Consider the following 922746-nt stretch of genomic DNA (forward strand, 5'->3'; position numbering starts at 1 on the left):
TTTCCTCAGCAGCAGGCCTGTTCCAATCAGTAGTTGGTTTCATCTTGGTTTTTGTATCTAATTGGGTCGTTCGCCGCTTTAATCGCGAGAACGCGCTGTTCTAAGAGAGGAGCCCTTATGACCAATACAAAGAGTAAATCCTTATCTGGGTCCAATCCAAAGAATCAGCTGTCGGGATGGGCGTCAACCCTCATCAACATCTTCTTCGTCATCTATTCGGCGCTCTGTATCCTACCGCTTTTGCTGATTCTTTCGGTATCGTTCTCCGATGAGCAGTCCGTTATGACACACGGATATCGATTTATGCCCGAAAATTTCAATCTGGCAGCCTATCGATTCCTAATGAAAGATATCAGTCAAATCGTTCATTCCTATGGAATCTCACTAACTGTCACGGTGATCGGCACGATACTAAGCGTCATCATAATAGCACTGTATGCGTACCCCATTTCCCGGAATAATTTCCCACAGGCTAAGTATTTTACATTTTTTGTTTTTCTAACGATGCTGATTTCCGGCGGCTTAGTCCCTTGGTACTTGGTATACGTACAGATGCTGGAATTAAAAGATACACTTTGGGCACTGATCATGCCGCTGATCATGTCCGCATTCTGGGTACTGATCATGCGCACTTTCTTTAAGGAGACCGTACCTGAAGCTGTGCTGGAGTCAGCCAAAATAGATGGGGCAGGGGAGCTACGGATATTTATCCGAATTGTATTGCCCTTATCTCTGCCGGTTCTGGCAACCGTAGCACTGTTCCAAACACTGACATACTGGAACGACTGGTTCCTAAGCCTAATGTTTATTACAGACAACCACAATATATCCGTGCAGTACTTTCTTTACAAGATGATGGTCAACATCCAGTACTTATCCAGTAACCCGAACGCGATGGCTGAAATTACCCGAGCTGGCGGAATGATTAACTTCCCAAGTGAAACCGTGCGTATGGCGATGGTGGTTGTAGGTGTTGGACCTATTGTATTTGCTTACCCGTTCTTCCAGAAATACTTTATTAGAGGACTGACAGTAGGCTCCGTTAAAGGCTAAGATTGCCGATCACTTACGTGGGCACGGAAACGGCTAAAACCAGTATATGGTTTAGCATATCATTCTATTTTACGGGGGGATTACTTGAAAATGAAGGATACGAAAAGCAAGGCTTCACTGCTTCTCACACTAATGCTTATTTCAGCAGTAGCCACTACGGCTTGCGGAAATTCAACCAACTCGAACAATGCTACACCGGATAATGCCGGAAAAGAAAGCGCCACACCGAGCTCATCAGCGAATTCAACAACCGATAACAAATCCAATGAGCCCTCGAAGCTGGAGCCCTATAAACTAAAGCTGGTCTACGAAGGAGCTCCGCAGGCGGACGAGGCTATCGTCGAGGAAGCGCTGAACAAGATCTTGACTGAAAAAATCAACGCGACGGTAGATATCGCACCAATCGATTGGGGAGCATGGGATGATAAGACTAACCTCATTATCGCTTCTCGAGAGCCCGTAGACATTCTATTTACAGCCTCATGGAACGGGTATGCAAAGAACGTTGCCAAAGGTGCATACTTAGATCTCGGTCCCTTGCTCGATCAGTATGGCCAGGGCATTAAGGATAGCTTGGATCCAGCTTTTCTCGATGGCTCCAAAATCGGCGGCAAAAATTATGCAGTCCCTACTAATAAAGAATTGGCATCGTCAGGGGGCATTGTGTACCGGAAGGACATTGCCGATGAACTCGGCATCGACATGAGTAAAGTGCAAAAAATCGAAGATTTAGATGCCGTTTATAAGATCGTTAAAGAGAAGAAGCCAACCATGTATCCGCTGTATACAACGGGTGGCACGTTCGCCTCTCACTCCTTTGTGGAATTGGATTTTTTAGGTGATACGACGATACCTGGCGCTATCGATAAGAATGGCACGGAAGCGACAGTCAAACCGGCCGAAGAGTATCCCCAATACTTAAATGCATTAAAAGTAACCCGTGATTTCTTCCAGAAGGGGTATCTTAACAAAGATGCGGCCACTTCCCAAACGTCATCCCTTGATGCTTATAAGACGGGCAACGTATTCTCCACCGTAGAGCCTCTCAAGCCAGGCAAAGCAGAGGAAATCGCATCCGCGACAGGACTTGATGGCAAGCTTGCACAAATTACTTTGACAGGTAAAACGGTCGCCACATCGGAGACTACCGGCGCCATGTTAGCCATCTCATCAACGTCTAAGAACCCGGAACGCGCCATGATGCTGATTAACCTGCTTCATACAGATCAAGAGATTATTAATCTGCTTAACTTCGGTATTGAAGGTACACATTTCACACTTAATGGTAATGTTATGACGCAGACGGAGAAGTCAGGACAGTACGCACCGGGCGTCGCTTGGGAGCTGGGAAATCAATTCCTGAACTATGTCTGGAGCTCGGAAGCTCCTGACAAGTGGGAGCAGTTCAAAAAGTTCAACGAAGGGGCCAAATCGTCACCGGCGCTGGGCTTCACCTTTGACAGTGAGCCAGTCAAATCAGAAGTTGGAGCACTAGCAAACGTCCTAAGAGAATATCAGAAGATGCTTGAGACAGGCTCGGTTGATCTGGACAAAGAATTGCCAAAATTTATCGCCGCCCAAAAATCGGCCGGACTAGATAAAGTCATTGCTGAAAAGCAAAAACAGCTTGATGAATTCCTTGCCAGTAGGTAATATGCGTTCATAGCGAATAAAGGACCTACTTATTGTTCTGGATAAGAACAATGAGTAGGTCCTTTTGACTTTTGCTATATAATTCATAGTTCAACTAGGATTTAAGAGGCTTGATCAAATTGGCTATTATAAAGCTCAGCATAGAAACCATTTTTGGCAAGTAGTTCTTCGTGGCTGCCGCTTTCCAGGATATCGCCTTCCTTCAAAACCAGAATCACATCGGCGTTCTTAATGGTTGAGAGTCTATGCGCAATCACAAAGGAGGTTCTTCCTTCCATAAGCTTATCCATTGCCTGCTGAATCAAGAGCTCTGTTCTTGTATCGACTGAGCTTGTAGCTTCATCGAGGATGAGCATTGGAGCATTCTTGAGCATCGCGCGGGCGATGGTAAGCTGTTGCTTTTGGCCGGTGGATAAATTAACCTTGTCATTTAGTATGGTATTGTAACCGGCACTTAAGGTCTGAATGAAATGATGCAAGCCTACCGACTTACAAGCATCTTCAACTTCTTTATCGGTTACACCTGTTTTGTTGTACACCAGATTTTCCCTGATAGTGCCCTCAAAAAGCCAGGTGTCCTGCAAGACCATACAGAATAGATCATGGATGTTTTCTCTTGTTAAGCTGCTGATGGGGGTATCATCAATATAAATCTCTCCGCCCTTTAATTCATTAAACCGTATTAGAAGATTTATCAGTGTAGTTTTACCTGCGCCGGTAGGGCCGACTATAGCAATTTTTTGCCCAGGCTTAATCTCTGCAGAAAAATCTTTAATCACAAGTTTATCTGAATTTTCATAAGCAAATTGCACATGTTCAAAATCCACTTTGCCCGCTGCAGTTTTAAGATGTCTTTCTTTATGACTTTCATTGTCCATTTCATCAGCATCGAGGAACTCAAAGACACGTTTGCTTGCTGCGGAAGCTGATTGCAGACTTTGTGCGGCTTGAGCAATCTGAGAGAGCGGTTGTGTAAAGTAACGGACATACAGTATAAAGGCAACAATGACCCCAAAGGATATCGTTCCGTTCATAGCAAGTACAGCACCAACGACACAAACGGCCACAAAACCTAGATTGCCTATAAACATCATAATCGGCATCATAAGACCGGAGAGGAACTGCGCTTTAAATGCACTATCTTTAAGATTCATATTCAGGGATTCAAATGTATTGCGCATTTGTGATTCACCATTGTAAGCTTTCACTACAGTATGTCCTGTATATACTTCCTCCACATGACCATTGATTTTCCCTAAGTATTCTTGCTGACTTTGAAAATACTTTTGGGATTTTTTCATAATTGCCGCTATGAGGCCAAAGCCAATGATAGTTGCAACAACCGCCGTAATAGTCATGATCACATTTGTTTTGAACATCATGATGATGGATCCCGTAAAGAGGGCAAGGGCAGTTACCAGTGTGCCGACACTTTGGTTTAAAGCTTGCCCGATCGTATCCACATCGTTGGTAACCCGGGACAGAATGTCACCGGTTGTAGAATTATTATAATAAGAAATCGGAAGTTTGTTCATTTTGCGTGAGAGATCGGCTCTTAAGTTTTTGGAGACCTTTTGCGTAACTGCGGACATAATTAATCCTTGTACCAAAGATAACACAGCGCTAAGGATATAGATAAATACAAGGAAAAGGCCGATAGAAGTTACTGCTTCCATATCAATTCCGGTGACGAGGCCCGCCGTGATCAAGTCTGTCATCTCCGAAAGCTTATCCGGTCCAAGCAAAGTCAGAACCGTACCGATTGCTGCACTAATAATAGCTATAAGGACTACAGGGATATATTTTCTGCAATAGTGGAGAAGTTTGCTCCACGTGTTGAGTTGCTCTTTGCTTTTGTTCATTAAGCTAGCTCCTCCTTTGAAAGTTGTGAGTAAGCAATCTCTTGGTAGACATCACAGGTCTGCATCAATTCATCATGTGTTCCCATGCCTGCCATTCGTCCGGCTTCCAGTACAATGATTTTATCTGCGTCTTTGATTGTACCGATCCGCTGCGCAACGATTAGTATCGTCGTACCGCTAGATTTCTTCTTCAATTCACTACGCAATTTGCGATCCGTCTTATAATCAAGCGCTGAGAAGGAATCGTCGAAGATCAATATTTCAGGACGACGGGCAATGGCTCGGGCAATGGAAAGACGTTGCTTTTGACCGCCAGACAAGTTCGTACCGCCTTGAGAGACATGAGCCTCGTAGCTTCCTTCCATCTTTTCAACAAAATCTGAAGCTTGAGAGGTGTAAATGGCATCTACAACATCAGAGGACAGATCACTGCCATTGTCGCCAAAAGCAACATTAGAGCTCACCGTGCCGCCAAACAAAATCGCTTTCTGAGATACATATCCCATTTTATTGCGCAGTGCAGTTTGCTCATATTGGTTAACATTAATACCGTCCACCAACACTTCACCTGCTGTAGCATCATAAAAGCGAGGGATCAGGTTCACTACAGTACTTTTTCCGCATCCGGTTGAACCGATGAAGGCCACAGTTTCTCCTTTTTTCACCGTAAAGCTGATATCCTCAATAACGTATTCTTCTGCATCCGGATATTTAAAGCTGACTTTTTTGAATTCGACTTCACCCAACCGATTTGTCTTGGAGGTAGTAAGTGATCCGTTCTCTAAGCTTGGCTTAGTATCCAACACTTCATTGATTCTTTTAGCGGATACATGGGCACGAGGCATCAGGATAAAAATCATGATCAGCATCATGAATGCCATAACCACCTGCATCGCATAGGATGAGAAGACAATCATATCTGAAAATAAGCCCATCTTCGCCGTACCATTGGCATTTTGAATTAAAATAGCACCAATCCAATATATTGCGAGACTTAAACCGCTCATAATGAGAGAAATACTTGGCATCATCATGGACAGTACATTGTTGGCAAATAAATTCGTTCGGGTAAGCTCGCTGTTGGCTACGCTAAATTTATCTTCCTGGTAACTTTCCGCATTATAAGCACGAATGACACGAAGGCCTGTAAGATTCTCTCTTGCAACACGATTAAGATTATCAGTCAGTTGCTGCAATTTTTGGAATTTCGGAAGCACAAGCACGATCACTATGCCGACAATAAGAATCAATACCCCAATGGCGACACCGGTAGCAAGCGACCACTGCCAACTCTTGCCTGTAATTTTGAGCATTGCCCAAACGGCAAGGATGGGAGCCTTCACCAGCAGTTGCAGACCAATGACAATCAGCATTTGCACTTGCGTAATGTCATTCGTCGAACGGGTAATTAAACTAGCTGTAGAGAAGTTGTTGATTTCTTCCATAGAAAAAGATTGTACCTTATCAAACAATTTGGAGCGTAATCTTGAAGAGAAGTTAGCGGCAATTTTAGCGGCGATCCCTGCCACTATGATTGATGTAGCTAAGCTGCCGAGAGCACAGAGCAACATCCAGCCTCCGGCTGCAATGATTTCGCTCATTTCACTTCCTGGTATCTGTACAAGACGAGTAATCTCGCTCATATAACCGGGCAATTCCAGATCCAGCCATACCTGTGTGACAATGAACAGGATGCTGATACCGATTAGGGTCCATTCCTTCGGTTTTAAGTACTTAAGTATAGTTACCATACATCTGACTCCTTTATGTGGCGTTGCTTAAATGATAACGAAAGAAGATAAACTGAAAGTTAACTTTTCTGAAAAATGAAAAAACCCTGAAAGAACGATGAGGTTCTCCAGGGCTCGTACTACATTCCAATCGGAATCGTAACTGTAAATGTGGCTCCTTGTAATGGAATGCTTTCGCAAGAAATGGTTCCATTGTGTAGATGAATGATTTTTTTAACAATTGCTAATCCAAGTCCATTGCCCGCAGTCGAATGGGAAGTATCCTGCTGATAAAATTTATCGAATATCTTGGGAAGAGCCTCAGGATGAATACCGCTTCCGCAGTCACGAACTAGAATCACCACGTTATCTTCGTTTCTCTTCATGTTAACTTCAATTTCGCCATGTTCAGGAGTGAATTTGATCGCGTTATCCAATAAATTTAACCAAACTTGATTTAAAAGCTCTTTATTGCCGGAGAGTTCATAATCCTGAATATTAACGTTCAGCTTCAGGTGCTTCTTCTCAAATTTAGCAGCTAGCAAAAGCACAGATTGGCGAATTTGTTCCCCAACATTAAACCTCATTTTGTTTGTCAGAATCTTTTGCGTCTCAACTTGTGTCAGCTCCAGTACATTCGAAGCAAGGGAGGCAAGTCTGGTCGATTCCTCAATGACAATATCTAGATATTCATTCCGTTCTTCTTTGGTAAGATCATCGTTCTTTAAGACTTCGGCAAATCCCTTGATAGATACAATCGGTGTTTTGAATTCATGGGAAAAATTATTCACAAAATCGGTTCGCAGAATTTCAATACCCCCAAGCTCTTCAGCCATCCGGTTAAAGTTCTCTGATAGAATTTCAAACTCCGGCGGGCTTTTGAGCTGAAGCCGCATGGAGAAGTCACCGCTGGCAAGACGCTCTGTGGCCTCAATAAATAACCGGATGGATTTTACCATTTTCCGGCTTGTGATGGCTGATATCGTGGTACCGATAATTGTACAAGCGATTAATACCATTATGGGTAGTACGAATCCATCCTGGGCAAGCTCTTCGTTCAACAAACCAAAAACCTGTGCGAGAAAGAAGAGTAGTCCTGTAATCACAACGGTAATAAGAAAGATGAAAAATATGATAAGAGAAAAATAGATGGGAAGGCTGATTCTGTTGCTGAGCTTGTTACTTATTTTGCTCACTGGCTTCGCACCGCCTTGTATCCAAGACCTCTGACGGAAACCAGTTCAAACTCTGGATAAGCGTCAAACCGTTTCCGCAGGCGATTGATATGTACATTAACGGTTGTATCCGTACTTTCACTTTCCATGCCCCATATTTCGTCCATAAGCTGGATACGGGTGAATATCCGTTCCGGATAAGATAATAGCTTATACAACAAATAGAACTCTTTTTGCGGAAGCGTTTGTTTCTCGTCCTCCCGGGTTACTGTCAATGCGTCATAATCAAGGATCACTTTACCCACTACTAATTTACGGGCACTTGCGATTTGCGAACGGCGAAGCAGCGCTTGGATTCTGAGCAGCATTTCTTCGGTATCAATCGGTTTGGTCATATAATCATCGGTTCCAATCCGGAACCCCTTTTTCTTATCTTCAGGCAGCTGTTTTGCTGTAGCCATGAGAATAGGGATTAAGCTATCAGCAGCTCTTACTTCCTTGGCGAATTCATAACCATCCATATTAGGCATCATGATATCCAGAATGATTAGATCAATATGCTGTGAATCAAGGACCTCCAAAGCTTTAACTCCATCTTCGGCAGTTACAACATCATATCCTTCGCGTTTCAGAACAGCTTCAAGAAGTCTTCTTACATGCTTATCATCTTCAACTACGAGTATGTTAATCATTACTGTTCACTCCAATAGTAGGTTTGTATCCATTATTACCTGTGGGGAATTTGTTTTAAAGGGAGCAGAATCAATATTTATCTAATCTTAAGATTCGGTTTGAAATCCTTGTAGTCGCTATAAAGTGACTCATATATCTGTCTATTCGTTAAAATGAGAGGAATAGGCAATGATTTAATACTATTATGATATCTGTTTTGTGAAAAATTGTTGCATACTAAAATAGTACCCAAACTAATTTAGCTGGATTAACGTGCTGAAAATAATGCAGACTACGTCGAACGTTGAACTTTGACTGAACTTCATGCGAAAGGAAGATCACAGATGCAAATGCGTAAATTAGGAAATAGTGGCTTGGAAGTTTCGGCAATAGGGCTTGGCTGTATGGGAATGGATCATGCCTATGGAAAGCCAGCAGATCGTAATGAAATGGTTAAATTAATTCGCAGAGCAGTTGAACTAGGATGTAATTTCTTTGATACTGCTGCTTTTTATGGACAATCCAATGAGGAATTAGTAGGCGAAGCTCTTGCACCACAAAGAGATCAAGTTGTGATTGCAACTAAATTTGGAATTTTAGGACAAGAAGCTGTAGACGGTCAACCTCAACTTATTTTAAATAGCACACCAGGTTCTATTCGTGAGCAAATAGAAGGTTCATTAAACAGGCTGAGGGTCAATTGCATTGATTTATATTATCAGCACCGAGTGGATCCGAATGTCGAACCTGAAGCTGTCGCAGAAACAATGAAAGATTTAATAGCTGAAGGGAAGATTAAAACATGGGGAGTCTCAAATGCACCGATTGACTATATGAAACGAGCACATGCTGTATGTTCGATTACTGCAACCCAAAATCAGTACTCCATGATGTGGCGTGAACCGGAAAAAGAGTTGTTTGAACTATGTGAAGAGTTAGGAATTGCTTTTGTTGCTTACAGCCCATTAGGAAATGGTTTCTTAAGTGGTAAATATACTAAGGAAACCAAATATGATGAAGATGACTATCGAAGTTTCTTGGGAAGATTCAAACCTGATGTGATTGATCATAACCAAGTGTTATTAGATTTAATTACTCAAGTTGCAGAAAGTAAAAATGCAACACCGGCTCAAGTCGTATTAGCGTGGGAATTAGCTCAAAAACCATATATCATTCCAATTCCAGGCACTACAAAATTAAACAGATTAGAAGAAAACCTATATGGAGCTGATCTGAAATTAACAAAGGAAGATGTAGATAGACTAAATGAAGCTTTGTCTAAAATGGAAATTGATAGTACACACTTCTAACTAGAGGTGTATCATCAACTAATAGGAGGATTTTTTATGCAAAAAGTTATTTTGAACAATGGTGTTGAAATGCCGATACTTGGTTTTGGAGTTTTTCAAATTCAAGATGAAGCTGAATGTGAACAAGCTGTTTACGATGCGATCATGTCAGGTTATCGACTGATAGATACCGCAGCCTCTTACCTAAACGAAGAAGCGGTGGGAAGAGCCATCAAACGGAGTGGAGTACCAAGAGAGGATCTATTTATTACTACGAAATTATGGGTTCAAGATACCGGATACGAACGTACAAAGGAAGCATTTGAAAAATCCCTTTCAAGATTGCAACTTGATTATTTGGATTTGTATTTAATTCATCAGCCCTTTGGCGACGTGCATGGTTCTTGGCGGGCGCTGGAGGAATTGTACCGTGAAGGAAAAATCAGAGCGATTGGCGTAAGTAACTTCCAGAACGATCGTCTGATTGATTTGATTATTCATAATGAAGTAACACCTGCCGTTAATCAAGTTGAGACACATCCATTCTGTCAACAAATTGAAAGTGCTGCATTCATGAAAGAAAACAATGTTCAGATCGAATCATGGGGTCCATTTGCTGAAGGTAAAAACAACATGTTCCAGAACGAAGTATTAGTAACAATAGCTCAAAAATATAATAAATCTGTTGCCCAAGTAGTTTTACGCTGGTTGACGCAAAGAGGAGTTGTTGTGATTCCAAAGTCTGTCCGGAAAGAAAGAATAATTGAAAACTTTAATATCTTTGACTTTGAATTAAATTCAGAGGATATAGAACAAATTGCGCTGTTAGACACAAAAGAGAGTTTGTTCTTTTCACATAGAGATCCTGTAATGGTAAAAGCGTTAAGTACTAGGAAGCTGGATATCTAATTTTTCTTAGGATCTTATTGGTTTTGATAAAAGATGGGTTAACAATAATTAAGGGGTTAACCCGTCTTTTATTTATAAGAACACCCTTAGACTTGTACAGTTCATTCTAATTTGGAGGTTTAAGAATAAAGGCAGCTAAAATTTGTGAATATCGCATTATAATCTTGGTCTTCTCCAGTGGCGTACAAACCAATAAGCACACCTGTGAATCCTCCGGCTATTTCAGAGGATAGATATTTGGTTTGCGCAGCTCCGAGTAAGATCTCAGTACCGTCTACCTGGATATAAAAGTGATAATGCGTTGGACTGCTTTTGACAACTAATGAAGCATGGTTACATTGACCTATATTTTTTGTTTTTTCAATGGATTTGATATCTCCGATATTCAGCCGTTCGATAATCTCATAACTCTCTGGATGTTTACGCAAGGCCAAGTCATAATGGTGATTTTCGTCCATGTAAAGTGTAATTCCGGCTTCACCATTCGTAAGGCTGACTTGGCACGAAATAATTGCGTTAAAATCTTTTTGACGAATACCAATAAATGTCGGAGTAGCCGGGATATCTAACGTTACTGCAGTTCCTTTAAGCTTTATTTTATCAGCTTCTAACCGATAATTTTCTGTAACCGGGTGACGCAGGTAACACCAGTCCAAATTCCAATCTGTGTTCTCGAACGTATAGACTTCTTTCTCCTGCTGAATGACTGTGTCCGCAATACGATCAGTCTCGAAACTTATTAGAGTGGTACCTTCATGACCTGCTGTAAACCATCCATCCTCGCCAAAGGTAATCGGAGTTAGAAAAACCTCACGCCCCAAATGGTGATAGGTAAGATACTGGCCAGTCTGCCGGAATCCAAGATGTAACAGCCACCAATCCCCCTCATGATCTTGTACCAAATCTCCGTGACCAACACCCTGAAGCTCGTAACCGCCTAAATTTCGATTAGTCAATACGGGGTTATGCGGATAGGCTTCGAATGGGCCAGCAGGAGAATTGCCCCTTGCATAAGTGACCATATGCCCATATTCGGTTCCGCCCTCAGCTGCTAGCAGATAGTATTGTTCATTAATTTTGTATAAATGAGGACTCTCCAAATAACGCCCACCGGATCCTTGCCAGATTGAACGGCTTGGCGACAGCTTCTGCCCAGTTTCAATTTCAATTTCACATTGGATTATACCATTAACTCCGTAATCGTCTGTCCCATTACTCATGAAATACGTTTTGCCGTCTTCAAAATACAAGTCCGGATCAATACCGCCTTGATCTACATTAATCGGATCAGACCATTCGCCGTAAATATTGTCAGTCCAGACATAGAAGTTCTGGCGCAAAGTGTCATTAGTGGTCGTCATGTAGAATCGTCCATTATTGTACCGCAGGGTGGGGGCGAATACACCACCGGAGCTGTCCACAGTATCCAGTTGAATCTGGTTCTTTCGGGTTAAGCAATGACCGATTTGGGTCCAATTAATTAAATCTTTGCTTTCAAAAATCGGAACACCGGGAAAATACTGAAAGGAACTGCAGACCAAATAATAAGTGTCTTCAACTTTACATGCGCTGGGATCAGGATAAAACCCTTTGATGACCGGATTATTGTATTTCATTTCTCCACCTCATTAATAAATTTATATAAATATGAATTCAATATATTTAACTACTAAGAAAATTAAACACTATTGCTTATGGGTTTTCAATGAATCGGGGTTGAAGATATACGTTATATTTATTAAATTAATATATATGTAATTTCAATAAGCACAGGTCAGGTGATTATGATGATGATCAAAGCAAACGGTGAAGCAAAATTCATGGCGTTGTATGAAGCGCTGGCAAGCGAAGTCAGATGGAGGATTATGAGCCTCATTGCAGATAATGAAATGAATGTGAAGGAGATCGCGGCTAAGTTAGAGCTTAGCCCTTCCATAGTTACTATGCATATCCGAAAGCTCGAACAAGCTGGACTTACAGGAAGCCACAGGGTACGCCTAAACGGAGGAACGCACAAAATGTGCTTCCTTAAACAAAAAAGAGTTGAGATCGAACTCCCCACTGCCACTCAAACCCCGAGGATCAGAGAGCAGACCATTTCAGTCGGTCATTATACTTCGTTTGATGTTCATCCTACATGTGGTCTTGGAACACAAGAGAAAGAAATTGGGGTTTGGGACGATCCCCGCTATTTTCTGGATCCCGAGCGGGTCAACGCCGGCATTTTGTGGTTTGGGAGAGGTTACGTAGAGTACAAAACGCCTAACTACTTACTTCCCGGTCAAATGCCCGACGCCATCGAGATTTCAATGGAAATTGCTTCTGAAGCCCCGGGCTTGAGAGATCATTGGCCTTCTGATATTGAGTTCTTTTTTAACGGTGTGAAGCTTGGAACTTGGACCAGTCCGGCAGACTTTGGAAGAGCGGCACGAGGCATATATACTCCGGATTGGTGGCATCGGAATGTAAATCAATACGGGTTATTGAAGACGATCCGCATTGATACTTCGGGCACATTTATTGATGAAGAAAGGATGTCGGACATTACTGTCGCAGATATTTTGCTGCGGGAACAATTCTGGACGCTTCGTTTCGCAGTTGACGAGAAGGCTGTTAATGTTGGTGGTTTGACACTTTATGGGGCTGGATTCGGTAATCATGACCAAGATATTTTAATTCGTGTGTACCTAGGAACGATGACCTAATGAAGCAGGATATTTCAGTTATAGTTGTTTTCTCCATGCAGTTTATCAGCTGGAGCTGGTAAACTAACCATATATTGAAGGAGTTGAGAGGAGAGATATTCTGAATTATAACGAGGTTATTAAAATTGCTGATACACACATACTTCCATTAGTGATGGAATTGTACGGATTGGAAGGTTATGAAATCAGGCTTATCAATGCACATGAAGGAGGACGGAATGTTGCATATAACTGTGATAAAGCTGATTCTGAAGCAAAAATAATCAGAATTGCCTTCTTAAGCGACAGAAGCCGAGAAGATATTCTGGGTGAAGTGGAATATATCAGGTACTTGTACGAGCATGGCGGCAGTGTTTCGAATGTGGTTAACTCCCAGAAGGGGAATCTGCTGGAAACGATAACTCTTAATAATCATACCTTTTTTGTCTGCTTGTTTGTAAAGGCCAAGGGGGGTATGCTCGTGGAAAATAATTATCAGTATCGGGAAGGCGTTCCTATTACGGAATACTATTATAACTGCGGTAAAGTCCTTGGAAAAATGCATCAATTATCGAAGGGATATACGCCTGTCCATTCTCGGTATGATTTTTTTGATAAATACAATGCCGATTATATAGATAAGCTAATACCTGACTCGTTATCTCTGCTGAAGGAGAAGCTGGTAGATCTCCTTACAACGTTAGAAGGGATGGACAGGGATCACGAGTCTTTTGGGATGGTCCATTTTGATTACTGCGATGGGAATTATATGATCGATTTTAATACAGGGCAAATAACTGTGTTTGATTTCGATAACTCCTGCTTTTGTTGGTATATGTATGACCTGGCAAATCTCTGGACACTTGGAGTGGGCTGGATACAATTTGAACAAGATACTGATAAACGCAAAAAGTTTATGGATGATTATTTTAAAACAGTCCTTGATGGCTACAGATCCGAGACCAGGATCGAAGATTCGATGTTAGGTACATTGCCATTATTTATCCAAGTAACCCTCATGGAAAACATCGTTGATGCATTCGAGGTAATGCGGAACAATGGTGAAGAGCCGGAATGCGATGAAGAGCTGTCATATCGTATAAAATGTCTAGAAGACGATATCCCATATGTAGGATTTTTCCATGAAATTTACTCATGTGATGAACCCTTTGAGTATGAGGAACGAGATATTTAGGATGATGGTGTTTATGATATGCTGCGGATAAATTCATAGTAGACTCAAATAAGCAGGAGTTGGAGTAAAAATGGTTTACGAAAAACCGGAATTGACCATGAGTGAAATTGAAAAAGTACTGTGGAATCATCTTGGACAGGGAGCGGCTGAGATTACACCGATGTCTGGCGGCAATATTAGCAACGTGTTTTCTTTTATTCTCGAAGGAAAAGACTATGTTGTGAAATTCAGCGATTTGGAACGAGCATATGAGACCGAACAATTTGTATCCAATTTGCTACTCGACCAAGGTATCCCTTTCCCGAAATGTTTGGGGTTAGGGAGGACTAATCAGTTAACCTATTTGATCATGGAGCGAATGGAAGGTCGCAATCTTTCCGATTGTACAGCAGAGGAACAAACCCGGCTGATGCCTGAAATTATCGGCATTTTAACAAGAATGGCCGAAACGGATATTGGGGGAACTAACGGGTATGGTTGGATCGGGCCTGACGGCAATGGCTCCTATTCATCTTGGAAAGACTTCGTCATTGCCGTAAATGCGGAAGATCAGACGGGGACATTCTGGGAGAATTGGCATGAACTCTTCCGCACGTCTTGCTTGGAAAGAGACGTATACGAAGAAATCTATAGTCGTTTGATGACCTACGTACCCTATAATGAATCTAATAGAAGCTTTATACACGGAGATTTTCAACAGTGGAATATTTTGTCCAACGGAACAAGGATAACCAGCATTATTGATGGAAATTGCATGTATGGCGATTCTCTCATAGACCTTGCGATTCTCGACAAGCATATGCCTTGGTGTAATGTCATTAACGCGTATCAAAACTATCAAGAGAAAGCTAGAATAGTGACCCCGAATTTTGAGGAGCGGCTAATCGGTGCCTATTATTTTAAGGGACTCGATGGACTTCGATTCTATGCTAAGATGGGCTGGACAGATGCTTATCAGGACACACGGCATTTTCTTTTAAACCTGAAACTCTAATAACTATACACTTTACCTTATCCTATACATTTACATTTACTAGCCGCATAATTGCGGCTTTTTGTATATAAATATCAAATTTATAGGAGCAAATTCCCCCACTGAGATTATTGACCTTAGACTTACGACCTGTAATAATTGCACCTGAACTTGCCATTAATCCACTATCTATAGCTTTGTTCAACTTGATAAAATGTAAGCGCAATCATTTAATCTATCGATTGGAGGAGTATGGCATGAAAAAGATTGGGGCAGGTTTTATATTCTTACTTGTGATGTGCGCAGCCTTATCCACAACTGCGTTCGCGAAACAGCCTTATTCATCCTATTGGTTTCCGGAGCAATTGCTTCAGTGGAGTCCGGCATCCGACCCGGATGCGGCATTTAACCGGAGCACAGTCCCGCTGCAGGACCGTTTTGTAGCAGATGGAGTCAACGCTCATGCAACCAAAGCGCCAAAAGTCATGGCTTTATCAGCACTGAACCCGGGAACAAGCGGAGTTCCATCGCAGGGTTCAAGCAAATTCGAAGCTAACACATTTACCTATTGGCAATATGTTGACAAGCTGGTCTATTGGGGTGGTTCCGCGGGCGAAGGGATCATCGTACCTCCAAGCGCTGATACGATCGACGCGGCTCATAAAAATGGCGTGCCGATTATCGGAACGGTGTTCTTCCCACCAACCGTATATGGCGGGAAGTATGAATGGGTCAAGCAGATGCTTCAGCAGAATAGTGACGGCTCCTTTCCCGCTGCTGACAAGTTGATCCAGGTTGCGAGCCATTACGGATTTGACGGCTGGTTTATTAACCAGGAGACTGAGGGCGGAACACCGGCCGACGCACAGCAAATGAAAGCTTTCCTAAGTTATCTGGAATCACACAAGTCAAATTCTATGCACATCGTATGGTATGATTCCATGACCAATGAGGGCAGTATCAGTTGGCAAAATGCACTTAACGACAAGAATGCGATGTTCCTGCAAGACAATAAAAAGCAAATAACGGACAGTATGTTTCTGAACTTCTGGTGGAAGGATCTTAAAAGCTCGGCAGAGAAGGCTAGAAGCTTGGGCAGAAGTCCATATGACTTGTATGCAGGCATCGATGTCGAAGCCAAGGGTTACGATACAAAGGTGAACTGGAATCTGTTGTTTCCGGATAAAGATCCTGCCGTTACTTCCCTTGGTATTTACCGCCCGGATTGGGCTTTTAACAGCGCAGAGAGTATGGAAGATTTCTTTGTACGCGAGAACAAATTCTGGGTGGGTCCAAACGGGAATCCGAGTAACACCTCGAGCGATCAAGCCTGGAAAGGTATCGCAAACGATGTGATCGAATCATCATCAGTAAATGAGCTGCCTTTCACCACTAACTTCAACACGGGAAGCGGACAGAAATATTTTGTACGAGGGAAGCAGGTGCGGGATAAGGGCTGGAACAACCGGAGTCTGCAGGATATTCTTCCCTCCTGGCGCTGGATCGCAGACAGCAAAGGTACCCCACTTACACCAGTGCTCGATTGGTCCAATGCATATTACGGCGGCAGTTCGCTGAAGGTATCAGGCGTGCTGAACCCTAACAATGCGACACATCTGAAACTCTACAAGACCGACCTTAAGATCGAAGCAAGCACAAAGCTGTCTATTACGTACAAAACACAAAATAAGCCAAGCCTGAAGGTTGGTCTCGCTTTCGCAGACCATCCCAACCAATATGTCTTCCTTAACGTGAAGGATAAGACATCGCCAGACTGGACTACTGAAACATTGAATTTGACCCCATACAAAGGGAAACGGATCGTAGCGTTGTCACTGTATTTTGACTCTAAGGATGCGATTAATAATTACAACATTCAAATTGGCCAGCTCTCTATTCAAAATGCTAATGACTCGATCAAACCATTGCCCGCGGTTCGCGATCTTAAGGTCACTCAATCCGATTTCCGCAATGGTATTTATGGAGACGCCCGATTACAGTGGAAACAGCTTGACCAGCAGGTCAAACAATACGAAATCTATCGTGTACTGCCAGATGGTAGTGAAATGTTCATAGGTGCAACACCAAATCATGTGTTTTACGTTCCTGAGATACGAAGAATAGACAAAGAAACGGTCACAGTATTGAAGGTTGTTGCCATCAATGGAAGATACGAGCAAGGTCAACCCTCTAGCGTGAAGATCAGCTGGCCGGATTATCCAAAGCCGATTGCGGAGTTCAAGGCTGATCGAACCCTAGTGGCTCCAGGCGAGAGCGTAAACTTCACCGACCTGTCGACTGAAGTGACAGAAGGATGGTCATGGACCTTCGAAAGCGGAAGCCCGGCGGTCAGCACATCGAAGAACCCAGTTGTGACATTCGCTCAGGAGGGCGTTTATAGCGTGACGCTAACTGCAACCAACAGCTCGGGCCAAGACACAATTACGAAAAAAGGGCTCATCACAGTGAGCAAGGAAGCTGGCGCAGTGAAAAATCTGGCACTTGGTAAAACTGCAACAGCCGATCATGCCTGCGGGGAAAAGGAAGGGGCACCTAACGCCGTAGATGGTAAAGTGACGGATAACAGTAAATGGTGCGCAATTGGCAATCTGCCCCATTGGCTTCAGGTTGACCTCGGCGCCGAACATCAACTCAGCACTTTTGTCATCAAGCATGCTGAGAGCGGAGGAGAGTGGTCCGGTTTTAATACCAGTGATTATACGATTCAGGTCAGCAGCGACGGAACGAACTGGACGGATGTTGTCAACGTCCAAGGAAACTCGGCTGCCGAGTCGACTGATTCAATTGCGTTAGTAAAAGCCCGCTATGTAAAATTATTGATTCTCAAACCTACGCAGGGAGCCGATACGGCAGCGCGGATCTATGAGTTTGAAGTGAAGGGATTATAATATACCCTATTACGACATTCTAATATTAAAGCAAATAAACCGTAGGCCACTTGAGGGGCTGCGGTTTATTTGCTTTAACACTAATGATAGCTGAAATCAAAAAAAGAACCTGATTTATCTCATCAGATTCTTATATATTGCATATGAAAAGACACGATGATATAATCAACTCACGACTGATATTCAAAGGTTAGGCATAATAATTGCATCTTATATATTTATATTATCATGCCGTTAAATTCTTGTCAATTTTTTTCTCAATTTAATAGTTAGGAGCGATAATAAATGCGTTCTTTAGTTCTCGGTTTTCAGGAAGTGGACAATACACAGCTTTTGCTCGTTGGCGGAAAAGGGTTAAATTTAGGGAGATTATCAAAAATAGAAGGAATACAAGTACCAGAAGGATTCTGTATTACAACAGTAGGATATCACCAAGCCCTCGAACAGAACCAAACGTATCATGCTTTGTTGGATCAACTAACTATGCTAAAAGTAGAAGATCGGGATCAAATCGGTGAAATCAGTAGGAAGATTCGGCAAATCATTATGGAAGCAGAAATTCCTTCCGATGTTGTGAAGGCAGTTTCTCGCTATCTCACCCAGCTTGGTGATGAACATGCTTATGCAGTGCGTTCTAGTGCCACCGCTGAAGATTTACCACATGCCTCTTTTGCAGGTCAACAAGATACCTATTTAAATATCATCGGCATAGAAGCAATCCTTCAGCATATCAGCAAATGTTGGGCTTCTCTATTTACGGATCGTGCCGTAATCTACCGTATGCAAAATGGATTTGACCACAGTCAAGTTTATTTATCCGTTATCGTTCAAAGGATGGTTTTTCCACAGGCTTCAGGGATTTTATTTACCGCTGATCCGATTACTTCTAACCGGAAACTGCTATCCATCGATGCTAGTTTTGGACTTGGCGAAGCACTGGTCTCTGGCTTGGTATCTGCCGATTGTTATAAAGTACAGCAAGAGAAAATTGTCGATAAGAGAATAGCAACCAAAAAATTGGCTATCTACGGACTAAAAGAAGGCGGAACAGAGACCCGGCAGATCGACCTCGAACAGCAAAAGACTCAAACACTTACTGAACAACAAATTTTACAAATAGCAAGGATAGGCAGACAGATTGAAGCCTATTTTGGTTGCCCACAAGATATCGAATGGTGTTTGGACGAGGATACATTTTATATCGTCCAGAGTCGGCCAATCACGACTTTATTCCCCATCCCTGAAGCGAATGATCAAGAAAACCACGTTTATGTATCTGTTGGTCATCAACAAATGATGACAGATCCCATGAAACCGATGGGATTGGCTTTTTACCTGTTAACGACTCCTGCACCTATGCGTACAGCTGGCGGAAGATTGTTTGTTGATGTCACATCAAGTCTTGCTTCACCTGGCAGCAGAGAAATGATCATAGAAGCATTAGGTAAATCTGATCCCCTCATAAAAGACGCACTCATAACCCTCGTAGAGCGAGAAGATTTTATAAAATTTTCGGCAGATAATGAAAAAGCTTCTACTCCGAGTAAAAGCAATACAAGCCTGCCACCTAGTGATTCTCAAGTACAACTCGAAAATGATCTGACAATCGTTTCTGACCTCATTAAGAGCAACCAAGCATCGATAGAAGAGCTGCAACAAAACATTCAAACCAAATCAGGGGCGGAGTTGTTTGATTTTATTCTGGAAGATATGCAGCAATTAAAGAAGATTCTATTCAACCCACAAAGTATGCGTGTGATTATGGCTGCTATGGATGCTTCAGCATGGATCAATGAAAAAATAAATGAGTGGTTAGGTGAAAAAAACGTAGCAGATACGCTTTCTCAATCTGTACAGGGCAATATTACTTCGGAAATGGGTCTGGCGTTACTCAATCTCGCTGATGTGATTCGGCCTTATCCGGAAGTCATTGATTATTTACAGCAGGTTAAAGACGATAATTTCTTAGATGAACTGGTTAGTTTTGAGGGTGGGCAGGAAACCCAAGAGGCTTTCTATGACTATCTCAGCAAATACGGAATGCGATGTACCGGAGAAATCGATCTTACAAGAACTCGTTGGAGCGAAAAACCAACTACACTTGTCCCCATGATTCTTAGTAATATCAAAAACTTTGAACCTAATGCTGGCCATCGGAAATTTGAGCAAGGTCGACAGGAAGCTTTGAAAAAAGAACAAGAGCTATTAGATCGATTGAAGCAATTACCCGATGGTGAACAAAAAGCTAAAGAAACAAAACGAATGATTGATCTCATCCGGAATTTCAGCGGGTTTAGGGAATACCCCAAATACGGTATGGTTAATCGCTACTTCGTTTATAAGCAAGCTTTATTAAAAGAAGCCGAACAACTCGTACAAGCAGGAGTTATTCCTGAAAAAGAAGATATATACTATATAACGTTTGAAGAACTTCGCGAAGTCGTAAGTAGATGCAAACTGGATTACCAGATCATCAGCAAACGAAAAGAAGAGTACAAATTATATGAAAAACTAACTCCACCACGTGTTCTCACGTCTGATGGTGAAATTATTGCGGGTAAGTACAACCGAGAAAACCTCCCAACAGAAGCTATTGTAGGTCTAGCGGTTTCTTCTGGTGTTATAGAGGGACGAGCGCGTGTCATCTTAAACATGGAGGATGCTGATCTAGAAGATGGAGATATATTAGTTACCTTATTCACTGACCCTAGCTGGACTCCATTGTTTGTATCTGTAAAAGGCCTAGTTACTGAAGTTGGTGGTCTAATGACCCATGGGGCAGTTATTGCGCGTGAATATGGCTTACCAGCAGTTGTCGGAGTGGAGAATGCTACCAAATTGATAAAAGATGGGCAACGAATTCGTGTGCATGGTACAGAAGGCTATATCGAAATATTGTAATGGTTGAATCACGAATGTAGTTTGACAAATCGAATCTTTTGAATTATTTTTAATAGTGAATTTTTAATTCATTATTAAAGGTGAGGGGCAATATGCAGTCTAAAAAAGACGAAGTAAAACAGGAAATTGAATCCGCTGCTTTAAAGGTATTTTTCCGAAAAGGCTTCTCTGATGCCAAAATGAATGATATTGCCGATGAAATTCAAATTTCTGTTGGCAATATTTATACTTATTTTAAAAATAAAAAAGAGTTGTTCTATTCGGTTGTTCCCCCGTCTTTAGTGGACTATTTGAAGAATGTGCTAGTGGAAAATATTCGTATCGATAACCAGACTTTTTTTGATGATGTTAATAATGAGAAAAAATCAGCCATCGTTCAAGAGCAAATAAATATATTAACCCAGTACAGCAGGCAGATTGTCATTATTTTTGAAAAGAATAAAGGGACCGTATATAGCAATGCCAAAAACGAGCTGATCGATCTGATGATCGAAACTAAAAGACCCTTTATAAAAGATCATTATAAAAGATATGAAATCGGAACCGAAGAAAATATGATTCTGCTGAAGATCATCGCGAACAATGTCATCAATATGATTCTGGATTTATTAAAGCACGAGATGAGCGCCGATAGCCGGAGAAGGATTTTTGAGGCATTAAGCTTATACTGGCTGCATGGACTAAAAAGCTTAAACGAATAACATCAATGTGCCGAAATTAGGTGTGGGGTGGAACTGGGGCGCAACGCTGCAATGAGGGACAACCAAGTGGATATGCATATTTAGCATCTACGAGGGTCCCTATTTTTTTAATCCAATAATGAATTATTTATTCATTATTGGGCGGTGTAATCAAGAAACGGGGGAAGTTACGATGAAGACAGGTTATGCGTTTATGGACTGTAATGTTATTTATGGAGATGCGAAAAAAGGGACTGATTCCCATATGACGATTTTGATTGATGAAAACGGCTTGATTCAGGAGATCGGGAAAGCAAGCGCTGTAACTGTCCCCACCCATTTCCAAACGATCGATTGTTCGGGGAAATATGTGATGCCCGGTCTCATCAACGCGCATGTCCATCTTTTTGCCGATGGTAAGCCGTTTACGCTGTCTGCCAGTGAAGGTCTGCTGAATTTTGCGTTTCATCATATTTTGGATACGAGACTGGGCAGAAACATGTTGAAGAGACGGATGAAAAAAAATGCCCTAACCGCACTGCATTCCGGAGTAACAACGATGCGTAGCGTAGGTGAATTTTTTTATACTGATGTTCAGTTGAGGGATGAGATTAAGGCAAATCAATCTATTGGACCTAATCTTTTGGTATCTGGGTATTTCCTGAGCGTAACGGATGGCCACGGTGCACCTTATTTGGCTTTGGTCGGTGATTCACCATGGGAAGGGAGAAGAAATGTAAGAATCAATGTAAAAAACGGAGTGGACCTAATCAAAATATGTGTAACTGGCGGGGTCACCGATGCCAAAAGGATCGGAGAAGCAGGCCGCTTGCAAATGACGGAAGAAGAGGTGGCTGCCATTTGCGAGGAAGCTCACAAAATTGGGATGCGTGTGGCGGCACATGCAGAAAGTACCGAAGGTGTAAGAGTTGCGTTAAAGGGTGGAGTGGATACTATTGAACACGGCGCGGAGATGGATGAGGATATGATCAGGCTGTACAAAAATAATCCCAGAGCCTTAAAGGGCTACACCGCTGTGATTCCTACTTTACAAGCAGCTTATCCCAGTGCGAAATTAGATCCGATCCTGACAAAGTTGAATACAACCATTAAGGAAAATGCCCGGCTTGTGTATGACTCTATGTTAACAGGGCTACAGCAGGCTATAGAACATGATATCAAAATCGGTGTGGGAACGGACGCTGCTATGTCCTATGTAACCCACTATGATCTTTGGCGTGAGCTTGATCATTTCATGCGACAAACAAAGCTGAATGCAAGTGAGGTTATTGAACTAGTAACCAAATCAAATGCAGATATTTTGGGAATCGATCACCTGACAGGTTCTATAGATGTGGGCAAATATGCGGATTTAATCATGATGGAGCAAAACCCATTGGAGAACATAAAAGCTTTGTCTGATGTAGCTATGGTTATGGTCAGAGGGAATTTAATACAAACACCATCTGTGACCAGAATTCAAGCAGTGGACGAGCTGCTGGATACGGTTTGGATTTAGGAGTTACTCAGATATTCCAAAACAAAAGAAAAACCCCCTCTTTACTATGGAGTAACTCCATACCTTATGATACCCTTTGTCAGGACAGATGACCTATGTAAGCCTGCAAATCATCAATCACTCAAAGGAGACAAGGATATGGATCAACAATTGAAGCAAAAGAATCAGTTAAAACAAATTAGCGAGATAATAATGAATTGGGTCGAACGTGATGAGGAGAAGATTGTTCAGTTCTTCTCAAGTCTAGTTAAATGTGATACCCCTAGCCCTCCAGGTGATACGCGTGAGGCAATGGCGATGGTTCAGAGTTACCTCGACATCGAAGGACTTCCGTACAGGCAAGTCAACGCCAAAGATACCATGCCAAATATCATTTCTTCGGTGCAAATGCCAAGCGAGGGTAGGCATCTGATGTTCAACGGACATCTCGATGTACTGCCTGCTGGAGATGAACCCGGGTGGACTGACGATCCATGGAGCGGAAAGATTGTGAACGGTCGGGTATGGGGACGCGGGACGTCAGATATGAAGGCAGGCGTAACGGCGATGCTTTTCGCCTACACGTATCTATCACAATTACGAGATCAACTGAAGGGCAAACTATCGCTTACCATCGTCTCCGATGAAGAGACTGGATATGGACGGGGCACCGGCTTTATGTTCGAGCAGATCGAAAGCGAAATGGAAGCCGACTGCGTCCTCAGCGCCGAACCCTCTGGAACGGATGCGATTTCGTTCGCCTCGAAGGGTTACATGCAGTTTTCTGTACGAGTGGCGACACGGGGAGCTATATCCGGGTATCCTAACGAAAGCAAAAGCTCGATCCGTATCGCCACCGATATCATCCTCGACCTTGACGAGTTGGAAGGTATCGAGGTAGACGTTCCCTCCTCGATTACGGATATACTCTCTAATCCGCAGCGGCGTGAACAGTACAACGAGTCCAGAGGAGAAGGTGCGGCTGAGATTCTGCCATTAATCACGGTTAATGTTGGTACGATCGAGGGTGGCAATTCACCTAGTGTCATTTCACCTGATTGTATATTCTCGGTATCCGTTGTTCTTCCAGTCGGAGCTGATCCGTATACGATTTTCTCGAAAGCCAGAGATATTGTTGCTCGCTATCCCGAAGCAGAAATCAAATTGGAAGGCGTCGATTCGGCGGATGTATCGGATCCAGACAGTGAGATGGCTAGGATCTTGCAGGAGACGGTAGAAGATTTGGGGTGGAACAAACCGGTGCTGGTTCCTGATGTTGCAATTTCCGATTGTCGGTACTGGCGTTATCGTGGTACGCCTGCTTTCTGGTATGGTCCGGACGGAAGCAATTGCAGCGCGGCCAATGAGTCGGTATCGATCAAGGAATTGCTGCATCTGGTTCGCACCCATGCCTTAGCGGCAACGCAGTACCTCATGAATAATTATATAGAAGAAGACACAGAAGAAAAAAGTGTTGAAGGATCAGCAGTGTCTGAAGAAAAACCTAAGATCGCTGCACACAAACCAGAGATCAAATCGCTGCCGGCTCTGCGCGTCGCCCGCATCATGGCAAAAGCGAAGAGCTTTAATCACATCAACCCTATCATTGGTCCAATGTTTAATCAGCTCTACCTCAGCCTTACCCAGGCAGGTGTGATTGTTGGTGCGGTATCGCTAGCCACCTTTGAGGAAGACGTGGACGGTAACGGGTTAATTGTGACTGCCGCATTCCCTGTCGGACCAGAGGTTGTCTCCGGAGACGGATTCGAGGTCGTAGTACTCTCTGGTGTTGAAGCGGCTGTAACGACGGTCCACCGTGGCTCAGAAAGCACTGCTGCCACCTGGAATAATCTCCGACGTTGGATTAGTAGAGAGGGGTATCGGCCTCAGGAAGTATACCGCGAGTTCTACATCGTGGCTCAACCGAATCCGCAAGAGCTCTGGGCTACCGAGTTGCAGCAACTCGTCACACGACGCTAAGCTATAAATTAAATTTTCTACTTTATAGCAAGACTGATTTTCGTGACAAAGTCTTCTTCTCTATTGGTTGACAATGCATTGACCAAATATTCTTCATAAGCATTACCGGATACATGAAACCCTCTATCCCTAATTTCATTTAACAGGAACGGATAAACTTCCGTTATGCTCTCATAGCTGCCTTTATGATAAAGAATGGCATAAAGACCTGCGGATTTTAATTCGGCATTCGGAGTTTCAGTGTGAACAAACAAACGTTCAACTCGGTTAAACCGACCATGCAAGATATCCTCTTTGCTAGTCACAGAACCAATGAAAGCTGGACCTTTCATTCCTGTTTGCTCTAAAAAAACTTCATAATCGTAATTCCATTCTTCGTTAGAGGTATCACCGGTACGTGGATTCGGGGCACTATATATCACGTGTTCCTCCGGTAATTCAACGAATGTAACTTCACCTAGTGTGGTATTTATTAATTCTTCTGATATGGATGTCAACTTCGAAAGGAACCAATAAATTTCTTGTAGCTTTTTAATTTCTTCTTCCACCTTTATGAGTTGTTCTTCAGCAAGCTTGGTCAATTTCTCCGAGGAAGGTGAACTGAAATAGCTCTTCAGATCTTTAATAGGAAAGTTCAACGATCGGAGTGATTGTATAGCCCAAAAGGTATCGAGCTGCTGTATAGTGTAATATCGATATCCGTTATCGCTTATTCCTGCTGGTTGAAATAGCTTTATTTTGTCATAGTAGAATAATGTATCTTTTTTGATTCCGAATAGCTTAGCAAATTCACCAGTATAAAAATTCGTTAGATTTTTTCTAATCATGAGTAAATTATCCTTTACTATAGAGTAAGTCCATACCCAATAGTACCATTTGTACGGAAAGATATCATTTATACTGCGGTTTAGATGTAGTTACGATTGCCATTCCACAGATCACAGAACAAGAAACTTCCGTAAACATGCGAATCGATACAGCGATTCCTACCACAAAAAAGCCATACTGATTAACCAGTCTTTTCTTCTTTATTGCATACTACCCGGTATGAATAACTATAAGCCTGTCAGCCTTTCTGGTCGGGAAGCTTATTTATTATGATTCCTGTAAATAACGTACCCGCCTGAAGGGAATTCTAGAGATGAGAGACATCTCAAATTCTAATCAGGATGAGGACGGAATTCATGAAGCAACCTTCCAGTAAAACTGAAGAAGACGATAAACTGAAATGGTGGCAACTAAGCTTGTTAGGCATAGCAGGCACTATAGGAACCGGGTACTTTCTTGGCTCAGGTCTAGCAATTTCCATGGGAGGGCCAGCAGTACTGCTAGCCTACATTTTAGCTGCTATTGGAACATATGTCGTATTTGATGCACTGGCTCAGATGACAGCGGAAGATCCGGAGCAGGGTTCATTTCGATCCTATGCAAAAAAAGCATTTGGAAATTGGGCAGGGTTCGGGAGCGGCTGGGTATATTGGTTTTCGGAACTGTTGATTATGGGAAGTCAGCTCACAGCATTGTCCATATTCTCGCGTTTTTGGTTCCCGGCCGTACCGATGTGGGTATTTGCTGCCAGCTTTGCGGCCGTGAGCCTATTGATTGTGTTTTTTGGTAATAAGGGCTTTGACAGGGTTGAAAATATACTGGCCATCATTAAAGTGGCGGCTATACTAATGTTCCTTGTTATTGCTGCCGTACTTCTGACGGGTTGGATCGGCGGTTCTAAGTTCTCACCGAAAGTTCCACTTGGGTTTAAAGCGTTGTTTCCATCTGGAGGTATCGGGTTGTGGTCTGCCTTTATTTTTGCTTTTTATGCCTATGGTGGCATTGAGGTGCTGGGAATTATGTCCTACAGGCTAAAGAAACCTGAGGAAGCTCCAAAAGCAGGAAAGGTGATGTTGCTGGGACTGGCTACAGTATACGTTCTCTCAATCGGGCTTGCAGTAATCATGGTGCCGCTTAGTGCTTTTAATCCAAAAGAAAGTCCTTTTGTGCTCGCGCTCAGCAGCGACCATCTGACCTTTATACCGCATTTGTTTAACGGGGTGTTGATCATAGCTGGGTTCTCCACGATGACAGCTTCGCTTTATGCCATTACCTCGATGATGATCACTCTTTCACAGGAAGGGGATGCACCCAAGGTTTTTTCGAAGAAATGGAAGGATAAATATCCGTTTTTTGCCCTTTGTTTAATAGCTGGAGGTTTAGGGGGTGCCATTATGATGTCATTGTGGTTGCCAGGAAAAGTATACGAATACATTACAACAGCTGCCGGACTGATGATCCTCTATAACTGGTCCTTTATATTGCTCTCCTCCCGCAAGCTGCTTAAGCCCAGTCTTCTAAACGGGGTGAAACGCTGGCTAGGCTTAGTGCTGATCGCTACTGCTGTAGCAGGTACGCTATTTCATGCGCTCAGTCGTCCAGGCTTCTACATCAGCCTGCTAATTGTTTCGCTGATTGCCTTGAGTGATTGGATCGTTCAACACATCCGTAATAAGAAGGACAGTTCTGTTATGGGGCATGGGGCGGACGAACAGACCCATGAATATCATTCTTTACCGGGCGGTCCTGAATTTCGGATTAAGGGCATCAGGATGCGAAAAAACAAGGTTTAATGAAAAAAGAGAAGTCGGGCAGCCTGTACACCAAAATAAAAACCAAATCCAATCAGCGACAGACCTGACAGAACGGAGATCGCCTTCAATACCCGAACGGTTAGAAATTTACGAAAGAGGCTGGAGGCGGCAGCCATGGTTATATCCCAGAAAAGAATCCCTAGTACGATTGCTCCGCTATAGATCAATAACTGCTGCATCGGATACTCGCTGACCGCCTTGGCTAATATTGAGCCGTAAATACCCAACCAAAAAAGGATCGAGAGGGGATTGAACAAGGACATGAGAAATCCCGACAGATAAGATTTGGATAGTGAGGTATCGTTGCCCCTCAGCCCGTCAGCTGAAATGTCACCTGTATTTTTAATGCTGTCTACACCTGAATAGACGAGGACAAAGAATCCGAACAACCATAAAAACACTTTAACAAACGGAGCATCCAGCAGATGAATGAGGCCAAAATAAACAAGCAGCATGTAGATGATATCGGCACTAACCGCCCCTAAACCGACTATCCAGGCAGGCATAAATCCTCCGCGGAGTCCCTTGTCCAGCTGTGCTGCATTAATGGGTCCGAGAGGTGCCGAGAGGGATAATCCTAGAATCATATAACCTATAAATACGTTAATGTTGTCCTCCTCCTTTATATAGATAGCTTATTCTGATAAAGGCAGTGGTAGGACAACCAAAAAAAGGCCCGCGGAAGATCGCGGGCCTTCTTTTATAAGAAACTAAAGAGTGAGTAGAATTACGCCTTAACGGATTCAGGTCTTTTAACAAGAAGAGGTGGAGGAATCAACCAGCCCTTTTTCTTAGTCAAATGTAGAATTTTAAGGCCGATGGCTGCTTTGGTAAGGTGATATTTAGCAAACAAAGCCCCTATATCTTCTCTGATCGATTGTCCCATTGCCTGACTACATGCCACAAGTCCAACAGCATTATCAGCTGCAAGTTTGGCAGCAATTTCAGGATCTGTGAAACGTGCCCCTACAGGAATATCTTCAAGCTTGGCATCGGGCCGATTTGGCATTAATGGTGCTGATGCAATACCTTGCTCTGAGAGCAGTGTATCACACTCACTAATTTCAAGCTCCGCTTGATCAATTAGAGCTCCTAATATTTTTTTTAGGTCATTGTCGCCCGCGTGGTACATATAAGCTCTGTAACAAGAGAGTGCTCCCTTTGCGACCATTGAGGCTTGCCAAACCGTAAAAATCTCTCCATAATGCATCGGTTCTTCTTTGGGGTTACCGCCTAGAATCCCTGTCATAAATAGTCTCCTTTATTGTTGGATTTGAACAAACATTAGCATGCCCACAACAACAAGAAAATTGCAGCTTTTCACATAAAATAGGTATGTCAATTTGAGGCTTCGACATCCGTGCAAGTTTAAGGATAAATAACACTAATTTTCTCATAATAGGATAAATGTGAAAATAAGGAACGATAAAATTGAACACGAGTTGTGGAGGAATCAAATGTTTTTCATCGTGATGATTGGATAGATACTTCCATGGACGATGACAGATACTATTTTAGAGAGGACTTATCAGTAATCGTTCTAACGGACCGCTTGCAAGTATAATTGCCTTTGCATTCAATGAAGTTGGTTATCACTGGAGAGAGTCGAGTGTATCTCCAATCGAGGCATGGATTAGGAGTCATTGCTTCCAACACTTTTGGTAAAGTGTTAAGCCCTGTCCTCGGCGCTTATTTAGGTACATTGTTATGGTTTGCACCCTTGAAGGAATTGAAAAAGAAAATCGAGGCACGATCACTTCTTTATATAGCAGCCGTAGGGGCGGAACGTGACTGCTATCCTTATTCGCTGTTACTCCAAGCGAGGGAAAGACAGGAGGGAAGAACAATCAGAAGCAAAGCTAGTCCTCAAAATTCTAGGATAGGAAAGATGAAATAGGGGAAAATAGAAATGGGTGCTGCCTGCCCAATATTGTTCTGGAGGGAAAAAAATGAAGAAGATTGCTACTTTTGCATCAGTTGCATGTCTTAGTTTACTTTTAAGTATTCCAGCATTTGCGAACCAAGATGAAGCAAACCTAGGGATACAAACACATTACTCGGCTAATCAAACAAATGATAACCTGAATGCAAGGAATGTTAATGCAACGGGTAATCATAATTCAACAGCGGTCGAGAATGGAAATTACCGAGCGCAGGCAGTCGGGGATGAGAATCGAGGCACTAATTGGAGCTGGTTGGGTCTCTTAGGGTTGCTTGGACTTACAGGCTTGCGGAATAGAAGCCGAGAAAAAAGCTAAACTTTTTAGAGTTAAAGGGAACTATAGGGGCCATTTTTATGATTAGAACTTAGAACTGAGGACTGCATTTACAGACTCGGCAAAAAATTTATACCTTTAATTTGTTCTAAATAAAAAGCCGGTTTCAGGATGATCCTGAATAACCGGCTTTACATTTTTTTAGCAAACCATTTTTAGGAGAGATTTAAAGATAATCGCACTTGAATTTGCCATTCACCAGCCACAGGTTCCAGAAGTCGTCCGTAACCCGCACATATTGGCATGCTCAGTGAGGAATTCAGGAATTCCGCGTATTCCACCAAAACAGGACTTCGTAATGATAATTTTATTCCATGTTTTACGAAAATTGGGGAACCGGACAAAAGTGGGAGAGCAACGGCAGTACTTCAGAAGACAGAAGCTTCTGGACCATGTTTATGATTGAAGAATAATTTTTTTAAAAACTAGAGGATTTGAATTCATAGGCCCTGTTTGATTAAACTCCAGATGCGTTCAAACCTGTCTTGGTAGTCAGGTAAATTCCAGGATTCTTTGAAGGATGGGAGGCTAAATACTGCAAACGCAGAGAGAATCGCCTCAGCCCGTTCCAAGTGGGGATCGTGATAGTCCATGAAGCCGTCAATAATTTGGTAGGAATCCCAGAGAACATCGCGTAATACCAGTGGATTGCTATCCACGTATTGAGTATTCAAGGCAAACATCTTGGGATTCTCGTTATAAGCCCGTTTTTTTGCGTTAACAAATGCCCATAACCAATCGTGAAGCAATTCTTGCGGTTTAGTTAAACTAGTCATATCTAATTTAATTTGTTCTGAAATCATCCGGTTGAACCAGCTCTTAGATACGGCTGCCCAGAGCTCTTGCTTATTTTTAAAGTGCTTATAGAGCGCTGCATGGGTGATACTTAATTCATCCGCAATTTGTGAGAGTGTCACTTCGGATTTTTCCGTGCGTTTAATTAATGCCTCAGCTGTTTCAATAATGAGCTCTTGTGTGATTTTAGCCACAGTACTGCCAACCCTTCTTTCTTCAATAAATTCCTTTTTATCATTAATACACTTGCGAATATTTTAACATATAAAATAATCAGTAACAATTATTGATTTTTGTAACTTATTGCTTTATGCTTATTGTATAAGTTACAAAAATAAATAAATGTTACTTTTTTAACGCATAGGAGGTCATTAATTATGAAAGCAGCACAGATCACCAAATATTCAAAAAAGTTCATAGTAAAAGTGAACGATATTCCAATCCCAGAAATAAGTGATAACGAAGTCTTGGTCCAGGTGAAAGCAGCAGCAGTTAATCATTTGGAATTGCTCATTGGTACCGGAAGCGTAAAGCTGATTCAGGATTATGAATTCCCATTGGTACTTGGTAACGAGCTGACGGGTGTTATTGAAAAAGTGGGTAAGAAGGTGCAAGGCTTCAAAGTTGGCGATGCAATTTATTCACGTCTGCCACTACAAAAAATCGGTGCCTTTGCGGAATACGCGGCAATTAATGCAAATGCCATCGGGCACCTACCCGCTAATTTGAATTTTGTGACTGGTGCAGCTGCGCCATTAACAGGATTGACAGCCTATCAAGGATTAAATGAAGAATTAGATGCTAAAGCTGGCGAAATCGTGTTTATCCCTGGAGGTTCTGGTTCATTTGGCCAAATGGCCATTCCTATCGCCAAAAGTATGGGGCTCAAGGTCATCATCAGTGGAAATCCAGAAGCACGTGAACGGACAATGGCCGCTGGTGCAGACCAATATATTGATTATACGACTGAGAACTATTGGGAACAGCTTGGTGATGTAGATTATGTGATTGATACCTTGGGACCAAGCGAATTTGATCATGAGCTTTCAATTATTAAAGCAGGAGGCCGCCTTCTTTCTCTGCGGACCGGTCCTAACAAACGTTTTGCAGAAGATCTGGGCTTCTCTGGCTGGAAAAAAAAGCTCTTCACCATCGCTGGGGCTAAGTATGATCATAAAGCGAAGAAAAAGAAGATTCAATATCATTTCATTTTTGTTCGCAGTGATGGCGAACAATTAAAGAAAATCACGAAGATTATTGAAGATAATGGGATTGTACCAGCAGTGGACCCAACAGAATTCCACATAGAAGAGATTAACGAAGCACTGAATTTTGTTGCTGAAGGTCATCCTAAAGGGAAAGTTATTATCAGATTTTAAGGAGTATATCTAAATTGGTTGTCGAAAAATTCTTTACTGATCATTCTAGAATTGATATACTGATTTAAATTAGAGTTAATAGTGTAGTTTTTTTGCCGTAACTAGAATGATCGTTCTTGAATATTTCGAAGAAATTTATTAAGGGAGGGATGAACGAGATACAAGTTTAATCGTGAACAAAACTCTATCGAAATGTTGTTAAATGATCAAAAAACTTAAAAGGGAGAGAATAATATGAAATATACAGTGATTACAGGAGCAAGCTCAGGAATTGGGTATGAAACAGCATTGGCGTTTGCTGCACGCGGTAAAAATTTAATTTTGGTAGCTAGAAGATTAGATAAATTAGAAGAACTTAAATCAACAATTCAGAATATTGATCCTAATGTAAATGTTCTTGTTCGTTCAAGTGATCTGTCTGTTACAGAGCAGGCTTACACACTGTATAACACTTTGAAGGAATACCAAATAGAAACCTGGATTAATAATGCAGGACTTGGTGAAGCTTCTTTTGTGGTAGAACAGAATTTAGATAAAGTTGAAACTATGTTACGTGTTAACATCGAATCCTTGACGATCCTTTCTACACTATTTGTGCGAGATTATGCTGATGTAGAAGGAACTCAGTTAATTAACGTATCATCCGCACTCGGATATGCCATTGCTGTTGGGAGCGTTGCTTATTCTGCATCTAAATATTATGTTAGTGCCTTCACCGAAGGGCTTGCAAAAGAACTAGAGCTTAAAGGCGCGAAATTAAAAGCAAAAGTTTTAGCTCCAGCAATAACTGAAACGGAATTTGTGAAGAAATCAATAGATGCTGAAGAATTTGATTACAAAGCAAACATGCCTAAGTACCACACTGCCAAACAAATGGCGAGTTTCATGGTAGAACTTTATAATAGCAATGATATGATAGGGATTGTTGACCAGAACTATAACTTCAATCTGAGAGATCAAATCTATCCAATTATATCTGAGTTTTAAATCGAATTAGATATTAGTCACGAAAACGATCGTCGAAGAAACTGGAGCAAAAAGAACTGGCTTCCCTATTCTTAAACGTAGGGTACAACTTTTGCACACGTTGGAAAAAGATTGGACTCTGGATTGTTTAAAAACAGCCAAAGTAAGAATCCAATGGTAAGCATCAGTTCAGTTATCATGTTATGAATAAAATCAAGCATCTTGCTTGATTTTATTTACGTTTTATATATTAGTTTGCGGATCGTTTACTTAAATGTATAATGATTGCTTGAGGTGATTACAATGGCAAGAAGCAAAGAATTTGAAATTAATGAAGTACTAGATAAAGCGATACAACTATTTTGGATGCAAGGTTACGAGAAAACTTCAATGCAAGATTTGGTAGACTGTATGGGAATTCACAGAAGAAGTATCTATGATACATTTGGTGATAAGCACGCCTTATATTTGACGGCACTCCAACGGTACGAATCTACTCAAAACAAAAAAATGAGATTCTTGGTTGAGAAGCAAGAACCGGTAAAGGAGATCATTCGACAATTTCTAGAATCCTCGATGAGGAGCGAAGGAGAACCTCAAGGATGTTTCATAGTTAATTCGGGTGTGGAGCTGGGAGTACTGGATCCGGAGGTTGCATCCTTTGTTGAGAATAGCTATTCAAAAACGGAGAAGTTGTTATATGACCTCGTTCATACTGGTCAGCAAAGAGGTGAACTTAGAATTTCACTGGAGCCCGAGGCCATTTCTCATTATTTAATGAATGCCTGGTTAGGACTGCGTACAATGGTAAAAACGGCAACGGATCATAAAAAATTAACAAGTATTATTCATACCATACTGATCACTCTAGATTAAAACTCCTTTATCTATCTGCAATGTAAGAGGAGAAGCACTTGTATCGAATGCCGAAAATAGACAATCAACTTACTGCTACCCGAGTACGCAAAGAATAGAACCGGCTTAATACGCCCAGCTTAACTATATATATACAGCATCCGACACCAGCTGTAAGGATCTAAGAATGAAGACACTAAAAAAACCCATGCTGACGATGGGCTTCTTAGTCAATGTGGATATTAATCTGTCCAAGATCGGTAGATACAGCGCACTTCACGAAAGGATTGTTTGGGTTTACGGTATTCATTAACCAGACCCTTATTGTTGAAGCCGCGGGCCCGGTCGCGGAAGTTCTTACTGCTGCTTTTCAGATCGCCGCGGATGTCTGCAAACTGCCAGATGTAGGTCCCGCCAATTTTCGAATCATTCTTGAAGATTGTCAGCGCTTCAGTCACAATATCTGCCTGATAATCCTCGCTGAACAATCTCGGCTCCCAGCCCACATCCCCGAATAGTCCAGCACCACCGAATTCGGTCATGAGCACAACCTTGTTACCGGCTCCCATCTGCTCCGCACGCACATGGAACTGTTCCAGCATGTCTTTGAAGCTGGCTGTATCGCCTTCGTACCAGCCGAAATATTTATTTATACCGATAACATCGAATAATGGAAGTAGAATATCTTCGAGTGGATGCATCGTAGCGTAGGTGACAAGCCTAGTGCTGTCGAGTTTCTTTACCAATCCGACTAGAGCTTGTGTGAAAGCATATGCTTCTTGAGTCCGGGTATCAATCTCATTATGAACGGACCAGAAGATCACACTTGGGTGATGAAAATGCAGGCCAATCATTTCTTCAATCATAGACAGTGCACGCTCCTGGAAGAGCGGCTCACTTACCGTTTCGTTCGGCAGAAAGGCTCCCCATATCGGAATTTCGCTCCAGTATACAATCCCTTGCTCATCGAGTAGATCAAGCCAATATGGGCTCTGGGGATAATGCGAGCCCCGGACGGAGTTGCAACCTAACTCCAAAATGATACTGAGCTCCTTGTGCATCAGCTTCGGAGGGAAGGCAAAACCCCACTCAGGATGCTCTTCATGTCGGTTCACCCCCTTAAGATATACGGGTGAACCGTTAATTAGAATCTGATGATCCTTTGTTTCAATACAGCGAAAACCGATCCGTTCAATCTTGTCGTCTTCCTCTGTCCGCAGTTGAAAGGTATACAGTTCTGGAAGACCTACGTTCCACAAACGTATTTCAGGCATAAGCAACTTGAACGTAGGACTGAGGGTTTGGCCAGTCTCAATCTGTACTTCTTCCGAGTGCAATTCATGTCCGCTTTCGGAGAATATGATCTTGGTAGTATGCTGCTCCTTATGGAAGGAATGGAGCTGCACCTGAACAGTAACATCTGCATCTGATCCATGCAGTGCATAATCAATCTTCAGCTGTTCGATGTAAATATCAGGCAAATATTGCAGCTCCACCGACCGTATGATACCCCCGTAATGATACCAATCCACCTGCTCTGTCGGAATCGTAAGTAGGTCCAAGGTGCTGTCCGTCCGGACGATAATCTCATGTTCTCCTGCCCCTAAGGAAGGAACAATAAATTCAAAAGGTGTAAATCCGCCATAGTGATACCCAAGGTGCCGCCCGTCCAAATAGACATCGGCATGGCCCAGCACGGCATGAAAGATGAGTCTGACATGCTGTGAATTCACAATCTGTATTTTTTTACGATACCAACCGACACCTTCATAATCGTACATTCCCAGTTCATTATTCCAGCACGAGGGCACATAAAGAGACTGCCTAGAATGTGGAAATCGCTCAAACCATTTTTCTTGAACACCCGTATTTAACGGATCCTTCATGAAATCCCAAGGCCCATCCAACAGCTCAGTTCTCCGAATTTGATACTCGCTAAAAGTCCTTAACAAGTGTGTTCCTCCTTTTTTTTCCTGTAATGTATTGAGAATTTCAGACATCTTGATAATATGGATAGTAACATTTGGAGTTTAAGCATTGAATAGAAAAAAACGTTACCGTCTTGTTTAAATCGCTCTTTTAGCAGCAGGAGGGGATATTAATTGGAAGAAAATGATTACAAGCTCAATGACCTCACCGTGCATATCCATTTTGTACTCGACAAAGCTACTTATCCCGGCTGGGAGGACATCCGTAACATGGTAAATGTGCACAGCTTGTACTGGATTCATGAAGGTAAAGGGGTTTTCCTGACCAATGTTGAGCACAAAGTAGAGGCTGGAATGCTAATCTATTTAAAACCAGGCCTTAAACTGTCCATGCGCTCGCAGATGGATGCTCCACTTCGTATAACGATGCTGCTCTTCGATTGTGCCGAGCTTGGTTATGATGCGGTATGGAAGGAAGTCAAGCCAATCGGAAAACTAAGACTTCCCTTCTTAAGCCAATATAATCAACAGGAAGCTGAGGAAATTAGCCGGTTGGTCTGGGGGATTCACCAGGAATGGCTGCCCGGACTAACCGATGGCATAGCTGTTTCCCGGGCTAAAATGCAGATCCTGCTGCATATGCTGCACCAGACCGTACAACCGGACTGGAAACTGATGGAGTCTGGAGCTTTCGCCGCCTTCGAGCAAATCAAGAAAACACTCGAGAACGACTATAAGGATCATCACCGGATCGAAAAATTGGCGGAGAAATACGGCATTTCGCCATCTTACTTGCGTAAGATGTTCCTAAAATTTACGGGGATGGGGCCTAAGGAATACCATATGCACATACAGAACCAGCAAGCTTGCCGTTATCTAGTCTTTACCGATTATCCAGTTAAGGAAATAGCCAAATTATGCGGGTACTACGAAGAATATCATTTCAGCAAGATTTTTAAACAGCTTAACGGGATCCCTCCGACAGTATACCGAAACAAACAGAGAATCAAAGATTAATTGTCCGTAGAACCACTGGTAAAAAAATCTTGAGGTTATGGTTTTTTTACGGGAAGGGCTGTACCATGATAGTATTGAACTCATTGAAGCATGTTTAAGGAGGGGGAATTTGGCGTGATTATATCACTCAAAAATGTATCATGGCAACGTGATACGACAATGATCTTACGCGATATGAATTGGGAAGTGAAGCAAGGACAACACTGGTGTATCGTCGGTCTGAACGGTTCAGGAAAAACGACGATGCTAAATGTAGTGAACGGCTATATCTGGCCGACAACAGGACAAGTTGAGGTGCTGGACCATCGCTTCGGCGATGTGGACTTGAGAGAGCTACGCAAACGAATCGGTTGGGTAAGCACCTCCTTGCAGCAGAAGCTGTACGGCCATCAGACTGCCCTGAACATCGTCCTAAGCGGGAAATTTGCGACCATTGGTCTGTATGATAAGACAAATGAAGAGGATCAAAAACAAGCCGAAGAGTTAATGGAATTTCTAGACTGCTCTTCCTTAGTTAGTCGTACATATGATACCTTGTCGCAAGGACAGCGGCAGAAAGTCCTCATAGCACGCGCACTAATGGCCAATCCAGATCTACTAATTCTTGATGAGCCATGCACGGGACTTGATATTTTTGCCCGAGAACAGCTGCTGCAGATGATCGAGAAGATAACAAAGCAACCCGGTGGACCAACCTTGCTGTATGTAACCCATCATATCGAAGAGATAACACCATGCTTTACGCACACGCTGCTGGTAAAGAGCGGCGAAATCTACAAAGGGGATGAGACAGTAAACTGCTTGCAGTCGGATGTCTTGAGCGATTTCTTCGATACCCCTGTTGAAGTACAGGAACATCATAACCGCAAGTGGCTTACACTTGCCGGTGATAAGTAGAATATCAAGGCACATCGAATAGGCGAGCAAACCGTTCTGAAGTGGTTTGAAGGATTGCTTGCAGATATAAAAAATGAAAACTGATCACAATATAATTTTAAAATAACCCGCGCGGGGCGCGGGTTTTGTATTTGTTTGCAAGCTTATAAGCCACCTCCCAGAAACATCGTAACAACATACTAACGGTACCTGCAAAAAAACATTTTGACATATCTAACAGGTACCGTTATAATACAAATTAACAGGTACCGTCACAAAGAGCAACAGGTACCGTAAAAATTCAACGGAGGATTCATTATGGACATGAATGATGAGTTATACGAAAAACTCGCGAAACTGCAATGGCTGTTGCAAAGGCAACACTTGAAAACTCACGCCGCGGTTGGTCCGATGGCCGACGCATCACGTGGGCAAGGCAGGATATTAGCATTTCTTCGGATGAAAGACGGTATCAGCACCAAAGACTTATCCTATATGCTGGACATCCGTGTATCATCCCTCAATGAATTGCTTGGTAAACTGGAGAAAGCAGAATACATCACCCGTAAGCCCTCAGAAACAGACAAACGTATCATGTTGATTTACCTAACGCAAAAAGGGCAAGAGGAAGAGAAACAAGAGATAGACAACGGCAACATATTTTCTCGCTTATCGCCAGAAGAGCAGATAGCTTTCGGGGATTACCTATCTCGCGTCATTACAGCTTTGGAGGAAGAACTTGGAACGGACGGAGAACGTAATGTGATGGCTATGTGGATGGAAGCCGCAAAGGAGCGTATGGGAACAGAGGAATTTGAAAAACTGATGGCTATGCGCGGGCAAATGCACAAAATGTGGGGAAATTCTAGGGACGAACGCTTTAGCGGCAGATTCCCTGGGTTTGGCGGAGAAGGGCATGGTGACATGCGCGGATTCAGCTGGCCTTCCAGAGATGACAGTAATTCGTCACCTGACAAGTCACATGGCCCGGACGATAAGTAATTAGAGTCTTTTTGCAAACAGTAGCTGAGGCGCTGCCTTTCCACCAGAGAAAGATGAACGGCAAAGGCAGCGTAATGTGAAACTGAAGAATAATCAAATTTCGTATGCCAAATCTGAAAACTCGACGTTAGGGTACAGGTTTGCTTGTTGCTGCGTCACGGTTCATATTGGACCGATAGTTAGAATTCTAAGTATTTCAAAAAACAAAATAAAGAAAGATAGTGGTGAACCCTATGGATGCAGAAAACCTCCATTACTTTGAAAAAGCACCTGTCGCAAAAGCCGTAGCTCACTTCGCAGTACCGATGATGCTAGGCATGTCGATGAGTGTCATATACTCCATTTTGAACGCCTATTTCCTTGGTACACTGGGCAATACTGCGATGTTAACCGCACTCGCACTAACTTTACCGTTATTTGCCGCCATAATGGCGCTTGGTAACTTGATTGGCATCGGTAGCAGTGCATTTATCTCCCGTTTGCTGGGAGAGAAAAAATATGATGATGTAAAGCATGTGTCTTCATTCGCCTTTTACAGCAGTTTAGTTCTCGGTCTTATTTTGATGGCTGCCGGCATCCCATTGATCGATTCAATCGTTCATGGCTTGGGAGCGACGCCTGACTCCTTCGGATTCACGAAGGACTATGTCACGATTATGCTTATTGGTTCACCTTTCGTCGTTCTATTCTTCACGCTGGAGAATATCGTGCGCTCGGAGGGGGCAGCAATCACTTCGATGATCGGTATGCTTCTCAGTGTTGTTGTGAATATTATTCTCGATGCGCTAGTCATTTTCGTCTTCCATTGGGACGTGATCGGGGTTGCATCTGCTACAGTCATTTCTAACTTGGTTGCTAGTGCATTCTATGCCTTCCACATGGGATATAAGAGCCAATTCTTAACCATCTCCGTAAAATGGTTCAAAGCTTCCAAAGACATTCTCAGCAATGTATTTAAAATTGGAGTTCCAGTCTTTGTTATGAGTCTCTTCATGGGTGCAATGTCACTCATCTTTATCCGTTTTCTGGTCGAATATGGGGAGCAGGCCATTGCGGCCTTCGGGATTTCATCACGTTTATTACAATTTCCAGAGGTTATCCTGATGGGCTTATGTGAGGGAGTCGTGCCGCTGATTGCCTTCTCTTTTACAGCTAACAAATTACGCATGAAGCACACCATTACTTTTACAATCAAAGTGACTGTGGCATTAGCAGCCGTGTTCGGCATTATTGTATATCTGATTTCAGACCACTTAATCGGTTTATTTACGAATGACCCTCAATTAATTGAACTAGGCAGCTACATTCTTCATGTAACGTTCTTATCCCTGTTCATTTCAGGAACGACCGCGTTGTTTACAGGTATCTTCCAAGCGACAGCACAAGGAACCGCCGCCTTTATTATGTCAATTATTCAAGGTATTACTCTGATTCCAGTATTGTATATCGCTAATCGAATGAACGGTTTCCACGGAGTAGTCTGGTCGCTCGTCATTTCGGATGCTGTTGCGTTCCTTGTGGGTGCCATCATGCTGTATGTTCTGCGGAACAAATTGCAGCCTGATTTAGATACTTTAGTACAGTAAAATCCTAAGCTTTAAGTTGATACTTTAAGTACATCTAAAAAAACCTTGGATCAGCAAGGTTTTTTTGGCTCGTATGATGACGCAGCCTGCCATGAGGCAGCACATAGCTGCTTTGGAGGCGAAGCTCCAGTTAAATTTTAATGCTGACTTCTCCACTTGAAAGATACTCCTCGTCACCATTCTCATATCTGACTTTCAGATGGCAATCGTCATCGATATCAATGGCTGTTGCTTTACGTTGTTCATTATCCTTTATCACGGTCACAGGTTCTCCAAGTGAAATTAACCTTTTTTTGTATTCGGAAAGAAACAATCTGTCCGTTAAATGCTCATAATATCTCATGAAATTGTTTAGTACTTCTGCAACGAGACGGTTGCGGAGATCACCATAAGGATTGTTTTCGGAGATTACAGTTGTTGCAATCTCGGTAAGATCAGTGGGAAAGCCTTCGGAAGGGAGGACTACATTGATACCGATGCCGAGAACAGCATAATCAAGCCAGCCGTTTTCCAGTGACACGGATGCTTCGGTAAGAATCCCGCACACTTTTTTCCCTTCCATGAAAACGTCATTTACCCATTTAATCTGCGTTTCTTTACTGGATACGCTCTCGATAGAAAGGGCTACAGCTACTGCGGCGCAAGTGGTCAATAAAGCTGAGTCTGTTGCGGACAGCTTGGGACGCAGCAGGATGCTCATATAGATACCCGTTCCAGGTGGAGAAAAGAACTTCCGGCCCATTCGCCCGCGACCAGCTGTTTGTTCTTCCGAAAGAATCACCTTACCTTCAGCTTCTCCATTTGAGGCAAGGTTTTTTACGGCTTCATTCGTGGAAGATATGGTCTTAAAGACTTCAACTCGTAACTTTTGCCCCCGAGTATCCAGGTACTTTGAAATTGCACTGGCTGATAAGATATCCGTTTGTGGTGACATGGAATATCCTTTATTGGTTACAGCTTGTATGGAATAACCGTCTGTCTGTAAAGATTTTATGGCTTTCCAGACCGCGCTGCGCGTCACGGATAACTGAACGGCTATTTCCTCGCCGGAAAAATATTCACCCTTATTACTGTCGAGTAAGGCAAGAATATGTTCTTTTACTGTCATGAACTTAAACCTCCAAAAGTATAACTCTCCGACCAAAACCCATTGAATAGATTAACATCCAACGATTGCGACTGAATACTCTAATTCTATATAACAATAGGAAAAACTCAAGCATGGTATTTTGTTTTATTGTAAACCATATAATAATTTATGGTTTACAATAAAGAATATCTCCATTATAATTCAGCTTACTGGACGTATTTACTAACCAGAATACAATCATTGATATCCAATGGAGGTCATTTTTTTGAAGACAAAAGAACTTATTTATGCTGCATTATTCGCAGCACTTATCGCGGTGTTGGGGATGATACCGCCCATCCCACTCGGCTTCATCCCCGTTCCGATCACTGCCCAGACACTTGGCGTCATGTTGGCTGGATGTTTTCTGGGGAAACGGATGGGCGCTCTCAGTCTAATTATTTTCATCATACTAGTAGCCATTGGGCTGCCTGTACTGACCGGCGGTCGCGGCGGAATCTCGGTGCTAGTTGGACCTTCTGCAGGATACATATTTAGCTTTCCAATTGCGGCCGGCCTTATTGGCTGGTATTCCGAAAAAATCTGGCCGAAGGTTCGAACTTGGAAGCTGGTAGCTATCAACATAATCTTCGGTGTATTACTAGTGAGTCTGATTGGTGCCCCTGTCATGGCATTGATAACCAATACTTCGATCTGGGCTGGTCTTGTCGGAGCGTTGGCCTTTCTTCCGGGAGACATCATCAAAGCCGTTATTGCAGCCGTCATAACGATGCAGCTGAAAGCAATTAGCCCTATTGAAGAAAAAACACAAATATAATGTGATGTGAAACTCGGGTAAATAAAACCCGGGTTTTTTTATTGAAAAATAATAGGGTTATGGTTGCGAATTTGTTTATACTATAAAAATTAAAACGAAATTGAAGTGGGTGTAGAAAAATGGATAAGGGATTTAATTTAGCTAGTCAACTATTAACGCTGCTTGATACGGAACATAGATGGTTTACCTTAGCGGAAATTGAAAAAAGTTTAGGGATCTCTGATAAGACCATCCGGAAGATGGTGGAGGAAATCAGCAAGCAATTACCATCTACTGTAACCATTGAGGTTTCTAGAGGAAAGGGAATAGTTCTTCAACGTGATGGGCGAAGTACGATTAGTGAAGTGATTTCTTCTATGTTCAGACAAACCATCTTTTATCGGCTGATGGATTTTTTATTTACGAATGTGGGTCGACTGTCTGTGGAGGAGCTCTCCGAAGCCATGTTTATGAGTACCTCGTCTTTGAAGAAATTGATTGTGCAATTAAATAATGATGATCTAAAAGCTTATAAGCTACGCATTAGTTTTTCTACCCCCATGATCAAAGGGAATGAAATGAATATTCGATATTTTTATTGGAAGTTATATTGTGATGCGTATGAGTTTACAGGCTGGCCCTTTGCGAATGTTGATTTTGCTTATATTAATCAGTTAATCACAAATATAGAAAATGAGAATAAAATTGTATATTTTATCAATTCCAAAAGGAGATTATCGTTTTTGTTGGCCATTGTTATAGAAAGAGTGGCTAAAGGAAAGTGTGTGAAAATCGACGAAAATGCTTACCCTTGGGAAAAGGGGATGTTTTATTTTCCAGTGAAAACTATTGCAAAACGTCTTGAGGACAAGCTGTCCCTTAAATTTCCAAACAGTGAAATATTCTTTATGCAATCCATGGTTAGTCTCAGCCAATATCATTATTATGAAGGGTCAGAGATCACTCCGATGAAAGAAGTAGAATTACATAAGGATAAAGAAGAATATCAAATGGGGAATCTACTTCTAATGTTATTAGCAAAGGTATACCCGAACTTGCATATGCAAGAACGGTTTATTTTGGAGATTTACGGGTTCTTTGACAAGCTATTAATCGAAAATGCCATTCCTGAGTGGATGATGATTTCAACAAGTCATTTAACAACATATGTTCAAAAGGAGTGCCAGCAGATTTATCAAGAATTGCAAACCTGTATGCAAACGTGGAATAAAACTTACCCTTCTGTTTTGTTTAATCACTTTCATTTAACAAAGCTAACCTTAATTGTCCGCTCGAGTTTACGTTACAAAAGTAAGAGGGCTTTTTTAGTGATCGGGGAAGAATTTTCAATTCGTCATTACATAGCAGATTTGATAAAAAAAGAAATTGGGGATCAGTTGATCCTTAATACTTCCATAATGAAAGGCCTGACCGACGAGATCATGCAGCAAAATAATATCGATCTTGTCATTAGTAATATCCCGGTTGCATTAAAGACAGTGCCTGTTGTTATTATTTCTACGATCCCCTCTAAAAGAGACTTAGACAACATTCGTAAAGAACTGCTTTTATAATTTGACCAATTATTTTCCGTAAGCTCCGTAAGTTTTTGGTCTAGTTTGTAATGTTAAAAAACCTTATGCTCAATCTAGTTTCGAAACTGATTTTACTTGAAGGCAAGTGGAAAGCGATTTCGGTAAACCTCAGTTTACTATTAAAAGTTGGAGGAAGAACTATGAGTAGGCATTTAGGTGCAAATAAGGGAGAAATAGCAGAGCTCGTTTTGCTCCCAGGAGATCCCTTGCGTGCAAAGTTTGTGGCAGAACACTTTTTAGAGGAGGCTTATTGTTATAACGAAGTAAGAGGGATGTATGGATACACTGGATTATACAAGGGTGTGCCTGTGTCGGTTCAGGGGACAGGGATGGGAAATCCATCGATGAGTATCTACGCGACAGAATTGATCGTCGATTATGAAGTTAAGAAATTGATTCGCATTGGTACATGTGGCGCGATGCAGGAAGAAATCAATATCCGCGATATTATATTAGCCCAAGCAGTATCTTCAGACAGTAATATGACGGAAAAGATCTTTCATGGCTGTAATTTTGCACCAACGGCAGATTTCTCATTGCTAATGAAAGCATATCAACAAGCACAAGCTAAAAATGCCAATGTGTTTGTTGGTAACATCTATAATTCTGATGAATTTTATCGTGAAAATTTAGATCGGCTTCACAAGTTTATGGATTTCGGTGTATTAGCTGTAGAAATGGAAAGTACCGCCCTATACACTTTAGCCGCTAAATATGGTGTAAAAGCTTTATCGATTTTGACCGTCGGCAGTCAATTGTTAAGACAGGAACACCTAACTCATAAAGAAAGTGAACAATCCTTTTATGAAATGGTCGAAGTAGCTCTTAACACAGTCATTGAAGGCTGATTTATTGATAAGAGTGTAGTGTTGTTAGAAAAGAGAGTGAGAAAGAAATGAAGGTAATACTGTCAGGATTGCAGTGGATGATTTTTATGATCGCTGGTGCAATTGCTGCACCCATTGCTATCGCAGATTTATATAACTTAACACCCATAGAGACTTCCGGACTCATTCAGAGCACCATGATTACTTTAGCAATAGCTGGATTTTTACAAGGCCTGATGGGTCATAAATTCCCTATTCATGAAGGTCCGGCAGGGTTATGGTGGAGCATTTTTACCATTTACGCGAGTTTAGTGGGGGGACTCTATTCCTCTAACAACGGAGCTTTACAGGCTTTAAGTGGAGCGATGATCATTAGCGGAGTGTTGTTTATCCTAATTTCAGCATTTAAGCTAATGGATAAAATCGCTCGTCTATTTACTCCAACCATCACCTTTATTTATTTACTTTTATTGATCTTTCAATTAAGCGGATCTTTTATGAAAGGGATGATGGGGATTACCATATCCCACACCATGTTAGATGTTAAAGTATTCATCCTTAGTGTGATTGTGGTCTGCATTACCTTTTGGTTAGGCAACAGCCGCTTTGTATTACTCAGCCAGTTTTCAATAATTTTCAGTATAGTGATAGGCTGCCTATTATTTATAATCTGCGGTAGTATGCCGGCGGTTTCTCGTGCGGATACTCTATTTAAGCTGCCGGAAATATTCCCATTTGGAAAACCCCGATTCGATGCCGGGACAATTACTACTGCATTTTTACTAACCCTATTATTAATAACCAATGCAGTGGCATCCATCCGTTTGATGGAGACCGTTATGAAACCCAAGCAAGGGGATCATCGTCGTTATTTGCGCGCCGGGTTTACTTCTGGAATTACGCATCTTATTAGTGGTGGTTTAGGAGCGATCGGCTCAGTCCCTATTTCGGGAGCGGCGGGATATGTTGAGCAAACAGGGATGAGGGAGCGCAAATCATTTTTAATAGGCTGCAGCTTAGTGATCTCAATATCCTTGTTTCCGCCTATGATGAATTTCATATCTGCGATTCCAGCTCCCATAGGCTATTCTGTTACCTTCGTCATTTTTGTGAAGATGGTCGGACTAGCGCTAAAGGAATTGAAAAAGGTTATTCATGAAGAGCGAACATTTATTGTCAGTGGGCTTTCCCTTTTAGTGGGTGTAGGTTTAATGTTTATTCCTGCATCAGCTACGGCCCATTTATCTCCGATCGTGATAGCCATTTTAAATAATGGATTAATATGCGGAAGCCTGTTAGCGATTATTTTGGAACAAGGGTTAATGTGGAAAGATGCATTCCGATATGAGGATTCCAAGAAAATTAACCGATAATTTGGAGGGCTAAAAATGCATTATCTAATTTCTATTGCTGGTCTGGTTATTGTTCTATTACTGGCATGGCTAGGAAGTAACAATAAGAAAAAGATTAAATATCGTCCAATCATTGTAATGATTGCTATTCAGATAGGTTTGGGATTAATTATCCTAAAAACGAGCATTGGAGAATTTTTGATTAAAGGGTTTGCTGATAGTTTTGCAAAATTACTTGGATACGCCAATGAAGGTACTGACTTTGTGTTTGGCGGGATTGCAAATGAAGGGGCGCATACATTTTTCCTTTATGTTTTGATGCCCATTGTTTTTATGTCAGCATTGATAGGGATTTTGCAACATTACAAAATACTGCCATTCATTATAAAGTATATTGGACTGGTACTGAGTAAAATAAATGGCATGGGTAAATTGGAATCTTATAATGCAGTTGCAGCCGCAATTGTCGGACAAAATGAAGTGTTTATTTCAGTGAAAAACCAACTTGGACTATTGCCGAAACATCGCTTGTATACATTATGTGCGTCTGCAATGTCTACGGTATCCATGTCAATCGTTGGTTCCTATATGACGATGCTAGAACCTCGGTATGTAGTAGCTGCATTGATATTAAACCTATTTGGCGGATTTATCATTTCATCCATCATTAATCCGTATGAAGTTACACCTGAAGAAGATATTGTTGAAGTTCAGGTAGAAGAAAAACAAACGTTTTTTGAAATGCTGGGCGAATATATTATGGATGGCTTTAAAGTAGCCATAGTAGTTGGGGTAATGTTAGTTGGTTTTGTGGGAATCATTGCTTTGATTAACGGGGTCTTCAGTGGCATATTCGGAATCTCGTTCCAAGGAGTGTTAGGCTACGTCTTTGCACCCATCGCCTTTCTTATCGGTGTGCCATGGCATGAAGCTGTTGAGGCCGGTAGTATTATGGCGACAAAGCTTGTTGCGAATGAATTCGTTGCTATGCTTGACTTTGTTAAGATTCAAGAAGGTTTAAGTGGCCGTACTACAGCCATTGTCTCCGTTTTTCTAATCTCATTTGCTAACTTTGGGTCGATTGGTACCATTGTGGGTGCAGTGAAGGGATTGAATGAAAAGCAAGGGAATATCGTCGCACGATTTGGATTAAAGCTGTTATTTGGCGCCACACTTGTAAGCGTTTTATCAGCTTTGATTATCGGTATCATATTCTAGTTGAAGCAAGGAGTATTAACATGAAACAAACACCCCGGTTTAAGCGGATTTTCGTCATCGTTATGGATTCTGTAGGCATTGGTGAAGCTCCAGATGCTGAAAAGTTTGGGGATGCAGGATCACATACATTACGGCATATTGCAGAAAAAATGAATGGGCTACATGTTCCTGCGTTATCCAAGCTAGGGTTAAGTCATATTGACCCAATACCCGGAGTTCCCAAAGTAGAGCGCCCTTTAGCTTATTGGACCAAAATGCAGGAAGCTTCTAATGGAAAGGATACGATGACAGGTCACTGGGAAATCATGGGCCTACGAATTGACGTTCCTTTCAAAGTGTTTCCTGAAGGATTTCCTTATGAATTAATTAATGAATTAGAAGAAAGAACAGGACGAAAGGTGATTGGGAATAAACCCGCTAGTGGCACAGCTATTCTCGATGAGCTTGGACAAGAGCATATGAACACAGGTGCACTCATTGTCTATACTTCAGCAGATTCCGTGATTCAGATTGCGGCTCATGAAGAGGTTATTCCTTTAGAAGAACTGTATCAAATCTGCGGGATTACCAGAGAGATTACTTTACGTGAGAAGTACATGCTAGGCAGAGTGATTGCTAGACCATTCCTCGGGCAGCCCGGAAATTTCAAAAGAACATCGAACCGTCATGATTATGCCTTGAAGCCTTATGGAAGAACCGTGATGAATGAGCTCAAGGATGCCGGGTTCGATGTACTAGCGATTGGCAAGATCTCAGATATATACGATGGGGAGGGTGTCACCAAGTCTTTGCGTACAGTGTCTAACATGGATGGCATGGATAAACTCATGGAGACCCTTCATACTGATTTTACAGGACTTAGTTTCTTGAATCTTGTTGATTTTGATGCACTTTATGGCCATCGTAGAGATCCGATCGGGTATGGGAAAGCGCTAGAAGAATTTGACGATCGATTACATGAAGTTCTAAAGGAGCTATGTGAAGACGATCTTCTAATAATTACGGCAGACCATGGGAATGATCCCATTCATGCGGGTACGGATCACACCCGTGAATATGTTCCTTTACTCCTCTACAGTAAGAGTTTCAATCGACAAGGGGAGCTGCCTATATCGAAGACTTTTTCGGATATTGGAGCAACAGTTGCTGATAACTTTGTTGTGACCATGCCCCAATTTGGTCAGAGTCTCCTACAGGAGCTTAAATAAACTTAATTTGAATAGACACTTTGAATAGAAACAGGGTACCTAACTTGTATTAGTAAAAGGTATCCTGTTTGTTTTTTTATCTACATATCTTCGTATCTAAAAAGCTGCCGAGTAAGCGGCTTTTTTTGTTATTACGGATCAATTATTAGGGTAATAATCAATTATTAAAGGGGTTAATTTTATATCCACCTGTCGTTAATCCTTTTTTCGATGAATCGCATTCTAAAACAACGTTATAAATAATCTAGTTTCTACTCATGCCACTCCTTCGATAGTAATAGTGTTGACAACCTGTATATACAGGTTTAAACTGTGTGAAGTGTTTGAACTTGTATATACAGGTTTAATGGTTGAAATAAAGAATTCTTTTTGGAGGTGTTCAACTTGAGTCAGTCCCAGTATTCGGAATGGTGGCGCCGCTCCACGGTGTATCAGGTGTACCCGAAGAGCTTTAAGGACACTACAGGCAACGGAACAGGAGATATTAAAGGACTTATTGAGAAATTAGATTATTTGCAGAAGCTTGGAATCGATATTGTCTGGTTACAGCCGGTTTATGTTTCGCCGCAACATGATAACGGTTACGATGTAGCAGATTATGAAAATATCAACCCGGATTTCGGTACGATGGAGGATTTTGACGAGCTAGTACAGGAATTGCATAGACGCGAAATGAAGCTAATGATCGATATCGTGGTTAACCATACTTCGACTGAACATGAGTGGTTCAAACAGTCCATTTCAAGCAGGAACAACCCTTACCGTGATTACTATATCTGGAAGGATCCGGCTCCGGACGGGGGCTTACCCAACAACTGGCAGTCGAAGTTCGGGGGTCCTGCCTGGCAGTTCGACGAAACTTCGGGACAATATTATCTTACTCTCTTCGATAAAACCCAGGCGGATCTGAATTGGGAGAATGAGAAGGTACGTAGAGCAGTGAATGATATGATGTTATTCTGGGCTAAAAAGGGTGTCGACGGCTTCCGCATGGATGTAATTAATTTAATCTCCAAAGATCAGCGCTTCCCTAACGATGACGGGAGTGTTCCACCGGGGGATGGACGTAAATTCTATACTGACGGTCCACAGGTCCATGAATACATCAAAGCAATGTATAAAGAGGTGTTTGGTCCGTTTGAGATGGTGACTGTAGGAGAGATGTCCTCAACTACACTGGAGCATTGTATCCGGTACTCAAGTCCCGAAGAGCGGGAATTTTCCATGACCTTCAATTTTCATCATTTAAAAGTCGACTATCCGAATGGACAGAAGTGGGAACTGATGCCTTATGATTTCGAGGCAATGAAACGGTTGTTCTCGCAGTGGCAGACTGGAATGCAGAAAGGCGGAGGCTGGAACGCACTATTTTTTAACAATCATGATCAACCACGTGCCCTTTCCAGATTCACTGATGATAGGGTTTACCGTGTGGAAAGCGCCAAGCTGCTCGCGACAACTCTGCATGGCCTTCAGGGAACACCTTATGTATATCAAGGGGAAGAAATCGGTATGCCGAATCCGGTATGGAAAAGCATCGATGAGTTCCGCGACATTGAGTCACTAAATATGTACCGCATTCTGTGTGAACAGGGGAAAAGCCCGGAGGTTGCTCTCAGCATTCTCCAAGAACGTTCGCGGGACAATTCACGTACGCCGATGCAGTGGGATGACAGCCGGAATGCCGGATTTACCACTGGTACTCCATGGTTGAAGGTAGATGAGCGGTATCGAAACATCAATGTGCAGAAGGAGCTGGAAAATCCTGGTTCCATCTTCCACCATTACCGTAAACTGATTGCACTACGCAAGGAATATGAAATATTTATAGAAGGTATTTTCAAGAGACTCGATGAAGGTCATCCCGAAGTATTCGCATACGCCAGAACAGGCGATGAAGAGACACTTGTTGTGGTCTCGAACTTCAGCAGTAAAGAGATCTCTTTCCGCTTTGAAGATAATCACTGGTCTGAATTGTCGCCAAGTGGTAAGGACGAGCTTCTGATTGGGAATACAGCAGATGCACCTAAATTAACACAAAAGCTTCAGCTTAGTCCTTATGCTTCCTACATGTGGTTAGTCCGCTAACGAGGTGTACTTAAGAAGGAGCACACATCAATTTTGTAAGGAGTGAAGATATGGCTATAGACCGCAAAAATGTTGAAGATATTGTACGGGCGGTTGGGGGCAAGGAGAATATTGAAGTTGCGACGCATTGTGTAACCCGGCTGAGATTCTCGCTGTATGACGAGAACAAGGTGGATTCGGAAGCCCTGGACCGTAACGAACTCGTAAAAGGACAATTCTCTACGCAGGGGCAGTTCCAGATCGTTATCGGACCAGGAACTGTAGATAAAGTATACGATGAAATGATTCAGATCACTGGTGGTGCCCGCTCTTCCAAGGATGACGTGAAATCAGCGGCAGCACGGAAACAGAATCCACTGCAGCGGGCGATCAAAACACTGGCTGATATTTTTATTCCGATTCTTCCGGCCATCGTAACCGCAGGTTTGCTGCTTGGGATTAATAATATTTTGACCGGACCTGGTATCTTTTTTGATAGTAAGTCATTGGTAGATGTCTATCCTGCATGGAAAGACATTGCTGCGATTATTAACACGATTGCCAGCACAGCCTTCACCTTTTTACCAGCACTTATCGGTTGGGCAGCTGTTACACGTTTCGGGGGCAGTCCTCTGCTCGGGATCGTGCTAGGTCTCATTCTCGTACACCCGGATCTATTAAGTGCCTACAGTTATGCAAGTGCTTCAACTGAGGGAACCGTTCCGACCTGGAATTTGTTCGGCTGGCATTTGGAGAAGATCGGTTATCAGGGGCAAGTATTGCCTGTACTGGTTTCGGCCTATATTCTGGCTAGACTGGAGAAGTTCCTCAACCGTCGGGTGCTTGATTCCATTAAACTACTGGTCGTTGCTCCAGTGACCCTGCTGGTTACAGGTTTTCTGGCCTTCACCATTATCGGACCGGTTACGTTCGCCATTGCCAATGCTATCACCTCGGGTTTGATCTATGTATTTGATCATTTTGCGCTCCTTGGTGGTTTGATCTATGGTGGATTCTATGCACTTCTGGTCATCACTGGGATGCATCATACTTTCCTGGCAGTCGATGTACAGCTCATCGGCAGTGAGGGGGGCACCTTCCTCTGGCCGATGCTGGCGCTCTCCAATATTGCACAAGGCGCTGCGGCACTGGCGATGATGTTCGTTGTTAGAGAACAAAAGGCAAAAGGTTTGGCGGCTACGTCTTCCGTCTCTGCATTCCTCGGCGTGACTGAACCGGCAATCTTTGGGGTGAATATCCGCTATCGCTACCCTTTCATCTTCGGGATGATCGGCTCAGCAATTGCCGGTATGCTCCTTACCGTTAACCAGGTTCGCGCTTCATCCATTGGCGTAGGGGGAATTCCCGGTTTCCTTTCGATTTTCCCGAACCAGTGGGGCGTATTCTTCATAGGTATGGTTATTGTTCTCGTTGTGCCATTTGCCGCCACAGTATTGTACGGACGTTCTGTAGTGGGTCGTTCCGAAAAGAACACAGCTACAGAGGCTTCTAGTACTACGAGCGAACCAGAGGAATTGAGCAGCCGTCATTCAGTTCAAGGGTCACAGGAATCAGTTAATATTCTGGAGCTTGTCTCCCCGCTTAGTGGAACTGCAGTATCGCTAGAACAGGTACCCGATCCTGCCTTTGCTGAAAAGCAAATGGGTGAGGGAATTGCAATCGAACCTTCTGAGGGGAAAGTATATGCTCCCTTTGATGCTACAGTAGCTCATGTGATTAAGAGCAAACATGCGCTTATACTGGAGCATGCCAGCGGTGTTCAGGTATTAATCCACGTTGGAATTAACACGGTGGCGCTTAAAGGTAGCGGTTTTACCAGCCTGAAGAATATTGGTGATAAGGTGCAGGCAGGCGAGCTTCTACTAGAATTTGATATGGAAGCTATCCGCGCAGCAGGTTACCCGGTGATTACTCCAATCATCATTCCTGCAGGTCAGGAGATGGTCGAGAAGATTGAAGAGAAGACCGGACCAGCTACGGCCAAACAAACAAGCATCTTGACTATTCATCTCAAGGGTTGATAAAGGCTATATTGGCAAAGACTTTATACTATAGAAAGACAGCCCCTTGGGGGCTGTTTTTCTATAAATATAAGAATTTATATGTTCAACGCTATGAATTCCCCTCCAATTGAATCGATGCTTCCAAAGGCATGACGTGATACAATAAAGGGCGGTGATCAAAATTGAGAGAAAATAAATATTTGCAAATTTATAATGAATACAGCAACCAAATCCATTCTGGACAACTGCTGCCGGGAACCAAGCTGCCTTCCGAAAGTGAACTCGCCGAAGCTTACGCCACTTCACGAGAGACCGTGCGCAAAGCGCTGAATCTACTTTTCCGAGAAGGATATATTCACAAAATTAAGGGAAGAGGCTCCTTTGTGCTTGACATGACCCGAATGGATTTCCCCGTTACCGGTTTGATTTCATTTAAAGAGATGGCCGATACACTGGGTACTGACTCGCGGACACTGGTAGAGCGGACGATACAAGAGCCGGCAGGCTCCGCTCTCGCCAGACATCTGCAGATTCCACCTGAAACTCTGGTTTGGAAGGTTGTTCGTGCCAGAGAGATTGAAGGTGAACGGATCATTTTGGATAAGGATTATTTTCGTGCGGATATCGTTTCCTTCCTGAGTGCGGAAATCGCCGAGGGCTCAATCTATGAATATTTGGAGCTGGAATTGGGCCTTAAGATCAGTTATGCGAAGAAGCTGATATCTGTTGAACCTTCCACAGAGGAGGATCATAGACTGCTCGATTTGAAGAATTTTACGCATATTGTAGTAGTACGAAACTATGTTTATTTGGAGAACACGGTGCTTTACCAATATACCGAGTCTAGACACCGGCTGGATAAATTTCAGTTTGTGGATTTTGCTCGGAGGGTGAGACGATAAGCTAATCAGAGGGTGTCCCAGTTGATATGCTCCCCATATAGTAGACAGGTGAAATAATAAAAACCTGTCGCTGTATGGGGAGCATTTTTATGGAACAAAAAAAGTATACAGCACTGGAAAAGTTAACGATTCTCCAAGAAATTGAACGGGGCGACATTGGTTTGAAAGCTGCGGCCCGGAAGTATGGAATATCCAAAAACTCTATAGTGAAGTGGCGGCAACGTTATCAATTGTATGGATACGAAGGGCTGGAAGTCCGAAGCTACAATCGTACGTATTCTGCAGAACTTAAACTCTATGCCGTTAAGGATTATCTCGAGGGAGGATTGTCGCAAAACCAAATCATCTGCAAGTATAAGATTGCAAGTGCAACCCAACTCGCCAACTGGATTAGGAAGTATAATGGTCATAGCAACAGCTTAACAGCTCATTCAGGAGGAACTAAAGCTATGACCAAAGGACGCGTAACCACTTGGCAGGAACGGATAAATATCGTGCTGTACTGCCTTTCGAACGGAGAAGACTATGCGAAGGCGGCAAGCCATTTTCACGTGTCTTACCAACAAGTATATAGCTGGGTAAAGAAGTACGAAGCAGGTGGTGAAGAGGCATTACGAGACGGTAGAGGACGCACCAAAGCGCCTGAAGAACTTACGGAAGCAGATCGCCACAAACTCGCGATGCAAAAGCTGGAATACGAGAATGCACGCCTGCGTGCGGAGAATGCTTTTCTAAAAAAGTTAGAGGAACTCGAAAAGAGGAGGCGTTAAGAACCATTCGCCAGGTGAATATCTACCTGGCCATTCAGGCTGTTCAGCAGGAACAGTCTTGCTCCATTCGGCTTTTGTGTGACATCGCAGGGATTTCACGGTCAAGTTATTACAAATGGTTGAATCGCAAACCCAGTTTTCGAGAGGCTGACAACGAGAAACTGACAGAGGCCATGCTCCTCTTGTATGAGAAGGTGGAACGAACCTTTGGGTATCGCCAATTGACCCTGCATTTGCGCAGACAAATGGATAAATCTATTAACGCAAAGCGAGTGTACCGGCTGATGAGATGCCAAGGTATCCAGTCAGTCATCCGCAGAAAGAGAAAGAAGTATGTAGGCTCCACGCCTCAGCAGGTTGCAGAGAATGTGCTGAACCGTAATTTTGAGGCTGAAGCTCCAAACCAAAAATGGGTAACGGATGTAACGGAATTCAAATACGGCAACGGCAAGAAGGCGTATTTAAGTGCAATAAAAGATCTGTATGACAAGTCCATTGTTGCTTACGTTCTGGGTCATTCCAATAATAATTCGCTAGTTTTTAACACACTGGAATTAGCTTTGCAGGCAGCACCGGAGAGCCGAACCTTACTCCATAGCGACCGTGGTTTCCAGTATACCTCTCTGCATTTTAAGAAGATGCTGGACGATGCAGAACTGAAGCAAAGCATGTCCCGAGTAGGCTGCTGCATTGACAATTCGCCGATGGAATCCTTCTGGGGAACATTGAAATGTGAGAAGTACTACTTACATACCTACCAGACCTTTGAAGAACTCCAAACAGATATTGATACCTACATTCACTTTTATAATAACGAACGGTTACAGGCAAAACTAAACGGCCTCAGTCCCATTGAATTTAGGACTAAGGCCGCTTAAACTACTTTTATTTTTTGTGCTGTCTACTTGACGGGGTGCAGTTCACAGTTTGGGATACCCTTTTTTTTATGAGAGTTTCCTGAGAAAAAATACAATCCGAATATGAAATATGAAATCTCTATCCATTTCAATCATTATCAGGTGTGTTGGAGTTATATAGCCAATACTGTGCAAATTTTCGATATAAGAGCGCTTTAAAGGTTCATTCGCTCCATTCGTAAAAACGATATATTAAGAAAAAAAGCTGCCCTCAGAGGCAGTTTTTTTATGTAAGACGATCGAATGTTGAATCTCAATAGGAACAGATAAATGATTAACGACCCTATCTTTTCATGTAAAACCCATTAAATACCATATTGTCATATGACAAAAGTGATGACAACCCACACTATTTAAATGTTCTTTATACATATATATTGTTGGAATATGGAAACAGCGATACCTTCGTTGCCAGTCGTAACAAATACGGTATACGTTGCATGCCAGAATTAGTAGGTGGAAATTTCCTGCATTCTGTAAAAATTATTTATTGCATTAATAGAGCAGAGTTGCATACCCGGCTGTCTTTTTAAGCTTATCATTATTTGTGAAACTGGCTAATAGCAACTTTGGTTGTCTTGAATGCAACGCTAATAGAATGGTAGATTTAGGGAAAATGTCGAATATAGGAGGAAAAGCGATTGAATATTAGCATTATATTGTTGGCTCAGCACTTTAACCTGACCGTACAATGTCTGGATCGGATTAAGAAATATACGTCTATGTCCTATGAGCTGATTGTCGTCTCGGATAACGAATCTGCCGAAGTGTCGAATTACCTTGCGTATGAATACGGCGTTCATGTCATTCATAGCCGGAGCAAAGGGGTTGCAGCAGCATTCAATCTGGGCGCGGTGTCATCTTCGGGAGATCATCTTGTATTCATCCGCGATCAGATTATGGTTAACGAGGGATGGTTAGAACAGTTGTCGGGCTGTCTGGACCATCATTCCAATGCTGCAATCGTGGGTCCGAGGATGAATGATGTTAGCGGCGCTCAACGGATTCCGATTGTATATCAGAACATGGAGCAACTCTATCAGTCGTCATCGATGCTTTCCATCGGGAAATCAATGTCTTGGACCCGGGTTCCTAGACTTGTCAGTTTACTAATGATGATACCCCGTCGCTACTTTGAGCAGATCGGGTCCTTTGATGAGCGATTTGAGGTCGAATCTTACGAGGATGACGATCTGTGTTATCGCACGTTATCTATGAACCTGGATATTTACATAGCCGAAGGATGCGTAGTCTTCCGGAATGAACCTCCTTCAGTAGATCCCAATGATCCTGATTGGTACAATAACCGATTAATCTTAAATCGTGCTATGGCCATAAGCAAGTGGGGATTCGATTTAACTTCTTCCTTGTATAGTGGCACAAGGAAAGTCACTGTCAGCCTATGCATGATCGTAAAAAACGAAGAGTACACCTTAGGGCGTTGTTTATCCAGCGTGAGGGAGCTTGTCGATGAGATCATTATTGTGGATACAGGTTCGAGTGATGGAACCAAAGAGCTCGCGGCATCTTATGGAGCACGGGTTTATGATTTCGAATGGGTGAACGATTTCTCCAAAGCAAGAAATTATGCCTTCAGTCTCGCTACTCAAGAGTACCTGATGTGGTTGGATGCGGACGATTATCTGCAGTTAGAGGATGCAAAGGCTCTCCAGTCCATCGTATCCGATCTACCATGGGATATCGATGCTGTATCGATGCATTATTATCTCAACCGTGACAAAGACGGAAGTGTAACTTCGAGCTTGAGACGTAATCGCCTTCTAAGACGAAATTGTGAATTCCGTTGGATTGGAGTCGTTCATGAGTACCTTGAGGTCGCAGGCAATGTGTTCTATGCCGAGTTAGGCATAACACATGATCGAAAGCATACGCAGTCCTCGCGTAATCTTCTCATCTATGAGGGGATGTTGAAAGCGCAAACGAGGTTCACTCCGCGGGATTTATTTTATTATGCCAACGAGCTATACGATCACGGCCAATGGCAGCGAGCGATAGAGCAATACGATGCCTTCATAGTCATGCCGAATGGCTGGTTGGAGGACAAGCTACTTGCGAGTCGGCGTGCCGGAGATGCATTGTCACAATTAGGTCTCTTTCAAGAAGCCAAGCTTAAAGTACTTCAAGCTTTTGCCTTGTCGCCTCCCCGAGCCGAAGCCTGTTGTCAATTAGGGTCTTATGAGCTAATCGAACAACGGTTCGAGAATGCTGCTTTTTGGTACAAGCTAGCCACGGAAGTACCAAAGCCGACTGAGCTTAACGCTAGAGTAGACCTTCCGGCATGGACGTGGCTACCGCATTTGCAATTATGCGTCTGTTACGATCGCTTAGGACAATACGAACAAGCGCATTATCACAATGAGATAGCTGGGGGCTATGTACCGGATTATCCGAGCGTCATGGTTAATCGCGATTATTTGAAGCAATACATAACTTTATAAATTTGAGGGGGATTTAGTAATGGCAAGATTAAAGAGGACGAAGACAAGTGGCAAGAAAAGTGGCAAGCAGTTAGCTTACAAGAGCTCAATGGCATTTATTCTGATGAGTCAGTTGATTGCACCCTTGAGCCCTGCTTATAGCAGTATTCTACCCCGGGCAAGTGCAGCAGCTTACAGTGATGTCGATTCTACCTCATGGGCATATCAGTATATCACTAAAGCTTCCGCGCTTGGGGTAATCGAAGGAGACGGTTCCGGAAACTTTAGCCCTAACCGACCAGTCACGAATCAGGAAGCGGTTGTTATGGTACTCAGGTTCATGGGATATGAGCAACCTAAGGCTACTAGCGGCAGCTTGCCCTTCACCGTAGATTCTTGGGCTACTGTTTGGATTCAGCAAGCGATTGACATCGGCCTCGTGATTCCAAGCGAGGAAGCGAGACCCAACACCGTCATCTGGGGAAAAGAGCAAGCAAGTCGAGAGTGGATAACACGTCTAATTATTCGTGCCGCAGGCAAAGAATCCGAAGCTATCGAGTTTAGGGATAGCGACATAGGTTTCTCGGATGCATCAGACGCATCGGACTGGGCAGCAGGCTACATTAATGCCGCAGTTAACCGCAAGGTCATATCTGGCTTCCCTAATAATACTTTCAAGCCTAAGCAGACGGCTACTCGCGCCGAGTTTGCAGCTATCTTGTCTAAGACTGAAATATTTGCGAGCAAGGTATCCGATCGGATTATCCATGGCTCTGTCGTCTCGATGTCCAAAAATTCGATCGAACTCTTAAGCAGCAGCGGTCAGACAGAGAAGCTCGAAATCAATAGCAAATCTGTTCTGTTCGGGGACAATGGCAAGGGCGTGTTTCCTGCGGGGTCTTTGGTGACGCTTATTCATAATGGAGGAATGGCATCCTTCGTTGAAGTGTTGGGATTAGGGGCTGTAGGCCAGACTAGTTCGAAAGGGGAAAAAGGAGACACAGGTGCTACCGGTCCAGCGGGTCAAAATGGGGCATCTGGTTCAAGTGGACCGCAAGGTGTCACTGGTGCGACCGGAGCGACTGGTGCAACCGGAGCTATCGGGGCAATTGGGGCTGTTGGAGCTACTGGCACAACCGGGGCGAATGGTGCTAATGGAGCGACTGGTGCAACCGGAGCTGTCGGGGCTACTGGCGCAACTGGAGCTACTGGAGCTACTGGAGCTACTGGTGCTGTCGGAGCTACTGGAGCTACTGGTGCAACCGGAGCAACTGGAGCAACTGGTGCTGTCGGGGCGAATGGTGCTAATGGAGCGACTGGTGCTGTCGGGGCGAATGGTGCTAATGGAGCGACTGGTGCTGTCGGAGCAACTGGTGCTGTCGGGGCTACTGGAGTAGCCGGAGCAAATGGGGCAACAGGTGCCACGGGTGCTAACGGTGCAACTGGCGCTAATGGAGCGATGGGGTCAACTGGCGTAACGGGTGCACAGGGTATTCAAGGGATAACCGGTGCTCCCGGATCGACTGGCGCAACTGGCATTGGTCTTGATAGCATTGCTCCGTTCAATTCAGCGACTTCCTATCATGCAGGACAAGTCGTTACTTATTTAGGAAGTATCTACATCGTTACTATAAACAACCCATCTGGAGTACCTTCTGATATAAATAACGACTTTACCCTGCTTGTCTCTAAAGGTGAAACCGGAGCTACCGGGGCACAAGGAGTTCAAGGGGTGACTGGAACTACCGGAGCTACAGGTGCAATAGGAGTTCAAGGAGTAACTGGCGCAACCGGAGCTACGGGAGTACAAGGAATTCAAGGGGTAACCGGAGCTACCGGGGCATCTGGCGCATCAACTATAATTCCATTCTCTTCCGGATCACCAATTACTGTAACAACAATCGTCGGGGGATTAAAAGGTACAGTTGCGATGCTTGGATTTGGCAGTTCGTACTCAGGAGCTAGTATAGTAGGTGGAAAAATAGATTTAACCAGAAGTAATGGTTCTGATCCTACAAAAGATCCGTACAACCAAGCGTTTATCGTTCCACGTAATGGTACGATCACTTCAATATATGCTTTTTTCAGCCCAACTTTAGCGTTTTCTTTAATAGGCACGACCATAAACGTTCAAGCAGAAATATATAAAGCGGATAGTAATAGCAACAGTTTTACACCTATTATTGGTTCAGCAGTATCCTTGGCGCCTAGTTTGACAGGAATAATTTCTATTGGATCTACTAGTGACGGATCAGTCAAAGGCATAAATACGGCTGTTCAGGCTGGCGATCGCTTAATGTTAGTGTTCTCTTCGACGGCTTCCGGTCTAAGCTTGATAAATACTGTAACAGGTTATGCCAGCGCCGGAATTGAGATTAAGTAATTCAAGATTTGAGGTAGGAACCATCCATTTTATTTGATAGGAAGTGATTAAAAATGGCAAGGAAGCTATTTCCGATAAAAAAATTGAGCTTAATGTTGGTGTTAGTTCTTATATTTCCATCCGTCATTCAATTCCCGTCTGTAGGAGATGCAAAAGGACGCTCTTTTGAACAAGTAAAGCTATTGGCTGCACCAGCGAATCTGGCAGTCAGCGATTCAACCTCCACAAGCATTCGCCTTACCTGGGATACCGTAGAGGGAACCTCTAACACGGATGTGAGTTATAAGGTAAATCTAATGGAGTCTACCAATCCTAGCGTAACCGATGTGGTCTATACCTTCGATTCAGGCGAATTAACGGAGTATACGGTGAAGGGATTGGTTTCCGACCGGAGCTATACATTTACGGTCCAAGCCGTAAACATATCCGGACCCGTGTCAAAAACAAGTCCACCTTTAACCGCAAGTACGCTTCCAGCGGAAGCGTACCCACCAACAACGAAGGAAGAGGAACTCCCTCTAGCCGATCAAGAATCACCGAGTACGCCCGAGCTAACTCTTTTCAGTCGCACATCAGATAGCATTAGCTTGGCATGGACTTCATCCGAGGATAATGTCGGAGTTGCGGAATATGTTCTATATAAGGACTCTGATCTGTTGGCAGAAGTAACAGTTAGCACAACGGTCTACACGGCCGTCGACTTGAAGGCTGGACAGGAGTATACCTTTGTAGTACAAGCTATAGACGAAGCAGGGAACAAATCAGCAATTAGTAACGAGTTGAAGGTTAGTACACTTGATGTTGTAAGTAATGTTGGTCCCATTATGAGCATGGGCAACGGGAATTCCTTTCATACATTGACTGTACAGCCGGATGGTACCGTATGGGCTTGGGGCAATAATAGGATGGGCCAGCTCGGTGATAGCACAACCATTGCTCGTAATAAGCCTGTGCGAATTGTTGGCTTGCCGGAGATAAGCGCCACATCCGTTGGACAAGACCATTCCATCGCGCTCGCGACGGACGGAACGATTTGGACATGGGGAAGCAATAGCGTGGGCCAGCTGGGTAATGGTACGTCGGCGCCCCAGCTTGTGCCGCAGCAAGTGACTGGATTAGTGAATGTCATAGCGGTTCAAGCAGGTGAGCAGCATTCGCTAGCGTTGTTGTCCGATGGAACGGTGTGGGCATGGGGACTTAACACATATGGGCAGCTTGGAGATGGAACCACCGAGGATAGTGCATTACCGGTGCAGGTTGCAGGTTTGGACTCAATCGCATCGATCTCAGCCGGAGCCTTTCATAATCTAGCGGTTAGCCACGATGGTCAGGTTTATGCATGGGGGTTCAATGCCTACGGTCAGCTCGGAGATAACACAAAAATCGACCACGTGACCCCAGTGCAGGTTGCTGAGTTAAGCAGCGTTACTTCCGTATCTGCCGGCTTTTATCACAGCATGGCAGTGAAAAAGGACGGAACCGTATGGAGCTGGGGAACGAACGTTAAGGGAATCTTGGGGGATGGGACAACCGAAGATCATTATACTCCCGTTCAAGCCTTGGATCTTGGTTCAGTTATCAGTGTATCCGCTGGCGCCTTGCATAGCATGGCTCTGAAAAGCGATGGAAACGTATGGTTATGGGGAGCGAACAATGAGGGCCAGCTCGGTGGTAGTGCTGAGTCGGAGCGTTCCCTCGCTTCTAAGCTCAACATTGGCAGTCGTATCGTCGCTATTAGTGCAGGTTATATGAGCGGCGGTGCGGTTAGTGAGGAGGGGACCTTGCTGACCTGGGGGTATAATGGATTAGCCCAGCTTGGTGATGGCACTTATACTAATGTCATAGAACCTGTTGCAATTTCGCTTGTAGAAGAATCTTATTAGATTTGAAGAGTAGGGAATTTCAGGCCTAAATGGCAATGAATTCCCTATTTTTATAGGTGAGTCAAAAAGAGAAAACTCTTTTTATATTCATACTTTATCATTACAGCTATCCGTCTAGACTGTTAAAATGATGGAAGTATGGTAGACAAAGGAGATAAGCAATGAATAACGGTTTTCAGATCAATACTGAGGAGAATCGACTCCGAACTCTGAGACAAGTAAAGCAAGCGGCGTTTCATGCTTTGCAGGAATACGAAATAGACTGGAACTCCATTCACTTCATTCAAGTATCCGAACATGTCACCTTCCGCATTGTAAGCGAAGTGGGGGAACAGTTCTTGCTCCGTATTCACCCGAATAACAAACAACGCGAAGGAACCATTTCAGAAATAGAGTGGTTGTTCGCATTGAAGAGTAAGGGCCTCATCTTGCCCGAAGCTGTAATCAATCGTGAAGGGGCCTTTATTACGGAAACGTCGGTGTGTGACGGACAACGGTTTTATTCGAGCTTAATGAGATGGGTCGCGGGAAAGCATGTAGACAAAAGCGAACTAACGGAGGAGGGCATCCGTAAAACAGGATCATTGATGGCAAAGCTTCATGAGGCCAGCTCTGATTTTAGTACTTCCAGCGGCTTTACTCGTCCTTCTTGGGGTGCACTGAGCTTTAAACGGGACTGGGATCACCTAAGTCTACATCGCAAACATTTCATATCGGATGAGGGTTTTAAGTTGTATTCCGTAGCTGCCACTAAAGTGGCAACATGTCTCGAAACGTTCACAAGACATGAACAAAATTATGGGATGATCCACGCGGACTTACATAATGGAAATGTCATTTTTCAGGATAATGAACCGTACCCTATTGATTTTGGCAGGTGTGGCTTCGGCTACCATCTTTACGATATAGCTCAGGCTATTATGGGATTATACCCAACACAAAGAGCTTATTTCGTCGAAGGATATCAGAGAATCAGAAAGCTGGAAGATGAACATATAATGAAGCTAGAGTGCTTCTTAGTCATGGCAATAATCGAAGCCTATAGCTTTCATGCAGAGAATCCGCTAGAGACCGAGGGTTTGATCGAAGAGCAGCCATATGCTCAAGCGATTTTGAGAGCTTATGTGAACGGGACAACCTTTTTATTTAATTCTCTGGATACTTCAATATAAAAGATTAGAAAATGATGTGCGTTATATTCTTCAAATGGTATTATTAGGATGAACTGCTGAAAACTATTTAAATTGTATTTGGAATCTTAGCAATGAAAATGGTTGACAAAACTTTATAAAAAGTGAGGAGTAGAGCAATGAACTTTAATAAAGAACAGCTTTTTTGGATAAATCCAATCAATGATTATTCTATTACAGAAAACAGGATTGAATTTGTAACGATGCCGAATACAGATTTTTGGCAACGAACCTATTATGGTTTTAGAAATGATAATTCACCTGCACTGTTAATGAAAACTGCTGAGAAGTATTTTTCATTTATAGTAAGAACAGATTATGATAGTGCAAATAGATACGAGCAGTGTGGGATAGTCATCTATCAGGACAGTGACAATTGGTTCAAGGCATCGGTAGAATATGAAAATGAGGAATTCCAAAGACTTGGAAGTGTGGTTACAAATCACGGATATTCAGATTGGGCAACAACAGATATCGATGCAAACATTAAAACAATGTATTATAGACTAAGTCGACGTGAAAGTGATTTCTGTATTGAAAGCTCTTTGGATGGAACTACATTTGAACAGATGCGTATTTTTCATTTGTTTGAAGGGAATGAGGAAATAAATTTTGGCTTATATGCTTGTAGCCCAGAGAATTCTTCATTTAAAGGTGTTTTCACGGAAATGGAAATTACTGAGTGTAAGTGGTTGGAGCATAAATAGTCGTTTACGCAGCTGAAAGTGAATATTACTCAATAATGGCCTTCCTATAAAGGAAAGGTCTTTTTTAGTGGAGCGGTTATAAAGTTGTCATCAGTTTCCGATTTCTACATTTACTCATGTGGTAAAATTAAGATAAGTGGATCTTGGGAGGAGAGGACATTGAGTCTTGTGATGATCATTTTGTTACTGTTCTTAAATATTCCAGTATATAGATTTTTGTTTCGCGTGTTCTTCGTGGATAATGATGATTATAACGAATCGATTAGGCATACTTTTACGCCTAACATCATTTCTTTATTCCGGGGAGAGTATTGGAAGGATAGAATGAATACGGCAAGACTTCAGTTTTTTATACTCATTTGCGGTGGGATTGTTGTTTTGGAATACCTTGTTTTGCATAAAATAATTGATATTTTTCGTTAAATAGAACTTCATTTAGAAACTTCTGCTTATGGTGAGCAGGAGTTTTTTTATCTTGCATAAGCACCGCTCTATTATGGAAAACTTATGTAGTGCGAATAAACAGCATGAATCCATTTTGCGAGGTGATAATGATGACAAATCAAGATCCGCAGGAGCTTCTTAAAAGTAAACATAAGCTAGATGAGCAGAAGAGGCAGTTCACAAATTTTGCCCGAAGTGCTTCCGGTCATGGTGAAGTAGAAGCAGGCCAGGAATTCAGTAATGACCGAGTGCCAGATGATCAAAACCGTATGAAATCTGTTGAGAACAGACAAGATTGATCTTAAAAAAGCTATCAAATAAGCCGATCCTTTTCTGGATCGGCTTAGAATAATAATTATTACGTTGTAAGGTTGTTCAATAGGTATCGGATGCTAGAGTTTTCTTGCTTTAATTACAAAAGTTACAGGAAGCATCTTTGCTTTTTTTGCAAAATCGCTTTTATCGTCCCGCGACTGCATAAGTTCATCATCAGATTGCTCAATCATTTGCTCAATAACAAATCCAGCTTTAGAGAGCGCATTCACATAGGTTGATAATTTACGATCCGATAAGGTTAGCGTACTTTCTTCAAGAGATACTGAATACCAAGATTCATCGAAATAACATTTTTTGAAAACAAGCATATCATTTTCTGCAACAACACATTTGTGTATAGGGTGAGACCAGCTGAAAATAAATGATCCATCTTTTTTAAGGTAAGAAGCAATCCGGCTAAAAGTACCCTCAAGGTCTGTTGTCCAGCCTATGGCATAAACCGAATAAACAAAGTCAAAATAATCCTCTGGCAGGCCACATTCTTCTTCCATGGGAGAACAGATCAAATTTGCTGAAAGTCCGTGCGCCGTCAAAAGTTGCCTAGTCTTTTCGATTTGATTCTCTGATATATCCGTACCCCATAGTTCAGATGCATTGCGTTCCCCCAAATATTGCAAAGATTGACCGCTTCCACAGCCTATCTCCAGCAACTTTTTCCCTGAGACATCACCAAAAAGTTGACATTGTTCTTCTGAGACAAATGCTCCATATAAAGGTAGTGCGGTAGCTCCTAAAACATCATTTCCTTTTGTATCCCAAAATAAGCTGTTTGTTTCATGAATAGCATTCGTATTCATATCGACCGAGATGGCGACGCCAACCTCACCCGCGCCTATAACATTTGTTCTATAACCAGAATTTTTGTCCATGCAGATACCCGCCCCAAATATAGATTATATAAGCCTAAACATATCTCCCGACTTGCGCGTAATCCTAATAACATATATCGAACACGAACAAGCTGAGGTATCAACCATAGAATAATCTACCATTTTTCTATGAACATATCTACCCAAAATTTTCCATTAAAACTTCCATTTATAATAAAGCATGAATTTCTGTTTCACTCGCAGGGGGAGAAGAATACGTATGAATGGAACGATATATGAATTACGGTCAGGATCAATTTTTCTTGCTGCTCCATTCGCTAGAATGGCGATTCTATCATCAGGACTTATACGAGGTGATCTCAATAAATTATTTTGCCAATCTGGATGCCTATGGGTTTGTTCACTAAATAGCGTAAGTATCCTGGTTGTCCGTTTGGCTGCAGATCAAGCGACGTTAAAGTTATTGGATGTACGCCATATTGAAAACTATAACAAACTCCGAATAATAGGAACCTATTCAAGTTACTCCAATTGCATCGTTTATATCTGAATATGATTTTTCAGGAAAAACCATCGTACCTTTTATTACTCATGTGGATATGGACCTGGACAGAGCTTTGAAATGATCAGAGAGCTTGTCCCGGAGGCAAAACGTCTTATTGGCTTTGATATAGAGTGTAATGAAGTGACAACTGCACAAGAAGCTGTATCTGAATGGCTACGTGAAATTGGGATAATTCATCCTTGTTTAAGATACTGACTATACAATCCTCTCTATCAATATTCCCACTTGTTTGGCCATTTCACGAGGTGGATAAGGCATTTCATTCTTAAACCACCATTCCACTACCTCTACATAAGCCGCTGCAATAAATCGAAGAATTACCTCTTCATTGAACCCCTCATTTTTCCCTTCTTCTATAGTCACTTCATCCTTTAAACCTTCCATGACAAATTCAAGGAATCTATTACGAAAAGAGAGGGCGCCTTGACTGGCTAACATCGTCGAGAAGAATAAATAATTGCTTTCTAGGTATTCAAACCAAATCAAACCTCCATCTATAAAATCCATTTCAACTGATGCATTACGCAGTTCTTCTAGTTCATTAATATGTTCTTCAATAAGCTTATCCAGCAGATCAAATTTATCTAGATAATGAAGGTAAATCGTTCTACGACTTACGTTTGCTTTGTCGGAAATATCCTGTATCGTAATCTGATTAAAGTTTTTTTCGGAAATAAGTTCAATAACCGCTTGTTTTATCGCTTCTTTAGATTTAAGTATTCTTCTATCTACTTTAGGCATATGAGGATCACTGCTTTCTATAAATATTAGCTATTTTGAATCAATCTGTGAACTAATGCACAAATATCGGTCAATTAGTAATTGTAGACCTTTAATATCTATATATAATAATACACAGATGTAACCTAACAGAGCAACTTTCAAGTTAATTTATACGGTACATCTAAAAAATATAACGAAATGAAAGTGAGGAACTATAGAATGGAATATGTAAAACTTGGAAATACAGGTTTGGATGTATCACGAATTTGTCTTGGAGGGATGAGTTTTGGTATAGGAGAACGAGGCGATTTTCCGTGGGCACTTAATGAAGAACGCAGTCGTCCTATGATTAGAAAAGCACTTGATGTAGGAATCAATTTTTTTGATACTGCGAACGTCTACTCGGGCGGAACGAGTGAAGAAATCATTGGACGGCTCCTAAAGGAGTATGGCAACCGGGATGAAATCGTCCTAGCATCTAAAGTTTTTTACCCAACGAGTGAAGGTCCAAATGGTAGTGGGCTTTCCCGCAAAGCTATTATGAGTGAAATTGATAAAACACTTAAGCGTCTAGGAACCGATTATGTCGATCTCTATTATACCCACCGTTGGGATTACAATACGCCTATAGAAGAGACTATGGAAGCTTTGCATGATGTCGTGAAGGCAGGTAAGGCTAGATATATTGGCGCTTCCACGATGTATGCTTGGCAGTTCTTAAAAGCACAACATGCTGCTGACCGTAATGGTTGGACCAAGTTTGTAGCTATGCAGGATCATTACAATCTCTTATACCGAGAAGAGGAGAGAGAGATGATGCCACTATGTAAGGAAGATAAAATCGCAGTAATGCCTTGGAGTCCGCTGGCTGCTGGAAGATTGGCAAGACCTTGGGGGGAAACGGACGAGCGTGCCAAAGTTGATGCAATCGCAACAGCGATATATTCCTCAACAGCTGATTCAGATCGACTAGTCGTTGAACATGTAGCCGAAGTTGCTGCAACAAGGGGGGTACCGATGTCACAAATCGCACTTGCTTGGTTGCTTCACAAGGAGCCCGTTACATCTACAATTGTTGGAACAACTGAAATCTCTCATATTGAAGACGCAGTAGCTGCACTTTCGATTAAGTTGACACCTGAAGAAATGGACTTATTGGAAGAATCTTATGTGCCACATCCAGTTCTGGGTATGACGTTCTAATCTAAGTTCGGGTATAAACGAGTCCTCAAAAGTAATGTTCGATACAGATTTGTTATTGATATGTCGAAGCTTTAACTTTTAAAGATGAAAGGGAGTATTAATTATGACCAAAGTATTGATTCTTGGAGCAAACGGAGGAATTGCTGGTTATGCTATCGATTTATTCCTCAAAGAAACGGATGCTGAGTTAACGCTTTTCCTACGGAATGCTGGCAACCTAAGAAAACTTGATCCGTATCGCACTCGTGTCATTGAAGGCGATGTTATGGATATGGAAACATTAGAAAAAGCAATGGCTGGCCAAGACGTTGTCTATGCCAATCTAGCGGGCAACCTGGAAAAGATGGCTAAGAACATTGTAGAAGCTATGAATGCGAGCGGCGTGAAACGCCTTATTTTCATCAATTCTATGGGCATTTATGATGAAGTTCCAGGGGAGAAATATGGTAGCATTTTAAACCCATATCGAAAGTCAGCTCAAGTCATTGAGGCTTCAAATCTTGACTATACGATATTGCGACCCGCATGGTTTACCAATAAGAATGAAATCAACTATGAAACAACTCAGAAAGGCGAATTGTTTAAGGGGTCGGAAGTATCACGTAAGAGTGTTGCTGATTTAATTGTTAAATTAGCTGTAACGCCGGGATTGGAAGTCCGTAGTAGCTTGGGTGTGAATAAGCCTGAGTAAGTTTAGAATACGATGGGCTTCTGAATTCATCAGGAGAGTGGAGAGAGCAATGGGGAAGTCAATAAAATTAACTTTAGATGGAAAAGAATATACAGCAACATTAAACAGTAACCGTACAGTAGAAGATATACTAAATATGTTACCAATGGAATTAACCCTACAACGATATGCAGGTCACGAATACTACAGTTCACTTCCTAACAAGCCATCAATTCAGGGAGTTCCTATGACTTCAGATGCACATGCAGGTGGCATATACTACTATGATGGCTGGAGTGCTTTTACAGTGCTTTTTGATGACGCACATATTGCTCCTTATGAGGTCGTGCATATCGGAGATGTAAATGAGGATGTCATCCTACCGTTATCCGTAGCGGGTGCTACTGTAAAGGCTAAAGTTGAGATAAACCAGTGAAAAATAAAATATTAAATATACTGTACGAAATCCGCGCCCAGCGCGGATTTTCTGTTTTATGGGTACAATCTTTGATTAAGCCAAGAACTTGCACCTATTACTCACAAATTCTATCCAACAAGGCCCCTAACTGTTCTGCTAATACTTGATGAGTTACAGGCCTTTTGTTCGTAAACCACCATTCAACTACGCCCACATACGAGGAAGCCACAAATCGTACGACAAGATCTTTATTTAGCCCTTCGTTTTTCCCCTTTGTGTTATCTACTTCATCTTTGAACTCTTCAATCAAAAATTCAAGGAACCGGTTGCGAAAGAAAGGCGCTCCTTTACTCGCTAACATCATGGAGAAAAAATCGTAATTACTTTCGAAGTATTCCGTCCAAATCAGAGACCCAGTTACAAAATCCAAATCAGCTGCCGCTTCGCATCTCTCCTGAAGCTCATTAATATGGTTTTCAATAAGTTTATCCAACAAATCGTATTTATCCATGTAGTGGAGGTAAATCGTCCCACGGCTGACATTTGCTTGATCCGAAAGATCTTGAATGGTTATATCATCAAAATTTTTCTCAGCCATTAGTTTAATTACTGCTGTTTTTAATGCTTCCTGGGTTTTAAGAATTCTTCTATCGACCTTAGTCATTTTGCCCACCGAACTTTCTTTATCATCATAAATATAGAGAAAATACATTTTTGTACTTGTTTTTAATTATTAACAAATGTTTATTATTTTTTCAATATAAATCAGTAAATAATAAACAAATTCAATCATTCTATTTATTAATGCACAAATCACTTGAAATTGACAATAGACCTCAAATGCAAATCAATTATAATAATAGACATAAGTTCATTAAGATAATTATGAACATTAATTATGGAATTCATCTTTTATTAGAAAGGATTGTTGTAATATGTGTAACAATCATAACAACATTACTACTCGAGTACTATGTGTTCCAGCGGCAAAGACACCATTTGAACTAACAACCATAGAACGTAGAGATTTAAGGCCAGATGATGTTTTAATAGATATTAAATATTGTGGTATCTGCCATTCTGATATTCACAATGCTCATGATGATTTTGGCAGCGGAGTTTTCCCGATGGTTCCGGGTCATGAGATTGCAGGTGTTGTTACTGCTGTAGGTAGTAGTGTGACAAAATTCACTGCTGGCGATCGTGTTGGCGTAGGCTGCTTTGTTGACTCGTGCGGGGAATGTGACTTCTGTCTCAGAGGAGAAGAGCAGTTTTGTAAGAAAGGTGTCGTCGTCGTATTTAATTCTATAGATTACGACGGAAATCTAACATATGGTGGATATAGTCAGAAAATCGTTGTGAAAGATAAGTTTGTTGTACGTATTCCGGATGCCTTAGAACTGGATGTGGCAAGCCCACTGTTGTGTGCAGGCATTACCACTTACTCGCCTCTTAGACATTGGAACGCTGGACCAGGTAAGAAGGTTGCGATTGTGGGAATGGGAGGACTTGGTCATCTGGCAGTTCAGTTTGCCCATATGATGGGCACTGAAGTAACTGTCCTAAGTCATAATTTGAACAAAAAAGAAGAAGCCTTTGCATTTGGTGCAAATCACTATTATCGAACAAATGATCCCGCCACATTTACTGAGTTGGCAGGTCAATTTGATCTAATTTTAAACACAGTTTCTGCGAATATAGATGTCGATGCCTTTCTATCCATACTTAATGTGGACGGAGCATTAGTTAATTTGGGTCTGCCAAACAAACCAGATCAATACAATGTTTTTTCCTTATTTGCTGGGCGTCGGAGCATAACTGCATCAAACGTTGGTGGTATCAAAGAAACTCAAGAGATGCTCGACTTTTCGGCTGAGCACGGAATCGCTCCAATGATCGAAGTCATTCGTGCGGACCAAGTTGACGAGGCATATGAACATGTCCTTCGTGGTGATGTACGATATCGGTTTGTAATCGATATGTCTACATTGTAATTGTTTATTCTGATGAAGTATGGGTCAATCAAAGGATTGACTCATCTTTAGTTTATCTGTAACTTCCATACCGTTATTGGGGTAGATAAGTCGACTATGAAATAACCGAAAAGGATAAACTTTTAATAGGAATCGAGATCTCACGGAAAAGTATCTACAGAAAGCGATAAACCAGCTTTTATTAAATTAAGAGGAGGTTTGAATCATGAGAATAACGGAGGCAGCAAATAAGTACCATGAAAGAATGTTCCCAGGCTATGAATCTAAATTATTAACAACGGATCCAGATTTTATTGAACGGTTCGATAACTTTGCCTTTGATGAAGTGGTAAATCAGGACGATTTGGATGATCGTACTCGTATGATGGCCATTCTCTCTGTTTTAATTGGCTGTCAAGGGATTGACGAGTTTAAAGCCATGCTTCCAGCAGCACTAAACTTTGGTGTTACTCCTGTGGAAGCGAAGGAAATTGTCTATCAGTCAGTGCCTTACCTTGGCATTGGAAGGGTATTTCCCTTTCTGCATGCGGTAAATGATATTTTGACTGCCGGAGGTGTGGAACTACCTTTACCTAGTCAGGCAACTACAACCACAGAGAATCGTTTAGAAGCAGGAATTCAAGCACAAGTAGAAATTTTTGGAGAAAGCATGGAACAATTCTGGAAATCCGGTCCGGAAGAGAGTCGACACATTAATCATTGGCTTGCTGCTAACTGCTTTGGCGATTACTATACCCGAAAAGGACTCGACTACAAACAAAGAGAGATGATTACATTCTGCTTTCTCTTTGCCCAGGGTGGGTGTGAACCTCAGTTAACCAGCCATGCGGCCGCCAATATCAGGCTTGGAAATGATAAGTCATTCCTGATCAAAATTATATCTCAATGCCTACCTTTCATAGGTTACCCGCGCAGTCTGAATGCTCTACGATGTGTGAATGAAGCAGCAGCGAAATCTAATTAAAAAAGAACGAAATAAAATTTTGGAGGAATTAATTATGAGTACATGGCTTATTACTGGTGTTAGTAGTGGCTTTGGTTATGAGATGACAAAACAGCTTCTTGAGAAGGGTGACAAGGTTATCGGAACTGCCCGTAACAAAAACAAGGTCGCCGAATTCATCGAGAATTATCCCGATACCTTCACTTGCGAGACACTGGATGTAACCGATGTTCCTGCTATTCATAAACTTGTTGACGGCTCTTTTGAGAAGTTTGGACATATCGACGTTATCGTAAGCAATGCAGGTTATGGCCTTTTCGGTGCAGCCGAGGAACTCTCAGACGCCGAGATTGATCATATCATCGCGACTAACCTAACTGGATCCATCCAGCTAATTCGGTCATCTCTGCCGCATCTGCGTGTTCAGGGTGGCGGGCGAATTATTCAGATCTCCTCCTATGGTGGGCAGGTTGCCTTTCCAGGTAATTCAATGTACCATGCCACCAAATTTGGTATTGAGGGATTTTGCGAATCGGTCGCTCAAGAGGTTGCACCGTTTAACATTGGTATTACATTGGTTGAGCCAGGAGGCGCCCGTACCGAGTTTCGATATGGCAGTGCACAGGTAGCGAACCTGATGCCAGAATACGATGAAAATCCGGCGCACAGCTTCTTGAATATGCTCGACCCTTCCAATGGACTAGCTCCCGGTGATCCAGTGCGTATGGTTTCCCGAATCATTGAGAGCGTTGATCAAGAACCTGCGCCAATGAGAATGGTACTCGGTTCTCAAGCACTGGCAAACACCGTTTCGACCTTGAAAGCCCGTATTGCTGACTACGAGACGCAGACTGAACTGGCCGCTTCAACTGACTTTTCTGCGGGAGAATAAGAGGATAACAGTACCATTTTTCCGTTAGGGGAAAAAGTTAAAGCAAACTTTACGGGTGATGCTTATTTGCAAATGGTGTTTACAGATCCTACTCCACTTAATACTGCAATTGGAAATGTAACCTTTGCTCCAGGTGCTCGCAATAATTGGCACGCTCATCACGTTGGACAAGTTCTGTTAATTACTGGCGGCAACGGGTGGTATCAAGAAGAAGGAAAATCTGCCCAATTACTTAAAACAGGTGACTCCAGGGGAAACAGAATGGTTTGAAGCTGTCGATGATGAATGGTTTGAACAACTGTAGAAATTAATCTATATAAATAGAAGGAGGTTTACATTGTGGAATATATTAAATTTGGAAATACAGGTATGGATGTCTCTCGGATTTGCCTAGGCTGTATGAGCTTTGGAGATGTGCAGCCAGAAGGGCATCAATGGGTGCTTAATGAGGAGAACAGCCGTCCTATTATAAAAAGAGCGCTGGACCTCGGCATCAACTTTTTTGATACAGCGAATATCTATGCAAGTGGAACCAGTGAAGAGATTATAGGACGAGCTCTAAAGGATTATGCAAATCGGGATGAAATTGTCCTCGCAACAAAGGTTTGGGGGCGCATGCATCAAGGTCCAAACGGTGCTGGGCTTTCCCGAAAAGCTATAATGAGCGAGATAGATAAAAGTCTAAAGAGACTAGGGACCGATTATGTAGATCTCTATATCACCCATCGTTGGGATTACAACACGCCAATTGAAGAAACCATGGAAGCTATGCATGATGTGGTGAAGTCTGGAAAGGCCAGATATATCGGTGCTTCTGCTATGTATGCATGGCAATTTCAAAAAGCAATACATGTGGCTGAGAAAAATGGATGGACTCGTTTTGTATCCATGCAAAATCACCTGAATCTCATCTACCGCGAAGAGGAAAGGGAGATGATGCCACTTTGTAAGGACCAAAAAATTGCGGTGACTCCCTATAGTCCATTAGCATCTGGAAGACTGATTCGCGACTGGTCGGAAACCACGCAACGATCCGAAACAGATCTAATTCAAAAAGCAAAATATGATTCTACTATTGATGCAGATCGATTGATCATTGAGCGAGTGGCGTCAATTGCAGAGAAGCGCGGTGTACCCCGTATTCATATTGCGCTTGCATGGCTGCTGCAAAAAGAATCTGTAGCTGCTCCTATTGTAGGTGCTACGAAAATTTCTCAACTCGAAGATTCAGTAGAAGCTCTATCTGTGAAATTAACCTCTGAAGAAATTTCATCACTAGAAGAACTATATGTTCCGCATTCTATAGTGGGAGCTCAGTGAACCCATTTTTTCTGAATAAGGGATATCGTAGTTAAATTGAGGAAGAAATGAAATGGAATATGTAACATTAAATAACGGGGTAAAGTTAAACTAAAACAACCCACAGCCAAGATCATTTTTATTATAAATCTTGGCTGTGGGTTGTTATCTATTTGTAATGAATATTATGATAATGGTTCATATCGCTAGTCATTGGATGCTCATGTGTGACATGGCAGGCGTTTGGAAAGTGCCACAGCAATTGTCAGATTCTAACCGTATATACACAGTTTCTTCCTCCCGCTAATATGTACTCCCCCCGTTCAATATGAACATTATTACCTAGAACAGTTTTAAATAGATGTAACTCATTTTTGCATAACCCGGTACATACAGCAGCAGCTTCACAGATCGGGCAATGTTTCTCAATGAATAAAAGACTGCCATCATCCTGCTCCTTAACCTCGGCCATATAGCCTTCATTTGTTCGAATCTCGGCCAGTTTCTCCAGCTTCCCTCTAACGTCTGCTGTATCACCAAGTTGCTGAAGATATTGTTCTTGCATATTCTTATTCCGAACAGCCAGCAGCTTGTCCAGCCCCTCGTTTCCGAAAGCTTCTTTCATGGAATGGATCAGACTGACGGATAAATCCGAATATCCGCTTGGAAAAAACCGATCGGCCGCGGGGGTTAAGATCCATAGCTTGGTGGGCCGCCCCATGGGACGGGCCTCTTCTTTATTAGTAACCAGCCCTTCTTCTTTCAGCGCATTCAAATGTTGACGAATAGCCATTCCAGATAGCGAAAACTGCGAGGAGAGTGCCATAACATCCATTCCCCCTTGCTGCTTTAACAGATCAATGATCGCTCTTCGGGTCTTGGTTGAGACATCCTTTTTGGTTTGATTTCGGCTCAAGGTGCACCTCCTTTTGAAGCAACTAAATCTACATCACAGACTACATTTTAAACAAAAATGTTGACAAAGTCAAAGCTGAACTGTAGCTTAGACATTATAAACAAAATTGTTTACTAAGTGTCCGGATACGATGTATACATACCAATTTTCTTGGAGGTCACATTTCATGTCGTCTAATCATCAAAGTATTTTCAGCCCATGTTATTTTGCACTATCCATAGGTATTATTCTGTCAGTGATGGCCGTTGGATTCGAAGGTCTGTCCGTAACCACCATTGCCCCTTCAATTGCTGGAGATTTGAACGGCCTTAGCCTGTTTGGCTGGATATTCAGTACTTATCTGCTTGCGCAGATTATCGGAACTCTGGTCGTCGGTCGAATCATAGATAGAAGAGGACCTGCAGTACCGTTCACTATCGCACTACTTTTGTTTATCGTTGGGTTGATCGCTGCCGCAACATCAGGCGATATGTATACCATGATAGGATCACGGGCCATGCAGGGTTTGGGTGCCGGAGCTATGATGACTTGTGTGTACACAGCAATATCCTTAAGCTACCCGGATGAATTACGCGCCAAAATACTAGGAGCATTTGGTACGGCCTATGTTCTTCCGTCCATGCTCGGTCCATACGTTGCAGGTCTTATCGCAGATCAGTGGTCCTGGCGGTTTGTTTTCTGGGGAATATTACCGATCCTGATAATTTCAGCGCTGCTTAGTTTACCTGCGTTCACGAAATTAAAAACACCGAAGACACAAGGGGATATCGGAGCTTCATCGACTTGGATGGCTTTACTGTTAACGATGGGTACAGGGATTTTCTTGGTTGGTCTAAGCATGCTTCCGAGTATTATGGGATTTGTTTTAGTCCTTATCGGCTTAGTACTGATGATATTTCCGCTCCGCAAACTGCTGCCGAAGGGAACTCTTACGCTTCGAAGAGGCATGCCAGCTATTCTGGCAACACGTGGGCTGTTCTTCGCTGCCTATACCAGCACACAGAATTTCTTGGTATTGGCTCTAATCGATGTGAAGGGAATAACGCCTTCTCAGGCCGGATTGATTGTAGCGAGTGCTGCGTTGAGTTGGTGCGTCATAGCGTATCTGCAAGGACGGTGGGATTCGGCAGATCAGGGGCGTGGACGGCATACGCGAATTATTCTGGGTGTATTGCTGCTTGCCATAGGGATTACTATCGTATTTTGGATACCCGTGGTGACCGTTACCGTTGCAGTTTTTGGACAGATCATCGCTGGAATCGGCATTGGATTGGCGCATCCGATTAGCGGTGTTGTGGCGTTTTCTCAGACAAGAGAAGGAGGTGTCGGCAACACCTCGGCAAATCTGCAATTTGCGGATTCTTTTACACCCGGTGTAGTTATCGGGATCGGCGGTTCCATTCTTGTGGTTTGTCAGGCTGGCGGAATGTCACTCCAATCCGGATTAATTGTAGCAATGGGTTTCCATCTCTTGTTGATTGTAATGAGTTTATTTGCGAGCACTCGGATCTCACCAGTAGCTGAACAGATAGGAACGGGTATCCAATCTTTAGGTTTGAAAAACAAATAAACGAAGGAGGAGTTCACAATGATCATGGAGGTCAGTGATAAGGCATCAGAAAAAATCGCCGAAATCTTATTAAGTGCGAATATCCGAAATCCATTCCTTAGAGTGGGTGTTGATGAAGGGGGATGCAGTGGATTATCCTATACCCTAGTCGTAGATGAACAGCAGGCAGAAGAGGATATTGTATTAAATAAAAAGGATTTTAGTATATTGGTTCACCCGAATAGTATTCCTTATATTGACGGTCTTGAAATTGACTATGAAGAGAGTGGAATGGTAGGCGGATTCACTATGAATAACCCTAATGCAAAAGCTTCATGTGGATGCGGAGCCAGTTTCAGAATGGCCAATTATCGTGGCGAAATAAAAAAATGTGATTGAACAGCAGAAAGGAGAGAAGAGGAATGATATCATTTGCAGTATCCGAAAAAGCATTGGATTCATTTAAGAATGAATGGGGTTTGGAAGAGGACCAATATGTAAGAATTTATGCAAAATATGCCGGTGGAGGCTCAAATGCCTTCACTGTTGGAATTAATGCAAGTGCTACACCGATCGATCCCGCATGGGTTCAATCCATTGGCGGATTTCATTTTTTTGTTGAAAAAACTGATGTTTGGATTTTACAGGATGAACTTCTTCAAATTGATTGTAATGAAAACGGCATATTTTCAACCAAAATCTCCTGAGCATCTTCTTGGGTACAATGTACATTAGAATATCTACTACACTTCTAGCAATTTCGCACACTATTGTCTATACTGTTTTAAATAAATATCAGAATTGGATCTGATTTTAAAAGAAGCATGGTGCTAGGAAGCAGGTGCAGAACATTGATAAATTTGGACAAATTAGCAAAGGCATTTACTAAAGGTGTCTATGAAATAGAAGATAGAAGCCGCTTAGTCATCCAGCCCAAAAGCTTATTAAGTGAATTCACCACCGTTAAGCATGGATTTTTATTTATCATTCGCGGGGGAGCCAGAATACGTGTGAACGGAACGGTATATGAATTACGGCCAGGATCAGTTTTTCATGCTGCTCCGGGCATGCAGATGGATTCGCAGGTTATAGGACAATCTGAGCTCGAGTATTACTCACTTTTTTATAAATTGGATATGCCGGAAGAAATGAATAGTACTCACGAATTTGACTCTCATTTCAAGCTGGAGCCGGGAGCGAATCTAAAGATTATTGAATTACTAATTATGCTCCATCAGAATGCCCATCCATCCGGAGAAATTGGGAAGCTGCGTATCAAGGAGTTGTTCTTAAGCCTGATGCATCAGGTTCTGATTGCGTGCAGTTACAGAGAGAACGATAGTTCTCCGAATCAAAAAATGGTAGACGAAGCTCTTGCGTATATTAAACTTCATTATATGAATTCACTTACACTCGGTGAGTTAGCGGAACAGCATGCAATGAGTGCCAACCGCTTCTCTTACCTCTTTCATAAATATACGGGACTACGACCAATCGACTATGTCGTTAATTATCGTTTGGAACGGGCCTGTGAATTACTCAAAGCAGGTAATTTTCCTATCCGCGAGATTGCTGACCGTGTTGGTTATGACAATCCACTATATTTCAGCCGATTATTCAAAAAGAAATTCGGTGTTTCTCCCTCTGCTTATAAATAATGTACATAATGAGCTTCTTTTACTTGAACTACGTCTGCAGCTACTGGTGATAAGCCAGAAGTGCAGACTTTTTTTATTTAGATTAAATAATGATGCATGCTGGATTTGAGATTTGTACATTTGAATTTATTTAAATTTTTGATAAACTCACCTTTGTAACTGAGAATCATTATCAGTAAATTGATTTATAAATGAAAGGCTGGTAGATATGACAGAAAAAAGACCAAGACAATTATGTATTGGCCTGTCCTTAAATGCAACCTGGATGAAAGGAGACGGCTGGCGGCACCCGGATAGCGGAGTAGAGAAGATGGAGTCTATTGATTACTATATTGATTTGGCAAAAATGGCTGAGAATTCAAAGCTCGATTTTCTTTTCAGGGCTGATTATCTGTATGTTAGCCCGCAGATGATAGGAGACTCCTCAAATTTCGGCAGCCCCGACCCTGCATTGTTTTTTGCAGCGATAGCTCGTGAAACCGAGCGGATCGGACTGGTAACGACGATTTCCACTACTTTTAATCCGCCGTATGTTGTTGCAAGGCAATTGCAGTCCTTACACTGGCTGAGCAATGGACGCGCCGGCTGGAATATTGTCACTTCGATTGAAGGTGCCGATAATTTCAGCGATTCACCTATGCCGTCACCGGAAGAAAGATATGCCAAGGCTATGGAATTCACGGATGTTGTACGCAAGCTTTGGAAGAGTTTTCCGAATGAAGCGATTGTTATCGACCGTCAGTCAGGTATGTTTTCGGATAAGGATAAAGTGACTGCTATTAATCATTCCGGGGAATTTTTCAGTGTAAAAGGGCCGCTTACTTTGCCTGCTCACAAATCAGGAACACCGCCGCTATTTCAAGCTGGTGCTTCAGACATTGGACGGAATTTCGCCTCATCTGTAGCTGATGCTATTTTTGCGGCAATGCCGGATATCGAATCGGGAGTGGAACTAAGGAATGATCTGAGAAGAAGAGCGGCTGAGCAGGGCCGTGATCCGGATGCTATCAAAGTTTTGCCGGGCTTATATTTTTTCCTGGCCGATACGCGCGAAGAAGCACTTGAATTACATAAGGCTGCACATGCGAATTTAAGCCTTGAACGCAGACATGCTTCGCTCAAATCGGTGATGGGTCTTGATTTAAGCGGTTATCCCTTAGATAAGCGAGTAACTGACGATATATTACCCGATTCCAGTCAGGCCGTCCGCAGCCGGACTCATGCCGAATTGTTACGGCGGTATATTATCAAAAACCAGCCTACAGTGAAAGAAATCTTGGACAGGCCGGAGGTTGTCGGATCTGCACATTGGGTATCTGTCGGGACAGTAGAGGATGTGCTGAACGATATTATTGAACGGTTTGATGCGGAGGCTATGGATGGCTTCATCGCCTTGCCAGGCGGCTCGGAACAATCTATGGAGTTGTTTTTTGAGAAGTTGGTACCGGAGCTGGTTGAAAGAGGTTTATTCCGGAGTGAATATACTGGAAGCACTTTCCGTGAGCATTTAGGGATTTAAAAAAGAGAAATGAGGCGATTGAACGATGCATGAAGAGGAATTGTTTGATGTTACGATTATTGGCGGCGGTCCGGCTGGATTATTTGCTGCATTTTATAGCGGACTCCGTGAAATGAAAACCAAAATTATAGAATTCCAACCTGTGCTTGGCGGTAAGGTGCATGTCTATCCGGAAAAGATGATCTGGGACGTAGGAGGCTTACAGCCTATTCTTGGCTCACAACTTATTGAACAAATGGTTGCTCAAGGGATGACTTTCCAACCGGAGGTTGCCTTTAATGAAAAGGTCACATCCATCTCGCAAGATGAAGCAGGTTACTTTATTTTACACACCGCCGCAAACCGGAAGCATTTCACTAAAACTGTGATATTGGCCATTGGAGGAGGCATTCTGAAGCCGGTCAAGCTCGAAATCGAGGGTGCCGAAAGATTCGAAATCACAAATTTGCATTATACGGTGAAGTCACTTGCCCGATTTAAAGAGAAGACTATCCTAATATCGGGAGGCGGCCATTCTGCTGTTGACTGGGCGAATGAACTGGCTCCGATTGCCAAAAAGGTGTTTCTGACGTACCGGAAAGAGAACTTAAAGGGGCATGAAGCCGATATTTCACGCTTGGCAAACAATGGCGTAGAGTGCTTGTTAAATACTTCAATCGAAAAGTTGATTGCCACACCGGATCACGAAAGAATAGGGACTGTACTGCTGAAAAGTAATGACAACGGAGAGGCATTTGAGCTGTCTGTCGATGAGGTCATCATTAATCACGGTTATGAGCGCGACAAAGAACTGCTGGTGAACAGTGAAATTAAAATGGATCTGTGGGAACACCAGATTTCAGGATCAGTAACGAGCGGGACATCCGTGCCGGGTATTTATGCGGCAGGTGATGTTCTACATCATGATGGGAAACTGCACCTGATCGCGGGGGCATTCCAGGATGCTGCCAATGCGGTAAACCAAGCCAAACAATACATCACACCGGAGGCAAATTCGTCCGGGATGGTGTCTTCACATAATGACCTGTTCACGCAGAAAAACCGTGATTTAATGAAGCATTTATACAGACAGTAATGATAACAACTCAAGGGGGAGCCAAATGAAAAGACTATATGGATGGATTGCATCCTTAATTATACTTGCAGGATTACTGGCTGGATGTTCCGAAACTTCAGTCACGCCTACACCGGAAGCCGGCAAGATCGATGAAGCGGGATGGCCTAGAACAATTGCGGATGCCAGCGACAATGGAGTGGTGCTTAAGACACGTCCTGAGCGTATAGCGGTTTTGCATCCCTTGTATTTAGATTACTTTTTTGCTCTAGATACTCCTCCAATCGCATCAACCAATGCAGCGGAAGCGATGAAGGATTTTGCTACTTTACAGCCTTATGCTGGAACTGCTGAAATTATTGATTTGGGCAGCAGCAATGCGAACCTGGAAATGATCATGGATGCAAAGCCAGATGTGATTGTAACCTTCAAGGGTTCTGTTGATAGCAATTATGAAGAGTTGAATAAGATTGCACCAGTCATCTTAATTGACTACACCGATACCTGGGAAAAAACGGCGATGCTGTGTGCTCAGATTGTTGGTAAAGAGACATTAGCGGAACAAGCCATTAAGGAAACCCAAGAAATGATTGCAAAAACAAAAGAACAGTTAAGTAGTCTTGAGAATAAAACATTTGCTTTACTACGGGTCGACGGAAAAGCCAATTTTAATGCTCAAGGCTCTAAAAACACGATGTACTACAATCAAACTGCAGGCTTTGGGTTGTTGCCACCAAAGGGATATCCTGAAGAGGGAGGGGCACTTTCTCTGGAGGGAATATACAGCATGAATCCAGATTTTATTATTATCCAGCATGATATGGATATCGCAAAGGCAGCCATCAAGGACAAGGAAACTTCGAACGTGTGGAACTCACTGGAAGCAGTGAAAAACAATCATGTACTTATCTTTGATAACTCACTCAATAGCGCAAGTATCCTGGCTGTCCGTTTGGCTGCAGATCATTTTCTGCAATTGGCGTCTGAACAATAAAATTATATTACAAAATCCGATTGCACCTTTTAGGGCAATCGGATTTTTGTTATTAAGTTAAATATCTTGACTGTTATTGATAATGGTTATCATTTATGATGAGTATTAGACAGATAACGGAGGGGTAGTCATTATGCACAAAAGCAATCAAATATTGCTTTGGGACCAAGCGACGGTCAAGTTATTGGATGTGCGCCGTATTGAAAGGGTTCGGGGCGAAATTCTTCATAAATATAAGATTCCTGCCAGTATATTTTTACTTTCGGTACAAGGGAGCGCTCAAGTTCAATTAGATCAGTCTGAATTTTCTTTTACAGGATTTCAAGTCCTGCATAGCGGGAAAGGAGCGACCCTTAATATTGTTCCGACAAGCAAGAATTTTGTTTACTATATCATTTATTACCGTGCATGGATGCAAGAGGAGGATCTGTTCCAAACACAATATTGTTTTTCCCCAGATGCACCCATTTTACTTTATAACAAAATGCAATTGATGTATCAAAAATGGAACGAGCAAGAAGAGAGACTCAATGTAAAATCACTTTTTTATCAATTCATCCATCAGGTTTTAAAAGAATTACATAGAAAAGAGACTGAAGTGAAACAAACAAGTGTTGCAGTCCAGGTAATCACCTATATCCAGGAGTACTATGCGGAGCCAATTACATTAGATTCGCTTGCGGAAGTATTTAATTTCAGTGCTTATCATTTGTCATCCTTGTTTAAAGAGCACACAGGTATGAGTCCGATTGATTACTTAATTCGGTTTCGGCTTGAACTTGCAACGGAGCTTTTAATGACAACAGATGCTTCGGTCGGGGAAATATCAGCAAGTGTTGGTTATAAAGACGTATATTATTTCAGCCGAATTTTCAAGAAAAGAAAAGGTGTATCCCCTGCACATTTTAGAACAAGAGAGTTTCAGCGGCCTAAAGTTGCTGAAAGTCCATTAAACTTCCCCACATCCTCTATTTTTGAACCCATCGTTCAACAGTATATTAATAATGATAATCATTATCATAATACGGAAAAAGGGGAATTACCTATGTTTAAAATGACAAAATCTCAGACGACGGCAGCTTTACTGCTTTGCAGTTCTCTATTATTAGGTGCTTGCTCAAGCGGGACGGGTACTGCTACGAAGGAACAAAGTAATGGGAATGGAACCGTAAATCAAGCAACATCAGAAGAAAGTACGAACACTCGAATATTATCAACGCCTAAGGGAGATGTGGAAGTACCAGCAGAGCCGAAAAGAGTGGCGGCTGACCAATATATGGGGCATTTATTGAAATTAGGAATTATACCTATCGGAGCAAGAACGTTTATGCTGGATGAAGGCTGGATGGAAAAAGCGGACATACCCAAAGAAACGATCGAGAAAATTGAGGATTTAGGGGATTTTCCTTTAAATTTGGAAAAATTAACGATGCTAGATCCGGACTTAATTATCGGTTCGATCGATGAGAACATAGAACAATATGAGAAAATTGGGACCACTGTTTTTCTGCCTTATTGGGAGGGGTTAAAAACAGCAGGGCCGCTTGATAAATTTAGGAGTGTAAGCAAAATATTCGGAAAAGAAAAAGAAGCAGAAGAATGGATTACGGAATATGAACTGAAAGTAGCTGAAGCAAAGTCGAAACTTGCCGGGGTTATCAAGGAAGGGGAAACCGTTTCGATTGTTCAGTTTTCACAAAAGGCCGTGTACGTCTTAGCGGCAAAGGGAGGAAATTATGGTTCTTCCACTATATACAATATGCTGAAGCTACCTCCAACAGAAAGTGCCAAAAATATGGCGGAGGGGTTTGAATCCATTTCACTTGAAGTGCTTCCAGAATACTTAGGTGATTATGTTTTTGTATATAATGGCGATGCGGATGCAACCAATAAAGCAATGGAAAGTAACATATGGAAAGGCATCCCTGCAGTGAAAAATGGCAAAGTTTATTTGTATGGCGATAATTATCATGATGAATTCGTAATGGAGGACCCTTTTTCATTAGAGCTTCAGCTTGATACGATTGTGAATTTGTTACTTGGTTATCAGTAACTTAGGAGAGAGCGAAACGGAGCATTTATCCGTTTCGCTTTTTTTTGTACTAATATCCCGATAGCCCAATCCTTCATCATGAGCCTCAGCAACTGTGACTTTTTTCATAATACCCTTTCTATATTCGACCCGTTTTATAGGCCAAAAGTATAATTTTTACAGCAGTTTACATAAATCTATCTTTTTTTTAATTGTTTTGAGATAGGATAGTAGATGTCAAGCAGGTGGGTATTTATGGTAATTACTCACCGGACTATTTCTTGAGGAGGAAGGGTATGAAGGAGAAGAATTCAGTTTGGAAAAAGAGGCTGATGAACAGCACTCTAGCTGTGGCGGTGGCCGTACCACTTCAGCTGTTCACGTTCGGAGCCGGTTCGGCGGTATTCGCAGAAGGACCAAACGATCCTGCACCGTACATTGAGGCCAAAGTGGTCAATGAGCATGCAGGCCAGAAGATCCTGTTTGACAACACCCATGAGCAGACTGCGGGAGCAGCCGATTGGGTGATTGACGGCGCTTTTTCAGACTTTGGGAATGCCCTTGCCCAGGAAGGCTATTATGTCAAAGAACTCCGCAAGACGACTCCAATTACTTTGAGTGATCTTTCCGATTATGATGTCTACATCGTCGCCGAATCCAACGTGCCCTACAAAGCAAGCGAGCAGCTTGCGATGGCAGAATATGTGGAGGATGGCGGCAGTATTTTCTTCATCGGCGACCATTATAACGCCGACCGCAACAAAAACCGCTGGGATGGTTCTGAAGCTTTCAACGGCTACCGCCGTGGAGCGTGGGACAATCCAGCCAAAGGCATGAATGCCGATGAGGTCGCTTCTGCAGCCATGCAGGGTGTGGTTAGCTCTGACTGGCTGGCGGACGAGTTCGGTGTCCGTTTCCGCTACAATGCGCTTGGCGACATTAACGCAACCAACATCGTGGCTCCCGATCAAGCCTTCGGCATTACAACGGGCGTATCGGCGGTAGCTATGCATGCCGGTTCCACGCTGGCCATTCTAGACCCAGCCCGTGCGAAAGGTATCGTCTACCTGCCGCAAACCAATGCTGCCTGGGCCAATGCCGTAGACCAGGGGGTCTATAACGGCGGCGGTGTGGCAGAAGGTCCTTATGTGGCAGTTGCGAAAAAAGGCGCCGGCAAGGCAGCCTTCATCGGTGACTCATCTCCTGTAGAGGATGCAACACCGAAATACCTGCGCGAAGATACCGGCACCAAGAAAACAACTTACGATGGCTTCAAGGAAGTGGACGATGCCACACTGCTGGTTAACACCGTCAACTGGCTCGCTGAGCAGGAGAGTTATACGGATTTCACCCAGGTGAATGGCCTGATGCTAGATCAGCCTACAGCACTGCTGCCTTTCGAGGAGCCAGCGCTGTCCACTGAGCCGCAGCCGGAGCCTTGGGCTCAACCTAATGCTGGCTACAAATGGTATGATCGCAGCACCTTCAAAGCAGGCTCCTACGGCGGACCGGCAGCCACTGCAAGTGCGGTTTATAACTTCACGCACCAGGCTGTGCTGCCAAATGCACAGAATTTTCAGATTCGGGTGAGTGCAGATAATCTTCCAGCAGGCACAAGCGTTTCCGGCTTCCAGGTAGGTGTCTACCAGGTAAGCAGCGGCGCCCAAATCGCCAAGATTCAGAACAGCGACGGCACCTGGCCAAGCAGCTACGGCTATAGCTCCTCATTCAATCTGACGGCTGATCAGAACGGTCATGCCTACAAGGACCTGACGATTCAGATCAAGCCGGGCACCACAGCTGCATCCAATCTGCGCCTCCGCCAGAACAGTACAAACCTCAAGACTGAATCGGTGACGCTGGGCAATGTTCCTGCTGAACCGCTTCCGGCTGAGGAAGATCCCATTCCGGCTGCAATCTCTATCGGCGATTCCCGGTCTAAGGCAGCCGGATCACTGGTAACGGTGGAGGGGACCGTGACGACCGAGCCGGGTATCTTTGGCGGACAGTCCTTCTATCTCCAAGATGGAACCGGTGGGGTTTATGTCTTCCAGAGTCAGAGCGGCTTCCACGTGGGCGATAAGGTCAAGGTAACAGCGTCCACCGCACTGTACAACACAGAGCTGGAGCTGACCGAAGCAGTACAAATTGCGAAGACGGGCACGGCGGCACTGCCGCAGCCGATTGCGGCGAACATGGTGAATGATGCCAACCAAGGCCAATTGGTTCAACTGAACGGTGTGACAGTGGCGAACATTATCAACGCTACGCCAAGCGGCTCCTTTGAATTCGACGCAGTCAACGCCGACGGGACAAGCAATCATGTGCGCGTGGATGCCCGGACAGGCATTAATAAGGATATCTTCCCTTATACTGAGGGACAAAAACTTAATATCACAGGTGTTGCCGCAATTTTTAAAGGCATCTACCAGCTCAAGCCGAGAAGCCTCGATGACTTCGCCGCAGCAGAAGAAGAGGGGGCTCCGGTGACAACGGCGACGCTGTCTGCCGAGCCTAATGCTTCCGGCTGGTTTAACCAGCCGGTCACCGTTACCCTGAAGGCGAATACAGATACAGCTAATGTTTATTACTCGCTTAACGGCAACAAGGAAGCTGAGTACAGTACACCTGTGGACCTGAAGGAAGACGGGCGGCATACATTGACATACCATGCTGTGCCGGGAAAAGGCAAATCGGAAGATCCCAAGACGTTGAACCTCAATATTGATACGGCTCCACCGGTTGCCGAACTGAAGGAATCCGGCCATGAGTTGAGAGATGTAGAAGAAGGAGCGCAGCTTTACTTTGAATTGACTGCTGACGATGTATTGTCAGGTGTCACCTCGAAACAGCTTCTATTAGATGGGAAAACGATTGCCGAGGGCCAGACCATGAGCGCCGCCGATTTAGGGGCCGGCTCCCACACCGTGAAATACACCGTGCAGGATGCGGCCAGCAATACGACTGAAAAGAGCTATACTTTCCAGGTTATTGGCGGCCAGGTGATTGCGACTGGTAAGCCAGGACAGGCTGATCTTTCCTCCAACAGCAGCTATGCTAATGGACTTAGTGATGGTAACTATACGGTCACCATGAACCTATGGTGGGGTAATAACGGCACGAGCTACAAACTCTATGAGAACGGCACACTGATTGATTCTAAGACACTGAAGGATGTATCGCCGGCTGCCCAGACGGCAAGCACAGAGCTTCATGGCAAGGTGAACGGCACTTATGTATACACTGCGGAGTTAACCAACAAATATGGCACGACCAAGATCGATTCGCTTACGGTCACCATAAGTGACTCTGCGCCGGGCAAGCCGATTCTGTCCGAAGATAACTGGGACGGAGATGGCACCTATAAGGTGTCGATGAATCTTTGGTGGGGAACTAACGCTACAGAGTACCGCCTGTATGAAAACGGGGAGCTCATCGACTCACAGCCGCTGAATGCCCATACACCTTCGGCGCAAAGTGCAGCAACCACCATCAGCAGACGCACTGCCGGTGTGTACGAATATCGGGCGGAGCTGGTCAACGCGGCGGGAGTAACTGCCAGTGATACGATCAAGGTAACGGTCATCCGTTAAACTGAATGGCAGTAACAATAACAGTAAAAAACGAAGAGCGCCGGATTCCAGGCCGCTCTTCGTTTTTTACATTACCATTAGTTCATTGTGCCTCGCAAAAAGCCCTGGTTCGCACCAGGGCTGCAAATCATATGGATTATATGCCGCTATCATCGGTAGTTTCGTAACCATAGTCGAAGGTCTCGATAGTACCATCATCATATTGAAGTGTGAGCTGGTCAATAATAATCGTATGTATTGTATTCTGATATGTAAAATCACTGAAAATAAATAAAGTATCATTGGGCTCAACCGGCCCCACATATTTAAGCGAAAAGCTGCTCTTACCGTTCAGCTGATCATTGGAAGGATCGCCTACTGGATTAAACGTGCTGATGTGGGCTGTGTAATAATTGATCCTTTTACCGGTTAAGTTGTCAGCTTCCCAGGTCAGCTTAACAGCATCGGCAGAGTTCGTACTATACTTGAATTCTAATGGCGCACCAATCCCTTGCCCGGATGGGGTATCTGCTGCTGGCAGATCTTCAGCTTCATCACCGGCGGGTCCGGTATCATCGTCCGAAGGCATATCTTCCAAGACAACGGCTTCCGGGGAAGGTGAAGATTCAGTAGGATCTGATTCAATAGAATTGGACCCAGTAGTGTTGGATTCAGCAGCAATAGCAGCTTTATCTGCGGTACTAGGTGGTATTTCTTCGATAACGGGATTACTTGCCACATTCTGCCCATTCAAGCGTGTTTCAACGCTAGGAGCCACGTAAATTCCTAAAAGAAAAGCTATCATGATGGATAAAACATAGATGAGGACTAAATTGAACCGATTCAAATACACACTTCCTTTATTGTTATTTTTAATATGAACCTACTTATAATGACATGATTATTAAGGATTTGACAATATTATTGCAAAAAAAAAAGTTGCGACTGTGCAGAGGCCAAATGTTTAAAGATCAACTCATTTAATATGGGTTGATTTTTTTATGTCCTACATGAAATAAATCAAATTAAGACTATTAATTTAAAAAGATTATGCTATAATCGTAATTATTACGATTAAGATCTTGGAGTTGAATGCCATCAATCGATACTTGTTGCAACGCTTATTGCAGCTCATCCCCGTGCTGCTCGGCATCTCTTGCATTACCTTTGCGCTGATGCACTTAACGCCAGGTGATCCAGCGGAGATCATGCTGCGTGCTGACGGCATTAAACCCACGCAGGAAGCTATTGAGGTGACCAGACATGCACTTGGTCTGGATGGTCCTGTACATAAGCAATATTTTCATTGGTTGAACCGGGTGTCCCATCTCGATTTAGGCCTATCTTACAGCAGCGGTCGTCCAGTATTCACAGAGCTAATGAGTCGCTTTCCGGCAACTATACTGCTCAGTGCCTGTTCCGTATTGTCCGCTATTCTTATTGCCTTGCCTATAGGAGTGGGATCTGCACTATATCCGGGTAAATTGCTTGATCGACTGGGAAGAGTATGTGCACTGCTCAGTGTTTCAATGCCGGGATACTGGCTAAGTCTGCTCCTAATTTATTATGGTGCGGTGAAGTTTAAGCTATTTCCTGTGATGGGAATGGATGGGGTATCCAGTGTCATTCTACCTGCCCTCACACTAGGATTTGGAATGGCAGGAGTCTACATCCGCTTGATTCGTTCCAGTCTTCTAGACGTTTTGGGCAAGCGGTACATCACAGCAGCTAGAGCTAAGGGGCTGCAGGAATGGAGAATAATCATTCGGCATGCACTTCGTAATGCGCTTCTTCCGAGTCTTACCCTCCTTGGAGTTAACATAGCGGGGCTATTGGGCGGTTCCGTTATTGTTGAAACTATATTTTCTTGGCCGGGAATCGGTAAGTATGCCATTGAGGCGATTTTTGCGAAAGACTATATTGTCATTCAGGGTTACGTATTATGGATGGCTGTTGTCGTTGTCCTGATTAACTTGACAGTGGATTTATTACATCTGCTGCTGGATCCGCGAATCAGGCTGCGGTGACGATTTAGAAGGAGCGGATTGTCATATTTCGTATTAGCTTATTTAAGAATGAGGGAGCAAGGTTAGGAGCGGGCATAGTACTTTTGTTCATATGCGTTGGACTCTTTGCCCCATGGCTTTCACCTTCCGATCCGCTGCAGATTCACATGGAACACAAACTGGCTATGCCTTCCTGGCAATACCCGCTCGGTACGGATCATCTGGGACGCTGTGTCTTATCCCGATTAATCTATGGGACCCGAACCTCCCTGAATTATTCGTTTATGGTGTTGATCGTTGTTTTTGCGATTAGCATCCCCGTTGGTTTACTGGCGGGTTACGCTGGCGGCAAGATCGATCATTTGATTATGCGGATCATAGATATATTGCTTGCCTTTCCCAGCTTAATCCTATCCCTTGCGATTACAGCCATGCTAGGTCCCAGTATGAAGAATCTGCTAATCGCATTTGCTGCTGTCTGGTGGACGGGGTATGCCAGAGTGATACGCAGCATGGTCCTTCAAATCAAGGAAAGTGAATATATTACAGCGGCCAAAGCGTCAGGCACTTCTCATTTACAAATTATTTTCAGGCATATTCTGCTGAACGCAGCCCGGCCTATTCTGGTTCTTGCTTCTATGGAAGTGGGTACGATTATGCTCTCCATTGCGGGTTTGTCCTTTCTGGGTTTGGGAGCTCAGCCGCCTACACCGGAATGGGGAGTAATGCTGAACGACAGCCGTGCCTATATTCAAACGGAGCCGCGGTTGATGCTATTTCCGGGAATGATGATCATGCTGGCGGTTCTGGGCTTTAATCTGTTGGGAGAAGGCTTGCGACAACCAGAGCGTGTTTTCGATTCTGCAGTGAAGTGGGGGGCCAGAACATGATGGTAGAGTCTCCACTGCTGAAGGTCAATCATTTACGCACCTGCTTTCACACAGGCAGTTATAAAGTTACGGCAGTTGATGATGTCAGTATCGAGGTGAAATCCCGGCAGATTGTCGCACTTGTAGGCGAGAGCGGCAGCGGTAAAAGTGTTACGGCAATGTCCATATTAGGATTATTAGATTCTCCAGGCTTAGTTGAGAGTGGAGAAATCTGGCTTAAGGGTAACAATCTTCGTGAGTGCTCCAGCCGTCAGTTACGGAAACTTCGGGGAACAGAAATGGCCGTAATCTTTCAAGATCCTATGAACGCGCTGAATCCGGTACTTACTATTGGCAGGCAGATCACGGAGACGATTAAACTGCATAAGCGGGTGTCGGGAAAAGAAGCAAGATTACTTGCCATGAAGCAGATGGAGCAAGCAGGGCTCAGCGATCCTGAATTACTTTTCAATAAATATCCTTTTCAAATTAGCGGTGGTATGTGTCAAAGAGTAATGATTGCCATCGCACTGGTATCCGGTGCAAAATTATTAATTGCAGATGAGCCTACAACGGCATTGGATGTAACCATTCAAGCCCAGATTCTTAAAGAGCTGGACCGAATCAGATGGACGAACAATGTCGGCATCCTATTAATTACCCATGATCTAGGCGTTGTTGCGGAGCTTGCAGATTATGTATATGTGATGAAGTCCGGGAAGATCGTGGAATCAGGCAATGTGTTTGAACTCTTTTCTAATCCCGTGCATCCCTATACTCAATACTTAATGGAGTGCAGATAACAACGGTAATATTACATTTTTCAGGGACGTGGTGATCTTGAAGTTATTGGAAGCGGTAAGCCTGAACAAGAAATATGGGATGGAAAGGGGGTGGTTCACACGTAATGCCAGAAGTGTTCATGCCGTCAACAACCTGTCTCTCAGTCTGGAGAGCGGCGAAACCCTTGGATTAGTGGGGGAAAGTGGCTGTGGTAAGAGCACTTTGGCCAGACTTCTTCTGGGACTGGAGAAACCATCCTCCGGAAGAGTTATGTACCGGAACGAGGATTATACGGACTGGAGCTTCAGCGAAATGCGCATGATCCGCAGGAAGATGCAGATGGTGTTTCAGAACAGTCTGGCTTCATTTAATCCGTTGTTTACGGTAGAGCAGATTATCGGGGAGCCTCTTCGAAACTATGGAGAGAGGAAGGCTGGAGCCCGCAGGGTTACGGTAGCAGACACACTTGAGCTTGTGGGACTTGAACGGCAGCATATTCACCGCTATCCGCATGAACTCAGCGGTGGACAGCAGCAAAGGGTCGGAATTGCACGAGCGATCACCTTGCGGCCGGAGCTGATTATCTGTGATGAACCTTTCTCGAGTCTCGATGTCACCCTGCGAAAGCAAATGATGGATCTGCTGCAGGAGTTGAAGCATGAGCTGGGATTATCCTATGTATTCATTACACATGACTTGTCAGTTGTAAATCGTTTTTGCGACAGTGTGGCAGTGATGTGTCAAGGGGAAATAGTAGAGAAGCAATCAGGTGCAACTATGTTGCAGCAAGCAGACCACCCTTATACAAGAACATTACTCTCTTCGGTACCCGTGCAGGACCCCCGCTTAAGGAAGAAGAGACTGGGCACAGAGTGGCAACCCAGCCATTCCTATGATGTTAAGTAGAGAAAGGATGTACCAAGAATGAGAACGAACCTTAAGACAAAAAGCCTATTATCAAAATCGTTATTCTTTATGCTTCTTGTGGTAGTTATGGTGATATCAGGTTGCGGTAACAGTAATAACAGCAATTCTACGGCTAGAGCCAATAATACCGCCAATAATGAAGCTGCACAAGGATCTGAAGCTCAGGACAAGACAGTCACTGTTGCTATATCGTCCGATGCCGGTATAGACCGATTGGATGCCGGTGCCTATGATGGTTCGATGAATGTGCACGCGATGATATATGAGGGGTTAGTGGAGTATGGTGAAAAAGGCGAAATACTGCCGTCGCTTGCGGAGTCTTGGGATATTTCAGAAGATGGGAAAGTATATACGTTCCATCTTCGCCATGACGTCAAATTCTCTGACGGTACGGAGTTTAATGCCGACGCGGTTAAATTCTCCTTCGAACGATGGATTAAGGATCCAGCCAATTCGTTAAATGTGGCAACTGCGATGCAATCCCTTGTTGTTGTGGACGAACATACGATTACAATGACATTCAACAAAGCGTATTATCCCTTCTTAACCGAGTTATCCTTTGCAAGACCGGTCCGAATTATCAGCCCTTCCGCTGTGGAACCCGCAGGAGATATTACGGGTAAATTCATCAAAGCGATTGGAACTGGCGCATGGATGGCTGAGAGCTACAAAACAGATCAGGAAGCCGTACTCGTCAGAAATCCGAATTATTGGGGAGAAATGCCGAAGCTGTCGAAAATTATTTTAAAGGTAATCCCTGATCCACAGTCCAGAGTACTAGCGCTGCAAGCTGGAGATGTTGACATTGCCGGGGGACAAATGGGAAAGATTCCAGTCGAAAGCGTGCCAGTGATTGAAGCGGATTCTTCACTGACCTTGCAAAAAGCACAAGGAACAAACTCTCATTTCATGATCTTTAACTACAAAACGCCTGCACTTCAAGATCTGAATGTGCGCAAAGCTATCAATTTGGCAATTAACAAAAAAAGCATTGTCGAAGATATTATGGACGGTATCGGCAGTGAAGCTCAAGGTCTGTTCCCGCTGACAGTTCCTTATGTGACGGAGTCCAATAATACTTGGTACGGCTTCGATCCGCTGGAAGCGAAGCAGCTGCTAGCAGCTGCCGGTTACACGGATTCGGACGGAGATGGAATGGTAAAGAAGGACGGAGCGCAGCTTGAGCTTAATTTCGTGCTGCAGCAGGCTGAGTATCCCGAATGGAAGTCCATCAGTGAACTGGTTCAGTCTGAGTTAAAGGAGATTGGCATTAGAGTGAATCTTCAGGTTCTTGAGCCGAATGCCTATTACGATGCCTTATGGACAAGCAAAGCCTATGATCTAATTATGTACCGGACTTATGACGATGCCTATAATCCGCATGCATTCTTGCTCTCCTTATTTCATAAAACAGCTGATGCATCTGCTGTGGTATGGTCTGATCCTGCACTAGAATCTCAAATTGACACAGCAGTAGGAACAACCGATATTCAGGAACGTCAGACCGCATATGACTCCATTTTTTCCAAATTGTATCAGGAGGCTATGTTTGCAGCTATTTATTTCCCTGACGATATCTTGGCAGTAAATAATAGAGTGACTGGATTTAAACCGGGGTACTCCACCTTTATGCCGGTCTTCTGGAATCTACTCGACATAGGAGAAAAATGATGTTAAAAGAGATTTCGAAATACTGGACATCAAGCTCGGAGAGTTATGACAAAGTCATACAGACTCAATTCCGCAGTAAAAAAACTATAAACCTCTGGAAACAACTGCTTATTAAAGGGTTGGGAACAACTCCCCAGCAAAAGGTGCTGGATGTGGGAACAGGACCTGGCTTTTTCTCCATACTCTTATCACAGATGGGTCATCTGCCTACAGCGGTGGATGCCTCTCAGGGAATGATAGATAGAGCTTCACGAAATTTTGAGAGTTATGGATACAAAGTTCCAGCTTATGTCGCTGATGCTGCCGACTTGCATATGGAGCTAGAGAATAGCTTTGATGCAGTGGTCTGCAGGGATGTAGTATGGACGCTGCCTGATCCACAGAGGGCTTATGCTGAATGGCATCGGATTCTAAAACCGGGCGGGACTCTGATTATTTTTGACGGCAACTATTTATATAAAGAGAGCAAGACTGTATTCCATAGACTTTGGTATGCCTTGTCCTGGACACTGATTCTGCTCACAGAACAAAGAATCCGCCAGCGAAGCAGTCAAGATAAAAACCTGCTAAGCGAGTTGCCATTTGTTAATGTACAACGGCCTGAAGCTGACGGGAAAGCGCTGAAACAGGCCGGGTTCCGCAGCATAGATGTTCACCGGAACTTTATCTCTGCCCGTGCGATGCCGCTCGATTTTTTGAAATACGGTTACCAGAATGTAAACCGGTTCATGATACTTGCCAAGAAGGGTGAATGATAAATGGGTATACAACAAGAGGTGGAAATGTATTGGGAAGGCGAAGCCGAGCTGTACAGCGAAGGCATTCAGAAGGAACTGAACGGATTCCAGCGGGAGGCCTGGCTGAAGCTTATCCTCGCTAACGCACCACAGAAGGAAAGATTGCAGGTTCTAGATATTGGCTGCGGGCCTGGCTTCTTCTCTGTGATTCTCTCAAGTGCCGGGCATCTGGTTACTGCGATCGATTGTACCGACAATATGCTGGAAGAAGCACGTTCCCACTCCAGTCGGGAGGGTGTCACCGTTACTTTCCGCAAGATGGATTCGCACAAGCTTGACTTTGCTGCGGAGAATTTCGATCTGATCGTGTGCCGCAATGTTACCTGGAGCCTTACCGATCCGCAGTCAGCTTACAAAGAGTGGAAAAGAGTACTTAAGCCTAGGGGACGGCTACTGGTTTTTGATGCCAACTGGAATCGCCATCTCTGGGACGAAGAGATGCAGCAAAAGCGAGTAGAGGATCAGAAAGTCTATGTAGATAAGGGCTTTGGTGAGCTCCCGCATCATAAGGACATAGAGGAGACAGACCGTCTGAGTCTTGTATTGCCACTGACCAGAGAGTGGCGTCCCGAATGGGATATACGGACTCTCAAGGAAGAAGGATTCACCACTATTTTTACTGAAGAGAATTTGAACGCCAAAGTACTGGATGAGAAACAGCAAGTCTTAAACCGGTCAACACCGATGTTCATGATTTGTGCTGAAAAATAATATAATAGTGAGAACCTACACATAATTAAATGAAGTAAACAATAAAAAGCAGCGATCCTCTAAATGAGAGGCGCTGCTTTTTGAGTAAAGGACAAGAACATTATTTCATTTCCGATTTGATGTTGATCTAAAAACTCTTTTTTTGACTTGTTCATATTCCGTTCATATTGTCGTCACGAAGGGTACATCTTGATTGATTACACTTTGAACATGTCGTCAATGCGGCACTTCAGATACAGGAACAAGGAAGGGAAGAGATGAACGTGGCAAATAAGGTGGAAATAAAAACAACTGGGACTAAGAGCCACAAGAAACGGAACCTATGGTTAAAAATAATCGGAGGTATTGTAGGGGCGCTAGTGTTGTTCATGGGCATCGTTTTTATCGTTGATTCTATTAGCGATGGGGTAGAGAAAAAGAAAATCGAATCGTATGGCCAGTATGTCAATGTGGATGGGAAAAAGATGAATGTGCTTATTCAAGGCAGCGGAGAACAAACAGTTGTACTCCTACCAGGACAAGGAACCCCGACACCTGCACTTGATTTCAAATTGCTGATCGATGAGATTACCCCTAATTACAAAGTCGTGGTGGTCGAGCCTTTCGGTTATGGTTTGAGCGATGAAACCGAGAAGGAAAGAACGACTGAGAATATAGTAAGTGAGGTTCACCAAGCTTTGCAGCAACTGGGTGTAGACCGTTACATTCTAATGGGACATTCCATCGCGGGACTATACGGAGCGACCTATGTGAATACTTATCCCGATGAAGTTCTTGCTTTTGTCGGCATCGATAGCAGCGTTCCCAATCAACCCGGAATGGATGTCAAATTACCTTTGAAAGCCATGCAATTTCTTCAAAAATCAGGTCTAATGAGATTGGTCCAAAAAGTGAGCGGAGATCCGTATGAATCGCTTGCATTCGATGAGCATACCAAAGAACAAATGCGTTTGATTTCGAATCAAGTCGCGACCAATCCAACGTTGATGAATGAACTGAGCCACCTCGGTTCCAATTTCAAAAATGGAGAAAAAATCACAATGCCAAATGACTTGCCGTTGCTTCTCTTCGTTCAATCGAATAACGAGCACAATAAACAGTGGATTCCGCTGCATGAGGAGCAAGTCAAACAATCCGCACAGGGCAAAATGATCCCAATGGAAGGTTCACATTATCTGCATCATACAAAATATAAAGAAATCGCTGAGGCATTCAAAGAGTACATGAAACAAATTCAAATTCAATAGTAGGGTTGATAATTAAACTGCGGAGCCGAACTTGGTTCCGTGGTTTCTTTGTTTTTTCATTTATAAACACGATTTTTAAACCTTATTCCTGGGACATTGGAGTATGGTATACCTCAAGACAAATTTTGGTCATTTCGTCAATGGATTTTGCAAAGTCTGATTGTATCCATTTAAGGAGAACATTATAGAGGGCCCCTGCTTTAAAGTATATTCGGTACACATTCTCGTCGCTTTTGTCATGAGCAGTAGAAAGCATCATTTCATTCAAGCAATCCAGAATTACATGATCAAATTTTGCACTTTGAAGTGCTTTGTAGATGTTCCGCTGCTGAAAAATAACTTCAAAAAGCACTTTGATAAATTTTTGAGGTTCTTTAGCTTTGCCTGTTAATTCATTGGTGTAAGGTAAGAGTTTTTGATTAATTTCGAAAATAAGCGAATCGACCAAATCCACCAGGATCTCTTGCTTGGAGGAATAGTTGTTGTAATAGGCCGTTCGAGAAACCCCTGCGCGTTTCACAATATCGGTGATGGTGATTTTACTAAAAGACTGTTCCTGGATCAAGAAGACTAATGCCGTGCAGATGGCTTCTCTTGTCAAACGGTTAGTTTCTTTATTGGAACGATGCTGAGAGGTATTTGGACTGTATAATTCATGATTTGAGATGACATTTTCCCTCCGTTTGTACATTCTGATGTTCGTTTCATTGTTTTTCATGAGTCTTTTCAATATGCTAAAACCATAAGGCATTACAAATGTAATGTCAAAATAATCGTTAGTTAAAATGGGAGGGCGTCATGTTAGAAATCTTATATAGACGATTGTCAGCGGTGCTGCTTTTGATCCTAGCACTCTGTGCTACGGTATTCATTGGCAAAGAAACGGTAATCTCGATCGTGACCATTATCTTTTTGTTAGCAGATTTAGGCATCTCTTTTTTACTCTTAAAGAAACGTGAGAAGGTACATGTGGTTTTTATTAGTGTGATGGTGGCAGAAGGGCTATTCTTACTAACAAGAGAATTTTGGCTGCTTGCGCTTTCTATCCTGCTGCTGATCGTAGCGGGCATATGTAGAGGACTCTTTGGGCAATCGGGGAGCAGAAGAGTCACTCCGTTTCTAGCCGTTCGTAAAGTGTTATTCAGCATTACTGCACTTATCGTTACTGCACTTTGGGGGATTGGAATCTATGCAAAACCTATTACAACACCTGTGGCATTATCAGCTGATGCGGCTATGACGATCGATGAACGTAAATTGGATTCTGCAGCAATGATGCTGAAAGATATTGAAGTAATGAATTCTTTTGGAAGCCGTACAACCGGCTCTGAGGGTCTCAATCAGTTTATTGCTTGGCTGGAGCAGCAGGTAACGGATATGGGGCTGCAAGTATATCGTGATCGCTATACTTTTGACCGATGGGAAGAAAAGAACAGTGCTTTAATGATTGATCAGCAGGCAATTCATGTCTCTTCAGCTTTTCCCTATTCCGGGGAAACTGACGAAAAAGGTGTGACAGGGGAGCTGGTGTATACGAAGCGTGGTGAATATGGCCAGGCCAGTGGAAAAATTGCTGTCATTGAAATTGAGAATTTTAGAAATTTTCCAAGTGGGATCGTTATGAATATGCGGGCTTCATCTCCAATGGACAACCAAATTGCCCCAAATGAAGGCGATCTGGTCCTCACTACAGCTTTAAAAGAAGCTAAATTGGAGCAAGCGACGGAAATGGGCGTAAAAGCTGTTGTTTTAGTCTGGAAAGGGGTATCTGACGATAAGGTTGAAGAGCAATATGTGCCTTTTACCACCGATTATGCAGGAATCCCTGCAATCTGGGTTAATGAAACGGAAGGGAAAAAGGTGATCAGCGCAGCTCAAGAGCATAAAGAAGGTACGGTTATTTTAGAAGCGGAAATACAAAAAGATGCCCCAACAGAATCCTTTTATGTGAAGATTGACGGTAAGAATAAAGACGAAGCGATTATCGTAAATACCCATACGGATGGGATAAATGTAGTGGAGGAGAATGGCGCTGTGGGTATGCTGTCTATGATTCGTTACTTACAGCAGGAGCAGCCGGAACGTACGATGATTTTCGCTTTTGTGACAGGGCATTTTAGATTACCGGAGTTCAAAGGGTCCTCTCAGGCAACTTCCACCTGGATGGAGGGGCATCGAGAGCTCTGGGATGGCAAGAATGGCCATTTAAAAGCTGTAGCTGGAATTACGGTTGAGCATTTAGGCAGCATGGAGTGGAAGGACGATGATACGGGTCACTATGGTCCAACTGGACAAATAAGTACAGAATATACGTATGCAGGCAATGAAATGATGGCAGCCATTTGGCTGAAGGCTATTGAAAAGACAGATAGCACACGTACTGTATTATTGCGTGGACATAACAAGTTTGAGTTTGGAGAGAGTCAGCCCTTATTTGAAGCAGGGATACCGGTGATTGGATTCATTCCAATGCCCGACTATCTGCTCGTGGATAGTGACAACAGAGAGATGGACAAATTTGATGCAAAGCTAATGCATACGCAAATTGTATCGTTGCTGAAAGCGGTCAAGCTAGTGGACGGAACGGAGACGACTAAACTCGGGAAGTCAGATGGGTATTCTTTTTTCTACGGTCGTACTAAATGATAGTGGCAGTTCAAGATTTGTCATGACGAAGATGACATTAGCTTGAATTCAAAAAACACTGATGATTTAAGTCAGTGTTTTTTTGTTGCAAAAAGGGAGTATATTACGGCTTAAAATGAGAAAATTTCGTTTTTTTGTTAGCATCGAAGTAGGAGGAAACTTGTGACATCACATATACGCTAATCAATCAATAGCTCATTCGGGTGCTTTTTGTGTTATTCACTGAGTTGTTAGAAAGATTTGTCCCTTTCTTGAACGTTTAGGGATTAAGAGATGTCGATGATTGAAATACTTAAAATTTAAGATAAGATAACTTTAATTATTAGGCCACGTTATTAATTTGACTGCTCAGTAACAGGTAAATCAGGTTCGCCAACTCTTGCTTTGTGAAATTTTTCTCTTTTTACATAGCAAAGAACGAGGAATGTCATACTAAAACGAACAGGAAACGATGTCGCTGAGCCTTGCTAAACCTGATATTGAATGCAGCCTAATGTTAGCGGGCCTAATCATAAGTATCAACTTAAGACGAAAAATGAACAGAGTTTTGAAGGGAGCAGTAAAGAATGGCAATTGATACGGTGCTATGGAGCAGGCTAGTGACAGGCTTGACTCTCGGGTTCCACGTTATTTTTGCGACGATTGGCGTCGGTATACCGCTAATGATCGCTATAGCAGAGTTCATCGGGATCCGGAAGAAAGACCCCCATTATACACTTATGGCAAAGAGGTGGTCTCGAGGATTTGTCATTTCTGTGGCGGTTGGTGTTGTGACCGGTACAGCGATTTCACTACAGCTGGCCCTGGTATGGCCGAATTTTATGAAACTGGCTGGGAATGTCATTGCACTTCCGTTATTCATGGAGGTGTTCGCGTTCTTTTTCGAGGCTATCTTCCTGGGCATTTATTTGTATACGTGGGATCGGTTCAAAAATCCATATACCCATTGGCTGCTGACGATACCGATTGTCGCCGGGGCAGGCATGTCTGCCGTTTTTATTACGACGGTGAACGGATTCATGAACCAGCCTGAAGGCTTTGTCATGGAAGCAGGCCAATTCACAGCGATTAACCCGGTGCAAGCGATGCTGAATACGGCGACGTTCTCCAAAGTGTTCCATGTATTAAGCTCGGCCTATTTAACAGGAGCTGCCTTGTTAGCCGGGATTGCAGCCTTCGCGATGCTGAGAAAAGGTGTGTCCGCATACCACAAAAAATCTTTAAATCTCATGATGGCGGTCGTTTTACTATTTGGTTTACTGAACACGTTAGCCGGTGATGTGTCCGCCAAGTTTTTGGCCGAGCATCAACCAGAGAAGCTTGCAGCGGCAGAGTGGCATTTTGAGACGAGTAGCAGGGTGGATTTGGTTCTATTGGGATGGCTGAATGCAGAGCATGAAGTTCTAGGGGCTCTTCATCTTCCGAAGCTGCTCAGCTTCCTGGCCTTTGGAGACTTTAATGCAGAGGTGACGGGGCTCGAGGAATTCCCCAAGGAAGAATGGCCACCACTTCTCGTTCATTATCTGTTTGATTTAATGGTCGGAATCGGATTTACTCTGCTCGCGATTTCGTTCCTATATTTTCTGTTTGTGTTCTGGAAAAAGCGTAATGAGCTTAACAAGTGGATGCTTCGCATCATCGCACTGAGCGCCCCCCTCGCTTTTCTGGCTGTTGAGCTGGGCTGGTTTTATGCAGAAGTCGGGAGACAGCCGTGGATTATCCGTGGATATATGCGTGTTGAGGAGGCTGCCACGTCTTCACCGAATGTAAGAATTATATTCTTCGCCTTATTGCTCTTGTACATCGTACTCGGCAGTATGTGTGTAATCGTGCTAAGACGCTTGTTCAACAATAATCCGGCAGAAGCTGAGATGGAGAAATGGATGAAGGATCATCCTAATCATTCTACCGAAAAGGGGGGCACTGAATGATGAGTTACGAATTGATTGGCATCTCGGTGCTCTGGCTGTTTTTGTACGGCTATTTAATTATAGCTTCCATTGATTTCGGAGCGGGCTTCTTCGCCTTTTATGCCCGTTTAACGAAGCAGGATCATCTCATTAATCGTCTGATTTCGCGTTATTTATCACCCGTTTGGGAAATTACAAATGTATTTTTTATCTTTTTCTACATTGGCATCGTCGGTTTTTTTCCGGACACAGCCTATTATTATGGCTCCGCGCTACTTGTTCCGGGAAGCATTGCATTGATTCTTCTTGCGATTCGCGGTTCATTCTATGCTTTTGAAAATTACGGTTCCAAGAAAAACATAGTATATCTTTTTTTGTACGGAGCTACAGGTTTGCTTATTCCAGCATCGTTGTCAGTGGCGCTAACTTTGTCTGAAGGCAGCTTTATCGTGAAGCAGGGGGAGACGGTTTCTCTGGATTACTGGGCGCTGTTCACCAATCCGTTATCGTGGAGTATCGTTGGACTGGCAATTGTGTCCGTTTTGTTCATTAGCGGCTCATTTCTGACATTTTACGCTTCTCGGGCAGAGGATCATTCCGCGTTGAAGCTGATGCGCAACTACGCCCTGTTTTGGAGCACACCGACGATAATCCTCGCACTTACAGCATTTATCTATTTGGGTCAACACAATGAGCGGCATTTTCAAAATATGATGGATTTATGGTGGTTGCTGGCACTTTCCGTTGCTTTCTTCATGATCGCGATGTGGCTATTATATAACGGACGCCGTTACGGATTAGCTTTTATATGCGTCATGTTGCAATTTTTCTGTGCCTTTTTCGCTTATGGAATTGGGCAATACCCTTATATTCTTGATCCGTATATCACGATTCAGAGCAGTGCAACTTCACCGGCAATGGGCTTAGCATTAGTTATTGTGTTTATCGGCGGTCTATGCCTGTTGATCCCATCCCTTATTCTGGTCTTCAGACTCTTCCTGTTTGATGCGGATTATGTAAAAGGGAAAAAATAAAGCTGATTAATCCATTACGGCATGTTTGAGGTTTCCCTACAAGCCTATATATAAAGGAGGTGTGATCTGTGAAGAGGAAATCCAGTCTGATTTCTCAACAAATGTCTTCACAAAGGAAAAACATGGCTCTCCTCGCAATCATTTCGCTCGGGCTTGGTATAGCTATTGTGAGTCAGGCTGGACTGCTTGCTGAAGCAGTCCAACGGATTTTTGTGGAGAGAGCTTCATTTTCATCGGTTATCCTGTTGCTCGGTATACTTCTGGCTATTATGGCTGTACGCACACTATTGTCTTATGGAAACGGTATTGTTGGCTTGCATATGGCAGCTGCTGCCAAGACAAATATGCGCGCAGCCGTGCTGCAAAACTTGACCCATGCTTCCATGCCTTCAACCCTTAGTGGACAGACGGGAGGGAAGGTCAGTATTGCTCTGGATGCTGTGGATGAGGCTGATAGTTATTTCAGTCAATACATGCCGCGTATGATGGAAGCTGCTATCATCCCGGTTCTGATTTTGGTCGTTACATTTATCCAACATGCCAACACGGGGTTCATTCTATTGTTTACTGCTCCGTTCATCCCGCTGTTCATGATTCTGGTAGGGCTGAAAACGAAGAACAAATCCGAAGAAAAATATGCGCAACTCGCTGAGTTTTCAGGGACGTTTCTGGACTCTCTTCAAGGACTGGTGACATTGAAAATATTTGGACGGGCTCACCGTCAGCAACAGGAGATTGAACGCAGTAGCTTGGGTTATCGTGATGCCACGATGGGTATTTTGAAGATTGCGTTTACGAATACATTCATGCTGGAATCAATCGTGATGCTAAGCATTGGTATTGTGGCTCTCGAACTGGCCATCCAGTTGCTTGTTTTCAAAGCTATGACGTTCCACACTGCCTTTTTCGTTTTGCTGCTCGTTCCCGAGTTTTACAACCTGTTAAAGAATACGGGAACAGCCTTTCACAGCGGCCGGACAAGTATGGGTGCGGTTCGTAAGGTGGAACAGATGCTTGAGGAAACGGCAGGGGAGAGCAGGGACGCTAATGGCATTGAAGGAGCATTAACAACCGATGGAATCGACGAGATCGACAGCATAGATAAGGTCGGGGATAGGACCGACAGAATAAGCAAACTGGAACTTGCCCATTCTGGAGACCTTTTAATACCACCGTCTATCGTAATTGACCAACTTCGGTTTCAGTATGCTCCAGATTCTTTCGAGCTTAAGACGGGGCGGATCAAGCTTAGCCCAGGAGAACACATTGCGATTGTTGGCAAAAGCGGTTCCGGCAAAACGACTTTGCTACATCTCATTGCCGGTCTGCTGAAACCAGAATCGGGTACGCTTCTGGTGAATGGAAGTCCACTCTCGCAATACGATGAAACCGAATGGTTCGAACATGTTAGCTACATTACACAGCATCCGTATATTTTTGCAGGCACATTTTCTGAAAATATTGCGATTGGTGCTGGTGGAAACATCTCCAGAGCTGAAATTGAGCGGGCGGGGGAGGAAGCCGGACTCGCTGCGCTTACAGCCCAATTAGAGCATGGATTTGATACCTTTGTTGGTGAAGGAGGCCGGGGACTGTCTGGTGGGGAAAAGCAGCGGCTTGCCTTAGCACGCGCTTTTTTGAAGCGTCCTGCTATCATTTTGTTTGATGAACCCACAGTTGGACTGGATTTGCACACCGAGCGGGTACTGCAACGCTCCATAGCCAAACTGGCAAAAACGGCTACGATGATTACGGTGGCTCACCGATTATATACGATTCAACAAGCCGACAAGATTTTGTTTATGGACAATGGAGTGTTGGTGGACTCGGGACGACATGACGAGCTTCTGGAGCGCCTGCCTCAGTATGCCGAGATGATTGATGTAGAGCGGAAAGGGGGGATATCCTCATGAATGAACTGGCTGTTCTGTCAAAGGCGATGATTCAGGAGCGCAAGGATATCATTCTTTCGATTTTGGGTGGATTTATCGCCGGCATAGCCGGTGTGGCACTCTTTTCTGCGAGCGGGTATCTGATTTCGCAAACGGTATTTGCGCCACCGCTTTATACTTTAATTGTACTCACCTCCATGGTCAAACTGCTGGGTCTGCTTCGGGCGGCGAGTCGTTATGGAGAACGCTTGTATTCTCACCGGGCGACATTCTCCATGCTTAGCCGTTTACGTACATCCTTTTTTGCCAAGCTTATTCCTTTAACGCCTGGTATATTGAACAAAAATCGAAGCGGGGATCTGCTTGCGCGGATCGTTGGGGATGTGGAAAGTTTGCAAAATTATTTTTTGCGAGTCGCTTATCCTCCGATCATGGTCGTCATGGTATTTTTGGCTACGGTGCTGTTTACTTCTACCTTTTCGATCTGGATTGCAGTTTTGTTTGTAATAGGTATGCTGGTAACGGCATTCGTTGTACCGGGAATTGTGTTACTCGGGCAGCGGAGAACACATGGACGCGTTCGTGAGCAGAGGGCGCAGCTGTCCACGGAAGTTACCGAAGTGTTGTACGGTTTCCGGGATTTGAAAGTATATGGTCAATTGGCACAAAGGGAGGAGCAGCTTCAGCATGCTTCCGCTGTATTGGCAACTGAACAGCAACGAGCAGCCGGGCACTTGCTGCGCGGGCAATCGATGCACACTTTTGTTACATTTCTCGTTTCCTGGGGAGTGCTGACGCTCGGCGCCTATTTAATTATGGAAGGAGCGCTTGCAGGCGTATTTCTTGCCATGTTGGTTATGGCATCACAAACCGTATTTGAAGAAGCGACGGCTATGGCCACATTACCCGCGTATAAAGAGGATAGCGAACACGCAGCCAAACGACTGACGGAAACAGTTCAGACTTTTGATGAGCAGTCTTCGCAACCAAGTGGCACATTGCCTGTTAATCATGCTGTTACGATGGAACTATCCAATGTTACATTTCAATATGAAGGGGAGTGGAGACCGGCACTCAGGGATATGTCCCTGCACATTTCACCTGGCTCCAAAACGGCAATAGTCGGGCCGAGTGGGTCAGGAAAATCAACAATTATCGAATTGCTGCTCAAACTGCGAACACCAACGGCTGGCGAGATACGATTAAACGGTATTTCGGTGAAGGAACTGGACGAGACGAGCATTTGGCAAACGGCTAATGTGGTATTTCAGCAAAGTCATTTCTTCCGGGGAACGATTCGGGACAACCTGCTGCTGAATGGAGAAGAACACGCTGACGAACAATTGTTGGATGTGCTAGCTAAAATGCAGCTGCCCGATACATCGTTGACCGATATGGTGTATGAAAAAGGGGAGAATCTGTCAGACGGCGAGAAGCAGAGGTTGGCTATGGCGCGAGCGATGCTCCGCAAAGGACGGGTATGGCTTCTGGACGAACCAACTTCATCGCTGGATTATGTGACAGAGCATCACGTATTGAAGCATCTCTACGCACAGGCGGCTAATGATACGCTTCTCCTGATTTGTCATCGGCTAACCGGATTGGAAGAGATGGACCAGATTGTGGTCATGGACCAAGGCAGGGTAGTCGAAACGGGGTCCTATTCGGAGTTGATGGGGCAAAAAGCCTATTTTTATGAGATGAAACAAATCGAACAGCAAATGATCGGAGAAGTTGAAGTGTAAATATAGACCAAACACATCAACTTGTTGCAAATGTCACTTCTCAGATTCCGATGGTTTATGCACGATTGATTCAAAAAATGGTTAAGATAATAACTAAAGGTTGATCTTGTTTGGTATTATCCCCTTCAAGTAGACACTCGAAAAAACCTGCATGTTATCATGGAGGTTCGAGTGACACTTGGAGGGGATATTTTTATGGCGAAAAAAGGACAAACATTCCAACGGAAAAGGGCCACACAAGCACCTTGCGAAGCTCGATTTAGATTGTAATGATCTTTATTGCTGTCACATTTTGGGTCGAGCTCTTCGTTGTATAGAGTGAAAGGGGGGAGACAGCTTGAATGATACGGAGTTAAATCAGATCATTGCAGATGTGTTGGATGGGAACACAGAACAATTCGAGAAAATCATGGAGATTTATCAAAAACCGATTTTTCTCTACTGTTATCACATGCTGGGCAATTATGCCGAAGCCGAGGAGAACGCACAGGAGGTATTTTTGAAGACCTTCCGCACCTTGAAAAAATATACCCAATATCAGATCGATTTTGGCGCCTGGATATACAAGATTGCCTACCATCAATGTATAGACATCATCCGTAAGCGAAAGTTGGTTAAATATTTGCCTTTCTTTTACCAGGATGATAAAGAAAATAATGAAGTCGATTTGCATATTGAAGCCAACTATTTTGATGAATCCGTACATCAGGCCATGGCAAAATTATCGGCGGAAGAGCGTAATTTGTTAATCTTACGTTGTGTCGAGGATAAAAGCTATCAGGAGATCGGATTGATTCTCGGTAAAAACAGCGCCAGCCTTCGTAAAAGGTACGAACGTACATCTGCAAAATTTCGAAAGTATTATGCTCAAGTGAAGGGAGTGGGAGTGTATGAATATGGACAGGGATCGGGATTTGAAAAAACTGTTTGATGACGCGAGCATTCCTGACGCCGACTTGACAGGAAAAGTAATGAGAATAATACATGCTAAGCCAAAAGAAAAGGAGAGGTTTTTTATGAAATATAAAGTTGTTCTGACTGCGTGTGTAGGGATGATGTTAATGGCCTCCACGGGTTATGCGGCAGTTCAATATCATTCTTTGACCAATAAGGATGGCAAAGTCGTATATGAAACGAAATCTACGAAAGATTACGAAAAAACAGAATCGAAAGATGAGGCAGCGCGGTTCAAGGCATTTTTTGAACTGAAGGAAAAGGTGCTAAAGAACGGGGAAGCTGGGCTGTTCTATTTGGTTGCCAATAACCCGAATCATCAAACAGATCTTGGAACAAAGTTGACTATCTTCCACGATTCATCTCAATTGCGTGATAAGATTACGGATCAATCCATTAAGATCGCAGACAACATCAATGGAATTTATACATTCCAGAAGGCGGACGTAATCTTTAAAAATGCTCAGGAAGTGAATCCTCCTTCTTCGGAAGAAAAAAAGAAAATGGCAGAAAAACTGAGAAAGCAGGCGGAAGAATCCAATCAGGGATATGCCATGATGCCGGTTGAAATGACAGATCAGTTTTTCCTTCTCTTTGCTACGTATAAAAATGGCGAAGATGAAATCGGGGTTGATATCACTAATCTGAGTGGAAAGAGCGACCCTACAATGTATATTGACGAAAAGGTTGAATTTAAGCAGGAGAAGATTCAAGTGAAGGGAGTAGAAATGCTGCATACAGAATTTGCTCCTTCGCAGACGCACGAGCTGAAATGGGTATACGAGAGCCCAGACAAAAAGGTGAAATACGCCTATACTTTACGTGGTGACATAAATAAAGTAAGCAAAGAAACCCTAATGAAACTTGCCCAAGGCTATTTGGAATAATAAATACAACAACAACGGGAATCTCTCCAATCCAATTGGGGAGATTCTCCTCTAGTAAGTCATAGTCCTTCTCCATTTTTTATCATAATCGTTTCTAAGCACCGATTTTAATTCCTTGGAACAATGCAAAAGAACCGCCGCTGTTCGCATCATTAGCGACAGGGCCGTTCTTTTGTTTTCATAGGTTAGCTGTAAATTGCTATTCTTGCCAAACACTCATAGGGTCCCATGGCTTGATCTGATTGTCATATTTTCCAGCCAAGAAAGCTTTCATGTCTTCCAGCTTAGCAGGCACCTCGTTCCAAACTGGAAGGGGTGGCAACCCTCGTTTGCTTTTCAATAGGATATCCACTGTAACATACAAGCGTTCTGGCTGAATCCAATGAAGGAAGCGGGAAATATCCATTTGCTTGGTCAGGGACAAGGAATCGATTTCATCATTGTAATACTTGTTGAACTCGCTGATCAGGTTCAAGAGGTAGTCTCTCTGTTCCTTCACGAAATCCAAGCCGCAAATGGCGCCATGCCCTGGAACAACGATTTCGGGTTTAATTTCATCAATAATGCGATCAAGCACTTTAACCCAATTGAGGGTTCCCTCTTCGCTGTATGCCGTACAACCATTAAACACGACATCGCCAGCGAACAGCACTTTTTCTTTTGGCATCCACAACAGTAAGTCACTATCAGAATGGGCTGGAGCTACGTTGTGAATCATAACTTCTGTATCGCCAAGACGGATGTTGATATCGTCCTTTATCTCAATACTCGGGAGCACCCATTCTACGCCTTCCAGGTCGAATCCTTCAAATTCCGCTGCAAAAAACCGCTCACCCGGAGTCGATTCCGAAGAATTCTTTCCTCTTCTGATGACGCTATCCATCCAAGCGATATTTTCGGTGAGACGCTCTCTGGAGGCTTCCTTGTGCATAATAATACAAGCATCTTCAAACACTTTGTTTCCCCAGGCGTGGTCGCTGTTATAGTGCGAGTTCACCACATATGCGGGAGAGCCGCCGTTGCTTACTTCCATAAAAACCTCCCGCATTTCCCGCGCATGGAACAAATCGAAGAACGTGTCATACACCAACCCATCACCCTTGTTGATGAATCCGGCATTGGCCCAACTGATCCCACGATACGGCGAAATACCAGCAAAGACGCCATCTGCGACTTCAAAAAATTTAACGCGAGGTTTTTGGATAATACGTCCATACTTCATAAAAATTCTCCTTTACGTATATGTTTTTAGGATAAGGCATACTGACTAAGTCATTATTATAGAGAATGAAAAGAATAAATGCAAGCGAGTACTTGCTTGCATTTATTCTATGCGATATGATAGTAAAAGAGCATGCTCACGCAAGTGGTACCTGACTGCAAAACTTGTAGTAGAATAGGATTAACATATGCAAAAGGAGAAATAAAATGCAAACTTCAGACAGAATCATTGAAGCCGCGACACAGCTCATCAAAAAGAATGGCTATCGGGGAGTAAGCACCAAAGCCATTGCAACGGAAGCTAAAGTCAATGAATCTACGATTTTTCGGCAATTTGGAAGCAAGCAAGGCATATTGGAAGCCATCATTGAAAGACATTCGGATATTCCGCAATTTGAGAAGCTGTTAAAAGAGGAAGCGACCGATAATCCGGAAGTCGATCTGCTGAATGTAAGTCAGCAGTACCGTTTATTTTTCCATAAAAATGCGGACATCATTTTGATTGGCATCCGCGACAAAGGAATGCTTCCCGAATTAGACAGAGTGCTGGCCGATCCGCCGGCGAAACTTCACTCCTTGCTGGTTGAATATTTTGAACGCTTGCAGAAGAAAAAAGTTATCGCCAGGCAGGATGAGCGTCTTGTCGCAATGTCTTTTCTCTCGATGTGTTACGGATTTCAGATGAGCGAGCTGATTCACCGGCAATATCAATCCCAATTCGTCACCGAGGAAGAGTTCTACAAGCATAGTGTCTCATTGTTTGTTAAAGGAATTTTGGCCTAGTCATAAGCATTATTGATTTATATATTGAGAAGTCTAAACTTACGTGAACAGGGATGGAGGATGCCTTTTTTGCTCATGAATGTAGTTTTTAGTAATGGAAAATAAAATACGTGGATGCATTATATAAAAAAACATGACTCATTAAATTAAGCCCAATTTTTTCTAGGGCTTTTTTTGTTTGGGACCTCAGGATTGTATTTGGTCTATACTGAAACTTTCGAGCCAGAGTTATTGTACAGCTTTAAATCAAGACAATCATGCCTATTGCATTGGAATTATCCAGGGCTGTACTTACTTAATATCTTATAAGAAATTCTTGAAATTACAGAAATTTATCCAATAGGGGGATGCTATTATACAAATACAAATAAAGACGAGGTGATGATATGCAAGCAAAATTGGCAGCGGACGCCATTCCCCTCCCCAAAAAGCGGAACTCATGGATAAGGACGATAAAAAAGTATAAAGTGATGTACGCTCTCTTGTTCCCGGCATTAGTTTACTTTGCCGTATTCAAATACATTCCTATGGCGGGAATCATTATTGCCTTTAAAAACTATAACCTAGCTTTGGGACTATGGGATAGCCCATGGGTGGGATTTAGAAATTTCACAGATTTTATGAACGGCGTTTATTTCTGGGACATCATGAGAAATACGATTATCATATCCCTGTATAAGCTGTTGTTCGGTTTCTCAGCTCCTATCATACTTGCTTTGCTGCTCAATGAAGTTTATACCCAATGGTTTAAGAAAATCGTACAAACGATCACTTATTTACCCCACTTTCTATCATGGGTCATTGTTTATGGAATGATGGTGGCATTACTAGCCCCAGGGGATGGTCTTTTTAACATGATTTTGAAGGAAACTGGAGTTGAACCCATCTCATTCCTAACGGAACCTGCCTGGGGCAGACTGCTGATCATCTTATCTGAAATATGGAAGGATATTGGATGGGGAGCGATATTGTACCTTGCAGCATTAGCAGGAATCGATCCAAGCTTATATGAAGCGGCTAGAATTGATGGCGCTTCCAAGTGGAGACAGCTATGGCATGTAACACTTCCCGGCATTCGAGGCGTTATGATTCTGATGCTGATCCTTAAATTAAGCCATATTCTGGATGCTGGTTTTGACCAAATATTCATGTTTGCCAACAGCTTTAATCAGGAGAAGATCGACATTATCGACACATGGGTATACCGTGAAGGGCTCGAGCGACTTAAGATTGGCTTGGCTACTGCTGTGGGATTATTTAAAGCGGTCATCGGATTTGTTTTAGTGTTGGCAGCGAATAAGCTCGCCAAAAAATTCGATGGGCAAATTTGGTGAGGTGGTTATCAAAATGATCAATTTGACAATCGGAGAAAAGGTCTGGCAAGCATTCGTTTATTTTATTCTTATTTTGCTAGCTCTACTTTGCTTACTACCCTTTCTATATGTGGTTGCTGTTTCAGTAACGCCAGAATCGGAAGTGCTAAGAAGAGGAATTGTTATTATACCAGAAACCTTTACCTTTCTAGCCTATAAAGAAGTATTTATTTCTCATGGTATTGGGCAGGCGTATAAAATTACATTGTTTCGAACGATTGTGGGCACTGCTCTCAATGTGTTCTTTACGGTAATCGCGGCATATCCGTTATCCAAAAAATATTTGCCGGGTCGCAGCCCATTTTTACTATTCATTGTCTTTACTATGATGTTTGGGGGAGGATTAATTCCGACTTATTTACTAGTCCGCTCTCTGGGATTGCTAAACAGCCCGTGGGTATTGATTATTCCAAATCTCATTAGTGCATTTAATCTGGTGATCATTAAAGGCTTTTTCGAGCAATTGCCTGCTGAAATCGAGGAATCAGCGAGGGTAGACGGTGCAAGTGAACTTCAGTCGCTATGGCGGATCATCTTACCTCTGTCCTTGCCCGTCCTATCCACAATTTCTTTATTTTACGCAGTCGGGCATTGGAACAGTTACTTCGATGCTATTGTTTATATCAATGATTCCAACTTAATGCCGCTTCAAGTGATCTTGCGCAACATCCTGCTTAACGTCGCAACACAAAGTGCTGATTCGCTTGCCAATACCGGAGCTGTTAGTACGTTCGCTATACAAATGGCAGCAGTTGTCGTGACTACAGTTCCGATTTTGATCGTTTACCCATTTATGCAAAAGCATTTTACCAAAGGTGTGCTCTTGGGATCGGTTAAAGGTTAAAAAGATATTCCAACCTGAGTTGTTACGGGGAAACCGTGATAATATAGAAGCAAAGGAGAGGTCATTATGCAACGTAAAGCGATTACATTTGCTATTCTGACAGCAATGGTCGGTGTGGGAACAGTATTGTCAGGCTGTGGGGAACAAAAAGAGGTTACATCGACAGCTTCGGGTAATTCACAAGGCCAGTCTAGTCCCTTTGAAACCAAATTGAAAATTTCGATGTTTAACCAAGGAACTTTCAATGCTGCTGCTCCGATTCCTCCCCGTGAAGAAGATATCCACCGCCAAATGTTGGAGAAAGCAGTAAATATCGACTTGGAAATGATGATTCCTCAATCAGGGCAAGCAACGACTAAATTAAATACGCTCATTGCTGGCGGAGATATTCCAGATTTGATCTTCTTAAAGAGCCGGGCTGATCTTGCACAATATTATGACCAGGGCGTTCTTGCGGATTTGACACCGTATCTGGATCAATTTCCTGAATTGCAGAAACGTTTTAGCAACGACTCCTGGGAGGCGATGTCCTATCAGGGAAAAACCATTGGGGTTCCAGGTTATGATAACGTAAACGGTATTAGTCGAAGCTTCTTTATCCGTAATGATTGGCTGAAAAAGCTGAATATGGAAGTGCCAACAACACCCGACGAGCTATTTGAAGTTATGAAAGCCTTTACAGAAAAAGACCCGGACGGCAATGGCAAAAATGATACGTACGGATTCATAGGCGGTATGAATAAAGAAGGTAATCTGCAAACCTACGGCTTCGATAGTTTGATGTGGATGTTTGGTGTCAATCCTCCCTCAGCCATTGATGTGAAAGACAATGAACCGGTGTTCCTGTTTACCGACCCAAAAATGAAAGAAGCACTCGCTTATATCAATAAAATGATGGAAGCTAAAGTTGTAGATCCAGACTGGGTGACGATGAATACTCCCGATTTATTGGACCAAAAGTTATTTAAGGGTAAAGTTGGCTTCATGATAAGAGATGCCCGCAGGTTGGAACCAGATTATCAGCAAAAAATGAAAGAAATCAGTGGAGAGGTGCCGGAATGGATCGTCATTCCTCCAATGACAGGTCCTTATGGTGATCAAATTGTAGAGAGAAAATCGTTCCAAGGCAATTCATGGGCCATATCCAAGAAAGCGGATAAGGACAAAATCATTCGGATCTTGTCCATGCTAAATTATCTCTTTACGGACAAAGAAGCATATCCGAATTTTGCATACGGAATTAAAGGGATTCATTGGGATTTGGTAGACGGCAAGATCAAAAATAAAACCTCCGAATTATCAAAGGAGATGAAAGAAAAGTACTTATGGGTCGATCATTATAGAATGCCGCGTCGTGGTGATGATGCTGAGTACTTCAGCTTCCAGAATCCTAAGACGGCAGAAGCTTTTGAGAACAACCAGAAATACGTGGCGGCTACGTTGCCCGGGAATTTATTGACTGAAGACCCGAACGATTCATTGGCAGCTGACCGCCAACGTTACATTAATGAAAGCTTGGTCAAATTTATGACTGGCAAAGAACCTCTTTCGAACTGGGACAATTTCCTCAATACATTGGAAACTAAGTTTGACATGCAGAAGTATAAAGACTCAGTAATCAAGCAATTTAAAGAAGCAGGCTTAATCAAGTAAATCAAGTAGAAACGGCGCCGTCCTTTTAAAGGACGGTACCGTTTCAGCGAGAAAGATAAGGAACATTTATGCGCGAAGCATATAAATTCTTATCTTTTAAACGAAGAGAGCGGCCATAATTAGCCCCTCTCTTTATTGAAATATAAGAAGGTTAAGTTTTACTTTTTACTTTATACTTTATCCTTCTATTTTTCGAAGAAACGCTTATCGTCCTTAAAAAGGACGCCGAAGGCGTTTCTTCTTATCATATGCTATTATTTGTTTATTACAGATTTAAAAGGAAGATGATCGATGCGAAGAAGAATCAGCTTGCCTTTAAAACTATTTTTTATCGTGTTTGCATTTGTATTAAGCTGCATAATCTTGATAAGCCAATTGTCTTATCGCTATGTCCAAAAGGAAATAAGAACCTCTGACATTTATTACACCAACCAAATACTTGATAAGATTGATCAGTATTTCACAGTTAATTTTTCCTCCTTCCAGACGATGCTGTTCTCGGTCGAGTCATCGGTGAAAGCCAACATTGACAATCCGGACGTGATTAAAAAGCAATTAAGAGAGCTGTATGAACTCAACAGTAATTACGTCAGTAATATTTATTTGATCAAAAGCGATTTATCTATTCTAGGCGGAAGTACACCTACCCGAATATTTGATGAACCTTTAGCTGAAAGAGAACCATTGTTTGATGCAGCTGACAAGAACAGAAGGATTACATTTGTCAGTGATCCTTACAAATCTAAATATTCCGGCTGGACAGTTACGATGGTCCGATATCTGAACAGCGCTCCGTTTCCTATGGCCATTGCGGTAGATTTAGATCTAAATGCCATTGAAGAAACCTTGTTCAAGATTAATAAAAAAGAACAAATGAATTTGGCTCTAATCACCGCATCGGGAAAAATCATTGCCGGATTTTCGGAAAATAAAGGCCCCCTGAATGTTCAAGATCATACTTTTTCAATCGGTGAAACGTCAGCGGAACAAATTCTGGATACTACAGAAACAAACCTTCAACTGCACACCAAGGAGGGGATTCAGGTCTCCCTTCTGAAAAAACCGACTGAAAAATTCAACTGGACCATCATCTCAATCAACGATGAATCACGCCTAAAAGCTGCTTTATCCAGATTGGAAACCTATTATATAGAGCTTCTAGCTGCAGGTTTTCTCTTAAGTCTGTTCGTTTCCTTCTTTATTGCCAAATATATAAGGACTCCGCTCTATGCACTCAAAACAAAAATGAAGCGGGTGGAGCAAGGCTCCCTCACAACTACAATATCGATCAACCGAAACGATGAGTTTGGAGATCTTTCCCGAGCATTCGATCGTATGCTGCAGCAAATTGTGGAACTGATTCGGGGAGCAGAGCTTCATAATGAACTTGAACGCAAGCTGGAAATTCAAGTACTGCAGTCTCAAATAAACCCTCATTTTCTGTATAACACGCTTGGTTCTATCAGCAATGTCATACGACTCGGACAAATAGAGAAAGTAGATGTGGTGATTGAGTCTCTTATTTCAATATTGGAATATGGGATAGCCGACGCTTCGGAGAAGGTATCACTGCGTCAGGAATTGCAAAATGTATCGGACTATATCGCGATCCAGAACATCCGCTATAACAGAAACTTCCACTTAATCGAAAATATCGAAGCAGGGCTAATAGATTTTCCGGTTTTTAGAATGCTGCTGCAGCCCCTTGTGGAGAATAGTATCTTCCATGGTTATAACGGTGGGGGGATCGAAGGCCCTATTACTATTCATGCGTACAGGGAGGGCGGCAATGTCATCATAGAAGTAGTTGATCAGGGCGAGGGAATTCCAACTGATAAAATAAAGCATATTTTAATTTCAGAACCGGGGGATGTGGAATTGAAAAGAAAAAGAATCGGGTTAAACAATATTCATGACCGAATCAGACTTCACTACGGAGAACAATTCGGGCTCCAAATCATAAGCATACCTAAGGAAATAACCCGGGTTCGCGCCTTATTCCCAGCAGGCTTGTTTAAAGGAGATGCATGATGATGAGAGACTACACCTGCTTCATTGTTGACGATGAAGATCTAATCATTCAGAGATTGGAATTGTTTTTTCACGAGCTCTCCCTTAGGGATAGGCGATTTCATTTAGTGGGAAAAGCGAATAATGGGCTGAAGGGGTTAGAGGAGATCGTAAAGCTTAAGCCGGATATCGTGATATCTGATATCGTTATGCCGCGAATGGATGGGATTTCCATGATTGAGCAGCTAAAGCCAAAGCTTCCCCATACCCAATTCATTCTTTTGACCGCTTATTCATCCTTTGAATACGCCCAGAGAGCTATTCAAGCCAACGTATTGGAGTACATTGTTAAGGTTCCGCTCAGGGACGCGGATTTGGATCGAGCTTTAGATAAGGCAGCCGGGATTTTAAATGAGGTAAAGAAAAAAGAAGCGGAATTTCAATCGTTAAACGTATCCGTGCTTGAAAATAAATATAGAGTCCGCAAGCAATTTTTTAACGAGCTTATCAGAGGCGAAATTCCTTCTCATCGGGCATCGGATTTTGCCAATCGCATGCAGTTCCATTTTTTTCAAGCCAACTATCGCTGCTTCATTGTCGAAATGAATATGTATGAAAGTTTCCGAAACGATTATTCAGCGTCTGATCAAAACATCTTGCGGTATGCGATTACAAATATAATCGAAGAAACGGTGATGAATGGCGGCAGTGGTGTAGCTGCGGATCTATCCGATAATCGTTTTATTGGCTTTCTTTCCTGGGAAAATAATCGTAGTGATCTGGAAACGGAATATGATTGCCAGACACTGGGGGGGCAGATCGTCTCCCATTTGCATCAATATTTGAATCAAAGGGTATCTGTCGCTTTTGGAGGTCAGCACCGAGGCTGGGAATCCATCAAACAAGCTTACACGGAAGCACAAAATGTGAGTGATGATTTCTATTATCATACAGAGAAAGTAGTAAAAACACCCATGCATCGGTTCCATTACCATAATGACAGAAAAGAAGAATTTCAGCAGAAACTGGCTGATTTTCTTGCTGGGGTGAAAAGAAAGGTTTCCAAGGAAGAGCTGGAGAAAGCATTTGCTGATCTGAACCAATTTGTTACGGACCATAAAATCCATAAGTCCATCATGGCGCCTATGCTACGAGACTTGTACAGAGACATTATTGTGAAGTTTAAATCGGGGAACAAGTTGGCCACGGAAGTAGCAGAGTTTCCCATAGAATTTTTAGCTTTTCGGGAGCAGCTTGCCTATATTGGCGACTTTACCTTCGAATATGTACACGCTGGCCAACTTTTACATCGTATAGAAATCATGAGTGCTATGCGGTTTATAGAGAAAAACCTGAAACAGCGATTAACGCTCGAGGCGATTGCCGAGGAAGTGAATTTAGCTCCATCGTATTTTAGCAGCTTATTCAAAAAAACAATGAACGAGGGCGTTATCAGCTACATCAATCGTAAAAAAATCCAATTAGCTCTCGAGCTGTTAAATGTTCAGGATTATTCTATATTGGAATTGTGCGAGGAAGTAGGAATTGTGAATGAAGGTTATTTTTGCAAATTATTTAAAGAATATACGGGTGATACTCCTAAGCAATATCGGATAAAAATGACACGGTATGAATCCAATTAAGGTTGCAAAAAATGTGTGATTTTTTCGCGAAATCATGTAAAAAAAAAGGGAGCAAAAGGATTACCATGATAGAAGGATCTAATCATGGAGGTTATCAAAATGGAGCTTATTAAAGCAGATGTAACCGTCGTCGGCGGAGGTATTGCTGGGATATGCGCTGCCATTGCTGCCGCACGCCAAGGGCTGCAAGTGTCACTTATTAATGATCGACCGGTTCTTGGGGGAAATGCGAGCAGCGAGGTCAGGGTTCATATCAACGGGTCGGCATATCTCGGAAACAGTCCATCCTATTATGCACGCGAAGGAGGGTTGGTGGAAGAACTCAAGTTGAAGATTTTCCACTATAATCCGTTATACAACAAGAAGCTGATGCTTTCGCTTTCGGATACGGTCTTGTTGGATATGGTCTATGCTGAGCCTAACATTTCTCTATTTCTGAATACATGCGTGCATGAAACGGGCATGGAGAACGGCAGAATTAAATGGGTGGAGGGCCTTCAATTGGCTTCCGAAAGGAAATTTCGTTTTGAAAGCCGAACCTATATCGATTGCTCCGGAGATGGAGTTGTCGGATATCAGGCAGGTGCTCTCTTCCGACGGGGGAGAGAAGCGAAACATGAATACAAGGAAGAATTGGCTCCTGAAGTGGCGGACCATTACACCATGGGCGATACGATCCTGTTTCAAGCCCGTGACGTAGGATATTCCGTTCCATACAAAAGACCTGGCTTTGCGTATGATATTACGAAGTTGGCCTTTTTCGATAGTATCAGAAAAGGCTTGAACCATCGGGCTTTTCCAAGAAAAATCAACGGGCTTGGCGGATTGTGGTGGCTGGAATACGGCGGACATATGGATATTATCAAAAATAATGAAGACATCGCGTTGGAACTGCGGAAATTGGTGTACGGGATTTGGGATTATCTCAAAAATAGCGGTGAATTTGATGATGTAGACAATCTCATCTTGGATTATGTATGCCCGATCCCGGGAAAGCGGGAGTCGAGGAGGTTTATTGGGGATCACATGTTGTCTCAGAACGATCTCACAGCAAAGCCGCATTTCGAAGATGCTGTATCCGTCGGTGGATGGTATATGGATTTACATGCTAATAAGGGCATCTACGATGAGGGGCCGGCTACAGCTTGGAATTTCGTGCCCGGATTGTACAATATCCCTTTCCGCAGTTTATATTCACGAAATATTCCTAATCTCTTGTTCGCTGGTCGCAATATAAGTGCTACCCATGTGGCTTTCGGATCTACAAGGGTTATGGCAACCTGCGGTTGTATGGGGCAGGCGGTTGGAACAGCTGCTTCTTTGTGCTCGAAATATGAGGTAGACCCCGCGGCCATAGTCGAAGCTCATATGGGGGAGCTGCAGGCGCTACTGCTTCGAGACGGGCAAACCATTGTAGGCCTTCAAGAAGAATTGGATCCTTACTTCGCTGACGGATTAACTATTCGTGCCTCGTCTCAGCGCAGTTATGACAATCTTCATCCAACCGAAGAGATTTCCTTGGAGAAAGGGTTATGTTTGGTCTTGCCGATTCAGACATCCGTGGCTGAAAGCGTACGGATCAAAATTAAAAATAGGTCCAAGCATTCGGAAACTCTACATGTGAAGCTGTTTGGCGGGGAACGGAAGGAAAACTACATTCCAACCAGCGAGTTGAGAGACTACCACTTGGTTATTACAGCCGGTCATGACGACTGGATTACGCTAGACTTGGACTGCAAGAAACCGGCTGACGACAAAATCTACATCATATTGGAGGGCACGGCGAGCCTTGCCATATACGGTAATGAAGAGAAATTGACAGGTGCGGTCAGCTTCCATTATAGGCCGGAAGAGCCGTCCAGGCTGAAGAAATTCAATAAGAGCATTTGCTTTAAGGACCTGATGCCAGCTCAGAATATGTATAGTCCTGAGAATGTTGTCAATGGCTACTCCAGACCTTATGGCCAACCGAACGGCTGGATTTCTGAACATTCGAAAGGACAGGAATGGTTGGAATTCTGTTTTACAAGCCCCAAAAATCTGGACGAAATCCATCTTGTTTTTAATTCGCAGCTGGATTTGGAGCATTTCAACGATCCGATCGAGTCCCTTATTCAAGATTATGATATGACCTTGACCTTAGAAGACGGAACCGATAGGACAATCATAACTCGTGGGAATTATCTCACCTTGAATAAACATAAGGTGGATGAGAAACGTGTATCCCGAATCCGGATTAATTTCTGCGCAACTTATGGTTCGCCTTATTTCGAAGTGTTTGCTGTAAAATTGTTTACTCCTAAAATCGATAAATGAGGTCAGGTGAAGTCACGATGAAGGAATTATTCCCTCGTAAAGGGCTCCCCAATATAATTCAAAAATTGGAAAATGGGGATACCGTAACAATCGTCTATTTCGGCGGCAGTAATACACGTTCTGAAGGCTACAGGGTCATGACGGCGGATTGGCTTCGTAAGCAATATCCTAAGGCGGATATCCGCTCTGTGAATGCAGGCATTGATGGGACAGGATCGGATTTGGGCTGTGCCCGTTTGGAGACAGATGTACTGCGTCATCGGCCTGATCTAGTATTTGTTGAATTTGTCGGTAACGATGGCGGAGATCCCGAATCCAAGGCGCGTATCGAAGGGATTGTCCGGCAGATCCGCAAGCGGAACCGGTTTACCGATATCCTGTTCGTTTATACGCTGAAGGAGCGGGATGTGGCCTTATTTCAGTCTGGGGAATACCAGAAGGGGGCTATAATGCAAGAGGAAGTGGCCGACTATTACGGCATTCCTTCGATTCATCTAGGCGTAGAGGTCAGTCACTTGGTGTCGGAGGGAAAACTCGTTTTTACCTCAAGGGAAGACTTGTCCATTTCCGGAGCCGTTGTTTTTACGCATGATTCGATCCATCCGACTATTCCCGAGGGACACCAGATTTACACGGATACGATCACCCGGTCATTTGAGAAAATTAGAGAACTTCAGGAGCATCCAGGAAGGTCAGTACATCACTTACCTCAGAATCCGTTAGTCCCGGCTAATCCTTGGGAGTATGCGTCCATGCTGTCACTGGATAGTTTTACCGATTTTTCCGCAGGATGGTCTTATATGACTCCCGATGATTGTGCTTTAGTGCGTGAGTACAATTGGTTGTTTCCCGGCCTGTGGCGAGCAGTCGATCCTGGAGAGGCTATTACGGTGCAGTTCGAGGGAACCCATATCGGGTTATTCGATATCGGGGGGCCAGATTCTGGCAGATTGAAGGTGTCGGTGGATGGTGGGGAACCCTTTATTGTCGATCGATTCACACTATACAACGATCATAATCGAAATCAGTATGTATTCTTGCCGGAGCTCCCGAATGGGAAACATACGGTTCGCTTTGAAGTCGATACCGAAAAGACAGACAAAGCGGCTGTGTTTGAGGCATGCGGCAATGAACGAAGTATTGAGCATGTTCGGAAGCATCCAGATTGGTATGATCAAACGGTGATCCAACTTGGGAAGTTGTTATTGGTGCAGCCGCCATTATAATTAATCATAAGGTTTTATTCAATTGAAAGACCTATATCATACTGACTGCAGTTGAGCGGCCAGTTATGATGTAGGTCTCTTTTTTAAAGGAAGACAAAGTCGTTTCTTCTTGCTTAAAATCTTATAAGAAATTCTTAAAATCAAAGAAATTTCACAGTTCTGTGACATGCTATGATAAAAACGACGGAGCGGGATTAGCCAGAAGGATACGGCTGGTTGCTTCTTTATGATCTTCGAACAAAGGAGGGTTTTATTATTTTGAAAGCGTTATCAACTTAAGGGAGGCTATGAATTGTATGATAAAAAGGAAGCTGTTTTTCTTAATCGTTTTCATCGTGACGATATTAGTTCCTTTCAGCCTAGACGGAATAAGGACCGCTTATGCAGAGACCTTACCGTATAAGACGATTATCATCGATGACGGGAGCATCACGATCAATGATGTTGTGACACCTGATGTGGGTAACGAGAACAACGGATATTCGGCTCCGAATTGGACCACAAGTACAGGGGTGAAGGGGTATGATAACTCCAGCTCCAAATATACGAGTACAGCAGGCAGAACGATATCATGGAATCCACGATTGGAAGCGGGAACGGCGAAAATTTCGTTATACAAGCTTAACTGGGAAGATAAAGCGGATAGCAATGTAAAAATTGAAATCGTCCACAATGGAACGACGGATGTTCTTTTTATGGATTTGAGACCTTCATTTGGCGCTTCTGTGGGATGGGTTGATTTGGGAGAGTACTATTTTTCTGGAGCTGGTAACGAATTCGTTAGATTAACTCGGTCTACCAGCACAACCAGCACGATACTTACTCGTGCAGATGCGGTTAAGTTCGAAGGGAATATTCAGCAAAAAGAGCCTCATAAGACGATCATCATAGATGATGGAAGCCTCACGATTGATGATGTCGTCACCACTGATGTAGATAACGCAAATAACGGGTTCTCCGCTCCTGATTGGACTACAAGTACGGGAGTGAAGGGATATAATAATTCCAGTTCGAAATTTACCGATGCAGTAGGAAGAAGCATCACATGGAATCCGCGATTAGAAGCAGGGACAGCGAAAATTTCGTTCAACAAGCTTGATTGGGCGGATAAAGCAGACAGTAACGTTAAAATCGAAATTGTTCACAATGGGATAACGGATGTCATGTTTATGGATCTGAGACCCTCGTCGGGGCCATCGGCCGGATGGGTTGATTTGGGGTCCTATTATTTCAGCGGTGATGATAGCGAATTTGTCAGACTAACTCGAACACAACCTACGACCGGAAAGATCATTACGCGAGCCGATGCGGTCAAATTTGAAGGGAATATACGGCAGCAAGCTCCACCGTTGCCTCCGCTGCGCAGCCGTACATTGGCGAATCTCAGTTACACGGAAAAAGGCAGCATCGAGAATGCCAGCTATAAAGCGACCTTTTATGAAGCAGCTTGGGATGAAGGGAAAACTATCGTTCGTGATATGTTCTACAAAGACACGGATACGGGGAACTGGGTGCCTGTCAATAATGTAGCGGAAAGACTTGAAGAACAATGGGTCTTATTGGATGGAAATGCGGGGAGTCGAACCAATTATTACGATACGATGAACAAACGTTGGATTACATTCGACGAGATCGTTTTCCCAGACAGCCACACGGCGGTATTAACCGATTCTTCACATGAAAGCGATTACGATTTACAAGTGAACTGGTCCATGTCAGGGGACAAACCTGATGTTTCCTTCGCCTTTACACCTCGCAGGGATGGCAATTATGTAATCGGTTATCAGTCCTTCACAACAGAGCAAATCTCAGGCGTCAATGAAGTGTTAAATGGTTTCAGGTCACACGACAAAATGGTAGGTTCAGTGGAATCAACAAGCTTAAGGGAACTAAGCGCTCCGATGAGTCTAATTGAGAAGAATGACGGTTCGGGGAATCCATTGACATATGGGGTATTTGTACCGTCGGATGAGCTTCCGGTTGAATTTGAACCGACGGGAGGCGTTACGAAGCAAAGGCTTGGCATGAGCCTTGTCAACAACGAAGGCAGCGTGCAGCCAATCTTGTATGCTCCTCAATTAGGGACCTATTCGCAAATGAACGCAGAAAGCACTTATCAATTTCATATGGGACTAATCGCTCAAAAAAGCAAATTGTATGAGTCCTACGCGGATATTCTTCGCAAAGAGTACGGTTATTCTGCATACAGGGAAAATGTATCAGATCAGTCGCTTACTGACGCGATGTTCAATATGATCGATTTACTTAAGATAGAGCCGCAAGGAGATGACTCTGTTGATTATGTCCCGTCACCCAGCGGGTGGTGGAGCCGTGCCAAGGGCTTTATTGACATCGAAAACGAGGATAGCGTTCGAACAAGCTCGAATGCGGTTCTTTTGGGGGCTTACTATTTGACTGGGGATGACCAGCTCTACGATACGAGAGCATTGCCGTCCGTCCAGTATGGCTTATCGCGAAATGGTATAGGCTGGTCGCCGACGCAAAAGCCAGTATACGGTGTGCCGTCGTTATGGAAAATGGCAACCTTGCCGTTTGATTTTTCAAGCGTAACCGCTGTCAATCAGATGATGGGTACTTCGGCAGGAATTGGGGCGCTGGCACAAGAAGAGTACCTCGTACGTGATCCTGACCAGAAAGACCGGGGTCCTGTTATTCAGCCCCTGATGATGTATCGTATGACGGGAGATGCCCAGTATTTACAGGCTGCCAAGGATGCAGCCGACAGCTATATCATGCAGCATATTGATACGCCTGCATCTGTTAATGTTAGTAAAAATGAGTTCATTTATTATTATAGCAAGCTGTGGATGGAGATCTTGGAGCTTTACGAGGAAACTCAGGATCCCAAATACTTGAATGCTGCTTATAAGGAAGCCAAACGGTATGCAACGATGTTCGTTGCTCGTCCGGTTCCTGAAGGTGCCGTTACGATTCCGCAGCCTGAGACGTATAATTACGCGGAGTCGTTCCATTGGCCGGAAAGTGGTAAATATCAATATCCTCGGATCAAGCTCCCAGAAGATGTAGCCGGAGGCGTACAAGCGGATAGTTGGCTTGTTTCTCCCAATGGATTGACGTTTGAAGCGGGAAGTACAACTGGCTATTATCGGATGAATGCTCAGGAAGCTCCATTCATGCTGAGATTGTCGCTCTATACTGGAGATAAACTGCTGCAGGATATTGCTCATAATGCAGTTATTGGACGATATTCTAGTTATCCAGGTTATTACTATAAGGGCTTCGCCGTTAGCCAACTTGAGCCAGAATTTCCTCTGGAAGGCCCAAGCGGGGCTACATCCATTTATTATCACCATATCCCGGGACAGCTCGGGCAAACGATGGATTATTTGATCAGCGAACAAATGTTGAAATCGAAAGGTAGTATTACATTTCCTTCTGTTTTTGAAACTAATTTTTTATGGTTCAAATATCACCTCTATGGAAATAAACCAGGGAATTTTTACGGTAATTCCGACGTTTGGCTCTGGATGCCCAAGGGGATTATTAAGACCAACCATCCTCAATTGAACTGGATAACGGGAGAGAGCGGGAATAAATTCTACATCGGGTTAAGCAACGAATCGTCAGCTGAAGTCCAGACTCCGATCGAATTGAATGCACAAATCATTGGGTTCAACCCGGCACAAGATTATACTGTAACCATCATCCGCGACAATGGCACACCAGAGCAAGCGGTTATGAGTGGCGGAATCATTCAAGCCACGGTTTCAAGCAAAGGAATAACCGCTATCATTGTAGAAGGACTCAACATTGATGTGCCGCTGCACCAGGTCAGAACTGCTGATACATCGGATGCAAGCTATTTCTTCGATATCCACAGTCCAATAGATGCGGTTAAAGGTATGCTGATCGTCAAGCCCGACGAAACGGCCTATGATGCTTATGTGCAGGCAAAAACGACAAAACCAGCGACGATCCATTATTCCTTGGATGGCGGGGCGACGTATACGACGATTCCAGATACGATTTATCCGATGGAATGGTCGATACGGGTAAACGATTTATCCCAAACCTTCACTTATTATGTGGAATCGGACGGGAAACAGACTCGCAAGCGGACACTCTATTTGCCTGATCAGGTACAAGAAACTCCGGTTCAACCGGATTGGCAGAAGGGTTCATCGATCATTGTGGATAATACGGAGGCGGAGACAGAAGGCGTCTGGATACGGGATACAACCGCTAACGACTATTACTATGATAACTATGTGTACGCCAAATCGGCTGCCGGCACAGCGACAAGCAGAATTAAATGGCAGCCTGAGCTGCCGGAAAGTGTTACTTACAGTGTGTATTACAAGCTTCCGCAAATAACCGCTACAAGTGAAAATTGGGCAACGAATGCCTCATTTACCGTTTATTATAGTGGAGGCTCCGAGACGGTTACCGTTGATGAGACAACGGCCAATGGGACTTGGGTGCACCTGGGAGATTATCCTTTTGCAGCAGGCGATAGCGGATATGTCGAGTTAACCAATAAGGCCAACAAGTCACGGGTAGTTGCCGATGCGATGATGTGGGTCGATCCAAACAGTATGCCGCAATTGGAGTCTGTGGTGATCCTGTCGGATCGGAGTGAACTGCAAATGACTCAAACCGCACAACTAAGCGTGACCGGCTATTTGGATAACGGTCTGATTGGTGATCTATCACAGGCAAATGTGCAATATTTCGTTGATCGAACCGATCTGGCTGAAGTGGACAGTAGCGGTATGTTGACCCTTCTAAGTCTCGACGGAGAAACGGATCATATTGAGGTATGGGCCACTGTAACGATTGACGGGGTGACCTTAACAACGCCGTCTTTGACAATTGCGATCAGGGACTTAACGGTTATTGTCGACAGCACGAATACGAATGGGTTATACACGACAGAAGGATCTTGGAGCCAAAGCAATTTAGCCGGATACAAAATTGGGGTTAAGTCCCGTTACTCTACCGTGCAAGGATCATCAGCGACGTGGAAAGGCCAGTTCCCAGAGGGGAAATATACGGTCTCCATCTACAAGCTCGTCCATACGACGGCAAACGATAATTATGTCAAAGTAGAAGTGAAGCATCAGTCGGTTACCGAGGTCACGTATATTGATGCAACCGTCGGCTCCTCAGGTTGGGTTAATCTAGGAACGTTCGACTTTACTGGAGACGGCAGCGAGTATGTTCGTCTAACCAGGGTTACTCCGACAACGGTAGATCCGCCAACTCTACCTGCCGATATGATTTATACGAGGGCTGATGCAGTCAAGTTCGAACGGCATTCCGTTAGCCCGGAATTGCTTGCAAATGGGGTGCCAGGTAAACCGGCACTTTCGAATAATAGCGGTGTTGCCACAGGCATAAATGATGGCAATTACGAAGTTACGATGAATATGTGGTGGGGAAACAATGGCTCACTGTATAAGTTGTACGAGAATGGCCAATTGATCCAAACGAAGTCACTGGCCGATGTTTCGCCTGCTGCCCAGACTTCCATTATTCCTATTCAAGGAAAGCCGAATGGAACCTATGTGTATACATGTGAGTTATCGAATTTGTATGGAACGACTTCATGTGATCCACACACCGTCACCGTGACTGAGGCGAATCCCGGCAAACCTGTGTTGTCTAGTGACAACTGGGATCAAGATGGGGACTATAACATTACTGCTAATATGTGGTGGGGCACGAACGCAGCACAATATCGATTATATGAAAATGGCGAACTCATTGAAACGCAATCTTTATCTTCACAAACACCAAGTGCTCAATCGGCCATTACACAAATCTCAGGGAAAACTCCTGGCATTTATCAATATCACTGTGAGTTTATGAATGGAAGTGGAACTACGGAAAGTGATACTATACAGATTATTGTAAAATAAACCTATGAGCTGAGTGGATGAGAACGATCCATTCGGCTTTTTATTTCTAGGAATTTAGTATTGAATTATGCAAATCACTTGTAAAACGATGATGTAAGAAGACAGTACATTTTTGGAACATATGCCGGAGCATCCGATCGTATTTAATCTAATCTTTCAAAGCTCACAACTGGGTGATATTTACACGATACTGCTCATGCTAGATCAGCAGGGCGATTTCAGCCAACCGTATTATTTTGAACGTGAGATGTGCCAGATTAAAAAATATAACTATGTGCATCCTTGAAAAATCAATTACGGCTTTGATCGGCCCCTCCGGTTGCTAGAAATCAACCTTGTTGCGAACGATAAATCGAATAAATGATCAAGATCAGGATATGAGAGTGGAGGGAGGCATCCAGATTTCGGGATATTTAATCTTTAATAAAGAGATACGAGCAAATGTCGCAATGGAAATGGTTCTTATTCTCCTATAATCGAAATGAAGTCCATATAGCTGCACATCCAGTGATACTACGGTTTATAGAACCGTCGCTGCCCTAAGCAAAAGTAACAAAGCCTGACGGATTCATATCCGCCAGGCTTTGTTCAATTAAGAGCCGTAAACCTCGAAATCGAATATTGAATAACCGTATACGGTCCCTCTAGCAGTACACAGCACTCTGACGTAACGTCCGCTATTTGCGGTAAATGTAATATCGTCAATAGAACCATTACCGGTCGTTGTTACGTAAGTATCCGTCCATGTTGTTGCGTCGTTAGACACCTGAACTTTGTAGCCTTTAGCGTAAGCATCTTCCCAATTTAACTTGACGCGGTTCACACTTTGGGTTGCACCCAGATCGACGTAAATCCATTCATTGTTGCTTCCTTCCATGCTCGCCCAACGGGTAGTGGAGTTGCCGTCTGTTGCCTTGGAAGCTTCAAATCCTGCACCTTCGATAGAGCTGGCTACCGCTGTCTTACCTAGCGCAAGGTTGGTGTTGTCAGGAGAAGTTGCACTTGTAGTTGCTGTTGCGGTATTGCTGTTAGCAGACAGGTTGCCTGCGGCATCGACAGCTTTCACCGTAAAGCTGTAAGCTGTCGATGCGGTAAGTCCGGTATCGCTGAAGGATGTGTCTGTAGGTGCGCCTACTTCCACGCCGCCACGGAAAACCCGATAGCCTGTTACACCGACATTATCTGTGGAAGCAGTCCAACTCAGATTAATTTGGCTGCTTGAAGCTGCTGTTGCGGTCAGATTCGTTGGATCCGAGGGAGCTTGTGCATCCGCTGCACTGTAGGTAGGCTTCCACCAGTTCCCCGAGATGAACAGTAGGTTCAGCATGTTAAAGGAGTCGCTAAAGTAACTTTCCTTTTTGTTCTTCATCCAGTCCCAACCGGCATTGACCCAAGCTTGATGCGTGCTGGTAGTCGTCGCTGCGGAGATGAAAGGCGCTACGAATACCGCTGTTGCATAAGTACCGCGATTCGAACCGTTCAGTTGGTAACCGTCCTTCACATTGTTCGGATTGTTGCCTGTTTTTCCTTTGATCCATACCACCATTTTATTAGCGATATCCTTACCGCGGGTATCTCCGTACAAGGCGTAATCCATTACGATCCGAAGTGGTACACGGCTTGCATTGTAGTTGTATTCATTTGTTTCAGGGAACTCTTCCAAATAGTTTGGGGGAGCCGGCTTAGGCGGGTTGCCTACCACGAAGTCCGATATCAGACCTGTGCTAGACGAATAAGCTGCTGTAAATTGGCTGTATACGTTATACAGATTGTTGATGACATTTAGCCAAGTTGAATCTCCAGTTACTTCATTGAAAGCCCGTAGATGGCTGAGCATCCAGTCGGAGGGACGGGTATTCAAGGCGCTCTTCGTATCCCAGTCACCAAGGTTCAGCCTGTTGTTAGTTGTCACATTGCTAAGCTTAATAGCGCCAATCATCTTTTTGGCTTCAGCCAAATAATTGATCGTTCCGGTCGAGCCCCATTGGCGATCAGCTAGAATAAGGGAGTAAGCGATATCGAGGTCCCCGTCTGTTGCCGAACCGAAGTGCCCTTGAGCCCCAGTACTATCTGCTACTACCCATCCCATCAGGTTCGGGTTGTTAGAGCTCTTGAACGCTCTAGCCGTTTTGAACAAACCGTCATAGATTGTTCTGGAATTCGTATCGTAACCGGCCATAAGCACGGTAATGACCATACCGTATCCTTGGCCTTCCGATGTGCCTAGCGGATCGAAGCCGTCCGCTTCGCCAGTAATGTCACCTTTTACATAGTATCCTCCAGGCAGCGAGGACAGGTTGTTTTTAAGATAAGTAGCCTTCCAGTAGTCATAGTAGGAAGCTACAGAACTATTCAACGAGGATTGACTGACGTGGTTTGGTTTAATGATACCCGGATAGCTGACTTGTTGAGGAAACGGTTTCAATTCACCCGCTCCATGAGCTTTTGGTTGAAGCGGTGCAGGTGCGGCTAATGTCGATAGAAGCATAACCGCCGAAAGCATAACAAGTAACATCACTTTCATTGTGCCTGAGGTCGATTTCAATGAGTACATAAAAATTCCTCCTTAAGTGATGGTTAGTTTAATTAACGTCAATGAATCCTCCTTCCCTTTAGACTGATCTCCAAAGTAACACGCTTAGCAATAAGTGATATTTATGTCTATAAAGTTTAAGCGCTTTAACTTTAGGGTGGAAGTGACATTTACTTATATGCTGAAAAAGATTTGGAGATACGTGCTTCCTTAGGGAATCATCGCATCCTCAACGTTACTATTAACACTTTCATTGTGCCCGAGGTCGATTTCAATGAGTGCACAAAAATTTCTCCTTAAGTGACGGTTTTTAATTAACGTCAATGAATCCTCCTTCCCTATAGTCTGATCTCCAAAGTAACACGCTTAACAATAGATGTTATGTAAGCCTATAAAGTTTAAGCGCTTTAACTTTAGGGCGGAAGTGACATTTGACTTATATGCTGAAGAGATTTGAAGATATGCGCTTCAATAGGAAATCATCGCATCCTCAACGTCACTTTTCACCTATAGGTAGAAATTGCTAACCCAGCAGCATTACTTATGCTCAAATGTATCACAACTATTTTCGCCGTGTCTAGGTGTTTGTGAATAAAATTTAAAAATTAATATCCATAAATAAAAGCGTTTACACCAAACGACAGTTCCTTTATATGATATTGATCCCCTAGCACACGCTTAAAAGCGATCCAGGACTGCTTTTTATAAGTCAAATTTGTTCTAATTCAGTCTAAATAAGCGCTTACATTAGGGGTTAGCTAAACTTACAATTATGTCTAACCATTTAAATTTGGGAACTTCTCCTACAATGGCGACGAATTTAACTGTTATAGACTTTCTATCAAAGTCAGGTTGAATATTGGAAAGGGGGGGCGTCATGGGGATTACAAGATCAAAACCAATAGTGATTATCTTGTTTACCGCTCTGATTGTTCTTGCTTTACTCATGTTGGGCTTAACTAACAAAAAGGCGGAGCTGCCTGAAAACTGGATATTTACAGTAGATGGATATGCCGTAACAGAGGAAGAATTTCATTTCTATGTAACAGAGCAAAGAGCTGTAACAGCAGACTATTTCTTCAGAACTTATGGGGCTCAAGTAGATGAGGGCTTCTGGACACGTAAATACGGCAAAAATCATGAAACCCCCTCTGAATACGCCAAAAATTCTGCGATGACTGCATTGCTAAAAACCAAGCAGGAGCAATTTATTGCAGATGAGCGGGGGATCGCCCCTTATAAAAGCTTTGATGAGCTAGAATCCGACATGGATGATGAAAATGTTAAGCGAGCTAAGATGGATGATTCAGGAGAGACATACTATGGGCTGCCTCAGTTTGAGTTATATCAATACATGCAATATTTAAGTGGCGCCCGTTGGCCGGATTTGGTAGAAACCCAGGTTAAGAAAACGAAAATGAGCAACGCGGAGTTACAAGTTGAGTATGCATCAAAAAGTGCGGAATATACTCGTGTTGCTGATAAATTAACGGCTGCGTTAGCGACAACGGGGCAGGCCAAGGAAGAGAAAGTGCTAAATCGTTTGGATATATCCAAAGAAGATACCGAGTCTCTTAAGTTCTGGGAGTCATTAGCTGCTGCTTCTGTAGGTGAGACAGTAATCGGTAAATATATGGACGAGGATGTCATTGCCACATTAATCACAAAACCGGAAATCACCAAGCTTAAACTGGAAGAAGTGAAAGATTCCATTATATACGAATGGGCGGAATCTGACTTGCGAGCGTTAATTACAAATACGAATAAATTGAAGATCGTGTATAACGGTAATCGATTCAGTGAATTAGTAGTGAACTAGAATAGTTAGTTTTTAAGTTTATAAAAATCTATGTCTATTGAGATTTCCATAGATACAGATTTTTTATAAAGTATAAATTTATTAATTTCAAAGGGAGGAAATTTTGGAATGATACGATCGAAATGGATGCAAAAAGCTTTGTCGATAGTTACGGCAACAACGTTGGCATTCCCTGGTCTGTTCGGCTTGGCGCCTTCATCTGAAGTATCAGCTGCGGGAGGGGGCGAATCTTTTGACTCCGTTGTACTAGAATTGACACAAGCCGCAGGTCAGGCAGGCAGGGTAAATCTTTCCTATAAAGGTTCGCCTTTAAGCAGTCTGGTTAAAGGACCGGTTATTGACGAGGTAAGTTATGATTCCAGCAATTCGCATCTTTTAACTGTTAATAATCAGGGTAACATTACTTTATCTAACGGTTATACATTTGCGTCGCCAGGTGCCCCGGGCGTCCCGGTGACAATCACGGCCACGGCAGGTTATTACCCTGACTCAGAAGTGTTATTCATGGAGGACTTCGAGAACAACAATGGTCCGATGACATCTATGAGCAAATTAGGCTCGTCCTTCACGCTGTCCGATGCACAGTCCCGCTCTGGATTGAAAGCGATTACACCATCGGATGATACGAATAATGAAAAGGTAGCCCAAGACGTGGCATTGCCGGCTGGCAGCAATTATAAGATGACGGCATGGTATTTTGACCCGTATCCTAATGAGGAGAAGACTGCGACGGATAGAACGCAATTTGCTATTGTAGATGGCAAAAATGCCACCTTTGCCGGGACATTCTATCAAAGTTCAGAGGCTGATGTTATTCATAACCCGACGAAATATACTTGGGCTTATGAACCATCATCAGCGGGTACAGCAGGCAACCGTTGGAAAGATAGCGGGGCTTTACGTTCCACAGGCTGGCATAAATTCGAGTGGCTTATTACACCGAATGGTGCGACGTTACAAATAGACGGAACATTAATATCCGATTCAGCGCAAAGTGATATTTACAAAGCTATGAAGAGCGGTACAACCATTCAGCCTAAAATAGCTGGAGGATGGAATAGCCAGTCAGGGAACAAAGCTTATATTAAAAATAAACATCTAATTGACGATTTTTATGTTGTAAAAGATGTGGCTACAACAACAGGTACCAGAACATTAACAGTGAATTTGGTACCTCCCGGCGGATTGCCAAATTTAGAAATAATCACTCAGCCAACAAGGGCAGAAGTGAAACAAAGTGAGACAGCAACATTTAGCATTACGGCATCAGCCGCTGCTACTGCTTATCAATGGTATGTATCTGATGACGAGACTGGCTTGAGCGGGACAAAAGTCAGCGGAGCTGATAAGGCAGTATTAACACTTTCCAATGTGGACGCAGCTTCACAACAAGGCAATTTTTATTATTGCGAAGTCTCCTCGGCAGAGGGAGTTGTGGTGAAATCCCATGCTGTACCGTTGTTGATAACCACCAATACGCAGGTGAATGCACCAATTAATCCAACGCTTGACTCGGATACGGGTATTTATAATGGCGCTTCCAATTACGGCGATACCCTTGTAACACTGTTCAAAGACGGTGGACCTGTTGGTTATTATTTATCGAAAAATGGGGGGCCCGACCAGCCTAACAATCATGAAAGGCATCATGTTCTGCCCTATGCAAGGGCACTGGGAGTGGGCAACTACACTGTTACAGCTATTGTCATAAATAATGCGGGAGATATCAGTGAAGAAGTTGCAGCATCCGGAATATTGAAAATCGAGAAATTGCCTACACCGGCAAATGCCAGATGGAACGGCACATACGCTACATGGGATCGCGTCGCTAACGCATCTGCCTATTCGGTTCAACTCTTCAGTAATGGAGTGGTTAATGGAAGCCCGATTGCAGCGACAAGCAATGATACGGCTTTGTCTCCGACTTTAAACGATACCTTTAAAGTAAAGGCAAACGGCAACGCAACGTCACGATTCTTGGACTCTGATGAATCAGGGGAGAGTGCACAATATTCAGCGAACATTGCGCTAATTCGCCAGAACGATACATTACGGGCAGGAGATAGAACGCGGTTAATTGTTGACACAGCTGATGTGTTCGTTGCTGATAACATCAGCTTCAGTCCGGCGGATCAAGACAAGAATAAGATTGAAGTTGATGATGCCGGATTCGTGACGGTTAAGAAAGGTTATATTCCGACAGGGAACGAAGAAGTTACTGTACATGTGAGCGTTGATTACTTCAATACGGCTAACACTAAATTTTATGATGGATTTGAAGGGGAGAAGAAATTTTCAAATGGTGCGAACGGATATATTCACAGCGATGTGATGTCCCGTACCGGAGGAAAGGCCGCGACATCAAGCGGCGCCGGTCAGGTGGCGACTGTTCCAGGTCCCTATAATTACGCCCCTGCAACCGGTAAGACAACAATCGTAACTGCTTGGTACTATGATGATGGCAGAGCGGCTTCCAATGACCACGCTGTCTTTGGCTTAACCCCATCGTCCAATGAACATATCGCAATAAATTATGGCAATGGAGATGGTGACTGGACGGCAAATCTGACCAATTACGCAGTCAGACCTGGTTCATCCGGGAGATTCTATCCTGTAGATGTCCAGCGAAGTGAAGGCTGGCATAAATTTCAATGGTTCGTTACATCAACAGGAACAACCTATAAAATCGATGGACAAGACATTCAAAGGCAAACAACAGATGGCGGAAATTTTGATACTCCAGTTAAGAACAATATTTCCAAGATCGATGCATTGCAGCTTGCTACGAACTGGGGCAACAAGCCAGGAACGGTTAAGGATATACAGAACAGGCATTTTATCGATGACGTATATGTTATCGATAGTGGAATAACAGCCCAAACCGGAACAGCTTCTATTACGCTAAAGCTCTTGCCTAAAGAGTATAGTCACTTGGAAGACAGCACATATGTTATGGGTCTGGACGACTATAATATCACCGTAAATCCTGATTTAGCAGATCTAGCTGGAGTGGAGATCGGCGCTGTAACACTGCAGCGGGATGTGGATTATACGGTTAGCGGTAATGTATTGAAAATTAACAAAGAATCATTCGCAAGAAATAATATCGTACCGGGGAAATATACCGTTAGACTTGATCTGTATCCTGCCGAAATCACATTCGAGTTGAACATTGTACCCCTTGAAGTCCGTGATTATTATTTCTCCAATAACGGTGACGATCATGCAGATGGACGCACACCGGCTACAGCATGGAAATCAATCTCCAAAATTAATGAATATGTATTTATGCCAGGTTCAACCATTTATCTGGATGCAAATAGCGTATGGAATGAACAAATCAGACTGCGTGGCAATGGTGAGGAAGGAAATCCGATTACGCTTACAAAATATAATACGACCGACCCTAACCAACGCCCGGTAATTAATGGTGGAGGAACAGCGTCGAGCCCATCTGGCATTTCCTTAAACGGTACCATTGAGTTATATGACGTTAACTATTGGATTGTCAGTGGAATTGAAGTAACGAACATCGGCAATGCGGCAGGTGACGGCCGTTCCGGTATCGCTGTAATGTCACGGATTTCCAAGCTGGGACAAGGACAGTTTAATATTCAAGATTATGCTGATGCTCGTATGCAAGGAATCGTCATTCGAGATAACTATGTTCATGATGTTAATGGGCTGCACCAAGCAAATGGAGCAAGTAAGGTATCCGGCGGCATCATTATTAATGGTTATGTAGATATATTGGTTGAAGGCAACAAAACCCTTCGTTGTGATAACGAAGGTATTCGCAATAATGCCTACGGGCCAAGCAATCCAGGGACTAATAACACAGGCATTACTTGGAGTAACTCAAGCTATCCTTGGGCATCCAACGCTGTGTTTAGAAACAACTGGGTTTCTAGTTCGGTTGGAGATGGCATTGTTATGTCCGGCGGGAACAACTCCCTTGTGGAACGAAATGTGGTCACAGACAACGGTTATAGCTATTTAAGCGATAAGAGCGGCAATCTGGTTACGAACTGGGGTCCAAATAATACAACACCAACATATCTAGGTTCGCAAAACTATGCAGCAGCGTGGATTATGGCAAGTAAAGGCACCATCTTCCGCTATAATGAAGCTGTGGATAACCCTTATCATGCAAGTAATGACGGTATGGCTTGGGACATTGACAACTATTGTCAGGACAATGTGTATGAATACAATTACAGCCGAAATAACTATGGTGGTTGGTACTTACAGATGAACGCTGCCAAGGGCAATATCGTTCGTTATAATATTAGCGTGAACGACGGCCGCAGCCCGGATTTTAACAAGAGTTTTAACAGTCTAATATTGCTTGCAGGAGGTTCTTCAACGAGCGAGGAATTAAGTGGCTTATACTATAACAATGTTATCGTCACACCATTGAAGAATAGCAGTTCGTTAGTATTTGACCCGACAGCCTCCAACTTGCACATTTATTTCCAAAATAATATATTTGCCTACACTGGGGCAAACAACCAGGTTGGTCTGAAAGGCGGGGGAACATCAGCTCCATTTGCAGCCGGACGTTTTACGAACAACATTGTATATCCGGCTAATCTTTTTGGCAGCATGAACGCAGGTGGAGGCGGATATCTAGGTGCAGGCGTAACAGCAACAGACAACCGCTATGTAACGGAAGAGGAACTAAATTCTATATTAAATGATTATAAATCTGCGCCGGAACATTGGATTACCAACAGCGGAACAGTGGATGCCAAGCTTGATTACAGTGCGATGAACGGGTTCCGTCTTGCTGATGGTAATAACCTGGCCTATGGTGCAGGTGCCGAGATTGTAAGCCCATATGTGGATCGGGCGAACGCTCTGCCTCATATGACGGAGAGAACAGACTTCTTCGGCAATCCACTTAGCGGAAGAACGCCTTCCATCGGCGCGCACAACCCTTATGCGGTAACTTTTGATTCCAATGGTGGCAGCGAAGTTGCGATGAAGTTCGCTGATATGGGCGGGACAATTACCGAGCCAACAGCGCCAACAAAAGAAAAAACTGTTTTCGGCGGTTGGTATCAAGATACAGGATTAAACGATGCCTGGAATTTCGTTGCTGATCCTGTTACAAGGGATATTGGATTATATGCGAAATGGGTTGAAGATGCAGGTACGTCACCAACGATTACGACGAATTCGCTTGCGGATGGCAAGGTCGGACAACCTTATTCGGCAGTTCTTACGACTGAAGGCGATAAGCCTATCAAATGGGCCGTTGTAGAGGGTCAATTACCATCAGGATTGAGCTTGGATGAAGATGCAGGTGTTGTCTCTGGTACACCGGATCAGTGGGGTCAATTTACGTTCAAAGTTCAAGCAAATAATGACGCAGGCAGTGACACAAAACCGTTCAATATAGTGATCACTGAAGATGTCTCAGTTGACACAGCTCCGAGGATTATCACTAAGAATTTGCCAAACGGCAAAGTTGGACAACCGTATACGGTAACACTAGCGGTATATGGCAGCGAACCGATTACTTGGAAGGTCCAGGGAGGTGATTTGCCAGTAGATTTGAACCTAGATGAAGCAACAGGCGTTATCTCGGGTACGTCTCAAGAGACAGGATATTACGAATTCACGGTTGCAGCAACGAATGACTTTGGTATAGATGAGCGAGTATTGAGCATCGAGATTGAAGAGGAAAAGCCAGTTATTACAGCTCCAGAGATTATCACTAAGAATCTGCCAAACGGCAAAGCTGGACAACCGTATACGGCAACATTAGCGGTATATGGCGACGAGCTGGTTACTTGGACAGTGAGTGATAATTATTTACCTGTTGGATTGAATTTAGAAGGAGCTAAGGGTGTTATTTCAGGTGTGCCTACTGAAGCGGGAACGTACAAATTCACTGTTACGGCTTCCAATCATGCTGGCATGGATACGACAGAGTTAACTATCGTAATTACTGCAAATGACAACGGCGGCAATAATGGCAATAACAATGGCGGAAGTTCAGGTGACCAAAGCAGTACGCCGACTCCTTCGCCAGAGTTATCAGTAGCGGAGCGTATTGATGCTACAATCAAAGAGCAGCTGAAGAAGGGCAATTCCATTGCATTGACGATGTCAGCCGGAAAAGATGAGCTTGAGATTCAAAGCGATACGATCGGTGCGATTATTAAAGCTGACAAACCGCTAATCGTTACGAATGACACCTTATCTGTGGAATTGTCCGCTGAATTGTTGAAGCAATTGAATACAGGAAAGCGGATGAAGGTTGTTATTAAACCTGTAGATGAAAGAGACGGAGCTATAGGGCGGGGATATGAATTGAAGATCTTCGCGGATGGCCGGGAAGTAACGGATTATACAGGGCTTATACCCGTAATCTTCGATCTGTCAAAAGAGAAGTTGTCGACGAACGATCTTAGCATGTTATGCGGTGTCATGCTTCGATTGAACGGTAACATGGAGCGTTTAGGCGGCAACTATGAGCATGAGACAGGTAAATTTACCTTCACTGCAAAAGGACTAGGTTATATCTTCGTTACAGCCAAGCCTGAACCTGTGAAATTGGAATTCACTATAGGAAAGACAGGATATAAATTAAACGGAATCGAAATGAGTATGGACGTTGCTTCAATGGTAGTTAAAGGCAGAACGTTAGTCCCACTGCGCTTCGTTGCCGAGAGCTTAGGAGCAAATGTAAGCTGGGATAACGTTATGAAAACCGTAATGATTACCTTGAAAGGTCAGACTTTGTCGATTAAGATCAGTGAACTTGCACCAGGAATGGATGTAGCAGCTGAACTTGTAAACGGTCGTACTATGCTCCCATTACGTTTCATTGCTGAGTATTTTGGTGCAAATATATTCTTCGATAATACTTCGAAATCTATTAGTATCATGAAGTAGTATTTCCTAAAATTAGCAGCTACGCTCGAAACCCTCTAACATGCACTGCCATGTTAGAGGGTTTTCTAGTGTGCGCCAGGCATGGACGATAACTTGGCAGTGAAAGTCCGCACGAACTATATAATTGTCTTAACTGGAAACAATTCTTTAGATTGTGTTAATCTGTCTAATAGTGAACTCGATTTAGAGAGAGGGAAGTTACTTGAAAAGAAACGTGTTATATATTGAAGATAATGAGAAAATAGGCAGTTGGGTAAAGGAAGAATTGGAACAACGAGGATTTTCAGTACAATGGCTACTTTCTGGTGAAGGAGCTGAAAAAGAAGTGAATCAGCATGAAATCGTTATTTTGGATATCATGTTACCCGGTTTAGATGGATTTACTGTGGGAAAACGATTAAAAAAGGCAGCTCCTGTTGTTCCAATTTTGTTGTTAACTGCTCGAACATCGATAGATGATAAGGTAGAAGGGTTACAATTTGCTGATGACTATTTAACGAAACCATTCCATACGGATGAATTAGTTGCTAGATTAGAAGTATTAATCCGTCGAAAGGGCGGAACACATCCCGAACGTATTTCATTAGGGAAATATATTGAAGTAGATCCAGAAGTTCAAATGGTATTTGACAAACACACAGGAGAAGAAATTATATTGACAGGGAAACAACATCATATTTTAATGTACTTCTTACGCCATCCTAATCAAGTTTTACCAAAAGAACAAATCTATGAAGCCATCTGGGAAGAAGCTTATATAACAGGTGATAAAACATTAATGGTACATATCCATCGACTGCGTCAAAAGCTGGAACGTCATCCAGACTCCCCAGAGATTATTGAAACGTTGAAGGGAATAGGCTATCGGGTGAAACTATGAAACAGACTAAATCATTATTTCGTCGTTTTCTAAAAGGACATTTTCTATTTATCTTTTTACCTCCGATCATACTTATTTTCTTATCTGCGTTCATTGAGTCTCCTTTTAATGAAGAAGAGCTGAATAAGTTAAATTATTTTTACGTTGTACTTCTTTTGTTTGGTTTTATTATTGTCGCATTTGTGGTAATCTCTTGGATTTTCTTCTTGAGACTTCGTAAACGTCTTAACCGCTTACAGGATGTCATGTCATTTTCAGCTAATCATAACTCATTTCCTAAACCAATATCTGTTCAAAGTGATCGTATGGATGAAATAGACCAGTTAGGCAGTTCTTTTAATTGGATGATTCAACAGCTTAAAGACAGTCGCAAGCGAGAACATGAAGAGGAATTGTTACGACATCGACTCATCGCGAATTTATCTCACGACTTACGAACACCGCTTACCATTTTGAGAGGACATGTCACCCGATTAAATAAAGAATCAATGAGTCTAGAAGGACAAAACTCATTATCAGAGATGAACCATACGATTACTAGAGTCGGAGAACTAATGGATGATTTACTTTCCTATACATTGCTTACATCAGGAAAACATCCTTTTGAGCCCACTTCAACAGATATTGGACGTTTAGTAAGAGCATCTGTTGCTGCGTGGTATCCTGTATTTGAAGAAAAAGAAATCCAGATCGAGGTTGATTTACCGACAGAGGCGACTTTTTATTGGGAAGCAGATCCTAAATGGATGACACGGGTTCTTGATAATTTATTTCAGAATATTCTTCGACATGCAGCAGAGGGGAAATTTGTAAGCATTGGGGTTGATGTAGAAAAAGAACAGATCATTGTTGCAGACAGAGGTCCAGGTATGGATAACTCATCCTATGAGCGTGGGGCGGGGATTGGTTTATCGACTTCAAATTATATGTTAAAAAAAATGAAACTGAAAGCTGACTTTACATCAAATGAAGATGGCACAAGAGTAGCTATTGGTAGAGAGAGCTTAACCTAAAGTTAACCCAGAAGTAAATAGCAGGATAACCGAGATGTAACTTTGCTTCTTTATAATTAGAACCATAACAGAAGGGAAGTGTTATGGTTGCTTACAATTAATAACTTAGTCAAACATCGCGGAACTGTGGAAATCTTATCAGGTATCAGTTTTAAAGCTAGACCTGGTAGAGTAACTGGTTTTTTAGGTCCAAATGGGGCAGGTAAAAGCTCTACGCTTCGTATCCTGCTTGGGTTAGATCGTGCCACCTCAGGGAGTGCGCTAATCAATGGAAAGCCATTCGCAGAACTACATAATCCTATAGCAACAGTAGGTGCCGCACTTGATGGATTTGGAGCTCATCGTATGCGAACAGGACGGGCACACTTGCGTTGGATTGCTCGTGCCGCAGGATTGTCTAACTCACGTGTCGAGGAAGTTTTGGAAATAGTAGGTCTTACTAATGCCGCTGGAAAAAGAGTTGGGAAGTATTCTCTTGGTATGGGGAGAAGACTTGGAATTGCAGCTGCGCTGCTTGGTGATCCAAAAATATTGATTTTAGATGAGCCCGTAAACGGGCTCGACCCAGAAGGAATTCGTTGGATTCGGACATTTTTACGTGAACGTGCTAAGTCTGGAAATACGGTGTTATTATCCAGTCATCTAATGGGAGAGCTTGCAGAGACCGTTGATGATGTGGTGATTATTAAGCATGGAACCATCGTTGCAGATGGAACTTTGGAAGAAGTAATAGGTAACTATTCCACGCTGGAGGAAGCCTTTTTTGCCCTGACATCTGAAAATGCAGGTGATGTTGTATGAGGGCATTCAACGCGGAACTATCTAAATTGATCTCCCTGCCAGGCATTTGGCTAGCCTTACTTATTGGAGCATTTGCTCCGGCAGCCATTGCTGCTTTGGACAGCATAGCACAAAAAGAGGAGATTATAGCTGGAGTTAGCACACGGCTATCGGAAGTTGGCTATATCGGGTTAGCTCTTGGTGTGCAAGGTGTTATTATTCTTGGTGTGCTTGCTGTCAGCAGTGAGTATTTGACAGAGAGCAGTGAATCAGGTGGAGGACAACAGATTACAACGAGTTTAACAGTTGTTTCATCCCGTCTTCATTTTTTGCTGGCAAAAGCAGGCGCTGTGACTGTGATCAGCATACTGCTTTGTATTGTTGCTATTATGACAACTGTGTCTGTAACGCATCTTATTCTTGGTGAATATGCCCCTGCATTTGAATGGTCCAGACTTATCGGTGCCATTTGTTACTGGACATTCACTGCTCTTTTAGCACTTGGAATTACTTTGCTAACTAAGAATGGCATCATCCCGCTTGCAGTGCTCATAATAAATTCATCCGTTGTATCATTTAGTGTCCTGTTATATAGGGTTACAAAGTTGGCGTTTTACTTACCAGATAGGGCTGGCGCTGAAATGTTTATGTTTACGGACAACACGTCAACAGGCAGTTTATTCGACAGGTTTCACACCCCCTTCACAGGCGGTTTAGTCATGTTTGCCTGGGTAGTCGTTGTTTTCATTGTTGCAGCTATTGTATTCCATAGGAGGGACGTTGCAGCATGAGTGTCTCATCTAGTAGAAAGATAACACAAATCCTTGGTGCTGAACTGGATAAATTAGTTACATTACCATTGATAGGGCTCACTCTTATGGTTACATTCATACTTAATTTAGGTTTAGCCGCAGCTTTTACTTCTGTTGATCTACAAGAGGCAGCAGGAACGCAAAATATACTGAATACAGGACTTTCTTCTATGGGATATCTTCAAGCAGGGTTTATTATTCTTGGTATATTAACTACTTGTTCGGAGTATACAGGGGGACAGATTCGAACTACTTTAACTACGATACCTTGGCGAGGGTTTCAATTATCCACGAAGTATTTGGCCTTGGCCATTATAACCATTCCTGCGGCGTCTATTACTACTGCATCAGGTGTGCTATATACCTTTATCATGATGAAAGACACAGCAGTAGTGATTGAAATAGACGAAATGATAAAATCATTAGCAGGTGCAACAGGCTATCTAACTTTAACCACACTTCTCAGTGCAGCTATAGGTGCTTTATTAAGACGAACTACTCCTGCTTTAGTGGTACTGCTTGGCTATTACTTCATTGTCAGTCCATTGTCGAAAGATTTTCTACACAATACTAAATATTTTTTTCCAGATACAGCAGGTTATTATATGTTTATGCCGCCTTCCTCCGATGAAATAAATGTCCTTACACCAATGGAAGGGACAGGTATTTCCATGTTATGGACACTGGTCTTTATTACAGCAGCCATTGTACTTTACCGTAAACGAGATGCCTAACTCTGAACTAGCTGATATGATCATTTAACTAGATCAATATACAACAAACATTAATGTTTGAATAAAAGATGTTTTTGAGCAATTCAATGAATAAGTATTTCATCTAAGAACGGACACCAATATGAGTGTCCGTTTATTTTATAAATCAAAAGAATAGTCTGGATTAATGACATAGTCTAGGATTTTAATAATAGAAAATAAATGTACAAATATCGCAAAGAATCATGAGCGAAAGTTCTGCTCACTTTTTTCTGGACTGATCAGTTCAGATATGTTATATTTCAATGACGGGAGGTGTTACTTATCGCTAGGACAAAAGAATTTAACAAAGATCAAGCGCTGCATCAAGCCATGCTATTGTTTTGGAAAAAAGGATACGAAGCGGCTAGCATACCAGATTTACTAGAAGTGATGGGCATTAGCAGATCCAGCCTTTACGATACGTTTTCCGACAAGCAAACCTTGTATACAGATGCCCTTGAGCATTATAAAAAGGGGAATTTCAATAAGCAGGCTATTCTTGAACAGGCATCAAGCGTTAGAGATGGAATTCTTCAATTTTTTGAGTATCACATTGCTTCAGCATACGATACCAGCCTGCCGGGCGGATGTTTTGTTACGAATGTAGCTACAACATTAGAGTCGCCAGATGAAAAAATTAATGAGTTGATAAAGACTAGTTTTTTGGAATTAGAGCAAGCTTTTTGTGACCTTTTAGAAAAGGGCCAGCAACGGGGAGAAATTGATAAAACGACTGATATCAAAGTGTTATCTTATTTATTGCTGAATTTACATCAAAGCATAAATATTATGGCCAAAGCAGATCAGCACCCGGAACGTGCAAAAGAGATGATTAGCTTTGTAATTGCAGGAATCTAATTTTTTTTAATTATTTTGGAACGATCGTTCCGTTATCATGTTTCCCATATTATGAAGGTGATAATTGAAGAGTATATGTTAGACTATATTTTTTTTGATTATTTTGGAACGATCATTCCGTTATTGAGAAGTCCATCAAAATAAGGAGAGGTGTCTAATGAAAGTATCGTTTATTGGGCTTGGAAATATGGGGCTACCAATGGCCCAAAATCTATTGAAAGCGGGTTATGAATTAGTCATCTTTAATCGGACCCCTGAAAAAGTTGAACCCTTAATGAAACAGGGAGCACGATATGCCAAAACACCGCTAGAGGCAGTGAAAGAAGGCAATCTTGTAATTACCATGCTTTCTGATGATGCTGCTTTGAAGGAGGTCGTCGAGGGACCGAATGGTGTTCTGAATGGATTATCGGAAAATGGAATTCACATCTCTGCCAGTACAATCAGCGTAGATCTGGCTCGAAAATTATCCGTCTCGCATGCGGAGCGAAAGCAACACTTTGTGTCTGCCACGGTGATGGGGCGCCCAGATGCCGCTAAAGAAGCTAAATTGCGTATTATTTTAGCTGGTCCGGAACAAGCAAGACAACGGGTACTTCCCGTTTTAACAGCAATGAGTCAAGAGATAGTAGAGATTGGGGATCACGGCGAAGAAGGGAACGTTGTAAAAATTGGCGTTAACTTTCTAATTGCTTCAATGCTGGAAGCTTTGTCGGAAGTGCAGCTAATGGTAGAAAAGCACGGTATTGATTCGTCCCAATTTATGAATGTTGTAAATGCTCTTTTTCAGTCTCCAATATATCAGAACTATGGAGCGATCATGAGCGAACAGCGCTTTGAACCGGCCGGTTTTAAAATGAAGCTTGGGTTAAAAGATGTTGCATTGGCTATTGAGGCAGCGAAGTCCGTTCAAACTCCTCTACCTTTAGGTCAGCTTATCCACCATCACTTGTCTGAGGGAATTGCCAATGGTTATGGTGAGTTGGATTGGACGGCTTTAATCCGTTGTCTTGAGCATTCTTCTTAAGAAATTGGGTTGTCACCGATGATGTCGGACAAATCGCAAGAGAAAATATAAGGAGAGATTAACTATGGAAATAGGTGTTACTTCGTTCATAGAAACAAAGCCAGATACTGAGACCGGAGTTGTGATGAGTCACGCACAACGATTACGTGAAGTCGTCGAAGAAATCGTCCTTGCGGATCAGGTAGGACTAGATGTGTTTGGCATAGGTGAACATCATCGTGAAGATTATGCAGCTTCATCACCAGCAGTGGTGTTATCTGCTGCGGCCCCCCTAACAAAGCGGATTCGATTGACGAGTGCTGTGACGGTCCTTTCATCAGCTGATCCTGTCCGTGTGTTTCAGGATTTTGCCACGCTGGACGGCTTATCCAATGGACGTGCCGAGATTATAGCAGGCCGGGGTTCCTTTGTTGAATCCTTTCCGCTTTTTGGTTATGACCTGCATGACTATGAGGATTTATTTAATGAAAACATTGAGCTGCTTCTGAAAATACGGGAATCTGAGAAAGTAACATGGAGTGGAGGACATCGATCAGCGATAAATAATCTGGGTGTATACCCGCGCCCTGTTCAGCACTCTTTACCCGTATGGATTGGTAGCGGCGGTACTCAGGAGTCTGCCGTACGTGCAGGACTTCTGGGTCTGCCATTAGTCCTGGCGATTATCGGTGGAAACCCAACCAATTTTGCGCCGCTTGTACAACTGTATAAAAAGGCGGCAGCTCATGCCGGACATGATGTTTCGCAGCTTCAGGTAGGTTCACATTCCATTGGATTTGTTGCAGAAGATACGGAACAGGCGGCAGAACTCTTTTTTCCGTCTACCCAGTACGGTATGAATAAGCTCGGTAAAGAACGGGGGTGGGCGTACTATGATCGTTCCAGCTATGATGCTGCCCGACGCTTTGATGGTGCGTTGTATGTAGGGGATCCGGAAACAGTCGCCCAAAAAATTATCCATCTGCGTAAGCATGTAGGGATTACACGATTCATGATGTATGTTCCCTTAAGTACGATGCCGCATGAGTTGGTTATGCGGGCTATAGAACTGCTCGGTACAGAGGTTGCGCCGCGAGTACGAGAGGAAATTGCCAAGTGGGAAGCTCAAATGGGATAAGGATTATCTATGAATAAAACGTAAACGAACGAATTCATTATTTTATTTGGAGGGATTATTATGAGTATTGAACCACGTATACTACCAGAATTAAGAGAGGTTTATTCACAATTTCCAGGGTTTGAATTGGAGAAGAATTTAGAGTGGAGCAGGAGCTTAGTGTCAGCTGCATCCGTGGAAGGATCAGAGCATGTAAACACAACCAGTCGCAAAATCCCGAGGGATGGAGGCGAGATGCTGGTGAAAATTTATGAACCTGCCGGGCGAACGAATGACTTGTTACCTGCCATGCTATGGATTCACGGGGGCGGATACGTGTTAGGACATCCGGATATGGACGACGAATTATGCGAACGTTTTGTTCAGACAGCTGAATGTATTGTCGTATCGGTTGATTATAGGCTTGCTCCCGAGCATCCTTATCCGGCGGCGATCGAAGATTGTTATGCTGGATTGGTATGGATGACGGAGGAGGCAGCCTTGCTTGGCATTGATGTGAATCGGGTTGCAATTGCCGGTGCTAGCGGTGGCGGCGGACTGACAGCAGTGCTCGCGCTGATGGCGCGTGATAAAGGAGGACCCTCTCTTATTTTCCAAATGCCATTATATCCGATGCTTGACAACCGTAACATCACACCGTCCAGTCATGAGATCACAGAAGCAGGCGCAATCTGGAACCGAACAGACAACATAGCAGCTTGGAACATGTACCTGGGCGAGGAGAGCGTTGGCAGAGGAGAATCTACTTATGCAGTACCCTCGAGAGCGGAGAACTTGGCAGGTTTGCCGCCAGCCTATACTTGTATAGGTCAGCTCGATCTATTCCGAGACGAGACAATGGAGTATGTGGCACGACTTGCACAAGCAGGTGTAGATGTTGAATTCCACCTGTATCCCGGTTGTTTTCACCTTTTCGAAATTTTCGCTCCAGAAACAGAAGTGAGTCAGCGCGCTGTTCAGGGCTATATGGATGCGATGGCCCGGGCACTTCACCCTAACTAATTACTGGGACTAAAGTAAATTGCGAATACGCAGAAAAACTTGATTGGTTATTTAAGTAGAGACACGTAATTATTCGGGAAAGATTCATAAAAAAGATGAGGTTGTTGATTTTTAAAAACAGCCTCATCTTTTGTTATATATTATTGATTTTAAAAAAGGCTTAGATTACTATCGTATTGTTCATTGGAAGCTTATTTTTTCAATTTTTATTTAGATGATGCAAAACAGTTTAAATATTGATAGGGTAGGCTTATATATTTGTAGGCTACTTGATCCAAATTATATCTAGTGATAAGGAGAATACAACATGTGGGATAAAATTAAGGGTGGGCTTTACGGCTTATTGATTGGAGATGCTCTTGGTGTCCCCTATGAATTCAGATCAGCGGAGCAGCTCCCACCTCTGAAGCATATTGAGTTTACTCCTCCTGTGGGCTTTCAGCCCACCTACCGAGATGTCCCTGCAGGCACCTGGTCGGATGATGGTGCGCAGGCACTATGTCTGCTGGAGAGTCTGATCGATAAAGGTACACTGGAGCTAACTGATTTTGCAGACAAATTGGTCGATTGGTATCACGAAGGTAGATGGGCAGTAGCCCAACAAGTTTTTGATATTGGGATACAAACCAGTCGTACGCTGACTACTTATTACCATGGAATGTCCCCTTACGAGAGTGGCAATACGGTTCCTGATGGGAAAGGGAATGGAGCGCTGATGCGCGTGCTACCACTTGCCTTGTGGCATAAAGGAACAGACGAGCAGCTCGTTCAAAACGCACATACTCAATGCCTTGTAACTCATGGACATATCTGTAATCAGGTATGTTGTGCCTTGTATGTGTTAATTGCACGTGAACTGTTGCAAAAGCAAGACTTCAATCTGTGCTACCGAACTGCTCTTAGCAAGCTTCGAAAGATCTACCAGCAGATGCCTGAGCATGAACGGGAGCTTGAAGAGAACATTCAGCCTGATAAAGTATTCTATGGCGAAGGATCTGGTTATGTCGTGGATTCCTTGTTCAGTGCATGTATGATCCTCCAAACCTGCACTTCCTACGAAAATGCCGTCAAACGAGCAGTTGCCTTAGGCAACGACACGGATACAACGGCCTGTATCACAGGCGGTCTTGCGGGAATCCGATATGGCTATGAGCATATCCCTCAGCGCTGGATCAACCAGCTGCGAGAGACAGATCTGGTTGATCAACTGCTGCTCCGTCTTCAATCTGCATGAGGAGTACTAAGTTCTATTAGCATTAACTATGAGGAGGAGTGGGAATGAACGCAGCAGTACAGAGGTTTTTAAACGATGTGTGGAGCGAGATGATGACCATATATAACAAAGAGACTATAAGAATAAATGAATTCATAGGCAATCGTCCGCTTCAGGCTGGGATAAAGGATTATCTCCAAGTAGCTTGGCGTGAAGGAAAAATACATATTGATGTTGAAGAACCGCTTGATTGGACGGACAGCTCTTATGAAATCGAAGCAGGTCCTTATATCGCCGAGCTCACGGATGAATTAATTAGATCTGAACTTTACCCGGCATTATGCAAGAGAGTGGAGGAGCTTTTTTTATCAGATAAACTAGGTCCTCGTTTTTTTGATTACCGATTCCAGATCGTACTTTCCTTTGAAATGGAGGACGAAGACTTAACGCTTTGCGTGCATCTGGTAAACGAAGAGAAGCTGAACGAACTCCGCCAATCATTACAGAAGTTTATAACATCCAAAATCATGTCTGATCTTCCGGTATTGCCGAGTGTTGATGACCAGTTTTTCTTTTCTCATCACTTGATGAATCCTGATCTTTTGAAGCAGGAAGAGAATGCGGTTGGCCCATTAATAGAGCGTTTGTCCGACAAGCTCAGAAGTAATAGGGGACGCTTAGACGAATGGACTGGCCAGTATACTTCGGCTATGGATGATTGGATTCAGAATGTTTTTCTTCCTCGCCATTTTGTGCGTACAGGCAGCTTTAGAATGGATTGGATACCTAAAGAGAATATGGCGCTTATGGATCCGAATGCAGATCAACTTTCCTTTTTTGTATATACCGCTCTGCAAATTGGAAAAACGAAACCGGACATCCGGGAACAATATTTGAAACTTGCTGTCCAGCTTGGTTCAAAACGCGCAGCGGAGTATATTCAGGGGGGAAGCGGGAAATTCACTCCAGTATATAAAGGAACCCGTGTTGAAGTTGATAATAATGATGTAACCCAGAGCATTGAAGTCCGGATTTTGACCGAGGAGGAAACAGCTTATGGAGAAGCATTAGATCACATTACCGAATTGCTGCAGCAAGGATTCCCGAAGGAATATAACCTGAAGCTGAAAAGCAAACAAAAGAACTATCTTCCTCTAAAAAAAATGGCTAAATCAGGTCTTCATCAGTTTTTTGCTGGTGCACTCGCATATCCGGCTCTATATCCTAAGCTAGCTGCGTATGCGAATATCGCTATGGAGCCCTATGCGTGGTACAAGGACACAAATCCGGGTGAAAAGTCGGTCATGCCTGGTACCTATGCTGTACTCGGATTAGGATTATATAGCAAGGAATATTTTTCACTCATCTCTCGTTATATGGAGATGGTAGATACGGAGCACCAAATGATACAGGATGGTTATGCGGAGGCCTTTATTGATGCGCACGGTGTAGAGGCTGAGCTTATACCAGTCCTAGTAGACATTCTGCTAGCAGGAAATGAGGAAGCAAGATCTGTCAAAAACTTCGTGATCGATCGGGCCGAGCTAGCAGAAGTGCTGCTTCGAGAGGTGTCTCCTAAAGAAATATATGAACGGGAGCAGGTTCTATACCGGATATTCGGAAGTCGAGCAAAGCTGGAAAAAGCCGTGAAGTCAGAGCAGACGGAGCATGAGCTTAGAGTTATTCTATCAGAGCTGCTGACTCTTATAAGTTGCTGATGCTATATAGAGATAAGTGAAGCTAGGATCTGAAATAGATCTTGGCTAAAGGAGGGACACAAATGAGTAACCTAACCTCTCAAAATTGCAATCTAAATATATGGTATTACCTATCAGATGAAGTCTGGGATAAAGTAACTAATATATATGAGAGTATGCCAGGTTGGATAGGATATAAAAATGGAATTCCCTATTGGTTCGGGCAGGAAGATGATGATATTTTTATTGTGGCCTCAGTAGAGCCAAGTGGATTATCATTTTATGCACAGATGAGTAATGGTGATTGGAATTCTTGGATAGAGAGATTTAAATTGGAAGCGACAAAAGTATTAGGATTTGATGTTGGTGAACCCGAAGACGGGTTTATCTGATGTAGTGCACAATTTAATTGTGGAGATGATTTCGTGTTTCAATATAATGTGTGTTTTTTAAAGAGTGACGACCGTATCTTAATGTTGAATCGTGAAAAACCACCAATTATGGGCGTGTGGAACGGTGTTGGCGGTAAAAATGAAGTAGGCGAAAATGCTGATGATGGTGCAAAACGTGAAGTATTAGAAGAAACGGGTATTAAAGTAAGCAAATACTATTCAAAAGGTATCATTACCTGGGATAAAAATGGCGAGGAAAAAGATGGATTGTATCTGTACTTATTCGAAGTAGATAAGAATTTAGGAAATCAGCCCATGCAAATAACGAGAGAAGGTATTCTCGATTGGAAACAAATTGATTGGATATTGAACCCAAGTAATTTAGGAATTGCTGAAATGGTAGCTCAATATTTACCTGTTCTCTTAGAAAAAGAGGGTGATTATTTATTTAAGTATAAAGACGGAATAGTAAACCTTATAGAGTGAGAATTATAAAATACATACCTAAAAAAACAGTTCACCTATTGGTACGTTAGTTGAACAAGATTGGAGGAAACCCCTTTTATTAGGGGTCTTCTTTTATTTTCACACAATTAAAGTTAGTTCTGTTGAGAAGCCTTCTGGACTTCCAAACGCATACCTTACTGGCGAGGAGTTCAATTATCCCTAGAGCAAAGGGCTGATGCTTGATCCTATAACGAACCATTACAAATGAATAAGTACCTGTCTGTAGAAATAGGAAGAATTTACTTGCCCTTCGCAGGATTTTCTGTTATTTTTGATAGTAACAATATGTTATTAACAAAATGATACTAAGTAAAACTTATGTTTTTCACTCTATGAATGAGTCGAAAAAGCGGAGGGATGCAAGATGAAAAAGGTGGCGGGTAGCTGGAATCTGTTCGAAATTACGTGGTTGGTACTGTTTACCTCAATCGCTGTCGGGTTTACGGTGATAACAAAGGACTCTTTATTCGGATTTACGGTTTTTATTACTGGGGTGTTATGCGTGGTGCTTGCGGCGAAGGGCAACCTGATGAGCTATGTTTTCGGCATGTACAATACAGTCGGTTACGCTTATTTGGCCTATATTAACGGTTTGTTTGGAGAGGTTATGCTCAATCTGCTATTCTTCGTTCCAATGAATGTCATTGGCTTCTACATGTGGAAAAGTAATCGGCAAGAAGATGGTAGGCTGACCATGAGGCAGATGGATCTTAGAAGACTGCTCCTCGTTGGGATGGTCTGTGTAATCGGCTGCTTGCTCCTCGGATTTGGTCTTTCGTTCATTCCGGGACAGAACTCGCCTTACATCGATGCTACTACGACGGTGCTGTCTGTTGAGGCGACCTTCTTAATGGTTAGAAGATTCAAGGAACAATGGCTGGTCTATATCGTGCTAAATCTCTTTACGGTGCTATTGTGGGTGATTCGTATGCTGGAGGGTAGCGGAGAAGGCCTGCTGATGATCGTGATGTGGAGCGCGTATCTGGTCAACGCAGTATACGGGTACTATATTTGGAATAAAGGGGCTAAGGAGGTGGCGGCATGAAAACGCTTGGACTAACACTGGGGAAGTTTGCCCCGCTGCATAAAGGCCATCAGTTCATGATCGAGACGGCACTACAAGAAGTCGATGAATTGATCTTGGTCATTTACGAAACGACGGTCACCCCGATCCCGCTTCATGTCCGGGCAAATTGGATTCGCAGGCTCTATCCGGAAGTCCGGGTAATCGAGGCTTGGGACGGTCCGGACGGGTATTCGGATGACAGGGAGCATGAGATTCGGGAAGAACAGTATATACTCGGTTTGCTGAACGGAGAGCAAGTAACGCATTTTTACTCGAGCGAGTTCTACGGCAAACATATGAGTCTCTCTTTGGGTGCAATAGACCGGCGGGTGGATGAAGCCCGAGAGCGGGTTCCGATCTCAGCGACGATGGTCCGCTCCAATCCATATAAGTACAGGGAGTTCGTAAGTGATATCGTGTACCGGGATTTGATCACGAAAGTGGTGTTCGTTGGAGCGATGTCGACGGGGAAGTCGACGATCACCGAAGCGCTGGCACGGCGATATTGCACGACGTTCGCGAACGAATACGGACGCGATTATTGGACCGAACATCAGGTGGACCGCCGAATCGGTTTGGAAGCGTTCGATGAAATCGCGGTGGGTCATATCGAGCGCGAAGAACAGGCAATACTTGAGGCGAACCGGGTTCTGTTCGTCGATACCAATGCGATCACGACGTATATGTTCGCCCTGGATTACCACGGCTGGGCCCCAGAGCTGTTAACCCGGATCGCTCTTGAGAACGCGCAACGTTATGATCTGTTCTTCCTATGCGCTGACGATATTCCTTACGACGATACTTGGGACCGCAGTGGGGATCAGAAGCGGCATGTGTTTCATAAACAGATTATCGCGGATTTGAAGGAGCGGCGGATCCCCTATATTACGCTGCGGGGGAGCCTGGAGGAACGTATTCGCAAGGTTGATGAAGTGTTGGCAAAGTTCGAGCCCTACGGAAACTATTTCGGAGAGCTGAACGGTTAAATCAAATATAAAGGAGGCGTACCCACTTGGATTTGTTGGATAAGGATGGTCTTATGGAACGCGAATTTTTGGAGCAATACAGAGCAGGGGATTACGAGCGGCCTTCAGTGACAACGGATATGGTTATTTTCACTGTGACGGAAGAGGATGCTGACAGTTATCGCAAACTGCCGGAAAAAGAGCTACGCGTCCTCCTTATTCGCCGGGGGGCTCACCCCTTCTTGGGCAAATGGGCTCTGCCTGGCGGTTTTGTCCGGCCGAATGAGACGACTGAGCAGGCAGCAGTAAGGGAACTATGCGAGGAAACCGGTGTGGAAGACATTTATCTGGAACAGCTGTATACGTTCAGTGATATCGGGCGCGACCCACGAACCTGGGTGATAAGCTGCAGCTATATGGCTCTGATCAACAGCGACAAGTTGGAGCTTAAGGCAGGAGATGATGCAGCAGACGCCGCCTGGTTCAAGGTATCCTATCGGCCGCTGCGGGAGCAAAAAGAGCTGATTGAGGACGGATACATCAAGACGCTGGAGTACGAACTCAAACTAAGCAGTGAAGAAGAAGAACTTTCGGCGGTCGTGGCAAGGACTATGACAGCGAAGACTACATCGACTGGCACGGATTATGAGATCGTATCGAATGACGGATTAGCCTTCGACCATGCGAAGATCATAGCATGCGCGATTGATCGGTTGCGGGGAAAAGTGAATTATACCGATATTGCACTGCACTTGATGCCGATGCTTTTTACCTTGACGGAACTGCAGCAGGTGTATGAGGTAATTATGGATAAAGAACTGTTGAAGGCGGCCTTCCGGCGTAAAGTTGCAGATCTTGTAGTGGAGACCGATCATTATACCGAAAATGCGGGGCATAGGCCATCCCGCTTATATCGGAGAAATTTGGAGGGTTAACGATGATTTACAATATCGATGAGTTAAGAAAAGTATATAACGAAGGAAAAAAGTTCAAATTCGTATTTTTTTGGGGACATACACCGCCTAAGGACGGGAGCGTCGATAAAAGCTGCTTCAGCCAATGGTGGATGTGCCCGTTCACGGTAGAGGGAACGCAGTACTCCTGCGCCGAGCAGTTTATGATGGCCGAAAAGGCAAGGTTGTTCGGCGATGACGAAATGCTGGAGTCCATCCTTAAAGCTAAGCACCCAAAAGAGATGAAGGCTTTTGGACGTGCGGTCCAAAACTTTGACAAAGATATTTGGGATAAGGAATGTTACGGTATCGTCAAAAGAGCCAGCTTGGCCAAATTTTCGCAGAATCCGAAGCTTAACGATTATCTTAACTCGACGAAGAACCGCATCCTTGTGGAGGCTAGCCCGCGGGACCGTATTTGGGGGATCGGCATGGGCCAGTCCAATCCAGATGCGGAGAATCCCGTGAAATGGCGGGGTAGAAATCTGCTGGGGTTCGCACTGACGGAAGCGCGGGACGAGTTGCTGCGGAGTTAGATTTATACAAGATTAAGAAAATAGACATGATGAAATCAATGAAAGGATGAGGGAAGACCGTGAGATATACCGATTATATCCGCCTGAAAACAGGTAGATACCAATCTGTAGGAAAGTTTGGTGACAATATTTATGCATATGAGGTCCTAACGGGGGTAACCGACTCCCCGGAGTACCATCAAATATCAATGGCGGAATTCGATTCGTTTGAAACTTGGAGCCAAGAGTACATTTCCGATCTTAAAAAAATGTATGAAATCATTAACCGCCCCGTTATCTGCAGCGGCTACTTGGGGAGAGCGGAGCTTAATACTTCACTGCTTCGTGATATTTAGCTGTAAACTATATCTTCTGCTGAGATTGAGAAACGATTCTCCGATCAGAGGACAAGAACATAGTCTCACTGGAATCCGCGCTGGGCGCGGTTTTTTTATTGGAACAAGTTCTTGTCTTTTGTTCAGGGCAAGAACTTGTGATTGCCGATTCGATGTTCTTCTAAATTTCTCGAAGCGGAAGCCCGCTGAAACGTTCATTTTTACGATATCTGTGTTTAAAGGTGGGGTTGATGCAACGATGACCGTTCATGAAAGCATCCTAGATAAGGATTCTATACATTTATTCGGCCCCTGTCCCCAATGTCACTTAATGATGATATACTTACCTCATGAATTATGATATTGATAATCAATATCAATTGATAGGTGATATATAAAATGGAAAAAGTGAGATGAGGGAGCGCAGATAGATGCAAGACGAAGCAGCAGCAAGCCAGGTATTTACACCGGAGATGATCGATACGATGGCCCACATTTGGACACGTTCGATCATTACATTAATAGACGTGCGTTTTCAGAATGTAGCGTCCCAATACCCGTTGGAGCAGTATAAAATGCCTAGTAGTATGTTTATCTATGCATGTGGAGGAGAAGCACAAATTCAACTGAATGAAACCACATTTGGAATGGAACGCTTTGGTTTAGTTCACGGAGGGAAGGGGAGCCTGCTCAGTATTTCACCTATAGGGGAGAATGTAAAGACCTTTATGGTGTTTTATAAAGCAGAATTACCTCTTTTTTTCAAGAGGCACCTGCAGCAATTACTGGAGGAAGTGAACCCATTTGTTCAACAGTTTGGTTATACACCAAGTAATCCTATCTTGCTACTCGATTGGTTTCAACAGATGATGAATGGCTGGAACCGCGGCAAAGCGATGGATCAGCTGCAGGCCAAAAGTTTTCTATATCAATTGATTCATGGGGTCTACAGAGATTTTGAGAGTGGTGAGATTCGGTATCTCCAGCCAGATCCGGCTTGTTCTGCCAAGATATACCTCGATAAACATTACATGCAGCCGATTATGTTTCAAGAAATTGCCGATATGTTTGGGATCAGTGGCGGGCAATTGACGCGGCTGTTCAAAAAGAAGGAAGGCATGAGCTTACAGGAGTACCTCATTCAGAGAAGGATTGAAGCTGCCTGCCATGACTTGAAGCATACAGAAGCAACCATTAAAGAGATCGCAACAGGATCTGGTTTTGCAGATGAGAAAAATCTGTTTCGGATGTTTAAGAAGTATTACAAGATGACACCAAGTGATTATCGGAAAATAAACGCACTATCCATGCAGGTTGATGGTATTGATAATGATTCTCATTTTCTTTACTATGAGAGGGAACTAGCAGGTCTAGTCCAGTCTTATAGAGAAGGGGAATCAACCATGTTTGGAAAAGTAAGAAGTAAAGAAATGATCTTGGCGGCGGCGATGAGCTTGATGCTGTTATTGTCGGCATGTGCGTCGGGAACGCCATCGAATAACGGGGGAACGGTAAATCCAAACCCTGCACAGACACAACAGACGACACAACCGGAAGTATCGGAGACGAAAGCTTCAGAAGCAGTCTCGCAGACGAGAACGATATCCACAGTAAAGGGTGACGTTAAGGTGCCTAACAACCCTCAGCGTGTTGTAGTCGATTACTTAGTGGGTGATGTGGTAGCCCTCGGTGTAACTCCTCTAGGTGTGGCGAGAGCAGCAAGGGACGGGAAAGAGGCTGTTTTTGCTAACCAGATTACAGACTCCATTAAAATAGCTATGGAGCCGGAAGATGTCATGACTCTTGAGCCTGATCTGATCATTTTAGCATGGGGTGATGAAAATTATGAAGATTTATCCAAAATTGCCCCGACAATTTATGTCCCTTATGGTGATATGACTACAGAAGAGCGTATACATTTTATTGGCGATGTTTTGAACAAGCAGGAAGAGGCTAAAGCTGTTCTGAGTGCTTATGCCGGAAAAATCGAAGAAGCGAAGTTAGCCCTTCAGAATGCAGGTCTTTCAGACGTGACGATTACTATGGGGGAATTCAGTGATAAAAGTAACTATATCGCTGGAGCCAAACATGCGGTTGGCGAGCTTGTTTATAATGAACTTAAAATGAAAGCACCATCAAAAGTTCAAACTGATATTATTGACGCAGATAAATATTGGGGAGATATCTCTATGGAGGTATTGGCTGCTTACATAGGGGATTATCTAATCGCTATAGGAGATACGGAAGTTCCAACTGATAATGCGGTCTGGAAATCACTACCTGCTGTGCAACATAATCGGATCATAACGGTGGGTACATCGCTATCTTGGTCCACGGATATAATGACTTCCAGTGCATTGATTGATCATATTATCAATCAATTGCTGGCAATGCCTCAATAAGGGTTTTGACAAGGTATTAAGAAGTACTCCAATTTACAAATATGACTGTCAGTAGGTAAGGAAAGGAAAACGTAATGAAAAACAAGCCTGAACAAAAACGCCGTGGGGCGGTGAACTTCGCCATGTACATGGTGGTAGGGCTTGGATTAACGGTTCTCATGTCGGCGGCGTCGATTAGCTTCGGTGCCGCCGACATGAGGTTAGCGACTGCATGGGAGGCTATTTTCCGATTTGATCCAACGCTCACTGAGCATCAAATTATTCAAACCCTACGTCTTCCGCGTACCGTAGCCGATCTGATCGTCGGGTGCAGCCTTGCGGTATGTGGGGCTATTATGCAGGGAACGACGCGCAATCCGCTGGCCGACTCCGGGCTGATGGGGATCAGCTCTGGGGCAGCATTCGCGATTGCTCTTTGCCTGGCCTTTCTGCCGGGTTATTCGTATGGGCAGATGATGCTGTTTGCTTGTCTGGGAGCAGCGCTCGCGACCGGGATCACTTATTTCATCGCGTCACTCGGCAAGCGCGGGATGACGCCTCAGCGGCTGGTACTGGCAGGACTGTCCATCTCCATGCTATTTGGCGCACTCAGTCAGTATTTAGCGATCAATTATAACCTGGGTCGAGCATTGGCATTTTGGACGGCAGGCAGTACAGCGGGGGTCAAGTGGGGGGAATTGCTAATTATCTCACCGCTATTTGTTGGAGGTGTGCTGCTGGCGCTGATGCTATCTCCTTCTGTTACACTGCTCAGTTTGGGGGATGATGTGGCAAGTGGACTCGGTATTCGTAGCGGACTTGTCAAGGGGTTATCGACGATTATCGTGCTCGTGCTGACTGGATTGGCTGTTGTCTTAGTTGGCCCCATCGGTTTTGTTGGTCTGATTACCCCACATATTGTGCGATACATGATCGGTGTCGACTATCGTTACATTATTCCGGCAGCTGCGCTATATGGTGCGTTGCTGACCGTGTCGGCCGATCTGGCTGGACGCTTGATCAATAAGCCGTTCGAAACACCGATTGGCATTATATTTTCTATCATTGGTGTGCCGTACTTTCTCTTCCTGGCTCGCAAGCAAAGGAGGGAAGCTGAATGATCAAGCAGCGTTATACGGTGCAAAGGGGCATAATCGTCAATATAGTGCTTATGGTGCTCATCCTTATGTTTGCTGTCATTAGCATGAATTCTGGCAAAATGAATCTTTCACCGCTAGAAGTGCTGAATGTTCTCCTGGGAAACGGTACAGACAAGCAAAATCTGATCGTGTTCGATTTTCGCCTGCCACGAATCACACTGTCGATCTTGGTAGGTCTGGGAATGGGAGCGTCTGGGGTCGTGATGCAGAGTTTGCTGCGCAATGACATGGCTAGTCCGGGGACGCTGGGGATTAGTTCGGGATCAGGTTTGTTTGTCCTGTTCTTTGTCGTATTCATCGCATCAACAGGAAAGGGCTCCTTTATTGCTCTGCCACTACTGGCCTTTGTTGGCGGATTGTTGGCGGCGGGATTAATCTTCTTATTATCGTATCGCCGTGGGCGAGATATCTCACCAATCGGTTTGATCTTAACCGGGGTCGCACTCGGAAGCGGGTATGAAGCGCTGACCACCTTCCTGACACTCAAGCTGAATGATTCGCAGATGGATTTCATGCTGCACTGGCTGGCAGGAAGCTTATGGGGCGCTGATTGGCGCTATATCTCCGTACTGGGACCATGGGTCTTGATTTTACTCGGCTATATTTTCTACAAGTCTCGCATACTCAACACCCTCCATCTGGGCAATCAGACGGCAGTAGGGCTGGGTCTTGCCGTGAAGCGGCAGTTTTTGGGGTTGTCGGTCGCTGCGGTTGCTTTATCCTCTGGCAGTGTGGCCGTAGGTGGAAGCTTCTTTTTCGTTGGCTTGATCGCTCCGCATATGGCAAGAAAACTGGTCGGGCCCGATCACAAATTGCTCGTTCCCGCTGCCAGCCTGACCGGGGGATTAGTCGTGGTACTTGCTGACACGATTACGCGCACGGTTAGCCTGGGGGGAGATGTGCCGACGGGAATTGTCATTACGGTCATCAGTGTTCCGTACTTTCTTTATTTACTATCGAAGGCCAATTAGGAGGACGTCATGGAAAGTATTACAGCGCAACAAATCGATATTGCCTATAATGACACGCTTATCGTACAAGAACTGGACTTGCAGATTCCGCGTGGACAGATTACCTCGATTATTGGTCCCAATGGATGCGGCAAATCAACCGTACTAAAGGTAGTTGGTCGGCTGCTTAAGACGAATAATGGTACGGTTTATCTGAATGGTGCAGATATCCGCACGCTGTCCACCAAGGAAGTGGCCAAGCAGATGGCGATTCTGCCGCAGACGCCGACCGCACCAAGCGGTTTGACGGTCGGTCAATTAGTCGCCTATGGGCGTTTTCCACATCAACGGGGCTTCGGCAAGCTCTCCAAAGAGGATAAGCAAGTAGTAGCCTGGGCCCTATCGGTTACACAGCTTACAGCGTTTGAGCATCGTGAGGTCGATACGCTATCTGGCGGTCAGCGTCAGCGCGTATGGATTGCGATGGCTCTCGCCCAGCAAACCGATCTGATCCTGCTGGATGAACCCACCACCTATCTGGACCTGGCGCATCAGCTTGAAGTGCTGGAACTGCTCTATGAACTGAATCGCAGTCAACAGGTGACGATTGTGATGGTGCTGCATGACCTGAATCTGGCAGCACGCTTCTCCGACTATATGGTGGCGATTCGTGAGGGCCAGGTGGTGGAGCATGGTTCGCCAGAGCGTGTAATGACGGTACGGACGCTGCGTGAGGTGTTTGCCATTGATGCCGAGATTATGCTGGAACCACGAACAGGGCGACCGGTGTATGTGACGTACGAGCTCTTGCGTGATAGTCGTAGAGAACAAGGAGTAGATCAAGGATTCCCAAAAGCTAAGGAACAGAAAGAGGCGATTGCCACTTGAAAATCGCATAGCGTGTCCTCCTAGGAGCACGGAAATACTGGTGCAGTTAGGCATTGGATTTGCCGGGGTCGTGATAGCCACGATTCAACGCGTATAGCCTTTGCTGTAGCTTCCACAAGCAACTCCATAAAAGGGGGCTATGGCTTTGTTGGGGAGGGGAGAGATAATAATAAATTACAACATATCCTAAATAAAATTCAAAGCCGCAGGTACCTAGCTTGCGGGCTTTTTTTATTATTCGGAGCACTAGATTACGTGATTAATTTGAGAAAACCAGTATATATAACTCTAAATGAAGCAAGGAGGACTATTGAAGGTATCAGAGGAATGCGCAACAAGCAGATTGCCCGGAAACTGCAGATGGGGACCGCAACACAGCAGTTGAGAAGATCAGCTGGTTCAGACTCAGGGCGCACAATCACAATAGAATCTAAACGTGGCTGAAAGCTTGGAACAGATGTATCCCGCGGTGAGGACAAATCGGGCTGAACCGTATCATAAATGACGGCTACTAAATAAATTAACTACTCCTTAGCCTACATATAGTGTTGTTGTGTGATTTAAACCACATCTCGAAGCCAAAGCAAGCACCAATAAATCGATTTGTGAGCCTCATGGAGCCGATTTTTTAAGAGTTACGAAAATCTCGAGAATAACAAGCTCAGGATAAAGTTCCTTACTGTCAATTTTCTTATCCCTACTCGATGAGTATTCTACACGAAAACATGCTTAATAATCTATTTGAAATCTTGTCACCCAGTTTGTCAAAGATAATTTGAAGTCCATCATGAAGGCGGAAATCCAGCAGTTCATGACCAGTGAGGAAGCTGGAAGAGGCTGTTATCCAGATGTACAAAAGTGGAATGGGAACGCGTGACGTAGCTCGATTTATTGAAAGTATGTTTGGCAGCCATTACTCTCCAACCACTACGATATCCCGTTTCGCCATGCTAGAAGAGTAATGCTGCTCTAGTTTCGTTGGGGTGGGGGCCCCTCCACTCCAACGAACACCCATACCACTCAGGCAATCCAAAGAATTACTTTCCCTAGCTTACACAAACTTCTTGGTGCTACCTCACATCAACCGCTCCATTAATTAAAGGATGTACTTTGATGTCGTAGTCAACATTAATTTTCATATTTTCCCAATATTTCAACCATTGCTCATCCGTTATTTCTTTAGAAAACGGCTTAAGCGAATGGGTTCCGACCTCTAAGGGATCCACTTTCCACCGTTGCATTCTTTTTAATAAATCCGACGTTTGTTCCTGAAGGTAGAGCTCAAGCTCATTAATTAAATGTTCCGATTGTTCTTCACTTTGAATATTCATTTCTCCCTGGTATTCCTCTATTCTTCCGTTCAATCCCACATGTAAAGACAAGGATGAATAGTCCCTCGATAATTTCATGCGAACATCGGATCGAATACGTCCTAAACTGATAGATAACTTTGGAATGGCCAAGACTTTTAGGAAATGATCGTTATCCAGAAGTTGAAAAATATCATCGTCCACGTCTTGAATGACCATTACTTCTTTATCCTTTTGGAATAAGGCTGTCCCTACGTAATTGAAATTGTTCTTATCCGAATGAAAAACCGGCAGGATCGGATCCTTAAGAGGGGAATATAACATCTTCATAAATTGATGAATATTGACGATGCTCATTTCACCTTGGTTATGCTCCTCGTAATGCTTTAACATCCGATAAAGAAAATAATCTTGGTTTTCTTGCTTCGTCAATTGATTTTTTATGTATTCATCAAAATCGCCTCTGACAATCAACAAATAGACACGCATTGAAATATCGGGATCAACCAATATCGTATTGATCAGCCTTTCAATTCCTCCTTTTTTTGCCAGCTCCTCATTGATTAATAACATTCGCAGCTGCCCCTGCTTTAATTCCCGATAATAAATTAAATTAAACTCCCTGCCTCCCTGCTTTAACAGATCGACTTCCTTGGAGAGAAGACGTTTTTTTTCTTGGATGAGCGGTGGTACTAAAGTGCTGATTTTCAACTTTCCTTCCGTCCCCTCGTCAACCGACCAGAAAACTACCGGAGCGATCTCTTCGACCAAATTGTTCTCGACATATGGAGAAGAACAGCCGGCCATCCACATAAGGCATACACTCGCTAATAAACCATAGTGCTTGTATGATACCATGCCTACATACTCTCCTTTCGTTTAACTGCAGTGAAAAGGATCGTAGGAACAAGTAAATAAATGAATGCGCTGAGCCAGATTTGAATGTTCAGTAACATCTTTTGACCCGGAACCGTTTGCCATAACCATTGATCCATTAAGATGATGCTTATCAAAATGACGAACCAACTCGACAATAATCTGATCCGAGTCGTGCGTTCGTTCATTTTTCTCATAAAGACTCTTCCGGCTCCATAAAAACACAACAGAAGAATTGAAATGTCAAACACATAATTAAACATATGGAAAGAGATAAGGATGTAATCGATTCGTTCTAAACCGCTCGTTTGAATGTAGCTTCCCATATATCCTATCGGGAAATTGATCTTGCTTAAGAAGTTCGAACCGTAAAATAATACCGAAGCAATGAACAATAATGAATATTCCAGGATCGTCAGCATGTTTCCAATGACCAGATATTTCGATATTTTTTTATTGGAGCTTAACCATGGAACCATAAAGACCAAATATACTGGACCGGAAAATGCCGACCAAATAAACAACAAACCTTGCCATGATTGTCCTGACCATCCGGTGGGTATGAGAGGATACAAATCGCGGTAATTTGCAATCGGCGGAAAGAAAAAAGGAATAAACACGATTACGATCCAAGCCCCGCAAAGAAAGGCGATGACGACAAAACGCAATGTGTTCTCCATTCCATGTGAAGCCACAAATAAGCTGATCAAAAGAATCATTAGGATCAGCCATTTTTTATTCATTGATGGATAAATAAAACTATGGAGCATTTCAACGTATCCCAGTGTGATGACTGAAATTTTTAACAATATTATCAAAAAACCAAGTATTGCGAAAACTTGAACCGCCCGTTTCCCGAAAAGCTGTAAAAATCCTTGATAGCCTTTCGCTGCATAACTTGAAGTAAACCATTTGGACATCATCATCAAATTAAGTTGGGACAGTAGCCCCATCACGACAATTCCCCAAACCATATACGAATGAACCAAATAAGCCGGCATGATTAAAATGAAATAATGCATTTGCATGCGATTCACTAAGAGAAGGAAATAGATACCGCCAAGGGTGGAAGTTCGATTATATAAGGATAAACTCTTCACTTCTTCATCTCCTGTCGCCATTTCCGTAGTGGTTTTAGATATTTTGGACGCGTTTTCATCCAAATTAAAGGGCCGCGGATAAAGAGGTCATTCCAATCCTTCCCATAAAAAGGAGCGATCGGTGCTAAATAAGGTTGACCTAATGACGTTAATGCATGGAGATGTGCAAGAATCCCGATTAGCCCGATCACGATTCCCGGCAACCCAAGAAACGATGCAAGGACAAGAAAAAGAATTTGTATCAGCACCATGGATTTTGTCACTTGATAATTGGGAACTAAAAAGAAAGCAATAGCGGATATACCCATCAGCACTATCAGTACTTTACTTGCAAAGCCTGCTTCTACTGCAGCTTGTCCAATGACGATACCACCGATAACCCCTAAAGTTTGACTGGTTTTGGTCGGCATTCGCAAACTTGCTTCTTTGATGATTTCCAGCGTTATGATCATGAAAAATCCTTCCGCAAACGGAGTAAAGGGCAATTTGCTTCTCGATTCCAACAATACGTAAAGAAGCGGCAGCGGAACCATTTGGTAATGAAATGTCGTTAACGCAACATAAAAAGGAATCATCGTCAAAGAAACAATAAAACTTACATACCGGATTATACGTAAAAAACTGGCTACCGGCCAACGAAGGAAGTAGTCTTCCGGCGATTGCATTAGATGGAAAAAAGTAATGGGAGCAATTAAGGCAAACGGTGAATTGGAAACCAATATCGTCAGCTTTCCCTCACCTAAGGCGTAGGCGCAGGCATCCGGCCGATCCGTTTGTAGAAACTGCGGAAAGACCGTATGGTTATGATCTTCAATAAAAGCTGCAAGCTGAGAGGAGTCTAAAAATTGATCGAAATCCACACTGTTAATTTTCTTTCTTGCAAGGGATACAAATTCTGGATTAATTAATCCGTCTATGTACAGTAACACAACTTTCGTTTTACTTAGTGAACCGATAGTAAAGCTTTCCGTTTTTAATGTAGTTATAGGCAAACGTCTGCGCAACATTGTAATATTTTTATCGATTTGTTCACTGAAGCTGTCTTTCGCTCCATATATAACCGTTTCCGTTTGGGAAGGTTCAACTGCCCGACCCAAAGAACTTTCCAACTGGACGCCTAACCATTGATTGTTGACTGAATCGTTTAGAAGAATAAATCCTTGCATTATTTTTTGCTCAGCATCTTCGATCGATAGAACTTCCGAAACTTTGGCATTGGTTATGCATGAAGAAAGTGAATTGCCGACAGATCGATAAAGTGGCTGAATAATCGCCTCGTTTAAACGCTCTTGATCGATTAACGTTTTTATGTATAAAAGATGGACTGAAGCACTGGTACCCATTCTGTGCTCAACGACTTCGGCATCATCCATATGGTTCAATTTCTGTTTTAATTCATCAAGCCATGTAGACATTTGATGATTCTTCATTTGAGGGTCTTTTTTAACCATAGTCTTCTCCTCCATGATTAAAGTGATTATCTGGTATTATCTTGCTCTGTAATCGAAAAATTATACAACCGGCAATTTGTATTTCAAACCGTCCTGGGTGCATAATTCGTTTGCCGGTCGTCTTATCCTCGCAAGGCCGCCTGCAGGTAACGGACGCGATCATTGAACGGACGAGGGTTTATTTCACGCCCCGATTTTTGCAGAACTTCTGGACGGCATCCCACAATTCTATACTGATGATCGGTTCGTGCTCACCGTCAACGACGATGGGGTCCTTTTTTGATAGATTCGTTACCCGGAGCAGCTAGAAAGAGTATTCAAAGGAAGATCTAGTCTCTCACTGGGTGAAATCATTTACGTAAACTCAAGAGGTGGATGGTACCTTGAAAGAAGTATTGAATGTGATGGTGAAATGGGTTCTACAGCATTTTGGCAACTGTTACAGACCAGCATGATTTACCACCAACGGAACAGTATTGGAACTTGAACAAAAGCTCAAACTATATTCCACCTTTGGAGGCACTTGCGTATATACTTTTCGGTGAATGATGCCATCATCTTCAAGTTCCCTTAATTGTTGAGTCAACACCTTTTGTGTGATGCCTGGCATATCGCGGCGAAGCTCTCCGAATCTTTTGGCTCCCTCGGTAAGGTGGCAAAGAATAACCGGCTTCCACTTGCCGCCGATTACTTTCAGTGTCATTTACATGGAGGATTTAAATTGTTGGTCCCCCAAGTCTTAGCCCTGGAACAGGGAAGGGAATCGGGAAAGCCGCTGCTATTGCGCTTGCGAAAGAAGGCGTACATCTTGGTATCATGGCTAGAAGCGCTGCCGATTTGGAGAGCCTTCAGAATTTTTAGGGAAGTCGTATGCAGTCAAGGTGTTTCAGGTTACCGCCGATATTTTCAATAAAGAATAAGCTGAACTAGCAATAAATACGCTGGCAGAAAAGCTTGGAACCATTGATATTCTCATCAATAATGCGAGTGTAGCGAAGTTTGGGACCGTACTTGAGATGGAAACGGAGGCTTGGGAGCGCATCATTCAAACGAACCTCATGGGGACGTACTATGTTACCCGGGCGGCATTGCCAACGGTTCTGCCTATTGTGCTTCCAAATTCGCAGTGTTGGGATTCACAGAATCTCTCATGCATGAAGTGAGGAAATCCAATATTCTCGTAACTGCTTTGACCCCAAGCACGGTTAATACGGAATTGGCGGCGAATGTTGGTCTGAAAATAGGTGACGAAGACAGGATGATGCAGCCTGAAGATGTGGCTGAACTTATTGTAGCGACTCTGCAATTACCACAACGAGTCTTTATAAAGACTGCTGGAATTTTGACAACAAATCCGCAATAAAAGAGGGCAAGCTATACTTAGATTTACAATAAAAATGTGTTGAGGTGTTGAGCACATTTGGATGTTGTCGGCCGCTGCACCAAAGTCAACTTAGTAAAGAGTCTATTCTGGGATATCGATTTTCTCGATATCCCTTTTTAAATTGTGAAAGAAATTTAGCCGTTATAGCGTATAAGGAGAACCGTATCATAAATAGGGTGAAAAATTAGTTGTGATTGAAGTTTATATAGAGATAAAATCAACCCCTAAGATGACTCTTAGGTTTTTGTATATGACTTAATACAACAATATTTACAAATTCATGATACGATATTGCTAAATTGGGAAATAGATGCTCCATATGTAAGATAGAATTAATTATTGATAGAACTGTTGAAGATGAATCATAACAAAATGATTGATGATCAACCAAGGATGTTTACTGAAACTATTATGACTCTGTAGAATGGGGGCCACTATATGTCGTTAGCTAATAAAAAAGAAGAGTGTTTACTTATTGAGACATTAAAATCGCATATACCAAATGTAGAGGAATTACTGAATCCAGCACTTGAGGAATCAGAAATAGATCTTTTCGAGAGCATGATGAACTGCAAATTTCCAGAAGATTTCAGAAAGTTATACATGAATTCTAATGGAGAAGGAGAGCAGATTTTTGGTGTTATGGCTGGTCTTGGTTGGATGAACATTGAATCGATAGTAAGCAACTGGAAGTCCCTTTTGGAATCAGCATACGATATTATATCCAGCAAATCAGATGTAATAAAAGATGGGAACTACAGAGAAGGCTGGATTCCTTTTGCTGAAGATGGTGGTGGCTCATTTTTGGCAATAGATTTAGACCCCGGAGAAAAGGGCATTTATGGGCAAATTATTACTATAGATCACAATTCTAATTTTTCCTATGTTATTGCGGAAAGTTTGGGGCATTTCTTTGAATTTATCAATTCGAGCCTCAGAAATAGTAGTATTGGTATTCGTGAAGAAGATGATGTAATCATATTATCTCGTGAAAATGGAAGTTTGTTAGATGATATTTTGGCTTTGACTAATTGGAATATCGAAGAGAAAAGCCTTATCCCTGTAAGCGGATTTTGGGAAGAGTATTTTAAAGACGATGTTGAGAGTGGTTTTGTATCTTCAAAAACATTGAAAAAAAAGAGAATGGTATTTATTAGAGCTGATCAAGCTCAAAAATACGGAGCAATATCTTTGGATATTTTAACCCATATGGTTAATCTTAAAGAACTTATTATACATGCGGATGAAATTACTAATTTTGATGTACTTCAACGGTTGACTTCTTTAGCAGAACTTGTGATAGGATCAGAAGCTTTTAAAGAGTCTGATTTGAAGTACTTGGTTTCTTTAGATGGGTTAAGGAAGCTAACATTAATAGGACTTCCATTAAAAAATATACATAAACTGAAAGATATAAAGAAATTAAAGAGTTTGAGATTATGTAGAATGAACTCAATTGAAATGGAATTAATAGGAACTATAAAAAATTTGAAGGAACTAAGTTTAGAAGAAATGGAGGTTGGCGACCTGCTTTATATTTCAAACCTTAGTAAGTTAATAAAACTAGAGCTCAAACAAGTGACAATACCACATTTATCATTCTTAAAAGCTTTAAAGAATCTAACGGTTTTTGAGACAGATAGCTGTGCAATAGATGAATCACACATAGAGGTTATAGGAGAATTGAAGAAATTAAAGCAGTTCACTTATCCGGTTGGAGATTTAACAATACTCAAAAATTGTATGAGTCTAAAGCAGATTGGAGTAGATGCATCAAGACTTAAAGGTTTGGAGGAAATTTCAGACTGTAATATAGTCGATATAACTATATTTCATGCAACATCGAAAGAGAATGCGAAGTCCGTAGTCGCGGAGTTTAGTAAATACTTTAAACTTCAGTCATATGGATGGCAGGTAACATGGAAAGATTAATGAAACTTGCCTACGCTGAGCTTTATCATAATAGGGTGGAATTTTTATAAAAGAAAGGAGACCTTTCCGGTAAGCAATCAGAGGGGTCTTTTTTGCGAAACAAGAAATAATATACATGGGTCTGTGAAGTTTACAATTGTAATCTAATTATTGAACGTCTAGCATTAAGTAAAATGGAACGATACATTAGGTGGATAAGGCGTACTACGGGTTGTTTATATTATCCTCGCATAATTTTTTCGATATGGAGAGTTTATGAAAAAGACTATTGTTTGTGTGATAACGATACTTATATTAATCTCAGGATTCGCAACACAAAGTTATGCGTCGTTGTCAGATACGCAATCTGCGGCAATACACGCGTTGCTGGATGATGCCCGTCGTATATCAGGTGTGCCGGGAATGTCAATCTCGATACTTGCTGATGATGAAATGTTCTACTTTTCTTCCGGGTATGCAGACCGTAAAAGTGGGTTGTCTGCAAGTGAAAATACACTATATGAGTTGGCCTCGGTCAGTAAAGCCTTTACCGGCATGGGCATTCTGCTGTTGGAGGAGCAAGGGCTGCTGTCAATGACTGACACTGTCCAAAAATATTTACCTTGGTTTACGTTAAAGTATCAAGGGAAACCTGTTGATATGACAAGCCTTACACTCAATAACTTTCTTCACCATACTAGCGGCCTAACAAATAGTAGGCATTCTCAAAATATTCCACAAGGCAATACACCAGATTTGCTGCAAAAGACTGTGGAAAAGCTGGTAGATGCTGGGTTGGCGTTCCCTCCCGGTGAACAGTATAGCTATGGAACCGTTAATTATGACGTATTGGGTTTGGTTATTGAGATTGTGTCGGGACAAAGCTATGAAGACTTTATGAGGGAACAGGTATTTCAGCCGTTAGGTCTTCACCAGACGTATGTTTATAAAGAAGATGCTCAAGCCACCGGACAGTTGGCACAGGGCTACCGTTCTTCCTTTTTTATGACAACTCCATATAACGCACCGGATTATTCCGGGAATAAACCCGCAGGCTACATCATTTCTTGTACAAAAGATATGGCGCGTTGGATGAGCATACAGATGGGTATTGTGAAGGACATACCCGAAATATTCCATACGGTTATCGAAAAATCACATCAGGGTGATATGTCTGTTCCGGCTGTCAACGAAATGTATTATGCGGCGGGCTGGACGGTAAACGCCAACCAAACGATTATAGAGCACCCCGGGGGAAATCCCAATTTTGGAACCGAAGTGATCATACTGCCAAATGAACGAACAGCCGTCTGCTTGCTGACCAACGGCGCAAATATCAACAGAAGCATTGTACTAAAAGTTAAAGATATATTAGACGGCAATCTAACGCAGTCATATGAAATAAGCGGCACACAGCTTTTGGACATCATTTTATCGTCTACCACAATTATTTTTTGCTTATTGGCCGTTCTGTTCTTTCTCTTAGGATTACGCAGAAGGAAGACGAATGAGCGGCAGCCAATGACAAAAAAGCGAATAATCGTAACAGCTATTTTGCTGATTGCTACGATTGCCCTGTGTATAATGTGCTGTGCATTAGATTGGTCAACGATACTTATTTGGCAAACATATAGTGTTCTTACAGCCTTGATTTCGTCAGCATTATTAACAGCAAGCATTACATGGTTTGTATACACTCACCGATATAATAGTCTGATAAGAGGAGGGGCAGAGCGCGGTTTTTTTTGATTTATGAATACATGTTCTTGTCGCGATCAAAGGACAAGAACATGTAAACATTGCCGCTAGAAGCAGAGGGGGGAAGGAACATAAAAGGATATTTTTGATTTTAGCAATTTATTTTACAACCCGATTGCACCTATTGAACTTCCATATCACTTAGTTAGTATATTTATCAACATTGTCTAATCCCCATCCTTAGCTGGCCCTCGCTCTGCGACCCTTCCTTACGACAAATCCTTTTTATACTGGATGGCCATGTAAATTCCACCAGCTAAAAATGCTAGCGCATATTTGAACAAGAAAAAGATGTTCCACATATACTCTTTAGGAAAAATCATGTCACATAGAATAATTGTCAACAGCATAAAGTAACTGCTTTTCAAAAAGATTTTATTTGTCCGTTCATCGTCTTGCCCAATCTTCTTATAAAATACATAGGTAAAAATCGCACTACCCATGAGCAGTAAAAAACCGACTCCAATGAGAATATTCCAATTTCCCGTAGATTGCTCAGCCCAGGACTTTAAAGGGTGAAAAATTGCGTTATGGATATCAGAAATAGACTTAATTTTCATTTTGATCATTTCCTTTCAAATAAGTAAAAACATCGTTTACATCAACATTAAAAAAATCGGCAATTCGAAAAGCCAATAGAAGAGTTGGAACATAATTCCCTTTTTCCATTACGAAAATGGTTTGTTTGGAAACCCCGACTTTCTCTGCTAATTCTTGCTGAGACATTCTGGCAAGTACACGATATTCATAAACCTTATTGGATATCGAATCACCAAAATCTTTCTTCATGACCATCACCTCTTGAAGCAAATTATAAACTTATTTTTAACAAAAGTAAAGTATACTTATACTAAGTAATATAAAACCTTTATGTTTACTTAGATTGCTTTGATTTACAAGACTAGACTACAAAAAGAACCTGACGAAATTCATGATTCCGTCAGGTTCACATATCGATCTGATATAATTTATGGTTTTTGGTGCTGCATTTTATGATTTTCAGTGGCGCAAATCGATGAATGATTGCCACAATCGTGCAAAAACAATTCACAGTCAATAGCAGACGGATGGCAATCGGATTACTTAACGGCTCTGGGATGGGCGAAATCCATATCTTTTAGCACGCCAGGCAACAAACAGAGCAAGAAGCAAGAGAAGCAGGAGTGCCCAAGGAAAGGAGGTTGTACCCCATTGATTCAGAAGGACTCCTCCCAATATCCCACCGCCGGCGATAGCCAGATTCCAAACCGTTGTATTGATAGGCATCACGATATCCACACCTTGCTTCCCGGCAGCCTGGGCAAGTGCCGTCTGCAACAATGTTGCCGCACCACCGAATGTCAGCCCCCACAGCGCAACAGAAATGAAGATAATAGTACCATGCTCACTCCAAAGTCCTAGTACAAGAGATATCAGAGCAAATCCGGTAAGACTGATGAGAACCAACGGACGCAACCAACGATCAATGAAAATCCCAATCACCCAGATTCCCACCAGTGCCATAATCCCAAAAATAAGTAGAATCTGTCCGAGATAGGGTTCTAGCCCCATATCATCCAGGAAAGGAGAGATATAGGTGTACAAAATATTATGTGCCAGCATCCAGGTAAGAACCACAGCCAAGATAGGAATCACCCCAGGTGTGAGTAAAACTTTGAATACTGAAATGCGTTTATCAGCCGACTGTCCCGGATAATCGGGAACTTTCCAGAGCACCCAGAAAATTAGCAAGAACGCCAACAACGACATCAACCAGAACACCGAGCGCCAGCCCATTAAGGTTCCTATCAGCGTACCGGCAGGAACTCCAAGGGATAAAGCAATGGGTGTTCCAATCATGGCTACAGCCATGCCCCTTCCCTTTAGATGATCAGGCACCATACGTAGAGCATAACTGGCAATCAAGCCCCATAAAACACCGGCAGCTACTCCGGCAAAGAAGCGAGCGACAAGTGTTAGTACATAGTTCAATGAGAGAGCTGTAATAGTGTTGAAAATAAGAAATCCGATAATCGATAGAAGCAAAAGCGGACGCCGCCGCCACCCCCCAGTCAGTACTGCCACGGGTATGGCGGCAACCATCGAACCAATGGCGTACAATGTGACAAGTTGTCCAGCCAATGCTTCCGACACCTGTAGCCCTTCTTTGATTTGCGGCAACAACCCCGCGGGAAGGGTTTCAGTCATAATTGCAATAAAACCAGCCACAGCTAAGGCTAACAACCCCAACCATGGGAAACGATTAGAAGATAAATCAGACATCTATGAGCCTCCTTTTAGGCAGATATGAAAAGTTAATCGACTTGTGGATCGATCATTCCTTATGTTATTCAACCTTTCACACCTTGTCAATAACTTTTGGATCGATTAGTATATAATTAAGAAAAACAAGGGGGGATCTCTTATGGCAAGAACTGGACGTCCACGCATTTTTGATCGGGATGAAGCGCTTTTAAAGGCGATGATGCTCTTTTGGGAACAAGGATACGAAGCAACCTCGTTGCTACAACTTCGAGCGGACATGGGGAATATTTCAGCAGCCAGTTTCTATGCGGCCTTTGAGTCAAAAGAAGCCCTGTTTAAAGAAGCTGTTGAACAATATATGGGGACTTTTGGACGAGTCACGGAAAGTCTTGCGGATCACACGCTTACTCCTCGGGAAGCAATTGAAACAACTTTAAGACGTACTGCAAAAATGCAAACGGATAGCGATCATCCGAATGGCTGTTTGATTGTGCTGTCAGCTAGCACATGCTCCTCCAAAAACAATCATATTCGTGAAATTGTTGCTGAAAAAAGAAAGCAGATTCGTAGCCACCTGCAAGATTGCATCCAGCGTGCCATAGATGTTGGTGAAATTCCTTCGTCCATAGATGTCTCGATGATGACTACCGTCTTTGATACCTTCATGCATGGCATATCTACACAAGCAAGGGACGGAGTCCCTTTTGCAACGATTGATCGCGCCATCACGGAGGTAATGGGTATCTGGGAGCTATTTAAACATTCAGCCTGACTTTAAAGCGATAGAAAAACCAAAATAGAGCACTCGGCCATAACGTGAGTCAAATCAAAACACCTTTAAGAAAGTTCTTCCCAGTCGTAAGATAGGGGGATCATTTGAGAGGTGTTTTTGTGTTGGTAACCAAAGTGGGCTACTCCGTAGAAGTAAAGATGAAAGATAGGGGGATCTTTTGAGAGGTGTTTTTGTGTTGGTAACCAAAGTGGGCTACTCCGTAGAAGTGAAGATGAAAGCCATAGAAATGAGATTGGCGGGCGTTTCGGGGAGAGATTATCATGGGGCGTTTTGGACTTAATGGATTGCAAGTTAGGAAAAGTGGGAGGGGAACGTTTATGAGTTTTGATTATTTCTGGGGATTCTTTAGTGCGATATGTGGATATGTATGGTGTTCTGTGAAAAAAAGTCTTAGACTGGGTCCAGTAAATAAAGCAGCGACAGAAAAAGACTTGATAAATAAAGTCTTAGACTGCCGCTGTTGTTGTTCAATTATCGTTTCCCGTTAGTTTAGTCAAGGATGTTACGAAAAAACTATATATTTCGATTTTCATATTTAGATTAACCCCAATTGAAGGATTTAATGAAAATAAATTAAAAATCACCATACTATTTTAACAAAAAATTACTGAACATGTATTTCCGATTTGATATCATTTTGACTTAAAAATTTCATTAAATCATTACTCAGCTGTACAATCTCATTGTTAGCATTATTCGCATAATCCGGCAACATCATATCCCTAACCATTTTAGTTCTTAGCCATGTCATAAAGAAAAGATCCAAAAATAAGTTTGGAAATTTCAGCACCATTTTAAGCATTGATGGATCAATTGAAACGCCAGCTTTTTGTATTGCCCTTAGATAGGTTTTTAAAGTGACTGTTATTTTGCGTGCCGTCTTTCTGGTTCTGGCTGTTTTTTTGTCAATTATCTTATTCTCAGAATGCAAAAAACTCAACATGGCAATATCTGATACGGAATGTGTGATTAAATACGCTTGCATATCCTTTTTAATAACGTAGGGAAGCTTTGCAGTTTTAAATAATTTTGCAAGGTTTTCTATGCGTTCTGTCGCTACACCACTAATTTCTCCAAATGCAGTTGCCGCTATAAACTTTGGTAGAAATCGAGTATGCAATACTCCATCTTTAATCTGTCCGCCGAAGCCAGGAAAAGCTGGTAAAAGTCTATCCCCTACGATATCCAGCCACGAAGAAAATCCAATTGAATTACTAATCATCGTAACTATATTTTTGCTTTGATTATCTTTTAGCGCTAACAATGCTGATTCGGACCGATCATAACGAACGGTAACGAAAATAAAATCGTATACATCGTCATTTTCGAGCGTATCAATGACATTCACTTGTATCGATCTAATTGTACCTTTTTCTATATACTGCAGGCCATTTTCTCTTAATGATTTATATCTATTCGAATGTGCAAACAGGCTAACGTCAAACCCTGCTTCAATAAGCTTTATTGCGTACATGCTCCCGATGACACCTGCACCAAAAATTAAAATTCTATCTTGTTTTGCCGACATATAAACCACCCCTACTTATTAATATTCCTTTTGATTATCCGACAACATGTTGTATGATGTGATTATAAATCTTCATTATTCCTTGATCAACCATCAGTTTTTTATGATTTGTCGGATGATATTCTTATTCACTAGTAGGAGGGTAACATGAAAAAGCAACCCCAAATAACGGAGAAAACAAGACAAAAGTTTGTAGAAGTTTTTTGTGAGTTATATAGCCAAAAGCCGATTGAAAAAATTTCGATTCAGGAAATTTCGAATAAGTCAGGATATAACCGCAGCACCTTTTATCAATATTTTACCGACATTTACGATTTGTTAGACTCTGTTGAAAATGACTTATTGAATGACATAAAAAAAGAATTGGCGAATAAAGAGCTATCGAAGGATACGGTTCAAGATACGCTCAATTGTCTGGATAAAAAAGAACATCTCCTGGTTCTTAATGCCCTTTTGGGTGATTATGGAAGTGCCCGTTTTTTAAAACGCTTAAAGAAAGAAATCACTTTGGATCAATTAGAATTAAACGTTCCGCAAAACCAATCCTTAACGCCATACTTCATTGAGTTTTACCTGACAACTGCTCTTTCTTTGTTTCGTCTTTGGCTCCAGCGTCAAAAGGATTTGTCGTCAGAAGAATTTTTCAAGTTAGTGGAGAACCTATATTCAAAAGGGATTACGCCCTATTTTAACGAATGAGTCTGTCATTCAAACCAAATCCATATGTTCTATAACAATAAATAAGCGCGCATAAGCTTGTTTACACAATATACTCCATAAAAACTGACCTAACTTACTCTTAAGGTGGACGATGTTATAGAGCACGAGATAGGGCGTTATTGCTTATATATTTACTGAGCGACGTTCCATACGATCAGTTTCTATTATATTGAAATATCAACGAAATTGTTTGTAACCTTTTTCAAAAAAATTCGTATCTAACAATTTATTCAACAGTGTAATCATAATTATTAAGGCAAAGGAGAACCATCTGGGAAGAAACTTATATAACTGGCGATAAAAGTACCTAATTTTCAGTATTTGATCCAAATCCCTTGACTATGACGTTAGGTCATAGTGCATAATTCTCACTATAGACGACTAGGAGTGAGAGATATGAACATAAAAACATTGCGTTCAGACCACATTTATCAAAAAGTTGCCCAAGCTTCGCCCGAGGAAAAACTTGAATTATTCAGAAATGAAATGATGGCTCCCTTTATGAAACAATGGCAAATTCAACAGATCCCTTTTAGAGCTGAAGAGGGGAATGGTTTTGACGTTGTTACGTTTAATAGTATAATGCATCGATCCCCTGATCAGATTACCCAGCAGATTTCATCTGAGGTAGAGTTGATTTCATCAGATTTTTTTTGGTTAGAGTGTGAGCACGCGGTAAGGAAAAGCCTCCGTCTATTTATAGAGCATGAAATAAGTCTCCCCGTATCCGAATATTTGTTTACCATTCAACTAGGGAATCCTGAAAGCAGTGCCTTAACAATAAACGAAGGATATAGTGGCTTTGGGGGCATTCCCGGGTTTATCTGGGGTACACTCTTGCCAAATGAGTACACGATTTCTCGAATGAAGGCTGCGCTGGCGCACGAGTGCAACCATAATGTGCGATATCAATTTATTCAGTGGGATCACACCGTTAATTTGGGCGAGCTCATTGTAAGTGAAGGATTAGCTGAAAACTATGCTATGTTCATGTTTGGCGAAGAATTGCTCGGCCCTTGGGTAACGAAAACAAACGCAGACACACTTAACAGGCGCATAAAACCTGTCCTTAGAGAGCAATTGCAATTAACAGGGTTTGATAAATTTGCTCCGTATCTTTACGGTGACGAGATCGCCAAACTTCAAAACTTTGAACCGGTCAATATGCCTTATAGTGCTGGCTACGCTTGCGGATATTATTTAATCCAATATTATTTAAGAAAAACAGGAAGAACAATCTTTGAGGCCACAATAACACCTGCTGCTCAAATACTAGACGAAGTAAAAGGATTTTGGGATGAAGAAACCATTATTAGCTGTTAAAGATATTGTTCAGATTACAGGCATTACAAGCCGGACCTTGCATTATTACGATAGGATTGATTTATTTAAACCGACACATCTGACGGAAAAAGGGTATCGCTTATATGATCGAAGCAGTTTGGAAAAACTTCAAACTATTTTGTTCTTAAAGGAATTGGATTTTTCCTTGAAAGAAATTGCGGACATTTTAAAGCTGACCAGGCAAGAACAGAATCAAATATTAAAGAAGCAGAGACAAACCTTATTTTCGAGAAAACAAAGACTAGAAACCATCATGGTTGCTCTCGAAGAATACGTTTCGGGGAATGATATTAGTAATTTGCAAATTTTCAACAATTCTTCCGTTTTGCCATTAAAAGAACAATATGCAAATGAGGCGAGATTCATCTATGGTGAAACAGAAGCGTATAATGTGTTTAATGAAACGTTGGATAAACTATCACAAGATGAAATAGATGAACGTTTTCAATCGATGGAGGAAGTATTCAAGCAAATTGCGTCTTGTGTCGATCAGCATCCTTCCTCCGATGAAGTTCAGCGATTAATCAAGGAGTGGAAAAAAAATCTAATGCAATTCATGCCATGTGATAAAGAGCTACTGGCTTGCATTGCCGATACTTATAAATTCGATGTACGATTCAATAACTACTTTAATCAATATAGCAATGAGGATTTTGCAGATTTTCTACACAGTGCTATTATGCATCATATATCTCAATCGTGAACAGGAAAATTCGTTTGAAACTTCGGTTGATAAGCGGAGTGTGCAGATAGAAGAGAGGAACAATATAGAAAAGACAGCCAAGATAAATAATTTGAAAGCCACAGATAATGCAGTTTTTATAATAAAAAATGAGGAACAGATAGAGAACGCCATACCATATAAATCGAAAACATTTTGGTATGAGTCTTGGCTGAAGATAAAAGAGTTTTTCGGAGTCTAACACGGTTGAACTAACGGGAAACGAAGGCCCGCGATGGAACTCGCCCAACAATTGGGCAGAGGCATGGGGAACTTCATCGTTATAGGACTCTTTATGAAGTATATTCATGCTGGCAATGGACAACGCTTAAGGTTAAGTATTATCTTATACGGGAGGTCATCGCTTCTTGAAATTTGAACTAGGACGTTGCTTACTGAATGAACGATTGATGGAATCCGGAAAGTCAGCGGAATGGCTGGCAAAAGACTTGCTTTTTAAACCGGAACGAGTTTACGACTTTATTGAAAACAAAAGAGTGATGCCACTCAAAATTGCCATATCGATCGCCGATTCCATCGGTTGTGATGTTCGTGCCTTGTATGAATTAATTCCGAACGATAATGAAGTAAAGGGAGATTAAGGGAATAAGTGGTAGGTTGCATTAAAACTACAAATGTGATCCATTAAGCTAGTTAATGATAAACGATAGCTCAATCAAAATGAAAAGGCAGCCGGTCAAATGATCGGCTGCCTTTTCATTAGCTAATAAGCAGTTTACAGTAACGAAACTGATACATTTTGGATTGAGAAACCGTCTTTATACTGAAGCAGCAAAAGGAGGGGAGGTTAGGCTAGCTAGGCAGGAATGATTTGAACAAATGAAAATGAAATTTTTTTTAAAGGAGACTTTTGATGAGATTGTTTGAATTATTGCTATATTTGTCAAACATCAGTTTGTTTGTATTAACAGTTGTATTAAAAAAAGGTCAGCGTATAATTCCAGTATTCGTTGCAAGCGGGATCGCCGCAGTTTTACTGGTCATTCATTGGACGGTGGAAGGATACAGAGTGCAGCTGTTTTTATCATATTGCATAACGGTCTTTTTTTTAGCCATTTCAAGTTATAGTTATTTTAAAAAAAGCAGTTTCCAAAAAATCCCTCGATTCCTGTTGGGTTCAGCTTATACCGCTATAGCGATCATGCTGGTCGGAACAGCGGTCCTCATGTATACTTTTCCTGTGTTTAAACTCCCTGAACTGACAGGCATATTTAAGGTAGGAACGCAAACGTTTCATTTTGTGGATACCAATAGGGAAGAGATTTTTGATAAAGCAAGAGAGGGTAAAAGAGAATTGATGGTTCAGGTATGGTATCCGACTCAAGCTGGTAGTGGCAAGCGAACTGCTTTTATTCCCGATACGCGGATTTTAAGTTATATGGCCGCGAACTATGGTCTTCCCGGGTTTACTTTTCAACACCTGAAGTACGTATCCAGTCATGCATATTCGGAAGCGGAAATCTCTACGGCAAAGACTTCATACCCACTGATCCTTGGGAATCCCGGCAACGGCTCTTCTAGGTTCCTCCACACGTCGCAAGCCGAATATCTCGCGAGTCACGGATATATCGTGGCAATGATCGACCACACCTACAACACATCTGCAACCGAGTTTCCGGACGGTCGAATCACGACCAGCACAACCAACGACTTATTCTCGCCTGACCATGATTATCGGACGGAAAGCGGAAATCGCGACAAGTTAGGGAAAGTTTTAACCGACGATGTGGTGTTTGTGCTGGACCAATTCGAACTTATCCAATCGGGGCAGATTCCAAGTCATCTAAAAGGCTGGATTGATCTCGACCATGTCGGGGTGTTCGGTCATTCTATCGGTGGAGCAACGGCTTATGACGCTTCTTACGATCCGCGAATCGCGGTTGGCATAGACCTAGATGGAGGGCTTTATCGTTTGCGTGAAAGAGAGGGACTGCAAAAACCGTTTTTATTCCTCAACTCGGAAAGCTATTTTGAAAAATTAAAAATGGTGATGGATAACCGGGTCTACACGGATGCAGAAATTAACCGTATAGGCTCAACCAGAGAGTGGGAGGATCAAGTAACGGAAGATAAAAAGTTAGAGCTAGAACGGATGCGCAAAGCGGTCGACGAAGGGGGACAAGTCCTCTATATCGAAAATACGGAGCATTTGAATTTTACCGACGTACAGTTCATTTCTCCGATTTTCAAAATGCTGGGCATTACAGGAAAGATTGAGCCCGATAGAGCGGACTCCGTTACCAATACCTATATGCTGAATTTCTTCGATATGTATCTGAAAAATCAAGACGGAATCTTAATGAAAGGACCGGATAGCCGTTTTCCGGAGGTGAAGTTCGTAACCTCGCTATAAATTACGGAGCAGGTTAATATGATTGCAGTTATTTTAGACTGAAGCAACATCATTACGCTTACGGGGAATGATCGATCAATCCATACACGATAGCAGCCGTCTAGATGATCGGCTGTCTTTTTATTAAGCTAACGGCCACCCGTTAACTTTACCCTTTTAAGTACCGTAGCCGAAGTAGAATATTGTTACGCCATCCCGATCATACGATCGAGGAAGAAAGTGCTCCAATTTCAGTCATTCTGAAAGAAACCAAAAGAATGAGCAACATGGTAGACGGCCTACTTCTTCTGGCAAGAGGCGATTCACATGAGGAAGTTATCTCATGCACACCTGTTCGTATTGACGGGATCATTAAAGAGATCGCCAAAAAAATGGAGCCAATAATGGATTACAAGCAGTTGCGGGTACAGCTTCATGTCGAAGGCTCGGAATTGCTCATGAATGGAGATGAGAATCGTCTCATACAGTTGTTCATGATTTTGTTGGACAATGCCATTAAATTTACGCAGGCGGATGGGCAAATCGATCTTGAGTGTCTTAGGCAGGGGAAATCAGTTCTTGTAACCGTCAAGGATAACGGAGTGGGTATTTCGGAACATGAATTACCACTCGTATTTAATCGCTTTTATAAGGGAGATTCCTCTAGAAGTAGAGGGGATCATGGAGCAGGTCTAGGGCTATCGATCGCACGTTGGATCGTCGATCAACATCAAGGTACTGTCCACATTAGCAGCGGGGTAGGGTGTGGTACGACAGTTATGATTCGTTTTCCGGTGATTAGTTAAATAATAATAGTACTCTTCAAAAGAGACTTACAATTGTTGTCGGGACTTTTGGGGATATCTACAGAACGCAGCAAAGTTCTTTATTATCTAATCTTTTCAAAAAAGAAGAAATTAGTACATACTGTGCAATAAGCGAAGAAGATTATATGGCTTCGCTACCGGTTATTAGCGCATATAAACAAAGGGTGATTATCGCTCAATGTTTAACTTGGATGTGATGCCTTGTAGGAATTTCAAAAAAACCGTTGAATCAGCTCAACAGTTTTTTTAAATGCATTTGTGTGTCGTCCTATAAGTGGTTGATGAAACTCTGAGCAATTGATATGGCCAGTCGAAATCGCAAGGCTCTAATTAATGATGTGGTTATTGCTCGGAACTCGAAAGAGGAAGTGATAAATAGATCAAATAATATAAACCCCTAGATTGTCATATTATAGATCTATGTATAGTCTAAGTAGAATGCATCTTAGTGACATATGTACAAAATACGGGTTTTGTGAGGAAGTAGTATATAAATTAAAGGAACCAACCAATTTGATCCAAATTATTGCCAATTTACTGTCTATTAATGATTATCTAATCAATGTTCAAACCTGTTCAAAATAGCTGCCCTTTCATAAGCAATTGATTCTTATTTAGTAATCGCTTTATCTTAAACGAGTATTAAGCTTTAAAGCTCATCAAGTCTCGCATAAAACTTTAAGTGCTGATAATGTTTTTATTGTTGCATTAGATTACATAACTCTTGATTATATAAATTGACTATTACCATTATTTAACTTTTATAATCATCCTCATACATGTTCATCTTTAAAGCTTTAATTTCAAAGCAACTCTTCAGCTATCCTTAATTGTCTTTCCCGTTCTTTAGTAGCTGCCTCTGCAACTGAAGAATGTTCTGATATGTAATTCACTAGTTTAACTGCATAGTCACTGCAAACCATAGCATGTCCTCTCATATGTCCAGTTGCAATGGCTTGTGCAAAAGAACGGGCAGCATACTTACTAACCTCGGTTGTGGACTCTTTGGCCAATTCATTGACTATGAATCCAACTTTTCTTAAATCAAAGGCTCTAATCTCACCAGTTATACGCTTTTCTAGCGTTTCTATACCTAAATCAATCCGCGGGTCATTTACAAGCTGCTGGTCCAGATGATCCAGGTGCTCAACTGCTACTTTCAAAGCCCATTTGGCCAGAAACTTCTGCGGCAGCTCTTCAAGCGTTTCTTCAAGCCAATTTCTTAATTCATGGTTATCTACAATCTTTATCTTTGGACTACTATAAGTAAACATGTTAGTTTCTCTTAATTGCTGTTCATGTTTATTCCATGCATATTCCTCAATATTCAACGAATCACTCCCCCATTACAATACGGCACTATTTAATTGCTTCAGATCTTCTTTTATAAAAAGAGTGTACCATACTGAAAAAATGTAAATTAGCCATATTCTACGCGAATAGTCGCCTTTATTACTCCGATGCTGGGTAAACATCTCTTCGATGATATTCATATTGAATATTTCTTCAATGCCACTATAGCGGATTTGTTCAAACATTATATCTGAAATTGGAGTTTTGAGCCAATCACGAATGGGCACAGGAAATCCTAGTTTCGGGCGATTCACAATAGCTTCCGGAACGATTCCTTCCATAGCTTTACGCAAAGCAAGTTTTGTTGTTTTTTGCCCAATCCGATTGGATACAGGTATTTTACTAGCCGTTTCGAAAACCTCTTTATCTAAAAATGGGACTCTTAATTCCAATGAATGTGCCATAGACAGCTTATCTGCTTTTGATAAAATGTCTCCAGGTAACCAAAAATTCATATCAATAGACTGCATTCTTGTCGTAGGGTCTAGGTGAGCTGTCTTATCATAAAAAGGCTTAACGATATCCGCGGGATGTAAAAAGCTATTCTGAGCGTGTACCGACCCGTGGAGCAAATTCATCTTGCCGGTTTTGTTAAAGATGTTCGCATTACCGAAAAATCGCTCTTCTAAAGGTGTCAGACCTCGAAGTAAATAATTTTTCCCATAAAAATGATAGGGATATACGGATAATGATTTTCGTAACGAATCCTTTATAAAGTTAGGCATCCAGGTTATCGGTCTTAAAGCATTTGGCTCTCTATAAATTCTGTATCCTCCGAATAACTCGTCAGCGCCTTCCCCTGATAGGACAACCGTAACATGTTCTTTGGCAAGCTGGTTTAGATGATAGAGTGCAATGGCAGAAGGATCCGCTACAGGTTCATCTAGATGCCAGACCGTTTTCGGGATACTTTCAAAAAAGTCTTTTTGCGATAAGATGTGAAAATAATGATCTGTCCCCAGTTTGGCTGCTGTTTGATTTGCAATGATTGTTTCATTGTTCAACCCTTCAAATCCAATTGAAAAGGTTTTGGTGGATTCTTCTGTTCTCATCATTGCAGCTATAGCTGTAGAGTCAATTCCACTGGACAAAAAACATCCTCTATTCACATCACTTTGTAAATGAAGGTTTACAGACTCTTTCAATTTCCACTGAATTTCTTCTGCGTAGTCTGCTAAAGATCGTACTACCGGTTGAAAATGGGGTTCCCAATATTTCTCGATCTTCATTTCACCTTCCGAGTTAACAAATACTCGCTCTGCAGGTCCTAATTTATGAATGTGTTCAAACATCGTATCAGGATGCGGGACATACTGAAAAGTTAAGTAGCTGAATAAACTTTGATACTGAAGCTTTCTGGGTACCCCTTTCACTGCAAGTATGCTTTTAATTTCCGAAGCAAATAAAAGATTATTTTCGTCTTTGTAATAATAAAAAGGCTTGATCCCGAAATGATCTCTAGCAGCAAAAAGAGATTGTTCCTTAAGATCCCAAATCGCAAAACTAAATATTCCACGTAAATGATGGACACAGTCCTTGCCATATTCCTCAAATAAATGCACAATGACCTCTGTATCTGATTGCGTCTGAAAGTGATGTCCCTTTAGCTTAAGTTGATCTCGTAGTGTTTTATAATTATAGATTTCACCATTAAAAATAATCCAAAGAGTACGATCTTCATTCGTCATCGGTTGATTGCCATCACGTAAATCAATTACAGACAATCTGCGAAAACCAAGTCCAATGCGAGAATCGAGCCATACTCCCTCATGATTGGGACCTCGGTGATTCATAACCCCTGTCATTTGTTTTAAGGTTTCTTCATGTGGTGGCTGTCCATTATATTTTAATATTCCTGCTATTCCACACATACTCTGGCAGTCCTTCCTATTATAAAGATTAGGATATAGAGTGCCCATAATTGCTTTGATAAATTTATCATTTTTTTCTAAAGGATTCACTTATTTGAAAATATAAAAAAGAAAAGCCTGTATTAGCAGGCTTTTCTCATTCATTTTTACTTTATCTCTCCCAGAAAGCTTCTAAAGTTCTCGACAATGTCTTTAGATCGGGTATGGTGCAAATAATGCTCCCCATCAAGCAACATCAATTTCCCGTGTAAGGAGTCTTTTATCTGTTCTTTATGCAGGGATTCCCAGCCTGGAACATCCGTATTTTCTTTCACAAGGAAGAAAATAACAGGAAGATCTTTAGGGAAATTTAATGTTTCCGTGGCTTTGAAATTGCTTTTAAAATGCTCTGCTTCGCTGATGATATTAGGATTCATCATGTTTTTAAGTGAAATCATTCTATTTTGTTCTTTAGTTTCCTCATCATCACTTGGTGTAACGATTTGGGCCGGGTTGAGTTTTACCATCAATCGCATAAATCCTGATTTTTTAAGCAGCTTATAGGTTCCAGATGGAAATTCTTCATCGTTGCCCCCTTGTGTGGGTACGCTGCTGTCGATGCCTACGAATGCACTAACTTCGTTTTCGTATTTGTTCACATAGTCCAGTCCGTAAATTCCCGCTATAGAATGTCCCATCAGAATATAACGATCTATCTTTAATTCTTGTAAAGCTTCATGAAGCTCACTCACTATATTGTCGACCGTTCGTTCTTTTGTGGTGACATCACTTAGTCCATAACCAAACGGCTCAACTACTACAACTTTATAGAAAGGAGTCAGTTCATCTACAAGTGGTTTGAAATCAATTACGGGTGATGCGGTTCCAAACCCTGGGAGTAACACGACCGTTTCCTTGCCTTGCCCTTGTATGGTTACATTCATCTTTTTCCCGTCGACAGGTACAAGCTGACCATAGGGTTCTATTTTTCCTTTCTCCACTTTATTGCTGATCACATTGACTGTAAAAACGATGACCAGAAAAAGTGCTATGAGTATGACTATAGCGACTATTACTTTAAGTAAAATTAATAATGTTTTCTTCATACTTTCATTTCCTTCCTTGATGTTTCTTTTAGTTTCTCGAACTTCTGCACCCCTTCTTGTTATCCCTTATCTTTTGTCTATTCCATTCTATCAATCCAGTCTTAGATCCTGTGTAACGCAAGTTTAATTGATTCTTAACTTTCAACAGCCCCTAATGATAACGATTTAAGCTTCTGTTAAGATTGGAATAACAAAAAAACACCTTTAGTTATCCGTCGATTAACCATAGGCCAATTCAACGTTTTCTAAAGGTGTAGTTTCCACTTATTAGTTCATTGATTATTTACGCGCTGCACGAAGCTTCTCAGGAGTTACATCATTTCCATCCGGATCTAATATTGTCACTCCAGAAAGACTGTTACGAACTTGTCCACGAATTTCACGCAGGTAGTCTTCACGCAATGCGATCTGTTCAACCCATTCGCCTTGTGTCAGACCTACTTCACGTTCTTTCTTAGCTAATTCATTGATGCGAGTCAAACTTGTAATCATCTATGTTCCTCTTTTCTTAGTTTTAATTAGCTTACTAACGGTTATGGCGATTAGTTCCAGATTCAAGCTAAATTATCAGCCATTTGTTTCATAAGTCTTCTTAATAATAAACGTTCTTCAGGTATAATTCCGGCTAGTAATTTATCCAGCTGTTTGTTCCAGATCTGTTCCACAGGTTCGCAGAGATTACGTCCGGCTGGGGTTAGATACACTCGGCTAACTCTGCCATCTTCAGGATCTCTTTTTCGAACAACAAACCCATGATTTTCAAGAGATTTCACCATATTTGTTATGGTTGGAGGCTCACAATTCAAGCGTTCACTTAGCTGTATCTGTGTCATTCCATCTGTTCTCCATAACCGGCATAATAACTGTTCTTGACCCACATGAAGATTAAGTTCTCTAAGCAGCTCTGCATAATCTCTACGCATTTCCGCTGATATTCTATCCAGTAGTTCCCTTATCTCATCTTCTATCACAGATATTTCCTCCGTACTGCCTTACAAATTACTTAGCAAGCTAATAATATCACGATTTATTAAAAATTTCAAATAAATGTCCGTAACGTTCATCCTGTTTGCTGACCAAACCATTAAAAAAGGAGTAAAACCACAAGATCACGTAGATCTTGTTTTTTTACTCCTGCCCAGTCAACACTTGACTTCGTTCTCAATTATTTTGTGGAAGCCGCACTTCAAACATCGTCCGCACTACACTGCTTTGTGCAGAAACTGTTCCAGCATGTTGTTCCACAATGTTTTTAGTGATAAATAAGCCCAGTCCCGTACTCCCTGTGGGATGCGTTCGCGCTCGATCCCCGGTGTAGAACATATCAAAAATACGCGGCAGCTCTTCCGGATCAATACAATCTCCATAGTTAATAATCTCAATAACGACTTCGTTTTCTTCTAAATACCCATGAATATCAATAAATTGACCGTCGCTTCCGTATCGCGCTGCGTTAGTGAGAAGATTCTCAAATACACGTGCCAGCAGCTCACCGTCACCCTCTATCTTCAGAGGTTGGGTTACATCCAAGCGGGAAGTAAGACCATTTTTCTCAAAAACGGGATATAACTCTTCATTTAATTGTAAAAGAAGCTCACTAAGGTCGATCGAGGTTTTCTCAAGCGTAAGCTTACCGTAGTTCATTCTTGTAATTTCAAATAGCTCATCAATTAATTTTTCCAAACGTTGAGATTTAGTATAAGCAATCGTTGTATAATGTCTGGTCTGTTCTGGCGTTAATTCATTGTCCTTAAGGATAAAATCCAAATAACCTATAACTGAGGTAAGTGGAGTACGCAGATCATGTGCCAGATTTAACACAAGTTGATCTTTACTGCTCTCCGCAAAGTCTCCCCGCTCAATAGCTTCCTGAAGATGATCAATAGCCAGATTGATATCATGGCCAATAAGGCCGAATTCATCTTTAGAAGGGATATCCACCCGCTCCGAGAAATCACCCGACGCCAGCTGATGGATCCCTTTCGAGATTTCCTTGAAATAATTTGCATATGGTTTAGTAAATATAAAAAAGAATAAGATGGCCAAAGGAATGAAGATAATCAAAAACGCATTAACATCACCGATATCCCGCATCAAGTAGCGAACTTTAGTCAATGGATTTTCTAATAAGACCTCTGATCGGTAATATCTCTGCAGAATTTTATAGATTGAAAAGGTAATTCCACCGGATACAAGCATACTGGCCATCAGCAGCATAATCATTTTTGTACGAAAGCTATAAATCATTTTAGGCATTGGTTGTATACCCTTCCCCTACTATTTATCTTTGTAGTGACAATGGTATATGAATTCATTCAAAATCTCAAATCCTTCGAATCAAAGATCTTTCCGCACAAAAATCCGCAGAGAAATGATATATGAACAGCTAAGCAAGAATATATAAGCCAGCCCTAGGATTATAAAGGGAATGACCGTACCTTTCACTCCAAAACTTAGCCATCTGTTCACATCAGGTATCCACTGGATCAAAAAGCTAAATACGTTCGGGCCAAACATAACAATCATCATAAATACAAGATTAACCACTTGTGCCCCCTTTGCCCCTAACCAGTAATGAATCGGTAAATAAAGCATCGCAAGGAGAGGGAAAATGGATATCGTAATACCAACCTCTTGCCAAAAATGAGGGGTTACGGCTTTACCTGTCACAACAATCAGGAGATAGGTAAAGGCCGTTGCTGCCAGCCCGACAAGAGCAAACGGAAGGATCGAAAAATATTTGGCACGGACAAGCTCTTGTCTCCGTACAGGGAGATTAACGAGAAACCGTTGCGTCATCTGCTGAGTATCCATTGAACAGGAGCTTATCAATAACAGCATAGGTGGCATTACCGTAAATAAACTGAAGCTATGATAGTTCGAGTACGCTATAAAAATAAAGAAAGGGATTAGCAGCATCAGAAATTTACGCAAAAGAATGAAGTCTTTTTGAATTAAAAAAAATGATTTATACACTTTACGTCCTCCTTAGCTTATAACTCTTCCTTGCTAAACAATCGTAGTGAAATCCTATAAGAGCAGTACAATATGAATAGATAAACAATCCCTGTCAAACCAATCGGCACCAGATGATCCTGCAGCTTTAAATGGGTAATTGTTAAGAAAAAGGATGAATTTGAGAGTGAAGATCCAGTGTTTAGGGTGGTAATCGTTATTACTACATTAAAAAGGATATTGAAGTAATAGTTTTTGGAACCAAGCCAATAATGAATCGGCAGATAAATAGACGCAGTCAAAGGAATCATCAGTAATGTTAAAGATACCCCTATCCAATAAAACGGGCTAATGGAATATCCAAATGAAAAGGAAATTAGTAACAAAGCTAAAGAGCAAACCAAACCGATGAAACAATAAGGAACAAGTGATAAGTATTTAGCCAAGATAATCTCTTGCCGTCTTACTGGCAACCCTATAACAAACTTTGTGTTGTTATTCTGTGCATCCATAGAACAGGAGTATACGAGCAACAGTAAAGATTGAAATGTAGCAAACATGCTGGAGTTATCCAGTTGAACATATGCGATAAACAAGATACTCAAGAGAAATATAGGGATAAAATTCCGCAGGAGAATAAAGTCTTTTCGAATCAGCAAAAAGAGATTAAACATACAAAGTGTTTCCCTTTACCGTAAAATACATGATTTCTTCCAGAGTAGGTGTTTCGCATATGGCATGACCCCTAAAGAAGTGTTCCCCCTCAGAGCGATTGTTCAGTAGACCCTCGAAACCAACTTCCGTCTCTCTAAGCCCGATGAACCATTTTCGTACATCCCGATCAAGCAACTCTTTGTTGCCTTTAACCAGCATGTATTTGTTGGCTAGAGATTCTTTCATTTCATTAAATACTAGGCGCCCTTCATTCACAAAAACAATATAGTCTGCGATCCGGTCCAAATCAGTCGTATTATGCGTTGAAAAAAGAATAGACTTCTTCTCATCCTGGATATGCTCACTAAGCAAATCAAGCAACTCTCTTCGGAATATAGGATCAAGTCCTGCAGTAGGTTCATCCATAATGAGCAGATCTGCACCATGTGATAAGGCAATAGCGAGCGAATACTTCATTTTCATTCCTTTGGAGAGCTCCTTAATCTTTTTCCGCGGGGAAAGCTTGAACATCTCTATGTATTTCCTATACGTTTCTTGATCCCAACGACTATAAAAAGGAGCAATAATCTTACTCATCTGATCGATGGTTAATTGATCGTAAAAGTAATTCTCATCGGAGACATAGCCAATCCGATCCTTATTCTCTGCTTCATGAATAGACATCTCTTGGTCAAAAATCTTGACGCTGCCGCGATCAGGAAACACCATCCCCATCATCATTTTAATTATTGTTGTTTTCCCTGCCCCATTCGGCCCAATTAGCCCCGTGATATACCCTTCTTTGATACCGAACGTAAGTTCGCATAGGCTAAAATGGCCATATTTTTTAGAAATTTGGTCCAATTGAATGACTTCTTTCATTCTGTCTCCTCCTCATAAAGCAATTTCAACATCTCACTAAACTCAGCAAAATTAATCCCCAGCATTTTACTCTCGTCGATAATCTCCTTCATTTTTTGCTCCATAATCCGTAGCCGTTGTTCCCGAATAAACTCCTGATCTGCACCAGAAACAAAGGAACCTTTCCCCACAATTGAATTGATAAGCCCTTCTCTCTCCAGTTCTTCATAGGCTCGTTTCGTTGTAATTACGCTAATCTGCAGCTCTTTGGCTAATAGCCGGATAGAAGGTAATGGGGTACCAGACACTAATTCTCCTTGCAGAATCATCTGGCGGATCTGGCTGACAATCTGTGCATAGATGGGTTCACCGGAAGTGTTGGATATCAATATGTTCATGGAATCGTGCCCTCACTCCTAGTTTATGTGTTATCAATGTATATATGTAATATATACACTATACTCAATGTTGTCAATTACCTTTCTTGTATCGGCAAAAAAGCTGATTCCTAGGATCTAAGAACCAGCTTACACAGTTATCAGATATTTTCTCCATCACAATAATCCAGCACTTTTTAAAAAACGGCTAACAATATCTATCTGATAGCGAATCCGTAGCTCACGATCAAGGCTCCAGCAGGTTTCCACAGTAAATGCTTTAGCCCCTAATATACGGGTAACGGCTGCCCTTGAGGAGCCGGGGCGCTCCCGTAAACGGATATTAAAATGATAAGCGGTTTTGGGAATCGTTCGATTAATGCCTTTGATGACACGTTTTGCTGTACCTATTCCTCGGCTTCCCGGAGTGACGATGATCGACTGGCCAAGTCGCTTCGGATTTTTTTGTGACAACCCATTTGCTTCATGAAGATCCAGAAACCAGGTGGGACGATATCTTAGTACTAGCTGTAGCAAAGCTGAAGCTAATGGATGTTTTGCCACTACTTTGTTAGAACGTGGAAAGGTGCGATTTAAATCGGGTACACCTCTGATCCGTTTGCGGTAAGCTTTTTGATTCATTAGAGGTACTACAATGATCGTGCCCCGGTGTATATACAACCTTCTCTGGTTAAAACGTTCTACAATGATCTGTGCGGCACGAATACTTCCTGTCTCATTCCCATGTATCCCCGACACCACCATAAAGACAGGACCAGGAAGCTCACCTCTAATCACATAATAAGGGGTAGCATAAGCTGTGGACGATGCTAAGGTATAGCTTTCAACGATCATAAAGGATCACCTCCACATTTAGATAATCCATATATGTGTATTCCGATGTCCCCCAGTTGTCCTAGACAGATAAGCAAGAAGAAACGACGTTGTCTTTTTTAAAGATAACATTCGTTTTTCGTAGAAATACAATCAAAAAAAGCCTGATTTCTCAGGCTTCCTTAGTCCTAACTAGTTAATTTATTTATACGCTGGGAGCCAGTCTCCATGGGCTGTGATCAGCTCGTCGCACATATTTGTAATGTCATCCATCGACAATTCAGCAGCTGTATGTGGATCGAGCATTGCGGCGTGATAGATATGCTCTTTCTTATGGGTAATCGCTGCTTCGATCGTTAACAATTGTGTATTAATGTTTGTACGATTCAGTGCGGCGCACTGTGGAGGCAGATCTCCCACGTAGGTCGGAGTTACTCCGCTTCTATCTACTAAACAAGGGACCTCTACACATGCTTCATTTGGCAAATTGGTGATAAGACCTGTGTTCATAACATTGCCACCTATTTTGAAAGGCACATTAGTTTCGATGGCTTCCATGATATAAGACGCATATTCATGCGAACGTTCATGTTTAAGTTCTTTGTTATTAACCAATTCTTCCCGCATTTGTTGCCAACGTTCAATTTGATCTACACAGCGGCGTGGATACTCGTCGAGTGGAATTTGAAACCGTTCGATAAGCTCAGGGTAATTACGTTTGATAAAATAAGGATGATACTCTGCGTTATGTTCCGAAGATTCCGTAATGTAGTAACCGAATTTAAGCATCATTTCATAACGGACCATGTCTCCGTGATGTTCTTTTTGCTTCTCAGCTGCACGGCGTTTAATTTCCGGATACAAATCCTCGCCGTCTTTAGTAACCTCCAATAACCAAGCCATATGGTTAATCCCAGCGATCTTAGCCTGAACACCTGTCTGATCCATACCCAGATGCTCGAACAAACCCGGAATACAATGCTGCACACTATGACATAATCCCACCGTCTTTACACCGCCATAGGTATTCATCACATTGGTCAGAACTGCCATAGGATTCGTATAGTTCATAAAGAGTGCGTCCGGACAAACCTCCCGTACATCCGCAGCAAAGTCCAGCATCACTGGAATAGTACGCAGGTTACGGAATATCCCACCTATGCCAACTGTGTCCGCAATCGTTTGCCGCAAGCCATATTTCTTCGGAATTTCAAAATCTGTGATGGTGCAAGGATCGTAACCTCCCACTTGGATTGCATTAATGACATATTTAGCTCCACGCAAAGCTTCTTTACGATCCGTATAGGATTTCACAACACAAGTGCTGCCGCTGCTCTCTTTTATATTATTAAGCATATTCTCGGAATCTTTAAGGCGTTGCAGATCAATATCATACAGGGCAAGTTCAAACCCTTGCAGGGCTGGCGTTCTCATACAATCTCCCAACACGTTTTTGGCGAATACGGTGCTACCCGCTCCGATAAATGTAATTTTAGACATGTGAAATATTCCTCCTTATAGGTGAGGTGAACGGTGTTAACATCGCAGTTTTATGGAGTAGAGTAAACTATAATTCCCTTATAAACACTAGGATGTTAGATCATAACCGTCTGCTCTCTTCACTAATCACTATAAATGAGAGCGGTCCCAATGAGTATGGAGAAATACAAGAGAAATATGGACGTTTGTTGCATTTGTATATTCAATCCTATACTCTAAATGTATTATAAAAGCAATCTTGGGGAGGTCCTAAGTGAATGGCTTCAGAGCATTATCATTTTACAGCAGGGTTTAATCTGGCTCCCGATGATCATGACCTATCTGTATTATTCAGCGGAGAAGGCAAGCCTGTTCCTGGCCATAAAATGGGCCCCTCTGTTCATGATTACTATCTCATTCATACAGTAATTGATGGTAAAGGTGTTTTTCAAAGTGGCAGTAATTCACAGGGATGTAGTAAGGGGGATACCTTTGTAATTTTTCCGGGTGCGTTATTTAGCTATCAGGCAGACATGGATCGTCCGTGGACATATGTATGGGTGGCCTTACAAGGGGAAGCGGTTGAACAGCTACTACACGAAGTGGGAATTACAAGGGACAAGCCAATAATCCACTTAGATAACCTAATAGAGATACATAAAATATATGAACATATTCGTTTATCCTTTCAGCAATCTGCTTATCCTCGACTGGAGAGCTTAGAAGCTTCGGGTTGGCTGCGGCTGCTAGTGCACAAATTCGGTGTTGCGAACATAAGTTCGCTTTCCTCTCAATCGATAGAATTACCGGATGTTATCGACCGCCAGATCGATCAAGCGATCCGTTGGATTTCTCTGCAGTTTCATCAACAGATCAGTATCGACCATATGGCATCGTCTCTAGGCTATCATAGAGCGCATCTCTCTAAAGTCTTTAAACAAAAGATCGGCATGTCTCCCAAACAATATTTATTAAAGGTTCGTATGGATAACGCAAAAAAACTGCTAGGAGGAACGCTGACCATCGACCAGATCTCTTCCTCGGTCGGTTTCAATGACGCGTTATACTTCTCCAAGCAGTTTCGTAAGTGGAGCGGCATGTCTCCAAGTGAATTTCGAAATCATCTTCGAACGGGCAAATGATTGATCTTTCTTACGTTTCTTTCATGGCTTTAGATAAAATAGAGGTAACAAACGTTGTCTTTCCTTCACAATAAGCATCAATGTCATAACGATGTTGTTCTGCCAGGCGCTGCTTGACCTCTGCATACGCTTGACGCGCTGCTGTATTCGATCGCAGATAGTCTCTGAAAGCGATATGCTCCAAGTAGCCTTTTCCATCCTTAGGGCAAACATACAGATGATATTTCATAAACCCGTCATCCTGAAGTCTTTGAAAAGCTTCTCTGCCCTCTATTCCCAAGTTCCCTTGGTGTTCATAACCACGCTGTTGTAAACGTTCGATGATTTGTGGGAGTACATCGTAGCTTTCCATCACAAGATCTAGGTCGATGATAGGTTTAGCAGCCAGCCCTTCAATGGAAGTACTGCCCACATGCTCGATAGAAATAATAAGATCTCCGACATAAGATAAGAGCTGTTCTTTTAATCTATTGAATTCCGCCTTCCACTCTGGGTTATACGGGACAACCTCTATAACTTTCGTCTTCTCAGCGATGATCAAACACCTCCCGGGTATAATAAAAGGTAATATAATACGTTTCTAGCTAATCTCCGGTATATCCTCTTTCTCGATCACTCTATAGACTATCCATATACATAGAGCGGCTACAACAAGCGTTCCCCCCATTAAGCAGACGCCACTCCAGCCCCAATGCTGCCATGCAAAACTTCCCAGCGTGGATCCAATCGCTCCACCTGTAAAAGTGCTGACCATAAAAACAGTATTTATACGACTGCGAGCCGCTGGTTCAAGTGCATATATCCGTGTTTGGTTACTGACCTGTGATCCCTGTACCCCAAGATCCAGAATAATAACTCCTGCAATCAAACTCCAGATTGTAAATCCGGCTAAACCAAAAAATCCGTAAGCAATCAATGTAATTAACAGTAGGATTCCTACAATCTTTTTGGGAGCAATTCTGTCTGCTAACCTCCCGATAAATGGAGCACCAGCAGCACCTGCTACACCAATAAGACCAAACAATCCTGTGATTGAGCTACTGTAGTGATAAGGTTCTCCTTCCAGAAAGAAAGCTAGAGAAGTCCAGAACACACTGAAGCCGCCAAACATGCAAGCCCCAATTAAAGATGACTCACGAAGCGTCGAATATCTGCGAATCAGTTGCCCCATTGATTTCAGCAGATCGGAGTACGAAGAATTATTGTCTGGTTTCGTTGCCGGGATTAGCCGATAAAGAATAAGGGATAGCAATAACATAACTACTGCGGCAATCCAGTACATCGCCCTCCAGCCGAACATATCCCCTATAATTCCGGATATTGTTCTTGCTAGCAGAATACCAAAAAACAATCCGCTCATTACTGTACCTATAACCTTCCCCCGCTCCTCCGGTAAAGCTAACTCAGCCGAGAGAGGAATGATGACCTGCGGCACCACCGTAGTTATGCCGATAGCAAAGCTCGCGATATACATCCAAGTGAGGTTTTGTGCGGTAGCGAAACCAATTAGGGACAGTGATACAGCAATAAGAAGTCCGGATATCAGTGTTCTGCGTTCACGAATGTCACCTAGTGGAACAAAAAATAACATTCCCAGCGCGTAGCCGATTTGAGTAAGCATCGATACATATCCCACTGCGTTAGAGGAAGCATTAAATGTGCGTCCTATCTCAGCTAGGAGCGGCTGATTATAATACATATTTGCCACGCTTAGTCCTGATGCAATGGCTAGAATTAGGATGAATTGCTTAGATAGACCTTCTCCTACACGAACAGCAGCGCCTGTGATAGATTGTGTCATGAAATTATGTGCCTCCGTTCACGTATGCTGCTTCAAACAGCGAGCTTTATTTTCCCTAATATATTATATCAGTCACTGTCAACCTTCTTTTTTCAATAGATTAATGATTAGTAAAAGCAAAAATATAAATATCTGCATAAGTACAATTTATAGTAAAATATATAAATCTGAGCTAGGAGTGGATGGGTGTGCACCAGAACGAACAAATCATAAACAAATTACAAAAGAACCCCTTAAAGAATGTAAGCTTGTTAAAAATGTTAACCTCCTTCCACGAAGTCATGGAAACACATCTAGTTGAGCATGGTGATCAGTGGGGTATTGTATTACTTCTTCCAGCCACAGCATACGCATATGATCATAGGGTATATCCTCAAGCGGATTACATCGTATTTTTGGATTACAGCTGCCCCGATATATTTCCAGCATTACTAACGCTGCTCCCCACAGAGGCGAAGCTTGTTTTTAAACTGCAGGATGTGAAGTACCAAGAGGCACTGTCTGCGCATTTTTCTTTAGAAAAAGTTCGGGGGTTTTTCTCTTACAGCACAACTGAGGGGTTAAGGTATGTTAAGGACAAAGAGGTAACAATCAATCATTCATTTGACGACAGACTACTTCCACTTTGGGCTGCTAACCATTACAATAAGGAAGAAATTGAGGAATATTTCCAAAAAGGAGCGTTTTCCGTTTCAATCTTTCAGGGCGACAATCCGGTTAGTACCTGCCTAGCGTTCCGCAATGAAGAGCAGATCTGGGAAATCGGCGCTGTACATACTTTAGAAGCATTTCAAAGATACGGATACGCGAAAATGGTAGTTCGCACAGCCATACAAGAAACGTTAGAACGAGGCTTTATTCCACGCTATCACGTCCTTGAAAGAAATCAAGCGTCCATTCGTCTAGCTGAATCTATTGGACTTGTCCCTTGTGTGCAGCTAGAGCACTGGATTAACTACATTCAATAACAATTTCTATTGGAGGTGATTTTAATGAGCTATCCACCAAACGACAATTTGAACTATTATCAGCCTCCACCCCCTCCGGCACCAACCAATGGCAAATCAATCGCTGGTTTTGTCTTGGGAATCCTCTCCATTGTTGTGCCTTATATTGGTTTTCTGTTAGGAATTATTGCGATTATTCTATCCGCCTTATCGCTGAAGGAAATCCGTAATCGTTATGAACAAGGCAAAGGCTTAGCGATTGCAGGTCTGGTATGTGGAATTGTGGGCACGCTGATGTACGCAATTATTATATTATTCGTCGTTGTGTTTGTTTTTGCAGCTTCTACTTACTAACCACGAAACGGATCTCAATAGCCATCATCGGCTGCTGAGATCCGTTTTGAGTTAACACGTTTATCAAGTGAACCCTTCATTCAGTCGTGGAACCAAAATCGGTGATTTTAAGCTTTACATCAAAGGTTAATGGCATCCGAATAAATTCCTCGTCCCAATGATCCTTGACCTTTTTCCAAACCTGCGGTTTTTCTATGCTGAACCAATTTCCGAACCCTGCCACATCTACTTTATAGGTGGAATGCATTTTGTGAATAAGAGCATTAATTTTTTCGGTCAATCTCTCCTCGAATATCTTCTCCAATTCTTTGAAATAGGCAACTTCCGCGGAATGCTCATTATCATCCCAATGCTCAATAAGACGTCCATCAGACTCAATCGCAACATGAAAGGAAAACTTCTCATCAGCAGTCTCCTTCAGTGTAATCTTGCTCTTGACTGATTTAATCTCATAAGTAATTGCTTCGTTTGACTGATCATATGTTTTGATGCTCCCGCCTTTAACATCGCCTTTGATCCAGGCAATACTCTCCACATCCTGTTGGTTCAGATTGCCGATCCAATGTCCTGTGTCTCCCTTGATAATACCGGCGCCGGAAAACTCCACCTCACCATTTGCCTCAATAACGTTCTGCAAAACAAAGCTTTGCTTCGAATACATCAATGCATCTAGATTCGACAATGTTATGCCCTTCATAACTTTACTAGTCCTGAAGTGGTTATGGACCATGTCCTCCAGACGAAAAGAAGGAACCTCCTCTGCTGTCGTGTTTAGCGTATCAGACGCACGTCCTTGGCTAAGAAAGATGAGGCAGCTAGGGCGAATATCGTTATCACGCAACAGAAAGTCCATTAGCCGTCGGATTTTCTCCTGTTGTATCAATTTCTCGGATATGACAACAACCTTGAGGTGATGGCCTATAATCGGACGGTTCTTGCGGATCGAAATCTGGCGGAATACTTCAAGCAGGGAATCTCCAGACTCTGAAATATTATGGAAATGAGTTTTGGGTGTTTCACCTTCTTTGCCGGAGTTTCCAATTACATTTTCAGGCACAATTTGTACCGTAGCCGTCAATTTATTATGCTTAAGGTAACTTCCTCCGAGTTCCTCAAATTTCTTTTCGACTGTTTGGGGTTCCCCCTTGTCAAGCGCCAATCCCGTATAAACACTCAAGTCTTCAATTTCCTTACTGCTCCAGCAGCCAGACTGCGTAAGCAGAATCATAAATACCAATAGTAAGCGAATAACCCGCTGTCTAAACATTCTGCTTGAGTCCTTTCTTCCTAATGATTAATACAATCGACAATAACAGTGGCAGCAATATAAAGATCAGCACACCCATATAGCCAATCGCATCACCAAGACTGAAGACATCATTGATGCGTTGAGGGATCATCGTACAGATGAAGATGATGGGCATTAAAGCGAACATAACCGGATGGATCTTTAGGTGAAACACCTGGGAGATTCCGAGTGACGCATTAAAGAAAAAGCTGCAAAAATTGCAGAACATCTGCATCAGCCAGATAACCAGCAACGGAAATTCAAATCGTTCAAAAAAGAACCCTGAAATTTCAAAGCTCCGCACCAAATCTATCGTCGGCCAGGTACTGGAGATTACAGAATTAATAGATAAGCCGCCGATAACCATTACAACAGTAACCAAATATAATACAAATGGTATGCTTAAACCAACCAACATTCCCTTGACTGCTTGCTGTGGATGCTCCATAAAGGCCGTCATTGTCATCACAACCTCACAACCGGTAAAGATCAGGATGCTCGATTTCATGCCTCGGATCACCGGGATCATACCTTCACTCAGAAAAGGACGCAAATGCTGGATATCAAATATTCTGGTACTTAAGATATAACAAATTATCAGGATAAAAATACTGATCGGAAATACAATCTGAAACACGCGGGCCATGGAATTAATCCCACCATACACCAAATAAGTGCCAACCCAGATGAACGGCATCACAATCGCCCAGATCGGTGTCCCTTCCAGAAGAAAAAACAACGTTACTTCCGCCAAAACGCGGATTTCGAAACCCGCTATCACAATAAAGTACAGAATCAATATTGTACTCATTACACTGCCTGGAAGATTCCCAACAATTCTTTTAGAATACTGAAAGACAGTCTTCCCTGGAAATTGCTGGCTAAGCTTCACCATAACCAATATCACCAAAGATACGGTGATACCTCCCAGCACTACTGAAATCCAGGCATCGGGAGTCTGTACAGCCTTAACAACATTTCTGGGCAAAGTCAAAATTCCCGCACCTAGCATTGAATTGGTCAAGATTATGGAAGCCTGCGAGGTTGTGATCTTGTCATCAGTTCGTTTGAACACTGTGGTCTCCCCTCTGCTCCTGCTAAGAATACATTCTCTAGGACCTGCGCTTTTTCTTCTGGGTCTTCAGCATCTCCGGTCTTCGCTTCATGATCGATAACGGTGCACGAACGAACAAATCCTTCCAGTCACTTAACCGGAAAGGGGAAATAGGGGTGACGTAAGGAACTCCAAAGCTTGAAAGCCGAGTCAGATGACTGCAAATAAGCAGGAAGAAAAGGATGGTTCCGAACATGCCCAGGACCGCCGCAAATAACATGCCTGCGAATCGTAAGATCCGGAGAGTAATCCCCGCACTGTACATCGGTATGGAAAACGAAGAGATCGCTGTCACGGCTACAACAATTACCAGAAACGGACTCACAATACCAGCCTGTACCGCGGCATCTCCAATGATCAGACCTCCGACAATCCCCATTGCCGGACCTATGGGCTTCGGCAGCCGGATTCCAGCTTCACGCAAGATTTCAATGGAAATTTCCAGAATCAACACTTCAATTAATGCAGGAAAGGGTACACCTTGGCGTGTTTCGATAATGGAGATCGCCAGTTGTGTAGGAATCAGTCCCGGATGAAAGGAGATAAAGGAAATATACAGCGCCGGAGCCAACAGAGCCAGAAATGATGCGCAAAACCGGAGTATCCGCAAAAGTGTACCCGGAATCCAGCGCTCATAATAATCCTCAGGAGACTGCAAAAGCATACTGAACGTCACTGGAACAACGAGTGCAAACGGTGTGCCATCCAGCAAAATAGCGACTCTTCCCTCTAACAAGGAAGCAATTACCCGATCGGGTCTTTCCGTATTCTGTGTCTGCTGAAACGGGCTTAAATAATCATCCTCGATCAACTGTTCCACATAGCCGGATTCCAGAATAAAGTCCATATCAATTTTGGAGATACGTTCCTTCACTTCCTGGAGCAGATCAGGATTTACAATGTTTTTCATATAAGCGATAACCAGGTTCTTCTTGATTTCGCTGCCTACTTCAACCATTTTCATTTCCAGATTCTTATTAAGCCCTTGGCGCCGCAGCATAGAGGTATTCTCACTGAGCACCTCGGTAAAGCCAATCCGAGGCCCCCGCAGCAAAGCCTCTGAGGTCGGCTCAGTAATCGAGCGCACTGCTCCATGCGGAGAACCCACCAGCAACATCTCACACATGCCTTCGACAATCAGCGCAGTGTATCCGAATAGGACAAACTCCTGCAACTGGTCTAAATCCTTGGCTTCACTGAGCTGAGCTAGCGGGAGCATATTCTGTTTCAAGTAGTTGTATATTCCTTCTGAAGCCTGCGTTTCGCCGGCAAACATCAAATTCTGCAGCACCTGCTGATTGATCAGTTCTTCGTGCTGCATCCCCTCTACATAGACTAATGCGGCACGTGCCTGAATACCTTTAACTGAGAATTCACGAAAATGTACATCACTGTTCTCCCCCAATGCCGTTTTTATCGCTGTCAGATCGGCATCATAGTCCTGAGTAAAAGCAGTAGACACAGGAGGCTGCGGATTTACTTCCCGATTGTCATTCTTCTTCAGTTCCGCATCCTGTGATTTGGCCTCTGTTTCCTTAGAGCGTCCGCTTCCAACATAAAAATACAAATGCCTGTAAAGATAAAAAATCCCTACGGGAAAGAGCAGCGTAATCGCCGCCTGCATAAAAATTGTCCAGTCCGGAATATAAGAGACTATTTTAGGCCACATCGCAATCATCCTCTATAGGAATCTGTTAGTACTATTCTCCTTCCACCCTATTCTTATGCAACATTTGAAACTTAAGGAAAGTTCATATATCACCATGGATCCGGACATAACAAAACGCCCGCTTATGCGGGCGTCTGCAATTTAGAGTATTTTCGGTGTTTACTGCTCAAGGTTAATTAGGTTGCTGCCACTGCTTTAAAACTTCAATCAGACCCGGGACATCTAATCCATCCAAGGAAAAAGCTTTGCGCAGCAGCTCATGCGGGATGAACTCATCGTATTTTCCGAGGTAGGGTGCTTCATCTGGTGATAACAATGATAATGGATCTGTGGCAGCCATACTTTCGGCAATGATCTCTGCTTCCAGCGTTTCTGCATCAGTTTTACCCGCAACAACCATATAATAAGGTTCCATCGGAACGATAGAACGCAGTCCCAGAGGGCTCTTCAGATTGTTCTTCAGAAGGCGCTCCAGCGTGCGGAATTGCCGACTGCCCGCCCAGGGCAGAATGAACATAGAATCTCCACCCGCCGGCATAACGGATCGCACAAGCATTCCGCTTTCCTTCGCTAAACGACGAGCTCGTTCGAGCCGCGCAGCGGCACTCGGAGCTAAATACGGATACAATGAAGTGGCTCTTAAGATTTCACGGATCTTGTTCATGATGCGTGTATGTACATCCCCACCCGCACCAAGCCACAACGTATCTACTTTGCCGCGTGAGGTTTTCACATAAACGGCTTTATGGCGATTATCCACCTCTTCTACCTTCCAAAGCTTACCTGCCAGAGTAAAACAGTAGCCTGGTGGTGGAACCGTTGTGATCGATCCGATTTCCTCAGTTCCGTTATAGACCACATGCTCTTCATCATCTTTGAAGACCGCGTAGAAGCGGAAGTTATTCACGATCTTCTCTCCCGCCATCCCGATGATCAAGCTGCCTTCGTCCATCTTCTCAATTTGTCCCATGCCTAACATATAGGTCATGAAAATATCATAATCAGTAGGATCTATGGTTTTAAACGAAGGCAAACTCAGAACCGCTTCTTTTAAATCATCCGGTTCGGCCTCACCCATACTTTTCAAAATGCTCATCGTCTGATGGTATAGCAGTCCAACTGGCAGCTGACGCACGACCAGGGGTTCAACCCATTTCTCGCGCACATATAGCTCAATAACCGCTATCGCTCGAAGCAGTGTCCACGGCATCCGCGCCGGAAGTTGAGCTTCCTCGTCCTCTTCCTCGGGCGTGACAAAGATCATCTCGGATGCAGCGTCTCCACGCCTGCCCGAGCGGCCTAACCGCTGCACAAAGCTAGTACAGCTATAGGGAGCGCCGACCTGTAGCACTCGCTCCAGCTCGCCCAGATCAATGCCCAGCTCCAGCGTCAACGTCGCTGCGGCAACAGCCGGTCCGGTGCCTTGCCGCAGCGCGGCTTCCGTCTCTTCACGCAGCATCGCGGAGATGCTGCCATGGTGAACGTGAAACACATCCCGTTCACCACGCTTCGCGGCCGTTCTCCGCATCTCTAGGGTCGCCGTCTCCGCATCTGAGCGGCTGTTGGTGAAGATCAACGCCTTCTTCAGATGCGTATGATCATAAATAAAATCGTAATAAGACTGCTTCGCACGTTCTAAATGCTCCGCCTGCACCTCATCCCGTGCATCCGGGAAAGAGAAATGCTCCACACTTAACCTGAGCTTACGCCCGCCTTGTGGAGCGGACACTTCAACGCTCTCCCGTGTGCCTGCCGCTAGCCACTCCGTGACAGAAGCGTAGTCGCTCAGCGTAGCAGATAGACCGATTCTGCGAGGATGGCATCCCGCCATTCGTGAAATTCTCGCCAGCTGGCTTAACACCTGGATCCCCCGGTCAGCTCCCATAAAGGCATGCACCTCGTCAATGACAATAAAACGTAAATCATGGAACAACGCTGGAATAGCATTCGGGCGGTTCATCAACAATCCTTCAAGCGATTCAGGGGTGATTTGCAGCACGCCTGAAGGATTCTGCACAAGTTTTGTTTTATCAGCTTGTGGTACATCTCCATGCCAGTGCCACACCGGAATGTTGCCTTCACGAAGCAAATCATTCAAACGTGTAAATTGATCGTTGATCAAAGCTTTCAAAGGGGCGATATACAAAATGCCAACCGAACCGGAAGGACGTTCATACAGCTCAGTAAGCGCAGGGAAAAAAGCTGCCTCTGTCTTACCTGAAGCGGTACCTGAGGCAATCAGCAGATGATGCGGGGTATCAAAAAGCACACGGCAAGCATCCACCTGTGCCTCACGCAAAGTCTCCCAGCGGTTCTTATAAATAAACTCTTTAATGAAGGGTGCCAGCCTATAGAACGGATTATCACTCATAATTCAAACTCCGCTAAGAACCCATCCAGTTCATTTTGCTCGGTCTCAGCTGGCTTAGCTGTTTTTTCGCCCACTAGCTGTTCAAAAGTAATCTCCGGATGCTGGTGGAGCGTATGCAGCAGATCCATGAAATCACGAACTACCTCCCGTGGAGTCAAGAGTTCCTCAGCCCCTAATCTTCCAACCGCTTCCTCCATAAAATGAACCAATTGTTCCTGTGATAAACGCGCTTCATAACCATAATGTAGGGCGTGAATCCCTTTAAGCTTTTGCAGCAGTACCAGAATTTCCTCGTGTGATAACATGTCCAGTGCAATGATAGGTCCAGTATAATTGTTCAGACCCGCCGCCCCGTATCGGCCAGCAACCAATCTCGATCGCAGTGCCTCATAACTAAATAATCCGCGCCGTCCATCTTCCACAAATTGCGGTGTTCCCCCTATAAAAATCCCAAGGTTCTCTGCCTTCCCCTGCATCGTATCATTGAACATGGTAAGCAGCTTTTCATAGTTGCTCTGGCGGGAAATACTGTTCGTAATTTTATAGAGATTGACACCTTCATCAATAAACAGCAGCAGACCTTTATAGCCAATTGCCGCGGTAAATTCCGCCCAAAGCTTCATATAGTCATACCAATTATCATCATCAATAATCACGCCAACTCCAAGCGCTTTGCGGGCTTCTGTGCGAGTTGCAAATTCTCCACGCAACCAGCGAAGCGAATCCTGTTTCTGGTCATCATCAGCCAGCTTGTGTGCATTCCAATAAGAGGCGAGTACTTTGGCAAAATCAAAACCATGCACCAAACCACGCATTTCAGAGGCTACAGCGTAAATTCGCTTCTCTACTTCTTCACCAAGCTGAGGGTGATCAGGTCCATATTCCTTTTCCTGCATCACGGACTGCTGTAGCGTAATAATCCATTTCTGCAGGATGATCTCCAACGCTCCACCATCTGGACGTGTGCGGGTTGATAAATGGCTCATTAACTCCCGGTAAGTCGCTAGACCTTGTCCTTTGGTTCCCACTAACCTACGCTCAGGGGAGAGGTCTGCATCTGCTACTACAAAATCACGATCCATCGCGTAATTACGGATCATCTGAAGCAGAAAGCTTTTGCCGCTGCCGAATTTGCCTGTAATCAGCTTAAAAGCTGCCCCACCCTCTGCAATGTTCTCCATATCTCTTAATATGGCTTCAATCTCCGGCCGACGGCCAACGGCTATATGCTCTAGTCCGATACGCGGAACAACACCAGCCGTCAACGAATTGACTAGCGCAGTTGTCATTCGTTTAGGTATTTTTAATTCACTCATCCAAAGTTCACCTCATTAAATATTGCGCAGCATAGAGATATATTCCTCAACAATGTCTTCACCCTCAATGATCAGATCACCGAGAATATCCATTGCGATTTCATTAATCTCATCAATTAAAAGCTCTGACATCGTGCCATTGGCAGCAGCCAGCTTCAGCATAGATTGACTTCCATCCTCATCCAAAAGAGCAAGCAGTGCTTCCCGTTGTAGTGGATTTAAAGCATTGGCAAACTGTTCTGCCTCCGACCCTATGTTAACCACTTGAGCTTCTTCAATCACATCTACAGGCAACAATTCTTCCTTGCTGTCTTTTATTGGACCGATTTCATCGATAGTTACATCGATCTCGCTATCCTCGTAATCTTCCTGCTCGTCCATATTCTCAACCGTAAGCATCGTCCGTACAATTTCAGAATCACTTTGCAGGCGTTCTAGCTTCTCCGGATCTATGACGACTGCCGGTCCCTTGTCTTCCTGCGTCTCTTTAAGGTACTCACGCTTTAGAAAACGAGTGATCAAATCGTCCATATCGGCATCCACATTAACACCTTTAAGTCGTCCGCGGTAGCCCATCAGTTCCCGTAGTTTATTCTCAGTCAGACGAAATAGCCTGGTAATCAGACTGCGAAGTGGTGGAGATTTACTAATACGTACAACCGGTATAAGAACAGAATAGCCATATAATGAAATGTCATATACGGCACTTCGGAATAAATAACGCTCCCGCATCACCGCTGGTCCAGGTGGAAACATTTCAACTAGATTGGAGCCATGTTTTCGGGTGACAAAAGCATTGATTAACGCCACGACCTGCGGAATGTATTGTTCAAGAGCTTCTTTGCCTTCTCCGATGTAGAACTTGGATTTACTAATATCATAGTCCGACATTGCCGTTAATACTGCAAAGGTTAGTTGCTCAGGCGCTGCGGTCAAGCCTCTCATTAATTCAAGTTCCGCCAGATCTCCTGCAAGACCACGTGAACGAGCCACAATGATAGAAAGCGGGACATCCAAGTGATGTACAAAAGAGAAGTCCGCGATCCAGCCGCCAAGATATTGATCCAAGCGTTTATAACTTTCCCGGTAAGCTTCCCAGATCTGATTTAGCTGCCTATAGCCATCATAAGGATCAGTCCACCCCACACCATTAATAAGCTCATATACATGCAGAAAAATATAAGAAAGATCTGTTTTCAGATATCTGCCTTGTCTAACTTCATTCCGCCAATAGAAATACCATCTGCTCTGCGTGCCTGTCATATGGCCATATGTAGGCCAGTAACTCTTAAAAGGAACAAATAGCGCTGAATCCTCAGTTTTATCAACCAATTCCTTCGCTCTTGTTACGAACTGCCCTTCGGTGGTAGTCACAGGCTCCGGCGTTTCCATCTCTGTATCCCAAAGCTGCAGCTGTAATGAAGGTTCAGGGGTGGAATTTGTTTTGCCATTATTCTTAGAAGATGACTTAGGCAGCGCAGGTTCAGGGGAATTTCGCGGCGGAATCGGTACATTTTGTTCCGTACTTTCCCAGACTAATTCTGTGAAATGCGGCTGCTTCCTATCATTACTCATGTGCGATCGCTCCGTCCTTATAAATAAGGATTAATGTAAAAAAACGGTCCTGTTCACAACTGTGAAGGAACCGTTTTGTTCTTACGTAATAGTAGTGGTCGTCCATACAGGACGACAACATCGTTTCTTCTTGATATTTTAGCACTGTTGATAGATTAACATCAAGTATGTAATGCAGAATCACACTTTAGAGAAGCTCGGTACCCTTTGTTTCTTTGCCAAGGAACAATACCGCTAATGCACCGATAATAATTGTTACAAAAAATAACATAAAGATCGAGCCAATCGCCATAGATTTACCTACTAGAACCCCTACCAGCAAAGGTGCGATAATGCCCCCAATCCGGCCAAAGGACGTTGCTAAACCAGCACCTGTGGAACGAATAGCCGTTGGGTACAGCTCTGGCGTATAAGCGTACATGCCACCCCAAGCGCCAAGATTGAAGAAGGATAAACAAATTCCGGCAGCCATCAGCATTCCTTCAGTAGTCGCATTTCCGAACCATGCAGCGCTAACCGCAGTGAACAGCATATAGATGACTAGGACAAATTTACGTCCGAACTTTTCAATAAAGTAAGCGGCAGTAAAATACCCAGGCAGCTGAGCGAGCGTCATAATAAGCACATACTCGAAGCTTTTGACCAAGCTGAAGCCTTTAAGTACCATAACTGTAGGCAGCCATAGAAACATGCCATAATACGAGAACACCACCGTAAACCATAAAATCCACAACATAATTGTAGAACGGCGATATTCTGGCGACCATACGGTAGCGATTCGTTTCTTTAAGGAAACGGGTGCCTTTTTAATCTCAGCAAATTTCGGTGAATCATCAATCGCCCGTCTTAGATATAAAGCGTAGAGTGCAGGTACAGCCCCAATTCCGAAAGCTATACGCCAGCCATAATCAGGGATAATGAAGAACGCGATTAATGCAGATGCAATCCAACCGACTGCCCAAAAGCTCTCCAAAAGCACAACCGCACGGCCTCTCTCCTGAGCAGGCATGCTCTCTGAGACCAAGGTAGAAGCGACAGGCAGCTCTCCGCCAAGGCCAAACCCAGCAATAAAACGAAGCACACAGAGGATCGCAAAGCCTGTTGCAAATGCAGATAATCCGCTTGCCCCCGAGAAAATAAGGAGTGTCCACAGCAATACCGGTTTACGACCAAAGCGGTCTGCTAATATTCCTGCCGCTGCAGCACCTACTGCCATACCGACGGAATTAATACTAGTCAATATACCGATCTGCTCCGGTCCCAGATTCCAATCCTTAGCTAAAGCTGCTACAACAAAAGAAATCATTCCGACGTCCATCGCATCGAACATCCAGCTCAAGCCAGCGCTGAAGAGTAATTTCCTTTGTTTCGGATTCCGCAGCAGTGTCATTTGATTCACTTCGAAGCCCCCTTATTTCAACCTGCTAACTAATAAAACTTACTTTTGATTGTTTCACTTATACATTTTAAAATTGAAGTGCTCAAAAATCAAGAAATAAAGCAGCATTAAAGTATTGCCTAGCCAGCGATTGAAAATAACAGGTCTGCACAGAAATTGTGGCGATAAGCAGCATATTTCGAACGGATTCTCTCTGCGCTCTCGACAAATGTGTCAGCCGGTTAATTACACGATCTATAGAGCTTTTTAACGAGGTATCTTCTTTCCAAGAGAACTCCTTGTGCAACACTTGATCTACTTTACATTGCGTCTGAATCGATGGATTGCTTTTGATCTCCTCAAAAAGCCCTGCATATGCGTAATACAGCTTGGCCGGTTCAATTAGATCATCATCATCGCGATCCGGCTTTAGGAACATTAGCTGGAACAATTGGCGAATACTTTCAAAGTTAAGGGCTGATTTGAGATCATCAATAATAAACAAAAGCGCCGCCTGATTAACCGAATATTTCTTTCCTTCTTTAGGCGAACCGAGATATTCCTTGAAGTCGCGCTTGACCCAATTTTGCATAGCTGTGACGGTCAATGTGGAATACTCTATAAGATGGCCCAATGAAGCAATTTCACCAAGTGAAAAGCCTTTTACATGGCCGCCTTTAATGATCTTTTGTAATATGGGTGGAACATTGGTTGATAAAAAAGCGGGTAACGAAGTCCCCTTTTGTAATTCTTCACGGTGAAACTTTGCCCATGCCTCTTGGAGGATATTCAGCGGTTTCCGGTCTGACAATCCGGTCAATGAGAGCAGTAGACTGGACATCTCCACACGAGTCAATGCAAATGATTCCATATCTGTTTCCCTCCACCATTTGATATTTTACTGAAAAGTTCGTAGAATAGTTCATAAGAACTCATAATAATGAGTATAACCTATTTTAGGAACGAAAGGGATGGTAAAGATTATATGGGTATAGGACTTAGTTTGACGTTGGTGGTTATTTTGATTATTTTAACCGCTTTTTTTGTAGCAACAGAATTTGCATTGGTGAGACTTAGAGGTAGCCAGATCAGTCAAATGGTGCTTGACGGAAAGAAGAATGCCTTAGCAGTACAGAAGGTATCCGCTAATCTCGATGGCTATTTATCCGCTTGTCAGCTCGGGATTACTATCACTGCGCTGGGTATTGGTGCACTGGCAGAGCCTGCATTCGAACAGTTATTGCTTCCTATTTTCGACTGGGCCAATATCAGTTCTAGTGTGAGTCACCCTCTTGCGTTTTTACTCGCATTCATCATTGCAACATTCTTACACGTCGTTGTCGGAGAACTTGCTCCGAAGACGGCAGCTATAAACATTCCGGAAAAAATCGGTCAAATTACTTCACCGCTGATTATTTGGTTCTACAGAATTTTGTACCCTCTCATTTGGTTCATGAACGGTTCCGCTAATATGCTTGTTCGTCTTTTTGGGATGAAACCAGCTAGTGAGCATGGAGACGCGCATAGTGAAGATGAGATTCGTTTGATCCTGTCCGAGAGTTACGAAAGCGGGAAAATCAATAAAGCCGAATATGGCTATGTTAACCGAATCTTTACTTTTGATGAGATGCTCGCCAAAGAAATCATGGTTCCGCGAACCGATATGGTATGTCTTTTTACCAATCATTCGTTGAAAGAAAATTTCGAAATTATCCGCAAGGAGCAATATACTCGTTTCCCTGTGGCACAAGGCAGCAAGGATAATATTATCGGGATGATCAATACAAAACAGCTCTATTTGCAGTATGATAACAATCCTGATTTTGATTTCCACAGCTTAATTCAACCCGTACTGACAGTATCTGAGGTGACACCGGTCAAGAATCTTCTAACTCGTATGCAGTTGGAGCGTGTGCATATTGCCTTGCTGCTTGATGAATATGGTGGAACATCCGGTCTCATCACGATTGAAGATATTTTGGAAGAAATCGTTGGTGAAATCCGTGACGAGTTTGACGGTGATGAACGCAGAGAAGTCGAAAAAATAAGCGATACTAACTATCTATTCGATGGTAAGGTATCTCTGTTAGAGGTCAAGGATCTTACAGGGCTTGATTTCGAAGATGAAGAAGTGACCACAGTTGGAGGTTGGGTATACAGTCATATTACCGATCCAGCCATTGGCAAAAGTATTGTTCGTGACCATGTAACATTGACCATCCGCGAGATGAACAGATACCGTGTCCGCAAGGTTGAAGTTGTTATCGAACAATCAAGCAACACTGAATCATCATAAATTACGAAATCATAACCTTTATTCATAAAAAAAAGGATAGGGTCATCAGATTAAATCTGATCCTCTATCCTTTTTTCTTTTGGGAGAATTTTACTCATATAATATTCGTCCACCCACTCACCATCGATAATAAGAGATTTCCGCTTCGTCCCTTCGATTTCAAACCCGTTCTTGATATATAGCGCCAAAGCAGCTTGATTATGGGTCATGACGGATAACTCAAGACGAACAATCCCATTGTTCATAGCCCAGATGTCCATCTCACGGAACAGGCCAGCTCCAATCCCTTTCCCCTGATATTGTTTCTGAATCCCGATCACTATGTACGCGCTATGTCTATTGCGTCTAACACTTCCACCTCTAACAGACAAGTAACCTGCCAAATGATTGTCAACCTCTGCCCCTATAAGAATTGAAGTTTTCCCTGCCAGAAAGCTTTCGAGCATTTCTTTGACCTGACAAAGACTAGCTTGTCTTTCATCCGGTTCCAATAACATAAATTTGGACTCCTGGTCTAACTGATGCTGAAGTCGAAGCAATTCACCTGCATCCTCCGGCACCAGCTCTCTAAGTGTGACCATCATATCATCACTTCCAATCGTAAATAACTATAAATACTTCTTGAACAACTTGCTGGAGCTGCCATCATAACCTAGATGCTCGTAAAAACGATGCGCTTCTTCTCTCTTTGCAGCACTTGATAACATAATCTTAAGGGCTCCCTTGAAGATTGCTACATTCTCGGCATGTCTCATTAGCATTGCGCCATACCCTTTTCCTCGTACTTTTTCAGCCACAATAACTCTTTCTATAACAGCAAAGGGCCTATCGTCACACAAAGCATCCATACAAAAATGAAGATGTAACGACCCGACAATTATTCCTTGTTCTTCGTACACATAAAGAAAACTATCCGGATGATCTGCTATCTGCTTCAGTCGCTCAGGGGATACATGAATAGCTGGATGCTCAGGTAGCAAAATCCGGTATAGTTCTTCAATATTGATAGCGTCTTTGGGCACAGCTTCTCTTATCATTCGTCTACTCCCTTCTATATAACGCTTAACAACGACAGACCATAATCACATTTCCATCGGGATCTTTAAAATTAAACCAATGATCATGTTCGATATCCGTCAGAATCTCTCCTCCGTTGGCCTTTACATAATCATAAGCAGCATCAATGTCCTCGGTGTTTAGATGAAACGAAGGGATGTTTAGAACAGATTCAGCGGTGTAAATCTTACTGTCCAAAACGATGCCCGGTCCCTGCATAGGGACTACATATAAATGGCCGAATAATACCTCTCCATCTAGTGGCAGTCCAAGCAATTGGCAATACCATTGTTTAGATTTCTCAATATCCTTTACCGGAATAAAAACAGCACCAATCTGATTCAGAATCGGACTTATCATCATTAAGAAAGCCTCCTCTTTAAAGTTGACGGATAGGGTGTTATTCTAGAATAATTCGATAAAATATGTCAATTACCTCCCTCCATTTAGGGAAGGGCTGGTAAGTTGTGTTATAATTCTGTGAGCATTACTCCAATATCACGTACGTCAGGAGAATTACATTGGCTAACCTGAACTTCGGTGGTTTTAAAATGACCCCGCCCAAAGTTTTATCACTAGGATTCTTAATCCTTATCACTGCCGGGACTTTTCTGCTTAGTCTCCCGGTCTCCTCAACATCCGGACAAATATCCTTTATCGATGCCTTGTTTATGGCGACTTCAGCCACATGTGTTACAGGTCTTGCAGTCATTGATACGGGAACTCAGCTAACTACCTTCGGACAAGTTGTTCTACTCATTTTATTTCAAATCGGAGGATTAGGCTTTGTAACGATGGCTACTTTGATTACCTTGGTCCTTAATAAACGGATATCCTTGAAAGAGCGAATCCTTTTGCAAGAATCTATGAACCAAAATTCGATGCAGGGAATTGTACTCTTAATCCGTAGAGTCCTGATCTATTCTCTTGTTATTCAGCTGTCGGGTGCCGTGTTGTTTGCTGGAAGGTTTATGATGGATATGCCCTTTGGGAAAGCAGCATATTATGGGATTTTTCATAGTATATCTATCTTTAATAATGCAGGCTTTGATCTCTTCGGTGATATTCATGGACCCTTTAGCGGACTTACTCGTTTTGTAAATGATCCCATTGTTAACTTCACCTCAATGAGCCTCATATTTCTTGGAGGGATTGGTTTTATCGTTCTGTCTGATCTTATGGACTTTCCTAAACGCAGAAGACTCACTCTTCATTCAAAGGTTGTTCTTTGGACTTCTCTTATATTGATTATTATTGGTGCGGGGCTGTTTTTCTTACTGGAGTATAATTCTACGCTGAAGCCCTTGAGTGCAAGCGGAAAGTTTTGGGCGACCTTTTTACAAGCGGTAACTCCGCGATCTGGTGGTGTCACCACCATTGAAGTTCCACTTTTACGGCAATCCACACAATTTCTGATGATTCTATTGATGTTTATCGGAGCTGCACCTGGGTCGACGGGTGGAGGAATTAAGATCACTACATTCGCCGTACTGGTTACTGCGGTAGCTGCACGATTACGGGGGAAAGAAGATATTGTAATGTTTCGCCACCGGATCGCTAAAGAAAATGTATATAGAGCCCTTACCATCACATTAATGTCTCTCATGCTGCTTGTCATCGCTACGATGTTATTATCCTTGACCGAGAGCGCTGAATTTCTAACTGTACTTTTTGAAGCTGTATCTGCTTTTGGAACCTCAGGCTTATCTATGGGCCTTACTCCGGAACTGACTACGGCAGGAAAGGTTCTAGTGATTATCCTGATGTTTATGGGCCGGACCGGACCACTTACACTTGCTTATGCTTTGAAACCAAAAGGTAGTAAAGAACTGTATCGTTACCCAGAAGGTAAGATAACGATTGGATAGTCATGATATGGCCAGCGGCTACCAGATAATGCCGCTGGCGTCATATCAATAATAGTATTATTCTTCCACGATTTCTTGTTGATCAAGTGCCGCATCCAGCAACTGATTGTACACATCATCGTCATTCTCCAGCAATGCATCCGTTTCTAAGAACTGTTCCTCGCTCCCAGGCTCACCCGCAAAGCTTAGACTGTAATCCCATTCCGTTCCTCTTGTACTGAAGAAAGTAATTTCATATGGAGCCTTATGATTTTCGAGAGTGAATACAGTCCTCCCTACATAACTTTTATCTTCTTTACGGCTCATTTCAGCACTTACGATCTCTAAATTCATCCACTTATCTTCCTTCCTATCATCAAATCAGCTACCCTTTCAGTATATCATTGAAATGATTGTAATTCCTTCTCTTTGCTCTGTAAATTCCACGTAATTGACTTTTTTCATCCGGCGGTTAATAATTTAGTACAATGCTTGTAAAGTACTAAACTATTAGTAAATGGAGGAAATTACAATGACTGATTTTCAGGCTAAGCTTAGTAAATATGCAGATTTAGCTGTACAAATAGGTGTTAATGTTCAACCCGGGCAAATTCTAGTGGTGAATGCACCGATTCTTGCCGCTGATTTCGTACGTCTAATTACCGCTAAGGCATATGCCATCGGAGCAAGTTTAGTTAAGGTGAACTGGAGTGATGCGAGCATTACACGCCAACAGTTTGAACACGCTGCGCCAGAGGTATTCACTCAGCCTCCTACTTGGTACGCAGGTGAAATGACTGAATTCGCCGAAAAAGGTGCGGCTATCCTTAACGTGATCGCTGAAGATCCTGATGCACTTAAAGGTATTGATCCAGTACGTATCTCCAATTTTCAAAAAGTACGTGGAGCTGCCCTCACCAAATATCGTGAAATGCAAATGTCCGACAAAGTTAGCTGGAGTATTGTAGCTGTTCCTTGTCAAGCTTGGGCGGATAAAGTGTTCCCTGAGGTTCCAGCCGAAGAACGTGTAGATAAACTCTGGGAAGCCATTTTCCACACCGTGCGTCTTGACCGTGAAGATCCAGTAGCTGCATGGCAGGAGCATCTCGACACCTTAGAACAAAAAGCAAATGTACTCAATGCAAAAAAATATAAAAAGCTGCATTACATAGCACCTGGCACTGACCTTAGCATCGAGCTTCCTGAAGGCCATATCTGGGCACAAGGAGACAGCATTAATGCAAAAGGTCATTCTTTTGTAGCCAATATGCCTACCGAAGAAGTCTTCACTGCACCACTAAAAACTGGTGTTAATGGCACTGTAAGAAGCACAAAGCCACTTAGTCATGGCGGCAACATCATCGATGGCTTCTCTATTAGCTTTGAGAACGGCCGTATTGTAAGTGTTACTGCTGAGCAAGGTCAAGAAGCGCTAGAGCACCTCATTAGTATGGATGAAGGAGCGAAATACTTAGGGGAAGTTGCCTTGGTTCCTCATAAATCCCCTATTTCTGAATCCAACATTCTTTATTACAACACATTGTTTGACGAAAATGCTTCTAATCACCTTGCTATAGGTATGGCTTATGCCTTCTGTTTAGAAGGCGGTAAAGACATGAATCCAGAGCAGTTAATTGAGCATGGCCTCAACAATAGTGTAACCCATGTGGATTTCATGATCGGGTCAGCTGAGATGAACATTTACGGGATAACTGCTGATGGAACTGAAGAACCTGTCTTCCTGAATGGAAACTGGGCGTTCTAATTTAAGCACACAAGAGATACAGGATATTGGGAGGAATAGAAACTATGTTGGATTTCAAGCAAAAGCTGGAGAATTACGCATTGCTGGCCGTGAAGATTGGCGTTAATATTCAACCGGGTCAGACACTCGTTGTGAATGCAGATATTGTATCCGCAGAGCTTGTGCGACTTGTGGTTCGTAAAGCCTATGAAGCCGGCGCGAGACTTGTAAAGGTAAATTATAGTGATGAAGTTGTATTACGTACACGTTATGATCTTGCTCCATCCGATTCCTTCCTGGAGCCGCCGCAGTGGCAAGCCGATGAATTAGAGGATCTTGCTAAAAAGGGAGCCGCATTTCTAACCATTATCTCCGCTGACCCAGATCTTTTAAAAGGCGTTGAACCTGGAAGAATTGCCGATAATCAGCGTATCTCTGGGCAGACCCTAGCGCCATATCGTGAGTACTTAATGGGAAATCATGCGAGCTGGAGCGGTCTTGCCTTCCCATCAGCCTCTTGGGCGGCAAAAGTGTTCCCTGATGCTCCATCCGAGCAGCAGGTTGAACTGTTATGGGATGCCATCTTTAAAGCCACACGTGCGGATCAGGACGATCCTATTGAAGCATGGAGCCGCCATTTAGATGGACTCAAAACTCGTTGCGCTTCCTTGAATGAAAGTAAGTTTCGCAAGCTGCACTATACAGCACCTGGTACAGATTTAACTATTGAGTTGCCAGAAGGACACATCTGGTGTCAGGCAGGAGCTGTGAACGGTAAGGGCGTCCCTTTCTTAGCCAATATTCCTACGGAAGAAGTGTTTACTGCCCCTTTGAAGTCTGGTATTAATGGTAAAGTGAGCAGCACTAAGCCACTTAGCTACGGCGGCAATCTAATCAATAACTTCACGCTGACCTTTGAGAACGGTAAAGTGATTGATTTTACTGCTGAAGAAGGCGCTGAAACTTTGGCATCACTAATCGCGCTGGATGAAGGCTCTTCCTATCTTGGCGAAGTTGCTTTGGTACCTTTCCACTCTCCGATTTCTGAGAGCGGTATTCTTTATTACACTACGTTGTATGATGAGAATGCCTCCTGTCATTTGGCTTTAGGTGCAGCTTATGCCTTCACAATTCAAGAAGGAATTACGATGACTAAGGAACAGCTGTTGGAAAAAGGAATGAATCAAAGCCATACCCATGTTGACTTTATGATGGGCTCTCCTGAAATGAATATTGACGGAATTAACGATGATGGAACAACAGTACCTATCTTCCGTAATGGGGATTGGGCTTAAGGCTTAAACAACACCCGTTAGATCCTAGATAGAACCAACTTCAAACAACCCGCTTAGCTCTCTAATTAGAGAGTAAGCGGGTTGTTTTTGTTTTAACAATAACATTTCAGGTGGTGAAATGCCCAAATTTGAATAAATGTTCAATATTTGTTCACACTATTGTTGATTTCCGTTCACAAATATGTCACAATACAATTAAGGATTGAATTTCCAAGGAGGGGATTATCATGTTGAGAGACCCAGTATCCAAAGAAGTTGACAGCATCGAAGAAGAACAGCTAGAAATTCAACCACCGGTAGATTCAAGAATTGTTGCATCTAATGCTATTAAATACACTGCCTATGTTATGCTGCTTTTTGGATTCTTGTATTTCCTGATTGCTTACTTGGCGCCTATGTTGGAACCTTAATGTGATGGATATAACTTTATTGGAAAACGCTTACGGTTAATCACTCTCTATGGAGTAGTGATTAACCGTTTTTATTAATTCCATGAGAATGCTTTGTTTGTCCAAGCTATTGCTGTAGGCGACCATACCCCGTTCATCTTCGATTGTATCCAAGCTATGGCCTCTTCTCTATCCCCTTCAAAAGCGGATAAACCGTTATCTGACATCCAGTGACTGACCGTCTCGAACGAGGTACTACTCCAACCATTTACTTCACCTTCATCATTCAGGCGTTGCTTGATGCCTGAGATCACCATATCTAAAGATCCTTGCAGCTCAGTAACCGCGTTATCGAAGGCTGTTTTCTTTTCTTTTGCCTTCATATCAGCCTCTGCCCGAAGTTTACGTGTATCAATACCTTCATGTTCACGAACAATCTGCAGCAAGGTCACAGCTTCTTTACTAGCCAACCCATCCTTATACCGCTCTTCAATAGATTTGGTACTGCCTGCTGCTGCTACAAATGCCGGGAACCACTCCCTTGAGACCAAAATAGCCTTTTTCTTAATAAACTTTCCGTATCCTGCAAGGCCCTCACCTGGAAACTGCGCACGCCATGACCACGGATCTAAATCTGTTCCAGTATGCCAATTCTCGGGCTTAGTTAAGCCGTTTAAAGACGGGTGCCCGGGGATGAGCGCAGCAAGCGGTAAAATCCCCAATTTCGCAATAACCTCTGCTGTTTCACCATAAGTGGTGACACTACCTTGTTCATATTCCTGACCCATTTGTTCATCATCTCCTAGATCTAATTTAATCAGATTTCATATTTCCAATTCCGGTTATAAAAGTGCTAATCAAGCGGGTTAGACTCTCGTTAGTATCGAGCGCCATACCGAATCCACCCTTTTGCTCCAATGAGGCGAATCCATGCAGGATACTCCGTAATCCCCTTACGGCATGAAGTTCTCCTTCTTCGCCTAATTGATAACTCTTCATCACCTGAATTATAAACTGCAAAATATGCTCACCAGCCGCTTCAAGCTCCGTGTTCTCCTGCTCAGGCGCTCGTAGTGTAGTCTCATACAGACCTGGTCTACTCCTAGCAAAATCCACATATGCCCGGCCCATCGCGTGTACAGCAGCATCTCCATTTAATCCTTCAGCTGCGTTCGACATGCTTGTAAATAATAACTCTAATCCGTAAATGGCGAGCCCAGTCCGCAAATCCTGCAGTCCATTTATATGGTTGTATAATGACGGGGAACGAACACCTAGTTTACCTGCTAATGCAGCCAAGGTAACCGCCTCTATACCTTCATCATCGGCAATATCTGCTGCTCTAATCACTAGTGTGTGACGATCTAATCCTGCTCTAGGTGACATTTAATTACTCCTATCCTGAATCATTTGTGCCTTACGTATGGCTTTCTCCATCTCCTGCTTTGGCGCTTTCAGTAAGTTGCCGTGACCAACAGCAAGTAAAGCTGGAGATAACTCTAGAAGCTTAATCGCACTATTCAGAGCTTGAGCTTTATTCCATGTAGCCATTGCTGGAAAAGGAAACAGGGGGATGATGGTTCCAGCCACCGCAGTTCCCCGGAAGGTCTGAAGAGCATCCCCAACGATTACAGCACCGCTGCGTGAATCAAGGAAAGACATAGAGCCGGGGGTATGTCCTGGAGTGTGAATCGCTGTTAATGATCCAATGGTATCCCCTTCGTGGAGAAGGACATCTGGTTTTGTAGCTATCTTCTTCGGAACGCCTCCCTTAATAGGGGTCTGAGGTTCTCCTTCCCGAAGTGAACGATCTCCACGAAGTAATGCCGAATCTCGCTCAGCGATGTACACCTGAGCCTCTGGACGTTGCTTTTTTAGTCCATCCAGTGCCCCAATATGATCATCATGCGCATGCGTTAAGATTATACGTGTAAGCTTCTTATTTAGCTTCGCTTCAGTCTCCATAATTCCTTTTAGACTAAATGGCATAGCGGCATCTATTAAAGTTAATCCATCCTTTTCCTCAATAATGTAACAATTCACTGGAAAAAAATTTGGCATCCAAGTCAACTGCAATAAATGACCTTCACGTGTTACTCTCATCCTTACCCCTCCGATAAACTAATGATATTAGCTTAAATATAAACTAATGATATTAGTTTTGCAAGAGATTGTTATCTTTAATATTTAATATTTAATATTTAACTCTCAATGTTCTTGTCAGCATTTTTGTTGGATTTATTAATTATGTACCACATCGCCCAAGTGATCCCTATGAAAAAAACAACCGCCCCCACGAGAGTACTCGATATATTTTTTCTAATATCCACTTCTCCCGCTTCTCTAAAATCAAGCAAAAATGTTAACGTGGCCCAAATAATCGTGCTGATAACACCCGATATTAAATGAATCTTCTTAAACCGTCTGAGTTCTCCTTCCTTACTCGGCAGCAGGTATATCCCATCTTTGACACAACGAACGGTAACATACAAGCAACCTAACAGCATAATCCCAAAAGTATCTACCCAATATTTGATGTCCCATTCCAGGATAAATACTTTTACCAAAAGGCTGATCATAAATCCCACTAACACAATCAATAATCCGTGCGTACTAAACTTCTGAATTTCTGTGATAATTCGTTCGTCTTTAATCTTTGGCCCTTTCACAACTAATCCTCCCAAAAAATATCGTTTAATGACGTATCTAACGCCTTGCAGATGGCTATGCACAGCTTAATCGTCGGGTTATAGTTACCAGCTTCAATCAGGCCGATCGTCTGCCGTGTAACCCCTACAACTTCCGCTAACTGTTCTTGGGAAAGATTCTTTTGGATCCTTGCCAGCTTTAACTTGATGTTTTTGTTCTCTCCCACTCCATAACCTCCCTTTAATGTTTGTGATGCATTCCATTTTCCACCATTGTAATCTATATCGGTCATTATGTACATTATATATTACATTTGTTTATTGGGATCAACATTTCACTTTAGGATCGACGTGTCATTTTAGGATCCAGACTTCATTTTCCATTCCCTCTCCGTCAGGAAATACTTTCTCCCCACCGTTGGATCAAATGGTGAAGAGTGATTGTAACTGAGTCCATAGCCAGTCAGCTGCGATGCCTAACTCGCCGCCTTTGCTAGTATGTAAGTACACTTTTGCCAATAGTTCGGACTCAGATGACCTTATTATGCAAATTCGAGTGTTTTCTGCGGGTTATCGGACTCAATTGCAGCTATTTACTCAAAACCACACCAATTCTGCGCCTTTACAAGGTAATAAGAGCTATGGGGTCCGATACTTCTACAAAATGACTCAAAAAGCTCAAATAGCTGCAATACAGTCCGCAACATGAGGTTCTTTAGTTAGTTTAGGTTAGTTTGGGGTTAGTTTGGGGTTAGTTTGGGGTTAGTTCGCTTATTCGCCGTTGCATCGGACTGAGGAGTCCTTATTTCGTATATTTGCAGCTAATTGACGTGCTATCGGACCCAGTTGCAGCTATTTACTCATAACCACACCAGTTCTGCACAGTTACATGGTTATAAGAGCTATGTGGTCCGATACTTCTGCAAAATGACTCCAAAAGCTCAAATAGTTGCAATACGGTCCGATGCGGAGGTCAGTAGGATATCACTAGGGAGCCCGTAGGAGGTCTGTATGAAGCCCGCTGGAGGTCAGTAAAGATCATTAAGAAGTAAGTAGAAGGTTGAGCCACATCAGCAGAGGAACCAGCAGCGAAACGTGATCAGCACCTAGCACCCAGTAGCCCTCCCCCTACTATCGCTAGTCAAAGTAACAAAAAAAAGCATCCCTAAGGATACTTTTGATCTTTCGATGCTTTTGATCTTTCGATCTTTTTGATATTTCGACGCTTTTTCGATGTTTATGATCTTTCCGCTTTTAATATACGAATGCCTTCGACTTTCCTTATTCCACTACGCCATTCTCTGGATAGAAGTCTACGATCTTCAGCAGCTCCGAAGCGTCTGTGCGTGGACGGCTGTCAGGTACAGTTTCCGGATATCCGGCATGGATCATGGCTACAATTTTTTCGCCGGGCTTCACACCAATTTTAGTGCGGAATTCAGGGTTGTTGATGTATGGATCAGTCTTCCAAATCGTTCCTACACCTTGTTCCCAAGCTGCGAGCTGGAAGTTCTGTACTAGTGCGGACGCTGCTGCAAAATCCTCGTCCCACTCTCTTTGCCGAGGATCTTCAGGCATCACTACGATTACTGTTAATGGAATATTCGAGATATATTCTTTACGTTTAGCAGCCACTTCTGGATCAGCTATAGCACGTTTTACAAAAGCAAATGCAGATTCAGCTAGGAATTTCGAACCTTCCCCTTGAAAAGCAATAAATCTCCACGGCTCACGCACACCATGATTCGGTGCCCATACCGCTACATTTAATAATTCCTCTAAAAGGCCTTGTGGAAGTGGATCTTTTTTAAAAAGCTTAATCGAGCGTCGTTCTTTTATTATTTTGGCCACACTATTCTGTTGAGTCTTCTGAGATTGCGTCATAAGATCCACTCCCTAATATAGCAATAATGATAATCATTATCACAAATGATACAGCATCTTTCTGCCTTTTGCAAATAATAGGCAACCATTCGAATCACAACTCTTGAATTCACAAAAAAACACCGTTCCCGAAAGAACGATGTTCACAGCTTCAGCCGAATCGGCCCATGATATATTCTTGCGTCATTTGATTCTCTGGATTGGTAAAGACTTTATCCGTCTTATCATATTCGACAAGGGAGCCTAGATAAAAGTATGCGGTATAATCAGAGATCCGAGCTGCCTGCTGCATATTATGTGTCACAATAACGATGCGAAGCTCTTCTTTCAACTCCTTGATTAGCTCCTCTACTTTACCTGTGGAGACCGGGTCTAGAGCTGATGCTGGTTCGTCCAAGAGCAGAATTTGCGGGTTAACCGACAACGCTCTAGCAATACAAAGGCGCTGCTGTTGTCCACCGGAAAGTGCAAGTGCTGAATCTTTTAAACGATCCTTTACCTCATCCCACAATGCTGCTTTGCGAAGACTGCTCTCAACAATCTCATCAAGAGCCTTTTTGCCTTTAATGCCGTGATACTTAGGTCCAAAAGCGATGTTATCGTAAATCGATTTATAGAACGGATTTGGCTTTTGCCATACCATCCCGATCTTCTGACGCAGCTTAATCACATCCGTACCCGGAGCATTAATATCCACTCCATCAATCCAGATGCTTCCTTTTGTTTTTGAGCCAGAAATTTCGTCATTCATCCGGTTCAAAGAACGAAGAAAGGTTGATTTACCGCAGCCGGATGGGCCGATCAGTGCAGTAACCGTATTTTCAGCAAATGGAAGGCTTATCCCCTTTACTGCCTCATATGTTCCGTAAAAAATACTCAGGTCTTCGGTTTGAAAAGATTCACGCACTGCTGTTGCCGACGTTCCCATCGATTACTCCTCCTACATCTCTACTTTAATTTGTATGATTAGTTCATTCTTTTTGAAGCTGTAAGCTTACGATAAATAAATCTTCCGAAATAACGTGCTGCCAGATTGAAGATTAACACCATAATTACAAGCACCGCCGAAGCTCCCGCAGCAATCTGTGCAGCATCTGGAGCTAGACCTTCACTGTTGACCTTCCAAATGTGGACAGCCAGCGTTTCCGCTGGACGGAAGGGATTCAGTGGCGAATTCGCACTAAGTGGATTCCAGTTGGTGAAATCCAATCTAGGGCTACTCATTCCTGCTGTGAACATCAACGCAGCTGCTTCCCCAAAGACACGGCCAGCGGACAAGATAGTACCTGTAATAATTGTAGGTAATGCTACCGGAAACAACACCGAGGTAACAATTTTCCACTTGGATAATCCTAGTGCAAAACCGGCCTCTTTTTGTTGTTTTGGAACACTACGAAAAGCTTGCTCCGTAATCCGCACCATCAGTGGTAGATTAAAGACCGTCAATGCCAATGCACCGGAGATTAAGGAGAAGCCTAGATTGAAATAGTTAACAATCAGCAATAGACCAAACAAGCCGACTACGATGGAAGGGAAAGATGACAATACTTCAACAATCAAGCGAATAAAGCCGGTAATCTTACCGGGACGAGCATATTCCGCCATATAAATACCGGCACCCAGTCCAAGCGGAACTGTAATAATAAGTGTCAGTACTAACAGGAATAAGGAGTTAAATAGCTGTGGTCCGATCCCTCCACCTGCACGAATCTTTTGCGGTGCGGAGAAAAGAAAATCCCAACTGATATGGCTTAAGCCTCTAAAGAGGATATATCCCAAAAGTCCAAGTAGAATGGCAACGATGAGCATCGCGAAAAATACAATAAGACTGGTGGCAATTTTATTTACGGTTCTCGGCTTCAAATTTTATTTCTCCTTTCAAGCATTCTCACAAAGAAGACAAATACGAAAGTCATCAGCATGAGAACCAGTGCCATACTCCACAGTGCATTATTGTGAGGTGAGCCCATGGTCGTGTTCCCCATACCGAGTGTGATCACACTGGTCAAGGTAGAAGCTGACTCAAAGAGTGATTTTGGTACGAATGGCGCGTTCCCGATAACCATTTGTACAGCGAGTGCTTCACCGAAAGCACGAGCCATTCCCAATACAATCCCTGTCATTATGGCAGGAAAGGTTGTTGGAATAATCACCCGCGAAATCGTCTGCCACCGGGTGGCACCAAGCGCATAGGAAGATTCTTTTAAGTTTTGCGGCAATGAAGCCAGCGCGTCTGCAGCCACGCTTGTAATCGTCGGAAGAATCATTACCGAGAGCACAAGCGCGCCTGCAGCTACCCCGATGCCTTGGCCCGGCAGGTTGTTGCGTAGAAACGGTACAATTACACTTAATCCGATGAAACCATATACTACCGAAGGAATCCCTGCCAAAAGCTCAATAACAGGTTGAAGTAATTTTTTGCCCCACCCTGGAACAATCTCAGTCATAAATAACGCAGCGCATAAGCTAAGTGGACTAGCAATCAATGCGGCAAGCAAAGTAACCAGAAAGGAACCCGAGATAAATGGAAAAGCTCCGAAGGAAGGCGTATCCGCTTCTGGCGACCACTTTGTACCGAATAAAAATTCAGAAACTGTAGCATTACCACTTGTGAAGGTTGAAATTCCTTTAGACGCTACAAAATATACCATCGATACAATGATTGTTATCAACAGTAATACACAGAAGGACATATAAGTACGTCCAACAAAATCTTCAATATGATGTTTTTCGAATCGTGAGTTCTTTAGTTTCACCCTCAATTGCTCCCTCTTTCTAAAGTGAAAAGAGAGGCAGATGTATCCGCCTCTAATCACTTGAGATTCTAATCAATAACATTGCCTAGAATTTAATTACTTAGCGGTAACAGTTCCTGCAACGTCGCGAACAACTTGCATTTTAACAGCTGGGATGTATCCAAGTTCAACAACTTCACCAGTTTGCACTTCGTCAGTTAAGAAAAAGTCGAGGAATGCTTTTACTGTCGCGTTAGGTTCACCATTTGTGTACATATGCTCGTAAGCCCACACTGGGTATTTACCAGAAACAACATTATCAACAGATGCTTCCACACCGTCAAGACTAAGTGTTTTAATGGAATCATCCAGGTAAGAAAGAGCAAGGTATCCGATTGCCCCTGGAGTTTCACCGATCATTTTCTTAACCGTACCGGAGGAATCTTCTTGAATCGAACCTGGGATATCTTCTGTTTTGGTTCCAAGTGCAAAGCTTTCAAAGGTTGCACGAGTACCGGAGCTGCCTGGACGGTTGATGATTTGGATTTTTTGATCCGCTCCGCCTACTTCAGACCAGTTAGTGATTTTACCAGTGAAAATGTCCACCAGTTGTTGTTTAGTTAAGCTATCCACACCAGCATCAGGATGAGCTACTGCTGCTATCGCTACTACTGCTACTTGATGATCTACGAGTGCTGCTGCTTTTTCTGCATCTGCATCTTTTAATTTTTCTTCTGCGAATACGTCAGAGTTTCCGATATCTACTTGTTTCTCAGCTACTTGAGTAAGACCAGTACCACTGCCACCGCCTTGAACTTGAATGTCCACGCCAGTGTTTTTATCCATGAAATTCTCTGCTACCAGCTCAACCAAGGGTTGTAATGCTGTTGAACCAGAAGCCAGAATCGAACCACTTATTTCAGCGCCGCCGCTTCCTTCGTTAGTTGCTGCAGCGTTTCCTCCTGTGTTGTTTGCCCCGCCGTTACCGCAAGCCGATAGTGCCAGTACGCTTGTTAAAGCCAAAGTCATGATCCAAGATTTTTTGAATTGCATTGTTTTGTCTCCTCCTAAATGGTTTGTTAGCATGGCTCCCTGATCAGTTCATACCAAACTGGCTTCGAAAGCTTTAACATGGTGTTGTGGAGCTTGGCCCCCATATGCATGGTTACTGTAAAAGTTCATCAAACGCATATGTTATATGTTGTCCGGGACTTCTTGGCCCCTCTGACTCTTCTTATTCTAGAGCTCGTTCGTTAGAGAAACTTCTTATCTTTGTAAAGTGAACGAAAAAAATACCAATATAAAGTGTATATCTGTATAGATATAATCTATAATGGAGATATAATTTGTAATCCAACTTAGCATTATGTGGAGGAAAGTCATGAATATTATGAAATTGAACATCGTAGTTCTAATTGAAAAATATAAAAAGGTAACCGATGTAGCCGCAGAATTAGGCCTTAAACAGCCTACTGTTTCTTTTCATATGAAGAATCTGGAGGCTGAGCTCGGAACCCCTCTATTTCTTTACCGCAGCGGAAGAGTGCTGCTTACGGATGCTGGGCGAGCCCTTTATCAATACGCCCTCAAAATCGTTTCCCTCACAGCAGAAGCTGAGCGTACAGTCAAACAATTTTCTTCCCCCTCAAAAGGAACATTAGAGCTGGAAGCCAGTTTTATTCCTGCAACTTATATTTTACCTAATGTGTTAATCCAATTCATGAAACTCTATCCGGGGATTAACAACTCCTTGACGGTTCAAAGCGATGCTTTGTTACGCGAACGTCTCCGTAGTCGGGATATTCAGATGGCCATTTTACATACTTCGGATTGGCAGGACGAATCTTTTGATTTTCAGCTTATTGTCCGTGATGAACCTGTCCTAATTTTTGCACCGGGTCATCCATTTGAAGGCCTAGAGAAATTAACACCTGAACTAATTGCCAATGAGCCGTGGATTCAGCATGAGCAAGGATCTTGTTTACGAGGGTATGCCGATCAATGGGCACAATTCAATCAAATCCGTTTATGGAACCGATCCGAGTTGAATTCTCCAGAAGTGATTAAGCAGCTAGTTAGCGGGAGTGACTGTGTTGGCATATGTTCTAAAGCGGCGGTTAAAGCTGAGATTGTGCTAGGCAAGCTTAGCTATGCTAACCTGCCAGGGATTCTGCCTGAAAGCGGTGGGTTTGTGCTCGGCTGGCGTAAAGATCATATTTTAAAACCGTTGCAGCAATCCTTTGTTGACCTTGTTGAGTCTCTTACCCCTTAAACAAAGGGTAGCTCCTAAAGCCACGAATGGTTTAAGGAGCTACCCTTTGTTTATTCTATAAAAGGAAACATTAATTTCTCATTTTCACTTAAATACATATTCTCCTTCGTGATGACCACGGAGCCTGTGTCTATTATCTGTTCCACTTCCTCACCCTCAACAGCTTCAATCGCCGTCTTCACAGCTAAGTACCCCATATTAAAGGGCTTCTGCATGACCGTGCCAAGCAAAATCCCTTTTTCGAGGAGCTTCACCTCATTGCTAGAATTGTCGAACCCAAACAATTTCACTTTGTCCTGAAATCCCATATCCATAATCGCCTCCCCAGCACCTAGTGTAGAAGGTTCATTAAGACCGATTATTCCCTTTAAATTTGGCTCGTCCTTTAGCAAATCAATAGTTAACTGATACGCTTTTCGCACGGAACCATCACTGTATAATGTAGGCTGCACATCATGAACTCCATTTTCTAAAAGGGCGTCACGAGCTCCTCTTTCCCTCTCTATTGCTGTCGCAGAGCCTTGTACAAAGTTAACGATGGCGACTTTATCCTCTGGATCGATATATTTTCTTAACTCCTGCCCTGCCTTACGTCCTGCTTCATAATTATCCGTAGCAATAAAACTCTCTGATACACCACCGCTCAAGCCCGAATCTACAGTAATAAGCGTAATGCCAGCTGATTTGATCTTTTCCGCGATTGGAATGAGACGATAATAATCCGTAGCAGATAAAATAATGGCGTCAGGCTTCTCCTTAATTGCTTGCTCCAGCAGTTCTATTTGTTGATCTACATCAAGCTCTGTATCCGTTCCAACCGTGCGAACCTCTGCACCGAACTCCTTAGCCGCTGTTGCCACACCTTGTTTCATCACTTCCCAGAATTCAATACTGCTGTCGATAGTCTTGGGCACATAAATAATGGTCCTAACCTTTGCGTCAAGCTCATTTGCAAACATACGATAGGCTAATGAACCCAAAGTAACAATGAAGAGCAGCAACAGAGTATACAGGCCAATTTTTGACCGTAATGCGCTCATTGACTCTCCTCCTCATAAATTACAGGTATTCGTAAAGTGGCCGTCGTTCCTTCCTCCATCTCGCTTGTAAAAGACAAACCGTATTTCACACCGAAATACAGCTGGACACGATGGTTCACATTTGCGACACCTACACCGCTGCCAGTCTTGAAATCTGATTTTTGCAGCAGTACCTTACCCATCTGCTCTTCATCCATCCCAATACCGTCATCAATGATCTGTACGATAATATCGTTCTGTTCTTGTCTTGCCCGGATCAGAATGTGCCCTTGCTCAGGATTATGTTTTATGCCGTGATAGATCGCATTTTCAACCAAAGGCTGAAGTACCATTTTTAAAATGCTGCAGGTTAGGATATCTTCTTGTACCTCTATGGAATAAGTGAATTTATTACGATAACGCATGTTCTGAATCGTTAAATAGTGCCGAATATGCTCTAATTCTTTGGCCAGCGGAATCAATTCCTCACCCTCACCAATTGTTGAACGGAGCAGCTTGGATAGAGATGAAGTCATCTCCACCACTTCCTCCATCTTTCCTGTCTCTGCCATCCAAATAATCGAATCAAGTGTATTGTACAAAAAGTGAGGTTTAATCTGCGCTTGCAGCGCCTTCAGTTCACTGACACGCTTCATCTCTTGCTCCAAGACGATCTGCCCCATTAACTCTTTAATCTTCATGATCATAAGATTAAACGTACGAGCAAGCTTGCCGATTTCATTCGTGCTCTCAATCTCTACGCGTATGTCGAACTCTCCACGTTCCGCTTTTTTCATATTCAGCTCCAAATTCTTCAGCGGTTTGGTCAGTGCGTACGAGAGAAATATCGATATAGCCATAGCAAAAATCAAACTAATTGCTCCCCATAAGGCGGCGGTTCCTTGCATACGTTGCTTGTTCGCGACCAAATCATCCGGATAAGTGACTCCAACTATTTTCCAGCCAAAGCTGGTAGTGTCCACAGTGTACAGTTTCTGGTCATTCCCCGTGTTAACCGTAACAGATCCATTTTTGATCCCAAGGACCGTCTCCAATTGTTCGAACTTGAGCTGGGAGTAGATCAACTGCTGTTGTGGATGATAGACAAGGCTACCTGCGGGATCGACGATAAAAACATAACCGCGTTTTCCCAGTTCGATTTGTTTACATAGATTATTAATTACACTGTAATTGAGATCTACGAGCAGTACACCTTGTTGATCCGCTTCCGTCACAGCATTCGCATTCGAGAGCTTTCGGCTTATCGACACTACCCACCGGTATTCATCTTGAAAGATGTGCTGCACATGAGAGGAAGAAACTGCAACGTCTAGTTGATTCATAGCTTTTTGATACCAATCTTGAGCTATTAGTTCAGGAAGCGGTTTCAAAACAGCATGCTGTCGATCCGAAACGGTCATGCCATCTGAGCCTGCATATAATATAGAGGAAATATCCGAGCGGGACTGAACGACTGACCGGAGATAATGACTGGCAAGCAGTTTATCCTTAAGCGCCTCTTCTTCATCTAATTTCGAGCCTTTTATATATTTCTCTAGATCACTGCTAGTTAACACCAGAGCAGCTATGCTCTCCATATTGCCAATGTAATTCTCGATATTCAGTTTTACTTGTTCTATTAATTGTGAAGTGTAGGCTACAGAATTGCCCTTGACTGCAGCTGAGGACAGGCGATAGGAAGTATAAGTCAGGACAATAGTTGTGCAGAGGATAAGAAGTGAAAAGGAGACAGCAATATTAGTATGAATACTTCGGCTGCGGAAAAAGCGCTGTGATCTCATAGAGAGAGATTCTCCTTCTGCCGGTGTCGATATTCCTTCGGTGTGCTTCCTACATTACGTTTGAAAATAACACTAAAATACTGTGGATCAGCATAACCAACTCTGGCAGCGATATCATATGTCTTCAACTGTGTGACCGTAAGGAGTTCTTTTGCTTTTTCCAAACGGAGTCGAGTCAGATATTCTATAAATGTTTCTCCAGTATGCTGTTTAAAAGTTGCACTGAAATAACTGATGCTCATAAAAATATGGCTACACAGCTCATTGAGTGAAAAGCTGTCATTACAATAATTCTCGCGAATATAAGCTTCTGCGGCTTGCATCTGAGAAGTCCGAACCGTTGTTCTCTGTGCCGATAGTTTAAGTATCAGCTCATGGCAAGTCCTCTCCAAATAATTTCTAGCTTCATCTAAAGTCTTAAGCGCAGCAACCTCTGCAAACATATTATGCGAAACAACTACTGTATTTGGGAAGCCGATGTCGACTACATAGTTCATCAAAGAAACCAGCAGCTGATAGATGCTGCTACGGCAACCTTCTATAGAGGAGGTATTACTTTTAAGCTCCTGAAACCACTTCAACAGAATTTCCGATACAGCTGAAGCTTTACCTGTCTTTAAAGCGGATATGAATTGCTTTTCCCATGAGGTGAAATGCGCCTGATCCAATCCCTTGCCAAACTCAAGATCCTGTATGGAGATAACTTTATTTATGCCTAAAAGGTAACGATATTCTATGGAGGAGACCGCTTCTTGGAAGGATAGTGGAATTTGTTGTACAGTATTATATTTTCTACCGATGCCTATGGTTGATGACAGCTTCAAATATTTATTTAAGCTACTCTGGACTTGCTCTGCGAGAAGCTGCGTTGCTACTTCTAACGCCTCTGAATTGCCGGATAATATCGCAGCGATTTTTCCATCTCTCGTCTGGAATACCACTCCGTCTTGCTCTTTCTCCAGCTGCTCTTGAACAATGTTAAAGGCGCCGAAACGCAGTAGCTCTGCATCGAAAGTTATGTTCTGGCTTCGTTTCTCCAGTTCTATATCTATAACGAGCGCAAGGTACACTTGACCCTGCAACTGAATATGAAAATAACTCAATTTATTCTCGATTTCTTCGCTTTTCATTCGAGTAGTTACCAGCTGCTCCAAGAATCGTTCCCGCAGCAATGGAAGACTCTGATTAAGTTGCATACGAAGCTTAACTAAATTCGCTTTTTGTAAATGCTCTTCATCTAAATCCTGCTTCATCTTACTTAGAAATTCAGCAAACTCACGTGCATTAATCGGTTTTAATAAGTACTCAGTCACCTTTAGCGTTATCGCCTGCTTCGCATATTCGAAGTCTTCATATCCAGTGACGATAATGACCTTCATATCCCGGTACCTATCCATCACAGCTCTGGCCAATCCCAGTCCATCCATAAAAGGCATACAAATATCAGTAATAATTACGTCAGGCCGATGCTGCTCGATCGCTTCCAGCGCATCTCGGCCATTATCGAAATCACCAACTAGCTCAAACCCATATTTACTCCATGTGATCTTCTGTTTGATCCCTTCGCGAACCTCATCTTCATCATCAACCAGAATTATCTTATACATCCAACACCTCCACAACTTTAAACTTATCAGCATAAGCATAATAGAGGCCGCCTGCGTGAGGCAACCTCTATTATTAAACTCTATTCGTATAGTAGAGGTTTGATCTCATCGGAATCCATATTGTTTTTATCATACCAGTGGAACCCCGTGTCGATGTTCTTTTCAACCGCTTCCCCTTTAATCGCTTGCACAGCTGCCTTCACAGCTTGATAGCCAATACCAATGGGGTCTTGTGTAACAGCGCCAGCCACAACACCACTGCGGATAGCATCCATCAACTGCTTGCCAGAGTCAAAGCCGACGACTACGATCTTACCATTCATTTGCAATTCATTTACTGCATTAGCCACACCTACAGCAGAACCTTCGTTAGAGCCATAGATTCCTTTCAGATCCGGATTTGCCTGCATCATCGCTTTCGCAAGGTCTGTGGACTTTAACTGATCTCCACCCCCATATTGCGGCTCTAACACTTGAATATCCGGATATTTTGCTTTCATTTGTTCCAAGAAGCCATCGCGACGCTGTTGCCCTGTGCTGCTCGTTTGGTCATGTATGACAAGGCCCACTTTACCTTTCTTGCCAATCAGTTCAGCCATTTTATCTGCGGCCAAAGCAGCTGCTGCTTTATTGTTAGTCGCTGCTGTTGCTACAGGGATATCACTGTCTACACCAGAGTCGAAGCCGATGACCGGAATCTTATTTTCCTTTGCCTTTTCTAGATAAGGAATCGCAGACTTGCTGTCTAGTGCGGCTAGCGCAATTGCTGCTGGCTTCTTGTCGAGAGCTGTTTGCAGCATCTCAATTTGTTTATCCACCTGACTCTCATTTTCTGGACCTTCGAAGGTAATCTCAACATCAAACTCCTTAGCAGCTTTCTCCGCTCCTTGCTTTACCGCTTGCCAGAATTGATGCTGGAACCCTTTTGATATGACTGGAATGTATGGTTTGTCTGAACCGGATGCACTCTTGTTACTATCATTGTTGTTACATGCACTCAGCAATGTAGTAACTAATAACAGACAGGCAAGCATGATAAACCCTCTACGACGCAGTTTCATTTGAATCTTCCCCCTCGTCATTTGCTTTGTATATCACTCCGGATGGAGATCATACCAAGTTCATTGCTTACGGCGGCGTAGAATATCAGCGTAAACCGCAATGATGATTACAACACCGACAATGACCGTCCGCCATTCCTGAGCAACAGACATAATCTGCAAGCCATTCGTCAACACACTCATAATCAGTGCGCCAATAATCGTGCCTAGAATAGAACCTACACCTCCACTTAAGGAAGTCCCGCCAATGACCACTGCCGCAATAGCCTCTAGTTCATAACCGGTGCCCAGTGATGGCTGTGCTGAATTCAAACGTGATGCCATCAGGATACCTGCGATTCCGCTAAAGATCCCTGTAATGGAATAGATAATAATCTTCCATTTGACTGTGTTCACACCTGATAAGCGAGTAGCTTCTTCATTACTGCCAAGTGCGAAGTTGTAACGCCCAATAATCGTCTTAGACAAGATTATGCTTGCGATCATACCGAGTAATAAGAAGATAACGATGGTGTTGGGTATACCGGGGATCATTTTACCCATGGCGATCTTGGCAAAGATCGGATCATCGTTGAAATAAATGGGTTTGGCTCCTGTGATGACAAGCGACAAGCCTTTGGTGACCATCATAATCGCCAGAGTGGCGATGAAGGGTGGGATGTTCATCTTCGCCACCATCAAACCGCTGATGAAGCCGCACAGTGCTCCAGCCAGAATCCCACCTACAATGCCTAACGGGACGGGCAGACCCCAGAAGGTAATAATGACTCCAACCATAACAGATGAGAATGTCATTACAGTACCCAGAGCGAGGTCGATGCCACCCGTTATAATAACAAAGGTAGCTCCAAGCGCTAATACTCCGATTACAGCTGTAGAAACTAGAATTCCGACAAGATTTGAGAATTGAAAAAAGTTACTGGAGGATAAAGAGAATACGATGACCAATATGATCAGACTTGCAAATGCCAATAATTTTTGTTTGAATCCGGATTGCCCTCCCGTTTGCTTCATACCCGCTGGCTGACTAATCTCTTTATCCGCGATCTTCATAGTCCTGACACCTCCGGTTAACTCTTGAACAGTTATGAACGTTTCGTCGCATATTTCATAATCGCCTCCTGCGATGCTTCTTCTGCGGGGAGTTCTCCTGTTATACGCCCTTCACACATAATGATAATCCGATGGCTCATTCTTAGAATCTCAGGAAGATCTGAAGAAATGATAATGATCGCCTTCCCTTGACTCGCAAGCTGATCCAGCAGCTTATAAATTTCACTTTTCGCGCCTACATCAATACCTCTTGTGGGCTCATCGAAGATGAGTACATCACAGTCTCTCGTCAACCACTTGCCGATGACCACTTTCTGCTGATTACCCCCGGACAGAAACTTAACCTTTTGACCTACACTTGGAGTTTTGGTGGCTAGCGCTTCAACATGCTGCTCCGCTGAGCTTCGCATCTCCCGCTCCTTCATCCAGCCAAATGAATTACGGAATTTATAAAAGGAGGCAATCGCATTATTCATGCTGATATCCATATCCACAAGCAGTCCGAAACGTTTACGGTCTTCGGACAAATACCCAATACCATGCTGTACCGCTTGATGTGGCTGACGTATACGAACCGATTTTCCATGGAGCATAATTTCACCCTCATCGATGGGATCGGCACCAAATACGGCACGAACAACCTCGGTACGTCCAGCTCCCATTAAACCAGCGAAGCCCAAAATCTCACCTTTATACAGATGAAAGCTAATATCCTTGAACGCATGCCCTCTAGAAAGATTCCGAACTTCTAAGACAACTTGCTGAGTCTGTTTCGCAATCGTTGGTTTCGACGTTTGATATAATTCACGTCCAACCATCATGCTGATGATCTGATCAATCGTTATTGAATCGATACGAACGGTATCAACATAACAACCATCGCGCATAACTGTAATGCGGTCTGTAATTCGCTTCAATTCATCCATGCGGTGAGAGATATAAATAATTCCCACACCTTTATCTCGTAGCTGCTCAATCATTCGAAATAACTCGTTAATTTCTGTATCTGTTAACGCGGCGGTTGGTTCATCCATGATCAATACCTCGGCTTGGAAAGACAAGGCTTTAGCGATTTCAACCATTTGCTGATTAGCAACGGTCAGGTCTGATACCAAAACTCTGGGATCCAGCTTCAGATTCATTTGATCAAACAGTACCTGAACTTTTCGGTTCATCTCCACATCATCAACGAACCATTTCAGACCTTTTCGCGGCTCTCGTCCAATGTAAATGTTCTGGGCGACCGTAAGATGAGGCATTAAATTCAATTCCTGATGGATGATACTAATTCCAAGCTCCTGTGCTTCACGGGTATTAACAATCTCCACTTCATTTCCCTTGTACCACATTTGACCAGTATCCTTGGAATAGACACCTGTCGCAATCTTCATAAGGGTAGACTTGCCAGCGCCATTTTCTCCTACTAACGCATGAACTTCCCCACGCTTCAGCTCAAATTGACATTCATTCAAAGCATGAACACCTGGGAAAAACTTGTTGATTCCCTCCATACGAAGCAACACTTCGTTCATTTTGATATCCACCTCAAATTCTTTGAGAATGCATTAACCCTTAAAGTAATCGCTTTCAATCCGGAATGTAAAATCATTGTATTCCCTATAAGTTGCCATTGTAATGGAATAATCTCCGTAAAAAAGTTTAAAATTTTATGTTTTACACAAAAAAAACTGAACCGAGAGCACCTCAGTTCAGCACAAATGTTATACCCTAAAAATCACATGTCTGCGAACCCTCCTACAGGCTTGCGCCATTTCCAGCCACCAATGTGAAGGTCTTAGGAATTCCCTTATCATACACGTCGGAAGATAGATTAGGTTCTTCTACTAATTGGCGGATCACTAGTCCGCTATTAGCTGCTGCGGTTACAATTTCTCCGAGTGTCCAGCGGCGCCAATACACAACACTATGCTCTTGTTCACCTGCTGGTTTACCTGTGGAAGGCAAATACTTGGAATAGGATACCTTTTTCTCTTCCAATGATGAGTCAAAATAATCTCCGTTTACTTTGTGTTTGCGTACCTTCGCAGTAGATCCCTTCGAGGAAATAAGCTTGGTCGTTACCGGATGAAAATCGCGGAGTACAAATACGCCTCCAGGAGAAAGCAATCGGCGAGCTGTTTCCATGAATAGTGTAAGGTTGGTAAAGTAATGAACAATTCCTAACTCCGCGAAGACGATGTCATATGAACCATCAAGGACGTCTTCTGGCAGCTTAAGAATATCTGAGACGATATAGGTTAGTGGTACCCCTGCTTCTTGGGCAAGATCAGCCGCATATCGCGCATTGGCTTCCGAGAAGTCAGCAACCGTTACTTCCGCACCTAGTAATGAGAGTGCCACGGCCTTCATTCCGTTTGAGCCCATTAAATTCATCATTTTCTTCCCCTTCACCTCTCCAAAAAAAGAAAGGAGCGGGTAAAGCTTTGCACTTGGTTCCTTTATTAATTTTGCAGCTGCTTCTGACGGTGTACCAAACCGAGTTACCCAAGCGGTATAAGTATCTTCGTTCCAAAGCTCTTCGCTTGTTGGCACAGCGTTTTTTTCTGCCTGATTATTTGAATATTGATTCTGCTCTTCCATCCATTGCTACCCCTTTATGTGTAAAATATCTGTTATGAAGCATTCTGAATGGCATCAGCCATCCGGATAGTTTTCCTTCTTCCCGCGTACAAATATACTGCGAGTCCAATCATAACGAGCAGCCCACCTGCCCATTGTAAGGTTGTTAGCTGTTCACCCAAGAGTAAATACGCTAAGATACTGGCACCCACTGGTTCTCCTAAAATGTTCATTGAAACCGTAGTCGCAGATACATATTGTAGTAACCAATTAAACAAAATATGGCCAAACACCGTTGGCACCACTGCTAACAATACAAAGATTCCCCATTCCTTGGCCGGATAATTAAAAAAGGAAATCCCCATGAACAGATTGTATACGGCGAACACGCCAGCGGCTGACAAGAAGACAATCAAGCTATATAAATAAGAGGGCATGCGCACCACTAGCTTTTGACCGATCAGCATATGTATAGCTACCGCCACAGTGCCTCCGACCGATAATAGATCACCTTTAAGATTATCTGCAGAGATTCCAATATCACCCCAGCCGATAAACACGACACCGCCAATTGCAATGCCAAGCCCTAGAATAGCAGACAGAGCTGTCTTTTCCTTATACAAAAAATAAACACCCAGCATAATAAATACAGGCTCCAGCGCCATGATCATTGTTGAACTAGCTACCGAAGTATACTTTAATGATCCCATCCATAGCAAAAAATGCAGCGCAAGCATTGCGCCTGAAAGGATGAGCATTAGCCAGTCTTTTTTACGAAGAGCAAAAGCAGCTCCACTATAGGGTCTTGCAAAAGGCAGCATCAGCAGTGAGGTAAATAATAATCTGTACATGCCTTGTATAGATGCAGGTGCATCAGACCATTTAATAAAAATGGCGGAAAAAGAGATGGCCACAATCCCTATCAACATTAATAGTGGAATCGGAAGTGGCGGTTTTTTAAGTTTCACATGTTACGCGTCCTTTCAATATCTTAAGTCACTTATGTTAATTTAACGCAGACCGTGAAAAAATGCATCTTTTTTCATAAGATTTCACTAAAAAAAGCACAAGCAATGTCATTTCTGACGAAAGCTCATGCTTCTTAAAAGGCTACGGCTTCAGAACAACCTTGATGCAATCTTCTTTTTTCTCACTAAAAACGTCATAGCCATGCTCCGCTTTACTAATTGGCAGGCGATGCGAAATGATATCTGTAGGATCAAATTTATTTTCTTTAATCATCTTATACAGCAACGGCATATAGTGAATCACCGGCGCTTGTCCCATCTTTAATGTGATGTTTCGTTCAAATAGCTGACCCAGCGGGAACATATTGTAATTAAGTCCATAGACCCCTACAAGCTGGATGGTTCCGAATTTACGTACGATATCCGCGGCCATTCTGAATGCACTGAGCGAGCCCCCTTGCAGCTTCAGAACCGTTTCCACTTTCTCCAAGGCAGATATTTTGGCATCTAGACCCACACAGTCAATAACCACATCTGCGCCACCATGAGTGATCTCCTTCAAATGAGCCCCAATGTCCTTGATCTCTTCGAAGTTATAAACTTCAACATTATTGGTCAACTTCGCATGTTGCAATCGGTAGCCGATATGGTCAACAGCAATGACTCTAGAGGCTCCTTTGATCCAGGCAAACTTTTGAGTTAGCAGTCCCACGGGCCCGCAGCCGAGAACAATGACCGTATCTCCCGGCTTCACTCCCCCGCTTTCTACTCCCCACCAAGCAGTAGGCACAATATCAGATAAGAAAAGAATTTTCTCATCTTCCATTTCTGCATCCTCCGGAACTACAAAAGGCCCAAAATTACCATAAGGTACCCGCAGCAATTCAGCTTGTCCGCCAGCAAAACCGCCATAAGTATCGGAATAACCAAGATAACCGCCTGTGTCCTTGGCGTCATTAGCATTGTCGCATTGGCTCTCCATCTCATGCTGGCAGAAAAAACACTGCCCACAGGCGACATTAAAGGGGACGATGACTCGGTCACCTTTTTTGACTCTAGTTACGTCAGGTCCCACTTCCTCAACAATCCCCATCGGCTCATGACCAATAATATAATCATCATGCATACCTGGAATTTCTCCGTTATAAATGTGCAGATCCGAGCCACAAATCGCCGTAGTGGTAATCCGAACAAGAATGTCATCTTTTTTCTCAAGCTTCGGATCAGCTACTTCTTTAACTTCCACTTTTTTCTTCCCTTGGTAGGTTAGTGCTTTCATGCTGTTAATCCGCTCCTTTGGAGATGGTCTAGAGATATAACGTTCATACCTTTCTATGTTATATCCCTAAGCCCTAACCTCTTATCCATGAAGAAGCGGAGAATACATCATCAGTGCGTAATTATCAGTTACAGCTTCATCTCCAATTAGATCTCCAGATCGGGTATATACTTTTCGACTGATCTTATTACTGCGTATATATCCGCCCCAAGGCTCTAGACTAATCCTATGATCACTTTCGTATACTTCATAATCATAAAGCGCCTGCTCATTGCATCTCCATTCCCCGTGTAAATGGCTATCGTCCAGCCAGAGCTTTAGTTGATACGTTTGAGCGGTGTTATTTTTCAATTGAAGATCCAAATAGTTATAAGAACAGGTCGCCCCGCTTCCAAAAGGTTGTGTACGTTGTTCATCTGGAAATACATCATAGCTGTGACGATGCCGTTCAATAACGGTAAGTGGTGTGTGCAGTGCCATCCAATAGATCAGATTAGACAACTGGCATAAGCCTCCTCCAACCCCGGAATGAAAACCACCATAATGCAGCACCATACCCTCCAGATACCCTTTTCGTTTAGTGGGCTTACCAATACTTCTCCAGTAGGAAAAAGTCTCCCCCGGCTGCACAACAAGTCCATCCAGCTTCGCAATTGCCAGCCGTAAGTTAGTAATTTTATTGTATTGAAGCACCATATCTACATTCCGAAGACTTCTTAATAACGGGGTAGCATGAGTCATAGCTGCATAAGATAATGTTTCATCCGTACGCTGCTTCGCTATTTTGCTTCGTCCAGTGTACCATTTCAAATATCTTTTCCAAATAAAATATCGTTTGCCAGCAAACAATCTAAGGCGAGAACGCTGAATAGGCTTCATGGCAGCCTGGGGTGTATTCATCTAGAACTGAACCTCGCTTTCAGCTCGTAACTGGGCGAATCTACCTCCAATTATCGCATTATGATGCTTAACGATCTCCCTACTACTCAGAACCCCATTATCAAAGGTGCTATGAGCATCTGAAACCAGTACACTTTTATATCCCATGCTGTATGCGCGTCTTATTGTCGTATCCAGACAGAATTCACTTTGCATCCCACAGATCACCAGATTCGTGATCCCGAGCTTTTGGAGTTCATCTTGCAATTCCGTTCGGTGAAAAGCATCCCAAGTAGGCTTCTCAACGATAACTTCGCCTTCCTGCGGTGTGATGCGGTGACTGATCTGCCAAGTGGGTGTACCTTTTGTGTACTCCTCATCTTCGGTATGTTGAATATACACAATAGGAGTACCTGCTAATCGAGCTTTTTGCTGAAGGGAGACAATCCTGTCCATCACACCTTCTTCATCGTACAGCTTTAGTTCATAGGAGAACATGGCTTCTTGAACATCGATAATTAATAATGCTGTTGATTGTTCCAAATGAATAACCTCCAAGAGCTTTTTTCAAAATCATACCAGAAACTGGGACAGACTATCTACCTACTAGAAGTTACAAATGTTAAAAATAAAAACCGAGCATCTGTAAGCAGATACCCGGACGATTTCATCAATCTTTTATTTGCCACGCTTATTATGCCAGATCAATGCATGCAGCTGTGGAAGTACACGAACCTTGTTCATATCCGAATCCACGATTACTTTATTAAACAACCACTCCAGCCTTCCCAGAAGTCGAGCAGAAATGTTGCCCTCTTCCGTGACATCATCATTACCAGGCTGCAGAAAGAGCTGCACATTCGGATATCGCTGGTGAACGTTTTTCGCATAATCAAAATCCTTATCATCAAACACTACGACCTTCAAGCTATGCGTAGAACGACCCAGTTTCTCCATCTTACTCATGATGTTATCTAGCATTTCCCAATTCGTTGTCATTCCTGAGCTTGGAGGTTTAGGACTGATTGTCAGCACATCCACGTCATTGAACCAATCCTGCCATTTACTCCCCTGAGTTTCTATCGCTGCTTTTATTCCACGCTCATGAAGCAGGTTGATGAAGGTACCCATTCCTTCACCAATCAAGGCAGGATTACCGCCTGAAATCGTAACACAGTCGAAATTATCTCCAGCTAACGCCAATAATTCATTTATGATTTCTTCTGCTTCCATCATGCGAACCTTATTCTTAGCCGTACCATCCCAAGTAAAAGCGGAGTCACACCAGCCGCAGCGATAATCGCAGCCATAGGTGCGGACAAACATCGTCTTCACTCCAATTACCGCACCTTCGCCTTGAATAGTTGGACCGAACATTTCAATTACAGGAATCTTACTCACAGTCACAGCCTCCATACAAACGGTAGGATGGCCCTTCATCCGGAACATCTTCAGCCAGCACCTCTGCCCAAGAGGTTGGAGTCTCCCATAGCTTTACCGAGTATAAAGGCAACCCTGCTTGCTTAAGCTTGTAGGCAATATATGAAGACATATTCTCCACTGTGGTGCGGAAAGACAATAAGGCTACTTTGGAGCCCGTATTCGTTAACGTCTCTAACACAGGTTCATTTCCCATAGCAAGAAAAGCGTGATCTAAACGATCTACAAGGCTTTGTTGTACTGTCATTTTGATATCGCTGAAATCAATGACGAAGCCTTCATCCGAGTGGCCTTCCGCGGCCATAGGTTTGCCCTTAAGCACTACTTCGAGCTTATAAGTATGTCCGTGCAGATTGCTGCATTTCCCTTTGTGTCCCACTAACTGGTGTGCCGCATCGAACGTAAATATTTTGCAGACTGAAACCTCGTTAAGCATTAAGAACCGGCCTCCATTCTCTCCGCCTCATATTGCTCAAGACCACGCTGACGCAATAGACAGGCTGGACAAGTACCGCAGCCACTGCCAATAATACCGTTGTAACAGGTCAGTGTGTGTTCGCGAACATAATCAAAATACCCCAGTTGATCGGCCATTTTCCACGTTTCTTTTTTATCCAGCCACATTAGGGGAGTGTGGATCGCAAACTCATAGTCCATAGATAAGTTCAGCGAAACATTCAATGATTTCACAAAAACATCACGGCAGTCCGGATAACCGCTAAAGTCCGTTTGGCAAACCCCAGTGACGATATGGGAGTACCCCAGTTGTTTAGCTAATATTGCGGCAAAAGATAAAAACAACAAATTCCGTCCATCGACGAAAGTACTTGGAAGCTCATCCCCTTCCCCAGCCACGATATCTATATCCTGACGGGTAAGTGCATTGGGTGCCAGCTGATTAAGCAGCCCCAGATCAAGAATATGCTGTTTCACATTAAACTTAGCTGCTATCTCAGTTGCAACTTCGATTTCAGCCGCATGACGTTGATTATAGTTGAAGGTAACTACCTGCACTTCCTCATACTGCTGCAATGCCCAAACCAGGCAAGTGGTGCTATCTTGTCCGCCGCTGAATACGACGAGTGCTTTTTTGTTCATATGAATCTCTCCTTATCACAAGTTGGAATTTAGCGGTTGTCCACTTTTTCTGGATAGAGGTCGTGATTGATTAAGCGGTGTTCCGCCATCGCCTCATACTTCGTACCCGGTCTTCCATAGTTGCAATAAGGATCAATTGAAATGCCTCCGCGCGGAGTGAACTTGCCCCATACCTCAATGTAACGCGGATCCATCAATGAGATCAGATCATTCATAATAATGTTGACACAGTCCTCATGAAAGTCACCATGGTTGCGGAAGCTAAACAGATACAGCTTTAATGATTTGGATTCCACCATTTTTTGTTCAGGAATATACGAAATATACAGCGTGGCAAAATCCGGCTGACCCGTTACAGGACACAAGCTAGTGAACTCAGGGCAGTTGAATTTAACAAAATAATCACGTCCGGGATGTTTGTTATCAAACACCTCCAAAATGTCTGGATCATAACCAAACTTGTACTGTGTTCCCTGATTACCAAGCAAAGTAACTTCTTGCATTTCCTCTTTCAATCTTCCTTCTGACACGACAAAAAACCCCTCTCTTTTCCTTCGGCCTTGGCCGGTAATGGAAAGAAGAACGAGATTTCGAAAACTTGGCTCCACTAAGAAGAAACGGAAGCAACGTCCGGATAAAGGACAGCAACCGCTTGTACTGTTTAATATATTCTTAGTTTTTTATAGAGGGAGTTCGCGAACCTCTCCTGCACAACTTTAGTGCAGACTTCTTCTTAAAGCATAAAGCATATTGCGTCTTGAACTATACCATGGGTAGCCCGCTCCTGACAAGTTCTACTCTTTACGTACGTAGAGTTTATGAAGTTCAAAAACAATGCCATTTGATCGTGAATTTCTTTTTAATCACATGAATTATTCATATGGTTAATTAAGATGCGGCAAAAAAAAGGATTCAAATCCTAAGAAAAGGGTAACTTATTCATAATAATCTTCGAGCTAAGGGTGGGAGCATTTTATGGAACAAAGTATACAGCAGCTTATGGATTGGCTTAACAATCATTTGAATGAAACAATCGCTATTGAAAAGAAAGAACTTCGTGATTTGGATAAAGTTCATTTCAATTTAGAGTCCGTAGATTTCCGGAGTGCAGACGATGTTATTGATGAATATCTTGGAAGTGCACTGATATTAAGAGGTTTCGGCAGCACACTTAACGCCGATGGTGAACTGGTATCCCTGCCACAATCCACTTATGATTTAGCTGTTGAAGGTCTTCAAATCGTAGACTTAGCCGACCGCAAGGCAGAAATAACTACGGACAGAGCTAATTACACCCTTTCAGTAGATTAAACGAACATGATTATGATAAGCAAAAAGAGCCCACAGCGATTGTGGGCTCTTTTTGCTTATCATTTATTCTTCTCCAATGATCTCCACTTCAGTTTCCAGCTCTACACCGAATTTATCCTTCACAGTCGCTCTTACATGGTGGATTAGCCCGATGTAATCACTGGCTGTTGCATTATCTGCATTCACAATAAATCCCGCATGCTTCTTGGATACCTCAGCACCGCCGATTCTTGTACCCTGTAAGCCGCTCTCTTGAATTAACTGACCTGCAAAACGGCCTGGAGGCCGCTTAAATACACTCCCACAGGATGGATACTCAAGCGGTTGCTTCGATTCACGTAAATAAGTTAGTTCATCCATTTTTGCCTTGATCGTTAAAACATCACCGGAAGTCATAGCAAATTTGGCCTCAAGTACAATGTACTCACCGCTTGCGAACACGCTTTTTCTGTAACCCCATTGCAGCTCATCACCTTGCAGAGTTACCAATTGCCCGTTCTTATTTATAGCTAGTGCACTATGCAGGACATCTTTGATCTCACCGCCATAAGCACCTGCGTTCATATAGAGCGCTCCACCAACTGTTCCTGGAATGCCACAGGCGAACTCAAGACCCGTAAGCTCCTTATCAAGTGCATATCTGGAAACATCAATTATTTTGGCACCACATTGCGCATATAAGAGATTGTCGCGAATCCCCATTTCGGTCAGTCCTGCCGTTTGCAGAACGATCCCACGTACACCTCCATCACGGATAATCACATTGGAGCCATTCCCAAGTACCGTAAGGGTTATCCCATTTTGTTCTGCATATGTAACGATCTTTTGAATTTCATCATAAGTAGCTGGTGCAGCCAAAATATCAGCTTTGCCGCCCATTTTAGTGTACACGTGATCTTTTAAATTCTCATGACTTTTCACTATTCCTGCAGTCATTAACTGCTCTAGGTCATCTTGAATTTTGTCAATATTCATGTTTTCATGCTCCTTTAACCATGTATAAATGATGGTCCTTGATCTATTTTAAAGAGTTATTATGAAATTGTAGGCAACCACAACTGTAACAACGAACAGGCTCCCTTGTCAATGACGGGAGCCTGTTCGTTGTATGATTTTAGATGATAAAATTACACAGCTTTATAGGCAGCAAGCTCGTAAGGAAGACACAGTGGCACACCCGTACGTGGATCCGGAACGATATCCGCTTCAATTCCAAACACTTCCCGCAATACATCTGGTGTCATAACCTCAGTAGGTGAGCCTTCGCTAACCACAGTACCGGACTTAATCGCTACCATATGCTGCGCATAACGAGTAGCATGATTCAAATCATGCACGACCATGATGATGGTACGGCCTTCTTCCTCATTCAGCTTTTGCAATAGCTGAAGAACTTCGAGCTGATGCGCCATATCTAGGAAGGTTGTAGGCTCGTCAAGGAATAAAATATCTGTTTCTTGAGCTAACGCCATAGCGATCCATGCGCGTTGACGTTGTCCACCTGAGAGACGGTCAATAGGGCGATCATGAAAAGATTCCATGCCCGTAACAGAGATGGCGTTGGAGATGATGTTGCGATCCTCAGCGGTCATCGTGCCAAATCCCTTTTGATGAGGGAAACGACCGTAGCTGACCAGCTCAGATACCGTCAGACCGTCAGGAGCCGTTGGGTTCTGCGGTAGAATCGCTAGCTGCCTAGCAACCTCTTTAGTTGAAAAGTTATGGATCGATTTGCCGTCCAGCATTACGGTGCCACTCTTCGGCTTCATAATCCGGGCCATCGTTTTGAGGATTGTAGATTTACCGGAGCCGTTAGCGCCCACTAGTGCGGTGATTTTTCCCGTAGGGATAGACAAGTTCAATCCTTTAACTATAGTAGCCTCTGCATACCCAATACTTAATTCTTCTGTATTCAAACGTTCTGACATGATCTACAACTCCCTTAAAAGTTTTATGGAGCTATGCTCCTAAGTATGAACTAATTTACGCTTTAGACTTGGCGAGTAAATATAAAAAGTAAGGTGCGCCAATAATCGCAACCACAATGCCAGTCGGAACTTCCGCAGGTTGCAACACCCATCTGCCGATGGTATCAGCGGTAATCATAAGAAGCGCCCCTGTCAAAGCACTAGCAGGCAATAACACTTGATGACGGGGTCCCACGAGCCTGCGAGCCAGGTGTGGTGCTATCAGGCCGACGAAGCCAATACCTCCGCTTACTGCGACGCAGGAGCCGGCAAGCGCTACGGCTGTTACCAGAAGGAGAATACGTTCCTTCTCCACACGCATTCCTAGACCTAATGAAGTATGGTCTCCTAGATTCAATACATTTAGAACCCGGGCTTTATAGAAAGCGAACGGTAACAGAATCGCGATCCAAGGCAGCAAAGCAAGGACGAATCTCCAATCCCCACCCCATATTTTCCCGGCGATCCAAGTAGCTACAAATTGATAATTATTAGGATCAAGCCTAAGTGCCAATACAAGCTGGCAAGCATTGATTCCTGCAGCGACCGCAATCCCGATAAGGATCAGCCTTGTAGGAGACAGACCATCTGCCTTTCGGTAGGCAAGAATATAGATTAAAGCTGCGGTCAGGCCAGCCCCACCAAGCGCTAGGAGAGGCAAGACAAATACCGGAGCTGCTGTTGTAGCCGGAAAGAACGAGATAAAAATGATTACCGCAAAACCTGCACCAGCACTTATGCCCAGCGTAGCCGGTTCAGCGAGTGCATTACGTGCGAGACTTTGTAGAATACAGCCTGATACTGCAAAGCCCGCTCCAACTAACAATGAAATTACGATGCGGGGTAATCTGAAATCAAATAAAATAAGCTTTTGCTGATGTGTTCCATCACCCAGCAGTGTATGTAATACCTCCAGTGGGGATAGACGCATAAACCCTGTATTCATACTGACTATAAACACCACGACGATCAGTATAGCAAGGAGCGATAACACCGTTAGGGCGCGTGTACGGCGTTCTTTTTCATCTGGAGTAAGGGTTATTTTGGGCATTACAGCTCCCCCTTCCGCTTACTCGCTAAATAAATAAAGAAAGGTACGCCGATGATGGCAATTAAGGCTCCTAGCGGTGTCTCATACGGTGCATTTATCATTCTTGCGGCAATATCTGCAAAGATAATCAATAAGCTCCCCAGAACAGCCGAGCAAGGTATAATCCAGCGGTAGTCCACTCCAACGAAATAACGTGTAACATGTGGAATAATTAGTCCTATAAAAGCAATCGGGCCAACCGTTGAAACCGCACTTCCAGCTAAGATAACCACAACAATCATACATGCCAACTGAACTAACCTTGTCCGCTGCCCCAGACCAACCGCAACTTCTCTTCCTAAGCTGAGCAATGTAACGGATCGTGATAACATCATCGCTGCAATTAAGGCCACGGCCACCCAAGGGAATATAATCTTGATCTGAGTCCAGCTAGCTCCCCCCATCCCACCGGCTAACCAGAAGGCTATATCCTGAGATAAGTTGAAAAGAATAGCTACTCCCTGACTAATAGCAACCAATAAAGCACTAACTGCCGAACCTGCTAGTGTCAATCGCAAGGGGGTCAGGCCATTAAAAGAAAGCGAACCGATTCCGAATACGATAAAAGAGGCCACAGCGGCACCGATAAAGCAATACAACATTAGTGAAGTGAATGAGAGTGAGGGTGCAAAAGCAAATACTATTGCCAGCGCTACTCCTGCTCCTGCATTCAAGCCTAACAGCCCTGAATCCGCAAGCGGGTTTCTTGTCATCCCCTGCATGATAGCCCCTGCTACTGCGAAGCAAGCACCGACTAAGGCGCCAGCAATAGCACGTGGAAATCGCAGTTCTCTAATCACCTGATGTTTTTGTAAATCTGGATTGAAATGAAATATAGCTTCCCATACTGTAGCTAACTTGATATCTGCCGCACCCACTGAGACCGAAAGTGCCAATCCGAAGGCAATGGCAGCAAGTCCAAAAATAAGAATACCAATGGCAGCTGCCGGTCGGGTATGTAGAGCTTTTTTGGGTTCATTGTTAATACGATTTGCGAAATCTGAGGGTAAAACCATGGGTTGTCTCCTTATTCAATAGTTACAATGGTTTATATGATAACAACAATCATTCTCATTATCGCAAAAATATTTATGTTGTACAATTGCAGGAACGATTTTTCCGTAATATGGGATTGGTTTATAAAAAAATGGTGCAGATCTTTGTATCACGAGATACTTGATCTGCACGCCCTTCCCCACCGAAATGATCAGTCTCATTCATGGTGAATTACGACTTTTATTTCACAAGACTTTTTAGCACATCGTCAATGATTTTGCTGCCAGCGTTCGCACCACTGTAAAGCCAGCTGCTTGTTGAGCTCATTTCATGCACATTTCCAGCTTTTACAGCTGGGATGCCCTTCCAAATTGCACTATCTAAGATCTCCGAACCCTCAGTCTTATCACTATTTACAAGGAAAATATGATCTGCGGTCAGCTCAGAAAGCTTCTCTAGCGAGATCGGATTCCAAGTTGCTCTTGTTCCTACTGGGATCTCTGTTACTAAGTTAGGAAGCTTTACGCCAAGGTCTGTATATAATACAGCACCACTGCTGCGGGTTTCGTCTACAATATAGAAGTTTTTTTGCACCAACCATAGAATAGCCGCGGACTCTTGTCCAATAGCTCCTGCAAGCTGTTCTTTCGCAGCCGCTGCTTTAACATCATAATCTTTAATGGCTTTTTCTGCTTCAGGGGTTTTGTTCAAAATCTCACCAATCTTGAGCAAAGATTTGCGCCAATCTTGATTTAGTTCATCCCCAATTACATAAGTGGGTGCAATCTTATTCAACTGATCGTAAATCCCGTTCTGAACAGAAGACTCCGATGGGATGATAATAAGATCCGGAGCAAAGCTGGTTACAGCCTCTAACGGAAGATCGTAACTAATTGTAGGAACATCCTTCAATTCAGTGGCCAGATAATCCTGAACGCCATTTGTAACTGACCATTGAGCTACTGGAGTCACACCCAGAGTTACCAATGAGTCTTCCAAATATGAACCCAGGACGCGCTGTGGATTAGCCGGAATCGTTACTTCATGGCCCATTGCATCTGTTAATGTCTTAGGAGCAGCAGGTGCCTCTGTAGATTCTGCTGTAGGAGCTGTTGTAGGCGCTGTTCCTGCATTTGATGAACTTTCAGCATTATTATTACCACAAGCGGAAAGTAATAGCGTCATCACTATTAGTCCGCTCATTGTCACTTTCATGCTTCCTGATCTTTTTCTGTTAAGCCAAAACATTAAAAACCCTCCTATATGTAACTGCTTTGATATTCAAAGGTGACCTTTACCTCTGCTTCACTTTTAAATGATATTGATTCTCATTCTCTGTGTCAACATATAAATTTCAAATTCTGTGGATTTGCAACAATTTCCTTCATATAAAATACAAAAGAGGTTATATTCCGAACGTTCCGGATATAACCTCATCTTTAATCTTCTACTTATTTATTTAAATGATAAGGGACAGTCGCTACTACAACGTCCTTTTGATTCATTAGATACGAGCGGATTAAAAAGCTGGTCTGATTATGAAGCACGGCTTGCCACCAATGTTTGGTAATAAACTGTGGAATCAGAATCGTGATGTGATCCGTCGCAGCTGTCTTCCACTCAACCGTATCGATAAACTTCACTAACGGACGAATGATACTACGATATCTGGAGCGAAGTACAATCAGGCGTACGCCTGGATTCCATTCCTCCCACCGTTGCTCCATCTTATGAATGTCTTCTTCATCAAAGCCTACATACACAGCAACAACATTATCTGTTAGAGACTTCGCATAGCTGATGGAATGTAATACGGCACGTGTAACCCCTGCAACAGGAACAACTACAGTACTTCCTTTAATTATAGGTTTATCAGTAGCCGGACATATACGCAGTTGATCCGCAGTGTTCAAATAGTGCTTATGAATACGGTGGAACACGAACATTACAGCAGGTAAGAAAATGAATGCCATCCATACGCTCGAGAATTTAGTAATGATAAATATAAGCGTAATCGTCAATGTAGTCAACATACCGATGGTATTTACAACAAATCTTTTCACCCATCCAGCAGGTCTTGTTTTGATCCAATGCACCATCATCCCCAGTTGGGATAAGGTAAAAGGAATGAACACGCCTACCGCATAAAGTGGAATCAAACCTTCCGTATTCCCATGGAATGCAGCCACAAGTATGATAGACATAACTCCTAGAAAAATAATGCCATTTGAGAAGCCCAGGCGGTCACCACGGACCATAAATGCATGTGGCAGATATTTATCTTTTGCAAACATAAAGGCAAGCAGCGGAAACGCTGAATATGCTGTATTAGCTGCCAAGAACAAAATCACTGCTGTAATCCCTTGAATGAAAAAGTACAATCCGCCACGGCCAAAGGTCGATTCAGCGATCTGAGAGACAACCGTAGCCTTTTCATCTGGCACAATACCATACCAATACGCCAGCACAGTGATTCCGGTAAACATAAAGCCAAGGATAAGTCCCATGATCATTAGCGTCTTGGCTGCATTCTTCTCAGCCGGTGCTTTAAAGTTTGGGATCGCATTAGATACGGCCTCAACCCCCGTTAGGGCTGAACAACCAGAGCTAAACGCTTTTAATAGTAGAAACAAACTTACATTAGATACGGCGCTGCCTATTTCAGGAACATTCGCATGCGCGCCACCCATTGCATATTTAACGATACCGGAGATAATCAGAACAACAATCGAAACCACAAACAAATACACTGGAATTGCGATGAACGAAGCCGATTCAGTCACTCCGCGAAGATTAATGATTGTTAATAGAACGATAACAGATACAGCGATGAGAACAGTATGATTATGAAGACTTGGAAAAGCCGATGTGATCGCATCCGTCCCTGCCGAGGCACTAACCGCTACGGTAAGAATGTAATCCACCAATAATGAACCCCCAGCGAGCAGCCCTGTCGGAATACCAAGATTGCTCTTGGCTACGATATAAGCTCCGCCTCCTTGCGGATAAGCAAAAATCGTCTGCCGATAGGATAAAATCAGGATGGCCAGCAGGCCCAATACGGCTAATGCAATTGGCAGGGAATACCAGATGGCAGTAAACCCGGCAGCCACCAGTACAATCAGTATTTGTTCCGTTCCGTAGGCTACAGACGAGAGCGCATCAGAAGACAGGACAGCCAGTGCTTTAACCTTGGATAACTTTTCATGATCGAGTTCATTCGACTTCATCGGACGTCCGATCAATAGTCGTTTTACCTTGCTTACCATGGTGGATACAGTTCCTTTCTTTGGGAGCTGAAACGGAATTTCCGTGCGCTGTTTTCATCGGTGGATTTCATAAATGCAGACACAAAAATAAGCATACGGAAATGATCCGCATGCTTATGCATGGTCATTTTCCCACCTTGCTTACGAGGTTAGCTGGCGGATTCGGGCTGTGGTTATAGCCCTACGGTACAGGTCTGTTCGACCCGGTTCCGATTCACCCCATTGGCATGAATGCCAAGTTTGGTTCCCCCGTTTTTCCTAAGAAAATTCAGCGCATATTCAACTTCTCACAAGGTCTAATATTAGTCTACAAAGTGCCTACAGTAAAGCGTTGAAAAAAATGAAAAAAGAATGAAAAAACATCCAATAAGCTCAAATATAGCGTCTTATTGGATGCTCTCTTTCATTATCTTCAATTATCCCTCTAGCCCGTGATTTTAATACCTTTTCAGCTTTTTTGTAACTTCCAAAGCGAAAACTAAAATCCTAAGCTCTCCTCTGCATCTACTTCAATCATTTCTTCTTCCTTACGTCCATACCAAAGAAGGAGACTAATTAGAGCAAAAGCGATTAAAGCTAACAAAGGAATCGTAATAAATCCGAAGTAGTTCAAGTAATCTTTATTACAAGGAACACCAATTGTACAAGGTAGAACTTTACTTAACGCTGGAATCTTCTGTTCCGCATAATGATAGATTGAGATACTGCCACCAATCAAACTTAATGGAAGCACATAAGGAATGATGCGCTTATCTCCACGGAAAGTGGCAATTCCCAACAAAAATAACTGCGGATACATAAAAATCCGCTGAAACCAGCAAAGCTTACAAGGTTCATATTTCAAGACTTCACTTAAATACAAGCTACCAGCTACAGCAACCAAAGAGACAAACCAGGCCAGATAGAGGCAGTTACGCTTGCAAAAAGATAGGAATTTTGTCACTTTGCCTCCACTGCTTTTGCGGCGGTATTAATTTCAGATGTAATCGCTTCAATATCGAAAGGTTCAGCCGTTTTCACCCCATTAATGTAGAGCGAAGGCGTAGTTGTCACGCCTGCGTCAGTTGCCAACTGAATGTCTTTCTTCAGCTCATCTGCATAAGTTTTCTCTTGGATGTCTTTACGCAACAGATCGTAATCGATCGCTAATTTCTCTTTTTCAGCAAGGCTTATCAAGAAATCCTCAGTGGCCCATTCGTCGCTCTCATCCCCTTGCTGCGCATATACAGCATCATAGAACTTCCAGAATTCATCCTTATTCTGATGGTATACAGACAATGCAGCTAGTGAAGCTGTCTCAGAGTCAGGACCAACGAAAGCCATATTTACAAAGTAAAGAGCTGCTTTTCCCTCGTTGACAAAATCTTGAACAATTTTCGGTTTCATGGAGCCAGCAAACTGGGAACAAGCTGGACATTTGAAATCGCCAAATTCAACAAGCTTAACAGGTGCATCCTCATTACCAATCCTAGGTAGCTCACTGTAATTGAATTCTACCGGTTCTCCTGTAGAGACATTCTTTGCTGCATCTTTCGAAGCTAACATAAACAATCCAACAAAAATGATAACTACTACAGCTATTGAACTAATAACTAAAATTCTCGTTTTCTGCTTCTGTTGCTCCTGTTCTACCCGTCGTTTCTCTTGTTTGCTCAACTGGGGAACATTTGGACTTTTTTTAGGTTTACTCAAGGAGAATTCCTTTCTGTCCTCTAGGGACTAATGTAGTTTTTATCATATACATTTAAAATTATATAATTATTAATCTCTTTTTGGCAAACAGTATAGTCAAAAAAAACAGCGTGACTCCAAAAGGAGAAACGCTGCTCTTATTTTAAAAATATATAATTCCATCAAGCTCCAGCTTCTTCATTCAATAACTGTAACCGCAATAGCTTAATTCGAGAAATTCGCTTATTCTCAGTCTCTTCTACAATAAATAGATGATCATCAAATTCTACGGATTGCCCTTTTTGAGGTGGATTAACCTCCAATTTAGAATACAGCCAGCCGCCTATCGTATCGTAATCCTCAGTCTCCATATGAAGACCCAAAAGATCATTAATCTCTTCAATAAGCATCAAACCGTCAATGGAGTGTTCATCCTCGCCAAGCTTCTCAACACCGGGACGTTCCTCATCAAATTCATCCTGAATTTCTCCAACAATTTCCTCCATGATATCTTCCAATGTCACCATTCCTGAAGTTCCACCATATTCATCGATCAATATGGCGATTTGTGTCTTCGCACGCTGCATAACTTTCAGCAAAGCGCTAATCTGAATGGATTCCGGCACGGTTAATATTGGACGAATTAATTTCTGATAACTTTGCGGGCGATCCTTAATTAAGTCCTTTATATGGATGAAGCCTAAAATATGATCCTTATCACCATCACAGACGGGATAACGTGTCCTCATGCCATCATAGGCAATCTCAAGGTTCTCCTCAGCAGAAACATGATTATTCAGACAGATCATCTCTGTCCGCGGAATCATGATCTCCCGAGCCATGGTATCCACAAATTCAAAAATATTGTCAACCAAAGCCATTTCAGTATTATCGATAAAGCCGCTTTTGTTACTTTCCTGCATGATAATACGAATTTCTTCTTCCGTATGCGCCGTTCCCAGCTCTGAAGCCGGGGCTAATCGGAAAATTTGCAGTAAACCACGCGCCAGCCCATTAACGATCCATATCACTGGATACATGATTTTGTAAAATACATTCATCGGTCCTGCTGTTAGTAAAAGGACAGATTCAGCCTTGTTAACAGCAATGGTCTTAGGTGCAAGCTCACCTAATACGATATGCAAGATAGTAATGAACATAAGAGCAATAACCAAAGATACAACATTAACAGCAGTTTCTCCTAAACCTATGCTTCCTAATAAAGGCCCTATAAGATTAGCTATAGCTGGTTGACCCAGCCACCCTAATGCAAGTGAAGCCAATGTAATGCCGAGCTGACAGGCTGAGAGATAGCCATCCAGGTTGCTGACAATGCTTTTTGCATTAAAAGCTTTTTTACTACCTTCTTCAATCAGGGTATCAATTCTACCACTTCGTACTTTCACCATTGCATATTCGACTGAAACAAAAAATCCATTTAACAATACCAACAAAATAATAAGACCAACATGTAATATACCGGGTAAAGGGTCGCTCAATTTATACTCCTATCCACCATTTTCCGTACATGGATGGATAGGCCCACCTCCTTCGTTTTTTCAGAGTATTGGCAAAATGCTCGCCGTTTGTTCCTTTCAGTATCAATTTCCCAATGGTTTCATCTCCAGTCTAGAATCACGTTTTTGAATATATACTTTATTATATTAATATATTGGGGCAAACCGCAAGCATGCGTGTCCTTTCGAAAAAAAATGGGCAGTGATTATCAAGATTATTCCATAAATTAATCACAAATAAAAAGAACTCCTAACCGTTTGGCGTTGGAGTTCTTCTCATCGAAGATGGATTACATTTAGCGACAATTTCTCATCGTAGGAGGATTGCCAATTACACCTGGGTATTGATAAGTAAGGGGCTCATCGAAGGTAGCATAATCAAAATAAATCATAAGTAAGACGGTGCGTTGGCCAGTCGCAGGGTCACTGATAATAATGTGGTCACGGCCTGCCGCTTCCAGCACACCCTTGTAAACTTTGGCATTCCAGTCTTTGTTGTTCTCATAAGTAAAATAAAACGTACCTACTTTTCCTAAATTCAGGCGGAAAATATTTTCGATGTAGGATTGTTCGAACGTTTGTGGTGGATTCTGAACTACTACTCCCCCTGGCGTCATTGGACTGCCACTGCTTACTTGAGGTGGCATGCTGCCCATGCCTTGCATTCCTGATGACATCGGCATTCCGGAAGACATTGGCATACCTGAAGAAGAGACACTACCGATGGTATAAGTTACGGGGCGGTAAGGTTGAACGATCATTTAATGAAACCTCCTAAATGTTTATGGGAGCATAAACTCCTTTGGACACAATTGAAATCACTCTTACTTTCTGTGAGAATTACTCATTTTATTGAGTAATTCTCTTTGCACAGTTACCATACTAATTGCCGATAAATACAGTCGGGCAATCTTCTCCGGTCGGAGTAAAGAAGCAATGGGCTTTGAAGCGGCCTGTGTTTTGTTGGTTATACCAGGTTGCAGGACAATCACCTGCGGGTCTGAAGAACCACAAAGCATTGGTAGCTGGCCAGGTTCTTTCACCAGCAATTACACGTTTGGCTAGACGGATATCTGCTTCTCTGGCTCGCTGATAGAAGTATCCCTTCTGCGGCGCTTCGAAACCTCCTGGACTTTGATAGACCATGTCATTCACATTCCGAATGTTATTAAAGTCCAAGCAATTGCCAAGAATCCGGTTGACGCCAACATTGCCGACCATGAGCATACCGAGTTCTCCATCTTCCTCAGCTTCCGCTCTCATCAACCGCGCCAGCACCTTCACATCTTCCGAGTTCGTTTTGATGACGGCCACGCTGTCTCCTCCTTGGGGTCACTTCTTGTAGCAACCTCGTTCTTAACTGCATGCTGTATAGTATGTGCATTCGCCTAAGAGGTGACAGTTCCCGCCTATTTTTTAGAGTAGGGATTTTTCCTTTTAACCACTCAGCAAATCCCCTTTATCTACACTCTAAGCTGCGTTTGCCCAATTACATTCGTGTTACAGCGTAAGAGTCGGGGGCAGCTGCGGTGTTAGCGACAAAGTCAGCGTCAGCATCGATGTCCTCGTTAACGACAGCGTTAGCGTCTGAGTCGGGGGGCGGTGTCGGTGTTAGCGACAATGTCAGCGTTAGCATCGATGTCCTTGTTAACGACAGCGTTAGCGTCTGAGTCGATGTTGGTGGCAGCATCAGGGTCGGCGTCGGTTTTAGCGCGTCAGTACAGCATCAGAGTCGGCGTCGGTTTTAGCGTCGAATCGGTGCTGGAATCGTTGTCGGTGTTAGCCACAATGTCCACGTCAGCGTCGATGTCCTTGTTAGCAACAGCAATAGCTTCAACGTCAGCAACAGCATCCACGTAAACGTCCGCTCAGAAGGCGCTATCGGACACAGCTGACCTTATTCGCGATATTAATCCACTTTTGGGATTCTATCGGACCCCAAAGCCCCTATTGGCCCGCAAAGCACCGATTATAAGCATCTTTCTAATGAATAGCTGCATTGGAGTCCGAAACTAGGCTCAAAAGGCTGTGAAATTACAAATAACGTCATCTGGGTCCGTAAGGTAAGGGGATGATGATAATCAGCTACTTAGTAGATGATCGCACCTACAGTGAGCTTTGAGAGCTATAGTATCAGTGAGCTTTGAGCGCTACGGGATCAGTGGGCTTTGAGAGCTACAGGATCAGTGGGCTTGAATGGTACATAACCAAAACGCAAAGCAGCGCTCCTCCATTAGCATGGGGATCGCTGCTTTGATTTTATATAACAAATGACTACTCCGCAGTTGAGTATTGTGGCTGTCGTTGGAATCCATGATATCTAGTTCCTTGATAAGTAAGCATTCCTCTATCGCCTTCTGCGCTCAAGCCATATTCATGGCCATCTACTTTAAATTCCATGCGACTGCCGCCTTCCAGCTCGTACGTTAAATAGTAAGTTGTACTCGTACGAGTTGAGCCATTCTCTTCCTGAAGCTGCTGCTGACGTACTTCAGTCCGTTTGCTAACGATATGTGCAGGGATTGTTAGTATGGGTGAGCCATTGTTCCTGCCCCATTGAAGCAAGCCCCTGCCTGCTGATATAGCAAGAATACCAATCATAACAACGATAAAGATCGGCATCACCGTTCCGGCAAAATCAAACATCCACGAAAGATCCGGGCCCATTCCCATGACAGTTTCCCCCTTCTTCCCCTTGTAATTCAGCCTAATTGCTGCGTTCTGGGTACTTCTGTACATGTATATGCCTCATCTAGTCCAGAAAGCATTAAATAAGTGAGACTAGATGCAAAAAGACCACTTCGTTTTCTTAAAAATCAAGAATTCGAGTGGTCTCTATACAGAGTTTTCAGTAATTAAATTAAGCATGAACTAGGTCTAGCAATTTCTTAGTTTCGTCTGTCTGATCATCTAACATTCCATTTTCAGCCCAGCAAGCTCTGCATTGTTCTTCAGTTTCACAAAGATGAGCGTCATCACAGTTGTAGCAAAGTTGCAAAAGGTTTCTTGTCATATAATCTGTTTCGAATGTTTTCATTGTAATCTCTCCTATTCGATGTCTGAGTTTGTGAAAATTTGAACTTGTTTTCTATGTGTTAAATATATCACAGGATTCTTTAAATGTCATGTGATTTTTTTCACATTTATAAAGAAAATTTTAAATAAGTTTTTTCCTTATATTCAATCATTCACAAACAACAATAAACCCCCACTCTGCTAACAACAAAAGAACCTACCAACAGGCAGGTTCTTTTTCCTTATTACATTACGCGCCAGCTGATACCACCATTCGTAGTCTGTAACAGTATCGAGCGCTTGTCCTCTTTTTTCTCAATCAAAAGCCACCCCACCTCAGTGGAAAAAAACTGCAGCTTTACAATCTCCGGATATTCCAGAAGTTTAGATCGCAGTACACTGCTCTCTTTAAGGGGCAACCACGTAGCTCCTTGATCCACCGTATGGTAAAGGGTGTCGCCAAGTATGGTCCAACCGATCTGTGAGTTCAAAAACGTCGGAGCAATTTGACGATTGACACCAGCTTGTGCGTTCAATCCAAAGGATGCAAATTTCCAGTTTGCTCCACCGTTAGCCGTAAAATATCCATGGTAGGCGATTGTTTTTTCTTTATCCTTTTGGCAGCCAACAGACATCCAACCAGTAGACTTACTGGTATCGAAGAACTCCGGTTTGCCCGTAATTACTCGGTCACAATCCTCTAAACGTTCGTTAACCAGAAAAGCTGGCCCGAGGCTCCAGCTCTTACCGCCATCTTTTGTCATAAAGATTTTGGGAAGAGCACCTGTCTGCATTGTCACAAATCCATGTGTACTATTGCGAAAAATCATTCCAGTGGTGACGCCGGCAAACGGTATCGAATCATTAGGGAAATTCGGATTGTATTGCTCATTCTGCATCACTTCTTCCCAAGTGGCCCCACCGTCTGTTGTTGAAAAAAGTGCCTTGTTCTCTTTATTGGAAGATGCGTTCCATGAGGTCATCAGCCAACCCCGTTTTGGTGAGTTGAAATATACAGAGGATACTGTATTAACATCTCCTAAAGATGAGATTTTCCAGCTTTGGCCACCATCTGTGGTTCGCAGCACAATCGTTTCTGTCGAGCCAAAAGCACTTCTTATAATCCAACCATGTGATGGATCCGTGAAGAAAATCCCCTTCCCATACACAGGGTTGGAGAGGAACTGCACATTTGGTGCTGGTGAAATATTAGCCCAAGTTGCTCCGTTATCCCGGGTCAAGTACAACCGGAGTTCGTTTTTGGTAACCCCCCAGGCCAGACCTTCACTTTCACTAAGCAGCTGAAAATCTGTAAGACGAGTCTGAATTTGATATTTCGGAGCACTATCATTGTCAACATGATTGGCGTCTGGAGTAATCAGGGTTATCGTCTGTCCTTCTTCAGGTGCCTCTGTCGGCTGGGGCTGCTGAGTAGGTTCCGGGGGAGGAGATGAACAAGCCGTGACCACCCACGCTAACAAAATCAGCATCAATATTAATCTTATTCCCTTCAATCCAGCAATCTTAGATGCCAATAACCTCTCTCCTCTCGGATGGATTGAATCTTATTTATGATTCAAATTACTATTACGATAGCCGTATAGTGCATAGATTAGAAGTCCAACAACTGTCCAAATTAGAAAACCAATCCATGTCTCACTTCCTAGATTATACATCAAAATACCACAAGTTGCCGCACTTAACAGCGGAATGAAAGGTACCCATGGAACTCTGAACCCTCTTTTTAAATCCGGATGAATATATCTAAGCGCGATTACCCCTAAAGACACTACAAAAAAGGCAAACAATGTTCCTATGCTTGTCAGATTTGCCAACCGATCCAGTGGGATGAAACCCGTTAACACGGCTATTAAGATGCCTACCATCCATGTGCTTCGTACAGGTACCTGTGTTTTAGCATTAATCTTAGATAAACTTATTGGCAGTAGGCCATCACGTGAGATGGCAAATAACAGCCGGGTTTGACCGAATAACATCACGAGCAATACCGTAGTCATACCCGCAATGGCTCCGACAGAGATCAGACCGGCAATCATATCCTGATTTACAAAGCGAAGCGCATAAGATACAGGATCACTAACATTGAGATCAGTATATGGAACAATACCTGTTAATACGAGTGAGACAAGAACGTACAAGACAGTGCAGATAGCAAGGGATGAAATAATTCCAATCGGCAAATCGCGTTGGGGTCTTTTCACCTCTTCTGCAGCGGTTGCTAGCGCATCAAAACCTATGTAGGCAAAAAACACTGTGGCCGCGCCATTGATCACGCCATGGTACCCAAAGGGGAGAAATGGAGTCCAATTCTCTGGCTTCACATAGAAAAATCCAGTTACGATAAATAGAAGCACCACTGCTATTTTGATAAAGACCATGATGGCGTTAAAACGTGCCGTTTCTTTCGTTCCCCGAGTCAGTAAATAGGAAATTAACAAAATGATGATTACTGCAGGCAGATTTATTATTGTACCCGCTTCCGGATTATAAGCCCCCGATAGTGCGGTTGGGAGATGTATCCCAAAGCCCTCTAATAACCCCTGAAAATACCCTGACCAGCCACTGCTTACAGCCGCTGCGGCAACTCCGTATTCCAAGACGAGATCCCAGCCTAAGATCCAAGCTAATAGTTCTCCAAAGGCTACATAACTATAAGCATAAGCACTCCCGGAAACAGGAATGGTCGAAGCAAATTCCGAATAACATAATGCCGAGAGCACACAGGCAAACGCCGCCAGTAAAAAAGAAATTATAAGACCAGGACCTGCATGTTCTGCTGCGGCAACTCCTGTCATTACAAAAATACCTGTGCCGATAATGGCTCCTACCCCAAGCATTGTTAGATCCAGGGCACCCAACGTCTTGTTTAACTGCGTCCCCTCAGAACTTGTGGGTATGTTTAGAGCCTTTTTACGAAATAAATCCATCCTTACATTCTCTCCTGTCTAGTCTTGCTAAGATAATGAAATAAAAATCACATTTTAGTATGGCCTTAATTAGGGTAATGCATTAAATAAGATCAGCTTGAAAACACTACCGTTAACGATTATGATGGACAAGATTGAAACCGAAAATTTGAAATATTAAGGAGATGGAGACATGGCCCCCCCAAAACCCAATCGGGTCGTAGTTATCGGTACTGGAGCAGTTGGTACAACTACAGCCTATACATTATTGTTACGTAGACGTATGCCCGAACTCGTACTTATTGACGTTAATCATCAGAAAGCACTTGGCGAAGCACTGGATATGAATCACGGCATGCCTTTTGTCGGTGGTGTGAAGTTATGGGCTGGTACTTATGAAGACTGCCGTGAAGCAGATATCATTATAGTAACTGCCGGTGCATCACAAAAACCGGGAGAAACCCGGATAGATCTGCTTCGTAAAAATATTTCAATTTTTAAAGATATCATTGAAAAAATTACAAAGTATAACCAACATGCCATTCTACTTATTGCGACTAACCCTGTAGATATTCTGTCTTACGCGACTTTGAAAATAAGCGGGTTTGACCGCAGACGTGTAATTGGTTCTGGTACGGTACTTGATAGTGCTCGTTTTCGCTATTTGATCGGTCTTCACAAAGAAATCGATCCTCGCAGTATTCACGGACAGATCATCGGTGAACATGGAGATTCAGAGCTTCCGGTTTGGAGTCTTGCGAATGTAGCTGGGATTGATCTTGGTTTTGACGAAGCAGAACGCGAAGAAATCTTCCAAGATACCAAGAATGCAGCCTATGAAATAATTGATGCCAAAGGCTCAACCTCTTATGCAATAGCGCTTGCACTGGACCGAATTGTAGTCTCCATTCTTCATAATGAAGGCGCCGTGTTGAATGTTTCTACTTTATTAAATAACTATAACGGGGTTTCGGATGTCTATCTCGGTGCACCTTGCGTAGTAGATCGCTCGGGTGTTCGACAGGTACTGGACCTCCCACTCAATGAAACCGAACAGGCTTTATTCCAGAAATCCGCTGAGAAGCTAAAAGCAGAAATAGCTAAGCTAGAATTGTAAGCGAATCTGGCTGGAAACAGCCCTTTTTGACTACAAAAGACACAAGAAACCGTCCTTTTTATATGTGGAGCGTTGCCTCCACTATGAAAAGGACGGTTTTTAATATAACACGAATTAACTTAGCCTGCCAATGACAAAAAGATCCTTTAGCAGGCCAGGCTCACCTGAAATTCCGGATCTTTTTTATCAATTTATTTAGTGATAGTTTGCTTATAGTATTCTTTGAGAACTTGTTCGGCTTTTTTGCCATAAATATCAAAACCACGGTCAATGGAAGCCTCTTCTAAGTCATACAATTTCGTGCTCCAATCCCACCAGAAGTAACCGGCAAACCAAGGTTCATTCCAGAATGCTTCCAGCGCTGAGCGATAGAAGTTGGCCTGTTCATCTTCTGAATATGGTAAGTCTGTGTATGTAAAGTCCCATGGCATGGTGGCACACCCATGAGCACTTCGGCAGCCAATCTCGATGAATACGAGAGGCTTGCCAAATCGCTCAGAGAGTGACTTAAGCCGCGGTTTCTGCCGCTCCCAACCAGCCAGCATATTCTCATAAGAATCTCCCGGCACTGAAGCTACCGGATAATAAGCGCTGGTTCCGATAAAATCCACCTCATCCAGCCACTCGATTCCTTCTTCTTTGCCATGATTGGCATTATAAATGATCGGCCCTGTATAAAGATTGGTGACCTCTTGAATCAATTGTCTCCATTCCGCAGTTCTAGACTCTGTGCCGACCATTTCGCAGCCGATACAGAACATCTCACATTCAAGTTCTTCCGCCAACTCTGCGTAGTGTTTAATGAAATTAGTATAAGAACGGAACCATGCTGCCCAATAAACATCTCCCTCTTCCGGAAATCCAATCCTAGCTCTCCAAATGCCATCCCTCGAATTCACTACAGGTTTAAGACAAACTTTAAGACCAAGCTGTTTTGCCAGTTGTACCGCATGTGTGAGATCACGATCAGTCACCGTGTAACCGTAATCATAATGAATTTCTGTTGAATGCACAGTGTCTTGCCATGTCCAAAAAGATAAGGCAATCCATTCACTACCTGTCTCTGCCAGCTTTCTCATCGAATCTTCTGCATATTCTGTACGGTATTCACCTCGTTTTGATCCCCAGCCATAAGTCATCCCTTTTAGAAAAACATTCTTCACGATTAGGACCTCCTATAAAACTCTTAATAACTGTTAGAATAAATCAATACCGTTATAATAACAAGTTATTTTTTGTTATCGATTTTCTAAGGAGGTTGCTTTCTTTTCAATCACAGCTGGATTTGTAATTTAGACATGGCCTCTTCCTTCTCACGACTCGTGATATGTGTGTATACGGTTGTAGTCTGGATCGAGGAGTGACCTAGCAGTTCCTGTACGGTACGCAGATCTGCCCCTTTTCTCAGCAGCATGGTTGCAAAAGAATGTCGGAGCTTATGGCTTGAATACGGGCGTCGCTGTGCTGCTGGCACATCCCTTTGGAAACGATCGAAGGTATCTGCTGCGATTTGCTGAATGCCTCGGATAGACAACCTGCGTCCTTTTTGTGAAATGAACATCGCTTCCTCTTTACTGCGCCAAGGGTCTAACCTTTCTGCTAACGCGGAGTCGAGAAAAGGCACTACATCCTCGGGAACCGGCACATTACGCCATTTACGCCCCTTCCCAAACACACGGAGGGAATGTCTTTCTACATTATAATCACTCAAATTCAGCGTGTGGACTTCCCCCACCCGAAGCCCCATATAGGACATCAACAAAAAAACTGCTAAATTACGCTTTTTGTATTTACCATCTATAGAAGATAAAAACCGCCCCAGATCACTTTCATCTAAGTAAACCGGCTCACGATTGATCTCAGTTTTGGATTTCTTAATTCCGGCTGCCGGGTTGTTCTGTAGTAGTTCCAGCTCAATCAATGCCTTGAAAAAACAGTTAATCGCAGCATGCTTCCGGTTACGAGTGGCATCACTCACTCCACGTTCGCGGACAGAGGTCAAAAAGGAAATGACATGCAGCTTCTTCACTGTCTCAAGCTTTTTACCATTCAGACTGTCTAAAAACTGTTTCACATCTACTAAATAGGATTTTTGCGTATAGGGAGTGTACCCGGCATCCTTCATCCAGATGAGAAAGGCCTCCAGCCCTTCTTCGTAGTCTTCACACCACTCATTCATGCCTTAGAGCCTCCTTGTTAATGTTGATCTATATTAGACTTCTCCATTGCTCAGCATGTTCTTTTATTGCAAGTAAGAACTCCGTAAGCACGGGCGATTTCCATTTTTTATGATGATAGGCGATCTGCGTCGCCACACGCTGTGATTCATCATTCCAATTTAATCTGGCAAGTTTGCCTTCAGCCAGTTCATTTTTTACAGTAATTAATGGAAGAAAGGCAATGCCAAGATCAGCCATTACACATTGCTTTATCGCCTCGATACTCCAAAACTCTAACGTGGGGTCAGGAAATACACCGTAACTGTTCAAATGCCGTTCAAATAAAGTCCGGTAGGAACAGCCAGTTTCGGTATGAAGTATGGTCACTCCTTTTAAATGAAGGGGTTCTACCTCAGCAAGGTTTAATAAGGGATGATCTGGTGCTGCGATCAGCGTCATCGGCTCATGTACTAATGTTTCTATATTTAAATCTTTATCTTCCGTCTCAGGTTGCAATAAGAACGCTAAATCCAGTTCACCCGAACGGACAAAATCTGATAGTTCCCAGCAAGCTCCAGGCTTCAGAATAATTTGCACCTGCGGATATTTAGCACGAAACTCCTTAATAATGCCTGGTAAGCGAAAAGCAGCCAGAGATTCAGGAGCCCCAATCCGCAAAGAACCCGTTAGTTCACTATCCGAGCGTAACGCGTCCTGTGCTAAATTGTGCATTCTGGATATTTCCTGTGCGAACGGAAGCAAACGTCGGCCTGCGTCGGTTAGAATAATCTTTTTACTGATCCGATCAAATAATGGCTGGCCAATTTCAGACTCTAGTGCTTGGATTTGTGCAGTAATACTGGACTGTGCATAATCGAGCTTCTGTGCTGCTCTAGTAAAACTGCCCGTCTCCACTACCACTAAGAAGGTAAAAAGATGACGTGACTCCATGAATTTCCCCCTAAATGAAAATGAACCATCGGAATATCGAATGGATACTATTCAAAAATTCTGTTTTTCCAATGGATCTATTATCTGCTACTCTAGAACAAAAGACAAGGAAAGCAGGATAAAAAAACATGAAGGAATCCGGTTCAAACACTTTACAAAAAAACATTGGCATGCCTCAGGCTATTGCCCTTTACATCGGGGCTGTGTTGGGTTCTGGGGTCTTAATTGTTCCTGGTTTGGCTGCAGAAATGGCGGGTCCCGCTTCATTACTGGCGTGGGGATTTATGTCGTTGCTGATTTTGCCGATGGCCTTATCAATGGGTCTGCTCTCTGCTAAACTCCCTAACGCTGGAGGCGTGTCCCATTTTGTAACGCTTGCTTTTGGTCCAAAAGCTGGCTCACTGGTGGGATGGTTTTTTCTGATGTCCGTTCCGATAGGTGCACCTGTTGCTGCACTGACTGGAGCGGGTTATATGACAGCCGCTATGGGCTGGGACGAATCTGCGAGAATTACTATCGCCGCTATTATGCTGGTCATTGGTCTGATTACGAACTGGATTGGCATGCAGGTCGCTGGAAAGGTACAGATAGCGGTAGTAATAGCGATTGTTGCTGTGCTGGTCTTCTCCTTTGCTACTGCACTGCCCCGCATGGAAGTCGAACACTTCACTCCCTTTGTTCCACATGGATGGATGAGCATTGGCCAGGCTGCTGCAATCTTATTCTGGTGTTTTATTGGCTGGGAAGCTGTCTCACACCTATCTGAGGAGTTCAAGGACCCACAGCGCGCCGCCGTTAAAGGAGTAACCATCGCCGCTATTATAGTAGGGATTCTATATTTTCTCTCCGCACTAGCAACTGTTGGTACACAAAGCTACCTCAAAGGTGGATCAAGTACTTCACTCGTGTGGATTATTAGTCAGCCTCTTGGGCGCTGGGGAGGGTTTATTGCCGGACTTACCGGTCTGTTCATCTGTACAGCCACGATTATTGCCTATGCAGGAGCTGCCTCACGTGTGGCTTATGCTTTATCCCGCCAAGGCTCTGCGCCGAAATGGATGGGTAAAATGTCCAAACAGTATCATACCCCTATCGGTGGCATAGCTTTTCTTCTGCTCTGTTTTGTATCGGTGATGACACTGTATGGCAGCGGATCCATCTCCATCACCACTCTGATTCAGTTTCCGAATGCTACTTTTATCCTGACTTATATCGGAGGGTGTGCCGCAGGGATACGCCTGCTCAAAGGAAGTCGCTTAGGTGTGACGATAAGCTGGATTTCTTTTTTAGCAACAGCTGCTGTGTTTCCTTTTACGGGTTGGGCGATAGGCTATCCGCTGCTCATCACTTTGGTGTTCGTTTGGATTATCCGTAATAAAAGTAAACAGAGGATAAGTGTCACTGAGGAAATTAGTCGTGGAATGCATGAGAAACAACAAAAGGTGTTGTAAGGCTCTAACTGCGTTTGAACCTCTCCCAAAGGAATAGTTACACTGGTGTCCGAAACCGTGCTCAATAGGCGATAAATGTGCAAATAGTGTCAAATCTCTAACTAGTCGTAAACTGGCATTCGTTTCAGCAGCTGCTTAGATGGTTATGGAATGAAGAGGGTATACTAGACTATGACCAGTCAAAGGAGACGATAAATCATGCCAAACAAAACTAAGATCATTCTTGAGCCAGCAGCTCAAAAATTTGCCGATGATAATGCGAAACCTCCCTTTCTACCTGACCTTGGGCCAGAAAAAGGTCGTGAAACGGTAGATAGCGTACAATCCAGTGATATATATAAACCGGAAGTTGATATTGAAGATCTAATGGTGCCAGGTGGACCTAACGGTGATGTTTCCATACGAATCGTTCGCCCCCCTAGCTCCTCATCAGCATCGTTGCCTGTTATCCTGTACATTCATGGCGCAGGATGGGTGTTTGGGAATGCCCATACCCATGATCGCTTGATCCGTGAACTAGCTGTCGGAGCGGAGGCCGCTATTGTTTTCCCAAATTACAGCCTCTCCCCAGAAGCTAAATATCCTACAGCTATTGAAGAAATCTACGCAGTTCTCAAGTGGACAGCTGAAAAAGGAAGCGAGCACGGATTAGATACTAGCAAGCTTTCTATAGCCGGAGACAGCGTCGGTGGGAATATGGCAGCTGCTATTACTCTCATGGCGAAAGAACGGAGTGGACCGAAGATAGCGAAACAACTACTATTCTATCCGGTAACGGATGCCTCGTTTGATACTGAATCCTATCATGAGTTCGCCGAAGGCTATTTCTTGCAACGGGACGGCATGAAATGGTTCTGGGATCAGTATACCACTGACCCTGAGGAACGAAATCAAATCACTGCCTCTCCTCTTCGGGCTAACCTAGAGCAGCTACGGGATTTACCAGATGCACTGGTTATTACTGGTGAAGCAGATGTGCTACGGGATGAAGGTGAAGCTTATGCCGCCAAATTGCGGGAAGCTGGCGTGAATGTTACGGCTGTCCGCTTCCAAGGCATCATTCATGATTTTGTCATGCTGAATCCTTTAGCCGAGACTCATGCTAAAAAAGGAGCTATCAAGTTAGCGACTACATGGCTTCGTGAAGGTTTCTAAACAAATCAACTGTTGACATATTCTTTTACTAGGCGAATTGGTTCTCACAAGAATTTTGTGCGAAACTGATTCGTCTTTTCTTGTTAACATAATATTTATTATGTTAACAAGTGTATTTTTACAATTGAGAAACAAATATCCATTCCCTGCGTCAATATATTATAAATGATCTATAAGGAGCTAAAATCGTGAAATATGTACCGTTTATCCTAAAGACCGTTATAGCATCCTCCTTGCTCGTATCTGGAGCTGGTGTATATTTGCCTGGTGCTCAAGCAGCAGTAACAACCCCTGCCTCCTCTTCAACAACCGTCGACTCTATCACCACAATTAAACCCTTATGGCACGCCAAGGCAGATGGTCAAGGAATTTATAGCCAACAGGCCCCTATTGCAAATGGATTATTCTATTATTCATCAGGCGGGACACTAAAGGCCGCCGATCTCAGTACAGGCAAAGTTAAATGGTCCTACAAAAACGGAACAAATCCTGAGATTATAACGAATAACTCGGTTTTCTTTATCACTTATGAGGGTTATCTTGTAAAAGTTAATGCCCAAACGGGGAAATTGCTTTGGAAGGTTAAGGCTGCCAAAGATCCGATTGAAATCGGTGCTTTCGCGGAGTTAGTTAACGGAGTGTTGTACTTCCGGAACGAGCATGGTGGAATTGCAGCTTATCACCCGGTTACTGGTAAAAAAATCTGGGAGAATAAAGACATCCCTATGTATGTAGGAAGTATCGACGGCCTATATAACGGGGTATTGGTAGTATCCAGTACTGTTGATAATAGGCGTACACAGTTTTTCGGGCTCGATCCGGCTACAGGCAAGAGGTTATGGAGAATTCAGGGATTTTATAGCTTTGTTGCTTACCGGGATGGTGAATTATTACTCCGCGAACAAGCAAATGCTGCAAATGATGCCTCTAACGAGCCTCTTAAAGGCTATCAGTTGACCTTGGTACATGTTGATGTTAAAACTGGAAAAGCGAAGACCAAAAAGAACTATAAACCGCTCGAAGATGTCAGTAGACTCGGTAATTATTTCACATCACTTCAAGGCTCGTATCTATATACAGTCGATGGAGGTTTAGACCAATGGGGGGGTCATCCCCTATACCGCTTTACCTTAGGTCAAGAAACAGCGAGTGAACCCAAAAGTTATGAGGAGTACGGAAATTGGGTGGCTGGTCCAGTAAATAACATGGCTTTTTTCCAAAAGGATGCACAGATCACTGCCGTTCAAATGAACGATAATCGCATTATAAGCTTCAACGGGCCGGACAGTCCTGCGTTAAGCATTCAATCTATGGGTAAGGGGCTATACGCCGGCTATGAGAACGGATATTTCCTTATCATAAATGCAGAAACAGGAAAAGCGCTTGGCAAAGTAAAAACTGGAGCACAACAATACGGCAAACTATTCAGTGCGAATGGTATTCTCTACATCCAGACGGAGCACAATATATTCGCGATTTCTCTGCCAAAAGAATTAAAATAGTTGTTGTTACTCCTTATCTTTCGCAGCCACTTCTCGTTTAAACTCAATGGTTCGACTCTCCAGATGAACTGACCCGCTGTTTCCAATCTGGAAGGTCGTGCCAGACCCAATCGACAGAATTTTGATATATTGTATATTAATTGTTGATTCCGCGGAATCCTTTAATATCACAAATTCATCCACTTCATTCCCTTGGTTTGTCCATACAGGGATAGGAATGTCTATGAGTGTAGTATCTTTCGTGCGATTATTAATCTCCTTTATGTTAAAAAGGTAATTCTCCTTGCTTCCCAGGAATTTAGATTGAACCCGGCCTACAGATCCACATATAAATATAGAACTGTCAGACAGATTGTTGATATAGACATCTTGTATGCGTGAGGTGTGCATAGGTTAACTGCCTTTTTTTGACTTGATCTGGAGCGCTCTGAGTATATTCTATTACGCTGTCAAACGCCGAGGAGCAATGAATGGATTGAGTATCCCCTACTAAAAATACTGATGAACCCGAGATCGAAACGACTTTCACTGCATTGACACTAATATCTCTATTGATCACCGTTATCTTCATTCGTCTCCCGCCTTCCGGTTATATTTATTTCCAAATGCCGCTCTACTGCCATAACGATATCTCGTTTGATTTGCTCTACAATAGAAGCGCATTCCTCATCAGTGTATCCACGCCCTTCTTCTGTGGCTGGGAGTTGGCTTACATACTCGTTAATCCGTCCATCCATCTGATTCAGCAGATCCTGAGTCACCATTTGGATATATTGCTCATCAATGCTTAAATTCTTCTCTTTTTCTAAACGTGAAAATTGCGAGGGAACCTCTTCTTGCACATACTTCAGAATCTGTGGGCGAATCTGATCCGATAAGGCAGTTGTACCTACCTCCTGCTCTCCAATAGGTTTACCGTTGATCATCGCTTCATCCAGATTGTTCCCCTCATTCGGTGTAATGCCTATATTTAAAGTGCCTTCCAGCTTTTCGATTTTTAATTGTTCAAAATGATAATTGATAGGTCCTATACTTGCAGATTTATTGTTCTTTATGCTGTCTACATCGCCTTGCAAATCTCGAAGTTGCTTCTCTAGCTGTTGAATCTTCTCCGCTTGCAATCTTAGTGTATTAAAAACCTGCTGAGCGTAATACGGATGCATACAACCCCCTCCTATGGTTTATTGTATGCGGGGACAAAGAGCCTAATTCAGTTGTGCATATAGTTCTGCCGCTGGCGGCAAGGACACAAGGGGTGAATCCATTTTTTCCGCTGGAGGTGTTGAAGGCGATGATGGTGCTCCAGAGGTCTCATAATTATGAGACAAAGAATTGATACGTCCCGATGTACCAATCTGAAGTACCGAGGAATTAGAGATAGTGCCGATTTTTAGATTATAGATCGATATGCATTGATATACCGTAATGTTCATTTAAACCCCACCCTTAAGGAGGTGATACTTGATCCACCACATCTGAATCCATCGTATTTGTACTGCTGGCCGCATTATTCGTTATATTCGTACCTATGGAGTCACCTATGGAGAAGGAGTTGGCACCGGCATAAATTTTAGAGTTGCTGCTCAGGATAACGGATGCCGTATTTCCTACTAAGACTGTGGAGCTGGGGCCTACGCTATTGATTTTAATATTGCCGATGATTGAAACCACCAAACCACTTCTCCTTTCGGAATGATAAGCTATTCTATGTAGATATTCGCCCAGATGTCACTGAATAAGTCAAACGCCCATACAATGGATAAAAACCGTAGGAGGCGCAGAGCTATGAGTCCCAATAAGACGAACCCTTTAGATTGGATGAATGAAGATCCTTTTTTTAAGAAAAAGTTATCCTTGAAAGCTCTTGAAGAGCAGTGGAAGTTGGATCCTAACCAAATTGACGGGTATGTCGAAAAAGTCATCCGAGAAGCAACTGCAGCGACCTCCTCTTCATTTATGAACGAAACCTCAAGTTTAAGCTTTGAGCATATCGACACTCATAATCACCTGATTACCAAAATTCGTATTCCGAGCGGAATCCACCCCGAAAGTATATGGGCACAAATCAATCGCACACAAATTAAATTAACAGGTTTAGGAAAAGATCATAGCGAGATTATTCAGCTGCCAGTTCCCGTCATTCCAGATCAGAGCAGAGGCACTTATAAGCAAGGTTCCCTGCAATTCAGAATGGCTAAAATGTCAGCGGGAAGATTCAAAGATATCGACATCCGTTATTTATAAAATATCCCTTTAAAATCCACCTGTTTTACTCGTCCAAGTGCCCCATTCCCCCTAAAAAAACGCCTTAAAATCAAAACAGCGTATAATTTAAGTTATACGCTGTTTTTTAAAGGTGTTTTTTGGCCCTTTTTCTTCCGATTTTCTATTCTTTTCGCTCTTCGAACTTTAAGTTCCTCTTGGTCATAAGATGGAGTATTAAGAGTAAAGGTGGGGTCAAATCATGTCTAAAAACAAACGCGGCAAAGCACTTTGGCGCATTCCATCCCGGGCTAGAGGAACATGTCCGATCTGTGGCAGCACACGTATTAAGCTGTTGTACTTCGGGAAAGGCATTTCAGGTGAAAAACTTAACGTATGTAAGAAATGTGATGGAAAGCAAAAGGTATGAAAGCATTTAGCAGTTGATTCACAGAACGGGTTACCAAATAAAGTGCGACCTTAACCTCGAACCTAGGCTCGACAAAAAAACTATCGCACTTTGCTTGGTAATCCTTCACTTACAAAAACTTTTATAGTTCAATCCGATATCGTCTTTCCTCATTCGTTAGAATGAAACCGACAGACTCATATAGCCGTAATGCAGAATCATTTTCCGTAAGCACCATCAGACATGCCTCTTCCAGTCCGTGGGTTCTAAAATAGCTCAATGCTTGAAAAAGCATGTACTTAGCAATTCCGGATCTTCTCCATGGTTCAAGAACAAATACATTTTCGATGTAGCCGCCCTTCTCTTCCTGCCAGACCATTAAGCTACCCGCAACCTTCTCCCCTTCTCGAACAACAAGTGATGTCCAGAGCGGATTTTGTTTGAATTCAGCTAACCGTTCTTTCCCTAGCGGAGTTTCCGGCCAAATCTCAGCTTCTAATTCCAAATAATGCTCGTCTTCTTCAGGCGTCTCCATATTCCAGGTTGCGAATTCAAGTTCCTTAGCCAGAGTGAGTTCGGACAAACCATCACTTAGATTGTGTTTCATCTTAAATAAGCTATTATAATGAGAGAAGCTCTTCACTTTTTCGAAAAATTGAGTATTCAAGACCTCTGCCGAATCGTTCCCTATACAAAGAGTGGTTTTGTAATCCTTTGATAAAGTTTCTTTTAATTCAAGGGCTCTTAATAAGAGTGACTGATACACTTTTTCTAATAAATCAAAATCACTTTCACGTTCTGGGATTGTTTTTAAGTTCAGGTAGATCGAATGTCTGCTATCCTTGGAACGGCCGGGCGGCACAATATTGATGATGCTCACTTGGCCTTTGGCCACCATTTTACCGTCCTCGAAAGCGCAATATACATTTTCCCAATTTTCCTCATTACCAACCCACCAAAAAACAACATTCCCCTTTGTAGATACCGAGTTATAAAGTTCCCCAAGTAATGGCATGTCACCTTGTTCAAAATGACGAATAGTAGTCAATGCAAAACCCCTTTTCAAATCATTAATATGGAATATATTTATAATAACATGCATGTCCACGCTACATTTGGTAATGAATTGTTATAAATAACTTCTCCTTGATGTAACATTTTTTAAGTAAACCCTGTCTTACTTATATAGGGGGACTAAAAGATGAGAAAACGATTTTTTATAGGGATTACGATATTTCTGATTGCTTGTGGAGTTGTTCTTAGCGTAGGGACGATATCAAATCTTCTGAGTCCGTTTAAAAGCTTCTCAGTCATCGTAGATAATCAATCTGATGTTGATATTAGCTCTATCGAAGTAGGATTAATTCGTGCGGATTCAAAGAAATTGTATACAAGTCCAATAAAAGCAGGACAAAAGAAAAAATTCAAACCAAAATTGAGTTTAAATGGTGAAGGTGCTATATATCTTCGATACACCAACTCTAACGGACAGTCTAGAGAACAAACCGTGTGCGGTTATACCGAATATTTATCAGGTCATTCCAAAGTCACGATTACTAATGAACGCACAACCGTTGTTCAGCAATGTAATTAAATCCTTTCATCTGACCCTTCAATCCTGCTTCACTCTGATGAGAGATAAGTCTTCTAATAGATAAAAAGCCGCCATTAAGGCGACTTGCTTATCCAATAAGATTTAGTTTTTTAATTTGGAAGATGGGTCGGGTCGAATCTAGGAGGGAATACTTCCTCAAAGTTATCTTGCTTTTTATATAAGCTATACCAAGTCTCTGCAATAACATCAGGATCACCAGCTGTTCCAGCTTGTATCATTGTCCCTATGGAAAGATGGCCGACAAATACTCCTTTATCTATTAACTCATTGTGTAAAGCATTAGCATAATTTCGTATACCGGACATAACAATGCCGCCATTTCCTACAAAAGGCAACGGGAACATAGCAGAAATACCAGTGGTAAAAAGAATGGCTCCTGATCCTCTATGGATCATATCGGGTAATACTTCATTAACCGAAAGAACGGCGGGCAGCAAGTAACTGTTTATTTGTTCCAACACACTTTGAGGTGTAGTTTCCAGCACATGAGTGAATTTATCCCACCCTGCATACGGGCTGAACTCTAGTACATCGATTGAACCAAACTCTTTTATTATCGCTTGAAAGACTTGTTTTAGAGCTGCTAAATCTGTCACATCTGCTACAAAAGATTGTGCTTCAATATTAAGTTTCTTAAGTTCACTAATGATCATTGATAATTTCTCGGGATTGCGTGAAATGACAGCCACCCTAAATCCATTAACTCCGAATTTTTTAGCTAGAGACAATCCTAATCCGGGCCCTGCACCAACGATAACAATATTTCTCATTTTTGATGAACTCCTTTTCTATGATATATTAAAGTAACAGCTGTTGCTTTAATTGCTAATATACAGCTACTAATTTAATGTATCAATCAACAATCAACCTGCAAATGTTGCTATAGCAACAAGATTGCTAAATTGTTGGGTAGGAGTGAAGTAATGGCTACTAAAGTAAACAATATTCGGCTGACACAGACTAAACAGTCTTTAATTGACTCCTTTTTACGGTTAGTTTCCCTGAAGGATTTTGAGAAAATAACAATCGTCGATATAACAAAGGGAGCTAAAGTTAATCGAGCCACGTTCTATGCACACTTTAATGATAAATATGAATTATTGGATTATATTATGGGTGATTCGGCATCCGCTGCTATTGTAAAACATACTGAAGGAGAAATTAAATTCGATCAAGAAGGCATCATTCAACTCGTATTATCGGTATTCGATTTCTATCAGCAACCGAACATACAATGCCGCAGCAGTTATATAGGGATGGTTGTCCCTCAATTGAAAGAGAAGATTATAAATGAACTGAAGGTTCACTTATCTAACGCTTTAGGAGATATCTACCCAGATAACGAGAAAAGCTTTTATGTACCGATCATCGCACAAATGATCCATGAAGGTGTCTATCAATGGGTAACAGGGAATAATACTATAAATCAACAAGAAGTCGCCGAGAGAATTTCATCATTAGTCATAAGCGGGCTGCAATCGTGAGTTAAAATCAGAAGAGTCCTCAGACCTTTCCGCTGCCTGACACTAAGGGGCCGAGTTCGTCATTTATAGACGACCTCGGCCCCTTGTGATACAGCGTATTATCTGTCTGTGCAACACATCAATCGTTTACACATTCCCCAGAAGATTTAATTGCCAAGACACGCCAAATTGATCCGCCACCCAGCCAAATTTCGAACTGAATGGATATTCACCTAGTGGCATGAGCACCTGTCCACCCTGGGATAATGCTTCATAAACGCGGTCAATTTCAGCTTCACTTTCACAATTCACATATAAGGATACCGCTGGAGTAAAGGTGAATCCATGCTTCACGTAGCTATCTATACACATAAAAACTTGTCCATGTAATGAAAAAGTAGCCTGCATGACACTCCCTTCAGGGCCTGCTTCATTTGCTCCATAACGTTTAATACTGATGATTTCGGAGTGATCAAATAAAGAAGTATAGAAATTCATAGCTTCTTCAGCCTTCCCTTCGAACATTAGAAAAGTCATTATCTTTTGATTCAGTTCCTTCATAATCGTCCAGCTCCTTACAGTCATTTTATACAGATCATCTCATATCATTAACGCTTTCGTAAACTTTCAAACGGGCATATGCGGTTTCGAGAATGGGATACGCAACTTGACCAGGTACAGCCATCGCCAAAAGTGCACCATGCAGATGCTCAGCTTCCACTGGCAGATGTTTAAGCATATCCCTATGCATAGAGGAGGTGAATTCGGGCAGGACCGAATCCATCTTTTGCATCGTGACCGACACCATATCTGGTCCAACAGGCATACCTGCACTTTGCGCTATGCTCACGATCTCATTCAGAAGCTGCTCATAAATAGCACGAGCTGTAGGTGAGGCTAAAATAGGTCCAACCGAGCTATCCATTAAAGTTGTAATCCCGCTTAAACTAGCTACGAATATATATTTCTGCCACACTTCGCGTTGAATATCAGAACTTAATATCACAGTGAATCCTGCTTTATCCAAATGGCTGAGAAGTTTCTGCATCCTTTCTGACTCCCCACCCGCCCATTCACCAAACACAATACTATGGAAAGAACTACTTTGTATGATAGCTCCATTCGAATCTAACGTTGTTTCGATATAACAAAGACCACCCAATACCTTTTCTGCTCCAAAATGCTGCTGCAAAATACCAAAATGTTTATACCCATTAAGGAGCGGGAGAATCATAGTATGTTCACCGACAAAAGGGGTTAGATCCATCATCACCTGAGGCAAATGATAGGCCTTCACTGCAATAATAATACAGTCAAAAGGCTCTGCCTTCTCCCCGTATGTAATCGTCCGAACGGGAGTCTGAAAGTCACCATGCACACTTTTTATTGCCAGACCCTCATCTTCTAACTGCTTTTGTTTAGTAGAACGGACTAGAAAAGTTACATCTTCCCCTTTTTGAACTAGACGCCCTCCAAAATAACCACCAATAGCTCCTGCACCCACGAATAGAAAACGCATGTAAGTCTCCCCTTTTTCACCTTATTTTAAACAAATAAAAAGACCGCTTAGCTTATCCGCTAAACAGGTCCGAATGGCAAAAAAAGAGTCAAGTATCGACCGTTCTTTTGTCTCGGTCCATACGGATCTGAGCAAAATCCAACGAGTTCACCTCCATGGCTACAATTAAATTACTATTCATAAATCTGATCCAACTAGAGCACCATTCGATTCTATCGATACAGCCTCCCTGGAAAGTATAACAAAAGAAAACCTTAAAGCCTAGTTTTAATCCATAACTTGGAGATGTCCAAAAACCCGAAGGAACCGGTGTGCAGACCAAACAGGCTTTGATTTAGCTGAGCTTTTTTATTCATATGACAGCCATGCAGCACCCAATAATTGTCTCGTAAAATCCCCTCCGCTTGATTCAGCAGCTTCACCCGTTCATCCTTTGGAGATTCTGTGAAAGGACCTAATACCTTCGAAAACAATGAAATCTGATCCTCTCTAAGCAAAGAAAATAAATAATTAGATTTATTATTAAAGTAGTTAATCATTCCCCATTGCCAATCATCTTCCAGCACCTCTTCAGCAAGTTGGATCTCGGCTGTTGTCTGTATATGATCTGCCTTAAACTCATTGAAAAAGTATAATTTAATTTGCAAACCAACGGAGGCAGCGCGTGTTTGGAGCCATAACGCTTCTTCTCGTTCTTCTTTTTTATCCTTAGTTGCTAAAGTAATGACTTCTCCCTGATACCCATTTTCCGCTAAAAGCGCTCGGGCATGTTCCAAAGTTGGATCTACAAGCTCTCTCTTACTGCTCTCCCATGGCAAAAAGCTATCTGCTGGAGTGATACGATTGCCACCCAACTCTTTTATTAAAGCCGTTCGACTGTAAAGGATACGGATCACTTGACGAAACCATAGCTGCTGATGAATTCCCTCTCTATGAAAATTAAACAGAATATATCTACAGCCTAAGGCCGGGTAATCTATACTGTGATTGCTGATGATATCAGGTAAAAGTTCTCCATGTTCAGGATCTGGCAGCTGGTATTGGCGTTCATTAGAAGCCTCTTTTGGCAAATACCAAATCTCAACACGATCCAGGAGCGGCCGAATTCCGAAATAAAAATCAAAAGCTGCGAGCACCAATACATCCTCATTCAGATCCATTAAACGGTAAGGACCTGTACCGATCACTTCACTAGTGATGTCTATATCGTATGGGAGTATGGACATGTGAATGCAACTAAACAGATGCAGAAAAAAGAGATTTGGACGAGACAGATCAAACCGGATTCGATGATCTCCTTCAACCTCTACTCGTTCGATATCCTTATAAAGGTTCACCGCAGGGCTATTCAAGTCAATAAGCCGTTGTAGCGTCTCTTTTACATCTCTCGAGGTCATAATTCTTCCGTGATGAAAGCGTACCCCCTTGCGGAGGTAAAAAATATAACTTGTATGCTCCTCATTAGCTTCCCACATATGGGCCAAACCAGGAAGAAAGGCATCGGTCGTTGCGTCATAAGTAACTAGTGTGCTATAGATCTGACCCAGCAAATAGGATTCAAAAGCGGTGTATACATAAGCAGGGTCCAGTACTTCCTTATGCCGGTTACGGGTAATCCGCAGGACGTCCAGCCCTGAGGTTGACTCTGCTTCACTACGAAAACCCATCTGTTTATTTAACATCGTTAACAATCGTTCCTTTAAGGGTCCGGTCACCTGATCGCTGCTCATCAATTCGATAGCTTCTTTTATCTTGCCTTTACTGACTAACTCCTGAAAGCTATCCTCGAACACCTCATCAATACTTTTTAAAAAAGTAAGTTGAGAGATATGCCCCCTGCCTCTCCCCGGCTGCCATAGAATATATTCCTGCTCTTCCAGTTTCCGCAGAACGAATTTAACATTGCGTGGAGTGCAAATTAGGATCGAAGCCAATAAATCTATCGTCACAGGAACAGGTTCATTCACTTTGAACGAACTAGTAACGCTTGCTGCTAAACATAAAAAATGATTACTTATCTGGTCCAAATGGTTCACTCCTTTAAAGGTGAAACGGTCAATGTATTTCTTACACTTTTCCTTCCCCCTTTTATCATTATAATTATACATAAATCAACAATGAATATGCAGCAACAATATTAGAGCAATAAGACTAGGAGATCGTAATCATTATGAAACAGCATCTAAGGCACATTCACCCTCTAGCCTGGACAATTATCATCGGCACTATGTTCGGACGTCTGGTGACCTCGATGAGCATCCCATTCTTATCCATCTATCTGACCCAAGTTCTCGGAGCTTCCCCGACACAAACAGGGATTACGGTCGCGGTTAGCTCGCTGGCAGGCGTATTGGCTAGTTTCTATGGCGGTTATATTTCTGATATTGTTGGCCGCAAAATTGTGATGTTAATCTCGGTATTTGGCTGGGCAGCCGTCTTCTTCGGATTCTCAGTGGCTCAGCATCTATGGGTATTTTTCTTGGTAAACACCCTAAATGGCTTATGTCGATCAGTATTCGAGCCTACTTCACGGGCACTTTTGTCCGATATTACACCACCCGAGAGCAAGCTGCTTGTCTTTAATCTTAGATATGCAGCAATTAATCTTGGTGTAGTATTTGGTCCGATCATTGGGCTACAGCTCGGCTCTGCGGAATCAACTTTTCCTTTTCTAATCGCCGGAATCGTATATGTTGCATACGGAATTGTATTATTCATGCAATTTAAGGCACATCGTTCAAGCATGCCCGCCCGTACACAAGCTCAAGCACCACGTTTACTCGAAGCTTTGACAATCACAGGAAAAGACCGTGTGTTCCTGCCAGTATTGCTGGGTACAATCTTTTGTGTGTTAGGATACGGTCACTTCGGCTCAACAATGGCTCAATATTTAGCGATGAACACGCATTTCACCAATGGGGGGCAATTGTTCTCCTATATGCTTTCACTGAATGCTATAACCGTGTTAGTAGTGCAGTATCCCATTGTACGTACGGCAAGTAAATTTCCACCGATTGTCCCTTTAATACTTGGGAATATCTGCGTTGCACTTAGTCTTCTCTTAGTGGGGCTTGCTGGTGGTGTGGCTCTACTAATGATCAGTGTAGTTCTGTTCACTATAGGGGAAGTCTTACTCTTTACGATGATGGATATGTTAATCGATCGGATTGCCAAACCTGAAATGAAAGGGACGTACTTTGGTACGATTGGCTTTAATAATTTAGGGAGTGTTATGGCACCTATCTTCGGTGGGGTGTTGTTAGACCATTATGGCGCTCAGAATGGCCTTGCGATCTTTGTGCCGTTGGCTTTAACAACAGCTTTTGGTCTTCCTTTTCTTCTCGTAGCGCACAAAAGACTTGTTGCCAGAGAGAAATTAACACTTGGTATTAAAAATAGAGCAATAAAAGGATGATTTTCCAATTCAATACGTTGTTTATTGGATCATCCTTATCTCGGTTAACATAATCATTATTATGTAAACCAATTATGTGAATTAATTCTTTTAATCAGAAAAGAGGGACCGTATCTTTGCAGAATATGCAATAGCTACGGTCTCTTTTACATAGAAAAAACGGTTAATCATATATTCCCTGAAGAAAACTCAGCTGGCCTTTTACATATTGCCTTAGCTCTAAGGGCTCCATGATTTCGGAATGACCTATTATGCACCAGACATTAGCACATGCACTTTCATAACCAAACATATTCACCTTTAAAATGAATGCATCCCCTTCTTCTCTCATTTCCATGATCTCTAGCTGAGATAAAGAAGACATTGTTCTCTTATCAGCTCTGATCACAACAGGATAGACCTCTTCTTCTTTACACGCTTGCTTAAAAACCTGTCCCTGCTGCTTCCAGTGCTCTTCTAATGAAAAATCCATAGGTATAGAGTACTCTTCTTCCACAAGCTGCGTAGAGACAATTCGCTCACATTTAAACGTTCGGATTTGATTAGCTTCTTCACAGTAGGCTATAAGATACCATTCCTCTTTTTTCACCACAAGACCATAGGGCTGTAATTTCCTGCACGATACTTCTCCGTTAACCTTTTGGTACTTAACCTGTAGTTTCTGAGATCGCCAAACGGCTGTCCGGATAGATTCCAGACAGGGGATTTCTATTCGTTCTGCCCACCAAGGTGTGTCATCGAAATAAAAGCGCTTTTGCGCTTTCTGAATGTCAGGTTGATAGGATGCGGGCAATGTTTTTTCTAATTTCAACAGCGTCGTCTTCAGCTTAAGACCAGATTCAGAATGTCCCCCAGAATAGATGCCCATACCTGTTAAATATAGATTGATTACATCTTCACCATGTAACTGCTTCAGGTTAACTGTATATCCCTCCATTAAAGAGATACCACCATTCGGCCCCGACATAGACAACAAAGGAATTCCAGCTTCAGCTAGTACATCAATATCTCTATAGATTGAACGTACAGAAGTCTCCAAGGCTTGAGCTAGTTCATTGGCCTTCATTTTCCCTCTCGACTCCACTAATAATAAAATAGCAATCAAACGATGCAAGCGCATGGGAACCTCCGAGCTTTTCTTTTTTATCAAGTATACTTCAAAATTCTTGCCATGATGTTGTCAACAATAAGAGGTTATGATTAGTTCATTACATAAAGGGAGCTGAAACATATGAAAATTGCCGTTTTAGGAACAGGGTTCGGAGCTTATCATGCAGAATTATTGACGAAAAATGAGCGTGTAGACAAAGTTATTGTTTATGGTAGAAATGAAGCTAAGCTGCAAAATTTAAAACAAGCGTTAGGCGTTGAGATTACCACAAATATAGAGGATATCATGCTTGAACCCACAATTGATGTGATCGATATCTGTCTGCCCGTAACTTTACATAGACAGTTTGCCGTTGAGGTGCTTAAGCATGGGAAACATGTATTCTGTGAAACACCTGTATGCTTTAACAATGAAGATGCCCTTGCGATGAAGGAAGCAGAACAACAGTATGGCAGACGAATCCTCGTGAACCAATTTATTAAATTTGATCCTGCGTACAAATATTTATACGAAACCACTCATCAAGAGAAATATGGAAAGCTCTTAGCCTTCACCTTAAAAAGAGAAACGGCACCTCTGTGGGGGGATCTCGGACTTCATTCTATCTCCACAAATCTGATGATTCACGAACTTGATTTTGTTACCTGGCTGCTTGGATCTTTAGAAGAATACTCTGTGTGGGGAACCGATGGTGGACGAAATGAACAAGCGTTAGTACGTACCCATTTTCAGAAAACGAATGTCTCCGCAGAAATCGTTGTATCCTCACAAATGCCAGCTGGTTATCCTTTTTCCGTAGGGTATGAAGCTTATTTTGAACAAGGAAAGCTTGTCTATCAAGAAAGTGACGACATGAACGGAAAGGTTGAAGGATCATTAATTGAATATACCTCTGCAGGTAAACAGCAACTATTGATAGAACAAGCTAATCCTTTTGAAAAGAGTATTACGCATGCTCTCCAATGCTTAGAGGAGGGTACTTCATCCATAATCGAGTTAGACCATGCCCTACAAGCTATGGAACTAGCAATAAAAATAGAAAAAAAGCTTGTGTAAACATAGAGGTTGGTGTTAGGTATCCTTTTTCATGGTTTTGTTTGTGGGGGTGTAGAACTTATGGAATTAGTGGATTGTAGCTAGGGTGAGGAATAGGTTTTGATTTTTCTATTGTGAATTTTTCATATGTTGAAATTGTAGAAAGAAAGAGTGAATTTAGTCCTTTTTGGTAAGCTATGCTTAGTTTTTGTTCATAAAAAGCTGTTATTTCACAGCATTTTGGAGGGATTTCATCCTGGGATTAAGATAGTTCAATTAGAGGTTAAACTAGTCATACGATGGAAATTCTCAAAGATCGTGGTCCCTGCTGATATTGTGGAGGTAATGTCCGAGGAAAATAGGGTTTTTAGAATGGCGCCTTATAAAACCAGCGGCAGTCTTGGACTGGAAAATAAAGTCCTATCTTTAATCCACCTCTATTACTCTTCTCATTTAAAGTACACACCTACATCACGTTATTCTGCCCGTTAGCTGAACAGGCTGCCTATGATCTCGGCAGCCTGTTGTCATTGTGCTATCGTGCCCCATTAGCGTAAATAGCGAGATTTATTAAATCTAACGATTAGTTTCAGAAAACTGAATCGATTGGATTGTATCAGTTGATGGGTCAAATTGGATTGATACAAAAACCCCAAACTCGTTACCTGCTTTGCTTCTAATCCATAGTTTGAATTTCTCTTCAGACTTTTTAGGTGTTAGTTCAGTACGACCAATGTGCTTATAATCAATTATGACTGCATTGTATCGTTTTTGTGTTTCCTCTACTGCAATTTTGCCCCATTTTGCGTATTCAGGCGCAGCCTCTACTGTAACAGTGGAAAAAATAAGTATCACCAAAAATGATATCAGTATTTTTTTCATAATAACCGCCCATCTGGAGAAGTTTTCAGTAATATCTCCCACTTTATCCAAATGTATTCTTAAACAACTTAATGCCAGCGTGCAGTCTACAACTTTATTTTTTCAATTAATCAAGATCTAGATTTAGGAAAGTCAGATATAATAAAGGGTTCCACATATTATACATGACTAATATGTGGAACCCTTTATGCTTAACTATCGTACTCCATTAGGATTCCTATGGAAGGAATATTTTAAGTCGCATTGTTACTCATGTGGCATCTTGTCCATATCCATATATACAACACACTTTCACTTTTCCTTAAATGCTGATACCTTCATTGTATTGAATTCATCAACTCATAGTAATATTTAGAATCATTAGTCTTATTAAGGCTATACCAGGCGTCTAATGTTTTTAGAGAAAACACATCCAAAGCTTTCAAGATGTGTGCAGAAAATTCCAACGGAGCTATTCCAGATGCTGTGATCAGTTTTCCATCCGTTACAGCAGACTCCATTTTGTAATACTTTTCTCCTGTATAAGTGGGACAGATCATTTTAAGGTATTCCAGATCATTGCTTGTATGCCCACGTGAATTCAGCAATCCTGTCTGGGCAAGTCCCATTGTAGCACCACAAATCGCTGCAACCCATATACCTTCCCTTAAACACCTTTCAGCGATTTTTAAGAGGGGGTGGTGAATGGTTTCTGTCCATGTATCTCCACCGGGTAAAATCAATAGATCTGATCTTTCAATGCTGCACTCATCCAATTTGATGTCAGGCAGTATTTTCAATCCGCCCATTGTAGTTACTGGAGTCTTATCAATTCCCACGGTAACTATTTTTGACGGGACCAGCCCCTTTTTATAATATCTTCCCGATTTCAGTTCGGCAGTTACGTAGCCTATTTCCCAGTCTGCCATTGTGTCAAACACATAAAGATATACCGTATTATTCATTTGCAAGTTCTCCTTATTTTACAATTCATCTAGTGATACCAACCATCGGTAATCAATGATTATCGTCATTATAAAATGACTTCACTGACATCCGCTGTCAGTGAAGTTATTAAAGTTGATAATATTCCAATAACTCCGACACCACACCAACAAGTTTTTCCTTCAAACTCTGTGGTTCGATTACTTGAATGGATTTCCCGTAGGATAAGAGAAAATTAGGAACATAGGTATGAATTGATTTTTCCTCAAGTAAAAAGATTGCTTGATTTGATGTACGCTCTTTCAGATGATGCCCCAAAAACCAATGCAGGCATAAGTCATCCAACGCCTCTGACCTACCTTCGATAACTAAAGCAATTAACCCGTCCTTGCCGACTAAATCAGGTAATAGATTTCGCAAAAAAAATTCCCGAGCCAAAAAAGCTTCGGAACGTTTAAATATGTTTTGAGTCCGCTTGATTTGTAAAATCCGTTCTACCCGAAAGCTGCGAATCTCATTTCTCAGGTGGCAAAATGCAACAATATACCATTTATTGTTCCAGTACACCATACCATAGGGATCTATCACCCTAGTCTTGGGTTGATCATCACGGCGTGTGTGATAATCAATTTCTACAGAGAACTCGTTTGCTACAGCTTGCTCCAATTCCGCTAATACTGGCTGAATAGAAGGATCTCCCCTACGGTTTATAACTTCAAATCCGGCTAAATGACGGCTGAGAACACTTTCCTGTTCCTCATTCGAATACATTTTCAATTTGGATGTCGCATTACCTAATGCCTCACTCAAAGGGTATCCGGCTTCTTTTGCAAAAACAGCAGCATGAAGAAGTGCTTTTTTTTCTTCAATATCAAATAGCAGTGGTGCTCTGATAAAATTATTCAGTAGGCTATACCCGCCATTATGACCAGTGTCGGATATTATAGGCACTCCACTGGCACTTAGCGCATCAATATACCGATAGACTGTCCTTATATTTATTTCTAACTTTTCGGATATTTGTTTTGCGGTCATTTTAACACCCGAATTCAGCATCCATAGGATTGCCAGCATATTATCGTTTTTTGGCATCACATATACCTCATCTTTTATTAAGATCGCTCAAAATTATTAGCTTTGCGAATCGCCTGCATCCCTTTATTCATCGATCTTCCAGCCTTTCAATCCTCACTTAGCAATCTATAAACAACAATCTGCAATTTTTAACATTGCTGCTCTTAGCTCAACCCAACAATCTACTTTACCACAACTTGTGATACAGTTCACCGCGCTGTTTTTAACGGTGAGTTTTTGGGTCATCCTTTGCAGGATGCTCTTTCTTTGATCCGCTAGGTTCCAATTGCCCTAACCGCCGTTCAGGGGACTAAAGAATATACTCAGCATATACATCACCTCGAAGAATGGATATTTCCAGTTCAATAAACTTGAGTGATGCGTATAGACTTTACCAAGTAGACAGTTAATAACGCCTTTACACAAAAACAAACTTACCATGCGTCTGCTCATGAGCAGTAACGCACGGTAAGTTCCATCAATAATAACTCTTTATTTGGTAATATGTTGTATTTTTACGAAAATATCTTCCTTCTTCATTTATTTATGCCGTCATCAGTATTTAAGCTCAATATTCTTCCACATGGTATTCCCTTCCTTGTCGAAGCCTGTCATCTCGGTAGCGCTCATCAATTCGCCTGTTTTGACATCAAAGAAAGCGCTCATTCTCAAACTGTCATTCTCACGATTAGGAGAATTTGGCGAGATACCCATAACTCTTAGCAGCAGACGTGTTTTGGAGGAGTTAGGATCAGTATTATACCTGCTGATAGTAAAATGATACCCCTTGATCCAGTCATCTGCTATAGCAGGATTTCCTGGTTTCATCCCCAGTCTCTCAACAGCTTGTTTAACTGCATCGGAAGAATCGATTTGAATATCAGATATCGCATACTGTCCTTTTACAAGTAAATTCTTATCGTGCTTTTTCACATCAGTCTTAATGGCCATTCCATTATCGATCTTGATATAAATAAAAACATTCCCTTTCTTGCTGCCAAATTCGAGATTCCAAGCATCTCTTGTTCCATCCGAACCATCGGTTCGTTCCTGGGAAACAGAAGTGTCATCCGTGCTTGTTATGTTAATAAGTAATGGCTCTTCTTCCGTAAGCTTATTCGCCTCTGAGTACCCAAGGCGCAGTGCCTCCATCGCGGTTACGCTCTTCTTTTCATTGGTTCCCTTATTCGTTATTGTGGCAGCTGGTTTCTCTGTCTCGTTAATCATCTCACTGGTTGTTGTGACGGCCTGTTCCTCTGATTTGTTAGAAGAGCCGTCGAAAAGAACATTTTTCATACTGAAGAATAGAACGACCATAATCACAATCAATGTAATTGAGGCTATGCTAACATATTTCTTCTTACGCAAGGCTGCTTCTCCTTAGTTAATAAGTATAAGAAACTTTGGTTACGCCATAATTAACTGCTGAAGTAGTATCCGTACTGTCCACACAATGACGATTAATTTTTCCAATTTTTAACACAACAAAATCATACAATAATATTTCTTCAAATGCAATTTTTGTCGCATATTTAAAAATAATGGCTATTATTCACATTAACTCGAAACGAAATTGATCCTAGCTCACTGGTTTCAAGGGTTAAACTTGCCCCTATTTATGATACAGTTCACCGAGTATGATCTTAAATTAAGCTGCCCGTAAGCTAAATAAGCTAAATAAGCTAACAGTCATTCCCTCAAATCCTTTGATAGACCTCCGCATAGGAAAACTTAAGTTGTTCTCGCAACTTTTTATTTTCTTCTTCGAGTTCTTCATCTTTCGTTTTAACAACGCAATGATGGCGTCCTTGTTGTTTTCATCCATCTCCCGCTTAATTTGTTTCGGTGTCGGCACTTGAACTTGCTGCTGACGAAGCGATTCAACGCGAACACGTATCTCAGGATTGTCTACCCGGTAAGCACTTTATTATTCAGTCTAATACTTGTTTTCATCGAACGCCAACAGATAATTGCATTTCTCCCCCTCATGCGTTACACTCTTTATATTGACAAATTTGCAGGTCTATATTAAAAAAGGAGGTTAACGCGCCCATGTGCCCCCGTACCAAAGAACAAAATGAGCTCATACGCATGCAGCGCAGAGAACAGATCCTGGACTTCGCCGCGCATACCTACTTCCGTACGGGCGGAAGCTTTGATATTCGCGACGTCGCCCGCGAGGCTGGTCTCGGTTATGGCACGGTATACCATTATTACCCCAACCGGCATTTACTAATAGAAGATGTGCTGAGCAGCGGCTTCGAGCGATGTGAGCAAACCCTGACTCAATGGGCGAACATCATCCGGGACAACCCTGACGACAGGCAGTTGTTAACGTATTGCAAGACGCTACTCCAGTTGTGGCAGTCAGATGCCCGCGCATATCTCGTCTACAAAATGGCAGCGGAACATTTTACAGGCTTGCCAGAGAAAGATCGGCACCCTGCCAAGAGACGATTCATGGAAAGGCTGTATGTTCCACTCCAATCGACTATGCAGCGTGAAGACGACAGCATCAACCTTATGCTTGCCGTGTTGGTCGGCTGCTGCGGGCTGCACTACTATGCGAGCAATTCCGAGCTGGACATCGATCGAATCGCCCAGCTCGCGATACAAGCCATTACAAAGGAGTCCTGAAACAAACATGGTTATCTTAAAAAGCAAGTATGAAATCGAAGCCATCCGCAAGGCATGCCAGGTTGTGGCCGAATGCCATCGCACAATTGCCCCGCTCATCAAACCGGGCATCACAACGAACGAGATTGAGCGCATATTCGAGGATATTATTTTGAAGCACGGCGCCAAACCATATACGAAGGGCTACAATGGTTATCAATATGCGACCTGTGCCTCCGTCAATGACGTAATTGCACATGGCTTCCCTACAAATAAGCCACTTGAGGAAGGCGATATCGTGACGATCGACACGGTAGCGGAGCTCGACGGCTGGCTCGGCGATTCAGCCTGGAGCTATGCGGTCGGGAAGATCTCACCGGCGGCTGAGAAGCTGATGCGCGTCACGAAGGAGTGCCTTGACCTCGGCATCGCGCAGGCACAGCCCGGCAATCGGCTAGGAGACGTGACGAGCGCAATCCAGCAGCATGCCGAATCGAACAACTTTGGCGTCGTGCGCGACCTTCTCGCTCATGGCATCGGTCGTGACCTGCATGAGGAGCCTACCTATATGCATGTCGGCAAGCCCGGCAAAGGCCCCCGCATCAAGGAAGGCATGGTATTCACGATCGAGCCCATGATCACTGAAGGCACCTACAACATGACAATTGATCAGGACGGCTGGACCGCCCGGACACTGGACCGCAAGCTCGCCGCCCAATACGAGCATACGATCGCCATCACCGCTGAAGGTCCACAAATCCTGACCGCGCAATAGAACAATTAGAAGCCGACCAACGAGAGGGTCGACTTCTTTTTTATTTATTGAGCAGAACTTCTTTCTTCATCCGATACATGTGTGATCTTCTCACATAGGTGGAGAAAAAGAATGTCCCGCGGACCGATTGAATTCTTAATGCGAAAAGTATGCTAAACTTAGGAACAACAAAATCCCCCTCAATCTGAGGGGGGGGGTTCTATTGCAATGCATTACGTTTCTCCTAACATTTCCTACAAACGCTAATGATAGATGAAGATGACGGAGAAAACGGCGTTTTATTCCAGTCAGCATATTGATGTTCGACGCGAAAGCCGTGACGGGTTAATAAAGAATGCAGCGTATTCGGATCCGTGAACCGACAAGCAATCCGGGAAGTCGTTCGCTTATACCCCCAATCACGCATCGTGACCCAATGCATGATATGCTGGCCAGCATCGTAACATTGTGTGCCTGATACCTTGACGTTATTTCCATCCTTATCAATAAATGATCCCCATTCTGTCTCCTCTTGATCGGATAAATCCGTTCCCTCCGGATTACGGGTCTCAAATGCAAAGATTCCATGAGGTTGTAAATGTTTGTGAACGGTCGTGAGCAAATCGCTTTGATCTTGATCACTTAAAAATGCCTGAAATGCATTACCAGTCAAATAAATCATCGAAAATCGCTTGTCCGATTCGAAGGTACGGGCATCACCTTCCATAAAAGTAACAGTCAGCCCTTTCGCCTTCAACCGCGCATATGCAATCATTGCTGAAGAGATATCTACACCGGTCATTGTTATACCGGCTTTCGAGAGGGGGATCGTTGTTAAGCCTGTACCACAAGCAAGTTCTAACACTTCCCCAGGACTCGATCTAGCAAGCTCAAGATAGAACTGATATTTGTCCATTTCACCGTCAAATTCAAGATCGTAATTTACCGGATCTTGAAATTCTTCAAGATTGCTATGTTCAATCAACACCATTCCCCCTTTCATTTCTTGTTATAATATAATCGAAATAAATGCTCATCGACAGCCATCTCGCTTAACAGTATTATTTTACTATTTTTTTTGATAACACGTTTGGTGACAAACGGTTATAATCAATTTTTATCAAACCTACCACTCCTCGTTAGTTCAACCATGAACATTCCATTTCATATTTTATAAAATATACTTTCACCTTTGAGGAAGGGGCGACAATACTCAGCGCATAATTTGGGCATTCTTTCACGCATCCAGGCATGAACATGTACATTCTCCATCTGGAAGACGTAATATCCAATAATAGCGACCAACATTAAACCTTCCAACTGCAGTAGATCATTCGCTGTATTTTCGCACTCTCTGTAATAACCCTCTAGGAAAGTATCTCTTCGATCGGATGGCAGCATCATAGCTCCCATGGCTACATCAAGTAAGGCATAACCGTTACCGAAAAAGCCAAAATCGATGAAGCGCACCTCTCCTTCGGTTGTGATGATGATATTACCCATACACAAATCCCCATGAATAAGGTCAGGGCCAGCCTCCCCGCCACGGTCATCTAACCGGGAGTTGATCAATTGCAGCGTTTGTTCAATGACATTAGCATCAGAAGGCGTAAATAAATTCTTTTTCACACCCGAATGAATCACACGGATCATCCGTTCATTATAAGCTTTACCTTGACTCGGTCGAATCTCCATACCTGTATGTTCGTACTGCCGAAAAAAAGTATGCAGTTCAGCTATTTGCGATCCCAGTTCTTTTACCAGTTCAAGATTGTTAACATCATTCATATTCATGTCTCTTCCATCCAGCCAGGTGAGGACGGAGCAGTTTAGCAGTTCACCTTCGTATTCAATGATCGTAATAAGTTCACCCTCATTGTTTCTTACGGGAGTCTGTATTTCGTTGCCGCTCCAGCTTCCCAGCTTCTCAAGCATTTGCAATTCCCCAAGAATGCCGCCGTATGTATGTTGCAGACCTTTCATGTCATCTATAAAAGGGTCATGAATGCGGAGTAAATATGATTTTCCCGTTCTGTCATTAACACGATAGGTTCTGTTCTCGTTATGCCTTAAGAAAATAATCTCAGGCTGTTGGATATCGTACCTGCCTAGTAAGTCCAAAAGCTTCTCGTTCGTCATAAGGACTCCTTTAAAATAGAAGGATTCATTGATTCAATCTTCGTCTGAATCATAAAAATTGAAATCTACTACATTCCAAAAATCATTCGACTCACCAATTGTACTTCTACAACATTTTCGAAATATCCTGCCTATAGCTTGACGAAGCTGCCGGAATGTTTTTCGCGGCAGCTTCGTAGTGAAAGGATATTCAGCTCTCAGTCTCATTAATCCAACCAAACTCTTTTATTTCTTAGTGATAGGCATCCATATTTCGCTTTTAAAATTTGGCGATGTGATATCTTTGTGCTCATTCCAAAGAATTTCAGGCCCTTTAATTAGCTCATATCCCGATGACGGAGCCCATTCCGAATATATTCGCCCCCAGATCTCTTGTAGCGCACTCGGAAAAGAGCCGACGACTGTGAATACAGCCCACATGGAGGCCGCCACTTCCAGCTGATCCAAGCCATTCCATGCGTCTTTCGTAGTGGCAACGCCAATATAATGATCGAACTCTCCTTTTTCCTCCATACGCCCCTCAGAGAAATTTGTAGAGGCGCTTATAAACCCTGAGGGCTCAACATCGGAAAATCTCTTCATCTCATCAATCATTTCCGGCGTCAACCCTTCATACATCGACGCAATCTCCGGATTGACCCCTTGGAAAATGATTGGTACCCGTTTTTTTATGCCCACGATGTGAAAAGATTCTTTGTTTTCAATACGGTAATTCATTTCATTTCCTCCTTTGATAGTCAGCTGAAACGACATCCGAGGGAACGCCTTAAGGGATTGTCCATGGACCCGAGCTTCCGAAGGATTTACCCCATGCATGCTATGGAAAGCCCTAGAAAAGGAATCAGGCGAATTATAACCATATTTCAGAGCGGCATCGATAATTTTGATATTACTTTGTGAAAGCTCGAGTGCTGCCAAGGTTAGACGTCGACGCCGGATGTATTCCGACAGAGTAATGCCTGCTAGGAATGAGAACATGCGAGTAAAATGATATTCCGAACAGCAGGCTATTTTCACAACCTCCTGATAATCAATTTGATTTGTTAGGTTCTCCTCAATATAGTTTATTGCTTTGTTCAGTTGTACCAGCGTATCCATGACGTTGCCTCCCCTCGTTAATTATAGGTTATCAGAGAAGGTTTTTACCTTCCCGACTTTTTCTGCACGATTCTGTAGGGTTTTCATGTTTCGATGAACAGAGACTCGATATGAGGAAGTAAAATTCTTCTCACAAGAAGGACTACTTTTTTTGAATGTCAAGGTCATAGTTAACATAATCATAATTATGTTAACTATGACCTGAAGTACGTTCAGCAGTTCGTTTGTCCACTCACTTTCACTGCCTTTTCATAGCAAGCGCAAAACGCTCTATCGTCTCTTTTGACAACCCATTTACGTTCTTATTTTTTCCTTTTACCATCCGCAATACAAACCGATCTAGCAAAGTTAGCTTCTCTTCATAGATCTCATCTCCAAAAACTTCTTTCGTCACCGATTGGTTATATAACACTTCTGGAAACGCAGATTTCAATTCTTGTGAGGCCTCCTCACCTTTTGCTCCTGCACAAATAAACAATCCTACTCGTTTTTTCCCTAGTTCATTTTGACATTTTGTTGTAAAATCAGTCATTTGTTTTTGGATTTTTCCATAATAAATAGATCCTCCCAAGATGACCGTATCATATCGTTCCAGTGTCGGCTCTTTAGCATGCATCAGGTTAACTACTTCGGTTTCTTCGCCCAGTTGAGATTTTAATAAATAAGCCGCTTTCTCCGCACACCCATATTTCGAGGTAAACATAATTATTGCCTTCATTCTAATCGCTCCCTTCCGCTCGCTAGTTACTTATTATCTTTAGGGTTCACGTACATGCTTTAACAAAATAACCATACAAGCAGCAATAGCTACAGTCATCGTCGGAAAAATTACACACTCGGCTATAGACACAGCCACACCGCTATAGATCATTGCCGCCAGCATTGCCGTAATTGCTAGCAGTAATGTAACTCCTTTGAAAACAACGACAGTTGCCAGTAGGTACCCAAAAGGTTGTCTACGAATGACCATAATCCCCGTAACAATTGCTAATGGGACCAAGATCGCAAGATCCAAAACTTGAATTACCAACGTACTATAGTGCTCTAGCCCTTGTGGCGGTATTCCCCCCAGTAGTGAATTCAGTATTTTCCCTAGCCAGAGAAATAAAATCATAAAAGCAATAACCATTAGTGAAAAGCCGATTCCTTTAGAAGGTAAACTGTTTTTAAAGTAAGTATGTATGGATTCTTTATCGAAGGAAAATAAAGCTAGGATGAATGCGAAAAAACTTAAAGAAAACAACAGCACATAAACTAAAAACAATGAATTGTACATCGTCAGAAAGCTGTAGGATGCGTAAGTATATAAAAAGTACCCCAGAGTGCCCGTAAGGAGCATCCTCCCCTTTATCGAGCCTTTAATTGTCATGATGAGCGAACTGAGCAGTAAAGGTATGGCAAGAAATAATGTAACTCCATCCTGTGCTTTAGCTTGTGCCGCCGCAGAGACAGAATCATGGCTGTACACTCCTGACCCCTGAAGCTTTACATCCTCGCCCCATATTGACGTAAAAGTATATTTTGTTCCATCACTTATCCCATCTGAAAACAACCCAACCGCTGTTGCAAACACTGCAATAACCGAAATCAACACCGACAGCACTACGACTTTCCTTATATGTTTTATAACAACCTCCCCCTCCCTTCATGAAAATATTTAGATTTTACCTGGAGGCAATAGCAACCATTGAATCCAAATGACATGAAATCAGAGCTTCGACCTGATCATCAGGCAGATCTTTTTCGACAAGCAAACGCATAATTAAACCGAACGCTGCACTCCATATCACCTGAGCAGTGAGTTCTACGAAAGCTTCCTCACGGTTTTTCTGTGCTTCAAATCTGAACAGGCCCTGGCAGAGCATCCCAATCGCTTTACGCTCCTGGGCTGCTCCTCTAAATAGAACAGCTGTGTAACTAAGAACAGCCGGCGTATCGTTTAGCATGACATTCCGGTATTCTACACCCGTGGAAAGAGACATCCTGATGAACTTCTCCAATGATCGTTTTAAAAGTGTATCTGGAGGTAATTCCTGCTGTACCTCTTGTTGCATAGACTGAAGCTCAGTAAGCATATCCGTATATTTTTGTTGCAAATAGTTCTCGATAATCTCTTCTTTGCCTTTAAAATAATGATAAATAATTCCCGGTGAATATTCGATTTTCTCAGCGATTTTTCGGATAGAGAGCTTCTCTATTCCCTCTTCGGCAATCAATAAAGCTGCATTTTGCAGGATTAGATTCCTCATTTCTTCACGCTCACGTACTTTTCGTTGTTCTTTAGTCATAAATTTGTCTCCTCATGTGTTGAACATTGTTTAATCTTTGAACACTGTTTAATATATGTTTTGGATTAGTATTATGTCAATATCCTTAGTCACATGTATCCCCCTCCTCCAATCTACATATCTGGACATAAAAAATCCGCCAGTCATTTAGACTGACGGAACCTTTAATTTGTGAGTTAAAGGATTACAGACAGAGGGTTTTAGTAATGATAACCAACAGGATAAACAGAACCAGAATAGCTCCTGTGGAAGTGAAACCACCGTATCCTCCTGCAAATTCGCCCATTGTTGACTCCTCCTTTGTAATTGAGTACATCATAAGATATGCAATATTGCCCTCACTGACTGGGTATTTTGAACACAAAAAATAAACCAACGACCCTTTTTATGGTGAATGGTATAATTAGTTAACATAATTAATATTATGTTAACCTAAGTAGCGAGCATTAGATGCTCCCTACTTTACAATTCGTATATGTGCTTAATCGCTAGCCAGTTATATATAAAATCACAATTTTCTGGCCTTCCGTCTTGACGCTCTCTTGGTCATTCTCCACTGTCGAGAGCTCACTTACTTAGCTCCAGTTTTTCAATCCATTTGCTGTTAGTAGCAAACTCCTTATCTAAAAAAAACAGCAATATAAGGGTTTTTATTTCTTAATCCGATTAATAGTTAATGTGTTGAAGTATTGGCTGGGATTGCCTTGTTGTGGATTAAAGCGCTCTTGAAACTCTCCATGGGTATAGTCCCCGATCACTTTATGCCAAAAATCACGAGCAGGTGTATTCGCACGGACTTGTGAAACCTTCCATTCCCCAGAGTACATATCAAAGAGCTTATGCGCAGCCCATGTACCTACACCACTTCGGCGGTATTTTTGCATCACAAAAAACTCAGTCATATAAAACTGGCCTTCAGGATTACGCAATAACCTGTCCACCAAAGCAAAACCAGCAATATGCCCGTCCACCTTAAACAAATATGCGAATTTATTATTCCCGCTACTCCAATAAGATTCTAGTCCCGGATAGGCCGGAAATACCCCGTCTTGATTGACATCAAATTCCAAATAACGGGTGAAATCATATAGGTAGAACTGCATTAATCTGCTTATAGTATGCTTACGTTCTTTAGGAACCAGCTCAATTTCAAGTTTCATTATGTGCACCTCTGATATTTATGTTTACTTCACATCATAAAGCTTAGCGGCATCAGGAGCAAGGCTCGTACCTAGTTTTCCCTTCATTCAAAGTCCAATATGGGACAAAACATGTTAAGATAGAAAGGAGAAATTTTATGCAATCTATGGAAAAAGGTGAATCACATGAGCGTTCAAAAGAACGATGACCGTAAAAAACTTGATCAAAAGCTACCCCTCATGCCCTGGTTCGTTCAGCAGTTTATTGACTATAAACGGCCTGATCTCTCCCCCTCCACACTGCTGGAGTATATCCGGGATTATGAATCTTTTTTCGGCTGGTTGCGGGCAGAGGGCTTATCCCAAGCCGGCTCAAATACCGAGATCACGCTTCTAGAATTGGAAACCCTACATATGGACAGTATTGTCGGATATCGGTTGCATCTAACTACCCGAGCCGAAGGTACGAACACTCGTGTTACTGTATCCCGTAAACTATCTGCATTACGCTCCTTATTTCATTATTTAAGTCAAATCGCTGAGGACGAGAACTTTTATCCATTGCTTAAGCGAAACATTATGGCTAAGGTTGAGGTCAAACGAACACATAAGCCAAAGGATACTGCTGCTAAATTAAAAGGTAAGATTTTGGAAGATGAGGAATTACTGGAGTTTGTGGGGTACATTTATGAAGGGTATGGACGGGATGTGGAAGGCAACAAACAGGCTTATTATTCGTTTCAATTGAATCACGAGCGTGATGCCTGTATTGCCAGCTTGATTCTGAACTCTGGCCTGCGTGTATCTGAGGTAGTCAATCTAAACGTAGACGATTTGGATATTAACAACAAGCTGCTCTATGTCACCCGCAAAGGGAATAATGACGAAACGTTTAAGACACCCGTCTATTTTAGAGAGCAAGCTAAAGATGATCTAGCTCTTTATCTTAGTCTGCGCCAATCTCGCTACAAAACACCCAAGAGAGAAAAGGCCTTATTTATCTCTCTCCCTAACGGGCGTCAAGAAGGCAAACGTATGACCAAACGTGCGATTCAAGAAATGATTATTAAGTACGCTAAACGCTTTGGTAAACCGTTTCTTACGGTTCATAAGCTGCGTCATTCTTTTGCAACAGATTATTATCTGCAAAATGATATTTATAAAACGAAGGAACAGCTCGGGCACGCATCCACCGAAACAACTGAGATCTACGCTCATTTAACGGATAAAACGATGTCTGAGGCGATCGAGCGGCGTGTCGATAATTAATCATCACAAAAAGGGTGCTCCTACTTCGGTTGAGTAGTTGCTCTTCGCTAGTGCAGAGTTGTTATCGGACTCAGCTGACCTTAAACGCAGGATTATCTCACATTTGAATTGCCAACGGACCCCAAGGTCGCTATTGGCCTTAAATACGCAAATATGAGCTCCATGCTATGAAATAGCGACGCTGAGGTCCGAAACCCCGCTTAAAAGGTGATAAATATGCAAATAAGATCATCTGAGTCCTTAAGCATCTGTGGGTGATTAATCTCGGCACTGGCGCAGGCTAATAACTCCAACCAGCAGAGCAGCGACTCTTCCGAAAGGAGAATTGCTATGATTGTGTCGTCTACCCGGACATTTCATTCTCGCTTTTCTTCAAATTTGAATTACATTCGGCGGGCACCCCTAACCCGATTATTGTTGCACTAAAAACCCACTTACGGTACGCAAGTGGGTTTTCTTATTCTAATTTCTGGGGTAACCCTCCCTTTAAAACCGGTTGTTAGCGACTATTGGGTTAGCAGGAATGCTGTTTTTTGCTTATCTATTGTGAATTTTTCATATGTTGAAATGTTGGAAATAATACCGTTGACCTAGCAATTCTATGGCGATTTCTGTGCGTGCGTGGATATCAAATACCTTTAATTACTCCAATACCTGCGGTGAAATTTTGTTCATCATCGATGGGCAGAGTACCATCCACATCTAGCCCCGAATCTCTCCTGGCAGCTTGATCACCGTTACCTTATCTCCGGCAGATAGCCCCTTTTCTTCTGGGGGTACAACTATCAAACAGTCGCTATCCTTGATCGTGACCGTTACGGAAGATTCATCAATGAGTGCCGGATAAGCAAACAAGCTGCCGTCTTTTATTTCTAAGCGAGCTCGCACAAATCTAGTAAAATTATTCACTCTTTTATAATCTGTACCGAGTGTAACGTTCCATTCCGGTAAAAAAGGCTGAGAAGCACTTTGCATCAGTGAAATCACAGGCCGTGCAAACAGTTGAAACCCAACGAAACAAGCCCCCGGATTCCCGGATAAAGCTAACAGCAGCTTACCCTCTCTAACCGCAGCAGTAGTTACGCTTCCCGGACGCATCGTCACTTTGTTGAACAACATATTACCACTTTGTTCGCGAACCAAGTCGCCCATGATATCATAGTCCCCCACAGAAACGCCACCCGTTGTGATCACAAAATCATAAGTTTCCAGCGCCATCTGTACTTTACTTCTAGCCAGCTCCAGATCATCCACAATAGCGCCTAACATTACTGGAACACCCCCTGTCTCTTTGACTAGAGCTTCGAGCATAGGGGAGTTACTATTGCGGATTTTGCCAGGCTCCAGCGGCTCATGCACTTCCAGCAGCTCTGTTCCTGTGGCAAAGATGGCTACCTTAGGACGACGATAGACTTTCACGGTATGTAATCCAAACGCTGCAAGAACAGCTATATCCCCCGCAGAGATTAACCTTCCTATAGGCAATACAAGATCTCCTTGGCTTAATTCGAAACCTTGAGGTGTGATATTAATGTTTGCCTCTAGTTTTTTTCGAATACCAACGTAAGTCTTTCCTTCCTCTTCACGTCTCTCCGTGACCTCCAGCATCACCACAGCATCTGCCCCAACCGGTACTTGTGCACCAGTCATAATTCTTGCGGCTGTTCCCGGAGTTATATCTACCGCAGGCACTGCGCCACACGGAATATTATCCACAATTTCTAACCATACAACTTGTCCATTAACACAGTTATGGGTGTCCGACGCTATAATCGCATACCCATCCATACTCGAACGATTAAACGCAGGAAATGGGTGTGGAGCAATCACTTTTTCAGCCAAATAACGTCCACAACACTCATCCAGTGGTACGTCTTCTGATTCTAGCAGATTGGCATATTTGATTATTTTGGCCTGAGCTTCTTTTACTTTCAGTGCTTCACGCTGAAATTTATTATCCTTCATAAAGACCTCCGCTCTGAAACGTCGATGTTTGCAGTAATAGGTATTATTTTAACATGAGACCTCTTGAAGTAAAATTATAAACACAAAAGGCCACCATCCATGTTTATGGGCAGCAGCCTTTTCTACAATATTTTTTCCGGTATAGTGATCTATTACTTCTCTACTAGGCTAGGATGCTCTAATTACCTTTACATCCCCAGGGATTATTTTCTCCCCTTCATAAAGCATAAACCGACCATGTTGCCACTCTACACGCAGTAGACGTGAATCATCTGATTGATATTGCCACACATGCTGCTCTCCACCATTCATAAATGGCGTCTGACCTGCAACAGCAACAAAACCTTCATATTCTTCCTCCAGGAAAAATGTATAGCCATCGAGCTCAAGAGTTGCTGGAACCTCAGCAGGATTATCTAACCGCCCGTCGATAGGTCTGTACAATCCATATTGCAGCTGTTCCCGCTCTTCTATATGAAGATAAGATATCTGGCTTCCATCTCTAAGGGTCAGAACTACAGCATTACGGCCCCGATTATGTGTCCGGCCAGTAACTTCATAGGTGACAAGCGATACTTCACAAATGTCTCCGGGAGACAAATTAAGCATACTTTTTTGAACTTCCTGAGGCGCTGGCTTAGAGAAAAGGTTACCTATACGTTTCCACATACTCAACTTGATCGTTCCTCCTACATAAAGGCAGTAATAATTAAAGCACCCGTAATTTGCAGTGAACCTGATAGCAGGCCATATCCGATTTTACCAAGCTGTGTACCATGATCCAGATCCAGCTTCCCCCAATTTGCTAGTAGAAGCCGAACCGTTCTTTCTAAAATTAACAAAAGCAAAAATGATACCAACGAAATCAGCAACGCATCTAACAAACTATTGGAAGCCGCTATCGATGAAGATAAAATGAAGGCCTGAGCTAAAAGCTTCATTACAAACCGTGTAGTCACCGCCATATTTCCAGCCTTTAACTCTTCAATATCGTTATAACGAGTAAAAAGTGAATCTATATACATCAGTACAAACAGCAACACAGCGCCGCTCACCGTCCACACGACCATGGACACCAGAATATGGAGATCCATTCTATAGCCCCCGCTTAATCATTTTGCATGCCTTTCATAAGCATAGATAAAGCGAAGAAGAAACGAATTTCTGTCTCTCCTTCGCCTGTGAACACCAGCCGTGAACCGGCTAAAGATCAAATGTTATTGCTTCTCGTATTGTTTCATCAGAGCCGCCAGTTCATCTTCAACCGCTTGATCTTTGTTCAGCTTCTCGAATTCATCATCCAGAGATTTATTGCCTGAACTCATCTCATTGCTGGCTTCAGCCTGAGCTTCTGCTTGCAGCATTTTATCTTCCATACGTTTGAGACCTGCAGACGCTGAATCGGAGCTAAATCCGCTCATTGCTTTGTTGATCTCGGTTTGAGCTTTGGCAGCGTTATAACGTGCAACCAATGTCTCACGTTTGTTCTTCATTTGGGTAAGCTGTTTGCGCATCTCTTCAAGCTTGCCACGAAGGTTATCCGCAGAAGCTTTGTTCTGATCAAAGCTTGCTTTGTATTCTACCAGTTTAGCTTCAGCAGCATTTTTCTCTTCCAGAGCACGGCGAGCAAGGTCAACATTACCCGCTTGAGCTGCTGCATGAGCCTGTTGGGTACGTTTGTTAACAAGCGCTTCTTGTTCTTCATACAGCTGTTTGAATTTCTTCTCAATGGCGATTTGCGCCGCTACAGCTTTTTCTGCATCTTCTAAATCTTCGGTCATATCACGAATGTATTGATCTGTCATTTTAATCGGGTCTTCTGCTTTGTCAATAATCGCGTTCACATTAGACATGGTTAAATCGCGCAATCTTTTAAATATAGACATGGTTTCATTCCTCCAAAAGATAATTTAATTCCTCACATGCTATCTTTTACGTAGAATTGTCACTACCGTTTCATATTTGTTGCGCTAAATATTGATTTACTTTTAAATTCACAATTTCCACGACTTCCATAATACCTTCTTTCGTGAGATTGTCATAATGAATCCCCATCACTACTGTGACCGTCTTGTTCAGCGCTTCAGCTACTCTGATCGCAATGGGCTCGCTTATCGTGTGCTCTTTATGATGAGGAACCGCTGAAGTCAGTACTTTAACCTGCTCCCCCTCCAGATAAGCAGTACTCGTAGCACCAATATGCCGAACACCTCCACTAATTAAGAGCAAGAGATCACGTCCGACAGTCGTCGCCTTCAGCTCAATATCCTCAGGATCAATCTGGTTAGTAGTCAATAGTATTCCCCTCACTACTTCACTTTATATAATGCCCCGTATTTCCTCTAGTGATTGAATATTTTCTTCAACCATAAATTGCTCAAGCTCTGCAACTAGCTGACTACCTGCACGCAAGTTCATGAAATTATAAGTTCCCACTTGGATAACTGCAGCACCTGCCATAATAAACTCGATGATATCCGTTGCTGAAGTGATGCCACCCATTCCGATCACGGGAATCGTTACGTTTTGTGCAACTTGATGCACCATACGAAGAGCGACAGGCTTAATCGCAGGTCCAGACAATCCAGCATATAAGTTATTGAATACACTGCTTCTGCGGCGGACATCAATCTTCATTCCTGAGATCGTGTTGATGAGTGAGACAGCGTCTGCTCCCTCCTCCTGACACATTTGTGCCATTTCAACGATATTTTCGGCTCCCGGCGACAGCTTTACAGCAAGGGGCAGTTTAGTTGCGCGTCTAACAGCCTGTACTACTTTTTGAGCTTCTGAAGTTTGGATCCCAAACGCAATGCCGCCCTCTTTAACATTTGGACAAGAAATATTCAATTCAATCATGTCCACTGCTGTCTTACCTGCACTCGCACGAGCATCTGCATCCCGCTGAATCATCTCAGCACCAAGAACATAATCTTCAAGTGTGCCTCCGCCCAGGTTGACCAAACGAGCAGTTTCGAGTGTTTCCCAATAAGGGCATTCTTTATCCAAAAATGCAGCTACACCCGGATTCTCGAGTCCCACACTATTCAGCATACCAGAAGCTGTCTCATATACACGAGTGCCGGGATTCCCCGCTTTCGGATTGAGGGTTAACCCCTTGCCAGAGATTCCACCCAGCAGAGACACATCATACAGCTTGCCATATTCACGGCCAAAACCAAACGTTCCAGAGGCCATTATAATTGGATTTTTAAAATGAACGCCAGCAATTGTTGTGTTCAACTTAGTCATGGAAAATCACCTCCTCAGAAAGAAACACAGGTCCGTCTGCACAGGCCTTCTTTTGACCATCACGGCAGGATACACTGCAGACCAGACAGGCTCCAATCCCACAAGCCATTCGGTTCTCTAGAGAAAGGTATAATTTCGTTCTAATGCCTGCTTCTTCAGCAGCAATGCCTTTACGTTGAGCAGCTTTAAGCATAGGGTGTGGGCCGCAGACAAAGACATGATCATATTGGCTGAAATCCACACTATCCAAAATTAAACCGCCAACATCGACTACAAGCTCACTTGCAAGTGGGCGAAACGCTTCTGTCCGGTAAGCTTCACGGCTAAAGCCCAAAAAGATATCACTCCCCGGAAGCTGCTTCGCACAATAATAAAGCGGTGCAATTCCGATCCCACCGCCGATGAGCGCAACCTTCCCTTCGACCTGTGGAAATCCATTTCCAAAAGGGCCCTCAAGCTCTACCGAATCACCTGAACCCAGCCGTGAGAATATCTCCGTACCTTCCCCAACTACGTGATACAGAAATTCAACACTATCCTCGTGTACTTCATGTATACTTAAGGGTCTGGATAGGATGGGGTAAGCTCCCCATGCCCGTAACATGTAGAATTGACCCATTGCTCCGCCACTATTCGTCTCTACCTTAAGGTGATACACACCATCTGTCAGCCGTTCGTTACTTAGAACCGTCCCCACGTTATCAAGCTCCTTCAAATTTTATCTTTATTAAGATTGCCTTAGAAGGAGCATAAAATCTGTGACAAACTTCACATTGAAAACGGTCTAGCCTCTTTTCCAAATCCCACGTTCATAAGGTTTAGGTACATCATGTACGCCACCAAGCGCTTCTTCAGCATGTAAAGCCCAATAAGGATCACTTAACATCCCACGGCCAATAGCTACAAGCTCCGCCCTTTTTTCTGCAATGATGGACTGTGCCTCAGAATAGGCTTCAAGCCGTCCTACCGCAATTACTGGCACTTGTAATCCACTGCGAATATATTCTGCCAGATCTGCTTGGTAGGCTGGGCCCGCATTAGGTCCACCATTAGAGCCAATGGGCCCTTCACCACCTGAAGACACATGGAACATATCCACTCCAGCATCCTTATATCGGCGGCAAAACTCCAGGGCATAGGCAGCATCATATCCACCATCAACATATTCTTTCGCGGATACCCTCATGATCAAGGGCATATCTACTGGCACTACTTCTCGGATTGCTGCAACTACTTGTTCTCCAAAAAGTGCAGGATCTTGTCCATATTCATCCACTCTGAGGTTGGACAGAGGTGAATGAAACTGGTGAATTAAGTAACCATGCGCACCATGAATCTCCACAGTATCAAATCCTGCCTCCACAGCTCTACGAGCGGCATCACGAAAGGCTTCTATCATCTCAAGGATGCCTTCCTTAGAAAGCACCTGTGGCTGCTTAGAACGAGCATCAAAAGGAATTGCAGAAGGTGCAACCGGCGGCTCAGCATCGACCGCTTTACGTCCGGCATGCCCTAGTTGAATGGCTATTTTTGCTCCATAGGCATGTACACTATCTGTGAGCTTACGATACGCCTCTATATGCGTATCACTCCAAATCCCTGTATCCCGGTTCGTTATTCTACCGTCCGGATGTACTCCAGTCATCTCGACAATGATTAGACCAGTACCTCCAATAGCACGGCTTACATAATGAACAAAATGCCAATCATTGGGGATGCCATCCTCTTTATCCACCGAATACTGGCACATAGGTGGCATAACAATACGATTTTTCAGCGTTAAACCCTTCAATTCATAAGGTGCAAACAATTCTGACATCCTTGTCCCCATCCTTCCACCTGTCTATAATTGGCCCGGGAATAATCCCGTTCTATTTAGTATACACGCATTAGTGTGTGCAAGAAATCTTTACCAGAGACCTTGAAGAAACGGCATAAATTCATCCTTCAATGGAGATAACAATGAAGAATATGGTGATGATCAGGTAGTAAAGGAGGCATTTGGGGATGTATGATCAACGGAGAGTCCAGAAACTGCTAGTAGTATTAGGATCAATCATTGTCCTGCTATTTCCAACCTCTTCAGCAGAGGTTGCTTCAGCTCCAGCTCAGAATCAGAAGTCCTCACAGGATCAAATTAAAAGTACGCAGACCACTGACGAAGACAAGGCGATATCTGCGGGAACTTCTACTACAAATAATTCAACGAGCAGCAACAATAAGAACACTAAGGGCTTGTCTCTGAGTCAGCTATTACACAAATATCCCGAGACCTTTAAGACCAGCGGTCCTCGGAATAAAGTCATCGCCTTAACTTTTGACGATGTGCCTGACCCAAGGTTTACACCCCAATTGCTAGATGTTCTTAAAAAATATCATGTCAAAGCAACCTTCTTCGTGGTAGGAAGCCGAGCTGAGAAACATCCTGCTCTAGTGAAGCGGATGATTAGAGAAGGACATGCTATTGGAAATCACTCTTATGACCATCCTCAGTTTGTGAAGCTGAAGATGCATGATTTCAGATCACAGATCATTGAGACCGAGAACATTATTCAAACCTTGGCCGGATATAAACCACGCCTGATTCGTCCACCCTATGGAGATATCTCTGAGCAACAATTGAGATGGGCAAAAAATCATGGTTATAAGCTCGTAAATTGGAATGTGGATTCGTTGGACTGGAAGGGACTTTCCAAAACTCAAGTTAGAAATAACATCTTAGCTAATGCAGGAAAAGGAGCAATTATCCTTCAGCATGGTGGAGGTGGGCCGGGTAGTGATCTTAGTGGAACGATTCAGGCTTTACCTGAGGTAATCACGATTATGCGTAAACGCGGCTATTCTTTCGTTACCGTGCCTCAATTGCTGCAGGTCTCTAAAAATAAATAAATAAATAAGAAACGGAGGCAGCCGCTAAGGACTCCCTCCGTTTCTTATTTAACCTATTTAAAACCATTCCATATCTCTGTATAAATCTCTATATTTTTAGCTAGCTATTTAACAATGTATAATTGTACATATTGATAACCAAAATCCGCTACAAAGCTTTGGCTGCCTGGAATAAAGATATCGATGCGGTTACCTTTAATGGCACTTCCCATATCGGTTGCAGTAGCCAGAAAAGCTTCTTTAGGCAATCCTGAGTGTGAATGGCCGGTAACCAACACTTTTGTTCCAAGAGGAATTACACTTGGATCAACCGCAATGGTTCCTAGCTTAAGTGGGTTTCCAAAATAATCAACCGCACCCCAGCCTCCATTCTCACTAGCCGCTGAGGAATAAGCAGAAGCCTTAACTTGTATCGTTTTCTCATAGTTAAATGACTTGCCCCATGCTTCAACTGTTTTTGATTCTGGAGTAACATTCAGGCTTGGGGTAAGCACTGGAGTTTCTGTCGTAGCTACAGCTTCTGCTTGCATTTTACTAGGGATCGTTATTTTAAGTCCATCGTAAATATTAAGAGCTGCAACGTTTGGATTAGCTTTCATTAGATCATTAACACCGACATTGTATTGTTGAGAAAGAGTATAGAAAGTATTGCCTTCCTTTGCAATATGAACGCTGTCTGCAAAAGCAGGAGCGGTGTGCAGCAATGCACTAATTCCCATAACTGCAGCAAGGGTTTTAATGGTTCTGAACTTGTTCTTCATAAATGCCTCCTCTTTAGATGGGCGTAAGCGGTATGACTTCCGTATACGCTCGTGTACATTTCCTGTACTTATGTACATCTTGTGTGATGTCCTGATGTATTGTTGTCTTTTGTAAAACTGACAGGACTTAATATATCACAATTTTGTAACCTATGCGTATGTAATTGTTACCATTCTGAAATAACATGTTTAATTATTGTCTTTGATTCATTAAGAAGTTAACATAATTTTTATTATGTTAACTAATTAGCGACAATCATATCCTATTATATAAAATAATTAAATAATATTCTTTGAGATTTTACATAGATTTAACATTTCGTGCCTCATCCAATAGTAAAATGATAGAATATGATAAATAGATTTGAGATACAGACATCGAAGCATATTTGGAGGTCCCATGAATACAGAAGAGATTAAAAACAACCAAAGCAGTCCAGCCACTGCTTACCTCAATAGGGATTTGAGCTGGATCGAATTTAACCGCCGTGTACTCAAGGAGGCGCAGGACCCTGATAACCCTTTAATGGAACGTGCCAGATTTCTGGCAATCGTCTCGAGCAATCTGGATGAATTCATAAGCGTTCGCGTAGCGGGAATTCAAGATCAGATCCGGGCGGGTTATACTAAAAAAGATTTCACAGGCTACACCCCTTCCGGGCTGTATAAACGCCTCATCAAACGCGTAACCAAAATCATTGCCGATCAATACCGGACATTCCGTGATATTTCGCGGAGTTTGCATAAAGAAGGCATCGTATTTGTGGATTATAAGGATCTTACCCATGCCCAAGAGCAGTCCATAGAACAGTATTACCGGGATATCATCTATCCTGTACTTACGCCAATGGCTGTTGATCAGAGCCGGCCGTTTCCACTCGTGCACAGCCAGTTTATCTACCTAGCTGTTGTTCTTACTCGTAAGAATGGCCTTGAAGAGGAGCCTTATTTTGCTATCCTGCAAATTCCTTCGAATCTGCCAAGATGTATCCCTCTTCCACACCGCTCTAATAGTAAGAAAAGACAATTTGTATTTATTGAAGATGTGATCCGCCATCACATTCAAACCTTATTCAGCGGTTACGAACCTGTTGCGGTTAGTGAGTTTCGTTTGACTCGTAACTCAGATCTTACAATCGATGAGGAAGGTGCCGAGGATCTGCTGGAAGAGATCGAAAAAGAGCTGCGCAAGCGTCGTCGCGGGGTGCCTGCTCGTCTGGAGGTACAAAAAGGTATCCATCCCTATGCTCTTGAGCAGCTACAAGCTGAATTTGAGCTGGAGGACTTCGTATTTGAAATAGAAGGTCCGCTCGATCTGGGCTTTCTTCGTAATTTTGCCGGAAGCTTAAAAGGTTTTAGTTACTTGAACTATCCACCTATTGAGCCGGTCTACCCTGCTGAATTTCAAGAAAACGAGGATTTCTTCGAGGTGCTGCGTGAACGGGATGTATTAGTCTACCACCCTTACGAGTCTTTTGATGCGATGACAGACTTTATCATTCAAGCTTCAGAAGATGAGCAAGTGATGGCTATTAAAATGACCTTATACCGCGTCAGCGGAAATTCTCCACTTATCACTGCACTAGCCAATGCTGCGGAGTCTGGCAAGCAAGTTACAGTGGTTGTAGAGTTAAAAGCCCGATTTGATGAGGAACGGAACATCGCTTGGGCACGCCAGCTTGAAAAATCAGGCTGTCATGTCGTTTATGGTCTGATCGGACTCAAAACGCATGCCAAAGTGACCTTGATTGTCCGCCAGGAAGGCCCTGAACTGCGTCGTTACGTGCATGTAGGCACAGGAAACTATAATGACAGTACAGCCAAGGCTTACACGGATCTCAGTCTATTCACCGCCCAAAGCGATATCGGACTGGATGCTTCCGAGCTGTTTAATCAAATGACTGGATATTCGGCTAATTTTGACTGGCATTCCTTCATTGTAGCGCCAACGAATATGAGCTTATCCCTGCAAAAGCTAATGATGCGTGAAGCTGAACATGCGCGGGCAGGCAGACCCGCACGCATAATCGCCAAGATGAACTCACTCTCTAATCAGCAAGTGATCGACGATTTATATGGCGCAGCCCAAGCCGGTGTCTCCATTGACTTAATCGTGCGAGGGGTTTGCTGCCTACGTCCGGGAATAGAGGGCTTAAGTGAAAACATTACAGTACGCAGTATCGTAGACCGTTTTCTGGAGCACTCCCGGATCTATTATTTCGAAAATGGCGGCAAACCTGAGGTGTATTTATCCAGTGCCGACTGGATGACTAGAAACCTAACCCGCCGGATTGAGCTGATGTGTCCTGTCAGAGACAGCGGCATCCGTAAACAGATCGTCAAGATTCTAGAGTTGTCTCTACAAGATAATGTTAAAGCCAGCTTCTTGCAGGCTAATGGATATTACGAACAACCAGACGACAAAAAGGCCCCTTTCCGGAGCCAGTTTGCTGCAATGGATGTTACACGTTGGAAGGGAAGCCGAGTTTTACCTTCACCGCCCAAGCATTCTTAAATGCTTTTATCGCGTTCTCAATGTCCTCTAGGCCAATTAGCAGTGACGATGCGCCCTCTAAGTCCAGATGAAGCGTATTGCCGTGCAGATTGGCCTTCAGGCCGCTTACAATTCCAATCTCCGTGCTGTCCAGCGCAATGCTAAGCTGGACAAGCGATCCGAGCTTATGAATCCACTCTTCGTCGGATGGCAGCAAAATGTCCTTATGTTGTTGGGACAATTTCTGCTTCCGGCTTTTTGTGCTGTATGAGGCAATCATAGCGCAAAGAATAAGCTGACGGTGGGTAAGTCCACGAATCGGTGAATTCATCAACCAATACAAAGTATGTCGTTTGGATTGGTAATAGTTAATATTCGTTCCCGTACGATGCAGCATGATGGACACATAGATTAACATCTCGTGCTCTGCTCTATTCGATTCATCTTTAAATGCGTCAAACAGGCTGAGCGCTAGCTTGTTGATATGATCTAAATACCGTTTAGAGGTATGAATATCAAAGCGAATAATCGTGTTTAAGCTATATTCTAAAGCACTATCACGCACTGGCTGCTCCGGCTCCAACAGATCATGCAGCAAACCTTCTCTGAGTCCCTCCCCGCTGATCACCGCCTCACTCGCCCCAATATACTGATACACCGTATGGAAAATAATCAACCCGGATACAATGATATCCGCCCGACTCTTAGATAGTCCTTCTAAATCCTTACGTTTTTCGTAAGGCATTGAAGGTAGGGTGTTCATAAAGTGCTCGATCGTCTCACTGGTCATCGTATAGCCATGGGAGTTAGGCAATGAGTATGCTCGTGTCTTCTGATCCAGCTTCCCTAAAGAACGAACCGTCCCTCCTAAACCGAATAAAGGAAGACCAGCTTTAGCATTTAGCCAATCATGCTCAACCAGCCTGCCCAGAACAAAGGTCTGCAGCTTGTGAATCTGCTCATCGCTCCAATTCCCACCTTGACCAAACATTAGATTGGTATTTACTGCCCCGAACGGGAAAGAAATGCTATGTTGATAACGCCGCTGACAAAAAAGAGTGATTTCAGTACTCCCGCCACCAATATCAATGACATAACCATCCTCTACATTAAAGGCATTAATAACACCCAAGAAGCCATAATATGCCTCCTGGTGGCCACTGATCACCTCAATCGGAATGGAAGAGGATTGTGACAAAAAGCTTATTATTTCGCTTGAGTTAGCTGCATTACGAATAGCTGCCGTTGCACCCGCCCGAATGGTTTCCACTGCAAAAGCATTGCAGATTTCCTTAAACTGCCGCAAGACCGGAACAATCGTTTCCATGTCCTTTTGTTCCAGTCTATTCTCCTTCGTAATCTTCTCACTAAGGCGAGCGGAGTACTTACACTCCTTGATGATCTTATAGCCTCCTTCGCGCGTTGTATCATAAATTACAAGACGAATGGAGTTCGAACCAATATCAATAATGCCTATCCGGCGTAGATCATCTCTCATTATGTATGTACTCCTTTTCCTGTTGATTGACTGACCATCTATTATACATGGTTTACATAAATAAATGAACTCAGTCCCAGCGATATATCCCCACATTACCCTCAGGACCCTATAACAAAACGGCCACCGGATACTTGTCCAGGGCCGTTTTGACGAATTCTTTATAATACTTTACTTAAAAAATCCTTAGTCCGAGCATGTGTAGGATTACCAAATACTTGTTCAGGAGTACCCTGTTCAACGATTACCCCGCCATCCATAAACAGAATGCGGTCACCCACTTCACGGGCAAAGCCCATCTCATGTGTAACAATAACCATTGTCATTCCGTCTTCGGCAAGCTTTTTCATAACCTCAAGTACCTCTCCTACCATTTCCGGATCAAGCGCTGAGGTAGGCTCATCAAAAAGCATCACATGCGGCTGCATGGCTAATGCACGAGCAATCGCAATCCGCTGCTTCTGTCCACCGGACAATTGAGCTGGATAAACATCCTTTTTATCTTCAAGCCCTACAGTCTTGAGGAGCTCCATTGCGAATTTATCGGCCACAGCCTGTTGCTGTTTTCTTACTTTAATCGGTGCGAGTGTAATGTTTTGCAGAACGGTTTTGTGCGGAAAAAGGTTGAACTGTTGAAAAACCATCCCCATCTTCTCACGCGTTGCATTGATATCATGCTTCTTTGAGGTGATCGATTCCCCTTCAAAAGTGATCTCTCCACCTGTAGGCTGCTCCAATAGATTCAAGCAACGCAGAAAGGTACTTTTTCCCGAACCACTGGGCCCGATTACAACGACAACCTCACCCTTTTTAATCTCCAAATCGATTCCCTTGAGAATCTCCAGCTTTCCATAATGCTTCTGCAGGTTCTTAACGGCGATCATCGGTATTCAGCCTCCTTTCGAGTCTACCTAGGATCTTGGAAAGCGTAAATGTTAGAACAAAATACATAAAGGCAGCAATCACGAGTGGTGTCATACCATCATACGAAATCGTTGTAACCGTACGAGCTTGAAACATCAAATCCGTTACTCCGATAAATGAAATAATTGATGATTCCTTGATAATGGTAATGAATTCATTACCGATTGCCGGAAGTACACTTTTAAGTGCCTGAGGAAGTACAATATGACGCATTGTCATCCCTTGTTTCATTCCAAGTGAACGTGCGGCCTCCGTTTGTCCACGATCGACACCCTGAATTCCGGCGCGAAATATTTCTGCCAGATAAGCAGAACTGTTAATGGAGAGTGTAATCGCCCCGGACTGAATCGGAGTAAACTCAATCCCAAACGTCGCCAGCCCGTAATGGATGAGAAACAGTTGCACAAGCATTGGAGTGCCCCGCAAAAATTCAACCCAAGCAGTGGCTAAGAAACGTAACACTCTCCATTTTGACATCCGTAGTAGAGAGACGATAATCCCAAGAATGAAGCCAAAAAAGACACCAAGAACAGCAAGAAGCAAGGTATATTGTAATCCAGTCAAGAAAAGATCACGATAATCATAAGCCATTCTAAATAAAGTAATATCCAATATCTTATCCCCCTATCTCCAAAAAAATAGAAAATAGCAAAGTTCCGCTATTTTCTGTAATACACATACAATTTACTTCAGCAGACCTAAAACAATATCCATTCCTTACTTCGTGCTTTCAGCAAGCTCACTGGCTGCCGCTACATATTCATCAATCTTACCATCTGATTCTAGACGTTTAAGTGTTGCATTTACTTTATCTAGAAGCTCTGTATTGCCTTTTTTAATACCAATTGCGTATCCATCATCTTCTACTTCAGGCTTAGCATCGGTAATTACAAGACCCGCTAAATTCTTAACAAAAGATTTGGCTACAGGTCCTTCAATAATTGCTGTATCGATACGGTTAGATTGCAATTGCAGAACGATCTCGGAGATTTTACCAAGAGAAGTGATCTTTGCGCCTTCAATCTCTTTGGCGATTTCTTCTTGAATAGAGCCTGTCTGTACACCAATTTTGGTGCCCTTCACCGCGTCCATAGTAGCGTATTTATCTTTATCTGCTTCGCGCACTACAATAGCTTGCTCTGCTTTGTAATAAATATCTGAGAGTTCAACCGCTTTTTTGCGTTCTTCAGTCGGGCTAAGACCGGAAATCACCATATCTACACGTCCACTGGACAATTCGTTAAGCAGTGAATCAAAAGGCAGATCCTTAACTTCAAGCTCAGCGCCCATGTCGGCAGCAATTTCCTTAGCGATGTCGATATCAAAACCTACGATGGTATCTTTTCCGTCCACTACTTTATGGAATTCGTACGGAGGAAAATCTGCACTTGTTCCCATAATCAGCTTTTTAGTAACTGCACCGGAATTTGCATTACCACTAGCAGCGGTATCATTATCATTTTTATTTTGACCGCAGCCTGAGAGCAGACCTACCGCTAATACCATTCCTAAACTAAGTTTACCCCATTTGTTCATTTCTATATCTCCCCTATTCATATGAAAAAATCTAAGTTGACCCAATGACTGACTTATTATAAATCAGAACGCATGAATATGCAAAGGCATAATTGTGACAATAACTTCCTTTTAATGGATTTCTATGAGGGAAATTCTATAATACGCAGCTAAAAAATCACTTTTATTCACGTTGAAGCTAAATTTATACATTTTTACTATCCCCTATACTGGCTAAATCATTCGATTGTTCATTCCCTTATGTCATAAAAAAGGACTGCTCCCAGAGTATTTACCATACTCCCGGGTGCAATCCCTTATTAACCCATTACAGAATTTGTTAAACTTTATCTGGTTATATCATCGTAAATATCCATGTACTGCTGAGCGGATACATTCCAGCTATAATCTCCCGCGAAAGCATTTTTTGTGATCTTTTTCCAATGTTCAGGCTGCTTGTAAAAAGAAAGTGCCCGGCGCAGCGTAAACATCATATCGTGTGCATTATAATTGCCAAACGTAAAGCCATTGCCTTCACCGGTTTCTTCATTATAAGCGTGCACAGTATCATTCAGGCCACCTGTCTCACGGACAACGGGTATGCTACCATACCGTAAAGCGAGCAGCTGACTGATGCCACAGGGCTCAAACTTAGACGGCATAAGAAAGATATCGCTGGCAGCATATATTTTTCGTGAGAGTGCATCATTAAATAAGATCTGTGAAGACAGCTTGGTCGGATACCGCCATGCCGCTTCCTTGAACCAACGCTCGTAGGATTCATCACCTGTTCCTAGAAGCACAAATTGAATATCATCGTGATATAGCAGCTCATCCAGCACTCGGGTAAGCAGATCTAAGCCTTTGGAGTCCACAAGACGCGTGACCATAGCTACCATCGGGATATTAGCATCTACGGGTAATCCCAGCTCTTCCTGCAAGGCTACTTTGTTCTCCGTCTTCTTGGTTAAATTGGAACGATAACGGGTGACAAGGCTGGAATCTGTCGCTGGATTATAACTTTTAGTATCAATGCCATTCACAATCCCACTTAAAACATCTGACCGTGCGTTCAACAAACCATCCAGGCCGTAACCATAATAAGGTGTGCGAATTTCTTCTGAATAGGTCGGACTAACGGTCGTGACCCGATCACTGAATACAATCCCGCCTTTTAAGAAATTCACATTACCATAGTACTCCACACTACCAAAATAACTGCTATCCAGACCTAACAGCTCTCCAAGTACCTCATAAGGAAACACTCCCTGATACAACAGGTTATGTATTGTAAATACACTCCGCATTTCACTGTAAAATGGATTGTGGCGATAATGCCCCTGTAGCAGCATTGGAATTACGGCCGCGTGCCAATCATGGCAATGCAGAACATCAGGCTGGAAATCAATGGCTGGCAGACACTCCAGCACTGCACGATTATAGAACGCAAACCGTTCACCATCGTCCATATAACCATAAATTCCATCACGCCCAAAATAATACTCATTGTCGATAAAATAAACGGGGATACCCTCATAGATAATGCGTTCAATTCCACAGTATTGTTTTCGCCAGCCAATTGGGACATACACTTCCGTTAAATGCTCCATTTGAGCGGTGAACTTGTCAGGAATCCCACGATATTTAGGCAAAATCACTCGTACATCTACCCCGGCAGCCTTCAGCGCTTTAGGTAGTGCTCCAATGACATCGGCCAAACCACCCGTTTTGACAAAAGGATGGGCTTCAGCTGCGGCAAATAAAACTTTCATGATTATTTCCCCCTTAAACTGTACGGATTCTCTATTCGTACTTAGATCTATAACTCTTTTGCCTCTTTATTCTTACCCATTCGTGACGTTTTTTTAAACACCAGGAAGCTAAGGGGCGGAAGAGTCAGCTCTATGCTGTTCACCTGATTGTGCCATTCCAGCTTAACGCTCTTTTGAGGGACATTGTGCAATCCGGAACCGCCGTACTCTACATTTTCGGAGCTAAAGAACTCTTCATATGTCCCAGCCCGTGGCACGCCTATACGATAATTGTGCCGTTCTACCGGTTGGAAATTGATGACAATAAGCAGCGTATCTCCTGGTTTCTTCCCTCGGCGTATATACGAAATCACACTTTGATCATTGTCATCTGCATCAATCCACTGATAACCTTCTTGAGCATGATCCAGCTCCCACAGCGCTTTTTCGGAGCGGTACAGTTTATTAAGTGCAGCCGTGTAGGCAAGCATCCGACGATGGCTCTCATAATCCAACAGCAGCCAGTCCAGCTGCTCCTGATCCTTCCATTCGATAAACTGACCGAACTCTCCACCCATAAACAGAAGCTTTTTACCGGGATGTGAGATCTGATATCCCAGCAGCTGTCTGAGCCCTGCAAACTTCTGTTCATAAGCACCCGGCATTTTGTCTAACAAAGACTTCTTGCCGTGGACAACCTCGTCATGCGATAGCGGCAATGCGTAATTTTCGGCATAAGCATAACATATTGGGAACGTAAGTAAATTATGATGATAAGGGCGCCCACCAAAATCATGTTCTATGTAGCCTAGCGTGTCATTCATCCAACCCATATTCCATTTGTAATTGAAGCCAAGGCCCCCTTCATGCACTGGTGCAGTAACCCCCGGCCAAGCACTGGACTCCTCAGCCATCATCAATGCCTTTGGGAAATAATGAAAGATAGCCTTGTTCAGATTCTGGATAAATTTGATAGCCTCCAGATTCTCCAATCCACCATTAACATTCCGCCGATATTGATGATCCCGCTTTTCGAAATCTAATCGAAGCATACTCGTAACCGCATCTACACGCATTCCGTCGATATGATAATACTCAAACCAAAACAGCGCATTAGAAATAAGAAAAGAAGAAATCTCCGGCTTACTGAAATCAAACGAAAGTGTCCCCCAGCCTGGTTTTTCAGCTAACATTGGATCGGCATATTCATAAAGTGGCGCTCCATCAAACATACGTAATCCGTGTGCGTCTTTGGCAAAGTGAGCTGGAACCCAATCTAAAATCACACCGATACCTGCCTGATGCAACTGATCGATCAAATACATCAACTCATGGGGTTCGCCATAACGGCTGGTTGCCGCAAAATACCCCGTCCCTTGATAACCCCAGGATAGATCGTATGGATGTTCTGCCAGCGGCATAAATTCCACGTGTGTATAGTTCATCTCCACCAAATAAGGAATTAAAAGCTCGCTCATTTCCCGATAGGTGTAGAACTCTCCATCTTCTTTTTGACGCCAGGTACCGAAGTGCATTTCATAAATGTTCATTGGTTGTTGATAAGGCGCTTTGCTTTTCCGACGCCATGCTGCATCTCCCCATCGGTAGCCATCCAGTTCTGCTACTACCGAAGCCGTTGCCGGTCGAACCTCGGCTTTGAAAGCAAAAGGATCCGCTTTTAGGAAACTTGATCCATCTGAGGCAAGAATCCTGTATTTGTAAAAAGTTCCCGGCTGTATTCCCGGAAAAAAACGACTCCAAAATCCTGAATCGGGTATCTTATATAACGAGTCCACGCCCTGTGTTCCGTCCCAATCATTATGATCACCAGCTAGTCCTACATATGTCGCATGAGGAGCCCACACGGTAAAGCGCACACCGGTAACGCCTTCTTCAGCGGCAGTGTGTGCACCCAGCATAGAATAGCTGCGATAATTGGTGCCCTCATGGAACAGATAGATATCAGCAGCTGACGGAAGGGTCTCGATTTTTGCTTTTTCAGCCAATTCTACACCACCTTTTTCAATGTGCTTGTACCTATTACCTTACCCGAATATTACCATTTTGAAAATGTTTTGATGTTAAAAGAAAAGATTTTCTGATAAAGAAATATTAATTGTAATTTTTCTGTTTACAAAGCAATATATTTCACCTATGTCGTTTCAAGCGCTTGTCGTAAGTTTATATTACAAGCATTGACAAAATAATGGGAGGGATAACAAATGAACAACAAAAAAGATTGTATCGCCATGTTATTGGCAGGAGGGGAAGGCCGCAGATTGGCTCCCTTGACTTCCAGTATGGCTAAGCCTGCAGTCCCTTTCGGTGGACAGTATAAAATTATTGATTTCCCGCTAAGTAACTGTGTAAATTCGAACATTGATACAGTAGGTGTTCTGACACAATACGAAGCTGACTCTTTGCATAATCATATCGGTGAAGGTGAGCCTTGGGGCTTAGTTAGTCAAAAGGATAAAGGAGTCACACTCCTTCCTTCAGGTGTTGAAGGCAGAGACAGTTATACAGGAACTGCTGATGCGATTTATAAAAACATTGACTTTATTGATAGCCGCAACCCAGAACATGTGCTCATTCTATCCGGTGATCATATTTACCATATGAATTACCGTAAGATGCTGAATTATCATATCGAAAAAGGAGCAAAAGCAACCATCTCCGTAATGGAGGTTCCTTGGGATGAAGCTAGTCGTTTTGGAGTAATGAACGTAAACGATGATCTGAAAATTTCCGAATTTGCGGAAAAACCTAAAGTACCAAAAAGTAATCTTGCTTCAATGGGTATCTACCTGTTCGAGTGGGCTTATCTGAAGGAGCACTTGTTGCGGGATGCAGCTAATCCTAATTCCAGTCATGACTTTGGTAAAGACGTAATTCCTACCATGCTGGATCAGAACGATGATTTATTCGCTTACCGTTTCAAGGGTTACTGGAGAGATGTAGGTACAGTCGGCAGTCTCTGGGAAGCACATATGGACCTTCTGCAAAAAGACAATGGCATGAAGTTAGACAAGACTCATTGGCCTATGTATAGTCGGGTTCGCCGGACTAAGCTTGCAGTTCATAAACCACGTGTACAGAACCCCTCAACGGACTCTCTCGTGAATGAATCCTGCTCCCAAGAAGGTAGTCTACAACGTTCTGTAGTCTTTAATGGGGTAGAAATCGGTAAGATGAGCCAGATCAAACAAAGTGTTATTATGCCTGGAGTTCGCATTGGCCGTGGAGTGCTGATTGAGAATGCCATTATTGGTGAAGGGGCAATCATTAAGGATGGCGCAGTCATCAAGGGAAGCATAAATAATATCGTTGTCGTTGGACCACATGAGACTGTGGCTGCCAAGCCGGCGGTCCGAAACCAACCTTCCCGTCTGTTTCAGGATGTGTATGAGAAGACAGGACGTTTGCGTGAAGTTCTTCCTTCATAACAACCATTATATAGAAAAATACTTTATATAAAAAGGGGCTGTTGTCCTGGTCGATCATGACCAGAGCAACAGCCCCTTCGGTTGTAAAGAAATAGTAATTTTATGAATTACGGCTAGCCGTCCATTCTCTGTCTAATATGCTCATTTCCACACAATCTACATATTGCTCTCCGAATAACGCAGACTCACGTTGAACACCCTCCCGCTTAAAGCCAACAGCTTCATAAGCTTTCAGGGCAGCCGTATTGAAATCGAAAGCACCCAGAGACAAACGATGCAGGTTCAGACCTTCAAATCCGATTCGAAGCATTTCTTGCATCATCCGTTTGCCAATGCCTTTACCTTGAAACTCAGGATCTACTACTACCCTGCCGATACGTGCAGAACGATTAAACCGGTCAATGACTGAAAAGCTAATATGGCCCACTACCTGCTGCGTAGCTTCTTGAATTGCACAGAAGATAAGGCGATCGGATAAGCCTGGATGATTAGCATCCTTTAAGTATTTAACAAGCTGCTCATCATCTAAAGGATAAGTTAACGAAGGTCCTGCCCACTGCTTCAGATACTCTGGAGAAACACTCCAGCGCTTTATGTGTTCAAAATCAGATTCTGATATAAATCTGAGGATCAGACGGTCTGACTCAGCTCTCTCCTCAAAATGTTCATATAAGTTCACTAAACGACCATTTCCCATATCGTTAGTGCCCATGTAATGAAAACCCATGCTCTGATAATAACGATTGAGCTTAATGTTATGTGCCACAGTGTCAAACCTAAGACTCTTACAGCCTAGATCTTTGGCTAGAACTACTGCATATTTAAGCATTTGCTGTCCAAGTCCTCGGCCGCGGTGGGAGTCTTTCACAGCCAATCGGTGCAAATAAGCGTAGGACTCATCATTTTTACTGCCCCAGTACTGTGGATCACTGAATTGCAACGTGAACATGCCAACTACAGCCCCATCGTCAAGGGCTAAATAAACATGTCTGTCAGCGAAATATCCTGCAATATCGGTCTCATTAAATTGTCCGGGTGTCCATTGGTTAATCCCGTTACGCTCCATCCATCCTGCCGCTTCTTGCAACAGCCTCAAGATGTCGTGAACCCGATCAGGCTCTCCACGAACTATACGGATCGAATTCTTCGTTATCCCCATCTCAGGTCACGTCTCCCAATCATCTAATTCAGGAAAGGTAGCTGTAATTTGAGTTACCTCATCTGAGTTAACTTCCGGCTGTGGTTCAGTAAGAGGCAAGATGACGGTTACTTCCGTTCCCTTTCCAAGCTCACTTGCCATATCAAGTGTCCCATTATGAAGTTCTACAATCTGCTGTGAGATCGCTAACCCCAAGCCTGTTCCTCCATTAAGTGCATCCACTTGAAAGAAACGGTCCTTAACTCTGGATATATGCGCTTCACTAATCCCTATCCCGCTGTCTCGTACCATAATCGCTGTTTCTGTAGCAGACAGCCTCTTTGCTGACAATTCAATACTGGAATCTTCATGTGAGAATTTCACTGCATTGTCTACCAAGTTCAAGAATACCTGTTTTAATCGATTGGCATCCCCTTTAACAAAGATCGCGTCTTCACATTCCAGCAGCAGATGAATTCGTTTCTTTTCCGCTTTAGCCCAAACATTCAGTATCGTCTCTTGTAGCAGTACCTTTACATCTACAACCCCAATCGACAGCTTCATTTGGTTCTGCTGCAGCTTAGAAAAGTCGAGAATTTCCTCCACCAGCCCAATCAGACGTTCACTTTCTTTGGAGATGATGCTGACTCCAAGTTTTGTCTCCTCCGGATCATACCCGCCGGAAACTAAAGTTTCACTCCAGCCCTTGATACTTGTAAGAGGTGTCCGCAGCTCGTGAGAAATGGACGAGATAAAATCATCCTTAATCTGATTGCTGCGCACAATTTCCTGAGCCATATAATTCAGCGTTGAAGCCAAATCACCAATCTCAAATTTATAGTCTCCCTTAATCCGTACGTTGAATCTCCCCTTGGCCATCTGGGCTGAAACTGCCGTAATATTATTCAGCGGCTTCACAATCGAATTGGCCAGTCCGAAGCTAAACCCAACAACTACAGCCATAACAGCTGCAGCAATAGCAGTAGACAATAAGGTAAGATTAAGCAAATCATTATTGATTTCTTCTAGTGAAGTAATATACCTTAGGACATACTTATCCTGTCCATGAATCTGCAGCATTTTGGAAACCGCCATTACGCTCTCATTCGTGCCTGCCTGACGCCCTACCCAGCGTCCAACGCTGCCGCCAACGGCTTCTGGTACATCACTGGTCGTAATGGTCCGATCCGGCTGAAAGCCAGTGGAACTAGTGATGATATCCCCATTTAGCGATAAGATTTCCAGCTCCGTCTTGCTCAATGAGAACCTCTCCAGTACTTCTTGTAGCAGATAGATGCTATTATCGCTTGGTATCATGTTCTTTTGAAAAAACGACTCTGAAACAGAAATGTGATTCTTAATCTTGCTGTATACACTGTCATAATAATATGTTCTGATGGCCAGCAGGAAGATAACTTCTACGAGGAGAAGCGCCAAAAAAACTACAAGAATGTAGTGCAGAACAATCTGTCTGCGCATCCCCTTCTTAATCATTGTCCTTGGCCTTTCCATCTATATCCGTGCCCCCATACAGTCTGCAAAAATTCCGGTTCCGAAGGATTGTTCTCAATCTTCTGGCGTAAGCGCCGGATATTTACATCTACAATTTTGGGATCACCCATATACTCCTTGCCCCACACATGATCCAACAGAAGATCGCGGCTAAGTGGAGTGTTTTCTTTTTCAAGAAAGAATTGAATCAGAGAGAACTCCGTAGGCGTCAGTTCAATGGCTACATTATCACGTTTGAATTGTTTGGTAATAAGATCCAAGCTGAAAGGCCCCGAATGAAAAGAAACCTTGGCCGACTGTTCACGATGCACATTTACTCGGCGCAGCAAAGATTGAATACGCGCAATTAGCTCTGTTGGGCTAAATGGCTTACTAACATGATCATCTGCACCTACGGACAAAGCGTAAACTTTATCCTGCTCCTGAACCTTGGCGGTAAGAAAAATAATTCCCAAGCGTTCATTAGTCTCCCTAATCCGTCTACAAACTTCAAATCCATCAATGCCGGGAACCATAACATCCAATAACGCAATATCAATATCAGGTATAGTGGTTAATTTATGCAATGCTTCATTCCCGTCAGCAGCCTCCAGCACTTCGAAACCATTACGCTTCAAATTAATGACTATGAAACTGCGAATGGACTCTTCATCTTCCAATATCAGAACTTTACTCATCTATTCCCTTCCTTTCAATAGGGGAGGCAATCTTATTGCTTCCTTCTTTAGTTGTACTTTGTTCTAGCTCACCACGGTAGCCGATGACTTTATCTAAATCCCGTCCAAGCAGCTCCCAGCCTTCATTCTTAGCCTTATCCCATTCCGAAGGAGAAAAGAAGGAAACCTCCGCAAAAGTCTCTCCGGTATCAGTCATGATGAACTTAAGATTTTTATCCAGAACAGATTTCGTGTCAATACTTACCTTTCCATGCAGCTCTGGATCAAAATTAATAGTAAAGCGATCCGATGGATCACGATATAGCTGGACTGCAAAGGTTAGGCCATCTTTTCCATCCCATTTATAATAGGAGGTGAAATAAGGAATATCTGCGGGGTCGAAATACTCCCATCCTTTTGGCGCTTCAAGCAATCCAACTTCAATAATGCCATCATGATCAATATCTTCGCTTGCAATCAGACGATCTTTGTAAGTCCTCGTATCACCTGGCAAAACCACGCGCAGCTTGTTATGCTCCATAAGAACAATTAAACTGTAGGCGGATTGGAAATCCACCGAAGCGTCCAATACGATTCCTTCTTTATCTTTGGCAATCTTTCCTGCGACAATATTGTAATAATTAAAAAAATACGGATCGATATCCTCGATCTTATCGAGCACCTTAAAGCCATCATTGTACTGATAGATCGAAATGGTTGCAAATTCATTTCTTTTAAAATAAACAACGGTGATGTCTTCAATTCCATCCTTGTTAAGATCATCAATCATATATTTGGTGTAAGGAAGTGAAAGCACTTCTTCTAATGATCCACTGGAATAGCTATACACGACGAGGCCTTTTTCTTCCCCGCGTGAATAACCTGTAATGATATTCAGCTTCCCGTCACCTGTCATATCTTTCAGATCGACGGACTCCAGCATAGTTCCATCCCCATCAAAAACAAGCTTTTTGACCCAGGCATCTCCTTGCTTCTCTAAGATCATCCCGTGAATCTCTACAGCTTCGCTTGGCGTTCTATAGAACACCAACGACTCCATAATTCCATCGTTATTGAGATCCTCTGTGAAAATTGAGCTCTCATCATTAACCGGACGGATCAACTCCGTACCCGCTGGAATATGTGAATTAATAGCAGCCATAAGTGTTGCTTTGTCAGCAGACAGCTGCGGAGCTTTCATCTTCGAAACGGGATCACTGATGAAAGTACAACCCGAAAGTACGGATAACGACAGTGTTGCAGCTGCCAGGCACCTAAGACTTTTTATACTCAACCTCATCACTCTTTTCCTTATCCGTGTCCGAACTTTACAAATTCGCGCGTTCCTGAGACGTTAATCTACGTCCCTTTATATCATGCTTAATTCGCCCATCTTCTAGTACCCATATACGTGAAGCGAAACGTTCAGCCAGTTCAATAGGCAGCACCGTCACTACGGTAAGCCCCGTCTCTTTACATAGTCTGCGCAAAGTTTCCAATACACTCTCTGCCGATTTGGGATCAAGACCCGTAACCGGTTCATCCGCTAGAATTACTTTGGCACCATGAGTTAATGCTCTAGCAATCGCTACACGCTGACGTTCACCACCGCTTAGCTGGCTAGTCTTCATCTTCGCTTTATCTAGAAGTCCAAGGGCATCTAATTCATCCATCGCACCCATATAATCATCTGAACGAACCATCCCTGTAACCATACGCCACATTGGCGTCTGTGCGGACTGGCCGATCAGCACGTTTTTCAGCGCTGTGCGGTTAGGATTGAGCTCAGCATTCTGCTCCAGGTAAGCCCACTCCCGGCGAATTTTTCTTTTTCCGGAAAAGGCACTCGCCATAATATCCGTACCGTCCACTCTAAAATTCCCTCTGTCCCACTTCTCTCGCAGCGCTAAACAGCGTAATAAAGTGGTCTTACCGCTCCCACTCGCTCCAAGTATGGCTACGAGCTCACCCGGCTCTAATTGAAATCCTATATCCTGCAGGACCGGATTTTTGTCTTCCCCAACTGCCTTGGCTAAGTGTTCAACTGTGATCATAGTTCAGCCTCTCCCTGTCTTCATCTATAATCTATAGTGTACTCTGAATGTGAGTTCAATTTCCATGCGAGCACTCGTTCTTATCTTACCTCAATTTCTAGGTTGTGGCGAGAATAATAACCCAAGCAAGCCGAACACGATATATAAACCACCCATCAGGGCAAAAATACCGCCGCTTAAGCCCACTTGCAGCAACAAACCACCAATGCCGGGGCCGATAATACTGCCAATACTAAAATGGAAAGAAGCAACCACATTGGCAGCTGGCAGTAGATGTCGTGGCAAAATATCCGCGGCCAGACTTAGCCCTAACGAGAAAAAGGAGCCCACTAGTCCTCCTGCGATCATCAGAAGCACCATTGTCAACGTAAAATGATCACCTGCCAGCGGCAACATCGTGAAGGCGATCCCGCCTCCGATCCCGGCAATAATCAGTACCCGCTTGCGGCCAAACCGGTCGCTCCACAGACCTAATGGAAACTGCAGAAGCAGTCCTCCGATCCCCGCAAAAGGCAATAACGCTGCAATTTGATCTGTGCTGTAACCGATACGCAGACCATATACCGGAAAGCTGCTATTTAAGCTGGCTTCCATAAAGCCATATAGAAGGGCTGGAATTAAAGCGAACCAGGCTAAGCTGTAACAACGACCGAAACGGCGAACCTGACTTTCACCACTCTCCGCTTTATCTGGCCGGGAATCCGGCAGAATTGTAGTCACAAGAATTAAGACTAACAAAAATAGAAATGCGAGAACAATAAAAGGCACTGCCTGTCCATAACGCAGCAGACTTATCCCAAGTGGACCCAAGCTGAAACCCAGACCATAGGACATGCCATATAGTGAAAGATTACGTCCGCGATGCTCGGCAGGTGTCATGAGCAGAACCCAAAGCTGGGCCCCGTAATTAATCGCAGCATCGCCCACACCCACAAGCAGACGCAATACAAACCATACCTTGATACCAGTAAAAAAAGGAAACATTAGCAAGCTTACTAAGACTAAACTAATCCCACCTGCTATCAATTTTTTAAATCCAACCGCTCCAAGAACACGTTCAGCAATCAAGGTCATCCCAAATGATCCTATGTATAGGGCAGCAGCATTCAGTCCGTTCAGTGACGAGGAGACTCCTTTTTGCTCCAAAAGAATGGATAGAATGGGCAGCAACAGCCCTTGGCTAAGCCCCGCGGCTATAGTAGCTGTAATAAGAATCATGAAAGTCATTTTGCTATTACTTCGTATAGATACTTTAAGCCGGTCTGACACGGATGATATCCCCCTATAATAAAAACAATGATGTAATGTAACGCCAATTGGCAAACACCGAACATTATAGTGGACAACCCTCTTCAAAACAAGAGATAATATGTAGAAGTTACGGATTTCTGGGGGTGCATGTTACATGGATTACGAATTAAAAATCGACGTATCGCCGGTTTATGAACTGCTGGACAGTTTTATGATATATGTAACCAGAAAATGGATCTCCAATTTAGACCTCGGTCCCCACTGGGTAAGTGATGTGGAAGATCGCATTACTCCTCATAAAGTAACAGCTCTCATGCAAGCTGCGGAGTGGCCATTTACGGATTATGATGTGTTATATGCTTGGGTTTACAGCCGAGGGCCCGCAACGTCAGTGCTGCATTTTCTGGATGATCTGGATTCAGCTTCTATAGAAGAGTGTTATCAGCAGATCGCACCGTTAATTCATGATTTCACCATAGATGAAGCTTCCCGGATCAAGAGCAGCTATAGTCCGCTTCTAAGACTCTGGTATGAGCAATATTTTCGTCATGTAGAACACAAGATTTTACCGTTATTAATTGAAGATGCCTCCGAGAAAAAAATGCTGGAAAGCAAAATGGACCCTATTTCTTTAATTGAATATGCATCCGGTGGTGTAGTTTTCGAGGATATACGGGATCTTAAGACTATAGTATTATTGCCTACCGTTCATAATCGACCAATTAACACCTACTGCTTCTACAAAACTATGGTGATTGTACAGTATCCTGTAGATGTGCCATTGGAAGATGAAAATGAGCCACCGATGGTGCTATTGCGCATGACCAAGGCGCTGTCGGATCCAACCAGACTCCGATTGCTTCGGTATGTCGCCCATGAACCCAAATCTTTATGGGAGATGCAGTCCGATCTAAATCAATCCAGAGAAATGCTTATGCATCACCTAATGATCCTACGCGTAGCCGGTTTACTCCGTATCCATCTTCGCGGGGAACAAGACGAGCGCTTCAGTATCCGTCCAGACGGCGCTTCTGAGCTTCAAATGTTTCTAGAATCTTATATTCACCTATAGAACACTATACAGATACAGATCCAAGGAGTGAGAGATATGAAATACACAACTCAACAGGTAATTTTCGATCTAGATGATACGCTGGTTCACTGCAACAAATATTTCGATTTAATTTTAGGGCAATATTTCGAGCTCATGACTGATTGGTTTAATGAATTTGGCCCAAGCACCAGTGAATTACGCAGCAAGCAAATAGAAATTGATGTTGATACCGTCAACACGAGTGGCCTGGCCAGCGACAACTTCCCTAAATCCTTAATCGCCACCTACCGTTATTTCTGCGCCAAATATAACCGTCCGACAGATCGCTTTCAAGAGCAGCAATTACACAAGCTCGGTCTAAGCGTCTATGACCAAGAAATTGAAGCTTACCCTGGCATGGTTGAAACACTCGATACGCTGAAGCAAGAGGGTCACCATTTATTCTTGTATACTGGCGGGGACGATACCATTCAGCAACGTAAAATTGAACAAATGAAGCTGGATGCTTATTTTGACGATCGTATCTATATTCGGAAGCATAAAAATGTTGAGGCGCTTGAAAATATTTTGGCTACCCAAAGCTTTGACCGCAAACGCACCTGGATGATTGGCAACTCGTTACGTACAGATGTACTTCCCGCAGTTACCGCAGGCATTAACAGTATTTACCTGAAGCAACAAAATGAATGGAGCTATAACCTTATCGAGCTGGAGCAAGAGATGCAGCAAGCCGTAATGACTATTTCGTCCATCCACGAGGTGCCTCCTGTCATTCGCTCAGCCGCTAAATTCAAAAACTAATAATCTAGCTACAACGTTACGTAACATTGTTACAAATGACATATCTACACAACCTACTGGATGATTATACTATTTTTATAGTATTCCTATATTATCTAGGAGGTGAGATATGAATAAGAAAGTGTCAGCTAAACAATCTCAGACCAAAAGACCTTTGCTTCCCATGATATTAGGTGTCGTTGTTGTAATCCTTCTCGCTGTAATTGTTTTCATCTTAAGCAATAAGACTGATGATACAGCAGATCTACCCAACTACACCGACGTAAAGGGAAGCATTGTTGTTGATGGGCTGAAATATGAGAAGCAACCTCATCTTGGAAGTCCTGATGCCAAAGTTAAAGTTATCGAATTCGCAGATTTCAAATGTCCCGCCTGCAAAATGTGGACTGAAAAGTATCTGGATACTTTTATTAAAGACTACGTGGATACCGGAAAAGTGGAACTTTTCTTCATGAACTTTGCATTTTTGGACCGGGACTCTTATCTTGCAGCTAGCGCCGGCGAAGCCATCTACAAGCAAAGCAACGAGAAGTTCTGGGAATACCTTCATAAGCTGTACGCTAATCAAGGCGATGAGAGCGAAATTTGGGCCACTCAGAAATTCATTCTAAAATTCGTTAAGAATAACATCGAGGGCATTGATTACGCTCAATTTGAAACAGATCTCAAGAATCATACCTACATGTTCGATGTAAAAGAAGACTTTAAGATCGCTGGTTCCTACGGAGTGAACGGTACTCCTAAATTTATGGTGAACGGAGTGCTGCTTCAGGATTCTTCCTATGAAGGGTTAGCAGCAGCGATTGACAAGCAGTAAGCAGCCTTTAACTTGTGCCCTATAAGCTGTTCACTTTGAAAAAAGCGACCTTCTTACAGGGCTTTTTTGTGTCTATGAATTAAAAAAGATGACTTCTGTGATATACAGAAGTCATCTGCTGATTACTTAATTAAGCCACTGCTTATTCTACCAAATGACACACGGCACTATGGCCTTCTGACACGATTTTCCGTTCAGGCTTGACAGCCATACATACATCCGAGGCAAAAGAACACCGCGGATGAAAAGTGCAGCCACTTGGTGGATTGAGCGGTGATGGCACCTCGCCTTGAATCGATACCATCTGCTGCTTCTGCTCCACACTATCCGGAATCTTCAAAATCGAATTTAGCAAAACCTGCGTGTAAGGATGCGTAGGTTTCTTGAACAATTCATCCGCCGGAGCCTGCTCAACCACCTCTCCTAAATAAAGAACCGCGATATCATCACTCAAATACTCCACTACTGCCAAATTATGCGAAATAAAGATATAAGTCAGGTTAAATTCCTTCTGCAAATCCTTTAGTAGTTGAATGACTTGAACCTGAATAGATACATCCAATGCGGACACCGGTTCATCACAAATAAGCAATTTGGGATTCAGTGACAACGCTCTGGCAATTCCAACCCGCTGCAACTGTCCACCTGACAGTTCATGCGGATAAGCGTATTGGACTTCAGAAGGCAAACCGACCCGCTCAAGAAGTTCGAGCACACGCTCATGCCGGCTTACTTTAGTTCCAATTTTGTGGATAGCCATTGCATCTTCAATAGCGTCTCCTACCGTCATTCTCGGGCTAAGGCTCGCCTTGGGATCCTGGAAAATAATTTGCATATCACGGCGCATCGCCCGCAGCTTCTCTTTATTTGCCTTTGATAGTTCAACGTCCTCAAAAAATATTTTTCCTTTGTCAGATTCGAGTAGACGCAAAACCATTCTCCCCAAGGTTGATTTTCCTGAGCCACTTTCCCCAACAAGCCCCAATGTTTTCCCTGCTTCCAGAGTAAAAGAAACATTCTCGATGGCATGCAGCTTTTTTCCTTGTACCCGAAAAGTTTTTGAGACATTCTCTACGCGCAAGAGCGGATTATTGGGCATAGGAAGCGACCTCCTCAGCATGATGGCAGGCGATCTGATGATCGGTGCTAAAATCTCGAAGCTTGGGAACCTCATTCTGACACCGCTCAGTTGTATAGAAGCAACGATCGGCAAATGGGCAGCCGGTCAATGTCTGTGTAAGTGTCTTTGCCGTCTTTGGAATAGGCATTATTTCTTTCCCCTTGTGGCCCACTTCGATAATGGAGCGTTTCAATCCAAGTGAATAGGGATGCGCCGCCTCACTTATGAACTTGTCCGTAGTGGCTTTCTCCATGATTTGGCCCCCGTACATCACGATGATTTTGTCACAAAAGTTGGTCGCAAGGCCAAAATCATGCGTTACCATCACTACGCTCATCCCATGTTTTCTGCGCAATTCCTGCAATAGTGCAAGAATCTGCATCTGCACAGTGACATCAAGCGCGGTTGTTGGCTCATCGGCAATCAATAATTGCGGTTCACATGCCAAAGCAATAGCAATCATGATACGTTGGCGCATACCCCCGGAAAATTCGTGAGGATAACTTTTAAACCGTGATTTGGGATCCGGAATCCCCATTTCATGCAAGAGCTGAATGGTTCGGTCAAAAGCTTCCTTCCGGTTTGCATATTGATGCGTCAGCATGGCTTCCATTATTTGATCCCCGATACGCATGATCGGGTTCAAACTGGTCATCGGATCTTGAAAAACAACGCCGATGTCACGTCCACGAATATCTTCTAATTGTTTGGGACGCATTTTAAGTAAGTCCTTACCATTAAACTGAGCTGTCCCCGATGTTATTTTTCCATTTTCGCGAATGAGCCCAATTGATGACATCAATGTAACGGACTTGCCGGAGCCACTTTCACCAACAATCCCCAAGGATTCATTTTCATTGATTGAAAAACTAACGCCGTTTACGGCATAAACTTCATCTTCACTGCGGGAGAACTTCACATGAAGGTCATCAATAGAAAGTAGCGGTTCACCCATATTAATTGCCTCCTTTCGGACTGAATGCTTCCTGGAGACCGTCTGCTACAAACAGAAACGAAAGCAAGGTTATTGCAAAGATACCTGCCGGAAAATACAGCAGCCACGGAAAGCCGAGAATATTCTCACTGGCTTGAGCAATCATACTCCCAAATGAAGGGATTGGCGGCCGAAGCCCCATGCCAAAAATACTTAAGCCTGCAATCTGGATGAGATCACCGGGAATCCCGAAGGCAAGAGAGACACCCATACTGCCGATAACATTCGGCAACATATACCTTCTAGCAATATGCGCCTGAGATGCGCCTAACGCTCTTGCCGCTTCCACCATCTCCCCGTCCCGCATACTCAGGACCAGACTTCGGATCAAGCGCGCATACCCCGCCCAGCCCGGAATCCCAATCGCTAGAATCAAAGATAAATACCCACGTCCCAGCATAATGACTAATATCAAGGCGAACAAAAATCCCGGCAAGGTCATCATGAAATCCACAGCACGCATAATAATCATATCGGCAATTCCGCCGCGCAATCCGGCCCATAAGCCCAATATGATCCCGATGATGAAGCTGACCAAAGTCGCGCCAAAGGCAATAATCAAAGCGCTTCGAACACTGAACAAGATCTGGCTGAACATGTCATGCCCCACATTATCCGTGCCAAAAATATGCTGCCATGTCGGCCCTTGATTGATGGCCAAAAAATCTCCCGTGCGATAATCATACGGAGCCACCCAAGGTCCGATAATCCCCGCGATCAAAAAAAGGACAACCCAGACCAAACCAATAACGGCAAGACGATGTCTTTTAAATCGCTTCCAACCTTGATAAAACTGGGATCTCTGAAGATTCTTTTTTCTCTTCAAAGCTACATCCGATTGAGTTGCTGCAACTGTGCCAGCCAATTGCTCCCCCTCCTAGGTTCGTATAGTCTGTGCCGCTTATAATCTGACACGCGGATCAATAAAGGCATAAATAATGTCAACAAGTAAATTCATAATCATAATCATGGATCCCAGCAGAAATACAGATGTGATGGCGAGCGGATAGTCGAAACTGGTAAATGCCGTCTGCATCACCTGACCAAGCGCTGGAATGGCGAAAATTTGCTCCACCCAGATCGTGCCCATCACTGTAAAAGCAAATTGAGGTCCGATGACGGTTATCATCGCTGTCAGCGAATTTTTGACACCATGCTTAAAAATCATCGGCCAATATTTGACGCCCTTAGCTTTTGCGGTCCGCATAAAATCCGACCTCATGGTTTCGATCAGACTGCCCCGCATATATCTGGCCACAACACCGACATTTGCCGCAGATAAACAAATAATCGGCAAAATTGCTTGCCTCCAGTGACCCCATCCCGTTACAGGCAGAATCCCTTGAAACACAACACCAAATAACAAAACCATAATCACCGCGAGAACAAATGCCGGAATGGCCTGACCCGTCAATGAGATGGTGCTTACAACATAATCGATCCAAGTGTTACGTTTGAGTGCTGCAATAATGCCAAGCGGAACCCCGATAATTACCGAAAGAACAACAGAACCAAATGCCAAAAGTGTACTGATCGGCAAAGCCTGCTTCAGTTGAGTCGCAATTTGCAAAGACGGATTCTGCATCGAATTACCGAAATCGAAGGTTAATTGATGCCATATATACTTCATGATTTGCTGCCACAGCGGTAAATTTAAACCATACCGGCTTTGAAATTGGTCCATGACTTGCTGATAGAGAACAGGGTTTTGCCCTTGCAGCGGAGCCAGTGCCGTAGCCATGGTATTCGTATTCATGAAACCGCCAGGTGAATAATACATCATGGTATAGCTGACTGAAATGACCAAAATTAAAGTGATAATGATTTGTAAAATGCGCTTTGAAATAAATTTCAATATGGTCAAATTCGACCCTCCTTTACCGATTCACGGGCACCATAATTGGCGCCCGCGATTGGTAATTATTCAACCCATTTAGGATTATTCTACAGATAAAAGATGCAGCCCATAGAAGTTGCCCCATGCCCAAGGATTTGATTGCACTCCTGTAATGCCGGGTTTTACCAAGAAGTATTGCTGTTGATAATACAACGGAATAGCATAAGCTTCTTCTAGCAGGTTATTAACTACCTTAGCCGCGATAGGAGCAGCGTCTTCGACGGTCAGCGCATTTACGAATTGCGCTTGCCACATTCTCAAATCTCTTAAGGTATCGGATTGATAACCGTTGTAGTATACCTGTACATCAAGTGCATTTTGATTCAACTTGCCACCTGGCGCGTTTGGTGCTACGAAGGTCCAAGCGGTTACAAAGGCGGCATGTTTTTCATCGTTATTTTTAGCATTTTTCCAAAGATCTACAATCTGTTGCCATTGTTCAGCGGCCGTTGGAAGCCCCGGTTGTTTCAGATAAGGCTGCCAATCCGCCGGTTGCTCTGCTGTCCATTTATCCAAAAAGGCGATATCCTCTTTGGCAGCTTTTTCTAATGCTGCCCAGTCGCTCCATTCCACACCGGCGTTCTTATTGTCCGGATCTCCATATTTTTTAATGGCCGGTTTATAATAAGTTTCCTTGGTCCAATCCACGAATTGTTTCGTAGCTTCTAATGGAGCATCCAGCGTTCCTATGGAATATAGTTGCTGCGTTGCACCCATGTCCAAACTTCCTGGTTCACTCCAGTTTGTTGCGCCCGACGCCAGAATAAAGCCTGGTTTTGCATCGCCCTGAGGTCCGCTGTACTGATAAGCGTTAAACTGCGCCTCATTGAGCTGAACTAGCTCTGTTTTGATACCAAGATTTTGTTGCAGTAATTGACCTAACGCCAAAGCGATTTGCTCACCCTGAGCATCTACTTGCTTGACCCCAACATACAGCGATAAGGTTGGCAGACCTTTACCGCCTTCATAACCGGCATCCTTCAATAATTGTTTGGCTGCCTCGAGATCTTCCGGAAGTCCTTGCTCCAGTTTTTCCGTTGGCCAACCTGGTGAAGCAAAGATATTGGTCGCCCCGCCCATGCCGTTCAGCACCGATTCTACGATCGGTTTACGTTGGATCGCTTTGGCGATAGCCTGGCGCACCTCTTTTTTGTCATATGGAGATTCCGTTGTCGGGTTGCTCCAGAGCAAATATTTGATCGCATAAGTCGCTGCAGTATACAACTGGGACTTTAGCTCATCCGTTTTCTTCACGTATTGTAAATCAGACGCGCTTTGGATTAGAACAACATCCGCATGGCCGGACATATAATCCTCCACCGGCACGGTTGTTGCCGGAAGAACATGGATGGTCTCTACATTGCCGTGATTAAGCTGGCCAGCTGCACCTACATAATTCGGATTGCTCACCATGACGAGTTCACCGTTTGGTGTAAAAGATTTAACCATGTAAGGGCCATTGCTCACAAAATTCCCCGGTTCAAACCACTTACCAGGGTTCGCTTCGACCGCTTTAGGATTCATAGGCATCGACCCGGAAAGAACCATATCACCCAGAATCGCGTGAGGCAGCGTGGTCGTAATTTCCAGAGTGTAATCATCAACTACTTTTAGACCAACTTCTTCTTTACTTACAGATCCGGCATGGTATGCATATCCGTTCTTCACAAAATTAAGCACGCTTAGCCAAAGTTGTGCGGTTGTGTTAGCTGGATCCAATTGATACATATAAGAAAAATAAAAATCATGGGCGGTCACAGGATCGCCGTTAGACCATTTGGCATCTTTACGGAGGGTAAATGTCCAAGTTTTTTTGTCGTCGGAGACGGTATAACCTGTCGCAATTTTCGGAACGATTTCATTATCCTGATTGTAGCCATAAAGCCCTTCGAGCAAAGTTCCTTGCCCTACCAGAATTTGTCCTTGCCATTGTGTAGGATCAAGCGTCGGGATCTTTGGATTGAAAACGGTTACCGAACTTCCCGCCTTAATTTCAAGATCAGCAGCACCTTCATTCTTAACTGCCGTTTGACCCACATCACTGGTTGCTTTTACCGAAGTATTGCTATTGCCTGCAGCATTTTTACCGTTCTCATTGGCACTATTAGAGGAATTACTGCAAGCAGTCACAGATAACAAAGAAAATGACAGAAGTAGAGCTAAGAACGCGTTCTTTTTTTTCATCCTCAAGTGAACCCCCTCGTACATAGTCATGAATCTAAAAAATAACATTTTATTTTTTGTTATCTATGATGTTATCCTTCACCTTCTCATGTTTTGCCCCCCTAAATTTAAACTCAGATGTTTGTTTGTGAACTTTCGAATGTCTTCTTTTGAATTTCACTTAGAAAACTAAGAGTAATCGCTTACATTCTAAAATTTTCCACAAAGATTGTCAAGAAAAAATGTTACGTTAGTTAGCATAACTCGTTATAATTAATATAACTTATTTGTTGAATATGAATTTTTCGTTAATATTTTATTAGCTTTTTTAGTGTTATTTCGTAAATAACACTAACTTATTGACGAATTTTAGCTTATTTCTTGTAATGCTGTTATAAACGCTATAGAAGAACAAGTTCTATGAGTTCCATAGAACATAATAAAAAGAGTGTATCCCAGCAGTCATTTTATGACCTTTGGGATACACTCTGAACCATTGAGATATGGGAATCGGAATAAAATACTGCTATCGATACAAAATCAGAATAGGTGGACTCCGCCTCTACCGGAAATTATCTACACACTCATGTAGAAAGGCGTCTAGTGTGCGTGGATCTCTGCCGAGCAAACGCTTCACAGTGTCATTTGGACTTTCTGGCACCATCCTAGACATGGTTTGAATTTCCACAACGTGGTTCGCGAGCCAAGGAGGCAGATTCCCATGCTCAATAAGATTACGGAGTAGTACTTGAGGTTCCATGTTGATGTAACTTATCGGCCGATTAAGCAGGGCAGATAGTCGACTCGCGATCTGGGGATAACTGAAAATCTCCGAACCAGTAAGCGTATATATATGGCCTGATACCTTGTCGTTGGTCAGAGCTTCTGCGGCAACGTCTGCAATATCGCGACAGTCAATAAAGTTACACGGTGAAACGCCCATAGAGCCGAAGAAAACATTTTGGGTTGTGATCGTTGGTGCAAAGCGCATTAAATTTTGCATGAACGCATAAGGGCGCAATACGGTATGGGTGATACCCGATTCCCTCAACGTGTTCTCAATTACTTGATGCCAGCCCGCCACTGCCACTGGAGAGCTCTGCTCAAAGGCTGGACTGGATATTTTTACGATGTGTTTGATTCCAGATTCGGTGGCAATCTGAATGATTGAGGTTTCCAATTCGATTTGTCTTGGACTGTTGGACATGGCAAGGAAGAGCTGGCTAGCACCTGTAAACACGCGTCGCAGCGATTCAGGATCGGAAGCATCTACCCTTGCGACCTCAGTAGTCGATCGGCCTTTCTCTCCGATTTGATCACGCAACTTCTCTGGCTCTCTGCTCAGCGCCCTGACAGGTACACCAAGATCAACCAAACGTTCCAAAAGCGCACTTCCAATCGTACCTGTTGCTCCCATAATAACTATCATTTTTATCTTCTCCTTTTGGATGAAAAATTAGTTGTGACAGCAAGTCGCCACCGCCATGTCACTATCGTGCTCGCTATGAATCCAGACAACGGGAAATCGATCCAGACACGATTTACCCAGGCCAAGTGATTACTCGGATACATAATTTCTACTACAACAGATGTCATCCATGCAGCGTATAGCCCAAATGAGGACCCGGCCATTGCGAATAATCCTACCACAATCAAGTGAGGTGCACCGATGACCCATCGCAAACGGCCCACTCGGCTGTGCAACAAAAGTCCAATCATCAAGGCCATCAAGGCCGATGCACCGCCAATAGTAGTCAACGCCGCTATTTGAAGCCCCCTATCTACAGTAACCAATCCCCCGATACCTGCCATAATGGCAGGAGCAGCATAGGCCATTACAACTTCACGCCATAGTACAAAAGTCTTTTTCTTGGAACCAACAGCCTTGATGCTGTAAACATCTTCTGTCTGATTCGGGTATTTCATCTGGTTCATTTAGTTGCTCCCTTCTTCTTTGAAATAGTTCAACGATTGATTTCAGTAAATTATAATTAGGCACCTAACTATATAAGAGTAAAAAAAGGCTAGCTTCACTAGCCCAATTCTACTCATTACTGATGTTTCCCTTTGGTTTCGAGCCTAATTCGCCCGTAAGTGCTGAAATGCCCTGTGTAACTCGACCCAGCAAGTCGAGAAATACGCTGCGTTCTTCGATGTTGAGCAACCCCACCATCGCTTCCAACCGAGCGAAATGCTCAGGAGCCATTTCACGGAGCTTCTTCGCTCCTTCTTCCGTTAAAACGACTGATTTCTGACGGCCATCGTCTGAGCTTAATCGCCGAGATACTAGCCCATCTCGTTCAAGAATGTCGATAAGACCAGTCACTGTAGCACGTGTAACGCCTAGATGCTCCGCTAATTGCGAAGGCAACTCTTCTCCTTCGTTATCTTCAAGATCTGCCAATAAACGATAACGCCCTGTTGATAAACCGAATCTAGAGAAATGAATCTCAGAGGCGTGTCCAAGCATGGCTCCCGCTGCCATTAGCCTAGACGCGACGAGTATAGCCTGTGCGTCTATGTCTAGGTTATAACGATCAATCTGACGCTTGGATTGTACAAGCGAGGGAATAGCCTCAATGTCGTTTATTTTTTTATTATTGTTGTTCATATATGTAGTATGGTCCCTAACTACTTTTGTGTCAACTCATTTTTTTATAACTCGTCAACCCTGGAGTTATACAGTTGGATCTGGTTGTAACTCTATATTTCTCCCAAAGCTCGATCAATCGACCTTCAAGCTCTTCAATTCAAGAGGTCCTTTGCAACAAAATCTGTTGATGCTAGCTCATACCATGTGTGACGATAATTTTCCAGAGACTGCTTACTCCATCCTGTCTCTACGAGAATTCTTTTGGCACCTACAGCTGCAGCTGCAAGCATATCTGTTGAACCTACATCACCAAAACGCGCCGTCGTATAGTGAATATTGTGCTCTTATTTTCTAAAGTAGTAGAAGTTCTGTCCGCATCATTCTACTATTCAAATTTTAACTGAAGCGAATCACAAATTGGCATATAGCCTATCTTTTGATAGATGCTATTAGATGTGGGATTTGCTAAGTCCGTATATAAGACGCACTTAATAAACCCTTTATCCAATGCAAGTTGGCTTATTTGCGCCACAATTGAAGTAGCGTAACCCTTTCCGCGCTCATATGGAGGGGTATAAACAAATGCCACGCCAATTGCCGTCTGCATTTCCCTTGTATATCCTGCCATAGATACGGGTATCCCGTTGTCCTCTAAAATATAGAGTTTCTTCGATGCTATTCGGTAGAGGTAAGGGTCTGCATCTTGCGGGATGGACATTTCTGTTTTACCATAATTCCCCGCTGCATAAAATGCTTCAGCCCAGTATGGGAAAAAGTGAATATCCTTTTCATCTACCAATCGAACGATACCAACCTTTTGAATGTCTGGATTTACTGCAGTAAGTTCATATATACGTTGGCTCATCATTGTTTTAAAGGATATTCCCTTGCGCAAGGTATATTCTTTGGCAAAATACTCTGCCAAGGTTTTTTCGGTCATCACACCTGGAATTTCACGGTCTTTCAGCCCATCTATCAGACAGTTTATAGCTTCTGGGTTTATTATGTTGTCTGTTGCATAAAGCGTAATATTGTGTGGCGGTGTCATTATGGCGGTAAGTTGTATGCCCCTAGAATCTGAAATAGTTACCATAAGCCAATTTACAGGGTCACGCCAGTCTGTTTTGTCTTTTCCTTCATGCCCAATTATGATATTGCCAAGAGGAATCAAATTTTGTGCTTCATGACGCATCAGCATACCATAGGTATCATTGTAAAACTCATGCACATCCGTATACAACTTGAATTGCATTGCAATATCACCCTTTCATCTGCTCAACGTTTTTCCAGATTTTTCGAACTAATCGTTCTTCTTACAGTTTGTTGATTTTTCGCCTGCCAATTTAATAATTAATTAATGAAGACGCAAAAAACCCCATCCCATTAGGGACGGAGTTGCTCCGCGTTACCACCCTGATTGACGTTTATAATAAACGCCCTCTTAGCCATCGTCCAACAACGATGCTTCTTTGTAACGGTAGAATCCCGGTCCCATCTACTATAATTCGGGGGACAGCTCTGAGGTGATTTTTTGATTCGGATATCCGCTGCCTCGCACCAACCGGCAGTTCTCTGAACGGCGTTTCCAGATCTAATTGTCCTCTTCATCGCATTTGGTAATTATTAATTAAGTTTAATATAAGATAATAGGAATATTCTGTCAATAACTCAAACAACAATAGGGATCTCTAAACTTATATTGCTTCTAAAGCAGATAATCCAACTAATCATGCGACTATATGATTGCGGAGACTACACTACAGTCTGCTTATTTTCTTCATCAACACATAGCACCTGCTTAATCTGTTTCGATTAGCTTGGAGGTCAACTTCACTACTGGCCTGATATACTTCAAAAACCGCTCCGGATCGTGATAAACGTAATGGATTCTCCCAGGGGAAGTATCAAAGCAGTAACCAGTGTCTGCAAAATTAAAAGCTGCCATTGCCCTTTCCATCTTTTCCTCTACACTACGATTTTCCTGTTCATAATTGAATGGCCCATGTTCAAAAACAATATACTCGGCTTCGAGAACATCAATCATAAGCATTTGTGGAGGTACTTCACCTTTATAATCAAGAGGAAGACGTACACCAAAACACTCTGTACGTGGAATACCCCAATCGCAGAGTCTGCCATCCGGGTCATTAATGTAAGCCATAATCTGACCGCTGCCACCGTTAGATTCACTCCCACCATCGTCATCCAATTTGCCCTTGATACTATCGAGTAAGCCGCAAATAGTTTCGCAGTCCTGTCCTGTAATAAGGCTTTGCTTTTGCCAAAAATCCCAATACCCATTACTCTCATAGTTTTTAATGTGCAAAAATTTGTGAGTGGGAATGGTTACAAAATAAATGTCAAGATCATCTGTAGATTTCATCATACCAATCTCTCCAAATCCGAAAAAGTAGCGGTCGAAAGAGTTTATTTTTGTACGAAGGGCGACAGGCATAGGCCTTTTCCGGTATTCACTTGGAGTTACACCATATGTTCCCTTGAAAGCCCTGGTAAAAGCTTCATGTGATGAAAAACCATAATCAAAAGCAATATCCAAAATGCTCTTTTCACTATCCCGAACCTCTTTTAGTGCGAAGGCTAATTTTCTATGCCGTAGATAATCCCTAAATTGCATTCCCGATATTTCCTTAAATTTTCTCGTAGTATGAAATTCGGAATAACCTAACTTGTGAGAAAGAAATCGTAGCGTTATTGCTTCACTGTTACGATTCTTAATACACTCGTCAATTTCATTAACGATTATTTGGATTTGCTTGTGCCACTCGTACAAATGGTCTGTTCACCTCGTTTCAACCACTCTATAGTCATTGTAGAGTAATGGAATTTGCATTACTTGATTCTACTTGCGGAAAAGAGAGGAGAGGATATATTTGTTCCTTAAATCGCCCTGGAAAATATCAACGTTATCATTCAATGACAATTCAAACGTTTTGGTCCTACTATTTCGGAATCTCATCAGATTTCCTCTTTGCACTTAGTGGTCGGTGTATAACCCTATCGTTATGTCAAAGTATTTCCGTAAGCAGCTTAAGCGTGTCATGCATTCGCAGGATGGACAAGAAGCACGGAGTATCGGGAGGCATTAAACAAAAGGGCTCGGACCCGTTGAGACATGGGAGTGAAAATCACATGCCCTTACAGTTGTTCCAAGCCACCGCCTCCTCAATTTCCTTCTTATCTCACATTTAGCTAAAGGTAAAATCCTACGAATTCATGAGCCTGCGTGAGTATACTAAATCATTTCGGAGAAGTTCAATGCCCATCTCATTCCGGGTAATGGTGATGATTAGGCCCTGTTAGAGTCTCGCGAACGTGATGTAATCGACTTGGACAGGCTCTGCCAATTCGATCCGCAGTGCCCGGTTGATCTGTCCCCGGTGATATTGCCCATGTAAAATGACCTGCGACAGGATGTCACGGACGGACGTTCGGAACGGGACTCCGCTCTGGCTCGCATAGTCGATCATCACGTCCAAATCAAATTCCTCCAGCCCTTCGATATACACACGATATTGCTCGGCGTTTTCTTCGAACATCGTTCGGATCGCCGTCAGGTCTTCCGCTTCCTCCCACAACGAATATTGCGCACTGCCCTTGCCCTGCAATCGGGACAGCCAGACTCGTTCCGCAACCGCGACATGCCGAACCAGCTTCAGAAGGTCATTGTTCTTCATCTCACTCTCCTCGAGCGCTTCCAAGATTCGTGCGTCCGCCCAGTACAGGTGGTCCATCATGCGCTTGATCGTCTTCATTTCCATTTCCCCCTCTTCGTCTCATCTATTACTTGAACCTACTATTTCCCGCATTGATCATTTATTTCTCTAATCGTCATAATCTTCAGCAGTCCAAGGTTCTTTTTTTATCGCGCTCATTGGAATCAGGAGACGTGTATCGCCTTTTGGTTAGAATCAGAAAATATAAAAGATGAGACCTTTGCCCTCGGCTACAGTTTGGCTGTAGAAGCGCCGGATATCGTTAAAATGCTGTAGCAGGTAGGCAAAGAACGCATCCTTATCCTCGTCTGAAACAATATCAGGTTCAAGAGGATATACTTCTTCCTTGACCATGGCTGGGAAATCATACCGCAAGCGGAGCTGCGCTTCATCCAGCTCAGAAATAGCCTGAAGCGCTTCTGCAACTTGCTCAGCGCGTAAGGAAAACGCCCCGAATGAGCCAAAATCGATGCCTTTGTCTGACGTCAGCGGAACAACATAGCCAAGAGGGGCATCTCCATCGGAAATAGCTCCACAAAGCAAGTAGTGAATCGCCTCCCAGGATCTATCAATGTCCAGTCCGGGATAATCATCTATTTTCAAGCTCTTCAATGCAATGTCGCCTGCAATAATTTGCTGCACTAGGTTGTCATCCATTGCGAAGTAATATCCACGCATTCCCATGATGTCATCCTTCCTTCCATTCTAGTAGTGACTATACTGCCCTATCAAAATGTAACCTTTGAATTTATCCCGTAGGATAAAAAAAGAGTGAAGATCAGCCCCCTACGTAATCATAATATCTTGTGCACACAAGTTACTACATCCCGTTTAAAATAGGTGCGTCCTACACTCTTTAACTAATTAATTTTATGTGTAAAAGATATGGTCACCCACAGCCGACACTGAAACCATATCCTCTATACGGCGAGTCCGACTAATAGTCATGACTATGGACCCAGCTGACGCTATTGGCGAATTTATAGCCGTTGGAGCAAGTTTGCGGACTCCAGTGCTGTATTCTCCCGCAAGCGGTGCATCTATAGCCCTTTACGCCCATAACGACTATGGGGTCCGATAGCAGTCCAAAAAGGATGTATTCCCGCGCTTAAGATCAACTGTGTCCGATAGCGGCTTTGTACGTGCAAATTCGCTGTAATCATCCATGATCCATTCAAGCTTCCAGTTAGACTATGACTCCACTGTTAATTGACCCGTATCCATATTATTGAGCACAAGTTTGCCTTCCAGCGGGGTTCCGTCTTCGCTCGTAAGCTTCAGCTTTCCCGTACGGCCTTTTTCTATCAATGCCTTTACTTGAGTATCTGTAAGGGTACGTCCGTGGTTTTCTTTCCAGATCACGAACTTGCAGCCTTCTTTGTAATGAGAGCAGCCGTAGCCTTTTTTACCCATAAAAATCATCCCGCCACAGCCAGGACGCGGGCAGTTTCCGATAATTTTCGGACCGGAATTTGCTGATTCCTCTTCATTAGCTGGTTTACGTTTTCTTGGCGCGGCAGGTTTATCGCTGGTTTTACGAGATGTACCTCCACCACTCCGACCTTTAGCCCCTGTATTCACAGAAGGAGTTTCCCCTTCAAAAGAAGTTTTGGACGCCCGAGACTGCACACGAACCTTGTCCACGATCATGCAGGCAAATCTTTTTACATTCTCCATAAATTGTCCGTCCGACGCCGTTCCTCTGGATATCTCGTTCAAGCGACGTTCCCACTGGCCGGTCATTTCAGGTGAAGTCAACAGCTCGATGCCCGCTCCACGTATCAGTTCAATAGCCGTTCGTCCTTTTTGCGTGATGGCGATTTTTTTACCTTGCATTTCAATGTATCCGACATTCTTAAGCCGTTCAATGGTTGCAGCACGTGTGGCTGGAGTGCCTAACCCTGAATCCTTCATAGCATCCCGAAGCTCTTCGTCCTCAATCTGTTTTCCGGCACTTTCCATCGCTCTAAGCAGCGTGCCTTCTGTATAGTGTTTTGGCGGCTGTGTATCCTTCTCTTTAACAATCGCATCACTACAGATCACTTCATCTGCCGGAGCAATTGTGAACGGTTCATTCACTTCAATCTCTTCGTCTTCCTCATCATCCTTGTTTTTTCCCTTGGACGACTTCGCTTTATCTTTCTTCTGGTCCGCGTAAATGACCTTCCAGCCGAGACTTAATAATTCCTTAACAGTAGTTTTGAACTTTTCGTCCTCTACATCAGTCATAACCGTATGCACTTTATATTCCGCAGCCGGATAGAACTGTGATAAAAAGCGCCGCACAATCAAATCATACAGCTTTCCCTCATCCGCACTAAGCCCTGTTGCTTTTCTATATGTAGGCAAAATCGCATGGTGATCCTCGACCTTCGAGGGATTGCAGATAAATTTATTTCCTTTATGAACGAGATTACGATTCGCGCCTTTCACCCATTCATCATAAGCCGTCCCTTGGAGCGCAGATAAAGTCTTATGCATCTCCGGAATATTCTGTTCTGTAACATAGTTAGAATTTGTCCGCGGATAGGATATCACCTTATGCTTTTCATATAACGCTTGTGCGATATCGAGTGTTTTTTTAGCGGAAAAAGCGTACTTCCCATTCGCCTCCCGCTGCAACAGCGTCAAATCATACAGTTTATTCGGATACTCTTTCGTTTCCTTAACCTCATAAGAGTCAATTCGTCCCGGTTTTCCTTTGACCTTGGCAGCCAGCGCCTCCGCCTTCTCACCATCAGTGAGCCGGTCACCCTGCCACATACCTTTATAAGTCATTTCATTTTGTGTAAAATGGCCCTCTACCTCAAAAAACTTAAGAGATGAGAACGCCTCAATCGTCTTCTGGCGATCATAAATAAGTGCAAGTACTGGGGTCTGAACTCTCCCCACCGACAGCAGCACATTATGTTTCGTAGTAAATGCACGTGATCCGTTCATACCGATTAGCCAATCGGCTTCACTGCGCGCTTTTGCCGCTTTTGTTAGATTCTCGTACTCCGCCCCATCCTTTAGCTCTTGAAATCCTTTGCGGATTGTCTCTGGTGTCAAATCGGAAATCCACAGCCGTTTCACAGGATGTTCAAGCTTCAAATGCCGCTGAATGAGCGAAAATATATGCTGGCCTTCCCGCCCGGCGTCACAAGAATTTACTAGCAGATCGCTTCGTTTAGCCAGCTCTCCGATTACCTTCAGCTGATCAATGGTCCGCGCATTAGGAACCAGCTTGAATTGGTCCGGAATAATGGGAAGATCATTAATATTCCATTTTTTGTATTTTACATCATATGCATCCGGCTCAGCCAATCCTATTAGATGCCCTATTGCCCATGTAATAATGTACTGCTCCCCTTCAAGATAGGAACGGTAATTTTTAGCCTTTGGTTCTATTGCGGCGGCGATATTCCGCCCCATGTCCGGTTTCTCCGCAATAATAAGTGTCTTCAAAAACATTCGCTCCTTACCTTCTCGTTCTTAAGTCCAAAATAGGTCCAGTACTCTATTATAACATTAACCTCGGTTTTTTTTAATCGACCGGACTTTTCATAGTCTTTCGTTTGTTTTAAAATAAGTTGGTATAAGCGTATTCATGTATCGGAGGGAAACAAACCTTGTATGAGAATCACAGATTTACAGAACCTTTTTCTGATCGAAGCCTCTCTGCCCTGAAGGCGGATTGTGAGCAGTGCTTCGGCTTATGTTGTGCCGCATTACCTTTTGCTGCTTCCGTAGATTTCGCTAGAGACAAAGACGCTGGACAGCCGTGTCACAATCTACAGTCGGACTTTCGCTGTGGTGTACATACAGAGCTAAGAGAATTAGGCTACCGTGGTTGTACGGTCTATGACTGTTTTGGAGCTGGGCAAAAGATTTCTCAAGTCACTTATGCTGGAGAAGACTGGAGGAAAAAGCCGAAAACTGCGAAGCAGATGTTCGAGGTATTTCCGATTATGTGGCATTTGCACGAGCTGCTTTGGTATTTACATGAATCTTTGAACCTAGAAATAACCCGTACAATCCATACTGAGCTGCAAACAGCTCTCGATGAAACAGAACAGCTCACCTTACTCAATCCTGAAGCTCTTATAAAGGTGGATGTTTCCGCTCATCGAGCAAAAATCAATATGTTACTGTTGCAGGTCAGTGAAATTGTAAGAACTGACGCTCGTCGTAAACTAAAAAAATCCACGAAGAATTTCAGTCGAGGTGCCGACCTTATGGGAGCAAAGCTCAAAGGAGCTGATCTTAGAGGTGCCAACTTGAGAGGAGCCTATTTAATAGCCGCAGACCTTAGGGATGCTGATCTCAGAGGTGCAGACCTTATTGGAGCAGACTTTCGCGATACTGACCTCAGAGGTGCTAATTTAGCAGAAGCTCTCTTTCTCACCCAGGCACAGATCAATGCGGCAAAAGGCAATACTCTCACGAAATTACCAGCAGCACTCTTGTGCCCTGATCATTGGCACTCTCATTAGATTAAAAAGATCATTTATATCAGCGGTGAATAGAATTTTTTGATCTGAGACACAGCTTCCATAATTTCTAAGACTTCTTTCTCCGCTGTGTTTCGTTCCAGATACTCTACTCTTCCCTGAGATGCTTCCTTGCCAACAACTATTGATAAAGGTATCCCGATCAAGCTTGAATCTTTAAATTTCACGCCAGCGCGTTCATCCCTATCATCGATCAGCGTCTCAATGCCAAAATTGGTTAGTTGATCATAGAGACCTTCTGCAACCGTCCGCTGCTCACTATCCTTGACGGCCATTATCAAGATATGAACCTGATAAGGTGCCAATGCTGCTGGCCACATTAATCCATCCTCATCATGATGCTGTTCAGCAATAGCGGATAAAAGCCGTGAGATACCAATTCCGTAACAGCCCATAATCATAGGTTGACTTTTGCCTGAAGAATCTAAGTAAGAAGCGCCTAGCTTTTCACTGTATTTAGTACCTAATTTGAAAACATGACCCACTTCAATCCCTTGATGAAAATGCAAAACACCCTCCAAACAATGCGGACAAACTTCACCTTCTGCTACATTCCGTAGATCCCCCACATGCTCAAGCGCAAAATCTCTACCTGGTACTACGTTACGGAAGTGATAATCTTTTTCTCCCGCCCCTGTAATCCCTTGGGTCATATCTGCTACTGCTGCATCCACTAGGACAGTCAGCGTTAAACCCACAGGTCCTACAAATCCACTCTCTACACCGGCTAAGGATTTCACTGCCTCGTAGTCAGCAAGCTTAATCTCATTCATTCCTAAATATTTACTTACCTTAATTTCATTGACTTCATGATCTCCCCGGACCAGAACAGCAAAAATCTGTCCGTCACCTTCATAGATTAATGTTTTAATTATCTGCTCTGGCCGGATATCTAGCTCCTGCTCTAGTTGCTCAATTGTGCGCAAATCAGGAGTGAAGAACTTCTCTATCTCCGGTACTTGCATGACAACTTCATTTTTTGCAGGCCGCACGGACTCTGCCTGTTCCAGATTGGCCGCATAATCACAAACGGAGCATGCAGCAATCGTATCCTCCCCAATCTCAGCCAGCGCCATAAATTCATGACTGCCACCCTCGCCTCCAATCGCACCGGAATCCGCATGGACAGCACGGAATTTCAATCCACATCGCTCAAATATCCGGTGATAAGCCTCGAACATTTGGATATAAGATTTATCGAGACCTTCCATGTTTGTATCAAAAGAGTAAGCATCCTTCATCAAAAACTCTCTGCCTCTCAGCAGTCCAAAACGTGGTCGGCGTTCATCACGGAACTTGGTCTGAATCTGATATACGGTAATAGGAAGCTTACGATAAGAGCTGATCTCATTCCGTACGAGTGTGGTTACTACTTCCTCATGTGTAGGACCTAGTATGAATTCCCGCTCATGACGATCCCGCAGCGTCATCAACTCCTTACCGTATACCTCATATCGGCCTGATTCTTTCCAGAGCTCCGCAGGCTGCATAGATGGCATCAATACCTCCTGAGCCCCAGAGAAATCCATCTCATTCCGCACAATCGCTTCTATTTTCCGTAAAACACGTCTTCCAAGCGGTAAATAAGTGTACACACCCGCTGCTAATTGGCGAATATATCCCGCACGCAGCAGTAGCTGATGACTGCTTGTCTCCGCCTCTGAAGGTGCCTCACGCAGAGTTGTTAATAAAAGATTACTTTGACGCATATTTGTACCCTCCCTAAAAAATGAACACTCTAAACGCAAAAAGACACATTCGTCAGGGACGAATGTGTCGTGATACCACCCTTATTTAACCGCCAGCCCATACATAGTCTACATGGCGATCCTCGATCGAATAACGGCCGATTCCGGCAGCGGTTGTACGCTGCAGCTACCCAGGCAGGATACCATCCACACGTATTTGAGGAACCTTTCAGCCGGTGAGTTCCCTCTCTGTTCTAACGCTTCTTGGACCGTAAGTCCTTGGTCAATGCTTTTGTCATTTAAATATTGTATTAAATCTATATGAAAATAATATTTCCGTCAAGCGTCGGCTCCAAAAAAAAGCCGCTTCTCCAGCAGGTAAACTGCTTTTGAAACGGCTTCTTAAATTAAAGCCTAGACAAGAACGCTTGAGCCCATCAGATATTTATCCACTTCACGTGCAGCTTCGCGACCTTCGTTGATGGCCCAGACCACCAAACTTTGACCACGACGCATATCCCCAGCAGCAAACACCTTATCCACGTTCGTGTTGAACTTGCCGTAACGTGCTTTCACATTGGTACGACGATCGGTCTCCAGTTTAAGCTCCTCAACAATATCTTGCTCTGGTCCATCGAAACCAATAGCGATAAGAGCGAGTTGAGCAGGATATACAGCTTCTGTTCCAGGAACGGGCTGATAGATTTTACGACCTGTCTCATCCACGATCCGGCGGATCTGCACGGTATGAAGCTCCTTCAAGTTCCCCTCTTCATCCCCAACAAATTTAGTGGTCATGATTGAGAATTCACGCGGATCATCACCAAAAATAGCTTTCGCTTCTTCTTGCGCATAATCCAAGCTGTACACATTCGGAAATTGCGGCCAAGGATTAGCAATCGGATCCCGTTGCAGAGGCGCTTTTTCATGTGTACCAAATTGAGTGATACTGCCGCAGCCATGACGAAGTGCTGTGGCAACACAGTCAGAACCTGTATCCCCTCCACCCAAGACGATTACATCTTTACCTTCAGCGGATACATAGTTACCATCCTCCAGATTGGAATTCAAGTAACTCTTGATCGTTCCATTTAAATAATCCATGGCATACATAACGCCCTTAAGCCCACTGCCTTCAATGTTGAAACGGCGTGCTTTAGTAGCTCCACCACACAGAACAACCGCATCATATTCATCAACAAGCTGCTGAGCCGGAATGTCTTTACCGATCTCAGTGTTCACCACGAAGTTAATTCCTTCAGCAGCCAGCAAATCTACACGACGTTGTACAACTTTTTTATCAAGCTTCATAGTAGGTATTCCATATGTCAGCAGTCCGCCAATGCGGTCACTGCGCTCAAATACAGTTACAGTGTGTCCAGCCTTGTTAAGCTGTGCTGCCGCGGCAAGTCCAGCAGGTCCAGAGCCTACAATTGCAATTTTTTTGCCAGTCCGTTTCTCAGGAGGATTAGGTACAACCCAGCCCTCTTCAAAACCCTTATCAACGATCGCAAGTTCAATTGTTTTGATGGTTACCGGCTGTCCGATCAGACCCACTGTGCAAGAGCCTTCACATGGGGCGGGACAAATACTGCCTGTGAATTCAGGAAAGTTGTTTGTCTTATGCAGACGTTCCAGTGCTTCTTTCCAGAGTCCACGATACACCAAGTTATTCCACTCCGGAATTAAATTGTGTACTGGACAACCTGAGGTCCCGCCAGCCATATCAATACCTGTATGGCAATAGGGGGTTCCGCAATCCATACAGCGTGCGCCCTGTGTCCGAAGCTCGTCCTCGGATAAATGATGGTGGAATTCTTCCCAGTCCTTTACCCGCTGCTCAGGATCCCGATCACCTGGGAGCTGCCGTTTATACTCCATAAAACCTGTAGGTGTAGACATGTTTACGTTTCCCCCATCCGTTCTCTTCGTGTTGAAGTATAGTACATTGTAGCATATTGCGGCTTCGTATGGTTGTCAGCAACGCAATGAAGTACCTGCACATTCTATTCTATACCTATACATAATCATTTCTAATTTTAATTATAGTAACATTCATCACTTTTGCACAGTAATGGATAAATCTACTGATTATTTGTACTATTTCACATGTTATGTCAGAGAAAACGTTTTATTGCTATTCCGTACGTTCATAAACAAGGAAACGGTAATCATACGGATTCTTCTCATCACGAATTCCCTTGATATTGGAGACCTCTTTCCACATCCTCCAGTCAATCTCAGGAAACCGGGTATCTCCTTCAAAATCCTGATCGATCTGCGTCAACATTAGCTTGTCAGCATACGGCAGCATCAAGCGATAAATTTCTGCACCACCGATCACCATCAGCTCATCTTCTTTTCTACCCTCGCTGAGAGCCTCTTCAAGCGTGTGTAGAACCACTGCACCTTCAGCTGAATAATCAGTATCCCTAGTTAGAATTAGGCTCGTTCTGCCCTTCAAGGGCTTGCCTCCGAGCGAATCCCATGTTTTGCGGCCCATTAGCATTCTTTTGCCCAATGTTTCTGCTTTGAAATAAGCAAAATCCAGCGGTAAATGCCAAGGCATGTCGTTATCTTTTCCTATGACATGATTGGCACCCATTGCCCATATTAAGCTAATACTCATGAAGTTCCCTCCTTCCTTCATACTAAATTAAAAAACTACGCTGCCAGAAATTATATTTGCGAATCTTAATTTATAACAATTACGTTATACTGCGATCGGCGCTTTTATCGAAGGATGCGGATTGTACCCCTCAATGACCAGATCTTCCAGTTCAATATCAAAAATTGATTTCTTCTGTGAATTAATAACCAGTGTAGGCAATGCTCTTAATTCTCTTGATAATAGCTCTTTCACTTGCTCAACATGGTTTGAATAGATATGCGCATCACTAATGCTGTATACAAACTCACCTACTTCTAGACCACATTCATATGCAATTAAATGCGTAAGTAATGAGTAAGATGGAATATTGAAGTTTGCCCCGAGAAAGGAGTCAGCACTGCGTTGCAGCAAGTGGCAGCTTAGTTTACCATTTGCAACATAGAACTGGAACATAACGTGGCAGGGCGGTAACGCAGCTTTACTTCCTTTTGTTCCGGCATTTATAACATCTTCCGGGTTCCATGCGCTCACGATTAAACGCCGAGAATCAGGATTTGTTTTGATCTGATGAATAACGTCTTGTAATTGGTCAATTGATTCACCAGTAGAAGATGTCCAATTCCGCCATTGCTTACCGTAAACATTCCCTAGCTCACCATATTTCGCGGCAAACTCATCATCTTCTAAGACATGATCACAGAATGATTTCATCTCTGCTTGATACACTTGATTAAAATCTTCATCAACTAAACAACGATTCCCGAAGTCTGTCATATCTGGGCCAACATATTCGTCTGATTCAACCCATCTTTTAAAAGCCCATTCATCCCAAATATGATTATTATTTTTCAATAAATAACGAATGTTGGTATCGCCTTTAATAAACCACAATAACTCACTTGCAATTAAGCGAAACGGTGTACGTTTTGTTGTAAACAGCGGGAACCCTTTTGATAAATCAAATCGCATTTGATAACCAAAAACACTAATTGTACCAGTTCCTGTACGATCTTCTTTTTTTACACCATGATCTAAAATATATCGTAAAAAATTCAAATAGGTTTGTTCTAACTCATTCGTCAATGTACTGCACCTCCGTAATATTACACCTCATATATTATATCTGAAAAATCCGAATTTTGTAGAAGGTAAGATAATTTTTAAATATATTTAATAATCGGGTTACATATTCAATTATAAAGGATTGGTTCAGCAAGTGTATCTTTACTCCGCTATCCTAAGCTCCACTCTGGCCCCATAAGCACGAACGTTTGCTTGTCCACCCACAGGAAAGGTAATCATCGGCGATGTATGTCCAAAGTCCACGTCTGCGATCACAGGAATATCAGATAATTCTTCTTTTGAGCGGATAATTGTAGTTAGCAGCTTCTTTGACATACGCGATTCTTTTTGGAATCTGCCGATCACCAACCCTTTGACCTCTTCAAACTCAGGCTGATGAATTAGGGATTGCAGATCTCGATCAAAGGTTGCAGGTGCTGACTCATAATCATCCTCGATGAACAAAATAGAATTCTTTAAACTAGGCATATACTCTGTTCCCTGCAAAAGATTTAAAGTGCATAAATTGCCACCAATAATCGTTCCTTTCGCTTCCCCATCATTGATAATGAACGGACCTTCATTTTTAATAAATATCCGGTTTTCCTGATTCAGATACCACTCATCATCACTCCAATGCTTGGAAGGCTGCACGAGAATTTCTTTATTGTCCATCATCAGCCTGCGGAAATATTCGATGGTATATTCATTATCGTGGAGCATCGCAAATGTGGAAAAATGCGGCCCGGAGTATGTAACTAATCCTGTTTGAGCATAAATCGCATTACTTAGTGCAGTAATATCCGAATAACCACATAAACGCTTTGGATTCTCCGCAATGATTGAATAATCTATATAACGCAGCAGCTGGTTACTATTGAAGCCTCCAATGGTCGTTAATATTCCTTTCACTTTGGGGTCTAAAAAGGCTTCGTGCAAATCCTCAATTCTCGAATCAATAGAAGAGGAAACAAAATCATCCGTCTCAAAAGAATTTGTTGAAATGGATATCCGAAAACCTAACCGTTCAAGCTGCTCTTTGGCAATTTTTCTTTGCTGAGCATCGATTAATGACAAACTTCTGGAAGGAGAGATAATACGCAGCTCATCTCCAGGCTTTAATTTATCAGCTCTCATCATTGAACCTCCCTATATTCATGAATTACAGATTAGGTAATTACTCTTCCTTCCAGTATATCTCTTTTCAAAAAAGTGGAAAACAAAAAAAAAAGGCGGAACGCATTTGCGTCCGCCTTTCTGTTGCCTGCTAGAGCAATTTTGGAGAAAAATTATTTCATTACATGAATTGGGTGACCTTCAACCAATTCAGCAGCTTCCATGACGATTTCGCCAAGGGTTGGATGCGCGTGAATAGTCAAGGCGATATCTTCAAGCGTTGCGCCCATTTCGATTGCCAAACCAAGTTCAGCGATCAAGTTGGATGCTTCGATACCAACGATTTGAGCTCCCAGTACCAAATTGTTCTCGGAGTTAGCAACAATTTTGATAAAGCCCTCTGGGCTGTTCAAAGATACTGCGCGACCATTTCCTGCGAATGGGAATTTGCCGCTTTTCACTTTGTAGCCTTTGTCTTTTGCTTCTTTCTCAGTCAAACCAACGCTTGAGCACTCAGGATCTGTAAATACAACAGCTGGGATGACTTTGTAGTCAACAACAGATGTAAGTCCTGCGATTGCTTCTGCAGCGATTTTACCTTCGTAAGAAGCTTTGTGAGCCAAAGCAAGACCTGGAACAACATCGCCGATAGCGAAGATGGTAGGAATGCTTGTGCGTCCTTGGTGATCAACTTTGATCAATCCGCGCTCGTCGAGCTCAAGACCGATCAGGTCCAGACCAAGTTCACCGTCAGTGTTAGGACGACGACCTACAGTAACAAGCAAGTAATCTGCTGTAACTTCTTTGGACTCGCCACCAACAGAGTATTTCACGGTTACTTCTTTGTCGTTCTGAACAGCACTTTCAGCTTTAGCGTTAGTTACGATTTCGATGCCAGTTTTAGCCATGTTTTTCGCAACAAGACGAGTCATATCTTTATCGAAGCCTGGAAGTACAGTATCCAAACCTTCGATGATTGTTACTTTAGTGCCAAATTTAGAGTACATTTGACCAAGCTCGGCACCGATGTATCCACCACCGATTACGATCATGCTCTTCGGAATTTCTGGAAGTTCCAGAGCTTCAGTCGAAGACAGAATACGTCCGCCGAATGGGAAAGGTTTAAGTTCAATTGGACGGGAACCTGTAGCAATGATGCAGTGTTTGAAGCGGTAACGTGGAGATTCATGATCATTGAACACACGTGCTTCTGTGTCGCTGATAAACATGCACTCGCCGTTAAATACTTCAATTTTGTTGCCCTTCATCAAGCTAGTCACACCGCTAGTCATTTTTTTAACTACGCTGTTCTTGAACTCTTGAGTTTTGGCAAAATCCACTTTAACATTCTCAGCTGTAACGCCGAAAACTTCACCATGCTGTGCAGATTCAAATTGATGTGCAGCAGCGATCAAGGCTTTAGAAGGAATACATCCACGGTTCAAACATACACCGCCGAGTTCCGATTTATCCACGATGAGGACTTTTTGGCCGAGCTGGGCGGCACGAATTGCCGCCACATACCCACCAGGACCTGCACCAATGACCAATGTATCAATATCTAGTGAAGCGTCTCCTACTACCATAATTATACCTCCATAACCAGCAGCTCAGGATTATTGAGCAGCGATTTAATGTAGTTCATAAAGTTTTGAGCAGTCGCACCATCGATAATACGGTGGTCAAAGCTGAGTGACAACGCCATTACTGGAGCAACTACGATTTCACCATTTTTCACAACTGCTTTTTCACTGATACGGCCAGTTCCGAGGATAGCCACTTCAGGGAAGTTGATGATTGGAGTAAAGAACATACCGCCAGCAGAACCGATGTTACTGATGGAGATCGTGCTGCCCTTCATTTCGTTAGCAGACAATTTACCGTCACGGCCACGAACAGCCAAGTCAGTGATGCTGCTAGCGATCATCCAAATGCTCTTACGGTCAGCGTCTTTGATAACTGGAACGATCAAACCGTTTGGTGTATCAGTAGCGATACCGATATTGTAGTATTTCTTGTAGACAATTTCGCCTGCTTCTTCATCAATCATAGCATTAAGTGCTGGGAATTGACGGGAAGCTGCAACAAGAGCCTTAACGATGAATGGAAGGTAAGTAACCTTAACGCCTTTTTTCTCAGCAATAGGTTTCATACGCGTACGGAATGCTACCAGTTCAGTAACATCTACTTCATCCATGATGGTTACGTGCGGAGCAGTGTAAGCCGATTTAACCATTGCGTTGGAGATCGCCTTACGAATACCCTTGAATGGTACACGTTCTTCTTCAAGACTAACGTTACCGCTAGCTGCTGCAGGTGCTGCTTTAGCTTCGGTCTTAGCAGCCTTAGGAGCTTCAGACGCCGCTGCTGCTGCAGGAGCCGCAGGTGTAGAACCACCTTTCAAGAAGGCTTCTACGTCTTCACGAGTGATTTTGCCACCTTTTCCAGTTCCGTTCACTTTGGAAATATCCACTTTTTGCTCACGAGCAAATTTGCGAACGCTTGGTGTAGCCAATACATCGCGGTCAGGAGCTGGTGTTACACCTGCAGATCCGCCTTCTTTAGCATCAGCAGGGCTTGTTGCTGCAGGGGAAGAAGTAGTGTTTGCACTTCCTTTTGCTGCATCAGCTTCAGCAGATGCATGACCTTCTTGTTCAGGAACGTCGCCTTCAGCAGCGATAATAGCAACAACTTCGCCTACGCGGCAAACTTGGCCATCTTTAGTCAGAACTTCCAATACAGTACCATTCACTGGACATGGAACCTCAACTACCGCCTTGTCATTTTGAACTTCCATGATGATGTCATCATCAGTTACCTTGTCACCGGCTTTGATATGCATTTTGATGATTTCACCTTCATGCAGACCTTCACCCAGCTCAGGGAAGCGATATTCAAAATTCGATGCTTTGTTAGATGCTGGAGCAGCTGGTGCAGCTGGCGCTTGAACAGCAGGAGCTTCAGTAGCAGCACCCTCTTGATCAGGCACGTCACCTTCTGCTTCGATAATAGCCACTACTTCACCGACACGGCATACTTGACCGTCTTTAGTCAGAACTTCCAATACAGTACCGTTTACTGGGCAAGGCACCTCAACTACCGCCTTGTCATTTTGAACTTCCATTACGATATCATCATCCGTTACCTTGTCACCGGCTTTGATATGCATTTTGATGATTTCACCTTCATGCAGACCTTCACCTAGTTCAGGAAATCGGTATTCAAACTTTGCCACTTTGAAAACCTCCTCGTGAAATTGGGACTAACCTTATGATTTAAACTTTATAAGATGAAACAACGTTGTCATCCATATGGATGACAACTGTTTCTCGTAAAAATATTTAGAATTCCAAAACTTTCTTCACGCCTGCAATAATACGCGCAGGGTTTGGAAGCCATGTATCTTCAATTTGTGCAAATGGATATACAGTGTCAGGACCTGCGATACGAAGCACAGGAGCTTCTAAGTGCAGTAGAGCTTTTTCATTGATTTGTGCGATAACTTCAGCAGCTACACCCGCACTCTTTTGTGCTTCTTGCACCACGATAGCACGGTTAGTCTTCTTCACAGACGCTACAATAGTGTCGATGTCGATCGGACTTACAGTACGAAGGTCGATAATTTCAACATTAACGCCTTCTTTTTCGAGTTGCTCGGCTGCTTTGGTAGCTGTATGTACCATCAGCCCGTAAGTAATGATCGAAACGTCAGAACCTTCACGTACTACGTTCGCTTTACCAAGTTCAACTGTATATTCACCTTCTGGCACTTCAGCACGGAATGCATGATAAAGGTTCAAGTGCTCCATGAAGAATACAGGGTCATTGTCGCGGATAGACGCGATTAAAAGTCCCTTAGCATCATATGGGTTTGAAGGAATTACAACTTTAATCCCTGGGCTTTGTGCAATCAAACCTTCGAGTGAGTCAGTATGAAGCTCAGCAGCCTTAACTCCGCCACCAAAAGGAGTACGGAATACTACTGGAGCATTATATTTACCGCCAGAACGCCAGCGCAGACGTGCCGCTTGAACAACGATCTGATCCAGAGCTTCAAAGATAAAACCTACGAATTGAATTTCTGCAATTGGGCGGAAGCCTTGTACACCAAGACCAAATGCCAGACCGCCGATAGCGGACTCAGCTAGTGGTGTATCAAAAATACGATCTTCGCCAAATTCCTTTTGCAGACCTTCTGTTACACGGAAAACGCCACCTACATTACCAACATCCTCTCCGAAGATAAGAACGTTAGGGTCACGATTCAGTTCAACGCGCATCGCGTCGCGGATCGCTTCTTTCATATTCATTTGTGCCATTGCCTGATATCCCCCTTATTCAAAATCGGCTTTTTGCTCTTCCAGATGTTTAGGTGTTACTTCGAACATGCTGTCGATCAAGCCAGGTATTGTCATTTTTTCGGTTTGTTCAGCTTTTTTGATCTGCTCGTTAACAGTAGCTTTCGCTTCATCTTTCACGCGCAGTGTATCTTCTTCAGTCCAAAGACCTTTCTTCTCCAAATACTTGGCAAGACGGGCGATTGGATCCTTTTCACTCCACTGTCCTTCTTCTTCTTTCGAACGATATTTACTTGCATCGTCAGAAAGGGAGTGTGGACGGAAACGGTAAGTTACAGCTTCGATCAATGTAGCACCTTCGCCGTTGCGTGCACGTTCAGCAGCATCGCGTACAGCACTGATTACTGCAAAGATGTCCATACCGTCAACCTTAATCCCTGGAATACCAGCTGCAACCGCTTTGTGAGCGATCGATTTGGAAGCCGTTTGTTTAGCGAACGGAGTCGTAATCGCGTAACCATTGTTTTGAACAAAGAAGATTACAGGCAGTTTAAAACGACCAGCAAAGTTCAAGCCTTCGTAGAAGTCACCTTCTGAAGAACCGCCATCACCAGTGTAAGTAATTGCAACACTCTTTTGTTTTTTCAATTTGAAGCCCATAGCAATACCAGTAGCGTGCAGGATTTGCGCACCAATGATAATTTGTGGCATCAATACATTAACACCATCAGGAATAGCTCCACCATGTTGGTGACCACGGGAATATAAGAAAGCTTGGTACAATGGAAGTCCGTGCCATACTAGCTGCGGAATATCACGGTAGCCTGGGCATAAGAAGTCTTCTTTCTCCAAAGCGAACTCACTACCAATCATGGTAGCTTCTTGACCGGATACCGGTGCGTAGAAACCAAGACGACCTTGACGGCCAAGGTTTACTGCACGATCATCCCAAGTACGGGTAAATACCATACGATACATAATTTCTTTCAGTTGATCGTCAGTTAAATCCGGCATCTTATCCTTATTGATAATTTCTCCATCCGGGGAAAGTACCGATAGAGCCTCGACGTCCTCTGTATACACTTCATAAGGAACTTTACTCATTATCTTCACCTCAATAAAAAAATTTGAATATCAGCTGCCTCTGTTATAATATTATTATACACCTGTTTAGTTACTTTCGTCAAAGAAATACTTATAAAATTTATATTTCTTTAAATTTTGTATGTATAACAGGTGAGATAATTTAATATAACAGTTTAACACTTTTCCAACAAGTAAATGATTAATAACACAGTTACACATTTAATAATTTTAGCGTAACCCTGTGTGTATTGCAAAATTCGACAAGAAAGGTGACGTGACAACGATGAGCGATTCTGTTTTTCTGAAACGCACAATTGTAAAAGAAACGCTTTGGAGTGAACATCTGCAGGAGGAACGTAAATTACGTATCTATCTGCCCCCAGGCTACAATGAAGTTCTCAGTTACCCCGTGGTGTACTGCCAAGACGGAGAAGAATTTTTCAACTTTGGACGCATTGCTACACTTGCTGGACAACTTATTATAGAAGAAGATGTCCAACCCTTCATTATCGTCGGTGTAGAAGTTAACGTCGCTGTTCGGACTCAAGAATACGCTCCGTTCGGCAGCCGATTCAAGCAGTACCTATCTTGCTTTTCCGAAGAGATTATTCCCTTCATTGAAAAAAATTATCCCGTACGCCGTACACCCGAAGAACGAATCTTAGCCGGCGATTCCCTTGGAGGCAGCGTCTCCCTCCATCTCGCACTTGCTTATCCAGCTATCTTCACACGTATCATCAGCCTATCCGGTGCATTCTATCCCGAATCACAAGCCATGCTGGCAAAAGAAGAAGATCTCGCCTGGCTTAACATTAATATGGTCGTTGGACTGCAGGAAACAGATTACCAGACTGATACAGGGACCTATGATTTTGTTCAGATGAACAGAGAAACAAAAGCGTTGCTTGAAGCACGTGGAGCTACCGTATCCTACCGTGAGAAAGACGGTCGTCATCTCTGGGGCTTTTGGCAAAAGGAACTCCCTGAATCTCTACTCTATTTTTTAAACACATAATGCCTTATTGATAGAAGCAAAAAATGAACATCTAAAGAACGTATGTAGATTTCAGCCGTGTTTGCGCTTACAGTTTAATCCAGCGAATTTCCTTAATTTACTTTAATACTAATCAGAGAGGGCTGGAACCCAACCGGGTTACAGCTTTTCTCTTATCACCATTTCAAGCAAAACGTCACAGCCTGCATTGATTAAATCATATACCTGCTCAAAATTCCCTGTAAAATAAGGGTCTGGCACTTCTCTCAATTCTTCCTCAGGCAATAAATCCATGAAGAACAAAAGCTTAACCTCTTCCCCACCAGGAACCTTTCGAACATTCTCTCCATTAGACTTGTCCATACAAACGATATAATCAAACTTCTGAAAATCCTCGCTACTGACCAAACGCGCTGCCATATTTGCATAACTAATCATGTTTTGATCAAGTATACGTCTAGTCCCTTCATGCGGTTCCTTACCAATATGCCAATCTCCAGTTCCCGCACTGTCAACCAGAATCTTATGTGAAAGCTCTAGTTCATCAATCTTATGGCGCAGAACTGCCTCCGCCATTGGTGAGCGACAAATATTACCCAGACATACAAATAGCACGTTTACGATTTCATTCACCTCCCAATTGTTAAAACATAAGTAAATATGAATTTATGCACATAAAAAATCGCACACTATCATTTTAGCGTTGTCTTGGTCAATTGTGCAACTTTTCAATCTGCATTATACTGGGACAGGATAACCAACTAGAGTTTTAGAGGAGGAATGGATGTTATGCCATCCAAACGTGTCGTTATTTTTGCCGGTGGAGAACTATCTCCGGATTATTTCGCTCTATTAGATGAAGAAGATTTTATTATCGGTGCGGACCGGGGTGCATTATTCCTAATCTCACATGGATATATACCAGATATTGCAGTAGGTGATTTTGATTCTGTATCGCCTGAAGCTTTTCAGGATATTCAATCCAAAAGTAAAAAAACCATCACTTGTGATGCCGTAAACAAGGATTTAACCGACAGTGAGATGGCGCTCGATATTGCGATGAATCAGCAACCTGATTCTATTTTACTATTAGGAGTTACAGGCACTCGAATTGACCACTCCTTAGCCAGCATTCAAATGATGACAAGGGCTCTGCAACGTCAAATCAATTGCTACGTCATGGATTCTAATAACTATGTGACACTTACCGGATCCCAAACAGTCATTGAAGATTTGGGCTACACCTATGTATCTTTGCTTCCATTAACTCCTGAAGTAACAGGGATTACATTAGAAGGATTTCAATATCCTTTGAATGACGCCACTTTAAAGCTAGGCCAATCTCTAGGTGTAAGCAACAAACTGATTTCCTCCACTGGAACAGTTAGAATACGTAGTGGATTATTGCTGATTATCCAGAGCAAAGACTAAATACATAGTGATATAGAAACATCCTTGTAACTTTTGTTTTAAAATCAAAAAGCCGATAAATCCTTTATATATCAAGGGGTTTACGGCTTATTTTATTGTCCAAAATATCAAGTTATTAATTTTTTGTAACTTTTAATGAATTTTTAATAAAACGTTTACAACCCAGGCCCAGCCTCACTTTATTGCTGCTCTACCAAATTTTATGACATAGATAACCTGCTATACTACGAATCAGGCAAGCAAGACAAGACACAGCAAGACAGATTGATATACTAACTTTGGAGGTACTTACAACATGAATAAACAACAATGGATAAAAAAAGCGATTGTCATAGGAATGGTTACTACGATGGGCTTAGGAACAATGATGGCAACAGGCGTAGGCGCAACTAAAGTCGAAGCCGCTACAGTGTCCAAAGGACAAAGCGTTGTCAATTTCGGGAAAAACTATATGGGAACTCCATACAAATTCGGAGCATCTACTTCTACTACTAAGGTTTTTGATTGCTCTTCATTTATGAAACATATCTTTAAAAAGTATAATGTATCATTACCCCGTACAGCTGCAGCTCAATCAAAAGTAGGAACTTCTGTTTCCAAAGCAAACCTTCGTGTGGGCGATCTTGTATTCTTCTCTAGCGGCAGCAGAGCAACTGGTAAAAATGTAACTCACGTAGCTGTTTACGCCGGAAACGGTAAAATTCTGCACACTTACGGTAAACCAGGTGTTACGGTTTCTGATCTTAATTCTGGTACATGGAAAAAGACTTATCTAAAGGCTCGCCGCGTACTGTAAACAACAGCTCTATAGTAGAGTCTTTTCTATAAAAGAGAATAAGTCTCAGGATGTGGTGCTGCCTTCGGGCACCCTCATTACATATCCTGTTCCGCGAACAGTGTGAATTAACTTGTTCCGGTACCCTTTATCAATCTTTAAGCGGATATGCCTGATGTATACATCTACAACATTGGTATCTGCATGGAATTGATATCCCCATACTTGTTTGAGTATTTCCTCGCGGGAACATATAATCCCTCGATTCGCAGCGAGATAATATAGAAGATCGAATTCTTTATGCGTCATCTTAAGCTCGATCCCTTCACGGGTGACCAGCCTGCGGCTGGGATCGAGCATTAAACCATCCACCTTTAACAGATGTTTTAAATTTCGACGCCGACCCGTGAGGGTTAATAAATTTAGAATTCTACATTTGAATTCACCGGTATGTAGTGGTTTTGACATAAAATCATTCCCCCCGGCTAAAAAGGCCGCAACCGCTCCGTTACCCGATAACTCTTCGGAAATCACCATGACCGGAAGAATCATTCCCTCATCTCTTACTGCGGAAATGATTTTCCATCCTTCCCATGTTCCCACCTCGCCTAAATCAGCAAGCAGCAATACCGGTTCTACTTCAGAAATGGATAAGCGAAGATCTTCGGGATCTTCGCTTTTTGTTATTTGCAGACCGATATCATTAAACACTTTTTCTATAGCGATTCGCTCTTCTACTCCTCTTTCGTTTCCCTCAGACATATACCATATCAGTTGCTCACTCACAAAGATCCCCCGTATCCATCAGACATGCATCAGCATCCCATTAATAGATATAGAATCCCCGGAAAGCAAAGAGACCATTCCTAGGAAATGGTCTGAAGATCAGTTTATCTTGCTTTTTAACCGAAATATCGATGATAAAAGCTACGGGCGGCGGCAATATCCTTCGTCCCATGAATCAATGCCCGGCCATCTGCGAAGATCACCATCCGGTAAGGACCTTCTTTAAAGGAAATTAGATAAGGATTGCTCTCTACCTCACCGTCTCCTAAACGAGACAAGCGGCTGGCTGTTTCCTGCAGGTTAAGGCTCTGCGGCCGGGCAGGGCGGATTTGTACGGTATCCCTACCACAAAGCACATCACTTCGTTCCGTATTCAAGGCTGTTAGATAAGGGTAGATCGGATGAGTCCCACAAGAAGGGCAATTCTCCTTTTTGGCACTTTTCACTCCAATTTCTTGATGTTCATTACGCCATACATCGAAAGTGAGCAGTTTATTTCTTAATTGGTCCTTACGGTTACCGAGAAGCTTTAACGCCTCAGCTGTAGCATTTGCAGTAACCAATTGCACGGCCTGTGGAAGAATACCCGCTGTATCACAGGTATCTCCCCCTAGTGGGACTGTACCTAAAAGACAATGAAGACATGGCGTTTCTCCAGGCAAAATCGTATATGTAATTCCATAGCTTCCTACACAAGCTCCATAAATCCAAGGGATATTATTCTTTTGGGCAATATCATTAATGATGAGACGTGTATCGAAATTATCGGTCCCATCCATAATCAGATCCACCCCTGAGATGAGTCCTTCCAGTTCTTCCTTCCGCACATCCATAACATGCGCTTCTATGACAACCTCAGAATTAATCTGCTGCAGTCTGTTCTGGGCTGCTATGGCTTTCGGAGCTCGCTCCTGTGCATCCATCTCGGTATACAGCTGTTGCCGCTGCAGGTTACTCCACTCTACATAATCGCGATCAACGATAAGGACATGCCCAACACCACAGCGGACCAATGTCTCTGCAATCCCTGTACCTAACGCACCCGCACCAACCACAAGCACTTTTGATTTTGCGAGCCCCTGCTGTCCTTCAGTACCAAATGGCGCGAAACGTATCTGTCGTGAGTATCGATCTTCTCGCCCGGCGTTATGAAACATACATTATCTCCTCCCCATATCCAAAAAGCGGAGAACAGCAGGATGTCTGCTATTCTCCGGATTTATGATTATTCTATACTTGTACAGCTGACCACTGCTCAACATCCCAAATTTTCGTAACCCAATCTTCATAGAAATCAGGTTCATGGGATACAAGCAGGACTGTGCCTTTATATTCTTGCAAAGCGCGCTTCAGCTCTGCTTTAGCAATAACGTCAAGGTGATTGGTAGGTTCATCGAACAGTACCCAGTTGCTTTCACGCATCAAAAGCTTACAAAGACGCACCTTCGCTTGCTCCCCACCGCTCAGCATACTAAGCGGACGTGTAATATGTTCATTTTTTAGACCACAGCGAGCCAGATGCCCACGAACTTCGTTCTGAGTTAAACTGGAGAATTCATTCCAGACATCCTCAATAGGCGTAAGACTAGCTGCTTTCACTTCTTGTTGGAAATATGCAGGGTTCAGATAATCCCCAAGATAGGTTTTGCCGCTGTATGTTGGGATCACTCCCAGAATAGTCTTCAGCAGTGTAGATTTACCTACACCATTGCAGCCAACAATAGCAATCTTCTCCCCACGTTCAATGACCATATTTAGCTGTGGCAGCAGCGGACGATCATAACCAATCTCGAAATCAATTCCTTCGAATACGGTTTTGCCGCTTGCCCGGCTCTCTTTAAACTTAAAGGTCGGCTTAGCAGCTTCTTCAGGACGATCAATTCGGTCCATACGATCAAGCTGCTTCTCACGGCTTTTTGCCCGGCCTGAGGTTGAAGCACGCGCTTTATTCCGTTGGATGAAGTCCTCTTGTTTTTTGATAAAATCTTGTTGTTTCTCATAGGCATCGATATGCTGGTTTTTGTTCATCTCCGCCATATCAAGGAATTTCTCATAGTTCGCCGTGTAACGGGTCAATTTACCAAACTCCAAGTGATAAACGACATTAACGACTTTATTCATGAACTCAGTGTCATGGGAAATCAATATAAATGCATATGGGTACTGTTTCAAATAGTTGGTCAGCCAATCGATATGCTCAACATCCAAATAGTTGGTAGGCTCATCAAGCAATAGTACATTGGGTTTCTCAAGCAAAAGCTTTGCCAGCAGTACTTTGGTTCTTTGACCACCGCTAAGAGAAGCTACATCACGATCAAGCCCAATCACGGACAGGCCTAAACCATTTGCCATTTCCTCCACTTTTACATCAATCAGATAGAAATCTCCGATGTCCAGTTGTTCCTGAATGTCCCCCATCTGCTCCAGTAGTACTTCTAGTTCCTCAGGCGAAGCATCACCCATCTGCTCTGTGATCTTCAGCATTTCCTGCTCTAACTCAAGCAGTGGCAGAAAAGCGTCCTTTAGAACATCGCGAATCGTTTTTCCTGGTGTAAGAATCGTATGTTGGTCCAAATAACCGTAACGCACCCGAGGGGTCCATTCTACTTTACCATTATCCTTCAAAAGCTTTCCTGTCAAAATATTCATTAGCGTCGATTTACCAACGCCATTTGCTCCAACAATTCCAACATGTTCTCCTGGTAACAACCGGAAAGACACGTTCTTGAACAACGTCCGATCCCCAAAATTGTGGGAAACGTCTTCTACAGTAAGTAAACTCATAAATTCTCCGCAAGCTCCTGTCTATACTTAAATAATGCGTAAATCAAATCACGTATAAATATATATTTTATCACACTTTAGCGGAACACTGAATTAAATGTTAGTCCCAATAGCCTATCATAAGAAAAAACCACGGCGTTTTCCATCGTTTCGTTCGCCCTTAATGTCCCCTAATAGCTCAGCAATTACATCTGCCAACTTCCCTTTTTGTAAAAATGGATCTTGCTGACACGGTAAATTATAAACCCTATCTATACCTAAAGAATTTCGCAACAGTTCAACAGATTGCTGTTCAGCAAGTGGTAAACCCACTCTCCAATCCCGTTCAGGCTGCAGCCCCTTCCTCCTAATCCATAATAAAGTTTCCTCCAGTCGCCAATCTGCGCCAGAAGCAATTAGAATGGGAATATCGCTATGTTTGATTTCTTCCAGCGCTCCATCAAATCCACCCGTGCCCAGATCTAATACCACAAATTGATAAGCCCCTCTCATAAGCTCTGCTACATCCCCATGGTGAGGTCGCTTCCAGTAATGAACCTTCCTCCAGGAAAATACAGACTCAGAGCTCTCAGCAGGAACTGAAGCGCTCTGCACATCAAGCAAATTGTGCATGCGATCATAAACCGATGAATCCGGTGATAGATCAACCCAAGCTGTTGAACCAATCTGTGCCAGATAACTGCTAATCGCAAATGAAGTATGTGTTGTTCCAAGCCCCGGCCCTACTCCAAGTAAGGCAATCACTTTAGCTTTCCGTTTATCAACTGCTAGGGGTACAGACACTGCTGAATGATTACCTTCATCCATATCAGCCTCCACGTGAACCAGTGCTTGAATAACAGCTGTTGCCTCCTGATATCTTTCCTCCGGATGTGGCCGTAATAAACGTCTTATTATCGGAATAAAAGCTGCGGGAACTTGGTCACGCAACTTATTTTCCATTCCTGACTCCCAGTGGCTGCATAATCCTCCGGTAGCCATATATAAAAGCAACGCACCAAGACCATATAAGTCAGAAACCGGTTGACTCTGCCCATTCCCATACTGCTCAGGAGCCGCGAATCCTACTGTACCAAGCTTCACCGTATCTTCAGCGATGCCTTTTCTAAAATTTCGAGCGATTCCGAAGTCGATTAACATTAATTCTTTTTGCTTAGTTAACATAAGATTGGAGGGCTTTAAATCACGATAAACAATGGGCGGATGATGACCATGCAAATATTGCAGGACTTCTAAAAGCTGTTTAGCAATTTGTAGGATGAATTCACAAGGCAAAGGTCCGGGATTATCCCTCATCAGCTGACTTAAAGTTATCCCTTCAATATAATCCATGACTAAATAAGAATACCCTTCTTTATCCGAAAGATAGTAATCAACAATACGTGGAAGCCGCGGGTGATCCAGCCCCATTAGCATCTCCGCTTCCGCTTCAATGTCCGAATGCAGCGTTGCTGAGCTAACACTTTCTTTTACAGCCCAACGTTTCCCCTTTAAACGCAGATCCTCCGCAAGATAAACAATACTCATTCCACCTGTTCCAATCTGGTCAATAATTCTGTATCTGGCGTCCATTATCTGCCCTACCCCAAGCTTCGATGCAAAATTCACTGAACTTCCCCCTTTTTCACATAAAAAAAAGAGAAAGCTTCCGCCATTAACGTTGTTACCGCAGATTACGATAACGTTAATAACGGGATGCTTTCCCTTAAGATTTTTAAATTAGGATCTTACCTAGTATTTAATCATATAAAGCGTGATCTCGTCACGATTATGAAACAGCTGCTTAGCCCGCTGAATCTGCATACGTTCGCCCTCAAACATTGCAATGATCTCTTTGATCATCGCTAGAGGTTTCTTATGCATCAGCTTTACGGTCACAATCGCTGTTCCGCCTGGTGACAGGCTGTGCAGCAGCCCGGTTACAAGCTTTGCCATCAGCTTAGGACTCCAGCTCATATCACATACAAGCAGATCAAATTCATTATCGCGGAATTTCACTTCTCCGGCATTTTTGCGCAGGATCTTCAGACCCGGGTAATTACGCAGCGATTCATGCATCAAAGCAGGGTCAACCGCTGTTACCTTCATTCCACGCTCCAGCAAGAAAGAAGTCCAGCCCCCTGGAGAGGCACCAATATCAAGCGCATTACGGAAGCTGTAAAAAGGAATAGCGAACTCCTTCTCCGCTTCCATCAGCTTGAACTTAGCACGTGAGATTTGTCCGTCTTCCTTGCGGAAGCGGATTGCACCGCCATTCCAGCCGGATAGATTCTCTTCTGGTCTGGACACTCCTGCATATAAGGCATTCCCGTCTGCGTAGACAGAAATGACCCATGCCGGATCTTGTACTGTAAATTCTGCACCCAAGCTTTGCAATTGCTCCTGCAGCCATTCACGAAGTTCGCCCGGACTTTCCTGCCAGAAGGAAGGATCCCCTTTACGAACATTTAGGGATACTTTCTCCCCCTCTAGCTCACTGCGGCGGCTTAAATACACAGCCAAACGCTGTAGTGCTTCCATGGTTCCTTCATCCTGAAACTGCACAGGCTGTATATGACGAAGGAAAATGGGCAGATTCTGTGTGAGCAATCGTGATACTTCCTCGGGTTCAGACTGCAAGGTGGCGAGAAAGATTTCTCCCGGCAACAGCAGCGTACTCTTCACTGCGCCGAACAAGCGCCGAAGCTCTTCCTGAGCATATGGCGCAAAGCCGTGATTAGCTGTACAAATATATCGGGAGTACACTATTTCTTCCGGAGCAGTGGTCTGCTCTTCGTTATCATGTCTTAATTCGTTCAAATCGTTTTGCCTCCAGGTCTAATTTTAATCCAGGGACGACCGCTATCCCATTCTACATCAACAGGAATATCATATGTGGCCAAGATCATTTCTTTGGTTAATACTTCTTCTTTCGGTCCGGAACCAGCTAGCTTACCGTCGCGAATTAAAGCAACATGTGTAAAAAGCGGGACAATTTCTTCCACATGATGAGTTACATAAACAACGGAGACATTACGTTGTCTCAGCTTATCTACTTCAGCCAGCATTTTTTCTCTTTCGTACAGATCAAGACCTGCACAAGGCTCGTCCATAATCAGTAGTTTGGGGTCAGCCATAAGACATCTTGCCAGCATTGCTTTTTTTCGCTCTCCCTGTGACAAGGTTCCAAAAGGATGAAGTGCCATATTGCCCAGATTCATATCCTCTAGCAGGCGGATTGCCTTCTCCTTCACTTCGTGTGGAATGCTCTCGTAGAAACGCAAATAAGCGTAAGCTCCTGTAGCGACAACCTCCCACACCGGATCATTTAAAGACATCTTCTCCATTAAGGAAGGACCAATATAACCAATTTCTTTACGAACCTCGCGTAAATCACATTGACCATATTTATTCCCCAATACCTCAACAGTTCCTTTGCTAGGGAATAAATAACCTGTCATAATCTCCAAAATTGTTGTTTTGCCAGAACCATTCCGTCCCAAAATGACCCAGTTTTCGCCTTCCTTAACTTCTAAGGACACATCGTCCAAGATTAGGCTTTCTTCTCTGCGCAGAGATAAATGTTGTAATGAAATGATCATGATATAACACTCCTTATGTATTCCAGAATCCGCTCAACTGAAACCATTGAATAATAAATATGCGGATCCTCTATCCGGTCAGCAGAAGCCACTAGTAGAGCAGGAACACTGGTAATACGGTATTGTTGTACCAGATTAGGCAACATGTTCACATTTCCAGCAACCATTTGGAGTTCAGCAGGCAACAGATGTGCCGCCACTTCCAACATGCGTTCTGTAGCCTTACAGGTACCACACAGCGGAGTATGCAAAAACACTACCAGCGGTTCTCCCGGTCTCGTGAGTATCTCCAGTAAATCCGCTTCATTCATTTCCTTCATTTTAGTCCCGTCTCCCCAGCGATATCATGAAGCTTATCAGAACTCAGGGGACCATTAAACAAGCGCATCCCCTCAGGTTTAGCCGCGTATAAGATTTCATACATTTCTTTTCTCCCTAAAACGCTGGAGGTGTGTAGATAGATTTCACAGGGGTACAGTCCTTCCAGAACAATCCGTCTAGCCACTTCCCCACCTGAATAATCATCCGGTCCCATATCATAATCTAACGATAAAATACCGACCTCACACTCACGCAGCATCAGAAGACATTCTTCTGTTGTCCGGGCTAAAGCAAATCCAAGCGGACCTTTACGGAGATCGTCCATATAGATATGAATCACTTTCTAGCCCCCCGCTTCAAACCAACTGCGAACAGTAGCTATTTCATTCCGATGACTGCCATCTGGACCCTTTTCAGTTTCCAAAACAACAGATGTTTTACGTAATGGATCAGAAGTTATTAAGCTTTCAAGACCCTTTTCACCGATAAAACCTTTTCCTATTCCAGCATGCCGGTCCCGTCTTGAACCAAAGGGAAACTTAGAATCATTAAGATGAACAGCTACAAGATGTGGCCAAAATCCAAGCTGGTTTCCTCGTTCAAGCAAGTCTTCCGTATGCTCAGGATTCCAAATTCCTGCTGCAAAAGCATGACAGGTATCCAGACAAAATCCAATCTTCTTGGGAAACTGGCTAAGCTCACGAACCTTCACCAATTCTTCAAGTGTAATCCCTTCGGTACCATGGTTGCCCGCTTGATTCTCAATTAGCAGCTTGGCGTTACCTTCCCAGGACTGCAGCGTCTCATTCATACATTGTATAATATTTTGATAGCCTTGTAACGGCTCCATTCCAGCAAAATGTCCAAAATGAACAACAATACCTAAGGAACCGCAGGCTTCAGCAATTTCCAGATCATTAAGAAGGGAGTCTACATACACCTTTCGAGGGGTTGCGTCATCCCTATTCGCAGCCATATTGATTGCATAAGGGGTGTGGGCGATAGAGGTGATTCCTTTTTCTTGGCAAAAGAGTGCACAATCCCTTGTATCTCGAATATCAACCGTCTTTAGCTTCAGACTGCGCGGATTTTTCGGAAAATATTGAAAACTTGTTGCACCGCTCTCCCAAGCAAATCGGGCAGCTCTCCCATATCCACCACGAATGCTGACATGAGCCCCTATTTTGGGTTTAGGCTTCATGCTGACAGTCTGGGCAATAAAATACTTTGCGTCCAGACAGCTCTGTTTTGATAATCGTTCCCCCATCGCGTAGGCAAGGCTCGCCCTCACGGTCATAGACTTTACATTGATCATTATAGGAACCCGTAACCATGTCACCTGTCATAAACGGCATTTCCATGTATCCGCCGATCTCTGTCGCATCAGTTAATACTTTTTGAATGCTTTGATACAGACGGGAGATGGCTTCAGGTGTTAAATTTTGTACTAAAACTGAAGGCAGAAGCCCAGCGTCAAAAGCAATCTCATCCGCATAACAATTTCCAATACCCGCCATTACATGCTGATTCACTAACAGACTTTTTAACGCACCACGCCGCCCTTTTAATATTCCTGCAAAACGTTCCGGCGTCATCCGTCGATCCAGCAGCTCAGGTCCAAGCTTACCCATCGTTGCTTCGCTTTCCTTCACGGATACTAAATGTAAGAACCCTAACCGCAGGCCCATAAAATAAAGGATCTGATCACCAAATGCGATTTCTACTTGCGTATTACGATCCGGCCGCTCTTCTTCTGAACCATAAAAAAGCAATCCACCCAGCATTAAATGCAATAGTAATCTTCGTCCATCATGGAGATGAAACAAAATGTACTTGGCGCGCCGCTCTACAAAAACAACACGCGCACCGATCAAGGCATCAATGAAAGCTTCTGTTTCCATGTTAATTGTTTTTTCTCTGTTCACAATTACATTAGTTATCGGAACATTTATAATACGCTGGCTAAGCAGCTGTCTATAATTCTCCATTTCCGGCAATTCTGGCATACTCATCGTCCCCTCTAAGTTGGTGAAGTAATAAGACCCTAGCTATTATACACCGAGAAACATTTTAAGTTCAGCTAAATCGGCACATATTTCATCGGGAGTGATCCCTGTGATACTTTTATAGTGCTCCAGATTCTCTGTAGTGGTTAAACCGGTAAGAACAAGGATTGTACGACAGCCCGCATTAACACCGGCAGCGATATCCGTACGCATATTATCCCCAACAACAGCAGCATGTTCAGGTTGAATTTTCAGAAGATCTGTCGCATATTTGATCAGATGCGATTCAGGCTTACCGATCACTACTGGCTTCACACCACTGGCAGCCTCAATTGCTGCACCGATCGTACCCGCACCCGGCATAACCCCATCATCTGATGGTAACATTAAATCTGGATTGGTGAGCACAAACTTTGCCCCGCTCAAAATCCAACGCGAAGCTTGAGCTAACGAAGCATAATTAAAAGAACGATCGATACCTTGCACCACATAATCAGGGGATTCTGTGACGATTTGGAGCCCTGCCTCAATGCAAGCCATACGCAGTCCCTCTTCTCCAAGTATCGCCACTGTAGCCCCAGGTGATTCCTCAGCTATGTAACGTGCGGCTGCCATAGAAGAGGTACATACCTCCTCAGCTTTCGCCTCAATTCCCATTCCACTTAAGTGGGCAGCAACGTTAGCTGCCGTACGCGATGAGTTATTGGTAACAAATAAAAAAGGGATATCCGCTTCACGAAGAGCCTTTATCAGCAGATCAGCACCGGGAATCATTTTATGCCCATGGTACAATGTACCGTCTAGATCAATCAATAATCCTTCAATTTGTTCCATCACTAACCCCTCAGTTTCCATAATAAATTTAATTAATATAATAAATAAATAATAGTATTAACAAACTCGCAGCCTTTGCCCTGCTTGGATTTACAGGCATACTCAAGCCCTTTAGGTGGAAGATATCACCTACTGATTTTCGGCAATATGTCCAGCCATTCGTTCGTCTTTTACTCCGTGATTACTTTAAATCTAACACACTTCGTCGAATGAAATCGAACAAGCGTCCCATCCAGCATTTTTTAGCATAGCACTGTCATTTCCTGCGCTTTCCCGGAAAATAATCATTCCCCCTATTGCCCATTTAGTCTGCGAGGTACCGGATATGCATTAAATTCCTCAGCTAATAATGTCTCAGGGAATATGAGTTCAGCTTCCTCAAGCAAAGGAATTAACTCTTCATGCGAGCTGTAACGAGAACTGAAATGAGTCAGCAACAGCTGTCCTGCTTTGGCTTCTTTTGCTAACTCTGCAGCCTGACGCGCTGTACTGTGATGATATTGATACGCCATGTCAGCCAGATCATGGGCGAAGGTTGCTTCATGAACAACAAGGTCTGCATTAAGAGAGAGTTCTAAGGCTCCCGAACAAGGTCTTGTATCCCCAAGGATAGTAACAATACGTCCTCGTTTAGGTTCCCTGACAACATCAGCAGCACAGATTCGTACACCTTCATCCGTAACAACATCTTCACCTTTTTTTAATTTCCCATAAATCGGTCCCGGTTTTAAACCATAACTCTTAAGCAATTCCGTATTGAGGCTTCCGGGGCTATCCTTTTCCGTTACCCGGTAGCCATAGCTGTCAATGCGGTGCTCAAGTAGTGCCGCCTCAACTTTAAAGCCATCATCCTCGAATATAATTCCTCCTGTATGCTCTACAATCTCAATCTTGTAAGGAATTCGGGATTGGCTCACAGCTAAGGAGATCTCTAGGTATGCTTTTAATCCAGGGGGTCCGTACACCGTTAACGGCGCTGTACCTCCCTGATAACCACGACTTGATAATAGACCTGGAAGACCAAATAGGTGATCGCCATGCAAGTGAGTAATAAATAGTTTTTCCAGCTTTCCTAACCGAATCGGCGAACTAAGAACCTGATGTTGTGTACCTTCCCCACAATCGAACATCCAAATACTGCGACGTTCTTCCAGCAGTCTTAATGTAACGGACGTTACATTACGTTGTAGCGTTGGTACACCTGCATTAGTACCTAAAAAATATAAATCCATTCTTTTTCCTCCCTTCTACTTATTGGCTCAACCATCTCTTTTCAATTCTAAACGACCTTCTTCCAGCAAAAAACCCCCCAGTTACGGGAGGTTCCGCTGAAAGGGATACAATCCCCTACAGACCAGGTATATAAATGAAAGAATTACAGCTTCTCTACATTAAAATACTGCGCTTCTGGATGGGCAAATACCATAGCCGAAACGGAAGCTTCGGGCTCCATCATAAAGCCTTCTGTAAGGTGAACACCGATATCCTCCGGAGATAACAACTTAAACAGTGGACCTTGATCTTCTAAATCCGGGCATGCAGGATAACCAAATGAAACACGGATCCCTTGGTATCTTGCCCCATGTCTTTGCTTCATCGTCATATCCGCCGGATCTGGGAAACCCCAAGTATCGCGCATCATATGATGGACACGTTCTGCCAGTCCTTCTGCCACTTCAAGTGCAACCGACTGCAAGGCGTGTGAACGCAGATAATCTCCGCTTTCTTTCAGCTGAGTAGACAATTCACGTACACCGTGACCTGCTGTTACAACTAGGAATCCAACATAGTCCATAATACCACTGTCAACAGGTTTCAAGAAGTCCGCCAAGCATAGATGAGGCTCTACCCCTTGTCTTGGGAAAGTAAAGGTATGCAGGATCTCGGACGTATTCTGTGGATTATACACTATAATATCATTCCCTTGCGATTGTGCAGGGAAGAATTGATACATAGCATGTGGAGTAATGGTACCCTCTAGCATCGCTTGATGGAGAATATCGTCTACGGTACCCTTCAGTTCAACAGTCCGCTGATCTCCAGCAGCTAATTGGGCTTCTACAGAACCCCGTAACCCCAAATGATGACCCAGCAGCATTTGCATATTCACATAGGGGATAATATGCCCCAATGGATAGTTACGCAGTACGTGACGTTCTAAATCCGGTGGAACAAAAACAGGTGCATCTGGAGATATTTTGGAACGCACTGCTCTGGTTAGTTTCGGCAGTTCTTGCTTAGGCGCAACCGCAACCGCTGCTTCTGCCTCCACACGAATTTCCTCGGCAATCTTCTCCCGTTCTTCAGGGTTCATAAGCCGATTGGCAATATCCAGCCCGTCCATAGCGTCCTTAGCATACAATACTAGGCCGTCATATTCTGGACGAATACGGGTCTTCGTAAATTTACGGGTCAAAGCTGCGCCGCCAACCATAATCGGAACATCGATCCCAGCTGTACGTAAATCCTGAGCGGTGAGCACCATCTGCTGAGCAGATTTTACAAGCAGCCCGGACAATCCTATCGCATCAGCTTTTTCTCGACGGAAGGCTTCGATAATGGTCTCTGGTGGTACTTTTATACCCAAATTAATGATCTGATAACCATTGTTGGAGAGGATGATCTCCACTAGATTCTTACCAATATCATGCACGTCCCCTTTTACGGTCGCCAGCATAATTTTTCCTTTAACCGCTGTCTCATCCTTCTGCATAAACTGCTCTAGGTGATTCACAGAAGCCTTCATCACTTCAGCGCTTTGCAGCACTTCAGCAACAATCAATTCATTATTATTAAATAACCGGCCGACTTCCGACATCCCTGCCATCAGCGGTCCATTGATGATCTCCAGCGGACCAGATTTAGTCAATGCTTCATTTAGATCAGGAATGAGTCCTTCCTTCGTACCTTCAACCACATAGGAGGCTAAACGTTCTTCAAGTGACAGGTTGGAAATCTTCTCTTTTTTCTCTACTTTTTTACCACGGAAAGCAGCTACAAAAGCAGAAAGCGTCTCATCATTCGTATTATAAATCAGTTCCTCAGCAAGATGACGTTCTTCGGCAGGAATGGAAGCATACCGCTCCACTTTCTCTGTATTTACGATCGCATAATCTAATCCAGCTTTTGTACATTCATAAAGGAATACTGAGTTCAACACTTCACGTCCCGCTTCCGGCAATCCAAAGGAGACGTTGCTGATGCCCAAGATCGTATGAACACCTGGAAGTGCTTCCTTGATCAAACGAATGCCGTCAATCGTTTCTTTTGCTGAACCGATATATTGTTCATCTCCGGTTCCTACAGGGAACACCAGCGTGTCAAAAATAAGATCTTCTCCTGCTAAACCATACTTGTTCACTAGCAAGTCATAGGAGCGTTTAGCCACTTCCAGTTTATCTGTCGCCTTAATTGCTTGTCCCGTCTCATCGATGGTACCCACAACAATAGCTGCGCCATATTTATGAATGATCGGCGTCACCAGCTCGAATTTCTCTTCACCATCTTCAAGGTTAATAGAGTTAATTATCGCCTTACCTTGGCAGTACTGCAAAGCTAAATCAATAACCTTAGGATCGGTAGTATCGATCATCAGAGGTACTTTAACCTTTTTTACAACCAGTTCTAAGAAAAGCTTAATATCTTCAATCTCATCGCGGTCAGGGTCTTGTACACACACGTCAATAACCTGTGCCCCACTCTTTACCTGAGCTCGGGCAATTTCTGAGGCTTCCTCATATTTACCTTCGACGATAAGACGTTTGAATTTACGAGAGCCAAGTACATTCGTACGTTCACCAACCATGTAAGGACGGTTGTCGTTCTCAATATAGATAGGCTCAATACCTGAAAGTGCAGGTGGATGATTACCTGCCAGCGGGCGTGGAGGATATTCGGAAAGTGCTTCCTTCATCGCACGGATATGCTCTGGTGTCGTTCCACAGCAGCCCCCCGCAATATTCAGCCAGCCTTTTTCAGCAAAGGCTGCAATCTTGCGAGCTAAAGAATCTGGAGATTCATGATAATGTCCATTCTCATCCGGCAATCCTGCGTTTGGATAACAGCTCACGGCTGCCGAGGAGATCTCCGAAAGCGAACGAATATGATCCCGCATGAACTCTGGACCAGTCGCACAGTTGAGGCCCATAGAGATAGGCTTCAGATGTTCTAATGAGATATAAAATGCTTCAATATTCTGACCCGCCAGTGTAGTACCCATTGGTTCAATTGTTCCTGAAATCATAACCGGTAATGTGATGCCAGTCTTTTCAAAAGCATTACGAATACCAATACTTCCAGCTTTAACGTTAAGTGTATCTTGAGAGGTCTCCAGCAGCAAAACATCTACTTTACCGTCGATCAATGCCACTGCTTGTTCCTCATAGCTATCAACTAGCTCTTGGAAAGTAACGCCTCCAGTTACTGAGAGCGTTTTTGTTGTTGGACCCATAGCCCCCACGACGTATCGCGGACGGTCAGGTGTGTCATATTTGTCTACTGCTCTGCGAGCCAACTCTGCTGCCGCTAGATTGATCTCACGTGCGCGCTGAGGAATATCATATTCAGCTAGTACAACAGAGGTTGCACCAAATGTGTTAGTCTCAATGAGATCAGCCCCTGCTTCGAGATACTGCTCATGAATCGTCTGAATGACTTCTGGACGTGTTAATACCAGCATTTCATTACAGCCATCCAGCTCATCGCCACCAAAATCTTCTCCAGTAAGAGGCACCTGTTGGATCATTGTGCCCATTGCGCCATCAAGGATCAAAATCCTTTGTTGTAAGCTTTCCTCAAGTGTATATTTAGCCAACTAATAGTCCCCCCAGTAAAACATTAGAGTAAGTTTAGCAGAATAAAGGAATTTCGAAAAGCCTTCCTTTCCACTCTGCTTTATCTGTTATTGCTCAGCAACCGTTGTGAACCTTTGAATCATGGTTTCACAGACAGCTCTTTGCTAGGCATAGAGTGCTGTGTCCGGGCTGTCACATGTGAAGTGACATTATATTGTCCTTCCTTTTCAAGGGTCCCTTCTGCTTGATAGACTCCTTTACCTATTAGCTTTCCCTTAAGCTCTATTTTCTGTCCCTCATCATTTTTATTCACAATTTCGAACAGAACCTCTTTTGCATCATCTACTGCCTCGTTATCTTGGGTCACCACAGCTTCAAAGGTTACCTTTTGATTTACAACAACTTCTTCAGGACTCCATTGTAGTTCGACTTTGATAGGTTCCATAGACATGTTCATATTCATGTTATGTATTTCTGAATGCTTGGTTCCATTTGAAGAACATCCACCTAGTACTAGAAGTGTTGCACCTAATAATACAGCGACTAATTTCTTCGATCTCATCATTTGGAGCCCTCCCAATCATTATCGAATAATAAAAATCTACCAATTCATGTTATACATCTCCATCTATTATACACATTATTATTGGTTTTTCAGTATTTTGCATCAATTCCGCATTAGACTTGTGACTTAAATCATTTACTTAAAAATCTAATGAAATCCTTATGTTAGTATGTATGTACAGAAAAGCAGCGAGTTTCTTAGGATCTCAGAAACTCGCTGCTTTTATAAAGTCTTTATGTTGGAGCTAATAGCTCTGTATATCTTACAAGGATTGAACTAGTGGAAGAAGCTCCTCAAGGTGATTGATTTCATGATCCGGATGAATATCAAGACTAGCTGCTCTACCTTTTCTATTAATCCAGACCGTGGTCAACCCTGCTGCCAGCCCCCCACGGATATCCGTTGTAAGCTTATCGCCGACCATAACCGCTTGCTCAGGAGTTACATCAAGAAGCTCTAAAGCATGCAGGAAAATTTCCTTATCCGGTTTGCCTTTACCAAAGCTTCCGGAAATCACAATGTGATCAAAGAAAGGAATTAGCTCTGGCACACCATCTAGTTTTTCTTGTTGCAGTGCAGGACAGCCGTTCGTAAGTAGCAAAAGCTTCACTTGACCCCGTAACTGCTCCAGTACATGCATTGTTTCTTCATAGATGTATGGACGTTTTCTGCGCTCTGCAGCGAATTTAGTTGCCAAGGTCTCAGCTAGTGCTTCGTCTTCCACCCCTAAGGCTGCAAGTCCGCGACGCCAAGACTCTTTACGATATACCGGTGCAAGCTGCTCCAATTGACGGAATTCTGGCTGTTCACCTGCCGTAAAGTTCGCCCAGAGTGCTTCATATGGATTAATTCCGATCATCTTTGTAAATGGGAACGTCTCATAAGATTCATACAAGCTACTTGCTTCCTTACGAACTGCAACTTCTAGTTCTTGTGGATCAATCGTATCCCCGGCGGCTTCACAAGCAGAACGAAATGCTTCTTCGACGCTCCGATCATCCCACAGCAATGTATCATCAAGGTCAAATAGTACAGCAGAAATTGGCATTACAGGTCTCCCTCTCCCTTTAACTGGTCTAGTTCTATTCGTGAACTACTTCAATGTTGTGAGCTTTAGCAAATGCTTCTAATCGTGTACTCATCGCATTAGTATCATAGCGATTCATAAGTCTTGTGAAAATCCATTTCGTACGTTTCCCTTTGTGCTTAATGACTACAGCTCCACGCGAAAGTGTGATTTTCTCAATATCTGCAGCTGGAAGCCCGCGTTCGCGATTGAATTTAATAGTAGACAGTCTTGCTTTTTCCACCTTCAAGTACGGACGACGGAAGAACAATAGCGCTGCCAGCAAATAGTACAGTACTACTCCCAACCAATTAGCCAGCATGCCATTTCCTTTGGCCTGATCAATAGAACCAACTACCCAAAACATAGTGCCAAGTATCACTAACACTACCGGAAATGCAATGTTGCGACCTTTAAAGACTTCGGCATTCTGGGTAGGAGATTTAGAGGCATAAATCGTATCCTTGCCTTGTTTCTTTCTTTGCTTGTTGATTTGCTGTGTGTTGCGTTGAACCATTCTTTCCCAAGAACGGGCCATGTGCGTTCCCCCTAGTCATCCTGAAATATCTATGAAAAGGAACAGCGAGCTAATGTTTAAGCCCCTTGTTACCTTGTTCATGCTCATCGTTATCTACTACTTCAATAGTATTTAATTGTGCTCGGAAGTTATTGCGGATATTCCCCAGGTAAATTTCACGAAGCTTGGCGCGTTCCGCCACTTCCTCTTGATTAAGGCCTACGCTCTTCTGTTTGCGTGCCAATTCGTTAATTCGCGCGACCAACTCATCAATATTCAATACTTTCCCTCCCCCTATAAATTAATTCTAACTCTGCCATGAGAAAAAGAGCTTGTCAAGGTCTACTCCCTGCAAGCTCTACTGGTCATTCTATTATGTTCTCAGAAAATTAATAAATAGGTAAAGTAAGTATGTCTCCAGCGTTAATTTGACTACTCTTAATCCCACTTGAACGTTTAATTCCTTCTATATAAACAACTGTCTTCATATCAGCCGGTTTATTCTTAAGGGCAATACTCCATAGTGTATCTCCACGTTCAACCACAATCCGCTTCTCTTCCTTCATTATAGTCGTCGATCCTGCAAATACATTTCCCACTACTGTTAGGCCAGAAAATACTAGCACGATAATCAATATTAACTTAATAAAGAAGTCCTGACGGAACAACGAAATCATCCCTCCTAGCAAACGTTCCGTTATCTCTTTCACCTTAGCGGAATTACGGGCAACGTCATTATGTCCTAAAGATTCAACCACTGGGGCCTTATCGTAGATGCTGCGATATGTACTGTATTTTAGCATAATTATCATCCTCCAAACACTTGTTCTTACTTTCGAATTCATAATAACACGAACATGTGTTTTGTTCAATACTATTTCAGAACAATTCTTCTCTTTTTTTCGAGAGACTCAAGTGGTACATTTTATTATCATTTGTCTACCATTTTTTAACTCTAGCAGATTAATATTTATAATAGTTAGAACTTATGTTTGTGCGAACGGTAGTTCTATGTTATAATTTTCCCAAACATTACTATATGGGGTTGATTCCAATGTCAAAGATTTCAAGTCGCCAGCTGGCGATCCTGGAATTTATACGAAGCGAAGTCCGCAGCAAGGGTTATCCACCTTCCGTCCGGGAAATTGGAGAAGCTGTTGGCCTTGCTTCCAGCTCCACAGTTCACGGTCATTTGGACCGGCTTGAGAAGAAGGGACTTATTCGTCGAGATCCAACGAAGCCACGTGCAATAGAATTACTAGGCCAAGAGGATTCAGAGAATGTTCACCAATTCGCCCAGACCATCTCACGGATTCCTGTCGTAGGTAAAGTTACCGCCGGGGTACCTATCACTGCTACAGAGAATATCGAGGACTACTTCCCACTTCCTACTCACTATGTAGGTGACAACAAAGTATTTATGCTGTCAGTTATGGGTGATAGTATGGTGGATGCTGGCATTATGAATGGTGATTATGTAATTGTTCGCCAACAACAAACAGCGGACAATGGAGATATCGTTGTAGCCATGACTGAAGAAGATGAAGCAACCGTTAAGACCTTTTACAAGGAACGTGATCATATACGGCTTCAGCCGGAGAATCCAGCTTATGAGCCTCTTCGCCTTAATCGCGTAACTATTCTCGGAAGAGTCATCGGATTGTTTCGAGATATCCACTAAGTATGCACTCCTACCATAAAAGGCTGTTCCGCAAATGCGGAACAGCCTTTTTTCTGTGTATTTTGCTTTCTCAACCGCTAACGAACATTTGTTCTCGTTCGCTAAAATGGGCATTTTCTATGAATAACCGTTTAGGCGTTCTGCTCATATCCTAATTAGAAAGGAGTGTTGTGCATAATGCCAAATTACCGAATTATTGTAGATCTGACCCAAAGAATGTTATATCTTCTGGACAATGATATTGTGATTAGAGGTTTCCCTGTCGGCATTGGTAAGATGTTAACCCAATCCCCAGTGGGAGAATTCACGATTATTAACAAACAACCCAATCCAGGCGGTCCCTTTGGTGCCTTTTGGATGGGACTGTCTAAACCACACTACGGGATTCATGGAACGAATGATCCTTCCTCCATTGGGAAAAAGGTATCCCACGGCTGTATCCGGATGTACAACGAGGATGTGTTAACACTCGCAGCTATCGTCCCTATAGGAACACGAGTAACGATAAGGAATTGAATTCGCTGAGGACGTCACAGCCCCCAAATCACCATATACAGAATGGGGGTCATTACATAAGTAAGTATTTTTTCATTAGCATACTAGGAGTTTGGTGATTATATGTCGAATATTGTTAACAGGATTGCAAATTGAAAAGGATGTGTTTAGTTTTGAATAACTCAAAAATTAGAACCCTCGTCGATTTTAAAGTCGATGCACTGGGTAAGCTGTCCGGTTTACTTTTAAATGATGAACAAGCTAGTGGAAAAAAAGTGAATTTGCTCACCTCTTTTGGCAGCATTCAGGGAATCGTCTCTCCAGCCGTCTCCAACAAAGAGGATGTATTTGATTTAAAATCTTTGATGGATGATGTAATAGTAGACGAATACATATCTTATTTGGGAGCAGAACACCCTGATAAAAATTTCAGCTATAACTTTGTTGTCCTCAATGACGTTACTGTAAGACCTTATGCTAGTTATGGGACTCCGATCGAATACAAACAGCTGATTGTTTATACCGATCATATCACTGCCTTCAATTTTCTATAGGTTACATACTTACCTTAAAAAGCACCCTTGCAGCAACCCCCAATTTTGCGCCATTTGCAGAATCGGCAGGTTTCTCCGGGTGCTTTTTTTGGGCTAATTCCGAAGCCGATCCTATAATTCCACGAATTTCCCTTTTAAAAGATACTAGTGGGGATCATTCAGGCATATCTTTCAATAAGCAACAATTTGAGTCTAATGAGATAACTGGGAGGTGATTATATGCTGATTATCTTAGTGTACTTATTTGCTATTTTAGGAGTTGTTTTAATTCTAAGTGCCCCATTATAAAATTGAAAACGCTATCCACTTCATCTGATATTTCTATGCTAGTTAATGCGGCTGCATCCTTTAACATCATTTTCACCAAAACATTCATTCCCCCCAATCAATCTCACTTGATCGCACTTAACGAACCTAATAAAAAATTAGCAATAGGCACCAGAAATCCGAAGAGCAACAAAAAAGCAGTAGCAAAGCTATACTCTTTCGATAATGTAATGGGATCCGAGATTGTGGTTAACGCACTTACCCTTTCAAAAGTCTCCAAAAGACAACAAAACAGCAAAACAACTGCAACTAGTGCAGATATTAACGTCCTTAAGGAACCTGATGAAGAAGCTAATGTGATAGAAGAACTCACGCTTAAAATATATATGAACAGCAAAGAAACGCCTGTGTATTGTATTTCCTTCTTGCCGGGTTTATTGCCTATTCGACAATCCGACAACCAGTACAAGGAAGCTTACTCCCAAGTACAACAATTACATGCACTCTTCAGATCAATCGTATCTGAATAATTAAGTTGTTATCGCCACACCTCTCATTTGTTTTCAACATTGAAAGAACTAAAATTGCACACTGAACCCATCAAACTGGTGAATACCCGTACCATGTGCCACTACCTTTTGCTCACGTAACTCGCGAACTGCCTTTTTGACCTCTTGCAAAATAGATGGATCTAAACCCAGCGTATTATGAGAGCCGTATACTTGGGTAACCCCTGGAATTTCTGTAATCTTCTCTAAGGATGCCACTAAATCAGCCGGACTAGTCGAAGGGTAAAAAGCATAGATTGGCGTAACGTCATACAATAAATCACCTGTAAACAGATATCCGTTGGCATGATCAAATAGGCTGATATGACCTGGCGAATGACCTGGTGTGTGGTAAATTTCTATTTCGCGCCCACCTATGTCGAGCACATCCCCCTCTTGTAAAAGAGCCGTTGGTTTCCCTTGAAAAGGTATGTAGGTGTTAGGATCAAAGGTTTCAGGAACAGGAAGGGTGATGTCTCGACTCATATCCTTTCGAATCTGGGCAAGGGACAAGCCTTTTATTCCGTTAATCAGCCAATCCTCATCCTCTTTATGAACATAGATTGTCTCGAATTGTCCGTGACTGCCAATATGATCTGCATGCACATGTGTAGTTATGACAGCGATAGGTAAATCCGTTAACTGATCCGTTATTCTTTTTATATTATCAATACCTAATCCCGTATCAATTAACGCGGCTTGTTTTTGCCCCAAGAGTAAAAAAGAATGCACCTTTTCCCAATGTCCATATTCACTGATTGCATAGGTGGTCGGATCAATTTCCGTTACTGTAAACCAACGATCTTTAATCAATTACGCTCCCCCATTCCATTTTTCCCTTACATGCTCTTCTCCCTTATAATAATCCGCCTGTTCATCCGCTTGATAGATTTCTTGATAGGGTAAAATGTTGATTTTGCCTGAGTCTGGATATTCGCAAACATCTATTCCCTGATTCGTTCGGAGATCCAGATACCTGCATGGTGCATCCGTATGATTATAAAGCTGATGCGCCCCTTCCGGTCCCATTTCAAAAAATATTACATCCCCTTCCGTAACCTCCGTAAAACCCTCGGGTGTTCTTAACATCGCTTTTCCCGCTAAAATCACAAATATTTCTTCAGCATTTCTATGAAAATGATAAGGATAAGAATATTTATCAGGATCTAAAGATCTGATATCAAAAACTAAATGCTTGGAGCCCACCATTTCAGCTAATCTTTCACTCGTATGCCAAGCAAACTCTGGGATCGGGGACTGTTTTTGAGTAAATGAGACCGTATTTTCATTAAAAATCTTCACCATCTGCAACACTCCTCCTTCTTATATTTTGCGTTCATTACAACAAATAAAGAATCCCAGCTATAGCTAATGAAATAAGACCACCTAAAGCGGACCCATTCGCTACTTTGTTTTTAATTTTACGGTCTTGCTTAGATTCCGAATAAAAGTTACCTCTTTGTTGTGTACCTGTCGTGAAGGCTCCAACACATATACCTGAAATTATAAAAAAGCCCAATCCTATATAAATAAAAATTTGCATGAACTTACTCCTTCCCAGGAAAGAATTAGTTATCTATATATAAGATATTTTAACATTAAATCCCTCTCCTACGTGCCAAGACTTTCGGACCCAGATGACGCTATTTGCTATTTTTCAGCCTTTGGAGCATGGTTTCGGACTCCAGTGACGTTATTCCTAAGAATGAGGCTCATATTGAGTGTTTTTAATGCCAATAGCGACTATGGGGTCCTTTAGTATCCAAAATGTGGGATAAAGCTTCATATAAGGTCTGCTGGGTCCTATACCGGGCTCATACGCGAAATTTGCAACCTCAGCAAATGGAAATTGGCGTTCAAATGAAGTAAGGTACCAAAAAGAAGAAGAAGTGTGCCAACAACCATTTTTTGATTATGGTTATGGCACACTTCTTCTACTCCATACAACCCCTTCGGTTCTGTTTACACTTAATTCCTTTCAAGTTCAAGTGTTGCCAGTGAAACCATCACCCAAGGTGCAAAGTTATTCGACGAATCACCCTTAGGATTGTGTATCCGAAAAAGAAAAGCTTCCCCCGCCTGATTTTTCCAGACCATATAATCTTCTATCCCCTTATCACTGGTAGCCTGCAGATATAATTCTGCAAAACCTAGAGGATGTTCAATTAGTTCCCCGCTATGGTCGTTTGCTTTACCAATTGCAGAAAGCTCGGTTTGTCCCTGTTTCTTCAAAGCTGTGAGATCGTAACCGGCAGGCAAGTGTTCAATTTCGGCATAATAGGTTGGATCCTCAGTTAATGATAAACGACCAGACTGTGAGTCTAGTGTGAAACCCTGAAAAACATACAGGGAATATCCATCACCTTGCCCAAGTGTACCTTCTTGCCCTGAGACCCCTCCTTCCTGTTCACCAAATGCTTTGGTCTTTGGTCGATCGGATGCTAGAGGATCAGTGGCCTCCGGACTGGCGGACTCCTGCGCCTCCATAGAAGGAGTAGCAGAAGGTTCGGGAGTGGTTGTAGCTTCGACAACTGGCGTAGGCGCTGCACTTGACGCTGTAGGCTCTGTCTCGTTTGTTGTTTTATTGTTACTACATGCACCGAGAATTGAGGCAGACAGAAGAATACTAGTAGCTGTAGTTAATAATATTTTTTTCATTACGCACCTCCTTATTACTATAATAGTTATTACCCACATGACTAACGTATCCTCTTATTCTTCAAATCTTTTCTTCATTTTTATTGCTACGGATTGAAAAATTTCATTCAATCGACTCACTCTTATTGACAGCTATGGAGTTGTGCTCGAAATTCAAATTGTTCCCGGACGATTCGGGCACCTACTATCTTAATTAATGCCACCAGATTCCATAAAGTGACCCATGAGATCTTAGTTCTTCTCGGTTTTATAAGGTTAATTGGACTGAGCAAGAGCAAGGTAGACGATAAATCAATTAAAGTGAAAAAAATTTACAATCACTTTTACTTTAACACTTTTAGAATATACAAAAATAATAATATAGCGACTCACAGCCAACCGCGGGGTGGTTCTGTAAATCGCCATCCTTAATGATCTGTAACTCAGATTTGTGTCAACACTCTTTGATAAATCCTTTTAAAGTCAGAGCGATGCGGGAATATAACCAATATCTGTCATGACTATGCAGACTCGTCTGAAGAGTTATTTTTTTGATTTATAACTTCTTACTAATAAACTTATACCTTTAAAAATCAAAACCACTAATATCCCGAAAATTATCAAAGTTAATATTAAGTTTGACCAAACTATATCCAAATTCACTCCTCCGTCTCTACATTTAATTCTTCTATATCAAATCATATCCCATTATTTATGATAAATGAACAGCTTCTTACACGTTAAAATTGTTAGTCAACAATATGCCAATTTTGATATTCACCTGTAAAACATCCTCGAATAACCTTAACCTCAGCTATTTGTGGGCATTTCGCGGGCATTTTTCGTAGACATATCATTGATGGTTACAAAACCACTATTTTGCCCAAACAAAAAAACCCTCAACGCCAAAGGCGTCAAGGGTTTAAAGGTTCTAGTACAAAGTCATGTATTGGTTTCTTTCCCACTCGTGAACCTGAGTACGATAGATATCCCATTCGATTTCTTTCAGCTCGTAGAAGTGAGCCAGCGCATGTTCGCCGAGAGCTTCGGTAATTACATGGCTGCGGATCATTTCGCTTAGCGCTTCTTTCAAATCGGATGGCAAGCTCGGGATGCCTTCTTCAATACGCTCTTCCTCAGACATCACATAGATGTTACGGTCAATTGGGGCTGGAAGATCAAGCTTACGCTTAATTCCGTCTAGCCCTGCTTTCAACATAACAGCAAGTGCGAGGTATGGGTTAGCTGCCGGGTCCGGATTACGAACTTCAACACGTGTGCTAAGCCCTCTCGAAGCCGGGATACGAATCATCGGGCTACGGTTACTTGCAGACCAAGCTACGTAACAAGGTGCTTCATAACCAGGAACAAGGCGTTTGTAAGAGTTCACTGTTGGGTTAGTAATCGCTGCAAAAGCACGAGCGTGCTTCAAAATACCAGCCATATAGTAACGTGCAGTTTTGCTCAGACCTAGCTTGTCACTTTCATCGTAGAACATGTTTTCTTTGCCATTAAACAAGGATTGGTGAGCGTGCATACCCGATCCGTTAATACCAAACAAAGGTTTAGGCATAAAAGTTGCATGCAAGCCGTGTTGACGGGCAACCGTCTTCACAACGAGCTTAAAGGTTTGAATTTGGTCAGCAGAAGTGATCGCGTCAGCATATTTGAAATCAATTTCATGCTGGCCGGAAGCCACTTCATGGTGGGATGCTTCGATTTCAAAGCCCATTTCTTCAAGGGTCAATACGATTTCACGACGGCAGTTTTCTCCTAAGTCCGTAGGAGCTAAGTCGAAATAACCACCTTGGTCGTTCAATTCTGTAGTTGGGTTACCTCTTTCGTCTGTTTTGAACAAGAAGAATTCAGGTTCAGGTCCAACATTCATCGCTGTAAAGCCCATTTCTTCGGCTTCCTTCAGACAACGCTTCAGGATACCACGTGGGTCTCCAGCAAATGGAGTACCATCAGGCATATACACGTCACAAATCAGACGTGCAACACGGCTATCAGTCACCCAAGGGAAGATTACCCAAGTATCAAGATCTGGGAAGAGATACATATCGGATTCTTCAATCCGTACATAACCCTCAATGGAGGAACCATCAAACATCATTTTGTTGTCGAGTGCTTTTTCCAATTGGCTAACCGGAATCTCTACATTCTTGATAGTACCTAACAGATCTGTAAATTGCAGACGAATGAAACGAACATTCTCTTCCTTGGCAATGCGTAAAATATCCTCTTTAGAAAAGCTCACGTGATCCTCTCCCTTTCAAAACTCTGTATATTATTATTTATTAAAAAACCGGGATAACTCACCTTGAATAAGCGATACCTGTCCCGGTCTTTTACCGGAAACTAGTTCTTGCTTCAGCAAACGGTGAAGCTGCGAATCTGATAGCTCTCTACGTCTAACCTCTGTGTCAGGGGTAATCACAGTAGCTTCTTCGGATTCCTTAGAGACTGGGTTCATTACTTGCTTGATGCCAGCAATGTTAACACCCTTTTCAATCAAGGCCTTAATTTCTAATAGGCGCTCAACATCATTAAAAGAGAACAAACGTTGATTCCCAGATGTACGTGCAGGTACGATTAGACTGTGCTGTTCATAATAACGAATTTGTCTTGCAGATAAATCAGTTAACTTCATTACAATTCCAATAGGAAATAATGCCATATTTCTGCGGATTTCATCACCCATGACTCATCCAACCTTCCAATGATCTTTTTCTGATCTCATTGTACATTTCCTAATACAGCGTGTCAATGGTGTGTAAGATTTTCTGACAGTAATTTTCGATCACGCATACTTTGGAGTGCCATCAAAACGCCATATTTGACATGGGAGTAGGTTAATCCCCCTTGCATATAGCCGATATAAGGCGCACGGATAGGCGCATCTGCCGATAACTCTAAGCTACCACCTTGTATAAACGTACCTGCCGCCATGATGACAGGATGTTCATATCCCGGCATATCCCATGGTTCTGGAACTACATGGCTGTCTACCGCCGCAGCACGTTGAATTCCCTGCACGAAGGCAATTAAGTGATCCGGTCCATCAAAGGAAACCGCCTGAATCAAATCTGTACGAGGTTCATTCCACGCTGGTTTCGTCTCAAACCCGCAGCGCTGAAATACAGCTGCCGCAAAAATACTGCCTTTAAGGGCTTGTCCAACTGTATGCGGAGCCATGAACAGTCCTTGGTATAACCCGCGGGTAGTTCCTAACATTGCACCTACTTCGCCGCCGATACCAGGAGCTGTAAGACGGTACGCTGTAAGCTCTACTAGATCTCTGCGCCCACAGATGTATCCACCCGTCTCAGCAATTCCACCACCAGGATTTTTAATTAATGAACCCGCTACTAGATCCACTCCAACCTGTGGAGGCTCAAGCTCTTCAGTAAACTCACCATAGCAATTATCAACGAACACAATAACATCCGGTTTCAATGACTTCACTCTCGCTGTCATGTCACCTATTTCGGCTACTGTGAAGGAAGCACGCCAATCATAACCACGCGATCTTTGAATTCCAATTACTTTAGTCTTCTCATTGATAGAGAGAGCTACCTCTTCCCAATCAATCTTACCCTCTGCGGTAAGGGCAACCTCCCGATATGTAATTCCGAAGTCTGCGAGTGAGCCTGTCCCATCTCCTGCTTGGCCAATCACCTTGTGTAAGGTATCGTACGGACGACCTGTGATGTATAAAAGCTCGTCTCCTGGTCGCAGCACACCAAAGAGGGCTGTTGAAATGGTATGTGTTCCTGAAGCAAAATGCGGGCGCACCAAAGCTGATTCCGCACCAAAAACATCAGCATAGACAAGATCCAGCACTTCGCGTCCACGGTCGTTGTAAGCATACCCCGTTGAACCCGCAAAATGATAATCACTGACCTGATGACGTTGAAACGCTTCAATAACCTTCCATTGATTCTTATCGACAATTCGATCGAGGGCTTTGACTGCACCTTCGATTTCAACTTCTGCGGACTCTGCCGCTCCTAAAATATCTTCTGCAAAAACTGCCATTAGTTCTTATTCGCTCCTTACATTTACTTGCCATCATAATGACAGAAAGCGACAGTTGCCTGACGCTTTTTGTCATTAGCTATTATTTTATACCTATACAACAAGCATTTCCACTTTAGGGAACAGAGAAGATTACGGCTGGTCCACAAAATCAGCAAGCATGTAACCCCATTTATCATAATCCTCTTTATTAAGACGGACGTTATAGATAACATCGTTCTCGTCATAGGTGGTTTCCAGAACCTCACCTACTCTGTAAAGCAGGGAAGAAATATCGCCACGGTCTCCAGGAATTCGAAAATTCAGCGTATCTCCGGCCAATTCATCAGAGATAATTTCGATAATCCGGGTTAAATCCTCAGGGTTAAACGCACTGATCTTCAAAAACCCTGTGCCGGTTGGCAGCATTTCCAGTTGCTCAGGCTCACATAGATCGATTTTATTAAAAAGCACTATTTGCGGTTTGCTGGCTGCCCCTAAGTCCTGCAAAATAGTTTGCACAATCTCCATCTGCTCCTCACGCATTGGAGATGAGGCATCCACTACATGCAACACCAGATTGGCCTCATTGACTTCCTCCAGCGTTGCGCGGAAAGATGCCACAAGATCATGCGGAAGATTCTGAATGAAGCCTACAGTATCCGTAAGCACTACCTCTTTGCCACCCGTTAGCTGAAGCACACGTGAAGTAGGGTCAAGCGTAGCAAACAATTGATTTTCAATATAAACATCCGCATCCGTAAGCTGCTTAAGCAGCGTCGATTTACCAGCATTTGTGTAGCCGACTAGAGCAACCTGCACTGCCCCTGCCTTACGACGGCGTTCACGGTGCAGCTCACGGGTCTTAACTACCTCATCCAACTGGCGTTTCAACTCCGTAATCCGATTGCGAATATGCCGGCGATCGGTCTCAAGCTTACTTTCACCTGGCCCTCTGGTTCCTATACCCCCGCCTAATCTGGATAAGTTTTTGCCTTGACCGGATAACCGCGGCAAAAGATAGGACAGCTGTGCCAGCTCTACTTGAATAATACCCTCTCTCGTTTTGGCCCGCCCAGCAAAAATATCCAAAATGAGCTGCGTCCGATCAATAATCTTCAGATCCAAAGACTCTTCAAGGTTCCGTACCTGCGCTCCAGATAATTCCTGATCAAAAATAGCCGTATTAGCTCCAAGACCATCAGCGGCCATGCGGAGCTCTTCTACCTTACCTTTCCCGATAAACCATTTTGAATCCGGTGTTTCCTTATTCTGACGCAACACATCCAGGACTTCAACACCTGCTGTTTCTGCTAACTGTACTAATTCCTGCAGAGAAAGCTCTGGGTCAATACCGGTACGTTTAATTTTATCTGTGACGAGAGTGACCAATATCGCCCGATCTTGAATATCCGTTTCTGTATCATGCGTAGTTATTGCCATTTATTCATGCTCCTTATGACGGTAATAGAATCTTTGTGTACCATTTAATCAGTTTTTCACTTCTTGCTGATGTTATACAGATGAAACTGTTCATTCACAGCACTTCAAAACATTTTATCATAAGTTTCATTGGTAATATAGGCTGATAATGGAACGGCTCCCCATGCTGTCAGCATTTTCATTATGATAATCTTCAATCTTTTATAAAAGATAAACCGACTAAGCACGTATAAACTTAGCCGGTGTCAATTTATTTAAGAGATTATACTCTCCCCTTTTGGATAATCATCGACCGGAAGAACAAGGTCTCTCGGTAAGATCTCCATCAAAGATTGCTTGGATATTTTGACATGTCTGCTTATTAATCTAACCGCTTGATGGCGAATTGCCTGCTCGAGGATATTGCGTACATACCGCGCATTACTAAAATTTTCTTCAATAATTTTCTCATTAAGGATTAACTCTTTTAGTTTCCCGTTTGTTTCCGGAGTAATTATATAGTCTCTTTCAGCTGCCATTTTATGTGCAATCAATATCAGTTCATCTGTTGTATAGTCCTGAAAATCAAGTTGAATTGGAAAACGTGAGGGAAGCCCGGTATTAGCCTCCATGAACATCTCCATTTCATTTGGATAACCCGCTAAGATAATGATGAGATCATCATTCCTGTCCTCCATAACCTTTACAAGACAGTCGATTGCCTCTTTCCCAAAATCCTTATCTCCGCCTCTAGCCAAGCTATAAGCCTCGTCAATGAATAATACGCCACCCATAGCTTTCTTAACAAGGTCTCTGGTCTTTTGAGCTGTATGCCCTATGTATTCCCCCACTAAATCCGCTCTCTCTACTTCGATTAATTGACCTTTACTTAATATGCCCATATTCTTTAACAGCTTGGCAACGATTCTTGCTACAGTTGTTTTTCCAGTCCCGGGGTTGCCTTTAAACAACATATGATAAACCTGATTAACTACATTTAACCCCAGTTCTTGTCTCATTTTTTCCACTTGGATAAGCGCATGAATTTCATATATAAGATCCTTCACCTTTTCAAGACCGATAAGCTCATGAAGCTCTTGCAGGATTTCTTTTGTAGATTCTAAATGATTATTTTGAGCCAGCGCGCTCTCCAATGTTTCATTCGTAATATTTGTTGGGTCTTGATTTTTGAAAGTTATATTCATTCTGGAATCATTAATGGTTATCTTTCTTAAATTTTCTTCACCCATTGTAATCACCTCGTTAGAGCATTATATGCAATAACTGAATGACATCATGCACTTGTTTTAAAGAATGGGGTTTCGACATTGGATTCCCTGCTATCTCTCGCATCTTCTACGATGGTACACGAGGATAGAATGACCGAAATACATAAAAGCCATAAGCAAACGCTTATTTTTTTATCATTTTACACTCCCATTATTTTTGATATACAAATAACAAATAGCCCCCAGTTAGAGTTTAATCCATTTGGGGGCTGGCTTTTCTAATCAAGTCTCTTCCGGAATAGGAGGCGTTATTAGAAGATTCTGATATTCGGGAACAATTACAGGAACAACTGCTGGATTTTCCATTTCGTATAGGCTAGAATTTCACGCGACTTATGCCTTGTCATCGACAGAACAGTGGATTCTGTAAGTCCCAGTTCAGGATTCACATAACCGAGCTCGTCCGCGATTTCGTGTGAACGCCATCCATGATATGTATGCGTAATAATAATTGCTGAAGACAATCCCTCACTTGTCATAATGGCTTTGCTATACAGAAGATTCTCGTAAGTGCTGGTAGCTTTATTTTCAACAGAAATGGCGCTATCCGGAACTCCATGAGCTACTAAATAATTGCGCATGCCTTGACCTTCGGTATATTTAAGATCAGGTTTATCCAAACCTCCAGAAACTATGAAATGCGAGAACATCCCCTCTTGATAAAGCTTAAGCCCGTAATCCAATCGTTCCTTCAATCCCGGGCTAGGTTCATCTCCCCACATCGACATGCCAAGAATGATCCCTGTATCGGCTTTGAGCATAGGATCTGTCGTTGCGGCTTTATTGATATTCCTCAATGCGTACGCACACCACAACAATCCAACTACAACAATAAGCATTAAAGCAATAAGCAACGTTCGTTTAGACCAAATCCGGCGTTTTTTGGGAACAATCCGAATCGGGGAAGAGTCTCTTCCATAAACGTACCATTCCATCTTTATTTCCTCCTGAATTCTCCATGATGAAATAATTCGGCACGATGTTTCAAAGAGAGAGAGAAATAAGGGAAAGCATGAGCATCGATGCCACGTAAAATAGTATGGGCAGTCTCCCAGGCTAGCTTATAATCGCTTTCTGAGATATCTTGCCTCTCCAGTGCTTCCTCCAGTTCATCCTCATCGAGCAAAAACACCTCGCCGTTCCAAAGTACTACCACGTCCAGATACAAATCGTCAAACCAAGGCACACCTTGGTCAGTGACGCCTTGCACCTTACAGGTGTCTATGTACCATTGAACAATATTTTGTTTTTCGTCGAACATAGCCGTCACAATATAGTGACTGTCTTTCGGAAAATATTGCAGCCAGGAATAACCTTTATCTGCAATACGATATGTATGTCGTCCATAGCTCTTCCACAGTGGTTCTTTCAGCCCGTAGATGGTATAAAGCGTAATATATCCGCTGAATTCCCGGCTCTCCACATAGCGGCAGGCAAAATGGCGACGCGTAATCCGGCGCCAGTTGGCCCGGTCTCCGAATTTACGTTTCATAGAAATTACCCTCTCCAGTATGGTCTATTCAGCTTAACACATTTAGAGGATACACTCAAAACATCCCGCAAAATACAAGAAATTTTTCTTCTAAACCTAACAAAAACGGCAGCCTAGCTTCGCTTTTTAAATAAAGCGAAGCTGGGCTGCCATGGATAAAGCTTATTATTTGAAATTCAAACTCGTTTATTGAGCGGAAGAATCTCCGTTCACAAACCCCGCCTCTGGATCAGGGTTTGTGGACACATTCCCGCTCTCATCGCCGGAACCTTCTCCACCGATAGTGGGTTCTGGAGTTGGAGTCGGCACTGGTGTTGGCGGTGGCGGGGTGATTTCAGGGATCGTCCCTGTACCTCCGTCATTTCCGCCACCCTCGTTGCCGCCTCCGTTATTGCCACCATTTCCATTCTCTCCGTTGTTGCCACCTTCCTCTGGGGTCGGGGTCGGAAGATTAGGATCTATGGTTGGTTCAGGGGTTGGCATTTCATCCTGCACGGATACACTAACCACATTGGATGGTTCGCTCTCCACTTTCAGCGCAGGGTCATAAGAAGTTACATAATACTCGTAAACCAAACCAGGCAGTGCACTAAAATCCCCTGCGCTGGTAGTCACTGTATTTAACAGTGAGCCAAACTCAGCTTCCGATGTCTCTCTACGATAAATACGATACTCAACTCCGGAAATAGGAACTGCCTCCCAATTGAGATTTACAGTCATCGTAGAAGGATCATATGCTGCTGATAGTCCAGTAACGGTCTGAGCTGTTTCTGGTGTTTCTGTAGGCTCAGGGGCAATCTCGTTATCGATCTGCGGGAAGGATTTCTTAGGAACATCCTTCAGCGCTTCCTCCATGACCTTACCCCAGAAAGCAGCGGCAAGCGGACTGCTGTTCTTAAGCAGATGCTTTTTACTTGGCTTGTCATAACCCATCCAGACTGCTGCTGTCCATTCCGGCGTGTAGCCTACAAACCACACATCACGGTTCGAGCTGATTCCAGAATATCCACTTTGCGTCGTACCGGTCTTACCGGCCACAGGACGGTCAATCCTAGCTTTTCTACCCGTACCGCTCTCCACGACCTTCTGCATCATCTCAGTCATTTGATAAGCCGTTTCCTTACTCATCACACGCTCAGGCGTTGTATTCGCTTTGTAGACCGTCTCACCACTGCTGTCAGAGATGGATTTAATGGAATAAGCCTCTCTTAGTTCGCCGCCATTTGCAAAAGCGCTGTAGGCTTGCGCCATTTCCAGCGTATTGGTTCCTTTGCTCATGCCTCCAAGAGCCAGCGAGAGGTTCTTATCCTCGTCTTCCAATCCAATGCCTAGTTTCTTGGCAAATTTAAATCCTGTATTCACACCAATTTCATTGAGCAGCCAAACAGCAGGAATATTCTCTGATTTCTGAATGGCATCACTCATGTTGATGCTCTTAGAATATCCATGCAGGTTGGTTGGACAATAGTTCGCGAAACATTGCTTCTCATTGCTTAGCGTTGAATTCATGGTGAATTTCCCAGATTCCAGCGCTGGAGCATAAGAGACAATTGGTTTGAAAGCAGAACCTGGAGAACGACGGCTGCCAGTTACACGACTGTAGCCTTTTTTCTCATAATTCCGTCCGCCAAGGAGTGCGACAATGCTGCCATTCTCCTGATTCACAATCGTCATTGAGCCTTGTACCAGCTCTTCATCTACACTCTTTTCAAAATTATCACTATCTGCAAAAGCATCTTCAACCGTTTCTTGAGCATGCTTATCCATGGTAGTGTAAATTTTGTATCCGCCGATATTCAGATCATCTTCTGACAATCCAAATTTTTCTTCCGCCTCATCTACTGCAAAATCAATAAATGCTTGATAACGCTGTTTCTTTTCTGGCGGCTTATAGTTATAATCTACGGCTTTTGCTTCGTCTCTTTCCTGCTCCGTTATGTACCCTTGCTCATACATAAGCTGAAGCACTACTGCGCGCCGTTCCTTCGAAAGATCTGGGTTACGCAGCGGGTTGTAACGAGACGGGCCTTTTGGCATCGCCGCCAATGTCGCGATTTCCCAGACCTTAAGCTGACTCAAATCACTTTTACCAAAATATCTTACTGATGCTGCTTTAATTCCGTAAATTGTACCCCCGAAGTTAATCCGGTTCAGATACATCGTAATGATCTCTTCTTTAGATTTCTGATTCTCAAGGGCTACGGCAATAGACACTTCAGTTGCTTTACGGAAAAACGTCTTGTCCCGTGTCAGGAAGATGTTTTTGGCGAGCTGTTGAGTAATGGTACTACCGCCCTCTACCATACTTCGTGCGGCGATATCCTTTACTGCTGCCCGGCCAATCGACCATAAATCCACACCAGAATGTTCGAAGAAACGTTTATCCTCTGTGGCTACAAAAGCATTAACCAATAACGGTGGAATTTCTTCATACTCTACTGGATCACTTTTCTCCAGTGATAATTCGCCGATTAAATTAGCATTGCGGTCATATACCTTAGTAGTTTCATTCACTGTTAGCTTATCTTGGTTCTCAAGCAGAAGCTTTTGACCATTTAGCATAATGAACAGATATCCACCTAATGCACAAAAAATGGCTAATGCCGTAGCGAAGAACAAGCTCCACAGCACACGCTTCTTCGTCAAAAATTTCTTTTTCTTTTTTGGTTTTGATTTTGGTTTTGATTTGGAACTGGACGATCCTCTATCTCTATTGTGATTCGTCCTGGATGTATCGTCTCTAGACATAATGCCTCCTGACTCCCTTTCGGAAATAAACATAAATGGTCTGCCATGAATGAAAAGAACAACCTTCACAGGTTGCTCTCTCACACTCTATTCAAACGATTTATAAACAAGAAAGGTTTCAATTCATTTTTGATAAATATTATTCTTCACTACTGCTGTCTTGCATCAGTGATACACTACGCTGTGGTGTGAACGTGGAAATTGCGTGTTTATACACCATTTGCTGGCGTCCATCACTGTCAATGACGATTGTAAAATTGTCGAATGCTTTAATTATTCCCCGGATTTGAAAACCGTTGGTCAGATATACCGTAGCAGGGATATTTTCTTTGCGTAGTTGGTTCAAGAATGTATCTTGGATGTTAATGGACTTGTTCATATGACGTACCCCCAATGGTTCAATTAGATTGTTCAGAAGTATATTCAAGACCTGAGAGAAACTTTCCTGCTATTATACCACGTATTTTTGAGAAATTCTCAGAAAAGTTTTGTTCACCTTCGACATCGATCCACTCGATTTCCTTCATGTGGCGAAACCATGACAACTGTCTTTTGGCGAATCGGCGAGTATCGCGTTTAAGCAGTATCACAGCTTCTTCCAGCGTCAGTTCTCCCGCCAGGTAAGCGGCAATTTCCTTGTAACCCAATCCCTGCATGGACACAAGGCTTCTGCTGTAACCGTTATCCAGCAGTCCCTTCACCTCAGCAACGAGACCATCCGCCAGCATGCTATCAATTCGGTCCTCAATACGTTTATATAGTATTTTCCGGTCCATTGTCAAACCTATGAGACATAAGTCATAGGGTGATTCCTTCTTTTGAGCAGCATGAGAAGCGGAAAGTGTAGTGTTTGTCTGGTGTTGAATTTCCAGTGCACGGATAATTCTGCGACGGTCGTTAGGATGAAGTTTGGCTGCGCTGACTGGATCAACCGCCTCGAGTCTGGCATGCAGTGCAAGCGCTCCATATTCTTCCGCAAATTGATCCTGCTCTTTACGGAAAGCTTCATCAGCCACTGCTTCCGAGAACTGAAAGCCGTAACATAAAGACTCAATATACAGTCCAGTCCCCCCTACGATAAAGGGAAGCTTCCCTCTAGCGCTTATCTCCTCGATAAGTCTAGTGCCCTGCTCTTGAAATTCAGCGGCAGAATACGCATCCTGCGGATCATGAATATCGATCAGGTGATGGGGAATTCCCTTCATTTCAGCGGGTGTAATCTTAGCTGTACCAATATCCATACCACAATAAACCTGCATCGAATCGCCGGAAATAATCTCAGCGTTATAAGCTGCTGCCAGCTCCAGACTTAACCGGGTTTTGCCTACGGCAGTTGGTCCTAACAGCACTAGAACCTTATGCCTTTCTTTAGTTGTCAATGTGTATCACCCCGTACGATGTTTTGGAGTTGCTTCGGAGCAGCTCAGTAAACCCTAGGCGTTCAAATTCGCCACTCAAAGCCTTTTCTTTTAAAAGAACAGTCTTACGGGCGACCCTAACCGCCTCTGCTACACTCTCTGTCGATAAGGCTGCACGGTTAGCGAATTGCCGCAGCGGGGAAATCGAGGCAGAACCCGTCAGAGGCACGCGAAACATAGGATCGAAGTAGACAATATCCACACTTCGATCTGGTTGAGACCGTAAATAATCCAAATGTTCACTATGCACGACATTAACTCTGCGTAAAGCCTCATTGACCTTTACTTGCCCAGAGGTGTAATGAGACATCCCTTCACTGAGCAGTGCGTACAGCGGTAATGAGCTCTCCAAAGCGGTAACCTCCGAGGACTCACCACCATGCACAGCAAACAGTAAGGAGTCGGCTCCTAATCCGGCTGTACAATCCAATACGCTATCTCCGGGAAGCATTCGAGCAGCAACAAGCATCGGCTCGATCTCACCCTTTAGGATTCGTTTAGCGCGAACGAAGCCCATGCTTGGATGAAACTCCATAGGCTCCATTCCTAAGCGGTGTAGTCGAACAGCGTCCTGAGATAGAATCAGAATATCCTCATCTCCGTAATGTTCAACCATCCTTGTAATTGAGAGTTTCTCACGTGAAGCATAACTACAACCCGTTCTCTCCGCAAGGCTTTGCGCGCGTTCTACTATTTCCATTATCGGGCTATACCCCGTAGTTATAATCATGGTGCCTCCAGTCTTGCTCTCAACAAATTTCAAAAAATGTATAATTACATAACCCGCTTGAACAATTTCTCTAAATCATAGGATGAAAAAGAGATCACAATCGGCCGTCCATGTGGGCAAGTATACGGTTGCTTGCACTCTGCAAGTCGGGATAACAGAGCTTCCACTTCCTGTTCTGTTAGTTTATGGTTGGCCTTAATCGAGGCTTTACATGAACACAGAATCGATGACTTTTCTCGTAGCTTCGCAAGATCAATCATACGCTCACTTAAGACCCACTCCGCCATTTCTTCAACGACAGCCTTCTCATCCCCTTCAGGAAACCAATAGGGCAAGGAACGAACGAGAAAGGTTTGTCCGCCAAAGTGCTCAAGGTATACCCCGGCCTGCTGAAACCAATGTAGACGTTCACTAAGCTGGCGACTTTCAGAAGGCGTGAACTCCAGCGTAATCGGCAGTAGCAGCTCCTGTGAGGCATCCTCCGGCCGACCAAATTTCTCATAGAAGTATTCGTAATTAATTCGTTCATGTGCCGCATGCTGATCGATTAAATAAAGCCCTCCATCATTCTGAGCAATAATATACGTCCCATGATGCTGACCTATATAATTAAGCTCAGGAAAGGCCGGAAGTCCAGGCTCTTCTTGTTGTGGTGGAGCCCATAGCTTCTCAACCGAAGGGAGCTGCTTCTGCGACATTGAGGTTTCTTGCGGGCGATAGCTATTGGAATAACTAGTATTCGCACTAGTTTGGCGCCCCTGCGAAGATGAAGACGGATAGCCTGACCCGTAAGCTGGAGCCACCTCGCGAGCCACCTGATGATCCGCCTGACCTTCCTTGCTAAAATCACGGGAATTACGGTCAAGGCTCGATGACTGTAGTCCACTTAAGAAGTTGGCAGATCCCGTGGGAGCTGTATCCTTCACATCGCCAGTCGAAGATGACAGTGGAACGGCCCCTTTGGAAAAAGCAAATTGCTCCTGGATAAAGGAGCTGCTGCCCTTGGGTCCGATTGTTTCCTTGCTTGGACGTGGAATCAGACTTTGCCCCAGCAGTATTTTGCGGATCTCCTGCTCAACAAAGGTGTAAAGCTCATTCTCTTTACTAAATCGAACCTCCAGTTTTGCTGGATGTACATTGACATCTACCAAAGAGGGGTGCATATCCAGTTCAAGAACTAATAGCGGATAACGGTTAATCGGAAGCAAGGTATGATAAGCGCGCATGATTGCTGCGTTCAGACCATTACTGCGAATATAACGGCCACCGACAATAGTAGTGATTGCATTTCGATTGGAACGAGTCCATTCTGGACGACTTATATATCCGGAAATCCGGTAATCCAAGTCTTCTGCCGTAATCGGCAGCATTGCTTTGGCGGCATTGGTTCCGTAAACAGCTGCGATGACCTGCAGCAGATCACCATTTCCGAGCGTATGCAGCAGCTGATTGCCATTATGATGCAAGGTAAAAGAGATCCCCGGATGAGCGAGCGCCATGCGGTACATGGCATCTGAAATATGGCCCAGCTCCGTCTGAATACTCTTCATATATTTCAGCCTTGCCGGCGTATTAAAAAATAATTCACGAACGGCAAGATCACTTCCCCGGCCGGAAGGAGCGTCCTCATTTCGTATGAGATTGCCACCCTCAATGTCTACTAGGCGCCCTTTGCCGTCATCGGCAGTTGCAGTTAGAAGCGATACCTTGGATACCGCGGCAATACTGGGAAGTGCCTCTCCGCGGAAGCCTAAGCTTGTGATTTGAAATAGATCACGGCCATTCAGAATTTTACTTGTAGCATGCCGGTAAAAGGCGGTCTCACAATCTTCAGGATCAATCCCAGAGCCATTATCTTTAACGCGGATGCTCTGCAAGCCCCCCTCTTCTACCGATACCTCAATTCTTGTACTGCCAGCGTCAATCGCATTCTCGACAAGCTCCTTTACAACAGAAGCTGGCCGCTCTACTACTTCACCCGCAGCAATCTGGTTGGCAATATGCTCGTCCAATATATGAATTTTGGCCATTTCATTCACCTCTTATTTAGGCAATCAATTATTATAAAATCTTTATTGCAGATCCTTAACCTTCATCTTCAGCTCGTTCAACAGACTCATCGCCTGCAGCGGCGTCATATTCATAAGATCAGCGTCACGCACAGAAGAAATGAACTCTTTTAGCGCGGGATTCTCATGGATTTCAGTTACCGCTACTTGATGTGCACTACCTTTGCGGTTCTTGCGTGGTTCTTCCTCACCAAAGATAGACAACTGAACAACCTCATTTTCTACAGGTGCCTCAGTGATGACACTTACGGCTTGCGCCACGGAAGATGTGCTAGCAACTTCTCTTACAGCCGCCTGTCTTTCGAGGCTTCCCCCGTAATGAAGTTCAGTACCACCAGGATGGGCTGCCTGCTCAATGCTCTGTAAGAGACCATAAGCTCGGTCAATAATCCCTTCAGGAAGACCCGCAAGACGTGCACAATAGATCCCATAGCTGCTGTCAGCCGCTCCAGGAACTAGCTTGCGCAGGAAGTTTACTTTATCGCCGCTCTCTTGAACAGCCATAGAGTAATTCCGCAGTCCTTTAAGACTCCCTTCCAAATGAGCCAATTCATGAAAATGCGTCGAAACTAGAGCTTTGCAAGAAATAACATCATGTACATATTCAATAACCGCCTGAGCGATGGCCATACCTTCACTGGTCGAGGTACCTCTTCCCAGCTCATCAATAATAATCAAGCTGCGAGCTGTTGCTTTCTCTGTCATAACCTGGATGTCAGCCATTTCCACCATAAATGTACTTTGACCACCGATCAAATCATCAGCTGCTCCAATACGAGTAAAGATCCGGTCTATAAGCGGAACTTCAGCACTGTTTGCTGGAACAAAACATCCAATCTGAGCCATGATGCAGATCAGCGCCACCTGACGCATGTAGGTGCTTTTGCCCGCCATATTAGGACCTGTAATTAGAAGAATGTTACCTTCTTCCTTACTCAGCGTGCTTCCATTTGCAATAAACGCGGAATCTTTAAGCACCGCCTCCACAACAGGATGACGGCCCCCTTCAAGCCGAAGATCATAACCATCCGAAAGGACTGGCTTCACAAAACGATGTTCGGCACTAACTGCCGCCAAGCATTGATACACATCAATCTCGGCAACCTTTTCTGCAAGATTTTGCAGGCGGGGGATTTGCCCGCTGATGCGATCACGCAGCTCGGTAAAGAGGCTGTATTCCAAATCCGTCATTTTATCCTGAGCTTCAAGAATAAGTGCTTCCTTCTCTTTAAGCTCAGGTGTGACAAAACGCTCTGCGTTAGCAAGCGTCTGTTTGCGTTCATAACGTCCTTCCGGCAATGCAGCCAGATTGGATTTGGTGATCTCTATGAAATAACCGAAGATTTTGTTATAGCCGATCTTCAGTGACTTAATGCCAGTGGCCTGTCTTTCCTTAGCCTCCAGTTCAGCGATCCAACGTTTACCGTTACTGCTAGCTTCCCTAAGCTCGTCCAAACGTTCATGATAACCGGAACGGATAATTCCACCGTCGCGCACAGACACCGGGGCATCCTCGACGATTGCACGGTCAATGTCCTCTCGCAGCTCGGCGCATTCATCCATGCTTGCACCGATCTCTCGTAAAGTAGCTGAACCGGAGGTCATACATAATTCCTTCAATGCAGGAATTTGCGCCAGCGATAATTTCAGGGCATTCATATCACGGCCATTGGCGCTGCCAAAAGCAATACGACCCACCAACCGCTCCAAATCATAAATTTCTTTAAGCGCTAAACGCAGGTCCTCGCGAACGATAAACTGATTGTACAAATAATCGACAGCCTCTAGGCGCCGTTCGATCGGAGCTCGCTGCAATAGCGGCTTATCAATTCTACGGCGCAACAGACGGGCGCCCATCGACGTTTCCGTTCGATCCAGCAGCCAGAGCAAGGATCCTTTTTTGGAGCGTTCGCGAACCGTCTCGGTTAGTTCAAGGTTCCGGCGTGTAAATGGATCTAGAATCATATAATTGCCTGGTTCATAAGGAGAAATCTGACTAAGCTGCCCTAACGAACGCCGCTGGGTCTCATTCAGATAAGAGATCAGAAGCGCCAGACATTGTCCACGTTCCTTCTCTAGACGTACCCATGCCGCTTCACCGAACTGACGACGTGCCAGCTCCTCCTCGCGTTTCTCCCAAGGGGTGTAAACTACAGGTTTGGCTAACAGCGGCGTTTCGCTTCGCAGGATCTCCAACAGTGCAGCGTCTCCGATGATCTCAGCCGGTTCATAGATGCCAATCTCATCACGCAGCCATTCGGCTCCAGATAATACCGAAGTAACATATAGCTCACCAGTTGTTAAATCGCAGGCAGCTAATGCCATCATTCCGTCACTTTCGGTAACGCAAACGAGGTAGTTGTTGCTCTTGTCAGCAATGATTTTTCCATCCATCACGGTTCCTGGTGTCACGACGCGTACAATATCCCGCTTCACCATGCCTTTCGTGACTGAAGCATCCTCTAACTGCTCACAAATGGCGACTTTATATCCTTTTTCTATCAGGCGTTGAATATATCCCTCGGCGGCGTGGTAAGGCACTCCACACATAGGGATTTTCTCCTCGCCCCCGCCTTCGCGGCCTGTCAACGTAATCTCAAGCTCCTTGGAAGCCAAAATGGCATCTTCAAAGAACATTTCATAGAAATCGCCCAGTCTAAAAAATAGGAAGGCATCCTTAGCCCCTTCCTTTACCTTTAAATATTGCTCTATCATCGGCGTATATTGTGCCATGGTCAACCTCCATGCCTATTTAATGCTGTCCCCCATTATAACAGAAAATTGGTGGACAAAGTTACCCTGAAACCTCACATTAGTACAACGAAAGACTAGAATACTTATCAGACAAACACTTACAGGAGGTATATTCTTCTGCTTTTAAATATTGTAAAATATTAGCACAGAGCGTCAGCCCATATGAAAATCAAAGGAGAATACAATATGATACGAAAGCTAACGAAGGATGATCAAGAGCTGCTGATGGCGTTGCTGCGGAAAGAGCCGGCGCTTAATTTATTTATCATTGGCGATGTGGAGAATTTTGGGTTTGAACAGGATTACATGGATTTGTGGGGAGAGATTGATCCAGCTGACGGGCGGATAAAAGCCGTTCTGCTACGCTTCTATAGAAGCTACCTTCCTTATGCAGATGGCCCTTTTGATGTCGAGGGGTTCGCTGAGATTATCCGAAAGGATAATGACATGCATATGATCTCCGGAGCCTCAGAGGTGGTGAAGGCTTTTGACGGGGAAATTAATTTCAAACAAGTAAAACAGCTGTATTTTGCTGAATTAAAAGATATGAACAATAAAATAAGTGAGTCCTTCTCTTCAGCTGAGCCTATCAAAAAAGCTACAGTTCAGGATGTAGAAGCGATTTGCGCACTCACCGATACCATTGAAGAATTTGAAAGCAGCCGGAATGGTTCAAGAACCAGCCTGCGTAAAACGCTGGAAAGCAACACCGGCCGCACGTATTATATGGAACGGGAAGATAAGGTCATTGTCACAGCTTCAACTTCAGCGGAAAATTCCATGTCAGCGATGATTGTCGGGGTTGCCACACATCAAGCATTCAGAGAGCAAGGCCTTGCTTCGCGCGTAATGGCACAGCTATGTGCAGACCTGCTTCATGAAGGAAAGTCATTATGCCTCTTTTATGACAACCCACATGCCGGAGTTATTTATAAACGACTTGGCTTTCAAGATATCGGTTCATGGACCATCGTTAACATGTAGACCAAATAGTAAAATATCACATTTTTACTTTGCTGCACCATAACTCACGTATATCACGCGACTCATCCCACGTCCGCTCAGCGGCAATATATTCGAATAAAGGCTCGATATAGGGGGCGGCAATCTCGTAGCCGCCTAGGGAACGCAGCTGCGCCAGCAATGGGGGGATTGCGGCGCGCAGCGGAGGTTTATCGCCGCTGTAGTAGGCGATATGCAGGTCTTCCCGGTCTAGCGGGCGTTGCGTCAGGTCCTCATAATGGCTCACGATCAGATGAGCCAAATAGACCGCGCCTTTAGCGATGACCGGGGATACCAGGAAGCTCGGCAAGGTCCGGTACTCGAAACCGCCATGCGGCTGAGTCCGGAAATCGCCGAGCACGCCGTATCGGGGACGACGCGCCCCTGCGCGGACGTCTTCGAGCAGAAGCATGGGCAGCGCGAGATAGTTATCGAGCGCGCGCAACAGCGGCGCCGTCAGCGTCACGCCGCTGAAGTGCAGATGGCCGCCGAGGGCCCAGCCCGTCAGCGGCATGCCTCCCGCCCGCCAGCGCAGCGAGCGGTCGGCGATGAGCCGGTCCGCCAGCGCCGCGGCGGACATCAGCTGCGCCAGCAGTGCGCGCGGTTCCCCGCGCGGCTGAGGGCGCAGCTCGGCGACCGGGAACGCGCCGCGCGTTCCCGGAGGTCCGGCGTCGCAGCCAGCGACGCCGTCCGTGGGCAGGTACCGCGACGCAGGCACGACGCGGCCGGTGGATTCCCGGAGGATGATGAACTCCGGGTCCATACCCATCAGCAAGCCGCTGCGGCCCGGCTGCTCCAGAGCCAGCTCTCGTTCCAGCGCTAACGCTGCGGAACGATAAGGCTCGGGCAATCGTTGCCCGGAGGTCTTTACTAGTGGAGTGACTCCCTCCACCACATACCTCCGGTTCCCCATTGCCCTCAGCAGGACCTCACCGCTATCCAGCCCCAAGCTGTACAGCGTGCGGACAGCAATCCGCTGGAGCAATTTCATCACCCCGCGAAGCTCTCCCCGCACTCGGCCTCCCGTGGTATTGCTCTCGGCATTAGCAAAGCTCACAGCTTCGCTATAATTATCGGTGGCCACACGCATTCCAAGACCCGCTCCAAGCAAAGAGATGTGGAGCACAGTCAAATGATAAACCAATATCTTATAACACTGCCTGTGCCCCTTCTCAGTAGCGTGTGAAGCATATGTATCGACAAAACGTTTTACAGATGGCGTCAGCGTTGCTTCAACTCCGCTTCTAAGCAATCTAGACTCTCTCTCTGCCACAGACAATTCTGAATACACCTTAAGACCTTCATTCATACTCTTTAGCGCCTCCATCCGAGCGTGAACCTTTTTTCATCCTAAAAATAAATAAAAAAAAGGAGGGCATTCGCCCTCTACGCCGCCGCACTCCCTACATATAATGGACCATAACCCATTGATACTCAGTTAACGGCGGCGTATCCTTCCTTACAGCTCATCATCCAGATTGTCAGGGTCCAGATCATCGTAATCGAAGCTATCACCTTCAAAATCATAATCCTTGTCTTCTGGATCATCACTTTGCTCAGTGACATACACACGGACTTTGGTCTCAGCCACCAACTCCACTTCGAATTCGCGCTCTACGCGAAGTGTCACACTGCCTCCGCCTGGCGATACGCCCGCTTCTACACAGTTGGGTTCCTGCGTTGCCTCCGCAGAGACCTCAACTGTTGAAGTGCGGTGTCTCGTGTCCAGGTAGGAAAGCGGGATGAGCTCCACATAAGAGACTGTTTCCTTTGCTACCTCGGTCTGCTTGTTCTTGTCGTACGAGTACCAGATGTTTACATCATAAGTACCAATTACTTCGATTCCGTTCCCGGCGGCAACCGCTTCGTATTGGTGGTTGATAATCCAAGCCCCCAAAATACTAGTCGGATGATGTGGCGGAGTCACGGTATGGGTTGCTGTAGAGAACTTACGACCTTTGCCGCAAATTGCCTTCGTAATGATCTCCCTTGTTTGACGTTTATGGCTTAATGACATCTTTGAACCTCCTCCATACAATCATTCACTATCAAGTGTATGCAGGTTCTAGGCATTTGTTGATTGTTAGACTATAAATAAATTTGAGTAAGCCCTCAAGAAGGCTTTTTCAGGAGACTCATAGTTCATTTTATTTCAAAATTTGTACATATATGAGTAGATTCCAAAAATGGTCCAACCTGTTCCAGAGCCATTCCTGACCCCTCAAAAAACCTTAAAACACCAGCTATTGCGGGATTACCCGCACAATTCCAAGCGATCTATGTTTGCTTAAGTCAATAAAATCCTCATCAATATTCACCAGTGGCCGCAAAGGGTCTGTAGCAAGAATCATAACAATTTTTCCTTTTCGCCCATCTGTCAATTCCACTTCGTTCCCTAGCATTGACTGCATTAACTTATTAATAAACACTCTGCAAATATAAGGGTCGAGCTTACCGAACACACTCTCCTCCATTTGCAGTAATACTTCGTATAAAGGAGCCGCTTTGCGATAAAAACGGTCGGAGGTCATCGCGTGAAACACATCAGCCACAGCAACGATTTTACTGAAATCAGTAATCCGGTTCCCAAGCACACCAAATGGATAACCACTGCCGTCCATTCTTTCATGATGCTGTAAGGCTACTAGCGCTTGGGTATGGTTTGTGCCTACCGTATCCCTGATCATCTCATACCCAAAGGTCGTATGCTTTTTCATCAGCTGAAACTCTTCGTCGGATAATGGACCGGGCTTGGTTAATATGTCATCCGGGATTCTCATTTTGCCGATATCATGAAGAGTCGCTGCAATGGTCAACATGCTCAAATCCTCAGACTTTAGCTTCAGCCATTTGCCTAGCAAGGTAGATATTATGCCCACGGCTACATTATGTCTGTATGTATAATCATCTTTGGTCTGCAAAGCAGCCAATACTCCGTAGAAGTCATTCTTTTCGCTTACCTGCTGGATAAACGGAATCACTTCATTTCTAACTTCCAGCATAGGAATTCTTTTATTTTTGTTATGACGAATCTGTTCAAAAATATTCTCAATCGCAGCTGTACAATCATCAATTGCAAGCTGGAAAAATTCCGCGCTATCCAGCTGGACGACGTCATGAGATTCCAGAGTGATCTTATGTTGTCGAATTAATCTAATATGTTCAGCACTCAATAAAGTCAATGCGGGTAAAACAAATACTCCTTTGTCATTAAAGAGGTTAGCTACAAGTTGTTTTCCGATAAATGATTCCATATCTTTGTCCATACGCCTCACCTGCCAATGCGGAAAATTCGTATATGAATTTCCTGCTTGAATTTGAACTCACCCTATAATTGTTAATCCCTTTCGGAGATCAACTTTTAGTTCATACATATTTTATCGTGATTTCAGGGGCGAATGTTAATACTTCACTTTATTAAAGCCTAATTTTAAGCTTTTTTCCGGGTGAGCAAACGTTTCTCAGGCTTATAGCTGACCGGTATTTTATGGCGTTTCGCAATTTTCAAATAAAGTGCCAATTCTCTGCAAAGCTGCAGAATCGCTGATCGCACTTCGAATTCCTCACGTGTCTCCGGCAAATCCATGCTTTCAAATTCTTGTTCAAGCTCTTCCAGCAAATGTTCCGTGCGGCCTGTATATTCTTCAGCCAAAACATCTCCGCTAAGCTGGTCGAACAATTCAGCTACCATCTCTCCATGCGGTAAATGGCGATATACTTGAGAAATCAGCTGCATCATGCTTTGAATCGATTCCAGCTGCTCCTTACGCATATAGAAATAGACATTCCAAGCTTCATCAGGATGAATCACATGATTCTCCATCTCACGAGTAGCGGCAGTCAGTCCCCGCTGCACTGCATTATCCGCATCAATTAATTCTTTGCCATCCCACATATACGCAGGTTCACGCAAAGTACGGGCCATCTGAGTAAAAATAACTGAAAAGTATCTATCCACTTCCTTGCGGATTCCATAAATAACTCCCCCGGTCTGTGGCATGTAAATCAAGTTAACCACCCCCGCTGAACCGAGACCTATGGCCAGAAGCTCTACTTGCTGCAACAACACATGAAGCGATAACTCAGCTTGTCCAAAAACACGAAACACAATAACAGAGCTAGTGACAATCCCTTCCTTGTAGCCGGACTTCACAATCATCGGAAAGCCAACCAGAACGTATAGTCCAAGCACCCAGTAATGAAATCCTAATATCCAAAATAAAATACACCCAAAAAAGAGTCCCACGAGCGAGGCCAAAAAACGCGCCGTTATCGTCCGGAAACTCCTTTTCAAGGTAACCTCCACACCCAAAATGGCTAAAAGCCCTGCACTTTGTGCATTGGGTATGCCTACTGCAGACGCGAGAAGAACGGACATTAACGTCGCAGCAGCTGTTTTAATCACACGAAATCCCATAACCCTATCTCTCCTTAAAAGCACTAACCGTTAATAGGTAAAGATATAGACATGTTACAAGATTTTGTGTACGGACACAACGTTACATTAGACTTACCGCCGGTATAACAAGCGCTTCTCCAGATACACTACCAGTTGATACATTGCCGTTGCTACGGCTGCGATAATCAGCAGACTGGACATCACAAGCGTGAAATTAAACACCTGGAATCCATATATGATCAGGTACCCAAGACCGGATTTTGCTACTAGAAACTCTCCCACGATAACCCCGACCCATGACATACCCACATTCACCTTTAGGGTAGAGACAACCGTTGGAAAAGATGCCGGAAGAATCACTTTAAAAAACACCTGAACTTTAGAAGCTCCAAAAGAACGAACCACCTTCACAAGATTAGGATCCACACTACAAAAGCTATTGTAAACAACAAGTGTAGTAATGATCACCGTAATCGATAAGGTTGTTACAACGATAGCGGTGAAACCCGCCCCGAACATTACGATAAAAATCGGCCCCAAGGCCACCTTCGGCATACTGTTAAAGACAACCATAAACGGATCAAGCACCGCTGATAAAAACGGAGACCACCAAATAATCACTGCCAGCAGCGTTCCTAACAAGGTTCCCAGAACAAACCCTACCGCAGTCTCTCCTGCCGTCATCCCCAAATGAGGCCACAAGCTTCCACTGATCATATCCTGCCAAATCTGCTTGAAGATTTTTGTCGGGTAGCTGAACAATAACTCATCAATCCAGCCCATTCTTGCTCCCGCTTCCCACAACACAAAGAACAGCAGCAACAGACTGCTTCTTACAGCGATTACCTGATTACGCCGGCGCTGCTTTCTTTTTTTGAAATCCACATGCATTTGCTGCAGCCACAGTTCACGGGAAGCTAAAACTCCCGCTTGCTCTGTTCGTTTCATTAGCTTTCCCTCCCTGCGATCTCCATCTCTGTCCATACTTCATGAAAAAGCTCCGCAAACCCTGGCTGATCACGCGCATACAGCGGTGGGGCTGAGCGGATTAGCTCCGGAACAGGAAACACTTTACGAATCTTCCCTGGATTTCGCTGCAATAAAATAACCCTACTGCTGACCGCAATCGCTTCTGACAGATCATGCGTGACCAAAATAGCCGTGGTTCCCCGGCTGCGTAAGGTCTCTGAGACTAAATCCTCCAGCTGAAGTTTGATCTGATAATCAAGTGCCGAGAACGGCTCGTCTAGCAGCAGCAGTCCTGGATTGGTAGCTAATGTTCGTACAAGAGCCACCCGTTGCCGCATCCCTCCGGATAGCTGAGAAGGATAGGCCTGTTCTTTCCCTTCTAATCCCATCTCGCACAGCAGCTCCAAAGTCCGTTTATGACTTTCCTCGTTTAAGCTTCCGGTCAGCTCCAGTCCAAGCACGGCATTGTCAAGAATACTCCGCCAAGGAAAAAGATAATCCTGCTGCAGCATATATCCAACCTCAGGTGAAGGGCCTAGAATGGGTTGGCCATTTACGAATACTTCACCCTCAGAGGGCTGCAGCAGTCCGGCAATAATCGATAGGAGAGTCGTCTTGCCACAGCCACTTGGGCCTACTAAGCTGACGAACTCTCCCTGCTCGACATTAAGATTTAGATCCTCAACGGCCAGTGAAGCTTCCCGATCGCCGAGATAGGCATGCGTTACTCCCTTTAATTGCACTACTGGAAGCAAGGTCATCCCCTCCTTATAGTTAACAAAATCCTTTTAGGATCTTATCTCTCTTATTTAGAGCCACTGCTCTTTATGGTCTTTTCAGCTTTTTCAGCAAAAGTATTGTTCACGATTTTTTCTGCTGGAACACGTTCTTTAAGTTCACCTGCGTTATCCATAACATCTAGTAGATTATTCCATTCCTCATTATCAACAACCGGATTAATGGCGTAGGTGTCTTGCTCCTTGTAACGTTTTACAGCAGAAATCACAATGTCACGATCCGTTTTATCAAAATAAGTTATTATGGCATCCGTAATTTCTTCAGGACTATGTTCCTTCACCCAAAGCTGAGCACGCTGGATGGCATTAGTGAACTTTTGCACGGTGTCCCCATTTTTGCTTATATAGCTGTTCTTTGACATAAATACTGTGTAAGGTAAATAACCGCTCTCTACCCCAAACGATGCCACTACAGCTCCCCGGTCTTCTCGTTCGAAGATAGAGGCCTGCGGCTCAAACAGCTGCACATAATCACCAGTACCTGAAGCAAATGCACCGGCAATATTAGCAAAATCGATATTTTGGATCAAGGTAATATCCTTCGCAGGATCAATTCCTTTTTTAGATAAAGTAAACGCGCCTGCCATTTGTGGCATTCCGCCTTTTCTTTGACCAAGGAAAGTAGAGCCCTTCACTTTATCCCAATTAAAATCTCCATCAGCCTTCCGGGCGAACAGGAAAGTTCCATCCCTTTGAGTCAGCTGTGCAAAATTAATGACCGGATCATCCGAGCCCTGCTGATACACGTAAATGGAGGTTTCTGAACCAACCAACGCCACATCAATAGCACCTGAAAGCAATGCGGTCATCGTTTTATCGCCACCGGGAATCGTCTGCAGTTCTACATCCAGCCCTTCATCTTTGAAGAAACCTTGAGTCAAGGCAACATACTCGGGTGCATAAAAGACAGAGCGGGTAACCTCCCCAATCTTCACCTTTACCGTCTCTGACTTTCCGCCGCAACCGGCAAGTACTGAAAAGCATAAAGTAATGATCATGAGCGACAATGACAGCTTTTTCCGAATCTTCATTCTTCATTCTCCTTTCTTACCGGGTCCTTCGCCCTTGCTTAAAGCATATGCACATGCCTACTGAAAGGTTAAAATCCCGAATATCGTGGGGAATTAAAAGAATATCCATGATATCAGCAGTTTTTATTGAATTTATGGATAAATATCACTGGATTTGCTGTTTTTATATCTGTGCAAACGTTTTACCTGAGGATTTGATTACAGTACTATAAGAATTAAAGCGCTTACCATTTCCTTTATAGGAAAATTGCAGCAGAAGGGGTTATTTTATATGGATAAACGAGCAACACCTATCACCAAAAAACACACAATAAACGGACTTTTGGGTCTTAGCTTAACTGCCTTTCTGCTCTCCGGGTGTTCAGGAAATAATAACAATATTTCTTCCTCTGCCTCCCCTTTTCCATCGCCAAAAGCAAATACTGTTCTGGATACTACAACACCTCCCGCTGCAAAAACGATAACTACTGACGAACAACCCTCAACGGTTTATTATGAGATTTTTGTTCGTTCATTCTATGACTCTGACGGGGATGGCATCGGTGACCTCAAAGGGATTACCAAAAAATTAGATTACTTAAATGACGGAAATCCTGACACCACAGACGATCTGGGGATCGGTGGGATTTGGCTTATGCCTATCAACCCTTCACCAAGCTATCATGGTTACGATGTGACTGATTATCGTGCAATCAATCCAGATTATGGGACGATTGAGGATTTACAGGAGCTCGTTACGGAGGCGCATAAACGTGGGATTAAAGTAATTATGGATTTGGTCGTGAATCACACCTCCAAAGAACATCCTTGGTTCGTAGATTCCGCTAAAAATAAGGACAGCAAATATCGCGACTGGTACATATGGGCTGAAGATCAAGGACGTCCTGCGAATGGAGCCAGTGCCGCTGGTAGTGGCAATGCATGGCACTCTTTACTGGGTAGTCATTATCTAGGTGGCTTTTGGGAAGGCATGCCTGATCTAAATTTTGATCATACGGAAGTTCGTAATGAAATGAAGGATATCGGCAAGTTTTGGCTGGAACAAGGGGTTGATGGATTCCGTTTAGACGCTGCTAAACATATTTACGAAGACCTTCTAACCGACAAAAGCCAAGCCACAACCCATAAAAATGTATTTTGGTGGCAGGATTTCCGCAAAGCGATGAATGAAGTGAATCCTCAAGCTTATATTGTTGGTGAAGTATGGGAGAATTCTGCAGTCACCGTAGGGGCTTATTTGGATCAAGCCTTTGACTCCAGCTTTAACTTTGGTTTAGCAGAGACTCTTATTAATTCCGTGAAAACTGAAAAAGACAGCGGGACTGCCTTTACGCTGGAACGTACGTATAATCTGTACTCCAAAATATCTGAGAGCCATTTTACCGATGCGATTTTTTTGACAAATCATGATCAAAACAGAGTCATGAGTCAATTAGACGGCAATCTGGATCATGCAAAAATGGCAGCAGCCCTGCTGTTAACCTTGCCTGGAAATCCTTTTATTTATTATGGTGAAGAAATAGGAATGCTTGGTGTAAAACCAGATGAAGGAATTCGTGAGCCCATGAGATGGATGACAGCGGATCAGGGTGAGGGGCAGACTACTTGGGAGGTCGGCAGCAATAACGCTGATGATGTTAGCATTAATGTCGAAAGCCAGACTAACGACAGCAGCTCACTGCTTAAAAGATACCGCGAACTCATTGCGTTAAGAAACGAAGTCCCTGCGCTCCGTGATGGCGGAATTCGAGACTACACTTCTGGCAATGTAGGGGTAATGGCCTACGAACGTATAACAACAAAGGATCAAGTCCTCGTTGTTCATAACCTAACTGGAGATGAACAAATCATTACGCTTCATCCAAATGTCGAAGGTATCTCTTACACCAAGATCCAAAAGACAACTGCTGACAAAGTGACCTTAAATTCAGATCAGCTTACTCTTCCTCCCTATTCAACGGTTATTGTGAAGTAGGAAAAGAGGAGGAATCTAATACCCACTCTGCCACTGAACTACATAATTGTGCTTTCGATATAGGAAGAGCTACAATCCAGTCTTGGGAAGGATCGCTGCTCATTCGCAGCAACCAGCCACTTGAATGATCGCTTATGAAGCTAGCATACTGAAACTTCCAGCCATTATCACTAGAAATGCAAAGTCGTAATTCTCCCTCTGCGTCGAAGCATTTCATCACTCGTGCAAGATGGTTGGAATGGACGTCATCCCCTGTCTCTGCAGCTAAACACTCTGAGAGTCTGTGAACCGTAGAGGAATCCGAGCCTTTTTTCAGCTCCTCAAACCTTTTTTTTGACATTAGCAACGCCGGAATCCCGTGAGCAAAGGGCTCCATCGCTCTCTCACATTCGAACAACTCGAGACAAAAGCTCTCTGTTTCATCTCTGCTCTTCAGCACACACGGAGGAGAGTCCGGTGTATTATTGCAGTAGGCTAGTATTTTATCCTTATGTATTTGCAAACACAGATCTTTAGTTTTCTCCTTCTCTCTATATTTGAATCTACCTATCCTTTCTGCTGTAGGCGCAGTATTTAACAATTCATTTAATACTACTTGGTCGGTTACCCGATCTGGAAATAAAAATTCCGTTAAATCCGTTAAATCCGTTCGTTCTTTCTCATTCACATTATTGTATCCTTCCTGTATTACATATAAATGTATATTAAACTAGCAATCTTTATGTTATCATAAGCTAATTTTAAGGTAAAATTAAGAAACAAGGGGTATGATCATTAACATGAAATACTTGTAGCGAGGTGATTTCAAAATGAGAATGCTCATCACATTTCAGAACAAACTTGTACCTGTGTATTTCACAACAGAAAATAAACAGCCCACTCAAAAAGTACTTAGATTACTTAACAGTACGCTGGAGCTCAAAATTCAAAAGGGCAAAAGTGCCCTCCAGAAATGCCTCAATTCTCTGATTAGTATCGAAATTAAAGGCTCTGAAGCTATATTGCACAGTTACAGTGAAAATGATTCATTGGCGCTATCCCTCTATTAATGGAGGGGTAGTTTTTTTGTCACAACATTGCAGTCCTAAGCTTCTAATAAAGAGCGTCCTAAGCAACTAAGAATTGCAGCTTAGACTCGTTTTCTTTTTGAAGCTAAACTTGATCCAAAATGACACTCCGTTTGATTTAGATACCATTTGCGCATACATAGCTTCTACTATCAAAATCATCCTTGGTTCTGCTTGGTGCTATTTTGTACTGCTTTGTGCTATTTCATAGCACATTTTAGATTGCTGCTTGCCGGCCATCCCATAGCCGACTGCTATCGGACCCAGAAGACCTTAATCGCAGCTTTTTGACTCATTTGGAATCCTATTGGACCCCAGAGTCGCTATTGGTACGAAAACACTAATTATCGACCTCAAAAAGCTGAATAGCTGCGCTGGAGTCCGAAACTCTGCTCTAATGCCAGTAATTTCGCATATAACGTCATCTGAGTCCGTTGCCTGCGATGGATGTTTATTACTCGGTGGTGCAGATGTATGTATAGCGGGTTACATGACATTCCAGGGAGTTGTCACTTAACACTATAATAGCCGCTGGGACTCTTGACCATTTTGGAGCTCCCTCTAGCATCTTGATCTAAATCCGAGCCATCATTTGTATTAGATACCATTTACACATACATAGCTTCTACTATTAAAGTATGCGACCTTAGTTCTGTCTGGTTCTGCTTGAGTTCTGCATGGTTTGCTTTGGTTCGACTTGGGACTGCTATATAGCAAAATTGAATTGCTGTTTACTGACTAGTCACATAGCTGACTGCTATTGGACTCATTGTTGGATGCTTTCGGACTCAGTTGACCTTAATCGCAGCTTTTTGGCTCATTTGGAATCCTATCGGACCCCAGAGTCACTATTGGCACGAAAAACACTAATTAACGACCTCAAAAAGCTAAATAGCTGCGCTGGAGTCCGAAACTCTGCTCTAATGACTAAAAATTCGCATATAACGTCATCTGAGTCCGTTGGCCGCTGAGGATAACTTGGAAGGTCACTTAGTGTGTAACTCGACAAATGACTTTGCATTTGTCAGCAGATTAGAGGTAGCGGGTTACCTGACGCTACAATGTCACTTGCCAAAGTAACGTTTGTGGTCGGTCAGCTTCCTTTGCTGATTCTAAGCTGAAACAATCTGCCCAAGACTAAAAACGCAGAGCAGTGATCCCCCTTAACGGGAGGATCACTGCTCTGCTATATTTACGGACTTTTTTAACCCAAGGACTCTGTCTCATTCAGCGAAAAATCTACTATTAGGAAGAGCTAAGCAATTATCAGCTGATCTTGTAATTCTTCTGCTCTGCTTTTTCAGCTTTTTGGATTCGAAGTCTAAATAGCTTCACTAAATTCTGACGCGTATGCTCTTCGTGACAGCTGTCCAATTTTTTAATGATAAACCGATCGATGGACATGTCAATCGCTCCTTTTAGATCATTCTGGAACTTATAGAGACAGGAAATTATTTCCTGTTCTCTTGTATCACCTATTAACCTTGTTTTCATTTTTTCAAACTCCTTGAGCGTAAACTAATTTCAATGACAAAAAAATAATTTACAAACAAAAGATTACATGCTATATTAAATATAGTTAATATTAAATACACACATGCAAGGGAGAAATCATAATGTCTAAAGTTCTATTTATTAAAGCAAACAACCGTCCAGCAGAACAATCCGTAAGTGTTAAGCTTTACAATGAATTCTTGGAGAGCTACAAGCTCAACAACCCAGAAGATGAAATCACTGAGCTTGATCTGTTCGCAGAGCAACTTCCATACTACGACAATACCCTGATCACTGGTATGTATAAAGCCGCTCAAGGATACGAAGCAACACCTGAAGAAGCAGCTGGTGCCGCTATCGTTAATAAATATCTTAACCAGTTCATCGCTGCAGATAAGGTAGTATTCGGTTTCCCACTGTGGAACATGACTGTACCTGCTGTATTGCACACTTATGTAGATTACCTTTGCCAAGCTGGTAAAACATTCTCTTACACTGCTGAAGGTCCAGTTGGTCTTTTGACAGGTAAAAAAGCAATCGTTCTGAATGCAAGAGGCGGTATCTACTCTGAAGGTCCTGCAGCAAGTGCTGAAATGGCAGTAAACTTCATCGTTGGTAACCTTAACCTGTGGGGAATTAAAGATATTACACAAGTAATCATCGAAGGCCACAACCAACTTCCAGCACAATCTGCTGAAATCATTGAAAACGGATTGCAACTGGCTAAGGAAACTGCTGCATCCTTCTAAACCATAACCGTTTAGATTCAATTCAATAATTAAGGGCGCCCCTTAGCTGTCAAAAGCTAAGGGGCGCCTTTTTCCAATGTCTATGCCGTTATATCAATTCTTTTTAATATTCATCCAGCTCTTTACGCCATCCGTATCCTCTGGTTCTGGATGAACTCACTTTAGTGGAAGCTGCGCTTTTTCTCTTAAGCTTGGCTTCTTTATTATTTTGGTACAATACTTCTCGTTGTGTTTTTCGGTAGTTGAATAGTCTCTTCTCTTCCAGTTCACCTGTTTGGACTGCTTCAAGTACAGCACAGCCCTCTTCGCGTTCATGACTACAGTTACTAAACCGGCACTTAGTAGCTAGGCCGCTGATATCACTAAAGGCTAGATCAAGACCACCTTCATCTTCCCAGAGCTGCAGCTCCCGCATCCCCGGTGTATCTACGATAATCCCCCCATCCGGCAAAACAAACAGTTCACGGTGGGTAGTAGTATGACGTCCGCGGCTATCCCCTTCTCTAACATCCTGAGTAATCTGAAGGTTCTTCCCGCATAGCCAGTTGACCATTGTCGACTTCCCACAACCGGAGGAGCCCGTTAGAGCTACTGTTTGACCCTCACCAATGTATGGCAGCAGCTTCTCGCGCCCTTCATCTTGTATTGCACTAACAGCATGTACTGATACTCCGGGAGCCGCGCTCTCCATTTCAGCGATTTTACTGTCTGCATCCGGGCAAAGATCCGCTTTAGTGAGTAGAATAACTGGATTTGCCCCACTATTCCAAGCCATGATCAGATATCTCTCCATCCGGCGAACATTAAAGTCATCATTCAACGCGCTGACCAGAAATAACGTGTCTACATTGGAGGCAACAATTTGCTCATCTTGTGTATTTCCTGCGACCTTGCGTGAGATCACACTCTGCCGGGGCAATACGCCATGTATAATTCCATGCTCGCCGCCATCTTGCATTGCTAATGCTACCCAGTCTCCAATGGCAGGAAAATCACCCGAGGATACAAATGTGTGTCTCAGCTTCCCGGCAAGCTCTCCCCACGTCTCTCCTACATCAGTTAACACTTTGTACTTACTGCCGAAATCACCAACGATTCTCCCGGGTATAAATTGTTTATCCTCTGCATGACTCCACTTTTCATTCCATTTTGTACTCCAGTTTTCATTCCAACCATATTGCTTTATGCTATTCATTCATTTCCTCCTAAAAGATATGTTTATGTTTTTTCTTGCCCCTTGGCGTTTTCCGAGAACACAAAAAGCCGCCGGAAATAAAGACTCCGGCGGCGGTATATAGACATGTGGATTTATTACACCAAATCCAATCTTTCTACACACGCAAAAAAGCCACCGGACCCTATACGGTTCCCGGCGGCTCTAATAAGCGTAATTGAGCTTACCTGCTAAACTGCACGAATCAATTATTCGGCAGCAGCTGTTCCCGGAAGACACGTATCCACAACAGTTGAGTTCATTACATTTAAAACTGTCATAAAACATCGTCTCCTTCCGAAATTTAAGATGCTGTTATCATAATTGGTGCAGCAGTAAAATGTCAACCCCAAATTTTCCAGATTACAAAATAGCCTTTAATTCTTTCAGCTCACGGATCATTTTCCAAGGTTGGATGTCCAGCTGATCGTCCCAAGGATGTTTCCTTTGCAGCCAAATTCCTTCAAGGCCAGCCTTACCTGCACCCCAGATATCATTTACCGGATGATCCCCTATAAACAAGGTTTGATCCGCAGAGGCACCCAGCTTGTCTAGTGCCAATTGATAAATCGCAGGATCAGGCTTCGCAATGCCAACTTCTCCAGATATAACTATAGCCTTGAAGTACTCTCGCAGGCCGAGAATATCGATTTTGGTGTTCTGGATTTCTTTTTTACCGTTGGTGACCAGCCCCAAAGTATATCCACGCTCCACGCAATACTCCAGAACCTCCAAAGCATGCTCCATGACTGCGCCATGATTGATGTAGCTCGCATCATAATACGCCCGGATATGTTCAGCCGTCACAGGCTTTTCCCAAGGCAGGATCTCACTAAGTTCTAAGAAAAATCCGTCTTTATCACGATAGCCATCAGCGTCTCTGTGGATCATATCCTCAATCACGGCCTGCACTTCCGCAGGTTTCAGATGCCCAAGAAAATCCTGCACGAACTGAGTGCTAAAGCTGCGAAATGTATAGTCGCGATCCATTAAAGTATTGTCCAGATCAAATAAAATAGCTTGTACTTCCTTCATCAAGCGATTCCCCTTACATGCTGTTAATTTTCAAACCTAACCTACAGAATGTAATTGTACTATGCCTTAAGAGACAAAGAAAAGACTATTCAACAAAAAGGATTTATGGCTTCCCTTTTACTGAACAGTCTTTATGAAGATTCGTATCAGCGTCATTCCTTTACTCGAAATGCTCTGCCCGATGGGTCAGCATCATTTCTTCATCCGTAATATACAACGGAAAAGGAGGTGTTTCTTTTAGATAACTTTCTGTAGATAACAATCGATAATGAACCTCTGGCAACCAGGTGTCTTCAAGCAACGGTAGCTTGCCTGTATCACTAATATAACTGTCTACAGCAGCCTGAACTAAATCCAGATAATACGGCACTAACTTGTCTTCTTCCTCGAAAATTTCATAGGTCTCTCGTGACATATAGAAATTCCGTTCGGGTATTCCACCCAAATAACGTTTCAGGCGACTCATATCGATTCTTTTGTCCTCTAAGATTAATGCTGTTCTATTAATAGGTCCAGGCATATCTTCTTCGAACTTTCGAATCGCCTGTTTCACTTGGGGTAATGTGACGGTTACATGATCTGATTTGGGTTGCTTTTTTGTGCGTTTAAATAACATAACGAAAGTCTCCTTTCTAAATATGTCTCAGATAACGCTTACAATTCCATTTTATTCGAAATTCGAATAATTAATCAGTACATTTCAAATCGACACAGAATGTTAATATTTAAAAGATCATTATTTGACATATTCCCACCGAGTCCATACTTCTCGAGGATTTAGTTCATACTTGTCCTTCTCACGATACATAAACTGATGCATGATGAATTCACGACGAATAGTGGCGAAATCTTCATGAAACTGCTTAATAAACTCATTGATTTCCTTTTCCGTATAAACAACTCCTGGCTCCAGCTTCTCAACCATGTATTGAAGCGCTATCAATTTCTTCTTGTATTGTGCTGGAATTTGCCGCAGCCGGCCATCTTTAGAGAAAAAATTACGAATTACAGTATCCTGAAGACTATTCTCAGGCAATTGCTCTTCCATATTCTCAGCTCCTTTCGAAAAAATAAACTGCAGTGAAGCCTCAGCACCATTATTGATAAACTCCGGATTCAACTTAAAATAAACTGTATTTTTGTCGCGTCTTTCTTTTATTAGAGCCGCTTCACGTAATTTAGCCGCATGATGAGTGACTGTAGGCTGCGATAAATTCAACTTCTCAGCCAGCGCTTGCCCGTGCATTTCTCCTTGGGACAGAAGCAACAATAAGCGAAGACGCGTTGGATCAGCTAAAGCTTTATGATAACTCACGATTTTCTCCAACTGCACTGGGTTCACGCTCCTAGAATTTCACAATAAATTGAAACATTAGATATATATCTAATTATATAATAATCAACGTTATTCTTGCAATGGTTATTATACTCAATCTGCTCTTATGGAAAAATTCATGAATTTAGGGTAGGATTTAAAGAAAAGATAGTAACAATCAGGAGGTAACCCGCTTTATGAAAGATGTCATTATTATCGGTGCAGGTCCTTGCGGCCTCTCGGCAGCTATCGAATGCCAACGCCAAGGCCTGTCCAGCCTTATCATTGAAAAAAGCTTTATTGTACACTCCATTTATTTGTATCCAACAAATATGCAATTTTTCAGTACGGCTCAGTTATTAGAAATCGGGGATGTTCCGTTCACTTCGACCAACGACAAACCTTACCGTCACGAAGCGCTTGTCTATTATCGCCGAGCCGCTGAGCAATATGGTCTAGAGATCGCCGCTTATGAAGAAGCTTTATCCATTGAGCCGCTTGAAGATGGAACCTTTGCCGTACATACGTCAAATATGCGTGGTGAGCATCAGAAACGTATCACTGCTAATGTAGTTATAGCAACAGGTTATTTTGATCAGCCGAATATGATTGGCATTCCAGGTGAAGAACTACCTAAAGTTACTCATTATTTCGGTGAAGCTCATCCTTACACGGGAATGAAGGTAACTGTAATTGGCGGCAGTAATTCCGCAGTAGATGCAGCGCTGGAGCTTATGCGTGTAGGAGCTACGGTAGATATGGTATATCGTGGTGAAAGCATCTCAGAGAATATTAAACCTTGGGTTCGGCCAATCTTTGAAGGCATGGTGCAAAAAGGGAAAATCACTCTGCACTTAGGCTCGCGTGTCACTGAAATTACTGCAAGCTCAGTAATTGTTACGGATCATAAGGGGGACAAGAAAGCATTGGATAATGATTTCGTTCTTGCCTTGACTGGCTTCCGTCCTAGCCGTACCCTCCTCACTTCAGCGGGTGTGATCATGGATGACGACATGGATAAGCCTGCTTTTAACACCTCTACCATGGAAAGTAATGTTCCAGGGTTGTATGTTGCTGGAGTAATCGCCTCCGGCCGCAATGCTAACGAAGTGTTTATTGAGACCGGAAGAGGGCATGGTAAGCTTATCGCAGATCACATTGTGTCAAAAGAAAGTTCTAATCCTAAGGAGTTGAAACATTAAGATGGACATGACCTCTTTGCTTTTGCTTGGACTTGCAGCGCTGGGAATTATCAGCAGCAATTCCCCTGTAACAATAGCAATGGTCGTCCTATTACTGCTAAGAGTACTTGGCCTGCAGCAAACCTTTCCTTGGCTAGAAAAATACGGTTTAACCATCGGGATTATCATCCTGACCATCGGGGTCATGACCCCATTAGCCAGCGGCAAAATATCGTTGCAGACAGTCGGTCAATCCTTCTTGCACTGGAAGTCCTTGCTTGCTATCGCTATCGGCATTCTCGTCGCTTTTCTTGGAGGCCGCGGTGCTACGCTCATGACCAACCAACCCACAGTTGTTGCGGGTCTGCTGATTGGCACAGTGATCGGGGTTGCATTATTTAAAGGCGTTCCGGTCGGTCCGCTGATCGCAGCCGGCATTTTATCACTTATGATCGGCAAAATGTAATAGAACAGCACAAAAAGACCGCTTTTGGCGGTCTTTTTTTATTGTGCCTTTTTTGAACCTTCTTCTTCATTATTCCTCCACCTGAGAAATGGACTGCGGAATTTGCTGTGCTGCTCTTTTTTCAACGACTAATAAATCTTCAACGCCATACTCTGTCTTAATTTTCTGCAACTGCTTCAAAGCCTCTTCTTCTGTATTAAAATATCCTGCTTCCACGAGATATAAGCCTTTCTGATCCTTTAACATCCGCATATCCTCTAACCCATATAACATTTCTTCAGCCATACCCAGCGCCTCACCAGAAGGCTGTGAGACCGTTCTTAAGGAATATACAGAGCCCCCTTTTGCTTCGTCTCCTTTCTCTTTTAACGTAATCACTACCTGTGCTGGCTCTTTATATTCTTTCACCTCATAAGCAACCGAGTCCGTAAGCGTGACATTGAACCGAATGGCCGAATCATCTAGTGTAATTAGTGGATAAGCATCCTGAACATATCGGCTTTGTTTTAATGTCTCCAGATCTTTGACTGCTGAGAATTTTCTGGCCCCACTTACTGTAATCGTCATTGTTGCCGGATTTTCCGTAAACTTTACGTTATATGAGCTTGCCATCTGTTGAGTTTCATCCGGATTTGCAAAATTCAAAATCAATTGATCACTATTCTTCAGTTGTTTGACCGAAATAAAATTCACATCTACTCCATCCTGAATAGTTCCACCTCCTGCGCTTCCCTCCGTAAATTGCAGAACACTGACCAGCTTACCTAGAACCGGTATTTGATCCATACTACTCGCAAAAGCAGGAACCGTATTTACACCCACCGTAAAAGAAATCAATACAGCAGCAGCTACTGATCCTGTCCATTTCAAAGTACGTTTTGAAGAACTGTTTTTCTGTTTATAGATTTTCCCTCTTTCAATTCCTTTACGAGAAGCGAATGATAGTTCTTTAGGAATTTCAATCTCATTATAGGTTTGTTGTAGACGTTCTAGTTGCTTATCCAAAGTTCTCACTCTCCTCCATACTTATTTTTAATTTTTCCAAACCTCTATAAATAACGGTTTTGACGCTGCTCAGGGGCATATCGAGAACCTCTGCAATTTCCTTTATGGGCAAGTCCTCCAAATATCTCATCACAATCACCATTCTTGATTTTTCATCAAGGCCGCTGAGCGCTTCATGCAAGTCCATAACTTCTTCCCTAGATTTCGGAGCATAGCTGCCTCCTAGCTCTTGATCTATATACACGATTTTTTTAGATTTACGGATAAAGTCCAGCGCACAGTTGACAGCGATCTTGGTGAGCCAAGTTTTAAAATATTGCGGTTGCTTCAATTTATGAATGGAGATATAGGCTTTGAAGACGGTCTCCTGCACAATCTCCAGCGCATCCTCTTGATTCCGCACATAGGAGTAGGCCATTCGGTATAAACGCTCCTGCATGCCGTCAATAAGAACAGTAAAGCTGTCTTCATCACCAGCTATCGCCTTTTCCTCAAGCGTGGTTTTATTCACGTTCCTCACTTCCTTTCATGATGTTTATAAGCTTTAGACGCACATGATCTCCGAAAAGACTCAAGTCCCCAGAAGGATTTTTGCCATAGTATAAGTTACTGTGTGCCACAAGCCTGATTGGAATTCAAAAAAAGTGGCCTTCTCTTTCGAGAGGACCACTAAGGTGTTTAATTATTTTCCAAAACATATTAAGCGTCTAAATGCTGTACGTTAAATAATCGCGCATAACTACCCTCTATCGACATCAGCTGTTCATGCGTACCCCGTTCAGTAATTTCACCATTCTCAAGTACGACAATCTGATCTGCATGTGTAATCGTTGACAGTCTATGCGCTACAATTAGTGTAGTACGTTCCGAAGAAAGGGACTGCAGCGCTTGTTGAATTAAATGCTCCGATTCCAGATCCAGCGCCGAAGTAGCTTCGTCTAATATAAGAACCTTCGGATCCTTGAGAAATACCCTTGCGATAGCAACCCGCTGCTTCTGTCCTCCGGATAGCTTTACACCACGTTCTCCCACTTCTGTCTCATAACCCAGTGGCAGCTGCTCAATAAAATCATGCGCATTGGCAGCTTTCGCTGCTGAAATGACCTCTTCTTCCGTGGCGTTAGGATTACCGAATAAAATATTCTCACGCACAGATCCGCTGAATAAGAAATTATCTTGTAAGACCATACCGACAGACCTGCGCAAGCTTTCCTGTGTTAATTCCTGTATATCATAACCATCCATTTGGAGGCTGCCTTTACTGATGTCATAGAATCTCGGGATCAAGCTTATAAGGGAGGACTTTCCTCCACCGCTCATTCCGACGAACGCAATGGTCTGTCCGGGCTGAATACTCAGATTAATATCTTTTAAGACCCAATCATTCTCTTCGTTATATTTAAACCATACATTCTGAAAAGCAATCTCACCACGTGCATCCTTCAGCACTTTTGCTCCCGGCTTGTCTACAATATCATAAGGCTCATTCAGCAGCTCAAGCACCCGTTCAAGAGAAGCAGAGGCTTGTGTAAGCACCGTCGAGGAATTAATCAATCTCCGCAGCGGGGAATACATCCGGTCCAGATAGCCAAAGAAAGCTACAAAGGTACCTACTGTCAAATTGCCATGAATGACCTGATATCCACCATATCCGATGACCAAAAGAGGTGCTATATCCGTTAATGTATTAATAATTGCGAAGGTCATAGCGTTCCAGCGAGTTTGCGCCATCGCTTTTTTTAGAAAGTTACCGTTGATGTCTTCAAACTGCTTCTGATCCACTTTTTCCATCGTAAAGCTGCGGATAATTGATATCCCTTGAATCCGTTCATGGAGATAACCTTGAATGCCAGCCAGAGCTTGGGAACGATCTTTCGTTAAAAGCTTAAGCCGCTTATACAATTTGTTAACAGCAATTGCGTAAAAAGGCAATACCGAGATAGACACGAGCGCCAGCACCGGATTTAAATAAAACATAAATCCCAAAGCAAAAACTAGCGTAAACGTGTCGAGCCATACATTCATCATGCCGACTTCGACCAAATTTTTGGTCTGCTCAACATCGTTAATAAATCTGGAGATGGCTTCTCCCACCTTGGTATTCTGATAATACCGCAGTGACAGCCGCTGTAAATGACTGTAAAGCTTATTTCGCATATCGAACAACACTTTACTTGTGATAAGCTGAGCAAAGTATTGGCGATAATACTCCACGGGTCCTCTTACGATAACAAATAAAATTAAGGCACCACCCAGAATAAGCATCAAATGCGATACCCGTTCCTCAATCCCCATGCTCGGGTTCATTAGGAGGTCATCAACCACGTATTTCAGAATCATTGGCAGTGTTAGCGGAATGCTGAATTTGATCATGCCGATAAACAGCGTAAACACAATCAATTTCATATAAGGTCGTACAAAAGTAAAATATGATTTCCATTGCTTCACAGGAATATTCTGTCCCTTCTCTTTAGTGAGTTGCTAAGTACAGTTGACTTTTGCTCTCTACAGTGTTTTTATAATTTTAGATCATAAGTACAATTGCAGTACCGAACTTCAGGAGGATAACGATGTCTAGACAATTTGTGACGGAAGCCGTCATGATGGCGATTTACGGCCAGCTTCTCGTATCGAGCAGCCCTGTAGAATATATAGTGCCTTATACTACTGTGATGGAACTATACGAACTGCGAGACAGCGATGATCCGTTGATGAACCGTCCGGACGACGACAAGCATGTTAAGTTGAAGATTAGTGAGCTCATTGCTTATTTTGAAGAACCGCTCAACGCGAAGAAGATCAACCGCTGTTTAGCAGTGCCATGGGCGAAAAGCTCAGGTATTCTCCTTGGCGGGCAATCCAAAATCACCATCATTAACAGTATGGATACCGCTGTCTACGGTGAGATGTTCGATCCCATCGAAACAGAGCTTCTGCTGTCCTCACAACGTGAGAAAGTACCTATCCTAACGGATCAATTTGAATTGATTCAACGGATCATCGAGGGTGGAGTTCCAGTTCAGGTGTACGATATTGACGACTTCGACTTCGCTCTGGAGGAAGAAACCTCTCGCAATTTGCACTGATAACACCTATGTATTTCCAACTGGAATACCCTCATTTTTAAAGACAGCATTTGAAAAGCCCCTGCCTTTTGGCAAGGGCTTTTCCTGATTAAAATAAACAATCATTAAGACAACTATACCTGCACTTCGCCGGATACCGGCTTTGGTTCGTACTTATATTCAATGTCATCCTCTGACTCAGAGTATACGATAGATAGGTCATAACCTTCCATATACCACAAGTCCTGCTCCTCCATGTAGAACACAATATCATCCTGTTTGACCTGAATAGCTGGACGCCCAGGCGCTTCTGTAGCAATGCCAAGCGAAAAACCGGGGTGAAGTCCACCTCCCGAGCTATACCGGGGAAATAAACGAATATAGTCTCCATTCTTAAGGTCCAATTCTCTCTTAAACCAAGCTGCCGCTGCTTGACTAATTTCCATGTTCATTTCTCTCAGCTCCTTTGTATATTCTAATCATAACGAAAATAAGTCGATATTCAAACAACTTTATGCAATTAATGATTTCCCAATCCATTTAAAATTAAGTTTGACAAATTCGCGAACCGGATGATAAACTCTGAACATAACTAAACGTCTTCTAGTTATTACCAAATTAATGAAAGGGGTGAGCGCGGTGTTTACGAAGTTACAGCCATATTATTTTACTATTGTTGGAATTTTTACTCAACCGAATACCGAAGCAGCCCAAGTGATTAAGCCATCCTGAAGTTTTTTACGAGTCTTATGGACCGTATAACTTTAGTTCTTGAAGGTCTCTCACATGCTTGGTGCTGTAACGCACCGTGCGCATGATAGCTGTAAATTACAGGCATATCGTCCGTTTTCGGATGATATGCCTTTTTTGTTTGCTGAAGAGATAATCACTTGCGCTTTTATCAGCATCACAAGCAATCATTACAACCTGAAAGGAAGGGATTTACTTGTTCTCTGTTCTTCGCGATCTCGGCTGGTTTTTTCGCCGAGAAAAAAGGCGTTACCTGATTGGACTCATATTACTCATAGGTGTAGGCGTTCTTGAATTACTCCCTCCACGTCTGCTAGGCAATGCCATTGACGACATAGTACGCGGTTCGATTACTACAGCTTCGCTTGCCAAATATATCGGCATGATCTTTATTTTGCTGCTAGTTATTTATTGGATTACCTACATATGGATGCACAAACTTTTCGGAGGTTCCAACCTTGTTGAGCGCCTGCTGCGCTCCCGATTTATGAATCATCTTATGACTATGACACCCTCGTTCTTCGAAAAAAATAGAACTGGTGACCTCATGGCCCGGGCAACCAATGATATCAGAGCCGTCTCAGCTACCGTAGGATTCGGGATGCTTACACTGGTGGATTCTACAATCTACCTCACGGTTGTGCTGTTTGCGATGGGCTTTCTCGTGAGTTGGAAATTGACCCTTGCAGCAGTATTACCATTACCCCTAATTGCAATAGCTATGATTTTTTATGGTAAAGCTATTCATGATCGATACAGCTTAGCGCAGGATGCATTCGGAGATATGAATGACCAAGTGCTCGAATCTGTCTCTGGTGTACGCGTAATCCGTGCTTATGTCCAAGAGCGTCTTGATGAAAAACGTTTCTCGGATATTACTGAAGATGTTTACAACAAAAATATGGCCGTAGCTCGTGTCGATGCTTTCTTCGAACCAACTATCCGCTTCTGCGTTGGACTCAGCTACATTATTGGTCTTACTTATGGGATTTACCTTGTATTCCGCAATCAGATCACACTGGGTGATCTTGTCTCCTTTAATATGTACCTCGGTATGATTGTATGGCCGATGTTCGCTATTGGAGAATTGATCAACATTATGCAGCGTGGTGGAGCTTCCCTCGAACGTATCGACGAGACGTTAAACTCCAAACCCGATGTTCAAAATGCTGCCCATCCTGTTCAAGTTCCCCACCCTACTCGAATCGAGCTTAACGATGTGACTTTCCGTTATCCTTCTTCGACGATAGACAATCTAAGCCATGTCAACTTAACCCTGAATCAAGGGCAGACATTAGGTGTAGTCGGGCGTACAGGAAGCGGGAAATCTACACTGCTCAAACAATTGCTCCGCGAATATCCGACAGGTAATGGAGAGATCCTTATCTCTGGCGTGCCTATTCAACAGATTTCCCTGGATCAGCTGCATAGCTGGATGGGTTATGTTCCGCAAGAGCAAATTCTTTTCTCCAAATCCGTTCGGCAAAACATTCAGTTTGGTCTAGACAACGCCGATGACGATACGATTATGCAAGCCATTACAGCTGCCGCTTTCCAGAACGACCTGGGCACATTGTCCGATGGTCTGGATACTCTGGTGGGTGAACGTGGTGTATCTCTCTCCGGTGGACAAAAGCAACGTGTCTCTCTGTCCAGAGCTTTTATCGCTAATCCTGATATTCTTATTCTGGACGATGCCTTATCAGCCGTTGACGCTCGTACGGAAGCTCAGATTATCGACAATATCCGGAATGAACGTGCCGGAAAAACCACATTAATCTCTACTCACCGTCTCTCCGCCGTCCAACATGCCGATATGATTGTTGTACTGGATAACGGACAAATCGTTGAGCGAGGTACACATCAGGAGCTGTTGGATTTGAATGGCTGGTACCGTGAACAATATGATCGGCAGCAAGTCGAAAATAACTTATCGAATGATTAAACTACAACCATAAATAAACGAGCTACGACTACGCAAAACATTTTAGGAGGTGTCACGGTTGACACAAAGTACAGGCAAACGCCTGCTGGAATATGCATTGACCGCAAAGAAAACCTTTATCGCAGCCCTTCTGCTGCTTTCAATCGGGGTAGCGGCAGAGCTGGCAGGTCCATTTATAGCCAAAAGCATGATCGACAATCACATGCTGGCCATCGAGAAGCCCTATTTCAGCACCACGTCTCCCGATAAGGCGGCTGAATATAACAATAGTTTATACAAACGGGGCGATCGCTTTGAGCCTGGTGAAACTAAAGGCCAAGAAATTCGTGTTCTTCAAGCAGGGAGAAGTTTTTATTTTATTAACGAAGCTGTAACACAGCCTGACGGTGAACGAAAGTTCATCGATGGAGAGATGCATATCACCCGTGGTGATAACGAAGTTATCTATCCGGCGGTTAAGCTATCGGCCGATGAGCTGTTCGCTTTTTACAAACCTGAGCTTCCTGGAATCTATCAGTTGGTCGGAATGTATGCTATTTTTCTTGTAATCTCCATCTTTGCTGAATTCGGAAAAACCTACTGGCTGCAATCTTCGGCGAATCAGGTAATCCGGAAGCTGCGAACAGATGTATACGCACATATCCAGCGACTACCCGTTCATTTTTTTGACAATTTGCCTGCTGGTAAGGTAGTGTCGCGGGTTACAAATGATACCGAGGCGATTAAGGATCTATTCATTGCCGTCCTTTCCAATTTCAGCACCGGTATTATCAATATAACTGGCGTATATATCGCTCTGTTCTTACTTGATGTCCGTCTGGGTCTGATCAGCTTGTTCATTGTACCTATTCTTGTGCTGTGGATCGTGCTCTATCGCAAAATTGCGACCAAATACAATACGATCATTCGCTCACGTCTAAGTGAAATTAACGCCATTATTAATGAATCGATTCAGGGGATGTCAATCGTCCGGATATTCCGCCGTCAGAAGCAGCTTAGTGCAGAATTTGAGAACCTGAACGATGATTACTTGAAATATCAGAATAAAATGTTAAATCTGAATGCTTTCACGTCCCACAATCTGGTGAACTCACTTCGTAGTCTCTCTTTTGTGATGGTGCTTTGGTATTTCGGACATGGCAGTATTACTGGTTCAACCTTTGTATCCTTAGGCGTTCTGTATGCCTTTGTCGATGTGCTCGGACGTTTGTTCCAACCTATCACAGGTATGGTGAACCAGTTGGCGAACCTGGATACTTCTATGGTATCTGCGGGACGTGTGTTTACGCTTATGGATGAACCTGGAGAGAATGTTACTGACGGCTCCATGCCACGCTACAAAGGAAAAGTGGAATTTAAGAATGTATCTTTTGCTTATAAAAAAGACTACGTCCTTCGCGATATCTCCTTTGAAGCACGCCCGGGTGAAACTGTCGCTCTTGTAGGTCATACGGGTTCCGGCAAAAGCTCAATCATCAATCTGCTGTTCCGGTTCTATGATCCACAAAAAGGCGATATTACGATTGACGGTCAAAAGGTTACGGATATTCCGAAGCAGTGGCTGCGGAATCACATGGGCATCGTGCTGCAGGATCCGTACCTCTTCACGGGCACCATTGCTTCGAACGTCAGCCTAGGGGATGAACGAATTTCACGTGAACGTGTAGAACGTGCATTGCGTGAGGTTGGTGCGGATAAGTTGCTCGCTCATCTTCCACAAGGATTTGATGAACCGGTAATTGAGAAAGGAAGTACTTTATCTGCGGGTCAGCGGCAATTGATTTCTTTTGCGAGAGCTCTCTCCTTTGACCCAGCTATTCTTATTCTAGATGAAGCTACCTCCAACATCGATACAGAAACGGAAAGCGTCATTCAGGATGCGCTGGAAGTTCTCAAAAAAGGACGCACCACTTTCATCATCGCTCACCGCTTATCCACGATTCGCAGTGCAGATCAGATTCTAGTCCTACATCACGGAGAGATCGTAGAACGCGGTAGCCACGATGAACTGATGGCGCTTGGCGGAAGATACTTCCGTATGTACCAGCTGCAAGTAGGTGCCGCTGCTAACAGCTCTGACGATAACGCTGGCGCAAGCAACCGTCCAGCACTCGGAAACTTGCAACCCTCTCTTGAGAAAATGTAATTTACAACCCTGAGTCACTTCATTGTGATTCAGGGTTTTTTCCTGCTTGATCTTAGAACAGATGTTCTGTATTATGGAAATTAATACATATCCTTGGAGGAGTAAACGATGCTTACTTATAATCTGACTAAGAAACAAGCCAGGCTTTTTCTGCTATCTCATCAAAAGTTAACTGCCGGAGCTATCCCTTCCGGAAAACTTAGTATTTATGACTATGTTCGTCACGTAGGCTGCATCCAATATGACCCCCTTAATATTGCCGGCCATAATCATGAGCTGGTCCTCCAAGCACGGATTCCGGGATTTACGCCAGAACTGGTCCAAGAGCTTCTGTATAAAGACAGGTTGCTCGTTGATGGCTGGGACAAGAACATGTCTATTTATTGTACAGAGGATTGGCCTTATTTTAAGCGGAGAAGAACAGCTGCTGCCTCCCACCATCAGGCTAATGAGCCTGTAATGGTCGCTGTAGCACAGGTTCGTGAAGAGCTTCAGAAGCGCGGTCCCCTCTCCTCTTTGGATTTAGACGGAAAGGAGAAAGTAGATTGGGCTTGGGCTCCGACAAGATTATCACGAGCTGCAATGGAAAGCATGTACTTTTGGGGAGAGATTGTTGTCCACCATCGTGTACATACTCGGCGATATTATGATTTCGCTGAACGTTTGTTACCCTCAGAGCTGCTGAGTTCAGCCGATCCAAATGTCACGGAAGAACAATTTCACGATTGGTATGTGATACGTAGAATAGGAAGTATCGGCTTGTTATGGAATAAATCTGGAGACGGATGGCTGGGCATATCCGGACTGAAGAGCAAAGAGCGTGCGGCGGCGATTCAGAGATTGCTGGAGAAGGATAGTCTCAGAGAAGTTTGGGTCGAGGGGATTAAGGTTCCGCTTTATATCCGCAGTATAGATGCTCCAACCTTGGAGTCTGTGATGCTGCAAGAATCTGAAGAGATTGGGCTTCAACCACGTGATTCATTTGCGGCTGTTTTGGCTCCGCTGGATAATTTGTTGTGGGAACGCGAGCTGGTTCGGCAATTATTCGGATTTCATTACCGCTGGGAGGTCTATAAGCCGGCAATAGAACGAGAATATGGTTACTATGTACTGCCAATATTATATAATGATCGTTTTGTTGGCAGATTTGAACCGGTGATGGATAAGAAGAACCAAACATTGAATATTAACAATTGGTGGTGGGAACCTGGAGAAAGCCTAACACCGGAGATGATTCCGGCATTAGGCGAAGCTTTAACTGCACTCTCTCGCTGTGTTAGAGCTTCTTCGGTTCATTTTAGACCAGAGGTTGTAACAGCTTGCGGCTTAGAAGGATTATTACAATAAGTTTTCCTCCTCTAATCCAAGCTTCGTGAACATTTCTGTGCAGTAGCCTTGCAGTTTAACTTCAAGTCTACTTGCTTTATTTTTAAAACGTTTCAGCTCCCGAATCATTTTAGCTCTTCCGGCAGGCGTAAAGGTTTCCTGTATACGCTCTTTAAAGTAATCATGAACGATGTAATTACGTTGTTTCCACACTTCCTCCAACTGAGCGGTTTCTTGCTCCGAGAAAGGAAAATGATGTTGGATTTCTTTGATGAGTTGGCCGAGTGAATTGCTGAGTTTTCGCTGATAAAGGTCTGTCAGATCTGCTTCTGTTGGCGTTTTTCCTTGTGATAGCTTAGTAAGCAATAGCAAGTTGGTAAGCTGCTGCTCGAGGGCCTGTCCATAATAAACTGCCAGTCCAAAATAGGCGAATAACTCTTTCGATTGTTCACTCTCAGGTACATATGTATCCTTCATCTTTTCCCCCACTTCTGTATCCTTGTTCCTTTTATCTATACAAGTTATGTTTTGTTGTAATCCCTCTGTCTTGATCTGTACAAATAAAAACCGATAAGCAGTGTTATATATACTAATGCTTGTGCAAATGAACCTAACAACTCCGCTAATGACAATGTATCAGCTTTCATCATGGCCTCCATTACAGGAGTTACTGGCGGCAACAACCAGATCAAAAAATGAAATATACCAGGCAAACTTTCGCTGATTTGTGCTCCACCCAGTGATAGTACAACGATAGCTAATAACATACCTGTTGCGTGACTGCCTTTTTGAATCCAAGAAGATTGAAAGAATAGGGCAATAGCCACACCAAGCATACCCAACAATCCATGTCCTATAAGCGCTAGAATTAACCGATATGCCCCAGGTGATTCTGCGAAATGACCTGTTACCCAAGGATAAAGGACAATCAATAGATCTATCAGCAACGTTAGAAATGCAAGCGTTAAGATACCACCTGCACTATGTTTTGCCGCACTTCGCATGTGAACAACTGCAATCTGCCGATGAACAGCGTGCTCATGATTCAAAAAACTAAGACTCATCCAAGCGCAGCTTATAAAGAGCATTACTGCTGTAGCGGCATAGCTATTCATAACTGGATTGGGCTTATAAGAATACAATATCAAGACTGCAATCACAATCCCTGCTAACGGGCCGAAATAACGCTGAGATCGAGTATAACTTCGCAGCATGTAAACGATAAACGGATACACGTAAGACCCCCTGTTCAACTTCTAGGATTCATCCATTTTTCTAAGTCATGCGATCCTCCGCGAGGTTCTACCGATTGTATTGAACCACCCGACTCCAAGATAACCCGCAAAAAAGCATCTGATTCTGAACTTGTTACTGTCAATGCCGTACATTCTATGTTACAACTATCCTTAAACGTATTTATTGCAATGAAACCTGCCATTTCCTTCAATTGCTGCAGTTTCTGAATCGACAGATTAGACAATAGTATGTATGTAGAGGGTTTAAAGTTCAGCTTCTCTGACCCCTGAATTGACTTTACAATTTTCCCTTCATGTATCACATGAACCTGATCCGCAAGCAATTCAATCCATTGGGGTTCATGTACAGAGAAGACTATAGCAGTACCCTTATTTCTCAAACCGATGAGAAGCTCAGCTAACTTATTCATTGAGGGGAGATCAAGGCCCGACATAGGTTCATCAAGAAGCAGCAATGAGGGACTTCCCAGCAAGCTTTGAATCAAATTAATTTTTTGCAGCATTCCTTTGGAGAAGTTTAGCATAGACTGCTTGCGAAAGTGCTCCAGCTTAAAAAGTTGAAATAACGTTGTTAGCTCCTGCTCGATCAGGACTGGCGCAAGGCCGCTAATCTGTCCCATACTTCGCAAGTACTGTTCTGGGGTCAGCTTCAACCCTGGAAACATCTCAGGTGCATAACCAATTCTCAGATTTGAATCCTTACAACTCAGCTTTCCAGAGGAAATATGGACCAGTCCAGCTAAGATTGACAACAGCGTACTTTTGCCGGATCCGTTCCGTCCGATCAGAGCAGTTGCAGTCCCCTTTTCAATAGTAAACGATACTTCTTCCAATACGGGTCGGCGTCCATACTGTTTACTGATCTGTTCTAATTCTATCAGGGGAATAGCAACATCTATACTACCGCTGGCAAAGTTACGATCTACTAAGTTCGCCACTTAACATTCTCCCTTCATATCTACTGTTAATTCTCCGGTTCCCTACGAATTTCCTCTTCTAGGAATCAAAAAAATGAAAGAACTGCTATAGCAGCCCTTTCTAAAACTTCCTTTCTATCCAGTATTCCTCCCCTTTTTTTCTACCAGTAGCATTAATCAAACAGACCTGAATATAAAAAACCAGACTATTGCTATATTTCTACAGCAACAGTCTGGCTATTAGTTCATATATGAGAGTTAAGCTATACGTTCTTACGCATATACCTCAACAGCATCGCTAATCAAACGGCATGCCTCTGCAGCTTTACGGCAGGCATTAATACATTCTTGGCAGTGATTATGTATATGCTTGCTGCTCTCATCTGCGCATGCTTCACAAATCTCCGCACATAGTTTTAGAATTCCAGATACAAACGGACTTTGACGGGTCATTGCTTGAATGGCATAAGAACAAATATCCGCACATTCACGATCGAGTCGCATGCTCTCACGAAGTGATGCAAGATCATATTCTTTTAGGCTTGAGACATAGCTGTAGTTACAGGCATTCATACTTTCGAGACAAGCGTCAATGCACTCCTGATATTGAATTCGGGTCATAGCCTTCAACCTCCTGCATTTTTAATGGGTATGCCTTACTATTAACCTACAAGATTAGGAATGAACCACAGCTTCTTCTGAAGCAGAACGGATTACAGGCTTCTTTTGATCGTGCCAGGCCGAACTAAAATACGTCCTTCCATCTCCAGCAGCTTCGTGCGTAACTCACTGGATGAGAAGTGTTCCCCGATAAATACAGCTACGTCTGGGACTTCGCCTTGAGGTGTGATTTTCATAAAATCAGCTTCACGGTAAGCATATTGAAAAAGAAAACGACTGGAGGTGTCATTAAAGGTCACAATGCCTTTAGCCCTATAAACATCCCGCGGAAGCTCCTTGACGAACTGTTCAAAGGTCTCGCTGTTGACAGGTCGTTTGAAGTAATGTGTGTATGCCATCACGTGATCATGAGAAGCATGGGTGCCTCCTAAAGGTAGTTGAGCTTCCTCATGCACTTGGCTTTCGCTGTCGCTCTCTTCAAGCTGTGTATCCGTAAGAACTCCACCTGCACTACGCAGGAGCTCCTCTGTGTCGATCTCACAACGCTCCGCTGGCATAATCGGTGCATAAGAATTCCATTTTCGCAGAACAGTTGTGATCTCTTCCGCTTCATCTGCTGAGACACGGTCAGTTTTATTCAGAATCAAAACAGATGCGCAGCGAATTTGCTCCTGCATCAGTCGATAGGTTGCCCCCTGCTGCGCACGGTACAATTCGAGCAGATGCGCGGCGTCAACGACGGTGATCAAGCTTTTTAGCTCGACTTTTTGATACAGTGAAGTTTCGGTTACACCATCTACAATTTCCAACGGGTTCGCCGCACCTGTGGCCTCAATAACAACCACATCAGGTGATTCCTTCTTGATAAGAGTAGTTAGCTCTGTGCTAAGATCCCCTCGGATAGAACAACAGATACAGCCACCGAGCAGCTCTGCCATAGGAACGGTTTGCTCAACCAGCAGCCCATCCAGGTTCACTTCACCCAGCTCATTCATCACTACGGCCGGGCGCAAGCCCTGATCTTTCCAATGTTCCAGCAGGCGCTGCAGCAGGGTAGTTTTGCCGCTTCCCAGAAATCCTGACAATATATACACAGGTACAACCTGTTCCATGATTCATCGCTCCTTGCAAATTACGGGTATGGTAGCGAGTTTACTACATGATGCCAAAGCACGCAAGCGGCACACCTATAACCTCAAAAGAATAGCGATTGATAACAAAACTTGTCTTTGCCTTCCCCATACCCTATCATGAGAACATCTCTAATTTAGGAGCTGATCTCATTGTCATCCGTTGAAGAACATCGGAAGGAAGCACCACAATCCGTTTCCTGCTACATCATTACCGTCTCAGACACCAGAACTACTGAAACAGATACCGGTGGAGCATTAATCAAATCCATGCTCGAGGCTGCCGGGTATGAAGTTATTGGTCATACCATTATCAAAGACAACTATCAGGACATTCGTGAACTACTCTATAAAAACGCTGATCACACTGAAGTTGAGGCCGTGTTGCTGACAGGTGGAACAGGAATCTCTCCCCGTGATACCACCTACGAAGCAGTTTCATCCTTGCTTGATAAAACGCTACCGGGCTTCGGTGAGATTTTTCGAATGTTAAGCTACACAGAGGACATTGGTTCGGCGGCAATCCTTAGCCGGGCAATTGCAGGTACGATTGGCAACACAGCTGTTTTTTCTATGCCCGGCTCCACTGGAGCCGTTAAATTGGCTATGGAACGGCTCATTATCCCGGAGCTTCGTCATGTAATGCGAGAGATATACAAACAATAATCCCACCCATTTTTTTATAAACTAGACAAATAACCAAGCATGCCTTTGTTCTGTGCGTATAATACGGTAAGTTCACACACAAAGGAGCTGAAGGAAATGTCAGAAGGATGTCCAAAATGCCCGGCCCAAACTGTCACTGACCCACCTAAGGTGGTTTATCAAGATTACTACCACCCTCAAGTTGTGAATGTTATTCACCCGGTAGAAATCGTTAGACGCCATCACTGTGTCCCAGTTCCTCGTCATTGCTACACCTATTCTGTTAAAGATATCATGTGCGATAACTCCATGATGCCTAGAGGCAGAAGATAACTCTACTTCATAACTCTATCAAAAGAATCCTATAAGTGAGAGAAACATCATCCATGTCCATCGCATGGGGATGTGCTCTCGCTTTTTTCTGCATAAAAGATTTGACAATCCTGACCAATCCCCCTATAATTTTGAACACTTTACGCGAAAGTGGTTTTTGATTAACCAAACAGTTAATCGGAGAGGAAAGAGATGAGCTCACTCCAAACTTTAAATCGAAAGATCAAAACGGTCGTCAGTCCTTTTCATGAGTTATTATGCAGTCTGCATGTCTTCCATCAACCAGAACACCATCCAACAAGATTACAATGGGCTCTGGAGCTCAAGAAAAGGATGCCTCTTGCTCTACAGGAGAACATCCACACACTTGGGCAGTTGTCAGACCGTTGGATCGCTCTGCTAGATTTACCGGACCGTATGGGTGTCCCTATTTCTTGCAATCAAGGAATCACCCTACTCAAAAAACTTCCGGATGCAGAGCTAGTGTATCTATTTATGAATCAAGAAATTGCACTAAGTACCCTAGTCGAATGGCTGAATGAATCTGAAAGCAAGCGTTCGCTGATGAAGTTGAGTGGAAACGTGAAGTACCTGATAAACAATCTGGCTAGTGTTCGCAAGCTGTTAATCTCAACATTAATTACATACGAACATGATTATTTCGGGCAGGAATGGGACTATATTGAACCATTTATGAACATCTCAGCCGCTCAGTTTCAAGACTTAGCCAGTCGTTCCCCGGAAAAGGCACTAAATACGCTCCACCCACGCCTCCTCGCAGAGAACGGGACTCTAACAGTTCAAAAGGCAGTAACGTATTACTTTTCTTATGAACAGCTTGGACAAGTGTACGTTTTTCCCTCTACATTCATATTTCCGCATCTGCTTGTTGGCTGGTACGAAGATACTTTATTTTTACCACTCACGGTGGATGTTCCCGGTCTTGCCTTTAGTGAAGGACCGCCGAGTGACCTGTTGCGCCAACTCAAAGCTTTAAGTGATGATACGCGGATGCGAATTCTGAAACTACTGTGGAAAAGTCCACATTGTACCAAGCAGCTTGCGCCAATATTGGGTATTTCTGAAGCTGCGGTCTCTAAACAGCTAAAACAACTAAGTGAAGCAGGATTTACCCAATCACAGCGAAAAGGGAATTATTTATTTTATTCAGTGAACAAAGAAGTCTTTGATAATCTTCTCGTTCTGCAAAGGCAGTACCTTGAACAATAAGGTTAATGAAAGGTGTGAGTACAGTTGTGGCATATCGCTATCGCAACTCTAAAAAGAAACCAAAAATCTAATCTTAGAGCCTTTCCCTGGACCTTTACATTCGGGCACATTATTGATGGAGTTTATCTAGTCATCATCTCTTATTTTTCTTATGTGTATCTAATCAATGGGGATATAGATTCAAAATTCGCTATCTATAGTGGCAGTGATGACTATCTGACCTATGTAATTATTGGAGGTATGCTCAGTATATTTTCCGTCAGTATGATGATGAATGTATCCAGGGCACTTATTACCGAATGGAGAGAAGGTACACTTGAGGCACTGTTGCTCTCCCCTTCAAGCCGGAGCGGTTATTTTCTAGGAAACGCAGTCCAGCAGTTGTATCGAAGCGGGGCGGAATTGCTGGTGGTTCTCTTCTTTGGCCTTTTGGCAGGACTTCGGCTCCCCTCTGTTCACTTTATATCTCTCCTCGTGGGAATTTTGCTGTTTTTACTATCATGTTATGCGATGGCGCTGGTGCTAGGAAGCATTATGCTTTATACAAGGGACACCTTCATTGTTCAAAATACTCTATTTACGATAACTGCTCTACTATGTGGATTTCAGTTTCCAAGGCAATACTTGCCTGACTACTTGCAGGCTATAGGTGAGATTTTCCCATTGACCTATGCGCTACAACTGCTACGAGGCACGCTGCTAACTGGAGAATCAATACGATTAATTGATGCATTGCCTATCATACTACTTAGTGTTGTATACATAACGGTTGGTCAATGGACAAATCGGCGCATAGAGCGCGGGTTGTTCGAACGTTTCTAAAACCTTGGAGGGTGAAAACCATTGATAAACATGCATGAAGTTACTAAAATTTACGAAAGCAAACATAGACTGGGCTGGTTCCGTTCGGAAAAAAGATCAGTGACTGCAGTGAAATCACTATCTTTAGATATCGCTGCGGGGGAAATCGTAGGTCTTCTCGGTCTAAATGGCGCTGGAAAAACCACTACAATACGTATGCTCTCTACTCTCCTAGAGCCAACCTCAGGCAGTATTGAAGTCGATGGAATGTCACTGCACAAGAATCGACAGGCCATTCAGCAAAAAGTAAATATGATCGCCGGAGGAGAACGAATGTTGTACTGGCGACTCACTGGTAGAGAGAATCTTCAATACTTCGGTAAACTCTATGGAATGAACAGCCCTCAAATCGCTAGAGAAGCAGAACGTCTTCTGGAGGAAGTAGGTTTGACCCAAGCTGCTGACCAACCCGTTGAGCAATATTCTAAAGGGATGAAGCAACGACTGCAAATCGCCCGCGGACTTATCAACGATCCACAATACTTATTTCTAGATGAGCCCACACTTGGCCTTGATGCCCCCATTGCCAGGCAGCTTCGCGGTACGATAAGAAAGCTTGCACTGGACAGTGGAAAGGGTATCCTTCTGACCAGCCATTATTTGCAGGAGGTCGAAGAACTCTGTGACCGGGTTTATGTACTGAATCGAGGCGAGCTTCTGCTCTGTGACAAACCTGAGCGGATTGTCCATCAGGTTGCAGGCTCGCAAACTGCTCATTTAGAGGTTACAGGCTGGCATGAATCACTTCGTCCCAAGCTACTAGAGCATCTACGAACATATACTCAGCCTGCGGAATTAATGGGTGTCTGCGCAACAGAAAAACTTGAACTTCGAAATGATGGACTGCAGCGCATTTCTGTAAAGACACCTTCGGCTGATAGGATCATTACAGAGCTGCTGCCATGGACTACGGAGCATGGGCTTAGCATTAAAAGCTTCGCATCCGAAAAACCTAATTTGGAGGATGCGATTATCCTCCTTTCGGAAGGAAGGGTATCATGAACTTACATAGCTTATGGTTTACCCTTAGCGCGGAGATCACTAAGCAGCATCGAAATAGAGTTAAGGGACGCGCAGTGTTTTTTTCACTTCTACTCTGGCCGGCGCTCACCTTTTTAACCACCTACTTTACTATGCAGCCCTTTAGAACAGGAGCAGGATCAGCACTCTCAAAAGTTATACCAGATGGACGGATTCCCCTTTTTCTGCTGAGCGGATATCTCGTCTTTCAGTTATACTGGACGGTTGTGCAAGCCGCATGGTTATTCGAACAAGAACGCAAAGGGGGCACACTTGAGGTAGTGTTCCTAACCCCAGCGTCAAAAATGGCCTTCCTGTATGGACGTTCCATATATTCACTATTTCACGGAATATGGATGTTCGCTTGTTTCTCCATCCTGACTTTCATTTTTCTTGCGGATGCAACGACTGTTAACTGGGGCGCCTTATTGCCTGTATTAGTACTTATCATGATATCAGCGGTTATATGGGGAGCTTTGCTGTGTGCGATATCTCTATTCTCAAGGGATTCAGGGCTACTCTATTACATCTTTCAAGCACCAATGGAGCTGTTTGGTGGGGTTCGTATTCCACCAGCGGTATTCCCAGCATGGGCAACGGGCCTATCCCTTCTGTTTCCACTCACATATAGTCTGGTTCTCGTGCGCGGGGCGTTATACGATAATATCGGGATTAGCTGGTGGTGGGCTCTCGGCGCTTTAATCGTAGGTAGTTCTTGTCTTGTCATTTGTACCCGCTATCTTCTGGTTAGGGCAGAACAACATGCAAGAGTAAAAGGGAATTGGACTTTATTCTAATTGTAAATGACCAAGTCTTTAACACATAGGACCTAAATGACGTTATTTGCCGGTTCTTAGCTTTTTCAGAAGTTTCGCGGACTCCAGTGACACTATTCCTTCAAAAAGGGTTCATATTGGGAGTTTTTAGGGCCGATAACTGCTATGCAGTCCGTTAGAATTCCAAATGGGAAAGAAGACTGTGTTTAAGGTCAGTGGTGTCCGAAAACTGTTTCTTACGCGCAAATGCTCCCTAACCACAAAAAACCCGGCAGACAAATCTGCCGGGTTTTTTCATATTTTATATGCTGGAGATAAACACATCTTATAAGTCAGGATGTTCGTGTTTTGCCTTGAGACGATTCCAACGGCGCTCAACTTCTTCTTCGAAGCTGTGCAAAGCTGGCTCATTCTCAGGTTTCAACAAGTGACGAGTTTTACCCATTGTCTTCAGCCATGCTGAGAGCTCGACACGTTTGCCCTTGTCTTCAGGATTATATGTGATATTCGTAGAACCATGCTCTACTTCATATAACGGGAAGAAGCAAGACTCAACAGCTAATGAAACGATGTTAGTGCCTTCCTTATCATCAGACATCCAGTTTAGCGGACATGCGATCAGGATTTTACCATACACCAAACCTTCGTTTTGTGCGTACCACTGTGCTTTTGCCGCTTTTTTCACCAGATCCTGCGGATAAGCCTCCGAACCCGTGAAGACATAAGGAATGTTAGTAGCCGCCATAATTTGTGCTGTATCTTTATGCTGAGTCACTTTACCTTGCTGCTGCTTGCCGATACTGGAGGTTGAAGTACGATGACCCAGTGGTGTCGAATAGGACTGCTGTGCTCCAGTATTCATGTAACCCTCGTTATCGTACTCTACAATAATCATTTTGTGACCACGCAGCGCAGCTCCAATTGCCGGTCCCATCCCGATGTCCATGCCGCCATCTCCGGTTACCATAACAAACGTAAAGTCCTCTTTAAGCCCTAGTCCATCCAGCTCACCGCGACGTTTGCGTTCCCAGAACATCTCTACGACACCGGACAAGGTAGCCGCTCCATTTTGGAAAAGATTATGGATAAACGTTGATTTATGGGAGGAATACGGGTACCCCGTAGTCGTTACCATGGCACAGCCTGTATGATAAAGTGCGACGATATCCCCTTCAATCCCTTTGAAGAAAGTCTCTAGTCCTGAGAAAATCCCACAACCCGGACACGCACCATGCCCTGGGGAGAGCCGTTTAGGTTTCTTCGTCAAGCTGCGTAGCGGCGGAATCCGTACGCTTAATTTGCCCGTTGCTTCATCCTGTTTCACAGTGATCAAGCCTGTCTTCAGTGAGTCAAAGTCCATTGGCTTCAGAAGACGTTGTGGAGCTTTATCTGGTGTACCCGGATTGTGGCCGTAATAATCAAATGGTATGTCTACTCGATCTGCAGCAACAGCATCAATTGCTAATTGGAAAAATGCATGACCATCTTCTGCGTAGAAGTCCTTACCACCCAAACCGTAAATACGGCTTATTACTTTAGTCGTAGTGTTGCCATATGTGAACAGGGCTGCCTTAATTTCATTGACCATGTTACCACCGTGTCCGCCAACAGAATCTGCGCGGTCACCAACGGTGATTGCTTTAACGTTTTTCAGCGCTTCAGCAATTTGCTTCTGCGGGAAAGGACGGATCATATTCGGCGAGATTGCACCGGCTTTGATTCCTTGCAAACGAAGCTGATCTACAACATCCTTAATAATCTCAGAGGCAGAATTCATCAAGAATACTGCTACTTCAGCATCTTCCATCCGATATTCCTCGATCATTGGATAATAACGTCCGGTTAACTCAGCAAATTCCTTCGCGATTTCTTCAAAAACTTCACCCGCATTGTACATAGCTACGGACTGTTGATAACGGTTGTTAATATAGTCAGGTTCGTTCATATAAGGACCAACGGTTACCGGATTATTGCGGTCTAAAGTATCGGTGAAACCTGTTGGAGGTTGTGCTCCAACAAATTTATGAACATCCTCCCGATGAGTAAAGGCCTGTACGCGGCGCTTCTGGTGGGAAGTGAAATATCCATCTGAAGCCACCATTACCGGAAGACGAACTTTAGCATGTTCAGCAAGCTTCAATGCCATTAGGTTCATATCATAAACAGATTGTGGATCCCGGCACATTAAAATAGGCCAACCTGTATTCAGGGCAAAATACAAATCAGAATGATCCCCGTGAATATTCAGCGGTCCAGAGATCGAACGGCAGATTAGATTCATAACCATAGGCATACGCGTACCAGCTTGTACAGGCAATTGCTCAAGCATGAACATATAACCTTGGGCACTGGTAGCATTAAATACACGTCCGCCAGCCGTTGAAGCGCCATAACAGATTCCAGCAGAGCTATGCTCGCCATCTGACGGAATCAGCATAATATCATGCTGTCCGTTCGCTTTCATCGTATCAAGAAATTGCGCTACTTCTGTCGATGGAGAAATCGGAAAATACCCCATTACATGATAATTAATCTGATGAGCAGCATAAGCTGCCATTTCATTGCCGGATTCATATAGGAATTTCTGCTCTACTTTAGCAGAGCCTACTTCTTTTTCATAATCTATTGCCACGTGTATTCCACCTTTCCTCCGTTAATTAGGCCTCAGTAACGAGATCAAAAATATGCCGGACCGTATGACTCTCTGCGTAGCCTTCTTCCTCACGTTCGCCAGACAAGGCAGTTGTAGGACAAGCTTCTACACATTTTAAACAGCCTTTACAGTATTGGTAATCAATACCTTGCAGGAACATTTGTGGACGCCCCTTCTTATCAGGCTGCTCATCCCAAACAAAACACAGATCAGGACACACCGTATCGCACTGCGCACAATGAATACAATCCTCCTGCTTAAAATGAGGCAGCAAACCGGAGCGAGAAATGCTCAAGTTCTTTAAAAAGCTGCTCCCAGGATTCGTAATGGTACCGCCGATAGGCTGTGTTTCATAACCCAATGCGGAAATATCAGACCGCACGAATTCAGGCATTGTCACGCCCGCAGGCAGTGGAAAATGCATAAACTTAACTTCATTAAATCCACGGTCGAAAGTAGTCAGCGCTGACTGTACTGCCTGTGGATACTTTTTGCCTAGTGATTTCTCTATAACGCCTTTCATAATTTCAGGGTCCAAGAAATCACACATCCGGAACAACGCGCCCAGCATCGCCATATTAACGCGGTTTTTCTCATCTAAGGCGATAGTTGTAGCATCAACGACTGCAATAGTTCCTGCCATCATATTCAGGGAGGATTTCAATTCCTCCGGCGATTTTGCTGAGTTTACCAATACTGTGCTATGTTCATAAATTCCGCTAATTACGTTAACTGTCTTTGCTAGTGCTTCGTGAAATACCCCAACAACATGCGGGCGCTCAACCGGAGACGTGTCACGAATAGGTGTGTTCAAATCACAAAACCGGATATGCGCTTTTACCGCTGATCCCTTCTTCTCCGAACCATATGACGAAAAGCTGACCCCATTCATTCCAGCACCGACAACACCTGCTTCCGCAAGCATTTTACCAGCCAGGTTCGCACCCAACCCTCCAATTGACTCCAGACGAATCTCAAAAAATCCGAGCTCGTTCACTTTTGGTAACTGTACCACCGACATAGCCCCTTTCAGAATGTCATCTAGTATAATATCCTTTTGACTTTTTCAACGATTGTAACTTGATTTCGCAAGACGCGAAGTGACAAATCTTGCATTTTCCAAGTGTTGCCTAAGCTTATTTATCTACTTTCATTTAGCAATAAAATTAAAAATTAAGATGTTAAATTCATCACATTGTTCATGATAAATATCACACACCGATGAAAAATCACCTCTATTTCTACAAATGTGTATCATTTATACTTTTCAACTAGTCCATTTCAGGATAAACTGATTCTTGGTGTAATTTTTTGAACCTACTTAGGAGGCATTAAATGTGAAGTCAAACGAAGCATCATTACAGAAAAAATTGCTTCCACGGCATATCAGCTTTATGGCGATGGGCGGCGTAATCGGTACGGGGATTTTTAAAGGAAGCTCTGAGACGATAAGCATTGCTGGACCAGGGGTTGTTCTCTCCTATGTATTGGCAGGCTTGCTGCTACTAGTCGTTATGGGTGCAATTGCCGAAATGGCCACGGTATACCCGAACAAAAATATGAAGGAATTCATTCGCGAGGCTTTTGGAGAACGGCTTTCCTTTATCGTGGGTTGGCTCTATTGCTTCATGTGGTTGACTGTCTGCGTGATCGAAGTGCTGGCGGCAGGAAGCTTCTTGCAATACTGGTTACCGGATGTTCCGTTATGGCTACTGAGTCTAGCAAGTGGTGCTTTAATTATTGGCATCAATATGATGAGTGTAAGCGGTTATGGAGAGACGGAGTTTTGGTTAGCAGGAATCAAAATAGCTATGATTATCATCTTTATTATCTTGGGAGCTGCATTATTGTTTGGGCTATTGCCTATGTCTGAAGGGACTCCCTATTTAAGTAATTTTACGGATTATGGCGGATTATTCCCACAAGGCTGGACACCTATCTTCTCTGCCCTTCTGGTCGTCATGTTCTCCTACGGCGGATCTGAGCTGATTGGACTAACCTTAACAGAAACTCAAGATGCAGAAAAAGTGTTGCCTAGAGTTGTCAAAAGCTTCATTTTGCGTGTTATTCTGTTCTACACCATTCCAATTCTGATCATCTGTGGGTTAATTCCTTGGAATCAGCTTAACGAGCATACCAGCCCCTTTGTGCAGGTGTTAGCGGCTACAGGACTTAAGGGTGCTGACCATGTTATGAACTTCATACTGATTACGGCTGTGCTCTCTGCTGCTAACTCCGGTATCTACGGCGCCACACGGATGTTACACTCTTTGGCTTCACAGGGTGAAGCTCCACGTAGCTTAGCAAAGACCTCAGCAAAAGGTGTGCCGATCAACAGTCTTAAACTTTGTGCTATAGTTCTTTTTGTTGGTTCTATGTTAGCGTACTTCGCACAGGATGGACTTTTCCGGCTGCTGATGGCTGTTCCCGGCTTCGTAGTAAGCTTAGTATGGATCAGCATCTGTCTATCACAGCTGAAGCTGCGAAAAACCTATCCTAAAGAGCCAAGCTTTAAAGTGTGGGGCTTTCCTTATATAACGATTTTGACGCTTATCTGTTTGTCGGTTATCACGATTTCCTTCCTTTTCGACACTCAGAACCGGATCAGCATAGGCACATGTCTGGGCTTCCTGCTGATGCTTACCATCTGGTCATTTGCGAAATTCCGGAAGAAGAACTAAACTAAATTGCTCGCATTGACATGTAAAAAGGTGTATCCATTGTTCTACGCGATCGCGTAGAATGGGGATACACCTTTTCTTATGGGATCGTTGATTCGCCTACTCGCACCGGATTCGCCCCATTCTGCGGGATTTATACCGTTGATTTGCCCACTCGCACCGGATTCGCCTCATTCTGCGGGATTTATACCGTTGATTCGCCTACTCGCACCGGATTCGTCCCGTTCTGCGGTATATATACCGTTGATATGCCCACTCACACCGGATTCGCCTCATTCTACGGGATTTATACCGTTGATTTACCTCCTCCCACCGGATTCGCCACATTCTACGGGATTTATACCGTTGATTTGCCTACTCGCACCGGATTCGTCCCGTTCTACGGTATATATACCGTTGATATGCCCACTCACACCGGATTCGGCTCATTCTACGGGATTTATACCGTTGATTCGCCTACTCGCACCGGATTCGCCACATTCTACGGGATTTATACCGTAGATTTGCCTACTCGCACCGGATGCGCCTCATTCTACGGGATTTATACCGTAGATTTGCCTACTCGCACCGGATTCGCCACATTCTACGGGATTTATACCGTAGATTTGCCTACTCGCACCGGATGCGCCTCATTCTACGGTATATATACCGTTGATTTGCCTACTCGCAACGGATTCGCCACATTCTACGGGATTTATACCGTTGATTCGCTCACTCGCACCGGGTTCGCCTCATTCTGCGGGATTTACTTATTCTTTTGGGTTTATGGTAATTTGTCGATATACTTTAACTAGTGTTCTGCTGCACAAAATGCAACGAAAGCCAAATCAGATATACGCAGACAAGCTGGCTTAATATACTCTCAGAAAATAAACTCGCGGCGTTCGAAGTTAACAAACGCAAGCTTCACCCAAACGTCGGCTTCACCCAAACGCAAAAAAGCACGGGAATCTAATCCTCCCATGCTTCTTTCCATCGAAACTACAAAATCTACTCGATTTCCGGCTGAATATGCTCCGCGATCAATTGTTGCTTGTTAGTCCAGACCTTCTCACTCAGATTCACCCGGTACACCTCAGGATTGAGCTTACGCAGATATTCCGGCCAGAACAGATCCTTCTGCTCCCGATGGTAACGGCGAACTTCATTCAGATCCGGCAAAGTATAGACCTGGAAGCCGTTCACATAGATCGGCTCAAGCATAGGCAGCGCTTCATAGCGCTCCACATACTTGTGCATGTATGGATGCAGCGGATTAAACAGCTTCACCCGACCGCCGTTGCGCGGAGCTTCCTCTTCCGGGAAGCAGATATAATCTGCTAGCGCTTTGCCATTTTTCCCGATAATCCGGAATACGTCCTTGCTGCCTGGCGTGGATACTTTTTCAGGGTTAGAAGAAATCTTGATCGTCGGTACCATTTCTCCCGTTGCGGACTCAATTTCTACCAGCTTATAGACCCCACCCAAAGAGGGTTGATCCGAAGCCGTAATCAATTGGGTGCCTACGCCCCACGTGTCGATGGCTGCACCTTGCAGCTTCAGATCCATGATTGTATTCTCATCCAAATCATTGGATGCCACAATCTTCACATAATCGAGCCCAGCTTCATCCAGCATGTTCCGCGCCTGCCGGGATAGATAGGCTAAGTCACCGCTGTCTAAGCGGATACCGATCATCTTTTTACCTTGAGCTTCAAGCTTTTTGGCGGTTCTAATCGCATTCGGCACACCACTGCGCAACGTATCGAAGGTATCAACTAATAGTGTAACTTCATCCGGCATCACCTTGGCATAAGCATCAAAAGCTTCCTGCTCGCTGCTGAAGCTCTGAACCCAAGAATGCGCATGTGTACCTTTGGTAGGGATGCCAAACATTTTACCTGCCAGCATGTTAGAGGTTGCATCAAAGCCGCCGATATAAGCCGCTCTAGCGCCCCAGACCGCCGCATCCGCTTCTTGTGCCCGTCGGGTACCAAACTCCAGCAGAATATCATTCGGAGCCACCTGCTTAATTCGGGAAGCCTTCGTAGCGATCAGCGTCTGGTAGTTCATGAAGTTCAGAATGGCGGTCTCCACCAGCTGCGCTTCCATGATCGTCCCTTCCACACGGATTAGTGGCTCATCCGGAAAAATCAACGCCCCTTCTTTCATCGAATAAACATTGCCCTGAAAATGAAATTGCAGCAGTTCTTCCAAAAAAGCGGGAGCGTAATTTTCTTCTTGCTCCGACAAGTAACGGATATCATCTTCGGTGAAACGCAAACCGCCGATGTACCCAACGATACGCTCTAATCCTGCGAACACGGCATAGCCGTTTCCGAAAGGTAACTTGCGGAAATAAGCTTCAAATACAGCTTTTCGCTTATGGCTTCCATTCACCCAGTGAGCATACATCATATTGATCTGATATTTATCTGTATGTAGCGCAAGTTCTCTCTTCAAGTCCTCATCTCCTAATATCCACGTTGCTGTATGTGTATGTTTTTTATAGTATTATGCCTTAACAACGTCTGCTCCTAAACTTCCCCGGAAATGATTTAGTGCCCATTTATGTCCATCCGCGTTGAAGCTGGCGACCGCATCTTCGTGCAAAGTAATAATAAAACCTTTGTTATATGCATCCACCGCAGTGTGCAAAACACATATATCTGTACATACACCAATCAAATGAAGGTCAGTAATGCCACGTTCCCGCAGCTTGATCTCTAGATCGGTTCCACTAAAAGCGCTATATCGAGTTTTGTCCATCCAATAGATGGAATCCTGGTCAGCTTCATAAACAGTTTTCAGACTTCCATAAAGCTCCCGCCCCTCAGTCCCTCGTACATTGTGAGGTGGAAACAGTTTACTCTCAGGATGATAAGGATCATTGTCTTCATGTAAATCTACAGCCATTACAACATAATCGCCATTTTGGACAAACTCAGATGTTAATTGGCTGATTCTTGGCTCGATGTCGATTGCAGGCTGCCCAACCGGTAAATTCCCATTGACAAAATCATTGGTAAAGTCAATTACTATTAGTGCTCTCATGAGAATCGTCCCTCCCCTGATTTAAGACACTACGTATAAATGGACAACAATGGCTCGTGATCTGTAAACATATACAGCTGAGCCGGGCGTTGTGAGTATTGATTGGAGCTGAGTGCATTGCCCTCTTCATCTCTCACTTCTTTTAATATACCCTGACGGCTGCGTGTTGACGTGATTTTACGAATAAAATTTGGCTCTTTAAATTCCGGCACTACTGTCTGAATCACCTGATAAAGCTCACTTAGCGTAAAATGCCTAGGCAAAAACTGTCTTGCTATCGTTGTCTGCAGCATTTGCTGTTGGATACGTACGTATGCATCCTTGATGATTTCATGGTGGTCAAAAGCGAGCTCCAGTTCTTCTAACGCTTCCTGCAACGTAAATAAACCCACTTCACCCGCATCGTCGGAAGCTTGTCTTTGTTCCAGCATCCACTCTTCTACTAAGGCGAAAAAGGCATGGCTGATTATCCATCCCCGAGGGTCGCGGCCAGGTGTACTATAAACTCCAAGATATTCTAAGTGACCTCCATCGACACCGGTCTCTTCTTTCAGCTCACGAGTTGCAGCATCATAAATAGACTCATCTTCCTGACAGAATCCGCCTGGTAGAGCCCACATGCCTGCACATGGCCATTTTTTCCGTCTAATTAACATTACCTTCAATTCACGTAAAGGCAGCGTCTTAGTGACCGTCTTCCGTTCGCGTTTGGTCAGTGTAAACATTACAATGTCGGCCGGAACACCATCCGGTGTACGATATTTTTTGGCGTTATAGGTTAATTCCCCATTGTCGCTCATAATTGCCCCATCCTTTTCCGAAGCTGTAGTTTTACTTATTCGTATCTTTAAATGTACCAAACATGTTCTTCATAAATCAACAGCTAAATTCCATTATTTTACATTATCCTACAAAAAAGACTATATGAGAAACGACCTTGTCGTTGAATTATAAGGATTATGTATATTCTTGAATCTTACTTCTACCTCTTATATTGAAATAAAGGGACGGATCTGCATCCGCCCCCTGAACTGAGTGTGGGTTATCCGCATGTGGTCGGAGGCGCTTCGGTGCCGGCTTCCACATTTATTTTTTCCGAAACGGTATCTCTAATCACGGAAATTACTAGCTGGAGCAAATAATTAATATCGCTCTGGCTTTGCTGAAATTCATTGACGACAGGAATACCGTCGATCTCATCTTGCAGCACTTCAATTTCACGTTCAATTTTGGCGACCATATCTTTATTATTGAAGCTTTCGAAGGCCACGATTTCTTTTTGTTTTTTCTTAATGGTTGCAATCAGTCCTTGCACACGCTCGTGATTAAGAATTTTTTGCTCCGCCTGCTGAAAATGGCGAACCTCTTCGCTGGTTGAGATTAATGATGCTAATTCTTTAGCTTTGCCCATAATATCCTCGCGAACGATCAGATCACGAGTATTATAAGTCTTCATTCCATATTTATTCAACCGTTGTTCTTCCGTACTCATTAGTCATCTCCCCATTCGTATGTGATTAATGAACAGCTGCGGCCTCAACCACAATATCCCCTTTAATGTACCATGTTTTGGTATCTGTAATTCTCACGTTTACAAATGTGCCGATAAGCTCCTTCGGACCTTCAAAATGGACCAGCTTGTTAGCTCGGGAACGGCCAGAAAGGACTTCGGAGTTATTCTTACTCTCCCCTTCAACCAGCACCTCTACAACTTCACCCAGCATCCGGTCATTAATGATCCGGCTGTTCTCTTTGATGAGATCATTTAATCTTTGCAGACGTTCACTCTTCACCGACATCGGTACGTTATCTTCCATCGCCGCTGCTGGTGTGCCTTCCCGTGGAGAATAAATGAACGTATATGCCATATCATACCCAACCTCACGCACAAGCGATAGGGTATCTTCAAATTGCTCATCAGTCTCCCCAGGGAAACCAACGATAATATCAGTACTTAATACAGCATTCGGCACACTTATCTTAATCTTGCGTACTAATTCCAGATAAGCTTCCCGGGTATATTTACGGCTCATTTTCTTAAGAACGGCAGTACTTCCCGATTGAACCGGCAGATGGATATGCTCCACCAAGTTGCCGCCTTTGCCTAAAACCTCAATCAATTTATCGTCAAAATCCCGCGGATGCGATGTCATAAAGCGAATGCGCGGAATATCAATCAGACGCATATCATCCATCAGGTTACCGAAAGTGTAATCAATGTCTGTAAAATCTTTACCGTAAGCATTTACGTTCTGCCCCAGCAACGTTACTTCCTTGAAGCCTTGGCGGGCAAGCTCTCTCACCTCAGCGATAACGTCCTCTGGACGACGACTGCGTTCTTTACCGCGTGTAAACGGTACGATGCAATACGTGCAGAACTTATCACAGCCATACATAATGTTCACCCAAGCGCGCATGCCTTCCCGCTTCTTCGGCAAGTTCTCAATAATGTCGCCTTCTTTAGACCATACCTCAACCACAAGCTCTTTACTAAATACCGCTTCTTTAATGAGGTGTGGCAATCTGTGAATATTATGCGTACCGAAGATCATATCCACGAAGCCATGCTTTGACATAATCCGGTTGACTACGCCTTCCTCTTGGGACATGCAACCGCATACCCCTAACAACAGACCCGGCTTCTCGATCTTCAGGTTCTTAAGATGTCCTAGCTCTCCAAATACCTTATCCTCGGCGTTCTCCCGAATCGCACAAGTATTCAGCAAAATGAGATCCGCGTCATTACGGTCAGCGACACTGCGGTAGCCCATCTGTTCCAATAGGCCCTTCATCGTTTCCGTGTCATGCTCATTCATTTGGCAGCCATAAGTCGTTATATGATAATATTTGCCCACTCCGAAATTCTGCATCTCTTCAGGAATCTCGAAATCATAATGCACTTCTATTTCTTCCTTGCCGCGCCGTTTTCCTTCTTTATAGTCAGGCTGGCTATTAATTTGCACATTTCTTCCTTTAATCCGGTAAGTAACCTTACCTTCTTCTTCACTAATTACCTTTGCATCACTAAAATCAAAATATTTCGAATAATCCTTAGAACCCTTGCCGGATTTTAAGTCCGGTGAGTTGTGGTTCCCCTTTGTCATGCTGTTTTCACGTCCTCTATTGTTCAACAATTATTTTTATACTTTGCTAATTTAAAATTATAACATAATGCTGGCCTAACATAGAAGTGCCCGATCTATTAATGATGTAAAGGAACGTTGCATATCGACAAAAAAATACCCCGCCAACGTTTGGCAGGGTCAAGTTCTATCATATTAAGGGGGGTATGCTACTATTATAAGCAGATACACTACTCTTGAAACAGTTATACAACCTCTTACCTAAAAAAATAGTCATTGTATATTCTGCTAGTTTTAGTAAAGAGTATTCGTCGCTTCAGGAGTAAATGGGATGATTTCGTCTATCGCTCCGCTTTGTACTTTGGCAGGCCAAGCTGGATCGCTAATAAGCGCTCTGCCCACTGCTACCAAATCAAACTCCTCCCGAGCGAACCTTTCAGTTAACTCATCGATATTATCCGTAGGCTTCTGAGCTTTATCTTCTGCGAAGAAATCGCTTTGCAGGCCAATAGAGCCCACTGTAATACACGGCTTCCCGGTAAACTTCTTAGTCCACCCAGCTAAATTAAGATCAGAGCCAGCAAATTCAGGTTGACTGAAGCGTCGGGTCGAGCAATGAAAAATATCTACACCCGCTTCGCTAAGCGGTGCCAGGAAACTCGCAAGTTCTTCTGAAGTCTTCGCCAGCTTCTCATCATACGCCCCCAACTTCCACTGGGAAAAGCGCAGCACGATTGGGAAGTCTGGTCCAACCGCTTGACGGCATGCTTTAATGATCTCGACAGCGAATGTTGTTCTTCCTACCAAATCGCCACCGTAACGATCGGTACGTTTATTCGTTCTATCCCAGAAGAACTGGTCTATCAGATACCCATGAGCGCCATGCAGCTCGATGCCATCAAAGCCAACGCTTTTGGCATTTGCCGCCGCTTGAGCGAAGGCTGTTACTAAGCTTTCAACCTCTTCTGTGGTCAGCGGCTCTGTCACCGGCTCACCTGCTAAATTCAGTCCCGAAGGGCCTACAGGAAGGGCTTCTACGTTAGGATACTCGCCGATTGTACGCGCCATCCCCACATGCCAAAGCTGCGGGATGATCTTGCCCCCAGCTGCGTGAACCTCTTCCACAACCTTCTTCCAGCCTTCTAAAGATGCTTCTTCATGTATATTAGGAATATCTTGGTGACTGACAGCCGCTGGATGATTTACCGCAGTACCCTCAGTAACAATTAATCCCACTCCACCCTCTGCACGTCTACGATAATAAGCGGCAACATTGCTTCCCGGCACACCATTCGGAGACTGCGCGCGTGTCATCGGCGCCATTACAAATCGGTTCGACAGCGAAAGATTCCCCACTTGAAAAGGTGAAAATAGTTGCTCTGTATTCATATGTTACCTCCAATTTATTAATTGATTACTTTAAGTAAGCTTATTATCTACCCAAAAGATGGGAAATGCAAATTTTAAGAAAAAGACAAAAAAAAACGGACCTCGCAGAATCTACGAATGCCCGGTTTTCACCAAATTATAATGACTCTCTAGACTTCAAGAATCCCCGCTTTAGGTGTAACTCCAAATGCTTTAGCTAAATCCCATAGCTGTTGGTCTGTGATCTTTTGTTTGATTTCTCTACCGCCAATCAAGTTGTAGATCGTTGCAGCCTTTTCAACCGTTTCTACTAGACCAAAGGTAGCATCCATGGTGGAGCCCGTGCCAAAAATCCCATGCTGCGGCCAGATGACTAAACGGTGATCCTTCATTTTTTTGGCAGTCTCACGGCCGATCTCACTGCTGCCCGGAACAATCCACGGAATAACGCTGACCCCATCAGGGAAAACAACAAGGCACTCTGTGCACATTTCCCATAGTGTTTTGGTAAACTTCAGTTCGTCCAGATCATGCGTGAAGGTCATCGCGATAACATTTGTAGCATGTGTATGCAGCACGATACGGTGTGTGGGATCTACTTTCAAGCGTTCAATATGACTCATAAAATGCGAAGCGAGCTCACTCGTAGGAACTGCACCATTCCGCAATCCCCACAATACTTCCACACTTTCGCCATTGCCGCTAACCCTTAACACACCCAGATTCGCTTCAGGGTCTTTAATCACATTTCTGAAATATTTGCCCGAACCTGTTACGATAAAATACTTGCCTGCTAATTCTTTTACCGGAAAGGTGAGTTTGATCGTGCGCAACGGCTCCAGTACATTAATATACTTAGCCACCTCATTCTCATCCAGCAAATAGCTGACATTCCCACCATTCAGTTCATCCCAGCCAAGCTCCCACATATGACGGGTGATCTCTGACATTTCCTGAATAAATGGAGCTTCACTGCTGGCAATATAACCTTTTGACTCTAACAAGGATGTACTCATAGTCTATTCTCTCCTTTGTATTTGCTGCTCTCCGTATCCACTTTTATCTTAAAGACAAAACGTCCTGTTCATAATTTTTGACTTCAGTAAGCCATTGCTCACGCACCGGTGTACCTTGTGATGCACAGTAGTAATCCCAGACCGCTCCAAACGGATACGATTTGAACTCTTCTACCAGAGCAAGACGTGAAGTATAATCCCCGGACTGCTCGATTTGCTTAAGTTCTTCCACGGGTTCCAGCATCGCACGCAGCAACGCCTTAATAGTGTTGCGGGTGCCAATGACCCATGCCGCGAGATGATTGATACTGCCATCAAAGAAATCCAATCCAATATTCGTACGAGGAAGTAAGTCCCCACGAACTAATTCACGGGCGATTTCCAGCAGCTCATCATCCATCGTTACCACATGGTCACTGTCCCAGCGGACAGGTCTGCTAACATGCAGCAGCAGCTGCTCACTGAACATCAGAATCGAAGATAATTTATTCGAAATCACTTCTGTAGGATGAAAATGTCCCGCATCCAGACAGATTGCTTTTCCATTTGTTAAACCATAACCCATATAGAATTCATGAGAGCCAACCACATAACTTTCAGAGCCAATTCCAAACAATTTACTTTCCAAGGCATCCATATTATAAAGCGGATCTATTTCCTGACTAAAAATCTCATCCAGCGACTCTTTTAAACGTACTCTTGGAGCTAGCCGATCTACTGGCGTATCTTTATAACCGTCTGGAATCCAAAAATTCGTCACACAAGGCTGACCCAGCTCCCGCCCAAAATGCTCAGCGATCGTACGTGAAGCTTTACAGTGTCTGATCCAGAAATCCCGAATCTCCGCGTCCGAATGACTGAGAGTGAATCCATCGGCTGCTTTCGGATGTGAGAAACAAGTAGGGTTAAAATCAAGCCCTAAGCCCTGCTCCTTCGCCCAATCCACCCAGGATTGAAAATGTCGTGGCTCTAGTTCATCCAAATCTACAGGTTCATCTGTATCTGCGTAAATAGCATGCAGGTTAACCTTATGTTTACCAGGAATAAGAGATAACGACTTTTCTAAATCTTGACGTAGTTCATCTGGTGTACCCGCCCGGCCCGGATAACTTCCCGTTACCGCAATGCCCCCGCTTAGTTCTTTTTCCTTAAAAAGAAAACCTTTTACATCATCACCCTGCCAGCAATGTATGGAAATTTTAATTTGCGCGAGTCGCTCCAGCACTTTATCCACATCAATACCGTGGGCGGCGTATAGTTTTTTGGCTTCGTTATAGCTAGTGATAATGCTCTGATCCATGCTGTTTATCCTCCTAAAATAGTGCAATGTCTGTTTCGCTTAGATAAGCTCATTCACTCTGGACAGATGAAGGCTTCTCCAGCGATTTAGAATGTTATCAAAATGCTTGATCGGCTGCGGAATGTATGATGTTATTTCAAAAGATTGTTCGATAATAGCTCTTGCCTCAGTTATGTCTGCAATGGAATCTGTGCTAATCATCTGCACTACTATATTTCCTAGAGCAGTCGCTTCCGTTGGTCCAGCCTTTACTTCCCTGCCAATAACGTCAGCTGTTAGTTGGCATAAAAGCCGGTTGTTCGCCCCGCCGCCGACAATTTGCAATCCCTCGATCCGACCTTCTGTCAGCTCCTCCAACTCTTCCAAATAAGTTAGATAGGATAACGCCAAGCTGTCAAAAACACAACGTGCTAACTGTCCAGGTGTCTCCGGAACGGGCTGCCCACTCTCCATACAGGCACTGCGGATTTCTTCTATCATGTTGGATGGATTTAGAAACCTTGGTGCATTACAAGGGATGAGGCTACGAAACCCCTCTTCTCCCTGCGCAAGCTCTGCAAGCTCCGCAAAACTATAACAATTGTTCAGTAATCTGCGAACCTCTTGAATAAGCCATAAGCCCATTACATTTTTGAGGAATCTATAAGTTCCGTAGGCTCCCCACTCATTGGTGTAGTTGGCCTGCATGGCTTGTAGAGAATTTAGAGGCTCCGTTCTTTCTACACCGAGTAAAGACCAAGTTCCACTGCTGATATAAGCTGAGCCTTCTTGAAGTGGAGCACCTAGCACTGCTGAGGCCGTATCATGGGAAGCCACACAGATCAGTTGGCATTCTGGCAGGTCATATTGTTGGATTAAAGCTTCGTCAAGAGGACCAACCACTACACCAGGCTCAGTTAATTTTGAAAATTGATCTTTCCTGATATTCAAGAATTCTAATAGGTCATCGTCAAAATCCCGGCTTTCCAGATTCAACAGCTGTGTTGTAGATGCAATAGTAACCTCATTGATCTTGCGGCCAGTCAGTCGGTAATATAGATAATCTGGTACAAGTAAAATTTGATCCGCTTGCGCTAACTCTTCTTCATTATGAACATATAACTGATTCAAGGTATTGATGGATAACTGCTGGATTCCTGTCTTTTCATAGACGGTTTGTGGTGAAAGCTGCTTTGCCACCAGATCCACAGCCAGATCCGTTCTGCGGTCCCGGTAGGCATATACTTCCTGAACACGATTCCCGTCCGCATCTACCAGCACATAATCTACACCCCATGTATCAATACCGAGCGTACAGGTAGTAATTCCATCGGTTTTAGCCTTCTGAAGCCCGATCATAATCTGCTCTACTAAATAATCAATGTCCCAGAAACAGGAACCCTCTTGTTCCGTAAAGCTATTGCTAAAGCGATGAAGCTCTTCTAAGGAAAGAATACCTTCTTGCAATATTCCGCGCACCAATCGCCCACTTGAGGCACCGATGTCAACGGCGATGTGATTATTCATAAACAATCTCCTATGATAAGGGGTGATTTATAATATTTTTTTGAACAGTGTAATAACTTCTTCTTTAGTAGGAATAAAAGGGTTCCCTGGTGCACAAGCATCCTTCATCGAATTTTCAGCCAGAAGATCAAGATCTACTTCTTCTACACCAAGCTCGGATAATTTGGCTGGAATCCCTACTTCTTTAGACAACGCCTTGATCGACTCAATTACGAAATCCGCGCATTGTTTATCCGTTTGGTTCTCTACATTAAGTCCAATCGCTTTAGCAATGGATCTGAATTTCTCAGGCACATATTTGGCATTTTCTTCTTCCACAAAAGGCAGCAGCATCGCGTTACATACGCCGTGCGGCAGATCGTATACGCCGCCCAGCTGATGCGCCATCGCATGCACATAACCAAGCCCCGCATTATTGAAAGCCAATCCGCCAAGGAATATCGCGTATACCATCTGTTCACGCGCTTCGATATCATGGCCATTCTTCACAGTACGAGCCAGGTTAGCAAAAATTAGCTCCACTGCGGCTAGTGCCGTAGCATCAGTTACCGGATAAGCTCCTGGCGTCACCAACGCTTCAATCGCATGAGTCAGTGCATCCATACCCGTGGCCGCGGTAAGTGCAGCTGGTTTATCAACCATAAGCTCAGGATCGTTGACTGAAATCGTCGCAAGGCTGTTTTTATCTACCATAACCATCTTCACTTTGCGATCTTCGTCTGTGATTACATAGTTAATGGTCACTTCAGCCGAAGTACCAGCAGTGGTATTTACGGCGACAATCGGCAGTGATTTATGCTTAGACTTGTGTACACCTTCATATTCTTTGATATGACCGCCATTTGTGGCAATGATACCAATGGCTTTGGCAGTATCCTGTGGTGATCCACCGCCGATGGAAATCAGATAATCACAATTCTGCGACTTGAGATAATCTACGCCATCGTGGACATTTTTACAGGTCGGATTGGGTTTCACTTCATCATAGATGGCATATTCAATCCCCGCTTCGTCCAATACCGCCAGCAATTTACCAGCAATGCCACTTTTCATAAGGAATTTGTCCGTAACTACAAGCGCCTTTTTTAATTTAAGCTCTTGGATGTATGGACCAATCTCCTGCAAGCATCCTTTTCCCATAATATTGATCGATGGAACATAATACACATGCGTGCTCATTGCTTAACCAGCCTCCTAAAGTTAATTTATCAACACCAAAGTTTTACACACTGCTCTGCAAGCTAGACCGTAGTATTCCGGCTGCAGCGCCTCAGGCTGGCCTCTGAATCGCAACCGGGCCGGCTCTGGTATCTTTCAAATCTAATTACCACTACAGGACTTCTTTTCTCCTTCATCGTATGCCCGTGAATCTTTGTTGTCAACATTTTAAATATTATTTATGTTGTTTTTATTTGTTTTATATCCGTTTTGTGAATATTATTGGAAAACAAACATGATTCTACGTTGATTTTATTGCAAAACACAGATATTTGGAGCTATGATTAAGGAATATACAGATTTCGGAAAGGTGATCCCTATGCTTGCAGCTGAAAGACGCAAAAAAATAATAGATCTTGTTCATCAGGATAAACGAGTATTAGTCTCTGATCTAAGCCGGATGTTTGAAGTTACAGAAGAGACGATACGCAGAGACTTGGAGAAGCTGGAGAAGGATGGCATTCTAAGCCGAACCTATGGCGGGGCCATGCTGAATCGTCACACGAACGAGGATTTGCCTTTTGTTACACGCAATGCGCTGAATACAGATATCAAACGGGGAATCGCCCTTAAGGCGCTCGATTTAATCAATGATGGAGATACGTTAATGGTGGATCCTAGCTCCACAGCCTTTGAGTTTCTAAAACTGCTTGGCAATAAAAACAATCTGACCATTATCACGAACTCGATTAATATTTTGCATGAGTTCTCGAATTCAGGGATGGATATCATCTCTACCGGAGGTTCTTTACGTTACCGATCCATGTCACTCGTGGGTCCTGTAGCACATGACACCATTCAAAGATACAATGTGGATACTGCGGTTATCAGTTGTAAAGGAATAGATATGGAGCGGGGCATCACAGATTCTAATGAACCGGAGTGCGAGCTCAAGAAATATATGCTACGTCAAGCTAACAAGGTCATACTCCTGGCCGATCACACCAAATTCGATAAGACCGCCTTTACGAAGCTGATCGAGCTTGGCCAAATCGACTTTTTGATCACAGACCGCCAGCCTTCTGAGGTTTGGTTGAAGCGCCTGAACAAAGAGAATATTGAAATTCTCTATTAATAAAGCAGAAATGTCTTCGACGCCCTATTAAAAATGCCGCTCCCCAATGAGTAATGGGTGACGGCATTTGTTGTTATGGAGATGATTATCTTTTTGTATAAACCTGAGAGATTGAGACTACGTTGACTGTTGATTTGGGATTTTCGCGTTGCACTTGCGTTGTGGTTTTTTTCCTGCAAATATATACAAGCGCTGGTGGAAAATTCAGCAGCACCCACTTCGTGTGTAGGATCTCAAAATGCTGGCTCAACTCTGTTTTCATCCGCGGAAAATATTCATAGGTTATAAACCACCCTCCTTCTTTTAAAGAAGCAATGATCTGTTCCATAAACCTATTGCGGTCTGGCTTCGAGAAATTCATCAAAGACAAACTACTCACGATACAATCCAGCTTCTCCAGACTGCTGTTATGAAGCGCAAGACGCAGCCGGAGACAATCGTTGTTGCAGAAACATCCGGGGAATTCCTCTCTTAATTGACTGCGAAAATCAGGATCTATTTCAAATAGAAGAACATTCATACCGGTCTTTTCTCCACGCGGAATAAACCTTGTGATTGCACCAGTCCCCGCACCTAACTCAGCCATAGAATGCACTTGGTTCCAAGGCACAGGATCAAGCAACGTCTGGGCCAGCCAATGTGAACTGGGAGTCACACTACCATATTGTCGGGGCGCATGCAGAAATTTATTTAGAAAATGAAGTCGCTCACGAATTCCACTTTGCATGAAATCTCCCCCTTGCTTCCTAACTTACCCTTCTACCCCTAAAATATGTAAAATGAATTAAATTCGTACTCCATCTATACTTCCCATTATCTATTCCCCTTAAAATAAAAAGCCCAAATTTCTCCGCAACATAAATTGCGGGAAATTCGAGCTTGTAAACACTCAATTCAGAGTCAGCCAATCTTATTTAGTTTCCACAGCATGTCCGCCGAATTCGTTACGCAGTGCAGCAACTACTTTGCCAGTGAATGTGTCGGTCTCAAGGGAACGGTAACGCATCAATAACGCCATTGCGATAACCGGAGTCGCCGCTTGTAAATCAAAGGCGGTTTCAAGCGTCCATCTGCCTTCACCAGACGAATGCATAATGCCCTTGATCTCATCTAGTTTAGCGTCTTTCGAGAAGGCACGTTCCACCAGTTCCATCAGCCACGAACGGATTACAGAGCCGTGATTCCACACCCGAGCTACTTCCTCAAAGTTGTAGTCAAATTCACTCTTTTCCAGAACCTCAAAACCTTCACCGATCGCAGCCATCATGCCGTATTCGATACCGTTATGCACCATTTTTAGAAAATGGCCGCTACCTGCTTTACCAGCATATAAAAAGCCGCTTTCTACAGCTGTATCACGGAAAATAGGCTCCACAACCTCCCAAGCTTCGGGATCTCCGCCAACCATGTAACAAGCGCCATTACGCGCCCCTTCCATACCACCAGAGGTACCTGCATCCATAAAGTGAATTCCGTGCTCCTTCAATTCCTCATACCGACGAATCGATTCCTTATAATGCGAGTTTCCTGCTTCAATAACGATATCACCTTTAGACAACTGTGGAGTGAGTTCAGCGATTACAGAATCAACGACCTGATGCGGAACCATGATCCAAATGATTCTTGGCGTTTCCAATTGCTGCACCAATTCAGGAAGCGTAACTGCTCCACTAGCGCCTTTAGCTTTCATTTCTTCTACAGCAGGTGCATTCAGATCAAAAGCAACAACCTCATGTCCATGATCCAGCAAATTTTGACCCAAATTAAAACCCATTTTTCCTAACCCAACTAATCCTACTTTCATGTAAATTCCCTCCGATTTATAGATTCTTATGATGTATTTTAGCTAAATTGGCAAAAAAAACAGGCAGGGGCTTAAGCCCCTGGCCGTATAGATTCCTGCGCTGCTGCAACTTCTGCTTGAGCGTCGAGAACATCTGACTCCTGATCTGCATCATCAAACCACCAGCGGTCTTCACCCAAAAGCTCCACAGCCGCATCTGGACCATAAGAACCTGAAGCATAGGTATGAAGTGGCATTAGCCCCTCTTCCATAGCTTCCTGGATTGGTGTAACCCATTGCCATGACAACTCGACTTCTTTCCAGTGAGCGAAGAAAGTGGCGTCACCACGAAGCGCATCAAAGATCAGATTTTCGTAAGCTTCTGGTACGTCTGAAGTTCCGGCTTCATAAGTAGCGAGGACAGGTTCAAGTTTCCCTTTTTGCAGCTGATCCTTCGTATTCAACTGAAGCGTAATGGCTTCATTTGGACCGATCTCGATGATGAGTAGATTTGGAACGTCATTCCCTTTATTTTTGTTATTGTTATCATTAAACGGTTCTTTAAATTCTATAACAATTCTTGTTGATTTCTCTTTCATTCTCTTGCCGGTACGGATATAGAACGGAACTTCATTCCACAATGGATCATCTATAAACAATCGCGCTGCAATAAACGTCTCATTTTGTGAGGATTGGCTAATTCCTGGTTCATCTAAGTATCCTGCAACAGATTTACCTTTAATTTCACCTTCAGCATATTGTCCGCGGACAACGTATTGATTAACCTCGTCTTTACTTAACGGAATGAGGCGCTCCATGACATATCTTTTCTTCCCGCGGATCTCTTCAGGTGTACTGCCTTTTGGAAGCTGCATCGCCATCATCATGAGCAATTGCAGCATATGGTTCTGGAACATATCACGAAGTGCCCCAGCTTTATCATAATAGCCTGCCCGTTCTTCAACGCCAACAATCTCACTCGCCGTAATTTGCACATTTGCGATATAACGATTTTTCCACAGTGCTCTAAGTACAGGATTTGAATATTTTAGAACTTCCAGATTCTGAACCATTGGTTTACCCAAGAAATGGTCAATTCGGAAAATCTCTTCTTCTGCAAATACGGCATTCAAGCTGTCATTTAACTCTCTTGCTGTTTGCAAGTCTGTACCAAAAGGCTTCTCAATAATCAGACGCTTCCAGCCCTTCGTCGATCCCAGACCACTGGAGTGAATATTGGCGGCAATTTCCTTGAAAAACTCAGGACCCACCGATAAATAGAACATCCGATTCTCCGGAATGTTAAAAAATTGCTCACGACGTTTAACGTGCTCCAGTAGCTTAAAATAATCTTCTGTATTACCTACATCTAGAACGCTATATTCAAAAGCTTCCAAGAAAACCTGCAACTGTGGAGATTCTACTGCCGGTTGTCTAGAAAATGTCTGCAAAGATTGCAGGACTTGCTTACGGAAAGCTTCGGTTGAAACTTCTCTTCTTCCTAATCCAATCACTGAGAGAGGACCTGAAATTTGACCATCTAAAAAGAGGTTATATAGTGCAGGATAGATTTTACGTTTTGCTAAATCTCCTGTAGCGCCAAAAAGCACAAATGTTGATGATTCCACTTTCATTCCTCCTGCTATTATATATTATTTATTAACTTACTTTTAATTACTAGCATACTCAGTAGAATCAATCATACGACTGATATTTTTATTCGTCAACCTCATTTCGACATTTACGAAAAGTTATTATTTTCACAAAGCTTCAAATTGGTAATTATGATTAATGTCACACCAATTATCTTATTGGATTATTCATATTAAATTACTAGGAAATAATCCGCGAGCAAGTTAACAACCCGCTCCCAGCATGGGTTTAGGTGCTCTAACTTTACACACTCTGATTTAAAATTCTTCATACAAAGCTGTTTATAACATAATCAAAATTCCCAGTCGCCTAAATGTGATCATCCTTCCACTGTGTTTCAAACTAACTTTAAGTAATTGACTGGATTGGTCTGGCGCGACTCGAAGAAGACTATGCGATTTGATTCCAAGTTTGGGAATTAAGCATAAAAAGTGACTACTTCGAGGAATATTATCAGAGAATACTTCGAAGGAATTTTCACTCAGCATTTCGGAATGACTTGGAGTCTCCCAAGAGGACAATATATTGTAAAGAGTACCTTTGGGAACGAGTTGAGGTTTGCTAGGTGAACCCTGTGAATGTCTTGAAGTTTGCTAGGTGTGCGCTTTGGGGGATCACTTTAAAGTTCGCATAGAGCGTCTTTAGTTTCTTCTTGGAGTAACATTTATGTTTGCCCGCATCTCCGACTGCTGCGAGATCGGACCTAACAGACCTTATTCGTCGATTCTCACTCGTCTGCGTTGGCTGCATGTCCACACCATGGAGGGGACGGACTCAGGTGGCCTCAAACTTCGATTCGTTCTCATCAACCGAGGCTGTATGCCCACACTAACTATGGGTTCGGACTCAGGGACATTATAAGTCGATGCTTAATCGTCTGCGGAGGCTACATGTCCTCGCCATTGATGGTTTGGACTCAGGAGACGCTATTTCGCAGATTTAGGTCATTTCGCCATACTATCGGACTCAGATGCAGCTATTCGACCAAATGTACGCCTCTTTGGAGCAAGAACTTGGCAATAAGAGCTATGCGGTCCGAAACTTCTGAAAAATGTTCCAATAACACTAAATAGCTGCAATACAGTCCGTTACGGCGTGTATTATCGTCAATAGTGGCTAGTCGGACTTAGTTGACCTCAAACGTCGATTCGCACGCGTCTGCCGAGGCTTTATCTCCACACCATGTATGGTCCGGACTCAGGAGACGCTATTTCACAGATTTTGGTCATTTCGCCATACTATCGGACTCAGATGCAGCTATTCGACCAAATGTACGCCTCTTTGGAGCAAGAACTTGCCAATAAGAGCTATGCGGTCCGAAACTTCTGAAAAATGTTCCAATAACACTAAATAGCTGCAATACAGTCCGTTACGGTGTGTATTATCGTCTATCTTGGCTAGTCCGGACTCAGATGACCTCAAACGTCGATTCGCACGCGTCTGCCGAGGCTTTATCTCCACACCTTGTATGGTCCGGACTCAGATGACGCTATACGTCGATCTTAATCGTCTGCTGAGGCTACCGTCCTCGCCATCGAAAGTCCGGACTCAGGAGACGCTATTTCGCAGATTTAGCCCATTTCGCCATGCTATCGGACCCAGATGCAGCTATTCGACCAAATGTACGCCTCTTTGGAGCAAAAACTTGGCAATAAGAGCTTTGCGGTCCGATACTCCTGAAAAATGCTCCAAAAACACCAAATAGCTGCAATACAGTCCGAACGATGATGTAGTATCGTCTATCTTGGCTAATCCGGACTCAGATGACGCTATATGTCGATTCTTAATCGTCTGCTGAGGCTACTCGTCCTCGCCATCGACGGTCCGGACTCAGGAGACGCTATTTCGCAGATTTAGGCCATGTTGCCCTGCTATCGGACTCGGATGCAGCTATTCGACCAAATCCACTCTTCTTTGGAGCAAAAACTTGGCAATAAGAGCTTTGCGGTCCGATACTTCTGAATAATGCTCCAAAAACACCAAATAGCTGCAATACAGTCCGAACGATGATGTAGTATCGTCTATCTTGGCTAATCCGGACTCAGGTGACATTACGCGTAGATACCTCGTCATCCCCATGGATCAATCAGATCCGGAAGTCCTTATATCGCAGATTCAAAAAATACTCATGACGAACTAGTTACCTGCCAAGTTTACAATGCCATTTGTTTAGAGCCGGTATATTAAGTGTTATAGTTAATGAACATAAGAATTTTCATTCAGTTCACGAAAGGAAGGAGAATTTTCATGAATATGGAGCAATGGGAACGAATTCGGACGGGACAGGGATTTATAGCTGCCTTGGATCAAAGTGGTGGCAGTACACCAAAAGCGCTGCTGCAATATGGTGTTGCAGAGGACAGTTACTCTAATGAAGATCAAATGTATGGGTTGGTTCACGAGATGAGAACGCGCATTATCAAGAGCCCTGCATTTGATTCTAAGCATATACTGGGTGCAATCTTATTTGAGAACACAATGGATCGTTCTATAGACGGTCAATATACTGCCGATTTTCTATGGGAGAAAAAAGGTATTGTGCCTTTCCTGAAAATCGATAAAGGGCTTGCCGACCCTGAGGACGGAGTACAACTAATGAAGCCTATTCCCGGCTTGAATGATCTTCTGAAGCGGGCCAACGAACGTAACATCTTCGGTACAAAAATGCGCTCGGTGATTAAAGAGGCTAACCCTGCCGGTATAAAAAAGGTGGTAGAACAGCAGTTTGAAATCGGCAAGCAGATTTTAGCAGCGGGACTCGTTCCTATTATCGAACCGGAAGTTGATATCCACACTGCTGATAAAACAGCTTCAGAGAAGCTGCTAAAAGAAGAACTATCGGCCCAATTGTCTACGCTGGGCAAAGACGTGAAGGTCATGCTTAAGCTCTCCATTCCAACGGAGAATAATTTCTACCGCGAATTAATGGATGATCCTCACGTTTTGCGAATTGTCGCTTTATCAGGCGGTTACACACAAGCAGAAGCAAACGATAAGCTCGCCCATAATCAAGGGCTGATTGCCAGCTTCTCACGTGCGTTATCGCAGGGACTAAGCGCTGGACAATCAGAAGAAGAGTTTAACGCGCTCCTCTCCAAATCTGTAGAAGCGATTTATACAGCATCTATTAAATAAGATCCTCATTTAACCAGCACATAAAAAGAGCTGTTTCCCGACAGGTGATCCCTGCTGGGAAGCAGCTCTTTTTTATGATAAGGTTTTACTTTTAAAGTCTAGAACTTTCAGATTAAACGCCATTTCGTCTACTCTTTCAGCCCACACAAGCATGCAATAGGTTTGCTAAAGTCCCCCTTTCATCTTATCTAAAGGCCGCACCTTTACCTAAAACATATTAATCTACCACTTCTTTGCTGTTTCTTTAGTACACCTATTCATAATTTCTGCATTTAAACCAGCGCATATCCTTTCCCAATAATTTCTTGATCTTACGCAAAAAAGGGCTCCACCACGCATGTATGCGAGTAGAAACCCTACTAAAGTCCATTACTTCTAAGTTATCTTAAATCGAAACCACGAGGATTAATGCAACTAAGGCTGGAAGACCTTGCATAAACAAAATAGACTTTTTCACCGTCAGTCCGCCATATAATGCCGCCACAATAACTGTTGCCAAGAAGAAGATTTCAATTTGATGGCCGAAATTTACATTCGGATGAACCAATCCCCAAATTAAACCTGCCGCCAAAAATCCATTGTATAACCCTTGATTCGCGGCCAGAGTTTTAGAAGCATCCGCAACTTCCTGTGTCATTCCAAAGACTCGAAGCCCTTTTGGCTTTGACCAAGCGAACATTTCTAAATAAACAATATAGATATGTATTAACGCAACAACACCGACCATAATATTAGCTACCCATACCATCAAAATAACCACCTTTATTTAATTTGTGTACAATTTAATTGTATCATACCAAAGTTAAAAAGTGTATACATAATCCCATAAACAATTCGAAACTAAAAAAGAATAGCCATAATCTTCAAAAAAAGACTATCGCTATTCCATACGTAATGTTTATGAAATTCTAAAATATTTTTGCAGCAATATAAACGGTCACGCTATTGTAAAAACCATAATGAGAGCCATTGCTCCAGACGAAATTGCTAGGATCTGAAATTGCTGTGTTTTGAGAAGGTTGATGTCCATGTTTCTCTGACCATAAACCTGAGCTATTTTGAAGCATGAAGTGGTAATCAACGTTATCCTCAGGAATATCGACTTTACCATTCCCATTTGAGTCGATCCACCCCACTCTAAGTGCAATACGATGTTCATCGGAATTAATCGCTGCAGTTCGGCCCGGAAGAATCCGCCAACCCGGCTTAAAATATAAAGGATTCGTATTGCCATCTTGAACCACAAGACCAGCAGTATAATACACATTAGTAAAATAGGCAGGATCTCTGACATTTGAGACCCCGTCTCCATCACCAGGGTTGATTGCCCCTGGAAATCTTAAGGCATAACCATAACAGTTAATTCCATAGCTATTTTCGGCTGTATACGGCCATGCATGACCATAAGCGGAAGATAGGGTTGCTTGCGGAGAATCAGGTTCAAAAGTAGGTGTTATTAGCTCCGGTGCCAACAATTCATTATTTATAAGGTTGTCATCTGCTGGGGGCACAAAGCTTGAAGACTCTTTGAGTTCTCCAACAGTAGTAACATTTCCTTGTGTGTCCACAATAATCGTATCGTCGCCTTTCCATTCTCCAACCCATGCCTTTTCCGGTCCAGAAGTTTGGACTTCTTTCAAATTACTCACGTCGACGTCGATGGGTGCGGCCATTGCAGCAGAGGACAGGGCCAGATTCAGCAAGAGTGTGCAGGTTAATACGACTTTATAAGTCTTTTTCAAAATCACAAACATCCCTTTCTATGTAAGATAAGTAAAAATTAACATTTTATCCTAAAATAGAATATGAAGAATGTTATGGTTTTTTTGAACACCTATAAAGCTTTATATTCAAAATAGCCAAAATAAGCCGGCTTCGCTTGCTGATCCAAATCCTGAGCACATACCCCGACATAGGAACCGGTAAAGCCGAGCTTACCGCCATATTCATCCGAAAGCGTGCCAAAATCTAAGGGAGTACAGACAGCTGTCCAATTCACCCCATCTGGAGAGGCATAAAACAACAGATCACGTCCATGAATTTCCGCCTTTAGATAATAACGATCCCAATTCTTCACAGATAGCTGCATAGAGGAAATCTCATCGTATTTGCCACCTCTACACAGCACAACGCCCAAACTAGTTCCACGGATCTCATCTGCGGTAACACGCAAATAATAGTAATCACTGTCATCATAATAGAGGACTAGTCCAGCCATTTGCAGGAAGCTATCCGGCTCGAATTCCAGACAGGTTGTAGCTGAGCATTCAAAATGTTGAATCGGCCGGGCAATTAAGCTCTGATCATGCAGTGAAGCTAACGACTCTCTACCGCGCAGACGAAGAAACCCTGGGCGTTCCTTCAAGCTAACCCAAGATTCATCAAAGGGCACACGCAAGCTTTGGTATGGAAATCCAAGAACCTCTCCATCAAAATCATCTCTGTTTGGCAGCTCCTCAAAAGTGAATATAGGCAGTTCAGGAGCCATTGTCTCCAATGCAGGCAGCTTCCCTCCGTGAGCCAATCGCAACCAGCCATCCTCTGTCCATTCACAGCGTTGAATAGCAGTTTCCCGGCCTAACGGATTCATCGTTGACGTTCCCGGAATCGGACGTGTGCATAAATGTGCCATGTACCAGTCCCCATTCTGAGTCTCTACGAGCGATCCATGACCTGCTTGCTGAAACGGGTAGGTCAGATCATGCGCCGTGGTCATAATCGGGAAATCCGGATCAGTCTCATAAGGACCTGTGAGGCTTCGGCTTCTAGCTAAGGTAACCATATGGTTGATGCCGGTGCCCCCTTCAGCTGTCAGTAAGTAATAGTACCCATCCTTCTGGTACAATTGCGGACCTTCGGTCACTCCGATAGGTGTCCCTTTATAAATTTCATGGATAGGTCCCGTTAATTTGCCAGTCTCCGGGTCATATTCCTGCATAATGATGCCAGAGAAGTTATTGTGATTTTTACGGAAATCCCAACGCATATTAAGCAGCCATTTGGTCCCGTCCAGATCATGGAACAAAAATGGATCAAACCCGCTGCCATTAAGTCTAACCGGCTCACTCCACGGACCCATGATATCAGTCGCTGTAATTAAATAGTTATGCAGATCTTTATATACACTTTTGCGAGATTTCACATCTGTAAATAGCAGATAGAACACGCCTTGATCATAAGAAAGCGCTGGTGCCCAAATGGAACCAGAACTTACGTTACCACGCAGATCTACTTGTGAGGCTTCTGTCAGAACACGTGAAATGGAATGCCAATGGACTAGATCCTTGGAATGATGGATTTCTACACCTGGAAACCATTCAAAAGTAGATGTTGCGATATAATAATCATCCCCTACTCTAATAAAAGACGGATCTGGATGAAAACCTGCCAACACCGGATTAACAATTTTTCGCGTCATAATGTTACCCTCCACTACCGGATTTTTCATAGTTTAACGTATTTATTGTATCGCTTTCATAATAATTAAAGTTATAATGGGATATAAGAAAATGTTTATATTTTGTCATCTTGGAGGGCCTATGAAGCAGCTGTTCGAACCTGTTGTTTTTGAAGAACACAAGACCTTGATTTGGGATTATAAAATATATACCGACGACTATTACAAAGGTTATTATCACTGGCATCAATGCTGCGAAGTCATGTTCGTGTATGGCGGACAGGGAAACGTTGTTGTGAATCAGCAGATGTACGATATTCGCAGGGGAATGTTATTCTTTTTCCAGCCCTATCAGCTGCACCGGATCTATTCTGAGGTTTCTCCCGAGTGTCCTTTTGAACGAACCATCTTCTACATTGATCCACATGTTGCTGAGCACCTGCTGGAGGGTTTTGCGAAAAGAAAGGCTTTATTCACAGCGCTTTGGCAAGGAAAAAATACACATTGTGCCTTTGATCTTAAGGACCACGTTGAGTCTGTGGAGTGGATTCTGGAGCATTATAATCACAATAAAAAAGTCAGTCTGACTGAGGATACCGAAGACATTTCACTGTTAATTCTTCAATTATTGAGCAGTATAGGAACTGAAGATCAGCATGTATTCCAATCAGGAGAACGGCGAACTTTGCGCTATTCTGAGAAAATCATGAGTTTTATCGAAGAGCATTATCATGAGGAGGTTAATCTGGATCAGTTGGCTGAGGAGATTCACTTGTCCAAATCCTATATCTCCAGAATCTTTCATCAGGAAACCGGAGGAAGGCTTGTTGATTATCTGACTGCCCGCCGGATCAAACAGGCCTGCCGCTTGTTAGGAACGACAGACCTGCCTGTGGAGCAAATCGGAATCACTGTTGGTTTTCCAAATGCCTCTTATTTCAATCAACTGTTCAAAAGAGTCCTAGGGACGACTCCATTAAAATATAGAAAAAGTAATTAGATCTAATCTACACAACCGTATTTTTTTCAGTAACGAAGAGTATATTTTTAGCAAAATGATTAATATCCATCAGCTCTGGGCGGGGGGCGTCCATCAGTTCACCATTGATCCTTAAATTGACAAAGGTCACATTTTCAACAGCTCTCTCTTCGTCATATCCATAAATTCGTGATGGGTTCGCCCTCCCGCTATAGCTGATGTCTCGAAATGTAATGTCCCGGATGCTTGTCCCCGGCTCTGGATTGTAGTCCTTATTATAGACCACTCGCACATCAATTAGCTGCCCCTGCTCAATACGTTCCACACGTATATTTTCATATAGAACATTACACACCTTATTTCGATCCCCGGCATTAATCGCCAGTGCCCCCCAATAATTCTCTTGCGGTTCGTGATGATTCAAGATATCAATATTCGCAAAAACAATAGACTCAATTACGTCACCATTCCGTTCATGGTCACCATGAGTGCCAATCATCAATGGATGAGCAACATCCGCCCACAGAATAGAATCATGAACGCTAATATTGCGGGTATCCCCATAAAAATCCCATCTTGAGCCATAGATAGCAATACAATCATCAGAATTACGCATAAAAACATCCCGGATTCTAATCTCAGAACTAGACATGATATCAATGCCATCAGACCAACCGCGAGTGCTAAACGATTTGAAATTATCAATCACAATCTGCTCAGACTGCCCGATGAAAATGCTATAATGTGGCGGATCAATCACGGTAATACCTTCCACATTTATAGATCGTGAAAAAACAATTCGTATCCCTCGAAAGGCCGAGAATCGATGAAAATCCGCAAGATAAATTACACCGCGACCACGAATGGATACATCATGAACTCCCTCGCATACCAAGGAACCTACAAGCACAGAACCTCCGGCAAGATACACCGTGGTTTCCGAAGGGACCGGCAATACTGTTTCTTCTATATAATGTGTGCCCGGAGCGAAATAAAGCACCTTCCTCTTTTCACGAGGATCAGCAGCGGCATTTTCCAGCAGACGTAAAAGATCAGGTTTCCGGTGTATACCCGGTTGGACTACTAGGACATTAGCATCCTCTGGTTGAGGGGCATCCTTCTCCTTAGGGTTAGCAAATAAATGCAGATTCCGAAAAATATCACCGTTGATCTCAATCGATAACTTTTGCGGACCCGTTAGCTTAAACAAAATGGTATTTCCATGATGTTCGTAAGTGACCTCTCGCGAAGCCGGAGCAATGTTCACACAATCAATCTCCGTATAAAGACAGGTGACTTCAACTTCTACTGTACCTTCCAGATCAAAATAAGCCATGGATGCAGGACGTACCTCATGCATATCTACCTTAACCTCGTAAATAAACAAGCTATGCCATTCTCCTTCAGGCTGCCGTACTCTGACCTTATAATCCTCACGTCCCGGGAAATCTTTATGTGCTTTATATACTTGTAAATCATCCACTTTACCATCCTCCTGTTCATTTAGATTGTATCGCTTCTAACACCGATAAAGTTTTATTGTGTTATGCAGAAATGTTTGTATTTTGTCAGTTATAGATTAAAAGCCTGTTACAACATGACAATAATCAAACATTTCCTTATATCAAAACACAACTTTCCTGAACTTTAGAAAGCTATACTCATAACATCCTAAATACACTGGAGGCAGTAACAATGACAAACCCTTATTGGCAAGAGATCATGGGTAGACTCGATACAAAAGTAGAACGTATGATAGAGCAGATCGGTGATAAGTGCCCGCATTTCGCCGGAAAAGATGGCAAATTTGATGATATCGGTTCAGACTGGTGGACTACAGGGTTCTGGCCTGGACTCCTCTGGATCATGCATGATATGACCGGAAAAGACCTTTACAAGGAGGCCGCTTGGCATTGGGACGGTACCTTGGAGGAATGGTTTATTAAACCAACGGTTGAGATGCATCACGATGTGGGATTCCAATTCCTACCGACAGCTGTAATCAAACATACAATTACAGGTGACGAAGATGCCCTGCGCAGAGGAATTGAAGCGGCGAATTTCCTCGCTGCCCGCTATAATCCTGTAGGCAAATTCATCCGCGCATGGAATGAAGATAAATACGGCTGGGTAATTATCGACTGTATGTTAAATATCTCCCTGCTGTTCTGGGCCAGCAAAGTGACAGGTGATCCCCGCTATAAGCATATTGCAATTAACCACGCCGAGACGACGATGCAATATGGCATACGTGAGGATGGATCCACCAAACATATTATTTCTTTTGATGCAGAGACAGGTGCTTATATTGAGAATTTTGGCGGTCAAGGCTACTCGGCTGAATCCTCTTGGAGCCGTGGAACGGCTTGGGGACTGTACGGCTTCATCAATACTTATCGCCACACTGGAGATGAACGTTTCCTGAACACTGCTAAACGGATCGCACATTATTTCATCTCTGCTTTACCCGAGGATCAAGTCCCTTTTTGGGATTTCCGCCTAGAGGATGACACACGGATGTTCCGAGATAGCTCCGCAGCCTCTATAGCCGCTTCAGGATTATTAGAGCTTGCAGATATCGTACCATTAGGCGAAAAAAGTCTATATGCAAATGCAGCGGAGCGAATTCTGCGCTCACTGACTGAAAATTACGCAACCTGGGAGCAGCCGGAGCATGAAGCGATTTTATTGCACGGAACTGGCAGTGGCGATTCCTTCATTGATGTATCCCTGATCTATGGAGACTACTATTATATTGAGGCTATCGCTAAATTAAATGGCTGGAAGCATCGAATCTTCTAATTGTAGATAGTTATTCAAACAACAAAAAGACACCTCTCTTGAGGTGTCTTTATATTTTATATGCTACTCGTTCGCCAGTGCCGCCGCACCCTCCAGCAGCATCAAGCCGCTGAGTTGAATGCTCAGCTGAACCGGAAGCTCCGGTTTCACTTCCCACGATGAACTGCACAGACCCAGTTGTTTATCCAGACCTTTTTCCCATAACTGCATTGCATTGGCCAATACGACCTCGCGAATACGGATATTTTCAGGAGATTCTTTACAGAGCTGAACCAAATAACGAATCAGAATACCCTTGAACAAACCCGTATCATCAATGCCTTCATCAGGCAGTATCAGATTAACCGGATCACATAACCGATCAATACAAGTATTAGCCGTTCGATTCGCATCTTCTAAGTAATGAACATTACCCGTATTCTTGTAAAGCTCTAGGCCAGCGCCTAGAAACACTCCCTGACAGTACGTAAACTCCCAATCGTAATCGATCTGGCCATCCCCGCGTCTATTCATCCCATCCCACACAAAACCAGTCGCAGAATCCACTAAATATGTCTTGTTCCATTCATAGATACGGAATGCCCACTCCAGATCCTCTTGCTTATGAAAAAGTTCATATAACCGGGCTGCAAGGATAACGGCAGGTGCATTGGCAGGAGTGTTTTTATAATCGAGCTGATCCTTCTTCCACGCCAGACCTCCACCCAACTGTTCATTCCAAGCCGTCTTAATATCCTCCCATAGATCAATCACAGCACTTAAATAGGCTTCATGTCCTGTAACCCGATAAGCACGCAGCAACGCCAATGCTGTCCATTCCATATCATCATAGTAATTATGCCTGAAAGTCCCCCCGTTATAAGCTTGCAGACTTTGACTTAGCTCCTTAATTCTCAAGGAATACACAGGATCTCCACTACGCTCATAACCATCTACTAAAATATCAATGACATGAGCCTGCCACCAATAATAAAAGTTTTCCCCCGCAACGTTGTACTCTCTGGGATACCATTGGTTCATGATCCCAGTCTCAGCATTATAATAATTACGTAGTAGACATTGTTGGAACCACTCGGACTTTTCCTGCCAACTGACCCCTTCTATGGCTTCCTTTGCTTGTGTCATTAAGAACTCACCTCAAACCTGTTCCTTAGTTAATTCAGCCATCTTCTCCAGCAGCTTGATCGCACTAAGCTGGGAGCTGAGCTGAATTACACCAGCAGTGGACGAAGTCCAATCTGTGCCAAACAACACTGTGTCCTCTGACTTTCCTTGTTCCCAGAGACATTCTGCATTCGCACGCAGGAAATCAACAGCATCAACTGCTGCAGAATCAGCTTTAACCCATTCAGCTGTATAGCGAATCAGGATCCCTTTAAACAGTCCCGCATCACCATTCCCTTCATCTGGCAGCACACCTCCCTGAGAGTCAGCAAGTTCATGGGCTGCGGCGGCAAAGGTTAGGTGAGCATCCTCTAAATATTCTTGCTCTTTAGTAATACGGTACAGTTCAACTGCTGCGCCAATGAAGACGCCTTGATTGTAGGAGTATTTCCAATCCTTATCGATCTGGCCATTGCCAGTGCGATTCATGCCATCCCATACAAAACCCGTTGCCGGATCTACCAGATGCTCTTTTTGCCATCTGTATATTTTTAACGCCCATTCAAGATTGCTAGCTTCACCAAAAGCTTGATACAAGCGTGCCCCAAGTATAGCTGCCGGTGCGTTGGCTGGTGTATTTTTATAATCCAACTGTGACTTCTGCCAAGCAATCCCACCGCCCATATGCTCGTTCCAGCCTGTCTGAATGTCATTCCATAAAAGAAGGGCTGTATCTTTATAACCTTCCACTCCTGTTGCTTGATATGCACGAAGCCACGCGAGAGCCATCCATTCCATATCATCATACAACTCGTTTGGCCATACTCCACCATTTCGCTGAAGCAGACCTTCATGAAGTGCGGAAAGCCTTTCGGCATACCAGTTCTCTCTAGTCCGCTGTAGTCCATCTACCAATACATCCACAGCATGAGCCATCCACCAATAATGAAAAATCGTGTTGCATTCTCCATTTGGACAAGGTGTTTCTATATTGTACATTTTGATCGCTTCATTCCAGAAGAATGAATCCAGCGCAGCTTGTGCTTGATTCGCCCGTGCCTCCCAAATCCCTATCTCCAATTGGTTCATATAGACTCTCTCCCTGGTTCGATTTTTGTTGCATTAACCCTTAATACCACTAAAGGCTATTCCCTGTACAAAATAACGCTGAAGCGCTAAAAACAACACCAATATCGGCAAGATTGCTACTAGCGCACCAGCCATCATTGGACCGTAGTCTGTTTGAAAATTATAAGAAAAAGCTTGAAGTCCCATTTGAATCGTTGCTTTGTTGGGATCATTCAGCACAATCATCGGCCATAAGAAACTGTTCCAGCCCGCTTGGAAGGTAAAGATACTTAAAGTAGCCAACGCTGGTTTAGTCAACGGCAAATAAATCCGCCAAAATATTTTAAACTCTCCACAGCCTTCGATCCGGGCCATTTCCATCATGTCACTAGGCAAGGTGAGAAAGAATTGCCGCATAAAGAACACAGCAAAGGTTCCTGAAGCGCCCGGAAGAATAATCCCCCAGAATGAGTTCATCAGCCCGTTACCCCCGCTACCAAAAATATCATTGCCTCCAAAAAGAGGAATATGGCGCATAACATAAACCGTGGGGATCATCGTCACAATGCCTGGTATCATCATCGCCGCAAGCAGCACGCGGAATATTGGCTTATTGAGCTTAAAATTCAACTTTGCAAACGCGTATCCACTGATGGAACCAAAGAACAGATTCGCCAGTACACCCGCTACTGCAAGTACAAGCGAATTCCAGAAATAGAGCGCAAACGGAACCGTAGTAAATGCCTTACGATAGTGTTCTAAGGTCAAATGTGAAGGAAACCACCGGATGGGCATGGCGAATATCTCTTCGTCAGGCTTCAAGGATGTAAGAACACTCCAATAAAAAGGTAGAAACATTACGATGGCAATAACAATGCACACTATATAATAGATAGTTTTACTTAAGCTTCTTTTTAATAACGAACTTCCGCTAGTATCCATACCTCTATCCCCCTTCTGCATGGCAAGCCCGGCTTATACAATGGACTCCTCCGCCTTTGTGATCCGCATGTTTATAAGTGAGAATATGAGAATCGCCACAGCAAGCACAAATGCTTGTGCAGACGCATACCCCATTTGCAATTGATTAAAGCCCTGCTGATAGATCAGATAAACCGGGGTCTTTGTCATATTCGCCGGACCACCCTGCGTCAGCACAAAAGCTTGGTCGAACAACTGCAACGCACCAATGATTGACATCGTACTGACAAGAAAGGTCGTTGGTCGCAGCTGCGGCCAAGTAATAAACCGGAAACAAGCCAGCTTATTAGCACCGTCCAGCCGTGCAGATTCGTACAAATAGTCAGGCACGCCTTGCAGACCTGCCAAGTAGATAATCATATTAGAACCTACTGACTGCCAGAGGGTAAGCATAATAATGGACAACATCGCCGTTCGTGTCTCGGATAACCAAGCCGGACCTGTAATCCCAACATAAGACAACAATCCGTTAACCAAACCAAATTCAGGATGCAAAAGCCAGATCCATACCGTAGCTGCAGCAACAGCGGATGTAAGGGTAGGCAGATAATTCAGTGTGCGGAACAACTTTACCCCACGCCAGGATCGACTAAGTAGAATCCCGAGGAGAAGCGAAATCAGAATATTAAATGGAACGAAAATGATGGAATACAGAAATACATTTCGGAATGTTTTCCATAACAAACTGTCCTCTATCAAACGGCGATAGTTATCAAAACCGATCCAATCGTTTCTACTAAGTACATCGTAGTTGGTAAAGCTTAAATATAGCGCCATTACCACGGGGATGACCGTGAAAACTGTAAACAGCAATACCGTGGGTGTAATAAACAGATAAGCCGTCCGCGCCTGATGTTTCTCTAGCTTTCTGATGGAAGCCATTTCAGCTACCCCCTCCTAAGCAAAAGGGAGGCGAAACCTCCCTTCACTTCAAATGTCTTACTTATTACTTCACTACTTCATTATCCTTCAGCATTTTGTCGCCCTCTTCTTGTGATTTCTTTAAGGTCTCATCAATGCTCATCTTGTTTTGCTGGTTAAGCTGCAAATTAGGGGCCAAAGCATCAGTCTCCATCACGGAATAACCAGGGTGGTTCGGACGAACCTTAGCGAACTCCAGCGTTTCCAGAAACGGCTGCCACTTTGGATCATCCTTGAAAAATGGATCTTCCATCGATGGCTTATAACCCGGCAGATTTAGACTCGTCTTAGCCCAGAGCAACGCGTTATCCTTGTTCGCTGTCCACCATTTGATGAACTCCCATGCCTCTTCTTTATGTTTGGAGCCTTCTGGAATCACTAGACCAAATCCACCCATGACACTGCCTTTATCACCATTTGGTCCGGCCGGAGGAGGAACGATTCCATAATCCAGATCTTTACCATATTTGTTATAGGTGCTGAGCATCCACGGACCGGAATACAGCATAGCCACTTTACCTGTGACAAAAGCATCTTGCCCTTCACCAAGTCCAAGTTCGAACCCTACTTTATATACCTTATCCTTGTTCATCAGACGATCCCAGAACTCAAGCACTTGCTTGCCCTGCTCATTATTAAAATTGGTCTTTCCATCTTCTGTAAGCATGGTGCCGCCAGCCTGTTGGAGATACATATTAAAAAGTCCCAAATCTCCCATAGAAAAACCTGCAGTCTCCAGTTTATTGCCATTCCATTTCGTTAGCTTCGTAGCCGCTGCCTCTAGCTCATCCCAAGTTGTTGGAGGCTGAAGTCCTGCCTCTGCGAGCAGCTTCTTATTATAGAAAAGAGCACGTGCATCTACTGTAAGCGGCAGCCCATATAATTTGTCATCGTATGAAAGCTCCCGTAGGGATTCACTGTAGAAATCATCTTCGGAAATGCCGTCACGCGTTAAGTATTCATCCACCGGATGCAGTACATTTTTCGGGGCATACAGCGAAGTTCTCCAACGGTCCCAAAACAGTACATCAGGAGTGCCGCCATTGGTCGCAGAAGTTAGGAATTTCGTAATCATATCCTGTTGCAGCACATATTTTACGTGAATTTTTTCCTGCGATTTATTAAAAGCATCCACCATGGTCTCGAATTGCTTCTGCCCCTCACCGCCCCAATCTCCCCAGAAGGTAAGCTCTGTCTTTTTCCCGGTACTGCTCCCAGCTTTGCTTGTGTTTCCGGTCTCTTTGTCCGCAGATCCGTTATTACCACCGCAGCCCGCAGCAAGAGCAGTAGTCATTACCAAAACAATTGAGGTAACCAGCCATTTTTTCATGTTCTCTATCCCCTTTAGAGTCGATTATAAAAACCTTGTTGGTCTCAACCGCGCTTAATTTGCCTACCACAGCGCATGAGTACAAGCTCACAGAACATCATGTTTGCCCAAGAGAACCATGGACGTGTAAATTCATCAGGATTATCCACATGAAACCCTTCATGCATAAATCCAGTTCCAGCATCCGTCTTCTCCAGCAGCTGAAGTAAGGCTTCCTGTTCCTCAAAGCGGGTAGATGTCATTCCCTGCATCGCTAAAGCTATGGGCCAGATGTACCGATTTGACGTATGCGGACTTCCAATGCCAGCAGCCGCTTTTCCAGCGAAAAAATAGGGATTAGTGCTACTTAAAATAAGTTCACGGGTATTTTTATAGATAGGATCATCAGCAGTCACATAACCCAAATAAGGGATGGAGAGAAGACTCGGTACATTTGCATCATCCATAATATTCACCTGTCCCAGACCATCTACTTCATAGGCATAGACCGTCCCAAACTCTGGATGTTCTACAATTCCATACTCACTTATTCCCTTATTGAGCTGGTCAGATAGTTTTCTAGCTTTCTTTTCCAGCTCCTGATCACCTAAAATCTCACGGGCAATTTCACACACATATCGTAAAACAACCACCGCGAACATATTGGCTGGAACCAAATACCCATATTCACAGGCATCGTCACTAGGACGAAATCCAGACCAAGTCATTCCGGTATAAGCCGTCAACGTCCCTTTGCCTTCTCGAGCTAACGTATCCGTGGGCGGACAGTTCATCCGTTGAAAAAGATATTTTGAATCGCGCTCATGGTTCTGTTCGGTAGTCCATAATGTTATGATTCTTTCTATGCCCGTTACAAATGACTCATTAAACTGACTTGTGCGACCCGAATTCTTCCAGAGCAGATAACTCAGTTGGATTGGATAACATAACGAATCAATTTCATATTTTCTTTCCCAGACTCCCGGGCTCATCTCTGTCAGATCCTCTTGGTGACCATGCCCACTTTCTTCTTCATTGAATGCGTTAGCATAAGGATCAAGCTGGATGTAAGTAAATTGTCTACGTACAAGTCCCTCAATCATGTCTGCAATTTCTTCATCTTCGGAGGCAAGGATTAGGAAAGGTCTGACCTGTGCGGCGGAATCCCGTAGCCACATCGCTGGAATATCCCCGGTAATAACAAAAGTGCTTCCGTTTGGCATTCGTTTTAAGGTTGTGTTCCAGGTGTTAGCCATACATTTCTCGAACATGTCGGCTAATTTCGGACGATCACTCAGCTGTGCTTTTACGCTAGATGCCAGTTTTTGCATCGACTCGGGTATTTCTCTAGTTGCTTTCAGTTATAATACCCCCTTTTTCTTTTGAGCTTTGAAGCGCTTTCATTGATTAGTATATTGTCATGTAATTGGTATGTCAATATGTTTATTTATTATAATAATATATCAATACATCTATAAAGATAAATATATTTCTAAAATAAATAAAAAAACCCATCCATAAAGATAGGTTTTCATAACAACTAATATATGTTTAATTTGGATAATAACCCAAATTTCTATTTAGAGATGGATTGTTTAGCAGAGCTTGTTGATTCACCAGAAATCAACTCAGCTTCCAGCATTATCTTATTGGACACACTTTGCCCGTTCATAATTCGCAATACATTTTCTACTGCGAGTCGCCCCATCTCTTCTTCATTTTGCCGTAAATGGGTAAATGCATAACCCGAACCGAGTGGAGTTGGCGGACTATCAAAGCAAATGATCGAAATATCTTCTGGAATCCGTAGCCCAAGTCGTTGGACCGCAGTTCTAGCCAGCAGCGCAATATTATATTCCACAGCAAAAAGCGCTGTTATTGTTGGATTCTTTTGCAAATGAGAAATAAGCCGTGAAATGTCATGTTCAATATTCTCATCGTTGAAGGAATCCGGTAGTGTTGAGGTCAAATCGCTGACCCACAATCCCTTGTCTACAGCTATCCCCCGCTCCGCATGCGCTTGAATAAATCCTTCTACCCGCTCTTCAAGAGCTGTGGTATCCGCTGGAGGTGGAGAGAGAAAGGAGATGTGAGTATGCCCGAGATCAAATAAATACTCCGTACCTTTGAGTGCAGCCTGCATATTATCAGTACTGATCGATGCTGCTGCCACTCCTTTTAAATGGCGATCTACCAGAACTAGCGGGAAGCGCCCTATCACCAATTTTAGAATCTCAGCATTAAAAAATTCGCCTTGAGCCGGAAAAATGATCAGACCATCTACACCTAAGCTGAGCAACTTCTGAATAGACTTCTCTTCGTTCTCCGGGACCCCAAAGGTTCTTCTTAAAACCAGAAAACAATCATTATCACGTGAAGCCTGCTCCATGCCATAAATCAAGCCTGTGCCATAGCTGTTGCCAAAGTCGGTAATAACCAGACCGATCGTCTTTTCCTCATGGTTAAAGGAATTGAAAACAGTTCCGTCGGAGACCGTCCCCGGAGATATTGCTGATTCCATGTAATCGACTGCTGGATCAGCCACAAATGAACCTCTCCCCGGTTTTCTCACAATTAATTGTTCCGCGGCGAGCATTTCCAGAGCTTTTTTACTCGTAATCCGACTAACATTATAGGCTTCAGCCAGTTCTTTCTCAGAGGGAACCCGTTCCCCTTGTCCATAGGATTTATTAAGGATAAGCTGCTTCACTTCATCAAATATTTTTTCATACATCGGTTTGGATGATGTTGTCTCACTCATGACTTTCGTTATCTCCTGACTCTAATTTTTTCATCTTATACATAATAATATATCATGATATATTAAGTTTGTCGACATTTGTGCTGGTGCTGTAAAAAAAGAGGGAGGAAGGATGTATGGTGTAAAGTGGAAAAATACAAATATTCATATATAAACAGAGATAACCCGTATTCAGTGAATGCGGGTTAAATAAAGACTTAGTAATAGATAAGCTGTTGAAAGGCAACTGCTCCATGTTCAAATTCGTTCCCAATGATCCCTTTGGTCGGGAATCCTAATCCATTCCTGTAAAAAAATCAAAGCCCTCTCCAGATCGTCCACACCTAGTGTTATTACTGTAATCCGGGGTTTCATCTATATCGAGCCTCCTATTTTCGCTTCATTACATTGTACGGATGCGCTCATAAATTGCATTTCTACTATATTCTTAGATAATATCAAACCGTATTTCATCTAACAAGTTATTACACTTTTGTCCATTTGTTCTTTTTTTATTCAAAAACAGCTAACACAGGTCTATCGTAAATTGCTGTTCAGAATATATAATAGAGACTATCTGGTATAGAAAGGAAGTTGAATAGTTAATGAAATTTAATGATTATCGCTATGAGCGCCCGGATGTAGAGAAGTTCAAACAGGATTTTAACAACCTGCTTAAAGATCTCAATGACACCGAGCCATTAGAAGTGCAAAAGGCTTCCGTTACCGCTATTAACAAGCTTCGCAATGAGTTTGACACGCTGCAGACATTGGTTAGCGTTCGCCATTCGATCAATACAACAGATGAATTCTACAAGGCTGAACAGGAATTCATGGACGAAATTGGGCCTATCGTTCAAGAATACATAACGGACTATTACAAAGCACTCGTCAATTCCAAATACAGAGCCGAATTCGAACAAGAATGGGGCACACAGCTGCTTCAGCTTGCAGAAGTAGCTCTGCGTACTTTTAGTCCAGAAATCATCGAAGATTTACAATTGGAGAACAAACTCTCTACAGAATACGCTCAGCTTATCGCGTCCGCTAAGATTCCATTCGAAGGCGAAGAACGCACACTGACTCAGCTTACTCCTTTTGAATTGTCCACGGACCGTGATATGCGTAAACGTGCTTCACAAGCCAGATATGATTTTATGTCTGAACATGAAAGTGAATTTGATCGAATCTATGACGAGCTAGTTAAAGTCCGTGACCGCATTGCTAAAAAGCTTGGTTACAGCAACTTTGTTGAGCTAGGTTATGACCGGATGATGCGGACCGATTATAACGCCGACATGGTAGCCAACTTCCGCAAACAAGTTCTGGAGCATATCGTACCCGTCTCCCAACAGCTTAAGAAACGGCAGACTGAACGTCTAGGCCTGGATGCCTTGAAATTTTATGACGAGAACTTCAGCTTCAAGACTGGCAACGCCACTCCTAAAGGAGATCCTGACTGGATTGTAGCTAACGGATCAAAGATGTACAAAGAGCTCTCTCCGGAAACTGATGAATTTTTTACTTTTATGTTGGATAACAATCTAGTGGATTTAGTAAGTAAAAAAGGAAAGCAAGGCGGCGGCTATTGTACTTACTTCAGCCAATACCAGGCACCTTTTATTTTCTCGAATTTCAATGGAACCTCAGGGGATATTGATGTCTTGACCCATGAAGTGGGGCATGCCTTCCAGGTGTATGAAAGCCGAAATATTAATGTACCTGAATATGCTTTTCCCACTTATGAAGCCTGTGAGATCCATTCCATGAGCATGGAGTTTTTTGCTTGGCCATGGATGGAATTGTTCTTTGAAGAGGATGCAGACAAATACCGTTTCAATCATTTGGCAGATAGCCTTCAGTTTATTCCTTACGGAGTTACTGTAGATGAATTCCAGCATTTTGTTTACAGCAATCCTGAAGCAACCCCTGCTGAACGTAAGCAAGCATGGCGAGAAATCGAGAAAAAATATTTGCCGCACCGCAATTATGAAGGTAATGCTTATCTGGAACAGGGTGGATTTTGGCATAAGCAAGGCCATATCTTCGCTTCCCCGTTCTATTACATTGACTATACACTAGCACAGCTATGTGCCTTCCAGTTCTGGAAACGCTCAAATGAAGATTTCAAATCCGCTTGGAGTGATTATTTGGAGTTATGTCAAGCCGGAGGAAGCAAATCCTTTATCAAGCTGGTTGAACTTGCGGGCCTGACTTCACCTTTTGAAGATGGCTGCATTAGCTCGGTCATTGGGGAGATTGAAAGCTGGTTAAACAGCATTAATGATAAAGAACTTTAATAATACCTTGCAGTACCGATAAAAAAGCAATCCCTGCTTCTTAGCTGGGATTGCTTTTTTTTGCACATCGAGGTTATTTAGCGATAACGAATCAACAAGTCCAGTGGATAACGACCTGCATTACGGCCATACAAAGCTAACCCGCCGTCCTCTGCTTGCAGCTCCAAACGAAAAACACGATTGCGATCCAGCTTCGCTGCTAACTGCCCCGGTACACTTGCCTTGCATAGGTAGCCGTAAGATCCAGCCTCATCCAGCTTATTCGCTATTGGCTGATAATGCCAAGACAAAATCCCTCTGCTATCAGCCGGATCATCCGGTAAATAGAAAGAACCAATCCGCTGCCCATCCACCAGAACGTTCACTCGGGAAGGATGACGCTCTTCATCCGTCATATAATACGTATTCGGATTATATTCCACCCTCGCATCTGCCCCATGCATAAGATCAAGGCCCATATCATTAAGCTTCGTACCTTCAACATGCCGCGCCAGCAATCGTTTAGCACTTGCTTCGAACATGATCTCAATCTCACCAATCATCGATTTATCTGCTGCATCTGGCAGTGTAACCTCATATACATAATGACCTTGCCCAGCACCATTAATCTTAGATCCTTGGATAGCATCCCATTGATGCTTAAAGTTATGTTCGGTATAAGCTCCCACTGGAATTTTTATAAATTCTCCTTCACCTTTAAACAATGCAGTGTTATTACCGCCTCTTACATCGAAAGTAATGAAATTCCGCGTGATCGCTTCACCCTTCTCATTAATCAGAGAAACAGCAAGTATTGCAGCCGCCTCCTGACCAGGCATTGTAATGTTCAAAGAAGGAAGTATAGTGTTTCCAAAGTTATCCCATTTCACAGACATATGTCCACTTTGCGCAGTGACCCGAGTCCCCAAATTGTCGTACCACAGTTCCCATTTCAGCTTCAAATTATGACCGTGATAGCTGTCCGCGAAGCTGGAACCTAGCAAAGGTACTTTAACACTCTGCCCTGCTTCTACTGTCTGGCATGGAGGAGCATCTATCACGATAAAATCTGGGGAATGCAGATCCGCAATCGTCATCCCGGGAACAAAATCCCCATATCCAAAATCCTTATCGCTCCCGTCTAGCCGGTAATAACCATTGAACTCATTCGTAACATCACGGAATTCTGTAAATACGAATCCACATAGCTTATCATGCCGCCGGAATTCATTCATCATATAGCGGTAATGCCATGCCAAATCACTGTCCCCTGCACCACCTTCGATCCCCCACACGTTGCCGCATTCGCTGTTCATTAGAGGTGCATCAGACTGTACGTTGCCGCCAATACAGTTAAACTCCGACCCTGGGAATGTTTTATCTACAACCTCATTCATGTGGGCTTGCAGCTGCTCGTAACCATTAATGTAAAAGTGCCATGTATTAATATCCGATTCCACATGATCATAATTACAAGGCGAGTTATCCTCAACAATTCTAGTCGGATCAAGCTGCTTCGCCCAGCGATATTTCTCCCGCACCCATTCCTGTGTCTCTTTAAGATAACTACTCTGCTGCTGTACATCACTTGTGAGGCCAGCCTCCTGAGCATCTGTCTTCAAACCCCAGGTCTCATTGAACATAACCCACGAAAAAATAGATGGATGATTATAATCTCGTTCAATCACCTCAAGGGCTTCACTCTCATAGGAGGCTCTGGCTTTGTCATCTGGATTACCCCAGAAACAAGGCATATCTTCCATAACAAGAATGCCAAGCTTATCCGCCCAATACAGCTTACGGGGTTCTTCGGGCTTGATATGAATTCGCACCATGTTTAGTCCCAAACGTTTCATTAGATAAATTTCATCCCGCATGTCTTCATCCGTTGGATAGGTGAAATAACCTGTCTTGTGATAGGACTGATCAAGAGTGCCGTTCAAATATATCGGCTTGCCATTTAAGGTGATCCACCGATAATCACGATCGTCAAAGCGGGCAGTCTGAATTTCGCGAATTCCGAAATAAGTGCTGACTGTATCTGTACCAAACGATCCACTAAGCTGCAGTTCACCTTCGTATAAATAAGGAGTTTCTGGACTCCACAAATGCGGATTGGGAATATCGATAGACAGCTTACATTCGTTCTCCCCTGCTATAAGCTGCAGCTTCTCTGTATGAACAACGGAATGATCAGCGAATTGCAGCGTAAAATCTGCCGAACCCGTTTCATGCGAATTTATTCTTGTAGTTATAATCACCTGTCCATCTATACTGGTCACAAACTTTGCATCTTTCATATAAGTTTCGGGGCGTGCTTCAAGCCATACAGGCTGCCAAATTCCACGGATTTCTCCATATCCTTGTTTGCCCCGCGCTTGATAAGCATGATCGAAATCCTCAGCTCTTACGACAATATTATTCTCACTGTTAGCTGCCCAGTAAGGTGTAACATCAAATTCAAATGAACCATATCCACCTTGATGTGAACCTACATGTTCTCCATTTATCCACACATCACATGAATAATCTACTGCCCCAAAACGTAAAAACAATCGTGTTTGTTGGTCGATAGCCTGCCCATTCACGGTGCGTCGATACCAGCCGATTCCTTGTTGATCGTAGCCAATTCCGGATAAGGGACTTACCCAAGAAAAAGGTACAGTGATCATTGAATCGTAAGCGATTTCAGGATTGGAGTACCATAACGCCTTCATACCTTCGTTGTTCGGATCAAAGTTAAATGACCATTGCCCATTCAAATTCATCCATTCCTGACGTTGCCAATGTGGATGAGGGTGTTCAGATCGAGGAATCTCAAGTGTCTCAGAAGCTAATATAGAAGTTGTCATTTGGCGAGCACAGCCTTTCAAAATAAGAAGTTGAGCCCATTTTAGCACCAGTATATTATTTTCGCAATGTTTATTATGATTTTACAATATTCACTCTTCATTGTACAATAACCTCAACCCATCCTAAACGAAAAGGAACAAATATGATGAATGATATTTCACAAGAAACGATACGTTATCCCGCGTCACGCATTTTAGATGTAGCTAAAGCACTGTCTGGTGACGTCCGCGTCCGCATTCTTGAAGCCCTTGGCGAAAAGCCTATGAGTGTCAGTCAATTAGCTGAGACGTTAGGTGTAGCTCAGCCAACCATATCTATCAATGTGCAGACGTTAGAACAGGTTAATCTTATCTCGTCTACGCAAGGAGCAAATCGCGAAAAAATCTGTGCGGTTACCTGTCGCTCTATTCATCTCGATCTCCCTTCGAAACTAGGGGATGGCCTGCATCAAACCGAGGAAATACATATGCCCATCGGCATGTTCTCCCGCTGCTCCATACAACCGTCCTGTGGGATGGCCGGAAAAGATGGTGGCGTCATCGGCTCCCAGGATGATCCAAGAGCATTCTACATGCCTGAACGAGTCGATGCCTCACTCTTATGGTTCGCGGAAGCGGGTTATGTCGAATACTATTTTGCCAACCCCCTGCCTCCAGGCGTCGAGTTGGATGAAATCCGCATTTCGGCAGAAGTATGCTCAGAAGCCCCTTCGTTCCGAGAGGATTGGGCCAGTGATATCAGCTTATCCATCAATGACCAGTTAGTCGGGACTTGGACTTGCCCCTCCGATTTCGGTAACCGCAAAGGGAAGCTGACCCCTGAACGTTGGAGAAGTGGAACTGAATATGGAGCTCTTACTACATGGAGTGTCTCTAAATCGGGCAGCAGCTGTAATGGTTCTCTCTCATCTTCCACTACAATCAGCTCTTTAAAGCTGGCGTTTAATGAACCTATTCGTGTACGTTTTGAAATTCGGGAGGATGCACTCAATAAAAGAGGATTAAATCTGTTCGGAAGTGGGTTCGGGGACTATGCCCAGGATATTATACTGGCATTCGTACGACGTCCGCAATGAGGATAGAAAGGCAAGAAGTGCCTCGTAAGAGGATCCAAATGTTCACTAGCTTCAAGAAGAAGATCAACAATGGATACACACTTCCAGCCCTAGCCAGACGTACAACTCTATTTCATACCAGTAGACGCCTTATTTTGCTTCAACTTTTTTTAGATTCTCAGTGACCCTGAAGGTTACAATCTTGCTAATTAATTCATAAGGCATAGGCTTATCAATGGGAAATTGAACGGAACCTTTAGCACCTTTATAGCCTGATAATTCATCTTTAAAAGCATTAATTCCACTTGGTGTGGGGTAGAATCCAATATGCTTGGGATAAGCAGCGAAATGCACCAAATTTCCGTGTAATGCAAAAGTAGGCATCTGATAGCTTATTTTTTCCTCTGCTTCCGGTGCCGCCTCTTTTATCACCTTTCTTAACGTATTAAGGATTTCCTGAACCTCAAGCGAAAACCCGGAAATATAGGCATCGATCGATTCATATGTGATTTTACTTTCATCCATGATATAACTCCTCTCTGGATCATCTCCACGATTTGCATAAATGAAGGGCTGCTAAAGCCTCAGCTTCAGTACTTTTGAACAACATCTTATCGCCTTGATTGCATTCGTAAATAAAATCATTCAGACTTTTGCTGTTATAGCTTGTAAATTCTCCTACGATAGCAACTCTCATCTGATAGTTTGTATATTTTTGAGCAATCTCACCAGCAATTCCAGACTTTAGCTCGAAAAAATCATCCGTAATCTGTTCCTTCCTCAGAAGCATTTTATCGCATCCTTGGTATTTCACATTCATCATTAAGTCTAAGGCATCCCTTACATTATTGATAATGATCTCTTCTCCAGAGATTATAGCTACCGTTGAATCATTCTTATCATCCACTGTGATTTTCATTCAAGACTACTCCTTTTCCGCGGAGAAATTCTGCAACATTATGATTACTCTGCTTAATCGCAACCGACCATGCAGATTCACCACTTTTAATTTTAGCAGAAATGTCGGCGCCATGTTCGATTAACAACTCTATTAGTTCTACATTATCCGTATGAAAAGCAGCAGAATGTAAGGAAGTATAACCATCACTATCAAATATATTGGTCTTGGCCTGATGTTGCAAAAGAACCCGGATCACCTCCATATTTCGCTCACCAGCAATTGCCGCATGTAATGCTGTGTTGGATGGAATATAGCTGATTCGGGAATGTGACATTGCATCAATGTCAGCACCATAGTCTAACAAAACCTGAACAGCCTTCACTTTACCAAAATGCGCGGCATAACCAAGCGGTGTAAGACCTTCGTTATTCTCCATATTCGCAAGGTACGGATGAGCTTCCAGGATTTCTTTCAGCCGTTCTACATGGCCTGATTCTGCTGCCTGAAATACATCATTAATGAGTGGATTTATTTCCATAGATTTCGCCTCTTTTCTAATTATCGTATAAACGATCTAAGTTATTTTTTCTGGATAACTAGCCATTCTCCTGCTTGGCTAACCATAAAAAGAAAAGAGGACTCGTTCAATGTTCTTTGAACGAATCCTCTGTCTTCATCACAATTCTGGAGCTTAGTAGATTAAATTAAATCCGACTTTTCAAGTAGCCGCTTCACGATCTCTGCAACCTCAGCTCTTGTCATATCATCTTTTGGAGCAAGCCCTTTACTGCTTCTTCCCATGATAATGCCTGCCTGCAAAGTGTCAGTAACTCCACTGATCGCCCAGTTAGAAACCTCACTACTATCTGTAAATGGAGCTAACAAAACGTCAGCCGATTGAACAGAAATCTTAGTCTGTAGCGCTGTAATTTTCATCGCTTTGGCGATAATTAACATCGCTTGTTCGCGGGTAATATGTTCATCAGGGCGGAACATACCATCTTCAAAACCATTGATTAATTGATAAGCAAATGCTGTGTTGATCGCACTGTTATACCAATCCGTGGTCTTTACATCTGAGAATGGTGTTGCAGCTTGTTCCATCTCAAGTCCCAGACCGCGTACAACAATCGCCGCAAACTCTGCACGGGTAATGGCTTGATCCGGAGTAAATTGACCATTACCAGTTCCCTCAATGACTAATCGAGAGCCCATATCGTTCACTGCCTCTTTTGCCCAGTGATTAGCCACATCACTAAATTCAAGCGGATGCCAGATTACGGAGTAAGTACCTCCGCTTAAGCTGTTGATAGTAGCAAAATATTTGCCATCAATTACAACCACTTTAGTAGGTACATGGTGTACCGAACCTTCGGAATCAACATACACTCCAGTTGTAATCTTGTTCGGGTCCATCCCCTCAGGAATGGCTATGGTACGTTTAACATACGTATTGAATTGGGAAAGTTCAATACTCTTATCTCCGTAGATACCTCTGGCCGTAAAATTAACTGGCGCGGAAACTAATGAAAAGGATCCTTTTTGCGCAGCTGCTTCTAAAGCTTTAACTTTATCGGCTGTAGGGGCGCTAATTTCAATCTGTATCTTAATATCTTGCAAAGCTACCGACTTGCCGATTTGCTCGTTCAAAGCGTCAATATTAATTTGCTGAGCAGGCAGTGTAAATGTCGCATTTCCTGTTTTGATCTCAAGAATTGCCTGATTACCCTGCATATTTTTAACCATTTGTCCGTTTAGTTCGCCAACTATAACATCAGATTTACTATTTGCAGCGATAGAAACTACCGTACCTTTACCTTCAGTGGCGAGCTTGTCCTCTAGCTTCTTCTGATCTAACACAATGGTGGTTAACGTTTGCTCATTCCGTTTACCATTCGTTGCGGTTCCCACTGTTTCCGCTTTACCATTGATTAGGATGGAAGCATCATTTACCACAGGTGCCGGAGTTGCTGATGGGGTTGGTTGCCACGGAACAACAACATCACCACCAGATGAAGTGCTAGGAACAACTGCATTGGACTCAGCAGAGGATTCGCTGATGCCAGCTTTATTGATTGCCTGTATCGTGAAGGTATAGCTTGTTCCATTCGTCAAACCACTGATTGTCAGCGGACTTCCAGTTCCCGTAACCGTCAAACCTCCCGGATTAGCAGTTACAATATATCCTATGATTTCGCTGCCTCCATCGTTCACCGGCGGTATAAAGGTGATGATTGCTTGACCATTCTCTGCAGTTGCAGTTACAGATGTTGGAATTCCTGGTGCTGTAACTGGCTTAACAGGAGCCTTCACAGTGACGGTTGTAGAAGCCGTATAACTTCCATCTTTCGTCGTTACCGTAATGATGGCTGTTCCCTCACCAATCGGAGTTACTACTCCATAAACAACCTTAGCTACTGTCTCATCGCTGGAGCTCCAGATTACACCTTTATTTGTCGCATTAGCAGGTGCTACTGTAACTTGTAGATTCCCGTCGCCTTCACCCACCGTTAAGTTAAGTTCTGTCTGGTCTAAAGTCACCCCAGTTACGATAACGCTAGGTGGCTTAGGAGCGGCTACATTAACTGTCGTTGAAGCCTTAAAACTTCCATCTTTGGTCGTTACCGTAATAACTGCTGTACCCTCTCCAACCGGAGTTACTACTCCGTTCACAACAGTCGCGACTGTCTCATCGCTGGAGCTCCAGATCACGTCTTTATTTGTCGCATTAGCAGGTGCTACTGTAACTTGTAGATTACCGTCGCCTTCACCCACCGTTAAGTTAAGTTCTGTCTGGTCTAAAGTCACCCCAGTTACGATAACGCTAGGTGGCTTAGGAGCGGCTACATTTACTGTAGTTGAAGCCTTAAAACTTCCATCTTTCGTCGTTACCGTAATAACAGCTGTACCCTCACCAACCGGAGTTACCACTCCGTTTATAACGGTCGCAACTGTCTCATCGCTGGAGCTCCAGATCACGTCTTTATCCGTTGCATTGGCAGGTTCTATTGTTGCTTTTAGGAGTCCATCAGCTTCTCCAGCTGTTAATTCCAGTGTCTCCTGATCTAGCTTCACTCCAGTTACGTCCACAACGGGTGGGATTGGGGCACTCACATTTACTGTGGTTGAAGCCGTAAAACTTCCATCTTTCGTCGTTACCGTAATAACTGCTGTACCCTCACCAACCGGAGTTACTACTCCGTTTACTACGGTCGCAACTGTCTCATCGCTGGAGCTCCAGATCACGTCTTTATCCGTTGCATTGGCAGGCTCTATTGTTGCTTTTAGAATTCCATTAGCTTCACCAGCTGTTAAATTCAGTGTCTCCTGATCTAGCTTCACTCCAGTTACGTCCACAACGGGTGGGATTGGGGCACTCACATTTACTGTGGTTGAAGCCTTAAAACTTCCATCTTTGGTCGTTACCGTAATAACTGCGGTACCCTCTCCAACCGGAGTTACTACTCCGTTCACAACGGTCGCGACTGTCTCATCGCTAGAGCTCCAGATCACGTCTTTATCCGTTGCATTGGCAGGCTCTATTGTTGCTTTTAGGAGTCCATCAGCTTCTCCAGCTGTTAATTCCAGTGTCTCCTGATCTAGCTTCACTCCAGTTACGTCCACAACCGGCGGGATTGGAGCACTTACATTTACTACAGACGAAGCAGTAAAACTTCCATCAGTAGTCGTTACCGTGATGATCGCTGTTCCAACGCCAACTGGAGTTACCACTCCGTTTACAACGGTTGCAACAGTTTCATCACTAGAGCTCCAATTTACTGTTTTGTTCGTGGCATCAGCAGGTGTTACTACGGCACTAAGTGTGTCCCCTGCTTCTCCTTGCGTTAAACTCAGTGATGGTTTATCCAAAGACACTCCGGTTACGATTACATCCCCCGTATTGTTTACCGTCACATTAAAAGTGTAGGTGTTGTTTAATGTTCCATCACTTACTTTGACTGAAATCACACTGGTGCCAAAAGCATTCGCTGCGGGTGTTATTTCTAAAGTTCGTTGCTCACCACTTCCACTTATTTTCAGTCCATTATTCGGAATTAAGAGCGTATTCGAGGAAGTAGCTGATACTTGTAGGTCATCTCCATCCACATCGAGGACTTTAAAGGATCGTGAGACCGACTTGTTTTTATCGGTTGTAGTATTCCCCATAAAACCTGTGTCCTGCTTCCAGGTTGCCCCAGTAATTGTACCGTTCTTAAGGGGAAGACCAGAAGTATTAATAGCGACATTCCCATCATTGCTATTCGCTAATTTATAGTTTAAAGCCAGATTAGGCTCCGAGCCTGTCAAGTCGACATTCATTTCTCGAACAATATCACTTTGGGTCTTGGCTTTACTCCAGAACCTCACGTCTCTCATTCCACCGTTATAATCTCCGTCCTGTCTCCACGTGCTTTTTCCAAGCCAGTTATTCGGACGTGCAACGTTGCCTACAGTACTTAAATCCATAGCCCCTTCTGCCTTAAGTACACCATCCCAATAAATCCGTCCCTTTTTCTGACTGTGATCATAAACAATCGCGACATGAACCCATTTAGAAATCGGGAAATCCTCAGTGACATTAATATCTCCCTTATTAGTGTAGGCAGTGAAATTCATCCGTTTGCCGTTAAAACCCACAAAAATATTGTGGTTCTGCTCTGCGATCGATGATTCAAAAAATCTCATCCAGGTCTGAAAAGCATCTACCTTCAAAAATCCTTCAACTGTAAAAGAATTCCCATAAATCCGTTGATCCGGGAAGGTCACATAATCCCCGTTGCCGTCAAAACTAAGATAGTCCCCACCATTTAGTTCTGTCAGATAAGGTGCATCGTTCACTGGATTTACAGTAATTACGGCTATACCCGGATCTGAGCTGAACGCGGCAGATACTGTGGTATTCGCATTTTTTTGATAATTTTGATAACTGGATGCTGTTGTATCCCATAGCTTAAAGCTAATAGATGCCGTTCCGTTCCAGTCTTTCGCCGGGACAAAACGGATTTTCTCCGATTTCAGCAGCAGAAAAGCATTACTGTTCGACACCGGCTCGATATTATACCAAATTCTTCCCACCGTGTTGTAATACTGCCAGGCCCCTTTGGTATTATCTAAAGCTACTACAGCAATCCCTGTTGACGCTGGATCCGATACTTTTCCTGTCAAAAAGCTGGCTACCTCAACCCCTGCGTTGGAATAGTCATCTTCATTGATGGACGTTATTATAGCTGGGCTATTCTCGATCCAACCGAAACTAGCTTTTGCACTTATGATTGGAGTTTGCATAGGACCCCCCCCCTGCACCACAAGTCCAGTACATAACGAAATACTAATGCCTATTTTCATAAATGATGGCTTCAAACTCTATTTCCCCCTCTAGCATAAATCATGTCATTAATTCGACAATAATCGAGAGTATTATACAAAATTAAGATAAACAAAAAATAAACAAAATAAGAACCCTCGATAACCATCCATTCGAAGGTTCCTTCCATTACAATAACTTCTGTTTCATTAACGCTTTGAGTTTAGGATCGGGTGTTGTTCCGAGCTCTTGCTGCAACATCTCTTCCAATTGGCCAAATTTCCGCTGTGCTTCATTCATTCGCCCTAATTCAATTAATAAGTTGATGATTTCATGATAGATGTCCTCTCGCAAGGAATCTAATTTTAATATTTCTCCAAAATAATGTAGTGCTTGATGCTGCTGATTCTGCTCTAAATGAAATCTTGCAGCCAGCTCCAGCAATCCTATATATTCATGCTCGAGTCTCCGGGTCCTGCTACTAGCCCATTCATAAGCTTTTCCTTTGAGTAATGCTCCTGAGTATAAAACTTCTGCTTGAATCATCCATTCAACATGTCTTTCAGAGGTTTGCCTGATTTGCTTTAACAATCGCTCAAATTCATACAGATCACAATAAATGCTGCTCTCTACTACATGAATTTCGTTCCTGCTTGCTTTTATATAATTGGCGCCGATTGCTTTTCGAATATAATACAGCGTCGAGTTCAGATTCTTCCATGCTTTTTCAGGCTCCAATCCGCTCCACAACGTGTCGATAATTTCCTCCCGGCTAACCGTTCCTTTACTAACCAGAAAAGCAAATAATTCTTCTGTTTTTGGACTTCTCAGCTTGATTAGCTCTCTGTTCTGCGTTCTGCGATACACTTTTAAACCATTAAATAAAAAAACTTCTAACGTAGGCTCAGCCGTTGTATTTCGATTCATTTTTTTGAGTTTCTCTAACGTCTTAGACAACCGCTCCGCAGTTACAGGCTTCAAAAGATAATCCACTGCACTTAGGTCAAAAGCCTGCAGCGCATACTCATCAAATCCGGTTACAAAAACCACATCTATCGATTCATCCAATTCATGCAAAAGGCTAGAAAGCTTCATCCCATTCGTCTCAGGCATAGAAATATCCAAAAAAGCTACATCTATCGGTTGGGCCTTCGCAAAAGCATAGGCTTCCGCTGGATCCAAAAACGTCTCATAGACTTCAATCTCTCCGCTCTGCGATAAGATCCGCTTCAGGCGTTTTACCGATAACTCCTCATCATCTACAATAATCGCTCGCAGCATGCCTTAACCTCCCATCCGCTTAAGCTGCTGTATTGGAATTTCAAAAGATACCGTTGTGCCTAATCCTTCAGCACTTTGAATATGAATATTTGTTCCATATAACAGCTTTATGCGCTGACTGATATTCCACAGCCCCACCCCTCTTTTATCTACATCTGACTTCATTACTTCTTTCAATTTATGCTCACTCATTCCAGATCCATTATCCTCCACAATAAAGCTAATCAGCGAATTCTCTAATTCCTTTACAGATATATTTACCGTGCCACCCCGCAAATTGGACATTAGGCCATGCCTTATTGCATTTTCGACCAAAGGCTGTAGAATCAGCGGAGGAATCCGGTAATCCGTATTTACTCTCACATCATATTCCACATTTAATCTGGCACCGAAGCGTGCTTTTTCAATATTGATATAAGCCTCTACCAGCTCAAGCTCATTCTCCAAACTCGTTAGTGAATCCAGTTGTTTGAAATCAAAGCTGCTTCGCAAATACTGTGACAGCTGCAGTGTCAACTCTTCGGCCTTCTCTGGTTCTTCCACACATAGTTCAGCAATTGAATTCAGAGCATTGTATAAGAAATGAGGTTTGATCTGGGATCGTAAAAAAGCTATTTCGGCGTCTTTGGCAGTCTTCACGGAAGCTCTCAATCGGGTCAGACTTTTAACACGTGCCATTAGCTCTTCAGCTTCAAAAGGTTTTCCCACATAGTCATTTGCACCGTTATCCATGGACATCTTCATATCGCTCACCCTGTTCTTGGCCGTCAACATTAACACAGGCAGCTCAAAAGGAGTAAATCTCTCTCTAATCTTTTGCAGAACCTCGTAACCCGAAATGTCCGGCATGGTAATATCCAGTACCACCAGAAAAAAATCTGTGTTTTTCGCTAGCTCCTCAAGTGCCATCTGCCCGCGATTAACAACCACAATAGAATATTTCTCTAGCTTAAACAGATTGATCATAGATTGCAGATTGGCAAAATCATCGTCCACTACTAAAATGGGCTCATCGATCTCGCCTTTGATATAAAGGGGATAACCACCATGGGAGAAACTTAATTCTTTATAAGAATGTACCGCCTTAAGGGTAGGTCTCGTGATTGGCTTAACCGCTTTATCCCACCGTGGAAGTGTAAAAATAAACACCGAACCTTTTCCCACTGTAGATTCCACAGCTATGTTCCCGCCATGCAGTTCTACTAGCTTCTTAGTAATACTTAATCCGAGTCCTGTTCCACCATGACTATGAATCTCCGCCTCATCCACCTGCTCAAAAGCTTTGAAAATACGCTCCTGCATTTCCGGTGAGATTCCCAAACCTGTGTCTGCCACACGTACTTCCACCCACTCCTGAATAACTCTGGCACTAATCTCTATTTCACCCTGTTCCGTAAATTTAATCGCATTATCAACCAAGTTGTGGAAAATTTGAATCAGGCGATTGCCATCTGCATTCACCATAGGGAAATTCGAAGCGACTCTGTTAACGAGCAGGATCGACTTTTCTCCGAGCAGAAAAGAATGAATGCCAATGACGGAATCAACAACGGCTTTCAAATCCAGTTTGCTTTTGTATAATGTGATGTCTCCGTACTTCATTTTGGAATAATCGAGTAGTTCATTTACCATATGTGTTAATCTTCTGCCGCTCCCGATTACGATCGCTAGATTCTGCGCTTGTTTTTCATTAACTGGACCCTCAACCCCATCCAGCAGCGTAGCTGTAATGTTCACTATGGCATTTAGAGGTGTTTTTAGTTCATGTGAGGTGTTGGAAAGGAATTCATCTTTAATTTTATCCAGCCCAATCAACTGGTTTTTCATCTCGTCTATGGTATGGTAGGCTTCAAAAAAACGTAGAACAATCAGCACGATCATGATGATATTAAAAGCCACAATGTAAAACTGTCCGAGCCAAAGGTTCTCTTTTATAGATAGAGCAAACAGAATAATATCTATGGAATATAGATTAATAGCTAGAATCGCCATAAACATCAGCAGCAATTTGATTCTATTTACTTCTGCGCTTCTGATATACAGGGTGGCCACTCTACATAACATCCAAATTAACATCAGCTCATATAAAATAATCACATACGGATAAATGACCGTGTAAGAACGAATCGGCAGGATGGCGACCAGAATTATAAAGCTGCCTAAAACAATCGTTATGGCTTGAGTAAATTTTAAAGATATTATGCTTTTGTGCATTTGGTAAAAAAATATTGCGAGCACAATAAAGCAGGAGATGGAGCTTATATCCTTTACTTTGTAGAGCATTATGAACGAAAGTTTAGGGAAAAAGAGTAAGAGTGAACGCTCACCGATCAACCCATGATATATCGCAAACAGCAAACAAATAGTCGCAAACACAAGTAAAGAGTAATCCTGCTTACGGTATAAGGACGCTGCCCCAAAGCAGATAAAAAAGATAAGGGCAAGTGTGCCTAAAATAGCAACGGTGCTAAATTCACGGGCCGTACTCTTCTGCTGAACCTCCATCATTGCTGCTTCCTCACCAAAGGATAAAGAAACCGGAATGCCCCCATTTACATAATCGAAGTTGGAGACTTGAATTATGATTTCTACATCTCCCTTATCAGACGAAAAAAGCCCAATCTGCGGGATATTTCCTGACCGATAATCAGCTTCATTAGCAGCAGGATTACCATCCTCAATAACTGACTGTCCATTAACAAAAATCCTGCTTGAAAAGCGGATATTTGTTTTTTTCAAGGCGAATACCCCACTTACGGGCAGGTTTTTTAGAACCATCCGATAGGTGGCAGAACCGAAGGCGGGTAAAGGGCTTCCATTAACGATGTTGCCGTTCCACCGGGAGGGCACCTCCATCCAAGCTGAAGAAGCAGGTATATCTGCGCTACCCGCCCTAAAATGCTCAGGAGTTAATAAGTGATTCCAATAAAACTCCCATTCACCGTCTAACTTGATAATCTTATCCTGTTCGTAATCCCAAGCTGCGAGATCCATGACTCCATGCTGCACTTGCAGGTGACTCCCTTGTTTATCGTGACCCATAAGAATGGATAGAGGAATCGCAGATAATAAAATTAAACCAATCAGATAGATAAGTAATGTCCTTTTGAGCATCGTATCGGCCCCTTTTATGGAAGAGTAAAGCTGCAGCAATCACCAGGGCCATCCTGCAACACGTGTTGAAGAGTAAAAAGTTTAGATGAACATAGATAATTCTATAAAATTTTCTAATTTCCTTCACAATTCGACAAAGTAATGGGCCTTTATTAGGATTTTTTTCTGAAAAAGCGGGACTTATATGAAAAGATGGTCTGATATGACCATGATGAGTAGGATGACGGTGTGAGCACGATGAGTAGGACGACGGTATGAACATGATGAGTTTAATGACGAAATGAAAGGACCAGTTGGGCGACTTGTGCTACTTTGGCAACTCGAATGTATCTGCCGCGCGCATGCGGACTCAGGAGACCTTATTTGCTGAAAAATGAGGGTTTTGCCACGCTATCGGACTCAGTTGCAACTATTCGCACATAACTACCCCATTTTGAGTCGATTTGCAGCTAATAAGAGCTATGCAGTCCGTAACTTTTGGAATACGAGCGAAAATGTACGAATAGCTGCAATACGGTCCGTTCATGCTGGAGTTACACGACTTTGGGACATGGAAGACATGGACACAATGATAATCTGACGACTTGGACTAGATAGACAATTCTGACGTCGTTGGGAACTCTGAATACTTACACCGCGCGCATACGGACTCAGGAGACCTTATTTGCTGAAAAATGAGGGTTTTGCCACGCTATCGGACTCAGTTGCAACAATTCGCTCATAACTACCCCATTTTGAGTCGATTTGCAGCTAATAAGAGCTATGCAGTCCGTAACTTTTGGAATACGAGCCAAAATGTACGAATAGCTGCAATACGGTCCGCAACGTTCGAAAATGAATAATGATATTGCGCAGAGCACGTAATCCATTTTTGCGGATCAGTAACCACATGATGATCGTCCTAGAAAAGCCATGCGGCCGCGCGGGGGAAGAATCCGCTTTTAGAGTAACTAGTAACTTCAGCAAATTCAGCTCGTTCACCATGCTAGCTTCCTTCAACTAAAACCTAATCGGATTCGTCATCCTTATACACAGTAACTCATTGAAGAAATCCTCAGCACTCGTTATAATAGCAACTATAGGTCGTGAAGAACACGCCGCTTTTATACAATCTCTATCCTGGGTAAGCTCAGGAGGAATTGTATGGGAGCGGCTTTTTCTTTTTTCAAAAAAAATTACTTAAGGAGGATACACAAAATGTTCAGATTCGAACAGCAACTAGAGGAATGGTTACAGATCAACTTGGATAAGGAGAACAATCCCCGCAGACAGGAGCTTCTTGCAAAAGGGTTGGGCTATGGAACAGTCGAATTTCTACGTGCGGTATGGTTTCCTGCTGTAGGAAACTTCAACTACTTGTTCCCGGAATGGGAAGTGCGCGATTTCAACAATGGTTATCGTTATCTTGATCTGGCCTATATGCCAGGTGGAGCAAAGGGCGGAATTGAGATTCAAGGCTACGGTCCGCATGCTAGAGATCTTGATGTACGACGATTCAAAGATTTATGTAGACGCCATTCCTTATTATCGCTAGACGGTTGGACCTTCCTATCCATCGCCTATCCCTCAATCACGGACGAGCCTCAGCTATGTCAACAACTAGTACTCGCATTCATCGGCAAATTCATGGCTTCAGACGTGCCCTCTTCATTAACATGGTTAGAAGCTGAAACACTTCGTTTCGCAAGACGTCTTCTGCGTCCTTTCACACCTGTTGAACTCACCCATCATCTTAGAGTCACTAATCGTCATGCCCGACGTGTTTTACATGAGTTAGTTGAACAGCAGCTACTAGAGATCGTTGGTGGAAAAGAACGCAATCGAACCTATCAGCTTAGAATGTGATGATTTGATTTGATTAGTTTGGTTTGATTAACAAAGTTACGTTCGGACCGTATAGCTCTTATTTCCCAATTATCTTCGTTTTCGCCACGCTATCGGACTCAGTTGCAACTATATGCTCATAACCACCCCATTTTGAGTCGATTTGCAGCTAATAAGAGCTATGCAGTCCCTAACTTTTGGAATACGAGCGGAAATGTACGAATAGCTGCATTACGGTCCGTAATGGCAACTCTAAGGTCATACCAGCAAGGCTCATACAAAAAAATGATCATGAATCTAATCCGTTGCACCCCCGCATTGTCCTTCCAAAATCTAAGTCTTTTTCAATACCACCCATTACTATTACTAATCATTATTTAGAAAAAAAGTGCTCTGCTTATCCCGTATTTTAATCGACGCTTGACCTTAGGTCTGACCTAAGGTTTATAGTTATTTTTATCAAATAACTTACAGTTAGGAGCACCGCCCTTGAATCCGTACCTTACAATTGGAGAACTATCAAAACTTATGAATGTATCTATCCACCAGATTCGATATTTTGAAGAAAAAGAAATCCTGTTTCCATCCTATATAGACAATAATCAGTACCGGATGTACGGCATCGATGAGATCTATCAATTGGCACATATCCTGTTGCTCCGCAAATTAAACATCCCTGTCAGTACCATTAACCAAAGTATGAATAAATCCGCAACGAATGACTACCAACAGCTGTTAGAGAAATCGCTAAACAAAATCAACTCAGAAATAAACCAATTAATAATGCTGCAACAATTTATACAAAAGGTACTAAAAGAACATGCAGATTATGGCAACATGGAGGGGGATTATCAAATTAAACATGTGGACAATCGTTATCTGAAAAAGTGGTTGGTGCTAGAGTATAACGAAACACTAACTGCGCGAAGTTTATATGAAAAAAGACCGCAGAACCATCATTTATTTGAAACGGATTTGCATTATGTATACGATTCTGAACAAGTAACCTTATGCTTTGAAACCATTGAAACCACTCCCGCCCCTGACATTTTTTTAGAAAAAGGGTGCTATCTCTATAAAGCATTTTTTGTAACTGACGATCAGGATGTAGATCATGAAATTGCCAAGCTGGAACACTTTTTAAATGGGCATCACTACATGGTATTGGGACCAATCATCATTCTGGAGAAATCGTACCTATCCATGTTTAACAACGACAAGCTTCATTATGAGCTTCAAATTCAAATCGAGCATGCCCTAGCTGATACTACTAAATGAGTACAAACGAGGTTATCATCGCCCATTACCAGGAACAAGATCGTGAGGCTGTAAGCAGGCTATTGGTAGATGCATTTCACGGGAAATTTCACTCTCTCCTCTCTCTCGAGGACAATGAAATTGCTGATCTACTTATAAGACTTTGGGAACAAGATTCTTCTTCCTTATCATCTAAACAAATAATCGCTTATGAAAACGGAGAAGTGGTTGGCACTATCTACTTAAAATGGCAGGATACGCTCTCCCTTAAAAAAGGATCAATTAAACCACTGAATCGGGCTCCCTTTTTGCAGCTATTCAAGAAATTTGGATACTTAAATGTTTGTAAGTTAATCCTTGGGTTATATTTTTTGGATTATCAACCTAGAGCAAAAGAGTGTTATGTGGCTCATTTGGCTGTTCGGTCCAGTCACCGTAATAAGGGAATTGGCAAAGAGTTGCTGGGTTGGGCGGCGGATTTTGTAAACAGTCATTCTGAGGTTGAAAAATTAACGCTACATGTTGCTAACAAGAATAAACGAGCCATTAATATGTACCAGCAGTTGAACTTTGAGATCCATAAATCTAACTATAGCGCGGTAAGACATTTACTTTTTAAAGAGCCTATTTGGCATTACATGACAAGAAAAACATCGCTACAATCTGGGGGATCAATGAATGAAAAAGAAAATTAAGCTAACTGTCTGGATGATTACCATTTCGTTGTTAATTGCAGCGGTCTTGTTCGTACTACAGCAACATTCTTTCTCAATGACTGAGCAAAAAATTGAAATTGATACGCCTCAAGGTCAACTAACAGGAACCTTAGTTCTGCCCGAAAGCTACTCTGGAACCGTCGGACTGGTAGTTTTTGTTCATGGGGATGGCCCAGTTAATGATACTTACGATGATGGATATAAACCTTTGTGGGAAAAGCTCGCCTCTGCCGGATATGCTTCCTTATCTCTTAACAAACCAGGTATTGGGGGTTCCTCAGGGAACTGGCTAGAGCAAAGCATGGAGGATAGAGCACAAGAAACTATATATGCGATTAACTGGGCTAAAGCCTTACCTATGATTGATGCTCAAGCTATTGGTTTGTGGGGAGCAAGTCAGGCGGGCTGGGTGATTCCCAAGATTGTTAAAAAAGTGCCTGATCTCGCCTTCAGTATTCTTGTATCCCCCGCCATTCAATGGATTTCTCAAGGACAATACAATACCAGACAAGAGATGATTTTAGAAGGTTTTTCGGAAAAGGAGATAAAAAAGAGAGAAGATTATAACGCGCAAATCCTACTGCTACTTAAGGAACAGGCGTCATATGAAAGTTACTTGCGAATTGCACAATCGGACGATTTAATTTCCAAAGAAAAATGGGGTTTTTTCTCTAAAAATTATCAGTCAGATGCGAGCGAGGATTTAAAAAACTTCACTACTCCTGTCCACTTAGTTCTTGGCGGGCAAGATATAAATGTAGATGTTGAGGAAACCGAACGTATTTACCGTGAAAAAATTCCTAAAAACCTACTCTCCGTCTTCTATCTTCCTGATGCTGATCACTCTATGCTCTCAAAAAAGAATGCCTCATCACCATTAAGAACATATTTGACCGCAGTCTTTTTCCCACGACATATTGTTGTTGAGCAATATTTAGATGATTTGGTTCACTTTGTAAGCCAGTTTTAATCTGTTTGCCATCCATTAATACACTCTCGCCAGTTGAACTCCCTACGTTCGGACCGTATAGCCCCTATCTGTCAATTTTCTTCGTTTTCACCACACTATCGGACTCAGTTGCAGCTATTTACTCAAAAGCACCCCTCAGATCCACTTTTTCAGCTCATTAAGAGCTATGCAGTCCGAAACTCAGGGAAAATGAGCGAATTAGCTGAAATAGCTGCATTACGGTCCGTAACGGCAACCGCGGAAGGAATTACCCACAGCCAAGCCCGTATTTTGGCTTTGATTTCCCCAGAATCTACGTATCTTATAGAATACCTACGACTATCACCAATGCACTCCCTACGTTCGGACCGTATAGCCCTTATTTGCTGAATTTCCTCGTGTTCGCCACGCTATCGGACTCAGTTGCAGCTATTTACTCAAAAGCACCCCTCAGATACACTTTTTCAACTCAATAAGAGCTATACAGTCCGAAACTCAGGGAAAATGAGCGAATTAGCTGAAATAGCTGCATTACGGTCCGTAACTCCAATGGCGGGCGTAATTTTCGCTCAAACGATCGCGGACTTCCACTGCGAACGTACTTATCGGCAGTTTCGGCGCCCGTAACCACCACGCCAGCGTGCTAACCACCAACACCAAGCTCCGAAAACTCCACATAAGTAGCAGAAGCAAAGGCATAAACCGGGTGTCATTAACTCAGATTCTCCCTCTCCTACTGCATAAACAGCGTTATATGGCGTATTGATTATAGCTGTACGCTTTAGTGATAACGTATAATTTCGGATGATCAAGCTTAGCTTTGGTCAAAATCGATCATATAAGGAGAGGTTTTAATCATTGAGAAAACAACAACGTTTGTTAGCCATGCTCGTAACCTTCCTGCTTTTGTGCTCCTCTTTTCCGTTATCGATGTTTGCAGAGGAAGCACCTGATCCTTATGAAGGAATGATTAACATTCAAAGTGAATGGCAAGGCAGCGTATTTGGTGATGTTGGGGGGCAAGACAAGATTACTGCGGCCAACTTTGGCATTACGGAGAATACGGATGGATCAGCTACACTGCGAAGCTCGAACGACAGAGGCAAAGTATCGGGCAGCACGGAAGGTATCGCGTATTACTTTAAAGAGGTTGATCCAAGTGTTAATTTTGAGTTGAAGGCAACGGCTCACGTGGATGCTTGGACAGCCAATAACCAAGTTTCCTTCGGAATAATGCTGCGCGGCAATGTGTGGGATAACCAATTCGGAGCCTACTCTGGAGATTATGTCGCCGTGGGTGCTTTGGATCAAGAAATGAAAGCGTTTCACAAATTGCAAAATACAAGCCTACAGAAACTTGGGTACGTGTTTGATAACGCTAATCGCCCTGCCCAAGGAGAGAATTACGAATTAAGCATCAAAAAGACCGGAAATCTGTATATTGTCCGCATCGGCAATGAAATCAAAACGATCGAAAGCTTTGACGGCTCCATTCAATATGCGGGCCTTTACACCGCTAGAAATACTACGGTTACGTTCCGTAATATTCAATTCAGTCAAGAAGGTCAAATCGAGTTAGGACCTTGGGGCTTCAGCGCCTTCGGAGGCAACACTAGTCCAACTAAGAACCCCGAGCCTATAATTGAAAGTCCAACCTCTGTAACGATGACGACTTACGGCGGCAAAATCTCCAGCAGCGATGAGGGAATATCTTTTTATTCGAAAGAGATTCCTGTGGATGCGAACTTTGAACTGAAAGCGACCGCTTCAGTGATTGCTTTTAATAGCAATAGCACTGTCAGCACACCTAACCAGAAATCCTTCGGTCTTATGCTCCGCGACAGTATTAGGACGAACGGAGATACAAGCACAACCACTTCTAACTATGCGGCGGTGGGTGCTTTGGATCAGGTAATGAAAGGTTTTTATAAAAAAGACACCCAAGTGAAGTTAAATCCTTTTAGCGATATCCAAGCCCCGTCCGCAGGAGCTGTATATTCGCTAAGTATTAAAAAATCAGGAGATACTTATCGATTAAGTGTGGGTGATCAGACCGAAATCATAACACTGGACGATACGTTCACAGATACTCTTTTTGCCGGAATCTATGTAGCTAGAGATGCAACTGTTACTTTCAGTGACATAGACATCCAGCTTGAATCCAAAATCGTAACCAGCTTAACCGCTGATACCAGCGCAATGACGAAAACCACTTATCTGGTTGGTGAATCCCTTGATTTGACTGGATTAGTCGTTAAGGCTATTTTTTCTGATGAGAGTGAGGCCGTTTTGTCTTCTACGGATTATATTGTTACAGGCTTTGATAGCAGCAAGTTTGGAGAAAATATCATAATCATTAACTACAACGGTGCTTTCGTGAGCATTCCTTTGCAAATCGTTCCATTATCTATGACCTCATTATCAGTGAAGTATTATCCAGCTAAAACCGTATATTATCCAGGGGATACCTTCGATCCAGAAGGTCTTGTTCTTGTTGCCAATTATAACGACGGCTTCCTGACCAAAGAACTGACCAGTGATCTTTATTCCCTCTCCATTAACGGACAACCGGTCAGCGATTTATTACCGTATCTATTTACGCAATCAGGCTCCACAGCGGTATCCGTTACTTCAACAGAGGCGCCGGCAATCACAACGACCTTTAATGTGGAAGTAAAAGCAGCGACGTTATCCGCTTTAGAAATTCGAAATGAACCTAAACAAACACTCTACTATATCGGTGACTCCCTCAAACTAGAAGGACTTGTGGTTTATGCTCATTACAGTGATGGTACACAGATTCGGCTGTTGAACAATGAATACAAAGTCTCTCCTCTCGACACCACGACATCTGGCGATAAAAAAATCACAATTGCGCATAAAGGCTTAATAACCTTTTTTCAAGTTAAGGTCAACGTTAAAAAACTAGTAGGCATCGAAGTCACCAGCTATCCTAAAACTACCTTTTTTATTAACGACAACTTTGACAGCAAAAATCTGCTCGTATCCAAAGTGTATGATAATTCAGATAGAGAGAAGCTAAACAGCTATACGCTCGACACTTCCAAGTTCGACAATCAGGCAGCTGGATTGTATGAAATTGGTATACTCCCTACCGATTCTTCTATTAAGCCCATTACGTATTCCGTTACAGTAAAAGAAAAGATGGATCCCATTTGGAAAAGCATTCAATTCGGTCAGTCCACTTCAGCTGCTAACAATCAGACGATTGTCAACGAGGATGGATCCGCCCAGCTGATCGCTTTGGAAGGCGGCGGTAAAGTCACCGAAGATCATGACGGCATTACCTTCTATTACACCGAGCTAGATGCTTCGGAAGATAATTTCGTGCTGTCTGCGGATGTCCAAGTGTTGGCTTTTGCAAAAAATCCATATGACGGGCAAGAATCTTTTGGCATTATGGCACGTGACGTCATCGGCACACAAGGAAATTCTAGCGTCTTTGCATCCAATATAGCTGCCCTCGGTGGTTATAGCGGCGGGACGAAAAGCGATCTGGGCACACAGCTTTTTGTCCGCACTGGAGTTGAAAAAACGGATGGGACTGGCAGTAAAGGGATTCAAACCATCATGCTTCAAAAAGAACGTCCGGCACCTGCCAATACTGTTCCTGCAGCACCTTACCATTTAACGTTAGCAAAGACGAATAGTGGTTTTACAGGACAGCTCAATAATGGTCAGCAAGCTATTCATTTCACACCAGACATTCTTAGCGTACAGGATTCAAAAATGTACGTCGGATTCTATGCCGCTCGTTTAGCCACAATTAATGTAAGCAATATTCAATTAACAGTCACTTCAGCAGCTACAGATTCTCCTAAAATAGAACCACCTGCGACTCCCGTCACACCTAGCTTAAATATACTTTCACTAAGTAAAACCTCAGATCCAGCTTACCAAATGATTGTGCGCTCTAATGTCAACGGAACGGTGACGTTGAAGCAAGGTTCTACGATCATCGCTCAGGATATCGAGGCAATAGCTGGTAAACATCTTTCTATTCCCACGAGACTTCTTGATCAAGGAGATACGAACTTTAGCATTACTTTTTTACCAGATGATACTCAGTATTTGACCTCTTATGAGAAGATTATCAGCAACTTTACCGTCACCCTAAAAAGTTATAACGAAGATGATGAGATCTACGTATCGCCCACCGGATCAAGCTCCGGAGATGGAACGATCAATCTCCCACTTGATATCGATACTGCGATTGATTTCGTTAAACCAGGTCAGCATATTATTGTGCTTGAGGGTCGTTATGTGCGGAAATCACCACTTGAGATTAAAAAGTACAATGATGGTAAAGCCTCCGCCAAAAAGTATATAGAAGCAGCACCAGGAGCAAGACCTATCTTTGATTTTGACAAAAAAACAGAAGGCGTTCTCTTGAGCGGAAACTATTGGCATGTGAAGGGGCTTGATTTCACTCGCTCAGCTGGGAATACCAAAGGCTTTACGGTGGGAGGCAATTATAACATCGTTGAAAATAGCCGTTTCTATGCGAATGGTGACACTGGTCTACAAATCAGCCGAACTGATGGTACCGCGATAGAAATCAGTGAATGGCCTTCCTACAACTTAATTCTCAACAGTACCTCCTTCGACAACCGTGATCCATCCGACAATAATGCCGATGGCTTTGCGGCAAAATTGACTGCGGGTGTTGGTAATATTTTTAGAGGTTGTCTGGCGCATAACAATATCGACGATGGCTGGGACTTATATACGAAAGCAGGCTCAGGAGCGATAGGTTCAGTGCTGATTGAGCACAGCGCCGCCTTCAACAATGGGTTCTTAACAGACGGAACCGTAGGTGCCGGTGATAAAAATGGCTTCAAGCTTGGTGGCGAAGGCATTCATGTCACACATACCATTCGCGATTCAATCGCCTTTGGTAATGGCGCTTATGGTTTTACAAGCAATAGTAATCCAGGTGTGATCGCCATCAACAACATCGGATTTAACAATATGCGTGGTAATATAAGCTTCACCACTTATGATCACATTACTGCTGACTTTACGATTGACGGTTTCTTATCTTACCGAACTGCCAACATTGCAAAAGACCAATATCCAGCTTCTTTAGCTGCGGACAATAATTTCATGTTTGACGGTACGCGATCGGCGAATAAATCAGGTTTAGAACTGACCGATTCTAACTTTGTCAGCTTAAATCCTGTAGTCAATTACTCTCGGGATGCCGACGGGAATATAATCTGGGGCGATTTCTTGAAGTTCATTCCTTTTGATGGACCGGAACCAAGTCCGACGGCTTCTCCAAGTCCGACGGCTTCTCCGAGTCCGACCGCTTCTCCGAGCCCGACGGCTTCTCCGAGTCCGACGGCTTCTCCGAGCCCGGCGGCTTCTCCGAGTCCGACTGTTTCTCCGAGCCCGACGGCTTCTCCGAGTCCGACGGCTGCCCCGAGCTCAGGCAGTTCCGGATCATCGGTTGGAGATTCGGCCACTACTATACTCCATTTGGACGGTAGCGTAAGGATTGAGATACCTACTACTATGAATGGAGGAAAAACTAGTGCGATATTGACTGAATCTTCCTTACAAAAGATTATCGCTTTAGCCAAACCTAATTCTGCAGGCCATAAAATCCTAAGAATTCAGCTTGCAGAGGAACAATCGTCAGATGATAGCTCATTTGAAGTCACTCTCCCTGCCGCTGCATTTCTTGTTGGAACTTCCACATTGCAGCTTGAGATCAATACAACACTAGCTACCTTTGTACTTCCGGATAATCTATTCCCGGCGAAGACACTGGACAATGTGAAGACAGTTACTTTGCTCCTCAAATCTGTCGATACAACAGGAAGTTTAAAGAAGCGATTGGGTGAACGTTTGCTTATTGATTACGAGCTACTTTTGGATGGTACAACAGTTCAATTAGAGAGCTTAAATTCAGCCATACAAATTGGGCTTCCTTATCTAGAAGCTGTACCTCCATTGAACAACACCTTTATTGTAGTGTGGAACGTCAATGAGTACGGAGTCATCCAACCGGTATTAGGCGGGAATTATGATTCAGATAAGAAGCAAGCTATTTTCTCAACAACAAATTCATCTGGACAATACGCCGCCGTTTACAATCACAAAACGTTCAGGGATATAACAGATTCTCATTGGGCGAAGTTTATTGTAGAAGTACTAACATCAAAAGGTGTCATTAATGGTGTAACGGAAACAGAGTTTAGACCCGAACAGACTATTACACGTGCAGATTTCGCACTTTTATTAGTTAGAGCTTTAGGTCTATCCGCAGCAGAAGGAAATAGCTTTGCTGATGTGTCACCTAACGATTATTTTTATGAGGGACTTATGACTGCTCAGAAATTAGGGGTCGTTACGGGCCAAACCGACGGTCTTTACCACCCTCATGATTCCATCTCCAGACAAGAGATGTTTGTTATGGCAGCTAGGGCATTGAAGGCTGCAGAGGTATGGAAATCGAATACGACCTCTTCCTCTGCATTAGACGGCTACACTGACCATAATCAAATTTCTAATTATGCGGCAAATGATATTGCGGCGCTGGTATCAGCAGGTCTCATTAAAGGAGACTCTCAGCAGCAGCTTACACCAACTGCCCATTCCACACGTGCCGAAGCAGCCATGCTGATTTACAGAATTATGATGCAACAATAAAAAAAAGAAGAACTCCAAGACCACTATACTCGTGGTTTTGGAGTTCTTTTTATCCTCTTCCCTACCCTCTTAAAGTCTTCTAGTTCATTTTCTTATCAGGAGGATTGGAAACCCGATACCCTTTCGGCGATTGATGGGTGATTTTCTGAAAATTCCGATGAAATGACCGTAAGTTGCTATAGCCGCAAAGGTTGGCGACTTCACCAATAGTCACATTCGAGTTTTTTAATATATAACATGCGTGTGAGATCCGATAGTGATTCAAGTAATCTGTGAAGGGCATTTTCATCAGCTGGACAAACAGCTTTGATAAATACGGGTAATCATATTGCAGATGTTTTGCTACAGCTTTCAATGTGCAATCGGCAGAATAATTTTGTTCTACAAAAAGCAGGATTTTATAGAGCACCTTTGTTTGCGGGGACTGTTTGACCGGAGCAAATGATGTCTGACAGATCAACTCCGCGCATACACCATACAGGAAACTTTTCTGGCTATAAATCGAATCCAGCTTTGAACAATCAGGTTCATTCACAGCATGGAGGACATTGTCAGTTGGAATAAAGCTTTTATAATTCATGTGAAAATCACCTATCAATTCTGTGGAAAAAAGGATCACCATAATCTCCGAAAAATCAATCGTCTCAAATTCATGCATCTGATTAGGAAAAATAAAAACCAGATCATTTTTCTGCACCTGATAGCTTTTCCCATCAATGGTGATAGATAACTGCCCGTCGTTGACATAAATAATCTCAAATGCCCGATGAAAATGAAGTGGAAAATGATAGTTTTTCAAGGGAATGAGTTTAAAGTAATCTTTTTCGCCGACACCATGTTTTTCAAAAAAGGGCCACAAGTAGATTCTCCTTCACGAAAACACTAATTTTGTCTTAAAGTGTACTATATAAAGTATAGAACTAACAACGTTATTTCCTATAATATTGGATAAAGTCAACCAAGCGGAGGTTATAGGACAATGGAATATCACGTATCAAAAACTGGTTCAGATCAAGGTCAAGGTACTCAACATGATCCTTTTTTAACCATCAATAAAGCGGCTTCAGCAGCTGTGGCTGGGGACAAGATTATCGTTCATGAAGGGATATATCGCGAATGGGTAAAACCGAGATACAAAGGATTAAGCGAACAAAGAAGAATTATTTATCAAGCCGCTGAAGACGAGCAGGTTGTCATAAAAGGCTCTGAACATATACAAGATTGGCAGCAGGTTGAGAATCATATTTGGAAAGTGATCTTGCCGAACACGTTTTTTGGCAGCTTTAATCCGTATGTTGAGGAAGTGTCTGGCGATTGGCTCGTCACTATAGAGGAGACAAGACACTTAGGCGATGTATATCTAAATGGCATGTCTTTTTATGAGGTCAGTCAGTATGATCAACTGGCAGCTCCCGTCGAAAAGCTGGAGTTCAAGGATCTCTGGACACATGAGATGGTTCCGGTCCAAAATCCAAAACAGACGACCTATGTTTGGTTTGCCAAAGTAAGCCCTGACCACACCACGATTTACGCTAATTTCCAAGGTGCCAACCCGAACAAAGAACTGGTAGAAATCAATGTACGCAGATCTTGTTTCTACCCTGAAGAAACCGGGATTGATTATATTACTGTAAAAGGTTTTGAAATGGCGCATGCGGCAACACCTTGGGCACCTCCAACGGCAGACCAGCCCGGACTGCTGGGCACTAACTGGAGCAAAGGCTGGATTATTGAAAATAATATCATTCACGATGCCAAATGCAGCGCTATCAGTATCGGCAAAGAAGCTTCCACAGGCCATAATTACCGTACCATTCGAAAAGACAAACCCGGATATCAATATCAGCTTGAATCCGTCTTTACTGCTGAGCGTCAGGGCTGGAGCAAAGAATCGATCGGTTCACATCTTATCCGCCATAATACCATTTATGATTGCGGCCAAAATGCCATCGTCGGCCACTTAGGTTGTATTTTCAGCGAAATTCATCATAACCATATTTACAACATTGCGATAAAACGGGAATTCTGGGGCCACGAAATTGCCGGGATCAAGCTTCACGCACCGATCGATACTCACATCCACCATAACCGGATTCACGATTGTACTTTAGGTTTATGGCTGGATTGGCAGACCCAAGGGACAAGAATCAGTAAAAATCTGTTCTATCAAAATCACCGGGATTTGTTTATAGAAGTAAGCCATGGCCCCTACATTGTTGACCATAATATCTTGACAGCTAAACATGCTTTGGAGAATGTAGCCCAAGGTGGAGCCTATATCAACAATCTGATCGGCGGCAGGATGGTTCATCGTAAGGTACTAAACCGGTCCACGCAATATCATCTTCCGCATAGTACAAAAATTGCCGGTTTCTCACTTATTTATGGTGGGGACGATCGGTTCTACAACAATATCATTGTTGGAAAAGACGGATGGACAGGCGTGGGAACATCACATTTCAATAACTACACCACCTCTTTGGCGGAGTATATCGAGAATGTCCATAAGTTACACGGTGATCTTGAGGAGTTTGAACTCGCTGAACAGCCTATGTTCATTAATAACAACGCTTATTTAAACGGTGCTGAGCCTTTCGAAAGAGAGAATGTAAAGCTGGTTGAGGAAAGCTTTGGTCCAGACTTCTTTATTGTAGATCAAGGAGATGAAGGATTCCTTTCTATTGATCTGCCTGAAAGCTTCGTTAACTTCTTAGGTGAGGTACATTCAACTGAGACTTTGCCGCGGGTGCGCATCGTGGATGCCGAGTTTGAGAATCCGGATGGTAGCAATATAATCCTAGATACAGATTTTCTGGATAAAAAGAAAGAACATAAAAGCACTTTAGGACCTCTTACACTTTTGAATAAGGGCAAAAATTATATTAAAGTGTGGTGATCGGTAAAGCAGGTGGCAAGTCCACCTGCTTTTTCATTGCTATAATTGAGTCTGCTATTTAATATCCTTAATCTTTTGAATAGATACTTCGTTTTGTTCTATTAGGATCTGATATTCAACAATCTCTCCTGCTTTAAATTCTTCCTTAAATTCTTTACTGACCGAGTAATTATCTTTCGGATTGAGTGTAACCTTAAATAAATGCTTTCCATTATCTATGGGGAACTTTGCTACCCCACCATGCTTAATATTACTGTCGATCAAAGAGTTAATTTGAACGTCATTTCCTTCATCAACGGTAACAACTACACTTTTTAAAAATAACGGACTGTTATTCGTAATCAGCAAGTTATATTCTTGATCATCAGTTACATCTACATCTGTATTATTGGATATATCGGCATTGTTTTTTTCGCAACCCGATAACAGGACGATAAACAAAACGAATAAAGATACGTATTTTTTTCTAGACAAAATGTTCTCCTCTCCATTCCTATAATCTTTTCTTGTGAAAATCTTAACATGTTCTAGAAGTTTTATGGGAAATATTTGAAGGCTTTAGCTAAAATGATACACTCTAATAAATAAGGGTAGCCCCGTTGGCTACTCCTTTCTGAATGGCCATTCACCTATATATTGTCGTAACCTTGGAATCGGTTCACTATTTTGCTGTTGACTTTGACCTTAGGGTAAGGTGTTAAGTAGATTTAGAACCAAACAACGATGTTTTAGCTTGGAAGCTTAATTCAAACGAAAAAAGGAGATGACTTTTTGCTGTCGATTGGAGAATTCTCGAAGATATGCGAAGTTTCTACGAAGACGCTTCGATATTATGATGAGATCGGATTAATTCATCCCGATGAGATTAACCCTGAGAACGGTTACAGGTATTACTCCATCAAACAACTTAAAAAAATGCTTTTTATCAATCGTCTAAAAGCTTATTATTTCTCGCTGGAAGAAATCAGAGACATTTTGCAATGGGAACAGGATCGTTCAGAAGAGAAGCTCTACTCAGCCCTTAATCTGAAGAAAAAAGAAATACAGGAGAAAATAAGTTCTTATGAATACACCTTAAAACAAATCAATATTGATGTATTAAATTTGGAGAAAGGTATCCCCATGATGTCCTACCTGAATGAGATAAAAGTAGAGCTTGTTGAAACTCAGCCTATGAATATTCTTTTTACGCGTCAGATGTTGAGCAGTGATAACTATGCGCTAGGTTATGGACATTATTTTAGCGGGCTTTATGAAAAAATCGCCACTGAAAAACTCACTTTGCTCGGTACGCCAATAACAATTTATCACAGCCGTGAATATAATCCAGCCGGAAATGATACAGAGTTTGCTCTCCCCATAAAAGAGGTTGTAAAAGGTACAAGAGATTTGCCTGATGCTCTTTGTGCGAGATCTGTTCTTAAAGGCGCCTATTCAGAATTGACCTCGGTCTATGCAAAGCTGAGAGAATGGATAGAAAATGAAGGTTATGAAATGGTGAATTCGCCCTATGAAATATATGTAACGGACCCGATACAAGCCGCTGTGCCTGAGGATCTGGTTACCGAGGTCTATTTTCCAGTAAAGAAAAAAAATTCATAAAGGAGTTACTTTCATGCTCAAAAACAATTATCCAACTTCAGATTGGCAAATCTCAGCCCCCGCAAACTTGGGAATGGATGCTGATATGCTTTCAGAACTAGAATCAAGGATCAAATCCGAGTATAGCAATATCAACGGGATTGTTGTGATAAGAAGTGGAACTATCGCTTATGAAAAATATTATAATGGCGCTGGCCCGAATGACACACATCATGTGGCCTCTGTAACAAAAAGTATCATATCCGCGCTCATAGGCATTGCCATAGATGCTGGCTTTATTAACAATGCAGATCAAAAGGTACTGGAGTTTTTCCCGGACTATGTTCCAAACGCTGCTCAAGATCCGCAAAAACAAGAAATCACCTTGCACCATCTCCTTACGATGACCGCACCTTATGCTTTTGCAGATTGGCACGAACCGCTGGAGCAAATGTGTATGCAGCCTGACTGGGTAAAATATACGCTGGATATGCTAGGCCAACAAGGAACAATTGGGGATTTCAAATATTCTACCGCTGGAGCACATCTGCTTTCTGCCATCATCACGCGCAGCACTGGACAAAGTGCCCGTGAGTTCGCCAACGAACGTTTATTTAAACCTATCGGAATGAATGAAATCCCGGATTATGAGATGAGCTCATTTGGGTTCGATGATTTGTTTGGGGTAAATGTGAAGGGGTGGGTGGAAGACCCAAATCGTATCACCACAGGAGGATGGGGACTTACGTTGTCTCCACGCGATATGGCGCGTTTTGGTTTATTATATTTGAACCGTGGACAATGGGAGCAAAATCAGATCATTTCGGAGACATGGATTGATGAATCAACAGCGATGAACCCTAATCATTACGGTTACTTGTGGTGGCTACGCGAAGAAGACGGGGTTTACACCTACTCAGCGTTAGGTGATGGTGGTAATGTCATTTGCTGCATTCCAGAAAAGGATCTTGTCGTAACCATCGCCTCAGAATTCACACTTCAGCCTCGTGACCGCTGGCCTCTGATTAAGGATTGTATTATTCGGTCTGTAGTAGAGTAAAGAAGATAAAAAACATGCTGGTTGCCCCTTCATTCACAACTAGGAGGGCAACCAGCTGTCTACACTCTAAATCATATTGCTTCAAGGAAAAATAATATCACCTTCGTTGCTGCTTACATCAAAAAATCCAACTTTATGTTTTATAGCCAACTCCCGCATCGCCGTATAAGCTTCGTCAGCTACGGAATACGCAAAAGCCGCATAGATGACGGATGAGCCAAGCGAGTAGTCAGTTAACCGGTTATCCGTTCCGGCTTCCTCCATCGCCTCAAAAATCTCGTCCTCTACATTCATATTAGGAAATTGCTCAGACAACTCAGTATAAAAGCGTTGCAGCGCCTCCGATAAAACCGATGGATCGTTATAGGCATGGTCTTCCGACCACTGCACTTGCTGCTCATACCACTCCATAAACGCTGCTCTCTCTTGCGGCGCTTTAGACGTCTCGAATGCCATCAAATCATAGCTCATTTAAAATCCTCCTCTAACCCACCCTAATCGTGCATTTTCAGTTCCTATAAATTGTTGGGCTGTCTTGATTATATATTAAAAATCATCAGACCCGTACTATAGAATCATGATACTTACTCAACCGTTAAATATCATGTGAGCTCCGGTGTATCTACAAAAGTAACCACTGGCTCCATTACGCCATGTAGTTCGAATAAGATAAGCTCGTTATCACCTTGACGCAGAAGCGGCGCTGGTAAGTATAGTGTTTTAGTTGGACCCTGCTCCCAGTAGCGCCCTAAATTAAAGCCGTTTATGAAAACCTGACCTTTACTCCATCCGTCCAGCCGCAAAAAAGTATCCTCAGACTTACTGACTTGAAAGCTCCCCCGGTAAAAAGTAGGCTGCTGACGTTGCTCGCAATCTATCGGTGTGAATGATAATCCCTTAAGATTGGTTAAAGGCAAAGAATGAATGGTCCAATCATGCAGGAATTGATAGCCGAGTCTAACGCCACAGGTTATGCCTTTTGGATCACAAAGCAGCGGGCCATAATTTACACGCCCCATATTCTCCACAAGGATGTCGATCTGCAGTCCCTCCGTTGGAACCTCTAATGGAATTCCTCGCGGATCCCAGCGTTCAACTGTACCGACAAAGGCCCCATTCGCGAATACAAGCGCACGATCACGTACTTCTTGAAGGACGAGCTCCATACTGCTGCGGGGTCCACTGATCCTCGTCGAATATAAGATGAACCCATGATTCTGACCCAGTTTCTCCATTGGCTCGGGACATGCTCTATGTTCTGGGGTAGACAAAACGTCTAACTGAGTGAACAGTGGTGCTGCTTCTGTCATCAACACTTTACCATAAGCTTGTGACTTTAATAACGGCGGTAATTCCAGTGGCGGTAACGTTACGTATTTCTCAATTATTTTTCGTGCTGCATAGAATTTTGCAGTTGGCTTACCGGATTCGTCCAGCAGCGTATCATAATCGTAGCTGGTTACGATGGGCTCATATTTGTCAAAAAGATTTGCCCCATTCATAAATCCAAAATTCGTCCCCCCATGGAACATATAGAAGTTAACAGAGGCTCCTAAAGCCAGCATTTCATCCAAAGTCTCCGCTACTTCAGATTCGGGGCGTGTATTATGCGGTTTCATCCAGTGGTCAAACCATCCATTCCAGAATTCCATACACATCAACGGTCCCGTAGGCTGATATTCACGTAGTTTAGCAAAGGCTTCCTTTGCCCGTGAACCAAAATTCACAGTGGCGAACACTCCGTCAATCATACCGCCTTGGAGCATATGATCTTCAGCTCCATCTGAAGTAAACAGCAGAACGTCCATGCCGCGGGCGATCATTCCTGCTTTTAGATCATTCAGGTAAGTCTTATCACTACCAAAGCTTCCATATTCGTTCTCTACTTGAAGGGCAAGCACAGGCCCACCGTTAGTGCTTAACAAGGGCCGCAGACGTGGAAGCAACTCATCGAAATAGGCATCCAACTTAGATAAATAGACGTTATCATTACAACGCAGTTGTATGTTATTGTCCGCAAGTAACCAAGCTGGCAATCCACCGAATTCCCATTCCGCACAAATATAAGGACTTGGCCGCAAAATCACGTGCAAACCAAGCTCTCCGGCAAGTCTAACGAAAGCCTCGATGTCAGCAAATCCAGCAAAATTGAAGTTCCCCTCCTCTGGTTCGTGTAAATTCCAAGGAATATAGGTTTCAACAGTATTCAATCCACAAGCCTTCAGCTTCAGCAAACGATCCTGCCAATATTCCGGAACGATCCGGAAATAATGAAGCGCACCAGAAAGCAATCGGATGGGTTGTTCGTCCAATATAAAATGATCCCCTGATATGGATAACTTCCGCATATAATTTCTCCTCCAACATTGAGATAGACTATTTAATTATAGGTAATAAAAATATCAACCCATATGGACGATTCTAATGAAATATATGGAGAATTCATTGGTTGCTAGGGGCTTTTGTGATGCTATACACTATATTCATAGGGGGTTATTACGGATGTCAAAAAGAACTCATATTTGGTTAATTACCACAGATCAAATGCGCGCGGACGCACTAGGTATCGAAAACGCTTCCGTACTGACACCTGAACTTGACCAGCTTGCTTCGGAAGGCACACTCTTCACTGGCGCTTACTGCGCTAGTCCCGTTTGCACGCCTTCACGTTCTTCCATTTTTACAGGCAGGTATCCGCATGTTCATGGTGCCTGGAACATCGGTACCACACTCAGAGAAGACGAACTTACCTTATGCGATCATTTAAAGAAAGCGGATTATAAAACCATCGGTATAGGAAAGATGCATTTCCGCCCTCAGATGAAGGGGAACTTTTCACAAGAATATGAAGAGCCTGCTTATCGTGACCGCGGAAGAGCTTCCGATGGAACGTACTACGGATTTGATGAACATCATATTACGGAAGACAATTGTATCGGGGAATATATGGAGTGGCTTAGACAGCGTAACCCTGAAGTGGCAGAGCGTTTCAGCAAGGACCATTACAGAGCTTCTAATGCTCAAAACGATGTGTGGGAGAGCGAACTCCCTCCGGAGCTGCATCAGACTTATTGGATTGCTGAACGGAGTATCGATGCTATCCTCGCCCACAAAACCGAGCAACCGCTATTTTTATGGACCAGTTTCGTCGATCCACATCACCCCTTTGACCCTCCAAAAGCTTACGCGGATATGTACGCTGACACTGACATTCCATCTCCAGCCAGAGAAGCAGATGACGTGCATCTTCGTCCTCCACATCTGCTGCGTCAGAGTCAGGGAGGATATTGGCCTGGTGGCGGTGAGGAGCATTCTCTTGATGAAGCGCATATGAAACGGCTCACCCGAAATTATTATGCGATGATTACCTTCATTGATGCGCAGATCGGACGTATTATAAAAGCTTGGCGTCAAAAAGAAATGTACGATGATGTAGTCATCCTCTTTACCAGCGATCATGGAGAACTGCTCGGTGACCATGGACTAATTTACAAGGGGCCATGGTTTTATGAAGGGTTAACACGAATCCCGATGATCGTACGCGGTCCTGGGATTGCTTCCGGGCAACGGGTCCCTGCTTTGATGGAACATGTTGATATTGTCCCCACACTGCTTGCAGCCGCAGGTCTCAAAACTCCCTACGGAATTCAAGGTGTGTCACAGATGGAGGTGCTGGCTGGAAGAGAGTCCCATGTGCGCAATTCTGCCCTGACCGCTTATATTGCTCATGACCGCGGCATTAACGCTAAGTGTTTGCGTACAACACGTTATAAGCTGGTGATTTTCGCAGGTGAGACCTACGGCGAATTGTATGATTTGAAAGAGGATCCTCATGAAAACTCCAATCGTTTTGAAGATCCCGATTATAGTGATATTCGCCATTCGATGGTTGAATTGCTCGTCCATCGAATGATTCAAGATCAGGACCCTTTGCCTGAACGCCGGAGTAGCTGGTAAATTCACTAACCTTTCTTTATATCCGTAACAGACGTAGGGCAACCTGTGAGTTCTGGTTGCCCTATGTTATGATTATTTCCCCAATTGGGATGCCTTTAGAATATGAGATATTGGGCGTCCGGCAATCCATTCGCCGTTGTTTACAAACCCTTCCTCTCGTCCCTCCAGCTCGTGAATAAGACGCTCTCTCCACTCTTTTATACGCTCAAATTTATCAGTACAGCCTATCGCATTAATCTTCTCTGAGGGGTCTGCCGCTAGATCAAAATACTGCTCTTCCCCTGTCTGAGAATACCAAATAAATTTCTCTCTTCCATCCGTTAAGAAGTGGTGGGACTTTTCTCCATAGGCTTGTTCCCCATGAATATAAGATCGCCATAATGTCTGATCTCCCCTGCACAGCGGCAACACACTTTGCCCTTCTACTGGAACTGGTATTTGGACGCCAGCAGCTTCAAGAAATGTGGGCATAATATCGCGAAGCTCTACAATGGAATCAGGCCGGGAGCCTGCAAGAAGTCCAAGCGTTTCTCCCGGATCAAACACTATGAAAGGAATCTTAGCACTTCCTTCATAAGGAAGAGATTTGCGGAAGTAATGGTGATCCCCCATCATTTCACCATGATCAGAAGTAAATAGAATCAAAGTTTCATTTAAAACTCCATACTCCTGCAGCCCATTGATCAACCTCCCAATTTGGTCGTCAAGATGCGTAATTAGCGCGTAATACGCCGCACGGGCACGATCCAATCTGCGCTTTGGCAAATTAGTGAACGAAGAAGTTGGATCCTTAGCTCCGTTTAAGGCCGCACTCTCGTCCACCCAGTCTCCGATTGGAGGATCGGGAAATTCCAAGTCCTTGTACATATCTAGATAACATTGTGGCGGATCCAATGGGGAATGCGGGCGAACGAAGGAAGACCATAAGAAAAATGGTTTCCCAGGGTCCCTTCTTCGCAAAAAGTCTAGCGACTCGGTCACGCACCAATTCGTGGGATGCATCGCTTCCGGCAAGTGCCAGGGGCGGGCAACCGTTGAGGCGTTGCAATCAAGGCCTAAATCAGTGATATCCGAGTTAGCATTAGTTTGTCTTCGCAGCCACTGCAAATAATCATCCACTTGATCATAGTGTTCATCCTGTAACGTTTTGCTCTTATCCCGATTGTAGTGAAGATATCCATCATGAAGCACCACATTATGGAATCCACATAGATTACGTGCAGGATACACATGCATCTTGCCAACACACTGCGTATGATAACCAGCTTGAGCAAGCTCTCCGGCAATCGTATGGGCGTAATTCCATTCAACCTTATCCTGATAACCAACCCGCCCATGTGATCTTTGCCCCATTCCTGTCATGATAGCAGCCCTGGCGGGAATACAACTGGGGGTAGCCGAGTAAGCGTGCTCAAATAAGATCCCCCTTGATGCCAGAGCGTCCAGGTTGGGTGTCTCAACGACGGGATGTCCCATAATGCTCAGGCAATCAAAACGCATCTGATCTACGGTGATAAGCAAAAGGTTGGGCTGCTTTGTGCCCTTTTGATGGTCCAGATTAGTATCAATCATAACCTCACCCCCTCCTTAAACCCCAGCGATCACGGATGGTGTTGCAATCGTGTGCCATAAATTCGCACTTATCGTCCTGGGGTCGCCCTCGTCAACAAGACCGTCGAACGTCAGAAGCTCCTCTTCTAATTCAGCAATCTGCTCCACGTTCCCTTCGACATAACGATTGATTCGATGAATCGCCGTTCTGATTCTCTCAAGCATTCCTCCCATACGAAGATCAAAAACATCAAGACCAAATACCTTATTTTCCAGCTCCCATTGCACTCGATAGTCGTCCATGAATTGTCTGGCCAAATCAGATAATTGTGGCAAAGTCACCTTGGCAAAGTGAGCCAATTCCTCTAAATTCCCCCGATGATAAGCGTCGCGTATAGAAATCCCGATTTCGCTCTTTATTTCGAGCAAGCGACACAAGCTGGCTTGTACAGAGAATAAGGATTGCCAAGGCGAATTGCGAGTGATCGCCTGTTCGAGCTTTTCTGCACTTTGCTGATAATGCTTCGAATACGCGTTAGGAATAACATGTCGATCAAACAAACCACACAAAATATCTTGATAAAGCAAGTATTTAGCCGGATTGATAGAACACCCCCCCGGTGCCGAATTACCCGGAACCAGGTTGGCCGCATCAAGTGCCATAAAATCATCATAATTGCCTTGCACACAGCTCCAGAATCTTTCTTTGACATGGTTCTCCACGAAACATCCCGTGTAGCAGAGCTCCGCCCAAAGTTGAAGGGTAGGAAGAACCGAGAAAACGGAAGCTTCAGCGCCATTATCTCCCCATGCGGTAATCAACACTTCTTGAATTCCATGCTTAACACAGCTATCATGAGCCAGCAGACTGACATGGCGACTGAATTCATTGTTTGGAGCGAAGCCCATCCATTTCCAAGCACCACCTGCAAATCCAATATGATCATTCAGCTGCTTATGTTTGCTTAACATCCCGTCGTATTTCTCCTGCGTTTCCGAATAATAATCCCAGTAGATCAAGGTAACATCTTCAGGAATCAGCTTTACAATATCAGGGCTAATTGGACTTTCAGCATCGTAGTATTCTCCGGAACTGGCCAGACGGAAAAACATGTCGCTCCACATCATCATCTGGAAACCATATTTTCTGGCGATCTCCATAACAGTGCTAAAGTGTTTTAACATTAATGAGGATCGATCCTGATACCCATGCTTATCCAGGTATTTACCAAGTCCCATCATATGAGCTTCGTCCATCCCGATATTTATGCGGCGACTGCTTACATGAGCCGACATAAAAGCAAACATTCGATCAATTAACTCATAAGTTCTGGGATCATCAATAAGGAGAATATCCTGGAAATCCACAAGCGGTGCATGTGCCTGCCATTTCAATGCTTGGCCGAGATGGGCCAGGGTCTGAATACAAGGAACCAGTTCTATGCCAAATAACGCGGCATACTGATCCAGCTCCCGAATTTGATCTCCAGTATATCGGCCTCGCAAATAGCCGAAATAAGGGTATCCCTCCAGTTCGTAGGTGTCTTCCGAATACAACTGAACCGTTGAATATCCCATAAGCGCTAAACGCCGGATCAATTCCTTATATCCTTGATAGTTAAGAACCGCATTTCGCGAACAGTCTACCATGAAGCCTAACTGTTCATAAACCGGCCGTTCATTAATTTCAACTCGTTCTCCACGGCGTACGTTCTCAAGAAATCGGCTGAGTGCCCGGATCAACTGATGTTCCTGTCCATACGCAATGGTGACCTGAGCCTCATCGTAAGATATTCGAATGCCCTTCCCTTGCTTCTTACAATTCACTGGTATCCCTGAGCGTTCCATTCGAATACTCAATATTCCCGCTACTTCTGAAACAGCTGCTAGCTGTTTCTCAGTTAACCCTGTCAAGTGAATGCTAAGGTTCATAAACTTTACCCTCCCAATCTTATAAGTATGCGGTCAGTAGCGCCGCACCGTCTAAGCCATACTTCAAATAATTAAACGGAAGATCCGGGCTACTTCCGCCCGGATCTTCTCTATTTATCCATTATTCAATACCTTGTTCCTTGGCCTTCTCATTTACTTCCTCAATCATTTTATCAAGGCCTTTTGCCTTATAATCGTTCACAATGCTATTCCAGTAACTCTCAACAGGTTCTTTGGAAAGCATGATCTTAAGCAAATCATCATGGTCAAGCACAGTAAATTTATCCTTTGTTGGGGTGGACATATAAGTTAACCGAATATCATATTCTGGAACCTTCGTATTATTCTGAATCCAGTCGATGTAATCGACAGCTTCTTTGCGGATTCCTTCGTTAGCAATCGTCGGGTTATCCATGTTATAGCTATCTGAAGTTTCATATGCCACCAAATTCTTCAGAAATCTGCTAGCTGGATACTTCTCATTTAACGAACCCTTTTCAATGACAACCTTCTGCCCATTTTCGAGCTTGTAATCTACACCTTCGATGCCATAAGTCAACAGATCCTTGCCTTCAGGAGACAACACATAATCATAGAGTGCCATGATGCGATCCATCTTTTTATCGTCAATCTTATTGCTGAAATAGCTTTCTGACCAGTATGTTTTAAAGATGGCATGTGAACGTTCACCATCAGGACCGATAAGCGGTTTGAGCGCCTTCACGCTCTCCGTCATATCCTTATCCGGATAAGCTGTTTTCCAGCGTTTTTCATACATATCGCTATTTAAATTTATGAAACCTCCACCGCTAAGGAGAGCAGCTGCTTTGCCTGCTACGAAATTGTCATAGGACTCTGCTGGTTTAACAAGCGCGATGTCTGGATCGATCAATCCTTTTTCGTACATATTCTTCATGTTTTGCAGCGCTGGCAGCGCATTTTTCGAAAATACAGCAGGGATAAACTTCCCATCCTCTTTGATCCATTTAAAATCACTGCCGCTTCCATCACTAGTAGCAACCGGGTTGCCATACAACCAGAAGAATCCGCCCAGCATCTTGGTAGTTGTCGTTGTAAGACCAGTAACATGCTTGCCTTCCGGATCCGACTTTACGATTGCATCAAGCATAGCTTCAAACTCTTCCCATGTCTCTGGTTCTTTGGTGATCCCAGCCTTTTGAGCAAGATCCCAACGATAGAAGACCATACGATCCAGTGCGCTCCAATCGACACTCGGGAACATCCGGCGAGGCACAGTATAATACTTTCCATCCACTCCTAATCCTTTAATATCTGGCGATTCGAAGTATTTTGCAAGATTTGGATACTTTGAAAGATCCGGGAGCGCTTTGACAACGCCTTGATTCACCCATTTGCGCTGATATTGTGTACCTACGGCGTCGATCGCGAAAATGTCTGGCAATTGGCCGGAAGCGGCCCACATTTGAATCTTCTGGGTATAGTCATCCCAAGACAAATTGACAGGTTTTAGTGTGATGTTAAATTTCTCCAATACTTGTTTAGCAATCGGGTCCTTTTCGAGGTTAGCAATCTCGGCATCTGCATCCCAAAACCCAAGAGAAATAGTCATTGGATCCTTGTAAGGATTATCCGTAGAGTTAGAAGAATTCGGAGATGTTTCACCGTTTGAACCAGCCTGCCCTTTGCCGTTATTGCCTCCACCGCAAGCCGTGAGTACTGAAGCGAACAAAGTTATACATAATGCCAATGTCATTATTTTCTTTCTATGCATGCTTGAAACCTCCCTTTATACTATTTTAGGATAGAATCAATCTATTTAAAATCTTTCTTATCCTTTTATTGAACCCACCATAATGCCTTTATTAAAATGCTTCTGCAGGAACGGATAAACAACAATAATCGGAATACTCGAAACTACAATCGCTGCCATTTGAAGTGCAGGTGTGTAGACCTTTCCCGTCTGCTCCTGCTCGGCCATCGTTTGTGCCATTTGGCTTAGCAAGGAATTCGAAGTAATAAGTGTCTCCCGTAGATAAATCTGAAGGGGTGCTTTTGCCGCGTCACTGATAAAAATTAATGCATACCACCATTCATTCCATCTTTCCACAGCATAGAACAAAGCAAAAGTCGCCATGAATGGAGCAGAAATTGGAATAATGATTTTGAAAAGAATGTACAGATCATTCGCCCCATCCAGCTTAGCCGATTCTTCCAAGCTTTCTGGAATGGTATTGAAATAGTTTTTCATAATGATTAGATAAAACGTATTGAGACCCGCAGGGATGATCATGACGAGTATATTGTTTACGAATCCTAGATCTTTAACGACTAAGTAAAAAGGAATTAAACCGCCATTGAAAAACATAGTGAACAAGATCAAGCTAAGCATTATGTTTCTGCCGGGCATACCCCGCTTGGATAATGCGTAAGCTCCCGCCACAGAGATTGTCATGCTGAACAACACGCCAACCACTGTTACGATGACAGAATTAAAGATGGAAGTCCAAAACTTCATATCCTGAAGCAAAAGCTTGTAAGCGGACAGGTCAAACGAAAGCGGAAAAATATAAAAGTCGCTTTTACTAATCGCTTCGAACTTTGCCACAGAGATAATAAGAACATTATAGAAGGGAAAAAATGTTACTATTGCTAGGAGCCCCAGCACCACGAATGCGACGATATCGAAAACACTCCACTTTTTTCTCTTTTTAACCGTTATGTCGGTCACTTGCTTCTCCCCTTTTCCTGCAGATTAATACAGTCCTTCCTCGCCCATCTTCTTAGCGAACGTATTGGCCGCCCATAAAAGGATTAGGCTGATAATGGACTTGACGACACCCACGGCGGTCATATATCCAAAGTCTCCTCCAATCGTGAATGAAGTCCGATAAATGTAAGTATCGATCGTGTCGGCAACCGAATATACCGGCGAACTATACAGGTTGAAAATTTGCTCGAAGCTCGAACCTTGGGTTAGTAGTTGTCCAACTTGAAGGATTAGCAGGACTGCGACTGTACTCTTCAAACCCGGCCATGCGATGTTTAGCAAACGGCGAAACCGGTTCGCTCCGTCCACTTCAGCCGCTTCAAACAGCTCAGGATTGATCCCTGCCAGAGCCGCCAGGTAAATGATTGAATCCCAACCGATCTCTCGCCACACATGCGTGATATACAGAACGGGTCTGAATGCACTTTCATCGACAAGAGGAGAATTCGGATCTCCACCAAACAGCATGATGATCTGGTTATAAATCCCGTCCTTGCTTAAAATATTGATAATAATCCCCGACAGTACAACCCACGATATAAAATGCGGGAACGTCAGGATCGTCTGAAAAAAACGCTTCATTTTTGTCCTGGAAAACTCATATAAAACAATCGCCAGGATAATGGGCATCGGGAAATGAGTGACCAGCTTCATCAAGCTGATAATGACCGTATTCCAAAACGCCTTGCGAAAATCGGGGTCGGTCAGCAGCGTTTGAAAATTCTCCAAGCCAACCCAAGGACTGCCCAGAATCCCCTCACTGTAATTAAATGTTTTGAACGCTAGCGTCACACCGTACATGGGAGCATAGCTGAAGAGGGCGTACCAGATTAACACCGGTAGAACCATAAGGTAAAAATACTTGTACTGTAAAATCGTTTTCCCTAAACTTTGCTTTGGAGCAAGAGTTTTTAAGCTTCGCTTAGGCGTTCGAGTGGTTACAGAATCAGCCAATCTTCTCCCCACCTTTCTGTATGAGATTGTTATGCTTGTAAGCGATTTATATGGTAAATTATATCGGGAGTGTAAATTCTCTTGTATAGAGAATACAACTCCGGTCATGTGGATTTTTCACACCTTGGCGGGTGACCTTCCCGTGACTCGTAATATCGGACATAGTGAGCGTAAGATAGTCCATACCCCCCTTGGTCCACAATCGCTAGGATAAATCTAAGAGCTCTATAAAGAAAGGGGGATTCACTTATGCGTTCAGTGATTATTGCAGATGATGAGAAGTGGATTGTAGAAGGAATTAAAGCAGGAGTGAATTGGAAGAAATACGGATTTGAAGTAATCGGCGATGCCGAAAACGGGCAAGAAGCCCTTCAATTAATTCAATCGCTTCGCCCCACCCTTGTTCTAACAGATATCAAGATGCCTGTTATGAATGGACTAGAGCTCATTCAACGTGCCAAGGCCATCGCGCCTGATACGATCTTTATCGTACTCAGCGGACATGCCGAGTTCGCTTATGCACAAAAAGCGATGAATTATGGTACTTTCGGATATTGTCTCAAACCCTTTGAAATCGAAGAAATTGAAGGAATGCTCAACCGAATAGCCCAGCAACACGATTCCAAGACAGTTAAAGAACAACCTATCCACGACTTCGAACTTTATGAAGCGGTTTGTTCCGGAGATCTTGAACGAATTAACTTATGGTTGGATGAGAAGAAAATACCCTTGTCGAAAGATACCCCTCATATCCCCATTGTTATCCAAGGGTTAAGTTCACCTGTAGATGTTGGGCAGTTCTCTTCCCTGGTCTTCCCAATGAGCCGCCGTAGGTATGGATACTTATTAGAAGAGTGCCAATACGAAGTCTTCCTCCAGGGTCTTGAACAAACAGAAGTTGTACAAGAGTGCGGAGTCGGGATCGGTCCTCCTATTTCGGATATACAACAATTGGATGCATCTTTAGAGTCCGCCTCTCATGCTGCTTTCAGTATGTTCACAACGGGGATGCCCGGATGTTACCGGGTGAATCCACAGCAGGAAATACCGATCGACGAGAAACTCAAAGAGATTTCCCGGATTCTTCATAATAAAGACCGGCTCGGTTTCATAGCAGCCATGGAATCGATAAAGAAATTATTCAAAGAGGGAACGTTCACCATTAAAGAAGCCTATTTGCTCTATACATCGATCCTCTACTTATTTCCTCGGGAAGGGACTCGGGTTAGCGGCCGTTTTTTTGAAGGATATGAACAGCTCTATTATCGGTACGGCACGGCTGAAGCTATGATCGATGATCTGATTCTTATGACACTTGATATTTTTATGAACAGAAACGAATCTGATATTTCACGAATCTCAAACCACAAAGTCAAAGAAATCATGTTATACATCCGCAACCATTTCAATCAAGAAATTTCGATCCAGCATTTAGCCAATCAGTTTTTTTTAAGTCCAAATTATTTATGCCAATTATTCAAAAAAGAGGTCGGCGAGACCATCATCGAACATATCAGTCGTTTACGAATTGAATACGCTTGTAAAACGCTGATCGAAACCAACCTTTCCATTTACCAAATCGGTGAGAAATGCGGTTTTCAGGATTATTTCTATTTCACACGAATTTTTAAACGGCATCTCAAAATGACACCTACACAATATAGGGAACAAAACAATGAAGACATTTAAGAGACTATCCATCCGAACTCAGGTTTTGCTATTCGGGTTATTTATTGTTGCCATTATCCCAATCATCGTATCACGAGTCTACCAACTATCAAGCGAAACTATCATTAATCAAAATACGCAATACAATACAGAGCTGGTCTCCCTCCTCAAGCAACGGATTTCTGACAACTATGCCAACGTTTCTTCCATGATGATGAATGTGGGTTACGATTCGACCGTCCAAAAGTTCCTAGTCGAGAATGATAAGCTTCGAGTCTACGATCTATCCCAAAAAGTTGAAGGATTGTTGAGCATCGCCCGAAATATGAACACGGATATCTTAGATATTATTGTTATCGGCAGCTCAAACACACGTATTTCCTTAGCAGGAAGAACAAAATATGCTATCGATCTTATGAAAACAGCTGAGGAGGATGGAATCGTTCATTATCGCGGATACAGTCCTCCAGACAAAGTCATCGACAAGAGAAAACTGCTTTTCGGGATGAACATCTTCGCTTCAGGTGACACGTCCCTATATGGTGAAAAAATTGGCTATCTCGCAGTTATTGTAGATATGAAGGCCATTCAAACTGAAATTTCTGAGTATCCCCGATTGGTCGGAACCAGCTTTTTTATGATGGATGATAAAGGCATGATCTACTCTAATAGCAATGAGCCGGAGGATATGCTCCAGCAGTTTCAAACTCGGGCAACTGGAAGGGATGGAGAGTCCATCGTCGAGACCGTTCATGGAAAGAAATATGCAATTCAGTCCTTTAGCTTACCGGAGATCTCTGGAAAAATCATAACCGCTGTTCCTGTCCATAATTTAATGAAAGAACTGGAGAAATTAAAGAAGGTCAGCTATGCTCTTCTAGCCTTAATCTTGCTGGTCGTCTCTATCCCCTATTCTGTGCTTATGATGAATCTCTTAAGACCGTTGTCTAGGCTTATGCGCTATATGAATCAATTAAAGGGCGGAAGTCTGGGGATATTGAACAACAAGGTCGATTTAAAGGGCTATGCTGAGATTGAAATCATCTCTCGACAGTTCAACGATATGACCACACGAATCCACGATTTGACGGACCAATTAATCGATGCTTCAACTCAACTTTATCTGACCGATCTGGAAAAGCAGCGGGCGGAATATTCGTATTTACAAAGTCAAATTAATCCGCATTTCTTAAGCAATACTTTAGATACAATCAAGGGCGTTGCGATCGTAAAAGGAAATCGGGATATCTTCGAGATGACTACCGCCTTAAGCACAATGCTCAAGTACAGCATCAAAGGCAAAGAGGAGGTAACTCTTGGGGAAGAGCTGAAAATCGCGGAATCTTGTGTGAGGATTTACCAAGGCCGTTTCCCGGACAAATTTACTTACAAGCTGTTGTGTCCCCAGGAATGGTTACACATTCCCGTGCCTAAAATGATCCTTCAACCTATTGTTGAAAATGCGCTTGGTCATGGGCTTGAGGCACAAGGACAAGGAATTTTGCTGATCTCCGTAGAGAAAAACGAAGCGGGGCTGCTTGAAATCGTGGTAGAAGATAATGGTGTAGGAATCGATACAACAAGACTGGAACAACTTACGGAGTTGCTGGCTGGTAAGAATATAGAATCAGGAGATCATATCGGTCTCCTAAATGTCAATAATCGTCTAAATCTTAAGTATGGCGATCCTTGCGGCGTTCTGCTGTATAGTAAGGAGGGTAGCGGGACGAAGACCGTTTTGAGGCTTCCCGGATCTTTAATAGATCCACAAAAAGCGAGAACATAAATAGGGAGGTTGCCCATTCAGGGCAACCTCCATTTCATATGTCTTTCATTCGCCGCATTTACTAGGATATTATTAAGCAGCCTATAAGGATGAGCTCAGATACTCTTTGGCATGGTAGGGTCCACCTTCCATAAGTACCGTCCATAATGGATCGATATCACAATCCATGGAACCCATCATATTATCATGCCATTCATTCAACAGATAGACAGCCTCCATACAAACGTCTTTACGCACTTCGGCAAGATTATGTTGTTCATAAGGATCATGCTTCAAATCAAAAAGCATTTCTTGCGGGAATCCATGGTGTCCGTCATGATAGGTACGTATATATAACCAATCCGCAAACCGAACGCTGCGTTGACACACATGCGCACATTGTGAGATTACGAGATACTCACGCCCTCCCAAATCCCCCTCCAGAATGGTACCTGCATAACTTTCACCATCCCAAGAAGCAGCCGCTTTCAAATTCAAAAGGCTTGCTAATGTAGGTCCTAGATCAAGGTGATAATGTAGCCCCTCCTCCACGATTCCCTTCTTGCCCCCTGGCCAGCGAACAATCATCGGAATACGGCAAGTCGCCTCGTCTGCTGTGCCATGTTCGGAGTAAATTCCTAGTTCACCCAGACTCTCTCCATGATCCGCAGAGATCAAGATAGCCGTATCTTCCATCACGCCAAGTTCTCTCAGCTTAGAAAAAACTTTTCCGAGATGCTCGTCCAGATACTTAACTCCAGCATCATAGTTGTCAAAGATAACACGCAGGTCATCACGGTTCTCTATCTCCTGCTGATGCCTGAAATGCTGCTGATAATGCGATTTCGCGAGCGCATTCATATCTTCAATACTATGCTGCCCCTTCTTATTTCGGTGAAGCTCAAACACGTCTTCCGTGATCCAATCGGGTAAAGGCTCCTTCTCGAACGGATTACCATAGCTCTCAGGTGTACGATAAGGTGTATGCGGATCCCAGAAATTCAGGTGCAGAAACCAATTTTCGGACTCCCCATTATCCTCAAGCCATTGAAGTGCCACTGGAAGCACCTGCTCTGCCGTCTCATGCCCTCTGCCACCAACATTAAACACTTCTTGGAACCCGGCGTTAAAGGTCCAAGCCGAGTGTCGTTCGGAGAAGGTGCTGATCGATGCAGTTTTCATCGCAGCTTGCCTTAATATAGCCGGAAGGCTCTCCATCCCCAACCGGTCATTGAATTCACGGTTTGCTCCTTCTCTACGCATATCAGCAGCGGTTCCGCCATGCCCTACAATCCCATTATGAATGCCAAATCGCCCCGACATTAAAGCAGAACGAGACGGCAGGCAAGGAGCATCTGAACAATAGTAGTTGGTAAAGGTGACACCTTCTTTTGCGATTGAATCGATATTCGGGGAGGTATTCCGATGATAGCCATAACATCCCAGATGGTCCGGGCGAAGCGAATCCAAATCCAAATACAAGATTCTCATGAGTTATTCCCTGCCTTTCCTTTTCATCGAAATGGTTACGCTCGATTCGGGCAGCTTAGAATGATCTGCTCATGCTCATAAGAGTAAATGAATATGGAAAGCTCCGCTATGGAGTAGCGATGTTTGTTTTTGTAAATTCGATACTTTTCCGGTACTCTGCCGGCCCCTTGCCGTATTCGCCACGAAATACCTTGCTGAAGTGTGAAGCATCATAATAACCACATCTCTGGGAGATATGCTCGATTGTATAATCCGTATATTCCAGCATTTGTTTAGCTTGCTGCAGCCGCAATTTTCGCAGCATTTGCATGGGTGTCAGTTTATATATTTTCTGAAATGCCCGGCTAAAATAAACAGGATTCATATGATAGAGCTTGGAAAGCTCCTCTCTACTAATCTCCTGATCAAGCCTCTCCTCCATATATTGCAACGCTTCATTAAAGCGGTCCGTGATAAAGGGATCTCGTGAAGAACGTCGCCCGCCAACCTTGGTACTCTCCATAATTTCATAAAGAAGAAAAAATGCCAATGAACCGACCTGAACATTCCTGAAATCATCTTCCTCCTGCAACCACAGGCTCCGCAACTCGTCAAACCTTCGCTCATATTCGCTTCGATCCCGGACCCGAATCACCTTGCCTAAAGGGAATAACTTAAAGAAGTCATCTCCGTCTTTAACTTTAGCGTTAATATTAAACAGATAATGTACGCCATCCGTTTTGGAGATCACATTAAAAGGCTCGTTAGGACGGTGGATCATCACATCTCCGGCAGAAGCAACATATTCTCCTTCGGAGGATGTCGTCAATACCTCACCTTTTTGGATATAAGAGACGGTATAACAAGACTGGACATAATCGAACAGGATCCGCTTCTGATATTGAATTTTTAGGACGTCCAGCACGTTGATGTCAAACTGACTATGGATGATAGAGGACAAGGAAGTTCCTCCTTCTTATGTAGTAGTCGTAAAAGTGCTTTAACTTGTATAATCAGCCGTACATCGAAAGCCAATATTTCCGGCAGAGCTGTCTGGAGTATTTTTGCTTCTAGCCGCCACCCGATAACGGTTGCAGTAAGATTTATGGCACAAATATGATCCTCCGCGCATCGATCTTGCGACACCACTTACTGGACCTTTCGGATTCACGGATTCGGAAGATAAATGATAGTCCTTAGTAAACCAATCCGCGCACCATTCCCACACGTTTCCTGACATATTATAAAGACCATAGCCGTTAGGCAGATAGGAACTTACAGGTGCGGTACCTGCAAAACCATCGCTGGCATGATTTTTATCGGGAAACTTTCCCTGCCATATATTACTGCGATGCTCTCCGCCTGGTTTTAATTCATCCCCCCAAGGATACCGTTTCTGAACCAGTCCTCCTCGTGCGGCATACTCCCACTCCGCTTCCGTAGGCAGACGTTTACCAGCCCAGCGACAATATGCATCCGCATCATGCCATGATAGGTGAATAGCCGGATGATCAAGTCGTTCATCTACATGGGAATCCGGACCTTCAGGATGACACCAATCCGCTCCCTCCACCACCCACCACCAGGGGGTTTGAGTGGCTACTTGGGTCACCTTTTTCCCAGTTTCCATGGATACAAAAGAATGAAACACGTAAGACCATCCAAAACGTTCCGCATCTGTAACATAGTTTGTTTCCTTGATAAAAACAGCAAACTGCTTGTTCGTAACCGCCGTTGCATCCATCAAAAAGGAAGATAAGGTAACCTTCCTAGTCGGCCCTTCTCCATCTGCGGGGAACCCTTCCTTATCATCCGTCCCCATAAGAAAAGTGCCTCCAGGGATAAGGATCATGTCCGAGAAATCTTTTTCCCCTGTTACTCCTTGAACCGTTGTGTTCTCCTTACAAACATCAATAGATTCTTGTTTCGCGACTTGATTTCGACTAGCTGAACAACATGCCCTTATATTCTCTGACATGATTTACCTCCAATCTGGAATCGTCCCGGCTCTGTCTAAAAAAAAGCTACCCCAAGAATGCCAGAAGCAACGATAATGGTGAGCGGATGCAGCTTATATTTCATTAAACCATAAAGTGCAGCGAATACAATGATCAACATGCCAAGGGTCTGCCAAGTAATAAAAGCATGTTCCACGCTATTTAAGCCAAAACGAATCGCAGCATAGGCAATCAAGCCTGTAATCACTGGCCGCAAACCATAAAATAACGTTTTAATCCATTGACTATCCCTCACCCGATAAAAGAAGACAGAAATAACAATGATGATTAAAAATGAGGGCAGAACCATGCCTAATGTTGACACAATCGCTCCTTCCATTCCGGCTATACGATATCCGATTAAGGTTGCACTGTTCGTCGCAACAGGACCAGGTGACATCCCTGCGATGGAAACTACCTCTTGAAATTCCCCTTCGGATAACCAACCCCCAGCCATGGCTTCATGCTGAATCATCGGAATGATGGCGTACCCTCCTCCAAAAGACAGAAGACCTATTTTTATAAAAGTGAAAAATAAATTCCAAATCACATCGCTTCCCCCTAGATGTAATACTCCGGATAATTCGATTCTTCATCAGAAGCTTTCAAGGACTCCTTCTCCGTTCGAACTTGGAGCCCTAAGAGCTGTTTAATTTGCAGATATACAAACCCAATACATAAACCAACTGCAATCACGTAAATGGGATTAATTACGAAAACCAGTAAAACAACCGGTATAACTAACGCCGTAACTGCGGTAGTCTTGTCAATTATAGCGTTCTTGGCCATTCGATATGCAGCTACTAGGATCAAAGCAAAAACAGCACCATTAATCCCTTTCATAGCGGCAATGACTTTTGGCTGGTCGGCCAGTTGGGAGTATACGGCGCTAAGCAAACAAACAATGATAAAGGTTGGAATCGTTATCCCTGCGATTGCAGCAATCGCCCCCTTCACACCAGCAAGACGATAACCAATGAATGCCGCTGCATTTACACCTACACCCCCAGGTGCAGCACCAGCTAAAGATAGAATTTCATCCATCTCTTCTTCACCCAGCCATTTTCGTTTAGCGGAAATTTCCCGTTCGATCATAGGGATCATCGCATAACCTCCCCCGAAGGTTACTGGACCAATTCGAACAAATACCCAAAACAACTGAAACAGTAGACTTATCCTCAGGTCTGTATTCGGTATCATATTTGTTTTCATAGTTGTTCTCATGGAATCCACCCTTTTATAATCTGTCGTAATTTCATTATATCACTTTTTCCCAAAATGGAATTAAGTTTTTTGAACGGTAAAATACAACCAAGGGTTTATGAGTTATACTATATTCATGTTAATAAATACAAACTATATAAAAAACGATCTTACAAGTTCATCCTATATATAGCTTGGAGGTATATCGTGGAAAAGCGCTCGACACAAATTCCATCACCAAAAAAACTTCTATACGACCGAATCGCCGAACAAGGCACTGTTTCCAAGTTAGATCTTCTACAGACATTTTCACTTACCAAAAGCACAATGACGCGGATATTGGATGAGATGACCGAAGAAAGCTTGCTGATAGAAAGCGGATTTGGAGAATCTAGCGGCGGCAGAAGACCTATTTTATACCAGATCAATCCTTCCTACGGTTATATAATCGGTTTAGAGATTTCCAGGGTGTATTCTTCTCTTGGTTTATTTGATATGCAAATGAACCCAAAATCAATTGTTCACTGGCGAATGGATCAGGCATTCACACCTGAAAGATTTATAGATCATATCAGTAATCAAATACGCGCTTTCCTTCGGGACCATCAGTTAGTGGACAGTCAAATCATCGGGATAGGAATAGGGGCTGTGGGGCCACTTGATCGGGAACATGGCTTGATCCTAAAGCCGCTGCACTTCCCTTCTTCGGGCTGGAACAATCTTCCGATTTGCAAATTGGTGGAGGAACGGACGGGGTTCAAAGCTTGGTTGGACAACGGTGCCAATTCCGCATTGCTTGGGGAACGATGGTCTATCCGTCACGCAAACATTCAGCATATGCTTTATGTACATGCTGGAGCAGGACTCCGCTATGCGATGATGTCGCATGGAAGTATTGTTCATGGCACAATGGATATGGAAGATGCCATTGGTCAAATGATCATCCAGACAGATGGACCCCGATTAAATCATGACGGGAACTACGGGGCTCTGGAAGCATTTGTATCTGTGCAGGCCATAGAACAAAGTGCACGCTCGGAGGCGAAAATGGACAACGATCTGATCCTCCAAAGATATAAAGTGGCGCCTGAGAAGCTGACTTATGATGTATTGGTACAAGCCTTTAGAGACGGTAATCCACATGCGCGTGAATTATTTACCCAAGCTGCCAGCCATTTCGGGATCGGGCTCGCTAACGTTATCAACCTGTTTCATCCAGAGACCATCATTCTAGGCGGTGCGCTCATTCACTCTCACGAGTTGTTTTTCCAAACAGCGGTGGAGGTGGCACAGAGAAACACTTACCGTTATCCTGAATACCAACCTCACTTCTCCCTAGGTATATTAAAAGAAGAAGCTGTGGTGACGGGTGCGGCAATAATGGCGAGAAATCATATGGTTCTATAGCATAACAAAAAGGTTGTTCCCAATCCTTTGCATGACTGTTGGGACAACCTTATCTAGTCAAAGCTATAATGCCTGACAGCAATTTTTGAATTTCTTCCCGCTTCCGCAGAGACATGGATCATTTCGACCTGGAAGTGGTTTTGCACTTTTCCTGTACTCCAGCATCCGCTCCGATCTAAGTCGGTTCGCCAGTAATAACATGCGTTCATAGGCGTGTGAGTAGAACATTTTGTAACTATGGCAGAAATAATCAACCTCAGTCCGATCATTAACATCAAGCCAATTCCGGTTGCGCGGACATCCCCCATTGCAAAAGCTAAGGTACTCACACTTATAGCATGATTCATTCATATTGGGCTTCATTAACAAAAAATCATCATATACTGGGCTGGTTAGCAGCGCTTTCAGGTCAGTTTGGCCGATATTTCCTAACCTATGCTCTTCATCAATAAAGAAATCGCAAGGGTAGGCATCCCCGTTCGTTTCAAGCACCATCATCTTCGGGCAACATGAGTTGTGAACGCATAACTCTGCCTCACGATGCATGAATACAAGAAGCATATTCTCAAAAATACGAATAGGAAGCTCTGGATACCCACCGTTGTACCAAAGGTCAAATGTACGGCATAAAAAGACTCCGTATTGTTCAGGTGTAATTCGGAAACGTCCCGCTACATCACTTTTCTGAGAAACAAAATCCATGCAGGGGATAAACTGAATATTCGGAAAGGTATGTTCTAGATAAAATGCCATCAGCTCCTCTGGTTTCGTCACGTTATCTTCATGAATCACCGTCAGAATACTATACTCCACACCCTCATTCTGTAAATGACGAATCCCACGCATAACTAGACTATAACTGCCTTTCCCCGAACCCGTTACACGATGAGCATCATGAATAGGCTCTGGGCCATCCAGACTAATCCCAACCAAAAAGTTATACCGTTTAAAAAATTTCGCCCATTTCTCATGGATAAGCGTTCCATTGGTCTGCAGTGCATTACTGATCATCGTATGAGGCGGAGCGTACTTAGCTTGAAATGAAATCACTTGTTCAAAATACGAAAGTCCGGCCAATAATGGCTCCCCACCCTGCCAAGAGAAAGTCGCTATCCCTGATGATCTTTTCATGTACTGAGCGATAAACCGCTCCAGAAGCTCCGTATCCATCACCCGGATCGGTTGCTGAGGATGTCCCCCGGCTGTACTGTAATAGCAATAATCACAGGCTAGATTACAATCCTCTGAGACGGTTTTCCACATGACATGAAGGGTCTCCTGCTTAGAGGTTTGTATACATGCAGTCATACGATTCTGCCCCTCCTATGTAATACTATCTTTGTAGAACCTAATTCCTATTTGTTCAATTAAATCATAGATCTGCAAGTCAACGATGAGTAAAACATCATAGCTGGTCGAATAACTGGGCATAAAAAAGCTGCACTCCCCATTGTCCGTTGGAACAAAGCAATAAGGGTGTGCAGTTTCTTTGTGGATGAGTCTAACTAACGGTAGTTAGAGACTAAGTCTTATTAATTACGGACGTATTCTCTATTTGCTGTTTCCAACATGGATTTCCAATCCGCAAACTTCGTCTCCCTAACAACATGACGATCAAAGAGTTCATCAGGTATGTCAGCAACATCTTCTTCTGTCTTTACTTGAAAGTTCCCTTTGGTTACAAACTCATCGAAACTTTTGTAATTGGAATACTTACTCATAAACGCTTCATTAAACAATTTCTCGAAAGAGATGTGATTGGGATCTTCTTGATACGTTTTCTGTCCTTGTAACTCATTCATCAATTCTTCCATGGTCATTGGTTTTTGTCTTCTCAAATTACCACTCCTAATTTTCTGTTATAGTTGTAGAATATCATGTTAATCCATAAATCACACGAATCCTAAGCTTACCATAATTTTGACGATTTCACCTTTCAAATTTCACTTAAAATGCAAATAGTCTGCCTCTATACTTAAAATACAACAAAAAACCTTCCTTATTCATAAGGAAGGCTTCTTATTATTAGGACAATTTCACCAGGCTGTAGTTTTTCTTACCCTTACGGATAATGATAAAACGTCCGCCGATGGCTTCGCTGGCTGTAACTTCAAATGCTACATCGCTAACTTTTTCACCGTTCATGGAAATTGCGCCTTTGGTGATGTCTTCACGCGCTTGACGTTTGGATGGCTCAATTCCTAGATCTACCAGCCACTCCACGATATTTTTGGACTCCAATGTCGTTTCGTAGGTCGGCATTTCCTTGAAGCCTTGCTCGATCTCGTCAGCGGTCAGAGATTTAATATCTCCACTGAACAGAGCGGCAGTAATGCGTTTAGCCTGCTCCAGCAATTCCTCACCATGCACGAATCTGGTCATTTCTTCAGCCAGTGTTATTTGCGCTTCACGTTTATGCGGTTCGGTTTGCACCTTTTCTGCTAGTGCATCAATTTGCTCTTTAGAGAGGAATGTAAAGTACTTCAGGTATTTCACAACATCACGGTCATCTGTATTTGCCCAGAACTGGTAGAATTCAAAAGCTGTCGTTTTGTTCGGATCCAACCAAATGGCTCCACCAGCTGTTTTACCGAATTTTGTACCATCGGCTTTCAGCATAAGCGGGATGGTAAGTCCGAATGCCACCGCTTCAGAACCTTCTTTTTTACGAATCAGATCTAAGCCACTTGTGATGTTCCCCCATTGGTCAGAACCACCGATTTGCAGCTGCACATCTTCATGCTGGAACAGGTGCAGGTAGTCCAGGGATTGCAGGATTTGGTAGGAGAATTCCGTAAAGGAAATTCCGCTGTCCAATCTGCTCGCTACAACATCCTTGGCAAGCATCGAATTGATACTGAAGTTTTTACCATAGTCACGCAAAAATTCGATAACATTGATTTTATGCGTCCAATCGTAGTTGTTCACCATGCGGATTTGATTGTCGCCATCAGTCACGAACAATTTTTTCATTTGTGCTGTAAGTGCATCAACGTTGGCTTGGACTTGCTCCAGCGTTTGCAAAGAGCGCTCGGATTGACGTCCACTTGGATCACCGATCGTTCCCGTAGCCCCACCAATTAGAATAACCGGACGATGTCCTGCCAGCTGGAATCTTTTGAGCACCATGAATGGAATCAAGTGGCCAATATGCATACTGTCACCAGTTGGATCTACACCGCAGTACAGGGATACCGATTTTTGATTGGTCAGTTCTCTAAGCCCTTCGGCATCTGTTTGTTGATTGATGGCATCGCGCCATTCTAGTTCGTCGATAATATTCATTGCCTTACACCCCTCAAAATTAGTAGTTATCCTATAATGAAACATCAGTCCGCCAAGCGGAAACGGCTTTGCCCTCCTGATTAGGACGGTACCGTTTCAGCGAGAAATATAAGGATCATTGATGAAGTGAACCCTATAAATCCTTATATTTAAAAAGAAAAAAATCGTCCCCTTGTCTATTGTAGACATAGGGACGATTGAATAACCGTGTTACCACCCAGATTGCACCCATGAAACGCTTATGCTCAAGCATACCATTGATACCACTCTTGACGAGATATCGTTCGCCATTCCGCTCGGTGTTACCCGAGATACTCCAAAGTGTAATTCGCAAGCTTAGTGTGTACCGGGTTTCATCAACCCCCGGCTTTCTGGAACAGGGACTAAGTTACTACTGGGCTCCTTCAACGTATATCGTATATAAGATTACAGCCAGTATAGTGAAATAATTCTTTTATGTCAACTATCTTCAGCAGAGAATGCCGTCACACACTTCTACTGTAAAGCGCTACTAGGCATTCCCACTTTTTTTCTGATACAATTACGAAAAAAGAGGTGAACGAATCCGCATGCTAGATCCTATCGATAACCATATTTTGATGCGGCTGGCCCAAAACAGCAGAATTTCCTATACTGATCTAGCTAAAGAAGTCAGTTTATCAAGTGTCGCGGTGAAAGACCGTATTGATCGGCTAGTCAATCAAGGGATTATTGAACAGTTCTCGATTGTCATCAGTGCCGAAAAGTTAGGAAAGAAAATCTCCGCCTACCTGGAACTTGAAGTAGAACCTGCTCATTTGAATCATATCGTCGACGTATTAAAAGAAAACGAACGTGTAGCTGTATTATACGAAATGACAGGACCTTGTATTCTGCATATTCACATCTTAGTTGAGAATCTTGAAGAGATGGAACGGTTTATGCATGAATCAATCTATTGTCTGGATGGACTGGTACGTGTAGAAAACCAAATTTTATTGAAACGCCACAAAAATCAAGACGGCTTAAATATATAAGAAAAAGAACCGCCTATAAAGACGGTTCTTTTCTCATCTGGATTTTTATTAGAATTATCAAATAATTGCTATTTCGTCCTACTCTGTCTTAGCCAGCTTAGCTTTATAAAAGTTCACGAAATATTCGCTGACCACAACCTTCTCATTCACAACACTTAATGGGGCTACAAGCTTCACTGTCTCTCCGTTGTAAATTCCCGTTGTCGCTCCAACCTTCATCTCCAGTACATTGCCATTATAGCTCAGCGTAACTGTCTTAGTGGCTGGCTGCCAGCCAACCTTTGCTCCAAAGTTCTCAAAGCTGCTCCGTAAAACCACGGGCTTGCGCTCGGAATCGCCGAATTGACCTTTATCAATTAAGGCGTGAACGCCCCAGTTTCCATCCACCACTTGTGTAATTCCAAAATCAGCTGACACCGACATCAGAGAGTACGCTTCATCTTCGCTCAATTCCATTCCATCCATTAAAAAATCTTTTGTTTTATGAGCGGCATCCTTCATTGCTTTGTCGATGGACGAGTTGTTGAAGATATCCGTCTGAGCACTAGCCCCCAGCTCCTCCAAATAATTGGCGTAGCTGAATCCATGCACGACCCACTCGTTCTCATTTTCAAGTAATGGGAAGTTTAAACCTTTCAGCTTGTTGTTAAGCGATGCTTTTTTATGAAGAATAACTTGTATATCCCCAGTGACCGATGTCTCAATCGCAGTACCGTTAATCTCCGAATCGCCTTGACCGGCATGCGGGTCACCGATCGACAGTAGTGCACCAGCTACGGATACAGGATAATACATCGTTGCACCTTCGGTAATCCGCCAATCATCTACGTTACCGCCGTTGTAAGAAGGTGGAACGGAGTCAACAACATCCGCTTCTTTCGGCGCCACACCCATTGTACCAAAGTGGAGACGCACCGGAATTTTCACACCTTTTAGCACATCGAAATTCTTATCAATCGTTTTATGGTCAACGATAACACCCGGGTAGTCAATTGTCGGGTGCACTTGACCATCCGGATCGGTTTGCACAGACCATTTGTAGTTATATACAGCTGTTGCATAATCTGTTCCACCCTCCGTATCCATCTCATAGATGGTTACTACCTCACGCTTTTTCGGCTCCTCCACCATATCTCCGTATAGATAACCCCAGTTCGCCGCGGCATTCACGCCATATGTTTTTCCAGCGTATTGTTCATTTCCATTAGGTCTCAGCTTCATGTCCAGAATCTTCACTTCCAGCACATCCCCTGGTTCAGCACCTTCTACTGCGATGGGACCCGTCATAATATGTACGCCTGGCCCGCGGAGCGCTTCGTTCTTCTCCCCTTCAATCCAGTGGAAAATATCCTCCACTCCCGCATCTCCTTTAATCATCCGCTCGTAATCATCACCAGAGTGATGTGTAATAGCCTCAACCGTTACGATGTCTCCCGAATGTACAGTCAGAGCTGGATCTCCCTTACCAATATTCCCCCATCGAACAGTCTCCGAATTCGCCTTCAGAACATGGGTTTTTGGCTTATACGCATCATTCATTGTGTTAGCATACATGACACTGGATAACGAATTCACCACTAAAAACATGGATAACGTGACGCCTACATTACGAATTATTTGTTTTTTCATACGAAAATCCTCCATTCCTTTAATTAGTGTTAGTTTTTGTAACATTTGGTGTTTCTGAGTATAACAGATGACCTGAGGATTAACAATATAAATATTTTCACGAAGTTTGGTTTAAATAATAAATAGGAAGTAGTCTTTCTCTTGAATTATCCAAGTTAACTCCATAATAAAAAACGCCAACACATATTAGTCCATAGTGTTTGGCGTTTGAATATCCAGTCTAAAGTGATGCACTAATTTCATTTTTGATCAGTAATGCTTCTTGTAGCCCGGGTTACAATCCGCTTTGTTTCCTTGGTATCTGATAGGTTCAACCATTCATCACAAATTTGCTGTACCCATGCCGGATTGCTTTTGCTAGCATCATTTAACCAATTGCTTACAGAATCCTGAACGTATTTTGCCGGATCAGAGTTAAGCGGTTCTAATAGCGGTAGGGCAATCGCTGGATTTTCTTTGAGCGCTGTAATATGCTTTGCCCATACCCCATGTGGGCGCGTCAATTCGACCGCAAATCTCCTAATATTCGCGTCCTGGTCATGAACCCAAACCTTTAACAATTCAATGGACGCTTCCAGCTCGGCAATGACTGATTCCCTCAAAGCCATCCAAGAAATCTCACGCACCCCAAAATGACCATCCGCTGCAAAAGGAAGGATTGCTGTTAGTTTTTGAACTAGACTCCATTGATGATTCTGCCCCACGATATAAGCAGCCCAGCAGCGAACACTATCGGAGTTATGATAAGCTAACACAGCAAATAGTCGGGAACGTTCCAGCTCTGATTTACAGTCAAATAGAAGCTGCCACTCACGTGAAATCACCGGGATGAGCTTCATGATTTTCTTTTCCGATAACGCATTCAGCCTTTGTAAAATTGGTTTAGCTTCCTGTTCAAAACCTAGCTCATTCAGTACATTTTCCAGCAATATAAGATGATCCACAGCAAGCCATTCCGTTAAATTCACGCTCTGTAAATATCCTTTATTCAGCAGTTCTACAATCTCAACGGGAATTTCAGTAACCTTCCGAGCGCCCTTCCTGTGTTCCATGGAAATCGTCCCTTCACTATGATTTGAAAGCTTAAATCACCTTCATGTCATAGCTAGGATACCGTTGTTTCTAAAAATGAAGCTGTAATCTCGTTTACAACTCGATAGCTATGTTATATTTCTTTCCAAAATCTTGTCTCGCTGAACATAGATAGTTCTGAACCCTGTCTGAATAACTTCCGCTTTCACCAATTCTTGTAATGCCACTGTTACAGCCTCTCTGCTGGCCCCAATTAAATTAGCGATTTCTTGATGCGATAGAGGAACATTAATTTTGTAACAATTATCCTTATGCTCAACCCCATGCTGATCCGCTAACTTTAAAAGAACGCACAATATTTTATCATGCAAATTTCCGATGGCTAGATTTTGCGTTAACTGACTCATACTTTTTATGCGGTCGCTCAATACTTGCAATAATGACATCATAAACCTAGGCCGGTGAGAGATGAATTCTTCAAACCTTGCAGGATCAATTGTGCAGATATGGCTTTCCTCAATCGTTTCAATATAATGTTCCTTCGTTCCAAAAGAAATCACACCCATTTCACCAAAAACATTGCCTTCATTAAGGATATCCGATGTAAATTGCTTACCGTTTGCATTTAATTGGTATAAACGAAGCTTCCCTTTTTTCACAAAAAACAGTCCTTCAGAAAAGGTTGACGGTGTTTGGATATATGTATTTTTGGGGACTACTGTTATTCGCGTTAATTCTTCCATTTCAATTAGATCTTCCAGTCCTAACGATTGAAGCAAATTGAATTGAGATAAATAATGAATTTTATCCATTGCCCCTCCTGTATAAAATGTTATTCATTTCTTCAGTATACCTTACTAAAAAAGCCACGTCCTAAGGACGCAGCTTACTAAATTACCGATTACTTGCTTCCCAGCGCGCTACTTCTTCCCGAACACGTGGGGCCACTTCGGTGCCCAGCAGTCTAATCGCCTGCATAACATCCTCATGAGGCATCGTGCCGTGCGGCACATGTAAAAAGAATCTCGTAATTCCCACATGCTTGCGCAGATGAATGATTTTATTAGCAACAGTTTCTGGATCACCTACGTAAAGGGCGCCATCTAAGCTGCACGCTGCATCATAATCTGCACGATGGTACGGAGGTGTTCCTTTTTCCTTCGCCCGCACATTGGTCCGGGCATGCGTTGAAGGGAAAAATTTCTCCAGCGCTAACTGATTAGTCTCCGCTATAAACCCGTGTGAATGCGAAGCGATTGGATATTTTGAAATATCATGCCCGGCTTCAGCTGCTGCTTTTTTGTAAAGCTGCACATGTGACGCATAATCCAGCGGTAGAACATTCCCTATAATCGCTAAAACAAAAGGCAAACCTAGTGATCCTGTGCGGATCGCAGACTCTGGACTTCCTGCACTCCCGATCCAAATCGGTAAAGGATCTTGAACCGGACGCGGGTAAATCCCCAAATTTTCTATAGCTGCTCGGTGTTTGCCTTTCCAGGTCACTTTTTCTGACTTTTGGATGGCTAATAACAATTCCAGCTTCTCATTGAACAGTTCTTCATAATCCTTCAGATCATATCCGAATAGAGGAAAAGACTCTGTAAACGAACCCCGGCCGATCATAATCTCCGCACGTCCGTTCGAAATTCCGTCCAGCGTTGCAAAGTCCTGAAACACACGCACCGGATCGGCTGAAGACAGGATCATTACAGCACTGCTCAACCGGATCTTAGTAGTCAACGAAGCAGCTGCAGCCAGTACAACCGCAGGTGAAGATGCCGCATAATCATGCCGATGATGCTCACCTACTCCGTATACATCTAATCCCACCTCTTCGGCAAGTACAATTTCCTCCACTACTTCACGTAGTCGTTCTGCATGACTTATTGTCTCACCCGTTTGGACATCAGGTGTGGTCTCGACAAATGTGCTTACTCCAAGTTCCACTATTCATTTCCTCCTAATATTCTGCACGATGCATTATTCTCTGGATGTAAAAAACCATAAAGGGACTACCTAATTATTCTAACTAATTTAGTTCCCTTCGACTATAATCGAAGTTCATCTAATTAGATCCCCCTCACTATAGATCGGACTGAGGAGCCGTTATTTTAATAATTTCATTCATTTTGCTAAATTATCGGACTTAGATGCAGCTATTCGTATAAAGTAGCTTCCATAATGTGTGTTTTTATGGAAATAAGCGCAATACAGTCCGAAACTATCGTAAAATCAACTAAAAAGTGAAAATAGCTGCAATACGGTCCGAACAAACAAAACCTCGTGTGAACTGACTACAATACAACAATTATACTGGGACTTTGCCGCCAATGTGCCAGAGTGTAGCTAATGTTAGGTAACGACGAAGTTTGTTTAATTGTATTTTGTGCAACTATATACGCTTTGAAGGTAGCCTTTGTGAATTTAGTTGCACTCTGTACACTTAAATACGAGCAATTTCCTCAATATGGCGGGATTCCAAAATAATAGTTGTAAAATATACAATTAAACTGCCCCAAAGCTGCGAGCATAAGACTTAATTGTACTTTTTACAACTATTTTGCTTTTTTAATGAGAATTGAGAGGATGCTGCTAGTGCGATGTAATCGCGATGTAATTAGCGAAGGAATCGCAATTAACACAAAAACAAAAAAAGACCACTAATCACCTAAACACAGACGATTAGCGGCCGGTCAAATCCAAGCTAGTTTGCATTCCCAATACTCGGAGTTATCGGCTTATCCAGCGATTTCGGTGGTTTGCTTGGGTTTATCCCAACGCCGATCCGACCGAATACATACGCTCCGCCAGGAATTCGATTCGCTAAATTCATTATAAGTGCCGAGCCTACCACACAACCGACAAATTGCAGCAGAACACTAAATAGTCCAAGGTTTTGCAACCCAAATGAAGCTGGAAGCTTGACGAATATAGCCAATAGCAAAGGATGAAGCAAGTATATGCCAAAAGAGTATCTGCTGCTCCATTCCAGTACACGTGGCACTTTCTTCATTTTCGATGCCACGGAGAAGAGCAGCAAAATCATGCTTAAGGCGAATAGAAGCATATCAATTCTTTTGGAGCTATGCGCCGTTATCCAGCCTTGACTATTCACGAACAGCACAAGCGCACCTGTCAGAACCGGGAGCGTGTATACGGCTATGCGGAACTTTTTTAATTTTTCCCGGAACCACAGCTCATTTCGTCCCAAGTAATAGGCTACTGTAAAGTAAAAAATCCAACCAGGTGCGAAAATCCAGTACATTTTATCCCAGAAATAATGGGCGGCAGCCGTATCTGCGGGCGTAGTAAAGTTGAAGCAACCCAAATAGATAACGTTAATAAGGAACGATACGATTAGAATATTGCGGGGGTTAAGCCGCTTCGCATACGTCTGAAACCAGAGGAATAAAGCATAAAACTGAAAGATAATCAGTATAAAATAGCCATGGAAATCTCCAATCAGCAAATGACGCCAGAGGTAATACCAAAAAGCCTGCAGCAAAGGAATGCCGTCACTACCCGACATCTCCAATCCTTTTAGTCCTGCATACAAGGTCCCGAAAAAAAAGTAAGGCAATAAAATATACTTGATTCTTTTCTCCCAAAATCTCGCTGGAATTTCATTGGGATAGGCAAATGACAACACGAATTGGGAGATAAATACGAATACAGGTGTGCCAAACGTTAGCAGTAAACCCACCGATTCTACCCAAGGTGTATTTCCATCGTCATAAACCCGATAAAGAGCATGCAGCAGGGCTATACTTAAGCAGGCTACACTACGGAGAACGAACATTTCCGAGTTCATTTTGCGTTCCATGCGGAGTGCCCCTTTCAATGGGTGCTTTTAATGATCTACTGCGCTTCCTACACTTAAGCGGTCAGTTATTGTTTTTTCCAGCCCGGTATGAAAGGTATGGTTAGGGAACCAAGACAATAATTCCTGGGCTTTTTGATTGTTTAAATAGCTATGGAGAATATCCCCCGGACGAGGCTCCGCATAGGTTGTCAGGAAATCCCGACCCGTGATGTCCCCTAATATCCGAACCATCGTATTTATCGAGGTTGGTATTCCGCAGCTAATATTCATCGTCTCATTATTCACTCTGCCGTCGGTCTGAACCGCATCAACGAACGCTTGCGCCACATCCTCCACATAGACGAAATCTCTAGTCTGCTCACCGTCCCCATAGATAACAAGATCCTTCCCTTGCTTTATCCGATCCAGAAAAACGGAAACAACGCCAGCTTCTCCGTGCGAACTTTGCCTTGGCCCATATACATTAGCGAGACGCAGAATCGTATATTTCAGCCCATGTAAGCTGGCAAACATCCGAATATATGACTCTGGTACACTTTTGGATACACCATAGCAGGACTCGGGATTTAAGGGATGCTGCTCATCAATGCTCAAATATTCCGGGTTCCCATAAACCGCTGCCGATGAGGCATAAACTAGCTTTTGAACCTGATGGATCTCGCACATGCGCAGTACATTCAGCGTGCCAACAATATTCACATTCGCATCAAATAACGGGTTCCGCTGTGATTCTCTGACGTCGATCTGTGCAGCCAGATGAATGACTGCATTTGGCTTTTCAAGGTTAAACACCTCATGCAAAGTCTCATCCCGAATATCGTACTTATACAAAACCGCAGCAGAATTCATATAAGTCAGACCGGAGGCTCCGGATACATTATCTACAATCACAGTTTCTATGCCCTTTTTTATTAGCCGATCAACCACATGGGACCCAATAAAGCCTAACCCCCCAGTTACCAATACCTTCAAAATAAAAAACTCCTTTCGCCCGCTAAGAGTGATCTTTGTACCGTGCATTCCCCGAAAAATTCACATAAAATACAAAATCAAAGTATAAAGGAGTGAAGTATATGGCTACTGCCCCTATTCCAGACAGCTCGGTGACTACGTCCATCCTTTCTGATGGTGCGGTCACATCTATTAAATTAGACCCTGAGACTAACGGTTATGTGAACGTCCGATCGTACGGCGCTGTAGGAAACGGTATCAAGGACGATACAGTAGCGATTCAAAATGCTATCAATGCGGGAAACGCCAAAAACAAAGTAGTAATCTTTCCTCCTGGTGTATATAAGGTATCTTCGGGACGCATGCGTAACCCCTCCGTCCTCGACTGGTGGTGTCTTCGAATTCCGGCCAAAACGAATTTAAGCTTTGAAGCCGGCTCCAAACTTGTGCTTGCCCCGAATCCACCCTCAGACACTAGGGTTCTAGTAATCTTAAATGCCTCAAATATTACAATCGCGGGCACCCTTGAAATTGATGGAAATGCATCGACTGTTAAAACAGCCGTCAACGATCAACTTCACGGCTTGTTCATATCTTCTTCGCAAAATATAACGATAGAGTCAGTGTACTCTCACGATTGCTATGGAGATAATATCTTCATTGGGGGGACAGAAGAAATCCCCTCCGTTAATGTGCACATCGGATATGCACGCTGTGAGACTGCTGGACGAAAGAACTTTGTGGTCCATTTTGTAGACCAGCTTCATGTCAACAGAGCAGTCCTGAATAATAGCCGCGGTGGCGCACCGGGTTTTACTGGCGCTAACTCTCTCGATCTTGAACCCGACGTCTTTAAAGGAACGCGCAGCTTTTATCAGCGATTCGACTCCTTGACTACCATTGGTTTCGGTAACGATCTATCAGCAGGGCTTACAGATGCTATCGCTAAACTCTGGACACTCGACATCGGTTCACTAGATATGCGTGTAAGCGGATCGGTAAGTCCTGCCTTACTGTCTTATGGACTGACGCTGAAAATCAATCATTTGGCTATCCGCTCCACCGATCATAAAGCTAACTTCGGTCTACAGACGATCTATTCACAATTTATTGATATCGCTAGCGCCAAGTTCGATGGCATCGGAGGCCCTGCGATCTATGCAGCGTTTAATGCTGCCGGAGGTAAACCAAGGTTGCATATCGGTTCGTTAGGAATGTACGGCTCGGGTTCCACCTTAGCAAGTGGTGTCCGAATCGACGGGGGAGATCTTTATGTGGGGACGATGGATGCACAGGACTTAACGGGCAGTACTTTGCATTTATTCACAACGGAGTCTGACGTCATGGCTACTGTCGACAATATGATCGTCCGCAATAGCGGAACCAATCAGGTAGTGCTAGTCTCTTCTTACGGTGCAGCTAAACCATCTCTGCGCCTCAATAATGTAGCTGTGTTCGATACCCGGGCAGTGAAAGTAAAGCGAATTCTAGAATTCGAAACACTAATCGGTATGCAAGGCACATCACTAGGTACCTTGTATAATCCTTATTCGCTTCCTGAATGGTTCTCGACCTACGGTAACTTCAAACGGGCCATTCGCCTCACTGGCGGGGCAGTGTTGCCCGCGGTGTTCATAGTGGAGGGTTCGCCCGAGGGAGTCGTAACCGCCCCAGTTGGCAGTCTGGCCATGCGAACGGATGGCACGGTACAAGCCACTTTGTATGTGAAGGAAAGCGGATCAGCTGCCAGCGGATGGAAGGCTAAATAAGATGAATCAACGGTATTGGTTACATGTCTCTATCGCATAAATGACACGTTCCAAATCCTCATCCGATAAAGAGCTTCCAGAAGGCAGGCAGACACCTGTTGAAAATAAGTTATCTGATACACTGTATTCCTCACTGTAAGGATAGTAGTAATTGCTCTCGAACAAGGGTTGTAAATGTAGCGGTTTCCATACAGGCCTAGCTTCGATATTGTGCTGTTCCAGACATGACAGAAGTTGTCGTGAAGAGAACCCCGCCACTTCTTCATCGATGGTCAGCGCACTCAACCAGTGCGTGCTGCGACAATTGCGTGCTTCCGGCATAAAACGAAGACCCGGTATGGAACCTAAACGTTCCCTATATCGCCGCCCAATAGATCTGCGCCGTTTAACTCGCTCTTCAAGCAGTTCTAATTGACCGCGTCCTATAGCTGCCAACAGGTTGCTTAACCGATAGTTGTATCCCATTTCGGAATGTTGATAATGAGGGGCAGTGTCTCGGGCTTGCGTAGACCAGAAGCGCGCCTGATCTAAGGCTTCGGTATCGTCGGATACGAGCATGCCCCCACCTGAGGTTGTAATAATCTTATTTCCGTTGAAAGAATAGATTCCGAATTGGCCCCAGGTTCCGCTGGCCTTGCCTTGATAGAAAGCACCTAATGATTCGGCAGCATCTTCAATCAAGGTAATTCCATATCGGTCAGCTATTTCTACAATGGGCTCCATATCTGCGCTTTGTCCGTATAAATTGACGACAACAGCCGCTTTTGGCAGCAGTCCTTTGTCATTCAAATCTTGGCAGGCCCGCTGAAAAGCTAGCGGACACATGTTCCAGGTCTCAGGCTCTGAATCGACAAATACGGGGGTGGCCCCCAAATATAAAATAGGATTGGCGCTAGCAACGAACGTGAGCGTTGAACAGATCACGTAATCTCCTTGTGTGACACCGGCTAGACGAAGTGCGAGATGAATCGCCGCCGTGCCAGAGCTTAACGCTAGTGCACCCTTTGATCCTGTGTAGGCGGCCATCTCCCGCTCGAACGCATCGACTTGCGGACCAATAGGAGCAATCCAACCAGAGTGTATCGCCTCCTCCATGTAGACCTGCTCACGTCCACTAATATGCGGCGGGGATAACAAGATTCGTGGCAGAATGCTCGTTTGACGAATGCTCATGCGAAGCTCCTTTCTCCATTTGGACCGATTTCTCCAGATGGAATACATATCATATCGAGATCTGGATGCCGATAGAGCGGAAAGTAACTTCCTGATACTCTAGTGTCACAAAAGGATATGATCCGCTCATACAACTCTGGAAAAAAAATTCGTTTACCTAAGTAATAGTCAAGGGGTTCCAGTTGTGTCGCGAATCTATGCTTGAATTGAAATAAGTCGTCATTCCCCTTATATCCCCCGCCAAGATGAAAACGTTCAAAGCCATTTTCCATCCCCCACTTGGCTGCTGCGTGAATTAGCAATTTGGTAGGTGACCACTGCAGATAGGCGCGATCCCAACCACATAGGTGATAATGCATCCACGGTCGTTCATGTAACACGATGCTGGTTGCCACCGTTTTCTCCCCAACCATAGCTTCGAATAGCTCTACTCTCCCCTCAAGTAGATAACTAGTATCTTCTATAAATTTTTTGGGGAAATAATAAAAAGAATCCGCCTGTAAATCATTTAGTGTTCCGTAATACAATTCACTGAAGGACTCAATACGATCTTTCAGATTGGAATTCCGAATTGTAAAGGGCGCAGACTTTATTTTGTGAATATTCCGTTTATGATTGCTGCCATAATGCCGGATGAGCTCTGCCTCCGAACCCACAGTCAAATCAATATAAATTGTATTTCTATTCCACTCGGTAGTAAGCCCGCTTTGATATTCCGTAGCGTTGCCTATTAAGGGATGAAATCTCACAAACTCAGTCATGATCTTTTTCTCTCTACAGTAATCCGTGAACGTTTCACTGAATTGCCGGTACAGCTCACTTCGTTCGGCTCCTGGAGGGAGATTCGATATCGGTCCCCCGTATCCATAAGGTGTACTAATGTCGTACCAATCACCTTCAAGCCCCAGTTGGATTACAGCAGGAAGATGGCTTATGGAACGAAGCAAGTAAGGATAAATGATGAGCTGGTCTCCCTGCTTGAATACAAACAGCTCTGCCTGCTGGTGCTCTCCGTCCTCAAACAGCCGAAAAAACGCTGAGGAGAAATAGATATCCTTCGTCTCTAACTGGTTCAAATAGGCATCCCATTCCTCTGAACTAGAGCTGCCTAGCACGATGAAGTTACTCATACAACACCTCTTGATTCTCCAATATTTTGATCATACGTATACTTTCAGTGCTTAAGATTAGCTCGGGGTCTCGCTCACGCAAATAAGCATCTGAAGAAAGCAACAGCAGCCTTTTCTCCCGGTCTAAATCCATTAATACGTCTGTCAAAAGATTGCAGCCACTCCACCCTCCACTTTGCAGCTGGATACGATAATACTGTTCACCTAACCGGCCCACTACTGAAGTCTCTTCCTTCGTTCTAATCTTAAGAGAAGAGAATCCATACTTTTGATGATGTGCTTCTGCCATCGGGTAATCATCTATGATGTACGCCAATGCTTCTCTATCCCTATCAATCGATGGAGCCAAATCTCTTACATACCAGTAAGTCCGGCCTTCCTCTGCAAAACCAAGCCGCAAATACCAAACATGAGCTTGCTCATTCCACGAAAATACATCAAGTGCCAGCTTCGAAATGCCATCCTTTTGGGCTAACGTCTCCCCGTAGGCCATAAGCTTGCCGCCGATGCCGTCTTTTCGATAAGCTGCGTCCACATTCAAGTTATTCAGAACCAGCATCTGCTCCATTCTTCTCCATTCAGCGAATCCAATAAGAAGATCTTCAGAATAGGCACCAATCAGCAGTGTTGCTGAATGGCTTCCGCATTTACATGCTGCTTTCAAATATTCGGGATAACCGCCACAGGCGAATATGGTTTGATTGTAGACCGACTCTGGCAAGTTGCTCTGTAAGAGCCGGCATGCAAGGTGAATATCATCTTCCTGAAGCGGACTAAACCGCAAATTCATGCCGACCCCTCCTTTTGGTTCATTCTGTACTCATCGAGCGGCAGACTATGCTTACCCGGATTGGCCACAACGTCATCTTGGCGGATAACCTTCAGCACAGTTTTACATAAGATCAACGCATCTAATCTAAAGCTCAGCTTCTCAACATAGGTAACGTCATAGGAGAGCCGCTGTTTCCATTCCGAAGTATTACGTCCAGATACCTGCGCCAATCCCGTGATTCCGGGTCTTACAGTGAATCGCAGCCGCTCCCGTTCAGAGTAATGCGGGCTGTAACGGATGAGCAAAGGTCTTGGTCCGATCAGACTCATTTCTCCCTTCACAACATTCACTAATTGCGGCAGCTCATCCAGACTCAGCTTTCGAATCAATCCGCCGAATTTGATATAACGCCGAGCATCCGATAACGGCTGGCCTTGCGCATCATACATTTCAGCCATGGTTCGAAACTTGTAGATGTAGAAGGGTCTTTCTCCCATGCCCGGCCGCTGCTGCTTGAACAAAATAGGACTTCCCAACTTTATCCGAATCAGCAACGCCACTACAGCCATGACCGGACTAAACACACCTAACATAAAGATCGCTCCCACCAAATCGAAGCCCCGCTTCATATGGCGATACATGGTAGTCATCCCCCCGCCTTTCTCTTATTCCGTAAAAAGACGTTCTGTGAGTGACTTTACCTCTTCCGAATTAGCACTCCAGTAATACACTTTAGTTCGGACGAGCGGATCTAGAGCAGAGCTGTTATGGCCAGGAATCTGTTCGTAAGCAAAATCCGCGGAATCCATTCCCTTGAATAGCCAAGCTAAGCTCATCAAATCACTGTCACTAAAACTCGTATCAATAATGTCTTTCTTTTCACGCAGTAGCAGTCCAGCTAGATCAGGAATATGCTCCGGACTTAATAGCTTTTTGGCTACAGCCCGAACGATATTGAATTGCTCCCGTTGGCGGCTAAAGTCACCCTCCGGAGTCGAGTAGCGCTCCCTTGCTAAATAAAGCGTGTGGGCACCATCCAGATGCTGCTCACCTTTCTTGATGGTGATCTCCGGAGTGATGGTCACATCCTGATCAATTAGCATATCGATCCCGCCAATCGAATCGATGAAATCACGAACACCGGAGAAGTTCGTCTTGATGTAGTAATGAATAGGAATATTCATAAAATCACTAACGGCTTGAATCAGTGTCAGCGTACCCTGCTGATTCCCACCCTTTGTCTCACCAACGATATGTGCATGATTGATCTTGGTATAGCCGACATTCTGCACATAAACCCGCGTGTCCCGCGGCACAGATACGATATTCACCTTCCGTTGATCCGGCATCACATGGGCAACCATGATCGTATCTGCCCGCGAGCTTTCTCCGCCCCAAGTGTCTGTTCCAATTAGCACTACATTAAAGGATGAGCTTTTCTTGTCTGCTGGGGATATCGCCGCAGCTGGAGTTTGTGTAGGCGTTGTTAGGATAAGCTCATCCGTTTGCGCTTGTGGGGCTGGTGTGCTGAGCGACTGTACCCTCTCTTCATTGTCCGTAACCAAATTAGAGCTAGGGATCGTCAAGGGGTTAAGAATCGCCTTGTTAAAACGATGCTCTGGATTCAATATCCCTCCAATCCAGATCCCCCCAACTACAACCACAACAAGAATAACAATCAGGCTGTATCGTCCCACCCGCCGCATGCGTGAACGTTTACCTGTAATTGGCTTGTCGCGCTTGCCCCATAATCTTGTCATCCATGAATACTTAGTCGACTTCATAGGTCAGATTCCCGCATGAACTTCGGATTTAATGCGTTCAAGATCATGTGTGCCCACCTGCGTTTCTTCCTGAAAACCCGAATAGCTTGGAATTAGCTGCTTTAGCAGTTTTTTGATCTGATGACTGCTTGGCATCAGTTCATACCGTTTGCACAAGTTCTCCAGAACCCCCAACACCAAATTCAGTTCAGATCTGGAGACACTTTGCGGGCGGCTAATCATAATACGGTAGTTGTTAGTGACCAATAACCCTTCTTCTTCAGTCAAAAGCTCCTCAAACAATTTTTCTCCAGGACGAATGCCAGTGACCACAATGGGAATATCTTTGTCAGGCTCGAGACCCGACAAGCGGATTAAATCCCTCGCTAGATCGTATATACGAACTGGCTTACCCATATCCAGCACAAACACTTCTCCCCCTTGTGCCAGCACACTTGCTTGAATAACCAACTGTACCGCTTCGGGTATCGTCATGAAGTAACGCACCATATCCATATGTGTAACCGTCACCGGGCCGCCGTTTTCGATTTGTCTTTTGAATAACGGAATGACACTTCCCCTACTGCCCAGCACATTACCAAAACGTACAGCAGCAAAAACCGTCTTGCTTAAGGAATTCTGATCATTAATGATCATTTCCGCGGCTCGTTTCGTGGCACCCATAACACTGGTAGGATTAACCGCCTTATCCGATGAGATGAGGATGAACCGTTTAGCGCCATATTTAGCACTCGCTTCCGCTACATTCCTTGTGCCGATCACATTATTTTTAACTGCCTCTACTGGATTCACCTCCATAAGAGGAACATGCTTGTGAGCAGCGGCATGATACACAATGGAGGGGCGGAATTTTTGAAAAACGTTATCAATCCGCGATACATCCTGAATGTCCGCTATAATGGGATGAATGATCTGATCGGGATATAACTGCCGCAATTCTTGTTCAATAAGATAAATGCTATTTTCTCCATGCCCCAAAAGCAGCATTTCCTTCGGACGGTACGCAGCCAATTGCCGGCATAACTCCGAACCAATTGAACCGCCTGCACCGGTGATGAGAATACACTCGCTTCCCAAATTCTCACGAATCTCTTCCGTATTAATTTCTATTGGGCTTCTCCCCAGCAAATCATTTACGGATACTTCACGGATCATGTTAATGGCCATTTTCCCGTCCAAAATATCGGTCATACTGGGCATTAACTTGATCTGAGCTTTGGTAGATTTGCAGATTTCGATGATCTCCAGTAATTCCTTTTGTGGAGCCGTAGGCAAAGCGATGATAATGAACGAAATATCCAGCTGCTCGACTGCCTGGGGAATGAAGTTACGGTTACCGACAATCGGTAACCCCATAAGCTCCAGCTTGCGCTTTGAGATATCATCATCTATGAAGGCGACTGGGTTCATGAATTTAAATCTTGAATGCTTGATATCTTTGGTAACGAGGATGCCTGCTTTCCCTGCCCCTACGATTAGCAGATTGCCTTCGGATGAACCCTTTGCCCCCGCTGTTTCAAATCTATCGTTGATGAGACGGTTTACTAAACGTAAGCCGGCAATGCCGAGAAATACGTATCCCGCTGCAAAATAAATCGAAATCGGCAATCGATAAGAAGGGACGAATACATGCGTAGATACATTGACAGCGACCACTCCACAGAGTGTTAAAGCACTCACTTTTAGCAGCTGCAATAACTCACCTATACCGGTGTATCGCCAGATATTGTTATACACCTTGAATCCAAATGAGAACGTTGCGTACACCATAATGTGAATGAGTATCGCCCACGGAAGCATCCACATGTACTGCTCAGGGATTTGAAAATCAAACCGAAGTAAAAACACAAGCCACACTGAAGCCGCTATAATTCCCGCATCCAACATGACTAAACGTACGATCCGCATTTTCATCACTTCTTTCTCCCTAATTAACTAATTATTCGTTTATTCGTATGTTGTCTTATATGCGAGAATGAATTATCTATCTGCTGTCAGACCCGGTTGTAATTCAGACGGAAATGGCTTTATCCCTGGTTCATTCAGCGCTTCTATATAAATCGAGTCCATTTCACAAAGCACCGCAGGCAATCCATAGCGAATAATCCTGTCCTTATTCGCTTTCCCCATTGCTGCGGTCAAAGCTGCGTCCGCTCGCAGTTGAACCAGTGCTTTTGCCGTAGCAGCAATATCATCTACTGGAACCAACATGCCCGTTGACTCATGCTCAATCAAATCGCGAATGCCCCGAATATGTGTGCCGATCACGGGTTTACCTGCTGCCATCGCCTCCATAATCGCCCGGGGTAACCCCTCGCGATAGGACACGAGTGCCGCAACATCACACGCTTGTAGCAAATCCGGTATATCTCTTCGAAACCCCAGAAAATGCACCTGATCCCTAACCCCTAACCGAGTAGCAAGTTCTACAAGAGTTTGCTCGAAAGGACCTTTACCTGCGAATGCTAGATGAATATCGCTTGCTTGATCACCCAAATGATGTAGTGCTTGGATCAACTGTTTTTGGTTCTTGTTAGCATTTAACTCAGCGACGCAGAGAACAACGAATGAAGGATTATCATTGTATCTCTTAGGTAAATCAAATAGCTGGCGACGACTTTCCCCCTTCATTTTTGCAACTTCATTATCCCTCTCACCGCTACCGTATACCTGAAGATCAAGCCCGACTCCACTCACATAAGTTACTTTTTTTCGGACAGGGAATTTTTGAGCGCGCTCATAATCTTCACTATTGATAGTGATCAGCACATCCGTCCAACGGGCCATCAAATACTCCAACGGATAATAAAGCATCCAGTTCAGAAGAGGAGCACCTTTAAAAAAATGAAAACCATGAGCTGTATACAATAGGCTGGGGACACCTGTTCTATGGGCTGCAATCCGTCCGAGAATCGAAGCCACTGGTGTATGTACATGGACGAACTGAAATTTTTCCGCTTGGAAGCTTTTAGTTAAGATCCGCAGAGCCGTCCAATTCTTCAACTGTAAAGGACTTCGTTGTATAGGTACGTCGTGACATACAATTCCCCGCTGTTCCATGCGCTGTCTGGCTTCGCCCGGCTGAGCGTAAGCATGGACTTCACACCCTTTTTGCTGCAATAACGCCATGTAAGGTAAATGAAAACTCTCGAAATGCCCATATATGGAGGCTACAAAAGCAACCTTTGCTTGTAAGCCGCCCTCAGCTGGGATACTCCCGATGTCCTTACTTGAGCTTTTATTGAGGTTGCTCTGCTCGTTGTCGAAGCTTGCGCCCAGCTGACCTTTCAACGTGTTGGGTTCGATAGGGCATCTCTCCTTTCAGGTTTTTGTCTGTTAACCGGATGCAAGCTCCGTTCATCGCCATCATGAACCACCAATACCGCTGGAATAACGCCTCAATGCCCATCGATAACCCAATCATCGCCGCATGGGACAGCAGCAATGCCATAATAATCGGTCTATGAATCGGATCTGCTGCACGATAAGAACGGATACCCACAATGAAGAACCAAATCATAAATCCGCCATATACAATCAAGCCCAATAAGCCGAATTCAGTCAAAAACCATATAGGGGTGTTGTGGATAATAATGCGCAGTTCGTAATTATAGGAACCAAGCCCAATGCCTAATAACGGACTTTGTGCGATCCAATCCACCGCTTTGTCAATGATGTCAAGACGCGACTGGATCTGGGAAGGTCTGCTGGACATAGACTCCAGCACATTTAGATAAGCGGTGCCTTTATACAGCAGCAGAGCTATAAAAGCCACCCCAAACCCCATACCGATCTTGATCAGTCTGGACGGTTTGGTAATCAGAAGTGTAAGTAATACTAGGAACAGACCAATCCAAGACGAGCGCGAGAAGGTCATTATAATGCCCCCGGCTAAGCTTATCGTCGCTAGTACGCTGACCCATCCCCGCAGCAGCTTTATCTTCTCCCCACTCGTCATGATATGAATGGCAAAAGCCGTCACCAGCAATCCCCCGTATGCATTGGGATCAATTAACATGCCGGACAACCGCCCGTCTTGCACCATGAACGGAACCTTTACTCCGCTGAAAAAAGCGAATAGGGCAACACCATTTAAGAGCAGCACACTGATCAGGAAAAATCGGAGCATTTTATATAACCGTTCCCAGCTATCAGCTGCTTGCACAAGCATGATGTAGGTCAACAAAAGGAGAATAAATCCAATATCTTTTTGCAGCAGGGCGTATTGAGTAATGAAGCCGTTGCGCCAAATGGATACAAAGGAAGCTAAAACAAAAATGAACAGCATGCCCCAATGCCATGAACTGAATATCCTCCGGTCCAATTTGAGATGGAATCCAGCGGCAAATAAACCTAACATTAAGAAGAGATCCGACGGGGCGATACGGAAGGCTCCCCCAAAATCAATCTGCGCCGGAAGGCATATGATGTACCCCATGACCGCAAACAGAAATAAATTGTGCATGGTGTAGGGCTTCCCTACAACAGATACAGATGTCATACAAGTCCCTACTTTCCTACTTTCCTATAAAACAAGAACTTATGCTGCCGCTTCCGACTGTTCCCGATTTCTTGCCTTTCCGATGACACGATACAGCACAACTACACTGCCAATCATCTGTACAAATAACGACGAACTAGCTCCCATCGCAGCACCTACTACCCCGTAATGAGGTACGAAGATCAGACAACACAAGCCATTAGTGAATGCTGTGCACAAAAACAATGGAATCTGGGCTTTGTACCTTCCGGTAGCCGTTATGGCGTACCACAGGTAGGATGAAATAAATACCAGCATGGTGGACGCCAGCAGCCAATGAAACAACCCTAACTCTCCTGCCACGTCTGAACTGAATAATACGGTTAACAGCTTGTGGCCAAACAACCACCCTATCAAACAAGCGACCGCACTAAACCCCAAACCCATCGCTATCATTCGGCTGAGTAAAGTGACAAACTCCTTGTGTCTCCCGCCTGCGTGCCACCTGGCAAGACGTGGTGTTATGGCTTCACCAAGTGCGGTGACGACAACATTGCAGGCAACAATCATATATGAGAGTGAAGCATAAATACCTAAGTCATGCTCCCCTTTAAAATAGGAAATCGCATATAATGGGATATTCGTATTTAACGACATCAACGCCAATACCACGCCTAGCGGTGAACTGACGATCAGTAAACTCCATAGGCTTCTTTTGTTGAAGAGTGGCCTGAGAGAAGTGTATATTCTCGCTTTACGAGCATCATATCCAATCGTTATCGCTAACCATCCGATTATCATGACTAACAAGGCAAGAACAAGGCTCTGTGTAGGGATAAATACGAGGATGAAGATTAGAATGGAGAATAACCCTTTTGCCATTCTGGAGATTGAGATTTGATCTAATCTCTCCTCCTTTTGAACGATGCCTAATAAAATATCACTGATTGATTCAACGATTCTATACAGACCGATGAAGAAAATAACCAATACTGTATTCCAATCCAAACCACTTATTATGCAAAAACCTGCGGTAATCGTAAACGCAAGGGCAGTTGTTATCAGCCGTAAGCCCAGAAAGTCTCCAAAACTGTATTTCCCCGATGAATCAACGATTAATACGGAACGAAGATGTAGATGCGACAGCATAAAGATCGGAGCAGTAACTGCAAGCCCTAGCGAATATTGCCCCACGATTGCCGATGACCCGAATTTATTCAGCAGGATCACAATCACAAACTGAGCACCAGCGTAAGTGATATTCCCGAGCAAATAACGAAGAGAAGCAAATGACATAGACGTCAGACCATTCCAGAAGAAGAGGCCCACTCGGCAAAATCTTCACCACGAATCTTGGAACGCCTGCTCTTTTTCCGATAATTCAATACGGCTCCCAGCAAATGTGCTCCCTGCTGCTCTAGCAAGTGCTTGGCAGAACTCGTGTGCTTTAAGAGCACTTTTCCGGATTTCACAACTAGCAATACCCCCTCAGTCATCGTTGCCAAAATAAGGGCATCCGAAAATGGCATTAATACAGAGGATGAGTCGATAACAATCGTATCAAAACGCACGCTCAGCTCTGCAAACAATCGCTTCATTCCTTCAGAGCCTAGTAATTCAGCGGGATTTGGTGAAATCGGACCAGAGGTCAATACAGACAAACCTTCTGCTTCCTCAATAGAAATAATGCAATCCTCTAAGCGGGTATGATCCACTAAGATACTGCTAAGCCCGATCCAATTAGGCAGATCAAATGCCTTATCCACCGTTGGCGTACGTAGATCCCCATCAATGAGTAGAACTGTCTTACCAGCTTCTGCCATGGCAATCGCCAGGTTTATGGCTACCGTTGATTTCCCTTCATCCGGAAGCGAGCTTGTGACTAATAAAGAGCGGATCTCTCCACCAACGCGGGTATAACGAATATTGGAGCGTATGCTTCGGAATTGATCTCCGCTAGATGACTTCGGTTGTTCCAGGCAATATAATTTTGGCGTTTTCTTCTTCATAACTGGTGGCTCCTTCTGCTGATTTGGTTTTCGCTTTATTCCGCCGTTTGCGTGGCTTTAATTTGCCCACGGTTCCCAGAAGCGGAAGCTGCAAATCAAGCTGAATATCTTTGGCACTTCTCACGGGTTTCTCCATCAATTCCCGGAGGATAGAGATTGCGATCCCGGTAATCAGCGACAATCCGAAGGCAACAGCCATATTGAAGACGGGCTTAGGTGAGACAGGATCAGAAGGAACCTTGGCACGGTCGAGAAATACAACATTCTCCACTCCCATAATCGATTGAATATTCGCATTAAAGGCCTCTCCGAAGCCATTCGCGATATCTGTTGCCCGTTGAGCTTTTGAATCAGTCACAATTACCGTTGTTACGAGTGACTCGCTATTGGTTCTTGTCTTCACATTTTTGAGTAACTCTTCTGCTGTCATTTTTAGCTGCAGCTTTCTGACGACCTCTTCCGCTATCCTGCTGCTTCGAATGATCTCCCCGTAAGTAGTGACCAGCTTTTGTCCGGCCATAATGTCATTAATTGCTTTCTGCTGCCTGTCCCCTTGAATAAGTATAGAAGCTGTCGCTTCGTATTTCGGCTGTAAAACGTAATAGCTAACACTACCAGCGAGCCCGACTGCAGCGATACATAATACAATAATGAACAGCAGCCTACGTTTTACTAGTTTCAAAATGCTGCCCAGTTCGAATTCCATCGATCATTTCTCCTAACTAGTTAATGTATTGTCGCCTCTTTAACAAGATTATTGTTGTATATTCATATTCTCTTTCTCTCAACATATGTCCAAGTCCGTACTTAAAATTTAAATGTCAAAATATTAAAGAGCTCATTTAGCTCACCTGTTAAAATCCAACAAAAAAAGGTATTCTCCAGCCAAATCTACTGGTAGAATACCTTACATATAATCTATCTAGTTCAGGAATGTACAAGTGTAGTCAACACCATCAGGAGATATCTTTACGGTTCAGAACATGATTAACATTGCTTAACATGCCGGACAGGATACCCGCAATTGGGAATACTGCCCAATTGATGTCCCAGCGCCCATAGACAAAACCCGTGAACAGAAAAATCGCCGTCGCCAAAGGCCATAACACAGCCCCAACAACTCCAACAAATCGGTTCTCTTCCTGCTTCTCTGCAATGATATTCGGCTCCTCCAGCAACTTCGTATAAGTACCCTGGATATTCCCGTAATAGATGAACAGAAACACCGCTACAGCCGCAATAAACAGAAAAGCAGCGACTCCATAGGGAGCATAGTCATCGTTGACATAGCTAGTGGTGAAGATAAAAGCCGGCGACAGCACACATAGGCAGACTCCTGTAATCAAAGAAAGACGGTAAGTCGAAGCATAAAGACTTTGGCTCCGTTGTAGCGCCATCTTTAGAGCGTAAGGCAGCTGAAAACCTTGCTCCAGACTCTTAAAGCGATCCAGCTTCATTCCGCTGTGTATAAACATCCCGACCGCGATAGCGACCAGCACGAACATTCCGACCAGCCCCAGCATAGAACCTTTATCACTCATAACAGCCTTATTTTCAAATATTGTATCCAGGGTGATCAAAAACGCCACTCCGCATGCGCAGAGAAAAACGCCGATACCCGTCCATAATCCAGCGCTTCGTCTGGCCGCCGCATAAGCGTAAACCTCTTCTTCCGTCAGCACCGGAATAGCCTGTTCCGGCGCAACTGGATCGATGCCAAGCTCCGCTGTCAGCTCTTCAATATTGCCGAATTCCGATATGACGATACCAATCGCCTCATTCTCCGACTTGCCAGCAAGCTTCAGCTCTAGGTACTTCTCCTCCATCCCGGATAGCAGCTCTTGCTTCAGATGTTCCAGTTCCTGAGTCTTTGGCAGACCCGCAAACATATTATCCAGATATACTATGATCGTCTCCATGCTCTATCACCACTCCTTGATAAATTGGTTTACAACTTGCTGCGTAACCTTCCATTCCTCACATTTTTCTCGGTAATAGGCGAGACCCAACGAGGTAATCCGGTAATACGTACGCCGCTTGCCAAGACTCTCATCCAGATAAAAGGATTCTATATATCCGTTTTTCTCCAGTCGGGTGAAGGCAGAATATAACGTTGTCTCCTTCATGACATATTTCTCCTGCGTTAACTGCCTGATATTTTTGGAAATCTCGTACCCGTAAGATTCCCCGTCCAGCAGCATGTAGAGGATCATCGTATCATTGTAGCCGCGTATAACATCACTGCTGATCAAGAATATCCCCCCATGATTACTTCATCTGTCGTAGTAGTTGCAGTATAGCATAATTACTACGACAGATGAAGTAGTTAATGGAAAAATAGGCCAAAATAATTTGAGGACCGAACCTTCTTTGATTAAAATCAATTGCTTTCTGCGCATGACGTAGCTTCCAATACGGAGTTACGTGTACGAAGGTTCATGCCAGTAGTATTTGCGGGGACGGGGGTGTTTACTAGTAGGTTGTTTGCGAGGACGGGGGTGTTTACTAGTAGGCTATTTGCGTAGACTTAGATAATTACTAATAGGCTATTTGCGAGGGCGAGGGTGTTTACCTCCCCTTACTTTGGCGGACGAGGTACTATCGGACTCAGTTGACCTTATTCGTAGAACTTCCCCACTTTGCTGATCCTATCGGACCCCAATGCACCTATTGGCGCACAAATCACCATATTCGAGCCTACTTCTAGGGAATAGCTGCACTGGAGTCCGAAACTACGCTGGAACTGCGAAAAATATGCTAATAACGTTATTGGGGTCCGTTAGCCTTACTTGCCCAAATATCTATTGTAGCAACAAACCAACGCTGGTTTGTTTTCCTTTTTATTGAATCTTAATACATTAGTTAGTTAATTACCCTGGACGAGGTACTATCGGACTCAGTTGACCTTATTCGCAGAAATCCCCCACTTTTCTGATCCTATCGGACCTCAATGCACCTATTGGCGCACAAAACATCATATTTAGAACCCCTTCTAGGGAATAGCTGCACTGGAGTCCGAAACTACGCTGGAACTGCGAAAAACATACTAATAGCGTCATTGGGGTCCGTACCACAGTGGACGATTATGAGTCGGCGATGTGATTTAGATGTCGATTGGTAATTTTGTTGATGTTGTTGTTGTAGATGTTGATGATGTTGATGATGTTGATGATGTTGGTGATGTTGATGTTGATGGTGATGGTGATGGTGACGTTGATGTTGACGTTGATGGTGATGGTGATGGTGACGTTGATGTTGACGTTGACGTTGATGTTGATGTTGTTGATGTTAATGTTGGTGATGTTGATGATGTTAGTGATGTAGCTGTAAATTCAAGCGAGACTGAGTGAGTCAAAGTCAGCAAGTCAAAACACAAAACAGCGGTTCTCCCATATTGGGGAGAACCGCTGTTTTGTTGTTTTTTTATAATTAAAATAGTTAATCATTGCTAAGGAATACACCAGCTTGAATACGTTGATCTATTAATGTCGCGTACGGAGCATGCGTCCAACAAAATAAAGCATTTGTTTACGTGTGAAAAAACGTGACATTTGAGCTGAAATATAGTTTGTAAATCCTGGGACAGCAAACACTTTTTTTGCCTGAAGCGACCGAAGAGCCACTTGAACGACATTTTCTGGCGTGTCTCGTTTCCCTACCGAAGCTTCATCGGCTCCTACAACATTAAAAAATTCTGTTTCCGTAGACCCCGGACATAACGCAAGAAATTGTACGCCCCGTTTCCGATTTTCCTCCCATAGCGCTTGTGTAAATGATAATACAAAAGCTTTTGTCGCTCCATATACAGCCATATTAGGAAGAGGTTGAAATGCTGCTGTTGATGCAACGTTTATAATCACTCCGCTTTTTCTTTTTAACATCTCTGGCAAAAACAAATGGGTCAGATCTACAACCGCCAATACATTTAGCATCACTTCTTCATGTTGTCTCGAACCAGATAGTTGTTCAAAAAGCCCATGCGTAGCAAAACCTGCATTATTAATAAGAATATCAACGTTCAAGCCACGTTCTACACATTGTTGATAGAGCCTGTCAGGGGAACCTTCTTGAGATAAATCAGCAACTAGAACCTCCGCTTGAATTTGAAATTCTCGTTGTAATTTTTCCGCTAAAGCAATCAATTTATCTTCAGAACGGGCGACTAAAATTAAGTGACTTCCTTTGGCTGCAAGTTCTCGAGCAAACGCTTCACCTATACCCGAAGAAGCTCCGGTAATCAACGTCCATTTATTTTGAATTGTAATCATTGCTATCATCTCTCCCTTTAATGACCATCTAGAAACACTGTTTCAATAAGAATCATTGTATCCAAGTGAGGTTGCGTTGTCAAATAAAGTTCTACACATTTAATTATTGGCTATTTCTCTTCTACATCAGTAAAATAAGGTTTAGAAATAACGGCTATCTAAAAAAAGCTAAAGTAAAGTTCTAAGGAAGTGAAACTACATGCAAAAATCGTCCGAAATATCTTCTATAGATGCTCAATCTGTTACAACCTACCCAAAAGCAAAACAACAGCATGCGGAAACATTAAGACTGAACATTATCGAAGCCGCTGCGGCCATCATGCATGAATCCGGACCCGAAGGTGTAACTATTCGCAAGGTTGCTGAAAAAATGGAATGTCCCACAAAGATCATTTATAACTTGTTTGGAAACAAGGAAGGTTTAGCGAAGGAGCTTTTTTTGCAAGGGTGTAAATTATTAGCTGCTGCCTTTCAAGCGGTTCCAAAACAAGATAATCTAAATTTATATCTTCGCGAGCTTGGACAAGCTTATTGGGATTTCTCACGGAATCATACCAGCTATTATATGGTTATGTTCGGAGGGGCCTTTAGTGAATTCAAACCGGAGGAGGAAAGCTTACATGCTATCTTTACGGCACTACAACAAGTGATAGCCCTTATTACAGAAGCGATCGAACAAGGGTTTATTAATGAGAAAGACCCTCTCCTTGTTGTTAACCTGGTATGGGCGTCATTGCATGGCGTCATTCATCTGCATTTGGGTGGACATATTCAAAATGAGGAAACGGCTAAAATATTGTATGATAGATCGGTCTCCAATTTAATTCATACCTTCTTTAAAAAAGATAAGTAATTCTAAAAAGCCTCTTTGCAAGTCCCTCCTCAACAAATTTAAGCCGTAATCTTGGGATATCCTTTGATCACGGCTTTTTCAACATAATAAAAAACACAAAAAAACGGCATTTCTGCCGTTTCTTCATCTCTAATTATGTCCGGCGCATATATGCACGCACAGTAATAGGTGCAAAAACCGCAACAATCACAGCGGCTCCGATAAGTGAAATAGCGAAATCCCAGCCTACGGTTCCAGAGTTAGCAAGCTGCCGGACAGCTGACACAAGATGCGAGATTGGATTGACTTTGACAAACCATTGCAGCCAGTTAGGCATCGTATCTACAGGCACGAAGGCGTTGGATAGAAACGTAAGTGGGAACAGCACAATCATTGATATCCCTTGTACGCTGGAAGCGGTTCGGGCAATCACACCAAAGAAAGCGAAAATCCAGCTAATCGACCAGGAGCAGACAATAACCAAAAGCGCAGCAATTGCGACATGCTCCAGACCGCCATCAGGTCGGTAACCCATAATATAGCCCATGACAAAAGTAAGCACAGTTGCGATCGTATATCGAATTGTATCTGCCAACAAAGCTCCGGCTAATGGGGCTATTCGGGCAATCGGCAATGACTTAAAGCGGTCAAACACCCCTTTATCCATGTCTTCCCGCAGTTGGACACCAGTGACGATGGAGGTCGTGATTACAGTCTGCACTAGAATACCAGGAATAATAACGGGCAAATAGCTCACTACATCTCCTGATATGGCTCCACCAAAAATATAAGTAAACATTAGTGTGAAAATAATTGGCTGCAGCGTTACGTCGAACAATTGCTCGGGTGTGCGACGGATTTTCAATATCCCGCGATAAGCCATCGTTAACGAGTTACGAACAGATTGTTTGAAGCTCGTATGGTTTTTCAATTGTCGGGTCGCACCTGGACTAATAGTAGATGTTCTCATACTCATGCTCTTGCTGCCTCCTTATTAATTGATTCTTGTGACGCTTGGGACGGCTCATCCGTAACTCCATGGCCAGTGATCGTCAAAAACACTTCATCAAGCGTCGGTTTCTGCACACTCATCTCCGCAAGTGGAATCCCCGCTTCGCGGAGTGCAATAAGCAAATCAGTGACTAAATCAGCGTTCGCCATCGGTGCAGTAATTTTCCCAGCCTCATTCGGCACAATAGACTGGATATGCAGCACATGTTCCACAATCCGGCGCGCTTGAGCGATATCTTTAAGATTTTGGACTTTTAAGTGCAGCGAGGTGGTGCCCACTGAAGCTTTTAGCTCATCCACGGTGCCTTCTGCAACGACATGGCCATGATCAATAACTGCAATGCGATCTGCCAGCTGATCGGCTTCTTCAAGATACTGTGTAGTTAACAGCACTGTTGATCCTGTGTTCACCAACCGACGAATGGTATCCCACATTTGCGAACGTGTCCGTGGGTCCAGGCCTGTTGTTGGTTCATCCAAAAAGATAAGCGGAGGCTGGGCAATCAGACTCGCTGCAAGATCCAGACGTCGGCGCATACCGCCAGAGAAATTTCGAAGTGGCCGTTTCGCCGCCTCCGTCAGACCAAACTCTTCTAACAACTCCGTTGCCTTTTGCCGCGCCTCTGCCCGCCCTAACCCTAAAAGACGTGAAAAGATAATCAGATTCTCTGTAGCACTAAGTGACTCATCCACAGAAGCATATTGTCCCGTAACCCCTATCAATTGCCGAACAATCTGCGACTCCTTTACCACATCATGCCCGAAGATTCGCGCCGACCCCGCATCCGGCCGAAGTAACGTAGCCAGCATCCGAATTACCGTCGTCTTTCCAGCCCCATTGGGACCAAGAACACCGTAAATTGTGCCTGCCTTAACGTTTAGATTTACTTCATCAACTGCGCGATTGTCACCAAACGTTTTGACGAGCCCACGCGCTTCGACGGCCCAATCTCCAGGGTTGGGCTCAATTATTTTTTTGCGTTCATTTACCATTACAATTCCTCCAACGTTTTAGTTTGTATTGTGATGGTAACTCCCTTTTATAAACTGAATTTAAACAACACAAAAAACCGGAGAGCGCGATCTCACGCCTCCCGGTTTATTACTTCTCCTCTGAGTCAGCCTCAACATATTCTTTAAGCGCAAACAATTTATTAGCCCAATAACCTTCAAAAAAGACAAGCCAATCTTGCAGCTCCAGCAAAGGTTCTGGCTGAAGCTTATACCGGGTCTCCCGTCCGACTTTCTGACTGCTAACAAGCTGCGCATCGGACAATACCTGTAAATGCTTATTAACAGCGGTTCGGCTGATCGGGTAGCAATCCGTAATAGATGCTATAGACATTTCCTTATTAGCGAGCAGCTTTAGCAGACTGCGGCGGGTAGGATCTGCTATCGCCTGAAATACATCATGTCCTGCTTCAGCAACCAGCATATTAAGCCTCGATATAGTCAGGAAGTTTTTCTTGGACGATTTTTTCCCAGCCGCTGTTCATAAAGCCGCGTACGATTGGATGTGGTTGTCCAAATTCAGTAACTTTTTCAGGGTCCCATCCAGAATGAATCAAGGTAAATTCAGTTTTCCCTTCGATTTCTTTCAGTTCAAAAGCAAGATGCCAATCCTTCCCCCAATTAAAACCAACACGATTCGGAGGATCAACTTCGGTTACTTTACAAGGAGAATCTCCGAATTGTCCAGCATGCAGGATGAATTCATGCCCAACAACAGGCTCGAATGTACTAGGCATCCACCAGGCTGCCATTCCTTCTGCCGTGGCAACAGCTTTCCAAACCTTTTCTATTGGCGCATCTAGTAAAATCGTTTGACGAATTTCTTGTAAGGGTTCTTGAGTTTGCATAATAAATAGCCTCCAGCATTCAATTAATATAACACCTTTTGGGTTCACTTTTGATTATAACACCTATAGGTGTTATGTCAATTTACAGAATTCCCTAATTCTCCGTTCGTTATTCAACGTCTCAATCCCTCAATAGTATCCTTTACAGCTATAAAAAAGCCCCTCCCTCGGTCATCCCGAAGAAAGGGCCTTCCTATTTCATCAGCTCTATGATCAGTTTCTTGGCTTGACAGTTACTGTGATTTTCTCACTAGATGTCTCGCCTGATGCATTGACTAATACTGCGTAATATTCATATACACCTGGTGCTTTATCTTTAAGTTTCGTAACTGTCATCTGAGCCGCAGGGGTAGCCGTGTTTAGTGTCTGGGTGTCGATCACTTCTCCATTCTCATACAAACGGTACTCAGTACCATTGGTTCCCCACCACATATTCATCATAACGTCATAAGTTCCATCCCCGCTCCAGTTGTCGTGGGATACTATAGGCTTACCCGGTGTTGCATCGGTAACAGTAAGGATAAGCGGATCGCAGGTTGTCGAGCCGAAGCTGTTGACCAGCTCGCACGTGTACGTGTAGGTTCCATTTGATTTGCCCACAATATCCGTACTCATGGCTTGCGCATTCGGTGAGCTGTCCGTCAGCATCTGGTTACTGATCAGCACATCGTTTTCATAGAGCTTAAATTCGGTACCGTTGTTCCCCCACCAAAGATTCATGGTGACGGTATAGCTGCCATCTCGAAGCCCGGTGTCGTGCCCATTATTGTCAGACAACACTGGCTTTCCAGGGGCTCCACCAGCAAGCGGAGTTGTATTCTGGAGCCATTGTGACCAACGGACTAGAACCTCTGCCTGCTCAGAAGTGAACACCTGATTGCTCTGGAGGTTCACTTCACTATTAAAAGCTTCCAGCAAGCTGTGAACTTCTGCGCCAGCATGCTGCTCAGCTTTTTCTTTTGCGTTAGCCAGCTGCTGCAAAAGTGAGTTAGTTACGTTTTCTAAATCTGGAGCACCCGTCTCAGCTGCAAAAGTTTCGGTTAATGCCGACAAGCTGTCAAATGTCGCATATACACTAAACGAATGCTCTGCCAACCCGACATTGCCCGCCGCATCCTCGGCTTTCGCAGTTACACTATGAGTTCCCGGTTCCAGCGTATACGCCTTTACATCTGCGAGCGTTGAATCACATGGCGAATAAGTGATGCCTGATACAGTATCAGCTGTACTACAGGTGATGTTTAATGTCTGCTCTATGGTATAGGAAACCTCTCCGTTAATTACCACCAGTGGTGCGGTCCGATCAATCTTAACCACAGCAGCCTTATGCGGCTGTTCCACATTACCCTCTCTATCAACGCTCCAATAAACTAACTTATGTGTTCCTTCATTGAATAAAATAACTGAATTCCCGGTTTGCTGCTCGCCACCGTTTACAGTGAAATAGGTTGCCGCAACACCAGAGCCCGCATCTTTGGCTGTGAAGGTTACTAACGTATCCTTGTTGGTCCAACTTTGCGGTGCATCATCCGTTGTCACCGGAGCTGTTTGGTCCGCCCCTTTCACTACGCCATAAAAGCGTAATTCCGCCATGTTTCCAAACCAATTACTACTATTATAGATCCGGATATAACGATAGGCTTCTGCGTTACTAATACTTAAGGTCTGCCAATCCATCGTTTTTCCTGCAGGAGAGGAGATTGTCGTCCAGCTTGTATTATCATTCGAACCCTGAACCACAGTCCCATTGATTCGTGTAAAATAATTATCTTGCCCGGAAAGCACCTCTGCCTTGGACAGCTGGACCCTATTCCCTTCTTTAAAATCAAACGTTATAAATCCTCCATATCCACTGCCATTTACCCGAAAATCCGTAATTGAGCATGCATTTCCATCGAATAATGATCCCGCAACATTCCTGAGATCAGTGGATGTTCTCCCACTGGAATCACTTAAATTAGTAATCGCAAGCACATTACTAATCAACTCGGTCTCATCGGGAATGTACAGAGATGAACCATCTGTAGTTGATGTTTTTTCCGGCCCCTCGATTCCCTCATTTGTCTTGTATTTAATACTAAAGTTCACAGGTCCAGGTTGTACGTTATTGCCCATCACCGCTTCAGCCGTCCAATTGATCTTATCGACAGTAGCAATGGTTGCGACTTGACCCTGAATATTGACATTCACTTGGTTTATTGCATCGCTTGCTTTAAAAGACAATTTCACCGTGTTCCCAGACACAATTCGTTTCTGGATACTTTGGTCGGAGCGAATGGACACCGCATCAAGCTTTGAATTGATTTTAACATCACCATACAAACGTAGTTCAGCCATGTTTCCATACCAGTTGTTTCCATTGGTGATGCGGATATAACGATAGGGTTCTGTGCTGTTAATCGTCAACGTCTGCCATTCCGGCGTATTCCAGGCTGCATTAGAGATCGTAGTCCACGTCACATTGTCGTTGGAGCCTTGCACCACTGTTCCATTAATTCTGCCCGCATAATTATCTTGCCTTCCGATTACTTCTACCCTAGACAGCAATGCCTGGCCGCCTTCTTTAAAGTCAAAGGTTAGATAGGCACCATAACCACTGCCATTTAAACGAAAATCCGTGATAGAACCTAAATTATTATCAAATAAAACTTTTGCTGTTGCCAAAAGATCAGCCGGATTCCTTCCACTGGAATCGATTAGATTTGCTATCTCAAGCACATTAGCGACAAGCCCTGTCTGATCTGCAATGAATAAAGTAGAACCATCTGTTGTAAAAATAGTCTCTACAGCATCCTCTCCAGCTGCCGTTTTATAATTGATCTTAAATTTCACAGTACCTGATGGAACATTTTCATTCACCACAAGCTTAGCTGTCCAGTTGATATTGTCCACAGAACTGACTGCAACAGGTTGACCCTGTATATTGGCCGTTACATTATGGATCATTTCTGTAGACTTAAAGGATAATTGAATCGTATCCCCTGGAATAATCCGATTTTTTAAGCTTTGCTCTGAGTGAATGGACACGGACTCTAATTGATTTACTGTCTCATACCGCTGGCCAAAGATTCTAAATTCAGCAATTTCCAGCATAGTACTCGAAGGCTTTATCATTTCCATTTTCAAAAATCGGAATTTTTCATGCTCCAGGCCTGCTTGAACCTCTAGTCTCTGCATCTCTTCAGTAACTGTTGTCAAACCGGGAGTTAAGCGGGTCCAATTTTCTTTGTCATTCGATCCGAACATTGCAACGCCGCCAATTCTCTCCGGAAAACTAGCTCTTACCTGAAGCTCAAAGCTTTCTGCTGATATTTGAAAATCCGGTCCTAAATCCATGTAATGCGCCCGATCCTGCGCTGTATAATACCCCACAAAACTATCATTTGTGTTGTCCAGCAGGTTCGGGACTGCATTACCAAAGGTTGAGCTAACAAACATATTCGTAAAATTAACACTTCCATCTTTCATTAATGGCGTCAATTCTTTAAGACTTTGCACTGCAAGATTCAGGTCAAATAACTTCTGATAGAAGACCTCGTCAGTGACATTAGTAATTACATCCATTACCTCAGCATGCACTTGCTTATAGTGAGCTAACGTTGCCGAAATGTAAGGCACATCAGCATGATAAGGAGAAATGACAGCGTTGACGGCAGAATGCCGATCATTCGCTACTACAACAGTAACATCCTTGGTTGTAACCGAAGTGCCGTCTGAGGCACTCACTACAAAGGAATACGTTCCCGCATGTGCTCCAGACCAAGAGAACACACCTGAAGTTTCATTGAACAGTGCGCCCTCAGGTAATTGATCCGCTTGATAGGCAACAACATCCGTTGCACCTGCGTCTGTCGCAGAGAAATCAAATTGAATTGCCGCTGTAGAACCCTCATAGGTAAATAAAGATACCGGTGCCTTCCCTGATGTAAATACTGGAGGGGTAAGCTGTGCCCCAGCTTTTAAATTAATATGGTCAATATCGACTGTTGTCCCATTTCCTTTCACATTAAAATAGACAAGATCGCTGAAGCCTTGGAACTCATTGAACGCATACTGAATATACCTCCATTGCCCCTTTGTATCAGGCAGCGTAACGGTATCGCCAAACACCTCCATGGTTGCTATGCCAGTAGTCCGAATCTTAAAAGCAATGGTTCGTTCGCCGCTGCTTGCACCCACATAAGCAATTTTACTGCCCTCATCTGTTGCGGTAATCTCAACGTAAGTAGTGTCTCCTTCTTGTTTTGTGGTGGAGTGACTATCAAGCTTCGTATACCGGTCTTCTAGTTCTCTCAAATCTGGATTCGTTATCCCCTTCGGCAGATTGAGCGTACCCTCGCCCTCTGCTTCTTTAGGGATGTACAGCCAATAATCCCCGCCTCCATCCGGAGACTCCCAATAGAAAGGCAATCGCTTAGTAAACATCTCGCTAAAGTAAGGAGCTTCAACCTCCATATTTATTCCAGCTGAATATTTATAATAATAATAAAGGTCATAGACATTACCGCCAATTCTCCCCCTGTAACCGCCAGCCAAGTGTTTATAGATAATCGTTGGATTTCCATTTACATCTGTATGTGCCGCCACTGGAATCCATGGTGTATCATAGCCAATCATATACTGCGCAAAATAGTCGGCAGCTTTTAAAATCCGTTGATCTAGAAACTCATACGGACCCACCGCATTTGGCGTATTAGAAACAGTCCCCTCTACCGGATCTACCTTTGTTTCCTGAGCCAATAATAAACGTGATAAAATCTCTACATTCGTTATATCCCCAGCGCCATGCGCCTGATCTCTGCCCATTTCAACATGCTGAACTACGGGAGGATTAACTTTTTCCCCTGTTACAATATTTGTATCAACCCATCTGAATAATGCTTTTATCGCGCCATTTTGCCCCTGATCGACAGCGGTTTTATTGACGGTAAACCATTCAACTCCCTCATTGTACCTATCTTTATTTCCTGTAAAAATATAACCTGACATAGCTCCAAGCAGCGGATAAAGATGCTGGTTCATAAAACGATCATTGGTGTGTTGGAACGTTTCAATAACCGGATTAATAAGATTATTCGTAAAATCAGCGACATCTTGTTCCGTCCATTTCAGCTCTTCAGTTGGAGTACTTGTGTACCTTAAGATTTCCGCCGCAGTAACCATTCGATTAAGCGGAATCCCTGTATGAATATGTGCATCATTAAAATACACGTATTTCTCAGGGTCCATCTGTGACCAAATCCGGATAATATGCATGGCATTAGCTCTGTAAACCTCATCACCCGATATTACATACAATAGAGCTTGTGTGTAAGCCTTCAACCCATCCGCTATAAATCTTGAATTAAAGCCTTGGCTATTAAAAGCATCGCTCGCTGGTTTCAACGGATCCGCACCACTCTGATTGTTGGAAGTGACCGTTCTTGAAGCTGCCGGAGAGAGAAGCATCTGATTATAATAAGTGATCCAGGGTTCTTTTTGCGCCCGTACCTGTGTCCTAATATTCTCAAGAATATCCTTGGTCAGGCCAACACCCGGATGTTTGAATCCGCTTTCATCTATAACCTCATTAATGGCAGGTTGGTAATCCGTAATTATCGACAGCTCTGTCGATTCTACTGCGGCTCCTTCTGCTGATAAAGGCACTAGCGTTACCAACAAACTTAAGGAAACTGTGATCCTAAAAATACGTTTAGGCGATTTTCCAAAGAGTAGCACTTTGAGTGAATTCATTGTTCTCCTCCATTCATTTACATCCTCTGATTTAATGCAAATAAATACCGCTGGCAAATTCATTCACTACAAAATGTTTGTTATTCAGGTCGACAATAACCTCTCCATTAATCTGGAGATTATAAAAATAAATGTCCTTCACACCTCTTTCCTCGTCATAGCCGAATATACGGGAAGGATGGGTATTCTTCCCATTGTAGTGGATATCGCTAAATTCAATATTTTCGATACAGCGTCCTGGCACCGGATTATAGGTTTTATTCCACACCACGCGGACATCAAACAGCTGACCTAGTTCGAAATCCTCCACCCGGATATTTTTGAAAGTAACCTTACGAATGGTATTGTTGTCCCCTGCACAAATTGCCATAACGCCCCAATAATTTTCCTGCGGCTCGTGATGTTCAAGCACATCGATATTTTCGAACCAAATATTTTCTATAAAATCGCCATTATGTTGGTGATCACCATGAATACCGACATGTATGGCATGAGCGACGTCCGCCCAGAGTATGGAATCTTTAACCGTGATATGGCGTGAGTCTCCGTAATACTCTCCACGACTGCCGTAAATGGCAATGCAATCATCAGAAGTTCTCAAGAACACATCTTTAATATCCACATTTGAGCTAGCCATCATATCAATTCCATCACACCAGCCGCGTGTACTAAAAGCTTTGAAGTTATGAATGCGAATATGCTTAGACGCTCCGATATATATACTGTAATGCGGAGGATCAAGCGTGATGATCCCTTCGATCTCAATCTGTTCAGAATGCTGGATTTGAACGCCTCTTAAATAAGTCGTTTTCTCCATATCCGCCAAATACAGAACACCTCTGCCGCGAACAACAACATTCTCAGCATGGTCAATCATTATGGATCCACAAAGGATCGCGCCTCCGGCAATATAAACGGTGGTCCCAGAAGGGATATGCAGCATTGGATTCTCGAATTGATGAAGCCCGGGCATAAAATATATCGTCTGACGCTCCCCGTTAGCCCTTTCTGACAAATGCTGAACTTGTTCTGCGATAGCCGCAAATTGATGTATTCCTGGTTGGACAAGCACTACATTATCATCGTCATGTCTAGGAGGGGCTGTCTCCAAGGGGTTGGCAAAAAGATGCAAGTTACTAAAACGTTCTCCATTGATTTCAATGGAAAGCTTACACGGGTGCTCCAATGTGAACAAAAGGGTATTCTCTTCGATTTGAAAGGAGATTTGGGATGCCAAAGGGCGAATAACCGCTTGTTCAATCTGTTGTTTTTTACAATGAACAGAGACCTCCACCGTGCCATCCATATCAAAATAAACCATCGATGTCGACCGAACCTGATGCATATCCACCTTTGCTTCAAAAACAAACAGAGATTGCCATACCCCACCAGGCTCTCTTACGCTTACTGTAAAATCGTCTTTCCCCAGGGCTTCATTCGGCTGCTCATAAATAATTAATTCGCTCATTTCTACCTCCGTTATCTTAGAATCAACTCTCTTAAGGGTTTAATAAATAGGCTGGAGCAAGCTTTTGCTCCAGCCTATCATCCAGTACTAATCAGCGGGCAACCGCTCTATTTACGATCCGCCAACACTTTATTTACTTCATCCGTTACTTCCTGACCTCCGGCTTTTAGCCAGCTATCCTTGAAATTATCAAAATCTTTACCCGTGTTCGCTTCTCCTGTAATCGCCTTGATAACAAACGTATCTTGTAACGTCTTCAGATTGCCCCAATACTTGGGTTTGCTTGTCAATACCGCTGGGCCTAGTACATCAAGCAATGGTGTAACACCTGGAGTGATCTTGTCTCTCAAATCTAGCAATTCTTGTTTTACCGTATGTTTTTCCATTGAAGTGTCTGTGGAGCTAAGTGGATTATAGAAATTGCCCGCTCCCATCTTCGGAGCACTAACCTCTTCATCCGCTTTTGGAATGGCAAGGTCCCCTTCCATATCATAGCTCACCCCCAATTGACCGAAACCTGTCAGCAGAAAACCTTCGGAATCCGTAGACACATATTCAAGAATTTCCATAATTTTATGGCGTTTTTTCTCATCCTTTTCGAGTTGAACACCGAACAATACTGGCGCCTGTCTTGCACCATACGCGAATGAATAAGCAACGCCATCTGGAGCTGTAAACGGCTTGCCAGGCACGAATATTTGACCTTTCTCTAGACCAGGTTTTGCGACAAACCCAGATTCTTTATAAAAATTGCCCCACTTCCCGTTATCCACCATACCCACTTTTTGATCAGCAAATTTAATATTGATTTCGTTATTATCACTAGTTATGAATTCAGGATCAATCAGACCCGCTTTGTACCATTTGCTCAATAACGCCAATGCTGATCGTGTCTCTTCTGTAACGCCTCCATAAACTACGTTCCCGGAAGCATCCTTCTTGAATTGATAAGGGGAAACAGCATAGGCTGAGAACACACTTGTGAACAATTGTTCTGGAAGCTTGCCGCGGCCGATTAAGCCGTAAGTATCTTTCTTCCCATTTTTGTCCGGATCTTCATTAACAAATTTGGTGAGTACATCTTCAAGCTCTTCCAATGTCTTGGGTGGTTCTGAGTAGCCAATATTTTTCAGCCACGCTTCATTATAGCCCGGAATAAATCCATCAAGACCACCTGGCCAAATTTTCGGGATCCCCCAGTTTTTTTCGTTGTATAAGCCTACGCCCCATGCCCCGGAATCAACGGAATCCAATGCTGCTGCATATTTCGGCATCAGGGATTCAATTTCAGCCTTATCAATTGTCGCAATGATCCCTTGATCTGCCCATTGCACCATATCCGTTTCGTTTGCATCGACCGGGAAGATATCAGGAATATCTCCAGAAGCTAGAAGCACCGAAAATTGTTCTTTCCAAGTTCCACGTTCCAATTTAATATTTTTGATTTTTACATTAAATTTCTTCTCTAGCTCGGTTTGCACATAGTTACCGTCTTCTTCTGGCGTATTAAAGTTGTTCGCCCAAATAATTTCAATCGGAGCTTCAGCTGCTGATGTCCCCCCTTGACCTTGATTCGTCGGCTTAGCTTCGTTAGTGCTATTATTCGCCGCATTCCCGCCACAACCACTCATGACAAGTGAAGCCGATAGGGCTATCGCAGCAATTTCCAACCATTTCTTGGATGTATGCCTCATATTCTTTTATTTCCTCCCTTTTCTTGTTCATCTATATATTTAGACAGCTCGCGGATATAGCGGACTGTTTAAACCATTCTGAGTCTTCTAACCCTTAAGTGATCCAACCATAATTCCTTTGACGAAGAAACGTTGCAGGAATGGATAGATCATTAATATAGGCAGCGCTGTAAACATAATAATAGCTGCTTTGACCATTTCAGGAGCCTGCTCATTAGTAGGAAGTGGTAACATCGGATCTCCTTCGGCTGAAATAACAAGCCGTCTTAAGAAGAGCTGCAGTACAATCTTTGATTGATCCTGCATATATAACATTGCATCAAACCAAGCGTTCCAGTGCCCTACTGCAGTCCATAGGGCTAATGTTGCTAGAACAGGCTTCGACAGCGGAATAACAATCGTAAATAAGATCCGCATATCATTAGCCCCATCTATTTTAGCTGAATCCTCCAGTTCCTCCGGTATACCCATAAAGAAATTTCGCAGGAGCAGAAGATTAAACGTGCTGAGCAGGCCGGGGACAATATAAACCCATAACGAATTTATAAGTCCCAGACTTTTGATTAGCAGATAGGTAGGGATAAGCCCGCCGCCAAAAAACATCGTTACAACAATGAACATTGTATAAAATCCCCGGTGCGGCAAATATTTGCGAGACAGCGGATATGCTCCCAGTGACAGAAACACCAGTGTCAGAGCCGTTCCTACAACTGTGCGAAAAACCGTATTCCCCATCGTTTGCCAGACCGTATCAGTTGTCAGTACACGCTTCCAAGCAAAGAAGGAAACTTCTTTAGGATAGAAATGAATTCCCGGCCGAAGGGCTTCCGCAGGTGTGCTAAATGATATAGAGAGCACATGCAAGAAGGGATAAATCATCGTAATACAAAGAATGATTACAAATAGGATTAGAAAGACTTGGAATACTTTTTCACCAGTGGATAGCTTCAATTGTAGTTACTCCTTCCTTACATTCATTCATTAATAAAGACCTTCCTGCCCCATTTTTTTCGTTATGAAGTTTGCAAATAACACCAGGATAAGACCCACCACATTTTTAAATAATCCAACAGCCGTCGTTAGACTGAACTGAAAGTTTTGCAGACCTATCCGGTACACATAAGTATCTAACGTATCCGCCACTCCATATACTGCTGGTGAATAAAGTGTTAAGACTTGATCGAAGCCAGCATCCAGCACACTCCCTACCCGAAGAATAAGCAGAATAGCAATCACCGGCAGGATCGAAGGAATGGTGATAAATAACGTTTGTTTCCAGCGATTGGCTCCGTCCAGAACTGCAGCTTCGTACATTTGGGAATCAATGCTTGCTAATGCAGCTAAGTATATAATCGTTCCCCAGCCGATTTCCTTCCATATTCCTGACATAACGAGCGTAAAGCGGAAATATTTCTCGCTGCCTAAAAAGTAAATGGGATCAAAGCCGAGCCACTGAATAATATAATTGACCACACCCGAATTCGGAGATAACAAAGTGATCAATATCCCTCCAATAACGATCCAGGATAAGAAATGGGGTAAATAGGATATCGTCTGTGCAACCTTCTTGAAGAAAGAAAACCTAAGTTCGTTAAATAACAGCGCCAATATAATCGGTGCAGGAAAACCAAAGATGATATGGTAAAAACTGATAATAAGCGTGTTCTTAATAATTTTCCAAAAGTCGGGTGAAGCTGTGAACAAATATTCGAAATGCTTAAAGCCGACCCAAGGACTTCCCCAAATTCCATCACGAATAAAATAATCTTTAAAAGCCAGTTGAATGCCATACATCGGGCCATAAGCAAATACGGTATACCAGATGATCACGGGAGCTAGTAATAAGAATAAATATTTGTTTTTTTTGTATTGGCGCCAAGTATGTGTCCACCTCGAGACTTTCGGCTTAAGATTCTCTCCCTGTTTTTGAATGCCAGCAGTGCTTGCCGGGTTCATAGTTGTTTTCTCCTTCCGAATACGATTTTGCGTTAAGACTGTGTCTGAACACCCCTTACGTTAGGGTATTGTAAGCGCTTTTTCTATTGTAAATTCATTAAAATCAGTAAATTATCTTCGTATTGGGGCTATAATTTTTCAAACAAAAGAAAAGACAATCGCGAGACGATTGCCTTTTCCACATGGATTGGAGAATTATGCACTTGAATGGCTCGAATTGTTTGCATTGCCTGCATTCCTATACTGGACCGGTGTAACTCCGTAACGTGTTTTGAATTTGTTGTGAAAATATTGCGGGTTACGATAACCCACCTGAGCAGAAATCTCAGCCACGGACAGCTGCTTTTTTTCTCTTAATAAATCAGCCGCCTTCTCCAACCGTACTCGGGTTACATATTCAGTGAATGATTCATTCATAACGGTTCCGAACAAGGTAGAAATATACGAGGGCGCCAACGAAGCAACCTCAGATAATTTATTTAGCGATAAATCCTCTTGAATATTATCATCGATAAAGATTTTTAATTTATGAATGATCTCCGTATGTGCATGATTACCTGACTCTTGAATATAAGCTGTAATTTGTGCTGATAAATCACGAATGGAATCAAGTGTTTCGGCCAACGTTTCCTTTTTGAACTCATCGAACAGACTGGAAGGCGAAACGATTTGTTGCAGATCAAGCTCAATAATGGTCTGATACAGAACCGTAACCAACTGAAGCAAGCCTAACTCAACCGTCTCCAATTGGACATCACCTTTCTCCAGGACCCTCTGGAAATCGTCCATAAACCTGTTCATCGTAACGTCATTGCCTGCCTTTAATGCATTTTTATAAAGATCAAAAGAGAATAAGTGTGGCGTAACATCGTTGAGCGGGATATGTGAATACCGCACAATAGCTTCCGAACCATAGATAAACCGATAACGATAGGCATGTAAGGCATTTTGATACGAAAAGGGGATTTCTTCAGGTGCCTGAACCTTCGATCCAAGCGCTGCTCCAAAGTGTAGTTGCTCGGGTAACCCATTTTTTATAAGCTCCAGCTCCTTCAATAATAAAAGCTCCAGCTCTTCGGGATCCTTGTTCAACTCACTGAAATAGATAATCGCCGCTTCCTGCGTATTCAAGCTGACGAATTTATAAAAGCTATAGGCAGCATGCTGTTCATAAAAAGCCCTGAATTCCTCGCAATCTCCCTTGGTTATACGAATATAGCTAGTCATGTAATAACATTGCAAAGGTAAATAGTCGTAGTAATCCGAGCCAACACCTGCACCTAATACCAGATTTTTTAGTTCATTCACTTTAGCTTTAGATTCTAAGGTTTCGATTTTTTGACCTAGCTTTGAGATTGTACTACCAATAATAGCAAACTCATTTTGCGAATAGTTTACGGTGCCTGGATGATAAAAGCTGCGAACATTGTTTACAAGCTTCTTCATAGGAACATATACACGTTTGGAGATCAAATAAGCGAATAGAAGCCCAATTAACAATACCAGGATACAGCTGATAAATATTTGACTCTTCAGCTGCTTTGATGAGGATACAAATGAATTCATAGGCCGTATTAATACGTATTTCCATTGATTATTCGAGGTTTGGTCATTTTTAAAAGACAGCACATATTTGTCGCGTTTATTATAATGAATTTCCTTATTATTCCCCGCTGACTCCATCCATTGCTTAGCAGTCTTAAGCCCCTCTTCGACGTTCGAGCCCGTATGGATAATAGGGCTGCCCTTTTCATCAAAAGCATATAGCTTTTCCATCGGCGAGCTCATCGTGCTGGAAATCATTTTATTGATGTATTCTAAGCTAACGTCAATATACATGGTTCCGGTTGATGTTTTTGATAAAGCACCGTAGGGAAGGGCGATTGCGTAAGTCAACACCTCTTCTTCATCCGATAACGTTCTATAAGTCCAGCGGTTTAAGGCTGGTGTAACTGATGTTTTCAAGAAGGAAGCATCTGGAGAATTGTCCAGCTTCGAATAAAACTGGCTGTTATCGATGATATAATTACCTTTCTCGAAGTATGTGGATATTTTGTAAACGCCTTCATTAGTAAGCTTGAAAATTTCGAGATCCTTGCGAAAAGCTAATATTCTGCTCGTATTACCTTCCCATTCACTGTCCAGTAAATAATTCAGCATAGATTGATTCTCTAACGACAAGGTAGACACTGCTCGGTTGCGGATACTGTTTTCGTATTTTTGCAGCAGCGTATTTTCCACAAAATCACTTGAAGTCATCAGTCGTTGCTTGCTGTCTCTGGCAATCTCATCCACCATTAAGCGATTAGCCTGAACATACAGATAACTGCCCACAAGTCCGATTAAAACAACGGCTAATAATGTGAATGAAAAAATCAGATGGGTAAACAATGTGCCTCCATTTCTTAGTCTGCCGCCGATCTTCATCACAAGCCCCCCTTTAGTTCATAACCCTATCTCTGTAACTTTCTAAATTGAAAGCATTTATAATTAAAGATACTAAAATGCACCAACTTTAGCCATTATAAAATCTTCTGTTTAAAGATAACGCATCTTATAAAACCGAAAAAAAACAGGCTTCCCCCGAAATTAATCGCTGGAAACCTGTTTATTGACATATATAAAGCAACTATCGTGACATAGTTTATTAACCGATGTGCGGTTATCATAAGAAGCAAATAACTCTAGTGCTTCCGCTCCCTTATACTTCTTTTACTCACCCATGCAATCCATTCTAACCTGTGCGTATACACAAGGATTACAAAGCTCCCAAGCCATACCCATAGGATAGGAGCAGACCACTTACTGATGCACAAATAGACAAAAAGGAGCAGCATTCCGCTAACCACTTGCACACCATCCGAGACAGGTGAATTTCCTCTGCTTTTGTACCCGCTGCCGAGCACTTTCAACACTGCAAGGATGACCGCTAACGCTAAAGAGGCTTTGAATCCTGTCAATGCACTCCATACCCCAAAGGTTACGGCAATCGCCTTCCCTCCTTTTCCTTTAAGAAATGGAGAGAAGGCATGACCCGCAATAGGAGCTAAGGCAAGCGGAATAATGAAATAACCCTGACTATAATGGCTTCCCATTACCCATAAAAGAGGCAGATATCCTTTTAAAAAATCCAACAACACCCCAAAAATTCCGAATTTATACCCAGATGACTTCCAGAGATTCAAAGCCCCCGGATTACCGTCGCCTATGACCTTTAAATTATTTTTACGCGCTAACCCAAGCCAATAGGAAAACATAAGAGATCCCGACAAAAATAAACCCGCGATCCACAATATGATCATTAGTCCCTATGGCCTCCCACCTGGATATGCCTTCCTTTCCAGCTTACATGCCTCAGAAAAACGACCTGATATATTGAATAAAGCATAATAAAGATAAAGAAAAGAGTAGCAACCACGTGAAATACTGGAATGACGATGCCAAAAACCCCTACATATTTAATAAAATAAAAGAGCTGGAACATATAAAGGAGATAACCAATAAGTAATGGCAATCCCAAAGAAGTATTCGCAAAAATAAACACGGTTTCTGAGACGATGAGTCCCACCACCCAAAGTGCAATTGGAATAATCGTCCGCGGGCTTAAGGTTGAGGTGCTTAAGACAGCCCCTTTACTGAAGCCTTCAATTTCACTTTTTATCCCCTTCGGATACATACGAAAAGATACTAAGCCATAACCGATAAAATTCCTAATGGGAACACCTGCCGCGATAAACTTCTCTCCTAAAGACAAATCATCCAGCACTTCAGATTTAATGCTTTGATGGCCATTAACTTTTTCATAATCCTGCCTTAAAGCTAGAATACACGAACCGTATAATCCTTTTTTGGCGTTATTCTTTTCAAAAACGGAGGTGAATGTGAAGATCCCCAGCATATTCATGATTAAGGCGAGTTTCTCAAACAGCTTTTCTGTATGATGAAAAGGAACTACCGAAATAACACCTTTCGATAGCTCCCTTGCTTTTAATAATGAGGCCAGAGCGTTAGGCTTTAACCGGATATCTGCATCCAGAAAAGCAAAAATATCGCCCGAGGCTTGCAAATATCCATTCCATACTGCCCAGCTCTTGCCCGTCCATCCCTCAGGGAGACTGCTATTTGCAATAACCTTAACTCCATAGCTTTCGGCAATTTCCTTGGTCCGATCCTCCGAGAAGTCATCCACAACAATAATTTCATAGGGGGTAATGGTTTGGAGCTGGAGTGAGTCGAGCAGAAAACGCAAATTATATTCTTCATTCCTTGCGGGGATGATGATGGACAATTTCTCCGGTCCTTGAAAATATTCTTGATCAGCGGCCAATATATTCTTTCTAAACAATATAAAACCGGAGAGACATCCAACACCTATAATAATTAACAACCACATGTACAACTCCCCCCTCCTATAGCTATATATATGAAGGGTTAGTCCGTAATATATTCAATTCAAATTTAACCGACATTTACTTTTGCTGAGTAATGATTAAGCTTTTCTGTACACAAGAGCATAACGATGGCAAAAAAAACGATCATCGCAGGAAAAATACCCAGCGTGAATTTCGAAGCTAATAAGCCGATAAAAGGCGGCATCAGCGTGGTGCCGGTATAAGCTGTTGCCATCTGAAAGCCCATAATTGACTGAGCATGTTTCTTCCCGAATCGTACAGGGGTTTCATGTAGCATACATGGAAAAATGGGGGCTAACCCTAAACCTATAATCATAAATCCTACAAGTGAAACTATAGTTGGAAGCGGCAATACTAACAGCACCGTACCGATTAAAGCAATGAGTTGACCATATCGAATTAGCTGTTTATTACTCATTTTAAAAGTAATGAAACCCGTCACCATTCTACCAAAGGTAATCCCTAGATAAAAAAACGATACCCATGTCGCTGCAGTTGATGCAGGAATATCTTTAATGTTTACAAGAAAGCTGCTCCCCCATAACCCCATACTCGTTTCTATGGCAGAATAAAATAAAAAGGTTAACATCGCTAGCTTTACCCCTCTTAATTTCCAAGGTTTTGTGTTCTCTCCGGCATGCTCTAGCTCCGGATGATTGAACTCGGGATCACTTTCAGCATTCGGGTGGTTATTACTCCCAGCCACTCTATCCCATAAAGGCAGTGTAACGAATAGAATAATGACTAAGCTCAATTGTATGTAAGCAACCGTAAGATAACCTTGCCGCCATAGACCTTCACCAGAGATAAAAGAGCCCATAATAATAGGACCCAGCGTGGCGCCCACTCCCCAGAAACAATGTAACCAACTCATATGATGGGCTTTATAGTGCGTAGCAACATAACTATTTAATCCGGCATCTACAGATCCCGCACCTAAACCGAGTGGAATCGCAGCAACAATTAACCACACTAACGAAGGTGACCATGCAAAACCAAGCAACGCTACAGCAGTCATGATGCAGCTAACAAGAGTCACTTTCCCCGTACCAAAACGTTTAAGGATAATGCCACTCATCAAACTGGACACTATTGTGCCTACTGCAATGACCATCGAAAGAATTCCAGCCGTACCTAATGAAGCATTTAAGTCCATTCTCATCACTGGCCAAGCGGATCCAAGCAATGAATCTGGCAAGCCTAAACTAATAAAGGCTAAATAAATAATAATAAGAAAAAAAGTTGCCATAGTTATCTCCTTAATTGTTCTCATCTATTTGTTGTGAAACTAATAATCCTAATCCAAGACTTTGTAATCCATTCAGATAATCACGCTTCAAGTTACTCACCGCTAACGCTGGAAGATGCTCCTTCGGAACGTATGTGGCACTTCGCTCAGCGATTTGATTAAGCATAGCTGGAGCTAATTCATCCTCACAAAAAATAATATAATGCGGATTCAAAATAGAAGTCATAGTAGCCACTAATCGACTAATCGCATCCACGCTTTGATTCGATTGCATATTTGATCCACCAGGATCTCCAGTTAATGCCTCTATGAAATTTCTATTGTCATACTGGGGCAAGAATTGAACTTCCCCTGAAAAAAACGTCTTTCCTCGCACAATTTCACCATTGACCGCGATCCCAGCTCCCGGACCATTTTTCCCTAAATACAGATACATTAGAGAAGTATTCTCTTTCAAATTTCGTTGCGTCATATAGCCGATTACAGCCGCATTCATATCATTTTCCACGATTGTCGGAATGGATAGTTGATCTTCTATGTGTTTTCTCAAATCTAAATTCTGATATTTCTCATAACCCGGAATCAGAAAAATCTGCCCATGATTCACCGCACCTGGAACTCCAATAGCCACAGAATGGATTTTAGGATTGGCCTTTTTTTCATCTTCAATAAGCGTGACCAGTTTACTAACGTCTTCCTCAAGAATACTGGGCAAACTTCCTTCTTTGATTACCTCACCAATGCAATTATAGATGGTATAATTCGTTTCATTTTTTTCCAAAAAAATAGCCATACCTAACCGATAATTCGGATTGTAGGCATATCTTATTGCCCTTCTTCCACCACTTGACTCATCCAGACCGCTGATCGTTATTTCCCCTGCCTCTTCCATCTGCATTAGAAATTTACTTATCGTCGGGAAACTATATTGTAATTTATGGCTTAACTCTGCCTTCGTTGCTCTTCCTAGTTCTAATAATGCTATTCGAATATTTCGGATAATTTCAGATTTCATTTGCAGTGAAGGAAGTCGTTTCTCACTCGCCATGGCTCTCCCACCCTCCCACCTATAGTCATACTGACTTATTAAACACGTTTAATAAGTCAGTATGACTATAGCAGCAATTAGATCTAACGACAAGTTAATTCTTGAATGAAGACCCTTCAGTAGGGGGTAGATTGAATCAAGGAGGGGGCGTCGACACAGCAAAAATACTAAGAGGGGTAGCAGCCCCCTCTCAGTATTTTTGCATATCCCGTTTCTACTTATTGAAACTATCTACTCTTATTTCTCATCTAACCACAAAATCGCTGTAACGCCACGCGGATAATATTTACTGCCCGTGATCTCACCGGAAATAATCTGATCGCTCCAGCTCCAAATCGACAACTCCGGATGGGTAAGCCAAGCTACGTGAGCACGATCCGCTGCCGCTCCCCGTTCCTCCCATTCCAATCCCAGAATGCTGCGGGCGATGAACTGGGAGAGATAGATTTTGCTGAGCCAGCTATTGTTGCTAGTTGAGGAGATTTTCCAGCCTCCGTCTTCGAATAAGCATACTCCCGGCTGTAACACCGCATGCAGATGCTTGTCGAGTGCGCCAATATAGGCGGCGAACCGTCCATTGCGATCAAGAGCTTCTTTGCAGCCTGTAAAGTAAGGGAACACAAGGCCTTCGATAGCCGGAATGATCTTAGAGTCATTGCCTTCTCCAATGACAGCCGGAATATACCCGTCTGCTGTAACACTTGCCACCATTGTTGCGGCGCATTTTTCAGCCTGATCACCTGCTGTTTTGGACTGTTCCGCACGCCCATGCTCTGCAAATATTTTCTCCATAGCCAAGTAAGCAGCCCAGCATTTTCCTGCCAGATAAATATTGTTACGAGCCTGACCTAAAGACACATCCAGACTGTCATACGTAGTAATTTCTGCTCCGCCCATCGTACGTGAGCTATCAAGCCCCATGACACCATTTCTTTGTTCAGGATCTGGATGATCGCGATTTACCATGCTATTCAGGCATTTCTCCATAATACTGAGATTACGTTCCATCCAGCCCCGGTCGCCTGTATGCTCTACATAAGTTGCTGCACTCAGCACCCAGTTAACCAATTGTTCATGTGTCATATGTGAGAAACAACCATCAATGCCATAGACCTCATAAGCAGAATATCCCGGACGTGAAACTACGTTGGCTACACCCATATCATGTGTGAAGCTAATTCCACCTGGATACTCTGTATCCTCACCCGGGAAACGCACCGTATCTTCGTAGCTGAATCTTTCCACGAACATATCCAGTTCATTACGTACAGTCCAAGGATTCAAACGCAGCTCATAAAATAACTGATCGACGGTAAGATCAAAGGTATTCATCATCCGGTATTCGCCTTCGTTGACGATCCAAAATGGCTCATTCTTGTAGTCCAGCAATTGTGTGGAGCCATAATAACTACGAATCGCATGCGCTAACATAAAGGTTTGATCTGCGGATAGGTCATCATGAGTAAATCTATCGTTAGCTTGCTCCGCTTCTTGCTTAAGGATATCAAATCTAGCTAATGCATATGCAGCCACTGCCTCTATATTGTTGAAAAAATGATTATAATAATAGGAAGCATCAATTCCTGAGGTGACATAACCTGAACGGTGAAAACAGATAGCAAAGCGGTAAGTTTCTTTTACTCTGGCTGGAACATCCATGATCAAAGCACCGACTCGTCCCAGCCCAAAGGTCCAATTCTCCTGCAGCTCCTCCGTTAGAATATCCTCCATTGTGAAGTGCAGTGCGGACTTTGCAGTTCCTTTTTCCGCAGCAATTGCAATAAATCTTCCTTGGCCAACGCCTGTAATCTCCGATGATACATCATCCAGTCTTCTCATTCCGCTATACACATCTGTTCCCTGAAAACCAAAGAATGCACGGCGCGAGGTTGCGGATGAGGTGTTGTCCACTTCGAGTTCAACCAGCACTGCAGGCAGCAGTACATCCTTCATTTCTTCTATAGAGGCAGTTTCTGGATCGGGTACAGAACGAACGGGGGACAGAATCCGGAAGGTCAAATCACCCGCACTCCAGCTGTCTGTGGCTACATGAAAATCTCTAGAAATCTCACGCTCTTGAAAAGGGAACAGAATATTCTCCTTGTCAGGATTAGGATCCGGATTCTCGATATCATAGCGTTTGCTCTCGTCCTCTCCTCCGATCTCATGAAATGGCAGTGTGTCATATCCCTTCCCATCAGCACGTTCTAATCCTATGAATATATTTTGTCTAGGTGGTTTTCCAATCTCCAGATCGAAACCTCCACTAGCTCCTTTGAATCCTAAAGTGAAACTCGCAAATGCACCAATCGGTGAATGATGGGCATTAAAAAATTGATTATGCGACATAAATGATAACACTCCTTCCAGCATGGTCCCGGATACCTCCGGGCTATATCTCCATGTTATCGATCTTTCCGGAAGTACAACAGGGTTAAAGCCTTCTATTATTTGGGCAAATCAAACATCAACAAAAACCTATGTTATAATGAAGCCAAACTTTACAGTAAAAGAGGATTGAAATGATCTCGAATGATCCCGCTTTTCATAATTCTATTGATGGCCAGATGGCTCCAGACATTCAAGCGGCTTTCCATATCTTCGCCGCGCATTGGAGAAAAGTAAATCCGGATTGGCAATATCCCGTACACACTCATCCCATGTTTGAGATTAACGTTGTACTGCAGGGTGTGCAACATATGACGGTCGGCAATAAATCTTTTATCCAGCAAAGCGGTGATATTTTATTCATTCGTCCCGGTGTAGAACATAGCAGCCTCGGTTCGAATGCTAGTCGTGACATGACTTATTACTGCCTGCATTTTGATATTGATGATCTGATTTTACGGCGAGCATTATTAACAGCAGACGCTGTTAGTCTAAGTGGGAATACCCCGGAGCTGCGAGCCATTCGTTCCGCTCTAGATGTGATCATTAATTCTTCCATTCTGTCAGAGTCAAAGGACACACACAGAAATCGTCTGATTACATTGCATGCTTCGCTGCAACTTCTAACCGCGCTCAGCGGCTGGGTACTTTCGGAAATGCCCCTTCTGGCAGATACAGAGGCTACGGAAAATACCGTCGCTCTAGCTAACGCGATCGAAGGACTGCTGCAAGAATCTGTCTCCACCGCTGCAAGCACAGGCGAAAGAGGCGGCGGTATTGAGCACATTGCGGCAAAGCTTGGATACAGTACAACTCACTGCAATCGTGTTTTCCACCAAATTTATGGCATGTCGCCAAGACAATATTTATCCCGCTTGATCATTCGTCACGCCAAACTGCTGCTAATGGATAATAACCTATCTGTCGAATCGGTCGCCCACCGGCTGGGGTACCGGGATGTGTCCCATTTCAGCAAGCAATTCAAACGCTGGACAGGTCTCCCGCCAATGGGCTACCGCCGTTTAACCGCGAATCCAAATACGCTTTAGTGATTGTTTCGCTTACAAAAAAAGGGATTTACCCCGCAGCCCACTAAGTGGTTACAGGATATATCCCTTTTATGAATTAACCCTTCGTTGCACCAGACGCAATCCCCTTAACAAAATACTTCTGCAAGGCGATAAACACAATCAGCACAGGTACAACCGACATTGCTGTTCCTGCAAAAATCATATCCCAACGTGAGGAGAATTCTCCGATATAACGGTAAATTTCCACGACCATAGTTTTAGCCTGTCCTGAAGGCAATACCAGCATCGGCATCAGGAAATCATTCCAGATTCCAAGTCCGTTTAAGACCACCATACTGGCTGTGACGGGTCCTAGCAGCGGGAAAACAATTTTCCAGAATATCGCATAACGAGAACATCCGTCGATCTCCGCCGCTTCTTCAATTTCTCTAGGAATGCCTTTGACAAAGCTTGTATACAGCAGGCATCCAAAGCCCACCGCACCGGCTACATAAATTAGAATTGGACCGGCAAGGCTGCCGTATAACCCCAGCATTCTAAGCTCTTTAAACAGAGGAATCATATACGCCTGAAAAGGGATCATCATTCCTGCTAAAAAGTAAACGAACATGAACCGAGTCCATCTGGCATTTCTGCGTTCAATTGCGTAGCCCGCCATCGGAATAATCAAGACCTGTGCCGCAATAGAAACTGCTGTCAAAATCAGACTATTCAGAATAGCCCGTGGAAACTCTGTTTCGGTTAACAGATATTTAAAGCTGTCCAGATAAAGGGTTTTCGGAAAAGCGATTGCATCCTTCATAATCTCTGCATTACTCTTGAAGGCTGACATTAAATTAAAGAAAATAGGAAAGAAAAAGATAATAGCCACTAATAATGTAACAATGAAAAGTGCGATTTGCCCAACTCTTTTGCGTGTCTGCATCGTCATCTTAGAGCTGCACCTCCCGCTTCTGGAGAACCTTCACTTGGAAGACTGTAATGATGAGTATGATTAAGAACAAGACCATCGCCAGTGCAGTACCAAAACCTTGTCTTAATTCACCAAACCCGACTTTATAAATAATATAAGTTAATGTCTCCGTCTCAAAGCCCGGACCACCATCGGTCATGACGGCAATCTGATCAAAAATCTTCAAGGCGCTGATCATCGATAATACCATACATACAGTCATTGACCCCGCAAGCAGCGGAAAGGTAATATGCCGGAACTGTTGCCAGCCCCCTGCCCCATCAATACTGGCCGCCTCATTTAATTCCTGCGGAATGCCTTGCAATCCAGCGAGGTAAATGATCATATAATAACCCGCGCCTTTCCAAACGGTAGACAAAATAATCGACAGCATCGCATATTTAGGATTGCCCAACCAATCCACAATCCAGCTTCCGAGTCCAACAGACTCCAGGATCTGATTAAATACACCAAAGTTGTAATTCAGGATCATCGCCCAGACGAAACCCATTACGATCCCACTAAGCAACGTAGGGAAATAAAATACACTTCTGAATAAATTCCGGAACCAGCGTACCTTATCGACCATCATAGCCATTGCAATTGCTGCAATATTCTCTAGAACAACAAGTGAAATGGTCATGATCATCGTATTTTTCAGTGCGTTATGCACCCTTGGACTATTCCAAATTTCCACAAAGTTAGCGAAGCCGATATACCTTACGTTGTCGCTAATGCCATCCCATGAGGTGAAGCTTAAATAGACACTCCCTACCGTAGGGACGATAACGAACAAGGTGTACAAAATAAATGATGGCAATATGAACAGCAGAGCGTAGGACTGCCATTTTTTCTTTTTCTTTTTCTGCTGCTCAGTGCCTATCAATGACTTGTCAGCATTTACTGCGGATGTAGCCATGGCTACTCTCCCTCCCTTAAAGACCGCGCTTGTTAAAAAGAGAACCTCTGCAGCAGCAGAGGTTGCTCGATCAGGCGCTGCTCTTACATCTGATTAGCTTTCACTTGGTTGTCATACTCTGTATCCGCATCTTTCATGTACTTCGCTACATCTCCATCTTTTACCACGAGATCCTGCAACAGCTTGTAGTACCAGTTACGGAACTGTGGAGGGATTAGATTGTCTCCCCACCAGTTATTGATCGCCAAGGATTTCACTACATTCGGGTCAGCAATAAGATCTAAAGCCACTTGCATTTGTTCACTTGTGTCATAGGTTACTTTCTCTTTTGTTGAAGGAATCGCATTTATGGTTGCTAAATAGTTCGAATACTGTTCTGGGGCGAAGAAGAAACGGATAAAGTCTTTAATGGCTTCTGTTTTGTCTGCATCCTTAGCGGCTTCAGCCGATAAAGACCAGCCTGCTGGTGACGGAAGACCAATGACATTGATTTTCCCTTCACGGTCAGGAAGAGCATAGAAGCCAAATTCAAAGTTCGGGTCCGCTTCAGCGATTTGTGTAAACATCCACGTACCGGAGTACAATTGTGCTGCTTTGCCAGAAACAAGAATCGAAGCGGTCTGATTGTCGCCCGTGCTGAGCCAACCTTTATCTACATAATTCTTGAACAATTCTTTGAAGTCCGTTATGCCTTGAACTACATTAGCATCTGTGAAGCTGACCGTTTTAGCGGTACGTTTGGAATTCCAATCTGCATCTTTCGAGTAGACCTCATCAATCAGGAATTTGTTAACCCAGAAACCCATATGGAAAATATCTTTTCCACCTACTACAATCGGAGTAATGCCCGATGTTTTCAATTTCTCTTGGATGGCGATGAATTCGTCATAGGTTTTTGGAAGCTCGGTGATCCCTGCATCCGCATATGCTTTTTTGCTGTAGATAATCCCTTGGGGAGCGTTCACTTGCAGCGGTGCGTTCCACACCTTACCATCCACTTGTGGTGGGGCTTCGAACAAATCTAGCAGATCGGAAGGCAGCTCTACAATCTTACCCGCATCGGCAAAAACTTCTGTATCACGCATTTCCACCAGGTCCGGGAATTCACCCACAGCATCCTTTGTTTTAAGCCAATCAAGATAGGCAGCGGATGAAGTTTCGCTCAAATCTTTAATAGTGACATTCGGATTAGCTGCTGTAAACTTTTTGACCGTATCTGAGATTGCTTTTTTGGTGGCCGGATCTCCGGAGGCGTAACCTATCGTAAAGCTAACCTCTTTTTTGGTCTCTTGTGGTGTATTTGAAGGCGTTTCGGATGCTGGCGTATCGGTTGCCTTACTCCCTGCATTATTATTATTTCCACCGCAAGCAGTCAAAACTGTTGTAGTGGCGAGTAACAATACGGATAGTTTCATCATTGTTTTTTTGTACATATCATAATAGCCTCCCCTTTTTGTAAACCGTGGAAACTGAAGCAAGATGTGCGCATCATCTCTCGAAAGCGTTTCCGTTGCTAATAGAATAGCATTCCTTATAAATAGTTAGAATGAACTTTTTTAAGCGGGATATGCGGTGAATTTAAGAATAAGTAAAAAAAGAACGAAAGACCGCAGTCTTCCGTTCATCGTCCATCCTTTACGCATTCTCCGAATCTGAGATTTTATAAGGGTCCTCTACAATCGGAAGCAACAATAGAATCGATGTCCCAATATGCTCCCGACTGCTGATGGATAATCCGTATTCTGCACCGTACACTGTACGAATTCGTTCATGTACATTTTTTAGTCCAACATTTTTGCTAGGCGAACTAGGCTCTTCCAAGGTTTCAGTCAACTGCTGTACCTTTTCCTTGCTCATACCGATTCCATCATCATAGATCGTAACCAACAACATTTCATCTTTCTTTTCGATCGTCAATCCAACTGTCCCTCTGCCTTGACTGCGCAAGCCATGCTGGATAGCATTTTCAACTATCGGCTGAAGTGACAATTTCAGAATGTACCAGTTCAGATCCACTTCGGGTGAGAGATCGACTACAAGCTCAAATTTATTCTCATACCGCACAGAGATAATATAGAAATAATCCCGTAGATGCTCCAGCTCCTGTCGTATGCTTACCCTATCCTCTCCATAGTCGATTACATATTTCAACTGGTTAGAAAGCGATAAAATCATATCTGCGACCTCATCATTATCTTTATCCACCGCATTCATTCGAATGACTTCCAGGGTGTTGTATAAATAATGCGGACGAATCTGACTCTTCAGAGCATTTAACTCCGTTTGCTTCTGCTTGATCTGGGCAACGTAAGCTTCATCGATATAGGCTTGTAAACGCTCGACCATTCGGTTAAAACCATGACTAAGTCTACCCATTTCATCATTGCTGCTCACGACCATCTGGGTATCCAAATTACCGGATTCTACGATAGCCATTTGCTTAATTAAGTTCCGAATCGGAGCAGCCAGCCGCCTAGAGAACCAGACGCCCATGATGATCATTGCAATCGCACAAATAAACATCGCTATAAACACCGTCGTACGGGCTGAAAAAAGCTGATCGAATAAATTCGCCCGATGAATTCTGGCAGTCACCGTGCCTTTAAGAAAAGGAATCTCTTCACTGAGAACGATCATCTCCTCGTCCTTTTTAGCCCGAAAAGATTCTCCATTCGCTGACCTTGTCTCATTCGTGAAATATACATTTCCGTCGCCATCCAGCAGAAATAATTCATCCTGTCCCCCCAGATTTAATTCTCTGAAGAACTGATTAAATAACGAAACATCCACGTCCATAAACAAGGTCCCTACTATCTTGGGATCTTTGGTGACACGCCCAGAAATATCAATTAAAGTACGGCCGATAGTGAACACACTGCGCTTTGAACCTGTGTAATATTCTTCGGAATGGGTAGGGAAAATTGCCACTTGTGAAGGATTTGGAGCCATTTTAGTTAACCACTCTTGATAAGGCAGCAGATCAAAGTTGACCCCTCTGTTTTCTTTTTCCTGATAGTAGAGCTTATCGTCTGACTCCCTATGAAAATAAACACTGGTGATGTAGGAATCACTGTAGAGAACTGTTTTTAGAAAGGTTTCAATAGGAATCGTATTGATCTGCTCCAGCTCATTTACATTATAGGTTTGATTCTGTGAATAACTCTCGATAAAACCTTCATATCGTCCCGTATACATCAGCTTAGAGACCTCATTGTACTGATTGAAGGCAGAATTCAGATTATAGCTCATATATAGTACCATTTGCTGCAAATTACTTGTTGTGTAACGCTCGACATATCCGGAAAAAGTCTGCACAGAAATGTAACTAAGTGCAAAAAGCGGAATTAAGCCGACTAATAAAAAGGAAGCGGAGAATTTAACAAATATACTTTTGGATCTTCGGCCCCAGATAAACATGAATGAAGGCATCCCCTTTGCTATCCATCTGACTATTGGCTTTTGAAGGATTGCTTATATTCTTGTGGCAGCTTGCCATATTTCTTCTTAAACATATCGCTAAAATGCCGGGCATTGTTGTAGCCTACACTATCGGCAATCTCATAAACCATCATATCGCTTTGCAGCAATAAACGAAGGGCATGATTCATCCTCACCTCAGTGACATAATTCTTAAAGTTCTGTCCGGTATGTTTTTTGAAAAAGCTGCTGAAATAATAGGAATTCATAAACATCATCCCTGCCATAGATTCCAGTGTAATATTTTCTGGATAATGCTCCTCAATATAAGCCTTCACCTGGGAAAGCTGCTTCAGTTCCTTATTGCCCATGCGACTGGCAATTTGTCCAGACATTTTGCTCAAAAGCACACGGAAATCTTCCTCCACCTCTTGAAAGGTAGAATAATTAGCCAATCGTTCAAGAATCGGATTTGTATCCTGAAGTGATGGACCTGCCTCCACACCAAATTGAATAAGCTCCTGTTCAAGCTGCAAAAATGTATTGTATACGGTAGAAACGGCTTGGTTTCTATTTCCGTCTGCCATCTGCCGGATCGTCTGAAATAATCGCAGGCACTCCTGCTCAATTTGTTCTTTATGTTGTGATTTCATGGCAATCCCAAGGGCGGACTGGATTTCATGCAGCGGAGTTTGAATCAATGATTCACTCTCATACCTGCTCTCTTTAACAGAAATCACACGATTAGGCCCTGTAAAATATTTATAATTTAGCGCTTTCAAAGCTTGACGATAAGATTCATCAGCATCATCCATACCGTCAACAGGATTGCCTACTCCAAGGGTCACCTTTAATTTCAGAAAACTTGTGATTTTGTCATGGAGATCTATGGCAATTCCCGCTGGTTCCTCAGCATGCTCATGCTGGAGCAGGATACAAAAACGTTCCCCTTTACGGAACATATAACTATTATCGCTTTGCTCCACGGTTTCTTTAATAATGTTAGACAGTGCAAAATCAATCAGCTTACGTTCGCGTTCTTCCCATCTGGAAGGCTGCCCCGACGATTCGTCCGTCTCTACCAAACAGATACTGACGTAGCGACTTAGCGCAATAATCCCCATATCAAGCAAGGTGTCTGCTGTCCCCTTATTGCCGTCCGTCAGCTTGTCGAGCAATTCTTCGATCGTTAATCTGCGGTTTCTCTGTTCATAATGGTTCAGCTTCTCTTTGTTGCGCTCGCCTTCTGTTTCTTGACGAATAAGGGAAACGGCTTTGCTCACAACCTGTTCCAGCTGGTTTTTGTTCACGGGCTTCACCAAATAATCCAGCGCACCATATTGCAGTGCTTGACGGGCATACGTAAACTCTTGATAAGCGCTTATAAAAATAACCTTCACCGCTCTGCCAGCTTCATGAATTTCACGGATGATATCAATCCCTGTATATCCTGGCATGCTTATATCACTAATAATCAGATCAGGACCACAATCCTCGATCTGTTGTTTTAGCTCGATTCCATCACTGGCCTCTCCAACAATGGTGAGTCCAAGCTTCTCCCATGAAATCAGTTTTTTTAGGCCTCGCAAAATCACCGGTTCATCATCTGCGAGCAGTACCCGGATACTCTTCATTATGCAGTCCTCCTACCTTCGAGAAATCATCCCACAGCTGTCCAATCATCTTAATCTTATGATAACAGACAAACAATCTTTGGTGCAGCTTCAAGCGGATGAACTTTCTTAAGAAGAAACCGCAGTTTCTTAAGATTAATTTATCTAAGCTTAAAAAGGTGGCGGGCGTAACTGCGGGGAATGTTTGGACTTCCGCCGTTACTGCTCACCTGTTATTTTTATCTAAAGTTCAATAAAACAAACTATCCTCTACTTTAATATTGTTGAAATAGAAACAAAAAATCAATATAATTTGTTAATGTAAGAGCGCTGGGAGGACAGGCCATGAACAAAGAAGAACAGGTCATGATGGGTTTCAGGGACGTATATAACAAGATGGTTTGGCTTAATAAGGATAAGATGGAAGACAGTCTTAAGGGTTATAAACCTTCTGAAGTACATTGCATCGAATACATTGAAAAAAATGCAGATTCCAACGTCACAAAACTTGCAGAGTCCTTTTATATGACTCGCGGTGCCATAAGTAAATTAACTAAGAAGCTCATCCAAAAGGGCCTCATCGAAAGCTACCAAAAATCGGATAACAAAAAAGAAATCTATTTTAGGCTTACTGAGCAAGGGAAAGTAATTTATAACGTCCATGAGGACTTGCACAAAGAGTTCCAAGAGCGGGATAAAGCCGTATTTGAGCAGGTAACTGAGGAGCAATTTGACAGTATGCTTAGCTTCGTAGAAAAGTATAGTAGACATTTGGATGCAGAAATAAAGAAACAGGGTATAGATTTTAATCCGAATAAATTCGAATAATGAAAATGAAACTCCATGCAGCCGGGCTCTTATGAGTAAGGCTGCATTTTTATGTTCAATATTTTGTTGACACGGAAACAAAGCCGTGATAAAAATGGTGATGTACCAAATTTGTTTCCAAGGAATCAAAACATCAACTTTTGAGGAGAGAATTTAATGTTCAAATTCAGATCACATAATGAACAGAACACAGAACAATCCGTAGATAAACACGCTCTAATCTTCGGTTTGATCTCTGTGTTTCTGTGCGGAATAGGCTTCAGTATCATCATGCCCGTTGTCCCCTTTTTAGTGCAGCCTTATATAAGTAATCCGGGAGAACAGGCTATAGTTGTCACGCTGCTAACCTCTGTTTATGCAGTCTGCGTATTTTTTGCAGCCCCTGCACTTGGAGCTTTGAGCGACAAATATGGGCGTCGTCCATTACTTTTGGTATGCCTTTTGGGTTCTGCAATTGGATACTTAGTTTTTGGGATAGGAGGAGCGTTATGGGTTCTCTTTGTTGGACGCATAATAGAAGGTATAACCGGCGGAAGCATAGGTACTATCTTCGCCTTTTTTGCTGACATCATTCCTCCAGAACAGAGAACCAAATACTTTGGCTGGGTGAGTGCGGTTGTAGGTGTAGGCACCGTCATCGGTCCAACGCTAGGCGGATTACTTGCCAAGTTTGGTTATTCTGTACCTATGTATTTTGGAGCAATAATAACTTTATTAAATGTTGTTTACGGATTCTTTTTTATGCCTGAGAGCCTTGACAAGAACAATAGACTGAAAGAAATTACCTTGGTAAGACTGAATCCATTTACACAGCTTGCAAGCATATTGTCCATAAAAAACTTAAAAAGACTACTGGTCTCAGCATTCTTACTCTGGATACCCAACGGATCTTTACAGGCTGTTTTTTCACAATTCACAATGGATACTTTCAGCTGGAAGCCTGCACTAATCGGACTGATGTTTTCAATTATGGGCTTCCAAGACATCCTTTCACAGGGTTTCATCATGCCTAAGCTTTTGCTAAAACTTAGTGATAAACAGATCGCAATTCTTGGAATGGTTTCGGAGATAATAGGCTACAGTCTTATTGCACTATCTGCTTTGTTCTCATACTATCCGCTTTTTATCGCTGGAATGTTTATATTTGGTTTTGGGGATTCGATCTTTGGGCCTTCATTCAATGGGATGCTTTCCAAGTCTGTCGATTCTAGTGAACAAGGGAGGATTCAAGGAGGTAGCCAATCTATTCAGGCTTTAGCCAGAATGATTGGGCCTGTCATTGGAGGTCAAATATATGTATCACTTGGCCATGCTGCACCCGCTTTTATGGGGATGATCCTGATAGCTGCGGCAATATCCGTTTTGTATAAGGATACGCGTGTAAATATGTAATCTTGCAATCTCATGTTACAATACAACCTGAACTTATATTTTTAGAAGGCGGTTGATACTGTTGATTTACATCATCAAATTTGTATACAGCTTTGTGCTTCCTCCCGGCCTGTTTATCGTGCTTCTGCTAGGTTTAGTCATTTGGTTGTGGAAAAAAAACCGCCGGCCAGCACTAGTTCTACTCGGGGTTACACTATTAATGTATTTCTCCATGACACCCTTAGTCAGCGATGCGCTGATCGGCAGTCTAGAACGGAAATATCCGCAGCCGGATACTTTGCAAGGAGATGTCATCGTCGTACTCGGCGGGGGCGCCAGCTCTGGCACACCGGATATAGATGGCGAGGGCAATTTATACGGATCAGCAGCAAATCGCCTGCTTACTGCTGTTCGCCTCCATCGGCAGACAGGTCTGCCAATCTTATTTTCTGGCGGACAAGTATTCTCCGACAGTGGTAATGAAGCGGATATCGCGCAAAGACAACTACTGGGTCTCGGCATACCCGAAGAGGATATCCTGATCGAGAATCAATCCCTCAACACGGAGCAAAACGCTGTAAATACCGCAGCCATCCTGCAACAAACCGGACTTAAAAAACCTATACTAGTTACTTCAGGTTTTCATATGTCCCGAGCGATGTTGCACTTTAAGAATGCGGGGCTAACAGCGCAAGCCTATCCTACGGATTATATCGCCAGCGCTGATATTGCACTGCAGCCCGCCAAGTTCAGTCCCTCCCCAGGAGCGATCTCCACAACAGGGTTAGCATTGAAGGAATATTTAGGCCAGCTTGCTGCTCGGCTATTTGATTAGTTCTGTAAACTTCGCATGCACAACCTCAGCGAGTAACTGTGGGGCTACGTCCATTTGCTGGCCAATCTTCCCAGCGCTGACAGCCATCGTGTCCAGCCCTTCTGCACTGCTGTCAATGAACGTGGGGTACAGCTTTTTCATTCCAACAGGTGAACAACCACCGCGGATATAGCCTGTCCATTTCTGCAGATCCTTCACTGGCAGCATCTCAATTTTTTTCTCTCCGGCGGCTTTGGCCGCCTTTTTGAGATCCAGCTCTTCGGCAACCGGGATAACAAATACATAAAGATTCGCACCGCTATGAGCGACCAACGTTTTAAAAACCGTCTCTGCCGCCTTTCCAATCTTCTCAGCCACAGCCGTGCCATGGATGAGTCCATCTTCATTGTCATAAGCGAACACTTTATAGCCGATTTTTTTGGCATCCAGCATTCGCATTGCGTTGGTTTTGGTTACTTGCATTGTTGACCTACCTTTCAATATCCTCTATTCCTTAACTTTATGATCAAAGAGGCCCCAAAGCTAATATAGCTTTCAGGACCTCCTGTTGCTGCCGTGCCCATTAATCTCTGGGATAATTAACCTGCATGATATCCATAAAAGGAACTTTTATGATTTCTTCATGGTTACTGAGGTGTACTTTCCCGGTTCGCGAATCCATTTCCACGATCATGCCGCGTACCTCTTCTTCTTTTCCCCATACGGTCAATAAAATCTCAGAACCTTCTTGCTTAGCTTCAACTAACTGATTACCTAACTCCTCAAGCACAAATTCATCTCTTGTGGGCCGCTTGGCCACCTTTGCTTTTGCCACACTAATCCTCCAATAAGCTATTACGGATATTAAGTATATTAAATACTAAGTATGAATGCTCTCATTTATTATACCATGTTTCAGATTAAGGCTCGAACCCCTTCTGGCTCAAGAATAGCTCCTCTTCGGAAAAAACTTGCTGAAGTCCTTCATACACTCTGCGATATGCTGCAGGATCATACCAATCTTCCAGTTGCAGCTCTTCATATAGGGAATAAATCCCTAATCTCCGTGTGCGTTTGCCGCCGCTGCCGTCGCCCATAAAATAGTCATCCACACAGACTCTATCCACCAAAGTCCTTAAGGTCGCTGGAAAAGCTGGACTGCTTGGCAGTACTGGCGCTATAGTAGCTTGAACAGGGATGCCAGCTTCACGTAGAAGCTGTAACGTCTTCAGTCTTGCCGCAATGGGTGGAGCGCTTGGTGTGAATTTTTGCCGAATATCTTCACGGTCTGTTTCTATAGTTATACTTACTCGAACCTTATCCTCTAAACGTATTAATAAATCTATATCTCTGCGAACCAGCGGACTACGGGTCTGCACGAATAGGAAATCGGGCGGGTCTTGTACCATAACCTCCAGTAAAGATCTCGTCACCTGTTCCTTGTGCTCTACCGGTTGATAGGGATCTGTGCTTGACGACATAAAAATAGAGACGGGACCTTTCGCCTTCGCTTTGTGCAGTTCTTTTTGTAAAATCACAGCCGCTTCTTGTTTAACATCTACCCACGTCCCCCACTCCTCTTTGCGGAACAGCGAGACAGGCATCTGGCGCACATAACAATAGGAACAGCCGTAAGTGCAACCCGTATATGGATTTAAGGAATGACTGTAGCCTGACAGATAACCTGTTCCTTTATTCAGCAAGGTTTTTGGGGAGGTGTAATTGGACTCTATTTTCATATATCTGCTGTATACTCTCCTCTCTCCAACTGAAGTAGTTTGGTCTTCATATCCAAACCACCCCGGTATCCTGTTAATGTCCCATTCTTACCAATAACCCGGTGGCAGGGCACCGTAATCAGAATCGGATTCGCACCAATGGCAGTCCCTACCGCGCGCACCGCAGCTGGTTTTTGAATATGTGTAGCAATATCCGAATAGGACCAGGTTTGCCCATATGGAATTTCACATAACGCCTTCCATACCGCAAGCTGAAAAGGAGTACCCTGATAATCAAAAGGAATGCCGAAGCTCTGCCGGTTCCCTTGCAAATATTCACTAAGCTCCCTCACATAAGGCGCCATCTTCTCATCGTCCTGCACCAGTTCACTCCCCGGAAAACGACGTCTAACCCATTCACTTAATTCCTCAAAGGGTTGCTGCTGCGAACCCACATAACTTAACCCCTTCTCTGTGGCAGCAATATAAAAACTCCAGTCCTTATCGGTTAATAATGTCCAGTATAGAATAGCATTTGTTTTATTCTCCATGATTCGGTCCCTCCAAAATAAAATCAGAAGCCAACGTTACTTTCTGTTTGTTAAGCTGACGAAACTGTGTGGGCGTATACCCCGTTTTTTTCTTATATAAAGTAATAAAATATGACGTATTGGGCAGACCCACGCGTAATGCAATCTCAGCAACTGCCTGCTCTGTAGTAAGCAAATACTCAGATGCCTTAGCGATTCTCTTTTGCTGTATATAATCCACAGGAGTGATTCCCTTTACTTTCTTAAAGGTTCGATGTAAATGATAAGGACTCCCATGACATACCTCAGCTAACGTTTCAAGGGTGAGGGGGGCCATATAATTATGATCAATGTATTCCGTCATCAAAGCTACCCATTCCTTATCAGGAAGACGCTCACCTGTCGGTTTACATCTTTTGCAAGGACGAAATCCGGCTGCCAGCGCTTGTTCAGCATTCTGAAAAATACACGCATTCTCCCGATTGGGTGCTTTGGATTTGCAGGAGGGTCGACAAAAAATTCCTGTAGTCTTCACCGCATAAAAAAATATGTCGTTATAAGCAACATCGTTTTGCAAAATAGCCTGCCATTGTTCCTCAGTCATTTGTTCCTCATCTTCAATCCTGTTCATCGCCTTCACCTCTAATGCAATTATACCCCTGAGCAGGCTCATCTGTACTCAATTTGGAATGGAAAAGCAAGATAGTGAAATTCAAAAGAGTGAGATTGCTCGTAATTACACTTTGTTTAGCGAATACGCACTACCTTTGTCAACCGTGCAGGGAGCCGCTGCTGGACAACGAATATTACTCATAACATGACTACGTGAACTGGAGGAATCGAAATGGATATTCTAAAAACAAAAGATGCCGCAGAGCTGATGTCAGTTAGTATAACAACAATTAAACGTTGGGCTGCCATGTTCCCTGATTTTTTTCCAAAAGACCGATTTGGCCATTATGTGTTCTCAGAGCAGCAAATCGACCTGCTCAATCATATTAAAGACCGTATTAATCACGGAGAAGCCTTGGAATGTATACAACTCACGCTCACGAATGAGCAGCAAATCTCCACATCACACCAGGAAAACCCGCTACAGCACACAGATGCTGAGCCTATGAAGGATATCTTGTCTCGCATCAACAATGTTGAACGTGCACTCGATCAAAAAGCCGACGAAGTAGTATTGATACAACTGCTACAGCAGCGTGAGGAGCTTGAGGATCTACGAATAATGATCAAGCAAATAGCGGCATCCATAGAACCGTTGCAAGTGTCTAACGGCAAACCGCTCACCTCTTATGAAAATTCCCAGTCCACTGCCACTACCAGGCTAACGGCTCCGCCAAGAAAACGCGGCCTATTACGTTCTTTATTTTTCTTTTAAGCCTGAAATGTAAAAAAAAGAACCTACTTCAGACAATCGCGAAGTAGATTCATATAAGCATAAACATATTTAGGATCTCCCCCTGTCACCCTAAACGGTGGCGGGGGTTTGCTTTTTCCTAGCAAAAAGCTCGATCCTCCGGAACATTCTACTCTTTATGCAATAAAGCTGCTCCTGCAATTCCCGGATGTGTCATTTCGTAAGGGTCCAGAATCAGATTAAGCTCTTCTTCGGTTAGTACATTATATTTAATGCACAATTCCCGTACAGATTCCCCAGTCAAAATCGCCTCTCTAGCGATCCGCGATACCACTTCATACCCCAGATGCGGGTTCACAGCCGTAATGATTCCGACACTCCGCTCCACATCCCGCTCAAGCTTTTCCTTATTGGCTTCAATCCCAGCCAGACAGAAGTCTGTGAAGACTTGGAAGGAATTGTTCATGATGCTGATGGACTGAATGAGATTGAACACAAGCACAGGCTCCATAACATTCAGCTCCAGTTGACCCGCTTGGGAAGCCAGACAGATCGTATGATCGTTCCCTATGACTTGAAAAGCCACCTGATTGATGACCTCTGCCATAACCGGGTTAACTTTACCCGGCATAATTGAAGATCCAGGCTGGCGTGCAGGCAATGAAATCTCATTAAACCCAGTACGCGGACCGGAGGCCATCAATCGCAGATCATTAGCGATCTTGGACATGTTCATCATGCATACTTTTAGGGCAGCAGACACTTCTGTATAGGCGTCTGTATTTTGGGTGGCATCGACGAGATGATCTGCCGTTACGAGTGGCAATTCACTGATCTCAGCTAAGTGCTCTACCACCAATTCAATATAACGAGGATCAGCATTTAATCCTGTACCTACTGCTGTTGCCCCCATATTGACTTCATACAGATGATGGCGTGTATGTTCAATACGTTTGATATCTCTTTCCAGCACTCTGCGATAAGCCTCGAATTCTTGACCCAGACGAATCGGCACTGCATCTTGAAGATGTGTCCGACCCATTTTTATCACAGGATCGAATTCATCCGCTTTTACCGCAAACACATCATGCATTCTGTGCATCGTTACAAGCAGCTGCTCCAGCAGTGAAAGTGTGGCAATATGAATTGCCGTCGGGAACGCATCATTTGTAGACTGCGCCATATTTACATGTGAATTGGGGCTTAAGTGACGATAGTCTCCTTTTTCATGGCCAAGCAGTTCTAAAGCACGGTTAGCAATAACCTCATTCGCATTCATATTTAACGAGGTACCCGCACCACCCTGAATAGGATCTACAATAAATTGCTCATGCCATTGACCCTCGATGATTTCTTCTGCTGCTTTCACTACAACCTCTCCAAGCCCTCGATAGAGACGGCCAACTTCCATATTTGCAAGCGCAGCGGCTTTTTTTACAATCCCCATCGCTTTGATTAACTCTTTGTGAACCCGATAGCCCGTAATAGGAAAGTTCTCGACTGCGCGTAGTGTCTGAATCCCATAATAAGCGTTCTTATCTACCTGTTTACTGCCTAGAAAGTCATTTTCTACACGAAATTCAGTTTCAATCACTGTTATATCCCTCGCATTCATTATGATTAGGTTTATTAGAAAATAAGTAAGCGCAATCATTTCTATCTCACTTAGATATTAACCTTTATTGTGACAAATGTCTCTCAGAAAAATAGGGTTTAATGTAATTAATTACTATTTAGTAACCTAACACCGCTATTCTAAAGGGAAATGTGCTTAGGGAGGATTGAATTACCAAATCGTTAGGTCTAGTTTATCCAGATAAATTGTCGCTCACCCCAATTATAAGTATTTTGGACAAAATCACGTTTACGGATACTTAGGTATCTATTGCGGGCTGTGCAATGGGGCATCACATCCTTTCATGTACCTCCTTATTAAAGAAGCCGGCCAAAAAGGCCGACTCGGATTACTATTTATCACAGCAATTGTGTATTTTTTATACTGAATAATGATCTAATGAGATCTGGATTCCATTAAGCTGAGCTTGCGGTAATTCTGACTCCCTACTAATACTCAGAACTAAGCTTTCACCATCCATGTTGGTATAATTCGCTGCTAATACCTCTCCCACTTCGAAATTCCTTTCTTTATGAGCCATAGCTGCGGCAAAAGCCTCTAAACCAATAATACCACATTCAGCCGCTTTCTTAATGCCCAATGCTTCAACGATCACACCACCCGGCATCCCTGCGACTGATACCTCTATGAATCTAGACCGTTCCTGCAGCTGATAAGAGTGAGATAAATAAATAACAACATACGTCTCACCAACCTGCCCGTACAATGTGTTAGGCTCTTGTTTCCATTCCCCTTGGGGAAGTACACCGATGATCGTATTCTTTTCACCCTGGGGGATTGGGAATAGAGAAATGATGACATTCTTGTGATAGAGAACCTCCATATAACGGCTTTGATGGCGGGGATCTCCCTCATTGTAGCCTTGTCCCGGGTGGAAGAAATACAGCTGATTTGCGCCTCCCTCTCCACTCACAGGTAACGAAAAAGCCCAGCGAAGCTGCTCATTATCGAATTCCTCAACCCGCTCCCACATCCCGCCTGCTGCAAACTCTTCTGTAATATAAGCATAGGAATGAAGCAAAGGCTGCGGCTGTGGATCCGTTGGGACAACCTTCTGAGTAATCTTCCTTACTTCCACTGGTGACTGGTGATTCATGGCTGCGGCTAATATTTCATCGGATGCTTGATAGAATAATAAACCGGCATACTCCGTGCGCGGCATCATCTCAGGCAGCTGGAAATCTCCAAACTGAACATAATCATGAAGCACATTAGCATCGCCGGGAACATCATGCGGCCAGCCTCTAGAATGCGCACCAACCCAAGCGCCACGCAGATAGAATTCAGCTCGTACATTCCATAAATGGTCAAGCATTTCTTTAAGGCTTGTAGTAAGCTCCGTATCCTCAGGCGGGACAAGTTCCAACGCACAGGTGAATGCCTGCACCCAATGCCAAAACCACGGAAGACTGCCGTATTCCGGCATCCCTTTAGTACGAATATAAGCCAGTGTATCCTTCAGACTCTGCCGGCCATCCTCAAGCAATATTTCATCCGCAAACATGGTGCCAAAAATCAGCTTAGCAGCTGTATATTTAGCTTCATGATGCCCAAAAGTAACCACCGGCTTACGGTAGAAATCACTGCGATAAATATGTCCAAACGCTGTATTCAGAACTATGCGAAGTTGAGCGTTTAATGCTCCTCCGTATCTTTTGCAAAAATACGCCAGCAGGTTGCCCATAAGCTCCACTGGTAACTCATGCGGTGACGCATCTCGCGGCACTGGATTTAATCCGAGTGGCCAATGGCCGTATAACTCCGTGCCAGGCTGCCGGTTCTGAAGCATTAAGATCTCCAGCAGCACATCCTGTGCTTTCTGTTTCGCTTGCTCACGATCAAAAGGCAGCTCAAAAGAATCATCAACAGCCGCTGCAAAAAGATACGAAGCATAATAAAAGTTATTTCGCACATCATCATGGAACCAGAGTCCACTTTCCAATAAAGAGCGTTGCTCCGCTTCCAGTGCTATATTAAAAATAATTTCTTTCTGACGTTCCTTATAAGTACTCTGGATATTTTTCAACCCCGGCATTACTTTTCAACCTCCATCATTTCAGTTTTATATCATCTTCCGACATTCATGAAAATCGAGCATAATAGCTCTATTGTGCACACTTTCCGTTCATTATGCAATTGGAAAAACCAATAAATAAACATAAATAAACGAAATAAAAAAGATTATTACTTGTAAAATGAACATAAATGGACTAAAGTGTACCTATACGAACGATAATATGTACACAAAGGAGATTGAACATTCAATGGAAAGACGTTTCGCATCCCATCCTAATGAAGTAAAACAATTTGACACTGAGCGCCTCCGTAAGGAATTCCACATTCCCGTTATTTTTGCACCTGATGAGCTAAAGCTTGTCCTAACCCATGAAGATCGTATGATCGTTGGTGGAGCTAATCCTGTAAAAGAAGAGGTTGCGCTAACTACTGACCTTAAAGAACTTGGGGTTACTTATTTCTTGGAACGCCGTGAACTGGGCATCATCAATGTCGGTGGTAAAGGCTCCGTGGTTGTAGATGGCACAGAATATGAAGTAGATTTCAAAGAATGTCTTTATGTAGGTCAAGGCTCTAAAGATGTAGTCTTCAAAAGTGCAGACGCTTCCAAGCCTGCTAAATTCTATTTGAATTCTGCTCCTGCCCATCAGTCCTACCCTACTACCAAAACCACACTGGCCGATTCTGAATCCGGTGCAATGGGTGGTCTGGAGAACTCTAACGAGCGGACAATCCACCGCTTCATTCACACAAATGGTGTACAAAGTGCCCAACTGGTTATGGGTATGACCCAACTGAAACCAGGCAGCATGTGGAACACCATGCCAGCGCATACCCATCCACGCCGGATGGAAGCCTATTTCTATTTTGATCTTCCGGACGATTCCGTTGTGTTCCACCTGATGGGAGAACCTGACGAAACCCGCCATATCGTAATGCATAACGAACAAGCAGTTATTTCTCCAAGCTGGTCCATCCACAGTGGTGTCGGCACTCATAACTATACTTTTATCTGGAGTATGGCTGGCGATAATAAAAGATATGATGATATGGACCCCGTATCCATGAAAGAATTACAATAGAGATAAATCAATTACGGAAAGATGAGGCAGGCGGATGAACCCGATACGACGACACGAGATGATTATGGAAGTTATGCTGAACCAAAAAGATGTAACGGTGAATGAACTGAGCGATAAGCTTCAGGTTACTGGAAAAACAATACGCGAGGATTTAAGTAGGCTGGAGGAACAAGGACTGATCGTACGTGTACATGGCGGAGCTGTGCTGGCACAAAGCGACCAGTTTGGTATTTTGCCCTCCAAGGACCCGCTGGATAAATACTCTGACGAGAAGACGGAGATTGCCTTGCGTGCGCTTGCTCATATTGAACCGGACGATATTATCGCTCTTGACGGCGGTAGCACCACGCTTGAAATTGCTCGGCGTCTGGACAATATGCCACTAACGGTAGTCACCAATGATGTATACATCATCAGCGAACTGGTTCCCAAAGATAACATCCGTCTGGTCGTTCCCGGTGGTTATCGTGTCCGTAATATGTTGGCTGGTCCTGAAGCCGTCTCCTATGTACAAAAGCTTAATATTCAAAAAGCATTCCTTTCTTCGACTGCTATTCATATAGAGCATGGACTCTCCATTTATACAGGAGATTTAATTGAGTTCAAGCAAGCCCTTGTATCTACAGCCCGTAAGGTATTCGCGGTTGTAGATCATCATAAATTCGGCCATACTGCACTGCGTACCTTCGCTTCCCTACAAGAAGTTGACGTGATCCTGACGGACAAAGGGCTCTCCCCCGAAACGGCAGAACAGTTCCGCAGTGCAGGCGTTACAATTGAATGCGGGTAAACCCGGAATAACAATCCATCTACAATAAAGGGGCGTAATTTATATGTCATCATTATTCAGCTTGGCAGGTAAAACAGCTATTGTAACAGGCGCAGCTCAAGGTCTTGGACAAGGAATCGCGCTTGCATTTGCAGAAGCCGGTGCAGATGTTGCATCAGTCTCCCTTAATTCGAGTGAAGAAACTGTAAATGCAGCAAAAGCTTTTGGAGTAAAAGCAGTTAGTATCGAATCTGACTTAAGTGATCATAGCAAGCTGCAAAGCACTTTTGACCAAGCGCTAGAGCTGACCGGACATGTTGACATTCTCGTAAACTGCGCCGGAATGATCCGCCGTGCACCGGCAAAAGATCATAGTGAAAAAGACTGGTTTGATGTAATCAATTTGAACCTGAACACAGTGTTCCTTCTGTCGCAAATTGCAGGCCGCCACTTCCTGGAAAGAGGATCCGGCAAAATCATTAACATCGCCTCCATGCTCTCCTATCAAGGCGGAATCAATGTCCCTGGTTACACTGCGAGTAAACACGGGGTTGCTGGTCTTACTAAAGCTTTTGCCAATGAATGGGCAGGCTCCGGTCTGAACATCAATGCAATTGCACCAGGTTATATGGCTACTGAAAATACCGCTCCAATCCGTGCCGACCAAAGTCGTTCGGACTCTATCTTAGACCGTATCCCTGCAGCACGTTGGGGAACGCCTGATGATGTTAAAGGTCCTGCCGTATTCTTGGCTTCCGCAGCATCTGACTACCTGAACGGTCACGTTCTTAATGTGGATGGCGGATGGATGGCTAGATAAAGCATACAAAAATGGGTGTCCCATAGGGGCACCCATTTTTTTTGACTCAGCTGACCCATCTACATACGCAGTAGCTTAAAGGATTCAACTAACCGATCTGCACACGCAGCAGCTAAAGGACTCAGCTGACCGATCTGCACATGCAGCACCTAAAGGACTCAGCTGACCGATCTCCATACGCAGCAGCTAAAGGACTCAGCTGACCGATCTGCACATGCAGCAGCTAAAGACTCAACTGAGCGATCTGCACATGCAGCAGCTAAAGGACACAGCTGACCTTATACACCGTTTTATCCGCTATTTGGATAGCTACCGGACCTCATAGCCGCTATTGGTGCAAAAAAAGCTAATTAGAAGCTCCTTCCTGAGCAATAGCGACGCTGGAGTCCGAAAACCTGCTTAATAGGCGTTAAATTCGCAAATAGGGGCATCTGGGGCCGAAAATCTCAGTACCAGTGGTGGTTGATCCTTCTGCGTCATTTAAATAAGCTTGCAATGGAATTCACATCAAAATCACTAGTCATTCTAAAGTTTCCCGAACTGTATTTGTCCTTCTTATCAAGATCCGTCACATACAGGAAGTTAGTATCCGTAAGATTCATGCCAAACCTCAAGCTGTTATTCACAATAATACTTATCCAGTAGGTCTCCGTAGATTTGTCCAAAGCACTACTTCTTCTCAATTTTACATCTGAAAAAGCATAAATGATCTTTTCAATTTCCTTCGGATCTTCAATCACTACCTTTTCATCCACTAAAGATTTCTCAATCTCGATAGAGGTGATTTCTGTTTCGTCGATTTGATCCAACACTAAGTTCTCAAATGAATTATAACTATGGTAGAGATTAATGATTACTGGGATTTCGATCAATAAAAAAATAAGTACGAGAAATACATAACGTTTCTTCATATTCATAATTATGAACTCCCTAGTTCTACAAACTCCTCTGGATGAGTGCGAATATATTCGCCAATTATTCTATGCGTATTTGGTGTCAGGTTCTTATATCGTTCGAATAACCCAGTAATTACTTCTAACAGCTGAGGGTCTCGATCCAAATCCGTGATGGCAGCATCCGCCCACTCTTTACCCAGTCGATGATTTCTTTCCTCGAGAAATGTCTTTGTTTCCTGAAGCAAAAGAATCATGGGTGATTCGTCAAAAAATCGTATGCCTCCTATCACCCCTGTCCAATACCCTGGCAGGTCTTGCATGTAGGAAATCCAAGCATAATACTCCCCTTCGGAATTACAGCTGTGACCATATAGCACTCTGAACATACATAATGCTTGTTGCCCCTCTGTGAGCTTCGAGATCACTTCTGATTTGGTCGATGGCGATTTTCCGCGAATCAGCTGAAAGGTAGGCTCCATACAGGCCCATCCTAACCTTTCATCACTTAAAGTGTCCAAGTCTTCCTGCTTCATGGCTACTAAATTCATTTAACTCCTCCTTTGATTAACATCCAAAAATATACATATCTTTCTTAACGATGTCAATAAAAATCGCTTGGGCACATGAAGCAATTCGATCGTTTTTATGATAGGCTTTAGGCAGTAGATTTTTTCACAAAGGAGCTTTTCTATGCATAATGAGATACTTACTATATTTGATGAAGGCGGTCACCGAATCGGTACAGCTCCACGGGAAGAAGTACACCGGTTAGGACATTGGCACGAGACCTTCCACTGCTGGTTTATAAACAAAACCCAAGAAATCCCCTATATTTATTTACAGCTTCGTAGTGAGCAGAAACAAGATTATGCAGGATTGCTGGACATCACGGCCGCTGGACATTTGCTGACACACGAAACGGTAGAGGACGGGATTCGCGAGGTTCAAGAAGAACTCGGTTTGGAGCTAGCTTTTGATGAGCTGATTCCCTTAGGTACAATTCCTTACTGTATGATCAAAGAAAATCTAATCGATAAAGAACGAGCGCATGTTTTTGTTTATAACAATCCTTATCCACTGGACGATTTTAAGCTGCAAGAAGAAGAGGTCGCAGGAATTGTTATCACAAAGTTTGCGGACTTCCGAAGCTTTTGGCAGGGAGAAATACATAGTCTACAAATCAATGGTTTCAAAGTCGATTCAAACGGGCAGAAAATCAACATTCAACAGAGTGTGGATCGGACTCATTTTGTGCCTCATGAAGCAGCTTATTTCACTCGGATCATTGAGGGCATCGAAGCAATAATTCTAACATCAACCATCGTCACGGAGGACATATGATCATTAATCCTCAAACATCTACAGTGAATGGAATCCAATACAGCATTAGATCTGCTGCCTCAAAAGACGCTAAGGTGTTGTCTGAATTAAGAGTACGTATCGATGGAGAGACTGAGAATTTAGATCGGGAACCAGGCGAAGCCTTTATTGACGAAGAAGGATTTGAACAGCTTATTCAAGCCGATTCAGAGAAAAATAATAACCTCTTTCTAGTCGCAGTAGTGGATGATCAAATCGTTGCGTTCTCCAGATGCGAAGGTTATCCCTTAAAAAGATTCGCTCATAAAGTAGAATTCGGAGTATGTGTGCTGCAGGAGTATTGGGGATATGGTATTGGAAAAAATCTTCTCGGCGAATCGATTGCCTGGGCTGACACTAACGGTATTCAAAAGATCACCCTAAATGTGCTGGAAACGAACACCAATGCTATTAAGCTATATCAAAAGCTTGGCTTTGAAATCGAAGGGATTTTAAAGAAAGATAAACTTCTATCGGACGGCAAATTGTATAACACCATTATGATGGGAAGAGTTAAGAACTGATTCTATTCAAAAAAAAGGCAGAACCTGAAACTCAGGTCCTGCCTCTTTATTATACTAATGCTTTACGCTTCAACATCGCAAGTCCATTCACCGCTAGATTCAATAGGGCCGGAGCTGAAAGACCTGTTTCCAAGTCTGTGTATTCCGCTCCATCCAGCTCTACCGTTTGCGGACTGCCGCTGAAATTTTGCACAAAAACATAATCACTTTCGCCATCTGTGCGAAGTTGTGCAGTCACACCTGCTGGAAGCTCACTATCCATCGCACGGGTAATTCCTGCCTTAGATGTGATCGCTGCGTATAGCTCAACATAGAATGAAGTCTCTTTCACCCGGGTAGCAAGATGGTACGCATTTCCTTCACCGAAACGATTGACTGTAAGCGCTGGACGGCCTGTGTAGAAATCGTTGCGATAATGCCCCAAAGCCTCTGCACCTTCCAAATGAATCAGCTCGGCAATCTCATGCGCATCGTAGTCACCGCTTAGCTTAAGTTTATTACCTGCCTCCATTACTATCCCGTTCAGATCACGGCTGTGCAGCCCTTCTGTCTCCTCTGCCCAAATCCCCAGTGTTCTGCGCAGTGGACCAGGGAATCCTCCCAGATGACATAAATCCGTTTCGTTAACTACTCCTGACCAATAGGTTGCGAGGAATGTGCCGCCTTGCTCCACATATTTCTCAATTCGCTTTCCATTCTCTTCACTAATCAGATATAACATAGGTGCAACAACCAGCTTGTAGGCAGACAAATCATCTCCAGAGCCTATAATATCAACTGAAATGCCCAGCTCCCAAAGTGCACGATAATGCTGCAGCACCGTCTCCTCATAACGTAATCCGGAATTACGGATGCCTTGCGCATCCTTTATCGCCCAGCGGTTGTCCCAATCGAAAATAATCGCCGTCTGCGCCGGAGTGGACGTACCCACTACTTCCGTCATTCCCGCCAGCGTCTTTCCTACTTCCGCTACATCTTGGAATACTCGAGTCTCGGAGTGGCCACTGTGGTCTACAACTGCACCGTGGAACTTCTCACTTGATCCGCGGCTTTTGCGCCATTGGAAATACTGCACAGAATCCGAACCATGCGCTACCGCTTGCAAGGAAGACAGCTTGTGCATTCCGGGACGTTTTAGCTTACTGACCGATTGCCAGTTCGTAAGGGATGGCGTGCTTTCCATCAGCAAGAACGGTTTCTTTTTAAAAGAGCGCATTAAGTCGTAGTGCATCGCCGTCCATGCTGCCAATCTAGTATCGTCACCGTCTTCGGTATAATGCCAGTCTGGATAAGCGTCCCATGAGACCACATCCAAGATTTTGGCCAGCTCGCGGTAATCAATACCATCGATCATATGCATATTCGTCGTAATAGGCAGCTCTAGATTGTACGGACGAACCGTATTGATCTCGTGCTGGCAGAAGTCAATCGTCCGTTCACTAACAAAACGCCGCCAGTCAAGATTCAAGCCGTGTACTTGTGTCTCACCATGTGGAGCTGGGGATTCAATCTGTGACCATGAAGTATAGGTATGGCTCCAAAAAGTAGCCCACCAAGCATGATTCACCTCATCCAAACTGTTATTATATTTCACCTTCAGCCATTCTCTAAAAGCATCCTGGCAGAGCTCACAGTGACACTCCCCACCGAACTCATTCGAAATATGCCACCCGATAATGGCTGGATGCTGGCTGTACCGTTCCGCTAGCTTTGCATTCAGAATTGCAGTTTTCTCACGGTACACTGGTGAGGTAAAGCAATGGTTATGACGGAAGCCATGCAAATTGTGAACACGGTTACGCTCCACTCTTAAGACTTCTGGATATTTTTGCGACATCCATGCTGGGCGGGCACCACTTGGCGTTGCCAAGATAGCGTAAATCCCATTCTCTGCAAAAGAATCAAGTACACCATCCAACCATTCGAAAGTGAACACACCCTCTTCTGGTTCAAGAGATACCCACGAGAAAATGCCTACGGACATGACATTGCAGCCCGCCAGCTTCATTAATCGGATATCCTCACGCAATACTTCCGGATATTTAAGCCATTGTTCAGGATTATAATCAGCACCGTGCAGCATAACTCCAGCTTTACTGCTTATCGGGGAATGTTTTTTATTCATTGTGTACGATCATCCTCTCAATTCTGCCCATTTATGGAATGGGACTATTCTCTGATGACAGGCTAGAAGCGTAAGCTATCTAATTCAGGAATCATCATTTATACTATTCATAATATAAGAAAAGTCATTTCAATCAGTAGGAATATAGTCTCGAAGTGATAGCACAAAATGAAGATGAGGTGATAAACCTGCTGCCTTTTTCTCTGATTGAATTACCACGCGACTCTGGAACGTTACCCCTATCCCCCTACTCTGTAGGTCGTCATATCCAATTCCATCATGTGCGCCCAGCAGGATTTCCTGTGTATCAAATCTTTTTGATCCGGACCGGAACCGGTTTATTTCGTGATCTGGAAAATGGCACAGAAATCATACTGGAACCGGGGATGGCTTTTGCCTTCCCACCAGATCGAGGTCATGAATATTATCCTACCTCTCATGAACCGTGGCATGTTGGCTTTATCGGTTTTCAAGGCAGTCAAGCTCAAGGATTGCTGGAAGCGCTTGAACTGCTCCCTTCTGCTCCTTATCGACCGGAGCGTTTTGAACAATGCTGGGAAGAAATCGGCCAAATTTGGCATACGGTGAATTCTCCTGCCTCCAATCGGCAAGACGAGATGTGGATGCAGGAGTTGTCTATCACGCTCTATAGACTGCTCTTAATGCTGCGCCCTGCCAAGAGTTCACAAAGCTCCGCTAATCGTCTAGCCTTCGAGTCTGTCCGAAATGAAGCCCTAACTACAGCCGTCGGGCTGATCAACGAGCATTACACAGAACCGCTTCTGATCTCCAATCTTGCAGCAGCAGTCGGCTACTCCGTGCAGCATTTCCAGCGTTTATTCGTGCAGGAATACGGGGTCACTCCGCATAAGTATTTGCAGAATCTGCGGCTGGAGCGGGCGCTGCAATTAATGACGGAGGATGTGGAGATCCCCGTTCAAGATATTGCGCTTCAGCTGGGCATGGAGACTAATTATTTTATACGTGTTTTCCGAAAAAACTACGGCTGTACACCAGGCGTAATGAAAATACGTTTGCTACAAGGCGAGCAAATGAAGTAACGCTTCCAAGCCTAATGAAGATATTGTAAAATTAAGCAGATGATAGCTTGTAAATTGGGGACACCACAGATGGCCTAACAGCTTGGAGTGGCACACCTCACGGCTTCGATGTATATATCAGCTCAGATCTTCAGGAATGGTCCGGACCCATTGCTGCCTTTCGTCCAGATCCTAATTTTTGGGCTGATCATCATTTCTGGGCACCAGAGGTTCACCGCTACAACGGAAAATATTATATGTTCGCTTCTTTTAAAAGACATGGGGTTCCACGGGGGACACAAATATTAAGCGCGGAAACACCTGAGGGTCCTTATCTCCCTATCAGCAATCATCCGATTACCCCTGCTTCTTGGGAGTGCCTTGACGGAACGTTATATGTAGATAAAGAAGACAAACCTTGGATGATCTTTTGCCGTGAATGGATTGAAGTGACGGATGGAGAAATGTATGCCGTTCGGCTGAAGGAGGATTTAAGCGCTAGTATTGGTGAACCCGTGCTGCTTTTCCAGGCTTCACAAGCTCCTTGGACGGTAGGTGGCAAAGAAGGGCAGTACGTAACTGACGGTCCTTTTATGCATCAGACTAGCAGTGGTGAGCTGCTTATGTTGTGGTCTAGCAGTGGAGCCGGTGGTTATGCCATGGGTTTAGCCCGATCCATCAGCGGTGACATTAGTGGACCTTGGCAACATGATCCTGAGCCTCTTTATGCCAAAGATGGCGGACATGGGATGTTGTTTCGTGATTTGACGGGCAGACTTATGCTGGCTATTCATGCCCCAAATCTCAACCCACAAGAACGGCCGCTGCTTATTGAGATCCAGGAAAGCTCCAGAACGATTCGATAAAATCATTGTAATGTAGAACGGAGTAGAACCCTTGGAACAAAAGATTAAGTCCTTATTTAATGACCAGATTGTAAGTGCCGCCTGTACAAAATATGGTATCCCCATAGATGAGCTAACGTTCATTGGCGGATTTCAAAATTTTGTTTATGAATACCAACTTAGTAACCATCAATATATTCTAAGATTTACTCATAGCTCGCTACGTAGTAAGGATTTGTTGGCGGCTGAACTTGAATGGATTCTATACATAGCAGATCATGGCGTTTCAGTATCAAGACCCGTATGTTCTCTTCAGGGTAATTTAGTTGAGCAAATAGAGATCGGTGATTCGTGCTTTAGGGTATCTTCCTTTGAAAAAGCACAAGGGAAACGAATAGGTTACCCAGACTGCCTGAAAGATGTAGAGCTCTATGAGCAGTGTGGCATGATCACTGGACAAATGCACAGATTAGCAAAATCTTATAAACCACACACCAAAAGACATGCGTGGCATCAGAACTACTACCTGCAGAATGTAACCAGGTTTATTCCTTCATCCCAAAGTGGCGTTTTAGAAAGCTGTAAGGCGCTTATGGATCGGCTAAAGCATCTCGACGCTGATATAAATACCTATGGTCTCATCCATGGGGATATCAATGTAGGCAACTTTTTGGTCCACAATGGTAAGCTGACCTTGTTTGATTTTGATGAAGCTCAGTACAGCTGGTTTGTAGAAGATATCGCCATTCAACTGTATTATCTAGTCTACGTTTACGGGGATGATAGTATGGAGGACAGGCAGCTTCAATGTCAGCGTTTTATGGAGCATTTTCTTAAAGGCTACGTTAAAGAGAACAGTATTTCAGAAAATGAGCTGAAGCTAATTCCTCTTTTTCTTCGATTAAGAGAGATTATTGTTTATACAGGGATGTACCGGAGTTTTGATATGTCTAACCTAGATGATTGGACCAAAGATTATTTAACGCAGAGTAAGGCGAGAATTGAGAATAGTATTTCCATCATTGAGTCTTATTTCTGAACAAACATCCAAAGCGTTTCATATGATGTGTCTCTCTTACAAAACCCACAGCTATCACTGTGGGTTTTGTGTTCTCTAAACAAGTCCATTTTGCTTTTAAGAGGTTGATATGCCGTGACTCTATCCTAACTTGGACATATCGTATAAATGAGACTTTTCCCAAAAATGCATATGAGGGGTTGGTTAAATGAGTGCTGTACCTCACTACAAGGCGAACCAACAAGGTATTTCTATTATTACCTGTACCAATCGCCATAATTATTTAAACAACCTATTTCAAAATTACAGCAGACAAAGATATGCAAATAAAGAACTTATCATTATTATCAATAATAATAAAATTCCACTATCCCCCTACCTAACCTTAGCTAAAAAACACAAAAATATTAAGATATTTCGTAAACCTGAACATCAATCTCTCGGTTCATGCTTAAACTATGCCGTAACAAAATGCAAATATCATACCATCGCCAAATTTGATGACGACGATTATTATGCCCCTCATTATTTGACGGAAGGTAATCTGACCTTACAAAGAACTAAAGCTGATATCCTTGGAAAACGGGCTCACTATATGTATTTACTAGGTTCAAAGACTTTGATTCTTCGTTTTGCAAATGATGAACACCGGACGGTTACCCATCTCCCTGGCGCTACGCTCGTCTTCAAACGAAAAGTATTCGATCATGTGAAATTTCCTAATAAAAACGTAGGTGAGGATGATCTCTTTTGCAGCAGAAGCAGAAAGAAAGGTTATAAGGTTTATTCTGCGAGTAAAAATAACTTCGTTGCCATACGTAGAAAAAACTCTTCAAAACATACATGGATTATCAGTGATAGTACGTTAATAGCTAACCATAAGATCATCCGGAATATTAAAAACTACAGGAATTTTGTTGGACGCAGTCCAAAGATTCCGTTATGAAGTTAACTGCTGAATCTACTTCATCTGCTGTGTCTATTCTAACTTGTACGAAACGAATTGATTGTATTAAAACCATGTTTGATAACTATCAACGACAGAATTTCAAATCTAAAGAACTTATCGTGATCATAAATAATGATAGCTTGAGAATAGAAGATTATATACAAGCTGCAAAAAAACATAAAAACGTACGGATCTATAAACTACCAGAATATCGTTCACTCGGGTTTTGTCTGAATTTTGGTGTGCACTTAGCGAATTATAGTTGTATCGCTAAATTTGATGACGACGATTATTACTCTGCCAACTATTTAACGGATAGTATGAAAATCCTCCATAAAACTAAAGCTGATATCGTTGGAAAACGAGCTCACTATATGTATTTAAATGATAAGAAGCTACTCTTGCTTCGTTATCTTCATATGGAAAATAAATATGTAACCAATGTTCAGGGTGCCACCCTACTCGTAAAACGAAATGTCTTCCAGCAGATTTCTTTTCCAGATTGGAATAAAGGTGAATGTGTTAAGTTTTGTGCGGATTGCGCTGCACAGGGCTTTAAGATTTATGCAGGAAATAAGTATAACTTCGCTGCGGTTCGTAGAAAAAACTCCAAAGATCACACATGGATCGTTAGTGACAAGAAACTTCTAGCTCAAAATGTTAAAGTTCTAAAGGTAAAAAACTTCAAAAAATACGTAACTCGAGGCTGATTTAATCAAACTCATTCTAGCAGTTGCGACTTAGTAACCCAATAAAAAGACTGGACAGCAATTAGCTAAGCGGCTATTCGCATCCAGTCTTTCATATTTTTAAAAAGTGTAATCGAAAAATTTCTCTGCATTCCTTAAACTAGCCCATATATCAGAGCTTTCTCCGCCTATATACCAATAAGCTACTCCAGCTAGTTTTTTAGTAACCGCTAAGTTGTATTTAGTTATTAATGAACGCCCATCCTCAATCCAAATCGTATGTTTTATAGCTTGTTTCGAGTAGCTCGCGACATATTGTCCCAGAGTAGAATTCCACACAGGTTTCGATGCATAGCTGCTGATGATCTGATTTTGCTCCGGAAGCGTAATATATTCAGAGGATAAAACCGTTCCCTTCTGGTTCAGTGTCCAATCCCGATTATATAAGGGCAATGCCAATATAACTTTTTGACTAGGTACAACTTTTAGGATTGTATTCACAGCCTTTTGATCATAAGAAAGCGAAGCATTGGACCCCGGAACTTGACTCCCGTCATAATGCTCATCATACCCCATCATCACCATGTAATTCACTTGCTTGCCTAGGGCAGCATAGTCAAAAGCTTCTGTCCAATCCGTTCCAAGATCAGGGGATACATCCATCGACAGAATAACATTGAGCGAATGCATTTTCTCGGCCAATAAAGTAATAAACGAAGTCAAATACACACGATCTTCGGCCGCTACATTTTCAAAATCTATATTTAGTCCATCTAATCCATATTTACTCACTAAAGCAGCTAATTGTTTGACTGCCGTATTCCTTGCGGTTGTACTCAACAGCATTTGATGCGTCGCTTCTTGATCCGATCGATTACCAACCATCGCCCAGACTTGCCTTTTATTCTTTTTTGCCCAAGTTACCAGCGAGACATCTGTCGAATCCGTTACTGTCCCTGTTTTTCCAACATAATACCAACGTGGTGAGAGTGTGTTGACGTTCGATTGCAAAACATGATTCTCAAATTGTGACGTCGTGAGACCATACTGCCAGCCTATAACAATACGTTTGTCCGGATCACTTTCCAGCTCTGCCGCCCAGCTTGTATGTTGCAGCACCCGATCCATCAGCACTGCCGTCTCTTGCCTGGTTATCGGGTCCGTGGGTCGAAAATTTCCGCTATTATCGCCCTTCATTAATCCGCGATCATTAACCTTGGCTACAGCAGCACTTGCCCAGCTAGCAATTTGTTGCCGATCTTTAAAATTGGTTTGTGCGGTAGTTGCAGTGTTTGTTTGCTTTAGCGCTTTGGCTATCCACACAGCCGCTTCCTGCCGAGTAACTGCTTTTGCGGGTGCAAAAGTAGTTGCCGAAGTGCCGTTCGCCAGTTCAAGCTGAATTGCTGCCTGTATCCAGCCGTAATACCAAGCGCTTTTGGCTACGTCGGTATAAGGAGATACCGGACTCAACGCTGGATCAAGCTTCAACAGACGATCAAGAACTGTAATAAATTCAGCTCTAGTAATCGATTGAGTAGGTGAAAATTTAGTATTCGAGGTGCCAGTTAATATATTCCGGTTATATAAATCTATGATTTCTTTTTTTGCATAACTAGTGTTTATATCCTCAAAAGGAACCCCGTTATCGGCCGATATATGCTGAATAAATACTCCGGCGTATAGCACGACAGCGAGGGTCATTATAGTAAATCTAGCAAATATATTCTTCACGGGTTAAGAGATTCCCCCTTGGTTATCAATCTTTGAATTATACCAAGGATACAATCCATAAACATCGCTAAAATATTGGTAGAGTACGATAGGATCAGCTCTTCGGATTATGCAAAAAGAGACTAAGAACCACACCACACAGCGCCAAGCCCAATGAAACTAGGAACGTGTCGTGGAATCCTGCAACCATAGCCTCTAAAGGTAGCTTCTGATTTCCTTGACTCATTTGAGTAGCTATATTCGAAGTCAATAAGCCCGACATTACAGCGACAGCAAAGGAACCCACAATTTGTTGTGCAGAGGCAGTAAGTGGGGTCACACGGCTGATCAAATCCTTCGGAGCGGCCTTAAGCACATGTGTACCGAGCTGCATAGTAGTTAATCCTTGGCCAAGTCCCATAATGGCAAAATAACTGATCATAACGTATACACTTGTATCATTTTGTAAACGTGACAAAAGAAAGAGTCCGGTGGACAGCAGCACAAGTCCAGAGAACACAACGGGCCGAGCTCCATACTTATCAAATAATTTTCCTCCAATAATCATGCCAGCAAAGGATATTAAAGCTTGAGGAATAACTAAAAGTCCCGATTCAAAGGAAGAAAAACCTCTGACCTGCTGCAAAAAAATTGGAATTAACAGAATCGAACCAAATAAGGCGAACTGATTAATCCAGGTCAAAATCATACCTTTACTAAATTCTAGAGATCGAAAAGAGCGAAGTTCCAATAACGGTTCTTTTTGGCGCAATTCCACGAAAATAAACAAGGCTAAAGCAATGAAGCTGAACGCAAGAGATATAATCGTTATACGATCCCCCCAGCCGTCCACTCCCCCTCTATGCACCCCAAATACCAAGCTGGAGAAAGCGAGTGGTGATAAAATCACACCCCAAATATCCAATTTAGCTTTATTCCCCTTCTCTATTACCGGAAGAAATTTCACTCCAACAATCATTGCAATAATACCAATGGGGACATTAATCAGAAAAATCCAGTGCCAGCTTGCATATTCCAACAGCCATCCTGACAGTACAGGACCAAGAACAGGCGCAATTAACATCGGTAGGCCAAGCAATCCCATGATTGAACCTCTTTTATCGGGAGGTGCGATTTTGAATGACATAGCCATACCAATTGGAGCAATCATCCCTCCGCCTAATCCCTGCAAAATACGAAAGATTATCAGCTCTGTTGTGGATTGTGCCATTGAGCATAATAAAGAACCTATGGTAAACAATACGATCGAAGCTAAAAAAACACGTTTGGCAGTAAACTTATCCGAGAACCAACCGGCCAATGGGATAATTACGGATAAAGCCAGCGTATAACCCGTGATGGCCCACTGTATTGTTTTTAGGCTAGCATCAAAGGTTTTTTCAAGCTGCGGGATCGCTACATTCATAATTGTACTGTCGAGCATAACCAGCAACATTCCTGTTATAAGTGCCAGTATTACGGGAAGTATTGCTTTTATAGAAAATTCTTTGGTGACTGGTTGGGATTGTTCCACTTGTAGATTACTCATGGGTCTATACACATCCTTTTTAATTTTTACTAATAAAATAGCTAACCGCTGCCTCCTTTTTAAAAAATCGCACCGTTAAACTAACAGTGTAAGATTAATATAGCACCCGTTTATTTGCTTGTAAATAAAAATATCTAACAGTGTAAGATAAACCGGTAATCTAACGATGGTAGACCAGCCATCCATCTTCGCTTATGATAAAAGAAGACAGTAACAGGAGGTCGTTTCGATGAGAATCAAAAATCTGCAAATCACTGAACAAGATATAATAAAAGCTTCTTGGGAGCTGTTGGATGATATCGGCATAGAGGCATTTAGTATGCGTAAATTAGCAGAACTATTAAATATACAAGCCGCCTCTCTCTATTGGCATTTTAAGAGTAAACAGAGTATTTTCCAGACACTGGCTAATGAGATCGCCAAAGAAGCCCTCGAAACTGCGAATCTCGAAGGTGATTGGCAAGAACAGCTTTTTCATTTTGCAGATCGAATCCGCGGGGTTTTACATAAGTATCCTTGCTCGGCTCAGCTGATGATGAGAACCTTGCCTTCTGAACCTAATTATCTATCTTTACTGAATACTTTGCTTCAAATCGTGGATCATCTTCCTTTAAGCGATAGTGACAAATTCTCCCTAATTGCTTGCGTGTTAAACTATGTAATCTCTTTCGAATTGGACAAATATGAGCAGGATCGAATTGACTTAGCCATGAAAAATGAACCTAATGGAGATGCTAGAGAGGTATTTAAACAATCGCTTGAGCACTTATCAGGGGATGGACCTAATGTTATAAAACGAATGTACGAAAACAATATCTTTAATGAAATTGGCTCCGATAAGATGTTCTATACAGGTCTAAAAATAATGGTGAGCGGAATTGAACAGTTAGCTAATAAGCGACAAGAGCGAGAAGAGCAAGAAGAATAACAAGAGCGACAGTAGAGCTTAGGGGATTTTTCACGAAAATAAATCTTGGCACAAATAAAGGGCATCCCAGCAGCCGATTTCGGCTTTTGGAATGCCCTTTTTTAAAGAGCCCGAAATAAAAGTTCTCCTTTGGACTGAATGTATCTATACATCACTCCACATGCCACAAATATCACCACACCAATACCTAACATAACGAGATTACCATTTAGATCGGATAAAAGAAAACTCAAACCAAATGGAATCAGCAAGCTGATAAATCCTATAATCATCGCTACAAGGACCGAAGCACTTTGTTTAATTACTGAGACTTCGTTAGTCCACTCCAGTTTAGGAAGCTTCAAGTTAACGATCACACCTACCATTGCAGTAAGACAAGCGTATAGGACGGGGATTATTAGCAATAACAAGCTCTCCATCCAGCCTGTGCCCAGAGAAATCATTAGAAGCACACTACTAACAATCACAATCGGTACTGTAACGGTGAGATTCACTACGATTTTACTAAATAATATAGTTCTTGTCGGGACAGGTGCGCTTTTTAAAATCCAAATATGGTTACCTTCAAGCGAAATCGAACTCGATGTCGTGCAGCTTAATGCTACAAAGAGGGAAACAAATAGTGGCGCCAATCTGCTTAGATAGTTAGAGAGTTCAGGTATCTCAATAATTTGTCCTAATTGCTCTGAGCTAACAAACAGTAAGGTAATCGCCATGACAAGTAACATAACCATACCGATACTCGTATTTAGCACATATATAGAAGAACTGAAATAGCGGCGCAGCTCTTTTTTATACAATGTGTAAAGCGGTGAAGAGACTTCAAGTGACCTCATTTGATACTTATTCTTTGAATAAGAAGTCGTAAGGCCTGTGTGTATTGCTTTATATTTGCTGCCAAGAATAAGGGTAAACAACATAAAAGAAAGTAACGAAATCCCTATAAATAATAGTAAAGGAGCTACCTGATACGAGCAGACAGCATCTACATACATAACCGTCAAAGGATATAAGTTGAAGATTTGATCGGCAATTTGTGTGCTCATATCCGCAAGTAACTGCGGGTCATTCCCATTCATTTGGCCTGAACCCAAAATAATAACAATGATTACGGCAAAAGTCAGAATGAGACTTATTAAACGACTTCCTTTAAAACGTGAGGAAATCCAACTAATCAATGCCCCTATAATTGTTGCAGCAATGATCGGCACTAATGGGATAAATACCAGCGTTATCATGAAAAATAAATAATATACTACTGCCGGATTTACCTTTATAGCATAAACTACACCTGCTGGCACCATCACCATCAATGAGAACAGTATATTCAGCACATAGAGCTGAACTACACGGCTTGCTACGATATGGCTCGTTTTGATAGGCAACGACATTACGAGATCGTAATCTTTGGAGCCAAATAATACCCCACTCGCCTTATAGATCGTTGTAAAAAATCCAATCAAGCAAGTAACAGCCATCATAATCGCAAGCAGCAGCTCTGGCCGGCCTATCTGTTCAAGGGTCTCTGCTATCATGAAGCTATATCCAAACGAAACTACTGCCATCATGACAATCCCTATTAAGATACCGATGCTCAGCAAAAGCATTTTTCGTCTTTCTTTCATATCCCGTGTATGCAAAGCTTTATTTAACCCAAAGGATGAGATCAGCTGAATTTTCGTCAATCTCCAGATATTAATCATGTTTTATCAACTCCAAAAACACATCTTCAAGGCTACTGTCACCTTTCACCTCTTCTGTTTTCCCATGAGTGATCAATTCACCCGCTTTGATAATGGCAATCTTATTGCAGAGCTTCTCGGCCACATCCAGTACATGCGTCGAAAAAAAGATCGCACTGCCCTGGCTGCAAATCTCCGCCATGATTCTCTTGAGCGTGTGTGCCGCTTTTGGATCAAGTCCCACAAAGGGTTCATCCAGAACGAGCAGCTTCGGTTTATGAATAAGCGCGGAGATAATCGCGAGTTTCTGTTTCATACCATGAGAATATGCGGAGATTAAATCCCCCAGATTAGAGGTAATCTCAAATTCATCGCTATACTTCTTTATCAATAACTCCCGATCCGCTTTCGATACACTAAAAAGATCACCAATAAAATTCAAGTACTGAATGCCCGTCAGATGATCGTATAGATCCGGATTATCTGGAATATACGCAGTAATCGCTTTGCAGGCTAAGGGATCTTTTTTAATGGAGTACCCACCAATCTCGATATCTCCCTCCTCAAAATCTAAAACTCCGACCACTGCTCGGATAGTTGTTGTTTTCCCCGCACCGTTATGACCGATAAAGCCATAGATGTCACCTTTTTCGACCACCAAATTCAGATCATTTACCGCCTTCTTGCCACCCTTGTAGCTCTTGGTAAAATGTTTGATTGTCAACATCTTGCCACTCCCCTTCCAATCTCATAACACTCTCGACAAGCCATATTTACTATAGTTTCGTCGTCTTCAATATACGTTTCTTATAATACGTTTAGCCCGTCCAGATAGTTCATTCGTTCACAAATATTTTTATCGGAAATTCCCACCCTATAGCGCGCGAGGTGAATAGTAACCGGGTCCGTAAGGGTAAGCAATTTACTTTTGAACGCTAAACAATCGACTTCGTTGGTGCCACGGTGTATAGGACCGAGGCGCCCTTATTTCACAAAATCATGCCTTTTTCCACTCCGTTCGGACTCAGATGCAGCTATTGTGCCATATCCACTGCATTTTGCTGCAAAATCAGCCGAATAAGTGCTTTACAGTCCGTTACTTTGAAATAAGGCGCCAAAAACACTATTTAGCTGCAATACGGTCCGCAAGGGTAAACAAACTACTTTGCTGACGATGTGATAGCTACTTTGGAACGCTAAGCAAACGAATTTCTAAGCATTCTACACTGGAACAGAAGCAATCTACCTTTGGCGATGGCTGCCATTGCAACGTATTGGACCGAGGCGCCCTTATTTCACAAAATCATGCCTTTTTCCACTTCCTTCGGACTCAGATACAGCTATTGTGCCATTTCTGCTCCTTTTTGCTGCAAAATCAGCCGAATAAGTGCTATGCAGTCCGTTACTTTGAAATAAGGCGCCAAAAACACTATTTAGCTGCAATACGGTCCGCAAGGGTAAACAAACTACTTTGCTGACGATGTGATAGCTACTTTGGAACGCTAAGCAAATTACTTTGGGGACGGTGAGATAACTAACTTTGGAACGCTATCCAAACTACTTTGGGGACGCTGAGTTAGCTCCTTTGGAACGTTAAGCAAAATACTTTGGGGACGCTAAGCTAACTACTTTGGAACGCTAAGCAATCGAATTTCTAAGCATTCTACTCCGGAACAGAAGCAATCTACCTTTGGCGATGGCTGCCCTTGCAACGTATTGGACCGAGGCGCCCTTATTTCGCAAAATCCCACCCTTTTCCACTCCGTTCGGACTCAGATGCAGCTATTGTGCCATATCCGCTCCTTTTTGCTGCAAAATCAGCCGAATAAGTGCTATGCAGTCCGTTACTTTGGGGAAAGGCGCCAAAAACACAATTTAGCTGCAATACGGTCCGCAACAGTAAGGTAAGGTAAGGTAAGGTAAGGTAAGGTAAGGTAAGCCAAGCTAACTATCCACCCAACAAAAAGAGCATTCCCCCCAAATTCGGGATTGAATGCTCTTTTTTTAAATGCAAAGTCTACGCTGATGCGAACTGACTGTTATATAATCTGGCGTAATATCCACCGCTGGCTAGGAGTTGATCATGCGTACCACTCTCCACAATGTCTCCGTCCTTCATGAAAAGAATGAGATCCGATTCTCGAATCGTTGACAAACGGTGGGCAATTACAAAGCTGGTCCGGCCTGCGATCATTTTTAGAAAAGCCTTCTGAATCCGTACCTCAGTCAGCGTATCAATACTGCTGGTGGCTTCATCCAAAATGAGCATAGGTGGATCTACGAGCATCACTCGTGCTATGGTTAGCAGCTGCTTTTGTCCTTGCGACAAATTATCTCCTGAGCCACTGATCTTCGTATCATATCCCTCAGGCAGGCGTTTAATGAAGCTATGAGCATTAGCAGCCTTTGCAGCAGCGATGACCTCTTCTTCGGTAGCCTCAGGTTTGCCGTAGGCAATATTTTCTCTAATTGTGCCGCCAAACAGCCAAGTGTCCTGCAACACCATCCCGAAATTACGCCGCAGACTGTCACGGGTAATCGTCTTGATATCCACGCCGTCAATCTTGATGGAACCCCTATCCACATCATAAAAACGCATAAGCAGATTAACCAGTGTCGTCTTCCCCGCTCCCGTCTGCCCTACAATTGCAACCCGGGTACCTGGTTTCACTTCCAGACTGAAATCATTAATCAGAGGACGTTCAGGATTATAAGCAAAGGATACTTTTTCAAAGGTAATCGTTCCTTGACTTGTATTCATAATTTTGGCGTCTGTTGCATCAGCTGGTTCTGGCGATAGGTCTAGAATGGCGAAAATTCGCTGCGCTGATGCTGTTGCCGATTGAAGCTGCGTAATCACACCTGTAATTTCATTAAACGGCTTAGCAAACAAGTTGGAGAAGATCAGAAAGCTGGACAAATCCCCTACCGTCACAAACCCGCGAATCACCATAACACTTCCGATCATCGCGATAACAGAGAAGGTAATATTATTTACTAACCGTGTTGTCGGATTGGACAAGGAACCGTAAAATTGTGATTTCACGCCAGTCTGGTACAAAGTCTCGTTTCGTTCTTCAAACTGGGTCAGTGCACGGTCTTCATAATGATAAGCAGTGACCACTTTTTGTCCGCCGATCATTTCCTCCACGTATCCGTTGAGACCGCCCAGAATTTTAGCCTGCTCCTTAAACATCTTCTGGGAGCGCATCGTAATGAATCTTGCCACAAAAAATGTAACGGGTGCTGACAGAAGAACAACTAAGGTCATTAAAGGACTAATGTACAACATGAGTGCAATTGCCCCCACGATGGTGATGATCCCCGTGAGCAGTGTTGAGAAGCCTTGCAGCAGTCCATCAGAGACCGCATCCATGTCATTAACAAACCGGCTGATGCTGTCCCCTTGCGGGTGGTTATCATGAAATTTTAACGGCAAAACATTTAATTTATCAAAAAGCTCCCGCCGTAAGTCATATACAGTCCGGTAGGCAATTCGATTAGTCAGGTAGGTAAGAAGCCATCCGAAAAAGCTGCCGACAATATACACCCCTGCCAGAATCAAAAGCAGTCTAAGTACGGCGTCAAAATCAACCTCTCCCGGCCCGATCATAAAATCGATGGCGCTGCCGATAAGCAACGGGCCAATTAGACTGGCAATCACACTGAGTATTGCGCAGATTACTGCACCTATAGCTATTTTTTTATAATGCCCTGTGTATACAATAAGTCTTTTCCAAATGTTGTTTTTGTTCATTGGCCCGACTCCTCACTTGATAGCTGGGACAGGCAGATTTCTTTATACTCTTCACAACCCCGCATCAGCTCCTCATGGGTTCCGACACCGGCGATCCGCCCTTCCTCAAATACCATTATTTTATCCGCTTGTCTTACAGTGCTTACCCTCTGCGAGACAAGGAGCACGGTCATTTCCTGGCTGCTCTCTTTGAGAGCCTTACGAAGTGCCGCATCTGTGGAGAAATCCAGCGCACTGGAGGAGTCATCCAAAATAAGAATCGATGGCTTACCTACTACTGCACGAGCTATGGTTAAGCGCTGCTTTTGTCCACCGGATAAATTTAATCCACCACGAGATACTTGCGTATTCAAGCCTTCGGGTAATTTACGTATAAACTCCTCCGCTTGAGCGATAGAGGCTGCCTGCATGATTTCTTCCTCAGTTGCATCTTCCTTACCCCAACGTATATTCTCAGCGATTGTTCCTGTAAACAACACAGCTTTTTGCGGTACAATCCCTATTTTCTCACGAAGCTGGTGCAGCTTGTAATCTCTGACATCCACACCATCCACTTTCACTTCACCTTGCACCACATCATAAAAACGAGGGATCAAATTCACAAAAGTAGACTTACCTGAACCCGTACTGCCAATCAGGCCCACAGTCTCTCCGCGATTAATTACTAAAGATATATCCTCTAATGCCGATTCACCTGTCGTATTATACCCAAAGGATACGTGATCGAATTGTATAGCAGGGGCAGCAGGGGCAGGTTCTGCAATCAATGCATTTCCTTCCTCGGACACGGATACCTTAACACCAAGCACTTCATTCACACGATTCGCTGAGGATGAGGCTTTTGTAAAAATAATAACCAAGTTGGAGACCACTATCAGCGCCAGCAAGATCTGAGTGATGTAATTGATGAAGGCAATGATCTCCCCTTGAGACAATCGGCCCCCATCGATATGAATTCCGCCTACCCACAAAATAGCTATGATCGCCGCATTTACTACAAGTGTAGTCATCGGCCCAAGCAAAGCAGAAATCCGCGAAACCCGGATCGCCGTAGTAGTCAAATCATCAGATGAGGCATCAAAACGTTCTTTTTCTGTACGTCTTTTGGCAAAAGCACGAATCACTCGAATCCCCGATAAATTCTCACTCAGTACGAGCGCAAGGGCATCCAGCTTCTGCTGGTATTTTCGGTACAAAGGAGCACTGCGGGTGATAATAAAATATAAAATAATGCCAAAAACCGGTGTTGCCGCTATTAGAATCAGCGATAATCTAAAATCCAAAATCATGGACATTAGGATAGCCCCGATGCAGATAAACGGTGCACGAATAACTAGACGAATCAGCATGGCCACAGCAATTTGCAGCTGGTTTACGTCATTGGTAATCCGATTAATCAGTGTAGGCGTACCTAAGGTATCCAGTTCAGCATACGACAAGGATGTAATATGTCTAAACATCTTATTGCGTAGTGTCGTACCGAATCCCTGTGAAGCCCGGGCTGCATAATATTGGCATACCATGGAGCAGCCGAAGCCAAGCAGTGACATCAGCACCATTAGGCCACCCATGCGGTAAACATAGGCGCTGTCATGATTGCCAACCCCGTTGTTGATGATCAATGCGACAATGGTAGGCAAAATCAGCTCCAGAATCGCTTCCATCAGTTTGAAGATCGGTCCAATGATCGCTTCTTTTTTGTACGGCTTTAAATATACTGCAATTTTGAACAAATTTATCCACACCCAACATAAGAAGTATTTAACCACTTGAAATATGTATAAGAACAGTTATGATTATGGCATATCTACTCACATATTAATAATATTGGATTCGTATCGCTCCCATACGATTAGCATATCTCAAGTTCGGAGGATTTTTATATGGATATTAGACAGCTTAAATATTTTATGGCGATAGCTGAGGAAGGACAGATCACATCTGCAGCCAAAAAACTGCAAATGGCCCAGCCTCCGCTGAGCCAGCAGCTAAAGCTCCTGGAGGAAGAACTCGGTGTAAAGCTAGTGGAACGAGGTCCACGCAGCGTGCAGCTCACTGAAGCTGGAGCCATTTTGCGGGACCGTGCCCAACAAATTCTGGAGCTGGCAGATTCCACTGCCCGTGAGCTCACTGATTTTGTCAAAGGTTTAAAAGGAACCCTAGCCATTGGTACAGTTTCTTCCTCTGGAGCTACGTTGCTTCAAGATCGGCTATGTGAATTTCACAAAACCTATAAAGGTGTGAAGTTTGAGATTCATGAAGGAAATACCTTTAGAATCATTGACCTCTTGAATAAAGGCATTGTCGAAGTCGGAATTGTAAGGACACCCTTTAATGGTACAAATTTAGAGTGTCTTTACACACAAGCTGAACCTATGATTGCCGTAATGACACCTGAGTATGACTGGAAAACGGATGAAAACTTTATTGAGATCGGTGAGCTAAAGGATAAGCCGCTTATTATCTACCGCCGTTTTGAGCAGCTTATCCGGGAAACATGTCTTGAGAACGGCTTTGATCCGCTGATTTTCTGCATGAATGATGATGCTAGAACAACACTGCTCTGGGCAAACGCTGGTCTTGGCATCGGAATCATTCCCAAATCCGCTTTCGAATTAACGAGTAACAGTAATTTGATCTATAAAGAAATCAGTAGTGAATCACTACGCACGCGGGTCGCCGCCGTCTGGATTAAGGATAAATACTTGTCATCATTGGCTTCAAAGTTTATTGAGAGTTTCAAGAATGGATAATACCAGCTCTATTTATTCACTTGTTGTTGAACGAGCCTATCCTCTTCTTCTTTAATACGGTTAATATTAATTCGTTCAAACAATAATTGTAAATCAGTAACCTGTTGGTAAGGGGGTACCGAGCAAGGCTGCCAATTCGGTAGTTCTAACGACAGGAACCCCCTGATCTTGTCACAAGAGAACGGCAGAAACGGATGTAACAAATTCGCTAGGTTCGCAATAATCTGCACACATGTGTATATTGCAGAATCACAAGAAACCTGATCCTCTTTTATCTGTATCCATGGTTTTTGCAGGTCGAAATACTGGTTTGCCTTGCGCACATAAGAAAAAATATACTCCAGCGCATCTTTTAGATTCCCAGCCTCAATAAGCCGCCCTGATTCGAGATACAAGAGGTCAATGTTGTCATTCCACCCCTTATCCAATTGCCCATTCGGCACTTTCCCTTCATAAAACTTATCTACAAAAGCCAATGAACGATTCACAAAGTTACCAAATGCTCCAAGCAGCTCTCCATTATGGCTATAAATAAACTCTCTCCAGGAAAAATCCGTGTCCCGCTTCTCGGGTCCATTAGCAATTAAGAAATAACGAATAGAATCTGGCTGATACCGCTCTAAAATATCAGGTACCCAGACCGCCCAGTTTCGGCTAGTGGAGAACTTCTGCCCTTCAAGGGTTAAATATTCGCTAGATATAATCCTGTCCGGTAAATGCAGACCTCCAGCTCCTAATAACACAGCCGGCCATATTAAAGTGTGAAAAGGAATATTGTCTTTACCATGCACATAATAAGCAGTAATCTCCCCTTTTTCCTCTAACCAAAAATCCTCCCAGCTTCCTCCGGACTGTGCAACCCACTGCTTACTGGCTGATAAATAACCACTTACCGCCTCAATCCAAACATAAATCTTTTTATCTTCAAATCCAGCCACAGGAACATCTACACCCCAAGACAAGTCTCTTGTTACCGCGCGGTCCTGCAGCTCTTCTTGTAAATAACGTTTGGTCAGTTTTATAGCGTTATCTCTCCAAAATTGTGCTTCCTTTACATATTCCGTTAATTCAGACTGAAAATTAGATAAGCTAAGATAATAATGTTCTGTCGGCCTTTCTGATGGTGTATTACCACATAATTTGCATACTCTGTCTAACAAATCGGCAGGATCTAGAATCGTAGAACAATAATCACATTGATCCCCTCGCGCCCGCTGGCCACATACCGGACAAGTCCCTTCCACATATCTGTCTGGCAAAAAGCGCTGATCCACCTCGCAGTAACATTGCGCAATGGTTTTTTTATATAAATGACCATTCTCTAGTAGCTTTGTAAACAACTCTTGCACGACCTTATGATGCTGCTGTTGATCCGTTCGAGTATATAGATCATAACTAAATCCCAGCTGTTCAAAACACTTCAGAAACTCTTCATGATATCTGCTTGCAAAAGCTCCGGGCGTAATCCCTTCATTCGCAGCCTGAACCGCTACGGGTGTTCCATGGCAATCACTGCCTGATACATATAATACGTTATCCCCTTTGGAGCGAAAATATCGTGCCAGCACATCCCCAGGCAACACACTTGATAATCTCCCAAGATGTAAAGATCCATTCGCATACGGCCAAGCGCCACCTATAAACACATTACTCATTAACCTTTTCCTCCTTTTTTAGACAACAAAAAAACTCCCATCCACAAAGGACGAGAGTTCTACTCACGTGTTACCACCTAATTTTATAAATGCCTCATGACATTTACCTCTTCAGGTACGACGTTAATTAACGTTTATACCCTAGCACTGTAACGGATGCAGGTTCCGGCGCAGCCTACAACCCATAAGGTTTCGATGCGCAGCTCTGAGACCATATTCCCAAGGGTTTTCTTTACTCCTTTTCAGCGACCGGAGCTCTCTGTTGAAAGAATTGCCGTGGTACTCTTTCTCTTCTTTGCTTTTACATATTCAAGTTAGAGAAAATAATACTCAATTTGTTGTTTATTGTCAATGTGAAAAATCAAGCTCACTGTAACTTTTCCAGTTAATCTCCGTCTTTTATATAAATACGTTACAAGGAGGTTCCTCAGTGAAAAAGGTAAATTTGCTTACACTCTCTTTTCTTTTACTAGGAGGAGTATGGGGTTGTTCCGATAATAAAGTTAATTCTCTTCCCAAAAGTGAACCCTATACTTCCAAAGAAGCCATCAGTAGAGGGGATATTGTTTCTTGGGAAAAAGTGTACAACCTAGATAAATTCGAGAAATTTATAACTAATCTCTCCAGCAAAAAAGCAGACAATATACGCGTTACAAGTTACACAGATGAAGGCGATCCTATATTTAAGGATTTGAAATTTGACGGTAACGTGATTAATTATAGCTATGATACCTCTAATGATGCATTCGGTGGAAGCAACACAGGAGTCAGAACCGATACCTGCTCCGAAGTGACGAGTAAAAAAAGCACACAAGGTGAAATTATCTATTCGATCAGCGGTTGCACAAATAATGACTCTGAAATTGATTACTACTTTTTCGCACAACAAAATGAAATGCTGAAATAAAAAAGACCACCCAATCATAATACAATTGGATGGTCTCTGTACTTCATATTATTTCATGATTTTGCAAATATCATTGGTGAATTGAACAGGATCACTAACCTGTAGACCTTCGATCAACAGCGCTTGGTTGTACAGCAGGTTCGTGTATAAACCGAGCTTTTCTTTGTCGTTCTCTGCTGCCGCCTTCAAGGACTGGAATACTTCGTGATGGATGTTGATTTCAAGTACCTTATCCGCTTGCACCTCTTGGCCATTCGGCATCGATTTCAGAATTTTCTCCATCTCGATCGTCAGCTCACCTTCTGCAGAGAGACATACCGGATGAGTCTTTAAACGTTTGGAAGCTTTAACATTTTTCACTTTGCCGGACAGGATGTCCTTCATCGCTTCAAAAAGCTCCTTGTTTTCGTTCTCTTCCGCTTCTGTTGGCTTGTCCGCTTCGTCGGCTTCGATCCCCAGATCTCCGCTGGATACGGATTTAAATTCTTTTTCCTTATAAGACTGAATCATCTTGATCGCAAATTCATCAATATCATCAGTGAAGTAGAGAATTTCATACCCTTTATCCGATACAAGCTCGGTTTGCGGGAGCTTCTCGATTCTGTCGATCGACTCTCCGGAAGCATAGTAGATATACTTCTGATCTTCTGGCATTCTTGAGACGTATTCGTCCAGCGTAACCAGCTTCTTCTCCTTGGAGGAGTAGAACATTAGTAAATCTTGAAGGGTGTCTTTGTGCATCCCATAATCGTTATAAACACCAAACTTAAGCTGTCTGCCAAAAGCATTATAGAACTGCTCATATTTCTCTCTTTCATCCTTCAGCAGGCTTTGCAGTTGGCTTTTCACTTTATTCTTAATGTTCTTAGCGATCAGAGTCAGCTGACGGTCATGCTGGAGCATCTCTCTGGAAATGTTCAAGGAAAGATCCTCTGAGTCCACCATACCTTTTACAAAACTGAAGTAATCAGGCAGCAGATCCGCACATTTGTTCATGATCAACACACCGTTGGAATAGAGCTCAAGACCTTTTTCATATTCCTTTGTGTAATAGTCAAACGGTGTATTTTCTGGGATGAACAAAATCGCATTGTACACTACAGCACCATCAGCACTGATATGAATATGTTTAAGCGGCTTATCGAAGCCGTAACGTTTCTCTGCATAGAAGTTATCGTAATCTTCTGTAGTCAGCTCGCTTTTATTCTTGCGCCAGATTGGCACCATGCTGTTTACGGTTTGTTCTTGAACAACTTCTTCGAACTCGTTCTCCGTGCCTTCTTTTGGCTTTTGTTCCTTCACGTCCATTTTGATTGGGAAACGGATGAAGTCGGAGTATTTTTTAATGATGGATTTCAGGCGATATTCTTCCAAATATTCATCATATTGATCTTCTTCAGTATTCTCTTTAATCTTCAAAATCACATCAGTGCCGACAGAATCCTTCTCAACAGTCTCGATGGTATAGCCGTCAGCGCCCTTAGACTCCCATTTAAAGGCCTCGTCGCTGCCTAATGCCTTACTGATCACTATAACGTCATCAGCCACCATAAACGCAGCGTAGAAGCCCACCCCGAACTGTCCGATGATGTTGTGGCCATCTTTAGCTTCGTTCTCTTTCTTAAAAGCAAGAGATCCACTCTTCGCGATTGTACCTAAGTTATTCTCCAGCTCCTCTTGTGTCATCCCGATACCTGTATCGGAAATCGTCAAGGTTCTGTTCGCCTTATCGGCGGTCACTTTAATATAATAATCCTCTTTATTGAAGACCAGGCCTTCATCAGCTAAGGCTTTGTAATAGATCTTATCAATCGCATCACTTGCATTGGAAATCAGTTCACGCAGGAAAATTTCCCGTTGAGTATAAATGGAGTTAATCATCATTTCCAGCAATCTTTTCGATTCGGCTTTAAACTCTTTTTTGGCCATGAATAAATAAATCTCCTTTCAAAATAACCTTATTATTCATCATTCCGTGATTAGCACTCTTCTTAGATGAGTGCTAATTCTTCTTTTTATATAACATAAACTCATTTTCAATGTCAAATTTTTTGGCTACTTTCATATGAAAATATAACCATTTACAATTCCCTTGCAATCCTATTGATTGTATGATTTAAATAGATTAGATACATAATTTCCAAATAAAGGTTTATCCATTTCGGATTTGGGAGGTCTTTAAATGAATGAACAAGCAATGTCCGCTTTAAATTCCACAATAATAAGCCCCGTAAAGAACTTAATTGGCAGTGTATTCATTCCCGTACATGATATTGAAAAATCCCGTCGCTGGTATTGCCAAGTCCTGGGGCTTCCAGAGACAGATTGTAAGATCATGAACGGTCATTTATGCCCGCTGCCTATGCAGGGAAACACTGGAATCATACTGGATACCATGCCGTTGTGGGGCGGCTTAGAACCTGAAGGAACACCGCCCATTACAACACCAGCTTTTTTGTTACTGACCGATGATTTGCAAGCCTCTTTCAATTATGTGAAGGCTCTCGGTGTAGAGCTAGTAACTGAAATTCAAGATGAGCATTGGTTTGTTGTGAAAGATCCTGATGGGAATAAATTAATGATTTGCAAGCAACATTTGGATTAAAAATTGCAGCGGTTGTGATTTCCACTTCTTAGGGTGCATCAAAAGCTGCAGATCAAAGTGAATTTCGGGATGAATAAAGGACAGCTCCGCCAAGCTTCCTCGTTCAATTTCTTCCTCTGCCACGATTTTTGGTAACAAAGCAATTCCAAGGCCATTCATTACACAACGTTTGATGGCCTCCAGATTCGAAAGCTCAAAACCAATGCGGAATATGATCCCGTGCTCTTTTAACAAATTCTCGAACAGACTGCGGTAAATACAGCTTTCCTCCGAGACTATTAGCTCACAGTTATTCAGATCGTTTAGGGTTACCGTATCCATCTGGGCAAGCGGATGATGAATGGGGGCTATCAATACAAGCGGCTCATCTCTGACGATCGTACGCTCAAGGATGGAATCCGCAGTGGTGCGATCCAACATTAAGCCTAGATCTACTTCGCCATCTTTTATTTTGGCAAGAAGATTAGCTTCCTGCATCGTTTGCAGATGAATATCCAGCTTCGGAAATTTAGTCCTTAGCTGCTGCAGGTAAGGAGGTAAATAAAAGGCCGCTAAAGAATCTATCGTCCCAATAGTTATCGTTCCTCCGATTTGCTGGGCGATGGTTTCTTTTGAACGATCATACAAATCCAAAATCTCCACGAACAGCTTCAATAACTCTTCTCCTGGCGGGGTAAGCCGCAGCTGACGGCCATGCCTCTCTATTAAAGGTACTCCATATTCCTTCTCTATCTTCTGTATCTGCATCGTCACACTTGATTGTGCATATCCCAATTCTTCAGCAGCTCGCGTAAAGCTCTGACGTTTAGCCACCTCGCGGAAGGTTCGTAAATAGGTTAAATCCATTACCTCACCCTAACATCAATATTTTTGATGATCCATATCATTTATTATAGCTAACGACGATGCTACTTTCCATGGTAAAGTGTATGTAGAGGAATTAAAATATTTTGGAGGCCGATAATTTATGCTTACAGAACAACAGATTTATGGAGTTTATGTCCCCGTGGTCACCCCGTTCAATGCTGCTGGTGAAGTTGATTTGGATTCGTATCAGCGTTATGTAAAGAACATTATTAACAACAGCATACAAGGTCTGGTCGTTAATGGAACCACCGGAGAATCGCCCACTGTAACCGTAAATGAAATGCAGCTTCTAGTAAACACTTCCCGTGAGCTTCTACAATCCACATCAATCCCCTTAGTAGTTGGTACAGGTACCAATGATACAGCCTCTACGGTTGCACGCACGGAAATTGCTGCAAACCTTGGTGCTGATTGTGCACTAGTAGTCGTACCTTATTATAGTCGTCCTTCACAAGAGGGTATCATTGCCCATTTCCGCAAAGCAGCAGAAGTAGGCATACCTATCATGGCTTATGATATTCCAAGTCGTACAGGTACCGCCATGACGGTAGATACTGCACGTACAATCCTAGAAATGAATAATGTTGTCGGTTTAAAAGACTGCTCAGGCAGTACAAAAATGGTTACGGAGTTAGTCCGTACAGGTGCCAAACCTGTGCTTGGCGGCGATGATTCCCTCTTTTATGAAATGCTTAGCTGCGGAGCAGCTGGGGGTATGCTCGCTACTGCCAACGTTTATCCGGCAGAATGCCTTCGTATCTTTGAAGCCTTTACATCTGGTCAAGTGGAATTCGCTAAAGAAAGCTTTGAACAACTACTGCCGATCATCCGCCTATTGTTCAAGGAATCGAATCCCGCTCCAATTAAATGGATGCTTAACCAAAACGGCCTACTATCCTCGGATACGCTTCGCCTCCCTATGACTTCCATCAGCACAGGACTTCAGCAAGAACTGAGCCCCTATGTTCAGGACAATACAATTGAAGCAACCGCATAAATGAAATAACAACAGCCGTTGTACAGTGAGGAACTGTTTAGCGGCTGTTTTTTGTTGTAAATCATCAGGACATAAAACATAAAAAACTGCACCTCCAAATGTTAGTTGTGTCTAACAATTGGGGTGCAGTTCAATTTACTCTGACGGTTTTTTATAATGCTATAGAAAACGATACGCATTCAAACTTACTTATCTGCTGCTCGTTTTTTGTCTTCCTTTTGTGAACCACTCGGACTTTGGCTTCAATGGAGGGTTAGACTTAGGTTTTGCTTTAGCTGGTTTGGATGCCGCTGATTTTGTTGCTGCCGGTTTTGTTGCCGCAGGTTTAGCAGTTGCTGGTTTAGAGTTCGACGGTCTGGAAGACGATGGTCTCGAAGCTGCTGCTTTCGAACCTGACGGTTTCGCAGAACGATCTGTCTTCATTTGCGTTTTACGAGACATCGGATAAGGATGATCCTTAACTTCCGGAATCGATTTTCCAATCAATTTTTCAATATCTTTAAGGAAAGGAAGCTCTTCAGCTTCGCAAAAAGAAATTGCCGTTCCGCTCAATCCCGCTCTGCCTGTACGACCGATCCGGTGCACATAGGTTTCCGGAATGTTCGGTAGATTGAAGTTGATTACGTGAGACAGCTCATCAATATCAATTCCCCGGGCAGCTATATCCGTAGCTACGAGAACACGAGTCGCACCGCTTTTAAAATTCCGCAAGGCGTTCTGGCGATCATTTTGTGATTTATTGCCGTGTATGGCTTGAGCAGAAATGTTCACTTTAGCCAGATCGCGGGTAACACGGTCCGCACCACGTTTGGTACGAGTAAACACCAAAGCTGAGACGATGGATTTATCCTGTAACAGCAGGTTCAATTGGTTTTGCTTATTTCCGTTCTCTAATAAATAGATCGATTGATTGATTCTATCCGCAGTAGATGACACGGGTGTGATCTCTACCTTCACTGGATTCACAAGCAATGTTTTGATCAATTTAGAAATTTCAGTTGGCATCGTTGCCGAGAAAAACAGAGTTTGCTTCTTCGTAGGCATTTTGGCGATGATTCGTTTCACATCATGGATAAAGCCCATATCCAGCATCCGGTCAGCTTCATCCAGAACTAAAATTTGTACATATTGCAGATCTACACGTTTCTGATTGATTAGGTCGATAAGTCTACCAGGGGTAGCAATAAGAATATCGGCACCTTGATTCAGTGCGCGTTCTTGCACTTTCTGTGACACACCGCCAACAATGGCAGCAGAGCGGATATCTGTATATTGGCTATACGCTTTTATGTTATCAGCAATTTGAATCGCTAGTTCTCTTGTCGGTGTTAAAATCAACGAGCGAATGCGTCGCACATTATTGGATTTGTTTGGGTTGGATTGTTCGCTTAACAATTGAATAATAGGCACGGAAAATGCAGCTGTTTTTCCTGTTCCCGTTTGTGCGCATCCAAGTAAATCTCTACCCGCTAATACAGCTGGAATCGACTGCTCCTGTATTGGTGTAGGTGATGTATAGTTTTCTTTGCTTAAAGCCTTCAAAATTGCAGGCACAATATTCAGTTCATTAAATGTCATTGGGTCTCCTTAATTTCTAATACATATATTCTTAACAATAAATCCTTTTGTCACGTCATAAACCATAATCATAACACAATAAGTTACATAATAATAGATTTTCTTTATCATCACACCAATTTTCATTAAAAATCCATTTCAGGATACTATTCGTACTGCTCTTACAGAAATATTTTGCTAACCGTAAAATACTCCTCCTCAATTTATCCTGGGCGTATCTTTTGTTGATCCTGTTGATCCTGTTGATCCTGTTGAGCAATCGGACTCAGACGCCCTTATTTTGAGGATTCATGGTTTTTGGCGATGCTATCGGACTCAGATGCAGTTATTCACACCTTCGAAGCCCAGTTCAATACAAATATAAGGCAATAAGAGCTATGCGGTCCGATACCTTGGCAAAATAGATCAAAATGCTGAAATAGCTGCGATACAGTCCGATATGTACAAGCGGTCGGGTAAACCACGCAAACTTTACAGCACGCGGATCAGACACACAATCCTTACAGCACGCAGATCAGACACACAATCCTTACAGCACGCAGATCAGACACGCAATCCTTACAGCACGCGGATCAGACACGCAATCCTTACAGCACGCGGATCAGCCACACAATCCTTACAGCACTCAGATCAGACACACAATCTTTACAGCACGCGGATCAGACACACAAACTTTACAGCACGCGGATCAGACACGCAATCTTTACAGCACGCGGATCAGACACGCAATCCTTACAGCACGCGGATCAGACACGCAATCCTTACAGCACGCGGATCAGACACGCAATCCTTACAGCACGCGGATCAGACACGCACAAAAAAGCGGAGGATTTCTCCCCCGCTTCTTATCTTTGCTATAACTATGATGACTATTCTACGATTTCAGCAGTATCGCCGTTGTTGGCACCTGCAGCGTTAGCTTCGTCAGTGTCAATATGCATATCCAGTTTAAAGCTGTCTGATACGCGTGCAATTACGTTCTCCAATACGAGACCACGATCGCCTCCGAGACGAACTTTAAGCAATTGCTTATCAGCAATGCCCCAAGCTTCAGCTTCAGAAGTATGGAAGTGAATGTGACGAGCGGCGATGATAACGCCTTGTTCCAATTCTACTTCGCCAGCAGGTCCTTTAAGCGTAATGCCAGGTGTTCCATCAATATTTCCAGATTCGCGAACTGGAGCTTTCACGCCAAGTGCGAAGGAGTCAGTACGGGAAATTTCTAATTGGGAAGCCGGACGAGCAGGTCCCAAAATTCTTACTTTGTCAAATTTACCTTTGCTGCCGATAACTGCTACTTGCTCATTTGCTGCAAACTGTCCTGGTTGAGAGAGGGGTTTGAACTCCGTTAGTTGATATCCTGGGCCAAACAAAGCCTCCACATGCTCTTGCGTAAGGTGAATATGTCTAGCCGACACACCTACGGGTACAGTCTTACTCATAGTAAAGTCACTCCTTGTATTTTCTCTAGTATCTGTACAAGCCATTAACCATTATACATCTTCTTAACCAAAAATAAAAAGCCCCACATCATAACGAGGGCCTTTTTTTCGACAATTCATACTTTTAGAACAGGATTGTCATGATTTAGACACCTGTGAAGGTAAGTTTGTACGCAAGTAGGAGACCGCATTCTCATATAACCAACCTTTAACGGAAGCTTCTGGATAGTAACGAAGCAGGTGCTCCGCAAGCTCAGGGTATTTTCCCGGATGCTCCATGTTCTCTACCCAAGTGTCAATGCCGTCAAAATCCGAACCAAACATCATATGTTTCTCGCCACCCAGACTACATACATGATCAATATGCTTTAATAAATCATCCATACGAGCTTTTCCATCATCACATACAAACCACGGATAAAAGGTCAGGCCCATTCTTCCGTCCATTGCAATTAATGCTTTAATCTGTTCATCATTTAAATTTCTAACATGCCCGCAGATCTTTGCGGCGTTCGAATGGGAAGCTATAAACGGACGTGTGCTTAAGTCGGCTAGCTCCCAAAAACCTGCTTGAGACAAATGTGACACATCAAGCAACATTCCACTGTCGTTGCACCATTCGATCAGCTTTCGCCCTTTTTCCGTAAATCCGCCGTTGCGCTGCTCCAATACTCCGTCCGCTGCCCAATTGGCATAATTCCAAGTGATCCCCAAAAACCGCACGCCAAGCTCAAAGCAGAGCTGTGCATAAAATAGGTTCCCTTCTAGACCGTCTACACCCTCCAGAGAGAGCATTCCCCATGGAGGTGCTCCAACTGCTCGTTTACCTACCTCCTCCTTCCAACGCAGCCACTGAAGGCTCTCTGCGCCTAATATTTTTTTCCGGAACAAATCAATTTGTCCTAAAACATTCTCAAAGCTAGGTCTACCTCTACTTGCCGAAAGGTATATCGCAAAAATCTGCAATTCTACACCGCCCGCTACCAACCGCTCTCCGGTAACATCCAACCGGGGATCATTTTTAAAATCCATATCCGGTGATGCTTGCATTTTACTCAGCACATCACAATGAAAATCCGCAACCTGTAGCTTATCGGTTCTCATCCCAAGCCCTCGCTTTCATGCAGCCCTATTCCAGATTCTATGCTTAAAAACGCCAGACTATATACCAAAAGCAAAAAACCTGTTTACATAAGTAAACAGGTTCATCCGTTCTATGCTTCTATTATCTGGGTTCTACAATCAATTTAATCGCGGTTCGATCCTCTCCATCAATCACAATGTCTGTAAATGCCGGAATGCAGATCAAATCTACTCCGCTTGGTGCAACAAATCCCCGGGCAATGGCAACTGCTTTGACTGCTTGATTCAGTGCTCCAGCTCCAATAGCTTGTAATTCGGCCGATCCACGTTCACGAAGAACACCTGCTAAAGCGCCGGCGACGGAATTTGGATTGGATTTAGCTGATACTTTTAATACATCCATAGTAAGTACCTCCCCTGGGAAAATAATGGTGTTCTTCCACTACTTTAGATGTTATTCGCGAGAGAAGAAATAATTCCTTCTTTTTGCGGACTACTCTGGAGAAAATGGTACAATAGATACTCTTTTTCGATATAATAAATATCACACTTTACCCTTATTCGGCGAAATTACCCAGAAAATCACTTATCTTATCCTACTACTAGCTCATTACCCATTCATCTTCACGTAGCCGTATTTTCTCCAGACGGGTAGCCGCGCCAGTATTCTCGTCTAATTCTGCAAATAAACCGTGAAGCTGCCATTTGCCTTCATCAACAACAAATCGTGCTGGAAGCTGTGTAGTGAACTTATAAAGTACTGCATCTCTTTCCATACCCAGAATCCCTTCACTTGAACCAACCATACCCGCATCGGTCAAGTAAGCCGTTCCACCTGGCAAAATCACATCATCATTCGTCTGCACGTGAGTGTGGGTCCCAACTACAATTGATGCGCGACCATCCATGAAATAGCCCATTGCGATTTTTTCAGAGGTAACCTCTGCATGGAAATCAACGAGAATGCATTTATGATCTCTACGTAGCTCTTCCACAATTTCTTCACCCACACGGAAAGGGCAATCAATCGCAGGCAAAAATGTACGGCCTTGCAGGTTAACTATAGCCAGCTCTTTCCCGTTACCTTTAACAACCGTATATCCTCTTCCTGGTGTTCCTGGAGGAAAATTAGCAGGACGGATAATCCGGGCCTCATCGTCGATAAACTCGAAGATATCCTTGTTGTCCCATGTGTGATTACCCATGGTGATTCCGTGAACGCCCCAGTTAAAAAATTCATTTGCGATCGCTTTAGTAATCCCTCTACCGGCAGCAGAATTTTCACCGTTAACTATGATTATATGTGGTTGATATTTGCTTTTTAATGAGGGCAACATCTCCCGAAGTGCCTTCCTACCTACACTACCTACGATATCTCCAATGAATAGTACTTTAATGTTTCTCTCCTCCTAATCTTAACCTCTTCATCTAACGGATAAGTCTTCATATTTAAAAGAAAAAAGGCCCCGCTTAGGGGCCAATTTTCATCAAATATAAGAAAGTATAAGTTATATCTTATCCTTTAACCTTATATTCCTAGCAGAAACATGTACCAGGAAACGATCATAAATATCGTTATTTCCGAAGCGTATGTTATCTACTTATTGCCTATTTAGCGTATTCAACAGCCCGTGTCTCACGAATAACGGTAACCTTGATATGTCCTGGATAATCCAGTTCACTTTCAATCATCTTCGTAATATCGCGAGCAAGACGGAATGCCTCTGCATCGTCAATCTTCTCTGGCTGTACCATCACGCGCACTTCACGGCCCGCTTGAATAGCAAATGATTTCTCAACGCCTTCGAATGACTCTGAGATTTCTTCCAGTTTCTCTAGACGTTTAATATACGTTTCCAGTGTTTCACGGCGAGCACCAGGTCTAGCAGCCGACAATGCGTCAGCGGCGCCAACCAACATAGCAATAACCGAGGTAGCTTCGCAGTCTCCATGATGAGATGCGATACTGTTGATAACAACCGGATGTTCCTTATATTTCTTCGCTAGTTCAACGCCGATCTCAACGTGCGAACCTTCCACTTCATGATCCAGCGCTTTGCCGATATCATGAAGTAATCCTGCACGTTTTGCAAGCACGATGTCTTCCCCAAGCTCACCGGCCATCAGTCCTGTTAAATAAGCAACCTCCATGGAGTGCTTCAATACATTTTGACCATAGCTTGTACGGAATTTCAGACGCCCCAGAATCTTGATCAAATCTGGATGCAAACCGTGAACGCCCACTTCGAAAGTAGCTTGCTCACCATATTCCCGAATCCGTTCGTCCACTTCTTTGCGGGATTTCTCCACCATCTCTTCAATACGAGCGGGGTGAATACGTCCATCAGCCACCAATTTCTCAAGTGCCGTACGGGCCACTTCACGGCGGATTGGATCAAATCCCGACAAAATAACTGCTTCCGGCGTATCATCAATAATGAGGTCGATACCTGTAAGAGTTTCCAACGCACGAATATTACGGCCTTCACGACCGATAATCCGACCCTTCATCTCTTCATTCGGCAACGTAACAACTGAAACCGTTGTTTCCGCCACGTGATCAGCTGCACAGCGTTGGATAGCGAGTGTAATGATTTCACGGGATTTCTTATCCGCTTCTTCTTTCGCCTGCTGTTCAATTTCTTTGATCATTTGTGCCGTTTCATGGCGAACTTCTTGCTCAACATTGCTAAGAATGATACTTCTTGCATCTTCGATGCTTAAATTGGAGATACGTTCCAATTCAGTGACTTGGTTTTTGTAAATAACATCAATTTGCTGTTGGGTTTCATCAATTCGTTTCTCTTTGTTAGCTACTTGTTCTTCTTTTCTTTCAAGCGATTCCATTTTTTTATCCAGAGATTCTTCCTTTTGCAGCAAACGTCTCTCTTGCCGTTGGATTTCATTCCGACGTTCACGAGTTTCTTTCTCAGCTTCAGTACGGATTCTATGGACTTCGTCCTTAGCTTCCAATACTGTTTCTTTCTTCAGCGCCTCAGCGTCCTTCTTCGCATTCTCAACGATGACAACGGCTTCTCTTTCTGCGCTTTGGATTTTAGCTTCTGCAAGGGATTTACGAATAAAATAACCGAACCCAAAGAATATTGCAGCTACAACGAGAACGATAATGACCCAGATCCATGATTCCAGCATCTGTTCACCTCCTCGTTGGTTCCTCTCCAAGGTATATCCCTGGGAATTGTGCAGTTGTTTAACTATCCGTTCATCACCATACAAAAAACCGGTAAACAACCGATTGCCATACTGCACATGCTGCACATGCACACTGCCCGCCTTATCCGGCGATTACATTTCATATGAGTTGTACGTGAACCGTTTAAAACAGTCTCCTTTTTGGGAAGGAAAAAGGATTCTAATTTTATGCCGATTCATGTTATATTTTATTATTTATAAAAAGACATTGTCAAGAGAGTCGATATACGCATTAATGTCAAGAGAATCAGTGATTCTAGTAAAACTCCTCATCTTCACCTTCATAATTGTCTTCCGCAAGTAAAGTATTGATCACTTGGCGAACCATATCGCCCGAGAATCCACGGCGCATAAGGAAGGCTCCAGTCTTTCTTCGCTTATCTGAAGCGTCTCCACGGATGAGATTCCATTTCTTGCGCCCTGTTTCGAGTGCACTCTCCAGCTCTTGTTCAGGAGTAATATTCTCCAAAGCTTCCGATATAAGGGTTTTGTCAATCCCCTTCTCACGTAGCTCTTGTCGAATCCACATCTTCCCTTTCCGCTGGTTCGCTATTCGTTGCTCCGCCCATTGCTTAGCATATAAAGGGTCATCAAGAAATCTTTCCTGCTGCAGCCGCTGCACCACTTCCGCAATAATAGTCTCTCCTATTTCCTTCTGGCGTAAACGGCGAGTCATTTCCATAGCGGTGCGTGGTTTACGTTCAAGATAACGGAGGCCTTCCACATAAGCTCGTTGACGCTCATCAGCTACAACAATTTCTTCCAAATCAGCCTTCATAAAAGAATTACCAGTAATCATTCGATATTTAATCATGACGTCCTCGTGCACAGTCATGTTATATGCTCCGAAATGTATGATATAACGGTGGTCAGATTTCTTTTGACGTTCTACTTTAGTGATCTCTAAGAGTTCTCCTTCAGGAAAATCAGATAACACCTGCTCATCTTGTTCTTCTGCTTCAAAATCCAGTTGTATTACCATAGTTGTTTGTCACCTCATAGCAATAGATCAGTTATCGTCTTACTTTCAATACTTGTTAAGAAAAGACACCCTGCAACAATCAATCACAGGGCGTCCTATTGTTTAATATACTATTCGATTTCGAGGAGCAATTTTTCTTCTTCCTCTTGCTCTGCAACAATCTCATCATTATTCGGCGCAGCAACAATAGTGGATAAATTACTTGCTTCACGGATCTTATTCTCAATAATAAGGGCAATATCCTGATGTTCCTTCAAAAACTGCTTAGCATTCTCACGACCTTGGCCGAGACGCTCGCCTTCGTAGGAATACCATGCACCACTCTTATTCACGATATCCATTTCAGTACCGATATCTACAAGACTTCCCTCTTTGGAAATCCCTTCACCATACATGATATCAACATCAGCCTGTTTAAATGGAGGGGCTACTTTATTCTTCACAATCTTGATCTTAGTACGGTTACCAACCACATCGTTCCCCATCTTGATGCTCTCTACGCGACGTACATCTAAACGTACAGAGGAGTAGAATTTCAATGCACGACCACCCGGAGTTGTCTCAGGGTTACCGAACATAACACCGATCTTCTCACGAAGCTGGTTGATAAAGATAGCAATCGTATTCGATTTGCTAATGGCACCAGAAAGCTTACGAAGTGCTTGAGACATCAAGCGAGCTTGCAGTCCGACGTGGGAATCACCCATATCGCCTTCAATTTCAGCCTTAGGTACCAAAGCAGCAACGGAGTCAACGACAATAATGTCAACGGCTCCACTACGAACAAGTGCTTCGGCGATTTCCAGCGCTTGTTCACCCGTATCTGGCTGAGAAAGCAGCAATTCATCGATATTTACGCCCAAGTTACGTGCATATTTCGGATCAAGCGCATGCTCGGCATCGATAAAAGCAGCTTGTCCGCCTTGTCTTTGCACTTCTGCAATAGCATGAAGAGCAACTGTTGTTTTACCTGAAGATTCCGGTCCGTATACTTCAATAATACGTCCCTTTGGAAGTCCGCCTATACCTAATGCAATATCAAGTGCCAAAGATCCGCTAGGTACAACTTCCACTTGCATATGCGTGGATTCTCCCAGTTTCATTACCGAACCTTTACCAAATTGTTTTTCTATTTGACGAAGCGCCATATCAAGCGCTGCACGACGATCTGACAATCAGACCACTTCCTTCACTGTTTATAGTAATATAATAACGTGTTTTTAAGGTCTTGCCAAGCTTTTTTTCGAACATACATTCGTTTTTTTTGTCTTGGGCGTTATTTATCCCTTTTATTGTAAGCCTCCCTCCGGAGATAGAAGTTAATTAAATTCTCCACTTCACCGGACATCAACGACTTATGATCATGAGAAAGCATCGTGATCAAAATCTCTGCAAATATACAAAAAACCGCAGCAAAGAAATCTCAGTGCCACGGTTCTTCCGTATGTGTTTATTATAACTGGGCTAATCTCCCATTACAAGTCTGAACCCTCAAGAGGTGTCTCCACCTTGCGTTCCTCAAGTCTCCGCCAGAGACGATACAGCAAAGCCTTAACTGTTCGTAAGCGGATATTTTCCCGCGTACCTTTAAGATTAAGCTCATAAACCTCTGTCTTACGTCCCCGTTCAGCCAAGCCGATAAATACAAGTCCAACAGGCTTTCGTTCAGAATAACCCGGTCCAGCTACACCTGTAACAGATAAGCCGAAATCGCTGTCTGCAATCATTCTCACTTGGTCAGCCAACACCTCGGCAACTTCTCGGCTTACGGCTCCAGGGGCATTGGGTCCCTCCAAATAAGCACTTGGCACATTCAGCAGCTTTTTCTTTAAGTCATTTGAATAGCAGACGATTCCGCCGGCAAACATCGAAGCACTGCCTGGAATATTTGTTATACTCTCCATCAGCAAACCTCCGGTGCAGCTCTCTGCCGCACTTAAGGTCAGGCCGGCATCCGCCATCCAATCCACTATCAATTGCTCTAGCGGCACATCAATGTTCGCATACAAATGTTCCGGCAAAATCTCCTTGATTTGTTGTTCCAGTATCTCCAGCTTTTTTGTAGCTTCATGCTCAGAAGGGGCCTTTGTCGAAATACGAACAGTTACCTCTCCCTCTTTGGCATACGGAGCAATCGTTGGATCAGTCTGACTGCGAATCAGCTCAATGAGCTTGTCCTCCAGCAGTGATTCTCCGATGCCGGCAAATTTGAGCATTTTTGAATAAAGCGGTGTTTCGTTCGTCAAGGCGTGCTGCTGTAGCCACGGTACTGCTTTATCTACGAACATCGGTTTCATCTCACGAGGTGGACCTGGAAGCACAATATAATATTTCTTCTCATGCTCAAAAGCAATCCCAACCGCAAGACCGATTTCATTCGGCAACGGTGTAGTTCCTTCAATTATAAGTGCCTGTTTGCGGTTATTTTCGGTCATAACGATCTTACGATCATCAAAGAAACGTTGTACATGATCCATCGCCAAACGATCAATATGGAGCGTTCTACCTAGCGATGCAGCCAGTGCGTCTTTAGTCAGATCATCCTCAGTGGGGCCAATTCCGCCTGTAAAGATAATAACGTCGGCCCGACTCTGAGCGATCTCGATGGCTTGCTGCAGGCGGCTGCTGTTATCACCGACAACAGTTTGAAAGTATACATCGATCCCTATGGCAGCTAGCTCTATAGACAAAAACTGGGCATTACTATTCACGATTTGACCGAGCAAAAGCTCTGTCCCTACTGCAATAATCTCCGCTTTCATACCTGGCTTTCGCCTCCTAGTTATAATGTAGGTACACTGCTTTTAGATTTCAAAAAAGGTAATAGGTGCTTCACCTATTACCCTTCCTTGTATGTCCAGCTTACATTCTTACGCATTATGCAGCTGTAGCAGATCCTTATTCTTCACAAAATAATCAATTCCAGAATAAATAGTGATCAGCGCTGCGGCCCAAATAGCAATATCGTCTACAGGAATACTGACAAATTGAAATGGGAAATTATTCAACAACAGCAGTGAGATCGCAACAATTTGTACAACCGTCTTTATCTTGCCCCATTTGCTGGCGGCAACCACTTTTCCCTCTAGCAATGCAATCTGGCGAAGTCCGGTGACTGCAAACTCACGACTGATGATTACAATAGCAATCCATGAATCGCATCTGCCCAGCTCCACAAGTGAAATCAGAACTGCAGATACCAGCAGTTTGTCCGCAAGTGGATCAAGGAGTTTACCGAGATTGGTGACCATATTATATTTCCTAGCAATGTAGCCGTCTATTCCATCTGTGCTGGCCGCAAGCAAAAAGATTACAGCTGATACCAAATGATTAACAGATAGCTGAAACGAGCCCCAATGTATCGGTTCTGGATAAAAACTGAAATCCACCAGTAAAAAAAACATCATAATCGGGATCAGGCAAATACGAGCTAGCGTGATGCGGTTGGGCAAATTCACTGAAGTTTTCCTCCCCTAAATCGTTCATACAAATTGCCTAAATCAGGCTAATCCATTTCTACTTAAGCAAGTATATTATAGCAATAAATAGGTGTCAAAAAAACAGAAAGCACCCCGCGTTGTTAGTGCTAATAAGCACTGCGGGGCACAAAATTCTATTTCATGTTCATGAATTGTAAATCCAGTGGTAAATCAGCTTTACGCAAGATCTGAATAATCTGCTGCAAATCGTCGCGGCTCTTACCAGTCACACGAATTTGATCCCCTTGGATCTGGCTCTTCACCTTTAATTTTGAATCACGGATCAGAATATTAATCTTTTTCGCATTCTCCTGATCAATGCCTTGCTTAAGCCCTAAACGTTGACGCACAGATCCCAGGGAAGCCGGTTCTACTTTACCGAAGTCCAGATTCTTTAGGGTAATGCCTCTTTTCACCATCTTTGATTGTAAAATATCAATAACAGCGTTTAGCTTATATTCGTCTTCAGAGGCGATTATAAGTGCGTCTTTCTCCATCTTCAGACTGCTTTTGCTGTTCTTAAAATCAAAGCGGTTGTCGATCTCTTTCTCTGTTTGGTGAATAGCATTCGTTAACTCCTGCATATCCATTTTGGATACAATATCAAATGAACATTCTGAACTCATTAAACTCCACGTCCTTTATACAATTAGTCTGCTACTATTATAAGAGAATGGTACTATTAAGTCTAATTTTGGATAAATCATTATGTAGCTCACCCGACATAGAAAACAGCCCCACTAAGTGGAGCTTTTCCTTCGAGTGAGTTTGGTTCAAAGGGTAGAAACACGTCTCCACCGGAAGTACGCCGTTGGAGACGTTCATTTCTACAGCTTCTATCTGCTTCGGACCGGATTACGAAACATATCCAGAATTCCTAGCACAATATGTGCAATACCGAATCCGAGAATTCCGTATCCCCAAGCACCTGGTGTCAAATAGTATCCGATGAGACTGACAACAACCCCAAGGCCAGCTACAATCCAGCTAACTGTCATAAGATGTACACCTCACTTTGGCTAAAACTGAAAACAGTCTTATGTTCTCCCTAAAGCCAAAGTCTATACATCCTATTTGTTATTCGCCTGTCCCTTCACTTTGGGTACCTTCACTTCCAGAACCGTCGTCAAGATTAAGCAGGAGACGTGAAGAAGTCTTCTCATCCGTGATTACTTGACCATTTACGGTAATCTCAGTTGCTGGGGAATACCCAGACTTAATATACATGCCCTCACTACCAAGAACGAAGCTCATAGTTTCTCCTGCAGCTGTATTTCCGAAGGAGAGTTTTTCACCTTTAGAGTTCTCGCCTTTGTAAACTTCAAGCCAGCTTACTCCGGATGCAACAATCTCAACCTTAACTTCGCTTCCGGCAGGAGCTGTGACCTTAAATTTCGTTGTTTTGCCTGACTTCCCATCTGGTGTAACCGTGATAGATTGAGGAGTCGGCGTTGGCGTCGGTGTTGGCGTAGGCTCCGTAGTTGGCTCTGTAGTTGCTTCAGCACCTGCCGAGGAAGTAGGCGCTACAACACCGCCTCCTGATGCGGGTGGAGAAGTTTGTGCTGTATTAGGATCCTGCACATTATTGGTGATATTTGTTTGATCAACTTGATCAGGGTCTGCTTTGTTTAAACTAGAAGCATAAATGTAAATCACTACAATAATCAATATAGGGAATGTCCACATTAGCACCGTTGGCAGCCATTTTGCATTCCGTTCGGTTTCGGGTCTACGGCTGCGCTTTTGAATCACCGTCTCCATGGTCGTGTCTGCGGGTGGTGCAGGTACGTTCCCATGCTCCTCGAGCAGTTCGTCAGGACTCATGCCTACTGCTTCTGCATACGTTTTGATAAACGCCCTCACATAAAAACTTCCTGGAAGCACCTTGTAGTCTCCAGACTCGATGGCTTCCAAATACTTTTTGCGAATTTTTGTTACTTCCTGGACATCGTCAAGACTCATCCCTTTTTGCAGACGTGCCTCTTTCAATTGCCGGCCCAGTTCCGACATACCATCACCTCCTGTAAGTTCTATGAATGTAAACTTCCTTAACCAGCTTTATAAAAAAAACATGCTCGGAAGTGTATTCTTCATTGTTTGTGTTCTATAAATCATCACTGTAGCTCGTCGTAAAGGACTCGTACAAGATTTCTTCAGTTGGATTATTCCGCAGCTCAATAATAATATCAAAGTCATCATAACTGTACTCAGATTCGCGTACGAAAATATCTGGATGCTCTATAACCTTTGTGCTTGGCATGCTCATAACATTTTGTAATAAATTATAATGTTTCTCATTAGAGCGGATCGTACTAACTATACCATCAATAATAAATACATTATGTGGGTTCATCTCATCTTCAGCCAATTGACTCCGCACCGTCTGCCGCAACAGTGTGGACGAGACAAATGTCCATCGTTTCATAGCACAGACACTGCCAGCTATAATGGATTCCGTCTTTCCTACACGGGGCATACCACGCAGTCCTATAACCTGATTCCCATCTTTTTTAAACAGCTCACCGAGAAAATCAACCAATAGACCTAACTCATCGCGGGTGAATCGAAACGTCTTCCGATCATCTGAATCCCGTTCAATATATCGCCCATGGCGCACAGCCAGCTTGTCCACGAGCCTAGGAGACCGCAGAGCTGAAACTGTAATATTATCAACTTTTTTGAGCATTTCGCCCATCAGCATAATTTTCTCATCATCATTGGTCTCCAGCAACATTCCGCGAGTTTTTCCTTCAACTCCATTAATCGTCAGAATGTTAACTTCCAGCATCCCTAACATTGAAGCGATATCACCAAGCAGACCGGGTCTGTTCTTGTGAATCTTGTATTCCATATACCACTGTTTATATTCCACTTGTACACCTCATAGATTCCTTTTCCCTACCCTTTGCCAATACAGCAAAAAAAGCTGCCCCGGCAAAGCGGTCTTTTACACGGGTCATGTTAATGATATATAAAATAAAAATGAAAGGCAAGGTCAGTCCTGTAATAATTGCAGAAAAGCTCCCACAGGGGGAGCTTTTCCGCAAGCTTAGGCGTTGTCTTTCGCCAACTTGACCATGAGTTTAGCAATCGTTTGCTTTTCTTCATCGTTGCCGACATCCCATAGCTCTTTGATCGCACGGTTTTGAGTGTTTGCTGGATCCACTTTTTCATCAAGGAATTCCCCGATTTCAAAAGCCAGCTTTGAGATTGTGTCTTGACTCATCCCAAGTTTCTCTGCCTGTACAACCCGTTTACCTAGGAATTTCTTCCAGGTGTCAAAATTTTTGATTACGCTATCGTCTTGTGTCATCTTAAATCCTCCTTCATGTTTACGGTCGAACACCTGCATACAGGCTGTAAGCCGCCTTACGAGAGATTAAAAAACAACACTTATAATATGTCTCAGACGATAGCTTCTTATGCTGGAGCTTTTCTCCAAGTTAAGCATTACGTAATCCAGCCACCGTTAGGGCTAATGATCTGCCCAGTAATATACCCGGATTCTGGCAGTGCCAAAAAGTAAATCAATGAGGAGATTTCGTTCGGAGTAGCCAAACGTCCCGCCGGAATCTCATCCTCCAGCATCCGGACCTCATCCTCCTGTAGGTTAGACAACATATTCGTATTAACCGCTCCTGGAGCTACCGCGTTCACAGTTACGCCAGAAGGTGCTAATTCTTTGGCTAACGCCTTAGTAAAAGCATTTACTCCGCCTTTACTGGCTGAATAAGCGACCTCACAAGAGGCTCCCGATATTCCCCACACGGAAGAAACGTTGATGATTCGGCCATAACGCTGGGATACCATGTACGGCATAAAAATCTGGCTGCACATAAAGGTACCTTTCAAGTTAATGGCCATAATATCGTCCCATTCCTCTTCGCTCACATCAGCGAGCATCCCGTAATGAGATTTACCGGCATTGTTAACAAGGATATCCGGCTGCATTCCATTGCTTTCAAGCTTCTCCGCCATTCGTACAATCTGACTGCGATCCTTCATATCCGCATTTACAGTCATTACCTTTGCTCCAAGGGCCATACAACGCCGAGCGACATCATTAGCAGCTTCATGTGAGTGCTTGTAGTGTATAACAATATTCATGCCCACAGAGGCAAACCGTTCTGCAATGGCGCCACCGATTCCCCCGCTGCCCCCTGTCACCAGAACTGTCATTTCTCCTAATGGTTTGTTGCTCTCTCCCAAAAGCGCCATTTAAGGACTCACCACTAGTGAAACAGCGAGCTGCTCCCAATTTACATGGGCATGTAAACGCTCATTCACTTCAGCTAAAGTAATCGATTCGTAAATAGGCAGAACTTCAAACAGGTCACCACCGCGGAATTGGTAACGTGTAAATTCATGTGCGATACTTTCAGGGGAGTTCAGCATGCGCAAATATCCGCCTATTTTCTTTTTCCGTGCCCGCTCGAAATCCTTCTCAGCAAAGCCAGACTTTAAGATCTGATCCACTTCTTCTTTTATTCGTTTTAGAAGCAAATCAGGGTCCTTGGTATCTCCACCCATAGCTGAAAAAGCATATTGTTCTGAACTATTAAATTCATGGCCAAAGCTGTCTGAGATCAGTTCTTCATCATAGAGCTTTTGGTACAACGCTGTGCTGCTGCCAACCAGCAAATCAAGCATAAGCTTAGTGGCCAGATCACGCTTAAGCGCAGCTTCACCTGTAAGACCATCAACTTTTTCCTTAAATCCAAACATAATCTTAGGCATCGAAACGGCGAGTTTACTTTCCAAGCGCTTCGTAGCGACTTGTTCCGGCTCCTCTTCAAAAATACGCTTAATCTCACCTTGTTTACCATAAGATTTCCCCTGCTGATTGCTGCGAATCAAGGAGAATACCTTCTCCGGATCCACACCACCCACTACGAACAACAGCATATTGCTGGGATGATAAAAAGAATTGTAACAAGTGTACAGTGTTTCTTTCGTAATCGTACTAATCGACTCTATAGTTCCGGCAATATCAATCCGAACCGGATGTTTCGAATACATCGCCTCAATAAGGCCAAAGTACACACGCCAGTCTGGATTATCTGCATACATATTGATTTCTTGACCAATGATCCCTTTTTCCTTTTCTACATTCTCATCCGTAAAATAAGGTCGTTGCACAAAATCAACGAGTGTACTAAGGTTGGTCTCTATGTTTTCTGTTGCCGAGAAAAGATAAACCGTCTGATCGAAACTTGTAAAAGCGTTAGCTGAAGCTCCATTTGAGGCAAAAGTGGCAAAAATATCGCCTTCTGGCTCTTCAAACATTTTGTGCTCCAAAAAGTGAGCTATACCATCAGGAACAGTGGTCTCTTCTCCACCTGCGACATGAAAATGGTTATCTACAGAACCGTATTTAGTTGCAAATGTTGCGTAAGTTTTTTTGAATGTTGGTTTTGGCAATACATAAACCTGAAGCCCATTATCCATCACCTCATGATAAAGGGTCTCTTGAAGTCTGTCGTATTGAATCTGTTCCATCTCTATTCCTCCTTCCCTGTCAAGAAATAAATCGTATCCAGCTGAAAGGTCTCCGCTGCGGCTTTTACTTCCCCTGCACCGATTTGTTCCACCTCTTCTAGCAGCTGATCCGCTGTCCGTTCTTTTCCTGACAACTGGCGGTTGAAGTCGTAAGAGATCATCTCAAAAGCAGAATCCGGAATCTCGGAAAGCTGATTGCGGATCATGGCTTTGGTCTGGCTTAACTCCAGATCACTGATGTTGCCAGCTTTCATCTCTTCCAGTTGTTTCTCTATAATTTCAACAGCTTTGTTGTAATTTTGCGTTTCGATGCCTGATTGTATCGTTCCAATCCCCTTGTGACCGTCATAGCGTGAAGAAGCATAATATGCAAGACTGGCCTTCTCCCGTACATTGACGAAGAGTTTGGAGTGTGGATACCCTCCTAATATTCCGTTGTACATAAGTGCGGACGCATATGTATCGTCCTTATACGTAATTGATGTGCGCAGACCCATGTTCAACTTGCCCTGACTGACATCCAGCTTCTCCTCTACCGTCCTTACCTCGCTGACGGATACTGGGACAAACTTGGAACTATATAAGCCCACCTCCGACTGAATGCGTCCGAAGTGATGCTTTACAAGCTTTTCAACTTCCTCAGTAGTCGTATCTCCCACTACATAGAGATCCAAAATAGCTCCATCCAGCCATGAATTATAGGATTCGTACAAACTTTTTGGGGTAATCCGGTCCAAATCCGCTCTTTGACCCAGTGGATGAAGACGATAGGGCTCGTTACGGCACATTTCTTCGATACAGCGCTCCGCTGCATAACGAATCTTATCATTTACGATAGATTCCAGCTTCTTGCGCACTGTTTCACGCTCTGTTGCAACATAGGAAGGACGGAAGCTTCCATCCTCCACCAATGGACGGGTCAGGACTTCTCCTAGAAAAGCAAAGGATTGTTCAAGCAAGCTCTCCTGACTCTGCACGAAGGAGTCATTAATGGTGTCCATGCGAAACTGAACAATCTGATAATCGCCTCTTTTATAAATATCAAAACCAAATCCAGCGCCATACAGCTCCTCCAAACGCTCGCGGAATTGAGTAGTCTCTGGATAAGAAGCGGTACCTCTGCGGAGCACAAATGGAGCAAGTGCTGTAGGGGTGACCATATCCTCATTAAGTGGGACGCCGGCATAAAGTGAGATGGCGTAGGTCTTGAACGCCTTGGTAGGCATCACGTGAATACGCATACCTGCAACGTTGCCATGCTGAAATACATTATTAGTCAAGTCCAAAACTCCTTTACCGCGTGGATAGTTGCTCATTAACATGTTTATGAATTAATAACCATTCTAAACCATTCCAAAGTAAGGAAGCAACCGGATGCCTCTTCCCGGTTGCTCTCTGGATTTACTTCTTTACTTATCTACATACAGAAAATATGCTGGCCGATAGTCTTGACCTGTGGACGAGTCCAAATCCATTTGGAGGTCGCCGTTTTAGGGTTGAAATAATACAAACATCCACCCGAAGGGTCCCAGCCATTCAGCGCTTGCTGCACTGCTTTTCGTGCCTGCTCATTTGGCTCCAAATAAATCTGCCCGTCAGCTACAGCTGTAAAAGCTCCCGGCTGAAAAATAACGCCAGACGGTGTATTAGGAAAGCTCGGAGATTTTACCCGGTTCAAGATTACTGCAGCAACAGCAACTTGACCTTCGAAAGGTTCACCTCTTGATTCACCATAGACGGCATTAGCCATAATTTTGAGATCATTTTCTGATAATCCCATCGTATTCCCTGAAGACAGAGACGCTGAATCCGAATTATTGGTTGTATTTGTTTTGTTACCGGTGTTGTTGTTTGCTGTATTATTTCCGGTTGCTGAAGCCGACTCTGTCGGCTTCCAGTTCTTAGTTGCGTTATACAATTTCAACTTAGTCTTAGCGCCTACGATGCCATCAGACTTCATTCCAAACTTCCATTGAAACCACGTTACTGAATTTTTCGTTTTCGGACCAAACTGACTGTCTATTTTCCCTTCATAAAAGCCCAGATGTTTTAAACGTCCTTGCAACTCATAAACATCCTGACCAGAAGAACCTAGTTTAATCGGAGTCGTGCTGAAGGCAGGCAAGGCCTCTTCTTCAGGATGATTTAGTTCATGGACAAATGACGCAGCAGCACTTTGCTTGGTCTGTACTATGCCATTACCCTGGAGCAACATTCCTGCAAACGGTGCGGCAGCAAGTGCAAGGGTTAAAGAAGCAAAGATCCACAACTTATGTTTCTTCATAGGGGTTCGCTCTACCTTTCTTTTGTGAGTTCTGCATGAATGGCTAAAGTTATTATGACGACTGTCAGGACATCCTATGCATTACTAAAAAAGAAGTAATAGCATTTCATTGTAATTGAGAATGATTATCAACTATAATCGAAATAAGAAAACGTTGGAGTTGATATTAATCATGAATTTAAAGGACCACATGTTATTGTGGAACCACGCATTAATAGAAATTATTGATATACGCCATACTTTTCAACGATCAGGTGATCTGAATTCACATTATCAGCTGCCCTCAAGTGCATTCTTGTTGATCATAAACGGCAAGGCCGAAATACTAATTGACGAGGTCCCGCACGAGATCAGCAACTTTCATATCCTTCATGGTGGAAAAGGAATGAACATTCAATTTTTACGCATGGATGAACTACTGGAGTATTACTTAATTTTATATAAAGCAAACCTTTCACTCGCCTCACGCAACAATCTAAAAGCAATCATGGAACACAATAATCCCTTTAATCTCCAATATGGATTTACGCCTACTAGTCCACTGCCCTTATTTGATAAGATGGAGAACATGTTTATTGATTGGAGCAAAACAGGGATTTTGGATCGGCTGTATGTCAAAACACTTTTTTATCAATGGATTTATGAGATGCTTAGGCAGCTGCATACGCTGGAAACACAGTTAATTCAACCTGATCCGCTAGATCAAGCAATTCGCTATATGCAGACTTATTATAAGGAAACCTTCTCTCTTGAAAAATTAGCTAAAGCGGTAAACAGCAGCCCTAGAACATTATCCAGATTATTCAGAACACAGCTGCAGACTAGCCCTGCTCAGTACTTAATCAACATCCGCATGGAAAAATCGAAAATATTGCTCCTGAACACAGAGGCTAGCTTGCATGACATCGCAATTGCAGTAGGTTATCCTGATGGCTATTATCTAGGAAAAATGTTTAAAAAATATTACGGAATCTCCCCTGTCCGATACAAAAATAAAGTTATCACCCACTCCAGTTGGCGTGATATGCCATCTCAAGGTGCACAAATTGACATTGCCCGAACACAACCTCTCCGTTATATTGATTATGATAATCATTATCAATATAACGGAGAAGGGGAATTACCAATGTTTAGAAATGCCAAACCATCATTACTGCTCACCCTGTTATTATGCTTTACCATAGTGTTAAGCGCTTGTTCCACGGGAACCACAAATTCAAATGCATCAAGCAATGGGAAACCCACCCCCTCAGCAGAAACAAGTACAGGGGCAAATACAGACAAAGCTGCTGTCGAAGCACAAACCCGGATAATTTCCACAGTTAAAGGAGACATTGCCGTTCCCACTAGTCCACAAAGAGTTGTAGTTCTTTATTTGCTCGGTGATGTACTGGCTCTCGGCATTAAACCTATAGGTGTATCCGATGTATCCGAGGGTGCAGCATTTGAAGATGAGCTAAAAGATGTGCAAAAGCTTGGCACCTGGTTTGAGGCTAGCCCTGAAGCAATCCTTGCTCTTAATCCCGATCTTATCATTGTGCCGTCAGAGGAAACTTATGAAGCCCTTCACCAAATTGCGCCAACAGTCTTAGTTCCGTATGAAAAAATGTCAACAGAAGAACGGGTGTCCTTTATTGGACAAGTCGTAGGCAAAGAAGATCAAGCAAAAGAATTATTTACTGATTTCCATAAAAAAGTTGAGGTCAGCAAACAAAAGCTGCAAGAAGCTGGTATTCTTGATCACACAATATCCATCATGGAAGGTGGAAAAGACAACAGCATGGCTGTTGTGGCGAGCAAACAATTCGGACGTGGTTCACAAATCATTTATGAATATTTAGGCATGAAGGCGCCGGACATCATTCAACAGAAAATAGATACGGCGACTGGTGCGGATGGGGAATCCGTATCCTTTGAAGTCCTTGGCAAATACAGTGGTGACTATATCTTCCGCTCCTCTTATGATGGTATGGCTGATCTGACCCAAAACCCAATTTGGAACAATATCCCTGCCGTGAAAGAAGGCCGTTTGATGGAGATCGATTTTGGCTTAGGTTATTACAGTGATATCTATTCTCTAAATGTGCAACTGGATTATATTGTTGAAGCTTTGCTTGCTGCGCCAAGAGTCAAATAAGTACTCAAGATACAAAAAAAGAGATGGTCCACTTCATAAAGTGGCCATCTCTTTTACTGTCTATTGAAGGTTTCGACGGGCTTCTCCAGCTTAGGAGCTGATCTTGTTATGCTGATATTGCTCAAGTGACATCAGCACCTCACGCGGCTTACTGCCCTCATAAGGACCGATGACCCCACGAGCCTCCATAGAGTCAATCAACCGGGCTGCACGGGTATAACCGACCCGCATACGACGCTGCAGCAGCGACACTGAAGCCTGCTTAGCCTCTAGTACAATTTGTACGGCTTGCTCGTATAATTCATCCTGTGGCTCCTGATCCTCAGTGATTGTATCATCCACTTCAGGAACGATGGACTCATCGTATTCGGCTTCACCTTGACTGCTGACATATTGAACAATAGTCTCTACTTCTTGGTCACTCATAAAAGCTCCCTGTACACGAATAGGCTTAGATGCGCCCATTGGTAAGAACAACATATCACCTCGGCCTAACAACTTCTCTGCACCGGGCATATCCAGAATGGTACGTGAATCCACATTGGACGATACGCCAAAAGCGATCCGGGATGGAATATTAGCTTTAATTAAACCTGTGATGACATCTACTGAAGGACGTTGTGTAGCGATAATTAGATGAATCCCTGCCGCCCGCGCCATTTGTGCAAGTCGGCAAATCGCATCCTCAACATCATTGGCTGCAACCATCATCAAATCCGCAAGCTCGTCCACAATAACAACGATATACGGTAGAATAGCCGCTGGATTCTCAGCCATTAGCTTATTATAACCTTCCATATTCCGTGTTCCCGATTTGGAGAATAGCTCATAACGCTTCTCCATTTCGACTACGATCTTCTTCAAGGCTAGGCTTGCCCGCTTTGGATCTGTGACAACCGGAGCCAAAAGATGGGGAATTCCGTTATACACATTCAGCTCGACCATCTTAGGATCGACCATGAGGAATTTGACCTCATCAGGTTTAGCTTTGTATAAGATGCTTGTTATAATCCCGTTGATACAGACTGATTTACCGGAGCCAGTTGCACCGGCCACCAATAAATGGGGCATCTTAGCCAGATTGCCGATAATGGTCTGGCCGGAAATATCACGGCCAAAAGCAATCGATAATCTGGATTCAGCCTCCTGAAAAATCTGTGTTTCCATAACTTCGCGCATGGTAACAATAGACACTTCAGAGTTCGGAACTTCTATCCCGATCGCAGATTTACCCGGAATCGGTGCTTCCATCCGAATGTCTTTGGCTGCAAGTGCAAGGGCAATGTCATCCGTCAGATTTACAATACGGCTAACCTTAACCCCAATATCCGGTTGTATCTCATATCTTGTAACAGCTGGGCCTCTTACTACCTCCAGCACTTTAGCTCGTACCCCAAAGCTTTCAAGTGTTGCTTCTAATTTACGGGCTGTCTGCATATAATCATTCTGATCTCCAGCTTTGCCACCATTGTTAGGTTTGGCTAAAAGACGGAACGATGGCAGCTTATATGGCTTCGGTGGCGGTGGTGCTGGAGGAGCGGGAATAATCTCTCCATCTGGAGAAGCACCTAGCAGGCCTTCCAAGTCAATACTTACATTCTCCTCAGACTCATCCGTAGGCTGCTGCTTAACGGCATTAGCTCCGGCTACAGCAGGTTTAGCTGCTTCACCACGAGCTGCGGGTGAGAATTCACTCCACTCTTCCCGATCTTCTTCGTTTAAACCTTCTGAACGGATATGTTCAAAGAAATCTCGAATAATAGGCGTCACAGGTTCAATATCCAGATCCGCATCGTCAAAATCATGATCGATATCCTCTAATGGAATTACACGGCTATCTGGTGTTAATCCCGAAATAATCGGACCGCTCGAAGCACTTGTCACAATTGGACCCTGATCGTCATCCTCAGGATCTGCTTCCACCTGTGAACGCGTGGAACCTGAGAACCAGCCAGATATTTTTTTCAAAAGGACAGGTTGTTTGCGATTAGGCAGATACCGATCGTCTTCGTCTTCTTCATCCTCGTCATCATAGACAGGCTGCTTCACCTGCCGAGCTTTAGCTGGAGCAGCGGCTCTAGATGGTCTCGCCGCTACTGGGACCGCCTTCGGGCGATTTGCAGCATGGAGACGAATCCCCTCCACAAACTTAACCGAGCGCACTCGCAAAAGCGTAAAAATCTCCACATATGACAAGTTGGTAATTAGCATAAAGCTGATCGCCAGCATGACGATCATAAGCAGCTTAGCGCCCAGACTGCCAAAAAGCCATAACAGCGCTGCATACTCCAACCCGCCGATGTAACCTCCGCTTATATCCTTACCCAGCATATAGACATTGCTGTCGTTCGAGCCAGGTGAAAGTGATCCCGAAAGATCATTATGTATTTGTGTCATTACATTGCCAGGATGTAACAAAGACAACGGGCCAAGCTTCTGCTCCATTGCAGATATTGTGCTCATAAGGCACATAGACAACAGAAGCAGAAGCACGCCAGTATGCCTGCTGTTCCACGAGGAAGGCCATCTTCGATGGATCATAACCATAAGTCCATAAAAAATGCCGACAAGCGGCAACACAAAATAAAATCTCCCTAATAAGTAACCCGCCATACTTGAAAGTGAGCGCCCTACGGCTGCTTCACCAGACAGTGCAATGACGGAAATAGTTATTAATAAAATTCCATATATTTCATATTTTAAAACGCTGCCGAGCAGCGCTTTTTTCTTCTTCTTTTTTCGTTTAGCCACGCCAGCCACCCCCGGAACAACATTATACCATATAATGGCGTGGCGTACCTATGTTCTCTTTTGTCAGAAATTGAATCTTTATGTTATTGTAATTATCGAACCTGGAGAGAACGCCGGATCTAGATAACGGTTCAGTGGACAATCCAATAATCTCACGATCCGCGCACGCCCTTCCTCCATCGGTTCAACCTGCATCAGCATGCCCTGCACACTCACTTCTCGGGTTGTTGCATAATTGTTAAATGCCCCCTCCCACACCTGTTCCATTGCAACTACTGTGTACAGTGTCATTGCGTAATCCCTCCTGGAGTCGATGCAGAGAAATCCCCGCCAATCATTCGGTTGAGATGCGCTAGAGCCGCTCCGATCCCGCCGACCTCATCCATAAGGCCATATTTAACGGCATCCAAGCCCCCCACAGCCGTCCCGATATCACGATTGAGCTCACCTGTCTTAAACATGAGATCACGGAACTGTTCTTCAGAAATACGCGAATGGGAAGTCACAAATTTAACGACACGTTCCTGCATTTTCTCCATATACTCGAACGTTTGCGGCACTCCGATCACTAAACCATTCATACGAATCGGATGAATCGTCATCGTTGCACTTTCGGCAATGATCGAATAAGTGGAGGAAACTGCAATCGGCACCCCGATACTATGCCCGCCTCCAATGACCACGGTTACCGTTGGCTTGGAGAGGGATGCAATCATTTCCGCAATTGCTAATCCCGCTTCTACATCTCCACCTACCGTATTTAAAATGATAAGCAGACCTTTGATGTTTTTATTCTGCTCAGCAGCCACCAGCTGTGGAATGATATGCTCATACTTTGTTGTTTTGTTCTGTGGAGGCATTACAATATGTCCTTCAATCTGACCAATAATCGTTAAGCAAAAAATATCAGGCTCTCCACTTGGGATTACCGTTTGTCCAAGCTCCTTAATCGCTCCCATTGCAGTGGGCGGCATATTTTCATTAGGATTCGGATTAGTTTCTCCTGGGATAACTTCCTCATTTTTTGCTCCATTTGATCCTTCGATGTAGTTCATCTTCGCAGCTCTCCCTTGTCATATGCAGCTCTAGTCTGCTGTTGCCTTACTAACAATCCTTAGTATGACATTTCAGGGTGCTGCCTTATGCAATTTTCAGCTTATGAAGTAATTATGACATGCAAAAACCCCTTCTCCCAAGGAAACCGTCCAATATTTCCGGGGAAAAGGGGCTCAGCCCTAGCTATATATTCATTGAAGGAGAAACTCTCCTTACACTTCCATGATAATTGGCAAAATCATCGGTCTGCGGCGCGTTTGTTCATATAAGAAACGGCCCAGCGAATCTTTTACGCTTGTTTTAAGGGAAGCCCACTCATTTACTTTTTCACTCATCAGGCGTTGCAATGTACTGGATACAATTCGGTTAGCTTCGTCGAGCAGTCCTTCGGACTCCCGAACATAAACGAAACCACGTGAAATGATGTCAGGTCCAGAAACAATGGCACCATTCTGTTTGCTAAGTGTAACCACGACAACCAAGATACCGTCTTGAGACAGCAGCTTACGGTCACGCAATACAATGTTACCCACATCGCCTACACCTAGTCCGTCAATCAATACGTTACCAGCCGTTACTTTACCAGCTTTACGAGCGGCACCGCCTTGGATCTCAACAATTTCACCGATTTCAGTGATGAAAATGTTCTGTGGATCTACGCCAACGGATTCTGCCAGCAAAGCATGTTTGCGTTGCATGCGGAATTCACCGTGGATCGGAATGAAGAATTTCGGCTTCATGAGGTTGAGCATAAGCTTAAGTTCTTCTTGGCTACCGTGACCGGATACGTGAACGCCGGAGTTGGAACCGCTGTAAATCACATCAGCGCCAAGACGGAACAATTCATCGATGGTACGGCCTACATATTTCTCATTACCTGGTACAGGTGTTGCCGCAATAATAACGGTATCACCTGGCAGGATATCTACTTTACGATGACTGGAACGCGCCATACGTGTCAATGCAGACATTGGCTCGCCTTGGCTGCCTGTGCAAAGAACAACGACACGATTAGCTGCCATTCTATTCATTTCTTCTGGTTCGATCAGCATACCGTCAGGTACGTTCAGATACCCAAGCTCAGAAGCGATGGATACAACGTTAACCATACTACGGCCAATTACTGTAATCTTACGACCCGTGGATTCTGCTGCATTAACCACTTGCTGAATACGGTGCACATTGGAAGCAAAAGTTGCTACAACGACACGTTGCTCAGCTTTGCGGAAAATATCTTCCAGCACAATACCGACATTCTTCTCAGAAGGGGTAAAGCCTGGTTTCTCAGCATTCGTACTATCCGACAAAAGAGCAAGCACGCCCTTTTGGCCAATCTCTGCCATCCGATGCAGATTTGCAAATTGACCGTTGACTGGGGTGTGGTCAAATTTGAAATCGCCCGTATGAACAACATTTCCTTCCGGAGTCTCAATGCATACACCCACGGAATCAGGAATGCTGTGATTGGTTCTAAAGAAAGTTACCTTAAGTGAGTTCCCCAATTGAATTTCTGAATCTTCGTTGATCAGAATCCGTTTGGTGTCACCCAGCAGGTTCGCTTCCTTCAATTTGTTCTCTACAAGGCCTAAAGTTAATCTTGTTCCATAGACTGGAACATTCAAATTCTTCAGGACATAAGGCAGACCACCGATGTGATCCTCGTGTCCGTGAGTAAGCACAATACCTCTTACCTTGTCACGGTTCTCTGTCAAATACGAGATATCAGGAATTACGATGTCAATACCGAGCATATCCTCTTCAGGAAACTTGAGTCCCGAATCCACGACTACAATGTCAGCTCCGTATTGAATAACATACATGTTTTTCCCGATTTCTCCGACTCCGCCCAATGCGAAAATCGTCAATTTATCGTTGTTGTTTTTTTTGGACAAATGAATCTAACCCTCCTATGATGTTGGACGTCATACTTTTATTGGTAAATATCGAACTTCGATTATTTCAGCGGCGCTGAACACATTCTTCAAACAGCTAATAACTTCCAATCAACAAGGAAATTCCTGAAATCTGTAAAATGCGCAATGCGAAAGCTCCCGATTCCGGGCAGTAAAGTTCATATTGAAGCGGACAAACGCCGTCAAAATTCACCGTCGCGCCCCTCGCGCGAAGACATGTCATTTATTTAAACAGACTCATCTTGGGACCTATCCTGTCTCACAATGTATTACATTGACGGAAGATTACCGCATATTTAATTTTAACCGCACCCAGTCACTTAAGATCATTATACATGATTTTTTTGGCAAAAGACAAGTCATCCGCCTCGTATCCAAATTCTTTCCTTAAATTCGTCTCAATATTTCAGAAAAAAAATATAAATGCAAAAACCGGCTCCCCCAATAGAGTAGCCGGTTTAGAACGTTCATCATCAATGATTAATTCTTAGTGAAATAGTCCTTCAATAAAAGCCGCTTCCGCTTCCGTTGGCGAAATAAGTGGCAATCTGACTCCGCCCACAGGGATCCCCTTGAGTCCTAAAGCATATTTTACTGCTGATGGATTGGGCAGCGGTTGTGGGCATTCAAACATTCCTTTAAAAATCGGGAACAGCTGGCGATGAATCTCTCCAGCAAGCTGAACATTGCCGGAGGTATAAGCGTAAATCATTTCTGACATCTGCGCACCAACCACATGGCTAGATACACTTATAATTCCGTATCCACCAACAGCCAGACTGGCAAGACCCGAGGCATCATCACCTGTATATACACGGAAATCATCTGAACAAGCAGAGGCAATAAGTGTTACCTGATCCACAGACGCGCATTCTTTCGTAGCAATGATGTTCGGAATCTCAGCAAGTCGCAGGGTAGTGGCCACGCTCATACTTACACCTGTTCGACCTGGAACATTATATAGAATCACTGGTAATGAAGTCTCTGAAGCAATCGTGGAAAAATGCTGATAAAGACCTTCCTGATTCGGTTTATTATAATAAGGAACGACCAAAAGCACTCCATCTACACCTATTTTCTCTGCTTCCTTCGTCAGATGAATGGAATGTTTCGTGTTATTGCTGCCAGTTCCAGCAATAACTTTACAACGTCCATTCGCCTTTTCCAGCACAAAAGAAAACAGCTGCAGCTTTTCCTCATCGCTTAACGTAGGCGATTCCCCTGTCGTTCCGCAGACAACCAAAGCCTCTGATTTCTGTACCTCAATTAAATAATCGACAAGCTGTGAAGTTACATCCCAGTTGATTTCTCCATCCCCATCAAAAGGGGTTACCATGGCTGTTATTAATCTTCCGAAATCCACTTTGAATTCCTCCCTGTCAGCGGTGCAATTCAAACATAGCATGCAGCGAACGCAAGGACTGCACCATATCTTCTTTTTTCACAAGCACCCATATCGTTGTATTCGAATCCGCGGATTGTAGAATTTGAATGTTTTGCGAGCTAAGCGCCTCAACGATGCGCGCCATAATACCAGGCACACCGTTAATTCCGCCCCCGATAACAGAAACTTTGGCACAACCCGATAAACTCTTAGGTCGCAAACCCAGCTGTTGCAGAGCAGAAATAGCCTTCTCTGATTTGTCATCAAAAACCGTATAAAGAGCTTCCGTAGGTGTTACATTAATAAAATCAACGCTTATCCCGTTATCTGCCATACTCTTAAAGATTTGCAATTGCACTCCGGTTCCGTTACCGTCCGGGCATTCTACAGAAATCTGTGTAACATTGCTGACATAAGCAATCCCTGTAACGAATCGATCCACAATACCCCCTGCTTGGATATCGTTAAATCCTTCTGGATTCGTAACCAGCGTACCTTCAGCTTCTGAAAAGGTTGAACGAACACGAACTGGAATCTGTGCCTGCATAGCAATCTCAACCGCACGTGGATGAATGACTTTTGCTCCCTGATGAGCCATATTGCAAATTTCAGTATAACTAACGTAAGTTAATGGCTTAGCATCTTCAACGATCCGTGGATCAGCTGTAAGTATCCCGTTAACATCCGTATAAATATCCACCATATCAGCATGAAGAGCAGCACCCAGTGCTGTAGCAGAGGTATCACTACCGCCACGGCCTAAAGTTGTTAAATCACCCGCTTCAGTCTGGCCCTGGAACCCGGTAACAATAACCACTTTATCCTCACGCAGCTCACGGAGAATGCGTTCCGGACGTACATCCAGAATTCTGGCATTGCCATAGTTGCTGTCTGTCAGAAATCCTGCCTGAGCTCCCGTTAATACTGTAGAAGCGATACCTTCATTCTCCAACAGCCCACATAGAGTAGTAGCTGAAATAATTTCACCGCAGCACATCAGGAGATCTTTTTCCCGGTCAGGAAGTGCATCTCCGTTCTGCACGGCCCATTCCAGCAAAGTGTCTGTTGCGTAAGGCTCTCCGCGACGGCCCATGGCCGATACAACAATAACAAGACTGTAGCCACTTGCCAGCTCTCTTTTGACATTGCGGATTACGTGTTCTCTAGCTTGCGGTGTGGATAGCGATGTTCCTCCGAATTTTTGTACCAGAATACCCATGTATAATTCCCCCATTATTATCAAAGCAAACACACTAATCATTCGTGAAAAGATTACGGTACGTGAGCTTATTCGTTAAGTAAGTTGTTAAATGGCTGTACCGCCCTCGAACCTGAGGACGGTAGCAATATTGCTTATATTTTTTTGATAGCAATGAACTTAGCTGTTTCCACTACGTTATCTTGGCACTTCTCATTGCTCATTTGGTGCATCTCCCCTTTTATTGTCCACAACAAAATCAGCCGAGTTCTGTTAATTTTCTATGCTGAATGAAACCGTTCGATGATCATCGGCTGTAGTTGTTTACCTTGCAAAGCGGCATAGCAAGCTTCCGGGATAAGATCCATGCGTGCCACGAGCGAGTTAGGTTTACCCTCAGGGTTATCTTGACCGAATGGTACAAAATAAATATGTTTAGCCACCAGAAGCTTAGCAATATTTGCGGCATTTAGGCCCAATCCATCATTTGTAGATATCGCTAGAACTAGTGGACGTCCGTTGCGCATCTGCGATTTAGCTGCCATTAGCACGGGACTATCCGTCATGGCATTAGCCAGTTTACTCGTTGTATTTCCTGTGCAAGGTGCTATTGTCAGCACATCCAGCAGCTTGGAAGGACCCAGCGGCTCCGCTTCAACAATTGTAGAAATGATATCATTCCCTGTTATATCTTTCAACTGTTTTAACCAATTTTGCGATGTCCCAAAGCGGGTGTCTGTTCCTAGTACAGATGCTGAAACTATAGGTACTACGTTTGCTCCCCCGTCTACGAAGCGCTGAATTTGTGGCATTACCTCAGCAAAAGTGCAATGAGATCCAGTGATCGCATACCCTACTGTTTTTCCGTGCCAATCCATTTTATTCGTCCCCCTTGATTAAAGCCTCGTCCGAAATCGACTGTACCAGCGCATTTGCCATAATAATCCCAGCGCTTTTTGGAGCTACAATGCCAGGGAGTCCTGGAGCCAGCATCGCCTTAATCCCACGTTTTTCAGCATAACGAAAGTCACAACCGCCTGGTGCAGATGCCAGATCAATAATTACGCAATGCGGCGCAAGCCGCGAGAGCACCTGAGCGGTGATGATCATACTTGGTATCGTATTAAATATAAGATCCACATCCGGTACGTGAAGCAGCAGCTCACTGGTCATAAAAGGCTTCCAGCCCATTTCCTCAGCACGTGCATAATGTTCTTGTTTTCTGACACCAACCTTTACACTAGCCCCCAGTCCCTGTAGACTTCGAGCCATTGTAAATCCAGTTCTACCTAAACCAAGCACCATTGATTTCGAGCTGTGAATCGTAAAATCCGTGTTCTGAATGGCCATTACCAGCGCTCCCTCCGCTGTCGGGATAGAGTTGTAAATAGCCACATCATCACGATTAAGCAGTTCGATTAACTTTAGTGAGTGCTTGGTACACATCCCGCGCAAGTAACTTTTAGCCATACCGGTATACACTAAACAATCGGATGGCAGCGCAGTGAAATGCTCCTCCAGAATCGTTAAACGCTCAGAAGAAAATAGAGCACTAATATTTCCTTCATCATCACAGCCTACCGTGGGCAACACTAATACATCTGCATTACTTAGCAGCTCTACCGTCAATTGTTCCAGGCTCACCCCTGGGCTAGGGGTCTCCCACTTATCGAACCCGGCAGCGCTTACCGTCGCATCCAATTCCACACATTTCCGAATCACTTCAAGCTGTCTCGCGTCCCCGCCCAGGAACACGATCCTGACGCCAGTAAGCATAGGGATGACGCTCCTTTCAACATACACTATCGACTATAAAGCATCTTATGCTGGGCATAGTTAATGGGTGAAGAGCGGAAATGAAATCCCCGGCACGCATGGCTGATGGCTGATGAGCAGATGGCTTACGGCTGATGAGTTACGGACCGAGATGCAACTATTTGTGTATTTTTTGTCTTTTAGGAGGAGTTTCGGACTGGAGAGCTCTTATTCGACATAAACAGGTTCGATATCAGGTGTTTTTATCCAATAGTGACACTGGGGTCCGAAAACAGCCAAATTAAGAAGATTTGTTGTTAATAAGAGCGCTGAGGTCCGATAGGGGCTTCGTTTTTAATTTGACGGTAGGGTTAGAGTTGTGGCAGAGCGCCAATGAAAATGCTGAGTTTATTCGATGGGGAAATCGGATGTAGTTGGAGTAGCAGATAGCACTTTATAAAATGCTATCTGCATAACAATCGAAGAAAATAATGTTTAATGATAATTAACTCTGCATAACAAAAAAAGCTCACGAATCATGCCTTGGGCATGAATTCGTAAGCTTTTTAAATGAATTATATCAACAGTCTTATTTGCCAGTATGACCAAAGCCTCCGGCTCCACGTTGTGTTTCGGACAACTCTTCCACTTCCACCAAATTAACCACTGGAACAGCTTGAAATACCATTTGGGCAATCCGCTCATTGCGAGCGATAGCAAACGGCTCCTGCCCCAGATTGATCAAGAGTACTTTGATCTCTCCGCGGTAATCAGCGTCTATAGTTCCAGGTGTATTCAAGCAGGTAATCCCGTGCTTCAAGGCCAGTCCACTACGCGGACGGATCTGCGCTTCAAGCCCCTCTGGCATAGCCAGTGAAATCCCCGTTGGAATTAAAGCACGCTCTCCTGGTGCAAGTACAATTTCACCCGCAACTGCAGCATAAAGATCATAACCGGAAGCTTGCTCCGACATTTTACAAGGAAGATTTACATCCTCGTTTCCAGTAAGTTTATTGATTTGTACGTAATAAGACAAGATCATCTCTCCTAACATTTGCAATAGCTTTATCTGATGAGCCTACCATCGCTAAAGAAAGCGGCTCCGCGAACATATGGTCCAGCACACTGTTGATATTGTCCATCGTCACTAGCTGAATTTTGGCGATCATATCGTCCAATGTATTATGTCTTCCGAGCATAAGTTCATTTTTTCCGATACGGTTCATTCGGCTGCTAGTGCTTTCGAGACTAAGAATGAGACTGCCTTTAAGCTGCTCCTTGCCTTTTCTCAGCTCATCTTCACTGAGGCCGTTGGTAGCAAGTTCGTACATCATTTCCTTGATTAACTCCATGACATCTTTTGTTTGCTTGGGCGCTGTACCAGCATAGACCGTAAACAGACCAGAATCTGCCTGGGAGCTGTGATAGGAATACACCGAATAAGCTAATCCGCGTTTTTCACGAATTTCCTGGAACATACGAGAGCTCATCCCTCCGCCTACGGCATTATTGATCAGCACCATAGCATATTGCAAGGGATCGCCAGAACGTACGCCAGGCAAGGAAAGACAGATGTGATTCTGCTCTGTTTTCTTGCGGTGAAATAAGAGTTCTCCATAGTAATCTGGTGGAGTCAGCGGCGCACTTGTACCATGATTATCAAAAGAACCAAAATGCTGTTCCAGCAGTTCGATCAATCCATCACTAATGTTGCCGGCTACACTTATAACCGTATTCTCAATCGTGTATTGTTCCTTCATATACGCCCGAAGATCATCCGGCTTCATCTCCATCAGCCGTTCCTTCAAGCCAAGGATGGAATACGCTAGCGGATGGTCCTTGTAGGCAGCAGCACACATCAAATCATGTACAAGATCATCCGGCGTGTCTTCGCACATGGAGATTTCCTCAAGGATGACATTCTTTTCTTTCTCCAGCTCTTCAGCGTCCATCCGTGAACGGAAGAACATATCCGCTAATACATCTACAGCGATGGGCAGATGCTCATCCAGTACTTTAGCATAATAACATGTATATTCCTTTGAGGTAAACGCATTTACATTGCCCCCGATGGCGTCAAACTGCTCAGCAATATCCTTGGCGCTGTACCGATCCGTACCTTTAAAAAGCATATGTTCTACAAAATGGGATATCCCGTTGTTTCCAGGGTGTTCATTCCGAGAGCCTGTCTTTACCCAGATTCCGAAAGAAACGGACCGGCCAGTCGGGATTTTCTCCATTACCACTCGTAAACCATTGGATAACACTATTTTTTCCACTTCAAGTCCTCCTGGCAAATAGCCATGTTCTATCTAATTTAATTACACGTGCCTATAATCCTACCAGAAATACAGCTCTCACTCAACATTAGAGGGGATCAGCCGCTCTGCTGAGAGCGTTTGACTAACTGTGCCTAACTGCAACCCTTTTGCTTTGATTCCACGTATCATGGCCCTCAGAGCTTTGGAGGATGAGGCTGTGGGATGCATTAAGACTAGAGTGCCTGGTTCCGCTTTGCTTGTGATTTTGGCAACTACAGATTCAGGAGAAGGATTACGCCAATCCACGGTATCCACGGTCCATAGTACGGTCTTGAGCCCTAAACTGCTGGCAATTTCTACTGTCTCCTGATCGAAATCACCAGAAGGGGGTGCGAACCATTTATTAGTGACTCCAAGCGATTCCTTTAACAGCTTTTGTGTCTTCTCAATTTCTACAGTAGCTCGCGCACGACTTAAAGTACTCATATTAGGGTGGGTATAAGCATGATTCTCCATCTCATGACCACGTTTTAGCATTTCTTTAGCCAGCTCCGGATTTTTACTCAGCCAGCTCCCATCCAGAAAAAACGTAACTTTAACGTTCTCTTCATCCAAAACATCCAACATTGGCACAATGTACTCATTTCCCCACGCCACATTAATCATCAACGATACCATCGGTTTGGCCGGATTCCCACGATATATGGGTTCAGCTCCCAGTTGATTCAGTGATATCTGTGGTTCAATCTGCCGATACATAAATTTTATAGGTTCTTTTGGCGCCAAAAGAGCATTCCGATATGTACTCTCTACATCAATCTCAAGTCCGTTATAACCCGGAATCGCCTTCCATACCCGATCAACCACGGCATTCACTGGAGGGGCATTAAGTTTGGCTGCGGCGGTCTCAATCCGTGTCCGAAGATCATTGTTCTCCGGCTTAGAAATATCCTTCCACACAGCTAGGTCATCCTGCGGCTTCAATTGCGCAAGCATGTCCTTTACCGGTCCCTGAGTGCTGCCAATTCCTATCACGATCGCAATACAAGCAACCACTAAAGCCACTTTTTCCGTCTTCATGACGACTTCCTCCCCGGCAGAAACGACTTGTAGTCCGTTCCACACGAATACAAAGACACTTTGTCCCAATCTATGAGACAAGAGAGGAATTTATGTCATAAGAACAGAGGCAAGAGGCGTGATAGTGATGCACTTTACTTTATTTCATATAAAAAAAGAGCCAGAACGCAATCGCTTCTGTCTCCTTTTATTATGCTATTAGGTACTTTAGAAAAGGTACCTCTACAATTGAAACTTAAGCTTTAGCTCCAGTTTCCGAAGTCAATACCGCTTTACGCGACAGGTTAACCCGGCCTTGTTGGTCGATTTCGGTAACTTTAACGGTAATTGTATCCCCGACAGCTACAACATCTTCAACCTTAGCTACGCGCTCAGTGGACAATTGGGAAATGTGTACCAATCCGTCTTTACCCGGAATTAGTTCAACAAATGCTCCGAATTTCTCAATACGTCTAACTGTACCCACATAGATTTCTCCGACTTGTACTTCACGCACTAGTCCTTCGATAATCGAACGTGCCTTTTGGATCATCTCTTCATCTGAAGAACCGATAAAGACACGGCCATCTTGTTCGATGTCGATTTTTACGCCGGTTTCTTCAATAATTTTATTGATAATCTTACCACCAGCACCGATAACATCACGGATTTTGTCCGGATTGATGTTGATAATAATAATTTTTGGAGCATATTTGGACAGATTAGGTCTTGGCGCAGAGATCGCTTCATTCATTTTGTCCAAGATGAAAAGACGGCCTTCTTTAGCCTGCTGAAGTGCATCCTGAAGAATGTTGCGGTCGATACCGGCAATCTTAATGTCCATTTGAATAGCTGTAACACCTTCTGCTGTACCAGCTACCTTGAAGTCCATATCTCCGAGGTGATCTTCCATACCTTGAATATCCGTCAGGATGGAGACATGCTCTCCGTCTTTGATCAGACCCATTGCTACTCCGGCTACCGGTGCTTTGATTGGCACACCAGCGTCCATCATAGCCAGAATGCTGGCACAGATACTTGCCTGGGAAGTAGAACCGTTAGATTCAATCGCTTCTGATACTAGACGAATCGTGTACGGGAATTCAGTTTCACTAGGTATAACCTTGGATAATGCACGTTCTCCAAGTGCTCCATGACCGATTTCACGGCGTCCTGGTGCTCTAAGCGGACGAGCTTCCCCTACGCTGAACGGCGGGAAGTTGTAATGGTGCATGAAACGTTTCGTTTCAGTAGGATCGATTCCGTCGAGAATTTGCACATCACCTAGTGCTCCAAGGGTACAAACGCTAAGGATTTGTGTTTGTCCACGTGTAAACAGACCGGAACCGTGTGTACGCGGTAACAGACTTGTATCACATTCAATCGGACGGATTTCATCAAGTTTACGTCCATCTGGACGAACCTTATCATGTGTGATTAGACGTCTTACTTCATCCTTCACGATATCATGTAGGACTTCTTTAACATCTTTCAGAAGCTCCGGTGCTTCTATGTACTTCTCTACGAAATACGCAACCGCTTCATCATTAACGACATCAATCGCTTCCTGACGCGCATGTTTTTCAGCTATTTTAACGGCTTCCACCAGACGAGCCTCAGCAAATGCACGGACCTCAGTATTCACGTCAGCATTCACTGTATGCAGCTTCACAGCCATTTTTTCTTTACCAGCCACTTTAACCAGTTCTTCAATGGTTGCAACGATCTTGCGGATTTCATCATGACCGAACATAATCGCTTCGAGCATCACATCTTCCGTCACTTCGTTCGCTTCTGCTTCAACCATCATGATTGCATCCTTCGTTCCAGCAACCACTACATAAACATCACTGATTGCTTGCTGAGACATATCCGGATTGATCACAAACTCTCCATTAATCCGACCTACAGCAACGCCGCCGATTGGTCCATCAAAAGGCACATCGGAAATACTAAGTGCAGCTGAAGTACCGATCATAGCAGCAATATCTGGTGCGCAGTCCTGATCCACACTCATTACCATGTTCAATACCTGAACATCGTTACGAAATCCTTCAGGGAACAGTGGTCTGATTGGACGGTCTGTCAAACGGCTTGACAGAATCGCTTTCTCACTCGGTCTACCTTCCCGTTTAATAAATCCGCCAGGAATTTTACCTACCGCATATAATCTTTCCTCATAGTTGACTGTAAGCGGGAAAAAATCCAGATCCTTAGGCTCTTTCGAAGCCGTAACGGTACATAATACCGAAGTATCCCCGTAACGCACCATAACAGCTGCATTTGCTTGTTTAGCCAGGCGGCCCGTTTCCAGCACAAGGCGTCTTCCACCCAGCTGCATTTCTACACGTTTTTCCATAAATACCTCCTTGAATAGTAGTAGACCCGCAGTCTAAAATAGCAGGTTCACATATCGATCTAAATGAATTGGAAAGGCTTGTCCCAAAGGGAGGCTACCTATTCTGTATGCATATAAGAAGAAACGGCTGGGCCTTACTGAAAAGTAAAGCCGCCGTTTTTGCGAATAATCTCATCGATCCTAATATTAAGTTTTCCCTAAATTTTCAAAAAGCAACCCAGCTGTCCCGCTGTCGCTCCGAGAAGGACATACGGTATACAACCAGGCTGCTTTAAGAGTAATCTTATGGAAAATTAACGACGCAATCCCAGTCTTTCGATCAGGGCGCTGTAACGTCTGATGTCTTTGTTTTTCAAATACGCCAGAAGTTTACGACGTTGTCCAACCATTTTCAACAATCCGCGACGGGAGTGATGATCTTTCTTGTGCGTACGCAAGTGGTCAGTCAAATTAACGATGTTCTCCGTTAGGATAGCAACTTGCACCTCAGGGGATCCAGTATCGGATTCGTGAGTTTTGTGCTCGTCGATCAATTGATGTTTACGTTCTTGAGTTAATGCCATCCTGTTCACCTCCTTCAATATAATCGCCACTAGCCTCGTCACCGTCGGTGAGAACGTGCAACCAAGCTAAGGTTATGATGCTGTAAGCCAGCAACGTTACTTAGTATAGCATCTCCATTAACAAAAGTAAACGGCTTGTCCGGGATGACTATAAATTATACTCCAGAATCTTCTTCGCGGTTTCTGCATCCTCGCCAATCTGAGTAATCAATGCCCCAATGGAGTCAAACTTCCGTTCTGGACGAATGTAAGATACCAATTCTACCTTAAGCTCTTGATCATACAGGTCACCCTCGAAGTCAAACAGATGTACCTCAAAGCTCGGAGTCAACACACCCTCATGAAAGGTTGGTTTAACGCCCACATTCATAACCCCGTACAGAACTTTATCCTTATAAAAGACTCGAACCGCATATACACCTTTGGTCGGAATGACAAAATGATCACTGAGCTTCAAATTGGCAGTTGGAAAACCAATTGTGCGGCCTCTCTTCTCACCATGCCCCACTTCACCACGCAGATGATAGCAACGTCCGAACCAGGAGTTTGCCAGTCCCAGATCTCCATTTTGGAGACTTTTGCGAATGCCGGAGCTGCTAACCTTTTCGCCTTCAAGCAGAAAAGGAGGAGCAACTTCCACATTCATAACACCTTCACCCAGCTTACGAAGCATCTCAACATCGCCTTCACCTTGGTAGCCAAAGCGAAAGTCAAAGCCAACAACTGCAGTTACAATATGTAGCGGCAAAAGCATAACAGAGACAAAATTCTGTGGACTAACCCGGGAAAGCTGCTCATTAAATTCAATAACATACAGGATATCTACACCCATGCTGGCAAGAATCTCTTGCTTTTCAAAGGGTGGCGTCAAGTACCCTTCATAATCCCCCTTACCCATAACATCTTTGGGATGAGGATGAAATGTAAGGACTGCAGCCGGCACACCTTGTTTACGGGCTAAGGCCACAGCGGATGTAATGACACTGGCATGTCCACGATGCAGGCCGTCAAACTGCCCTAGAGCAGCCACTTGAGGTTGTGCCCATTCGGCAGCAGTCTCCGGCGACATCGGATAGGTTAACGTTACGGTTCTCACGCTGTTTCTCACCTACAATTCACTTGGTAAAATTGATTTAAGCTTGTGCAAACACTTTTACTGGGGCAATAGCACCTGTCTCTTCCAGCTCATAAATGCCAAGAAACAATCCCTGAAGATCGTATAGCCGAATTTGACCTGCTGTCTTCACTTCTGGAGCAATGAACCGCGAAGACAAACGTTGACCCTGCAGTGCTGCCTTCTTCTTCTCATCCATAACGGTATGCTTAGGCAAATGCGAAATTGCCTCATCAGCAGCGATTAAATGATCTTCTAATGTTCCGGCTTCCTTGTGCGCGGCAATATCCTCAAGGGATAAACAATGGCTGGCAGAAATTCCTGCCGACATTGTTCTCTCCAGCTTCACCATTACACCCGGCAGTCCAAGCGCACGACCGATATCAACACAAAGTGTTCGAATATACGTGCCTTTGGAGCATAATACCCGGAAAGTGATGTCGGGATGATTACCTTCCCAAGTCATATCCGTCATTTCGATTTCATAAATCTCTACTTCACGACTTTTTCGTTCAACGGTCTTGCCTTCTCTAGCCAATTCATAAAGACGTTTGCCATCCACTTTCACCGCAGAGTACATGGGAGGAACCTGAGAAATTACACCTTTGAAAGAGGCAAGCACTGCAAGAATCTCTTCCTCAGTTACATGAACCTCATCTACAGTTTCCGTAATGGTTCCAGTTAAGTCTTCAGTATCACTGGACATCCCCAGTCTCAGTGTTGCCACATATTCTTTGGGCAGCTCCTGAATATACTCCACAACGCGAGTCGCACGTCCCAGACAAAGCGGCAATACACCAGTCACTTGGGGATCTAGTGTCCCCGTATGACCAATCCGTTTCATGCCGAGAATACGACGTGCCTTGGCTACAACATCATGTGAAGTGAAGCCTGCCGGTTTATAAACCGCCAGAACACCTTCTAGTTCACTCATAAATGACGTCTTACCTCCTCAAGCACCTGAGCTATTGCCTCTTCAAGCGTAGCTTCTATACGCGCACCTGCAGCACGGGTATGACCGCCGCCTCCAAACGTTTGCGCCAATGCAGCCACGTCTACTTTACCTGCAGAACGTAGACTAACCTTGACCGCATGTTCGTGAATAACTTTAAAAAGAATGCCTACTTCCACGCCCCGAATATTACGAGGGTAGTTTACGATTCCTTCCAAATCTTCATTAGCAGCAGCACATTCGATCATATGCTCGGGTGTAACATATAGCCAGGCAATATCTCCTTCAGGAGATAATTCCAGCGTATTTAAGGCTTTATTTAATATTTTAACCTGTGGCAGCGTCATTTCTTCAAGCAATGTCTCAGCGAGTTCAGGACCGTTAACTCCAAGGGATAATAGCTCAGATACAGCTGCCATTACTTTTGGTGATGTGTTGGTATAACGAAAACCACCGGTATCTGTTAACAGACCCGTATATATAGCTGTGGCGATATCAATATCCCATTCGATCTCGAATGTCTTCAGCAGGTCGAACAATATTTCCGCTGTCGCAGCTGCATCCGGTTTGATTAAATTAACGAATCCATAACCGTTATTTGTTGGATGGTGATCAATGTTCAGGATAAGAGCCTCATTCGCAAAATAGCGGTTTGTCAGCCCTACTCGCTGAAAATCCGCACAATCCACACAGATGACGTTGCTGTATTGACGGGGCGGTTCACTAGAGGCCATATTGATGATTTCATCCGAATGCCATAGGTATTCCATTCGCTTCGGGATCGGTCCTTCATTCAGCATAGTGTATTTTTTGCCCAGACATGAGAGAAGCCAGCCCACCGCAAGGGTGGAGCTGACTGCATCTCCGTCCGGCTGAACATGCGACACTACAAGGTAATCGTCGTGTTCCAGCAGAAACTCACGGGTCTGCTGGAGACTTTGTTCATAGCTCTGCATTCGCCGTCTCCTTTTTAAAGGTTGTTCAAAATAGCATAACGCTATTTTGAACCCCACTTTAATCACTTATTTCTAATCGTTCTTATGAAGCTCTCCGAGAAGCTTCTCAATATGACTGCCATAAGCGACAGATTCGTCGATCTTGAAGATCAGCTCCGGTGTATGCCGAAGGCGAATGGCCTTGCCAAGCTCTGAGCGAAGAAAACCATTGGCTTTCTCAATCGCTTTAAGCGAGTCTGCCTTCTGCTCTTCATCCCCGAACACGCTTAAGTATACCTTGGCTTGCGATAGATCGTTAGTCACATCTACGCCAGTTACAGTTACAAAACCGATTCGAGGGTCTTTCAGACCGCTTTGGATAAGTTGACTAAGCTCTTTCTTGATCTGCTCGCCCACTCGTCCTGCTCTAATTTTAGACATCTATATTCACCTCTTCGCTTAGCGCTCTACAGTTTCCATAAGAAACGCTTCGATAATGTCGCCCTCTTGGACGTCATTATAGCGTTCCAAAGTTATGCCACATTCATAACCTTGCGCCACTTCTTTGGCATCATCTTTGAAACGTTTCAAAGTATCAACCTTACCAGTGAACACTACGATTCCGCTACGGATCAAGCGCATTTCAGCATTACGGGTAATTTTACCAGAAGTAACCATACATCCTGCAATGGTACCCACTTTGCTGATTTTGAACACGCTGCGAACTTCGGCGTGACCGATAACATTCTCTTTATAAATAGGATCGAGCATACCTTTCATGGCACTTTCGATTTCTTCAATTACGTTGTAGATAATGTTGTGCAGACGAACATCTACTTTTTCTTGCTCAGCAGCTGCTTTGGTCTGTGCGTCTGGACGAACGTTAAAGCCGATAACGATAGCATTAGATGCTGCTGCAAGCGTAATATCGGATTCAGTAATCGCACCAGCACCGCTGTGAATGATCTTCACGCGTACGCCTTCCACTTCGATCTTAGCCAAGGATCCTTTAAGCGCCTCAACTGAACCTTGTACGTCAGCTTTGATAATCACGTTAAGGTCTTTGATCTCGCCATCTTTAATGTGCTGGAACAGATCATCCAAAGTTACACGGGTGTTCGTATTCAGCTCAGATTGACGTTGGGAAGTGGAACGTCTATCAGCAATCGCACGGGCTTTACGCTCGTCTTCGAATGCCATAAACGGATCGCCAGCTTGTGGCACCTCAGTCAAACCAGTAATTTCTACTGGAGTAGATGGTCCAGCTTCTTTAATCTTACGACCTTTATCATTGACCATCGCACGTACACGTCCGAAGCAGTTACCTGCTACAAAGGCATCGCCGACTTTCAACGTACCGTTCTGAACGAGTATACGAGCAACTGGTCCACGGGATTTATCAAGCTCAGCTTCTATAACAGTACCGCGTGCCCGTTTGTCAGGGTTCGCTTTGTACTCATTAACTTCAGCTACGAGCAGGATCATTTCCAGCAGTTCTTCCAAGTTAATACGTTGTTTCGCAGAGAGGTTAACGAAGATGGTATCTCCACCCCACTCTTCAGGAACAAGTTCATAACTTGTAAGCTCTTGCTTCACCTTATCAGGATCTGCGCCCGGCTTGTCGATTTTATTAACAGCGACAATAATCGGAAGTCCAGCAGCCTTAGCGTGTGCAATAGCTTCAACGGTCTGAGGCATAACACCGTCATCAGCAGCAACTACGATAATTGTCATATCCGTAACCTGTGCACCACGAGCACGCATAGCAGTAAATGCTTCGTGACCAGGCGTATCAAGGAACGTGATTTTCTTTTGATTGATTTCTACTTGATAAGCACCGATGTGCTGAGTGATTCCGCCGGCTTCGCCTAGAGTCACATTTGTCGAACGAATAGCATCAAGCAGTGTAGTTTTACCATGGTCAACGTGACCCATAATAGTAACTACTGGAGGACGAGTCTGAAGATCCTCTTCATTGTCATTCTCTTCCACTGTTTCGAAGCTGTCCTCATCAACAGGAATCTTCACTTCTACTTCTACGCCAAATTCAGCAGCGAGTAGCAAAATGGTGTCGATATCAAGTTCTTGGTTGATGGTAGCCATAACACCCATTGAAATCAGCTTTTTGATTACTTCAGAAGCATCCTTGTGAAGCAATTTCGCTGTTTCACCAACGGTCATGCTGCCACGAACGATGATTTTCTTAGGTGTGTTATCGATCTTCTCGCGGTGTACCATTGGTTGGTTCTTGCCACGACCATTCTTACCACCACGACCGCGGTAGTTACCACCTTTACCATCATCAAAACGTCTTTGATTATTATTTGGTCTGCCACCAGTTGTGTTCTTTTTAGGACCTCTGTCATCACCGCGTGTGAAACCTCCGCCTGTGCCAGATTGACCTTGTGGACGGCTGTCAGTGCGTGGTGCACTGTTTTGTCCTTGCGGACGGCTGCCACTTGTGTTGCTTCCTTGTGGACGGCTTCCACCAGTGTTGCTGCCTTGTGGGCGGCTACCACCAGTATTGCTGCCTTGCGGACGGCTGCCACTTGTGTTGCTTCCTTGTGGACGGTTGCCGCCAGTATTACTGCCTTGCGGACGGCTGCCACCGGTATTGCTACCTTGTGGGCGATTGCCGCCGGTAGTGCTGCTTTGCGGGCGGCTGCTACTAGTACTGCTAGTACTGTTAGTACGTGGAGCACCGCTTTGTTGCGGACGTGCATTCTGCGTTGAACCTGTTTGTGTTCTGCGGGAATCTTGTCCGCTTTGGGGCCTTGGGGACGTCGTCGATTGGTTGTTGTTTTGGTTACTGTTCATACCTACCTGCTTTTCCTGTTGATTTTTGTTGGCATTCTGAGCACTTTGAGGTTCGGCTGTTACCGCACCGGTTGTTACCGGCCGGCTGCTGGTGCCGGTATCCCGCTTGGCTGCAGCGTTTGATTTGATATCCTTAAAGAACTGTTCAACTTTGTTCACGGATCCATTCTCCATGACACTCATATGATTATTCACGGGGACATTCAAACGCTTCAGAATAGTAATAATTTCTTTACTGCTCATGTTTAGTGACTTTGCGTATTCGTACACGCGCAATTTATCTTTGTTCTCTTCTTTAGTCAATAAATCCACCTCCGACAGTATCTCCGAGTTGCTTGGAGATCATTTCCGCGAATCCTTTATCCGTAATGGCCAGTACTACACGCTGGTCTTTACCAATACTTGCACCGAGTTCATCCCGGTGAAATGCGATTACTAGTGGAATATCGTAAGTTCCGCATTTATCACGGAACTTTTTTTGGGTATTATCTGAAGCGTCACCTGCCAGAACGACCAGCTTCGCCTCTGAAGACCGTACAGCTTTGAGTACAGCCTCGTCACCGGTGACTATCTTGCCTGCTCTCATGGCAAGCCCTAAATAAGAAAGCGCCTTACTCATTATCCTCACTATCCTTTGCTGCTAGGAACTGCTCTTCCACGGATGTAAACTCCCGGGCTAGCTGGGCGTAGATTTCAGGACTCACTTGACATTTCAATGCACGGTCAAGTGCTTTGTTCTTTTGTGCCAGCTGAAAGCATTCAAGCTTGCCGCATATGTAAGCACCACGGCCTGACTTCTTACCCGTCAGATCAATCAGCACTTCACCTTCAGGCGTTCTTACCACACGAATCAGCTCTTTTTTAGGCATCATCTCTTGGGTAGCAACGCATTTACGCAGCGGCACCTTTTTTTGTTTCATACCAAACGCCTCCCGTCAAGCAGGTTAATTAATCTATGGAGACGGAATCCTGATGCATTTCATCAATAGAAGATTTCGGTCTGCCGTATTCCTGCTCCGCTTGAGTTTCACTCTTGATATCAATTTTCCAGCCGGTAAGTTTAGCGGCAAGACGTGCATTTTGCCCTTTAATACCGATAGCCAGTGATAATTGATAGTCAGGAACGATAACTCTCGCCATCTTCTCCGCTTCAAAGACTTGAACTTCAAGAACCTTGGAAGGGCTTAGTGCATTCGCAACATATTCCTGCACCAGATCAGAATAACGGACGATATCGATCTTCTCACCGCGAAGCTCAGTAACGATGGTCTGAACGCGTGTGCCTCTTGGACCTACGCAAGAACCAACGGGATCTACTTCTGGATTGCGGGAATACACAGCAATCTTCGAGCGGAAGCCAGCTTCACGAGCTACAGAACGAATCTCAACTACACCGTCAAATATTTCAGGAACTTCAAGCTCGAACAGACGCTTCAGTAATCCAGGATGACTGCGGGAGAGCATAATCTGCGGACCTTTTGTTGTATTCTCAACTTTTGTGATATAAGCCTTGATGCGTTCGCTTTGTTTGAACTTTTCACCTGGCATCAATTCGCTAAGCGGAAGAACCGCTTCGATTTTACCAAGATCAATGTAAATGTTCCGCATATCTTGACGTTGAACTAGTCCAGTAACGATATCATCTTCTTTGTCGATAAAAGCATTATAGATAAGTCCACGCTCTGCTTCGCGAATCCGTTGAGTTACAACCTGCTTAGCAGTCTGTGCGGCAATACGTCCAAAATCACGCGGTGTCACTTCAAGCTCAGCGATATCTTCCAGCTGGAAATGCGGGTTAATTTCTCTGGCTGCCGGCAATGAGATTTCAGTCCTTGTATCCAGGACCTCCTCAACAATTAACTTGCGGGCAAACACTTTAATGACACCTGTATTGCGATTCATGTCAACACGCACGTTCTGTGCTGCATTGAAATTACGTTTATAACTAGAGATCAGCGCCGCTTCAATCGCTTCAAACAGCACATCTTTACTGATGCCTCTCTCCCTCTCCAGCTCATTCATTGCTTCAATAAACTCCATACTCATGAATTTCCGGCCCCCCTTTCAAGACGTTAAAAAATAATGGCCAATCTCGCACTTGCGACCTTGGCGTACGGTACTGCATGTTCTTTTTTGCCCGCGGAGATGAGCAGTTCCTCGTTCTCGAACGAGAGCAAACGACCTTCAAATTCTTTGAGTCCTTGAATCGGCTCATAAACAGTCACATACACGTCCTTACCTACCGCTTTAGCTACATCCGCAGCTTTTTTGAGAGGACGCTCTGCTCCCGGCGAGGAAACCTCAAGGAAATATGCCTCAGGAATAGGATCATTCTCATCTAACTTCTGACTGAAATATTCGCTAATGATCCCGCAGTCATCAATATCAATGCCGCCTTCTTTATCTACGAATATACGCAGAAACCAATTGGAGCCTTCCTTCACGTATTCAACGTCCACCAGTTCGAAACCATTGTCGTCGAGATAGGGCCCGAGCATCTGCTCTACCGTTTGTTTAATTTTAGATTTGGGTGTGCTCAAAAGAAAATTACCTCCACGAACTTGTCTTTTGCTATATACCAAAGATAAAGAGTGGGTTTCCCCACTCTTTACACAACGGACTTATCTCATTATTACCAAAGAAATTATACCATAGGGAAACTGGACTGACAAGTGCTAGCCCTTGACTCCCCCTTTGGAGCACTCTTTTCTAGCCATGAAATAAGTGTTGTTAAAGCCTTTAAAATAGGGAAAGTTGATTGCTTTCCGGTAAGCCGCGGAAGCAGCCCATGCCAGTCAGCAGCTCAATAACCGTCTTACTTGCCTTTGATTTCTGCTGGAAATCTTCAATAGACAGGAACTCTCCAGCATCTTTCGCAGCAGCTATGTTGATAGCAGCATTCTCACCAATTCCCGCTAATGCGGAAAACGGAGGAATCAAACTCTTGTCATCAACAATAAACTTATTCGCTTCTGAGCGGTAAAGATCAATGTTTTTGAATGTAAACCCACGTGCCGTCATCTCCAAAGCCATCTCAAGGACAGGCAACATAGCCTTTTCCTTAGGCAAAGCTTGAAATCCTTTTTGCTCAATTTCTACGATCTGACGGCTGATGGCTTCATACCCCTTACAGCACAATTCAATATCAAAATCTGCCGCACGTACAGAGAAATAAGTCGCATAATATTCAATAGGATGATACAGCTTGAAGTAGGCGGTACGTACTGCAGAAATTACGTATGCAGCAGCATGCGCCTTCGGGAACATGTATTGAATCTTTAGACAAGAATCAATATACCATTGTGGGACCTTGCACTTTTTCATTTCCTCGATCCATTCGTCAGACAAACCTTTACCTTTACGAACACTCTCGGTAATTTTAAAGGCCAAGCTCGCATCCATTCCCGCTTTATAAATTAAAAAGAGCATGATGTCATCACGACAACCGATAACGGTCTTAATGTTACAAGTGTTATTCTTTATAAGCTCTTGAGCGTTACCAAGCCAAACTCCAGTACCATGAGACAAACCTGATATTTGCAGTAAGTCAGCAAAGCTGGACGGCTTCGACTCAATAAGCATTTGACGTACGAACTTGGTACCCATTTCGGGCACACCATAGGTCGCAACCGGTGATCTGATTTCGTCAGGTCTTACTCCAAGTGCATCTGTAGAGTTAAACATGCTCATTACTTTCGGATCATTCATCGGGATAGAAGTTGGATCAACACCTGTCAAATCCTGAAGCATCCGCATCATCGTCGGATCATCATGACCCAGAATATCAAGCTTCAGCAAATTCGCGTCAAAAGCGTGATAATCAAAGTGTGTGGTCTTCCATTCAGCATTGACATCATCTGCCGGGAATTGTACTGGCGTAATATCTTCTACCTCCATATAGTCTGGAACAACGACTATACCACCCGGATGCTGTCCCGTACTACGTTTAACGCCTGTACAGCCAGCCGCCAGACGGCCAACTTCAGCTCCACGCCAACGTTTCTGGTGCAGTTCTTCGTATTTTTTTGCAAATCCGAAGGCTGTCTTCTCAGCTACGGTACCAATCGTTCCGGCACGGAATACATTTTTCTCACCAAACATTTCTTTGGTAAAGTTATGTGCATTCGGCTGATATTCCCCTGAGAAGTTCAAGTCGATATCGGGGACTTTATCCCCTTTAAATCCAAGGAAGGTCTCGAACGGAATATCCTGGCCTTCACCTTTGAGCTTCTGACCGCAATCCGGGCAGACTTTATCTGGTAAATCGAATCCGCTCCGCACACTACCGTCCAGGAACCATTCACTATGGCGACACTCGGGATCTAGGCAAATATAATGCGCAGGCAAAGGATTAACTTCTGAAATCCCAAGAAATGTAGCGACTACAGAAGAACCTACGGAACCCCGCGAGCCTACGAGATACCCATCCTGATTTGATTTTTTTACGAGACGTTCAGAAATCAAATAGTTGGCAGAGAACCCGTATTTAATAATCGGTGCAAGCTCTTTCTCCAAACGGGCAATAACTACTTCAGGCAGCTCTTCACCGTAAATGGATTTGGCTGTATTGTAGCAGGTCTCGCGAATTTCTTCGTCCGCCCCGTCAATAATTGGTGTAAATAGCTTATCTGGAAATAGCTCCAGTTCTTCAAAACGCTCCGCCAGCTCAACTGTATTTGTGACAACGACTTCCATCGCTTTTTCAGCACCGAGAAATTCGAATTCAGACAGCATTTCATCCGTTGTGCGGAAGTGTGCATCCGGTTTGCGTTGGTCTTTAAGCGGACTAAAGCCTGTGATCCCATTAATCGTAATATCACGATACAGCTTGTCCCGGGGTTCAAGATAATGCACATTCCCCGTTGCGATAACAGGTTTATTCAACTGTTCCCCTATTTCGCAAACCTTGCGGACTACATCGCGAAGCTCATCAGGGCCTGCTACAAAACCCTTGTCCACCAAGTGCATGTACATGGTCAATGGCTGAATCTCCAGCACATCATAAAAATGAGCAACCTCCATGGCTTCCTCAGTCGTTTTGTTGAGTACTGCTTCAAAAAACTCTCCACGTTCACAACCGGAAATGACTAGCAGTCCATCTCTATGCTCTTCCAGCTTGGATTTTGGAATACAAGGTACACGTTTGAAATATTCCGTATGTGACATGGAAATGAGCTTATAGAGATTTTTTTTGCCTATTTGATTAAGTGCATAAATATTACAGTGGAACGGTCTTGTGTTCGAAAGATCATTACCCACATAATCGTTTAGCCGATCAAGGCGGGTCATGCCCTTCATCTTTTCAGCATCTGCGAGCAATCCTGTTAATATACCGCCGAGTGCTATGGTATCATCAATCGCACGGTGATGGCTCTCCAGAAGAACTTTATATTTATCGGCTAATGTGTTCAGCCTGTGATTCTTCATGCTTGGATATAGTAAGCGAGCGAGCTCAAGCGTATCAAGAGATGGATTCGGAAGATCAGGTTCACCTATTTTACGTAACGAGGCCTGAATAAAACCCATATCAAATCTGGCGTTATGAGCTACAAGGATACTGTCACCCACAAATTCAACAAACTTACGCAGTACTGGTTCAAGATCAGGAGCATCCTTAACCATTTCATCCGTAATATTGGTCAATTGCTGAATATGATAAGGGATTTTCTCATGCGGATTAACAAAAGTAGAATAACGGTCTACTTCTTTGCCTTCGCACATTTTAATGGCCGCCAGCTCCGTAATATTATTGCGGGTAATCGATAAACCCGTGGTTTCTATATCAAACACTACATAGGTAGCTGTCTTCAAGTCCAAAGGCTGAGCATTCTCGACAATATTCACAGAGTCATTCACAACATTAGCTTCCACACCATAAATCATTTTTATCTTATGCTTATGAGCTGCATGGTTTGCATCAGGAAAAGCCTGAACGCCACCATGATCAGAAATAGCAATCGCAGGATGACCCCACTGGGCAGCTGTTTTGACATAGGTAGTGATCGGAGTGACCGCATCCATCGTACTCATCGTAGTGTGAAGGTGGAATTCCACCCGTTTCTTAGGAGCAGTATCTTTACGTGCAGGCGGTGCCTTAACTTCCGTTAAATCCGAAGGGATCATCACGAGCTCAGGAATCTGCATAAAACGGTCATATTCTACTTTCCCGCGTGCTCTTACCCATTTGCCATTAGCTAGCTGACTCATAACCTTCAGATCATCTTTAGTCTTCGCGAACATCTTCATTTGTAGAGAATCCGTAAAATCGGTCAGACTGAAAGTGAACAAGGTACTGCCATTGCGAAGCTCCTTACGATCCAGACCAAAAATGGTACCCTGAATTGTAATTTTCTTCTCTTCATCTTGAATTTCAAGAATCGGCACAGCCTGTTCCTTAATTTCATACCCCACTTGAAGCTTAATTACTTCATTAGGATCGCTATCATCAGCAGGAGCTTCTGTTTCCACAGCAGTCATCATCTGCTCAACAATCTCGCGTTGTTCTTGCTGAAGCTTTTGCTGAAATTCTTCGAATGCTTCAACATTATTATTTTCGTTCTCCGCCATTAGTAATTTAACTTTTAAGGAGAGACCGAAATACTTATCATAAAATTTAATAATTGCTCCATCGATGCCTTTTTTGCGAGCCAACTCCATAGAAGTGGAATCACTCATCGTCAGCATTAAAGTGTCATCTTTAAGCTCTTGGGTAGAACGTGTCAGCCAGCCATTAACCGATGGAATCTCCCGATGCACCCACTCCAAAAACAGTCCCCAATATTCTTGGACAAGCTCCGCTCTACTAACCTTCTCATCATATAGGAACAAAAAGCTTACTTTAGCTATATGCTGTAGCTTCTCCCGCATTCTAAGGCTAAATGTCCGATATACCTGTGCTGGAACCAGACTTTCTTTCGTAATAACGATTTGCCAGTCCCGGTTGCCGCGACTGATCTCAACACGTTCTATATACCCGTCTAAAAAGTAGGGATCCATGATTGCAGGCGGAATTTCACCCTGCTTCATCAAGAGCTCGAACCTTTTTCTTCTCTCCTGGTTTTGTTCCATGCTTTCCTCCCACCTTTAATAACCCAGTTAAAACTATCCATGATATACAGTGAAAGTACAATATGATAAGAAGAAACGATGTTGTCGCCTTTTAAAGACGATAACTGTTTCTCGTAAAAATATAAGGATAATTTATAGCGAATTCCTATAAATTCTTATATTTTAAAAAGCTTCTGGTTTCAAAAAGCATTGGGTTCTTACGGCCCGCCGACTCCTCTCTCCAGAAGCTAAATTAAAATACTACAAGACTGTTGATCGGTGCCTAAAGATTAATATGCCTTTGCAAAAACCACAGTATGCTTGGCTGGTTGGCCACAGCAAATGCAGACTTGCTTAGTCTCCGCTGGATCAAAAGGAATATTGCGGCTACCCGCACCTGTCTCTTCCTTAACTTTGGACTCGCATTCTTCGGAACCACACCATCCAGCTAGAGCAAATCCACGTTTTTCATCCATCGAAGCCTTCATTTCCTCCAAGGAATCCACAGAATAGAAGTGGTCCTCGCGGAATTTCAGGGCACGTTCGAACATTTCGTTGTGAACCTGTTCAAGCATTGTTTGAACCTCTTCTACGAGGTTTTCCTGTTGAATAACCTTCTTCTCACCGGTGACACGTGAGACGAGAACGCAGACGCCATTCTCCATGTCGCGTGGTCCAAGCTCCAAACGTACTGGCACTCCACGCATTTCATATTCATTAAACTTCCAGCCTGGAGTAACATCTGAACGATCATCCACACGTACACGAACGCCAGCATTCTTCAATTCCTTGAACAGCTCGTCCGTCCGCCCAATCACAGCTTCGCGGGTCTTAGGAGGTCCGATAGGAATCATAATAACTTGCGTTGGAGCTACCTTAGGCGGCAGAACAAGACCGCGGTCATCTCCATGTACCATAATCAAGGAGCCAATCAAGCGAGTGGTTGAGCCCCATGAAGTAGTGTGTACATACTCCAAATTATTGTCACGGCTTAAATATTGAATCTCAAAAGCTGTGGCAAACTTGGTGCCGAGGTAATGTGAAGTAGCAGCCTGAACAGCGCGTCCATCCTTCATCATCGCTTCAATAGAATACGTATCTACCGCACCGGCAAAACGCTCGGAAGGTGTCTTTTGTCCAGTAATAACCGGAATGGCAAGATAGGTCTCGACAAAATCACGGTAGTTATCCAGCATCCGCATAGTTTCTTCACGAGCTTCCGCTTCATTCTCATGCGCGGTATGCCCTTCTTGCCAAAGAAACTCAGTCGTGCGGATAAATGGTAATGTACGTTTCTCCCAACGAACCACGTTCGCCCATTGATTGATAAGTACAGGAAGGTCACGATAAGATTGAATCCATTTAGAGTACATGTGGCCGAACATGGTCTCTGAAGTAGGACGAACTGCGAGACGTTCCTCAAGTACGTCACCACCCGCTTCTGTTACCCATGGCAGCTCTGGATTAAAGCCTTCAATATGATCCTTTTCCTTCTGAAAGAAACTCTCTGGAATGAACACTGGAAAATAAGCGTTTCGATGCCCAGTTTCCTTGAGGCGACGGTTCATTTCCTCCTGAATATGCTCCCATATTTCATAGCCTTCTGGCTTAAATACAATACAGCCACGAACAGGAGAGTAATCCATCAAGTCTCCTTTTTTAATAACATCAATATACCAGCGTGAGAAATCCTCGCTTTGCGGCGTGATTTCCGTAACGAATTGTTTATCTTTAGCCATGTAATGGAATGCCTCCCGAAGAAAATTAGCCGCTGATCAAACGTAAAATATCATTATACGTAACAGCAATCATTAATAAAAATAGCAGTGCAAAACCTACAAAGTGAACCATGCCTTCATGACCCGGATCCACAGGTTTGCCACGCAGTGCCTCAACACCTAGGAATGCCAGACGGCTTCCATCGAGTGCCGGAATCGGCAAGAGGTTAAATATCCCCAGATATAGACTCAAAATAGCGGCCCAGTATGTAAGATACTGAATACCTTGTTGAGCAATTTGACCGGTTACCTCAAACGTACGAACCGGACCTCCAATATCATCCATATTGAATTTATTGATCAATTGTTTAAAGCCCAAAAAGATAGCTTCTGTCGTATCGACCATAGCTTTTCCTGAACCTGTTATCGTCTCGCCAAAACCAGCTTTACGAGTAGGTAGCTCAGGAGTGATGCCTATTTTACCGCCTTCTTGTCCTTCCATACTACGAGGAACTAGCTTAACGTTAAGGGTTTCTTCTCCCCGTTGCAGCGTCCAGTTCATTTCTTTACCTTTGGACTCCGAGGTCAAGCTAATCATTTTTTGGTAATCAGCACCGATTTTCTCACCATTGATGGAGACAATGATATCGCCCTTTTGGAGTCCTGCTTCTTGCGCCGGCATTCCTTCGGAGACGTCGCCAATCTTAACAAAAGTAGGATTTTCAACTTGAATCCCGACCATTTGCAAATGAATGGCGAAGAGTACAAAGGCTAACAGAAAGTTCATCACAGGACCCGCAACGATAGCCAACGCACGCTGACCCACGGTCTTGCTGCCGAATTGACGATCTTTAGGTGCAATTTGTGTCTGTTGCGTCCCTTTAATCATCATCGCTTGCGGATGAACATCATAAGTAGTAACTTCTCCGTCCACATCTAAGGTAATCTGCAATTTATCTTCGAGATCGGTACTCAGCGCCTCACCACGGATAACATTTCTACGGGTGTCTAGTGCATCCAGATAAATGTTTTTAACTTTATTGTCTTGTCCGAGCCTTACCGCAATGGTCTGTCCAGAACCAATCTCGACAATCTCAGGATCTTCACCAGCCATGCGGGCATAACCGCCAAAAGGCAGTAAGCGAAGAGTGAACTGAGTCTCATTCCGTTTATAAGAAAACAGTTTCGGACCGAAACCGATAGCAAATTCCCTCACGAGAATACCGGCGCGTTTGGCAAAATAATAGTGACCCCATTCGTGTACAGTCACAAGTACAAAAAACATGAGCACCGTTAAAAAAACGACCTGAACCATTTCCAAACGTATCATCCCCCTTTAGGTGTAAGACCGAAGTATGTCCTCTTAATTTATCATTATTCTCCGATCAGGCACAAGAGAATCAACTGTCCCAACCTATTTTTAGGGCAAAGTAAGTATTTCCAGTCAAGCAATAACGCCATCAGTGTTCCTTAAGGAGACGGTACGCGTTTACGCGAGAAATATAAGGATAATGTATAAAGTGAAACTTATACTTTCTTATATTTTTAAAAGGAGATCTTTCTACGTTCTACAGCGTAGCTGCCAGCTCTCGAACACGTCTATCACAGGATTCAATTTGTTCCAGATTCGGATTATGCTCGTTATTATGACGATCTAGCACTTCTCCGATAATCTCCTCAATACGCAGGAACGAGATCTCATGACTCAAGAATCGAGCAACTGCTATTTCGTTCGCAGCGTTGAAAGCAGTAGTCGCCGTTCCACCAGCTTTTCCGCAATCTATCGCTAGCTTCAGTGCAGGGTAACGTTCAAAGTCCATTTCACGGAAGGTCAAACGTCCTATCTCAGCTAACGACAAACGCTGTGCCGGAGATTCCCAACGATCTGGATAAGTAAGTGCATATTGAATCGGGACACGCATATCGGGATTGCCAAGCTGGGCAATAATACTGCTGTCACGGAATTCAACATAAGAGTGAATGATGCTCTCCGGGTGCAGCAGCACATTCACTTGTTCATACGGAAGACCGAATAACCAATGCGCTTCAATAACCTCTAAGCCCTTGTTCACCATTGTAGCAGAATCTATCGTTATTTTCGCGCCCATGCTCCAATTCGGATGACGAAGCGCATCTTCTACCGTCACATCCTTAAGCTGATCACGCGTAAAGTCACGGAATGAGCCGCCGGATGCTGTTAAAGTGATGTAGGCAATATCTGAGATATTCTCGCCATTGAGACATTGATAAATAGCTGAATGCTCACTATCAATCGGCAACAGCTTAACTCCCTTACGATTAGCAAGATCAGTGACCAAATGTCCGGCCGTTACTAATGTCTCCTTATTGGCGAGTCCAATATGTTTGCCGGCTTCAATTGCCGCTAGTGTTGATTGAAGCCCTACGCTTCCCATAACAGCCGTTACGACCATTTCGGCATCGCCGCCAGCCGCCACTTCAACAAGCCCTTCATTCCCGCTGTAAAGCTCTATACCAGAAGGTAGGCTGGATCTAATCTCATCTGCCAGCTCTTTCGTTGCCACTGAGACTCTACGCGGGTTAAAACGACGAACTTGTTCCAGTAATAATGCTGTATTTGTTCCGGCCGCCAAGCCATCTACTTCAAAAGAGTCTGGGTGCATTGCGATGACATCTAGAGTCTGAGTGCCGATCGAACCCGTCGAACCTAGAACACTTATTTTTTTCATAGTTATACTCTCTCTCCCTTCGTTTAATAGTAAGGCATAAGCATTACAATATGTACGAATGGAAATACGATAATCCAGCTGTCACATCGATCAAGAATACCGCCATGCCCTGGCAAAAGTGTACCTGAGTCTTTAATGCCATACGCACGTTTATAAGCTGACTGCACAAGATCTCCAAGCTGTCCTAATATCGCACAAGAAAGCCCAATAAGCAACGCTCGTCCTATCGTCAAGTGTTCAGGAGCAAGCAGCGCAAACACGATAGAAATAAGCATCGAGATCAGTACCCCGCCAACAGCACCTTCCACCGTTTTGTTAGGACTGATGGCCGGCCAGAGCTTGTTCTTGCCAAAGCTTCTGCCTACAAAATATGCCCCCGCATCACTGCCCCAAATGCAGAACAGGAGCAAAAAAGTCCAGAACAAACCATGTCCGTCATCCGATGCACGAGCCACGGCCATATAAGAGAAGCCCATTCCAATGTATACTATACCAGTAAACAGCAAGGCTGTTACTCGAATATCTAATTTATTTTTAGTAAAAACGGTGACCAGAAGGAACAATAACAGCAGAATCCAAATCCCTTGCTCCCAGGACAACGGCGCAGTAACACCAAGCAAATTCCATGGGATCATGAAGCTTAGAATAGCTGCGTAACCCAGAACAGTAGTACCGGAAAGCGTAGGAATACCTATCATTTTGACAAATTCATAAAAACCTATAAGAGCCATAGCAATAAGCAGAACCTGATACGGCCAGTTTCCCAGTACACATAACCCTAAAAATAATACTCCGGCAACAATTCCGGTAATCAATCGCTGCTTCAAAGGTTCCATCTCCTAACAAGCTACTTCAGTCCACCATAACGGCGTGTTCGTCGTTGATATTCAGCAACGGCCTGATGCAAATGCTCTTTGTCGAACTCAGGCCAGTACACATCAGTAAACCACAATTCACTATAGGCAATCTGCCATAACATAAAATTGCTAAGCCGAATTTCTCCACTTGTTCGTATCAACAAATCAGGATCGGGTAAACCAGCAGTTAATAGTCTGTTGTTAATCAACTCTGATGTAATTTCTTCTGGCGACAATATACCAGCTTGGATATCTTTCCCTAAACTGCGCATACAGCCTTCTATTTCATTGCGTCCACCATAGTTAAGAGCAAAATTTAAGATCAATCCAGTATTCTCTTTTGTTCGAGCTACCGCCTCTTCCATAGCCTTACGGGTATATGAAGGTAAAGCGTCAGCGTCACCCATCATGCGTACTTGAACATTCTTCTCGATTAGCTCATCAAGCTCAATCGCCAGAAACTCCCCAGGCAAACGCATCAAGTAATCGACTTCTTCTTTCGGGCGTATCCAGTTTTCTGTCGAGAACGCATACATCGTTAAGTATTTAATACCTAATTCGTCTGCAGCGATCGTAGCACGTTTGACAGCCTTCATGCCGTTTTGATGACCCATAACGCGCGGTAAGCCGCGCCGTTTAGCCCAGCGTCCATTACCATCCATAATCACAGCCACATGCCGGGGAATGTTATCCGGTGAAATCTCGACTGACTGTTGCCTGTCTTTACGGCTCAGCCACGCTTGAATCCGTTTGATCATTTCCGTTTCCTCCAAGCTCTTATCAGAAAGAGACAAACCCCACCATTAACGGAGGGGCCTTAAGTCTCTTGAATATCATTAAACTTCCATAATCTCTTTTTCTTTGGAGACAAGCACTTTGTCAACTTCGGCTATGAACTTATCCGTTGTTTTTTGAATGTCTTCCTGATGGCCACGGGACTCATCTTCAGAGATACCGTTTTTCTCCATCTTTTTAATATCATCGTTGGCATCACGGCGAATGTTGCGGATCGCTACTTTCGCTTCTTCACCAAACTTCTTAGTCAGCTTAACCAAGTCCGTCCGACGCTCTTCAGTCAGCGGAGGGATAGAAAGACGAATAATGGTGCCGTCATTGGCTGGCGTCAATCCGATATCGGATTTCATGATCGCCCGTTCAATATCAGACATCGATGTTTTGTCCCACGGCTGAATCAACAGTGTCCGGGAATCCGGAGTACTTATGTTGGCCAGCTGATTAATTGGAGTAGGTGCTCCGTAATATTCAACTTGAATACGATCGAGAAGCGATGTTGTTGCACGTCCTGCACGTAATGTTGCCAAGTCACGTTTCAGCGATGAAATCGCTTTGTCCATACGCTCTTCGGCATTTTTTTTGACCGATTGTGGCATTAATCTACACTCCCTTTAACAATCGTTCCGATCTTCTCACCGAGAACGACACGTTTGATATTGCCTTGTTCTGTAATGGCGAATACAATGAGCGGTATATTGTTATCCATGCATAAAGATGAAGCTGTTGAATCCATAACACCGAGGTTTTTATTCAGAACATCCATATAAGTAAGCTGTTCGAATTTCTCAGCTGTACTATCTTTGAACGGATCAGCAGAATATACTCCGTCAACCTTATTTTTCGCCATCAGAATAACTTCTGCTTCGATCTCTGCCGCTCTAAGTGCTGCAGTAGTATCTGTTGAGAAGAATGGGTTACCTGTGCCTGCTGCAAAAATAACAACCCGGCCCTTCTCCAAGTGGCGAATCGCACGACGACGAATATATGGTTCAGCAATTTGCTGCATCGAGATCGAAGTCTGCACTCTTGTTGGCACATCAATTTGCTCCAATGCGTCCTGAAGAGCAAGTGAGTTCATTACTGTTGCCAGCATGCCCATATAATCTGCAGTAGCGCGATCTATGCCGCTTGCGCTGCCCGCGATCCCGCGCCAAATGTTACCCCCGCCACAAACAATTGCAACCTGAACGCCAAGTTCTACAACTTCCTTGATCTGTTCAGCGATGGAAATAATCATGTCGGCATCAATACCATATCCGTTTTGTCCTGCCAAAGACTCTCCACTTACCTTAAGGACTACTCTCTTAAATACCGGCTGTTCCAAATGTATACCCTCACTTTCTGCAAAAGACGGAACACTACGTGTACGTGTTCCGCTCTTCTGATGCTTGCCTTTATTCAATTCTTCATATTTATGATGAAGCTATTATTGATTAACTTGTGCCATAACTTCTTCAACAAAGTTATCCACTTTCTTTTCCAAACCTTCGCCTAGTTCAAAACGAGCAAAACGACGGATCGAGATGTTTTCTCCGATGGTGCTGATTTTTTCATTCAACAATTGGGAGATTGTTTTGTCTGGGTCTTTAACGAAAGTTTGCTCAAGCAAGCAATATTCTTCGTAATATTTACCAATACGTCCTTCAACCATTTTTTCAATGATTTTCTCAGGCTTACCTTCGTTCAAAGCTTGAGCTTTCAGGATTTCTTTTTCTTTTTCAACATCTTCTTGTGGTACTTCTTCACGACGAACATAACGAGGGTTTGCTGCAGCGATTTGCATAGCGATATCGCGAGCAAATTCCTTGAAGGAATCTGTTTTACCAACAAAGTCAGTTTCGCAGTTGATTTCTACAAGTACACCAATGCGGCCGCCAGCGTGGATGTAAGATTCTACAACGCCTTCAGTAGCAATACGTCCTGCTTTGTTTGCTGCTGCGGACAGACCTTTTTCACGAAGCAATTCTGCTGCTTTAGTAATATCGTTATTAGCTTCTTCAAGCGCTTTTTTACAATCAAGCATACCAGCGCCTGTTCTTTCACGAAGTTCTTTTACTGCTTTTGCATCAACTGCCATTGTTTATTCCCTCCAGGTAATTGTCGTTTTCTTACATTATTCGAGGCCTTTATCCTAAAAAAAGGGCAGTGAGAGGTTATCCACCTGCCAACCACCCTTTTCATTTAAGTTCTTGTATGTGCTAGTCGCTACTTAAGCAGTAGTTGTGTCTTCGCCTTGGTGAGCTTCAACAACAGCGTCTGCCATTTTACCAGTCAACAATTTAACAGCGCGGATAGCGTCGTCGTTACCTGGAATTACGTAGTCGATTTCGTCTGGATCACAGTTAGTATCAACGATAGCTACGATTGGAATACCCAATTTGCGAGCTTCTGCAACTGCAATACGCTCTTTACGCGGGTCAATGATGAACAACGCGCTTGGAAGACCTTTCATGTTCTTGATACCGCCCAAGAATTTTTCAAGACGATCTTTCTCTTTGCGAAGAAGGATAACTTCTTTCTTAGGTAGTACTTCAAAAGTACCGTCTTCTTCCCAAGATTCCAATTTCTTCAAGCGATCAATACGCTTTTGGATAGTTTGGAAGTTAGTAAGCGTTCCGCCCAACCAACGTTGGTTAATGAAGAACATACCGGAACGTTCTGCTTCTTCTTTTACGGAATCTTGAGCTTGTTTCTTTGTTCCTACGAATAGGATTGTGCCGTTGTCACCAGCGACGCTTTTTACAAAGTTGTAAGCTTCCTCTACCTTTTTGACTGTTTTTTGCAAGTCAATAATGTAAATTCCGTTTCTTTCAGTGAAGATATAACGATCCATCTTTGGGTTCCAACGACGAGTCTGGTGACCGAAGTGTACCCCAGCTTCTAGAAGCTGTTTCATGGAGATTACTGCCATCTTCACACACCTCCTAAGTTTGGTTTATTGTGTGTCTCCTCCGCCATGCGTCATCTTTCAGCAAGACTTTCTTCTGAAGAAAGCACCCCTTGTCGAAATCAACCGGCGTGTGTTTTAACACCGTCAATTACTATACCATATTATCTCAGTGTATGCAACGATCACTTTAAAGTTATTAATTTCTCTATTATGGAGTCAATACTCTCTCCCTTATTAAAGCTATAAGAACCGGATTGAATTTTCGTATTAATCTTTCGTTTGTTTGCAGCCTCTAGAAAAGTAGACTTATCCTTAATGACGCCAGCCTTCGCTAAAATATCTGTTGTTGCGGTCAATGTGCTGCCAGATGGAATTCGAACAGAAACACTAGCATTTGCTGTGACTTTAGGCGTTACAGGTGCTACAGCGGTTGGAGCGGCACTAGCCTTTGGAGTGATCTTTGGCTGCTCAACCTTCCCGTCAGTAGGCGTAGATGGCTTGTTTGGCGCAATGGCTTTATCAGAGCTCTCAGGTACTGTAGGTGACACTACCGGCGTGGGGGAGGCTGCAGCAGCCGGCGCAGAGGGGCTGATGTTCTCCTTGCTTACTACTGTCGATCCCTCGGTCTCTGTGATTTCCTCTTTATTATCATTCTCAGCTTCCCCCGAGGCAGATTTTGCAGATTCATCGATGACTTTCATATTCAATTTTTCAGCACCCTGTAGAACTTGTTCTTTGGTAAGTGGAGCCGCTCCACCGGAGATCATTAACTGAAGTAATAAAGCGCCAGTAATTAGTCCTGTGCCTAGTCCGAACAAGAATGAACGGTTCTTAATCATACCGATTCCTCCTGTTTGGCAAGTTGCAGAATCAGTTGCACTTCCCCTCGCTGAAGTCCAGCCGTCTTGGCAATGGAGTCTATCGATTTGCCCTGCTCATGCAGTTCAAACAATCTTGGGTAACGTAATTTTATCGAACTAATAGGTTTCGCTTTCACATCTGGCGACACTGAACTCATCTCTGCTGGCAGAGACGTATCTTCGTTAACACCAACTTTAACCTTCGAACCTTGTTCAACCGTCACTGCAAGTTCTTTCAAACCCTTCTCTTCCTCGGCCACTCGTGCTTCTAGCTTTAAAGAGCTGTTCTGCAACTCTACCACTTGACTCTGTAATTCATTAACCTGTCCCTGCAGTAAATTATGATTAGTTTGCGATTGTTGTTTAATACTACTAACTAATTGTACCAGTTCCTCATTCTCGCGCTCTATGTCTGCCATATATAGCTCAAGCGCAGCCTCTGTTTCCTTGAGGCTTTGCTGATTAGCTTTTCCTTCCTTTACACGTGCGGGAAGTAAAAGGGCATAAAGAATAGCAGCGACACCTACTAGCACAATATAAACCCATGGTTGCAAGTGCCTTATCTCCTTTTACATTTCAGATGTAGATTCATGTGGATTCTTATTAAAGACTTAGATCAATGCGTTGGCCTTTGTAAGGATGCTCGGCATCACGGGTTGCAGGCGAGTTCGAGTGTTTATCTGAAGAAGAATTTCCACCTGAATGAGGATTGCCTTTTCCACCGCCATCCCGTAAAGCTGATTCAGAAGACTCATCCACTTCAGTGCTCCGCATGGCCAATTCCTGACTTTGTTTTACATTTTGCCCAGCCAATTGATGTTGGTCGATAGCAGGACGTTGCTGAGATTCATTCTGAAGCTTGCCCGCCTCCGTGGTGCGAGGCAAAGCAATTTGCAGTTCTACCGGTTTTAGGCTCATCTTAACCCTTCTCTCACAAGTAATGGCCGGCCGCAAATGCTGCCCGCCCGATTAATTGTACGGCGTTAAAGATATATCCCCATCACTGTAAATAAACACAACCCGCTCCGTAGCATCCTTAACAAATCGGGTATATCTGCCGATCATGATCTTTGAACCGCCATAAATGGTTTTGATAACCTCAACTCTCGCTCTACCTGTATCTTCTAACATTCTTTCTATCTCTAGCACTCGTTCTTTAATTCTTTTTTCTTCACGTTGATGGGATTGTTTAGTAGCATTTAATTTGACGCGAAGCGCCACTTTATCCGCAGGGAGCTGACCGTTAGTAGCCAATTGATTTAATAGATACAAAGCTTTAGAGGTTTTATCCTCGTTCTCCAGCAGCTGCCGCAACTCTTGACGAAGCTCGTTAATCTCATTTCTAAGCTCTGGAACCACGCCTACCTCAATCACAGTCGCAGTGGACATGGTGTTACCTATAGTTCGTGCTACAACTCTTTCTCCAGACTGAACGATTCCACCCACAATCAAACCTTTAGAGCCGTTACAGATAACATCTCTACCCGCACGTATATTGGAATGCATAATACTCTGAGAAACAATTACATCTTCCCCAGCGGTTACGTTTCCATCTTGAATAAAAGAAACCTTCACACTTTTCCCAGCAGTAACTTGGCCTTTGTTATATCCGATAATTCCACCAGTAATTTCAATGGAACCCCCAGAGATTAACTCTGCACCTTCAACGCCGCCTACAACCCGAATATCACCGGCAGACTTTACAGTGAAGCCTGAAAGGACATTCCCGCGTATGACGACTGTACCTACAAAATCAATATTTCCAGTGCTGTAATCCACATCACCATTCACTTCATATACAGGAAACACATTGATTTTCCCGTTATCAGTTAACGTTACCAGTCCATCAATCGCTGCATACATCGAAGTGCCGTCATTATCAATGAGTACATTTTTCCCGATTTTAAAATGAGCTTCCTTTCCAGCCTTGAAAGCAAGCTCATCACCAGTTACAGTCATCCCTAGCTTTCCAGGCTGGGCAGGGATAATTTTAGCTATTAACTTTCCTTTAAGCACATTACGAAGCCGGACCAAGTCCTTGTAGTCGACCTTACCATCCGCTTTCTCAAGCGGTTTGCGGTCCTCTTCCAGATCTACTGTAAGCATAACTCGTCCATCCGTGCCATGCACAGCAGGATAACCTGCAGCAATCGGAACTTTACTCCAAAAAAACTCCTCAGGATGACTACTAATACGTTCGACAACATCACTCTTGATACCGTAGCGAATATTGTGACTGTGCAGGAAGGCTTCCAGTTCTGTAGATGAGCAGGAAAAATTCTCATCCTTTTTGGAGAACTGCAAATACGCGATTCCTTTGTCCTCCGAAAAAGTTATACTCAAGTACTGATTCAAAGCATATTGACCGATCAAATTTTGCTCCCCCTTGTCACCGCTAACGGTTAATCGTTCTGCATAAGGAGATCACGGTTCTTCTCGAGCGTTCCCCTCAGCCGCAAAATAGCTTTGGAATGCAACTGCGAAATTCTTGAAGGAGATAACGACATGACCTCAGCAATCTCACTTAAAGATAAATCTTCATAATATAAAAGGGACACAACGGTCCTTTCTTTCACCGTTAATTTCTCAATACCTTTGGTGAGCGCTTCGCGCAAGTAGAATTCATTTACCTTGCTATCCGGATTCTTAGCTTTATCGTCCACCAGTATGGACATTCGGGTCTCTGATTCCTCTTCACGAATCGGGTCTTCCAGTGAGCAAAGTGACATCACAGCCACATCCTGCAACATATTTTGAAATTCCAGTTCACTAATATTAAGGTATTGGCTCATTTCCTCGTCACTAACTGACCTTAAGTGCTTCTGCTCCAGCTGCTGATAAGCGTCCTCGATTTTTTTAGCTTTTTCCCGAACGGATCTAGGTACCCAATCACTTTGGCGTAATGAATCTAATATCGCACCACGCACACGCCAGGACGCATAGGTCTGAAATTGCAATCCTCGTTTGTAGTCGAATTTCTCAATCGCATCAATTAGTCCCATAACCCCATTGCTGGCTAAATCATCTTTGGATACATTTTTTGGTAATCCCACAGCCAAACGACTGGATACATAATCAACAATATGGAGATAACTCTCTATCAGCTTCTTTTTGGCTTCAGGGTCTCTGTGTTCTTTCCACTGTTCCCATAGCTCGTCAGTTTCCAATTGAGAAGCTTTACGCTCGTTCAATAGCTTTCACCCTTCCCAAAGTTTAGTCAGCGAGCATTCGCGGCGAAATGTACCTTCCAATAAGATCACCGATTCCGCCTCAGCCCTCACTTATTCTTCTTTCAGGTGACGAACGGCCTTGGCCAATTCTTCAGGATCCTTCATCGAAACTAGCTTAGGAGGTGTAAGAGGCTTAAATCCCTCGCTATTCTCGTTTCCTTGTCCTGGCTTCGGTTTTAGTAGATTGATTAATTCTTCATCCTCATTAGGGGTGCTGATGTCCAGCTTCGCCCCAAGTTCTTCACCGCCAGTGTCCACTTCATCCGGAGGCGATGTTTGAATCATAATAAAACCCAATACCCATCTTAAGAGAAAAGCAAGCAGAAACCAGATGATAAATGCAATTAGGCTTCTTAATAAACTAGTACCCAATACATTGTTACTGTAGGTTACAAAAAAGGTAAATATGAAACCTACCAAACCCGACACCAAGTTTATCAAAATGTTTCCAATCATATTCATAATTATAGTTCCTTAGCGCCTTTTTGCACACTGCGAATAAACAATATACCAGTGTTGCAGGCTATTTCTATCGTACGGCCATAATTGCCGCCTGTGTCTTCTGCGATTAACGGAATTTTTAAATTTTCAAGTGCTAGTTTACAAGATTCAACATTACGAGGCCCGATCCTCATGGTGTCGCTCCCCCCGGCAAAGGCAAACATTTGTGAACCTCCGGCCATCTTGGCTACGATCCGGCTCCGAACCGCCCCAAGCTCTAGCAGACGGGATAAGAGCTCCGGCACTGCGGTATCTGCAAACTTAGCGATGTTTAACTGCCCTTCCCTAGCAATCTCAGATGATGGGAGCATCACATGCGCCATCCCTGCGAGCTTTTTTCCAGGGTCAAACAATGTTAATCCCACGCAGGAGCCAAGACCTGTGGTACGAATTAAACTATCTTGGCTGCCAACGTTAAGATCCGCCATCCCTACTTTAATAATGCTTTGTTCTTCAATCATTTTCAAAAGGAACTCCTAGCGATTTGAAGATTTTCGGGAATGATTCCGGATCGGGAATAAGGAAAAATTGCCCTTCAATTTCGTTTTTCCCCTCAAAGAAGGTAGTGTCGATCAACAATGCATCGTCCCCCATCTGCCCGAATTGCAGCAGACCGTAGCTAAGGATGGCGCCAGCCATGTCCATAGCAAGGGCCGGAACCGTTGGATACATAGAAAGTGAGGTGAAGTCTGCTAGAGAAGAAAGATACGAACCTGCCAAAATATTGCCAATTTCGCTTAGCGCAGAAAGTTCCATTTCTCCAAGCTCTTCATCACTCGACAGCTCAATGCCTGCAATACGACTAAGCAAGTTCATTGCCGCTTCTGGTGACAGAATGAAAAACAGGTTACCTGGAGCTTCACCCTCCACACGTAGAAACACCGCATATACTAGTTCTTCGGCTCCGCCAACTTTATCAGTAATTTCTTCAAAGTTAAGGAGCTGTACCTTAGGAACAGCCATATCTATCGGCTTGTTCAAGAGCTGTGATAATGCGGTGGCTGCATTTCCAGCTCCAATGTTCCCAACTTCCTTAAGCACATCCATTTTGAAATCCTTATAGTGCTTAAATAGTTCCACAGGTTAGCCCTCTAGGCTTTCTAATTGAACGATTTCGCTTTTGTTAAGCACTTCTGACAAGTTGAGCATAATCAGTAAGCGCTCGTCTCCAATCTTGGCCACCCCATCCAAATACTTCGCCTTGATGCCGCCAACAACATCAGGAGGTGTATCAATAGAATCTCTGTTCAGATCTATAACATCATTTGCAGAGTCTACAATGAAGCCTACTTCCATTTCATTAACAGATACGATGATGATTCTTGTCTGATCGGTGTGTTCAGCCTCTTCGATGCCGAAACGGCCCCGTAAATCAATTACAGGAATAACAACACCACGTAAATTAATTACACCTTTGATAAATGAATAGGTCTTAGGTACACGAGTAATGGGCATCATGCGCTCAATAGTTTGTACCTTCTCAACTTCAATTCCATATTCCTCTACGCCTAATTTGAACACTATCACTTTAATATCTTCAGCCATGGAATGAACCTCCCTGTTCTATCCTAGTTATTTAATAAAAGCGTTGGGATCAATAATAAGTGCTACTTGACCATCACCAAGAATGGTTGCGCCAGATATTCCTTGTACATCAGGCAAATATTTACCCAGATTCTTAATCACAACCTCGTTCTGGCCAATAAAATCCTGTACTGCTAAGGCAACTAATCTTTCTCCCTTGCGCACAACTACGATTTCTGTTTCTTCTTCGGTACTCTCATCATAATCTGGTACAGAGAAGAGGCGGCTTAGTGAAACCAGAGGAATATGCGAATCACGGAATTCTACCATTTTATTTCCATGGATTGTACGGATCTGAGATTGCTTCACGATTCCCGTTTCCACTATAGAGGTCAAAGGAATGGCATACTTCTCGGAACCTAATCGGATAAGCATTGCAGCAATGATTGATAGAGTTAGAGGCAGCTGCACTGAGAAATTTGTTCCTTTACCTGGAGCAGAATAAATCGTTACATTGCCGCCTAAAGAAGAAATCTTAGATTTAACTACATCCAGCCCTACCCCGCGGCCTGAAACATCAGAAATAACCTCTGCTGTACTGAAACCTGGTGCAAACAACAACTGAAAAGCTTCATCATCCGACATACTGGCTGCCTGCTCTTGTGTTATAACACCCTTCTTCACAGCAGATTTCAGAACCTTCTCTGGATAAATCCCTGTTCCATCTTCCTCGATCTCAATAAAGACGTGATTACCACTGTGGAAAGCCCGCAAATAGACCGTTCCGGTCTCCGGCTTACCAGCAGCAACACGATCTGCAATAGATTCGATACCATGGTCAACTGCATTACGCAATAAATGCACCAGCGGATCACCGATTTCATCAATGACCGTACGATCTAGCTCAGTTTCTGCTCCTGTGATGATAAGATCTACTTTTTTGTCTAGTGACTTGGCTAGATCACGAATCATACGTGGGAATCGGTTAAATACTGTATCTACTGGAACCATCCGCAGCTTCATTACAATATTCTGGAGATCTCCACTTACCCGGCCCATATGCTCAACCGTTTCCGTGAGATCACCGTTTTGAACCTCAGAAGCCAGCTGTTCCAAACGAACACGGTCGATAAGAAGTTCACTGAATAAATTCATCAACACGTCCAAACGTTCAATATCTACACGAATGGTACGTGACGGTGCCCCACCTGTTTTGTGAGTTGCAGGTTTGTTACCCTCTTCTTTGGTTGGCAGGGGTTTAGCGGCAGAAGCGGCAGGTACAGCTGCTGCTGGCGCCTCAGTAGTCGTGGCTGCCACTTCAGAGGCTGCTGCTGCTTCCTGACCCAGCTGTTGCAGAGAATCTTGATCCAATGCTACTGCCGATACCTTGTCAATCTCAGACAGATTTAGAATCATAGCCTGAATTTGATCAGCACTTTTTTGAGTTATGTAATAGAGAGAGAAGCTTTGATCAAATTTCTCTTGTTCAATATCCTGAACGGATGGGAAGGATTTAACCACTTCACCTGAACGCTCCAAAAGATCAAACACCATATATGCACGTACTGCCTTAAGCTGACAATCCTTGCGAATGGTTACGTCCACATATAATACTTGATGTCCTTCTTGAATCGACTGTTCTAGAACAGAAAATTGAAACTCATCTAAATGAATCGGGGTTTCAACCGCTTGTGCAGCAGGTCCTGAGACAGAAGCTGCCTCACCACCCGCAACAGGAATCTCTCCCCGGACTATAGCCTGTAAGGAGGAGACGATAGACGAAACATCCGCTTTACCCTCGCCTCCTCCCGTAATATCCTCAACCATAGACTCCAAGGCATCCAAACTTTTGAACAACGTATCAAAAATGAAATCCTGCATGCGCAGTTTGTTGTTGCGTACCAAATCAAGAACATTTTCCATTTGGTGTGTGAGTGAAGCCAAATCTTCAAAGCCCATAGTTGCTGCCATACCTTTTAAGGTATGCGCAGAGCGGAATATTACCTGTACAATACTAATGTCCTCAGGATTCGCTTCCAGCCCCATCATGCTCTCGTTCAATGACTGCAGATGATCGTTCGACTCATCAATAAACATGGATAAATATTGGTTCATGTCCATCAGTGAGCACCTCCCCTTTGAGTTCGCTTTTCTGTTATTTAACAGCTTGCACCAGCCTTGGAGCAATTTCTTGCAAAGGCAGTACGTGCTGGACGCACTGTAATTCCACCGCAGATCGCGGCATTCCATATACGACACAAGTTTCTTCGCTTTCAGCAAAGGTTGAGGTTACCCCAGAGTCGTATAAGGATTTCATCATTCTTGCCCCATCACTACCCATCCCTGTCATTAGTAACAAATGACGTTCTAACGATGTGAGCGGCAGCAATGATTCAAATAAAACATCCACAGAAGGTCGATGGCCATTACGCGCCTCCTCCTTTGTGAGTACAACCGCATATTGCCCTCTAGAGGATGGGACAACTTGTAAATGATAGCCTCCAGGTGCTATATAAGCAGTTCCTTTTTGCAATATCATCCCCTGCTCAGCTTCAATCACTTCTAGCGGGCTAAAGGTATTCAGTCGCTGGGCTAGTGATTTGGTAAAGTTAGGCGGCATATGCTGCACGATAACAATAGGCGCTGGAAAATCCGCAGGAATCTTCTCCAGAAATACCTTTAGAGCACGTGGTCCACCTGTAGAGCACCCCACGGCAACCAACTTTTGCAGATCATTACTCCCATACTTCCGGACCTGAGGATTTGCAGGAGCGTCAGAAGACACTTCCACTTTAGGTTTAGGCAACGGTTTTGGTGGGGTAGCGTTATTCTCTACTCTTGACCTTGCATTAGTCTTTTCTGATAAAGGTGGTGGAGTAGAGATTAATGGTTTGGCTGCTCTTTTAGGAACAGAATGATCTAACGGCTGCTTCACCCGCGGTTTTTTGATCACTTCATTTTTGAGTGAAGCTTTAGGTTCTACCTTGGGTTTGCCGGGCATCACTCTCGGTACAGTTGGCGGTGCGACTTCTACTGGCGGTATGTCTGGCAACTTAAATGCAGAAGCACGTGCTTCGCGCTGCTCCCGGGCCATCATAGCCTCTTTCATTTGTTCCCTTAAGGATTCTCCCACTCCCATGATATCCTGAGAGTTGGTAATCGAAGGTTTACGAATAAAGTCAAAAGCGCCCCATTCCAGTGCAAGAATGGTTTCCTTCATGCCCTCTTCATTGATCCCTGACAGCATAATCACTGGCAGAGGGTCTGAGGCCATTATTATTTTCAGCGCTTCCAGGCCGTTCATTTCTGGCATTTCTACATCCATAGTAACCAGATCTGGACGAAGCTCATTGATTTTTTCGATAGCCTCACGACCGTTTTTTGCTGTTGCCGTCACCTGAAAGTCAGCGTCATTTTCAATTAAATCGGAAATGATCTTGCGCATAAATGCCGAATCATCAACAACCAATACTTTATATGGCTTCATATCATTTCCACCTCTGTCCCAAATTCAGAACAACTATTTACTCCGCTTTAACCATTTATGGATAAAGCCTTTAATCCCTTGGACTTTTGTGGTCTTTTTAGAATCAATGGTCAAATAACTTAGGGCAAGACGATGTATATCTTTTGCAGCAATACTGTTTGGAAAAGCCAATGTGAATGGCGTTTGCCTTTTGACAGCTTGCACTACATGGGCATCTGAGCTTATATGACCAAGATAAGAAATATCTAATTGCAAAAAACGACTGGCGGCCATTCGGATCTTATCGCTTGTCGCTATGGCTTCCCTTTCATCACCTGCCTGGTTCACAATCAATTTAAAGGAAGTCTCAGGATAGGAACGATTCACAACCTTCATTAATGCGTATGCATCTGTGATAGCTGTTGGTTCTGGTGTAGTAACCACTAGGCAATCGTCGGCAGAAGTTATAAACTTCATCGTTTCCTTAGATAATCCAGCGCCTGTATCGAACAAAATAAAATCCATGCTGTCCGCGATAAGTGTTATCTGATTTGTGAAATAATCAAGATCAGACTCTGAAAGCGTGAATAGCTCATCCATTCCAGAGCCACCTGCTATAAAAGGGAGCGAATTCGGACCGTATTGAATAATCTGCTCGATATCCGCTTCTCTTTTTAACAAATGATAAAGATTATATCTCGCCGATACGCCCATCAACACATCTATATTAGCCATGCCGATATCTGCATCGAACAGCAAAACCCGTTTGCCCATAGCCTTTAAAGTTAGAGCGAAGTTAAGTGTAAAATTCGACTTACCAACGCCCCCTTTACCACTACACACCGTAATGATCCTGGCGGATGATCCCCCTCTTACAGCTACTTTAGAATCCTGACTGGATACAAGCTGTCTTAAGGATTGTGCCTGATCCATCATGTTTCACCTGTTCCAAGAAGCAACTCACTCAGCTGTCCTTTGGTAGCCATAAGCAGGTCATCAGGAACATTTTGACCATCGGTCATATAAGACAAGGTAAGTGGGAAGTCATTCAGTACATTAAAGAGCGGGCCGTAACTCCCCGTCTCATCCAGCTTTGTGAAAATAACCTTATCCAGCCTATATCTGCCGAAATGCTCTGCAATAAGTTTCATATCACGGCTTTTCGAGGTCAAGCTAAGCACAAGATAAGTTTCACTTCTCAATTCCTTCGCAAGCAAGCTTTGCAGTTCGGCTACTAGCATATCATTACGATAATTTCGGCCAGCTGTATCCATTAATACTAGATCACAACTCTCCAAGCGAAAGAGTGCTCTTTGCAAATCTCCTGGCGATTGGACAACCTCCAATGGAACATTGAGAATAGCAGCGTAGGTTCGCAACTGTTCCACAGCTGAGATTCTATACGTATCGGAGGTGATAAAACCTACCTTGCGTCCGTGCTTAAATAGCTGTTCTGCCGCAAGCTTAGCTATGGTTGTGGTCTTTCCAACTCCAGTGGGTCCGGCAATATATACAATTTGAGTATCCCGGGCAATTCCATCAGCAATTCGTCCCGTCAGGAAACCATCAATCTGTTCTTTAAGAGATCCCATAAATTTCTCTGGTCCCCAAGTACGCCCTTCATCCACCCAACGTTCCGAGATGTTACTGATCCATTCCTCAACAAGCACAGCATCCATTTCTTGCTCTAATAAAAGATCCCGTAGCTCCTGCAGACTGTCTGGCAGTTCTCTTCCACCTGAGGATTGTCTGGCAATTCGCTCCATCCAGAGCTTCATATCTCTAATCTCACGAAGAACATCATTTTCGAGAGCAGTGGCAACCTCTGGCGATTGTTCTAATCCTAATGATTCATACAACGCTGATATAGAAGGTGCATCTTCCAGATTTAATTCAGGAAGTTTTTGCTCAGGTTCTGGCTCCGGATGCTTGGCTATCGATTCTTGTACATTGATAGCTTCCGATAAGGCTGCAGCAATCTCTGCAAACGTCCGTGACTCTTCTGGTTTTTCTAATGAAACAGAAGGTACGGAAGGTATAGAAGGTGTAGTGGAAGCAGATGAAGCTTTTTGATAAGCCTGTGGTACTGCACTCCGTGGAATGTTCATCGCTGGCGCAGCCGGCTTTTTTGGAACATTATTCTTCTCTGCCTTTTCTACTGCTGCTACAACTTCTATTTTTTTCTTCTTAAATAACCCTAAAAATCCGCCGATTTTGATTTCCTTTGTACTTAAAATGACGGCCTCGCTCCCAAGCTCGTTGCGAATGGAAAGCATGGCGTCAGGCATCGAATCGACCACGTAACGCTTCACTCTCATAAATTCACCACTCCGACGCTTTGTATTTCAATGTTAGGCTCTAGCTCGCTATAAGACAGTACAGGAATATCCTGCATCGTTCGTTCAATCACCTGCCGCAAATACATACGAATGGTTGGTGATGTGAGCACTATTGGCTGTTGCCCTGTCTGCAGCAATCGATTAATCTGTTCACTTAACCGCTGATAGATCGTTTGTGTCGAAGTTGGATCTAGTGCCAAATAACTTCCCTGTTCAGATTGCTGCACACTCTCGGAAATTTTCTTTTCAAGATTAGGCCCCACCGTGATGACTTTCAGCGTCTCTCCTACTTGTGAGAATTGCTGGGTAATCTGTCTGGACAAGGACTGACGAACATATTCAGTGAGAATATCAGGATCCTTGGTGTATGTCCCATAATCCGCCAATGTCTCAAAAATCGTAACCAAATCTCTGATCGATATTTTTTCACGAAGCAGCTTAGCAAGAACCTTCTGCACATCCCCAATCGCCAATACGGAAGGAATAAGATCGTCGACGAGCACTGGATAATTATCCCTAAGGTTGTCCACCAGCATCTTAGTTTCTTGTCTTCCTATCAGCTCATGTCCATGACGTTTGATTAACTCCGTCAGATGTGTTGCGACAACAGATGGAGGGTCTACTACAGTATAGCCGGACAATTCAGCCCGCTCTTTAACCGATTCATCAATCCATAATGCTGGAAGCCCAAAGGATGGTTCGATGGTCTCAATACCGTTTATAGATTCATCATCATATCCTGGACTCATTGCAAGGTAATGATTAAGTAATAATTCACCACCGCCAACTGTATTTCCTTTAATTTTTATGACATATTCATTCGGTTTTAGTTGAATATTGTCGCGAATGCGAATAACAGGTACTACAAGACCCATTTCTAGGGCACATTGCCGTCGAATCATGATGATACGATCTAGCAGATCGCCTCCCTGACCTGTATCCGCCAAAGGAATAAGACCATAACCAAACTCGAATTCAATGGGATCAACTGAAAGCAAATTAATGACACTTTCCGGACTTCGTACCTCTTCAATCTGCTTCTCTTCAACAAGTTGCTCTTCGGCAATCTGTTTCTTATTTAAATTTTGTCCCATACGGTAGGCTGCAAAAGCCAGCAATCCGGCCAATGGGAGCGTTGTAATCATATGTATGGGTGTAAAGAGTCCAAGAAAAGCTACCGTAACTGCGACAATATACAACAATTTCGGATAGGACAACAACTGTCCTGTCAGCTCTTCTGCAAGATTACCTTCCGAAGAAGCTCTAGTAACAATCAAGCCGGCTGCTGTCGAAATAAGCAAAGCTGGAATTTGACTGACAAGACCGTCCCCGATGGTCAATACAGAATAAGTGGATAACGCAGTAGCAAAGTCCATCCCGTGAACCATCATACCGATAATAAATCCACCGATGAGATTGATCAGCAAGATGATAATACTCGCAATCGCGTCTCCTTTAACGAATTTACTCGCACCGTCCATGGCTCCGAAAAAATCCGCTTCGCGTTCTACGTTACGACGACGCTCACGTGCCTGGGTTTCGTTAATCATGCCTGCGTTAAGATCGGCATCAATACTCATTTGCTTACCGGGCATCGCATCCAAGGTAAATCTAGCGCCTACCTCAGCTACGCGCTCTGAACCTTTGGTGATAACAATAAACTGAACTACTACCAAGATCAGAAACACGATAAACCCAACAGCAATTTGTCCGCCAGCGATCCAGCTACCGAAAGTAGATACCACTGAACCGGCATCTCCGTAAGTCAGGATCAGTTTTGTAGTCGAGATGTTAAGTGACAGACGAAACAGTGTGGTTACTAGGAGCAATGAAGGGAAAATTGAGAATTCGAGTGCATTTTTCGTATTCATAGCAACCAGAATGATAATTAATGCGATTGAGATGTTAATAACAAGCAAAACGTCCAATAGCCAGGACGGGATAGGCAGAATCATCATAAGCACGATCCCGATGATGCCTAGCAAAACTGTTAAATCTTTAGCTTTCAATGTCCTAACCCCCCCGCCTTATCTCCTCTTACCTTTAAGCTTATATACATATGCCAGCACTTCAGCCACAGCCTGGAACAGATCATTTGGAACGACATCTCCAATCTCTGCCCTTTGGAATAATGCCCGTGCCAGCGGTTTGTTTTCCATAGTCACGACGCCGTGCTCTTTAGCCAGCTCCCGGATGCGAAGTGCTACATAATCCTGACCCTTTGCTATAATCTGCGGCGCTTCCATCTTGGTACCGTCATATTTAAGCGCAACAGCAAAGTGCGTAGGATTCGTAATGATTACATCCGCATTTGGAACTTCCTGCATCATACGCTGCATGGCCATTCTACGTTGGCGTTCCCTGATCTTACCTTTGATTAGAGGGTCACCCTCCATTTTTTTGTATTCATCCTTGATATCCTGCTTGGACATTTTCAGGCTTTTTTCATGCTCGTACTTCTGATACATGTAGTCCAGAAAAGCCATAGCCAATAGGGCAGCCCCGATTTTCAAACCAAGACTCATCGTCAGCTTGGCCGCAAATTTAAAAATCCCCTCCGCACTGATATGCGACAGGGATGCAAAGTTCTTCTTTTCTCCCCATAAAGTGCTATATACCAGATAAGCGATAATTAGAAGCTTAAATATGGATTTCAGGAACTCGACAAACGAACGCATGGAGAAAATATTTTTGAACCCTTTTATCGGATTAAGCTTGCTGAATTTAGGGGTGATCCCCTCTCCCGTGGTCATAAAGCCCACCTGCGCCAGATTGCTTACCAGCGCCATAACAAAAACTATTCCAAGTAATGGAGCTAGCAAAATCAGTATTTGTAGTCCATATTGATTAAATAGCAGCGTTATATTCTCAGGAGTAACCTCCAGTGTCATTTGATTCTGAAATACATCCATATATAGCTTCATGAAGCGTTCTTTCATAAAACCACCAAACATCATCAAGCTAACTACTGCTGATAACAATACAACTGCACCGGATAGCTCAGCACTTTTGGCTACTTGACCCTTTTTACGAGCATCTTGCCGTTTCTTCGGGGTTGCTTTTTCCGTCTTTTCACCGGCGAATTGTTGAAGATCCAGTCTATACCGCTTCGTCTTAGGCATAATACGCTCCCCTTACGGTCACCTACGGACTCTTCCCCATGAGATTCAATAAATTCTCCATGGATTCGAACATGATATCGAAGAGATTCTGAAACAGCACAGCCAGACCAGGCATCAGCACTAAAAGCAGTGCAAGACCTATAATGATTTTGAGCGGAACCCCAATAACAAATACATTATATTGCGGAGCCGTTCTCGCCAAGAAAGCAAGGCCAACATCAGTCAGAAACAGCGCAGTTACTAAAGGAGCCGACATTTGAAAAGCGAGTACAAAGGACTGAGCAAATGTTCGAACCAGAAACTCTGATAAACTACCGTCAATCATGCCTAGAAATAAATCGTTATTCATAGGAACCCATTTATAACTGTACACAATAGCATCTAGCAGATGGTGATGACCATTCATGCTCAGAAACATTAGCAGGGCTATCATATATTTGAAATTACCAAGAATTGGTGCAGATGTTCCAGTCATAGGATCGATAACATTAGCAATACCGAAGCCAATCTGAATATCAATAAATGAACCTGCTGTCTGAATCGCCATAAACATCAAATATCCAACGAAACCTAGCAATAATCCTATTAATGCCTCTCTGGCAATCAGCAAAATATAACTGAAATCCTGCGGGATCGTAAGCCCTGTTCCGTTAGCACTAAAGACAACCAATGCTACAAAAAAAGAAATGCCAATCTTAAAGGTTGTCGGGACCCCTTGTGAAGAAAATACAGGAACGACAACAAAAAAAGCGGTTATTCGACAAAAAATAAGCAAAAAGACGGGTAAACTTTGCAGTATGGTCTCCATGTTCATTGATTAACCAATATACATATAGAGATTACCCAAAATTTGGCTTGTAAAGTCAATCAGCTTCGTGATGATCCACGGACCAAATAGCAATAAAGCCAATAGCACTGCGACGATTTTGGGAACAAACGCTAGCGTCTGTTCCTGAATCTGTGTCGTAGCCTGAAAAATACTGATTATTAGCCCTACCACCAGACCAAGAATCAGCATGGGTGCGCTGACTTCCAGCACTAAATATACGGCTTGGCTTGCTAGCCCGATTATAAACTCCGTACTCATCCCTCATGCCTCCTCTTTAGGTCAGGTGTTAAAACTAAGAAGTAGTGATTTAATGACTAAGTACCAGCCGTCTACCAGTACAAAGAGCATTATTTTAAAAGGTAATGAAATCATAACCGGGGGAAGCATCATCATCCCCATGGCCATCAGTGTGCTCGCCACAACAATATCAATAATCAGGAATGGTATGAAAATTAAGAAGCCCATTGTAAAAGCCTTTTTCAATTCGCCAATTGCAAAAGCTGGCACCATCACCGTCAGTGGAATATCACTGTATGTAGCCGGTTTAGTAGATCCGGTATAACCGGTGTATTTCATAAATAACAGAAGATCTTTGGTGTTCGTCTGTTTAAACATAAATTCTTTCATCGGATCAGCAGCTTTATCAAAAGCCTCAGTTTGTGTGATTGTCCCCTTCATATACGGCTGCAACGCATTTTCATTCACTGTGGCCAGCGTTGGTGACATAATGAACAGGGTCAGAAACAGAGCAAGTCCTACCAGCACCTGGTTTGGAGGCATAGCCTGAGTACCCAGCGAGGTTCTCACAAAACCTAATACGATTACAATTCTAGTAAAGCTAGTCATAAGAACCAGAAACGCCGGAGCAATACTCAGAACCGTAACAAGAAGAAGAATTGATATGGAACTGGTACCACTGCTTGAACCTTCATTACCGACCTGAATATTAACATTAGGTATAGGATCAGCATGTATCGGCGTCATCATAACCACACTGATAATACCGAACAGCAGAATAGCAAGAATTAGCTTCTTTTTCATATATTCCTCGACTCATCCTTAGTAACATCATCCCGAAGCAGCTCTTCCATTTTCTCTTTGCGCTCTGGTGCAGAACGAAGCTTGGATTGCAGAGTCTCGTAAAAAGATGATGTTTCACTAAGTTCAATTTCCTGAGATGGAACCTCCCCACGCAGCTTTACCTTTACCTTGGCAATAAGCGGTGCGAGGAAATTATTCTGGTTAGAGGACTGATCCTCAAATGCCGCAATGATCAATGCTACCTCATCCGGATCGGTGACTTTATCCAAAATGGATATATTTTCACCAATCCCGATTAAGTAAAGACTGCTTCCCAGTTCGATAACCTGCATCGACTTATTAGGTCCAAGCCCTATTGCACCAAGCGTTCTTATAGAACGGTTGCTCATAAAGGTCTGATTACGTCGTCCAAGAAAACGAATCAGTACCACTATAAGTACAATGATTATCGCCAGGACAATAATAACTTTAAACAAATTCAGCAGGGTGTTACTGCTTCCGAGCGTTTCGGAATATAACATGACTTTATCCTACACGCCCAACGTTTTGTTAATAGCTTCGATAACCCGGTCAGCTTGGAAAGGCTTCACTATAAAGTCTTTAGCTCCTGCTTGGATTGCATCGATAACCATAGCCTGCTGGCCCATGGCTGAACACATAATAACCTTTGCAGCCGGATCTACTTTTTTGATTTCTTTCAGGGCGGCGATTCCGTCCATCTCAGGCATAGTAATATCCATCGTGATGAGGTCCGGACGCAGTTCCTTGAATTTTTCTATCGCTTGAGAACCGTCCTGAGCTTCGCCCACTACTTCAAATCCGTTTTTCGACAAAATGTCACGGATCATCATTCTCATAAATGCTGCATCGTCCACGATTAGAATTCGGTTAGCCATTTTTACAAAATCCTCCCTAAGTATGCTTATTGTAATTTCTGAATTCGGTCCCACTGGCTGACGATATCCGTAACGCGTACGCCAAAGTTTTCGTCGATAACAACGACTTCACCTTTGGCAATAAGCTTGTTGTTAACCAAAATATCTACAGGCTCACCTGCGAGCTTGTCCAGCTCAATAATTGAGCCTTGTGACATTTCTAAAATATCTTTGATCTGCTTCTGGGTCCTTCCTAATTCTACGGTTACTCTAAGCGGTATGTCCATCAATAAATTTAAATTATTTTCATCAATATGACCAAAGGCCCCACCATTCAGATTTGCAAATTGCACAGGCTGTACATTTACATTGCGATTTGCCTCAGAATTAAGCGGTGGTGTCTGTCCATATGGCATCCCTTGCGGTGGCATACCGTATGGTGGCATCCCAGGCATTCCGTACGCTGGCATACCCGCTGGAGGATAATAATACCCGCCTTCTGGCATCCCTGGATACGCTGGCATACCCTGCGGTGGATATGGTGGTTGCGTTCCTCCTGCGGGCTGTGAGGGCGCCTGTTGCACCGGAGGTGCTGGAGGTGGTGTCTCCGCAGAATTAGTCATAGCAGGTGTTTCAGCCATTGTGACCGCTGCCTCCTCCTCTGCCGGACTAACATCACCAAGTAGCATGGATACCATATCTTTTGCGAACTGAACAGGCAAGAGCTGCATAATAGTAGAATCTATCAAATCACCAATTTTAAGCCGGAACGAAATACGAATTAGGGTTTCATCGTCTGGCAGACTGCCTACTCCTTCTCCGCTGGACATATTCAAAATGTCGATACCCGGAGGCGAGATATTAACAAAACGATTAAAAATCGTAGACATCGATGTAGCAGAAGAACCCATCATTTGATTCATAGCTTCTTGCACAGCGCTAATATGAATTTCATTCAACTCTTCATCCTTAGGTTCGCCGGCACCGCCAAGCATCAGATCGGCAATGACCTGTGCATCCCTAATCTTAATAACAAGTGAGTTAATCCCTTGAAACCCATCCACATATTGAACGTGAACAGCTACATGCGGTTTAGGAAAAGCAATTTCAAACTCCCCGCGTGTAATGATCGAAACTTGAGGGGTTGTAATATCTACTTTTTTCCCTAGTAAAGTGGAAAGTGCTGTTGCTGCACTGCCAAACGTTATATTACCAATTTCGCCCAAAGCATCCTGTTCAAACGGTGTTAGATAGTCATCTACCGTTTTCTCCGTAGGAGCTAATGAGCCCTCCGCAGATTGTCTCAGAAGGGCGTCGATTTCTTCTTGGGATAAATAATCTTTACTCGTCAAATTCTTCAACTCCTTCATTGACAATTTCGTCTATTTGCACGGCTACCCGATCTTTAACCATTCCGGGACTTCCGATGAACTTAAGCTTCTCCCCTACCTTAATTGACAGTCCAGAATCTACGTTTCTGTTGAGAGAAATCACGTCACCGACACTAAGCCCTAGGAATTCAGATATGGATAAGCTCGATTCTCCAAGTTCAGCAACAATCGGCAGCTTCGCTTTATGAACTCTAGCTCTAATGGCCAGTAGCTCATCTTCATCCCGCGTCTTCTTCTCTGTCACAAACCATTGGTGAACAGAAAGTCTGGACATGATAGGCTCTAGAACGACATGCGGTATACAAAGATTGATCATGCCTGTTGTATCTCCAATTTTGGTACTTAGAGAGATTAATGCAATGGTCTCATTGGGCGATACAATCTGCATGAACTGCGGGTTCGTCTCAAGAGCTTCCATCCGCGGATGAATATCCAGCACCGTTTTCCAAGCCTCCTGCAGACTCTCAAAACATCTACTAAAGATACGCTCCATAATCGTTGTTTCGATCTCAGTTAGAGCATTAATCTTAGAAGGTGCAGTTCCAAAGCCCCCAAGCAACCTGTCCAGCATAGCAAAAGCAATGTTTGGATGAACTTCCATTACCATGCGGCCCTCTAAAGGTTCAGCTTCAAAAATGTTCAATATCGTCATTTTCGGTATGGAGCGAATAAATTCATCATAAGGGAGCTGCTCTACTTGAACGACATTAATCTGAACGAAGGTGCGCAATTGGGCTGAAAAATACGTTGTAAGATAACGGGCGAAATTGTCATGTATCCGTGTAAGACTGCGGATATGATCTTTGGAAAAGCGGACAGCCCGTTTAAAGTCATAAGAGCGGATTTTCTTCTGAGTTTCTTCCTTTTTAAGTTCATCGGCGTCCATCTCACCTGAAGAAAGTGCAGCAAGTAGAGCATCAATTTCGTTTTGTGATAGTACATCAACCAATTCAATCACCCCCCTATCAAAGAATTATCAGGAATAAAGCTACACAGAAGCCAAAAGGAATTTGGTGATTTCGATCTGAGTAATTTGGCCCTCAGTCAATGTCTTATTGATCAGATTAATAAGCTTACTGCTAAGCTGATCTTTTCCATTCGCTCCATTAAGGTCCTCAGGTTTGGTATCTGCAAGCGTCTTGATAATTATTGGTTTGATTTTGATCTCTTTTATTTTTTCGAATTCTTCCTTTGATTTCGCAGAACTCAGTTGGAAGGCGAAATCTACTTGAAGGATAAAATCGGGATCAGCAAGATTTGTTTTGATATCAATGATCTCTGCCGTCAATTCGACGATTTCATCTGCAGTTAAATGTTTTGTTTCCACATTTTGAACAGCAGCACTTACCTCGTTCGTATCTTTCGGAAAGATCCTGTCCAATAGTAAAAATGCGGCGACCACGATCAGAGTAATCGCTAGTAATATCGTGATGAGCCACGGCATCATCTTTTTCATGTTAGCTCCTCCATTGACTGGATTTTAATGGTGGCAGCATATGTGCCTATGTCCCTGTTATAATCCCGGATCTTCGTAATAACCTCATCGGCTTTTTCGAGAACGATCAGTCTTTTTCCGGTTACGAGCGTAATGTATGTATCCGGGCTTTCTTCTACCATTTCGACCAGTAGGGCATTGATCCACATCGGTGTTCCATTTAATCTTGTTACCGATATCATAACAGGCCTCCTAACAAAATAGGGGGAGGAGTAACTCCCCCACGACTCCGCATGAACCATTTAAGAAAATATAGAATTTATTGATTAAATTAACGCTTCAGGTTTACTACTTCCTGCAGCACTTCATCAGAAGTTGTGATGATACGGGAATTCGCCTGGAATCCACGCTGTGATACGATCATTTCTGTAAATTCATTGGTAAGATCCACATTGGACATTTCCAGCTGTCCAGAGATGATTGCCCCGGTGCCATCTTCTGTATTGTTCGCTGTAGTCGGAACTAGTTCGCCTTCTGCATTCGCATTAAGTGTCATACGATACAGATTGCCTCCGATTTTCTCCAGACCAGATGGGTTAGTAACCTTGGCTACACCAATCTTCACCCCAGCTCCAGTCGTTCCATCTTCCATGGTCTGAACAATTGTTCCATCATTAGAGATAGAAAACGCCGTTACATCGTCACCTAATTGAATGATCCCACCGTCGGAATCTAAAACATGAAGTCCGTCAGCGGTAACAAGATTACGCGCAGCGTCAATGTGGAAATCTCCGGCGCGGGTCAAAAATGCAGTATCTTGATCCTCAGTAAGCTTAACCAGAAAAAAACCATCTCCATCGATACGTAAATCTGTTGGGTTGTTGGTGGTTTGAGCACTACCAGCCAAATGTAGGGTATCTATAGAAGCAATACTAACACCTAGTCCAACTTGTTTCGCATTTACCCCACCTTGACCATCCTCACCCGGTGCAGTAACACCAGAAACGGTTTGGCTCATAATATCCTTGAACATAACACGTCCGGATTTAAACCCGATAGTGTTGACGTTAGCAATATTATTACCGATTACATCAAGCTTAGTTTGAAAGCCTCTCATTCCTGAAACCCCTGAATACATTGATCTTAACATGTTTAATGTCCTCCCAGATTATAGAGTCCTAATAACTTTCCAAGTGAATTGGGACCGCGTCAGTCGGTCAGCGGCCGCCTCGGCTTTCCGTTAGGACCAGCCTATTATGAAATCACTATTGCACTATCGATTTGTGTAAATACATTATCTTTGATCGAGTTACCATCCATAGCAGTAACTACTGTGCGATTAGGAACGCTAACGATAAACGCCAAATCCTTCATTAATATCAAGGATTCTTTACTTCCTTTAGCAGCAGCTTTGTCCACAGCAGATGAAATTTGATCCAGCTGACCGCTACCAAGCTCTATCCCTCTTTGTTCTAGGCGTTTAGCAGCATGATTGCTGAATTTTAATAGTTTCTGTTGCAGCAAACTCTCAAAAGAAGCTTCCCCCGCCACAGACTGCTTAGGCAGCGAAGATCGTTGTAACGTTGTAGAATGCAGGGACGCAGGATACAGCTGGCCTATAGTAAGCCTGTCACTCATATGCTCGCCCCGCTTCCTCCGCTATTCTCCGGAGTATTACTATCTGTACCAGAACCGCTTTCTGGCGTTGCTGCGGCATTCTGAATTTGTGTAATATCGGTTAAAGCAATTCTGTCTTTTCCCACAACCGCATATTGAATACCATTGCTAACAACGATAGATTCAACATTACCTGTCTTAGGCAGCTTTGTGGCGGTGTCTGTCCAAGTAATATCTTTACCAATCAACCCGGATACAGATCCAAGGGACTGATTCATAGCATTAAGCTGAGTAGAGATATTCATCAATTGCTCCACGGATGTAAACTGGGCCATTTGCGCAATAAATTCTTTATCTTCCATCGGTTGCATCGGATCTTGATTTTGCAGCTGAGTAATCAAAATCTTCAAAAACTGATCCTTACCTAAAGTAGAATTACCCGTTGTCCGTGCACTAGAGTCGGGAGTTGTATAATTCCACTGATCTTTAGTAGAGACCGGAACTGTTGTCGCCATAACCACTCACCTCTCTTTCGTTTGTTATTAGAGTTAAGCCTTAGCAGAAAAAGATCCACCTTGGGACTGATCTTCTTGTCCCGCATTTGAAACCCAGTCCTTCCATTCACCATTCAGCTCTGCGGCAAGAACGGCATCACTGGCTTCCTCTCTGCTTTCTTTGGAACGTCTACCCTGCTGTCCACTTCCGGAATTAGGTTGGCGTCCTTCCTGCCCCCATTGCGAATTAAGTGGGGTATTATTTTGCGTAACTTCCAGCTTCTCCACTTGAAGACCCTGAGATTGCAATGCAGCGCGAAGCTGGTTCATTTGTTGCTCCAGCATATCTTTAGCACCGGTATGTTCAGTCATGAACTGGGCAACTAAATGACCATTTTGCATTGTGATCTTAACATCAACTTGTCCGAGATTTTCTGGAAAAAGGGATATAGTCGCTTCAGCGATCCCACCTTTTTGCACAATCTCTAATTTGCCTGTAATGAAACCTGTCATTTCTTGAGCAAATTGCTGAACCGGAACAGGCGCTGCTGGCACTTCAGCCTTCAGCGGTGCTGTAATTCCTCCGCGCAGAGATAACTGACCCGCAGTAACAACCTCATGATCCCCTTCGTTAGCTGTAATTCCTAGCGTGGAATCTAGAGTGGATTCTGTTGACTTCGTTTCCCCGGTTACACCTGTCTTGATTAACGGCGTGTTCGCAGTCTCTGCTTCAGCTTCTTGCACAGTTCCTGAGGTCACTGGCGAGCTGACAACCGTATCATTTTTCACTACAACAGCTTCTCCGGAACGATTGCTCACATTCTGAAGTGTTTTATCCGTTGGATTATTTTTGCTTTCAGTGATAGCGGGCTGTTCTACGGAAGAAACAGAAGCAGCATTCACATTGCTCGTCTTTCCCTTCCCTTTATTAGTGTTAGAGGAGGACTCTTCTAAAAGCGCTGTGAAATTATTCAATAAACTGATTCCCTTAGTTGCTACTTCCTCATTGCCACTCACTGCAGCTTCCTGAATCATAGAAACTAAACTTTGCAGGTCGTCTTGAACTGCAAATCTCAATGTATCAGCATTCTGTGCCAATGGGGACAAGCTTCCAGCCACTTCTGCTTCCGTTGTAGCAGTGCCATCCTCTGCGGCATGGCTTCCAGATAAAAGTGCAGATACCTGAAGAATCCAAGCCTGTAAGGCTACCAACAGAGCAGGATCACTACTGATACTTTCATCCAGCTTCTCAACATCAGCAGCAAGTTTTTCAAGGAGATCACCCTTCTGAGTGTCTTGCCCTGCTTGCTCTTCTCCAGTCGGCTGCACTTCCTTTAACAGGCCTTGCAGCAAAGAAGCTAGATTTGCCAATAGGGGTTCAGCTGGAGTCGACGAGGTGTTGGCATTGCCTCCCATGGTTTGTACCAGGGTTTGAGCAAATGGTGCAGCTGTCGTTGTTGTGCCCGTTGTAGTCGATGTACTCCCATTTACTGCAGTTGTGTTTGCACTCACAAGCGATTGAACGACTAAACTCATTTATTTTTCACCTCCTTTCCCTATCTATTTAGCACCCATCAGACGATTAACAATTTTCGCAGTTTGCGCGCTATCATTTTTAGTCATTTCTCCCAAAATAGATGAACGAACACTATCACTTACGGTATTCATAATCGTCACAACCTTATCAGGGCTAATCTTGTACATTTCTCCTAGTAACGATGCTGCATTAGCAGGAGTCATTGAACTGAAGGTCTGATTCAACTTTTCCTTATCCAAATTCGTACTGGTTGTCGCAGTTGCTGTTGTACCGGCGTCTTTCTTCAATCTAGATTGAAGAGCTGCAACCGCCATGTCACTCGAAGATGTAGTTTCTTTTAACTTTATCGTTACATCTGCAGCTTTTTGCGGATCCATTTTTTCCAAAATCGCAGTTTTACTCGCTTTACTCATGACACTGAAGATCTGCACCATTTCTTCTGTAGTTAAATTCTCCATGATCGGTGCAGCCTTTGAAGCTTTCATGCCCGCATACAGCTTAGCCAAATCAGAAACCTGTTTCTGATAAGGATCCTCAGCTTCTTCTGTGCTTGCCTCTGCGGTTTCAGCTTCCTTCTTCATTCCTTCAATCTGTGACTCTAGCGCCTGAACCTTGGTATCCTGGGCAGTTTTTTCATCTGTAACCTTCTTCAGGTTTTCTTCCTGCTGGGCGAGCTGAGCTTTAAGCTCCTTAATCGTTGTCGCTGAGCTCACTTCCTGCTTTTTGCTTTCTTCCTTCGGTTTAGAAGGATCTGCAGGCGGATCAGGAACCCATTTTTCCAGGATAGGAATTTTATTCGCAACTTCAAGTACATTATTACGAATGTCCATATTAAAAAGCGTCAACAGTACTCCAAGCAGTACTAGCGTGAATATAATCGGTATCATTAAGAATAAGAACCGCTCAAATTTCCCCGCTGACCCTTCATTTTCAAGTTCCATATCATTATCAATATTAGCCACTAGCGGAAACCTCCCGGGTTAGAGGGATTTCATCGCGAAGCGGACGGTTGCCATCTCATCCAGTTCGTTTTGTTCCCGTAAAATCATACTTTGCTGAAACAATGTCTCAGCCTTGTCTTTTGCCTTCAACCATACTTTTTCATCTAAAACCTTAGTGCTTAACTGATCTTGTTTCTTCTGGACTTCTTGATGTGCACGGCTAATGTCCGTATGCTTACGGGCAATGCATTTATCCAGATATTCCACATACTCCTGCATTTCACGAATCTTAACCATAGGTGTCTTTTGCTCTGCGGCATTTTGTAAGGATAGCATGATAGCACTCCGCTGAAAGATGAGTTCATCCAGGCTTCTTTCCTGTGCCTGCAATTCTCCAAGCGCGCTTGAGAGCATCCATTCTGCCTGTGTCTTCTCATTGCCCTTCAAGTCAACGACTTTTTGAAAAGTATAATGAAACCTCATAATACCGAATCAACTCCTTGAGAACTGTGAAATTAAAGACTGTTGAACTTCAGCCAGCGTAACTTTTTCATTCACCTTTTGTTTGGTGAAATCCCATATACTGTCGATAAATTCCATCGACTCGTCGATTTGAGCATTAGAGCCTCTCTGATAAGCTCCAATATTAATCAAATCCTCTGAATCCTTGTAAACGGCCATAAGGCGCTTCACATTCTCCGCTGCTGCAATCTGTTCTTCTGGAGCAATATCCTTCATTACTCGACTTATGCTGGAAAGAACATCTATTGCTGGAAAGTGTCCTTTGTTAGCAATGTTTCGATTGAGTACGATATGTCCGTCAAGTATTCCTCTGACTGCATCTGCGATGGGCTCGTTCATGTCATCACCATCAACCAGTACCGTGTAGAAGGCTGTTATAGAGCCTGTAGGACCTGTACCGGCACGTTCCAGCAGTTTGGGTAAGCTGGCAAACACCGAAGGTGTATATCCCCGCATGGCTGGCGGCTCTCCAACTGCAAGTCCAACTTCACGTTGGGCCATGGCATAACGGGTGACCGAATCCATCATCAGCATTACATTAAGGCCACGATCGCGGAAATACTCGGCAATCGTTGTAGCGATAAGCGCACCTTTTATGCGAATCAAAGCAGGTTGGTCTGAGGTAGCAACAATTACTACGGATCGCTGCAAGCCCTCTGGTCCTAAATCTCGTTCAATGAAATCCAATACTTCTCTGCCACGCTCACCAATCAGAGCAATAACATTTACATCAGCCGATGTATTCCGGGCAATCATCCCCATCAAAGTACTCTTGCCGACCCCCGAGCCAGCAAAAATACCGACCCGCTGTCCCTTGCCAATCGTTAGCAAACCGTCAATCGCTCTCACACCAATACTGATGGGTTCCTGCACCCGCGGTCTATTAAGTGGATTGGAAGGAATATTAAAGGTAGAGCTATGTGGCATTCGTGCTGGAATGAGAGAGCCATCAAGCGGCTGCCCCAGACCATCCAGTACTTTTCCTAATAATTCAGAACCTACTTGCACGCTAAGCGGCTTACCAGTGCCCACTACATCACAACCAGGTCCAATCGCCTGCAGTTCACCAAGTGGCATCAATAGTACCTTGTTATCACGGAAACCAACGACCTCAGCTTGCAGCGGTTTGTTTCCTTTGGAAGGGTAGATGTAGCATACATCACCTATACTTGCGTCAGGGCCTTCCGATTCAACCATTAGACCGATTACCTGCGTCACTTTCCCATTGATCCTCACCGGATCGAGATTACGAAGTTGCTCCTTATAACGGTTGCTATTAAGCATCGTCTTCCCCATTTCTCTGCTCATCGGTGTCCAGCGCAATTCTTACCAGCTCTTTCTTGATCTCTGCGAGCTGAGTGTCGATTCGAGCATCAATGCTGCCAAAGGAAGAGCGGATAACACATCCTTGGTCTTTTACCGTTGAGTCGGGCAAGATTTGCAGTTCAGCCTGTGAATCAACAGCTAGTGATAATTCTTCCCGGGCAGCATTCACAAAAGCGAACTGCGCTGGGGATACACAAAGTGAGATCAAACCCTGTTCTCGCTTACGAGCCAGATTTTTGCGAATTAAGTCCATTGCGAATTGTGGTTCTACCGTTAACTGCTTGTCCACAATTTTCTCTGCAATATCACAGCTTAACTCTACTAAAAAAGGCTCCGCTTCCTGAATAATCACTTCTCTTGCTTTATACGCCTCAGTCAAAACAGCACGCGCTTCTTCCATCATCTCTGCGATCTTATGCTTCATCTCTTCCTCAGCCTGAGAAACACCTTCCTCATAACCTTGCTGATGAGCTTCAGCTTTGATAGCTTCGATCAGATGTTCATCCTGCTCACGCCGTTGTTTCCACCACTCTTCAGCCTCCGCTTTCGAGGACTCTACAATCTGTTCCGCTTCAAGAGATGCATTCCGAACCTGCTCTTCAGCAAAATCCTGAGCGTCCTTAAGCATTTGCTTACGCGTCTCTTCTGCCTCTTCACGTGCGGGATCATGATAGTCAGTCTCGCTTAAAGTCTCCTCGGGAACGGGCTCCTCAGTTAGGCCCGCATATTGCCGGGCCTGTTCCAATCTTTTAAAGACATCAACCGGAACATACTGGGAGTGTTTGATCAGCTTAGACAATGATGTCATCTCCTCCGCCACGAGCGATGATAATTTCACCAGACTCTTCGAGTCTGCGGATCGTACCTACAATACGAGTCTGTGCTTCTTCAACATCACGCAGCCGCACAGGACCCATGTATTCCATTTCTTCTCGGAACGTTTCTGCCATACGCTTGGACATATTTCTGAAAATAACATCCCGTACTTCTTCGCTGGCAACCTTGAGTGCAAGCTGTAAATCCGCATTATCGATATCACGAACAATGCGCTGTATTGAACGATTGTCCACATTAACAATATCTTCAAATACGAACATCCGTTTTTTGATCTCTTCGGCAAGCTCTGGATCTTGAATTTCGAGAGAATCCAGAATCGTACGCTCTGTCCCCCGGTCAACCCCATTCAAGATTTGTACAATTGATTCGATACCACCAGCATTTGTATAATCCTGGGTTACTGTAGCGGAAAGCTTCTGCTCCAGCACACGTTCAATTTGCGTAATTACCTCTGGAGAGGTACTGTCCATCACAGCAATTCTTCTCGCCACCTCTGCCTGTTTCTCTTGAGGAAGCGAGGAAAGGATTGCAGCAGCTTGTTCAAATTGCAGATAAGACAATACAAGTGCAATAGTCTGTACATTTTCATTCTGGATAAAGTTGAGAATCTGATTAGGATCCGCTTTTCGTGCAAAATCGAAAGGTCTTACTTGCAATGTTGCAGTCAGACGATTAATGACCTCCATTGCTTTTGTTGACCCAAGCGCTTTCTCCAGAATTTCCTTAGCGTAGTTAATACCGCCTTGTGATATATATTCCTGGGCGAGGCATATCTGATGGAATTCAGACATGATCGACTCTTTTTCACCGCTGTCCACTTTGCGAACATTGGCAATTTCAAGAGTCAGCTGTTCAATTTCCTCGTCTCTTAAATGTTTGAAAATTTGCGCCGATACCTCGGGCCCTAGTGTGATAAGCAGGATCGCAGCTTTTTGACGGCCACTAAGTCCCTGCTGGCTAGCCTTTGCCATTAGTTCACCTCTGTTCGTCTGCAAGCCATGTACGCAGCAGATTTACGAATTCGTCTGGCTTCTTCTTGGCCAAACTTTCCAATTGCTTACGAACTTGACTTTCATTCGTCACGCTCTCCAAGTTAATAGAAGGAAATTCAGTAGGAACCTGCAATGGAATGTCTTCATCTTCCTCTTCCACAGTCTGTTTACGACTCCGGTAGATTAGATATCCTCCACCTGCTCCAACCAGCAATGCTGCTGCTCCGATAGCCCATATCATCCAAGAAGCGAGACCACCTTTAACGGTGTTGGCATCGGTGCCACCAAATTGTTGCGAGTAGACCGAAACCTTTTTGGTCAAATCAGCGTCTGTATATGTAGTACCTGAATCTGCAAGAGAAGCGCGAACAATATTCACCAAAATATTTTGAATTGCAGCTGATGTTGCATCATCTAAAGTTTTTTCTCCTGAAGGTGGTTCAACTGCAACATTTATGGTTAAGTCTTTAACAGTATACGGACTAGCAATAACATCTTTAGTAATTCGGTTAACTTCGTAGTTCCTCGTTTCAGAAGATTCCTCCGAGGTAGAAGTATCCGCACCCGCATCAGAAGGATAGCCCGTAACATCTTGAGAACCAGTGCCAGCCACTCCGCCAGTCGTGTTTCCTTGACCCGAATACGAATTACTAATTATCTGTGAACTGATCTCAATCCCCTTCATGTTCTCTGTATCCACAGGGGTAACAAGATCTTCCTTCCGGTTTTCCTTGTCAAAGTTCAACTTTGAGAACACAAGAACATCCACTTTATCAGGACCGGTAAGAGTGCTAAGGAATTGTTTCACATTTTTCTTTACTTCTTCTTCGAATTTTTTCTGAAGAGCGAAGTTTTCTTCAACTTGGTTTGTGACACCAGCCTGTCCACCTTTAGCTGTTGGCATTAATTCAATTTCATTATTTGCAATGGTAATGTTGTCAATTGGCAAATTGGGCACAGCAGTTTTCACAAGATTGAAATACCCGTCAATATTGTCTTGAGTAGGTCTAAATCCTGGATCAAATGAAAGCACAACGGATGCAGATGCCTGCTCCTGATCAGCCTGTGAGGCAAAAACTGTCTCTTTAGGCAAATTAATCAGCACTTTTGCATCTTTAATCCCTTGCATGCGTCTCATTAACTGTTCAACTTCACCGTTTAATGCATTATTGTACTTCACGTTAAACTCGCTATCTGTTGTACCAATCATCGATGAGTTTTCATCAAAGACTTTATATCCGATAGAACCACCTTGAACAATCCCCTGAGAACCGATATCCACCTTGACCCGAGCTGCTTCTGTACTTGGTACAGAAATACTCTTTCCATCTTGACTTAATCGGTATGAAACACCTGCTGAATCTAAGGCTTTCATTACTCCAGCCGAATCCGTACTGTCCAAATCTTGAAATGCTACTTCATATTCTGTTTTTGAAAGCTGCATGGTCATAACTACGATTATTATTAGAATGATAAACAATGTTGAAAAGAATAAAATCTTCTGTTTACCACTAAATCTGTTCCAATACAAGAGAACCTTCTCCCGATATTGGGCAAATCTTTCATTCACAGTGTCACCCCATCCGAAACTAAGCTAGGATTTATTATATTTGAGTTCTCATAATTTCTTGATAGGCTTCAATCACTTTGTTCCGGACTTGTGTAGTCAACTGTAAACTCAGTAGAGCCTGTTGGGAAGAAATCATCACTTCGTCAATGTTCACTTCTCCCAATACAAATTTATTACTCATATCCTTAGCTTGTTGTTCCTGATCAGCCACTTTATTGAGCGCATCCTCAAGATAAGAGCCAAAGCTCTCCATCGAATTAGCAGGAGTGGATGAAACTTCGGAAGATGTCGGTTTCATAGCAAGCTGCTGTACAGCCTGAACCCCATTAGATATATTCTGTATCAACTGTTTCCCCCCCTTAAGTTAATTAACATTCATTTATCTACCAATTTCGAGTGCCTTGCTTACCATAGCCTTGGATGCATTAAGCATCGTGACATTGGCATCATAAGAACGAGATGCAGATAACATATCAACCATTTCTTTGGTAATGTCTACGTTTGGCATATAGACATATCCTTCAGCATCCGCATCAGGATGGCTCGGATTGTATACCGGTTTCAATGGTGAAGTATCTTCTATGATCGACTGCACCTTAACCCCTTCATTGCTATTGTTCATTTTCGAATTTAGTATATTCGAGAATTTATTACTTTCGTTCGTTTCCAAAACAACCAACTTACGTCGGTAAGGAACAGCCTTGCCATCAACCACGGATGCTCTTGTAGTTTCAGCGTTGGCTACGTTGGAAGAAATTACATCCATCCGCAACCGTTGAGCCGTTAATGCAGATGCGCTGATCCCAAAACTACTACCAAAGTTCATACTCTCTTATCCTCCTTGAATTACGGCTCGCATCATCGAAATCTGGCTGTTAATCTGTTCAACATAAGAACTATACCTAAGCTGGTTCTCTGCGCTTAACGCCATTTCGCGATCTACATCCACATTATTGTCGTTATTGTTCATAGAGGTAGTTTCATCAGTATTCTCAACAGCAGCGGGAACAATTGTGTTGCTGCCAAATTGATAATGCCGGGTATCCGAAACTTTCGCTCTAAGTGTAGATTGGATTCCACTTTCCTGTTGTTGCAGGATACTTTCGAATGAAACATCAGAACGTTTGAAATTGGGCGTATCTTGATTAGCCACGTTATTTGCTAGAGCACTTTGTCGTTTATAGGCAGCATCAATGCCTCCCTGCAATCGTTGAAAACTGACACTATTCAGCAATCCCAAGACAATTCCTCCTTTCAAAGCTATCATAATGAAAAGAATTCCACAACTTCCATCAAAAAACCTGCTTGCTTTCGACAAATAAAGAAGAAAAATACTCAAAATTTACGGTATTCCGTCGAACGCTGTCGCAATGAATAACATTTAGCATTTTCACATACATTGATTTTCATTTAATTTGTATATTATTACAATAAGAAATAAGCCCTATCTTTTTAGAAAAGACAGGGCTTTTAGCACTTTATTACTATTTATTTACATTTTTAACTCATTATTTTCTTTTTAATTGCATGTTTTGACATATTTTTACGTTTTCACGACACCAATTTGTAATTTATCTAATCCGTTATGCCCAAATTCAAAATACATAGATTTTTTGTTTTTTTTGTCACTTTAAAGAATATACTGACTTAAATCACGATCCTGAGCTATACTTGCCAATTTCTCGCGCACATACTCCGGGGTAATAACCATTTTCTCCAAAGTCAGCTCAGGTGCTTCAAAAGAAAGATCCTCTAACAGCTTCTCCAAAATAGTATGAAGACGCCGTGCACCTATATTCTCCATATTTTGATTCACTGAAGCCGCTATTTTGGCAATCTCATGTATAGCATCCTTCTGGAATTCCACTTCTAAATTTTCTGTTTTAAGCAGATTCACATATTGTTTAGTTAAAGCATTCTCCGGTTCCGTCAAAATAGAAACGAAATCCTCTAACGTTAGACTGCTCAGCTCTACGCGAATCGGAAAACGACCTTGAAGTTCTGGAATCAAATCTGAAGGCTTAGCAATATGGAAAGCTCCGGCAGCCATAAAGAGTACATAGTCCGTCTTCACAGGACCGTATTTCGTCATAATGGTCGAGCCCTCTACAATCGGCAAAATATCCCGTTGCACACCTTCACGCGACACATCCGGTCCAGACCCTTTTCCCTGACTTGCTACTTTATCGATTTCATCGATAAAAATAATGCCTGATTGTTCAGCCCGAGTCACGGATTCCTGGATCACATCATCCATATCAATCAGCTTGGCCGCCTCATCCTGAATGAGTACCTTGCGCGCTTCGCGAATAGGAAGCTTACGTTTCTTCGTCCGCTTAGGCAGCAAATTGCCGAACATCTCTTGCATATTCATACCCATTTGGTCGTTTCCTTGACCTGCAAACATATCCAGCATAGTTGGCGCTGTATCCTCAACATCAATTTCAATGATGTCATCTTCCAGCTGACCAGCCAACAGCTTAAATCTAACCCCACGGCGGCGTTCACTTAGGCTTCCATCCTGCTCAGTGTCTTCTTTAGAGTCCTCTTGTGCAGAATTCCCTCCAAAAATCATCTCGAAAGGATTCTTTTGTGATTTATTTTTGGAAGAGGAAGGTACCAATATAGAAACGATCCGCTCATTAGCCAGTTCTTCCGCACGATCCTTAACCTTCTCGGTGCGCTCAAGCTTCACCATACGAATAGAAGTCTCTACCAGATCACGAACCATAGATTCCACATCTCGACCTACATAACCGACCTCAGTGAATTTAGTAGCCTCCACTTTGATGAACGGTGCATTAACAAGCTTTGCTAGACGCCGGGCGATCTCTGTCTTACCCACACCTGTAGGTCCGATCATCAGGATGTTCTTAGGGACGACTTCATCACGCAGTTCCTCTGCTAGCAGACTGCGCCGATACCGATTACGAAGCGCAACGGCTACCGATTTCTTAGCTTGCTTCTGACCTACGATATATTTATCCAATTCGGCTACAATTTGACGGGGTGTAAGCGATTGATTCACCATCGTGAATTCCTCCTTGTCTCTATGGCACTGAGTCTATAATTGTTCAACAATAATGTTGGAATTAGTGTACACACAAATTTCAGATGCTACCTGAAGCGATTCTCTAGCAATATCCGCAGCGGAAAGATTGGATGCATGACGTTTGAGTGCTCGACCTGAAGCCAGCGCAAAATTACCACCGGAACCAATCGCAAGAACGTCATCATCCGGTTCGATAATTTCACCATTTCCGGAGATCAGGAGCATTCCTTCCTTATCCATAACAATCATCAAAGCTTCAAGCTTCCGAAGAATACGATCTTGACGCCAATCCTTCGCTAATTCAACTGCAGCCCGCTGCAGGTTCCCATGATGCTCCTCCAGCTTGCCCTCGAATTTTTCGAATAGGGTAATAGCATCCGCAACGGACCCCGCAAAACCTGCTATTACTTGTCCTCTGTACAGGCGACGAACTTTTCTGGCCGTCGTCTTCATAATAACACTCTCTCCGAATGTAACCTGTCCATCACCTGCTATAGCTGCCTGTCCGTTATGTCTTACAGCACAAATTGTAGTCGCATGAAAGCTGGGTACCATGATTGTAAGTTACCTCCTTAAGATGGGCTTTGTTCGCTATCGACAACCTCCGGCTCCGAATAAGCGAGTCCTGTACGGTTGGCATACTCGGCAAGACTGTCCAGAGCGCGATGAGCTAACATTTCATTCTTTTCCTTCTTATTGCGGATCTTCTTCTCTACCTTCGGCAACAGACCGAAATTGGCATTCATAGGCTGAAAATGCTCTGGATCGGCTGAAGTAATATAAGCTGGCATGCTGCCTAGAACAGTATCCTGCGGGAAGATCAGTCCTTCCTGTCCGAGTGCTGCCCGTGCAGCATTAATACCAGCTATGAGCCCGGAAGCAGCTGATTCAACATAACCTTCTACACCTGTCATCTGTCCAGCAAAAAAGAGTCTTTCCTTGCCTTTCATCTGATAGGTAGGGTGCAGAAGTTTAGGAGAATTAATAAATGTATTTCTGTGCATCACACCATAACGAACATATTCAGCATTCTCAAGACCTGGGATCAGCGAGAATACACGCTTTTGCTCGCCCCATTTCAAATGGGTCTGAAAACCAACAAGATTGTAAAGTGTGCCGGCAGCGTTATCCTGACGGAGTTGCACAACCGCGTAAGGAAGTTTACCTGTATGCGGATTGATAAGTCCTACTGGCTTCATTGGGCCAAATAACGCTGTTTGCTTGCCGCGTTTCATCATGATTTCGATAGGCATACAGCCCTCAAAGTATATTTCTTTCTCAAAATCTTTGAGTGCTGCTGTCTCAGCAGAAATCAACGCATCATAGAACACGTCGAACTCCTCTTCTGTCATCGGACAGTTCAGATAAGCCGCTTCACCTTTATCATAACGGGAAGCCAAATACACCTTGTTCATATCAATGGTGTCTTTCTCAACAATCGGTGCTGCTGCATCATAGAAGTAGAAATACTCTTCACCCAGCAGCCCTTTTATTTCAGCAGATAATGCCGGTGAAGTTAGTGGGCCCGTTGCAATAACAACAATCCCTTCCTCCGGTATATGCGTAAGTTCTTCATTTATGACTTCAACGAGCGGATGATTATGCAAAGTATGGGTGATCTCACCTGAGAATCCGTCCCGATCTACGGCGAGTGCTCCTCCTGCGGGTACCGCGTGTCGGTCAGCAGCACCTAATACAAGAGAGTTCAAACGCCGCATTTCTTCCTTCAATACACCTACAGCATTTCCTAATCCATTCGCACGCAAGGAGTTGCTGCATACCAGTTCAGCAAATTGATTCGTGTGATGGGCTGGCGTCTTTACTACAGGTCTCATCTCATATAATCTTACCGGTACTCCTAGTGATGCTATTTGCCAAGCGGCTTCGCTTCCTGCGAGGCCCGCTCCAATTACTGTTACTTTTGCTGTATCTGACACTGTCTTTTTTCCTCCCATAGAGACTATTAATCTGCTAATTCTTCTTCGTTGTCTAGAACCGCCTCTGTATGATCACAAGACGTACATTGTAGCTTGGTTCCTTGCTTATTACGTTTCTCAATCATCCAAGATCCACATGATGGACATGGTTTTATAGAAGGTCTATCCCATGAAACGAAATCACAACCAGGGTACTGATCGCAGCCATAGAAAACACGCCCTTTTTTGCTGCGTCGCTCCACAACCTTACCTTCATGACATTTAGGGCAAGTTACGCCAATATCCTTGATAATCGGTTTCGTGTTTCGGCAATCCGGAAAGCCAGAGCATGCTAGGAATTTCCCAAAGCGACCCAGCTTATACACGAGAGGTTTGCCGCATTTCTCACAGATCTCATCAGAGACTTCATCTTCAATCTCAATTTCTTTCATCTCTTCTTCCGCGAATACCAAACGCTTCTCAAACGATTCGTAAAACTCTGCAAGAACCTTTACCCAGTCTTCTGAGCCCTCTTCCACATGGTCAAGATCACCTTCCATGTTCGCGGTGAATTCAACGTTTAGGATTTCCGGGAAAAATTGCTCCATCTGCTCTATAACAAGCTCGCCAAGTTCGGTTGGCATGAATTTTTTCTCTTCAATAGCCACATACCCACGCTTCTGGATGGTTTCCAGCGTTGGGGCATATGTACTTGGACGGCCTATACCCAGCTCCTCAAGCGTCTTTACAAGTCTTGCTTCCGTATATCGTGGAGGCGGTTGTGTAAAGTGCTGCTTAGGCTCGATCTCCTGCTTATTTAAAGCATCTCCCGCTTGAAGCGGCGGCAAATACTTGTCTTCATCTGTAGTTCCGTCATCGTTGCCTTCTACATAAACCTTCATGAACCCGGGGAATGAAACCTTCGAACCAACAGCTCTGAATGTAGCAGTACCTGCAGCAATATCGACCGAAAGCGTATCCAGCAGGGCAGAAGACATCTGACTTGATACGAATCGCTCCCACACTAGCTTGTAGAGACGGAATTGATCACGGCTCAAGAACTCTTTGACCATTTCAGGTTCGCGTAATGCCGAGGTAGGACGAATCGCTTCATGCGCTTCCTGTGCTCCAGCTGCCTTTTTAGAATACTGCCGTGGGGATTCTGGCAAGAACTTCTCACCATACTTAGCTGTTATAAGCTCTTTAGCTTCATCCTGAGCGGTGACAGAGAGACGCGTGGAGTCTGTACGCATATAAGTGATCAAACCTACGGTACCTTCTTTACCGAGTTCCACACCTTCGTATAGCTGCTGTGCAACAGACATTGTCTTAGCGGCACGGAATCCAAGCTTTCGAGCTGCTTCCTGTTGTAGGGAGCTGGTGGTAAAAGGAGCCGAAGGATGACGTTGTCTTTCCTTCTCCTTCACATCACTCACCTTAAAAGATGCGTTCTTAATGGCTTCAAGAACCTCCTGAACATCACTTTCCTGGTTCAGTTCTTTTTTCACACCATTCAGCTTATGAAACTTAGCTTCAAAGACGGAATCCCGGATTCCAAGCTTCGCTGTTATGCTCCAATATTCGGTGGGTACAAAAGCGGAGATTTCATTCTCACGATCCATAATGATCTTCACGGCAACGGATTGTACACGTCCAGCAGATAAACCTTTTTTGACTTTCTTCCATAATAGAGGGCTAATCTTGTACCCTACCAGTCGATCCAGAATACGTCTAGCCTGCTGTGCATTCACGAGATCCATATTAATCTTACGCGGTGTCTTAAAAGCATCTTTTACCGCTTGTTTGGTGATCTCATTAAAAACAACTCTGCATTCTTGTGTATTATCTAAATCCAGCGCATGCGCCAAATGCCAAGCAATTGCTTCCCCTTCGCGGTCAGGGTCAGCTGCGAGATAAACTTTTTTAACTTTTTTACTAGCGTCTTTCAATTCCTTCAATATAGATCCTTTACCGCGGATAGTAATATATTTGGGACTGAAATCATTCTCCACCTCAACACCAATTTGACTCTTCGGTAGATCTCTAATATGTCCCATTGATGCCTTTACAATATATTTACTACCTAGATATTTGCCAATTGTCTTCGCTTTTGCAGGCGACTCGACAATAACTAATGCATCTGCCATAGACTCTTCCTCCTCGTTAACACTCGCACCTCTATATTAAATTACCTTATAAATAGCTCCTGGTAATTGTGTTACCGCTTTTTTTATGATTAAAGATAACAGAACTGAATGCAAATGTCCAAAATCCCATCCTGTTCTTACAAGCAGATCGTCCAATATAAAAGGGCCTTGATGCAGTATATGGTATAGGTGAGACTCCTCATTTGTCAATTTCTTTTCAATCATAAAGTCGTCTGCTGTCTGTTCGGTAGTGCTATTATTCCCTGTTTTTATTACGTTTGTCGGCAAATAAGAAGTATATTCTTCTATAATATCTAATCCACTGGTTACCAGCTTTGCACCCTGTTTGATAAGCTCTAACGCCCCTCTGCTTTTAGGTGATGTAATAGGTCCAGGCACTGCGAAGACATCCCTTCCAGCTTCCAAGGCAGCATCGGCTGTAATAAGTGATCCACTGCGACTGTCAGCCTCCACGACCACTGTCCCCCGTGATAAACCTGCTATGATCCGATTACGCTGTGGAAATAATCCAGGATGACTTTTAGTTCCAAGAGGATACTCTGTGATGACAAGCCCTTCCTGAGAGATACGCCGCTCCAGCTCAATATTCTCAGTTGGATAGACTTTGTCCAACCCTGTTGCCACTACCGCTATCGTCCCTCCACCGCTTCTTAGCGCCGCTTCATGACAAATGCTATCGATCCCCCTCGCAAGCCCGCTAACCACCGTTAGACCTGCTGCACTAAGCTCCTCCGCGAGAATCTCCCCTACCTTTCGTCCATATGCTGTTGGCACACGAGTGCCAACCATCGCCACACTAGGAGTTGATAACAGTTCCAATCGACCTCGATAATAAAGGATCCACGGTGGCTGTGTCGTCTCCTTCAACAAAACAGGATAAGCCGCATCAAACACAGTTACCATCTTCACTGCACATTCTTCCATTAATAAGCGCCTTTTGGCGATCCACTCTAACGTATATATGGAAGCAAGATAATTCGACAGCTTTCTGTTCAATCCGATCGTTTCCCAATCTTTTGCACTACAGGAAAATGCTCGTTCTGACATTAAGCCGGCTCTGCGGATCTTGTCGATACTCTTCCAGCCAATCCCCTCCACTTCATTAAAACCAAACAGCAGATCTTTTTCTTCCATATAAGCTTACTCTCCTTTAATGGAAGGGTTAGCCTTCCCTATTTTGTAACATGAATTTGATGAATGCAATATTATCTTGTAATTCAATATTTTTCTATGTTAAAAAAACAAAAAAAGCAACCTTTCATCCCTTGGATAGGAACAAAAGGTTGCTTACCTCTGAAATAATTATACACGAAAGAAGCCCACTCGCGTAGAGTGAATTCCTTCAATTAAATAAAATAATTAATGCGTTGTAAATGCGCTAAGAATACCGCGTTCTTCAAGCACACTCACAAGCGTTGAGCCCATTTCGGCAGGTGTAGGAGCGACCTTGATTCCGCACGATTCAAGTACGGCAATTTTCTCACTCGCTGTTCCTTTGCCTCCGGAAATAATAGCACCCGCATGCCCCATACGTTTGCCAGGAGGGGCAGTAGCACCGCCAATAAACCCTACAACCGGCTTAGTCATATGCTCACGAATCCACTCTGCTGCTTCTTCCTCTGCGGTTCCGCCAATTTCACCAATCATGATGACTGCCTTTGTACCCGGATCCTCATTAAAAAGCTTCAGAATATCAATAAACTCCGAGCCTTTAACAGGGTCTCCGCCAATACCTACAGCTGAAGATTGCCCGATTCCACGCGTGGTCAGCTGATGAACAGCCTCATAGGTTAGAGTTCCGCTGCGCGAGACAACACCTACATACCCTGGCATATGAATATAACCCGGCATAATTCCTATTTTGCATTCCCCAGGAGTGATAACTCCCGGACAGTTGGGTCCGATCAATACAGTAGAGCGCCCCTCCATATAACGGGACACCTTTACCATATCAAGCACTGGAATCCCTTCGGTAATACAAATCACCAAGTCGAGTTCTGCGTCCACGGCTTCCATTATGGAGTCTGCTGCGAATGCTGGCGGTACATAGATTACACTAGCGGTTGCGCCTGTAGCCGCCTTAGCAGCTACAACAGTATCGAATACCGGAAGGCTAACCTCACTGCCATTTTCAAGCGTGATATTGACAGATGTTCCACCTTTACCCGGTGTTACCCCTCCAACCATCTGTGTTCCATAATCCAGCGCACCTTTAGTATGGAACAAACCCGTTGATCCTGTAATTCCTTGCGTGATAACTTTCGTATTTTTATCTACAAGAATGCTCATGCCTTAAGTCACATCCCTACTTATATTGTCAAATACGATAACTGGCTTCCTAAATCAGGCCATTATTGCACAAGAGACACAATCTTACGGGCACCGTCCGCCATAGAATCAGCAGCAACAATATTAAGTCCCGATCCAGCCAAAATCTGCTTGCCTAATCCAACATTTGTTCCCTCAAGACGCACAACCAGCGGTTTGGTCAAACCCAGTTGACTAGCCGCTTCTACAACACCGTTAGCGATAACATCACAGCGCATAATACCGCCGAAAATATTAACAAAAATCCCGTTCACCTTTTCATCCGATAAAATGATTTTAAAGGCTTCTGTTACCTTCTCGGTCGTTGCACCGCCCCCTACATCCAGGAAGTTGGCGGGTTCGCCCCCATAATACTTAATAATATCCATAGTCGCCATCGCGAGACCTGCACCGTTTACCATGCACCCAATATTGCCATCAAGCGCAATATAGCTAAGGTCATACTTCGAGGCTTCGATTTCCTTTAAATCCTCTTCATCCAAATCCCGCAGCTCTAGAATATCCTTATGACGGAACAAGGCATTGGAATCAAAATTCAGTTTGGCATCCAGTGCCATCACATTCCCATCCGCAGTCACTACCAATGGGTTAATTTCGGCAATAGAGCAATCTTTATCCACGAAAGCTAAATATAGCGCTTGCATGAATTTCACAGTTTTGCCTACCAGCTCATTGGGAATAGAGATGCTGTAAGCCAGCTTGCGCGCCTGGAAAGTCTGCAAACCCACTGCCGGATCAATGATCTCTTTAAAAATTTTCTCCGGATGTGTTGCAGCTACTTCTTCAATCTCAGTACCGCCTTCTTCAGAAGCCATCATGACCACTCGGCCAGTTCCTCTGTCAACTACGATACCAATGTAATACTCCTTAACAATTTGACAACCCTCTTCAATGAGCAGTCTTTTTACTACCTTACCCTCCGGTCCAGTCTGGTGAGTTACTAGAGTCTTTCCAAGAATCTCAGTTGCGTAACTACGCACCTCATCGATATTCTTAGCAACCTTTACTCCTCCAGCTTTACCGCGTCCACCTGCGTGAATCTGAGCTTTAACTACAACAACCGGTGTGCTCAGTGACTCTGCGGCTTCTACCGCTTCCTCCACTGTATAAGCTACTTTTCCATTCGGTACGGCTACACCGTACTTCTTAAGCACTTCTTTTCCCTGATACTCGTGGATATTCATAGCGGTAGCCTCCTAAAGTAGCGTGGTGACTAAACAGGCAGCCTGTCGTCATCTCGCTTTCCGTTTTGATTGCCGCGGGGTTAGGGATAGGCTGATGTTATACATGCAGCACTATTCCGGAACCAGCAGAAACTGATCTACCACTCGTAAAAAGAATGGCACTATTTCTGCAAGAGACATTGTGTAAATCTATAAGACTAAGCTTATATTTACCTATATGCCATACAAAGGAACCCAGAATAGTGTAACATGTTTTTAAAACGCTTACCTTAAATATATTCATGATTTGTACACATTTTTTCGCTTGATTTCATGCCGAAATGCGAACGATCGCATTGACTCCTTACTACGCTTACTTTTTACTATCTTGGATATTAGCTTCGTGAACACGATTCAATAAGTCTTTAAACTGATCAAGTAGCTCTATGGATTCATTATTAGTCAGTGTCGTTTCTTCCATCATTTTGCCGGGAATACACACGGCATCACTTTGGAGTGCCCAGCCTTGTTTCGTTAGTGAGATTAATACTTTTCGCTCATCCTGCATCGAGCGTTCACGTATAATCAGGCCTGCGGCTTGCAAGCGCTTCAATAGCGGAGTCAGCGTTCCTGAATCCAAAAATAACGCCTCACCAATCTCTTTCACTGTACATTGCTGCCGTTCCCATAACACAAGCATTACTAGGTATTGGGAGTAAGTTAAACCGATCTTATCCAAATACGGTTGGTACAGCTTTGTAATCTCACGCGAGCAAGCATAAATGGTAAAACAGAGCTGATTCTCGATCAGCAGCTCTGGGGTTGTAGTCATTTTCTGCATATCTTCTTCACTCATTTTCATATTTATTCACCCGCCTTATCTCTTTATTTTATCATAATTCACTCACACATCATAATAATAGCAAAAAATTAATTTGACTTTTATATTAATTGTGATAAATTAGATTGTACACAAACTAATTAATGAATAGGAGAGATTTATTATGATGACAATTCAACAAAAGATGTATGAAACAACAGTTAAAGCGGTTGGGGGAAGAAACGGTTATATAGAATCAGAAAGTCCTAAACTCAACCTTACGATCAGTACACCACGCGAAATGGGTGGTGCCGGTGGTGAAGGTACTAATCCTGAACAATTATTTGCAGCTGGCTACTCCGCTTGTTTTGACAGTGCCCTAAACATGGTTGCTCGACTTGGCAAAGTGAAGATTGAAGGCAGTGAAGTTACGGCTACTGTTAGCTTTGGTAAAGTTGAAGATGGCGGGTTCGGCATTGCGGTTAAGCTTGACGTGCTGGTTAAAGGCGTTGACAGAGAAACCGCAACATCTTTGGTAGAAGCTGCCCATGGCGCATGTCCTTACTCCCGTGCTACTCGTGGCAATATCGAAGTAGAATTGAATGTACTGTAAGAAATTATAGAGAAAAATGTATGTGAAATTCACTAAACGATCTAACCTTCGTTTGAATACGTGGCATTTCGCATTCGAAGTAGCTAACGGACACAGTTGATCTTAAACGCAACTTAATCCCATATTTGGAATGCTATCGGACCTCATGGAAGCTATTGGAATGAAAATCACCCAATATAACCTTCTTCCGAAGGAATAGCGTCTCCAGAGTCCGAACCTACGCTCCAAGGGCTAAAAACTTGCAAATAACGTCCTCTAGGTCCGTTCCGTAAACATCAGAGGATAATAATGATTCGGCGGTGTTCGTAACTAACGGTCCATAATATAGAGCAGCGATTCTCCCATAACGGGAATCGCTGCTCTTTTATCTTTATTCCTCCGCTATTACCTGCCGATCCAGATTACGGTATTGCACAGCTTCCGCGAGATGTGCAGAAGAAATATCCTGTGCACCCTCTAGATCAGCTATGGTACGGGATAGCTTAATAATCCGATCATGCGCTCGCATGCTTAGACCTAAATTCTCCAAAATGTCATACAGCATTTGAGCACTCTCTCGGTTTAGGCTCGCATATTTCCGAAGGGAAGCACCGGAAAGTTCACTGTTCCATGAAATCGCCAGTCGTTTGTAACGTTTAGCTTGGATGGCCTGAGCAGCCAACACCTCCGCACGCATATCTGCTGACGATAAAACATGCCCCTGCCGATCCCATTCCTTCGGGCGGGGAACATCAACCTGTAAGTCGATCCGATCCAATAAAGGACCAGATATTTTTGCCCGATATTGGGCAATCCTGGCAGGACTACAGGTACAATTTTGCTGGGAGATACCGCTTCCAAAAAAGCCGCAGCTGCACGGATTCATCGATGCAGCGAGCATGAATTTGGCAGGAAAAGTAAAGGAAGCTCGGGCACGACTTATAGTAACCACCCCATCTTCGAGGGGCTGTCGCAGCACTTCAAGTACATTCCGAGAGAATTCTGGCAATTCATCCAGAAACAGAATACCTCGATGTGCAAGACTTACCTCACCTGGCTTGGGAATACCGCCCCCTCCAATTAATCCGGCAGAAGATATCGTGTGGTGTGGAGAACGAAATGGACGACTTCGCAGCAAACCGTTGTGTGCATCCTTCAAATTTCCAGCCGCACTAAAAATTTTGGTTACCTCCAGCGCCTCACTGTCCGACAATTGCGGAAGGATACTGGGAAGGCGTTTGATCAGCATCGTTTTGCCTGTGCCAGGTGGACCGATGAGCATAATATTATGCATTCCTGCAGCCGCGATAGTTAGTGCTCTTTTCACATGTTGCTGTCCAAGCACATCACTGTAATCATCCATTATTTCATTCGCTTCGGAAGAAGCAGCCTCAGAATCAGAATATATAGGGTTATATTTGAGATGCTCTACAGAAAGAACAAGCACCGGAGGTTGTTCTTTTGCCCCCGCCCCCATACTCACGGATACAGGAAAAGGAAGTAGTGATCCTTCAGATTCTTCTATAGGAACTAGCTTATCTATAATCGGACCAAAGCTGGCCACAGGTTCAGCAGCATTCACTAACGCTTGCAAATGGTTGAGGGTGTAAACATTCATGCCACTGATTAAAGCAGCTTCTGCCGCATTGCCCTGCGGGAGCAGAACGGCTTTAAACCCGCTTTTACGCGCTGCTTCAACCATCGGCAGCACACCCGATACCGGACGCAGACTGCCGTCGAGCGCAAGCTCTCCAATTAAAAGCATCTCTTGAGCTGAAGGCATAATCAACTGGCCACTAGTTATCAGTATGCCTAAAGCAATCGCTAGATCAAAAGCGGAACCTTCTTTACGCAGGTCAGCTGGGGCAAGATTGATCGTAATACGCTGCTGTGGATAGCGGTAACCGCAATTTTTAACGGCAGCCCTAACTCGTTCAACAGCCTCGCGAATTGCTGAATCTGGTAAGCCAATGATATTCGTCTGCGGCAATCCATTTGCAAGATCGATTTCCACACCAATCATTACCCCTTCAATCCCATACAGACACGCGCTAAACATTTTCCCATACATAATAAAAACACCTCATCTCCTGAAATACACCCTAATTTGGGGTGTCATAGCTTCAAGAAAAAAGGTGCTTCCTTATTTGATGGTTTTCAATCCATTCAACTTTGAAACATTGTATTCCCTTCTGTATCAAGGGTTTAGGTCGCTTTCTTTCTCGCTAATTCTCACATTAAATAACTCCTATTCAATCCATTAATATTGTGTCATTGTGGGCAAAATGTGGGCGATCACAATAACCTTAATACATCAGTGTCTCTTCTCAGTCATAAAGGTTTCAAGCGATGTTAGGGAAGAGATCACACTTTGCAATTCAAGTGCTGCTTCTTCCTTAGAACATCCGTTTTTTATTTCAAGTTGCATGAGAACATGCAGTACATCACTTTTAATTTTGGACATCATATATAAATATTTTGTATTGCTATGACATTCCATAACGAGTATCCTCCTAATCAAAGTGTATGTTATAATTCCTCGAACGCTATCATCTCGAAAAGGAGATAGATTTGAGTGAAGCTCTCCCGCGGGAGATGCCGACTGAGATACCTGTTAGCTAAATCTAAAATGACACAAGCCGAATTGTCTCGTAGGACTGAATATTCTCCACAACAGATATCGAACTGGGTTAATAATCGAGAAATGATGTCTTATGACGCTGCCGCCACAATTTCTTACGTTCTCGGCTGCCAAATGGAAGATTTGTATGAGCTAATGCTGTTACCCTGAGCCGGTCGGCTCTCCCAAGGGTTTATATAGCCATAACTATAGATTTTTCATCTCATTTAAACGAAATCACCTCTATTTTTAATTTAAATAAGAAAACCTGTTCGATTATTGTATTATTTATCTCTGGAAAATACTGTCGCTAATTGTCGAACTATCATTCGGTAATTAAATACAAACTTTAACAATTAAGACCAAGTTCATATAACAAGGGGTGAACCTTAATGAAAGAAGATAAACAAGCTGAACTCGAATGTTTTACTGAGGTGATTCTCAAAAAAGGAGTTTATGATTATTATCCCACTGTAATTGAATTAATAGCATCCATTGTCGAAAGTGAAAGAACACCATTCGCAAAATTACGGGCTGTTAAAACAGTTCTAAAAGCATTGTCAAAGATAATTGAAACTATCTGATAATATCAAATAGCAGCCGATATTCATTTCGTTTTAACGCAATAAAAATACAAAAGTCCTAATAATGATTGGTTGAAGACTCATATAATTTCATTATGACGAAAAGCAATACAAAAGTCCTGACTCATTTTTTGATTTATTAATTGTAGGTTTGAGAATAATCTAATATTTTGTCCAGTAATCGATGTTGCTGCCATCGACGCCCCATTGCACCTCTTTTTGTGTCGTCTCGAACCTTTTAAATCGAGGATCAGGCCTTTCCCATCCCTCAATTATGATCGCCATCTCGGGCGGCGTGTTTGAATTCCACTCGATGTAATTTTCTTCAACCAGTTCCTGTAATGCTGCTTTAATTGGTACCGGCATGCGTCCGCTCAACCTTTCGAGCTCTGGCAAAGATGGCATGTGGGCGTGATGATTCGCTGAGTGGGTCATAATCATAAGCAACTTCCGGGCTGTATCACTAAGCAAGAATAACACCTCCAAAAATAAGAACATTTGTTTGCATTATAACTGCTATAAGCGTTTTGGGCAATGATTCTAATTTATTAAAATAACGTAAAAAACCCGCAAACCAGTATTAGGTTGCGGGTTTTTGCAATAATTTCTGAAACGCCAGCTCTTGAATTATTCATTAAGCCCCCAGCCAAGGTAATTCGAAAAATGCCGGACGACTGGTTTAATTAGCTTTATTCATGTGAATTACTATACTTCCATCTTCCTGATAAATGATATTGTTGGATATTGGAGATAATCCGAAGTTATGAGCACCACTAGTGGCCGACTTCTTCTCCGTTTCCCGTTTATTCAATTCTTCACGCACAATTCGCCGGATCATTTCTTCGTCGATGAGGTGCGTTTCTTTAGACTCTTTAATTTCAACAGGATTAGTATTAATGACTTCAGGACCTGCCATCCCAAATGAGTATTGCGGTAAATTAATATCATGGTGATGAACGATTTCTGGTTGTTTGTCCATTCTCATTCCCTCCCTAAAACTTCTGGCAGATTATGCCGTATAATATGGTAATATGAAACCAAGGAGTGATTCTCTTGAAAAAAGCAATTATTGGACTTGTAGCAGGAATGTTGATTGGATCGGCAGGAATGGCCGCAGCCGCGACCACACCAACCGTTCAGGCTGCCCTTGCAAAGTTCACATTTTCTGTTGATGGCCAGAAGCAAACGCTGAAGAATGATCCACTTGTATATAAAGGCACTACATATCTACCAGTACGCGAAGTAGCTGAAATAACAGGCTATGGGCTGGAGTATGACAACACGAAAAAATCCATTGATCTTAAGTCGAAAGGAGGAACTGGAGTGAGTGCTACAGAAAACTGGATTACCCTCGATGAACTTAATGATCGAGGAGTAACCATTACGGGAAATTTGACAGATACTATGATTCTAAAAAATGAAAAACTAACATTGGAGATACCTTTGCCAGTCGTAAAAAAAGGAGTCTACTCCGCAAAGACAGACCTTGGAAGTATTGAATTTAATTTTAGCGAAACTGGAACGAAAATTAACTTAGAAGACCTTAAAGCTGCTGGAATCATTCAATAGTTACCTCCGCCTCTCGATGCCACAAATATTTGAGAAACTACAGTAGCCGCTATGCGCCCAAGATTATTGGGCGTTATTTTTATGGAATGATACTGCCCTCGATTCACCTTCCCGCTCCCATCTTTGCTTAGATACGGTATGATATCAATATCCTCTCCGCTAATATCCGTGAAGGGAACCGCATTTCCATCCACCTCTATAGTTATTGCCGTTGGTACTGGCCCGGCATAAATCCCGTATTCAATTCCGTGCGTGTGCGCTGGGATCTGGTGTGTATGCTCCATGTTATGGGTATGGCTCATATCGTGGGTATGATTCATGTCATGGGTGTGATCCATGTCATGCGTGTGGTCCATATCGTGCGTGTGGTCCATGCTGTGAATATGGTCAGGAATATTAAAAACATGTCTATGAGAAACGAGACCGTGCGCATGATTATCTGCACCAACAAATGTGACGAAACCACCTCCAGGAGTTGAAAGTTGCGTTCCTGATGCAATACCGTGATTATGTGCTCCTACTCGCTGTGAAACTTCTGGAACTCCGTAATTGTAGTCAATATCCCATAGTTGTTGTCCGACATCAGTGTTGATTTGTCGCCCGCCCGATGCTGTTGTATCACGAGTGCTCGGCCCTGCCGTATCCCTTGTACTTGGTCCCGCAGTATCTCTCGTGCTCGGACCCGCTGTCTCCCTTGAGCTCGGCCCAGCTGTTTGTCTGGTACTTGGTCCTGCTGTTTGTGTACTGCTTGGACCGGAAGAGACTGACGGGGCCGAGGCAATTGCCTTACTATAAGCCCGAAACGCCTCCACCTGAAACGACAACATGACTTTGTTGATCCGCGCTGTCTCCTCTGGAACATAGAACTTTAGGATGGCTGGGTGTGTGGGATCCGCATTATCTGCAAAATCGCGTGTATCAAGATTTGTAGCCCCTTGAGCATAAGAATCGTTTATGTGCTGCCTGTTCTGTAAGTCCGCAATGCTTCCAGCTATATCCTCTATTCGGTTGGCGATCTCGATCTGAACATCACCGGGAGCTCCGATCATATCCCCTTTACCAACATTAACAACCCGAGCAATAAAGTCCTCTCCAAGCTCGTCATCCTTCACTCTGATTCTTGCACCCGTCTTAAACTTATATATTTGCTGACCAGTCAGACGATGGATTTCAGATGCTCCAACGCTGTAGGAGATACGGGGCACTTTTAGCTCATTAAGAAGTGTCTGACAGCGTGCAAGTAGTGTCTCTGCATATTCAAAGCGTCTATCTACAAAGATGGATGAAAGTATACCGTGCTCAGCTTGAGCTGCTGCATCTTCTATATAAGGTAACCCGCCGTTGATATCTGCGAATGTCAGTTGATTAACACCTTCACCGAATCCAAGACCATATAGCCGAGTACATAGGTTAGTTGGATCCACTACCTTCTCAATCTCAGTCATGTTTACACCGTACCGAATGTAAGCCGTAACCTCTTCATTTGGCTCCACAAGGTTTAGAGTCCACGGAAATGATGTGGTGTCCCAAGTCCATTGATATTCAGAGTCGAAAGGCTTCGGCACTGAGAACAAAGCCCCGAGCAGTGTATCGTTTTCCCAATTGTATTCAAACTGCCGACCGAACCCGACTGTTCCAAGTTTCCAGCGTGGTACAACTTGCTTCGATAAAATGTACTGAATTACTTGATTAGTGTATACGCCAAGGTTGCCGACTGTATGAGATTGAAATAATACGTCATTCAGCAAGGTAGCCAGTACATGCTCACACTCATATTTGATGACTGGTCCACTCTGGTTCCGGTTCATGGTATTCGGTACAATGCGGAATAACTCCACTCGCTCGTTATTGTCATATAGTTCTACGAAGTAAAACGGCTTACACTCGGCGTTCTTGGGATCATCTCCCGGTAAGCTGAAGGCAGCTGTCCATAACGAGTTAAGTGGCATGCTGTATTCGATGTTAAATGCGTTCTCAAGTAAAGCCACACGCCGCATCTGAGCGTCATAAATTGTTACTGGTGCTTTAGGCATCTAGATTCCCCCTATATAAATTTATCCCGGTGTGTAATCCGGATTAATATCTCACGGCCAGTTGCCGGGTCTGTGTAGACAATGTTGTTATTGCCAAGGTTAAGATCGAAGAAATCTCCGTCCATCATGTGCAGGGCGTTCTGTCCGTTTTTGGTAAACGTGAGATTTTTAGAATCAATAACTATGCGATCACCCGGTGCAAATGATCCGGTGAATACGATCTCGTCCATGTGGTACCGGCTCCCGTTTGCGGTTAGCGTACCAATACCGTGCATGATGGCTTGGTGTAGTCGTTCGCGGATAAACGTAGCCTTCATGCCGCCCTCTCCGGTCATCTTGGCAGCGAAACTTATCTCCCGTACAAATGTTGCTTTCAATCCTCCCTCACCATGTAGAGCCGCTGATCCAGTTGCAATGATGTTGGCTCCAGCTTTCAGATTGCCATCACCACGCAGGACAGCACTCCCGAACACAAATACTGAAAATTCACGGTTAAAGGCAATACGGTTAAATGATCCTCTATTAAACATAGACACGCTCCTTTACCTGAAAATAAAATAAGCCCCACCATTCAGGCAGGGCGTACTAATTGCTAAGTCATTATTTAGTCGTTCCATCCCTCTTACTAAACGCTAGTTCAAACAATCCCGTTGCCGATAGTCCAGCTAGACCACCCGCCCATAATCGAAGCACTAAGCCTAACTCTGTAAACGGATAAGCAACTGCGCCGATCAACAGGCCGATGACTAACCCAATCAAGGGCAATATATTTTTAGGCACGTTAAACGAAGTCTTTACGAACTGCACTCCTGCCAACACAAAAACGGCGATCACCGAAGCGAACGCCAGTACATCGGTTAAGTTTTGATTTTCCATACTTTACTTGTCCCCCTTTTGTTGTGCTGCCAGCCCAAGCCGATACAGAATTGTAATTATCCGTGCTTCCGAATATGTTGCTGATCCCGGTGTATCAATAACTGGCTTGCCATTGAGGACCGAAGGCGTGCATGCGAATGCCTTTAAAGCTTCATGCGACCATACAGGTGGGTTGGTGTTCGTCAACTCTAGCAGTATTGTGCCCAGTTCCTTAATCTCCGCAGCCTGCTTAAGAGACTGTTCTTTAAGAACATCTTTGCTATTGGTCAAGCCTGTTACGACTTTCGATAGTTCCTTCACTTGTTCTTCAAGTTCTGCAACCCTACTCATATCTTCTTCCTCCCCTTTTAGTCGATCTATAATAGCCGTCGCTTTTGCCATAGCGATCTCTGACGGCTTAGCACCCGCACGTAGTTGTGAGGTTGTCATTCCAAAAGTGATTTGAAAATGTGGTGCATCCTTAATCGAGACAAAATCACCACCCCATTCAAAACCAAGAGCTTTAGCCTCCTGAACTACCTCCGTCCAATCAGCTACCTTGTCACCATCACCGTCACGTTTTAAATCCCATGATACCTGTTTCCCATCTGGTAGTAACAATGCGAAGTCGATAGCTAGTCCAAAATTATGATAACTGGTCCCGCCCTTAGCGTTGGTCACGATGTTTCCTGGCTTAGTGCGCCCCTGTGCATATAAAGCGTCTTGTTCGGCAATTGTACGTAACCCTTGAGTTATCAAGATATGCACTCCCCGAGCGTAACAGCGTTCAATTAAAACTGTTGCAGCTGCTAAAACTACGGGATGTAAACCAATCAATCTCGTAGATGATTTACTCTTTACTTGATCCAGCGTCAACATCGTTCTTCCCCTCCTTCTTTCCACCAGATTTAGACTCCAAGACTGCAACAGCATCCCGCAGGATTGGCGGCATAGGTAAGCCCATTTTCCCAGCGTTCTCAATAATGCTCAAAAGCTCGTTTGCCAAATAAAAAAACACTACTGCATCCCGCAAGTAGTGCATGTCACCGAGTACAACGTCTATGAAATGAGCGACCACAACAAACATAAAAATGGATACTTTTTTCGCCACACCAATGTAACCCTTCATACTTCTTAATTCTCCGTTTATCCAGGCGGCGATCCATCCTGTTACAAAATCTACGCATACTAACACAAGAAGTGCTTGTAACATAACAGTCCATCCTCCCCAAATGTATCCAACAACAACGCCTGCTGCTGTTGATACAGCTTTTATGATTTGAGCCTTGTCATCCATACGCCCCCGCCCCTTCTATCTCTGATTTTAAAAATAGCCCCCGGGGATCCGAGGGCAAAATAAAAACGCCTCAATGGGCGCCAACTTTATTTATTCTTCTTCAGCAAGGAATTCAAGTCCGCTATCAACCAAAATTTCTTTTACTCCTGGTCTCAAAGTCGATGGAACCTCAATATATTTGGTCTTACCTAAGATTACGCGCTGTGCGAAAAACATAGCCATCATGATGTCACCCCCTTTCCTCTTTGACATGAACCAGTAAAAAATGCGCGCTATCATTGGTATATCTGCATTGCCATCTCAGCAATGATATCCTCAATAAAATCGGCACGTTCAGTTATTGCGTTGTTCTGAGCTTTTAAGAGCATATTTTCTTTTTTTAGCATCTCAATTTCTGAGAGTTCTCCGGGCTTTGTCCTTTCTGCAATCTCTTCTTGTGTTAAGCCTTCGACCCATAGGTTATCTGGTTGTAGTGGGGGAATAGGCGCTTCCTTTACTGGTTCCACCTCTTGGCTAAAGTACCATTCGTTATATGCTGCCTGATACTCATCAAGTTGAACTTGATATGCATTCCATGCGACCAAATCAAATCGCGGATGATACAATCCGGCGGGCAACGGAATGCCTACGAGATAACCGATGAGCTCTCTAGGCTGTTCTGGTTCTTCGGATACGTCCAGCTCATCTTCAATCTCTTCGTCTTCCGGCAGCTCAGGCGCTTTTTCTGGCTCTGGCTGGGCATAAATAGGGACGACCCCTGTTAATGAGTCGTCCGGTTCTACGTCCTCTATATAGAAACCTTTTAGGTCTACTTTAGGTATCGCTTTGTTCATGATATCCCTCCCTTAATCTAGTGGAAACCGCAAACCATCAAAGAGTACGTTGCGTTTACTCGGTACTGATAACTGCACAATACCGTCTATACCTACATATACCCCGATGGCTGAGGGTGATAATGCCCCAGTATCCCCCCAAGATGTTGTAGGAAGATTAACAAAACTTAATGGTCGAAAGCCCGCAGGTAAATTCATAATAATCGTCCCACCCGGTGCATCGATAACGTTGTAAAAAGCAAAACCTTTAAATTCTACATAATTACCGTTCTTACGATAGGACAGTTGATTTCCCGTAAACCCATTAAGGAGTGTAGAGGGAGTAATCCATGGACCTGCATCCTTTTCCGCTTTCTTAGCAGCTAACGTACTAACAGCTGAGCTTATCTCTATTACTGCGTCTGTTAAATCATGTAACTGTGCCTTCTCAGTGGCTGCGTAAAACCCGGATACACTTGGTACTGGTGATTTATCCAGTTTAATATAAGAGACACTGTAAGAGGCGCTAGGATCGTAGTCTGCTGCTGGAATAGTAGCTAACTGTTTTCCGAAGGCTGAGACAAAATCAAGAACCATCCATCTGTCGTCTTGTCTGCTATCCCTAAAAATACGCAGTATCTTATCCGCTCTGTATTTTAGGGTGTTTCCAATCAGCCCCGCGTTATTGAGGTGGTACTTATTCCCTGTTGATTCCCATACCGGGGTTGCACGCTCACGTGATACATACCCACTACCTACCTCTATAAAGTTATCTCCTTCAAGTAGTGACAGGCTGCCATCTTCTTGAACTGTCTCCATAGTTACGGCTGCAAGGCGGTATAAAAGTTGATATCTACCAGTCAGGCTATCATTTGATGTTAAAGGGACTACGAATACTCCCGACGCTTCTACTATGCCTCCAGCATCATTCTTTTTCGCCCACGCTTTTGTTCCAGTTCCTGAGTATACGTTTGTTGCTGCTGGCTGACCATCTGTGTACATCCTCCATCCATTAAAATAAGCCTTAATTTCGTCAGATGTAGGAGTGTAGGAGTCTCCCCAACCGGAGTCACTGTTGGCAATCGTCACTTGAAAAAGTTTGGTTGCAGGTCCGATAAGAGAGTATTTATCCGCTGCATCCCACGCATTTGCATACACAAGAGGAGTGCCGTTGTATTTTGAAACAAAATAGGATCCTGTCAGTGCTGTAGAATCTGAAATAGCAGTCGTTATACCAACTCTTTTGAACCCTGTGTAGTTAGAGGCGTTTCCCCACGGTAAGGTTCCGTCCAATGCCATCTCACGCCATAACTTCGTTACCTCATACCGTCCGTTAACCTCACGCAGTATATCCGGTTCGCTGCCATCCGTTGGGTTAGCGTGTAACTCTACTCCGCTAAAGGCGATAAGGCTGTCTTCACGGGGCTGGAATGGGGAGACCGTGCTGCCGATTTCGAGTTGCCAGTCTTTAAAATAGAAAGTGCCGATAGCTGTACACACTAAAGTAATATACAGAGTTGTATTAGCGCCACTGTTAAAAGTTACAGTTTGAGCCGTGGTACTGTTAACTACGTTTACTGCAGTATCTCCACCAACTACACGTATTGTAGCATTATGCTTTACCGATAACGTGTACACTGTGTTCGGAATAACTTCTCCTACAACTCTAGATACTTGATTAGCTGAACTCGAAGCGAATATTAAATCATACGGTCCGATTGGCGTGGCGATAGAACCAAGTAAGCTTGGCGTTGGCGGCAGCAGATTCTTCCCATACCGTCTCACCCACAACCCATCTACTCCATTAATACCTGGAGGCACATAAGGTAAGAGACGGTCTATAGCTTCGCCTGTGATTGTGGTTCCAATAGCTGCATAGTCTGCTGCGGATACGGCGTATAGGCGAATTTCATCCATGTATGTTACGTTTGTCCCACTTCCCGTAGATCCTGCTGTTAATCTATAGCCCGTTCCTAGTAAAGTGTTGTTGGTGGGTATTTTAAAATATACAAATTGCCACTGACCAAGCAACGAGACATTGATTGACATATTGTACCTAGCGGTCATAGTACCTACATCTCTTAGCGCGAGGTTAAGAGATCCATCTACATAGGACTCAATAAACACCCATCCCGCCATCACGTAGTATTTTGACGCATCTAGTGGTGTAGTGAAGTCTTTAGTTATATATGCGGCACCAGCAGACGGCGAAAATTTAAAGGCTGTGCTACCACTACGTTTTTGAGTCGATGATAGGGTGGTTGCGGTAGTTCCATTTTGTGTCCATCCTACTAAACTCTCTCCACTCCCAGCCCCACCAAGTAAATCTATTAACGTCCTACCCTGTATCTTTAATCCTTGTAGTCTAGCGTTCTTTGTTGCGTTTAGAATTTGCTGACCTGCTGATAGAATGACATCAGTTGTAGATTCCGAGGTTACTCCGGAAAGGTCCGTTAGGTTTTTGCGAAATGCTTCGTGATCGTAGGCGGTGTAATAACGGGCAACCTTCGAGCCGATAGCCCAAGCCTTTGGCGTCGTTCCATCAAATCCCCGCGTACACCCTGTTAGAGAATTCCCTGACTTTCCCGTATAAAGAATAGTCTCTGAACTCTCATCAGTTCCGATTGTAAACACGTTTGGGGCTGCTGGCAGCTTTGTTGCATCTACCACAGCTATTGTTGTAGCTGCTGCCGTGAGTGCCGCTGATAGCTCAGTTCCCGGCGAATTGGCTATCGCTGGATACATAGTTTGTTGTGCCAATAGATTCGCCCTCCTTAGCTTAAATCAATCGCGATTTGACCAACCAAAAATTTAAAAATGTCATTTACTAAAATGCTACGCGGATCACCTAATGGCCCATAATACAATAGGTTTCCGCCTGTTGCTGCGTCCCGAATTCCTATGTGCGTGACTTGCCCCCATATAGCAGTTGCCACGGGGTATGCAATTTCTGCACTATTCTTAATTGTCTGAATGCCTCCAACAACCGCAGGAGCGCCAAAAGTTACAGCCTGTCGCGCGTAAGCTCCACCTGTCACCTCTTGACCTGTATCCGCTGCGGTGGGGTTACTCGTATATAAAGCGACGTGTACAGTTGTTGGGCGTGTGTAATTCGTATTTCTAAATACCTGATTCAGCAATGCACTAGCTAAATAATTTGATACGTTCAAGATTAACGCCTCCTATTCGATTTGATATTCATTTGTAATCCTGAAATTCGACAGAGTATTGAGCCCATTATTGGTTAAGGTAATAACTGCTTCCGAACGGATATTGCCGCCTGATTGAATAATCAGTGTAGTCGGTGAACTGGTGATTACTTGCTCCGTGATATGCTCTTGAACCGAATAAGCAAACGGGTCGAAAGCTACCAATTCCAGTTCGAACATACCAATGCTGTTATATATCAACCTCTCCAATGAAGCTGATCCAGCATATCTGACCAGATAGAACTTATCCGGTTCAAAAGCACGTCTTAGTTCCATTGTTCTGGGTCTACCATTAGCATCAGTCAGATGCCTTGCAAGAGCCCTTACCCGTTGTTGCAAACCTGCTGCACTTGGTAAATCGTAATTAGTACCATCCGCAACAAATGCACAAGAAAAAGAAAAGACGCGTTCCGTGAGGTCCGCGCCAAAGTCATATTGTCCGTGTTTACCAGCTATTTCTACATTCATATCTCGTGTGCTAGGGAGTAAGGGGTCTTTGGTCTCTTCAAGCACTCGAAACCCTAGATCTACGTCCCGAATACCTCCGAGAGTGATACTACTTGTCATGGTAATCCTAGCCCCCTTGTTGCCTGAGTGAGCGAACTCATTTGACGGCGTGATACATTGGTCTCTATTTGTTTGCCATCCAGATAAATGTTATTGTGCAAGACCATATCCCTATCACCCAGCAAACCGCCTTGCGTTCCATTGGAAGCTCTAGCATCATTCGCTAATGGTTGAATACGGCTGTCAATTGCACTAAGGCTTGGCGAGCTGAGATCCATAGCAGCGGCATCTGCCATGTCCTGCGCAGCACCTTCGACCGCTGACATTTGGCGTTCCATTCCTAGAGCCAAGCCCTTTCCAATAAACTCCCCTATCGCAATCATTACGCGGCTTGGAGACTTGATCTTTAGCGTATCCTTTATGCCATCTGTTGCCGCTTGAGCCGTGGCTGATGCCGCGTTGTTGATTGCTGCGGTGCCTGACTGCATGCCTTTAATAACACCATTGACGATCTGTAGACCGTAATCCTTGGCTTGAGCTTCCGCCCACTTCTTTTGTGCGGCCGTACCGTTAGCCAACAAGCTATTAAGATAGGCAATCTCATTAGACATGTTCGTCGATGATGTTGCCGCCTTTGCTGTTTTCCCCACCGTAGCAAGGATTTCATCCACCGCTGCCTTGATGCTGTTCTTCGTGCTGTTAAGCCCACTCAATAAGCTCTCACCGAAGGATTGACCAGCATCCTGCCATTTCGGATTATACTCTGTGAGTAGGTCGATCAGCTCCTGATTGTTACTGTCGAGCATCAAACGCCGTACCTCAGCTTGTAAAGCCTCTTCGGTGTTGAGCGCCGTGTAATGAGTCTTGGTAGAATCCATCTGAGCAGTAAGGCTGTCAGTAGTCGCTTGGGCTTTCTTCTCTTCTGTGCTCTTCTTAGTCTCATACTCCTGTTTCAGCAGCTCAGCCTTTTGTTCACCTTGTGTCTTAATCCGAGTCATTTCAGACTTCAGATCATCAATCTGAACCTGGCGCTGTTCCAGAAGGTGTTTCCGCTCCCGCTCGGCGAGCATATCATTAAGCTCTTCCTGTATCTTCGCTCTTGATTCAGCAGTATCGGCATCAGTTAATTCTTTCTGTTTGTCAGCAAGTTTCTTTTGGTAGGCAGCTTCTTCTGAGGCTTTGTCCTCAGCTTTAGTCAGACCCTCTATGCTGTCGATCTGATCTTGCAAGCCCAGTAGCTGCGCCTGAGTCTGAGCGTCAAGCGTCTTAATCATCGCTTGATATTCAGCGTCATATCCTGCGATGATGGCGTCTGATGCTGCCTTGTGCTGGTCAATGCGCTTTTGTAAGGCCTCTGTAGCGACCTTTTCCTCTGCTGAATACCGAGCCTTTAGAGCAGTTACGGCAGCTGTGCTAAGCGTTTCAATTGATTTGACCTGCTCGTCATATAGCTTTTTTGCTTCTGCCGCTGCTTCTTTGGCAAGATCAGTCCGGATCTTATTGACCTGCTTATCAATAGCAATGCGCTCAGTGGTGCCAACCTTATAGCGAGTTTGAAGCTTCTCCCATGCCGCAAGCTCCTGCTCAAGGGATATCTCATTGGCTTGTTTCTTAGCCTCGATGTACGTCTTGGAGGCTTCAAACTGCTTCTTGGCCTCAGCAGCAGCTTCCTTGGCGATCTGGTCATTTGCCTTTTTGATTGCAAGATTAATCGTCTGAATTTGGGCGCTGGTCTTGGCGTATGCAGATTTGACCTTTTCGAGTGAGGCGATATAAGCCGTTTCATCAAACTCACCCATTTTGTACTTATATTGAGCCGTATCTAAGGCCGCATTGAATGCTTTGTTTGCTTCCGCTGCTGCTTTAGTCGCTGCCGCCGCTGCTGCTTTCTGCGCTTTGGTTGCAGCTGCCGCAGCAGCCTTTTGAGCTTTTTCAGAAGCTTTATTTGCGTCCTTAGTTACTTTCTCCGCGGCTTTGGCAGCTGCTGCTCCAGTCTCACCAGTTAGCTGTTCGATTGCCGCTTTAGCCTTACCCTTAGAATTGTTTATCCCTACAGCAAGTCCCTCAGATATGTTTTCTCCGTAGCCGGTTGTCAGCCGGGAAGGCGAGTGAATACCAAAGAAGTTTTTAATCGAGTCACTGATTTTGGTGGCTACTTCTTTGGTTTTATCCACCACAGCGCTCGCCATACTGCCGATACCATTGACCAACCCTTGCATGATTTGTTTACCGATTTTAGCGAGGTCGATACCTTTGAAGAAAGACATGACCTTGCCCCATATACTCTCAATGACTCCTTGAATCGTGCCGAAGATATTTTTAACGCTACTGAGCATTCCTTGAAAGTTAGCAGTTATGCTATTCCATATGCCCTTTGCAACTCCAACAACCGCTTGGGATAACGACTCCCATATAGATGCACCCAATGTTCGGAGTCTGGTAAAAATACCAATTCCCTCAGTGAACATATTTTTAAAGAAATTGATAACTCCACTGACCATTTTAGAAATTAGGCTATTCGCAGATGACTGTAATCCCTTGAAAGCATTAACTATACCTTCGCCCATGCTCTTCATTAAGCCAACACCAGATTTTAATAGGTTGGTGAAGAGCGTCTTCAGTCCTCCGAGAAAGTTAAGAGTCATTAATCCCACGATGAAATCAATCGCACCACCGAGCAGCTGCTTAATGCCTTCCCACATCTTGCTCCAGTCCCCTGTAAAGAGTCCGGTGAAGATCTTAATGAGACCCATTATGATGTCTAAAGCGCCGCTGATAACATTCTTGATGGCTGTCCATGCCATGTCGATGATGAACAAGATGGCTGGCATAATGAATTCGATAACTTTTTTTATTGCATTAAAAGCGTTTGTCACTGCTTGCAGAATCTGTGTGCCGTTTTCGTCCCAGAACTTTTTAATCTTATCGATCTGTCCCATGATGAAATCGCCAATGACTCCCCATGCAGAAAGAGCGACACTTTTTATAGATTCCCACGCAGAATTTATAGCATTTCGCACGGTTTCGTTTGTGTTATAAAGATAGGTGAGTCCAGCCACCAACCCTGCGACACCTGCGATTATCAGCGCGACCGGACCCGTTAGCGCTGCGAATACTGGCATTAGAGCAGAAACCGAACTAACAACATGTCCAAGAATTACAAGCAAAGGACCAATAGCAGCAGCGATTGCCGCTATCGTGATAATCAACTTTTGCGATTCTGGACTAAGCGAACCGAATTTCTCAGCAATACTAGCAATTTTGTCGATCAGTGGTTGCATGGAATTGACTGCTTCTAGCACCACAGGCATGATAGCATCCCCGATAGTTATAGCGATATCGCTCAGTTTGTTCTTAAGAATCTGCATTTGACTGGCAAATGTTTTATAACGTTGCTCTGCTTCATGGGTTAGGGCCGAATTTTCATCCCATGCTTTATTTGATAGATCAACAGCCCCTGCGAACAACTCACTAGCATTACCTGCACGCAGTAAGCTGTCCCGAAGGCGGATTTCAGAGATGCCCATTTCCTCCAGCATGTTAATAGCGGAGGTTCCTGCTGAATCTGCATCACCTAGTCCGTTAATAAATGCACCAAGAGCACCGACAGCATCATCTTTGAATGCTTTACTGAATTGCTCTGATGTCATTCCCGCAATCTTACCGAAGTTCTGTAAATCAACTCCACCGTCAACGATGTTACCCATTTGAGTTTGAGTCATGCCTAAAGCATCCGCCAAGGCTTTAAATTCCTTGCTGTTGTTGTCTGCAAGTAATTGCAAATCTCTGAGTGACATGCCTGTCGCTTGTGTGAGAGCATCCATTTTGTTCATTCCTGATGCAGCTACTTGCATACGGACCATAACCCGAGAGATTGCCGAACCACCCATTTCCGCCTCAATACCTACGGATGATAGAGCAGCTGCTAAACCTAAGATATCAGCCTCAGACATACCAACCTGCGAGCCGGCACCAGCCAGTCGTAAAGCCATATCTGTGATTTCAGATTCTGTAGTAGCGAAGTTATTACCAAGTGCAACAATCGAGCTTCCCAGTCGGTCAAATTGGTCTTGTGGCATCTTAGTGATGTTCGCCAACCGCGCCAAGGCACTAGCAGCTTCGTCACTGGTCATATTAGTTGCAACACCTAAGTCAACCATCGTCTTAGTAAATCCGAGGATCGCGCTAGTTTTGATACCCAACTGTCCAGCCGCTTCAGCTACTCTTGCGATGTCAGATGCAGATTGAGGCATCTCTTTCGCCATATTGCGGACCCCATCACGCAACTGAGCAAACTCAGCCTCCGTAGCATCAACCGTCTTCCTCACACCTGCAAAGGCAGATTCAAAGTCAGATGCAACCTTAAGTGAAGCACCGCCGACCGCAACGAGAGGAACCGTCACGAGTGACGTCAAAGATTTACCCACATCAGCCATGCCCTTGCCGAACTTATCTACTGACTTCTGCGCTTGTTTCATTGCATCATCTAAGCCAGTGTTATTCCCCAAGATGTTAATGACTAGATTGCCAAGTAAACTCATGATTCCCCTCCTTCCGGCCGCTTGATGCGGCTACCATACTTCTCACGGAATGCCGCTCGGTCTGGCGTTTGATTGCCATCTCCCCGAACTCGGCGTTCCTTCTTCGGCTGTTCTTTCGCACCAAAAAGGCCGACCCCAATGCGGCCGACCAAGATGTTTGATTTATTCTCTTCATGCTCCATCCCGTAATCGTAGTACATCATGATCTGGGGAAAGGACATGTGATCTAACATATATTCAGGTGTTGCCCAGGAGTACATTGCACCCATTCGCGCAAAAATACGCCCCAGCTCTATTGGCTGGGGCTCACCTCGTTTTTTCCTGATTCGTCGCCTGCTCTCTCCTTCAGTGGAGCTAGAACGAAATCTATCAATTTTATTAATTGTTCAAAATCAGTGTTGTCAACAATCCATTCCTCAGTGATTTCAGGAAAAGATGGCTTACAGATACAAATGATTTGTTTGAGAACAGCGGAAAAGCTATCATCCCCACCATTCTTTAGTTTGTCTTGATCTTTTGCAATATCCAAAGTTACTCGGGAAGGAATGCGAGATACATCAATGCTCTTCCCGCTCAGAATAACGATACGTTCGGCAGGGACAACTTTATCTAAGTCAAGAATTGTTGGTTGTTTTGACATTATTATTACACTCCCTGTTCATCGTAGATTTCGAATAGTTGTTCGCCAACAGCTCTGGATGAATCTAAAGTACCGTTCATTCGAATTGGCGTCATTGCAGGATCCTCGGCATCCGCTTCAGGAAAGGTGATATTTAAGCCACCTTCTGGTGTAGCTTTGTAGATTGTAATCTGAAATTTCTTGCCTTCATCATCATAGTTAGTGATTCGAGCAACGCGCGGCTTGAAGGTACCCAGACCTCCTGAGAGGAAACGTTGTGCAGAAAGTGGGGTAAATGTGTAGTTAACCGTCACGGCGTCACCTGATACGATAGCACCGCCAGCAGTACGGGAAATAACGGTATAACCTGCACTATCAACAGCCAAAACATAATCCGTGCCATCCACTAGCGTAGTCGCTCCTTTCTTAACCGTTACCGCTGTAACGACTGTGCCGGCTCCATTCTTGTTAAGCAATCGTTTCTGAACTTGACTGGTCAATGTAACAGATTCTCCAGTAATTGTTTTTGGAGTTCCTGCGATGGTTTCTAGCTTGTCTATTCCACCACGAACTGTCGCTAATGTGGCGAGGTTGATTTCCATCAAGTCTCCCTCAATACCAGCTGCGTGGTTGTTAATACCTGTCTTGATTACACCTGCATTGTCGCTAGTTACTGTCATCTCATCCCATGTTTCCTCAAAAACAATGCCGTTCATCGCCCCAAGGTCAATGAGACTGTTCACATCTTCGCCAACCTCGAACTTTGCGGAACCGAAACGGATAGAACTTGCTTTCTGAACTGTTGTCATATTACGTCCCATATTTGTTATTCCTCCCGATAAATGATTTTAAAATCTGTTGCTATGTGGTAGAGCTTTGTGCCGCTCTCGTACATGTCCCTACTGCCTTCCCAAACGCCTTGCAAAACCCTAACCCCACCCATGTTCCCTTTATAACGTTGGAGGGCACTACGGATCTCCTCTGCCAGTTCCTTTGCCTCACCATATTTAGTTGAGAACACAGAGAACTGAAATCTGGGATAAGCTACCGAGATATTATGATGTGCTACTCCTGATATTTGGAGATAAGCGATGGCTGGATAAGTTGGTTTCTCAGGCAGCCAGCCGGGATAGATTCTATTACCGACAAACGATTGAATCTCATTGATGGATAGCAAATAATCTCTCAATTTTGTTTCTATAGCCATTAGGCACCCACTCTCTCAACCACAGCCTTGACGCCCTCTATTAGGAGCTTTCGGACCCTTGCACGACTCTTGTCCATCGCCGGACGCATGAACGGTCGTGGAGGTTGGTGACTGCTTCCATACTCATAAAAGGTAACGTAAAAAGGGGCAGACGCGGAGATATCTCCATTGCGTGCCCCTACAGATACATTTGCGTAATAGTTACCTTTTTTCGATATCCCGATATTCATTTCAAGCGAGAAACGAGTCTTTCCAGTCTTCCCGATAGGCGCTCTCGAGTCTGCCTCTCGAAAGACAATTTCAGCAGCCTTCGATATAAGGTCTCGTATCTCCTTTGTAATCTCTGCATTAGCTCGCTTAAGCTGCTTAATTACTTCCTCCGCACCATCTACCCGAATATTTGACCTTGAACTTCGTCTAACCATTATTGATGCTCCTTGCACATCAATTGCAGCTCACGGCGATTGAATTCTGGATGGATGATGTAAAGGATTTCGAACTCCGTTTCCTTGTAGCGCACAACCATAGTGCGATCAATCCCCTCTCGGTACCTAATGCGGATACGGGTAGTGACATCGGCGGTAACCTGTGCCGCTGCTGCGCGATCCTGCCCTCGTAAGGGTTGTATGGCAGACCAAATTTTACACACCTCTGAAGCAGTATCCAAAGGTTGTCCCCATTCGTCCTGCGCTCCTTCTCCAGGCGGCAGCAAGATGGTGATACGTTTGTTGTATTTCCCGCTGTGAGTACTCGCATTATACTTATTTTTCTGTATTTGAATCACCTTCTACTGCGATGGCTTCAAGAGCTTTGTCCAGGTTAAGATTATTGATATGTGTTAAAAAATTGGTATAGAAATATTCCAGCGCATCGTTGTACACATACCGAGACCGCTCAAATACCAATTCCTTAAAACGCTCATCAGAATTGATGTCATAATCCCCGCAAATCTTATTCAGATCTTCACATGAAGCCTTTAGGATCCGCATCAGATTGCCATCCTCTTCGTCATCAAGGTGCATCCGGTCCTTAAACTCCTGCAGGATAACTGGAGTGATCTCTACTGCCAATGTCCTCACCCCTTATCATCAGGAGTACCTGCGATTTCTTCGATATAGATTTTTTCATACTTATTTTTCGGTGTCGACAGTTCTTTCAACCGCGCCTTAGTGGCCTCCGCCCCTTCTTTTGGATAAACATCACCGATTTGATAGGTGTGCCCATCATGCTTAAGGTCCTTGAATTTCCGGATTACTTTATACATGTCGATCCCTCCTTTCTCAGAGAAAAGACTCCTATTATGGAGTCTCATCACCGGCGGCAAACTGGATATCGAGATCGTATAGCAAAGCGGCCTTGTTATCCTTCGGCTTACCGTTCGCGAATTGTTTGATCGTGTATAGCATGGCGTCTTCAATAGCTAAAGTTTGATCGAATTTATTGAGTTTATATCCGCCGGCGATAACCGCGATATATTGTCCTTTCACAAAGAACAGCGCTTTGCCAACTGGAATTTCCTCAGACTCGACAACTTGGATGTTATACGGCAATGCCGTAACCCATTGACCGTTAGACGTTTGAATTGTATTGCGCGCTTGAACGCTAATGGCATCAACTGGGTTAACAACCATAACAACTTTGTTCAGCACCTTGCGTGAATCACCTTTTTCATCTACAGCCAGCGCCTTGATAACGTTATGCAACTCACCGGAAACAACCTCGCCAAATTGAGAAGGTGCAAACGTCAGCGTGCCAGAAGATGTTTTATCGGTCACAGCGCCGTTAGAAGCAACGTTCTTCATCAAGCCAATCGGTTCATCCTGGGCAGGTCCACGACCATTCACAAGACCATATTCAAGGCCTACTGAGTAACTTTCAACAAGGAGGGTTCGAACATAGCGTTCCACCCATTCCGGACCCAAATCTAACATATCTTTGGGAATCACAGCAAAAGCTGTGAGCTTCAATTGACCGATTTGTTCTTCGCGGAATGCCGCGCCGACTTGGCCTTTGATTTCACCAAACAGTTTCCCCCATGCGAACGTTTTTGTTGGGTCGGCATAAATGAAGCGTGTCACCGCGCCCATATCTTGCAGCCCAATCACTTCAAGCAGTGGATGTTCTTCGACCAAATCCTCAAATACCCGCTCCTGTGTGGTAATAGGCAGGATTGTATCCTCGGCAAATCCGCCTGTCAAAATGACTTCGTTGAAGAATTTTCGTTCTCTGGATGTCAGAACGTTTTGACCACGTGCGGACAAGATCTGGCTGTCGATGTTTTCGTCGCGCACTTGCGTTGTGATCGTATCAGTCAGATCAGTGACCAGCGCGTCCTGCATTTCGTTCCATGCCGTAGCCTGCTTTTCGGCATCTGCTCCATCCTTAACGAAAGCCATGTAGGCCGCCTTCTTGCCTTCAAAGTTCTCCATCTTGCCTTTAAGTTTCATTGTCATTACTAATAACCTCCGTTTTATAATTTAAAAAATGAACCGCGATCCAGCTGTTGCAGCCGGATTTGGTTCATCCTTTGAGGAATTACTTTTCAATTGCTGGATTTCATTCTGCATATTGGCTAATTGCGTTCTGAGCTGCGTGATTTCTTTATCCTTGCCGTCGGCCGCTGCCGTAGAGGTAGCAAAGCCGATGTCTACAGCCTTTTGAGCTCCGTACCAAGTTTCAGCATCAACCGCGCTTCGAACTTCTTCTCGGCTGACATTTGCCTTTGTCATATAAATATCAATAATGCCTTCTTCGAGCTCGTCCAAAACATTCGCTTCTTTCCGCATTTCCGTTTTGGTACCCCAAACAATTGAACTTGCTTCATGAATCATGATCATTGATCCAAGACCCATGACCAATTCATCAGCAGCCATTGCAATAACTGAAGCTGCGGAACACGCCCAACCGTCTACATTAACCGTTACCTTTCCATCGTGTTTCTTCAGCCGGTTATAGATTGTAATGCCGTCAAATGCATCACCTCCAGGGCTATTAAGATGGATTACAATATCCCCAGTAATGCCTTTGAGCGCATTATCAATATCAGAAGCCGAAACTGAATCTTCCCAATACGAATCCCCAATCAAACCGTAAATCGTAAGCTCGGTGTTTCCAGCTGCTTCATTGCGCAATGTTTCGAATTTACGTTCAACCCGCTGAAGTTGCTCAACATACGATTGATTTTTAAAGGACTTGAAATAATCCCGTTTTGTAAACTTACGCATTCTCTCCCTCACCTCCTTCCTCAGAAGATGCGGATTCATAATTCTTCGTAAGGACATATTCATTAAGTGCAGGAACGTCCACTGGTTCATCTCCCAACATAATTCTGATTTCATTCCCATTGTAAGTACCGCTTGCTCGGAGTTTATCCACTGCATTGGCAACTTCCAGAGGATTCATTTCTGCAACTCCACGCACCTCAAGCCTCGTCCCACTCATATAGTCTGATTTAAGGATGATTTTTGCGCTAAATTCATCCTTTATCTTTTTGACTAACGGATTGATGCAAAATTTTATATACGCCTTGATGGCAGTCTCAAAATCAGACATCTCTCCGTGCACCAATGAGGTAGGGATTCCGAGAATATTAGCTACATCATCGATTAGATCTCGTTTTAACTTCGCCAATTCATCAACAGATTTCCCGCTCTTACTCCCGTCCGAAACCTCGTTATACTCAAACCCCTTAAGCTTAGGTACAATTGCGATGGTGTTCTTCCGAAATGAGTTAAATAACTTGTCAATGAATGTCTGAAGTTTCGTTTGAGTCTCTTCGTTCAATGATTGAGTAGCGTCGACATTTACCGTGCCTCTTATTTGGTTACTATGCTTCCCGCTTTCGATCATTCGAGAAAACAACTCCGCATAGTCGTCAAACATACTTTCCATGAACATGGTCAACTTTTCATTGTTGTAAGTCAGATATATGACCTCATCCATGCGGAATGTTCTCTTGAAAGTGTAATCTTTGACAGTTACATCCCTAAAAGCGTCTAAGTAAACCGCATATTCATCACGGGAAAAGCTATCCGCGATCAGCAGATCGTTATCATCAGATAAAATGACTAGGATCTCGTTGTCATAAATCAACCTGTATACGAACCTTTGCCAAAAATCAGCCGCTGATTGATCTGTATTCGGTCTTACATTCAGCAAATAGTCCCAGTCATTACGCTGACGTTTTCCATCCTTCATGATCCGAAATTCACTTTGGCTAATGGTCCTAGCAATAAAGTTGATACATGTTTCAAGCGACATTTTCTTCAAATATGATTTATGGCTTGCATCATAAGGAATATCCAAATCGAATAACCACTCAAGTTCTTTGTTACGCCTAAAAACCGTCTCCAAGAAACCCATCTTTTATGATCACCCCCTCTTAGAAATTCAAGGCTTCGAGCATTTCCAACGAATCAGAGACATTGGTCTCACTCAATTCTTCTATCCGATAGAGCCCACAAACTAAAGCCTGAAATCCGTCCGTTTTTCTACGGATCGGCTCTTTCTTTCCGTATATCTTGTTCCCGTCCTTTTTGATTGTCACAAGTACGTTATTCGTGTACCAGCGCATTAACGGGTTATCTCCCCACACAAACATACCTTTAGAGAAATACATCTCCACACGGGGTGCCAGGAGTCCGTGAATAGCTTCTGGTCTGCGGATGACTTCAACTTCGAAACCGACAGCCTCCAGCATCGGTTTTAGCATTTCCATGCGGTAGTTATCGCCTATGATTTTCGTAATGCTATATTTCAGTCGCATCGTCACAAACCAATTAACGATGTGTTCCATATTGATCATTTCCTCATCCAGCACCGTTAGTAGACCAAGGGACTCCCAATCTTTTATGGGGGCGAACTTTTGAGTCGTCTCAACTTCTCGCATCGAGTAGCCATAATATTTATCGACAAACTCTTTCCGAGTGAAGGAGTGCGTGATAAATGGCACCTTTTCATCATGCTTAAATACAAGTCCGACAGCAGCAAAGTCTCGAATTTGCGCGAAGTCCAAGCAGCCAATACACTCCCTCCCTTCAAGATCAGGCAATGGTTGATTCGTGCTGGAGATCTCCTCCCACTTCGCAACTGACTTTTCCAAATCCGTTAGAGGCAAATTCATGCGCTTTGTCATGAATTCTTCCCGGTTCGACGGATCATCCGCCAAATCCTCATATTCCTCCTTGATCGTATCAAATAGACCTTGGGCGTATTCGCTCCGTGGTTCACTTAACATTGGGTTGGCCAGTTCCCATAATTCGGGGTCATCGACTTCTTTCTCGTCATTAAGCTTGCACATGAAGGGAAAAACAGAATTAGCTCTTGCCTCACCTTTCATGACCTTCAACGCTTTATCCTTGAATTTGTCCAAGAATCCCTCGCGCACATATCCGTCAGTTCCAATATAAAACTCCCGCGGGTTTTTCTTTTTACCAAGACCGGATATATGCACTCGTACATCGACGTTGGTTTCGAAGTAATGAATTTCATCAAAAACAACAGCCCCATCTCGCAACCCGTCTTTGGTATTGCCATTCGATGTACGGAACTTAAAAATGCTGTCCATTTTTTTGGACAGCACTTGCATAGCCGTAGGTTTGAAGTGTTTTAATAACGTCGGTTCGCGTTTTATGGTCTTGGCAGCTTCCTCGACTGATGTTTTTGCTTGTTCCTCCGAGTTAGCAATTACAGAAATATTGTATTCCCGTATCCCATGCAGCTCACTAATAAGAAAGTGACAAACTACAGTAATAAGTCCGTTTTTGCCTCCGCCGCGCCCCATCATCCAAAGAAACTTTCGATAGAATACCCTATCAGTTTCTTTAAAGAACAAGAAGACAAATGCAATCAAAAACTTCTGAAATGCTTGCAGTGGAAAATACCACTTCTCAGCAAATTTGATACAATTTTCAATCATCTTATCATCAAAGTACAAGTCATTACGAGACAGTACATCTCGCTTTAAGTATTCAATCAGTAACATTCGTTCTTCATTAAACTTGATTTTGCCTTCCTCATACAGAACAATGTAATCATCTACATACCTTTGCCGAATCATACTAAATCACTTTTTGATTCGTCCTTATTCGAATTTAATTCGACTTTAGGTATATTCAAACTGAGTGCATCCAAAATCTTAATCATCCGATCGTTGGTTTTGTGCAAATCGTTAATTGAAGGGTTTGACTTTGGTCCGTGCATTCCAGAGATTTTAATACCGGTATCTTGTATATCGTCAAACAGCTTATTCTTAAGATCCCATAAGGACAAATAATCCTGAACTAGATCCTTATGATAATTCACAACCAAACCATTTGCCTTCAACTGATTCATTAAATCCTTCTCAATCCTTTTCCGTATTGTGACTCTGTTTACGGCGGCCAATTGAGTCACCCTCCTTTCTTATAACAATTTCCAACAATTTACAATTCAACAGTTACATGCGATAAGCCAAAAAACTCGACAAAACAGTTGGCAGCCGGTGCGCAAAATACAAATAAAATCGAAACTTTTTGACCGGGGGGTATAATTGTTAAATAATAGTAATATATATTTATACTACCATTTTTCGTCCATTTCCCACTTGTTCACATTCCTCTCAAACTCCCGGCCATGCTCTTTGTTGTGACAATCCACACAGACTGTTTCGAGGTTGTCAATCTCCAGTGCTAATGTAGGATGATCCTCAAGCTCTTGGATATGATGGACAACCAACTGAATTTTTTTGCGCTTTGCTGACTTGCTATATTCATTGGTGTCAATCCTTACAAGGCCTCGGCGCTTGCACGGTTGGCATTCGTAATTATCTCGTTGCTTTGCCTCTTCTCGAATCTGCTTCCATTCCTTGCTGTCGTAGAATCTCCGCTTTTGTTCAAGGGTTTTATACTCCTTCATGATCGTAGGTCTCTCTCCAATCATTGTGAACTGTTTTAAGAGCCGTACCCATCTCCGATTAATACTGATATATAGTCAGAAAGTGGACGTGACAGCAGCTCACGCACCTCTTCAAGGGCTGTCTCTATACCAGTGGTGTTAGCAGTGATATTTACTTTTAGATCACCTACAGTACTTGGCGCTCCACTCTGAGGTTCTACCTTTTCACCGTCGAACAAGAAATCATTCATTCCATTGTCTTCTTCATCAATGGATATAGGGCCAATAGCGCCATCAATGATGGCTGCTCTTTCTTCAACTGATAGTGTACTGATGTCTTCTACCTCCAGCACGCGCTCAATGTAGTGCTCTCCCATACTTGCTGTGGTCTGTACTCTTAACATTGCCTTCACCCTTTCTTTTGGATTACTGCTTTTATCAAGCCCACTCAGGTCTACCCAGCCGAGCGGCTCAAGCATTCCTCCACACTTGCACGTAATGCCGTCTTTCTTGCCTGTATCATAATGAATCAGCCTGCACTCAATACATCTGTATTTCATCACTCGTGGTTCATTGGTTTCCAAAGCCAGTTCACCCTCTCACAATCGTTAATCTCACCCTGTCCATTCCTGCCTTGATCTGGTCTTGAATATATTTGAACTGCTTCAACGTTTCAGCCTGATCAACTCTTGGATTCTGAAGCTTAGTCTGTACCCGTCTGATCTTTGCCTGTAGCTCCCTTACTTCCAGATCTGTATAGAAAGCCACATACTCATGCTTGCAGTGTGGGCAGATGAAGTACGTCTTCTCTATGGCTCCTGGTAGTCTTGCTGTCTGGAAGCCGTTCACCTCGAACTGTTTATTACAACCTTCGTTACAAATGGCTGGCATTGCCTTATTATTTCTTTCAGTACTCATTGACTCCATCCTTTCTTATCTATTCGTTCCTGAATCTGCTGCTTGGTACGCTCAAGATACTGGAGATAATCTGATGTGCCTTGCTCATATTGCTTGGCAGTTCGCTCATGTCGTTCTATTGACCTCTCATACCGTTGGTTTAGCCTTACTCCCTCAACACCATTCCATATGGTTAATGTAATAGCTGCTATAAAGATCAGCTGTAACAGGATGTTCATGTGCTTATTCAGACCATCACTCCTTTCTCTGGAATACAAAAAAAGAGCCGCTTTTCAACGACTCTTTACCCGAAACAAAACTATTAAACAATTACAACTTATAGCTTATACCTATAGGTGGCAACCGTAAGACAAGAAATCACATGCAGAGCAGAAACAGGTTATTCGCTTTGTTGAATGCGATCTTCTCGTCTGCACGCCGCAACATCACTTGAACCGATCCCTTCTTGATATCCATCTCATTTGCAATACTCTGTAACGACAACCCTATTGCATGATGGAGTACATAACATTGACGCTCGCGCTCTGAGAGATTGCGGAGCGCATCCTCAATCATCCATTCCTCCTCTCTGGTAAGTTGCCTTCCTACCTCAGCAACTTCAAATTCAAACTCATATGCTGTGAGATGTTCCATCCATTGTGGATCCCACACCTTCGTTCGTTGGGAAATGCTTCTCCGCTCCATTGGTCTGCGATATCCTGGTGGGTAACCAGTCTGCATCCACTCAATGCTGTATTCTAAATCACTTACGCTGGCTGCCAATGCGTTCTTTTCCATCTTTATTGGTTGCATTTGTGACCGTATAGCAACCCGCTCCTGTTTATCTTTTGCATCCAACAATCTATCTTTTAATGGATCTAATTGTAAATCTAACAGCGCTATTTGTTTATTAAGCTTAGATTTAGTGTCTATATAACTTACTAATAGTTCGGTATCAGTCATAACGGCTGCCACGTTTACGATTTCCGTTTTCATCTATCTTAACGTCACTTAGTATGATTGCTGACTTACCCGGTATATGGATACCGTTATATTCCCCGAGTGTAACCTTGAATCCGTCCCGCTCCTTTTGAGCTCTGAAGGATACCCCCGAGACTATGCGTCCATATGATGTTGATAGGTCTTGAGTTGTTTTTATTATCATGGTTTATGTCCCTCCTAATTGAGATCATTCTGACGGCTTATACACACTGTCTATGCTGAGTGCAAATGTTCTAATATTGGTTGATATGAATTCTTTCATGCTTGGCGTTGTGTACCGAACCCAAGCCATTCCCCAAGATAGAACCTCAACCGGCTCAGTTAGCTTCCAGTCTTTAAAATAACGCTCTCCTGCCTTTAACGCTGCTTGTACCTCTTTCACTCTCAATTACCTTACCTCCGCTTGAGTATCTTTCTGTATTGGAGCGGGATTAAATATTCCGGAATGCAATGAGTCGTTTAGTTCTGCCCATACCTCTGCACGAATCCTTGAATCATCCGTTCCTGCATGACATTCCATTTGCCAATTATCTAGTATGTGTTGCATGAGTTTGTCTGCTGAGATTAATCGTTCACTCATATTGTTTTGCCCCTCTCTCGATTAATGTTCTCTAAACTCCGATCCTTTGTGCTTTCAGCATGTGATGCAAATATGATAGATCCGATCTCCGCTGAGATTTTGAAACTTTGATTGTTTGGTATGCGGCTGATAGTCGTGTCTGCAAAATAGTTGCTTGATCCAGTTCATTTGTCTTGTTCCTCTCTTTATGGGGAGCAGATAAGCCTTAAACCCTTATCGGGCCCCCGTTTCACTGGGATTATTCGGTCTGACTCGATGGCCTGACGGCCGTTTATTTACCGTGTTCCTGCTTTTGATACAACGCGAATTTTCTTTCCCTTTCCTTGAAAGCCTCATAGTCACACCAGGTATACCCGACACCTTGCAATATGTGGTTATCACATCCGCACTCACAAATCTGATGAACAGAACCTTTTGCTGCTCGGAAATCTTTCTTGTACAGTGGCTTCATCACCACACCACACCTGGCACACTCGAAAGTCATACCTCGATTAGTGATGACAGCCTTTCTACCCTTTGACGGAGGAGCTAAGCATTCCTCGAAAGTAATCGGTACCGCGCTCATATCCTCTTCTCCCCCTTATACCTCTATTAGTTCTGGATTCTCGTAGATGTTTCCGATGATTTCAGTCTGTAACAGCTTTCCATCTGACTCCAAATGGTGGTATTTACTCGGGTTTTTGGTGAACACCATGTACGCGCAATGCTCTTGAACCCACTCTATTTCTCCTATACCAGTTGGATCACGTGGGATGTCTCCTGCGTAAATCTCCCGTTTATTCTTGTCCTTTAATCCGGTATACTCCATTAGTTCGAAGTCCGACATCCTCAGTACGTGGTATCCCTTTCCGTCCATTTCCATATATACGCCCAGTACTTTAGTATCGAAATTAATCATTACCAGATTTTCTGGCTGAATCATAACACCTAATGGTTTGTACCACGCGCGATATTTTGGGACACTGCTCAATCTAATCGTCTCCTTTGATTGGGGTCTCAGCCCCCTAAATGTCACCTGTATCAACGAATCTTTGCAGTATTTTGATTATTTCTTTAGCCTGATCCTGATTAATGTGCATCCTGGTGCTCAGCAATACGCCCTCCGGTATGGTATACGGCACCCAGCCCGTTCCTCCTTGCGGCGTTTGGCTCGCCATGATTTGCGGATTGGCATCACTGACTCCGATCCATATAGCATCCTCTGTAGCCAAGGAAGATTTCTGTATTGAGCATTTGTCTCCGTATAAATCATCAAATTCTATAATGGCGAATCCTCTGTTTGTTTTTCCCGTTTGCATTGTCTCAGCCCCCTTATAAGTTCATCCAGCCCTGCGGCCTCCGCTACGCTAAGTATTGCGGTCGTTTCGGAGGCCTGACGTCCGTTATAATCCAAGTACTGCTAAAAGTGCTGCCTTGCATATCGCCTCAGACGCCGTTTTCGCTTGTACTGACCACTGATCTCCGGTGATACCCACCCATATGCGGCAGTCATATTCCTTGCCCCATCCTGCAGCCTTCATCACGGAATACTGTTTGAATTTCTCCAGCACTTCCCATGCTGCGGATATGTCCGAAGAGTATCGCGGAATAATGTTGTACCTTCCAGCACCTTCATCTATTACCTTTTTATCGTATTGCGGTTTAAATGAGTTATTGGTCACTTCGTTCAACATACGCACTTTTCGTCCACATGCTATTTCTGCAGTGATTTCATCCAATGCCGGTCCCGGCTCCATCGCCAGTATCTCTTCCCTTGTGAGGGTCATTGGTTATCGCCCTCCTTGGGTGCTGGGGTATCTGGGTAAAGGGTGCGTAACAGATTACTTACAGAAATGTACGCCGCGTTATCATCCGGTTCTAGAACTTCTTCGAAATCACCAAAGTTCATGTATGCCCGACCTTCTTCTGAGTCGTATCTGAACATGAACACCATAAGTTCTAGCGCCTCTTTCAGCTGCCGTTCACGTTCTCCGCGCTCTTTGGCTTCTTGGAGCCAGTAAAGCATCGGTTCTGTCCAAGCAGGAAATGCATCGTGCTTAATTGTGCCCTGAACCAAGTCCATATCCTTTTGCCAGTCCCTTTGTGTCATTGGGCTTCCTCCCCAGTATCAGGTTCATCACAGAAACATTCACTTTCTACGCTACCGCAGCCTGTACATATCTTCTCTATCCTCCAGCCAAGAAACTCATATTCAGTCTCTACCGAGTATTCCTTTCCGCAGGAGTCGCACTTTACTTCATGTGTGCCATCTTCCCATTCGGCTTGATAGTCATCAACTTCGTTTCCACAAAATGGACATTCTTGAGTTTTTACTAACTCATTCATCTCTTATATCCTCCTTGTGGGAGAGGAGGGCTATTAACCCTCTATGTCCCTGTATCTTCAAACTGTTCAGCATAATTGCGTCTGAATGCACTTGAGCCTTTCTTTAGCGATGTATATATACTCCGTTTCCTTTTCAATCCCAACAAAGTTCCTATTCAGCGATGCTGCAGCTATGGCTGTCGTCCCACTTCCGATACAATTGTCTAGAATCAAGTCACCTTCGTTCGTATAAGTGCGGATCAAGTATTCGAACAGCGCAACTGGCTTTTGTGTCGGGTGATATCGTTTATTGTCTCGCGGGAAGTAAAGAACATCGACCGGATACCGATCTGTCTGCCCGCCGCCTTCGGTACCGATGATTGTCTTACCGTAATTGCTGCCATCACTGGAATGCTTTTTGTATCTATTGACTGGCTTATGCCCCTGCGTCTTCTGGGGGTTATAAGTCGGCAGATTCTTATAAAAGACGAGAATGTTCTCATGGGCCTTCAACGGCATTCTGTTAGCATTTAGAAATCCGGTACCGTTGCTCTTGATCCATATCCATTCATACCGGAGCAGCCGCAAGTTGCTGGCCCCAAGCACTTTATCAAATGGTGTCTGAGCAGTAAGGACAATCGCTCCGCCATCCTTAATCAATCGTTCATACTGTTGCCACAGCCGGTCTAGAGGGATTATTGAATCCCATGCGTTCTCTGTGGTACCGTAAGGCAAATCACAGAGGATCATGTCGAAACTCTTATCAGGTATACTAGGCATGATCTCCAAGCAGTCACCATGAATGATTTTATTCTTCACTTCGGTACCTCCCTTCTAGTGAACCGTATGCGTCGACTACTCTTTAACACTACTTAGCGTGATATATGCCGCCTCTGCCCTCTCTCGGGGGCTGGCGGTGTGCAAATCAGCGGCTCCTACTAAAGAAATTTCAGTCATTTCCTCGGTGTCCTGTCTACCCCATTTAATCGCAGCCAGATTACGCATGTATTCAACAGCTTTTGCTACAATCGCGGACTTCTCTACCTCCAGACTGGCAGCAGAGTCATTGCAGTAGGAAGGTACTCTGTTTGACCATCTATCATCAGGTGGGAATCCATATACTGCACCATCATCGTATTCAACTAATTCATTCCATCCCATCAACTCCGCCAACGCCCGGTTAAGCTGCTGGTCTGTCATATCCTTTACCTGTGTCATGACTTACCCTCCGTCGAAATTATTTTTTCAATATCACCTGCAAGTTCTTTTCCGTCTTCACCTGTCCAACATACTTGTTCATCTATCCGTTTTTGTATTTTTACTATGGTCTGCTGTGCCTCTGCCAGTTTCCCTTTAACAAATATCAATTCGTTGTAATACTCAGACGACCTAACACATTGTTCATCGTGTACCGCGAATATTTTGCTTTTTTCCTCTTTCAAATCTCTAATTAGTTTTTGCGACTCTGCTAGTTTTTTGTTTGCACGTTCAAGTAGATAATTTGCGTTTTTTAAGTGATACGTTTCACTTCTTAATCTTTTTTGTGTCTCTGCCAGTGAACGGGCTGTTTCATGAAGTAATTCCAATGTTTCCCCGGCGCTAATGTCCAACTCTCTGTAAGTCCGCTGAAGTGTGGTATACCGTTCTTCCCATTCGACTAACTCAATATTGTCTTCTTTTTTCTGTTGTTGTGACTCTTCTAGAGCAGCCAGCATACGTTCATCCTCTGAAGGTAAAACGACCTTTTGCAGAAATTCAGGTGCGAATGATCCACTGTACCCTTCGAGGAATACAGAATCCTGTGCAAATACTCCCTTTCCTCGCGTAAACTGATCTGACTTGCACGTCCATATCTTTCCCGGTTCTTCCTCGGATTCAATGCAAGTGTGCATTACGACACGATCACCCTTTTTAAGCTTCTTCTCTTCTATCCGTTCTGGTGTTGGTAAGGAAACTTTTCCTGATTCACTCATAGCTGCACTCCTTCCCAATTCCAGAGACCTTGCTGTCCCTTGGCTGGTATAGGCTCGGGCAGTTGATTAACGTCTGCCAATTCCCAGGCGTAGCGACCTTCAGAATAATCACCAAAATGAAATTCTTTAATGGCTCGAGTCATCCCGAACATTCGATTCCCGGCGCTCAAAACATGAGTTTCTTTGACCGGAACATCTGCTATCCCGATAACTCCCCAGCACTCTGTAAGATTGCATATTGCCACCACTGCACCAGTAGGAAGGTTATCTTCCGTATACCCATGTCGCTCTAGCGCTTTGCGGATTTCAGGTTCCCGACAGGCTTCCTTATTGATCTTCTTGCCAGCATGGATTGCCAACTCACCTCTATGCTTTGTAGCCCAGCTACGTGTTTCAAATTGTTTCTCGCCAAGAGCTATAAGCGTTGCCCAGGGCTGGATTATTGTAATGACCTTCATGCTCATACTGGTTATGCCTCCTTATGAATTCCGCTCGAATAATCATTCGCCAAATCATCAGCTTTTGTGTTTATCTTGGATGCCCTTGTCTTAGTTACCCGATTCATTCCTTTTCGAGTAAGCACAATGGTTCTTGGTTGGTGTCTCCTCCAACTCAGAAGGTCTTTGTTTTCCAAGCGCTCAATAAAAGCATGGGTTGTTGATATCGACTGGTGCCCCATTGCCACTGCAATATCACGTAAACTTGGCGGATATTGATATTCAAAAGAGTATTTATCGATAAAGTCTAGGATTGCTTGCTGCTTTTTTGGAAATAGCCTTCACTTTTAGCCCTCCTTAATAAATAACTTTTGTTAGTTGTTATATGAATTAATTGATCTTTAGGATTGCTTCCCTGCGACGCTTCTCTTGAGCTTATACTGTACCTTTCCCCACTTAGGACGACAGCGCCGGAGAATCTCTTGCTGGGCTTCCTGCTTGTCCAATGGATGCGCTCTAGTCTCTTGGAGTACAGTATATAGTTCTTGTCTAGTAGCTACTTTCCAGTTCATGAGATTTCCCCTTTCGCAGCTGCTCGATTGATAACTGCTCCGCCTCCCATTGGCAAGCTGGGCAACAGTATTTATCTTGCTTAATCTCTCTCATATCCTGACCACATTCCAAGCAAACAAGGATCATAGCAGCTCCCGCTCCACATCGACCATCTCAGCTCGTGTTAATCTACCTATATCAATTTGATCTGATGATCTTACATAGAGCGGAGCGTAACTATGTGGTGGGATAGCATTACGGACGTGTAGATAAGCTATTGGCTGTTCTCCCGGTTCAACGTGAGCTCCTAGCTCTGCACAACGGTAACGGGGTAGCAATATCCATCCTTTTGGACGTTCTGGCCTCCAGCCTGATCCACCAGTGACATATACCGGCTTCCCGCATGCTACAACCTCGGAGCGGGTCAACCAGTTGTTATGATCCGTCAAGGGACATCAACTCCCGTTTAAGGATCGGCCACAGCGGAGTTAGGTGACGAATACGGATATATCTACAACGTTCATATTCCTTGATCTTGCCTTTGTAATAATCAATTTGTTCCTGAAAGATGATACCTCGACAGTGGCGGCAAACTGGAACAGTAGCCCATATTGTTGTTGCATCCAGTTTGCAGGAAGGTACTGAGCACATTGTCCTCAATGGTTCAACCCCTCCCCTCTATCCCGTTTTTCTTGTCGCTCTTTCTCTTCTGCTTCCTTTTTAGCCTTAAGCTTTGCCATCATCTTTTCTTGTAAGGCAATCTCTTCCGGCGTTGGTGGAGTGAGATCATTTTTAGTGATCTCAATTTGCTGTTTTCCGCTTTGACCGCCATTACGTCCGGATCGATAACCGCCACCGGAAGCAGGCTGACTCTCCTTGGTCCAAGGTTCATCAATACCATCTGCCCTCCAGTTCTTTAATGTGCCTCCGACATAATTCAAACTTCGCTTTCCAGCAAGAACAGCCTTTTTCATAGCTTCACAAAGCCAGCGCTCACTATATTCCTTTATAAAATCGTTGAGCCGATCCTTTATCACATCACTGATTGTTCCGAATCCCTCTGTTTCAAACATCCTATAAGCATCAGGAACTGATGGAAGAGGACCACTACCAAAAAGTATTTCATCTTCTCCAGAATCGAGCGAAGCTTCGATGATGGGTTCTGTTCCGTTCTGTTCTTGTTCTGTTCTAGATCTGTTCAGTTCAGTTCTGTTCAGTTCAGTTCTGTTAGAAAGTAACAGCGGATAACGGCATTTAACGTTAAATAACATTTTGCAATCAACGTTAAGCAAATCGTCATAGATGAGCACATTTATCTGTTCTTCCTCACACTTCTTGAGATCAAAATTAGAAGACAACCCGTTTCCAATCAACAGACACGCAGCTGGTGGACCGCCCAGCATATCGCGGTATTTAACAATTTGATCTATGGAAGCATTGGACAACCTCTGTCGTTTAACTTCAAACAAATATCGACGCGCGCTTTCCCCAGTCGCAAGAATATCAATGTATGAATTCTCTACTCTTAATTGATTTTCAACCGAAATAATGACGTCCTCATTGAAGAATGATCCTGAGTACAGCATCTGGATGATAATTTCCTCGATATCCTTTTCACTTGCTGATAAATAACCGTCATTTGACGTTATTTGACTGTCAGGGGCACTGTATTTTGCTTTCTTTCCTTTCAAGCCCTGTTGATGCTTCTCGTTATCAATGATCTGGATAAGCTTATCTCCGCCCGCTTCATACCAGAGAATCAATTTTTGTTCTTCTAATCTTTCGAGAGATTGCTTAACTTGTAGCAGCGATCTGTCAAGCATCGGGACTACAAGGGCCTTTATTTTTGCTGGTGATCCCGGCAGACGACCGTAGTCGTCCGCATGAGGGATCATCCATGTAAACAGCAACATATCAAATATCTCAGGAAGCATATTCACTTTTTCCGAGACAGAAATAACTTTACTGAGCATACGCTTCTCAGCCATTCGTATCACATCCCTCTTCTGCCTTTTCATAGAGTAATAGGCGAAAATCAATAGCCCATTGTTTGCCTTCGGCAGTGTAATCGATGTAATGATGGCATGTACCACTGTTGACGCTAGGACCACAGAGCATAGCCACATCTTTAACGGTTGTTTCACCTTCGATATTCCAACGCCGAACCAGATGGGCACACTGTAGTTCTCTTACAAGCCCGCAGCGTTCGCAACGGCCACCGGATCTCTCCAGCGCCGCGGTATAAACGTCCTTATTGATTGCTCCCCGTTGCTTGGCAGTGGGCCTATTGCGCTTGTGCTTTGGCTTTGGTACAGGATGAAAGCCAAAACTAACCACGACGAGCACCGCTAAACATGTAATGAGTAAGACAAGCATAATTACAGCAAAGTGCACGTCCATGACGTACTACGGTTTGGCCCGAGAGAATAAATCGCCCACAGCTCGGATCAGCACAGCTTCCTATGATTACAAATTGCTCTTTGTCATCTGTTTTCAATTGCTTTTTCCTCCAATCACTGATAAACTGACCGTAATGTATTTTTTTAAAGCTACAGTCCACGGCTCCTACCCCGTTGGGCTGTTTTTCGTTTGTCCGCAAATTACCCGCATAACACTTCTTTTTCCGCTGGACTACTCCAAGCGGAAAGCAATTCGTCGCGATTCTGACGGAACATCTTAATAGCGTGCTCCTCATTAGCTTCATCACCCCGCATTCTTGCATCTTTGCTGGCTTCAAGCCAATAGCGCATTTGATAACGAAAATCCTTAATTTCTTCCATGATCATCCTCCTACTCCTCTCGGCGGATTGGGACCCACGCTGCCACATAGTTCATGACATCTTGCAAATCATGCTTGAGTACATCTTTGTAGCTGCTCACATTCCAACGATCTTTAATTTCCTTGTGGAGCTGACGGAACCATTCTCCGCGAGCTTCTTTAATTTGCTCAAGTCCGCACACTCTTTGATTGATTGATTTCTGCAAGCGGCGTTGTTGCCCACTGTCTAGGGTGATCTGAGTATCTAGCTTAAGTTCTACATCATCCAGACGTTCTGTGATTAATTCTTGTCCTGCCAAAAGGTTATGAGTGGCAGCCATCAAAGCTTGTAGAGTTTCGCGCCGGCTACCTTGTCCCCTGAAATAGCTATTCACTAACTGACGTTGCACCTTCCAAGCGAGTTCATCAGTGAAAGATTTGACCAACATCAGGTATCCTGATTCAGTGAGTAGCACAACTCCGTTAGGTGCGACTATTCCAAATTCACTTCGGGCTTCGTCCGAATTTCGGACGAAGTAATCTTCGCCAACGATAAAATGATTTCGATTATCGTTAAATCTCTTACGCGCAGTTCCTTCTGGTCTTCGATGCAATTCATCAACATCCTTAAGAGTCACGACGCGCTTTTCGTTACACTCTTTAACTGATAACTTTTTCTCATTCCCTTGCACTTGCACCAATACAACTTGTCCCATTATTTCAGCCCCTCCAGTGATGTGATATAAACCCCTTCTTGGTTCGCCAAGTCTGTCCACTATTACAAACTCCCTTTACTCCTAGCCGTTCTCCTATCTTTCGCATTTACAGAGTTGCTGGGATATCCTATATTCAATCGCTGAGCTGGTACGTGACCCTCTACGTTTTTGTTTGCTGCTATAGGATCGTAACCAATACTTTGCGGCTTACCGTATATCCCAAACAACTCCTTGCGTTCCATACCATGAGCACTTCGGCAATGTAGATTGGTAATTACGTCACCTGTATGACCGCAAATAGGATAAGGGCATCTGACTGTGCTGCTGATAATAACCGCCATGCGATTAACCCTCCCTTCTCTCGTCCAGAGACGTGATATAACGAACTTCCATGTCATTGATAAATGATTGCATTTCCTCTTTTTTGGCATAGTGTCTACGGTACATGGCTACGATCTGTGATAATAGATCTGATCCAGCTCCAGCATCTAAGCAAGATTGCATTGTGACTTGTATGTTGTACACATCATTGCTTTGTTGGATATATGCTGCCGAAAACGGTGCTTTATCCATCCTCCCGCTCCCTTCTGGGTATAAAACCCTATGATGTGGTTATGATTGTTAGTGGAGAGTCGTTAAATATTCTTTCATGCCCTCACCTCCATTTTTTTCAACCACTCTAAATAATCACTTTTGCGAATCTTACGATTTCTCCCTAACTTTAAACTTGGCAAATCACCGCTTTTGCAGTGAAGATACACAGTATTTGGATGCCATCCAACAATTTCAGCAACTTGCTTCACAGTCATGATTTCTAACATATCACTCAATGAATACACCTCCTTCTCTTACACCGCCTATAGTTAAGCGGTGTATTTTTCGACTGTTTTAAATAGATATTCAATAGTCAAACTAGGAAAGAAAGCTTTCTGTATTTTGAAAATTTCTGCTCTAGTAAACTCTCCTTTCCCAGTCATTTTTCTGCTGAATGTTTTATTAGTGCATCCTAAATGTCGTGAAATAATAACTCCATCGATGCCTATTCTTGCCATTTCAGCTCGAAGATTAGGGAACATGTTACACCTCCAATCTACCATGCGTGGTGTTATTGATTCGATATTATACCACGTGTGGTAGTATGTCAACCGAAAACAACTATTTTATTTTGTTGCGTGGTAGATTTATGCTTTACAAATCCGTTTTTTTACTAGATAATAGTGATAAATTACTACGGAGGGTAGATTATAAATGAAACTTACTGATAAGCTGGATTTGTTGATGGAGCAAAATAATTTAACGAGGATGGGTTTATCTAAGGGTTCAGGTGTTCCGTATATGACCATCGTTAATTTCTATGAAAAGGGAACCGAAAATGTAAAATTATCAACTTTGAGAAAACTTGCTGATTATTTCCACGTTACTTTAGATTACTTAGTTGACGACACAATTGAAGAAAGCTCCTTAAGTAACAACAACGGAGAAATTATCAATTTACCTATATACGGGAGAATTTGTTGTGGAAATGGAGAAATAGCATATGAGGAGATCGAAGGATATGAACCGACTCCAAAAGAATGGCTAAATGGCGGTGAATATTTTTATCTTCGGGCTAAGGGTGACAGTATGACTGGAGCGAGGATATATGAAGGGGATCTTCTTTTGATACGAGCTCAGCCAGATGTCGAGAATGGAGAAATAGCTGCGGTTCTAATTGGTGATGAAGCGGTATTGAAAAGAGTTTATAAAAACGGGGAGCAACTTGTATTACAGGCTGAGAATAATAACTTCCCTCCTGTTTTCGTTCCTCCAAGCGAGGCAAGAATATTAGGTAAACTAAAAATGAACGTGATTAAATTTTAGGAGGGATAGGCGATGATAGGTTCGTTTCGGAGACGCGGATGCACCTGCAAAAAGAAAAAATGTACATGCGGTTCTAAATGGCACTATCGATATAGCATTACCGATCCTCAAACTGGTAAAAGAAAACAAAAAGAGACTAGGGGTTTTTTAACAAAACCAGAAGCTGAAGCCGAGGCAAAAAAAATAATCGCTGAATTATCGCGTGGTACATACATTGAGGAAAAAAACATTACATTTGAAAATTTCGCTACACAATGGATTGACTTATATAAGTCAACAGGAAGAGTAAAAGAATCTACAGTTTTTTTAAGAAAAGCGCAAATGAAAAAACTTGTAGCCGCTTTCGGAGCTATGAAAATTAAAGATATAAGCAAATTAAATTATCAACAATTCCTCAATGATATGTTCGCGGATGGTTACTCTAGAAAAACTATATCAAGTGCACATGAGGTTGGACGATTGATATTTGAGAAGGCCGTAGAACTTGAAAAGATCAAAAACAATCCAACGCATTATGCAGTCGTTCCTACACTACAGAAAACAGTTGAGGATCTCGAACAAAATGAAATACCAAGATATCTAGAAAAACATGAGTTATCACATTTCTTGTTAGTCGCAAAGGAGCACGGAGAACCATTAGACTATCCTATATTTCTTTTACTTGCGTATTCTGGCATGCGATCCGGTGAAGCGCTCGCCTTAAAATGGACAGACATAGACGAAATCAATAACTGTATCAGTATTACTAAGACACTCTTTAGAGAAATAAATAATTATCAGAAATATTCTATTCAAACTCCAAAAACCAAAAGTTCCAGAAGAATTATAGATGTCGACCCTCTAATAATAAGAGTTTTGGAAAGTCATAAGAAACGACAAAATAACTTTAAGATGGAGAATAGAAAAATATATCACGACCAAGGTTTTGTTTTCACCTCAGAAAATTTCCCTGGATTCCCAATCACCGCACCGCGCTTGATTAAAAGAATGAAGTCTTTGCTTGATACAGCCGGTCTACCCCCTCTAACCCCCCATTCACTACGACACACACACACTTCACTATTAGCAGAAGCGGGGGTTTCTTTAGAAACAATAATGGATAGGCTCGGGCATAAAAGCGATACAACAACTAAGGGGATTTACCTCCACGTAACAAAGGAATTAAAAAAGGAAGCTTCTCAAAAATTTGCAAAGCTAATGGGCGATTTGTAGGTATGTGGGCAAAATGTGGGAAGAAAACAAAGAAGTTGTAAATCCTCCCTTACTACACAAGGTATTATTGACATCAAGAAAAAAGGTGCTTCCTTATTTTCCAAATACATATTAGCTGTTAAGTACATTATAGAAGTTGTGTCCTAACGCAATCTGTGAGCAATTTATCTTTAGAATAAGAAATTCAAGTTTTACATAAAGGCGAAAGCGCATCTCTAAAGACCTACATCAATCTCCTTCTTTAACTACGACCGAGTCCCTAATCTGCTCAAAAGTCAACGGTTTATAGTTCCAATGCTCTACACAAATGTTAAAATGATTGTTTCCCTCATATTTTTGCCCATGAATATGGCCGTGCACATTTACGTAAGGCATATGTTTATTCATGTACATAGGCTCATGTGAGAGGAAAAAGAAATCCTTATAAATCAAAGGATATTCACTAACCTCATCAAAACCTGCCTCAAGCCACCAGCTTCGGCTGCGGCCGCGATCATGATTGCCAAGGATCAGGATTTTGTATCCATGCAGCCTGGCCACAATCGCACGAGTCGCCTCCTTATTTAAAAAAGAAAAGTCTCCCAAATGAAATACTTTATCGTCTGGATTCACTACCGAATTCCAACTTTCAATCATAACTTCATTCATTTGCTCTACATCGTTAAAGGGTCTGGATTCAAAATCAATGATCAACTTATGCCCAAAATGATGATCTGATGTGAAAAAAACCTTAGCCATTTGCACCCTCCCTTTGTTCCTATTCTAATGACAGTATGTATGAAAAAAGCTCCGACTACCCATAAACCCTAGGAAATTCGGAGCCCCGAGGACTTTTCCGCCTAATTTCTCACGAAATTATACGTATCATTCTATGTCATGAGGCGATGACGGAATACCTCTTTATTGTTAATGTTACTTTTCCCAGTCGCGCCGCTTACTCGAACGTTTATTAACATCACTCTGAATCAGTTCAGCTAAAGGAGGCGCCTCCTCATTGTCAATAAGCCAGCCACGCATCTCCTTGATCGCTTCCACCTGTCCATTGCCTTTGTCACGCCATGTAAGCAGTTCAATAACTCTAATTACAAGCGCTAAGAGACTGCTATTGCTGTTTTGCGACTTTTCAGCCCGGATTTTTTGAAATAACGCTTCATTTTCCCAATCTATTAATATTTCCTCCGCTATAGTGGGCCGCATTACCGTGAAGGTCTTATTGCAATTATCGCAACAGACGACAGATATTGGCTCTGCTTTAAATTTCACTTCAATCTTCTGCTGGCAATATTGGCATGTAAAACTAACCTGCATTTCAGAAGGTTTATTCTTCACTAGACAGCCCTCCTCATGATGACATTAAAAAGTTACTCCTAATGTTTACCCATTTCTTTTGAGAAATGACCCACAGTGCGGAAGGTATGTAAGGACTTTTTTATCAGAACAGCAGTAAATTCATAAAGAATCGCATGAGAAAAGTGAGTTACTCTTAAAACGCCTCGCGAATATGACTAAGTGAAGCTAGGCTAAGATCGTCATTTAACAAGACGCTAATTACATCAAAAGAAACCCGCCGTTCCTCATAACCCTTCATATGCAAATAAACCTGTGTTGTATTCCGAACCTGGTTTATTTTGCGAGCATTCACCGATTCTTCTGGAGTTCCCTGAAGCAGCTCTCCACTGCGGCTACGAACTTCGACAACAACAATACAGTCTTCACGCTCCGCAATGATATCAAGCTCTCCAGTACGACAACGCCAATTCCGTTCCAATATCATATATCCACTAGAAGATAGGTACTGCACAGCTCCGTTCTCTGCAGCAGTTCCTTTCTCTTTGCGGTTATAGTGTTTTCTTACATATGGCTCTTTCATTCTTGCCCCCGTTCACCAGCAGAACGATCGCTTTGATACACAAAGCTGAGGATTTCCGCCACCAGCTGATAGAGCTCAGACGGAATCTGTTGGTCCAGATCAAGCTTTGAAAGAACCTCCACGAGGGCTGCATCCTCCTGAACAGCAACCCCGCTCTCCTTAGCCTTTTGCAGAATAAGGTCTGCTATCGCGCCTTGTCCCTTGGCTACTACGACAGGAGCCTCGTTTTGTCCGGGACTATATTTGAGAGCGACCGCTTTTTTGAGCCCTTGTGAAATTGGCTGTACAGGCTCATTCATATACGGTAATCCACTCCTTTGTAAGCCTCAGGAACATAATCAACAAACTTATTAGTATTGGAGCCAGCAAGCTCTTTAGGCAAATTCAATTCTGGCAAGGGTTCGGTTCTTAAACCTGATAATTGATAACCGATGGATTCTACTGCAGTTTTTATATCTTCACGCCGCGTCTCCAGCAGCTCAAGCACCCACGGATGATCATTATGAAGCTTAAGACTAACGATTCGATCTACAACCTGCACATCTACCAATGTCTGCCCTAGCTGCTTCATGTCCAAATCGAACCATAATCGACAGTTAGCTGCATCCAACTCCCCTTTGCGGCCCCGCCTGGACTGGATATGAACCGATGCAGTTTCCTGCCCATCTGGACCTTGCAGCGGCAAGAACAGTGTAACCTGCGCGAAGGGAGCAGTCCGATCTGTATTCAGCAGCAGCTGTTGGCCTGTCAGCTGCTGCACTAGCCCGCTCGCGGCATCTTTTACCGCGGGCGGCACCTCGCTGCTGCTCATAAGCTGCAGCAGCACGCCCTTCAACGTGTCGGCAGCTTGCTCCCCGCCGACACTGCCTAGCGCGGCTGCAGCTGTCCCCGCTGCCGCTCGCGCCGTCTCCGCGGCCGGCAAAGCGCCGCCGCGCACGGCCTGCTGCTCGTGCTCCGCACCGAGCAGCTTCAACACCCGCCCCACCCACGACTCCGCATCCGCGGGTGGGGCGGTGTCTGGCTGCACCGGCGAAGCCGCAGCAGCCGTGGTCTCCCCGCGCGGCGCTGTCGGCGCGGGGGCAGGATCTTGTCCCGCCGCGTCAGCGGGCGGAACGTTCGCGAGCTGCGGCATGCTGCCGCGCAGCTCGGTGAGCACGCCCTGCAGCTTCGCGAGCAGGGCAGCCCCGCTAGGCGCAGCAGCTTGGCTTGCTGCACCAGCTTGGTTTGCCGCAGCAGCTTGGCTATCTGCCCCAACTGATCCAGTGGCGCTTGTATTCGCGCCACTGACACTGCCCTGCGCTCTATCTTTATTTAGACTCATTTCATTGCCATGAGTTTCGCTCCCATTAGAACTATTTTGATTGTTTACAATCCCGTCCCCTTGCGTGTTAGCGGCACTACTCTGAGTCCCGGCAGCAATCGTAGAAGTTGTCTTCCCAGCCAAAGGTTCACCAGTATTTCCACTCTTCGAGAGCTGAACAACCTCACCAGCCTCTTCGGGCACCAGTGGCTTAGCAGTTACAATACCGGTTTCATTCTCAGGAGCTTCAGCTGAACTCGCAGCTGCACTTCCCGATATTTCTGATTTCACTGAATTCAAAGGAATTGCAGTTTCGTCAGAAATAACTCCGGCTCCCATTGCCCCTCCTGTTGCAGCAGCACTTCCGCTTGTAGTAGTAACACCAGCGCTACCTTCAGCAGGTTTACTTACAGGTTGTCCAGTCCCTTTAACCGCCACCTGGTCCATTTCCGCATCAGCATCACCTGCTGATACCGCTTCCCCGTTAATCACAGCGCCTGTACCTGTCGTTACAGGAGCATTCAGCTTTCCGGTTTGGGTACCCATTTCAGCTTTAGCTTCAGCTGTTGTTGTTTCTTCACCGGCGACTTGACCTGCCCAAATCGTAATCTGTTCTTCGAGCGCTGACAAAAGCTGATGAAGCTGCGGACCAAAAACCGCCTGCTGCAATCCTTTCACACTTTCAGGGGTAACCGGCAGGCCCCGCTTTACAGAAATGACAGCTGCATCAAGCCACTCTGAGGTCGGCACGCCCGCAGGTTTCGCACTCATTACAGCATCCAGAATCGCTGCTGTCTCTTTGGTAAGCGGAATACCACCCGACTGCATCGCCAACACAATTTCCCGACCCGCTTTGGAGTCGGTAAGCCCAAGCGATTCCAACGCCTCGCCCATGTTTTGCGGGGTAGCTAACACCGTTTCGCCGAGGGAGACCGGCTTCAATACGGGCAATCCGCCTTCTCCGGGTGCTCCAACCTGCAAGTTCAGGGTCTCTCCTGGCAGTAGTGGTGTTTCCAACTCCGCACGAACAGGTGTACCTTGAATCTGCACAACGGCTTCTTTTCCCGAATCCGATACAGACAAAACAACACCACGTACAACTTGCCCTTCTTTTAATTCCAAAGACTTGGCCGCTCCCGGTTTATTATCCCCGAGCAATCCGCGGATCAATGTTCCGATATTCATACCGTTTCTCCTCCCTCCATTTTCTCTCTTCTTACTATATCGGTATTAATCCGACTTTTTTGAGCGGTGAATTTATCCAAGCTTAAGCGCCTTTGGCGTCTTTTATATTCTGATATTTCTAAAAAAGGGTTTGCTGTTCAGCAAGAATCTTCCCAATAAAGCTGCGCCGATGCATAGGTGTCGGACCTAACGCCGTAATTTGTTCCCTGTGAAGCTTGGTCGCATAACCTTTATGTATCGCAATCCCATAATCAGGGTATAATTCCTCCCACACCCCTTCACACAATCTATCTCTTGTTACTTTAGCTATAATCGAAGCTGCCGCAATGGACTGGCTGTTAGCATCCCCTTTTATGATCGCCTGCTGCGGCAACGGAAGATCTACTTTTTCAGCATCGATTAACATATAGTCCGGGGTATGACTAAGACCTTCTACCGCTTTTTTCATCGCCAGACGAGAAGCCTGCTTAATATTAATTTCATCAATCATGCGGGAATCCACATAACCTACACCAATAGCTATCGCCTGCTCCATAATAATCTCGAATAAGGCATCTCTTTTTTTCGCTGTAAGCTTCTTAGAGTCGTTGACGCCATCAATAATAAGCCCTTCCGGCAAAATCACCGCTGCTGCAACAACATCCCCAAACAAACAACCTCTGCCTACTTCATCTACGCCGGCTATACGGCGATAAGACTGTTCCCAGCCCTCTTTTTCATAACTCAACATATCTATCGTACTCACGAATCTGTCACCGCCAATTATAATTTATTCTATAAACTACATAAGTCAGCTTACCATAGTAAAGCTCACATGGTCATGTACAAATAACCACTCCAATTTGATCCAAATCGGCAAAAAAAAGAGCCCCCGAAAAATTCCGGATGGCTCTTCCATACCCATTCATTTAAACGCCTTTAAGGTGTTTCCAGCGTAAAACGACCAAGCTTACCTGCCCGCAGCTCATGCAGCAAAGCACGTGAAGCTTTTTCCAGATCAACACGTCCACCGCTAATCAGACAACCGCGTTTGCGGCCCACGGCTTCCATAACTGCGACGATCTCATCAGGGTTCTCAAGATCCTCAGGAAGCTTCTCAATACCAAAGCGTTCTTGAAATCTGGAACCATAATCCTTCACCAAATACTTCACTGCATAAAAAGCAATGTCCTCAATGTTCAGGATTTCTTCTTTGATCGCACCCGTCACTGCCAAGCGGTAACCCACGTCTTGATCCTCAAACTTCGGCCATAAGATACCAGGAGTATCCAGAAGCTCCAGATTACCTCCTGTTTTAATCCACTGCTGGCCCTTAGTAACCCCCGGGCGGTCACCCGTAGCAGCGATACTCTTACCAGCCATTCGATTAATCAGCGTTGATTTACCGACGTTAGGAATACCGACGATCAATGCGCGCATAGCTCGTGGGTTCATTCCTCTTGCGATCTGCCGATCAATTTTTTCCTTCAGCAGCAGCTTGACCTGCTCCGGAATCTCCTTGACGCCTGTTCCAGTAGATGCATCCACAGGATGGGCAACATGCCCTTGTTCCTTAAAGTAAGCCAGCCACTTCCGAGTAATTTCCGGATCCGCCAGATCCGCTTTGTTCAAAATAATTAATCTCGGCTTGTCCCGCAAAATATCGTCAATCATCGGATTGCGGCTGGAAAGCGGCAGACGGGAATCGAGCAACTCTATAACAACATCAATCAGCTTCAGCTTATCCTCGATTTGCCGCCTAGCCTTCGTCATATGACCAGGAAACCAATGAATGGCCATTGCCGTCACCTCCTTTGACTTCTGTCAACTTAATGGTTAATCAGTGTAATATCTTTTATCGGCCAGAAGATTAAATCTGCACGACCCACAATATCACCCAGCGGCACATAGCCAATCATCCGGCTGTCTGTACTATCCGAGCGATTATCCCCCATAACGAAAATATGTCCTTCTGGTACAGTACCATCCGTGAATTTTTCATTTGGGAAATCTTTATTATTATACAGAGCGTTGTTACTATGCGCAGCATCAATAGCGCCTTGGATGTAAGTCTCGTTAACAACCTCACCGTTAACTGTAACTACATCTCCTTCTACTTTCACAGTATCTCCAGCCACACCAATTACACGTTTAATAAAATCTCTGCCTTCAGATGGCACGTGGAATACAATAACCTCACCCCGCTGCGGTGATCTTATATCGTATAAAATTTCATTAACGATAACACGTTCTCCCGTATGGAAATTAGGCTGCATGGAAGGTCCATCTACAATAAAAGGCTTGAATAAAAGCCAGCGAATCAGTATAACCAGAACTAAAGCAATCGCAATGGCCTTGACCCATTCCAGCACTTCATTTTTCTGTTTACGTGGGTTCTGCTCGCTTGATTCCAAAGTTTCGCCTTGTTCCTGCTGCATAGTTCACCGTCCTCTCTTAATACTACTCTTACTATACAACACAAAAAAACTCCTGCCAAAAACCCCTCCACAGATACTCCTTCAGGAGGCCTTTTCGGAGAAGCTTATCCCCAAGCGTATATGTCACACGCATTGTATACCAAGCTAAAACGCCCTCAGCGTCCTTTTAAGGACGGTAAGCGTTTATGCGAGAAATTTAAGAATAATGTATAACGTAAAACTTATGCTTTTCTTATATTTTCAAAAAAAAATAAAGCGAAAGGGGCTTGAACTCAAGCCCCTCTCCTCTGTCACTATTCTAGCGACGAATTTCTTTAATTCTCGCTGCTTTACCACGTAGTTCACGAAGGTAATAAAGCTTAGCACGACGCACTTTACCACGACGAGCCACTTCGATTTTTTCGAGTTTAGGCGAGTTGATTGGGAATGTTCTTTCCACACCAACACCGTAAGAAATTTTACGAACCGTAAAAGTCTCACTGATTCCACCGCCACGACGTTTGATTACAACGCCTTCGAACAACTGGATACGCTCACGAGTTCCCTCGATAACTTTTACATGCACCTTCAAAGTGTCACCCGGACGAAAACTAGGGATATCTTTACGAAGTTGCTCTTGCGTAATAGCTTGTAGGATATTCATTAAGGACTTCCTCCTTCCGTACAGGTGTTCTTGCCTCTTCCGGAGAGATCTAAGCTCTCCCTCATTATCCGCAGCGGACCACCGTATTCCACACAACAGAGTTAATAATATCATAAAGGACGGGCTAATACAACTTATTTTTCTATTTTATAACGGCAACATATCTCTTTTTTTTGCCTTAGACTGGCAGTCTTTACACAAGCCGACCACGGTTCCGTTGTCTTGAGCATAGAAGATCAACTTTCCATTCTTCTTCTTGCAAGAAGAGCAAGGCTGCTCCCCTGGACTCTGTTTGGCTTTGCGATGACTATCCATTGAGATCACATTACTGCTAGTGGTGCGCAAAGGATTGCTTGAGCTGCTTGTTTTCTTTTTCTGAGCTATATAATACACAACACCCAGCGCTAGCAAGGCAAGCAAAATAACTACATATTGCATCTGGCTCCCTCCGCTCTTCATGATTTAATTGAGGTAAGAAAATAAAAAGACCGCCCTGTGATGCAAGTAAGGCAACGGTCTATATCGTATTCGCAAACTAGCCCTAGCACATCTCACTTTAAAAAGCGCTTTTCAGTAGCTGCTGAAGATTATATATGAGAGCATCTTCGCTCTTTTTATATGTATCCTTACCCATTTTAATGTCAGCGTAAGATCTATATTACATTTTAGCACAATTGAAATTTGAAGTGTAGTGAACACTTTTTAAATACCTAGTCTTTGGTCCAGTATATTAACCCGTCTACAGCCGTTTTTACAATAAATCCCCGTAGGCTATACTTACAGAAGTACGTACATAACGTAGCGCTTAGGGAAAAACACATATACCCAAAAATAAGGAGGATTTTATTCAATGAAAAAGAGTAATACAACTAGCGTAATGGCAGCTGTAGCCGTCTTGTCCATCGTACTTCTGGCAGGATGCACAGAGTTACCGGGTAGGCAATCCGCTAATAACGAACTAGGAAAGAATATTACTGAAGATGTGCAGCAAAATATTGGTGAGGCTGTGAAGCAAGAGTTAGGTAAAGCCGCTGCAAGCGTGGAGCAAGCCGTTCAGGATACAGCTACCAAGGTGGTCGACGAAGTTAAAGCAAACAGCATTAGCAAAGAACTATCCTTATCAAAAGAGATCGGCTCTGCTTCAGTGCTTAGCATGAACAATGCAGTGGGAGAAATTGAAGTTACATCAACTACGGGTGATCAAATTAATGTAAGTGCAACAATCTTAGCTCATAACGGCTCTGCCCATAAAGCTGACCGTCAGAAAATCTTGGATGACGCTGAGATTTCAATAGACGTTAGTGGCGATACTTTGAAGGTATCTACAAATTCCAAATCAAATCCGAAGAAGGATTTATGGACTTGGGCTCAAGATAAATACGGCTATTCGGATTTTAGTATTAACTATACTATAGAGATCCCCACCAGTATGGATGAATATCAAATCACCAATAATGTCGGACAAATTCGTCTCCGCAATCTGGACGGAAACTACCGCATCGTCAGCAACGTTGGAGCTATTGATATCGAAGGAGCGAACATCACCGGTAAGTCCACTCTAGAGTCTAATACAGGAAGCATACGCATGGATATAGCCGGAATGAAGAGTGATAGCCGCCTTAAAGCGACAACAAATGTGGGTAGCCTCAATGCTGTTCTAGCCGATGGCGTGAAATGTAGCTTGGTGGCTAAAAGTGATCTAGGTCAGATCACCGGGGTTGAGGGTGGCAAACGTGATGTTAACGGAGGAGGTCCATTGTTGTCCTTAAGCTCTGATATAGGCGCAATTACAGTAGAGTAACCAACCACTAATAAACAGACCGTCCGGATGAGCGGACGGTCTGTTTTTGCATCATCATGATTAAATTAATGCAATAGCCAACAGCGTGAACAAGCTGAGAGTTAAAATATTGTCTGCAGCATAAGGGTAACCAAAAAATGCAGAAGTCTGCACAGGTCCATTTGATCCTGTTCTTAAGTAAACATTATATCTGTCCACATCTGTAATCACACCTTCATGCTGTCTGCCATCAGTAGTCAGGATACGTACCCTTCTATTCTTACAACGTAAGCAATTATAATAAGCCTCCACTAGTGTACTCCTCCTCATTCGTAATGATATACTCTATGGTGAGGAGTACAGGTCGGTAACGGCTAAGTTACATAGGTCATTTGTTTGCATCGATATTTACTTTCCGTTCTCTGCATTTTTTGTATTCCCAAAGGTTATATATAAGGAAAGACATATTTTCGGCTTGTTATCCGTACCATCCTATCCATTCAAGGAGGCCAATCGAATGAATGTAGCACGTAAACAGTTTATTAAGGAAGGCGTACTGCGTATTACCATCTTTATTATTTTATCATCGCTTACCTATACCGTTCGCAACTATGCATGGGCAGTTACTGTTCTCGTATGTTTTGCGCTTTACGCTCTACTTACAGGAGTATATCGCCTCTTTCGCAAAGAGTAGAATGCGCCTCCACGAATTTTTATAGTTAACCAAACACCCCCTTTCCAAAGAGTTTTTAATTTTCCTTGAAGAGGGGGTGTTTACATTCTGATCAGAGTCACAGGGTTTGACCTCTCTTAGTAGGAACAATAAAACCATTAGATGTAGTGAACTTTCGTTCTCTATACTCTAATGGTTTTATTGGACTTGCTTATTCATACTTAATTATTAATCTTATATGTTCAAGCTTTAAAGGGCGAATGGGAATTACGATTTGCGATTTGTATAATAATCGATAATATCATTCACGGTGCGGAGCGGCTCCGCTTCTTTGTGGATCGTGTCCACGCTAGGCTTGAATTCTTCACGCGTCTTCGTAGTCACTTCAGTTCATTCCTTTCAATAGTTAAGCTTGCTGCATCGTAAGCTGCATATAGTATTACGCCACCTCTATCTATTACCCCAAATAGAAGAGTTCAACGCACCTATGCTCATTTGTTTTGGAAATTACGCAAAAAAAATACGAGATTATAGCCCTTCTTATATTTAAGTAAACATAACAAAAACGCCTCCTTAACGTAAGATACGTTAAAAAGACGTAAAATATGCCTGTTTTATTAAAATTTTACTCCGGCTTGATTTCATTTTTCAGACGTTCCAGTGTTTTCTTGTCTTTCAACGTTAGTTCTGCACTTTCGAGCAAATCAGGTCTACGTTCAAATGTACGCTGTAACGCTTGCTCTCTTCGCCATACTTCGATGTTGGCATGATGGCCACTCAGCAACATATCTGGTACCTTCCAGCCCCGAAATTCAGCTGGCCGAGTGTAGTGGGGATATTCCAACAGCCCTGTACTGAACGAATCCGTGATCGCAGAGGTTTCATTTCCAAGCGCTCCTGGCTGTAGCCGAACTACTGAATCAATAACCGTCAGTGCCGGTAGTTCTCCACCCGTTAGCACGTAATCGCCAATCGACAGTTCATCTGTAACCAGATGCTCCCGTATCCGCTCATCGTAGCCCTCATAATGACCACATATAAAGATTAGATGCTGCTCTTGTGCCAGTTCCTCAGCAATCTTCTGATTATACGTCTTTCCTTGCGGGCACATAAGAATGATGCGCGGCTTCACAGAGTAAGGCGTCGGGACTGCAGATTCAGAACCATTCTCCAAAGGACTAGCCTCGATCCCCAATACATGTTCTACCGCTGCAAAGATCGGGTCAGGCTTCAGTACCATGCCCCCGCCCCCGCCATACGGTGTATCATCTACACTGTTATGCTTATTTCCTGAGAAATCACGAAAGTTCACAGCATTCAAAGATACAATCCCTTTTTCGCGTGCCTTACCAAGAATGCTTGTGCTAAATACGCCTTCGCACATCTCCGGAAAGAGCGTTAGCACATCAATTCTGATCATGGCAGTAGTCCTTCCATTAAGTGAACCGTAATTCGTTTGGCCTCAATGTCCACGTTCAGCACTACATCGTTAATTACAGGGATAAGGATGTCTTGCCCTTTAGCAGGCTTAACAACCCACACGTCATTTGCACCTGGCTGTAAAATTTCCGTAATTGTGCCAAGCGGTTCATTTCCAGCATCATCCGTATAAACTTCACAGCCAACGATTTGGTGGAAGTAGTATTCGTTCTCTGGCAGATCAACCAGATCATTACTTGGTACCTTAAGCAAACTTCCCTTATACTTTTCCACTTCGTTAATATTGGTATATCCCTTAAGCTTAACGATAAACATACCCTTATGCTCTCGAGCGGATTCTACAGTCACTTCAAATTTTGCACTGCCATCCGCAGGGATGACGAACAGCTTCTTGTCTTTAGCGAAACGAACCTCAGGAAAATCGGTATGGGATAATACTTTAATCTCCCCGCGAATTCCATGCGTATTCACAAGCCGGCCTACGGTTAATTCTTCCGTCATATAACCCTCTCCTTTACAAGCTTCATCTATATATTTGAACAAAAAGGAGCCGGGATATACTATCCCTAGCCCCTCATTGTACGCATTATTTAAGATAAAATATCTACAGTTACGCGTTTATCGCTCTTGACTGCTGCAGATGTGACTACTGTACGGAGCGCCTTGGCGATCCTGCCTTGCTTGCCGATGACCTTTCCTACATCATCTGGATGTACGGACAGCTCATAGACAATCAAGTGTTCTTTCTCCACAGCCCGTACCGTCACATCTTCTGGATGATCCACTAAAGCCTTAGCAATTACTCCAACTAATTCTTCCATAGAGGACCCTCGCAATCAGTCATTATTTCTGTTGCTTAAGCTCATGAAACTTCTTCATCACGCCTGCTTTGGAAAGCAAGTTGCGGACGGTATCAGATGCTTGCGCACCTGTTTGAAGCCATTTAAGAGCTTTTTCCTCATCGATCTTAACTACTGCCGGTTGTTCAATCGGATTATAATAACCGATTTCCTCGATAAAACGACCGTCACGAGGGGACCGGGAATCGGAAACCACTACACGATAGAAAGGCGCTTTATGCGCTCCCATTCTTTTTAGACGAATACGTACTGCCACGAAAAATCACCTCCTTATAATAGTTTCCAACATTAGTTGGACAGACATTCAAGATCATTTAAAAGGGAATTTCAGCCCTTTTCCACCACCAAGACCTTTAAGCTGCTTCATGGCATTTTTCTTGGAGGCTTTGCCGCCTCCGCCCATCATGCCGGAGAATTGCTTCATCATCTTACGCATCTCATCAAATTGTTTGATGAGGCGGTTGACCTCAGCGACTGAGGTTCCGCTGCCGGTTGCGATACGCTTGCGGCGGTTATGGTTAATGATCTCAGGCTGTTGCTTCTCCGCCTTAGTCATAGAATGAACTATGGCTTCAACGCGTCCCATTTGCTTATCGTCGACCTTTAAATCTTTAATGCCCTTGGCTTTGTTCATACCCGGAAGCATATCAAGAATTTGATCGATAGGGCCTAGCTTCTTCACCTGATCCATTTGCTCAAGGAAATCATCGAACGTAAACTCTGCATTACGCATCTTACGTTCCATTTCTTTAGCCTTGTCAGTATCAATGTTCGCCTGGGCTTTCTCAATCAGCGACAGCATGTCGCCCATACCCAGAATCCGCGAAGCCATACGTTCCGGATGGAACGGCTCCAGCGCGTCGATCTTCTCCCCTAAAGCGGCGAATTTGATCGGGCAACCGGTAACAGCTTTTACTGACAGTGCAGCACCACCACGGCTGTCGCCGTCGAGTTTCGTCAATACGACCCCTGTAAGCTCAAGCTGCTTATTAAAGCTCTCGGCTACATTCACGGCGTCTTGACCTGTCATAGCATCTACTACAAGAAGTACTTCATCAGGATTTACAACATTGTGAATCTGCTTGAGTTCTTCCATTAGTTCTTCATCAATATGCAGGCGGCCTGCAGTATCGATAATAACATAATCCAGTCCGTTATCTTTCGCATGTTGTACAGCTTGTCTGGCAATTTCTACCGGACTAGTCTGATCACCCAGCGAGAATACCGGAACCTTAATCTGTTCTCCCAGCACTTGCAGCTGCTTGATAGCAGCAGGCCGGTAAATATCTCCCGCAACCAGGAGCGGACGATGATTGCCCTTCTGTAACAGCTTAGCTAGCTTACCCGAAGTGGTTGTCTTACCAGCCCCTTGTAGACCCGCCATCATAATGACGGTCGGCGGCTTGTTCGACTTGGCCAGCTTCGCTTGGCTTCCGCCCATCAGCTCGGTTAGTTCCTTGTTGACGATGTCGATAATTACCATGCCAGGCGTAAAGCTGTCCATGACTTCCTTGCCGATGGACTTTTCTTTCACCTTAGCTACGAATTCTTTAACTACCTTGAAGTTAACATCGGCTTCCAGAAGGGCTAACCGCACTTCACGCATAGCTTCGTTTACGTCTTCTTCGGATACTTTACCTTTCCCGCGTAGCTTGCTGAACACATTCTGCAATCTTCCGGTTAAACCTTCAAACGCCATATGCAGATTTCTCCCTTCATGCTACTCTAACCTCTGCAAGCGATCCACGATCTCCGCGAACCGAAGTTTATATTGCTCAGGCAGCATCCCATTCTCCGGCAGTCTGCGCAGCTCTTCTAAATATTTAGTACGACTCTCATGTTTCACTAATAATCCAAGTTTTTCTTCATAATTCTCAAGGACTTGCTCAGCCCGCTTAATATGCTCATAAACAGCTTGGCGGCTGATTTCAAATTCAGCGGCGATTTCTCCCAAGGAAAAATCATCGTGAAAATAATATTTAAGAAACGTTTGCTGCTTATCTGTAAGCAGTCGTTCATAGAAGGCAAAAAGCAAATTGATACGATTCGTTTTCTCGAGCCTATTCTCCTGACTCATTAAGGACAACCCCTTCGTCAAGGAAAAACACTTTACACCTTCACAACGTCCCTTATGATACCTAAAAGAAAGAGAGATGTCAAGCACTTTTGCTTGTCATCTCTTTCTTTATTAAAAATCCATATTTTCCGCGATAAATCCGCTTGAAATTATTGGATTGGCAGTACATAAATCAATATGGCGAAGAAATGTGTGACACTGCCTGCAAGAACAAATACATGCCAGATCGCGTGATGAAACGGAAACCCTCTCCACACATAAAAAACTGTACCTAAAGTATAAAGCACTCCGCCAGCCATCAGCAGAATCATACCACCGTCCGCTACAACTGCCGAAAGAGGATTCCAGGCGATAACAATCAGCCACCCCATAGCAATGTAGAATACCGTAGACATGAACAGAAACTTTTTAACAAAAAATGCTTTGAAGAAAACGCCAAATACTGCGATCCCCCAAATGACTCCAAATAAACTCCAGCCAAGTGTTCCCCGAATAGCTACTAGCAAAAAGGGAGTGTACGTGCCTGCGATAAACAGATAAATAGAGGAGTGATCGAAAAATTCGAACAAATCCTTCGCCTTGCCCTCTTTGAGACTATGCACAAGTGTTGAATTGAGATACAGAAGCAGCATTGTCGTTCCATAAATGGAGAAGCTGACCACATGCCATGCCGTTCCTTTCAGACTTGCAAAAACAACAAGCAGGACAAGTGCAGCGACGCTTAATACAGCTCCGATCCCGTGCGTAATCGCATTCGCGACTTCTTCTCTCCGGGTGTAGGTGTGAGTATTTGCCATATCCATATCCTTCCGTCTAAGCTTTCTTTCTATTATACCACGCGGACCTCACTGGATTACAGTTTGTAAATCTCCGTGTATTTCTCCTCCAAATAATCAGCCAGATAATCTGGGCTCAGCGGCTCACCTGTTACTTGTTCGATAATTTGCGAAGGGGTCAGGCTTTTTCCGAAACGGTAGATTTTTTCTGTTAACCATTCTTTAATCGGCAAAAGATTTCCCGCAGCAATCAATTCATCGTAGTTCGGCAGCTCCTTGCGGAGTGTATTCAAGATTTGGGCAGCGTACATATTCCCCAAAGAGTAGGATGCAAAATATCCGAAGTCTCCACCGGACCAGTGCACATCCTGCAATACACCAAGTGCATCATTAGGCGGTGTAATACCTAAATATTCTTGATATTTAGCATTCCATACCTGAGGCAGATCTTTGACAGATAGACCTTCATTAAAAATAAGCTTTTCGATCTCGTAACGCACAATAATGTGCAGATTGTATGTAAGCTCATCTGCTTCAATTCGGATGAATGAATTTTCCACACTGTTAATAGCCCGGTAGAAATCCTCTACATCTACATTAGCAAGCTGCTCTGGGAAATGCTGCTGTAGATCACCGTAATAACGTTGCCAGAACGCACGGCTGCGGCCGATCATATTCTCCCATAGTCTCGACTGAGATTCATGAATCCCCATCGATGCGCCTTGAGCCAGTGGTGTTCCCACTAAATCTTGGCTGATATTTTGTTCGTAAAGCGCATGTCCACCTTCATGCAGTGAACTGAAGACGGCACTAGTCACGTTATCAAGTAAATAAGCGGTCGTAATACGAACGTCACCTGGATTCAGCCCTGTAGCAAAAGGATGCACACTCTCATCCAAGCGGCCTGCGTCGAAGTCATAGCCCATTTGCTTCAGAATAAAGTTACCAAACTTTTGTTGCTGCTCTTTAGGGAAAATCTGCTGCAAGAAGCTGGTATCAGGTTTATTAGGTGAAGCAGCGATAGCTTCCACTAACGGAACCAAGCGGCTGCGGAGGCGACTGAACACTTCATCCACCTTCTCTACCGTGAGATCAGGCTCATACATATCTAGTAGCGTATCGTAACGTGTGCCATTTACACCCCAATAATCGATGAACTCTTGTTTCAGAGCTACGATTTTGCTCAAATAAGGTTCAAATGTAGCAAAGTCATTGTTCTCCTTAGCTTCTTCCCAGATCGTTTGGGAATGAGCAGACAGGACAGCGTACTCTTCAAATCTTTTGGAAGGAATACTCTTACTGCGCTCATACTCTTTGCGGCAATCGTTGACGATCTTTTGTTGATTAGCTGTAAGCTGGCTCAACACTTCTGGACGACTGAAAAATGCTGTGAAGTCACCCATCTCCTGTGAAATCTCGAGTCTGAACAATTCTCCACTCAGCATCCCAATCGTACCGGAACGAACTTCTACTCCCTTACGCGGTGCACCTGTGCGCAAATCCCAGTGCATTAATTCTATGGCCTCTGAATATCCACTAATTTTTGCCAATAACTCGCTGAATTGTTCCCATCGTTCCTTTACTTGTTGTTCCATTCTACTCCACCTGCTTTCTCTGTTTTACAGACTCCTCTTGATGATACTTTTTTGAATGAGTATAATCAACTTCAGAGATTACATCTCTAATTTTAAATATTTAATGAGTTACATAAGAAGCAGAGCATGCTTCGAACAAAAATCAAGGAGCGTGAACAGGGCTATGATGATTCAAGTTACACCTCTCGCAGAAAGGAAGTTGAAGGAAAGGCTTGGAGATCAGCCAGGATTTTTCAAGCTCTTTTATGATACGGTAGGCTGCGGGTGTGACGGAATTAATGTGTTACTGATTGTTTCAGAAGTGGAGCAAGGCGATTCTAGGATAGAGACGAATTCTCTTCCCTTTATCGTAAGCCGGCAACAGGAAATCTTTTATGAAGACAAGATGCGACTCGATGCAGAGGAACGTTTCTCTTCCTATAAGCTGGTCAGTGATTCTCAGATTTATGGCAACAATATCATGGTAAGAGATATGCGCAACGTAAGTACAATTCAAGGATTTTAAGGGAGGAAGCTAATATGAGCCACGTATCAGAAATTATTAACTTTAATAAAAGTTTTGTAGAGAATAAGGACTATGAAGCTTATTTAACCAGTCGTTATCCTGACAAAAAAATGCTGATCATCACCTGTATGGACACTAGACTCGTTGAATTATTGCCGAAAGCCATGAATTTCAAAAACGGTGATGTCAAAATTATCAAAAATGCTGGTGCGGTTATTTCTCAGCCTTTCGGTAGTGTTATGCGTAGTGTAATGGTAGCTCTATATGAACTAGATGCTGAAGAAGTAATCGTGGTTGGACACTATGAATGCGGTATGGCCTCCCTCAATGCGGACCATATGATCAATTCCATTAAAGAACGTGGCGTATCTGAAGAAGTGCTGTCTACACTGGAGAATTCCGGAATCAAACTAACAAAATGGCTGCGTGGGTTTGACAATGTCGAAGAAGGGGTAATTCAGACTGTGGACCTGATTAAACGTCATCCACTGCTTCCCCCTAATGTACCTATCCATGGCATGATCATCGATCCGGCAACCGGAGCGCTTGAGCTTGTCGCTGATGGGTATAAGTAACGAATGACGACTCTCTAACTGCTGTTTGCGTGGATCCTGGATCCACGCTTTTTTTGTGCATAAAAGTATAAATTATGATAAATAAAATTGAAACCTTGTGGGGCATGTCTGCGTATTACCGACCATACACAAAAATTCATGCTCACAGGAGGGTTTTCGTACTAAATGAAACCAATGAAACGCGTAATGATGATTCTAATGGCCTTCACTCTATTTTTTGCAGTGGCTGCTCCAGACTTTGCCGATGCACGTCGAGGTGGCGGCGGTTTCAAATCCGGCACTCGCAGCTATTCAACAACTCCAAAAAAATCAACAACAACAAATAACATCAAAAAAAGTGACAGCACTAAAAGCTCCACAGCAGGATCTGCTGCTAATACGAAACGTGGATTCTTCAGCGGCGGCAGCTTAATGAAGGGCATGATGATCGGTGGTTTGGCCGGATTATTATTCGGTGGAATGTTTGGTGGAATGGGAGCTTTTGGTGACTTCTTAGGCTTTGCCGTTAATATGCTAGCTATCTATGTACTGGTTATGCTCGTGATGTCCTTCTTCCGTCGTAGAAAAGAACGTCGCCGCTTAGAAGAACAGGATGGTCGTTACTAATGTCTACAATCGTTCTAAGCATGGATGAGATCATCAATGCCCTCTGTCTGCACATGGCGGAACGAAAGGCTGTTCGCCCAGAGGATGTTCAGGTAGAACTGAGCTGGGAAGAAGATACCGGTTACTCTGCAGAGGTTTGGGTACAGGGCCGCAGTCAATTTCTAGTGGAGTCCAATATGATTGAAGCGATCCTGCGTTACATGCTCAGCGAATATGGTGTTCGCACCTATCGTGAAGATGTAAGACTGGACCTGGATGAGGAAATCACAGCGATTGTAAATACAGGGAACTAATGATAGTAAAAGGGACAACCCAAGGGGTTGTCCTTTTTGATATAACGCTATTCATAGAAATATTGCTTTACCGTCCCTACTCCGTCTGACACTTCAATTTCTGCATAAGCTCCATTAATAAAAGTAACCTGCGGCGGGACATGACCACAATCGATATCATAAACGATCGGTACCTTAAGCTCTTCAGATAGTTCAGCATAGATATCCTCGGCAGTATAGTTATCCACAGGCCGATTAGCTGGACTTCTGCCAAACATAATCCCCGAACAATTCTCAAACCACCCTGCCAGCTTCATCTGCACTAAAGATCTGCGTAAATCCGCTGTGTTCAATTCACAATTTTCCAAATACCAAACTATAGGTTCGTCATGAATCATTTCTTGCTGAAAATGCTGGAGCTTTCCATAGGGCGTGCCGATTAAATGCCTAATTACATCTATACAACCACCCAACAGACGTCCTTTCATCGTTACAGCATCTGTAGTTAGAGACTTCCAATAGGTCTCCTCTGTCAAATGAAAAACGCATGGCGAAGGCAAATCATGTTGCCATTCCCGCTGATATTTAAGAGATGAATGCTGGACAATGGACCCACCCACTGATGTCTCTAGGACCGCCTGCCAGAGGGCTGTAGTATCATCTGAATACTCTCCCCGTAAATCAATGAGATTCGCTCCATGGGCAGTAGCCAACCCGGTTGTCAGCGTGACCGCAAGCAGCAAGACGCTTATATCTGAATATCCCACGATCCATTTGTCCTGCAAAGCATCAAAATCAATAAATTCCAGAGCTTCAATTAACAATTCCCCGCCCCAAGGCGGAATAAGGATATCAATTCCATCATCTTTGATCATCTCATTAAACTCATGACCTCGAACATTGGCTGGTGCAGATTTAGCCTTATCTTGCTTCCATGCCGTTTCGCCGATAATGACATTAAATCCTTGCGACTTCAACCGGCTGGAGGCCAGTGTAAGAAGTTCTGCATTTTGAATGCCTACTCCAGATGAAGGTGCTGTAACTCCTATCGTCGCATTCTTTTTCAAAAAAGGGTATCTAATCATATGCCACCTCCCAGAGTTTGTACCCATTATATCCCTAAAGTGATAATGAGAACACCTCCTTCTAACACATACTTTACGCCTACAAAAAAAGGACCTGGCGGGATGCGTCAACGTATGACCACAAATCCTGCACATGTCCTTCTTCAATTAAACCCAAGCACTAGATTAAAGAGATAGCAAGCAGTTCAAACAACACAAGCGGTAAAATCACATTATTATTGTATGGGGGACCTGGATAAGGTCCTGGATATGGGCCAGGTCCGGGGCCCGGATGAGGATGATAAGGCTGATGAGGGTTGTAAAACCCGCGGGGCATTTGCCCATTAGCTGCAACGTTCAGATACAAGTGTTTATTATCTACTCCGGCTATAACGCCTTCATGTACAAAGCCATCAATTGTCTGTACGTTCACCTTATGGTTAAGGTATGGCTTGCAAGATTGATGTAGGGAATCGCGGACACCGTGCAGGTGCCGGATCACAGCAGGATCGGCCTGATAAATCACATTCTGTTGCTGCCCAGTGTTAAATGTCGACATGGATGTTCTGACCTCCGTAAATGGATTTGCTCCATTCTATGCAGAAGCCTAGATTACGGTGCCTATTAAATGGGCTATTCTTAGAATGGCAGAGCGACCTTCTCAACCTTAACATTTACGGAAACTAGAGACAGTCCCATCATATTTTCAACAGCATTTCTTACATTTTGCTGCAGCATATAGCAGACCTCTTGAATCACACATCCGTAATTAACTATGACCTGAAGATCGATGGCAACATCCACTTCTTTTACTTCAACGGACATTCCTTTTTTTACATTTTTACCGCTTAGACGTTTAGCCCAGTTGTCCGAGATACTGCTTCCTGACATGCCGGCAATACCCGGTGTGTCCAGAACCACTTGCCCGACGATCGAAGTCACCACATCATCTGAAATATGAATTAGTCCTTGCTCCGTTCCTTCATTCATAGAAATCCCTCCATAATGTTTTTTTAACTTAAGAGATATCAGAACTCTCCTCTACCTCTATCTCTACCCGGCGTTGCTTGACAAACAAATAATAGGCCTTGGTCAAGACGATTTTAACAATCATATACAGCGGAATAATCAGCAATATCGCTATGATCCCGCCTAAATCACCGCCAACCAATACCAGGATAATCGTTGTCAGTGGATGAATATCGAGCTTTTTCCCAAAGATGTAGGGAGCGATTAAATTATCCTGTATCTGCTGCGCTAACAGAACAATGATGATGGACCAGACGGCTATAGACGGCGATTGAATGAATCCGATGATGAAAATAGGGATACTAGACAGTATCGCACCAATAAAAGGCACGAAGTTCATCACAACTGCGATTACAGTCAACAGCAATGCATATTGCAGGCCGATAATAAGGAAACCAATATACATCAGAACGCCTAAGGCTAAATTAACAAGCACTCGGCCCACGATAAAGCCACTAAGCGCACTGTCGATTTCAGTCATCATTGTAGTTCCTTCTTCACGATACTTCTTTGGGAAGAAACTTACAATCTTACGTCCGAATTTCCCACCTTCCTTAAGCATGTAGAATAACATAATCGGAAAGGTGAATAAAATGATCGCGAAATTCGAAACAAAAGAGAACAGTCCTGATACGTAATTCGTTAACAGCGTAAACCCTTTATTCAAATAATCCGTCAATGTGGAGGCTGGATTCGCATCAGCAGGGATCAACGCAGACAGAAATTCATTATCTTCTAGTTTCAATAGCTGTTGATTCAAGGAGGCAATGAGATTCGGCATATTATCGACGAAATTAACTAATTGTGTGCGAAGTGAAGGCCAAACACCGATAATAAAAGCAAACAGAAGCACTAAAATAACTACATATACGATGATAATCGCCAAAGAACGATTCAGCTTATATTTCTCCAAGGTATCGATCAGTGGCCGCAGCAGGTAATAAAAGAAACCCGCCAGCATTAAAGGCACTATAATGACACTGAACAAAGACAGGATCGGTGTGAATAAAAAATCTACGCGTGAGCCTAAAAATACAATGCCTAACACTAAAAGGATCGCTAGACAAACTCTGATGAAATTGTTCAGTTTAGCCATAGTTTCTCTCCCGTCTTCTGATTTGGATGTCTTCCAGCTCGTTATTTCGGAATCCGGATGGTGAACACCGTAGGTTCCTTCTTTCGGCGACTGAGATGAAGCGTACCCCCCATTTTCTCTGTATTTTTCATAGCTATCGAGAGACCTAGCCCTGTTCCTCCCGAAGCTGTCCGCGCTTTATCTCCCCGAACAAACGGATCAAACATTGTGGACCACAGCTCTTCTGGAATACCCACTCCAGTATCAGCGATTTCAATCGTGACTTCTTTCTCCAAAGGGATCACCTCCACACGCAAATGTGTACCTGGAGGATTATAGATCAGTGCATTGGAGATCAAATTATGAACCACACTCGAGAGCAGCTCCGCATCAAAGTTCAAGAACACATCCTCTTCAGGAACATTTAGATGCAAAATAAAGTTCTTTTGTTCAATCTCTCCGTAGGTATCTGCAATGATTTCACGAATAAATTCGCCCAGTTCTTGACGCTCCATTCGTAGCAAGAAATCCGGTGAATCTATTTTTAACAGCTCCAGCATGTTCTGAATCAGCTTAGTAACTTGTGAGGATTTATTATAAATATAGCTTAAATATCTTTTTTGGCGTTCTTCATCCTCGCCTCTGCCCTCTACAAGCGCCTGTGCAAAGCCCTGTATACTCGTTATCGGCGTCTTTAGATCATGGGACAGATCAACCATCATCCGTTTCTTACTTTCTTCTGCCTGGCGTTTTTCTTTGGTCGTCTTTTCAATTACATCTGCCATATAATTAAAAGTCTCTCCAATTTGCGAAAATTCCTTTTCTGCATATAAAGCGATTCGAGTATCATAATTCCCCTGAATCATCTGCTTCAATCCAAGCGTGATGATACGCAGTGGTTTCCTGATTCGCCGCGCCACCCAATAGCTGTACACGATAATTAGCAAAAGAATCATTCCCACACCCAAAAAGACATAGTATGAAAGCGAATGATTAAAGTAGGCCACGAAGGGATCACTATTAATGGTGATGGTGATAGCTTCCCGCGGCAGCTTCAGCAGCAGCCACTCCGATTCGCTCTGAGCATTTAGCGTGGTCAACGAGTAAAAGTAAGCTTGATCTTCTCCATTTTCCAAACTTTTTAAAAGCTGGTTACTGGTATATTGGGTTACACCGTCTTTTTTTTCTCCAACAACCTTGGTGACCTTCATGTCTTGATCCAAGACCTCGATCCATCCCCCGCTACGCAGAAGACGTTTGGTTTCTATCCCATGCTCCAGATTATCTCGATAAGCACTAGCTTCCACCTTCAAATCAGGATCAGCGATTTTATTTTTTTCAAAAATATGGGTCACATCAAGATTAATAAACAAATAATATACAATCACGAGAAAAAACAAAATACAGATAAACAACAAAAAATCCAGCGTCAGCGATGATTGTAAAGGTCGTTGATCTCTATTGCTCCATAGGCGCTTCAATTTTGTATCCCAGCCCTCTAATAGTCTTTAAATATACTGGCTTTTTGGAGTCTTCCTCAATTTTTTCCCGGATATTGCTGATATGTACCATGATACTATTATCTTCGTACACATAGAAATCTTCCCACACGGCCTCATATATTTTTTTGCGTGTAAATACTCGTCCAGGCTGCTTCATCATTAGTTCCAAAATTTTGTACTCGGTAGAAGTAAGCACCACAGGTTCACCAGAACGATAGAGCAGACACTGGCTTTGATCCAGCATTAATTCACCTAATACAATCTGTTCAGCTTCTTTTTCCTCAACGACTTGCGCATCGAAATGATGTACACGCCGCAGCAGTGCTCCAACACGGGCTACTATTTCTAATGGATTAAACGGTTTGGAAATATAATCGTCGGCTCCTAGTTCAAGACCCAGAATCTTGTCATGATGTTCGCTTTTGGCGGATAAAAATAACACTGGAAAATGATGCACCTCGCGGATCTTTTTCAATAATTGCAGTCCATCCAGACCCGGCATCATAATATCTAGTATTGCCAAATCAACCTTATGGTTCTGCACCTGCGTTAAGGCTTCAGTCCCACTGTTCGCTTCCAAAATGTTGTACTCTTTCTCTAAATATAATCTTAGCAATTCCACAATTTCTGCTTCATCATCAGCGATCAATATTGTATACATGATAATCCCCCCATCTAACTATATTCTGTGATTATTAACAGAGCCTAAACACAATCTAAAGAATAGCTAAATTATCACATAGGAATAAAATAAAAATCGCACACGGGAAACCGTCCCATGTACGATCGTAATTTGTCTGGATTGTGAGGATCACTACTTTAAAAAGCTACGCCAATTCCGCCCTCCCCAGCATAGGTTCCCATAACCGGACCCATGCTTGAGAGTAAGACTTCTTTGAAGGGATGCTTTAGTAAAATGCGTTCTTTAATCTCGAGTGCCAGCTTCTCACAATTACTGTGTACAATAGCGATAACCGCTTTCTCGTAATCATGCTGCTTCTCATCCAAATGCGCAAGCAGACGATTCAGTGCTTTTGGAAGACCCCGGGTCTTCTCCACTACTTCTACAGTACCTTCTTCGCTGATTTTGAGCAGCAACTTTATATTGAGTACAGACGCTACGGCTCCCGAGAGCCGACTTAGACGTCCGCCTTTCATTACATTCTCCAGAGTGTCCAGCGTAAAATAAGCGTTAACTTCCTCTATCTGCTGAAGTACCTTTTCCTTGAGCTCTTGCAAGCTTGAACAAGTTAAGGACCACTGCGCCGCCAGGCCGACAATCAATGAAAGCCCGCCTGAGAAGTTTTTGGAATCTATAACCTCTATTGCATTGGTATGTCCTTCATCCTTATACATTTCCATAGCAATCATAGCCGTCTGATAAGTGCTACTAATATTAGAGGACATACAAATGACCATAATGTCAGTTCCCTCCTCCACTTGCTTGAACTTCTCAAGGAATTCGTTGGGACTTGGACTAGCTGTGGTAGGCAGCTCCTTGGATTCGCGCATTTGAGCATAAAAGCTTTTCGTGTCCGTATCTGCCGGCATTAACTCATGCCCAAAATGAACCGGTAGGTGGATCACGGAAACATTATACTTCTCCATGTAGTCAAAGGGTAGGTCTGAACCGCTGTCTGTTATGATCTTGATTGCCATAATATAAGTACTCTCCTTTCAATATCAGTACTATTATAGCCACCATAAAATGAAATCTCCAGTAACCTTTATAACTTGAAAAATTCTTCGATCTGTGCTATGTCTTTCTTCCTTAACTTGTCCTTATATGATATGGTTTATGAATAAGCGTATAGAAATGGAGTGTATGTATGAGTAAGGGAAGAGTATGGAACAGAGGCAAACATGATGGTACAGGACTATCGAGAAAAAAAACCGTAGATCAAGAGGGTACAGCTTCTACTGAAACTGAATCCACAGAACCTTCGAAGGAACCTTCCAATTCACGAATTGATACTGTAAAACCGATGAATCGCACGAATTGGGTGACCAGACCCACCCGAGTCATCAATAAAGATTCGAAAGACAAACGATAATTCATACATTCTGAGATTTGAGGACCCAGATAACGTTATTGGCAAATTCCCAGCCTTCTGAGCAGAGTTTCGGACTCCAGAGCCGTTATTCCGTTGAAAGAGGTTCATATATGGTGTTTTTCGTGCCATTAGTGACTATGCGGTCCGTTAGCATCCCAAATCTGGAATAAAACTGCGTTTAGAGTCATCTGTGTCCGATAGTTATCTTTGTACATGCAAAAGTAATGAAATCCAGCGAACAACAAAAAGGGTTGTCCCAGTAGCCATTTCATCATTTCATGGCTTATGGAACAACCCTCTTCTACTTTCTACGCCATATATCCTAACTCCGCTTCATCTCTGGAGGGGGCTTCGCCAATTAACTGCTTCAATAGTTTTTTCATCATTACCGAAGCTTTTACTTTGGTATGAAGACACGGAGAAACCTCTATTACATAGTTTCCTTGTTTGATAGCTTCCTTCAATTCTTCCACAGTTGAGCAGGAGTCTTGCAGACGATTCACAACACTGCCATACTGCAAACACTGATGACTGTCACTGCCAGCAATCACAGGCACACCCAGCTTCTCAGCAAAGGGCGTGATCAAGTTTTTATAAGTCTCCACCCCCTGCATGTAAATATCCTTAGCGTTGAAATCAAAAGCGTCTAATCGCTGAAGCAAGGCCGGATCCAGTTGATGTAAAGGCGTAGAAGTTCGGAAGGGGTGGGCTCCGATTTTCCAAAGATTATGTTCGTCGGCCATATCAAGCAACTGCTTAAAAGGTATGAAATTCCCCTCCTGTGTATGCTCATCTAGTAAAGCGCGGACAGCTAGAACATTCTCCTTTAGTCCGATCAACAGGATGTGACCTGTCTCCGCGATATCCACTTCCATGCCTGGAAACAGTTTAAGTCCGTTCACATCGTAATAATGCCCGTTATAGGGATAAGTCTGATCCAGCGCATCATACATCGCAAAGAAATTAGAAGTATTAAAATGCTCGGTCAATGCTACAGCCTGTAATCCATTTGCTTTGGCTTCGAACATCATCTCCGCAAAATATTCGGGGGAAAACGTAGATTTCTTAGATAATTTACCATGGGTATGCAGATCAATATTCATCATGTCTAATTCGTCTCCTTTGAGCTTGTAAGTTATGTTAATACACCAGTTCAGGGTAGAGATAACCAATACAGAATATCAAGATGACATAAGCAATGGATCCGGATAAAAAGTACCAGTCGGACCGCTTCATTTTCAAATAAGATAACTTGATCTTCTTCACTTTCTTATTATTAAGCCCGTAGCTAAATCCCCGAGTCTCAAGAGCTTCAATCGTTGTTCGAGAACGTTTAGCTGTGTTCAACATGAGCGGGTAAAATGCCAGAATCACGATTCGCAAATAATACGTTATTGTTCGCCAATAGAAAATTCCATGTTGAAGCGGTCGTTGCCCTCTCAATCTAAAGGAAAGTAGAATCTGATGGAATTCCTCCAGTAAAGTAGGCAAAATACGATAGCCATAAGATAAGCTGAACGCAAAGGTATCAGGGATTCCTAAAGACAGTAAGCCGTCACTAAGTCGTTCCGGATCAAGACTAGAGAAAACCGTTATACTCGCCAGCGAAATCACCGAAAGCTTAAGCGTCAGTGTCAGCATAGGCAGCAAGGATTCAATCCCCCCGCCGAAAAAAAGCGACAATATAAACATCCAGCCAATCTGGCTGATTAAGCCGAGACATAATATAAAAATAATATAAGGGCTGACCCGGGAGAGGACGGTCGTTAAAACCATAAGCACGAACATCCCTAACAGGATTGTCCGGTTATGTACAAACCAAGGCACGATGGCAAAAAAGAGATACCAGAGCAGCAGGGTTCGCGGGTCCAGCCTGCCCAGAAAAGTGCTGCTGCTGTTATATGCGGTCCCGAGTAACTCCAATTTGATTTGTTCTACAGATATACGGTCAAGTGCCCGTTTAACGGCTTCCATGGATTGCAGCTACCTCCTTCTTTTCCACTAAACTCACAAACTCTTCTAAGCTACTGCAAATTCTAGGGAGACCGAGCATACGACTTAACTCCATCAATTGGGTCTGAGCCAGACCCGCACGCCGTAAAAGAAGCCCATCAGCGAAAATTTCATCCTTCGTTCCATCCGCGATTATCCGTCCTTGATGCATTACAATTATTCTGCTGGCCCATTCAGCGACAAGCTGCATATCATGAGTTGCGATGACGACCGTCTTCACATGATTACGAAGCGTCTCCAGCACATGTACCATTTCTTGTTTGGTCGAAATGTCCAGATTAGCTGTCGGTTCATCAAGCAGCATGATGGCGGGTTTAACCGCGGCACCAATCGCCAAGGATACCCGGCGCTGCTGCCCGCCACTTAGCAGTCGGGCATCCCGTTCAGCCAGCTCGCTTAAGCGAAACGCCTTTAGCATCTCATCCACTCTTTCATCCGTATCTGGTAATTTCCGCGCCTTCAGATAATAAGCGATTTCCTTACGCACAGAATCCTCGATAAACATTTCCTCCGGATTCTGGAATACATAAGCTACCGTACCGGAGAGACGTTCAGGCGGCAGCCCGTTCACCGTCATTTCTTTAACCTTTACGGTTCCAGCTGTAGGTCTGACAATACCAGCAATCAGCTTCATTAATGAAGATTTACCTGCTCCGTTGTTGCCAATAAGAGCAATGGACTCTCCCTGCCGCAGTTCTAGCTGAATTCCATTCAGTACAGGATGCGGCACCTTATGAATCGTACGATAAGAGAGGTGGACATTCTCCAGCTGAACGATAGAACTTTCTTCTTTTGCTGCTATGGGGAGCTGCTCTTGAATTCGTCCTATTGGAAGTGTCTCCACATTAGCATCCTGACGAAGAATCATGCGGGTACTGCCTTCCTCAGCATTTAAGGGAAGCAGCTTTGACTTCTGATCATCAGGCTGTAGCAGCCAAGCCGCCCGGGTCACATCCGTTGGGTAAATGCCCAGCTCTAGCAATTCTTCTACAGATGACAAAGCTTCACGCACAGGCTTCTGCCAGCGCATTTTACCCTGATCCATCAGGACAACATTTTTACAATAATCTGCAATAAATTCCGCATGATGCTCAATCACTACAATGGTCTTTCCATGCTCCTCATTCAAACGCTGCAAAATATCATAGATATGACGGGCATGCTGCGGATCAAGCTGGGCTACGGGTTCGTCAATAACCAGAATTTCCGGATCCATAGCTAATGCTCCGGCCAGAGCGAGCAGATGTTTTTGCCCACCACTTAACTGCCAAATGAATTCATGCCTCAAATCACTAAGTCCGGTTAACGCAAGCGCACGCTCTCCCCGTTCCTTGTAATCCGTAAACCCATAATTCAGAGGTGTAAAAGACACATCATCAAGCACCGTCGGCCTTACCAATTGATTCTCGAAATCCTGATAAACATAACCGATACGTTTGGACAGCTCTGCTACACTTTTTCCATCCGCAGATTGGCCGCAAACTGTCACCTCTCCACTGAAATCACCAGTGTAATAATGAGGAATTAAGCCGTTAAAGCATTTGCAGAGAGTAGATTTCCCGGAGCCATTACTGCCGATGATCGCAATAAAATCTCCTTCTCCCAGTCGTAAGTCTACGTCTTGCAGTACTGGTTGTTCAGCTCCCGGATACGTAAAGTTAATTTTGTTCAATTCAAGAATTGTATTACGCATCTGCTTGACCCGCTTCCTGTCTTTTTCGTGCCGAACGCCGAAGCAGTGTAATAATCGCCGTTGCCGCTACAACAGCCGCTACCAACATACTGAGCCAAATCAAGGTCTTTTCATTCGATTCCGCTCCTGCAAGCTCAAAATCACCGAAGTTCCAGCCCGATTCCGATAACAATTCTGACCCCACCGCTACCATCACTAGAAAGGTTCCGGCAATGACCAGCTTAGGAGATAGCCACGCTCCTGTTGCATATTTCATATTCCGCTCACGCGGCTTCATGCCAAGCAATGGTTCAATTTTTCCATATAAACGCGGAACCAGATACATAGTAGGAATTAGCGCGAACAAAATGCCGGAGAAGAGTACATCATTCAGGAACCCTACTCCCTCAATTACAACGATGCTTTCAGCCAGCCCTTTAACAGCCTCTAGCTCTTCTACCCCTACCCCTACCTTCACAATATCTATAACGGAGCTAAAAAACTGGTGAATCGCCACGCCGGTAATCGCAGCCACTCCAACCTGTCTACGATTCTTCGGATCAGATACCATGCGGCCTGCGGTATACATCGCCAGTGAGAAGGTAATGAATTTCTCCAGCTCCCCTAAACCTCCAAATTGGCCTAACATCAATTCCCCGAAGATTACCTCACCAACAGCTGCTCCGACCGCCGCATATAAGGGGTGAAACAACATACATAATGTCAAAGGAATGAAAGCGAAATATTCAATGGATAATTCAATCGGGCCCAGTTTGATCCCAGGCACTAGCTCGGTAAACATATTGGACAACCCGTAAAGCGACATCGACAGTACAAAAATCATCATTTTTTGTGACTGAGTCAGTGTGTAACGCGTTTTTATCGTGCTCATGAAATATTTGGCCTCCCAATAAGAATTTATCTTCATTATAAGAAGGCCATGTCATCACAGCTTTTTTCATTTGTTAAATGAGAGTAATATTTTTTTCAATATTTTTAACGTTGTAAAAATATTTACAACATATTCGCACGTTATATTCTATCTATCGCATCATCATAGGAGGATTGAGAGATTGTATAAAGATTGGAACCACCGCGCTTTTTCGCCTAATCAACGGATAATTGCCGACTTTATTCAAAAAAATGAGCAACGTGTGGTCTACATGACCGAACAAGAAATGGCAGACGAGCTGCATTTGAGCATCGCCTCTGTTTCACGGTTCTGGAAAGCTGCGGGGTACAAACATGCCAAAGATTTTAAAAACCGGCTCCGTTTCCGCTTTGAATCCACACCTTCTGTAAAAATGCGTGATGCCATGCAGCGATCAGACGATACCTCACTCCCTCAACTGCTGCTGGACAATTGCTCACATCATTTGCAAGAAACACGCCGCTATTTAAGCGACGATGTACTAAAGCGTGCAGTAGATGCAATATCAACAGCTCGGATTATTTATGTATACAGCCCTGGCCCTTGCGCCGGATTAGCAGAGCTAATGATCTATCGAATGGCGCGTTTTGGTCTTCAAATGAAAAAAATGGCCCCCAGCGGCCATGAGCTGCTAGAGACCTTAATGCATGCTGACAAACAAGATGTCTTGCTTGTCTTTGGATTTGTGCAAATACTGCCTGAGATTGAAGTCATACTGAACCATGCACGTGAAGTAAATTACCAGGTCATCCTGATCACAGATAGACTCGTCTACCCGCGATCGCAAGATGCAGATATCGTGCTTTATGCCGGGAGAGGTGAGGTTTGGGAGTTCCACTCCATGGTTGGCCCCACCTATATTATTGAGAATCTGATCCTTGGAGTGGGATTAGCAAACAGGGACAGTAGTCTAAGCAAGCTGGATAAATTGCAGCAATTGCGCGCGCAGTATGGGGGGAAGCTCCCGCGGAGTTAGGTTTAAATTTGACTGCAAGGTGAAGAAATATTTAATTCATTCCTAAAGCTTCTTTAATTTGTGGGATAGATAAACCGTTTGCTTTCATTTCTTTGATCCAAAGAATGCGCGCGACGGTTTCTTCTCTTTTATATCTGCGTGTTAAGTTCTCCTCTGCCTGTTCAAAGGGCAGCATGCCTTCTTCTGTGTAATGTTTGAGTGTACTATAACGAGCATTTGTGATTCTTACTAATTCCCCTATCGATACATATTCTGACGCCATAATATTCTCCATGGATCGTTGTCTAGACATTGATAACCAACTCCTTTACAGCGGGCGCTTCGGAATAAGACGCACACCTTGAATTGGCACTTTCATCATTACAAAATGTGGGATCGCATCGTAGAGCAAATTATCAATTTTAAGGGTCGCAATTGATCCTCTCTCCAGCACCTTAACTTCATGTCCATAGGACATTAATCTTGTAATAACTGCGTCTAACCTTTGATTAGAATTATCAAACCAAGACTCTGTTTCTATAAAGACAGCTCGTGATCGCTCTAGGGCAGGGAAGATAAGATTGAGACTACTGCCGATAAATGTCTTCGCAAACTTTGTCTTCAATGCTAAAAAACGTTTGATGCCTAACTCAACTCCCTGGCGGATTTGTATAGGAAACAATGCCTTTGCCCATAAGTTACTTTGGTATAGATCATGTAATTTGATATTCACCTGTTCTAATTCGTTCAGCGAGAAGAAATCATGCATACATCCACTTTCACGAAGTAGCCATAGCATACAAATGACCTCATCCGTTACTGGACCCTCTTCCAAAATCTCAGCCCGCATATTCTCTGTAATGCTTGTGTACGCCTCCATATTGCTGCGATAGGCTCTAATTTCAACTTCAGCTGAATCAAAATACATGTCGCTCCCTATCAGGCTTGGTATATCTTCAAGCAAATTCATGGCTTGAAGATCATCTGAAATCGCGGTTTCGAACTTTTTTAAATGATGGTTAGACTTCCTCGAAGCCTTCTTTAACCACCAATTTAGATCACCCTTCACCTCAGCACTATTATGAAGTAAGGATTGTAGAACAGTTTCTCTATAGAGTGTTGAATGAGATTGATCAAGTGCTTCCTTGTGCAAAGTTAACTTGTTCTCTGATTGTGTAAAACATCCCTCTAAGTAAAGCTCCAATATAACCGCTGCTGCCATGCAGCGCAAAGACACTTTCTTAACAGTAGTCATCTGAAGACTTCTCTGTGCATTAAGCGCGATCAATGAAAAACTTGGTGCTAATTTAAGATCCATCATAACCATCCACCCCTATCCATTAATTCGTATTTACAGGATGATATTTATTCCGTATGGTAAGCGTTTGATTTACTTACTACTTACTACTTACTACTTACTACTTATCACTTACAATACATCATCTTTACAATAATTGTCAATGATCTGGAATAACGTAAAGGAGGCCCTGCCCTTAGCACCTGCATGAGCCAACAGATAGTTCTAAGCGCTATCCCAACAAAAAATAATCCGCAGCACAAACAAGCTCCTGTGATAATCACCGGAGCTTGTTCACGTTTAGGCTAAAACTTAGCCTAAAATTAGCGGATGCCCTTTGATACCGTTCAGGCCAGCAAGGTACGGGCTACCTGATCCACAATGTAATTGATACCTGTCGGTCCGTAGCAGCCGATCCATGTAGCGGCATCTACCGGGTATATATACGGCCGCTCATTGGAATCTAACATCCCCCGGACGCTTTGCTCTGTCGCAGATACCTCCTCCTGCATCATCTCGTTACTAAGTAAAAAATAATGACTGGCGTGCACAGCTGGCAGTCTATCAACTGTAATATGATAAACCGTGTCGGAAGTGTCTGCGACAAATAGAGGAGCAGGCAGACCAAGATCACGGTACAGCACGGCACCTGTGCGATGGGAGGCAGTATGTACCCGTACCAGCGACTCACGCGGACGGATCAAGGCCACGCTCTGACCCGCCAGCGCCGTTGCAAGCTGCTCAGACAGCAATGCTGTTCGGCGCAGGTAATCCGCAATAATACGCTCCACCTCTGTCCGCTTGTCCGTCAATTCACCGAACAGGCTCAAAATCGTCTGCCAGCTCTCATTCCGTTGAAACATTAGGGTTGGAGCAATCCGGCTTAACCGTTCATAATGCTGAGCATGCACCTCAGTACAGATAATCAAATCCGGCCGCAGCCGTTCGACAGCTTGCAGGTCCGGGTACTCATAAGTTCCGAGCATTTCTGTTGTCTTAAGCCTTTCCCTGATATATTGGGGGAATTTTAACGCTGCACTGCCCGTTCCTACACTCCCTGCCGGAGATATCCCAAGCGCAAGCAAATGGTCTGCATATTGAACGTCGAGTACGGCGATACGCCTCGGAGAAGCGGTGACGCAATATTCGCCTCGCATATGACAAATTACCGGGCCTTGCAGCGACTGGTACGATGAGGCCAGGCGATCCGGCAGCCCAGAATATGCTGAGAGAGCACCGATCCCTGAAGCGGCAGTGCGCCTGTAGATCTGCGGGGGAACTCCATGATATTTCTTAAATGCCCTGCTAAAGTAATACATGTCGCGATAGCCCGTTTTTTCTGCAATTTCGCCGATGGGAGCATCCGTATGACGCAACATCCGCTCGGCACTCTCCATCCGCAGCTGGATTACATATTCCATCGGTCCTAGTAACTTCTCCTGTTTGAATCGCCGCTGTAACTGTCTTGTACTGCATCCGGCAAGCGCTGCCAGCTCCTTAAGCTCCAGCTCCTGACGATAATGCCCCGCTATATAGGCAGCGACAACATCCACCATATCCGCCTCTGTGCCTTTCTGACCACATTCATACTCCATAATAAGCTCGTAAAGCATTCCTTGCAGTAGCGCATTCGCATGGAAACGCTCCAGCCCTTCGCCCCGGCTCCATTTGGCTTCGATTTGTTCCGCAGTCTGATGCAGTTCAGCCAGGAGCACAGGACGGTGAACAAATGAAGTTCGTAATGGGTGATTGCGCTGCGGAAACAGAACATGGGCAGCCCCCAACATTGGAAAAGCCTTGTATATAATAATAGTATAATGAATGGTTTCTGATCCAGCAGTCAAAGTAAATGCTGATCCCTTGACTGCGTGACAAGCGAAATAGGCCTGGATATGGCAAATTTCGCCATTCATCACAAGCCTACCTTCCCCGCCGCCTGCCAGCAGCAACACATTGGCTGTTAATCCGGTTTCGCTCATAACGCCGCCGGGTGGCAAAGTACCGCTACGCACATCAAGCATCTTGATCGTTGTATCACTCCATAAACTTGCCTGTTCTTTCAGCGGCATTTCTCTCATCTCCTGACAATAGCATCCTCTGTTAAACGGGCGCACTCGAATAGGATTACATGCTTTAGTGAAAGCGCGTCCGCAACATAAGTGAGTGCGTTGCTGTTGTCATTTTAATTGAGATTCATTCTCATTGTCAATTTTCGGACATTTTCCGCAATATTCCGCCGACATCCTGTAATAAAAACAGCAGGTGATACGCTTGTTTTTTGCAACCGGAGCCAGGTCATTGTTCTCTGTGAACCGGGTAAACGGATTGCGTCTTGCGCCGAACAATTGTCCGGGAGCTATCCGGGTCAGGAAGGCAAAATCGGCTTGCATCCGTTGCCTCTCTTGCCCAAATTCACCTGTTCCAGGAGAATACAACGGGGCAATGCGTACCATAATATTCTCCCAAAGTACTGCCATGGAGACGGGACCAATTGCAGCAAGCGTGTGCAGCAGCGGCGCAAGACGTACCGCGAAAATTTCCTCTACGATCTCTTCTCGCCACGCTTCCCTGTCTTCCGGTGCCGCCGTCGCTCGAAGCCCGTTCAGCGCAAGGAAAGGAAAACGCGTATCCCCTTTAAAAGCTGGGGAAGCCGGATGATAGAGGAAGCAGTTCTCCAGCGGGATGGAGACTTCCCGGTTATGAAGGGTCATAGCGGTCAGCATCGGCGCGATCCACAGATAACCGATCCGCTTGGCCAGCATGGAAGCGGCAACCTGCATATCAGGCGCACCGATATAACCTTTAAGCCAGCTTACATATTCGCGGCATGCAGCTTCTTCGTGCAACTGGCTAAGGGCAATTGTACGAACGTTGCCTTCAGGCGGTTCACCTACCCACAGACGGTATTCCTCCGCCATTTGCTTCCAGGTGGCAGACGACAGATAGTTGTCCATTTTAATGAGATCCCAACAGCGCTTCCGCGGTTTGATCTACAATAATATTGAGGGCAATTGGCCCATAATAAGCGATCCAGAGCGTTGAATTCACATTGTATACGCGGTTATTTTTAACGGCATCATGAGATTTCCAGACCGGACTGTTCGCCATTGCCTCTGCCTCTTTGGCAAACAATTCATCCGATAACAGGAAATAGTGATCTGCTCCAATATCAGCGATGGTCTCCATCGAAATTTCAACGGAGGTATCATCTTTGATCTCCTGAACGAATGCAGGGATATTCAATCCCAAATCCTCATAAAGAATGCTTCCGGTCCGATGTTCGGGACCGTGTACGCGAATACCTTCCGGTCTTGGGCGAATCAGAGCTACCGTTTCGTCGCCCAGCTTCGCCGACAGCTGCTCCCGCAGTCCGACGATTTTGTCCTCGTAGGCTTGACGCACTACCTTCGCCTCCGCCTGCTTGCCCGTTATCATACCGATGATAGCCGATGTATCCCGCCAATCTTCATAGAAGTCGAGTACTATTGTGGGCGCAATTTTACTGACGCTGTCATACACCTGCTCCTGAAAATCGGTCATCAATATAAGATCCGGATTCATCGCTACAATAGCTTCAAGATTGGGCTCATCGCGTGTGCCCAGGACCTTCACATCACCCAATTGTTCACTTAAATATTCTGGAAACTTTGCATCTTTCGCTCCAGCCACAACGCTGCCTGCCGGATGCTCGCCTATCGCTAACAATTGATCGACGAATTTCACATCAAGCGCGGCGATGACCTTCGGCTTCTCAGTCAGCGTATATTCACCCTTCATATGCGAGATGGTAACCGGGAAGGCTGTAGTCTGAGCCTGTGTCTCAGATGTAGGTGACGGCTCGGTTGAAGCAGATGGCAGTGCGGCAGTGCCCGCATTTGCTCCACCTCCAGTACCGCAAGCCGTTAGCACAAGTACCAGTGCCATCATCCATATCATTAATAGTCCTGCTTTTTGGGCAGCATCTACCTTTCTACCGGTTGCTTGCCTCTTCTTTGTTCTTTTCATGCTGACTCCCCCTTATGTATGATAATGATTTTCATTATCAGATCAATAAAGCGAGTATAATCTATTTTCATACTCTATTTCCATGTACTTTTGCGACATTGCAGCCGGATTAATGCGACATCGCACACCATAGGAACGACTCAGGAGAACCGCAACTGACTACAAAAATTCCACACAAGCAGCTAAATCCCTAATTTTAACAAAAATTCCTTTGCTCCTTTTCTGAAAATAGCCAACACAGTCGATGGTAATCTCGCTCAATTCAAGCTTTTCCTTCTCCAGAAACTGATCATCGAGCAATCTGGCTACTTCAGAAATGGTTCTCCCATTGCACTCCCTGCTTCTTCCCAAAATGAAAAAAAGCATCTTTGTTTTACACAAAGATACCTTTTTTCATTAAAAGCTTATGGCTCAATCCCCCACACAAGCTGACCATTCATATACCCGGTGACCTGTTCATTGTTGATGAACTGACTGCTGGATGCCTTGAACGAATAATCATTAACCTGGTTGAAATTGGACCAGTCGGTTTTGGAGAAACGGGTTTGAATTTCTGCGCTCTGACCTGGATTAAGTGTTCCAGCCGAACTCGTGAAACCAATTTCCAAAACATAATCGGCACTGGCAACAGGAGTCGCCAGCTTAATGAAATTGCCGGTTACATTCGCATTTCCGATGCTGGCCCAGTCGATCCAGAAACTCTGATCTTTCTCGCCATCAATCGTATAGTAATACCGGACCTTCACATCACTTAGTTGAATCGCTGAATCACCGGTATTGACTACTTTGATTTTGGGTGAAATCCCGTTAGTGGAGGCACTTGTGTTGCCATTAAAAGCTTGGACCGTCAAATCTCCAGTGGGTACTGGAACACTGCTATCCGTTACGTTCACTGTAAGAACAGCATTATTTCCTCCATTAAAATGAAAGGTTAGGGTATTCTGTCCCAGCGGAAGCGTGGAAAGATAGGATTTTTTCAGAACAACAGCAGCGCTTGATGCCGTATAATCCTGACTCGCTAAAGTGTGGAATTTCCATTTGTGATACTTGCAAGCTGATGTCCATTTAAGGTAAGGACTACGGAAATATCCTGGGTTAGATTCGCCGCTTTATCAAATGCAGCGCTCACGGGCGCAATGGATGCGCTTGGCGTGGAATCGACAATTTTCACTTTTAACACGGGATCTTGTCCTTTATTAAAATCAAAGATGATCGAATGCTCGCCAACCGGCAGTGTCGCCAGAAATGCTTTTTTGAGCAGCAGCGTATTTCCACTCAAGGTATAATCCTGAGTCTCTATTAATGTATTTGCGCCTGCCCGGAGAGCGGTTAACGTATTGCCGTTTGAATTCACGGTGATGGCTTTGTCATTCTCATTGGAGGCATTTTTATCAAATTCGACGTTCGCAGGTGTGATAGACGCACTTGGAATTGGATTGTTAACCTTCAAATCAGGCAGCTCATCGAGCGTGATTACATAATTGCTTTGGTACAGCGTTGTTAAGGTGGCCGGATAATTAAAGGCGGAACTCATGAGATGCTCACCATACCACGGTAAGAAATAGAGCCAGCCCGATTTTTCCTCTGTCAGATTCTGAACGCTTGGAACGGTGTCGTTCTCCGTCATGGCTACCATTTTCTTACCGCCGGTTAAATCAACAAGCTGATAGAAAATCGAGGTAATCGCGTCCTCATTGGGAACACCAGACAAACCGTCATAGCGGTTATAGATCGTGTTGTATTTATCATAGCCTACAATATCCACCTGATCATCGCCGGGATACCATGCGGGAGAAGTGCTGTAGACATAGCTGTTGTAGGTCCAGATCAAATTGTGCAGACCGTACGTTTCTGTAAGTTCAGTATAGAGCAGATCCCACAACTGCTTGTATACCTCCGAGCCTGCCGAAGCCCACCAGAACCATGCACCTTCTCCATTCAATCCGCCGTTGCCCTCCGCCTCATGGAAGGGTCTGAAGATAACCGGCACATTGTTATTTTGCAGAATCTGCAGTTGCTCCGCCAAATCCCCAATGGCCAGTTGTACATATTGGTATTCTTTCGTACCTGGAACTACCGCATTAGCTGTATTAAAATTGGTTTCTGTCGGCTTGTAGGTGGCTTTCTTCCAATCTACAAATTCCCCGAGCTGATAGGCGGTGAAATCTCGGGGTACAGTGATATGCCAGCTGTTTGTCGCGATCCCGCCCCGGTTATTCACCCAATCGATCATCCGGGCGGTCGTACCATCCTCCCAGCCGTAAAGCGGATTGTAGTTCATCAGATCAAATCCGCGGATCGCCGGATACTTTCCCGTTAAATTGTGAATCCAATCAAACTCCAGCTCGGAATTGCCGTCATTTCCGCCTCCGTAAATCTCCTGCTGGCCGGAGATCATATGATTGCCGTAAACCTCCGTTAAATAATTCATCAGAAGCTGAGTTTCCGGAGTCGCTTGAGTATCGCTGAGGACAGGTTGCACATCCAGGGGATCAAGATCGGCATAATCCACAGTGAAGGTATCAAAATAAGCGAAACCCCAGCCAGCCTTCAGTTGAATAGTGTTGCTGCCTTGATTCAGCTTGTGATAGCCAAAATCGAAATTCGACCATGTGGTCGTATAGGGCAGCATATACGACCCCTTCGTAACGCCGTTAACGGCTAAAGATTGAAGCCTGCCGTCAGCACTGAGCTCCTGCATATAACGTGTGGAGATCGTATACATGCCGGTTTCTGGGACAGTCACTGTGAAGGAAATTGTACCGGAATTCTGCATCCAGACAAATCCGCTTCCAGAGTATCCGGGTTTGGGCTGTCCGTAAATTTGGGTCGTCACTTGAAGATCGGAGGTGAGCTGAGCGTTTTCGCTTTCAATTGTGAAAAGTGCGTTGTCTGCATGAACGGGCGGCGCTGTCATCAATCCAAGTAGCAGAGTAAATGCCAGCATCATTGTGATTGCCTTCTTGAGCAAATTTTTCATTTCCACCTTTCCTCCCTATGTTAAATATGGTAAATAAAAGTTCAATATACCATCTCTTGGATGCGCTTTCATAGATAAGATAGCATATATTCCATATTTTGTAAATCTACCAAATCGAGAAGATTTCCACATGCAAAAAAACTCCCACCAATATTTATTAGGAGGAGTTAAATAACATTGATTCACGCGAACATCCCATCAATGACAGGTACGTGAGAATCAATAACTTGCTATACCCAATAGAAAGGAAGATGGGCTTGTTGTCGCGCTTGGCGATTTCGAAAACTTCTTCGGACCAAGGGAACCAGTCGACTGGATTATGCACGTATTGCAGCAAATACGGAGACTTCTCTTGGTTAATCTATTGGATACTTTTTGAGTTGTCATGAGGCATCGCCTCTTTGCTGAGGATTTTGGGAAAGTGAGCTTAGTTTTAGTTCATCCAAATTGGAAGAGGAAGTCGCAGGGATATACAAAAGTGGATTTTAGTATTCCTACAGATCCATGCGGACTTGTTTATACGCAATATCGATAAGAATAAATAGAGCGACCAGATATTTTTTCATTTTCATATATTTCATAACCATCCAATTTTATCAGATCGTTAATGCTCTCTCTAACACTTTGCCAATCACTTTTCTCTGATCGCACTAATGGATGGAACATTTCGCATAAAAATTTCATCAATGTCTCATCATTACCGGTTTGTAAACCCAATCTGGAATCTTCAAAAATCCAAAAATACTCATAATCATCGTTTGCGACAGTATGACGTTGAATTTCTTCTTCAAAAGTTTTCAAACGAGAATCTTCAGAAGGCAAATTTTTCAGATCATACAGTCGATTGAGGAATTTAACGCAGTCTCTCCTTCCATAATAATAAAAAACACGCTCTGGTTGTTGATATCCAGCGGACTGTGAATATATATAATCATTACACTCATTGTTATATAGATCTGATAAATAATCAAAAATAGCTTCCCTCGTTATTTCGGTAATTCTGTTAGTCATTTTAGTGGAATTTTTTGAATCCTTTATCGTATCTGAGGGATGTAAAATCGATAATATCTCCTCACAAGACTGATACCTCTTTTTAGGATCACTTGATAAACATTTAAAGATAATTTCACCCTGTAGCTCTGAAGAATTACCTGACATTAACAAATTTTGTCGAGCATCACCACCCACAGGAGAGCGCCCCATTAAGAGGAAATACCAAATTGCCCCAACCGAATACAAATCACTTCGAATATCACGTAAAACGGGATTATCAACAAGTACAGGATCTATATATGGACCTCCAGCTATACTTTCTCCAGTCTTTGTAAGTTTTGTATGATCCTCTTTTTCTAAAAAGGCACTAATGCCAAAGTCTATAATTTTAAATTTTCCATTTTTTGTTACCATGATATTGCTGGGTTTTAAGTCTCGATGTATAACGCCCATTTTATGGGCATAATTTAAACCATTTAATATAGCAGTAATAGGTTTTATAGAGCGTTCAAAAGAAACAGGGCCTTTTTCTGCTATGAATTCTTGCAGTGTAGTGCCAAGCAAATACTCCATCTTAATAAATGGCTTACCATCTATCCTTCCTATATCATACACTTGAACAATGAAATCACTATTAAGTCGAAATAACATTTTTGCTTCTCTAAAAAATCTTTTTTCTCCTTCCAAATTCTCATCATTGGACACAAAAACAGGTTCGAAAATCTTGATTGCAAAATCCATATCTAATAAATCATGATGATACTTATAGACAGTTCCAAATCCTCCATAACCAATTCGTTCTCCTAATTGATATGCATCAATATTCGTTAAAAAATTGTCTGTACCATTAGAAACACTTTCTAGATACTCGAAAATTGGTTCTAGTTCTTGATTGATAAACTGTCTACGTTCTGCATAACCTTTGAATTTTGCTTGCATAGCTCTTCTGAAATCAGCAGTAGAACGACTCATTCGCACAAAAGAAGGCAGCATCTTAGAAACGCGATTATCTGATGATAAAACTTTCATGTCCTTCTTATAACTTTCATCCAGATATTCACCATCTGTTGCCTTCGCGAGTAGTCCAAATTTCAATCGTTCAGCAGCTTCTAAAACTATTAAATTATCCATTAATTTTTCTCACTCCGAATGCATCGTATTGATTGTATTGCCAATCAAAATTAACAGCCTTATTGGTATAAAAAGCTCTCCTGTTCAATAACAATCTTTTTTTTTACAATCATATCTATTAAAGGCTGTAGCATAGGTTCCTTCAATTTACTTATTTTCAGCCATGTAGAGTCATCCATTTTTTCACCCATAGTTTCATATGTTTCGTATTGGGCTACGTCCATTAAAAAAGGATGTAGTTGAGGAAAGATATGAATTCGAATATACTGAAAAATTTTAACGCCGCCATAGTCTAAATCACCGGTATGAAAATAAGCAACCTCCTTACCTAACATTCGCCCTAACTCTTTCAAGAAATCCCGTTCCTTAGGAGAAAAGTATCCATGGGAAAAGATAATTAAAGTACCCGGCTCATATTTCATAGAAATGTAATTGGCCTTGTTTTCTACTGTTATGATTTTACGGATTTTTTGTTGCGTCGCAATTTGTGCATATTTTAACATTTCACTGTTGAGAACAGTCCCATAAATAAATTTAGATAAATCAATCCTCTCTCCACTGACCTCTAAGATCAATTCTCCTTTTACAGCCAGTTCCTGTGAGTATTCTTCAATATAAAGCTGTGACAACACTTCAGACTCGCTCATATTATCATCTACATCAGGATGATATTTTCTGGCCTGTGAAATGATTCTGGATTGTAAAATCTTTTCAAATGTCTTAGAATTCCCTAAGTGATATTTACTAAATATTCTCTTATAGATTGGCTCTTGCAATACATCTAAGGCATTTAGACAAATACAGAATAAATTAAAATCCGCCTCACCTACTACAATTTCTTTAGAGTTCTCATGTCCGGTTTCAGAAACCAGCAGCAAATTCTTTGGTATAATCCCGTTTTCCAATTGTCGCAATATTTCTTCATAACAAGCTCGAATCCAGTGCTTCTTCGCGCCTTTCATCTGCTTGTTTACGAATTCGCTCGTTTGTTTTAAACTCTCAGCTTTTGAAGTTTTCCCAAGCATCTGATATAGGTTGGGTATGTCCTCCAGCGAGAAAATAATTTTTTCGATATCTGTTTTGTTATTGAACCATTTGACTCGCAGCAATCCTTGCGCTTCAAGTTCTCCAGCTTCCTGAAGCAGCCTGCTTTTGCCTACCTCATCATAATCCTTTTGTTGAATGCGCAGACTACGATTCCCTACGCTTTCTCCCTTCCAATCCTGCGCACTCTTTTCATATTTTCCAATTATTTTCTCAATCAGAATCATAGCTCTCATCTAACTCCCTCACGAGCTGATCAAAATCACTCTTTTCAAACTCCTGGATGGAAATTGACTTTTTGTTAGGGTTAGCATACACGAAAATTTTATTTACATTTTCCAAGTAATTCTGAATCTTATCGTTGGTAGCGCTAATTAACGCCTGAAAGCCCAATCCCCGAATCAGTGCAATACAACTTGCCACTTTTTCAGCATCCATTTTAGAAAAAGCTTCATCCAATACAACCAACCGGATAGTAGGATTTCTTTGAATTCTAGGTGAAAGATTGATCCGATATGCCTGAGCAAAACTGGCAAGAAGCGCCACATATAGTGGGTTCTGACCCTCACCACCCGAGTTTTTCTTTATCATTTTGCTCAAGCCGATTTTAATAGTTTCCTCTTCATTTTCAATCAACTGCTGCATATCAAATGATAAGTATGTCCGGTAATCTGCATATTTGGCCATATTGCGTTTGGCTTCTTCTAACTGCTCTCTTGTTGCGTTATCCGGCGGAATAAAAATGCTGATTAAATCATTAATTAAATCCCTATAGTCATTTTCATGCTTCATGGCAAAAAGATCCATTTGTTTATCCATTGAACCCACCAGATACGTGGGATTGACTTCCAGAGATTCATCCATAAACATATTATAATATTGCCCATCGATCCCTTTATTTTTTTCAATTACAAATTTGTATTTGTCCTTGCCAAAATCCAGTCTGCTGATTATCCGATTCAGTTCATCCTTTCGTTGCAGCGCCTCTCTAATTGCGCTCCTAATCTTGAATATGAAGTCGTCCTTAAAATGTTCTACCGCAGAGCGCGCCTGTTCATCAGCGATTCTGCGATATTCCTCCAGTCTGTCGCATTCCATAATTTGAAGCAACTCACCATACTGATTATTGTCTTCCTCACCAGTCAGCGAATAATTTCGGTTCGGATAGCTGTGCAAGTAGCTGGATCTAGTATTAATTAAAATTTCATAAGCTTCTTCCCTCTTCTTTTCAGATGTATTAAGCTTACCTGTAAAATAATCTTTCAATTTTTCGTACCTAGTGTCAGAGTGTTCCTCCAAAAAGAGTTTTAATTCTTCTTCCAGACTTTTTAGCTCTTCAAAAACACTTTTCTTCTCACTTAACTCTTCATTTAATACAATAGACTCATGTTGTTTTTGCACTAAGTCTTTTTTTCGATCTGAGGTTGTAATGTAATTTTGACGAAGTTCATCTGTTTTCCTTTTTATATCTTGCTGTACCGTCTGCCGTTCTTTCTCCCAAGCATCTACACTTTCAACCTTTAAGATTTCTAGCTTTGTTCTTAGCTCTTGCTGTTCTCGCTCTTTTTCCTTACAGTCAACAATATCTTGTTGCCAATCGAGATAGACTCTAGCATCATAAATGAGACTTTCGAATGATTGGATCTCTTTACATTCTTTTATGATGGTTTCTTGCGGTTTTAGTTGGATCTGGATTGTTTCCAAATTGTTCTCCAGCAATTGTATTCTCTGACGCAGACTATTCTTTCCGATGTAAGCAAACCGTGTGTAATGATCTGGATTTATGTGCTGCATGCGGTAACTATGATAAAGCACACAATCTGTTGTAATACCAATTTTGCAATTCCGCAGTTCATCAATATCCTTACATTTCATCACCTTTCCTAAGAGAAAGTGAATATATGGCTGAATGAAAGAACGCTCAACTGTTACTTCTTCGGCCAATGCATTCTGTAATACTTTGTGAGAATTCTGTCCCACTTTTTCGGTATCCAGTATAGCTATCCGATGATACTTTTCCTTATCCATGCCTCCATAAATCCTCAAAGCATCTCGGGCGTATTTCGGTTCTACAATAAGGGCGAGCTTATTGTTTGCCATGTAACCTTCTACCGCATTTCTCCACTTGTCATCCCTGATATCTAGCAAATCTGCAAGAATTTCTACCTGAACATATTCTCCGTGTTCCTCCGATAAGCGTCTCTGAATATATAAGCGAGCCATCTCTAACTCTTTCGGATAAGCTTTGTTCCCCGATTTCAGTTGATCCAATTCTTCTTTAAGCTGCTGTTCATTCTTCCTCAAATCGCGTATGACTGCCATAGCCTCTTGCTGCTGGTTTTTAATATCATTTTGCACTGCAGCCAAATCTTTACGCAGTCGGTTCAATTCATCCTTCGAGATACCACAGTTAATAAACTTCTCAATATCATGATGGATCTGATTTGTTACAACATCTTGACCGATCCACACTTTAAGATGATTTGCTGTTTGTTCCCAACTCACCTTACTCTTGACCAAACGCTCTATCAGCATATTCAAGCTGATTAATTGATTTTTTAAATCGTCATATCCACTTGACGCAATTTGCCTCAACAATTTATCGCTCTGCTCCGTCAAATCATTGATTTTCGTCTCTAGCTCAAGCCCCCGCTTCTTCAGCCATTCTAAATCTTCATTTGACAGTTGAATCTTATCTAAAAGTTCCTTTATTTTGACTTCATTTTGAAAAATATCCATCTTATTTACGAAGTATTGAAATTTCTGTTTTTCATTTCTCGCTACTACAAGTTCTTCAAACCGGCCACGAATTTCTTTAAGTTTTTCAATCTCGATGTATGTATCCTCAATCTTCTTTCGCATCCGCCCATACTGCATGACACTTTCCTGCATGTCTTCAATATGAATATCTTGTTCCATACAAATATATTCCTTCACAAACTCCTCCAGCTTAATGTTCATGCGAAAGGGAATAGCACGCTTAAATAGCTGTGGAAATTTCTCGGAATCTAATCCTCCTAAATAAATATCATACAATTGCTTGCGAAAACGTTCGTTGTGAGAACCATAATAACAATCTTCTTTTGCGTAATGGCTCTGTAAATATTCTTTTACTTCTTCTGTAGACATGCTTCGATTAACTGTGCGGTATTCATTTTCCAAAAGTGGACCTTTATGCCAGAAAAACATTCGGGATATTTCATTTGTTGCAATCTCTACATCAAAGACCACGCCGATGCACTGACATTCCGCCGTATCCGTTCGCTTTAGCTCTAACACGATCGTACTTGAAAAATTGTGGTTACGCAAAAAAGAAAACTCATTATTTTCTCCAATATTGATCATGCCTCTTAAATATTCCAACAAACTTCGATCCGAGTCATCAGCGGCGGCTTTGTTAAAAAAACCTCTGCCATCCGTATTCGCATAGAGTACGATCTGCATAGCATCAATGACAGTAGATTTACCGCTACCGGAATGACCTGTAAAGAAGTTGATCTCTTCATGAAATGATAACGTCTTTCGATTTATGTAATGCCAGTTGTTCAGGCACATTCTGGACAATGCTTCAAATCTCTGATTGGTCGTCATCTTCTTCTCCTTCGCTAAACGATTCTAGCAATGCTCTTACATCATCGCCTAAGAGTACTACATTAATGCAGGGATAGATGATCATCCGACTAGTTCCACCAAATTCCTCCAGTGTGTCCAAATGTTCTATGATCTGATACTTCTTTAACAGTGTAATAGTTTTCTTTACCTCAGTCGGCGCAGGCTGTTTTTTTAACAGACGGTAGTTGGCAAGTTTCTCATGAATATCGCTTAAGGTCGAATAAATGTTAATGCTGGTGGAAACAGACTCCATTTGCTCATCGTAAATTAACTTTAGAGCTAACAAGTACAGAGTAGCCATTTTCGGGAGTTTCTCCCCTAGTAAATTTTCTCCCTGTATATAGATTACTCCCATTTGGCTGTTTTCTATTACCGCAATCCCACCGACTGCAAAATATGAGCGTATAAATTCCAAATGCTTATCGCAAACCCGAAACTCCTTATTATATTGAAGACGCTCTGATTTTCTCTCGTATTTTCGTTCCAAAAGAAAGGTTTGCTTGTATAAAAGCTGAATCGACTGTGTGACTTCCATCTGTTCTTCTTCTTTTAAGCTGTCATAATAGGGTATCATGGATTCTCCTTATTGTAGCTTTTATTACTTCTGTTTTCGCACAAAAACTAACTTGGGATATTTATATTTTCCATTATCGATTTCTTCAACTTCCTGTTCCAAAAGATTGTATAAGCTGTCACGGCGGGTAGAATAGTCATAGGCTAGAACAAGTTTTTCAAATTCTTCATCGGAGTGAACCGTATCTGCAGTCACTAGCATCTTTCCATCCATCATACGTTCCGAAATAAATACTTCAATCTCCTTTTTGCTGTAGCGGTTCTTTATTTTATTAAGCTTCAGTATTTCGTCCTTTGATAATTCCTGATCCTCTATGTCCGGCTCCAGATGCTCTGTGAAATTCCGTCTCGGTTTCCTCCGTTTGTATAAAGACTTTTCCGTAATCACGGTGAGTTGTGAAAGGTTCATCCTCTCACCGATTTGTATAATTTTCGTATCAGCGTTTTCCGCTTCCGAGAGAAGATTTAAGAGCTGCATCAGCAATCCTTTCACATTATCCTCTTCATTCAAAAGATAATTCAGCCGGGTGACCGTAGCCCTCACATACTTGGAGTGCTCTTTATCCATATTCGCGATTCGGTGCTCAATATCGTCAAAGCCTCGCTCAATTAAGTCCAGGATCTCAATGATGTCCCCTTCATCCATGGTATTTGCATTGCGTCGACATACTTGAATGATCCATTCAATATCTTCCCGCATATCGCCCAACCATTTTTTGATATCTGTTTTGTAGAGATAAAAATTATCCGAGGTCTTTAAAATATGGTACTTTTTCTTTACGATCTCTTCTACATAACCTTCCAGATGTTCTTTTAACAGCTCCCCATAAAATTTTTGTTCCAATAAACTGGAAAAAAATTTATCCATGTTATGAAGCATATCCTGCAGAGTCTTATTTAATTTTCTTGTATTAATCAGTGCTGTGTTCAACAAACTTACATTGGCTCTTGCGTCATTTTTAAAGGAAAATAGTATGGCATAGATATTCTGAATATATACTTGAGTGGCATCGTCTTCGTCGCTGGATAACTGCACAAAGGCATCTACAAATATCGCCGCGTAATCCGGGATAACAATATTTATAGTCATCGAGCTGTAGTCATCAACTTTTCGCAACCACTGCGTTTGAAGCAACCAGTTCAAGATTCTAGTCGCTGGTGGCTCCAACGAATCCAGAACCGCCTCCGCTTCGTCTTCATATATGGAGATCTTCTTCTGAGAAAAATAATCACTCAAAATCTGAATACAAATATCCTTACTCAGAAAATAATTGCTGAACTGGTACTCCTCATTAATCCTCAGCAAGGCCTCTATATAGACAACTCGATTTTTCGATCGGAATAAACTCCAAAAAATATCCGGTATTTCTTTCAGTAATTTCATGGTTACCTCTTTTGCTAGACATTTTTGTATATAGGCATCTTTTCATTTTCACAATGTCAGTGATAAGCCGAAAAAGATTGATCTTAAAAAAACATAACGAGTAAGACTCTTCACTTAAAAACATTCGACATAGTTCTCATTTCCCCTTCCAAAAGAACTAAATTTCTCCATATAAAAACCTCCAGAAATTTTTCCAGAGGCTCGTTGTTTTCTTTAAATGCTTCATTGATTATCTATCTATAACAAACCGTCAACTCCACCCGATTCCCTTCCCTATCATACACAATCCGCTCCACTAGCTTCTTCAACGCCCGATTCTTCTCTTCACTTGTAACTGAACCGCTCCACAACTCCCTAAACTCACCTATCCGCTCATATATCTGCTCCACAGTCGGATAATTACCTTCATCTACTACAACCTTCCGTAAATTCTTCAACTCTTCCCGCGCTGGGTATGAAAGCTGCTGAACTAGTAGGATTGGTTGAAGATGAACTCAACAAATTAAAAAAACAATAACTAAGTTCAAAAAAACGATCATGCTTACTGAGCATGGTCGCTTTTAGTTTTCGACAATTGCTATTCTTATTCTACAAAAAGTAGCGTTACGCTATCGCCACACTAAAAGATAGTCCTATAGTCATGAATCTGTATGTATTTTCCTTTAAACCTGTTATAAGATGTAATAACGATTAATCTTATGATTTGATGATGAGAGGAAACTAAACAGTATATGCCTTACATTGATCGAAATGGTATGAACATTTATTATGAATATCTTCACTCTAACTCTCTTAACCAACAAATAGACACTATCCTGATTATCCACGGAGCGGGTATGAGTTTACGTTCCTGGGATTTGATTGTTCCTTATTTGCAGCAACACTATCATATTCTTCGCTATGATTTGCGTGGACATGGGTTGAGCGATAAAGGGCCAGACAAATTAGCTTGGAGACTGCTATTCGAAGACACACTTTTTCTTCTAGAGCGGCTCAATATTTCTTCTTTTTTTTCTGTTGGTCATGGAGCAGGAAGCATATGTGCCGTGCTGCTCGGAATTTTCAAACCGAATTTGGTTTTAGGATGCAGCCTGCACTCTATTCCATTATTTTTCCCAAAAAGCACAGCAACTAAGTTCACAGAGCATCGAAGATCGTTAGTTCAAAATGAGTCAATTCAAGGTCTAGCTGATCATATCATTCCAAACATTACTCTCTACGCTTCCAATAGTCCTGAGATACAAAAATTATATAAGGGATTCTATAAGGTTTCACTTGAAACCAATTTTGAGCTTTGGGAAGCTTTTGTAGACATTCATGATGAAATTTTTGTCCAGCTTAAAGGAAATACCAAACCTGTAGTCATCGTTTCAGGTGATCTTGACCCCATTTATCCGACCTATTTATCCGGTTTACAGACTACTTATATTCCGAATTCGCAATGTATGACGATTCTCAATTCATCAAATATGACGTTTTATGACCAGCCTGAAGAAACCTACAAGCAGATTCACCACTTTTTTCAGAATGGCAATGCATCTCCCAAAAGTGAAGATGCGTTTCTTCAAGCACTCCATAGTGAACTATTTGAAAGGTTGGATGAACAAAATCAAGTTACATCTGAGAACATATTAAGAGTCGATTTATTGAATCATTTCCAAGTATTCGTTAATGGGGAGCAAATTGTTGAAGGCTGGAATCAGCGCTACGCCAAGCAAATTCTCAACTATTTGGTCATGAACCCCTCAGTAACAAGAGAACAACTATGTGATGATCTATGGGGTGAGGTCACAGCAGGAAAAGCACGACATAATTTACGGATGTACTTAACGCATCTCCGAAAGCTCATTAAGAATGATGAATACCATTTTCTTAGGTTGGATAAGGAATATATCTACTTGAGTGGGAATATTGAATGTGACTTAACCACATTGCTTAAAGTACTGAATGAGGCTTGGATTGAACGGGATTCCATACATAAGCAACACCTTTGCTCACAAATATTTGAGCAACTAAATAAGAACTCATTTAGAATATTATCCGATAATTGGATATTGAGAGAAAGTGATAAATGGGAAGAAAAATTTTTTACGCTTAGTCAGTTCATGTCTGAGGTCTGCTTGGAGTCAGAGGAATTAAGTAAGGCCATTGAATATATGAAATGGGCAGTTCATTTTCAACCGGATAATGAAGAGATGTTGAAGCAAATTGGGGATTTGTATTTGAGGTATAGTCGATTGGAGCACTTGTAACAAATGAAGTAATTAAAGCAATAAAATATCAATAGAAGGATAGTAAAACTCCCACTCCATTAGCTGTGGGAGTAAATTATGTAAAAGATACAATTCACTTTCCATAAATCGAGGGCGCATGCCCGTAGCATGAATGCGGTGTTGGTGATGGTGCTGGTGCTGGCTTCTTCGATTAACCTAAAAATAAATTGAAATCTTTAAACGCTATTAACTTATTGGGTTTACTACTTCCCATTATCTTGTTAGCGATTTCATAGTATTTTTCTTTAGTGTCATTTGGAAGGTTGTCCCAGAAGTCAGGAGAAATAAAAACATTCTCGATATACATTGCAATAATATTTGATACTGCGATCTTTTGTTGGTCTACTGAAAGAGATAATACTTGATCTTTGATAAACCGATACATTAATTTATCTTTAGTCAAATAGCTCATTAAAACAAATGTACTTCCCGCCTGAGGAAATACAGTAAAAAAGAAAGGTGATAATCGATAGTCAAGCTGATTCACCGTGTTCCCTTCATTATCTTTACTAATAAAGAACATTGAAGTAGACGCAATTCCGTACTCTTCAGGCCAACTAATTAAATCCGTTGTTATTCGATCAAATCTTTCGTTATCTAAATTAGTATTCATCATTGTTTTTAATTTATCAATGTATTTCAAATGATTATTATATAAATTATACCTTTCACCTAATCTGGTTTGAAATTTACTTGGGTCATCATTTAATCTAGCTTCAATTAATTGATAAGAACTGAATCTTTCATAGTATCCAAGTGCAAATGCTCTATATGCAAAAAGAAAATTATGTTTAATATTCATCGGTTCGTAATTGAATTGCTCTATGGGATTAAAAATCTTCGAATCATGATGATTACAAAATCCAGTAAAGGTTGATGCCTTCTTTCTTCCTATTTCACGCAACTTAAACTTACCCTTACCTAAATTTATTTTAGAGAAATCGACCGCCATCACCATTCCATTCCTTGCCAATTTGTTAAGAATACCATTATTCTGTATTGAGTGTGCATCACTTATTTCTTCACAATGTTCGTCTTTATGAATACATTCTGAAAATAATGTGTCATTTCTCATTCTGTTTATTTTTTTGTTTATTTCAATTTCACGCTTCATGGGAATTATCACTCCTTCTACGATTTCAGCACTTTCGCCTAACTTTGTATTCACGAACTTCATGAAATTCCCAGCTTCATCTCAATATTCAAATGTAATTCGGCTAAACGGCTTGATGAACTATAGTTCTATTATACTATTAAATGGAAGAATATAACGATTACTAAAATCATATACTTTCAAACAAAAAACTCCCGCCAGTACCATCGGCAGAAGTTTCTAAAATAATTGATTCACACGAACATCCCATCAATGACAAGTCGAATACCCCATACGGAGAGAAATTAGTTTTTTTTGTTTCTTTTACCTAAATCCCCCTCACTTCAAGCGTACCAACTCTTCTTACAACTTAAAGTTTCGGAGCGGCTTTCCGTACCGTACCAAAACATGCCATAAGAGTTTTAATTCTTGAAGTACTTCTTTTTCGGTTCCTCGGTCCCGCCATGCTGAAGGATCATGCTTTAAGTGCATAGCAGCAGATCCAATCATGCTCGCATCAATATAACCGTGATGAGCAATACGCTTAGCCAAGGAGGGCATCGTAGGCCCTCTAAAATCTGAAGGCACTTCGTCTACCCACATCGCGAATCCCATGTGCCAATAGAGTTGGATGGCATACTGTAAACATATTTGCTCCAGGACTTGCCCTGTTGGAGTACCCTTGAATGAAGGATCGGCAACTAAGATTTCCACATCTTCCTTTAGACGGATGTTTCCATGAACTTGCGCTTCAATATAGTGGTTAAGATTACGTTTAGCTTCACACTTTGAAGGGTCTGTAAACGGCATTGTGAGGTTGACCCGAAGATGGTCGACTAATTTTTGTGATTGAAGATCTTTTTCCCCTAGAGCGGAATCTCTTAAGAAAATCTCCTCTAGTAATGCCGCCATCATATCATCAAATTCTGCATATGTCCCTTTCTGTACAGGGTTTTGATGCGAATCCATATAGGTGTATGTACTGCGATAAGAAACCTCAGGGGACAGGAGGAAATAGCAGGAGCCAAAGCGCGGAGCTGGCCCATCCGAATGAAGCATCAAATCAAGAGCGCCATATTTAGGGCGTTCGCTATTCGAAGCACCCTCTTGTTGGTATGCCCCTCCAAATAGTCTTTCCTCCCACAAATCACGTGGACCACCAGAATAGGCTGATACACTACCACTGGATAACAAGGTCTCAAATTGGCTCTTGTACACGCCTTGCTCCAATAGCGCCTCTGCAACACTTTTCTTTACCGGATCTAGTCGATCTGGATGGAAATGTAGAGCAATCTTCGCCTGTGACTTTATTTTGACCACAGCATCTTCAAACTCTTCCCGATCCACATTAGACATTTGAAGAATTTCATGGATAGTCTGAACTGCTTCACTTTTTCGAGTTCGCGCGTAATTCGTAACATATTCTAAAGCCGATAATTGTGACTCCGATAGTTCCTCAGTGAACTGAGACTCTCTTATTTTATTGGCATTTGCATCGCCTTTCCACTCCATTGCTTATTCACTCCTTTCTAGACCCAGTCCATAAGAAAAGAGACTTGAGTTCTCCTCTCACTGTATCAAACGCTTCTTCACTTGAAACTTCATATCCTTGCAACCGCGGATTCCGATAACTTTACGTGGATCTGGAATGATATAAATTCAAGATCGAATGGTGATGGCTTGAACATCGTATGCGCGTTATGCGTAATCTTCCTTTTTCGCAGGAGTAATCAACTCGATTTGCTCGTAAGGTGCGGGACTCAAAACAAATACCATTCAGTTAACCGTCAGTGTCACAACCACTCAACCATTATTAGAGCGTCTCAGCCAATTTCTGAATCTTTGAGTGAGAAATTAAATATACATTGCCTATAATGTCGATTTTGCTGTCCTTCACACGTACAGCACCATCTTTGTCTGCCGCCACATAAATATCCATTTTATTCGATAAAGGGAAACGCTCCTCAATCATCGCGGTGTTATCATGATCAAAATGAGCTTCAAAAGAAAAGTGATTAAGAGCCATACCTTCACAAACAGTGCATTCATCCACATATTCATCAGACATGTTCATCCCACCAGCACTTGTTCCCATTACAACAGCATTGCTTTTTTTAATCAAATCCGATAATTCATATTCCGTCAAAAGGTGCTTTTGGTCCCGAGCGGTTCCACCACATAAAAAAACGACAGAGGCGTTTTGAATTAATCGCTGGGCATCTTCCTTCTGCGTGCGGTCATCAATGAAATGATATTCATCAAAATAAATGTTAGCCTGATTAAACCATGTCCTTTCAAAAACACTATCAATATTAACTTGTTCATCACTAAAATCAGACGATTCAGCGCTAATCATAACGAGCGATTTTCTGTCTGTTATATCCTCATGCAACACATTGACTAATTTCTCAGAAAAACCCTTATCATAAAACCAATCTAAGTAATAGTGAGTTTTCATCCGTAATTACCTCCATATGTAATATTTAAATTTATCCATTATGTTTATCAAAATCCATAGTGCCAGACAAGATAAAAATGTCTATAGTAATATAAATTTAGAGGCATAATCAAGGTTTTTTATCTGCGCTTGATCCACACTAAGCTTATCCGGAGTGGAAATGGGCCGCGTATTTTTGTTCTGCACCGATTATCTTCATTCCTTTTATACCATGGATATCGTACCATATAATGGAATTCAATAAATCTTACAAATTGATTAAAACAAAAAAATCCCAGCCTCACTAGTTCCTTCGATGAACAGCAAAAAGACTTACTCGAGGTATCGCTCCCTTCAAGTAAGTCTTTATTTCTAAAGTTATAAAGATACTAGTCCCTTAAACGAAAACATACTCCCCATCACCAATCCGAATCGTCTTCTCTTTCAGCTCTAACGAATCCGTTTCAAAAACCACCTGCTTGAATTGGTTCTCGTCTCCTTGCACGAAAGCAAATGATCTATCGCCAATCTTAAGGCTGAAGGTATCATTCTCTGACTTCGTAACAGGCAGTCCGAATATGGTTCCCCAATGGTTGGCTGCAGCTTCAGGATCGGAGACATGAAATACAGCACGGACGATTTCGACTTCTCCCGCAGGATGAGGCTTAATGACTCCAGATGATGTTAATCTTTCCACTCGCTCTGTATCCGTTCCGCTCCATTGAATGATGAATGGATAGACCAGTCCCCCAAAGTCACCAGCAATGGTCATCATCCGCCACTCTATTAATCTGCCCTCGTTATCTAGACGCTTACCATCGATAATTGGAGATAATGATAAGCCTGCTGCTTCCAGGGAAGCCGCTACTTCTTCAATATCATCCGTCCGGATGACTACTCTACTTAGAACTTCATGTTCTGGTAAAAGTTCAACTGCATCTTTCACCACTAGATTATGTTCAGTTGCCTTTGCCAGCTCAAGATTCTCAATGCCCAGAAACTCGAGATAGGTTAGCCCAAAGTAACTTAAGGCATTATAGGTTCCCCAATCTTTATGAGATCCTCCTTTAAAAGCAACCAATCCATGAGCTCCAAAGATCTCAACCGGTTTGGCCAAATCATTGACATAGTGAACTAAATGATCCCATTTCATCGTTGCCATGATTACTTCACTCCCAGCTCAGTAGTACGTTTTACGGCTGCCAGAACACTTCTTTGCAGGCCCGCTGCGAAATCACTGTTGTTTAATTCGTACAAGCCATGCATGCCGACACCGCCAGGTGAATTATTAATATCCAGCAGCTGTCTTGGATGCAGGCCTGTCTGCTGCAGCATTGCTACCGATCCCATCATATTCTCCAATGCAACCTTCCAGGCTTGCTCACGCGGCAGTCCGGCAAGTACACCTGCATCCACGAGAGATTCAATGAAATAATAGATATAGTTAGGACCCGCCACACCAAATCCAGTGAAAACATCCATTAACGCCTCATCCAGATATTGTACTTTTCCAAAGCCAAGTAAGAAATGCTCCACTTGATCACGAGTAGCATAAGCATTTAACGCTACACCACTATATCCATATCCTGTATCGGTTAAAGTATTGGGGATAACCCGGATAATGGACCGTTCAGCTCCAAAATACCCAGCTAATTGATCATTCGTCACACCCGCCACAATCGATACGATAGCGGCAGAAGCTGTAGCGAATTGTTGTACGATTTGACCAAGTGTAGTTAAATCATCCTGTGGACGAACTGCCACTACTATTACATCTGCTGTAGACAGGTTATGCTCTTGTGAACTCTCCGTATCTACACCATATTTGGTATTCAAAAACTGCAGCCGCGCTTCATTAATATCCGATACACTAATTTGATTTACAGACAAGGTGTTATTCGCTATACATGCGCGGATGATCGCTTCCGCCATCTGTCCGCCACCAATAAAATGAATCTTTTCTTTGGTCACTCCGTTCACTTCCTTAATTAATTGTTGTCCCAAGCTTCAGGTAGAATGAAACCATCATATTTTTCTAATCCATGAATATATTCTTCAAACTCTTTGGATTCATAAGCAGCTTTCAAATCTTTAGCCCACTGTGAATTTTCATCCTTTTTATTAACCGATACGATAATTCTGTGTTCCATAGGTGTGTTTTCTATTTTCAAAGCATCCGTAATCTTTCTGTCCGAATTGGCAATATAATTACCGTTTACAACGCCATAATCAACATCTTGAAGGGAGACAAGGATTTGAGCTGGGTCCAGTATTTTAATATCAATATTATATTTATCCGGTTCCATACTATTAATATTGAAATCCGCTACGCCCGCCCCTTCTTTAATTTTGACCCAACCCAATTCTTCCAGAATACGTAGTGCACGCTCTTGGTTTACCGGATCGTTCGGAACAGCTACGGTTGTACCGTCTTTAACATCGTCTAGCGTGGTATGATTTACAGAATAAAGACCTTGTGGAGCACCTGGAACATAAGCAATTCCGACCATATCTGCATTGATTTCTTCGTTAATAGCCTCCATATAAGCTGTACTTTGGAATATGCTTGCGTCAATGGAGCCTTCCTTCATTGCTGGATTGACCTGCATGTTTTGCGAGAAGGTTTTAATGTCAACGGAATACCCTTGTTTCTCTAGAATCGGTAGAATCGATTGGCGGAATTGTTCCTCATAGGTTCCGACACCAAATCCAACGGTAAGTTTTTTCTTATCTCCAGAATCCCCCGCCTCTTTATTGCCACAAGCCGTCAACACTGCAAGAACACCTATCATCATCACTAACATTAACTTTTTCATACTTACTTCCCCTATTCCAATATAGATTTTTTAAATTGTGCCAACGCCTCATCCGTCACATTGAGTGGGATTGCGCAATTTGGAGATAGAATAAACGGCTGGTCTTTCATTAACTTTAATGCATCTTCAGCCTGCTGCTTGATTTGGGCAATATCGTTTACCGCAAACAACCCATGATCGACTCCCCCCACTTTAGTAGCTTTGAGATTTGCCTCTAACCCTGGATTCCCCTCGGCTATCGTATCCCAACTGATCCCATCAATCCGATAATCGTTGAACTTCTCAGGCTGGGCGTAAGCTCCACAAGTATGAAGAATGTTTTTTCCATAGCTTGCTGCTTCTAACACAATAGAATCATAAGGTCTGGACAGCTCATCAAACATTGCTTCATCAAATAATCCTGGGTGAGCTGTGCCCGTCACTGCGTAGAACAAACCGTCAGAGCCCGCTTGCTGTAACTCTTGTACATAATCGGCTAAAGTTAAGGAAATCGCATGTAGCGCATGGTGTGCTGCCGCTCGATGTTCTTTAAACAAGGATTCCAAAGTTACCGGGTGCTCAATACCAAACACCGTTTTAGTAACGTAAGCAGAACGTCCTACAATAAATAGCAGCACTGTTAATGGTGAAAATACCGTCTGGATTAGTGGGGTATCTGGTAACCCTTGGCGAATTTTTCTAACCGCATCTAAATGCTCTGCCAAAGGGGCTGACTGGACTGCCTTTTTAACGTCGATATCCCACAGACTAGCCGCTGTTGGAATAGCCGTCGTTTGCTGTCTCGGAAATACGGTCTGATAATCCGTAAAATCGTATTGATTCCCCCAAGCTTCCGCCAGATAAGTCGCTCTTGGATTAATCTTGACCCAATCCCAATCATATTTTTTCGTAAAAGAAATCGTAGTTTCTGCTAAATCATCTGCAGTTTGTTCTTTGTCGATAAAATGGCGCCAACCACTTCCGATTGGACGATCCGCCCGTTCTCCTGATAATAATGCGTTAAAACGATCTTGCTTACTCCATTCACTCATCTGTCGAGTCCCTCCCAGAATATGTAGTAACTAGTAACGGCGAATTTTTCTTGCTAGCGTGTTGCCTAAAGATTGAATCCCTTGCACTAAAATAATGAGGATAATCACGGTGGCTACTACGACAACAGTGTCAAAGCGTTGGTATCCATATACGATCGCCAAGTCTCCCACGCCGCCTCCCCCTACCGTTCCAGCCATTGCAGTTGCACCTATCAGACCAATCGTCGCTGTTGTAAGAGACAGGATTAAGGATCCAACCGCCTCTGGCAATAAAAAGTACCAAATGACTTGAAAAGGAGTGGCTCCCATCGCCTCAGCGGCTTCAAGGATTCCCGGATTCACTTCAAGCAGTGAGTTCTCTACCAACCGCCCTATATAAGGTGCGATATAGATAATCAAGGGTACGATCGCTGCGCTTGTCCCAATTGAAGTATGAACAATCAATCGTGTGAAAGGCACAATCGCAACCAGTAAAATAATAAAAGGCAATGAGCGAATGATGTTGATAATCGGATTTAGTACGGCGTAAAGCGCTTTGTTCTCCAAAACCCCACCCGGACGAGTGATGACAAGCAATATCCCAAATGGGATCCCAATCAGGGAGCCAACAAACAAGGAGAACCCTACCATTTGAATTGTTTCTATAATCGCCTGCAGAAATTGATCACCTGTTACTGTGGTCGAAAACATTAGATTCTACCTCCTCTACACCGACTCCATTTCTTGTTAAGAAAGATAATGCATTGTTAATCTCTGCTGCCTCACCATCGAATTGAATGATCACTGTTCCCAGTGTTGTTTCTTGAATTTCCGTCGTATTCGCAAATAAAATATTGACCTTTATATCGCAGGAGCGAATCATTTCAAACAGGATAGGCTCGGAGGCACTTGCTCCCACAAAATTAAGCTTGTACAGCTGACTTCCGGGTTCTGTTTTGATAGATTTCCGCACGCTAGAGGTCATGCTATTTTGAATAACCGTCTTCACGAAATTTTGCGTGGTCAGATGTTTTGGACTTCCGAATACATCTAGAACGCTTCCTTGCTCAATAATCCGGCCTTCTTCCATGACCGCTACCTTGTTACAAATCTCTTGAATCACGGACATTTCATGTGTAATGATCATCACGGTAATGTTGTATTCAGCATTGATTTTTTTTAATAGCTGTAAGATAGAATGTGTGGTCTGTGGATCTAAGGCAGAGGTCGCTTCGTCACATAAAAGGATAGACGGATTCGAGGCAAGCGCTCTGGCAATCCCGACACGTTGCTTCTGACCACCTGATAACTCACTCGGGTAACTCCCCGCTTTGTCACTTAATCCAACAAACTCTAGCAGCTCCATTACCCGTTGGCGGATTTCATTTTTATTCTTTTTTAGGAGAACTAGAGGGATCGCCACATTATCAAAAACTTTTTTAGATTCTAATAGATTAAAATGTTGAAAAATCATTCCGATATTTTTCTTAGCGGTACGCAACTCTTTATCGTTGTATGTTCCCAAATCACGTCCAGCGACCATAACTTGTCCTTTGGTGGGTCTTTCCAAATAATTGACTAAACGAATTAATGTACTTTTCCCAGCACCGCTATAGCCGATAACCCCAAATATATCGCCTTTTTCGACCTTTAAATCAATCCCTTTAAGAGCATCAATAGTGGTCCCTTTCCGAGTGAACGATTTGTAAACATTCTTTAATTCAATCATTTCCATTCCCCTCAATCATATATAGGATTAAGCTTCCTCTTGCTGCTTCACCAGCGCTTGTTCTGCCAATAAAGCGAAATACTTAGCAGCTGGTAATATCGCAGCTTCATCAACATCGAAACGAGGGTGATGTAAGGGATAGGCTGGACCTGATCCTATATTCACAAAAGCACCCGGTATCTGTTGTAAATAAAAAGAGAAATCTTCTCCACCCATCTGTGGAGGAATATCATGTACTTCATAGCCGAAATCTGAGGCGATCTTTTTGGTAAAGTCCGCCCATTCCCCATGATTTATCGTTGCGGGTGGACCTGGATACCAATGTAACTGTGCCTCTGCCCCAGCTCCCGCAGCAATCCCTTCGATAAGACGAGTCATTTGTATCGGAATATTGCGGCGAATCTCTTCATTGTAAGTTCTTACTGTACCTTCTAATTCGACTTTTTCCGGCAATACATTCCATGTGAAGCCTCCATTAATTCGGGTAACACTTAACACTACTGGTTCCGTGGTGCTGTTTTGACGACTTACGATGGTTTGTAGAGCGGTAATGATTTGAGCCGCAGTTACAATCGTATCCACACCTTTTTCAGGATAAGCAGCATGAGCGCCGACACCTTTTATTGTAATTTCAAACCGGTCAACACCGGCTGTTAAAGCTCCTGTTCTTGTTCCAAAAGCTCCTGTAGGCAAGTCAGGTGAATTATGGAGACCAAATATAGCCGCCACATCCTGGAGTCCTCCCGAGGCTAAGACACTTTCCGCCCCATGCCCTGTTTCTTCCGCGGGTTGAAACAATACTCTAACCTTTCCAGGTAATTCACTTTCACGAGCCTTTAATAATAATGCAGCACCTAAAATAGTAGCCGTGTGAAAATCGTGACCACAGGCATGCATCTTTCCTGGGATCTCTGAGGCAAAGGACAATTCAGTTTGTTCCTCTATGGGAAGTGCATCAATATCACAACGAATGGCCACTATGGGTCCGTGACCCTGCCCGATCTCTGCGATGAGTCCTGTTTGTAAAGGCAAGTCAAGGATGTGAATATTGGCTTGGGTCAGCCATTCCCGTAATTTTGTTGTGGTTTTAAACTCTTCATACGCTAATTCAGGCTCACGATGCAGGTTTCTGCGAACCTCTATTAATTGATTAGCTAAAGTTTGCTCAACCTCATTTAGTGGTTTCATAGCTGATGTACTCCCCTTTCGTTATGCTTCCAGCTTTTCTTCAATCCCTTTGATGCGATCAAGCGCAGTCGATAGACTGCTTAAAATATGATCTTGCATGGCTTTTTCAGCACCATCTTCATTTTTAGCAGCGATCATTTGTAAAATAAGATCATGTTCTTCATCCGCTTGTGTGTTCCAATCCCCATGCATAGAGACGAATCGACAATAACGAAGCGAATGATCTCTTAATTGATTCAGAACCTTCTCGAAGGTTTTAAGTTCACTGATTTCTGATAAATAATCATGGAACTCAAATCCATAAGTAACAAAATTCTGATTATCACCAAGCTGGAACGAGTGTTTCATTTTTGTAATCATCGTCGTTAAATTCACAATATCTTTCTCTGTGGCATGCTTAGCTGCACTTCTTGCAATATAGCCTTCAAGCATGCTGCGAATAAGAAATATTTCTTCAACCTCTTTAAGGGTTACTGAAGCTACCCGCAGTCTTCCATTTGGCTGTCGAACCAGAAAATCCTCGTTCTCCAGTCTCTGTATCGCCTCTCTTAGAGGTGTGCGGCTGACTCCGAGCAAGGCCGCCAAATTTTCTTCATTTACAGGTTGATTCGGTTCAAACTCGCTATCAATAATTTTTTGTTTTAATTCATAGTAGGTATTATCCTTTGATAACCTTCGTGATCGTATCGCCATTTCTATACTGCTCCTCATCGATAATCTATGGGGTCCGAACCCCAATAATATATTTGTATAATTGTATACAATTATTAGTTAAGGATTGATTAGTTAGTTACATTCCCTTCCATACCGTTCAAGCTTTTTTATACTATATTCCAATTATTCCACCTAGTCAAGTAGGAATTAAAAATCAACCTAATCCCCTCTTTTCAACACAAAAAAACCCTACAACTCCCAGGGGTCGTAGAGCTATTTTTGGATATATAAATTTCAGAATTAGAAAGAAATAATTCCCGAGGTATGCAGCAGCACTAGGAACACTAGGATCGGCGCCACATAACGGAGCATAAACAGCCAAACACGGAACCAGCGCGCCTGTAGTCCAGCGGCTTCCGCTGCACCTTTCCAGAAATAACCGGCGAAGATGGTAATCAGCAGACCTCCAAGCGGCAGCATAATGTTAGAGGTGATAAAATCCAGCCCATCAAATAGAGATTTGCCACCAATCGTTAGCTCCGGGAACATTCCCAGTGACATCGCTAAAGGAATACTAAGAAGGAAACAGATCAGCGTCAAAATCCAAACCGAACGTTTCCGGCTCCAATTCCAGCGCTCCATTGTGAAGGATACAGGCACTTCAAGCAGCGATACAGCTGAGGTTAGAGCAGCAATCGCCAGCAAGATAAAGAACAAACCGCCGAAGAGCGCACCAAAAGGCATAGCCGAGAAAGCGGCTGGCAAAGCGATAAAAATCAGCGAAGGCCCCTGATCAGGAGCAATACCAAATGAGAACGTCGTCGGAAAAATAATTAAGCCTGCGATAAAAGCATATAACAAATCTCCTGCACCGATTGCGATGGCAGCGGTACCCAGCGATTGCTTTTTATCAACATAAGATCCGTAAGTAAGGAGAATCCCCATCCCGAGCGATAATGAAAAGAAAGCATGTCCCAATGCAACTAGCGCAGATTCCGCTGTCAACACTGAAAAGTCCGGTTTTAGGAAAAAGGATACCCCTGCGGATGCACCCGGTAAGGTTACCGCACGAATCATTAACACTACAAGGAGTACGACCATACCAGGAATTAATACTTTGTTAAATTTCTCAATCCCGCCTGATACGCCAAGGATGACTACACCCGCCGTAATCAGAATGGCTATCCCCTGCCAAACGATTGGCATATATCCAGAGACAAACGAATTGAATTCGCCTGCATAATCAGTAGTGCTGAATAGTTGTCCATTAAAAGCAATCATCGAATAGTTCAGCGTCCAGCCAGCAACAATAATATAAAAGGAGAGAATTAGAAACGGCGCAAGCACCTGCAACATTCCAGCTGCAAACCAACTCTTCCCGCCTCCAGCCCGCATAAAAGAGGTCGCCGCACTACCACGCCCGCTGCGTCCGATAGCCAGTTCTGCCAACAGCACCGGTAACCCTATCAGCACTAAACAGACGATGAAAAGAAGGAAAAAAGCTGCCCCCCCATTTTCTCCTGTAATATAAGGAAACTTCCACATATTCCCTAGCCCAACCGAGCTGCCGATGGCGGCAAAAATAAAGCCCGCGGAAGAGAAACGTTCCTCCTTCTCCGAGAGAAGATTTTTGTTACCCTTAATTTGATTCATTATAACGCCCCGTTTTCTTTTTTAGACCTCATTATAGCTTAAGTAACAAAGCACGTCATATGGAAATTTTCTGACTATTCTTATAACTACTCAAATTCTCTGTTTGTAAACGCTTATATTGTTTATTCAGTCACTGAATCTTACGAAGAATTATACTACTAACTCCCCTTTCTCATTATATCCACTAATGTCGTGCCTCATTGCTTCAATGAAACGAATTGTCTATATCCTGACGATATCTTTTAACAAAAAAGGCTCCCACTAAGGGAGCCTTTTCTAAACATTATTTGCGGACAGAGAGAATGAACCTCTCAAGCTTAGCTGTATCGGTTATGCTCCGATTACATTCCTGATTATCCAAACATACGTATTGACCCACAGCAGAAATATTATCCGGCGAAACGTTCACATTCTTGGTCTTAACATAAAAGAATGCAAGCTCTTGATGCCGATTGCAGAACATGCAGTACCCTTTTTTGTGCGTTGGTGTAATTCTACCCTCTATACCAATGAACTGTCCTTCGTACGGATAGATAATGAATAATTTATTACTGGCAATATCTATCCAACTCAAATACGTTATGTTGCGATAGTCGATGAGTTGTAGATCAGGTACTTTCAGTTTCTTATTCTTAGGGAATAGCTTCTGAATCTGCTTCAGCGTAATCGTCGGATATGACTCTAGGTATGGTTCTAATTCACTAAGATATCTCTGGAAATCTTCTGCAGTTTCGAAGGTCGATATTTGTTCCAGCATCTGCTTGTGATTCTCCGTAAGAGAAGGAAATGCCTCAATAATGTTCGTAGCAGCACTATATCTTACAGTCTCCAAGACTCTGCGATCCGCAACGGTTCGCAGGGTATGCAGAACAAATTTCGTTTGTTTCTTAATTAAGTTATATTGATGGTTTCTAATAAATGGTGTACACATCGCTTTTCAGCCCCTTATTTATATTAAAAGTTCATAAGGTGCAAAGCCCATTTATAGAAACGATAAAATTAAGTTGGGCGATATATCCATCCATCGCACCTCACGCAAAGTATCGCCCTATATTAGGCTTTGCGTGAGGAACTTCTAGCTAATGGGCATTTCAACATTAGCACTGTACCACCTCCGAGCATATTTCATGCCAAAAGTATAGCACCGTATTTTAGAAGGCGCAATTCATCTCGGGTGTCTATTTTTCATGCCATACCTACAAAAAAAGGGAGCTACATGGACTAGTCCAGTAACTCCCTCTTTTTTGATTATTCTTTTACAGCGCCCACTACGATCCCTGTTACAAAATAACGTTGCAGGAATGGATAAACCAACAATATTGGTAGCGCACTTATGAAAATCTGTGAAGCCCGTATGGTCCGTTGAGACAAGTTAGCTACAGCTGACGGATCAAGCTTGGACATATCTGCCTGAACGATAATGGTCTGCATAAACGTCGCCAGCGGCAGCTTATCCGAATCTCTGATATAGATTATACCGTCAAAATAAGAGTTCCAATGACCCACCATCATGAATAGAGAAACCGTTGCAATGACTGGTAAGGAGACTGGTAAATATATTTTCAAAAAGGTCTTAAAATGTCCTGCCCCATCAATAAAGGCTGCTTCCTCAAGGTCCTTAGGTACACCACGGAAGAAGTTCAGCAGCAAAATGATGTTAAATACGGCTACCAATCCAGGTAGGATAAGTGCCATCAAAGAATTCATCAGCCCGAGCTTTAGAATCAGGATATATCCCGGAATCAGACCCCCACTGAACAGCATGGTTACGACAAAATACCAAAGATAGATATTACGCGCCCGGAAAACTCTAGTTTCCTTAGAAAGAGCATAGGCTGCAACCGTATTTACTACCAGTGCAAGTGCTGTTCCTAGTATTGTCCGCTCTACCGACACCCACAGGGATGTAAGAAAATTAGTGTTGTTAAAAGTTTTTGCATAGGCCTCCAAAGTAAAGCCAATTGGCCAAAAGGTGACCAATCCAGCATTGGCTGGGGCGGACGCACTAAGAGATACCATGAGTAAGTGATACAATGGCAGCAAGCAGAGCACCGAAAGGATAGTTAGGAGCACATTGTTGAATATGCTAAATATTCGATATGGAAGGGTTTTATGGTACATTTGTTGTCATCCTTTCTAGAAAATTCTGTACCCTGCAAATCTATAGGCAAGTCGGTATGAAATAACGATTAGAATTAAACTAATTGCCGATTTAAAAAGATTAACTGCGGTCGCAAAGCTGAATTGTCCGCTCAGAAGACCTTCTCTGTACACAAAGGTATCAATGATATCCCCTTGTTGATAGATCAAAGGACTATATAGGTTAAATACCTGGTCAAAGTTGGCGTTTAATACATTGCCCAGTGCCAAGGTCGCAATTACAATAGCAATTGGAATAAGTGCTGGTATGGTAATATACATCGTTTGCTTCCAGCGACCTGCCCCATCCACTTCAGCAGCTTCATAAAGTGATGGATTAATGCCGGATAGCGCAGCTAGGAAAATGATCGTGTTGAAACCAAATTCTTTCCAAACATCACTGGCTATGATGGTAAATCGGAACCAGTTGCCGTCCCCTAGAAAAAAGATCGGTTTTATGCCGAAAACGGACGAAATAAACTGATTGACAATCCCTGTTTGTGCTAGGATATCGATCAGAATTCCTGAAAGGGTAACCCAAGACAAGAAATGCGGTAGATAGACGAGTGTTTGAATAGATCTTTTAAGACCCATATTCCTTACCTCATTGAGCAACAAGGCGAATATAAAAGGAATAATCAGGTTCAAAACAATTTTGGAGCAAGCAAAAAACAGTGTATTCCAGGTAATTTGCAGGAAATAATCGTTCTCCCACATGTACCTGAAATGCTTAAGTCCGACCCATTCGGAATCAAAAAATCCTAATGCAGGCTTATAATCCTGAAATGCCATGAGTATTCCTGACATGGGGATATAAGAAAAAATAAAAACCATAATTGCCGCCGGTAATACCATGAAGTGGAGCACCCATGGTTGTTTATAGCCTTTTTTTCTTTTTCTTTTTATACTTGGTTTATTTTCCAGGCCTACCTGCTGTATTGAATTAGCCTCCATAGCTCTCTCCTGTTCCCAAAAAAAATATTTTGTGTGTGATGGGGATCTCTGCTATAAATAGTATCAGGCGTTTCTCAGGTTTGACTATATAACATTGTTAGGCTTGATATGGTTTTATTAGGACATCATCTGGAGGGTACATTTATGAATATTTGGAAGCGCTTTACATCCCTGAGAGAATTAACACAATCCCGGTTTAGTTTGTTTGCCAAAATAAACTGCCTCATCATACTCTTGTTCATCCCCATCATTATCATGTATACCTTTTCAAATAACGTCACCTACGATGTTGTGAGTAAAGAGCTGCAGGTGTCCAATACGAAGCAGCTCACTTTTCTGTCCAGTCAAATTGATTCACGTATTAATCAGATGATGGACTTCACCCTTATCCTTTCTAGAGATCCAAATGTCAGAGCCTTCAACGGATTAAACATTTGGGCTGATCGATATGATCAGATGCAAACCCGGTATGTCATTCAGGAAAAGATGGTGCTTCAATCCGGGGTTGCAGATATTTGGCCTGCCAGATATGCCGTACATTCACAGCAAAATAAAGATGTCATCTCCAACTACAATCGAGCATTTGGGTATGATGAGGATTACTTAAAAAGAAATATGAGTGGAAAATGGACGTATGGCGATCATAGCTTGGAATCTAAAGACGAGCTAAAATCCTTCTACTGGTTCTATACAGATTCCTTAGCTCAGCCGGGGATGTTGACGGGAAGCAACTTGGTGATTGAAGCCAGCTTCAGTTATGAGAATATTCAGAACATGCTGGATACGTACAAGGAAGGTGGACAAGGTGATCCTTTTCTCTATCATAAAGGGAACTCTCCGATTCTGAATCGCAGTGCGGACAAGCAGTTATCTGAAGAACTCATTCGTTACCTGGATAAACACTCACCTGAGAACACTACGCAGGATGTGGTCAAACTCAATGGCAAGAACTACCTGGTCAGCTCTGTGAAGTCCTCCTATTTGGATTGGAATTTAATAGATGTTGTCCCTCTATATCAAATCCTAAAACCCATTTCGCTCAGTCAGGATTTGTTCTATATCTCGATGATTTTGCTGTTTGTTATGGGAATTTCCGCTTCCATATTACTATACAGAAATGTTCAGTACCCTATCAAAAAGCTAATTAAAGGCTTACGGCGCGTGCAGCGTGGAGATTATTCTGTACGTCTTCATAACGAGGGCCGGAACGAGTTTTCGTTTCTATTCCATCGCTTTAATGATATGTCCCATCAAATTCAAGACCTGATAGAGAATGTGTTCAATGAGAAAATCCGTGCCCGCGAAGCTACACTTAAGCAACTGCAGGCGCAAATCAATCCGCATTTCCTCTATAACTGCCTTGGTTATATTATCAATATGGCCCAGATGAAGGATGAGGACGCTGTTGTCTCAATGGCTTATAATTTAAGTGCTTACTATCGTTATACTACCCGAATGGAACGGGAAACCGCGTCACTGGATGAAGAAATCAAGCTGCTCGTCAACTATTTGGATATTCAAAAGCTGCGCAATGCCAGAATTGATTATCATATCGAAATCCCTGAGAACATGTTAAGCCAGTCTGTGCCACGTTTAATGCTTCAGCCTATTGTGGAGAACTCAGTCATTCACGGAGTGGCCAAATCGTATTCATCGGGTGAGATTAGCATTAGTGGTGAAATTTCGAACGGCTTCTGCAAGATTTATATTGATGACGACGGGCCTGGCTTGAATCCGGAGCAGTTAGAAGCTTTGAATCGTAAAATGCAGGAGCCATTGCAGGAAGAAATGGGCTGTGGGCTCTGGAATACGAATCAGCGGATCATGCACCTGTTCGGTAATCAATCCTGTCTAACCTTTAAACCATCCCCTCTTGGAGGTTTCCGAACAGAGATTATCTGGGAAATCCCTACTGAGGATGAATATTCTAAATTTAAGAATCATCAAGGAGAATAACAACATGCAAATGATTATAGTAGACGATGAAGCGCACTGGGTAGATAATCTTGCCATGACTAAACCCTGGCATACGCTAGGAATTGAACAGGTGCATAAAGCGTATTCGGCACGTGAGGCGCTACAAATTATCGATACCAACCCGATTGATATTGTGATCTCGGATATCCAAATGCCCGAAATGACGGGAATTGAATTAATAGAGCGGATAAGAAAACGTGATAAAAAGATTAAATGCATTATTTTATCAGGCCATTCGGAGTTCGATTATGCCAAAAAAGCACTCCAGCATAATGCAGTCGATTATTTGCTTAAGCCACCTACCGATGATGAAATCATCGGTGCAGTCAAAACTGCCATCGAGCAATTGAACACAGAATGGGAACTTATCAGTTCGCTTAAACGAACCCAGTTTACCCTACGGGAAAATCTGCCGCTTTTACGTGGTCAACTGCTGCTTGATGCCTTGCAAGGTCATCAATTTCAAGCTGGCGAATGGGAACGGAAGCTCGTAAATTATGATTTGCCCTTCCATTCTGGCGATTGCGCTTTGATGCTTGTACGCATGGAAGAAGAATTTAGCCATTATAACAATAATGATCAAACCTTAATTGAATATGCCATCATCAATATGGCTGAAGAGATTATGGGTGAATTCATGCAGGTCTGGGGCGTTAAAGAAGAACATGGATATCTTGTGTTTCTGCTTCAGCTTAAAGAGAAAGGATCCGACATCGGCAAAGAAACCATCCTAGAAAAGCTTTCTTTACAGCTTCAGTATAAGGTTAAGCAATTTCTGAAAGGTTCCCTGTCCATAGTAATCACAGAGTGGTTCCAGTTTCCCGAGAAGGTGTCGAGCCGTTTCCGTCAGGCTACAGCTTATTTCCGGCAGATCGTGGGAGACGAGCGCGAATTCGTAATGCGGGTCAGCGAATTTGAACCTTCCACTACCCAAGGACCTTTGGATGCCCTTTACACCCCGCCGACACTAATTCACCTGCTTGAAAGTGGGCATTGGGATGCTGCGGAAGAGAAATTACTCGCTGTCTGCGCGGAGCTGGATGAGAAATGGTCTGAATCGTGGGAGCATTGCATGGAGGCCGGTTTTTTAATCACTGCATCCTTCACGAATCTCGCACACCGAAATGGACATACTCTAGCTAACTTAGTGGGAGACGATCTCGGTTGGTTGCAAAGCGGTGAAGCGTTCTCGACCATCGGTAAACTTAGAAAATGGTCCCTCAGCATCCTGAGCAAATTGAAAGAGGGAACGTCTAACGAAATTAAAGACATCAGGTCTGAATATGTGAAAAAGATTCAAGATTTCACAGACAAAAACCTGCATTTAGATGTTTCATTACGGGTTCTGGCTGACCATGTAAACCTCCATCCGACTCATTTATCAAAAATTTATAAGATTGAAACGGGTGAAGGAATAAGCGATTATATCTCGCGCCTGCGCATGGATCGGGCCTGCCATAAGCTGAAAACCACTTCTAAAAAAGTCTATGAAATCAGCATGGAGATTGGCTATATGGACCCTGCTTATTTTATAAAAGTATTCAAACGACAGTTCGGAGTAACACCGCAGGAATATCGAGACAATAATAAATAGCATGATAGAGTCCTATCGAAACTAAAAATCTCATATAGATGCCATCCCCGACTAGTTGTTAAAGTTACACTTGTAAAGATCATACACAGTAGGGGGAATTAAAGAATGATCAAGTTCAAAAAAATGTGGTCGTTGTTAACGGTCACAGCACTTATCACACTCACAGCCTGCGGCAGTGGCGGCGGAAATAATGAAAACGCCAAACAAAACAATACCACATCGTCTGAGACTAGTTTATCTGAAGCAGATGCTGCTTTTGAAAAAGGTAAATACGATCCACCCATCGAGTTCAGTTCGGTATTGATGCCGAAGAAATATGTTCAAGGCGATACAAAAGAGAACAATGTTCACGATCGCTGGATGCTGGAAACACTGGGCATGAAGCATAAAGATACTTGGTATCCTGCCAATGACGATCAATACAGACAAAAGCTTCAGCTTGCCATTGCTTCTGGCGAAAAGCTGCCTGACTTCGTTTCTGTACCAACCAATGCAGTGTTGACCAATCAACTGATTGATTCCGGTCAGTTCATTGCTATTGATGAGTTGTTTGACAAGTATGCTAATAAAATTCTAAAAGATCATGCTGCAGCACACCCAGAACTTTGGTATCCATTCACAAAAGACGGTAAGAAATACAATATGCCGATCCTTGAATATACCGATAATGACGATACCCTTCTCTGGTTACGGGAAGATTGGATGGAAAAGCTGAACCTTCAAGCTCCAAAAACAATCGCCGATCTTGAGATCATTATGGACAAATTCAAGAACGAAAACCCTGACGGTCTAGCACCTAAAGATGTTTTCCCACTTGCGATTTCTTTGAAAAACAATACAAACACCTGGATGGGCCAACTCGACTGGTTATTCGGTGCTTATGGTACGATTGAGGAACAATGGAATAAAGATGCCGATGGCAATCTAGAATACGGTTCCATTAATCCTGGTGCTAAACAAGCCCTTGCTAAGCTTAGTGAGTGGATGGAAAAAGGTTATATTCACACAGACTCCGCACTTTGGGATGAAGGTAAATCTGCTGAAAGCTGGACAAAAGGCGCCGCAGGTATTCTACCAGGGGCAAACTGGGTTCCAGACTGGCCGGCTCCCGATCTTATGAAAAATGTACCTGGAGCGAAGATCAAAGCTTATCCGGTTCCAGCAGGTCCAGACGGACTCATCGGTACCAAATGGCAGAACTCTGGGGTAAACGCTAGTATCATGATTAACAAAGATGCTAAGCACCCTGAAGCAATTTTCTTATACTACAACTACTTGCTTGATAACCTAGCTAATCCTGCAGCTGGTAGTGAATTTGAATACGGCTTTGCTAAAGGCTACGATTGGGACATGATTGATGGAAAGCCTACTAGTGATAAAGAGAAGATTAAAGACTTCTCCAATGAGTTTCCTTTCTTAACTGGACCGGCTCGTATTCCTGATCTGTTCATGAAGACATTGGTTAAACTTGCTGATGGTGAAACACCTGTAACTCCTTATGAAAAACAAATGGCTGAGTTCCGTAAACCGGAAAACTGGGCCGCTGCAAAAGTTGTTATGTCGCAAATAGACATTCGTAGACAGAACTATTTCACTGGTGCTGCGACACCAACGATGGTATCCAAATGGAATCTGCTTCGTCAATCCGAAATGGAAACCTTCAACAAAATCATTTACGGCAAGCTTCCAGTAGATGCCTTTGACTCCTTTGTTTCCAACTGGAAAGCAAATGGTGGTGACCAAATCACCAAAGAAGTTAACGAATGGTTCAAGTCTGTATCCACCAAATAGACTAAAGTAAATAAAACAAGCCGGAGCGTGTTCCTTACGCTCCGGCTTGTTTTTTTATGAATTCATCATTAACTTTCGCCCGCTAGAATCCCTTTCAAATACCCCGTCAACTCTTTTGCCGCTTGTTCATGAGCTAATGCTCCCGGATGACTTCTTGCCCCTATGGTCTCATCCGTCATATTTGGAAGCTGCAACACTGAAACCTGCTTGTCCCCTGTTTTCTTGCTATAAACATCGACCGCTCGGTAGATCGCCGGCATCATGGGGATACCAAGCATCCCGTATGCCCATACGAGATGTGCATGTTGATTATTTTTTCTAAGCTTCATCAGAAATTTCTCGGCGGCATCGACAAAAGCTTGTATATCATCCTCATGATAGGTCCCGTCTTCATTTAAGCGTTGTTTATGGCTTTCCCCTGTTACCTCATCTTTCCATTCTGGCGATTGAAAAGCGCCCCCATCATTTGTTCCTAGATTAACTACCACAACATCTGGCTGCCAGGATTCAAAAGAGTGTTCTTGAAAAGCTCCTAAAGCTTCGTTTTTTGCTCCAGTTAGAAGACCACAAACCTGTTCATAACCATCAGGGATATTACCGTGCGGATTATTATCCCAGCTAGTAAGGACGCCCCAGCCACTTTGAGAAATAACTCTATATTCTGCATTTAAAGCATCTGCCGTCATGCTAGTATAGTTGTTAATGGCACTAAACCACATTGGAATCCAGTCTTCTTCAGCCTTGGCACCTATACTTCCTTCACCGGATGTTATACTGTCACCTATGAACTCTATCTTGTGGGGTTTGTCCGCAACCGGCAGAAATTTCCCATCCATCTTCACCGCATGTATCTGCAAAGAGCAGCCAGGGTCTCCACTCATTGCCTGCACATCTTTTACAATACGTACATTTTTCACAACACGTTCATTCATGCCTCTAAATACACAAATCCAATACCGGCCTGCTACTAACATTTGTCTGCTAACAGGAACAGAATTGATCAGGATGCTAATCCAAGGTTCATAAACATCATAATCTGCTTCTACTTCAAGCCATAGCTCAGAACTTTTAACATTTAATTCGACCGCACTGCCTGTCCAAAATAACGTTAGTGGAGAAAGTAAACCTGTTGTTCTGCCGTGAATTTTCAGATGTTCGATATCAGCTAATGTATGTACCTTTAAGTTTGTATTCTGCTTCATAAAATCCCTCCTAAATTACCACTAGAATCCTAATCTACACTTCTACTTCACTACTTCTTCAATACTATCTTATAATCCTTTTCCAAATAGCATATAGCATATAGCATATACTCTGCCTCTGGTACAATAAAATTAAATGAGGTCATGAACAAAGGTGGGATTGAAGTTGAAAGTTATACCTAATTGTATTACACTTGGCAGAATTATTTTGGCAATCATGCTGTTATTCTTCGAGCCCCTAAGTTCGGCCTTTCTTGTAATTTATATCCTTTGCGGAGTCACCGATCTGATAGATGGTCCAATTGCCCGAAAATCAGGCACAACAAGTCATCTCGGAGCAAAGCTGGATTCTGCTGCCGACACGATACTAATCGGGATCTGCTTATTTACTTTGTATCCGTTTCTGGGTCTTGCACTCGAATTCATCTTATGGATCTTCTTGATCGCGGTCATCCGCATAACATCGATAGGGATCGCCCTCCGGAGATTCAAAACTTACGCAAGCATCCATACCTACGGCAATAAACTTACCGGGCTCCTCTTATTTATAACTCCTTTATGGCTTTCCCATAGTACCCACACCATTTGGACAACCATTGTCTGTATAATTGCAACCTTATCCGCCGTGGAAGAATTGATCATCCAAATCACATCCACTCAATTACAGCTGGACAGAAAAGGATGGTTTTACAACCATCCTAATCAGGAATAATGAAAGACACTGTAGTTCCCACCCCAGGAATACTTTGAATCTTCAAGCCTTGTCCATATAATTGTGTTAATCTCCGATCTGTATTAAGGAGACCAATTCCTTGATCCTTAAGACTTTTGGGCTGTAATAACTTGCTGACTTGAGCTTCATCCATTCCAATCCCCGTATCTGCAATGATAAAATGAACAGCCTCCGCATGTGTCTCGATGTGAATACGCAAGGTTCCACCTTTTGCCCGACTTAAGATCCCATGCCGGACGGCGTTCTCGACCAGTGGCTGAATCGTCAGCGGAGGAATTAGAAGCTGGAGATTCGCGTCTACTTCCCATTCAACTTGCAGCCTCTCCTCAAAACGCTGCTGCTGGATATATACATAATTCTCGACCAGCTCCAGCTCTTGCGACAGCGAAACAAGTTTGCCTGCATTTAAGAAGTCAAAGCTGATCCGCAGATAAGTAGTGAACGCATCTGAAAGATCTTTCATTTTGACAGTGTCAAAATCACTCAAGGACATAATCGAATTTAATGTATTAAAGAGAAAATGTGGATGGATCTGCGCTTGTAAATAAGCAGCCTCCATTCTCAAACGATCATTGACTGCTTGCTTCATAGAAGTGAGCGACGAAGCACGATACTTCAATTCTATGGCATCTACTGGCTTGGTTACATAGTCATTAGCGCCAGCCAAGAAACCTGCGTAGACATCCTCCTGCTCACTGCGAGCGGTCAATAGAATAATAGGAAGTTCATACATCGTGAACCGCTCGCGTATCAATCTTGTCAATTCATAACCAGACATGCCCGGCATCATCACATCAGCGATAACCAAATCAAACTGCTCATGATGCAACATATCCAGCGCCTCACGGGCTGAAGTCGTTGTATCAATCCGATAAGCTCCATCTGATAAAATATTTTGCAGAACTTTTAAATTGACCGAATCATCATCAACCGCCAGCACATGTATGATGTCAGCGTCTGTATCGAGCTTCGAGAGTGCCTCTACTTCCTTTGTATTATAGGTGGCAGCCACCATAGCTGATTTCTCAGCAGTTATCCACGTGCTGAATGGTGACAACGGATCCGAATCTTTTTCTGTATGAACATCTGGAATAGATGACTGCAGGCCCCCTTTAGCTACAGGTAATTTGAAGCTGAACTTACTTCCCTGACCCGGCTGCGATTGCAGCAATAATTCACTGCCATGCAGTTCGACCAGCTCCTTACAGATGCTAAGTCCCAGCCCAATGCCGCCTTGACCGTAAGCCCCTTGTTCATAGCGCATAAAAACACGCTTTTTCAAAGCTTCATCCATACCTACTCCTGTATCCGTAACATGTATCCATACATCCCCACCTACTTGTTCTGCGGCCAGTTCAACACTTCCCTGTTCGGTGTACTTTAGTGCGTTATGAACTAAATTAATCAGAATCTGCACCAATCGCTCCTCATCCGCATAAACACGAGGCAGTTTCTCATCTATAGACATTCGAAGCTCTACCTTCGTCCCACCGGTTAAGAAGCGTAACATATCCAGTACACCTTCAGCCAATGACCTCACTTGCAAGACCTTTATATTCATCACAATCCGCTTATCCTGCAATCGCACAACATCAAGCAAGTCATTCAGCATAAGCGACATCCGGCGACTGACCATAATTAGCAATTCCATGTCACGCTGGCTCTCTTCATCCAGCACATGTTTTTTTCTTGTTAACACACTTTGGGCAATATTCATAATCCCATGCAGTGGAGTGCGCAGCTCATGTGATGTATTGGCTAGAAAACGGTCCTTTAATTTATTGGATTCCGCCAATTGAGCGTTCAGTAACACATTTTGATGGGATTGATGAAAATATCTCCTAAACCAATAGGCGGAAAATGCGGCAAGGGCAGCAATTAAATCTACGGGATAAAACATAAATTGTGAGCTACCGGCATAGTAGACAGCCCCCCACAACATATTATTTAGTACTGCTAACACTGAAAACAATAAAAATAGAGCACCTTCAGCTCGTAAGGATACCATCTTCCAAAAATAATATACCGTCCAACACACTGGAACGTAATACAGGATCATGTAATACCCTTTTCCGATGATATATAACACTGCCTCTTCAGGACCTACAATAATAAATAAAGTAAAAATGAGAACTGACAGGATGTAACTATAAAACGCCTTGCCTTTCCGTCGATTCCCCAATAGTTCTCTTCCCATCAATAAAAGGAATAGACAAAACCCTATATACGAAAGAACCTTTAACCTCAACATCCAGGCAAAATCAACATGAAGAAACCGGAACAACAGTCCATTATGTTCAACCCCAATGGATACAGCCGCAGCGACCATCATTAGGAAAAAAATAATCAGCTCTGTTTTTCGTACATCCATCAGATAGATAATCAATAAATACAACCCATGTAGAAGAAGCATGACCCCTACGACTAGCTGCAAGCCAATGGAATTCCAGTATATAGTGTCTACCTCATGTTGAATGCCAAACTCCACGGACCGAATTATGCCCCCTTTTAGTGGAGACTCATAGTTTGACGTCCGGACAAACAGATCCAGATGCTTCTGATCTGTAGGTGTATAACTGATTAAGAATGCTTTCGTCACATAAACATGCTCTTCCTTCTCGTCAGATAACACTCCAAACCGTGAGAGAATTGTTCCATTAATCTCCACTTCAGAAGAAGTATAGATGGATTGGAACCAAAAGCTAAGTGGCTCAGACAAGGGGCGATCTAGCAGAATCCGCAAATGATAAGTTCCGTATCCATATGCCTTCTTTTGCTCTGAAGGATTAAATGCGGTACTCCAATTACCCGGCACCTGAAGCATCCGACCTTTTAAAATACGATCCATATTGGCGGCATTCACCCATTGTTGAGGATAAAACTCCCATTCTCCATCCAATGGAAAAGAGCTTAGTGATTCAAGGTCTACTCCCCGCAAATCGAGCACACCTTGCTCCACTACCGGGGCATTGGATAAAGTAAAATGATTGTACCAGCTCCAGCGTATTGCAATCAGCAGGCAGATGAATACTACTATGTACAACATATGACTTAACTTAATTTTATTCTCCGAAGTTCTCATAGACTCCTCATTCGTCAATAGTATTTAATAGTGCTATATCCCTATCTCCAACTTTGTGCAATACAGTATGATTATACTATATTAAGAGGCCTATAGACGTATGTAATCCTATGTTTAGAGGAAAAAAATCAACTATCCCATAGAGCAGATAGTTGATTTCTTCCTTAACGCTTCTTCTAATGTAGGGTTCGATGTGTTTAGATTTCTAGCAATGAGAATACTTTATCGAAACCTGCTTTGGAACGGGAAAATAATTCAGATGAACTGTGTGCGGAGGCTGGTGCCAGCACTTCTTGGGCGATAACGCCGGTATACCCGATCTTTGTAAGGCTTCCCAGGAAGCCTGTAAGATCAATAGCCCCTTCCCCTGGATACAATCGATCAAAATCAAGCAATTCTTCTATGGGCAGAGGTTTAGCATCATTGATATGGACATACGCGATTTGATGCGGTTGTAATTTCAGCAGATCCTCACTTGTTAATCCATTTGTATGCCAATGATAGGAATCCAGCAACAAGCCGATATTTCTCACTTGAATGGTGTCTATCCAGTTCAACGTATCATGCATCGTCCAGATCAGCGGATTTGCCCATTGTGTACGTAAGTGATGAGGGCCAACGAACTCTAAGGCTATCGAAATACCATAAGCGCCTAATATTTCTGCACATAGTCTTAAACGTCTAGTGGCTGCAATCATAAACGGTGCGACCGGAAGATCAGTCGAAGGTAAAATATATGTGCAGCATGTGGTGCACTTTAAGTCAGCAGCGGCCTCAGCCATCTGGGTAAGCGATTTCAGACTCTCCCTAAAGCTATCCTCTGTCGTGCGCCAATCTACCTCCAAACCAAAAGATCCTAGCATGACGCCATGACTTTCCAACAATTGAACTGCCCCATCCTTGCCATATTGCTGTACCAACTCTAATGGATTGACGTCTATGGACCGAAACCCGAATTGGCTCGCAAGTCTGATGTATTCTTCATTGGAACTAATCTCACCCAAACCTGCTGTTGTTAATCCTCTTATCATCGTCGTTCTCCCCCTTTATGACCAATCAAACAGTACATCATTGTTCTGGTTACCCATTCCAAGTCTAGCGCATTTGGCACTCGAATAAAACACCTCAGAGGACATGTCATTCCTTTCATTTTTCTTTAAAGATCCTTATACTTGCTTGAAGAAGCATTTCAAGGGAGATTGAACAGTATGGACATAAAAAAGTTACAATACTTTATCGCAGTAGCAGAGGAACTTCATTTTAACCGTGCAGCAGAGAAGCTAAATATGACGCAGCCTCCCTTAAGCCAGCAAATTCAAGCTCTGGAGAATGAGATTGGTGTGAAACTATTAGAACGGAACAAAAGACAAGTTCGTCTCACGCCAGCGGGGGCAGTATTTCTAGAGGAGGCTAAATCCATTTTATCTCAACTGGAACGCTCTATTAAAACAACACAATTAGTCGATCAAGGAATTATCGGACATTTGAACATTGGATTTATAGATTCTGCAGCTGGTGGAGTATTGGTTAATATGTTAAAAATGTTTCGGGAACGTTATCCACAAGTACAACTCAGATTACATGAGATGACGTCTGCTCAGCAATGGCAGGCTTTACATGAAGGAACGATTCACATTGGATTTGTACGTTATACAGAGTCGGGCAAACATATCGGCCATCGTCCCTTAGTCAATGAATCGCTTATTGCCGTTTTGCCAGAGCAGCATCACCTATCTCAATTACCGGTGTTATCCATTCGCTCTTTAGCTTTAGAGCCGTTTATATCGTTCCCGCGTCATTTAGGAGCTCCTTTTCATGACCTCATTATGAGCTTCTGCGCCCAACACGACATGTATCCGAATGTTGTACAGGAAGCCATTCAGATGTACACCATTGTAAATTTGGTAGCTGCTAATCTTGGAGTTTCCATTGTGCCCTCTTCAGTTGCTATTTTTCAGCGTGAAGGTGTCGCATTTCGTCCCTTTGAAGAAAGCACACCATCGATTCCCCTTTATGCCGCTTGGAGAACCGATTGCGATCGTGCCTCCTTATCCGCGTTACTAGAGATCATAGGACAAATGAGTTCAGAAGCTATTAATGGTGAATAATATAATATTCAGCCCGTTTTTCTAGGATCACGTTCAACGAGTCCTTCTAGCACCCTATCGATTTCCAACATTACTTCCCTATCCAGACGAACTCCCGCAGCTCTGGCATTTTCTATAACCTGCTCAGGCTTGGATGCCCCAATAATTGCAGAGGAGACTTGTGTATTTTGCAACACCCATGCTATAGCCAACTGCGGAAGCGTCAACCCAACTTCACTGGCGATGGAAGAGAGATTCGAGACCGCCTCAAGCACCTCAGTCCGAAGCCACTGACCCGCCAATTTATTCATAAATGGTGAGCCCGCAGCGGTTGAAGCACGAGAACCCTCTGGCAATGGTTGCCCTGGCATATATTTACCTGAAAGAATCCCTTGAGCAAGCGGTGACCAGACCACCTGTCCAATCCCTTCCCGCTCACAAGCTTGAACTACCTCCGTCTCCATCACACGCCATAACATCGAATATTGAGGTTGACTAGCCACCAATGGCACCTTCAATTCCCTCGCCAAACTAGCACCTTCTGCTATCTGATCCGCCGTCCACTCACTTATCCCGACATAGAGAATCTTACCTTGACGCACCAGATCCGAAAAAGCCAAAAAGGTCTCTTCAAGGGATACTGTTGCGTCAAAGCGATGCGCATAATAGATATCAATATAATCGGTCTGTAATCTGTTCAGTGAAGCATGGCACGCCTCCATAATATGCTTGCGAGACAGACCTCTTGCGTTACGCCCCGTCCCTGTGGGATGGCACACCTTGGTACACAATTCGATATCAGCTCTGTGCACTCCTTTTAATGCTTGGCCCAGCACCATCTCAGCTTTCGTATCGGAATATACATCTGCAGTATCAAATGTTGTGATCCCTACATCCAATGCAGCGCGAACACAAGCATGGGCAGTATCATTGTCCACTTGAGCACCATGTGTAATCCAATTACCATAAGCAATCTCACTTAGATGTAAGCCACTAGTTCCTAATTTGCGATAGTTCATTTTATACCCTCCTTTAGATAACAATCTGATTGTAACAAAGAGATATTAATACGAGAAATACTCTTTAATATGCAGTTTAATTCAAAATAGATATTACTGAGACACTTAAAGATAATAAAAAAACGCCCTTTAGGCGTTTTTCTCGGTAAATATTCTGTTTCGAAACTCTACCTTCGCCAATACTCCGGTGAGTATTAACCTCCAAGCCTTGTTACCGCACCACAACTAACAGTACAATAATTCCGAGCCAAAACAGCCAGCTTACTGGGTGACCGAAATTTAATCCCCAGCCGACTCCGAGCCTTTTTTTGACGATTAGGTTTGGATCTTTGCTATTGAAATAAATCATACCTAATAGCCATTTATCATCATCATGGACAGGTCTGACATTGGAGCTATTGGCAGATCGCTCCAAGCGGCTTTCACCCTGACCAGCCCAGAACGTTAAGGCCAAGGCGTATAGGATGATAAGGGCTATTATGATTAGGATAATAGGGATAGCGAAATTCATGTTAAGCTGAGATATCATATTTAGTTGCACGACGGAAAACAGGATAACTATTAAGAAGCTTGCTGTAAGCATAAAATATGACCAAGTACGGCGGTAAGTTGCGTCTTGTCTGATGGAACGGTTAGGATCATTGGGTTGAACCTGCTGCTTCACTCTGCGAATACTCCAATTCTCAAATATGAACAAAAGTGTTATGAACACTTGCATGATCGTAGGCATAAACACAGAACTATAAGATTTAGCTGCATAGCCGTCTACGTTCCAACTGCTGTTGTAATGGATCGGAATCTGATCAGGAATCAGATCGTAGTTGCGTAGCACATTTACAATAGTAACAACAATAATTAAAACATGAATGAGGAACCATTTATTAGACAAGCCAATGTTTCTTTTCCGAAATCCAGTGTCCACTGCCATGATCGATGGTTCCAGAGCAATAGGCAGCATAGGTAGTAAACTTTTCATTTTGAAATAATAGCTAATGTTTATGACTAGGGAGATTACGACCATGGCGAGTGAATAAGTGACAATGATCCAACTTGGTTGCTTGGAATGTTCATCACCGTATATTAGACAGAGGATACAAATAATGAATAGGATGGTATGTAAGGTAGCACTAATCCTAGCATATGACTTCCGCATCTGGCGCAGAGGCTCACTATGGAATTGTACAGGGCTGACGGTGACCCCAAAACTAATCGTCTCTCTTGTTAAATAAGGCATGCTTACCATGAGTACAATGGCAGGTACAAATACTAAGATCATTACTATAACAGGCATTATCGTCATATCATTCGCCTCCTCTTATACATAAGTGTGTATTTGAAAACTCTATAACCCTTATAGCATAGGCGATTCATCACTATGCCTTTTTGCGTATGATTATCCTATTAACTTAGGATAGGTAATCGGCTTGAACATAAATTTTATTATAATCGATTTTAGTGAATATAGGGGTGAAATTAACAATTTATCCAGTTTTTCGCTACGCAGAGCTACTCATCTGACAACTGAATTATGGCAAGTACATCTGTTTGAAATTCTGTGTAGGTAAAGGACTCGCCTCGTATCTGCAATGGTGCGGATTACTTCGTCAGAGTATAAATAAGTCCTTCCATGCTTAATATAGTACTTGCTCAGGTTTGTTCCATTAAGATATTTCTCTACAATCGCTCGATAAATAGGACGCTTCATTTCATCCACTATCAATGATAGAATGCACCGTTTCATTCGATTCAACATCAAAATAGCCAACATACGGCGTATTTTCTACTTCCGCTGATAATCGGATTTTCAGTGCAGGGAAACCATCTATTCCTAGCGACCTGCAAAAACGAACAACCGCCGCACTGCTTGCCTCCGCTTTTGTCGCTAACTCATGTATGGTCATATGCAGCACTTCTTTAGCATTTGCAAGAATGTACTCCGCTACTTTTTCTCTGATTCTGGCAATTCATTTAAGTCTAGCTCAATTTGCGAAATCATACTTCCCCGCAATTAAACCCGCTCCAACAAATGCAGGAATCAATGGTATGAAAATATTTCCGATTTTTCGCAAAAATTTCTTGAACGGTTTATCATTCTTCTTTTTAAGCTGCGCCTTCATTTGTGCGCTTTGTGCTTTGTAATTGCTCAGCCGAAGTCGCTATTTTCCTAATACTCATTTAGACTATATTGAGCAATCTAAATTTTGTATCACTTCTATGATTCCACACGTTCCATTATTGACGAATTTTTTTTTCAACATTAAACTATAAGTTAAGAAATTAAATTTCAAAAAAAAAAAACCGTTTTTTTTCATTTATTAAATTTATCCCAACATTACGGCGCAGGAGGAAATGAAAGATGACGACGACACCAAACATCATCGTAATGAACCATCCAACTAGAGAGCAGCTTGAAAAGATTTACGATATTTTAGATGAATGCTTTTCCGTAGGCCGAGCTTTTTTCCAAGAAAGATTAGACCTCGACACCACATATGATCCAGATACAACATGGTTTGCGATGGTAGACGGTAAGATTGCATCCAATGTACAAATTTTCCCGTTTCATATTAGAGTCGGTCAAGCGATCTTGAAAACAGGTGCAATGGGGAGTGTCGGTACAGATCTAAATTACCGCGGGCTGGGGCTTGCACACAAAATTCTTCATGCGCAGACCAACTATATGAAAGAAACCGATTATGATATAAGCTTGCTTTTGGCTAGCAAGCATGCGTTTTATGAAAAGGCTGGCTGGAGACTTATTCCGGAGACTGCTTTCGCAATTGAAAAACCAGCAAGTTTGGAGCAGCAGCAAAACAGTGATGAAATCATTCCTTTTGAAGCCTGTTATCTCGATGATATCCGTTTCATCTATGAACAATTCAATAAGAATCGTACCTACACCGTGATCCGAAGTAGAACGTATTGGAATGATTTATTGACCTGGCCGGAATGGAAGAAAGTTGACTGCTTGCTCCTTCGCAGAAATGGAAAAATCGTCGCTTATGGCATCATTGAAAAGAAAGATACTGAACAAGTATTTATTAATGAATTATTGTATTTGAACGAAGCCGAAAACGGCGTTGAAGCTTTGTTTCATGCCTTATGTCAGCTGCGTCAAAATGCAAAGCAAATATTAGCGATGCTCCCAGAGGACCATAAGCTATATTCCTATTACCAACAGCATCAAGCTAATTCAATTCAAATCAATATGGCGATGTGGAAAATGATCAATCTCAGTTCAACTTTCCATAAGCTTCAGCCTGAATTAGAAGATCGCCTAAACCGTAGCAACATAATTGCAGACCAGGAGCTGCATATTGCACTTCGCAGTAATGAGGACTGTATCTACTTGGATTATAAGCAAAAGCAGCTTTCTGTTTCCGATGCTAGTAATCATACCAATCCCTATACTTCAATAGAAGTAGATGAACGCGAGCTAATGACTTATATCATGTTCGGCTATAATGAAGCAGGCGCAGCAAAGGACAGTACTGAGCACGCTAACATCCTTCAAGCTCTATTTCCGAAACAACAAGCCGTGTTTTATTTGACTGATAAATTTTAAGCCATTTTTGATTCCTACCATTTTAAAATAAGGGTGTGTCGCAAGTCCAACTGCTCGGACTTATGACACACCCTTATTTTTCCATAGCGACAAAAACTAGTCGTTGTTCTTTTTTGATCTTCCTAACAGGACAGCACCGTAGGCTGCATCCTTAATCGGCAAAATCAACTTTGTTTGCGGGTAGCTCTGTGCGAGCTTTCGCTCCAAGGCTTCTTTCACAAAGCGAGACTTTTGCAGCACACTTCCTGCAATCGCAATCGGACTTTCATATAGCTTAAGCCGTTCAATAACAGGCACAACAAGCTCATATAGATTGGCTGCACATTTCTCCGCTAACGCTATTGCATGTGCATCGCCCTTCTCGCATGCGGTCGTCATAATCGGTGCGAGCTGCGCAATATCTTTTTTCGTCGTATTTTTATCATAAACAAAGCCAATAATCTCTTTCACAGTGCTTAATCCAAGCTGCTCATATACCATCGCTGGGATGACCGTATCGGTTATTCTTCCGTCCTCCACTTGAACTAATCCGGATAATAGATCGCGCCCAATACTATAACCGCTTCCCTCGTCATCAATCAGATGACCAAAACCTCCTGTGCGATGCTGCTCTCCTTTTTCATTGACCCCAAAGCAAATCGATCCTGTACCGGCAATGAGAATGATGCCTTGCATCGCATTTTGTGCCCCGTATAATGCGGTTTCTTGATCGCCAGTAATCGTTAATGGCCCGATATAACCGTTATTTCTCACATGCTGCTCCAAAAAATTGATGACCAGCGGATTACTTATTCCTGCCGCACCTATACATATATGAGCAACTTCTTGTAAATTACTGCAGTAGAGCTTCATTTGACTAAAAATTTTCTCAAAGGAAGCGGCAATAGCATCAGCATCACCACCGTTATAATTAATAGGCCCTACAGTAAAGGTGAATAAAGAGTCTTCCTGGTCATGCGTAATGGTGACAGCTGTTTTCGTGCCACCCCCATCAATTCCAACGATAAATGCCATACCTATGTCCCCTTGTTGTACTTTTTATCTACATCTGTATCGTAATCTTGGCGGTGGGTACAACCTCACCATTTAGGATTGGAAGGAGTGATTTGAATGCATCAAGTGTATACTCAAATGCCGCAATTCCGCAGAACTCGCCTTCGATTAACGGTAAATCATACGGGCGACCTAATGTAATGGCCGTTACTTTGCAGCCTGCTGCCAGCAGCTTCTGAACAAGCGCAAGCTGACCTTTGTTTTCACGCGCATTAAACAAGCCGATAACAATATGCTTGTAGCCTTGTACCTTTGGCAGCGCAGCGTTGATTTGCTCCTCACTCGGGTCAATGTCGATAATCTCATAAGCTGTATTAAAATGCTCCCCCATATATTGCGGAAAGCTAAGAGCTTGATTCAAGCTGCTGGACGCAAGATCGGTGCGGTATGAATAGGAACCCATAAATAACACTTGCTCGTCACCGGTATGAATGGGCTGGAGCTCACCTTTAATGAGGCAGATCGTTTCCGTACGCATTAGCTCATTTGCTCGGCGATGTACATCGCAGCCAACTAGTTCATAATCTAGCTCCTCAATCGTCGCATATTGTGCTTTATAAGCTAAAATTTTTGTAACAGCTGCATCAATTAGCGCTTCATCCAAGTCACCGGTGGCTACAGCTTCTTCGATCAAATGAATCGCTTCCTTCACTGTCTCAGGAGTATGACTAATGAATACCAAATCAATACCTGCTTTAACAGCTCCTAACGCTCCTTTTGCCGTACCATAGTATCGTTTGATCGCGTCCATTTCTAAACAATCCGATACAACTAACCCTTTATATCCTAATTTTCCTTTTAATATCTCTGTAATAATGGTATGAGACATAGTTCCGGGCACACCGGATTTTTCAATTTTCGGAAATAAAATATGTGCACTCATAATCGCTTGAGCTCCTTGCTCAATTGCTGCCTTAAACGGCAGCAGCTCAAGCTGCTCTAATTCCTCAAGTGTTTTTTCAATGCTAGGCAAGCCAATATGTGAATCGACATTTGTATCACCATGACCTGGAAAATGCTTAAGTGAGGACATGACGCCTCCATCGAGCAATCCCTTCATCATTTGAATTCCATACTGGGATACTGTTGCAACAGAATCACCATATGAACGAACATTTATGACTGGATTCAATGCATTATTGTTAACGTCCATAACTGGAGCTAGATTAAAATTAATACCTAATGCTTTCAATTCTCTGGCAGTCATTCTGCCTGCTGCATACGCATTTTCAGGTCGTCCTGAAGAAGCAATTGCCATGGCTCCAGCAACATTGGTCGCGTCTTTAGGCATACGAGTGACTCGACCGCCTTCTTGGTCGATCGTAATAAAACCCGGGATACCAGTATGTGTCGTGTACCATTGCTGCAGCTCAGTAACAAGCTGGCCTAATTGATATTTATTGTCGATATTATGTGAGAATAAAATAATATTGCCCACTTTATAATGCTCAATAACTTCCTTCAGCTCAGGAGTGATCTCGGTTGAAGGGAAGCCTGTTACGAACATTTGTCCAATCTTTTCGCGCAAGCTCATATGTTCTATTGTTCTCATCAATTATTCACCTTCCTCTAGCGATATAAATGATACTGCTGTGTTATTTCTGCAAATTGCTTGCTTTCCGCTGCAAACTGTTCAAGCAGCTGCTTGGCTTGCATATTTTCCGTACGATACATGCTGTCTCCCCCCAGCAAATCGATAAATGGGCGAGAGCCCTCCTTCACAGGAGGCAGGAATGAAAATTGCTCGTACAAATCTCTTATCGTAAATAATAAGGTTACCCCAACTTCTAAAGGCCTCAGCACTTGGAGATCTGTAATGTAAATTTGTACCCCGCCGCATAGCTCGCCACAATGTTTAGATGACGTTGGCTTGAAATAAACTGGACGAAAAAGCACACCCGGGATACCTTTTGCATTCATCTCATCTGCCAATTGCTGCGCTTGAATGAACGGAGCACCAATCATTTCAAACGGGAACGTTGTGCCTCGTCCTTCCGAGCAGTTCGTGCCTTCAAATAAACATGTTCCTGTATATAATAACGCTGTTTCATATCGTGGCATTCCAAGTGAAGGATGAACCCAAGTTAATCCTGTATCCGGGAAGGACATGCTCCGTTCCCAGCCTTCCAAACGAACGACATGCAGCGATGCATTCCAATTCATTTGATCATTTGCCATCGTTGCTACCTCACCTGCTGTTAAGCCGTATCGCACGGCTAGCTCGTAATTTCCAACAAATGATTTGAAGCCGGGCTTCAAGACATTCCCTTCTACCGTTACCCCGTTAAGCGGATTAACACGATCAAGAACAACAAATTCCACACCTGCATTTGCACAATCTTCAAGTGCATATAGCATCGTATAAATAAATGTGTAATAGCGTACACCAACATCTTGAATATCGTATACAATGATGTCTACTTCATTCAGCATTTCTTTTGTTAAACGCTTGGAGTCTTTACGGTACAAGCTATAGACTGGAACATTCGTAAAAGGATCCATGTAAGTGTCTACTACTGCCCCTGCATCCAAATCTCCGCGAACGCCATGCTCAGGTGAAAACATCGCAGCAAGATTAAAATTTTCATGTAATATAGTAATCGTTGATGCAAAATCCTTCGTAAGACCTGTCGGCGCTGTAATCAATCCTACGCGCTTACCTTCGAACAAATAACGATAATTCGTTATAGAATCAATCCCATTTAACACCATATGAAGCTGCCTCCTAGCTGCTTTTTCGCATAAATGGATAGAACAAGGGAATGTTTCCTGCTATACATAGAAACACTCCCTCTTAGCTAGTTGAATAGTTACCAAAGACTAGACTGCCTAACCTTCACCGTTTCAGCTGGCACCATAAATGCTTCTGCATATGTCTTTCTTGCTTCACAGCCGCGAACAACTGCTAGTGCTTTATAATAATCCATGTATTTGAAAGATTTGCTATTCGTCACAAACCAATGCTTGCTTAAAGCATCTATCCATAGATCAAATGCCGCTTGATCGAAATCCACATATACGTAAGGGACATAATCAACCGCATCCTCCCAGTTTTCGGAGTAATATAATCTTGCTGCAAAGTGCGCGGGGAGCGCTCGTTCAAAGGATGATAGACTTGCGAAGAAACGGGCATCATTTACGATATGATGCGTTAGCGCATGGTCCTTATGCATACTGTTTTTCCAGTGTGTAATAATAATGTTAGGCTTCACGCGACGAATTACATCACAAACCTCCATACGAATTTCTTGATTGTCAGGCAACTCTCCGTCACAATAATCATCGAATACAATGGCTTCACCGCCTAGCATATCCGCAAAAACCTGTGCCTCTTTCACTTTTTGCTGACGATATTCCTTCATATCCTGTCCTGCCGGGACCCCTCGTTCACCCGCAGTTAACGCTAGTGTCACAATGCGATCTCCCTTTAAACTATGACTAGCGAGCACACCACCAGAAGCTAGCTCCACATCACCAACATGCGCTCCAATTGCTAATACTGTGAATTTTTCGCTCATCTTTAAAGTTCCCTCCGCAATAAAGAAAATTGTTTTTCAATAGTAAAGCCCGCTTTTTGATAGATTCGAAGAGCCGGATTATTATTTCCAGTGAATAGAGAGATATATTGACAGCCCACATTTTGAAAAGCTTCAACCATTCTGAAAAATAATACACTGCCAAGGCCATTCCCCTCATGCTCTGGGTGCACTCCGATACCGCAAAAAAATGCTCTTCCATCAGGCTGCGAAATAATTGGACCCGCAAAGCCCACAACCTCGTTGCCGTACACAGCTACTACAAGTGGTGCGCCAACCTTCACATAAGTAACAACATCCTTCTTCCACTGCGGATTTTGCAGGGCAGCAAGCGTTGCTTCAAGCCCTGTATGTAAATCAGGGACATAGGAAGTAATGTAATAGTCCTTGCTATTTGCATTGGTTTCCTTATCTAAAATATCTTCGGGAACTATAAAGCTTCCGAGTTTTAAATACATGCCGCATTGCCTCGCTCGATCTTCGTAGCCTCTAGCAATTAAAGCTTCATATAATGGCTGGTCCTTACTGATGCCCGGGGCATTATTATGCTCATGCTGAGGTGCACTTGGTATACTCCACTTCAGCTTAACAGGGTTGAAAAACAATACATCCGCTTGTCTTTTCCCAAGTTCTTGGAATCTTTTTTCTAAACGCAATAGAAAAGCATCGTAAAGCTCCAGAGAAGCCACATGGGTATCTATAATAACACTCGTAATATAACCCGCCACATCTCCAAGAGGGAGATCGTCACCGCAGCAGCCAGCTGCAAAACCAACAATCCCTTTTTCGTCACAGCCTACCCATATACAGTCAGCGTCAAAATAAGGATGGTCGATGAATGTATCTTGAAACTCTCGCTCTGTAAATGGCTTATAATCATATTTTGTAGCCTCACGATTCCAAAGCTCTACAACTGCAGAGTGATCTTCAATTGAAAAGGGTCTGATTTGCATCATTTAAGCCTCCTGTGAACGTCCAATATAGGGCCAGGAAATTTTGCCCATTACTACTGGCTGTGAAGCTCCAGTTACTAGCGGGATATTGTTTGGTAAGCGCTCCATCGTGTAATACGCTAGCAGAGCAAAAGCAATTGCTTCCTTAGCATCACTATTACCACCGATATCCTCCTGCGTCAGCACCTGCACGTTATGCGGTGCAAATAAGTGTTGTAAATCACGCAAAAGCGTCTTGTTATAGCTTCCACCGCCGCCAATTAACAATTGCTCAGCCTGATGCTGCGGTGCAATATACCGTTCATAGCTATCGACGATGCTCCAGGCAGTTAAGTACGTAGCTGTTGCAACAACATCTTCCGCTTTCCAGTGATTAACCTTCATCATTTCAATAATTTGTGCCACGTATTGTTGGCCAAACCGTTCTCTGCCTGTCGATTTTGGTAACGGCATCTTATAATATTTATCCTGCTGCATCCATTTCAATAGCTCATCAATCACTTGACCGCCCGCACCAATTTCGCCATCAACATCCATGGTCATAGGTGCAAATAATTGCAATACAAGGCCATCGATAATCATATTTCCAGGACCCGTATCAAAAGCAAATACCTCATCCGGTGAGGCATTTACAGGCAAAACAGTCACATTGCCTATTCCGCCAATATTTTGCATCAGAATTGTTTTCTCTGGATTGTTAAACAATAAGTATTCGGTAAATGGTACTAACGGAGCTCCTTGTCCACCCATTGCCATGTCAGCAACTCGAAAGTCTGATACGCAAGGAATTCCTGTGCGATTGGCGATAACTGCACCATCCCCAATCTGAACAGTACAATGCAGATTATAGCCGCCCATAACATTCTCTTCCGGAGCATGATAGATTGTTTGACCATGCGAACCTACTGCGAATATTTGCGAAGGCGAAAGGCCGCATTTCCCTATAACGGATAATGTGGCTTGGGCGTATAATTCGCCAAGCCACATATTCATTGCGCCAACCTTATCAATCGTAGCGCTAGCGGGATCAAAAAGCTCAAATATGGAGTTTCTAACTTGCACCTCAAAAGGTGTGTTTTCAAAAGCCAGTAATTCAATCTCTACTCCATGCTCTTTTTCGGCTGATGGGAAAAGCTTAACTACTGCTGCATCAATACCATCTACTGATGTACCTGACATCAAGCCAACTAAGTATGTTGCATCAACTTTTGATTGTTTGTCCATTAACCTTTCACCGCTCCAACTGTTACCCCTTCAAGGAAGTATTTTTGTAAACTGAAGAACAAAATAAACATTGGAACTGCTGAAATGGTTGCCCCCGCCATCATCGGTGCAAAGTAAGTTGTATTCGCAAAGCGAAAGTTTTTCAAGCCGACCTGAATGGTTTGCATATCCATCGTATTCGTTACTAGGAACGGCCAGAAAAAGTCATTCCATGCCGCCATGAACGTTAGGATTGCTAGTACTGCCATAATTGTTTTAGATAGAGGCATAATGATATACCAGAAGATTTTAGGCTGGGAACAACCTTCGATTTTAGCAGATTCAATAATTTCACCTGGAATGGAGGACATGAACTGCTTAACCAAGAAGATATTGTATACCGTTACTATGCTCGGCATAATCAACGCTGTGTACGTATTTTGTAATTCAAAAATGTTTACGATCAAAATATATAGTGGAACCTGAGTGACTTGAACAGGAATCATCATAGATCCCAGCAAAATAGCGAACAAAATGTTTTTCCCTTTAAATTTCATTTTTGCAAAAGCATATCCAGCAAGTGTAGCAAAAAATACGTTAGATACCGTGATACACGCTGCCACTATAAAGGAGTTCAATAACCAGTCCCATGTATGTGGGCTGAAGTTAAAGAAGAATTTATAAGATTCAAATGAAATCTTCGATGGTAGGATAGAATAGCTCATTGCACCAGCTTCTACCGGATCACCGAACGAGGAGATGACCATAAAGTATATCGGGAATATGGTAGCTGCGGCAAATAGGATAAGGAACGTAATGTTTGCACCATTACGTATAAACAGATACCCTTTGCTTCTTAAGCTATTGTTGTACAAACCCATAGTATTCTGCTCCTTTTCCTAGTATTCTACATCTTTACCTATAAACTTGAATTGAAGGAATGAGATAAATCCGATAATCGCTGCTAGAACTAATGATTGTGCCGCTGCCTCACCAAACTCAAAATATGTGAACGCATTGTTAAAGATTAACAAACCTACCATTGTTGTTGCATGGTCTGGTCCACCGCCTGTCATAAGATAAGCGTTTTGGAATACTTGGAAGGAACCGATAACACCAGTAACAAGTAGGAATAGCGTTGTTGGCTTAAGGAAAGGGACAACGATAAACCAAAGCTTTTGCAGGAAAGACGCGCCATCAATTTCAGCTGCTTCATAATAGCTGTTATCAATAGCGAGTAATGCGGCTATATAAATAATAATTGCTGTACCATGACTTGATAACCATGACATTAATACAAGTGAGAACATTGCAGTTGCACTGGAACCAAGCCAGTTTTGATTTTCAATACCTAAAAAACTCACGAGCTTATTGGCAATACCTGATTTTAACGGATCGAAGATCCACAGCCACACAACAGAAAGCGCTACACCAGATGCTACGGCTGGCAAGTAATATAGTGCTTTAAAGATCGTTTGTGTTTTTTTCTTGAAAGGAATAATCAAAATTGAAATTAAAAATGATAGAAGAATATTAAACGGAACAGTTAATAGCGTATATACTAACGTATTTTTCAGCGCTTTCCAGAAAAGTTCATCTGAAAAAGAGTTAACGAAGTTATCCACGCCGACAAAAGTGGATCCTAATGGACCATATTTTTGTAAGCTGATAATAAAAGCATTGATGACTGGATATGCGGTAAATAAAGAAAACGCAATAAGTGCTACTGCGATAAACGCGTATCCCCAACCTGAGTCACTTTCGAGTTTCAATTTTTTTCTTTTAGTCAACGTTTGATTCATTGGGTCGCACCTCTCTTCTAAAAACAGTACAAGCTCTAGCTAATTTAGAAGGAAAGCTGTACGTTCTAGCTACGCACAGCTTTCACATGTCAGCCTACGACAGACTAGTCAACTACAATACCATCTTTACCGAAAGATTTAATTGCAGCTGCTTTAACTGCATCATACATTTCTTGTGGAGCAATCTCATTTGCAAGTAAGGCTTGTAGTTTAGGAATAATAACTTCTGTTTCAATTTTTAATGCTTCAGCAGCCAGATCAGTAGGAATATCTGTACGAGCCGGAAGCGCTTTTGCCATCATAGCTTTACCTGCAGCAACGTTATCTTCGTTACGAGGGAATTTTTCAAGTACTTCTGCATTACGTGCAGATTCAGTAATTGGTGATAAGAACAGCTCATTACTGTAGTTAGCAGCAATTGAACCAGAAGACAAGAAATTCGTTGCTAGGGCAATATTTTTGATGTGCTCTTCAGATGGAGCTTTTTTACCACGAAGTGCGATATAACCATCAACGATTGAAGTAGGGACATAATCGGCACCGTTGAATGTTGGGACTGGAAGTGAAATATAATCAACTTCAATAGAATCTGCAACAGCTGAACCATCGTTCGCTTTAATCTTCTCATTGTTTAGACGAGCAGAGTTTTCAAATGCAGATAAACCTTTACCTGTGATCATCGTTTGACCCGTTAGGAACATGTTCCACCGTTTACCAGCATCGATAGAGCTTAGCTCTTTAGGCATAGAACCATCGTTGATCATTTCGCGAATAGATGTAAGTAGCCCCAAGAAGTTTTTGCTTGTATACGTATATTTAAGATCTTTATCGAAGTAATCTGGTAAACCAGCAGTTTTAGCAAGAATAGCTAGATAGTCTTTAGATGCTACACCAGATGTTGCGAACACGAAACCATAACGAGTAGTTTCACCTTTATCATTTTTCACTACGCCTTTAGAAATTGCATTACGGAACTCTTCATAAGTCCAACCGTTTTGTTGAATGCTTTTCCAATCAATTCCGGCTTCTTCAAGGAATTGTTTGTTACCACCGATAGTGTGGATTTCCATATACGCTGGTAGGCCGTATTGAGCGTCACCTAGTTGGAAATATTTCAATGGAACTTCGTCATAATCTGCCTTGGCTTCATCAGAAAGGGCACCGTTAAGGTCGATTAGTACATTAAGTGCTGCATATTTCGAAATTCCTGAAGCACCGATAAAAGCAATATCTGGAGGAGAACCTGCATTTACTTGAGTATCAAGTTTTTGCGTCATATCTTCCCAGCTCGCTGGCTCGATTTTCAAAGTCAAGTTAGGATGTAGTGTATTAAATTCTTTTTCCATATCAGCAAAACGTGTTTGATAGTTCGCTGATATCGGAGGTAAAAGTGCTGTAATCGTATCCTTTTTAGGCTCAGAACCACCGTTACTAGTTCCTGTGTTACCGGAATCTGTAGAAGCTGGAGCGTTATTTCCGTTTCCTCCGCAAGCCGATAATAGTGATACCATCATGATTCCTGACAAAAACAGAGTTAATCCACGTGATCTTTTTTTCATCGAAAACAGCCTCCTCAATTATTAATAGCATCCATCCTGTTATTCCACTTTTCACACCTAAACCAATGATGCGATTGCCTGTTTCAAGCGTCCTCCGTTTGTGTTAAGTACTTGTTCTGCTTCTTTTGCATCTAACCCCGATTTAATCATCATAATTGCCAGCTTACAGTTCATAGATGCTTTTTCAAGTGTTTCTGCTGCGGTTGATGTATCTACACCAGTCGTGTTCATGATGATACGAATCGAGCGATCTACGAGCTTAAAATTACTAGCCTTCAGATCAACCATCAAGTTGTTGTACGTTTTTCCTAACTTGACCATTGTGCATGTTGTCAGCATATTAAGCACCAACTTCTGAGCAGTTCCTGCCTTTAATCGAGTCGAACCGCTAATGACCTCAGGTCCTACAACAGGTGTTATACAAACATCTACAATGGGTTCGAACTTTGAGCCTCTGTTGTTACAAACACCGATAGTGGCTGCTCCAAGTTCCTTTGCTTTCGCTAAAGCTGCAATAACGTAGTTTGCACTACCGCTTGCCGAAATCCCAATAAGTACATCTTTGTTTGTTACACCAATGCTTTCGATTAATGCGATCCCTTCATCCATATCGTCTTCACAGCCTTCAACCGCAGTACGCAAAGCAATATCACCACCAGCAATATAGCCCTGCACCAAGGAAGGATCTGTACCAAAGGTAGGAGGACATTCGGAAGCATCCAGAACACCTAATCTTCCTGATGAGCCAGCTCCTATGTAAAACATTCTTCCACCATTAGACAACCTATGATGTAGAATATCTACCGCCTTTGCAATCTGCGGAATCTCCTCAGCTATAGCTCTGGGGACTAGTGCATCTTGTTGATTCATTAACTGGATCATTTCTTCCGTAGTACATTCATCAATCATTAATGTGTCTGGATTCACAGCCTCTGTTGTCAATCCCGCAAGGTAGTCATTCATAGCCATCCTCCTTCTTCCCAGCCTTAATCTGTCATTTAATTAACAAAACGTGTTAGATTAACTTACAATTATTATGTTCTTATACTAATACAACACCATCGCTTCGTCAATAGATTTTGAAATATAATTTCATGAAGAAATTAAATTCTGATGTTTTATTTCATTCCTTACATACTATGTTATACCACATTTATAAAGCGCTTACAAGATGCAATTTAAATTTTTAACAATTGCTTTGATCGCTATGGCTCTAAGGTTAAAGCGATTTAAAAAAATGTATTATTTGCTGATTATCGCTCCAAACGAAACATAAAGTTACATCATCCGTGTTCAACCGGATGATGTTTCGTCTTCAATTCCATTCATTTTCTTCCTCATAATTGTGTGCCAAGCTATTAATTATTGAATTAAACTACTTATTATATTCATTAGATCAACGTATTCATCATGTAGATAATCTGACATGGATTGATAAGTAGTACATTTTAGTACACGAATAAGTGAATGAAATACAAAAAAAGAAAGCATTGATCCATGATCAATGCTTTCCTCCACATTCATTCTATCAGAACCTAATTTCTAAGTTTTTTCTTTAATATATTATGCGTTTTTGTTAAGTAGGTTTTTACTTCTTCATATTCAGCACTTGCGACACCAGCAAATAATATGTCGATGATCGTAAGCATCGCAATACGCGAGCCCATAGCCCCACTGCGGATTGTTATTTCAGGTGTGGATATGCTCAATACAATATCCGCCCGCTCCGCAAGCTCACTTTTATTGTACTTCGTAATCGCAATACATTTCGCTCTATTCTTTTGGGCAATTTCCAGTGCATCAATAATATCACTAGTTGCTCCAGAGTTAGAAATGAAAATGGCAACATCATCTTTCTCAAGTAAAGTTGCTGCCGTGAGCTGACTATGACCATCTGTATAGGCATGACACATCTTATTAATTCGCGAGAACTTCTGTTCCCCGTCCATACAAACGAGTCCCGAAGCACCTATTCCAAAGAAAACAATTCGCTTACTATGACATAGTAATTCTACAGCTCTTGTAATTTCTTTTCGATCAATAACACTAAGCGTATCCTCAATGGACTTGCAATTATTCAATGAAATATTTGATATAATTGTCGAGAGATCATCACCTGGCTGAATATCTGTATATTGAGCCTTTGAATCCTCATCACGAGAACCCAAAGATGCCGATATACTCACAATAAAATTGCGGTATCCGCTGTAACCCATCGTCTTACAGAAACGAAGGACAGATGCATCGCTTGTCTTACTCGATTGAGCCAATTCCTTAATCGACAAATGAGGGATCTCTTCCGTATTTTCTAAAATGTAATCTCCGACCAATCGTTCAACTGGTGTATAACTCTCTCGCATATCACGAATTTTAATTAATACGTTGTCATTTAGACTCATAATCTACCTACTCTAGATTTAATTAACACCTTTATTAATATCATAAACAATATAAACAACCTATTACAATAACAAAATACGTTTCGGCATATCAAAAGCTAATATTAATTAATCTATTAAAATCATCCTACTCTTAGGTCATCTGGTGACTTTACGTTGATTATAGCGTAATAAAGTTGTAAGGTATAGTCGATAATTATATACTTTCTGATATGGTGAAACAAGGGACCACAAAGGTCCCCGAAGATTCTTTCTATTGTTCTCAGCATACGTAATACGCATGTATTTTTAAATTTTACTGCCCTCTAAATATGACTCGATTTGTCAACTACATTCTTTGATGTAGCACCGTTGCTTGAACCATTTAATTTGCTAGCAAGCTGCTTTAATGCAGTCAAGAACACCGGCATGGCCGCTACACTTAGTAATAATAGTGCAATGATTAATACGAATGCTACCTGTATAAGTGTCATTACGCCCGAAGGAATCAACGCGGCGCAGGTGATCCAACATCCCCTTCAAGCTCGTTATACCGCATCATCAGGAATATGCTGTAATCAACGCCCAGGGCTGCAATCATAATGAAGCTGAAAAATGGAACGATCCAGCTCAAGATTTCACTGATTCCAAGAGAAGTAAGTACACTAGCACCAAGGAAGCAATAATGAACAGAGAACTGGACACAGAGCGCGTAATGACTATTAGCACAATTAAGATTCCGACCAGCATAATCACGGCTGTACGTACAAAGTCATCCTGTGAAATATTCTGCAAATCAGCATTGGTTGCAGTTGTTCCTGTTAAGGCTGCTTGCACTCCTTGCAAGTCGCTGCCCCATCTAATGGCATTCCAAAAGCTGTCTGCAAGTTCTTCTTCGAGCTCAAGCGAATACAGTAACTCACCTTCTTCCATCATTTTAGCGAACTTCTTCAAAGGGCCATATACAGTGCAGATCAATGCCATAGAAGGCAGGGGGCGTAACAATTTCTCCTCCTTACTTGATTTGGCTATATCTAGAATGAATTTTTAATAAATCACCAAATATTGCTTTGCTATGTTCGTCTAAGTAATACCCATCTTCATGCAAGCCTTTCTTTTGCGATTTTTTTGCGCAAGAAATAAAGAGTCCTTTATAATGTAATAATGTACATAAAGACGGATTTGGAGGGAAATAAATGGCAAGTCGTAAATGGGTATTAATCATAGACGATGAAGATGATTTAGCGCGTCTAATGAAGGCTGTTTTACATAAAGAAGGTGTTCCAGACGTTGTAACTGCCGGGACCGTTGCAGAGGGTTGGGACAAGTTCCAGGAGTATAATCCTGAGCTTATATTGCTAGATATTATGCTCCCAGATGGAGAAGGATATGACTTATGCAGAAAAATTCGGGAAACATCAAATGCACCCATCTTATTTATGTCTGCAAAAGACGAGGAAATTAATAAGCTGTTAGGACTGGCGATAGGTGGCGATGATTATATTACTAAACCGTTCAGTCCGAAAGAAGTCGCTTATCGGGTAAAGGCACAACTGAGAAGAGCTGGCTTTACAGAAGAAAAAAAGGCTCCGAAAAGCTTACAAGCTGGTCCCTTTGAACTTAGTGCCAATGAGACAGAATTAAAAAAGAATGGCGAGGTCCTCGTGCTAACCGCCAAAGAAGTCGGTTTAATGAGCTGTTTTATGCATCATCCCAATCAGATTCTAAGCAAAGAAACCTTGTTTGGACAGGTGTGGGGTGAAGATTTTTTTGGTTCCGATAATACAGTGATGGTACATATTCGGCGATTACGCGAAAAAATTGAGGCCGACCCTTCAAATCCTTCCTTTATTTTGACGGTTAAAGGGTTAGGTTATAAATTACATACCAAGGAGTGAGACTAGTTGAAATGGAAATTGACACTCCGCTTTTTAAGATCGGTTATGACTATTGTTGTGATCGTTGGTATTGTAAACGCGATTTTGTTCCTTTCCCTATTCTTTATAAAGGTAAATAATAATAACTTTGGCACTGAAGAAGCATCTGCAGAAACCTTTAGCCGAACCTTTTCACAATACGTAGAACTACAGGCTGGCAAACCTGTTGTGAACGAAGAAGGTCTCAAAAAACTACAAGAAATGAGCGCCTGGGTACAATTCTTGAATGACCAAGGGGAGCAAGCAGCAGCCTTTTATACCCCTGAAGAATTGAAAACAGAGTATTCTCCTATTGAAATTGTCCAAATGTATAAATATAAAGAATTAGATGCACGCACGACGGTTTTTGTCAGCGAAGCCCAAAATTTCAGTTACTTTTTAGGGATTAATAATCCTAAAATAGGCCGCTACGTAATGACCTATGACTACGCTAAAATTTTCAAAGATGTTAATGTTTTTCTTTCCATTTTTTTAATCGTTGATGTGCTTATTGTAATCATCATTGGATTTCTATTTGGGAAAAAGTTAACTGCACCCCTTCATACATTAATAGAGGGTATTCAACAGCTCAGGGAACGACGTTTTAAGAAAATGCCTACTCCCAAAGGTGTTTATGAAGATGTTTTTCGTAATATGAATGAACTATCTGAAAAGCTCGATCGGCATGAAGAGGAGCGTAAACGTCTCGATCAAATGCGTGAGGAATGGATTAGCAATGTTTCACATGACATGAAAACACCACTTGCTTCTATTCAAGGTTATGCAGAATTTATTAACGACAGTGCCACAGATTTAACAGCCCAAGAATTACAGGAATACACGTCAATTATCAAAAGTAAATCGATGTATATGAAAGATCTGTTAGATGACCTCAATTTAACAACACGTTTACGTAATCACCAGCTATCCCTGCAATTTGAAGAGGTGAATCTCGTTCAGTTTCTACGAGAAATGACGATTGAACTTTTAAATGACCCGACCTTTGGTGAACGGCAGATAGAGTTTGAGGCGAATGTGGCTAAAGCAATGCATAAAGTAGATAAAAAGTTACTAAAACGAGCGATCCTTAACTTGATCTACAACGCGCTGGTGCATAACGATGAAAATGTCGTGGTGAAGATTCGAGTGGATACAGGTCCAGAATCTCATACCCAAATTTCGATTTCTGATAATGGCCAGGGTATTCCAACTAAAGATCTGGAACAGGTTTTCGAACGCTACTATCGGGGTACAAATACAACCAGCAAGCATGGTACTGGTTTAGGAATGGCCATCGCAAGAGACATTATTTGGGCTCATGAGGGGAACCTCGATATGACGAGCATTGAAAATACCGGAACCACCATTACTATACTTTTATAATACAAATGCCTTACTTACTCATTAGGCAGAGGAAAGGGCTGTGCTCCATTACCTTTATTGGAGACAGCCCTTCTTCAATTTATTAGTTTTTTATTGCTTTTAGCGGAATATCCTCTACTTTCACTTCATCGTATGAGGAGACTTGATCACCTTTTTTTACATACATTTTTAAGTAGGCGCCTTTACGAAGATTTTTTTGTGCATTAAATTCCAGTGGAATTGTATTACCTTTAGCATTTGTAGCCTCTAGTGTATACGAATAGGAAGTCATCACTGTACCATCACTCAGTTTATATTCATGGGGTTCCCCATCCTCTGTAATTTGTAAATAGTAATTTTCGGCATTCATGCGATTGAAATCAATCTTTGCTAGAGCAAAGACACCTACAACCCCAATAACAAACAAAATACCCATAGTAATTAGAAATTTTTTCATCTCAATCATCCTTCTGTTCTATTATTTAGTGTGATAATACGATTGTATGAAGCTACGGTTAAGAAATAATACAAACCGTAAATTACGGTATAAGCAATCATCCAGAGCAACACTGGCTTTGCTAAATCTATCATCAGTAGACTAGAGAATGCTTTTAAAGCCACTACACTATGCAATAACCCTACTATAAGCGGTACAACAAAGATAACGAATACCTGTGACGCAATGGATTTCTGCATTTCTTTTGCACTGACACCCATTTTATGCAGCATATTGTACTGTGCTTTATCCTCTTCTGCCTCTGTTAAAACTTTAAAGTAAATGATACTGCCTGTTGCAGCCAGAAATACGAGCCCAAGGAAACTTCCTATAAAAAGTAGAGAACCTACACTTTCCAAGCTTGTTTGGTAATCTTGAGGCCTACTGGAAAATGGCGCTTCTTCAGGCAAATGGTTTGCGATTTTTGCAGATAAATCCACAGAGGCATCCTCTATCCCAAGAACACGATAGCGTAGCACTTCTCCATCATTCCGTAATACTTTATACTGTTCATCCGAGACTACAACTGTTATACCTGCTGTGCCTGCATTCAATACGGTTTGTGTTTTAAAGCTTTGGAATGTGAGTGGATGGCCGTTGCCTGTTGTTATAGTTTTTCCTGTATACATAGGTGAGAACCTTTTGTCATATCCGATATCTAAAATAACTGCGTAACCATCCTTTACATTTAATTTTTCTTTATGCTGTACATTTGCTAAGTTGTTGTATGTTTTTTCATCGATAACTGTATACCCTCTTTTATCAGAGCTATCGAACGAGGATGGTGAATTTAATTCTTTCGTATGAAACGTAATGGATAGCGCATCGATATTTTCATCGTATTTTGTAGCTGGCAGTACAGCATTTACTTTTTTATCCATTTCCGCATCTGTTGATTGATACATAAAGGTATTCGGATTAATCGTTTTTGCCGAGTCATTCGTATTGTAATACAGGCTATAGACCGCTCCACCGGCAGTTACTGTTGTAGCACTCAACACAGCAATCACAGTTAATGTACGTGCATTCCCACGGATACGATAGAGCAGCTGCGATATGGTTATTACATGAAGGCCTTTCCACAGCCACTTTTCATTTTTCTTAATCATTGCTAACACAAAGCCAGTCACACTGTGGAACAATAAAAATGTACCCACAATTACCGTTGTTAAAATAATTAATACGGTCATGAGAAATCCGATTTTTGCCCATACCTTAGAAGTGAAAAGGTCCTGCATTGCAAGCAAATAGCCCAAGACAATAAGTAACACTCCAAGAACAGCTACTATCATAGATGGTTTAGGCGCCACTTCTCCCTTTTTGGAAGCATGAAATAAATCAATCAGCTTAAATTGATAGATCAAGCGGTAGCCTTGAAATGATGTCACTAAGAAAATAACCAGAAATACGATAGCCGTGTTCATCGCAGCCGCCATTGAAAAAGTAAAGGGTGCTACAACGTCATAACCCATTAAATGAATCAAAATCGTCATAAATCCTTTTGAACAGAGGAAGCCAAATACAATCCCTACTATTAAAGAGAATAATCCTAATAACAAATTTTCAAAAAAGAGCATAAAACCTATTTGACGATTACGTACCCCCAGCAACGCATACAGTGCGACTTCTTTTTTACGTTTTTTCATAAAAAATGAATTGGAATAAGCTATAAATATGAACACGAAAAAGATAAGAATGACTGCCGCGCCACTCATTAGGGAAGCCAGTTTTTGGGATGAAGCCGTCTGTTCTGCTATCGTATCACTATATTTTAAGGTCACAAATGTAAAGTAAATGATGATACTAAACACCATCGATGCAATGTATAAAAAATATTGCGAGAAATTTCTGGCTATATTTTTTCTTGCTAGACTAAATAACGTCATCTACCTCACCCCCAATGGCCGCATGAACATCTAAGATCTCTTGGAAGAAGGCTTTGCGTGTCTGATCACGACGATAGATTTCTGTTGAAAACGAACCATCTTTGATGAAAATAATCCGGCGGCAGAAGCTTGCGGCAAAGGCATCATGGGTTACCATCATAATGGTCGAATTGTTATTTTCATTTAAAGTACTTAAGCTTTCCAATAAATCTGTTGCTGATTTAGAGTCAAGTGCACCTGTTGGTTCATCAGCCAAAATCAGTGCTGGCTCTGTCACGAGCGCTCTAGCCGCAGCGGTTCTTTGCTTTTGACCCCCAGAGATTTGGTAAGGATATTTCCCCAGTAAATCTTCAATCCCAAATACTTTAGAGATCTGAGTCACGAGGTGATTAATTTTCTTCGCTGGAATTTTAGCAATCGCCAGGGGAAGCAATATGTTCTCCTTTACCGTCAAGGAATCGAGTAAATTGTAATCTTGAAAGATGAACCCGAGATGTTCACGCCGGAAGTCTGACAAAGCTGCTTCCTTCAGATCATGAATACTCTTGTTCTTCATATATATCTTTCCTTCTGTTGGAGAATCTATGGTTGCTAACAAATTTAGCAAGGTTGATTTTCCCGCTCCGGAAGGTCCCATAATCCCTACAAACTCACCTTCATGAATGTCAAAAGACACGTTTTCCAACGCTGTGTAAGCAGCACTTAACTTCCCGTACACTTTTTTTACGTTTTCTACTTTTAATAATGGTTCCATTCATTTCACCTCATAATTTGCTGATACTTATACTATAGGCACCGAACCTTACAGCAAATTCATGCCAACCTTACAACAAGCTTAAATCTACAAAAAAAGGGATACCCTGTAGCCATTTAAGACTACGGAGTATCCCTTTGCTATTGAATAGCATTCATTTTTTTCTGGTTGTATATAAATCAGAAGCTTCATCAAAGTAAAAGCGGCGTTTTTGTTTGCCAAACACGACTAAGACAATATGGATGAACAACACGATCGTTAAAATAATGGAGGTCAATCCAGCACCTAGCGTTAAGAATATAGATGCCTTATAAAATGGAGAATCCATTGATAGTTCCACATTATTCAAAATATTCGCAATGACTGTTATGAAGTACATCGCGTAAATGGCACCAAAGCGTTTAAATAATCGCTTGTTAGTTTCCACTCGACTTATTTTACTGTCATAGCGATAACGCATTATTTTCGTACCGATTGTCGATCCATTCCAAATTATCGGAATAATAAAAAAGGTTACAGAAAGTGTAATTGTGCTCGCAATAAATTCACTAACCATATTAACGTTGGTCATACTCAACACAACTTTAACTACTAGGTTGCTGATAAATAGATCAATAATAACAGCCAGTAACACAGACATCCCTCTTACTTCATCAAGAGCTAATAATCTTTCTGCTTTCTCCTTAATTTTCTTTTTTGATGGGAATAACGCCAACACGGCTGGAGCAATAAAGAACCCCAGTACTCCGCCAGAAGTATTTAACAATAAATCATCCACATCAAAAATACGATAAGGGCAATTATAAATCCCGTAAATACCGGTTACCTGTGTTATCTCATAAAATAAAGTTAATAGGAACGTGAAGCCTAGAGCTTTCTTCCAATATTTTTTATCATGAAAAAAGTAACGCAGATAAACACCAAAAGGTAATAATAGCAAGAAATTAAAAAAAGCTTGATAGAATGAGGGTTGGCTAAATAACAGTCTATAAGTAGCTGGCTGTGATAACACGATGCCACTATTGCCAAAGGTGCCCACTATAAATTGAAATGGCATAAGTGAATAATGTTGTGTGCCCGGTTTTTGAAGAGAACAAGTATTACGTATTTCCGGCAACGGCAACAATACTAAAAATAACGCTGCTAGAAAGTAAAAGATAAACGAAAACGAAATTAACGTGGTAGAAAAGGGAAGGTAATTATATTTTCTATAGGTATAAATGAGCCATGGGATAAATAAGGCAAATGCTAAAACCACAAAAAAGATCGCTGCCACAAAGATCGGTTGAGTATATGCTGACATTTCTAGTTCACACCCCAAAATGATTTAGTATTCATATTAACCATAAAACTGATTCTAATTCAACTGGAGTTGGAACATTTTATCAAATTTAAGGATCCTGTAATGTTGGCATCAATTTAATGTAAGGTTCGCAACTTATACTAACTCCTAAGCAAATAAAAATATTTTCAAAGGAGCACTATTAATGAATCCCTCCATTTCGCAAAAAGAAAGAATCATTTCACTCGACATCATTCGCGGACTTGCTCTTTTCGGCATTCTGCTTATAAATGTTGGAGCCTTTAAAGTTATTATGGAAGGAGATCCCTTACCAAACTATAGTGGCATTAATGGAATCATCCATAGCTTGATAATCATCTTCGTACAAAAAAAGTTCTTTTCTATTTTTTCCTTTCTATTTGGTGTAGGTCTATACATTTTCGCCTCAAGAGCCGAAAGCCGGGGAGATAAACCCAGATGGCGTATGGCTAGACGTTTACTAATCCTTTTGCTGCTGGGAATCATTCATGTATTTATCTTTTGGGGAACCATTCTGCCCACATACGCCATTATCGGATTGTTTCTGATCCCTTTTTATCACTCAACGGTTTCTACACTTAAAAAATGGCTGATAGGTATGACATCCATTTACATCATTTCCTTGGTGGCAAAAATATTTCTACCCACTCTAGGGGTTATATCATCTATCCTTGATATTTTTTCTAATGATGCTATACAAATCTTTATTATGTTTTTAGCTGGTTTTTTAACCGCAAAGTCAGGTTGGCTGACACACATACAAGAATTGTCTAAACCAATTAGAGGAATTCAAATGGTATCATTTCTGTTGTTCATTGGTTTTTCACTATGGATTTGGAACGCTTCTCAAAGTGGGAGCAGCAATGTAGATTCAGTTACGGGCTTAGGATCTCTCCCAACCACTTTGTTCTACTTAACAACATTATTTCTACTATTAGAAAATAAACAAATGGTGAAATTCCTGAAACCCATATCACGGGTGGGTCAAATGGCGTTTACAAATTATGTAGCACAAAGCATTATAGGGACGGCAATCATTTCAATGATAGGTCTCGAAGTCGTTTCACCGAAAGATATTCTCTACATCGCAGTTCTGATTTATTTTATTCAAATCATTTTTAGTACCATCTGGTTCAAGTTCTTTTCCATGGGACCCTTAGAAAAGCTTTGGCGCTTGATGACCTATGGAAAAAAGCCTGCAACAAAACGATAAAAACTTCACTTTCCTCCTCTTAATGCAAGTCGGAATTTATTTTCCCAACCCAAAAACCCCTTATAAAAAGGGGTTCTCAAGTTTAAGCGCTTTAACTTTTAGCCGACAGATCACAACATGAACATTAAGAATCAGAGAATCAAGTCCAAAGCATCCTGCGAAATCCACACTTTATCTTTAATCATTACCGTCAGCACATTTAGTTTCGTTGTTTTGCCATCCTGTATGGCGATATTTTTATCTATAGGCAGCTTGAGAACTTGGCCTGCTTTTTTCACTACAACCACCGGATTATTCTTATCGGTCTTATCTAGGGTAATCGTAGCTCCTTTGGCCTTGAATTTATCACTGGATACGTACAGTGTATCCTGAAGCTGCGCCAGATTGAGTCCGGTCACTTCTTGAATATATTTATTCACATCCGTATTCTGGATTACACCGCTGTTCACGAAATCAGTCGGTTTAAAATTAGCCGGATGGTACGCGAATAAGCCAACTTCTTCCGATGTGTGATCATCCGTAGAGAAGGTTACACCTATTTTATCCCCCAAAATTTTACCGATGACCGGCGAAAGGTTATCCTGCATTCCCAATCTGACTTGATCTGCTTCTTCTTTGGTTAGATCACTAAGTCCATAATGATCTGCAAGGACCTTTTTGAAATTGCTCTCATTAATACTGCCTTCAATGTAATAACTGGTATGCTTCGCTTTCTTCAGCACGGAGATTAGGTCTTTGGTAGAATCATAGTTCGTCATATTGAGTCCGCCGGTAGCATGATCCGAAACCGATAAGACTGCTGTATTGCCATCTTTTTCTGCAAAGTCAACAGCGGCTTTAAAGGCTTTATCAAACGCTAAGGTCTCACTCATAATACCCACTGGATCGTTATCATGACCATACCAGTCAATCTGGCTTGCTTCGACCATCAGAATAAAACCGTTCTCGTTCTGCGACAACTTCTCTATCGCTACTTTGGTCATTTCAGCAAGGCTCGGTTGCTTTTGCGGGTTCAGGTCAAAATCAGCATCCAGTGCTTCGGGGTTGAAGAGACCCCAGATTTTATTCGTTTTAGAATTCATTAACCCTGCTTTATCCGTTACGTATTCATACCCATTTGATTTCAGAACTTTGGTTAAATCTTCTCCGTCCTTGCGGTTAATGTCTTCTTTGCCGGGTACCAAATACCCGGAACCACCCCCAAGTAGAACATCTACACCACTATAGACCATCTGTTCTGCAATAGACTGCGCATTGTCACGCGTGTATGCATGACTTAAAAATGTAGCCGGCGTCGCATCCGTTAATTCACAAGTGAATACCGTTCCTGTACTTTTCCCTGCCATTCTCGCTGCATCCATAAGGGTAGGCAGAGGTTTGTTCACGTCCTCTGGCTTAACTGCGCTTATGAAAGGCATCGTTATTCGGTCTGGAAGTATGGATACCGTCTCACTCTTAACCTTATGGCCTGTAGCATAAGCCGTAGCTCCCGCAGCGGAATCTGTGGTCAGTGAATCCGTAGAATATGTTCTCACCAGCCCGCTGAAATACTTATCCATCGCAAGCGCCTGCCCTCCCTGATACCATCTGGCCAAGTTCACATCGGATAAGCTCATCCCATCCGTAATAAACAGGATTACGTTTTTGACCGATTTGTTGGTAGGAGCATCAGAGTTATTGGCGCCATCGGCGTAGGTCGTTCCGTTGCCTGCTGCAAGCAGACTGCAAATCATAACTGTACTGCAAATTCTCCCGATAACCTTTTTGCGCATTTGAATCCTCCTCTAGCAGATTTTGTTAAGTACGTTATTAGTTTAAAGGAGGATTGTTTGCGGGAGCAGCACCTATTCTCTTATTTTATATTAAATTCTATGCATATTTTGTCTTGACCTGTGCTACTGATATTTGTAAAAAAGGGGCGCCCTAGGGGCCCCCTTTGCATTATTATTGTCTTATTACGAGGACATCTCGAGGCGCTCTACCGGTACTTTGAATTTGGGAAATTTCGGAGCTTGTAAGGATACGTCCTACCAATATCAACGAAGATGTGACATTGTTAAAGTTAAAATTATTCAAGTTCGCTACGTTTTGGCTGCCACGGAACACACGGAACGATCCCTGAAAGTTAATTCGCGAAAAAAGCACAAGCGTTACTTGAGAGCTTTCCACAACATTTCTGAGACGGAAACTCGAGAGAACGTTGTTAAACCGAAACGCTCCAAGATCACGAACCGCAACTCCTCCACGTCTGAATCGAATCCGACGATTGGTAAAATTAGTACCCGACCAAAGAGTAAGACGTATATCACTGTTAGCCAACTAAATCAACTCCTTTTCTGAGATTGATATAGTTTATTACTAACTTCAAAGAACGGTACAAGACAAATACAGTTGTACAAATGTTTGTTTTTCAGATTTCCCTAAGGTGGTATTATCCAAATAACCGTATCGAGCCTCGGATATGTTAGCAATTGAAGTGATTTTTACAGTTATATTCTTCTAACTATTAGACACTTTCTTATACGTTAGGTGCGAATATGAAAAGAATAATTCAAGCATTCGGGTATTTAGGTAGTACAATTTTGGCTGCAGCTTTACTGTCATGGATCTGCGTATTTTTGATTCACGGCTTACCTGGTGTCTATGAATGGATGGCACTTAAATTTATCATCCCCATTCTAGGTTTCGTAGGACCCAACCCAAACCCTCTTGACTATCCTGGCAGAAGGACTGCCGTTATATTTTGAAGGTACCAATGCAGAGGTTATGCCGTTAAAAGGAACAAAAGTCACGCCAATGCGCAATGAATCATGATCTGGTAAAAAGTGAGGCTATCTTTCTGAGGAGTTACCGTAGGAGGAATGGACAGCTTCAACAACTAAAAAAAGGCGTTAACGGATGCCTAAGCTCCGTCAACGCCTCCTCTATCCTTTCATTGTATTCCTGCCTCTGCTGGAAGCGAGTTATTTCTTGTCCCCACTGCTTTAATAACGAAATTGTAGGCTTTAGCAGAATCTATGCCGTTTAATGTATAGCTGTAACTCGTCTGACCGCTTACCGTCGGTACATACACGCTCCAGTTTGTGCTGACTTTATCATTTTTCTCGTAAATCCGGTAACCTCGCACCGGCTCAGAACTATTTGCTGGCGCTTTCCAAGAAAGAACTGCACGGTTCCCTGACTGTCTTACTGCGCTTGGATTTTGGACAATGCCGGGTTTGACATCAGTCCGTTTAATACTGTAAGCATCATAGACGGCAAGGGGTTTATCTTTAACTGCTGTGTAGGATGTGAATTTCAGCACGTCGCTTGTAATGGAAACATCCACGAACATTTTCTTGTTGGGCTGATCGTTTTTTGCTGCAAAAAAAGTGTCTGCATCTGGATTAATAGCATAGAATTTCGAAGCTGCCGAGTTGCCCATTAGATATACGGTCCCTTTGGGATTCAGCACATTTCCTTGCTCATCGGTAATGACATTCTTAATCGGAACGTTGTTCAGCATTTGAAAAGACCTCATATACATATGGTCATGACCTTCAAAAACCATGTCCACACCCAGCTCATCCAATACAGGAATCAGATATTTCCGGTAAAATTCTACCCGGTCGCTTTCTGCCGAAGCATTATCCCCTGAAGAATACGCTCCCTTATGCATCGAGACGAATTTCCACTTTTTATCGGTCTTTGCCACCTGATTCCGCATCCATTCCAATTGTTTGGTGAACTGAATATCCGCTTTGTATGGCTTGACCTCCCCTTCGTACTGGGAATTGATCTGCATAAACAGGGCATCGCCGTATTCGAAAGCATATACCGAACCGTCATGAGCACCCGTCCCGACATCTTTTGGAAGATTAAAATGGTTATAGAAGTTGTTATTCGGATAATCTTCTATCTCATGGTTGCCGATAATCGGTGCAAATGGCACATTGGCAAATTCCTTTTTCGGCACACCCAAGAACCACTGCCACAGCTGCTCCAGATCACCGTCATCCGTTAGATCCCCTGTAAGAAGAACAAACTTGGGATCTACCGTTTTCTCAATAGCTCTCTTAAAAGTATCCTGCCACAGATCAAAATTCGATTTACTTGAGCCTTGGGTGTCGGTTACATAGAGGAAATGGAAATCCTGATTATCCGCCTTGTCCGTGGTAAAAGAACCCGCCTCGCTCCAGCCGTCCGCATCACCGTTACCGGCCCGGTAGATATATTGGGTTCCAGGCTTAAGACCGCTTGCAATAACCTTGTGGCTGGCGAACTTTTTATACTTTTGAGAACTTCTGTCTCCTGATGTCATTAAGGTTTCAATAACTGTTGAGCTGCCCTCATAAGAAGCTGCCAGTTGTTCCGGAAACTCGCTTCCTCCCGCATTGGAGGCCTCCACTACTTGCACTACTGTACCTCTGACGGTTTCGGCTGTATACCAGTCAAAGGCGATACTTGTCTTTGGGTCCCCGTTAAAAGTCATGTTCAGCAGCGTTGGTGTTTTGATGCCGGTATCCGGAGACTTTGTCTTAAAGCTCCAGGTAATATCGTTCTCAGGTGTCCGGCCATCCGCAGTCCCCTTAACAAGCTCTTTAGGGACGGTCACGTTGTAAGTTTTGCCGGCAGTAAAATTAGGGTGGCTGACTCTGACTGTGTCTTGACCGAGGAGCGAAGCAGAAATGTTATTAAGAGGGAGATTGTTTTCCGTGATTACAACTTGATAACCACTGTCGAGACTGATCGCTTTGTTAAACTTCACTGTGATCTCTGCGTTAAGGGAAACATCTGCAGCCCCTGAAGCGGGAGTTTTGCTTACCTCAAGTGTGGGAGTGTCCCCAGGTTCGCCGCTGCTGCGTGTTCCTTTAATTATCACATCTTTGATTCTGCTTGAGCCTGAGCTGGACACCGTTCCCCCGCTTACACTTTTCGCAGAGTTTACCACCCAGCGGATATAGAGTACATCTTGATTGTTTGTTCCCGCAGGCAAAGCGAGGTTAGTTAATTTGCAGGAATTATTGGAACAATTAAAATTGTTCTGGGCTAAAACAAGGTTGCCGCCCGTAACATCTGTCCATTCCTGTTGATCTATACTGTATTGCACCTTAAAATCCCTGGGTCCTGTACTTGAAGAAGTTTGCTGTGAAGAGAGGAAGATACCTTCGAAACCTTTGGTAGAAAGCGTGGCAAGCCAGTATTTCAGGCCCGTTCCTTCATGCCACCCCTGGTTGCGTACGCTGTTCTCACCTGACTCATAGGTGTACGCATTCGTATTAGTTCCTACATCACGAATGGATGAAGCCGTCTGATATACCCCGCCTGTAGCCGGAAATACACCGTTCTCGCCTTTGTCTTTAAAAATCCACTGGGCAATCGTTTCCTGAACTGCAGTTGCTTCGCTTGCAAGATCTTCCTCATTTCCCTCTCTTCCTGCTGAGACAAACCCGGTCAACTCCATGGCAAGCAGCAAACCTATAACCATTAGACTGATTACCTTGTAAAATCTATTTTTGAGATAAGATTGGTTGTTATCCATTCAGCCCATCTCCCTCTTCCTTAATCTCACTTATCATCGAACCGCAGTCACCGAGAAGAACGGTGGTTCTACTGCCCTTACATTCCTGTTATTGGAGTTCCCAGTCGGTGACTTGAAGAATTGCCGAATCTGCACCTTTCAGGTCTGTCTCTCCCATGTTCAGCAAATTGCTCCACTGCTTCACACGGTTCTTGCCGTTAGGCGGAGAGTTGTACTCATTAGTATCCACAATCTTGGTCCGTTCTTTATAAAATTTGGTCATGAAAGTCTTCTCATCCGTGCTGCTTCCGGATTTACCCAAAAGCCCTTGAAGGGTCTCGGAGCCGCCGGTAGCTCCATGGTTCAGCGCTGCATCCACGAAGGAACCAATAGTTAATGCCGAGTTAAAGCCGCGTTTGCGGGCCTGCTCCACACTGTATTTAATATAGATATTGTAGAACGTTTTCCACATAGCCTCTCTCCACTCGGGATCATCTTGCAAATTGCCGATTTTTCTACAGAAGCTCTCTTCGCTTTCATTGATCTCGAGGATCTTCCCTTTCATCGAACCCTTAACACCGATCCGGGCCAATGCACCTTTAACCGAAGGATTACTCGCGCCTTTAGCAGCGTCATATGCCTTGAACAGATCCGGACCGTCAGGACCGGTATCATTTGAGCCGCCTGTAGTTGCACCAAATATTCCAATCGTATACCCGCGGTCATCATCAATATCTTCACAATATCCGTAAAAATCGATCCAGTTCAGATCGTCCTGCTCCGGTTTGTTGACAAGCATCATAATATTGTTCCACTGCTCACCATCCAGTCCTGTGTTGTCACGCAAGAATTGAAGTGTTGCCGGTGAGAAGTTAGAATCAGGGTTCCCTGCCGCATAACTTTTCTGTTGAGATGTTTTGGACAGACAGCCATAAGAAAAAATCATTGAAAAACTGAGCAGAATCATCAATGAAAATTTCATCTTCTTGGAAACCTTACTCTTCGTTGAATTTAGCACCGCAATCTCTCCTTTAATTGAATAGTTTAAGCGCTTTAACTTTTAGCGGCAGTGAACCTTATCCCCAACCCATCTGAGCATGACAGCCCTCCTTTTACCAACACTTGGTAATTCAGTTCAAGCTTATCTCAAAAAGTTTGTCCAAACAGCACGTATTTTCTTGTATTTATTAATTTTTATACATATGTTGCTACAAACCATAGATTAAGTCTACAATCCTCTTAGGAGGTGCTGAATGAAGCCGGTATTTTATGAGTCTACTCTTTTTGACATCAGCCGCAAGAAACAGGTATACACCAGCATGCCTGCAAGACACTATCATGATGCATATGAGATTCTGTATTTAATATCCGGGGATTTTTATTATTTTATAGGGGACAGAACCTATCAGGTTGCGGGCGGAACGCTGCTATTTATGGATATTCACGAAATGCACAAACTGGTCAATTCAGGCTGCAATATGTATGAGCGGGTAACACTCCTGTTTAAAAAAGAATTCCTGCAGCATTTCTGCACCGGCAGTCAATGTGAGGAACTGCTCGAATTGTTCAAAAGTGATTACCGCGCTTTGAAGATGACCGGGATGGATCAATATTTCATCGAACAGCTTTTTCAGAAGATGATCCAGGAGGGAAAGAAGCAAGCCCGCGGATACGAACAGTACCAACAAATATTATTGGTGGAGCTGCTCCTCTATCTTAATCGTAAACTATTTGACAGCCGCACAGCTTCATTTGTGGAATCCAATCGTACACATAAGAAAGTCCTGGACATCGTTAATTATGTAAATCAACATTATATGGAACCGCTCAAGCTCTGTGAGATTTCACGGCAATTCGACATAAGCTCTTCCTACCTTTGCCGCACTTTTAAAGAATCCACCGGGTTCAGCTTCATTGAATATATCAATAACATCCGCATTAAAAAAGCGCGTGATTTGCTGCTTGGCTCTTCTTTTAATGTTACTGAAATTGCGGGAATGGTTGGGTTTGATAACACCTCCCATTTTGGACGAACCTTCAAATTAATAATGGGCATCTCGCCGCTCTGCTTCCGCAAACAATTTAAGTCTAAATAGCAACGTCAAGACATTTCATCAAGCCGGACAAATTGCAGGTTTCTTGCCTGTAGTTGGTTCAGCACTTCTTCTAAAGCTTGCAGCATAAAATAAGGAGCATGCCGGTCCGCGCCCGCAGTCTCTCCGCTATCGTGAAGTAAAACAACGGAGCCATCGGTGATTCCACCTAATAGAATGGCCTGCATCCGGGTTTGACAGGCCCGGATGTTCCAGTCACTCGCCTTCAGCGACCATAGAACAATTCGATACTGCTTGTGCCGAAAAAAATCAAATAGATTGATTAATCCCCAGGGTGGACGGTAATGATTGGGTCTGATTCCGACAATAGACTCTATAATATCAGCGGAGCGTTCCAGGTGTTCTCGCCTAATAGTACTGGGCAGCATCAGCCAATTAGAGGTATGGCAGTAATTATGGATGCCAATCTGATGGCCTTCCCGATCCATTCTTCTGATCAGATCTGGATACTGCTCCGCTCGCGCTCCAAGCACGAAAAAAGTAGCCTTCACTTGATGTAACTTCAATAAATCCAGCAATTCCGGCGTATATTTCGGATGTGGCCCATCATCAAAAGTGAATGCCACCTGTTTTTCTACCGTTCCTTTGCGAAAGACACCAAAGCCGCTCACTCGCGTAATCAAACTTGGAATAAACATGTAAAGAGTAGTCGCACATAGTATTCCTCCTATCAGATATGTAAGTATGATTACACCTCCTTATAACAAGCCTAAGTCCTATCCAGAGTAGTTCTGTCCGGGTGAGAATCGATTTTTCAGTGAGGCGCGTGAATGGATCAGTAACATCGGGACCAGTTGCTCTGTTCGCCGATTGATTCTTTGTCTCCCTTCAGGATGCATGGCAGACAGCAGCAATCGAAGATAGATGGTGGTGATGCGTTCGAAAACGCCGGACTTTATATTTTGTTGTTCAAAGCCAAGACCGTGTGTTAATCCCCGATGGAGCAGTGTAATCCCCAATAAAGCCTTGACCTGCCTGAACTCGGACTGCGATTCGAAGGCTTCGTTGATTTGCTGCATTGATTTGCGCAGCATGCGAGCCGTTTGCAGTGCGGCACGATCCGATCCTTCGGACCGGATCAACTTCAGGATTCTTTCATTGTCGAGGTGGAGTTCTCCCACCCACTCTCCCTGATTGATGACCGTGGCGTCTTGGCATACAATAGGCTGTCCCCGATGCTTTTTTAGCATCACGGTACATATTCCAAAGCGTGACTTATGCGACCCGCGAAAATGTGAAAGCAACGCAAAAGCTTTTTCCCACATCATCCAGACGGACTGCACCGTGTTTTTACGTATTTTGAAACCCAACTCATTCACCATCCTTAAAACGGTTATTGTCTCTCATTTCATACATTGTACCTAACGGAACTTTCTTTTTTTCTAACGTCTACTTATATTTGACGCTATACACCAGAATTTCTCTGCGAGTAAATCAAATTTTTATACAATTATTTTCATTAAGTCTAAATTTTTGGCATCCAACTACATAAAGAAAAACCCATGTCTCTTGGACATGAGTTTCGGAAGTTATCTTTTTGACTAAATCAATCTGGTTTCACTATCAATCCAAACTACCCAACTCCACCACATCTCCGCTAGTAGCCTTCACTGCAAAATCACAATCCAGCTTCCCGCACAGCACATACTTCTTCTGCCCAGGATTATACACATAGACGGGTGTTAATTCGAACCATCCCCTGAGCTTGTCATAAGCTTCGTCATGGCTCACAGCAATTTCCCCTTCGCTCTGGAACTCATCAAACGTATCGAGCATTAACTTGTTATCCATATAATCTATAACCTTATAATTTTTCGTATCGATAAACAGGAGGATCTTACGCTGAAAAATACGATTACTTGGCGCATTCCCCCTCAATGTCGCTTGAATATGTCCTCTTTCCCGATGTAAAGTCTTCAGAATCCATTGTCCGGATTCATCCGGATAGAGCTGGCTTAAACCAGCTTCGACTGCGGCTATACATTGGGCTTGTTCTACGTCTGTGATTGAAAATGAATCTGGATGCGGCTCACGTGCTACTGCCTGTTCGATTGTAACTACTTCTTGCAGACGGATCTCCGTCCTTGCGAACTGTTCCGTGTCCACTTGCTCCCAATGTATTACTTGATCAATATTCAGTCGTGCTCTCGTACCTGATATCATCTCAAATGGAATTGTGGTTGTTCCATCATTTGTAATGTAGATTTCTTCTATCCCATAGATCGGCAGGAGATGCTTCATCTCGTACACTGGATATTCGATAAGCTGTAGTTGTTTTTTCGCCAGTGGCTCTACCGCTTGAAGCGTGAGAGAATAATGCTCTTTGTGCACAAGGGAGCTAGAAGGAAACTGGCCATATACACTATAAAAAATAATCCTACCTTCCGCATCGAAGCGTAATTCCATTCGCCCGCCGGGGGAGATGGGGATACCGTCTATACATTCGGCAAAATGATATTCTCCTCTTTCTTCCTTCAATAGGTAGAATTGTTTACCATATTCAAGCCCTACTTCAGCTTCCATCCACTGAATAACGCCGTTTATTTCAATGTTTTGGAATGGTGTTCGATTTGCATAAGATTTCCCTCCAACAAAAATAACACTTTTATAGTTGCGGGATAGTAAGTCAAGCGTAATGACTGCAGTTCCTTCCGGATTATAATCCTCCTTCCATTCCTTAATGTGAGAAGGAAACCATTCCATACTAAGCAAATAGTCGGTTTCTCCCAGCATCGTAACTTCGCGATAAATTTCATTTGTATGTAAGTAGTAGTTGTCCAATCCATAGGTTTGCTGTGTAGCATTAACTAGTTCTTTGATTCGGAAATCCATATCAGTGCACCCCACAAAATTGATGCCTATATCATATCATTACTTAGCAATGATTATGAAGCGCAACGAATCATATCTGCTACATATTCTAAGAGCTTATGTAATGGGTTTTGCTGGTGTTCAGAAAATGATCAGTAGCTTGGGGTTTAATAATGCAGAGTGTATCAATCTATTGTACCAAGTCAGGGAAATTCACCCTACTGACTTACAACCTTGCCAGAATACTAAACATGTATAGTGAACACATATTTTAATGGAGGTATATCATCATGATTGACATCATCGACGGAAATGCGGCATTAATACATTTTTTTCCACTTCCGGCGCATCTTTATTCTAAGAATATTGCTTGTATTGTTGCTGTGGCTCATGAAGAAGAACGGGGTCCAAATTTAACAGGCCTCATAAACGCTTTATACTCAAAGGGATATACAGACCTTGATCATCTATTAAATTCCACATGGAAAAAACTATACCAAGTTCCGAGGTTGGGCCAGCAAAGACTGGTGCTTCTACTTAGTTTACTAGAACGAATTTCTGCAGATCCCAAGACCATAGAAAACTATACAACTGTCCCTCCTGTTACCATCCACAGTAAAAAGGAAATGAAAGAATTAACTTTAAAGAGGATCATTAAGAAGTATAACGAAACATCTGTAGAGGTATTAACTGAAGACAGCGAAAAAGAAGCTCGTTTAAAGAAAATTAAAGATAGACTCCGAGAAATGGGGATGATCGTATAACAAAACCCCGCCAGTATAGTAAAGTGCACCCCTTAGAATAGACATTGGATAAACCCCTGGGTCAATCCGATTTCTATTCTAGGGGTGTGACTTTCAATTCATTTAGTAATCGCGCGCTGCATCGAACCAGCGTTGAGCCATCTCCTCTGTGATAGGCTGGCCAATCAGGTGGTCAGACTGGCTAAGTTGCCATACCGCTTCACCAAGATCTTCTCGTTCGGTGGTTTCGATGCCCTTAAGATTGTTGAAGCGCACGGTGAAAGCGGTAATGGCGGCCTCTGCTTCAGCAAAGCTATGGGCCTCGGACAAGGTTACCTGTGCAACGTTGTAAGCTTCATTAGCCAGCTTGGCTAGACGTTTAGTCCAGGAGGAGAATGGGCGGCCAAACTCGGTCGTCCACCACTCTGGCTTTCGTAATTGGCTCACTGAAGCATGGTCGGTCCAAGGACGGGTTTCAGCGCGAGTTTTCATTTGCTTTTTTAGATGCTTGCCAGCGCTCTCTTCCACATTGTAGGCGATAAATCTGTCAAGCAACGGCCACGCGTTCAAGGTCGGCAAATCCTCCAGATCAGGCATGAAGCGCAGCTCCAGATTCGTTAACTCGGTATGATGAGCCAATAGATTCAAATCGCAGAAGTTTCCCCACAAACTCAGTGATTTAAGGTTTGGGTACCGGTTTAGACACTCTAGCGAGATGGGCTGTCCCAGCGGTGCGTTATGTAGCGTCAAGCTCGTTACCTGGTGCAGCTCCCCCATATCGGGCAGCAAAAAAGGGGAATCATTCTTACGTCGGCCGGTGCGCGGTGCTAGTGTAAGAGAAGATGGCATATCACCTGTGGCCGAGAAGCGTGATAGATCGCCAGACACACTCAGGCGGAAAGGCTGCTTCGGAAGTATTAGGCTAAGGGACCTCCCGGATGGTTCCAACTTGACATGCAAGCCATGCAAATTGGACTGACTGGCGTCCGCCACCGTGTCTGCAGACAGGATCGGAGTCCATGTCATCTCTTCAATGGGACGTTTCTGTGCCCAGTCAAAGAAGCCTAAATCACTGCCTGTATAATGCAGAAATCTCGGCCAGGGAGAGCCGGCCGGTGTGGCAAAGACATCGAATACGGTCCAATCGATAGGCGCATCAGACGCGACATGAAGGTCAACCTTTTTCCCCAATTGCGACGGACCCATTGATAGACTGCCCACACCGGGCTTAAGGACAAGAGTATGACTACGTGGACCTGTCAGGTTGATAGGATAACTACCAACTTCTCTAACAGAACCAGCTGAAGGACCAGCTTGGCTATCATTTGGCATTTCTATCATCCTTTCCTCTAAAGCATATCAAGATCTAACTATTCACACCTGACTCTATCTTCTCAGTAATAAATTGTTTAAATCTTGTAAAATACCGCTCTGATGCTTCCCAGCGCCTAAGATCCAAATAGGGCATGTCCTGCTTGCCATATTGATCGGGCGGCTGATAATGCCGGGAAACATAAGTTCCATTGTCCAGTGTATAAAAATAATACGTTTCATCTGGAGTCCTGATTTCAATCCGACCATGTAGGAGGTCTCCGTCCTCGTCCGTATGCGTTTGACGGAAGCTGTAACATTTGGAGCCGTCCCAGAACCCGCCATTCTCCTCCACTTCCGAATTTAATTCCTGAATTACAGTGTGTTGCAAAATGTCTTGCACATACTGTACCTCAATGTTTGGTAAATAAAGCTCAGCCATATTAACGCAGGTCAGCAACATCGTCCAGCAATCGCTAATCTCTGCTAGTTGTTCCTGAGTCTCTTCTGTAATGTCCTCCCACTCAGACCCTTCTTCTATGGTTCTCTTCAACAAACCGACAGAATGATCTTGCTCCAGCCAAATATAATAGTGATGCCGGTTATCATTCATATAAACGCTAAGATCCCGCTCATCCCCGTCAGCATCAATATGCTCCAGTTGAACTTTGAAAAAAACGTCTTGCTCGCGAAAATTAAAAGAAGGCTTGTCACTTGGCATTAAAATACACTGCGTCAACTTCAATATATTTTCTTCATTGATCGTGTTATGGGTGAAATATAAATGAACTGCGTTCTTGCTAGTGGGGGATTCATTTATTTTTTTTAGAGCAGAACGGCCTTCTTTAATTACGTTCACCAGTGTGGCAAAGGAAAAGTCCTCCTCATCCTCATCCATATCCAAAAAAACTTCATCAATCAACACCTCATGAATGTCCACCGGAAGCTCCTGAAATACACCGTCCCCCTCCCACACATTTACTAAGCAGGCGATCGATTTATGGCCGTCCACTTTGAAACTGTACTCGTCATCCTGAACTAAAACCGCAGCGCTGAGATCACCTTTAACAATCGTTTCCCCATGATTGTAGGAGCCGCATAATATTTCCTCAATCATCAGGTTGCCCGAAACATAAATTTCCTGACCTCCTACAGCTATATTTTTTGCACTCAAATTACCGGTCACCATAAGCCCTATGGCGCCATCAGTTTCTTTATTATAAAGATTGTCTACAGTAAAATTTCCTTCTATAAAAATGATGATTACCTCTTTTTGTTGCGGGAAAGGTTGCTCCCAATCTAGATTAAGAGAAGGCAGCGTCAAATCCCCTTCATAGTAAGCGGCAAGTTGCTCGTCACTAAAATCTTGGTAAAACTTCGCCCACCAAGATCCTTCGGGAAATTTATCTGCTAGCTGGCTAATAGGAATGAATCGGAAAAGATTGCTCATACATTATTTTCCCTTCATTTTGAAATTTCCATTATTTCCTCACATGCCCCAAGGCTTACGCCCTGCTTAATCTCGACCATTTTATTAAATCCGAATATAGAAGACGGTTCCCGAAAGCGGAGGCTTCTACTCCGCCGCTTCCGCCAACCATACTTGCATAGCCGAAGATTCTGCCCGATTCAAACGGAGGGCGATTTCAGTATTGATCTCATCCGGCGGCATGACTTCGACAAGGACGCATACTGACTCTCGCAGTTGATTCAAGGCAAACACACCTTCATCATCGAGCATTTTCATCGCCAGCTCCATGGCCTTCAGCCTCAAATCAAACTCACGATTCCCTTCGTCATTCTCAAGATCCGCAATGAAAGGACGCTCGGTAAATCGTTGTTTAACGTTATCGAAGTTCTCATCGCCGAAACAACAATAGGGCGAATCCGCATAAGACCATTTGATAAGTTCCGCAATCGTCGATGCCGGTGTGTCACTTTCGACTCCTTGCCTGGCTGCTTCCATCTCCAAAGCTTCCCACGACCAGGCGGAGATACTTGGCGCATGTCCCTCGCCAGTAGTGTATAGAGTACAGTAATAGTAACGTTCGCCATTTTCAAAAAGAGTGCGAAAAGACGTTCTAGCAGCATCGGCGATCTCTATCGCCAGCGTCTCTATTTCTTGCATCGGCTTCCTCCTTTCCGTTAGTGGATCCGCTCAGGCAGGATGTCTTCTATTAGCTCCAGCCTTCTACAAATGATATGGCGGCGCTTTTTCTACTACAAGGTTATCAGGATGAATATCAGTTGGCTCATAGTCATTCATACGGAGAAGGATATACTCAATCTCTTCTAATGGCATCTGCAATTTCTGGCTGACTTCATAAAGACCCATGTCTTGCGAAAGTAGTTTCCGTGCTTGATTTAACTTTCCATTTAGCCAATTATTTTCGAGCATCCATTTTTTCACTAGGTCCAGTAGTTGATTTTGGGTTTTCTTATCTGCATGCTTATTATATTTAGCAACTGACTCTGACAAATAGTTAAAAAGGTGAATACCTAATCCCTCACGTTGCTCATGCTTGGACATCCGTTGGTATTGCTCATAACTTATGCTGATATCTAATTCGAGGGTATGATCCCTGCTATCAAACCGTCTGGATGTTTTTCGACCATAACCTTCAGGTAAAACACGCAAAACAAAAAAGATATCATAGGGAAACTCCCATGTATTTGCTAATTCCTCTAAGGGCAGCAGTTCATCTCTCAATTGACCCACACACGTTCCATGTGTATCCAAAGTAAAAACTAGTTTCATGCCTACCTCCCTCTCCCATACGTAAGGAGCACCCAGATCAGCTGTTATTTTCTGAAATCGCTTCGCAGCCTTTCGACAAGAGCCACTGCTCCATATCGGCAAACGCCTGCCCCGTATCCTGTTCATAGAAGACGGCCACCTCTTGCTGGTAGGCATAATTCAATCGTACATAGCCTCCCAGCTGCCGGTAGAACAGGAAACAAGCATAGGCATTCTCATAAAACAAATCCGGCGGAAATTCATGTTGGCACAATCCAGCCAGTTCGGGTAGCGTAAGCTGGTCCTGCCCTTGTGGCAAACGCAAAAAGCGATGGCTGCGAGTGCCCGTCCACGGTTCATAATAGACGTTCTCCCCTTGAATGATTCCATACACCTGACGATATATTTCGTCCAGCACCAAAGCGTACATCCCCTCGTCTTCCTGCTCCGGTACCTGCAGGAAAATCGCCTTCACGTGCTCCGCATGCCGAGGTAGCCAGAGCAGCCCAGCTGTCTGTGGATACACTGCCAGAAAATCACCGTCAACCGTTGTACCTATAACGATACACTCCCCGATCTGTTGCTCAGTAATGGGGCTGTTTTCGTCATGCTCCCATAATCCGTACTCTGCAAAAGGTTTGAGCACCTCCGCATCCGGAAGCTGAACATTCAACCACCCTCTGTAAGTTCCTTCGCCGAATCGCCGCAAAAACCGGAGGTAGCCTGGTGGATAAACAGCGGCATCTTCCTTCGCAAGTGCTTGGTTTTGGTCATCAGACAGCGGTTTTGGCCGAGATACGATGTACATAAATACTCCTCCTGCTGCCCCCAACATGCAACTCTTCCAAATAAGAGAATTCTTTAAAATATTGCAGGTTGAGGAGCTTTTTTATCCAAGATAATACTGAAATTTTAGAGAGTGCAACATATCAATCCCCAATTTTTGAATTCTCCAGCTTGGCCAGTGCTTCGGTGTCATTTGCCCTGAACTATTTTCCACCCATCACAAGCCCATATTTATTGAAAATCCACGATTTGCTCAAATCTTGCATCGCACCATGGCTTATACGCACAGAAGGCTTTTGCTCCTTCATAGCATCTGCATCATGCGCCGAGAAGCGAAGCGGCCTTGTCATTTTATTAATAGCACCCGTTATTTCATCGAAAAACGTATATGTTAATGGCTTATGGTCCCGAATATCCTCATAGATATAATACTTCCCTTTTTCATCTTCCAAATCTATTTGAAAGCCTTTAGGAAATGATAGCAAGATACACGGCAGTTCATCCTCTGCCCATTGTCCGTAATATGGAAAATAGACACCTTCATTTCTCGCGAAAAATCCAGAGCTTCCATTATCAGACGCAACAGAAATAGAATAAACAAAGAAAGGGAGACCCTCATTCCTTTTTTCTTCTGCCGTAAAATAATCATAAAAGGTCTTATACGCCTCATACACCTGATTCAGATCATGCTCTGTCTGGGCATAATTGGTTAGATGAAATTGCGCTTGCTTATGTTCAAAAAGCTTCAAAACGCTTTCAAACTCTTCCGGCCTTATGAAGAATCTAAGCTTATAAAATCCGCTGCTCTTTAATCTATCCATTTCTTTTCGCTCACCGCCATGTACTAAAATGTCATCTCAGCTGTCCTTAGCCATTTGCTCGTGTATTTTCAAAATTCATATTTCACAAATCGTTTTCTGAGAGTTTCTTCGTACGGGATCCACTCCCAATCACTCCATAAAGACATACTTACGAGTTCTGACAGCTTATCTACGGCTTGTCCCGGACTCGTTATGTCAATGAAGCCGTCAAAATCCTCATTACGGATATCCAACGCTTTTCGCAGGTAGTCATCATTGAGACGCTCTTCCCGGAGTTGTTCATATTCATCCCTCGTCCACTGTTCACAAAAGATCTTTTCGGCTTGAATGTCTCCATTCTCGAACAACGACAACTCGAATATTTCCTCATTCATATATCCGGCGGTCATCACTGGCTCCCCGATAAGCTGGGACAACGTTTTGCCGGCCTCCTTCACCGTACCCCATACAAAGTAATCGTGGAGCACGCTGATCCAGTTCTCGTTGCTTTTGCTTACGTACATGACAACTTTGCTCTCTGGAGCTTCATGATTGGACTTGCCTAATACTTTGGCATGCCCTTCGCTTAGCTCTCTTAATGCTTCGACAGTCTTCTCAAGGTTGTTCGACTTGATATGCAAATTTGCGAATGATCTTCCCACGAGATGGCCTCCTCTAATCGCTTTTTTTACTCAGCCGGATTCTATTTATATCCTATTGATCGGCTCTATGAATGTCTCATATTTCCATTATAGTGATCGCTTGTCCTGAGTCTACCTACTTTTCACCTGAATTTTGGAAATAACCTTTGCATAGAAAGAGATATAACCTTGACCGTTCAGCACAATCTCTAGCTCCTTCCCTCCTTCTCGCTTCGCTCACTCATTAAAAAAGGAGGGTATCCCTACGTCAATTTATGACGTTTGGGACACCCTCTGTCGAACTATTTCACACCCTTATTACAGCACTCTCCAACTTTCTGCTCAAAAATTTCCTGTCGTCACTAATGGTACGGATCAGCGTGCTGGCTGTAACGGCAAGTTCTGATTTTAACTTACCGTTGTTCGATCAATCCATACTTTGGGCAGTTACCGACTCGCTGCCTCGATGATCCAGTCGGTCAATTCGTTGATTTGTCTTTTCACGGCGATTGGGTCGCGGTACCAGGATTGGTTCTCCGTCCATAAAAATACCCGATTGTTGCGAATCGGCTCGAGCGTCCCCCAGATCGGATCAGCCTGCAGCGATTCCAAGCTGGCTTCTGTCGTCAGAATCAAATAATCACCCATGTACTCCGAAAGTTTCTCCAGCGAAAATTCATAATAGGATTCTTTCAGCATAAATTCTGGAACCGTCGTCGGCGGTTTCAACCCCATTATTTCATACATTAGCCGGCCGCCTCGTCCCGACTTCGGACCAAAAAGGCTCACGTTTCCATCGTACTCTTGCATAATTGAAAGCGTCTCTCCTTCGGGAACGGCTTGTTGGACTTTCTCCCGAATGTCTGCAATGTCCTTCTCGAATTGTTCGTTCCATTTCTCCGCTTCCTCGCGTTTATCCAGCAAGTCGCCGAAATACATCATTTCCTCCTGAATGGATGCAAACTGATTGTAAGGAACAGATACCGTAGGTGCGATCATCTGATATTTATCGACTACCTCAGGCTGTGGATTATGCGTTATGATTAAATCCGGATTGAGCTCCAGCAGCTTCTCTAATGAGTCACCTACATCCGTCACGACGTCCAGCATTCCCTCAAGATAAGGACTCGACATCAAGAACGATTCGGCTGCGATCGGCTGGACTTCCAGCGCAAGTACGGTGCCGAGATAAGAAATTGCCGCTACGCGCTGAGGATGTGCAGGAACCTCGACATCGCCGAAAGCAGTCTTAACTACCTTGATCTCCGAAGATGTCAAAACCTCTGACTCTTGGGTGACCATGGTTGGAGAAGCGCTGACGGCAACCTGGCTGTTCGTTGCGCCTCCGTTGTTCACCGCCCCACCACAAGCTGTTAACATCACGGTCAAACATAACAGCATCACTGCATAAAAACTTCTGGTTGCTCTAGTCATTTTATTCGCCCCATCCTGTTGAAATTGATAATCAATATCACTCACATAAAAAGGATAGCTTAATGACCGGCTTAGAACAACGGACGATTGTGACATATTCCTTGCATAATCTGAAACGAACTGGCCGTATCGTTTACGATATTGGCCTGGCGTCATGCCGGCATACTTTTTGAACATGCGGCTGAAATAAATGAGGTCCGGATAACCGACATGTGATGCTATTTCCTGTTGCGTTGCTATCGTGCCGGCCAGCAGAGCCTTCGCATCTTCCATTCGGAAACGAATGACGTAGTCCAGCGGACTGAGCCCCGTCTGTTCTTTAAATTTTCGCGAAATGTATTGTTGGCTGTAATTCAATTGCCGAGCAAGCTCCTCAAACGAGATCGGCTGGCGGTAATTCCTGGACAAATGCCGAATAACTTGCTCCGATAAAGATGGCTCACCGGCTCCGAACAGACGCTCCCTCAGGACAGCGTGAACGAAGCGGATAAAGTCTCCCTTGGCCGACAGCCGGGTCAATCCGTCGTCAGAATTAAGCCAACCGTCGCGTATCGTTTGAAGCAGCTCGAGCATGGCCAGCGGTTCGCCAGGCGGGAACCCCCAGCTTTCCAGAAACGGGTCGGATTCCTCCATCATCATATGAAATTCGCGCGAGGCCGAAGCGGGGAGAGACGCTTTGTAGAGTACGATATATACATTCAGCGCTTCTCGGCTCCGAACCGTCACCAAAGAGCCTTTCCCGGCGTGCAGTACATGAAAACGATCGCACAGCCACACCTCATCATCAACCCACAACTCGCCTTGTCCTTGGAAAGCGAATATAAATGCGCTTGCTGGCAAACGGTATTGATTCAAATCGTTCTCGGTTCCGGCCTGCTTTAGCCTTACGTCCAGCACACTCATAATCACCTGGTTCCATATTTGTATAAGTTTCAGAACGTCCATAGCTGATTCGCAAACTCCCTTTAAATTCTCAAGAGATAATCATTCTCAATTGAATCATGTTTCTAAACACAATAACGAATACATCTAGCGCTGTCAATAAGGTATTGCCGAATGAGACGAGGATGCGAATAGCTAGGCATACGGCTATTTTGCCGGAGTCTAGCCCAAAAGCAAAAGACGCTAGTTCCGCAAACATACGTGCGGAACTAGCGTCTATCAATGAATCGTGAGGGCCCTTTCTTTGAACTCTCAATTATCTTAATCATTAGCATACTTTTATGTTGCCTGCTTAGTGAATGCCTGTCTCTTTCGTAAGGGAATTTTTGTAGGCTGCAATTTTGTCTTTCAACATCTTCTCTGTGGCTGTTAAGTTTCTGATTTGGCTCTGTATAGAGTTACTATGATTCTCAAGAAGGTTCAAGCGGGCTTGGGCCGTATGCTCTCCTTCTAAATATAACTGCGCATATTCTCTAATTTGTGAGATCGGCATTTGGGTTTGTTTCAACCTCATCACAAATCGCAGCCAAGCAAGATTGGAGTCATCATATATTCTTTCTCCATTCGCATTCCGTATCGGAGCAATAATCTTTTCCTTTTCATAATATCTCAGTGTATATGCGGTAATCCCTAGTAATTTGGCTACATCGCTGATCGTATACATACAAGCCCCCGAATCTATGTTGATTTTAAGAGTCCCCATAATTATAAAAAACATTTGACTTAGAGTAAACTCTAAGATTTATGATTACATCGTTGTTGAAACACTAAATATTCTTGTAAAAACGGAGGAATTCACATGAAATATACTGTAGTTACAGGCGCCAGTTCAGGTATAGGTTATGAAACCGCTCTAGCCTTTGCGGCTCGCGGTAAAAACTTAATTGTTACAGCCCGCAGAAGGGAGCAACTGGAGGAGCTAAAATCTGAAATCAATCATAACTACCCCGATGTAGTTGTCGTTATTCGAGTGACTGACTTATCCGTTTCTAGTAATGCTTATAAGCTTTATGAGGATCTACAAGGGTTCGAAATCGAAACTTGGATCAACAATGCGGGATTTGGAAATTTCGCTTCAGTGGCCAAGCAAGATTTAGATAAAATTTCTGCAATGCTGCATCTGAACATTGAATCGTTGACGATCCTTTCCTCTCTATTCGTTCGTGATTACTCCAATGTTGAAGGAACACAATTAATCAACGTTTCATCCGGTGGCGGCTATACGATTGTGGGAAATGCCATTACGTACTGTGCGACTAAGTTCTATGTGAGTGCCTTTACTGAAGGACTCTCTCATGAGTTGAAGAGTCAAGGTGCACTTATGCAGGCTAAAGTGCTGGCACCTGCCGCAACAGAAACAGAATTCGCGAAGCTTTCTTTCGATGTCCCCGAATTCGAATATCATGGGACTGTGCCGAAATATCATACCGCGAAGGAAATGGCTGTATTCATGCTTGATCTGTATGACAACGATCATGTTGTGGGGATTGTTAATGGTTTGACGTACGAGTTCGAGTTGAGAGATACCCTCTATAATTATGTGGCGAGCACGCGATAAGTTCATCTCGTAATGGCAAGTTAAGAAGCATGATCATCCTTTACGGATCGCCGTGCTTCGACAATGATGTATCTCCTAAATCCCCTATCAAAAAAAGGCTGCCAATCCCTTATGGGCGGCAACCTTTGATTTTTACTCTACGACAACGCCAACATCGCGTTCATATCTTCCTCAGCAGTAGTAATTAGCTTCAATCCAAAAAGCTCTACCAACACATCCAGTACACCTGGCGAGATGAACTCGGGTGGCTTTGGTCCGATGCGGATGTCCTGAATGCCGAGACTGAACAAGCCTAGCAGAATGGCCACTGCTTTTTGCTCAAACCAAGACAGCACGATGCTGACAGGCAGCTCGTTCACCGTACACTCAAATGCCTCAGCCAGAGCCATGGCAATCTTCACTGTAGAACCGGAATTATTACATTGCCCAAGGTCAATGTAACGCGGAATACCGGTGTCTCCAACGGTGCCATAATCTACGTCATTAAAGCGGAACTTTCCGCAAGAAGTAGTTAAAATGACGGTATCGTTCGGTAAGGAAGTCGCCAACTCACGGTAGTAATTCCCGCCCGTACCTGGCGCATCACAGCCTGCAATGACGAAAAACCGGCGGATATGCCCGTCTTTGACTGCTTGAATGATCTCTGGTGCTAACCCGATTACAGTTTCATGATGATATCCGGTCGTGAGTACCAGATCTGACTCTACATCAGCCGCAGGTAGGGACAACGCTCGATTAATTAGTGGGGAGAAGTCGTCGCCCGTTATTTTCTCTACACCTTCCAGCCCCGCTACTTCATATGAGAAAAAGCGGTCTGCATAAGTGCCTTTAATCGGCATTACACAGTTTGTGGTAGCAAGAATTGCACCGGGAAACTGCTCAAACAATCTACGCTGATCATACCACGCTTTGCCGATGTTGCCTTTAAGATGCTTATACTTTTTGAGTGCAGGATATCCATGCGCAGGCAGCATTTCTGAGTGAGTATAAATGTTGATGCCTTTCCCCTCTGTCTGCCGCAGTAATTCCTCCAACGCATATAAATTATGTCCAGTCACAACAATACATTGACCTTCAATTTTGTTCTGACTGACTGTGATTGGTTGCGGAATGCCAAAGCGGTCCGTATGCGCACGATCCAGTACATCCATGATGCGCACCGCCGCATCTCCGACCTTCATCGCCATCTCCAAATGTTCCTGCGTATTAAAGTTGGAATTGGTCAACGTCATATACAAAGCTTCGTGGGTGATACGATCCACCTCGGGGTCGCTATATCCTAGCTGCCGGGCATGTGTCGCATAAGCTGCAATTCCTTTTAATGCAAAAATCATCGTATCTTGTAAACTCGCAATGGTTTCATTTTTGCCACATACCCCTACAACGGTGCATCCGCCATTCGGTGTCTGTTCACATTGGTAACAAAACATATCGTTATCCTCCATATCTAGATAATCATTCGTTACTTCCAACGTAACAGAACACCAAACCTTGAGTTGTGATTACACACACATTTTTTTAGATCAAGCAGATTTAAATGACCTTCTATTTATAACAATCATTAATACAATAACGCCTAAACAAATGAAAATATTAATCTCAAAAACCAATTTGAACGCCTGTAACTGACTCCCTTGTCCTGTCTCTCCACTCATCACACCAAGTCCAAGTGCTGAGCCAAAGACCATCCCCGCATTTCTTGTTAAAGCAATTAATCCGCCAATCGAACCCACGTATTCCCGAGGTGTCTGCTGCATAATGAAGCTATTATTAGGAGAGGCAATGAGCCCCATACCAAGGCCTATAAGAGATAGAATCGCCGCGATTCCATAAACCGGTATATGGTCTAAATACACCAGCAACAAGATAAACCCGCTTCCCATACAGCTCAGTCCCATAAGCATCAGACGATGAGAGCCATAACGGTCGGAACAGTAGCCTGCGAGAGGACCTGCAAACGCCAAGGCAATGGGATAAGCCGCCATAATATATCCTGTCGTAGATGACGAGAACGGAGCCGCCGCCCCCATCAAATAAAATGGAATAAGGACAAGCAATGTATTAGACAGAATAAAAGAGGCACAGCTAACGATCAAGCCTCCCGCTACAGTTGGAATTTTCAAAGCTTGTAAGGGTAGAAAAGGATTCTTTTGCTTCCGTTCCCAGAATAGAAAAGTAATCAGTAACAAGAAACCCCCCACCAAACTTGTCATCGTCCACACGGACACCCAGCCCCATTTGCTCCCATTTGTTATTACGAGAAGAACCAAGGTGATGAATGCCATAAACAAGCTGGCCCCCACGAAGCTGATAGCACCCGGTTTGCGCTCTTGCACACGGTTGGGTATGTACCGATATGCCATAATTGTAGCCACAATCGCCACAGGAACATGGATTAAAAATAACCATTTCCAGCTCAGCCACTCTGCAATCAAACCTCCCGCTATAGGTCCCGTCATCCCGCCCAGTGCGACAGCTGTACTTAAAATTCCGAGTGCACGTCCTCTTTGCTCTTTCGGCATATGAATGGTGATGAGCGCAATATTAGTTGCTTGGAACATCGCAGCTCCTACTCCCTGTATAACTCTGAGCGTTAGCAATATTGGTAAATTAGGTGAAAAAGCGACCAGGATGGAACCCACAGTAAAGATCACAAATCCAAGATTGTGAATCCGGCGAAAACCATAACGGTCGCCCAGTTTCCCCATAACAGGAAGAAGTGCCGTAATCACTAGCAGATACCCTGTTGTGATCCATAATCCCTTCCCAAGCTCTGTCTGAAAATAATCCACAATAAAAGGAAGCGACACATTCACAATTCCGGCTGTAAAATGGGAAATAAACGCCCCCATACAAATAGCCGCCATCATCCCCAGCCGCTGCCCGTGTCTGCTTTTAAACTCTATATCTTTTGCTGCTATCATGTTGATCCCGTCCCTACTCATATTGTTTAAGAATTACTAACAATTATAAGTAGATCCCTTGCAAGAACAATCCCATAAAGATGGGATGGAAATGGTTTAGGCGAATATGTCTATCAGAATAGGTGAGGAAAATCAGAGGTAATGCAAAACAGCAAAAAGCGGCACATTTAAGTGCCGCCTCTGAATTATTATCTATAAGAGTCATGCGTTGGGCGAAACAAATCTTCTTCGGAACTTCTGACCATAGAAAAATGTTCGACATTGTAGTGCCCATGTAATGTTTTATTGTGATGCTTGATGATTTGTTCTGCACTTAAAACATCATTGCCCGTTGTAGAATGACCATCTCCGACCAATGTAACATCCATGCCGCTAACCGTAGCCGTCCGAACCGCAGTATCGATGCAGTGTTGAGTTTTACATCCCATAATGACCACATGCTCAATCTGCTGATCTTTCAGATATTGTAGCAGTTCAGTTCCGTGAAAAGAATTCGTTGCCAGCTTATCAAAGATTTTGGCATTTACAGACCTATTGATTTCATTGTGCACTTGAAAGCCTGCACCTGTTCCTTCAGCGACATCAAGATCCCTAACAAACACAACTTCGACATTGGCTTCTTTTGCTTGTTCAATCACTTTATTAATATTCCGGATAAGCTGCTCTTTATTGAATACCGCACTTTCCTTTTCGTTTCCATCCATTAATTCTTGTTGTGCATCGATGATTAATAATACCTGATTCAAATGATTTTCCCCTTTCGAATGGTGGGGAACGCTAACACGCTTGATCAGTTAAACGTTTTCCCCATATAATTTTGCAAGCTGACATTGTTTTTCATAATATCTACCTCCCAATAAAAATGGTATATAAACTTTAATCTTATAATTTAAGACTTTTTTAGTTTACCATATTTTTAAAATGTACTCTCTAAAAACTTTGATCGCTACATCCATTGATACATCATAAAAATGGAGGAAATCAGATTAGTCAGCCCGTGCAGGACCCAACCTGGAATGATCGAACCGCCGGATAACTTCTCATTCAATATTCCGATACTCCAACCCACAAGACCCGTAAGAAGCATTACAACAGCAGAATTCAAAAATCCGGCACTACTGTATAACAGCACAGCATGTACGACACCAAATAATAAAGCTTGAGCACAGTTTCCAATTCCGAATCCGAATTTCGAACTTAACCGTTTTCCAATGAAGCCGCGGAACAGAATCTCTTCGGACAAGCTAGTCTGCAACCAAGAATAAATCAATGCCGGAATCAAACCTTTAAGACCTGTACCATAAAACTGTGAGCTGGCCAAAGTATTCCTATCCAGCATGTAGATTGCTGTAAGCATTCCCAGACTGGTGAATATAGTCATCGTAAGTATAAAACATAGTATGAACTGCTTCCTAGAAATCAATTGGGGTTTCTTCCAGCCAATCCACATGGCAAAGGATGATGTTGTTCTGCTTGTAAAAAACCAGTATGTATAGGGAATGATGCTGAATAAGATGAGCTGAAGGACTGCACTGATGAGCAATGACAATGTCAACGGAATACCCTCCCTTTAATAAGAACAGCCTCAATATATCATGGACCGCTGCTTGCCCGCGGGAAGAGACCGTAACTTGCAGGTTAGGTGGAGTAGTTGGTTTCGGATTGCTACTCAGGCAGTGGTAATACCGCCAACATCATGAACTGCCCATTCTCATATCTGAAACTGACGCTTCCTTGAAGCTGTTGAACCGCATACTCAATGCTTTCGATTCCGAACCCTCTACTCCCAAAGTTCCGCTTGCTGGACAAAAAAGAGCCCTGCCCGTCCTCTGTAAGCAGAGATGCAGGATTCTTTAAAGAAATCACCAATAACCCTTCGGTATAAATTACTTCCAGCTCAATAACATTCTGCTCTGACTCTGGTAATCTCTGAACCCCTTCAATTGCATTATCTAATGCATTGCCTAGAATAATTGCAATATCAACCTCTTTGCCTGCAAGTGACAGGTCCTGCGGGATGCGAAAATGAGATTGCATTGTAACTTGATGTAGCTCAGCTTTTGCGAATTTCTCATTATAAATGGCATCAATAGCGATATTTCCAGAAGAAATAAACTTTTCTCCCGCCTCCTGTGTCGAAGCAACCTCTGCAATATATCGCTTGGCTTCTTCTAAAGCGCCTTCATCCAGCAGAGAATGAATAAGGATCAGCACATGATTCAGATCATGCCGCAAACGCTGTGCTTCCTGATTATCTTTCAGTTTACTCGTGTAATCCTTCACTTGCTGCTGAAGCACATGATTATGGAATTCGATCTGCATCCGTTTCATTAACTTTTGATATATAAACATTACAGCCACATTAATTACAAGAATACCAAGCAGAATGAACACAAAATCAAGCGGAATATTAAAAGGTTTATCACTGGAATATCTCAGATTCACAATAATAATAAGCAAAGAACCCGCCGAAACAAGATTCAACACAGCCCAATCCTGATTCGACAATAACGTAGTGGTGTCCACTTTGAATAACCGCAACAATAGCAGACATAACATGATGCTTAGCAAAATAACAAATAGGAAAGCAAAAGATAACCACCAAAAATTAGCTTCATTTATTCCACCGGTATTGAGCGGGATATGCTGAATCCCATACCATACCAGCATTTCAATAACAACCGTAAACACTGTATAGAAACTGCTAAAGAACAGCTTTTGTAGCACACTGCCGCGGAAATAAACAATAGTAATCAGACTATATACAATCAGGTGAAGGATGACCGAATCAACTAGAGATAAGCTAGCAGCAGTAAGCGATTTAACCATATAAAAGATAATAAGACAGCCTATAAATGACTTTTTGCTCCTGTTCAGGATTAGAAATTTCTTGAGAAAAATATAAAATGTGACCCCTTGCGGAACATATATAAGGATGAGCATAAATACACCAAAAAAGTAAGGACTAATCTCCCGGATGAAAGACATTTATCTTAAGAGCCTCTTTTCTATAAAGGCATGGTATGACCGTAAAGAATCAGAGCTTTTACTGCGGCTGACTGGAAGTTCCACCCCGTTCTTCAGCTGAATAAGTTCCTTGCTTAAAGAACGAACATGCAGCCAATTTACTAGGAATCCCGTATGTACGCGACAGAAATCATGTGATCCCAGCTGTCCTTCCAAATCTCCCAGTTTGCCATAATACGAGTAAGTCTCTTGTTCAGTATAAAGGACCAACTTTTTACCTCGTTCTACCGTGATATACATAATATCATCTACCCTTAAATTATAGCTCATATGATGGATTGAGAATGTCAGCACATTGTTTCTTTGCAAGCATTGCTGAATGGCTTTGACTGTGGCGGTCTGCAGTTCATGTTCATCAATAGGTTTCAGCAAATAGCGAAAGGGATGAACCGCAAAGCTTCTTCTCATATAACTTGTATGGCTGGTGACATAAATAATTAATACCCTGGCATCTTTGAGCCGGATCTTCTCTGCAACTTCTATACCGTTATACTCGGGCATCTCCATATCCAGATAAACTATATCGTATGCGGTAGACGTCATTGTCTGAAGCAGGGTTTGGCCTGATTCATAAATCTCAATAGAGGCGGTCATCCCTTGCAGGCTAGTCATCTGCTTCTTGAGTAATTCTTCCAACCGCGAGGCATCTTGCCTCTGATCGTCACAGATAGCAATGTTAAGATTCATATTATGTATCCCTCCAAGTGAACGTAATTCTATCATATTATAATTTGGAAAAATATGAAGAACCGACAAAAAGCCGATCCTCTCGGACCGGCCAATAAACTCTTTTCATAGGAAAGTTTTTACCCTAATCAATTCATCGGAATCGCGGACGCCAGCCGCCGAAACTGGATGAAAATAAACAGAGCGGTCAGCATCACCACAATTCCTGAACCGAGGAACCATAGCTGCACTCCGTATCGATCCACTACAGGTCCTGCCAACAGCAGTCCAATTGGCGAAGACAACATCATAATGCTGGTCACAAGTGAAATGACACGCCCAAGCATCTCGGGTTCAAAAGAACGCTGGATCATCGCCATGAAGGGACCATTGAAGAAGGGTGCCGCACTGCCCATGAAGAACGAGAGAATGGCAAAGATCACAAATGCATTCGGACCAATCAAACCACTGATCACACAGGTAAGACCGATGACTAGCAGACCTACGCTCATATAGCTAATGTCGCTCCATTTTGATGAGAACATCGACAATAGCAGACCACCTAAAATCATCCCGATGCTGAACACCGCTTCCACCAGGCTGGCACTGTATCCTCCACGGCCAAAATGAGACAAAGTCATATAAGGAAACAGTGTCGCCAGCGGCATAAATGCGATACTAAACACCGCAGTAGCCCCCGTAATCAACACAATGGGTTTCGCTTGAATGAGTGCGTTCCAACCCAAACGGAATTCTTGAACGAAAGACGGCGCAGCTGTAGCCTGCACTTTAGGCTGATGGATCTTCACCATGAACAGCATCAGATTCGCAATCAAAGCCCCGGCCACATCGAGTAGCAATACCGCCCCAAGCGAAGTTGCCGAGTAAACCGCTATCCCAATTGCAGGACCAATTACATTCGAGAAAGAGAACACCATCTGCTGCCAGCCCGCGACTCTTGTCAATTCTTCTTCAGGTGCAATCAACGGAACAGCCGCCTGAAAAGCCGGGGCATGAAAGGCCGAAGCCGCCGAACGCAAGCTCAGAATGACATACACAAAACCAAGTCCCGGTTCCCCCCACATGAAATAAATACCTAATATCAGACTGAAAAGCGCTATTGCGCTATCAGCAATAATCATTGTTATTTTACGATTCCAACGGTCCAGCCAAACCCCTACGAAAGGACCCAAGACCGCTTGCGGCAAAAACGCTGCCAACCCAGCAATCATCAAAACTGCCGCTGACCCTGTCGATTCCGTCAAGTGCCAGATCACCGCGAATTGAACCATCGAACTCGTGAGAATCGAGAAAATCTGTCCGCTAAAAATAAGGGCGAAGGCTTTTTTCCATTGTATTTGCATAAGGTCATCTCCTTTGATTAAAAACTTAGATAAACTCATTCCATGAGCATAGGCACACTGAAACAGGCACATCACAAATAAACTCATTTCCTTATCTCAAAAAAATGAATGAGTTCACTTGTCTTGCACCACGGACTACCATAAACGAATGGAATGGGTCACAAGGAGCACCTCCTGAAAAAATTATGTTCATTATAACATCGCAACTCCTCCATGAGCCAGTTCCAATTGTTCATTTTGAGAAGAATTTGATCTATCTCTATCTTCCGAATAAATTCCTAAATAAGGGAGAAGATAAAAATCACACTTAACATCTAATTTATTTAAGGAGAATTGCATGCGGAAATTTTTTAACGCCAAGACGCCTCCGTCTAATCCTAAGGTGCCCCCTCAAATCGAAGCCGAAAATGAGCTTTCAATGAAGGATCTTTTTTCCCATGCTATCTCTGCGTCTCTCGAAGACAACTTGCAGATTATTAATGACTGTTTTGCCAATTGCTCAGACCTAAAGGTTATTCCATGGCATTATGGCCCGGATCTTAAGTATGAAGCCTCATCCGTCTATTTCAATACACTTACTAAGTCTGACCCTACAAATTATTTTAAAGATGTCTTGCAAAATATAGTTCCGCATGAGCTGGGGCCCACCTTGGACGTAACCGTTGAAGATGTCATCTCTTATTTTGAAAAAAATGGTGTTTCATCACCGCTGCTTGAATTAATGGACAATATCGGTCAAGCCATTAAGGGGATTCTTGATGGGAAAGTTGTCCTTTTCTTTACAGGTTGGCAAAAAGCCGTTGCCTATTATGCCTTTGATGTAGAACAGCGCCAAACCTCTGAGCCCATTTCAGAGCCTACTGTTCAAGGTCCCCACGTCAGCTTTATAGAAAGCTTAGAGCGTAATATAGGTGTTATTCGTAGTTTGCTAAAATCTACTAATCTTAAGTTCGAGTTCTTTACCTCTGGTAAGCAGGTTCAAAGAACGTTGTCCTATGGTTATCTGGATGGAGTGGTGAAACCAGAAGCATTAAATCAATTCAAACAACGTATAGCAAGTATTGATCAGGAAGAAATTCTTGACGTCTCCTATCTCGAAGAGTGGATCGGTGATTCTCTCTACTCACCATTTCCACAAGTCCGCTACACAGAACGACCGGATACAGCTATAACAGCTCTGCTAGACGGGAAGATTATTGCTATGGTTAACGGAAGTCCTTCCATTCTGATCTGTCCCGGGAATTTCATGGAGTTTTTTACGAATAGCGAAGATTATTACTACCGAACCATTTTTTCATCATTGATAAGATTGATTAGGGTCGCTGCCTTCATCATCGCCCTGCTGTTACCCAGTACCTATATTGCCTTATCCAACTTCCATTCCGAACTAATTCCCACGGTTCTGCTGCTTGCCATTCTAAACACACGCGAAGGAATCCCCTTTCCGGCTATGGTTGAAGCTTTGATCATGGAGTTTTTCTTTGAGCTTTTGAGAGAGGCGGGCATACGCTTACCCAGACCGATTGGATCGGCCGTCAGTATCGTTGGAGCATTGGTCATTGGACAAGCGGCTATTCAATCGCAGATTGCCTCTCCGGTCATGGTCATTGTCGTCGCTTTGACGGGCATTGCCTCATTTGCGCTACCTCAATACAATATGGCAATTGCGCTGCGGATTTTACGGTTTCCCTTAATGATTCTCGCGGCAACGTTCGGAGGACTTGGCATCATGGTCGGTTTTATTCTAATTTACCTCCATCTGGCTACCTTGCGCTCTTTAGGAGAACCGTATTTAGACTCGTTAGCTCCGCTAGATCTCAAAAGAGTACGTGATTCTATTTTTCTACTTCCGAGAAGACTGCTGCTTCATTCACCACGGAATCGACACCTATATAAAAAGACTTCAGGAAGGAAGTAGATATAGTGAAGCGACTTACTACCATACTAATTTCCCTTCTTGTACTCACTCTAACTAGCGGATGCTGGGATAATAAAGAATTGGACGAGTATGGGTATGTGCAGGCGGTCGCCATTGACCAAAGCGAAGACAATCGGATTGTGATCACGACACATTTCTATAATCCTTCCACCAAAATAGAAATGGGACAAGCAGGGGATCCAGCGTCGAAGGGAATTAATATTGTTACAAGTGGAGAAACCTTTTTTGAAGCAATAAGGGAGATCCCGGCAAAATTTGGTCGAAAAGCCAAATGGGATCATATGCGTGTCATATTAATCGGGGAGCAACTAGCCAGAACCTCGAACATCCGGGAGGTGCTTGATTTTTTCTCCAGAGATCAAGAACCACGTGGTACCGTTCTTCCTCTCATCGCTGAGCAATCTGCGGCACCATTTTTAGATATCAACCCGTTTATCGAGCAGACCATTGGTCAACAGTATAAGAGAATGGAGACGAGCGGTGCTCTATATGCCGCAAAAACTTCCAAGATTCCTCTCTATGAGCTGGCTATACAAATGTGTAGCCCCTCCAATACTTCCATCATCCCTTACCTGCATAAGACCAGTTTGGATCATAAACCATTGATATCTGGGCTGGCTGTAATCCATGACGGGAAAATGATTGACATCCTAAAGGAAAAGGATACAGAAGCATTCATGATGCTGACGGATAGATATATCTATGGAGTACTAGAATTTCCTTGCCCGGATGAAACCGAAGAACCGCTGCGAAAAAAAGAAACGCTTGAAGTGCTTACCTTCAACAGTACGCTTACTCCAACCGTGAAAAATGGTTCTGTATCCGTCGGTGTAAAAATTGCTATTGAAGGGATGATCGGAGAATTACGTTGCTCACATTTAAAAAACAATAAGGACATGAAGCTTTTTGAGCAGCGTGTCATAACTCAGGTTGAACAACAGGTTGAGCATGCAACCAAGTTTTTGAAAACAAAAAAGATCGACGCACTCGGAATTGGCAATCAGATTTACCGGAAAAATCCGCAGCTGTGGAAACAACTAGAGCCTCAATGGAAGGATACATTCGCCCAGACTCAGTTCGATATCAACGTTGATGTCAAAGTGTTAAGCACTGGAATGAACTCAGGCACAATATTCGGAACAAAGGAGAAGTAGCTATGGTGGGAAAAATAATCTGCGTCCTCTTATTAGCTTCCGCTATGCTAGCCCATGACATCCCAAGGTTTAGGCAAGCCTCCATCCGCGATCGAGTAGTTTATGGAGTATTATTACTACCCGTACTTTATCTCGGATTTATCTTTATTGCAGCTAAGCCATGGCCCAATTTAGACTCCATCTTCAATTTACTTACGGCTCCAGCTGAGCACATCGTCCATTGGATCAACCCAACCATTTCATAAGCTTAAAGAATGAGGAGGAACGTATGAATAAGCAAGAACGTGTTAGCTCGATCCAAATGTCCATGCTGTTTCTCTTCTTTATGACCGGTTCCTCAATCGTCATCGTCCCTGCATCATTAACTAACTTTGCCGGCAACGGAGCCTGGATATCCCTCTTAATCGCCTCGGCCATAGGAATGCTTCTGCTTTCCGGCATTCTATATTTGAACCGACGAGCGCCAGATCTTTCGCTTGTGGAACAAAGTCGCTCCGTACTTGGAAACGGACTGACCCTTGTCCTCCTAATTCCTTTCACTTGTGTGCTGTTTTGGAATGTCGCAGGAATTGTAATTGAGATCGGAACCTTTTTCAAAAGTACGATGTTAAAAGAAACGCCCACTTACGCGGTAAATACCATGTTTTTTATAACGATTGCGATGACAGCTCTAGCTGGAATCGAAGTGATTGCCCGCATGGCAGCCGTCCTAATGTCACTAATGTTCGGATTTATCATCTTAGTCTGGATACTCGTAGCAGGGTTATATCATCCCGAATACCTACTGCCCATCATGCCTGATGGATTTAGGCCTATCCTAAGCGCTGCATATGTAGTCTATGGCTTTCCCTATTCCGAGCTTATCGTTTTTTCGATGATTTTACCGTTCGTGCGTAAAGAAGACAATTCTAAACTGGGAAAACAAATGTATCTTGCACTCATCATCAATGCCCTGACGTTAATTGCTTCTGTCATTAGCAGTATTATGGTACTGGGACCACTGTCCGGCAGCTTAAAATATTCATTATATCAGTTGGCGAGACTCATTTATTTTCAGGAAACCATTGAAAGAATCGAATCCGTGATTGGTTTTTCACTCATTATCGGCTTCTATTTCAAGGCTTCTATCCTGCTGCTTATTCTTATTAAAGTACTAAAGGAGCTTCTGAGATTGAAGGATGAACGTTTAATTGTTTTCCCTCTTGCTTTTGTTTGCCTGCTGTTATCTGTAACGACTTACACACAAGAGTCTGAGCTTGAGGAAATCGTGAATATTACATGGCCCTTGATCACTAACCTAGCTTACACCCTGCCATTTCTTCTGATTCTATTGGTCACTTTCATTCGTTATCATATAAAAAAACACAAAAAATAACCCGTTCTATACGGATTCAATATCCCCTATCTCATTTTGCAGACTTCAGAAAAGTAGGGATGCCCTACAGCCACTTTTAGCTTATTAGGACACCCCTGTTAAGTTTATTACTTTAATCGCACTAACCAATAAATTCTTGAACCCACTCGCTGTTATAGTAACCTATTCCAATTTCTGTGAAGCTGCTATTCAGGATGTTGGCACGATGACCAGGACTGTTCATCCATTGGTTCATTACTTCTTCTGCACTCGACTGACCTTTGGCGATGTTTTCCCCTGCTGAATTGTATGAGATCCCGAAGGCTTTCATCATATCAAACGGAGATCCATACGTAGGAGACTGATGGTCAAAATAATTGTTGTCATACATATCCTGCGCTTTAGCCAAAGCCATTTTCGAAAGTTCGCTATTTAAACTAAGGGGCTTCAAGCCTGCATTCGTTCTTTCTTTATTCACAAGATCCAATACTTGCTGTACTGATTGGGATGTATTGGCGGATGGTTGTGGATTTGCAGACTTCTGCGGGACAGCAGAATGTTGCGGATTTGCAGAATATTGTGGTTTGGCCGACTGCTGCGGATACGTTGTTTGGTCTGTTGTGCCTCCTGTAGGTGGATTGGTGCGGATGAACCCATCCAGCCATTTCGTTACATCGCCAGGAACTTGTTTAGTCTTAATTGTTGAATTCCCTGCATTCTCCGTGGAAATGGAAGATGCTTGCGTTAAAGTTGACGTTGAGGTAGTTTTACGAGCATGATTGTCAACCTTCGTTTGTTGAGTAGTCATTTGGTTGTTGGCCGAGTTATTACCCGAACAAGCAGTAACGAGTAATAGCGCTACTATAACGATAAATGGTTTAATAAGAACCCCTCCTGATTTGGCAAAGTAGTGACTTAATCGAATAAAGTTTTTGTAAAGTACCACTGATTTATTCATCCCTAATTCAAAAATATAAAAAGCAAAAAAGTCCACCCGCAACATGGTTGCTGTGGACTTAATCTTAGTGGATATATTAGATTCGTTGATTTTGTTACACCTTTAGGAATTTATAGAATTTTTTACTAATTAGTGTTATGCTTTATTAAGATAATAAACTATAACATCACAAATTTTTTTGGACAAACAAGCTTATAGAAATGAGCGGGCGTTGTTAGGTAAATAGATACTTTTAGATTACTTAATGTAATGTGATTGCAAAATTATTACAAGGGGTGATCATGCTATGTTAGAAGGTATCTCGATAAAACAAGTCTCCATTTATTGTCCTGAAAGAGTGATTAACAACCAATATTTTATTGACCATTTTCAAAAGCAAGGCATAGATATTAAGCGGATTCTTAAAAAGACAGGCAGAAAAAAACGCCATGTTATTGAAGGAACGAAGGAGAACTCGTTGACGATGGCGATTAATGCCGCTCAACAAGCAATTGATGGTGCTTCATTGAAATCTGCAGATATAGACCTGATTCTTTTTTCCAGCTCAACTCCGGAATATCTATCACCAACGAATTCATTGCTTATTCACAAAGCTATCAAAGGTAAAGATGATACGCTTTGCTATGACTTGAATGGGAATTGTATAGGAATGTTTATTGCGGTTGAACAGGCTGCTCGTACTTTATACGATGATCCTGATAGAGATAGAGCGTTGGTTATCGGTTCGGATTTTTTAAATTTATGGGCTGATCCATCACATCCAATAACATATTCAATTTTTGGCGATGCCGCCGTAGCCCTCATTTTAGAAAAAGACCATTCAGAGAGTGGATTAATTGACGTAAGGTATCTTTCGGACAGCCGTTTTACAGAAGAAATTGTGTACCCCGCTCAAGGATTGGCTAAGTCTTTGCGTGATGGGGCTGAACACCGCTACTTACACTGGGGGAGATTCAGCGGAATAGACAGTGTACGATTTGCGGAAACATCTATTGTTGAATTATTGAACAAACATCACCTAACATTCGAGGATATACAAGTTTTTTGTTTTTCACAATTTACATTGGCTAATATTAAATTACTTCAGGCTAAGCTGAACCTGGATCAGCATAAAATTATTTATGTAGCCGACGAATATGGCTATACTGGCACAAGCAGTCCCTTTCTGGCCTTATATTGTGCAATTGAACATGGTTTGATCAAACGTGGCGATAACTTGTTATTTTGGACATTGGGATCAGGTTATCAAGCCGGTTCAATGTTATGGCGTTATTGACATGAGGCTTCATTTATTCATCCTATCACTATCGAAACTCCACAATACACTAACAACAATCCCATCAGTATATTAAATTGACTTCTATATTTAGATATCATTTTTTTGAAAAGAGAACCACATAAACACCAACTAAAAGTGCCCATAAAACCTATGAGAGCTAAGACTATAGAGTAACTCAATAAACTAAAATAGGAAGAATGAGAGGTAAGAATAAATGTAGATGTAACTGTGATTCCATATAATATCCCTTTTGGATTAATAAATTGTAAAAGCATACCCGCAATAAAGCTGTTGTGTTTATCGCCACTTCCATCATTTTCTTGATGTTTACTTGTAATAATTTTAAATGCTAAATAAAACATGTAGACTCCGCCTATCACAGCCATAATAGATTCAATCTTTGGGATAAGATTAATCAGAAGTATATTAAAATAGCAACATAACAATATGATCACGAAAAAACCTGTGCCCACTCCTAAACAGAATTTCATTGTTTTTCGTAAACCAAACTGGTTTGCAAAAGTCATTGCCATAATGTTATTGGGTCCCGGAGTAAAGCTAGCAACAAATGCATATAAAAACAAAGAAACAATCACTAACTTATTTCTCCCCTTCCCTTTTTGTATGTTATAATGTATTTATCAGACGTTATAACGTCCTTATGTGCGTTTTATTGTATATCTTGGTCGTTATAAAGTAAATAGGGAGTGGAGAATTACCGTGGAAGAGATAAATCAAATCATTGCGGAGAATATAAAAAAGATTAGAAGAAGTAAAGATTTAAGCATGGAAAAGGTGGCAGAATTAACAGGAGTAAGCAAAACAATGATTGGTCAAATCGAAAGAGGCGAATCAACACCTACCATTACAACCATTTGGAAGATCGCCAATGGATTAAAAACTTCATTTTCTACGCTGATAGATTACCCAAAACCTGACACAAGAATAACATTAAGAAATGAGATTCAACCACTGCTTGAAGACAACGGAAAATATCGAGTGTATCCATCTTTCCCATTTGATGAAAGCAAACGATTTGAGGGTTATACAGTCGAGATAGACGAAGGTGGATACCTTGATGCCAATCCACATATGGAAGGAACTGAAGAATTAATCACTGTATTTGATGGTGAATTGTCTTTGCGTGTCAATGATAATGAATATCTATTAAAATCTGGTGATTCTATCACGTTTAACGCAGACAAACCCCATGTATATTATAATCCAGGAGAATCATTGACCCGTTTAAGCATGATCTTATACTATTCTAGTTAGCAAAAAAACCAAGGTTCTTAAACCTTGGGATCAAATCTTACTATGATAACCTGCGGAGACGCCACTCAGCCTCCCCATTATGAACCGTCCAGCATAAACTTATAAACCTTACCGTCTTGTACATATTCATTATTAAAAAGCAGGGCATCCCCTTCTCTTTTCAGGAACTTCAGGTTATCTCCAAAAAAAGGAAGGTCGTTTGTTTCGGCATATTTTTGCTGCTCTACGTCAAGAAGTGCCTTGTACAACAATGTTTTGGCACTTGTTTTGCGATCTATCATCATGAGGAAACCTTGTTGATTGGACCTAATCAGCAGAAAATCCTCGTCCATTCCCTCCACTAAATAATTATCCGAATTACCACCTAGGGTGTTCAGATTAATCGTCTCCGTTACCTTCCCTGTTCCATCTTCAATTAATCGTAATATTTTACCATCGGTAAGCAGGAGCTGATTGCCAGCTATTTTTACATTGTCACCATAACGAAGATGGTATCCTACACTTGCGTGGCGAATGACCATTCCATCCTTAATAATCATGGTATACCATTTATTATTGATATGTGGTTCTCCGTAAATATCTGTTACGGTTAGATAGATTAGACCTTTCGGCGTCTTCTGAAAATCGAATTGAACAGCATCGAATAACTGCGAACCAAGGTTCGTTAGCAAGCGAGTTTGTCCTGCGGAATCTGTTAGATATAAACTCCCTGTTTACTTCCAATACGAACGGCTATCTTTTTTCCCCATCCAGTAAACTTCGCTCTTTGATGCGATTTATCCCATACAACCTTCAACCCTGCCGCTTCCCAGTGACTGGCTGAAACATAAGTAATCCCATCCTTTACTAGTGCAGCGCTCGTACCTTTCCCGCCTCCATCCATAATGAAAGTAAAATAAGTGATCAAAGTCTCTCCTTCTATTAATCCTCTCAATCTGCCTCTTTTTCTCTCATTTCGTGGTTCCCCCAAGAATCTGTGAAAGTTTTCTCATATATTGATAGGGAGGTTGGCGCCAAACCTTTAACAAAATAATTGAAAGAAGGCAATTACAATGGCTTTAGGTTGTGATACAGCTACAAATGTAACAGCAGCAAGATTAACTACACTTAAAAATAATAAATTCACATTCGTTTGCCGCTATTTGAATCGCGTCGAAGGATATCAGGATGGTCTTACCTCAGCTGAGATTACACGGATTTCAGATGGGGGATTATATATCATATCCCTTTATCAAATCAGCAAATCGCTCGATCATTTTACGAAAGCCAATGGTGTTAAAGATGCTGAAACGGCTGTAGGCTTAGCAAGTGATTTGGGACAAACCAGCAGCACTCCGATTTATTTTGCCATAGACCGCGATATGACTTCTACCGAAATCACAAACAATATAGTACCTTATTTTCAAGGCATAAAATCAGTGCTAGACAGCAGTACTAAAAATTCCAAAGGCTATAAAATGGGTATCTACGGATCACGAGCAGTCTGCTCTCATATTCGAGGCACTAATTCCGCCACAACACGTTACACCTTCATCATAGATAATGACTGGCAGGGAACCTTCGATGATTGGAACCTGCGACAATATAATTTCAACACTGAGGTAGGAACGAGCACTGGCAAAATCAACGTAGACTATGTAGAGTCCTCCTCACATAGCGGTGGAGGCTGGAAAAAGTAATTTATTCCTCTTTTATCGGTGACGAGGCGTTATACTAAAGCAGATGATGATAGATTCAAATAAAGTCTCGTTATTAAAAAAATAGTAAAAAGACAACCAGGCATTGACTATCCGATTATTGGAGAAGCTCTGCCTGGTGTTTTTGGTTTGTAGCGGAAGTTTAAGCAGATAATGATAAATCGTAGCTATCCGACTTTAAGGTCTCCTTTGGGCAACCCTCGGAGAAAAATCGCTCTAACTTTATGCAACCTATGAGATAACTGCACTTTATACACTTATTTCGTCTGTAAAAGGCTAACTTCTCACTTTAACTGTATTCTATACAATTAAAAATTACAGTTATCAGCTTTAGCGGCAAAAAACTAAAAAATAGGTGTACAAAATACAACTATCTTCAGGAGCGAGTTTTTCGAGCGAAAATAGCTGTACGAAATACAATTAAAAGCCACTACATATTAAAATCGTCAGCCCTCCATATAAAAAAGGGGCGGGATCTTTGTAGACCACCCCCTGCTCCACTTGCTCCTATTTAGAATCGCCCATTTGATCATATGCTGAATCATACGTCCACTTCAGGCCGTTGTCCTTACTCGACAGATAGATGGTACCTACAGTGTTGCCCTCTTTGCTGAGCAGAATAGGATACAATCCCTCTTTTCCATTAAAAATAGGTGAAAGCGGCGTTTTTTGATATTCATCAAAGGTTTCCGGCAGGGATACCACGAGCTTTTCCCATGACTTACCCTTATCTTTAGTCCAATAAATAACAGGCCCATTATCTTCATAATATCTGAACCCTAAGAATCCGATATCCTTGTTAGAAAACCCTGCCCCGGCTAAACTTTCCGCGTATAAATCGTTAGGATTTCCAAGCTCCGTCCATGTCTTCCCGCCGTCAGAGGTCTGGTATACATAATTTAGCGAACGTCCCACACCTACAGAACCTCCGGAGACGATCCAACCATTTTGCTTGTCAGTAAACCCGATGAACTTGGCATCATAACCCTTAGCACCTTCAATGTTGTAGTTATTCCACGATTTTCCCATGTCATCGCTGATTAATACATGTAGAGGGGATTCTTTACCATCCGCAAATCCATATACAATTGCAGTTTTGTCCTCGGAGATATAAAATCCGGTATCCGCTCTACCCATCCCCATTTCAGTTCCAGTCGTATCAAGTTTTAAAGGCGTTTGCGCTTGGATCTCCCCTTTCCGATAGGAGACAGAGACATTACCATCCTCGTCCATGGAATACGTATTCCCAGCGTCATGCACAACAACTTGTTCGCCACTAGAGCTGTAAGAATAGATAGTACCTGGTTTGAGCGCCGCCGTATCTGTAGATTGTCCGGTTAGGTTCGTACAGGCTGCTAGCACTGCTGTTACACCAACCACCATTAAGACCGCAAGAAATGCGCCTACTCCATTTCGTTTTTCTTTCATATTTAAAATACTGCCGAATCGCTGCTTCATCGAGTGTTTTCCTCCTGCAAAATTCGTTGATAAAGCTACATGCCGAGTAGCATTACTTTGCATAACCGATAAAATAGCTTCGCAGTATTTCTTTCGATATGCTGCATTTTGCTTACGTACAACGGTGTCATCACAATAAATTTCAATTTCACGGACAGCTTCGCGTGCCATGAACCAGACCAATGGATTAAACCAATGCACTGCCTGCACAATCAGTAGCAGCAGCTTATATATGATGTCATGCCTTTTGTAATGGACCAGCTCATGTTTTAAGATAAACTCCAGCTCTTCCTCACTATATTGATCATGCGGCAAGAATAGTGTTGGCTTGTAAAAACCCATTAGCATCGGATTCGGAACTTTACTGCTTATCAGAACCGGAATGGCGGGTGTTACATGCATTTCTTTAGCGACTTGTTTGAGCTTGGAGAACATATCCTCTCTCTGAAGAGGGCTGCTCCAACGTAATACCTGTTTTCTGAAAAAGAAATAACTAAGCAAATGATACCCTAAAAAAAGCACAGCTCCAGTAACCCAGATGTACGCTAAGATATTAGTTATAGAAGGGATATGGCTTACATCCCCTGTCTGGACCGGCTGAGAGATTACTGACGTATCCGCCTGCAAATTCTGGGACACTGAGCTTTGAAAGACAGTTGCTATGGCCTGACCTTCGGGTAGCTGAATCGCCACAGGAGGATTGGTAAAGGAAAAGTTGAATGGCAACAATAATCGCAGGGTTAGGATCAACCATATCCAATAGCTCAACTTAGCCGAATAATGTTTTCTTAACAAGGGAGTTAATGTGATTAAGCCAATAATAACTAAACTTATGGTCACAGAGATAACCAGAAAATCTGTAAAAAGACCTGTTATCATCAGGATTCCTCCTTATCTACTCTATCGAGCATTTCCCGCAACTCAGCAAGATCGCTTTTATCAATCGCCTTTCCGTTGTATAAGGACATTACCATATCCTGCACAGAGTTGCCAAAAAGCTTTTCAAGCGTCGACTTCCCTTCGCTCTCTTTATAATCTGTCTCAGAAATTGCAGCGAGATAACGGTTGCTCCGCCCTTCTTTTTCGCAAGATAGAAAGCCCTTTTCAACCAGCCGTGACAGCACTGTCATCAAAGTTGCAAGCGCCCACTTACGTTTATCCCCCAGTTGATTCAAAATGTAAGAGGAGCTAACCCAACTCTCGGCTCGCCAAATCACCAGCATAATTTCCAGTTCAGCATCTGGCAAGCGTTTGATTTTGTTATTCATCCCTATTTCTCCTTGTTATACATTTGTGTAATACATTCATTATACAAACGTATAATTAAAAAGCAAGCACATTATTTCTAAAATATGTATACATTCTTAGACGTTTATTATTTTAATAAAGGTTTCACCAGTCCAGTAGCAAATAATAAATAGAACCCTAGGAACTTTTATAAGATTCCAACAATGAGATAACCAACGCACACTCAGCTGAAATTTATAACTATTTTGGAAACTAAGTGATTGGTCTGCATTATTCTTAAGTAAGGAGGTCGGTTATGAAAAAATTTAGTATTCTATCATTTTCACTGATAATTTTACTGATTTTATTATTTGTATTAGTCAGACCCACGCAAAAGATCGTTAGTGTCAATCTTGTATCCGAAACAACAGAAATCACTTATACTGACCGTGAAAGCCTTCAAATCTTCGAAGATGCTATAAGAACTGTAAAAAAAGTACGTGGGTCTGTTGATGTGGGTGAACCAACTTATCGAATGACTGTTACTTACGCTAATTCCAAGGTCGTCGGATTCAGCCTTTATATGGATTTTAAAACGAAAGATGGTTTCCTGATTAAAGCTAGCAATAGCGAAAAGATGCTGGATTTAAGAAATAAGAATTCGGTTGAGCTAGCTGATCTGTTAAGTAAAGAAAAGGAAGATTAAAATTTGGAAACTCAATCTAAAAATAGGCATGGTCATCATACAAATGTAAAAACAAGCCATCCTTTAGTACTAACTAAGGATGGCTTGTTCGTAATTATATTATTTTCCTGCGCTTCAGATATACTGTCCCGCTCCGCTCAGAGCGCTGCAATTCTCTGCTGGATGCGTGGGAATAATGCAAAGGCATTCTCATAAAATACTTTCTCGTGGTGCTGCTCAGGCACAAGTCGGCGGACGAACTCCGCATACAGGTCAATAGGCGCGAGTGGCCAATCGGTACCGAACAGCATTTTTTCATAGTGATCAGAGTACACCAACGCCCGGCGAAAATGATCCATAAACAGGGGTTCATTCATGAACCGCTCAAAATGAGGCCGGTCACCAACAACGAGACCGGACAAATCGGCATAGACGTTTGGATTCTTGGCGACCACTTCGGCAGCATCCATCACCCAGGGATCGCCTAGATGGCAGATCATAAAGTTCACGTCGCGCCGTTGGAACGCTAGTTCGTCCACGGTAAGCGGATGCGCATACTTAAGCAATCCATTCATCGAATACGTATCACCGGTATGAATAACCACAGGCGTGCCGTACTTGGCTGCCAGCTCATAGATCGGCGAGTAGATTTTGTCATAAACGTAATGATGATAGTACCCGGCATAGAGCTTAATACCAGCTACCTCAGGAGCTTGCAGCCGTGCCTCAATTCGGTCCAGCTCATCCAAAGCATCCTTTCCTCCGAGCATATTCGGATTAATGCCCACGCATTCCATTAAGAACGGCGGTACACTGGCTTCCAAGTCGAGACCCATCGGATTGGGAGAGGCAGAGTCAGGAAAGGCTCCCTTCGTCTGCTCCGTGACCCCCATTCCAATGCCGAGAACAACGTCGTTCTTGTCAAACTCCGCTTTGAGCCCAGCAGCTGTGTAATCAACTTTGGAGAGGTCCAGTGCTGTCTGATGAAAGCTATCGATGTCCGACAGATGAATGTGAATATCAATGATTGGCATTTATAGTCTCCTTTTTGTCAGAAGCACTAGCAAAGGTCACCTTCATAAGATTACGAACTGCCTCTGGATCCAGAGCGAGCTCTCCCATGATCATGAAGGTCGGCTGTGTCCAAGCGGTTTCTCCGTTCAGAAGTAGTAGATGGTGATTCACACCATATGTGAATACCTTATTGTTCACGTAAGACATAGCTCTCTGATTAGGATAACTATGCACCACATGCAGCATGTCTTTACGCGAAGTTGCACCGATTCGGATAAGCCCCTTGGATTCCAGATGGGCTTCGACCTTCCCGATAGGGAAGTTGCCTTCCTCTGGGAGCTCCATCCAGCCTTCCGAATAGATTGGTGAAGGCTTAAAGTAACTATCCTCGGATAGCGAATAATGCGGTAGCGTCATTCCACTTTCATTGGTTACTGAAATCAACACACAGAGCACAGGAACTCCGGGCAGCATGAGGTAATGCTGATTGATCGTGATCCCCCGGTTTGCTTCCTGCTTCTCCATCGAAGTGGTCAGTCTCAATCCCTTCCAGACGTTGCCGTGATCATCCATCTGCTCCGTCCAAGCTGCGCTTCTTGGCTCCTGCAACCGGCTAAATCCGCCTATGCCAGAAATACCCACACCGAGTCCACCATGCCAAGGATTCCACCAGGAACGTGGTTCAGCTTTCGGAAAGGTGCTGTCCAGCCACTCTTCTCCTTGGTGCTTCAAGGAATGCACAACGCTGCCAAAATCAGGAGCAGCTGCAATAGATAGAACTCCGTTGCTCACTGTGTAAATGGGACCCGCAGGTCCTTCTTCTATCCCACAAACAACGCTTGTTTCCGTTTGTGGAAACCAGAGGCCTGTTCGCTCTTGAATGCGATCCTCACCACGATAGACGACCCGGACCTTACGGCCAGATTCGTTGTGTTCTGGTGATTCTGTATCCTCAGTAGAGAGTTCAAAACCAGCGGAGTGCAAATTTTGTCCTCTTTGCAACTCCATCTCAGCGACACTTCGCTCCTCTTCTCCATCAGCCTGTACATACAATTCAAGGCTTCCATCAAGCGGTGTCATCTTTCGTTCGATTAGCTCGGCATGAAGTGCCCCTGCCGCAAAAGGATTTCCACCGCCGAGCGTTAGCTCAAGATGGTCATCCAACACCGGTATGACCGAATTCTGCTGTTTTAGGGCAAAGGCGCGGAATTCCGACCACTTAAGGAAGGTGTTAAGAGCAAACACCATAGTTTTTGTCCGTACGACAT

The 922746-nt window shown here is 43.3% G+C and carries 837 protein-coding genes, 12 pseudogenes, 2 riboswitches and 2 other annotated features (2 of these 853 only partly in view); of the genes and pseudogenes, 249 read left to right on the forward strand and 600 right to left on the reverse strand.

Features of this window, described 5'->3' with window-relative positions:
• From MKZ16_RS16310 to MKZ16_RS16320, 3 genes are all read left to right on the forward strand, one after another.
• Positions 1–104, forward strand: partial view of an ABC transporter permease subunit gene (locus MKZ16_RS16310; RefSeq protein ID WP_038574490.1) — the 3' portion only. Its footprint begins 856 nt before the window's first position; 104 of the gene's 960 nt are visible here — the last part of the coding sequence; the start codon falls outside the window, past its left edge; it ends in the stop codon at positions 102–104.
• A gap of 13 nt (positions 105–117) precedes the next feature.
• A complete protein-coding gene (locus MKZ16_RS16315; RefSeq protein WP_038571187.1) occupies positions 118–1053 on the forward strand; it encodes a carbohydrate ABC transporter permease in 936 nt (311 codons plus the stop codon).
• Positions 1054–1143: 90 nt separating this feature from the next.
• Positions 1144–2706, forward strand: coding sequence for an ABC transporter substrate-binding protein (locus MKZ16_RS16320; protein WP_076105745.1), 1563 nt, complete (start codon positions 1144–1146; stop codon positions 2704–2706).
• A gap of 101 nt (positions 2707–2807) precedes the next feature.
• Here MKZ16_RS16320 and MKZ16_RS16325 read toward each other — a convergent pair whose 3' ends face one another.
• The 4 genes from MKZ16_RS16325 to MKZ16_RS16340 all read right to left on the reverse strand — a co-directional run bounded on the left by MKZ16_RS16325 (position 2808) and on the right by MKZ16_RS16340 (position 8165).
• On the reverse strand, positions 2808–4568 hold the full coding sequence (locus tag MKZ16_RS16325) for an ABC transporter ATP-binding protein (RefSeq protein WP_076105746.1): 1761 nt from the start codon (positions 4566–4568) through the stop codon (positions 2808–2810).
• Positions 4568–6319, reverse strand: coding sequence for an ABC transporter ATP-binding protein (locus tag MKZ16_RS16330; RefSeq protein WP_076105747.1), 1752 nt, complete (start codon positions 6317–6319; stop codon positions 4568–4570). Before MKZ16_RS16330 ends, MKZ16_RS16325 begins: the two co-directional genes overlap by 1 nt.
• A gap of 119 nt (positions 6320–6438) precedes the next feature.
• Positions 6439–7494, reverse strand: a complete 1056-nt coding sequence (locus MKZ16_RS16335) for a HAMP domain-containing sensor histidine kinase (RefSeq protein ID WP_080742500.1) — start codon at positions 7492–7494, stop codon at positions 6439–6441.
• Positions 7491–8165, reverse strand: a complete 675-nt coding sequence (locus MKZ16_RS16340) for a response regulator transcription factor (RefSeq protein WP_076105748.1) — start codon at positions 8163–8165, stop codon at positions 7491–7493. Before MKZ16_RS16340 ends, MKZ16_RS16335 begins: the two co-directional genes overlap by 4 nt.
• 324 nt (positions 8166–8489) lie before the next feature.
• On the opposite strand from MKZ16_RS16340, the gene MKZ16_RS16345 reads away from it, so the two are divergent.
• Both MKZ16_RS16345 and MKZ16_RS16350 read left to right on the forward strand, forming a co-directional pair.
• Positions 8490–9455 carry an aldo/keto reductase gene (locus tag MKZ16_RS16345; protein ID WP_076105749.1) on the forward strand — a complete coding sequence of 322 codons (966 nt, stop codon included), beginning with the start codon at positions 8490–8492 and terminating at the stop codon, positions 9453–9455.
• A 36-nt stretch (positions 9456–9491) separates the two neighbouring features.
• Entirely contained in the window at positions 9492–10343 is an 852-nt protein-coding gene (locus MKZ16_RS16350) for an aldo/keto reductase (RefSeq protein ID WP_076105750.1), read from the forward strand.
• Positions 10344–10462: 119 nt separating this feature from the next.
• Here the strand turns inward: MKZ16_RS16350 and MKZ16_RS16355 are convergent, their stop codons facing one another.
• Positions 10463–11959, reverse strand: a complete 1497-nt coding sequence (locus tag MKZ16_RS16355; RefSeq protein ID WP_076105752.1) for a glycoside hydrolase family 43 protein — start codon at positions 11957–11959, stop codon at positions 10463–10465.
• A gap of 174 nt (positions 11960–12133) precedes the next feature.
• On the opposite strand from MKZ16_RS16355, the gene MKZ16_RS16360 reads away from it, so the two are divergent.
• The 8 genes from MKZ16_RS16360 to MKZ16_RS16395 all read left to right on the forward strand — a co-directional run bounded on the left by MKZ16_RS16360 (position 12134) and on the right by MKZ16_RS16395 (position 25163).
• The gene (locus MKZ16_RS16360; RefSeq protein ID WP_076099187.1) at positions 12134–13048 is read left to right on the forward strand and encodes an ArsR family transcriptional regulator; all 915 of its coding nucleotides are present in this window, start codon (positions 12134–12136) and stop codon (positions 13046–13048) included.
• Between the two features lie 154 nt (positions 13049–13202).
• Entirely contained in the window at positions 13203–14222 is a 1020-nt protein-coding gene (locus MKZ16_RS16365) for a phosphotransferase (protein ID WP_178420265.1), read from the forward strand.
• 70 nt (positions 14223–14292) lie between these two features.
• The gene (locus tag MKZ16_RS16370; protein ID WP_076105754.1) at positions 14293–15216 is read left to right on the forward strand and encodes an aminoglycoside phosphotransferase family protein; all 924 of its coding nucleotides are present in this window, start codon (positions 14293–14295) and stop codon (positions 15214–15216) included.
• Positions 15217–15452: 236 nt separating this feature from the next.
• Complete coding sequence (locus MKZ16_RS16375; RefSeq protein ID WP_076105756.1) at positions 15453–18104, forward strand: discoidin domain-containing protein; 2652 nt, start codon at positions 15453–15455, stop codon at positions 18102–18104.
• Positions 18105–18389: 285 nt separating this feature from the next.
• Positions 18390–21005: a phosphoenolpyruvate synthase gene (ppsA, locus tag MKZ16_RS16380; protein ID WP_076105758.1), complete on the forward strand. Its 2616-nt coding sequence runs from the start codon at positions 18390–18392 to the stop codon at positions 21003–21005.
• A 92-nt stretch (positions 21006–21097) separates the two neighbouring features.
• Positions 21098–21706 carry a TetR/AcrR family transcriptional regulator gene (locus MKZ16_RS16385; RefSeq protein ID WP_076105760.1) on the forward strand — a complete coding sequence of 203 codons (609 nt, stop codon included), beginning with the start codon at positions 21098–21100 and terminating at the stop codon, positions 21704–21706.
• 172 nt (positions 21707–21878) lie between these two features.
• Entirely contained in the window at positions 21879–23204 is a 1326-nt protein-coding gene (locus MKZ16_RS16390; RefSeq protein ID WP_076105761.1) for an amidohydrolase family protein, read from the forward strand.
• Between the two features lie 192 nt (positions 23205–23396).
• The gene (locus tag MKZ16_RS16395; RefSeq protein WP_339814249.1) at positions 23397–25163 is read left to right on the forward strand and encodes a M20/M25/M40 family metallo-hydrolase; all 1767 of its coding nucleotides are present in this window, start codon (positions 23397–23399) and stop codon (positions 25161–25163) included.
• A 17-nt stretch (positions 25164–25180) separates the two neighbouring features.
• On the opposite strand, the gene MKZ16_RS16400 is transcribed toward MKZ16_RS16395, so the two are convergent.
• Positions 25181–25990 carry a MerR family transcriptional regulator gene (locus MKZ16_RS16400; protein ID WP_076105766.1) on the reverse strand — a complete coding sequence of 270 codons (810 nt, stop codon included), beginning with the start codon at positions 25988–25990 and terminating at the stop codon, positions 25181–25183.
• A 357-nt stretch (positions 25991–26347) separates the two neighbouring features.
• Here MKZ16_RS16400 and MKZ16_RS16405 point away from each other — a divergent pair, with 357 nt between their 5' ends.
• On the forward strand, positions 26348–27784 hold the full coding sequence (locus MKZ16_RS16405; RefSeq protein WP_076099178.1) for an amino acid permease: 1437 nt from the start codon (positions 26348–26350) through the stop codon (positions 27782–27784).
• Here the strand turns inward: MKZ16_RS16405 and MKZ16_RS16410 are convergent.
• Both MKZ16_RS16410 and MKZ16_RS16415 read right to left on the reverse strand, forming a co-directional pair.
• On the reverse strand, positions 27781–28413 hold the full coding sequence (locus tag MKZ16_RS16410; RefSeq protein ID WP_076099177.1) for a LysE family transporter: 633 nt from the start codon (positions 28411–28413) through the stop codon (positions 27781–27783). The two genes, MKZ16_RS16405 and MKZ16_RS16410, sit on opposite strands and share 4 nt — an antisense overlap.
• Positions 28414–28532: 119 nt before the next feature.
• Complete coding sequence (locus tag MKZ16_RS16415; RefSeq protein ID WP_076105768.1) at positions 28533–29054, reverse strand: DUF3231 family protein; 522 nt, start codon at positions 29052–29054, stop codon at positions 28533–28535.
• A 700-nt stretch (positions 29055–29754) separates the two neighbouring features.
• Here MKZ16_RS16415 and MKZ16_RS16420 point away from each other — a divergent pair.
• Complete coding sequence (locus MKZ16_RS16420; protein WP_038571232.1) at positions 29755–30063, forward strand: WGxxGxxG family protein; 309 nt, start codon at positions 29755–29757, stop codon at positions 30061–30063.
• A gap of 458 nt (positions 30064–30521) precedes the next feature.
• On the opposite strand, the gene MKZ16_RS16425 is transcribed toward MKZ16_RS16420, so the two are convergent.
• Positions 30522–31070 carry a TetR/AcrR family transcriptional regulator gene (locus MKZ16_RS16425; protein ID WP_038571236.1) on the reverse strand — a complete coding sequence of 183 codons (549 nt, stop codon included), beginning with the start codon at positions 31068–31070 and terminating at the stop codon, positions 30522–30524.
• A gap of 183 nt (positions 31071–31253) precedes the next feature.
• Here MKZ16_RS16425 and MKZ16_RS16430 point away from each other — a divergent pair, with 183 nt between their 5' ends.
• The 3 genes from MKZ16_RS16430 to MKZ16_RS16440 all read left to right on the forward strand — a co-directional run bounded on the left by MKZ16_RS16430 (position 31254) and on the right by MKZ16_RS16440 (position 34097).
• On the forward strand, positions 31254–32255 hold the full coding sequence (locus MKZ16_RS16430; RefSeq protein WP_076105771.1) for an NADP-dependent oxidoreductase: 1002 nt from the start codon (positions 31254–31256) through the stop codon (positions 32253–32255).
• Between the two features lie 234 nt (positions 32256–32489).
• Positions 32490–33242, forward strand: a complete 753-nt coding sequence (locus MKZ16_RS16435; RefSeq protein WP_038571241.1) for an SDR family NAD(P)-dependent oxidoreductase — start codon at positions 32490–32492, stop codon at positions 33240–33242.
• Positions 33243–33524: 282 nt separating this feature from the next.
• Positions 33525–34097, forward strand: a complete 573-nt coding sequence (locus MKZ16_RS16440; RefSeq protein WP_076105774.1) for a TetR/AcrR family transcriptional regulator — start codon at positions 33525–33527, stop codon at positions 34095–34097.
• Positions 34098–34318: 221 nt separating this feature from the next.
• Here the strand turns inward: MKZ16_RS16440 and MKZ16_RS16445 are convergent, their stop codons facing one another.
• Entirely contained in the window at positions 34319–36028 is a 1710-nt protein-coding gene (locus tag MKZ16_RS16445; protein WP_076105776.1) for a glycoside hydrolase family 2 TIM barrel-domain containing protein, read from the reverse strand.
• Between the two features lie 150 nt (positions 36029–36178).
• Between MKZ16_RS16445 and MKZ16_RS16450 the strand changes: the two genes are divergently transcribed.
• The 4 genes from MKZ16_RS16450 (at position 36179) to MKZ16_RS16465 (ending at position 40485) form a co-directional block, all read left to right on the forward strand.
• The gene (locus MKZ16_RS16450; protein ID WP_076105777.1) at positions 36179–37021 is read left to right on the forward strand and encodes an AraC family transcriptional regulator; all 843 of its coding nucleotides are present in this window, start codon (positions 36179–36181) and stop codon (positions 37019–37021) included.
• Positions 37022–37135: 114 nt separating this feature from the next.
• Positions 37136–37918 (forward strand): ABC transporter ATP-binding protein, encoded by a 783-nt coding sequence (locus MKZ16_RS16455; protein WP_036677157.1) that lies wholly within the window; start codon positions 37136–37138, stop codon positions 37916–37918.
• Between the two features lie 297 nt (positions 37919–38215).
• Complete coding sequence (locus MKZ16_RS16460) at positions 38216–38899, forward strand: MarR family transcriptional regulator (protein ID WP_076105780.1); 684 nt, start codon at positions 38216–38218, stop codon at positions 38897–38899.
• A gap of 233 nt (positions 38900–39132) precedes the next feature.
• Positions 39133–40485, forward strand: a complete 1353-nt coding sequence (locus tag MKZ16_RS16465) for an MATE family efflux transporter (protein ID WP_076105782.1) — start codon at positions 39133–39135, stop codon at positions 40483–40485.
• 130 nt (positions 40486–40615) lie between these two features.
• On the opposite strand, the gene MKZ16_RS16470 is transcribed toward MKZ16_RS16465, so the two are convergent.
• The gene (locus tag MKZ16_RS16470; RefSeq protein ID WP_038571255.1) at positions 40616–41593 is read right to left on the reverse strand and encodes a biotin--[acetyl-CoA-carboxylase] ligase; all 978 of its coding nucleotides are present in this window, start codon (positions 41591–41593) and stop codon (positions 40616–40618) included.
• Positions 41594–41840: 247 nt separating this feature from the next.
• Between MKZ16_RS16470 and MKZ16_RS16475 the strand changes: the two genes are divergently transcribed.
• The 17 genes from MKZ16_RS16475 to MKZ16_RS16555 all read left to right on the forward strand — a co-directional run bounded on the left by MKZ16_RS16475 (position 41841) and on the right by MKZ16_RS16555 (position 64595).
• Positions 41841–42392, forward strand: coding sequence for a biotin transporter BioY (locus MKZ16_RS16475; RefSeq protein ID WP_036677150.1), 552 nt, complete (start codon positions 41841–41843; stop codon positions 42390–42392).
• A gap of 119 nt (positions 42393–42511) precedes the next feature.
• Positions 42512–43945, forward strand: a complete 1434-nt coding sequence (locus MKZ16_RS16480; RefSeq protein ID WP_076099169.1) for a helix-turn-helix domain-containing protein — start codon at positions 42512–42514, stop codon at positions 43943–43945.
• Between the two features lie 161 nt (positions 43946–44106).
• Positions 44107–44814 carry a purine-nucleoside phosphorylase gene (deoD, locus tag MKZ16_RS16485; protein ID WP_036677145.1) on the forward strand — a complete coding sequence of 236 codons (708 nt, stop codon included), beginning with the start codon at positions 44107–44109 and terminating at the stop codon, positions 44812–44814.
• Between the two features lie 47 nt (positions 44815–44861).
• Positions 44862–46166, forward strand: a complete 1305-nt coding sequence (locus tag MKZ16_RS16490) for a purine/pyrimidine permease (protein ID WP_076099168.1) — start codon at positions 44862–44864, stop codon at positions 46164–46166.
• Between the two features lie 15 nt (positions 46167–46181).
• A complete protein-coding gene (locus MKZ16_RS16495; RefSeq protein ID WP_036677141.1) occupies positions 46182–47363 on the forward strand; it encodes a NupC/NupG family nucleoside CNT transporter in 1182 nt (393 codons plus the stop codon).
• 20 nt (positions 47364–47383) lie between these two features.
• Positions 47384–48571 (forward strand): phosphopentomutase, encoded by a 1188-nt coding sequence (gene deoB, locus MKZ16_RS16500; protein WP_076099167.1) that lies wholly within the window; start codon positions 47384–47386, stop codon positions 48569–48571.
• 384 nt (positions 48572–48955) lie between these two features.
• Positions 48956–50659, forward strand: coding sequence for an alpha,alpha-phosphotrehalase (gene treC / locus MKZ16_RS16505; protein ID WP_076105784.1), 1704 nt, complete (start codon positions 48956–48958; stop codon positions 50657–50659).
• 50 nt (positions 50660–50709) lie between these two features.
• Positions 50710–52680, forward strand: coding sequence for a PTS system trehalose-specific EIIBC component (gene treP / locus MKZ16_RS16510; RefSeq protein ID WP_036677132.1), 1971 nt, complete (start codon positions 50710–50712; stop codon positions 52678–52680).
• 164 nt (positions 52681–52844) lie between these two features.
• Entirely contained in the window at positions 52845–53564 is a 720-nt protein-coding gene (treR, locus tag MKZ16_RS16515; RefSeq protein WP_076105786.1) for a trehalose operon repressor, read from the forward strand.
• An 89-nt stretch (positions 53565–53653) separates the two neighbouring features.
• Positions 53654–55212, forward strand: a protein-coding gene (locus MKZ16_RS16520) for an IS3 family transposase (protein WP_094903917.1) whose coding sequence is annotated in 2 segments (ribosomal slippage) — positions 53654–54287 and positions 54287–55212 — 1560 coding nt in all. Because the reading frame shifts where the segments join, the coding sequence is not laid out codon by codon here.
• A 680-nt stretch (positions 55213–55892) separates the two neighbouring features.
• On the forward strand, positions 55893–57710 hold the full coding sequence (locus tag MKZ16_RS16525) for a glycosyltransferase (RefSeq protein WP_081393457.1): 1818 nt from the start codon (positions 55893–55895) through the stop codon (positions 57708–57710).
• 19 nt (positions 57711–57729) lie between these two features.
• Positions 57730–60072 (forward strand): exosporium glycoprotein BclB-related protein, encoded by a 2343-nt coding sequence (locus tag MKZ16_RS16530; protein ID WP_081393458.1) that lies wholly within the window; start codon positions 57730–57732, stop codon positions 60070–60072.
• Between the two features lie 53 nt (positions 60073–60125).
• Positions 60126–61955 (forward strand): fibronectin type III domain-containing protein, encoded by a 1830-nt coding sequence (locus tag MKZ16_RS16535; protein ID WP_076106602.1) that lies wholly within the window; start codon positions 60126–60128, stop codon positions 61953–61955.
• 161 nt (positions 61956–62116) lie between these two features.
• Positions 62117–63127 (forward strand): phosphotransferase, encoded by a 1011-nt coding sequence (locus tag MKZ16_RS16540; RefSeq protein ID WP_076106604.1) that lies wholly within the window; start codon positions 62117–62119, stop codon positions 63125–63127.
• 137 nt (positions 63128–63264) lie between these two features.
• The gene (locus MKZ16_RS16545) at positions 63265–63852 is read left to right on the forward strand and encodes a DUF1349 domain-containing protein (RefSeq protein ID WP_076099164.1); all 588 of its coding nucleotides are present in this window, start codon (positions 63265–63267) and stop codon (positions 63850–63852) included.
• A gap of 159 nt (positions 63853–64011) precedes the next feature.
• Positions 64012–64275, forward strand: a complete 264-nt coding sequence (locus MKZ16_RS16550; protein WP_051490957.1) for a hypothetical protein — start codon at positions 64012–64014, stop codon at positions 64273–64275.
• Between the two features lie 128 nt (positions 64276–64403).
• Positions 64404–64595: a hypothetical protein gene (locus MKZ16_RS16555; RefSeq protein ID WP_036677120.1), complete on the forward strand. Its 192-nt coding sequence runs from the start codon at positions 64404–64406 to the stop codon at positions 64593–64595.
• Between the two features lie 93 nt (positions 64596–64688).
• Here MKZ16_RS16555 and MKZ16_RS16560 read toward each other — a convergent pair whose 3' ends face one another.
• Positions 64689–65501 (reverse strand): class I SAM-dependent methyltransferase, encoded by an 813-nt coding sequence (locus MKZ16_RS16560; RefSeq protein WP_076099163.1) that lies wholly within the window; start codon positions 65499–65501, stop codon positions 64689–64691.
• A 224-nt stretch (positions 65502–65725) separates the two neighbouring features.
• Between MKZ16_RS16560 and MKZ16_RS16565 the strand changes: the two genes are divergently transcribed.
• Positions 65726–65869, forward strand: a complete 144-nt coding sequence (locus MKZ16_RS16565) for a hypothetical protein (protein ID WP_176462520.1) — start codon at positions 65726–65728, stop codon at positions 65867–65869.
• A gap of 353 nt (positions 65870–66222) precedes the next feature.
• Here the strand turns inward: MKZ16_RS16565 and MKZ16_RS16570 are convergent, their stop codons facing one another.
• Complete coding sequence (locus tag MKZ16_RS16570; protein WP_076099162.1) at positions 66223–66768, reverse strand: TetR/AcrR family transcriptional regulator; 546 nt, start codon at positions 66766–66768, stop codon at positions 66223–66225.
• A 201-nt stretch (positions 66769–66969) separates the two neighbouring features.
• Here MKZ16_RS16570 and MKZ16_RS16575 point away from each other — a divergent pair, with 201 nt between their 5' ends.
• The 3 genes from MKZ16_RS16575 (at position 66970) to MKZ16_RS16585 (ending at position 69059) form a co-directional block, all read left to right on the forward strand.
• Positions 66970–67953 (forward strand): aldo/keto reductase, encoded by a 984-nt coding sequence (locus MKZ16_RS16575; protein WP_076106606.1) that lies wholly within the window; start codon positions 66970–66972, stop codon positions 67951–67953.
• 103 nt (positions 67954–68056) lie between these two features.
• The gene (locus tag MKZ16_RS16580; protein WP_076106608.1) at positions 68057–68644 is read left to right on the forward strand and encodes an SDR family oxidoreductase; all 588 of its coding nucleotides are present in this window, start codon (positions 68057–68059) and stop codon (positions 68642–68644) included.
• 49 nt (positions 68645–68693) lie between these two features.
• A complete protein-coding gene (locus tag MKZ16_RS16585) occupies positions 68694–69059 on the forward strand; it encodes a cyclophilin-like fold protein (RefSeq protein WP_076106610.1) in 366 nt (121 codons plus the stop codon).
• Positions 69060–69156: 97 nt separating this feature from the next.
• Here the strand turns inward: MKZ16_RS16585 and MKZ16_RS16590 are convergent, their stop codons facing one another.
• Entirely contained in the window at positions 69157–69705 is a 549-nt protein-coding gene (locus tag MKZ16_RS16590) for a TetR/AcrR family transcriptional regulator (RefSeq protein WP_076099158.1), read from the reverse strand.
• Positions 69706–69976: 271 nt separating this feature from the next.
• On the opposite strand from MKZ16_RS16590, the gene MKZ16_RS16595 reads away from it, so the two are divergent.
• From MKZ16_RS16595 to MKZ16_RS16615, 5 genes are all read left to right on the forward strand, one after another.
• Complete coding sequence (locus MKZ16_RS16595) at positions 69977–71035, forward strand: NAD(P)-dependent alcohol dehydrogenase (protein WP_076106613.1); 1059 nt, start codon at positions 69977–69979, stop codon at positions 71033–71035.
• A 205-nt stretch (positions 71036–71240) separates the two neighbouring features.
• Complete coding sequence (locus MKZ16_RS16600) at positions 71241–71999, forward strand: carboxymuconolactone decarboxylase family protein (RefSeq protein ID WP_076099156.1); 759 nt, start codon at positions 71241–71243, stop codon at positions 71997–71999.
• Positions 71974–72870 (forward strand): SDR family oxidoreductase, encoded by an 897-nt coding sequence (locus MKZ16_RS16605; protein WP_081383900.1) that lies wholly within the window; start codon positions 71974–71976, stop codon positions 72868–72870. The genes MKZ16_RS16600 and MKZ16_RS16605 overlap by 26 nt, the downstream gene beginning before the upstream one ends.
• Positions 72871–72936: 66 nt before the next feature.
• Positions 72937–73140, forward strand: coding sequence for a hypothetical protein (locus MKZ16_RS16610; RefSeq protein WP_339814264.1), 204 nt, complete (start codon positions 72937–72939; stop codon positions 73138–73140).
• Positions 73141–73209: 69 nt separating this feature from the next.
• Complete coding sequence (locus MKZ16_RS16615; RefSeq protein WP_076106617.1) at positions 73210–74190, forward strand: aldo/keto reductase; 981 nt, start codon at positions 73210–73212, stop codon at positions 74188–74190.
• Positions 74191–74434: 244 nt separating this feature from the next.
• Here the strand turns inward: MKZ16_RS16615 and MKZ16_RS16620 are convergent, their stop codons facing one another.
• Positions 74435–75085, reverse strand: coding sequence for a metalloregulator ArsR/SmtB family transcription factor (locus tag MKZ16_RS16620; RefSeq protein ID WP_076106619.1), 651 nt, complete (start codon positions 75083–75085; stop codon positions 74435–74437).
• Positions 75086–75251: 166 nt separating this feature from the next.
• Here MKZ16_RS16620 and MKZ16_RS16625 point away from each other — a divergent pair, with 166 nt between their 5' ends.
• The 9 genes from MKZ16_RS16625 (at position 75252) to MKZ16_RS16665 (ending at position 87484) form a co-directional block, all read left to right on the forward strand.
• Complete coding sequence (locus MKZ16_RS16625; protein WP_076106622.1) at positions 75252–76655, forward strand: MFS transporter; 1404 nt, start codon at positions 75252–75254, stop codon at positions 76653–76655.
• Positions 76656–76676: 21 nt separating this feature from the next.
• The gene (locus tag MKZ16_RS16630; RefSeq protein WP_076106827.1) at positions 76677–77033 is read left to right on the forward strand and encodes an iron-sulfur cluster assembly accessory protein; all 357 of its coding nucleotides are present in this window, start codon (positions 76677–76679) and stop codon (positions 77031–77033) included.
• Between the two features lie 23 nt (positions 77034–77056).
• The gene (locus tag MKZ16_RS16635) at positions 77057–77341 is read left to right on the forward strand and encodes a hypothetical protein (protein ID WP_076106624.1); all 285 of its coding nucleotides are present in this window, start codon (positions 77057–77059) and stop codon (positions 77339–77341) included.
• Positions 77342–77494: 153 nt separating this feature from the next.
• Positions 77495–78292: an AraC family transcriptional regulator gene (locus tag MKZ16_RS16640; RefSeq protein WP_256718562.1), complete on the forward strand. Its 798-nt coding sequence runs from the start codon at positions 77495–77497 to the stop codon at positions 78290–78292.
• 208 nt (positions 78293–78500) lie between these two features.
• On the forward strand, positions 78501–79811 hold the full coding sequence (locus tag MKZ16_RS16645; RefSeq protein ID WP_076106626.1) for an NtaA/DmoA family FMN-dependent monooxygenase: 1311 nt from the start codon (positions 78501–78503) through the stop codon (positions 79809–79811).
• 25 nt (positions 79812–79836) lie between these two features.
• Entirely contained in the window at positions 79837–80886 is a 1050-nt protein-coding gene (locus tag MKZ16_RS16650; RefSeq protein WP_076106628.1) for an NAD(P)/FAD-dependent oxidoreductase, read from the forward strand.
• Between the two features lie 25 nt (positions 80887–80911).
• Complete coding sequence (locus MKZ16_RS16655) at positions 80912–81859, forward strand: ABC transporter substrate-binding protein (RefSeq protein WP_076106629.1); 948 nt, start codon at positions 80912–80914, stop codon at positions 81857–81859.
• Between the two features lie 133 nt (positions 81860–81992).
• Positions 81993–83912, forward strand: coding sequence for an AraC family transcriptional regulator (locus MKZ16_RS16660; RefSeq protein ID WP_076106631.1), 1920 nt, complete (start codon positions 81993–81995; stop codon positions 83910–83912).
• A 275-nt stretch (positions 83913–84187) separates the two neighbouring features.
• Positions 84188–87484 carry a chitinase N-terminal domain-containing protein gene (locus MKZ16_RS16665; RefSeq protein WP_076106633.1) on the forward strand — a complete coding sequence of 1099 codons (3297 nt, stop codon included), beginning with the start codon at positions 84188–84190 and terminating at the stop codon, positions 87482–87484.
• Positions 87485–87620: 136 nt separating this feature from the next.
• Here MKZ16_RS16665 and MKZ16_RS16670 read toward each other — a convergent pair whose 3' ends face one another.
• Positions 87621–88310: a hypothetical protein gene (locus tag MKZ16_RS16670; protein ID WP_076106634.1), complete on the reverse strand. Its 690-nt coding sequence runs from the start codon at positions 88308–88310 to the stop codon at positions 87621–87623.
• Positions 88311–88545: 235 nt separating this feature from the next.
• On the opposite strand from MKZ16_RS16670, the gene nikB reads away from it, so the two are divergent.
• The 8 genes from nikB (at position 88546) to MKZ16_RS16710 (ending at position 96474) form a co-directional block, all read left to right on the forward strand.
• Positions 88546–89490: a nickel ABC transporter permease gene (gene nikB, locus MKZ16_RS16675; protein ID WP_256715538.1), complete on the forward strand. Its 945-nt coding sequence runs from the start codon at positions 88546–88548 to the stop codon at positions 89488–89490.
• A 32-nt stretch (positions 89491–89522) separates the two neighbouring features.
• Positions 89523–90359, forward strand: coding sequence for a nickel transporter permease (gene nikC, locus MKZ16_RS16680; protein WP_143759098.1), 837 nt, complete (start codon positions 89523–89525; stop codon positions 90357–90359).
• Positions 90356–91141: an ABC transporter ATP-binding protein gene (locus tag MKZ16_RS16685; protein WP_076106638.1), complete on the forward strand. Its 786-nt coding sequence runs from the start codon at positions 90356–90358 to the stop codon at positions 91139–91141. Before nikC ends, MKZ16_RS16685 begins: the two co-directional genes overlap by 4 nt.
• 31 nt (positions 91142–91172) lie before the next feature.
• On the forward strand, positions 91173–92027 hold the full coding sequence (locus MKZ16_RS16690; protein WP_339814271.1) for an ATP-binding cassette domain-containing protein: 855 nt from the start codon (positions 91173–91175) through the stop codon (positions 92025–92027).
• Between the two features lie 18 nt (positions 92028–92045).
• On the forward strand, positions 92046–93719 hold the full coding sequence (locus tag MKZ16_RS16695) for a nickel ABC transporter substrate-binding protein (RefSeq protein WP_076106640.1): 1674 nt from the start codon (positions 92046–92048) through the stop codon (positions 93717–93719).
• On the forward strand, positions 93716–94474 hold the full coding sequence (locus MKZ16_RS16700; protein WP_339814275.1) for a methyltransferase domain-containing protein: 759 nt from the start codon (positions 93716–93718) through the stop codon (positions 94472–94474). The genes MKZ16_RS16695 and MKZ16_RS16700 overlap by 4 nt, the downstream gene beginning before the upstream one ends.
• A gap of 3 nt (positions 94475–94477) precedes the next feature.
• Positions 94478–95227 carry a class I SAM-dependent methyltransferase gene (locus MKZ16_RS16705; RefSeq protein ID WP_076106644.1) on the forward strand — a complete coding sequence of 250 codons (750 nt, stop codon included), beginning with the start codon at positions 94478–94480 and terminating at the stop codon, positions 95225–95227.
• A 257-nt stretch (positions 95228–95484) separates the two neighbouring features.
• Complete coding sequence (locus tag MKZ16_RS16710; protein WP_076106646.1) at positions 95485–96474, forward strand: alpha/beta hydrolase; 990 nt, start codon at positions 95485–95487, stop codon at positions 96472–96474.
• Between the two features lie 82 nt (positions 96475–96556).
• Here the strand turns inward: MKZ16_RS16710 and MKZ16_RS16715 are convergent, their stop codons facing one another.
• On the reverse strand, positions 96557–97192 hold the full coding sequence (locus MKZ16_RS16715) for a TetR/AcrR family transcriptional regulator (RefSeq protein WP_212592203.1): 636 nt from the start codon (positions 97190–97192) through the stop codon (positions 96557–96559).
• Positions 97193–97272: 80 nt separating this feature from the next.
• On the opposite strand from MKZ16_RS16715, the gene MKZ16_RS16720 reads away from it, so the two are divergent.
• The 7 genes from MKZ16_RS16720 (at position 97273) to MKZ16_RS16750 (ending at position 107542) form a co-directional block, all read left to right on the forward strand.
• On the forward strand, positions 97273–99120 hold the full coding sequence (locus tag MKZ16_RS16720) for a hypothetical protein (RefSeq protein WP_076106648.1): 1848 nt from the start codon (positions 97273–97275) through the stop codon (positions 99118–99120).
• A gap of 566 nt (positions 99121–99686) precedes the next feature.
• Complete coding sequence (locus MKZ16_RS16725; protein WP_076106649.1) at positions 99687–101051, forward strand: cytochrome ubiquinol oxidase subunit I; 1365 nt, start codon at positions 99687–99689, stop codon at positions 101049–101051.
• On the forward strand, positions 101048–102064 hold the full coding sequence (locus tag MKZ16_RS16730; RefSeq protein ID WP_036677093.1) for a cytochrome d ubiquinol oxidase subunit II: 1017 nt from the start codon (positions 101048–101050) through the stop codon (positions 102062–102064). The genes MKZ16_RS16725 and MKZ16_RS16730 overlap by 4 nt, the downstream gene beginning before the upstream one ends.
• Before the next feature lie 68 nt (positions 102065–102132).
• Positions 102133–103977 (forward strand): thiol reductant ABC exporter subunit CydD, encoded by a 1845-nt coding sequence (cydD, locus tag MKZ16_RS16735; RefSeq protein WP_076106652.1) that lies wholly within the window; start codon positions 102133–102135, stop codon positions 103975–103977.
• The gene (cydC, locus tag MKZ16_RS16740) at positions 103974–105701 is read left to right on the forward strand and encodes a thiol reductant ABC exporter subunit CydC (RefSeq protein WP_076106654.1); all 1728 of its coding nucleotides are present in this window, start codon (positions 103974–103976) and stop codon (positions 105699–105701) included. The genes cydD and cydC overlap by 4 nt, the downstream gene beginning before the upstream one ends.
• A 337-nt stretch (positions 105702–106038) precedes the next feature.
• Positions 106039–106632, forward strand: a complete 594-nt coding sequence (locus tag MKZ16_RS16745) for a sigma-70 family RNA polymerase sigma factor (RefSeq protein WP_076099133.1) — start codon at positions 106039–106041, stop codon at positions 106630–106632.
• 85 nt (positions 106633–106717) lie between these two features.
• Positions 106718–107542 carry a hypothetical protein gene (locus MKZ16_RS16750; RefSeq protein WP_076099132.1) on the forward strand — a complete coding sequence of 275 codons (825 nt, stop codon included), beginning with the start codon at positions 106718–106720 and terminating at the stop codon, positions 107540–107542.
• A 199-nt stretch (positions 107543–107741) separates the two neighbouring features.
• On the opposite strand, the gene MKZ16_RS16755 is transcribed toward MKZ16_RS16750, so the two are convergent.
• The gene (locus MKZ16_RS16755; protein WP_076106656.1) at positions 107742–108764 is read right to left on the reverse strand and encodes an MBL fold metallo-hydrolase; all 1023 of its coding nucleotides are present in this window, start codon (positions 108762–108764) and stop codon (positions 107742–107744) included.
• 206 nt (positions 108765–108970) lie between these two features.
• Between MKZ16_RS16755 and MKZ16_RS16760 the strand changes: the two genes are divergently transcribed.
• The 10 genes from MKZ16_RS16760 (at position 108971) to MKZ16_RS16805 (ending at position 126800) form a co-directional block, all read left to right on the forward strand.
• Entirely contained in the window at positions 108971–109546 is a 576-nt protein-coding gene (locus MKZ16_RS16760; RefSeq protein WP_036677083.1) for a TetR/AcrR family transcriptional regulator, read from the forward strand.
• Positions 109547–109932: 386 nt separating this feature from the next.
• On the forward strand, positions 109933–110880 hold the full coding sequence (locus MKZ16_RS16765; RefSeq protein ID WP_036677080.1) for an ABC transporter permease subunit: 948 nt from the start codon (positions 109933–109935) through the stop codon (positions 110878–110880).
• Between the two features lie 13 nt (positions 110881–110893).
• Complete coding sequence (locus MKZ16_RS16770; protein ID WP_036677077.1) at positions 110894–111763, forward strand: carbohydrate ABC transporter permease; 870 nt, start codon at positions 110894–110896, stop codon at positions 111761–111763.
• Positions 111764–111829: 66 nt separating this feature from the next.
• Positions 111830–113416, forward strand: a complete 1587-nt coding sequence (locus MKZ16_RS16775; protein WP_076106658.1) for an extracellular solute-binding protein — start codon at positions 111830–111832, stop codon at positions 113414–113416.
• A gap of 291 nt (positions 113417–113707) precedes the next feature.
• A complete protein-coding gene (locus tag MKZ16_RS16780; RefSeq protein ID WP_076106660.1) occupies positions 113708–115447 on the forward strand; it encodes a histidine kinase in 1740 nt (579 codons plus the stop codon).
• A 2-nt stretch (positions 115448–115449) separates the two neighbouring features.
• On the forward strand, positions 115450–117069 hold the full coding sequence (locus MKZ16_RS16785) for a response regulator (protein WP_256715539.1): 1620 nt from the start codon (positions 115450–115452) through the stop codon (positions 117067–117069).
• Between the two features lie 84 nt (positions 117070–117153).
• Positions 117154–119385, forward strand: a complete 2232-nt coding sequence (locus MKZ16_RS16790) for an FAD-dependent oxidoreductase (protein ID WP_076106662.1) — start codon at positions 117154–117156, stop codon at positions 119383–119385.
• 17 nt (positions 119386–119402) lie between these two features.
• Complete coding sequence (locus MKZ16_RS16795; protein WP_076106663.1) at positions 119403–120611, forward strand: SGNH/GDSL hydrolase family protein; 1209 nt, start codon at positions 119403–119405, stop codon at positions 120609–120611.
• A 296-nt stretch (positions 120612–120907) separates the two neighbouring features.
• A complete protein-coding gene (locus tag MKZ16_RS16800; RefSeq protein WP_076106665.1) occupies positions 120908–126514 on the forward strand; it encodes a hypothetical protein in 5607 nt (1868 codons plus the stop codon).
• 112 nt (positions 126515–126626) lie between these two features.
• Positions 126627–126800 (forward strand): hypothetical protein, encoded by a 174-nt coding sequence (locus MKZ16_RS16805; protein ID WP_162164256.1) that lies wholly within the window; start codon positions 126627–126629, stop codon positions 126798–126800.
• 306 nt (positions 126801–127106) lie between these two features.
• Here the strand turns inward: MKZ16_RS16805 and MKZ16_RS16810 are convergent, their stop codons facing one another.
• Together MKZ16_RS16810 and MKZ16_RS16815 are read right to left on the reverse strand one after the other, a co-directional pair.
• Positions 127107–127823, reverse strand: a complete 717-nt coding sequence (locus MKZ16_RS16810; RefSeq protein ID WP_256715542.1) for a discoidin domain-containing protein — start codon at positions 127821–127823, stop codon at positions 127107–127109.
• Positions 127800–128948: pseudogene (locus tag MKZ16_RS16815) on the reverse strand (glycosyl hydrolase family 8); the annotation flags it as partial. The gene MKZ16_RS16810 and the pseudogene MKZ16_RS16815, both read right to left, overlap by 24 nt.
• Before the next feature lie 976 nt (positions 128949–129924).
• Here MKZ16_RS16815 and MKZ16_RS16820 point away from each other — a divergent pair.
• The 25 genes and pseudogenes from MKZ16_RS16820 to MKZ16_RS16940 form a co-directional block, all read left to right on the forward strand.
• Entirely contained in the window at positions 129925–130866 is a 942-nt protein-coding gene (locus MKZ16_RS16820; RefSeq protein WP_076106666.1) for a hypothetical protein, read from the forward strand.
• A gap of 108 nt (positions 130867–130974) precedes the next feature.
• Positions 130975–137772: a stalk domain-containing protein gene (locus tag MKZ16_RS16825; protein ID WP_339814290.1), complete on the forward strand. Its 6798-nt coding sequence runs from the start codon at positions 130975–130977 to the stop codon at positions 137770–137772.
• A gap of 202 nt (positions 137773–137974) precedes the next feature.
• Positions 137975–138652: a response regulator transcription factor gene (locus tag MKZ16_RS16830; RefSeq protein ID WP_076106672.1), complete on the forward strand. Its 678-nt coding sequence runs from the start codon at positions 137975–137977 to the stop codon at positions 138650–138652.
• Positions 138649–139665 (forward strand): HAMP domain-containing sensor histidine kinase, encoded by a 1017-nt coding sequence (locus MKZ16_RS16835; RefSeq protein WP_076106675.1) that lies wholly within the window; start codon positions 138649–138651, stop codon positions 139663–139665. The genes MKZ16_RS16830 and MKZ16_RS16835 overlap by 4 nt, the downstream gene beginning before the upstream one ends.
• An 87-nt stretch (positions 139666–139752) precedes the next feature.
• On the forward strand, positions 139753–140466 hold the full coding sequence (locus tag MKZ16_RS16840) for an ATP-binding cassette domain-containing protein (RefSeq protein WP_076106677.1): 714 nt from the start codon (positions 139753–139755) through the stop codon (positions 140464–140466).
• Positions 140463–141236, forward strand: a complete 774-nt coding sequence (locus MKZ16_RS16845) for an ABC transporter permease (protein WP_076106680.1) — start codon at positions 140463–140465, stop codon at positions 141234–141236. Before MKZ16_RS16840 ends, MKZ16_RS16845 begins: the two co-directional genes overlap by 4 nt.
• Positions 141233–141991, forward strand: coding sequence for an ABC transporter permease (locus tag MKZ16_RS16850; RefSeq protein WP_076106682.1), 759 nt, complete (start codon positions 141233–141235; stop codon positions 141989–141991). Before MKZ16_RS16845 ends, MKZ16_RS16850 begins: the two co-directional genes overlap by 4 nt.
• Before the next feature lie 294 nt (positions 141992–142285).
• Positions 142286–142870 carry a TetR/AcrR family transcriptional regulator gene (locus MKZ16_RS16855; RefSeq protein ID WP_232061372.1) on the forward strand — a complete coding sequence of 195 codons (585 nt, stop codon included), beginning with the start codon at positions 142286–142288 and terminating at the stop codon, positions 142868–142870.
• Positions 142871–143027: 157 nt separating this feature from the next.
• Positions 143028–143897 (forward strand): NAD(P)-dependent oxidoreductase, encoded by an 870-nt coding sequence (locus MKZ16_RS16860; protein ID WP_076106684.1) that lies wholly within the window; start codon positions 143028–143030, stop codon positions 143895–143897.
• Between the two features lie 64 nt (positions 143898–143961).
• Positions 143962–145014 (forward strand): LLM class flavin-dependent oxidoreductase, encoded by a 1053-nt coding sequence (locus MKZ16_RS16865; protein ID WP_076106687.1) that lies wholly within the window; start codon positions 143962–143964, stop codon positions 145012–145014.
• A 60-nt stretch (positions 145015–145074) separates the two neighbouring features.
• Positions 145075–146016 (forward strand): alpha/beta hydrolase, encoded by a 942-nt coding sequence (locus MKZ16_RS16870; RefSeq protein WP_076106689.1) that lies wholly within the window; start codon positions 145075–145077, stop codon positions 146014–146016.
• A 307-nt stretch (positions 146017–146323) separates the two neighbouring features.
• Positions 146324–147250 (forward strand): ADP-ribosylglycohydrolase family protein, encoded by a 927-nt coding sequence (locus MKZ16_RS16875; protein WP_036677031.1) that lies wholly within the window; start codon positions 146324–146326, stop codon positions 147248–147250.
• A 44-nt stretch (positions 147251–147294) separates the two neighbouring features.
• The gene (locus MKZ16_RS16880) at positions 147295–148947 is read left to right on the forward strand and encodes a DUF6138 family protein (protein WP_076099113.1); all 1653 of its coding nucleotides are present in this window, start codon (positions 147295–147297) and stop codon (positions 148945–148947) included.
• A gap of 62 nt (positions 148948–149009) precedes the next feature.
• Complete coding sequence (locus MKZ16_RS16885; RefSeq protein ID WP_036677026.1) at positions 149010–149318, forward strand: hypothetical protein; 309 nt, start codon at positions 149010–149012, stop codon at positions 149316–149318.
• A gap of 33 nt (positions 149319–149351) precedes the next feature.
• Positions 149352–149804 carry an 8-oxo-dGTP diphosphatase gene (locus tag MKZ16_RS16890; RefSeq protein WP_076106692.1) on the forward strand — a complete coding sequence of 151 codons (453 nt, stop codon included), beginning with the start codon at positions 149352–149354 and terminating at the stop codon, positions 149802–149804.
• Positions 149805–150189: 385 nt separating this feature from the next.
• On the forward strand, positions 150190–150870 hold the full coding sequence (gene pnuC, locus MKZ16_RS16895; protein WP_076106694.1) for a nicotinamide riboside transporter PnuC: 681 nt from the start codon (positions 150190–150192) through the stop codon (positions 150868–150870).
• Positions 150867–151877, forward strand: a complete 1011-nt coding sequence (locus MKZ16_RS16900; protein WP_076106696.1) for an AAA family ATPase — start codon at positions 150867–150869, stop codon at positions 151875–151877. The genes pnuC and MKZ16_RS16900 overlap by 4 nt, the downstream gene beginning before the upstream one ends.
• A gap of 26 nt (positions 151878–151903) precedes the next feature.
• Positions 151904–152791, forward strand: coding sequence for an NUDIX domain-containing protein (locus MKZ16_RS16905; RefSeq protein ID WP_076106699.1), 888 nt, complete (start codon positions 151904–151906; stop codon positions 152789–152791).
• A 2-nt stretch (positions 152792–152793) separates the two neighbouring features.
• On the forward strand, positions 152794–153345 hold the full coding sequence (locus tag MKZ16_RS16910; RefSeq protein ID WP_036677017.1) for an NADAR family protein: 552 nt from the start codon (positions 152794–152796) through the stop codon (positions 153343–153345).
• A 59-nt stretch (positions 153346–153404) separates the two neighbouring features.
• Positions 153405–153680 carry a hypothetical protein gene (locus MKZ16_RS16915; protein ID WP_036677015.1) on the forward strand — a complete coding sequence of 92 codons (276 nt, stop codon included), beginning with the start codon at positions 153405–153407 and terminating at the stop codon, positions 153678–153680.
• A 410-nt stretch (positions 153681–154090) separates the two neighbouring features.
• Positions 154091–156061 carry an AraC family transcriptional regulator gene (locus tag MKZ16_RS16920; protein ID WP_076106701.1) on the forward strand — a complete coding sequence of 657 codons (1971 nt, stop codon included), beginning with the start codon at positions 154091–154093 and terminating at the stop codon, positions 156059–156061.
• Between the two features lie 128 nt (positions 156062–156189).
• A complete protein-coding gene (locus MKZ16_RS16925) occupies positions 156190–157161 on the forward strand; it encodes an iron ABC transporter permease (RefSeq protein ID WP_256715543.1) in 972 nt (323 codons plus the stop codon).
• Positions 157158–158171: an iron ABC transporter permease gene (locus MKZ16_RS16930; protein WP_076106706.1), complete on the forward strand. Its 1014-nt coding sequence runs from the start codon at positions 157158–157160 to the stop codon at positions 158169–158171. The genes MKZ16_RS16925 and MKZ16_RS16930 overlap by 4 nt, the downstream gene beginning before the upstream one ends.
• A gap of 9 nt (positions 158172–158180) precedes the next feature.
• Positions 158181–159038: an ABC transporter ATP-binding protein gene (locus MKZ16_RS16935; RefSeq protein ID WP_076106709.1), complete on the forward strand. Its 858-nt coding sequence runs from the start codon at positions 158181–158183 to the stop codon at positions 159036–159038.
• A gap of 704 nt (positions 159039–159742) precedes the next feature.
• Positions 159743–159976: pseudogene (locus MKZ16_RS16940) on the forward strand (transposase); the annotation flags it as partial.
• A 132-nt stretch (positions 159977–160108) separates the two neighbouring features.
• Here the strand turns inward: MKZ16_RS16940 and MKZ16_RS16945 are convergent.
• The 4 genes and pseudogenes from MKZ16_RS16945 to MKZ16_RS16960 all read right to left on the reverse strand — a co-directional run.
• Positions 160109–161206, reverse strand: a complete 1098-nt coding sequence (locus MKZ16_RS16945) for a Ger(x)C family spore germination C-terminal domain-containing protein (RefSeq protein ID WP_076106711.1) — start codon at positions 161204–161206, stop codon at positions 160109–160111.
• Between the two features lie 2 nt (positions 161207–161208).
• The gene (locus tag MKZ16_RS16950; protein WP_339814306.1) at positions 161209–162345 is read right to left on the reverse strand and encodes a GerAB/ArcD/ProY family transporter; all 1137 of its coding nucleotides are present in this window, start codon (positions 162343–162345) and stop codon (positions 161209–161211) included.
• Positions 162321–163775, reverse strand: coding sequence for a spore germination protein (locus MKZ16_RS16955; protein ID WP_076106716.1), 1455 nt, complete (start codon positions 163773–163775; stop codon positions 162321–162323). Before MKZ16_RS16955 ends, MKZ16_RS16950 begins: the two co-directional genes overlap by 25 nt.
• A 496-nt stretch (positions 163776–164271) precedes the next feature.
• A pseudogene (locus MKZ16_RS16960) lies at positions 164272–164478 on the reverse strand (helix-turn-helix domain-containing protein); the annotation flags it as partial.
• Positions 164479–164495: 17 nt separating this feature from the next.
• Here MKZ16_RS16960 and MKZ16_RS16965 point away from each other — a divergent pair.
• From MKZ16_RS16965 to MKZ16_RS16975, 3 genes and pseudogenes are all read left to right on the forward strand, one after another.
• Positions 164496–165138, forward strand: a pseudogene (locus MKZ16_RS16965) (SDR family NAD(P)-dependent oxidoreductase).
• A gap of 459 nt (positions 165139–165597) precedes the next feature.
• Complete coding sequence (locus MKZ16_RS16970; RefSeq protein WP_076106718.1) at positions 165598–167091, forward strand: SMI1/KNR4 family protein; 1494 nt, start codon at positions 165598–165600, stop codon at positions 167089–167091.
• 255 nt (positions 167092–167346) lie between these two features.
• Positions 167347–168819 (forward strand): serine hydrolase domain-containing protein, encoded by a 1473-nt coding sequence (locus MKZ16_RS16975; RefSeq protein ID WP_038571351.1) that lies wholly within the window; start codon positions 167347–167349, stop codon positions 168817–168819.
• A gap of 218 nt (positions 168820–169037) precedes the next feature.
• Here MKZ16_RS16975 and MKZ16_RS16980 read toward each other — a convergent pair whose 3' ends face one another.
• The 3 genes from MKZ16_RS16980 to MKZ16_RS16990 all read right to left on the reverse strand — a co-directional run bounded on the left by MKZ16_RS16980 (position 169038) and on the right by MKZ16_RS16990 (position 171090).
• Complete coding sequence (locus tag MKZ16_RS16980; protein WP_036677002.1) at positions 169038–169388, reverse strand: hypothetical protein; 351 nt, start codon at positions 169386–169388, stop codon at positions 169038–169040.
• Positions 169378–169617: a helix-turn-helix transcriptional regulator gene (locus tag MKZ16_RS16985; RefSeq protein WP_036677000.1), complete on the reverse strand. Its 240-nt coding sequence runs from the start codon at positions 169615–169617 to the stop codon at positions 169378–169380. The genes MKZ16_RS16980 and MKZ16_RS16985 overlap by 11 nt, the downstream gene beginning before the upstream one ends.
• 294 nt (positions 169618–169911) lie before the next feature.
• Complete coding sequence (locus tag MKZ16_RS16990; protein ID WP_076106720.1) at positions 169912–171090, reverse strand: MFS transporter; 1179 nt, start codon at positions 171088–171090, stop codon at positions 169912–169914.
• Between the two features lie 142 nt (positions 171091–171232).
• On the opposite strand from MKZ16_RS16990, the gene MKZ16_RS16995 reads away from it, so the two are divergent.
• Positions 171233–171844, forward strand: a complete 612-nt coding sequence (locus MKZ16_RS16995; protein WP_038571358.1) for a TetR/AcrR family transcriptional regulator — start codon at positions 171233–171235, stop codon at positions 171842–171844.
• A gap of 625 nt (positions 171845–172469) precedes the next feature.
• On the opposite strand, the gene MKZ16_RS17000 is transcribed toward MKZ16_RS16995, so the two are convergent.
• On the reverse strand, positions 172470–173393 hold the full coding sequence (locus tag MKZ16_RS17000; RefSeq protein WP_339814310.1) for a 2-dehydropantoate 2-reductase N-terminal domain-containing protein: 924 nt from the start codon (positions 173391–173393) through the stop codon (positions 172470–172472).
• 147 nt (positions 173394–173540) lie between these two features.
• Between MKZ16_RS17000 and MKZ16_RS17005 the strand changes: the two genes are divergently transcribed.
• The 6 genes from MKZ16_RS17005 to MKZ16_RS17030 all read left to right on the forward strand — a co-directional run bounded on the left by MKZ16_RS17005 (position 173541) and on the right by MKZ16_RS17030 (position 179337).
• Complete coding sequence (locus MKZ16_RS17005) at positions 173541–174092, forward strand: TetR/AcrR family transcriptional regulator (RefSeq protein ID WP_076106724.1); 552 nt, start codon at positions 173541–173543, stop codon at positions 174090–174092.
• Positions 174093–174509: 417 nt separating this feature from the next.
• Positions 174510–175436 carry a DUF2268 domain-containing protein gene (locus MKZ16_RS17010; RefSeq protein WP_076106726.1) on the forward strand — a complete coding sequence of 309 codons (927 nt, stop codon included), beginning with the start codon at positions 174510–174512 and terminating at the stop codon, positions 175434–175436.
• Positions 175411–176160, forward strand: coding sequence for a MerR family transcriptional regulator (locus MKZ16_RS17015; protein ID WP_036676991.1), 750 nt, complete (start codon positions 175411–175413; stop codon positions 176158–176160). The genes MKZ16_RS17010 and MKZ16_RS17015 overlap by 26 nt, the downstream gene beginning before the upstream one ends.
• A 386-nt stretch (positions 176161–176546) precedes the next feature.
• On the forward strand, positions 176547–176780 hold the full coding sequence (locus MKZ16_RS17020) for a transcriptional regulator (protein ID WP_076106729.1): 234 nt from the start codon (positions 176547–176549) through the stop codon (positions 176778–176780).
• Between the two features lie 272 nt (positions 176781–177052).
• Complete coding sequence (locus tag MKZ16_RS17025; protein WP_036676986.1) at positions 177053–178552, forward strand: dienelactone hydrolase; 1500 nt, start codon at positions 177053–177055, stop codon at positions 178550–178552.
• A gap of 182 nt (positions 178553–178734) precedes the next feature.
• The gene (locus tag MKZ16_RS17030; RefSeq protein ID WP_076274568.1) at positions 178735–179337 is read left to right on the forward strand and encodes a HAMP domain-containing sensor histidine kinase; all 603 of its coding nucleotides are present in this window, start codon (positions 178735–178737) and stop codon (positions 179335–179337) included.
• Between the two features lie 824 nt (positions 179338–180161).
• Here the strand turns inward: MKZ16_RS17030 and MKZ16_RS17035 are convergent.
• The 12 genes from MKZ16_RS17035 to MKZ16_RS17090 all read right to left on the reverse strand — a co-directional run bounded on the left by MKZ16_RS17035 (position 180162) and on the right by MKZ16_RS17090 (position 190848).
• Positions 180162–180689 (reverse strand): putative immunity protein, encoded by a 528-nt coding sequence (locus tag MKZ16_RS17035; RefSeq protein WP_081393459.1) that lies wholly within the window; start codon positions 180687–180689, stop codon positions 180162–180164.
• Between the two features lie 15 nt (positions 180690–180704).
• Entirely contained in the window at positions 180705–182582 is a 1878-nt protein-coding gene (gene asnB / locus MKZ16_RS17040; protein ID WP_076106733.1) for an asparagine synthase (glutamine-hydrolyzing), read from the reverse strand.
• Between the two features lie 146 nt (positions 182583–182728).
• A complete protein-coding gene (locus MKZ16_RS17045) occupies positions 182729–183667 on the reverse strand; it encodes an alpha/beta hydrolase (RefSeq protein ID WP_076106736.1) in 939 nt (312 codons plus the stop codon).
• 279 nt (positions 183668–183946) lie between these two features.
• Positions 183947–184159: a DUF896 domain-containing protein gene (locus MKZ16_RS17050; RefSeq protein ID WP_036676956.1), complete on the reverse strand. Its 213-nt coding sequence runs from the start codon at positions 184157–184159 to the stop codon at positions 183947–183949.
• 62 nt (positions 184160–184221) lie between these two features.
• A complete protein-coding gene (locus MKZ16_RS17055) occupies positions 184222–184638 on the reverse strand; it encodes a MarR family transcriptional regulator (protein ID WP_254848917.1) in 417 nt (138 codons plus the stop codon).
• A gap of 190 nt (positions 184639–184828) precedes the next feature.
• Positions 184829–185923, reverse strand: a complete 1095-nt coding sequence (locus MKZ16_RS17060; RefSeq protein WP_036676951.1) for a HAMP domain-containing sensor histidine kinase — start codon at positions 185921–185923, stop codon at positions 184829–184831.
• A gap of 81 nt (positions 185924–186004) precedes the next feature.
• A complete protein-coding gene (locus MKZ16_RS17065; protein WP_036676948.1) occupies positions 186005–186643 on the reverse strand; it encodes an ABC-2 transporter permease in 639 nt (212 codons plus the stop codon).
• A 17-nt stretch (positions 186644–186660) separates the two neighbouring features.
• Positions 186661–187296, reverse strand: coding sequence for an ABC-2 transporter permease (locus MKZ16_RS17070; protein WP_076106738.1), 636 nt, complete (start codon positions 187294–187296; stop codon positions 186661–186663).
• Positions 187289–188158 carry an ABC transporter ATP-binding protein gene (locus tag MKZ16_RS17075; RefSeq protein WP_076106740.1) on the reverse strand — a complete coding sequence of 290 codons (870 nt, stop codon included), beginning with the start codon at positions 188156–188158 and terminating at the stop codon, positions 187289–187291. Before MKZ16_RS17075 ends, MKZ16_RS17070 begins: the two co-directional genes overlap by 8 nt.
• Positions 188155–188535, reverse strand: a complete 381-nt coding sequence (locus MKZ16_RS17080) for a GntR family transcriptional regulator (RefSeq protein WP_036676940.1) — start codon at positions 188533–188535, stop codon at positions 188155–188157. The genes MKZ16_RS17075 and MKZ16_RS17080 overlap by 4 nt, the downstream gene beginning before the upstream one ends.
• A 156-nt stretch (positions 188536–188691) precedes the next feature.
• On the reverse strand, positions 188692–189369 hold the full coding sequence (locus tag MKZ16_RS17085) for a succinylglutamate desuccinylase/aspartoacylase family protein (protein WP_076106743.1): 678 nt from the start codon (positions 189367–189369) through the stop codon (positions 188692–188694).
• Between the two features lie 180 nt (positions 189370–189549).
• On the reverse strand, positions 189550–190848 hold the full coding sequence (locus MKZ16_RS17090) for an alpha-glucosidase/alpha-galactosidase (RefSeq protein ID WP_036676934.1): 1299 nt from the start codon (positions 190846–190848) through the stop codon (positions 189550–189552).
• 257 nt (positions 190849–191105) lie between these two features.
• Here MKZ16_RS17090 and MKZ16_RS17095 point away from each other — a divergent pair, with 257 nt between their 5' ends.
• Positions 191106–191969, forward strand: coding sequence for an AraC family transcriptional regulator (locus MKZ16_RS17095; RefSeq protein WP_076099101.1), 864 nt, complete (start codon positions 191106–191108; stop codon positions 191967–191969).
• A 10-nt stretch (positions 191970–191979) separates the two neighbouring features.
• Here MKZ16_RS17095 and MKZ16_RS17100 read toward each other — a convergent pair whose 3' ends face one another.
• Entirely contained in the window at positions 191980–192510 is a 531-nt protein-coding gene (locus tag MKZ16_RS17100; RefSeq protein ID WP_235219390.1) for a GrpB family protein, read from the reverse strand.
• Between the two features lie 39 nt (positions 192511–192549).
• Complete coding sequence (locus tag MKZ16_RS17105; protein WP_076106745.1) at positions 192550–193770, reverse strand: MFS transporter; 1221 nt, start codon at positions 193768–193770, stop codon at positions 192550–192552.
• 281 nt (positions 193771–194051) lie between these two features.
• Between MKZ16_RS17105 and MKZ16_RS17110 the strand changes: the two genes are divergently transcribed.
• Both MKZ16_RS17110 and MKZ16_RS17115 read left to right on the forward strand, forming a co-directional pair.
• Positions 194052–194738 (forward strand): GNAT family N-acetyltransferase, encoded by a 687-nt coding sequence (locus MKZ16_RS17110; protein ID WP_169744775.1) that lies wholly within the window; start codon positions 194052–194054, stop codon positions 194736–194738.
• A gap of 24 nt (positions 194739–194762) precedes the next feature.
• Positions 194763–195071, forward strand: a complete 309-nt coding sequence (locus MKZ16_RS17115; RefSeq protein WP_036676925.1) for a DUF4190 domain-containing protein — start codon at positions 194763–194765, stop codon at positions 195069–195071.
• A 76-nt stretch (positions 195072–195147) separates the two neighbouring features.
• Here the strand turns inward: MKZ16_RS17115 and MKZ16_RS17120 are convergent, their stop codons facing one another.
• The 8 genes from MKZ16_RS17120 to MKZ16_RS17155 form a co-directional block, all read right to left on the reverse strand.
• Complete coding sequence (locus MKZ16_RS17120; RefSeq protein WP_076106747.1) at positions 195148–196338, reverse strand: Ger(x)C family spore germination protein; 1191 nt, start codon at positions 196336–196338, stop codon at positions 195148–195150.
• Positions 196331–197434, reverse strand: a complete 1104-nt coding sequence (locus MKZ16_RS17125) for a GerAB/ArcD/ProY family transporter (RefSeq protein WP_076106749.1) — start codon at positions 197432–197434, stop codon at positions 196331–196333. The genes MKZ16_RS17120 and MKZ16_RS17125 overlap by 8 nt, the downstream gene beginning before the upstream one ends.
• Before the next feature lie 37 nt (positions 197435–197471).
• Complete coding sequence (locus tag MKZ16_RS17130; RefSeq protein ID WP_036677387.1) at positions 197472–199142, reverse strand: spore germination protein; 1671 nt, start codon at positions 199140–199142, stop codon at positions 197472–197474.
• A 172-nt stretch (positions 199143–199314) separates the two neighbouring features.
• Positions 199315–201513 carry a DEAD/DEAH box helicase gene (locus MKZ16_RS17135; RefSeq protein ID WP_076106752.1) on the reverse strand — a complete coding sequence of 733 codons (2199 nt, stop codon included), beginning with the start codon at positions 201511–201513 and terminating at the stop codon, positions 199315–199317.
• Positions 201510–202829 (reverse strand): ATP-binding protein, encoded by a 1320-nt coding sequence (locus MKZ16_RS17140; protein WP_036676916.1) that lies wholly within the window; start codon positions 202827–202829, stop codon positions 201510–201512. The genes MKZ16_RS17135 and MKZ16_RS17140 overlap by 4 nt, the downstream gene beginning before the upstream one ends.
• A 15-nt stretch (positions 202830–202844) precedes the next feature.
• A complete protein-coding gene (locus tag MKZ16_RS17145; protein ID WP_076106753.1) occupies positions 202845–204404 on the reverse strand; it encodes a TerB N-terminal domain-containing protein in 1560 nt (519 codons plus the stop codon).
• Between the two features lie 187 nt (positions 204405–204591).
• Positions 204592–205803 (reverse strand): MFS transporter, encoded by a 1212-nt coding sequence (locus MKZ16_RS17150; protein ID WP_143759100.1) that lies wholly within the window; start codon positions 205801–205803, stop codon positions 204592–204594.
• Positions 205804–205885: 82 nt separating this feature from the next.
• Positions 205886–206653: a DUF1836 domain-containing protein gene (locus MKZ16_RS17155; RefSeq protein ID WP_036676915.1), complete on the reverse strand. Its 768-nt coding sequence runs from the start codon at positions 206651–206653 to the stop codon at positions 205886–205888.
• A 114-nt stretch (positions 206654–206767) separates the two neighbouring features.
• Here MKZ16_RS17155 and MKZ16_RS17160 point away from each other — a divergent pair, with 114 nt between their 5' ends.
• On the forward strand, positions 206768–208078 hold the full coding sequence (locus tag MKZ16_RS17160) for a hemolysin family protein (RefSeq protein ID WP_036676912.1): 1311 nt from the start codon (positions 206768–206770) through the stop codon (positions 208076–208078).
• A 50-nt stretch (positions 208079–208128) separates the two neighbouring features.
• Here the strand turns inward: MKZ16_RS17160 and MKZ16_RS17165 are convergent, their stop codons facing one another.
• Genes MKZ16_RS17165 through MKZ16_RS17175 form a run of 3 tightly spaced genes read right to left on the reverse strand, consistent with a single transcriptional unit; the run spans position 208129 to position 209494 of the window.
• On the reverse strand, positions 208129–208662 hold the full coding sequence (locus MKZ16_RS17165; RefSeq protein ID WP_036676909.1) for a GNAT family N-acetyltransferase: 534 nt from the start codon (positions 208660–208662) through the stop codon (positions 208129–208131).
• Positions 208663–208686: 24 nt separating this feature from the next.
• Positions 208687–209115 carry a GNAT family N-acetyltransferase gene (locus tag MKZ16_RS17170; protein ID WP_076106756.1) on the reverse strand — a complete coding sequence of 143 codons (429 nt, stop codon included), beginning with the start codon at positions 209113–209115 and terminating at the stop codon, positions 208687–208689.
• Between the two features lie 25 nt (positions 209116–209140).
• Positions 209141–209494: a VOC family protein gene (locus tag MKZ16_RS17175; protein WP_036677380.1), complete on the reverse strand. Its 354-nt coding sequence runs from the start codon at positions 209492–209494 to the stop codon at positions 209141–209143.
• A 191-nt stretch (positions 209495–209685) separates the two neighbouring features.
• Here MKZ16_RS17175 and MKZ16_RS17180 point away from each other — a divergent pair, with 191 nt between their 5' ends.
• On the forward strand, positions 209686–211002 hold the full coding sequence (locus MKZ16_RS17180; protein WP_036677378.1) for a TrkH family potassium uptake protein: 1317 nt from the start codon (positions 209686–209688) through the stop codon (positions 211000–211002).
• Between the two features lie 57 nt (positions 211003–211059).
• On the opposite strand, the gene MKZ16_RS17185 is transcribed toward MKZ16_RS17180, so the two are convergent.
• A complete protein-coding gene (locus tag MKZ16_RS17185) occupies positions 211060–211335 on the reverse strand; it encodes a hypothetical protein (protein ID WP_038571400.1) in 276 nt (91 codons plus the stop codon).
• Positions 211336–211513: 178 nt separating this feature from the next.
• On the opposite strand from MKZ16_RS17185, the gene MKZ16_RS17190 reads away from it, so the two are divergent.
• The 3 genes from MKZ16_RS17190 to MKZ16_RS17200 all read left to right on the forward strand — a co-directional run bounded on the left by MKZ16_RS17190 (position 211514) and on the right by MKZ16_RS17200 (position 214430).
• Positions 211514–212746 (forward strand): aminopeptidase, encoded by a 1233-nt coding sequence (locus MKZ16_RS17190; protein ID WP_038571402.1) that lies wholly within the window; start codon positions 211514–211516, stop codon positions 212744–212746.
• 44 nt (positions 212747–212790) lie between these two features.
• Positions 212791–214020, forward strand: coding sequence for an aminopeptidase (locus MKZ16_RS17195; RefSeq protein ID WP_076099098.1), 1230 nt, complete (start codon positions 212791–212793; stop codon positions 214018–214020).
• Between the two features lie 227 nt (positions 214021–214247).
• On the forward strand, positions 214248–214430 hold the full coding sequence (locus MKZ16_RS17200) for a hypothetical protein (protein WP_036676895.1): 183 nt from the start codon (positions 214248–214250) through the stop codon (positions 214428–214430).
• 74 nt (positions 214431–214504) lie between these two features.
• On the opposite strand, the gene MKZ16_RS17205 is transcribed toward MKZ16_RS17200, so the two are convergent.
• The 10 genes from MKZ16_RS17205 to MKZ16_RS17250 all read right to left on the reverse strand — a co-directional run bounded on the left by MKZ16_RS17205 (position 214505) and on the right by MKZ16_RS17250 (position 222729).
• The gene (locus MKZ16_RS17205; protein WP_036676892.1) at positions 214505–215197 is read right to left on the reverse strand and encodes a hypothetical protein; all 693 of its coding nucleotides are present in this window, start codon (positions 215195–215197) and stop codon (positions 214505–214507) included.
• 25 nt (positions 215198–215222) lie between these two features.
• Entirely contained in the window at positions 215223–215795 is a 573-nt protein-coding gene (locus MKZ16_RS17210) for a TetR/AcrR family transcriptional regulator (protein ID WP_076106759.1), read from the reverse strand.
• Positions 215796–216512, reverse strand: coding sequence for an MBL fold metallo-hydrolase (locus MKZ16_RS17215; protein WP_076106761.1), 717 nt, complete (start codon positions 216510–216512; stop codon positions 215796–215798).
• Positions 216513–216610: 98 nt separating this feature from the next.
• Positions 216611–217078 (reverse strand): DUF6773 family protein, encoded by a 468-nt coding sequence (locus MKZ16_RS17220; protein WP_038571413.1) that lies wholly within the window; start codon positions 217076–217078, stop codon positions 216611–216613.
• 2 nt (positions 217079–217080) lie between these two features.
• Positions 217081–217284: a helix-turn-helix transcriptional regulator gene (locus MKZ16_RS17225; protein WP_036676881.1), complete on the reverse strand. Its 204-nt coding sequence runs from the start codon at positions 217282–217284 to the stop codon at positions 217081–217083.
• Positions 217285–218338: 1054 nt separating this feature from the next.
• A complete protein-coding gene (locus tag MKZ16_RS17230; RefSeq protein ID WP_052097075.1) occupies positions 218339–218941 on the reverse strand; it encodes a nitroreductase in 603 nt (200 codons plus the stop codon).
• 151 nt (positions 218942–219092) lie between these two features.
• Positions 219093–219869, reverse strand: coding sequence for a phosphate ABC transporter ATP-binding protein PstB (gene pstB, locus MKZ16_RS17235; protein ID WP_036687516.1), 777 nt, complete (start codon positions 219867–219869; stop codon positions 219093–219095).
• 38 nt (positions 219870–219907) lie between these two features.
• A complete protein-coding gene (gene pstA, locus MKZ16_RS17240) occupies positions 219908–220804 on the reverse strand; it encodes a phosphate ABC transporter permease PstA (RefSeq protein WP_036687518.1) in 897 nt (298 codons plus the stop codon).
• Positions 220801–221703 carry a phosphate ABC transporter permease subunit PstC gene (gene pstC, locus MKZ16_RS17245; RefSeq protein WP_036687519.1) on the reverse strand — a complete coding sequence of 301 codons (903 nt, stop codon included), beginning with the start codon at positions 221701–221703 and terminating at the stop codon, positions 220801–220803. Before pstC ends, pstA begins: the two co-directional genes overlap by 4 nt.
• Positions 221704–221793: 90 nt before the next feature.
• Positions 221794–222729, reverse strand: a complete 936-nt coding sequence (locus MKZ16_RS17250; protein ID WP_036687522.1) for a phosphate ABC transporter substrate-binding protein PstS family protein — start codon at positions 222727–222729, stop codon at positions 221794–221796.
• A gap of 328 nt (positions 222730–223057) precedes the next feature.
• Here MKZ16_RS17250 and MKZ16_RS17255 point away from each other — a divergent pair, with 328 nt between their 5' ends.
• Positions 223058–223948 carry a LysR family transcriptional regulator gene (locus MKZ16_RS17255; RefSeq protein ID WP_038571421.1) on the forward strand — a complete coding sequence of 297 codons (891 nt, stop codon included), beginning with the start codon at positions 223058–223060 and terminating at the stop codon, positions 223946–223948.
• Positions 223949–223998: 50 nt separating this feature from the next.
• Here MKZ16_RS17255 and MKZ16_RS17260 read toward each other — a convergent pair whose 3' ends face one another.
• The 15 genes from MKZ16_RS17260 to queF all read right to left on the reverse strand — a co-directional run bounded on the left by MKZ16_RS17260 (position 223999) and on the right by queF (position 239237).
• Positions 223999–224988 (reverse strand): substrate-binding domain-containing protein, encoded by a 990-nt coding sequence (locus MKZ16_RS17260; RefSeq protein ID WP_036687526.1) that lies wholly within the window; start codon positions 224986–224988, stop codon positions 223999–224001.
• Positions 224985–226769, reverse strand: a complete 1785-nt coding sequence (locus MKZ16_RS17265) for a sensor histidine kinase (protein WP_038571423.1) — start codon at positions 226767–226769, stop codon at positions 224985–224987. The genes MKZ16_RS17260 and MKZ16_RS17265 overlap by 4 nt, the downstream gene beginning before the upstream one ends.
• Positions 226766–228376, reverse strand: coding sequence for a response regulator (locus MKZ16_RS17270; protein ID WP_076106763.1), 1611 nt, complete (start codon positions 228374–228376; stop codon positions 226766–226768). Before MKZ16_RS17270 ends, MKZ16_RS17265 begins: the two co-directional genes overlap by 4 nt.
• A gap of 80 nt (positions 228377–228456) precedes the next feature.
• The gene (locus MKZ16_RS17275) at positions 228457–229437 is read right to left on the reverse strand and encodes an ABC transporter substrate-binding protein (protein WP_076106765.1); all 981 of its coding nucleotides are present in this window, start codon (positions 229435–229437) and stop codon (positions 228457–228459) included.
• Between the two features lie 60 nt (positions 229438–229497).
• Complete coding sequence (locus MKZ16_RS17280; RefSeq protein WP_036687770.1) at positions 229498–230451, reverse strand: ABC transporter permease; 954 nt, start codon at positions 230449–230451, stop codon at positions 229498–229500.
• A 71-nt stretch (positions 230452–230522) separates the two neighbouring features.
• Positions 230523–232022 (reverse strand): sugar ABC transporter ATP-binding protein, encoded by a 1500-nt coding sequence (locus MKZ16_RS17285; protein ID WP_076106767.1) that lies wholly within the window; start codon positions 232020–232022, stop codon positions 230523–230525.
• A 223-nt stretch (positions 232023–232245) separates the two neighbouring features.
• Positions 232246–233091, reverse strand: coding sequence for a class I SAM-dependent methyltransferase (locus tag MKZ16_RS17290; RefSeq protein ID WP_076106768.1), 846 nt, complete (start codon positions 233089–233091; stop codon positions 232246–232248).
• A 32-nt stretch (positions 233092–233123) separates the two neighbouring features.
• Positions 233124–234038 carry a DMT family transporter gene (locus MKZ16_RS17295; protein ID WP_036687536.1) on the reverse strand — a complete coding sequence of 305 codons (915 nt, stop codon included), beginning with the start codon at positions 234036–234038 and terminating at the stop codon, positions 233124–233126.
• A 142-nt stretch (positions 234039–234180) separates the two neighbouring features.
• Positions 234181–235317 carry a zinc-dependent alcohol dehydrogenase gene (locus tag MKZ16_RS17300; RefSeq protein WP_076106770.1) on the reverse strand — a complete coding sequence of 379 codons (1137 nt, stop codon included), beginning with the start codon at positions 235315–235317 and terminating at the stop codon, positions 234181–234183.
• An 81-nt stretch (positions 235318–235398) separates the two neighbouring features.
• A complete protein-coding gene (locus MKZ16_RS17305; RefSeq protein ID WP_076106772.1) occupies positions 235399–236217 on the reverse strand; it encodes a VanW family protein in 819 nt (272 codons plus the stop codon).
• Positions 236218–236739 (reverse strand): cysteine hydrolase family protein, encoded by a 522-nt coding sequence (locus MKZ16_RS17310; RefSeq protein ID WP_036687540.1) that lies wholly within the window; start codon positions 236737–236739, stop codon positions 236218–236220. It lies immediately after the preceding gene.
• A gap of 135 nt (positions 236740–236874) precedes the next feature.
• The gene (gene queE, locus MKZ16_RS17315; RefSeq protein ID WP_036687542.1) at positions 236875–237597 is read right to left on the reverse strand and encodes a 7-carboxy-7-deazaguanine synthase QueE; all 723 of its coding nucleotides are present in this window, start codon (positions 237595–237597) and stop codon (positions 236875–236877) included.
• The gene (locus tag MKZ16_RS17320; protein ID WP_036687544.1) at positions 237590–238072 is read right to left on the reverse strand and encodes a 6-carboxytetrahydropterin synthase; all 483 of its coding nucleotides are present in this window, start codon (positions 238070–238072) and stop codon (positions 237590–237592) included. Before MKZ16_RS17320 ends, queE begins: the two co-directional genes overlap by 8 nt.
• Positions 238072–238734: a 7-cyano-7-deazaguanine synthase QueC gene (gene queC, locus MKZ16_RS17325; RefSeq protein ID WP_076106774.1), complete on the reverse strand. Its 663-nt coding sequence runs from the start codon at positions 238732–238734 to the stop codon at positions 238072–238074. The genes MKZ16_RS17320 and queC overlap by 1 nt, the downstream gene beginning before the upstream one ends.
• A gap of 29 nt (positions 238735–238763) precedes the next feature.
• Positions 238764–239237, reverse strand: a complete 474-nt coding sequence (gene queF / locus MKZ16_RS17330) for a preQ(1) synthase (protein ID WP_036687775.1) — start codon at positions 239235–239237, stop codon at positions 238764–238766.
• 163 nt (positions 239238–239400) lie between these two features.
• Positions 239401–239444: riboswitch (PreQ1 riboswitch) on the reverse strand.
• 265 nt (positions 239445–239709) lie between these two features.
• On the opposite strand from queF, the gene MKZ16_RS17335 reads away from it, so the two are divergent.
• Positions 239710–240045, forward strand: coding sequence for a hypothetical protein (locus MKZ16_RS17335; RefSeq protein WP_036687547.1), 336 nt, complete (start codon positions 239710–239712; stop codon positions 240043–240045).
• Between the two features lie 63 nt (positions 240046–240108).
• Here the strand turns inward: MKZ16_RS17335 and murB are convergent, their stop codons facing one another.
• The 16 genes from murB to MKZ16_RS17415 form a co-directional block, all read right to left on the reverse strand.
• Complete coding sequence (gene murB / locus MKZ16_RS17340; protein ID WP_076106777.1) at positions 240109–241020, reverse strand: UDP-N-acetylmuramate dehydrogenase; 912 nt, start codon at positions 241018–241020, stop codon at positions 240109–240111.
• A 152-nt stretch (positions 241021–241172) separates the two neighbouring features.
• Positions 241173–241973 carry an ABC transporter ATP-binding protein gene (locus tag MKZ16_RS17345; RefSeq protein ID WP_036687549.1) on the reverse strand — a complete coding sequence of 267 codons (801 nt, stop codon included), beginning with the start codon at positions 241971–241973 and terminating at the stop codon, positions 241173–241175.
• A gap of 55 nt (positions 241974–242028) precedes the next feature.
• On the reverse strand, positions 242029–243063 hold the full coding sequence (locus MKZ16_RS17350) for an iron ABC transporter permease (RefSeq protein WP_036687550.1): 1035 nt from the start codon (positions 243061–243063) through the stop codon (positions 242029–242031).
• A complete protein-coding gene (locus MKZ16_RS17355) occupies positions 243063–244118 on the reverse strand; it encodes an iron ABC transporter permease (RefSeq protein WP_076106779.1) in 1056 nt (351 codons plus the stop codon). Before MKZ16_RS17355 ends, MKZ16_RS17350 begins: the two co-directional genes overlap by 1 nt.
• A 220-nt stretch (positions 244119–244338) precedes the next feature.
• Complete coding sequence (locus tag MKZ16_RS17360; RefSeq protein WP_081389272.1) at positions 244339–245346, reverse strand: iron-hydroxamate ABC transporter substrate-binding protein; 1008 nt, start codon at positions 245344–245346, stop codon at positions 244339–244341.
• 203 nt (positions 245347–245549) lie between these two features.
• Positions 245550–247367 carry an APC family permease gene (locus MKZ16_RS17365; RefSeq protein ID WP_036687552.1) on the reverse strand — a complete coding sequence of 606 codons (1818 nt, stop codon included), beginning with the start codon at positions 247365–247367 and terminating at the stop codon, positions 245550–245552.
• Positions 247368–247491: 124 nt separating this feature from the next.
• Positions 247492–247651, reverse strand: a riboswitch (cyclic di-AMP (ydaO/yuaA leader).
• Between the two features lie 194 nt (positions 247652–247845).
• Positions 247846–248310, reverse strand: a complete 465-nt coding sequence (locus MKZ16_RS17370; protein WP_036687553.1) for a disulfide oxidoreductase — start codon at positions 248308–248310, stop codon at positions 247846–247848.
• A complete protein-coding gene (locus tag MKZ16_RS17375; RefSeq protein ID WP_063829842.1) occupies positions 248307–249023 on the reverse strand; it encodes a DsbA family protein in 717 nt (238 codons plus the stop codon). The genes MKZ16_RS17370 and MKZ16_RS17375 overlap by 4 nt, the downstream gene beginning before the upstream one ends.
• A gap of 197 nt (positions 249024–249220) precedes the next feature.
• Complete coding sequence (locus tag MKZ16_RS17380) at positions 249221–250537, reverse strand: hemolysin family protein (RefSeq protein ID WP_036687555.1); 1317 nt, start codon at positions 250535–250537, stop codon at positions 249221–249223.
• A gap of 314 nt (positions 250538–250851) precedes the next feature.
• Positions 250852–251316 carry a spore coat protein GerQ gene (gerQ, locus tag MKZ16_RS17385; protein ID WP_036687556.1) on the reverse strand — a complete coding sequence of 155 codons (465 nt, stop codon included), beginning with the start codon at positions 251314–251316 and terminating at the stop codon, positions 250852–250854.
• 121 nt (positions 251317–251437) lie between these two features.
• A complete protein-coding gene (locus MKZ16_RS17390; protein ID WP_036687557.1) occupies positions 251438–251869 on the reverse strand; it encodes a cell wall hydrolase in 432 nt (143 codons plus the stop codon).
• Between the two features lie 175 nt (positions 251870–252044).
• Positions 252045–252245 carry a hypothetical protein gene (locus MKZ16_RS17395; RefSeq protein WP_143759101.1) on the reverse strand — a complete coding sequence of 67 codons (201 nt, stop codon included), beginning with the start codon at positions 252243–252245 and terminating at the stop codon, positions 252045–252047.
• A 584-nt stretch (positions 252246–252829) separates the two neighbouring features.
• Positions 252830–253222: a DUF2500 domain-containing protein gene (locus MKZ16_RS17400; RefSeq protein ID WP_036687780.1), complete on the reverse strand. Its 393-nt coding sequence runs from the start codon at positions 253220–253222 to the stop codon at positions 252830–252832.
• A 193-nt stretch (positions 253223–253415) separates the two neighbouring features.
• A complete protein-coding gene (locus MKZ16_RS17405; RefSeq protein ID WP_169744776.1) occupies positions 253416–253592 on the reverse strand; it encodes a hypothetical protein in 177 nt (58 codons plus the stop codon).
• 223 nt (positions 253593–253815) lie between these two features.
• Positions 253816–255105 carry a hypothetical protein gene (locus MKZ16_RS17410; RefSeq protein WP_081393460.1) on the reverse strand — a complete coding sequence of 430 codons (1290 nt, stop codon included), beginning with the start codon at positions 255103–255105 and terminating at the stop codon, positions 253816–253818.
• Between the two features lie 30 nt (positions 255106–255135).
• Positions 255136–256518: an amino acid permease gene (locus MKZ16_RS17415; protein ID WP_036687561.1), complete on the reverse strand. Its 1383-nt coding sequence runs from the start codon at positions 256516–256518 to the stop codon at positions 255136–255138.
• Positions 256519–256690: 172 nt separating this feature from the next.
• Between MKZ16_RS17415 and MKZ16_RS17420 the strand changes: the two genes are divergently transcribed.
• Complete coding sequence (locus MKZ16_RS17420; protein WP_036687562.1) at positions 256691–257614, forward strand: L-lactate dehydrogenase; 924 nt, start codon at positions 256691–256693, stop codon at positions 257612–257614.
• Positions 257615–257805: 191 nt separating this feature from the next.
• On the opposite strand, the gene MKZ16_RS17425 is transcribed toward MKZ16_RS17420, so the two are convergent.
• From MKZ16_RS17425 to MKZ16_RS17435, 3 genes are all read right to left on the reverse strand, one after another.
• Complete coding sequence (locus MKZ16_RS17425; RefSeq protein WP_249267770.1) at positions 257806–258777, reverse strand: glycosyl hydrolase family 53; 972 nt, start codon at positions 258775–258777, stop codon at positions 257806–257808.
• Between the two features lie 110 nt (positions 258778–258887).
• Complete coding sequence (locus MKZ16_RS17430; RefSeq protein WP_076106781.1) at positions 258888–259793, reverse strand: tyrosine-type recombinase/integrase; 906 nt, start codon at positions 259791–259793, stop codon at positions 258888–258890.
• 28 nt (positions 259794–259821) lie between these two features.
• On the reverse strand, positions 259822–260724 hold the full coding sequence (locus MKZ16_RS17435) for a LysR family transcriptional regulator (RefSeq protein ID WP_076106783.1): 903 nt from the start codon (positions 260722–260724) through the stop codon (positions 259822–259824).
• A gap of 128 nt (positions 260725–260852) precedes the next feature.
• Between MKZ16_RS17435 and MKZ16_RS17440 the strand changes: the two genes are divergently transcribed.
• From MKZ16_RS17440 to MKZ16_RS17450, 3 genes are all read left to right on the forward strand, one after another.
• Positions 260853–262175: an amino acid permease gene (locus tag MKZ16_RS17440; RefSeq protein ID WP_076106785.1), complete on the forward strand. Its 1323-nt coding sequence runs from the start codon at positions 260853–260855 to the stop codon at positions 262173–262175.
• A gap of 198 nt (positions 262176–262373) precedes the next feature.
• On the forward strand, positions 262374–263330 hold the full coding sequence (locus MKZ16_RS17445; protein WP_036687569.1) for an alpha/beta hydrolase: 957 nt from the start codon (positions 262374–262376) through the stop codon (positions 263328–263330).
• Positions 263331–263518: 188 nt separating this feature from the next.
• Positions 263519–264832, forward strand: coding sequence for a PQQ-binding-like beta-propeller repeat protein (locus MKZ16_RS17450; RefSeq protein WP_076099082.1), 1314 nt, complete (start codon positions 263519–263521; stop codon positions 264830–264832).
• Between the two features lie 6 nt (positions 264833–264838).
• Here MKZ16_RS17450 and MKZ16_RS17455 read toward each other — a convergent pair whose 3' ends face one another.
• The 4 genes from MKZ16_RS17455 to MKZ16_RS17470 form a co-directional block, all read right to left on the reverse strand.
• Positions 264839–265222 (reverse strand): hypothetical protein, encoded by a 384-nt coding sequence (locus MKZ16_RS17455; RefSeq protein WP_036687572.1) that lies wholly within the window; start codon positions 265220–265222, stop codon positions 264839–264841.
• Between the two features lie 158 nt (positions 265223–265380).
• Positions 265381–265995, reverse strand: coding sequence for a spore germination protein GerPC (gerPC, locus tag MKZ16_RS17460; protein ID WP_036687573.1), 615 nt, complete (start codon positions 265993–265995; stop codon positions 265381–265383).
• Positions 265996–266037: 42 nt separating this feature from the next.
• Positions 266038–266265 carry a spore germination protein GerPB gene (locus MKZ16_RS17465; protein ID WP_038571461.1) on the reverse strand — a complete coding sequence of 76 codons (228 nt, stop codon included), beginning with the start codon at positions 266263–266265 and terminating at the stop codon, positions 266038–266040.
• 13 nt (positions 266266–266278) lie between these two features.
• The gene (locus MKZ16_RS17470; RefSeq protein WP_036687577.1) at positions 266279–266503 is read right to left on the reverse strand and encodes a spore germination protein; all 225 of its coding nucleotides are present in this window, start codon (positions 266501–266503) and stop codon (positions 266279–266281) included.
• A gap of 114 nt (positions 266504–266617) precedes the next feature.
• Between MKZ16_RS17470 and MKZ16_RS17475 the strand changes: the two genes are divergently transcribed.
• On the forward strand, positions 266618–267076 hold the full coding sequence (locus tag MKZ16_RS17475; protein ID WP_036687578.1) for an Hsp20/alpha crystallin family protein: 459 nt from the start codon (positions 266618–266620) through the stop codon (positions 267074–267076).
• 220 nt (positions 267077–267296) lie between these two features.
• The gene (locus tag MKZ16_RS17480) at positions 267297–267464 is read left to right on the forward strand and encodes a hypothetical protein (protein ID WP_175618918.1); all 168 of its coding nucleotides are present in this window, start codon (positions 267297–267299) and stop codon (positions 267462–267464) included.
• A 121-nt stretch (positions 267465–267585) separates the two neighbouring features.
• On the opposite strand, the gene MKZ16_RS17485 is transcribed toward MKZ16_RS17480, so the two are convergent.
• Positions 267586–268458: a GNAT family N-acetyltransferase gene (locus MKZ16_RS17485; protein ID WP_076106838.1), complete on the reverse strand. Its 873-nt coding sequence runs from the start codon at positions 268456–268458 to the stop codon at positions 267586–267588.
• A 186-nt stretch (positions 268459–268644) separates the two neighbouring features.
• Here MKZ16_RS17485 and MKZ16_RS17490 point away from each other — a divergent pair, with 186 nt between their 5' ends.
• Positions 268645–269037 carry a hypothetical protein gene (locus MKZ16_RS17490; RefSeq protein WP_076106786.1) on the forward strand — a complete coding sequence of 131 codons (393 nt, stop codon included), beginning with the start codon at positions 268645–268647 and terminating at the stop codon, positions 269035–269037.
• Positions 269038–269147: 110 nt separating this feature from the next.
• On the opposite strand, the gene MKZ16_RS17495 is transcribed toward MKZ16_RS17490, so the two are convergent.
• Positions 269148–269828 (reverse strand): SDR family NAD(P)-dependent oxidoreductase, encoded by a 681-nt coding sequence (locus MKZ16_RS17495; protein ID WP_076106788.1) that lies wholly within the window; start codon positions 269826–269828, stop codon positions 269148–269150.
• 153 nt (positions 269829–269981) lie between these two features.
• On the opposite strand from MKZ16_RS17495, the gene MKZ16_RS17500 reads away from it, so the two are divergent.
• Positions 269982–270542, forward strand: coding sequence for a TetR/AcrR family transcriptional regulator (locus tag MKZ16_RS17500; protein ID WP_076106790.1), 561 nt, complete (start codon positions 269982–269984; stop codon positions 270540–270542).
• 126 nt (positions 270543–270668) lie between these two features.
• Here MKZ16_RS17500 and MKZ16_RS17505 read toward each other — a convergent pair whose 3' ends face one another.
• From MKZ16_RS17505 to MKZ16_RS17515, 3 genes are all read right to left on the reverse strand, one after another.
• Positions 270669–271082: a VOC family protein gene (locus tag MKZ16_RS17505; RefSeq protein ID WP_038571468.1), complete on the reverse strand. Its 414-nt coding sequence runs from the start codon at positions 271080–271082 to the stop codon at positions 270669–270671.
• 34 nt (positions 271083–271116) lie between these two features.
• The gene (locus MKZ16_RS17510; protein ID WP_076106792.1) at positions 271117–272040 is read right to left on the reverse strand and encodes a ketopantoate reductase family protein; all 924 of its coding nucleotides are present in this window, start codon (positions 272038–272040) and stop codon (positions 271117–271119) included.
• A 254-nt stretch (positions 272041–272294) separates the two neighbouring features.
• Complete coding sequence (locus tag MKZ16_RS17515) at positions 272295–274067, reverse strand: ABC transporter substrate-binding protein (protein ID WP_076106794.1); 1773 nt, start codon at positions 274065–274067, stop codon at positions 272295–272297.
• 143 nt (positions 274068–274210) lie between these two features.
• Between MKZ16_RS17515 and MKZ16_RS17520 the strand changes: the two genes are divergently transcribed.
• Positions 274211–275455: an MFS transporter gene (locus tag MKZ16_RS17520; RefSeq protein ID WP_036687590.1), complete on the forward strand. Its 1245-nt coding sequence runs from the start codon at positions 274211–274213 to the stop codon at positions 275453–275455.
• 163 nt (positions 275456–275618) lie between these two features.
• On the opposite strand, the gene MKZ16_RS17525 is transcribed toward MKZ16_RS17520, so the two are convergent.
• Positions 275619–276575: a WYL domain-containing protein gene (locus MKZ16_RS17525; protein ID WP_076099073.1), complete on the reverse strand. Its 957-nt coding sequence runs from the start codon at positions 276573–276575 to the stop codon at positions 275619–275621.
• A 111-nt stretch (positions 276576–276686) separates the two neighbouring features.
• Here MKZ16_RS17525 and MKZ16_RS17530 point away from each other — a divergent pair, with 111 nt between their 5' ends.
• Positions 276687–277622 carry a Gfo/Idh/MocA family oxidoreductase gene (locus MKZ16_RS17530; protein WP_076106796.1) on the forward strand — a complete coding sequence of 312 codons (936 nt, stop codon included), beginning with the start codon at positions 276687–276689 and terminating at the stop codon, positions 277620–277622.
• Between the two features lie 555 nt (positions 277623–278177).
• On the opposite strand, the gene MKZ16_RS17535 is transcribed toward MKZ16_RS17530, so the two are convergent.
• The 5 genes and pseudogenes from MKZ16_RS17535 to MKZ16_RS17555 form a co-directional block, all read right to left on the reverse strand.
• Positions 278178–278483: a DUF3889 domain-containing protein gene (locus MKZ16_RS17535; RefSeq protein WP_038571483.1), complete on the reverse strand. Its 306-nt coding sequence runs from the start codon at positions 278481–278483 to the stop codon at positions 278178–278180.
• Between the two features lie 317 nt (positions 278484–278800).
• Positions 278801–279427 carry a type 1 glutamine amidotransferase family protein gene (locus MKZ16_RS17540; RefSeq protein ID WP_076106798.1) on the reverse strand — a complete coding sequence of 209 codons (627 nt, stop codon included), beginning with the start codon at positions 279425–279427 and terminating at the stop codon, positions 278801–278803.
• Positions 279428–279536: 109 nt separating this feature from the next.
• Positions 279537–280499, reverse strand: a complete 963-nt coding sequence (locus MKZ16_RS17545) for a YafY family protein (RefSeq protein WP_076099069.1) — start codon at positions 280497–280499, stop codon at positions 279537–279539.
• Positions 280500–281036: 537 nt separating this feature from the next.
• Positions 281037–281849 (reverse strand): hypothetical protein, encoded by an 813-nt coding sequence (locus MKZ16_RS17550; RefSeq protein WP_076106800.1) that lies wholly within the window; start codon positions 281847–281849, stop codon positions 281037–281039.
• A gap of 329 nt (positions 281850–282178) precedes the next feature.
• Positions 282179–282390, reverse strand: a pseudogene (locus MKZ16_RS17555) (transposase); the annotation flags it as partial.
• Between the two features lie 182 nt (positions 282391–282572).
• Between MKZ16_RS17555 and MKZ16_RS17560 the strand changes: the two are divergent.
• Together MKZ16_RS17560 and map are read left to right on the forward strand one after the other, a co-directional pair.
• On the forward strand, positions 282573–283118 hold the full coding sequence (locus tag MKZ16_RS17560) for a TetR/AcrR family transcriptional regulator (RefSeq protein ID WP_256715541.1): 546 nt from the start codon (positions 282573–282575) through the stop codon (positions 283116–283118).
• Positions 283119–283125: 7 nt separating this feature from the next.
• Positions 283126–283872: a type I methionyl aminopeptidase gene (map, locus tag MKZ16_RS17565; protein WP_036687603.1), complete on the forward strand. Its 747-nt coding sequence runs from the start codon at positions 283126–283128 to the stop codon at positions 283870–283872.
• Positions 283873–284095: 223 nt separating this feature from the next.
• On the opposite strand, the gene MKZ16_RS17570 is transcribed toward map, so the two are convergent.
• The 8 genes from MKZ16_RS17570 to MKZ16_RS17605 form a co-directional block, all read right to left on the reverse strand.
• Positions 284096–284842 carry a class I SAM-dependent methyltransferase gene (locus MKZ16_RS17570; protein ID WP_076106804.1) on the reverse strand — a complete coding sequence of 249 codons (747 nt, stop codon included), beginning with the start codon at positions 284840–284842 and terminating at the stop codon, positions 284096–284098.
• A 173-nt stretch (positions 284843–285015) separates the two neighbouring features.
• The gene (locus MKZ16_RS17575; protein WP_076106806.1) at positions 285016–285990 is read right to left on the reverse strand and encodes an aminoglycoside phosphotransferase family protein; all 975 of its coding nucleotides are present in this window, start codon (positions 285988–285990) and stop codon (positions 285016–285018) included.
• 225 nt (positions 285991–286215) lie between these two features.
• A complete protein-coding gene (locus MKZ16_RS17580) occupies positions 286216–287088 on the reverse strand; it encodes an AraC family transcriptional regulator (protein WP_076106808.1) in 873 nt (290 codons plus the stop codon).
• A 238-nt stretch (positions 287089–287326) separates the two neighbouring features.
• Positions 287327–287806, reverse strand: a complete 480-nt coding sequence (locus MKZ16_RS17585) for a flavodoxin domain-containing protein (protein WP_076106810.1) — start codon at positions 287804–287806, stop codon at positions 287327–287329.
• A gap of 39 nt (positions 287807–287845) precedes the next feature.
• Positions 287846–288691 (reverse strand): hypothetical protein, encoded by an 846-nt coding sequence (locus tag MKZ16_RS17590; RefSeq protein ID WP_081393462.1) that lies wholly within the window; start codon positions 288689–288691, stop codon positions 287846–287848.
• Between the two features lie 61 nt (positions 288692–288752).
• Positions 288753–289376: a TetR/AcrR family transcriptional regulator gene (locus tag MKZ16_RS17595; RefSeq protein ID WP_076106812.1), complete on the reverse strand. Its 624-nt coding sequence runs from the start codon at positions 289374–289376 to the stop codon at positions 288753–288755.
• Positions 289377–289560: 184 nt separating this feature from the next.
• Complete coding sequence (locus tag MKZ16_RS17600; protein WP_197069683.1) at positions 289561–289662, reverse strand: sporulation protein YjcZ; 102 nt, start codon at positions 289660–289662, stop codon at positions 289561–289563.
• A gap of 364 nt (positions 289663–290026) precedes the next feature.
• Positions 290027–290536 carry a GNAT family N-acetyltransferase gene (locus MKZ16_RS17605; RefSeq protein WP_076106814.1) on the reverse strand — a complete coding sequence of 170 codons (510 nt, stop codon included), beginning with the start codon at positions 290534–290536 and terminating at the stop codon, positions 290027–290029.
• A 165-nt stretch (positions 290537–290701) separates the two neighbouring features.
• On the opposite strand from MKZ16_RS17605, the gene xerS reads away from it, so the two are divergent.
• The gene (xerS, locus tag MKZ16_RS17610) at positions 290702–291784 is read left to right on the forward strand and encodes a tyrosine recombinase XerS (RefSeq protein ID WP_076106816.1); all 1083 of its coding nucleotides are present in this window, start codon (positions 290702–290704) and stop codon (positions 291782–291784) included.
• A gap of 702 nt (positions 291785–292486) precedes the next feature.
• Here xerS and glp read toward each other — a convergent pair.
• The 8 genes from glp to MKZ16_RS17650 form a co-directional block, all read right to left on the reverse strand.
• Positions 292487–293749 carry a gephyrin-like molybdotransferase Glp gene (gene glp / locus MKZ16_RS17615; RefSeq protein ID WP_076106817.1) on the reverse strand — a complete coding sequence of 421 codons (1263 nt, stop codon included), beginning with the start codon at positions 293747–293749 and terminating at the stop codon, positions 292487–292489.
• A 168-nt stretch (positions 293750–293917) separates the two neighbouring features.
• A complete protein-coding gene (locus MKZ16_RS17620) occupies positions 293918–294424 on the reverse strand; it encodes a DUF4178 domain-containing protein (protein ID WP_036687616.1) in 507 nt (168 codons plus the stop codon).
• Between the two features lie 14 nt (positions 294425–294438).
• Positions 294439–294843 (reverse strand): DUF350 domain-containing protein, encoded by a 405-nt coding sequence (locus MKZ16_RS17625; RefSeq protein ID WP_036687618.1) that lies wholly within the window; start codon positions 294841–294843, stop codon positions 294439–294441.
• Between the two features lie 123 nt (positions 294844–294966).
• Positions 294967–295635, reverse strand: a complete 669-nt coding sequence (locus MKZ16_RS17630) for a PspA/IM30 family protein (protein WP_036687619.1) — start codon at positions 295633–295635, stop codon at positions 294967–294969.
• 70 nt (positions 295636–295705) lie between these two features.
• A complete protein-coding gene (locus MKZ16_RS17635; RefSeq protein ID WP_254924479.1) occupies positions 295706–296044 on the reverse strand; it encodes a hypothetical protein in 339 nt (112 codons plus the stop codon).
• A 24-nt stretch (positions 296045–296068) separates the two neighbouring features.
• Complete coding sequence (locus tag MKZ16_RS17640; protein ID WP_036687621.1) at positions 296069–297001, reverse strand: dihydroorotate dehydrogenase; 933 nt, start codon at positions 296999–297001, stop codon at positions 296069–296071.
• Positions 296994–297698 carry a dihydroorotate dehydrogenase electron transfer subunit gene (locus MKZ16_RS17645; protein ID WP_076106819.1) on the reverse strand — a complete coding sequence of 235 codons (705 nt, stop codon included), beginning with the start codon at positions 297696–297698 and terminating at the stop codon, positions 296994–296996. Before MKZ16_RS17645 ends, MKZ16_RS17640 begins: the two co-directional genes overlap by 8 nt.
• Before the next feature lie 87 nt (positions 297699–297785).
• Entirely contained in the window at positions 297786–298820 is a 1035-nt protein-coding gene (locus MKZ16_RS17650; RefSeq protein WP_076106821.1) for an NADH:flavin oxidoreductase/NADH oxidase, read from the reverse strand.
• 188 nt (positions 298821–299008) lie between these two features.
• Between MKZ16_RS17650 and MKZ16_RS17655 the strand changes: the two genes are divergently transcribed.
• Positions 299009–299890: a polysaccharide deacetylase family protein gene (locus tag MKZ16_RS17655; protein ID WP_036687626.1), complete on the forward strand. Its 882-nt coding sequence runs from the start codon at positions 299009–299011 to the stop codon at positions 299888–299890.
• Positions 299891–299994: 104 nt separating this feature from the next.
• On the opposite strand, the gene MKZ16_RS17660 is transcribed toward MKZ16_RS17655, so the two are convergent.
• On the reverse strand, positions 299995–300651 hold the full coding sequence (locus MKZ16_RS17660) for a 3D domain-containing protein (protein ID WP_036687628.1): 657 nt from the start codon (positions 300649–300651) through the stop codon (positions 299995–299997).
• A 400-nt stretch (positions 300652–301051) separates the two neighbouring features.
• Here MKZ16_RS17660 and ppk1 point away from each other — a divergent pair, with 400 nt between their 5' ends.
• Positions 301052–303166: a polyphosphate kinase 1 gene (ppk1, locus tag MKZ16_RS17665; RefSeq protein ID WP_036687629.1), complete on the forward strand. Its 2115-nt coding sequence runs from the start codon at positions 301052–301054 to the stop codon at positions 303164–303166.
• On the opposite strand, the gene MKZ16_RS17670 is transcribed toward ppk1, so the two are convergent.
• From MKZ16_RS17670 to glgB, 5 genes and pseudogenes are all read right to left on the reverse strand, one after another.
• Positions 303114–304643 carry a Ppx/GppA phosphatase family protein gene (locus tag MKZ16_RS17670; protein ID WP_076103923.1) on the reverse strand — a complete coding sequence of 510 codons (1530 nt, stop codon included), beginning with the start codon at positions 304641–304643 and terminating at the stop codon, positions 303114–303116. The genes ppk1 and MKZ16_RS17670 overlap by 53 nt on opposite strands.
• Positions 304644–304804: 161 nt before the next feature.
• Positions 304805–305527: an amino acid ABC transporter ATP-binding protein gene (locus tag MKZ16_RS17675; RefSeq protein WP_036687633.1), complete on the reverse strand. Its 723-nt coding sequence runs from the start codon at positions 305525–305527 to the stop codon at positions 304805–304807.
• A pseudogene (locus MKZ16_RS17680) lies at positions 305514–306977 on the reverse strand (ABC transporter permease subunit); the annotation flags it as partial. The pseudogene MKZ16_RS17680 and the gene MKZ16_RS17675, both read right to left, overlap by 14 nt.
• A gap of 452 nt (positions 306978–307429) precedes the next feature.
• Positions 307430–308854: a glycogen synthase GlgA gene (gene glgA / locus MKZ16_RS17685; protein WP_076103926.1), complete on the reverse strand. Its 1425-nt coding sequence runs from the start codon at positions 308852–308854 to the stop codon at positions 307430–307432.
• 47 nt (positions 308855–308901) lie between these two features.
• The gene (gene glgB, locus MKZ16_RS17690) at positions 308902–310839 is read right to left on the reverse strand and encodes a 1,4-alpha-glucan branching protein GlgB (protein ID WP_076103927.1); all 1938 of its coding nucleotides are present in this window, start codon (positions 310837–310839) and stop codon (positions 308902–308904) included.
• Between the two features lie 216 nt (positions 310840–311055).
• Here glgB and MKZ16_RS17695 point away from each other — a divergent pair, with 216 nt between their 5' ends.
• A complete protein-coding gene (locus MKZ16_RS17695; RefSeq protein WP_076103928.1) occupies positions 311056–312279 on the forward strand; it encodes a glucose-1-phosphate adenylyltransferase in 1224 nt (407 codons plus the stop codon).
• 100 nt (positions 312280–312379) lie between these two features.
• On the opposite strand, the gene MKZ16_RS17700 is transcribed toward MKZ16_RS17695, so the two are convergent.
• The 6 genes from MKZ16_RS17700 to MKZ16_RS17725 form a co-directional block, all read right to left on the reverse strand.
• The gene (locus MKZ16_RS17700) at positions 312380–313438 is read right to left on the reverse strand and encodes a GNAT family N-acetyltransferase (protein WP_179089976.1); all 1059 of its coding nucleotides are present in this window, start codon (positions 313436–313438) and stop codon (positions 312380–312382) included.
• Between the two features lie 6 nt (positions 313439–313444).
• Entirely contained in the window at positions 313445–314911 is a 1467-nt protein-coding gene (locus MKZ16_RS17705; RefSeq protein ID WP_051491526.1) for a HAMP domain-containing sensor histidine kinase, read from the reverse strand.
• Entirely contained in the window at positions 314908–315606 is a 699-nt protein-coding gene (locus MKZ16_RS17710; RefSeq protein ID WP_036687642.1) for a response regulator transcription factor, read from the reverse strand. The genes MKZ16_RS17705 and MKZ16_RS17710 overlap by 4 nt, the downstream gene beginning before the upstream one ends.
• On the reverse strand, positions 315599–316879 hold the full coding sequence (locus MKZ16_RS17715) for a hypothetical protein (RefSeq protein WP_232061383.1): 1281 nt from the start codon (positions 316877–316879) through the stop codon (positions 315599–315601). The genes MKZ16_RS17710 and MKZ16_RS17715 overlap by 8 nt, the downstream gene beginning before the upstream one ends.
• A 34-nt stretch (positions 316880–316913) precedes the next feature.
• Positions 316914–317639: an ATP-binding cassette domain-containing protein gene (locus MKZ16_RS17720; protein WP_036687647.1), complete on the reverse strand. Its 726-nt coding sequence runs from the start codon at positions 317637–317639 to the stop codon at positions 316914–316916.
• Between the two features lie 90 nt (positions 317640–317729).
• Complete coding sequence (locus tag MKZ16_RS17725; protein ID WP_038574530.1) at positions 317730–318884, reverse strand: MFS transporter; 1155 nt, start codon at positions 318882–318884, stop codon at positions 317730–317732.
• A 160-nt stretch (positions 318885–319044) separates the two neighbouring features.
• Here MKZ16_RS17725 and MKZ16_RS17730 point away from each other — a divergent pair, with 160 nt between their 5' ends.
• The 3 genes from MKZ16_RS17730 (at position 319045) to MKZ16_RS17740 (ending at position 321562) form a co-directional block, all read left to right on the forward strand.
• On the forward strand, positions 319045–319962 hold the full coding sequence (locus MKZ16_RS17730) for a helix-turn-helix domain-containing protein (RefSeq protein ID WP_036687649.1): 918 nt from the start codon (positions 319045–319047) through the stop codon (positions 319960–319962).
• 36 nt (positions 319963–319998) lie between these two features.
• Positions 319999–320745, forward strand: a complete 747-nt coding sequence (locus MKZ16_RS17735) for an HAD hydrolase-like protein (protein ID WP_076098782.1) — start codon at positions 319999–320001, stop codon at positions 320743–320745.
• Positions 320746–320854: 109 nt separating this feature from the next.
• Positions 320855–321562 (forward strand): DsbA family protein, encoded by a 708-nt coding sequence (locus MKZ16_RS17740; RefSeq protein ID WP_036687653.1) that lies wholly within the window; start codon positions 320855–320857, stop codon positions 321560–321562.
• 142 nt (positions 321563–321704) lie between these two features.
• Here the strand turns inward: MKZ16_RS17740 and MKZ16_RS17745 are convergent, their stop codons facing one another.
• The 14 genes from MKZ16_RS17745 to MKZ16_RS17810 all read right to left on the reverse strand — a co-directional run bounded on the left by MKZ16_RS17745 (position 321705) and on the right by MKZ16_RS17810 (position 337510).
• A complete protein-coding gene (locus tag MKZ16_RS17745; RefSeq protein WP_076098781.1) occupies positions 321705–322661 on the reverse strand; it encodes an ABC transporter ATP-binding protein in 957 nt (318 codons plus the stop codon).
• A complete protein-coding gene (locus MKZ16_RS17750; protein WP_036687658.1) occupies positions 322651–323637 on the reverse strand; it encodes an ABC transporter ATP-binding protein in 987 nt (328 codons plus the stop codon). The genes MKZ16_RS17745 and MKZ16_RS17750 overlap by 11 nt, the downstream gene beginning before the upstream one ends.
• A 1-nt stretch (position 323638) precedes the next feature.
• Positions 323639–324541: an ABC transporter permease gene (locus MKZ16_RS17755; RefSeq protein WP_080742512.1), complete on the reverse strand. Its 903-nt coding sequence runs from the start codon at positions 324539–324541 to the stop codon at positions 323639–323641.
• 36 nt (positions 324542–324577) lie between these two features.
• Positions 324578–325540 (reverse strand): ABC transporter permease, encoded by a 963-nt coding sequence (locus MKZ16_RS17760; protein WP_036687660.1) that lies wholly within the window; start codon positions 325538–325540, stop codon positions 324578–324580.
• Positions 325541–325615: 75 nt separating this feature from the next.
• Entirely contained in the window at positions 325616–327757 is a 2142-nt protein-coding gene (locus MKZ16_RS17765; RefSeq protein ID WP_052097081.1) for a peptide ABC transporter substrate-binding protein, read from the reverse strand.
• Between the two features lie 541 nt (positions 327758–328298).
• A complete protein-coding gene (locus tag MKZ16_RS17770) occupies positions 328299–329165 on the reverse strand; it encodes an SDR family oxidoreductase (RefSeq protein WP_076098778.1) in 867 nt (288 codons plus the stop codon).
• A gap of 2 nt (positions 329166–329167) precedes the next feature.
• Positions 329168–329671, reverse strand: a complete 504-nt coding sequence (locus tag MKZ16_RS17775; RefSeq protein WP_178420224.1) for a hypothetical protein — start codon at positions 329669–329671, stop codon at positions 329168–329170.
• A 109-nt stretch (positions 329672–329780) separates the two neighbouring features.
• On the reverse strand, positions 329781–330347 hold the full coding sequence (locus MKZ16_RS17780; protein WP_036687664.1) for a MarR family transcriptional regulator: 567 nt from the start codon (positions 330345–330347) through the stop codon (positions 329781–329783).
• Positions 330348–330481: 134 nt separating this feature from the next.
• Positions 330482–330664: an HAD hydrolase-like protein gene (locus MKZ16_RS17785; protein ID WP_256715430.1), complete on the reverse strand. Its 183-nt coding sequence runs from the start codon at positions 330662–330664 to the stop codon at positions 330482–330484.
• A gap of 50 nt (positions 330665–330714) precedes the next feature.
• A complete protein-coding gene (locus MKZ16_RS17790; RefSeq protein ID WP_076103930.1) occupies positions 330715–331581 on the reverse strand; it encodes a GNAT family N-acetyltransferase in 867 nt (288 codons plus the stop codon).
• Positions 331582–331711: 130 nt separating this feature from the next.
• Positions 331712–331946: a binding site (T-box leader), on the reverse strand.
• A 181-nt stretch (positions 331947–332127) separates the two neighbouring features.
• Positions 332128–333120, reverse strand: a complete 993-nt coding sequence (locus MKZ16_RS17795) for a helix-turn-helix transcriptional regulator (protein WP_038571530.1) — start codon at positions 333118–333120, stop codon at positions 332128–332130.
• 526 nt (positions 333121–333646) lie between these two features.
• Positions 333647–334102 (reverse strand): DinB family protein, encoded by a 456-nt coding sequence (locus tag MKZ16_RS17800; RefSeq protein ID WP_076103931.1) that lies wholly within the window; start codon positions 334100–334102, stop codon positions 333647–333649.
• A 156-nt stretch (positions 334103–334258) separates the two neighbouring features.
• Entirely contained in the window at positions 334259–334747 is a 489-nt protein-coding gene (locus tag MKZ16_RS17805; protein ID WP_076103932.1) for a YfbM family protein, read from the reverse strand.
• A 507-nt stretch (positions 334748–335254) separates the two neighbouring features.
• A complete protein-coding gene (locus MKZ16_RS17810; protein WP_076103974.1) occupies positions 335255–337510 on the reverse strand; it encodes a type IA DNA topoisomerase in 2256 nt (751 codons plus the stop codon).
• 164 nt (positions 337511–337674) lie between these two features.
• Between MKZ16_RS17810 and MKZ16_RS17815 the strand changes: the two genes are divergently transcribed.
• Positions 337675–338538 carry a pentapeptide repeat-containing protein gene (locus MKZ16_RS17815; RefSeq protein WP_036687674.1) on the forward strand — a complete coding sequence of 288 codons (864 nt, stop codon included), beginning with the start codon at positions 337675–337677 and terminating at the stop codon, positions 338536–338538.
• Between the two features lie 14 nt (positions 338539–338552).
• Here MKZ16_RS17815 and MKZ16_RS17820 read toward each other — a convergent pair whose 3' ends face one another.
• The 9 genes from MKZ16_RS17820 to pdhA all read right to left on the reverse strand — a co-directional run bounded on the left by MKZ16_RS17820 (position 338553) and on the right by pdhA (position 350435).
• Entirely contained in the window at positions 338553–340265 is a 1713-nt protein-coding gene (locus MKZ16_RS17820; RefSeq protein WP_076103933.1) for a proline--tRNA ligase, read from the reverse strand.
• A 393-nt stretch (positions 340266–340658) separates the two neighbouring features.
• On the reverse strand, positions 340659–342146 hold the full coding sequence (locus MKZ16_RS17825) for a glutamate synthase subunit beta (protein WP_076103934.1): 1488 nt from the start codon (positions 342144–342146) through the stop codon (positions 340659–340661).
• A 235-nt stretch (positions 342147–342381) separates the two neighbouring features.
• Positions 342382–342873, reverse strand: coding sequence for a dihydrofolate reductase (locus tag MKZ16_RS17830; protein ID WP_036687679.1), 492 nt, complete (start codon positions 342871–342873; stop codon positions 342382–342384).
• Positions 342874–342957: 84 nt separating this feature from the next.
• Entirely contained in the window at positions 342958–343938 is a 981-nt protein-coding gene (locus tag MKZ16_RS17835) for a thymidylate synthase (RefSeq protein ID WP_076103935.1), read from the reverse strand.
• A 141-nt stretch (positions 343939–344079) separates the two neighbouring features.
• The gene (locus MKZ16_RS17840; RefSeq protein WP_076103936.1) at positions 344080–345054 is read right to left on the reverse strand and encodes a S66 peptidase family protein; all 975 of its coding nucleotides are present in this window, start codon (positions 345052–345054) and stop codon (positions 344080–344082) included.
• A 152-nt stretch (positions 345055–345206) separates the two neighbouring features.
• Entirely contained in the window at positions 345207–346619 is a 1413-nt protein-coding gene (lpdA, locus tag MKZ16_RS17845; RefSeq protein ID WP_036687684.1) for a dihydrolipoyl dehydrogenase, read from the reverse strand.
• A 2-nt stretch (positions 346620–346621) separates the two neighbouring features.
• On the reverse strand, positions 346622–348268 hold the full coding sequence (locus tag MKZ16_RS17850; protein ID WP_076103937.1) for a 2-oxo acid dehydrogenase subunit E2: 1647 nt from the start codon (positions 348266–348268) through the stop codon (positions 346622–346624).
• Between the two features lie 106 nt (positions 348269–348374).
• Positions 348375–349352: an alpha-ketoacid dehydrogenase subunit beta gene (locus MKZ16_RS17855; protein ID WP_038571553.1), complete on the reverse strand. Its 978-nt coding sequence runs from the start codon at positions 349350–349352 to the stop codon at positions 348375–348377.
• Between the two features lie 15 nt (positions 349353–349367).
• Positions 349368–350435 (reverse strand): pyruvate dehydrogenase (acetyl-transferring) E1 component subunit alpha, encoded by a 1068-nt coding sequence (gene pdhA / locus MKZ16_RS17860; RefSeq protein WP_036687689.1) that lies wholly within the window; start codon positions 350433–350435, stop codon positions 349368–349370.
• A gap of 265 nt (positions 350436–350700) precedes the next feature.
• Here pdhA and MKZ16_RS17865 point away from each other — a divergent pair, with 265 nt between their 5' ends.
• A complete protein-coding gene (locus tag MKZ16_RS17865; protein ID WP_076103938.1) occupies positions 350701–351432 on the forward strand; it encodes an alpha/beta hydrolase-fold protein in 732 nt (243 codons plus the stop codon).
• Positions 351433–351570: 138 nt separating this feature from the next.
• On the opposite strand, the gene MKZ16_RS17870 is transcribed toward MKZ16_RS17865, so the two are convergent.
• On the reverse strand, positions 351571–352035 hold the full coding sequence (locus tag MKZ16_RS17870; protein WP_076103975.1) for a low molecular weight protein-tyrosine-phosphatase: 465 nt from the start codon (positions 352033–352035) through the stop codon (positions 351571–351573).
• A gap of 165 nt (positions 352036–352200) precedes the next feature.
• Here MKZ16_RS17870 and MKZ16_RS17875 point away from each other — a divergent pair, with 165 nt between their 5' ends.
• Together MKZ16_RS17875 and MKZ16_RS17880 are read left to right on the forward strand one after the other, a co-directional pair.
• Entirely contained in the window at positions 352201–352842 is a 642-nt protein-coding gene (locus MKZ16_RS17875) for a thiamine diphosphokinase (protein WP_036687693.1), read from the forward strand.
• A gap of 295 nt (positions 352843–353137) precedes the next feature.
• Positions 353138–353638: a C40 family peptidase gene (locus MKZ16_RS17880; RefSeq protein ID WP_036687694.1), complete on the forward strand. Its 501-nt coding sequence runs from the start codon at positions 353138–353140 to the stop codon at positions 353636–353638.
• A gap of 45 nt (positions 353639–353683) precedes the next feature.
• On the opposite strand, the gene MKZ16_RS17885 is transcribed toward MKZ16_RS17880, so the two are convergent.
• From MKZ16_RS17885 to MKZ16_RS17970, 18 genes are all read right to left on the reverse strand, one after another.
• Positions 353684–354403 carry a response regulator transcription factor gene (locus MKZ16_RS17885; RefSeq protein ID WP_076103939.1) on the reverse strand — a complete coding sequence of 240 codons (720 nt, stop codon included), beginning with the start codon at positions 354401–354403 and terminating at the stop codon, positions 353684–353686.
• Between the two features lie 116 nt (positions 354404–354519).
• Positions 354520–355560, reverse strand: a complete 1041-nt coding sequence (locus MKZ16_RS17890) for a ThiF family adenylyltransferase (RefSeq protein WP_076103941.1) — start codon at positions 355558–355560, stop codon at positions 354520–354522.
• Positions 355561–355633: 73 nt separating this feature from the next.
• Positions 355634–357187, reverse strand: coding sequence for an ABC-F family ATP-binding cassette domain-containing protein (locus MKZ16_RS17895; RefSeq protein ID WP_036687697.1), 1554 nt, complete (start codon positions 357185–357187; stop codon positions 355634–355636).
• Between the two features lie 117 nt (positions 357188–357304).
• Entirely contained in the window at positions 357305–358795 is a 1491-nt protein-coding gene (locus tag MKZ16_RS17900; RefSeq protein WP_081393324.1) for a serine/threonine-protein kinase, read from the reverse strand.
• 123 nt (positions 358796–358918) lie between these two features.
• A complete protein-coding gene (locus tag MKZ16_RS17905; RefSeq protein WP_036687700.1) occupies positions 358919–359986 on the reverse strand; it encodes an SAM-dependent methyltransferase in 1068 nt (355 codons plus the stop codon).
• The gene (locus tag MKZ16_RS17910) at positions 359983–360765 is read right to left on the reverse strand and encodes an ATP-binding cassette domain-containing protein (RefSeq protein ID WP_036687827.1); all 783 of its coding nucleotides are present in this window, start codon (positions 360763–360765) and stop codon (positions 359983–359985) included. Before MKZ16_RS17910 ends, MKZ16_RS17905 begins: the two co-directional genes overlap by 4 nt.
• A complete protein-coding gene (locus MKZ16_RS17915) occupies positions 360765–361088 on the reverse strand; it encodes a thioredoxin family protein (RefSeq protein ID WP_038571558.1) in 324 nt (107 codons plus the stop codon). Before MKZ16_RS17915 ends, MKZ16_RS17910 begins: the two co-directional genes overlap by 1 nt.
• Entirely contained in the window at positions 361085–361429 is a 345-nt protein-coding gene (locus tag MKZ16_RS17920) for a cyclic-phosphate processing receiver domain-containing protein (RefSeq protein WP_036687703.1), read from the reverse strand. Before MKZ16_RS17920 ends, MKZ16_RS17915 begins: the two co-directional genes overlap by 4 nt.
• Before the next feature lie 3 nt (positions 361430–361432).
• Entirely contained in the window at positions 361433–362290 is an 858-nt protein-coding gene (locus MKZ16_RS17925) for a deoxyribonuclease IV (RefSeq protein WP_076103943.1), read from the reverse strand.
• A complete protein-coding gene (locus tag MKZ16_RS17930) occupies positions 362280–363095 on the reverse strand; it encodes a DNA-formamidopyrimidine glycosylase family protein (RefSeq protein WP_076103944.1) in 816 nt (271 codons plus the stop codon). The genes MKZ16_RS17925 and MKZ16_RS17930 overlap by 11 nt, the downstream gene beginning before the upstream one ends.
• Positions 363096–363140: 45 nt before the next feature.
• The gene (locus MKZ16_RS17935) at positions 363141–363929 is read right to left on the reverse strand and encodes a TIGR01457 family HAD-type hydrolase (protein WP_038571566.1); all 789 of its coding nucleotides are present in this window, start codon (positions 363927–363929) and stop codon (positions 363141–363143) included.
• 293 nt (positions 363930–364222) lie between these two features.
• On the reverse strand, positions 364223–365161 hold the full coding sequence (rnz, locus tag MKZ16_RS17940; protein ID WP_076103946.1) for a ribonuclease Z: 939 nt from the start codon (positions 365159–365161) through the stop codon (positions 364223–364225).
• 143 nt (positions 365162–365304) lie between these two features.
• Positions 365305–368742: a methionine synthase gene (metH, locus tag MKZ16_RS17945; protein WP_076098764.1), complete on the reverse strand. Its 3438-nt coding sequence runs from the start codon at positions 368740–368742 to the stop codon at positions 365305–365307.
• Between the two features lie 119 nt (positions 368743–368861).
• Positions 368862–369287: a FixH family protein gene (locus MKZ16_RS17950; protein ID WP_038571571.1), complete on the reverse strand. Its 426-nt coding sequence runs from the start codon at positions 369285–369287 to the stop codon at positions 368862–368864.
• Positions 369288–369549: 262 nt separating this feature from the next.
• The gene (locus tag MKZ16_RS17955) at positions 369550–370335 is read right to left on the reverse strand and encodes an HAD family hydrolase (protein WP_076103947.1); all 786 of its coding nucleotides are present in this window, start codon (positions 370333–370335) and stop codon (positions 369550–369552) included.
• Positions 370336–370369: 34 nt separating this feature from the next.
• Positions 370370–370891, reverse strand: a complete 522-nt coding sequence (locus MKZ16_RS17960; protein ID WP_036687716.1) for a hypothetical protein — start codon at positions 370889–370891, stop codon at positions 370370–370372.
• Between the two features lie 49 nt (positions 370892–370940).
• The gene (locus MKZ16_RS17965; RefSeq protein ID WP_036687717.1) at positions 370941–371150 is read right to left on the reverse strand and encodes a DUF896 domain-containing protein; all 210 of its coding nucleotides are present in this window, start codon (positions 371148–371150) and stop codon (positions 370941–370943) included.
• A 109-nt stretch (positions 371151–371259) separates the two neighbouring features.
• Positions 371260–371673: a LysM peptidoglycan-binding domain-containing protein gene (locus MKZ16_RS17970; protein ID WP_036687719.1), complete on the reverse strand. Its 414-nt coding sequence runs from the start codon at positions 371671–371673 to the stop codon at positions 371260–371262.
• A 251-nt stretch (positions 371674–371924) separates the two neighbouring features.
• Here MKZ16_RS17970 and lexA point away from each other — a divergent pair, with 251 nt between their 5' ends.
• From lexA to MKZ16_RS17990, 4 genes are all read left to right on the forward strand, one after another.
• On the forward strand, positions 371925–372551 hold the full coding sequence (gene lexA / locus MKZ16_RS17975) for a transcriptional repressor LexA (RefSeq protein WP_036687720.1): 627 nt from the start codon (positions 371925–371927) through the stop codon (positions 372549–372551).
• A 177-nt stretch (positions 372552–372728) separates the two neighbouring features.
• Positions 372729–373067: a L,D-transpeptidase gene (locus MKZ16_RS17980; protein ID WP_076103948.1), complete on the forward strand. Its 339-nt coding sequence runs from the start codon at positions 372729–372731 to the stop codon at positions 373065–373067.
• A 152-nt stretch (positions 373068–373219) separates the two neighbouring features.
• A complete protein-coding gene (locus MKZ16_RS17985; RefSeq protein WP_038571576.1) occupies positions 373220–373600 on the forward strand; it encodes a hypothetical protein in 381 nt (126 codons plus the stop codon).
• A 323-nt stretch (positions 373601–373923) separates the two neighbouring features.
• Positions 373924–374397, forward strand: a complete 474-nt coding sequence (locus MKZ16_RS17990) for a hypothetical protein (RefSeq protein WP_143758988.1) — start codon at positions 373924–373926, stop codon at positions 374395–374397.
• A gap of 48 nt (positions 374398–374445) precedes the next feature.
• Here the strand turns inward: MKZ16_RS17990 and MKZ16_RS17995 are convergent, their stop codons facing one another.
• From MKZ16_RS17995 to mutS, 17 genes are all read right to left on the reverse strand, one after another.
• On the reverse strand, positions 374446–375228 hold the full coding sequence (locus MKZ16_RS17995; RefSeq protein WP_076103951.1) for an MBL fold metallo-hydrolase: 783 nt from the start codon (positions 375226–375228) through the stop codon (positions 374446–374448).
• Complete coding sequence (locus MKZ16_RS18000) at positions 375229–375720, reverse strand: cupin domain-containing protein (RefSeq protein WP_051491529.1); 492 nt, start codon at positions 375718–375720, stop codon at positions 375229–375231.
• Positions 375721–375754: 34 nt separating this feature from the next.
• Positions 375755–375958, reverse strand: a complete 204-nt coding sequence (locus MKZ16_RS18005; protein ID WP_076103952.1) for a DUF5316 domain-containing protein — start codon at positions 375956–375958, stop codon at positions 375755–375757.
• A 425-nt stretch (positions 375959–376383) separates the two neighbouring features.
• Entirely contained in the window at positions 376384–377073 is a 690-nt protein-coding gene (locus tag MKZ16_RS18010; RefSeq protein ID WP_076103954.1) for a hypothetical protein, read from the reverse strand.
• 910 nt (positions 377074–377983) lie between these two features.
• Positions 377984–379312 carry a type I glutamate--ammonia ligase gene (gene glnA, locus MKZ16_RS18015; protein WP_036687730.1) on the reverse strand — a complete coding sequence of 443 codons (1329 nt, stop codon included), beginning with the start codon at positions 379310–379312 and terminating at the stop codon, positions 377984–377986.
• 33 nt (positions 379313–379345) lie between these two features.
• On the reverse strand, positions 379346–379756 hold the full coding sequence (locus MKZ16_RS18020) for a MerR family transcriptional regulator (protein WP_019910684.1): 411 nt from the start codon (positions 379754–379756) through the stop codon (positions 379346–379348).
• A gap of 62 nt (positions 379757–379818) precedes the next feature.
• A complete protein-coding gene (locus MKZ16_RS18025; RefSeq protein ID WP_076103957.1) occupies positions 379819–381093 on the reverse strand; it encodes a methionine gamma-lyase family protein in 1275 nt (424 codons plus the stop codon).
• Positions 381094–381225: 132 nt separating this feature from the next.
• Complete coding sequence (hflX, locus tag MKZ16_RS18030; protein ID WP_036687733.1) at positions 381226–382515, reverse strand: GTPase HflX; 1290 nt, start codon at positions 382513–382515, stop codon at positions 381226–381228.
• Positions 382516–382769: 254 nt separating this feature from the next.
• Positions 382770–383744, reverse strand: a complete 975-nt coding sequence (locus MKZ16_RS18035) for an AAA family ATPase (RefSeq protein WP_036687736.1) — start codon at positions 383742–383744, stop codon at positions 382770–382772.
• A 317-nt stretch (positions 383745–384061) separates the two neighbouring features.
• Positions 384062–384718 carry a YdcF family protein gene (locus tag MKZ16_RS18040; protein WP_036687738.1) on the reverse strand — a complete coding sequence of 219 codons (657 nt, stop codon included), beginning with the start codon at positions 384716–384718 and terminating at the stop codon, positions 384062–384064.
• 2 nt (positions 384719–384720) lie between these two features.
• Positions 384721–385275, reverse strand: coding sequence for a DUF402 domain-containing protein (locus MKZ16_RS18045; protein WP_036687739.1), 555 nt, complete (start codon positions 385273–385275; stop codon positions 384721–384723).
• Positions 385276–385461: 186 nt separating this feature from the next.
• On the reverse strand, positions 385462–388023 hold the full coding sequence (locus MKZ16_RS18050; RefSeq protein WP_036687740.1) for a PBP1A family penicillin-binding protein: 2562 nt from the start codon (positions 388021–388023) through the stop codon (positions 385462–385464).
• A gap of 139 nt (positions 388024–388162) precedes the next feature.
• The gene (gene hfq, locus MKZ16_RS18055; protein WP_036687741.1) at positions 388163–388402 is read right to left on the reverse strand and encodes an RNA chaperone Hfq; all 240 of its coding nucleotides are present in this window, start codon (positions 388400–388402) and stop codon (positions 388163–388165) included.
• 19 nt (positions 388403–388421) lie between these two features.
• Positions 388422–389402, reverse strand: a complete 981-nt coding sequence (gene miaA / locus MKZ16_RS18060; protein WP_063829841.1) for a tRNA (adenosine(37)-N6)-dimethylallyltransferase MiaA — start codon at positions 389400–389402, stop codon at positions 388422–388424.
• Positions 389392–390204 carry a class I SAM-dependent methyltransferase gene (locus MKZ16_RS18065; RefSeq protein WP_305953509.1) on the reverse strand — a complete coding sequence of 271 codons (813 nt, stop codon included), beginning with the start codon at positions 390202–390204 and terminating at the stop codon, positions 389392–389394. Before MKZ16_RS18065 ends, miaA begins: the two co-directional genes overlap by 11 nt.
• Before the next feature lie 11 nt (positions 390205–390215).
• The gene (mutL, locus tag MKZ16_RS18070; protein ID WP_076103958.1) at positions 390216–392201 is read right to left on the reverse strand and encodes a DNA mismatch repair endonuclease MutL; all 1986 of its coding nucleotides are present in this window, start codon (positions 392199–392201) and stop codon (positions 390216–390218) included.
• A 42-nt stretch (positions 392202–392243) separates the two neighbouring features.
• Positions 392244–394973 (reverse strand): DNA mismatch repair protein MutS, encoded by a 2730-nt coding sequence (mutS, locus tag MKZ16_RS18075; protein WP_036687747.1) that lies wholly within the window; start codon positions 394971–394973, stop codon positions 392244–392246.
• Positions 394974–395180: 207 nt separating this feature from the next.
• On the opposite strand from mutS, the gene MKZ16_RS18080 reads away from it, so the two are divergent.
• A complete protein-coding gene (locus MKZ16_RS18080) occupies positions 395181–395978 on the forward strand; it encodes a GNAT family N-acetyltransferase (RefSeq protein ID WP_076103959.1) in 798 nt (265 codons plus the stop codon).
• Positions 395979–395994: 16 nt separating this feature from the next.
• Here MKZ16_RS18080 and MKZ16_RS18085 read toward each other — a convergent pair whose 3' ends face one another.
• From MKZ16_RS18085 to MKZ16_RS18115, 7 genes are all read right to left on the reverse strand, one after another.
• Positions 395995–397305: a hypothetical protein gene (locus MKZ16_RS18085; protein ID WP_179089287.1), complete on the reverse strand. Its 1311-nt coding sequence runs from the start codon at positions 397303–397305 to the stop codon at positions 395995–395997.
• A 150-nt stretch (positions 397306–397455) separates the two neighbouring features.
• The gene (locus MKZ16_RS18090) at positions 397456–398013 is read right to left on the reverse strand and encodes an outer spore coat protein CotE (RefSeq protein ID WP_036687755.1); all 558 of its coding nucleotides are present in this window, start codon (positions 398011–398013) and stop codon (positions 397456–397458) included.
• Between the two features lie 226 nt (positions 398014–398239).
• Positions 398240–399262, reverse strand: coding sequence for an HD-GYP domain-containing protein (locus MKZ16_RS18095; RefSeq protein ID WP_051491532.1), 1023 nt, complete (start codon positions 399260–399262; stop codon positions 398240–398242).
• A 164-nt stretch (positions 399263–399426) separates the two neighbouring features.
• Positions 399427–400413 carry an aromatic acid exporter family protein gene (locus tag MKZ16_RS18100; RefSeq protein ID WP_036687757.1) on the reverse strand — a complete coding sequence of 329 codons (987 nt, stop codon included), beginning with the start codon at positions 400411–400413 and terminating at the stop codon, positions 399427–399429.
• A gap of 93 nt (positions 400414–400506) precedes the next feature.
• A complete protein-coding gene (locus MKZ16_RS18105; RefSeq protein ID WP_076103960.1) occupies positions 400507–401343 on the reverse strand; it encodes an ABC transporter permease in 837 nt (278 codons plus the stop codon).
• A complete protein-coding gene (locus MKZ16_RS18110; RefSeq protein WP_076103961.1) occupies positions 401343–402119 on the reverse strand; it encodes an ABC transporter ATP-binding protein in 777 nt (258 codons plus the stop codon). Before MKZ16_RS18110 ends, MKZ16_RS18105 begins: the two co-directional genes overlap by 1 nt.
• A 50-nt stretch (positions 402120–402169) precedes the next feature.
• Positions 402170–403192 carry an ABC transporter substrate-binding protein gene (locus tag MKZ16_RS18115; protein ID WP_038571597.1) on the reverse strand — a complete coding sequence of 341 codons (1023 nt, stop codon included), beginning with the start codon at positions 403190–403192 and terminating at the stop codon, positions 402170–402172.
• Between the two features lie 271 nt (positions 403193–403463).
• Between MKZ16_RS18115 and MKZ16_RS18120 the strand changes: the two genes are divergently transcribed.
• Entirely contained in the window at positions 403464–405167 is a 1704-nt protein-coding gene (locus MKZ16_RS18120) for an alpha-amylase family glycosyl hydrolase (protein WP_076103962.1), read from the forward strand.
• On the opposite strand, the gene MKZ16_RS18125 is transcribed toward MKZ16_RS18120, so the two are convergent.
• Complete coding sequence (locus MKZ16_RS18125) at positions 405154–405834, reverse strand: hypothetical protein (protein WP_076098755.1); 681 nt, start codon at positions 405832–405834, stop codon at positions 405154–405156. The genes MKZ16_RS18120 and MKZ16_RS18125 overlap by 14 nt on opposite strands.
• 142 nt (positions 405835–405976) lie before the next feature.
• Here MKZ16_RS18125 and MKZ16_RS18130 point away from each other — a divergent pair, with 142 nt between their 5' ends.
• Positions 405977–406216: a hypothetical protein gene (locus MKZ16_RS18130; RefSeq protein ID WP_036687997.1), complete on the forward strand. Its 240-nt coding sequence runs from the start codon at positions 405977–405979 to the stop codon at positions 406214–406216.
• Positions 406217–407500: 1284 nt separating this feature from the next.
• On the opposite strand, the gene MKZ16_RS18135 is transcribed toward MKZ16_RS18130, so the two are convergent.
• The gene (locus tag MKZ16_RS18135) at positions 407501–407728 is read right to left on the reverse strand and encodes a hypothetical protein (protein ID WP_038571602.1); all 228 of its coding nucleotides are present in this window, start codon (positions 407726–407728) and stop codon (positions 407501–407503) included.
• Positions 407729–407850: 122 nt separating this feature from the next.
• On the opposite strand from MKZ16_RS18135, the gene MKZ16_RS18140 reads away from it, so the two are divergent.
• Entirely contained in the window at positions 407851–408477 is a 627-nt protein-coding gene (locus MKZ16_RS18140) for an FMN-dependent NADH-azoreductase (RefSeq protein WP_038571605.1), read from the forward strand.
• A 103-nt stretch (positions 408478–408580) separates the two neighbouring features.
• On the opposite strand, the gene rsgA is transcribed toward MKZ16_RS18140, so the two are convergent.
• The 4 genes from rsgA to MKZ16_RS18160 form a co-directional block, all read right to left on the reverse strand.
• Positions 408581–409672, reverse strand: a complete 1092-nt coding sequence (rsgA, locus tag MKZ16_RS18145) for a ribosome small subunit-dependent GTPase A (protein WP_076103963.1) — start codon at positions 409670–409672, stop codon at positions 408581–408583.
• Between the two features lie 381 nt (positions 409673–410053).
• Positions 410054–410725: an HAD family hydrolase gene (locus tag MKZ16_RS18150; protein WP_076103964.1), complete on the reverse strand. Its 672-nt coding sequence runs from the start codon at positions 410723–410725 to the stop codon at positions 410054–410056.
• 160 nt (positions 410726–410885) lie between these two features.
• Positions 410886–411341, reverse strand: coding sequence for a DUF3939 domain-containing protein (locus tag MKZ16_RS18155; RefSeq protein WP_036688004.1), 456 nt, complete (start codon positions 411339–411341; stop codon positions 410886–410888).
• Between the two features lie 120 nt (positions 411342–411461).
• The gene (locus MKZ16_RS18160) at positions 411462–412058 is read right to left on the reverse strand and encodes a metalloregulator ArsR/SmtB family transcription factor (RefSeq protein ID WP_036688006.1); all 597 of its coding nucleotides are present in this window, start codon (positions 412056–412058) and stop codon (positions 411462–411464) included.
• 179 nt (positions 412059–412237) lie between these two features.
• Here MKZ16_RS18160 and MKZ16_RS18165 point away from each other — a divergent pair, with 179 nt between their 5' ends.
• A complete protein-coding gene (locus tag MKZ16_RS18165) occupies positions 412238–413242 on the forward strand; it encodes a YpdA family putative bacillithiol disulfide reductase (protein WP_036688007.1) in 1005 nt (334 codons plus the stop codon).
• A 1-nt stretch (position 413243) separates the two neighbouring features.
• The gene (locus tag MKZ16_RS18170) at positions 413244–413687 is read left to right on the forward strand and encodes a DUF441 domain-containing protein (protein ID WP_036688009.1); all 444 of its coding nucleotides are present in this window, start codon (positions 413244–413246) and stop codon (positions 413685–413687) included.
• A 69-nt stretch (positions 413688–413756) separates the two neighbouring features.
• Here the strand turns inward: MKZ16_RS18170 and MKZ16_RS18175 are convergent, their stop codons facing one another.
• From MKZ16_RS18175 to MKZ16_RS18185, 3 genes are all read right to left on the reverse strand, one after another.
• Entirely contained in the window at positions 413757–414692 is a 936-nt protein-coding gene (locus tag MKZ16_RS18175) for a DUF4179 domain-containing protein (RefSeq protein WP_076103965.1), read from the reverse strand.
• A complete protein-coding gene (locus MKZ16_RS18180; RefSeq protein ID WP_036688013.1) occupies positions 414685–415203 on the reverse strand; it encodes a sigma-70 family RNA polymerase sigma factor in 519 nt (172 codons plus the stop codon). The genes MKZ16_RS18175 and MKZ16_RS18180 overlap by 8 nt, the downstream gene beginning before the upstream one ends.
• 188 nt (positions 415204–415391) lie before the next feature.
• Positions 415392–417140 carry an ABC transporter ATP-binding protein gene (locus tag MKZ16_RS18185; RefSeq protein WP_076098750.1) on the reverse strand — a complete coding sequence of 583 codons (1749 nt, stop codon included), beginning with the start codon at positions 417138–417140 and terminating at the stop codon, positions 415392–415394.
• 122 nt (positions 417141–417262) lie between these two features.
• Here MKZ16_RS18185 and MKZ16_RS18190 point away from each other — a divergent pair, with 122 nt between their 5' ends.
• A complete protein-coding gene (locus MKZ16_RS18190) occupies positions 417263–417778 on the forward strand; it encodes a hypothetical protein (RefSeq protein WP_038571616.1) in 516 nt (171 codons plus the stop codon).
• A 113-nt stretch (positions 417779–417891) separates the two neighbouring features.
• Here the strand turns inward: MKZ16_RS18190 and MKZ16_RS18195 are convergent, their stop codons facing one another.
• Positions 417892–418209 carry a HesB/YadR/YfhF family protein gene (locus MKZ16_RS18195; protein WP_036688019.1) on the reverse strand — a complete coding sequence of 106 codons (318 nt, stop codon included), beginning with the start codon at positions 418207–418209 and terminating at the stop codon, positions 417892–417894.
• A gap of 494 nt (positions 418210–418703) precedes the next feature.
• Between MKZ16_RS18195 and MKZ16_RS18200 the strand changes: the two genes are divergently transcribed.
• The 3 genes from MKZ16_RS18200 to MKZ16_RS18210 all read left to right on the forward strand — a co-directional run bounded on the left by MKZ16_RS18200 (position 418704) and on the right by MKZ16_RS18210 (position 423945).
• On the forward strand, positions 418704–420452 hold the full coding sequence (locus MKZ16_RS18200) for an ABC transporter transmembrane domain-containing protein (protein ID WP_036688020.1): 1749 nt from the start codon (positions 418704–418706) through the stop codon (positions 420450–420452).
• 58 nt (positions 420453–420510) lie between these two features.
• The gene (locus MKZ16_RS18205) at positions 420511–422598 is read left to right on the forward strand and encodes an ABC transporter ATP-binding protein (RefSeq protein ID WP_036688022.1); all 2088 of its coding nucleotides are present in this window, start codon (positions 420511–420513) and stop codon (positions 422596–422598) included.
• A gap of 108 nt (positions 422599–422706) precedes the next feature.
• Positions 422707–423945, forward strand: coding sequence for a winged helix DNA-binding domain-containing protein (locus tag MKZ16_RS18210; protein WP_036688023.1), 1239 nt, complete (start codon positions 422707–422709; stop codon positions 423943–423945).
• Here MKZ16_RS18210 and MKZ16_RS18215 read toward each other — a convergent pair.
• From MKZ16_RS18215 to MKZ16_RS18235, 5 genes are all read right to left on the reverse strand, one after another.
• Positions 423937–424401 carry a hypothetical protein gene (locus MKZ16_RS18215; protein ID WP_038571625.1) on the reverse strand — a complete coding sequence of 155 codons (465 nt, stop codon included), beginning with the start codon at positions 424399–424401 and terminating at the stop codon, positions 423937–423939. The genes MKZ16_RS18210 and MKZ16_RS18215 overlap by 9 nt on opposite strands.
• Before the next feature lie 44 nt (positions 424402–424445).
• A complete protein-coding gene (locus tag MKZ16_RS18220; RefSeq protein WP_076103966.1) occupies positions 424446–425159 on the reverse strand; it encodes a hypothetical protein in 714 nt (237 codons plus the stop codon).
• 14 nt (positions 425160–425173) lie between these two features.
• Positions 425174–426118: an ABC transporter ATP-binding protein gene (locus MKZ16_RS18225; protein WP_076103967.1), complete on the reverse strand. Its 945-nt coding sequence runs from the start codon at positions 426116–426118 to the stop codon at positions 425174–425176.
• Between the two features lie 252 nt (positions 426119–426370).
• Positions 426371–426718 carry a four-helix bundle copper-binding protein gene (locus MKZ16_RS18230; protein WP_036688030.1) on the reverse strand — a complete coding sequence of 116 codons (348 nt, stop codon included), beginning with the start codon at positions 426716–426718 and terminating at the stop codon, positions 426371–426373.
• A 92-nt stretch (positions 426719–426810) separates the two neighbouring features.
• On the reverse strand, positions 426811–427830 hold the full coding sequence (locus tag MKZ16_RS18235; protein ID WP_038571630.1) for a GTP-binding protein: 1020 nt from the start codon (positions 427828–427830) through the stop codon (positions 426811–426813).
• 165 nt (positions 427831–427995) lie between these two features.
• On the opposite strand from MKZ16_RS18235, the gene MKZ16_RS18240 reads away from it, so the two are divergent.
• The 5 genes from MKZ16_RS18240 (at position 427996) to MKZ16_RS18260 (ending at position 432734) form a co-directional block, all read left to right on the forward strand.
• Complete coding sequence (locus MKZ16_RS18240; protein WP_036688034.1) at positions 427996–428514, forward strand: molybdenum cofactor biosynthesis protein B; 519 nt, start codon at positions 427996–427998, stop codon at positions 428512–428514.
• A 504-nt stretch (positions 428515–429018) separates the two neighbouring features.
• On the forward strand, positions 429019–430056 hold the full coding sequence (locus MKZ16_RS18245) for a metalloregulator ArsR/SmtB family transcription factor (protein ID WP_076103968.1): 1038 nt from the start codon (positions 429019–429021) through the stop codon (positions 430054–430056).
• 24 nt (positions 430057–430080) lie between these two features.
• Positions 430081–430878, forward strand: coding sequence for an ABC transporter permease (locus MKZ16_RS18250; protein ID WP_036688041.1), 798 nt, complete (start codon positions 430081–430083; stop codon positions 430876–430878).
• A gap of 30 nt (positions 430879–430908) precedes the next feature.
• Positions 430909–431919: an ABC transporter ATP-binding protein gene (locus MKZ16_RS18255; protein WP_038574550.1), complete on the forward strand. Its 1011-nt coding sequence runs from the start codon at positions 430909–430911 to the stop codon at positions 431917–431919.
• Complete coding sequence (locus MKZ16_RS18260) at positions 431916–432734, forward strand: ABC transporter permease (RefSeq protein ID WP_076103969.1); 819 nt, start codon at positions 431916–431918, stop codon at positions 432732–432734. Before MKZ16_RS18255 ends, MKZ16_RS18260 begins: the two co-directional genes overlap by 4 nt.
• A gap of 304 nt (positions 432735–433038) precedes the next feature.
• On the opposite strand, the gene MKZ16_RS18265 is transcribed toward MKZ16_RS18260, so the two are convergent.
• Positions 433039–435345: a thiamine pyrophosphate-dependent enzyme gene (locus MKZ16_RS18265; RefSeq protein ID WP_076103970.1), complete on the reverse strand. Its 2307-nt coding sequence runs from the start codon at positions 435343–435345 to the stop codon at positions 433039–433041.
• Between the two features lie 25 nt (positions 435346–435370).
• Positions 435371–436381 (reverse strand): 2-oxoacid:acceptor oxidoreductase family protein, encoded by a 1011-nt coding sequence (locus MKZ16_RS18270; protein ID WP_038571642.1) that lies wholly within the window; start codon positions 436379–436381, stop codon positions 435371–435373.
• Between the two features lie 322 nt (positions 436382–436703).
• Here MKZ16_RS18270 and MKZ16_RS18275 point away from each other — a divergent pair, with 322 nt between their 5' ends.
• Both MKZ16_RS18275 and MKZ16_RS18280 read left to right on the forward strand, forming a co-directional pair.
• Complete coding sequence (locus MKZ16_RS18275; RefSeq protein WP_036688050.1) at positions 436704–438047, forward strand: amino acid permease; 1344 nt, start codon at positions 436704–436706, stop codon at positions 438045–438047.
• A 146-nt stretch (positions 438048–438193) separates the two neighbouring features.
• Positions 438194–438841 carry a hypothetical protein gene (locus tag MKZ16_RS18280; protein ID WP_339814388.1) on the forward strand — a complete coding sequence of 216 codons (648 nt, stop codon included), beginning with the start codon at positions 438194–438196 and terminating at the stop codon, positions 438839–438841.
• A gap of 196 nt (positions 438842–439037) precedes the next feature.
• On the opposite strand, the gene MKZ16_RS18285 is transcribed toward MKZ16_RS18280, so the two are convergent.
• The 10 genes from MKZ16_RS18285 to MKZ16_RS18330 all read right to left on the reverse strand — a co-directional run bounded on the left by MKZ16_RS18285 (position 439038) and on the right by MKZ16_RS18330 (position 450532).
• Complete coding sequence (locus MKZ16_RS18285) at positions 439038–440489, reverse strand: nicotinate phosphoribosyltransferase (protein WP_036688051.1); 1452 nt, start codon at positions 440487–440489, stop codon at positions 439038–439040.
• A gap of 51 nt (positions 440490–440540) precedes the next feature.
• The gene (locus MKZ16_RS18290; RefSeq protein ID WP_038571647.1) at positions 440541–441080 is read right to left on the reverse strand and encodes an isochorismatase family cysteine hydrolase; all 540 of its coding nucleotides are present in this window, start codon (positions 441078–441080) and stop codon (positions 440541–440543) included.
• Positions 441081–441109: 29 nt separating this feature from the next.
• Positions 441110–441880 carry an NUDIX domain-containing protein gene (locus MKZ16_RS18295; RefSeq protein WP_036688055.1) on the reverse strand — a complete coding sequence of 257 codons (771 nt, stop codon included), beginning with the start codon at positions 441878–441880 and terminating at the stop codon, positions 441110–441112.
• Positions 441881–442122: 242 nt separating this feature from the next.
• Positions 442123–442572 (reverse strand): YlbF family regulator, encoded by a 450-nt coding sequence (locus MKZ16_RS18300; RefSeq protein ID WP_036688057.1) that lies wholly within the window; start codon positions 442570–442572, stop codon positions 442123–442125.
• Between the two features lie 25 nt (positions 442573–442597).
• On the reverse strand, positions 442598–444184 hold the full coding sequence (miaB, locus tag MKZ16_RS18305; protein ID WP_038571650.1) for a tRNA (N6-isopentenyl adenosine(37)-C2)-methylthiotransferase MiaB: 1587 nt from the start codon (positions 444182–444184) through the stop codon (positions 442598–442600).
• A 273-nt stretch (positions 444185–444457) separates the two neighbouring features.
• Positions 444458–445552: an NADH:flavin oxidoreductase gene (locus MKZ16_RS18310; protein ID WP_038571652.1), complete on the reverse strand. Its 1095-nt coding sequence runs from the start codon at positions 445550–445552 to the stop codon at positions 444458–444460.
• A gap of 149 nt (positions 445553–445701) precedes the next feature.
• Positions 445702–446547, reverse strand: a complete 846-nt coding sequence (rhaD, locus tag MKZ16_RS18315; RefSeq protein ID WP_036688060.1) for a rhamnulose-1-phosphate aldolase — start codon at positions 446545–446547, stop codon at positions 445702–445704.
• 43 nt (positions 446548–446590) lie between these two features.
• The gene (rhaA, locus tag MKZ16_RS18320; protein ID WP_036688063.1) at positions 446591–447847 is read right to left on the reverse strand and encodes an L-rhamnose isomerase; all 1257 of its coding nucleotides are present in this window, start codon (positions 447845–447847) and stop codon (positions 446591–446593) included.
• Between the two features lie 39 nt (positions 447848–447886).
• On the reverse strand, positions 447887–449353 hold the full coding sequence (rhaB, locus tag MKZ16_RS18325) for a rhamnulokinase (RefSeq protein ID WP_076100060.1): 1467 nt from the start codon (positions 449351–449353) through the stop codon (positions 447887–447889).
• A 27-nt stretch (positions 449354–449380) separates the two neighbouring features.
• Positions 449381–450532 carry an iron-containing alcohol dehydrogenase gene (locus tag MKZ16_RS18330; protein ID WP_036688067.1) on the reverse strand — a complete coding sequence of 384 codons (1152 nt, stop codon included), beginning with the start codon at positions 450530–450532 and terminating at the stop codon, positions 449381–449383.
• 358 nt (positions 450533–450890) lie between these two features.
• On the opposite strand from MKZ16_RS18330, the gene MKZ16_RS18335 reads away from it, so the two are divergent.
• Positions 450891–451646: a DeoR/GlpR family DNA-binding transcription regulator gene (locus MKZ16_RS18335; protein ID WP_038574551.1), complete on the forward strand. Its 756-nt coding sequence runs from the start codon at positions 450891–450893 to the stop codon at positions 451644–451646.
• A gap of 85 nt (positions 451647–451731) precedes the next feature.
• Here the strand turns inward: MKZ16_RS18335 and MKZ16_RS18340 are convergent, their stop codons facing one another.
• The 4 genes from MKZ16_RS18340 to MKZ16_RS18355 all read right to left on the reverse strand — a co-directional run bounded on the left by MKZ16_RS18340 (position 451732) and on the right by MKZ16_RS18355 (position 457134).
• Positions 451732–452373 carry a methyltransferase gene (locus MKZ16_RS18340; protein ID WP_076103971.1) on the reverse strand — a complete coding sequence of 214 codons (642 nt, stop codon included), beginning with the start codon at positions 452371–452373 and terminating at the stop codon, positions 451732–451734.
• A 183-nt stretch (positions 452374–452556) separates the two neighbouring features.
• Positions 452557–453450, reverse strand: coding sequence for a phosphogluconate dehydrogenase (NAD(+)-dependent, decarboxylating) (gnd, locus tag MKZ16_RS18345; RefSeq protein WP_036688068.1), 894 nt, complete (start codon positions 453448–453450; stop codon positions 452557–452559).
• A 71-nt stretch (positions 453451–453521) separates the two neighbouring features.
• Positions 453522–455057, reverse strand: a complete 1536-nt coding sequence (gene zwf, locus MKZ16_RS18350; RefSeq protein WP_076103972.1) for a glucose-6-phosphate dehydrogenase — start codon at positions 455055–455057, stop codon at positions 453522–453524.
• 1915 nt (positions 455058–456972) lie between these two features.
• On the reverse strand, positions 456973–457134 hold the full coding sequence (locus MKZ16_RS18355; protein WP_155288140.1) for a hypothetical protein: 162 nt from the start codon (positions 457132–457134) through the stop codon (positions 456973–456975).
• 195 nt (positions 457135–457329) lie between these two features.
• Here MKZ16_RS18355 and MKZ16_RS18360 point away from each other — a divergent pair, with 195 nt between their 5' ends.
• Complete coding sequence (locus MKZ16_RS18360; RefSeq protein ID WP_036688071.1) at positions 457330–458217, forward strand: fructose bisphosphate aldolase; 888 nt, start codon at positions 457330–457332, stop codon at positions 458215–458217.
• 385 nt (positions 458218–458602) lie between these two features.
• Here the strand turns inward: MKZ16_RS18360 and MKZ16_RS18365 are convergent, their stop codons facing one another.
• The 3 genes from MKZ16_RS18365 to MKZ16_RS18375 all read right to left on the reverse strand — a co-directional run bounded on the left by MKZ16_RS18365 (position 458603) and on the right by MKZ16_RS18375 (position 461635).
• A complete protein-coding gene (locus tag MKZ16_RS18365) occupies positions 458603–458965 on the reverse strand; it encodes a DUF1304 domain-containing protein (protein ID WP_036688073.1) in 363 nt (120 codons plus the stop codon).
• Between the two features lie 160 nt (positions 458966–459125).
• Entirely contained in the window at positions 459126–459959 is an 834-nt protein-coding gene (locus MKZ16_RS18370; RefSeq protein ID WP_036688074.1) for a hypothetical protein, read from the reverse strand.
• Between the two features lie 92 nt (positions 459960–460051).
• A complete protein-coding gene (locus MKZ16_RS18375) occupies positions 460052–461635 on the reverse strand; it encodes a glycoside hydrolase family 43 protein (RefSeq protein ID WP_076106480.1) in 1584 nt (527 codons plus the stop codon).
• A gap of 121 nt (positions 461636–461756) precedes the next feature.
• Here MKZ16_RS18375 and MKZ16_RS18380 point away from each other — a divergent pair, with 121 nt between their 5' ends.
• Complete coding sequence (locus MKZ16_RS18380) at positions 461757–462614, forward strand: AraC family transcriptional regulator (RefSeq protein ID WP_051491556.1); 858 nt, start codon at positions 461757–461759, stop codon at positions 462612–462614.
• 7 nt (positions 462615–462621) lie between these two features.
• Here MKZ16_RS18380 and MKZ16_RS18385 read toward each other — a convergent pair whose 3' ends face one another.
• A complete protein-coding gene (locus tag MKZ16_RS18385) occupies positions 462622–464076 on the reverse strand; it encodes a glycosyl hydrolase family 28 protein (RefSeq protein WP_076106479.1) in 1455 nt (484 codons plus the stop codon).
• 212 nt (positions 464077–464288) lie between these two features.
• Here MKZ16_RS18385 and MKZ16_RS18390 point away from each other — a divergent pair, with 212 nt between their 5' ends.
• Positions 464289–465395: a glycoside hydrolase family 88 protein gene (locus tag MKZ16_RS18390; RefSeq protein WP_051491557.1), complete on the forward strand. Its 1107-nt coding sequence runs from the start codon at positions 464289–464291 to the stop codon at positions 465393–465395.
• A gap of 63 nt (positions 465396–465458) precedes the next feature.
• Here the strand turns inward: MKZ16_RS18390 and MKZ16_RS18395 are convergent, their stop codons facing one another.
• From MKZ16_RS18395 to MKZ16_RS18430, 8 genes and pseudogenes are all read right to left on the reverse strand, one after another.
• Positions 465459–466520: a glycoside hydrolase family 76 protein gene (locus MKZ16_RS18395; protein ID WP_076106477.1), complete on the reverse strand. Its 1062-nt coding sequence runs from the start codon at positions 466518–466520 to the stop codon at positions 465459–465461.
• A 12-nt stretch (positions 466521–466532) separates the two neighbouring features.
• A complete protein-coding gene (locus tag MKZ16_RS18400) occupies positions 466533–467588 on the reverse strand; it encodes a glycoside hydrolase family 76 protein (RefSeq protein WP_076106476.1) in 1056 nt (351 codons plus the stop codon).
• Between the two features lie 33 nt (positions 467589–467621).
• Entirely contained in the window at positions 467622–468509 is an 888-nt protein-coding gene (locus tag MKZ16_RS18405) for a carbohydrate ABC transporter permease (RefSeq protein ID WP_038571680.1), read from the reverse strand.
• A 33-nt stretch (positions 468510–468542) separates the two neighbouring features.
• A complete protein-coding gene (locus MKZ16_RS18410; protein ID WP_036688088.1) occupies positions 468543–469430 on the reverse strand; it encodes a sugar ABC transporter permease in 888 nt (295 codons plus the stop codon).
• A 64-nt stretch (positions 469431–469494) separates the two neighbouring features.
• A complete protein-coding gene (locus tag MKZ16_RS18415) occupies positions 469495–470799 on the reverse strand; it encodes an ABC transporter substrate-binding protein (protein ID WP_076100072.1) in 1305 nt (434 codons plus the stop codon).
• 44 nt (positions 470800–470843) lie between these two features.
• Positions 470844–472109, reverse strand: coding sequence for a glycoside hydrolase family 125 protein (locus MKZ16_RS18420; RefSeq protein ID WP_076106474.1), 1266 nt, complete (start codon positions 472107–472109; stop codon positions 470844–470846).
• A gap of 245 nt (positions 472110–472354) precedes the next feature.
• The gene (locus MKZ16_RS18425; RefSeq protein WP_036688093.1) at positions 472355–473539 is read right to left on the reverse strand and encodes a GntR family transcriptional regulator; all 1185 of its coding nucleotides are present in this window, start codon (positions 473537–473539) and stop codon (positions 472355–472357) included.
• A 218-nt stretch (positions 473540–473757) separates the two neighbouring features.
• Positions 473758–473893 (reverse strand): annotated as a pseudogene (locus MKZ16_RS18430) (VOC family protein); the annotation flags it as partial.
• Positions 473894–474123: 230 nt separating this feature from the next.
• Here MKZ16_RS18430 and MKZ16_RS18435 point away from each other — a divergent pair.
• On the forward strand, positions 474124–475818 hold the full coding sequence (locus MKZ16_RS18435; protein WP_036688094.1) for a M3 family oligoendopeptidase: 1695 nt from the start codon (positions 474124–474126) through the stop codon (positions 475816–475818).
• 77 nt (positions 475819–475895) lie between these two features.
• Here MKZ16_RS18435 and MKZ16_RS18440 read toward each other — a convergent pair whose 3' ends face one another.
• Positions 475896–478649 (reverse strand): glycoside hydrolase family 2, encoded by a 2754-nt coding sequence (locus MKZ16_RS18440; protein ID WP_076106473.1) that lies wholly within the window; start codon positions 478647–478649, stop codon positions 475896–475898.
• A 143-nt stretch (positions 478650–478792) separates the two neighbouring features.
• On the opposite strand from MKZ16_RS18440, the gene MKZ16_RS18445 reads away from it, so the two are divergent.
• The gene (locus MKZ16_RS18445) at positions 478793–479725 is read left to right on the forward strand and encodes a helix-turn-helix domain-containing protein (RefSeq protein WP_235219558.1); all 933 of its coding nucleotides are present in this window, start codon (positions 478793–478795) and stop codon (positions 479723–479725) included.
• A gap of 129 nt (positions 479726–479854) precedes the next feature.
• On the opposite strand, the gene MKZ16_RS18450 is transcribed toward MKZ16_RS18445, so the two are convergent.
• The 7 genes from MKZ16_RS18450 to MKZ16_RS18480 all read right to left on the reverse strand — a co-directional run bounded on the left by MKZ16_RS18450 (position 479855) and on the right by MKZ16_RS18480 (position 491289).
• The gene (locus tag MKZ16_RS18450; RefSeq protein WP_141118621.1) at positions 479855–480229 is read right to left on the reverse strand and encodes a DUF1801 domain-containing protein; all 375 of its coding nucleotides are present in this window, start codon (positions 480227–480229) and stop codon (positions 479855–479857) included.
• Between the two features lie 19 nt (positions 480230–480248).
• Positions 480249–480623: a DUF4180 domain-containing protein gene (locus tag MKZ16_RS18455; protein WP_036688100.1), complete on the reverse strand. Its 375-nt coding sequence runs from the start codon at positions 480621–480623 to the stop codon at positions 480249–480251.
• Positions 480604–481143, reverse strand: coding sequence for an ankyrin repeat domain-containing protein (locus MKZ16_RS18460; RefSeq protein ID WP_076106471.1), 540 nt, complete (start codon positions 481141–481143; stop codon positions 480604–480606). Before MKZ16_RS18460 ends, MKZ16_RS18455 begins: the two co-directional genes overlap by 20 nt.
• Positions 481144–481304: 161 nt before the next feature.
• Positions 481305–485891, reverse strand: a complete 4587-nt coding sequence (locus MKZ16_RS18465; RefSeq protein ID WP_339814404.1) for an Ig-like domain-containing protein — start codon at positions 485889–485891, stop codon at positions 481305–481307.
• Positions 485892–486099: 208 nt separating this feature from the next.
• Positions 486100–487191 (reverse strand): response regulator, encoded by a 1092-nt coding sequence (locus tag MKZ16_RS18470; RefSeq protein ID WP_076106173.1) that lies wholly within the window; start codon positions 487189–487191, stop codon positions 486100–486102.
• Between the two features lie 3 nt (positions 487192–487194).
• Positions 487195–490305, reverse strand: coding sequence for an ATP-binding protein (locus MKZ16_RS18475; RefSeq protein WP_143759092.1), 3111 nt, complete (start codon positions 490303–490305; stop codon positions 487195–487197).
• Positions 490306–491055: 750 nt separating this feature from the next.
• Positions 491056–491289 (reverse strand): hypothetical protein, encoded by a 234-nt coding sequence (locus tag MKZ16_RS18480; protein WP_076106177.1) that lies wholly within the window; start codon positions 491287–491289, stop codon positions 491056–491058.
• Positions 491290–491502: 213 nt separating this feature from the next.
• Between MKZ16_RS18480 and MKZ16_RS18485 the strand changes: the two genes are divergently transcribed.
• The 5 genes from MKZ16_RS18485 to MKZ16_RS18505 all read left to right on the forward strand — a co-directional run bounded on the left by MKZ16_RS18485 (position 491503) and on the right by MKZ16_RS18505 (position 501729).
• Positions 491503–492150 (forward strand): transcriptional regulator, encoded by a 648-nt coding sequence (locus MKZ16_RS18485; RefSeq protein WP_076106179.1) that lies wholly within the window; start codon positions 491503–491505, stop codon positions 492148–492150.
• A gap of 468 nt (positions 492151–492618) precedes the next feature.
• Complete coding sequence (locus MKZ16_RS18490) at positions 492619–493407, forward strand: MerR family transcriptional regulator (RefSeq protein WP_076106182.1); 789 nt, start codon at positions 492619–492621, stop codon at positions 493405–493407.
• The gene (locus MKZ16_RS18495) at positions 493404–494081 is read left to right on the forward strand and encodes an N-acetyltransferase (RefSeq protein WP_076106184.1); all 678 of its coding nucleotides are present in this window, start codon (positions 493404–493406) and stop codon (positions 494079–494081) included. The genes MKZ16_RS18490 and MKZ16_RS18495 overlap by 4 nt, the downstream gene beginning before the upstream one ends.
• Complete coding sequence (locus tag MKZ16_RS18500) at positions 494065–495072, forward strand: alpha/beta hydrolase (RefSeq protein WP_036688171.1); 1008 nt, start codon at positions 494065–494067, stop codon at positions 495070–495072. Before MKZ16_RS18495 ends, MKZ16_RS18500 begins: the two co-directional genes overlap by 17 nt.
• 837 nt (positions 495073–495909) lie before the next feature.
• Positions 495910–501729 (forward strand): bacterial Ig-like domain-containing protein, encoded by a 5820-nt coding sequence (locus MKZ16_RS18505; protein WP_076106186.1) that lies wholly within the window; start codon positions 495910–495912, stop codon positions 501727–501729.
• A 79-nt stretch (positions 501730–501808) separates the two neighbouring features.
• Here MKZ16_RS18505 and MKZ16_RS18510 read toward each other — a convergent pair whose 3' ends face one another.
• A complete protein-coding gene (locus tag MKZ16_RS18510) occupies positions 501809–502588 on the reverse strand; it encodes a helix-turn-helix domain-containing protein (protein ID WP_076106188.1) in 780 nt (259 codons plus the stop codon).
• Between the two features lie 120 nt (positions 502589–502708).
• On the opposite strand from MKZ16_RS18510, the gene MKZ16_RS18515 reads away from it, so the two are divergent.
• Positions 502709–504625, forward strand: a complete 1917-nt coding sequence (locus MKZ16_RS18515) for a right-handed parallel beta-helix repeat-containing protein (protein ID WP_076106191.1) — start codon at positions 502709–502711, stop codon at positions 504623–504625.
• A gap of 54 nt (positions 504626–504679) precedes the next feature.
• On the opposite strand, the gene MKZ16_RS18520 is transcribed toward MKZ16_RS18515, so the two are convergent.
• Entirely contained in the window at positions 504680–505099 is a 420-nt protein-coding gene (locus MKZ16_RS18520; RefSeq protein WP_036688177.1) for a hypothetical protein, read from the reverse strand.
• A gap of 297 nt (positions 505100–505396) precedes the next feature.
• On the opposite strand from MKZ16_RS18520, the gene MKZ16_RS18525 reads away from it, so the two are divergent.
• Both MKZ16_RS18525 and MKZ16_RS18530 read left to right on the forward strand, forming a co-directional pair.
• Entirely contained in the window at positions 505397–506227 is an 831-nt protein-coding gene (locus tag MKZ16_RS18525; protein ID WP_076106193.1) for a MerR family transcriptional regulator, read from the forward strand.
• Positions 506228–506240: 13 nt separating this feature from the next.
• Entirely contained in the window at positions 506241–507266 is a 1026-nt protein-coding gene (locus tag MKZ16_RS18530; RefSeq protein WP_339814416.1) for a serine hydrolase, read from the forward strand.
• Positions 507267–507347: 81 nt separating this feature from the next.
• Here the strand turns inward: MKZ16_RS18530 and MKZ16_RS18535 are convergent, their stop codons facing one another.
• Positions 507348–507737: a hypothetical protein gene (locus tag MKZ16_RS18535; protein WP_076106198.1), complete on the reverse strand. Its 390-nt coding sequence runs from the start codon at positions 507735–507737 to the stop codon at positions 507348–507350.
• Positions 507738–507868: 131 nt separating this feature from the next.
• The gene (locus MKZ16_RS18540; RefSeq protein ID WP_076106200.1) at positions 507869–509614 is read right to left on the reverse strand and encodes a beta-galactosidase; all 1746 of its coding nucleotides are present in this window, start codon (positions 509612–509614) and stop codon (positions 507869–507871) included.
• 154 nt (positions 509615–509768) lie between these two features.
• On the opposite strand from MKZ16_RS18540, the gene MKZ16_RS18545 reads away from it, so the two are divergent.
• Entirely contained in the window at positions 509769–511223 is a 1455-nt protein-coding gene (locus MKZ16_RS18545; RefSeq protein WP_038571715.1) for a sulfatase-like hydrolase/transferase, read from the forward strand.
• Positions 511224–511295: 72 nt separating this feature from the next.
• Here the strand turns inward: MKZ16_RS18545 and MKZ16_RS18550 are convergent, their stop codons facing one another.
• From MKZ16_RS18550 to MKZ16_RS18570, 5 genes are all read right to left on the reverse strand, one after another.
• Positions 511296–512795, reverse strand: coding sequence for an arylsulfatase (locus tag MKZ16_RS18550; protein WP_076106203.1), 1500 nt, complete (start codon positions 512793–512795; stop codon positions 511296–511298).
• A 15-nt stretch (positions 512796–512810) separates the two neighbouring features.
• Positions 512811–514706: a family 20 glycosylhydrolase gene (locus MKZ16_RS18555; protein WP_076106205.1), complete on the reverse strand. Its 1896-nt coding sequence runs from the start codon at positions 514704–514706 to the stop codon at positions 512811–512813.
• A gap of 121 nt (positions 514707–514827) precedes the next feature.
• Positions 514828–516459, reverse strand: a complete 1632-nt coding sequence (locus MKZ16_RS18560; protein ID WP_076106207.1) for an extracellular solute-binding protein — start codon at positions 516457–516459, stop codon at positions 514828–514830.
• 57 nt (positions 516460–516516) lie between these two features.
• Positions 516517–517416 carry a carbohydrate ABC transporter permease gene (locus MKZ16_RS18565; protein ID WP_051491567.1) on the reverse strand — a complete coding sequence of 300 codons (900 nt, stop codon included), beginning with the start codon at positions 517414–517416 and terminating at the stop codon, positions 516517–516519.
• A 24-nt stretch (positions 517417–517440) separates the two neighbouring features.
• On the reverse strand, positions 517441–518409 hold the full coding sequence (locus MKZ16_RS18570; protein WP_038571727.1) for an ABC transporter permease subunit: 969 nt from the start codon (positions 518407–518409) through the stop codon (positions 517441–517443).
• Between the two features lie 249 nt (positions 518410–518658).
• On the opposite strand from MKZ16_RS18570, the gene MKZ16_RS18575 reads away from it, so the two are divergent.
• Positions 518659–520098 (forward strand): response regulator, encoded by a 1440-nt coding sequence (locus MKZ16_RS18575; protein WP_076106210.1) that lies wholly within the window; start codon positions 518659–518661, stop codon positions 520096–520098.
• Positions 520085–521863, forward strand: a complete 1779-nt coding sequence (locus MKZ16_RS18580; RefSeq protein WP_036688197.1) for a histidine kinase — start codon at positions 520085–520087, stop codon at positions 521861–521863. The genes MKZ16_RS18575 and MKZ16_RS18580 overlap by 14 nt, the downstream gene beginning before the upstream one ends.
• 81 nt (positions 521864–521944) lie before the next feature.
• Here MKZ16_RS18580 and MKZ16_RS18585 read toward each other — a convergent pair whose 3' ends face one another.
• The 5 genes from MKZ16_RS18585 to MKZ16_RS18605 all read right to left on the reverse strand — a co-directional run bounded on the left by MKZ16_RS18585 (position 521945) and on the right by MKZ16_RS18605 (position 526533).
• Positions 521945–523333, reverse strand: a complete 1389-nt coding sequence (locus MKZ16_RS18585; protein WP_076106212.1) for a sulfatase — start codon at positions 523331–523333, stop codon at positions 521945–521947.
• Positions 523334–523439: 106 nt separating this feature from the next.
• Positions 523440–524273, reverse strand: a complete 834-nt coding sequence (locus MKZ16_RS18590; RefSeq protein ID WP_076106214.1) for an AraC family transcriptional regulator — start codon at positions 524271–524273, stop codon at positions 523440–523442.
• A gap of 39 nt (positions 524274–524312) precedes the next feature.
• Positions 524313–525290, reverse strand: coding sequence for a formylglycine-generating enzyme family protein (locus MKZ16_RS18595; RefSeq protein ID WP_081393450.1), 978 nt, complete (start codon positions 525288–525290; stop codon positions 524313–524315).
• Between the two features lie 35 nt (positions 525291–525325).
• Positions 525326–525859: a chromate transporter gene (locus MKZ16_RS18600; protein WP_036688207.1), complete on the reverse strand. Its 534-nt coding sequence runs from the start codon at positions 525857–525859 to the stop codon at positions 525326–525328.
• Between the two features lie 11 nt (positions 525860–525870).
• Complete coding sequence (locus MKZ16_RS18605; protein ID WP_305953744.1) at positions 525871–526533, reverse strand: chromate transporter; 663 nt, start codon at positions 526531–526533, stop codon at positions 525871–525873.
• Between the two features lie 186 nt (positions 526534–526719).
• Between MKZ16_RS18605 and MKZ16_RS18610 the strand changes: the two genes are divergently transcribed.
• Positions 526720–527919, forward strand: coding sequence for an ROK family protein (locus MKZ16_RS18610; protein ID WP_076106217.1), 1200 nt, complete (start codon positions 526720–526722; stop codon positions 527917–527919).
• A 63-nt stretch (positions 527920–527982) separates the two neighbouring features.
• On the opposite strand, the gene MKZ16_RS18615 is transcribed toward MKZ16_RS18610, so the two are convergent.
• The 3 genes from MKZ16_RS18615 to tyrS form a co-directional block, all read right to left on the reverse strand.
• The gene (locus tag MKZ16_RS18615) at positions 527983–529227 is read right to left on the reverse strand and encodes an anaerobic sulfatase maturase (protein ID WP_038571746.1); all 1245 of its coding nucleotides are present in this window, start codon (positions 529225–529227) and stop codon (positions 527983–527985) included.
• 224 nt (positions 529228–529451) lie between these two features.
• Positions 529452–529739, reverse strand: coding sequence for a hypothetical protein (locus tag MKZ16_RS18620; RefSeq protein ID WP_036688213.1), 288 nt, complete (start codon positions 529737–529739; stop codon positions 529452–529454).
• 205 nt (positions 529740–529944) lie between these two features.
• Positions 529945–531204: a tyrosine--tRNA ligase gene (gene tyrS, locus MKZ16_RS18625; protein WP_036688216.1), complete on the reverse strand. Its 1260-nt coding sequence runs from the start codon at positions 531202–531204 to the stop codon at positions 529945–529947.
• 569 nt (positions 531205–531773) lie between these two features.
• On the opposite strand from tyrS, the gene MKZ16_RS18630 reads away from it, so the two are divergent.
• The gene (locus MKZ16_RS18630) at positions 531774–532220 is read left to right on the forward strand and encodes an Lrp/AsnC family transcriptional regulator (RefSeq protein ID WP_038571749.1); all 447 of its coding nucleotides are present in this window, start codon (positions 531774–531776) and stop codon (positions 532218–532220) included.
• 78 nt (positions 532221–532298) lie between these two features.
• On the opposite strand, the gene MKZ16_RS18635 is transcribed toward MKZ16_RS18630, so the two are convergent.
• From MKZ16_RS18635 to MKZ16_RS18660, 6 genes are all read right to left on the reverse strand, one after another.
• Complete coding sequence (locus tag MKZ16_RS18635) at positions 532299–533849, reverse strand: acetamidase/formamidase family protein (protein ID WP_076106221.1); 1551 nt, start codon at positions 533847–533849, stop codon at positions 532299–532301.
• 239 nt (positions 533850–534088) lie between these two features.
• Positions 534089–534901 (reverse strand): DNA alkylation repair protein, encoded by an 813-nt coding sequence (locus tag MKZ16_RS18640; RefSeq protein WP_076106223.1) that lies wholly within the window; start codon positions 534899–534901, stop codon positions 534089–534091.
• Positions 534902–535009: 108 nt separating this feature from the next.
• A complete protein-coding gene (locus tag MKZ16_RS18645; RefSeq protein ID WP_076106226.1) occupies positions 535010–535693 on the reverse strand; it encodes a Crp/Fnr family transcriptional regulator in 684 nt (227 codons plus the stop codon).
• Between the two features lie 82 nt (positions 535694–535775).
• Positions 535776–536831 carry an LLM class flavin-dependent oxidoreductase gene (locus tag MKZ16_RS18650; RefSeq protein WP_076106228.1) on the reverse strand — a complete coding sequence of 352 codons (1056 nt, stop codon included), beginning with the start codon at positions 536829–536831 and terminating at the stop codon, positions 535776–535778.
• 757 nt (positions 536832–537588) lie between these two features.
• Positions 537589–538707, reverse strand: a complete 1119-nt coding sequence (locus MKZ16_RS18655; RefSeq protein ID WP_076106230.1) for an acyltransferase family protein — start codon at positions 538705–538707, stop codon at positions 537589–537591.
• Between the two features lie 27 nt (positions 538708–538734).
• Positions 538735–539679: an NAD-dependent epimerase/dehydratase family protein gene (locus tag MKZ16_RS18660; RefSeq protein ID WP_076106232.1), complete on the reverse strand. Its 945-nt coding sequence runs from the start codon at positions 539677–539679 to the stop codon at positions 538735–538737.
• 101 nt (positions 539680–539780) lie between these two features.
• Between MKZ16_RS18660 and MKZ16_RS18665 the strand changes: the two genes are divergently transcribed.
• Entirely contained in the window at positions 539781–541427 is a 1647-nt protein-coding gene (locus tag MKZ16_RS18665) for a glycosyl hydrolase family 28-related protein (protein ID WP_076106235.1), read from the forward strand.
• 6 nt (positions 541428–541433) lie between these two features.
• Here the strand turns inward: MKZ16_RS18665 and MKZ16_RS18670 are convergent, their stop codons facing one another.
• The 13 genes from MKZ16_RS18670 to MKZ16_RS18730 all read right to left on the reverse strand — a co-directional run bounded on the left by MKZ16_RS18670 (position 541434) and on the right by MKZ16_RS18730 (position 555027).
• Positions 541434–542600, reverse strand: a complete 1167-nt coding sequence (locus tag MKZ16_RS18670) for a DegT/DnrJ/EryC1/StrS family aminotransferase (RefSeq protein ID WP_076106237.1) — start codon at positions 542598–542600, stop codon at positions 541434–541436.
• On the reverse strand, positions 542597–543730 hold the full coding sequence (locus tag MKZ16_RS18675) for a GNAT family N-acetyltransferase (RefSeq protein ID WP_036688237.1): 1134 nt from the start codon (positions 543728–543730) through the stop codon (positions 542597–542599). Before MKZ16_RS18675 ends, MKZ16_RS18670 begins: the two co-directional genes overlap by 4 nt.
• Positions 543723–544520, reverse strand: coding sequence for a GNAT family N-acetyltransferase (locus MKZ16_RS18680; protein ID WP_076106239.1), 798 nt, complete (start codon positions 544518–544520; stop codon positions 543723–543725). Before MKZ16_RS18680 ends, MKZ16_RS18675 begins: the two co-directional genes overlap by 8 nt.
• Positions 544517–545152 (reverse strand): sugar transferase, encoded by a 636-nt coding sequence (locus MKZ16_RS18685; protein ID WP_339814439.1) that lies wholly within the window; start codon positions 545150–545152, stop codon positions 544517–544519. Before MKZ16_RS18685 ends, MKZ16_RS18680 begins: the two co-directional genes overlap by 4 nt.
• 15 nt (positions 545153–545167) lie before the next feature.
• Complete coding sequence (locus MKZ16_RS18690) at positions 545168–546286, reverse strand: LCP family protein (protein WP_256715531.1); 1119 nt, start codon at positions 546284–546286, stop codon at positions 545168–545170.
• Positions 546287–546289: 3 nt separating this feature from the next.
• Positions 546290–548200: a nucleoside-diphosphate sugar epimerase/dehydratase gene (locus MKZ16_RS18695; protein ID WP_076106244.1), complete on the reverse strand. Its 1911-nt coding sequence runs from the start codon at positions 548198–548200 to the stop codon at positions 546290–546292.
• A gap of 66 nt (positions 548201–548266) precedes the next feature.
• Entirely contained in the window at positions 548267–549577 is a 1311-nt protein-coding gene (locus MKZ16_RS18700) for a glycosyltransferase family 4 protein (RefSeq protein WP_081393451.1), read from the reverse strand.
• Positions 549525–550751: an O-antigen ligase family protein gene (locus MKZ16_RS18705; RefSeq protein ID WP_076106246.1), complete on the reverse strand. Its 1227-nt coding sequence runs from the start codon at positions 550749–550751 to the stop codon at positions 549525–549527. The genes MKZ16_RS18700 and MKZ16_RS18705 overlap by 53 nt, the downstream gene beginning before the upstream one ends.
• 75 nt (positions 550752–550826) lie before the next feature.
• Positions 550827–552062 (reverse strand): oligosaccharide flippase family protein, encoded by a 1236-nt coding sequence (locus MKZ16_RS18710; protein WP_076106248.1) that lies wholly within the window; start codon positions 552060–552062, stop codon positions 550827–550829.
• A gap of 5 nt (positions 552063–552067) precedes the next feature.
• Complete coding sequence (locus MKZ16_RS18715; RefSeq protein ID WP_076106250.1) at positions 552068–552775, reverse strand: CpsD/CapB family tyrosine-protein kinase; 708 nt, start codon at positions 552773–552775, stop codon at positions 552068–552070.
• Positions 552723–553481, reverse strand: coding sequence for a Wzz/FepE/Etk N-terminal domain-containing protein (locus tag MKZ16_RS18720; protein WP_038571777.1), 759 nt, complete (start codon positions 553479–553481; stop codon positions 552723–552725). The genes MKZ16_RS18715 and MKZ16_RS18720 overlap by 53 nt, the downstream gene beginning before the upstream one ends.
• 250 nt (positions 553482–553731) lie before the next feature.
• Positions 553732–554694, reverse strand: a complete 963-nt coding sequence (locus MKZ16_RS18725; RefSeq protein ID WP_076106252.1) for a permease prefix domain 1-containing protein — start codon at positions 554692–554694, stop codon at positions 553732–553734.
• A gap of 6 nt (positions 554695–554700) precedes the next feature.
• Positions 554701–555027, reverse strand: coding sequence for a PadR family transcriptional regulator (locus tag MKZ16_RS18730; protein ID WP_036688249.1), 327 nt, complete (start codon positions 555025–555027; stop codon positions 554701–554703).
• Between the two features lie 855 nt (positions 555028–555882).
• Here MKZ16_RS18730 and MKZ16_RS18735 point away from each other — a divergent pair.
• On the forward strand, positions 555883–556125 hold the full coding sequence (locus tag MKZ16_RS18735) for a hypothetical protein (protein WP_076106254.1): 243 nt from the start codon (positions 555883–555885) through the stop codon (positions 556123–556125).
• A 132-nt stretch (positions 556126–556257) separates the two neighbouring features.
• Here MKZ16_RS18735 and MKZ16_RS18740 read toward each other — a convergent pair whose 3' ends face one another.
• Complete coding sequence (locus tag MKZ16_RS18740) at positions 556258–557043, reverse strand: SDR family oxidoreductase (RefSeq protein WP_076106256.1); 786 nt, start codon at positions 557041–557043, stop codon at positions 556258–556260.
• 199 nt (positions 557044–557242) lie between these two features.
• Between MKZ16_RS18740 and MKZ16_RS18745 the strand changes: the two genes are divergently transcribed.
• On the forward strand, positions 557243–557896 hold the full coding sequence (locus MKZ16_RS18745) for a TetR/AcrR family transcriptional regulator (RefSeq protein WP_036688255.1): 654 nt from the start codon (positions 557243–557245) through the stop codon (positions 557894–557896).
• A 133-nt stretch (positions 557897–558029) separates the two neighbouring features.
• Here MKZ16_RS18745 and MKZ16_RS18750 read toward each other — a convergent pair whose 3' ends face one another.
• From MKZ16_RS18750 to MKZ16_RS18820, 15 genes are all read right to left on the reverse strand, one after another.
• Positions 558030–558845, reverse strand: a complete 816-nt coding sequence (locus MKZ16_RS18750; RefSeq protein ID WP_076106440.1) for an ABC transporter permease — start codon at positions 558843–558845, stop codon at positions 558030–558032.
• 2 nt (positions 558846–558847) lie between these two features.
• A complete protein-coding gene (locus MKZ16_RS18755) occupies positions 558848–559879 on the reverse strand; it encodes an ATP-binding cassette domain-containing protein (RefSeq protein WP_076106258.1) in 1032 nt (343 codons plus the stop codon).
• A 109-nt stretch (positions 559880–559988) separates the two neighbouring features.
• Positions 559989–560321 carry a metalloregulator ArsR/SmtB family transcription factor gene (locus tag MKZ16_RS18760; protein WP_076106261.1) on the reverse strand — a complete coding sequence of 111 codons (333 nt, stop codon included), beginning with the start codon at positions 560319–560321 and terminating at the stop codon, positions 559989–559991.
• A 1-nt stretch (position 560322) separates the two neighbouring features.
• Positions 560323–560745: an SRPBCC domain-containing protein gene (locus MKZ16_RS18765; protein ID WP_076106263.1), complete on the reverse strand. Its 423-nt coding sequence runs from the start codon at positions 560743–560745 to the stop codon at positions 560323–560325.
• Between the two features lie 213 nt (positions 560746–560958).
• Positions 560959–566478 carry a discoidin domain-containing protein gene (locus MKZ16_RS18770; protein ID WP_076106265.1) on the reverse strand — a complete coding sequence of 1840 codons (5520 nt, stop codon included), beginning with the start codon at positions 566476–566478 and terminating at the stop codon, positions 560959–560961.
• A 31-nt stretch (positions 566479–566509) separates the two neighbouring features.
• On the reverse strand, positions 566510–567946 hold the full coding sequence (locus MKZ16_RS18775) for a glycosyl hydrolase family 28 protein (protein ID WP_076106268.1): 1437 nt from the start codon (positions 567944–567946) through the stop codon (positions 566510–566512).
• A gap of 107 nt (positions 567947–568053) precedes the next feature.
• Complete coding sequence (locus MKZ16_RS18780; RefSeq protein ID WP_036688263.1) at positions 568054–569640, reverse strand: extracellular solute-binding protein; 1587 nt, start codon at positions 569638–569640, stop codon at positions 568054–568056.
• Positions 569641–569727: 87 nt separating this feature from the next.
• On the reverse strand, positions 569728–570591 hold the full coding sequence (locus MKZ16_RS18785; RefSeq protein WP_036688266.1) for a carbohydrate ABC transporter permease: 864 nt from the start codon (positions 570589–570591) through the stop codon (positions 569728–569730).
• 30 nt (positions 570592–570621) lie between these two features.
• Positions 570622–571596, reverse strand: coding sequence for an ABC transporter permease subunit (locus tag MKZ16_RS18790; protein WP_036688267.1), 975 nt, complete (start codon positions 571594–571596; stop codon positions 570622–570624).
• A 195-nt stretch (positions 571597–571791) separates the two neighbouring features.
• On the reverse strand, positions 571792–574023 hold the full coding sequence (locus tag MKZ16_RS18795; RefSeq protein ID WP_076106271.1) for a helix-turn-helix domain-containing protein: 2232 nt from the start codon (positions 574021–574023) through the stop codon (positions 571792–571794).
• A 257-nt stretch (positions 574024–574280) separates the two neighbouring features.
• Positions 574281–574898, reverse strand: coding sequence for a glycerol-3-phosphate acyltransferase (locus MKZ16_RS18800; protein ID WP_076106273.1), 618 nt, complete (start codon positions 574896–574898; stop codon positions 574281–574283).
• Positions 574898–575989, reverse strand: coding sequence for a glycosyltransferase family 2 protein (locus tag MKZ16_RS18805; RefSeq protein WP_076106276.1), 1092 nt, complete (start codon positions 575987–575989; stop codon positions 574898–574900). The genes MKZ16_RS18800 and MKZ16_RS18805 overlap by 1 nt, the downstream gene beginning before the upstream one ends.
• A gap of 65 nt (positions 575990–576054) precedes the next feature.
• Complete coding sequence (locus MKZ16_RS18810; RefSeq protein WP_076106279.1) at positions 576055–577257, reverse strand: MFS transporter; 1203 nt, start codon at positions 577255–577257, stop codon at positions 576055–576057.
• 10 nt (positions 577258–577267) lie between these two features.
• Positions 577268–578272, reverse strand: a complete 1005-nt coding sequence (locus tag MKZ16_RS18815) for an ROK family protein (protein ID WP_339814458.1) — start codon at positions 578270–578272, stop codon at positions 577268–577270.
• 270 nt (positions 578273–578542) lie between these two features.
• Entirely contained in the window at positions 578543–580654 is a 2112-nt protein-coding gene (locus MKZ16_RS18820; RefSeq protein WP_076106441.1) for a glycoside hydrolase family 52 protein, read from the reverse strand.
• Positions 580655–580827: 173 nt separating this feature from the next.
• Here MKZ16_RS18820 and MKZ16_RS18825 point away from each other — a divergent pair, with 173 nt between their 5' ends.
• Positions 580828–581742, forward strand: a complete 915-nt coding sequence (locus MKZ16_RS18825; protein ID WP_076106284.1) for a helix-turn-helix domain-containing protein — start codon at positions 580828–580830, stop codon at positions 581740–581742.
• A gap of 76 nt (positions 581743–581818) precedes the next feature.
• On the opposite strand, the gene MKZ16_RS18830 is transcribed toward MKZ16_RS18825, so the two are convergent.
• The 5 genes from MKZ16_RS18830 to MKZ16_RS18850 form a co-directional block, all read right to left on the reverse strand.
• Positions 581819–582655, reverse strand: coding sequence for a carbohydrate ABC transporter permease (locus MKZ16_RS18830; protein ID WP_170914270.1), 837 nt, complete (start codon positions 582653–582655; stop codon positions 581819–581821).
• A gap of 1 nt (position 582656) precedes the next feature.
• Positions 582657–583595 carry a sugar ABC transporter permease gene (locus tag MKZ16_RS18835; protein ID WP_076098942.1) on the reverse strand — a complete coding sequence of 313 codons (939 nt, stop codon included), beginning with the start codon at positions 583593–583595 and terminating at the stop codon, positions 582657–582659.
• Positions 583596–583678: 83 nt separating this feature from the next.
• Positions 583679–585028, reverse strand: coding sequence for an extracellular solute-binding protein (locus MKZ16_RS18840; RefSeq protein ID WP_036688291.1), 1350 nt, complete (start codon positions 585026–585028; stop codon positions 583679–583681).
• 202 nt (positions 585029–585230) lie between these two features.
• Positions 585231–587012, reverse strand: coding sequence for a sensor histidine kinase (locus tag MKZ16_RS18845; RefSeq protein ID WP_076106286.1), 1782 nt, complete (start codon positions 587010–587012; stop codon positions 585231–585233).
• A gap of 32 nt (positions 587013–587044) precedes the next feature.
• On the reverse strand, positions 587045–588646 hold the full coding sequence (locus tag MKZ16_RS18850) for a response regulator (RefSeq protein WP_076106288.1): 1602 nt from the start codon (positions 588644–588646) through the stop codon (positions 587045–587047).
• Positions 588647–588970: 324 nt separating this feature from the next.
• On the opposite strand from MKZ16_RS18850, the gene MKZ16_RS18855 reads away from it, so the two are divergent.
• The 3 genes from MKZ16_RS18855 to MKZ16_RS18865 all read left to right on the forward strand — a co-directional run bounded on the left by MKZ16_RS18855 (position 588971) and on the right by MKZ16_RS18865 (position 591659).
• Positions 588971–589453, forward strand: coding sequence for a MarR family transcriptional regulator (locus MKZ16_RS18855; protein ID WP_076106290.1), 483 nt, complete (start codon positions 588971–588973; stop codon positions 589451–589453).
• 156 nt (positions 589454–589609) lie between these two features.
• A complete protein-coding gene (locus MKZ16_RS18860; RefSeq protein ID WP_076106292.1) occupies positions 589610–590845 on the forward strand; it encodes an MFS transporter in 1236 nt (411 codons plus the stop codon).
• 61 nt (positions 590846–590906) lie between these two features.
• The gene (locus MKZ16_RS18865; protein WP_036688302.1) at positions 590907–591659 is read left to right on the forward strand and encodes a YdcF family protein; all 753 of its coding nucleotides are present in this window, start codon (positions 590907–590909) and stop codon (positions 591657–591659) included.
• Here MKZ16_RS18865 and ybaK read toward each other — a convergent pair.
• The 5 genes from ybaK to MKZ16_RS18890 all read right to left on the reverse strand — a co-directional run bounded on the left by ybaK (position 591648) and on the right by MKZ16_RS18890 (position 594517).
• The gene (gene ybaK, locus MKZ16_RS18870) at positions 591648–592121 is read right to left on the reverse strand and encodes a Cys-tRNA(Pro) deacylase (RefSeq protein ID WP_036688304.1); all 474 of its coding nucleotides are present in this window, start codon (positions 592119–592121) and stop codon (positions 591648–591650) included. The genes MKZ16_RS18865 and ybaK overlap by 12 nt on opposite strands.
• A gap of 100 nt (positions 592122–592221) precedes the next feature.
• A complete protein-coding gene (locus tag MKZ16_RS18875) occupies positions 592222–592473 on the reverse strand; it encodes a YolD-like family protein (RefSeq protein ID WP_036688306.1) in 252 nt (83 codons plus the stop codon).
• Positions 592474–592558: 85 nt separating this feature from the next.
• Positions 592559–593377 carry a radical SAM protein gene (locus MKZ16_RS18880; protein WP_076106294.1) on the reverse strand — a complete coding sequence of 273 codons (819 nt, stop codon included), beginning with the start codon at positions 593375–593377 and terminating at the stop codon, positions 592559–592561.
• Positions 593374–593907, reverse strand: coding sequence for a methylated-DNA--[protein]-cysteine S-methyltransferase (locus MKZ16_RS18885; RefSeq protein ID WP_036688312.1), 534 nt, complete (start codon positions 593905–593907; stop codon positions 593374–593376). The genes MKZ16_RS18880 and MKZ16_RS18885 overlap by 4 nt, the downstream gene beginning before the upstream one ends.
• On the reverse strand, positions 593897–594517 hold the full coding sequence (locus MKZ16_RS18890; protein ID WP_076106295.1) for a bifunctional transcriptional activator/DNA repair enzyme AdaA: 621 nt from the start codon (positions 594515–594517) through the stop codon (positions 593897–593899). The genes MKZ16_RS18885 and MKZ16_RS18890 overlap by 11 nt, the downstream gene beginning before the upstream one ends.
• A 213-nt stretch (positions 594518–594730) precedes the next feature.
• On the opposite strand from MKZ16_RS18890, the gene MKZ16_RS18895 reads away from it, so the two are divergent.
• A complete protein-coding gene (locus tag MKZ16_RS18895; protein ID WP_076106297.1) occupies positions 594731–595273 on the forward strand; it encodes a MerR family transcriptional regulator in 543 nt (180 codons plus the stop codon).
• Between the two features lie 148 nt (positions 595274–595421).
• Here MKZ16_RS18895 and aspA read toward each other — a convergent pair whose 3' ends face one another.
• The gene (aspA, locus tag MKZ16_RS18900) at positions 595422–596852 is read right to left on the reverse strand and encodes an aspartate ammonia-lyase (protein ID WP_094903409.1); all 1431 of its coding nucleotides are present in this window, start codon (positions 596850–596852) and stop codon (positions 595422–595424) included.
• Positions 596853–597246: 394 nt separating this feature from the next.
• Positions 597247–598923: a hypothetical protein gene (locus MKZ16_RS18905; RefSeq protein WP_076106299.1), complete on the reverse strand. Its 1677-nt coding sequence runs from the start codon at positions 598921–598923 to the stop codon at positions 597247–597249.
• A 229-nt stretch (positions 598924–599152) separates the two neighbouring features.
• Between MKZ16_RS18905 and kduI the strand changes: the two genes are divergently transcribed.
• Genes kduI through kduD form a run of 3 tightly spaced genes read left to right on the forward strand, consistent with a single transcriptional unit; the run spans position 599153 to position 601575 of the window.
• A complete protein-coding gene (kduI, locus tag MKZ16_RS18910) occupies positions 599153–599986 on the forward strand; it encodes a 5-dehydro-4-deoxy-D-glucuronate isomerase (protein ID WP_036688322.1) in 834 nt (277 codons plus the stop codon).
• 34 nt (positions 599987–600020) lie between these two features.
• A complete protein-coding gene (locus MKZ16_RS18915; protein WP_038571843.1) occupies positions 600021–600776 on the forward strand; it encodes a DeoR/GlpR family DNA-binding transcription regulator in 756 nt (251 codons plus the stop codon).
• A 43-nt stretch (positions 600777–600819) separates the two neighbouring features.
• Complete coding sequence (gene kduD / locus MKZ16_RS18920) at positions 600820–601575, forward strand: 2-dehydro-3-deoxy-D-gluconate 5-dehydrogenase KduD (RefSeq protein ID WP_036688326.1); 756 nt, start codon at positions 600820–600822, stop codon at positions 601573–601575.
• A 476-nt stretch (positions 601576–602051) separates the two neighbouring features.
• Here the strand turns inward: kduD and MKZ16_RS18925 are convergent, their stop codons facing one another.
• Both MKZ16_RS18925 and MKZ16_RS18930 read right to left on the reverse strand, forming a co-directional pair.
• Positions 602052–602492: a hypothetical protein gene (locus tag MKZ16_RS18925; protein ID WP_036688330.1), complete on the reverse strand. Its 441-nt coding sequence runs from the start codon at positions 602490–602492 to the stop codon at positions 602052–602054.
• A gap of 2 nt (positions 602493–602494) precedes the next feature.
• Positions 602495–603019 carry a hypothetical protein gene (locus MKZ16_RS18930; RefSeq protein WP_076106301.1) on the reverse strand — a complete coding sequence of 175 codons (525 nt, stop codon included), beginning with the start codon at positions 603017–603019 and terminating at the stop codon, positions 602495–602497.
• A 142-nt stretch (positions 603020–603161) separates the two neighbouring features.
• Between MKZ16_RS18930 and MKZ16_RS18935 the strand changes: the two genes are divergently transcribed.
• The gene (locus MKZ16_RS18935; protein ID WP_038571849.1) at positions 603162–603812 is read left to right on the forward strand and encodes an NUDIX domain-containing protein; all 651 of its coding nucleotides are present in this window, start codon (positions 603162–603164) and stop codon (positions 603810–603812) included.
• On the forward strand, positions 603809–604354 hold the full coding sequence (locus MKZ16_RS18940) for a GNAT family N-acetyltransferase (protein ID WP_076098930.1): 546 nt from the start codon (positions 603809–603811) through the stop codon (positions 604352–604354). Before MKZ16_RS18935 ends, MKZ16_RS18940 begins: the two co-directional genes overlap by 4 nt.
• A gap of 49 nt (positions 604355–604403) precedes the next feature.
• Here MKZ16_RS18940 and MKZ16_RS18945 read toward each other — a convergent pair whose 3' ends face one another.
• On the reverse strand, positions 604404–606479 hold the full coding sequence (locus MKZ16_RS18945; protein ID WP_076106303.1) for a beta-galactosidase: 2076 nt from the start codon (positions 606477–606479) through the stop codon (positions 604404–604406).
• Positions 606480–606634: 155 nt separating this feature from the next.
• Between MKZ16_RS18945 and MKZ16_RS18950 the strand changes: the two genes are divergently transcribed.
• The 5 genes from MKZ16_RS18950 to MKZ16_RS18970 all read left to right on the forward strand — a co-directional run bounded on the left by MKZ16_RS18950 (position 606635) and on the right by MKZ16_RS18970 (position 611041).
• Complete coding sequence (locus MKZ16_RS18950) at positions 606635–607540, forward strand: AraC family transcriptional regulator (RefSeq protein ID WP_235219562.1); 906 nt, start codon at positions 606635–606637, stop codon at positions 607538–607540.
• 53 nt (positions 607541–607593) lie between these two features.
• Entirely contained in the window at positions 607594–608385 is a 792-nt protein-coding gene (locus tag MKZ16_RS18955) for a glycoside hydrolase family 43 protein (RefSeq protein ID WP_081383847.1), read from the forward strand.
• A gap of 31 nt (positions 608386–608416) precedes the next feature.
• Complete coding sequence (locus tag MKZ16_RS18960) at positions 608417–609403, forward strand: phosphotransferase (RefSeq protein WP_076106307.1); 987 nt, start codon at positions 608417–608419, stop codon at positions 609401–609403.
• A gap of 187 nt (positions 609404–609590) precedes the next feature.
• The gene (locus MKZ16_RS18965; RefSeq protein WP_076106309.1) at positions 609591–610328 is read left to right on the forward strand and encodes a glycosyltransferase; all 738 of its coding nucleotides are present in this window, start codon (positions 609591–609593) and stop codon (positions 610326–610328) included.
• Complete coding sequence (locus MKZ16_RS18970) at positions 610325–611041, forward strand: glycosyltransferase family A protein (RefSeq protein ID WP_076106311.1); 717 nt, start codon at positions 610325–610327, stop codon at positions 611039–611041. The genes MKZ16_RS18965 and MKZ16_RS18970 overlap by 4 nt, the downstream gene beginning before the upstream one ends.
• 99 nt (positions 611042–611140) lie before the next feature.
• Here the strand turns inward: MKZ16_RS18970 and MKZ16_RS18975 are convergent, their stop codons facing one another.
• Both MKZ16_RS18975 and MKZ16_RS18980 read right to left on the reverse strand, forming a co-directional pair.
• Positions 611141–612751, reverse strand: a complete 1611-nt coding sequence (locus MKZ16_RS18975) for an S-layer homology domain-containing protein (protein ID WP_036688356.1) — start codon at positions 612749–612751, stop codon at positions 611141–611143.
• 94 nt (positions 612752–612845) lie between these two features.
• Positions 612846–614279: an MDR family MFS transporter gene (locus tag MKZ16_RS18980; protein WP_076106313.1), complete on the reverse strand. Its 1434-nt coding sequence runs from the start codon at positions 614277–614279 to the stop codon at positions 612846–612848.
• A 229-nt stretch (positions 614280–614508) separates the two neighbouring features.
• Here MKZ16_RS18980 and MKZ16_RS18985 point away from each other — a divergent pair, with 229 nt between their 5' ends.
• Positions 614509–615207: a TetR/AcrR family transcriptional regulator gene (locus MKZ16_RS18985; RefSeq protein WP_076106315.1), complete on the forward strand. Its 699-nt coding sequence runs from the start codon at positions 614509–614511 to the stop codon at positions 615205–615207.
• 101 nt (positions 615208–615308) lie between these two features.
• On the opposite strand, the gene MKZ16_RS18990 is transcribed toward MKZ16_RS18985, so the two are convergent.
• The 4 genes from MKZ16_RS18990 to MKZ16_RS19005 form a co-directional block, all read right to left on the reverse strand.
• Positions 615309–616910, reverse strand: a complete 1602-nt coding sequence (locus MKZ16_RS18990) for a hypothetical protein (RefSeq protein WP_076106317.1) — start codon at positions 616908–616910, stop codon at positions 615309–615311.
• On the reverse strand, positions 616903–617616 hold the full coding sequence (locus MKZ16_RS18995; RefSeq protein ID WP_036688363.1) for an ABC transporter ATP-binding protein: 714 nt from the start codon (positions 617614–617616) through the stop codon (positions 616903–616905). Before MKZ16_RS18995 ends, MKZ16_RS18990 begins: the two co-directional genes overlap by 8 nt.
• Before the next feature lie 1290 nt (positions 617617–618906).
• Complete coding sequence (locus MKZ16_RS19000) at positions 618907–620646, reverse strand: ABC transporter ATP-binding protein (RefSeq protein ID WP_076106319.1); 1740 nt, start codon at positions 620644–620646, stop codon at positions 618907–618909.
• Positions 620643–622379 carry an ABC transporter ATP-binding protein gene (locus MKZ16_RS19005; protein WP_076106321.1) on the reverse strand — a complete coding sequence of 579 codons (1737 nt, stop codon included), beginning with the start codon at positions 622377–622379 and terminating at the stop codon, positions 620643–620645. Before MKZ16_RS19005 ends, MKZ16_RS19000 begins: the two co-directional genes overlap by 4 nt.
• A gap of 150 nt (positions 622380–622529) precedes the next feature.
• Between MKZ16_RS19005 and MKZ16_RS19010 the strand changes: the two genes are divergently transcribed.
• The gene (locus MKZ16_RS19010; protein ID WP_036688370.1) at positions 622530–623399 is read left to right on the forward strand and encodes a LysR family transcriptional regulator; all 870 of its coding nucleotides are present in this window, start codon (positions 622530–622532) and stop codon (positions 623397–623399) included.
• A gap of 8 nt (positions 623400–623407) precedes the next feature.
• Here the strand turns inward: MKZ16_RS19010 and metG are convergent, their stop codons facing one another.
• Entirely contained in the window at positions 623408–625054 is a 1647-nt protein-coding gene (gene metG, locus MKZ16_RS19015) for a methionine--tRNA ligase (RefSeq protein WP_076106323.1), read from the reverse strand.
• Between the two features lie 43 nt (positions 625055–625097).
• Positions 625098–625359 (reverse strand) — a binding site (T-box leader).
• Positions 625360–625484: 125 nt separating this feature from the next.
• Between metG and MKZ16_RS19020 the strand changes: the two genes are divergently transcribed.
• A complete protein-coding gene (locus MKZ16_RS19020; protein ID WP_076106325.1) occupies positions 625485–625961 on the forward strand; it encodes a DUF4362 domain-containing protein in 477 nt (158 codons plus the stop codon).
• A gap of 48 nt (positions 625962–626009) precedes the next feature.
• Here MKZ16_RS19020 and htpG read toward each other — a convergent pair whose 3' ends face one another.
• On the reverse strand, positions 626010–627890 hold the full coding sequence (htpG, locus tag MKZ16_RS19025; protein ID WP_076106327.1) for a molecular chaperone HtpG: 1881 nt from the start codon (positions 627888–627890) through the stop codon (positions 626010–626012).
• Between the two features lie 253 nt (positions 627891–628143).
• Here htpG and MKZ16_RS19030 point away from each other — a divergent pair, with 253 nt between their 5' ends.
• The gene (locus MKZ16_RS19030) at positions 628144–628566 is read left to right on the forward strand and encodes a VOC family protein (RefSeq protein WP_081384079.1); all 423 of its coding nucleotides are present in this window, start codon (positions 628144–628146) and stop codon (positions 628564–628566) included.
• On the opposite strand, the gene MKZ16_RS19035 is transcribed toward MKZ16_RS19030, so the two are convergent.
• A complete protein-coding gene (locus MKZ16_RS19035; protein ID WP_036688377.1) occupies positions 628537–629412 on the reverse strand; it encodes a LysR family transcriptional regulator in 876 nt (291 codons plus the stop codon). The genes MKZ16_RS19030 and MKZ16_RS19035 overlap by 30 nt on opposite strands.
• Before the next feature lie 121 nt (positions 629413–629533).
• Here MKZ16_RS19035 and dapA (MKZ16_RS19040) point away from each other — a divergent pair, with 121 nt between their 5' ends.
• Positions 629534–630430 (forward strand): 4-hydroxy-tetrahydrodipicolinate synthase, encoded by an 897-nt coding sequence (dapA, locus tag MKZ16_RS19040; protein WP_076106330.1) that lies wholly within the window; start codon positions 629534–629536, stop codon positions 630428–630430.
• 189 nt (positions 630431–630619) lie between these two features.
• Here dapA (MKZ16_RS19040) and MKZ16_RS19045 read toward each other — a convergent pair whose 3' ends face one another.
• The 19 genes from MKZ16_RS19045 to sleB form a co-directional block, all read right to left on the reverse strand.
• On the reverse strand, positions 630620–632008 hold the full coding sequence (locus tag MKZ16_RS19045; RefSeq protein WP_036688380.1) for a DEAD/DEAH box helicase: 1389 nt from the start codon (positions 632006–632008) through the stop codon (positions 630620–630622).
• A gap of 869 nt (positions 632009–632877) precedes the next feature.
• Complete coding sequence (locus MKZ16_RS19050; protein ID WP_036688383.1) at positions 632878–633450, reverse strand: phosphate propanoyltransferase; 573 nt, start codon at positions 633448–633450, stop codon at positions 632878–632880.
• A 138-nt stretch (positions 633451–633588) separates the two neighbouring features.
• Positions 633589–634554: a dipeptidase gene (locus tag MKZ16_RS19055; RefSeq protein ID WP_076106332.1), complete on the reverse strand. Its 966-nt coding sequence runs from the start codon at positions 634552–634554 to the stop codon at positions 633589–633591.
• 121 nt (positions 634555–634675) lie between these two features.
• Complete coding sequence (locus MKZ16_RS19060; RefSeq protein ID WP_019910496.1) at positions 634676–634936, reverse strand: stage V sporulation protein S; 261 nt, start codon at positions 634934–634936, stop codon at positions 634676–634678.
• A 199-nt stretch (positions 634937–635135) separates the two neighbouring features.
• A complete protein-coding gene (locus MKZ16_RS19065; protein ID WP_076100408.1) occupies positions 635136–635930 on the reverse strand; it encodes a TIGR00282 family metallophosphoesterase in 795 nt (264 codons plus the stop codon).
• A gap of 211 nt (positions 635931–636141) precedes the next feature.
• The gene (gene rny / locus MKZ16_RS19070) at positions 636142–637683 is read right to left on the reverse strand and encodes a ribonuclease Y (protein ID WP_036689085.1); all 1542 of its coding nucleotides are present in this window, start codon (positions 637681–637683) and stop codon (positions 636142–636144) included.
• A 319-nt stretch (positions 637684–638002) separates the two neighbouring features.
• A complete protein-coding gene (locus MKZ16_RS19075) occupies positions 638003–638728 on the reverse strand; it encodes a RecX family transcriptional regulator (RefSeq protein ID WP_051491576.1) in 726 nt (241 codons plus the stop codon).
• A gap of 110 nt (positions 638729–638838) precedes the next feature.
• The gene (gene recA, locus MKZ16_RS19080) at positions 638839–639903 is read right to left on the reverse strand and encodes a recombinase RecA (protein ID WP_036688391.1); all 1065 of its coding nucleotides are present in this window, start codon (positions 639901–639903) and stop codon (positions 638839–638841) included.
• Between the two features lie 300 nt (positions 639904–640203).
• Positions 640204–641490 carry a competence/damage-inducible protein A gene (locus MKZ16_RS19085; protein ID WP_036688393.1) on the reverse strand — a complete coding sequence of 429 codons (1287 nt, stop codon included), beginning with the start codon at positions 641488–641490 and terminating at the stop codon, positions 640204–640206.
• Positions 641491–641598: 108 nt separating this feature from the next.
• The gene (gene pgsA, locus MKZ16_RS19090) at positions 641599–642186 is read right to left on the reverse strand and encodes a CDP-diacylglycerol--glycerol-3-phosphate 3-phosphatidyltransferase (protein ID WP_076106334.1); all 588 of its coding nucleotides are present in this window, start codon (positions 642184–642186) and stop codon (positions 641599–641601) included.
• A gap of 155 nt (positions 642187–642341) precedes the next feature.
• The gene (locus MKZ16_RS19095) at positions 642342–642833 is read right to left on the reverse strand and encodes a YajQ family cyclic di-GMP-binding protein (protein WP_036688400.1); all 492 of its coding nucleotides are present in this window, start codon (positions 642831–642833) and stop codon (positions 642342–642344) included.
• A gap of 210 nt (positions 642834–643043) precedes the next feature.
• A complete protein-coding gene (locus MKZ16_RS19100) occupies positions 643044–643205 on the reverse strand; it encodes a hypothetical protein (protein ID WP_169744781.1) in 162 nt (53 codons plus the stop codon).
• A 79-nt stretch (positions 643206–643284) separates the two neighbouring features.
• Positions 643285–644217, reverse strand: a complete 933-nt coding sequence (locus tag MKZ16_RS19105) for a RodZ domain-containing protein (RefSeq protein ID WP_036688403.1) — start codon at positions 644215–644217, stop codon at positions 643285–643287.
• A gap of 94 nt (positions 644218–644311) precedes the next feature.
• Positions 644312–645079, reverse strand: a complete 768-nt coding sequence (locus MKZ16_RS19110) for a DUF3388 domain-containing protein (protein WP_036688406.1) — start codon at positions 645077–645079, stop codon at positions 644312–644314.
• A 177-nt stretch (positions 645080–645256) separates the two neighbouring features.
• Positions 645257–645520, reverse strand: a complete 264-nt coding sequence (locus tag MKZ16_RS19115; RefSeq protein ID WP_036688409.1) for a DUF3243 domain-containing protein — start codon at positions 645518–645520, stop codon at positions 645257–645259.
• Between the two features lie 137 nt (positions 645521–645657).
• Positions 645658–646425: a 3-oxoacyl-ACP reductase FabG gene (gene fabG, locus MKZ16_RS19120; protein ID WP_036688412.1), complete on the reverse strand. Its 768-nt coding sequence runs from the start codon at positions 646423–646425 to the stop codon at positions 645658–645660.
• Entirely contained in the window at positions 646426–647706 is a 1281-nt protein-coding gene (locus MKZ16_RS19125) for a pitrilysin family protein (RefSeq protein ID WP_038571902.1), read from the reverse strand.
• 2 nt (positions 647707–647708) lie between these two features.
• A complete protein-coding gene (locus MKZ16_RS19130; protein WP_244886521.1) occupies positions 647709–648947 on the reverse strand; it encodes a pitrilysin family protein in 1239 nt (412 codons plus the stop codon).
• Positions 648948–649123: 176 nt separating this feature from the next.
• Positions 649124–649990 (reverse strand): spore cortex-lytic enzyme, encoded by an 867-nt coding sequence (sleB, locus tag MKZ16_RS19135; RefSeq protein ID WP_036688421.1) that lies wholly within the window; start codon positions 649988–649990, stop codon positions 649124–649126.
• A 172-nt stretch (positions 649991–650162) separates the two neighbouring features.
• On the opposite strand from sleB, the gene MKZ16_RS19140 reads away from it, so the two are divergent.
• Positions 650163–652127, forward strand: coding sequence for an ABC transporter substrate-binding protein (locus MKZ16_RS19140; protein WP_076106336.1), 1965 nt, complete (start codon positions 650163–650165; stop codon positions 652125–652127).
• 90 nt (positions 652128–652217) lie between these two features.
• On the opposite strand, the gene MKZ16_RS19145 is transcribed toward MKZ16_RS19140, so the two are convergent.
• The 77 genes from MKZ16_RS19145 to MKZ16_RS19525 form a co-directional block, all read right to left on the reverse strand.
• A complete protein-coding gene (locus MKZ16_RS19145) occupies positions 652218–654878 on the reverse strand; it encodes a DNA translocase FtsK (protein ID WP_038571908.1) in 2661 nt (886 codons plus the stop codon).
• 78 nt (positions 654879–654956) lie between these two features.
• Complete coding sequence (locus MKZ16_RS19150) at positions 654957–655169, reverse strand: YlzJ-like family protein (RefSeq protein WP_038571911.1); 213 nt, start codon at positions 655167–655169, stop codon at positions 654957–654959.
• Positions 655166–655933, reverse strand: a complete 768-nt coding sequence (locus MKZ16_RS19155) for an ATP-dependent Clp protease proteolytic subunit (RefSeq protein WP_038571914.1) — start codon at positions 655931–655933, stop codon at positions 655166–655168. The genes MKZ16_RS19150 and MKZ16_RS19155 overlap by 4 nt, the downstream gene beginning before the upstream one ends.
• Before the next feature lie 213 nt (positions 655934–656146).
• Positions 656147–657826, reverse strand: a complete 1680-nt coding sequence (locus MKZ16_RS19160) for a ribonuclease J (RefSeq protein WP_036688436.1) — start codon at positions 657824–657826, stop codon at positions 656147–656149.
• A gap of 508 nt (positions 657827–658334) precedes the next feature.
• Positions 658335–659210, reverse strand: a complete 876-nt coding sequence (gene dapA, locus MKZ16_RS19165) for a 4-hydroxy-tetrahydrodipicolinate synthase (RefSeq protein WP_036688439.1) — start codon at positions 659208–659210, stop codon at positions 658335–658337.
• A gap of 16 nt (positions 659211–659226) precedes the next feature.
• The gene (gene dapG / locus MKZ16_RS19170) at positions 659227–660450 is read right to left on the reverse strand and encodes an aspartate kinase (RefSeq protein WP_076106337.1); all 1224 of its coding nucleotides are present in this window, start codon (positions 660448–660450) and stop codon (positions 659227–659229) included.
• A 260-nt stretch (positions 660451–660710) separates the two neighbouring features.
• Positions 660711–661307, reverse strand: coding sequence for a dipicolinate synthase subunit B (locus MKZ16_RS19175; protein ID WP_036688443.1), 597 nt, complete (start codon positions 661305–661307; stop codon positions 660711–660713).
• Position 661308: 1 nt separating this feature from the next.
• The gene (gene dpsA / locus MKZ16_RS19180; RefSeq protein WP_036688445.1) at positions 661309–662205 is read right to left on the reverse strand and encodes a dipicolinate synthase subunit DpsA; all 897 of its coding nucleotides are present in this window, start codon (positions 662203–662205) and stop codon (positions 661309–661311) included.
• 568 nt (positions 662206–662773) lie between these two features.
• Positions 662774–663220 carry a dUTP diphosphatase gene (gene dut, locus MKZ16_RS19185; protein ID WP_170914171.1) on the reverse strand — a complete coding sequence of 149 codons (447 nt, stop codon included), beginning with the start codon at positions 663218–663220 and terminating at the stop codon, positions 662774–662776.
• Complete coding sequence (locus tag MKZ16_RS19190; protein ID WP_036688449.1) at positions 663195–664463, reverse strand: pitrilysin family protein; 1269 nt, start codon at positions 664461–664463, stop codon at positions 663195–663197. The genes dut and MKZ16_RS19190 overlap by 26 nt, the downstream gene beginning before the upstream one ends.
• A gap of 78 nt (positions 664464–664541) precedes the next feature.
• Complete coding sequence (locus MKZ16_RS19195; RefSeq protein ID WP_076106339.1) at positions 664542–665525, reverse strand: polysaccharide deacetylase family protein; 984 nt, start codon at positions 665523–665525, stop codon at positions 664542–664544.
• Positions 665526–665760: 235 nt separating this feature from the next.
• Positions 665761–667863, reverse strand: a complete 2103-nt coding sequence (pnp, locus tag MKZ16_RS19200) for a polyribonucleotide nucleotidyltransferase (RefSeq protein WP_036688453.1) — start codon at positions 667861–667863, stop codon at positions 665761–665763.
• 293 nt (positions 667864–668156) lie between these two features.
• Complete coding sequence (gene rpsO, locus MKZ16_RS19205) at positions 668157–668426, reverse strand: 30S ribosomal protein S15 (RefSeq protein ID WP_036656390.1); 270 nt, start codon at positions 668424–668426, stop codon at positions 668157–668159.
• A 148-nt stretch (positions 668427–668574) separates the two neighbouring features.
• On the reverse strand, positions 668575–669522 hold the full coding sequence (locus MKZ16_RS19210; RefSeq protein WP_038571921.1) for a bifunctional riboflavin kinase/FAD synthetase: 948 nt from the start codon (positions 669520–669522) through the stop codon (positions 668575–668577).
• Between the two features lie 37 nt (positions 669523–669559).
• Positions 669560–670474, reverse strand: a complete 915-nt coding sequence (gene truB, locus MKZ16_RS19215) for a tRNA pseudouridine(55) synthase TruB (protein WP_036688456.1) — start codon at positions 670472–670474, stop codon at positions 669560–669562.
• Positions 670471–671448 (reverse strand): bifunctional oligoribonuclease/PAP phosphatase NrnA, encoded by a 978-nt coding sequence (locus tag MKZ16_RS19220; protein ID WP_076106341.1) that lies wholly within the window; start codon positions 671446–671448, stop codon positions 670471–670473. Before MKZ16_RS19220 ends, truB begins: the two co-directional genes overlap by 4 nt.
• Positions 671449–671520: 72 nt before the next feature.
• Positions 671521–671868, reverse strand: a complete 348-nt coding sequence (gene rbfA / locus MKZ16_RS19225; RefSeq protein ID WP_036688461.1) for a 30S ribosome-binding factor RbfA — start codon at positions 671866–671868, stop codon at positions 671521–671523.
• Between the two features lie 18 nt (positions 671869–671886).
• Entirely contained in the window at positions 671887–674547 is a 2661-nt protein-coding gene (gene infB / locus MKZ16_RS19230; RefSeq protein WP_036688463.1) for a translation initiation factor IF-2, read from the reverse strand.
• Positions 674540–674863 carry a YlxQ family RNA-binding protein gene (locus MKZ16_RS19235; RefSeq protein WP_036688466.1) on the reverse strand — a complete coding sequence of 108 codons (324 nt, stop codon included), beginning with the start codon at positions 674861–674863 and terminating at the stop codon, positions 674540–674542. The genes infB and MKZ16_RS19235 overlap by 8 nt, the downstream gene beginning before the upstream one ends.
• Positions 674856–675164, reverse strand: a complete 309-nt coding sequence (locus tag MKZ16_RS19240) for a YlxR family protein (protein ID WP_036688467.1) — start codon at positions 675162–675164, stop codon at positions 674856–674858. Before MKZ16_RS19240 ends, MKZ16_RS19235 begins: the two co-directional genes overlap by 8 nt.
• A 28-nt stretch (positions 675165–675192) precedes the next feature.
• A complete protein-coding gene (gene nusA / locus MKZ16_RS19245; RefSeq protein ID WP_036688470.1) occupies positions 675193–676290 on the reverse strand; it encodes a transcription termination factor NusA in 1098 nt (365 codons plus the stop codon).
• A 26-nt stretch (positions 676291–676316) separates the two neighbouring features.
• Positions 676317–676784 (reverse strand): ribosome maturation factor RimP, encoded by a 468-nt coding sequence (gene rimP, locus MKZ16_RS19250; protein WP_036688473.1) that lies wholly within the window; start codon positions 676782–676784, stop codon positions 676317–676319.
• Positions 676785–676983: 199 nt separating this feature from the next.
• Positions 676984–681312, reverse strand: a complete 4329-nt coding sequence (locus MKZ16_RS19255; protein WP_038571931.1) for a PolC-type DNA polymerase III — start codon at positions 681310–681312, stop codon at positions 676984–676986.
• A 269-nt stretch (positions 681313–681581) separates the two neighbouring features.
• Positions 681582–683030 (reverse strand): proline--tRNA ligase, encoded by a 1449-nt coding sequence (proS, locus tag MKZ16_RS19260; RefSeq protein ID WP_036688477.1) that lies wholly within the window; start codon positions 683028–683030, stop codon positions 681582–681584.
• A 25-nt stretch (positions 683031–683055) separates the two neighbouring features.
• Positions 683056–684330 carry an RIP metalloprotease RseP gene (rseP, locus tag MKZ16_RS19265; RefSeq protein WP_036688480.1) on the reverse strand — a complete coding sequence of 425 codons (1275 nt, stop codon included), beginning with the start codon at positions 684328–684330 and terminating at the stop codon, positions 683056–683058.
• 247 nt (positions 684331–684577) lie between these two features.
• A complete protein-coding gene (locus tag MKZ16_RS19270; RefSeq protein ID WP_076106343.1) occupies positions 684578–685717 on the reverse strand; it encodes a 1-deoxy-D-xylulose-5-phosphate reductoisomerase in 1140 nt (379 codons plus the stop codon).
• 23 nt (positions 685718–685740) lie between these two features.
• The gene (locus MKZ16_RS19275; protein ID WP_038571935.1) at positions 685741–686544 is read right to left on the reverse strand and encodes a phosphatidate cytidylyltransferase; all 804 of its coding nucleotides are present in this window, start codon (positions 686542–686544) and stop codon (positions 685741–685743) included.
• A gap of 20 nt (positions 686545–686564) precedes the next feature.
• Positions 686565–687332 (reverse strand): isoprenyl transferase, encoded by a 768-nt coding sequence (locus MKZ16_RS19280; protein WP_036688488.1) that lies wholly within the window; start codon positions 687330–687332, stop codon positions 686565–686567.
• Positions 687333–687410: 78 nt separating this feature from the next.
• Positions 687411–687965, reverse strand: coding sequence for a ribosome recycling factor (gene frr, locus MKZ16_RS19285; RefSeq protein ID WP_036688489.1), 555 nt, complete (start codon positions 687963–687965; stop codon positions 687411–687413).
• Positions 687965–688693 carry a UMP kinase gene (gene pyrH / locus MKZ16_RS19290; RefSeq protein WP_036688491.1) on the reverse strand — a complete coding sequence of 243 codons (729 nt, stop codon included), beginning with the start codon at positions 688691–688693 and terminating at the stop codon, positions 687965–687967. The genes frr and pyrH overlap by 1 nt, the downstream gene beginning before the upstream one ends.
• A 102-nt stretch (positions 688694–688795) precedes the next feature.
• Positions 688796–689446: a translation elongation factor Ts gene (gene tsf, locus MKZ16_RS19295; RefSeq protein ID WP_036688492.1), complete on the reverse strand. Its 651-nt coding sequence runs from the start codon at positions 689444–689446 to the stop codon at positions 688796–688798.
• 132 nt (positions 689447–689578) lie between these two features.
• On the reverse strand, positions 689579–690280 hold the full coding sequence (gene rpsB / locus MKZ16_RS19300; RefSeq protein ID WP_036688493.1) for a 30S ribosomal protein S2: 702 nt from the start codon (positions 690278–690280) through the stop codon (positions 689579–689581).
• A gap of 161 nt (positions 690281–690441) precedes the next feature.
• Positions 690442–691098 carry an endolytic transglycosylase MltG gene (locus MKZ16_RS19305; protein ID WP_076106345.1) on the reverse strand — a complete coding sequence of 219 codons (657 nt, stop codon included), beginning with the start codon at positions 691096–691098 and terminating at the stop codon, positions 690442–690444.
• Positions 691095–691673, reverse strand: coding sequence for a hypothetical protein (locus MKZ16_RS19310; protein ID WP_038571941.1), 579 nt, complete (start codon positions 691671–691673; stop codon positions 691095–691097). Before MKZ16_RS19310 ends, MKZ16_RS19305 begins: the two co-directional genes overlap by 4 nt.
• A gap of 49 nt (positions 691674–691722) precedes the next feature.
• Positions 691723–692037: a hypothetical protein gene (locus tag MKZ16_RS19315; RefSeq protein WP_036688496.1), complete on the reverse strand. Its 315-nt coding sequence runs from the start codon at positions 692035–692037 to the stop codon at positions 691723–691725.
• A 51-nt stretch (positions 692038–692088) separates the two neighbouring features.
• Positions 692089–693492, reverse strand: coding sequence for a FapA family protein (locus tag MKZ16_RS19320; RefSeq protein ID WP_076106347.1), 1404 nt, complete (start codon positions 693490–693492; stop codon positions 692089–692091).
• Between the two features lie 29 nt (positions 693493–693521).
• Positions 693522–694310, reverse strand: coding sequence for a FliA/WhiG family RNA polymerase sigma factor (locus tag MKZ16_RS19325; RefSeq protein WP_036688498.1), 789 nt, complete (start codon positions 694308–694310; stop codon positions 693522–693524).
• A gap of 90 nt (positions 694311–694400) precedes the next feature.
• Positions 694401–694805: a hypothetical protein gene (locus tag MKZ16_RS19330; protein ID WP_036689092.1), complete on the reverse strand. Its 405-nt coding sequence runs from the start codon at positions 694803–694805 to the stop codon at positions 694401–694403.
• Between the two features lie 8 nt (positions 694806–694813).
• Positions 694814–695311 carry a chemotaxis protein CheD gene (locus MKZ16_RS19335; protein WP_036688499.1) on the reverse strand — a complete coding sequence of 166 codons (498 nt, stop codon included), beginning with the start codon at positions 695309–695311 and terminating at the stop codon, positions 694814–694816.
• A complete protein-coding gene (locus MKZ16_RS19340) occupies positions 695304–695930 on the reverse strand; it encodes a chemotaxis protein CheC (protein WP_036688500.1) in 627 nt (208 codons plus the stop codon). Before MKZ16_RS19340 ends, MKZ16_RS19335 begins: the two co-directional genes overlap by 8 nt.
• Positions 695931–695933: 3 nt before the next feature.
• Complete coding sequence (locus MKZ16_RS19345) at positions 695934–696395, reverse strand: chemotaxis protein CheW (RefSeq protein ID WP_036688501.1); 462 nt, start codon at positions 696393–696395, stop codon at positions 695934–695936.
• A 27-nt stretch (positions 696396–696422) separates the two neighbouring features.
• The gene (locus MKZ16_RS19350; protein ID WP_076106348.1) at positions 696423–698495 is read right to left on the reverse strand and encodes a chemotaxis protein CheA; all 2073 of its coding nucleotides are present in this window, start codon (positions 698493–698495) and stop codon (positions 696423–696425) included.
• A gap of 34 nt (positions 698496–698529) precedes the next feature.
• Positions 698530–699861: a chemotaxis response regulator protein-glutamate methylesterase gene (locus tag MKZ16_RS19355; RefSeq protein WP_076106351.1), complete on the reverse strand. Its 1332-nt coding sequence runs from the start codon at positions 699859–699861 to the stop codon at positions 698530–698532.
• A 33-nt stretch (positions 699862–699894) separates the two neighbouring features.
• Positions 699895–700776 carry a MinD/ParA family protein gene (locus MKZ16_RS19360; RefSeq protein WP_076106353.1) on the reverse strand — a complete coding sequence of 294 codons (882 nt, stop codon included), beginning with the start codon at positions 700774–700776 and terminating at the stop codon, positions 699895–699897.
• Positions 700773–702158, reverse strand: a complete 1386-nt coding sequence (flhF, locus tag MKZ16_RS19365) for a flagellar biosynthesis protein FlhF (RefSeq protein ID WP_036688507.1) — start codon at positions 702156–702158, stop codon at positions 700773–700775. Before flhF ends, MKZ16_RS19360 begins: the two co-directional genes overlap by 4 nt.
• Complete coding sequence (flhA, locus tag MKZ16_RS19370) at positions 702155–704188, reverse strand: flagellar biosynthesis protein FlhA (RefSeq protein WP_036688509.1); 2034 nt, start codon at positions 704186–704188, stop codon at positions 702155–702157. The genes flhF and flhA overlap by 4 nt, the downstream gene beginning before the upstream one ends.
• An 18-nt stretch (positions 704189–704206) precedes the next feature.
• Positions 704207–705301 (reverse strand): flagellar biosynthesis protein FlhB, encoded by a 1095-nt coding sequence (flhB, locus tag MKZ16_RS19375; RefSeq protein ID WP_036688512.1) that lies wholly within the window; start codon positions 705299–705301, stop codon positions 704207–704209.
• Positions 705302–705323: 22 nt separating this feature from the next.
• Positions 705324–706109, reverse strand: coding sequence for a flagellar biosynthetic protein FliR (fliR, locus tag MKZ16_RS19380; protein ID WP_076106355.1), 786 nt, complete (start codon positions 706107–706109; stop codon positions 705324–705326).
• Between the two features lie 9 nt (positions 706110–706118).
• Positions 706119–706388: a flagellar biosynthesis protein FliQ gene (gene fliQ, locus MKZ16_RS19385; RefSeq protein ID WP_036688516.1), complete on the reverse strand. Its 270-nt coding sequence runs from the start codon at positions 706386–706388 to the stop codon at positions 706119–706121.
• A gap of 21 nt (positions 706389–706409) precedes the next feature.
• Positions 706410–707171 carry a flagellar type III secretion system pore protein FliP gene (gene fliP / locus MKZ16_RS19390; protein WP_036688518.1) on the reverse strand — a complete coding sequence of 254 codons (762 nt, stop codon included), beginning with the start codon at positions 707169–707171 and terminating at the stop codon, positions 706410–706412.
• On the reverse strand, positions 707168–707692 hold the full coding sequence (locus tag MKZ16_RS19395; RefSeq protein ID WP_036688521.1) for a flagellar biosynthetic protein FliO: 525 nt from the start codon (positions 707690–707692) through the stop codon (positions 707168–707170). Before MKZ16_RS19395 ends, fliP begins: the two co-directional genes overlap by 4 nt.
• Before the next feature lie 9 nt (positions 707693–707701).
• Positions 707702–708067, reverse strand: coding sequence for a response regulator (locus tag MKZ16_RS19400; RefSeq protein ID WP_036688523.1), 366 nt, complete (start codon positions 708065–708067; stop codon positions 707702–707704).
• 26 nt (positions 708068–708093) lie between these two features.
• Complete coding sequence (gene fliY / locus MKZ16_RS19405; protein ID WP_036688526.1) at positions 708094–709398, reverse strand: flagellar motor switch phosphatase FliY; 1305 nt, start codon at positions 709396–709398, stop codon at positions 708094–708096.
• Positions 709388–710386: a flagellar motor switch protein FliM gene (gene fliM, locus MKZ16_RS19410; RefSeq protein ID WP_036688529.1), complete on the reverse strand. Its 999-nt coding sequence runs from the start codon at positions 710384–710386 to the stop codon at positions 709388–709390. The genes fliY and fliM overlap by 11 nt, the downstream gene beginning before the upstream one ends.
• A gap of 39 nt (positions 710387–710425) precedes the next feature.
• Positions 710426–710893, reverse strand: coding sequence for a flagellar basal body-associated FliL family protein (locus MKZ16_RS19415; RefSeq protein WP_036688532.1), 468 nt, complete (start codon positions 710891–710893; stop codon positions 710426–710428).
• Positions 710890–711114: a flagellar FlbD family protein gene (locus MKZ16_RS19420; RefSeq protein ID WP_036688535.1), complete on the reverse strand. Its 225-nt coding sequence runs from the start codon at positions 711112–711114 to the stop codon at positions 710890–710892. Before MKZ16_RS19420 ends, MKZ16_RS19415 begins: the two co-directional genes overlap by 4 nt.
• 89 nt (positions 711115–711203) lie before the next feature.
• Positions 711204–712022 carry a flagellar basal body rod protein FlgG gene (flgG, locus tag MKZ16_RS19425; protein WP_036688538.1) on the reverse strand — a complete coding sequence of 273 codons (819 nt, stop codon included), beginning with the start codon at positions 712020–712022 and terminating at the stop codon, positions 711204–711206.
• Positions 712023–712126: 104 nt separating this feature from the next.
• Entirely contained in the window at positions 712127–712510 is a 384-nt protein-coding gene (locus MKZ16_RS19430; protein ID WP_036688541.1) for a TIGR02530 family flagellar biosynthesis protein, read from the reverse strand.
• Positions 712507–713004 (reverse strand): flagellar hook capping FlgD N-terminal domain-containing protein, encoded by a 498-nt coding sequence (locus MKZ16_RS19435; protein WP_036688543.1) that lies wholly within the window; start codon positions 713002–713004, stop codon positions 712507–712509. The genes MKZ16_RS19430 and MKZ16_RS19435 overlap by 4 nt, the downstream gene beginning before the upstream one ends.
• A 33-nt stretch (positions 713005–713037) precedes the next feature.
• Entirely contained in the window at positions 713038–714519 is a 1482-nt protein-coding gene (locus MKZ16_RS19440; RefSeq protein WP_076106357.1) for a flagellar hook-length control protein FliK, read from the reverse strand.
• Positions 714520–714543: 24 nt separating this feature from the next.
• A complete protein-coding gene (locus tag MKZ16_RS19445; RefSeq protein ID WP_076106445.1) occupies positions 714544–715461 on the reverse strand; it encodes a kinesin in 918 nt (305 codons plus the stop codon).
• 39 nt (positions 715462–715500) lie between these two features.
• Positions 715501–715944 carry a flagellar export protein FliJ gene (gene fliJ / locus MKZ16_RS19450; RefSeq protein WP_038571963.1) on the reverse strand — a complete coding sequence of 148 codons (444 nt, stop codon included), beginning with the start codon at positions 715942–715944 and terminating at the stop codon, positions 715501–715503.
• 9 nt (positions 715945–715953) lie between these two features.
• On the reverse strand, positions 715954–717267 hold the full coding sequence (gene fliI / locus MKZ16_RS19455; RefSeq protein WP_036688546.1) for a flagellar protein export ATPase FliI: 1314 nt from the start codon (positions 717265–717267) through the stop codon (positions 715954–715956).
• A complete protein-coding gene (locus MKZ16_RS19460) occupies positions 717260–718108 on the reverse strand; it encodes a FliH/SctL family protein (RefSeq protein ID WP_036688548.1) in 849 nt (282 codons plus the stop codon). The genes fliI and MKZ16_RS19460 overlap by 8 nt, the downstream gene beginning before the upstream one ends.
• The gene (gene fliG / locus MKZ16_RS19465; RefSeq protein WP_036688550.1) at positions 718101–719117 is read right to left on the reverse strand and encodes a flagellar motor switch protein FliG; all 1017 of its coding nucleotides are present in this window, start codon (positions 719115–719117) and stop codon (positions 718101–718103) included. Before fliG ends, MKZ16_RS19460 begins: the two co-directional genes overlap by 8 nt.
• A 4-nt stretch (positions 719118–719121) precedes the next feature.
• Positions 719122–720708, reverse strand: coding sequence for a flagellar basal-body MS-ring/collar protein FliF (gene fliF / locus MKZ16_RS19470; protein WP_076106359.1), 1587 nt, complete (start codon positions 720706–720708; stop codon positions 719122–719124).
• 34 nt (positions 720709–720742) lie between these two features.
• On the reverse strand, positions 720743–721054 hold the full coding sequence (gene fliE / locus MKZ16_RS19475; RefSeq protein ID WP_036688553.1) for a flagellar hook-basal body complex protein FliE: 312 nt from the start codon (positions 721052–721054) through the stop codon (positions 720743–720745).
• 33 nt (positions 721055–721087) lie between these two features.
• A complete protein-coding gene (gene flgC / locus MKZ16_RS19480; protein WP_036688555.1) occupies positions 721088–721534 on the reverse strand; it encodes a flagellar basal body rod protein FlgC in 447 nt (148 codons plus the stop codon).
• 6 nt (positions 721535–721540) lie between these two features.
• Positions 721541–721948, reverse strand: coding sequence for a flagellar basal body rod protein FlgB (gene flgB / locus MKZ16_RS19485; RefSeq protein ID WP_038571975.1), 408 nt, complete (start codon positions 721946–721948; stop codon positions 721541–721543).
• A 390-nt stretch (positions 721949–722338) separates the two neighbouring features.
• The gene (gene hslU / locus MKZ16_RS19490) at positions 722339–723739 is read right to left on the reverse strand and encodes an ATP-dependent protease ATPase subunit HslU (protein ID WP_076106361.1); all 1401 of its coding nucleotides are present in this window, start codon (positions 723737–723739) and stop codon (positions 722339–722341) included.
• Positions 723740–723772: 33 nt separating this feature from the next.
• On the reverse strand, positions 723773–724315 hold the full coding sequence (hslV, locus tag MKZ16_RS19495; protein ID WP_076106363.1) for an ATP-dependent protease subunit HslV: 543 nt from the start codon (positions 724313–724315) through the stop codon (positions 723773–723775).
• 17 nt (positions 724316–724332) lie between these two features.
• A complete protein-coding gene (trmFO, locus tag MKZ16_RS19500) occupies positions 724333–725715 on the reverse strand; it encodes an FADH(2)-oxidizing methylenetetrahydrofolate--tRNA-(uracil(54)-C(5))-methyltransferase TrmFO (RefSeq protein WP_076100371.1) in 1383 nt (460 codons plus the stop codon).
• A gap of 8 nt (positions 725716–725723) precedes the next feature.
• On the reverse strand, positions 725724–727823 hold the full coding sequence (topA, locus tag MKZ16_RS19505; protein WP_036688567.1) for a type I DNA topoisomerase: 2100 nt from the start codon (positions 727821–727823) through the stop codon (positions 725724–725726).
• A 36-nt stretch (positions 727824–727859) separates the two neighbouring features.
• Complete coding sequence (dprA, locus tag MKZ16_RS19510) at positions 727860–728978, reverse strand: DNA-processing protein DprA (protein WP_076106365.1); 1119 nt, start codon at positions 728976–728978, stop codon at positions 727860–727862.
• 225 nt (positions 728979–729203) lie between these two features.
• Complete coding sequence (sucD, locus tag MKZ16_RS19515) at positions 729204–730133, reverse strand: succinate--CoA ligase subunit alpha (protein WP_036688571.1); 930 nt, start codon at positions 730131–730133, stop codon at positions 729204–729206.
• A 62-nt stretch (positions 730134–730195) separates the two neighbouring features.
• A complete protein-coding gene (gene sucC / locus MKZ16_RS19520; RefSeq protein ID WP_038571984.1) occupies positions 730196–731356 on the reverse strand; it encodes an ADP-forming succinate--CoA ligase subunit beta in 1161 nt (386 codons plus the stop codon).
• A 352-nt stretch (positions 731357–731708) separates the two neighbouring features.
• The gene (locus MKZ16_RS19525) at positions 731709–732191 is read right to left on the reverse strand and encodes a MarR family transcriptional regulator (protein ID WP_232061396.1); all 483 of its coding nucleotides are present in this window, start codon (positions 732189–732191) and stop codon (positions 731709–731711) included.
• 148 nt (positions 732192–732339) lie between these two features.
• On the opposite strand from MKZ16_RS19525, the gene MKZ16_RS19530 reads away from it, so the two are divergent.
• Positions 732340–732768, forward strand: coding sequence for an organic hydroperoxide resistance protein (locus tag MKZ16_RS19530; RefSeq protein ID WP_076100366.1), 429 nt, complete (start codon positions 732340–732342; stop codon positions 732766–732768).
• Positions 732769–733138: 370 nt separating this feature from the next.
• Here MKZ16_RS19530 and MKZ16_RS19535 read toward each other — a convergent pair whose 3' ends face one another.
• Positions 733139–734818, reverse strand: a complete 1680-nt coding sequence (locus MKZ16_RS19535; RefSeq protein WP_076106367.1) for a YifB family Mg chelatase-like AAA ATPase — start codon at positions 734816–734818, stop codon at positions 733139–733141.
• Positions 734819–735061: 243 nt separating this feature from the next.
• Positions 735062–735247, reverse strand: coding sequence for a hypothetical protein (locus tag MKZ16_RS19540; RefSeq protein ID WP_076316347.1), 186 nt, complete (start codon positions 735245–735247; stop codon positions 735062–735064).
• Positions 735248–735322: 75 nt separating this feature from the next.
• On the opposite strand from MKZ16_RS19540, the gene MKZ16_RS19545 reads away from it, so the two are divergent.
• Both MKZ16_RS19545 and MKZ16_RS19550 read left to right on the forward strand, forming a co-directional pair.
• Positions 735323–735538, forward strand: a complete 216-nt coding sequence (locus tag MKZ16_RS19545) for a helix-turn-helix transcriptional regulator (protein ID WP_076316346.1) — start codon at positions 735323–735325, stop codon at positions 735536–735538.
• 221 nt (positions 735539–735759) lie between these two features.
• Positions 735760–735951, forward strand: coding sequence for a hypothetical protein (locus MKZ16_RS19550; protein ID WP_076316345.1), 192 nt, complete (start codon positions 735760–735762; stop codon positions 735949–735951).
• Positions 735952–736113: 162 nt separating this feature from the next.
• Here MKZ16_RS19550 and MKZ16_RS19555 read toward each other — a convergent pair whose 3' ends face one another.
• Together MKZ16_RS19555 and MKZ16_RS19560 are read right to left on the reverse strand one after the other, a co-directional pair.
• On the reverse strand, positions 736114–736422 hold the full coding sequence (locus MKZ16_RS19555; protein ID WP_076316344.1) for a hypothetical protein: 309 nt from the start codon (positions 736420–736422) through the stop codon (positions 736114–736116).
• Positions 736423–736630: 208 nt separating this feature from the next.
• Positions 736631–736930: a hypothetical protein gene (locus MKZ16_RS19560; protein WP_076316343.1), complete on the reverse strand. Its 300-nt coding sequence runs from the start codon at positions 736928–736930 to the stop codon at positions 736631–736633.
• A gap of 74 nt (positions 736931–737004) precedes the next feature.
• On the opposite strand from MKZ16_RS19560, the gene MKZ16_RS19565 reads away from it, so the two are divergent.
• Complete coding sequence (locus MKZ16_RS19565; RefSeq protein WP_339814502.1) at positions 737005–737520, forward strand: stalk domain-containing protein; 516 nt, start codon at positions 737005–737007, stop codon at positions 737518–737520.
• Here MKZ16_RS19565 and MKZ16_RS19570 read toward each other — a convergent pair.
• The 53 genes and pseudogenes from MKZ16_RS19570 to MKZ16_RS19830 all read right to left on the reverse strand — a co-directional run bounded on the left by MKZ16_RS19570 (position 737514) and on the right by MKZ16_RS19830 (position 771768).
• On the reverse strand, positions 737514–739553 hold the full coding sequence (locus tag MKZ16_RS19570; RefSeq protein ID WP_339814504.1) for a phage tail spike protein: 2040 nt from the start codon (positions 739551–739553) through the stop codon (positions 737514–737516). The genes MKZ16_RS19565 and MKZ16_RS19570 overlap by 7 nt on opposite strands.
• Positions 739554–739564: 11 nt before the next feature.
• Entirely contained in the window at positions 739565–740083 is a 519-nt protein-coding gene (locus tag MKZ16_RS19575; RefSeq protein ID WP_076275430.1) for a phage tail domain-containing protein, read from the reverse strand.
• A gap of 70 nt (positions 740084–740153) precedes the next feature.
• On the reverse strand, positions 740154–740429 hold the full coding sequence (locus tag MKZ16_RS19580) for a holin (protein WP_339814506.1): 276 nt from the start codon (positions 740427–740429) through the stop codon (positions 740154–740156).
• A gap of 3 nt (positions 740430–740432) precedes the next feature.
• Positions 740433–741287, reverse strand: coding sequence for a M15 family metallopeptidase (locus tag MKZ16_RS19585; RefSeq protein ID WP_339814509.1), 855 nt, complete (start codon positions 741285–741287; stop codon positions 740433–740435).
• Positions 741259–741705, reverse strand: a complete 447-nt coding sequence (locus MKZ16_RS19590; RefSeq protein WP_076316032.1) for a phage holin family protein — start codon at positions 741703–741705, stop codon at positions 741259–741261. Before MKZ16_RS19590 ends, MKZ16_RS19585 begins: the two co-directional genes overlap by 29 nt.
• Before the next feature lie 90 nt (positions 741706–741795).
• A complete protein-coding gene (locus MKZ16_RS19595; RefSeq protein WP_256715915.1) occupies positions 741796–741930 on the reverse strand; it encodes a hypothetical protein in 135 nt (44 codons plus the stop codon).
• Positions 741931–741980: 50 nt separating this feature from the next.
• The gene (locus MKZ16_RS19600) at positions 741981–742538 is read right to left on the reverse strand and encodes a hypothetical protein (protein WP_339814511.1); all 558 of its coding nucleotides are present in this window, start codon (positions 742536–742538) and stop codon (positions 741981–741983) included.
• A gap of 12 nt (positions 742539–742550) precedes the next feature.
• A complete protein-coding gene (locus MKZ16_RS19605) occupies positions 742551–745277 on the reverse strand; it encodes a hypothetical protein (RefSeq protein ID WP_339814514.1) in 2727 nt (908 codons plus the stop codon).
• Positions 745278–745291: 14 nt separating this feature from the next.
• The gene (locus MKZ16_RS19610) at positions 745292–745687 is read right to left on the reverse strand and encodes a hypothetical protein (RefSeq protein WP_339814517.1); all 396 of its coding nucleotides are present in this window, start codon (positions 745685–745687) and stop codon (positions 745292–745294) included.
• A 12-nt stretch (positions 745688–745699) separates the two neighbouring features.
• On the reverse strand, positions 745700–746293 hold the full coding sequence (locus MKZ16_RS19615; protein WP_339814520.1) for a phage tail domain-containing protein: 594 nt from the start codon (positions 746291–746293) through the stop codon (positions 745700–745702).
• On the reverse strand, positions 746290–750774 hold the full coding sequence (locus MKZ16_RS19620) for a phage tail tape measure protein (protein ID WP_339814522.1): 4485 nt from the start codon (positions 750772–750774) through the stop codon (positions 746290–746292). The genes MKZ16_RS19615 and MKZ16_RS19620 overlap by 4 nt, the downstream gene beginning before the upstream one ends.
• A complete protein-coding gene (locus tag MKZ16_RS19625; protein WP_339308830.1) occupies positions 750771–751034 on the reverse strand; it encodes a hypothetical protein in 264 nt (87 codons plus the stop codon). The genes MKZ16_RS19620 and MKZ16_RS19625 overlap by 4 nt, the downstream gene beginning before the upstream one ends.
• A gap of 32 nt (positions 751035–751066) precedes the next feature.
• Entirely contained in the window at positions 751067–751414 is a 348-nt protein-coding gene (locus tag MKZ16_RS19630) for a hypothetical protein (protein WP_076219194.1), read from the reverse strand.
• 5 nt (positions 751415–751419) lie between these two features.
• On the reverse strand, positions 751420–752214 hold the full coding sequence (locus tag MKZ16_RS19635) for a hypothetical protein (protein WP_076277280.1): 795 nt from the start codon (positions 752212–752214) through the stop codon (positions 751420–751422).
• 5 nt (positions 752215–752219) lie between these two features.
• Positions 752220–752600, reverse strand: a complete 381-nt coding sequence (locus tag MKZ16_RS19640; protein ID WP_339814527.1) for a DUF3168 domain-containing protein — start codon at positions 752598–752600, stop codon at positions 752220–752222.
• Complete coding sequence (locus MKZ16_RS19645; RefSeq protein ID WP_339814530.1) at positions 752600–753025, reverse strand: HK97-gp10 family putative phage morphogenesis protein; 426 nt, start codon at positions 753023–753025, stop codon at positions 752600–752602. The genes MKZ16_RS19640 and MKZ16_RS19645 overlap by 1 nt, the downstream gene beginning before the upstream one ends.
• Positions 753025–753384, reverse strand: a complete 360-nt coding sequence (locus MKZ16_RS19650) for a phage head closure protein (protein WP_339814533.1) — start codon at positions 753382–753384, stop codon at positions 753025–753027. The genes MKZ16_RS19645 and MKZ16_RS19650 overlap by 1 nt, the downstream gene beginning before the upstream one ends.
• On the reverse strand, positions 753362–753622 hold the full coding sequence (locus MKZ16_RS19655) for a hypothetical protein (RefSeq protein ID WP_339815951.1): 261 nt from the start codon (positions 753620–753622) through the stop codon (positions 753362–753364). Before MKZ16_RS19655 ends, MKZ16_RS19650 begins: the two co-directional genes overlap by 23 nt.
• Before the next feature lie 53 nt (positions 753623–753675).
• Positions 753676–753864, reverse strand: a complete 189-nt coding sequence (locus MKZ16_RS19660; RefSeq protein WP_339814536.1) for a termination factor Rho — start codon at positions 753862–753864, stop codon at positions 753676–753678.
• Between the two features lie 34 nt (positions 753865–753898).
• Complete coding sequence (locus MKZ16_RS19665) at positions 753899–755053, reverse strand: phage major capsid protein (RefSeq protein WP_339814538.1); 1155 nt, start codon at positions 755051–755053, stop codon at positions 753899–753901.
• A gap of 24 nt (positions 755054–755077) precedes the next feature.
• Positions 755078–755824: a head maturation protease, ClpP-related gene (locus tag MKZ16_RS19670; protein ID WP_339814540.1), complete on the reverse strand. Its 747-nt coding sequence runs from the start codon at positions 755822–755824 to the stop codon at positions 755078–755080.
• Complete coding sequence (locus MKZ16_RS19675) at positions 755817–756962, reverse strand: phage portal protein (protein WP_339814543.1); 1146 nt, start codon at positions 756960–756962, stop codon at positions 755817–755819. Before MKZ16_RS19675 ends, MKZ16_RS19670 begins: the two co-directional genes overlap by 8 nt.
• Before the next feature lie 19 nt (positions 756963–756981).
• A complete protein-coding gene (locus MKZ16_RS19680) occupies positions 756982–758658 on the reverse strand; it encodes a terminase TerL endonuclease subunit (RefSeq protein WP_339814546.1) in 1677 nt (558 codons plus the stop codon).
• Entirely contained in the window at positions 758655–758984 is a 330-nt protein-coding gene (locus tag MKZ16_RS19685) for a P27 family phage terminase small subunit (protein WP_076316320.1), read from the reverse strand. Before MKZ16_RS19685 ends, MKZ16_RS19680 begins: the two co-directional genes overlap by 4 nt.
• Positions 758985–759158: 174 nt before the next feature.
• A complete protein-coding gene (locus MKZ16_RS19690) occupies positions 759159–759494 on the reverse strand; it encodes an HNH endonuclease (protein ID WP_339814550.1) in 336 nt (111 codons plus the stop codon).
• Between the two features lie 35 nt (positions 759495–759529).
• Positions 759530–760057 (reverse strand): hypothetical protein, encoded by a 528-nt coding sequence (locus MKZ16_RS19695; protein WP_339814553.1) that lies wholly within the window; start codon positions 760055–760057, stop codon positions 759530–759532.
• Between the two features lie 7 nt (positions 760058–760064).
• Entirely contained in the window at positions 760065–760391 is a 327-nt protein-coding gene (locus MKZ16_RS19700) for a hypothetical protein (RefSeq protein WP_339814556.1), read from the reverse strand.
• The gene (locus MKZ16_RS19705; protein WP_339814559.1) at positions 760388–760609 is read right to left on the reverse strand and encodes a hypothetical protein; all 222 of its coding nucleotides are present in this window, start codon (positions 760607–760609) and stop codon (positions 760388–760390) included. The genes MKZ16_RS19700 and MKZ16_RS19705 overlap by 4 nt, the downstream gene beginning before the upstream one ends.
• 139 nt (positions 760610–760748) lie before the next feature.
• On the reverse strand, positions 760749–761333 hold the full coding sequence (locus MKZ16_RS19710; RefSeq protein ID WP_339814562.1) for a sigma factor-like helix-turn-helix DNA-binding protein: 585 nt from the start codon (positions 761331–761333) through the stop codon (positions 760749–760751).
• On the reverse strand, positions 761326–761535 hold the full coding sequence (locus MKZ16_RS19715) for a hypothetical protein (RefSeq protein ID WP_339814564.1): 210 nt from the start codon (positions 761533–761535) through the stop codon (positions 761326–761328). Before MKZ16_RS19715 ends, MKZ16_RS19710 begins: the two co-directional genes overlap by 8 nt.
• A 24-nt stretch (positions 761536–761559) precedes the next feature.
• Positions 761560–761760 (reverse strand): hypothetical protein, encoded by a 201-nt coding sequence (locus MKZ16_RS19720; protein ID WP_339814567.1) that lies wholly within the window; start codon positions 761758–761760, stop codon positions 761560–761562.
• Positions 761761–762223: 463 nt separating this feature from the next.
• Entirely contained in the window at positions 762224–762517 is a 294-nt protein-coding gene (locus tag MKZ16_RS19725; RefSeq protein ID WP_339814570.1) for a hypothetical protein, read from the reverse strand.
• 15 nt (positions 762518–762532) lie between these two features.
• Positions 762533–762922: a YopX family protein gene (locus MKZ16_RS19730; protein ID WP_339814573.1), complete on the reverse strand. Its 390-nt coding sequence runs from the start codon at positions 762920–762922 to the stop codon at positions 762533–762535.
• A gap of 34 nt (positions 762923–762956) precedes the next feature.
• Complete coding sequence (locus MKZ16_RS19735) at positions 762957–763250, reverse strand: hypothetical protein (protein ID WP_339814576.1); 294 nt, start codon at positions 763248–763250, stop codon at positions 762957–762959.
• 84 nt (positions 763251–763334) lie between these two features.
• Positions 763335–763718 carry a hypothetical protein gene (locus MKZ16_RS19740; protein WP_036684271.1) on the reverse strand — a complete coding sequence of 128 codons (384 nt, stop codon included), beginning with the start codon at positions 763716–763718 and terminating at the stop codon, positions 763335–763337.
• Positions 763715–764041: a hypothetical protein gene (locus MKZ16_RS19745; RefSeq protein WP_339814580.1), complete on the reverse strand. Its 327-nt coding sequence runs from the start codon at positions 764039–764041 to the stop codon at positions 763715–763717. Before MKZ16_RS19745 ends, MKZ16_RS19740 begins: the two co-directional genes overlap by 4 nt.
• Positions 764038–764277, reverse strand: a complete 240-nt coding sequence (locus tag MKZ16_RS19750) for a hypothetical protein (RefSeq protein ID WP_339814583.1) — start codon at positions 764275–764277, stop codon at positions 764038–764040. Before MKZ16_RS19750 ends, MKZ16_RS19745 begins: the two co-directional genes overlap by 4 nt.
• 66 nt (positions 764278–764343) lie before the next feature.
• Positions 764344–765075 (reverse strand): DNA methyltransferase, encoded by a 732-nt coding sequence (locus tag MKZ16_RS19755; RefSeq protein WP_339814586.1) that lies wholly within the window; start codon positions 765073–765075, stop codon positions 764344–764346.
• Positions 765076–765111: 36 nt separating this feature from the next.
• Positions 765112–765474: a hypothetical protein gene (locus MKZ16_RS19760; protein ID WP_339814589.1), complete on the reverse strand. Its 363-nt coding sequence runs from the start codon at positions 765472–765474 to the stop codon at positions 765112–765114.
• Positions 765471–766229, reverse strand: coding sequence for a hypothetical protein (locus MKZ16_RS19765; protein WP_339814592.1), 759 nt, complete (start codon positions 766227–766229; stop codon positions 765471–765473). The genes MKZ16_RS19760 and MKZ16_RS19765 overlap by 4 nt, the downstream gene beginning before the upstream one ends.
• A complete protein-coding gene (locus tag MKZ16_RS19770) occupies positions 766226–766687 on the reverse strand; it encodes an ASCH domain-containing protein (protein WP_339815953.1) in 462 nt (153 codons plus the stop codon). Before MKZ16_RS19770 ends, MKZ16_RS19765 begins: the two co-directional genes overlap by 4 nt.
• Positions 766688–766698: 11 nt before the next feature.
• Positions 766699–766983 (reverse strand): annotated as a pseudogene (locus tag MKZ16_RS19775) (hypothetical protein); the annotation flags it as partial.
• An 84-nt stretch (positions 766984–767067) separates the two neighbouring features.
• Positions 767068–767238, reverse strand: coding sequence for a hypothetical protein (locus MKZ16_RS19780; RefSeq protein ID WP_339814593.1), 171 nt, complete (start codon positions 767236–767238; stop codon positions 767068–767070).
• Between the two features lie 123 nt (positions 767239–767361).
• Positions 767362–767667: a hypothetical protein gene (locus tag MKZ16_RS19785; protein ID WP_339814595.1), complete on the reverse strand. Its 306-nt coding sequence runs from the start codon at positions 767665–767667 to the stop codon at positions 767362–767364.
• Positions 767654–767878 (reverse strand): hypothetical protein, encoded by a 225-nt coding sequence (locus MKZ16_RS19790; protein ID WP_339814598.1) that lies wholly within the window; start codon positions 767876–767878, stop codon positions 767654–767656. The genes MKZ16_RS19785 and MKZ16_RS19790 overlap by 14 nt, the downstream gene beginning before the upstream one ends.
• A complete protein-coding gene (locus tag MKZ16_RS19795) occupies positions 767875–769152 on the reverse strand; it encodes a DnaD domain protein (RefSeq protein ID WP_339815955.1) in 1278 nt (425 codons plus the stop codon). Before MKZ16_RS19795 ends, MKZ16_RS19790 begins: the two co-directional genes overlap by 4 nt.
• A 46-nt stretch (positions 769153–769198) precedes the next feature.
• The gene (locus MKZ16_RS19800; RefSeq protein ID WP_339814601.1) at positions 769199–769618 is read right to left on the reverse strand and encodes a hypothetical protein; all 420 of its coding nucleotides are present in this window, start codon (positions 769616–769618) and stop codon (positions 769199–769201) included.
• Between the two features lie 200 nt (positions 769619–769818).
• Positions 769819–769998 (reverse strand): hypothetical protein, encoded by a 180-nt coding sequence (locus tag MKZ16_RS19805; RefSeq protein WP_076316306.1) that lies wholly within the window; start codon positions 769996–769998, stop codon positions 769819–769821.
• Positions 769999–770008: 10 nt separating this feature from the next.
• Positions 770009–770692 carry an ORF6N domain-containing protein gene (locus tag MKZ16_RS19810; RefSeq protein ID WP_081384329.1) on the reverse strand — a complete coding sequence of 228 codons (684 nt, stop codon included), beginning with the start codon at positions 770690–770692 and terminating at the stop codon, positions 770009–770011.
• 62 nt (positions 770693–770754) lie between these two features.
• The gene (locus MKZ16_RS19815; protein ID WP_076316304.1) at positions 770755–771033 is read right to left on the reverse strand and encodes a hypothetical protein; all 279 of its coding nucleotides are present in this window, start codon (positions 771031–771033) and stop codon (positions 770755–770757) included.
• Between the two features lie 4 nt (positions 771034–771037).
• Complete coding sequence (locus tag MKZ16_RS19820) at positions 771038–771265, reverse strand: hypothetical protein (protein WP_076316303.1); 228 nt, start codon at positions 771263–771265, stop codon at positions 771038–771040.
• Between the two features lie 74 nt (positions 771266–771339).
• On the reverse strand, positions 771340–771513 hold the full coding sequence (locus MKZ16_RS19825) for a helix-turn-helix domain-containing protein (protein WP_076316359.1): 174 nt from the start codon (positions 771511–771513) through the stop codon (positions 771340–771342).
• Between the two features lie 42 nt (positions 771514–771555).
• Complete coding sequence (locus MKZ16_RS19830) at positions 771556–771768, reverse strand: hypothetical protein (RefSeq protein WP_076316302.1); 213 nt, start codon at positions 771766–771768, stop codon at positions 771556–771558.
• A gap of 172 nt (positions 771769–771940) precedes the next feature.
• On the opposite strand from MKZ16_RS19830, the gene MKZ16_RS19835 reads away from it, so the two are divergent.
• Both MKZ16_RS19835 and MKZ16_RS19840 read left to right on the forward strand, forming a co-directional pair.
• Positions 771941–772552: an XRE family transcriptional regulator gene (locus MKZ16_RS19835; protein ID WP_076316301.1), complete on the forward strand. Its 612-nt coding sequence runs from the start codon at positions 771941–771943 to the stop codon at positions 772550–772552.
• Positions 772553–772564: 12 nt separating this feature from the next.
• Entirely contained in the window at positions 772565–773764 is a 1200-nt protein-coding gene (locus MKZ16_RS19840; RefSeq protein WP_076316300.1) for a site-specific integrase, read from the forward strand.
• 228 nt (positions 773765–773992) lie between these two features.
• On the opposite strand, the gene MKZ16_RS19845 is transcribed toward MKZ16_RS19840, so the two are convergent.
• From MKZ16_RS19845 to MKZ16_RS19890, 10 genes are all read right to left on the reverse strand, one after another.
• Positions 773993–774502, reverse strand: coding sequence for a metallophosphoesterase (locus MKZ16_RS19845; RefSeq protein ID WP_036688580.1), 510 nt, complete (start codon positions 774500–774502; stop codon positions 773993–773995).
• Between the two features lie 174 nt (positions 774503–774676).
• Entirely contained in the window at positions 774677–775093 is a 417-nt protein-coding gene (locus MKZ16_RS19850) for a hypothetical protein (protein WP_051491578.1), read from the reverse strand.
• Positions 775094–775247: 154 nt separating this feature from the next.
• Entirely contained in the window at positions 775248–775634 is a 387-nt protein-coding gene (locus MKZ16_RS19855) for a YraN family protein (protein ID WP_038571990.1), read from the reverse strand.
• Positions 775631–775933: an EscU/YscU/HrcU family type III secretion system export apparatus switch protein gene (locus MKZ16_RS19860; protein WP_038571992.1), complete on the reverse strand. Its 303-nt coding sequence runs from the start codon at positions 775931–775933 to the stop codon at positions 775631–775633. Before MKZ16_RS19860 ends, MKZ16_RS19855 begins: the two co-directional genes overlap by 4 nt.
• A complete protein-coding gene (locus MKZ16_RS19865) occupies positions 775930–778119 on the reverse strand; it encodes a hypothetical protein (protein ID WP_076106369.1) in 2190 nt (729 codons plus the stop codon). The genes MKZ16_RS19860 and MKZ16_RS19865 overlap by 4 nt, the downstream gene beginning before the upstream one ends.
• Before the next feature lie 118 nt (positions 778120–778237).
• Positions 778238–778849: a ribonuclease HII gene (locus MKZ16_RS19870; RefSeq protein WP_076100429.1), complete on the reverse strand. Its 612-nt coding sequence runs from the start codon at positions 778847–778849 to the stop codon at positions 778238–778240.
• A gap of 188 nt (positions 778850–779037) precedes the next feature.
• Positions 779038–779898 carry a ribosome biogenesis GTPase YlqF gene (gene ylqF, locus MKZ16_RS19875; protein ID WP_036688587.1) on the reverse strand — a complete coding sequence of 287 codons (861 nt, stop codon included), beginning with the start codon at positions 779896–779898 and terminating at the stop codon, positions 779038–779040.
• Positions 779899–779927: 29 nt separating this feature from the next.
• Positions 779928–780536: a signal peptidase I gene (gene lepB / locus MKZ16_RS19880; RefSeq protein ID WP_076106371.1), complete on the reverse strand. Its 609-nt coding sequence runs from the start codon at positions 780534–780536 to the stop codon at positions 779928–779930.
• A 298-nt stretch (positions 780537–780834) separates the two neighbouring features.
• Positions 780835–781179, reverse strand: coding sequence for a 50S ribosomal protein L19 (rplS, locus tag MKZ16_RS19885; protein ID WP_036688590.1), 345 nt, complete (start codon positions 781177–781179; stop codon positions 780835–780837).
• 147 nt (positions 781180–781326) lie between these two features.
• The gene (locus tag MKZ16_RS19890) at positions 781327–781617 is read right to left on the reverse strand and encodes a hypothetical protein (protein WP_038571998.1); all 291 of its coding nucleotides are present in this window, start codon (positions 781615–781617) and stop codon (positions 781327–781329) included.
• Positions 781618–782029: 412 nt separating this feature from the next.
• Here MKZ16_RS19890 and MKZ16_RS19895 point away from each other — a divergent pair, with 412 nt between their 5' ends.
• Positions 782030–782980 (forward strand): hypothetical protein, encoded by a 951-nt coding sequence (locus MKZ16_RS19895; RefSeq protein WP_038572002.1) that lies wholly within the window; start codon positions 782030–782032, stop codon positions 782978–782980.
• Positions 782981–783040: 60 nt separating this feature from the next.
• On the opposite strand, the gene MKZ16_RS19900 is transcribed toward MKZ16_RS19895, so the two are convergent.
• Positions 783041–783271 carry a hypothetical protein gene (locus MKZ16_RS19900; RefSeq protein WP_036688596.1) on the reverse strand — a complete coding sequence of 77 codons (231 nt, stop codon included), beginning with the start codon at positions 783269–783271 and terminating at the stop codon, positions 783041–783043.
• 205 nt (positions 783272–783476) lie between these two features.
• Here MKZ16_RS19900 and MKZ16_RS19905 point away from each other — a divergent pair, with 205 nt between their 5' ends.
• Positions 783477–783653: a hypothetical protein gene (locus tag MKZ16_RS19905; RefSeq protein WP_155288145.1), complete on the forward strand. Its 177-nt coding sequence runs from the start codon at positions 783477–783479 to the stop codon at positions 783651–783653.
• 604 nt (positions 783654–784257) lie between these two features.
• On the opposite strand, the gene trmD is transcribed toward MKZ16_RS19905, so the two are convergent.
• The 8 genes from trmD to MKZ16_RS19945 all read right to left on the reverse strand — a co-directional run bounded on the left by trmD (position 784258) and on the right by MKZ16_RS19945 (position 790380).
• A complete protein-coding gene (gene trmD / locus MKZ16_RS19910; protein WP_038574590.1) occupies positions 784258–785049 on the reverse strand; it encodes a tRNA (guanosine(37)-N1)-methyltransferase TrmD in 792 nt (263 codons plus the stop codon).
• Positions 785049–785573, reverse strand: a complete 525-nt coding sequence (gene rimM, locus MKZ16_RS19915; RefSeq protein ID WP_038572005.1) for a ribosome maturation factor RimM — start codon at positions 785571–785573, stop codon at positions 785049–785051. Before rimM ends, trmD begins: the two co-directional genes overlap by 1 nt.
• A gap of 89 nt (positions 785574–785662) precedes the next feature.
• Positions 785663–785893 (reverse strand): KH domain-containing protein, encoded by a 231-nt coding sequence (locus MKZ16_RS19920; protein WP_036688600.1) that lies wholly within the window; start codon positions 785891–785893, stop codon positions 785663–785665.
• A gap of 22 nt (positions 785894–785915) precedes the next feature.
• A complete protein-coding gene (gene rpsP, locus MKZ16_RS19925; RefSeq protein ID WP_036688604.1) occupies positions 785916–786188 on the reverse strand; it encodes a 30S ribosomal protein S16 in 273 nt (90 codons plus the stop codon).
• 54 nt (positions 786189–786242) lie between these two features.
• On the reverse strand, positions 786243–787631 hold the full coding sequence (gene ffh, locus MKZ16_RS19930; protein ID WP_036688607.1) for a signal recognition particle protein: 1389 nt from the start codon (positions 787629–787631) through the stop codon (positions 786243–786245).
• A gap of 21 nt (positions 787632–787652) precedes the next feature.
• Positions 787653–788009, reverse strand: a complete 357-nt coding sequence (ylxM, locus tag MKZ16_RS19935; protein WP_036688609.1) for a YlxM family DNA-binding protein — start codon at positions 788007–788009, stop codon at positions 787653–787655.
• Positions 788010–788158: 149 nt separating this feature from the next.
• Entirely contained in the window at positions 788159–788806 is a 648-nt protein-coding gene (locus tag MKZ16_RS19940) for a hemolysin III family protein (RefSeq protein ID WP_036688612.1), read from the reverse strand.
• Between the two features lie 56 nt (positions 788807–788862).
• Positions 788863–790380: a carboxypeptidase M32 gene (locus tag MKZ16_RS19945; RefSeq protein WP_036688614.1), complete on the reverse strand. Its 1518-nt coding sequence runs from the start codon at positions 790378–790380 to the stop codon at positions 788863–788865.
• 163 nt (positions 790381–790543) lie between these two features.
• Between MKZ16_RS19945 and MKZ16_RS19950 the strand changes: the two genes are divergently transcribed.
• The 4 genes from MKZ16_RS19950 to MKZ16_RS19965 all read left to right on the forward strand — a co-directional run bounded on the left by MKZ16_RS19950 (position 790544) and on the right by MKZ16_RS19965 (position 792359).
• Positions 790544–790885: an iron-sulfur cluster biosynthesis family protein gene (locus tag MKZ16_RS19950; protein ID WP_036688616.1), complete on the forward strand. Its 342-nt coding sequence runs from the start codon at positions 790544–790546 to the stop codon at positions 790883–790885.
• Positions 790886–790899: 14 nt separating this feature from the next.
• Positions 790900–791460 (forward strand): carbonic anhydrase, encoded by a 561-nt coding sequence (locus MKZ16_RS19955; RefSeq protein WP_036688619.1) that lies wholly within the window; start codon positions 790900–790902, stop codon positions 791458–791460.
• 174 nt (positions 791461–791634) lie between these two features.
• Positions 791635–792066: a hypothetical protein gene (locus MKZ16_RS19960; protein ID WP_076100426.1), complete on the forward strand. Its 432-nt coding sequence runs from the start codon at positions 791635–791637 to the stop codon at positions 792064–792066.
• 8 nt (positions 792067–792074) lie between these two features.
• The gene (locus MKZ16_RS19965; protein ID WP_076100425.1) at positions 792075–792359 is read left to right on the forward strand and encodes a YxcD family protein; all 285 of its coding nucleotides are present in this window, start codon (positions 792075–792077) and stop codon (positions 792357–792359) included.
• A 47-nt stretch (positions 792360–792406) separates the two neighbouring features.
• On the opposite strand, the gene MKZ16_RS19970 is transcribed toward MKZ16_RS19965, so the two are convergent.
• The 7 genes from MKZ16_RS19970 to MKZ16_RS20000 all read right to left on the reverse strand — a co-directional run bounded on the left by MKZ16_RS19970 (position 792407) and on the right by MKZ16_RS20000 (position 798667).
• Positions 792407–793423, reverse strand: a complete 1017-nt coding sequence (locus MKZ16_RS19970; RefSeq protein ID WP_076106373.1) for a S66 peptidase family protein — start codon at positions 793421–793423, stop codon at positions 792407–792409.
• A gap of 160 nt (positions 793424–793583) precedes the next feature.
• A complete protein-coding gene (locus MKZ16_RS19975) occupies positions 793584–793961 on the reverse strand; it encodes a hypothetical protein (protein WP_036688624.1) in 378 nt (125 codons plus the stop codon).
• 80 nt (positions 793962–794041) lie between these two features.
• A complete protein-coding gene (locus MKZ16_RS19980; RefSeq protein ID WP_036688625.1) occupies positions 794042–794392 on the reverse strand; it encodes an Asp23/Gls24 family envelope stress response protein in 351 nt (116 codons plus the stop codon).
• Positions 794393–794420: 28 nt separating this feature from the next.
• Complete coding sequence (locus MKZ16_RS19985) at positions 794421–795527, reverse strand: AI-2E family transporter (RefSeq protein WP_076106375.1); 1107 nt, start codon at positions 795525–795527, stop codon at positions 794421–794423.
• A gap of 41 nt (positions 795528–795568) precedes the next feature.
• Positions 795569–796987, reverse strand: coding sequence for a HAMP domain-containing sensor histidine kinase (locus MKZ16_RS19990; protein ID WP_076106378.1), 1419 nt, complete (start codon positions 796985–796987; stop codon positions 795569–795571).
• Positions 796965–797672 carry a response regulator transcription factor gene (locus tag MKZ16_RS19995; protein ID WP_170914177.1) on the reverse strand — a complete coding sequence of 236 codons (708 nt, stop codon included), beginning with the start codon at positions 797670–797672 and terminating at the stop codon, positions 796965–796967. Before MKZ16_RS19995 ends, MKZ16_RS19990 begins: the two co-directional genes overlap by 23 nt.
• Positions 797673–797827: 155 nt before the next feature.
• A complete protein-coding gene (locus tag MKZ16_RS20000; RefSeq protein ID WP_076106380.1) occupies positions 797828–798667 on the reverse strand; it encodes a DegV family protein in 840 nt (279 codons plus the stop codon).
• A gap of 170 nt (positions 798668–798837) precedes the next feature.
• Between MKZ16_RS20000 and MKZ16_RS20005 the strand changes: the two genes are divergently transcribed.
• Positions 798838–799062: a hypothetical protein gene (locus tag MKZ16_RS20005; protein WP_038572016.1), complete on the forward strand. Its 225-nt coding sequence runs from the start codon at positions 798838–798840 to the stop codon at positions 799060–799062.
• 308 nt (positions 799063–799370) lie between these two features.
• On the opposite strand, the gene MKZ16_RS20010 is transcribed toward MKZ16_RS20005, so the two are convergent.
• From MKZ16_RS20010 to MKZ16_RS20025, 4 genes are read right to left on the reverse strand one after another with little or no spacing between them, the layout of a single operon-like run.
• Positions 799371–800168 carry a PHP domain-containing protein gene (locus tag MKZ16_RS20010; protein WP_305953646.1) on the reverse strand — a complete coding sequence of 266 codons (798 nt, stop codon included), beginning with the start codon at positions 800166–800168 and terminating at the stop codon, positions 799371–799373.
• Positions 800169–800202: 34 nt separating this feature from the next.
• Complete coding sequence (locus MKZ16_RS20015; RefSeq protein ID WP_038572018.1) at positions 800203–801036, reverse strand: energy-coupling factor transporter transmembrane component T; 834 nt, start codon at positions 801034–801036, stop codon at positions 800203–800205.
• Positions 801023–802768, reverse strand: coding sequence for an energy-coupling factor transporter ATPase (locus MKZ16_RS20020; protein ID WP_076106382.1), 1746 nt, complete (start codon positions 802766–802768; stop codon positions 801023–801025). Before MKZ16_RS20020 ends, MKZ16_RS20015 begins: the two co-directional genes overlap by 14 nt.
• The gene (locus MKZ16_RS20025) at positions 802761–803639 is read right to left on the reverse strand and encodes a cell division protein FtsQ (RefSeq protein ID WP_076106384.1); all 879 of its coding nucleotides are present in this window, start codon (positions 803637–803639) and stop codon (positions 802761–802763) included. Before MKZ16_RS20025 ends, MKZ16_RS20020 begins: the two co-directional genes overlap by 8 nt.
• Before the next feature lie 181 nt (positions 803640–803820).
• Here MKZ16_RS20025 and MKZ16_RS20030 point away from each other — a divergent pair, with 181 nt between their 5' ends.
• Positions 803821–804654 carry a MurR/RpiR family transcriptional regulator gene (locus MKZ16_RS20030; RefSeq protein ID WP_036688639.1) on the forward strand — a complete coding sequence of 278 codons (834 nt, stop codon included), beginning with the start codon at positions 803821–803823 and terminating at the stop codon, positions 804652–804654.
• 31 nt (positions 804655–804685) lie between these two features.
• Here the strand turns inward: MKZ16_RS20030 and MKZ16_RS20035 are convergent, their stop codons facing one another.
• The 14 genes and pseudogenes from MKZ16_RS20035 to MKZ16_RS20100 all read right to left on the reverse strand — a co-directional run bounded on the left by MKZ16_RS20035 (position 804686) and on the right by MKZ16_RS20100 (position 822089).
• Positions 804686–804946 carry a helix-turn-helix domain-containing protein gene (locus MKZ16_RS20035; RefSeq protein WP_036688642.1) on the reverse strand — a complete coding sequence of 87 codons (261 nt, stop codon included), beginning with the start codon at positions 804944–804946 and terminating at the stop codon, positions 804686–804688.
• A gap of 15 nt (positions 804947–804961) precedes the next feature.
• Positions 804962–805954 carry a hypothetical protein gene (locus tag MKZ16_RS20040; RefSeq protein WP_076106386.1) on the reverse strand — a complete coding sequence of 331 codons (993 nt, stop codon included), beginning with the start codon at positions 805952–805954 and terminating at the stop codon, positions 804962–804964.
• Positions 805955–806277: 323 nt separating this feature from the next.
• On the reverse strand, positions 806278–807999 hold the full coding sequence (locus tag MKZ16_RS20045) for a helix-turn-helix domain-containing protein (RefSeq protein WP_076106388.1): 1722 nt from the start codon (positions 807997–807999) through the stop codon (positions 806278–806280).
• Between the two features lie 108 nt (positions 808000–808107).
• Positions 808108–808884, reverse strand: a complete 777-nt coding sequence (locus MKZ16_RS20050) for an IucA/IucC family C-terminal-domain containing protein (RefSeq protein WP_076106390.1) — start codon at positions 808882–808884, stop codon at positions 808108–808110.
• Between the two features lies 1 nt (position 808885).
• Positions 808886–809935 (reverse strand): iron-siderophore ABC transporter substrate-binding protein, encoded by a 1050-nt coding sequence (locus MKZ16_RS20055; protein ID WP_076106392.1) that lies wholly within the window; start codon positions 809933–809935, stop codon positions 808886–808888.
• A gap of 404 nt (positions 809936–810339) precedes the next feature.
• Positions 810340–810828 (reverse strand): cellulose binding domain-containing protein, encoded by a 489-nt coding sequence (locus MKZ16_RS20060; RefSeq protein ID WP_256715532.1) that lies wholly within the window; start codon positions 810826–810828, stop codon positions 810340–810342.
• 125 nt (positions 810829–810953) lie between these two features.
• Entirely contained in the window at positions 810954–812915 is a 1962-nt protein-coding gene (locus tag MKZ16_RS20065; protein ID WP_256715533.1) for a glycosyl hydrolase, read from the reverse strand.
• A 229-nt stretch (positions 812916–813144) separates the two neighbouring features.
• Positions 813145–813276, reverse strand: a pseudogene (locus MKZ16_RS20070) (DUF255 domain-containing protein); the annotation flags it as partial.
• Positions 813277–813431: 155 nt separating this feature from the next.
• Positions 813432–815039, reverse strand: coding sequence for a protein kinase (locus MKZ16_RS20075; protein ID WP_081393453.1), 1608 nt, complete (start codon positions 815037–815039; stop codon positions 813432–813434).
• A 59-nt stretch (positions 815040–815098) separates the two neighbouring features.
• Entirely contained in the window at positions 815099–816319 is a 1221-nt protein-coding gene (locus MKZ16_RS20080) for a Wadjet anti-phage system protein JetD domain-containing protein (RefSeq protein ID WP_076106396.1), read from the reverse strand.
• On the reverse strand, positions 816297–819638 hold the full coding sequence (locus MKZ16_RS20085) for an SbcC/MukB-like Walker B domain-containing protein (protein WP_218642601.1): 3342 nt from the start codon (positions 819636–819638) through the stop codon (positions 816297–816299). The genes MKZ16_RS20080 and MKZ16_RS20085 overlap by 23 nt, the downstream gene beginning before the upstream one ends.
• A 13-nt stretch (positions 819639–819651) precedes the next feature.
• Positions 819652–820269, reverse strand: coding sequence for a DUF4194 domain-containing protein (locus MKZ16_RS20090; RefSeq protein ID WP_076106400.1), 618 nt, complete (start codon positions 820267–820269; stop codon positions 819652–819654).
• Between the two features lie 24 nt (positions 820270–820293).
• Positions 820294–821652, reverse strand: coding sequence for a Wadjet anti-phage system protein JetA family protein (locus tag MKZ16_RS20095; RefSeq protein ID WP_076106402.1), 1359 nt, complete (start codon positions 821650–821652; stop codon positions 820294–820296).
• A 233-nt stretch (positions 821653–821885) separates the two neighbouring features.
• Positions 821886–822089 carry a hypothetical protein gene (locus MKZ16_RS20100; RefSeq protein ID WP_143759093.1) on the reverse strand — a complete coding sequence of 68 codons (204 nt, stop codon included), beginning with the start codon at positions 822087–822089 and terminating at the stop codon, positions 821886–821888.
• Positions 822090–822407: 318 nt separating this feature from the next.
• Here MKZ16_RS20100 and MKZ16_RS20105 point away from each other — a divergent pair, with 318 nt between their 5' ends.
• Positions 822408–823904 (forward strand): alpha/beta hydrolase, encoded by a 1497-nt coding sequence (locus MKZ16_RS20105; RefSeq protein ID WP_179090035.1) that lies wholly within the window; start codon positions 822408–822410, stop codon positions 823902–823904.
• A gap of 172 nt (positions 823905–824076) precedes the next feature.
• Here MKZ16_RS20105 and MKZ16_RS20110 read toward each other — a convergent pair whose 3' ends face one another.
• From MKZ16_RS20110 to MKZ16_RS20180, 15 genes are all read right to left on the reverse strand, one after another.
• Positions 824077–825093 (reverse strand): hypothetical protein, encoded by a 1017-nt coding sequence (locus MKZ16_RS20110; protein ID WP_339814629.1) that lies wholly within the window; start codon positions 825091–825093, stop codon positions 824077–824079.
• A gap of 288 nt (positions 825094–825381) precedes the next feature.
• Positions 825382–826530 carry a DUF3626 domain-containing protein gene (locus MKZ16_RS20115; protein ID WP_076106406.1) on the reverse strand — a complete coding sequence of 383 codons (1149 nt, stop codon included), beginning with the start codon at positions 826528–826530 and terminating at the stop codon, positions 825382–825384.
• Positions 826531–826831: 301 nt separating this feature from the next.
• Complete coding sequence (locus MKZ16_RS20120; RefSeq protein WP_076106408.1) at positions 826832–827476, reverse strand: Type 1 glutamine amidotransferase-like domain-containing protein; 645 nt, start codon at positions 827474–827476, stop codon at positions 826832–826834.
• Positions 827477–827852: 376 nt separating this feature from the next.
• Entirely contained in the window at positions 827853–828617 is a 765-nt protein-coding gene (locus tag MKZ16_RS20125) for a VOC family protein (RefSeq protein WP_076106410.1), read from the reverse strand.
• A gap of 2 nt (positions 828618–828619) precedes the next feature.
• On the reverse strand, positions 828620–829459 hold the full coding sequence (gene proC, locus MKZ16_RS20130; RefSeq protein WP_326058289.1) for a pyrroline-5-carboxylate reductase: 840 nt from the start codon (positions 829457–829459) through the stop codon (positions 828620–828622).
• Positions 829444–830271, reverse strand: coding sequence for a MetQ/NlpA family ABC transporter substrate-binding protein (locus MKZ16_RS20135; RefSeq protein ID WP_036688665.1), 828 nt, complete (start codon positions 830269–830271; stop codon positions 829444–829446). The genes proC and MKZ16_RS20135 overlap by 16 nt, the downstream gene beginning before the upstream one ends.
• Before the next feature lie 11 nt (positions 830272–830282).
• Positions 830283–831302, reverse strand: coding sequence for a uroporphyrinogen decarboxylase family protein (locus tag MKZ16_RS20140; RefSeq protein WP_036688667.1), 1020 nt, complete (start codon positions 831300–831302; stop codon positions 830283–830285).
• Positions 831303–831332: 30 nt separating this feature from the next.
• Entirely contained in the window at positions 831333–831992 is a 660-nt protein-coding gene (locus tag MKZ16_RS20145) for a methionine ABC transporter permease (RefSeq protein WP_036688669.1), read from the reverse strand.
• Positions 831967–833010 (reverse strand): methionine ABC transporter ATP-binding protein, encoded by a 1044-nt coding sequence (locus MKZ16_RS20150; protein WP_036688670.1) that lies wholly within the window; start codon positions 833008–833010, stop codon positions 831967–831969. Before MKZ16_RS20150 ends, MKZ16_RS20145 begins: the two co-directional genes overlap by 26 nt.
• Positions 833011–833037: 27 nt before the next feature.
• Positions 833038–834198 carry an amidohydrolase gene (locus tag MKZ16_RS20155; RefSeq protein ID WP_076106414.1) on the reverse strand — a complete coding sequence of 387 codons (1161 nt, stop codon included), beginning with the start codon at positions 834196–834198 and terminating at the stop codon, positions 833038–833040.
• Positions 834199–834219: 21 nt separating this feature from the next.
• Positions 834220–834891 carry a GntR family transcriptional regulator gene (locus tag MKZ16_RS20160; protein ID WP_052097124.1) on the reverse strand — a complete coding sequence of 224 codons (672 nt, stop codon included), beginning with the start codon at positions 834889–834891 and terminating at the stop codon, positions 834220–834222.
• 261 nt (positions 834892–835152) lie between these two features.
• Positions 835153–836505: a sodium-dependent transporter gene (locus MKZ16_RS20165; RefSeq protein WP_036688675.1), complete on the reverse strand. Its 1353-nt coding sequence runs from the start codon at positions 836503–836505 to the stop codon at positions 835153–835155.
• Between the two features lie 283 nt (positions 836506–836788).
• Positions 836789–837436, reverse strand: coding sequence for an elongation factor G-binding protein (locus MKZ16_RS20170; RefSeq protein ID WP_036688678.1), 648 nt, complete (start codon positions 837434–837436; stop codon positions 836789–836791).
• A gap of 317 nt (positions 837437–837753) precedes the next feature.
• Positions 837754–838626: a carbohydrate ABC transporter permease gene (locus MKZ16_RS20175; RefSeq protein ID WP_036688680.1), complete on the reverse strand. Its 873-nt coding sequence runs from the start codon at positions 838624–838626 to the stop codon at positions 837754–837756.
• 15 nt (positions 838627–838641) lie between these two features.
• A complete protein-coding gene (locus MKZ16_RS20180) occupies positions 838642–839598 on the reverse strand; it encodes an ABC transporter permease subunit (RefSeq protein WP_036688682.1) in 957 nt (318 codons plus the stop codon).
• Between the two features lie 144 nt (positions 839599–839742).
• Here MKZ16_RS20180 and MKZ16_RS20185 point away from each other — a divergent pair, with 144 nt between their 5' ends.
• The 3 genes from MKZ16_RS20185 (at position 839743) to MKZ16_RS20195 (ending at position 844960) form a co-directional block, all read left to right on the forward strand.
• Positions 839743–841554 carry a sensor histidine kinase gene (locus MKZ16_RS20185; protein WP_036688684.1) on the forward strand — a complete coding sequence of 604 codons (1812 nt, stop codon included), beginning with the start codon at positions 839743–839745 and terminating at the stop codon, positions 841552–841554.
• Between the two features lie 4 nt (positions 841555–841558).
• A complete protein-coding gene (locus MKZ16_RS20190; RefSeq protein ID WP_036688687.1) occupies positions 841559–843169 on the forward strand; it encodes a response regulator in 1611 nt (536 codons plus the stop codon).
• Positions 843170–843274: 105 nt separating this feature from the next.
• On the forward strand, positions 843275–844960 hold the full coding sequence (locus tag MKZ16_RS20195) for an ABC transporter substrate-binding protein (RefSeq protein WP_036688689.1): 1686 nt from the start codon (positions 843275–843277) through the stop codon (positions 844958–844960).
• A gap of 68 nt (positions 844961–845028) precedes the next feature.
• On the opposite strand, the gene MKZ16_RS20200 is transcribed toward MKZ16_RS20195, so the two are convergent.
• Positions 845029–846162 (reverse strand): SGNH/GDSL hydrolase family protein, encoded by a 1134-nt coding sequence (locus tag MKZ16_RS20200; protein WP_076106416.1) that lies wholly within the window; start codon positions 846160–846162, stop codon positions 845029–845031.
• A 166-nt stretch (positions 846163–846328) separates the two neighbouring features.
• On the opposite strand from MKZ16_RS20200, the gene MKZ16_RS20205 reads away from it, so the two are divergent.
• Positions 846329–846874, forward strand: coding sequence for a CDP-alcohol phosphatidyltransferase family protein (locus MKZ16_RS20205; protein WP_076106418.1), 546 nt, complete (start codon positions 846329–846331; stop codon positions 846872–846874).
• Here the strand turns inward: MKZ16_RS20205 and MKZ16_RS20210 are convergent.
• Both MKZ16_RS20210 and MKZ16_RS20215 read right to left on the reverse strand, forming a co-directional pair.
• The gene (locus MKZ16_RS20210; protein ID WP_256718370.1) at positions 846861–849941 is read right to left on the reverse strand and encodes an ATP-binding protein; all 3081 of its coding nucleotides are present in this window, start codon (positions 849939–849941) and stop codon (positions 846861–846863) included. The two genes, MKZ16_RS20205 and MKZ16_RS20210, sit on opposite strands and share 14 nt — an antisense overlap.
• A gap of 233 nt (positions 849942–850174) precedes the next feature.
• Positions 850175–851008: a sugar phosphate isomerase/epimerase family protein gene (locus MKZ16_RS20215; protein WP_076106422.1), complete on the reverse strand. Its 834-nt coding sequence runs from the start codon at positions 851006–851008 to the stop codon at positions 850175–850177.
• 177 nt (positions 851009–851185) lie between these two features.
• Here MKZ16_RS20215 and MKZ16_RS20220 point away from each other — a divergent pair, with 177 nt between their 5' ends.
• Positions 851186–852085, forward strand: a complete 900-nt coding sequence (locus MKZ16_RS20220) for a LysR family transcriptional regulator (protein ID WP_036688700.1) — start codon at positions 851186–851188, stop codon at positions 852083–852085.
• Positions 852086–852093: 8 nt separating this feature from the next.
• Here MKZ16_RS20220 and MKZ16_RS20225 read toward each other — a convergent pair whose 3' ends face one another.
• From MKZ16_RS20225 to MKZ16_RS20240, 4 genes and pseudogenes are all read right to left on the reverse strand, one after another.
• On the reverse strand, positions 852094–853083 hold the full coding sequence (locus tag MKZ16_RS20225) for an aldo/keto reductase family protein (protein WP_036688702.1): 990 nt from the start codon (positions 853081–853083) through the stop codon (positions 852094–852096).
• A 211-nt stretch (positions 853084–853294) separates the two neighbouring features.
• Positions 853295–854383, reverse strand: a complete 1089-nt coding sequence (locus MKZ16_RS20230; RefSeq protein WP_076106424.1) for a DUF1648 domain-containing protein — start codon at positions 854381–854383, stop codon at positions 853295–853297.
• A 406-nt stretch (positions 854384–854789) separates the two neighbouring features.
• Positions 854790–854984, reverse strand: coding sequence for a hypothetical protein (locus MKZ16_RS20235; RefSeq protein WP_249267671.1), 195 nt, complete (start codon positions 854982–854984; stop codon positions 854790–854792).
• A gap of 84 nt (positions 854985–855068) precedes the next feature.
• Positions 855069–855203, reverse strand: a pseudogene (locus tag MKZ16_RS20240) (PTS sugar transporter subunit IIC); the annotation flags it as partial.
• Positions 855204–855439: 236 nt separating this feature from the next.
• On the opposite strand from MKZ16_RS20240, the gene MKZ16_RS20245 reads away from it, so the two are divergent.
• Entirely contained in the window at positions 855440–856648 is a 1209-nt protein-coding gene (locus MKZ16_RS20245) for a GNAT family N-acetyltransferase (protein WP_076100315.1), read from the forward strand.
• A 96-nt stretch (positions 856649–856744) separates the two neighbouring features.
• Here the strand turns inward: MKZ16_RS20245 and MKZ16_RS20250 are convergent, their stop codons facing one another.
• The 13 genes and pseudogenes from MKZ16_RS20250 to MKZ16_RS20310 all read right to left on the reverse strand — a co-directional run.
• Entirely contained in the window at positions 856745–857662 is a 918-nt protein-coding gene (locus tag MKZ16_RS20250; protein ID WP_076100313.1) for a BadF/BadG/BcrA/BcrD ATPase family protein, read from the reverse strand.
• Between the two features lie 28 nt (positions 857663–857690).
• Complete coding sequence (locus MKZ16_RS20255) at positions 857691–859253, reverse strand: glycoside hydrolase family 3 protein (RefSeq protein WP_076106426.1); 1563 nt, start codon at positions 859251–859253, stop codon at positions 857691–857693.
• A gap of 17 nt (positions 859254–859270) precedes the next feature.
• Positions 859271–860413 (reverse strand): DUF1343 domain-containing protein, encoded by a 1143-nt coding sequence (locus tag MKZ16_RS20260; RefSeq protein WP_076100310.1) that lies wholly within the window; start codon positions 860411–860413, stop codon positions 859271–859273.
• A 98-nt stretch (positions 860414–860511) separates the two neighbouring features.
• Complete coding sequence (locus MKZ16_RS20265) at positions 860512–861219, reverse strand: PIG-L family deacetylase (protein ID WP_076106428.1); 708 nt, start codon at positions 861217–861219, stop codon at positions 860512–860514.
• Between the two features lie 2 nt (positions 861220–861221).
• Positions 861222–862193 (reverse strand): GNAT family N-acetyltransferase, encoded by a 972-nt coding sequence (locus MKZ16_RS20270; RefSeq protein WP_256715534.1) that lies wholly within the window; start codon positions 862191–862193, stop codon positions 861222–861224.
• A complete protein-coding gene (locus MKZ16_RS20275; protein WP_076106430.1) occupies positions 862194–863414 on the reverse strand; it encodes an anhydro-N-acetylmuramic acid kinase in 1221 nt (406 codons plus the stop codon).
• Entirely contained in the window at positions 863414–864274 is an 861-nt protein-coding gene (locus MKZ16_RS20280) for a carbohydrate ABC transporter permease (RefSeq protein ID WP_036688719.1), read from the reverse strand. Before MKZ16_RS20280 ends, MKZ16_RS20275 begins: the two co-directional genes overlap by 1 nt.
• Positions 864275–864292: 18 nt before the next feature.
• Positions 864293–865195, reverse strand: a complete 903-nt coding sequence (locus tag MKZ16_RS20285; protein WP_036688721.1) for a sugar ABC transporter permease — start codon at positions 865193–865195, stop codon at positions 864293–864295.
• Between the two features lie 104 nt (positions 865196–865299).
• A complete protein-coding gene (locus MKZ16_RS20290; protein ID WP_036688723.1) occupies positions 865300–866754 on the reverse strand; it encodes an extracellular solute-binding protein in 1455 nt (484 codons plus the stop codon).
• Between the two features lie 57 nt (positions 866755–866811).
• Positions 866812–867717: an N-acetylmuramic acid 6-phosphate etherase gene (murQ, locus tag MKZ16_RS20295; RefSeq protein WP_042129111.1), complete on the reverse strand. Its 906-nt coding sequence runs from the start codon at positions 867715–867717 to the stop codon at positions 866812–866814.
• A 572-nt stretch (positions 867718–868289) separates the two neighbouring features.
• On the reverse strand, positions 868290–869153 hold the full coding sequence (locus MKZ16_RS20300; RefSeq protein WP_036688728.1) for a MurR/RpiR family transcriptional regulator: 864 nt from the start codon (positions 869151–869153) through the stop codon (positions 868290–868292).
• Positions 869154–869458: 305 nt separating this feature from the next.
• Positions 869459–869996, reverse strand: a pseudogene (locus MKZ16_RS20305) (MMPL family transporter); the annotation flags it as partial.
• Positions 869997–870050: 54 nt separating this feature from the next.
• Positions 870051–870116 (reverse strand): annotated as a pseudogene (locus tag MKZ16_RS20310) (hypothetical protein); the annotation flags it as partial.
• 212 nt (positions 870117–870328) lie between these two features.
• Here MKZ16_RS20310 and MKZ16_RS20315 point away from each other — a divergent pair.
• Together MKZ16_RS20315 and MKZ16_RS20320 are read left to right on the forward strand one after the other, a co-directional pair.
• Positions 870329–871030 (forward strand): response regulator transcription factor, encoded by a 702-nt coding sequence (locus tag MKZ16_RS20315; protein ID WP_036688733.1) that lies wholly within the window; start codon positions 870329–870331, stop codon positions 871028–871030.
• Positions 871031–871036: 6 nt separating this feature from the next.
• Positions 871037–872431 carry a HAMP domain-containing sensor histidine kinase gene (locus tag MKZ16_RS20320; protein WP_076104941.1) on the forward strand — a complete coding sequence of 465 codons (1395 nt, stop codon included), beginning with the start codon at positions 871037–871039 and terminating at the stop codon, positions 872429–872431.
• 82 nt (positions 872432–872513) lie between these two features.
• Here MKZ16_RS20320 and MKZ16_RS20325 read toward each other — a convergent pair whose 3' ends face one another.
• The 4 genes from MKZ16_RS20325 to MKZ16_RS20340 all read right to left on the reverse strand — a co-directional run bounded on the left by MKZ16_RS20325 (position 872514) and on the right by MKZ16_RS20340 (position 876849).
• Positions 872514–872867: a YxeA family protein gene (locus tag MKZ16_RS20325; protein WP_036688737.1), complete on the reverse strand. Its 354-nt coding sequence runs from the start codon at positions 872865–872867 to the stop codon at positions 872514–872516.
• Between the two features lie 5 nt (positions 872868–872872).
• On the reverse strand, positions 872873–874792 hold the full coding sequence (locus tag MKZ16_RS20330) for an ABC transporter permease (protein ID WP_339814643.1): 1920 nt from the start codon (positions 874790–874792) through the stop codon (positions 872873–872875).
• Positions 874779–875546 carry an ABC transporter ATP-binding protein gene (locus MKZ16_RS20335; RefSeq protein WP_038572078.1) on the reverse strand — a complete coding sequence of 256 codons (768 nt, stop codon included), beginning with the start codon at positions 875544–875546 and terminating at the stop codon, positions 874779–874781. Before MKZ16_RS20335 ends, MKZ16_RS20330 begins: the two co-directional genes overlap by 14 nt.
• A 154-nt stretch (positions 875547–875700) precedes the next feature.
• Positions 875701–876849, reverse strand: a complete 1149-nt coding sequence (locus tag MKZ16_RS20340) for a VanZ family protein (protein WP_076104943.1) — start codon at positions 876847–876849, stop codon at positions 875701–875703.
• Positions 876850–877033: 184 nt separating this feature from the next.
• On the opposite strand from MKZ16_RS20340, the gene MKZ16_RS20345 reads away from it, so the two are divergent.
• On the forward strand, positions 877034–878080 hold the full coding sequence (locus tag MKZ16_RS20345; RefSeq protein ID WP_076104944.1) for a DUF418 domain-containing protein: 1047 nt from the start codon (positions 877034–877036) through the stop codon (positions 878078–878080).
• Between the two features lie 131 nt (positions 878081–878211).
• On the opposite strand, the gene MKZ16_RS20350 is transcribed toward MKZ16_RS20345, so the two are convergent.
• The 3 genes from MKZ16_RS20350 to MKZ16_RS20360 all read right to left on the reverse strand — a co-directional run bounded on the left by MKZ16_RS20350 (position 878212) and on the right by MKZ16_RS20360 (position 884562).
• Complete coding sequence (locus MKZ16_RS20350) at positions 878212–879852, reverse strand: alkaline phosphatase (protein ID WP_036688747.1); 1641 nt, start codon at positions 879850–879852, stop codon at positions 878212–878214.
• A gap of 1160 nt (positions 879853–881012) precedes the next feature.
• Entirely contained in the window at positions 881013–883601 is a 2589-nt protein-coding gene (locus MKZ16_RS20355) for a metallophosphoesterase (protein WP_076104946.1), read from the reverse strand.
• 88 nt (positions 883602–883689) lie between these two features.
• The gene (locus MKZ16_RS20360) at positions 883690–884562 is read right to left on the reverse strand and encodes a chitosanase (RefSeq protein ID WP_038574606.1); all 873 of its coding nucleotides are present in this window, start codon (positions 884560–884562) and stop codon (positions 883690–883692) included.
• Between the two features lie 271 nt (positions 884563–884833).
• Here MKZ16_RS20360 and MKZ16_RS20365 point away from each other — a divergent pair, with 271 nt between their 5' ends.
• On the forward strand, positions 884834–885676 hold the full coding sequence (locus MKZ16_RS20365) for an AraC family transcriptional regulator (protein WP_076104947.1): 843 nt from the start codon (positions 884834–884836) through the stop codon (positions 885674–885676).
• Between the two features lie 5 nt (positions 885677–885681).
• On the opposite strand, the gene MKZ16_RS20370 is transcribed toward MKZ16_RS20365, so the two are convergent.
• The 3 genes from MKZ16_RS20370 to MKZ16_RS20380 all read right to left on the reverse strand — a co-directional run bounded on the left by MKZ16_RS20370 (position 885682) and on the right by MKZ16_RS20380 (position 888526).
• Positions 885682–886332 carry a polysaccharide deacetylase family protein gene (locus tag MKZ16_RS20370; RefSeq protein ID WP_175617280.1) on the reverse strand — a complete coding sequence of 217 codons (651 nt, stop codon included), beginning with the start codon at positions 886330–886332 and terminating at the stop codon, positions 885682–885684.
• 78 nt (positions 886333–886410) lie between these two features.
• Entirely contained in the window at positions 886411–887016 is a 606-nt protein-coding gene (locus MKZ16_RS20375; RefSeq protein ID WP_081386525.1) for a polysaccharide deacetylase, read from the reverse strand.
• 241 nt (positions 887017–887257) lie between these two features.
• On the reverse strand, positions 887258–888526 hold the full coding sequence (locus tag MKZ16_RS20380) for a hypothetical protein (RefSeq protein WP_076104949.1): 1269 nt from the start codon (positions 888524–888526) through the stop codon (positions 887258–887260).
• A 269-nt stretch (positions 888527–888795) separates the two neighbouring features.
• Between MKZ16_RS20380 and MKZ16_RS20385 the strand changes: the two genes are divergently transcribed.
• Positions 888796–889269, forward strand: coding sequence for a hypothetical protein (locus MKZ16_RS20385; protein ID WP_038572090.1), 474 nt, complete (start codon positions 888796–888798; stop codon positions 889267–889269).
• Positions 889270–889371: 102 nt separating this feature from the next.
• Here MKZ16_RS20385 and MKZ16_RS20390 read toward each other — a convergent pair whose 3' ends face one another.
• From MKZ16_RS20390 to MKZ16_RS20430, 9 genes are all read right to left on the reverse strand, one after another.
• Positions 889372–890580 (reverse strand): hypothetical protein, encoded by a 1209-nt coding sequence (locus MKZ16_RS20390; RefSeq protein WP_038572092.1) that lies wholly within the window; start codon positions 890578–890580, stop codon positions 889372–889374.
• Between the two features lie 34 nt (positions 890581–890614).
• A complete protein-coding gene (locus MKZ16_RS20395; RefSeq protein WP_076104950.1) occupies positions 890615–892009 on the reverse strand; it encodes a hypothetical protein in 1395 nt (464 codons plus the stop codon).
• Between the two features lie 126 nt (positions 892010–892135).
• Positions 892136–892687, reverse strand: a complete 552-nt coding sequence (locus tag MKZ16_RS20400) for a DUF4303 domain-containing protein (protein ID WP_038572095.1) — start codon at positions 892685–892687, stop codon at positions 892136–892138.
• Positions 892688–892750: 63 nt separating this feature from the next.
• Entirely contained in the window at positions 892751–893317 is a 567-nt protein-coding gene (locus tag MKZ16_RS20405) for a hypothetical protein (RefSeq protein ID WP_076100287.1), read from the reverse strand.
• 37 nt (positions 893318–893354) lie between these two features.
• Positions 893355–894104, reverse strand: a complete 750-nt coding sequence (locus MKZ16_RS20410; RefSeq protein WP_076104951.1) for a hypothetical protein — start codon at positions 894102–894104, stop codon at positions 893355–893357.
• Positions 894105–894285: 181 nt separating this feature from the next.
• Complete coding sequence (locus MKZ16_RS20415) at positions 894286–894831, reverse strand: hypothetical protein (RefSeq protein ID WP_339814647.1); 546 nt, start codon at positions 894829–894831, stop codon at positions 894286–894288.
• A 140-nt stretch (positions 894832–894971) separates the two neighbouring features.
• A complete protein-coding gene (locus tag MKZ16_RS20420; RefSeq protein WP_036688772.1) occupies positions 894972–895544 on the reverse strand; it encodes a hypothetical protein in 573 nt (190 codons plus the stop codon).
• Between the two features lie 426 nt (positions 895545–895970).
• Positions 895971–897902, reverse strand: coding sequence for an AraC family transcriptional regulator (locus MKZ16_RS20425; protein ID WP_076100283.1), 1932 nt, complete (start codon positions 897900–897902; stop codon positions 895971–895973).
• A 289-nt stretch (positions 897903–898191) separates the two neighbouring features.
• On the reverse strand, positions 898192–898563 hold the full coding sequence (locus MKZ16_RS20430) for a MerR family transcriptional regulator (RefSeq protein WP_038572105.1): 372 nt from the start codon (positions 898561–898563) through the stop codon (positions 898192–898194).
• A gap of 135 nt (positions 898564–898698) precedes the next feature.
• On the opposite strand from MKZ16_RS20430, the gene MKZ16_RS20435 reads away from it, so the two are divergent.
• Entirely contained in the window at positions 898699–899457 is a 759-nt protein-coding gene (locus tag MKZ16_RS20435) for an SDR family NAD(P)-dependent oxidoreductase (RefSeq protein ID WP_076100281.1), read from the forward strand.
• Between the two features lie 137 nt (positions 899458–899594).
• Here MKZ16_RS20435 and hcp read toward each other — a convergent pair whose 3' ends face one another.
• From hcp to MKZ16_RS20470, 7 genes are all read right to left on the reverse strand, one after another.
• Positions 899595–900887, reverse strand: a complete 1293-nt coding sequence (gene hcp / locus MKZ16_RS20440) for a hydroxylamine reductase (RefSeq protein WP_036688774.1) — start codon at positions 900885–900887, stop codon at positions 899595–899597.
• Between the two features lie 93 nt (positions 900888–900980).
• Positions 900981–902381, reverse strand: coding sequence for an MFS transporter (locus MKZ16_RS20445; protein ID WP_143758664.1), 1401 nt, complete (start codon positions 902379–902381; stop codon positions 900981–900983).
• 188 nt (positions 902382–902569) lie between these two features.
• The gene (locus MKZ16_RS20450) at positions 902570–903127 is read right to left on the reverse strand and encodes a cysteine hydrolase family protein (protein WP_036688775.1); all 558 of its coding nucleotides are present in this window, start codon (positions 903125–903127) and stop codon (positions 902570–902572) included.
• Positions 903128–903327: 200 nt separating this feature from the next.
• Complete coding sequence (locus tag MKZ16_RS20455; RefSeq protein ID WP_036688777.1) at positions 903328–903936, reverse strand: CPBP family intramembrane glutamic endopeptidase; 609 nt, start codon at positions 903934–903936, stop codon at positions 903328–903330.
• A gap of 110 nt (positions 903937–904046) precedes the next feature.
• Positions 904047–905210, reverse strand: a complete 1164-nt coding sequence (locus MKZ16_RS20460; protein ID WP_179089022.1) for a sensor histidine kinase — start codon at positions 905208–905210, stop codon at positions 904047–904049.
• Between the two features lie 159 nt (positions 905211–905369).
• Positions 905370–906095 carry a LytTR family DNA-binding domain-containing protein gene (locus MKZ16_RS20465; RefSeq protein WP_038572112.1) on the reverse strand — a complete coding sequence of 242 codons (726 nt, stop codon included), beginning with the start codon at positions 906093–906095 and terminating at the stop codon, positions 905370–905372.
• 128 nt (positions 906096–906223) lie between these two features.
• Positions 906224–907438: an MFS transporter gene (locus tag MKZ16_RS20470; protein ID WP_036688783.1), complete on the reverse strand. Its 1215-nt coding sequence runs from the start codon at positions 907436–907438 to the stop codon at positions 906224–906226.
• 337 nt (positions 907439–907775) lie between these two features.
• On the opposite strand from MKZ16_RS20470, the gene MKZ16_RS20475 reads away from it, so the two are divergent.
• Genes MKZ16_RS20475 through MKZ16_RS20490 form a run of 4 tightly spaced genes read left to right on the forward strand, consistent with a single transcriptional unit; the run spans position 907776 to position 911906 of the window.
• On the forward strand, positions 907776–909356 hold the full coding sequence (locus tag MKZ16_RS20475) for a spore germination protein (protein ID WP_235219569.1): 1581 nt from the start codon (positions 907776–907778) through the stop codon (positions 909354–909356).
• Positions 909357–909361: 5 nt separating this feature from the next.
• A complete protein-coding gene (locus MKZ16_RS20480; RefSeq protein WP_170914174.1) occupies positions 909362–910531 on the forward strand; it encodes a Ger(x)C family spore germination protein in 1170 nt (389 codons plus the stop codon).
• A gap of 2 nt (positions 910532–910533) precedes the next feature.
• A complete protein-coding gene (locus MKZ16_RS20485) occupies positions 910534–910776 on the forward strand; it encodes a hypothetical protein (protein ID WP_036688786.1) in 243 nt (80 codons plus the stop codon).
• A gap of 23 nt (positions 910777–910799) precedes the next feature.
• Positions 910800–911906 (forward strand): endospore germination permease, encoded by a 1107-nt coding sequence (locus MKZ16_RS20490; RefSeq protein ID WP_036688787.1) that lies wholly within the window; start codon positions 910800–910802, stop codon positions 911904–911906.
• Between the two features lie 121 nt (positions 911907–912027).
• Here the strand turns inward: MKZ16_RS20490 and MKZ16_RS20495 are convergent, their stop codons facing one another.
• Entirely contained in the window at positions 912028–912843 is an 816-nt protein-coding gene (locus tag MKZ16_RS20495) for a CAP domain-containing protein (RefSeq protein ID WP_256717307.1), read from the reverse strand.
• A gap of 286 nt (positions 912844–913129) precedes the next feature.
• Here MKZ16_RS20495 and MKZ16_RS20500 point away from each other — a divergent pair, with 286 nt between their 5' ends.
• Positions 913130–914119, forward strand: coding sequence for a ketoacyl-ACP synthase III (locus MKZ16_RS20500; RefSeq protein WP_076104953.1), 990 nt, complete (start codon positions 913130–913132; stop codon positions 914117–914119).
• A gap of 17 nt (positions 914120–914136) precedes the next feature.
• Here the strand turns inward: MKZ16_RS20500 and MKZ16_RS20505 are convergent, their stop codons facing one another.
• Positions 914137–914718 carry a LysE family transporter gene (locus tag MKZ16_RS20505; RefSeq protein WP_036688794.1) on the reverse strand — a complete coding sequence of 194 codons (582 nt, stop codon included), beginning with the start codon at positions 914716–914718 and terminating at the stop codon, positions 914137–914139.
• Positions 914719–914842: 124 nt separating this feature from the next.
• Here MKZ16_RS20505 and MKZ16_RS20510 point away from each other — a divergent pair, with 124 nt between their 5' ends.
• On the forward strand, positions 914843–915397 hold the full coding sequence (locus MKZ16_RS20510; protein WP_076104954.1) for an XRE family transcriptional regulator: 555 nt from the start codon (positions 914843–914845) through the stop codon (positions 915395–915397).
• 77 nt (positions 915398–915474) lie between these two features.
• Here MKZ16_RS20510 and MKZ16_RS20515 read toward each other — a convergent pair whose 3' ends face one another.
• Both MKZ16_RS20515 and MKZ16_RS20520 read right to left on the reverse strand, forming a co-directional pair.
• On the reverse strand, positions 915475–916068 hold the full coding sequence (locus MKZ16_RS20515; protein WP_076104955.1) for a hypothetical protein: 594 nt from the start codon (positions 916066–916068) through the stop codon (positions 915475–915477).
• Between the two features lie 23 nt (positions 916069–916091).
• Entirely contained in the window at positions 916092–916331 is a 240-nt protein-coding gene (locus tag MKZ16_RS20520; RefSeq protein WP_141118455.1) for a hypothetical protein, read from the reverse strand.
• Between the two features lie 118 nt (positions 916332–916449).
• Here MKZ16_RS20520 and MKZ16_RS20525 point away from each other — a divergent pair, with 118 nt between their 5' ends.
• On the forward strand, positions 916450–917076 hold the full coding sequence (locus tag MKZ16_RS20525; protein WP_076104957.1) for a glycoside hydrolase domain-containing protein: 627 nt from the start codon (positions 916450–916452) through the stop codon (positions 917074–917076).
• A 525-nt stretch (positions 917077–917601) separates the two neighbouring features.
• Here MKZ16_RS20525 and MKZ16_RS20530 read toward each other — a convergent pair.
• Complete coding sequence (locus tag MKZ16_RS20530) at positions 917602–919431, reverse strand: M56 family metallopeptidase (RefSeq protein WP_076104958.1); 1830 nt, start codon at positions 919429–919431, stop codon at positions 917602–917604.
• Positions 919431–919820, reverse strand: a complete 390-nt coding sequence (locus MKZ16_RS20535) for a BlaI/MecI/CopY family transcriptional regulator (protein ID WP_036688814.1) — start codon at positions 919818–919820, stop codon at positions 919431–919433. Before MKZ16_RS20535 ends, MKZ16_RS20530 begins: the two co-directional genes overlap by 1 nt.
• A 275-nt stretch (positions 919821–920095) precedes the next feature.
• On the opposite strand from MKZ16_RS20535, the gene MKZ16_RS20540 reads away from it, so the two are divergent.
• Positions 920096–920485, forward strand: a complete 390-nt coding sequence (locus tag MKZ16_RS20540) for a hypothetical protein (RefSeq protein WP_076104959.1) — start codon at positions 920096–920098, stop codon at positions 920483–920485.
• Between the two features lie 137 nt (positions 920486–920622).
• On the opposite strand, the gene MKZ16_RS20545 is transcribed toward MKZ16_RS20540, so the two are convergent.
• Complete coding sequence (locus MKZ16_RS20545; protein WP_076104960.1) at positions 920623–921498, reverse strand: amidohydrolase family protein; 876 nt, start codon at positions 921496–921498, stop codon at positions 920623–920625.
• A protein-coding gene (locus MKZ16_RS20550; RefSeq protein WP_076104961.1) for a GNAT family N-acetyltransferase crosses the window boundary here: on the reverse strand, positions 921485–922746 show its 3' end. 1909 nt of this gene lie beyond the right edge of the window; the window shows 1262 of its 3171 coding nt (coding positions 1910–3171); its start codon lies beyond the right edge, outside the window; it ends in the stop codon at positions 921485–921487. Before MKZ16_RS20550 ends, MKZ16_RS20545 begins: the two co-directional genes overlap by 14 nt.

The organism is Paenibacillus sp. FSL R5-0928 (genome assembly GCF_037970385.1).
Lineage (GTDB): Bacteria > Bacillota > Bacilli > Paenibacillales > Paenibacillaceae > Paenibacillus_AQ > Paenibacillus_AQ odorifer.

Coding starts and splice junctions, on each gene's coding strand:
- MKZ16_RS17595 (WP_076106812.1), bottom strand. CDS start 289,376: ATGACTAAAGAACAACGAAAAGTACGTGAGCGTGAAGAAATGAGGAAT.
- MKZ16_RS18485 (WP_076106179.1), top strand. CDS start 491,503: ATGTTCAGATTCGAACAGCAACTAGAGGAATGGTTACAGATCAACTTG.
- truB (WP_036688456.1), bottom strand. CDS start 670,474: ATGAGTGAACTAGAAGGTGTTCTGGCGGTTTATAAACCGGCAGGCTTC.
- MKZ16_RS16385 (WP_076105760.1), top strand. CDS start 21,098: ATGCAGTCTAAAAAAGACGAAGTAAAACAGGAAATTGAATCCGCTGCT.
- MKZ16_RS19970 (WP_076106373.1), bottom strand. CDS start 793,423: ATGATTAGATACCCTTTTTTGAAAAAGAATGCGACGATAGGAGTTACA.
- MKZ16_RS17130 (WP_036677387.1), bottom strand. CDS start 199,142: ATGTGGCCTAAAATAGTCTCTTATATTCCGGACTGGACAATTTTTATG.
- MKZ16_RS18080 (WP_076103959.1), top strand. CDS start 395,181: ATGATACGAAAGCTAACGAAGGATGATCAAGAGCTGCTGATGGCGTTG.
- MKZ16_RS20495 (WP_256717307.1), bottom strand. CDS start 912,843: ATGAATAAATCAGTGGTACTTTACAAAAACTTTATTCGATTAAGTCAC.
- gerPC (WP_036687573.1), bottom strand. CDS start 265,995: ATGCATCCGTATTACGCTCAGCAGGTTTTTAATACACTAAGATTGCAA.
- MKZ16_RS17700 (WP_179089976.1), bottom strand. CDS start 313,438: ATGGGGATAACGAAGAATTCGATCCGTATAGTTCGTGGAGAGCCTGAT.
- queF (WP_036687775.1), bottom strand. CDS start 239,237: ATGCAAGAAGTTACTTTGCTTGGTAATCAGGGAACACAGTACAAGTTT.
- MKZ16_RS16725 (WP_076106649.1), top strand. CDS start 99,687: ATGGCAATTGATACGGTGCTATGGAGCAGGCTAGTGACAGGCTTGACT.
- fabG (WP_036688412.1), bottom strand. CDS start 646,425: ATGGCGCTTTTGGGAGAGAGCAACAAACCATTAGGAGAAATGACAGTT.
- MKZ16_RS19100 (WP_169744781.1), bottom strand. CDS start 643,205: ATGACAGTTAGCTGGATTGTAGCTGGCCTTGGGGTTGTTGTCAGTCTC.
- MKZ16_RS18720 (WP_038571777.1), bottom strand. CDS start 553,481: ATGGAATTCGAACTGGGCAGCATTTTGAAACTAGTAAAACGTAGGCTG.
- MKZ16_RS16900 (WP_076106696.1), top strand. CDS start 150,867: ATGAAAACGCTTGGACTAACACTGGGGAAGTTTGCCCCGCTGCATAAA.
- rsgA (WP_076103963.1), bottom strand. CDS start 409,672: ATGAATAGCATAAAGCAATATGGTTGGAATGAAAACTGGAGTACAAAA.
- MKZ16_RS17170 (WP_076106756.1), bottom strand. CDS start 209,115: ATGATAAGAGAAGCTGTGCCCAAAGACGCTATCAATATTGAAGAACTA.
- MKZ16_RS18825 (WP_076106284.1), top strand. CDS start 580,828: ATGATCTCGAATGATCCCGCTTTTCATAATTCTATTGATGGCCAGATG.
- MKZ16_RS19150 (WP_038571911.1), bottom strand. CDS start 655,169: ATGACACTGTACACAGTAGTTGCAATGGAACAGGTGTGGGAGGGGGCA.
- MKZ16_RS17990 (WP_143758988.1), top strand. CDS start 373,924: ATGCTAGTTAATGCGGCTGCATCCTTTAACATCATTTTCACCAAAACA.
- MKZ16_RS18405 (WP_038571680.1), bottom strand. CDS start 468,509: ATGGATACTAGCGGAAGTTCGTTATTAAAAAGAAGCTTAAGTAAAACT.
- MKZ16_RS17695 (WP_076103928.1), top strand. CDS start 311,056: ATGAACAACAAAAAAGATTGTATCGCCATGTTATTGGCAGGAGGGGAA.
- MKZ16_RS20180 (WP_036688682.1), bottom strand. CDS start 839,598: ATGGAGGCTAATTCAATACAGCAGGTAGGCCTGGAAAATAAACCAAGT.
- MKZ16_RS17790 (WP_076103930.1), bottom strand. CDS start 331,581: ATGCAATTCAAGTTGTATACGGATGTGCATGAGTTTTACAATGATACC.
- MKZ16_RS18755 (WP_076106258.1), bottom strand. CDS start 559,879: ATGGTAAATGAACGCAAAAAAATAATTGAGCCCAACCCTGGAGATTGG.
- MKZ16_RS17475 (WP_036687578.1), top strand. CDS start 266,618: ATGAGTCCCAATAAGACGAACCCTTTAGATTGGATGAATGAAGATCCT.
- MKZ16_RS19670 (WP_339814540.1), bottom strand. CDS start 755,824: ATGCGTAAGTTTACAAAACGGGATTATTTCAAGTCCTTTAAAAATCAA.
- MKZ16_RS17060 (WP_036676951.1), bottom strand. CDS start 185,923: ATGCCTAAAATGATTTATAGCTTTCGTACAAAAATGATTATGCTGCTG.
- MKZ16_RS20005 (WP_038572016.1), top strand. CDS start 798,838: ATGAGTAAGGGAAGAGTATGGAACAGAGGCAAACATGATGGTACAGGA.
- MKZ16_RS18930 (WP_076106301.1), bottom strand. CDS start 603,019: ATGAATTTAGTAGCCATGAAGCAGGAAGACTTGGACACTTTAAGTGAT.
- MKZ16_RS19305 (WP_076106345.1), bottom strand. CDS start 691,098: ATGATTAAGAACCGTTCATTCTTGTTCGGACTAGGCACAGGACTAATT.
- pnp (WP_036688453.1), bottom strand. CDS start 667,863: ATGGAAAAACGTGTAGAAATGCAGCTGGGTGGAAGACGCCTTGTGCTG.
- MKZ16_RS18550 (WP_076106203.1), bottom strand. CDS start 512,795: ATGATTGATACTAATCTGGACCATCAAAAGGGCACAAAGCAGCCCAAC.
- MKZ16_RS16685 (WP_076106638.1), top strand. CDS start 90,356: ATGATGGTAGAGTCTCCACTGCTGAAGGTCAATCATTTACGCACCTGC.
- MKZ16_RS17915 (WP_038571558.1), bottom strand. CDS start 361,088: ATGAAGGAAATGAATGAAGCGGATTTACTGGAGATACTCACGAGACCG.
- MKZ16_RS19905 (WP_155288145.1), top strand. CDS start 783,477: ATGAATGTAGCACGTAAACAGTTTATTAAGGAAGGCGTACTGCGTATT.
- MKZ16_RS18005 (WP_076103952.1), bottom strand. CDS start 375,958: ATGCAAATTTTTATTTATATAGGATTGGGCTTTTTTATAATTTCAGGT.
- MKZ16_RS20365 (WP_076104947.1), top strand. CDS start 884,834: ATGAAGCCGGTATTTTATGAGTCTACTCTTTTTGACATCAGCCGCAAG.
- MKZ16_RS19060 (WP_019910496.1), bottom strand. CDS start 634,936: ATGGATGTATTAAAAGTATCAGCTAAATCCAATCCAAATTCCGTCGCC.
- MKZ16_RS16715 (WP_212592203.1), bottom strand. CDS start 97,192: ATGAAAAACAATGAAACGAACATCAGAATGTACAAACGGAGGGAAAAT.
- MKZ16_RS18925 (WP_036688330.1), bottom strand. CDS start 602,492: ATGAATATGAAGAAACGTTATGTATTTCTCGTACTTATTTTTTTATTG.
- MKZ16_RS17890 (WP_076103941.1), bottom strand. CDS start 355,560: ATGTTTCATAACGCCGGGCGAGAAGATCGATACTCACGACAGATACGT.
- MKZ16_RS16320 (WP_076105745.1), top strand. CDS start 1,144: ATGAAGGATACGAAAAGCAAGGCTTCACTGCTTCTCACACTAATGCTT.
- MKZ16_RS20150 (WP_036688670.1), bottom strand. CDS start 833,010: ATGATTGAATTAAAGAATGTTTACAAATCGTTCACTCGGAAAGGGACC.
- MKZ16_RS20360 (WP_038574606.1), bottom strand. CDS start 884,562: ATGAAATTTTCATTGATGATTCTGCTCAGTTTTTCAATGATTTTTTCT.
- rpsB (WP_036688493.1), bottom strand. CDS start 690,280: ATGGCAGTAATCTCCATGAAACAGCTTCTAGAAGCTGGGGTACACTTC.
- MKZ16_RS16990 (WP_076106720.1), bottom strand. CDS start 171,090: ATGTCTGATTTATCTTCTAATCGTTTCCCATGGTTGGGGTTGTTAGCC.
- MKZ16_RS20085 (WP_218642601.1), bottom strand. CDS start 819,638: ATGTGCCTGAACAACTGGCATTACATAAATCGAAAGACGTTATCATTT.
- MKZ16_RS18695 (WP_076106244.1), bottom strand. CDS start 548,200: ATGAAAATGCGGATCGTACGTTTAGTCATGTTGGATGCGGGAATTATA.
- MKZ16_RS16910 (WP_036677017.1), top strand. CDS start 152,794: ATGATTTACAATATCGATGAGTTAAGAAAAGTATATAACGAAGGAAAA.
- MKZ16_RS20530 (WP_076104958.1), bottom strand. CDS start 919,431: ATGATAACAGGTCTTTTTACAGATTTTCTGGTTATCTCTGTGACCATA.
- MKZ16_RS19195 (WP_076106339.1), bottom strand. CDS start 665,525: ATGAAGACGGAAAAAGTGGCTTTAGTGGTTGCTTGTATTGCGATCGTG.
- MKZ16_RS18995 (WP_036688363.1), bottom strand. CDS start 617,616: ATGTTGACAATCAAACATTTTACCAAGAGCTACAAGGGTGGCAAGAAG.
- MKZ16_RS19825 (WP_076316359.1), bottom strand. CDS start 771,513: ATGTTAGAAATCATGACTGTGAAGCAAGTTGCTGAAATTGTTGGATGG.
- MKZ16_RS18035 (WP_036687736.1), bottom strand. CDS start 383,744: ATGGGTGAAGAAAATTTAAGAAAGATAACCATTAATGATTCCAGAATG.
- MKZ16_RS20120 (WP_076106408.1), bottom strand. CDS start 827,476: ATGAAAACTCACTATTACTTAGATTGGTTTTATGATAAGGGTTTTTCT.
- rimM (WP_038572005.1), bottom strand. CDS start 785,573: ATGACGGAAGAATTAACCGTAGGCCGGCTTGTGAATACGCATGGAATT.
- MKZ16_RS19710 (WP_339814562.1), bottom strand. CDS start 761,333: ATGACTGATACCGAACTATTAGTAAGTTATATAGACACTAAATCTAAG.
- MKZ16_RS16440 (WP_076105774.1), top strand. CDS start 33,525: ATGGCAAGAAGCAAAGAATTTGAAATTAATGAAGTACTAGATAAAGCG.
- MKZ16_RS19805 (WP_076316306.1), bottom strand. CDS start 769,998: ATGGAAGAAATTAAGGATTTTCGTTATCAAATGCGCTATTGGCTTGAA.
- MKZ16_RS18765 (WP_076106263.1), bottom strand. CDS start 560,745: ATGCAAACTCAAGAACCCTTACAAGAAATTCGTCAAACGATTTTACTA.
- topA (WP_036688567.1), bottom strand. CDS start 727,823: ATGGCAGATGCATTAGTTATTGTCGAGTCGCCTGCAAAAGCGAAGACA.
- MKZ16_RS17290 (WP_076106768.1), bottom strand. CDS start 233,091: ATGGAAGAGCAGAATCAATATTCAAATAATCAGGCAGAAAAAAACGCT.
- MKZ16_RS20465 (WP_038572112.1), bottom strand. CDS start 906,095: ATGAATCTTAACATTGCTATCTGTGACGATCAGAGGCAAGATGCCTCG.
- MKZ16_RS18395 (WP_076106477.1), bottom strand. CDS start 466,520: ATGACACAAGCAAAGGAAGCCATAGAAGGGGTCAGTTGGCAGGAAAAG.
- MKZ16_RS17190 (WP_038571402.1), top strand. CDS start 211,514: ATGACTGATTTTCAGGCTAAGCTTAGTAAATATGCAGATTTAGCTGTA.
- cydC (WP_076106654.1), top strand. CDS start 103,974: ATGAATGAACTGGCTGTTCTGTCAAAGGCGATGATTCAGGAGCGCAAG.
- MKZ16_RS18880 (WP_076106294.1), bottom strand. CDS start 593,377: ATGAAAATAGAGTCCAATTACACCTCCCCAAAAACCTTGCTGAATAAA.
- MKZ16_RS18635 (WP_076106221.1), bottom strand. CDS start 533,849: ATGAAAAAACAAATAATTCGTAATGTAGGCGTCACGTTATCCATGTTT.
- MKZ16_RS18190 (WP_038571616.1), top strand. CDS start 417,263: ATGTCTAGACAATTTGTGACGGAAGCCGTCATGATGGCGATTTACGGC.
- lpdA (WP_036687684.1), bottom strand. CDS start 346,619: ATGGTAGTAGGAGACGCTTCACTAGATATTGATACATTGGTCATTGGT.
- flgC (WP_036688555.1), bottom strand. CDS start 721,534: ATGAACTTTGGTAGTAGTTTTGGGATCAGCGCATCTGCATTAACGGCT.
- fliJ (WP_038571963.1), bottom strand. CDS start 715,944: ATGAGGTTTCATTATACTTTTCAAAAAGTCGTTGACTTGAAGGGCAAT.
- MKZ16_RS16365 (WP_178420265.1), top strand. CDS start 13,203: ATGGAATTGTACGGATTGGAAGGTTATGAAATCAGGCTTATCAATGCA.
- MKZ16_RS17655 (WP_036687626.1), top strand. CDS start 299,009: ATGTATGATCAACGGAGAGTCCAGAAACTGCTAGTAGTATTAGGATCA.
- fliR (WP_076106355.1), bottom strand. CDS start 706,109: ATGGAGACCATACTGCAAAGTTTACCCGTCTTTTTGCTTATTTTTTGT.
- MKZ16_RS18245 (WP_076103968.1), top strand. CDS start 429,019: ATGAGCTCACTCCAAACTTTAAATCGAAAGATCAAAACGGTCGTCAGT.
- MKZ16_RS16865 (WP_076106687.1), top strand. CDS start 143,962: ATGGAAATAGGTGTTACTTCGTTCATAGAAACAAAGCCAGATACTGAG.
- MKZ16_RS18365 (WP_036688073.1), bottom strand. CDS start 458,965: ATGGTATGGGTAGCTAATATTATGGTCGGTGTTGTTGCGTTAATACAT.
- MKZ16_RS16985 (WP_036677000.1), bottom strand. CDS start 169,617: ATGAAGAAAGATTTTGGTGATTCGATATCCAATAAGGTTTATGAATAT.
- MKZ16_RS18335 (WP_038574551.1), top strand. CDS start 450,891: ATGCTTGCAGCTGAAAGACGCAAAAAAATAATAGATCTTGTTCATCAG.
- hslV (WP_076106363.1), bottom strand. CDS start 724,315: ATGGTACCCAGCTTTCATGCGACTACAATTTGTGCTGTAAGACATAAC.
- MKZ16_RS16435 (WP_038571241.1), top strand. CDS start 32,490: ATGAAATATACAGTGATTACAGGAGCAAGCTCAGGAATTGGGTATGAA.
- MKZ16_RS19075 (WP_051491576.1), bottom strand. CDS start 638,728: ATGGTAATACAACTGGATTTTGAAGCAGAAGAACAAGATGAGCAGGTG.
- MKZ16_RS18495 (WP_076106184.1), top strand. CDS start 493,404: ATGAGTACAAACGAGGTTATCATCGCCCATTACCAGGAACAAGATCGT.
- MKZ16_RS16710 (WP_076106646.1), top strand. CDS start 95,485: ATGAACGTGGCAAATAAGGTGGAAATAAAAACAACTGGGACTAAGAGC.
- ffh (WP_036688607.1), bottom strand. CDS start 787,631: ATGGCGTTTGAAGGTTTAACCGGAAGATTGCAGAATGTGTTCAGCAAG.
- MKZ16_RS18725 (WP_076106252.1), bottom strand. CDS start 554,694: ATGGAGACGATCATAGTATATCTGGATAATATGTTTGCGGGTCTGCCA.
- MKZ16_RS17720 (WP_036687647.1), bottom strand. CDS start 317,639: ATGATCACAGTTGAACACTTAGCCAAGGCAGTTGGGGAAGACAAAAAT.
- MKZ16_RS18545 (WP_038571715.1), top strand. CDS start 509,769: ATGTCAAAAAGAACTCATATTTGGTTAATTACCACAGATCAAATGCGC.
- MKZ16_RS16870 (WP_076106689.1), top strand. CDS start 145,075: ATGAGTATTGAACCACGTATACTACCAGAATTAAGAGAGGTTTATTCA.
- MKZ16_RS17935 (WP_038571566.1), bottom strand. CDS start 363,929: ATGGAACAAATTGAAGGATTATTGATTGATCTAGACGGTACATTGTAC.
- pstB (WP_036687516.1), bottom strand. CDS start 219,869: ATGGGAACGTCGGCAACAGCAGTGCGTGAATCTTTTCAAACCGAAGAC.
- MKZ16_RS17120 (WP_076106747.1), bottom strand. CDS start 196,338: ATGTTTAGACAGCGGGTTATTCGCTTACTATTGGTATTTATGATTCTG.
- MKZ16_RS20385 (WP_038572090.1), top strand. CDS start 888,796: ATGATTGACATCATCGACGGAAATGCGGCATTAATACATTTTTTTCCA.
- MKZ16_RS17050 (WP_036676956.1), bottom strand. CDS start 184,159: ATGATTACAAGTTTGACTCGCATCAATGAATTAGCTAAGAAAGAACGT.
- treP (WP_036677132.1), top strand. CDS start 50,710: ATGGCTATAGACCGCAAAAATGTTGAAGATATTGTACGGGCGGTTGGG.
- MKZ16_RS19155 (WP_038571914.1), bottom strand. CDS start 655,933: ATGAACTACATCGAAGGATCAAATGGAGCAAAAAATGAGGAAGTTATC.
- MKZ16_RS18685 (WP_339814439.1), bottom strand. CDS start 545,152: ATGACTACCATGTATCGCCATATGAAGCGGGGCTTCGATTTGGTGGGA.
- MKZ16_RS17210 (WP_076106759.1), bottom strand. CDS start 215,795: ATGTCACCTAGAGCAGGATTAGATCGTCACACACTAGTGATTAGAGCA.
- MKZ16_RS17250 (WP_036687522.1), bottom strand. CDS start 222,729: ATGCAATTCAAAAAATCTTGGATCATGACTTTGGCTTTAACAAGCGTA.
- MKZ16_RS18390 (WP_051491557.1), top strand. CDS start 464,289: ATGACAAACCCTTATTGGCAAGAGATCATGGGTAGACTCGATACAAAA.
- dprA (WP_076106365.1), bottom strand. CDS start 728,978: ATGGAAGAAAAAGATCTGCTGTTTGGTTTTAATGAAGTGGAGGGGATT.
- MKZ16_RS16780 (WP_076106660.1), top strand. CDS start 113,708: ATGCGAAGAAGAATCAGCTTGCCTTTAAAACTATTTTTTATCGTGTTT.
- MKZ16_RS16660 (WP_076106631.1), top strand. CDS start 81,993: ATGCACAAAAGCAATCAAATATTGCTTTGGGACCAAGCGACGGTCAAG.
- MKZ16_RS20255 (WP_076106426.1), bottom strand. CDS start 859,253: ATGAGAACAATAGAACATATGAGCTTGCGCGAAAAGATTGGACAAATG.
- MKZ16_RS19590 (WP_076316032.1), bottom strand. CDS start 741,705: ATGGATGACAAGGCTCAAATCATAAAAGCTGTATCAACAGCAGCAGGC.
- MKZ16_RS20215 (WP_076106422.1), bottom strand. CDS start 851,008: ATGATAAGAGGATTAACAACAGCAGGTTTGGGTGAGATTAGTTCCAAT.
- MKZ16_RS17540 (WP_076106798.1), bottom strand. CDS start 279,427: ATGAATAATACGGTATATCTTTATGTGTTTGACACAATGGCAGACTGG.
- metG (WP_076106323.1), bottom strand. CDS start 625,054: ATGAGTAATGTGTTTATAGGTGGCGCTTGGCCGTATGCGAATGGATCT.
- MKZ16_RS16420 (WP_038571232.1), top strand. CDS start 29,755: ATGAAGAAGATTGCTACTTTTGCATCAGTTGCATGTCTTAGTTTACTT.
- MKZ16_RS16490 (WP_076099168.1), top strand. CDS start 44,862: ATGAAGGTAATACTGTCAGGATTGCAGTGGATGATTTTTATGATCGCT.
- MKZ16_RS18450 (WP_141118621.1), bottom strand. CDS start 480,229: ATGGATGAAAGTAAAATCACATATGAATCGATCGATGCCTATATTTCC.
- MKZ16_RS18640 (WP_076106223.1), bottom strand. CDS start 534,901: ATGGAACACAGGAAGGGCGCTCGGAAGGTTACTGAAATTCCCGTTGAG.
- MKZ16_RS16430 (WP_076105771.1), top strand. CDS start 31,254: ATGAAAGCAGCACAGATCACCAAATATTCAAAAAAGTTCATAGTAAAA.
- MKZ16_RS19770 (WP_339815953.1), bottom strand. CDS start 766,687: ATGAAGGTCATTACAATAATCCAGCCCTGGGCAACGCTTATAGCTCTT.
- MKZ16_RS19240 (WP_036688467.1), bottom strand. CDS start 675,164: ATGAAACAAAAAAAGGTGCCGCTGCGTAAATGCGTTGCTACCCAAGAG.
- MKZ16_RS20145 (WP_036688669.1), bottom strand. CDS start 831,992: ATGTTTTCGACCACAGTAACAGGTGATCAATTTCTGCAGGCGATTATA.
- MKZ16_RS18130 (WP_036687997.1), top strand. CDS start 405,977: ATGAGAATGCTCATCACATTTCAGAACAAACTTGTACCTGTGTATTTC.
- MKZ16_RS18670 (WP_076106237.1), bottom strand. CDS start 542,600: ATGAGCATTCGTCAAACGAGCATTCTGCCACGAATCTTGTTATCCCCG.
- MKZ16_RS17360 (WP_081389272.1), bottom strand. CDS start 245,346: ATGTTTTGGCTTAACAGAAAAAGATCAGGAAGCATGAAAGTGACAATG.
- MKZ16_RS18680 (WP_076106239.1), bottom strand. CDS start 544,520: ATGAATTTGCGGTTTAGTCCGCTTCAGGAAGATGATATTCACCTTGCA.
- MKZ16_RS20400 (WP_038572095.1), bottom strand. CDS start 892,687: ATGCAAGAAATAGAGACGCTGGCGATAGAGATCGCCGATGCTGCTAGA.
- MKZ16_RS20155 (WP_076106414.1), bottom strand. CDS start 834,198: ATGAAACCACTAAATGAGGTTGAGCAAACTTTAGCTAATCAATTAATA.
- MKZ16_RS18940 (WP_076098930.1), top strand. CDS start 603,809: ATGATCATTAATCCTCAAACATCTACAGTGAATGGAATCCAATACAGC.
- MKZ16_RS18805 (WP_076106276.1), bottom strand. CDS start 575,989: ATGTGGTTGTTAATTATTATAGGTGTTGGATGTCTCTCCGGTTTTATA.
- MKZ16_RS19855 (WP_038571990.1), bottom strand. CDS start 775,634: ATGAAAGAGCCATATGTAAGAAAACACTATAACCGCAAAGAGAAAGGA.
- MKZ16_RS18210 (WP_036688023.1), top strand. CDS start 422,707: ATGCTTACTTATAATCTGACTAAGAAACAAGCCAGGCTTTTTCTGCTA.
- MKZ16_RS19130 (WP_244886521.1), bottom strand. CDS start 648,947: ATGCGTATTCACGTGATGCCTACCAAGGCGTTCAAGACCTACGCCATC.
- MKZ16_RS16955 (WP_076106716.1), bottom strand. CDS start 163,775: ATGGTTAAAAAAGACCCTCAAATGAAGAATCATCAAATGTCTACATGG.
- rplS (WP_036688590.1), bottom strand. CDS start 781,179: ATGAATATCCTACAAGCTATTACGCAAGAGCAACTTCGTAAAGATATC.
- MKZ16_RS18790 (WP_036688267.1), bottom strand. CDS start 571,596: ATGAACCCGGCAAGCACTGCTGGCATTCAAAAACAGGGAGAGAATCTT.
- MKZ16_RS19735 (WP_339814576.1), bottom strand. CDS start 763,250: ATGCAAACGGGAAAAACAAACAGAGGATTCGCCATTATAGAATTTGAT.
- MKZ16_RS17955 (WP_076103947.1), bottom strand. CDS start 370,335: ATGCCAATTTCTGCTGTACTATTTGACCTTGATGATACATTGCTGTGG.
- MKZ16_RS16370 (WP_076105754.1), top strand. CDS start 14,293: ATGGTTTACGAAAAACCGGAATTGACCATGAGTGAAATTGAAAAAGTA.
- ybaK (WP_036688304.1), bottom strand. CDS start 592,121: ATGCAAGTAACCAAAACCAACGCAATGCGAATGCTGGATGCCAAAAAA.
- MKZ16_RS18615 (WP_038571746.1), bottom strand. CDS start 529,227: ATGACTGCATGTATACAAACCTCTAAGCAGGAGACCCTTCATGTCATG.
- htpG (WP_076106327.1), bottom strand. CDS start 627,890: ATGGCCAAAAAAGAGTTTAAAGCCGAATCGAAAAGATTGCTGGAAATG.
- MKZ16_RS20410 (WP_076104951.1), bottom strand. CDS start 894,104: ATGTACATCGTATCTCGGCCAAAACCGCTGTCTGATGACCAAAACCAA.
- hflX (WP_036687733.1), bottom strand. CDS start 382,515: ATGGCAATAACTACGCATGATACAGAAACGGATATTCAAGATCGGGCG.
- MKZ16_RS16795 (WP_076106663.1), top strand. CDS start 119,403: ATGAAGGAATTATTCCCTCGTAAAGGGCTCCCCAATATAATTCAAAAA.
- MKZ16_RS17255 (WP_038571421.1), top strand. CDS start 223,058: ATGAATATTATGAAATTGAACATCGTAGTTCTAATTGAAAAATATAAA.
- MKZ16_RS16765 (WP_036677080.1), top strand. CDS start 109,933: ATGCAAGCAAAATTGGCAGCGGACGCCATTCCCCTCCCCAAAAAGCGG.
- MKZ16_RS16415 (WP_076105768.1), bottom strand. CDS start 29,054: ATGACAGGGATTCTAGGCGGTAACCCCAAAGAAGAACCGATGCATTAT.
- MKZ16_RS19445 (WP_076106445.1), bottom strand. CDS start 715,461: ATGGAACTTGAAAATGAAGGGTCAGCGGGGAAATTTGAGCGGTTCTTA.
- MKZ16_RS19085 (WP_036688393.1), bottom strand. CDS start 641,490: ATGAAAGCGGAGATTATTGCAGTAGGGACAGAGCTTTTGCTCGGTCAA.
- MKZ16_RS17025 (WP_036676986.1), top strand. CDS start 177,053: ATGAGATTGTTTGAATTATTGCTATATTTGTCAAACATCAGTTTGTTT.
- MKZ16_RS17520 (WP_036687590.1), top strand. CDS start 274,211: ATGAAACAGCATCTAAGGCACATTCACCCTCTAGCCTGGACAATTATC.
- MKZ16_RS19415 (WP_036688532.1), bottom strand. CDS start 710,893: ATGAAAAAGATGATGCCGTGGCTCATCACGATATTACTAGCGATTACT.
- MKZ16_RS17545 (WP_076099069.1), bottom strand. CDS start 280,499: ATGCCAAAAAACGATAATATGCTGGCAATCCTATGGATGCTGAATTCG.
- glgA (WP_076103926.1), bottom strand. CDS start 308,854: ATGAAAGTTTTATTTGCCGCAGCTGAAGCCCATCCTTTTGTCAAAACG.
- MKZ16_RS19725 (WP_339814570.1), bottom strand. CDS start 762,517: ATGAGCGCGGTACCGATTACTTTCGAGGAATGCTTAGCTCCTCCGTCA.
- MKZ16_RS20430 (WP_038572105.1), bottom strand. CDS start 898,563: ATGTATACGATCAGCGATGTAGCCAAATTACTAGGGATTACCGCATAT.
- MKZ16_RS17420 (WP_036687562.1), top strand. CDS start 256,691: ATGGCCCCCCCAAAACCCAATCGGGTCGTAGTTATCGGTACTGGAGCA.
- MKZ16_RS17355 (WP_076106779.1), bottom strand. CDS start 244,118: ATGGTTTTACCCTCAGATTTCGCAAATCGTATTAACAATGAACCCAAA.
- MKZ16_RS16330 (WP_076105747.1), bottom strand. CDS start 6,319: ATGGTAACTATACTTAAGTACTTAAAACCGAAGGAATGGACCCTAATC.
- MKZ16_RS17535 (WP_038571483.1), bottom strand. CDS start 278,483: ATGAAAAAAATACTGATATCATTTTTGGTGATACTTATTTTTTCCACT.
- dapG (WP_076106337.1), bottom strand. CDS start 660,450: ATGGGTATTCTGGTACAAAAATTCGGAGGAACATCGCTATCCACACCG.
- MKZ16_RS19945 (WP_036688614.1), bottom strand. CDS start 790,380: ATGGAACAACAAGTAAAGGAACGATGGGAACAATTCAGCGAGTTATTG.
- MKZ16_RS19675 (WP_339814543.1), bottom strand. CDS start 756,962: ATGGGTTTCTTGGAGACGGTTTTTAGGCGTAACAAAGAACTTGAGTGG.
- MKZ16_RS17180 (WP_036677378.1), top strand. CDS start 209,686: ATGACCCCGCCCAAAGTTTTATCACTAGGATTCTTAATCCTTATCACT.
- MKZ16_RS18690 (WP_256715531.1), bottom strand. CDS start 546,286: ATGAAGTCGACTAAGTATTCATGGATGACAAGATTATGGGGCAAGCGC.
- MKZ16_RS18050 (WP_036687740.1), bottom strand. CDS start 388,023: ATGTCTAGAGACGATACATCCAGGACGAATCACAATAGAGATAGAGGA.
- MKZ16_RS17880 (WP_036687694.1), top strand. CDS start 353,138: ATGAATAAACAACAATGGATAAAAAAAGCGATTGTCATAGGAATGGTT.
- MKZ16_RS18715 (WP_076106250.1), bottom strand. CDS start 552,775: ATGAAGAAGAAAACGCCAAAATTATATTGCCTGGAACAACCGAAGTCA.
- ppk1 (WP_036687629.1), top strand. CDS start 301,052: ATGAATACAGAAGAGATTAAAAACAACCAAAGCAGTCCAGCCACTGCT.
- MKZ16_RS19400 (WP_036688523.1), bottom strand. CDS start 708,067: ATGGCTAACCGAATTCTAATCGTGGACGATGCAGCATTTATGAGAATG.
- xerS (WP_076106816.1), top strand. CDS start 290,702: ATGAGCGTTCAAAAGAACGATGACCGTAAAAAACTTGATCAAAAGCTA.
- MKZ16_RS18855 (WP_076106290.1), top strand. CDS start 588,971: ATGAACAAAGAAGAACAGGTCATGATGGGTTTCAGGGACGTATATAAC.
- MKZ16_RS19955 (WP_036688619.1), top strand. CDS start 790,900: ATGAGCCACGTATCAGAAATTATTAACTTTAATAAAAGTTTTGTAGAG.
- MKZ16_RS16325 (WP_076105746.1), bottom strand. CDS start 4,568: ATGAACAAAAGCAAAGAGCAACTCAACACGTGGAGCAAACTTCTCCAC.
- MKZ16_RS18020 (WP_019910684.1), bottom strand. CDS start 379,756: ATGGGTGATGAAATCCGCAGAAATATGGCATTATTTCCTATTGGAATT.
- MKZ16_RS19550 (WP_076316345.1), top strand. CDS start 735,760: ATGAAAGAAGATAAACAAGCTGAACTCGAATGTTTTACTGAGGTGATT.
- MKZ16_RS16390 (WP_076105761.1), top strand. CDS start 21,879: ATGAAGACAGGTTATGCGTTTATGGACTGTAATGTTATTTATGGAGAT.
- MKZ16_RS17010 (WP_076106726.1), top strand. CDS start 174,510: ATGAACATAAAAACATTGCGTTCAGACCACATTTATCAAAAAGTTGCC.
- MKZ16_RS17430 (WP_076106781.1), bottom strand. CDS start 259,793: ATGAATGAGTGGTGTGAAGACTACGAAGAAGGGCTGGAGGCCTTTCTC.
- MKZ16_RS19235 (WP_036688466.1), bottom strand. CDS start 674,863: ATGAGTAAGGCGCTTTCTTATTTAGGGCTTGCCATGAGAGCAGGCAAG.
- MKZ16_RS16970 (WP_076106718.1), top strand. CDS start 165,598: ATGTCGTTAGCTAATAAAAAAGAAGAGTGTTTACTTATTGAGACATTA.
- MKZ16_RS16775 (WP_076106658.1), top strand. CDS start 111,830: ATGCAACGTAAAGCGATTACATTTGCTATTCTGACAGCAATGGTCGGT.
- MKZ16_RS16950 (WP_339814306.1), bottom strand. CDS start 162,345: ATGGCGACAGGAGATGAAGAAGTGAAGAGTTTATCCTTATATAATCGA.
- MKZ16_RS17730 (WP_036687649.1), top strand. CDS start 319,045: ATGGATTACGAATTAAAAATCGACGTATCGCCGGTTTATGAACTGCTG.
- MKZ16_RS17080 (WP_036676940.1), bottom strand. CDS start 188,535: ATGAACATATTGATATCCAACACTTCCGGTGAACCCATCTATGCACAG.
- MKZ16_RS17305 (WP_076106772.1), bottom strand. CDS start 236,217: ATGAATACACCCCAGGCTGCCATGAAGCCTATTCAGCGTTCTCGCCTT.
- MKZ16_RS19950 (WP_036688616.1), top strand. CDS start 790,544: ATGATGATTCAAGTTACACCTCTCGCAGAAAGGAAGTTGAAGGAAAGG.
- MKZ16_RS19095 (WP_036688400.1), bottom strand. CDS start 642,833: ATGAGTTCAGAATGTTCATTTGATATTGTATCCAAAATGGATATGCAG.
- MKZ16_RS16600 (WP_076099156.1), top strand. CDS start 71,241: ATGAGAATAACGGAGGCAGCAAATAAGTACCATGAAAGAATGTTCCCA.
- MKZ16_RS17840 (WP_076103936.1), bottom strand. CDS start 345,054: ATGAGAGCTGATAAATTAAAGCCTGGAGATGAGCTGCGTATTATCTCT.
- MKZ16_RS19035 (WP_036688377.1), bottom strand. CDS start 629,412: ATGGATTTAACCTATTTACGAACCTTCCGCGAGGTGGCTAAACGTCAG.
- MKZ16_RS17285 (WP_076106767.1), bottom strand. CDS start 232,022: ATGAACGAAGTGTTGCTTCGTATGGAGGGAATCAACAAGTTTTTCCCA.
- MKZ16_RS17925 (WP_076103943.1), bottom strand. CDS start 362,290: ATGAAGCCTAAACCCAAAATAGGGGCTCATGTCAGCATTCGTGGTGGA.
- MKZ16_RS16845 (WP_076106680.1), top strand. CDS start 140,463: ATGAGGGCATTCAACGCGGAACTATCTAAATTGATCTCCCTGCCAGGC.
- MKZ16_RS18255 (WP_038574550.1), top strand. CDS start 430,909: ATGCATGAAGTTACTAAAATTTACGAAAGCAAACATAGACTGGGCTGG.
- murB (WP_076106777.1), bottom strand. CDS start 241,020: ATGAATATTGACAAAATTCAAGATGACCTAGAGCAGTTAATGACTGCA.
- MKZ16_RS17070 (WP_076106738.1), bottom strand. CDS start 187,296: ATGTTTAATCTCTTTTTGCTGATTCGAAAAGACTTTATTCTCCTGCGG.
- MKZ16_RS17145 (WP_076106753.1), bottom strand. CDS start 204,404: ATGAGTAATGATAGGAAGCAGCCGCATTTCACAGAATTAGTCTGGGAA.
- MKZ16_RS16880 (WP_076099113.1), top strand. CDS start 147,295: ATGAACGCAGCAGTACAGAGGTTTTTAAACGATGTGTGGAGCGAGATG.
- MKZ16_RS19760 (WP_339814589.1), bottom strand. CDS start 765,474: ATGACACAGGTAAAGGATATGACAGACCAGCAGCTTAACCGGGCGTTG.
- MKZ16_RS19530 (WP_076100366.1), top strand. CDS start 732,340: ATGATGACAATTCAACAAAAGATGTATGAAACAACAGTTAAAGCGGTT.
- MKZ16_RS19635 (WP_076277280.1), bottom strand. CDS start 752,214: ATGGGACGTAATATGACAACAGTTCAGAAAGCAAGTTCTATCCGTTTC.
- MKZ16_RS18115 (WP_038571597.1), bottom strand. CDS start 403,192: ATGAAGATTCGGAAAAAGCTGTCATTGTCGCTCATGATCATTACTTTA.
- MKZ16_RS17495 (WP_076106788.1), bottom strand. CDS start 269,828: ATGAGAAATATTGTTATCGTTGGTGCAGGGCCCGGATTAGGATTGTCT.
- MKZ16_RS18810 (WP_076106279.1), bottom strand. CDS start 577,257: ATGGCAACTTTTTTTCTTATTATTATTTATTTAGCCTTTATTAGTTTA.
- dpsA (WP_036688445.1), bottom strand. CDS start 662,205: ATGCTTACTGGCGTCAGGATCGTGTTCCTGGGCGGGGACGCGAGACAG.
- MKZ16_RS20300 (WP_036688728.1), bottom strand. CDS start 869,153: ATGAGTCTAAATGACAACGTATTAATTAAAATTCGTGATATGCGAGAG.
- hfq (WP_036687741.1), bottom strand. CDS start 388,402: ATGAACAAGTCCATTAACATCCAAGATACATTCTTGAACCAACTACGC.
- MKZ16_RS17230 (WP_052097075.1), bottom strand. CDS start 218,941: ATGACGCAATCTCAGAAGACTCAACAGAATAGTGTGGCCAAAATAATA.
- MKZ16_RS16605 (WP_081383900.1), top strand. CDS start 71,974: ATGAAGCAGCAGCGAAATCTAATTAAAAAAGAACGAAATAAAATTTTG.
- MKZ16_RS17970 (WP_036687719.1), bottom strand. CDS start 371,673: ATGCTAAAATACAGTACATATCGCAGCATCTACGATAAGGCCCCAGTG.
- MKZ16_RS16655 (WP_076106629.1), top strand. CDS start 80,912: ATGAAAAGACTATATGGATGGATTGCATCCTTAATTATACTTGCAGGA.
- MKZ16_RS20035 (WP_036688642.1), bottom strand. CDS start 804,946: ATGTCTAGACAACGATCCATGGAGAATATTATGGCGTCAGAATATGTA.
- MKZ16_RS16375 (WP_076105756.1), top strand. CDS start 15,453: ATGAAAAAGATTGGGGCAGGTTTTATATTCTTACTTGTGATGTGCGCA.
- MKZ16_RS19845 (WP_036688580.1), bottom strand. CDS start 774,502: ATGGCTAAGGTTTTTTTCACATCAGATCATCATTTTGGGCATAAGTTG.
- MKZ16_RS17825 (WP_076103934.1), bottom strand. CDS start 342,146: ATGTCTACACCTACAGGTTTTATGGAGTATAAACGGCAGCTCCCAGGT.
- sleB (WP_036688421.1), bottom strand. CDS start 649,990: ATGAAGAAACATAAGTTGTGGATCTTTGCTTCTTTAACCCTTGCACTT.
- MKZ16_RS17625 (WP_036687618.1), bottom strand. CDS start 294,843: ATGGATCTCCATATTCTGGTGTCCATGGTCGTGTGGACGGTGAGCGGC.
- MKZ16_RS16315 (WP_038571187.1), top strand. CDS start 118: ATGACCAATACAAAGAGTAAATCCTTATCTGGGTCCAATCCAAAGAAT.
- MKZ16_RS17405 (WP_169744776.1), bottom strand. CDS start 253,592: ATGAAAACATTCGAAACAGATTATATGACAAGAAACCTTTTGCAACTT.
- ylqF (WP_036688587.1), bottom strand. CDS start 779,898: ATGGCCATTCATTGGTTTCCTGGTCATATGACGAAGGCTAGGCGGCAA.
- MKZ16_RS17960 (WP_036687716.1), bottom strand. CDS start 370,891: ATGGCCCGTTCTTGGGAAAGAATGGTTCAACGCAACACACAGCAAATC.
- MKZ16_RS19345 (WP_036688501.1), bottom strand. CDS start 696,395: ATGGCTGAAGATATTAAAGTGATAGTGTTCAAATTAGGCGTAGAGGAA.
- lexA (WP_036687720.1), top strand. CDS start 371,925: ATGTCAAAGATTTCAAGTCGCCAGCTGGCGATCCTGGAATTTATACGA.
- MKZ16_RS20445 (WP_143758664.1), bottom strand. CDS start 902,381: ATGATAGCAGCAAAAGATATAGAGTTTAAAAGCAGACACGGGCAGCGG.
- MKZ16_RS20010 (WP_305953646.1), bottom strand. CDS start 800,168: ATGATGAATATTGATCTGCATACCCATGGTAAATTATCTAAGAAATCT.
- MKZ16_RS18665 (WP_076106235.1), top strand. CDS start 539,781: ATGGCTACTGCCCCTATTCCAGACAGCTCGGTGACTACGTCCATCCTT.
- MKZ16_RS19220 (WP_076106341.1), bottom strand. CDS start 671,448: ATGCAGAGCTATGAACAAAGTCTCCAGCAGACCCGTGAGTTTCTGCTG.
- MKZ16_RS16560 (WP_076099163.1), bottom strand. CDS start 65,501: ATGGACAAAAATTCTGGTTATAGAACAAATGTTATAGGCGCGGGTGAG.
- MKZ16_RS19140 (WP_076106336.1), top strand. CDS start 650,163: ATGAATTTAAAGGACCACATGTTATTGTGGAACCACGCATTAATAGAA.
- MKZ16_RS19750 (WP_339814583.1), bottom strand. CDS start 764,277: ATGAATGAGTTAGTAAAAACTCAAGAATGTCCATTTTGTGGAAACGAA.
- MKZ16_RS17135 (WP_076106752.1), bottom strand. CDS start 201,513: ATGAGTGATAATCCGTTCTATAGGCTGGCACCCTTCATTAAAGAGTTT.
- MKZ16_RS20475 (WP_235219569.1), top strand. CDS start 907,776: ATGCGGAAATTTTTTAACGCCAAGACGCCTCCGTCTAATCCTAAGGTG.
- MKZ16_RS19000 (WP_076106319.1), bottom strand. CDS start 620,646: ATGAACAAAAACAACATTTGGAAAAGACTTATTGTATACACAGGGCAT.
- MKZ16_RS18630 (WP_038571749.1), top strand. CDS start 531,774: ATGCTAGATCCTATCGATAACCATATTTTGATGCGGCTGGCCCAAAAC.
- MKZ16_RS19030 (WP_081384079.1), top strand. CDS start 628,144: ATGAATGAACAAGCAATGTCCGCTTTAAATTCCACAATAATAAGCCCC.
- MKZ16_RS19570 (WP_339814504.1), bottom strand. CDS start 739,553: ATGCCTAAAGCACCAGTAACAATTTATGACGCTCAGATGCGGCGTGTG.
- MKZ16_RS16540 (WP_076106604.1), top strand. CDS start 62,117: ATGAATAACGGTTTTCAGATCAATACTGAGGAGAATCGACTCCGAACT.
- MKZ16_RS19175 (WP_036688443.1), bottom strand. CDS start 661,307: ATGGATTGGCACGGAAAAACAGTAGGGTATGCGATCACTGGATCTCAT.
- MKZ16_RS18815 (WP_339814458.1), bottom strand. CDS start 578,272: ATGAAATCTGAAATTATCCGAAATATTCGAATAGCATTATTAGAACTA.
- MKZ16_RS19780 (WP_339814593.1), bottom strand. CDS start 767,238: ATGAACTGGAAAGTAGCTACTAGACAAGAACTATATACTGTACTCCAA.
- MKZ16_RS17105 (WP_076106745.1), bottom strand. CDS start 193,770: ATGACACAATCTATCACAGGCGCTGCTGTTCGTGTAGGAGAAGGTCTA.
- MKZ16_RS19690 (WP_339814550.1), bottom strand. CDS start 759,494: ATGAAGGAGTATAAAACCCTTGAACAAAAGCGGAGATTCTACGACAGC.
- MKZ16_RS20395 (WP_076104950.1), bottom strand. CDS start 892,009: ATGAGCAATCTTTTCCGATTCATTCCTATTAGCCAGCTAGCAGATAAA.
- MKZ16_RS18445 (WP_235219558.1), top strand. CDS start 478,793: ATGATGAATGATATTTCACAAGAAACGATACGTTATCCCGCGTCACGC.
- MKZ16_RS20000 (WP_076106380.1), bottom strand. CDS start 798,667: ATGGCAATCAAGATCATAACAGACAGCGGTTCAGACCTACCCTTTGAC.
- MKZ16_RS17830 (WP_036687679.1), bottom strand. CDS start 342,873: ATGAGTATTAGCTTAATATGGGCAATGGGTGCCAATCATGTCATAGGA.
- MKZ16_RS20500 (WP_076104953.1), top strand. CDS start 913,130: ATGTTAGAAGGTATCTCGATAAAACAAGTCTCCATTTATTGTCCTGAA.
- MKZ16_RS17265 (WP_038571423.1), bottom strand. CDS start 226,769: ATGAGATCACAGCGCTTTTTCCGCAGCCGAAGTATTCATACTAATATT.
- MKZ16_RS20210 (WP_256718370.1), bottom strand. CDS start 849,941: ATGTTGTACATAGTAGTATTCATCTGCCTGCTGATTGCAATACGCTGG.
- glp (WP_076106817.1), bottom strand. CDS start 293,749: ATGAAGGATAATAAATTTCAGCGTGAAGCACTGAAAGTAAAAGAAGCT.
- MKZ16_RS18850 (WP_076106288.1), bottom strand. CDS start 588,646: ATGAAGAGTATCCGGGTACTGCTCGCAGATGATGAACCGGTGATTTTG.
- MKZ16_RS20260 (WP_076100310.1), bottom strand. CDS start 860,413: ATGGTGTTAAATGGGATTGATTCTATAACGAATTATCGTTATTTGTTC.
- MKZ16_RS18585 (WP_076106212.1), bottom strand. CDS start 523,333: ATGAGAATCTTGTATTTGGATTTGGATTCGCTTCGCCCGGACCATCTG.
- MKZ16_RS19350 (WP_076106348.1), bottom strand. CDS start 698,495: ATGGACATGAACCAATATTTATCCATGTTTATTGATGAGTCGAACGAT.
- MKZ16_RS18100 (WP_036687757.1), bottom strand. CDS start 400,413: ATGGGATTTCGTGTGATTAAAACAGCTGCTGCGACGTTAATGTCCGTT.
- MKZ16_RS20230 (WP_076106424.1), bottom strand. CDS start 854,383: ATGACGATAATGCCTGTTATAGTAATGATCTTAGTATTTGTACCTGCC.
- MKZ16_RS18595 (WP_081393450.1), bottom strand. CDS start 525,290: ATGTCAGAGAATATAAGGGCATGTTGTTCAGCTAGTCGAAATCAAGTC.
- MKZ16_RS16995 (WP_038571358.1), top strand. CDS start 171,233: ATGGCAAGAACTGGACGTCCACGCATTTTTGATCGGGATGAAGCGCTT.
- MKZ16_RS19630 (WP_076219194.1), bottom strand. CDS start 751,414: ATGTCAAAACAACCAACAATTCTTGACTTAGATAAAGTTGTCCCTGCC.
- MKZ16_RS17745 (WP_076098781.1), bottom strand. CDS start 322,661: ATGCCCAATAATCCGCTCTTGCGCGTAGAGAATGTCTCAAAAACTTTT.
- MKZ16_RS17525 (WP_076099073.1), bottom strand. CDS start 276,575: ATGCGCTTGCATCGTTTGATTGCTATTTTATTATTAGTGGAGTCGAGA.
- MKZ16_RS17015 (WP_036676991.1), top strand. CDS start 175,411: ATGAAGAAACCATTATTAGCTGTTAAAGATATTGTTCAGATTACAGGC.
- MKZ16_RS17140 (WP_036676916.1), bottom strand. CDS start 202,829: ATGAGTGAATTAAAAATACCTAAACGAATGACAACTGCGCTAGTCAAT.
- MKZ16_RS16345 (WP_076105749.1), top strand. CDS start 8,490: ATGCAAATGCGTAAATTAGGAAATAGTGGCTTGGAAGTTTCGGCAATA.
- MKZ16_RS16645 (WP_076106626.1), top strand. CDS start 78,501: ATGACAGAAAAAAGACCAAGACAATTATGTATTGGCCTGTCCTTAAAT.
- MKZ16_RS19280 (WP_036688488.1), bottom strand. CDS start 687,332: ATGATCAAACGGATTCAAGCGTGGCTGAGCCGTAAAGACAGGCAACAG.
- MKZ16_RS18980 (WP_076106313.1), bottom strand. CDS start 614,279: ATGAGTAATCTACAAGTGGAACAATCCCAACCAGTCACCAAAGAATTT.
- MKZ16_RS18745 (WP_036688255.1), top strand. CDS start 557,243: ATGCAAAAATCGTCCGAAATATCTTCTATAGATGCTCAATCTGTTACA.
- MKZ16_RS17895 (WP_036687697.1), bottom strand. CDS start 357,187: ATGAGTTTACTTACTGTAGAAGACGTTTCCCACAATTTTGGGGATCGG.
- rbfA (WP_036688461.1), bottom strand. CDS start 671,868: ATGTCTAAAATTAGAGCAGGACGAGTGGGCGAGCAGATCAAGAAAGAG.
- MKZ16_RS16570 (WP_076099162.1), bottom strand. CDS start 66,768: ATGCCTAAAGTAGATAGAAGAATACTTAAATCTAAAGAAGCGATAAAA.
- MKZ16_RS18465 (WP_339814404.1), bottom strand. CDS start 485,891: ATGCAAACTCCAATCATAAGTGCAAAAGCTAGTTTCGGTTGGATCGAG.
- sucD (WP_036688571.1), bottom strand. CDS start 730,133: ATGAGCATTCTTGTAGATAAAAATACGAAAGTTATCACGCAAGGAATT.
- MKZ16_RS17085 (WP_076106743.1), bottom strand. CDS start 189,369: ATGATCGTTGAAAGCTATACCTTAGCATCGTCCACAGCTTATGCTACC.
- MKZ16_RS18860 (WP_076106292.1), top strand. CDS start 589,610: ATGTTCAAATTCAGATCACATAATGAACAGAACACAGAACAATCCGTA.
- MKZ16_RS19435 (WP_036688543.1), bottom strand. CDS start 713,004: ATGGCGACAACAGTTCCGGTCTCTACTAAAGATCAGTGGAATTATACA.
- MKZ16_RS16580 (WP_076106608.1), top strand. CDS start 68,057: ATGACCAAAGTATTGATTCTTGGAGCAAACGGAGGAATTGCTGGTTAT.
- MKZ16_RS17650 (WP_076106821.1), bottom strand. CDS start 298,820: ATGTCAGAATTGTTTGCACCTTATGAATTGAAGGGTTTAACGCTGAAA.
- flhB (WP_036688512.1), bottom strand. CDS start 705,301: ATGCCTAAGACGAAGCGGTATAGACTGGATCTTCAACAATTCGCCGGT.
- MKZ16_RS20125 (WP_076106410.1), bottom strand. CDS start 828,617: ATGGCAACGATGAAATGGGATCATTTAGTTCACTATGTCAATGATTTG.
- MKZ16_RS18795 (WP_076106271.1), bottom strand. CDS start 574,023: ATGAAGATCGGCGGCAGACTAAGAAATGGAGGCACATTGTTTACCCAT.
- fliI (WP_036688546.1), bottom strand. CDS start 717,267: ATGCTTAATAGCAACCGTTATAAGGAGCAACTTCGTAATCTCGATCCG.
- MKZ16_RS19835 (WP_076316301.1), top strand. CDS start 771,941: ATGAAACTTACTGATAAGCTGGATTTGTTGATGGAGCAAAATAATTTA.
- MKZ16_RS17630 (WP_036687619.1), bottom strand. CDS start 295,635: ATGTCTATATTTAAAAGATTGCGCGATTTAACCATGTCTAATGTGAAC.
- MKZ16_RS17530 (WP_076106796.1), top strand. CDS start 276,687: ATGAAAATTGCCGTTTTAGGAACAGGGTTCGGAGCTTATCATGCAGAA.
- MKZ16_RS16850 (WP_076106682.1), top strand. CDS start 141,233: ATGAGTGTCTCATCTAGTAGAAAGATAACACAAATCCTTGGTGCTGAA.
- MKZ16_RS17600 (WP_197069683.1), bottom strand. CDS start 289,662: ATGGGCGAATTTGCAGGAGGATACGGTGGTTTCACTTCCACAGGAGCT.
- MKZ16_RS17320 (WP_036687544.1), bottom strand. CDS start 238,072: ATGCTTAACGAGGTTTCAGTCTGCAAAATATTTACGTTCGATGCGGCA.
- MKZ16_RS17110 (WP_169744775.1), top strand. CDS start 194,052: ATGGAAACACATCTAGTTGAGCATGGTGATCAGTGGGGTATTGTATTA.
- MKZ16_RS17805 (WP_076103932.1), bottom strand. CDS start 334,747: ATGGGAATGCGTGGATATTACTTCGCAATGGATGACAACCTAGTGCAG.
- MKZ16_RS19700 (WP_339814556.1), bottom strand. CDS start 760,391: ATGAGTACTGAAAGAAATAATAAGGCAATGCCAGCCATTTGTAACGAA.
- MKZ16_RS18645 (WP_076106226.1), bottom strand. CDS start 535,693: ATGGATAAAATTCATTATTTATCTCAATTCAATTTGCTTCAATCGTTA.
- dapA (WP_076106330.1), top strand. CDS start 629,534: ATGCTTACAGAACAACAGATTTATGGAGTTTATGTCCCCGTGGTCACC.
- MKZ16_RS20040 (WP_076106386.1), bottom strand. CDS start 805,954: ATGATGGATCTTAAATTAGCACCAAGTTTTTCATTGATCGCGCTTAAT.
- MKZ16_RS17585 (WP_076106810.1), bottom strand. CDS start 287,806: ATGAAGGCAATAATTATGTTTACCTCGAAATATGGGTGTGCGGAGAAA.
- MKZ16_RS16395 (WP_339814249.1), top strand. CDS start 23,397: ATGAATTGGGTCGAACGTGATGAGGAGAAGATTGTTCAGTTCTTCTCA.
- MKZ16_RS19980 (WP_036688625.1), bottom strand. CDS start 794,392: ATGAATGAAGGAACGGAGCAAGGACTAATTCATATTTCAGATGATGTG.
- MKZ16_RS20245 (WP_076100315.1), top strand. CDS start 855,440: ATGACGACGACACCAAACATCATCGTAATGAACCATCCAACTAGAGAG.
- MKZ16_RS18605 (WP_305953744.1), bottom strand. CDS start 526,533: ATGAGAACAACTATGAAAACAAATATGATACCGAATACAGACCTGAGG.
- MKZ16_RS20540 (WP_076104959.1), top strand. CDS start 920,096: ATGAAAAAATTTAGTATTCTATCATTTTCACTGATAATTTTACTGATT.
- MKZ16_RS17490 (WP_076106786.1), top strand. CDS start 268,645: ATGAGAAAACGATTTTTTATAGGGATTACGATATTTCTGATTGCTTGT.
- MKZ16_RS19010 (WP_036688370.1), top strand. CDS start 622,530: ATGGATATTAGACAGCTTAAATATTTTATGGCGATAGCTGAGGAAGGA.
- MKZ16_RS17875 (WP_036687693.1), top strand. CDS start 352,201: ATGCCATCCAAACGTGTCGTTATTTTTGCCGGTGGAGAACTATCTCCG.
- MKZ16_RS18560 (WP_076106207.1), bottom strand. CDS start 516,459: ATGCATAGAAAGAAAATAATGACATTGGCATTATGTATAACTTTGTTC.
- MKZ16_RS18105 (WP_076103960.1), bottom strand. CDS start 401,343: ATGAAACGAACAGAGCAAGCGGGAGTTTTAGCTTCCCGTGAACTGTGG.
- MKZ16_RS19765 (WP_339814592.1), bottom strand. CDS start 766,229: ATGAGTGAATCAGGAAAAGTTTCCTTACCAACACCAGAACGGATAGAA.
- MKZ16_RS18970 (WP_076106311.1), top strand. CDS start 610,325: ATGAAGTTAACTGCTGAATCTACTTCATCTGCTGTGTCTATTCTAACT.
- MKZ16_RS18040 (WP_036687738.1), bottom strand. CDS start 384,718: ATGGAATGGTACGTTTATGGAAGAGACTCTTCCCCGATTCGGATTGTT.
- MKZ16_RS16885 (WP_036677026.1), top strand. CDS start 149,010: ATGAGTAACCTAACCTCTCAAAATTGCAATCTAAATATATGGTATTAC.
- MKZ16_RS18310 (WP_038571652.1), bottom strand. CDS start 445,552: ATGAATACAGAGCAACTATTTTCACCTTTTCAAGTGGGGAATCTTTCG.
- rhaA (WP_036688063.1), bottom strand. CDS start 447,847: ATGGATCAGAGCATTATCACTAGCTATAACGAAGCCAAAAAACTATAC.
- MKZ16_RS18885 (WP_036688312.1), bottom strand. CDS start 593,907: ATGGAGAATAAAACAAATGCTATTCTATACTGGACATTATTAACCGAT.
- MKZ16_RS17510 (WP_076106792.1), bottom strand. CDS start 272,040: ATGCGTTTTCTATTCGTGGGTGCAGGAGCTATTGGTGGTTATTTTGGA.
- deoB (WP_076099167.1), top strand. CDS start 47,384: ATGAAACAAACACCCCGGTTTAAGCGGATTTTCGTCATCGTTATGGAT.
- MKZ16_RS19255 (WP_038571931.1), bottom strand. CDS start 681,312: ATGGAACAAAACCAGGAGAGAAGAAAAAGGTTCGAGCTCTTGATGAAG.
- pdhA (WP_036687689.1), bottom strand. CDS start 350,435: ATGAGTAAAGTTCCTTATGAAGTGTATACAGAGGACGTCGAGGCTCTA.
- MKZ16_RS19820 (WP_076316303.1), bottom strand. CDS start 771,265: ATGGATAAAGCACCGTTTTCGGCAGCATATATCCAACAAAGCAATGAT.
- MKZ16_RS19920 (WP_036688600.1), bottom strand. CDS start 785,893: ATGGAAGAATTAGTTGGAGTAATTGCTAAGGCTTTAGTGGATCATCCA.
- MKZ16_RS17435 (WP_076106783.1), bottom strand. CDS start 260,724: ATGGAGTCACGTCATCTTTTTACCTTCTTAGTGGTAGTGGAGACGGGC.
- MKZ16_RS17200 (WP_036676895.1), top strand. CDS start 214,248: ATGTTGAGAGACCCAGTATCCAAAGAAGTTGACAGCATCGAAGAAGAA.
- MKZ16_RS16360 (WP_076099187.1), top strand. CDS start 12,134: ATGATCAAAGCAAACGGTGAAGCAAAATTCATGGCGTTGTATGAAGCG.
- MKZ16_RS18215 (WP_038571625.1), bottom strand. CDS start 424,401: ATGAAGGATACATATGTACCTGAGAGTGAACAATCGAAAGAGTTATTC.
- MKZ16_RS18780 (WP_036688263.1), bottom strand. CDS start 569,640: ATGAGGCATACATCCAAGAAATGGTTGGAAATTGCTGCGATAGCCCTA.
- MKZ16_RS19795 (WP_339815955.1), bottom strand. CDS start 769,152: ATGCTTCCTGAGATATTTGATATGTTGCTGTTTACATGGATGATCCCT.
- MKZ16_RS18915 (WP_038571843.1), top strand. CDS start 600,021: ATGAACCCGATACGACGACACGAGATGATTATGGAAGTTATGCTGAAC.
- MKZ16_RS20140 (WP_036688667.1), bottom strand. CDS start 831,302: ATGAGTGAATGGAGTAAGCAAGATCGTTTTAACGCATTATTATCAGGA.
- MKZ16_RS18085 (WP_179089287.1), bottom strand. CDS start 397,305: ATGAATGAAGGTCTTAAGGTGTATTCAGAATTGTCTGTGGCAGAGAGA.
- MKZ16_RS19105 (WP_036688403.1), bottom strand. CDS start 644,217: ATGTCGGAACTGGGCCGGCAATTGAAAGAGGCACGTCTGCAAAAAGGG.
- MKZ16_RS19975 (WP_036688624.1), bottom strand. CDS start 793,961: ATGTCGACATTTAACACTGGGCAGCAACAGAATGTGATTTATCAGGCC.
- MKZ16_RS19585 (WP_339814509.1), bottom strand. CDS start 741,287: ATGTTGACGCTGGATCAAGTAAAGAGTAAATCATCTACGAGATTGATT.
- MKZ16_RS17185 (WP_038571400.1), bottom strand. CDS start 211,335: ATGAATTTAGAGATCGTAAGTGCTGAAATGAGCCGTAAAGAAGATAAA.
- MKZ16_RS17765 (WP_052097081.1), bottom strand. CDS start 327,757: ATGAAAAAAAAGAACGCGTTCTTAGCTCTACTTCTGTCATTTTCTTTG.
- MKZ16_RS18380 (WP_051491556.1), top strand. CDS start 461,757: ATGAAGCAGCTGTTCGAACCTGTTGTTTTTGAAGAACACAAGACCTTG.
- MKZ16_RS16750 (WP_076099132.1), top strand. CDS start 106,718: ATGAAATATAAAGTTGTTCTGACTGCGTGTGTAGGGATGATGTTAATG.
- MKZ16_RS18840 (WP_036688291.1), bottom strand. CDS start 585,028: ATGTACAAAAAAACAATGATGAAACTATCCGTATTGTTACTCGCCACT.
- MKZ16_RS17280 (WP_036687770.1), bottom strand. CDS start 230,451: ATGAAGCAAACGGGAGGGCAATCCGGATTCAAACAAAAATTATTGGCA.
- MKZ16_RS19715 (WP_339814564.1), bottom strand. CDS start 761,535: ATGATAATAAAAACAACTCAAGACCTATCAACATCATATGGACGCATA.
- MKZ16_RS18095 (WP_051491532.1), bottom strand. CDS start 399,262: ATGGACAAAGATATGGAATCATTTATCGGAAAACAACTTGTAGCTAAC.
- MKZ16_RS18440 (WP_076106473.1), bottom strand. CDS start 478,649: ATGACAACTTCTATATTAGCTTCTGAGACACTTGAGATTCCTCGATCT.
- MKZ16_RS18355 (WP_155288140.1), bottom strand. CDS start 457,134: ATGTCACCTGAGTCCGGATTAGCCAAGATAGACGATACTACATCATCG.
- proS (WP_036688477.1), bottom strand. CDS start 683,030: ATGGCTAAAGATAAACAATTCGTTACGGAAATCACGCCGCAAAGCGAG.
- MKZ16_RS19815 (WP_076316304.1), bottom strand. CDS start 771,033: ATGGCGGTTATTATCAGCAGCACAGTCAGATGCCCTTATCCTATTTGC.
- ylxM (WP_036688609.1), bottom strand. CDS start 788,009: ATGAGTCAGGAGAATAGGCTCGAGAAAACGAATCGTATCAATTTGCTT.
- MKZ16_RS16575 (WP_076106606.1), top strand. CDS start 66,970: ATGGAATATGTAAAACTTGGAAATACAGGTTTGGATGTATCACGAATT.
- MKZ16_RS17045 (WP_076106736.1), bottom strand. CDS start 183,667: ATGAAGAAAACATTATTAATTTTACTTAAAGTAATAGTCGCTATAGTC.
- MKZ16_RS18675 (WP_036688237.1), bottom strand. CDS start 543,730: ATGAGTAACTTCATCGTGCTAGGCAGCTCTAGTTCAGAGGAATGGGAT.
- MKZ16_RS18705 (WP_076106246.1), bottom strand. CDS start 550,751: ATGCACAATTTATTTCTGTTTGCGGTCATGGGGTACATCATATGCCTT.
- MKZ16_RS16545 (WP_076099164.1), top strand. CDS start 63,265: ATGAACTTTAATAAAGAACAGCTTTTTTGGATAAATCCAATCAATGAT.
- MKZ16_RS18420 (WP_076106474.1), bottom strand. CDS start 472,109: ATGCAAAAACTGGCATCTAGCGTAAAAGCACAGCTGAGTGATCGTCCG.
- gnd (WP_036688068.1), bottom strand. CDS start 453,450: ATGAAAGTAGGATTAGTTGGGTTAGGAAAAATGGGTTTTAATTTGGGT.
- MKZ16_RS19270 (WP_076106343.1), bottom strand. CDS start 685,717: ATGAAAAAAATAAGTGTTCTAGGTTCGACGGGTTCGATCGGCACTCAG.
- MKZ16_RS16945 (WP_076106711.1), bottom strand. CDS start 161,206: ATGGTATCATACAAGCACTATGGTTTATTAGCGAGTGTATGCCTTATG.
- MKZ16_RS18655 (WP_076106230.1), bottom strand. CDS start 538,707: ATGGAACGCAAAATGAACTCGGAAATGTTCGTTCTCCGTAGTGTAGCC.
- MKZ16_RS16700 (WP_339814275.1), top strand. CDS start 93,716: ATGATGTTAAAAGAGATTTCGAAATACTGGACATCAAGCTCGGAGAGT.
- MKZ16_RS19540 (WP_076316347.1), bottom strand. CDS start 735,247: ATGGAATGTCATAGCAATACAAAATATTTATATATGATGTCCAAAATT.
- frr (WP_036688489.1), bottom strand. CDS start 687,965: ATGCCACAATCGGTCAAAAAAAATGCCGAAGAGCGTATGGACAAAGCG.
- MKZ16_RS18230 (WP_036688030.1), bottom strand. CDS start 426,718: ATGACCCGAATTCAATATCAGGAGTGCATTGACGCTTGTCTCGAAAGT.
- MKZ16_RS16625 (WP_076106622.1), top strand. CDS start 75,252: ATGTCGTCTAATCATCAAAGTATTTTCAGCCCATGTTATTTTGCACTA.
- MKZ16_RS17155 (WP_036676915.1), bottom strand. CDS start 206,653: ATGGAATCATTTGCATTGACTCGTGTGGAGATGTCCAGTCTACTGCTC.
- MKZ16_RS18770 (WP_076106265.1), bottom strand. CDS start 566,478: ATGAATTCACTCAAAGTGCTACTCTTTGGAAAATCGCCTAAACGTATT.
- MKZ16_RS18155 (WP_036688004.1), bottom strand. CDS start 411,341: ATGTTATTTAAACGCACAAAAAAGCAACCCAAATCAGATCATGTAACC.
- MKZ16_RS18455 (WP_036688100.1), bottom strand. CDS start 480,623: ATGAAAATCACAGTGGATGATAAGAATGATTCAACGGTAGCTATAATC.
- tsf (WP_036688492.1), bottom strand. CDS start 689,446: ATGGCAGTTGATGCAAAAGCAGTAAAAGAACTTCGTGAAAGAACAGGC.
- MKZ16_RS18170 (WP_036688009.1), top strand. CDS start 413,244: ATGGACATGACCTCTTTGCTTTTGCTTGGACTTGCAGCGCTGGGAATT.
- MKZ16_RS20195 (WP_036688689.1), top strand. CDS start 843,275: ATGATCAAGTTCAAAAAAATGTGGTCGTTGTTAACGGTCACAGCACTT.
- asnB (WP_076106733.1), bottom strand. CDS start 182,582: ATGTGTGGAATAGCAGGAATATTAAAATATAATGGACAGCCACCACAT.
- MKZ16_RS20025 (WP_076106384.1), bottom strand. CDS start 803,639: ATGAGCACGATAAAAACGCGTTACACACTGACTCAGTCACAAAAAATG.
- MKZ16_RS16470 (WP_038571255.1), bottom strand. CDS start 41,593: ATGACAGTAAAAGAACATATTCTTGCCTTACTCGACAGTAATAAGGGT.
- MKZ16_RS20340 (WP_076104943.1), bottom strand. CDS start 876,849: ATGTCAGCATATACTCAACCGATCTTTGTGGCAGCGATCTTTTTTGTG.
- MKZ16_RS20485 (WP_036688786.1), top strand. CDS start 910,534: ATGGTGGGAAAAATAATCTGCGTCCTCTTATTAGCTTCCGCTATGCTA.
- MKZ16_RS16695 (WP_076106640.1), top strand. CDS start 92,046: ATGAGAACGAACCTTAAGACAAAAAGCCTATTATCAAAATCGTTATTC.
- MKZ16_RS18515 (WP_076106191.1), top strand. CDS start 502,709: ATGGAATATCACGTATCAAAAACTGGTTCAGATCAAGGTCAAGGTACT.
- MKZ16_RS20075 (WP_081393453.1), bottom strand. CDS start 815,039: ATGGATAATTTAATAGTTTTAGAAGCTGCTGAACGATTGAAATTTGGA.
- rpsO (WP_036656390.1), bottom strand. CDS start 668,426: ATGGCATTAACTCAAGAACGTAAACATCAATTGATCGACGAGCACAAA.
- MKZ16_RS20105 (WP_179090035.1), top strand. CDS start 822,408: ATGAACATTTATTATGAATATCTTCACTCTAACTCTCTTAACCAACAA.
- MKZ16_RS20525 (WP_076104957.1), top strand. CDS start 916,450: ATGGCTTTAGGTTGTGATACAGCTACAAATGTAACAGCAGCAAGATTA.
- fliG (WP_036688550.1), bottom strand. CDS start 719,117: ATGGCAAAGGCTAGCCAGCAGGGACTTAGTGGCCGTCAAAAAGCTGCG.
- MKZ16_RS16585 (WP_076106610.1), top strand. CDS start 68,694: ATGGGGAAGTCAATAAAATTAACTTTAGATGGAAAAGAATATACAGCA.
- MKZ16_RS17095 (WP_076099101.1), top strand. CDS start 191,106: ATGGCTTCAGAGCATTATCATTTTACAGCAGGGTTTAATCTGGCTCCC.
- MKZ16_RS17400 (WP_036687780.1), bottom strand. CDS start 253,222: ATGGGCCCGGATCTTTCGTGGATGTTTGATTTTGCCGGAACGGTGATG.
- MKZ16_RS17270 (WP_076106763.1), bottom strand. CDS start 228,376: ATGTATAAGATAATTCTGGTTGATGATGAAGATGAGGTTCGCGAAGGG.
- MKZ16_RS18775 (WP_076106268.1), bottom strand. CDS start 567,946: ATGAGCGAATTAATTATTTATGAGCAGCCGAATGAAGCCCTGGGGAAA.
- MKZ16_RS16825 (WP_339814290.1), top strand. CDS start 130,975: ATGATACGATCGAAATGGATGCAAAAAGCTTTGTCGATAGTTACGGCA.
- MKZ16_RS19575 (WP_076275430.1), bottom strand. CDS start 740,083: ATGTTTAATAGAGGATCATTTAACCGTATTGCCTTTAACCGTGAATTT.
- MKZ16_RS17930 (WP_076103944.1), bottom strand. CDS start 363,095: ATGCCAGAATTGCCGGAAATGGAGAATTATAGACAGCTGCTTAGCCAG.
- MKZ16_RS20470 (WP_036688783.1), bottom strand. CDS start 907,438: ATGCAAATACAATGGAAAAAAGCCTTCGCCCTTATTTTTAGCGGACAG.
- MKZ16_RS18895 (WP_076106297.1), top strand. CDS start 594,731: ATGGATATTCTAAAAACAAAAGATGCCGCAGAGCTGATGTCAGTTAGT.
- MKZ16_RS19580 (WP_339814506.1), bottom strand. CDS start 740,429: ATGGAAAATCAAAACTTAACCGATGTACTGGCGTTCGCTTCGGTGATC.
- MKZ16_RS20275 (WP_076106430.1), bottom strand. CDS start 863,414: ATGGACAAACAATCAAAAGTTGATGCAACATACTTAGTTGGCTTGATG.
- MKZ16_RS18235 (WP_038571630.1), bottom strand. CDS start 427,830: ATGGAACAGGTTGTACCTGTGTATATATTGTCAGGATTTCTGGGAAGC.
- MKZ16_RS20080 (WP_076106396.1), bottom strand. CDS start 816,319: ATGAGAGCTATGATTCTGATTGAGAAAATAATTGGAAAATATGAAAAG.
- flgG (WP_036688538.1), bottom strand. CDS start 712,022: ATGTTAAGATCAATGTATTCAGGGGTTTCAGGAATGAGAGGCTTTCAA.
- MKZ16_RS20335 (WP_038572078.1), bottom strand. CDS start 875,546: ATGGAACCATTATTAAAAGTAGAAAACGTAAAAAAAGTGTACGGGAAG.
- MKZ16_RS16920 (WP_076106701.1), top strand. CDS start 154,091: ATGCAAGACGAAGCAGCAGCAAGCCAGGTATTTACACCGGAGATGATC.
- MKZ16_RS17780 (WP_036687664.1), bottom strand. CDS start 330,347: ATGAACAACAATAATAAAAAAATAAACGACATTGAGGCTATTCCCTCG.
- MKZ16_RS19125 (WP_038571902.1), bottom strand. CDS start 647,706: ATGGAACAGATTCAATACGACAGACTTCAAGAGACCCTTTATCATGAG.
- hcp (WP_036688774.1), bottom strand. CDS start 900,887: ATGTTTTGTTACCAATGTGAACAGACACCGAATGGCGGATGCACCGTT.
- MKZ16_RS17740 (WP_036687653.1), top strand. CDS start 320,855: ATGAATAAGAAAGTGTCAGCTAAACAATCTCAGACCAAAAGACCTTTG.
- MKZ16_RS16800 (WP_076106665.1), top strand. CDS start 120,908: ATGATAAAAAGGAAGCTGTTTTTCTTAATCGTTTTCATCGTGACGATA.
- MKZ16_RS17160 (WP_036676912.1), top strand. CDS start 206,768: ATGGGTATAGGACTTAGTTTGACGTTGGTGGTTATTTTGATTATTTTA.
- MKZ16_RS19420 (WP_036688535.1), bottom strand. CDS start 711,114: ATGATATCGGTAACAAGATTAAATGGAACACCGATGTGGATCAATGCC.
- ppsA (WP_076105758.1), top strand. CDS start 18,390: ATGCGTTCTTTAGTTCTCGGTTTTCAGGAAGTGGACAATACACAGCTT.
- MKZ16_RS20330 (WP_339814643.1), bottom strand. CDS start 874,792: ATGACGTTATTTAGTCTAGCAAGAAAAAATATAGCCAGAAATTTCTCG.
- MKZ16_RS18540 (WP_076106200.1), bottom strand. CDS start 509,614: ATGCGGAAGTTATCCATATCAGGGGATCATTTTATATTGGACGAACAA.
- gerQ (WP_036687556.1), bottom strand. CDS start 251,316: ATGATCGTTCAACCTTACCGCCCCGTAACTTATACCATCGGTAGTGTC.
- MKZ16_RS17660 (WP_036687628.1), bottom strand. CDS start 300,651: ATGAAGAACAAGTTCAGAACCATTAAAACCCTTGCTGCAGTTATGGGA.
- MKZ16_RS19330 (WP_036689092.1), bottom strand. CDS start 694,805: ATGATTGGAAACATTTTGATAAACTTGGTGTCGGGTTTGGTAGGTTTC.
- MKZ16_RS18475 (WP_143759092.1), bottom strand. CDS start 490,305: ATGCTCAAAAGGACATTACTTATCTATCTGATTGGTTTAATTTTATTA.
- MKZ16_RS18935 (WP_038571849.1), top strand. CDS start 603,162: ATGCATAATGAGATACTTACTATATTTGATGAAGGCGGTCACCGAATC.
- fliP (WP_036688518.1), bottom strand. CDS start 707,171: ATGAAAAAGAAGCTAATTCTTGCTATTCTGCTGTTCGGTATTATCAGT.
- MKZ16_RS20435 (WP_076100281.1), top strand. CDS start 898,699: ATGAAATATACTGTAGTTACAGGCGCCAGTTCAGGTATAGGTTATGAA.
- MKZ16_RS16790 (WP_076106662.1), top strand. CDS start 117,154: ATGGAGGTTATCAAAATGGAGCTTATTAAAGCAGATGTAACCGTCGTC.
- sucC (WP_038571984.1), bottom strand. CDS start 731,356: ATGAATATCCACGAGTATCAGGGAAAAGAAGTGCTTAAGAAGTACGGT.
- MKZ16_RS20265 (WP_076106428.1), bottom strand. CDS start 861,219: ATGAGCGAAAAATTCACAGTATTAGCAATTGGAGCGCATGTTGGTGAT.
- MKZ16_RS16760 (WP_036677083.1), top strand. CDS start 108,971: ATGCAAACTTCAGACAGAATCATTGAAGCCGCGACACAGCTCATCAAA.
- MKZ16_RS17485 (WP_076106838.1), bottom strand. CDS start 268,458: ATGCCATTACTTGGGGAACTTTATAACTCGGTATCTACAAAGGGGAAT.
- MKZ16_RS16980 (WP_036677002.1), bottom strand. CDS start 169,388: ATGAAAATTAAGTCTATTTCTGATATCCATAACGCAATTTTTCACCCT.
- MKZ16_RS17575 (WP_076106806.1), bottom strand. CDS start 285,990: ATGACGAACGAGAAGCTTTTGGACTTACTAGGCAGGTACGATATCCAA.
- MKZ16_RS18500 (WP_036688171.1), top strand. CDS start 494,065: ATGAAAAAGAAAATTAAGCTAACTGTCTGGATGATTACCATTTCGTTG.
- rhaB (WP_076100060.1), bottom strand. CDS start 449,353: ATGAATAATCACATCGCCGTTGACATCGGTGCCTCAAGTGGGCGATTG.
- MKZ16_RS18750 (WP_076106440.1), bottom strand. CDS start 558,845: ATGAGAACATCTACTATTAGTCCAGGTGCGACCCGACAATTGAAAAAC.
- MKZ16_RS18120 (WP_076103962.1), top strand. CDS start 403,464: ATGGATAAACGAGCAACACCTATCACCAAAAAACACACAATAAACGGA.
- MKZ16_RS16705 (WP_076106644.1), top strand. CDS start 94,478: ATGGGTATACAACAAGAGGTGGAAATGTATTGGGAAGGCGAAGCCGAG.
- MKZ16_RS20235 (WP_249267671.1), bottom strand. CDS start 854,984: ATGACCATACATGAGTTAGCGACAAAAGCGGAGGCAAGCAGTGCGGCG.
- MKZ16_RS17735 (WP_076098782.1), top strand. CDS start 319,999: ATGAAATACACAACTCAACAGGTAATTTTCGATCTAGATGATACGCTG.
- MKZ16_RS19525 (WP_232061396.1), bottom strand. CDS start 732,191: ATGAGTGAAGAAGATATGCAGAAAATGACTACAACCCCAGAGCTGCTG.
- MKZ16_RS17710 (WP_036687642.1), bottom strand. CDS start 315,606: ATGAGTAAAGTTCTGATATTGGAAGATGAAGAGTCCATTCGCAGTTTC.
- MKZ16_RS19615 (WP_339814520.1), bottom strand. CDS start 746,293: ATGACAAGTAGTATCACTCTCGGAGGTATTCGGGACGTAGATCTAGGG.
- MKZ16_RS18435 (WP_036688094.1), top strand. CDS start 474,124: ATGAAATTTAATGATTATCGCTATGAGCGCCCGGATGTAGAGAAGTTC.
- MKZ16_RS18260 (WP_076103969.1), top strand. CDS start 431,916: ATGAACTTACATAGCTTATGGTTTACCCTTAGCGCGGAGATCACTAAG.
- MKZ16_RS18135 (WP_038571602.1), bottom strand. CDS start 407,728: ATGAAAACAAGGTTAATAGGTGATACAAGAGAACAGGAAATAATTTCC.
- MKZ16_RS20090 (WP_076106400.1), bottom strand. CDS start 820,269: ATGATACCCTATTATGACAGCTTAAAAGAAGAAGAACAGATGGAAGTC.
- rnz (WP_076103946.1), bottom strand. CDS start 365,161: ATGGATTTATATTTTTTAGGTACTAATGCAGGTGTACCAACGCTACAA.
- MKZ16_RS17605 (WP_076106814.1), bottom strand. CDS start 290,536: ATGAAACTTGAAATTGAGCTGGTTCCTAAAGAACGTAAGCATACTATA.
- MKZ16_RS16590 (WP_076099158.1), bottom strand. CDS start 69,705: ATGACTAAGGTCGATAGAAGAATTCTTAAAACCCAGGAAGCATTAAAA.
- MKZ16_RS18470 (WP_076106173.1), bottom strand. CDS start 487,191: ATGCTGCGAGCGATTATTGTAGATGATGAGGAGTTATCGGTAAAACGC.
- MKZ16_RS17165 (WP_036676909.1), bottom strand. CDS start 208,662: ATGATGGTCACACTTAGAGAGCTGGTGCCGGAGGATGCAGGTGAATTG.
- MKZ16_RS16405 (WP_076099178.1), top strand. CDS start 26,348: ATGAAGCAACCTTCCAGTAAAACTGAAGAAGACGATAAACTGAAATGG.
- MKZ16_RS17300 (WP_076106770.1), bottom strand. CDS start 235,317: ATGAAAGCACTAACCTACCAAGGGAAGAAAAAAGTGGAAGTTAAAGAA.
- MKZ16_RS19985 (WP_076106375.1), bottom strand. CDS start 795,527: ATGGCTAAACTGAACAATTTCATCAGAGTTTGTCTAGCGATCCTTTTA.
- MKZ16_RS16875 (WP_036677031.1), top strand. CDS start 146,324: ATGTGGGATAAAATTAAGGGTGGGCTTTACGGCTTATTGATTGGAGAT.
- MKZ16_RS18460 (WP_076106471.1), bottom strand. CDS start 481,143: ATGGAAATAAATCCACTCATTAATGATGTATTTCAGGCAGCAGAATCA.
- MKZ16_RS17505 (WP_038571468.1), bottom strand. CDS start 271,082: ATGAAGGAACTGAATCAAAAGATAATGACTTTTCTAATGTTCGAAGGG.
- MKZ16_RS16460 (WP_076105780.1), top strand. CDS start 38,216: ATGGACATGAATGATGAGTTATACGAAAAACTCGCGAAACTGCAATGG.
- MKZ16_RS16355 (WP_076105752.1), bottom strand. CDS start 11,959: ATGAAATACAATAATCCGGTCATCAAAGGGTTTTATCCTGATCCCAGC.
- MKZ16_RS20545 (WP_076104960.1), bottom strand. CDS start 921,498: ATGCCAATCATTGATATTCACATTCATCTGTCGGACATCGATAGCTTT.
- MKZ16_RS20225 (WP_036688702.1), bottom strand. CDS start 853,083: ATGAACTATCGCAAATTAGGAACTAGTGGCTTACATCTAAGTGAGATT.
- MKZ16_RS17260 (WP_036687526.1), bottom strand. CDS start 224,988: ATGAGCGCATTACGGTCAAAAATTGGCCTGTATACTCTGTTGCTGCTC.
- MKZ16_RS19045 (WP_036688380.1), bottom strand. CDS start 632,008: ATGACATTTAATGAACTGAATATTGTGCCTGCAATTTTGAAGGCTTTA.
- MKZ16_RS18415 (WP_076100072.1), bottom strand. CDS start 470,799: ATGAAAAAATGGCTGGTTACCTCAATTGTTTTGGTAATGACTACTGCT.
- MKZ16_RS19830 (WP_076316302.1), bottom strand. CDS start 771,768: ATGTTCCCTAATCTTCGAGCTGAAATGGCAAGAATAGGCATCGATGGA.
- MKZ16_RS18000 (WP_051491529.1), bottom strand. CDS start 375,720: ATGGTGAAGATTTTTAATGAAAATACGGTCTCATTTACTCAAAAACAG.
- MKZ16_RS18025 (WP_076103957.1), bottom strand. CDS start 381,093: ATGGCAGTTTTTGCAGAAGATATTTTAGGAGCGGCAGAGTCCGCAGAA.
- MKZ16_RS19810 (WP_081384329.1), bottom strand. CDS start 770,692: ATGGGACAAGTTGTATTGGTGCAAGTGCAAGGGAATGAGAAAAAGTTA.
- MKZ16_RS19840 (WP_076316300.1), top strand. CDS start 772,565: ATGATAGGTTCGTTTCGGAGACGCGGATGCACCTGCAAAAAGAAAAAA.
- MKZ16_RS16930 (WP_076106706.1), top strand. CDS start 157,158: ATGATCAAGCAGCGTTATACGGTGCAAAGGGGCATAATCGTCAATATA.
- MKZ16_RS18375 (WP_076106480.1), bottom strand. CDS start 461,635: ATGACGCGAAAAATTGTTAATCCGGTGTTGGCAGGTTTTCATCCAGAT.
- MKZ16_RS20425 (WP_076100283.1), bottom strand. CDS start 897,902: ATGGACGTTCTGAAACTTATACAAATATGGAACCAGGTGATTATGAGT.
- MKZ16_RS17345 (WP_036687549.1), bottom strand. CDS start 241,973: ATGTCAGAACGTTTGAATACAGAAGAATTAAGTATTGGGTATGCAGAG.
- MKZ16_RS17445 (WP_036687569.1), top strand. CDS start 262,374: ATGCCAAACAAAACTAAGATCATTCTTGAGCCAGCAGCTCAAAAATTT.
- MKZ16_RS19395 (WP_036688521.1), bottom strand. CDS start 707,692: ATGTTATATTCCGAAACGCTCGGAAGCAGTAACACCCTGCTGAATTTG.
- MKZ16_RS16925 (WP_256715543.1), top strand. CDS start 156,190: ATGGTGGTAGGGCTTGGATTAACGGTTCTCATGTCGGCGGCGTCGATT.
- MKZ16_RS18330 (WP_036688067.1), bottom strand. CDS start 450,532: ATGAGCACGCATGTGTATTATGTTCCATCGATCAATATTATGGGAAAA.
- MKZ16_RS17950 (WP_038571571.1), bottom strand. CDS start 369,287: ATGATGAGATCGAAGAAATTAGTCGCTGTATTATTAGGTGCAACACTT.
- MKZ16_RS17465 (WP_038571461.1), bottom strand. CDS start 266,265: ATGAACATTACGGTATATCAATGCATATCGATCTATAATCTAAAAATC.
- MKZ16_RS18340 (WP_076103971.1), bottom strand. CDS start 452,373: ATGCAAAGTGGAATTCGTGAGCGACTTCATTTTCTAAATAAATTTCTG.
- MKZ16_RS16755 (WP_076106656.1), bottom strand. CDS start 108,764: ATGAAGTATGGACGTATTATCCAAAAACCTCGCGTTAAATTTTTTGAA.
- MKZ16_RS20175 (WP_036688680.1), bottom strand. CDS start 838,626: ATGTACCATAAAACCCTTCCATATCGAATATTTAGCATATTCAACAAT.
- MKZ16_RS19865 (WP_076106369.1), bottom strand. CDS start 778,119: ATGAATATCGGAACATTGATCCGCGGATTGCTCGGGGATAATAAACCG.
- MKZ16_RS18090 (WP_036687755.1), bottom strand. CDS start 398,013: ATGTCATTAAGCCATAAACGTCAAACAAGGGAGATCATTACGAAGGCA.
- MKZ16_RS16530 (WP_081393458.1), top strand. CDS start 57,730: ATGGCAAGATTAAAGAGGACGAAGACAAGTGGCAAGAAAAGTGGCAAG.
- MKZ16_RS16650 (WP_076106628.1), top strand. CDS start 79,837: ATGCATGAAGAGGAATTGTTTGATGTTACGATTATTGGCGGCGGTCCG.
- MKZ16_RS18140 (WP_038571605.1), top strand. CDS start 407,851: ATGTCTAAAGTTCTATTTATTAAAGCAAACAACCGTCCAGCAGAACAA.
- MKZ16_RS19535 (WP_076106367.1), bottom strand. CDS start 734,818: ATGTATGGGAAAATGTTTAGCGCGTGTCTGTATGGGATTGAAGGGGTA.
- MKZ16_RS18480 (WP_076106177.1), bottom strand. CDS start 491,289: ATGGTGAACGAGCTGAATTTGCTGAAGTTACTAGTTACTCTAAAAGCG.
- MKZ16_RS16975 (WP_038571351.1), top strand. CDS start 167,347: ATGAAAAAGACTATTGTTTGTGTGATAACGATACTTATATTAATCTCA.
- MKZ16_RS20160 (WP_052097124.1), bottom strand. CDS start 834,891: ATGGCGATACGATCACGAAGGTTATCAAAGGATAATACCTACTATGAA.
- MKZ16_RS17800 (WP_076103931.1), bottom strand. CDS start 334,102: ATGAAGACGATCAAGCGCATGATGGACCACCTGTACTGGGCGGACGCA.
- MKZ16_RS19655 (WP_339815951.1), bottom strand. CDS start 753,622: ATGCACCTTGATGACGAAGAGGATGGCAATCTGATGCGGATCCTAAAG.
- MKZ16_RS20055 (WP_076106392.1), bottom strand. CDS start 809,935: ATGAAAAGAACAAAGAAGAGGCAAGCAACCGGTAGAAAGGTAGATGCT.
- MKZ16_RS16565 (WP_176462520.1), top strand. CDS start 65,726: ATGGAACGATATATGAATTACGGTCAGGATCAATTTTTCTTGCTGCTC.
- MKZ16_RS17500 (WP_076106790.1), top strand. CDS start 269,982: ATGGCTACTAAAGTAAACAATATTCGGCTGACACAGACTAAACAGTCT.
- MKZ16_RS19660 (WP_339814536.1), bottom strand. CDS start 753,864: ATGTATAAAGTAATCCGGAAATTCAAGGACCTTAAGCATGATGGGCAC.
- MKZ16_RS19115 (WP_036688409.1), bottom strand. CDS start 645,520: ATGACACAAGACGATAGCGTAATCAAAAATTTTGACACCTGGAAGAAA.
- MKZ16_RS19800 (WP_339814601.1), bottom strand. CDS start 769,618: ATGGACGTGCACTTTGCTGTAATTATGCTTGTCTTACTCATTACATGT.
- MKZ16_RS18580 (WP_036688197.1), top strand. CDS start 520,085: ATGAAGACATTTAAGAGACTATCCATCCGAACTCAGGTTTTGCTATTC.
- MKZ16_RS17005 (WP_076106724.1), top strand. CDS start 173,541: ATGAAAAAGCAACCCCAAATAACGGAGAAAACAAGACAAAAGTTTGTA.
- MKZ16_RS17000 (WP_339814310.1), bottom strand. CDS start 173,393: ATGTCGGCAAAACAAGATAGAATTTTAATTTTTGGTGCAGGTGTCATC.
- MKZ16_RS17770 (WP_076098778.1), bottom strand. CDS start 329,165: ATGATAGTTATTATGGGAGCAACAGGTACGATTGGAAGTGCGCTTTTG.
- MKZ16_RS16665 (WP_076106633.1), top strand. CDS start 84,188: ATGAAGGAGAAGAATTCAGTTTGGAAAAAGAGGCTGATGAACAGCACT.
- MKZ16_RS20270 (WP_256715534.1), bottom strand. CDS start 862,193: ATGATGCAAATCAGACCCTTTTCAATTGAAGATCACTCTGCAGTTGTA.
- MKZ16_RS18300 (WP_036688057.1), bottom strand. CDS start 442,572: ATGAGTACGGAAGAACAACGGTTGAATAAATATGGAATGAAGACTTAT.
- MKZ16_RS18830 (WP_170914270.1), bottom strand. CDS start 582,655: ATGACGATGCAGACACGCAAAAGAGTTGGGCAAATCGCACTTTTCATT.
- MKZ16_RS18045 (WP_036687739.1), bottom strand. CDS start 385,275: ATGAAACGTAAATTCGGAGACCGGGCCAACTGGCGCCGGATTACGCGT.
- MKZ16_RS18535 (WP_076106198.1), bottom strand. CDS start 507,737: ATGAGCTATGATTTGATGGCATTCGAGACGTCTAAAGCGCCGCAAGAG.
- pnuC (WP_076106694.1), top strand. CDS start 150,190: ATGAAAAAGGTGGCGGGTAGCTGGAATCTGTTCGAAATTACGTGGTTG.
- MKZ16_RS18735 (WP_076106254.1), top strand. CDS start 555,883: ATGTCGATTGGTAATTTTGTTGATGTTGTTGTTGTAGATGTTGATGAT.
- MKZ16_RS17205 (WP_036676892.1), bottom strand. CDS start 215,197: ATGGGTCAGGAATATGAACAAGGTAGTGTCACCACTTATGGTGAAACA.
- MKZ16_RS18290 (WP_038571647.1), bottom strand. CDS start 441,080: ATGAGAGCACTAATAGTAATTGACTTTACCAATGATTTTGTCAATGGG.
- MKZ16_RS18710 (WP_076106248.1), bottom strand. CDS start 552,062: ATGTCATTTGCTTCTCTTCGTTATTTGCTCGGGAATATCACTTACGCT.
- tyrS (WP_036688216.1), bottom strand. CDS start 531,204: ATGAATATTATCGACGAACTAGAATGGCGCGATGCCATCAATCAACAA.
- MKZ16_RS20200 (WP_076106416.1), bottom strand. CDS start 846,162: ATGAAGCAGAATACAAACTTAAAGGTACATACATTAGCTGATATCGAA.
- MKZ16_RS19625 (WP_339308830.1), bottom strand. CDS start 751,034: ATGTACTCCTGGGCAACACCTGAATATATGTTAGATCACATGTCCTTT.
- flhF (WP_036688507.1), bottom strand. CDS start 702,158: ATGAGAGTGAAGCGTTACGTGGTCGATTCGATGCCTGACGCCATGCTT.
- MKZ16_RS20020 (WP_076106382.1), bottom strand. CDS start 802,768: ATGCGTAATACAATTCTTGAATTGAACAAAATTAACTTTACGTATCCG.
- mutL (WP_076103958.1), bottom strand. CDS start 392,201: ATGGCCAAAATTCATATATTGGACGAGCATATTGCCAACCAGATTGCT.
- MKZ16_RS19665 (WP_339814538.1), bottom strand. CDS start 755,053: ATGACAATGAAACTTAAAGGCAAGATGGAGAACTTTGAAGGCAAGAAG.
- MKZ16_RS18990 (WP_076106317.1), bottom strand. CDS start 616,910: ATGATTAATATCTGGAGATTGACGAAAATTCAGCTGATCTCATCCTTT.
- MKZ16_RS17335 (WP_036687547.1), top strand. CDS start 239,710: ATGGAACAAAGTATACAGCAGCTTATGGATTGGCTTAACAATCATTTG.
- MKZ16_RS18410 (WP_036688088.1), bottom strand. CDS start 469,430: ATGGCTTCCATCAGAAAGCTAGAGAAACATCAGGCGCGGACGGCTTAT.
- MKZ16_RS16835 (WP_076106675.1), top strand. CDS start 138,649: ATGAAACAGACTAAATCATTATTTCGTCGTTTTCTAAAAGGACATTTT.
- MKZ16_RS18195 (WP_036688019.1), bottom strand. CDS start 418,209: ATGAACATGGAAATTAGTCAAGCAGCGGCAGCTTGGTTTAAGAGAGAA.
- MKZ16_RS19895 (WP_038572002.1), top strand. CDS start 782,030: ATGAAAAAGAGTAATACAACTAGCGTAATGGCAGCTGTAGCCGTCTTG.
- MKZ16_RS19745 (WP_339814580.1), bottom strand. CDS start 764,041: ATGACACAAAGGGACTGGCAAAAGGATATGGACTTGGTTCAGGGCACA.
- MKZ16_RS16480 (WP_076099169.1), top strand. CDS start 42,512: ATGGATAAGGGATTTAATTTAGCTAGTCAACTATTAACGCTGCTTGAT.
- mutS (WP_036687747.1), bottom strand. CDS start 394,973: ATGGCACAATATACGCCGATGATAGAGCAATATTTAAAGGTAAAGGAA.
- MKZ16_RS20325 (WP_036688737.1), bottom strand. CDS start 872,867: ATGAAAAAATTTCTAATTACTATGGGTATTTTGTTTGTTATTGGGGTT.
- MKZ16_RS18985 (WP_076106315.1), top strand. CDS start 614,509: ATGAGAATCAAAAATCTGCAAATCACTGAACAAGATATAATAAAAGCT.
- MKZ16_RS20350 (WP_036688747.1), bottom strand. CDS start 879,852: ATGCGCAAAAAGGTTATCGGGAGAATTTGCAGTACAGTTATGATTTGC.
- MKZ16_RS19860 (WP_038571992.1), bottom strand. CDS start 775,933: ATGAATGAGCCTGTACAGCCAATTTCACAAGGGCTCAAAAAAGCGGTC.
- MKZ16_RS20380 (WP_076104949.1), bottom strand. CDS start 888,526: ATGGATTTCCGAATCAAAGAACTAGTTAATGCTACACAGCAAACCTAT.
- MKZ16_RS20280 (WP_036688719.1), bottom strand. CDS start 864,274: ATGGGTTTGTACAACAATAGCTTAAGAAGCAAAGGGTATCTGTTTATA.
- fliQ (WP_036688516.1), bottom strand. CDS start 706,388: ATGAGTACGGAGTTTATAATCGGGCTAGCAAGCCAAGCCGTATATTTA.
- MKZ16_RS17670 (WP_076103923.1), bottom strand. CDS start 304,643: ATGAGAGATGATCTACGCCGGATAGGCATTATTGATATTGGTTCGAAC.
- MKZ16_RS20065 (WP_256715533.1), bottom strand. CDS start 812,915: ATGAAAAATTTGCTCAAGAAGGCAATCACAATGATGCTGGCATTTACT.
- MKZ16_RS17855 (WP_038571553.1), bottom strand. CDS start 349,352: ATGGCACAAATGAATATGAAAGAAGCGATCCGCGACGCGATGCGCGTT.
- murQ (WP_042129111.1), bottom strand. CDS start 867,717: ATGAATGACTACCTTGCGGGATTGACAACAGAGGCTGTGAATCCAGAC.
- MKZ16_RS17580 (WP_076106808.1), bottom strand. CDS start 287,088: ATGGATACGCTGGTACAACTGAACAAAGCAATAAACTATATTGAGGAG.
- MKZ16_RS16860 (WP_076106684.1), top strand. CDS start 143,028: ATGAAAGTATCGTTTATTGGGCTTGGAAATATGGGGCTACCAATGGCC.
- MKZ16_RS19595 (WP_256715915.1), bottom strand. CDS start 741,930: ATGATGGCTATGTTTTTCGCACAGCGCGTAATCTTAGGTAAGACCAAA.
- MKZ16_RS19890 (WP_038571998.1), bottom strand. CDS start 781,617: ATGCAATATGTAGTTATTTTGCTTGCCTTGCTAGCGCTGGGTGTTGTG.
- MKZ16_RS19360 (WP_076106353.1), bottom strand. CDS start 700,776: ATGATGGATCAGGCACAATCCTTAAGACAGCTTGTATCCAGTCAGGAT.
- MKZ16_RS17705 (WP_051491526.1), bottom strand. CDS start 314,911: ATGATTAAGAAGGGGATGCGCAGACAGATTGTTCTGCACTACATTCTT.
- MKZ16_RS16820 (WP_076106666.1), top strand. CDS start 129,925: ATGGGGATTACAAGATCAAAACCAATAGTGATTATCTTGTTTACCGCT.
- MKZ16_RS18845 (WP_076106286.1), bottom strand. CDS start 587,012: ATGTTTATCTGGGGCCGAAGATCCAAAAGTATATTTGTTAAATTCTCC.
- MKZ16_RS20050 (WP_076106390.1), bottom strand. CDS start 808,884: ATGGACAACTATCTGTCGTCTGCCACCTGGAAGCAAATGGCGGAGGAA.
- MKZ16_RS17455 (WP_036687572.1), bottom strand. CDS start 265,222: ATGCACACCTCACGCATACAAGATGTCTATATCAACAATCTGTCTGAC.
- MKZ16_RS17075 (WP_076106740.1), bottom strand. CDS start 188,158: ATGAAAGAAGTCATTCAATTGGACCAAATTTCTAAAAAATATGGCCAT.
- trmFO (WP_076100371.1), bottom strand. CDS start 725,715: ATGGGAGGAAAAAAGACAGTGTCAGATACAGCAAAAGTAACAGTAATT.
- MKZ16_RS19440 (WP_076106357.1), bottom strand. CDS start 714,519: ATGAGTTTAGTCGTTCAATCGCTTGTGAGTGCAAACACAACTGCAGTA.
- MKZ16_RS17750 (WP_036687658.1), bottom strand. CDS start 323,637: ATGGGTGAACCGCTACTTTCTATTGATGACCTTCATGTGAAGTTCTCC.
- MKZ16_RS18905 (WP_076106299.1), bottom strand. CDS start 598,923: ATGCCGGGGTTGAAAAATATCCAGAGTACTTATAAGGAACGTCAGAAA.
- MKZ16_RS18425 (WP_036688093.1), bottom strand. CDS start 473,539: ATGAGTGAGACAACATCATCCAAACCGATGTATGAAAAAATATTTGAT.
- MKZ16_RS16350 (WP_076105750.1), top strand. CDS start 9,492: ATGCAAAAAGTTATTTTGAACAATGGTGTTGAAATGCCGATACTTGGT.
- MKZ16_RS18800 (WP_076106273.1), bottom strand. CDS start 574,898: ATGATCATATTGTGGATCGCGGGTTTATTTTTGTCGGGATCTCTTATG.
- MKZ16_RS17275 (WP_076106765.1), bottom strand. CDS start 229,437: ATGAAACTGCGTCGTAGAGGGTTTATCATGCTTGCCTGTCTGTTATTA.
- MKZ16_RS20190 (WP_036688687.1), top strand. CDS start 841,559: ATGCAAATGATTATAGTAGACGATGAAGCGCACTGGGTAGATAATCTT.
- MKZ16_RS19600 (WP_339814511.1), bottom strand. CDS start 742,538: ATGAACAAAGCGATACCTAAAGTAGACCTAAAAGGTTTCTATATAGAG.
- MKZ16_RS18760 (WP_076106261.1), bottom strand. CDS start 560,321: ATGCTGGTTGCTGAAGCAGGACATGATGTATTTCAGGCGATAGCAGAT.
- MKZ16_RS20250 (WP_076100313.1), bottom strand. CDS start 857,662: ATGGCATTTATCGTTGGAATTGATGGGGGTGGCACGAAAACAGCTGTC.
- MKZ16_RS18150 (WP_076103964.1), bottom strand. CDS start 410,725: ATGAAGGAAGTACAAGCTATTTTATTTGATCTGGACAATACTTTAATG.
- MKZ16_RS20170 (WP_036688678.1), bottom strand. CDS start 837,436: ATGTGTACACCATTTATTAGAAACCATCAATATAACTTAATTAAGAAA.
- MKZ16_RS19315 (WP_036688496.1), bottom strand. CDS start 692,037: ATGAGCCTAAAACCGGTAGAACTGCAAATTGCTTTGCCTCGCACCACG.
- MKZ16_RS18575 (WP_076106210.1), top strand. CDS start 518,659: ATGCGTTCAGTGATTATTGCAGATGATGAGAAGTGGATTGTAGAAGGA.
- MKZ16_RS18835 (WP_076098942.1), bottom strand. CDS start 583,595: ATGGCTACATCCGCAGTAAATGCTGACAAGTCATTGATAGGCACTGAG.
- MKZ16_RS18555 (WP_076106205.1), bottom strand. CDS start 514,706: ATGAACCTTAGCATTCACTTGACAGGGTTAACTGAGAAACAGCTAGCA.
- nusA (WP_036688470.1), bottom strand. CDS start 676,290: ATGAGTATGGAGTTTATTGAAGCAATGAATGAGCTGGAGAGGGAGAGA.
- MKZ16_RS20355 (WP_076104946.1), bottom strand. CDS start 883,601: ATGGATAACAACCAATCTTATCTCAAAAATAGATTTTACAAGGTAATC.
- MKZ16_RS18740 (WP_076106256.1), bottom strand. CDS start 557,043: ATGATTACAATTCAAAATAAATGGACGTTGATTACCGGAGCTTCTTCG.
- MKZ16_RS19705 (WP_339814559.1), bottom strand. CDS start 760,609: ATGAACATCCTGTTACAGCTGATCTTTATAGCAGCTATTACATTAACC.
- MKZ16_RS17090 (WP_036676934.1), bottom strand. CDS start 190,848: ATGTCTAAAATTACATTTATCGGAGCGGGTAGCACCGTATTCGCCAAA.
- MKZ16_RS20045 (WP_076106388.1), bottom strand. CDS start 807,999: ATGCCGCTGAAAGAACAGGCAAGTTTATGGAGTGATACAACGATCAAG.
- MKZ16_RS16595 (WP_076106613.1), top strand. CDS start 69,977: ATGTGTAACAATCATAACAACATTACTACTCGAGTACTATGTGTTCCA.
- MKZ16_RS16635 (WP_076106624.1), top strand. CDS start 77,057: ATGATATCATTTGCAGTATCCGAAAAAGCATTGGATTCATTTAAGAAT.
- MKZ16_RS19740 (WP_036684271.1), bottom strand. CDS start 763,718: ATGACCCTCACAAGGGAAGAGATACTGGCGATGGAGCCGGGACCGGCA.
- MKZ16_RS16785 (WP_256715539.1), top strand. CDS start 115,450: ATGAGAGACTACACCTGCTTCATTGTTGACGATGAAGATCTAATCATT.
- MKZ16_RS19640 (WP_339814527.1), bottom strand. CDS start 752,600: ATGGCTATAGAAACAAAATTGAGAGATTATTTGCTATCCATCAATGAG.
- MKZ16_RS20165 (WP_036688675.1), bottom strand. CDS start 836,505: ATGAATCAAATTAAGGGTAACAAAAATCTTCTCTCGGAGAAGGAGGAA.
- MKZ16_RS18530 (WP_339814416.1), top strand. CDS start 506,241: ATGCTCAAAAACAATTATCCAACTTCAGATTGGCAAATCTCAGCCCCC.
- MKZ16_RS16340 (WP_076105748.1), bottom strand. CDS start 8,165: ATGATTAACATACTCGTAGTTGAAGATGATAAGCATGTAAGAAGACTT.
- map (WP_036687603.1), top strand. CDS start 283,126: ATGGTTATCTTAAAAAGCAAGTATGAAATCGAAGCCATCCGCAAGGCA.
- MKZ16_RS17440 (WP_076106785.1), top strand. CDS start 260,853: ATGAAGGAATCCGGTTCAAACACTTTACAAAAAAACATTGGCATGCCT.
- MKZ16_RS20220 (WP_036688700.1), top strand. CDS start 851,186: ATGGACATAAAAAAGTTACAATACTTTATCGCAGTAGCAGAGGAACTT.
- MKZ16_RS17195 (WP_076099098.1), top strand. CDS start 212,791: ATGTTGGATTTCAAGCAAAAGCTGGAGAATTACGCATTGCTGGCCGTG.
- MKZ16_RS16555 (WP_036677120.1), top strand. CDS start 64,404: ATGATGACAAATCAAGATCCGCAGGAGCTTCTTAAAAGTAAACATAAG.
- MKZ16_RS19355 (WP_076106351.1), bottom strand. CDS start 699,861: ATGAAGCCATATAAAGTATTGGTTGTTGATGATTCGGCATTTATGCGC.
- MKZ16_RS19560 (WP_076316343.1), bottom strand. CDS start 736,930: ATGGACAAACAACCAGAAATCGTTCATCACCATGATATTAATTTACCG.
- MKZ16_RS20460 (WP_179089022.1), bottom strand. CDS start 905,210: ATGGTTAAATCGCTTACTGCTGCTAGCTTATCTCTAGTTGATTCGGTC.
- MKZ16_RS19050 (WP_036688383.1), bottom strand. CDS start 633,450: ATGAGTAAGACTGTACCCGTAGGTGTGTCGGCTAGACATATTCACCTT.
- MKZ16_RS20390 (WP_038572092.1), bottom strand. CDS start 890,580: ATGCCAAATGATAGCCAAGCTGGTCCTTCAGCTGGTTCTGTTAGAGAA.
- MKZ16_RS18945 (WP_076106303.1), bottom strand. CDS start 606,479: ATGAATAAAAAACATTCCCCGATAAGCAGTAAAGCTGGAGTTATGCTG.
- MKZ16_RS20115 (WP_076106406.1), bottom strand. CDS start 826,530: ATGGAGTGGAAAGGCGATGCAAATGCCAATAAAATAAGAGAGTCTCAG.
- MKZ16_RS20135 (WP_036688665.1), bottom strand. CDS start 830,271: ATGAAAAAGTTAATGTTAGTGATGATGATAGGTGTTCTTGCAGTGTTG.
- MKZ16_RS18820 (WP_076106441.1), bottom strand. CDS start 580,654: ATGTCGCATAATCAATTTTTTAATGCCCATCATTCACCGATTGGTGCA.
- MKZ16_RS18295 (WP_036688055.1), bottom strand. CDS start 441,880: ATGAGCGACAATGGGGAATTAACCTATAACGCCAAAAAATATCGTACA.
- MKZ16_RS20535 (WP_036688814.1), bottom strand. CDS start 919,820: ATGAATAACAAAATCAAACGCTTGCCAGATGCTGAACTGGAAATTATG.
- MKZ16_RS20095 (WP_076106402.1), bottom strand. CDS start 821,652: ATGAAATTACTGAAAGAAATACCGGATATTTTTTGGAGTTTATTCCGA.
- MKZ16_RS17115 (WP_036676925.1), top strand. CDS start 194,763: ATGAGCTATCCACCAAACGACAATTTGAACTATTATCAGCCTCCACCC.
- MKZ16_RS18890 (WP_076106295.1), bottom strand. CDS start 594,517: ATGAACAGGATTGAAGATGAGGAACAAATGACTGAGGAACAATGGCAG.
- MKZ16_RS19870 (WP_076100429.1), bottom strand. CDS start 778,849: ATGTTGAGTTATGAAAAAGAGGGCTGGGAACAGTCTTATCGCCGTATA.
- MKZ16_RS20015 (WP_038572018.1), bottom strand. CDS start 801,036: ATGGAAGCCGTTAAACGGGCACTTGACCGTATATCTGTAGAACAAATC.
- lepB (WP_076106371.1), bottom strand. CDS start 780,536: ATGCAGCAGGAACAAGGCGAAACTTTGGAATCAAGCGAGCAGAACCCA.
- MKZ16_RS20290 (WP_036688723.1), bottom strand. CDS start 866,754: ATGAAAAAAAGATCACGTGGATTAACTCTGTTTTTGTCAGGAATCATG.
- MKZ16_RS16770 (WP_036677077.1), top strand. CDS start 110,894: ATGATCAATTTGACAATCGGAGAAAAGGTCTGGCAAGCATTCGTTTAT.
- MKZ16_RS20185 (WP_036688684.1), top strand. CDS start 839,743: ATGAATATTTGGAAGCGCTTTACATCCCTGAGAGAATTAACACAATCC.
- MKZ16_RS16535 (WP_076106602.1), top strand. CDS start 60,126: ATGGCAAGGAAGCTATTTCCGATAAAAAAATTGAGCTTAATGTTGGTG.
- MKZ16_RS20375 (WP_081386525.1), bottom strand. CDS start 887,016: ATGGTGAATGAGTTGGGTTTCAAAATACGTAAAAACACGGTGCAGTCC.
- MKZ16_RS19430 (WP_036688541.1), bottom strand. CDS start 712,510: ATGAGTGACAGGCTTACTATAGGCCAGCTGTATCCTGCGTCCCTGCAT.
- hslU (WP_076106361.1), bottom strand. CDS start 723,739: ATGGTGAATCAATCGCTTACACCCCGTCAAATTGTAGCCGAATTGGAT.
- MKZ16_RS18620 (WP_036688213.1), bottom strand. CDS start 529,739: ATGACCATGGAAGAATTGATGAATGAGTTACAAGGACAGAAAACGTAT.
- MKZ16_RS18010 (WP_076103954.1), bottom strand. CDS start 377,073: ATGAAAAAAATATTATTAACTACAGCTACTAGTATTCTTCTGTCTGCC.
- miaB (WP_038571650.1), bottom strand. CDS start 444,184: ATGACAAAGGGGAACCACAACTCACCGGACTTAAAATCCGGCAAGGGT.
- MKZ16_RS18400 (WP_076106476.1), bottom strand. CDS start 467,588: ATGAACCAATTGGAGATAGGGATTTGGGAGGCACGGGCGAATCAAGCA.
- MKZ16_RS18965 (WP_076106309.1), top strand. CDS start 609,591: ATGAGTGCTGTACCTCACTACAAGGCGAACCAACAAGGTATTTCTATT.
- deoD (WP_036677145.1), top strand. CDS start 44,107: ATGAGTAGGCATTTAGGTGCAAATAAGGGAGAAATAGCAGAGCTCGTT.
- MKZ16_RS20315 (WP_036688733.1), top strand. CDS start 870,329: ATGGCAAGTCGTAAATGGGTATTAATCATAGACGATGAAGATGATTTA.
- MKZ16_RS17980 (WP_076103948.1), top strand. CDS start 372,729: ATGCCAAATTACCGAATTATTGTAGATCTGACCCAAAGAATGTTATAT.
- MKZ16_RS17640 (WP_036687621.1), bottom strand. CDS start 297,001: ATGACTAAGTTGAACACAACAATTGCTGGCGTTCATTTTAAAAATCCA.
- MKZ16_RS19960 (WP_076100426.1), top strand. CDS start 791,635: ATGAAACGCGTAATGATGATTCTAATGGCCTTCACTCTATTTTTTGCA.
- MKZ16_RS20370 (WP_175617280.1), bottom strand. CDS start 886,332: ATGTTTATTCCAAGTTTGATTACGCGAGTGAGCGGCTTTGGTGTCTTT.
- MKZ16_RS20345 (WP_076104944.1), top strand. CDS start 877,034: ATGAATCCCTCCATTTCGCAAAAAGAAAGAATCATTTCACTCGACATC.
- MKZ16_RS16935 (WP_076106709.1), top strand. CDS start 158,181: ATGGAAAGTATTACAGCGCAACAAATCGATATTGCCTATAATGACACG.
- MKZ16_RS17675 (WP_036687633.1), bottom strand. CDS start 305,527: ATGATCGCCGTTAAGAACCTGCAGAAGCATTATGGAAAGCTGGAGATT.
- MKZ16_RS17480 (WP_175618918.1), top strand. CDS start 267,297: ATGTCTAAAAACAAACGCGGCAAAGCACTTTGGCGCATTCCATCCCGG.
- MKZ16_RS16720 (WP_076106648.1), top strand. CDS start 97,273: ATGTTAGAAATCTTATATAGACGATTGTCAGCGGTGCTGCTTTTGATC.
- MKZ16_RS17820 (WP_076103933.1), bottom strand. CDS start 340,265: ATGCGTCAAAGTAATCTTTTATTAACAACTCTGCGTGAGGCACCTTCA.
- MKZ16_RS18360 (WP_036688071.1), top strand. CDS start 457,330: ATGAATATGGAGCAATGGGAACGAATTCGGACGGGACAGGGATTTATA.
- MKZ16_RS20285 (WP_036688721.1), bottom strand. CDS start 865,195: ATGAATCAAACGTTGACTAAAAGAAAAAAATTGAAACTCGAAAGTGAC.
- MKZ16_RS18165 (WP_036688007.1), top strand. CDS start 412,238: ATGAAAGATGTCATTATTATCGGTGCAGGTCCTTGCGGCCTCTCGGCA.
- MKZ16_RS19055 (WP_076106332.1), bottom strand. CDS start 634,554: ATGAGAACCGATAAGCTACAGGTTGCGGATTTTCATTGTGATGTGCTG.
- MKZ16_RS17175 (WP_036677380.1), bottom strand. CDS start 209,494: ATGATAAGTCCGATTCTGAATCAGATTGGTGCTGTTTTTATTCCGGTA.
- MKZ16_RS20490 (WP_036688787.1), top strand. CDS start 910,800: ATGAATAAGCAAGAACGTGTTAGCTCGATCCAAATGTCCATGCTGTTT.
- MKZ16_RS17215 (WP_076106761.1), bottom strand. CDS start 216,512: ATGAGAGTAACACGTGAAGGTCATTTATTGCAGTTGACTTGGATGCCA.
- MKZ16_RS19620 (WP_339814522.1), bottom strand. CDS start 750,774: ATGAGTTTACTTGGCAATCTAGTCATTAACATCTTGGGGAATAACACT.
- MKZ16_RS17570 (WP_076106804.1), bottom strand. CDS start 284,842: ATGGTGTTGATTGAACATAGCAATCTTGAAGAATTTCAAGATCCGGTA.
- MKZ16_RS17560 (WP_256715541.1), top strand. CDS start 282,573: ATGCAGCGCAGAGAACAGATCCTGGACTTCGCCGCGCATACCTACTTC.
- MKZ16_RS17395 (WP_143759101.1), bottom strand. CDS start 252,245: ATGCTGCCACCAACATCGACTCAGACGCTAACGCTGTCGTTAACAAGG.
- MKZ16_RS16400 (WP_076105766.1), bottom strand. CDS start 25,990: ATGATTAGAAAAAATCTAACGAATTTTTATACTGGTGAATTTGCTAAG.
- MKZ16_RS16730 (WP_036677093.1), top strand. CDS start 101,048: ATGATGAGTTACGAATTGATTGGCATCTCGGTGCTCTGGCTGTTTTTG.
- MKZ16_RS19335 (WP_036688499.1), bottom strand. CDS start 695,311: ATGATTGAAGAACAAAGCATTATTAAAGTAGGGATGGCGGATCTTAAC.
- MKZ16_RS17775 (WP_178420224.1), bottom strand. CDS start 329,671: ATGAACCAGATGAAATACCCGAATCAGACAGAAGATGTTTACAGCATC.
- MKZ16_RS16495 (WP_036677141.1), top strand. CDS start 46,182: ATGCATTATCTAATTTCTATTGCTGGTCTGGTTATTGTTCTATTACTG.
- MKZ16_RS17350 (WP_036687550.1), bottom strand. CDS start 243,063: ATGCCCAAAATAACCCTTACTCCAGATGAAAAAGAACGCCGTACACGC.
- kduI (WP_036688322.1), top strand. CDS start 599,153: ATGGAAAGACGTTTCGCATCCCATCCTAATGAAGTAAAACAATTTGAC.
- MKZ16_RS17365 (WP_036687552.1), bottom strand. CDS start 247,367: ATGGTAAGCAAGGTAAAACGACTATTGATCGGACGTCCGATGAAGTCG.
- MKZ16_RS17865 (WP_076103938.1), top strand. CDS start 350,701: ATGAGCGATTCTGTTTTTCTGAAACGCACAATTGTAAAAGAAACGCTT.
- MKZ16_RS19940 (WP_036688612.1), bottom strand. CDS start 788,806: ATGGCAAATACTCACACCTACACCCGGAGAGAAGAAGTCGCGAATGCG.
- MKZ16_RS17415 (WP_036687561.1), bottom strand. CDS start 256,518: ATGGATTTATTTCGTAAAAAGGCTCTAAACATACCCACAAGTTCTGAG.
- MKZ16_RS20405 (WP_076100287.1), bottom strand. CDS start 893,317: ATGAAACTAGTTTTTACTTTGGATACACATGGAACGTGTGTGGGTCAA.
- kduD (WP_036688326.1), top strand. CDS start 600,820: ATGTCATCATTATTCAGCTTGGCAGGTAAAACAGCTATTGTAACAGGC.
- rhaD (WP_036688060.1), bottom strand. CDS start 446,547: ATGAGTACATCCTTGTTAGAGTCAAAAGGTTATATTGCCAGCAGTGAA.
- MKZ16_RS19645 (WP_339814530.1), bottom strand. CDS start 753,025: ATGGTTAGACGAAGTTCAAGGTCAAATATTCGGGTAGATGGTGCGGAG.
- queC (WP_076106774.1), bottom strand. CDS start 238,734: ATGAACAAAAAAGCACTCGTCGTATTCAGCGGCGGACAAGATAGCACC.
- MKZ16_RS16465 (WP_076105782.1), top strand. CDS start 39,133: ATGGATGCAGAAAACCTCCATTACTTTGAAAAAGCACCTGTCGCAAAA.
- MKZ16_RS19680 (WP_339814546.1), bottom strand. CDS start 758,658: ATGATTCGGCAAAGGTATGTAGATGATTACATTGTTCTGTATGAGGAA.